This is a genomic window from Saccharothrix sp. 6-C (genome assembly GCF_016695385.1).
In the GTDB taxonomy this organism is placed as follows: Bacteria; Actinomycetota; Actinomycetes; order Mycobacteriales; family Pseudonocardiaceae; genus Actinosynnema; species Actinosynnema texasense.
Map to the genome: position 1 here is coordinate 4,240,281 of NZ_CP064192.1, position 922,746 is coordinate 5,163,026.

At 72.7% G+C, this 922,746-nt stretch carries 713 protein-coding genes, 2 tRNA genes, 17 pseudogenes and 1 riboswitch (2 of these 733 running past the window's edge); of the genes and pseudogenes, 332 read left to right on the plus strand and 400 right to left on the minus strand.

Annotated features, from left to right (window positions below):
- The 3 genes from IOD16_RS17950 to IOD16_RS17960 form a co-directional block, all read right to left on the minus strand.
- Positions 1-733 carry the beginning of a helix-turn-helix transcriptional regulator gene (locus IOD16_RS17950; protein WP_201440952.1) on the minus strand. 2,063 nt of this gene lie to the left of the window's left edge, so only the first 733 of its 2,796 coding nucleotides appear in the window; the start codon lies at positions 731-733; its stop codon lies off the left edge, out of view.
- Positions 734-1,318: 585 nt separating this feature from the next.
- On the minus strand, positions 1,319-22,387 hold the full coding sequence (locus IOD16_RS17955; RefSeq protein WP_201440953.1) for a type I polyketide synthase: 21,069 nt from the start codon (positions 22,385-22,387) through the stop codon (positions 1,319-1,321).
- 273 nt (positions 22,388-22,660) lie between these two features.
- Complete coding sequence (locus tag IOD16_RS17960) at positions 22,661-23,848, minus strand: cytochrome P450 (RefSeq protein ID WP_201440954.1); 1,188 nt, start codon at positions 23,846-23,848, stop codon at positions 22,661-22,663.
- 443 nt (positions 23,849-24,291) lie between these two features.
- Here IOD16_RS17960 and IOD16_RS17965 point away from each other — a divergent pair, with 443 nt between their 5' ends.
- From IOD16_RS17965 to IOD16_RS17980, 4 genes are read left to right on the plus strand one after another with little or no spacing between them, the layout of a single operon-like run.
- A complete protein-coding gene (locus tag IOD16_RS17965; protein WP_123741783.1) occupies positions 24,292-25,632 on the plus strand; it encodes a KamA family radical SAM protein in 1,341 nt (446 codons plus the stop codon).
- Positions 25,633-25,668: 36 nt separating this feature from the next.
- Positions 25,669-26,943 (plus strand): pyridoxal phosphate-dependent aminotransferase, encoded by a 1,275-nt coding sequence (locus tag IOD16_RS17970; RefSeq protein WP_201440955.1) that lies wholly within the window; start codon positions 25,669-25,671, stop codon positions 26,941-26,943.
- Positions 26,940-27,866 carry an ACP S-malonyltransferase gene (locus IOD16_RS17975; RefSeq protein ID WP_201440956.1) on the plus strand — a complete coding sequence of 309 codons (927 nt, stop codon included), beginning with the start codon at positions 26,940-26,942 and terminating at the stop codon, positions 27,864-27,866. Before IOD16_RS17970 ends, IOD16_RS17975 begins: the two co-directional genes overlap by 4 nt.
- 17 nt (positions 27,867-27,883) lie before the next feature.
- On the plus strand, positions 27,884-29,419 hold the full coding sequence (locus tag IOD16_RS17980; protein ID WP_201440957.1) for an AMP-binding protein: 1,536 nt from the start codon (positions 27,884-27,886) through the stop codon (positions 29,417-29,419).
- 84 nt (positions 29,420-29,503) lie between these two features.
- Here the strand turns inward: IOD16_RS17980 and IOD16_RS17985 are convergent, their stop codons facing one another.
- Positions 29,504-31,102, minus strand: a complete 1,599-nt coding sequence (locus IOD16_RS17985) for an AMP-binding protein (RefSeq protein ID WP_201440958.1) — start codon at positions 31,100-31,102, stop codon at positions 29,504-29,506.
- Between the two features lie 227 nt (positions 31,103-31,329).
- Between IOD16_RS17985 and IOD16_RS17990 the strand changes: the two genes are divergently transcribed.
- On the plus strand, positions 31,330-31,578 hold the full coding sequence (locus IOD16_RS17990; protein WP_123741788.1) for an acyl carrier protein: 249 nt from the start codon (positions 31,330-31,332) through the stop codon (positions 31,576-31,578).
- Between the two features lie 45 nt (positions 31,579-31,623).
- On the opposite strand, the gene IOD16_RS17995 is transcribed toward IOD16_RS17990, so the two are convergent.
- The 5 genes and pseudogenes from IOD16_RS17995 to IOD16_RS18020 form a co-directional block, all read right to left on the minus strand.
- Positions 31,624-32,517, minus strand: coding sequence for a proline iminopeptidase-family hydrolase (locus IOD16_RS17995; RefSeq protein WP_201440959.1), 894 nt, complete (start codon positions 32,515-32,517; stop codon positions 31,624-31,626).
- Between the two features lie 57 nt (positions 32,518-32,574).
- A pseudogene (locus IOD16_RS18000) lies at positions 32,575-48,498 on the minus strand (type I polyketide synthase); the annotation flags it as partial.
- A 55-nt stretch (positions 48,499-48,553) separates the two neighbouring features.
- A pseudogene (locus IOD16_RS41510) lies at positions 48,554-62,553 on the minus strand (type I polyketide synthase); the annotation flags it as partial.
- 62 nt (positions 62,554-62,615) lie between these two features.
- On the minus strand, positions 62,616-68,048 hold the full coding sequence (locus IOD16_RS18015; RefSeq protein WP_442978125.1) for an SDR family NAD(P)-dependent oxidoreductase: 5,433 nt from the start codon (positions 68,046-68,048) through the stop codon (positions 62,616-62,618).
- Positions 68,049-68,312: 264 nt separating this feature from the next.
- Entirely contained in the window at positions 68,313-69,947 is a 1,635-nt protein-coding gene (locus IOD16_RS18020) for an MFS transporter (RefSeq protein ID WP_201440964.1), read from the minus strand.
- Between the two features lie 81 nt (positions 69,948-70,028).
- On the opposite strand from IOD16_RS18020, the gene IOD16_RS18025 reads away from it, so the two are divergent.
- Positions 70,029-70,679, plus strand: a complete 651-nt coding sequence (locus tag IOD16_RS18025; protein ID WP_123741794.1) for a TetR/AcrR family transcriptional regulator — start codon at positions 70,029-70,031, stop codon at positions 70,677-70,679.
- A 125-nt stretch (positions 70,680-70,804) separates the two neighbouring features.
- Positions 70,805-71,551, plus strand: coding sequence for a thioesterase II family protein (locus IOD16_RS18030; protein ID WP_123741795.1), 747 nt, complete (start codon positions 70,805-70,807; stop codon positions 71,549-71,551).
- A 12-nt stretch (positions 71,552-71,563) separates the two neighbouring features.
- Here IOD16_RS18030 and IOD16_RS18035 read toward each other — a convergent pair whose 3' ends face one another.
- From IOD16_RS18035 to IOD16_RS18055, 5 genes are all read right to left on the minus strand, one after another.
- On the minus strand, positions 71,564-71,830 hold the full coding sequence (locus IOD16_RS18035; RefSeq protein WP_148088677.1) for a hypothetical protein: 267 nt from the start codon (positions 71,828-71,830) through the stop codon (positions 71,564-71,566).
- A 16-nt stretch (positions 71,831-71,846) separates the two neighbouring features.
- A complete protein-coding gene (locus IOD16_RS18040; RefSeq protein ID WP_201440965.1) occupies positions 71,847-72,566 on the minus strand; it encodes an ATP-binding cassette domain-containing protein in 720 nt (239 codons plus the stop codon).
- A gap of 266 nt (positions 72,567-72,832) precedes the next feature.
- Complete coding sequence (locus IOD16_RS18045; protein WP_201440966.1) at positions 72,833-76,057, minus strand: GH92 family glycosyl hydrolase; 3,225 nt, start codon at positions 76,055-76,057, stop codon at positions 72,833-72,835.
- Positions 76,058-76,358: 301 nt separating this feature from the next.
- Complete coding sequence (locus IOD16_RS18050; RefSeq protein ID WP_236595071.1) at positions 76,359-76,835, minus strand: nitroreductase/quinone reductase family protein; 477 nt, start codon at positions 76,833-76,835, stop codon at positions 76,359-76,361.
- The gene (locus IOD16_RS18055; RefSeq protein ID WP_201440967.1) at positions 76,832-77,611 is read right to left on the minus strand and encodes a glucose 1-dehydrogenase; all 780 of its coding nucleotides are present in this window, start codon (positions 77,609-77,611) and stop codon (positions 76,832-76,834) included. The genes IOD16_RS18050 and IOD16_RS18055 overlap by 4 nt, the downstream gene beginning before the upstream one ends.
- Positions 77,612-77,758: 147 nt before the next feature.
- Here IOD16_RS18055 and IOD16_RS18060 point away from each other — a divergent pair, with 147 nt between their 5' ends.
- The 4 genes from IOD16_RS18060 to IOD16_RS18075 all read left to right on the plus strand — a co-directional run bounded on the left by IOD16_RS18060 (position 77,759) and on the right by IOD16_RS18075 (position 80,366).
- Positions 77,759-78,403 (plus strand): TetR/AcrR family transcriptional regulator, encoded by a 645-nt coding sequence (locus IOD16_RS18060; RefSeq protein ID WP_201440968.1) that lies wholly within the window; start codon positions 77,759-77,761, stop codon positions 78,401-78,403.
- A 203-nt stretch (positions 78,404-78,606) separates the two neighbouring features.
- Positions 78,607-78,900 (plus strand): ArsR/SmtB family transcription factor, encoded by a 294-nt coding sequence (locus tag IOD16_RS18065; RefSeq protein ID WP_201440969.1) that lies wholly within the window; start codon positions 78,607-78,609, stop codon positions 78,898-78,900.
- Positions 78,897-79,283 (plus strand): VOC family protein, encoded by a 387-nt coding sequence (locus IOD16_RS18070; RefSeq protein ID WP_201440970.1) that lies wholly within the window; start codon positions 78,897-78,899, stop codon positions 79,281-79,283. Before IOD16_RS18065 ends, IOD16_RS18070 begins: the two co-directional genes overlap by 4 nt.
- Positions 79,284-79,442: 159 nt before the next feature.
- Positions 79,443-80,366 (plus strand): GDSL-type esterase/lipase family protein, encoded by a 924-nt coding sequence (locus tag IOD16_RS18075; protein ID WP_201440971.1) that lies wholly within the window; start codon positions 79,443-79,445, stop codon positions 80,364-80,366.
- Between the two features lie 16 nt (positions 80,367-80,382).
- Here the strand turns inward: IOD16_RS18075 and IOD16_RS18080 are convergent, their stop codons facing one another.
- Complete coding sequence (locus tag IOD16_RS18080) at positions 80,383-81,174, minus strand: hypothetical protein (RefSeq protein WP_201440972.1); 792 nt, start codon at positions 81,172-81,174, stop codon at positions 80,383-80,385.
- 265 nt (positions 81,175-81,439) lie between these two features.
- Here IOD16_RS18080 and IOD16_RS18085 point away from each other — a divergent pair, with 265 nt between their 5' ends.
- The 6 genes from IOD16_RS18085 (at position 81,440) to IOD16_RS18110 (ending at position 87,083) form a co-directional block, all read left to right on the plus strand.
- The gene (locus IOD16_RS18085; RefSeq protein WP_201440973.1) at positions 81,440-82,090 is read left to right on the plus strand and encodes a response regulator transcription factor; all 651 of its coding nucleotides are present in this window, start codon (positions 81,440-81,442) and stop codon (positions 82,088-82,090) included.
- Between the two features lie 91 nt (positions 82,091-82,181).
- A complete protein-coding gene (locus IOD16_RS18090) occupies positions 82,182-82,562 on the plus strand; it encodes an ATP-binding protein (protein ID WP_201440974.1) in 381 nt (126 codons plus the stop codon).
- Positions 82,563-82,614: 52 nt separating this feature from the next.
- Complete coding sequence (locus tag IOD16_RS18095; RefSeq protein ID WP_201440975.1) at positions 82,615-84,093, plus strand: PAS domain-containing sensor histidine kinase; 1,479 nt, start codon at positions 82,615-82,617, stop codon at positions 84,091-84,093.
- Positions 84,090-84,509: a response regulator gene (locus IOD16_RS18100; RefSeq protein WP_236595072.1), complete on the plus strand. Its 420-nt coding sequence runs from the start codon at positions 84,090-84,092 to the stop codon at positions 84,507-84,509. The genes IOD16_RS18095 and IOD16_RS18100 overlap by 4 nt, the downstream gene beginning before the upstream one ends.
- A gap of 56 nt (positions 84,510-84,565) precedes the next feature.
- A complete protein-coding gene (locus IOD16_RS18105) occupies positions 84,566-84,949 on the plus strand; it encodes an STAS domain-containing protein (RefSeq protein ID WP_201440976.1) in 384 nt (127 codons plus the stop codon).
- A 274-nt stretch (positions 84,950-85,223) separates the two neighbouring features.
- Positions 85,224-87,083 carry a PPC domain-containing protein gene (locus tag IOD16_RS18110; protein WP_201440977.1) on the plus strand — a complete coding sequence of 620 codons (1,860 nt, stop codon included), beginning with the start codon at positions 85,224-85,226 and terminating at the stop codon, positions 87,081-87,083.
- Between the two features lie 50 nt (positions 87,084-87,133).
- Here IOD16_RS18110 and IOD16_RS18115 read toward each other — a convergent pair whose 3' ends face one another.
- Complete coding sequence (locus IOD16_RS18115; protein ID WP_201440978.1) at positions 87,134-91,111, minus strand: serine protease; 3,978 nt, start codon at positions 91,109-91,111, stop codon at positions 87,134-87,136.
- A gap of 515 nt (positions 91,112-91,626) precedes the next feature.
- Here IOD16_RS18115 and IOD16_RS18120 point away from each other — a divergent pair.
- Positions 91,627-92,307, plus strand: coding sequence for a glycoside hydrolase family 11 protein (locus tag IOD16_RS18120; RefSeq protein WP_123741811.1), 681 nt, complete (start codon positions 91,627-91,629; stop codon positions 92,305-92,307).
- An 88-nt stretch (positions 92,308-92,395) separates the two neighbouring features.
- Here IOD16_RS18120 and IOD16_RS18125 read toward each other — a convergent pair whose 3' ends face one another.
- Entirely contained in the window at positions 92,396-93,361 is a 966-nt protein-coding gene (locus tag IOD16_RS18125) for an alpha/beta fold hydrolase (protein WP_268957725.1), read from the minus strand.
- Between the two features lie 167 nt (positions 93,362-93,528).
- Between IOD16_RS18125 and IOD16_RS18130 the strand changes: the two genes are divergently transcribed.
- From IOD16_RS18130 to IOD16_RS18160, 7 genes are all read left to right on the plus strand, one after another.
- On the plus strand, positions 93,529-95,202 hold the full coding sequence (locus tag IOD16_RS18130) for a glycosyltransferase (protein WP_201440980.1): 1,674 nt from the start codon (positions 93,529-93,531) through the stop codon (positions 95,200-95,202).
- A 43-nt stretch (positions 95,203-95,245) separates the two neighbouring features.
- Positions 95,246-96,691, plus strand: coding sequence for a class I adenylate-forming enzyme family protein (locus IOD16_RS18135; protein WP_201440981.1), 1,446 nt, complete (start codon positions 95,246-95,248; stop codon positions 96,689-96,691).
- Between the two features lie 74 nt (positions 96,692-96,765).
- Entirely contained in the window at positions 96,766-97,950 is a 1,185-nt protein-coding gene (locus IOD16_RS18140; RefSeq protein WP_201440982.1) for a hypothetical protein, read from the plus strand.
- A gap of 95 nt (positions 97,951-98,045) precedes the next feature.
- Positions 98,046-98,999, plus strand: coding sequence for a calcium/sodium antiporter (locus tag IOD16_RS18145; RefSeq protein WP_201440983.1), 954 nt, complete (start codon positions 98,046-98,048; stop codon positions 98,997-98,999).
- 185 nt (positions 99,000-99,184) lie between these two features.
- A complete protein-coding gene (gene nhaC / locus IOD16_RS18150) occupies positions 99,185-100,669 on the plus strand; it encodes a Na+/H+ antiporter NhaC (RefSeq protein ID WP_201440984.1) in 1,485 nt (494 codons plus the stop codon).
- Between the two features lie 13 nt (positions 100,670-100,682).
- Positions 100,683-102,116, plus strand: coding sequence for a basic amino acid/polyamine antiporter (locus IOD16_RS18155; protein WP_201440985.1), 1,434 nt, complete (start codon positions 100,683-100,685; stop codon positions 102,114-102,116).
- A gap of 16 nt (positions 102,117-102,132) precedes the next feature.
- Positions 102,133-103,383, plus strand: coding sequence for an arginine deiminase (locus IOD16_RS18160; protein WP_201440986.1), 1,251 nt, complete (start codon positions 102,133-102,135; stop codon positions 103,381-103,383).
- A gap of 306 nt (positions 103,384-103,689) precedes the next feature.
- Here IOD16_RS18160 and IOD16_RS18165 read toward each other — a convergent pair whose 3' ends face one another.
- Entirely contained in the window at positions 103,690-104,031 is a 342-nt protein-coding gene (locus tag IOD16_RS18165) for a hypothetical protein (protein WP_123741819.1), read from the minus strand.
- A gap of 213 nt (positions 104,032-104,244) precedes the next feature.
- Between IOD16_RS18165 and IOD16_RS18170 the strand changes: the two genes are divergently transcribed.
- A tRNA-Leu gene (locus IOD16_RS18170) sits at positions 104,245-104,327 on the plus strand.
- Positions 104,328-104,664: 337 nt separating this feature from the next.
- On the opposite strand, the gene IOD16_RS18175 is transcribed toward IOD16_RS18170, so the two are convergent.
- Positions 104,665-104,916, minus strand: a complete 252-nt coding sequence (locus tag IOD16_RS18175; protein WP_201440987.1) for a helix-turn-helix transcriptional regulator — start codon at positions 104,914-104,916, stop codon at positions 104,665-104,667.
- Positions 104,917-105,050: 134 nt separating this feature from the next.
- On the opposite strand from IOD16_RS18175, the gene IOD16_RS18180 reads away from it, so the two are divergent.
- The gene (locus tag IOD16_RS18180; RefSeq protein ID WP_236595074.1) at positions 105,051-106,115 is read left to right on the plus strand and encodes a tyrosine-type recombinase/integrase; all 1,065 of its coding nucleotides are present in this window, start codon (positions 105,051-105,053) and stop codon (positions 106,113-106,115) included.
- Entirely contained in the window at positions 106,112-106,558 is a 447-nt protein-coding gene (locus IOD16_RS18185; RefSeq protein WP_201440988.1) for a hypothetical protein, read from the plus strand. Before IOD16_RS18180 ends, IOD16_RS18185 begins: the two co-directional genes overlap by 4 nt.
- Before the next feature lie 135 nt (positions 106,559-106,693).
- On the opposite strand, the gene IOD16_RS18190 is transcribed toward IOD16_RS18185, so the two are convergent.
- From IOD16_RS18190 to IOD16_RS18225, 8 genes are all read right to left on the minus strand, one after another.
- Positions 106,694-107,749 carry a Wadjet anti-phage system protein JetD domain-containing protein gene (locus IOD16_RS18190; RefSeq protein ID WP_201440989.1) on the minus strand — a complete coding sequence of 352 codons (1,056 nt, stop codon included), beginning with the start codon at positions 107,747-107,749 and terminating at the stop codon, positions 106,694-106,696.
- On the minus strand, positions 107,739-112,070 hold the full coding sequence (locus IOD16_RS18195; RefSeq protein ID WP_201440990.1) for a hypothetical protein: 4,332 nt from the start codon (positions 112,068-112,070) through the stop codon (positions 107,739-107,741). The genes IOD16_RS18190 and IOD16_RS18195 overlap by 11 nt, the downstream gene beginning before the upstream one ends.
- Entirely contained in the window at positions 112,070-112,804 is a 735-nt protein-coding gene (locus IOD16_RS18200) for a hypothetical protein (RefSeq protein WP_201440991.1), read from the minus strand. Before IOD16_RS18200 ends, IOD16_RS18195 begins: the two co-directional genes overlap by 1 nt.
- Complete coding sequence (locus tag IOD16_RS18205; RefSeq protein WP_201440992.1) at positions 112,801-114,306, minus strand: hypothetical protein; 1,506 nt, start codon at positions 114,304-114,306, stop codon at positions 112,801-112,803. The genes IOD16_RS18200 and IOD16_RS18205 overlap by 4 nt, the downstream gene beginning before the upstream one ends.
- A 527-nt stretch (positions 114,307-114,833) precedes the next feature.
- Positions 114,834-120,728 carry an AAA family ATPase gene (locus tag IOD16_RS18210; protein ID WP_201440993.1) on the minus strand — a complete coding sequence of 1,965 codons (5,895 nt, stop codon included), beginning with the start codon at positions 120,726-120,728 and terminating at the stop codon, positions 114,834-114,836.
- Between the two features lie 239 nt (positions 120,729-120,967).
- Entirely contained in the window at positions 120,968-123,355 is a 2,388-nt protein-coding gene (locus IOD16_RS18215) for a hypothetical protein (protein ID WP_201440994.1), read from the minus strand.
- Positions 123,352-129,615, minus strand: a complete 6,264-nt coding sequence (locus IOD16_RS18220) for a DEAD/DEAH box helicase (protein WP_201440995.1) — start codon at positions 129,613-129,615, stop codon at positions 123,352-123,354. The genes IOD16_RS18215 and IOD16_RS18220 overlap by 4 nt, the downstream gene beginning before the upstream one ends.
- 466 nt (positions 129,616-130,081) lie before the next feature.
- Positions 130,082-131,818, minus strand: coding sequence for a winged helix-turn-helix domain-containing protein (locus tag IOD16_RS18225; protein ID WP_201440996.1), 1,737 nt, complete (start codon positions 131,816-131,818; stop codon positions 130,082-130,084).
- Between the two features lie 256 nt (positions 131,819-132,074).
- Between IOD16_RS18225 and IOD16_RS18230 the strand changes: the two genes are divergently transcribed.
- Positions 132,075-132,509: a hypothetical protein gene (locus tag IOD16_RS18230; RefSeq protein ID WP_201440997.1), complete on the plus strand. Its 435-nt coding sequence runs from the start codon at positions 132,075-132,077 to the stop codon at positions 132,507-132,509.
- Positions 132,510-133,227: 718 nt separating this feature from the next.
- Positions 133,228-134,622: a hypothetical protein gene (locus tag IOD16_RS18235; RefSeq protein WP_201440998.1), complete on the plus strand. Its 1,395-nt coding sequence runs from the start codon at positions 133,228-133,230 to the stop codon at positions 134,620-134,622.
- Between the two features lie 13 nt (positions 134,623-134,635).
- Here the strand turns inward: IOD16_RS18235 and IOD16_RS18240 are convergent, their stop codons facing one another.
- A complete protein-coding gene (locus IOD16_RS18240; RefSeq protein ID WP_201440999.1) occupies positions 134,636-135,556 on the minus strand; it encodes a hypothetical protein in 921 nt (306 codons plus the stop codon).
- Between the two features lie 289 nt (positions 135,557-135,845).
- Between IOD16_RS18240 and IOD16_RS18245 the strand changes: the two genes are divergently transcribed.
- Entirely contained in the window at positions 135,846-136,853 is a 1,008-nt protein-coding gene (locus tag IOD16_RS18245) for an IS630 family transposase (protein WP_236595075.1), read from the plus strand.
- A gap of 109 nt (positions 136,854-136,962) precedes the next feature.
- On the opposite strand, the pseudogene IOD16_RS18250 reads toward IOD16_RS18245, so the two are convergent.
- Positions 136,963-138,256, minus strand: a pseudogene (locus tag IOD16_RS18250) (IS701 family transposase); the annotation flags it as partial.
- A 1,178-nt stretch (positions 138,257-139,434) separates the two neighbouring features.
- On the opposite strand from IOD16_RS18250, the gene IOD16_RS18255 reads away from it, so the two are divergent.
- Entirely contained in the window at positions 139,435-139,971 is a 537-nt protein-coding gene (locus IOD16_RS18255) for a hypothetical protein (RefSeq protein WP_201441001.1), read from the plus strand.
- Positions 139,972-139,997: 26 nt separating this feature from the next.
- Here the strand turns inward: IOD16_RS18255 and IOD16_RS18260 are convergent, their stop codons facing one another.
- The 10 genes from IOD16_RS18260 to IOD16_RS18305 all read right to left on the minus strand — a co-directional run bounded on the left by IOD16_RS18260 (position 139,998) and on the right by IOD16_RS18305 (position 153,798).
- Positions 139,998-140,474 carry a hypothetical protein gene (locus IOD16_RS18260; RefSeq protein WP_201441002.1) on the minus strand — a complete coding sequence of 159 codons (477 nt, stop codon included), beginning with the start codon at positions 140,472-140,474 and terminating at the stop codon, positions 139,998-140,000.
- Positions 140,471-143,290, minus strand: a complete 2,820-nt coding sequence (locus IOD16_RS18265) for an ATP-binding protein (protein WP_201441003.1) — start codon at positions 143,288-143,290, stop codon at positions 140,471-140,473. The genes IOD16_RS18260 and IOD16_RS18265 overlap by 4 nt, the downstream gene beginning before the upstream one ends.
- Positions 143,283-145,184 carry a hypothetical protein gene (locus IOD16_RS18270; RefSeq protein WP_201441004.1) on the minus strand — a complete coding sequence of 634 codons (1,902 nt, stop codon included), beginning with the start codon at positions 145,182-145,184 and terminating at the stop codon, positions 143,283-143,285. The genes IOD16_RS18265 and IOD16_RS18270 overlap by 8 nt, the downstream gene beginning before the upstream one ends.
- A gap of 389 nt (positions 145,185-145,573) precedes the next feature.
- On the minus strand, positions 145,574-147,880 hold the full coding sequence (locus IOD16_RS18275; RefSeq protein ID WP_201441005.1) for a hypothetical protein: 2,307 nt from the start codon (positions 147,878-147,880) through the stop codon (positions 145,574-145,576).
- A gap of 312 nt (positions 147,881-148,192) precedes the next feature.
- Positions 148,193-150,112, minus strand: a complete 1,920-nt coding sequence (locus IOD16_RS18280; protein ID WP_201441006.1) for a recombinase family protein — start codon at positions 150,110-150,112, stop codon at positions 148,193-148,195.
- 138 nt (positions 150,113-150,250) lie between these two features.
- Positions 150,251-152,344 (minus strand): FtsK/SpoIIIE domain-containing protein, encoded by a 2,094-nt coding sequence (locus tag IOD16_RS18285; protein ID WP_201441007.1) that lies wholly within the window; start codon positions 152,342-152,344, stop codon positions 150,251-150,253.
- Positions 152,341-152,952 carry a hypothetical protein gene (locus IOD16_RS18290; RefSeq protein WP_201441008.1) on the minus strand — a complete coding sequence of 204 codons (612 nt, stop codon included), beginning with the start codon at positions 152,950-152,952 and terminating at the stop codon, positions 152,341-152,343. Before IOD16_RS18290 ends, IOD16_RS18285 begins: the two co-directional genes overlap by 4 nt.
- Entirely contained in the window at positions 152,949-153,281 is a 333-nt protein-coding gene (locus IOD16_RS18295; RefSeq protein WP_201441009.1) for a hypothetical protein, read from the minus strand. Before IOD16_RS18295 ends, IOD16_RS18290 begins: the two co-directional genes overlap by 4 nt.
- On the minus strand, positions 153,278-153,607 hold the full coding sequence (locus IOD16_RS18300) for a WhiB family transcriptional regulator (RefSeq protein WP_201441010.1): 330 nt from the start codon (positions 153,605-153,607) through the stop codon (positions 153,278-153,280). The genes IOD16_RS18295 and IOD16_RS18300 overlap by 4 nt, the downstream gene beginning before the upstream one ends.
- Complete coding sequence (locus IOD16_RS18305) at positions 153,604-153,798, minus strand: helix-turn-helix domain-containing protein (protein ID WP_201441011.1); 195 nt, start codon at positions 153,796-153,798, stop codon at positions 153,604-153,606. Before IOD16_RS18305 ends, IOD16_RS18300 begins: the two co-directional genes overlap by 4 nt.
- Before the next feature lie 167 nt (positions 153,799-153,965).
- On the opposite strand from IOD16_RS18305, the gene IOD16_RS18310 reads away from it, so the two are divergent.
- The 3 genes from IOD16_RS18310 (at position 153,966) to IOD16_RS18320 (ending at position 156,404) form a co-directional block, all read left to right on the plus strand.
- The gene (locus IOD16_RS18310; protein ID WP_201441012.1) at positions 153,966-154,349 is read left to right on the plus strand and encodes a helix-turn-helix domain-containing protein; all 384 of its coding nucleotides are present in this window, start codon (positions 153,966-153,968) and stop codon (positions 154,347-154,349) included.
- 136 nt (positions 154,350-154,485) lie between these two features.
- Positions 154,486-156,057, plus strand: coding sequence for a transcriptional regulator (locus IOD16_RS18315; RefSeq protein ID WP_201441013.1), 1,572 nt, complete (start codon positions 154,486-154,488; stop codon positions 156,055-156,057).
- A complete protein-coding gene (locus IOD16_RS18320) occupies positions 156,054-156,404 on the plus strand; it encodes a hypothetical protein (RefSeq protein WP_053714951.1) in 351 nt (116 codons plus the stop codon). The genes IOD16_RS18315 and IOD16_RS18320 overlap by 4 nt, the downstream gene beginning before the upstream one ends.
- Here the strand turns inward: IOD16_RS18320 and IOD16_RS18325 are convergent.
- From IOD16_RS18325 to IOD16_RS18365, 9 genes are all read right to left on the minus strand, one after another.
- Positions 156,393-157,967, minus strand: coding sequence for a transcriptional regulator (locus tag IOD16_RS18325; RefSeq protein WP_236595078.1), 1,575 nt, complete (start codon positions 157,965-157,967; stop codon positions 156,393-156,395). The genes IOD16_RS18320 and IOD16_RS18325 overlap by 12 nt on opposite strands.
- A gap of 311 nt (positions 157,968-158,278) precedes the next feature.
- Complete coding sequence (locus IOD16_RS18330; protein ID WP_201441014.1) at positions 158,279-158,836, minus strand: hypothetical protein; 558 nt, start codon at positions 158,834-158,836, stop codon at positions 158,279-158,281.
- Positions 158,826-159,161 (minus strand): hypothetical protein, encoded by a 336-nt coding sequence (locus IOD16_RS18335; RefSeq protein ID WP_201441015.1) that lies wholly within the window; start codon positions 159,159-159,161, stop codon positions 158,826-158,828. Before IOD16_RS18335 ends, IOD16_RS18330 begins: the two co-directional genes overlap by 11 nt.
- Positions 159,139-159,432, minus strand: coding sequence for a hypothetical protein (locus IOD16_RS18340; RefSeq protein WP_201441016.1), 294 nt, complete (start codon positions 159,430-159,432; stop codon positions 159,139-159,141). The genes IOD16_RS18335 and IOD16_RS18340 overlap by 23 nt, the downstream gene beginning before the upstream one ends.
- Positions 159,433-159,606: 174 nt before the next feature.
- Positions 159,607-160,779: a protein kinase family protein gene (locus IOD16_RS18345; protein WP_201441017.1), complete on the minus strand. Its 1,173-nt coding sequence runs from the start codon at positions 160,777-160,779 to the stop codon at positions 159,607-159,609.
- 127 nt (positions 160,780-160,906) lie between these two features.
- Positions 160,907-161,719, minus strand: coding sequence for a hypothetical protein (locus tag IOD16_RS18350; RefSeq protein WP_201441018.1), 813 nt, complete (start codon positions 161,717-161,719; stop codon positions 160,907-160,909).
- A 471-nt stretch (positions 161,720-162,190) separates the two neighbouring features.
- Positions 162,191-163,705 (minus strand): recombinase family protein, encoded by a 1,515-nt coding sequence (locus tag IOD16_RS18355; protein ID WP_201441019.1) that lies wholly within the window; start codon positions 163,703-163,705, stop codon positions 162,191-162,193.
- Between the two features lie 274 nt (positions 163,706-163,979).
- Positions 163,980-166,136: an ATP-binding protein gene (locus tag IOD16_RS18360; RefSeq protein WP_236595079.1), complete on the minus strand. Its 2,157-nt coding sequence runs from the start codon at positions 166,134-166,136 to the stop codon at positions 163,980-163,982.
- 137 nt (positions 166,137-166,273) lie between these two features.
- A complete protein-coding gene (locus IOD16_RS18365) occupies positions 166,274-167,251 on the minus strand; it encodes an AfsR/SARP family transcriptional regulator (protein WP_201441021.1) in 978 nt (325 codons plus the stop codon).
- 557 nt (positions 167,252-167,808) lie between these two features.
- Here IOD16_RS18365 and IOD16_RS18370 point away from each other — a divergent pair.
- The 3 genes and pseudogenes from IOD16_RS18370 to IOD16_RS18385 all read left to right on the plus strand — a co-directional run bounded on the left by IOD16_RS18370 (position 167,809) and on the right by IOD16_RS18385 (position 170,456).
- On the plus strand, positions 167,809-168,714 hold the full coding sequence (locus IOD16_RS18370) for a HesA/MoeB/ThiF family protein (protein WP_236595080.1): 906 nt from the start codon (positions 167,809-167,811) through the stop codon (positions 168,712-168,714).
- Between the two features lie 43 nt (positions 168,715-168,757).
- A pseudogene (locus tag IOD16_RS18380) lies at positions 168,758-170,196 on the plus strand (IS3 family transposase).
- A gap of 89 nt (positions 170,197-170,285) precedes the next feature.
- Complete coding sequence (locus IOD16_RS18385) at positions 170,286-170,456, plus strand: hypothetical protein (protein ID WP_236595081.1); 171 nt, start codon at positions 170,286-170,288, stop codon at positions 170,454-170,456.
- A 40-nt stretch (positions 170,457-170,496) separates the two neighbouring features.
- Here IOD16_RS18385 and IOD16_RS18390 read toward each other — a convergent pair whose 3' ends face one another.
- The gene (locus IOD16_RS18390; protein ID WP_201441024.1) at positions 170,497-170,913 is read right to left on the minus strand and encodes a hypothetical protein; all 417 of its coding nucleotides are present in this window, start codon (positions 170,911-170,913) and stop codon (positions 170,497-170,499) included.
- Between the two features lie 18 nt (positions 170,914-170,931).
- Here IOD16_RS18390 and IOD16_RS18395 point away from each other — a divergent pair, with 18 nt between their 5' ends.
- Positions 170,932-171,480: an IS630 family transposase gene (locus tag IOD16_RS18395; RefSeq protein WP_236595082.1), complete on the plus strand. Its 549-nt coding sequence runs from the start codon at positions 170,932-170,934 to the stop codon at positions 171,478-171,480.
- Positions 171,481-171,496: 16 nt separating this feature from the next.
- Here IOD16_RS18395 and IOD16_RS18400 read toward each other — a convergent pair.
- The 4 genes and pseudogenes from IOD16_RS18400 to IOD16_RS18415 form a co-directional block, all read right to left on the minus strand.
- Positions 171,497-171,773 (minus strand): annotated as a pseudogene (locus IOD16_RS18400) (transposase family protein); the annotation flags it as partial.
- Between the two features lie 128 nt (positions 171,774-171,901).
- On the minus strand, positions 171,902-172,624 hold the full coding sequence (locus tag IOD16_RS18405) for a hypothetical protein (protein ID WP_201441025.1): 723 nt from the start codon (positions 172,622-172,624) through the stop codon (positions 171,902-171,904).
- Positions 172,625-172,972: 348 nt separating this feature from the next.
- Complete coding sequence (locus IOD16_RS18410; RefSeq protein ID WP_201441026.1) at positions 172,973-173,965, minus strand: IS630 family transposase; 993 nt, start codon at positions 173,963-173,965, stop codon at positions 172,973-172,975.
- Positions 173,966-174,795: 830 nt separating this feature from the next.
- Positions 174,796-175,125 carry a hypothetical protein gene (locus IOD16_RS18415; RefSeq protein ID WP_201441027.1) on the minus strand — a complete coding sequence of 110 codons (330 nt, stop codon included), beginning with the start codon at positions 175,123-175,125 and terminating at the stop codon, positions 174,796-174,798.
- Positions 175,126-175,279: 154 nt separating this feature from the next.
- On the opposite strand from IOD16_RS18415, the gene IOD16_RS18420 reads away from it, so the two are divergent.
- A complete protein-coding gene (locus IOD16_RS18420) occupies positions 175,280-175,447 on the plus strand; it encodes a hypothetical protein (protein WP_201441028.1) in 168 nt (55 codons plus the stop codon).
- A gap of 123 nt (positions 175,448-175,570) precedes the next feature.
- Here IOD16_RS18420 and IOD16_RS18425 read toward each other — a convergent pair whose 3' ends face one another.
- From IOD16_RS18425 to IOD16_RS18445, 5 genes are all read right to left on the minus strand, one after another.
- Complete coding sequence (locus tag IOD16_RS18425; RefSeq protein ID WP_201441029.1) at positions 175,571-175,729, minus strand: hypothetical protein; 159 nt, start codon at positions 175,727-175,729, stop codon at positions 175,571-175,573.
- 24 nt (positions 175,730-175,753) lie between these two features.
- A complete protein-coding gene (locus IOD16_RS18430) occupies positions 175,754-176,158 on the minus strand; it encodes a hypothetical protein (RefSeq protein WP_201441030.1) in 405 nt (134 codons plus the stop codon).
- 159 nt (positions 176,159-176,317) lie between these two features.
- Positions 176,318-177,388, minus strand: a complete 1,071-nt coding sequence (locus IOD16_RS18435) for a right-handed parallel beta-helix repeat-containing protein (RefSeq protein WP_201441031.1) — start codon at positions 177,386-177,388, stop codon at positions 176,318-176,320.
- Between the two features lie 301 nt (positions 177,389-177,689).
- Positions 177,690-178,058, minus strand: a complete 369-nt coding sequence (locus IOD16_RS18440) for a hypothetical protein (RefSeq protein WP_201441032.1) — start codon at positions 178,056-178,058, stop codon at positions 177,690-177,692.
- Between the two features lie 262 nt (positions 178,059-178,320).
- Complete coding sequence (locus IOD16_RS18445) at positions 178,321-179,316, minus strand: helix-turn-helix domain-containing protein (RefSeq protein WP_201441033.1); 996 nt, start codon at positions 179,314-179,316, stop codon at positions 178,321-178,323.
- Positions 179,317-179,789: 473 nt separating this feature from the next.
- Between IOD16_RS18445 and IOD16_RS18450 the strand changes: the two genes are divergently transcribed.
- Both IOD16_RS18450 and IOD16_RS18455 read left to right on the plus strand, forming a co-directional pair.
- Positions 179,790-180,782, plus strand: a complete 993-nt coding sequence (locus IOD16_RS18450) for an IS630 family transposase (RefSeq protein WP_201441026.1) — start codon at positions 179,790-179,792, stop codon at positions 180,780-180,782.
- A 14-nt stretch (positions 180,783-180,796) separates the two neighbouring features.
- A pseudogene (locus tag IOD16_RS18455) lies at positions 180,797-181,777 on the plus strand (IS110 family transposase); the annotation flags it as partial.
- Positions 181,778-181,786: 9 nt separating this feature from the next.
- On the opposite strand, the gene IOD16_RS18460 reads toward IOD16_RS18455, so the two are convergent.
- The 4 genes from IOD16_RS18460 to IOD16_RS18475 all read right to left on the minus strand — a co-directional run bounded on the left by IOD16_RS18460 (position 181,787) and on the right by IOD16_RS18475 (position 184,852).
- Positions 181,787-182,266: a cation:proton antiporter regulatory subunit gene (locus IOD16_RS18460; RefSeq protein ID WP_201441034.1), complete on the minus strand. Its 480-nt coding sequence runs from the start codon at positions 182,264-182,266 to the stop codon at positions 181,787-181,789.
- Between the two features lie 4 nt (positions 182,267-182,270).
- Complete coding sequence (locus IOD16_RS18465; RefSeq protein WP_201441035.1) at positions 182,271-183,305, minus strand: hypothetical protein; 1,035 nt, start codon at positions 183,303-183,305, stop codon at positions 182,271-182,273.
- A gap of 199 nt (positions 183,306-183,504) precedes the next feature.
- Positions 183,505-184,119 carry a CBS domain-containing protein gene (locus tag IOD16_RS18470; RefSeq protein WP_201441036.1) on the minus strand — a complete coding sequence of 205 codons (615 nt, stop codon included), beginning with the start codon at positions 184,117-184,119 and terminating at the stop codon, positions 183,505-183,507.
- Positions 184,120-184,351: 232 nt separating this feature from the next.
- Positions 184,352-184,852: a flavodoxin family protein gene (locus tag IOD16_RS18475; RefSeq protein ID WP_201441037.1), complete on the minus strand. Its 501-nt coding sequence runs from the start codon at positions 184,850-184,852 to the stop codon at positions 184,352-184,354.
- A gap of 172 nt (positions 184,853-185,024) precedes the next feature.
- Here IOD16_RS18475 and IOD16_RS18480 point away from each other — a divergent pair, with 172 nt between their 5' ends.
- Genes IOD16_RS18480 through pflA form a run of 3 tightly spaced genes read left to right on the plus strand, consistent with a single transcriptional unit; the run spans position 185,025 to position 189,030 of the window.
- Complete coding sequence (locus IOD16_RS18480; RefSeq protein ID WP_201441038.1) at positions 185,025-186,062, plus strand: zinc-dependent alcohol dehydrogenase family protein; 1,038 nt, start codon at positions 185,025-185,027, stop codon at positions 186,060-186,062.
- Positions 186,059-188,305 (plus strand): formate C-acetyltransferase, encoded by a 2,247-nt coding sequence (pflB, locus tag IOD16_RS18485; RefSeq protein ID WP_201441039.1) that lies wholly within the window; start codon positions 186,059-186,061, stop codon positions 188,303-188,305. The genes IOD16_RS18480 and pflB overlap by 4 nt, the downstream gene beginning before the upstream one ends.
- Positions 188,305-189,030 (plus strand): pyruvate formate-lyase-activating protein, encoded by a 726-nt coding sequence (pflA, locus tag IOD16_RS18490; protein ID WP_201441040.1) that lies wholly within the window; start codon positions 188,305-188,307, stop codon positions 189,028-189,030. Before pflB ends, pflA begins: the two co-directional genes overlap by 1 nt.
- Positions 189,031-189,041: 11 nt before the next feature.
- Here the strand turns inward: pflA and IOD16_RS18495 are convergent, their stop codons facing one another.
- The 4 genes from IOD16_RS18495 to IOD16_RS18510 are packed head-to-tail and all read right to left on the minus strand — an operon-like array spanning position 189,042 to position 194,460.
- Positions 189,042-190,649: a SulP family inorganic anion transporter gene (locus IOD16_RS18495; protein ID WP_201441041.1), complete on the minus strand. Its 1,608-nt coding sequence runs from the start codon at positions 190,647-190,649 to the stop codon at positions 189,042-189,044.
- Complete coding sequence (locus IOD16_RS18500; RefSeq protein WP_201441042.1) at positions 190,646-190,981, minus strand: ArsR/SmtB family transcription factor; 336 nt, start codon at positions 190,979-190,981, stop codon at positions 190,646-190,648. The genes IOD16_RS18495 and IOD16_RS18500 overlap by 4 nt, the downstream gene beginning before the upstream one ends.
- A 42-nt stretch (positions 190,982-191,023) precedes the next feature.
- Entirely contained in the window at positions 191,024-192,103 is a 1,080-nt protein-coding gene (locus tag IOD16_RS18505) for an acetate/propionate family kinase (protein WP_201441043.1), read from the minus strand.
- Complete coding sequence (locus IOD16_RS18510) at positions 192,103-194,460, minus strand: phosphoketolase family protein (RefSeq protein WP_201441044.1); 2,358 nt, start codon at positions 194,458-194,460, stop codon at positions 192,103-192,105. Before IOD16_RS18510 ends, IOD16_RS18505 begins: the two co-directional genes overlap by 1 nt.
- A gap of 159 nt (positions 194,461-194,619) precedes the next feature.
- Between IOD16_RS18510 and IOD16_RS18515 the strand changes: the two genes are divergently transcribed.
- From IOD16_RS18515 to IOD16_RS18525, 3 genes are all read left to right on the plus strand, one after another.
- Entirely contained in the window at positions 194,620-195,060 is a 441-nt protein-coding gene (locus tag IOD16_RS18515) for a hypothetical protein (protein WP_201441045.1), read from the plus strand.
- A gap of 119 nt (positions 195,061-195,179) precedes the next feature.
- Positions 195,180-195,683, plus strand: a complete 504-nt coding sequence (locus tag IOD16_RS18520; RefSeq protein ID WP_236595188.1) for a DoxX family membrane protein — start codon at positions 195,180-195,182, stop codon at positions 195,681-195,683.
- Between the two features lie 74 nt (positions 195,684-195,757).
- The gene (locus tag IOD16_RS18525; RefSeq protein ID WP_201441047.1) at positions 195,758-196,219 is read left to right on the plus strand and encodes a universal stress protein; all 462 of its coding nucleotides are present in this window, start codon (positions 195,758-195,760) and stop codon (positions 196,217-196,219) included.
- Positions 196,220-196,498: 279 nt separating this feature from the next.
- Here IOD16_RS18525 and IOD16_RS18530 read toward each other — a convergent pair whose 3' ends face one another.
- From IOD16_RS18530 to IOD16_RS18540, 3 genes are read right to left on the minus strand one after another with little or no spacing between them, the layout of a single operon-like run.
- Positions 196,499-197,338 carry a universal stress protein gene (locus tag IOD16_RS18530; protein WP_236595084.1) on the minus strand — a complete coding sequence of 280 codons (840 nt, stop codon included), beginning with the start codon at positions 197,336-197,338 and terminating at the stop codon, positions 196,499-196,501.
- A gap of 11 nt (positions 197,339-197,349) precedes the next feature.
- Entirely contained in the window at positions 197,350-197,601 is a 252-nt protein-coding gene (locus tag IOD16_RS18535) for a cation-transporting P-type ATPase (RefSeq protein WP_201441048.1), read from the minus strand.
- 4 nt (positions 197,602-197,605) lie between these two features.
- Positions 197,606-198,286 (minus strand): CBS domain-containing protein, encoded by a 681-nt coding sequence (locus IOD16_RS18540; protein ID WP_201441049.1) that lies wholly within the window; start codon positions 198,284-198,286, stop codon positions 197,606-197,608.
- Positions 198,287-198,607: 321 nt separating this feature from the next.
- On the opposite strand from IOD16_RS18540, the gene IOD16_RS18545 reads away from it, so the two are divergent.
- Entirely contained in the window at positions 198,608-198,904 is a 297-nt protein-coding gene (locus IOD16_RS18545) for an HPF/RaiA family ribosome-associated protein (protein ID WP_201441050.1), read from the plus strand.
- Between the two features lie 25 nt (positions 198,905-198,929).
- Positions 198,930-199,097, plus strand: a complete 168-nt coding sequence (locus IOD16_RS40405; RefSeq protein WP_236595290.1) for a hypothetical protein — start codon at positions 198,930-198,932, stop codon at positions 199,095-199,097.
- A 442-nt stretch (positions 199,098-199,539) separates the two neighbouring features.
- Here IOD16_RS40405 and IOD16_RS41280 read toward each other — a convergent pair.
- The 9 genes and pseudogenes from IOD16_RS41280 to IOD16_RS18585 form a co-directional block, all read right to left on the minus strand.
- A pseudogene (locus IOD16_RS41280) lies at positions 199,540-199,692 on the minus strand (hypothetical protein); the annotation flags it as partial.
- Positions 199,693-199,769: 77 nt separating this feature from the next.
- On the minus strand, positions 199,770-199,865 hold the full coding sequence (locus IOD16_RS40415) for a CBS domain-containing protein (RefSeq protein ID WP_236595189.1): 96 nt from the start codon (positions 199,863-199,865) through the stop codon (positions 199,770-199,772).
- Positions 199,866-199,879: 14 nt separating this feature from the next.
- Complete coding sequence (locus IOD16_RS18555) at positions 199,880-200,293, minus strand: universal stress protein (RefSeq protein WP_236595085.1); 414 nt, start codon at positions 200,291-200,293, stop codon at positions 199,880-199,882.
- A gap of 52 nt (positions 200,294-200,345) precedes the next feature.
- Entirely contained in the window at positions 200,346-200,771 is a 426-nt protein-coding gene (locus IOD16_RS18560) for an OsmC family protein (RefSeq protein WP_201441051.1), read from the minus strand.
- Positions 200,768-203,377, minus strand: coding sequence for a bifunctional acetate--CoA ligase family protein/GNAT family N-acetyltransferase (locus IOD16_RS18565; protein WP_201441052.1), 2,610 nt, complete (start codon positions 203,375-203,377; stop codon positions 200,768-200,770). The genes IOD16_RS18560 and IOD16_RS18565 overlap by 4 nt, the downstream gene beginning before the upstream one ends.
- Positions 203,374-203,862: a universal stress protein gene (locus IOD16_RS18570; RefSeq protein WP_201441053.1), complete on the minus strand. Its 489-nt coding sequence runs from the start codon at positions 203,860-203,862 to the stop codon at positions 203,374-203,376. Before IOD16_RS18570 ends, IOD16_RS18565 begins: the two co-directional genes overlap by 4 nt.
- A gap of 718 nt (positions 203,863-204,580) precedes the next feature.
- A complete protein-coding gene (locus tag IOD16_RS18575) occupies positions 204,581-205,474 on the minus strand; it encodes a hypothetical protein (RefSeq protein WP_201441054.1) in 894 nt (297 codons plus the stop codon).
- Between the two features lie 227 nt (positions 205,475-205,701).
- Positions 205,702-205,956 carry a DUF1918 domain-containing protein gene (locus tag IOD16_RS18580; protein ID WP_201441055.1) on the minus strand — a complete coding sequence of 85 codons (255 nt, stop codon included), beginning with the start codon at positions 205,954-205,956 and terminating at the stop codon, positions 205,702-205,704.
- On the minus strand, positions 205,953-206,828 hold the full coding sequence (locus IOD16_RS18585) for a universal stress protein (protein WP_201441056.1): 876 nt from the start codon (positions 206,826-206,828) through the stop codon (positions 205,953-205,955). The genes IOD16_RS18580 and IOD16_RS18585 overlap by 4 nt, the downstream gene beginning before the upstream one ends.
- Positions 206,829-207,340: 512 nt before the next feature.
- On the opposite strand from IOD16_RS18585, the gene IOD16_RS18590 reads away from it, so the two are divergent.
- Entirely contained in the window at positions 207,341-207,997 is a 657-nt protein-coding gene (locus IOD16_RS18590) for a response regulator transcription factor (protein WP_328809480.1), read from the plus strand.
- 13 nt (positions 207,998-208,010) lie between these two features.
- Here IOD16_RS18590 and IOD16_RS18595 read toward each other — a convergent pair whose 3' ends face one another.
- Positions 208,011-209,699 (minus strand): sensor histidine kinase, encoded by a 1,689-nt coding sequence (locus tag IOD16_RS18595; protein WP_201441058.1) that lies wholly within the window; start codon positions 209,697-209,699, stop codon positions 208,011-208,013.
- Between the two features lie 257 nt (positions 209,700-209,956).
- On the opposite strand from IOD16_RS18595, the gene IOD16_RS18600 reads away from it, so the two are divergent.
- The 5 genes from IOD16_RS18600 to IOD16_RS18620 all read left to right on the plus strand — a co-directional run bounded on the left by IOD16_RS18600 (position 209,957) and on the right by IOD16_RS18620 (position 215,207).
- Entirely contained in the window at positions 209,957-210,961 is a 1,005-nt protein-coding gene (locus IOD16_RS18600; RefSeq protein WP_201441059.1) for an Acg family FMN-binding oxidoreductase, read from the plus strand.
- A gap of 79 nt (positions 210,962-211,040) precedes the next feature.
- The gene (locus IOD16_RS18605) at positions 211,041-211,751 is read left to right on the plus strand and encodes a universal stress protein (RefSeq protein ID WP_201441060.1); all 711 of its coding nucleotides are present in this window, start codon (positions 211,041-211,043) and stop codon (positions 211,749-211,751) included.
- 54 nt (positions 211,752-211,805) lie between these two features.
- Positions 211,806-212,534: a DUF6544 family protein gene (locus IOD16_RS18610; RefSeq protein ID WP_201441061.1), complete on the plus strand. Its 729-nt coding sequence runs from the start codon at positions 211,806-211,808 to the stop codon at positions 212,532-212,534.
- A gap of 133 nt (positions 212,535-212,667) precedes the next feature.
- Positions 212,668-213,261: a hypothetical protein gene (locus IOD16_RS18615; RefSeq protein ID WP_236595086.1), complete on the plus strand. Its 594-nt coding sequence runs from the start codon at positions 212,668-212,670 to the stop codon at positions 213,259-213,261.
- Positions 213,258-215,207: a tetratricopeptide repeat protein gene (locus IOD16_RS18620; RefSeq protein ID WP_201441063.1), complete on the plus strand. Its 1,950-nt coding sequence runs from the start codon at positions 213,258-213,260 to the stop codon at positions 215,205-215,207. Before IOD16_RS18615 ends, IOD16_RS18620 begins: the two co-directional genes overlap by 4 nt.
- A gap of 77 nt (positions 215,208-215,284) precedes the next feature.
- Here the strand turns inward: IOD16_RS18620 and IOD16_RS18625 are convergent, their stop codons facing one another.
- Genes IOD16_RS18625 through IOD16_RS18645 form a run of 5 tightly spaced genes read right to left on the minus strand, consistent with a single transcriptional unit; the run spans position 215,285 to position 219,848 of the window.
- Positions 215,285-217,795, minus strand: coding sequence for an HAD-IC family P-type ATPase (locus IOD16_RS18625; RefSeq protein WP_201441064.1), 2,511 nt, complete (start codon positions 217,793-217,795; stop codon positions 215,285-215,287).
- Positions 217,776-218,399: a CBS domain-containing protein gene (locus IOD16_RS18630; RefSeq protein WP_201441065.1), complete on the minus strand. Its 624-nt coding sequence runs from the start codon at positions 218,397-218,399 to the stop codon at positions 217,776-217,778. The genes IOD16_RS18625 and IOD16_RS18630 overlap by 20 nt, the downstream gene beginning before the upstream one ends.
- Positions 218,396-218,869 carry a universal stress protein gene (locus IOD16_RS18635; protein WP_201441066.1) on the minus strand — a complete coding sequence of 158 codons (474 nt, stop codon included), beginning with the start codon at positions 218,867-218,869 and terminating at the stop codon, positions 218,396-218,398. Before IOD16_RS18635 ends, IOD16_RS18630 begins: the two co-directional genes overlap by 4 nt.
- Entirely contained in the window at positions 218,866-219,375 is a 510-nt protein-coding gene (locus IOD16_RS18640) for an OsmC family protein (RefSeq protein ID WP_201441067.1), read from the minus strand. Before IOD16_RS18640 ends, IOD16_RS18635 begins: the two co-directional genes overlap by 4 nt.
- On the minus strand, positions 219,372-219,848 hold the full coding sequence (locus IOD16_RS18645; RefSeq protein WP_201441068.1) for a universal stress protein: 477 nt from the start codon (positions 219,846-219,848) through the stop codon (positions 219,372-219,374). The genes IOD16_RS18640 and IOD16_RS18645 overlap by 4 nt, the downstream gene beginning before the upstream one ends.
- 209 nt (positions 219,849-220,057) lie before the next feature.
- Between IOD16_RS18645 and IOD16_RS18650 the strand changes: the two genes are divergently transcribed.
- Positions 220,058-220,492 carry a universal stress protein gene (locus IOD16_RS18650; RefSeq protein WP_201441069.1) on the plus strand — a complete coding sequence of 145 codons (435 nt, stop codon included), beginning with the start codon at positions 220,058-220,060 and terminating at the stop codon, positions 220,490-220,492.
- Between the two features lie 77 nt (positions 220,493-220,569).
- On the opposite strand, the gene IOD16_RS18655 is transcribed toward IOD16_RS18650, so the two are convergent.
- The gene (locus IOD16_RS18655; RefSeq protein ID WP_201441070.1) at positions 220,570-221,442 is read right to left on the minus strand and encodes a universal stress protein; all 873 of its coding nucleotides are present in this window, start codon (positions 221,440-221,442) and stop codon (positions 220,570-220,572) included.
- A 189-nt stretch (positions 221,443-221,631) separates the two neighbouring features.
- Here IOD16_RS18655 and IOD16_RS18660 point away from each other — a divergent pair, with 189 nt between their 5' ends.
- Both IOD16_RS18660 and IOD16_RS40420 read left to right on the plus strand, forming a co-directional pair.
- The gene (locus tag IOD16_RS18660; protein WP_201441071.1) at positions 221,632-222,339 is read left to right on the plus strand and encodes a hypothetical protein; all 708 of its coding nucleotides are present in this window, start codon (positions 221,632-221,634) and stop codon (positions 222,337-222,339) included.
- 107 nt (positions 222,340-222,446) lie between these two features.
- Positions 222,447-222,992: pseudogene (locus IOD16_RS40420) on the plus strand (response regulator transcription factor).
- A 107-nt stretch (positions 222,993-223,099) separates the two neighbouring features.
- Here IOD16_RS40420 and IOD16_RS41020 read toward each other — a convergent pair.
- From IOD16_RS41020 to IOD16_RS18680, 4 genes are all read right to left on the minus strand, one after another.
- Entirely contained in the window at positions 223,100-223,225 is a 126-nt protein-coding gene (locus tag IOD16_RS41020; protein ID WP_268957727.1) for a hypothetical protein, read from the minus strand.
- A gap of 1,066 nt (positions 223,226-224,291) precedes the next feature.
- Positions 224,292-225,077 (minus strand): transposase family protein, encoded by a 786-nt coding sequence (locus IOD16_RS18670; protein WP_201441072.1) that lies wholly within the window; start codon positions 225,075-225,077, stop codon positions 224,292-224,294.
- A gap of 455 nt (positions 225,078-225,532) precedes the next feature.
- Entirely contained in the window at positions 225,533-225,892 is a 360-nt protein-coding gene (locus tag IOD16_RS18675) for a hypothetical protein (RefSeq protein WP_201441073.1), read from the minus strand.
- 35 nt (positions 225,893-225,927) lie between these two features.
- Complete coding sequence (locus IOD16_RS18680) at positions 225,928-228,477, minus strand: PxKF domain-containing protein (RefSeq protein WP_201441074.1); 2,550 nt, start codon at positions 228,475-228,477, stop codon at positions 225,928-225,930.
- A 1,179-nt stretch (positions 228,478-229,656) separates the two neighbouring features.
- On the opposite strand from IOD16_RS18680, the gene IOD16_RS18685 reads away from it, so the two are divergent.
- Genes IOD16_RS18685 through IOD16_RS18710 form a run of 6 tightly spaced genes read left to right on the plus strand, consistent with a single transcriptional unit; the run spans position 229,657 to position 233,904 of the window.
- Entirely contained in the window at positions 229,657-230,022 is a 366-nt protein-coding gene (locus IOD16_RS18685; RefSeq protein WP_201441075.1) for a DoxX family protein, read from the plus strand.
- Positions 230,023-230,067: 45 nt separating this feature from the next.
- Positions 230,068-231,018, plus strand: a complete 951-nt coding sequence (locus IOD16_RS18690; RefSeq protein WP_201441076.1) for an NADP-dependent oxidoreductase — start codon at positions 230,068-230,070, stop codon at positions 231,016-231,018.
- A 60-nt stretch (positions 231,019-231,078) separates the two neighbouring features.
- The gene (locus IOD16_RS18695) at positions 231,079-231,933 is read left to right on the plus strand and encodes an SDR family oxidoreductase (RefSeq protein ID WP_201441077.1); all 855 of its coding nucleotides are present in this window, start codon (positions 231,079-231,081) and stop codon (positions 231,931-231,933) included.
- A 59-nt stretch (positions 231,934-231,992) separates the two neighbouring features.
- Entirely contained in the window at positions 231,993-232,451 is a 459-nt protein-coding gene (locus IOD16_RS18700) for a DUF6069 family protein (RefSeq protein WP_201441078.1), read from the plus strand.
- A 55-nt stretch (positions 232,452-232,506) separates the two neighbouring features.
- Positions 232,507-232,998, plus strand: coding sequence for a MarR family winged helix-turn-helix transcriptional regulator (locus IOD16_RS18705; RefSeq protein WP_201441079.1), 492 nt, complete (start codon positions 232,507-232,509; stop codon positions 232,996-232,998).
- Between the two features lie 39 nt (positions 232,999-233,037).
- The gene (locus tag IOD16_RS18710) at positions 233,038-233,904 is read left to right on the plus strand and encodes a DODA-type extradiol aromatic ring-opening family dioxygenase (protein ID WP_201441080.1); all 867 of its coding nucleotides are present in this window, start codon (positions 233,038-233,040) and stop codon (positions 233,902-233,904) included.
- A gap of 402 nt (positions 233,905-234,306) precedes the next feature.
- Here the strand turns inward: IOD16_RS18710 and IOD16_RS18715 are convergent, their stop codons facing one another.
- Positions 234,307-236,514: a DEAD/DEAH box helicase gene (locus IOD16_RS18715; protein WP_236595088.1), complete on the minus strand. Its 2,208-nt coding sequence runs from the start codon at positions 236,512-236,514 to the stop codon at positions 234,307-234,309.
- Positions 236,515-236,982: 468 nt separating this feature from the next.
- On the opposite strand from IOD16_RS18715, the gene IOD16_RS18720 reads away from it, so the two are divergent.
- The 4 genes from IOD16_RS18720 to IOD16_RS18735 all read left to right on the plus strand — a co-directional run bounded on the left by IOD16_RS18720 (position 236,983) and on the right by IOD16_RS18735 (position 241,496).
- Positions 236,983-237,585 carry a toll/interleukin-1 receptor domain-containing protein gene (locus tag IOD16_RS18720; protein ID WP_201441082.1) on the plus strand — a complete coding sequence of 201 codons (603 nt, stop codon included), beginning with the start codon at positions 236,983-236,985 and terminating at the stop codon, positions 237,583-237,585.
- Positions 237,582-239,702: a hypothetical protein gene (locus IOD16_RS18725; protein ID WP_201441083.1), complete on the plus strand. Its 2,121-nt coding sequence runs from the start codon at positions 237,582-237,584 to the stop codon at positions 239,700-239,702. Before IOD16_RS18720 ends, IOD16_RS18725 begins: the two co-directional genes overlap by 4 nt.
- Positions 239,699-240,628, plus strand: coding sequence for a hypothetical protein (locus tag IOD16_RS18730; protein WP_201441084.1), 930 nt, complete (start codon positions 239,699-239,701; stop codon positions 240,626-240,628). The genes IOD16_RS18725 and IOD16_RS18730 overlap by 4 nt, the downstream gene beginning before the upstream one ends.
- 472 nt (positions 240,629-241,100) lie before the next feature.
- On the plus strand, positions 241,101-241,496 hold the full coding sequence (locus IOD16_RS18735; protein ID WP_201441085.1) for a hypothetical protein: 396 nt from the start codon (positions 241,101-241,103) through the stop codon (positions 241,494-241,496).
- On the opposite strand, the gene IOD16_RS18740 is transcribed toward IOD16_RS18735, so the two are convergent.
- The 6 genes and pseudogenes from IOD16_RS18740 to IOD16_RS41515 form a co-directional block, all read right to left on the minus strand.
- Positions 241,385-242,251 carry a hypothetical protein gene (locus IOD16_RS18740; RefSeq protein WP_201441086.1) on the minus strand — a complete coding sequence of 289 codons (867 nt, stop codon included), beginning with the start codon at positions 242,249-242,251 and terminating at the stop codon, positions 241,385-241,387. The genes IOD16_RS18735 and IOD16_RS18740 overlap by 112 nt on opposite strands.
- A 588-nt stretch (positions 242,252-242,839) precedes the next feature.
- Positions 242,840-243,073 carry a WYL domain-containing protein gene (locus IOD16_RS18745; RefSeq protein WP_201441087.1) on the minus strand — a complete coding sequence of 78 codons (234 nt, stop codon included), beginning with the start codon at positions 243,071-243,073 and terminating at the stop codon, positions 242,840-242,842.
- Positions 243,074-243,243: 170 nt separating this feature from the next.
- Complete coding sequence (locus IOD16_RS18750) at positions 243,244-243,411, minus strand: hypothetical protein (protein ID WP_201441088.1); 168 nt, start codon at positions 243,409-243,411, stop codon at positions 243,244-243,246.
- Positions 243,412-243,486: 75 nt separating this feature from the next.
- The gene (locus tag IOD16_RS18755; protein ID WP_201441089.1) at positions 243,487-243,594 is read right to left on the minus strand and encodes a transposase; all 108 of its coding nucleotides are present in this window, start codon (positions 243,592-243,594) and stop codon (positions 243,487-243,489) included.
- 129 nt (positions 243,595-243,723) lie between these two features.
- Complete coding sequence (locus IOD16_RS41285; protein WP_328809481.1) at positions 243,724-245,718, minus strand: endo-1,4-beta-xylanase; 1,995 nt, start codon at positions 245,716-245,718, stop codon at positions 243,724-243,726.
- A gap of 121 nt (positions 245,719-245,839) precedes the next feature.
- Positions 245,840-245,923: pseudogene (locus IOD16_RS41515) on the minus strand (hypothetical protein); the annotation flags it as partial.
- Between IOD16_RS41515 and IOD16_RS41025 the strand changes: the two are divergent.
- Together IOD16_RS41025 and IOD16_RS18765 are read left to right on the plus strand one after the other, a co-directional pair.
- A complete protein-coding gene (locus IOD16_RS41025; RefSeq protein WP_268957728.1) occupies positions 245,904-246,029 on the plus strand; it encodes a hypothetical protein in 126 nt (41 codons plus the stop codon). The pseudogene IOD16_RS41515 and the gene IOD16_RS41025 overlap by 20 nt on opposite strands.
- A 781-nt stretch (positions 246,030-246,810) precedes the next feature.
- Positions 246,811-247,926 carry a carboxylate-amine ligase gene (locus IOD16_RS18765; protein WP_201441090.1) on the plus strand — a complete coding sequence of 372 codons (1,116 nt, stop codon included), beginning with the start codon at positions 246,811-246,813 and terminating at the stop codon, positions 247,924-247,926.
- A gap of 9 nt (positions 247,927-247,935) precedes the next feature.
- On the opposite strand, the gene IOD16_RS18770 is transcribed toward IOD16_RS18765, so the two are convergent.
- Positions 247,936-248,280 carry a hypothetical protein gene (locus tag IOD16_RS18770; RefSeq protein WP_201441091.1) on the minus strand — a complete coding sequence of 115 codons (345 nt, stop codon included), beginning with the start codon at positions 248,278-248,280 and terminating at the stop codon, positions 247,936-247,938.
- Positions 248,281-248,433: 153 nt separating this feature from the next.
- Here IOD16_RS18770 and IOD16_RS18775 point away from each other — a divergent pair, with 153 nt between their 5' ends.
- Positions 248,434-248,838, plus strand: a complete 405-nt coding sequence (locus IOD16_RS18775; RefSeq protein ID WP_201441092.1) for an ATP-binding protein — start codon at positions 248,434-248,436, stop codon at positions 248,836-248,838.
- 2 nt (positions 248,839-248,840) lie between these two features.
- Here the strand turns inward: IOD16_RS18775 and IOD16_RS18780 are convergent, their stop codons facing one another.
- The 4 genes from IOD16_RS18780 to IOD16_RS18795 all read right to left on the minus strand — a co-directional run bounded on the left by IOD16_RS18780 (position 248,841) and on the right by IOD16_RS18795 (position 251,548).
- Complete coding sequence (locus IOD16_RS18780; RefSeq protein ID WP_201441093.1) at positions 248,841-249,086, minus strand: three-helix bundle dimerization domain-containing protein; 246 nt, start codon at positions 249,084-249,086, stop codon at positions 248,841-248,843.
- Positions 249,087-249,162: 76 nt separating this feature from the next.
- Positions 249,163-249,555, minus strand: coding sequence for a hypothetical protein (locus IOD16_RS18785; RefSeq protein ID WP_201441094.1), 393 nt, complete (start codon positions 249,553-249,555; stop codon positions 249,163-249,165).
- A 174-nt stretch (positions 249,556-249,729) separates the two neighbouring features.
- The gene (locus IOD16_RS18790; protein ID WP_201441095.1) at positions 249,730-251,058 is read right to left on the minus strand and encodes a pectate lyase; all 1,329 of its coding nucleotides are present in this window, start codon (positions 251,056-251,058) and stop codon (positions 249,730-249,732) included.
- A 331-nt stretch (positions 251,059-251,389) separates the two neighbouring features.
- Complete coding sequence (locus IOD16_RS18795; RefSeq protein WP_201441096.1) at positions 251,390-251,548, minus strand: hypothetical protein; 159 nt, start codon at positions 251,546-251,548, stop codon at positions 251,390-251,392.
- A gap of 63 nt (positions 251,549-251,611) precedes the next feature.
- On the opposite strand from IOD16_RS18795, the gene IOD16_RS18800 reads away from it, so the two are divergent.
- From IOD16_RS18800 to IOD16_RS18825, 6 genes are all read left to right on the plus strand, one after another.
- A complete protein-coding gene (locus IOD16_RS18800) occupies positions 251,612-252,055 on the plus strand; it encodes an RrF2 family transcriptional regulator (protein WP_201441097.1) in 444 nt (147 codons plus the stop codon).
- Positions 252,052-252,483, plus strand: a complete 432-nt coding sequence (locus tag IOD16_RS18805; protein WP_123741143.1) for a group III truncated hemoglobin — start codon at positions 252,052-252,054, stop codon at positions 252,481-252,483. The genes IOD16_RS18800 and IOD16_RS18805 overlap by 4 nt, the downstream gene beginning before the upstream one ends.
- Positions 252,484-252,532: 49 nt before the next feature.
- Positions 252,533-254,056, plus strand: a complete 1,524-nt coding sequence (locus IOD16_RS18810) for a PucR family transcriptional regulator (protein WP_201441098.1) — start codon at positions 252,533-252,535, stop codon at positions 254,054-254,056.
- Positions 254,057-254,171: 115 nt separating this feature from the next.
- A complete protein-coding gene (locus tag IOD16_RS18815) occupies positions 254,172-255,431 on the plus strand; it encodes an NAD(P)/FAD-dependent oxidoreductase (protein ID WP_201441099.1) in 1,260 nt (419 codons plus the stop codon).
- Between the two features lie 9 nt (positions 255,432-255,440).
- The gene (locus tag IOD16_RS18820) at positions 255,441-255,605 is read left to right on the plus strand and encodes a hypothetical protein (protein ID WP_170184882.1); all 165 of its coding nucleotides are present in this window, start codon (positions 255,441-255,443) and stop codon (positions 255,603-255,605) included.
- A gap of 133 nt (positions 255,606-255,738) precedes the next feature.
- Entirely contained in the window at positions 255,739-256,209 is a 471-nt protein-coding gene (locus IOD16_RS18825) for a GreA/GreB family elongation factor (RefSeq protein WP_201441100.1), read from the plus strand.
- A 33-nt stretch (positions 256,210-256,242) separates the two neighbouring features.
- Here the strand turns inward: IOD16_RS18825 and IOD16_RS18830 are convergent, their stop codons facing one another.
- The 3 genes from IOD16_RS18830 to IOD16_RS18840 all read right to left on the minus strand — a co-directional run bounded on the left by IOD16_RS18830 (position 256,243) and on the right by IOD16_RS18840 (position 259,745).
- A complete protein-coding gene (locus tag IOD16_RS18830) occupies positions 256,243-258,564 on the minus strand; it encodes an Orn/Lys/Arg decarboxylase N-terminal domain-containing protein (RefSeq protein ID WP_201441101.1) in 2,322 nt (773 codons plus the stop codon).
- Between the two features lie 119 nt (positions 258,565-258,683).
- A complete protein-coding gene (locus IOD16_RS18835; RefSeq protein ID WP_236595089.1) occupies positions 258,684-259,226 on the minus strand; it encodes a GNAT family N-acetyltransferase in 543 nt (180 codons plus the stop codon).
- Between the two features lie 81 nt (positions 259,227-259,307).
- Positions 259,308-259,745, minus strand: a complete 438-nt coding sequence (locus IOD16_RS18840; RefSeq protein ID WP_201441103.1) for a DUF6292 family protein — start codon at positions 259,743-259,745, stop codon at positions 259,308-259,310.
- Positions 259,746-259,896: 151 nt separating this feature from the next.
- On the opposite strand from IOD16_RS18840, the gene IOD16_RS18845 reads away from it, so the two are divergent.
- From IOD16_RS18845 to IOD16_RS18860, 4 genes are all read left to right on the plus strand, one after another.
- A complete protein-coding gene (locus IOD16_RS18845; protein ID WP_236595091.1) occupies positions 259,897-260,994 on the plus strand; it encodes a sensor histidine kinase in 1,098 nt (365 codons plus the stop codon).
- Entirely contained in the window at positions 260,991-261,653 is a 663-nt protein-coding gene (locus IOD16_RS18850) for a response regulator (protein ID WP_201441105.1), read from the plus strand. The genes IOD16_RS18845 and IOD16_RS18850 overlap by 4 nt, the downstream gene beginning before the upstream one ends.
- Positions 261,654-261,753: 100 nt before the next feature.
- Positions 261,754-262,170 (plus strand): hypothetical protein, encoded by a 417-nt coding sequence (locus tag IOD16_RS18855; protein WP_201441106.1) that lies wholly within the window; start codon positions 261,754-261,756, stop codon positions 262,168-262,170.
- 6 nt (positions 262,171-262,176) lie between these two features.
- Positions 262,177-263,586 (plus strand): DJ-1/PfpI family protein, encoded by a 1,410-nt coding sequence (locus IOD16_RS18860; protein WP_201441107.1) that lies wholly within the window; start codon positions 262,177-262,179, stop codon positions 263,584-263,586.
- Here IOD16_RS18860 and IOD16_RS18865 read toward each other — a convergent pair.
- Together IOD16_RS18865 and IOD16_RS18870 are read right to left on the minus strand one after the other, a co-directional pair.
- Complete coding sequence (locus tag IOD16_RS18865) at positions 263,507-263,872, minus strand: STAS domain-containing protein (RefSeq protein WP_123741134.1); 366 nt, start codon at positions 263,870-263,872, stop codon at positions 263,507-263,509. The genes IOD16_RS18860 and IOD16_RS18865 overlap by 80 nt on opposite strands.
- Before the next feature lie 75 nt (positions 263,873-263,947).
- Positions 263,948-264,949, minus strand: coding sequence for a sigma-70 family RNA polymerase sigma factor (locus IOD16_RS18870; protein ID WP_236595092.1), 1,002 nt, complete (start codon positions 264,947-264,949; stop codon positions 263,948-263,950).
- Between the two features lie 250 nt (positions 264,950-265,199).
- Here IOD16_RS18870 and IOD16_RS18875 point away from each other — a divergent pair, with 250 nt between their 5' ends.
- The 3 genes from IOD16_RS18875 to IOD16_RS18885 all read left to right on the plus strand — a co-directional run bounded on the left by IOD16_RS18875 (position 265,200) and on the right by IOD16_RS18885 (position 267,110).
- The gene (locus IOD16_RS18875) at positions 265,200-265,898 is read left to right on the plus strand and encodes a GAF and ANTAR domain-containing protein (protein ID WP_201441108.1); all 699 of its coding nucleotides are present in this window, start codon (positions 265,200-265,202) and stop codon (positions 265,896-265,898) included.
- 75 nt (positions 265,899-265,973) lie between these two features.
- Complete coding sequence (locus tag IOD16_RS18880) at positions 265,974-266,183, plus strand: hypothetical protein (protein WP_201441109.1); 210 nt, start codon at positions 265,974-265,976, stop codon at positions 266,181-266,183.
- Positions 266,184-266,261: 78 nt separating this feature from the next.
- Positions 266,262-267,110 carry a maleylpyruvate isomerase N-terminal domain-containing protein gene (locus tag IOD16_RS18885; RefSeq protein ID WP_201441110.1) on the plus strand — a complete coding sequence of 283 codons (849 nt, stop codon included), beginning with the start codon at positions 266,262-266,264 and terminating at the stop codon, positions 267,108-267,110.
- Here the strand turns inward: IOD16_RS18885 and IOD16_RS18890 are convergent.
- Positions 267,083-268,096 carry a serine/threonine protein phosphatase gene (locus tag IOD16_RS18890; protein WP_201441111.1) on the minus strand — a complete coding sequence of 338 codons (1,014 nt, stop codon included), beginning with the start codon at positions 268,094-268,096 and terminating at the stop codon, positions 267,083-267,085. The two genes, IOD16_RS18885 and IOD16_RS18890, sit on opposite strands and share 28 nt — an antisense overlap.
- 171 nt (positions 268,097-268,267) lie before the next feature.
- Between IOD16_RS18890 and IOD16_RS18895 the strand changes: the two genes are divergently transcribed.
- Positions 268,268-268,834, plus strand: a complete 567-nt coding sequence (locus IOD16_RS18895) for a GNAT family N-acetyltransferase (RefSeq protein WP_236595093.1) — start codon at positions 268,268-268,270, stop codon at positions 268,832-268,834.
- Positions 268,835-268,913: 79 nt separating this feature from the next.
- Positions 268,914-269,867 carry a CPBP family intramembrane glutamic endopeptidase gene (locus IOD16_RS18900; protein ID WP_236595095.1) on the plus strand — a complete coding sequence of 318 codons (954 nt, stop codon included), beginning with the start codon at positions 268,914-268,916 and terminating at the stop codon, positions 269,865-269,867.
- A gap of 9 nt (positions 269,868-269,876) precedes the next feature.
- Here the strand turns inward: IOD16_RS18900 and IOD16_RS18905 are convergent, their stop codons facing one another.
- From IOD16_RS18905 to IOD16_RS19025, 25 genes are all read right to left on the minus strand, one after another.
- Positions 269,877-270,026 carry a hypothetical protein gene (locus IOD16_RS18905; RefSeq protein ID WP_201441112.1) on the minus strand — a complete coding sequence of 50 codons (150 nt, stop codon included), beginning with the start codon at positions 270,024-270,026 and terminating at the stop codon, positions 269,877-269,879.
- A 695-nt stretch (positions 270,027-270,721) separates the two neighbouring features.
- Entirely contained in the window at positions 270,722-271,390 is a 669-nt protein-coding gene (locus tag IOD16_RS18910; protein ID WP_201441113.1) for a GntR family transcriptional regulator, read from the minus strand.
- Between the two features lie 115 nt (positions 271,391-271,505).
- Positions 271,506-272,507, minus strand: coding sequence for a proline racemase family protein (locus IOD16_RS18915; RefSeq protein WP_201441114.1), 1,002 nt, complete (start codon positions 272,505-272,507; stop codon positions 271,506-271,508).
- Between the two features lies 1 nt (position 272,508).
- Positions 272,509-273,441: a dihydrodipicolinate synthase family protein gene (locus IOD16_RS18920; RefSeq protein WP_201441115.1), complete on the minus strand. Its 933-nt coding sequence runs from the start codon at positions 273,439-273,441 to the stop codon at positions 272,509-272,511.
- Complete coding sequence (locus IOD16_RS18925) at positions 273,438-274,844, minus strand: FAD/NAD(P)-dependent oxidoreductase (protein WP_201441116.1); 1,407 nt, start codon at positions 274,842-274,844, stop codon at positions 273,438-273,440. Before IOD16_RS18925 ends, IOD16_RS18920 begins: the two co-directional genes overlap by 4 nt.
- Complete coding sequence (locus IOD16_RS18930; protein WP_201441117.1) at positions 274,837-275,094, minus strand: 2Fe-2S iron-sulfur cluster-binding protein; 258 nt, start codon at positions 275,092-275,094, stop codon at positions 274,837-274,839. Before IOD16_RS18930 ends, IOD16_RS18925 begins: the two co-directional genes overlap by 8 nt.
- On the minus strand, positions 275,094-276,278 hold the full coding sequence (locus IOD16_RS18935) for an NAD(P)/FAD-dependent oxidoreductase (RefSeq protein WP_236595096.1): 1,185 nt from the start codon (positions 276,276-276,278) through the stop codon (positions 275,094-275,096). Before IOD16_RS18935 ends, IOD16_RS18930 begins: the two co-directional genes overlap by 1 nt.
- A gap of 71 nt (positions 276,279-276,349) precedes the next feature.
- Positions 276,350-277,381: a hypothetical protein gene (locus tag IOD16_RS18940; protein ID WP_201441118.1), complete on the minus strand. Its 1,032-nt coding sequence runs from the start codon at positions 277,379-277,381 to the stop codon at positions 276,350-276,352.
- Positions 277,382-277,445: 64 nt separating this feature from the next.
- On the minus strand, positions 277,446-278,066 hold the full coding sequence (locus IOD16_RS18945; protein ID WP_201441119.1) for a hypothetical protein: 621 nt from the start codon (positions 278,064-278,066) through the stop codon (positions 277,446-277,448).
- Between the two features lie 20 nt (positions 278,067-278,086).
- Positions 278,087-282,820, minus strand: coding sequence for an Ig-like domain-containing protein (locus IOD16_RS18950; RefSeq protein ID WP_201441120.1), 4,734 nt, complete (start codon positions 282,818-282,820; stop codon positions 278,087-278,089).
- A gap of 339 nt (positions 282,821-283,159) precedes the next feature.
- On the minus strand, positions 283,160-284,146 hold the full coding sequence (locus IOD16_RS18955) for a LacI family DNA-binding transcriptional regulator (RefSeq protein WP_236594207.1): 987 nt from the start codon (positions 284,144-284,146) through the stop codon (positions 283,160-283,162).
- Between the two features lie 171 nt (positions 284,147-284,317).
- Positions 284,318-286,255: a glycoside hydrolase family 127 protein gene (locus IOD16_RS18960; RefSeq protein WP_201435468.1), complete on the minus strand. Its 1,938-nt coding sequence runs from the start codon at positions 286,253-286,255 to the stop codon at positions 284,318-284,320.
- Positions 286,256-286,293: 38 nt separating this feature from the next.
- Positions 286,294-287,172, minus strand: coding sequence for a carbohydrate ABC transporter permease (locus tag IOD16_RS18965; RefSeq protein WP_123741120.1), 879 nt, complete (start codon positions 287,170-287,172; stop codon positions 286,294-286,296).
- Positions 287,172-288,122 (minus strand): carbohydrate ABC transporter permease, encoded by a 951-nt coding sequence (locus tag IOD16_RS18970; protein ID WP_201435469.1) that lies wholly within the window; start codon positions 288,120-288,122, stop codon positions 287,172-287,174. The genes IOD16_RS18965 and IOD16_RS18970 overlap by 1 nt, the downstream gene beginning before the upstream one ends.
- A gap of 65 nt (positions 288,123-288,187) precedes the next feature.
- Positions 288,188-289,501 carry an ABC transporter substrate-binding protein gene (locus IOD16_RS18975; RefSeq protein ID WP_201435470.1) on the minus strand — a complete coding sequence of 438 codons (1,314 nt, stop codon included), beginning with the start codon at positions 289,499-289,501 and terminating at the stop codon, positions 288,188-288,190.
- A 92-nt stretch (positions 289,502-289,593) separates the two neighbouring features.
- The gene (locus IOD16_RS18980; RefSeq protein WP_201435471.1) at positions 289,594-292,938 is read right to left on the minus strand and encodes a beta-L-arabinofuranosidase domain-containing protein; all 3,345 of its coding nucleotides are present in this window, start codon (positions 292,936-292,938) and stop codon (positions 289,594-289,596) included.
- A gap of 446 nt (positions 292,939-293,384) precedes the next feature.
- A complete protein-coding gene (locus IOD16_RS18985) occupies positions 293,385-294,293 on the minus strand; it encodes an aminoglycoside phosphotransferase family protein (RefSeq protein WP_201435472.1) in 909 nt (302 codons plus the stop codon).
- Between the two features lie 10 nt (positions 294,294-294,303).
- Positions 294,304-295,899: a thiopeptide-type bacteriocin biosynthesis protein gene (locus IOD16_RS18990; protein ID WP_201435473.1), complete on the minus strand. Its 1,596-nt coding sequence runs from the start codon at positions 295,897-295,899 to the stop codon at positions 294,304-294,306.
- The gene (locus IOD16_RS18995) at positions 295,896-297,011 is read right to left on the minus strand and encodes a hypothetical protein (RefSeq protein WP_201435474.1); all 1,116 of its coding nucleotides are present in this window, start codon (positions 297,009-297,011) and stop codon (positions 295,896-295,898) included. The genes IOD16_RS18990 and IOD16_RS18995 overlap by 4 nt, the downstream gene beginning before the upstream one ends.
- Positions 297,008-298,732, minus strand: coding sequence for a TOMM precursor leader peptide-binding protein (locus IOD16_RS19000; RefSeq protein ID WP_201435475.1), 1,725 nt, complete (start codon positions 298,730-298,732; stop codon positions 297,008-297,010). The genes IOD16_RS18995 and IOD16_RS19000 overlap by 4 nt, the downstream gene beginning before the upstream one ends.
- A complete protein-coding gene (locus tag IOD16_RS19005) occupies positions 298,729-300,333 on the minus strand; it encodes a hypothetical protein (protein ID WP_201435476.1) in 1,605 nt (534 codons plus the stop codon). The genes IOD16_RS19000 and IOD16_RS19005 overlap by 4 nt, the downstream gene beginning before the upstream one ends.
- The gene (locus IOD16_RS19010) at positions 300,330-301,400 is read right to left on the minus strand and encodes a lantibiotic dehydratase C-terminal domain-containing protein (protein WP_201435477.1); all 1,071 of its coding nucleotides are present in this window, start codon (positions 301,398-301,400) and stop codon (positions 300,330-300,332) included. Before IOD16_RS19010 ends, IOD16_RS19005 begins: the two co-directional genes overlap by 4 nt.
- Before the next feature lie 136 nt (positions 301,401-301,536).
- Positions 301,537-301,704, minus strand: coding sequence for a thiazolylpeptide-type bacteriocin (locus IOD16_RS19015; protein ID WP_123741113.1), 168 nt, complete (start codon positions 301,702-301,704; stop codon positions 301,537-301,539).
- Positions 301,705-302,121: 417 nt separating this feature from the next.
- Positions 302,122-302,970 carry an ABC transporter permease gene (locus IOD16_RS19020; RefSeq protein WP_201435478.1) on the minus strand — a complete coding sequence of 283 codons (849 nt, stop codon included), beginning with the start codon at positions 302,968-302,970 and terminating at the stop codon, positions 302,122-302,124.
- The gene (locus IOD16_RS19025; RefSeq protein WP_236594208.1) at positions 302,967-303,863 is read right to left on the minus strand and encodes an ABC transporter ATP-binding protein; all 897 of its coding nucleotides are present in this window, start codon (positions 303,861-303,863) and stop codon (positions 302,967-302,969) included. The genes IOD16_RS19020 and IOD16_RS19025 overlap by 4 nt, the downstream gene beginning before the upstream one ends.
- 220 nt (positions 303,864-304,083) lie before the next feature.
- Between IOD16_RS19025 and IOD16_RS19030 the strand changes: the two genes are divergently transcribed.
- Positions 304,084-304,908, plus strand: coding sequence for a GbsR/MarR family transcriptional regulator (locus IOD16_RS19030; protein WP_201435479.1), 825 nt, complete (start codon positions 304,084-304,086; stop codon positions 304,906-304,908).
- A gap of 38 nt (positions 304,909-304,946) precedes the next feature.
- Positions 304,947-305,576 (plus strand): CG0192-related protein, encoded by a 630-nt coding sequence (locus IOD16_RS19035; protein ID WP_201435480.1) that lies wholly within the window; start codon positions 304,947-304,949, stop codon positions 305,574-305,576.
- 6 nt (positions 305,577-305,582) lie between these two features.
- On the opposite strand, the gene IOD16_RS19040 is transcribed toward IOD16_RS19035, so the two are convergent.
- The 3 genes from IOD16_RS19040 to IOD16_RS19050 form a co-directional block, all read right to left on the minus strand.
- On the minus strand, positions 305,583-307,025 hold the full coding sequence (locus IOD16_RS19040) for a flavin monoamine oxidase family protein (protein ID WP_201435481.1): 1,443 nt from the start codon (positions 307,023-307,025) through the stop codon (positions 305,583-305,585).
- Positions 307,026-307,258: 233 nt separating this feature from the next.
- Entirely contained in the window at positions 307,259-308,386 is a 1,128-nt protein-coding gene (locus IOD16_RS19045) for a cytochrome P450 (RefSeq protein WP_201435482.1), read from the minus strand.
- 99 nt (positions 308,387-308,485) lie between these two features.
- Positions 308,486-309,862, minus strand: coding sequence for a M28 family peptidase (locus tag IOD16_RS19050; RefSeq protein ID WP_236594209.1), 1,377 nt, complete (start codon positions 309,860-309,862; stop codon positions 308,486-308,488).
- Between the two features lie 436 nt (positions 309,863-310,298).
- On the opposite strand from IOD16_RS19050, the gene trpB reads away from it, so the two are divergent.
- Genes trpB through IOD16_RS19065 form a run of 3 tightly spaced genes read left to right on the plus strand, consistent with a single transcriptional unit; the run spans position 310,299 to position 313,046 of the window.
- Entirely contained in the window at positions 310,299-311,465 is a 1,167-nt protein-coding gene (gene trpB, locus IOD16_RS19055) for a tryptophan synthase subunit beta (RefSeq protein ID WP_201441443.1), read from the plus strand.
- Complete coding sequence (gene trpA / locus IOD16_RS19060; protein ID WP_201435484.1) at positions 311,462-312,247, plus strand: tryptophan synthase subunit alpha; 786 nt, start codon at positions 311,462-311,464, stop codon at positions 312,245-312,247. Before trpB ends, trpA begins: the two co-directional genes overlap by 4 nt.
- Before the next feature lie 19 nt (positions 312,248-312,266).
- The gene (locus tag IOD16_RS19065; RefSeq protein WP_201435485.1) at positions 312,267-313,046 is read left to right on the plus strand and encodes a GntR family transcriptional regulator; all 780 of its coding nucleotides are present in this window, start codon (positions 312,267-312,269) and stop codon (positions 313,044-313,046) included.
- Here the strand turns inward: IOD16_RS19065 and IOD16_RS19070 are convergent.
- The 6 genes from IOD16_RS19070 to IOD16_RS19095 form a co-directional block, all read right to left on the minus strand.
- On the minus strand, positions 312,994-314,145 hold the full coding sequence (locus IOD16_RS19070) for a Cmx/CmrA family chloramphenicol efflux MFS transporter (RefSeq protein WP_201435486.1): 1,152 nt from the start codon (positions 314,143-314,145) through the stop codon (positions 312,994-312,996). The genes IOD16_RS19065 and IOD16_RS19070 overlap by 53 nt on opposite strands.
- Positions 314,146-314,410: 265 nt before the next feature.
- Positions 314,411-316,153 (minus strand): hypothetical protein, encoded by a 1,743-nt coding sequence (locus tag IOD16_RS19075; protein ID WP_201435487.1) that lies wholly within the window; start codon positions 316,151-316,153, stop codon positions 314,411-314,413.
- Positions 316,150-319,581 carry a DUF5682 family protein gene (locus IOD16_RS19080; protein ID WP_236594210.1) on the minus strand — a complete coding sequence of 1,144 codons (3,432 nt, stop codon included), beginning with the start codon at positions 319,579-319,581 and terminating at the stop codon, positions 316,150-316,152. The genes IOD16_RS19075 and IOD16_RS19080 overlap by 4 nt, the downstream gene beginning before the upstream one ends.
- Positions 319,562-320,722, minus strand: coding sequence for an ATP-binding protein (locus IOD16_RS19085; RefSeq protein ID WP_201435488.1), 1,161 nt, complete (start codon positions 320,720-320,722; stop codon positions 319,562-319,564). Before IOD16_RS19085 ends, IOD16_RS19080 begins: the two co-directional genes overlap by 20 nt.
- Positions 320,719-325,542 (minus strand): hypothetical protein, encoded by a 4,824-nt coding sequence (locus IOD16_RS19090; protein WP_236594211.1) that lies wholly within the window; start codon positions 325,540-325,542, stop codon positions 320,719-320,721. The genes IOD16_RS19085 and IOD16_RS19090 overlap by 4 nt, the downstream gene beginning before the upstream one ends.
- Positions 325,539-326,420, minus strand: coding sequence for a DUF4132 domain-containing protein (locus IOD16_RS19095; protein ID WP_201435489.1), 882 nt, complete (start codon positions 326,418-326,420; stop codon positions 325,539-325,541). Before IOD16_RS19095 ends, IOD16_RS19090 begins: the two co-directional genes overlap by 4 nt.
- A gap of 189 nt (positions 326,421-326,609) precedes the next feature.
- On the opposite strand from IOD16_RS19095, the gene IOD16_RS19100 reads away from it, so the two are divergent.
- The 3 genes from IOD16_RS19100 (at position 326,610) to IOD16_RS19110 (ending at position 329,867) form a co-directional block, all read left to right on the plus strand.
- A complete protein-coding gene (locus IOD16_RS19100) occupies positions 326,610-326,771 on the plus strand; it encodes a hypothetical protein (RefSeq protein WP_201435490.1) in 162 nt (53 codons plus the stop codon).
- A 272-nt stretch (positions 326,772-327,043) separates the two neighbouring features.
- On the plus strand, positions 327,044-329,314 hold the full coding sequence (locus tag IOD16_RS19105; protein WP_201435491.1) for an NACHT domain-containing protein: 2,271 nt from the start codon (positions 327,044-327,046) through the stop codon (positions 329,312-329,314).
- Between the two features lie 154 nt (positions 329,315-329,468).
- Positions 329,469-329,867, plus strand: coding sequence for a hypothetical protein (locus tag IOD16_RS19110; RefSeq protein WP_201435492.1), 399 nt, complete (start codon positions 329,469-329,471; stop codon positions 329,865-329,867).
- A gap of 4 nt (positions 329,868-329,871) precedes the next feature.
- On the opposite strand, the gene IOD16_RS19115 is transcribed toward IOD16_RS19110, so the two are convergent.
- Genes IOD16_RS19115 through IOD16_RS19145 form a run of 7 tightly spaced genes read right to left on the minus strand, consistent with a single transcriptional unit; the run spans position 329,872 to position 339,809 of the window.
- Positions 329,872-331,140: a hypothetical protein gene (locus IOD16_RS19115; RefSeq protein ID WP_201435493.1), complete on the minus strand. Its 1,269-nt coding sequence runs from the start codon at positions 331,138-331,140 to the stop codon at positions 329,872-329,874.
- Positions 331,141-331,153: 13 nt separating this feature from the next.
- A complete protein-coding gene (locus IOD16_RS19120; RefSeq protein ID WP_201435494.1) occupies positions 331,154-334,690 on the minus strand; it encodes a hypothetical protein in 3,537 nt (1,178 codons plus the stop codon).
- A gap of 3 nt (positions 334,691-334,693) precedes the next feature.
- A complete protein-coding gene (locus tag IOD16_RS19125) occupies positions 334,694-336,361 on the minus strand; it encodes a hypothetical protein (RefSeq protein ID WP_201435495.1) in 1,668 nt (555 codons plus the stop codon).
- Positions 336,362-336,384: 23 nt separating this feature from the next.
- Entirely contained in the window at positions 336,385-337,437 is a 1,053-nt protein-coding gene (locus tag IOD16_RS19130; protein WP_201435496.1) for a polyprenyl synthetase family protein, read from the minus strand.
- Positions 337,434-338,681, minus strand: a complete 1,248-nt coding sequence (locus IOD16_RS19135) for a hypothetical protein (protein WP_201435497.1) — start codon at positions 338,679-338,681, stop codon at positions 337,434-337,436. The genes IOD16_RS19130 and IOD16_RS19135 overlap by 4 nt, the downstream gene beginning before the upstream one ends.
- A complete protein-coding gene (locus IOD16_RS19140; protein ID WP_201435498.1) occupies positions 338,678-339,052 on the minus strand; it encodes a hypothetical protein in 375 nt (124 codons plus the stop codon). Before IOD16_RS19140 ends, IOD16_RS19135 begins: the two co-directional genes overlap by 4 nt.
- Positions 339,053-339,080: 28 nt before the next feature.
- A complete protein-coding gene (locus IOD16_RS19145) occupies positions 339,081-339,809 on the minus strand; it encodes a hypothetical protein (RefSeq protein ID WP_201435499.1) in 729 nt (242 codons plus the stop codon).
- A gap of 576 nt (positions 339,810-340,385) precedes the next feature.
- On the opposite strand from IOD16_RS19145, the gene IOD16_RS19150 reads away from it, so the two are divergent.
- Positions 340,386-342,632 carry a glycoside hydrolase family 97 protein gene (locus tag IOD16_RS19150; protein WP_201435500.1) on the plus strand — a complete coding sequence of 749 codons (2,247 nt, stop codon included), beginning with the start codon at positions 340,386-340,388 and terminating at the stop codon, positions 342,630-342,632.
- A 110-nt stretch (positions 342,633-342,742) separates the two neighbouring features.
- Here IOD16_RS19150 and IOD16_RS41520 read toward each other — a convergent pair.
- From IOD16_RS41520 to IOD16_RS19180, 7 genes and pseudogenes are all read right to left on the minus strand, one after another.
- Positions 342,743-343,084 (minus strand): annotated as a pseudogene (locus IOD16_RS41520) (cytochrome P450); the annotation flags it as partial.
- A 107-nt stretch (positions 343,085-343,191) separates the two neighbouring features.
- Positions 343,192-345,303: a M6 family metalloprotease domain-containing protein gene (locus IOD16_RS19155; protein ID WP_201435501.1), complete on the minus strand. Its 2,112-nt coding sequence runs from the start codon at positions 345,301-345,303 to the stop codon at positions 343,192-343,194.
- 205 nt (positions 345,304-345,508) lie between these two features.
- Complete coding sequence (locus IOD16_RS19160) at positions 345,509-346,882, minus strand: NAD(P)/FAD-dependent oxidoreductase (RefSeq protein ID WP_201435502.1); 1,374 nt, start codon at positions 346,880-346,882, stop codon at positions 345,509-345,511.
- A gap of 31 nt (positions 346,883-346,913) precedes the next feature.
- Positions 346,914-351,635, minus strand: a complete 4,722-nt coding sequence (locus tag IOD16_RS19165) for a type I polyketide synthase (protein ID WP_201435503.1) — start codon at positions 351,633-351,635, stop codon at positions 346,914-346,916.
- Positions 351,636-351,769: 134 nt separating this feature from the next.
- Positions 351,770-355,726: pseudogene (locus IOD16_RS19170) on the minus strand (beta-ketoacyl synthase N-terminal-like domain-containing protein); the annotation flags it as partial.
- 98 nt (positions 355,727-355,824) lie between these two features.
- On the minus strand, positions 355,825-359,484 hold the full coding sequence (locus IOD16_RS19175) for a type I polyketide synthase (protein ID WP_442978126.1): 3,660 nt from the start codon (positions 359,482-359,484) through the stop codon (positions 355,825-355,827).
- A gap of 109 nt (positions 359,485-359,593) precedes the next feature.
- Entirely contained in the window at positions 359,594-360,871 is a 1,278-nt protein-coding gene (locus IOD16_RS19180) for a hypothetical protein (RefSeq protein WP_201435506.1), read from the minus strand.
- 820 nt (positions 360,872-361,691) lie between these two features.
- On the opposite strand from IOD16_RS19180, the gene IOD16_RS19185 reads away from it, so the two are divergent.
- Both IOD16_RS19185 and IOD16_RS19190 read left to right on the plus strand, forming a co-directional pair.
- Positions 361,692-362,258, plus strand: coding sequence for a dihydrofolate reductase family protein (locus IOD16_RS19185; protein ID WP_201435507.1), 567 nt, complete (start codon positions 361,692-361,694; stop codon positions 362,256-362,258).
- 147 nt (positions 362,259-362,405) lie between these two features.
- Positions 362,406-363,263: a DUF4253 domain-containing protein gene (locus tag IOD16_RS19190; RefSeq protein ID WP_201435508.1), complete on the plus strand. Its 858-nt coding sequence runs from the start codon at positions 362,406-362,408 to the stop codon at positions 363,261-363,263.
- 144 nt (positions 363,264-363,407) lie between these two features.
- Here IOD16_RS19190 and IOD16_RS19195 read toward each other — a convergent pair whose 3' ends face one another.
- Positions 363,408-364,031, minus strand: a complete 624-nt coding sequence (locus IOD16_RS19195; protein ID WP_201435509.1) for a PadR family transcriptional regulator — start codon at positions 364,029-364,031, stop codon at positions 363,408-363,410.
- Between the two features lie 360 nt (positions 364,032-364,391).
- Here IOD16_RS19195 and IOD16_RS19200 point away from each other — a divergent pair, with 360 nt between their 5' ends.
- Positions 364,392-364,787, plus strand: coding sequence for a hypothetical protein (locus IOD16_RS19200; protein WP_201435510.1), 396 nt, complete (start codon positions 364,392-364,394; stop codon positions 364,785-364,787).
- A 132-nt stretch (positions 364,788-364,919) separates the two neighbouring features.
- On the opposite strand, the gene IOD16_RS19205 is transcribed toward IOD16_RS19200, so the two are convergent.
- Positions 364,920-366,125 (minus strand): FAD-dependent monooxygenase, encoded by a 1,206-nt coding sequence (locus tag IOD16_RS19205; protein ID WP_201441446.1) that lies wholly within the window; start codon positions 366,123-366,125, stop codon positions 364,920-364,922.
- Between the two features lie 144 nt (positions 366,126-366,269).
- Positions 366,270-367,982: a hypothetical protein gene (locus IOD16_RS19210; protein ID WP_201435511.1), complete on the minus strand. Its 1,713-nt coding sequence runs from the start codon at positions 367,980-367,982 to the stop codon at positions 366,270-366,272.
- Between the two features lie 140 nt (positions 367,983-368,122).
- Between IOD16_RS19210 and IOD16_RS19215 the strand changes: the two genes are divergently transcribed.
- The gene (locus tag IOD16_RS19215; protein WP_201435512.1) at positions 368,123-368,644 is read left to right on the plus strand and encodes an AMIN-like domain-containing (lipo)protein; all 522 of its coding nucleotides are present in this window, start codon (positions 368,123-368,125) and stop codon (positions 368,642-368,644) included.
- A 98-nt stretch (positions 368,645-368,742) separates the two neighbouring features.
- Here the strand turns inward: IOD16_RS19215 and IOD16_RS19220 are convergent, their stop codons facing one another.
- Positions 368,743-371,652 carry an AfsR/SARP family transcriptional regulator gene (locus IOD16_RS19220; protein WP_201435513.1) on the minus strand — a complete coding sequence of 970 codons (2,910 nt, stop codon included), beginning with the start codon at positions 371,650-371,652 and terminating at the stop codon, positions 368,743-368,745.
- A gap of 442 nt (positions 371,653-372,094) precedes the next feature.
- Here IOD16_RS19220 and IOD16_RS19225 point away from each other — a divergent pair, with 442 nt between their 5' ends.
- The 3 genes from IOD16_RS19225 (at position 372,095) to IOD16_RS19235 (ending at position 375,333) form a co-directional block, all read left to right on the plus strand.
- Entirely contained in the window at positions 372,095-373,558 is a 1,464-nt protein-coding gene (locus IOD16_RS19225; RefSeq protein WP_201435514.1) for an FG-GAP repeat domain-containing protein, read from the plus strand.
- Between the two features lie 552 nt (positions 373,559-374,110).
- Positions 374,111-374,605, plus strand: a complete 495-nt coding sequence (locus IOD16_RS19230; RefSeq protein ID WP_236594212.1) for an NUDIX hydrolase — start codon at positions 374,111-374,113, stop codon at positions 374,603-374,605.
- 254 nt (positions 374,606-374,859) lie between these two features.
- Complete coding sequence (locus IOD16_RS19235; protein WP_201435516.1) at positions 374,860-375,333, plus strand: hypothetical protein; 474 nt, start codon at positions 374,860-374,862, stop codon at positions 375,331-375,333.
- Between the two features lie 373 nt (positions 375,334-375,706).
- Here IOD16_RS19235 and IOD16_RS19240 read toward each other — a convergent pair whose 3' ends face one another.
- The 6 genes from IOD16_RS19240 to IOD16_RS19265 form a co-directional block, all read right to left on the minus strand.
- Entirely contained in the window at positions 375,707-377,158 is a 1,452-nt protein-coding gene (locus tag IOD16_RS19240) for an amidase (protein ID WP_201435517.1), read from the minus strand.
- A gap of 171 nt (positions 377,159-377,329) precedes the next feature.
- Positions 377,330-379,633, minus strand: a complete 2,304-nt coding sequence (locus IOD16_RS19245) for a hypothetical protein (RefSeq protein ID WP_201435518.1) — start codon at positions 379,631-379,633, stop codon at positions 377,330-377,332.
- 22 nt (positions 379,634-379,655) lie between these two features.
- Positions 379,656-379,727: transfer RNA gene (locus IOD16_RS19250), tRNA-Arg, on the minus strand.
- A gap of 107 nt (positions 379,728-379,834) precedes the next feature.
- Positions 379,835-380,368 (minus strand): AAA family ATPase, encoded by a 534-nt coding sequence (locus IOD16_RS19255; RefSeq protein ID WP_201435519.1) that lies wholly within the window; start codon positions 380,366-380,368, stop codon positions 379,835-379,837.
- Positions 380,369-380,482: 114 nt separating this feature from the next.
- Positions 380,483-383,302, minus strand: coding sequence for an AbfB domain-containing protein (locus tag IOD16_RS19260; RefSeq protein WP_201435520.1), 2,820 nt, complete (start codon positions 383,300-383,302; stop codon positions 380,483-380,485).
- Positions 383,303-383,446: 144 nt separating this feature from the next.
- Positions 383,447-385,375, minus strand: coding sequence for a family 43 glycosylhydrolase (locus tag IOD16_RS19265; RefSeq protein ID WP_201435521.1), 1,929 nt, complete (start codon positions 385,373-385,375; stop codon positions 383,447-383,449).
- Positions 385,376-385,730: 355 nt separating this feature from the next.
- Here IOD16_RS19265 and IOD16_RS40425 point away from each other — a divergent pair.
- Positions 385,731-385,835 (plus strand): annotated as a pseudogene (locus IOD16_RS40425) (LacI family transcriptional regulator); the annotation flags it as partial.
- A 46-nt stretch (positions 385,836-385,881) separates the two neighbouring features.
- On the opposite strand, the gene IOD16_RS40430 reads toward IOD16_RS40425, so the two are convergent.
- The 4 genes from IOD16_RS40430 to IOD16_RS19285 form a co-directional block, all read right to left on the minus strand.
- Positions 385,882-386,103, minus strand: a complete 222-nt coding sequence (locus IOD16_RS40430; protein ID WP_236594213.1) for a hypothetical protein — start codon at positions 386,101-386,103, stop codon at positions 385,882-385,884.
- A 370-nt stretch (positions 386,104-386,473) separates the two neighbouring features.
- Positions 386,474-387,928, minus strand: a complete 1,455-nt coding sequence (locus tag IOD16_RS19275) for a glutamate decarboxylase (RefSeq protein ID WP_201435522.1) — start codon at positions 387,926-387,928, stop codon at positions 386,474-386,476.
- A gap of 18 nt (positions 387,929-387,946) precedes the next feature.
- On the minus strand, positions 387,947-388,816 hold the full coding sequence (locus IOD16_RS19280; protein ID WP_201435523.1) for a class II glutamine amidotransferase: 870 nt from the start codon (positions 388,814-388,816) through the stop codon (positions 387,947-387,949).
- Positions 388,817-388,952: 136 nt separating this feature from the next.
- Positions 388,953-390,167 (minus strand): amidohydrolase family protein, encoded by a 1,215-nt coding sequence (locus IOD16_RS19285; protein WP_201435524.1) that lies wholly within the window; start codon positions 390,165-390,167, stop codon positions 388,953-388,955.
- A 102-nt stretch (positions 390,168-390,269) separates the two neighbouring features.
- Here IOD16_RS19285 and IOD16_RS19290 point away from each other — a divergent pair, with 102 nt between their 5' ends.
- The 3 genes from IOD16_RS19290 to IOD16_RS19300 all read left to right on the plus strand — a co-directional run bounded on the left by IOD16_RS19290 (position 390,270) and on the right by IOD16_RS19300 (position 392,614).
- The gene (locus tag IOD16_RS19290; RefSeq protein WP_201435525.1) at positions 390,270-390,737 is read left to right on the plus strand and encodes a MarR family winged helix-turn-helix transcriptional regulator; all 468 of its coding nucleotides are present in this window, start codon (positions 390,270-390,272) and stop codon (positions 390,735-390,737) included.
- Positions 390,738-391,060: 323 nt separating this feature from the next.
- Positions 391,061-391,657 (plus strand): helix-turn-helix domain-containing protein, encoded by a 597-nt coding sequence (locus IOD16_RS19295; RefSeq protein WP_201435526.1) that lies wholly within the window; start codon positions 391,061-391,063, stop codon positions 391,655-391,657.
- A gap of 96 nt (positions 391,658-391,753) precedes the next feature.
- Positions 391,754-392,614, plus strand: coding sequence for a class I SAM-dependent methyltransferase (locus IOD16_RS19300; protein ID WP_201435527.1), 861 nt, complete (start codon positions 391,754-391,756; stop codon positions 392,612-392,614).
- Here IOD16_RS19300 and IOD16_RS19305 read toward each other — a convergent pair.
- Complete coding sequence (locus tag IOD16_RS19305; RefSeq protein ID WP_201435528.1) at positions 392,603-395,131, minus strand: hypothetical protein; 2,529 nt, start codon at positions 395,129-395,131, stop codon at positions 392,603-392,605. The two genes, IOD16_RS19300 and IOD16_RS19305, sit on opposite strands and share 12 nt — an antisense overlap.
- 144 nt (positions 395,132-395,275) lie before the next feature.
- Between IOD16_RS19305 and IOD16_RS19310 the strand changes: the two genes are divergently transcribed.
- Positions 395,276-395,647, plus strand: a complete 372-nt coding sequence (locus IOD16_RS19310; protein WP_201435529.1) for a hypothetical protein — start codon at positions 395,276-395,278, stop codon at positions 395,645-395,647.
- A gap of 50 nt (positions 395,648-395,697) precedes the next feature.
- On the plus strand, positions 395,698-396,273 hold the full coding sequence (locus tag IOD16_RS19315) for a DUF4240 domain-containing protein (protein WP_201435530.1): 576 nt from the start codon (positions 395,698-395,700) through the stop codon (positions 396,271-396,273).
- 3 nt (positions 396,274-396,276) lie between these two features.
- Here IOD16_RS19315 and IOD16_RS19320 read toward each other — a convergent pair whose 3' ends face one another.
- Together IOD16_RS19320 and IOD16_RS19325 are read right to left on the minus strand one after the other, a co-directional pair.
- Complete coding sequence (locus tag IOD16_RS19320; RefSeq protein WP_201435531.1) at positions 396,277-396,684, minus strand: hypothetical protein; 408 nt, start codon at positions 396,682-396,684, stop codon at positions 396,277-396,279.
- A 989-nt stretch (positions 396,685-397,673) separates the two neighbouring features.
- Positions 397,674-397,856: a hypothetical protein gene (locus tag IOD16_RS19325; protein ID WP_201435532.1), complete on the minus strand. Its 183-nt coding sequence runs from the start codon at positions 397,854-397,856 to the stop codon at positions 397,674-397,676.
- 133 nt (positions 397,857-397,989) lie between these two features.
- On the opposite strand from IOD16_RS19325, the gene IOD16_RS19330 reads away from it, so the two are divergent.
- Positions 397,990-398,589 (plus strand): hypothetical protein, encoded by a 600-nt coding sequence (locus IOD16_RS19330; RefSeq protein WP_201435533.1) that lies wholly within the window; start codon positions 397,990-397,992, stop codon positions 398,587-398,589.
- Positions 398,590-398,677: 88 nt separating this feature from the next.
- On the opposite strand, the gene IOD16_RS19335 is transcribed toward IOD16_RS19330, so the two are convergent.
- The 9 genes from IOD16_RS19335 to IOD16_RS19375 are packed head-to-tail and all read right to left on the minus strand — an operon-like array spanning position 398,678 to position 407,026.
- Entirely contained in the window at positions 398,678-399,400 is a 723-nt protein-coding gene (locus IOD16_RS19335) for an ABC transporter permease (protein ID WP_201435534.1), read from the minus strand.
- On the minus strand, positions 399,397-400,308 hold the full coding sequence (locus tag IOD16_RS19340; RefSeq protein WP_201435535.1) for an ABC transporter ATP-binding protein: 912 nt from the start codon (positions 400,306-400,308) through the stop codon (positions 399,397-399,399). The genes IOD16_RS19335 and IOD16_RS19340 overlap by 4 nt, the downstream gene beginning before the upstream one ends.
- Positions 400,305-401,165: a hypothetical protein gene (locus IOD16_RS19345; protein ID WP_201435536.1), complete on the minus strand. Its 861-nt coding sequence runs from the start codon at positions 401,163-401,165 to the stop codon at positions 400,305-400,307. Before IOD16_RS19345 ends, IOD16_RS19340 begins: the two co-directional genes overlap by 4 nt.
- Entirely contained in the window at positions 401,158-402,087 is a 930-nt protein-coding gene (locus IOD16_RS19350; RefSeq protein WP_236594214.1) for an ABC transporter ATP-binding protein, read from the minus strand. The genes IOD16_RS19345 and IOD16_RS19350 overlap by 8 nt, the downstream gene beginning before the upstream one ends.
- Positions 402,088-402,146: 59 nt before the next feature.
- Entirely contained in the window at positions 402,147-402,794 is a 648-nt protein-coding gene (locus IOD16_RS19355) for an ABC transporter ATP-binding protein (protein ID WP_201435537.1), read from the minus strand.
- Positions 402,791-403,600: an ATP-binding cassette domain-containing protein gene (locus IOD16_RS19360; protein WP_236594215.1), complete on the minus strand. Its 810-nt coding sequence runs from the start codon at positions 403,598-403,600 to the stop codon at positions 402,791-402,793. The genes IOD16_RS19355 and IOD16_RS19360 overlap by 4 nt, the downstream gene beginning before the upstream one ends.
- Positions 403,597-404,433, minus strand: a complete 837-nt coding sequence (locus IOD16_RS19365) for an ABC transporter permease (RefSeq protein ID WP_201435538.1) — start codon at positions 404,431-404,433, stop codon at positions 403,597-403,599. The genes IOD16_RS19360 and IOD16_RS19365 overlap by 4 nt, the downstream gene beginning before the upstream one ends.
- Positions 404,430-405,458 (minus strand): ABC transporter permease, encoded by a 1,029-nt coding sequence (locus IOD16_RS19370; protein WP_236594216.1) that lies wholly within the window; start codon positions 405,456-405,458, stop codon positions 404,430-404,432. Before IOD16_RS19370 ends, IOD16_RS19365 begins: the two co-directional genes overlap by 4 nt.
- Positions 405,440-407,026, minus strand: a complete 1,587-nt coding sequence (locus IOD16_RS19375; protein WP_201435539.1) for an ABC transporter substrate-binding protein — start codon at positions 407,024-407,026, stop codon at positions 405,440-405,442. The genes IOD16_RS19370 and IOD16_RS19375 overlap by 19 nt, the downstream gene beginning before the upstream one ends.
- 316 nt (positions 407,027-407,342) lie before the next feature.
- Between IOD16_RS19375 and IOD16_RS19380 the strand changes: the two genes are divergently transcribed.
- Together IOD16_RS19380 and IOD16_RS19385 are read left to right on the plus strand one after the other, a co-directional pair.
- The gene (locus tag IOD16_RS19380) at positions 407,343-408,077 is read left to right on the plus strand and encodes an alpha/beta hydrolase (protein WP_201435540.1); all 735 of its coding nucleotides are present in this window, start codon (positions 407,343-407,345) and stop codon (positions 408,075-408,077) included.
- A gap of 137 nt (positions 408,078-408,214) precedes the next feature.
- A complete protein-coding gene (locus tag IOD16_RS19385; RefSeq protein WP_236594217.1) occupies positions 408,215-409,177 on the plus strand; it encodes a small ribosomal subunit Rsm22 family protein in 963 nt (320 codons plus the stop codon).
- A 25-nt stretch (positions 409,178-409,202) separates the two neighbouring features.
- Here IOD16_RS19385 and IOD16_RS19390 read toward each other — a convergent pair whose 3' ends face one another.
- From IOD16_RS19390 to IOD16_RS19450, 13 genes are all read right to left on the minus strand, one after another.
- Entirely contained in the window at positions 409,203-410,438 is a 1,236-nt protein-coding gene (locus IOD16_RS19390; RefSeq protein WP_201435542.1) for an RNA polymerase sigma factor, read from the minus strand.
- Positions 410,435-410,758 carry a YciI family protein gene (locus IOD16_RS19395; RefSeq protein ID WP_201435543.1) on the minus strand — a complete coding sequence of 108 codons (324 nt, stop codon included), beginning with the start codon at positions 410,756-410,758 and terminating at the stop codon, positions 410,435-410,437. Before IOD16_RS19395 ends, IOD16_RS19390 begins: the two co-directional genes overlap by 4 nt.
- Positions 410,759-410,810: 52 nt before the next feature.
- On the minus strand, positions 410,811-411,431 hold the full coding sequence (locus tag IOD16_RS19400) for a dihydrofolate reductase family protein (protein WP_201435544.1): 621 nt from the start codon (positions 411,429-411,431) through the stop codon (positions 410,811-410,813).
- Positions 411,432-411,582: 151 nt separating this feature from the next.
- Positions 411,583-412,632, minus strand: coding sequence for a WxL protein peptidoglycan domain-containing protein (locus tag IOD16_RS19405; RefSeq protein WP_201435545.1), 1,050 nt, complete (start codon positions 412,630-412,632; stop codon positions 411,583-411,585).
- A 77-nt stretch (positions 412,633-412,709) separates the two neighbouring features.
- On the minus strand, positions 412,710-413,339 hold the full coding sequence (locus tag IOD16_RS19410; RefSeq protein WP_201435546.1) for a hypothetical protein: 630 nt from the start codon (positions 413,337-413,339) through the stop codon (positions 412,710-412,712).
- A gap of 20 nt (positions 413,340-413,359) precedes the next feature.
- Positions 413,360-414,010 (minus strand): Ig-like domain-containing protein, encoded by a 651-nt coding sequence (locus IOD16_RS19415; protein ID WP_201435547.1) that lies wholly within the window; start codon positions 414,008-414,010, stop codon positions 413,360-413,362.
- 41 nt (positions 414,011-414,051) lie between these two features.
- The gene (locus tag IOD16_RS19420) at positions 414,052-417,864 is read right to left on the minus strand and encodes an alpha-L-arabinofuranosidase C-terminal domain-containing protein (RefSeq protein ID WP_201435548.1); all 3,813 of its coding nucleotides are present in this window, start codon (positions 417,862-417,864) and stop codon (positions 414,052-414,054) included.
- A 508-nt stretch (positions 417,865-418,372) separates the two neighbouring features.
- Positions 418,373-419,989 (minus strand): choice-of-anchor M domain-containing protein, encoded by a 1,617-nt coding sequence (locus tag IOD16_RS19425; protein ID WP_201435549.1) that lies wholly within the window; start codon positions 419,987-419,989, stop codon positions 418,373-418,375.
- Entirely contained in the window at positions 419,986-421,419 is a 1,434-nt protein-coding gene (locus IOD16_RS19430) for a choice-of-anchor M domain-containing protein (RefSeq protein WP_201435550.1), read from the minus strand. Before IOD16_RS19430 ends, IOD16_RS19425 begins: the two co-directional genes overlap by 4 nt.
- A complete protein-coding gene (locus tag IOD16_RS19435; RefSeq protein ID WP_201435551.1) occupies positions 421,416-422,306 on the minus strand; it encodes an anchored repeat-type ABC transporter permease subunit in 891 nt (296 codons plus the stop codon). Before IOD16_RS19435 ends, IOD16_RS19430 begins: the two co-directional genes overlap by 4 nt.
- Positions 422,303-423,055, minus strand: coding sequence for an anchored repeat-type ABC transporter ATP-binding subunit (locus IOD16_RS19440; protein WP_201435552.1), 753 nt, complete (start codon positions 423,053-423,055; stop codon positions 422,303-422,305). The genes IOD16_RS19435 and IOD16_RS19440 overlap by 4 nt, the downstream gene beginning before the upstream one ends.
- On the minus strand, positions 423,048-423,866 hold the full coding sequence (locus IOD16_RS19445; protein WP_201435553.1) for a choice-of-anchor M domain-containing protein: 819 nt from the start codon (positions 423,864-423,866) through the stop codon (positions 423,048-423,050). The genes IOD16_RS19440 and IOD16_RS19445 overlap by 8 nt, the downstream gene beginning before the upstream one ends.
- Positions 423,854-425,383 (minus strand): anchored repeat ABC transporter, substrate-binding protein, encoded by a 1,530-nt coding sequence (locus IOD16_RS19450; RefSeq protein WP_201435554.1) that lies wholly within the window; start codon positions 425,381-425,383, stop codon positions 423,854-423,856. The genes IOD16_RS19445 and IOD16_RS19450 overlap by 13 nt, the downstream gene beginning before the upstream one ends.
- 278 nt (positions 425,384-425,661) lie before the next feature.
- Between IOD16_RS19450 and IOD16_RS19455 the strand changes: the two genes are divergently transcribed.
- Positions 425,662-426,309: a choice-of-anchor M domain-containing protein gene (locus tag IOD16_RS19455; RefSeq protein ID WP_201435555.1), complete on the plus strand. Its 648-nt coding sequence runs from the start codon at positions 425,662-425,664 to the stop codon at positions 426,307-426,309.
- Entirely contained in the window at positions 426,306-426,938 is a 633-nt protein-coding gene (locus tag IOD16_RS19460) for a choice-of-anchor M domain-containing protein (RefSeq protein ID WP_201435556.1), read from the plus strand. The genes IOD16_RS19455 and IOD16_RS19460 overlap by 4 nt, the downstream gene beginning before the upstream one ends.
- A gap of 84 nt (positions 426,939-427,022) precedes the next feature.
- Here IOD16_RS19460 and IOD16_RS19465 read toward each other — a convergent pair whose 3' ends face one another.
- Positions 427,023-427,319: a hypothetical protein gene (locus IOD16_RS19465; protein ID WP_123747607.1), complete on the minus strand. Its 297-nt coding sequence runs from the start codon at positions 427,317-427,319 to the stop codon at positions 427,023-427,025.
- 162 nt (positions 427,320-427,481) lie between these two features.
- Positions 427,482-429,317 carry an RICIN domain-containing protein gene (locus IOD16_RS19470; protein ID WP_201435557.1) on the minus strand — a complete coding sequence of 612 codons (1,836 nt, stop codon included), beginning with the start codon at positions 429,315-429,317 and terminating at the stop codon, positions 427,482-427,484.
- A gap of 539 nt (positions 429,318-429,856) precedes the next feature.
- Here IOD16_RS19470 and IOD16_RS41030 point away from each other — a divergent pair.
- Positions 429,857-432,346, plus strand: coding sequence for a tetratricopeptide repeat protein (locus IOD16_RS41030; protein ID WP_201435558.1), 2,490 nt, complete (start codon positions 429,857-429,859; stop codon positions 432,344-432,346).
- Positions 432,347-432,512: 166 nt separating this feature from the next.
- On the opposite strand, the gene IOD16_RS19480 is transcribed toward IOD16_RS41030, so the two are convergent.
- Entirely contained in the window at positions 432,513-433,754 is a 1,242-nt protein-coding gene (locus tag IOD16_RS19480; protein ID WP_201435559.1) for a PQQ-dependent sugar dehydrogenase, read from the minus strand.
- 601 nt (positions 433,755-434,355) lie between these two features.
- On the opposite strand from IOD16_RS19480, the gene IOD16_RS19485 reads away from it, so the two are divergent.
- Both IOD16_RS19485 and IOD16_RS19490 read left to right on the plus strand, forming a co-directional pair.
- Positions 434,356-434,514, plus strand: a complete 159-nt coding sequence (locus IOD16_RS19485; protein WP_170185392.1) for a hypothetical protein — start codon at positions 434,356-434,358, stop codon at positions 434,512-434,514.
- A gap of 117 nt (positions 434,515-434,631) precedes the next feature.
- On the plus strand, positions 434,632-437,076 hold the full coding sequence (locus IOD16_RS19490; RefSeq protein ID WP_201435560.1) for a lantibiotic dehydratase: 2,445 nt from the start codon (positions 434,632-434,634) through the stop codon (positions 437,074-437,076).
- Positions 437,077-437,140: 64 nt separating this feature from the next.
- Here IOD16_RS19490 and IOD16_RS19495 read toward each other — a convergent pair whose 3' ends face one another.
- Positions 437,141-438,094: a cyclase family protein gene (locus IOD16_RS19495; RefSeq protein WP_236594218.1), complete on the minus strand. Its 954-nt coding sequence runs from the start codon at positions 438,092-438,094 to the stop codon at positions 437,141-437,143.
- Between the two features lie 112 nt (positions 438,095-438,206).
- Positions 438,207-440,183: a carbamoyltransferase family protein gene (locus IOD16_RS19500; RefSeq protein ID WP_201435561.1), complete on the minus strand. Its 1,977-nt coding sequence runs from the start codon at positions 440,181-440,183 to the stop codon at positions 438,207-438,209.
- Positions 440,184-440,440: 257 nt separating this feature from the next.
- Between IOD16_RS19500 and IOD16_RS19505 the strand changes: the two genes are divergently transcribed.
- From IOD16_RS19505 to IOD16_RS19525, 5 genes are all read left to right on the plus strand, one after another.
- Positions 440,441-441,349: an ABC transporter ATP-binding protein gene (locus IOD16_RS19505; protein ID WP_201435562.1), complete on the plus strand. Its 909-nt coding sequence runs from the start codon at positions 440,441-440,443 to the stop codon at positions 441,347-441,349.
- A 10-nt stretch (positions 441,350-441,359) separates the two neighbouring features.
- Positions 441,360-442,100: an ABC transporter permease gene (locus IOD16_RS19510; protein ID WP_201435563.1), complete on the plus strand. Its 741-nt coding sequence runs from the start codon at positions 441,360-441,362 to the stop codon at positions 442,098-442,100.
- Between the two features lie 3 nt (positions 442,101-442,103).
- Entirely contained in the window at positions 442,104-443,384 is a 1,281-nt protein-coding gene (locus tag IOD16_RS19515) for a sensor histidine kinase (RefSeq protein WP_201435564.1), read from the plus strand.
- Positions 443,381-444,010, plus strand: coding sequence for a response regulator (locus IOD16_RS19520; RefSeq protein WP_123747598.1), 630 nt, complete (start codon positions 443,381-443,383; stop codon positions 444,008-444,010). The genes IOD16_RS19515 and IOD16_RS19520 overlap by 4 nt, the downstream gene beginning before the upstream one ends.
- Positions 444,011-444,136: 126 nt before the next feature.
- A complete protein-coding gene (locus IOD16_RS19525; protein ID WP_201435565.1) occupies positions 444,137-444,382 on the plus strand; it encodes a hypothetical protein in 246 nt (81 codons plus the stop codon).
- 81 nt (positions 444,383-444,463) lie between these two features.
- Here IOD16_RS19525 and IOD16_RS19530 read toward each other — a convergent pair whose 3' ends face one another.
- The gene (locus IOD16_RS19530; RefSeq protein ID WP_236594219.1) at positions 444,464-446,002 is read right to left on the minus strand and encodes a cellulase family glycosylhydrolase; all 1,539 of its coding nucleotides are present in this window, start codon (positions 446,000-446,002) and stop codon (positions 444,464-444,466) included.
- 681 nt (positions 446,003-446,683) lie between these two features.
- On the minus strand, positions 446,684-447,943 hold the full coding sequence (locus IOD16_RS19535) for an ROK family transcriptional regulator (RefSeq protein WP_201435566.1): 1,260 nt from the start codon (positions 447,941-447,943) through the stop codon (positions 446,684-446,686).
- A gap of 356 nt (positions 447,944-448,299) precedes the next feature.
- Here IOD16_RS19535 and IOD16_RS19540 point away from each other — a divergent pair, with 356 nt between their 5' ends.
- Positions 448,300-448,671: an STAS domain-containing protein gene (locus IOD16_RS19540; RefSeq protein WP_201435567.1), complete on the plus strand. Its 372-nt coding sequence runs from the start codon at positions 448,300-448,302 to the stop codon at positions 448,669-448,671.
- A gap of 25 nt (positions 448,672-448,696) precedes the next feature.
- Here IOD16_RS19540 and IOD16_RS19545 read toward each other — a convergent pair whose 3' ends face one another.
- The 7 genes from IOD16_RS19545 to IOD16_RS19575 form a co-directional block, all read right to left on the minus strand.
- Positions 448,697-449,260 carry an ATP-binding protein gene (locus tag IOD16_RS19545; protein ID WP_201435568.1) on the minus strand — a complete coding sequence of 188 codons (564 nt, stop codon included), beginning with the start codon at positions 449,258-449,260 and terminating at the stop codon, positions 448,697-448,699.
- Between the two features lie 47 nt (positions 449,261-449,307).
- Positions 449,308-449,961, minus strand: a complete 654-nt coding sequence (locus tag IOD16_RS19550) for a fasciclin domain-containing protein (protein ID WP_201435569.1) — start codon at positions 449,959-449,961, stop codon at positions 449,308-449,310.
- Between the two features lie 139 nt (positions 449,962-450,100).
- Complete coding sequence (locus IOD16_RS19555; RefSeq protein WP_236594220.1) at positions 450,101-451,720, minus strand: molybdopterin-dependent oxidoreductase; 1,620 nt, start codon at positions 451,718-451,720, stop codon at positions 450,101-450,103.
- Positions 451,721-451,772: 52 nt separating this feature from the next.
- Complete coding sequence (locus IOD16_RS19560; RefSeq protein WP_201435570.1) at positions 451,773-452,579, minus strand: anti-sigma factor; 807 nt, start codon at positions 452,577-452,579, stop codon at positions 451,773-451,775.
- Positions 452,576-453,181 carry an ECF RNA polymerase sigma factor SigK gene (gene sigK / locus IOD16_RS19565; RefSeq protein ID WP_123748662.1) on the minus strand — a complete coding sequence of 202 codons (606 nt, stop codon included), beginning with the start codon at positions 453,179-453,181 and terminating at the stop codon, positions 452,576-452,578. The genes IOD16_RS19560 and sigK overlap by 4 nt, the downstream gene beginning before the upstream one ends.
- Positions 453,182-453,256: 75 nt before the next feature.
- Positions 453,257-454,069, minus strand: a complete 813-nt coding sequence (locus tag IOD16_RS19570; RefSeq protein WP_236594221.1) for a DUF1295 domain-containing protein — start codon at positions 454,067-454,069, stop codon at positions 453,257-453,259.
- A gap of 3 nt (positions 454,070-454,072) precedes the next feature.
- Positions 454,073-455,380, minus strand: coding sequence for an SAM-dependent methyltransferase (locus IOD16_RS19575; protein ID WP_236594222.1), 1,308 nt, complete (start codon positions 455,378-455,380; stop codon positions 454,073-454,075).
- 119 nt (positions 455,381-455,499) lie between these two features.
- Between IOD16_RS19575 and IOD16_RS19580 the strand changes: the two genes are divergently transcribed.
- From IOD16_RS19580 to IOD16_RS19595, 4 genes are read left to right on the plus strand one after another with little or no spacing between them, the layout of a single operon-like run.
- Entirely contained in the window at positions 455,500-456,222 is a 723-nt protein-coding gene (locus tag IOD16_RS19580) for an alpha/beta hydrolase (RefSeq protein ID WP_201435571.1), read from the plus strand.
- Positions 456,219-457,487: an NAD(P)/FAD-dependent oxidoreductase gene (locus IOD16_RS19585; protein ID WP_201435572.1), complete on the plus strand. Its 1,269-nt coding sequence runs from the start codon at positions 456,219-456,221 to the stop codon at positions 457,485-457,487. Before IOD16_RS19580 ends, IOD16_RS19585 begins: the two co-directional genes overlap by 4 nt.
- The gene (locus tag IOD16_RS19590) at positions 457,484-458,212 is read left to right on the plus strand and encodes a DUF1365 domain-containing protein (RefSeq protein ID WP_201435573.1); all 729 of its coding nucleotides are present in this window, start codon (positions 457,484-457,486) and stop codon (positions 458,210-458,212) included. Before IOD16_RS19585 ends, IOD16_RS19590 begins: the two co-directional genes overlap by 4 nt.
- Positions 458,209-459,468 (plus strand): SAM-dependent methyltransferase, encoded by a 1,260-nt coding sequence (locus IOD16_RS19595; RefSeq protein WP_201435574.1) that lies wholly within the window; start codon positions 458,209-458,211, stop codon positions 459,466-459,468. Before IOD16_RS19590 ends, IOD16_RS19595 begins: the two co-directional genes overlap by 4 nt.
- A gap of 87 nt (positions 459,469-459,555) precedes the next feature.
- Here IOD16_RS19595 and rph read toward each other — a convergent pair whose 3' ends face one another.
- The 4 genes from rph to IOD16_RS19615 all read right to left on the minus strand — a co-directional run bounded on the left by rph (position 459,556) and on the right by IOD16_RS19615 (position 466,655).
- Positions 459,556-462,165 carry a rifamycin-inactivating phosphotransferase gene (gene rph, locus IOD16_RS19600; protein ID WP_201435575.1) on the minus strand — a complete coding sequence of 870 codons (2,610 nt, stop codon included), beginning with the start codon at positions 462,163-462,165 and terminating at the stop codon, positions 459,556-459,558.
- A 250-nt stretch (positions 462,166-462,415) separates the two neighbouring features.
- A complete protein-coding gene (locus IOD16_RS19605; protein WP_201435576.1) occupies positions 462,416-463,414 on the minus strand; it encodes an IS481 family transposase in 999 nt (332 codons plus the stop codon).
- A gap of 119 nt (positions 463,415-463,533) precedes the next feature.
- Complete coding sequence (locus tag IOD16_RS19610) at positions 463,534-464,976, minus strand: ATP-binding protein (RefSeq protein ID WP_201441456.1); 1,443 nt, start codon at positions 464,974-464,976, stop codon at positions 463,534-463,536.
- Entirely contained in the window at positions 464,976-466,655 is a 1,680-nt protein-coding gene (locus tag IOD16_RS19615) for an FAD-dependent oxidoreductase (RefSeq protein ID WP_201435577.1), read from the minus strand. The genes IOD16_RS19610 and IOD16_RS19615 overlap by 1 nt, the downstream gene beginning before the upstream one ends.
- Here IOD16_RS19615 and IOD16_RS19620 point away from each other — a divergent pair.
- Together IOD16_RS19620 and IOD16_RS19625 are read left to right on the plus strand one after the other, a co-directional pair.
- Positions 466,654-469,725 (plus strand): BTAD domain-containing putative transcriptional regulator, encoded by a 3,072-nt coding sequence (locus IOD16_RS19620; RefSeq protein WP_201435578.1) that lies wholly within the window; start codon positions 466,654-466,656, stop codon positions 469,723-469,725. The two genes, IOD16_RS19615 and IOD16_RS19620, sit on opposite strands and share 2 nt — an antisense overlap.
- A 58-nt stretch (positions 469,726-469,783) precedes the next feature.
- Positions 469,784-471,262 carry a bifunctional 3-(3-hydroxy-phenyl)propionate/3-hydroxycinnamic acid hydroxylase gene (locus IOD16_RS19625; RefSeq protein ID WP_201435579.1) on the plus strand — a complete coding sequence of 493 codons (1,479 nt, stop codon included), beginning with the start codon at positions 469,784-469,786 and terminating at the stop codon, positions 471,260-471,262.
- Here the strand turns inward: IOD16_RS19625 and IOD16_RS19630 are convergent.
- A complete protein-coding gene (locus IOD16_RS19630; protein ID WP_201435580.1) occupies positions 471,241-471,543 on the minus strand; it encodes a hypothetical protein in 303 nt (100 codons plus the stop codon). The two genes, IOD16_RS19625 and IOD16_RS19630, sit on opposite strands and share 22 nt — an antisense overlap.
- 168 nt (positions 471,544-471,711) lie before the next feature.
- Entirely contained in the window at positions 471,712-472,152 is a 441-nt protein-coding gene (locus tag IOD16_RS19635; RefSeq protein WP_201435581.1) for a hypothetical protein, read from the minus strand.
- A 189-nt stretch (positions 472,153-472,341) separates the two neighbouring features.
- On the opposite strand from IOD16_RS19635, the gene IOD16_RS19640 reads away from it, so the two are divergent.
- Positions 472,342-475,407 carry a discoidin domain-containing protein gene (locus tag IOD16_RS19640; protein ID WP_201435582.1) on the plus strand — a complete coding sequence of 1,022 codons (3,066 nt, stop codon included), beginning with the start codon at positions 472,342-472,344 and terminating at the stop codon, positions 475,405-475,407.
- Between the two features lie 160 nt (positions 475,408-475,567).
- Here the strand turns inward: IOD16_RS19640 and IOD16_RS19645 are convergent, their stop codons facing one another.
- From IOD16_RS19645 to IOD16_RS19655, 3 genes are all read right to left on the minus strand, one after another.
- Positions 475,568-475,990, minus strand: coding sequence for a hypothetical protein (locus IOD16_RS19645; RefSeq protein WP_201435583.1), 423 nt, complete (start codon positions 475,988-475,990; stop codon positions 475,568-475,570).
- A 97-nt stretch (positions 475,991-476,087) separates the two neighbouring features.
- Complete coding sequence (locus IOD16_RS19650; protein WP_201435584.1) at positions 476,088-476,789, minus strand: response regulator; 702 nt, start codon at positions 476,787-476,789, stop codon at positions 476,088-476,090.
- Positions 476,786-478,087, minus strand: coding sequence for a sensor histidine kinase (locus IOD16_RS19655; RefSeq protein ID WP_201435585.1), 1,302 nt, complete (start codon positions 478,085-478,087; stop codon positions 476,786-476,788). The genes IOD16_RS19650 and IOD16_RS19655 overlap by 4 nt, the downstream gene beginning before the upstream one ends.
- Before the next feature lie 339 nt (positions 478,088-478,426).
- Here IOD16_RS19655 and IOD16_RS19660 point away from each other — a divergent pair, with 339 nt between their 5' ends.
- From IOD16_RS19660 to IOD16_RS19675, 4 genes are read left to right on the plus strand one after another with little or no spacing between them, the layout of a single operon-like run.
- A complete protein-coding gene (locus IOD16_RS19660) occupies positions 478,427-479,608 on the plus strand; it encodes a 3-deoxy-7-phosphoheptulonate synthase (RefSeq protein ID WP_328809347.1) in 1,182 nt (393 codons plus the stop codon).
- Positions 479,609-479,621: 13 nt separating this feature from the next.
- On the plus strand, positions 479,622-480,620 hold the full coding sequence (locus IOD16_RS19665; RefSeq protein ID WP_201435587.1) for an FkbO/Hyg5 family chorismatase: 999 nt from the start codon (positions 479,622-479,624) through the stop codon (positions 480,618-480,620).
- 17 nt (positions 480,621-480,637) lie between these two features.
- Positions 480,638-482,254, plus strand: a complete 1,617-nt coding sequence (locus IOD16_RS19670; protein WP_201435588.1) for a hypothetical protein — start codon at positions 480,638-480,640, stop codon at positions 482,252-482,254.
- A gap of 29 nt (positions 482,255-482,283) precedes the next feature.
- Positions 482,284-482,769: a DoxX family protein gene (locus IOD16_RS19675; RefSeq protein ID WP_201435589.1), complete on the plus strand. Its 486-nt coding sequence runs from the start codon at positions 482,284-482,286 to the stop codon at positions 482,767-482,769.
- A 71-nt stretch (positions 482,770-482,840) separates the two neighbouring features.
- Here IOD16_RS19675 and IOD16_RS19680 read toward each other — a convergent pair whose 3' ends face one another.
- On the minus strand, positions 482,841-483,167 hold the full coding sequence (locus tag IOD16_RS19680) for a DUF1540 domain-containing protein (protein WP_123747576.1): 327 nt from the start codon (positions 483,165-483,167) through the stop codon (positions 482,841-482,843).
- 147 nt (positions 483,168-483,314) lie between these two features.
- Positions 483,315-484,967, minus strand: a complete 1,653-nt coding sequence (locus tag IOD16_RS19685) for a cellulose binding domain-containing protein (RefSeq protein WP_201435590.1) — start codon at positions 484,965-484,967, stop codon at positions 483,315-483,317.
- Positions 484,968-485,099: 132 nt separating this feature from the next.
- Between IOD16_RS19685 and IOD16_RS19690 the strand changes: the two genes are divergently transcribed.
- From IOD16_RS19690 to IOD16_RS19710, 5 genes are all read left to right on the plus strand, one after another.
- The gene (locus IOD16_RS19690) at positions 485,100-485,990 is read left to right on the plus strand and encodes a sigma-70 family RNA polymerase sigma factor (RefSeq protein WP_201435591.1); all 891 of its coding nucleotides are present in this window, start codon (positions 485,100-485,102) and stop codon (positions 485,988-485,990) included.
- A gap of 114 nt (positions 485,991-486,104) precedes the next feature.
- Positions 486,105-487,490, plus strand: a complete 1,386-nt coding sequence (locus tag IOD16_RS40445; RefSeq protein ID WP_236594224.1) for a glycosyl hydrolase family 18 protein — start codon at positions 486,105-486,107, stop codon at positions 487,488-487,490.
- A gap of 85 nt (positions 487,491-487,575) precedes the next feature.
- On the plus strand, positions 487,576-488,520 hold the full coding sequence (locus tag IOD16_RS19700) for a DNA polymerase domain-containing protein (protein ID WP_123747572.1): 945 nt from the start codon (positions 487,576-487,578) through the stop codon (positions 488,518-488,520).
- Between the two features lie 196 nt (positions 488,521-488,716).
- Positions 488,717-490,015 (plus strand): M28 family metallopeptidase, encoded by a 1,299-nt coding sequence (locus tag IOD16_RS19705; protein WP_201435592.1) that lies wholly within the window; start codon positions 488,717-488,719, stop codon positions 490,013-490,015.
- A gap of 150 nt (positions 490,016-490,165) precedes the next feature.
- Positions 490,166-490,468 (plus strand): hypothetical protein, encoded by a 303-nt coding sequence (locus tag IOD16_RS19710; RefSeq protein ID WP_201435593.1) that lies wholly within the window; start codon positions 490,166-490,168, stop codon positions 490,466-490,468.
- 81 nt (positions 490,469-490,549) lie between these two features.
- Here IOD16_RS19710 and IOD16_RS19715 read toward each other — a convergent pair whose 3' ends face one another.
- Positions 490,550-491,266, minus strand: coding sequence for a hypothetical protein (locus tag IOD16_RS19715; protein WP_201435594.1), 717 nt, complete (start codon positions 491,264-491,266; stop codon positions 490,550-490,552).
- A gap of 129 nt (positions 491,267-491,395) precedes the next feature.
- Between IOD16_RS19715 and IOD16_RS19720 the strand changes: the two genes are divergently transcribed.
- From IOD16_RS19720 to IOD16_RS19735, 4 genes are read left to right on the plus strand one after another with little or no spacing between them, the layout of a single operon-like run.
- Complete coding sequence (locus IOD16_RS19720) at positions 491,396-491,941, plus strand: PadR family transcriptional regulator (RefSeq protein WP_201435595.1); 546 nt, start codon at positions 491,396-491,398, stop codon at positions 491,939-491,941.
- Positions 491,938-493,953, plus strand: a complete 2,016-nt coding sequence (locus IOD16_RS19725) for an NADPH-dependent 2,4-dienoyl-CoA reductase (protein ID WP_123747567.1) — start codon at positions 491,938-491,940, stop codon at positions 493,951-493,953. The genes IOD16_RS19720 and IOD16_RS19725 overlap by 4 nt, the downstream gene beginning before the upstream one ends.
- A 15-nt stretch (positions 493,954-493,968) precedes the next feature.
- Positions 493,969-494,355, plus strand: a complete 387-nt coding sequence (locus IOD16_RS19730) for a nuclear transport factor 2 family protein (RefSeq protein ID WP_201435596.1) — start codon at positions 493,969-493,971, stop codon at positions 494,353-494,355.
- A 38-nt stretch (positions 494,356-494,393) separates the two neighbouring features.
- Positions 494,394-494,996, plus strand: coding sequence for an HD domain-containing protein (locus tag IOD16_RS19735; RefSeq protein WP_236594225.1), 603 nt, complete (start codon positions 494,394-494,396; stop codon positions 494,994-494,996).
- 21 nt (positions 494,997-495,017) lie between these two features.
- On the opposite strand, the gene IOD16_RS19740 is transcribed toward IOD16_RS19735, so the two are convergent.
- Both IOD16_RS19740 and IOD16_RS19745 read right to left on the minus strand, forming a co-directional pair.
- Positions 495,018-498,227, minus strand: a complete 3,210-nt coding sequence (locus IOD16_RS19740) for a S8 family serine peptidase (RefSeq protein ID WP_201435597.1) — start codon at positions 498,225-498,227, stop codon at positions 495,018-495,020.
- Positions 498,228-498,326: 99 nt separating this feature from the next.
- Entirely contained in the window at positions 498,327-499,709 is a 1,383-nt protein-coding gene (locus IOD16_RS19745) for a hypothetical protein (protein WP_201435598.1), read from the minus strand.
- Positions 499,710-500,053: 344 nt separating this feature from the next.
- Here IOD16_RS19745 and IOD16_RS19750 point away from each other — a divergent pair, with 344 nt between their 5' ends.
- Entirely contained in the window at positions 500,054-501,187 is a 1,134-nt protein-coding gene (locus IOD16_RS19750; protein ID WP_201435599.1) for a hypothetical protein, read from the plus strand.
- Here IOD16_RS19750 and IOD16_RS19755 read toward each other — a convergent pair whose 3' ends face one another.
- Together IOD16_RS19755 and IOD16_RS19760 are read right to left on the minus strand one after the other, a co-directional pair.
- A complete protein-coding gene (locus tag IOD16_RS19755) occupies positions 501,188-501,868 on the minus strand; it encodes a response regulator (protein ID WP_201435600.1) in 681 nt (226 codons plus the stop codon).
- Complete coding sequence (locus IOD16_RS19760) at positions 501,865-504,660, minus strand: DUF4118 domain-containing protein (RefSeq protein ID WP_236594226.1); 2,796 nt, start codon at positions 504,658-504,660, stop codon at positions 501,865-501,867. The genes IOD16_RS19755 and IOD16_RS19760 overlap by 4 nt, the downstream gene beginning before the upstream one ends.
- Positions 504,661-504,832: 172 nt before the next feature.
- On the opposite strand from IOD16_RS19760, the gene IOD16_RS19770 reads away from it, so the two are divergent.
- Together IOD16_RS19770 and IOD16_RS19775 are read left to right on the plus strand one after the other, a co-directional pair.
- Complete coding sequence (locus IOD16_RS19770) at positions 504,833-506,515, plus strand: PHP domain-containing protein (RefSeq protein WP_201435601.1); 1,683 nt, start codon at positions 504,833-504,835, stop codon at positions 506,513-506,515.
- Positions 506,515-507,051 carry a hypothetical protein gene (locus IOD16_RS19775; RefSeq protein ID WP_201435602.1) on the plus strand — a complete coding sequence of 179 codons (537 nt, stop codon included), beginning with the start codon at positions 506,515-506,517 and terminating at the stop codon, positions 507,049-507,051. Before IOD16_RS19770 ends, IOD16_RS19775 begins: the two co-directional genes overlap by 1 nt.
- On the opposite strand, the gene IOD16_RS19780 is transcribed toward IOD16_RS19775, so the two are convergent.
- From IOD16_RS19780 to IOD16_RS19790, 3 genes are all read right to left on the minus strand, one after another.
- Positions 506,971-507,417 carry a DUF6010 family protein gene (locus IOD16_RS19780; RefSeq protein ID WP_201435603.1) on the minus strand — a complete coding sequence of 149 codons (447 nt, stop codon included), beginning with the start codon at positions 507,415-507,417 and terminating at the stop codon, positions 506,971-506,973. The two genes, IOD16_RS19775 and IOD16_RS19780, sit on opposite strands and share 81 nt — an antisense overlap.
- A 196-nt stretch (positions 507,418-507,613) precedes the next feature.
- Positions 507,614-509,170 carry an MDR family MFS transporter gene (locus tag IOD16_RS19785; RefSeq protein ID WP_201435604.1) on the minus strand — a complete coding sequence of 519 codons (1,557 nt, stop codon included), beginning with the start codon at positions 509,168-509,170 and terminating at the stop codon, positions 507,614-507,616.
- Entirely contained in the window at positions 509,167-509,625 is a 459-nt protein-coding gene (locus tag IOD16_RS19790; RefSeq protein ID WP_123747557.1) for a MarR family winged helix-turn-helix transcriptional regulator, read from the minus strand. The genes IOD16_RS19785 and IOD16_RS19790 overlap by 4 nt, the downstream gene beginning before the upstream one ends.
- 189 nt (positions 509,626-509,814) lie before the next feature.
- On the opposite strand from IOD16_RS19790, the gene IOD16_RS19795 reads away from it, so the two are divergent.
- Complete coding sequence (locus IOD16_RS19795) at positions 509,815-511,071, plus strand: cytochrome P450 (RefSeq protein WP_201435605.1); 1,257 nt, start codon at positions 509,815-509,817, stop codon at positions 511,069-511,071.
- Between the two features lie 202 nt (positions 511,072-511,273).
- Entirely contained in the window at positions 511,274-512,062 is a 789-nt protein-coding gene (locus IOD16_RS19800) for an MBL fold metallo-hydrolase (RefSeq protein ID WP_201435606.1), read from the plus strand.
- Between the two features lie 63 nt (positions 512,063-512,125).
- On the opposite strand, the gene IOD16_RS19805 is transcribed toward IOD16_RS19800, so the two are convergent.
- From IOD16_RS19805 to IOD16_RS19820, 4 genes are all read right to left on the minus strand, one after another.
- Positions 512,126-514,561, minus strand: a complete 2,436-nt coding sequence (locus IOD16_RS19805; RefSeq protein WP_236594227.1) for a DUF7617 domain-containing protein — start codon at positions 514,559-514,561, stop codon at positions 512,126-512,128.
- Positions 514,562-514,770: 209 nt separating this feature from the next.
- Positions 514,771-515,418: a TetR/AcrR family transcriptional regulator gene (locus tag IOD16_RS19810; protein WP_201435607.1), complete on the minus strand. Its 648-nt coding sequence runs from the start codon at positions 515,416-515,418 to the stop codon at positions 514,771-514,773.
- A 117-nt stretch (positions 515,419-515,535) separates the two neighbouring features.
- A complete protein-coding gene (locus IOD16_RS19815) occupies positions 515,536-517,071 on the minus strand; it encodes an MDR family MFS transporter (protein WP_201435608.1) in 1,536 nt (511 codons plus the stop codon).
- Positions 517,072-517,138: 67 nt separating this feature from the next.
- On the minus strand, positions 517,139-517,756 hold the full coding sequence (locus tag IOD16_RS19820) for a TetR/AcrR family transcriptional regulator (protein WP_201435609.1): 618 nt from the start codon (positions 517,754-517,756) through the stop codon (positions 517,139-517,141).
- A gap of 391 nt (positions 517,757-518,147) precedes the next feature.
- On the opposite strand from IOD16_RS19820, the gene IOD16_RS19825 reads away from it, so the two are divergent.
- Positions 518,148-518,432 carry an isoamylase early set domain-containing protein gene (locus IOD16_RS19825; protein WP_123747550.1) on the plus strand — a complete coding sequence of 95 codons (285 nt, stop codon included), beginning with the start codon at positions 518,148-518,150 and terminating at the stop codon, positions 518,430-518,432.
- On the opposite strand, the gene IOD16_RS19830 is transcribed toward IOD16_RS19825, so the two are convergent.
- Positions 518,413-519,813 (minus strand): carotenoid oxygenase family protein, encoded by a 1,401-nt coding sequence (locus tag IOD16_RS19830; RefSeq protein ID WP_201435610.1) that lies wholly within the window; start codon positions 519,811-519,813, stop codon positions 518,413-518,415. The genes IOD16_RS19825 and IOD16_RS19830 overlap by 20 nt on opposite strands.
- 58 nt (positions 519,814-519,871) lie before the next feature.
- Complete coding sequence (locus tag IOD16_RS19835; RefSeq protein WP_201435611.1) at positions 519,872-520,189, minus strand: winged helix-turn-helix transcriptional regulator; 318 nt, start codon at positions 520,187-520,189, stop codon at positions 519,872-519,874.
- Positions 520,190-520,280: 91 nt separating this feature from the next.
- On the opposite strand from IOD16_RS19835, the gene IOD16_RS19840 reads away from it, so the two are divergent.
- The 3 genes from IOD16_RS19840 (at position 520,281) to IOD16_RS19850 (ending at position 522,727) form a co-directional block, all read left to right on the plus strand.
- Complete coding sequence (locus IOD16_RS19840) at positions 520,281-520,880, plus strand: NADPH-dependent F420 reductase (protein ID WP_201435612.1); 600 nt, start codon at positions 520,281-520,283, stop codon at positions 520,878-520,880.
- A gap of 40 nt (positions 520,881-520,920) precedes the next feature.
- On the plus strand, positions 520,921-521,841 hold the full coding sequence (gene pip / locus IOD16_RS19845; RefSeq protein WP_201435613.1) for a prolyl aminopeptidase: 921 nt from the start codon (positions 520,921-520,923) through the stop codon (positions 521,839-521,841).
- A gap of 70 nt (positions 521,842-521,911) precedes the next feature.
- Positions 521,912-522,727 (plus strand): Clp protease N-terminal domain-containing protein, encoded by an 816-nt coding sequence (locus IOD16_RS19850; protein WP_201435614.1) that lies wholly within the window; start codon positions 521,912-521,914, stop codon positions 522,725-522,727.
- On the opposite strand, the gene glyA is transcribed toward IOD16_RS19850, so the two are convergent.
- Positions 522,703-523,959, minus strand: a complete 1,257-nt coding sequence (gene glyA, locus IOD16_RS19855; protein WP_442978050.1) for a serine hydroxymethyltransferase — start codon at positions 523,957-523,959, stop codon at positions 522,703-522,705. The genes IOD16_RS19850 and glyA overlap by 25 nt on opposite strands.
- A 28-nt stretch (positions 523,960-523,987) precedes the next feature.
- A riboswitch (ZMP/ZTP riboswitch) is annotated at positions 523,988-524,074 on the minus strand.
- 172 nt (positions 524,075-524,246) lie between these two features.
- On the opposite strand from glyA, the gene IOD16_RS19860 reads away from it, so the two are divergent.
- Together IOD16_RS19860 and IOD16_RS19865 are read left to right on the plus strand one after the other, a co-directional pair.
- The gene (locus IOD16_RS19860; protein WP_201435616.1) at positions 524,247-525,098 is read left to right on the plus strand and encodes a hypothetical protein; all 852 of its coding nucleotides are present in this window, start codon (positions 524,247-524,249) and stop codon (positions 525,096-525,098) included.
- Positions 525,095-525,754 (plus strand): extensin family protein, encoded by a 660-nt coding sequence (locus tag IOD16_RS19865; RefSeq protein ID WP_201435617.1) that lies wholly within the window; start codon positions 525,095-525,097, stop codon positions 525,752-525,754. Before IOD16_RS19860 ends, IOD16_RS19865 begins: the two co-directional genes overlap by 4 nt.
- Positions 525,755-525,794: 40 nt before the next feature.
- Here the strand turns inward: IOD16_RS19865 and IOD16_RS19870 are convergent, their stop codons facing one another.
- From IOD16_RS19870 to IOD16_RS19885, 4 genes are all read right to left on the minus strand, one after another.
- Positions 525,795-526,892 (minus strand): VanZ family protein, encoded by a 1,098-nt coding sequence (locus IOD16_RS19870; RefSeq protein ID WP_201435618.1) that lies wholly within the window; start codon positions 526,890-526,892, stop codon positions 525,795-525,797.
- A gap of 368 nt (positions 526,893-527,260) precedes the next feature.
- Complete coding sequence (locus tag IOD16_RS19875) at positions 527,261-527,743, minus strand: DinB family protein (protein ID WP_201435619.1); 483 nt, start codon at positions 527,741-527,743, stop codon at positions 527,261-527,263.
- A 92-nt stretch (positions 527,744-527,835) separates the two neighbouring features.
- Positions 527,836-528,822, minus strand: coding sequence for a non-homologous end-joining DNA ligase (gene ligD, locus IOD16_RS19880; protein WP_236594228.1), 987 nt, complete (start codon positions 528,820-528,822; stop codon positions 527,836-527,838).
- 181 nt (positions 528,823-529,003) lie between these two features.
- Positions 529,004-529,852, minus strand: a complete 849-nt coding sequence (locus IOD16_RS19885) for a helix-turn-helix domain-containing GNAT family N-acetyltransferase (protein ID WP_201435620.1) — start codon at positions 529,850-529,852, stop codon at positions 529,004-529,006.
- Between the two features lie 100 nt (positions 529,853-529,952).
- On the opposite strand from IOD16_RS19885, the gene IOD16_RS19890 reads away from it, so the two are divergent.
- Genes IOD16_RS19890 through IOD16_RS19900 form a run of 3 tightly spaced genes read left to right on the plus strand, consistent with a single transcriptional unit; the run spans position 529,953 to position 532,846 of the window.
- Positions 529,953-531,266: an FAD-dependent oxidoreductase gene (locus IOD16_RS19890; RefSeq protein WP_201435621.1), complete on the plus strand. Its 1,314-nt coding sequence runs from the start codon at positions 529,953-529,955 to the stop codon at positions 531,264-531,266.
- The gene (locus tag IOD16_RS19895; protein ID WP_201435622.1) at positions 531,253-532,503 is read left to right on the plus strand and encodes an MFS transporter; all 1,251 of its coding nucleotides are present in this window, start codon (positions 531,253-531,255) and stop codon (positions 532,501-532,503) included. The genes IOD16_RS19890 and IOD16_RS19895 overlap by 14 nt, the downstream gene beginning before the upstream one ends.
- On the plus strand, positions 532,487-532,846 hold the full coding sequence (locus IOD16_RS19900; protein ID WP_201435623.1) for an MmcQ/YjbR family DNA-binding protein: 360 nt from the start codon (positions 532,487-532,489) through the stop codon (positions 532,844-532,846). Before IOD16_RS19895 ends, IOD16_RS19900 begins: the two co-directional genes overlap by 17 nt.
- An 83-nt stretch (positions 532,847-532,929) precedes the next feature.
- Here IOD16_RS19900 and IOD16_RS19905 read toward each other — a convergent pair whose 3' ends face one another.
- Complete coding sequence (locus IOD16_RS19905) at positions 532,930-534,540, minus strand: peptide chain release factor 3 (RefSeq protein WP_201435624.1); 1,611 nt, start codon at positions 534,538-534,540, stop codon at positions 532,930-532,932.
- Between the two features lie 132 nt (positions 534,541-534,672).
- Between IOD16_RS19905 and IOD16_RS19910 the strand changes: the two genes are divergently transcribed.
- The 8 genes from IOD16_RS19910 to IOD16_RS19945 all read left to right on the plus strand — a co-directional run bounded on the left by IOD16_RS19910 (position 534,673) and on the right by IOD16_RS19945 (position 542,949).
- Positions 534,673-535,044: a MerR family transcriptional regulator gene (locus IOD16_RS19910; protein ID WP_123748650.1), complete on the plus strand. Its 372-nt coding sequence runs from the start codon at positions 534,673-534,675 to the stop codon at positions 535,042-535,044.
- Positions 535,045-535,107: 63 nt separating this feature from the next.
- Positions 535,108-536,784: a ribonuclease J gene (locus IOD16_RS19915; RefSeq protein WP_123748649.1), complete on the plus strand. Its 1,677-nt coding sequence runs from the start codon at positions 535,108-535,110 to the stop codon at positions 536,782-536,784.
- 402 nt (positions 536,785-537,186) lie between these two features.
- Positions 537,187-538,671: a SulP family inorganic anion transporter gene (locus IOD16_RS19920; protein WP_236594229.1), complete on the plus strand. Its 1,485-nt coding sequence runs from the start codon at positions 537,187-537,189 to the stop codon at positions 538,669-538,671.
- Between the two features lie 54 nt (positions 538,672-538,725).
- Positions 538,726-539,403, plus strand: a complete 678-nt coding sequence (locus IOD16_RS19925) for an arsenate reductase/protein-tyrosine-phosphatase family protein (RefSeq protein WP_201435625.1) — start codon at positions 538,726-538,728, stop codon at positions 539,401-539,403.
- 13 nt (positions 539,404-539,416) lie between these two features.
- A complete protein-coding gene (locus IOD16_RS19930) occupies positions 539,417-540,130 on the plus strand; it encodes an aquaporin (protein ID WP_201435626.1) in 714 nt (237 codons plus the stop codon).
- Positions 540,127-540,540 (plus strand): arsenate reductase ArsC, encoded by a 414-nt coding sequence (locus IOD16_RS19935; RefSeq protein ID WP_268957624.1) that lies wholly within the window; start codon positions 540,127-540,129, stop codon positions 540,538-540,540. The genes IOD16_RS19930 and IOD16_RS19935 overlap by 4 nt, the downstream gene beginning before the upstream one ends.
- An 84-nt stretch (positions 540,541-540,624) precedes the next feature.
- On the plus strand, positions 540,625-541,347 hold the full coding sequence (locus IOD16_RS19940; protein ID WP_201435627.1) for a spermidine synthase: 723 nt from the start codon (positions 540,625-540,627) through the stop codon (positions 541,345-541,347).
- 75 nt (positions 541,348-541,422) lie between these two features.
- Positions 541,423-542,949 carry a serine/threonine-protein kinase gene (locus tag IOD16_RS19945; protein WP_201435628.1) on the plus strand — a complete coding sequence of 509 codons (1,527 nt, stop codon included), beginning with the start codon at positions 541,423-541,425 and terminating at the stop codon, positions 542,947-542,949.
- A gap of 13 nt (positions 542,950-542,962) precedes the next feature.
- Here the strand turns inward: IOD16_RS19945 and IOD16_RS19950 are convergent, their stop codons facing one another.
- The 3 genes from IOD16_RS19950 to IOD16_RS19960 form a co-directional block, all read right to left on the minus strand.
- The gene (locus tag IOD16_RS19950; protein WP_201435629.1) at positions 542,963-543,295 is read right to left on the minus strand and encodes an ATP-binding protein; all 333 of its coding nucleotides are present in this window, start codon (positions 543,293-543,295) and stop codon (positions 542,963-542,965) included.
- 157 nt (positions 543,296-543,452) lie between these two features.
- Positions 543,453-543,815, minus strand: a complete 363-nt coding sequence (locus IOD16_RS19955) for an anti-sigma factor antagonist (RefSeq protein WP_201435630.1) — start codon at positions 543,813-543,815, stop codon at positions 543,453-543,455.
- Positions 543,816-544,032: 217 nt separating this feature from the next.
- Positions 544,033-545,739: a sigma-70 family RNA polymerase sigma factor gene (locus tag IOD16_RS19960; RefSeq protein WP_201435631.1), complete on the minus strand. Its 1,707-nt coding sequence runs from the start codon at positions 545,737-545,739 to the stop codon at positions 544,033-544,035.
- Positions 545,740-545,968: 229 nt separating this feature from the next.
- Between IOD16_RS19960 and IOD16_RS19965 the strand changes: the two genes are divergently transcribed.
- Positions 545,969-547,006 (plus strand): LacI family DNA-binding transcriptional regulator, encoded by a 1,038-nt coding sequence (locus tag IOD16_RS19965; protein WP_236594230.1) that lies wholly within the window; start codon positions 545,969-545,971, stop codon positions 547,004-547,006.
- 273 nt (positions 547,007-547,279) lie between these two features.
- Positions 547,280-548,755, plus strand: a complete 1,476-nt coding sequence (locus IOD16_RS19970; RefSeq protein WP_201435632.1) for a non-reducing end alpha-L-arabinofuranosidase family hydrolase — start codon at positions 547,280-547,282, stop codon at positions 548,753-548,755.
- A 351-nt stretch (positions 548,756-549,106) separates the two neighbouring features.
- Here IOD16_RS19970 and IOD16_RS19975 read toward each other — a convergent pair whose 3' ends face one another.
- Positions 549,107-550,264 (minus strand): trans-sulfuration enzyme family protein, encoded by a 1,158-nt coding sequence (locus tag IOD16_RS19975; protein ID WP_201435633.1) that lies wholly within the window; start codon positions 550,262-550,264, stop codon positions 549,107-549,109.
- Positions 550,265-550,327: 63 nt separating this feature from the next.
- On the opposite strand from IOD16_RS19975, the gene yczR reads away from it, so the two are divergent.
- Positions 550,328-551,725, plus strand: coding sequence for an aminotransferase-like domain-containing protein (gene yczR / locus IOD16_RS19980; protein ID WP_201435634.1), 1,398 nt, complete (start codon positions 550,328-550,330; stop codon positions 551,723-551,725).
- 93 nt (positions 551,726-551,818) lie between these two features.
- Here yczR and IOD16_RS19985 read toward each other — a convergent pair whose 3' ends face one another.
- From IOD16_RS19985 to IOD16_RS20000, 4 genes are all read right to left on the minus strand, one after another.
- Positions 551,819-552,061, minus strand: coding sequence for a heavy-metal-associated domain-containing protein (locus IOD16_RS19985; protein ID WP_123747526.1), 243 nt, complete (start codon positions 552,059-552,061; stop codon positions 551,819-551,821).
- Between the two features lie 102 nt (positions 552,062-552,163).
- Positions 552,164-552,286 carry a hypothetical protein gene (locus IOD16_RS41035; protein WP_268957626.1) on the minus strand — a complete coding sequence of 41 codons (123 nt, stop codon included), beginning with the start codon at positions 552,284-552,286 and terminating at the stop codon, positions 552,164-552,166.
- A gap of 257 nt (positions 552,287-552,543) precedes the next feature.
- Complete coding sequence (locus IOD16_RS19995) at positions 552,544-553,797, minus strand: SGNH/GDSL hydrolase family protein (RefSeq protein ID WP_236594231.1); 1,254 nt, start codon at positions 553,795-553,797, stop codon at positions 552,544-552,546.
- A gap of 12 nt (positions 553,798-553,809) precedes the next feature.
- Positions 553,810-554,463 (minus strand): polysaccharide deacetylase family protein, encoded by a 654-nt coding sequence (locus IOD16_RS20000; RefSeq protein WP_236594232.1) that lies wholly within the window; start codon positions 554,461-554,463, stop codon positions 553,810-553,812.
- Positions 554,464-554,733: 270 nt separating this feature from the next.
- Here IOD16_RS20000 and IOD16_RS20005 point away from each other — a divergent pair, with 270 nt between their 5' ends.
- Together IOD16_RS20005 and IOD16_RS20010 are read left to right on the plus strand one after the other, a co-directional pair.
- A complete protein-coding gene (locus IOD16_RS20005) occupies positions 554,734-557,568 on the plus strand; it encodes an RICIN domain-containing protein (RefSeq protein ID WP_201435637.1) in 2,835 nt (944 codons plus the stop codon).
- Positions 557,569-557,591: 23 nt separating this feature from the next.
- Positions 557,592-558,083, plus strand: coding sequence for a helix-hairpin-helix domain-containing protein (locus tag IOD16_RS20010; protein ID WP_201435638.1), 492 nt, complete (start codon positions 557,592-557,594; stop codon positions 558,081-558,083).
- Positions 558,084-558,093: 10 nt separating this feature from the next.
- Here the strand turns inward: IOD16_RS20010 and IOD16_RS20015 are convergent, their stop codons facing one another.
- Positions 558,094-558,873 (minus strand): endonuclease/exonuclease/phosphatase family protein, encoded by a 780-nt coding sequence (locus IOD16_RS20015; protein WP_201435639.1) that lies wholly within the window; start codon positions 558,871-558,873, stop codon positions 558,094-558,096.
- Between the two features lie 54 nt (positions 558,874-558,927).
- Here IOD16_RS20015 and IOD16_RS20020 point away from each other — a divergent pair, with 54 nt between their 5' ends.
- The 4 genes from IOD16_RS20020 to IOD16_RS20035 all read left to right on the plus strand — a co-directional run bounded on the left by IOD16_RS20020 (position 558,928) and on the right by IOD16_RS20035 (position 562,969).
- The gene (locus IOD16_RS20020) at positions 558,928-559,821 is read left to right on the plus strand and encodes a LysR substrate-binding domain-containing protein (RefSeq protein WP_123747521.1); all 894 of its coding nucleotides are present in this window, start codon (positions 558,928-558,930) and stop codon (positions 559,819-559,821) included.
- 20 nt (positions 559,822-559,841) lie between these two features.
- Positions 559,842-560,801 (plus strand): 5-dehydro-4-deoxyglucarate dehydratase, encoded by a 960-nt coding sequence (gene kdgD, locus IOD16_RS20025; RefSeq protein WP_123747520.1) that lies wholly within the window; start codon positions 559,842-559,844, stop codon positions 560,799-560,801.
- Positions 560,802-560,829: 28 nt separating this feature from the next.
- Complete coding sequence (locus tag IOD16_RS20030) at positions 560,830-561,966, plus strand: L-talarate/galactarate dehydratase (RefSeq protein WP_201435641.1); 1,137 nt, start codon at positions 560,830-560,832, stop codon at positions 561,964-561,966.
- Between the two features lie 73 nt (positions 561,967-562,039).
- The gene (locus IOD16_RS20035) at positions 562,040-562,969 is read left to right on the plus strand and encodes an AEC family transporter (RefSeq protein WP_201435642.1); all 930 of its coding nucleotides are present in this window, start codon (positions 562,040-562,042) and stop codon (positions 562,967-562,969) included.
- Between the two features lie 61 nt (positions 562,970-563,030).
- Here IOD16_RS20035 and IOD16_RS20040 read toward each other — a convergent pair whose 3' ends face one another.
- Positions 563,031-564,521 carry an alpha/beta hydrolase gene (locus IOD16_RS20040; RefSeq protein ID WP_201435643.1) on the minus strand — a complete coding sequence of 497 codons (1,491 nt, stop codon included), beginning with the start codon at positions 564,519-564,521 and terminating at the stop codon, positions 563,031-563,033.
- Between the two features lie 151 nt (positions 564,522-564,672).
- Here IOD16_RS20040 and IOD16_RS20045 point away from each other — a divergent pair, with 151 nt between their 5' ends.
- The gene (locus IOD16_RS20045) at positions 564,673-565,392 is read left to right on the plus strand and encodes an alpha/beta fold hydrolase (protein WP_201435644.1); all 720 of its coding nucleotides are present in this window, start codon (positions 564,673-564,675) and stop codon (positions 565,390-565,392) included.
- A 78-nt stretch (positions 565,393-565,470) separates the two neighbouring features.
- Here IOD16_RS20045 and IOD16_RS20050 read toward each other — a convergent pair whose 3' ends face one another.
- The 3 genes from IOD16_RS20050 to IOD16_RS20060 form a co-directional block, all read right to left on the minus strand.
- Entirely contained in the window at positions 565,471-566,691 is a 1,221-nt protein-coding gene (locus tag IOD16_RS20050) for a pectate lyase family protein (RefSeq protein WP_201435645.1), read from the minus strand.
- 33 nt (positions 566,692-566,724) lie between these two features.
- Positions 566,725-567,030 carry a hypothetical protein gene (locus tag IOD16_RS20055; protein WP_201435646.1) on the minus strand — a complete coding sequence of 102 codons (306 nt, stop codon included), beginning with the start codon at positions 567,028-567,030 and terminating at the stop codon, positions 566,725-566,727.
- 315 nt (positions 567,031-567,345) lie between these two features.
- Positions 567,346-568,194, minus strand: coding sequence for a PaaX family transcriptional regulator (locus tag IOD16_RS20060; protein WP_236594233.1), 849 nt, complete (start codon positions 568,192-568,194; stop codon positions 567,346-567,348).
- Positions 568,195-568,296: 102 nt separating this feature from the next.
- Between IOD16_RS20060 and IOD16_RS20065 the strand changes: the two genes are divergently transcribed.
- From IOD16_RS20065 to IOD16_RS20075, 3 genes are all read left to right on the plus strand, one after another.
- The gene (locus IOD16_RS20065; RefSeq protein ID WP_201435647.1) at positions 568,297-570,138 is read left to right on the plus strand and encodes a cellulase family glycosylhydrolase; all 1,842 of its coding nucleotides are present in this window, start codon (positions 568,297-568,299) and stop codon (positions 570,136-570,138) included.
- Positions 570,139-570,371: 233 nt separating this feature from the next.
- Entirely contained in the window at positions 570,372-572,126 is a 1,755-nt protein-coding gene (locus IOD16_RS20070; protein WP_201435648.1) for a DUF6055 domain-containing protein, read from the plus strand.
- A 157-nt stretch (positions 572,127-572,283) separates the two neighbouring features.
- Positions 572,284-573,417, plus strand: coding sequence for a hypothetical protein (locus tag IOD16_RS20075; protein ID WP_201435649.1), 1,134 nt, complete (start codon positions 572,284-572,286; stop codon positions 573,415-573,417).
- Position 573,418: 1 nt separating this feature from the next.
- Here IOD16_RS20075 and IOD16_RS20080 read toward each other — a convergent pair whose 3' ends face one another.
- From IOD16_RS20080 to IOD16_RS20095, 4 genes are all read right to left on the minus strand, one after another.
- On the minus strand, positions 573,419-574,327 hold the full coding sequence (locus tag IOD16_RS20080) for a bifunctional methylenetetrahydrofolate dehydrogenase/methenyltetrahydrofolate cyclohydrolase (protein ID WP_201435650.1): 909 nt from the start codon (positions 574,325-574,327) through the stop codon (positions 573,419-573,421).
- Positions 574,324-574,932, minus strand: a complete 609-nt coding sequence (locus IOD16_RS20085; RefSeq protein ID WP_201435651.1) for a cyclodeaminase/cyclohydrolase family protein — start codon at positions 574,930-574,932, stop codon at positions 574,324-574,326. Before IOD16_RS20085 ends, IOD16_RS20080 begins: the two co-directional genes overlap by 4 nt.
- 90 nt (positions 574,933-575,022) lie before the next feature.
- On the minus strand, positions 575,023-576,501 hold the full coding sequence (locus tag IOD16_RS20090; protein ID WP_201435652.1) for a hypothetical protein: 1,479 nt from the start codon (positions 576,499-576,501) through the stop codon (positions 575,023-575,025).
- 92 nt (positions 576,502-576,593) lie between these two features.
- The gene (locus tag IOD16_RS20095) at positions 576,594-578,090 is read right to left on the minus strand and encodes a hypothetical protein (protein WP_201435653.1); all 1,497 of its coding nucleotides are present in this window, start codon (positions 578,088-578,090) and stop codon (positions 576,594-576,596) included.
- 140 nt (positions 578,091-578,230) lie between these two features.
- Between IOD16_RS20095 and IOD16_RS20100 the strand changes: the two genes are divergently transcribed.
- Positions 578,231-579,187, plus strand: a complete 957-nt coding sequence (locus IOD16_RS20100) for a LuxR C-terminal-related transcriptional regulator (RefSeq protein WP_148089068.1) — start codon at positions 578,231-578,233, stop codon at positions 579,185-579,187.
- A gap of 4 nt (positions 579,188-579,191) precedes the next feature.
- On the opposite strand, the gene IOD16_RS20105 is transcribed toward IOD16_RS20100, so the two are convergent.
- Positions 579,192-579,398 (minus strand): hypothetical protein, encoded by a 207-nt coding sequence (locus tag IOD16_RS20105; protein WP_201435654.1) that lies wholly within the window; start codon positions 579,396-579,398, stop codon positions 579,192-579,194.
- A 217-nt stretch (positions 579,399-579,615) separates the two neighbouring features.
- Here IOD16_RS20105 and IOD16_RS20110 point away from each other — a divergent pair, with 217 nt between their 5' ends.
- A complete protein-coding gene (locus IOD16_RS20110) occupies positions 579,616-579,807 on the plus strand; it encodes a hypothetical protein (RefSeq protein ID WP_236594234.1) in 192 nt (63 codons plus the stop codon).
- A 46-nt stretch (positions 579,808-579,853) separates the two neighbouring features.
- Here IOD16_RS20110 and IOD16_RS20115 read toward each other — a convergent pair whose 3' ends face one another.
- A complete protein-coding gene (locus tag IOD16_RS20115) occupies positions 579,854-581,296 on the minus strand; it encodes a serine hydrolase domain-containing protein (RefSeq protein WP_201435656.1) in 1,443 nt (480 codons plus the stop codon).
- 85 nt (positions 581,297-581,381) lie between these two features.
- On the opposite strand from IOD16_RS20115, the gene IOD16_RS20120 reads away from it, so the two are divergent.
- Entirely contained in the window at positions 581,382-582,509 is a 1,128-nt protein-coding gene (locus IOD16_RS20120; RefSeq protein ID WP_201435657.1) for a sensor histidine kinase, read from the plus strand.
- Positions 582,502-583,158, plus strand: coding sequence for a response regulator (locus IOD16_RS20125; protein WP_201435658.1), 657 nt, complete (start codon positions 582,502-582,504; stop codon positions 583,156-583,158). The genes IOD16_RS20120 and IOD16_RS20125 overlap by 8 nt, the downstream gene beginning before the upstream one ends.
- A 311-nt stretch (positions 583,159-583,469) precedes the next feature.
- On the opposite strand, the gene IOD16_RS20130 is transcribed toward IOD16_RS20125, so the two are convergent.
- A complete protein-coding gene (locus IOD16_RS20130) occupies positions 583,470-584,702 on the minus strand; it encodes a YncE family protein (protein WP_442978127.1) in 1,233 nt (410 codons plus the stop codon).
- Positions 584,703-584,970: 268 nt separating this feature from the next.
- On the opposite strand from IOD16_RS20130, the gene IOD16_RS20135 reads away from it, so the two are divergent.
- The 3 genes from IOD16_RS20135 to IOD16_RS20145 all read left to right on the plus strand — a co-directional run bounded on the left by IOD16_RS20135 (position 584,971) and on the right by IOD16_RS20145 (position 587,785).
- Positions 584,971-586,134, plus strand: a complete 1,164-nt coding sequence (locus tag IOD16_RS20135) for a PucR family transcriptional regulator (RefSeq protein ID WP_236594235.1) — start codon at positions 584,971-584,973, stop codon at positions 586,132-586,134.
- A 74-nt stretch (positions 586,135-586,208) separates the two neighbouring features.
- On the plus strand, positions 586,209-586,910 hold the full coding sequence (locus tag IOD16_RS20140; protein ID WP_123747502.1) for a TetR/AcrR family transcriptional regulator: 702 nt from the start codon (positions 586,209-586,211) through the stop codon (positions 586,908-586,910).
- Positions 586,911-587,011: 101 nt separating this feature from the next.
- The gene (locus IOD16_RS20145; protein WP_201435661.1) at positions 587,012-587,785 is read left to right on the plus strand and encodes an SDR family oxidoreductase; all 774 of its coding nucleotides are present in this window, start codon (positions 587,012-587,014) and stop codon (positions 587,783-587,785) included.
- 57 nt (positions 587,786-587,842) lie between these two features.
- Here IOD16_RS20145 and IOD16_RS20150 read toward each other — a convergent pair whose 3' ends face one another.
- Positions 587,843-588,721, minus strand: coding sequence for an SDR family oxidoreductase (locus IOD16_RS20150; protein ID WP_201435662.1), 879 nt, complete (start codon positions 588,719-588,721; stop codon positions 587,843-587,845).
- 91 nt (positions 588,722-588,812) lie between these two features.
- Between IOD16_RS20150 and IOD16_RS20155 the strand changes: the two genes are divergently transcribed.
- Positions 588,813-589,646: a LysR family transcriptional regulator gene (locus IOD16_RS20155; protein ID WP_236594236.1), complete on the plus strand. Its 834-nt coding sequence runs from the start codon at positions 588,813-588,815 to the stop codon at positions 589,644-589,646.
- Positions 589,647-589,750: 104 nt separating this feature from the next.
- Here the strand turns inward: IOD16_RS20155 and IOD16_RS20160 are convergent, their stop codons facing one another.
- Both IOD16_RS20160 and IOD16_RS20165 read right to left on the minus strand, forming a co-directional pair.
- The gene (locus tag IOD16_RS20160; RefSeq protein ID WP_201435663.1) at positions 589,751-589,924 is read right to left on the minus strand and encodes a hypothetical protein; all 174 of its coding nucleotides are present in this window, start codon (positions 589,922-589,924) and stop codon (positions 589,751-589,753) included.
- Between the two features lie 324 nt (positions 589,925-590,248).
- Positions 590,249-590,983, minus strand: a complete 735-nt coding sequence (locus IOD16_RS20165; protein ID WP_442978051.1) for a zf-HC2 domain-containing protein — start codon at positions 590,981-590,983, stop codon at positions 590,249-590,251.
- Between the two features lie 64 nt (positions 590,984-591,047).
- Here IOD16_RS20165 and IOD16_RS20170 point away from each other — a divergent pair, with 64 nt between their 5' ends.
- From IOD16_RS20170 to bla, 3 genes are all read left to right on the plus strand, one after another.
- Complete coding sequence (locus IOD16_RS20170) at positions 591,048-591,617, plus strand: sigma-70 family RNA polymerase sigma factor (protein ID WP_425471324.1); 570 nt, start codon at positions 591,048-591,050, stop codon at positions 591,615-591,617.
- Between the two features lie 39 nt (positions 591,618-591,656).
- Complete coding sequence (locus tag IOD16_RS20175; RefSeq protein ID WP_201441466.1) at positions 591,657-592,820, plus strand: MFS transporter; 1,164 nt, start codon at positions 591,657-591,659, stop codon at positions 592,818-592,820.
- Between the two features lie 131 nt (positions 592,821-592,951).
- Positions 592,952-593,878: a class A beta-lactamase gene (gene bla, locus IOD16_RS20180; RefSeq protein WP_201441467.1), complete on the plus strand. Its 927-nt coding sequence runs from the start codon at positions 592,952-592,954 to the stop codon at positions 593,876-593,878.
- Positions 593,879-594,088: 210 nt separating this feature from the next.
- Here bla and IOD16_RS20185 read toward each other — a convergent pair whose 3' ends face one another.
- Together IOD16_RS20185 and IOD16_RS20190 are read right to left on the minus strand one after the other, a co-directional pair.
- Positions 594,089-594,454, minus strand: coding sequence for a DUF1330 domain-containing protein (locus IOD16_RS20185; RefSeq protein ID WP_201435665.1), 366 nt, complete (start codon positions 594,452-594,454; stop codon positions 594,089-594,091).
- Between the two features lie 57 nt (positions 594,455-594,511).
- A complete protein-coding gene (locus IOD16_RS20190) occupies positions 594,512-595,558 on the minus strand; it encodes a glucose 1-dehydrogenase (RefSeq protein ID WP_201435666.1) in 1,047 nt (348 codons plus the stop codon).
- Between the two features lie 149 nt (positions 595,559-595,707).
- On the opposite strand from IOD16_RS20190, the gene IOD16_RS20195 reads away from it, so the two are divergent.
- The 3 genes from IOD16_RS20195 to IOD16_RS20205 all read left to right on the plus strand — a co-directional run bounded on the left by IOD16_RS20195 (position 595,708) and on the right by IOD16_RS20205 (position 599,264).
- Positions 595,708-597,861, plus strand: a complete 2,154-nt coding sequence (locus tag IOD16_RS20195; protein ID WP_201435667.1) for an amylo-alpha-1,6-glucosidase — start codon at positions 595,708-595,710, stop codon at positions 597,859-597,861.
- Entirely contained in the window at positions 597,858-598,937 is a 1,080-nt protein-coding gene (locus IOD16_RS20200) for a glycosyltransferase family 4 protein (protein ID WP_201435668.1), read from the plus strand. The genes IOD16_RS20195 and IOD16_RS20200 overlap by 4 nt, the downstream gene beginning before the upstream one ends.
- 75 nt (positions 598,938-599,012) lie before the next feature.
- Positions 599,013-599,264, plus strand: a complete 252-nt coding sequence (locus tag IOD16_RS20205; protein WP_201435669.1) for a hypothetical protein — start codon at positions 599,013-599,015, stop codon at positions 599,262-599,264.
- On the opposite strand, the gene IOD16_RS20210 is transcribed toward IOD16_RS20205, so the two are convergent.
- A complete protein-coding gene (locus IOD16_RS20210; protein WP_236594237.1) occupies positions 599,212-600,327 on the minus strand; it encodes an alpha/beta fold hydrolase in 1,116 nt (371 codons plus the stop codon). The two genes, IOD16_RS20205 and IOD16_RS20210, sit on opposite strands and share 53 nt — an antisense overlap.
- Before the next feature lie 76 nt (positions 600,328-600,403).
- On the opposite strand from IOD16_RS20210, the gene IOD16_RS20215 reads away from it, so the two are divergent.
- Positions 600,404-601,297 carry a LysR family transcriptional regulator gene (locus IOD16_RS20215; protein WP_201435671.1) on the plus strand — a complete coding sequence of 298 codons (894 nt, stop codon included), beginning with the start codon at positions 600,404-600,406 and terminating at the stop codon, positions 601,295-601,297.
- Positions 601,298-601,410: 113 nt separating this feature from the next.
- Here IOD16_RS20215 and IOD16_RS20220 read toward each other — a convergent pair whose 3' ends face one another.
- Positions 601,411-601,827 (minus strand): cold-shock protein, encoded by a 417-nt coding sequence (locus IOD16_RS20220; RefSeq protein ID WP_201435672.1) that lies wholly within the window; start codon positions 601,825-601,827, stop codon positions 601,411-601,413.
- Between the two features lie 365 nt (positions 601,828-602,192).
- On the opposite strand from IOD16_RS20220, the gene dacB reads away from it, so the two are divergent.
- The gene (gene dacB, locus IOD16_RS20225) at positions 602,193-603,743 is read left to right on the plus strand and encodes a D-alanyl-D-alanine carboxypeptidase/D-alanyl-D-alanine endopeptidase (RefSeq protein WP_201435673.1); all 1,551 of its coding nucleotides are present in this window, start codon (positions 602,193-602,195) and stop codon (positions 603,741-603,743) included.
- A 17-nt stretch (positions 603,744-603,760) separates the two neighbouring features.
- Here dacB and IOD16_RS20230 read toward each other — a convergent pair whose 3' ends face one another.
- Positions 603,761-604,705, minus strand: coding sequence for a hypothetical protein (locus IOD16_RS20230; protein ID WP_201435674.1), 945 nt, complete (start codon positions 604,703-604,705; stop codon positions 603,761-603,763).
- 129 nt (positions 604,706-604,834) lie between these two features.
- On the minus strand, positions 604,835-605,572 hold the full coding sequence (locus tag IOD16_RS20235; RefSeq protein ID WP_236594238.1) for a FadR/GntR family transcriptional regulator: 738 nt from the start codon (positions 605,570-605,572) through the stop codon (positions 604,835-604,837).
- Positions 605,573-605,683: 111 nt separating this feature from the next.
- Here IOD16_RS20235 and IOD16_RS20240 point away from each other — a divergent pair, with 111 nt between their 5' ends.
- From IOD16_RS20240 to ilvD, 4 genes are all read left to right on the plus strand, one after another.
- Positions 605,684-606,223, plus strand: coding sequence for a gluconokinase (locus tag IOD16_RS20240; protein WP_201435675.1), 540 nt, complete (start codon positions 605,684-605,686; stop codon positions 606,221-606,223).
- Between the two features lie 34 nt (positions 606,224-606,257).
- Positions 606,258-607,643: a GntP family permease gene (locus IOD16_RS20245; protein ID WP_201435676.1), complete on the plus strand. Its 1,386-nt coding sequence runs from the start codon at positions 606,258-606,260 to the stop codon at positions 607,641-607,643.
- 88 nt (positions 607,644-607,731) lie between these two features.
- Positions 607,732-608,469 carry a hypothetical protein gene (locus tag IOD16_RS20250; RefSeq protein WP_201435677.1) on the plus strand — a complete coding sequence of 246 codons (738 nt, stop codon included), beginning with the start codon at positions 607,732-607,734 and terminating at the stop codon, positions 608,467-608,469.
- A gap of 94 nt (positions 608,470-608,563) precedes the next feature.
- Positions 608,564-610,261 carry a dihydroxy-acid dehydratase gene (gene ilvD, locus IOD16_RS20255; RefSeq protein WP_201435678.1) on the plus strand — a complete coding sequence of 566 codons (1,698 nt, stop codon included), beginning with the start codon at positions 608,564-608,566 and terminating at the stop codon, positions 610,259-610,261.
- A gap of 55 nt (positions 610,262-610,316) precedes the next feature.
- Here the strand turns inward: ilvD and IOD16_RS20260 are convergent, their stop codons facing one another.
- The 4 genes from IOD16_RS20260 to IOD16_RS20275 form a co-directional block, all read right to left on the minus strand.
- On the minus strand, positions 610,317-612,191 hold the full coding sequence (locus tag IOD16_RS20260; RefSeq protein WP_201435679.1) for a hypothetical protein: 1,875 nt from the start codon (positions 612,189-612,191) through the stop codon (positions 610,317-610,319).
- Positions 612,192-612,532: 341 nt separating this feature from the next.
- Positions 612,533-613,489 carry an RNA polymerase sigma factor SigJ gene (gene sigJ / locus IOD16_RS20265; protein ID WP_201435680.1) on the minus strand — a complete coding sequence of 319 codons (957 nt, stop codon included), beginning with the start codon at positions 613,487-613,489 and terminating at the stop codon, positions 612,533-612,535.
- Complete coding sequence (locus IOD16_RS20270) at positions 613,486-614,223, minus strand: SDR family oxidoreductase (protein WP_201435681.1); 738 nt, start codon at positions 614,221-614,223, stop codon at positions 613,486-613,488. The genes sigJ and IOD16_RS20270 overlap by 4 nt, the downstream gene beginning before the upstream one ends.
- A gap of 83 nt (positions 614,224-614,306) precedes the next feature.
- Positions 614,307-616,325: an MMPL family transporter gene (locus tag IOD16_RS20275; RefSeq protein ID WP_201435682.1), complete on the minus strand. Its 2,019-nt coding sequence runs from the start codon at positions 616,323-616,325 to the stop codon at positions 614,307-614,309.
- A gap of 74 nt (positions 616,326-616,399) precedes the next feature.
- On the opposite strand from IOD16_RS20275, the gene IOD16_RS20280 reads away from it, so the two are divergent.
- The 5 genes from IOD16_RS20280 to IOD16_RS20300 all read left to right on the plus strand — a co-directional run bounded on the left by IOD16_RS20280 (position 616,400) and on the right by IOD16_RS20300 (position 621,801).
- Positions 616,400-616,891 carry a MarR family winged helix-turn-helix transcriptional regulator gene (locus IOD16_RS20280; RefSeq protein ID WP_201435683.1) on the plus strand — a complete coding sequence of 164 codons (492 nt, stop codon included), beginning with the start codon at positions 616,400-616,402 and terminating at the stop codon, positions 616,889-616,891.
- Positions 616,892-616,940: 49 nt separating this feature from the next.
- Positions 616,941-618,086, plus strand: a complete 1,146-nt coding sequence (locus IOD16_RS20285; RefSeq protein WP_201435684.1) for a glycosyltransferase — start codon at positions 616,941-616,943, stop codon at positions 618,084-618,086.
- A gap of 118 nt (positions 618,087-618,204) precedes the next feature.
- The gene (locus IOD16_RS20290; RefSeq protein ID WP_123747479.1) at positions 618,205-619,350 is read left to right on the plus strand and encodes a glycosyltransferase; all 1,146 of its coding nucleotides are present in this window, start codon (positions 618,205-618,207) and stop codon (positions 619,348-619,350) included.
- Positions 619,351-619,559: 209 nt separating this feature from the next.
- The gene (locus IOD16_RS20295; RefSeq protein ID WP_201435685.1) at positions 619,560-620,777 is read left to right on the plus strand and encodes an SGNH/GDSL hydrolase family protein; all 1,218 of its coding nucleotides are present in this window, start codon (positions 619,560-619,562) and stop codon (positions 620,775-620,777) included.
- Positions 620,778-620,892: 115 nt separating this feature from the next.
- On the plus strand, positions 620,893-621,801 hold the full coding sequence (locus tag IOD16_RS20300) for a S1C family serine protease (protein ID WP_201435686.1): 909 nt from the start codon (positions 620,893-620,895) through the stop codon (positions 621,799-621,801).
- Here the strand turns inward: IOD16_RS20300 and IOD16_RS20305 are convergent.
- Positions 621,724-622,353, minus strand: a complete 630-nt coding sequence (locus IOD16_RS20305; protein WP_201435687.1) for a GNAT family N-acetyltransferase — start codon at positions 622,351-622,353, stop codon at positions 621,724-621,726. The two genes, IOD16_RS20300 and IOD16_RS20305, sit on opposite strands and share 78 nt — an antisense overlap.
- A 130-nt stretch (positions 622,354-622,483) precedes the next feature.
- Positions 622,484-623,074, minus strand: coding sequence for a superoxide dismutase (locus IOD16_RS20310; protein WP_201435688.1), 591 nt, complete (start codon positions 623,072-623,074; stop codon positions 622,484-622,486).
- A gap of 186 nt (positions 623,075-623,260) precedes the next feature.
- Here IOD16_RS20310 and IOD16_RS20315 point away from each other — a divergent pair, with 186 nt between their 5' ends.
- Positions 623,261-623,779: a hypothetical protein gene (locus IOD16_RS20315; RefSeq protein ID WP_201435689.1), complete on the plus strand. Its 519-nt coding sequence runs from the start codon at positions 623,261-623,263 to the stop codon at positions 623,777-623,779.
- Positions 623,780-623,783: 4 nt separating this feature from the next.
- On the opposite strand, the gene IOD16_RS20320 is transcribed toward IOD16_RS20315, so the two are convergent.
- From IOD16_RS20320 to IOD16_RS20335, 4 genes are all read right to left on the minus strand, one after another.
- Positions 623,784-625,766, minus strand: a complete 1,983-nt coding sequence (locus IOD16_RS20320; RefSeq protein ID WP_201435690.1) for an endo-1,4-beta-xylanase — start codon at positions 625,764-625,766, stop codon at positions 623,784-623,786.
- Positions 625,767-625,902: 136 nt separating this feature from the next.
- Entirely contained in the window at positions 625,903-626,361 is a 459-nt protein-coding gene (locus tag IOD16_RS20325; RefSeq protein WP_201435691.1) for a hypothetical protein, read from the minus strand.
- Between the two features lie 3 nt (positions 626,362-626,364).
- The gene (locus IOD16_RS20330) at positions 626,365-628,872 is read right to left on the minus strand and encodes a molybdopterin oxidoreductase family protein (protein WP_201435692.1); all 2,508 of its coding nucleotides are present in this window, start codon (positions 628,870-628,872) and stop codon (positions 626,365-626,367) included.
- Between the two features lie 106 nt (positions 628,873-628,978).
- Positions 628,979-631,399, minus strand: a complete 2,421-nt coding sequence (locus IOD16_RS20335; protein ID WP_201435693.1) for a SpoIIE family protein phosphatase — start codon at positions 631,397-631,399, stop codon at positions 628,979-628,981.
- A 367-nt stretch (positions 631,400-631,766) separates the two neighbouring features.
- On the opposite strand from IOD16_RS20335, the gene IOD16_RS20340 reads away from it, so the two are divergent.
- Positions 631,767-632,624, plus strand: a complete 858-nt coding sequence (locus tag IOD16_RS20340) for an SDR family NAD(P)-dependent oxidoreductase (protein ID WP_201435694.1) — start codon at positions 631,767-631,769, stop codon at positions 632,622-632,624.
- Between the two features lie 88 nt (positions 632,625-632,712).
- On the opposite strand, the gene IOD16_RS20345 is transcribed toward IOD16_RS20340, so the two are convergent.
- The 6 genes from IOD16_RS20345 to IOD16_RS20370 all read right to left on the minus strand — a co-directional run bounded on the left by IOD16_RS20345 (position 632,713) and on the right by IOD16_RS20370 (position 640,447).
- Positions 632,713-632,997 carry an acyl carrier protein gene (locus IOD16_RS20345; protein ID WP_123747469.1) on the minus strand — a complete coding sequence of 95 codons (285 nt, stop codon included), beginning with the start codon at positions 632,995-632,997 and terminating at the stop codon, positions 632,713-632,715.
- On the minus strand, positions 632,994-634,472 hold the full coding sequence (locus tag IOD16_RS20350; RefSeq protein WP_201435695.1) for a condensation domain-containing protein: 1,479 nt from the start codon (positions 634,470-634,472) through the stop codon (positions 632,994-632,996). The genes IOD16_RS20345 and IOD16_RS20350 overlap by 4 nt, the downstream gene beginning before the upstream one ends.
- A 112-nt stretch (positions 634,473-634,584) precedes the next feature.
- Positions 634,585-636,369 (minus strand): ABC transporter ATP-binding protein, encoded by a 1,785-nt coding sequence (locus IOD16_RS20355; RefSeq protein ID WP_201435696.1) that lies wholly within the window; start codon positions 636,367-636,369, stop codon positions 634,585-634,587.
- The gene (locus IOD16_RS20360) at positions 636,366-638,285 is read right to left on the minus strand and encodes an ABC transporter ATP-binding protein (protein ID WP_201435697.1); all 1,920 of its coding nucleotides are present in this window, start codon (positions 638,283-638,285) and stop codon (positions 636,366-636,368) included. Before IOD16_RS20360 ends, IOD16_RS20355 begins: the two co-directional genes overlap by 4 nt.
- Before the next feature lie 9 nt (positions 638,286-638,294).
- Entirely contained in the window at positions 638,295-639,176 is an 882-nt protein-coding gene (locus IOD16_RS20365; RefSeq protein ID WP_236594239.1) for a glycosyltransferase, read from the minus strand.
- Between the two features lie 257 nt (positions 639,177-639,433).
- Complete coding sequence (locus IOD16_RS20370) at positions 639,434-640,447, minus strand: carbohydrate-binding protein (protein WP_201435699.1); 1,014 nt, start codon at positions 640,445-640,447, stop codon at positions 639,434-639,436.
- A gap of 208 nt (positions 640,448-640,655) precedes the next feature.
- Here IOD16_RS20370 and IOD16_RS20375 point away from each other — a divergent pair, with 208 nt between their 5' ends.
- On the plus strand, positions 640,656-641,456 hold the full coding sequence (locus tag IOD16_RS20375) for a GNAT family N-acetyltransferase (protein WP_236594240.1): 801 nt from the start codon (positions 640,656-640,658) through the stop codon (positions 641,454-641,456).
- A gap of 92 nt (positions 641,457-641,548) precedes the next feature.
- Here the strand turns inward: IOD16_RS20375 and IOD16_RS20380 are convergent, their stop codons facing one another.
- Entirely contained in the window at positions 641,549-642,574 is a 1,026-nt protein-coding gene (locus tag IOD16_RS20380; RefSeq protein ID WP_201435700.1) for a DUF2330 domain-containing protein, read from the minus strand.
- Between the two features lie 302 nt (positions 642,575-642,876).
- Between IOD16_RS20380 and IOD16_RS20385 the strand changes: the two genes are divergently transcribed.
- From IOD16_RS20385 to IOD16_RS20405, 5 genes are all read left to right on the plus strand, one after another.
- Complete coding sequence (locus IOD16_RS20385) at positions 642,877-644,514, plus strand: ABC-F family ATP-binding cassette domain-containing protein (RefSeq protein ID WP_201435701.1); 1,638 nt, start codon at positions 642,877-642,879, stop codon at positions 644,512-644,514.
- Between the two features lie 3 nt (positions 644,515-644,517).
- Positions 644,518-646,182, plus strand: coding sequence for an ABC-F family ATP-binding cassette domain-containing protein (locus IOD16_RS20390; RefSeq protein ID WP_201435702.1), 1,665 nt, complete (start codon positions 644,518-644,520; stop codon positions 646,180-646,182).
- A 213-nt stretch (positions 646,183-646,395) separates the two neighbouring features.
- A complete protein-coding gene (locus IOD16_RS20395; RefSeq protein ID WP_236594241.1) occupies positions 646,396-647,700 on the plus strand; it encodes a GGDEF domain-containing protein in 1,305 nt (434 codons plus the stop codon).
- Positions 647,701-647,705: 5 nt separating this feature from the next.
- Entirely contained in the window at positions 647,706-648,938 is a 1,233-nt protein-coding gene (locus tag IOD16_RS20400) for an MFS transporter (RefSeq protein ID WP_201435703.1), read from the plus strand.
- A 145-nt stretch (positions 648,939-649,083) separates the two neighbouring features.
- Positions 649,084-649,683: a cysteine hydrolase gene (locus IOD16_RS20405; protein ID WP_201435704.1), complete on the plus strand. Its 600-nt coding sequence runs from the start codon at positions 649,084-649,086 to the stop codon at positions 649,681-649,683.
- A 7-nt stretch (positions 649,684-649,690) separates the two neighbouring features.
- Here IOD16_RS20405 and IOD16_RS20410 read toward each other — a convergent pair whose 3' ends face one another.
- Genes IOD16_RS20410 through IOD16_RS20425 form a run of 4 tightly spaced genes read right to left on the minus strand, consistent with a single transcriptional unit; the run spans position 649,691 to position 653,178 of the window.
- Positions 649,691-650,665, minus strand: a complete 975-nt coding sequence (locus IOD16_RS20410) for a glycine betaine ABC transporter substrate-binding protein (protein ID WP_201435705.1) — start codon at positions 650,663-650,665, stop codon at positions 649,691-649,693.
- Positions 650,662-651,435, minus strand: a complete 774-nt coding sequence (locus IOD16_RS20415; RefSeq protein ID WP_201435706.1) for an ABC transporter permease — start codon at positions 651,433-651,435, stop codon at positions 650,662-650,664. Before IOD16_RS20415 ends, IOD16_RS20410 begins: the two co-directional genes overlap by 4 nt.
- On the minus strand, positions 651,432-652,538 hold the full coding sequence (locus IOD16_RS20420) for an ABC transporter ATP-binding protein (protein WP_201435707.1): 1,107 nt from the start codon (positions 652,536-652,538) through the stop codon (positions 651,432-651,434). Before IOD16_RS20420 ends, IOD16_RS20415 begins: the two co-directional genes overlap by 4 nt.
- Positions 652,528-653,178, minus strand: a complete 651-nt coding sequence (locus IOD16_RS20425) for an ABC transporter permease (protein WP_201435708.1) — start codon at positions 653,176-653,178, stop codon at positions 652,528-652,530. Before IOD16_RS20425 ends, IOD16_RS20420 begins: the two co-directional genes overlap by 11 nt.
- Before the next feature lie 525 nt (positions 653,179-653,703).
- On the opposite strand from IOD16_RS20425, the gene IOD16_RS20430 reads away from it, so the two are divergent.
- The 4 genes from IOD16_RS20430 (at position 653,704) to IOD16_RS20445 (ending at position 656,255) form a co-directional block, all read left to right on the plus strand.
- A complete protein-coding gene (locus IOD16_RS20430) occupies positions 653,704-654,075 on the plus strand; it encodes a hypothetical protein (RefSeq protein ID WP_201435709.1) in 372 nt (123 codons plus the stop codon).
- Positions 654,072-654,245 carry a hypothetical protein gene (locus IOD16_RS20435; protein ID WP_201435710.1) on the plus strand — a complete coding sequence of 58 codons (174 nt, stop codon included), beginning with the start codon at positions 654,072-654,074 and terminating at the stop codon, positions 654,243-654,245. Before IOD16_RS20430 ends, IOD16_RS20435 begins: the two co-directional genes overlap by 4 nt.
- A 152-nt stretch (positions 654,246-654,397) precedes the next feature.
- The gene (locus tag IOD16_RS20440; protein ID WP_201435711.1) at positions 654,398-655,495 is read left to right on the plus strand and encodes an NAD-dependent epimerase/dehydratase family protein; all 1,098 of its coding nucleotides are present in this window, start codon (positions 654,398-654,400) and stop codon (positions 655,493-655,495) included.
- A 139-nt stretch (positions 655,496-655,634) separates the two neighbouring features.
- On the plus strand, positions 655,635-656,255 hold the full coding sequence (locus tag IOD16_RS20445) for a helix-turn-helix transcriptional regulator (protein ID WP_236594242.1): 621 nt from the start codon (positions 655,635-655,637) through the stop codon (positions 656,253-656,255).
- Between the two features lie 439 nt (positions 656,256-656,694).
- Here the strand turns inward: IOD16_RS20445 and IOD16_RS20450 are convergent, their stop codons facing one another.
- Positions 656,695-660,108, minus strand: coding sequence for a BTAD domain-containing putative transcriptional regulator (locus IOD16_RS20450; protein WP_201435712.1), 3,414 nt, complete (start codon positions 660,106-660,108; stop codon positions 656,695-656,697).
- A gap of 156 nt (positions 660,109-660,264) precedes the next feature.
- Complete coding sequence (locus IOD16_RS20455) at positions 660,265-663,672, minus strand: BTAD domain-containing putative transcriptional regulator (protein ID WP_201435713.1); 3,408 nt, start codon at positions 663,670-663,672, stop codon at positions 660,265-660,267.
- 509 nt (positions 663,673-664,181) lie between these two features.
- Here IOD16_RS20455 and IOD16_RS20460 point away from each other — a divergent pair.
- Both IOD16_RS20460 and IOD16_RS20465 read left to right on the plus strand, forming a co-directional pair.
- Positions 664,182-665,162, plus strand: coding sequence for an ATP-binding cassette domain-containing protein (locus IOD16_RS20460; RefSeq protein ID WP_201435714.1), 981 nt, complete (start codon positions 664,182-664,184; stop codon positions 665,160-665,162).
- Positions 665,159-665,950 (plus strand): ABC transporter permease, encoded by a 792-nt coding sequence (locus tag IOD16_RS20465; protein WP_201435715.1) that lies wholly within the window; start codon positions 665,159-665,161, stop codon positions 665,948-665,950. Before IOD16_RS20460 ends, IOD16_RS20465 begins: the two co-directional genes overlap by 4 nt.
- Positions 665,951-665,965: 15 nt before the next feature.
- Here IOD16_RS20465 and IOD16_RS20470 read toward each other — a convergent pair whose 3' ends face one another.
- From IOD16_RS20470 to IOD16_RS20480, 3 genes are all read right to left on the minus strand, one after another.
- Positions 665,966-669,109, minus strand: a complete 3,144-nt coding sequence (locus IOD16_RS20470; RefSeq protein ID WP_201435716.1) for an ATP-binding protein — start codon at positions 669,107-669,109, stop codon at positions 665,966-665,968.
- A gap of 31 nt (positions 669,110-669,140) precedes the next feature.
- Complete coding sequence (locus tag IOD16_RS20475) at positions 669,141-670,463, minus strand: cytochrome P450 (RefSeq protein WP_201435717.1); 1,323 nt, start codon at positions 670,461-670,463, stop codon at positions 669,141-669,143.
- A 376-nt stretch (positions 670,464-670,839) separates the two neighbouring features.
- A complete protein-coding gene (locus IOD16_RS20480) occupies positions 670,840-671,481 on the minus strand; it encodes a TNT domain-containing protein (protein WP_201435718.1) in 642 nt (213 codons plus the stop codon).
- An 860-nt stretch (positions 671,482-672,341) separates the two neighbouring features.
- Between IOD16_RS20480 and IOD16_RS20485 the strand changes: the two genes are divergently transcribed.
- Positions 672,342-673,787, plus strand: coding sequence for an RICIN domain-containing protein (locus IOD16_RS20485; RefSeq protein WP_201435719.1), 1,446 nt, complete (start codon positions 672,342-672,344; stop codon positions 673,785-673,787).
- A 79-nt stretch (positions 673,788-673,866) separates the two neighbouring features.
- Here the strand turns inward: IOD16_RS20485 and IOD16_RS20490 are convergent, their stop codons facing one another.
- Positions 673,867-674,778, minus strand: a complete 912-nt coding sequence (locus IOD16_RS20490; protein WP_201435720.1) for a LysR family transcriptional regulator — start codon at positions 674,776-674,778, stop codon at positions 673,867-673,869.
- A 73-nt stretch (positions 674,779-674,851) separates the two neighbouring features.
- Here IOD16_RS20490 and IOD16_RS20495 point away from each other — a divergent pair, with 73 nt between their 5' ends.
- Positions 674,852-675,754 (plus strand): DMT family transporter, encoded by a 903-nt coding sequence (locus tag IOD16_RS20495; protein ID WP_236594243.1) that lies wholly within the window; start codon positions 674,852-674,854, stop codon positions 675,752-675,754.
- A gap of 22 nt (positions 675,755-675,776) precedes the next feature.
- On the opposite strand, the gene IOD16_RS20500 is transcribed toward IOD16_RS20495, so the two are convergent.
- On the minus strand, positions 675,777-676,904 hold the full coding sequence (locus IOD16_RS20500; protein ID WP_328809348.1) for a transcription termination factor Rho, short form: 1,128 nt from the start codon (positions 676,902-676,904) through the stop codon (positions 675,777-675,779).
- Positions 676,905-677,201: 297 nt separating this feature from the next.
- Here IOD16_RS20500 and IOD16_RS20505 point away from each other — a divergent pair, with 297 nt between their 5' ends.
- The 3 genes from IOD16_RS20505 (at position 677,202) to IOD16_RS20515 (ending at position 680,007) form a co-directional block, all read left to right on the plus strand.
- Positions 677,202-677,894 carry a response regulator transcription factor gene (locus IOD16_RS20505; RefSeq protein WP_201435723.1) on the plus strand — a complete coding sequence of 231 codons (693 nt, stop codon included), beginning with the start codon at positions 677,202-677,204 and terminating at the stop codon, positions 677,892-677,894.
- The gene (locus IOD16_RS20510) at positions 677,891-679,312 is read left to right on the plus strand and encodes a sensor histidine kinase (RefSeq protein WP_236594244.1); all 1,422 of its coding nucleotides are present in this window, start codon (positions 677,891-677,893) and stop codon (positions 679,310-679,312) included. The genes IOD16_RS20505 and IOD16_RS20510 overlap by 4 nt, the downstream gene beginning before the upstream one ends.
- A 107-nt stretch (positions 679,313-679,419) precedes the next feature.
- The gene (locus IOD16_RS20515; protein WP_201435724.1) at positions 679,420-680,007 is read left to right on the plus strand and encodes a M15 family metallopeptidase; all 588 of its coding nucleotides are present in this window, start codon (positions 679,420-679,422) and stop codon (positions 680,005-680,007) included.
- Positions 680,008-680,017: 10 nt separating this feature from the next.
- Here IOD16_RS20515 and IOD16_RS20520 read toward each other — a convergent pair whose 3' ends face one another.
- The gene (locus IOD16_RS20520) at positions 680,018-680,791 is read right to left on the minus strand and encodes a hypothetical protein (protein WP_201435725.1); all 774 of its coding nucleotides are present in this window, start codon (positions 680,789-680,791) and stop codon (positions 680,018-680,020) included.
- Between the two features lie 112 nt (positions 680,792-680,903).
- On the opposite strand from IOD16_RS20520, the gene IOD16_RS20525 reads away from it, so the two are divergent.
- On the plus strand, positions 680,904-682,328 hold the full coding sequence (locus IOD16_RS20525) for a WGR domain-containing protein (RefSeq protein WP_201435726.1): 1,425 nt from the start codon (positions 680,904-680,906) through the stop codon (positions 682,326-682,328).
- A 293-nt stretch (positions 682,329-682,621) separates the two neighbouring features.
- Here IOD16_RS20525 and IOD16_RS20530 read toward each other — a convergent pair whose 3' ends face one another.
- A complete protein-coding gene (locus tag IOD16_RS20530) occupies positions 682,622-683,680 on the minus strand; it encodes a LacI family DNA-binding transcriptional regulator (protein WP_123747438.1) in 1,059 nt (352 codons plus the stop codon).
- 47 nt (positions 683,681-683,727) lie between these two features.
- Here IOD16_RS20530 and IOD16_RS40450 point away from each other — a divergent pair.
- The 5 genes and pseudogenes from IOD16_RS40450 to IOD16_RS20550 all read left to right on the plus strand — a co-directional run.
- Positions 683,728-684,331 (plus strand): annotated as a pseudogene (locus tag IOD16_RS40450) (VOC family protein); the annotation flags it as partial.
- 75 nt (positions 684,332-684,406) lie between these two features.
- Entirely contained in the window at positions 684,407-684,745 is a 339-nt protein-coding gene (locus IOD16_RS20535; protein ID WP_201441473.1) for a PadR family transcriptional regulator, read from the plus strand.
- Positions 684,742-685,665, plus strand: coding sequence for a hypothetical protein (locus IOD16_RS20540; RefSeq protein WP_201435727.1), 924 nt, complete (start codon positions 684,742-684,744; stop codon positions 685,663-685,665). Before IOD16_RS20535 ends, IOD16_RS20540 begins: the two co-directional genes overlap by 4 nt.
- A gap of 557 nt (positions 685,666-686,222) precedes the next feature.
- Positions 686,223-687,434, plus strand: coding sequence for an FAD-dependent monooxygenase (locus IOD16_RS20545; RefSeq protein ID WP_201435728.1), 1,212 nt, complete (start codon positions 686,223-686,225; stop codon positions 687,432-687,434).
- Positions 687,435-687,457: 23 nt separating this feature from the next.
- Complete coding sequence (locus tag IOD16_RS20550; RefSeq protein ID WP_201435729.1) at positions 687,458-687,751, plus strand: hypothetical protein; 294 nt, start codon at positions 687,458-687,460, stop codon at positions 687,749-687,751.
- A 788-nt stretch (positions 687,752-688,539) separates the two neighbouring features.
- On the opposite strand, the pseudogene IOD16_RS40455 reads toward IOD16_RS20550, so the two are convergent.
- The 6 genes and pseudogenes from IOD16_RS40455 to IOD16_RS20580 form a co-directional block, all read right to left on the minus strand.
- A pseudogene (locus IOD16_RS40455) lies at positions 688,540-689,187 on the minus strand (serine/threonine-protein kinase); the annotation flags it as partial.
- A 277-nt stretch (positions 689,188-689,464) separates the two neighbouring features.
- Complete coding sequence (locus IOD16_RS20560; RefSeq protein WP_201435730.1) at positions 689,465-690,088, minus strand: GOLPH3/VPS74 family protein; 624 nt, start codon at positions 690,086-690,088, stop codon at positions 689,465-689,467.
- 1 nt (position 690,089) lies between these two features.
- Positions 690,090-690,485 (minus strand): GntR family transcriptional regulator, encoded by a 396-nt coding sequence (locus IOD16_RS20565; RefSeq protein ID WP_201435731.1) that lies wholly within the window; start codon positions 690,483-690,485, stop codon positions 690,090-690,092.
- Between the two features lie 5 nt (positions 690,486-690,490).
- Complete coding sequence (locus IOD16_RS20570) at positions 690,491-691,315, minus strand: hypothetical protein (RefSeq protein WP_201435732.1); 825 nt, start codon at positions 691,313-691,315, stop codon at positions 690,491-690,493.
- A gap of 468 nt (positions 691,316-691,783) precedes the next feature.
- Positions 691,784-693,151: a permease prefix domain 1-containing protein gene (locus IOD16_RS20575; protein ID WP_201435733.1), complete on the minus strand. Its 1,368-nt coding sequence runs from the start codon at positions 693,149-693,151 to the stop codon at positions 691,784-691,786.
- Positions 693,148-693,522, minus strand: coding sequence for a PadR family transcriptional regulator (locus IOD16_RS20580; protein WP_201435734.1), 375 nt, complete (start codon positions 693,520-693,522; stop codon positions 693,148-693,150). Before IOD16_RS20580 ends, IOD16_RS20575 begins: the two co-directional genes overlap by 4 nt.
- A gap of 209 nt (positions 693,523-693,731) precedes the next feature.
- On the opposite strand from IOD16_RS20580, the gene IOD16_RS20585 reads away from it, so the two are divergent.
- Both IOD16_RS20585 and IOD16_RS20590 read left to right on the plus strand, forming a co-directional pair.
- On the plus strand, positions 693,732-694,379 hold the full coding sequence (locus tag IOD16_RS20585) for a response regulator transcription factor (RefSeq protein ID WP_123748631.1): 648 nt from the start codon (positions 693,732-693,734) through the stop codon (positions 694,377-694,379).
- The gene (locus tag IOD16_RS20590; protein ID WP_201435735.1) at positions 694,376-695,659 is read left to right on the plus strand and encodes a sensor histidine kinase; all 1,284 of its coding nucleotides are present in this window, start codon (positions 694,376-694,378) and stop codon (positions 695,657-695,659) included. Before IOD16_RS20585 ends, IOD16_RS20590 begins: the two co-directional genes overlap by 4 nt.
- Here IOD16_RS20590 and IOD16_RS20595 read toward each other — a convergent pair.
- On the minus strand, positions 695,640-697,136 hold the full coding sequence (locus IOD16_RS20595) for an aromatic amino acid ammonia-lyase (protein WP_201435736.1): 1,497 nt from the start codon (positions 697,134-697,136) through the stop codon (positions 695,640-695,642). The two genes, IOD16_RS20590 and IOD16_RS20595, sit on opposite strands and share 20 nt — an antisense overlap.
- Positions 697,137-697,199: 63 nt before the next feature.
- Here IOD16_RS20595 and IOD16_RS20600 point away from each other — a divergent pair, with 63 nt between their 5' ends.
- The 6 genes from IOD16_RS20600 to IOD16_RS20625 are packed head-to-tail and all read left to right on the plus strand — an operon-like array spanning position 697,200 to position 705,559.
- Positions 697,200-698,750, plus strand: a complete 1,551-nt coding sequence (locus IOD16_RS20600; RefSeq protein ID WP_201435737.1) for an FAD-dependent oxidoreductase — start codon at positions 697,200-697,202, stop codon at positions 698,748-698,750.
- Positions 698,737-700,212, plus strand: coding sequence for a class I adenylate-forming enzyme family protein (locus tag IOD16_RS20605; RefSeq protein ID WP_201435738.1), 1,476 nt, complete (start codon positions 698,737-698,739; stop codon positions 700,210-700,212). The genes IOD16_RS20600 and IOD16_RS20605 overlap by 14 nt, the downstream gene beginning before the upstream one ends.
- Before the next feature lie 10 nt (positions 700,213-700,222).
- Positions 700,223-701,806, plus strand: a complete 1,584-nt coding sequence (locus IOD16_RS20610) for an NAD(P)-binding domain-containing protein (RefSeq protein WP_201435739.1) — start codon at positions 700,223-700,225, stop codon at positions 701,804-701,806.
- Positions 701,803-702,894 (plus strand): alpha-hydroxy acid oxidase, encoded by a 1,092-nt coding sequence (locus tag IOD16_RS20615; protein ID WP_201435740.1) that lies wholly within the window; start codon positions 701,803-701,805, stop codon positions 702,892-702,894. Before IOD16_RS20610 ends, IOD16_RS20615 begins: the two co-directional genes overlap by 4 nt.
- Complete coding sequence (locus IOD16_RS20620; RefSeq protein WP_236594245.1) at positions 702,885-704,276, plus strand: cytochrome P450; 1,392 nt, start codon at positions 702,885-702,887, stop codon at positions 704,274-704,276. The genes IOD16_RS20615 and IOD16_RS20620 overlap by 10 nt, the downstream gene beginning before the upstream one ends.
- Positions 704,273-705,559, plus strand: a complete 1,287-nt coding sequence (locus IOD16_RS20625) for a cation:proton antiporter (protein ID WP_201435741.1) — start codon at positions 704,273-704,275, stop codon at positions 705,557-705,559. The genes IOD16_RS20620 and IOD16_RS20625 overlap by 4 nt, the downstream gene beginning before the upstream one ends.
- A 3-nt stretch (positions 705,560-705,562) precedes the next feature.
- On the opposite strand, the gene IOD16_RS20630 is transcribed toward IOD16_RS20625, so the two are convergent.
- Together IOD16_RS20630 and helR are read right to left on the minus strand one after the other, a co-directional pair.
- A complete protein-coding gene (locus IOD16_RS20630) occupies positions 705,563-706,009 on the minus strand; it encodes a hypothetical protein (RefSeq protein ID WP_201435742.1) in 447 nt (148 codons plus the stop codon).
- 261 nt (positions 706,010-706,270) lie between these two features.
- Positions 706,271-708,472, minus strand: coding sequence for an RNA polymerase recycling motor ATPase HelR (gene helR, locus IOD16_RS20635; protein ID WP_201435743.1), 2,202 nt, complete (start codon positions 708,470-708,472; stop codon positions 706,271-706,273).
- Between the two features lie 354 nt (positions 708,473-708,826).
- On the opposite strand from helR, the gene IOD16_RS20640 reads away from it, so the two are divergent.
- A complete protein-coding gene (locus tag IOD16_RS20640) occupies positions 708,827-710,278 on the plus strand; it encodes a glycoside hydrolase family 43 protein (protein WP_201435744.1) in 1,452 nt (483 codons plus the stop codon).
- Positions 710,279-710,327: 49 nt separating this feature from the next.
- Here the strand turns inward: IOD16_RS20640 and IOD16_RS20645 are convergent, their stop codons facing one another.
- The 6 genes from IOD16_RS20645 to IOD16_RS20670 form a co-directional block, all read right to left on the minus strand.
- Positions 710,328-711,512, minus strand: coding sequence for a glycoside hydrolase family 88 protein (locus IOD16_RS20645; RefSeq protein ID WP_201435745.1), 1,185 nt, complete (start codon positions 711,510-711,512; stop codon positions 710,328-710,330).
- Between the two features lie 9 nt (positions 711,513-711,521).
- Positions 711,522-712,229: a DUF624 domain-containing protein gene (locus IOD16_RS20650; RefSeq protein WP_201435746.1), complete on the minus strand. Its 708-nt coding sequence runs from the start codon at positions 712,227-712,229 to the stop codon at positions 711,522-711,524.
- Between the two features lie 5 nt (positions 712,230-712,234).
- Complete coding sequence (locus IOD16_RS20655) at positions 712,235-713,143, minus strand: carbohydrate ABC transporter permease (RefSeq protein ID WP_201435747.1); 909 nt, start codon at positions 713,141-713,143, stop codon at positions 712,235-712,237.
- Positions 713,143-714,069, minus strand: coding sequence for a carbohydrate ABC transporter permease (locus IOD16_RS20660; RefSeq protein ID WP_201435748.1), 927 nt, complete (start codon positions 714,067-714,069; stop codon positions 713,143-713,145). The genes IOD16_RS20655 and IOD16_RS20660 overlap by 1 nt, the downstream gene beginning before the upstream one ends.
- Before the next feature lie 76 nt (positions 714,070-714,145).
- Positions 714,146-715,450, minus strand: coding sequence for an ABC transporter substrate-binding protein (locus IOD16_RS20665; protein ID WP_201435749.1), 1,305 nt, complete (start codon positions 715,448-715,450; stop codon positions 714,146-714,148).
- A 73-nt stretch (positions 715,451-715,523) separates the two neighbouring features.
- Complete coding sequence (locus tag IOD16_RS20670; RefSeq protein WP_201435750.1) at positions 715,524-717,488, minus strand: DUF2264 domain-containing protein; 1,965 nt, start codon at positions 717,486-717,488, stop codon at positions 715,524-715,526.
- Between the two features lie 344 nt (positions 717,489-717,832).
- Between IOD16_RS20670 and IOD16_RS20675 the strand changes: the two genes are divergently transcribed.
- On the plus strand, positions 717,833-718,942 hold the full coding sequence (locus tag IOD16_RS20675) for a substrate-binding domain-containing protein (protein WP_236594246.1): 1,110 nt from the start codon (positions 717,833-717,835) through the stop codon (positions 718,940-718,942).
- 15 nt (positions 718,943-718,957) lie between these two features.
- On the opposite strand, the gene IOD16_RS20680 is transcribed toward IOD16_RS20675, so the two are convergent.
- Positions 718,958-719,728 carry an SDR family oxidoreductase gene (locus tag IOD16_RS20680; protein ID WP_201435751.1) on the minus strand — a complete coding sequence of 257 codons (771 nt, stop codon included), beginning with the start codon at positions 719,726-719,728 and terminating at the stop codon, positions 718,958-718,960.
- Positions 719,725-720,513: a 5-dehydro-4-deoxy-D-glucuronate isomerase gene (kduI, locus tag IOD16_RS20685; protein WP_201435752.1), complete on the minus strand. Its 789-nt coding sequence runs from the start codon at positions 720,511-720,513 to the stop codon at positions 719,725-719,727. Before kduI ends, IOD16_RS20680 begins: the two co-directional genes overlap by 4 nt.
- A 184-nt stretch (positions 720,514-720,697) precedes the next feature.
- Between kduI and IOD16_RS20690 the strand changes: the two genes are divergently transcribed.
- Positions 720,698-721,807, plus strand: a complete 1,110-nt coding sequence (locus IOD16_RS20690) for a LacI family DNA-binding transcriptional regulator (RefSeq protein ID WP_236594247.1) — start codon at positions 720,698-720,700, stop codon at positions 721,805-721,807.
- A 74-nt stretch (positions 721,808-721,881) separates the two neighbouring features.
- On the opposite strand, the gene IOD16_RS20695 is transcribed toward IOD16_RS20690, so the two are convergent.
- Positions 721,882-722,853: a sugar kinase gene (locus IOD16_RS20695; protein WP_201441476.1), complete on the minus strand. Its 972-nt coding sequence runs from the start codon at positions 722,851-722,853 to the stop codon at positions 721,882-721,884.
- A 153-nt stretch (positions 722,854-723,006) separates the two neighbouring features.
- Between IOD16_RS20695 and IOD16_RS20700 the strand changes: the two genes are divergently transcribed.
- The 4 genes from IOD16_RS20700 to IOD16_RS20715 all read left to right on the plus strand — a co-directional run bounded on the left by IOD16_RS20700 (position 723,007) and on the right by IOD16_RS20715 (position 728,127).
- Positions 723,007-724,101 (plus strand): hypothetical protein, encoded by a 1,095-nt coding sequence (locus IOD16_RS20700; RefSeq protein WP_201435753.1) that lies wholly within the window; start codon positions 723,007-723,009, stop codon positions 724,099-724,101.
- Positions 724,085-724,255 carry an RICIN domain-containing protein gene (locus IOD16_RS20705; RefSeq protein ID WP_328809349.1) on the plus strand — a complete coding sequence of 57 codons (171 nt, stop codon included), beginning with the start codon at positions 724,085-724,087 and terminating at the stop codon, positions 724,253-724,255. The genes IOD16_RS20700 and IOD16_RS20705 overlap by 17 nt, the downstream gene beginning before the upstream one ends.
- 26 nt (positions 724,256-724,281) lie before the next feature.
- Entirely contained in the window at positions 724,282-725,625 is a 1,344-nt protein-coding gene (locus IOD16_RS20710) for a BNR repeat-containing protein (protein ID WP_201435755.1), read from the plus strand.
- 348 nt (positions 725,626-725,973) lie between these two features.
- Positions 725,974-728,127, plus strand: coding sequence for a tetratricopeptide repeat protein (locus tag IOD16_RS20715; RefSeq protein WP_201435756.1), 2,154 nt, complete (start codon positions 725,974-725,976; stop codon positions 728,125-728,127).
- A gap of 304 nt (positions 728,128-728,431) precedes the next feature.
- Here IOD16_RS20715 and IOD16_RS20720 read toward each other — a convergent pair whose 3' ends face one another.
- The gene (locus IOD16_RS20720; RefSeq protein WP_236594249.1) at positions 728,432-729,790 is read right to left on the minus strand and encodes a hypothetical protein; all 1,359 of its coding nucleotides are present in this window, start codon (positions 729,788-729,790) and stop codon (positions 728,432-728,434) included.
- Between the two features lie 129 nt (positions 729,791-729,919).
- Between IOD16_RS20720 and IOD16_RS20725 the strand changes: the two genes are divergently transcribed.
- Together IOD16_RS20725 and IOD16_RS41040 are read left to right on the plus strand one after the other, a co-directional pair.
- Positions 729,920-732,886, plus strand: a complete 2,967-nt coding sequence (locus IOD16_RS20725) for an ATP-binding protein (protein ID WP_201435757.1) — start codon at positions 729,920-729,922, stop codon at positions 732,884-732,886.
- 138 nt (positions 732,887-733,024) lie between these two features.
- Entirely contained in the window at positions 733,025-733,147 is a 123-nt protein-coding gene (locus IOD16_RS41040) for a hypothetical protein (RefSeq protein ID WP_268957628.1), read from the plus strand.
- A gap of 162 nt (positions 733,148-733,309) precedes the next feature.
- Here IOD16_RS41040 and IOD16_RS20730 read toward each other — a convergent pair whose 3' ends face one another.
- The gene (locus tag IOD16_RS20730) at positions 733,310-734,731 is read right to left on the minus strand and encodes a ricin-type beta-trefoil lectin domain protein (RefSeq protein WP_201435758.1); all 1,422 of its coding nucleotides are present in this window, start codon (positions 734,729-734,731) and stop codon (positions 733,310-733,312) included.
- Positions 734,732-734,974: 243 nt separating this feature from the next.
- Between IOD16_RS20730 and IOD16_RS20735 the strand changes: the two genes are divergently transcribed.
- The 5 genes from IOD16_RS20735 (at position 734,975) to IOD16_RS20755 (ending at position 741,151) form a co-directional block, all read left to right on the plus strand.
- The gene (locus IOD16_RS20735; protein WP_201435759.1) at positions 734,975-735,913 is read left to right on the plus strand and encodes a carbohydrate ABC transporter permease; all 939 of its coding nucleotides are present in this window, start codon (positions 734,975-734,977) and stop codon (positions 735,911-735,913) included.
- A gap of 56 nt (positions 735,914-735,969) precedes the next feature.
- Positions 735,970-736,779, plus strand: a complete 810-nt coding sequence (locus IOD16_RS20740; protein WP_201441478.1) for a carbohydrate ABC transporter permease — start codon at positions 735,970-735,972, stop codon at positions 736,777-736,779.
- A 32-nt stretch (positions 736,780-736,811) separates the two neighbouring features.
- Positions 736,812-738,158 (plus strand): ABC transporter substrate-binding protein, encoded by a 1,347-nt coding sequence (locus IOD16_RS20745; RefSeq protein ID WP_201435760.1) that lies wholly within the window; start codon positions 736,812-736,814, stop codon positions 738,156-738,158.
- 82 nt (positions 738,159-738,240) lie between these two features.
- The gene (locus IOD16_RS20750) at positions 738,241-740,001 is read left to right on the plus strand and encodes a glycoside hydrolase family 35 protein (RefSeq protein ID WP_201435761.1); all 1,761 of its coding nucleotides are present in this window, start codon (positions 738,241-738,243) and stop codon (positions 739,999-740,001) included.
- 91 nt (positions 740,002-740,092) lie between these two features.
- Positions 740,093-741,151 (plus strand): LacI family DNA-binding transcriptional regulator, encoded by a 1,059-nt coding sequence (locus tag IOD16_RS20755; protein WP_236594250.1) that lies wholly within the window; start codon positions 740,093-740,095, stop codon positions 741,149-741,151.
- A 208-nt stretch (positions 741,152-741,359) separates the two neighbouring features.
- Here IOD16_RS20755 and IOD16_RS20760 read toward each other — a convergent pair.
- Positions 741,360-742,373: pseudogene (locus tag IOD16_RS20760) on the minus strand (alpha/beta hydrolase); the annotation flags it as partial.
- Between IOD16_RS20760 and IOD16_RS20765 the strand changes: the two are divergent.
- Together IOD16_RS20765 and IOD16_RS20770 are read left to right on the plus strand one after the other, a co-directional pair.
- Positions 742,321-742,899 (plus strand): TetR/AcrR family transcriptional regulator, encoded by a 579-nt coding sequence (locus IOD16_RS20765; protein WP_201435762.1) that lies wholly within the window; start codon positions 742,321-742,323, stop codon positions 742,897-742,899. The pseudogene IOD16_RS20760 and the gene IOD16_RS20765 sit on opposite strands and share 53 nt — an antisense overlap.
- Positions 742,900-743,106: 207 nt before the next feature.
- A complete protein-coding gene (locus tag IOD16_RS20770; protein WP_201435763.1) occupies positions 743,107-743,808 on the plus strand; it encodes a hypothetical protein in 702 nt (233 codons plus the stop codon).
- Positions 743,809-743,854: 46 nt separating this feature from the next.
- On the opposite strand, the gene IOD16_RS20775 is transcribed toward IOD16_RS20770, so the two are convergent.
- Positions 743,855-746,551 carry an nSTAND1 domain-containing NTPase gene (locus tag IOD16_RS20775; RefSeq protein ID WP_201435764.1) on the minus strand — a complete coding sequence of 899 codons (2,697 nt, stop codon included), beginning with the start codon at positions 746,549-746,551 and terminating at the stop codon, positions 743,855-743,857.
- Between the two features lie 313 nt (positions 746,552-746,864).
- On the opposite strand from IOD16_RS20775, the gene IOD16_RS41290 reads away from it, so the two are divergent.
- Entirely contained in the window at positions 746,865-747,971 is a 1,107-nt protein-coding gene (locus IOD16_RS41290; protein ID WP_328809350.1) for a lytic polysaccharide monooxygenase, read from the plus strand.
- A 54-nt stretch (positions 747,972-748,025) separates the two neighbouring features.
- Here the strand turns inward: IOD16_RS41290 and IOD16_RS20785 are convergent, their stop codons facing one another.
- Complete coding sequence (locus tag IOD16_RS20785; protein WP_201435765.1) at positions 748,026-748,850, minus strand: SDR family NAD(P)-dependent oxidoreductase; 825 nt, start codon at positions 748,848-748,850, stop codon at positions 748,026-748,028.
- A 109-nt stretch (positions 748,851-748,959) separates the two neighbouring features.
- Here IOD16_RS20785 and IOD16_RS20790 point away from each other — a divergent pair, with 109 nt between their 5' ends.
- The 3 genes from IOD16_RS20790 to IOD16_RS20800 all read left to right on the plus strand — a co-directional run bounded on the left by IOD16_RS20790 (position 748,960) and on the right by IOD16_RS20800 (position 750,833).
- Positions 748,960-749,559: a TetR/AcrR family transcriptional regulator gene (locus tag IOD16_RS20790; RefSeq protein ID WP_201435766.1), complete on the plus strand. Its 600-nt coding sequence runs from the start codon at positions 748,960-748,962 to the stop codon at positions 749,557-749,559.
- A gap of 177 nt (positions 749,560-749,736) precedes the next feature.
- The gene (locus IOD16_RS20795; protein ID WP_201435767.1) at positions 749,737-750,261 is read left to right on the plus strand and encodes a hypothetical protein; all 525 of its coding nucleotides are present in this window, start codon (positions 749,737-749,739) and stop codon (positions 750,259-750,261) included.
- Between the two features lie 56 nt (positions 750,262-750,317).
- Entirely contained in the window at positions 750,318-750,833 is a 516-nt protein-coding gene (locus IOD16_RS20800) for a hypothetical protein (RefSeq protein ID WP_201435768.1), read from the plus strand.
- Here IOD16_RS20800 and IOD16_RS20805 read toward each other — a convergent pair.
- From IOD16_RS20805 to IOD16_RS20815, 3 genes are read right to left on the minus strand one after another with little or no spacing between them, the layout of a single operon-like run.
- Positions 750,818-751,111, minus strand: coding sequence for a hypothetical protein (locus IOD16_RS20805; RefSeq protein WP_201435769.1), 294 nt, complete (start codon positions 751,109-751,111; stop codon positions 750,818-750,820). The two genes, IOD16_RS20800 and IOD16_RS20805, sit on opposite strands and share 16 nt — an antisense overlap.
- Before the next feature lie 11 nt (positions 751,112-751,122).
- Entirely contained in the window at positions 751,123-752,049 is a 927-nt protein-coding gene (locus tag IOD16_RS20810) for a hypothetical protein (protein ID WP_201435770.1), read from the minus strand.
- Positions 752,050-752,106: 57 nt separating this feature from the next.
- Entirely contained in the window at positions 752,107-752,559 is a 453-nt protein-coding gene (locus IOD16_RS20815) for a peptidase inhibitor family I36 protein (RefSeq protein ID WP_201435771.1), read from the minus strand.
- Positions 752,560-752,582: 23 nt separating this feature from the next.
- Here IOD16_RS20815 and IOD16_RS20820 point away from each other — a divergent pair, with 23 nt between their 5' ends.
- The 4 genes from IOD16_RS20820 to IOD16_RS41295 all read left to right on the plus strand — a co-directional run bounded on the left by IOD16_RS20820 (position 752,583) and on the right by IOD16_RS41295 (position 759,774).
- On the plus strand, positions 752,583-752,741 hold the full coding sequence (locus IOD16_RS20820; RefSeq protein WP_201435772.1) for a hypothetical protein: 159 nt from the start codon (positions 752,583-752,585) through the stop codon (positions 752,739-752,741).
- Between the two features lie 41 nt (positions 752,742-752,782).
- Positions 752,783-755,701: an AfsR/SARP family transcriptional regulator gene (locus IOD16_RS20825; RefSeq protein WP_201435773.1), complete on the plus strand. Its 2,919-nt coding sequence runs from the start codon at positions 752,783-752,785 to the stop codon at positions 755,699-755,701.
- 298 nt (positions 755,702-755,999) lie between these two features.
- A complete protein-coding gene (locus tag IOD16_RS20830) occupies positions 756,000-757,760 on the plus strand; it encodes a glycoside hydrolase family 3 protein (RefSeq protein WP_201435774.1) in 1,761 nt (586 codons plus the stop codon).
- Positions 757,761-757,764: 4 nt separating this feature from the next.
- On the plus strand, positions 757,765-759,774 hold the full coding sequence (locus tag IOD16_RS41295) for a serine hydrolase (protein WP_201435775.1): 2,010 nt from the start codon (positions 757,765-757,767) through the stop codon (positions 759,772-759,774).
- Position 759,775: 1 nt separating this feature from the next.
- Here IOD16_RS41295 and IOD16_RS20840 read toward each other — a convergent pair whose 3' ends face one another.
- Together IOD16_RS20840 and IOD16_RS20845 are read right to left on the minus strand one after the other, a co-directional pair.
- Positions 759,776-760,450 (minus strand): TVP38/TMEM64 family protein, encoded by a 675-nt coding sequence (locus IOD16_RS20840; protein ID WP_201435776.1) that lies wholly within the window; start codon positions 760,448-760,450, stop codon positions 759,776-759,778.
- A 37-nt stretch (positions 760,451-760,487) separates the two neighbouring features.
- A complete protein-coding gene (locus IOD16_RS20845) occupies positions 760,488-760,847 on the minus strand; it encodes a hypothetical protein (protein ID WP_236594251.1) in 360 nt (119 codons plus the stop codon).
- A gap of 379 nt (positions 760,848-761,226) precedes the next feature.
- Here IOD16_RS20845 and IOD16_RS20850 point away from each other — a divergent pair, with 379 nt between their 5' ends.
- Complete coding sequence (locus IOD16_RS20850) at positions 761,227-761,571, plus strand: DUF6223 family protein (protein ID WP_201435777.1); 345 nt, start codon at positions 761,227-761,229, stop codon at positions 761,569-761,571.
- Here IOD16_RS20850 and IOD16_RS20855 read toward each other — a convergent pair.
- The 4 genes from IOD16_RS20855 to IOD16_RS20870 all read right to left on the minus strand — a co-directional run bounded on the left by IOD16_RS20855 (position 761,490) and on the right by IOD16_RS20870 (position 764,195).
- Positions 761,490-762,227, minus strand: a complete 738-nt coding sequence (locus tag IOD16_RS20855; protein WP_201435778.1) for a response regulator transcription factor — start codon at positions 762,225-762,227, stop codon at positions 761,490-761,492. The two genes, IOD16_RS20850 and IOD16_RS20855, sit on opposite strands and share 82 nt — an antisense overlap.
- Entirely contained in the window at positions 762,224-763,330 is a 1,107-nt protein-coding gene (locus IOD16_RS20860) for a sensor histidine kinase (RefSeq protein WP_201435779.1), read from the minus strand. The genes IOD16_RS20855 and IOD16_RS20860 overlap by 4 nt, the downstream gene beginning before the upstream one ends.
- A gap of 64 nt (positions 763,331-763,394) precedes the next feature.
- Positions 763,395-763,667: a GlsB/YeaQ/YmgE family stress response membrane protein gene (locus tag IOD16_RS20865; RefSeq protein WP_201435780.1), complete on the minus strand. Its 273-nt coding sequence runs from the start codon at positions 763,665-763,667 to the stop codon at positions 763,395-763,397.
- A 75-nt stretch (positions 763,668-763,742) separates the two neighbouring features.
- A complete protein-coding gene (locus IOD16_RS20870; RefSeq protein WP_123747389.1) occupies positions 763,743-764,195 on the minus strand; it encodes a VOC family protein in 453 nt (150 codons plus the stop codon).
- Between the two features lie 194 nt (positions 764,196-764,389).
- On the opposite strand from IOD16_RS20870, the gene IOD16_RS41050 reads away from it, so the two are divergent.
- Both IOD16_RS41050 and IOD16_RS20875 read left to right on the plus strand, forming a co-directional pair.
- On the plus strand, positions 764,390-764,521 hold the full coding sequence (locus IOD16_RS41050; RefSeq protein WP_268957629.1) for a hypothetical protein: 132 nt from the start codon (positions 764,390-764,392) through the stop codon (positions 764,519-764,521).
- A gap of 37 nt (positions 764,522-764,558) precedes the next feature.
- Positions 764,559-765,104 carry an isochorismatase family protein gene (locus IOD16_RS20875; protein WP_201435781.1) on the plus strand — a complete coding sequence of 182 codons (546 nt, stop codon included), beginning with the start codon at positions 764,559-764,561 and terminating at the stop codon, positions 765,102-765,104.
- A gap of 52 nt (positions 765,105-765,156) precedes the next feature.
- On the opposite strand, the gene IOD16_RS20880 is transcribed toward IOD16_RS20875, so the two are convergent.
- The 3 genes from IOD16_RS20880 to IOD16_RS20890 all read right to left on the minus strand — a co-directional run bounded on the left by IOD16_RS20880 (position 765,157) and on the right by IOD16_RS20890 (position 768,136).
- Positions 765,157-765,906 carry a GH12 family glycosyl hydrolase domain-containing protein gene (locus IOD16_RS20880; protein ID WP_201435782.1) on the minus strand — a complete coding sequence of 250 codons (750 nt, stop codon included), beginning with the start codon at positions 765,904-765,906 and terminating at the stop codon, positions 765,157-765,159.
- Positions 765,907-766,101: 195 nt separating this feature from the next.
- Complete coding sequence (locus IOD16_RS20885; protein ID WP_201435783.1) at positions 766,102-767,484, minus strand: FAD-binding oxidoreductase; 1,383 nt, start codon at positions 767,482-767,484, stop codon at positions 766,102-766,104.
- Positions 767,485-767,554: 70 nt separating this feature from the next.
- Complete coding sequence (locus tag IOD16_RS20890) at positions 767,555-768,136, minus strand: TetR/AcrR family transcriptional regulator (protein ID WP_123747385.1); 582 nt, start codon at positions 768,134-768,136, stop codon at positions 767,555-767,557.
- Positions 768,137-768,214: 78 nt separating this feature from the next.
- On the opposite strand from IOD16_RS20890, the gene IOD16_RS20895 reads away from it, so the two are divergent.
- Positions 768,215-769,390 carry a YbfB/YjiJ family MFS transporter gene (locus IOD16_RS20895; RefSeq protein WP_201435784.1) on the plus strand — a complete coding sequence of 392 codons (1,176 nt, stop codon included), beginning with the start codon at positions 768,215-768,217 and terminating at the stop codon, positions 769,388-769,390.
- On the opposite strand, the gene IOD16_RS20900 is transcribed toward IOD16_RS20895, so the two are convergent.
- Entirely contained in the window at positions 769,308-770,246 is a 939-nt protein-coding gene (locus IOD16_RS20900; RefSeq protein WP_201435785.1) for a helix-turn-helix transcriptional regulator, read from the minus strand. The two genes, IOD16_RS20895 and IOD16_RS20900, sit on opposite strands and share 83 nt — an antisense overlap.
- Before the next feature lie 131 nt (positions 770,247-770,377).
- Between IOD16_RS20900 and IOD16_RS20905 the strand changes: the two genes are divergently transcribed.
- Both IOD16_RS20905 and IOD16_RS20910 read left to right on the plus strand, forming a co-directional pair.
- On the plus strand, positions 770,378-770,941 hold the full coding sequence (locus tag IOD16_RS20905; RefSeq protein WP_201435786.1) for an RDD family protein: 564 nt from the start codon (positions 770,378-770,380) through the stop codon (positions 770,939-770,941).
- 247 nt (positions 770,942-771,188) lie between these two features.
- Positions 771,189-772,334, plus strand: coding sequence for an acyl-CoA dehydrogenase family protein (locus IOD16_RS20910; RefSeq protein WP_201435787.1), 1,146 nt, complete (start codon positions 771,189-771,191; stop codon positions 772,332-772,334).
- Here IOD16_RS20910 and IOD16_RS20915 read toward each other — a convergent pair whose 3' ends face one another.
- Positions 772,335-773,261, minus strand: coding sequence for an NAD(P)-dependent alcohol dehydrogenase (locus IOD16_RS20915; protein WP_201435788.1), 927 nt, complete (start codon positions 773,259-773,261; stop codon positions 772,335-772,337).
- 92 nt (positions 773,262-773,353) lie between these two features.
- On the opposite strand from IOD16_RS20915, the gene IOD16_RS20920 reads away from it, so the two are divergent.
- Both IOD16_RS20920 and IOD16_RS20925 read left to right on the plus strand, forming a co-directional pair.
- Positions 773,354-773,971 carry a TetR/AcrR family transcriptional regulator gene (locus IOD16_RS20920; RefSeq protein WP_236594252.1) on the plus strand — a complete coding sequence of 206 codons (618 nt, stop codon included), beginning with the start codon at positions 773,354-773,356 and terminating at the stop codon, positions 773,969-773,971.
- Between the two features lie 46 nt (positions 773,972-774,017).
- Positions 774,018-774,326, plus strand: coding sequence for a PadR family transcriptional regulator (locus tag IOD16_RS20925; protein WP_201441482.1), 309 nt, complete (start codon positions 774,018-774,020; stop codon positions 774,324-774,326).
- A gap of 61 nt (positions 774,327-774,387) precedes the next feature.
- Here the strand turns inward: IOD16_RS20925 and IOD16_RS20930 are convergent, their stop codons facing one another.
- From IOD16_RS20930 to IOD16_RS20940, 3 genes are all read right to left on the minus strand, one after another.
- Positions 774,388-775,206: a siderophore-interacting protein gene (locus IOD16_RS20930; RefSeq protein ID WP_201435789.1), complete on the minus strand. Its 819-nt coding sequence runs from the start codon at positions 775,204-775,206 to the stop codon at positions 774,388-774,390.
- 132 nt (positions 775,207-775,338) lie between these two features.
- Complete coding sequence (locus IOD16_RS20935; RefSeq protein ID WP_201435790.1) at positions 775,339-776,316, minus strand: hypothetical protein; 978 nt, start codon at positions 776,314-776,316, stop codon at positions 775,339-775,341.
- A gap of 334 nt (positions 776,317-776,650) precedes the next feature.
- Positions 776,651-776,803, minus strand: a complete 153-nt coding sequence (locus tag IOD16_RS20940; RefSeq protein WP_201435791.1) for a hypothetical protein — start codon at positions 776,801-776,803, stop codon at positions 776,651-776,653.
- A 587-nt stretch (positions 776,804-777,390) separates the two neighbouring features.
- Here IOD16_RS20940 and IOD16_RS20945 point away from each other — a divergent pair.
- The 3 genes from IOD16_RS20945 (at position 777,391) to IOD16_RS20955 (ending at position 780,584) form a co-directional block, all read left to right on the plus strand.
- Positions 777,391-778,011 (plus strand): L-threonylcarbamoyladenylate synthase, encoded by a 621-nt coding sequence (locus tag IOD16_RS20945; RefSeq protein ID WP_201435792.1) that lies wholly within the window; start codon positions 777,391-777,393, stop codon positions 778,009-778,011.
- Positions 778,012-778,113: 102 nt separating this feature from the next.
- Complete coding sequence (locus tag IOD16_RS20950) at positions 778,114-778,893, plus strand: hypothetical protein (RefSeq protein WP_123747375.1); 780 nt, start codon at positions 778,114-778,116, stop codon at positions 778,891-778,893.
- Positions 778,894-779,087: 194 nt separating this feature from the next.
- The gene (locus IOD16_RS20955; protein WP_201435793.1) at positions 779,088-780,584 is read left to right on the plus strand and encodes a methionine--tRNA ligase; all 1,497 of its coding nucleotides are present in this window, start codon (positions 779,088-779,090) and stop codon (positions 780,582-780,584) included.
- A gap of 48 nt (positions 780,585-780,632) precedes the next feature.
- On the opposite strand, the gene IOD16_RS20960 is transcribed toward IOD16_RS20955, so the two are convergent.
- Together IOD16_RS20960 and IOD16_RS20965 are read right to left on the minus strand one after the other, a co-directional pair.
- The gene (locus IOD16_RS20960; RefSeq protein WP_201435794.1) at positions 780,633-782,135 is read right to left on the minus strand and encodes a chitinase; all 1,503 of its coding nucleotides are present in this window, start codon (positions 782,133-782,135) and stop codon (positions 780,633-780,635) included.
- A gap of 121 nt (positions 782,136-782,256) precedes the next feature.
- Positions 782,257-782,451 (minus strand): hypothetical protein, encoded by a 195-nt coding sequence (locus IOD16_RS20965; RefSeq protein ID WP_201435795.1) that lies wholly within the window; start codon positions 782,449-782,451, stop codon positions 782,257-782,259.
- A gap of 170 nt (positions 782,452-782,621) precedes the next feature.
- Here IOD16_RS20965 and IOD16_RS20970 point away from each other — a divergent pair, with 170 nt between their 5' ends.
- From IOD16_RS20970 to IOD16_RS20985, 4 genes are read left to right on the plus strand one after another with little or no spacing between them, the layout of a single operon-like run.
- Complete coding sequence (locus IOD16_RS20970) at positions 782,622-785,087, plus strand: ABC transporter permease (RefSeq protein WP_201435796.1); 2,466 nt, start codon at positions 782,622-782,624, stop codon at positions 785,085-785,087.
- Positions 785,080-785,745, plus strand: coding sequence for an ABC transporter ATP-binding protein (locus IOD16_RS20975; protein WP_236594253.1), 666 nt, complete (start codon positions 785,080-785,082; stop codon positions 785,743-785,745). Before IOD16_RS20970 ends, IOD16_RS20975 begins: the two co-directional genes overlap by 8 nt.
- Positions 785,742-786,386 (plus strand): ABC transporter ATP-binding protein, encoded by a 645-nt coding sequence (locus IOD16_RS20980; protein ID WP_201435797.1) that lies wholly within the window; start codon positions 785,742-785,744, stop codon positions 786,384-786,386. Before IOD16_RS20975 ends, IOD16_RS20980 begins: the two co-directional genes overlap by 4 nt.
- A gap of 6 nt (positions 786,387-786,392) precedes the next feature.
- Positions 786,393-787,436, plus strand: coding sequence for a GDSL-type esterase/lipase family protein (locus IOD16_RS20985; protein WP_201435798.1), 1,044 nt, complete (start codon positions 786,393-786,395; stop codon positions 787,434-787,436).
- Positions 787,437-787,445: 9 nt separating this feature from the next.
- On the opposite strand, the gene IOD16_RS20990 is transcribed toward IOD16_RS20985, so the two are convergent.
- The 6 genes from IOD16_RS20990 to pdhA form a co-directional block, all read right to left on the minus strand.
- Positions 787,446-788,066: a histone deacetylase gene (locus IOD16_RS20990; RefSeq protein WP_236594254.1), complete on the minus strand. Its 621-nt coding sequence runs from the start codon at positions 788,064-788,066 to the stop codon at positions 787,446-787,448.
- A gap of 10 nt (positions 788,067-788,076) precedes the next feature.
- Positions 788,077-788,328 carry a hypothetical protein gene (locus tag IOD16_RS20995; RefSeq protein WP_123747369.1) on the minus strand — a complete coding sequence of 84 codons (252 nt, stop codon included), beginning with the start codon at positions 788,326-788,328 and terminating at the stop codon, positions 788,077-788,079.
- Positions 788,329-788,335: 7 nt separating this feature from the next.
- On the minus strand, positions 788,336-788,917 hold the full coding sequence (locus IOD16_RS21000; RefSeq protein WP_201435799.1) for a GNAT family N-acetyltransferase: 582 nt from the start codon (positions 788,915-788,917) through the stop codon (positions 788,336-788,338).
- A 108-nt stretch (positions 788,918-789,025) separates the two neighbouring features.
- Positions 789,026-790,336 (minus strand): dihydrolipoamide acetyltransferase family protein, encoded by a 1,311-nt coding sequence (locus IOD16_RS21005; protein WP_201435800.1) that lies wholly within the window; start codon positions 790,334-790,336, stop codon positions 789,026-789,028.
- Positions 790,329-791,357: an alpha-ketoacid dehydrogenase subunit beta gene (locus IOD16_RS21010; RefSeq protein WP_123747366.1), complete on the minus strand. Its 1,029-nt coding sequence runs from the start codon at positions 791,355-791,357 to the stop codon at positions 790,329-790,331. The genes IOD16_RS21005 and IOD16_RS21010 overlap by 8 nt, the downstream gene beginning before the upstream one ends.
- Positions 791,354-792,427 carry a pyruvate dehydrogenase (acetyl-transferring) E1 component subunit alpha gene (gene pdhA / locus IOD16_RS21015; protein WP_201435801.1) on the minus strand — a complete coding sequence of 358 codons (1,074 nt, stop codon included), beginning with the start codon at positions 792,425-792,427 and terminating at the stop codon, positions 791,354-791,356. Before pdhA ends, IOD16_RS21010 begins: the two co-directional genes overlap by 4 nt.
- Before the next feature lie 123 nt (positions 792,428-792,550).
- Here pdhA and IOD16_RS21020 point away from each other — a divergent pair, with 123 nt between their 5' ends.
- Entirely contained in the window at positions 792,551-793,033 is a 483-nt protein-coding gene (locus tag IOD16_RS21020; protein ID WP_201435802.1) for an Lrp/AsnC family transcriptional regulator, read from the plus strand.
- On the opposite strand, the gene IOD16_RS21025 is transcribed toward IOD16_RS21020, so the two are convergent.
- From IOD16_RS21025 to IOD16_RS21040, 4 genes are all read right to left on the minus strand, one after another.
- Positions 793,015-793,722, minus strand: a complete 708-nt coding sequence (locus IOD16_RS21025; protein ID WP_236594255.1) for a CAP domain-containing protein — start codon at positions 793,720-793,722, stop codon at positions 793,015-793,017. The two genes, IOD16_RS21020 and IOD16_RS21025, sit on opposite strands and share 19 nt — an antisense overlap.
- Before the next feature lie 243 nt (positions 793,723-793,965).
- Positions 793,966-795,246 carry a HAMP domain-containing sensor histidine kinase gene (locus tag IOD16_RS21030; protein ID WP_123747362.1) on the minus strand — a complete coding sequence of 427 codons (1,281 nt, stop codon included), beginning with the start codon at positions 795,244-795,246 and terminating at the stop codon, positions 793,966-793,968.
- Positions 795,243-795,923 carry a response regulator transcription factor gene (locus IOD16_RS21035; RefSeq protein ID WP_123747361.1) on the minus strand — a complete coding sequence of 227 codons (681 nt, stop codon included), beginning with the start codon at positions 795,921-795,923 and terminating at the stop codon, positions 795,243-795,245. The genes IOD16_RS21030 and IOD16_RS21035 overlap by 4 nt, the downstream gene beginning before the upstream one ends.
- A 58-nt stretch (positions 795,924-795,981) precedes the next feature.
- A complete protein-coding gene (locus tag IOD16_RS21040) occupies positions 795,982-796,542 on the minus strand; it encodes a TetR/AcrR family transcriptional regulator (protein WP_201435804.1) in 561 nt (186 codons plus the stop codon).
- A gap of 135 nt (positions 796,543-796,677) precedes the next feature.
- Here IOD16_RS21040 and IOD16_RS21045 point away from each other — a divergent pair, with 135 nt between their 5' ends.
- The 7 genes from IOD16_RS21045 (at position 796,678) to IOD16_RS21075 (ending at position 806,500) form a co-directional block, all read left to right on the plus strand.
- Positions 796,678-797,460: an SGNH/GDSL hydrolase family protein gene (locus IOD16_RS21045; RefSeq protein WP_236594256.1), complete on the plus strand. Its 783-nt coding sequence runs from the start codon at positions 796,678-796,680 to the stop codon at positions 797,458-797,460.
- A 233-nt stretch (positions 797,461-797,693) separates the two neighbouring features.
- On the plus strand, positions 797,694-798,245 hold the full coding sequence (locus tag IOD16_RS21050; protein ID WP_201435805.1) for a hypothetical protein: 552 nt from the start codon (positions 797,694-797,696) through the stop codon (positions 798,243-798,245).
- Positions 798,246-798,311: 66 nt separating this feature from the next.
- On the plus strand, positions 798,312-798,866 hold the full coding sequence (locus tag IOD16_RS21055; protein WP_123747358.1) for a MarR family winged helix-turn-helix transcriptional regulator: 555 nt from the start codon (positions 798,312-798,314) through the stop codon (positions 798,864-798,866).
- 247 nt (positions 798,867-799,113) lie between these two features.
- Positions 799,114-799,815: a VIT1/CCC1 transporter family protein gene (locus tag IOD16_RS21060; protein ID WP_201435806.1), complete on the plus strand. Its 702-nt coding sequence runs from the start codon at positions 799,114-799,116 to the stop codon at positions 799,813-799,815.
- Positions 799,816-799,955: 140 nt separating this feature from the next.
- The gene (locus IOD16_RS21065; protein WP_201435807.1) at positions 799,956-800,168 is read left to right on the plus strand and encodes a hypothetical protein; all 213 of its coding nucleotides are present in this window, start codon (positions 799,956-799,958) and stop codon (positions 800,166-800,168) included.
- Between the two features lie 382 nt (positions 800,169-800,550).
- The gene (gene gltB, locus IOD16_RS21070) at positions 800,551-805,056 is read left to right on the plus strand and encodes a glutamate synthase large subunit (protein ID WP_201435808.1); all 4,506 of its coding nucleotides are present in this window, start codon (positions 800,551-800,553) and stop codon (positions 805,054-805,056) included.
- The gene (locus IOD16_RS21075) at positions 805,049-806,500 is read left to right on the plus strand and encodes a glutamate synthase subunit beta (protein WP_123747354.1); all 1,452 of its coding nucleotides are present in this window, start codon (positions 805,049-805,051) and stop codon (positions 806,498-806,500) included. The genes gltB and IOD16_RS21075 overlap by 8 nt, the downstream gene beginning before the upstream one ends.
- Before the next feature lie 224 nt (positions 806,501-806,724).
- Here the strand turns inward: IOD16_RS21075 and IOD16_RS21080 are convergent, their stop codons facing one another.
- The gene (locus IOD16_RS21080; protein WP_123747353.1) at positions 806,725-807,243 is read right to left on the minus strand and encodes a MarR family winged helix-turn-helix transcriptional regulator; all 519 of its coding nucleotides are present in this window, start codon (positions 807,241-807,243) and stop codon (positions 806,725-806,727) included.
- Positions 807,244-807,302: 59 nt separating this feature from the next.
- Here IOD16_RS21080 and IOD16_RS21085 point away from each other — a divergent pair, with 59 nt between their 5' ends.
- Both IOD16_RS21085 and IOD16_RS21090 read left to right on the plus strand, forming a co-directional pair.
- Entirely contained in the window at positions 807,303-808,814 is a 1,512-nt protein-coding gene (locus tag IOD16_RS21085; protein ID WP_201435809.1) for a GGDEF domain-containing protein, read from the plus strand.
- Between the two features lie 224 nt (positions 808,815-809,038).
- Positions 809,039-810,148 carry a sugar ABC transporter substrate-binding protein gene (locus IOD16_RS21090; RefSeq protein ID WP_201435810.1) on the plus strand — a complete coding sequence of 370 codons (1,110 nt, stop codon included), beginning with the start codon at positions 809,039-809,041 and terminating at the stop codon, positions 810,146-810,148.
- A gap of 16 nt (positions 810,149-810,164) precedes the next feature.
- Here the strand turns inward: IOD16_RS21090 and IOD16_RS21095 are convergent, their stop codons facing one another.
- From IOD16_RS21095 to IOD16_RS21105, 4 genes and pseudogenes are all read right to left on the minus strand, one after another.
- A complete protein-coding gene (locus tag IOD16_RS21095) occupies positions 810,165-811,142 on the minus strand; it encodes a 3-oxoacyl-ACP synthase (RefSeq protein WP_201435811.1) in 978 nt (325 codons plus the stop codon).
- Positions 811,139-815,743, minus strand: coding sequence for a condensation domain-containing protein (locus tag IOD16_RS21100; protein WP_442978128.1), 4,605 nt, complete (start codon positions 815,741-815,743; stop codon positions 811,139-811,141). The genes IOD16_RS21095 and IOD16_RS21100 overlap by 4 nt, the downstream gene beginning before the upstream one ends.
- A gap of 126 nt (positions 815,744-815,869) precedes the next feature.
- Positions 815,870-816,552, minus strand: a pseudogene (locus IOD16_RS41525) (polyketide synthase); the annotation flags it as partial.
- On the minus strand, positions 816,549-824,105 hold the full coding sequence (locus IOD16_RS21105) for a non-ribosomal peptide synthetase (RefSeq protein WP_201435812.1): 7,557 nt from the start codon (positions 824,103-824,105) through the stop codon (positions 816,549-816,551). The gene IOD16_RS21105 and the pseudogene IOD16_RS41525, both read right to left, overlap by 4 nt.
- A gap of 214 nt (positions 824,106-824,319) precedes the next feature.
- On the opposite strand from IOD16_RS21105, the gene IOD16_RS21110 reads away from it, so the two are divergent.
- From IOD16_RS21110 to IOD16_RS21140, 7 genes are all read left to right on the plus strand, one after another.
- Positions 824,320-824,595: an acyl carrier protein gene (locus IOD16_RS21110; protein WP_201435813.1), complete on the plus strand. Its 276-nt coding sequence runs from the start codon at positions 824,320-824,322 to the stop codon at positions 824,593-824,595.
- A 3-nt stretch (positions 824,596-824,598) separates the two neighbouring features.
- Entirely contained in the window at positions 824,599-825,675 is a 1,077-nt protein-coding gene (locus IOD16_RS21115; RefSeq protein WP_201435814.1) for an acyl-CoA dehydrogenase family protein, read from the plus strand.
- Entirely contained in the window at positions 825,672-826,703 is a 1,032-nt protein-coding gene (locus IOD16_RS21120; protein ID WP_201435815.1) for an HAD-IIIC family phosphatase, read from the plus strand. Before IOD16_RS21115 ends, IOD16_RS21120 begins: the two co-directional genes overlap by 4 nt.
- A gap of 82 nt (positions 826,704-826,785) precedes the next feature.
- Positions 826,786-827,628 (plus strand): 3-hydroxyacyl-CoA dehydrogenase family protein, encoded by an 843-nt coding sequence (locus IOD16_RS21125; protein ID WP_201441486.1) that lies wholly within the window; start codon positions 826,786-826,788, stop codon positions 827,626-827,628.
- Between the two features lie 146 nt (positions 827,629-827,774).
- Positions 827,775-828,731 (plus strand): penicillin-insensitive murein endopeptidase, encoded by a 957-nt coding sequence (locus IOD16_RS21130; RefSeq protein WP_201435816.1) that lies wholly within the window; start codon positions 827,775-827,777, stop codon positions 828,729-828,731.
- A 104-nt stretch (positions 828,732-828,835) separates the two neighbouring features.
- Positions 828,836-830,149, plus strand: coding sequence for a serine/threonine-protein kinase (locus IOD16_RS21135; RefSeq protein ID WP_201435817.1), 1,314 nt, complete (start codon positions 828,836-828,838; stop codon positions 830,147-830,149).
- 69 nt (positions 830,150-830,218) lie between these two features.
- Positions 830,219-831,262 (plus strand): methyltransferase, encoded by a 1,044-nt coding sequence (locus tag IOD16_RS21140; RefSeq protein ID WP_201435818.1) that lies wholly within the window; start codon positions 830,219-830,221, stop codon positions 831,260-831,262.
- Positions 831,263-831,275: 13 nt separating this feature from the next.
- On the opposite strand, the gene ppk2 is transcribed toward IOD16_RS21140, so the two are convergent.
- Both ppk2 and IOD16_RS21150 read right to left on the minus strand, forming a co-directional pair.
- Positions 831,276-832,256, minus strand: coding sequence for a polyphosphate kinase 2 (gene ppk2 / locus IOD16_RS21145; protein ID WP_201441487.1), 981 nt, complete (start codon positions 832,254-832,256; stop codon positions 831,276-831,278).
- 89 nt (positions 832,257-832,345) lie between these two features.
- Positions 832,346-833,488 (minus strand): trypsin-like serine peptidase, encoded by a 1,143-nt coding sequence (locus IOD16_RS21150; protein ID WP_201435819.1) that lies wholly within the window; start codon positions 833,486-833,488, stop codon positions 832,346-832,348.
- A gap of 540 nt (positions 833,489-834,028) precedes the next feature.
- Here IOD16_RS21150 and IOD16_RS21155 point away from each other — a divergent pair.
- Positions 834,029-835,054, plus strand: a complete 1,026-nt coding sequence (locus IOD16_RS21155; RefSeq protein WP_201435820.1) for an ankyrin repeat domain-containing protein — start codon at positions 834,029-834,031, stop codon at positions 835,052-835,054.
- A 6-nt stretch (positions 835,055-835,060) separates the two neighbouring features.
- On the opposite strand, the gene IOD16_RS21160 is transcribed toward IOD16_RS21155, so the two are convergent.
- Positions 835,061-836,053, minus strand: coding sequence for a LacI family DNA-binding transcriptional regulator (locus tag IOD16_RS21160; RefSeq protein ID WP_123747341.1), 993 nt, complete (start codon positions 836,051-836,053; stop codon positions 835,061-835,063).
- Positions 836,054-836,154: 101 nt separating this feature from the next.
- Between IOD16_RS21160 and IOD16_RS21165 the strand changes: the two genes are divergently transcribed.
- Together IOD16_RS21165 and IOD16_RS21170 are read left to right on the plus strand one after the other, a co-directional pair.
- A complete protein-coding gene (locus IOD16_RS21165; RefSeq protein WP_201435821.1) occupies positions 836,155-838,071 on the plus strand; it encodes a discoidin domain-containing protein in 1,917 nt (638 codons plus the stop codon).
- A 68-nt stretch (positions 838,072-838,139) separates the two neighbouring features.
- Positions 838,140-839,591 carry a protein adenylyltransferase SelO gene (locus IOD16_RS21170; protein ID WP_201435822.1) on the plus strand — a complete coding sequence of 484 codons (1,452 nt, stop codon included), beginning with the start codon at positions 838,140-838,142 and terminating at the stop codon, positions 839,589-839,591.
- 22 nt (positions 839,592-839,613) lie between these two features.
- Here the strand turns inward: IOD16_RS21170 and IOD16_RS41055 are convergent, their stop codons facing one another.
- From IOD16_RS41055 to IOD16_RS21190, 5 genes are all read right to left on the minus strand, one after another.
- Entirely contained in the window at positions 839,614-839,739 is a 126-nt protein-coding gene (locus tag IOD16_RS41055) for a hypothetical protein (protein WP_268957631.1), read from the minus strand.
- A gap of 88 nt (positions 839,740-839,827) precedes the next feature.
- The gene (locus tag IOD16_RS21175; protein WP_236594258.1) at positions 839,828-840,613 is read right to left on the minus strand and encodes a cyclase family protein; all 786 of its coding nucleotides are present in this window, start codon (positions 840,611-840,613) and stop codon (positions 839,828-839,830) included.
- 86 nt (positions 840,614-840,699) lie between these two features.
- Positions 840,700-841,800, minus strand: coding sequence for a zinc-binding dehydrogenase (locus IOD16_RS21180; RefSeq protein ID WP_201435823.1), 1,101 nt, complete (start codon positions 841,798-841,800; stop codon positions 840,700-840,702).
- Positions 841,797-842,183, minus strand: coding sequence for an acyl-CoA thioesterase (locus tag IOD16_RS21185; RefSeq protein WP_123748613.1), 387 nt, complete (start codon positions 842,181-842,183; stop codon positions 841,797-841,799). Before IOD16_RS21185 ends, IOD16_RS21180 begins: the two co-directional genes overlap by 4 nt.
- A 62-nt stretch (positions 842,184-842,245) precedes the next feature.
- A complete protein-coding gene (locus tag IOD16_RS21190) occupies positions 842,246-844,738 on the minus strand; it encodes a LuxR family transcriptional regulator (RefSeq protein WP_201435824.1) in 2,493 nt (830 codons plus the stop codon).
- 209 nt (positions 844,739-844,947) lie between these two features.
- Here IOD16_RS21190 and IOD16_RS21195 point away from each other — a divergent pair, with 209 nt between their 5' ends.
- From IOD16_RS21195 to ispH, 5 genes are all read left to right on the plus strand, one after another.
- Positions 844,948-845,772 (plus strand): alpha/beta hydrolase family protein, encoded by an 825-nt coding sequence (locus IOD16_RS21195; RefSeq protein ID WP_123748612.1) that lies wholly within the window; start codon positions 844,948-844,950, stop codon positions 845,770-845,772.
- 431 nt (positions 845,773-846,203) lie between these two features.
- Positions 846,204-847,607 (plus strand): family 2B encapsulin nanocompartment shell protein, encoded by a 1,404-nt coding sequence (locus IOD16_RS21200; protein ID WP_201435825.1) that lies wholly within the window; start codon positions 846,204-846,206, stop codon positions 847,605-847,607.
- 31 nt (positions 847,608-847,638) lie between these two features.
- A complete protein-coding gene (locus IOD16_RS21205) occupies positions 847,639-849,048 on the plus strand; it encodes a family 2B encapsulin nanocompartment shell protein (protein WP_201435826.1) in 1,410 nt (469 codons plus the stop codon).
- Positions 849,049-849,156: 108 nt separating this feature from the next.
- Positions 849,157-850,197, plus strand: a complete 1,041-nt coding sequence (locus IOD16_RS21210; RefSeq protein WP_123747335.1) for a family 2 encapsulin nanocompartment cargo protein polyprenyl transferase — start codon at positions 849,157-849,159, stop codon at positions 850,195-850,197.
- A 28-nt stretch (positions 850,198-850,225) separates the two neighbouring features.
- Entirely contained in the window at positions 850,226-851,164 is a 939-nt protein-coding gene (gene ispH, locus IOD16_RS21215; protein WP_201435827.1) for a 4-hydroxy-3-methylbut-2-enyl diphosphate reductase, read from the plus strand.
- Between the two features lie 21 nt (positions 851,165-851,185).
- Here the strand turns inward: ispH and IOD16_RS21220 are convergent, their stop codons facing one another.
- Entirely contained in the window at positions 851,186-851,953 is a 768-nt protein-coding gene (locus tag IOD16_RS21220; RefSeq protein WP_123747333.1) for a class I SAM-dependent methyltransferase, read from the minus strand.
- A 312-nt stretch (positions 851,954-852,265) separates the two neighbouring features.
- Here IOD16_RS21220 and IOD16_RS21225 point away from each other — a divergent pair, with 312 nt between their 5' ends.
- Positions 852,266-853,189 (plus strand): trypsin-like serine peptidase, encoded by a 924-nt coding sequence (locus IOD16_RS21225; RefSeq protein ID WP_201435828.1) that lies wholly within the window; start codon positions 852,266-852,268, stop codon positions 853,187-853,189.
- An 885-nt stretch (positions 853,190-854,074) separates the two neighbouring features.
- Positions 854,075-854,419 carry a DUF742 domain-containing protein gene (locus IOD16_RS21230; protein ID WP_123747331.1) on the plus strand — a complete coding sequence of 115 codons (345 nt, stop codon included), beginning with the start codon at positions 854,075-854,077 and terminating at the stop codon, positions 854,417-854,419.
- Here the strand turns inward: IOD16_RS21230 and IOD16_RS21235 are convergent.
- The 3 genes from IOD16_RS21235 to IOD16_RS21245 all read right to left on the minus strand — a co-directional run bounded on the left by IOD16_RS21235 (position 854,372) and on the right by IOD16_RS21245 (position 856,744).
- A complete protein-coding gene (locus IOD16_RS21235; protein WP_201435829.1) occupies positions 854,372-855,280 on the minus strand; it encodes an NAD(P)-dependent oxidoreductase in 909 nt (302 codons plus the stop codon). The two genes, IOD16_RS21230 and IOD16_RS21235, sit on opposite strands and share 48 nt — an antisense overlap.
- 164 nt (positions 855,281-855,444) lie before the next feature.
- Positions 855,445-856,176 (minus strand): anti-sigma factor family protein, encoded by a 732-nt coding sequence (locus IOD16_RS21240; RefSeq protein ID WP_201435830.1) that lies wholly within the window; start codon positions 856,174-856,176, stop codon positions 855,445-855,447.
- A gap of 4 nt (positions 856,177-856,180) precedes the next feature.
- Positions 856,181-856,744: a sigma-70 family RNA polymerase sigma factor gene (locus IOD16_RS21245; protein WP_123747329.1), complete on the minus strand. Its 564-nt coding sequence runs from the start codon at positions 856,742-856,744 to the stop codon at positions 856,181-856,183.
- 178 nt (positions 856,745-856,922) lie between these two features.
- On the opposite strand from IOD16_RS21245, the gene IOD16_RS21250 reads away from it, so the two are divergent.
- The 8 genes from IOD16_RS21250 (at position 856,923) to IOD16_RS21285 (ending at position 867,998) form a co-directional block, all read left to right on the plus strand.
- Positions 856,923-857,501 carry a hypothetical protein gene (locus IOD16_RS21250; protein WP_236594259.1) on the plus strand — a complete coding sequence of 193 codons (579 nt, stop codon included), beginning with the start codon at positions 856,923-856,925 and terminating at the stop codon, positions 857,499-857,501.
- A 12-nt stretch (positions 857,502-857,513) separates the two neighbouring features.
- Positions 857,514-858,266 (plus strand): DUF4142 domain-containing protein, encoded by a 753-nt coding sequence (locus IOD16_RS21255; protein WP_123747327.1) that lies wholly within the window; start codon positions 857,514-857,516, stop codon positions 858,264-858,266.
- A gap of 188 nt (positions 858,267-858,454) precedes the next feature.
- Positions 858,455-859,294: a ferredoxin gene (locus IOD16_RS21260; RefSeq protein ID WP_201435832.1), complete on the plus strand. Its 840-nt coding sequence runs from the start codon at positions 858,455-858,457 to the stop codon at positions 859,292-859,294.
- Entirely contained in the window at positions 859,291-861,030 is a 1,740-nt protein-coding gene (locus IOD16_RS21265) for an NAD(P)/FAD-dependent oxidoreductase (protein ID WP_201435833.1), read from the plus strand. The genes IOD16_RS21260 and IOD16_RS21265 overlap by 4 nt, the downstream gene beginning before the upstream one ends.
- 237 nt (positions 861,031-861,267) lie before the next feature.
- Positions 861,268-861,990: a D-Ala-D-Ala carboxypeptidase family metallohydrolase gene (locus IOD16_RS21270; protein WP_123747325.1), complete on the plus strand. Its 723-nt coding sequence runs from the start codon at positions 861,268-861,270 to the stop codon at positions 861,988-861,990.
- A 230-nt stretch (positions 861,991-862,220) separates the two neighbouring features.
- The gene (locus tag IOD16_RS21275) at positions 862,221-866,633 is read left to right on the plus strand and encodes an nSTAND1 domain-containing NTPase (protein WP_201435834.1); all 4,413 of its coding nucleotides are present in this window, start codon (positions 862,221-862,223) and stop codon (positions 866,631-866,633) included.
- A gap of 4 nt (positions 866,634-866,637) precedes the next feature.
- Complete coding sequence (locus IOD16_RS21280; protein ID WP_236594260.1) at positions 866,638-867,480, plus strand: hypothetical protein; 843 nt, start codon at positions 866,638-866,640, stop codon at positions 867,478-867,480.
- Between the two features lie 107 nt (positions 867,481-867,587).
- A complete protein-coding gene (locus IOD16_RS21285) occupies positions 867,588-867,998 on the plus strand; it encodes a hypothetical protein (RefSeq protein WP_201435835.1) in 411 nt (136 codons plus the stop codon).
- 235 nt (positions 867,999-868,233) lie between these two features.
- Here the strand turns inward: IOD16_RS21285 and IOD16_RS21290 are convergent, their stop codons facing one another.
- The 8 genes from IOD16_RS21290 to IOD16_RS21325 all read right to left on the minus strand — a co-directional run bounded on the left by IOD16_RS21290 (position 868,234) and on the right by IOD16_RS21325 (position 875,020).
- A complete protein-coding gene (locus tag IOD16_RS21290; protein ID WP_201435836.1) occupies positions 868,234-868,815 on the minus strand; it encodes a DUF5655 domain-containing protein in 582 nt (193 codons plus the stop codon).
- Positions 868,816-868,824: 9 nt separating this feature from the next.
- Positions 868,825-869,790 (minus strand): VWA domain-containing protein, encoded by a 966-nt coding sequence (locus IOD16_RS21295; RefSeq protein ID WP_201435837.1) that lies wholly within the window; start codon positions 869,788-869,790, stop codon positions 868,825-868,827.
- Positions 869,790-870,671, minus strand: a complete 882-nt coding sequence (locus IOD16_RS21300) for a DUF58 domain-containing protein (RefSeq protein WP_236595201.1) — start codon at positions 870,669-870,671, stop codon at positions 869,790-869,792. Before IOD16_RS21300 ends, IOD16_RS21295 begins: the two co-directional genes overlap by 1 nt.
- Before the next feature lie 65 nt (positions 870,672-870,736).
- Entirely contained in the window at positions 870,737-871,768 is a 1,032-nt protein-coding gene (locus IOD16_RS21305) for an AAA family ATPase (RefSeq protein ID WP_123747319.1), read from the minus strand.
- 158 nt (positions 871,769-871,926) lie between these two features.
- Entirely contained in the window at positions 871,927-872,463 is a 537-nt protein-coding gene (gene mobA, locus IOD16_RS21310; RefSeq protein ID WP_201435839.1) for a molybdenum cofactor guanylyltransferase, read from the minus strand.
- A gap of 16 nt (positions 872,464-872,479) precedes the next feature.
- The gene (locus IOD16_RS21315; RefSeq protein ID WP_236594261.1) at positions 872,480-873,229 is read right to left on the minus strand and encodes an MHYT domain-containing protein; all 750 of its coding nucleotides are present in this window, start codon (positions 873,227-873,229) and stop codon (positions 872,480-872,482) included.
- Between the two features lie 151 nt (positions 873,230-873,380).
- The gene (locus IOD16_RS21320; RefSeq protein WP_201435840.1) at positions 873,381-874,808 is read right to left on the minus strand and encodes a sensor domain-containing diguanylate cyclase; all 1,428 of its coding nucleotides are present in this window, start codon (positions 874,806-874,808) and stop codon (positions 873,381-873,383) included.
- Complete coding sequence (locus IOD16_RS21325; protein ID WP_201435841.1) at positions 874,805-875,020, minus strand: hypothetical protein; 216 nt, start codon at positions 875,018-875,020, stop codon at positions 874,805-874,807. The genes IOD16_RS21320 and IOD16_RS21325 overlap by 4 nt, the downstream gene beginning before the upstream one ends.
- A gap of 566 nt (positions 875,021-875,586) precedes the next feature.
- Here IOD16_RS21325 and IOD16_RS21335 point away from each other — a divergent pair.
- Positions 875,587-876,375 carry an ion transporter gene (locus IOD16_RS21335; RefSeq protein ID WP_201435843.1) on the plus strand — a complete coding sequence of 263 codons (789 nt, stop codon included), beginning with the start codon at positions 875,587-875,589 and terminating at the stop codon, positions 876,373-876,375.
- Between the two features lie 25 nt (positions 876,376-876,400).
- Here IOD16_RS21335 and IOD16_RS21340 read toward each other — a convergent pair whose 3' ends face one another.
- From IOD16_RS21340 to IOD16_RS21355, 4 genes are all read right to left on the minus strand, one after another.
- Positions 876,401-877,699, minus strand: a complete 1,299-nt coding sequence (locus tag IOD16_RS21340; protein WP_201435844.1) for an NlpC/P60 family protein — start codon at positions 877,697-877,699, stop codon at positions 876,401-876,403.
- Positions 877,700-877,870: 171 nt separating this feature from the next.
- The gene (locus IOD16_RS21345; RefSeq protein WP_201435845.1) at positions 877,871-879,403 is read right to left on the minus strand and encodes an AMP-binding protein; all 1,533 of its coding nucleotides are present in this window, start codon (positions 879,401-879,403) and stop codon (positions 877,871-877,873) included.
- A gap of 46 nt (positions 879,404-879,449) precedes the next feature.
- Complete coding sequence (locus IOD16_RS21350; protein ID WP_201435846.1) at positions 879,450-880,013, minus strand: carbonic anhydrase family protein; 564 nt, start codon at positions 880,011-880,013, stop codon at positions 879,450-879,452.
- 62 nt (positions 880,014-880,075) lie between these two features.
- A complete protein-coding gene (locus IOD16_RS21355) occupies positions 880,076-880,810 on the minus strand; it encodes an SIR2 family NAD-dependent protein deacylase (protein ID WP_201435847.1) in 735 nt (244 codons plus the stop codon).
- Positions 880,811-880,953: 143 nt separating this feature from the next.
- Between IOD16_RS21355 and IOD16_RS21360 the strand changes: the two genes are divergently transcribed.
- The 4 genes from IOD16_RS21360 (at position 880,954) to IOD16_RS21375 (ending at position 884,840) form a co-directional block, all read left to right on the plus strand.
- Positions 880,954-881,355 carry a hypothetical protein gene (locus IOD16_RS21360; protein ID WP_201435848.1) on the plus strand — a complete coding sequence of 134 codons (402 nt, stop codon included), beginning with the start codon at positions 880,954-880,956 and terminating at the stop codon, positions 881,353-881,355.
- Entirely contained in the window at positions 881,352-882,893 is a 1,542-nt protein-coding gene (locus IOD16_RS21365; RefSeq protein ID WP_201435849.1) for a flagellar basal body protein FliL, read from the plus strand. The genes IOD16_RS21360 and IOD16_RS21365 overlap by 4 nt, the downstream gene beginning before the upstream one ends.
- Positions 882,894-883,324: 431 nt before the next feature.
- Complete coding sequence (locus tag IOD16_RS21370; RefSeq protein WP_201435850.1) at positions 883,325-884,290, plus strand: LysR family transcriptional regulator; 966 nt, start codon at positions 883,325-883,327, stop codon at positions 884,288-884,290.
- A 7-nt stretch (positions 884,291-884,297) separates the two neighbouring features.
- Complete coding sequence (locus IOD16_RS21375; RefSeq protein WP_201435851.1) at positions 884,298-884,840, plus strand: DapH/DapD/GlmU-related protein; 543 nt, start codon at positions 884,298-884,300, stop codon at positions 884,838-884,840.
- Between the two features lie 34 nt (positions 884,841-884,874).
- Here IOD16_RS21375 and IOD16_RS21380 read toward each other — a convergent pair whose 3' ends face one another.
- Together IOD16_RS21380 and IOD16_RS21385 are read right to left on the minus strand one after the other, a co-directional pair.
- The gene (locus tag IOD16_RS21380; RefSeq protein WP_201435852.1) at positions 884,875-885,522 is read right to left on the minus strand and encodes a hypothetical protein; all 648 of its coding nucleotides are present in this window, start codon (positions 885,520-885,522) and stop codon (positions 884,875-884,877) included.
- Positions 885,519-886,262, minus strand: a complete 744-nt coding sequence (locus tag IOD16_RS21385; RefSeq protein WP_328809352.1) for an ABC transporter ATP-binding protein — start codon at positions 886,260-886,262, stop codon at positions 885,519-885,521. Before IOD16_RS21385 ends, IOD16_RS21380 begins: the two co-directional genes overlap by 4 nt.
- A 157-nt stretch (positions 886,263-886,419) precedes the next feature.
- On the opposite strand from IOD16_RS21385, the gene IOD16_RS21390 reads away from it, so the two are divergent.
- The 6 genes and pseudogenes from IOD16_RS21390 (at position 886,420) to IOD16_RS21405 (ending at position 893,978) form a co-directional block, all read left to right on the plus strand.
- Positions 886,420-889,233, plus strand: a complete 2,814-nt coding sequence (locus tag IOD16_RS21390) for an aconitate hydratase (protein WP_328809353.1) — start codon at positions 886,420-886,422, stop codon at positions 889,231-889,233.
- A gap of 421 nt (positions 889,234-889,654) precedes the next feature.
- Entirely contained in the window at positions 889,655-891,322 is a 1,668-nt protein-coding gene (locus IOD16_RS21395; RefSeq protein WP_201435854.1) for a vWA domain-containing protein, read from the plus strand.
- 16 nt (positions 891,323-891,338) lie between these two features.
- Positions 891,339-891,545, plus strand: a pseudogene (locus IOD16_RS41530) (hypothetical protein); the annotation flags it as partial.
- Positions 891,546-891,578: 33 nt separating this feature from the next.
- The gene (locus tag IOD16_RS40485; protein WP_236594263.1) at positions 891,579-891,899 is read left to right on the plus strand and encodes a transposase; all 321 of its coding nucleotides are present in this window, start codon (positions 891,579-891,581) and stop codon (positions 891,897-891,899) included.
- Positions 891,896-892,750, plus strand: a complete 855-nt coding sequence (locus tag IOD16_RS21400; protein WP_236594264.1) for an IS3 family transposase — start codon at positions 891,896-891,898, stop codon at positions 892,748-892,750. The genes IOD16_RS40485 and IOD16_RS21400 overlap by 4 nt, the downstream gene beginning before the upstream one ends.
- Before the next feature lie 130 nt (positions 892,751-892,880).
- Positions 892,881-893,978, plus strand: coding sequence for a hypothetical protein (locus tag IOD16_RS21405; RefSeq protein WP_201435855.1), 1,098 nt, complete (start codon positions 892,881-892,883; stop codon positions 893,976-893,978).
- On the opposite strand, the gene IOD16_RS21410 is transcribed toward IOD16_RS21405, so the two are convergent.
- Complete coding sequence (locus tag IOD16_RS21410) at positions 893,926-895,521, minus strand: alpha/beta hydrolase (protein ID WP_201435856.1); 1,596 nt, start codon at positions 895,519-895,521, stop codon at positions 893,926-893,928. The genes IOD16_RS21405 and IOD16_RS21410 overlap by 53 nt on opposite strands.
- A gap of 280 nt (positions 895,522-895,801) precedes the next feature.
- A complete protein-coding gene (locus IOD16_RS40490) occupies positions 895,802-896,365 on the minus strand; it encodes an MmyB family transcriptional regulator (protein ID WP_236594265.1) in 564 nt (187 codons plus the stop codon).
- 285 nt (positions 896,366-896,650) lie between these two features.
- On the opposite strand from IOD16_RS40490, the gene IOD16_RS21420 reads away from it, so the two are divergent.
- Positions 896,651-897,367 carry an SDR family oxidoreductase gene (locus IOD16_RS21420; RefSeq protein ID WP_201435857.1) on the plus strand — a complete coding sequence of 239 codons (717 nt, stop codon included), beginning with the start codon at positions 896,651-896,653 and terminating at the stop codon, positions 897,365-897,367.
- A gap of 51 nt (positions 897,368-897,418) precedes the next feature.
- Here IOD16_RS21420 and egtD read toward each other — a convergent pair whose 3' ends face one another.
- The 6 genes from egtD to IOD16_RS21450 form a co-directional block, all read right to left on the minus strand.
- Positions 897,419-898,393: an L-histidine N(alpha)-methyltransferase gene (gene egtD / locus IOD16_RS21425; protein ID WP_123747302.1), complete on the minus strand. Its 975-nt coding sequence runs from the start codon at positions 898,391-898,393 to the stop codon at positions 897,419-897,421.
- Positions 898,390-899,139: an ergothioneine biosynthesis protein EgtC gene (egtC, locus tag IOD16_RS21430; RefSeq protein ID WP_201435858.1), complete on the minus strand. Its 750-nt coding sequence runs from the start codon at positions 899,137-899,139 to the stop codon at positions 898,390-898,392. Before egtC ends, egtD begins: the two co-directional genes overlap by 4 nt.
- Before the next feature lie 2 nt (positions 899,140-899,141).
- Positions 899,142-900,455, minus strand: coding sequence for an ergothioneine biosynthesis protein EgtB (gene egtB / locus IOD16_RS21435; protein WP_201435859.1), 1,314 nt, complete (start codon positions 900,453-900,455; stop codon positions 899,142-899,144).
- Positions 900,452-901,561: a glutamate-cysteine ligase family protein gene (locus IOD16_RS21440; protein WP_442978052.1), complete on the minus strand. Its 1,110-nt coding sequence runs from the start codon at positions 901,559-901,561 to the stop codon at positions 900,452-900,454. The genes egtB and IOD16_RS21440 overlap by 4 nt, the downstream gene beginning before the upstream one ends.
- Before the next feature lie 373 nt (positions 901,562-901,934).
- Positions 901,935-903,995: a PQQ-dependent sugar dehydrogenase gene (locus IOD16_RS21445; RefSeq protein ID WP_201435861.1), complete on the minus strand. Its 2,061-nt coding sequence runs from the start codon at positions 903,993-903,995 to the stop codon at positions 901,935-901,937.
- 8 nt (positions 903,996-904,003) lie between these two features.
- Complete coding sequence (locus IOD16_RS21450) at positions 904,004-904,546, minus strand: Scr1 family TA system antitoxin-like transcriptional regulator (protein WP_201435862.1); 543 nt, start codon at positions 904,544-904,546, stop codon at positions 904,004-904,006.
- A 126-nt stretch (positions 904,547-904,672) separates the two neighbouring features.
- Between IOD16_RS21450 and IOD16_RS21455 the strand changes: the two genes are divergently transcribed.
- Both IOD16_RS21455 and IOD16_RS21460 read left to right on the plus strand, forming a co-directional pair.
- A complete protein-coding gene (locus tag IOD16_RS21455) occupies positions 904,673-905,266 on the plus strand; it encodes a TetR/AcrR family transcriptional regulator (protein WP_053718020.1) in 594 nt (197 codons plus the stop codon).
- 242 nt (positions 905,267-905,508) lie between these two features.
- Entirely contained in the window at positions 905,509-905,979 is a 471-nt protein-coding gene (locus tag IOD16_RS21460) for an acyl-CoA thioesterase (protein WP_201435863.1), read from the plus strand.
- Here IOD16_RS21460 and IOD16_RS21465 read toward each other — a convergent pair.
- The gene (locus IOD16_RS21465; protein WP_201435864.1) at positions 905,951-907,009 is read right to left on the minus strand and encodes a TetR/AcrR family transcriptional regulator; all 1,059 of its coding nucleotides are present in this window, start codon (positions 907,007-907,009) and stop codon (positions 905,951-905,953) included. The genes IOD16_RS21460 and IOD16_RS21465 overlap by 29 nt on opposite strands.
- 55 nt (positions 907,010-907,064) lie before the next feature.
- Between IOD16_RS21465 and IOD16_RS21470 the strand changes: the two genes are divergently transcribed.
- Positions 907,065-908,273 carry a cytochrome P450 family protein gene (locus tag IOD16_RS21470; protein WP_201435865.1) on the plus strand — a complete coding sequence of 403 codons (1,209 nt, stop codon included), beginning with the start codon at positions 907,065-907,067 and terminating at the stop codon, positions 908,271-908,273.
- Here the strand turns inward: IOD16_RS21470 and IOD16_RS21475 are convergent.
- Together IOD16_RS21475 and IOD16_RS21480 are read right to left on the minus strand one after the other, a co-directional pair.
- Positions 908,263-908,760 (minus strand): hypothetical protein, encoded by a 498-nt coding sequence (locus tag IOD16_RS21475; RefSeq protein WP_201435866.1) that lies wholly within the window; start codon positions 908,758-908,760, stop codon positions 908,263-908,265. The two genes, IOD16_RS21470 and IOD16_RS21475, sit on opposite strands and share 11 nt — an antisense overlap.
- Positions 908,757-909,242 (minus strand): hypothetical protein, encoded by a 486-nt coding sequence (locus IOD16_RS21480; protein ID WP_201435867.1) that lies wholly within the window; start codon positions 909,240-909,242, stop codon positions 908,757-908,759. The genes IOD16_RS21475 and IOD16_RS21480 overlap by 4 nt, the downstream gene beginning before the upstream one ends.
- A gap of 97 nt (positions 909,243-909,339) precedes the next feature.
- Between IOD16_RS21480 and IOD16_RS21485 the strand changes: the two genes are divergently transcribed.
- Positions 909,340-910,638 (plus strand): cytochrome P450, encoded by a 1,299-nt coding sequence (locus IOD16_RS21485; protein ID WP_201435868.1) that lies wholly within the window; start codon positions 909,340-909,342, stop codon positions 910,636-910,638.
- Between the two features lie 83 nt (positions 910,639-910,721).
- On the opposite strand, the gene IOD16_RS21490 is transcribed toward IOD16_RS21485, so the two are convergent.
- Positions 910,722-911,126 (minus strand): winged helix-turn-helix transcriptional regulator, encoded by a 405-nt coding sequence (locus tag IOD16_RS21490; protein WP_201435869.1) that lies wholly within the window; start codon positions 911,124-911,126, stop codon positions 910,722-910,724.
- A 98-nt stretch (positions 911,127-911,224) separates the two neighbouring features.
- Here IOD16_RS21490 and IOD16_RS21495 point away from each other — a divergent pair, with 98 nt between their 5' ends.
- Positions 911,225-912,061 (plus strand): NAD(P)H-binding protein, encoded by an 837-nt coding sequence (locus IOD16_RS21495; RefSeq protein ID WP_201435870.1) that lies wholly within the window; start codon positions 911,225-911,227, stop codon positions 912,059-912,061.
- Positions 912,062-912,138: 77 nt separating this feature from the next.
- Here the strand turns inward: IOD16_RS21495 and IOD16_RS21500 are convergent, their stop codons facing one another.
- Positions 912,139-913,614 carry a peptide MFS transporter gene (locus IOD16_RS21500; protein WP_201435871.1) on the minus strand — a complete coding sequence of 492 codons (1,476 nt, stop codon included), beginning with the start codon at positions 913,612-913,614 and terminating at the stop codon, positions 912,139-912,141.
- A gap of 178 nt (positions 913,615-913,792) precedes the next feature.
- Between IOD16_RS21500 and IOD16_RS21505 the strand changes: the two genes are divergently transcribed.
- Positions 913,793-914,326, plus strand: a complete 534-nt coding sequence (locus IOD16_RS21505; protein ID WP_123747288.1) for a TIGR03086 family metal-binding protein — start codon at positions 913,793-913,795, stop codon at positions 914,324-914,326.
- Positions 914,327-914,686: 360 nt separating this feature from the next.
- Here IOD16_RS21505 and IOD16_RS21510 read toward each other — a convergent pair whose 3' ends face one another.
- The 4 genes from IOD16_RS21510 to IOD16_RS21525 all read right to left on the minus strand — a co-directional run bounded on the left by IOD16_RS21510 (position 914,687) and on the right by IOD16_RS21525 (position 918,438).
- Positions 914,687-915,202: a DUF4262 domain-containing protein gene (locus IOD16_RS21510; RefSeq protein WP_123747287.1), complete on the minus strand. Its 516-nt coding sequence runs from the start codon at positions 915,200-915,202 to the stop codon at positions 914,687-914,689.
- A gap of 134 nt (positions 915,203-915,336) precedes the next feature.
- Entirely contained in the window at positions 915,337-916,086 is a 750-nt protein-coding gene (locus IOD16_RS21515) for a YebC/PmpR family DNA-binding transcriptional regulator (RefSeq protein ID WP_123747286.1), read from the minus strand.
- 18 nt (positions 916,087-916,104) lie between these two features.
- Positions 916,105-916,710 carry a pyridoxal 5'-phosphate synthase glutaminase subunit PdxT gene (gene pdxT, locus IOD16_RS21520; RefSeq protein ID WP_123747285.1) on the minus strand — a complete coding sequence of 202 codons (606 nt, stop codon included), beginning with the start codon at positions 916,708-916,710 and terminating at the stop codon, positions 916,105-916,107.
- A gap of 471 nt (positions 916,711-917,181) precedes the next feature.
- Positions 917,182-918,438 (minus strand): trans-sulfuration enzyme family protein, encoded by a 1,257-nt coding sequence (locus tag IOD16_RS21525; protein WP_201435872.1) that lies wholly within the window; start codon positions 918,436-918,438, stop codon positions 917,182-917,184.
- 74 nt (positions 918,439-918,512) lie between these two features.
- Here IOD16_RS21525 and IOD16_RS21530 point away from each other — a divergent pair, with 74 nt between their 5' ends.
- From IOD16_RS21530 to IOD16_RS21540, 3 genes are all read left to right on the plus strand, one after another.
- On the plus strand, positions 918,513-918,980 hold the full coding sequence (locus IOD16_RS21530) for an Lrp/AsnC family transcriptional regulator (RefSeq protein WP_123747283.1): 468 nt from the start codon (positions 918,513-918,515) through the stop codon (positions 918,978-918,980).
- An 80-nt stretch (positions 918,981-919,060) separates the two neighbouring features.
- Positions 919,061-920,929 (plus strand): acyl-CoA dehydrogenase family protein, encoded by a 1,869-nt coding sequence (locus tag IOD16_RS21535; RefSeq protein ID WP_201435873.1) that lies wholly within the window; start codon positions 919,061-919,063, stop codon positions 920,927-920,929.
- A gap of 38 nt (positions 920,930-920,967) precedes the next feature.
- Positions 920,968-921,345 (plus strand): DUF6292 family protein, encoded by a 378-nt coding sequence (locus tag IOD16_RS21540; protein ID WP_123747281.1) that lies wholly within the window; start codon positions 920,968-920,970, stop codon positions 921,343-921,345.
- Between the two features lie 14 nt (positions 921,346-921,359).
- On the opposite strand, the gene IOD16_RS21545 is transcribed toward IOD16_RS21540, so the two are convergent.
- The gene (locus IOD16_RS21545) at positions 921,360-921,668 is read right to left on the minus strand and encodes an AzlD domain-containing protein (protein ID WP_201435874.1); all 309 of its coding nucleotides are present in this window, start codon (positions 921,666-921,668) and stop codon (positions 921,360-921,362) included.
- Entirely contained in the window at positions 921,665-922,342 is a 678-nt protein-coding gene (locus IOD16_RS21550; protein WP_201435875.1) for an AzlC family ABC transporter permease, read from the minus strand. The genes IOD16_RS21545 and IOD16_RS21550 overlap by 4 nt, the downstream gene beginning before the upstream one ends.
- A gap of 56 nt (positions 922,343-922,398) precedes the next feature.
- Between IOD16_RS21550 and IOD16_RS21555 the strand changes: the two genes are divergently transcribed.
- Positions 922,399-922,746 carry the 5' portion of a helix-turn-helix domain-containing protein gene (locus IOD16_RS21555; RefSeq protein WP_201435876.1) on the plus strand. It continues 210 nt past the right edge of the window, so 348 of the gene's 558 nt are visible here — the first part of the coding sequence; it begins with the start codon at positions 922,399-922,401; the stop codon falls past the right edge of the window.

Consider the following 922,746-nt stretch of genomic DNA (forward strand, 5'->3'; position numbering starts at 1 on the left):
CGATCGCGACGTCGGTGTCCGGGTCGTCGTGCAGCGCCGCCCGGTGGTCTTGCACGAGTGCCTTGACCAGTAAGGGGTTCCCGCCGGTCACGGCGTGGTAGGACGGCGCGCACCGGTTCGCGGTGGCGGGGTCGAGCAGGTCGGCGACCAGTTGCGCGACCCCCCGCTGCGACAGCGGGGCGAGCCGCACGCCGGTGTACCACGGCATCCGGGTCAGCTCCGCCAGGACCAGCGCGTTGCCCCGGCCCGAGTAGTCGGACTCGGTGAGCACGACCGCGATCCGCGCGCCGCCGACGCGGCGCATGAGGTAGAGCAGGGTTTGCAGGCTGAGGGGGTCGGCGTGCTCCACGTCGTCCACCACCAGCACCACCGGCCGGGTGCGGGCGAGGTCGAGCAGCGCCTCGCCGGCCTCGCGGACCAGGTGCGGCGAGCGCCGGGCCTGGTCGGGGGCGTCGGCGTCCGAGTCCGGCACCGCGCTCAGCCGGGCCGCCGCCTCGTCCGCCGGTCCGGTGGCGAACTGCGAGAGCACCCCGCCGGGCAGACCGCGCTCGTCACGCGAGCAGGTGGCCGCGAACACCAGTGCGCCCGCCGCGCGAGCCGGCTCGTCGAGCGCGCGCACGAGCACGGTCTTCCCACCGGCGCCGGGGCCGCTCACGTGGATGACCTGACCCCGCCCGTCGACCGCCGCGGCGATCAACTGCGTCAGCTGCCCGAGGACTTGCTCGCGTTCCACTAGGCGCACAGTTCCTCCCCAGTCCCGCGTTGCTGTCCGTAATCAATCGCGCGACGTTGCGCAGCCGCTTGACTACCCAGCGCAATGCCTGCGGCTAGACAACTGTACAAGACGGAAGTGTAGATGAGGCGGAAAAAGTCATTCCAACCTTTCCCCGACGACTCAATCGCCCACCCCGTTGCCCGTTCCACGCCCGAATGGAACCCAAATGAAACACCGCCGTGCAACCTACTGCCGAGTAAATCACCCACAAAGTCACAGTTCAGCGACCCGAGTAGCAGTCGATCATGACATCGGTTTCCACTCGACCGCCACTCGGCCCCTCCGGGTAATGCACGGAAGGCGATTGGTCACGCCCGAACGGGGCCACCCATTTTGGTGACCCGGCCCACCCTCGGCCCGAAGGATTTCCGCATTAATCGGGGTTCGGGCCGCCATGACTCGTTGTGTCGGTACGGCCGTACGGATTAGCACCACAGAGTGGTCGTGGCCGGCTCACGTTCACCCCGCGAGGTGTCCGCCGGGGACCGGGCCGTCCCCGGCGGACACGGAGCGTGAGAGCGCAACCACGATCCACCACCGCGGTCAGTCCGTCGTCTCCAACTCCTCGTCGAGGATGTCGAACAGCTCGTCGGCCGTCACGGCGTCGAGCGACGCTTCCCCGTTCCCCGATTCGGGCACGCCGGGCGCCAGCCGGGCCACCAGCGCGCGCAGCCTCGCCTCCACGCGGGCGCGTTCCTCCTCGTCCGGCGCGGTCACGTCGAGCACCGCCTCCAACCGCGCCAGCTCGTCCTCCAGCGACGGCGCCGCCTCGCCCGCGCCGCCCAGCTCGACCACCAGGAAGTCCGCCACCTCCGCCGGCGTGGGGTGGTCGTAGACCAGCGTCGCCGACAGCCGCACGTCCAGCCGCTCGCCCAGCCGGTTGCGCAGCTCGACCGCCGCCAGCGAGTCGAAGCCCAGGTCCAGGAAGCCCTTGGCCGGGTCGACCGCCTGCGGGCCGTCGTGGCCCAGCACGGCCGCGGTCGCGGCACGGACCAGCTCCAGCAGGTGCGCGCGGAGGTCGCCCGGCGACAGCGCGTCGAGCCGCACGGCGTCCGGCTCGACGGCCCGCGCGGCACGGCGCCCGCCACGCGGCACGCCGCGCAGCACGGCCGCGACCGGGCCCGGGGCCGAGCGCGCCGCCGCGAAGTCCACCCGCGCCGGGACCAGTTCCGCCCGGTCTCCCGCCACCGCCGCGTCGAACAGCGCCAACCCTTCCCGAGGGCTCAGCGCCACCACGCCCGACTCCGCCATCCGCCGCAGGTCCCGGTCGTCGAGGCCCGCGGTCATGCCGCTGTCGACCCCGTGCCACAGGCCCCAGGCGAGGGCCGTGGCCGGCAACCCCTGCGCCCGACGTGCCCGCGCCAGGCCGTCCAGGAACGCGTTCGCCGCCGCGTAGGCCGTCTGGCCCGCGCCGCCGAGCACCGACACCAGGGACGAGAACAGCACGAACGCCTTGAGGTCGTGGTCGCGGGTCAGCTCGTGCAGGTGCCACGCCGCCTCGGCCTTCGGCCGCCACACCGCGTCCACCTGGTCGGCCGTGAGGTCGGTCAGCAGCGCGTCGTCCACCACCCCCGCCGCGTGCACCACCGCCGACAGCTCCACCCCGGCCACCAACGCCGCCAGCGCGTCGCGGTCGGCCACGTCGCACGCCGCCACCTCGACCGCCGCACCCACCGCGGTCAGGTCCGCCACCAGCTCCTCGGCGCCCGGCGTGGCCGGCCCGCGCCGGCCGACGAGCAGCAGCCTGCGCACACCGTGGGCGGTCACCAGGTGCCTGGCCACCGCGGCGCCGATCCCGCCGGCGCCACCGGTCACCAGCACCGTGCCGGCACCGAAGTCGGGGCGGGCACCGTCGGCCGCCCGCACCAGCCGGGGCACGTGCACCCGGCCGCCGCGCACCGCCACCTGCGGCTCATCCGAGGCCAGGGCGGCGGCCACGGCGTGGTCGGACTCGGCGCGCCCGTCCACGTCCAGCGCCACGACCAGGCCGGGGTGCTCGGCCTGCACCGAGCGCAGCAGTCCCCACAACGGCGCGTGCGCCAGGTTCACCGCCGACTCGTCCTGCGCGACCGCGACCGCGCCGGTCGTGACGACCACCAACCGGGCCGCCGGTGCGCCGCGGACCCAGTCCCGCAGCACGTCGACCAGTCGCGTCACCGCCTCGCGACCGGCCGCGGCCGGATCGTCGCCCGAGGTCGGTTCCAGCGGCAGCAGCACGAAGTCCGCGCCGGAGGCCGCGGCCGAGGCCACGTCGGGGTGCGCGACCGCGCCGAACCGGGGCTCGGGCGCCACCACGGCCGCCCGCACCGGGGCGGCGGCCGCGCCGGGCGCCGACGTCCAGTCGACCCGGTGCAGCGCGGCCGACCCCTGCTCGGGCACGGGCAGCGGGCGCACCGCCAGCGATCCGACCGAGGCGACCGGCGCGCCGGCGGCGTCCGCCAGCTCGAAGGCGTAGCCGCCGTCCCCGGCCCGGCTCAACCGCACGCGCAGCACCGACGCGCCGGACGCGTGCAGGACGACGTCGCGCCAGGCGAACGGCACGCTGACCCCGTCGCCGTCTTCGTCGTCGAGCAGGCCGGTAGTGTGCAACGCCGCGTCCAGCAGCGCCGGGTGCAGGCCGAACCGGTCCGCCCCGGCGGCCGTCGCGTCGTCCGCCACCACCTCGCCGAACACGTCGTCACCGCGCCGCCACGCCGCCACCAGGCCGCGGAACGCCGGGCCGTAGGCGTAGCCGCGATCGGCCAGCGCGTCGTACCACCCGGTCAGGTCGACCTCCACCGCGCCGGCGGGCGGCCACTCGTCCCAGTCGGCGGCCGGAGCCGCGAGGCCGGTGGCGAGCACACCGGTGGCGTGGCGGGTCCACTCGGAGCCGGGGACGTCCGGTCGCGTGTGGACGGTCAACGACCGGCGCGCGGACGGGTCCGGGCCGCTCACCGCGACCTGGAGCACCACGCCGCCGCGCGCGGGCAGCACGAGCGGCGCTTCGAGGGTCAGCTCCTCGACCCGGTCGCAGCCGACCTGGTCGCCCGCGTGGACCGCCAGCTCCGCCAGCACCGCGCCGGGCACCAGCACCCGCCCGGCCACCACGTGGTCGGCCAGCCAGGGCTGCGCGGCCGGTGAGACGCGACCGGTGAGCAGGACGCCGTCGTCGGCGAGCGCCACGACCTCGCCCGCGAGCGGGTGGCCCGCGCCGCCGTCGACCACGTCGAGCCAGTAGCGGCGGCGCTGGAACGGGTAGGTCGGCAGGTCCACGGCCCGCGTGCCGGACCCGGCGAACACCGCCGACCAGTCCGGTTCCGCGCCGCGCACGAACAGCGCGCCGAGCGCCAGCGCGGCGGTCGCGGCCTCCGACCGGTCGGCCCGCGACGCCGGCGCCAGGAACGCCGGGGTCGGGTCGAGCAAGCACTCCTGGGCGAGACCGGTCAGCACCGCGTCCGGGCCGATCTCCAGGTAGGTCGTGACCCCTTGGTCCTCCAGCGCGCGCACACCGTCGTGGAAGCGCACCGCACCCCGCACGTGACGCACCCAGTACTCCGGATCGGTCAACTCACCCGGACCGGCGACCCGGCCCGTCACGTTCGACACCACCGGCACCCGCGGCTCCGCACAGGACAAGGAGCGCACCACTTCGCGGAACCGGTCCAACACCGGCTCCGCGTGCGGCGAGTGGAACGCGCGCGACACCCGCAGCGCGCGGGTCTTGCGACCCTCCGCCCGCCACCTCACCACCAACTCGTCCAGCACCGCGCGGTCACCCGACACCACCACCGAACGCGGGCCGTTGACCGCCGCCACGTCCACCCGGCCCTCCGAGCCGACCAGCCAGCGCCGCACCTCCTCCTCGGTCGCCACCACCGCGACCATGCCGCCGTCCGACCGCATCTCCCCCATCAACGCACCACGCGACACCACCAACTTCACCGCGTCCGCCAGCGAGAACACCCCCGCCACATGTGCCGCCGCGATCTCACCCACGGAATGACCGGCCAGGAAGTCCGGCCGCACGCCCCACGACTCGAACAACCGGAACAACGCCACCTCGAACGCGAACAACGCCGGCTGACTGATCGCCGTGTCGTCCAAAGCCACCTGATCGTCCCCGAACACCACCTCAGCCAACGAACGACCCAACTCCACATCCGCCACCGCGCACACCTCGTCGAACACCGACGCGAACACCGGCCACCGCGCGTGCAGCTCACGACCCATGCCGATCCGCTGCGAACCCTGCCCGGTGAACAACACCGCCAGCCGGCCCGCGGAACGATCCGCGCGCACCACGCCCGGCCCTTCGCCGTCACGTGCCAGCGTGTCCAGCGCCGCGACGACGGCATCGGGGTCGGTGGCGGACACGGCGGCCCGGTGCTCCAGCGCCGACCGGGTCGTGGCGGCGGCGCGGACCACGTCCGCCAGCGGCAGGCCGCCGACCAGCGCCGCCCGCAGGTTGGCCGCCTGCGCCCGGAGGGCCGCCTCGCCGACCGCCGAGACCAGCAGGGGCGCGACCGGCGCCGCGGTGTCGGTGTCCACCGGGACCGGCTCCGGTGCGGGAGCCTGCTCCAGCACGAGGTGCGCGTTGGTGCCGGAGATGCCGAACGACGACACACCGGCCCGACGCGGACGACCCGTCTCCGGCCACGCGCGGGCCTCCGTCAACAGCTCGACGGCGCCCTCCGACCACTCCACCTGCGGCGTGCGCTCCCCCACGTGCAACGTCTTCGGCAGCACGCCCTCGCGCAGCGCCATCACCATCTTGATCACCCCGGCCACGCCGGCCGCCGCCTGCGTGTGCCCGAAGTTCGACTTCACCGAACCGAGGTACAGGGGTTCCGGGCGGTCCTGGCCGTAGGTCGCGATCACCGCCTGCGCCTCGATCGGATCACCCAACCGAGTACCGGTGCCATGCGCTTCAACCGCGTCGACCTCGGTGTGCGACAACCCCGCACTCGCCAACGCCGCCCGGATCACCCGCTGCTGAGACGGACCATTCGGCGCGGTGAGGCCGTTCGACGCACCGTCCTGGTTCACCGCCGACCCACGCAACAACGCCAACACCTGATGACCGTTGCGCCGCGCGTCCGACAACCGCTCCAACACCACCACGCCGACGCCCTCGGACATCGCGGTGCCGTCGGCGTCGGCGGAGAAGGACTTCGCCCGACCGTCGGGCGCGAGGCCGCGCTGGAGGCTGAAGTCGATCAGCGTGTCCGGGGTGGCCATCACGCTCACGCCGCCCGCGAGGGCGAGCGAGCACTCGCCGTTGCGCAACGCCTGCGCCGCCAGGTGGATCGACACCAGCGACGACGAGCACGCCGTGTCCACCGACAACGACGGCCCCTCGAAGCCGAAGACGTAGGACAACCGGCCGGACGCGACCGACGCCAAGGACCCGTTGCCCAGGTAGCCCGCCAGGTCCTCCGGGATGTGGTTGAGCCGGGTCGCGTAGTCGTTGTACATGATGCCCACGAACACGCCGGTGTGGCTGCCGCGCAGGCCGGTCGGGTCGATGCCCGCCCGCTCCAACGCTTCCCAGGACGTCTCCAGCAGCAGCCGCTGCTGCGGGTCCATCGCCAACGCCTCACGCGGCGAGATGCCGAAGAACGCGGGGTCGAAGTCGGCGGCGTCGTGCAGGAAGCCACCCTCCAGCGCGCAGAACCTGCCCGCCTTGCCCGGTTCCGGGTCGTACAGGGCCTCCACGTCCCAACCCCGGTCGGACGGCAGGGGCGAGATGCCGTCGCGCCCGGCCGCGAGCAGCTGCCACAGCTGTTCGGGTGTGGTGACCCCGCCGGGGAACCGGCAGCCCATGCCGACGACGACGATCGGGTCGTCGGACACCGCGGCCGGGGTGGCAGCGGTCCGCACCGGGGTGTCCTCGCCCAGCAGCTCGGACTTGAGCAGCGCCGCGAGGACCACCGGTGTCGGGTGGTCGAACACCAGGGTCGCGGGCAACCGCAACCCCGTCACCGCGTTGAGCCGGTTGCGCAGCTCCACCGACGCCAACGAGTCGAAGCCCAGGTCGCGGAACGCCTTGCGGGGTTCCACCGCCTCGACGCCGTCGTGACCCAGCACCGCCGCCACGTGCGTGCGCACCAGCTCCAGCAGCAGGTGGTCGCGTTCGGTCCCGGGCAGCGCGGTGAGCCGGTCGGCGAGCGACGGCCCGCCCGCGGCCGAAGGGCCGGACACCCGGCGCGCGGGCTTGCGCACCAGCGCGCGGAACAACGCGGGCACCTCGTCCCGCGCCCGCAGCGCCGCCGTGTCCAGCCGCATCGGCACGAGCAGCGCCCGGTCGGCGGCCAGCGCCGCGTCGAACAGCGCCAAGCCCTCCTCGGTGGTCAGCCCCAGCAGGCCCGAGCGGGCCAGGCGGGCCACGTCGGCGTCGGTGAGGTGCGCGGTCATCCCGCTGCGCTGCTGCCAGAAGCCCCAGGCCAGCGACGTGCCGGGCAGGCCGGCCGCGCGGCGGGCGTGGACCAGGCCGTCCACGTAGGCGTTGGCCGCGGCGTAGTTGCCCTGGCCGCCGCCGTCCACCGCGCCCGCCGCCGACGAGAAGGCGACGAACGCCGTCAGGTCCCCGGTCAGCTCGTGCAGGTGCCGAGCGCCGTCGGCCTTCGGCCGCCACGCGGTGTCGAAGCGCGCGCCGTCCAGGTCGGTGACGAGCGCGTCGTCGAGTGCGGCGGCGGCGTGCACGACGGCGGTCAGGTCGGCGATACCGGCCAACAACCCCGCCACCGCAACGCGGTCCGCCACATCACACGCCACCACCTCCACCCGCACACCCACCGCGACCAACTCGTCGCGCAACTCCACCGCACCAACCGCATCAAGACCACGCCGACTCGCCAACACCAACGACCGCACACCATGACCAGCCACCAGATGCCGAGCCAACACCGCACCCAAACCACCCGTACCACCAGTCACCAAAACCGTCCCACCACCGAACGACCCGGCAGACCGACCGGCCACGACCGGCACCCGCACGAGGCGGCGGGCGAACAGCTCCTCGTCGCGGATCGCGACCTCGGGTTCGCCCGCGCCGAGCGCCGAGGTCAGCTCGTCCCACCCGACCGGCCAGCGGTCGGTGTCCACCAGCACGAAGCGGTCCGGGTGCTCCGAGGCCGCCGCGCGCACCAGACCGTGCACCGCGGCCACCGCGGGGTCGACCGGCGCGTCGCCCGCGTCGGCGCCACCCCGGGTCAGCACGACCAGGCGGGCCGCGGCGAACCGCTCGTCGGCCAGCCAGTCCCGGACCACCGCCAGCACGTCGTCCACGGTGGACCTGTCGCCCGCCGGGACGACCGGGAGCACCGCCCAGTCGGGCACGTCGGTCAGCTCGGCCAGTCCGGCGACCTGCGGCACGTACTTGCCCAGCCCGGCGCCGAGCACCACGATCCGCCCGGTGGTCGGCTCGGCGGTGAGCGGGGTCCAGTCGATGCCGAACAGCGCGTCCGCCACGCCACCGGCCGGCGCGGACACCTCGCGGGAGAGCAGGGCCGCCACGACGGCGACCGGCGCGCCGGTGTGGTCGGCGATCCGGATGGCCAGGCCGTTCGCGTCCGAGGGGGTCAACGTCACGCGCAGCGCCGTCGCGCCGGTCGCGAACAACCCGACACCGGTCCACTCGAACGGCACCTGGGGCGGTCCGCTCGGGTCCTCCACCACCAGGGCGGCGTGCAGCGCGGCGTCGAGCAGCGCCGGGTGCAGGCCGAAGCCGGTCGCGGCCACGCCCTCGGGCAGCGCGACTTCGGCGTACACCTCGGCACCGGCCCGCCACGCGGCGCGCAGCCCGCGCAACGCCGGGCCGTACTGGTACCCGCGATCGGCGAGCACGTCGTAAGCGCCGGTCAGGTCGACCGGTTCGGCGCCTGCCGGCGGCCACGCGGTCAGCTCGAAGTCCGCCTCCGCGCCGGTTTCCGCCAGCGAGCCCGACGCGTGGCGGGTCCACGGGCCGTCCCGGTCGTCCGGTCGCGAGTGGACGGTCACGGCACGGCGGCCGGTCGGGTCGGGCGCGCCGACCCGGACCTGCACCCGCACCCCGCCGCGGCCTGGCAGCGGCAACGGCGCCTCGATCGTGAGCTGCTCCACCAGGTCGCAGCCGACCTCGTCACCGGCCCGGAGCGCGAGCTCGACGAAGGCGGTGCCGGGCAGCAGGGGCGTCCCGGACAGCGCGTGGTCGGCCAGCCAGGCGTGCGAGGACAACGACAGCCGGCCGCTGAGCAGCACCTCGTCGGCGTCCGCGACGGTGACCACCGCGCCGAGCAGCGGGTGCTCGGCGGAGCCGAGGCCGGCCGACGACACGTCGCCCGCGGGCGCGGTCGCGTCGAGCCAGAAGCGGCGGCGCTGGAAGGCGTAGGTGGGCAGGTCGACCGTGCGCGGAGCGGCGTCGGCGAGCAGCCCCGCCCAGTCCACCGGCGCGCCGCGGGTCCACGCCTCCGCGAGGGACAGCAGCAGCCGGCGCGGGCCGCCGTCGTCACGGCGCAGCGAACCGACGGCGGCGACCTCGATCCCGCCGGCGTCGGCCGTGTCCTGCACGGCGGCGGTGAGCACCGGGTGCGGGCTGCACTCGACGAACACCGTGTGGCCGTCGGCGACCAGCGCGCGGGTGGCGCCGATGAAGTCCACGGTCTCGCGCAGGTTCGCGTACCAGTAGTCGGCGTCCAGCGTCGCGGTGTCGACCGGCTCGGCGGTGACCGTCGAGTAGAACGGCACGCTCCCGGTGCGCGGCGCGATGCCCGCCAGCACCTCGGCGAGCCGCTCGCGCAGCGCCTCCACGTGCGACGAGTGCGAGGCGTAGTCCACCGCCACCCGGCGCACCCGCGCGCCGCCGGCCGTCAACGCCTCGCCCGCGGCGTCGAGCGCGGCCGGGTCGCCGGAGAGCACCACCGACGCCGGGCCGTTGACCGCCGCGACGGACGCGCCCGGCGTCAGGTGCTCGCGCACCCGTTCCACGGGCAGCAGCACGGACATCATCCCGCCCTTGCCCGCCAGGTCCTCGGCGATCGCCAGGCTGCGCAGCGCCACGACCGCCGCGCCGTCCCGCACCGACAGCCCGCCCGCGACGACCGCCGCCGCGATCTCGCCCTGGGAGTGCCCGACGACCGCGTCCGGGCGCACGCCGTGCGACCGCCACAGCTCGGCCAGCGACACCATCACCGACCACAGCACGGGCTGCACGACGTCGACGCGGTCCAGCGGCGGGGCGCCGGGCAGGCCGCGCACCACGTCGAGCAGCCGCCAGTCCACGTGCCGCTCCAGTGCGGCGGCGCACTCGGCCATCCGCTCGGCGAACACCGGCGAGGAGTCGAGCAGCTCCACGGCCATGCCCGCCCACTGCGTGCCCTGACCGGGGAACACGAACACCACGCGGGGATCGGCGCCGGCGACGCCCTCGACCGGGGTGGCGGCAGCGTCGCCCTCGGCGAGCGCCACGACGCCCGCCCGCAGCTCGGCCAGGTCTTCGCCCACGACCACCGCGCGGTGCTCCAGCGCGGCCCGCGTGGTGACCAGGGAGTGCGCCACGTCCTCCGCCCGCAGGTCGGGGTGCTCGGCCAGGTGGGCGGCGAGCCGCGCGGCCTGCTGCGCCACCGCCGCGCGGGTCCGGCCGGACAGCGCGAACGGCACCGGACCGGCCCCGACCGGCCCGAATTCGACCGGCCCGGCCCCGACCGGCTCGGGCGCGTCCGCCGGGTCCTCGGCGGGCGCCTGTTCCAGCACGACGTGCGCGTTGGTGCCCGAGATGCCGAACGACGACACACCGGCCCGGCGCGGACGCCCGGTCCTCGGCCACGGCACCGTGCTCGTCGGGAGCTGCACCGCGCCGAGCTCCCAGTCGACCTGCGGGCTGGGCTCGGTGACGTGCAGCGTGCGCGGCACCTCGCCCGCCCGCATCGCCAGCACCATCTTGATCACGCCCGCGACGCCCGCCGCCGCCTGCGTGTGGCCGATGTTCGACTTGATCGAGCCGAGGTAGAGCGGGGTGTCCCGGTCCTGGCCGTAGGTGGCGATGACCGCCTGCGCCTCGATCGGGTCGCCGAGCGGGGTGCCGGTGCCGTGCGCCTCGACCACGTCCACGTCGGCGGGCCGCACGCCGCCGGCCGCGAGCGCCGCCCGGATCACCCGTTGCTGCGAGGGGCCGTTCGGCGCGGTGAGGCCGTTGGACGCGCCGTCCTGGTTGACCGCCGACCCGCGCAGCAGCGCCAGGACCTGGTGGCCGTTGCGCCGGGCGTCGGACAGGCGTTCCAGCACCAGCAGGCCCACGCCCTCGCCCCAGCCCGTGCCGTCGGCGTCGGCGGAGAACGACTTGGACCGGCCGTCGCCGGCCAGCCCGCGCTGGAGGCTGAAGTCGACGAACGTGTCCGGTGTCGCCATCACCGTGACGCCGCCCGCGAGCGCCAGCGAGCACTCGCCGTTGCGCAACGCCTGCGCCGCCAGGTGAATGGACACCAACGACGACGAGCACGCCGTGTCCACCGACACCGCCGGACCTTCGAGCCCCAGCACGTAGGACACGCGGCCGGACAAGACGCTGGCGATGCTGCCGTTGCCGATGTACCCGGCGATGTCCTCGGGCACCTCGCGCAGCCGGGTGCCGTGGTCGTGGTACATCACGCCGGCGAACACGCCGGTCGGGCTGCCCTTGAGCGACAGCGGGTCGATGCCCGCCCGCTCCAACGCCTCCCAGGACGCCTCCAGCAGCAGGCGCTGCTGCGGGTCCATCGCCGTCGCCTCGCGCGGACCGATGCCGAAGAACTCCGCGTCGAAGTCCAGCGCGTCGCGCAGGAAACCGCCTTCGCGCACGTAGGTCTTGCCGGCGCAGCCCGGTTCCGGGTCGAAGATCGCGTCCACGTCCCAGCCCCGGTCGCCGGGGAACTCCGACACCGCGTCCACCCCGTCCGCGACCAGCCGCCACAGCTGCTCGGGCGTGCTCACCCCGCCGGGGTAGCGGCAGCTCATCGCGACGATGGCGATCGGGTCGTCGACCGGTCGAGCCGGCGGCGGCGCCGGTTCGACCCCCGGCCCGTCGCCGAGCACCGTGGCGCCGATGTGGGTCGCGAGCGCCACCGGGGTGGCGTAGTCGAAGACCAGCGTCGCGGGCAGCCGCAACCCCGTCACGGCGTTCAACCGGTTGCGCAGCTCCACCGCGGCCAGCGAGTCGAACCCGATCTCGCTGAACGCGCGTCCGGGTTCCACGGCCTGCGGGCTGTCGTGCCCCAGCACCGCCGCCACGTGCGCCCGCACGAGGTCCAGCAGCACCCGGTCGCGCTCGGCGGCGGGCCGGGCCGCCAGGTCGTCGGCGAAGTCCGCGCCGCCCGCGCGGACCGTGCCCGCCGCGCGCCGCGCCGGTCGCACCAGGCCGTGGAACAGCGGTGGCAGGTGCCCGCCGCGAGCGCGCAGGGCGGTGAAGTCGAGCTTGACCGGCACCAACGCCGGGTCGTCCGCCGCCAGGGCGGCGTCGAAGGCGGCCAAACCGTCGGCGGTGGGCAGGGCGGGCAGCCCGGCCCGGCCCATCCGCGCCACGTCGGCCTCGGACAGGTGCGCGGTCATCCCGCTGCGCTGCTCCCACAGGCCCCAGGCCAGGGAGACGGCGGGCAGGCCCCGCGCGCGGCGGGCGTGCGCGAGCGCGTCGAGGTAGGCGTTCGCGGCGGCGTAGTTGCCCTGGCCCGCGCCGTCCACCACGCCGGCGGCGGAGGAGAACAGCACGAACGCGCGCAGGTCGCCGGCCAGCTCGTGCAGGTGCCGCGCGCCGTCGGCCTTGGGCCGCCACGCGGTGTCCACCTGCTCGGGCGTCATGCCCGACACGAGCCCGTCGGCCAGCACGCCCGCCGCGTGCACCACCGCGGTCAGGCCGTCGACGCCGGCCAGCACGGCGGCCACCGCGTCGCGGTCGGCGACGTCGCACGCCACCACCTCGACCCGGGCGCCCGCCGCGGTCAGCTCGTCGCGCAGCTCCACCGCGCCGGTCGCGTCGAGGCCCCGGCGGCTGGTCAGCACCAACGACCGCACGCCACGCCCGACCAGGTGCCGTGCCACCAGCGCGCCCAGGCCACCGGTGCCGCCGGTGACCAGCACGCGGTCCTCGTCGGTCCACTCGAAGGCGGGCCCGCCGGTCGCCCGGGCCAGCCGGGGCACGAGCAGCGCGCCGGCGCGGACCGCGACCTCCGGCTCCGCCGACCCGAGCGCGGGGCGCGGGTCGGCGGCCGGGTCGTCCAGGTCCAGCAGCACGAACCGGTCCGGGTTCTCCGCCTGGGCGGCCCGCACCAGCCCCCACGCGGGCGCGACGGTCTCGTCCACGGTGGTGCCACCGGCGGGCACCGCGCCCGAGGTCGTCACGACCAGGCGCGCGGCGGCGAAGCGGTCATCGGCCAGCCACGTGCGCACGGCCGTCAGCACGGCGTCCACCGTGGACCGGGCGGTGGCGGGCGCCGGGCGCAGCAGCACCCAGTCCGGCACGTCGTCCAGCTCGGCGAGATCGGTCACCTCGGTCAGCGCGCCCGTGGCGGGCGTCGCCGACGCGGGCACCCAGTCGACCCGGTACAGCACGTCCGGGCCGGTCGCGGCGGTCAGCGCGGCGACCGGCGCCGGCCGGGTGACCAGCGCCTCGACCGTCGCCACCGGATCGCCCGCCGGGTCGGTGAGCAGCAGCGCCACCGCGTGGTCGCCGACCGGGGTGACCCGCACCCGGACGGCGGTCGCGCCGGTGGCGTGCAGCGACACGCCCGTCCAGGCGAACGGCAGCTCGACGACGCCCTCGTCGCCGCCCGCGCCGGTCGCGTGCAGGCAGGCGTCCAGCAGCGCCGGGTGCAGGCCGAAGGCTGCCGCGTCGGCGACGCCGTCGGGCAGGGCCACCTCCGCGTAGACGTCGTCACCGGAGCGCCAGGCGGCGCGCAGCCCCCGGAACACCGGCCCGTAGTCGTAACCGCCGGCGGCCAGCTCGTCGTAGAGCGCTGCCACGTCCACGCGGGTCGCGTCGGCGGGCGGCCACTGGGTGAGCCGGTCGGGCGCGGTGCGGGGCGCGCGGTCCACGAAACCGGTGGCGTGCCGCGTCCACGCGTCCTCGGCCCCGTCGAGGCGCGAATGGATGGTCACCGCTCGTCGCCCGGTCGCGTCCTCGCCACCCACCGCGACCTGGAGCACCACGCCACCGCGTGCGGGCAGCACGAGCGGCGCTTCGAGGGTCAGCTCCTCGACCCGGTCGCAGCCGACCTGGTCGCCGGCGCGCACGGCGAGTTCCACGAACGCCGTGCCGGGCAGCAGGGTCGTGCCCGCGGCGGCGTGGTCGGCCAGCCAGCGGTGGGTGCCCAGCGACAGCCGCCCGGTCAGCAGCACGCCGCCGTTGTCGGCCGTGGCGACCGCCGCGCCGAGCAGCGGGTGCCCGGCCGGGCCGAGTCCCGCCGCGGTGACGTCGCCGGGCCCGCTGGTCGCGTCCAGCCAGTAGCGTCGGTGCTGGAAGGGGTAGGTCGGCAGGTCCACCACGCGGGAGTCGCCGACCAGCTCGGCCCAGTCCGGTTCCGTGCCGCGCACGAACAACGCGCCGAGCGCCAGCGCCGCGGTCGCGGTCTCCGACCGGTCGGCGCGCACCGCCGGCACCATCAACGCCGGGGTCGGGTCGACCAGGCAGTCCTGGCCCAGGCCGGTGAGCACCGCGTCCGGGCCGATCTCCAGGTAGGTCGTGACGCCCCGCTCTTCCAGCGCGCGCACACCGTCGTGGAAGCGCACCGCACTCCGCACGTGACGCACCCAGTACTCCGGATCGGTCAACTCACCCGGACCGGCGACCCGGCCCGTCACGTTCGACACCACCGGCACCCTGGGTTCCGCGAACGACAAGGAGCGCACCACTTCGCGGAACCGGTCCAACACCGCCTCGGCGTGCGGCGAGTGGAACGCGCGCGACACCCGCAGCGCGCGGGACTTGAGGCCTTCCGCCTTCCACCGCATCACCAACTCGTCCAGCACCGCGCGGTCACCCGACACGACCACCGAACGCGGGCCGTTGACCGCCGCCACGTCCACCTTGTCCTCGACACCCGCGAGCCACGTGCGGATCTCGTCCTCGCCGGCGACCACCGCGACCATGCCGCCGTCCGACCGCATCTCTGCCATCAACGCGCCGCGCGACACCACCAACTTCACCGCGTCCGCCAGCGAGAACACCCCCGCCACGTACGCCGCCGCGATCTCGCCCACCGAGTGGCCGGCGACGTGATCGGGCCGCACGCCCCACGACTCGAACAGCCGGAACAACGCCACCTCGAACGCGAACAACGCCGGCTGACTGATCGCCGTGTCGTCCAAAGCCACCTGATCGTCCCCGAACACCACCTCCGCCAACGAACGACCCAACTCCACGTCCGCCGCCGCGCACACCTCGTCGAACACCGACGCGAACACCGGCCACCGAGCGTGCAGCTCACGACCCATGCCGATCCGCTGCGAACCCTGCCCCGTGAACAACACCGCCAAGCCACCGGGCACCCGGCCGCCCTGGACCACGCCTGACCCGCTGTCACCGGCGGCGAGCCCGGTCAGCGCGGCGAGGAGGCCGTCCCGGTCGGCGGCGACGACGGCGGCCCGCCGTTCGTGCGCGGCACGGGCGGTGGCCAGCGAACGCGCCACGTCCGGCAGCGCCAGGTCGGGCTCGGCGGTCAGCCGCCGCGCCAACCGGGCCGCCTGGTCGCGCACGGCTTGGTCCGTGCGGCCGGACAGCACGATCGGCACCCGCAGCGGAACCTCGGACCGCACCACGTCCGGTTCGTCGGCCGCCTGTTCGAGGACGAGGTGCGCGTTCGTGCCGGAGATGCCGAACGACGACACACCCGCCCGGCGCGGACGTCCGGTCTCGGGCCACGCACGGGCTTCGGTCAACAGCTCGACGGAGCCTTCGGACCATTCGACCTGGGGCGTGCGTTCGCCCACGTGCAGCGTCCTGGGCAGCACGCCCTGGCGCATCGCCATCACCATCTTGATCACACCGGCGACGCCCGCCGCCGCCTGCGTGTGGCCGATGTTGGACTTGATCGAGCCCAACCACAGCGGCTCCGAACGGTCCTGGCCGTAGGTCGCGATCACCGCCTGCGCCTCGATCGGGTCACCCAACCGAGTGCCGGTGCCGTGCGCTTCGACCGCGTCGACCTCGGTGTGCGACAACCCCGCACTCGCCAACGCCGCCCGGATCACCCGCTGCTGAGACGGACCATTCGGCGCGGTGAGGCCGTTCGACGCACCGTCCTGGTTCACCGCCGACCCACGCAACAACGCCAACACCTGATGACCGTTGCGCCGCGCGTCCGACAACCGCTCCAACACCACCACGCCGACGCCCTCGGACCAGCCAGTGCCGTCGGCGTCCGCGGAGAACGACTTGGACCGGCCGTCGCCGGCCAGCCCGCGCTGGAGGCTGAAGTCCAGGAACGTGTCCGGTGTCGCCATCACCGTGACGCCGCCCGCGAGCGCCAGCGAGCACTCGCCGTTGCGCAACGCCTGCGCCGCCAGGTGAATGGACACCAGCGACGACGAGCACGCCGTGTCGACGGTGACCGCCGGACCTTCCAGCCCCAGCACGTAGGACACCCGGCCGGACGCGACCGACGCCAACGACCCGTTGCCCAGGTACCCGGCCAGGTCCTCGGGGATGTGGTTCAGCCGCAACGCGTAGTCGTGGTACATCACGCCCGCGAACACGCCGGTCGGGCTGCCCTTGAGCGACGACGGGTCGATGCCCGCCCGCTCCAACGCCTCCCAGGTGGTTTCCAGCAGCAACCGCTGCTGCGGGTCCATCGCCGTCGCCTCGCGCGGACCGATGCCGAAGAACTCCGCGTCGAAGTCCAGCGCGTCGGCCAGGAAGCCGCCTTCCACGGAGTAGGTCTTGCCGGGTTTGCCCGGCTCCGGGTCGTACAGGTCGGCGACGTTCCACCCGCGGTCCTCGGGGAACCGCGTGATGCCGTCCGCGCCGCTCGCGACCAGGTCCCACAGCTGCTCGGGCGTCGTCACGCCGCCCGGGTAGCGGCAGCTCATGCCGACGATCGCGATCGGCTCGTCGACCACCGCCGCGACCCGGTCGACGGGGTGGCCCGGCGCGGCCGTCGGGGTGGCCGCGCCGAGCGCCTTCTCCCGGATGTGCGCGACGAGCGCCACCGGAGTCGGGTGGTCGAACACCAGGGTCGCGGGCAGCCGCAACCCCGTCACGGCGTTCAACCGGTTGCGCAGCTCCACCGCGGCCAACGAGTCGAACCCCAGGTCGCGGAACGCCTTGCGCGGTTCGATGGCCTGCGGGCTCCCGTGGCCCAGCACCGCCGCCACGTGGGTGCGGACCAGGTCCAGCAGCTTGGCGTCGCGGTCCGCCTCGGGCAGGTCGGCGAGCCCGGCCAGCGGCGCCGGGCCACCGGCCACCGCCCCGCCCGCCGTGCGCCGGGCCGCCGGCACCAGGCCGCGCAGCAGCGCGGGCACGCCGTCGACGCGGGCGCTCAGCGCGGCCAGGTCGAGGCGGACCGGCACGACGACCGGTTCCGCCGTGCTCAGCGCGGCGTCGAGGAGAGCCAGGTTCTCCGCCGGCGTCAGGCCCGGCATCCCGGAGCGCTCGACGCGCTGGAGCGCGGCTTCGTCGAGCACCGCGCCCATGCCGTCCTCGCCGAGCCACAGGCCCCAGGTCAACGCGGTCGCGGGCAGGCCCTCGGCGCGGCGGCGGGAGGCGAGGGCGTTGAGGAAGGCGTTGGCCGCCGCGTAGTTGCCCTGGCCGGGGTTGTCCAGCAGCGCGGCGAGGGAGGAGTACAGGACGAACGCGGTCAGCTCGCGGTCGCGGGTCAGCTCGTGCAGGTGCCAGGCGGCGTCGGCCTTGGGCCGCAGCACGGTGTCGACCTGCTCGGCGTCCAGGGTGCCGATCGTGCCGTCGGCGACGACACCGGCCGCGTGCACCACGGCGGTCAGGTCGGCGATACCGGCCAACAACCCCGCCACCGCAACGCGGTCCGCCACATCACACGCCACCACCTCCACCCGCACACCCACCGCGACCAACTCGTCGCGCAACTCCACCGCACCAACCGCATCAAGACCACGCCGACTCGCCAACACCAACGACCGCACACCATGACCAGCCACCAGATGCCGAGCCAACACCGCACCCAAACCACCCGTACCACCAGTCACCAAAACCGTCCCACCACCGAACGACCCGGCAGACCGACCGGCCACGACCGGCACCCTGGCCAGCCTCGGCGCCAGGACCGCGCCCTCGCGCACCGCGAGTTCCGGTTCACCGGTGGCGGCGGCGTCGACCAGCCTGGCGGCGGACGCCTCGGCGCCGTCCAGGTCGACCAGCGCGAACCGGTCGGGGTGCTCCGCCCGCGCGGCGCGCACGAGACCCCACACCGAGGCGTGCGCCAAGTCGTCGGACGCCGCGTCACGGGTCACCACGACCAGCCGCGACGACGCGAACCGCTCGTCGGCCAACCAGGCGCGCAGCAGGTCCAGCACCGCGTTCACCGAGGCGCGCACGGCGGTGAGCGGGTCACCGCCCGCCGCGGGCACCTCGTAGAGCACCACCTCCGGCACCGCCACGCCGGTCGCCAGCGCCGTCGACAGCGCGGTCAGGTCGGGGTACCCGGTGATGCCGGGACGGCTCGCGCCCAAGGCGACGGCGCGACCGGCCGGCGCGGGCGCGGCGTGCCTGCCGGTCCACTCCAGCCGGAACAGCGACTCGTGGTGCTCGCGGCGGGCGGCGGCCAACTGCTCGGCGGTCACCGCGCGGGACACGAACGACCCGATCGTCGCGACCGGCGCCCCGCTCGGGTCGGCGACGGTCAGCGTGACCGCGTCGTCGCCCGCCGGTGAGATCCGGACCCGCACCGCCGACGCGCCCGAGGCGTGCAGCACGACGTCGCTCCAGGCGAACGGGATGCGCACCTCGTCCGCCGGGCCCACGCCCGCCGCGTCCAGCGCGTGCAGCGCGGCGTCGAGCACGGCGGGGTGCAGCCCGAAGTCGGCGGCCGCGGCCCGCTCGCCGTCGGGCAACGCCACCTCGGCGTACACGTCGTCGCCGTGGCGCCACACCGCGCGCAGACCTCGGAACACCGGTCCGTAGCCGTAGCCGCGCTCGGCCAGGTCGGCGTAGACGCGGGAGACGTCCACCCGCTCCCCCACCGGCGGCCACGCGTCGAGGGGTCGCGGCGCGGGCACGGGGCCGGCGGCCAGCACACCGCCCGCGTGCCGCGTCCACACGACCGCGCCGGGCGAGTTCTCCGGTCGCGTGTGGACGGTCACGGTGCGGCGACCGTCGTCGCCGGGCGCGTCCACCACCACCTGGAGCACCACGCCGCCCTCGTCGGGCAGCACCAGCGGCGCCTCCAGGGTCAGCTCCTCCAGCACCGGGCAGGCGACCTCGTCGCCGGCGCGCACCGCCAGCTCCACGAACGCGGTGCCGGGCAGCAGCACCGCGCCGGAGATCGTGTGGTCGGCGAGCCAGGGGTGCGTGCGCCGGGACACCCGGCCGGTGAGCACCACGCCGTCGCCGCCCGCGAGCCCGACCACCGCGCCGACCAGCGGGTGGTCGGCGGCGCGCTGGCCCAGGCCGGCGGCGTCGGCCCCGGCGGGACCGGACTCCAGCCAGAAGCGCGTGCGCTGGAACGCGTAGGTCGGCAGGTCCACGCGCGCGCCGACGCCCTTGGGCAGCAGCGCCGCCCAGTCGACCCCGGCGCCGCGCACGTGGGCCAGGGCCACGGCGGCGCGCACGTCGGCGACCTCGTCGCGGTCCTTGCGCAGCAACGGGGCGAAGGCCGCCTCCGCGTCGTCCACGGTGTCCTGCGCCATCGCGGTGAGCACCGGGTCCGGGCCCAGCTCGAGGAACGTGGTCACCCCGCTGTCCGCGAGGTGCCGCACGGCGTCGTGGAACCGGACCGCGCGGCGCACCTGCCCGACCCAGTACTCCGGCGCGCACAGCTGGTCGGCGGTCGCGGGCCGGCCGGTGACGTCGGAGACGATCGGGATCGTCGGCGGCGAGTAGGTCATCACCTCGGCGACCCGCCGGAAGTCGGCGAGCACCGGTTCCATCAGCGGCGAGTGGAAGGCGCGGTCGACCCGCAGCCGCTTGGTCCTCACGCCCCGCTCGGCGAGCACGCCGGCGATCTCCAGCACGGCGTCCTCCGCGCCGGACAGCACCACGGCGCGCGGCCCGTTGACCGCGGCGAGGTCGACTTCGTGCTCCCGGCCGGCGAGCAGCGGGCGCACTTCGTCCTCGCCGGCGCGCACGGACACCATCGCGCCGCCGGCGGGCAGCGCCTGCATCAGCCGGCCGCGCGCGCCGACCAGCAACGCCGCGTCCTCCAGCGACAGCACGCCCGCGACGTGCGCGGCGGTGATCCCGCCCAGCGAGTGGCCGACGAGCACGTCCGGGCGCACGCCCCACGACTCGACCAGCCGGTACAGCGCGGTCTCCAGGGCGAACAGGGCGCTCTGCGCGTAGGAGGTCCGGTCGAGCAACGCGGCCAGGTCGCTGCCCGGCGCGGCGAACATCACGTCGCCGAGCGGGTGCTCCAACTGCAGGTCGAGCCAGCCGCACGCGGCGTCCACCGCCTTGGCGAACACGGGGAACGCGCGGTAGAGCCGCCTGCCGGCGTCCAGCCGCTGGCTGCCCTGGCCGGTGAACAGGAAGGCGAGCAGCCCGGGTCCCTTCGCGCCGCGCACCAGGCCGGGAGCGTCTTCTCCCCCGGCGAGCGCGGTCAACGCGCGGACGGCGTCGTCGCGGTCCTCGGCGAAGATCACCGCGCGGTGCTCCAGCGCGGCACGGCGGGTGGCCAGCTCGCGCGCGGTGTCGACCAGGTTCGGCGGGGTGCCGGTGCGCGGGTCGGGCTCGGCGAGGAACCCGGCGAGGCGGTCGGCCTGGGCGCGCAGGGCGGCCTTGCCGCGTGCGGACACCACGAGCACCACGGGCTCCGGTTCCGGCGGCGCGACGGGCTCGGCGGCGGGCGGCTCCTCCAGGACCACGTGCGCGTTCGTGCCGCTGACGCCGAACGACGACACCGCGCCGCGCCGCGGCTGGTCGCCCCGGGGCCACGGGCGGGACTCGGTCAGCAGCTCGACGGCGCCGGAGCCCCAGTCGACGTTCGGGGTGGGGGCGTCGACGTGCAGGGTCTTGGGCAGCACGCCCTCGCGCATCGCGTACAGGACCTTCACCAGGCCGGCGATGCCCGCCGAGGCCTGGCTGTGGCCGATGTTGGACTTGATCGAGCCGAGCCACAGCGGCTCGTCGCGCCCCTGGCCGTAGGTGGCCAGCAGCGCCTGCGCCTCGATCGGGTCGCCGAGGCGGGTGCCGGTACCGTGCGCCTCCACCATGTCCACTTCGGACGGTTCGAGGCCGGCGTCGGCCAGCGCGCGCCGGATCACCTTCTGCTGGGCGGGGCCGCTGGGCGCGGTGAGGCCGTTGGACGCGCCGTCCTGGTTGATGGCGGTGCCGCGCACCACGCCGAGCACCCGGTGCCCGGCGGCCAGCGCGTCGGACAGCCGCATGACCACGACGACACCCGCGCCCTCGGCCCAGCCGGTGCCGTCGGCCGCCGCCGCGAACGGTTTGCACACCCCGTCCGGCGCCAGGCCGCGCTGCGTGCTGAACGCGGTGAACGCGCCGGGGTGGGCCATGATCGCGACACCGCCGGCCAGGGCCATCGAGCAGTCGCCGTTGCGCAGTGCCCGCACCGCCAGGTGCAGCGCCACCAGCGAGCCGGAGCACGCGGTGTCCACCGAGACGGTCGGCCCCTCCAGGCCGAAGGCGTAGGCGAGCCGGCCGGACACGACGCTGGGCGCGTTGCCGGTCAGCAGGTAGCCGTCCAGGCCCTCGGGCGCCTGGTGCAGCCGCGGGCCGTAGTCCTGGGGCTCCACCCCGATGTAGACGCCGGTGTCGCTGCCGCGCAGCCCGAGCGGGTCCACGCCGGCGTGCTCCAGCGCCTCCCACGCCGTCTCCAGCACCAGCCGCTGCTGGGGGTCCATGGCCAGCGCCTCGCGCGGGCTGATGCCGAAGAACTCCGCGTCGAACTCCGCCGCGTCCTCGAGGAAACCGCCACGCCGGACGTAGGACTTGCCGGGCTTGCCCGGCTCGTCGTCGAACAGCGCGTCGAGGTCCCAGCCGCGGTCGGTCGGGAACCCGCCGATCACGGTGCGGCCCTGCGCGACCACGTCCCACAGCTTCTCGGGGGTGTCGCTGCCGCCGGGGTAGCGCACGCCGATGCCGACGACCGCGATCGGCTCGTCGTGGCGTCCGGCCACGACCGGGGCGGCGATCTCGACCGCCACGTCCTCGCCGAGCGCGCGTTCCAGCGCGAACCGCGCCACGGCCAGCGGCGTGGGGTGGTCGTAGACCAGCGTCACCGGCAGCGCCAGGCCGGTGGCCGCGCCGAGCCTGCGGTGCAGGTCGACCGCGGCCAACGAGTCGAAGCCCAGGTCGCGGAACGGGCGCGTGGCGTCCGCGGTCGGCGGCGCGTCCGGCAGGGCCGCCGCGAGGACCTCGGCGACCTGCCGGAGCACGACCTCCAGCAGCACGCGTTCCTGCTCCGCCCGGTGCAGGCCGGCCAGCCGGTCCACGACCGGGTTCGGTGCGGTGGACTCGGGCACGACGTTCTCCGACTCGCTCATCGGCGCTCCAACCGGTGTGACCCGTTCGGGTCGGTCCTGGGCACGACGCGTCCCGCCACCGGGCGCTGCCGCGGTCGCGGGGTTGCTGCGCCGCCCCCGGCGGGTGGCCGGGGGCGGCGGTGGGTCACTGGGCGGGCGCCGGCGCCGGGCCGGTCTCCGGGGTGGCGGTCATCGGGCGTCGCGGTGTCGCCGGACGCCGAAGCGCTGCCGGCCGGCCCGACGACGCGGTCACGGCGCCGGGGTGCGGTCGGGGGTCGACGTCCGCCACCCGGTTCACCACTGCACCCGGAGGACCTTCGGACCGCGCACCAGCAGCCCCTTCTTCCACTCCACGCCGTCGTCGCCCCCGGAGAGCCGGAGGTCCGGGAAGCGGGTGGTGACGGCCTCCAGCGCGACCTGCAGCTCCATCCGGGCGAGTTGCGCGCCCAGGCAGTGGTGCGGCCCGTGGCCGAACGCGACGTGCGGGTTCGACGCCCGGCGGAAGTCGACGTCCTCCGGGTCGGTGAAGATCTCCGGGTCGCGGTTGGCGCCGGGCAGCGACACCAGGATCGGCTCGCCCTGCCTGACCACGACGTCGCCGAACCGGACGTCCTCGGTGGCGTAGCGGGGGAACATCGCCGCCGGGTTGAGCGGGATCAGCCGGAGCAGCTCCTCGACGGCGGCCGGGATCAGCTCCGGCTCCGCCTTGAGCATCTCGTAGTGCCCGGGGCTCTTGAGCAGCGCGTACAGGAAGTTCGGGATGTGCGTGGACACCGTCTCCGACCCGGTCAGCAGCAGGCCGACGCCGACGATCGACAGCAGCTCCTGCTCGCTGAGCTGGTCGTGCTCGTCGCGGGCGTGCACCAGCACGCCCAGCAGGTCCTCGGTGGGCTGCTCGCGGCGCTGCGCGACCAGGCCGCCGATGTAGCCGAACAGCTGCTCGACCTGCGCCATGATCGGCTGGGCGGTGCTGGTCAGGCCTTCGGTCCAGACCCGGAACTTGACGTGGTCCTCGACCGGGACGCCCAGCAGCTCGCAGATCACCGTGACCGGGAACGGCATCGCGAAGTGCTCGACCAGGTCGGCGGAGGGCCCCTCGGCCACCAGGTCGTCCAGGCACGCGTTGGCGATGCGGACCGCGTTCTCCCGCATCTCGTTGACCCGGCGGGCGGTCAGGGCCTTGCCGACGAGCTTGCGCAGCCGGGTGTGCTCCGGCGGGTCGAGGCCGATGATGCCCTCGTAGGTGATCTCCTCGCGGGTGCGCGGCTGGTCCTGCCCCTGCGCCGCCGCCCGGCTGAACCGGGGGTCGATCAGCACGGTCCGGACGTCGTCGTAACGGGTGGCCAGCCACGCTTCCTCCCCGTAGGGCAGCTGGACCCGGCTGACGGGCTCGTCCCGCCGCAGGGCGCCGTACAGCGGGTCGATGTCGACGCCGGGAGCCTCGCTGAACGGGTATCTGCGGACCTGCCGGGTTGCTGTCACTGGGGTCTCCTCCGGGTGTGCGTCCGGGCCGCGCCGGTCCCGTCGAAGGCCTGCGGGAGTGGATCGACGAACACCGCCGCGAACGGGCTGGTGGGGGTCACCCCGGCACGCTGGGGGGAAGCGTAATGACGGGCGCGGGCCGGAACACACCCCCGCGGGCCCCTACGCCGCCCCTATCGCCGGCCGTCCCCGGCAGGTGCCCCGACCGGGTCCGGGCGGGGGCCGGCGGAGCGGTCGGCGGAGGCCACCCCTCCCGGTCGGCAGGCGTGGTGAGGGGTGGCGCAGGGGCGGCGGTAGGGGTTGCGCCCAGCGGGTTGCGTCTAGGGTCGGCCCAGGCCCACCGCAGACTCCCGACTGCCGTCCGGAGCGCGTCGCACCGCGGCACGCGAGCACGCTCGCCGGCCGATCCCCGCACGAACCCCGGAACGGAAAGGTGCTCGCGCATGTCCCTGACGGCGGCGTTCGCCGAGGAACCGGTCAGGTTCCGCTCGTTCGGCCCGCACCACCTGTCCGAGGTCGCGGCCAGGCACGGCCTGCGACCCGAGCTGCTCGACGCCGTCCGGACGATCTCGCACGTGCTGCCGTTCCGGGTCAACGAGTACGTGCTCACCCACCTCGTGGACTGGGACCGGGTGCCCGACGACCCGATCTTCCGGCTGGTGTTCCCCCAGCGCGGCATGCTCGCCGAGGCGGAGGAGGCCGAGCTGGCCCGGCTGTCGCGGGCCGACGACCGCCGCGGCCTGCGGGAGGCCGTCTCCCGCATCCGCGCGGGGCTCAACCCGCACCCGGCCGGGCAGCAGCAGCTCAACGTGCCCACCCTGGAGGGCGCCGACCTGCCGGGGATGCAGCACAAGTACCGCGAGACGGTGCTGTACTTCCCCCAGCAGGGCCAGACGTGCCACGCCTACTGCACCTACTGCTTCCGCTGGGCGCAGTTCGTCGGCGACGCGGACCTGCGGTTCGCCGCGCCCGGCCCGGACCTGCTGACGCGCTACCTGCGGCGGCACCCGGCCGTCACCGACGTGCTGATGACCGGCGGCGACCCGATGATCATGAGCACCGAGCGGCTGCGGTCGCACATCGAGCCCATCCTGCGGGTCGACACGGTGCGGACCGTCCGGATCGGCACCAAGTCGGTGGCCTACTGGCCGTACCGGTTCACCACCGACTCCGACGCCGACGACGTGCTGCGGCTGTTCGAGCAGGTGGTGGCGTCCGGCCGGACGATGGCGGTGATGGCGCACTTCAGCCACCCGCGCGAGCTGCGGACCGCCGCCGCTTCCCGGGCCCTGGCCCGCATCCGCGCCACGGGCGCGGTCGTGTACTGCCAGGCGCCGCTGGTCAAGCACGTCAACGACGACCCGCACGTGTGGACGGACATGTGGCGCGACCAGTTGTCGGCGGGCCTGGTCCCCTACTACATGTTCGTCGAGCGCGACACCGGGCCGCGCGAGTACTTCAAGGTGCCGCTGGCCCGGGCGGTCGAGATCTTCCAGGCCGCCTACCGCACCCTGCCGGGCCTGGCGCGGACCGTGCGGGGGCCGAGCATGTCGGCGACGCCGGGCAAGGTCGTGGTCGACGGGGTGGAGGAAGCCGCCGACGGCAGGCACTTCCGGCTGAGGATGGCCCAGGCCCGTGACCCCGCGCTGGTCGGCAGGCCGTTCCGCGCGCGGTTCTCCGAGACGGCGTCGTGGCTGGACGAGCTGGAGATCGACCCCGGCACGCCCGCGGACATCGTGGACGCGCTGGCCGCCACGGCGAACGGGTCCGCCGTCGCGAGCTGAGCAGGGCCGCACCCCTCCCACGACGAAAGGTTCGCTGTGGCTGTCCGCAGGATCTCGGCCAACCTGGCGCTCGACCACGCGGTGGCGTCGCGCCAGGCGGCGGGTGAGTCGATCGTGCACCTCGGGTTCGGCGAGGCCCGCCTGCCCGTGTTCCCCGGCCTGGTCGACCGGCTGGTGTCCGGCGCCGGGCGGAACTCCTACGGTCCGGTGCCGGGGTCGGCGGGCGCGCTGCGGGCCGTCGCCGGCTACTTCGACCGACGCCGCCTGCCGACCCGGCCCGAGCAGGTGGTCCTCGCGCCCGGCAGCAAGGCGCTGCTGGTCGCGCTGCAACTCGCCGTCCCCGGCGACGTGCTGCTGCCCGCGCCCTGCTGGGTCACCTACGCGCCCCAGGCCGTCCTGGCGGGCAAGGAGGTGTTCGCGGTGCCGATCCCGGCCGAGTGCGGCGGTGTGCCGGACCCCGACGCCCTGCGCGAGGCGGCGCGGGCGGCGCGGGCGGCGGGCGCGAACCCCCGGATCGTCGTGCTCACCGCGCCCGACAACCCCACCGGCACCACCGCGACACCCGACCTCATCCGGCGGATCTGCGCGGTCGCCGAGGCCGAAGACCTGCTGCTGGTGTCCGACGAGATCTATCGCGACCTCGTGCACGACCCGGACTTCGAGTACCTGAGCCCGGCCGAGGTGGCCCCCGACCGCACGGTCGTCGTCACCGGCCTGAGCAAGAGCCTGGCGCTGGGAGGGTGGCGGATCGGCGTGATGCGCTTCCCCGGCACCGAGGACGGCGAGCGGATGCGCGCGGACGTCGCGTCGGTGGCCAGCGAGGTCTGGTCCACGTTGGCGGGTCCGATGCAGGAAGTGGTCGAGTACGCGTTCGACGAGCCCGCCGAGCTGGTGGCCCGCCGCGACGCCGACGCCCGGTTGCACGGCGCGCTCGCGCGGGCCGTGCACGACATCGCCGCCAAGGCGGGAGCGCTGGTCCGGCCGCCCACCGGCGGGTTCTACGTGTACCCGGACTTCGAGCCGCTGCGCGACCGGCTGGCCGCGACCGGCGTGGTCGACGGCGACTCCCTCCAGGAGCACCTGCTGGAACGGCACGGCGTGGCCGTCCTCGCGGGCGGCCACTTCGGCGACGACCCGCGCGGTCTGCGGTTCCGGGCGGCCACGAGCGTGCTCTACGGCGACCGCCCGGAGCTCCAGCAGGAGGCGATGGAGGCCACCGACCCGACGGCGGTGCCGCACGTGGCGCGGGCGCTGGACGTGGTCGAGCTGGCGTTCACCGCGCTGGGCACGACCCCGGGAGGACGGCCGTGACGCCGCCCACCGCGATCGCGTTCCCCGGCATGGGACCGACGAAGTTCGCCGACGTCGCCAAGTTCGCGTTGATCAACCCGTTCGCCCGGGAGCTGTACGCGGTCGCGGACGAGGTGCTCGGCTACGACCTGTTCGCCGCGCTGCGCGACAGCGCCGCGGACTACGCCGAGGCCGACCAGGTCGCTTTCCTGGTGCACAGCCTGGCGTTGGCCCGCTGGGCGGAGCACGAGCACGGGTTCACGCCGCTGCTGGTGACCGGTGCGAGCTTCGGCGGCAAGGCCGCGGCCGTGCACTCCGGCGCGCTGTCCGCGGCCGACGGCATCCGGCTCACGGCACAGCTCGTGCGGTTGGAGACCGAGTACTTCGCCACCCGGCACGCCGACGTGGTGACCCTGTCGTTCGCCCGCACGCCACCCGACGAGCTGGCCGCCGCGCTCGCCGAGCTGGACGACTGGCACGAGCTGTCCTGCGAGGTCGACGTCGACCTGGCCATGGTGTCGCTCAAGCGGGACCGGGTGGAGTGGCTGTCCGACCGCCTGCGCGCGGCCGGCGGGCTCCCGCTGTACGTGATGGACCCGCCGCTGCACGTCAGCCTGTTCACCGACCTGCGGGACCGGATCGAGGCCGAGCTGCTGCCCGCGCTGGAGTTCCGCGACCCGGCCGTGCCGGTGGTCGCCGACCAGGACGGCTCGCCGCGCACCACCGCCGACGGCGTGCGGACCATGCTGCTGGACGGCGTGGTGCGGGCGGTGCGGTGGCCGGCGGTGGTGCGGTCGTTGAAGGGCAGCGGGATCGAACGGCTGTGCGTGGCCGGGCCGGACGCCCTGTTCGGACGCGTTCCCGGCACCACCGACAACTTCACCGTGCTGGCCGCCACGCCGAGGCTCGCGACGCGCCCGCGCAGGCGGCCCGCGCTGGTGTGACCCCGAGGGAGGACCCCATGTCCACGCGAGCACCGCTGTCGTCCGACGACCCCGCGCTGCACTCGCGGTTCCTGCGCGGGCTGGCGGCCCGCCCCGACGGTGTGGCGCTGCACCTGGAGGACGGCACCCGCCACACCTACCGGGAGCTGCACGACCTGGCGCTGAGCTGGGCGGGCGCGCTGGTCGACGCGGGCGCGACCGGCGCGGTGGGCGTGCTGGCGGACAAGACCGTCGAGGCCTACGCGGGGCTGCTCGCCGTGCTGTACGCGGGTGCGACCGCCGTGCCGCTGCACCCGGGCTTCCCGGCCGCCCGCACCCGCCGGATGCTGCTCAGCGCCCGCGTGGACGCGGTCGTGGTCGACCGGGCCGGGCTGGCCGCGCTGGCCGAACTGGCGCCGGAAGGGGTGGCCGTGCTCGCGCCCGACGCGGACCCGCTGGGCGACCTGCGGCGCCTGCCGGTCGGCGAGCCGCTCGACGCGCCCCGCCCGGTGTCGCCGGAGGACACCGCCTACGTGCTGTTCACGTCGGGGTCCTCGGGGCGACCCAAGGGCGTGCCGATCACCCACCGGGCGGCGGACCACTACTTCTCGGTGATCGAGCGGCGGTTCGACTTCACCGCCGACGACCGGTTCTCCCAGGCGTTCGACCTGAACTTCGACTGCGCGATGTTCGACCTGTTCTGCGCGTGGGGGCACGGCGCGCAGGTGCACCCCGTGCCCGGCGGCGCGTACCTGGACCTGCCCGCGTTCGTCGCGGAACGCGGGGTGACGGTGTGGTTCTCCACCCCGTCGGCGATCACGCTGGTGCGCCGCCGCGGCGGGCTGGGGCACGGGTCGATGCCGGGTCTGCGCTGGAGCCTGTTCGCCGGGGAGGCGCTGCGCGCCGCCGACGCGCTGGACTGGCTGAGCGCCGCGCCGGCGTCCGGGCTGGAGAACATCTACGGGCCCACCGAGCTGACCGTCACGATCACGGGGCACCGCTGGACGGACGCGACGCCCGCGTCGTGCGTCAACGGGTTGACGCCGATCGGCGAGGTGCACGAGGGCCACGACCACCTGCTGGTGGCCGAGGACGGGTCGTTCGCCGCCACCGAGGGCGAGCTGTGCGTCACGGGTCCGCAGATGACGCGGGGCTACCTCGACCCGGCCGACGACGAGGGCAGGTTCCTGGAGCACGACGGCCGGCGCTGGTACCGCACCGGCGACCGGGTGCGCCGGCACGCGGACGGGACGCTGGTGTACCTGGGTCGGCTGGACTCGCAGGTGCAGCTGGCGGGGTGGCGGGTCGAGCTGGCCGAGGTGGAGCACGCGTTGCGGGCGTGCGCGGGGGTGCGGGACGCGGTCGCGGTGACCCGTGCGACCGAGAACGGCTTGGAGCTGGTCGTGTTCTACACCGGCGACCGGACGCCGGCGCGGCTGCTGTCCAAGGAGCTGCGCGACGTACTGCCGGCGGGGATGCTGCCCCGGGAGTACCGGCACGTCGACGACTTCCCGCTCAACTCCAACCGGAAGGTGGACCGCGGGGTGCTCACGACGTGGGCCGCGGAAGCCTGACCGACCGTCGAAACCCTGCGCCGGACCGCGCGCGGTGTGAGCGCGGGGTTGCCCTCGCGCCCACACCGGCGGCCTTGGAGCGGGTCAGCGGCGGCCGGTGGCGCCCGGCACGCGGGCCGCCAGCGCCGGGCGGTCCACCTTGCCGTTCGGGGTGGTCGGCAGCTCGTCGAGCACCTCGACCCGTTGCGGCACCATGTAGTCCGGCAGTGCCTCCATGCAGAACGCCTTCAGCTCCAGCTCGTCCAGGGCGCCCGCGCCCGCCGCGAGCACCGCGAACACGCCGAGCACCGGTTCCCGGTCGGCGAGCGGCAGCAGCAGCGCCGTCGCCGCCGCCACGCCGGGGAACTCGGCCACCCGGCGCTCCACCTCGCCCAGCTCGACCCGGTTGCCCCGGATCTTCACCAGCGAGTCGACCCGGCCCCGGAAGTACAGCTCGCCGTCCTCGCCGCGGCGGGCCAGGTCGCCGGTGCGGAACACCACCTGGCCGGAGCGGGGGTTGAGCGGGTCGGGCACCAGGGCGCGCGCGGTGGCCTCCGGGTCGTCCCAGTAGCCGGTGAACAGGGCGCCGCTGCGCAGGTGGATCTCGCCGAGGCCGCCCGGCTCGTCCACCGGGTCGCCGTCCTCGTCGATCAGCGTCATCTCCGCGCCGGGGTGGGCGAAGCCGATGGGCAGCTCCTCCACGCCGTCGGGCAGCGGGTCCGGCACGTCGGTGAACGACGCCGCCACCGACTCCGAGCTGCCGAAGCAGTTGACGATCCGCACGCCCGGCACCGCCTCGCGCAGCCGGCGCAGCTCGGGCAGCGGGAACTTCTCGCCGGAGTACAGCACGCCCCGGATGCCGCCGCCGAGCTCGGCCAGCAGCTCCGGCTCGTGCCGCAGCACGGGTCGCCAGATCGAGGGGACGCCGTTGACCTGGGTGGCCCGCGCGTCGTGCAGGAACTTCACCAGCCGGCGCGGCCAGCGCAGCAGCTCGCGCGGCACCGGCACGACCGCCGCGCCGCTGCCCAGCGCCAGGCCGATGTCCAGCAGCGAGAAGTCGAACTGGAGGGGCGAGGTGGTGGCCACGCGGTCCTCGGCCGACACGATGCCGTGTGCCAGCATCCCGCGGAAGAACGCCAGGATCGCGCGGTGGCTCATCACCACGCCCTTGGGCCGGCCGGTGGTGCCGGAGGTGAAGATCATGTACGCCGGGTCGGCGGGGGTGATCTCCCGGCGGCGCCTGCGGCGCGGCGCGGGCGCGCGATCGACCTCGAGACCGTCCGGACCGAACCGGGCCAGACCGATCCCCTCCGCCAACCCGTCCCGCCGGCCGGTGTCGGCCTGCAGGTGCAGCGCGGGCGCGACCGCGTCCACGATCGCGCGCAGCCGCTGCGCCGGGGTCTCCGGGCTGACCGGGATGTAGGTCAGGCCGAGCGTGGAGCAGGCGAGGAGCGCGGCGATGGACCACGACGTGGTGTCCGACTCCAGCACCACCCGGTCGCCGACGTCCAGACCGAGGTCGTCCAGCCGCGCGGCGAGCTCGGCCACGCGGCGCTCCAGCTGCCGGTGGGAAATGGCGCCGAACTCCTCGCCGGTCGTCTCCACCACGGCCGGCGCCTCCGGCGTCAACCGCGCCCCGGCGAGCAGGAATTCGTGCAGCGTCGCCACCGAGTCGTGCGCGCGTGCGAAAACAGGGCGAACCATGTCCGGAGTGCACCTCATCCCAATTCCGGCATCACCGAGAAGTGCCGCCGGTGACGCTATCAGCGCAGCTCAAAGCCTTAACCCCAAGGCCACCCCTAGCACCCCCCTGACCTACCCCGAGCAACCCCCGAGGTATTTCCGACGAGCATTCCGCCGGCGTTGTCCGTGCTACTTTTCACGTTGTTCCGGTCACTCGACCGATCGTGAATACGGAAAGGGCAGCCATCATGTGGGACCAGCGTTTCGAGGAGATCCTGCGCGCGCACCTGCCGTTCGTCGAACCGGGCGAGGAGCTGACGCCGGACGCCGAGCTGCGCGACCTCGGGCTGGATTCGCTGGCGATGGTCGACCTGCTGGCCGCGCTGGAGAAGGGCTACGGCGTCCGGTTCCGCGACGACGCGCTGAAGGCCGAGACGTTCCGCACCGCGGACGCGCTGTGGGGTGTGCTGTCGGGCATGTTGGAGCACACCGCGTGACCGGGCGGGGGTGGTGGAAGGGCCGGTCCGGCCCTTCCACCGTCCCTACAGGCCTTTGAGGAAGTCCAGCAGGATCGCCCGGAACCGCTCCGGCTGCTCCAGGTGCGGCAGGTGGCTCGCGCCCGGGACCTCCTCGTAGCGGGCTCCCGGCACCAGCTCGTGGAACGGGGCGATGGCGGCGGGGGTCACCTCGTCGTGCTCGCCGCGCACCACCAGCATGGGCACCGCGATCCTCGGCAGGTCCGGCTCGACGGTGAAGTCCTTGAGCGTGCCGGTGATGTGGAACTCGGTGGGGCCGTTCATGGTCCCGTACACGGTCGGGTCCGACCCCAGTTCCAGGAACGACGCGGTCAGCTCCGGGGGCAACGGCTGAACCCGGCACACGTGCGTGGTGTAGAAGACCCCGGTGGCCCACTTGTACTCGGGGTGCTCGTAGTCGCCCGTGGCCTCGTGCCGGTCCAGCGCCTCCGCCACCGCGGGCGGCAGCGCGCGGCGCAGCGCGGCCAGTTCCCCGATCCACCTCGGGTAGGAGGCGGGCGAGTCGGCGACGACCAGTCCGGTGAGCCCTTCCGGTCCGCGCGCGGCGTGCGCGGCGGCCAGCACGCCGCCCCACGACTGTCCGAACAGGACGTACCGGCGCACGCGCAGCGCCGCCAGCAGGTTCGCCAGCTCGTCCAGGAACAGCTCGGGCGTCCAGAAGTCCGCGCCCCGGTCGCGCAGGTGCGTCGAGCCGCCGTTGCCCAGCTGGTCGTAGTGCACGACCGGCCACCCCTCGTCCACGAGGTTGGCGAGGCCGAGCAGGTAGTCGTGCGTGCTGCCCGGCCCGCCGTGCACGACGACGACCGCGGGTCGGTCCGCGCCGAGGTCGCCGGTGACCCGGTACCAGGTCTTGTACGGCCCGAACGGCACCGTGCCCTTCGCGCTGGGCGGCGGGATCATCGGCAAAGCGCACTCCACCTTCGTCGGGCGGGACGCGCCGGGCGCCCCGCCGGTTCGTCACAGACCGCGCAGCCAACCCAGGACCGCGTCGGCGGTGCCCTCGACGTCCGACTCCATCATCGTGAAGTGGTCGCCCGGCACCTCCACCAGCTCGTGCTCGCCCTGCCAGACCGCTCGCCACGAGTCACCGCTCTCGGGTCCGGCCAGGGAGCGCGCCGGACGCACGAACAGCACCGGCGCGTCCGGGTCGCCGAGCGGCACCGACGGCAGGAGCCGGGAGTACCGGCCCATCGCCGACAGCCGCGCGCCGCCGAACCCGCCGAACGCCGACTCCCGGGCCAGCAGCGCGCCGAGCATCCGGCTGAAGAAGTCCGCCGTGGTGGAGCCGGTGGTCGGGTAGGTGTCCAGCAGCCCGATACCGGCCGGCCCGTGCCCGCGCGCGGCCAGCAACGCGGCCGTGCCGTGCGCGAACAGCCCGCCGGAGCTGTAGCCGACCAGCGCGTACGGCCCGCGTCGGACGACCGGTTCCAGCGCGGCGGCGAAGTACGCCACGGCCGCCTCGGCGGTCGCGGGCAGCGGCTCGTCGGCGCGGAACCCGGGCGTGGGCAGCACCAGCACGTCGGCCCGGCCGCGCAGCCGGGCGGCGAACCGGGCGTACTGCTGGGGCCCGTCCAGCGCCATCGGCGAGCCGAAGCACACCACCGTCACCGGGCCGCCCGAGTCGCGGGCGAGCACCACGGGGTCCGGGACCGGCCCGGCGTGCGCCACCTCCGCGAACGACTCGCGGACGTCGGACACGGCGGTGATCAGGGCCAGCGCCTCCGCCACCCGGCCCGCGCCCACCGCTTGGCGGAACAACGCGCCGACCGTGTCGTCGGTCCCGGCGCGCGGGCCGTCGGCCGGGCTCCCGGCGAGCTCCGCCCGCAGGTGCGCCGCCAGCCGTGACGGCGTGCCGTGGTCGAAGACCGCCGTGGTGGCCAGTCGCACGCCGGTCCGCGCGTTCACCGCGTTGCGCAGCTCCACGGCGGTCAGCGAGTCCAGGCCCAGTTCCACGAACGCCCGGTCGTCCTCCAGCGCGTCCGGCCCGTCGTACCCGAGCACGGCCGCGGCCGCTTCGCGCACCAGCAGGCGCGACCGGGCGTCCAGGGCGGCGGCGTCCAGACCGGCCAGCTCCCGGCGCAGCGCCGCCTGGTCGGTCGGCGCGGCGGTGGAGGCCCGGCGGACCGACGCGGGCGCCAGGCCCCGGAGCACCGGCGGCACCGGGCCGGCGCCGCGCAGGTCGAGCTTGATCGGCACCGCGGTCGCCTCGGGTCGGGCGCACGCGGCGTCGAACAGCGCCAGCCCCTCCGCCTCGGTCAGCGGCACGACGCCGCCGCGCGCCATCCTCTCCCGGCCGCCGTCGCCGAGTCCTCCGGTCATCGTGCTCGCCGCGTCCCAGAGGCCCCAGGCGAACGACTGGGCGGGCAGGCCGGCGGCCCGGCGGTGCAGGGCGAACGCGTCGAGGAACGCGTTGGCCGCCGCGTAGTTGGCCTGACCCGCGCCGCCCACCACACCGGCCGCCGAGGAGAAGACGGTGAACGCGGTCAGCTCGCCGGTCAGCTCGTGCAGGTTGAGCACGGCGTCGACCTTGGGCCGCAGCACGGCGTCCACCCGCTGCGGGGTCATCGACGCCAGCACGCCGTCGTCGAGGACGCCCGCCGCGTGCACCACCGCGGTCACCGGGTGGTCGGCGAGCAGGGCGGCCAACGCGTCGCGGTCGGCCGCGTCGCAGGCCACCACCGCCACCCGCGCGCCGAGGCCGGTCAGCTCGGCCGCCAGGTCCGCCGCGCCGACCGCCGCGAGTCCGCGACGTCCGGCCAGCACCAGGTCCCGCACGCCGTGCGCGGTCACCAGGTGGCGTGCCACCCGGCCGCCCAACGCGCCGACGCCACCGGTGACCAGCACCGTGCTGCCCGGCCCGAACGCGCTGCCGGGCGGGCCTTCCGCCAACGGCACCCGCGTGAGCGCCGGGACGTGCGCGGTTCCGGCGCGCACGACCACCTGCGGCTCGCCGGAGGCCACCACGTCCGGCAACGACCTCGCGGACTCCTCGTGCACGTCGAGGTCGACGAGCAGCACCCGGTCCGGGTGCTCGGCCTGCGCGGACCGGACCAGGCCCCACACCGCCGAGGCGGTCGGGTCGGTCCCGTCCTGCGCGCCGCGCGTGAGCAGCACCAGCCGAGCGGCGTCGAAGCGCGGACCGGTCCACTCGTGCAGGAGCGCCAGCACCCGGTGCACGACCGCGCGCACGCCGGCGGCGGTCGGCCCGGCGGACGGCGCGACCTGCACGACCGCCAGTTCCGGCACGCCGCCGTCGAGGACCTGCCCCAGGGCGGTGAGGTCGGTGTGCGCCTCGACCACGTGCCCGGCCGCCTTGAGCGCCTCGCCGACCCCGAACTCGTCCGCGCCCAGCAACGCCCAGCGCGCGCTCGGCCCACCGGGCAGCGCGACCGGCGTCCAGTCCAGCCGGTGCAGCCCGTCCACCCGCGGCCTCGGCCGGTCGGCGAACGGGCGCAGCGCCAGCGACCCGACGGTCGCGACAGGCCCGCCGTCCCGGTCCGCCAGGTCGATCACCGCGCCGTCGCGGCCGGTGATCGCGATCCGGGCGCGCAGCCCGGCCGCGCCGGAGGCGTGCTTCGTGACGGCGCCGAACTCGAACGGCAGGGCGGGCGGCTCGTCCTCGCCGCGCAGCAGGCCGATCGCCTGCACCGCCGCGTCCAGCGCGGCCGGGTGCAGGCCGAACCGCTCCGCGCCGTCGACGGGGTCGATCTCGGCGAACAGCTCGTCCCCGCGCCGCCAGGCCCGCCGCAGTCCCTGGAACACCGGCCCGTAGCGCAGGCCCGCGTCGGCCAGCCGCTCGTAGAAGCCGTCGAGGTCGACCTCGGCGGCGTCGGCGGGAGGCCACTCGGTCAACGCCGCGCCGGTGGGGACGCCGGCGGTCGTGGTGAGCGAGCCCGACGCGTGCCGGGTCCAGCGCGCGTCGTCGTCCGGGTCCCGCCCGAACACGGCGACCGGGCGGCGGCCTTGGTCGTCGGGCGCCCCGACCGACACCTGGACGCCGACGCCGCCGTCCTCGGGCAGCACGAGCGGCGCGTGGAGGGTCAGCTCGGCCAGCGCGTCGCAGCCGACCAGCTCGCCGGCGTGCAGCGCCAGTTCCACGAACCCCGCGCCGGGGAACACCACCGCGTCGCCCAGCGCGTGGTCGGCCAGCCACGGGTGGGCGTGCCGGGACAGCAGACCGGTCGCCAGCAGCCCGTCCGTGTCGGGCAGCGTCGTGGTGGCGACCAGCAGCGGGTGCGCGGCGGACGTCAGGCCCGCGGCGGACACGTCGCCGCCTTCGGTCACCCCATCCATCCAGTAGCGGCGGCGCTGGAACGCGTAGTTCGGCAGCACGACCCCCGCCGCCGAACGCCCGGCGTGCACCGCGGACCAGTCCACGGCCGCGCCGACGGTGTGCAGGCGGGCGACCGCGGTCAGGACGGTGCGCAGCTCGTCGCGGCCGGCCCGCTGGGCGGGCACCAGCTCCGCGCCGCTGAACCCGCGCGCGGCGGCGGTCAGCGTGCCGTCCGGGCCGATCTCCAGGACCTTGGTGACGCCTCGGGCCTCCAGCTCCCCCACGGCCGCGTGGAAGCGCACCGCCGCACGCGCGTGCCGCACCCAGTAGTCGGCGGTCACCAGGTCGCCGCCCTCGGCGAGCGCACCGGTCACCGTCGACACCACCGGGATCGCCGGCACCCGGTACTCGACCCGCTCCGCCACCGCGCGGAACTCCTCCAGCATCGGCTCCATCAGCGGCGAGTGGAACGCGTGGCTCACCACCAACCGCTTGGTGCGCTTGCCGACCAGCCCCGCCACCACAGCCTCGACCGCCGCCTCCACCCCCGACAACACCACCGACGACGGACCGTTCACCGCCGCGACATCCACCCCGGCCACCAACAACGGCACCACCTCGGACTCCGCAGCCTCCACCGCCACCATCACCCCGCCCGGCGGCAACTCCCCCATCAACCGACCACGCGCCACCACCAACGAACACGCGTCCTCCAGGGAGAACACCCCAGCCACATACGCCGCCGCGAACTCACCGATCGAATGACCCGCCACCAAATCCGGCCGAACCCCCCACGACTCGAACAACCGGAACAACGCCACCTCGAACGCGAACAACCCAGGCTGCGCGAACTCCGTCCGATGCAACACCTCGTCATCCACCACCTCGGCCAACGGACGCGACAACAACGCGTCCACCACCCCGCACACCTCGGCGAACGCCTCCCGGAATACCGGGTGCGCGGTGAGCCCCGAGCCCATGCCGGGTCGCTGCGAACCCTGACCGGTGAACAGGAACGCCACCTTGCCCGGCGTCACCCGACCGCGCAGGGCGTCCGGTCCGGTCGCGTCGGCGGCCAGCGCCCGCAGCCCGGCGACGACCTCCGCCCGGTCGCCCACCACGGCGGCGCGGTGCTCCAGCGCGGCCCGGCGGGTGGCCGTGGCGGCGGCGACGGCGGCCAGCGCGTCGCCGTGGTCGGTCAGGTGGTCCGCCAGCCGGGCGGCCTGCGCGCGCAGCCCGGCCGCGGACTTGGCCGACACCAGCACCGGGACCGGCAGGTCGTCCGCCGGGGGCGCGGGCGTGGCCGGCGCGGGCGGCTGCTCGACGATGACGTGCGCGTTGGTGCCGGAGATGCCGAACGACGAGACGCCCGCCCGCCGCGGCCGGTCGGTCGCAGGCCACGGCCGCGACCGCGTGAGCAGCGCGATGTCGCCGGACGTCCAGTCCACCCGGGACGACGGCCGGTCGACGTGCAGGGTCTTCGGCAGCACGCCCGCCCGCATGGCCATGATCATCTTGATCACGCCGGCCACCCCGGCGGCGGCCTGGGTGTGGCCGATGTTCGACTTGATCGAGCCCAGGTAGAGCGGCTCGGCCCGGCCCTGGCCGTAGGTCGCGAGCACGGCCTGCGCCTCGATCGGGTCGCCCAACGTCGTGCCGGTGCCGTGCGCCTCGACCGCGTCCACCTCCGCCGGGGACAGACCGGCGCTCGCCAGCGCCTGGCGGATCACCCGCTGCTGCGCCGGCCCGTTCGGCGCGGTGAGGCCGTTGGACGCGCCGTCCTGGTTCACCGCCGTGCCGCGCACGACCGCCAGCACCTCGTGCCCGTTGCGGACGGCGTCGGACATCCGCTCCAGCACCAGCACGCCCACGCCCTCGCCCCACCCGGTGCCGTCGGCGCCGTCGGCGAACGACTTGCACCGGCCGTCCGGCGACAGCCCGCCCTGCCGGGAGAACTCGACGAACGTCTCCGGGGTGGACATCACCGTCACGCCGCCCACGAGCGCCATCGAGCACTCGCCCGAGCGCAGCGCCTGCCCGGCCAGGTGCATCGCGACCAGCGACGACGAGCACGCCGTGTCGACGGTGACCGCCGGTCCCTCCAACCCGAAGGTGTAGGCGAGGCGGCCGGACACCACGCTGCCGGCGTTGTGACCGGTGATGTAGTCGTGGTACATCGCGCCGGCGAACACGCCGGTGGGACTGCCCTTGAGCGTGGCGGGGTCGATGCCCGCCCGTTCCAGCGCCTCCCAGGCGGTTTCCAGCAGCACGCGCTGCTGCGGGTCGAGCAGCACGGCCTCGCGCGGCGAGATGCCGAAGAACTCGGCGTCGAACTCGGCGGCGTCGTGCAGGAACCCGCCCTCGGCGACGTAGCTGGTGTCCGGGCGGGTGCGCGTCGGGTCGTGCAGCCGGCGCACGTCCCACCCCCGGTCGGTCGGGAACCCGGTGACGGCGTCGCGGCCCTCGGCCACGAGCCGCCACAGGTCCTCCGGCGACGACACGTCGCCGGGGTAGCGGCAGGCCATGCCGACGACCACCACCGGGTCGTCGGCCCGCGCGGCGAGCACCGGGGCGGTCGGCGCGGCGCCGCCGTCGCCGACCAGTTCGGTGAGCACGTGATCGGCCAGCGACCGGGGCGAGGTGTGGTCGAACACCAGCGTCGTCGGCAGCCGCAGCCCGGTCGCGCCGGCCAGCGCGTTGCGGAACTCGACGGCGGTCAGCGAGTCGAAACCCAGGTCGGAGAACGCGCGATCGGGGTCGACCACGACCGCGACCGCGTGCCCGAGCACACCGGCGACGTGCGTCAGGACGAGGTCGAGCACGGCTTCGCGGGCTTCGGCCCGGGGCAGGGCGGCCACCCGGTCGGCCAGGTCGCCGGAGCCCGCCGTCCCGGCCCGCGCGGTGCGGCGCACCGGCCCGGCGAGGTCGCGCAGCACCGGGGCGAGGTGGGCGCCGCGCCCGCGCAACCCGACCGGGTCGAACCGGGCGGCCACCACGAGCGCCGCACCGGCCGCCACGCCCGCGTCGAACAGCGCCACGCCGGCCTCGGCGGAGATCGGCCGCACGCCGCCGCGCGCGATGCGCGCCCGGTCCTCGGCTCCCAGCTCGCCGGTGAGCGCGCTGTCCAGCTCCCACAGGCCCCACGCCAACGACGTCGCGGGCAGGCCGGCCGCGACCCGGTGCTGCGCCAGCGCGTCGAGGTAGGCGTTGGCGGCGGCGTAGTTGCCCTGACCGGGCGCGCCCAGCACCCCCGACAACGACGAGAACAGCACGAACGCCCGGACGTCGCCGACCACCTCGTGCAGGTGCCAGGCCGCGTCGACCTTCGGCCGCAGGACGGCGTCGACCCGCTCCGGGGTCAGCGCGGTGATCACGCCGTCGTCGACGACACCCGCGACGTGCACGACCGCCGAGACGTCCACACCGGCCAGCGCCCCGACCAGCGCCTCGCGATCAGCGACGTCGCACGCCTTGGACACGACCCGCGCGCCGGCCGCCTCCAGCTCCGCCACCAGCTCCGCGCCGCCACCGCGCCGGCTCAACAACACCAGGTCGCGAACCCCGTGGCCCACCACGAGGTGACGCGCGATCACCTGGCCGAGCGCGCCCGTCGCACCCGTGACCACCACCGCGCCGGTCCCGAAGTCCACCGGCCCGTCCGCGTCCGCCGCACGGACCAGTCGCGCCTGGTGCGGAACGCCGGCGCGGAACGCCAGCTGGGGTTCGTCGGAGGCCAGCACGACCGGGAGCGCGCGCTCGATCGGCGTGTCGTCGTCCAGGTCCACCAGCACCAGCGCCCGGTCCGGGTGCTCCGCCTGCGCGGACCGGACCAGGCCCCACGCCGCCGCACCGGCCGGGTCCACCGGGTCGCCCTCGGCCACGGGCACCGCGCCCCGGCTCGTCACCACCAGGCTCGCCGTGGCGAACCGGTCCTGCGTCAGGAACTCCTGGAGCACGTCGAGCACCCGGTGCGCCTGCGACCGCGCCGTCGCCGCGTCCGCGCCGCCGCCGACCGGCAGCACCACCACGGCGGGCGGGTCGTCGGTCGACGCGCCCCACTCGACCCACGGCACCGGGTCGCCGCCGGTGACGTCCACCGGCGTCCAGCGCACGCCGTGGAGCGGGTCGCGGCGGGCCACCGGCCCGGTGCCGAGTGGCCGCAAGGCCAAGGTCCGCGCGGTCAGCACGGGCGCTCCGGCCGGGTCGGTCAACCGCACGGCCACACCGCCGGGGACGGGCGCGACGTGCACGTGGGCGGTCGTGGCGCCGGTCGCGTGGACGGTCACGCCGCGCCACGCGAAGGGCAGCTCGGCGGGCCGCTCGCCGTCACCGGTCAGCGCGATCGCGTGCAACGCCGCGTCCAGCAGCGCCGGGTGCACGCCGTACCCGTCGACCGCCACTCCGTCGGGCAGCCCGACCTCGGCGAAGACCTCGTCGCCGCGCCGCCACGCCGCCCGCAGGCCCTGGAACACCGGGCCGTAGCCCAGACCCGCGGCCGCGAGCGCTTCGTACAGGTCGGCCGGCTCGACGGGTTCGGCGGCCGGCGGCCACGGCGCCACGTCGGCCGGGACGGGCGCTCCGGGCGCCAGGACGCCGGTCGCGTGCGGCGTCCACGGTTCGCCGCCCGCGGCGTCCTCCCGGGAGTGCACGGCCACCGCGCGCCGACCGGTCTCATCCGGCGCCGCCACGGTCACCTGCACCTGCACCGCGCCGTCCGCCGGCAGCACCAGCGGCGTCGACAGCGTCAGCTCCTCCACCGTGCCGCACGACACGTCGACTCCCGCGCGGAGCACGAGTTCCACGAACCCCGCGCCGGGGAACACCGCCGCGCCGCCCACCCGGTGGTCGGCCAGCCAGGGGTGCGTGCGCGACGACAGCCGCCCGGTGAACACCGCGCCCCCGGAACCCGCGAGCACCATCGCCCCGCCGAGCAGCGGGTGGTCGGTCGCGTCCATGCCCGCGCCGACCGGATCGCCGACCACGGCCGGGTCGTCCATCCAGAACCGCTCGTGCGCGAACGCGTAGGTCGGCAGGGCGATCCGCCGCGCGCCCCGGCCCGCGAAGAACCGCGGCCAGTCCACGGCGATCCCGTGCACGTGCGCCTGACCGACGGCCGAGTTGAGCGCGGTGACCTCGCCGCGGTCGCGCCGCTGGGTCGCGATCAGCACGACGTCCTGCGCCGAGTCCTGCGCCATCCCGGTCAGCACGGCGTCCGGACCGACCTCCACGAACCGCGACGCGCCCCGGCCCGCCAGGGCGGTCACCGCGTCCGCGAACCGCACCGCCTCGCGCACGTGCCGCACCCAGTGGTCGGCGGTCACCAGGTCGCCGCCCTCGGCGAGCGCGCCGGTCACCGTCGACACCACCGGGATCGCCGGCACCCGGTACTCGACCCGCTCCGCCACCGCGCGGAACTCCTCCAGCATCGGCTCCATCAGCGGCGAGTGGAACGCGTGGCTCACCGCCAACCGCTTGGTGCGCTTGCCGACCAACCGCGCCACCACCGACTCGACACCGGCCTCGACACCGGACAGCACCACCGACGACGGACCGTTCACCGCCGCGATGTCCACCCCGTCCACCAGCAACGGCAGCACCTCGGCCTCGCTCGCGCCGACCGCCACCATCGCCCCGCCCGCGGGCAGCTCCCCCATCAACCGACCGCGTGCCACCACCAACGAACACGCGTCGTCAAGGGAGAACACCCCGGCGACATGTGCCGCCGCGATCTCGCCGATCGAGTGACCCGCCACCAAATCCGGCCGAACCCCCCACGACTCCAACAACCGGAACAACGCCACCTCGAACGCGAACAATGCAGGCTGCGCGAACTCCGTCCGGTGCAGCGCTTCGTCCTCGACCACCTCGGCCAACGGGCGCGACAACAACGGGTCCAACCCGGCGCACACCTCGGCGAACGCCTCCCGGAACACCGGGAACGCCTCGCCCAGAGCACGACCCATGCCCACCCGCTGCGAACCCTGACCCGTGAACAAGAACGCGACCTTGCCGCGGCCCGCCGACCCGCGCGGCACCGAGGGAGAGGCGGTGTCCTCGGCCAGCGCGCGCAGCCCGGCCACCAGGTCGTCGTGACCGTCACCGACGATGGCCGCCCGGTGCTCCATCGCGGGGCGGGAAGCCAGCGACAGCGCCAGGTCGACGTCGGCGGCGCCGTCCACGACGGACAGCAGGCGGGCGGCCTGCGCGGGCAGCGCGGCGGCCGTGCGGGCGGACAGCACCCACGGCGCGGGGGCCGTGACGCTGACCGGCTCGGGCGCGGGCGTCGGGACCGGGGGCGCCTGCTCGATGATGGTGTGCGCGTTGGTGCCGGAGATGCCGAACGACGAGACGCCCGCGCGGCGCGGCCTGCCAGTCTCCGGCCACGGCACCGCCTCGGTCAGCAGCTCGACGTCGCCCTCCGTCCAGTCCACGTACGTGGAGGGCCGGTCGACGTGCAGCGACTTCGGCAGCACGCCGTGGCGCATGGCCAGCACCACCTTGATCACGCCCGCGACGCCGGCGGCGGCCTGGGTGTGGCCCAGGTTCGACTTCACCGAACCCAGCCACAACGGGTGCTCGCGCTCCTGACCGTAGGTGGCCAACAGCGCCTGAGCCTCGATCGGGTCGCCCAGTGTGGTGCCCGTGCCGTGCGCCTCCACCGCGTCCACCTCGGCGGGGCTGAGGCCGGCGTTGGCCAACGCCTGCCGGATCACCCGCTGCTGCGACGGACCGTTCGGCGCGGTCAGCCCGTTGGACGCGCCGTCCTGGTTCACCGCCGAACCGCGCACCACGGCCAGCACCGGGTGCCCGTTGCGCCGCGCGTCCGAGAGCCGTTCGAGCAGCAGCACGCCGACGCCCTCGGACCAGCCGGTGCCGTCCGCGCCGTCGGCGAACGGCTTGCACCGGCCGTCGGCCGCGAGACCTCCCTGTCGGGAGAACTCGACGAACGTCTCGGGGGTCGCCATGACCGTGACGCCGCTCGCCAGCGCCAGCGAGCACTCGCCGTTGCGCAACGCCTGCGCCGCCAGGTGGATCGCCACCAGCGACGACGAGCACGCCGTGTCCACCGACACCGCCGGGCCTTCCAGCCCGAACGTGTAGGAGACCCGGCCCGACACCACACCGCCGGAGCTGTGGCCGGTGACGTAGTCGTGGTACATCACGCCGGCGAACACGCCGGTGGCGCTGCCCTTGAGCGCGACCGGGTCGATCCCGGCCCGTTCGAACGCCTCCCAGGACGTTTCGAGCAGCACGCGCTGCTGGGTGTCCATGATCACCGCTTCGCGCGGCGAGATGCCGAAGAAGCCGGGGTCGAACAGCGCCGCGCCGTCGAGGAACCCGCCCTCGGCGACGTAGCTCGTGTCCGGGCGGGTGCGCGTCGGGTCGTGCAGGCGCGCGACGTTCCAGCCCCGGTCGGTCGGGAACGGGCCGATGGCGTCGCGGCCGTCGGCGAGCAGGTCCCACAGGTCCTCGGGCGAGGACACCCCGCCCGGGTAGCGGCAGGCCATGGACACGATCACGATCGGGTCGTCGCCGTCCGCGCCGGTGGCGGCGACCGCGGTCGCGGGGCCGTCCGCGCCGTGCAGCTCGACGTCCAGGCGGGCCACCAGCGCGAGCGGGGTGGGGTGGTCGAACACCAGGGTCGCGGGCAGCCGCAGACCCGTGTCGGAGACCAGCGCGTTGCGCAGCTCCACGGCCGTCAGCGAGTCGAACCCGAGGTCGCCGAACGCCCGCTCGGGGTCGACCGCGTCCGGCGAGCCGTAGCCGAGGACGCCGGCGACCCGGGTCCGCACCAGGGCGAGCAGGTGCTCGTGGCGCTGGTCGGGGGTCAGCCCGGCGAGCCCGTTCGCGGGCCCGGAGGACGCGGCGGCGGCCCGGCGGACGGGACGGCGCACGAGTCCGGCGAACGCGGGTGGCGCGTCGTCGCCGAGGGCGCGCAGCGCGGGCAGGTCCAGGCGGGCCGCCACGACGGCGGGCTCGGCCGCGGTGAGCGCCGCGTCGAACAACGCCACGCCCTCCTCCGGCGACAGGGGCAGGACGCCGTTGCGGGACAGCCGCGCCCGGTCCTCGGCGGTGAGGTCGCCGGTCATCGCGCTGTCCAGGTCCCACAGGCCCCACGCCACCGAGGTGGCCGGGAGACCTGCCTCGACCCGGTACCGCGCCAACTCGTCCAGGTAGGCGTTCGCCGCCGCGTACCCGGCCTGGCCCGGCGCGCCCAGCACGCCCGACATGGACGAGAACAGCACGAACGCCCGGACGTCGCCGACCACCTCGTGCAGGTGCCACGCGCCGTCCACCTTCGGCCGCAGCACGGCGTCCACCCGCTCCGGGGTCAACGCCGTCACCACACCGTCGTCCACGACGCCCGCGACGTGCACGACCGCCGAGACGTCCACGCCTGCCAACGCCTCGACCAACGCCTCGCGGTCACCCGCGTCGCAAGCCTTCGAAACGACCCGCGCACCGGCCGCCGACAGCTCCGCCACCAGGTCCGCGCCGCCGCCACGCCGGCTCAGCAGCACCAGGTCGCGAACGCCGTGCTCGGCCACCAGGTGACGCGCGATCACCCGGCCGAGCGCGCCCGTCGCACCCGTCACCACCACCGAACCGGCGCCGAAGTCCGGTCGGTCGGTGCTCTCGGCGGTGGTGGCGAGCCGGGCGACCGACACCTCCGAGCCCCGCACCCGTACCTGCGGCTCGCCGGCGGCCAGGGCGAGCGCGACCGGCGGGCCGAACGTCGCGGCGTCGGAGTCCAGCAGCACGAACCGGTCGGGGTTCTCCGCCTGGGCGGACCGCACCAGGCCCCACACCGCCGCGCCGACCGGGTTCGCCACCGCCGCGCCGGTCACCACGACCAGGTGGGACGCGGCGAACCGGTCGTGCGCCAGGAAGTCCTGGAGCACGCCGAGCACCCGGTGCACCTCGGCGCGCACGGCGGCCGGTTCGACGCCGTCGCGCACCGGCAGCACCACCACGGCGGGCACGTCCCCGTCGCCGACCGCGTCCCACTCGACCCAGGCCGGCTCGACCTGGTCGGTGACCTCCAGCGGCGTCCACCCCAGCGCGCGCAGCGGCGAGCGGGCGGTGGTCCGGGTGGCGCCGCTCGGGCGCAGCACCAGCGACTCCGCCGACAGCACGGGCGCGCCCGCGGGGTCGGCGGCCTGCACCAGCGTGCCGCCGCCGGGCGACGGCACGAGCCGCACCCGCAGCCCGGCCGCGCCGGTCGCGTGCACCGACACCCCGGACCAGGCGAACGGCAGGCCCCGGTGCTCCTCGCGGTCGCTCAGGCCCAGCGCGTGCAGCGCCGCGTCCAACGCGGCCGGGTGCACGCCGAACCGGTCGGCGTCCGCGTCCGGCAACGCCACCTCGGCGAACAGCTCGTCCCCCCGCCGCCACGCCGCCCGCAGGGCGCGGAACGCCGGCCCATAGGCCAACCCGCCCTCGGCCAGCCGCTCGTACAGGCCGGCCACGGGCAGTTCCTGCGCCCCGGCGGGCGGCCACTGCGCGAGGTCGAACGCGGCGCGCCGTCGTCCCGGCAGCAGCCGGCCCGCGGCGTGCCGGGTCCACGGCGCGTCGTCGTCCTCGGCGCGCGCGAACACCTCCGCGGTCCGGGCGCCGGCCGCGTCGGGCGCGCCGACGACCACCTGCACCCGCACCGCGCCGTGCTCCGGCAGCACGAGCGGCGCGGCGATCGTCAGCTCCTCGACCACGCCGCAGCGCGCGTCGTCGCCGGCGCGGGTGACCAGTTCCAGGAACCCGGTGCCGGGGAAGAGCACCGCGTCGCCGACCCGGTGGTCGCCCAGCCACGGGTGCGACTTCACCGACAGCCGCCCGGTGAGCACCAGGCCCTCCGAGCCGCCGAGCACGATCGCCGCGCCGAGCAGGGGGTGGTCGGCGGGGTCGAGGCCGGCCGCCGTGACCCCGCCGGTGCCGGGCGTGGCCTCCAGCCAGAACCGCTCCCGCTGGAACGCGTACGTCGGCAGCTCCACGCGTCGCGTGGCGCGGCCGGCGAACACCGCCGCCCAGTCCACGGCCAGGCCGGTGACGTGCGCGGTGGCCAGCGCGGTCAGCAACGCCTCCGGTTCGGGTCTGTCCCGCCGCTGGGAGGCCACCAGCACGGCGGCGTCCTGCGCGGAGTCCTGCGCCATCCCGGTCAGCACGGCGTCCGGGCCGACTTCGAGGAACCGCGACACGCCGTGCCCCGCCAGCACCGCCACCGCGTCCGCGAACCGCACCGCCTCGCGGACGTGCCGCACCCAGTACTCCGGCGTGGCCGGGTCACCCGCGGCGGCGACGGTGGACACGAAGGCGATCTTCGGCGCGGCGAACGGGATGCGGCCGACGACCTCGCGGAACTCGTCGAGGATCGGCTCCATCAGCGGGGAGTGGAACGCGTGGCTGACGACCAACCGCTTGGTGCGCCGATCACCCAGCCGGGCCACCACCGCCTCGACACCGGCCTCGGCGCCGGACAACACCACCGACGAGGGACCGTTCACCGCCGCGATGTCCACCCCGTCCACCAGCAGCGGCCGTACCTCGGCCTCCGAGGCCGCCACCGCCACCATCGCCCCGCCGGCGGGCAACGCCTGCATCAACCGGCCGCGCGCCACCACGAGCCGGGCGGCGTCCGCCAACGAGAACACCCCGGCCACGTGTGCCGCCGCGATCTCGCCGATCGAATGACCCGCGACGAAGTCGGGAACCACACCCCACGACTCCAACAACCGGAACAACGCCACCTCGAACGCGAACAACGCAGGCTGCGCGAACTCCGTCCGATGCAGCACTTCGTCATCCACCACGTCGGCCAACGGCCGCGACAACAACGGGTCCACCACCCCGCACACCTCGGCGAACGCCTCCCGGAACACCGGGAACGCCTCACCAAGAGCACGACCCATGCCCACCCGCTGCGAACCCTGACCCGTGAACAAGAACGCCGTCGAACCCGACCGCACCGCACCGCGCACGACACCGTCACCCGACCGCAGGCGTCGCACCGCGTCGGCGGTGTCGGTGGTCGACACGACCGCCCGGTGCTCCATGACGGACCGCGTGGTGGCCAGCGCGACGGCCGTGTCGAGGACGTCCGAGCCGGGGTCGACGGCCTCGGCGAGCCGGGCGAGCTGCGCGTCCAGCGCGGCGGCGGTGCGGGCGGACAGCAGCCACGGCACCGGCACGCCCTCGGGCCAGCCGGTCCCGGCGGGCGGTTCGGGTTCGGGGTCGGCCTGCTCCAGGATGACGTGGCCGTTGGTGCCGCTCACCCCGAACGACGACACCGCGGCCCGGCGCGGTCGGTCGACCTCCGGCCACGGTCGCGACTCGTCGAGCAGGCGGATGTGCCCCGAGGACCAGTCGACGTGCCGCGACGGTTCGCCCACGTGCAACGACTTGGGCAGCACGCCGTGCCGCAGGGCCATGACCGCCTTGATCACACCGCTGGCGGCCGCGGCGGCCTGCGCGTGGCCGATGTTGGACTTGACCGAACCCAGGTACAGCGGGTGGTCGGCGCTGCGCTCGCGGCCGTAGGTGGCCAGCAGCGCCTGCGCCTCGATCGGGTCGCCGAGCGTGGTGCCGGTGCCGTGCGCCTCCACCAGGTCGACCTCGGTGGACGACAGCCCGGCGTCGGCCAGCGCCTGGAGGATGACCCGCTGCTGCGACGGACCGTTCGGCGCGGTGAGCCCGTTCGACGCGCCGTCCTGGTTGAGCGCGGAGCCGCGCACCACGGCGAGCACCGGGTGCCCGTTGCGGCGGGCGTCCGACAGCCGCTCCAGCAGCAGCATCCCGACGCCCTCGGACCAGCCGGTGCCGTCGGCGGCGTCGGAGAACGGCTTGCACCGGCCGTCCGCCGACAGGCCCCGCTGCCGGGAGAACGCCACGAACGCGCCCGGCGTGGACATGATCGTGACGCCGCCCGCCAGCGCCAGCGAGCACTCCCGCTTGCGCAGCGCCTCCGCGGCCAGGTGCATCGCCACCAGCGCCGAGGAGCACGCCGTGTTCACCGTCAGCGCCGGGCCTTCCAGCCCCATGCTGTAGGAGACGCGGCCGGAGATGACCGCCGCCGTGCTGCCGGTGCTCATGTACGCCTCGACCGCCTCGGGCAGGTCGGTCAGCCGGTCCCAGTAGTCCTGCACGCTGGCGCCGACGTACACGCCGACCGGCTTGCCGCGCAGCGCGTCCGGGTTGATCCCGGCGCGCTCCACGGTCTCCCACGCCGCCTCCAGCACGACCCGCTGCTGCGGGTCCATGGCGAGCGCCTCGCGCGGGCTGATGCCGAAGAAGCCCGCGTCGAAGTCGGCGGCGTCGTGCACGAACCCGCCCTCGCGCACGTAGCTGGCCCCGGCGCGGTCCGGGTCCGCGTCGAACAGCGCGTCGGTGTCCCAGCCCCGGTCGGTCGGGAACGGGCCGATCGCGTCCCCGCCGTCCGCGACCAGCCGCCACAGCTCCTCCGGCGAGTTCACCCCGCCGGGGTAGCGGCACGCCATGGCGACGATCGCGATCGGCTCGCGGGCCTCGGCTTCCACGTCGTGCAGCCGCTGCCTGGTCTGGTGCAGGTCGGCGGTCACCTTTTTGAGGTAGCCGAGGAGCTTGTCTTCGTTCGTCATCGGGGGTGCCTCACCGGTGCTGGGGGCGGTCGGGGAAACGGCGCGCGGGAGAGGGTCAGGCCATGCCGAGCTCGCGGTCGATGAAGGCGAAGACGTCGTCGGCGGACGCCGAGTCGAGGCGCTGCGCCACCGTCGCGGTGTCCCCGCCCTGTTCCAGCTTCGCGAGCAGGGCCCGCAGGCGGGTGGTCACGTGGCCGGCCGCGATCTCCTCGGGCGCGGCGGTCGCGACGGCGACCTCCAGGCGGTCCAACCCGGCCAGCAGCGTGTCGGCGGGCGCCGCGTCGTCGCCGACGAGTTCGGCGAGCAGCACCGCGACGAGCGCCTGCGGTGTCGGGTGGTCGAACACGACGGTCGCGGGCAGCCTCACGCCGGTCGCCGCGGCCAACCCGTTGCGCAGCTCGACGGCCGTCACCGAGTCGAAGCCCAGGTCCTTGAACGCCCGCGCCGCGTCGACCTCGGTCGAGTCGCCGTAGCCGAGCACGGCGGCCACGTGCCCGCGCACCACGTCGAGCAGCACGGCCCGGCGCTCGCCGTCGGCCAGCCCGGCCAGCCGCGCGGCCAGCCCGTCGCCGTCGGACGTCGGCTCGGCGGGGGCGAGCGCGGCGCGCGCGGCCGGGACGGTGTCCAGCAGCGGACGCGGGCGGGCGGACGCGTAGGTGGGCGCGAAGACGGCCCAGTCGAAGTCGGCCACGACGGTGTGCGCCTCGTCGCGGTCGAGCACGCCTTGCAGCGCGGTCAGCGCGAGCTTCGGGTCCATCGTCCGCACACCCCGGCGGGCCAGGTGCTCGCCCGCCTCGCCGGACGCCATGCCGTCGCCGCCCCAAGAGCCCCACGCGACCGAGGTGGCCGCGAGCCCTCTGGTGCGGCGGTCGTGCGCGATGGCGTCGAGCACCGCGTTGGCCGCCGCGTAGCCGACCTGGCCGCCGGAGCCCCACACCGCCGCGCCCGAGGAGAACACCACGAACGCGTCCAGCTCCCGGTCGGCCAGCAGGTCGTCCAGGTGCAGCGCGCCGACCACCTTCGCGTGGCCGACGTCGGCGAAGTCGGCCACGCCGACGTCGTCCACACCGGACTCCAGGTGGGTCACGCCCGCGGCGTGGAACACCGCGGTCAGGTCCGGCAGGTCCGCCAGCAGGGCGGCCAGCGCATCCCGGTCCGCGACGTCGCACGCCACCGCCTCGGCGCGGCCGTCGAGTTCGGCGAGCAGCCCGGCGATGCCCGGCGTGTCGGGACCGCGCCGCCCGGTGAGCACGACGCGCTCCGCGCCACCCGCCACGAGCCAGCGGGCCACGTGCGCGCCGACACCGCCCGTGCCGCCGGTGACCAGCACGGTCCCCCGCGGTGTCCACACGTCGCGGCCGGGTGACGCGGGCGCGGGCGCCAGCCGGCGGGCCAGCGCGCCGCCCGCCCGCAGCGCCACCTGGTCCTCCGGACCCGTGAGCACGCCCAGCAGCTGCGCCACGACGTCGTCGGACACCTCGGCGGGCAGGTCCACCAGGCCGCCCCAGCGGTCGGGGCGGTCCAGGCCGAGCACCGTGCCCAAGCCCCACAGCGCGCCTTGGAACCGGTCGGCGAGCCGTTCGGCGGCGTCGACCGCGACACCCGCCGACGTGCCGAACCACAGCGGCGCGGTCACCCCGGCGTCGTCCAACGCCTGAACCAGCGCGACGGAGGCCGCCACCCCCCGGGACAGCGCGCCGAACAGCGGGTGCGGCCGGGCGTCCAGGCCCAGCAGCGACAGCACCCCGTCGACGGTCTCGCCGGCGAGCGCGGTGCGCAGCCGTGCGGCGATCAGGCCGCGATCCGCCTCGTCCACCTCGACGGGCACGACCCGCGCGCCACGCGCCTCGAACCCCTCGACCACCGCCCGGCACCGCTTGTCCCCGTGCGGCGTTCCGGGCACCACCACCAGCCACCGGCCGGGCAGCCCGACGCCGACCGGCACCGGCAGCCACCGCACCCGGTACCGCCAGGAGTCCACCGTGGACTTCTCGCGCAGCCGTGCCCGCCACGCCGACAGGGCGGGCAGCACCCGGCCCAGCGCGTCCTCGTCCACGGCGAGGTCGGCCGGGAGCGCGGGCAGGCCGCCGTGCTCGACCGCGGCCCAGAACGCCTCGTCGGCCGGGTCGGCGGCCGCGCGCGGCTCCTCGGTGAGCCAGAAGTGCCGGTGCTGGAACGCGTAGGTCGGCAGCCGCACGGGACGCGCGCCCGGCAGCAGCGCCGCGAAGTCCGGCGACACACCGCGCACGTGCAGTTCGGCGACCGACCGCAGGAACCGGTCGAACCCGCCCTCGTCACGGCGCAACGTCCCGGCGGCCACCACGGGCTGCTCGCGACCGTCCAAGGTCTCGCCCACGCTCGGCAGGAGCACCGGGTGCGGGCTGATCTCGACGAACGCCGAGTGCCCCTGCGCGGCCAGCGACCGGACCGCGTCGGCGAAGCGGACCGTGGAACGCAGGTTGGTGTACCAGTAGCGGGCGTCCAGCTCGTCGCCGCCCACCCACTCCCCCGTGACGGTGGACAGCATCGGCACCTCGCCGGCCCTGGGCCCCACCGGGCCGAGGTCGGCCAGCAGCCGCTGCTCGATGTCGCCGACCTGGGCCGAGTGCGAGGCGTAGTCCACGTTGACCCGCCTGGACCGCACGCCCAGCGAGGTCAACAGCCCGGCCAGGCCGGCCAACGCCTCGGGGTCGCCCGACACCACGACCGACGACGCGCCGTTGTCCGCCGCGACCGACACCCGGTTCCCGAAGGACTCCAGGTGCGGCGCCACCCCGGCGGCCGACAACGCCACGGACAGCATCCCGCCGCGCCCGGCCAACCGCTCCCGGATCGCCCGGCTGCGCAGCGCCACGACGCGGGCGCCGTCCTCCAGCGACAGCCGACCGGCCACGACGGCGGCGGCGATCTCGCCCTGCGAGTGGCCCACCACCGCGTCCGGCCGGATGCCGTGGTGCGCCCACAACGCGGTCAGCGACACCATGACCGCCCACAGCGCCGGCTGCACCACGTCGACCTGGTCCAGCGTGGGCGCGCCCTCCTCGCCGCGCGCCACCGCGACCACGTCCCAGTCGACGAACGCCGACAACGCCCGCGCGCACTCGGCCATCCGGGCGGCGAACACCGGCGAGTCCTCCAGCAGCGCGGCGGCCATGCCGACCCACTGCGCGCCCTGCCCGGGGTAGACGAAGACGGTGCGGCCCTCGACGTCGGCCGTGCCGGTGACCACGGCGGCCGAGGGGACGCCGTCGGCGAGCGCGGAGACCCCGGCGGCCAGCTCGGCGGTGTCGCGGCCCAGCACCGCGGCCCGGTGCTCGCGGGCGGCGCGGGTGGTCGCCAACGACCACGCCACGTCCCGCGCGGGGAGGTCCGTGCCGGCCAGGTGGTCGCGCAGCCGGGCGGCCTGCGCGGTCAACGCGCCCGAGGTGTGCCCGGAGAGCACCCAGGGCACCACGCCGCCCGGCGCCGGCTCGCGCTCCTCGGCCTGCACGTCGGGCGCCTGCTCCAGCACCACGTGCGCGTTGGTGCCGCTGATGCCGAACGACGACACGCCCGCGCGCCGCACCCGTTCCCCGGCGGGCCACGGCTGCTCCTCGGTCAGCAGCGCCACGTCGCCCGCGCTCCAGTCCACCTCCGCGGACGGCTCGGTGACGTGCAGGGTCCGCGGCAGCAGCCCGTGGCGCAGCGCCAGCACCATCTTGATCACGCCCGCGACGCCGGCCGCGGCCTGCGAGTGGCCGAGGTTGGACTTCAGCGAGCCCAGCCACAGCGGGCGCTCGCGGTCCTGGCCGTAGGTGGCGAGCACGGCCTGCGCCTCGATCGGGTCGCCGAGCCGGGTGCCGGTGCCGTGCGCCTCCACCGCGTCCACGTCGGCGGGCGCGAGGCGGGCGTCGGCCAGCGCGGCGCGGATGACCCGCTGCTGCGACGGCCCGTTGGGCGCGGTGATGCCGTTGGACGCGCCGTCCTGGTTCACCGCCGAACCGCGCACCACGGCCAGCACCTCGTGCCCCAGCCTCAGGGCGTCCGACAGCCGTTCCAGCACGACCACGCCCGAGCCCTCGGACCAGCCCGCGCCGTCCGCGCCCGCCGCGAACGACTTGCACCGGCCGTCCGGCGCCAGCGCCCGCTGCCGGGAGAACTCCAGGAACGTGGCCGGGGTGGCGATCACCGTCGCGCCGCCGGCCAGCGCCAGCGACACCTGGCCGGACCGCAGCGCCTGCACCGCGAGGTGGATCGCGACCAGCGAGGACGAGCAGCCCGTGTCGACGGTCAGCGCCGGACCTTCCAGGCCGAGGTGGTAGGCCACCCGGCCGGAGACCATGCTGCCCGCGCCGTAGCTGTTGGGGTAGTCGTGGTAGACGACGCCCGCGTAGACGGCGGTGCGCGTGCCCTTGAGGTCGGCCGGGTTGATGCCGGCGTGCTCCAGCGCCTCCCACGACGTCTCCAGCAGCACGCGCTGCTGCGGGTCCATGTCGGCGGCCTCGCGCGGGCTGATGCCGAAGAACGCCGGGTCGAACAGCGGCGCGTCGTGCAGGAACCCGCCGCGCCGCACGTAGGTCGTGCCCTCGTGCTCCGGGTCGGGGTGGTAGAGCGCGTCCACGTCCCAGCCCCGGTCGGCCGGCATGTCGGACGTGACGTCACGGCCTTCGCGCAGCAACGCCCACAAGTCCTCGGGCGTGGCCACGTCACCGGGGTAACGGCACCCGAGTCCGACCACCGCGATCGGCTCCGCCGCGCGGTCCCGCACCTCCGCGAGCCGCCGACCGGTCTCGTGGAGGTCGGCCGTCACCCGGCGCAGGTACTCGCGGAGCTTCGCTTCGTTGGACATCGAACCACCGTTCACGAGTTGCTCAGCTTGTCGTCGATGAACCGGAAGAGGTCGTCGTCGCTGCCGTCCTCCAGCAAGGCCGCGACCGCCTCGCCGGCGCCGTTCGTGCCGTTCGGCCCGCCGCCGAGCAGGGCGCGCAGCCGCCGGTCCACCAGCGCGCGCACGTCGTCGTCCAGGCCCGCCCCGAACGCGGCTTCCAGCCGGTCGAGGTCGTCGAGCACCGACCGCGCGGTGTCCGGCGCGAGTTCGCCGCGCAGCACCTCGGCCAGCGCGAGCGGGGTGGGGTGGTCGAACACCAGGGTCGCGGGCAGCCGCAGACCCGTGTCGGCGACCAGCGCGTTGCGCAGCTCCACGGCCGTCAGCGAGTCGAACCCGAGATCGCTGAACGCCCGCTCGGCGGCGACCAGGGCCGCCCCGCCGTGGCCGAGCACGCCCGCGACGCGCTCGCGCACGAGTTCCAGCAGCAGGTCCCGCTGGTCCGCCTCGGTGAGCCCGGCGAGCCGGGCGGCCAGGTCGTCGGCGTCGCCGGAGCGCTCGGGCGCGGTGTCCTCGGCGAGCGCCGCGCGGGCCTCCGGGACCGCGTCCAGCAGCGGGCGCCGCCGCGACAGCGCGTAGGTCGGCGCGAACACCGACCAGTCCAGGTCGGCGACGACGGTGTGCGCCTCGTCCCGGTCCAGGACGCCCTGCAGGGCGGCGATCGCGGTGCCCGGCGCCATCACGCCCACGCCGAGCCTGGTCAGCCGGTCCTCCTCGCCCGCCGCCATGCCGCCGCCCGCCCACGAGCCCCAGGCCACCGACGTGCCGGCCAGCCCGCGTGCCCGGCGGTGCCGGACCAGCTGGTCCACCAGCGTGTTCGACGCCGCGTAGCCGACCTGTCCGCCGGAGCCCCACACCGCCGCGCCCGAGGAGAACACCACGAACGCGTCCAGCTCCCGGTCGCCGAGCGCGGCGTCCAGGTTGAGGGCGCCGACCACCTTCGCCCGGCCGGACTCGGCCAGGTCGACCTCGGTCAGCTCGTCCACACCGGACTCCCGGATCAGGGTGCCCGCCGCGTGGAACACCGCGGTCAGGTCGGGCAGCGCGGCCAGCAGCCCGGCGACCGCGCGGTCGTCGGCCACGTCGCACGCCACGGCCTCCGCGCGTCCGCCGAGTTCGGCCAGCAGCTCGGTCACTCCCGGGGTCTCGGCGCCGCGCCGCCCGGCGAGCACCACGCGGTCCGCGCCGCCGTCGACCAGCCAGCGGGCCAGGTGCGCGCCGACGCCACCCGTGCCGCCGGTGACGAGCACGGTCCCGCGCGGGCGCCACTCGCGCACCGCCGGTCCCTGCGGCGCGCGGACCAGCCGGCGGCCGAACACACCGGACCTGCGCACGGCGACCTGGTCTTCCCCGCCGGCGGTCAGCACGGCCACCAGCCGGTCGAGCACCCCGGCTGCGGCGGGCGTGTCGGCGGGCAGGTCGACCACGCCGCCCCACGTGCGCGGCCGGTCCAGCCCGAGCACCGTGCCGATGCCCCACAACGCCGTCTGGCGCAGGTCGCCGGGCCGGTCGAACCGGTCGACGGCGACCGCGCCCACCGTGGCGAACCAGACGGGGGCGGTCACGCCCGCGTCGTCCAGGCCCTGCACCGTGGCGACGGCCGCGGCGACACCGAGAGACAGTCCGGGTGACAGCGGGTGCGGCCGGTCGTCCAGGGCCGACAGCACCAGCACCCCCGCCGGTTCCAGGCCGCCGACGCGGTCGGCCACGACGGCGCGGTCGGTGTCGTCGAGAACGCGCACCACGGCCACCCCGCGCCGGGCCAGGCCGTCGGCTACCGCGGTGACCCGTTCGTCGTCCGGGCCGGCGACCACCCACGTCCCCTCGGGGCGGCGGTCGGCCAGGTGCACCGAGCGCCACTCCACCCGGTACCGCCAGGAGTCCACCGCGGACCGCTCGCGCAGCCGGTCCCGCCACGCCGACAGCGCGGGCACCACCTGCGCCAGCGCCGCCTCGTCCACGGCGAGGTCGGCGGCCAGGTCGGCCGGCCCGCCGTCCGCCACGGCCGCCCAGAACGCGTCGTCCTGCCCGGTGCCCGCGGCGGAGCGCTCGGGCACGTCGATCCAGTGCCGGGTGCGCTGGAAGGCGTAGGTCGGCAGGTCCACCCGGACCGCGCCGCGCCCGCCGTGCACGCGGCCCCAGTCCACCGGCCCGCCGGTCGCGAACACCCGGCCCACGGCGGTGGTCAGCGCCACCACCTCGTCCCGGTCGCGCCGCTGGGCGGCGATCAGCGCGCCGTCGACCCGGGCCGTGCCCGTGAGGACGCCGTCCGGGCCCACTTCCAGGAACCGGCGCACGCCGTGCGCGGCCAGCGCGGTCACACCGTCGTGGAACCGGACGGCGTCCCGCGCGTGCCGCACCCAGTAGTCGGCGGTCACCAGGTCGTCGCCCTCGGCCGGCGCGCCGGTCAGCGTCGAGACGACCGGGATGGCCGGCGGGGCGAACGGGATCCCGGCCAGCACCCGCCGGAAGTCGGCGAGCATCGGCTCCACCAGGGGCGAGTGGAACGCGTGGCTGACCGGCAGCCGCTTGGTCCGCCGATCGCCCAGCGCGGCCACCACCGCCTCGACGTCCGCCGCCGCGCCGGAGACCACCACGGAGGTCGGTCCGTTGACCGCCGCGAGCCCGACCGCGCCCGTCAGCAGCGGTCGCACCTCGTCCTCCGTGGCCTCGACCGCGACCATCGCGCCGCCCTCGGGCAGCGCCTGCATCAACCGGCCGCGCGCCACCACCAGCCGGGCGGCGTCCGCGAGCCCGAACACCCCGGCGACGTGCGCGGCGGCGATCTCGCCGATCGAGTGGCCCGCCAGGAAGTCCGGGGTCACGCCCCAGTCGGTCAGCAGCCGGAACAACGCCACCTCGAACGCGAACAGCGCCGGCTGGCTGAACCCCGTGCGGTCGAGGACCGCCTGGTCCTCGCCGAACACCACCTCGGTCAGCGACGTGCCCAGCTCGCCGTCCAGCGCGGCCACCGCGGCGTCGAACGCCTCCCGGAACACCGGGAACGCCGCGTGCAGCCGCCGGCCCATGCCGATGCGCTGCGATCCCTGACCGGTGAACAGGAACGCGGTCGGTCCGCCGACGGCGGTGTCGCGGCCGTCCAGGGCGCGCAGCCCGGCGATCAGCTCCTCGGTGGACGCGCCGACCACGACCGCCCGGTCCTCCAGCGCCGCGCGGGTGGCGCCCAGCGACCACGCCACGTCGACCGGGCGCAGGTCGGCGGCCGCCGCGGCGAGCCGGTCGGCCTGCGCCCGCAACGCCTCGGGGCCGCGCGCGGACAGCGGCCAGGCCACCACGTCGGTCGCCACCACGGCGGGCTCGACCGGGGTGGGCGTGGGCGCCGCCACCTCTTCGATGATCACGTGCGCGTTGGTGCCGCTCACGCCGAACGACGAGACCCCGATGCGGCGCGGGGTGTCCCGGGCGGGCCACGGCACGGCGGCGGTCAGCAGCTCCACCCGACCGGACGTCCAGTCCACGTGCCGGGAGGGCTCGTCGACGTGCAGCGTCTTCGGCAGCAGCTCGTGCCGCAGCGCCAGCACGGACTTGATCACGCCCGCCGCGCCCGCCGCCGCCTGGGCGTGGCCGATGTTCGACTTGATCGAGCCGATGAGCAGCGGCCGGTCCCGGTCGCGGCCGTAGGCGGCGAGCAACGCCTGCGCCTCGATCGGGTCACCCAAGGTGGTGCCCGTGCCGTGGGCTTCCACCGCGTCCACGTCGGCGGGCGTGAGCCCGGCGTTGGCGAGCGCCGCGCGGATCACCCGCTGCTGCGACGGGCCGTTCGGCGCGGTCAGCCCGTTCGACGCGCCGTCCTGGTTCACCGCCGAACCCTTGACCAGGGCCAGCACCTCGTGACCGTGCCGTCGCGCGTCCGAGAGCCGTTCCAGCACCAGCAGCCCCGCGCCCTCGGACCAGCCCGTGCCGTCGGCGCGGTCGGAGAACGGCTTGCAGCGGCCGTCCGGCGCGAGCCCGCGTTGGCGGGAGAAGGCGACGAACGGAGCCGGGGTGGCCATGACGAGCACGCCGCCCGCGAGCGCCAGCGAGCACTCGCCGTTGCGCAACGCCTGCGCCGCCAGGTGGATCGCCACCAACGACGAGGAGCACGCCGTGTCCACCGACAACGACGGCCCCTCGAACCCGAACGTGTAGGAGACGCGGCCCGACAGCACCGCGGAGGACGTGGCGGTCGCCAGGTAGCCCTCGACGCCCTCGGGCGCGTGGTCCAGCAGGTCGGCGTAGTCCTGGCCGCCGGTGCCGGCGAACACGCCGACCTGCCCGCCGCGCAACGACTCCGGGGTCACCCCGGCGCGTTCCAGCGCCTCCCAGGTCAGTTCCAGCAGCACCCGCTGCTGCGGGTCCATCGCGGTCGCCTCGCGCGGCGAGATGCCGAAGAAGCCGGGGTCGAACAGCGCCGCGTCGTGCAGGAACCCGCCCTCGCGGACGTAGCTGGTGCCGGGTGCGGCGGGGTCGGCGTCGTAGAGCGCGCTGGTGTCCCAGCCGCGGTCGGTCGGGAACCCGGTGATCGCGTCCACGCCGCCGACGACCAGCTCCCACAGCTCTTCCGGCGACCGGACGCCACCGGGGTAGCGGCACGCCATCGACACGATCGCGATCGGGTCGTCGCCGACCGCGGCGGGCGCGGGACCGACCGCGGCCGGCTCGTCACCGACCAGCTCGACGTCCAGGAACCGGGCCAGCGCCACCGGCGTCGGGTGGTCGAACACCAGCGTCGCGGGCAGCCGCGTGCCGACCGCCTCACCGAGCCGGTCGCGCAGCTCCACGGCGGTCAGCGAGTCGAACCCGAGGTCGCCGAACGCGCGGCCGGGCTCCACCGCCGAGGCGTCGTCGTAGCCGAGCACGGCCGCGACGTGGTCGCGCACCAGGTCGGTGAGGGCGCGGCGCCGCTCGGCCTCGGGCAGCGCGGCGAGCCGCCCGGCGAGCGCGGACCCGTGCGGCGCGTCGGCCGCCCGGTCCAGGCCCAGCAGCTCCCGCACCTCCGGCAGGTCGTGCAGCAGGGGGCGGGCGCGGGCGGCGCTGTAGGTGGGCGCGAACCGCGCCCAGTCCAGGTGCGCCACCACCAGGTGGTGCTCGTCGTGGTCGAGGGCCTGCTGGAGGGCGGCCACCGCCGACGCGGGGTCCATCGGCGGTATGCCGTGCTTGCGCAGCTCGTCGCCCAGCGCGTCCTCGTCGACCATGCCGCCGCCGCCCCAGGTGCCCCAGGCGACGGAGGTGACCGGCAGGCCGCGCCGGCGGCGCTGGTGGGCGAAGGCGTCCAGGTGGGCGTTGGCGGTGCCGTAGCCCGGTTGACCGGCCGAGCCCCACACCGCCGCGCCGGAGGAGAACAGCACGAACGCGTCCAGCTCACGGTCCGCGAGCAGGTCGTCGAGGTGCCGCGCGCCGGCGACCTTCGCCCGGCCCGCGGCCGCGAAGTCGGCGAGGTCCAGGTCGGCCAGGCGGGCTTCGGCCGGCAGCACGCCCGCCGCGTGCACGACGGTGAGCGGACCGTCCGGCGGCAGGTCGGCGACCAGCGCCGCCACCGCGTCCCGGTCCGCCACGTCGCACGCGGCCAGCGTCACGGTCGTGCCGAGGGCCTCCAGCTCGGCGGCCAGCTCCCGCGCGCCGGGGGTGTCCGCGCCGCGCCGACCCACCAGCACGAGGTGCCGTGCGCCCCGATCCGCGAGCCACCGCGCCACGTGCGCGCCGACCCCGCCGGTGCCGCCGGTGACCAGGGCCGTCCCGCGCGGCGCCCAGGCGCGCTTCGGCGCACCGGCCAGCGGCGCCCGCACGAGCCGGCGGCCGAGGACGCCCGCGGCTCGGACCGCCACCTGGTCCTCCGCCCGGTCGGCCAGCACGTCCACCAGCCGGTCGAGCAGCGCGCCGTCCCACTCGACGGGCAGGTCGGCGAACCCGCCCCAGGTCAGCGGGTGGTCCAGGGCGAGCACGCCGGCCAGGCCGAGCAGCGACCCCTGGGCGGCGGAGGTGATCTCCTCGCCCCGGTCCGCGGCCACCGCGCCCGAGGTGACGAGCCAGGTGGGCGCGGTGACCTGCGCGTCGCCCAACGCCTGCACGGCCAGGACGGTCCGCGCCACGCCCTCGGTGATCGTCCCGTGCACCGGGTGCGGGGTGTCGTCCAGCGCGGTCAGCAGCACCACGCCCGACAGCGCCGTCAACTCCCGCCACCGGTCGGCCAGCTCGGTTCGACCGGCGTCCACCGGCAGGGTCAGCACGTCCGCGCCGCGGGCCGCGAGCCGTTCGGCCACCGCCGCCGCGCGTGGTTCGCCCGCGCCGGACAGCACCAGCCACCGCCCGGTCAACGGCGCGCCGGACCCGCCGGCGGTCGGCTGCCACCGCACCCGGTAACGCCACCCGTCGAGTTCCGCGCGTTCCCGGCCGCGTGCCCGCCACGAGGCCAGCGCGGGCTGCACCCGGGCCACGTCCTCGCCGTCCAGGCCCAGCAGCTCGGCCAGGTTCGCCTCGGCGACGGCCGTCCAGAACTCGGCGTCCTCGGCGACGGTCGCGGAGGTGGCGGCCTCGCGGGCCGGCACGACGGTCGACTCCAGCCAGTACCGCCGGCGGCGGAACACGTGCGTGGGCAGCTCCACCCGCTCACCGCCGGGGTGCACCGCGCTCCAGTCCGGCGACGCGCCGTGGACGTGCAACCGGGCGACGGCCGCTGCGAACGCCGCCACCTCCTCGCGGTCCTCGCGCTGGGCTGCGGCGAGCACGACCGCGTCGGGTTCCGCGAACGACCGGGCCATGCCGGTGAGCACACCGGCGGGTCCGACCTCCAGGAACCTGGTGACGCCGCGCGAGACCAGTGCCTCCACCGCCGCGTGGAAGCGCACCGCGCGGCGCGCGTGCCGCACCCAGTAGTCGGCGGTCGTCAGGTCGCCGTCCTCGGCCGGCGCGCCGGTCAGCGTCGACACGACCGGGAACCCGGGCGCGCGGTACTCGACCTTCTCCGCGATCCGCCGGAACTCCTCCAGCATCGGCTCCATCAGCGGCGAGTGGAACGCGTGGCTCACCACCAACCGCTTGGTGCGCCGATCACCCAGCCGGGAAACCACCGCCTCGACACCGGCCTTGGAGCCGGACAACACCACCGACGACGGACCGTTCACCGCCGCGATGTCCACCCCGACCACCAACAGCGGCACCACCTCGGCCTCCGCGGCCTCCACCGCCACCATCGCCCCGTCCGAGGGCAACTCCCCCATCAACCGACCGCGTGCCACCACCAACGAACACGCGTCCTGCAGGGAGAACACCCCCGCCACATACGCCGCCGCGAACTCACCGATCGAATGACCCGCCACCAAATCCGGCCGAACCCCCCACGACTCCAACAACCGGAACAACGCCACCTCGAACGCGAACAACCCAGGCTGCGCGAACTCCGTCCGATGCAACACCTCGTCATCCACCACCTCGGCCAACGACCGCGACAACAACGGATCCATCACCGCGCACACCTCGGCGAACGCCTCCCGGAACACCGGGAACGCGCCGGACAACCCACGACCCATGCCCACCCGCTGCGAACCCTGACCCGTGAACAAGAAGGCGGTCAGGCCCGACCGCACCACTCCCGCTTCCACTCCGGCGACCCGCTCACCGGCCGCGACCGAGCGCAGCCCCGCCACCAGGTCGTCCCTCGTCGACCCCACCACCACCGCGCGGTGCTCCAAGGCGTCCCGCGTCACGCCGAGCGAGTAGGCGATGTCCACGTCGGACGCCGGGTCGGCGACGGCGAACGCCGCCAGCCGGGCGGCCTGGGCGGCGAGGTCGTCGACCGACCGGCCGGACACCGACCACAGCCGCACGGGCGGCTCCGCGTCGTCGACCGGCTCCGGGGCCGGCTCCTCGACCGGGGCTTCCTCGATCACGGTGTGCACGTTCGTGCCGGAGATGCCGAACGACGAGATGCCCGCGCGGCGCGGCCGGTCGGACGCGGGCCACGGGCGTGCCTCGGTCAGCAGCGCCACGTTCCCGGCCGACCAGTCGACCTGGTCGGTGGGCTCGTCGGCGTGCAGGGTCCGGGGCAGCAGGCCGTGGCGCATCGCCATGACGACCTTGATCACGCCGGCGACGCCCGCCGCCGCCTGCGGGTGGCCGATGTTGGACTTCACCGAGCCCAGCCACAGCGGGTGCTCGCGCTCCTGGCCGTAGGTGGCCAGCAACGCCTGCGCCTCGATCGGGTCACCGAGCGTGGTGCCCGTGCCGTGCGCCTCCACCGCGTCGACCTGTGCGGGCGAGAGCCGCGCGTCGGCCAGGGCGGCCCGGATCACCCGCTGCTGCGCCGGGCCGTTCGGCGCGGTCAGCCCGTTGGACGCGCCGTCCTGGTTCATGGCCGAGCCGCGCACCACGGCCAGCACCGGGTGCCCGTTGCGCCGCGCGTCGGACAGCCGCTCCAGCACCAGCAACCCCGCGCCCTCCGACCAGGCCGCGCCGTTCGCGCCCCGGCCGAACGAGCGGCAGCGGCCGTCGGGGGACAGCGCGCGCTGCCGGGAGAACTCGACGAACAGCTGGGGCGTCGCCATCACCGCGACACCGCCCGCGAGCGCCAGCGAGCACTCGCCGCGGCGCAACGCCTCGGACGCCAGGTGGATCGCCACCGACGACGACGAGCACGCCGTGTCCACGGTGACCGCGGGCCCTTCCAGCCCGAACGTGTAGGCGACGCGGCCGGAGGCGATGCTGCCGGACGTGGTGCTGTCGGCGTAGTCGTGGTGCATCAAGCCGGTGAACACCCCGGTGGAGGTGCCCCGCACGGAGGACGGCGGGATGCCGGCCCGCTCGAACGCCTCCCAGGCCACCTCCAGCAGCAGCCGCTGCTGGGGATCGGTCTCCAGGGCGTCCCGGGGGCTCATCCCGAAGAACACCGGGTCGAACTCCGCCACGTCGTGCAGGAAGCCGCCTTCGCGGGCGTAGGTCTTGCCGGGCGTGCCGGGTTCCGGGTCGTACAGCCCGTCGACGTCCCAGCCGCGGTCGGTCGGGAACCCGGTGATCGCGTCCACGCCGCCGACGACCAGCTCCCACAGGTCCTCCGGCGACCGGACGCCGCCGGGGTAGCGGCACGCCATCGACACGATCGCGATCGGCTCCTGCTGCCGGGCCTCCAAGTCGCGCACGCGCCTGCGGGCCTGCTGGAGGTCCGCGGTGGCCCGCTTCAGGTAGTCGCGGAGCCTGTCGTCGTTCGCCATCGGTGTGGGTCCACCCTCTTCAACGGGTCTGCGGAGGTGCGGGCTGCCGGTCAGGAGATGCCGAGTTCGCTGTCCAGGACCGCGAACAGCTCTTCGTCGGTGGCGCCGCCCAGGTCGGCGGGCGCGTCGTCGTCGCCGGACGCGCCGCGTGCGTCGTGCCAGGTGCGCAGCAGCGCCTCCAGCCTCGCGGTCACCCGGGGCACGTCCGCCCCGGTGACGACCGCGAGCGCGGCCTCCAGCCGGTCGACCTCGGCGAGCACCGCCTTGGCGTCGTCCTGGTCGCCGGTGAGGTCGGCCAGGAGGGCGTGGGCGAGCGCCAGCGGCGTCGGGTGGTCGAACACCAGGGTGGCGGGCAGCCGCAGCCCGGTCGCCGCGGCGAGCAGGTTGCGCAGCTCGACGGCCACGAGCGAGTCGAAGCCGAGTTCCGTGAACGCGCGCGTGGGCGGCACCTCGTCCAGGTCGCGGTGCCCGAGGACGGACGCCGTGTGCGTGCGCACCAGGTCCAGCACCACCTGGTCGCGCTCCACCGGGGACAGGTCGGCGAGCCGGTCGGCCAGCGCGCGGGCGTCCGCGCCGGACGCGGCGGGCGTGGTGCGGCGGACGGTGGCGCGGACCAGGTCGCGCAGCACGGCGGGCAGGTCGTCGGACCGTGCCGCCAGGGCCCGCGGGTCGACCCGCATCGGCACGACCGCCGGGCCGCCCGCGGCCAGCGCGGCGTCGAACAACGCCACGCCCTCCTCCGGCGACAGGGCGGGCAGCCCGAGCCGGTCCAGCCGGCGCAGGTCCGCGGCGTCGAGGCGGGCGCCCATCCCGGTGCCCGACCACAGGCCGTACGCCAGCGAGGTGGCGGGCAGGCCGGCCGCGTGCCGGTGCTCGGCGAGGGCGTCGAGGAAGGCGTTGGCGGCGGCGTAGTTGGCCTGCCCCGCGCCCGCCACGACGGCGGCGGACGAGGAGACGAGCACGAACGCGGCCAGGCCGGTGGTCTGCCGGTGCAGGTGCCAGGCGGCGTCGACCTTGGCCCGCAGCACGGCGTCCACCTGGTCCGGGGTGAGGTCGGTGAGCAGCGCGTTGTCGGCGACACCCGCCGCGTGCACGACGGCGGTCAGCGGGTGCCGCGCCGGTATCCCGGCCAGCAGCGCGCCCACGGCGTCGGCGTCGGCGGTGTCGCAGGCCTCGATCACCACGTCCGCGCCGGCCGCGACCAGGTCGGCGCGCAGTTCCGCCGCGCCGGGCGCGTCCGGGCCGCGCCGGCTCGTGATCAGCAGCCGGGTCACCCCGTGGTCGGCGACGAGGTGGCGGGCCAGCAGCCCGCCCACGCCCCCGGTGCCGCCGGTGATGAGGACGGTGCCGTCCGCGCGCCACGGCGCCGGACCTTCGACGGGTGCCACGCGCGCCAGCCGGGGCGTCAGCACCTGGCCGCCGCGCACCGCGACCTCGGGTTCGCCGGTGCCGATGGCGACCGCGAGCAGGTCCTCGCCGCCGTCGGCCAGGTCGACGACGGTGAACCGGCCGGGGTGCTCGGCCTGCGCCGCGCGCAGCAGACCCCGCAGCGGCGCCTGGGTGAGGTCGTCGTGGCGGGTCAGCACGACCAGGCGGGACGCGGCCAGCCGTTCGTCGTCCAGCCACGCCCGCAACAACGCGAGCGCGTCGTGAGTAGCGGCTCGCGCCTGGGCGGGGACGTCACCGGTCACGTCGCCGGGCCGCACTGGTGCCAGCACGACATCGGGCACCGCGGCGCCGCTGTCCACCGCGGCGCGCAGCGCGGCCAGGTCGGCGTAGCGGAAGGCGGGCGCGGGCACGTCGCCCAGCGCCGCCCAGGCCCCTTCGCCCGGTGTGGCCGCCGACCCGGTGGTCGCGGGCGTCCAGCGGACCCGGAACAGCGAGTCGGCGCGGCGGGGCGCCAACTGCTCGGCGGTCACCGGGCGGGCGACCAGCCGGCCGATCGTGGCCACCGGCGCGCCCGCGCCGTCCGCCACGACCACCGACAGCCGGTCCTCGCCCTCGGGCCGCACGTGGATGCGCAGCTCCGTCGCGCCGGAGGCGTGCAGCACCACGTCGTTCCAGGCGAACGGCAGCGGGGTGCGCTCTTCCGAACCGTCGGCGAGGTTGGCGTGCAGGGCGGCGTCCAGCAGCGCCGGGTGCAGGCCGAACCGGGCGGCGTCGCGGTGCGCGGACTCCGGCAGGGCCGCGTGGGCGAACAGTTCGCCGTCCGGTCTCCGCCACAGCGCGCGCAGACCCCGGAACACCTCGCCGTAGCCGTAACCCGACTCCGCCAGCCGGTCGTAGAACCCGGTCAGGTCGACGGCTTCGGCGCCCGGCGGCGGCCACTCGGTCAGCGACCCGGGTGTGCCCGCCGACGTGTCGAGCACACCGGAGGCATGTCGGGTCCACGGCTCGTCGCGGCCCTCGGGTCGGGAGTGGACGGTCACGGTGCGCCGCCCGTCCTCGTCCGCGCCGCCCGCCGTGACGCGCAGCGCGAGCGCGCCGTCCGCCGGCACCACCAGCGGCGCTTCGAGGGTCAGTTCCTCGACGGTGTCGCAGCCGACCTGGTCGCCCGCGCGCACCGCCAGTTCCAGCAACCCGGTGCCGGGCACCAGGACCGTGCCGTGCACCGCGTGGTCGAGCACCCAGGGGTGGCCCGCGCCGGAGAGCCGTCCGGTGAGCACCACGGAGCCGGTCGCCGGGTCCTCCACGACGGCGGACAGCAGCGGGTGGCCGCCGGCGACCAGGCCGAAGGACGTGGCGTCGCCGCCGGCGTCGGCCGACTCCAGCCAGTACCGGCGGCGCTGGAAGGCGTAGGTGGGCAGAGGCGTGACGCGCGCGTCACGGCCGGCGAAGAACGCCCGCCAGTCGACCTCGACCCCGTGGGTGAACGCCGCCGCGACCGCCGCGGTCAGCGACACCACCTCGTCGCGGCCACGGCGCTGCGTCGGCACGGCCACGCCCGCGTCGGCGGCCAGGCCGGCGAGCACGGCGTCCGGGCCCACCTCCACGAACCGCGAGACCCCTTGTGCGGCCAGCAGGTCCAGGACGTCGTGGAAGCGCACGGTGTCGCGCACGTGCCGCACCCAGTAGTCGGCCGAGGCGATCCGGTCGGTGACGAGCTCACCGGTCAGCGCCGAGGCGAACGGCAGCGCCGGCGCGCGGTACTCGACCTTCTCCGCGACCCGCCGGAACTCCTCCAGCATCGGCTCCATCAACGGCGAGTGGAACGCGTGGCTCACCACCAACCGCTTGGTGCGCTTGCCGACCAGCCGCGCCACCACCGACTCGACCGCCGTCGCCACCCCCGACAACACCACCGACGACGGACCGTTCACCGCCGCGACATCCACCCCGTCCACCAACAACGGCACCACCTCGGACTCCGCAGCCTCCACCGCCACCATCACCCCGCCCGACGGCAACTCCCCCATCAACCGACCACGCGCCACCACCAACGAACACGCGTCCTCCAGGGAGAACACCCCAGCCACATACGCCGCCGCGAACTCACCGATCGAATGACCCGCCACCAAATCCGGCCGAACCCCCCACGACTCCAACAACCGGAACAACGCCACCTCGAACGCGAACAACCCAGGCTGCGCGAACTCCGTCCGATGCAACACCTCGTCATCCACCACCTCGGCCAACGACCGCGACAACAACGGATCCATCACCGCGCACACCTCGGCGAACGCCTCCCGGAACACCGGGAACGCGCCGGACAACCCACGACCCATGCCCACCCGCTGCGAACCCTGACCCGTGAACAAGAACGCCACCTTGCCCGGGGTGACCCGGCCACGCACGGCCGAGTCGGCGAGCGCCGCCACCAGCTCGGCGGTGTCGCTGCCCACGACCGCGAGCCGGTGCTCCAGGTGCGCGCGACCGGTCGCCAGGGAGAACCCGACATCGCCCGCACGCTGGTCCCGCAGGGCCTCGCGCAGCCGCCGCACCTGGGCGGACAGCGCTTCGGGCGTCCGGGCCGACAGCAGCCACGGCACGACGGCGGTGTCGACCGCCGCCGGGGCGACGGGTTCGTCCCCCGTCTCCTCGACCGGTGGCGCCTGCTCCAGCACGACGTGCGCGTTGGTGCCGCTGATCCCGAACGACGACACGCCCGCCCGGCGCGGGCGGCCGGTGTCCGGCCAGTTCAGCGCCTCGACCGGCAGCCGCACGTCGCCGGCCGTCCAGTCCACGTGGGACGACGGCGTGCCCACGTGCAGGGTGGGCGGCACCTGACCGTGCCGCATCGCCATGATCGCCTTGATCACGCCGGCCGCGCCCGCCGCCGCCTGCGTGTGGCCCAGGTTCGACTTGACCGAGCCGAGGAACAGCGGGTGCTCCCGGTTCTGGCCGTAGGTGGCGAGCACCGCCTGCGCCTCGATCGGGTCGCCCAGCGTCGTGCCGGTGCCGTGCGCCTCCAGCACGTCCACGTGCTCGGGCGACAGGCCCGCGTTGGCGAGCGCCGCGCGGATCACCCGCTGCTGCGACGGGCCGTTCGGCGCGGTCAGCCCGTTGGACGCGCCGTCCTGGTTCACCGCGGTCCCCTTGACCACGGCCAGCACCGGGTGGCCGTGCCGTCGCGCGTCGGACAGCCGTTCGACGACCAGCAGCGCCGCGCCCTCGGCCCAGCCGGTGCCGTCGGCGGCGTCGGAGAACGGCTTGCACCGGCCGTCGGGCGACAGGCCGCGCTGCCGGGAGAAGTCCACGAAGGTCTCGGGCGAGGGCATGACGGTGACACCGCCCGCGAGGGCCAGCGAGCACTCGCCGCGGCGCAGCGCGGTGACCGCCAGGTGCAGCGCCACCAGCGAGGACGAGCACGCGGTGTCCACGGTGACCGCGGGGCCTTCCAACCCGAGGGTGTAGGCGACCCGGCCGGAGAACACGCTGCCCGCGTTGCCGTTGCCGATGAAACCCTCGAACTCCTCGGGCACCACGGCGACGCGGGACGAGTACTCGTGGTACATCAGGCCCGCGTAGACACCCGTGCGGCTGCCCTTGAGCGAGGTCGGCGCGATGCCCGCGTGCTCCAGCGCCTCCCACGCGACCTCCAGCAGCAGCCGTTGCTGGGGGTCCATCGCGGTGGCCTCGCGCGGCGAGATGCCGAAGAACTCCGCGTCGAAGTCGGCGGCGTCGTGCAGGAAGCCGCCTGTGCGCGCGTAGGTGTGGCCGCGGCGGTCCGGGTCCGGGTCGTAGAGCGCGTCGACGTCCCAGCCCCGGTCGGCGGGGAAGTCGGACACGGCGTCCACGCCGCCGGCGACCAGGTCCCACAGCTCGTCCGGGCCGGTGACCCCGCCGGGGAACCGGCAGCCGATCCCGACCACGGCGATCGGGTCGTGGTCCCGCCGCTCGGCCTCGCGCAGCCTGCGCCGCGCCTCCCGCAGGTCCGCCGTGGCCCGCTTGAGGTAACCCAGGAGCTTTTCCTCGTTCTCCACGCACGCCTCCAGGACCGTCGCCCGGCCGCACCGACCGGTCGCGGCACACCACCGCGGAATTGGGATGAGCGACGCCTCCACGAGACCGCCCCCGCGGGATCCCGTCGCCGTGCGAAGCCCTTTTCGCCTGCGCTTTTCCGGCTCGCTCAGCCGCCCTGACGCTACGGACGCCCCTTGGGCGCACCCACCCCTAGCCTCCCTTAGCGTCCCCCTAGGGGCGGGTGCGTCCCCCTGCTGCCGGTGGGGCCACCCCGATCGACCGGGCCGCACGACGACGACGACCCCGACCGGGTGGCCGGGGTCGTCGTGGGGAGGAAGCGGGGCTCAGACCGGGACCGTGTCCTCGGGCTCGGCATCCTGCTTGGCGGCCTTCTGCGCGCCGGGTTCCTGCTCGACCGCGGCGGCCGGGTCGTCGTCCTCGGTGTTCCGCCCCGGCGGCGTGGCGGGCGGTGGCGTCGGGCGGGCGACCTTGCGCAGCAGGGCGAACGCGACCACGGCGGTGACCAGCAGCGTGCCGGTCACGGCGTAGGCCGAGGCGTGCACCTCGTCCACGAACGCCGACCGCGCGGCCCCGGCCAGCAGGTCCCCCGCGGCGGTGGGCAGTCGCCCGGCGGCTTCCAGCGCCGAGCCGAGGGTCTCCCGGGCCGCGGCGACGGCGTCGGCCGGCGCGTCCACGTCGGCCAACCCCGAGCGGTAGACGAACGCGCCCAGGCTGCCCAGCAGCGCGACACCGAGCGCGCCGCCCAGCTGGCTGCCGGTCTCGGACAGGCCCGACGCCGCGCCCGCCCGTTCCGGTGGCGCGTTGGTCACCACCAGTTCGGCGGTCAGGGTGAGCACCATCGCCATGCCCAGCGCGCTGAGCGCCTGGCCGATCACGGCCTCGGCCAGCCCGTGGTCGACGCCGACCCGGGTCATCAGCAGGAAACCGCAGCCGCCGACGAGCAACCCGATCACGATCACGACGGCGTGCCGGAACCTCGCGGCCAGCGCGGGTGCGAGCACCGCGGCGCCGATCGCGGCGGTGAACACCTGCGGCAGCGACCACAGCCCGGCCTCGAACGGCCGCAGCCCCAGCACCAGCTGGAGGTACTGGCTGGTGAAGAAGAGGAACCCGACGAGCGCGAAGTTGGTCAGCAGGCTGGTGACCAGCGCCGCGGAGAACGCCGCCTTGCGGAACAGCCGCACGTCGACCATCGGGTCGTCGAGCCCGCGCTGCCGCCAGACGAAGATCGGCACGAACAGCAGTCCCACGACGACCGCGACCAGCGCGGGCGTGGAGGCGCCGCCCTCGGCGCACTCCTTGATGCCCCAGACCACCGGCAGCACGGCGACGAACACCAACAGGGTGCTGAGCAGGTCGAACCGGCCCGCCCGCGGGTTGCGGTACTCGGGCAGCAGCAGCGGTGCGAGCACCACCAGCACCAGCATGATCGGCAGGTTGATCAGGAACACGGAGCCCCAGTGGAACGACTGGAGCAGGCCGCCGCCGACCAGCAGCCCGATGGCCCCGCCGGCGGAGAAGCCCGAGGCCCAGATGCCGATGGCGGCCCGGCGCTGGCCCTCGTCGCGGAACATGGTCCGGATCAACGACATGGTGGAGGGCATGAGCGTGGCTCCCGCCGCGCCCATCAACGCCCGGGTGCCGATCAGCGCCTCGGGGGTGGCGGCGTAGGCCGACGCGGCGGAGGCGACGCCGAACAGCGCGGCCCCGATGATCAGCAGCTTCCGCCGTCCGATCCGGTCGCCGAGCGTGCCCATCGGGATCAGCAGCCCGGACAGCACGAAGGCGTAGATGTCGGTGATCCAGAGCAGCTGGCTGCTCGTCGGCGCCTGCTCGGCGCTGATGAACGGCAGGGCGTAGGACAGCACGGTCATGTCCATGCTGATGATCACGGTGACGAGCACGAGGACGACCAGTCCCCACCACTCGCGCCTTCCTGCACGTGGGCCGGGAGTCATGCGGTGACACTACCCAGGATCTATACGTTTGTATACGACATTTGTATGAACAGGGGTTTGGTGATCGGCTAGGATCACCTGATGGGTCACCGGGAACAATTGCTCACCGGGGCTAAGCAGTGCCTCTACGAGCGCGGCTACGCAAGTACGACGGCTCGCGACATCGTCGCCGCCTCGAACACCAACCTGGCGTCCATCGGTTACCACTTCGGGTCGAAGGACGCCCTGCTCAGCGCGGCCCTGGTCGCCGCGTTCGAGGAGTGGGGCACCGAGATCGACCGGGTCATGGCCGCGGCCGGCTCGGACGGCACCGTGGCGGACCGGCTGGAAGCCATGTGGGCGGGCGTGCTGGAGTCGTTCACCAGCCACCGGCCGCTGTGGGTGGCCGGTCTGGAGGCCTTCGCCCTGGCCGAGCGGATGCCCGAGCTGCGCGAGCGCCTGGCCACGACCTACCGCCGCGCCCGCCCGTCGCTGGGCGGCTTGGCGGTGCCGGACGGGGGCGAGGAGGACCCGACCCGGCTGGCGGCCGGGTCGTTCCTGCTGGCCGTGATGATGGGGCTGACCGTGCAGAGCCTCATCGACCCGACCGCGATGCCGACCGCGTCGGACCTGCTCTCGGCGGTCCGGGCCATCACCGACCGCCTGGACGTCCGGTTCCCGGAGACCGCCTCCGCCGTCGCGCCGGCCGAGGACGACGAGGCCGCGCGGGACGCCCCGGTCACCCACCCCTGACGACGACGGCCCCTATTCCGCCCGGGGTGCGATAGGGGTTGTCGGGCCGGTCGGCGCACCGGCAGGGTCGGACGTGCCCGGCCCACCGATCGAGGAGGCTCCATGGCACGGCGGGAGCCCTCGCGGTGACGGCGGCGACGGGGACCTGGTTGCGCCGGTTCCAGCCGACGGCCGACGCGCCCACCCGCCTGGTCTGCCTGCCGCACGCGGGCGGCTCGGCCACCTGGTTCGCGCCGTTGGCCCGCAGGCACGCGCCGCACCTGGACGTGCTGGCGGCGCAGTACCCGGCGCGGCAGGACCGGCGCGGGGAACCGCCCGTGCCGTCGATCACCGGCTTGGCCGCGGGCGTCGTGGCCGACCTGCTGCCGCTGGCGGACCGGCCGATCGCGCTGTTCGGGCACAGCATGGGCGCGACCGTGGCCTACGAGGCGGCGCGGCTGCTGCGGGGGCACGGCGTGACCCCGGTGGCGTTGTTCGCCTCCTCCCGCAGACCACCGGCGACGCACCGGGGCGAGGTGCTGCACACCAAACCGGACGCGGACCTGCTGCGCGAGCTGGACGCGCTGGGCGGCACCGACCTCCGGTTGCTGGACCGGGAGCTGCTGGACCTGGCGCTGGCCGCGCTGCGGGTGGACTACCAGGCGGTGGAGGACTACGAGCACGTGCCGGGCGAGCCGCTGACGTGCCCGGTGACCGCGCTCGTCGGCGACGCGGACCCCAAGGTGACCCCGGAGGAGGCGGCGGGCTGGGCGGCGTGCACCACCGGGCCGTTCACCCGGGAGGTGTTCCCCGGCGGCCACTTCTTCCTGACCGGGCACGTCGACGCGGTCGACGCGCTGATCACGTCGCGGCTCGTGGCGGCGCCGAGGTGAGCCGCCTCGCGGTCAGGCGCCCGCCGCCAGCCCGATCGCGCACAGGTGGGCGGCCCACCGGCGCAGGTCGGCGCGGACCCGACCGGGGTCGTCGTCCCAGCTGCGGGCCAGCGCGTCGCCCGCCCGGTCCACGTCGCCGCCGTGCTGCCACAACGCGATCCACATCGCGGTCTGCGGTGCGTCGAGCACGTGCCGGGCGCCGGTCCCGGACACCGTCAGCAGCAGCCGGCCGTGCCGGTCGACCGTCGCCGACACCGGGTTCGTCAGGGTGACCCGCACCGCCACCTCACCCGGCTCACCGGCGACGGGGCCGCTCGTCCAGGGGGCGCAGCGCGGGCGGCGCCAGCTCCAGCCGCACGTCGCACCACGCCGCCTGCCAAGCCTGGCCGACCACGCAGAGCACCCCGCCGCCGGTCGCGACGAACTCGCGCGACACCGCCCGGACCACGTCGAGGGCCCAGCGGTCGACGTCGAGCGCGTCGTCGAGGACCAGCAGCCGGGGTTCGCCCAGCAGCGTCGCGGCCAACCGCACCAGCAGCCGCTGCCCGGCGGTGCACTCCGCCACCACCACGCCCGCGCTGTCGGCGAGTTGGCACACCGCCAGCAGCGAGTCCACCCGCCGCGCGGCCACGACGGGCGGGAAACCCCGGAACAGCGCCACGTGCAGCAGCACCTCGCGGCACGTCAGCCGGTCGCTCACCGGCACGCGGTCGGGCACCAGCCCGACGACCGGCCGGCGGCCCCCGTCCCACGGGTCGCGCCCGACCAGTTCCACCACCCCTTCGTCGGGCGGCAGCAACCCGGCCGCCAGGCAGGCGACCGTCGTCTTCCCGCTCCCCGGGCCGCCGACCACGCCGACCACGGCCCCGGCGGGCACCACCAGGTCGACGTCGCGCAGCACGACCCGGTCGCCGAACTGCTTGCCGACCCCGGACAACCTCGACACGGCCGCACGTCCGGGAGCCACCCGCGCCCGACCGCACCCGACCTGCTCGCTTGCCAGCGTCACGCTCATGAGCCCTCCCTGTGGCACGTGCCTCCACGCTATGGCGGCCGGCGCGGCGGGAACATGGCGCTAAAACCACAACGAGGGTAGGGCTACCTCACCCCCCGATCGTGCAGGGCGACGACGGTGCGTGACCGCTTTGCGGCGCAACACGGCCGGTGGGCACGCTGTCAATACCTGGCCGGGCGGCGATCGTCACTGGGTGGAGTGAACCGTGCCGTACGACCGAGTCCACCTCGACGGTCGTACGGCACGGATTCCCCACCGCCGGCGGCCTAGGCCAGCGTGATCGCGTACACCTCCACCCGCGGGTCGTCGGGCAGCGTCACGGAGTGCACCGCCTTGGCCGGGTCGAGCGGCAGGGACAGGCCGAACAGGCGCACCGGCGGCCCGTCCACGCCCTGCCCCGCCTTGATGCGGTGCGGCATCTCCAGCACCACCGAGCCGCCGGAGCCGGCCCAGTCGCCGACCGTCATCGGCACCTCCGCCGTGGTGCCGTCGGCGTACCGCACGGTCACCGCGGCGGTCACCGGGCCGTTGTGCGCCGAGGCCACGAGCCGCAGCGCGGAGTGCTCGCCGGCGGGCAGCAGCACCGCCTGCCCGCGTGCCTCCACGAAGTTCGCCGCCGTGCCGGACGCGTCCGGCGCCTGGTAGGTCACGCCGCCCAGCGCCACCGGACCGGCGGCGGGCAGCAGCGCGGCGTCGTAGCTCCAGCCCGAGCCGTCGAAGTCGCCCTGGTCGGACGCGGCGACCGTGGCCGTGCCGTCGTGGTTGAGCTCGCCGGTCAGGTCGACCGCGCACTGCGCGCCCGCCACCGCGCACGTCGCCGCCCGCCGGACCTCCACCACCGCCTCCCGCACCACGGTGTTCGGCCCGGTCACGGTGACCCGCACCGGGTAGCGGCCGACCGGCGCGCCGGCCGGCACCGTCGCCACCACCGACACCGTCCGCTGGGTCGGCAACCGGCCCGACTTGACCACCAACCGGTCCGCGGTCGTCACCGACCAGCCGTCCGGCGCGGTCGCCGTGATGCCGACGGGCACCGAGCCGGGCGCCTGGGCGAGCACGTCCAGGGTCAGCTCGACGGTCTGCGGCGCGTCCGCCGTCGGCACGACCGCCGACGCCTGCCGCAGCGACGCGTCCACGTGCCGCCGCCCGTCGGCCTGCGCGCGGTTGATCGACGGCGGCTCGGCGCCGGGACCGGTGCCCCAGGACGACGGCGTGGTGCCGAGCCGGTGCGCCAACGTGCCGCCGCCCGCCACCGCGTCCCAGTCCAGCCACGTCTTGCGCACGTCCCGGCCGTTGAGCGTCACCTGCTGGACGTACCGGTTGGCGTCACTGGCGCCCGGCGCGGTGATGGTCAGCGTCCTGCTCCCGGTCCGGACGGTCGCGCCCGGGAACTGCGGGCTGGACAGGGCGAGGAAGTCGCCGCCGCTCATCGTCGGGTACAGGCCGAGCGACGAGAACACGTACCAGGCCGACATCGTGCCCAGGTCGTCGTTGCCGGTCATGCCGTCCGGACCGGTGGTGAACAACGTCATCGCCGCGCGCACCACGGTCGCCGTCTTCGCGGGCGTGCCGGTGGACAGGTAGAAGTACGGCGCGAGCAGGTCGGGTTCGTTGTTCGGGTTGTAGGTCGGCTTGCCGTAGTAGTCGTAGGGCTGCGTGATCCAGTCCTCGCGCACGGTCCCGGCCGGGTCGGCGAGCAGCTCGTCGTAGGCGAAGAACGCGTCGAGCCGCTGCTCGGTCGCCCGCCGGCCGCCCATCAGCTCCACCAGGCCGTTCGGGTCCTGCGGCACCAGCCACTGGTACTGGAACGCGCCGCCCTCGTGGAACTGATGACCGGCGTCGACCGGGTTGTACGGCGTCACCCACGTGCCGTCGACCGTGCGGGGGCGGAAGTGGCCGATCGAGGCGTCCCACAGGTTGCGGTACCACTGCCCGCGCTCGGCGAACACGCGTGCGTCGTCGTGCTTGCCCAGGCCGCGCGCCATGACGGCGAGCGACGCGTCCGCCGCCGCGTACTCCAGCGTCGCCGACGCCGGGTGCACGCAGTCGTTGTCGCCGCCCTTGTGCGCGCAGTCGGCGCCCAGCGTCAACCCGGACGGGATGTAGCCGCGGTCGCGGTAGAACTCCACACCGGAGCGCCCGTTGTACGGCGAGTCGGCCGGAGGGGTGGTGGTGGCGTTGCGCTTGAGCAGCTCGTAGGCCTCTTCCTCGTGCCCGGCGAGCAGGCCCTTCGACCACGCCTCGACCAGGAACGGCGTCACCGGGTCGCCGGTCATGATGTTGGTCTCGCTGTTGGCCAGCGCCCAGCGCGGCAGCCACCCGCCGTCGCGGCCGCTCGCGACCACGGACAGCGCCACGTCCCGGGCGACCTGGGGTTCCAGCAGCTCCAACAGCTGGTTCTGCGGTCGGTAGGTGTCCCACAACGAGAGGTTCTGGTAGGGCGTGAAGCCGTCCGCGACGTGCGGCAGGCCGTCGAAGCCCACGTACCGGCCGTCCACGTCGCCGGCCAGGTTCGGGTGCAGCAGCGAGTGGTAGAGCGCGGTGTAGAACGCGGTCCGCCGCTCCGGCGCGCCGCCGTCGATCCGGATCGCGTTCAGCCGCTCCACCCAGGCCTGGTGCGCCCGCGCCTTCGTCGCCTCGAAGTCGTAGGAGTCGCCGGTCTCCGCGGCGAGGTTCTTCCGCGCGCCGTCCATCCCGGTGTAGGACAGGCCGACCTTCAGCACCACGTCCCGGTCGGCCGTCGCGTCGAACGTCACCCACGCGCCGTTGCCGCCCTGGCCCGCCGCGTCCGGCACGCCCGGCGCGCGGGTCGTGCCGCGCCAGGTGCCGAAGCTCGCGAACGGCCGGTCGAACGTGGCCGTGAAGTACACGGTGTGCTCGTCGTGCCCGGCGCAGAACCGCCCCGCCTTGATCCGGCCCCCCACCGTCCGGTCGCCGACGACGTGCACCTCGGAGTCCAGCACCTGCTGGTTCGCCTTGCCGGTGTTGAACAGGACGTTCGCCTGCGCCCCCGCCGGGAACGTGTGGCGCTGCCAGCCGGTGCGCGGCGTGGCGGTCAGCTCGGCGTTCACCCCGTAGCGGGACAGCCCGACGCGGTAGTAGCCCGGCCGCGCCTCCTCGTCGGCGTGGGAGTACTTCGACCGGTAGCCCGCGGTGTCAACGTTGTCCACCGGGCCGGTGGTCGGCATGACCGGCAGCTCGCCGGCCACGCCGCAGCCGACGCCCGACAGGTGCGTCTGGCTGAAGCCGTGGATCTCCTGCTGCTGGTAGTCGTACCCGCCCTGGCCGCCGGTGTCCGGGCTGACCTGGACCATGCCGAACGGCATGCTCACGCCGGGGAACGTGTTGCCGAAGTTCTGGGTGCCGACGAACGGGTTCACCAGGGTGGTCGGGTCCACGTCGGCGGGAGCGGCGGCCGTCGCGACCGCCGGTGTCCCCCCGAGGGCCAGCGCGGCGGCGAGCAGGAGCGTGGTGCCTCGTCTGAGCGGCATCGGCAGGGTGGCCCTCTCTGGGTGACAACGTTGTCAGGTGACCTGGGTGCCCGATCACCGATCCGACTCTCGCGCACCACCGCCCCGGTCGTCCAGCCCTGACCGCCACCCTGACCGGACAAACCCGACCCGTCGCGGCCGGGGCGTGGTCGGTGGGATCGCGCAACCCGAGCGCTGAGCCGCAGAGCGTTCGGGGCGGCAGGTGGCGGCCATCCGCCCCACGCGACGACCTCGTCGTCGGCGTTCCACGCGCTCCCGAACCTCCGGCGACCCGCGGTCGACGGTGTCGTGGGATCCGCGGTCACGGCCGGTGGCGGAAGCTGACGCGCACCAGCCGGCTGTCGGCCCAGTCTTCGAGCCGGGTCGGCCGGATGGTGCCGGGGTCGTGGGGCTGGTTGAGATCGGCGACGATCTCCGCCAGCACGGCCTGACGTTCGGCGGGGTCGGTGACCGGCGTGGCCCGTGCGGGTAGATCCGCGCGGACCCCGTTCCTGAGGTGGAAGGTGAAGTCGGGGTTGGCGAGGAGGTTCGCGTGCCAGTCGGTCGCGGCGCCGCCGGCGCCGCTGCACAGGTAGGTGGCGCCCGCGGCCCGGTAGAAGAAGATCTCGATGCGGTGTGCCCGGCCGGTGCGGCGCCCCAGCGTCGTGATGTCGATGATCCGTTCCGCGGTGCCCGCGGCGGGGGTGATCTCGACGGCTCGTCGGACGTGGTCGGGCAGGTGGGATGAGGACGCGTCCCGTGCGGGGTCGATCGACCCGGCCGGGTCCGGCGTGCTCATGCGACCTCGGCCTGGAGGGCGGGCCCGAGGAGGAGTCCGCCGTCGATGACGTACTCGGACCCGGTGATGAACGACGCGTCCGATGACGCGAGGAACAGCAGGAGACGGCTGACGTCGACCGGCTCCCCGAGCCGGGGGATGGCGAACGGCTCGGGTGAGTAGAAGTCGGCGATCGCCGTGACCGCCCCGGCCGCCGGTTCGTGGATGAAGGAGGTCGCGATCACGCCGGGGTGGATGGTGTTCACCCGGATGCGGTCGCGGCCGAGCTCGAGCGCTGCCGTTCGGGTGAGGCCTCGCACGGCCCACTTGCCGGCGACGTACGGCGCGTAGTGAGCCGTGCCTCCCAGCCCCATGGTCGAGGCGATGTTGACGATGGCGCCCCCTGCCGCGCGGCGCAGAGCGGGGGCCGCGGTCTTGATGCCGAGGAAGGTCCCGGTGAGGTTGACGTCGAGGATGCGCGACCACGTGGCCTGCTCCGTGTTCTCGATCGTCGCAGGCGGGTTCTGCACGCCCGCGTTGTTGACGAGCACGTTCAGGGCGCCGAAGGCGCTCTCGGCGACCAGCACGGCGGCCGACCACGAGCTCTCGTCGGTGACGTCGAGGTGGGCGAAGCGAGCGCGGGTCCCGAGTTCGTCGGCGAGAGCGGCGCCGCGTTCCGCGTCGATGTCGCCGATCACCACGTTCGCCCCCTCCGCGTGGAAGGCGCGGGCGTGGCTCGAACCCTGACCACCGGTCCCGCCGGTCACGAGCACGGTCTGGTTGTCGAAGCGGGGCATCGGGTGCTCCTCCGGTACGCGGGTGGATGACCGGGATCGCCGGTGACGACCGGCGGCCGGTGGTGAGCCGGTCGACTCACCATCCTGGCCGCGATGCTAGGACGGCGACAATGGCGAGTCAAGCCACTCACCTCGTATGCTCGCCCCATGAGCGGGATCGTGACGACGTATCACCAGCGCGTCGCCCAGGAGAAGCGCGCGCTGATCGTGGAGGCCGCGACCGCGCTGTTCCTCGAGTTGGGCTATGACCGGACGTCGCTGGCGCGGATCGCCGAGCGCTCGGGCGTGTCGCGAGCCACCTTGTTCAAGCAGTTCCCGAGCAAAGCCGCCCTGTTCGACGCCATCGTGACCGAGTCCTGGTCGGCCGCCGACGAGGAGGGCCCTCCGCCGGCGGGCAACGTCGTCGACGGGTTGAGCACCCTCGGTCGCCGTTACGCCGAGCTGCTGGGCCGTGCCCGGATGACCGACCTGTTCAGGATCGTCATCGCCGAGCTGCCGCGGTTCCCCGAGCTGGCCCAGGCGCAGTTCTCACGCGGGAAGATGCCCTACTTCGAGTCCGTGCGCCGCTACCTCCGGGCCGAGCACGAGGCGGGCACGGTGCGGGTCGAGGACGTGGACCTCGCGGCCACCCAGTTCCTGGGCATGATCTCCAACTACGTCTTCTGGCCGACACTCCTGGTGCCGGACTGGGAGGTGAGCGCCGAGCGCGTCGCCCAGGTGGTCGACGAGGCCGTCCGCACCACCGCCGCCCGGTACGCCACGACCGGACCTGAGGCTCCCACCGACGACTGAGCCCCACCGATCGCGACGAAGTCCCGCCGCCACCGGAAGAACCGATGGCGGCGTAATCGAGGCGTGGACGCCCTGAGCTGCCCGTAAGGCAGGGTCGACAGGGACGCCGTGGCCGTCACCCGCGCCTCGGCCTCGGCGTCGACCTCGGGACGTCAGGCAAGTCGCCGCTTGCAGGCAAGTCGTCACTTGCCTATGATGGTGCCGTGGCGGAGGAACTCTTCAAGGCGTTGGCCGACCGAACCCGCCGGCGCATCCTCGACGAACTGGTCGAACGGGACGGCCAGACCCTGTTCGAGCTCTGCGCGCGACTGCTGGCGAAGTACGAGGTGGGCCTGACCCGGCAGGCGGTGAGCCAGCACCTGGCCGTGCTGGAGGCCGCCGGGCTGGTCAGGTCACGGCGCGAGGGCCGCTACAAGTTCCACGAGTTGAACACCGAACCGCTCGAGCTCATCGTGACGCGATGGCTCAGGCCCGAAGCACCGGAGAACACCCCATGAAGATCCACCTGTCCAGCGTCTTCGTCGACGACCAGGCCAAGGCCCTGAGCTTCTACACCGACGTGCTGGGCTTCGTGAAGAAGAACGACGTCCCGCTGGGCGAGGACCGGTGGCTGACCGTGGCCTCATCCGACGATCCCGACGGCACCGAGCTGCTGCTGGAGCCCAGCGGCCACCCCGCGGTGCAGCCGTTCAAGGACGCGCTGGTCGCGGACGGCATCCCGGCCACCGCCTTCCTCGTGGACGACGTCCGCGCCGAGTTCGACCGGCTGCGCGGCCTCGGCGTCCGGTTCACCCAGGAGCCGCTGGAGATGGGCCCGGTCGTCACCGCGGTGCTGGACGACACCTGCGGCAACCTGATCCAGATCGCCCAGTACAAGTAGGCCGACGACGCCGACCCGCGCGATCCCGGCCGGTTTCCCCTTCGACCGGCCGGTTTCCCGCGATCGCGTTCCGCTCGACCGATGTCCGGACGCGGTCCGCGCCCCTCCCCCGGTCCACAGTGGACGGCCGGTGGACCGTTACGCCGGCGGGTAGCCTGGGTGGTCGTTGCCGGGCTGGAAGGGGTGGACGTGCCGGGACTTCGGCGATCGGCGCTGATCGGCGCGCTGCTGGCGGCGCTCGGAGCGTGCACCACGACTCCCCCGACGACCGTGGCGTCCTCGACTGCCACCACCAGCGACCCGCCCGTCGAACGCGTCTACGTGTCGTTGGGCGACTCCTACGCGACGGGCTACCGGCCGGCGGACGCGGGCGAGGGCACCGCTCGGGACGGGTTCGCCTACCTCGTCGCCGAACGGTCCGACCTGCGGTTGATCAACCTCGCGTGCAGCGGCGCGACGTCCGCCCAGCTGCGCGCCGAGCCCGGCTGCGCGCCCGCCGCCCGCGGCCCCGACGCGCCGGACCCCGCCGGCCGCACCCAGCTCGACGCGGCCGTGCAGACCCTGCGCGAGCACCGGGGGCGGGTCGGCCTGGTGACCGTGGTGATCGGCGGCAACGACCTGGCCCCGTGCGCGCGGGCCGACGACCCGTTGACGTGCGCGTCGCAGGCCGTGGCCGCGGTCCGGTCCAACCTGGCCGCCACCCTGCCCGCCCTGCGCGACGCCGCCGGCGACGCCCCGATCGTGGGCCTGACCTACCCGGACGTGTTCCTCGGCGCGTGGGTCTCCCCCGCGTTCCCGAACGGCCGGGACCTCGCCCGCCTGTCGGTGTCGTTGTTCCGCGACTTCTTCAACGCCGCCCTCGAAGCCGAGTACGACAAGGTGGGCGCGCGGTTCGTCGACGTCACCGCCACGACCGGCGGCTACGGCCCGTTGACGGAGACGACGCAGGACCCCACCTACGGCCCGATCCCCACCCCGGTGGCGAAGGTCTGCGAGCTGACCTACTTCTGCGAGCACACCGACGTGCACCCCACCCCCGCCGGGCACGAGGCGATCGCCACCGCCGTCCTCGCCGCCCGATGACCGTCACGTCCGGACCTCACGCCTGATCCCGACGTCCGCCGAGCGCGGCGCGAAGCCGGCGCCCGGCCACCCGCACCGGCTCGACGACCGACCCGCGCACCCACCGCGCCGGAGCCACCACGACGGCACGCCACCCGTGCCCGATCGCCCGCCCGACCGGCGCCAGCACCACCCGGCGCACCCACCGGGCCGGCGGCACCACCACCGCGCGGCCCACCCGTCCCAGCAGCCGCCAAGCCCAGACCAGCGCCCGGGCGAAGAGCCGCACCACCCACCACAGAGCCCGCAGCGGCCACACCACGAGCGCACGCCAACCCCACGCCAACGGCTTGAGCACCACCACCCGCAGCACCCACCCGAGCACCCGCGCGGCCCGGCGCACGAGGTCGTCGACCACGACACCCGCCGACCGCAGCCACCGGCCCACCGGCGCGAACACCCGGCCGGCGGGCCGCAGCACGAACCGCGCCAGCACCCTGAAGAGCCACCGCAACCCCGCGCCGACCGCCGCCAACCCACGCCCGACCACGTCGGCGACGGCCCGCAGCACCGCCCAGAGGGGCCTGAACGCGTACCGCGCCAGCACCTCGCCGAACCAGCGCAGCCCGGCGCCGAGCACCCGCGCCACCCACCGCAGGCCGATGCCGAGGGGCCGGAGAACCCACCGCCGCACCGCCCGGCCGACGACCACGATCCCTTCCCACGCCAACCGCACCGGCACCACGACGACCACGGCGACAGCGCGCGCCACCCACACCGCCCAACGCGGCGGCTGCGGCTCTTCTTCGACCTCGTCCCCCCGGTTCACCCCACTTGAACGCAGCGCCACGACGTTCGGTGCCGTGCCCGGCCCTCACAACACGAGCCGTCGTCACCGGTGCGCCGTGCGTCACGGTCCTGGACGTACCGCGGCCCGGTGTTCGACCCCGCCTGAACCGGGCACCGCCCGCCACCCGGCCTCCTGGGGCGAGGCCGGCATCCCCCGTGGTGGCGATCTTCCAGCGTGCCGGTCGGACAGGGCGGTCCGAAGGTCTAGGGTGGGTGGCCGGACCAGCGACGAGGATCTGCACAGCATGGCGCACTCACCCCACCCGTCCCGACCGGTCCGCGTGGTCCTGGTGGAGGACCACCACATGGTGGCCGAGGCGATCCGGCTGGCGTGGGCGGACGCGGGCGACGTCGAGGTGGTGGCCACGGTCGGCTCGGTGGCCGCGGCGGCCGCGGAGGTCCGCCGGCACCGGCCCGACGTGGTGCTGCTGGACCGCCGGCTGCCCGACGGCGACGGCCTGGACGCGATCGGCCACTTCGAGGAGTGGGGCGCGCGGGTGCTGGTGCTGACCGGTGAGGCGACCGTGTCCGTCGCCGCCCGGGCCGCCGAGTCCGGCGCCGCGGGCCTCGTGCTCAAGTCCGCCCGCCTGGAGGAGCTGACCGAGGCCGTGCTGCGGGTGGCGGCCGGCGAGGTCGTGTTCGACGGCGGGTTGCTCGCGGGCGTGCTGGACAAGCTCACCGGCCGCGCCAGGACCGACGGGGTGCCGCTCACGGTCCGTGAACGCGAGGCGCTGCTGCTCATGGCCGACGGGGCGAGCACGGAGGAGATCGGCGAACGCATGGGCGTCGCCCGCAACACCGTGCGCAACCACGTGCAACGGGTGCTGGAGAAGCTGGGCGCCCGGTCGAAGCTGGAAGCGGTGGCCATCGCCCGCCGCGACGGCCTGCTCGACTAGCCCGACTAGTGCAGCCGCACCAGTCACGGCGGTGTCGGTGCGTCTGGGCAGTGAGCGCCCGATGCCGGAGAGTGCGACCGTGGACCTCACGGTGTCTGGCCCGGTTGCGGAGTTCAGCGCGCCGGTCGACCGCGGGGCGGCCGGGTTGGCCCGCGACTTCGTCCGCAAGACCCTCACCGATCTCGGTTACCTCGGCGACCACAGCGACGTCGTGCTCGTCGTCTCCGAACTGGTGTCCAACGCCCTGCGGCACACGGCCACCATCCCGGTCGTCCGGCTGGCGGGGGACGCGCTCCGGCTGCGGGTCGAGGTCGAGGACGGCAGCCCGGTCCTGCCGCGCACCCGGCTGTCCGCCACCGTCGGCGGGTGGGGCCTGCAACTCGTCCAGCAGCTGACCACGGCCTGGGGCACGACCCCCGATCCCGGCGGCAAGGTCGTCTGGTGCGAAATGGCCGTCGTAGCCACCTCCTGACCCCGGCGCGCCGACCGTGGCACCCCCACCGACCATGGTGCACAGTGACGCCATGGCTGACCACCCCGCCGAGCCCGACGTCGAACCGCCGGCCGAGGACGCGTACCGCCTGCTCGTGGAGAGCGTGGTCGACTACGCGATCTTCATGCTCGACCCGACCGGCCGGGTGATCAGCTGGAACGCGGGCGCCGAGCGCATCAAGGGGTACTCGGCGCAGGACATCATCGGCCGGCACTTCTCGCTGTTCTACCCGCCCGACGACCTCGCCGCGCGCAAGCCCTGGCACGAGCTGGAGGTCGCGGCGGAGGTCGGCCGGTTCGAGGACGAGGGCTGGCGGCTGCGCAAGGACGGCAGCCGCTTCTGGGCGAACGTCGTCATCACCCCCCTGTTCGAGAAGTCGGGGCGGCTGCGCGGGTTCGCCAAGGTCACCCGCGACGTGACCGAGCGGATGCGGGCCGAGGAGGCGTTGCGGGCGAGCGAGGAGCGGTTCCGGCTGCTCGTGCAGGGCGTGCTGGACTACGCGATCTTCATGCTCGACCCGACCGGCCGGGTGATCAGCTGGAACGCGGGCGCCGAGCGGATCAAGGGGTACTCGGCCCGGGAGATCGTCGGCGAGCACTTCTCGCTGTTCTACCCGCCGGAGGACCTGGTGGCGCGCAAGCCGTGGCGCGAGCTCGAAGTCGCGGTCGACGTCGGCCGGTTCGAGGACGAGGGCTGGCGGCTGCGCAAGGACGGCACCCGCTTCTGGGCCAACGTCGTGATCACCGCGCTCACCGACGAGACGGGCCGGCTGCGCGGGTTCGCCAAGGTCACCCGCGACATGACCGAGCGCCGACGCGTCGAGCGGACGTTGACCGAGCAGCGCAAGCTCGTCGGCCACCTGGTGGAGGCGCAGGAGCTGGAACGGCGCCGCATCGCCTGGGACGTGCACGACGACTCGATCCAGTCCATGGTCGCCGTCGGCATGCGGTTGCAGCTGCTGGCCAACCGGCTGCCCGAGCCGGAGGCCGCCGGGGTGCGGAAGCTGGACGAGGCGGTGCGGTCGTCCATCGGGCGGTTGCGCGACCTGGTGTTCCGGTTGCGCCCGCCCGAGCTCGACCGGCACAGCCTGGCGCAGGCCCTGGACCACTACCTCACCGACGTCGCCGGCTCGTGGGGCGTCACCTACCGGCTGCGGCACGCGCTGGACGACGAGCCGTCCGCCGAGTCGGCGATCACGATCTTCCGCATCTGCCAGGAAGCGCTCGTCAACATCCGCAAGCACGCGCGGGCGTCGGCGGTCGAGGTGTCGTTGACCTCGGTCGACGGCGGCACGCTGGTGGAGGTCGCGGACAACGGCGTCGGGGTCGGGGCGGGCGTCGACACCGCGGCGGGCGCGCCGGCCGACCGCCCGGCGTTCGACCACTTCGGCATGATCGAGATGCGGGAGCGGGCGGAGACCGCGGGCGGCTGGTGGTCGATGGGCGAAGGCGAAGGCGGTGGCACGGTGGTGCGGTTCTGGATCCCGGATTCGTCCGGTGGTGAGCCGTGACGGGACGCAAGCTCCGCGTGGTGATCTCGGACGACGACCCGATGATCCGCGACGCGCTGCGCGAGGTGCTGGAGGCCGAGCCGGACCTGGAGGTCGTCGCGGTGGCGCGGGACGCGGACGAGGCGATCGAGCTGGTCGAACGCCACAGCCCCGCTGTCGTCGTGCTCGACGTGCGCATGCCCGGCGGCGGCGGTGGCCGGGCGGCGCGGGAGATCAAGCTCCGGTCGCCGGACACCGGCATCCTGGCGCTGTCGGCCTTCACCGACCGCGAGACGTTCCGCGAGTTCGAGTCGGTCGGCGTCCGGGAACACCTGGTGAAGGGGGTCTCGAACAGCGACATCGTGGCGGCCGTCCGCAGGGTGGGACGACCGGGGCGCGGCGGTCACCCGAGCGCGTCGTCGCACCCCGGGGCGTAGCGTCGAACTGGTACAACTGTGGTTCGACACCGCGCGCATCACACCCGGGAGACGTCGTGGCCGAGCCGATGGGGCGACCGTCACCGATCCTCGACATCCGTGTCACCCGAACCGGTGACGTGCTGGTCGTCGCCGTGTCGGGCGAACTGGACATGGACACCACCTCCGAGGTCCGCGCCACCGTCGTGTCGGGCCTGGTCGAGCGCCCGTCCGCCCTGGTCCTCGACCTGTCCGGGGTGATCTTCTTCAGCTCCGCCGGCTTGTCGCTGCTGCTGGAGGTCCGGCGCCTGGTCGACACCCTGGCCGTCGTCGCGACCAGGCGCGCCGTGCTGCGGCCGATCCAGCTGACCTCCCTCGGGCAGCTGCTGACCGTGTTCCCGTCGGTCGACGAGGCACTGGCCGCCGTCTCCTCCACCCAGCCCGTCCGCCACGCCGACTAACACCGGCCACCTGCCCGGTCCGGCGGACGTGACTGCCCCTCACCCCCACGCCACCACCACTGGTACCGACCTGGCCTCCCCCAGGCGGATCGATCACCGGGGCGAAGCGTCCGGACGCAGTGGGCGACGCACCCGCCTTGGGCCGAACGGAAGGCGCGTGCCGTCCTGACGGGCGTCGTCGCGTTCGCATGAACGGGCCAACCTCAGGCGAACTCCGGCACCCGGGCCGCGGTGACGGTTTCCTGGACGCTCCGAGGACCAGGGGGAAACCGACATGGAGAAACGTTCACTCGGCGTGCTGGCAGCAGGGGTGGCTGCCGCACTGCTGCTGGGCGGCCAGACCGCCGCCACCGCCGAACCGCAGGCCGTGCCGATGATCCAGCCCGACCCGCTGCTGATGTTCCCGGCGCACCAGGCCGGGACCGATTGGACCGCGGTGACCAGCGCGCGCGAGACGAAGGCGCGGGAACGGCGGCAACGGGTCGGCACGCAGGCCGCGCTGCCGTACCGGGAGAAGGAACCGGCGGGCACCACCGGCGCCAACGACACCCTGGCGACCGCCGAGCACATCGCGGGCTTCGGCACCCGCGCGCACTCGAAGGTCGCGCTGACCGGTGACATCAGGCCCGACGACTCGATCCCGACGCTGCCGCCGTTCCCCGAGACCGACGACGCGATCGGGCTCGCCGGCGACACCGGCATCCCGGGCACCCGGCACGGGGTCCGCACCAGCGGCGTCATCGGCGACGGCCCGCACGGCAGCGCGGGCGACGGCACCGGCGACTTCGACTACTACCGGATCCAGAGCGGTGCCACCAGCTTGACGTTCACCGCGCGCACGGCGACGCCGACCGGCGGCCTCGACACGGTGCTCGCGCTGTGGGACGCCGACGGCAACCTCTGGGACCTCAACGGCGACAGCGGCGGCACGACCGACTCCGCCCTCACCGTCACCATCCAGGCCGACCGGACCTTCTACCTCATGGTGGGTTCCGACCCGGCCCTGCTGCCCGACCCCAAGACGCCGGGCACCGGTCCGGGCGTCGGCACCGAAGGCCCGTACGACCTGCTGATCACCAGCGGCCGCAGTGCGGGCGACCTCGACTACTACTCCTTCGACCTGCGTGCGGGCGACGTGCTCGGCGCGTCCGTCGCGGGCGGCGGCACGCGGCTCGCGGTGCACGACCCGGCCGGTCGCGAGGTGTTCGGCTCCGCGCAGGACCTCACCTCCCTCTTCGCGGTGGACTCGCCGATGCCCGGCGGCGGCAACGCGGTCGTGGACTTCGTCGCGCCGGCGGCCGGCCGGTACCGGCTCGGGGTCGAGGCGGGCGAAGGCCCGTACGACGTCAAGCTCGAAGCGTTCCGCCCGGGCACGGAGACCGCGCCGCGCGGTTCGGTGCACACGATCTTCCTGGACTTCGACGGCGCCAGGGTGAACACGTCGATCTTCGGCAACGGCGGCGGCTTGCGCGACCTGTCCCCGTTGGCCGACTTCCTGCCCGGGTGGGGTCTCGCCGCGCGCGACGAACGCGCGTTGATCACCTCCGTCGTCGCGACCGTGCGGGAGAACCTGGAACGGGACATGGTCGCCAAGGGCCTCAACCCGCGGTTCGCGCTGCGCGTCCTCAACAGCCGCGACCACGCCGACCCGTGGGGGCAGCCGAACGTCAGCCGGGTCGTCGTCGGCGGCACCATCGCCGAGTCGGGCATCCCGACCGTCGGCATCGCGCAGTCCATCGACGCGGGCAACTTCGGCCGCGAGGAGACCGCGCTGGTGCTGCTCGACGAGATCAGCGCGCCGGCCGGGTCGCGGTTGTCGTTGAACACCTACGTCGGCCCGCAGAGTGACAAGATCGCGTTCATCGGGCGTGCGGTCGGCAACATCACCAGTCACGAGGCCGGGCACATGTCGGGCAGCTGGCACACCAGCGGACCCAACGACGTGCACGGCATCATGGACCCCGGCGGGAACCCGGCCGTCATGTTCGCGGTGGGCCCGGACGGCGTCGGCGGCACGGCCGACGACCCGGACCTCGACTTCACCGAGGACGAGCTGAGCCCCGCCGAGGGCTTCACCGGCATCGAGGACACGGTCGCCCGCACCGCTTGGGCGTTCGTCCGGGGCACCGGCTGACCCGGTCGGTGGGCGCGGTCCTCACCGTCCGCGCCCACCGCGGGGAGCCGTCACCCGCAGGGGTTGCCCCGATCCGCGCCCGGCGGCAGTTGGTCCACTTCGGACGGTGTGTAGTCGCGGCCGGCGGCGGCGCACAGGGCCTCGAACCACCGGGACGCGTCGAGGTCGAGCGACACGAAGCCCTGCTCGTTCGCGGCGATCAGCCGGGTGCCGCGCACCACCGGTCTGATCGTGTCGGCGGGCAGGCGGAACTCGCCGAGCAGGCGGGACGTCTCCGGGTCCCACGCCTGGATCCGCTCGTCCTGGCCGGACGCGAGCAGCTTGCCGTCCGGGGTGAACCCGAGGGGCGCGACGTGCGCGGTGAGCGGGATCGGCGCCGACGTGGCGCCGGAGCGCAGGTCGTGCACGTAGGCGCGGCCGGTCGAGTACTGGATCGCGATGCGCGAACCGGCCGTCGCCGCGGCGAGCATGGTCGAGTCCGGCTCGGGCGCGATCTCGTCCCCGCCGGTCCGGGCCGCCAGGTCCCACCAGCGCTGGCCGTGCGACGTGTTGACGAGCACCCGGTCGGGGTCGGGGGTGCCGAGCACGACGCCGCGTTCCGCCGCCGTCAGCAGCTCGCGCGCCGTGCCGCCCGCAGGCAAGGGCTCGCCGACCCGGGCGCCGCTGTCGAGGTTCCAGCGGGTGAGCAGGCCCGCGTACAGGGTGACGGCGGTGCGGTTCTCCACGACGGCCACCGTGCGCGGCCAGTAGCGGTCGTCCTCGTCGGCCAGCTCGGCGGGCCGGGGCAGCCGCAGGCGGCGCAGTTCGGCCAGGTCCCGGGTGTCCAGCACGAGCAGGTCCGGGCCGTCGAACAGCAGCAGGCGCGCGTTGTCCGGGGTGAACTGCAGGAACAACCGGCCCGGTGGCCGCAGGTCCGGCGCGGTGGCCACCCGGCGCCGGGTGCGGGTGTCGATCAGCGACACGCCGGGCGCCTGGGCGAACCTGCCCTCCGCCACGGCCATCAGCGAACCGTCCTCGCTGTAGACCGGGTTGACCAGGTCGATCGTGTCCGGTGGCGTCGAGTGCTGCTCGCCGATCTCCTCGACGGGCCGCGGTGGCCGCATCCGCACCATCGCCCTGCCCCGCACGTGGCGGATGTCCGGGGTGCCGTCCGGTGACCGCAGCGCGACCGTGCCTCCGGCGACCTCCTGGTCGGCGGTCAGGTCCGCGCTCGGCGTCGAGGACTGGTAGGCCCGGCCGTCACGCGGGTCGAGGTAGGTCACCACGCTGAAGCCGCCCGACTCGGTCACCGGGTCGACCACGACGTACTCGCCGGTCAGCTCGGTGGCGATGTCGTCGCAGTCCGGCATGGCTTGGTGGAACACCTCCGCGCCGCCGAAGGCGTCCCAGCCGGTGAGCACCTGGTCCGCGCAGGTCAGCACCATGCGGCCCTGGCGCAGGGTGCGGGACATGCCGGGCATCGAGCGGACCTCCGCGCCCGTCTCGAGCGACCGCACGACGTGCACCGCGTCGTCGTCGCGCCGTTCGAGCAACGCCACCGCGCCGGTCTCGTCGTCCAGCGCGGCCACGCCGAGGACCTCGGCAGGCGGCGGCGCGAACCCCGGCACCCGGGACCGCCGCGCCACGTCCCACACCTCGACCAGCCCTTTGTTGACCAGCACGACGTGCCCGCCGGAAGGCGAGATCTCCACGCCGGCGTCGTCCAGCGGGTCCGCCTCCGCGGAGGCGGGGCGCACCAGGACCGGTTCGCCGGGCTCGCGCAGGTCCCACACGCGGATCGCGGCCGTCGTGTCGACCACGGCGACGCGCGTGCCGTCGTCGCTCACGCGGATGCCTTCCACGCCGTCGACCTCGCCCAGTGGCCACGACCGCGGCGCGTCGCCCCAGGGGTCGTGCCACGCGGTCAGCTCGCCGGCCGCCGTGGCGGACACCGCGACGTGGCCGGTCGGTGTCGTGGCGACCTCGTCCATCGGCACGGCGAACCGGTCGACGTCCACCTCGGCCACGTCGTGGAACACGGCCTGCTGCCGCAGCAGCGCGCCGTAGCCGACCGCCGGGTCGTGCCGCCAGGACGCCAGCGCGAACTGCAACGCGCTCATCGCGGAGACGCCGGCCTGCCGCTCGGCGAGGTCGCGGAGCAGTTGCGCGCCCTGCCGCCGCACGGTGGTGTCCAGTTCCTGGTTGGCCGACACGGTGCGGGCGGTGAGCAACGCCGACACCAGCAGCAGCACGGCCATGGCGGACACCGCGGCCCGCCGCGTCCGGGTGGACCGGCGCTGCGCGGCCTGCCCGGCGGCGACGTAGTCGTGCTCGCGCCGGTCGACGTCGGCCGGGCGCCGGTCGAGCCACTGCCGCGCGGTGGCGAGCTGCCCGCCGCGCGGGACCAGGCTCCGGTCGCGGCCTTCGCGCTCCCACTGCTCGGCGCGTTCGCGCACCTGCGCGTGCCAGGCCAGGAACTCGCGGTCGGCCTCCAGCCACCCGCGCAGGGTCTGCCAGGTGCGCAGCAGGGCTTCGTGGGCGAGCGCGAGCACCGGGGGCTGGCCGGGGTCCTCGCGGACCACCAGCAGCCGCGCGCCCAGCAGCACGTCCACCACCCGGCGCAGGTCGTCGGGCACCTCGTCGACCCTGGTGGGGTGCACCGCGAAACCGTCGTCGGCGGGTCGGGCCAGGCGCACCAGCAGCCGTCGCACCGGTTCCCGCTCGGCCGGCTCGAGGGCGCGGTAGAAGCGCTCGGCGTGGCCCGCCAACGCGCCCGCGACACCGCCCAGCTCGTCGTAGGCGCGCAAGGTGAGCCGGCCGGCGTCCCGCGCCTGCCACAGCTCGGTGAGGGTGAACTCGACCAGCGGCAGCAGGCCCGTGCCCGCCCGCGCGTCGGCGAGCACCCGGTCGACCACCCCGTCCTGGTAGGCCACGCCGGGGGTCAGCTCGACGGGCCGTTCGACGGCCTGCCGCAGCCGGTCCCCGCTCAACGGCGCGAGGAACATCGTCGCGTCGTCCAGCGCGGGCACGCCGCCGGCCGCCAGGAGCCCGTCCAGGGAGCCGGCCCGCAGCGTGAGCACGACCCGCGGCCCGGCCGGCTCGGCGGTCAGCTCCGCCAGCAGGCGCAGCACGTCCCGCGCGGTGGCCGGGTCGGCGGTGACGACCTCCTCGAACTGGTCGACCACGAGCACCGCGCCGGGCACGGCGGCCGGTCGCAGCACGGCCAGCAGGTCCTCCGCCGACTGGCCGGGCACGGGCCGGACCAGGGCCACCGGTGTGCCCGCCGCCTCCAGCCGGGGCCTCAGCCCGGCGTCGACCAACGACGACTTGCCGCACCCGGACGGCCCGACGACCAGGACGATCCGCTGCCGCGCCACCCGTCGCGCGAGCCGGTCGACCTCCTCGTCGCGCCCGAAGAAGTACCGCGCGTCCTCGGCGCGGAAGGCCCGCAGGCCGCGGAACGGGCACGGCGGCGCCAGCTCGTCCGCGACCTCGACCAGCGACTCGGACGGGATCAGGTAGGCGGTGCCCGAGCCGCGTTCGGCGGCCACGGTCATGCCGATCACCGCCGCCAGGTCCTCGCTCCACACCGGCGAGCCGCTGAAGCCGCGCGCGATGCGCGGCCCGTCGTCGGCCTGCATCTGCACCCACCCGGTGCCCTGCCGCTCGCGCAGGCTGCCCCCGACCCACACGCCGTCCTCGCGGCCCGCCGGGAACCCGGGCACGCGGAACCGCCGGCCCCACGGGTTCTGCGCCGTGCCGAGGGCAAGCGGGGCGGACCCCTCCGGCGGCGGTCCCTCCAGCCGCAGCAGCGCGATGTCGCCGCGCCCGTCGGCCCGCACCGGCCGCCACGCCTCGACGCGCGCCTTGCGGGCCGGGACGCCGGGCAGCATCGGGAAGTCCACCCGCACCGGCCTCGCGTCGTCGCCCACCACGTGGGCGCAGGTGCACACCAGGTCGGGCGCGATCAGGAAACCGGCGCCCACCACTGAACCGCGGTCGTCGCGCACCCGCACGACGGCCGCCGGCAACTCCCGTGCTGACCCCACTGCCGCGTCCCCCACCGATCGACATCCCCGTAGACCATTCTTCCCAGCGCGGCCGTCCGAATGCCACGCACGATCGGGTGATCTTGAGGTGGTTCACCGGGCCTGCCGGCACCATCGCCGCACGCCCGTGAGAGTTCGACAGGTTTCCGAAACTCTTCGGCGGCCTTCGGAGGACTTCGAAACCGGAAACGCCGGCACCAGGGCCGATGCGTCCCGGACAAGTGAGCGGTCGACTGATTTGCGCAATAGTGCGATAAGGGTTTCGCAACTTTACGAGAATTGTTGACAACGCGCCGGAGCCGGTCGAACACTGTCTGCATCGACAGACCCCGGACCGATGTCGATCGAGTCGCCCACCGCGACCGGCGCCGACCGCGCGAATTCCGCGGATGGCGTTCCGCCGCAGTGTACGACACCGCAGTGCCGCGGCCACCTTTCCCGGCCGTCGACCGGCACGCCGGTTTCGCCGCACGTCGGGTGGCCCTCGCTGGCCTCAACGAGGAGGAAGCACAAAAATGGATGACAACGCCCCTGCGCAGCCTTCGATCAGCCGCAGGACGTTCATCGGCGGCGCCGGAGCCCTGGCGCTCTCCTCCGGGCTGATCCTGCCCGGCACCGCCCAGGCCCAGACCGTCACCACGAACCAGACGGGCACCCACAACGGTTACTACTACTCGTTCTGGACCGACGCCCAGAACACCGTCTCCATGACCATGGGGTCGGGCGGGCAGTACAGCACCTCGTGGCGGAACACCGGCAACTTCGTGTGCGGCAAGGGCTGGAGCACCGGCTCCCGCCGGACCGTGCGCTACTCGGGCAGCTTCAGCCCTTCGGGCAACGGCTACCTGTGCCTCTACGGCTGGACGTCCGGCCCGCTCGTCGAGTACTACATCGTGGACAGCTGGGGCAACTACCGCCCCACGGGCACCCACCGGGGCACGGTCACCAGCGACGGCGGTACGTACGACATCTACCAGACGATGCGCTACAACGCGCCGTCGGTGGAAGGCACCAAGACGTTCCCCCAGTTCTGGAGCGTCCGCCAGCAGAGGCGGGTCGGCGGCACCATCACCACGGGCAACCACTTCGACGCGTGGAGCCGGGCCGGCATGCAGCTGGGCAGCTTCCGCTACTACATGATCATGGCGACCGAGGGCTACCAGAGCAGCGGCAGCTCGAACATCACCGTGAGCTAGGCACGCGGACCCGGTGGCGCGGCGGCGACCAGGCCGCCGCGCCACTTCGCTGTCGGGACACCCCCGACGCGGGCGGCCCCGCCCCGGGTCAGGAACCCGGCGGCGGGCCGATCCCGAAGTCCGCGAACAGCCCGTCGAGCACGTCCGCGAACACGTCGGGCCGGACCAGCGGACCCAGGTGGTCCAGGCCGGGCACGTCGACCGACCGGCCCGAGGGCAGCCCGGCGCACGCCTCCGCGAGCGAGTCGCCGGTCACCACCACCGACTCGCTCCCGCGCAGGAACACCGTCGGGCACCGCACCGCCGGCAGCGCCTCCCGCCACGGGCACGAGACCGCGGTCCGGAACAGCTGCGCCTCCACCTCGGGCGCGCACCGCAGCCGCACCCCGCCGGCCGGGTCCTCGACCAGGCCCGAGTCGACGTAGTCGGCGAGGACGGCCGGCGCGAGCCGGGACAGCGGCGGCCGGGCGGACCAGCGGGCGAGCGCGTCGGCGCGGGACGGGAACACCGCGCGCCGCCGGGCCGCCGCTTCGGCGAACGCCGGGTCGTGCCGGGTCGCGAGGATCGGTTCGAAGCACACCAGCAGGTCGAACGTGCCCGGCGCCCGCGCCTGCGCCAGCAGCAACGCCGTCGCGCCCAGCGAGTGGCCCACGCCGATGAGCGGTCCGGCGCCCAGCGCGCGGGCGGCGCCGAGGACGTCGTCGGCGAACACACCCCAGTCGGCGTCCTCGGCCGGCGGCGGCGCGGCGCCGTGGCCGCTCAGGTCGAGGGCGGCGGCGCGCACCGGTGTCCGCAGGTGTTCCACGGCCGTCCGCCAAACGCGTCCGGTAAAGCCCGCCGCATGGCAGAACAATGCCGTCCAAATGGGCCCGCCTGATTGTCGGGGATCGTTCAGGAAATAGCGGGCCGAGCCGGATCTGCCGAGGTCGGCGGCGTTGTCCACGGGGTCCCTTCGGAAATCCGATCGATGGGCTGGCACACCCGCAGGGCAGCCTCTACGATCAGCGCCGGTAACGATCCAGTTCGGTGATCCACCGTGGTCGTGTTCCACCATAGTGGAATGGGCGACCGAGGCGGCGGCGACGCCGACTGCTGCGCGCGGGCACCACCCCACCCCTGTCGTGCTCGACCGGCGCAGCGACGTGCCGATCCCGCACGACTCCCCTCGGTGAAGGGCGCAGTGTGAACCCGACCCCGGTACCGGGCCTGGTCTCGGTCGTCATGTTGGTCCGCAACCGCCTGGAGCACACGCGCCGGGCGTTGGCGTCCCTCGCCCGCGCGTCCGGCGAGTTCGAGATCGTCGTGGTGGACAACGGGTCCGACGACGGCACCGCCGAGCACCTGGCCGCGCTGGAGCACCCGCGCGCCCTCACCGTCCTGCGCCACGAGGACGACCGCGGCGGCAGCGAGCGGCGCAACGTCGGCGCGGCGGTGGCGCGCGGCGAGTTCCTGCTCTTCCTCGACAACGACGTGCTCGTCGACGACCCCGACGTCGTCGAGGTGCTCGCCGCCGAGCTGACCGCCGACCCGGGCCTCGGCGCGGTGTCGCCGCTGCTGCTCTACCCCGGCGACCGCGAGCTGGTGCAGTGCGCGGGCGGCGCGTCCACCGCCGACGGCCGCATCGGGCCCGTCGGGCGCGGCAAGCCCCTCGGCGCGGAGCACCGCGCGCACCGCGAGCAGTCGTGGGCGCCCACCGCCGCGCTGATGGTGCGGCACAGCTCGTTCCGCCGGGTCGGCGGGTTCGACGAGTCGTTCGACCCGGTGTCGCTGTGCGAGGACGTGGACCTGTGCTGCCGCCTGCGCGCGGACGGCGAGCGGCTGCGCTACGTCGGTTCGGTGGCGATGCGGCACTTCGAGGGCACCACGTTCAACCACGTCGGCCACGACAAGCTGCCCATCTGGAAGCGCCACATGCGGGTGATCCGCAGCCGTTGGGCGGAGCTCTTCGCGACGGGGCCGACGCACGCGGCGGCGGACCTGGAGTGGGTGCCGGTCGAGAAGGACTACGCCGACCTGGACCGGCCGCGGGTGTCGGTGCTCGCCGACCCGGGTGCCGCCGCGGCGGACCTCAGCTTCTTCGCCAGCGACCGCGCGCTGGCCACCGCCGAGCCCGCCGACGTGCGGGTCGTGGTCGTCGGCGCGGACCCGGTGCCGGCGGTGCGGGGCGTGCGCGTGGTCGGCGTGGCCGATCCCGACCTGCGCGCGTTGCTGCCCGCCGCACGGGCGCACGGCGCCCCGTGGGCGTTGCGGGACGGCACGCGGCTGGTGGAGACGGTCCCCGCCGAGGGTGTCGTGGTGACGGCGCCGGACACGGCGGCGGCGCTGACCGCGTTGCGCCGAGGGCTGCACGTGCTGCTGGGCAAGCGGGCCGTGGACGACCTGGCGCGCCTGGTCGAGGCGGCACGGCAGGCGCCCGGCCGCTGCTCGGTCGACCTGCCGTGGGCGCACCACCCGGCGCTGGTGGAGCTGGGCAAGGCGGTCGCCGAGGGCGGCGCGGAGGGCTTCGCGGTGCGCCTGGCCGGGCCCGGGGGCCACGACCTCGTCACCGAGTTCGGCCCGGACGCGCTGGACGCCGTCGAACGGGTGCTCGGCATGCCCGTGACCGACGTGCGGACGGTGGAGGCGACCCGGTCGCGGGTGCGGGCCGTGGCGGTGGCCGGCGGGGTGACCGGGTCGATCGAGCTCGGCCGGGGCGAGACCCGGTTCCACTTCTCCGTCACCGGCGCCTCGGCCGCGGACCTGGTCGCGCCGCCGGTGAGCGGCGCGTACGCGGACTTCGTCGCCGCGCTGCGCGGCGGGCCGCCGCCGTCGACCGGGCTGGACGCGGTCGCCGGCCTGTTCGACGTGGTGCTGGAGTGGCGTTCGGCGGTGGCCGCGCTCCGCACGACCCCGTGACCTCCCCCGCTCCCGGGCGGGCCCGAGCAGGAAGAGCCCTGGGATGAACCTGGTCGACGTGCTGCGTGCCGGAGCCGACGCCGGAGGGTGGCTGGACCGGCCCGCCTACGAGGTGGACGGCGCCATGCTGACGCACGCCGACGTGTACGCCGGTGCGGGACGCGTCGCCGGCGCCCTGGCCGGCGCGGGCGTGCGGCCCGGCGACCGGGTCGCGCTCGTGCTGGACGACGGGCCGGACTTCGTCCTGGCGTTCCTGGGCGCCGCGCACGCGGGGGCCGTGGCCGTGCCGGTCAACCCCCGGCTGCACCCCGACGAGCTGCGCCGGGTGCTGGACGCCGCCGGACCGGCGCTGGTCGTGGGCCGGCCGGGGTTCTCGGCGGCCGGGTTCGCGGTGGCCGCCTTCGCCGAGCTCGACGGCGGTGAGCCGGTCCCGGTCACGCCGCGGGCCCAGGACGACCAGGTGTACGCAACGTTCACCTCGGGCACGACCGGCGTGCCCCGCCTGTGCCCGCAGCTGCACGGCGACCCGATCGTGCACCACCGCTCGTTCGCCGTGCCGGCGCTGGAGCTGGGTCCGGACGACGTCGTGCACTCGGTGTCGAAGATGTACTTCGCCTACGGCCTGAGCAACTCGCTGTTCTTCCCGCTGCTGTGCGGCAGCCGCGTGGTGCTGAACCCGGAGGCGCCGCTGGTGGACGACGTGCTGGCGATCGTGGACAAGTACGACGTGACCGCCCTGTTCGCGGTGCCGACGTTCTACCGCAAGCTCGTCGCCCACCCCGGCAGCGACCGGCTGGCGAAGCTGCGCATCGCCGCCACCGGGGGCGAGGTGCTCTCCGCCGCGCTCGAGGAGCGCCTGATGGAGGTCCTCGGCGACCGCCTGCTCAACGGCATCGGCACCACCGAGGTCGGTCAGGCGTTCACCCACAACACCCGCGCCGCGCGCCGCGTCGGCACCGCGGGACGTCCCCTGCCGCCGTTCGAGGTGCGCGTGGTGGACGAGCGGGGCGAGCCCGTCGAGCCGGACGTGACCGGTCGACTGCAGGTGCGCGGCCCGACGATCACGCTGGGCGTCCACGAGGACGGCACGGCGGTGCGCGTCGACGACTGGTACGCCACCGGTGACCTGGCCTCGATCGACGTCGACGGTTACGTGACCGTCATCGGCCGCCTGGACGACCTCGAGAACGTCGGCGGGATCAAGGTCCACCCGCTGGAGGTCGAGAACCTCCTGGCCGGCCACTCGATGGTGCGGGAGGCAGCCGTCTGCGCGGTCGCCGACGACGGCGGTTCGACCCGGCTGCTGGCGTACGTGGTGCGCGCCGACGGTCCGATCGGGGACGACGACCTGGCCGAAGCCCTGATCGCGATGGCCCGCCGGGACCTGACGGCGTACAAGGTGCCGCGCCGGGTCGTCTTCGTGCCGTCCCTGCCCCGCACGGGCTCGGGCAAGCTGCGCCGCCACGTCGTGCGGACCTGGCGACCCTGAACCCGGGTGTCACGTTCGCCGCCGCCGCAACGACGAACCAGTGCACACCTCGGGCAGGAAAGGTCGGCGAATCCATGACGCGAACCAGTGGCGACGTGCGGGCACTCGACGGCGGCGGCCCGCCCTCGGTCGCCGACGTCGACGAGATCGCCGCCCACCCCGACCCGGTCGTTCGCAACCTCCGGATCACCCACTGCTACCACCGCCTGTCGCGGGCGCCGGCCGACCGGACCGGCGGGTCGGCGAACTGGTGCACGTTCGCCGTGTGGGCGTCCAAGCAGGTCGGCCAGACCATCCGGCAGGAGGACCCGGCCCGGGTGCTCGACCGGGTGCTGACGTCCTCCCCCGAGGCGACCGCCGCCGTCGACCTGCTGCTGCACAGCCTGCGACGGGCCGTTCCCCGCCACGTCCTCGAGCACGCCGACCGGTCGGTGCGCCGCGCCGTGGTGGCCGCCGCCCGGCTCGACGTGGCCGGTGAGGCGTCCGCGCGGGGCAACCTCAAGGTCTTCGAGGAGATCGCCCGCGAGTTCGCCCGCTTCCTGGCCGAGACCGCCGACGACGTCGACGGTTTCAGCGCCGCGCTGCGCCCCGGAGAGCCGCCCGAGGGCCGGCGCTACCTCCGGCAGGCGTTCACCCGCTACCACCGGGCGATGTCCGCGGTCGACCCGAAGGAGCGGGCCGAGCTGCTGCTCCTGGCCAACCTCGAGATCGGCCTGCACGAGCAGACCCGCCTGCAACCGGAGATCACCGCGGCCCTGCAAGCGCCCCTGATCGACCCGCGCGACCTCGAACGCCGCCTCCTGGACCTGCTCCTGCCCGGCAACCGGGTGGTCAAGTGGCTGCGCCGGGTGCTGCTGACCGTGCTCGGCCGCCGCACGCCCGTGCGGCTGGCCGTCGAGCGGCTCGCCGACCAGGCCCGTGCGCCGGCCCGCCGGGTCGTCACCGAGCACCTCATGACGATGGCGCTGCCGGGCGGCGAGCTGCTGGACCTCAGCGTGGACCTGTCCGCCGAGTTCCCGCCGCTGCTCGCCCACCTGACCGACCCCGAGCTGCTCGCCCTGCTCCACACGATCGACCCGACGACCGACAGCCTGCTCGACACCGCCGCCCGCGACTGGTCGGACCTGCCCGACCGGATGCACTACATCGCCGACCTCTTCCGCTGCCACGCCTACCGGGCCGACCTCCTCGAGCCGCCGTTCACCCCGCAGCAGGTCGCGGACCTCACGAGCGGACGTCTCCCGACCGGACGCCTCTGAGTCCCGCGCCGGTTGCGGGCGGCCGGCCGGTCGGTGACCATCGGCAGGACCGGTGTCGCCGTCGAACGGCGCCACCGTCCACCGAGGAGGGTGCGGTGGCGGCTTCCACGGCGGCGCTGCTGGCCGGCCTGGCCATGCTCGTCGCGGGCGCGGAACTCGTGGTGCGCCAAGGCACCGCCCTCGCCGCCCGGTTCGGCGTCAGCCCGCTCGTGGTCGGCATGACGGTGGTCTCCGTCGGCACCAGCCTGCCGGAGCTGGCCATCGGCATCAACGCCGCCGGGCAGGGCAACGCGGGCCTCGCGGTGGGCAACATCGTGGGCACGAACCTGGTCAACGTCCTGCTCATCCTCGGGCTGAGCGCCCTGATCCGGCCCGTCGTGTTCGAACCGCGGACCCTGCGCTTCGACCTGCCGGTCATGGCCGGCGCGGCGGTGCTGCTGCTCGTGCTGGCCCTCGACGGCTCGCTCACGACCGCGGACGGGGCGTGGCTGTGCGTCTACGGCGCCGCCTACCTCGGGCTGCTGGTCGTCCACACCAGACGGCAAGCGGCCGCGTCCAAGGGCACACCGCCCGCCACCGCGACGACCCGGTCGGCCGCCGTCCAGGTCGTCCTGCTGGTCGTCGGCCTGGCCGTCATCGTCGTCGGGGCCGAGTTCCTCGTGGACGGCGCGGTGCGCATCGCCCGCGTCTGGGGCGCGAGCGACACCTTCGTCGGCCTCACCGTCGTCGCGATCGGCACCTCGGCGCCGGAACTCGTGACCACGATCGTGTCCACCGTGCGCGGTGACCGGTCGCTCGCCCTGGGGAACCTGCTCGGCTCCAGCGTGTTCAACATCGCCCTCATCCTCGGGCCCACCGTGCTCGCCGCGCCGGGGACCGTCCCGGTGCCCGACGACGTCCTGGCCCTGGACATGGTCCTCATGGTCGCCACCGCCCTCGTGTGCGTGCCCGCCTTCTTCACCCGCAGGCAGCTGAGCCGCTGGGAGGGCGCGGCCTTCGTCGCCACCTACGTCGCCTACACGACCTGGCTCGTCACGACGCGGCTGTGAGCACACGTCGCGGCGACGTCACTCGATCGGGGAGTTTGCCGACGGTGCAGGTAGGACCCTTTTGCGCGCCCACCGACCCGGACCTACCGTGATTGGACCATGCCGGATTCTGCGCGGGACGATCACCGGACGCGAGCGCCGCGACCGGGACTCCCCGTGCTCGGGACCGGACCGCCGAGGCGCACATGACCGACACCGGCGACCACCGGCCCGTCCGCGCACCGTCGCTCGTGGACGCGACCGTGCCGCTGGTCGCGCTGGTGGCGCTGATCGGCGGCTCCCTGGCCCTGTTCGGACTGACCGCCCTCGACGGACCCATCCAGGTCGCGTTGATCCTCTGCGCGATGGTCGCGGCCCTGATCGCCCTCAAGAACGGCCACCGCTGGGTCGAAGTCCAAGCCGCGGGCCAACGCGCGCTCACCTCCATCACCAGCGCGCTGTTCATCCTGCTGGCGGTCGGCGCGCTGATCGGCACGTGGAACCTGTCCGGCACCATCCCGACGCTGGTCTACTATGGCATCCAGGTCCTCTCGCCCACCTGGTACTACGCGGCGACCGCGTTGATCTGCGGCATCGTCGCGATGTCGATCGGCAGCTCGTGGACCACGGCGGGCACGATCGGCGTCGGCCTGGTCGGCATCGCCCTGATGCTCGGCCTGTCACCCGGCATCACCGCCGGCGCGGTCATCTCGGGCGCCTACCTCGGCGACAAGCTCTCGCCGCTGTCGGAGACGACCGTCCTCACCTCGCAGATCGCCGGGGTCGACGTCTACGAGCACATCAAGCGCCAGGCGTGGACCTCGCTGCCCGCGTTCGGCCTCGCGTTCGTCCTGTTCGCGCTGATCGGCCTGTTCTGGGGGCCGACGCCCACCGACGCCGGCGACACCACCTCCGAGCTGAACGCGCTCGGCGACATCTACTGGATCACCCCGCTCAACCTGCTGCCGCTGGTGCTCCTCGCGGTCCTGTCCGTCCGCAAGGTCCCCGCGTCCCTGGCCCTGATGGCCTCCGCGCTCTTCGCCGGCGCCCTCGCCGTGTTCACCCAGCACGACGTGGTGCGCGCGTTCGTCGCCGAGCCCGGCCTCGACCCGGTGCGCACCGGCATCCGGGCCGTCTGGCAGGCCCTGGCCACCGGTTTCGCGATGGACTCCGGGATCGGCGACATCGACCGGTTGCTGTCGCGCGGCGGCATGGACAGCATGCTGCTCACCCTCTGGCTGATCATCGGCGCGGTCACCTTCGGCACCGTGCTGGAGGAGTTCGGACTGATCAACCGCCTGATCGACCCGCTGATCCACGCGGCGAAGGGCACCGGCCGGCTGTTCGCCGCGGTGTTCGCCACCGCGTTCGGGCTCAACGTCGTGGCGGGCGACCAGTACATCGCGCTCGTGCTGCCGTCCAAGGTCTTCCGGGCCGAGTTCGCCAAACGCGGACTCGCGCCGACCAACCTGTCGCGGCTGGCCGCCGACAGCGGCACCGTCACCTCCCCGTTGGTGCCGTGGAACTCGTGCGGCGCGTTCATGAGCGCGGCGCTGGGCGTGTCGACGCTGCTGTACCTGCCGTTCTGCTTCTTCAACATCGCGAGCCCGCTGCTGAGCGTGGCCTACGGGTTCACCGGTTTCCGGGTCGAAAGGGTGCGATCGACCGGCGCCGAGCCGGCCGACGCGTGAACAGGTGGCGACGATGACCGTGACCGAGACCGAGAAGTCGCAGCAGATGCCGTTGCCGACCCTCACCGCGATGGTGGTCGGCTCGATGGTCGGCGCGGGCGTGTTCTCGCTGCCGCGCAACTTCGCCCAGGCCACCGGCGTGCTCGGCGCGATCGTCGCCTGGGTGATCGCGGGCGTCGGCATGCTCATGCTGGCGTTCGTGTTCCAGACCCTCGCGGTGCGCAAACCCGAGCTCGACGCCGGCGTGTACGCCTACGCGAAGGCCGGGTTCGGCGAGTTCCCCGGCTTCTTCTCCGCGTTCGGGTACTGGGCGAGCGCGTGCGTCGGCAACGTGAGCTACTGGGTGTTGATCAAGTCGACCCTCGGCACGGCGATACCCGGCCTGGGCGAGGGGAACACCGTGCTGGCGGTGGCGATCTCGGCCCTCGGCGTGTGGGCGTTCCACTTCATGATCACGCGTGGCGTCAAGGAAGCCGCGGCGATCAACCGGATCGTCACGATCGCCAAGCTGGTGCCGATCCTGGTGTTCGTGGTGATCCTCGCCGTCACGCTGAAGGCCGACGTGTTCTCGGCCAACTTCTGGGGCGGCACCGAACCGTCGGCCGGCGCGCTGTTCGAGCAGGTCCGCTCCACGATGCTGGTCACGGTGTTCGTCTTCCTCGGCGTCGAGGGAGCCAGCGTCTACTCCCGGTACGCCCGCAAGCGCACCGACGTCGGCCGCGCGACCGTGCTCGGCTTCCTCAGCGTGCTCGCGCTGTTCGCGTCGGTGACCCTGCTGTCCTACGGCGCGTTGGGCAAGGACGACCTCGGCGAGCTGCGGCAACCGTCGATGATGGGCGTGCTGGAGTCGGTCGTCGGCACGTGGGGCTCGGTGTTCATCGGACTGGGCCTGATCATCTCGGTGCTCGGCGCCTACCTGGCGTGGACGCTGATGGCCGCCGAGGTGCTGTTCGTCGCCGCGAAGGACGACGACATGCCGCGCTTCCTCAAGCGCGAGAACCGCCAGGGCGTGCCCATCGCGGCGCTGGTGATGACGAGCGTGCTCATCACCGCGGTGCTCGCCGTGACCGTGTTCTCCGACGACGCCTTCACCTTCACCCTCAAGCTGTGCAGCTCGCTGTCGCTCATCCCGTACCTGCTGGCCGCCGGGTACGCGCTGCGGATCGGCACCGGCGGCGAGGACCGGGAACGCGCCGGGCGGCGCAAGGAGATCGCGGTCGCGGCCCTCGCGGTCGTCTACACCCTGTTCCTGATCTTCGCGGCCGGCATCGAGTTCCTGCTGCTGTCGTTCGTCATCTACGCGCCGGGGACAGTCCTGTTCGTGATGGCGCGGCGCGAACAGGGCAGGCGCGTGTTCTCCGGCCCCGAGCTGGTGCTGTTCATCGTCGCGGTCGTCCTGGCCGTGTCCGGCGTGATCGGCCTCGCCACCGGTCTGATCGTCATCTAACGAGAGGGACAAGGACATGACCGACACGGCTCAGCGCCCGTCCGCGGCGTACGGCGTGCACTCCGAAGTCGGCACGCTGCGCAAGGTGCTCGTCTGCGCACCGGGCCTCGCCCACGCCCGGCTGACCCCGACCAACTGCGACGCCCTGCTGTTCGACGACGTCATGTGGGTCCAGAACGCCCGCCGCGACCACTTCGACTTCATGGCCAAGCTGCGCGAACGCGGCGTCGACGTCGTAGAGCTGCACAACCTGCTCGCCGAGACCCTCGACGTGCCGGGCGCAAAGACCTGGCTGCTGGACCGCAAGATCGTCGCCGACGAGGTCGGGATCGGCCTGGTCGACGACACGCGCGCGTTCCTGGAGAGCCTGGAGCACCGCAGGCTGGCGGAGTTCCTGATCGGCGGGCTCTCCACGACCGACCTGCCACCGGACTTCCGCCCCGGCTACCTCGCCCTGGCCCGCGAGTCGGCGGGCGTGCCCGAATACCTGATGCCGCCGCTGCCCAACACCCTCTACACCCGCGACACCACCTGCTGGCTCTACGGCGGCGTGACCCTCAACCCCCTCTACTGGCCCGCGCGGCACGACGAGACGCTGCTGATGAAAGCGGTCTACGAGTTCCACCCGGACTTCGTCGGCTCGACCGTCTGGTGGGGCGATCCCGAGCGGAGCTGGGGCCTGTCCACGTTGGAAGGCGGCGACGTCATGCCGGTGGGCAACGGCGTCGTGCTGGTCGGGATGAGCGAGCGGTCCTCCCGCCAGGCCATCACCCAACTGGCCGCCACCCTGTTCGAGCAGGGCGCCGCCGAACGCGTGATCGTCGCCGGCATGCCGAAGCTGCGCGCGGCCATGCACCTGGACACCATCTTCACCTTCGCCGACCGCGACTGCGTGACCACGTTCCCCGACATCGTCGACGGCATCCACCCGTTCACCCTGCGCCCCGGAGACCCGATCGAGGTGACGGAGGAGAAGCAGTCCTTCGTCGACGTGGTGGCCGACGCCCTGAACCTGCCGAAGCTGCGCATCGTGGAAACGGGCGGCGACACCTACGCCGCCGAACGCGGCCAGTGGGACAGCGGCAACAACCTGGTCGCCGTCGAACCCGGCGTGGTCGTCGCCTACGACCGCAACACCCACACCAACTCCCTGCTCCGCAAAGCCGGCATCGAAGTCATCACCATCGTCGGCGCCGAACTGGGCCGCGGCCGCGGCGGCGGCCACTGCATGACCTGCCCCATCTCCCGAGACCCGATCGACTACTGACCCTCCCTCTCCTTTCCCTCCGAATCGGAGCCAACAAAACCTGTCCACAACAACCCATCCGCCACCGGCACGAACGCCGACTGCAACAAATCAATTTCACCCCGCCCCTGCTTCACCCGAGCAAGCCGACCCACTCCTCGCCCCCCACCACGATGGAACGCGCACGGCATCACATCAGCCTCTTCAGCGACGCCCAGAAGGGGCATCACCTCCGACACCGTGAGCATCCCTGCCCCCAAACAGGAACCGGTCCCGTGTTCAGGTGCACACGGGACCGGTCGTAGCAGCGCCGTAACGCTGCCGTGATCAGGGGTTCTGCGTATCGGTATTCGCAGCTCGCGCAACAAGGGCACTGGCCGCGACGTGAGCCCGATCAAGGCCCACGGCGAGCAGTGTGGCGCGAATAACCGAGACAGGAACGCGGTTCCTCAGCGCCAGCGCGGTGCGCTCGGTCTCGATGTCAAGCCGAGTCGCGACGTCGGCCGGAAGCATGACCGGGACCAGATCCGTCACGTCGTCGTAGATGAGAGGTGGAACATCATTAGTCACCGCGCCAGCGTCGCCGGTCGGAACAACAAATACCAGTGCCCAATAGGCTGACAATGCCCCCGCCACCGACCCCCTGTCCGGCCCCAACACCACCGCCACCCCTCACCACGTGCCCTCCCCACCTCTCCCGCCACCCCCACCGGCCTCCACCAACCCACCCCACTGCCCGCGCCTCCACAGCCCTCAACCACCCAACCCTCCAACCTCACCCCTCTGACCAGCCAAAACTCCAACGGCCCACCAACCAGCCCCCCCGATTTGGACCACGGAAGACGATCATGTAATCTATGCCCACACCACGGCGAGAGCCGAGTCCGGGTGGCGGAATGGCAGACGCGCTAGCTTGAGGTGCTAGTCCCCGAAAGGGGGTGGGGGTTCAAGTCCCCCCTCGGACACAAAATGAGCTGATATCTCAGCCTCGCCCTCAGTGATCTCCACAGGTCACTGAGGGTTTCGTGTATCAACATGAGATAACTTCAGCGCCTAGATGATCTTCTTTTCGGCGCGTGTTCAAGGTGACACTCGAACACGCGCCGTTGCATATTCCCTGGTCAGAGCGTTGTGTGATGAATGTCTACTGTGGACGTTGGTGACCTGTCGGCGCGCGCCCAGCAAAAATCGCCAGCCGCTCATTACCGTCGGTCACGGACGTATCGTGCGGCTCGGCATGCGGCACAGACCGGACGGCGGAGCATGCTTAAGGCATCGCCCGCAGAACCGCCGTGCCGGAAGTCAGACTTCGTCGTCCGCAGGCCGGAACAGTTCGAACGGCTCCACCTGCAAGGCGTCTGCCAAGACGAACACACGGTCGAGACTCGGCGAATGACGGCCGTTCTCGATGCGATTGATCGTCTTGCGGTCGAACCCGCTTGCCTCCGCCAGTTGCTCCTGCGTCAGGTCGCGTCCCAAACGCAGTGAGGCGAGGCGGTGCCCGAAGCGCGCACGGTAGTCCGCGAGGCGCGGATGAACCGGGGACGCTGGCACGGGGGCAACGTTGGTACGTTTGGCCGTGCGAGTCCGTACCAACGCTGGTACAACATGCGGCACCGGAATCCGGACCGGCGGCGTTCACGCTGGTCAACCCGCCACCGCCGCAGCACCATGACTCGAGGACACCGTTGAGCACCGACCCCAAGACCGTCCAGGCTGCCCGACTGCTGATCGCCCAACTCGGCCTCACTCCCCAGGACCTGATGTGGGTCCCGACGGACATCCCGACCTTCGCGCAATACGTGCCCAAGGTGGTAGCGGCCTCCGGCCCAGGCGCCGCCCGCACCTACGGCACCTACTGGACCCGCATCATCGAGACCTTCGGCGACCGGCGCCTTGACGAGGTCACCGCCACTGACATCGAAATCCTCAAGCGACAGCTGGTCGCCAATCGACGCATCAGGCGCAACGACCGCGGCGGCCAGTCCGTGGCCGAACACCTCGTCTCAGCCATGCGAGCCATCTACACCCAGGCCATCAACGACAACCTCCTGCCTCCTCACCACAATCCCGCCCTCAAGGTCGCCAAACCCCGCCCTCGCCCCACCACCCGCTACGCCTTGGCGTCCAATGAAGTAGCCGCCCTGTGCGACGCGCTAACCACCAGCGGCCACGACGCCGTACTGGACACCCTGCTGTTCCGTCTGCACCTGGAATCTGCCTGCCGACGTGGCGGCGCACTGGCCCTTCGAGAGGAGGACATCGAACCGACCTCCTGCCTCATCCGCCTGCGCGAGAAGAACAACACCGTGCGCCTGCAACCGATCAGCCCCACTTTGATCGCCTCACTACTGGCTCACCGCGAACACCGCGGGAACGGCAAACCAACCACCGAACCACTGCTGCGCCACCACAACGGCACCCCGATCAACCGCCGCCGCTACGACCGCATGTGGCAACGCCTGGCCGACCGCATCCCCTGGGTAGCCGCCCGCAACATCTCCACCCACTGGCTGCGCCACACCACCCTGACCTGGGTCGACCGCCACTACGGCCCTTCAGTCACCCGCGGCTACGCAGGCCACAGCCATCCGCGCGGCGACAACGTCACCGGCACCTACACCAAAGCCACCCTGCCCGAGATCGCCACCGCCCTGGCCGCCTACACCCGCGAACCCCACCCCTTGGCCTCCACACCACCGCCCGATGGTGGACTGCCCTTGTTCCCTACCTTCACGCCGGTGCGTCCGTGACCGAGCGGTCCACGCGACTCTTCGTCCCACCGACAGACCGCCCGCAGGCGCCGCTGCAGACCATCGCCCCACCACCGGCACTTTCCAGGAAGGCCGACCTCCTGCTCGCCACTGCGGCCATCGACCACTCCGGCCGCATCCCCGCCCGCAGACTTCTGCGTGCACTGGCCTGGAACCCAGGCGACCCCACCAGTACCCAACTACGTGGCGACGTGATCACACTGCGCCTCGACCCGAAGAGCCCGCGTCGGATTGACAGTCGGCACCACGTCTTCGTCCCCCTCGGTCTACGTGATCTGACAGGCATCCGCACCGCCGACCACATCGCACTCCTCGCCGTGCCCCAAGAACAGGTGCTCCTCATCTGTCCTGCGCGGGTCCTACGCTCGCTGATGGCAGATCATTTGGCGCTGGAGGACGACGCTGTAGTAAGCCAATCCTGATCAACGCCCTCAGCGTGAGGTCGCAATGGGTGCTTCTCGCAACGCGCTCGATCACGCATCGCTGCAACTAGGAGTGCACCTTGCTACGGATCCGAGACCGATACGCCGACATGGCTGGTGAGCGCACTACACCCCTTACGTCAACGACTCGGGCTCGTCGAACCAGTCAGCCAGCGTGGTCCCGGACAGCACCTCGACCCCGACATACTCTTGGACCAAGCGTTTACCATCAGCGACCGCAGAAGTCGCGGCCTCCCCCAGTGGCTCGTCGAACCACGCTCGCGCCCACGCGACGAGGGCGGCCGTCGGGAGTGCTGTGTTCGACGGTCGTGAGGCTCCGTGGTGAAGCAGGAGTCGATAGAGCCCACGTGCGGGTATGACCGGTGGCAGGGCCAGTTCCGCAGCACGGCTCTCGGCCAGCTTGGCGACTCGCAGACCTCCCGTGTCGATGTCGCCGAAGTACCAGCAGGCCGTGGGCGCAGGTGCCATCGTGCTCAAGGCCGCGAGGCGGGTCCCGACCTGGTTGCCCGAGCCCCAAACGACCCGACCGTCGAACCCCAACTGTTCCGCTCGGTCGCTGATTGAGCGGTAAGTGGTGTAGTTCTCGATCACCAACCACGATCGGTCGCCAAGCGTTGTCTGCTCCACCGGCGGCCAGCATGCGTAGGTTTCGAGCAGTCCGAGGGTGAGCCTCCCTGGACTGAAAAGCGGGCCGAGCATCCAGGCTTCCAACTCCTTCTCGTCGCCCAGAACCTCCAAGGAGCGCTCGCGCACCGGTACCCGTACTGCCCTGCGCTTCGGTAGCCAGTTGTTGACCGCCTCGAGGAACGACAACTCGGCAGGGCTCAGGAGGTCCTCGTCGAAGAGCAGGGCCGCCCACGCCAACTCCGCATGCCAGACCACGGGTGGTCTCGGGGTTCGCTCGGGACGGAGCGGCGCGGGCCTCGTCACGTAGAGGGGGAGTGGAGGATGGGCTGAGCGATCCAGCTTGGTCCGTGGCAGTTCAACTCGCCCCTCAGCAGCCAGAGTGGCGAGAGCCGTGAGCACACGGCTCCTCCATCCCACTGTGGCGGCAGCAGTTCGATCGACCGACGCGGCGGCGACGAGGATGGCTTGGAGGGGTACGCGACGGATACGTGACTTCTCCACCGCCAGAGCGATGGCGTCCGCGATGGCCTTCTCAGGGTTCATGCCGTACCGCCGACACCACGTCGACGACCTGCGAGTTGTTGTCATCGACCTGCACGTACGCGCGACCTTCGCGCGTCGTGGACGACCGTTTGTGCATGGCTGCGATCCGGGGGAAGGTTGTAACCGCCCCGAGGTCGCCGATACCCGTCCAGAACACCAACTGGACGCCGTTGGCCCGGGCGACCTTGCGCTGGAGTTCGAGGAAGGGCAGGTAATTCGCCTTGCCGAGGGGGTTGTCCAAGGGCACCACGCCACCCGCGGAGCCGGCTTTGGCGCCGGTGCGCTGCTCGGCGCGTAGCCGGGCGAGGACGCAGAAGAGGACCAGAGAGGCGGTGAGGTTCTCACCACCGGACCACTTGCGCATCTCCTCCACCGGGGTTCGCCCGATTGGCTGATCAGGCGAGGGCTTGAGCACGGTTGCCTTGAATCCCTCGACGACTGATGCCTCCGTCGCACGCCACAGCAGCTCCACGGCGTCCAACTCGATGCGGCCACTCCGGACCATGCGGTCCACCAGTTCCCCGACCCGGAGGACGACCTGTTCCCGGTTGGGACGGTTGCGCGCTTCGACCACCAGGAACTTCCGGTATTCCCAGCGGCCGATGCCCTCCGGCAGTTCGGACAGGGCGGAGGCGCGGTTGAGCAGGACGAGGGCATCGGCGACCAGGTCGCTCAACCTCACCACGACGTTGTTCTTGTGGGTCTCGACCTGGTCGAGCTGCTGGGCGATGGCCTTCTCCCTCGTTTCCAGGTCGAAGGCCAGCTCACCGGCCAGCGCCGCCACGCGTTCGATGACGTGCTCGCCCCGGAACATCTCGCGCAGGCGGTGCACGGCTTGTCCGTGTTCATCCTCCGCGACCGCGGCGAAGCGGTCCTGCCCGGCCCAAGTCCGCAGGTCGTGCACGACCGCCGTGCGGGCGCGATCAGCTGCCCCATACGTCTCCTGCACCTTCTCCAGCTCCGCGACGAGGTTCCCGACGACCGCCCGGGTCTCCTCGTCGTCGTCGGGAACCACCCCGGACGGCTGGTCGGCCGCGGCGACCTGACGCAGCTTGTCGGCCTGGTCGCGCAGGAGACCGGCACGGGTCTCGGCCTTCCGGACCGCGTCGGCCGCGGCATCACGGTCCTTCTCGGTCTGTCCCAGCTTCAACTGCCCCTCCGACGCCTCCGCCTCTGCGGCTGCGGCCAACCGCTCGGCGTGCTCCTGGTCAACGGGCTGCTCGATCTCGTCCGTACTGCGGAGCTTGGTCACGGGTGCTTCGGCTTGTTTCCGCCTGGCGGTATCGAGATCAGTCCGAGCGGCGCCGACCGCCTGGTTGGCGCGTTCGAGGCGCTCGGCGGCGCGGGCGGCGGCGCGGGCGCGGAGGTCGTGATCCGCGGATGCCTCGCCGGCGACCAGTTCGAGGGCGGATCGCTGCACCTCGTCCGGGTGCGTGTTCCACGCCCTGCCGACCTTGACGACCTCTCGTTCGGCGTCCTCCACCGCCCTGCGCAGCTCTCGTTCCGGGAACTCCTCCCGCAACTGACGCTGGGCTTCGGCGTGGACGGTCTCGGCTGCCTCCAGCGCCAGGTCGGTAGGGGTGGCCGGTCGGGGCAGTCCTTCACGTCGTCCCGTCCACTCGGTTCGCCGCCGGTCCAGCTCACGGATGTCCGTGGCAAGTTGCTCGATGATCTGAGCCGCGTCCTCGCGGTGCCTCTCGGCCTGGCCGGCCTGGGCCGCGGCCCGGGAGCGCTCGTCCGGGATCGCCGCCAGCCTGGCCTTCGCGGGTTCCGCGACGTCCCGTTCACCAGCGGCTAACGCCGCCACCCGTGGAAGGACCGCCCCGATCCGCGCGAGCTGCTCCCTTCGGTCAGCGAGCAGGCCGGCGACCTCGTCCGCGCCCTCCCGGATCGTTCGCCGCTCCTCCGACACGGTGTCCTCGTGCTCACGGGCTCGTGCCAGTGCGGACTCGGCGGCGGAGGTGCGCTCGCGCAGGCCGTCAATGCCGTCAGCGGGCAGGTCGCCGACGAACGCCTCGATTCGCGCGATCCGGGCCGCGTCGCGCCCGCGCTGCTCGGTCAACCCCGCCAGGAGCTCGCCGTCCGCGGTGTGGCGGCCGCGTCGACGCTCCAGTTCCGCTGACGCCGCGTCGGGGTCGTGTTGGGCCCGCGCCGGGCCGAGGACGACACGTGGCGCTCCGCGGTGGGCGAAGGCCGTCGCCGGAGCCAGGACGACCACGTCCTCCACCGCCGTGGTGATCTTGGCCGCGGCACCGGCGGGGTCGCGGTAGACCACCACACCGTCGACCACGTCGGGCAATTCCGTGATGACGGCGGTGTGCTCGTCTGCCGGCACGTGTTTGGCGAGGTAGTGCCACCCGGAGTGCGCCGTGATCCCCTGCCGGTTCAGCTCGTGGAGCACCTTCTCGACCTCGGGACGCGGTGGCAGCAGGTCTGTTCGCTCAAGGCCGAGAATCGCGCGCTCGTCCCGTGCCCGTTCCTCCCGAACGTTGATCACTCGGTGATCGGCAGCGGCGATGGCACCGGCGAGCACATCCAGGACGTCGTCGACACCGTGTGTCAGGTCCACCAGGTCGGTTTGGAGCAGTTCCCGCAGGCGTGCGTCATCAGCCAACTCCGCAGCTCGCCGCGTCAGCCGGCGGAGGTCCTCCGCGAGGGGCTGGTGCACGTCGCGGGCCTTGGTCGTCCCGGTCCGGGCCAGTGCCAATCGCTTCTCGCAGGCACTGATCTTCTCCAGTGCGGTCACCTGAGCAGCCCGCAGCCGCTCGACGTCCTGCCGAGCGGCTCGTTCCTCCTCACGCCACCGGACTTCGGCCGCGTCGATGCTCTCGTCCCGGATGATGATTCCCTCGGTCACCAGCTGCTGCTTCTCGGCCTGGAAACGCGCGATGTGGTCGTGGAGCGAATCTTCTTCACTCTTCAGTGCGGCGAGCCGCTCGTTCGCGGCGTCGAGTTCCGCCTGCGCCTTGACCCTGACGCCGCGGGCATCACCGAGAGCGGATCTCATCGTTTCAAGTGAACGATCGGCCTTGGCAATCTCGTTTTCCAGCGCACCGGCCACGAGGGCCTTCGCGGCCTCCGCCCTGCGGACGAGCGGTTCGACCTGATCGGCCGCGTCGAGCAGTGCGTCCTTCGTCGTGGCCAACCTGGCCTTCGCGACTTCCAGGACGAGATGGTCCTCCACCGCGCCCCAAGCGCGCACTTCCAAACCTGCCGCGTCCACCTCGCCCTGCGCTTCAGCGAGCCGGGTCTTCGCGGAGCGGACGAGGAAGTCCACGGCGATCCTGCGGTATTCGTCGCGCCGCCTGCGGGCGGCGTCGACGCCACCTTTCAGGTCGGTCAACCTCCCGCTGAGATCCTCAACCAACCGGGCCGCCTCGTCACGCCTGCCCTGGGCGACTTCCTCCGCCTGGTGCAGAGCGCGCTTGAAGCCTGCGGCACGTACCCATACCCCATCGCGGATGTTCGAGGCTTTCACTACGGCCTGGTGGGCCTCACCCAGCGCTACGACCTTGGGCGCGGCCGTGGTGCAGAACTCCTTCTCGGCCTGGTAGACCGGACGCTTGGCGATCTCGGCGGCGGTGTCGGCGAGCAATTCGCGCACCGGGGCCACCCGCTGCTTGTCGCCGACGAAGCGCAACAGGTAGCGCACGAACGCGCCGGGGGAGTCGATCTCGGCGAACAGCCCGTCGATACCACCTTCGGCGGCGTTCACCTCGGTGAAGTAGTGGAACAGATCGGGGTCGAAGTTGCGCTCGCGCAGCGCGTTGTGCCACTCGCCGATGGTCTGGTCGGCCACCACGGCGTTCACGCCGAGTGCGGCCAGCTCGTTGACGTGCGACCGGAATCGCTCGCGGTCGTACCTTCCGCCAGTGCGCAGGGTGAACGGCAGGTCGTCGAGGGTCGAGCCTTCCACGGAAGGGTCGGGGTGGACGCACCACCAACTGCGCCGGAGCTTGTCCTTGCCGGGGCCGTTGTAGTCGCGCGGCCGCACCCGGCCATCCCACTCGTAGACGGCGCCGGTCAACAGCAGGTTGCCGGCCGGGTCCGCCCACTCGGCCACCACGTGCGCCGTGTCCTTCGCCTGGACCAGATCCTCCAACGTGCGCTTCTTCGTCCGAGTGGCGAGGAAGTCGCGCCGGTCGGGCAGGATCAGTGCGAGCAGCAGTGAGAGCATCGTGGTCTTGCCCGCGCCGTTGCGCAGCCACACGATGGCGTCGCAGGGTTCGCCGGCCACGTCGGTGAGGTCGACCAACAGGTCGGAGAACCGGTTCTCGGGAACACCGATGGAGTCCAGGTACAGCCTTCGCAGCCGGAACATCAGTCGCTCTCCTGCTCGGAGCCGCGCGCCAGGGCCGCGAACACCAACGATTCGGTCGTCTCGGCCAGCCCCACCCGGAACCGGTCGTTGAGCATGTACGTCTTGCCCCGCTCGTCGTCGAGGGAGGGCTCCCGACGTGCCCGCCCCGTCGTGACCAGGAATTCGAGGGTGCGGAGCACATAGTCACGACGGCAATCGCGCTTGAGACCGCCGTGCTGGGCCGGCAGCACCTCCGGCAGGTCCTGCCACATCCGTGCGGCTTCGCCGAGCTGCCCGTCCAACTCATCCTCGACGCCGACTGCGGCCTCGACGACCGCGCCGATGTTGCGGTCGAGAAAGCGCTCCAGGTCGACCGGGCGGACGGTCGGGCTGCCGGTCTCGATCAATGCCTCACCGTTCGGGTAGGCGAAGGCCGCGACGGCCACCAGTACGAGGCCGAAGCAACGCCGGTCCTGGAGCCGATTCTGGCCGGTGCGGATAGGCAGACCGGAGTTCTCCAGGGTGACCGCGAACGGGCCGTCCCCGCGTCCGGACACGAGCAGGCCCAGCGGTGTGGGCTGTCGCAGGTCCAGTCCGAGGCCGTCGGCGACGCGCGACACGATCTCGGCGAACCCGGTGTCCGTTACGTAGCGGTCCAGCAGCGCGCGGTACGGGCTGCCCATCGTCGGGCGTTCCTTTGGACCGAGCGCGAATCGAATGAGCAGTGCGGCGCTGGTCACGTCGGCGAGGTTCATGCGGCTCCGCTCGCATCGAGGTCCATCCGGTCGAGCGCCACCGATGTGGCGAGCACGAGGTCGGGACCGCGGTAGCGGTCGTCTACCAGAGGGATGCCTTGGTCGAGCGCGACCAAGGGTGCCAGAGCGGCTGCGAGGTCTTCACTGCGCGGCCGGTCGTCGGGCGCGGTGTCGTCTCCTGTGACGAACACCCACAGCGAAGCGCCCCACACCACGTCCAGCAGCCGGGTCGGGTCATCGACCTCCGCCGCTCGGGAACGTGCGACGGCGAGCAGCTCGGACAGCCGCGTCGGGCGGTGCGCCGCCGCAGCGAGGATGTCGGCCGCGCACCTGGCCACGTCGTCGGGAACCGAGTCGCCGACGGCGTCTCCGAGATCACCGGGATCGTCGACCTCCGGCTCGGGTTGTTCCCGGATCGCCGGGGCGCGCAGCAGCACTGAGCACAGCTCGTCGATCCCCCAGCAGGAGGGGACAACAGGTGGTGCGACGCCCGCCGCCACCTCGTCCGCAGAGACCGCGAACGAGTCGTCGTCCGCAGTGAGGAGTGGCCGCAGCACGTCTCGCGCAAGGTCAATTGCCGCTGCGAGGCCACGCGGCTGGAACCGCTGAACCTCTTGGGCGGCGAGGAACACCGGAATCGCCCGTTGGACGTACCGCTCCAACCGCAACCACACGTCTTCTCCGCGCCTGACCTCGCGCACAATCTCTCGGCACGTGTCCCGTGCCGCCGGGTCGGCGCTGGACCGCTCGGCCAGGTCGCGAAGCTGTCGATCCCGTTCGAGCTGCGTCGACAGCTGGGCCAGAACGTCCGTCAGCCACGTCGGCATCTCGCCGCGCCAGTCCACGGCCCGGATGTCGCGGCGGGTGTCCTCCAGCCTCTCCCGCAGGCTCGCCGACAGCCCCTGGGCCGTTCTGGTCGCCTGCCGCGCCGACGCGAGCGCCTTGGCGAATTCGCCCGCCTTCATCTGAATCTCGACCATCAGCTTGAGCGCCAGTGCACGGTCGGCGAGGTCGGTGTTGAGCGCTTGCAGGTAGAGCACGATCGCCTGATCGGTGGCCGTGATGGCGGCACCCTCATCACCGTCGGTCAGGCGTAACAGCCGGAACCGGAACGCCTCGGTCCGCTCACCGGTCTGGTCGTCGGCGGCGGGCTCCACCCACGTCGCCTGATGCGGTCGACCATCGTTCAGCACGGTGCCCAGCACCAACTTCGCCACCTTGGCCCACGGACGACGGGGGTCGGACGGGTTCATCCGCCTCGCCACCTGCGTCAGGTGGTCCACCACGGCGGCCGGACTGACCGAGCCATCGAGGCTCGCCTGGTTGAGGACGACGTAGTCGATCAACCGAAGTGCGAGCTGGGCGAGGTCGTAACCCCGGTGCTCGAAATCCGCCCTGGGCGCGGCACGGTTGAGGAGTTCGAACACGGGTCCGAGCAACTGCAACGTCTGCCATCGCCCGTACAGCTCGGTGGTCGAGCGAGGGCCGGGCGGTTGGCTCATGTTCCACAGGTCCGTTCGTCCGGAGACGTCGCTTCTGACCGGTCAAGTCGCTCAACGCCCTAACAGCGTTACACCGCACCCGTCCGCACTCTTACTCAGCGAGACGTCGTTCGGAGCAGTGATTACCTCAGCAGTTCATGAGCATGATTCCTTTACGAAGTAGGGCGACATTGCCCACGGAGCACTTAACCGCAATTCTGGCACACTCACCATCTCAAAGAGAGCATCTCACATGGCAGTTCTAGGCAATGCGCTGAGGCAAAATGACATTGTGGCGAGGATGCATGGACACAAGCGTTTAATCCCTGGTACGTAACACAAGTTTGTGCAACAGCCGCACAGCTGGCCCAGCCGGCGCTGCACACTGAACGTGGCTAGGACGCACCGCGTTCAGACACTCGGGGTGCTTGCGGCTAAACGCTGGGTCAAAGCCATCGCTGAGCCCGCTTCGGAGTGCAGGGAGGCTTATGTGCAGACGGGGTGGCCTCCGGTCCTCGACCGATGGCCACCCCGTCACACAAGCCATGTCAGCGATGCGGCCAACATGCGGCGAGCCTGGGCTCAGGGAGGAACCGGCCGTCCGCGTCGACGTTGAACACCTGAAGGGCAATCAGGCAGTCAACGGCGATCGACGGGTCCGGCACCACCAGTTCGGCAGCTGCCTCGAGGTCTGCTCGGCTGACACCAACCGAACCGATCATCTCGAGCATCGTCTCGAACGCGGTGCTCAGTTCCTGATCCGCCAAACCCACCTGCGCCACGAAAGCCGCGGCACCGCCCGACGTGTCGAGCTCCCGCTCCAGCTTGCGCAGCGCTTCGGCTTCCTCCATGCCGGAGGAGTTCTGCGACTTGGCACCAACGCCCCTGACCAGCTGCGCTGCCCTTTCCACCAACGTCGGCCAGCCACCGGTGACCCGGAGCAACTCGTTGCGCCGTTCCTCGTTCGTGAACATGGTCGCCTCGATCGACCACACGCGGAGCGTCGCGAGGTCATAGCGGCGGAGGGTCACGGTGCTCAACGACAGGGCTCCGGGCGCGCGGGAGCTCGCTTCGTCGATCTGCGCGAAGGTGTGCCGCCACAGCGCCATCTGCTCCGGACCCGCCACGATCACTGCAGAACGCGTCACGCCCGACGCAACAGGCGTCCGCGTTTGGGCAAGTTCCAGTGCCTCGAGACATGCCTGCTCGTGCGGCGCGAAACTGACCAGGTCGTCCAGGACGACCCGCCACTCCCCCGGCTTGCCCGAGACGAGCTGCTCCTCGAACTGGCGCCGGTTCCCGATCGGGGGCAGCGAGAAGCGGTTGCCCACGGCCGCTGCGGCATGCACAGCCGCAGGAACCAAGTGGATACCTGTCGCCTGCGACCCCAATACGACTCGCACCTGGTTGCGATGGTCGCCCAACAGGTCGTCAACTTGAGCCGCCGTCAGGGGTGAACGCCTGCCGTCCTCCAGCTCCTGCCTTGACTCCAGGGCGAGGAACTCGTCCGGTACGGACCTCTCCTCGGCCGAGAACAGCTCCGTCTCGACATCGTCCCGGGTGCCGATCATGCTCAGAACGTTTGCGCTGCGCAGGTGCCACCCTCGTCCGTCGTTGTTGGGCGCGAGCACCCCCAAACCGATCATTTCCTGGAGGTACGCGCGAAAGCCCTCGACGTCGAGCTTGGCGAAACCGTTCTCCCAGTAGCTGCGGCACTCCTCCCTCAGCTGCTTGTCCGTCAGCCGGGAGTCCAGTCCCTGTTCGTGGGCGTGGTAGGCGAGCACGTGCGCGATGACTCCGTACCGGTGGTCCAGGTTCAGCGTCTCGTGGAACGCGGCCCGGATGTCGGCGCGGAGGTCAGCGTGCGTCTCCACCGCCTCCACGTCACCGCGCGTGATCACGTACGGCGGCTCGGCACCCCGGGCGAGGCCAGCACCCCGTTTGAGGTGCATCGCCTCGATGAGGCGGCTGGCGAAGATCTGCAGCAGGAACGGCTGGTACGAGCAGTACCCCAGTACACGGTTGACCAGGTCGGGGTCCTCGAAGTCGTACCCGAGAGCGGCGAGAGGTCTGGTCAGCAGGTCTGCCGCGTGCTGAGGACTAAGCGGACCAATGACCGTCGGGCGTTGTGCCATGTGCCCGAACGGGGCGTTGCGAGCGGTCTTCGCGTAACGCTGCACCGAGTGCAGACCCGCGAAGACGACCTTCACCCGCCCGTTGTTCATCTGACCCAGCGCCTTGAGCCGGGTCGTCTCCGAGAAGTCAGGCATGTCGGCTTCGAAGAACTGATCGGCCTCGTCCAAAAGCACGAGCAACCGCCGCGACGGATCGGCGTCCAACCATGCCTGGACTCCCTTCTCGACCAAGTCCCGCGATCGCCGGTCGGGCGCGTTCTTGCCTACTGGTGGCACCACCTCCCTTCTCTCCAGTGCCTTGTGCAATGCATCCCAGATCGCATCTTGACTGATCGGCGAGTTCGCACGGATGCCGACCGCCTTGAGGTCGAGATAGAGTGCAACGCGCTCACCCACGGTGTGACGCTGGTTCTCGAACTGCTGGGCTGCACTGTGGAGGAGGGCAGACTTCCCCAGCCCTCGTCCGCCGAACACCAGTTGGGTGCCGTCCGGGTCGATGACGCTGCGTCGTTCCTTGTCGCGCCCATAGAACATCTCCGGAGCGACCACACCGCGCTTCTGCCTGATGTAGGGGTTCACGCTGGAGAACGGCAGCAGCACGTTCATGGTCGCCGTCATCTGCCGGTTGCCGTGAGCGGCGAGGTAGGCCAGCGCCGCGTCGTCCACGACCACGACAGGCGCGCTTCGCCCTGCGGCCTTCACAGCCAAGTCTCGCCGGGTCTGCGCGCTCATCGTGCCGAAGTGCACGATCAAAAGGCTCTCACCCGATGGATCACCGTCGGCCCAACTCATCAAGAGCTCGGCGCTCGGTCGTCCCCACGCCAGCAGCACGCGCAGCCGCCCGTCGAGCTTCGAGCCGAACGCCGGCACCAGCGCGTTGCCGACGATCGCTCGCACCACCACCTCGACGAAACGGCGGTCGTGGCTGCGCGGCAAACTGTCGAGTCGATGCAGGTTCGACACCTCCAGGCCGATCATGCGCAACGCCGGGAAAATGTGGGCCGCCATGGCGTTATTGCTGGTGTTATTGCGCAACGTTGGCTCGACCTGTGACAGCTGTCTCCAACTGTTGAGCGATTCGGAAGCCATCTCGGCGAGGTCCGGGCTCAAGGCACTGAAGTTGAGTACGGGACAGTCGTCGACGACACCCCGCCGGCCCACCAGCGCCACCAGGTCGTGACTGATGCCTTCCGCAAGGGCGTTGGGAACTGCCGGGAAAAACCTGGTGAGGTCCAGTGATTGCGAGACCGAGGGGACGTCTTCATCGATCTCCAGGAAGTAGATCAGCTCCTCGGCCGTGGACAGCTGCCCGTCGTCCAGGAGCCGGACGACCCGCTCGTGGGTTCCCGAATCGATCTGCTCGCTGCTCTGCAACTGCTCCAGGCGAACGGTCAGGCGCGCCGTGGCCTCGGCACGGTAGCGGGGCAAGAGGTCGGAGACGCGGCGCAAGGTCTGATCAACCGACACAAGGTCATGGGCAAGGTTCCGGCGCGCGTCCTCGAGCAGGCTGGTCAGCTCGCCGTCCTGTTCGTCGGAGATCGCGTTGTTGAGCCGTTCACGGCGCAACGTCGTCAGGAGGTTCTCCCGCTCGTCCGCCAGGGCGACGCGCTTCTCCTGTTCCGCCCGGTCCACCGCAGCCGCGCGTTCGACCAATCCCTCTACGCTGCCGCTCTCCTGCGGGATCTTGCCTGCCGCCGCCAGTTCCAGCAGGAAATGGGCGCCAGCGAAGTTGTTCGCGCCCACCAGCCCGCTCAAGGCGTCGTCCCACGAGCGGTCGACGACTTCTACCAGGGCCCGCAGGGTGGTCTCGCGCGGTACGACGACGCGCTCCGTCCCGTGGTCCACCGTCGCGTCGGCCAACTTGAGCAGTTCCGCAGTCAGCACGAGTTCAGGCGACGGCTCGCGTGCCGGCAGCTTGCGTGTGCCTTCGAGGATGTCGAAGGTGGTGATCATCGCGTGGGCTGCGGCCCGTGCGGCGGCGGCCGTCAGCAGATCACTGTGGTGCGTCAGCTTCTCCAGCGCGCCGAGGGCTCCGCCCCGGCGGTCAAGGACCGCGCGGCGCATCTCAGCGACCTCGCCAGCGCTCCAGTGACGGGCCAACATTTCGCGGTTGTCCAGTGAGCGGACGGCAACGACCCAGTCGGCGAGCGGCTTGAGCGCTTCCTGGACCAGGTTGAGCAAGTCTTGCCGTCCGGCGCCCTCGATCGGTTTGCCCGAGGTCCCTTGGAATCGCCGGTCGAGCTTGTCGAGTTCGCTCTTGACGAAGCTGCTGGTCGACAGCTTATCGACGAAATCGGCGACTTCATCGACAGCAGCGCCGTTGTTGCGCTCCACCAGGCTCAGCGGTCGACCGAGGATGCCCCTGGCGTCCAGCCAGATCTTGCTGATGTCGGTGGCGCGCTTGAAGCGCAATGTCCGGTTTCGGCTGCGGATGTGCCCTGCGGCCTGGGTGATCGTCTGAATACCCCGCTCGACCTCTGTCACGTCGGCAAGGACGAGAGGAGTCTGAGCCTCGGCCAGAATCCCGTGCAGTGCGCGACGGCCGATCTCCTCCGCCACACTGTTCAGGTTCGGTTCGAGGTGCGGTGCGAGCTGATTGAGCAAAGCGCCCGTGGCGTGCTGCCCGGTGACCAGGGCGACCCTGATCAACGCCGGGACGGTAAGCAACAGGCTCGGCGTGTCTCCGGCGACCTCGACCGCTTCCAGGTTGTCGAACTCGTCCTGCAGCAACGTCGCGACGGCGCCCGCCTGGTTGCGGACAACGCCCGCCAGCGCGGCGATACGCAGCGCCGTGAACTGGACGTCGGTTTTCCCGGTCGCCTTGAGCACTTCGGCTGCGAGACCGAAGCGCCGCTCCTCGACCAAGTGAGCGAGGGTGTCGTTGATCGAGATGTCGAACAACACCCTGCTGACATCCCCGGCTGGCGATTCGACCTCTGCGTGAACCGGCTCGGGCAGGACGGTGTCCGCCGGTTCCTCGATGACCTCCGGCACAACCTGCCTCGGCAAGTCGACACCCGGCAGCGGAGCGGCGGCCGGCTCGGCGATGGTGTCGGTGTCCGAGGTTGATGGTTCCTCCACGGTCTTCTGAGCGTCCGTGTTCTCCGGCGAGTTTCGGACACCGTCGGGCGCGAGCAACAGCCCTGCCTGGACCGCGAGGAACGACAGCTCGGGCCGCGCCGAGGACCACCTCATCACGAGGGGCATCCGTTCCGCGTTGGCGGAATCGGTGGCTACCAACTCAACGAGCACGCCCAACGATTCCGCTCGCTCGCGCAACTCCTCGTCCCAAGGGTCTGCGGCGAGCAGCTCCTGTGCCTCCTTCTGCGCGCGGGTCAACTGCTCCAACAGCATCGGAGGTTCGTCAGGGCCGCGGAGGGCGCACACCACATGGAGAAGTTCCCGCGCGGCGGCATCGCCTTCGTGCGGTGTCAATTGTTCCACGGCCGTCCGGAGGGCAGCGACACTCTCGTCCGTGACCACCACGCCCGCTGCGGACAGAGCAGTGGCGAGGTCGTCGAAGGACTCCCGCGTCTTGATCAGGACATCGAGGTCCCTACGGAGGGGCACCTGTTTCGCATCCAGCCGCTTCACGACCTCCTGCGCGGCGCCCAACGCGCCAGCGAACACCGCGTCGAGACCTTCGACTGCGACCATCAGGTCTTCCACTGACTCCGACGATGCCTCCGGTGACTCCTCGGTCCGGTCGTCGTCGGTGTAAGGAAGCAACTCGTCATCCATCGCTTCATCCAGCGAAGCGTCACCCTCCGGATCCACCACCTCGGCTGCCACACCGTGCTCGAACGAGGACGTCACGACAACGACCTGCTCCGATGCCGCAATGACTTCCTCGACCTGCGCGTCGGACAGTCCATCCATCCGGAACCACCCTCTTCCCGCCGCCCAGAGCCAGATCCGGGCGTCGTGGACCGAGGTGAGCCCGTTGGCCCAGACCGCCACCCGACAGAGCGCTTCGCCCCACTTCTTCACCGGGTAGTCCGACTGACCTCGGAACGCCTCGTCGCTGAGATCCATCCACGCACCGAGCGACAGCGCGGAGACCGCATGTCGGAGGTCGTGCTCATTGGCCCGCGCGATTCTGGTGGCCACGTGCTGCCCGATCGCGGAGTTGACGTTGCGTGGCCTGATCGTCAGGCCGAGTGGTTCGAGCACCGAGCGGCGGTGCTGCCACGGGATGGAGCGCAACGCTTTGATCACATCAGCGACGTCGAGCTTCGACACTGCGGCCCGCAGGACATCCCGGCACGACATCAGCGCCTGCTCCAACGCGTCGAGGGCTTCGTCCACCTCCGCATCGACGCCCAGGGGCCATCCGGACGTCGGTGACACGGGGTACGGGCGCCCCGAGTCGTACCGACATCCGGAATGAGATCGGCGATGTCCGCCCATGGACCCTCCGCTTAGTCATCGAAGCACACCGCACAGGTGCACGGCATTACTCGGTTTTTCACATCACAGGCACGTGTCGACGGGTATCGGGCAGCGAAGGGGAAACGTTACTTCGCATTCCACTTATGGAGCAACGCTCAGGTTCGCCTCGTGAACGGTGCGATGTAGGTGTAGCCGTCCGGGAGTTCTACAGGTCCCACCAAGCCGAAACGTTCGCGGTCCCGACGGTAGGCGCGGCGCTGGTCGTCACTCGCCGCGTGCCCGCGGTGGCCGATGCGGCGCAGGTGTCCGGCGACTTCCGACTCGCGCACGAACTTGGCGTCCAGTCGTTGCCGACCCGCCGACCGCTGGCGTCCGGTCACTCCGGTCACGATCACGGGTTCGTAGACGAGGACCTCCACCGTCCTCTCTCCCGGCACGGGTGGGAACCGCAGTCGTCTGGCAGCCGGGTCGTAACTCGCGGCATCCGTTCTCAGCGCGGCACCTGCCACGAGGCGGTCTACGACATCGTCGAGGGCGGTTTCATCGACGTCGCGCACCTGTGCGGCGTTGGGGACACCGTAGATAGCTCTCGCCAGGTTCACGCGGGGCAGCACCGCTCGCCCGTCGGGGTCCAACAGGCCGAGACGACGTACCGTGCTGAGTACCCGCTGGGAAAGCGTGTTGGCATCCGTCGGCATGGTCGAACTGCCCGGTCCACCAGTGCTCCGCTGACCACTGCCGGGCGCGGTGTCCCTGGTGAGGATTCCAGGGTCGTAGCGGTGCTCGATCTCCATGTCGTCCACCGTGATCGGGACGTCCAACAACGTCGATTCCACATGAACCACGCCCGCACCGCGTGCCCACGTGCAGGTCAACACGATCCCCGGAAAGAACTCCAAAGGCCATTCGATTCCGCGAAGCAGCGGCCTGGGTCCGTACAGCTCGGTTTGGGTGTCCTGCTGTTGTGCGCCGCGAGGCAATTCGTACCCAGCATGAGTGAGCATCACTCTCAATTTCGGTACGGCCCCGCGCATCTTCGCGGCCACGTGCTCGGGTATCGGCAGGACGCCTTCAACCTGATGGCTCAGTCTCAACGGCTGACTCCAGCTCAGCTGGCTGTCGGTCACCAGTAGCGGACCGAGTCCCCAGTCGTCGCGTTCAGCGTCGAGTTCGAACTCGACGGCGAGGTCGGTTTCGGGTACCTCGGTGGCCTCTGGCACTCGCTCTGTAAGCGTTTCCGACCAGCCTCGCCCCAGTGGTTGCGTGGGATCGAGGCGCGCGTCCACGCTCCCCGGATACTCGGCCCGCCACACTCCACCGCCCTGCCACGCGTCGTCGAGCCGAAGGCTCACCTCGTCCTCGAGCAGGCCGGTCAGCTCATCGGACTCGCCGCGCACGTAGTCGCTCACCACTGAGTTCACATGACAGACCGCCAGCGGATAGTAGGTGTTACGGAGGAGCTCAGCAGCACCTCGCACATCCCGTAGGCGGGGGCCGATCGCGGTATGGAGCACACGCCTGCGCGGCTGCCATCGCGACGGCCTCTCCGGCAACGCTCCACGGCGCAGTTGAGTGGCGATCGTCTCCAGGTCCGGCCCGCCCAACGGGCCGTTGTCGCGGAGCCTTGCGGCGAAGCCGGCTCGAGTGAAGGCGTAACCACGCCAGATCCGCAGGTTGGCGGACCGTCGCAGGGCTTCCTCGACCGTGCCGAACAAGCCCAGCAGAGCGGCCTCGTACTGCTCGGCGCCTGCGTCCCGGGTCAGAACAGCGCCCAGTGGCATCGGCGCCAGGCTGCTGAGCAACAGGTCACGGCCCTGAGAGAGGAGGTAGCGCGCGTAGAACGAGGACTCGTCCAGGTCGGCTTCCTCGCGGGAGTCGTACCGGGCATTGATCACGACGTGCCCGAACTCGTCCAGAACGCGGCCCTGCCGGCTGAGCCTGGCCAGCTGGGTGTCGGTGACCGAAAGCCCGTGGCCGAACGCGTCGACGTCGATCACCAGCCGCTCACGGAGCACCGGGTGCGGGTCAGCATTCGTCTCCCCAGGTCCGACCGCACCGGACGGTGCCCCCGAGAGCCAGGCGGGGAGGCTGCCGTCGTCACCGAGCTCGGGGTGAGCCCCTTCCTTGTAGACCACTTCGGCGAAGATGTCGTGCTGCCCCACCCCGAGCTTGACCAAGGCGCCCACCGGCACTGCGGCACCACCACCGCCGCCGGCTCCGACCGTTGGCAGCGAATCCAGGCTTTCAATGGCACCGCCGACGTAACCTCGCCTGCCCGTGTCGTAGCCGAAGTAGGCGGCGTTGAAAGCGACGTTGACGTGCACCGGACCGGTTCGCGCCTGCACTACCGCATCGAGGTAGCGGATAAGCCTGCCCTGGGACTCCTCGTCGGCCTCGTTGAGGCCAAGAACCATCTCCGGCGTGAGCAACGGCTTGTCTTCATATGGCCGCCACGCCGTTGATTCATCCACGGACTGGCCCTCGGCTGCTGTGGCCACCGGCCCGCGTGCAACGCCAGTGCGCACGCTATCCATGCGGTTCATCGCCCGGTCCTCCTGTCGACGTGGCCGTCGGAGGCTTCGATCGTTACGTCGAACACCGCCAACTGAGCTGCCGCACGCGCCGCCTTCGCCTGCTCACGCCGCAGATGACCGGCGTCCCGCCACAGAGTCCCGGTCCTCACCACGGTGCCAGTGGCTTCCAGGCGCCCCAACGACTCACCGATCTCTTGGACTGTCACCGCAGGGCCAGCACCGAAGAACCTGCTCGTGACAAGCCCGGATCGCAGGCGCACCCGCCGTTGGAACACGGGGTGGTAATAGGAGTCCTCGCCCCGGAGCGCACGGTGGACGTCCCGCTCATGGACGCCGTTGAACACTTCCCAGACAAGCCTCGACACCTGCTGGTCGAGCCTTCGTCTCCGGTAGGACGCATCGACGCGCTGCCCTGCAGGACGCGGACGATTCGTCATCAGCCTCACGGCCGTCGTGGGCTGGCGTTCACCAATCGGCCAGTTGCCGGATTCCCAACACGCGGAGCAGCGGTTGCCCTCGTGCGAGCAACAGCCTGCAGGCAGCTCCGCCACGCCGAAGTAGTCAGCGAACTTGCGGTTGGCACAGGTCGCCACGTCCTCGAAGAAGTCCTTAAGGAGCGCGATCTCCTCCCGGGCACGGGCAGCCTTTCCGGACAGCGCGGAGAGGAAGCCCGGCGGCAGTTCGGTGCCCAGGACCCGCAGCCCCGTTACGAGGCGTCCGGCAGGTGCGGCACTCACGTCGAGCAGACCGCGGTCGTGAAGGTCAGCCAACAGCTGCCACGTGCTCGGCGGATCTTCGGAGAGGTCGCGGTAGTCCGGGACTGACCGCGCGAGGTGGGCGTCCAATTGCACGACGTTCAAGCGGGACCGGTACAACCCGTCCCCGCGCCCCTTCCGGGCCGGCAGCGCGAGCACAACGGCCACCACCGCGCTCTCAGTGTCCGTTCGGTCCATCGCACCGATGGTCTGGTCCGGTCCGGCCGGGCTCACCTGGTGAAACAACTCACCGGGCTTGACTGCGCACAACGGCGGAAAGTCGCCAAGGTCCTCCACCTGCCCGAGCGCGGCAAGCGCGGCGAACACACGGATGACACCGGCCTGATACTGCTCGGCCGTCCGGCTCTTCATCGCTTCGTCACGACTGAGCATGCCTGCCGCCAGGTCCGCCCCGATCAACCTGTCGGCGATGTCGTGGGTGTCGAGGACGGCGTCGCAGGTCAGGACTGCACGCCCCATCTCCTGAAGCAGGGCCGGACGTAGATCCTGGCATGTCATGAATGCGACGGTTCGGATACCCCTGGTTGTCATCAAGGCCAATCCGACGTTGGCTGGAACCGCGCGGCCCTCAGCCGACGCGGCTCTTGCAGGACCGCCCTCTGCGGGCACCAGGTCTGCCGCTCGGCTCCTGCCCGCCACATCCCGGCCTGCACGACCTAGCTGCTGGTAAAGGGCCGAGAGGTCGGTTGGTGCACTAACGCAGAACACCGTTCTCACGTCGGGGCGGTTGATGCCCAGGCCGAACGCACTCGTGGCGATCACCACCAGCGGCACGAAACCTTCCTCTCCCCTGGTAGGTGCCTCCCTGAACTCGGTCATCACCGAAGACTTCTCCACTTCGGTGAGGCGTCCGTGGAAGCGGCGCACCCGGACCCCCGCCTCACCCAGGTACTCGCGCAGGTGGGCATGCAGCGAGACGACCTCCTTGACCGTTAGGCAGTAGAAGATCGCATGATCATTGATAGCGCCGAGCACTTCCTCCGCCAGTCCCGCGACGGTCCCGTTGTCCCTGCGCATCGTCCGCCGGAAGATCGCGAGTTCCGGACGGATCGGGTTCTCGCGGACCGTCACGAGAACGCCGGAACGAGCTTCAATGTCCTCCCCAGCCGGACCGCCGACTGGGTTCCCGGGCAAGCCGAAGACACCCTCGCGCAGGCCGGTGTGAACGGTGCGGTTCGCAGTCGCGGTCAACGCCGTGACCGGCAGACCGAACTCCTCCCGCAGCTCGTCGAGGAAGCGCTCGACGCGGCTCATCGAAGGGCGGAAGTCGTCCCACTGCACGAACGTATGTGCCTCGTCCAACACGATGCGGGACACGGTCCCATCCGCGACTGCCCTCCGCACCACGTCGCGGAACCGGCGCTGGCACAGTCTTTCCGGCGAGACGTACACCATGCGGATCCCATGGTCATGTCGGCCCAGAAGTTGGTCGGCAACCTCGGTCTTGCCAGCACGGGAGCTGGACTCGCGCATCGGTGCCACCAACGCGCGTACAGCGCCGCCGATACTGCGATTCAACTCGAGTGCCTGGTCATGCATGAGGGCGACCAGAGGAGAGACGACCAACGTGACACCGGGAAGCACCAGTGCCGGTAATTGGAAGCAGAAGCTTTTGCCGAACCCTGTAGGCAACAGGCCGAGGACGTTGGTTCCCCGGGCCACCGCAGCGATGATGGCCTCCTGAGAGGACTTCAGACGAGCCGGTTCATCCGACAGGTGCAGCAGGCCGCCCACGACCGCCGCCCTCTGGAGCACTTCAGCCTCGAGCGTGCCCTCCGCCTGGTGCCGCTCGACCTGCTCTCGTGTCAGCGCCAGTTCCCGGATTCGTCGTGTCTGCGGCAACAACGTGTGCTCGTGCAGTGCCTCGGCGGTACACAGCTCGGCCGCCCGTTCTTGCGTCACCAGCCCTTGATCGGCCAGAAAGCGCCAGATCCGCGCCCATCCCTCCGCCATCGGGACGACGTTGCCACCAGCCCGCTCACCCGTGACCGGATCCGCCTTGAGCAACCCCTGGGCACCATCGGGGGCGTCGTCGAGCGATCCGAGGAAGGTCTCACGGTAGGACCGTCGAAGGGCGGTCCTACCCGCCAGTTTCCGGTCACTGATCACGATGACGCCGCGGTGGCGCTCGGATCTGATGAGGCGACCGACCGCCTGCCTCAGCTGAAGGGCGGCCAGCGGCAGGTAGTAGGTCTGCGTCGCGACTGCGTCCGGGTCGTCCGCGTGAGCGGCTTCGGCCCGTGCCTTCACCGCTTCCCTACGCGCTTCGACCACCGGGGCAGCGAACGGAGCGAACGGCAGCTTGTTGATCCACACCAGGCGCAGGCGTCGCTCGTCCGCGACATCCACCCCCTGCCAGAGCCCTTTGGTACCAACGAGAAATCCGCCCCCGTGTTCCACATCCTTGAACTGCTGGTAACCGCGGTGGTTGCCCAAGACGAGGGTGGACAACACCGGTGTCTCGTCACCACGCCGGCGGAGCTCTCCAGCCAAGTAGTCCGCGATGCTGCCCGCGGTGGACCGGGCCGTCGTCAGCACAAGGGCACCGCCGTCGTAACCGCCCCTGGGATCACCGCTTCCCTCGCTGTCGGGTATCAGGGAACGGACTACTTCCGTCGCGTATCCGGCCAGTTGGTGCGCCACCGTCCGCGAAGCGGCCTCAGCTTGCTCCGCCCAGGACGGGAAGTCCGAAAGGCAGACGAGCTCCGCCTGTCGCCCCAGGTCGAACGGCGTGTTCAAAGCCAGGGTCGCGATGCCGGCGGGCAGCCCCAGGCGGGTCCGGATGAAATCCCACCTGCCTGCCACCCGCAGCGTGGCGCTCACGTAATAAGTACGGGCGAAGGTCGCCAGGAACTGCTGCCAGGACGAGTCCGCAGCGAGCTCGACGGGGCTACTTGAGATCCCGAACTGATAGCGCCGCAGACCCTCGCGCAGCGCGCCGAGTTCCTCGGCATAGACGACGCGATTCGAGACGTTCGGCGGAAGCTCACCCAGCGGCGGCTCTGGAACGTCCTCCGCTTCCACCTCATCGACCGGCACCTCGTCTTCGTCGTATCCGACGTCTGCGTCACCTGTCTGATCTTCACCGTCCGGCAGAGAGTCGGAACGCTCCGCAGACGATTCGTCCGCTTCAGGTGGCGCCTTGGCGACGGCTCCCACTACGGCGTCCATGTCCGACACGATCGAGTGGGCAGCGTCCCTGACTTCCGCGCACCTGGCGAGCAGCGCCTTGACACGCTCGAACTCGAAGAAGTCGGCCGCCGACTCGTGGGTCTTGCGGTAGGCGCCGAGCGCGCCAACCAACGCCTCGCATTGCCCGGCCAGGCGCATGAGCAGCCCTGCGAGCCTGCGCACTTCGATCACGCCCGCAGTCCCCGTATAGGAGCTGGTCAACGTGACGGTCCGGGATCCAACGACGACACCGGCCCCAGTGCCTTTGGCGTCGAACGCCGTGCTCGCCACCTTCGGCAGGTGCTCGTGGTCCAGCAGCGCCTCGAGATTGTTCACCGCGTCGCGCACCGACTCGCGGTCTTTGCCCGGCCGCGCGCCACCCACCCAGCTTTGGAGCTCGGCGAGAAGGTCTTCGACGGCCCGGTAGTCCACCGACGTTGTCAATGCCGCGGTCGCCGCGTCTTCAAGCTGGTGCGCCTCATCCACCACGAGGAGGGTGTCCGGCCCGAGCGCGACCAGGTCATCGATGTGAGCCAGCAGCAGCGCGTGGTTGGCCAAGAGAAGCCGATGGGACGAGAGCGCCTCACGCACCGTGTCGGTGTGCGAGGACACCGCTGATTCGGCATTCGCCGCGTACTCGCCGTTAGCGGCCTGGGACAGCGATTCGAGCCAAACTGCCAGAGCCGGTCCTGCATAGCCAGAGAAGAACGCCGGCATGTCAACCGCGTCGACAGAGTGAGCTGTCCATTGACTTCTCACGTCGTGTGCCGACAGCAACCTCAAAACGAGGTAGATGAGGATCTCTCGGAAAAGCGGACGTTCGAGGAACCGATTGTGATTCCGCAGTCGAGGCGAGCGCTGCTCACCCAACGCCGTTGCATCTGCGAGGGCAACGACGAGCGCCCGAAGCGACAGCCGGTTCGACTGGCCTTTGACGAGGTCGCTCGCGTTGAGCAACCCCGGTACCACAGCGTTGAGCCTGACCACGTCATCCGCGAGCTGTTGCTGCAACTGCTTGGTGAACGTGGTGACGATCGCCGTGCGGTCCGTACCACCGGCAAGCCAGTCGAGGGCCGCGGCCAGCACCGCAAAGCTCTTTCCGGTACCCGTGGGAGCCTCGACCAAGGCGGGCTTGCCCTCGTCCGCCCAGGCGTGCAAGGCAGAGGTCATGGCCTCTTGTGCGGGCCGCCGCGTCGCGGCACGTCCATGGGACACCGTTGCGAGGAGCACGGGGTCGACCCGGCCATCTGCTCCCCGGAGTCGTTCGCCTACTTCGATGCTCACACGGGGGCGCTCCCACGCTGCGTGCGCGCGCCGGGAGGGCTGCACCGACAGGTGCGTCGACAACAGGGCCGCAATGTCTGCGTAGACATGCACGCCGGTCTTGCCCAGAACCTGGCCATCGACAGCCACGTCGACTCCCGCCGCGAGTTGGCGGACCAGCGTCCACGTCGTCGAATCGGGACAGACCGAGGCCACCAGGTCGAGAAGTCCCGGCTCCCAACCGGCCACGACCCTGCCCACGTGATCCATCAATCGGCCAAGGAGCACGCAGTCGTCGACGGCGTCGTGCCAGTTCAACCCTTCCCGCTCCACCCCAAGAGCATCCACCAGAGCTGCCAACCGATGGCTTTTCGCCGAGGGCCACAGAGCCAACGCCAAGTAATAAGCATCAATCGTAGACTGTTCCAGTCGCGGTAGCTGCTCTCTGTCGAATGCCTCCGCCAACGCCGGGAAGTCGCTCTCCGTCCCGTTGTAGCTCACGATGACGTCCGCACCTGAACAGTACTGCTGCAATGCGAGCAACGCCTCCGCAGGGGGCACGGCGCTCGCTTCATGACGTGCGCGAACCTCGGGCGATCGGATGCCGTCATGACCGTCCGGCAGAGACACAAAGCGGCCGAACACCGGCTCCTCATCGACCCAGGCGGCGTCTCGGCCCATCCTGATCGCACCGATCTGGAAGATGCGCCTGTCCGTATACGGCGCGATCGCAGTAGTACGCACAACGCACTCCAGGTCCACCACCACAGCGCGTACGGCACCATCGCGGTTCAACTGCCGGAAGTTCTCAACTACCGCTCCGCGGTCTTGAACCGCATGAGCATCGGCCACAGTCAGAACTTCACCGACCTCGATCAAGGCGCCCGCCGCTACCGCTTCATCGATGAGCTTCCCCATGCGACTCGCGGGCTGCCCTCGGAACGTCGATCGTGCGGCCGCGACCAGCTCACTTCTCGTGAAGCCCCGGTCCGCCTGCACAACTATCTTGACCACCTGCTGCGCAGCGACACTGATCCCGGCCCCGTCGACGTCGGTCAAGCTTCACCTCTCAACGCTGAAGCGAGGTTGTTTCCGGGTGTATCCGGCGACGGAGGGCGACCGTTACCTACTTCACCGAACCGTTACAACAGCAAAGATCCGGCCCTCTGCGGACACTGGACCGAGCCTTCAGGACATTCCGAAGTCCATCAACCGCAGTAGCGCACCAGCGTAACGGAAACACGGATTCCTTCAAGCGCTTCACCCAGGTGCACGCAATAGTTGGCGACGGATCTACCCCTTCCCCAACAGGCCGAGCGCTCATTCTCTGAACATGGTTGCAAGCCGATATTCCGACGGCAGCGCGGAGGATTACAAATGAATCGCCGGTGCGCTACACCAGTACGTTCGCCTATCGGCGACAGAATGCTCATCGCGACTCGCTCAACCGACTGCCCATCGGCATAGTGGTATCTAACTCCGCCGCATACGTCCGGCTGTTAAGTGGCCTAGGGTCGTGATGCCGTCACGTGGTTGGCACATCGGCGACTGGCCAGTTCACCGGTTCGATGATCCGGGTAATCGGACGGGTGGCTGCGTGGAACCGGAGTCCTCGAGGTCCGTCCACGCTGGTGGAGGGAAGGTCGATGAGCCAGTCCAGTGCGGTGTCGTCGACGTTATCCGGATCGACGAGGTCGGCGAGGAACTTCTCCGCCCCCAGGTCGTCGTAGGGCGGGGGCAAGCTGATACCGGCAGCGGTGGCGTCGGTGACGACGGCCCGGCAGATCGCCTCCCACCTCCCCTGCCCCCACCAATGGCACGTGTGATCGGTGGAGCCACCGATCGTCAACAGCCGGAGGGTCGCCTCCGGACCGATCACCTGCTCGTCGACCCGCCGCCAGTCGTCGAGGCGCTTGGCGACCGTTTCGCGGACCTCCGGCCACCCTTTGCCGAAGAGCTCGGACACCGCACGTCCATCGGGCAGGCCCCAGGACGGATCGGTCAGCGCCGACTTGAGCGCTGCCCAGTCGACGCCCTCGAACGGGTCGACGTGCTGCTCGACGACACGGGTGACCGCGATGTTGATCCGAGCCATCAGGACGTCGTCGGCCACGTGGTGCGCCTCGACCGCCGTGTCGTTTCGCCAACACCAGGCGGCGATGCCGCGCGCGGCCGCATCGGGCACGAGATCCGGCAGAACATCCCCACCCAGCATGGCGACGACAGTGTCGAAGTAGAGGTTGAGGTAGGGGTCCTTCTCCATCTCTGCGGCGACTTCCAGCACAGGCATCTCGCGGTACCGTGACGCTTCTTCGAAGATCCACTCGGTGTACAGGACGTCCATCACCTGCCGCAGCGACACGTCGGCGTCTTCGTCGACCTCGACGCGTGTCGCGTCGAGCAGCCCGAGTGCCCCTGCTTCGCGGCTGACCTGCTCGACCTGCGCCTCCGGCGTTCCCGTGAGCCGGATGACCACCTCGTCGTCGAGCACGCTGAAGATCTGCGGCCACCCGCCCGCGTACTCGTGCGGGAGGAACTTCAGCAGGTGCTCAGCGGGGTAGTACTCGACGTCGAACGCCATCCAGGTCCGGTGCAGCGTCACGTACACCACCGGGCCGGTGTCCTCGTCGTGTTCACACCACGGACCCGTCTCGTCTTCCGACCACCCGGCCCAACTCAGCCGCTGGAGGAGTTGCTCGAGGTGGTTCAGGTGCTCGTCCCACTGCTCGGAGGTCGGAACATCCTCCTCCGGCGCCCGCCTCCGCAACCGCCCGAGGAGCCACCGTGCTGCGGCCGGGTCGTCGACCGCGATGAAGATGGCGTTCTTCCGGGGCTCCTCCGCATCGAGCGAGAACTGCCCGTGGAGGGAAGCGCTGAGACCTTGGCCGGCGAGGATCTGCCGCATCTCCGCAGCGATTGCTTCCAACTCCTTGTTGTCGTCGAGGATCGACTTGCGCTGGGCCGCCTTTTCGGCGGCGATCCGCCGTTCTTCGCGTTCGCGCGCCACACGGAGGCGGGCCACGTGCTCGGGGGTGCCCCAAACCTGGTGCCGGCCGGCATTGGACGCCAGTACTACGCCCTGGTCGCTGAGTCGCTGGAGCGCGTAGGACACCTCGGGCTGTGACAACTCCAGACGCTGCGCGACCTCGGCCACGGACAACAGCGCGGGTTCATCGGTCCGCCCGGTCAGCAGCCACAGGACCTGTCCCTCGGAGGTCCATAACGGGTCGGCGTCGAACGCGGTCCGCTCGTCCGCGGTCATATGAGTCCGGCACGCCGGTGCGAACGCCTGCAAAGCACCGGAACGGCGCCGGAGGACCTGGCACGGTGTGCCAGCCTTGGTCGGACGCCCGCACCGCGGTCGGTCTTGCCCCATGTTCGCTCAGCCCCCTCGACTCCGTCGAAACGGGCACCAGCATTCCAGAGTCGAAGATCGGGGCGACGGGATCCGCACCGAACAGGCGCCGAGGCATGTCGCGTAAGCCGTTCGAGCGGATTGATTCCGTAGGACGGGTGATGTGTCGACGCCTCCCTGGGTTCGGCGCCCGGTCTTCGTGCCGGGTCGCGTCATCGCGGACGAGTCGCCAGAGGCGGAGGCGCCCGCCGAAGCGTGGTCGGTGCTGCTGCCGGGGCAGGAGTTCGTAGGGGCGTACATGACCTCGCTGTTCGCGGCGCAGTACCGGGTGATCGTCGATGCCCTACTGGCCGAGCAGGACACGAGCCTGACAGGTCTGTCCTACGACGAGGGGGCCGCCGCGATCCGGGCACACCTGGTCGCACGGGTGCCGGAGGACGTCGTCGATCGCCTGCTCGCCAGGCACAGCGCTTCGAGGCCGGTTCGGGTCCACCGTTCCAACCACATCTCCTGGGTGCCATCCTCCTCGGCAGTTCGACGGTCCGTCGACGCGCGGCGACCGGACGCGATAAATGGTCAGCCCCAGGCGTGCCCGTAACAGTGAGTGTCGAGACGATGCTATACAGTTACCGAAGTGTCCAGGGAGGCGTCCATTCACGTCGCAAGGCAGCAGATCGGCTTTGCGCTCGATGGCTTGAGCAGGAACAACGGCCACCACCAATTCGAGCACCTATGTCGAGACCTCGCGCGTGTCAGCGTCGCGCCGAACCTCGGCTGTACCGGGAGGCGGACCCAAGCCGGTGATCCGGCTACTGGCCGAGCAACTGGGCGTGCCCTCGGCGGCGTTGCGGACCTGGTCCGGCAGGACGAGACCGACCGCGGCAAGCGGGACGAACCGGCCCAGCGACCGAGTCCGAGGAACTGCGCCGCCTCCGCAAAGAGAACGCGGAACTTAGGCGCGCCAATGAGATCCTCAAGGTCGCGTCCGCGTTTTTCGCGGCGGAGCTCGACCCGCCCCACCGACAGCCGTGAACTCGTCGATCAGCTTCGCGACGGCTTCGAGGTCGAGTTCGTCCTCCGGCTTCGCCAGCGCCGTCGGTGATCAGGCTGTGCTTGAAGCCGGTCCGGTGTGCGGGTGCCCTTTTTCAGCGCCCGCAGGTGGGGGGAGGCCATCGCGGAGCAGGACAATCGATCCGGTTGGCCGACCGGAGCCTGGACCGTCGGGGTTGTAGCCGCAGAACGCGCGGTCTGGAAAGATCTTCGGCGCTGTGTCGAAGGAGACATCCGGAGGTCTGAGCCCAGGGAGGAAGCAGACGGTGCGGAATACGGCGCTGAACGACAAGCAGCTGGCCGTCCTCAAGTGGGTGCGCGAGGGGTGCGCGGATGGCGTCTACCAGGGAACCGCGCACCGCCTGGTCGCTCGCGCGCTGCACCACCGCAAACTGATCGTGGTGAACGGCAACGGACCTTCGTGGAGCGCGCGGATAACTGATGAGGGCACCTACTACCTCGAACACGGCGAACGCCTGCCCGCTGACAACCGTCCTCAAGCCGTCGACCGGACGCTGGCCGACGACCTCCCGGAAAGCGGTCGTTCCAGGCAGGACCGGCCTTCGAAAACGAGGAAGCACGGACCAGTCGACCAGTTGATGACGTCGCTCACGGAAGCACCTGACCACCGCATCGCTGTACCGGCCAGCGAGGCTGGAAAATACCGGCGACTCGCCGGCATGGCGAGGAATCACGACCGGATCCCAGACGGGTTCCGTATTTCCTTCGGGCACTCGCGAGACTCAAGCGGCCTCATGGTGACGTTGATGCTGGAGCCGGTACCCCCCTGGCAGACCAGAGTGCTGGACCCAACACATGTCTCGCGCATGTTGTCGTCGTGTGACGTCGTCCGCGTGCTGATGGACAGTGAAAGCTTCCCGGTCGCCGGTGAGCCACGCGACCGTGCTTTCCGTCTGATGGAGGCATTGGTGGTCGGCGCGCGAGAAGCAGGAATGACCGTGGAGACCGGATATCAGACTCACGGCCGCTCCAGGCCCGCCGCTCGCACAAGGGACGAGGTGACGTTCCGCATCGGCCAGGACGTGTTCCAGCTTCGTTTCACACAGGCTACCCTGCGACGTCCGCATGAGCCGACGGAGCAGGAACTCGCCAAGGCACGCCGCGGCTACCTGTTACCGGACTTCGATGAGGTCCCGGACGAGCACCTGGGCCTCGTTCTGGACGGGCCCGGTGCCCAGTTCTGGGGAGGCGCGTGGAAGGACACGGGTGAACATCGCCTAGAAGACGACCTTGCGCAGGTGTTGGAAGAGATCCAACTTCGTCACGGATACCTGGCAGACATGCGCTTGAGGGAGCAGGAGCGGCAGCGACAAGCCCAGGAAGCACGAGCGGAGCACCAGAAACGGATCGAGGCGGCACGCGAACGTGCGGTCGCTGCGCATCGCGAACACATGATCGACGAAGACGCCCGTGATCAGGCCCGACGCTGGCAGGAGGCGAACAACATGCGCGCCTACGCGGCAGAGGTACGCCGCCGCGCGGCGGAGCTGGACACGGACGGCCGAGAGCGGGCGTGGTCGTGGGCGGAAAGGATCACACAGGTCGCTGACGCCGTGGACCCGTTCCCAGGTGAAGCCGTTCCACCGCAGGACATCGCGGAGCCTTCGGAGAGCGACCTGCGGCCGTTCATGGGGCTGTGAGTCACCAGCGGCGCTACCTCCACCAGCGGCGGCGTGGAACCTCGATGTACCGAACGGGTGTCTCCGACGGCTTCAGCGGACGGTCGACGACGGGACGGTAGTTTGCCGGCGTGATGCGCTCTTCTTCGTGCACCTCCGCGATTACATCGGCGAACATGCTGTGGCCGTTCTCGCGCAGTTGGTCGATCAGGCGCGTGACGAGCAGGTCCAAGCGTCGCACTTCGGCTTCCGCCGCAGCCAGCCGCTCCTGCATTGAGACAGCGCGATGACCGCACCAGCCGCGTAGCAACTCGTGCAGCGGACGCCCGCGTTCGAGGTACCAGCTGTACTCCCACTCCGGATCCGAGGTCCGCTCCTCACCGCGATGATCGGTGTAGGTCTTGCCACGTTTGGCCTTCTCGCGGTACTTGCGCTCATCCTCGACCACCAGATCGAGTATGGGAATCGGGTTCACCCCGCAGGCGAGTTCGGCGATCAGGAGCGTTCCCTCGGGGGACACCATGGGATGATCGTCATCGGCGGTCATAGACTCGACACGCTCGAGGAGTTCTTCGACAGGGATGCCGATCAGCGGTTCGAGCCTCGCCGGATCGACGATGTCGGTCGTGCATGGTGACCACTGGAGTTCTGCCACTACATCGGGGATCAATGCCTCGAAGACGAACCCCACCGCGCGTTCCTCGATGTCGGTGAGCTCGAACGCGGTGACCCTCTCCCAGTCCGCCATCCTCGCGTCGTAGCGGTGGACATCCGACCAGGGACCGCGCAACCGCCTTTCCGGAACGTTCTCGCGTTTGCCCGCAGTCTCGCCGTCGAGGAACTCGATCTCGTACCGAGGGTTCCGCTTGCTGGTGTCGATCGCGATGACCCGCACACGATGGGAAGGGTCATGGTCACGTTGCCGGTAGATCTGCTCGTCGCCGATCTGAATCATCGCTCGTTAACCTCGTGGGTATCCTGGGGACGAAGGACTGGTGTCTTGTGCCGGTCAGGATATTGGTGGCACGCGGCTTCATCGTGACGTCGCAGCTCACGGCGCAAGCTAGTGGCGTGTCTCGGAGGGTTGACCCGGCAATCGATCGGTTGGGCTGATCGGCGTGGCTGGTCCCGCGTGTCGAGTGCGGGAGGTGGTCGTGGCTCGTCGTCCGAGCGTGTTCGTGAGGCCTTTGTCGATGGAGGAGGGCCGGAGGATCCAACGGATCACCAGGACCGCGAAGGATCCGGTGCGGCTGCGGCGGGCGATCGTGGTGCTGATGTCCGGCCAGGGCCAGGCGGTCCGCGACATCACCTCGTTGATGCAGGTGAGCGCGGACCACGTCCGTGACGTGACCCACGCCTTCAATGAGCGGGGGTTCGCGGCGCTGGACCCAAAATGGAGCGGCGGGCGGAGTCGGACGATCGGTGAGGTGATCCGTGAACGGATCTGCCTGATCGCCCGCACTGCACCCGCCGACTGGGGCATCACCGCGTTCTCCACCTGGTCACTCGCGAAGCTGCGCGAGCACCTGCTCGACCGCGGCACCGTGGCCGAGGTCAGCCGGGAAACGCTGCGCCGCATCCTGCGCGCCGCCAGCGTCTCCTGGCAGGGCACCACCACCTGGAAGGCGTCCACCGACCCGGACTTCCTCGCGAAGATGCACCACCTCCTCGACCTCTACGACCATCCGCCCGGCGACGGGCGGGTGATCTGCGTCGACGAGTACGGGCCGCTGAACCTGACGCCGCGCAAGGGCAGGGCCTGGCGGCCCGCCGGGTCGCCAGGCCGATTACGGGCGACCTACAACCGCCACCACGGCGTGATGCACATGCTCGCCGCACTCGACCTGACCACCGGGAAGATCCACGACCGGATCCGGCGCCGCAAACGTCACCGCGAGTTCCTCGACCTGCTCAAGACCCTGCGCGCCCGGTGGCCCGGCCAGCGGCTCTACCCGGCCATGGACAACTTCTTCCCACACCGGCACCCCGACGTCCGCGACTGGGCCGCCGACAACGACGCCGAACTGGTGTTCCTGCCCACCTACAGCTCCTGGCCGAACTGGACCGAGGCCGAGTTCGCCGCCCTGCGCTACTTCGCCCTCAACGGCACCGACCACCGCACCCACGCCGAACAGGACGCCGCCATCGCCGCGTTCATCCGCTGGCGCAACGCCCGAGCCCAGCCCAAGACCGGCTTCGCCACCGACTCACCCATCCGCACCTGGACCCATTACCCGGCCAAGGCTGCGTGACAAGCCACTAGTAGGACTTCGTTAGGTGCTGTTGAGCTGCGGCTTTGTTGGCGGTGTTCGGGTCTGGACGGGTTGTTGGCAGGTGTGGCAGTGGCCGGTCCAGACCGCGAGTAAGTGTTGGAGGTGGCGCAGGACGGCGTAGAGGGTCAGTCCCGCGCAGGGGCTTTTGGGGTGCGGCGGAGCTTGGTGCAGATGGCCTGGGCGAGGGAGGCGAGGGTGACGTGGCGGTGCCATCCGAGCCAACTGCGGCCTTCGAAGTGGTCCAGGCCGAGGCCGTCCTTGAGTTCGCGGTAGTCGTGCTCGATGCGCCAGCGGATCTTGGCGATCCTGACCAGGTCGCGCAGCCGGATGTCGGGTGGGAGGGTGGACAGCCAGTAGTCGGTGGGCTCGGCGGCGCCGGTGGGCCATTCCGCGAGCAGCCAGCACTCCGGGAGACTGCTGTCGGCGTTCTTCGGGATGTGGCGGTTGGCCGGGCGGACCCGCAGGGCCAGGAACCGCGACCGCATCCGTCCGGTCGGGTTGGCCGGGCTCTTGTGGGAGCCGTGGCGCCAGACCACGAACTTCCCCGCCGACCGACCTGCGGCCATGGCCAGGGTCTTCAGGTCGACGGGCGGGTCGGGGTAGCGGGGTTCGGGTCGTCGGCCGATTCCGCCGTGGGCGGGTGTGACCGGCGCCGCCGTGGCGGGATGGGCGGTGGCGATCGGGTTGACCGCGACCGCGTAGGTCAGTCCGCGGTCGGTGAGTCCCTGGCGGAAGCCGGAGGCGTCGCCGTAGCCTGCGTCGGCGACCACGGGCCGGGCGGGCAGGCCCCATCGGATGAGTTCGTCGATCATGTCCAGGGCCAGGCGCCACTTCTCCCGGTGCCGTTGGTCCTCGGGGATCGCGCACCGTTGCCGCCTGCGCCGGGTTTCGGCGGCCTGGTCCGGGGTGGCGGCCTTGTGGTCGTCCCAGGACTCGGGCAGGAACAACCGCCAGTCCAGCGCCGCCGACGCCCAGTCGGTCACCGCGTGCACGCTGACCCCGACCTGGCAGTTCGCGGTCTTGCCCAACGCGCCGCAGTACATCCGCGCCACTCCCGGCGACGAGGTCCCGTCCTTGGGGAACGCGGTGTCGTCCACCGCGAACGCGTCCGGATCGACGAAGTCCGCCGCCCACACCGCCAACCGCCGCCGCACCTCCACGTGATCCCACGTCGAGGTCGTGACGAACTGCTGCAACTGCTGGTGATCCACCCCGAGACGCTCGCCCATCGGCTGCATCGACTTGCGCTTGCCGTCCAACAACAGCCCACGCAGATACAGCTCGCCCTTCGCCCGCTGATCACGCCGGGCGAACCCACCGAACATGCCAGCAGCGAAGTCCTCGATCACCGGGCGAACCAGCGCCATCTCCTCCGGCCTCACCGCCACAGAAGATCACACAACCGACACACCCCCACACCCGACCTAACGAAGTCCTACTAGTTGGCGGAGGTCGTGGCGGAGTTCGGGGGTACATGGCGGGTCGGCGCCCAAGGCACCAAGATCAACCGGTAGAGTGCTCGGCGTGCCTGAGCTGGAACTCGTCCTCGGGGCGCTCCGGTCGCCCCGATCGATGCCTTCGAAGTCGCGTTCGCGGACGACGACGGTGAGCAGCGCCTGGAGCTGACCGTCGCCCTGTCCGTGCCGTTCGAGGCGTGCCGCCCGGTCCGGGGGTCACCTCTTAAGGACCAACGCCACCTCTCCGGGTGCTAGTGGACTGCGACGGCCGGCACGTGCGAGGTGGTCGCAGAACAGGCCACGCCTGACCCAGCAGACCAGCTACCGCCAGGGGTAAGTTCGTGCTGTCCTCACCCACTCCAGGGGACTGCTCACCCCCCTCCCCAAGGCTTTGAGGAATGGTCGTTTTCCCACAGCACCTGCCGGAGACCGCTGTAGTCGCCCTTGGACTCGACCGCAGTCCACAAGATGCCGAACAGGTTGGACCCGCGCGGTTCCCCAGGTGTTCGGTCGCCTTGAACAGGTCCACCAAGGTCTCGGGCATGCCGTAGGCTGCGTAGAAGTCCTCGTTCCCTTGCCACGCTTGCAGGGCACTGCCGAGCGTGTCCAGGGTCAGGTGCCGCGCGTAGCCGACGAGCAACTGGCCCGTCTGCGCTCCCTGCTGAACTTGTACACCTGCCACCTGAGCTGGATGACCTTGTCCAGGAAGTATGGGTCGGGCTGCTGGCCGGCCTACGTCGCGTAGTGCCCGAGCACCTCCAAGCGCTGTACGGGGCCAACTCGGAGAACTTGTCCTCCAACTCAGGTAGCCGCTCGCGGAGCAGCGCGCTGGGCAGCAACGCGAAGAGCTGCGTCACCCACTCGTTCAGTGCGGCGTCCGGGTTCACCGTGGTGGCCTTGCGCACGAGGGCCTGCAGGTGGGTCAGCTGCCCGGGGGCCACGTTCTCCCCAGAAGAAGTCGCAGGTGCCGAGCCGGATGACCGTTCGCATCTGGGAGGCGTTCTTCTCGAACCGGAACCGGTCCATGTACTTGGCCACCGCCGCCTTGACCAGGGGCGGTCGAGTCCTGCGAAGGCGTGCATCGCCTTGGCCATGCGGTTGGCGTGCTCGATGTCGTCGAGCCGGCCCTTCAGGTCGATCGCCAAGTGCGCGTGCTTGGCGGTGAAGTCGACGATGCTGGCCCTTGCCCTGGTGCGCTGTATCTGGTTACCGCGTTGACCGGCCTGCTCACCAAGCCGCCGGTGCACGGCGCCAAGCTGGTGGAGCATTTCGACAACCACATCTGCGACCCGAACTTCGTCGCCACCTCCGAGTTCATCCAGGCCACCTACTTCACCCCGCGAACCCCCAGGTCGGGCCGTTTCCGGGTCAACCGCCCTAAAGCAATTTTAACTCGATTGGCCGGAGATGTCCATCAGCTCAATGAGCGCGCTTTTTCTATCGCCCAGAGTGTAAAAGCGACTGAAACTTCCTCGACGTTCGGATTGACACTCACCACAGCGTCTTCCCAGGTGCCATCATGCGGCGTTGCGATAGCCAGGATCGAGTCATTTCCGTACCTGTCCTGGTCGCGAAATTCAACCACATGTTCAACCGCATCGTCGATACTGATGATCTGGATAGCCCGACCATTGAACTGATCCATGGGCATTGTTGCCACTCCTCGTCATTCGTCCAAGAAACCGGAGAACGTGCTATCCGGTCGGAATCTAGCATTACGGCCACCTTCGGTCCACACGTCGATCGTAGGGCCTCTGATCCCGTCAGTACGCCCCCAGCCGCGGACGTCTTTCCGTGTGGGATCGATCAAGATGCTTTCCAGGACCTCCCTGCCCAGGGTGTTCCAAGCCGACGGATTCTCAGTACCATCAGGTCGTGGCCACTGGCCGACGTTTTCCTTCCGAAAGAAGTGTTTCTGAAGCGCGTGACCGGCTCGTTCGTATTCCTGTCGTTTGTCTTTGGGGTGTAGTTCTTGAGAACTCGTCCGCGCCACCTCGTCGTCCAGAAGTTTCTGGTGTTCGGTGACCTCGGCATCGATCAACTGCTCAGCCGGGACCGCGACACCGGAGTCGCTCTTCCCCACCGAATTGGGCATGTCCGATTCGGTGATGTCGGCAGCACTACGCTTGGCGTCAGCGCTCATACGGTCACCGGGTCGTCGCCTGCGAACACGGCCAGCGCCCAGTCAGTCTTCATAGTAAGGAAGCGGCTGGCCTCGGCTAGGCGGACCCGACGATTGACAGCGCGGCTCAGGCGGCTTGCCGCGTCGTGCACGGTATCGCCGCCTGTGATGACGCTGTGGTCGGGGTACCAGGAGTCAGGGTGGGCGCGCAGGGCCGTCAGTTGATCGCCGATGGTGTCGCCGAACAGGTGCAAGCCGCGGGCCGCCCAGGCGGCGGAGTCCCGGTGCGGCTGGCCAGCTGCCGGTGCCGTTTTGAGCGCGAGCATCACGTCCACCCAGCGAAACGTACCAGCCTGCCAATCGACCTCGGAGCCATCACACGGCTGGCTTGTACCGTCGAGTTGGCCCAGTGCCGCAGCGGCCAGGTGCTCGGTGAGTGCTTCCGGCTGGTAGTGGAGAAAGAGACCGTGGTAGCGGTGGGCGGTCGCGGTATGGAGGCGGTGCGCAATGGCGCATTCCAGGGTTCGGCGGTCGGCGCTATTAAGCAACTGGTCCAGCCACGTCCGGTCCGGAAGAGGGCTGGGCCGGCCGACCAGGTGGGCGGTCGTGAGCAGTTCCAGCCACAGGGTCAGGCGGGGGTCGTCGGCGAAGTTGATCGCCCGGTTCATCTCACGCAGCACGCAGGCCCTGGTGTGGCATTGCTGACCGCACGCCGTGCTGCGGCGCCGGAGGATGGCGGGCGGTGAGCTGAGGGTCTCCGCTTCGCGCTCCTGGCCCAGTGGCACGGCGATGCGGATCGGGCGGTCCATGCCGTCGGCGAAGGCCACGGCCCGGCCCGGGGGCAGGGACACGACGTGACGAGACTGGGCTTCGTCCAGGTTGACGGTGGCACCGAGGGTTTCCCGGTCATCGGCTGCCGGGAGGCGGTGGATGATCTTGAGGGCGGTATTCTTCACCACATCCGGGACGATCTTCGTCGGGATCTGCTCGGCAATCACGATGCCTTCGCCATAAGCGCGGATCTCGGCTAGGAGGGCGGTGAACAGTTCTACAGCGTGTGCCGCCGGGCTGCCCGGCAGGACATTCTTGAGTAGGCGGTGTGCTTCCTCAATCACGGTGACGTGACGCAGTTCCGCGGACGAGGCGCGGTTGGTCCGCAGGTATTCGTGCAGCCGGATCAGGATGGCTCCGATGAAGAACGCTTTGTCCAGGTCGTTGCCCACGTCCTCGATCTCCAGGACGGTATTGCGGCGCAGCACGTCGGCGATGTCCAGGGGATGGCCGCCCTCAAAGAAGCGGCCCGTGGTTCCCAGGCGCAGGGAACCCAGCCGGACGTCGATGAAGCCGCGAACGTTGTCGGTGATCTCCTTGCCGTAACCGATGCTGGCGACTACGTCCATCGCGGTGCGCTGGAGGTCGCCCAGGTCCGGGTACTTGGGGGTCACGCCGCGTAGCCTCGGCTCTCCGACTACCGGGTCCCAGCCGAGGTCCGTATAGCAGCGGGTCAGGGCATGGCTGATGACTTGGGGAAAGGGCTCTTCCGCCTCGAAGGCGGCCAGGAACAGGGCGCGGACCAGGTCGATGTGGGTCTGAATGGGGAAGCCCTCGGCGGGCTCCAATGGATTAAGGCCTACCGGCAGGGCGTCCGGAGCGCCGGGCCTGATGACCATGACGTCGCCGACGCGGCCGGCCATTCGTCGGTACTCGGCTTTCGCGGGCTCGATGACCAGCCACGGCACGTCGGCGCCGTGGAGCTGGTCCAGCAGGTGTCGCACGGTCTGGGACTTGCCGGCACCCGTCGCGCCCGCCACAAATGTGTGGCGGTTGAGGGTTTGGAGGGTCACAGTGAAAGGGCCGACGGGCTGGTCGGCGTCGTCCAGGATGTCGCCCAACAGCAGCGTCCCCTCGGTTTCGGGGGTCAGGTCGAAGTCGGCGCGCTCAACTAGGCGGACGCCGGCCAGTTCCCGTTTCGGTGGCCTGGCCAGCGCAGCCAGCAGTTCGCTGTTCGCCTGGAACGGGTAGCTGTGCCCGTCCGGTGTGGTGACCGTCGCAGCCAGCGCTTCGGCGAACGTCCCCGGCTGGCTCGGGGCGAGGGTGAACGGCTGGTCGTCCAGGTCGGATGATCCGCACAGCAGAGCTGCTGCGCGCTGGGCCCCCGCGGGCGTGGTGCCCGCCACCAGCACTCGTACCTGCCACATGCCGGTGGTTCGGGCGCGAGAGAGGTCCCGGTAGCGGCCGGAGGCGCGGTGCAGTGCGATCCGGCCAGCCTCGTCACGTTCACGCAGGCGCAATTGCGGTATCCGAAGGGCAAGCTCGGCGATCTCCCGGTCGATGTGGTCGCCGGCCAGTGGTTCGGCGATGGTTAGCCAGACGAACGAGTCGCCGAGGTGCGCCACGTAGTCGTCGAACCCGCCGCGGCTCTGCTGGCGATGGCTGTCGTCCGGTGCCCATAGCGCGTCAGGCTGGCCGGTACAGACGACCCACGCCGGGTAGTCGGCCCAGGACGCGAGCACCTCCTCGGTGGCCACGACTTCCGCCCGGCTGCCCGGCGGGTACAGCACCGGAACGGTCTCGCCGACCGCGCCGCCGGGGAAACCGGGGTGGCCGCCGAACAGCACCCGCAGGTGAGGCTCGCCGGGTAAGCGCTGCCACGCCGTGACCAGCAGGCAGGGTCGCTCCGACGCCGCGGCGGTGAACTGGGCGTACGCGCCGGTCAGCGCAGCGAACAGCTGTGCGGGGACCGGATCGGGACGGTCCGGTTCGACCGGTCGGCGTGGTGTGCTGCGCAGCCGGTAGAACGCAGTCGCGCCGAGCAGGTCGGCGATCGGCTCACCCATCACGCCGGCGCGGGTCGATGGCGACCCGGGGCAGCAGGGTGATGCCGGGATTGCAGTCGCCGAGCACTACGTGTCGGCCGTCCGGACTGATCTCCACCAGTACGAACGCGGTGTCGGGCAGTTCCTGAAACTTGGTCGGCTCGACCGTGAACTCGTAGACGCGCGACGTGGTCGTAGTGATGCCCTCGTTGACCGCGGTCGAATAATTGGCGGTGTAACTCCACGAGTTCGTGCGGGACGTGGCGGTGCCGAACGACTCGCCCTTGCTGCCCGCCTTCCAGTCCCAGACACGGGCGGACCTCGGCTTGTTGAGGTGCGTGCCCTGGTTCTCCGACGTACTGGTTTGGGTGCCTTTCGTCTCGCTGGTGCCCTCGGTCACGCTGCTGCCGACCTGTTCGGCGACCTGGGTTTCCACGAACGAGTGGCCGCGTCCGACGAACTTGGCTGCTGCTTCTGCCTCGTCCGCGTTGCCCATCCGCATCAGGATCGTCGCGCTGCCCGTACCGAGCAGTTGGGTGAGCTCGCCGCGCAGGTGTTCGAGCAGCAGCACCAGTCGCACGCCCGCCCGGCGGGCCTGCTTGGACAGCGCTTCCAGGCTGTCCAAGCCCATGTGGTCGGCATTGGCGACGAATACCACGTCCTGGCCACCGCGCCGCGGGTTGGTGCGCAGCGCATGCAGGATCCGCTGGAACAGCACCCGGTCGAGGAAGTCCTTGCGGTCCGGGTGCGGCCCTTCGCTGGTCAGCACGGTCAGGCCGGGTACCGACCAGGTGAGCGGGTCGACCGGGTCCGCAGGAAGCGTGGCGTCGGGCGGTGCGTCGGCATCGAGCAGTTCGGTCAGGTAAGTCAGCGTAAGCAGCGCGTTGGCGACCCGCTCGGTGGAGCCGATCAGGTCGATCCGGCTAGTGAGCCGGCCCGCTTCGGCGACGTCCAGCAGGTCTGCGGTCCTGCCCTCGTAGCCATGGCCACGCACGATCCGGAGGGCGGCGGCTAAGCGGGCGAACGTGATGGGCGCGTTCAGGCACTCGACGATCGTCTTGAGCACGTCAGTGTCCACGATCCGCAGGTCCGTCGCGTCGGGCGAGGTTCGCATGGTGGCCACCGCGCCCGCGACCACCTGGGCCACCTCCGCCGGAGTGAGGCCTTGCAGCAGCGTGCCCTCGCCGGGGTCGCGGGCAAGTATCAGGTCGGACGTCGGGACGCCCGCCGCCCTGGAAAGCTCCACGAGTCCGTTGGCGACCCGTTCCTCGCTGAAGTCGACAACCATCACACTGCCGCCCGCGCGCAGCACGGAGCCGCCGACCGTAGTGATCAGGCTCGCCCAGCCATCGCCGTTACCACCGAACACGTCCACCCGCGTGGTGCCCGTCGACGGTCGCAGCGGGAACCACTGCTCGGCCTGTTCACGGCGGCGCTGCTCGTCGTCACGCAAGGCACGTCGCCGCTGCCACTCGCGGTCCGCGTACTCGTATCGGTCGTACGCGTAGTCGCGCTGCCGACGTGCCTCGTCCAGCAGCGAGTTCGGCGCGATGAGCTGCCGCACCGCGACCACCGACATGCCCACCACCAGCAGGCCGGACGCGAGTACGCCGTTGACGATCACCGTGCCCAGGCTGGGCAACACCCACACCCCGGCCGCCGCGGCGCCGACACCGGTCGCCATCCACGGCAGCTCACGCAGCTTGCGACGGCGTTCAGCCAACACGACCAACAGTTCCGCCGGTTCTTCCCAGCTCGGATGAGGCTCGTCCGGCTCGTCGGCGGGCACGGGTGGGGGAACGTACTCCCAGCCCCAGCGCTCCACCGGGGCAAACACGGCACGCGCCAGCTCCGCCGAGCCCAGAACCGGGCCGTCCGCATCATCCGGATCATCAGCCAGGTGCGGTGCGGCCATCGTCTAACCCTCCAGCTCGTGGACCTGCCCTTACAGTAGAGGCCTGCACCGACAAATCCAGACAAGATCCGGACTCGGCAGATGCGTCGGGAAGTAACCACCCATTCGTAGTACGCCACAGCGCACTTTTGCGGCCAGTCACTGCCCCGTGAACCCAAAGCGAGGGTTGATCGGCATCCTGGCTCGGCGTGGTGCGGAAGCCGTAGTTTCCGAGGTTCTACGGATTCAACCAAGTAGTCGTCTCAGCACTGTTGGCGGGTTGTTCGACCGACCGTCCTGCCTGCGGACGCCGCCCTGGCGGCACAAGATGAAGTTCGCGCCGGCTGGGGCGGCAACCTTCGGTCAGAGACCTCCCACTGTGCGACGAGGAGTTCGACGACCCGTCGATGCTACGTACCCATGAATGCCTCCGTCGCCAAGACCGCCGACTGCTTGACCAAAGGGCTCTCGCCGTCCGGTTCGAGTACCGGATCACCGGTCTCCGACAAGCGCGGTGGCATCTGCGTGCGATTGGCACGTTGACGTCGGTGCGCATCGCGCGTGAAGGCGACTGCTTCGATCTCCTCCGCAGCCCGGCGCAGCACCGCGGCGGCGTCGAAGCGCGCGAACCACTCTTCCACCTGGTGACGCAGCCAGGGCAGAATCACCTCCAGTTCGAGTGCCCTGGACTCGGCGTGGTCGCGACGCCCCGCCGCTTGTCCGCTGCCGACCAGGTGGACGCCGAGCTGCCTGTTGGCCTGCGACACCGCCCACTCCGGCACCGGCGCGGGCCGCCGCATGTCGAGAGCCTTGTTCAAGGTGGTCTCGGCAGAGACCGCCAGCACCCGGGTCGTGGTGGGCCAGGCGGCCAAGGACTCGACCACCGCTGCTTGATCGTTGCCGCAGTTGCGCAGCAACGCGGTCGTGATCAGCTCACCGAGTCGGCGCTGAACGTATTCCGGGTTCTCGACCTCAGGGTGTTGAAGGGAGGAAGTCCACCGGATGACGATCCCGCCCTCACCGCCCTCACCGTCCTCCAGTGTCAACGGTTCGCCAGAGGCATCCTCGTACACGAACTCGACCACCAGCCGATCGAGGCAGCAAGCACGCAGTACTGCTGTCGTCTCGTCGCGTAGCTGCAGCGTCACCCGGCACGCCGTCCCGACCATGTCGAACGCGAACGCCACCAGATGCGATGGCATCGACCCCCGCAGCACCTCGGCGAACAGCGGCCCGTGCCACGGATCTGCGCGATCGAGCAGACCCAACGCCCACGCGGTCCTGTCCGCGCACACGAAGCTGACCGGGTCGGCCTCCGACATGACGACCGCCAACTGGTTGACCGGCGGCAGGCCGAGCCGGTGCAACGCCCACTCCAGCGGAGCCCGCCGCCCCGCCAGCTCCCACTCCTCCTTACCGACCTGGTGCGGGGCGACCATGATGCCGGTGGGCGGCAGACCGGCTCGATGCAGAGCCTGGCCGTTGGCCCGCCACGTCTGCCAGGTGTTCACCGGCTCCCAACCGAACATCTGCACATCCGTGTTGGTGACCACCTGCTCGTGGAAAAACGCCCACAGCTCGTCCGAACGCTCACACGTCTTGACGATCCACGCCAGGTCCTCCAAAGAAATCATCGCGACCGGCTCGGTCACCCCGATGAACGAGGTGCCGATCAGCGCGGTCACCACCACCCACACGATCTCCACATCCTCCGGCAGGGTCAGCGGCCCGGCATCGGTGGGTATGGAGACACCCGGTGTGATCGCGGTCTTGCGGACAGCACCCCCAGGTCCAATCTGCGCCGCGACCGCAAGAGCCAGGACGTGGCGTCGCCCGTAGAAGATGAGCATCACCGGCCCCGCAGGTCCCTGGAACACGTCAGCGGGCGGAAGATCGTGCAGCGAGTGCAGCAACTTGCCGACCTCACCCCGCGCGATCCGCAGCCACTCCTGCTGCGACCGCAACGACCGCGCCGCAGCCCGGGCAGCCAACTGCGCGATGCCAGACTCCCACCCCTCGGTCACGTACAGGAGCGGAAGCGCATACCGCGCACCACCAGGGCCGGACACTGCAACAGCCGTACCGAAGCACGCGGTCATCATCCGCAGGTCGACCTCCAGCCGACCCAGCGGGATCGTGCCCCACTCCAGCGCCTTGCGGTGTTCCTCCGTCGCCTCCGGTCCCAGCGCAGTCCACAGCAGAACTCCCTCAGCGGCCCGCATTTCCTCGGTGCCAACCACCGGGAGGTCCCCAACCTCCGGTTCGCCGGCCACAGGCCACGCAGGCGCCAGGATCTCAACCACCCGCTCGATGTGCATCAGGCACACCTCGACCCAGTCACCCACACCGAACCCCACCATGCGCCTCAAAGCCGGGTCCACAGCCTGGGCGACCAGCTCCGCCGTCCGCAGCGACGCCAACGGACGCTCCAACATCCCCGGATACAACCGGTACGGCCGGCCACGGAAGACCCCCACGGCGGGCACTCGCGGATCCCAAGGAACCGCGTCCTCCAACGACGCCGCGGGCCCGGCCAACGCCACCAGCGACTCCATCAGCTCACGCATACCACCCACCGCCCGCACCGCAGGACGCCGCTGCACCGCCAGCCTCACCGCATACGACAGAGTCAAATGCCGGTGCATCCCCAACGGCGAGGACGCGATCGCGTGTACGGCAGCCAACGGATCACCGAAACCGGACAAGGCGGCCAGCACCGCACGCTCATGCTTCCGACGCTGACGAAGCCGCTCCTGCTCACCCGACTTCGCCTTGCTCCTCCGGCCGCCCATGACGCCCTCCGGCCCGCGATCCCACCCGCAGACGAAGCCAGTCCACGGTTCCGGGCACCGTACGCCACCCCACCGACAATGTGGACAGTCAGCGGATCACAAAACGTAACGAGATCGCACCGAAGGCGGTTGCAAATCCGTAGAACAAATGTCTTTAGGTCGTCCGAAGTCAATCAATCGCATTTTGCGACCTGGGCTCCCGGCCGACCAAGGAGCACTCTCTCGACCGAACGACAACTACCGAGTGTGACCGTAAAGGTCTCTGCCGATTTCACTGGACGAAAGTTCGAGTGGGAAATTCCCCACTCTTGCGACGACACCCCGAACCCCTGCTAAGCTGGACTTATGAGCCACTCCCCTTCGAGGCGAGTGGGAAATTCCCCACAGATGCGTGTTCGGGCAAACCTCTCGGACACGCGCACTATTCACACGGCCCACGGGTTTGATGATCACATCAGCCTCGTGGGCCGTGTGCGTGTAGCGAACTTGCAGGTCAACGGCCCTGTAGAGGCTCGCCACGCTCTCTATCTCAGCATCGGCCAACGCCTCGCCGACGTTACCCAGTGAGTCGATCATCGCGTGCACCTCGGCGGCGCTGAGCGCGTCCGGTGCCGGTGTTCCCTCCAGTTCCGCCCGCGCGGCAGCCCGTACCGCTTGCGCCTCGTTCATCGGCTCGACCAGTGCCAGCGGGTCAATTCCGGCTTTGATGGCCTCTTGGAACCGGCCCAACTGAGCCTCCGCTTTCGCGAGCCGTGCTTTGGCCACCTCCCTCCCGTTCGTCGCACCGTTCGCTCCCTGCGACTCCACCAGAGCCGCAACGGTCCGGTCCCTGTTCTCCGGTGCGAACAATCGCCCGAGCCACCCGTTCACCGCTTCCTGAAGAACGTCTTCACGGAGGTAGACCGTGGGCGGATGAGTGGCCAGCGCAGGTGATCCGGGCGCGAGCGTCCGTGCCGGACACCGGTAGTACACGCCGCGCGCCCGTGGGCTGGCTTCCATCTTCCGGCCGCACGCCGTGCAACGGACGATGCCCCGGAATAGGTACGGCCGTTTCGTGGGCCGCTCGGCGCGCTCGGTCTTACGAGCCGTCTTCAACCCGCCGGCGGACTTCGACTTGCGTAGCAGGTGCGCCTGCGTGAACTCCTCGACACTCACGATCGCCGGATGAGCAGGCTTGCGGGACCGCACGATCCGATCGGCGCTCGCTCGCCGGAAGCGGATCACGTAGCCGGCCGCCACGTCGTCAGGGTCGAGCAGCATCTCCTGCCGCGCCCACCGCCCGAAGAACGCGAACCCCGTGTACCTCGGGTTGTCCAGGATCGCCCGGACCGTGCTGCCCTGCCAGCCATCGGCCAACCGGTGCCGGTTCTGGTCCGGCCGCCGAGCAGACGGGCACGGAATCCCGTCACGGTTGAGGCCCGTTGCAATCGCCCGGTCACCTCGACCGCTCACGTACTCGGCGAAGATCCGCCGCACCACCTCCGCCGACTGCTCGTCAATGGCCAGCACCCGCAACCGGTAGCCCTCACTCGCCTTCCGCGGGTTCGGGTGCGGACCACCGTCCACCACGACATAGCCGTACGGCGCACGTCCGCCCTGGTGCCGCCCCTCGTTCACGACCTGAGCATCCATCGCCGCTCGGACGCGTGCCTGCACGTGTTGCCGCTCGGACTCGCTCATCCCGCCGAGCACGCTCATCAGCATCTTGTGCGAGGGGTTCCGGGCGTCGAACTTCCCGCCCAGTTCCGGCACCCACAGATCGACGCCGTACGCGGCGAACTTCGGCGCGATCAGCGAGAACTGGTTGCCGAACCAACACCGCGTGCCCTCACCAACCACCACGGCGTTCCACCCGCGATACGGGTCCTTCAACGCCGCCAGCAGCCGAGCCGCTTCCTCTCGACGCTCCCACGGCACGGACCGTGACTGCCCCACGTCGAAGAACTCCTCAGCGACGACACCACCGAGCGGTTCCACGAACTTCCGCGCGTTGCCGAACTGCCAGCCGCGCGACGTCTCGGGATCTTGGTTGTCCTCCGTCGAGCACCGCCCGTAGACCGCTACCGGCCCGATACCGTCCTCGATCGCTTCGACCACCTCGACGCCCAGCAACTCGTCCAGCGTCGCCCACGGGTCTCGGCTGATTTCAACAGTCACTGCCACCCCCTTCCGGAGGTCCGTCCAAGACCTCCACCTCGGTCAGTTCGACCAGTATGGCAAGCAGTATGCGGCTGACAGCAGGCTTCAGCACAGGAAGTTCATCCGGCAGGCGCACCGTGACAAGCTGGTCCGCGGTCATGCCTGATCACCGGCCCGTGAGCCGATTTCATCAGCCGCCACCCGCTCGACAGCCGCCCGGATGTCCGCCGTCAGATAGCCACGAACACGCCGTGAGGTCTCCCCGTCCAGCACGTACTGCCGTAGCGGCTTGCACCCCAGCTCGCTCATCTCACGAGCAAACGTGACCGCCTCGACCTCCAGCGCCTCTACCAGCTCCGACGTGGGCACGAACTCGCGTTCGTCCAGTTCCTCGCCGAGATAGTCCACGACCGCCGCCAACGGCTCCTGCAGGTCCACGACCCACCCGTCAGCCGTCCCGCTCACGATCGCCTTGACGATCGACGTCGAGTCGATCGGAGGTGTCGCATCGTCGCCTACGGCGTGACCGGCGAGCGTGCCCGCCGCCTCCCGAAGCGCACGACCACGCGCACAGATCACCCGCCACTCGGCGTTCGGCATGTAGTACGTCCGCACGGTCATGGCGATCATGTCCGCCCCGGCGTCCGTCTCGCCGTCCGGCCGCAGGATGCCGACACCCTTGTGACTCGGAAGCAACGTCGAAGCGTCATACCCACGTGTGTTCATCTGCTCGCCGAGCACGATGTTCGAGTCACGCCAGTCCATCACCCGCAACGCGAACCGCGAGCCGAGCACCGCCCGCAGCCGAGACGGGATGGTGTTCGAGTCCGGCCGCTGAGTGGCCAGGATGACCACCACACCGGCCGCCGGTCCCTTCCGTACGAGGTAGGTCAACAGGTCAGCGATGTACGCGCCGAGAGTGGTCTTCTTGCCGCCAACCTGTTCACGGGTCGGGTTCTCCAGGAACACCTGCACCTCATCGATCACCACTCCGGTGATGGGCATCCCGAGGTCCGCGTCCCGTGAGATAGCCGGCGTGATCTTTGACTCCGGACACACCTCATCGTCCAAAGTGGCCATTCGCGCATACCGGGCTTGCACCTCCGCCACCAACTCCACGAGGTGATCCCGCACGGCGTATGCGTGCTCAAGCTCATCTCCGCACACGTACCGGTACGCGATCTGCTCGGCAGCCTCCCAGTCCTTGCCGCCCTTGCCGTCGAACACGTACAGCCGCGCGTACGCATCCAGCACCAGCCCTGCCGTAGCCAACCGAGTGGCGAACGTCTTGCCCTGCCTAGGAATCGCACCAACGAGCAACGACGTCCACACCAACGGAAGGTCAACGCGCCGGTTCCGCGCATCCCGCCCGAACGGCACCGGCCGCCACGCGTCCCACCGCTCCACATCGAGCAACGGCGTGCGCAACGGCGGACCCGCGTACGGGTCTTCGTCAGCGACCCACAGAGCCACCCGCCCCGCGTGCCCACCGCGCCCACGGACCCGCTCCACGATGAGCTGTACCTCGTCCACCGCCAGCGCCGACGCCAGCGCGTCCCGGTGCTTGATGACGTCGGCAGCCTTCCGCGTGGCCGGAAGATCGACCGTGACCGCCCAGCCCTCCCCAACACGCGCCGCGCGTTCGACCAACCGCAAGGTCTCGTCCTTGCCGATCAGCTTCGCGTCCCGGAACGCGTCGACCAGGAGCTGCGAGTCCATCGTCCAAGCCAGCGTGCGCGCTCCGCCCAACACCGCCTTACGTCCCGGCGAGCCGTCCTTCCGACGCCCCACGATCGCCAGCGCCACCGACGCCAACCCGGCCGCACTCCACAGGACAATCCCGCCGTAGAGCACGTACAGCACGAGCAGCGCCGCCGAGACAACTCCCAACACGACACCGGTCACCTTCCACCGGAACAGCGTCAAGGCGCGAATCTCCACGAACTTATCCGCCAACTTCTCGGACTGCTCCGCAGCCTCCCGATAGTCCCTCACCCGAACCCAGCGCCGCCACGCGCGAGCCGCTACCACTGCTCCCCTGCCGACTCCGCTGACGAACCGGTTTGGCAGACGCACGAACCATCCGAGTAAATCTTTCAACCAACACTGAAGCAATTGTGGTGACTTTAACTTCGGCGGTACAACACCGGCTCGCCGCCAGCCGCTCCCCAACCGCCGAACCAACGTCTTCGGTTCACCGACCAACTCGCCATCGAGCACCGGTTCCGTGGGCACCAGGTCGCCGTTCATGAACGGCCCCCGTCCTCGACGAGCGCCGCCGCGAGTCTTGACGACAGCCCACGCGAGCATCCGGTGACCTCCCGGACCCACGCCGGCGTCACCTTCACGTCCGGCGTCCGCGCTGCCCGAGCCACGGCGAGATAGTCCGCGAACGACGTCCGCGGAGCCGAGGGCGCCGGTGCCGGCGGAGCGCTCGGCGCGGCGTTCACGGCCCCACCGAGCTTGTCCCGCAGCTCCGTGACCGCCTCGGCAGCCACGAACACGACCAATGGCGGCACCGAGTGCAAGACTACGAGCGCCGCCGATCCGGCCACGAACGCGCTCCAGGTGTTCATGACGTACGTGGCAGCGAGCGTGAACCACTTCGCCGCCCGCACCCATCCGCCCATCCGGACGCCGTACCGGGCGGTGACCTGCTCGGCCCGCAGGATCGCCAGCAGCACCAGCGACACCATCGGGTCGAGCAGCCACGCCGCGCACCACGCCAGCGACCAGACCGGCGCACCGGCCGCCGCGAACTGCTGGACGTTGGTCATCGTGAACGCCAGCCCGAGCAAGATCCCCGTCCAGCAGAGCCGGTCCACCTGCCGCGCCACCCGGTCCACCGGCTCACTCATCGCCGCTCACCTCGACGACGAGTCGGCTCGTACGTCGTCACGGTCAGCGCCCGCGTCAACGTGTAGGACGCGAACAGCGCAGGCACGACGAGCACCGCCAGGAGCAGCCACCCGTCACCGCGTTGGGTGATCACCACCCACTGAACGATCACGACCAGCGCCGCGTTCACCAGCACCCGGCCAGCCAGCGACACCAGCCGAGCACTCGTCCGTGCCGCGTTCGCGGCGGCTTTCGCCCGCCGAGCACCAGTCCGCCAAACGAGCAGCAGCACCAGGACCACGCCGAGACCGGCGAGCAGTTGCGTCGGAGTGAGGCTGAGAGCGTTCATGAACTCGGCCCCCTCTCGACCCGTTCACCGCGTCGCAGCCAGTGCGGGTGCAGTTCGCGCCGGTCGTCGGCAGCCATCCCGCCCCACACGCCGACCGGCTCCGCACCGGCCGTGCGCAACGACAGTTCCAAGCACTCGTCCCGCACCGGGCAGCCCGCGCACATCCGCGCGACCAACTCCCGATCGGTCATCTCCTCGTCAACCCACGGCGGCAGGTCTGGGAACGCCTCCATGCACAGCCCTTCGCGTTCCACGACCAGGGCCAGCACCGCACTCGGCACCCACCGAAGCCGGTCCAGCGCCCAAGCGATCTCGACCAGGTTCACGGCGTGCCCCCCAGACGGGGCGAGCCGAGCAGCCGCACCAGCACGTTCACCGGGATGACGAGCCGGCCGCGTCGCCGCACGACCGGCAACCTGCCGAGCCGGACCGCGCGGTGAACCGTGTCCGCCTCGACGCCGAGCACCCAAGCGGCCTGACGAACGGTGTAACCGGAAGAAGGTAGAGAAGTACGCATCAAGAAAGCCCTTCGGTTAATCGAGCTAACGATTTCAGCTCTAAATTGATGATTTCAGCGCAACGGAAGGCGCGTTTGATCGCACCCGGCGCGAAATGCGCCGTGTCACGTCACGGAACAGCGGGAAACGGCTAATCTCAGCGCTGAGGCGGAGCGCGGAGGAATACGTGTCGGAGGATTGGGCGGCAGTCGCCAAGGCCATCAACCAGCGCGTGAACGAGCTGGGTTGGCGTCAACGCGAGCTTGCGGAACGCTCGCACGTCTCGCAGGCGATCGTCCGCGAGATCCAGCACCACACAGTCGAGCGCCGCCGCAGCCCGAGGACGCTGGAGTCCCTGTCGACCGCCCTCGGCTGGCACCCGCAACACCTCGAATCGGTGCTGCACGGTCGAAAGCCGCCGGAGGCGGACGAGCCGGTCACCGACCCCGCCGACAGTCTCTGGTCCCGTTTGGACGGTTTCGAGCAGCGGCTCAACGACATCACCGACCGCCTCGACGACCTCAAGTCGGACCTCTCGACCGTGATCGAACACGTCCGCGACCGCCGCTAGCGCGCTGCATTTCCGCTGGTGGAGCGAGCTGTTTTCCATGGCTCAATTCCACTGCGGAAGCGCCTTCGACCCCATGCATCACCGATGCACGTCCACTGCACAACCAGTGCACATCGCTCCGGGGGATAGCGAGAAGATGAGCCTGCACGAGGGCTGGACCGGCCGAACCGCCAGCGCACTCCAGGTAGCCATGCGCCTCACCAACGAGGCGTTCGCCGAGCACCTGGGAATCGCCGTCCGCACGGTCGCCGGCTGGCACCAGAAACCGGACCTCAAGCCGAAGTCCGAGATGCAACAGCTCCTCGACACCGCCCACGACCAGGCGGACCCAGGGGCCAAGGTCAGGTTCGCCGCCCTGATCGCCGAGCCGAAGCTCGACCTCCCGGACGGCTCGGCGGCCGACGCCGAGCTACGCCTCAGCTCTGACCCGAACATCGTCGCGGCGCTCGACTGGCTCGACCAGCACGCGGGCTGGGAGCCGGGGACGGCACGACGCGACGTCGCCGCCCGCCTCGTCCGCCTGGACGTCCGCGCGCTACAAGACCGGGGTGTCCGCCGAGGTCGGGTGAACCAACGCGACACAGCACGTGCGCTCGCCGGCTACTACGGCACAACCACCACCGGCCACGGCCGCTACGCCGCCCGCTTCGGCTCCACCACCCGCGCATCCACGACCGTGTTCACACACCCGGACTGGCTCGACGTCGACTGCCCGCTCATCCCGGCCCACGACCGGCTCAAGCTGTCGACCGTCACCCCGAACGATCACCAGACGATGGACGAGGCGAGCGCCGGACACGCGGCACAGCGGCTCGCCGAAGCGCTGGCGCTCGGCAACCGCATGTTCAACATGCCGCTGTACCGACTGCTCGACGTCGGCGTGGGGAAACACGTGCTCGCCGGCTCCATAGGCGTGACGAACTTCGTGGGGTATGTGGTGACGATGGACCTGCTCGAAGGCGAGTTGGTCGACGCGCTCACCACCGACCAACCGATCAGGCCCGGTGCCCTCCCCCTCCGCGACGCCTACCTACCCGACCTGCCCTCGGTCCTCGACGTCTCCGGCCGCATGTGCGCGGGCGGCACTCTCGCCCTGACTGCGATCGCACGACCAGCTGACCCGTTCCGCGGCGAGGCCGACTATCTCCTGCTGGTCCAGGAACGCTCAGGCCACGTCATCAACGCCGCACGCCGCCTGGCGGTGATCCCCAAGGGCTTCCACCAGCCGTTGACCGACTACCGGGCCGACGCCCAGATCGGCGCGACGCTCCGCCGCGAGATGGAAGAGGAGCTGTTCGGCCGCGACGACATCGACAACACGATCGGAGACCAGCGCCACGCCGACCCGATGCACCCGACCCGCCTGTCCGAGCCGATGCGCTGGCTGCTCGCCGAGCCGGGTCGTCTGCGGATGGAGTGCACCGGGTTCGGCCTGAACCTCGTCAGCGGCAACTTCGAGTTCGCCAGCCTGATCGTCATCGAAGACGAACAGTTCTGGACGAAGTTCGGCGGACAGGTCCGTGCGAACTGGGAAGCAGCGAACCTCCGTCAGTTCTCCAGCTTCGACACCGAAGGTCTTGAAGAACTGGTCAACGATGTAGCGTGGAGCAACGAAGGACTGTTTGCGCTCCTCCAAGGGCTCCGCCGCCTACAGCAAATCGGCGGAAACCGCGTGAACCTGCCAACGATCGAATGGGAGACAGAGTGACCGCCAACTGGCAAGCCGGAAACGCCAACGAAGACGGCGCGGTGACCCGCGGCTGGCTGGTAGGCCACTTCATCGACCCTTCCGAGGGCGTCCGGTCGCAGAAGGACGTCGAGGTCAAGTGGTTCAACCACCCCGCAGGTGACAAACGTGTCGAGTGGACCTCTGACGACCAGCGAACGACTCTGGTTCTCTTGGTACAGGGCAACTTCCGCGTCGACACCACCGAGGGCAACACCACGATGACTCGGCCCGGCGACTACGTGATGTGGGGTGCCGGCGTCGACCACTCGTGGGAAGCGCTCGAAGACTCGACCGTCCTCACGGTCCGCTGGCCGTCACAGACCTGACACCTCGATCGCTGGCAGCTTCACCCGCCGACCACCGATCCCCGCCAGCCGCCGAAGTCCTTGGAGCAACGCGAACAGCCCTTCGTTGCTCCAAGACTCGTGCGTCACCAAATCGGTGACCAATTCGTCGTCAAGGCTCGAATACAACCGCAAGCCGGACGCCTCCCAGTTGGCTTCAACCGCTCCGCCGAAGCGCGTCCAGAATTCCTCGTCCTCAATAACCACAAGACTGGCAAACTCGTAATTCCCGCTCACCAGGTTGAACCCGAACCCGGTGCATTCCATCCGCATCCTGCTCGGATCTTCGCGCAGCCACCTCATCGGCGCAGACCACCGCCCAGGGTGCATCGGCGCAGCCGCGCGGCCCTCCCCCGCCGTGGTGTCCACCTCGTCGCGGCCGAACAGCTCCTCCTCCAACTCTCGGAGCAGCGTGGCGCTGACCCGAGCGTCTGCACGCACATCGGTCAACGGCTGGTGGAAGCCCTTCGGTACAACGGCCAACCGCCCGGACGTGTTGAGCACATGCCCAGACCGCTCCTGCACCAGCAGCACGTAGTCCGGCGCCCCACGGTACGGATCACGCGGACGAGCGATGGCACACAGCGCCAGCACACCGCCTGCGCACACGCGTCCCGGTAGGTCGAGCACGGCATCGAGATTCGGCAAGAACTCGTCCCGTAGCGGCAGCGCACCCGTCCCAGCACCAGACACCACCGCCTCGACCAGCTCGCCTTCGAGCAGGTCCGCCGTCAAGGCGTACTCGGCGAAGTCCACCAGCCCCACCGTGCCCTCGATGGCCGAACCGACGTCCACACGCAGCAGCCGGTAGAGCGGCAGGTTCATGACCCGCACGTCCAGCGCGGCCCACTCAGCGAGCCGGTCCACAGCCGCTTCCGCCGCCACTTCACTCAGGGCAGCGCGCGGACCATCACGGCGGCCGGCGAGCACCAGGCGGTCGTTCTCCGCCGTCAACGAAGCGGGCTGATCAAGCCACTCGGGACGAGCAAGGATGCTGGTCCTGACGTCTTCGCCACCACAACGCACGCGGTACATGCCGTGCCCAGCGACCCCACGCCGGTAGTACGCGCGGAGCGCACGAACGATCTCCTCCCGACTCACCCTCGCGCGCCGATACCGCCGGTCGACCAGCGCGCCCGCTTCGAACGTGGAGAGCTTGGCGTGAACCTTCGCTCGGCTCTCCCCTGGTGCCCGCCCGGCCCGCTCGTCCAACCAATCGGCCATATCAGCCAAGTCGGTGTTCGCACGCGCGTCCAACCTGCCGACGTCGTTCCCCGCGGACCCAGCAGCCGAAGGTTCCGCCAACAGCTCGTGGATGCTGGTCCGGAAGATCTTCTCCAACAGCCGAGCAGTCACCGGCCGGACCGGACCGAGCGGTTGACCTGACGACCTCCGCCCCGCAGCGAGCCTGTGGAGGTGACGCAAGCTGATCGTGCCGGGTTCTCCAGCCTCCCGCGCGAAGACCTCGACGTACTCGGCGAACTCCTCCAGCGTCTGCTGTCGGTCCCAAATCTTCTGCTCAAGCACCGTCCGCGCCGTCCGCATGACCACCTCCTATCGGCTGATTCTGCGCTGACAAGCCGTTGATTTCAGTGTGTCACGACGCAGCAGTCACCCGTCCCGAGGCCCGTCCCACCCAACCAACCCGTCCCGACCGACGGGACACCAAGCGCATCAGCACTGACCAGCGAAAACACGCCGTAGTGACGTTTGGGACGGGACACATCAACCCGTCCCAGACACGCGAAACGGCCGTGTGCGACGCCATCCGAATGGATGGTTCGCACACGGCCGTCCCGTCCCACAGGTGCCGGGGGAGGCGTCCGGCACCCCATGCCCAACCGTCGAAGGTGCGGTCAACGACGGTTGGAAGTCTCCAGCGCCAACAGCCGCGCCAGCTCCGGCCCGCTCATCAGGCCGTCACACTCGACCGGCGACACCAGCCACCGCGTCTCGTATCCCTCGACCACAGCCGGCGGTAGCGGCAACAACCCATCCGCGGGGAAGACCAGCTTCTCGTCCAACCCTCCGGACGACGACACGACGAACACTGCCGACTCGATCATCACGCCGAACATCGGGATCGGCAGCATCACCACCGGCGTCGGCGCACTTCTGAACGCCTCGAACTCGATCACCAGCCGAGCTCGCTCCGGCTCCACGACGATCGCGGTCATCAGCGTCCCGAGGACAGCCAACGTCGACCGCGTGACGCCCTCCTCCAACACCGGCCACAGTCGCCGAACCTCCTCCGGGTCCAGCGTCGCCAACACCGGAGACGACAGGGCAAGCGCTTCGGAGTCGGCGTTCGTCACGGGATCGACGTAGGTGTCATCGATCCACAACGCACCCGGAACCACCGACCATCCACGCTCGACGCACTCCAGCGCGGTCTCCAGCCCGTTACTCCCCACCTTCGCCCCCAACCCAGAAGATCTGGGGAATCGCACGCCCACCGGCCCGGTAGAAGATCAACGCGTTCTCCGCCGACTGCAAACCCATACGCGTCCCGCCATGAACGCTGACCACCTCCACACCGGTCTTGGTGGTCATCCCCCACGCCACGATCTGCAAGTCCTCCGGAGGCCCGAACGTCTCCTGGACCACCGCGAACACCCGCGGAGCCTGGTCGTTCACCAACTCCTGCACGTCGCCGACGATCTTCGGATCATCGAACAGCGAAACAGGCGTCTCGCCACCCTCTGCCTGGTCCCCGTCACTCTCCAGCGTCAAGGTCATGACTGCCTTCCCTCTGCTCCTCACGGATCAGACGCACCTCATCCCGCGCCCAAACCGCCGCCTGTGCGTTCTCCTGGCACTGCCGCACGTACCGCCTACCGACAGCGACGAGGTAGAGCAGAGGCATCACGAGCCACACCAGGAACAGCACGACGCCGCCGAGATCACTCGCCAACTCACTCCACACCACGAACATCACCGCCTCAGACGATCCGCTGAACACAGGTTGACCGGCGGTCCAGTCGGAAGGAATGACCTCTGCCTGCCCCACAAAGACATGGGAGGTCAAGCACGACTAAAAGCAGCTTGTAACTTCACGACCATAAAGGACCGTGATGGCAATCAACAACTTGATTTATGCCCTTGGCGACCAAGACACGCTTGCCGATCGCGATTGACAGTTGGCACGATTACCGCAAGATCCACGCAGCCTACAGTCAACCAACTACGCAGAAGTCGTCTCATCGTCCATCGGCAATGTTTCGACATCAGCGATTATATCGACCACCGATGAATATCGAGCATCTCGGCGAATGCTTGTACACCGATCCACAATTTCTCCAATCCGACCAGTGCAAACACCCAGCCGCTCACGCCCCGAGAAGATGAAAGAAAGTACCGAACCTATCGCATATATCTCGGCAAGTGTGTCGAAGTCCTTAAAGTGATCGAGCGTTGGATCGATGATCGTCCCCTTCATTGACGACCCCGTTGCCGTTAGGCCCGACCCGATCTCTTTGTGTAGCCCAAAATCAGACAGCTTGACCATAACGGCAGGAAATTCGTATTGCTTAACCAGAATATTGCGTCGACTAATATCTCGATGAAGAATACCTTTGAAGTGGAGGTAGTTAACGCCATACAGGAATTGCAGCGCAATCCTTTTGCGGACCCCAAAGCTCAAACGGGCATTGTGTCTCGATATAAACGAAGCCAAGGTGGCATCGCAGTACTCCATAGTATACGAGTTGTTGAGGTCGTCGTAGGCATACGCCTGCACTATGTACGGAAAACTAAGATTTCTAAGCAAATCATACTCAGCTCGAAACCGCTTCAAATCCTTCGGCAGAAGTCCCTTCCTAGCACGTTTAACCGCAATATAGACACCCCGCTCCTCGTCGAGGTACTTGTGTACGATTGCATAAGACCCCTCACCTACAAGTTGAAGGGGATACTGCCGTTGCGACGGTTTTGGACGAACCACTTCGTCCACGGAGGCGAAAACCTGGTCGTAGCGCTCGACGGCAATCGGTCCAAAGTCGTCGGGAATAGAACTGCCGCCAGACCGCGTCAGGAACTTCTTACAGCGATCAAGCGCGAGTTGGTAGACGGGCGAAATCCAGAATTCTACGCCAACTCTACGCAGAGTGGCCTGCACCTCCTCCAATTCAACGATGAGGTCGAGGAGTTGCCTGCTTTCATCAGCGTTATAATGTCCGTTCACGCGCTTCTTTTGGTTCATAAAATCTAGCAAGTAGTTAAGGCGTTGATGGAAGGATGCGAACACTGGAGCAAGATTGGAGTCCGTTGTCGAATACAGACGGAGAAACGCCGGGTCGGCCGGTGTGGCGCCGTAACGGTCATGCAAGTCGCTCAACACAAGATCTTCACGTACCACGATCCAGCCACCTTCCCGAATATCCGAAGTGAGAGACAGTCAACTGCGACACGTTAACAACTATAGACGAAGAGCCCCGATGTAACGATCCGACACAGAGCGCACTGATATCCACTAAGTGCGATACTTACGACGACCCTGCAGAACGTTTGATAGCCGTTGACACCAAAAGAGAATACCCCATATAGAAGTGACTCAATTGGATTACGACTTCTATAAATTGAACAGTGCGCCATTTGATGAGGAATTCATCCTTCATCAAGGCCTGCATCTCTTCGGCGTTTCGCGCCCAGTGGATCAAATCTCCGTACTGAAAAAGAGACAAAATTTCCTGCGGCTTCACGTCTTCCCCTGGAACGGGAAGCGACGATGCACCCCCCATACGTTCAATGACCTTTCGATCGGCCATTGCTGTCAAAAGCGATGCACTGAGAAGGCCATGAGCACGATTCCATCGCTGTTGCCACTCAATTCGCTCATCGCGACGGCTGTCAGCTTGAAAATTTACTCGCCTACCGATAATCTTTCGCGTTTTATTGTAACTTGCGGGTTCCTCTGTGCTTGCGAGTTGTCGGAAGAGCACAACTGTCCCCCGCAGAGCTTCTTTACTCGGCAGATCCGCACTTACCTGCTCGACTCCGTCCTTAAAAGAGACACGGATACCTCCTTTACTGCTCAACACAGTGGACTCTGACAACTCGTAACATGTATCAACATAGCGTTCAAGCACCCGAAGCTCATCAGGCGTAAAACCCTCAAGGGGAGGAAATTTATTCGGATCGGGCAAGTCAAATACAAAACGAATTAGTTGCCACCAATACCGGTAGCCGTCGGGATTCGTACTTCTCGATGCGTAGGGAGGAGCAAAACTCAAGGGCTGAGGAAGGGCAAGGCTCCGCCACTCACGAGCTTCTATCTGGACGTGTTCATCTTGAGGCATGGACAGATTGTCGCACATGCCCCCCTCGATGCCAGTGGAGACACGCCGCACCCTACCGAAGGGGGAATATTGGTGAAATATACGGCACGCTCGATACTTCCTATCAATTCAAAGCTAACTAATTCAGCAAGTAATAGAGCTCTCGACCATAAGCTCACTAGAGCAACAAAGAGGCGACTTTCCGAAAGTAGCGAACGCCAATTACCATAGAAATCGAAGAAAGGCCTGCACTGCTCACCTTTACGCGATTCGCCACCATATCCGAATACTCAGCCTAAAGATAGGTTAGTCGAGCTTGCATCCATACGGACGTAAAAGAAGATACAAAAATCCCGCCTCGCTCGCAAATGTAGCTAACGCGAGCGGGGCAGGAATACGCTTAAATCATGCGATATCAACAAGATTGAGGCGTGTGAATAGTGCGCAAGTCCGGCCTCGGACACATAATTTGCCCCGCGAGATATCTCCAGGTCAGCTGGGAGTCTCGTGGGGCATTGTGTTTCCCGACCCTGCTTCGACCCTACCTGATGGTCGCTGCTCGTAGGATGTCTGCCGATGCGAGGGCAAGAGCAGCGGGCGGCGTCCGGCTCGTCCCACGACCTGTCGACCGCGGTCACCGCCGTGCTGGCCCGGCAGCCGGTACTCAGCTCCCCCGGCTCGGGATGCGTTCCGCGAACGGGTGGTGCCGAGGGCGACGTGGAACGCGGTCTGCCGGCGCCGACCCTGGGGCGCTGCCGGGCCGATCCGTCGCCGGAGAGGCTGGCGTGTGGGGCGGGTTCTGTGAGCCGGTGCATCGATCTGACCCCTTGGCGCATCGGGCTGATCCGCTTCCGAGGCCGGCGCGCAGCTCACGGTCAGCAGGAGTTGTTCGCCTGCCTTTCCAGGGTGTTCGGTCCCAGGGCTGCTATGGACTGGCTGCGGTGCCAGGCGCCTGCGTGGTGCGCGCGCTGGCCCGGTGCTGCCGCGGTCGAGCAGGGCGACCCCGGCGGTGTCGCAGCGGAAGACGAGTCCGAGCTCGTCGACCAGCCGTGCGGTGTGCTCCGGGCCGGGGTTGTCGGCGATGCCCACGGCGGTGAGGTGTGCGGCGATGCGGCTGAGCAGGTGATCCTCGCGCAGGTAGAGGTTGCCCGGTGCGCCCTCCGGTCGGGTACGAGACCAACCCGCATCGACCCAACGTCGGTCGCGTTCCGCGTCCGCGCTCGATGGGGTGGGCACGGCCTGCTCGTTGAGGTGGCGGGCAATGCCCGCAGCACTGTGCCCGGCCAGACGTAAGGTGAAGATCAGCTTCACGACGAGCGCGGTGGCCGGGTTCGGCACGAGTCGCTGCTGCCGCACACCGCGACGCGCCAACGCCCGATTCGGGTGCGGGCTGGCGTCGACGAGCCGGTAGCCGTAGGGCGGCCTGCCGCCGAGGTAACGTCCCTGTTCGACGGTCTGCATGCGCATGGCGGTGACGACCCGGTGGCGGGAACGCAGCACCTCTGTGAGCGAGCGCTTCGCCAGCAATGTCAGCAGCGCTTCGTGCGCGGGGTTACCGAAGTCCACCGGCCCCTCCGCCTCGGGCAGCCACAGCTGCACCCCGTACCGCTCCAGCACCGCCCGCAGCTCCCGCACCTGACTGGTGTCGAGAAAGGCGCGCTCGTACTCGCCGACCACCACCGCGTCGACCCGGGCCGCGTTCGTGGCGATGTAGCGCAACATCGCCGCAGCCCGAGGCCGCAGATGCCACGGCACCTGACGGGAACACCCGACCTCGACGTACTCCCCCACGATTCTGCCGTGCCCGCCGGTGAGCCGGCGGGAGACATCCAGCTGCCACGCCCGAGAGGTGCGCGGGTCCTGGTGCTCATGGGTGGAAGCCCGGCCGTAGAACAGAAACCGCAGACTGCCGACAGGAGTCGCATCCATGGTCGGGATGCCCGGCGGGACCGTGGCGGCGATCCACTCGGCAAGCGTGGTCGGACGGGACAGGGCGGACACCGACATGGCGCGGTCCTCGACATCGGAACGGGGGTTGGACGCCGGGGTGACGAGGCGTCTTCGCCATGATGACAAGGAACTCCAGATATACGCCCGATCGGAGCAGCCCGAGCCGCCTGTGCTTGTCTGAACAGCTGCGGCGTACGCGTATCTGACCGTGCCTGGTGGCGTCGATACCCACGGCGAGTCGCTGCTCGAGAGCGCGGAACCGCGCTGCCGCAGGCTTGACGTCGGCTTCAGTCTCTCGCGCACCGACGCCGACCTACCCCAGGTCGACCGCTCAACCGCTGTCCGGGTTGGCGCTGGTGAAGTGGTCGAGCTCGTCGAGCTGCTGTTGGACGCGTTCGGCGTCGGTGTCGCGGCCTTGTTCCCGGTACAGCTCCAGTGCCTCCCGCCACACCGTGCGGGCTAGGTCGAACTGTCCGAGTGCAGCGTGGGGATGGCCCACGCTGTCGAGGTTGTCCGCGACCTGGTAGGCGTAGCCGATGCCGCGGAACAGGGTGAGGGCGTGGTGGTAGTGGTCGAGGGCCTGGTGGTGGTCGCCGGTGTGGTGGGCGATGTACCCGAGGCTGTCCAGGGTGGCCGCCTCGCCGTCGGGGTCGTGGTGGTGTCGGTGCAGGGTGAGGGCGGCCTGGCAGTGCTCGCGGGCGGTATCGAACCGGCCCAGGCGCGCGGCGTACCAGCCCACCGCGTTGAGCGACTCGGCTTCCCATACCGGCTGGTCGAGGGCGCGAATGAGGGCGAGGGCGCGGTGGGCGTGCTCCAGGGCCTGCCGGTCGTCCCTTCGCTGTTCCCAGGCGAGCGCGAGCACCTGGTGGGTGTGGGCCTGTCCGGTGGGGTCGTGGTGGCGCACAGCCAGGTCCAGGGCCTGCTCCAGGTGGGTGGTGGCCTGTTCGTGCAGGCCCAGCACGGAGCAGGCGTTGCCGAGGAGTCGGTGGGTACGGCCGCGGGTGGTGGGGTCGGGCAGGTGGTCGGCGGCGGCCAGTGCGGCCCGCCACGTGGTGACCGCGTCGTGCCGGTGTCCCCGCCGATTGTGGAAGGTGGTCAGGTTCCAGGCCAGGTGCCAGATGGTGTGGTGGTGGCCGAGGGTGGCGGCGGTGCGTTGGGTGGCCAGCAGGGTGGCGTGCTCGGCCTGCAGCCAGGCCAGCGCCGCGGCGGTGTCGGGCAGCGGGTGCGGGTGGACGCCGGGCGCGGGCGGCTCGGGCGACAGGGGCGTGCAGTGGGGGTCCAGGAGGCGGTCGGCGGTGTGGGCGGTGTGCAGGTGGAAGTCCACCACCCGGGTCAGAGCCGCTTCCCGCACGTGCTCGGGCAGGATGGTGTGGGCGGTGTCCGCGGCGTAGGCGCGGACCAGGTCGTGCATGGCGTACCGGCCACCGGGCCGCCGTTCCAGCAGTGAGGCGTTCTCCAGCCCGCTCAGCGTCCTGCGGGCGGTGCGGTTGGGCAGTCCGGTGAGGGCGGCGGTGGCGGGTGGGGTGGTGTCGGGTCCGGGGGTGATGCCCAGCAGCGCGAACACGGTGCGTTGGGTGTCGGTGAGGTGGCGCAGGGACCGGGACAGCACAGTGGGCAGGCTGGCGGCCGGGTCGGTGTCGTGATCGAGCGCCTCCAGGCCGAGGTCGCGCAGTTCGGCGGCGGTCTCGGCCAACGCGACGTCGGGGTGGGGCCCGGCGGTGCGCGCGATGATCGACAACGCCAGCGGGTGGCCCCCGCACAGCCCGATCAGCTCGTCCACGGCCTCGGGTTCGGCGGCGACGCGGTCGGCGCCCAGGCGGGCGGCCAGCAGGCCGCGGGCCTCCTCGTAGGTGAGGACGTCGAGGGGCAGGTGGCGGGCTCCGTGCCGGTCGATCAGCGAGGCCAGCCGGTGACGGCCGGTGACCAGCACCGTGCAGGACGGCGAGCCGGGTAGCAGCGGCACGACCTGCTCGGCGGTGGCGGCGTTGTCCAGCACGATGAGCATCCGCCGCCCGGCCACCAGGCTGCGGTACAGCGCTGCCTGGGCGTCGAGGTCGGCGGGGATGCGGTTCGGGTCGACGCCCAGGGCGTCGAGGAAGCCGCGCACCGCCACCGCCGGCGCCACCGACTCACCGGTGGGACTGAAGCCGTGCAGGTCCACGAACAGCTGCCCGTCGGGAAATCGCTCCAGGTGCCGGTATGCCCATGCCAGAGCGAGCCAGGTCTTGCCGATGCCTCCGGCACCGCCGATCGCCGAGACCAGCACTGTCGTCCCCGCACCTGCCGGGCCGGTAGTGGGGGCTGCGGTGGTCGGTTCCCGCGTGTCGGTGCCTGGTTCCTGTGGTGTGGCGGCGTGGGTCAGGGCGCGGTCCAACCGGGCGAGTTCCGCGGTCCGGCCGGTGAACAGTCCCGGTGCGGCGGGCAGCTGCCGCGGGATGACCGGCGCGGGTCGCGGTGGTGGCGGGTGCAGGTTCAGGTTGCCGTGCACCACACCGACCGCGGCACCGTGATCGGTGGCGACGAGGTCACCGTGGATGCTCGTTGTCGCCGCGGTGCCGGCGGCCGGGGTGGTGTCGGGGTGAGGCGGGTCGGCCGCCGACGCGGTGTGCCCGTGGTCCGCGTCGGCTAGCGAGGGTTGTCCGGTTCTCCCGTCTGGGGCGGTGCGCTGATGGTGAGGTGGTCGCCGGTAGCGGCACCGATGGTGATGCCCCATGCCGCGCCGTTGACGCCACCGTGAATAGTCGTACTACGACCACCGGCCCCGCTGACACCCTCGTGGTGGCTGGAGCCTATGTCCCCGGTGCCGAGGTCGCTGGATTCGCCGTTGGTGCCTGTGGGTGTGCTGTTGTGCGGGGTTGGTGTGGTCGGGCCTGGCGGGTGGGTGACGAGGTGATGCAGGCGGGACTGGGTAAGAGTCGAGAGCCCGGTGCCGCCGCTGAGGTCGCGCATGCGGGTGGCGATGTGGTCGGCCCAGGCGGTGATGTCGACGTGTCGGCCGCTGTGAGCCAGTGCCTCGGCGCCCAGGAGCAGAAGCCGTTCGTCGTGGACGATGTCGGCTTCCAGCGGGCCGAGCTGGGGTGGGATCTCGTGGTGTCGACCTTGTTCGAGCAGCAGTTCCCAGAGCGTGGCCAGGGCGGTGCGGCGGTGTGCGTGGGCGTGGTGGCGGAAGGTGTCCACCCAGCGTCGGCGCACGTCCTCCAGCGGCGTCCCACGCCACAACGCGAGGGCGTCGTGGAGGCGGTCAAGGTCGCGGTGTTCGCCCGCGGCACGGGTTTCCCGCAGGAAGCGGTGGTAGTCGACAGTGCCGGGATCGACGTCGAGAAGGTAGGCGTTGGCACCGGGCTCGTGGCGTAGCCAGATGCCGTCTCCCCCCGCTCGTTCCATGGCGTCGCGAATGTAGCCGACGTAGCGGATCAAGGTTTCCGGTTTGGGTTCGCTGCGCCCTTCCTCGACCCAGATCCGGTCGAGCAGCGTGGTGACCGGGACAGGTCGGCCGACCTCGACGGCCAGCAGGCCCAACAGACACCGCTCCGCCGACCTGGTCAACGTGATGACGTCGTCGTCGCTGTGGATCTCGACGTTGCCCAGTATCCGGATCTCCACCCGTCCCCCCGGCTGTAGCCCTTGCTGACGAGCGCAGTCTGGCGAGATCCGCCCCGTCGTCCAGCCGCAATAACAGTGCTGCACTCGTCCGTAACGCCAGTCCACCCGGATGGGGCAGGTGTCGTCGACCGTATGTGGCGGTTTTGGGCGTCGGGTCATCCGGTTGGTGTCCGACAACTGCGGACACCGCAGCGGACAAGATTCCCACCCGATTGGGGTAGCGATGTCGGCCGCGGTGTCGAGGACGCCGTCCGGGGATCTGTCGCGTGCCGCAACCGACGCTGTTTCCAGCCCCACAAGAGGGAAGCGGGGCGGAACGGAAACCGACGTCATGAGGACGGAATGGACTGGACACGGGTTCACGCACCACCACCGGACGAACAGCAGCCACCGTGGTCGTGTCTGGCGTTCACCGCCCAGCGCCGCCTCGGAGCACGCGGCGAGGGGGTGAGGACATGATCATCACATTCATCCCGATCGAGCGGGAGAAGACCTTCAGCAAGCCCAAGAACGACAACAACTAGAAGACGGGAGGGAGTGTCATGTTTCGTCCGTGTGTGAAGTACGAGCACCGGCCGGTCCGCCTCGGCGAGGACCGGGTGCAAATCGGTGGCTGGGTCCACGGTGTGGGCGCGATCATCCCGGACCCGGACGGCTGGGTGTGGGCGTTGCTGACGCTCCTGGACGGCACCCGCACGGTGGACCAGGTGGTCGCCGACCTGGTCCACCACCACCCCCGACACCCTGCCGCCGATATCGCCGACGCCATCGGTGAGCTGTGGCAGGCCGGTTACCTGGAGAACGCCGCCGCACCGGAGCCGCCCGGCCTAAGCTTGGCCGAGCGGGAGCGGTACGGGCGCAGCCGGGCGTTGTGGCGGTGGACGGACCTCGCCCCGCGCACGACGACGTGGGACGCGCAGCTGGCGTTGCGGCAGGCACGCGTCACCGTGATCGGGGTCGGCGGTGCGGGCAGCACCGCGGCGCTGGCGCTGACCGCCTCCGGGGTCGGCACCATCCACCTGGTCGAGCCCGACACGGTGGAGTTGTCCAACCTCAACCGCCAGATCCTCTACACCGAGCACGACCTCGGGCGCCCCAAGATCGACGCCGCCATCGGGCGCCTGCGGGCACACAACCGCGAGGTCACCGTGACCGGTGAGCAACTGCTCGTCGACGGTCCCGGCGTCCTGCGCCGGCTGTCGACAGGGTGTGATGTGCTGCTGCTGGCCGCCGACATCCCGCAGGAGATCCGGTCGTGGACCAACCGGGCGTGCCTGGACACCGGCACCGCGTGGGTCCACGGCGGCTACCACGGCCCCAGGGTCAACGTCGGCCTGTTCCGACCCGGTTCCGGCCCGTGCTACGACTGCGCACGCACCGCCACCGCGGAACACCTGGCCGCCGAACCACCGATCACCCCGTGGCCCCCTCTTGGTCAGACTGGTGCGAGACACCTCGTGTGATCGAGGTTCGTGATCAAGGGCGGGATCGGAGATTCTTGTGCTCGTGTCCACCCCATCCGACAAGCAGTCCCGGCGTTCCTCCGGCGCGACACCCACCGATCCGGCCGCGCGTCCGTCCCGGCGGACGTTCACCACCGAGTACAAGCTCGCTTTGGTCGCGGAGTACGAGAATGCCCCGAACGGGGAGAAGGGCGCGATCCTGCGCCGCGAGGGCCTGTACTCCTCGCACGTCATCGAGTGGACCCGGGCTCGAGACGCGGGCCGGTTGGGCGGTGCGGCGGCGGAATCGACGGCCTCGGCGACACCGGCGCGCAGGTCGGCCGAGCAGGTCGAGCTGGAGAAGCTGCGCCGGCAGAACGAGAAGTTGGCCTCCGACCTGGTCAGGACCCGGATGGCGCTGGACATCATGGGAAAAGCTCACGCGCTCTTGCGGGAACTCTCCGTGAGCACGGACGAGGGCAGGCCGCCCAGGACGTGACGGCGGCCGCGTTCGCCGAGCTGCGCGCCGCCGACGTCCCGGTAACCACGTCGTGCGCGCTGACCGGCAGGTCCCGGGCCACGCACTACCGCCACGCCGGGATGACGGGCCCGCCGTCCGGCCCCCGGCCGCGACGTCGTCCGCCGCCGCACGCCCTGGACGCAGCCGAACGCACCGAGGTGTTGGAGGTGTTGACCAGCCCTGTCTACCGGGACCTGGCGATCCCGCAGGTGTGGGCACGCGAGTTGGACGAGGGCCGTTACCGGTGCTCGATCTCCACGATGTACCGGATCGCCCGCGCCGCCGGGCAGGTCCGCGAACGCCGCCGCACCGCCACCCACCCGCCCCGGACACGCCCGGAACTGCTCGCCCGTGGTCCGAGCCAGGTGTGGTCGTGGGACATCACCGCGTTGAAAGGGCCGGTGAAAGGCATCTGGTACCGCTGTTACGTCGTGCTGGACATCTTCTCCCGGTACGTCACCGGGTGGCTGGTCGCCGCCGCGGAGGACGCGGTCGTGGCCAGGGACTTCCTCGCCGACGCCGTCGCCCGCAACGGCACCGCGCCACACACGGTCCACGCCGACCGCGGCGGCGCCATGGTCTCCAAACCGGTCTCCGCGCTCCTGGTCGACCTCGGCGTGCTCCGCTCGCATTCCCGTCCCCGCGTCTCGAACGACAACCCCTATTCCGAAGCCCAGTTCAAGACGATGAAGTACGTGCCCGACTTCCCCGAACGGTTCGGCTCCCTGGCCGACGCCCGCGCGTTCTGCGAGGAGTTCTTCCTCGCCTACAACCACGAACACCGTCACTCCGGCATCGGCATGCACACCCCCGCGTCCGTCCACTTCGGAACCGCAGAACAGATCCGCGACCAACGCCAGGCCACTCTCGACCGCGCCCACACCCGACACCCACAACGCTTCGCACACCGACCCCGACCACCCCGACTGCCCGAGACAGCCTGGATCAACCAGCCTGTCGAGCAACCGCAACCGACCCCGTAAACACAACCTGTCTCATCTGAATTGACAACTACCGGCCCGCCCAGGCCGATACGGAAGGAGTGCACGCGACCAACGCGGTGACGGCCGGGATGGCGGGCAACCTGGCGGCGCACGCGGTGATGAGCCTGATCACCGGTGCCCCGGCGTTGCCGGTCAACCGCGAGTACGGCATCAACCTGGTCACCCTCCAGGACACCTTCGCCCTCGGTATCCAGTCGGCCCGGCCAGATTGCCCCGCCTGCGGGCCGTTCGCTGCCTGAGCCGGTGGGTCGCGCCCCGTCACGGGGTGCGACCCGCCGGCTATCCGCGATCGTCGGGATCCACCAGTGCTTCGGCCCGCCGCAGTACCTGTCCGGCGCGCGGATCACCGGCCTCGGCCATGATCGCGGCAGCCTCCCGCAGACGCTCCACCGCCTCTCGTATCCGGCCGAGGTGGATCAGCGAGGTCGCGAGGGTCTCCAAGGCTTTGGCACGTTCGGCTTCCGCGCCGCCGTGCTCGCCATAGGCAGCCACGGACTGCTCGCACAACCCGACCACGGTGTCGTGCTCGCCCAACCCCTGCCGAGCGACAGCCACGTCGTGCAGGGCGTACGCCACCCCGAGCGGCTTACCCACCCGAAGCCGCAACACCACCTCCAGTTCGGCGTACTCCACCGCATCCTCGAACCGCCCCAGCGCGGCGCTGGTCTGACGTAGATCCCGGACCTCTACGACCACCCGCCCGACGACGGCCGGGTGATCTGCGTCGACGAGTTCGGGCCGCTCAACCTCCAGCCCCGCAAGGGCAAGGCCTGGCGGCCGACCGGCTCACCACTGCGATTACGGGCCACCTACAACCGCCACCACGGCGTCATGCACATGCTCGCCGCACTCGACCTGACCACCGGGAAGATCCACTACCGCATCCGGCGCCGCAAACGCCACGCCGAGTTCCTCGACCTCCTCGAGTCCCTGCGCGCCAGGTGGCCGGGACAGAAGCTCTACATCGTGGCCGACAACTTCTCGCCGCACCGCCACCCCGACGTCCGCGCCTGGGCCGCCGACCATGACGTCGAGCTAGTGTTCCTGCCGACCTACGGTTCCTGGCTGAACTGGATCGAGGCCGAGTTCACCGCCCTGCGCTACTTCGCCCTCAACGGCACCGACCACCGCACCCACGCCGAGCAGAACACCGCCATCGCGGCCTACATCCGCTGGCGCAACGCCAGAGCCCGACCCAAGACCGGCTTCGCCACCGACTCACCCATCCGCACCTGGACCCATTACCCGATCAAGGTTGCTTGACGCAGCACTAGGCAGCGCGTCGACCGGCGGCGTGGAGGTCGTCGGCCAGGGCGGCGAGAAGGTCCACCGCTTCCCGGACGTAGCGCCAGGCGGTGCTGCAGGAAACTTCGAATCCGGCGGCCAGACGAGCACAGGTGTCGCCGTTGCGCAGATGGGCGAACCAGCAGCGCCTGACGGCCGGGACCCAGGCGCCGCCACCGGGATCGTCGTCGCACACGCTCGGCACGGATCAGGTCGCCCAGGCGGACGAGGGTGTGGTTGGACAGCGGAATCGCGGCAGGGTAAGACAGCACGGCGAGGCTCCCGGTCGGGGCATCGGATCTTGGTCGACTGCTGTCTTACCGAGAGCCTCGCCCACCCCGCTCCCTACTACTCAGCCTGCGCTGTGACCTGCGACGTCACGATGAAAATGGCTCAATGATCACTTTCGCCGCCGTATCACCTTTCCGTAGCCGACCCCCTTCCCTAAACGCGAATTCCTTCGAGCATTACCGACGTTCCTTGAACTTTCCACACCTCGCCTCCAGGCAGCCGCACCGAAGGTGCCGACAATCGCAGCCGTGCCACCTATTATCACTTCCGTGGTGTTGACAAAATCGCGCAGCCATTGCGCTGCACGTGAGATACGGTAGCCGATATGTCCATCAACCCGAAACCGCAACTTGCTCTGCATATCCTGCAGCCAGAGCCCTCCCTCGGGATCCTGGAAGGTGATTACGATGGGTAGCTCGTAATCTCCAGGCCGATCGGCTTTTAGTACCCACCTCCAAATGGCCTTTCTACGCTTCTCGTCCAAGGGTTGAGTATCCGATCCCAACAATTCGATACGACCGTCGAATCCTGATCCAGGCATCTCAACTTTGATCATGTTGGTGGCCGCCGTTAAACGCCTGTGGGAATCGTCATCTGACGCGACGCACTCGGCCCTGTCCAGATGCATCGCCACTTCGAATAGCGTCGCCTTCCCAACCTCCGTCACCATGGGCGGCGAGGTCGCCTGACAAACCTCGAACGTCGCCGGCTCGGGTCCGCTCGCACTCCCGGTAGAGTGCTTGACGTTAGCCTGAAATAGCCAGACGATCGCTCCGAAAACACCGACGAAAAGGAACGCGATCAGAAAAATAATCTTCGTCGCCTGTTCCATGGCTCTGAACCTACGGAGAATCACTCTAGATGCGCTGAACGATGAAACTGACAACAAGAAGAGACCAACGATGAGCAAAGTTACAACCAGCACGGCAGTGAAGTCCACATCCATCTGCAACCAGCCTTCGGCACGTGACATACCCAATAGTTAAATTCTACTTATGCCCTTGACTGCAAAGCAATGGGGACCCCTCTACCGGACTACTACGCAACGGAAATTCTAGTTCGTGTGGAAATCAGCGTAGGGAACAGCGTCAGGTCCGCTGGCGGTTCACCACCGACGACGCACGCGTCAAATTTCGCCACCTATACCCCGAGAGTTATTGAGCCGAAAGTGTTCGGTTGCCTACATGGCGGCGTAGCGGACGTGCGGTGCCTGGAAGTAGCCGTGGACGATGTGCGGTTGGCGTTGGCGGCGTCGTAGGAAGCGTCGGGTCTCGTGGGCGAGGCGGTCGATGTTGTGGGCGCGGGAGGCGTTGACGTTGCGTTTGAGGTCGGCGTTGAGCAGTTCGTCGGGGTTGAGCTCGGGGCTGTAGCCGGGCATCAGGTGCAGCTCGACCCGGTCGGCGTTGTCCTCCAGCCACGTGCGGACGACCTTGCTGCGGTGCACCGGGTGCCGGTCGACGATGACGTGCACCTTCCGGCCTGCCTGCCGGGCGACGCAGTCGAGGAACGCGGTGAACACGGCCGCGGTGAAGCGTTCGGTGAAGACGGTGAACCACAACGCGCCGCGTGAGGCGACCGCGGACATGACGTTGACCCGTAGCCGTTTCCCGGTCACCCGCACGATCGGCGTGCGGCCCTTCGGCGCCCAGGACCGGCCGGGCGGCGCGGCATCCGAGCGCAAACCGCATTGGTCGACCCACGCGATCGCGGCACCCTCGGCCTTCGCCCGTGCCTCGATCGCCGGATACTCCTCGTCCAGCCACGCGCGCACCGCGGCGGGCTGCTGCTCGTAGGCGCGGCGGGCCGGGCGCTGCGGGGTGAAGCCGTGGCGGCGCAGCCACAACCCCACACCCTGTTCGGTCATGTCGACCCCGACCACCAGCCGGATCAGCACGACCACCGCCTGGCGGGTCCACAGCGGCCCGCCGATCAGCAACTCCTCCGGCGTGTAGTCCGCCATCGCCGCGAACAGCGTGCCCCGATCCTCCGCACCGATCAGCTCGACGGGGCCGGGCCTTCCCGTCCGGGTCGCCAGGCCGCCACGGCCGTCCCGCCGGTAGGCACGCCACCAACTGCCCACCGAGCGCTCCGAGACCCCGAACACCTCCGCCGCCTGCCGATAACCCGCGACCACCCCGGACTCCAACGCGGCCACCACCCGCAACCGCAGCACCTCACGCTCCGCAGGCGATAACCGATGCGCACCCTCGACCTCGATCACAAGCGATCAACCTACCGGAAGACGATCACTTTCGACTCAATATCTCCACGACGAACACGCGACAGTTGAAGACACGACCTCACCAATCTGGAAGGCCCTGGTGGTGATGCGTCGAGCTTCGCCGTCGCCTGAGTTCGGCCGCTTACCACCATGTCCATGTGATGCTGGACTTCATAGATTCCGCCGTGTTCAAGGCCACCTCACCCGGAATTCCGCCCTCTTCGGTGACGTTCGAGATGGACCCCAAGTAGATACACGCTGATCGGACTAATCGATATCGGCCATTGAGAGACCCTGGCGCATCCTTGTGCCTCAAACTTGGCGCAACGCCGTCGAACCTTCACAAGGGGTGGTAATCTCGTGCTCCCAGAAGGGGGGTCGGTTCGACTGCGGCATTTCGCTACAAACTTGATATTGCTCGGCGCGCTCATTCGACATATGTCACGCTTTGTGGCGTGCATATAACATGAGGTGATGCCAGCGATCTATCACGGGGGAGATGTTTGATGATATATCGAATAAAGTCGATAGTGCTCGCATTGCTGAGCGTCGGGCTTCTGATCGGTTCGACGGGATCTGCGCATGCCGAGAACTCGGCTACTGCATCGGCTGCGGAACCGCAACGGGTCGTCGCGCTGACCGGTGCGGAGGTCGGGGTCCAGGGCAACTGCACTGGGCCGATCTGCGGCAAGATCACGAACTCAAGTTCATCCGACGCCAGCATGCAAATCATCAACTACTGGCCACCCGGTCCTGCTGGCGGACTCTCCCTGAGGCCCGGGTCATCGTCCACCCAATTCTTCAAGGACACCGACGCTGCCTACATTCCGGCTGGATGCAAAGGCGTCAGAAGTTGGGCTCCAGATTGGGAGGGTGGATACTGGTACAAGTTCCCGGATACGTTCAGCGAGACGGTACGAGTTGATTGCTGACCGTTCACGGATGGCGGTCAGCGAGTACACCGCGATCTGCGCGATCTGCGAGATCTGCCCGGCTGATCCGTACATCGGTTGAATCTGTCCGCCAATAAAGAGGTGTGGCGAAAAATTACATTGATAACGTTTCGCCCAGGACTGTCGACTTGCCGGGTCAAGTGCTGCTTGGTTGGCCATGCGACAAGGTCGGACGTCCTATCCCTGACGTCTTGATAAGGCATGATGAAGGGCGCAGCCGCCAGCGACTGCGCCCTTCATCATGGTCACCGCAAGTCCGGCAGATCGGACGACGTGGGCACCAGCTTGCGGCGGGCGGCCTTGCTGGAGCTTTGTGCCAGGCCGCACCGAGGACCTGCTGTTCCTGTTGGAGTACCGGCCCGGCCCACACCGCTACGTCAAGCCCGGCCTGATCGCGGTTCACCAGGCCACCGAGGCACTGTCCGCGCCCGCCGCCGCAGCCGACGACGGTCCGGCGCAGCCACCACCCACAAGTCGATGACCAGCACCAACCCGGCTGGACATTGTTTCTGCACGCTTGCTACTGGAAGACACCCCCCAGGCGACCACACACCGTCATCTCACCAGCGAACCCGCGACAGTTGAATACGCGACATCACCAGTCTCAAACGCCGATCCGCGACCGCGACACCGCCCGCGTCTCGTCCACGACCTCCCGCCGCCGCTCGACCGCGTCCGGCACCGCCCTGCGCGAGATCGCCCGCGGCGTCGGCGTCAACCTCGCCGTGGTGCACGGCGAGGTCAACGCCGCGGAAACCGCCATCCGGCAGCCATCCTAACCGCGAAGCTAGAATCCGGCGGACTCGCATGCAGTAGCGGAAACGGGATAGGATCGGCCGTTGACGTAGTAGGTTCCGGAAACCAAAGTGCACCACTTCTGGTCGCCGGTCCAGTTCTGGGCAACCGCGGTGTCGGTGATGTGCGGAGCCGTGTAGCCCGTCGAACTCTCACCTTTGAGGGCGCCGTTCGCGGTAATCTTCACTGTGATCTCGGCGTCGGCCCACGGGTTGCAGTAGATGTGACCCGTGGCGTAGACACTTGGACTTCTGTACCAGGGTTCATCCGCGACCGCGTAGCAAGAGATCGCCACCGTATTGTGATCTGCGGACTGCGCTTGGGTCGTGCTGGGCGTGCCGACCATGGCCGCGGTGACTCCCAGCGCAGCTATTACCGACGTCGACTTCTTGGTCATTCCTTTGACTCCCGCCATGATGTTTGCCGGTTGATGTTGCAATGTTAAATTGCCGGGACCCCGGACCGGGTCGAAAGTATCTCCGGTCTTGGTTATCGGCGGCGTTATCCGAGGCTAGGTGAATACGCGTCTTCGCCAGTCGGCGACTTGGGCTTCGTGTCAGATGCCCGTGGTGACGGTGACGCCCGAGGACACGCGGCGTGGTGTGGTCACGCCGGTCACCAGGTTGCCGGTGGAGGCGATCGTCGCCGTCGTGCCGGTGGCGGCCTGGTAGTCCAACCCGATCCTGGTGCCGCTGTCGCGGAGGGTGTTGGCCACCACGGCCACCGCCGCTGCGCCGTAGTTGATGCGCACCGACACGAAGGCCGACACCTCGCCCGAGGTGCCCACGACCCGGTTGTGCGCGACGGTGGAGGCTGCCTCGCCCTGCGCGGAGGCCCGGATGCCGAAGCCGGCGAAGTCCTCGATGCAGTTGTCGGAGACGCTGCTGCCGAACAGGCGCTCCGCGGCGATGGCCCCGGCGGCGACGTCGTAGACATGGTTGCGCTCGACGTACCAGCCCGCGGTGTTGTCCAGGCTGATCCCGGCGGCGCCCGCGCTGGCGATCCAGTTGTCGGTCAACTGCCAGTCGGTCACCGCGTTGCCCGGGTCCTCGACCCGGATGCCACTGCCCCCGGACTCTGCGACGTGGCACGCCGAGATCCGGCCGTTGACCTGGGTGTTGCCCAACAGGGTCCCGTTCGCGGAGGGATTGGTCACCCGGATCCCGTGCCGGTTCGCCCCGAGCACCGGCACGGGATCCACCACCGACGCCCACGACCGCAGCACCAACCCGTCCCCCGCGCGCGGGTTGGCCTCCCGATTCCCCTCCAACGTCAGCGAACGAAGGGTCACGGGGTCACCAGTGAAGTCCGTGTCATCGAGGTAGGAGTCACTGGCCACCAACGCGGCCAGGTTCGCCCCGTCCGCCTGACGGATCACCGTCCCGGTACGGGACATCCCATGATAGGAACGGTCACCGAGCAGACGGATCGTGCTGTCGATCGAACACCGCCCTGAAATCACGATCTCCACCCCGACAAGACTGGCCCTGATCGCCGCGTTGAGCTGTTCGCCGTCCGACATCGTGTTCGCACACTCCACCAGGGTCGTGCTCGACGGCACCGGTGCAGCGGCCGCGGTCACGGGAATCAAGAAAGCCAACATTGCCAGAAGGGCTGCCATGCGCATGATTTCTCCGATTGGCCAAATCGATCGCACTGGCAGTGCGCTAGCAGGATTGCGCGAACCGACCTGTCGAATATGGAGGGCAGTAAGCAGGTCGAGTGGTGTCGTACCGCGCTTGGCGCGGTACGACACCACGACCGCTAATGAACGAGGGTGTACGGTGACGGTGGACGCAGTCGTCGGCAGCTTCAGGTACGGGAAACCGGATAGTTTCGACGCGACATGCGGGCCGGTTGACGACTGAGAATGTCCACGAACTCGTCAAGATTTCCTTGAGCGCCACCAAATGATCTGGACTTGGTGTTCAGCAGGTGATTGTTCTGGTCAGGCTGATCTTCGACTGGCCGTCTGAGCGGTCGATGATGCCCCTGTAGGTCTCGGTCTCGCCCGGAGTGCACACGTAGGTCAGTGAAACCGAGGTGTTGCCGCTCCAGCTCGCCTCGTCCAGGTTGGTCCAGCCCCCGAGGAAGTTCCGCCACTGCAGCACCGCGTGCCAGCGTGAGCTGCCCGAGCAGCCCGCAGTGGTCGCGGTCGACCTGACGTAGGAGCCGGACTTGCCGGGTGTACTCACCGTCCAACTGCAGGCGGCGGCATCGATTTCTCCCGCTTGCGCCCCAGGCGCTGTCAGGGTGGTCAACGCAAGCGCGGCTCCCGCGAGAAGAGCCGTGGGCATGATGTGACGTCTACGCATATCTCCCCTTAGTTAAGCGAACTGCACGTGCGAAAAACTTCTAACGTTAGTCGAACGCTGGCGCGCAGACTTACGTGCCGGATACGGACGCAGCCGCAATCGCGGCCAACTTGGCGATCTTGGATGATACCCCTCCTCGACATGAGCTATTCCATCGATGTGCCGAGCCCGCATTCCGGCCAAACGTAGATCAGGACGTGCGGTTACTGACAATGCCTGACTCGGACTTGCGCACCTTTGACTCTCAGTGCCGAGTGCTTGCCTGTTCGTGCCCGGGTGCGCGATGGAGGGTCATGCGCCGGTAGTCCGCCGGCGGCATCCCGAAGGCGGCACGAAAGGCGCGGCTGAAATGAGCCGCCTCGCTGAATCCCCAACGGGCCGCAATGGCGTGGATCGGGTGCGTCTGCAGGCGGGGATCGGCGAGGTCGCGGTGGCAGCGTTCGAGCCGTTGCCGGCGAATCCTGGCGGCGACCGTCGTGTCTTGGTTCTGGAACAGTCGGTGTAGTTGCCGGAGGGAGATGTGGTGGGCCGAGGCGATCATGCCCGGCGACAGGGCCGGGTCGCCGAGGTGCTCGTTGATGAAGGCGTGAATCCGGGCCAGGAGCGCCTCGTGGTGGCGTTCGGGTGGTAGCGGGTTCGAGATGGCGAGTTCGTAGGCCAGCAGGACGGCCAGCAGGTCCACGGCGATATTCAGCAGGTGGCTCACCCCGGCTGGCTGATACTCCGTCGCGCCCGCGACCTCCCGTAGGCAGTTGGACAGCAGGGCGCCGATTCCCTCGCGGCCCTGCAACGGCGTGACGAGCAGTTGATCGACTGTGGACGGTGGTAGCGGTAGAAGCCGCCGGGAAAACCGGAGCATCAGGTGCGAACCGCCTGTATAGCGGGCACGGAAGGGGCGCGAGGAGTCGAAGAGCAGCAGATCTCCGGCCCGGAATGTGGCGTCACGGCCTGACTGGGTCAACCCGTAGTTCTCCCCCTGCAGAATGACTCCGAGCAGGTACTGCTCCGGGTCGGACTGGCGGATCAGCTTGGGCGTGCGGTCAGCCTGCAGCGGCGACATCACCGTCTCCGTGGACAGGTGCATGCCACCGGCGTCGAGTACTCGTGCCGAAGCCCGGAAGTCGGCCACAGCCTCGGTACGCACCCAGGTCGGGATGATCGTCCGGGACACGGTCTGGTGCCAACAGTCGAACCGGTCCGCTACCGGCAGATCCTCGGTGTGTAACACGGTCTGTAACACAGTTCATCCCCCTTGAATCAAGCTGCCAGCCACCCTTGTGGTAACACTGAGTTCAGTGTAGTGACATAGAGTGATCTATTCGACCGACTTCGCCCACGCACACAAGCTTGCGGGTGCCGACCCCGCCCCGGTGGGACTCTGACCAGCTTCGCCACTCGCTTGTGTCTTGAGCCTCACCGCCGCCGAGGCCAAGGTCGGCTGACGCCGTCGGCCTTTCGTCCCTAGCTGACTGGCACCACTCCACCAACCTCAGGCTCCCCGGGATGGCCGAGGAATACGGCCATAGTCACGCGATCGGGTGTGGCTGTACTCGCGGAGCGGCGGTCGGGTCGTCGGGTTCGCTCCAGTGTCTCCCCGGTAGACGACGAGGGGCAGTGATGCGTTATTGAGTCGAAAGTGATCGTCTTCCGGTAGGTTGATCGCTTGTGATCGAGGTCGAGGGTGCGCATCGGTTATCGCCTGCGGAGCGTGAGGTGCTGCGGTTGCGGGTGGTGGCCGCGTTGGAGTCCGGGGTGGTCGCGGGTTATCGGCAGGCGGCGGAGGTGTTCGGGGTCTCGGAGCGCTCGGTGGGCAGTTGGTGGCGTGCCTACCGGCGGGACGGCCGTGGCGGCCTGGCGACCCGGACGGGAAGGCCCGGCCCCGTCGAGCTGATCGGTGCGGAGGATCGGGGCACGCTGTTCGCGGCGATGGCGGACTACACGCCGGAGGAGTTGCTGATCGGCGGGCCGCTGTGGACCCGCCAGGCGGTGGTCGTGCTGATCCGGCTGGTGGTCGGGGTCGACATGACCGAACAGGGTGTGGGGTTGTGGCTGCGCCGCCACGGCTTCACCCCGCAGCGCCCGGCCCGCCGCGCCTACGAGCAGCAGCCCGCCGCGGTGCGCGCGTGGCTGGACGAGGAGTATCCGGCGATCGAGGCACGGGCGAAGGCCGAGGGTGCCGCGATCGCGTGGGTCGACCAATGCGGTTTGCGCTCGGATGCCGCGCCGCCCGGCCGGTCCTGGGCGCCGAAGGGCCGCACGCCGATCGTGCGGGTGACCGGGAAACGGCTACGGGTCAACGTCATGTCCGCGGTCGCCTCACGCGGCGCGTTGTGGTTCACCGTCTTCACCGAACGCTTCACCGCGGCCGTGTTCACCGCGTTCCTCGACTGCGTCGCCCGGCAGGCAGGCCGGAAGGTGCACGTCATCGTCGACCGGCACCCGGTGCACCGCAGCAAGGTCGTCCGCACGTGGCTGGAGGACAACGCCGACCGGGTCGAGCTGCACCTGATGCCCGGCTACAGCCCCGAGCTCAACCCCGACGAACTGCTCAACGCCGACCTCAAACGCAACGTCAACGCCTCCCGCGCCCACAACATCGACCGCCTCGCCCACGAGACCCGACGCTTCCTACGACGCCGCCAACGCCAACCGCACATCGTCCACGGCTACTTCCAGGCACCGCACGTCCGCTACGCCGCCATGTAGGCAACCGAACACTTTCGGTTCAATATGTGTCCGGGCAGACGGTCAACCGCATGGCGGGCGCCTTCGGCGGCGAGGGCAAGACCGACGCCAAGGACGCCCAGGCCATCGCTCAGACGTGCAGGATGCGCGGCGACCTGCCCCGACTGTCCGTCCCGGACCGCGTGGTGACCGACCTGGCGGTGCTCACCGCGCGGCGGGCCGATCTGATGAACGACCGGGTGCGTGACGTCAACCGGCTGCGCGAGCTGTTGTCCTCGATCTTCCCCTCCCTGGAGAAGAGGCTGGACTGCACCACCCGCGCCGCACCGACCCTGCTGACCGGGTTCCAGACGCCGACGGCGATCCGCGACGCCGGTGAACCCGGCCTGACCCGCCACCTGCACGATCTCGGCGTGCGCCCTGGGGCCGCGCACAGGGTCACCGTCAAGGCCCTGGCCGCCGCGTCGGAACAGACCGTCGCCCTGCCCGCCGAAGCCGTCACCGCGCCGCTGATCGCACGCCTGGCCCGACAGCTGCTCGACCTGGACCGCGAGGCCAAAGACCTCACCAAACAGATCGGCGACACCTTCCGCACGCATCCCCAGGCCGCGATCATCGAGAGCCTGCCCGGCCTCGGACCGGTACTGGGCGCGGAGTTCCTGGTCGGCACCGGCGGCGACCTGACCGCCTTCCGCGGCCCCGACAAACTCGCGGCCTTCGCGGGCCTGGCCCCGATGCCCCGCGACTCCGGCCGGGTCACCGGCAACCTGCGCAAACCCCGGCGTTATCACCGGGGCCTGCGCCGGGTGTTCTACATGGCCGCCCTGTGCTCCACCATGCGCGAAGGACCTTCACGGGTGTTCTACCAGCGCAAACGAACCGAAGGTAAACACCACATCCAAGCCCTGATCGCCTTGGCCCGCCGCTTGGTCGACGTGCTGTGGGCGCTGCTGCGCGACAACCGGCCGTTCACACCCCCTGTCACCGAAACCGCAGCAACTCCCACAGCCGCTTGACACGGATCATTAAGACTCGACGATCCGGCGCACGCCCTCGATGCCCTCGACCGTGCCGATCACCACCAGCACGTCACCCGCGCGGATGACCTCCGTCGGCATGGGCGAGGCGACGACCTCCTCACCGCGGACAACCGCGACCACCGACGCGCCGGTGCGGGTCCGCGCCCGCATCGCACCCAGCGGTTGGTCGGCGTGCGGTGACCCGACCGGCACGTCCACACGGCCGGAGACCAGCCCGGGGACCTCCCTGGACAGGTCGGCGAACCGCTCGGCGATGCGCGGGGCGCCGAGGATCTCGGCGACCGTGTCCGCCTCCTGCCGGGTGAGCCGGAACAGCGGCCTGCCCTCGTCGGGGTCCTCGGGCGGGTAGGCGACCAGCTCGAAGTCACCGTCACGGCGGGCGATCACGCCGATCCGGTCCCCGTCGGCGTTGGTGAACTCGTAGCGCAACCCCACACCGGGCAACAGCACCTCGTTGACGTCCATCGGATCATGATGACGCGGGCAGCAGGCGTTGCAGGGCGTACCCGGTGACGGCCGCGGTGGTGGCCGCCATCAGCAGTCCGCCCACGAGCCCGACGAGCACGGTGACCGCGAGGGCCTGGCCGGGCTGCCACAGCGGCATGGTGAACCCCAGGAAGACCGCCAGCCCGAGCAGCCAGGCGACCGCCGTGGTGGCGATCCAGCGCCCCGCCCGCGGCACGTGCCCGCGCAGGACGAGCCATTGGGCTGTGCCGATCGAGCAGAGCAGCACGCCCCCGAGCACCAGAGCCACGAGGATCGTCGGCAGGGGACGCCAGGTCGTCATCCCCGCAGCCCAGGTGGAGGGAGCCAGGCCCACCAGGTACGCCACGACGGCCGCCCCGGAGGTGGCCGCCACCCAACGTGGGCGGGACACGCCGGGCAGTGCCCGACGCAGCACGGCGGCCTGGCCCCACCCGAGCACGGCGCCCTCGACCGCACCCGCCACCAAGAGGGCCGGGACGACCAGCGCGGCGGCCCTGTCCGCGGTGAGCGCGCCGACACCGGCGGGCACCGCGAACCCGAGGAACTCAGCCAACGTGACCAGCGGAAACCAGGCGCACAACAGCGCCCGGCCACGCAGCGCAGGACTCTCGGCGGGCAAGCCGGTAATCGCGACAACCTGAACGTCGTCGGTAACCCAGGGGAAGACGCGACGGTAGGCCTCCAACGCGGCCATGCGTTCCACACCGTTCAGCACCACACCGGACCCGACGGCCCACTGACCTTCCAGTCGGACCTCGACGGGCGCGCCCGCGCGGAAGTGACGCCACCACCGCTTACCCGACGCTCTGCCCGCGACCACCACCAGCCGATCGCCGTCGCGGACGTACTGCACCGGCAACTCGACCGCTGCGCCACCACCCGTGCGGTAGCGCAACCCGCACACCTTCCCGTCGAGCACCCGACGCCCCACCGAGCCGAGCAAACGCAGCACCACCCGGTTCACCAGGGGCGCCCGACGGCGCGCGGACGTGTGACGGCTCTTGGACACATGCACCATGACACAAGTCCACCTTCCCGGCAGAGGCGGGAACAGGGACCGCGGACCCGTTGCGACGAGGACATCTGGCCCTCACGCCAGCGCGGTTGCCTGTCCCTTGGTTCGACTGCACGAGCGCGGAAATCACCTACAGCACGGCACCTGAGCAACGGGCTACCGGTCCGTCAGGTCGGTCGGATCGCTTGGGACGTGGTGTGCCTCACGCGGTGCTGGCATGATCTGCCATCTCGACCCCCACCACCCCTGCCACCGCGCCGGCCACCACGGTGGCGACGTGGCGTTCGACGTCGTCCGCGCCTTCACCCGCCAGTGTGACCACGCCTCGGGTGACGGAGATCCGCCACGGGATGCGCCCTGCGGCGACAGCGAGCTGGCGCCGCACGTCAGTCGCGATGACGTCGTCCTCCCTGGCGATCATGCGCAGGAGGTCGCGCCTGCTCACCACGCCGACGAGGACGCCGTCCCGCACGACCGGGACGGTGCGCAGGTGCTTGTCCAGCATGAGCTTGCTCAGCTCCGCGACGTGCATCCTCGGGTCGACCGCGACCACGTCGGTCGTCATGACTTCCGCGACGGTCGTCGACGCCGGCGCGAGCGGCTCGGGTGGTTGGCCGTGCACGAACGTCCGCGGATCGGGGAGGACGCGGTTGCGCAGCAGGTCCGCTTCGGCGACCACGCCGACCAGGCGATCCCCGCCGTCGACCACCGGCAGCGTGGTGAAACCGTGTTCCACCAGCAGTCGCGCGGCGTCCTTCGCGGCCGTGCCGGGTTGTGCGGTCACCACGGCGCGGGTCATCAGGTCCTGGGCTTTCATCGTGATTGTCCCCTGATCCGGTGATACATCGGCAGTCGTGCGCCCGGCACGCCGGGGGTCGTTCTTCGGCGCCGGAGATGTCCTCCGAAGTGCCGTACCCGGAACGCCGGAGCGGAAACCACGTGCGCCGGCCGGTCCGACGACGACTCGGTCGACCTGCTCACCTCGGCCAGCCGGGGCCCATCGTCTGCTCGCGGCCGATCATCCGGCACGCGCCCTGGCGCAACGGCGTTCAGGTCCGTGCGTCGGCAAGGACGGCGCGAGCCCAAGCGGCCGCGCGGGCGGGCTCGCCGACCAGCAGCGGACCCGGGGTACCGCCGACGTGGAAGGACATCGGCTTGTCCGGGACCTCGAAGTGCAGGGCGCGCAGCCGCTTGGCGATGGCCTTGGCTGCGGAGCCGGGCAGCCAGCCGATCTTGACCCTGGTGTCGAAGGCGTGCGCGGTGACGTGGTGCCCGAGCGGGGCGAGGGTCTCCAGCCACTCGCGGACGCCGCGGCCGGTGGACACCAGGCCGTCGGTGGCCTGGTCCGCGGCGGACTGGCGGGTGGCGGGGCGGCTGAGGCTGAAGGCGTGCGTGGGTGCCCCGACGACCAGCAGGCCGACGTTGTCGGGCAGCACGTCGGGTGCGTCGGAGACCTCGACGACCTCGGCCGCCAACGCCTCTCCGATCGCCTCGGCGATGGCTTTGGTGTTGCCGAACATGGATTCGTAGACCACGAGTGCCCGAGCCATGACTGACCACCTTTCCGTCACCCCCACGGTGAGCCTTCGCCCGGTGACCGCACAGCGGCGAACGGTCCCGTCCACGCCGGGACCTTCGCCGCAGCCGCCCGGGACCGACGGCTCTGCCTCCCGCACGCCCGCGGGAGCACGCTCGAGGCGGAAGGAATCCGAGGAGGAAGCCATGAAGGCGCTCGTTTATCACGGTCCCGGCCGCAGGGCCTGGGAAGACGTGCCGGACCCGGAGTTGGTCGACCCGACCGACGCGATCGTGCGAATCACCGCGGCCACGATCTGCGGCACCGACCTGCACATCCTCAAGGGCGACGTGCCCGAGGTGGAGCCCGGCCGGATCCTGGGTCACGAGGGCGTGGGCGTGGTCGAGCGGGTCGGTGCGGCGGTCACCGGGATCAAGCCGGGTGACCGGGTGCTGGTGTCGTGCATCAGCGCGTGCGGGCGGTGCGCGTACTGCCGGACCGGTGTGTACGGGCAGTGCCTGGGCGGTGGTGGCTGGGTCCTCGGGCACACCGTGGACGGCACGCACGCGGAGTACGTGCGGGTGCCGTTCGCGGACACCTCGACCTACCTGCTGCCCGACGGCGTCACCGACACCGCCGCCGTGATGCTGTCGGACATCCTGCCCACCGCGTTCGAGGTCGGCGTGCTCGCCGGGAAGGTCCAGCCCGGCCAGACGGTCGTCGTCGTGGGCGCCGGGCCGATCGGCCTGGCCGCGATCGAGACCGCCCGCTTCTACAGCCCCAACCACGTCGTGGCGGTGGACCTGGACGCGTCGCGGCTGGAGGCGGCCAAGCAGTTCGGCGCGGACGTGGTGGTGAACGCGGCCGACGACGTCGAGCGGGTGGTGTTCGAGCTGACCGGCGGGCTGGGCGCGGACCTCGCGGTCGAGGCGGTGGGCGTCCCGGAGACCTTCGAGCTGTGCACGCGGCTGATCCGCCCCGGTGGCCGGGTCGCGAACGTCGGTGTGCACGGCAAGCCGGCCACGCTGCACCTGGAGCAGCTGTGGATCCGCAACGTCACCATCACCACCGGCCTGGTCGACACGGTCACCACGCCCACGCTGCTGACGATGCTCGCGGGCGGCAGGCTCGACGCCGAGCGGTTCGCCACGCACCGGTTCATGTTGGATGAGATGGAGACCGCCTACGACGTGTTCCAGCGGGCGGCCGAGACCGGCGCGCTGAAGGTGGTGCTGACCCGATGACCGCCGTCGAGGAACGCCTGGAGGCGTGGACCGGGTTCCGCGGCGCGGACTGGCGGCACGACATCGACGTGCGCGGGTTCATCCAGGCCAACTACACCCCCTACGAGGGCGACGACGCGTTCCTGGCCGGGCCGACCGAGCGGACGACGGGGCTGTGGCGGGACCTGTCCGGGCTGTTCGCCGAGGAACGGCGGCGCGGGATCCTGGACGTGGACGTGCACACGCCGTCCACCATCACCTCCCACCGGCCGGGCTACCTCGACCGGGCGCAGGAACTGATCGTCGGGTTGCAGACCGACGCGCCGCTCAAGCGGGCCATCATGCCGGGCGGCGGCCTGCGCATGGTCGAAGCCGGCCTGCAGGCCTACGGCTACGAACTAGACCCGGCCGTACGGGAGATCTTCACCAAGTACCGCAAGACGCACAACGACGGCGTGTTCGACGCCTACACCGACGAGATCAAGCGCGCCCGCCGCGCCGGGGTCATCACCGGCCTGCCCGACGCCTACGGGCGCGGCCGGATCATCGGCGACTACCGACGGGTCGCGCTGTACGGCGTGGACCGGCTGATCGACGCCAAGCGCGCCGAGCGGGCCGCGATCGACGACGTGCCGTCCACCGAAGAGGTGATCCGCGACCGCGAGGAGCTCGCCGAGCAGATCCGCGCCCTGACCGAGCTGAAGGAGATGGCGCGGTCCTACGGCGACGACATCTCCCGGCCGGCGACCACCGCCCGTGAAGCCGTGCAGTGGCTGTACTACGCCTACCTCGCGGCGGTGAAGGAGCAGAACGGCGCGGCGATGTCGCTCGGCCGCACGTCGACGTTCCTCGACGTGTACTTCCAGCGCGACCTCGACGCCGGGCGGCTGACCGAGTCGCAGGCGCAGGAGCTGGTCGACGACCTGGTGATCAAGCTGCGGATCGTGCGCTTCCTGCGCACCCCCGCCTACGACGAGCTGTTCTCCGGCGACCCGACCTGGGTCACCGAGAGCATCGGCGGCATCGGCGAAGACGGTCGGCCGCTGGTCACGAAGACGAGCTTCCGGTTCCTCCAAACCCTCTGCAACCTGGGTCCGGCGCCGGAGCCGAACCTGACCGTGCTGTGGTCGCCCGCCCTGCCGGAGGGCTTCAAACGGTTCTGCGCGAGGGTGTCGGTCGACACCAGCTCCATCCAGTACGAGAACGACGAGCTGATCCGGCCCCGCTTCGGCGACGACACCGCCATCGCCTGCTGCGTGTCCGCCATGAAGATCGGCAAGCAGATGCAGTTCTTCGGCGCACGGGTCAACCTGGCCAAGGCGCTGCTGTACGCGATCAACGGCGGCCGAGACGAGCTGACCGGCGACCAGGTCGCACCACACCGTCCTCCGATCACGGGCGAGTACCTCGACCACGACGAGGTCCGCGCGGCGTTCGACCGGACGCTCGACTGGTTGGCCCGCACGTACGTGGACGCGCTGAACATCATCCACTACATGCACGACAAGTACGCCTACGAGCGCATCGAGATGGCCCTGCACGACCACCCCGCCCAACGGCTGCTCGGCTGCGGCATCGCCGGGCTGTCGGTCGTCGCGGACAGCCTCTCGGCGATCAAGTACGCGAAGGTGCGCGTCATCCGCGACGACACCGGCCTGGCCGTCGACTTCGCGGTGGAGGGCGACTTCCCCCGCTACGGCAACAACGACGACCGCGCCGACACCATCGCGGTGGGGCTGGTCGAGGACTTCATGGCGCTCGTGCGCCGCTACCCCGCCTACCGCGACGCCGTGCACACCCAATCGGTGCTCACCATCACCTCGAACGTCGTCTACGGCCGCCACACCGGCAACACCCCGGACGGCAGGCGCGCGGGCGAGCCGTTCGCCCCCGGCGCCAACCCGATGAACGGCCAGGACCGGCACGGCCTCGTGGCCGCGGCCCTGTCCGTGGCCAAGCTGCCCTACGACGAGGCGCTGGACGGCATCTCGCTCACCGCCAGCATCACGCCGAACGGGCTGGGCCGCGACACCGCGGAACGGGTGACCAACCTCGTCGGCGTGCTCGACGCCTACACCGACGCCGGAGGCTTCCACCTCAACGCCAACGTGCTCAACCGGGAAGTCCTGCTCGACGCCATGGAGAACCCGGACAAGTACCCGCAGCTGACCATCCGGGTGTCCGGCTACGCCGTGAACTTCGTGCGCCTGACACCGGAGCAGCAGCGCGACGTGGTCAACCGCACGTTCCACGGAGGACTGTGATGACCACCGGGGCCGTCCACTCCTGGGACCTCGCCACGGCGGTGGACGGCCCCGGCACCCGGTTCGTCGTGTTCACCGCCGGGTGCCCGCTGCGCTGCCTGTACTGCCACAACCCCGAGACGCGGTTCGCGCGGTACGGGCGACGCGCCAGCGTCGACTCGGTCATCGCCGAGATCGAGAAGTACCGCCGCTTCATCCAGGTCGCCGGCGGCGGCGTGACCATCAGCGGCGGCGAACCGCTGCTGCAACCGGAGTTCACCGCCGAACTGCTGCACGCCGTGAAAGCCATGGGCCTGCACACCGCCCTGGACACCTCCGGCTTCCTCGGCGACCGGGCCACCGACCGACTGCTCGCCGACACCGACCTGGTGCTGCTGGACATCAAGTCCTGGGACCCGGCCACCTACCGGCACGTCACCGGCGGCGAGATCGCCCCGACCTTAAGGTTCGCCCGCCGCCTGTCGGACCTGGGCAAGTCGATGTGGATCAGGTTCGTCCTGGTGCCAGGACAGACCGACGCGCCGGACAACGTGGAGGGCATCGCCTCGTTCGTCGCCACACTGCCGTCGGTCGAACGCGTGGACGTTCTGCCGTTCCACAAGATGGGCGCGCCGAAGTACGAAGCCATCGGCCTGCCGTTCCTCCTGGCCGATACCTCGACACCCGACGCGAAGCTGGTCGAACGGGTTCGCGGTCAGTTCCTGGCGCACGGTCTGCGGGCGTGATCGGGAGCAGGTCAGGGCAGCAGGTCCCTTTCCTGCAGCAGGGAACGGGCGTGGTCGATGGCGTCGGGTGTGTGGTCGAACACGCGCAGGTCCAGTGTGTCCAGGGCGCGCCGGTGTTCGTCGCGCACACCGGAGAGCAGGACGGTGATGCCGCGGTGTTCCAGGCGCCGCACGGCGTCGCGCAGGACCTGCACGCCGGTGGCGTCGACGGCGGACAGCCGCGACATCCGCAGGATCACCACCGCGACGGGCGTGACCTCGGTCAGTTCCAGCAGGAACCGGTGGGCGGCGGCGAACAGCAGCGGGCCGTCCAGCCGGTAGGCGACGATGTGCCGGGCCAGCAGCGCCCGTTCCTCCTCGCGGTGGTCACCCGGTTCCAGCGGCACCTCCTCCAGCCGCGCTGTGCGTGACACAGCCCGCAGGGCGAACACGCCGGCGAGCACGAGGCCGACGATGACGGCGGTGACGAGGTCCAACGCGAGCGTCGCCACGGCGGTCAGCGCGAGCACGGCGGCGTCGGTGCGGCCGGTGCGGGCCAGCGCCCGCACCGAACCGACCTCGATCATCCGGACGGCCGTGGCCAGCAGCACGCCGGCGAGCACCGCGAGCGGGACGCCGGCCACCCACGGCGCGGCGACCAGGACGATCTGCAGGAGCACGACGGCGTGGGTGAGAGCGGCGAGCCGGGAGGTCGCGCCCGAGCGGACGTTGACCGCCGTGCGCGCGATGGCGGCCGTGGCGGGCACCCCGCCGAACAGCGGCGCGACCAGGTTGGCCAAGCCCTGGCCGAACAGCTCACGATCGGGGTCGTGCCGCTGGTTGACGCTCATCCCGTCGGCGACCGCGGCCGACAGCAGGCTCTCCAGCGCGGCGAGCGCGGCCACGGCCACCGCCGACGGCAGCAGCGACCACAGCGCGCCGAGGTCGAGGAACCCCGGCGACGGTGCGGGCAGCGTCGTCGGCAGCGTCCCGATCGTGGCCACGGGCAGCGCCACCCACTGCGCGACGGCGGTCGCCACGACCACCGCGGGCAACGAGAACGGCACGCCGGGACGCCACCGGGCACCCACGAGCATCACCAGGACGACACCGGCCGCGAGGGCGACGGCCTCCCAGCGGGGTGCGGCGGCGAAGTCCGCCAGGGCCGCGACGGCAGCGAGCACCACGTGGTCCTCGTCGGGCACGGACGCGCCCAGTGCCGCGGGCACCTGCTGCAACGCGATCACCGCCGCGATGCCGATCGTGAAACCCTCCACCACCGGCACGGGCACGTACCGCATGTAGCGGCCCGCGCGAGCGACCGCGAGCAGCACCAACAGGAGCCCTGCCAGCAGACCGACGGTGAGCACACCGTCCACACCGTAGCGGGCGACGATCGGCACCAGCACCACCGTCATCGCACCGGTGGGACCGGACACCTGGAGGCTGGAGCCACCGAACACCGCCGCCAGCGCCCCCGCCACCACGGCCGTGACCAGCCCGGACGCCGCCCCCAACCCGGAGGCGACGCCGAACCCGAGGGCCAGCGGCAGGGCCACGATCGCCACCGTCACCCCGGCCACGAGGTCCCGGCGCGTCGCACCCGCCCAATCGGCCCTGGCCGGCAGGAACGCCGTCACGCCCGCTCCTCGTCGCGCAGCATCTCCAGCAACTCGTTCTGGCCCGCCAACAGGCCGGTGAGCACCTTGCGCGCGACGCGGAGCAGTTCGGCCACGTCGTCGCTCGTCAGCGCGTAGACCACGGTCGTGCCGTCCCGGGTCGCCGTGACGATCCCCGAGCGGCGCAGCACCGCCAGCTGGGCCGAGAGGCTGGAGGCCTCGATGCCGATGTCGGCCAGCAGGTCGCGCACCGGCTTCGGGCCGTCCTGGAGCAGTTCGAGCACCCTGATGCGCGCCGGGTGCCCCAGCATGCGGAAGAACTCGGCCTTGGCCTGGTGCAGCGGGAGTGGCACGACGGCCTCCGACAAGTTGTAAAGTTGAAAACTTCTTCAACTCTACAACACGATATCGGCAGCCAACGCGGTCCGCGTGCCGTCCGCGATCTCGATGTCCTCCCGGGCGGTGACCACCCAGACCGGCACTCGGGACCTTTCCGCGCCGATCCCGGCATCGCCCGAAGCCGCGGCGTTGGCTCCGCGGTTCAGGGCAAGCCCCAGGAACGCCAGGCCGTCCACCACCCGGGCACGCACGTCGGGGTCGTGCTCGCCGATGCCGCCGGTGAAGACCAGCAGGTCCAGGCCGCCGAGTGAGGCGGTCATGGCGGCGATGCCCTGGCGCAGCCGGTGGGTGAAGACGTCGAGGGCCAGGCGCGCGTTCACATCACCCTGAGCCGAGGCGGCGTGCACGTCGCGCAGGTCGGCGTGGCCGGCCAGCCCTCTCAGCCCGGAGTGGTGCGCGAGGCCGTCGGCGAGTTTGTCGGGGGTGAGGTGGTCGAGCAGGTGCAGCAGCAGGCCGGGGTCGAGGTCGCCGCTGCGGGTGGCCATGGGCAGGCCGGCCAGCGGGGTGAAGCCCATCGTCGTGTCGACCGAGCGGCCGTCGTGGACGGCGGCCAGGGAGCAGCCCGCGCCGAGGTGGCAGGTCACCACGCGCGAGCCGCCGCCCGCCAGTTCGACCGCGCGGCGCGAGGCGTAGGCGTGGGAGAGGCCATGGAAGCCGTAGCGGCGAAGGTCCCAGCGCTCGCGCCAGGCGGACGGCAGCGGGTAGGTGGCCGCGGCGGCGGGCAGGGTGCGGTGGAAGGCGGTGTCGAAGCACGCGACGTGCGGCACGTCGGGGAACAGCGCCTGGGCGGCGTCGATGCCGGCCAGTGCCCTGGGCTGGTGCAGAGGGGCCAGGTCGGTCAGTTCCTCGATCCCGCGGCGTACGTCGGGGGTGATGACGGTCGGGGTGGTGAAGCGGGTGCCGCCGTGGACGACGCGGTGACCCACGGCGTCCACCGGTGGCAGGGTGAGGTCGAGGTCAAGGTCGGGGGTGCCGTCCCACCGTTCGACGTGGTGCTGGGCGAGGACGGTGTCGTCCTCGCCCAGCACGCTCAGCTTCAGGCTCGACGAGCCCGCGTTGACCACGAGCACGTTCATCAGTACGACCAGGTCCAGTCGCGGATCTCGGGCAGGTCCTCTCCGTGCTCGCGGATGTAGGCGTGGTGGCGGGTGCGCTGGTCCTGCATCCGCTGGCGCAGGCCGGCGGCCTTGACACCCAGGCCGGGGACGCGGTCGATCACGTCGATGACCAGCCGGTAGCGGTCCATGTCGTTGAGCACGAGCATGTCGAACGGCGTGGTGGTAGTGCCCTCCTCCTTGTAGCCGCGCACGTGGATGTTGTGGTGGTTGGCGCGCCGGTAGGTCAGGCGGTGGATCAGCCACGGGTAGCCGTGGTAGGCGAACAACACCGGCTTGTCGGGGGTGAACAGGGCGTCGAACTCGTGGTCGGGCATGCCGTGCGGGTGCTCGGTCTCGGGCTGCAGGCGCATCAGGTCGACCACGTTGACCACGCGGACCTTCAGCTCGGGCAGGTGCTCGCGCAGCAGCGCGGTGGCCGCCATGACCTCCAGGGTCGGTGCGTCACCGGCGCAGGCCAGCACCACGTCCGGCTCGGTCAGACCGTCGTCCGTGCCGGCCCACTCCCAGATGCCCGCGCCACGAGCGCAGTGCAGCGCCGCTTCCTCGGGGCTGAGCCAGTCGGGGGTGTAGTTCTTGCCCGAGACGATGACGTTGACGTAGTCGCGGCTGCGCAGGCAGTGGTCGGCCACGGACAGCAGGGTGTTGGTGTCGGCGGGCAGGTAGACGCGGACGACTTCGGCCTTCTTGTTCATCACGTGGTCGATGAAGCCGGGGTCCTGATGGCTGAAGCCGTTGTGGTCCTGGCGCCACACGTGCGAGGAGAGCAGGTAGTTCAGCGACGCGACCGGGCGCCGCCAGTCGATCTCGCGGTGGGTCTTGAGCCACTTGGCGTGCTGGTTGAACATCGAGTCGATGATGTGGGTGAACGCCTCGTAGCAGTTGAACAGGCCGTGCCGCCCGGTGAGCAGGTAGCCCTCCAGGAAGCCCTGGCACAGGTGCTCCGACAGCACCTCCACCACCCGGCCGTTGGTCTCCAGGTGCTCGTCGGTCGGCAGCTTCTCGGCCAGCCACTGCTTCGCGGTCACCTCGAACACGGCGTCCAGCCGGTTGGACGCGGTCTCGTCCGGGCCGAACAAGCGGAAGTTCTTCTCCACCACGTTCAGTGTCATGACGTCGCGCAGCATCCGGCCCAGCGCACGGGTCGGTTCGGACGTGGTGGTGCCGTGCTTGGTCACCTCCACCGAGTACGGGGTGGTGCCGGGCATGCGCAGCTCGCGCAGCAGCAGGCCGCCGTTGGCGTGCGGGGTGGCGCCCATGCGCAGCTCACCGCGCGGTGCGAGGGCCAGCAGTTCGGGCTTGGGGTGGCCGTCGGCGTCGAACAGCTCCTCGGGGCGGTAGGACCGCAGCCAGCCCTCCAGCAGCGCCAGGTGCTCGGGGTTGTCGCGGACACCGGCGAGCGGGACCTGGTGCGAGCGCCACGTGCCCTCCACCGGCACACCGTCCACCTCGGACGGCCCGGTCCAGCCTTTCGGGGTGCGCAACACGATCATCGGCCAGCGGGGGCGCTCGGTGTCCCCGGCACGGGCCGCCTCCTGGATTCGGTGGATCTCGTCGAACACCTCGTCGAAGACCTCGGCCATGCGCGGGTGCAGCACCGCCGGGTCGTCGCCCTCCACGTAGAACGGGGCGTAGCCGAAGCCGCGCAGCATCGCGTCCAGCTCCTCGTGCGGGATGCGCGCCAGGATCGCCGGATTGGCGATCTTGTAGCCGTTGAGGTGCAGGATCGGCAGCACCGCACCGTCGTTCGCCGGGTCGAGGAACTTGTTGCCGTGCCAGCTCGCAGCCAGCGGACCGGTCTCCGCCTCGCCGTCGCCCACGACGCACGCCACCACCAGGTCGGGGTTGTCGAACGCCGCGCCGAACGCGTGCGCCAGCGAGTAGCCGAGCTCCCCACCCTCGTGGATCGACCCCGGCACCTCCGGGGCCACGTGGCTGGGCACTCCGCCGGGGAAGGAGAACTGGCGGAACAGCTTGCGCATGCCGTCGCCGTCGCGCTGCACGTTCGGGTGCGTGTCGGTGTAGGAGCCCTCCAGCCAGGTGTTGGCCAGCAGCGCCGGGCCACCGTGGCCAGGACCGGTCACGAACAGCACGTCCTGGGAGCGGTCGTTGATCACTCGGTTGAGGTGGGCGTAGAGGAAGTTCAGACCCGGCGTGGTGCCCCAGTGGCCCAGCAGGCGGGGCTTGATGTGCTCCGGGGTCAGCGGCTCGGTCAGCAGGGGGTTGCCGAGCAGGTAGATCTGCCCCGCCGAGAGGTAGTTGGCGGCCCGCCAGTAGGCGTCAACCAGGTCGAGGTTGATGGGTCCGGACTGCGACATCTCGCGTTCTCCTCCTGTGTCGGGGTGCTGACGCCAGCCTGCCTTCGGAACCGATTCCGCCGCAGAGCACGCGGTCCTTGACCTGACAGGGTCCTTTGACCCTCACCAGGTGACTTGTGGCGCTGTCGGCCCGCGCACCGCGAGGCGCACGGTCGGCGCGTGAACAGGACACCTCGCGTCACGACGGTCCTCGTCGCCGGGTTCGTCGCGCTCAACGCGATTGCCGGCGGCTTCGGCTTCCTCGGCGGCGGCATCGACATGGGCTCGACCATTACGGGCCGATTCCCACTCCACAGCCCGGTGCTCGCCGGGATCGCACTGCTGGCGGTGGTCGACGTGCCGATGACCGCCGCGGTGGTACTGGCACTGCGCCGCGACCGGCGCTGGAGCGTCGCGGCGATGGCCGCGGGTCTCGTGCTCGTCGGTTGGATCGTCGTGCAGGTGGCGGTGATCCGCACCTTCAGCTGGATGCAGCCTGCTTCGGTGGTCGCGGGGGTCGTGGTGTTCGTCGCCGGATGGCGGGGGCGAAACGCGTCGGACGTCCCGGTGCAACGAGGACCTTTGCCCGCTTCGGCACGGCGCCCGCGGCGCGACGCTTGAGTCGAGGAAAACGACTGAAGGAGACGAGAGCAATGACGACGTTCGCCCACTCCAAGGGTTTGGCCGGTAAGGCGACCCGTGCGACCGCCACGACGGCCGTTCGTGCCGACACCGGCGCGATGGCGCTGGCGGTCCTGCGGATCACGACCGGGTTCGTGTTCCTCTGGGCCTTCTTCGACAAGCTGTTCGGCCTGGGCTACGCCACCAAGGCCGCCAACGCGTGGGTCAACGGCGGATCGCCCACCAAGGGCTTCCTCAGCCGGGTCGCGGTCGGACCGTTCGAGTCCACCTTCCACGCCATCGCCGGCGCCTGGTGGGCCGACTGGCTGTTCATGCTCGGCCTGCTCGCCATCGGCGTCGCCGTCATCGCCGGCATCGGTCTCCGCCTCGCCGCGATCGCCGGAACCTTGATGATGCTGCTCATGTGGGCCGCCGAGTGGCCGCTCGCGCAGTTCACCTCGGCCGGCGAGCCGAGCATGTCCACCAACCCGATCGTCGACTACCACATCATCTACGCCGTCGCCCTGATCGCCGTCGCCACCGCCGGCGCGGGCGCCACCTGGGGCCTCGGCCGCTGGTGGGCGGCCCTCCCGGTGGTCCGCGACCACACCTGGCTGCGGTGACGTCCCCCCGAGCGGGCGGGCCGAGCGGCCCGCCCGCTCCGAGCTGTCCGGATCGAGTGGGAGGAGACAGGGTCATGAGCGGGTCGAAGAAGATCGTCGTAGGTGTGGACGCTTCGCCGGCGGGCGCAGCGGCACTGGCGTGGGCAGTGCGCCACGCGGGAGCCGGCGGCACCGTGCTGGCCGCATCGGTGTGCCGGATGTTCCCGGAGGTGTGCGGCGGTGAGGACGCCTTCCACAGCGCCCACCGACGGGTGCTGCGCGAGGCCGTCGACGAGCTGGGTCCGTTGGAGGGCGTGCGGATCATCGAGACCGTCGTGGACGGCGAACCGGGTCCCGTACTGACCGGCCTGGCGCAGGACGCCGACACCCTCGTGCTCGGCGGCCACGAGTACCAGCGCGGGGACGTAGCGGTGGTGGGCTCGGTCGTCACATACTGCGTGCGGCACGCCCCCTGCCCGGTCGTCATGGTCCCGACTCCGGGAGGTGAGGACGGCGTCGGTGCCAGCAGGCAACGGGTGGCGCAGGAGTTCCGGTGACCTGGCCGCCTCGGACGACGATCCGGCGGCAGGCTGGACCTGCGGCCTGCTCGGCCGGAACGGCGGGACAAGAAGACGGCGATCTCGCCGGCGGTGGGCACCTCAGAACCCGCTGCCGGCGAGATCGCCGTTTCAGGTGCGGCTGACCGTGACGTGGGTTGGCGGGCAGCCGGGAGGCCCTCGGTCCGCGAACTGGCCTCGCAGCCCGAACCAGCCCTCACCGTTGCGCCCAAGTCGGCGGATCGGTGAGGGCTGGTTGGTCCAGCCGCGGCATCTCCGTCAGGCGCTCACCGGTCCCGGTCGGACCACCAGCACGGGACACGGCGCGTGGTGCAGGACGCCGTGGCTGGTCGAGCCGAGCAGGAGTCCGGTGAGAGCACCCCGACCCCGGCTCCCCACGACCAGGAGCCCGGCGTCGGCGGCGTGGTGGACCAGGGCGTCGGCGGCGTTGCCGTGCGTAACGACGAACTTCAGCGGCACGTCGGGGTACTTGTCACGCCACGGCGCGAGGGTCGCGACGAGCCTGCCGCACCGAGCGGCGTCGTGGTCGGCCACGTCCAGGCCCAGCGTCTCGGCCACCGCATCGGTGAACGCCCCGGACGGGGTGCGCGAAACGCTCACGGCGATCAGCGGCACACGGCGTGCCGCTGCCTGTTCGAACGCCTCGGTCAACACTGCCGGTTCCTCGCCGTGAACACCCACGACGACCGGCCCCTCGCGCACTTCGCCGCGCACGACGACCACCGGGCAGCCGCTGTGGCCGGTGACGGTGATGGCTGTGGAACCCACCAGCAGGGCGCCCATCCCACCCATCCCCCGCGATCCGAGCACCAGCAGGCAAGCGTCGACCGACCGGGCGGTGAGCAACGATGCCGGATCGGCTACCTCCGCATGCGGAACCAGCGCGACACCGGGGTCTACCGAACGCGCCGCCTGAACCGCCTCGTGCAACCAACCCAACGACTGCCGGTGCAGCGCTTCACGGCTGTGCAGGTCCCAGTCCAGGGGCAAGGACAACTCAGCATGTACCAAGCACAGCGGCACACCGAGCCTCATCGCCTCGGCGGCCGCCCAGCGTACCGCGCCGAGCGCGGGGCCTGAGCCGTCGACGCCGACCACCACGGGTCCATTCATCTCGAACGCCTCCTCATCGACTTTTCGCCCGTGTCGGCCATCGAGACGACCGGGATCACCACCGCGGCCAACCGAGCGCGCGCGGCGGGCTGCCACCCAGCAGTTGCGGCAACGGCGGCAAGGACAGGGACAGCACGGCGACCTCGAAGCCGACCGGCGGGCAGCACGTTGGGCCCGTCGGCACGCAGCCGGCGGGCGGCCTCGACCGAGGTGAGGCCATCGGTGGCGATCTTCGCCTCATCCGGCACGTCGTCACCCGGTCCGGTGACTGGTCTCGGTGTCGTCCCAGCTGTGGGTCAACTCGCTCACGACGTCCACGACACCGGGCAGCGCCCTGGTCAGCCGGACGGCGATGTCAACCTCACTGCGGCGCTCGATGTGGCCTCGCAACGTGACCACGCCATCCGCCACCTGCACCTCGACCGCAGTCGGCTCCAGCCACAGTGTGCGCCGCATGACCTCCTGCGTGATCTCCTGCCGCAGCTCGGTGTCGGTGCGCAGGAAGACGCGCAGCAGGTCCCGACGGGACAGCACGCCGACCAACCGGCCTTCGCCGTCGACGACGAACAACCTGCGCACGCCCGCCGCGGCCAACTGGTGCGCGGCGGCGCTCGCGGGTTCGTCGGGACCGGCGGTGATGACGGGGCCCGCCATCACGTCTGCCGCGGTCGTGCCGTGCGCCTGACGCCAGCGCTTTCTGGTCTCGGGCTTGGCGAACAGCGGCGGCGCCACTTCGGTGCCGCCGCGGTACTCCTCCTTGGGCAACAGGTCGGATTCGGAGACCACGCCGACCGGGTGGCCCTCGTCGTCCACAACTGGCACGGCGCTGAATGCGCCCGCGGTCAGGATGGCGGCGAGTTCCTTGAACGACGTGCCGGCGCGGACGCTGACCACCTCGCCGGTCATCAACGAGGCGACAGTGGGTTCACGCATGGCTCTCTCCCGTCTTCAGAGCGGACCGGGTCGGGATCGGACTCCGAGTCGAAGGCAGTGGCACCCGACCGCGTTGCGCGCCAACCGCACAACGGGCCCGGCGTCCACCGTTCGACCTACTCGGCTGATCCGGCACCTCCAGCCTCGTCCGAGAGGGTGCGGAGACACAGAGTCCTTGGTCGTCCCGAACGTCCTGAGCGCGACGGGACCTTGGACCCTGCGACGGAAGCGGTGCCACCGTCGGCGGAGAGGACCGAAGACCCGGTCCGACGGGATCTTCGTTCCCTGTCACCCGCACAGGTCAACGACCAGGCTGAAGGCATGAGCAACGTGCACGAGATCCTCAACATCCGCACCGACCTGGGCACCGGCGTCCCCGCCGATGCCACCGAGTACGCCCGCACGAAGGTCGCGGCGGTCGCCAAGTACGCGCCTGCGGACGTCCAGTTCGCACACGTCCGGTTGCGCACCGACGGACCGCGGTCGATCGTCGCGCACGCGTCGTTGGACGTGAACGGGACACCGGTGAACGCCGAGGCCGCCGCCGGGACCTACCAGGAAGCGGTGGACCTGCTCCACGACCGGTTGCAGCACCAGCTCGCCGACATGGGTCACTGAGACGGAGGACGAGCCGGCGGTTCGAGTGGGTATCAACGGTTTCGGGCGGATCTGGCGCGACGTGCCGCGCGCCGCGTTCGACCGCGGCGACACCGGCCTGGAGATCGTGGCGGTGTTCGGCTGGTACGGCAACGAGTGGGGCTACGCCAACCGCACCCTCGACTTCGCCCGGTCGTTCGGGCAATCGCTGTAGGCGGGTGAGCGGGTGCCGGGCCGACAGCCCGGTATCCCTGCCCGCTCCTGGCTGCTCCCCCACGACGTACGAAGGGTGCTTCCCACGGAACTGCGTGGGAAGCACCCTTCGTACGTCTCATGGTGGGGAGGACGGCCGTCCCCGAGAGCCGGTTCACCGAGCGCGGACGGCACCACTCGCTTCCGCTTTCCGGGAACCGCACCTCCACCACACCCGCCACAGCGCCCGCCAGGACCGCGGCGACGTGTCGGTCGCATTCGTCGTCCAGCTCGTCCACGATCGACACACGGCCGTCGACCACGGCGACCTTCCACCGGTGCTGGCCGCCGTAGAGGCCGAGCCGGTGGCGAACCTCGGCCTCCAACGCGCGGTCGTCGCGATTGACCGCGCGCAGCATGTCCCGCCGGATGACGATGCCTACCAGGCGCCCGTCCTCCACGACGTGAGCGCTGCGCGCCCCGTGCTCCAGCATCCGCCGCGCCAACTCGCGCACGTCCGCACCGTGTGCAACGCCGACGGCCGATTCACCCATCACGTCGATCACCGTCCGGCGCGGCACCGGCCGACCGCGCGGAGGTTCGCCGTGCACCAGCATGCGCGGGTCGACGGACAGCCGGTCCCGCAACGCGTCGGCTTCGGTAACCCCACGCCGACCAGGGCACCGCCGCGGTCTCACCACGGCAGCATTGTGAGACCGCGTCGCGCCAGCCGGTCGCACGCATCTCGGACAGGCGTCTCGGGTGTCACCGTGACCACATCCCGGGTCATCACGTCGCGAACCCTCACCGCGCGGCCTCCTCGTTTGTGGCCGGCTCGCCGGTGTGGTGGCCGTCGCCGGCGGGCAGCACGACCACCGGGACGGTGGCGTGCCGCACGCAGTGCATGCTGGTGCTGCCCAGCACGACCTGGCGCAGCCTGCTGCCGCTGTGCGAGGCGACGACCAGCATCGCCGCGCCGCGTGCCGCCTCCTCCAGCGCCTGGGCGGCGGGGCCGCGCACCGGCAGCCGGACGACCTCGGGCAGGTTCGGTCGCCCGGCCGAGACAGTGCTCAGCGCTTCGTCGATCAGCTCCTCCGAGCGGACACGGGCTTCTTGCTCGGTCGTCATCGTCCAGTCGGCCAGCGGCTCGTAGGCGTAAGCATTGACGACGTGCAGCGGGACGCTTCGTCGCAGCGCCTCGTCCAGCGCCCACTGCAACGCGCGTTCACCCGCCGGGTGCCGTCGACGCCGACCACGATCGGGTTCGTGCTCATGACTCCACCTCGTCGAGTCCGATGATGATCTCCGGCGCGCGCCGGAGGGTGTTGTGCACGGTGCAGTGCTGCAGGACGGCCAGCAGCGCCGTCTTGCGGTGCTGGGACAGCCCGGCGGGTACCGCGACGTCCAGCCGCACGTCGGTGACGCGCTGCTGCGGATCCGCGCCCGTCCGGTATTCGGCGGTCACCGCCAAAACCGTTCGGGGGATGCCGTGGCGGTCCAGGTAGCGGCCCGCGTAGAAGGCGGTGCACGCCGCCATCGATCCGACCAGGAGTTCGACCGGGCTGGGCCCGACGTCGGCGCCGCCGTCGAGCTGTGGCTGATCGGTGGGCACCAAGTGGTCGCGCAGCGCTACCACGTACTCCTCGCCGGCCACGTAGGTGACCGAGACCTGCGCGGTCTTCGTGGCGGTGCTCATGGCGTCCTCCTCGCGTCGCGCAGCTTGCGCAGGAACGGGTCCACCGGTTCGGCGGGCGCCACGCGCACGCGCGCGTCCACCGCGATCACGTGGTCGGAGGCCAGGACCAGGGGGTTCAGGTCCAGCTCGGCGACCTCGGGCAGCGACTCGGCCAGGTGCGACACGCGGCGCAGCACGTCGCGGACGGCCGTCTCGTCGTGGTCCCCGAACACCTTCGGCGCGGCGCGGAAGCCGTGCAGCAGGTCGTCCAGGTCGGCTTCGGACAGCGGCGCGAGAGCAGCGGCGCGGTCGTCGACCAGGTCGGTGTCAACACCCCCGAGCCCGGTGACCACGAGCGGCCCGAACTGCGGGTCGGTGACCACGCCGACGAGCAGTTCGCGCCCGCGCCGGGCCATCGGCTGGACGAACACGCCGGTCAACCGGTCGCCGAACCGGTCGCGCAGGGACTCGAAGCCGTAGGTCACGGCGTGGTCGCCGGCGAGGTCGAGCAGCACGCCGCCGCCCGAGCTCTTGTGCAGCAGGTCGTCGGCCACCGCCTTGAGCGCCACGGGCACGTCGAAGGAGCGCTGGGCGGCCACCGCCGACTCCACGTCCCGCACCACCACACCTCCCAGCACGGGCAGCCCGAACGCCGCGAGCAGCCGAACCACCCGGTCGGGTGACAGCCACCCCTGCTGACCGGCGATGACCGCGCGCGCCTCGGCCAGGTCGACGCCGGGCAGCTCGACGAGCTCCGGTTCGGCGTGGCGCAGCCACCGGCCGCGCTCGACCAATGCGGCCAGCACGGCGGCGGCACTCGCCGGGTCGGCGTAGCGGGCGATGCCGTCCGATGTCAGCGACACCGCCTCGTCTTGGTCGGCGCGCACCGCCAGCACGGGCTTGGCGGTGCGGTGCACCCCGCCTGCCGGGTCGCCGACCGCGGTAGGGACGGTGACCGCGATGACCGCGTCCACGCCCGGGTCGGCCGCGACCAGGTCCAGGCAACGGCCGAACGTGCGCTCGTCCACGGCGGCCGTGGTGTCGACCGGGTTGTGCGCGCTGGCGGTGCCGGGCAGCAGGGCCCGCAAAGCCTCTGCGGTGTCCGGGCCCAGCTCGGCGACGGCCAGTCCGCGGTGGACGCACGCGTCGGCGGCGAGAACGCCCAGACCGCCCGCGTTGGACAGCACGGCCACCCGATCGCCCGCGGGCAGCGGTGTGGCGTGCAACGCGGCCAGCACTTCCACCAGTTCACCGACGCCGTCCACCGCGGTCACCCCCGCCTGCCGGAACAGCGCGTCACGGGTGACGGCCGGGGTGGCGGTGGAGGCGGTGTGCGAGGCCGCGGCGCGCTGACCGGCCTCGCTGCTCGCCGCACGCACGGCCAGCACCGGCTTGCGCCGCGCGACCCGCCGCGCCAGGCGCGAGAACTTGCGCGGGTTGCCGAACGACTCCAGGTACAGCGCCACCGCCTTCGTGGCCTCGTCGCGCTCCCACCACAGCAGCAGGTCGTTGCCGCTCACGTCGTACTTGTCACCGGTCGACACCAGCTCCGTGGTGCCCAGGCCGAGCGCGCGCAGTCGTTCGACCACGGCGATCGCCACCCCACCGGACTGGGTGACCACACCAACCTCACCCGCGGTGAGGCGGCCGTCCATGAAGGTGGCGTTCATCCGCACGCCGGGGTCGGTGGCGGACACGCCGACGCAGTTGGGTCCGACCAGGCGCATGCCGTACCGGCGCACGACGTCCAGCAGTCGATCCGGGTCCACCCCGGAAGTGATCACGACCAGGGCCTTCACCCCGCGTCGACCGCAGTCCTCGGCGACCTGCGGCACCGCCTCGGCCGGGACGCACACCACCGCCAGGTCCGGCGCCTGCGGCACATCGGCGACCGACCGGTAGGAGGCGACACCCAGAACCTGGTCGGTGTGCGGGTTCACCGCGTACACCGCACCCGTGTAGCCACCGGAGACCAGGTTGTGCAGCACGGCGTTGCCCACCGAGGACCGCTTGCGCCCCGCGCCCACCACCACGATGGAGGTCGGCTTGAGCACCACGCGCAGGCTGGCCACGTCGGCGGCCTGCTCGCGGTCGGCGACCGCCTCCAGATAGCGCTCGTCCGAGTCGAGGCCGAGGTCGATGCGCACCTCGCCGTTGTCGGCCGCAGAGGTCCACACCAGGCCGAGGTCCGCGAAGACGCGCAGCATCTTGGAGTTCACGGTGAGCACATCGGCGCGGAACCGCCTCACGCCCCGCCGTCGGGCCAGTGAGACCAGGTGCTCCAGCAGTAGTGTGCCGACGCCGTGGGACTGGCGGTCGTGCGCGACCACCAGCGCCACCTCGGCGGTGTCGTCGTCGAGCAGGACGTAGCTGGCGGCACCCACCAGCACGTCGGAGGCGAACGCGCCGATCACGACGTGCAGCGGTTCTTCCGGCGAGGTCAACCGGGCGACGAACTCGTCCAGGTGCCGCGGCGCGGCACTGAAGAACCGCAGGTAACGGTCATCCGGCGGAAGACCGAGGTGTAGCGCGAGCAGGGCCTCGGCGTCGGCCGGACCCAGCTCGCGCAGCGCCACCACGGACCCGTCCGCCAGTAGCGCGCGGTCGACGTTCGAAGAAGTGGTCACAGCAGCGGTCCCGGGGTGATCACCGGCTTGTGCTCCACCGGTACGGACGGGGCCTCGGGCTTGGGCTCGCGGATGACGACGACCGGACAGTGCGCGTGGTGCACGCAGTAGGAGCTGACCGAACCCAGCAGCACCTCGCGGATGGGTCCCGCTCCCCTGCTGCCGACCACCAGCAGCGCCGCGTCCCGCGAGGCGCGCACCAGCACGTCGCGGGCATCACCCTCGGCCAGGACCGCGCGGACATCGCCCCCGGCCTCGCCGAGGATCCCGTCCAGCAGCGCCTCGTTGTCCTCGCGCAGCCGCTGCGGGTCCATCCCGGCGGCCACGGCGGCGGACATCGCCCCGATGACCATGCTGTGGTCCACGTGCCAGGCCAGGACGGCCTCGACCACGGTGCCACGCAGCTTCGCCTCTTCGACCGCCCATCGCAGCGCGGCCCGGCTGGAGGGCGATCCGTCCACGCCCACCACGATCCTGTCGTCCATCGCTCCTCCTCGGGTGCTCCTGTTCCCAGCCTCTCGGTCGGCGGACACGACGGTCAGGTGCAGCGGTCACCCGTGGGCCGGGACCTTCGGCCCTGAACCGCCGGAGTGCGGCACGAAGCGAACAGTCACGGCACCCGTCGCCCTGATCAGGGCTGATCGGCCATCTTCGTCGGTGACGTCGGCCTGCCCTTCGACCCTCGCGCGGCCGCACGCCAGCAGCAAGTCGGAATCGGAAGATGTCATGGTCATGATGGGTGTGAAGGGTTGCCCGCGAGCCGCGAGGCGCTGCGCTGGGGTTGATGCAGGCGGCGCGCACGGGCGACACCGTGGAGGGGCTGATCGCGTGGCTGCACGAGCCGAAGCCCGTGGCCATGATCGCGATTGATGTACCCCTCATGCCGACGACACCCGGCACGCGAACTGCGCGGACGGATCGTGCAGCAGGTCCGCGCCTCGCTGCCGGACGCCACCGATCACCGAGGTGCCCGGTCGTGGTCGTGCCGCCGCCCGCCACGCGGTGACCGCCGGCAGGTGCCTGACGGGCGCTGAAACGGCTCACATGGCTCCGGCCCCCACGAGCCCGTCTGCGCATATCGGCGTGGAGACGGCGGTGTGCGGTCATGGCGGAAGTAGTGCGGGTGGCGCTGTGGTGGATGTCGGCCTACGAGGTCGACGTCCACGACCGGGGAAGGGCTATCGGCAACGACGCCATGCTCATTCAGTGCCTCGGCTCGTGGTCACGGGCCTGCATCGCCTCGACGACCGCAGGCAGTTGCGCCTCGACGACGGCGACGACGGCTTCGCATTCGTCGATCAAGGTGTCGGCCGAGCGGCCGAAGTAGGCCGCCTGTCGTTCGCCCGCCGCGAGCAGCATCCGGGCGACGGTGGCCGCGAGGGCGAGGTGGTCGTCCTCGCGGAACCTGTAGCCGCCGAACATTCCCTCACCGTCGAGACGGAAGACCGTGTCCGGACCGATGGCGTGCGGGTCGTTGTGCAGCAGCTTGCTCCAACGGCCGTAGGTGCCGGGAGCTTCTTTCCCGTGCACCTCCTTGATCATGGTGGTGAGGGAGAGCGGTTTGGAGAAGTGGTCGACTCGGACGAACGGCACATTCGCCTCGGGTGTGCGTTCGACGGTCAGCCCGGCTTCCGCAGCCCGGCCGGTCCACGACTTGGGTTTCGACCACAGAGCGAGCATCGCACCACGCAGAACGCGTTCCTCGCTCGTGGCCAACGGCGCTAGGAGCCAACCGGTCATGGCCGTGCCTTCCATGACCGCGCGTGCGGGCGCGAACGCCGCAGCGTGCAGCCATCGCCGGTGTTCGGGACCGTCAGGTTCTACGGGGTCCAGCCAGTAGGCGCGGGCCAGCAGGCCGAGGTGTTGTGTCACGGCCTGGGCGGCGAGCACCGCAGCGTCTTCGCAGCAGCTCGCGAACAACGCTTGGGCGAAGGTCAGGTCGTCTCTGCGGAGTCCGTCGGCCTCTCGGTTCCACGGCGCGTCCGGTGAGCACTCGGTCACCAACAACGCGTCACGCCACACTCGCCGAAGCGAGCCGTAGACCTCGACCAGCACATCGGCCACCGTCGGGGGCAGGTCAGGCGCGGCATCGTCCACCTGTCGACACTATCCGCTATCACCCTTTGGGCACATCCGACGACGCCGGCCCGCAGGACAGCGGGCTCCGCGCCGGACCGGCGAGGGGGTTCCCGTCCGACACGGAGCCCATGGAGGTCACCCTGTGGGGTGACCAGGTCGGAACGTGGGGCTTGAGGGTCGAGTGGTAGAAGCTACCGGTGTTTCCGGGACGTCCCCAGGGGTCGCCCGACCGGTGGGTGGTTCGATCATGGCGTTCCGGCTGTCGATCCTGCCCTTTCGCGAGGACCAGTGTGGATCGCGTCGGTGATCCGCTGCGCTTCCTCCTCGGCGGTGACCACGTGGGCGTCCGCGCCGGGGAACAGCAGCACTCGTGCGTCGGTGTCCAGCCAGTGCACCTCGTAGGGCGGCGTGCCGTCGGGGTGGCGCAGCTGCTCCACCAGCGCGCGGCGGGCGCCCTCGCCGTGCCCGACGACGATCCAGTCGCCCACCCTGGCCTTCACGGCTGGTCCTGCGTCGGCCGGACCACGGCCAGCGGGCACGTGGCGTGGTAGACCAGCCCTTGACTGGTGGAGCCCAGGACCATGCCGGCGAAGCCCCCGTGGCCGTGGCTTCCCACGACCAGCAGTTGGGCGCCGACGGCGGCGGTGAGCAGGGCGCGCACGGGACGGTCACGCAGCACGACCCGCGTCACCTCCACGTCGGGGTACTTCTCCTGCCACCCGGCCAGGCGCTCGGCAAGGATGCGGCGCTGCTCATCCTCGACCTGGGACCAGTCCACGGTGAAGCGGGAGCCGTAGACGCTGTCGACCAGGACGTCCGTCCACGCGATCACGGCGGTCAGCGGGGCGCCGCGCAGGGACGCCTCCTCGAAGGCGAACGCGACGGCCTGCTCGCTGACCGGCGAGCCGTCCACGCCGACCACGACCGGGCCGCGCTCGTCGACCGGTTCGCGGACTACGACCACCGGGCTGTGCCCGTGCGCGGAGACCGCGACGGCCACCGAGCCGACCAGCAGCCCGGAGAACCCGCCCAACCCCTGCGAACCGAGCACGATCATCCTGGCGCGGCGGCTCTCCGTAATCAGCGCGGCAGCGGGCCGGTCGACCACGAGGACGGTCTCGACCTCGACGTTCGGCACGGCCATGCGAGCGGCCTCGGCAGCCTCCTGCAGCCACTGCAGTCCCTGTTGTTCGAACGCCTCCCGCACCTCGGGACCGTTCACGACGAGCTCCGGGTAGCCCTGCGCGGGCAGCAGGTAGGCGTGCACGAGCCTGAGCGGCACGCGAAGCCGGGCGGCCTCCCGTGCGGCCCACGCCGCAGCGGTCACCGCCGACGCCGAACCGTCCACTCCGACCACGATCGGGGCACTCATCACAGGTTCCTCTCCGGGTTCGAATCCGATGTCACCAGGGCGGGCGCGGCTTCCGCCGTCGTCGCGACGGTCCGCGAGGACCGCTCGACGCGAACGGCGAACGCGTGAGGACCTGGCCGTCGTGCGCGAACACCGACCAGCGGTGCACCGTCCGCGATCGGGACGCGGTGCACCCGGTGCTCGACGATCACATGCGCGGCCGGTACGCCTGGTGCCATCCCGTGTCCCGAGCCGGTGACGTCGTGAGTCCTCACGCCCACCTCCTCCACCACTGACGCTAGGCAGCCATCCCGCCCGGCGACGCGGTCGTTGGTCCCTGCCGACCAGGGACCTGCAGCTGTGAATCCGGGGACCGTCCCCCTGGGCGCGCTACTTGATCCCGGTATCGGGATCGGCGGAGAGCTCCGGCGGCCACGCAGGGCCTCAGGCGCGTCGTGGCAGGGTCTTTGGGCCCTGTGCCGGATCATTGCTCCAGGCGAGCCTGGAGACAGGTGAAGGGAAGGGGTCCGACAGTGGTGGCGCGCGTGTTCCTGGTGGACGACCACGAGGTGGTCCGGGTCGGTGTCCGGGAGCTGTTGAACAGCGACGACAGCTTGCAGGTCGTGGGCGAGGCGGGCTCGGTGGCCGAGGCACTGGCCAGAGTGCCCGGCAGCGGCGCGGACGTCGCCGTGCTGGACGTGCGGCTCCCGGACGGCAACGGCATCGAGCTGTGCCGCGAGCTGCGATCGCAGCTGCCCGACCTGAAGTGCCTGATGCTCACCTCGTTCACCGACGACGAGGCCCTGTTCGACGCCATCATGGCCGGCGCCTCCGGATTCGTCCTCAAGCGCATCCTCGGCAACGACCTGCAGAACGCCGTCCGCAAGGTCGCCGCCGGAGAATCCCTGCTCGACGCCCGCTCCACCGCCGCGCTGCTGGGCCGCATCCGCCGCGAGCGAGAGGAAGGCGACCCGGTGCGGATGCTCACCGAGCAGGAGCGCACCGTGTTCGACCACATCGGCGAAGGCCTGACCAACAAGCAGATCGCCGAGAAGATGTTCCTCGCCGAGAAGACGGTCAAGAACTACGTCTCGCACCTGCTGGCCAAGCTCGGCCTGGAACGCCGCACTCAGGCCGCCGTCCTCGCCACCAAGCTGCGCAAGCCCAGCGCGCCCTCCGACGAGGAATAGCCGTAGCGTGCCGCTAGAGCGGAACCTGCCACGTCAGGCGGGTGCCGCCGGTGGGTTCGGCGGCGGCTGTGCATGTGCCGCCGAGTTCGACGGCGCGCTGTTCGAGGTTGCGCAGGCCGCTGCGGGCGACCTGCGGCGGCATGCCCACACCGTCGTCGACCACGGTGACGGTCAGGGCGTCACTCGCCTCGACGGTGAGGACGAACCCGCTCGCGCGGGCATGGCGTACGACGTTGCTCACGGCCTCGCGCACCACGGCCTCGGCATGCTCGGCGACGTTCTCGGGCACCGAGTTGTCCACCGTTCCGCTCATCCGCACCGTCGGCGTCACCGGCACGTCCTCGGTCAACTCCGACACCAGGTCCAACAGCCGTCGACGCAGACCCGGTGCGTCGTCGCTCGCCTGGAGGTCGAAGATCGAGGTGCGGATCTCCAGCACCGTCTCGTCCAGCTGCACCACGGCCTTCTGCACGCGCTCCCGCACCCGCGGATCGCGGATCGTGCCCAACGCGCCCTGCAGGCTCATGCCGGTGGCGAACAACCGCTGGATCACGTGGTCGTGCAGGTCACGGGCGATCCGGTCGCGGTCCTCCAGCACGTCCACCAACCTGCGCGCCCGCTGGTTCTCGGCGAATTCCAACGCCACCGCAGCCTGGTCGGCGAACGACGCCAACAACGGCACCTGCTCCGCCCCGAACCGCGCGCCGCCCTTCTCCCGCGCCACCAGCAACACCCCGGTCACGGTCGATCCGGTCCGCAGCGGCACCGCCACACCGGGGCCGACGCCGGCGGGCACTTCCCCCAGCATGCCCTCCAGGTCATCGATGAGCATCGGCGCGGCCGACTCCAGCACCTGCTCCACGAACGCACCGGTGCCCGGGAACGGCCCCCCGACCAGTCCTTCGATCTGGTCACCGACACCGGCCGCCATGCGCAGCCGCTGCCTCGCCCCGTCCTCGACCAGCACGATCAGCGACATCGACGCCACCGACAACTCCCGCGTCCGCTGCACGATCAACCGCAGCGCGTCGTCGGCCAAGGCACCGCCCAACAGCTCGGTGTTGACTTCCGCGGTGGCCTCCAGCCAGCGCTCCCGCATCCGGGACCGCTCGAACAACCGCGCGTTCTCGATCGCCACGCCCGCGGCGGCGGCCAACGCGGTCAGCACGACCTCGTCGTCAGGGGTGAAGTCGGCACTGTCGATCTTCTCGGTCATGTAGAGGTTGCCGAACACCTCGTCGCGCACCCGAACCGGAACGCCCAGGAAGCTGTGCATCGGCGGGTGGTTCGCCGGAAAACCTACCGACGCGGGGTGCTCGGACAGGTCGTGCAGCCGGATCGCCCGCGGATCCTTGATCAACAGCCCGAGCAGCCCCTTGCCCTCCGGCAGGTGACCCATGTGCGAACGGGTTTCTGGATCGATACCGACGTAGACGAATTCCGACAAGTTCTCCTGGGTGCCCAGCACACCCAACGCGCCGTACCGCGCCCCGACCAGCTCCACCGCCGCCTGCACGATCCGCTGCAACGTCGAGTCCAGCTCCAACCCGGCGCCCACCGCGAGCACCGCGTCCAGCAGGCCCTGCATCTTGTCCCGGGTCGACCCGATCTCGGTCAACCGCTCCCGCACCTCGTCCAACAACTCGTCCAAGCGCAGGCCGCCCAGCAGGCGGTGCGGCTGTTCACGGTCCGGATCAACCATGGGTACACGGTTCCACGAACCAGGCGTGATGGCCAAGAGGTGCACACACTGTGTGCTCGGCGCACACCCGGTGCTGTGCCGGACGTCACGCAGCTCGATTGATCCGCGCTCGGCGGACCACGGCCGGTGACCTGCCCGCAGGCAGGTCGGTCAGCGCGCGGCCGTCCTCGTGGGCGTCCCTGTCGATTGGTGACCTTCGACCGTGTGCTCCCGACCGCTCTGACCGGACAGTGGGTGGAGAAGGTCGACGTGATCGGATGACGTGGTTCGAGGTGGACGTGGTGGATGAGGTGTTCGGGTTGACGCCGGACGAGGTGGCCGGCGTGCTGCGCACGGCGGCCTTGGCGCCGTCGCTGCACAACACCCAACCGTGGCGGTTCCGGGTCGCCCACGACCGCGTCGAACTGCACGCGGACCCTGATCGGGCGCTCCCGGCGACCGACCCGGAGGGGCGCGAACTGCGGCTGTCGTGCGGCGCGGCGCTGTTCAACCTCCGGCTCGGGCTGCGCGCACGCGGCATCCGGCCGCTGGTCACCTTGCTACCGGGCAGCGACGCGCCCGGCGCGCTAGCCGTAGTCCGTTGGGGTGGGCACCGCGACGCCGACGAGGAGGCCCGCGGGTTGATCGGAGCCGTGCCGAAGCGGCGGTCCAACCGCAAGCCCTTCCACGACGTGCCCGTGCCCGCCACGCACCGGTACGCGCTGGTGCGGGCCGCCGAACGCGAGCGCTCCTGGCTGCACGCCGTCGCCGACCGCGACGAACGCGCCCGCCTGCGAAACCTGGTCGCCAGGGCACACCACATCCAGTCCCAGGATCCTCGCGTGCGCGCCGAGTTGGCCTCCTGGACCGGTCCGCGCACGACGGACGGCGTGCCTCCCGCCTCCGGGGGCGTGCGCCCCGCGCCGCAGGACGAATGGGCCCTGCGCGACTTCCACGCCGCCGAACGCCCACCGGGCAAGGACTACGAGTCCGACCCACTCGTCGTCGTGCTCTGCTCGTTCCAGGACGGACCACTGGGAGACCTGCAAGCCGGCCAGGCGTTGCAACGGGTGCTGCTGACCGGGACGACGCTGGGCCTGTCGGCGTCGTTCATGTCGCAGGCGATCGAAGTCCCGCAGGTGCGCCACGACCTGCGCCGCTCGCTGGGAGGCATGGTCGTGCCGCAGGCCGTGCTGCGCATCGGGTTCGGCTCGCCCGTGCCGGCCAGTCCGCGCCGCGACGTGGCCGACCTGCTGCTGGCCCCCGCGGCGGCCCGGTCCTGATCGAGCCGGGACTTTCGTCCCGGCATGGAGAGCACCGTCGCCTCTGCTCCCGTCCTCCCCGACGGACGACAGTGGACGTATGGACCTCGACACGCAACCCGCCGCTCACCCGGTAGTCGTGCTCGACGACGGCTCGCCCTGGGGCGAGGCGGCGGTGCGGTGGGCCTCCGCGCACGCCGCCCTGCTGGACGCGCCACTGGAGAAGCAGCCGCCCACCGACGACCAGGTGCACGACCTCCTGCTGTTCAGCGCCCGCGCTGAGGTCCTGGTGATCGGCCACCGGGGAACCGACGGGAACTCCTTCGGCCTTGGCCGCCTGATCCTGCCGCTGGTCCGGCACGCCGCGTGCGACGTCGTCGTGGTCCGCGGCACCCCCGAAGCATTGCGCGGCGGGCACCGCCGCGTCACCGCCCTGATTACCGGTGACGAGCGGGACGACCTGGTGCTGCACCGCGCCGTCGACCTCGCCGAGCGCAAGGGCGCGGCGCTGCGCGTGCTGCACGCCGCCCCGGACCTGCCCTCGCGGGCAGACCAGCCGGAACTCCCAGTGACCAGGGCCGACCACGTGCTGCACGACGTCCGGCACACCTCGGTGCTGGCTCGGATGCACCCGCACGAGGCGGTGGCCCGCTACGCCGACACCGACCTGTTCGTCCTGGCCGACCGGGGCCCCGTGACCCGGGCCGCGCTCTACCACGCCCACAGCCCGGTGCTCGTGGCGCACCAGGTTCCCACCGAGGCCCACCACGTCCCGGAACCCCGGACGGCAGGCATCGGCCGAGCCGGGTAGGCCTCCGCTCCCCCACCGTTCCCATCGCGACTACCCGCCCACCGGAGGCGCACCATGACCCGCACCGCGACCGTCGTCACCGAGCACGACATCGCCCATCTGCCTGAGGCCGCCCAGCGCTACCTGCGCTTCACCGGCGTTCTCGGCCGTCCTCGCGACAGCGGGTTCGAGCTGCGTGCCCACGGCTGGTTCCGCCGCAAGCCCACCGACCACTGGACGGCGTGCCGCGTCGAGCAGCGCAACACCGCACCCGACATCAGCCGCGACTTTCACCTGTACCTCAACCTCGCGCACGTGCTGCCGGTCCACGCCATCGACACCTACGACCACGGGCACGGCCACCTGCACGCCACCGCGCTCGGCACGTTCACCGTCGCCGACGCCACCGGCCCCGAGATGGACCGGGCCGAACTCGTCACCTACCTCGACGACGCGCTCCTGCTCGCCCCGTGCACGCTGCTCGACCTGCCCATCACCTGGACCGCCGTCGACGACCGCACCTTCGACGTCACTCTGACCGACCAAGACCTCCAGGTCACCGCCCGCGTCACCACCGACCACCGCGGCGCACCCCACGAGGTCACCACCGACGACCGCTGGGCCGACCTGCCCACCGGCCTGACCAGAACGCGATGGACGACCCCCGTTGACGGCTGGATCCTCGTAGCCGACCGCATGCGCCCCCGCCGGGCCTGCGCCGTCTGGCACCTACCCGAAGGCCCCTTCACCTACGCCCAGTTCGACTTCACCAACGCCGACATCACCTACCACCCGGCAGGCTGAGCACATCGTCCGCCCACCCAGCCGCCACATCGCGCTGCGTCAGGGTCCCAGGAAGTACGACCTGCCCCAGTAGGCGGGGGACGTCCGGGCGCAGTCCATCCGCAGCCGTGCTCCTCACATGGCATTGTGCGGCTTGTGGAGCACCGTCGTGGGCAGTAAGGCGGATCGAGCTGACCACGACGCGCTGGGCGACAATGGCCCTGGTTCCCGTGGCGTGTTGGAACAGCAAGCGGTCGCCTCGTCCGGCGGCGTCGTGGTGCAGGCGGGCGCCAATGCCTCGGTCGTCATCGAACAGCAGGTCCGCCGCCGGGCTCCGGTGTCGTGGCCGGTACGCGTGGGACTTCCTCCGGCGCTCGCCGATCACTACCAGCCGCGTGAGGTGGAACAGCGCTTGGCCGAGGTGCTCACCTCGGACCGGGAGGCTGCCAGGCACCCGTCCGGTGTGGTGCTGTGTGGCCTCGGCGGGGTGGGCAAATCACAACTGGCGGCTCGTACCGCCTGGTCGGTGTGGCGGGACGACGCGGTCGACCTGATCGGCTGGGTGGACGCCGGGGGCAGGTCGGCGATCATCGCCGGGTACCGCGACATCGCGGCACGCGTGCTGCGCGACGAGGTCCTCGCGGACGGGACGGTCGAGGAGGTCGCCGCGGCGGCGCTGTCCTGGCTGGCGACCACCGACCGGCGGTGGTTGCTCGTCCTGGACGACGTGGCCGACCCGCCGACGTGAAGGGCCTGTGGCCGCCGAGCACACCGACCGGACGGCTCGTGGTGACCACGCGGCGCCGGGAGGCCGCGCTGGTGCGGCGCGACCGTCCACTGGTCGAAGTCGGTGTGTTCACCGAGGACGAGGCGCTGGGCTACCTCACCGCGAAGCGGGCCCTCACCACCACCGAGGAGGTTGCCCAGTGGCGGGCGCTGGCCGCCGACCTCGGTCGGTTGCCGCTGGCGCTGGCGCAGGCCGCGGCGTTCATCACCGACAAGCCCCTGCTCACCGTCGCCGGGTACCGCGATCGGCTCGCCGATCGCCGCAAGACCCTCGCCCAAGTCGTGCCCGGCCCGGGGGAACTTCCCGACGAGCACCGGGCGACGGTCGCCGCCACCTGGTCGGCGTCCATCGAGCACGCCGACGGGATCCCACCGGTCGGTCTGGCCCGACCGCTGCTGGAACTGGCCTCGCTGCTCGATCCCGCCGGTGTCCCGGTCGCCGTCTTCACGGCCGACGCGATCCTGGACCACCTCGCCGCCCGGCTCGAGGACCGGGTGGCTGTCGACGACGTGCACGACGCCCTGGGCAACCTGCACCGCCTCAGCCTGGTCGCCCTCGACCCGAGCCGATCCGCCCGTGTGGTCCGGGTCCACGCGCTGGTCCAGCGCGCCGTCCGGGACTCGCTGACATCCGACCACCTGGCGCGGCTCGCGCGCACGGCCGCCGACACCCTGCTGGCGGTGTGGCCGGACGAGGACACCGACGCCGGACTGGGTCTGGCCCTGCGATCGGCCGCGATCACGCTCCACACCCGCACGACACCGGCGCTGTGGAACCCCGGCGGCCACCCCCTGCTCTTGCGCGCCGGGCAGTCTCTCGACGACACCGGCATGCTCACCGAGGCCCTCGCTCACTACGAGGTGCTTCGCGACGAGGCGCGCGACCACCTCGGACCGGACCACCCCGACACGCTGTCCACCGGCCGTGCCCTGGCCGTCGCGAAGATGCGCTCGGGTTGCACCGCGGAATCCCTGACCGACCTCGAACGCCTCGTCGCCGACTACCGCAGGATCCTCGGCGCCGACCACCCGGAAACGCTGAGCACCCGGAACGACCTGGCCCGGGGACGGATCACGGCCAGGGACTTCGCGGGTGCGGTGGCCGAGTTCCGACTTGTGGTCGGCGACTCGCGCGAAGCGCTCGGCGCCGACCACGCCACGACGCTCGCCTACAGGCCAAACCTCGTCGGCGCGCTGCTGGCGGCAGGCGAGCGCTCGTCGGTGACCGGTGAGCTGGAGTTGCTGGAAGCCGACTGCGAGCGTGCACTGGCACCTGAAGACCCTGAAGGCATGGTGATCCGCGGCCGCATCGCCGACTGGTGGGGCGTGGTCTGCGGCGCGGCCGGAGCTGTCGTGGCGCACGAACGGTTGGTGGACAGCCGCACGCGGTTCCCCGGCCCCGATCACCCCGACACACTCGCCGCGCGTGACACCCTCGCCACCTGGCGAGCGGAGTCGGGGAACGCCGAGCGCGCCGTGATCGAGTACGAGAGGTTGCTGGACGACCGCACCCGACTGCTCGGGCCGGACCACCTGGACACCATTCTGAACTGGAACGACCTGGCCATCCTGCGGACGCGCACAGGCGACGCCGCGGGAGGGGTCACCGAGTTCGAGCGCTTGCTCGACCACTGCCTGCGCACACTCGGACCGGACCACCCGCAGACGCTGACCGCCAGGGACAACCTCGCCCACTGCCGAGCCGAAGCAGGGGATGTCACGGGCGCGGTGACGGAACTCGAGCAACTGGTCCAAGACCGAGTGCGACTGCTGGGGCCGGATCACCCGGAAACCCGATCGGCACAGCGGGCGCTCGCGCACCGGCGGGGCGACCCCTCGGACCGCTTCGAGCACATCCGGCGAGCACGAGCCCAGCGGCTCGCCGACTTCCGCCGCGACCGTGCTTGATCGACTTCCGCTACGCGGCCGTCGAGGCCGCGGGAGGCGCCCTACCGCGAAGGATTATCACGTAATCGATCACCGGCTCACTTGCGTCGCACCCACTTCTCCACTTCCACCACGACGTAGGCGACCACGGCCAGCGCCACCACGACTGCCCAGTCCCGCCAGCCGATCGGTGCGGTGTCGAACAGGGCGTTCATCGCGGGCAGGTAGGTGAACAGCAGCTGCAACACGATGGTCACGGCGACGCCCACCAGCAGCCACGGGTTACGGCGGAAACCGACGTGCGGCCGCAGGTTGCGCAGCGAGCGGCAGTTGAACAGGTAGGCGATCTGGGCGGCCACGAAGACGTTCACCGCGACGGTCCGCGCCTGGTCCAGGGTGCCGTCGTGCAGGTGGAAGGCGGCGAACGAGCCGGCCAGCAGCACGGCCGAGACCAGCAGGATGCGCTGCATTAATGCCCCGGTCAGCAGTGGCAGTGACGGTGGCAGTGGTGGGCGGCGCATGACGTCGGGCTCGCGGGGCTCGACGGCCAGGGTCAAGCCCAGGGCGACGGCGGTGGTCATGTTGATCCAGAGGATCTGCACGGGCAGGATCGGCAGGGCTGTGCCGAGCAGGATCGCGGTGAGGATGACCAGGCCCTCGGCCATGTTGGTGGGCAGGGTCCAGATGATGAACTTGCGCAGGTTGTCGAAGACCGCGCGGCCTTCCTCGACGGCGGCGCGGATGGAGGAGAAGTTGTCGTCGGTGAGGACCATGTCGGCGGCCTGCTTGGCGACCTCGGTGCCGCCGCGGCCCATCGCCACGCCGATGTCGGCGCGCCGCAGCGCCGGGGCGTCGTTCACGCCGTCGCCGGTCATCGCGACGACGTGCCCGTCCGCCTGGATCTGCTTGACCAGCTTCAGCTTTTCCTCGGGCGACACGCGGGCGTGCACGGCGTCGTCGGCGAGCGAGAAGTGGGCCGCGATGGCACGGGCGGTGCCGAGGTGGTCGCCGGTGATCATGCGGACCTCGATGCCAGCGTCCTGGCAGGCACGGACCGCCTCGATGGCCTCGGGCCGGGGTGGGTCGTGCATGGCCTGCAGACCCAGGAGCACGGCCCCGTGCAGTGCGTCCTCGGTCAACGGGGTGTTTTCGGGCACGTTCGCCTGGGCGAAAGCCAGCACGCGCATGCCCTGGTGCGCGAGTTGGTCGGCTTCGGTGTGGTCGTTGGAGCCGGTGAACTCGGCGATCCGCTCGACCGCGCCCTTGAGATAGACCACGCCGCCGGCGTGGCGGGTGGCCATGAACCGGCGCTGCGAGGTGAACGGCAGCTCGTCCACCTGTTCGGGCACGTCATCGGGCGTGAGCCCGGCTTTGCGGGCGGACACGACCAGTGCGGCCTCGGTGGGGTCGCCGACGGCGGTCCACTGATCGTCCTGGAGGACGACATGGGCGTCGTTGCAGGCCAGTCCGGCCAGCAGCACTTCGCGCACAGCCGGTGTCGGCGGCGGGAACTCCCCCAGCGGCGAGTAGCCGATGCCGTCGACCTCCCAGCGCTGCCCGTCGGCGACGACCTGGCGGACGGTCATGGCGTTGGCCGTGAGGGTGCCGGTCTTATCGGTGCAGATGACCGTGGTGCTGCCCAGCGTTTCGACCGCGGGCAGGCGGCGGATGACGGCGTTGCGGCGTGCCATGCGGGCCACGCCGATCGCCAGTGTCACCGTGACGGCGGCGGGCAGGCCTTCGGGGATCGCACCGACGGCCAAGGCGACGGCGGCGGTCACCATCTCGGCGAACGGCTCACCGCGCAGCACCCCGATCACCACGCTGACCACGGCCAGGCCGAGGATGACGACGGTGAGCAGCTTGCTGAACCGGGCGAGTTTGCGGGTCAGCGGCGTCTGCACGGTCGTGGTGGTGCCGACGAGCCGGTGGACGTGGCCGATCTCGGTGTCGGCACCGGTGGCGACCACCACGCCACGTCCGCCGCCGGTGGTGACCAGCGTGCCGGAGTAGGCCATGTTGGTGCGGTCTGCCAGCGCGGTGTCGTGCGGCACGGGCAGCGGGTCCTTGTGCGCGGGCTGGGATTCACCGGTCAGCGCCGACTCATCGACCCGCAGCTCCCGGGTGCGCGCCAGCCGCAGGTCGGCGGGCACCTGATCGCCTTCTTCCAGCACCACGAGGTCGCCGGGTACCAGTTCGTCGGAGGTGATGCGGGCGGCGGTGCCGTCGCGGATGACGGTGGCCTCGGTGCGGACCATGGCTTCCAGGGCGTCGAGCGCGCGTTCGGCACGCACCTCCTGCAGGTAGCCGACGATGGCGTTGACCAGCACCACGCCGAGCACGACGGAGGCGTCCACGGTCTCGCCGAGGGCGGCGGTCAGCGCCGCGGCGCCGAGCAGCACGTAGATCAGCGGGTTGTGGAACTGGGCGAGCATCCGTCGCAGGCGTCCGGGGCCGCGCCGCTCGGGCAGCTTGTTCGGTCCGAGCGAGGCCAGCCGCTCACCGGCGACGGGCAGGCCGGTGTCGGCGTCGGTCTCGGCCAGCAGTACGACCTCGTGCACCGGCATGCCGTGCGGCGTGACCTCGCGCTCAGCCGTGGCCGACGGCATGGCCCGCCTCCGGGAAGCTCACGTCGACCACGCCGGGAACCGCTCCCGCGAGGACCGCGGTCACGTGCCGGTCGCACTCGTCGTCCAACGCGTCCACGATCGCCACCCGGCCGTCCGTGACGGTCACCGTCCAGCGGTGCGGGTCGGCGTAGAGGCCCAGGCGGTGCCGGACCTCGGCGGCCAGCGCGCGGTCGTCGCGGCTGATCGCGCGCAGCATGTCGCGGCGGGTGACGATGCCGACCAGCCGCTTGCCGTCCACCACGCACGCGCTGCGCACACCGTGCTCCAGCATCTGCCGGGCCAGCTCCGCCACGTCCGTGCCGGGTGACGCGCCGGTGGCGGGCTCGCTCATCACGTCGGCGACCGTCCGGCGCGGGACGGGACGCGCTCGTGACGGTTGCCCGTGCACGAGCGAGCGCGGGTCGATCGGCAGTCGGTCGCGTAGCGCGTCGGCCTCGGTGACCACGCCCACTAGGGTGCCGGCTCCGTCGACCACCGGCAGGGCGGTGAACCCCTTGGTGGCGAGCAGCGCCGCGGCGTCACGGGCGGTCGTCTCGGGTGAGACGGTCACCACGTCGCGCGTCATGAGGTCACGGACCCTCATCGCCCGGCCCCCTGACCGGCGCCGACCGCGGCCCCGTCGTGCTGCTCGTCGGTGGGAGGGAGGACGACCACCGGCACGGTCGCGTGCCGCACGCAGTGCGCGCTGGTGCTGCCCAACAGGACGCGTCGCATCCGGCTGCCGCTGTGCGAGGCGACCACGAGCATCGACGCATCCCGCGCCTGTGCCTCCAGCGCCTCGGCCGCCGGTCCGCGCACGCAGTGCCGGATGATCTGCGGAAACTCCAGTCGTCCCACGGCGGCGGCGCGCAACGCGTCCTCGACCAGCGCCTCCGAACGGGCTCGCGCGTCTTGCTCGGAGGTCATCGTCCAGTCGGCCATCGGCTCGTAGTCGTAGGCGTTGACTACGTGCAGCGACAGCTTGCGCTGCGTCGCCTCGTCCATGGCCCAGCGCAACGCGCGCTCGCCCGCGGGGGTGCCGTCGATCCCGACCACGATCGGACCTGTGTTCATGACTCCACCTCGTTCAGCTCGATGACGATCTCCGGCGCTCGCCGGAGCGTGTTGTGCACGGTGCAGTGCTGGACCACGGCCAGCAGGGCGGTCTTGTGCCGCTCGGACAGCCCGGACGGGACCCGCACGGCCAGGCACACCTCGGCGACGCGGGCCAGCGGGTCTGACGCCGTCCGGTACTCGGCGGTCACCGCCAGACCGCGGCGCGAGTGGCCGTGGCGGTCGAGGAACCGGCCTGCGTAGAAGGCGGTGCACGCGGCCATCGACGCGACCAGCAGCTCGACCGGGGTGGGGCCCAGGTCGTGGCCACCGGACTCCTGCGGCTGGTCGGTGCGGATCTCGTGGTCGCGCATGCGCACCACGTACTGCTCGCCGGTCTCGTAGGTCACCTCGACCGAGGTGGTGGCGGTGATGGTCATGACGTCCTCCTCGGGTCCCGGCTCGCGCGGTGCGACCACCGAGCCGTCGGCCGACAGCGCCTGGTCGCGGGTCGGGGAGGTGGTCACAGCAGCGGTCCCGGGGTGATGACGGGCTTGGGCTCGACGTGCTCGGGCTTGGGGGCGCGCAGGACCACCACGGGGCAGGTGGCGTGGTGCACGCAGTAAGAGCTGACCGAACCGAGCAACACCTCGCGGACGGGCCCCGCTCCCCTGCTGCCCACCACGAGCAGCGCCGCGTGCTCGGACGCCTTGGTCAGCACGTCGCGGGCGTCGCCCTCGGCGAGCACCGCGCGGACGTCGCCGCCGGCTTCCGCCACGACCTCGTCGAGCACGCGCCGGTGCTCCTCGCGCAGCTTGTCGCGGTCCATCCCGGCGGCGATGGTGGCCGACATCGGCCCGATCACCACGGGGTAGTCCACGTGCCAGGCCAGGACCGCCTCGACCGCGCAGCCGCGCAGCTTCGCCTCCTCGACCGCCCACCGCAACGCCGTCCGGCTGACCGGTGAACCGTCCACGCCCACCACGATCGTCTCGTCCATAACCCCTCCTCGGGTGCTCGCCTCCCAGCCTCCCGACGCGGGATCTGCCTGGTCAGTGGCCGCGGTCCCGTCGGCTCCGGGACCTTCGGCCCTGAAGGCCGCGCGACGTGGGCGGTGGTGCGCATCGACCCCGCAGGGTGATGGCTTAAGTCCCTGTCGGTCCTGCCGTCGCAGGGCGAACGCTCAAGGTGAACGGAGAGGAGAAGGCCATGATCCTGGTTGGTGTGGACGGGTCGCCGGCGAGTCGCGAGGCGCTGCGCTGGGCGTTGGCGCAAGCGGTGAAGACCGGTGACACCGTCGAGGCGACGATGGCGTGGCTGCGCGAACCGGAGTTCGTTGCGGCGACGTCGATGGGCGTGCACCCGCACGCCGACACCCCAGGCTACCGGCACCCCGCGCGCGAGCTCCACGCGATCGTGGAGCAGGTCCGTGCGGCAGTGCCGGGTGCGCCGCCGGTCACCGAGGTGACCATCACCGGTGACGCGGGGACCGCGCTTGCTCAAGCCTCCCGGCAGGCGGACCTGCTCGTGGTCGGCGCCCACGGGCACAGCGGGTTGGCCGGGTTCCTCCCGGGCAGCGTGACCGCGGACTGCCTGCGCCACGCGACGTGCCCGGTCGTGGTCGTACCGCTCGGCCGGACCTGACTCCCACACGGGACGCGCTCACGCGACAAGGGGACCGGTCGACGGACCGGTCCCCTTGTCGCTGACTCGTGTGCTCCCTACTCCGCCGTGGTCGGGCGGACCACGGCCAGCGGGCACGGGGCGTGGTAGACGAGGGCCTGGCTGGTGGAGCCGAGCAGCATGCCGGTGAAGCCGCCTTGGCCGTGGCTGCCCACGACCAGCAGCCGGGCGTCCGCCGCCGCCTTGAGCAGGGCCCGGACAGGGCGGTCGTGGACGACGACCCGCTCCACGGACACGTCCGGGTACTTCTCCTGCCAGCCCGCGAGGCGCTCGGACAGCAGGCGCAACTGCTCCTCCTCGACCTGCGACCAGTCGACGGTGAAACGCGAGTGGAAGGCGCTGTCGACCAGGAAGTCGGTCCACGCGATGACCGCCGTGAGCGGAGCGCCGAGCACAGACGCCTCGGCGAACGCGAAGGCGATCGCCTCCTCGCTCGCCGGCGAGCCGTCCACGCCCACCACCACCGGACCATCCCGGCGGACCTCGTCACGGACGACCACCACCGGGCTCTTGCCGTGCGCGCTGACCGCGACGGCCACCGAACCGACCAGCAGGCCGGAGAAGCCACCCAACCCCTGCGAGCCGAGCACGACCAGCCGAGCCCCGTGCGAGGCGGCGATCAGCGCGGCGGCGGGCCGGTCGATCACGACCGCCGTCTCGACGTCCACCCCGGGGGCAGCCGCACGGGCGGCGGCCACGGCCTCCTCGACCCACTGCCGGCCCTGCTTCTCGAACGCCTCCCGCACCTCGTGGCCGGTCAGCACGATCTCCGGGTAACCGCGGGTAGGCAGCACGAAGGCGTGCACGAGCTTGAGCGGCACGCGGTGCCGTGCGGCTTCCTCGGCCGCCCACTTCGCGGCGGTCAACGCCGATGCCGAGCCGTCCACGCCGACCACGATCGGGGCACTCATCACAGGTTCCTCTCCGAATCCGGTGTCGGGACCGCAGATCAACCCGCGTGTCTCCCTCGTGTTCGACGCTAGGCAGGCGACGCCCCGAGGGCAGTGGTCCTAGGTCCTCAGCGGGCAGGGCCCTTGGGTCACCGCCCGCCACTACCCACGGCCCTGTGCCGCAGACGTAGGGCAGACCACCGTGAAGCCATGACCCACGGAATTCCCGCGCCTGTCGTCGTGGCGGATGACGACTCACCCTGGGGCGAGGCCGCCCTCCGGTGGGCGGCCGAGCACGCCGCATCGACCAGAGCGCCGCTGGAAGTGCACCCGCCCACCGCCGACCCCGTCCACGACCTGATGCTGGCGGGCTCCCGGGCCGACCTCCTCGTAGTCGGCTACCGCGGGGCCAACGGCACGTCGTTCGGTCTGGGCAGGCTGGTGTTGCCGCTGGTCGAGCACGCCGTGTGCGACGTCGTCGTGGTCCGCGGCGCCGCCGAGGCGTTGCGCCGCGACCACCGACGGGTCACCGTGCTGCTGTCCGGTGACGTGGCCGACGACGACCTGGCCCTGGCCCGTGCCGTCGCCTACGCCGAAGGGCAGCATGTGGCGCTGCGTGTCCTGCACGCCACACCGTCGCTGCCGGTGCGGGCCGACGACCCCGTCTGGCCGGTGACCCACGCTGACGACGTGCTGCGCGGCACCCACCACACGACGGTGCTGGCCAGGATGCACCCCCACGAGGCGATCACCCGGTACGCCGACACCGACCTGCTCGTCCTGGCCGGACGCGGTCCGGCCATCCGTACGGCGCTGCACCACGCCCCCTGCCCCGTCCTGGTGGCGCACCGCTACCCGGCAGACGTGGCGGCCCCCCGTTCCGCCGAACACGATCGAGCGCTCCACGGCGTGCGCTGACACGATGGGAGGACCTTGAGCACGCGGTAGGAGGATCTTGGGACCCTGTGTCGGACGGCTTCCCCTGGCGAGGGCAGGTGCAGGTGGAAGACGGGGAGGTGGAGCCGGTGGCCCGGGTGCTTCTGGTGGACGACCACGAGGTGGTCCGCGTCGGCGTGCGGGAACTGCTCAACAGCGCGGACGACCTGGACGTGGTGGGCGAGGCCGGATCGGCGGCCGAAGCGCTGGCCCGGATGCCCGACAGCGGCGCGGACGTTCCCGTGCTCGACGTGCGGCTCCCCGACGGCAACGGCATCGAGCTGTGCCGCGAGCTGCGCTCCCGCGTGCCCGACCTCAAGTGCCTGATGCTCACCTCGTTCACCGACGACGAGGCCCTGTTCGACGCCCGCTCCACCGCCGCCCTACTGGACCGCATCCGCCGCGAACGCGAGGAAGGCGACCCAGTACGCTCGCTCACCGAGCAGGAACGCACCGTGTTCGACTACATCGGCGAGGGCCTCACCAACAAGCAGATCGCCGAGAAGATGTTCCTCGCCGAGAAACCGTCAAGAACTACGCCTCACACCTGCTGGCCAAACTCGGCCTCGAACGCCGCACAAGCCGCCGTCCTCGCCACCCGCCTGCGCAAACCCAGCGCGTCCTCGGAGGGCTGAACCGGCGGAACCTGCCAGGTCAGCCGCGTGCCGCCGCCGCCAGGTTCGGCGGTCACCGCACAGGTGCCCCCAACGCGGCAGCCCGCTGTTCCAGGTTCCGCAGGCCGCTACGGGCCACGATCGACGCCGTCGGGTCCGGGCGGGATCAGGTTCGCGTGCGTGTCGCCGATCAGCTCCGGCTCGGTGGCTTCGTAGGCCGTCTGGTCCTCGACCTCGGCGCCGAATACCTGCACCGGTGCCGCTCGCCCCCTCGTCGGTGTCATGGCCGAGCTGGACCCACCCCACGGCTTGGCGGCGGGCGGTGGCCAGGGTGGTCAGCTCCGCCATCAGGATCACGTAGCCCTGCAGCCACTCCCCCGCCGTGCGGGGCCGTCCCCGCACGTGCGTCACCGGCAAGCTGGCCACGCTCGCCCCGTAGAAGCCACGGCTGCCGAAGGTCACGGTGAAGTCCAGCTCGAGCTCGTCGCCGTCGGCACCCTGCCAGCGCTGCTGGCTTCCGGCGTTCCAGTGCGCGCTGAAGGGGATCTCGCCAGCGGGCACCACGGACCACTGAATCTCGCTCAGCGGCCGGATCGTGGCCAGCTCCGTCAGCCCGCCGACCTGGAACTCGACCATGCCGAATAGCAGGTTGCTCGCCACCTGCAGGCCTACCAGGGCCAACCCGGCGCTCGCGCGGGTCCGGCCCGGGAAGGTGTGCTGCGCGTGGGCGTCCACCAGCACCGCCTCGTAGCCGTTCTCCAGATGGCCTCGCAGACCCCCCTTCGTGCTCGGCCGGGCGTGGCCCGGACTGATAGCTCACCGACCACCACAGCATCGAAGCCGCAGCCCGCACTGCCCGACGCCGCGAGTAGCGCCGAGGCTTGCGGACCGTCGGCCCACGGCACGCGCGACGTAATCCTCAAGTCGAAGAAATCCGTCACGATCACACCGCAGCCGGTGATCGTGTTCTCGGCCATCTCCCGCTGCCACGCCTGCGACACCTCGGGCACTCCGGATCGGACGCGCCGACGCACCCGCAGAACGCAAAACGCGACTCAGGTACGGCGTCGTTCGATCCGACGTGCCGCATCTCACTCGAAACGGAAACTGTCGCCTCCGAAATCCATGTGTTCAGATCAACGATATCTCGAGTGATCACCATGGCCCTCCTGTTCCTAATTCAGTTGCTGCCGTACTCGCATGTCGCGAACTTGCGTTGAACCTTCTCAGCCAGCGTCGCGAGCGTTACCTGAGCGACTAGCGGTGACCATCCGTGACTGTGCCCGAAGCAAGTCACTTCACTGAGCGAAAACTTGGGCGTTATTCAGAAGTGTCACCAGCGAGGCGGTAGTGCTCGAGGCTGGTGACGATGCGGATGACGGTCGGGAGTTCGCTGAGGCGTGCGCGGTAGCCGGTGGCGAGGATCTTCCAGTCCTTCAGGTGGGCGATGGCGTGTTCGACGGCGGCGCGGATGGCGCTGACGCTGGTGTTCCAGATCTTGTCGGCGGGTGTGTGGGTCTTGTGGCCTGGGCGTTTGCGGCGCGGTCGGATCGCGGGGGTGCCTTGGTAGCCCAGGTCGGCGACGACCTGGTTGTCGGTCAGGAGCAGGTTCAGGCCGGTGAGGGTGTAGGCCCTGCTGTCGTGGGTGCGGCCCTCGACGGGGCCGGTCACGGCGAGCAGGGTGCCGTCCAACGCTGCCAGGACCTGCGCCGTCACGCCGGGTCGGCGGTGTTTGCTGTTGTAGTTGGCCTTGCGGTGGGAGGCGTGCTCGTGGGTGGGGATCAGGGCGCCGTCGACCAGGACCACCCGGCCGCGCAGTGCTTCGGGCAGGGGCGGGGTGTGCGGGCAGGTGACCTGGCCGAGCAACGGGGCGATGCGGCGGAAGACGCGGGAGACGGTGGGTTGGGAGACTCCGAACCAGTCCGCCGCGACGGTCTGGGCCAAATTCTGGCGTAACAGCACGAGGGTGAGCAGGACCGATCGGTACAGGCCCAGTGCCGCGGGACGCCCCGTCGGCCGGTGCGACGGGCCCAGGACCTGGTGGATCGGGGCGACCAACTCCTGGATCTGGTCATGATCGAGCCCGGTCGTAGACTGGTAGCGCAACAGCCCCGCCTCGTGGTGGATCGTTTCTGTGGAAGGAAACCGACCCTACCCAGACGGGGCTGTTGCGCTACCACCCCAAGATTAACCTTCTGAATAACGCCCCTTGAGTGAGGAATTCCCCACTCTTACACAGGAGCCTCGAACGGCCGCTAAGCTGGACTTATGAGCCACTCCCCTTCGGGGGGAGTGAGAAATTGTCCGCACGCGCGTGTTCGGGCAAACCCGGACACATTGTTACCACACGGAGCAGGTTCCCGATGTCGGCGAACCGGCTCTGCGCGCTTTTTGTTGTCTCGCAAAAATGCGGTGAGCGACCCGTCAATCTCGACGTGTCGGCGTGACAGATGATCACGGCCTGATTGGCGCGGATTCGTTGGGCGATGGCGCGTGAGCTGCCTGCCGCCGGTAGGTGCAGGGCACGGCCGATCCGGGTGAGCAGGTATTTCCGAACGCGGTCAGCCGTGATGGAGGGCCACGGCGGCGGCTCCGACGAGGGCGAGCGCGAAGGTGGGCAGCGCGGCGAGCTGCGGGAGCAGCGTGTCAGCGGCCGCCGCCATCAGCGCACCGCATACGAGAGCGGGTGCGGCGATCGCGGCACCCGCCCACCAGGATCCGATCATCGCGGCGGCGACCGCGCATGCGGTCAGGAGCACGCATCCGAGCAGTACCAGATACCCGCCGGTCCGGATGGCGGCGACGGCGTCCGGTGTGCGTTCGAACTGGAAGTTCTTCACCAGTCCCGCACCGAGGATACCGAGGCCGACCAGCACGGCGAGCGCGACCAGGAGGCGCACGACGGGGTGGGAACCGGTCATCGTGCGCCTCCTGGGGGTTCAGCCGGGCTCGACGGTCAGCGCCGGAAGCGGAAGACGGCGTCGTGCGTGCTGCCGTCGTCCAGGGTCAGGACGAGTCTGCGGCAGGTGCCGGCCCACGAGGACTCGGTCTTCCACACGTACTGGTACAACCCGGTCGTCGGGTCGTAGGTCAGCATGCTGCCACCTGCGGCCGTCGTGGTCTCGACCTCGTCCACGGGGTCGCCCGAGTTGCAGTCGATCTGCACCGAACTCGGCGATCCGGGGGCCAGGACGCCGAGCCCGTGGTCGCCGCCGAGACCGAACTTGAGCGGCACCGCGCGACCGGCCTGCATCGTGTTGACCGTCGGCGGGTTGTCCACCGGTGCCTTGAACCCGGCGAACTCGTATTTGGAGATCGTCACGGTCGTGGTCGCCGAGGTGAACGCCTCGCCGCCGCGGTCGTCCTTGACCGCGAGGGTGGTCAGGTACTTGTCGGGTGTGGTGTAGGTGTGGGTGACCCTGCTGCCGGTGGCGGTGGTGCCGTCGCCGAAGTCCCACACGTACTCGACCAGGTTGCCGTCGGGGTCGCGGCTGGCGCCGGCGTCGACGGCGACCGTGCGCCCGGACAGCGTCTGGGTGAACGAGGCGGTCGGCAGCGCGTTGGGTGCAGGCGGGTTGTGCACCGTCAGGCGCGACTCCTCGCCCTCGGGCGCGACGACGCGGCCGAACAGCGTCGCTGTCCAGGTGCCCGGCTCGGGGTTGGCGATGTGGTAGCTCTCGAAGGTCGACCCCACGTCGTGTTGGATGTTCGCCTCCTGCGTCGTGCGCGTGTAGGTACGCCCGGACGGGGAGGTGAGGCTGAGCACGACATCGCTGCCCGGCCACTGGTTGGCCACGCTGAGCTCGGGGCCCGCCGACACGGTGAACTGGTGGTTGATCGTCTGCCCGGGGCGGACGTTGAACAGGTTGCCCGGCGGCAGGGACACCAGGGCACGGGCCACGTGGTCGGTGATGATGGTGTGCCCGGTCTGGTTCGGGTGGTAGGACTCGACCCGGTTCAACGGCCGGATCCCGTTGAGTAAGTGGTCGTTGTTGGCACCGCACAGCTCGCGGCCCTCGGGGGCGTCGTAGATGTCCACGACCTGGAGGCCGAGCCTGCCCGCCGCGTCGCGGATGGCGTCGTCCAGGCGGCGGATACCGGCGTTGATCCACCGCTGGTCGGTGCGGCGCACCCCGGCGCAGTAGTCGTCGGTGTAGCGGTTGCCCGCCCCGCCATTGACGTAGAACCGCGGGTAGGTGACCACGACGATCCGCGCGAACGGCGCGCGTTCCCGCAACTCCTGGTAGATGTCCCGCAGCCGCCCGCCGCCGACCAGAGCGGTGAAGTTGCGCTCCAACTGGTCGGCGTAGCGCTGCTGGCAACTGGTGTCGGAGAACGGGTTGAGCCGGTCCAGGACCGTGTTCAGGATGCAGCCGCTGAGGATGTCGGAGAACTGCATGTCGTTGCCGCCGATGCCGATCGTCACCAATTTGGTGCTCGGGCCAAGGCGGTCCAGTTGGGCGATGCCGTCGTTGTACGGCGGCCGGTCGGGCGAGGAGGTCACCGACAGGTCGTTGATGACCGCTCCGCTGCACGCGCCGAAGTCGAGGGTCAGGTGGACCACACCGCGGTCGAGGAGCTGCCTCGGGTAGGCGTGTGTGGAGCGGTGGCAGTGGTTGGCGCCGGAGTCGGTCGGCGCGATGTAGTCCCCCGCGCCCTCACCGCTCTGGAACGAGTCACCCAACGCCACGTAGTCGGTCAGCGGCGCGCCGCCCGCGCGGACGCGGAACACGTGACGACCGACGACGGGGCTGTCGGTGCTGGTGCGGGCCAGCCCGGTCGGGCTGGAGTCGAGGAACGCGCCGCTGACCATCGAGCCGGGCAGTTCGTAGGAGGTGCCGGGCGTGCCGGTGCCGTTGGAGAAGCCGGCCACCGCGGGCGTGCCACCGATGCCACCGCTGCCGCCACTGGCGTCACCGGTCTCCCACTGGACCTTGTCATAGTTGAAGACGATGTCGAAGTCGCCGACACCGGCGTCCTCGCGTTGCACCAGCAGTAACTGGAAGCTGTTGAGCTTGTCGGTGTGCTGGTTGTAGTAGCCGACGTCGGCCCAGTTCACACACAGCGCGCGGTGCCCCTGGTAGGTCGTGTTGCCCCACCCATAGCGCACGGTGTTCCCTTGCCGGGTGTCCACGTCGGCGAAGAACGGCGCGATGATCTGGCGGCTCGTGCTGGCCAGACCGAACGGGGTGTACGTGCCGAGCGGGCTGTCGAACGTCACGTTGCCGTTGTTGTTGACGAACAGCGACTCGAACGTCTGCCCGTAGAAGTTGACCCCGAAGGGCAACGAAACCCGGTTGGTGTAGTAGTCGTCATTGGCGGTGAGTTCGTTCTGGGTGCAGTCCGCAGAGTCGATCACCGCACCGGTCGCGGCATTCGCCTGCATCACCGCGGAGGTGCCGAGCACCAGGGACATGATTCCGAGCACGGCGAAGCCGCGTAATGATCGTAGCCGCACGAGATCCCTCCAGCCGTCAAAGGCAGATTTGCCCCGATAACCCTTCACACGAGGTCACTTGATGCGACCTTTGCCGAATCCATCGAGAGTTCCGGCGACCGCGTTACCGGCGGGCGCAATACAGCCGCAGCGGAGTCACGCGATTCCACAGCGTCACTACTGTCGCGAGAGTACATTTTGCGTTCGGCTTGTCCCACGACCTGTCGATTGCGGTCATGGCCCTGTCCGCCCGGCGGCGGGTACTCGGCTCCCCCGGCTCGGAACGCCTCCCGCGGACGGGTGGCGTGGAGGGCGACGTGGAACCCGGCCTGTCGGCGCCGACGCGGGGGTGTTGGCGGGCGGATCGATCGTCGGAGAGGCTGGCGCGGGGAGCGAGTCGTGTAAGCCGGTGCATCGACCTGGCCCGCAGGCGCGTCTGGCTGATCCGCCTCCGAAATCGTCGCGCAGCTCAAGGTCAGCAGGAGTTGTTCGCCGGCCTTTCCAACGATCTCCGGTTCCGGGTCTGTCATGGATGGGCTGCGGTGCCAGGAGTCTGCGTGGTGTGCGCGCTCGTCCGGTGGCGCCGCGGTCGAGCAGCGTGATGCCAGCGGTGTCGCAGCGGATGACGAGTCCGAGTTCGTCGACCGGCCGTGCGGTCTGCTCCAGGCCTGGGTTTTCGGCGATGCCCGCGGCGGTGAGGTGGGCGGCGATGCGGGCGGTGGTGTGTCCGTGGCGGCAGCGGTAGGCGGCACGACCGTGCGAGCGATGTGAGTCCATCTTCCGCCCGCACACCCCGCGCTGGAGGCTGCCCGCCAACAGGTAGACGCACTCGCCGCCATGTCGACTAGGGCCTCGACCGGCGCGAGGTCGCGGTTCACGGTCTCGATCGGGTACGACGCGTGTCGTCCACGGCCTGTGTCGGTGATCGATCGGACCGGTTCCTCCGGCCCGATCCGGTGCTGCGGGCGATGGGCGTAGTCGTCACGCCGGCCGACAGTTCCCCCGGTCGAGTGAGGCGATCCGTGGCGATGCCACAGCGGGTCTTCGTGTCGATCGATTTCGTTCCGGTTGCGACAGTCAAGAGCCCACATACCGTCTTGACCTGGAGTAACAGGTTCCCAAGCGAGCACAGCGCCCGCGAAGATGACTTGATCCCTCAAGTAATCTAACCCACCGATGAGTTGACGCTTCAACTAACACGACCTACATTCAGTTGAAGCGTCAACTCATCGTGAAAGGTTCGACACCGTGAACGTCACCCTGTGGATCATCGCGAGCGTCTTGGCCGTCGCGTTCCTCCTGGCCGGCCTGATGAAGCTGGCCCAGCCGAAGGAGAAGTTGGCCGCGTCCGGCATGGCCTGGACCGGCGACTTCTCCGCCGGCGCGGTGAAGGCCATCGGCGCCGTGGAGGTACTCGGCGCGCTCGGCCTGATCCTGCCCGCGGCCCTGGGCATCGCACCGGTCCTGACGCCGCTGGCGGCCACCGGGTTGGCACTCACCATGCTCGGCGCGGCCGTCGTGCACGCACGCCGCAAGGAGAACCAGATGATCGGCGCCAACGTCGTCCTGCTGGCCCTGGCGGCCGTCGTGGCCTGGGGCCGGTTCGGCCCTTAAGCCTTCTGCCCCCTTCGACATCCCACGAAACCTTTGGAGAAAGCCATGCGCGCGTTCAACGTCCCCGAGTCCGGCGCCCAGCCCGTCGTCTCCGACCTGCCCGTCCCGGAAGTCACCGACGGCACCGTTCTCGTCCGGGTGAAAAGCGCCGCCCTCAACGCCATCGACAACAGCCTGGCCACCGGAGCGATGGCCGCGATGATGCCCCACGCCTACCCGCTGGTGGTCGGCCGGGACGCGGCCGGTGTGGTCGAGGCGGTCGGCGTGGGCGTCGACCACGTGGCGGTGGGCGACGAGGTCCTCGGGCACGTCCTGCTCACCCCGCCCGTCCAGGCCGGCACCATCGCCGAGTACGCGCTGTTCCCCGCCGCGGCGGTGACGGCCAAGCCCGCCGGACTGGACTTCGACCGGGCCGCGGCCCTGCCGCTCGCCGGCGCCGCCGCGTTCGCCTCCGTCGAAGCGCTCGACGTGCAGCCGGGGCAGGTCGTCCTGGTGACCGGCGCCACCGGCGGCGTCGGCTCCTACGCCGTGCAGCTGCTGGCCGCCCGCGGGGCGACCGTCGTGGCCACCGGAACCGCGTCCGACGCCGACCGACTCACCGGCCTCGGCGCCACGACAGTGGTCGACCACACGTCCGGCACCCCGGTCGCCGAGCAGGTCACCACCTCCTACCCCGACGGTGTCGACGGCCTCGTCGACCTCGTCTCCTACAGCCCCGACGGGCTGGCGCTGGGCGCCGTCCGCAAGGGCGGCAAGGTCGCCAGCACTCTCGGTGCCGCCGACGAGCAGGTCCTCGCCGAGGCCGGGCTGACCGGCAGCAACATCATCGCCGCCCCCGTCCGGGAAGTGCTCGAACCGCTGGCCGCCCAGGCCGCCGAGGGCACGCTCAAGGTCGACGTCACCACGGTCCTGCCCTTGGAGCAGGCCGGCGACGGTCTCGCGACCATCGCTGCGGGCCACGCCCGCGGCAAGATCATCGTCAACGTCGCCGACTGAGCCAACCACCGCCCCCCTCCTGCCCGGCAACGGGCGACAGCCTTCGCGAAAGGAACACCCATGATCGTCGTCACCGGCGCCACCGGCCAGCTCGGCCGCCTCGTCGTGCAAGACCTGCTCACCCGCGTCCCCGCCGACCAGGTCGTCGCGGCCGTCCGCTCCCCCGAGAAGGCCACCGACCTCGCCGAACGCGGTGTCCACGTCCGCGAGGCCGACTACGACCGCCCTGACACCCTCAAGGCCGCGTTCAAGGGCGCCGACAAGGTCCTGCTCATCTCGGGCAGTGACGTCGGCCGCCGCGTCCCTCAGCACCAGGCCGTCATCGACGCCGCCAAGGAGGCCGGTGTCAGCCTGCTGGCCTACACCAGCGTCCTGCACGCCGACACCTCCACCGTGGCCGTCGCCCCCGAGCACAAGGCCACCGAAGAGGCGATCAAGGCCGGCGGCCTGACCTACAGCCTGCTGCGCAACGGTTGGTACAACGAGAACTACGTCCCGACCGCCCGGCAGGGCGCGGCCACCGGCACCGTCATCGGCAGCGCGCGCGATGGCCGCGTCGCCGCCGCCTCGCGCGCCGACTACGCCGCCGCGGCGGCCGTGGTCCTCACCGAGGACGGCCACGCCGACACCGTCTACGAACTGTCCGGTGACACCGCCTGGACCATGGACGACCTCGCGGCCGACATCTCCGCCGTCGCCGGCACCCCGGTCGTCTACCAGGACCTGCCCGCCGAGGCCCACGCCAAGGCGCTCACCGAGGCCGGCCTGCCCGAGCCCGTCGTGGGGATGCTCGTGTCGATCGACGCGAGCATCGCCGCCGGCTGGCTGGCCGACACGACCGGCGACCTGTCCCGGCTCATCGGCCGCCCCACCACCCCGCTGCGCACGACCCTCGCCGCCGCGCTCGTCAACTGAACGACCGCCCGGTGAACAGCCCCCACCGAACCCCCTCGTCACTTCCAAGGAGATCCCCTGTGTCCACCACCTCCTCCCCTGCCACGCCCTCGGCGCGTCCTGCGCGGTCGAAACCCGGTCGCGTCGCCGGTCTGCTGATCGCGGGCATCGTGGTCGCGAGCATCGCCAACGCGGTGATCACCCTGGTCGCGCGCGCCGCCGGCGCCTCGGCCGACTTCCAGCCCCTCCAGCCCGGGGCGTACGTCACCTTCACCGTCCTGGGCATCCTGCTGGGCGCGGCGGGCTGGGCGGTGATCCGCCGCCGGTCGACCAACCCGCGCGCCCTGCTGTCCTGGCTGGTCCCCCCCGTGCTGGTCGTGTCCTTCGTCCCTGACCTGATGATGTTCGTCAGCGACTACACGCCGAACGCCAACACCGCCGGGATCGTCGGGCTGCTGGTCATGCACGTGGCGGTCGCCGCCGCGGCCGTCGCCACCTACCTGCGTGCCTTGCCCCTGGGCGACACGTCCGGAAGCTGACCTCGTGGACCAAGCAGCCGCCATCGGACTTGAACGGTCAAATTATCCTGAGGGCATGAGCACCGACGAGCCCCACTGGTTGGACGACGAGGAACAGCAGACCTGGCTCGCCATGGTCAGCATGCTGGTCAGCCTCCCCGCCGCCCTCGACGCCCAACTGCAACGCGACGCCGGCATCTCCCACTTCGAGTACCAGGTCCTCGCCGGTCTCTCCATGTCCCCCGAACGCACCCTGCGGATGAGCGACCTGGCCGAGTTCGCCGAAGCCTCGCTCTCCCGCCTCTCCCACACCGCCAAGCGCCTGGAGGGCAAGGGCTGGCTCACCCGCAAGCCCGACCCCGCGGACGGCCGGTTCACCCTCGCCATCCTGACCGACGCCGGCTGGGACAAGGTCGTCGCCACCGCACCGGGTCATGTCGCCGAGGTGCGCCGACTGGTCATCGACCCCCTGACGAAGGCGCAAGCCAAGCAGGTGCGGGAGATCAGCCGCCGCGTCAAAGACGCCATCAACCCCCAGCGCACCTGCCCTCCCACCCTCCCCACCTGACCGGCGGGCGCCTCAGCAGCCCGGAACGAGGAACACCCGATGAACGACATCTTCAACCCGGCCAAGCCGGCAGGGGCCTACGACGACCTCCTCGCCGCAGTCCTGCCGCAGGCGCGCGGCCACCGCTCGTGGACCCCGGTCGACGGTCCGCTGCCCGCCCTGTTCGTCAGCCACGGCGCGCCGCCCACGCTCGACGACCCGATCTGGTTGCGCGACCTGTTCGCCTGGGGCCAGTCCCTGCCCAAGCCGCGCGGCATCGTGATCGTCTCGGCGCACTGGGAGGACGCACCGCTCACCATCTCCAGCCCGAACGCCGCAACGCCGCTGTACTACGACTTCGGCGGCTTCCACCCCCGCTACTACACACTCCAGTACGCGACGCCCGACGCCACCGCGCTCGCCCGGCGGATCGCGGGAACGCTGAGCGACACGACCTCACTGCACCAACACCCGAACCGCGGCCTGGACCACGGCGCTTTCATCCCGCTGATGGCCATGTACCCCGCCGCCGACGTACCCGTCGTCCAGCTCAGCATGCCGAGCCTCGACCCGACGGCCCTGCTGAACCTGGGAGCGCGGCTGAAGTCGTTGCGCGAAGAAGGCTTCCTCGTCATCGGCTCGGGCTTCATGACGCACAGCTTCGCGGTCATGCGCAACCCCGGGTTGGTCGGGCACACCCGCGAGTTCGACACCTGGGCCGCCGACGCGATCGCCCGCCGCGACGTCGACGCGCTCATCGACTACCAGGCGAAGGGCCCCGGCGCCGCCATCGCCCACCCGACGGCAGACCACTTCGTACCGCTGCTGCTCACCCTCGGCGCGGCGGACGACGAGGACCGTCCCCCGACGACGGTGATCGAGCGGGAGGTCTTCCACAACTCGATCCGGTCGTTCCAGGCGGCCTGACACCACGGCCGACGGCGACTCCACCGCCGAATCCCCGACGTACGGCGCCGGTCCGGTCGATGGCGACGAACCGCCCCCCGTCGCCACGGCGAACGCAGGCAGGTCGGCACGATGGCGCGTCGGAGGTCAGCGCGGGATGCCGGAGAGGTCGGCCATCAGGGTCATGTGGATGAACTGACCGGTCTGCTGCTCGCCCTGTTCGTTCTCGACGTTGAGCAGCACCGTCGTGTCCACCGCGCTTCACAGGATGCTCGAGGACCCGCACGGCTCCTCCACCCAATACACGTGAGTCATCATGGCCATCCTGCTTGGGACTCCGGTTGCGGTTGCGTGCCGTCGCGGTTGTCGCGGTGGAGGATCAACTCGTAGTGGCGCTTGCGGCGGATCTCGTAGAAGGGCGAGTTAGGCGAACCCAAGCCGGTAGCGCTCAGCGATGACCATCCGACGATCCAGGGGAACAGCCGGGTCGTCGAGCACGTCGGGCCGATGGAACGCGCTGTCGACTGCTCGCGCGTCGGACGACTTCGCGTCGCTCTTGCGCGCGAACTCGTCGAACAGCAGTCTCTTTTCCTCCACCACCTCGCGGATCCGCTCGTCGATGCTGCCCTTGGCCAGCAGGCGGTGCACCTGCACGGTGTGCGCCTGGCCCATCCGGTGCGCGCGGGCGATCGCCTGGTCCTCGATTCCGGGTGTCCACTGTGGATCGGCGATGACGACAACGGACGCCGCTTGGACGTTGAGACCGAGGCTGCCGGTCGTGATCTGGCTGAGCAGCACGGCGGGACCCCGCCGGTCGGTGAGTTCGTCCACCATGGCCTGACGCCCCTGCGGCGTGACCTTGCCGACCAGCGGGCCGATGGCGAGCTCGCCCAGCCGCCGGTGCAGGATAGCCAGCGCTTCGAGGAAGAAGGAGAAGACGATCACCTTGCGCCCGTCCTCGACGGCTTCCTCGATGATCTCCGACAGGCGCTGGAGCTTGGCGGAGTCCTTGGAGGTCAGCAGGACCCGTCTCATCTCCATCATGTTCCCCGTTCCGACGGCCTCGCGGTAGGCCCTCTCGTCCGCCGACGTGAGGCGCACCCAGTCCTCCACCTCGATCTTGTCCCGGAGTTCCTTGAGCACGTCTTCCTGGTTGCGCCTCAAGTAGACGGGGGCGACCTGGCGGCGGAAGGCCTTGGCGCCGTACAGGACGTCGGCGGGGTCGATCCGCGCGGCGCGGGCGGGGTCCAGGTGGTGCACGAGGTTGCGGAACTCCTCGACGCGGTTCTCCATCGGCGTTCCGGTGAGGAACAGCACGCGGTGCGCGCGGCCGATGACCTTCACCACGTCCTGAGACCGACGGGTCTGCGGGTTCTTCACCTGGTGCGCCTCGTCGACCACGAGCACGGAGAGCTCGACCTGTTCCGTGAACTCCAGCCGCCCGAGCGTGGTGAAGGTGGTGACCGCGATGCCTCCTTCGCGCAGCCATAGCCGCGTGTGCGAATCTCTGTCGTTGCCGTACAGGCTGAACGCCCTCAGCCGACTGTGCTTGTCGATCTCGTTGAGCCAGTTGACCTGCACGCTGGCCGGGCAGATCACCATGAACCGGCTCTGCCCCTGGGCGGCCAAGTGCGCGAACACGGCGAGCGCCTGCACCGTCTTGCCCAGTCCCATCTCGTCACCGAGGATCACCCGCTCCTGGTGGATCGCGTACTGGGCACCGAAGACCTGGTACTGGCGCAACGTCGACGTCGACTTCAGGAGGTCGACGTTCAGCGGCACCGCGTCGATCTTCCGGCGCAGCTCGGGACCGAGGTGGCCTCGGGCGGCGTCCTCCTGCCCCTCCCCGGCGCCCAGCGTGGAGAGCAGCGCGTTCACGGACGCCGCGTCGCGCAGGTAGAGCTGCCACGAGAGCGCCGGGTCGAAGGCCTCCGGGTCGATCGCGCGCTCGGCCTCCCCGATCGCGTCCGCCAGCCGCAGCGTGTGCGACTCGCCGGCCAGCAGTGCCAGTTCGACCAGCGCCGCTCTCGCGTCGTTCCGCGTCGCGGGCCGGAAGAGCAGGGTCCACCGCCGGAGAGCGGACGCGGTCGGGGTGGACCTCGCGAGCAGGGGCGCGGAGCGCTCGCGGAACCGGGCCACCTGGTCGTGCAGTCCGGCCACCGCGGCGTCGGCGCCGCGGATGGCGAGCAGGAAGCGGAGCAGTCGGGTGTGGCCCGGTGTCCGGTGATCGGGGTCGAACCGGACCTCGCTGTCGCGGATGAGCCGCTCCCGGTATTCCGCCGCGGCGCGCAGGACGTCGTCGACCGTCTGCTCGCCGACCTTCGGAATCGCCGTGAGCTGATGCCGGGGAGTGGCTTCGATGCTGCCGATCGTCGGAAAACCGGCGTTGATCAAGGCGCTCAGCCGGATCGACCGGCCGATGAGCGGCTTCAGTTCCTCGGCGGGCAGTTCTTGCACGCGAGCCGCTGCTTCGGCCCGCACCAGGGCGGTGATCTGCTCGCCTGCGGCACGGCGCAATTCCTGTGGAGCGCGCTCGAGTTCCGCGGCCCGGCGCGTGAGCGCGCCCACCACCTTGACGACGGTCCTGGACGGCCGGTGCACCCTGCCCTCGGTTCGTGGCGATGCGGTCACGTGCACTCCTGAGTTCGCTGGTAGCCAGCATGACGGGGAGGCGCGCACCGCGTGCGCGTGGTGCGCATTCGTGCCTCGGAGCCCCGGCGGCGGGGTGGCGACACCACGCTCCGATCGGGCTGGACGAGCCGGGTTCGGTGCCGCCGATCGTGCCGCACGCAGTGCCGCCCGAGGCAGGTGTTTCCCGTTGCCTACTCGGGCGGGAAACGGGAAACCCGGTGTGAGCGATCGACACGTTAAACCGTTCGGCGCGTTCAGTCCAATCCGTCCGGTAATTGTCCAGTGGACAGATGAAGGACATCGTCAAGGACATTCAAGAGGAAACGGGAAACACTTCGCTACTCACCGGTAGGACTTGTCAACGCTGCGATCCGGTGTGGCACTATGCGCACTGTCGCCATTTCGCTGGCCCATCCGAGAGGCCAGCTCCTCATTCAGCGCAATCCCTTCACGTGAGGTGCACCCCCAGTGACGAAGGTCTTCCTCAATTACCGCGTGACCGACCAGCCCTTCGGCGCCGCCCTGCTCGACCGCGCGCTGTCCGAGCGCTTCGGCTCGGACGCCGTGTTCCTGGCCTCGAAGTCGATCCCCCCGGGAGCCGACTGGGAGGTGCGGATGTTTGAGGCCGTCGAGCAGTGCGCCGCGCTCCTGGTCGTGATGGGCACGAACTGGCTGGGCGAGACCCGCCCGGACGGCAGCCGACGCTTGGACGACCACGACGACTTCGTCCGGCGCGAACTCCTCACGGCGGCGGCGCTGGACAAGGTCGTCGTGCCCGTGCGGCTCGACAGCCCGCGGGTGGCCCGCGACGACTTCCCGGTCGACCTGGCCTGGCTGGCCGATCTCCAGGACGTCGAGGTCAGCTTCCGCACCGCGCGAGCGGACATCGACAACCTGGCCAACCGGTTGGCCGCGGAGGTCGGGCTGCCCGCGCCGCAACCGCGTTCCACCGACACGAACGCCTTCACCGTGTCCGGCAACAGGAACCACGTGTGGCAGGCCGGGCGGGTCGACGTCGCTGGCGACTTCCACGCCGGTCCCAGCTACGGGCGCGGTCGGAGGACGTCGTGATCGACGACGGCGAACCGCTGGACCCCACGCCGGACCCGCCCGGGCCGGACGAGCCGTTCCCACGCGCCGACGACCAATACGTGCCTCCGATGTCCCAGGAGGAGATGCTGGCGCGGCTGATGGACGACGCGAGCGGGATCGACGTCACCCGCGCGCTGGCCATCGCGGCGCAGTTGGGCCGGGGGCGCGTCGACAACGTCAACGTGTTCCGGGACGGCATCACCGTCCAGGGCAACTTCCTGGCCGGCTCTGCGCGAAAGTCCAGGCCTCGTAGACCGACCGCCGTGCCGGTGGACGCGACGCAGTTGGCCGACATCGGCAACTACGTGCGGCCGGACGGCTTCGAGGCGGGGACCGCGGCTCTCGCGAACTCGCACCTGGTGGTCCTCGCCGGTCAGGCGCGGACGGGAAGGCGGTCACGCGCCCTCGCGATGCTCGACGAAGTCCTGGGCGGAGCCAGACACCCCGATGTCGTGGAACTGCCCGTGAGCGTCCTGGGGAGCCCTCAGTGGCAGCCGCCCGCCCGCGGGCGCGGGTTCGTCGTGCTCGACCAGCCGACCAGGGGCGCGCACGCCGCCCACCGGCTCGACGACACGTGGCTCACCCGCGTGTCGGGTCTCCTCCGCGACCAGGACAAGTTCCTGGCGGTCATCACCGGACCGTTGGAAGGAAACCTCGCTTCCGCTGTACACCGCTTCGAGCACGTGCTGGACGACCTCGCCCTGCCCGATCCGCTGGAGATCGTGCGGAAGAGGGTGACGACCGCCGAGCCGCAGATGGCCGGTCCGCGGTTCGACGAGCTGGTCGCGCAGGCGCAGCTCGTCGACGTCCTGGCGGAGCGCGACGACCCGCACTTCGCCACCCGCGTGGCGCACGTGCTCGTGGAGTCGTTGCGGCTCGGAACGGACCCGCGGCAGGAAGTGGCGCGGCTGCGCAATCCTCACGAGCAGGTCGCCGAGTGGTTGAGCGCGCCGCCGGTGCTGTCGGAGATCGCGTTCGTGACGGCCACCGCGGTGCTCGAGCAGCTCACCTACCTGTGGGTGGTCGACGCGGCGGTGCAGTTGTCCCGTGCGCTCGGCGGCAGCGCCGGCTCCACCCTCCGCTACTCGCGCATGCTCGGGGCGGAGCGGACGTGGATCAAGCGGACCACGCACGCCAGTGGTCCGGAGACCCTCCGGTTCCGCCACGGCGACCTGCGCGAAGCGGTGCTCGTCGGGCTCTGGCTGCAGATGGACGGCGCGAGGGGCAAGGTCGTGGCGTGGCTGAGCCGGCTCGCCGCCCACCCGAACGTGGAGATCCACGCCCGGGCCGCCGACGCGGCCGGCGTGCTCGCCGCCGTGGACTTCGAGTACGGCATCGACCAGCTCTTCCTGCCCTGGGCGATGGACAGGTCCGCGGTGCTCAGACAGGGCGCGGCGCTCGGCCTCGATGTCGCGGGCGCGTTGAGCGGCGAGGTGGGCGCGTTCTGGGCGCACGTGCAGCGGTGGGCCGACGAGCTCGGGTCGACCGCCCGCTCCCGCAACCTCGCCGACACCGCAGCGCTGGCGGCGGCCGGCAGGCTCGGCGCCGCCGACCCGGAACGCGCGCTCAATGTCCTGCGCAGCCTCGTGCGCAACCCTGAGTGGGCGCCGCTGACCTCCGTCTCGATCACCGCGCGCACGCTGCTGGAATCGGGTGTCACGACACCGTTGCTGGAGGCCCTGCTCGACTGGAGCGGCACACCGTCCGACGAGCAGACCACGGCCAAGGCACTGACCGTGTTCACCTACGCGGTCCGTCACACCGGCGGTCCGGGCGACGTGCTGCCGACCCTGCTCAGCGGACCGGAGCGGCACCTCGACCTGCTGGCCGAGCTGTGGGGCCGGGCGCTGTCCTGCGCGCTGGTGCGCGAGATCGCGGAGAACACCTTGCACGAGTGGGTCACCGCGGCCGACGGCTCCTGCGTCCCACGACGGGCGCTCCTCGACGTGCTGGCCGGTATCGCCGACCGATCCGACGACGACTTCGCCGTCCTCGAAGACCTGATCGTGACCTGGGCCTTCGACACCGACTCGCCGTCACCGACGGCAGCTCACTTCCACGACCACTGGCTCAAGGCAGAGGGGCAGAACGCGTGATCCAGGAAACCTACAACCCGATCCTGCACCAACGCAGCGGTGTCCTGCTTCGCTTCACCACGCTGCGCGCACCGCAGCGTGGGACCGCATTGGTGGTGGAGCACCGGGACGGCCGACTCGACGTCATCGCGGCCGGTGCTCCCGTCCCCGGCCGGCGGGGCGGTGGTCATCGGGCGACCTACCTGGTCGACACGACCACGCACGGGCTCACCTTCGTGGTGCCGTCCCGCAGCGCCGACCCCTGGATGTTCTCGGTCACCTTCCGGTTCTCGTGCAGCGTGATCGACCCGACGGTGGTCGTGCGGGAAGAGCGCCGCGACATGGCCGCGGCGGTGTACGAGTCGATGGCCACCGTGGCGCGGAGCGTGACCCCGAAGTTCGGTGTCCTCGATGGCGACCGGGCTGCGATCGAGATCCTGGACGTCCTGCGTGGCGCCCGTCCGCCGCACGGGCTCGACCTCTCGGTCGTCGGCGTCGACGTTGCCGCCGAGAACGCCGAGGATCTCCGGACCACCCAGCGCAACCTGCTCCTGGAGCGGATCAACCGCGAAGCGCGGCGCGACGTCGCGAAGGGCTCCCGTGACGAGATGCTGGCCCACTACATGGCCATCAACAACGGCGACCCGTCCGCCTTCCTGAAGTTGGAGCGAGAAGCGCAGGAGGCCGACGCCAAGATCAACCTGGACCTGGTCCGGGCGGCGTTGGAGTCCGGGAAGCTCTCCGCCGGCGAGAGCACCCGCATCAGCAAGCGGATCCTCGACCGGATGGTGCAGACGCCGCACCCCGGGCGGAGCGGGCAGCTCCGCGACCGACTCCGGGGCACCGCGCCGGGTGCGCTCGACGTCGGGCGGCCCGTCATCGACGCGACCGGCCTGTCCGAGGCGGGCGATGGCGTGCGCCGGCACGGATCGGAGGCGGACGAGTGATGCCACCTGCCTCGTCAGACCTCGAACACCCTGCACGACCGGAAAGGAACCGACAGCACGTGCGAGCGGAACGGCGGACCACGTGGCGAGGGCCGCATCGAGGACCCGGAGACGACCGCGGCGATCCGTCCACCTGGGGTGTCTCATGACCGGTGCAGTGCCACGGTGCGGAGGCTGTGGCGCCACCGCGCTGGCGTCGAGCGGCAGGTGCGTGTTGTGCGACTACGTCACCGACTCACCGAACGGGGAGCGGCCGGTGCGCCCGCCGTTCCAGATCACCCTCGGTCCTCCACCTCCACCTCCACCGGCTCCGCCGGCGGTCCAGGCAGAGCGCGCAGTACCGGCACCCGATCCGCGGCGGGCGGGCGGAGCGTCGCGCGTCCGTGCGATCGTTCCCGTCGTGCGCGGTGCCTGGCGGTGGGTCCGCGCGGTAAGTCGAGGGCGGAAGCTCCCGGCTTGGGCGAAGAAGGCGATGCCGATCGCCGTCGTCTTGCTGGCGGCGACGCAGTGGGACGTCCTCGGGTTCTCCTCGGCGACTTCGTCCGGGCAGAGCGCCGAATGCCCGGACGAAGTCCGCAGGCACCTCGGACCGGCCTCAGGCGACGCCCTGCTCGTCGCGGCGTACCGGACGCCCTCGTTCGTCGTGACGATCTGCCGGGACGGCAGCGGAGGGCTGCACTACGACGGGCGCAAGAGGGACCGCCCGATCACCCCCGACACGCACATCGCATTGCGCGCGGAGCCGAGCCTCACCGGCTACGTCGCGCGCAACGGGTCGACCGAGTACCGGGTGACGGAGTCGCGGTTGACCGTGACGAGCCCGGGCACGGTGCACGTCGACGAGATCGCGACGCCGTACTCGCCGTGAGCGGGCGCGTCCCACCGGAGGCCCGAGGCCAGGCCGGGCACCGGGTGCACGAACTCGACGTGGATCTCGGAAGCCGCGTTCACCTCGACGGCGGTTCCCGCCACGACCGGGTCGTCGACGTCCTGCTGGTGGACGTCGGCCACCCTGGTCAGGCCGCCGGGGACGGCGTCGTGCGGGAACCGCACCCGCAACTCCGCCTTGGCGCACGGGTGGCGGGGCACGCACACGAAGTGCGGCGCCGGCGTGTGCTCGGCGGGCAACCTGACGAGCACGGCGTACTCGTGCGCGTCACCGGCGTGCAAGGTGCGCGGGAGCTTCATCGTCAACCCTAGGCGTACGGACGACTCAGGACCGACGATGCGCAGCGATCCGCCGTAGAAGACCTCGAAGGAGGCGTGCTCCACCAGTTGGCTCGCCGACAGGCCCGTGACTTGAAAGGAGAAGGGGACTTCGGAGACATCCTCGGCGGCGACGACCCGCCGCACCTCCATCAGTTCCACGCGCGGCCGGTCCAGGACCATCGTCATGGCCAGGTGATCGGTCCACCAGGCGCCGCGGAGGGCGGGCGCGCCGGTGTCGAGCAACGCCTGGGCCAGTACGGCCGTGCTGCGGTCGGCCCACCGCCGGGCCGTCCTCTCACCGACACCACACGTCTCCCCGTAGCCCTCGACGCGGTGCCGGTAGGCGACGTTCCTCGCGTTGTAGTTGAACGCGGCGGCGAGCACGTCGCGCTCGTGCGCGGGAAGCCTGGTCATGGCCCTCTCCAAGCCGCCGATCACCTTCCACCGGACCGTCGTGATCGAGTCCGCTGGCGCCACCGCGAACACGCGTTTGGCCGTGCCTCCCATTCGCGCGGGTAACCGCGTGTCGTAGATACCGAGCCCTCTGCGCATGGCACGCAATTCCATGCCCAACGTCTTGGCGATGTGGGCTGAGTGGTCGATCATCGCCGGATCCGCGTCGAGAATGACATGGCTTCGAGTGTTCTGGCCTGCTCGTCACGGTGTCCAGCGCCCGATCGGGTACTCAAGAGCGGTCGGTGGTGTGAAATCAAGCTTACTTGCCCAGCGGGGTGTCGACTGAATTCGACGTGTTCTTTTTTCCGAATGTCGAGCCGGTTCCGGTTCGGGGCGTGATCATGGGTTCGCAGTCCGCACGCGGTGTTGGTGGGCGGAGGTTACGGGACGGGGTTGGTCGGCTGCGGTGGGGCGTACGACGAGAAAGGGACCCCGACCGACTGGGCACGGCGTTCACCTCAGCTCGGCGGGGCTCGCCCTCACCGAACCCTTCCGACGCGGGACGGAACGCGTCCGCACCAACGAGTCACAGGCGGACGGCAACGGTCAGGGAGACTCCTCGTAGCGGGTAGCGACGGCGGTGGCGCGGTTGTGCAGGGCGGTGCGCAACCACTGCGGTGCGAGTGCTTCGCCGTCCATGGAGAGCTGCCACAGTGCCCACTCGCCGTGCCGGGAGTCCTGGAAAGTCATCTCCAGTCGCAGCCGGCCGTCGGCGGCGACCTCCTCGGTGTGCATGGCCAGAGCGGTGCCGACCAGGTCCTCCCGCCGCGCCGGGTACACCCGCGCAGGCTGGCTGACAGGACTCGTGAAGGCCGTTGACGATCGGGGTAGCGACAGCGAGGGTGCGCTCGTCGTCACCGGTCATCGAGAAGCGATGACCGAACCAGCCTGTGAGCGCTCTCGAACCGCTCGCGTCGCAGTGGTGCGCGTTCGGCAGATCTGTGGCCCAGTCAGGCAAGGTGACGCTGGCGGTGTCTGGCTCTCTCCCCCGCACGCCGTCGGGACTGTTCGTCGAAGATCGCGTGGGTGGGCGAGCGCAGCAGGTCGTTGTCGGGGGCGTCGGGGCTGTGGGCGGTGATGTCGGCGAACCGGTCCGCGTCGGCGAACGTCTGCGACACCGAACCGGGTAGCGCCTCATGCTGCGCCGCGTAGCGGATGGGTTGCCGGGTGAGGGTTTCACAGTGCCCGGAATCTCACCAGACGCCGATGGTCGACCAGCGCCCGTACCGTTCCGGGACGTCACGCCAACCCGGCCCGGTGCGGCACCGCCACAGCATGCCGTTGAACCGCTCCCTCGGCATCGGTCAGATCAAACGCGCCACACCCGTGTTCCGCCAGCACACCACCGGAGCGAACCTAGATTTGAACCCCGAACAGCTCCTGGGGCGGGAGGCCCGGCGACCCGCGTCGGGCCTCCCCCGTCCCGGGCGTCAGCCGGTGCGGCAGGTCAGGTTGGGCCAGTTCCAGTTGCCGCCGTGCTGGATGGTGAAGCCGAAGACGTTGCCGTTGCCGTTGGGACGGGCGGTCATCACGTTGCCGCTGCTGTCCCAGGTGGTGCTCGCGTTCCAGGTGGCGATGATCTTCTGCGGCGAGCTCACCGTCACCGTCACCACCCAGTTGTCCGTCCCCGAGACGGTCACCTGGCCGTTGAAGCGGTCACTCCACTTCGTGCCCTCGGAGTAGGTCGCCGTGCAGCCGCCGGGCTGGTCGGTGGTCGTGGTGGTGCTGGTCGGGGTCGTCGGCGTGGTCGTGGTGGTCGAGGTCGGCACGACGCCGCTGTTGAGGGCGTTCAGCGTGGAGGTGTAGGCGGCCTTCTTGTTGCCCGAGCCGTCGAACAGCAGCGGGGTGCCCGAGGCGCGCCACGAGTCGGTGTCCCGGATGCCCCACACGGTGATGCCGGTGCAGCGCGTCACCGCGAGGCAGGCCTTGACGACCCGCTCGAAGTTGGCCGCCTGCGCGGAGCCGGAGCCCTCGATGTCCAGCTCGGTGATCTGCACGTCCACACCGAGGGCGGCGAAGCTCGACAGCGTGGTCTGGTAGTTGCCCGGCACCGGGCTCTGGCTGTTGAAGTGCGACTGCAGGCCCACGCAGTCGATCGGCACGCCGCGCTGCTTGAAGTCCTGCACCATCCGGTAGACGGCCTGGGTCTTCGCGTGCGTCCAGTCGTCGGTGTTGTAGTCGTTGTAGCAGAGCTTCGCGCCCGGGTCGGCCGCCCGCGCCGCGCGGAACGCCGCCTCGATCCAGTCGTTGCCCGTGCGCTGCAGGTTCGAGTCACGACGCGCGCCCGAGCTGCCGTCCTGGAAGGCCTCGTTCACCACGTCCCAGGCGTAGATCTTGCCCCGGTAGTGGGTGGCGACCTGGGTGACGTGGTTGAGCATCGCGTTGCGCAGCGCGGTGCCGGACATGTTCTGCATCCAGCCCGGCTGCTGCGAGTGCCACGCCAGCGTGTGGCCGCGGACCCGCTTGCCCTGGCCGGTGGCCTGGCTCACGATCCGGTCGCCGTTGGCGTAGCTGAACTGCCCCTGGGACGGCTCGGTCGCGTCGATCTTCATCTCGTTCTCGGCCGTGACCATGTCGAACTCGCGGTTGAGGATCCCGACGTACGTCGCATCGCCCAGCTTGTTCGCGGCGACCGCGGTGCCGAAGTAGCGGCCGGTGCGGTTCGCCGCCGTGGCCAGGGTGGTGCCGGGACCGGGCTGCGGCGTCGTGGTGGTGGTCGTCGTGGTGTCGCCGGTGGTTGTGGTGGTGGTCGTCGTGCTGGTGGTGCTGCTGGTGGTGGGGCCGTCGGTGAGGGTGGGTGTGGTCCAGTCGCGCCATTGGGAGAGGTTGCCGGTGGCTTTGCCGTGCATCTGGATGGAGCCGGCGTAGCTGCCGGTCTTGAGGAGGAACTTCTGGATGTTCTGGGTGAGGGGTGTGCGCCATTCGGTCCGGTTGGCGCAGTGGTTTCCGTCGGTGACGTTGGAGTGGTAGGTGATGTTGGGTGCGGCGCCGAGGGCTTTGTACACCTCGGCGCCGGCGAGGGCGGCGACGGCGGCGGAGCGGGGGCCGAGGTTGGCGATGTGGGGGTTGTCCATGATGAACAGGCCGCGGGGGGCGATCATGGCGACGAGGGAGTGGGTGTCGATGGGTGCGGTGTTGGGATTGGTGGTGTAGGGGCTGAACGCGTCGCCGAACCAGGGTTGTTCGCCGTAGGCGCTGGTGAGGCTTTGTGCGCCTTCGCCGGCGATGCCGCGGTAGATCGGGACGCCGGCGGTGCCGGACTCGATGGGCATGGTCAGGGCGACGCGTTGGTCGAAGACGCCGGCGGCGAAGGCGCCCTTGCCGAAGCGGGAGCAGCCGGTGACGCCGATGTCGGGGCGCAGGACGGTGCCGCCGGAGGTTTCGATGACGTCGATGATGCGGGACACGCCCCAGGCCCAGGCCATGAGCAGGCCGGTGGGGCTGGTGTTGCCGTAGAGGGTGTAGAAGGCGCCTTGTTTGTTGTTGCGGGGGGGTGCCTTCCCTGCCCACGGTGTAGGGGTCGAAGGTGATGGTCGCGGCGCCGGCGGCGCGGATGGCGGCGGTGTCGCCGCCGAACCCGCCGTAGACGATCACGGCGGGGAACGGGCCGGTGCCCGAGGGCAGTTGCACGCCGGCGGAGAACGAGGCGCTGCGGCCGTTGGCGGAGACGGTGACGGCGACGGTGCTGCCCGAGACGGTGCCGGTGACGGTGGGCTTGGCGGGTTTGTCGCCGTAGACGCGTTGTTCGGCCAGTTCGCGGATCTCCGCCCGCCGGCAGCGCCAGTCGGACTTGGAGCCGATGCGCTGCCCGTCGAGCTTGGTGAACGGGTCGGGCAACCGCGGGTTGGACGGGAACGAACCTGGCGGGGAGACCGGGCAGTCCGCGCCGTCGTCCTCCACCCCCGCCGCCATCACATCCGCGGCGGCGGGTGATGTGGTGGTGGACCGGGCCACCGCCGTCAACGTCCCGACCAGCGCCAACACCGCGACCACGAACACGAGCACCACCGACCGCACTCTCACGCGGCCTGAATTGATGATCACCAGGGCTCTCCTTCGAGACAGGGTGGTGGAGACGGCGACACCGCACGGCGAGCGGACGCAGTGACCTAAAGTTTCGATCTGCTCCACGAAACATGTCAATGCTCCGGATGCCCTGATTCCCGCTGCGGTCTCAGATGGCGATTGCCGTAGAAGCACCGACGTGGCACCAGGTTGACCACAGGAGTCGACGGAGCGAGAGATGTGGAGCCGGAATGGTCGATGCTCCACGCTCGGCGGCAGGCCGCAGCCGAGCACGACGAAGCGCCGGGTCCGTGTAGCGGACTCCGGCGCTCACTACCCTCTTCGGCACCAGAGCCCGTTGACTTGAGCGGTCCAGCGGTGGTTCACCTGATCGGACCATTGGCCTCGGGCTCGGGTCGATCCCAGGGCGGGTTGGCAGGCCCGGACGGGGGTATCCCACAGCCCTTGGGCCGAACAGCCATCGGAGGGCCGCGGTGGGCAGTCTGGCGGGTGTGGCGACTCCGACGCTCGGAGTCGAAGAGGAGTTCCTGCTGGTCGACGCCCGCACGGGCGAACCCGCGCCGCACGGCGCGGAGGTGGTCGAGGCGGCCCAGCGGCGGTTCGGCGTCGAGCTCGACGTCGAACTCCTCCAAGCCCAGGTGGAGACCCGCACCCCGGTGTGCCACGACCTCGCCGACGTGCACCGGCAGCTGACCGGTCTCCGGATGGTGGCCGTCGAGATCGCCCGCACGCTCGGCTTCGGGCTGCTGGCCGTCGGCACGCCGCCGGTGGGCGGGACGGCGGGGCCGACCACCGACCGCGACCGCTACCGCGGGCTCACCGAGGACTACCGGCTGCTCGCCGCCGAGCAGTCCATCTGCGGGTGCCACGTGCACGTGGCCGTGCCGGACCTGGAGACGGCGGTGCAGGTGTGCAACCACCTGCGGCCGTGGCTGCCGGTGCTCGGGGCGGTGACCGCGAACTCGCCCTTCGTCAACGGCGCGGACACCGGCTACGCGAGCTGGCGCTCGATGGTCTGGTCGCGCTGGCCGAGCGGCGGGCCGCCGCCGTACTTCGAGTCGGCGGCGCACTACGAGGCCACCTGCGACATGCTGCTCGCCGCCGGGTCGGCCCGGGACCGGCGGATGATCTACTGGGACGTCCGGCCGTCCGCGCACCTGCCGACCGTGGAGGTGCGGGTCGCCGACGTCGCGGCCACCGTGGACGAAGCGGTGCTGCTGGCCGCGCTGGTGCACGGCCTCGTCCGCACGGCGCTGGCCGACCTCCGGCGAGGACTGACGGCTCCGCCGGTGCCGACGGAGGTGCTGCGCGCCGCCACGTGGCGGGCCGCGCGCGACGGCCTCGCGGGCCTGTCCCTGGACGTGCTGTCCGGCCGGCTGGTGCCCGCGCGGCTGCTGCTGGACCGGCTCGTGCACCGCGTCGAGGACCAGCTCGACGAGCCCGCCCTGGTCCGCCGACTGCTGTCCACCCTGGACAGCGACGGCGGCGGCGCGGAGCGGCAGCGGCGCGCCTTCGCCCGTGCGGGACGGATGTCCGACGTGCTGGAGCAACTGGCGCGCGAGACCCTGTCCGGCGCGGAGACGTGGACCGGGGGCCGGTCCGGCTGACCGCGTGGATCAGCCGTCGGTCGGGCCGGCCCGCGCGAGGCGGAACAGGGCGGTGCGGCCGGCGAGCAGGAAGACGCGCGCGGCCTGGACGTCACCGCCGGCGGCCTGGTCGCCGGCGTCGCGGAGGAACCCGAGCGCGGCCGACACCGGGCCGTTCGGCGTCAGCGCCGCCAGTTCCAGCAGGCGGTCCCGCACCGGGGCGGTGGCGGTGGCGAACCCGGCGAGCACGCGGTCGATCTCCTGCCGGGCGTCGGCGTGGCGGGGGTCCAGGCGCAGCACCGCCTGCACGGCGGAGTCCACCGCCACGCGCAGCACCGCCACCGGGTCGTCCACCGGAACCCTCTCCTCTGTCACGGAAAGCAAGGGTAGATCACGATCCGTAGCACGGCATGTGCTCGGCGCGACGGCCGCGCCTCGATGTGTGCGTTCGGGTCGGTCGGGGTATCCCGACGCACCGAGGCCGTTTCGAACAGGCGGGGCGGCCCGGGTGTCCTGGGGGACGGTCACATGACCTCGTCGGAGAACACGCTCGCCGCCAGGGTGAGCGTGGACCTGACCACACCGGTCGCGCCGCTGGCCCAGATCCGGCAGTGGCTCGCGACCGTGCTCGCCGAACTCGCCGAGGACGTGCTGCAGGACTTGATGCTGATCTGCACGGAACTGGTGTCCAACGCCTACGACCACGCGCGGGCGCCTCGCCAGCTGCGCGTGCGGCGGTCGCGGGACAGCGATTCCCTGCTGATCGAAGTGGACGACGGCAGCCCGGAGCTCCTGCCGGTGGCCGGCGCGTCCCGCCTCGGCGCGTTCCGGGGCCGGGGCCTGGTCATGGTCGACCACCTGTCGCAACGCCGCTGGGGCACGCACCTCGGCGCCGAGGGCAAGACGGTGTGGGCGGAGCTGCCGCTGTCGTGACGTCAGGTCCCGCGCAGGCTCCGCTGAGCGGACCGCGCGGCCAGGATCGGCAGGAAGTTGGGGAACTTCGCCTTGGCGGCGAGCCGCTGGTAGGCGTCGGACACGGCCGCGCGCACGACCTGGTGGTCGATCTTGCCGCCGAGCCGCCTGCCGACCTCCTCCGCCGCCTGGTCCAGCTGCGCTTCGACGTCGGTGCGCAGCGTGCGCGGATCCCGGACCAGATGACCTTCGAGCCGTTCAGCCGTCATGACGTTCCTCCGTCGCGGCACGGTGGTGTTCGGCCACCAACGGGATCGGCCGCAGGCCCGACCGCGAAACCCGCGATCAGAAGTCGTCGGTCGAGGTCAGCTCGTGCTCGAACGCGTCGGCGGCGGTGACCAGCAGCATCAGCGGGCGTTCGAACTCCTCCCGCACGCTCAGGTCCTCCAGCGGCACGGTGTGCTTGAGCAGGGCGACGTCGTCGACCACGGCGGCGCCGCCGACGGCCGAGGTGCCCGCGAGCACGAGCAGCCGCTTCAGGTCGATCGCGTCGGCCCGGCCGACGGGCGAGGAGATCTCGACCCACGCCACGCCGTCCGACTCCGGCACGTGGTGCACGGAGACCTGCTGGGTCCGGCTCTCGCCCAGGTCGAGCCGGAAGCGCAGCCAGCTGTCGGTCTCCTCCAGCACCTCGTACCGCGTCCGGACGTAGTTGATCACATCGATCCAGCTGGTCACCGTCGTTGCCCCTTGCCCCTGCTCACGCCACGCCGCCCGGTCGTCCCACACGGTATCCGAACTCGCCCGCGACGCCGGGCAACCGGTCGGGAAGATCCACGCCGAGTCCGGCGGCGGTGACGGATCGAGGTCGCGGCCGGGTGGCCGCGACCTCGATCGGTGTCGTGCCGCCGCCTACCGGTAGGTGATGTCGGACGACGAGTAGAAGCAGTTCACGCCGTCCGCACCGGAGCCGATCTTGGTCGGCTCGCTGCCCTTCGGGACGCCCTTGTACTTGTCGCAGATCGACGTCGTGCCGTAGACCGTGATGCGGGAGAAGCGGGCGGTGTCGCCCCAGTTGGTGTTGATGCCCGCCAGCGCGCTGGTCGACCGCGCCGTGACGCCGTCCATCACCACGTGCCGCTGGTAGGACGTGGCGCAGTTGCCGCACGCCCGGTACAGCTTGCCCGCGCCGTTGACCTGGAAGTTGCGGATCGTCACGGTGCCCGCGCCGTTGTGCTGGAACACCTTGTCCGACGCCGACTTGGCGCCGCCGCCGTCGACCAGGTAGGTCGCCGAGGAGCTGGAGGACTTGAACGTCGCCGCGTCCTCGCCCACGTCGTTCCACCAGACGTTGCGGATGGTGCAGGAGCCCTCGCAGTGGATGCCGTCGCCGGCGGGCGCGTCGAGGATCACGTTCTCGATCGTGCCGCCGTTGGCCACCACGAACATCGGGTCCTGGCTCTCGCCCTGGCCGCCGTCGCCGATGCCGTAGTACCGCTTCATGCCGCCGTTGAAGTAGGTGCCCACGTCACGCGTCGTGGTCTGGTGCACGCTGCCGGTGTCGCTCGGCCACGGGCCGCTGCCGTCACCACCGCTGCCGGGGTTCGTGGTGGTCGTGGTCGTGGTGCGCGTCGTGGTCGAGGTCGACGTGGAGGTCGACGTCGGGCCGCCGCTGGTCGGCGTGAACGTCCACTGCTTGGTGGCCGCGCTGTCGCAGGAGTTCTGCTGCACCAGCGCGCCGGTGGCGGTGGAGTTGTCCTTGATGTTCATGCACTTGGCGCCGTTGGCGTTGATCACGCGGTAGTTGCTGCCGCTCGCGGTCAACGACCAGGTCTGGCTGGCGGCGCCGGTGCACGACTCCTGCTCGATCGCCTTGCCCGCCGAGGTCGACGCGTCCCGGACGCCGACGCACAGGCCGGTGGCCACGGAGGTGATCTTGAAGCCGCCGCTCACCGCCGCCAACGTCCACTGCTGGCTGCGGGTGGTGGCGCACGACGCCTGCTGGAGCTGCACGCCGCTCGCCGCGCTCGCGCCGGGCACGTCGAGGCACTGCCCGCTGCCCGCGTTCTTGAGGGTGTAGGTGCCCGCGCCGACCGCCGCGTCCGCGGGCGTCGCGCCCGGCCAGGCGAGGAGGCCGGCGGCCAGCGCCGTGGCGCCCGCCGCCGCGGCCAGGCTCAGGCGCCATCGTGTGCCACGCGGTGGTGCGGGTCGCGTGGATCGACGGTGATCCGCTGTGCTCATCAACAACTCCACTTCTCACTTTCCGGGACGCCGAGGTCGGCGGTCGACCGATTTCGAAAGCGTGTTTCCCGGCACCGGTTCACCAGTGTGAAGAATTCCGGAAATCGCTTTCCAGCGGGATGTTAGATGCTGTTGAAGCGGCCGGTCAACGATGGCTTTCCCGAGGTCGGACCACCGGCGTGTCGAATACGATCGAACACCGAGGTGATCGCCGGTGCCATTGATCAACTCAACCGGACGCGCAAATGCGGGCGGTCATATTCGTGAACAGAATCGCCCGGCCCGGGTCACACTCGTGAACAAAAGGACAGGCGATGAACCAATAGCGGGCTCACCGCTCGTCGTCCTGGTCGGGCATCTCCGCGCCGCACCGGGGGCACACCGCCGGCACCGGCCCCTCGGCCATCGAGCCGCACTCCGGGCACACCCGCGACAGCCAGCACACCGGGTCCCCGGTCGGCGTCGGCGCGCGGTCCTCGTCCGACTCCACCGACGCCCCCACCTGGTCCGACGAAACAGGAACCGAGAATACCTCTTTTGCTACCGTCCCTCCATGCACCTCATCCGGTCCACGGACATCGCGCTGCGCGTGGTGATGCTCCTGGCCACCGACGGCGGCCGGCTGACCGTCGACCGGCTCGCCGACGCGCTCGACGTGCCGCGCCACCACATGGCCAAGGTCGTGCAGCGCCTCCAGCGGCACGGTTTCGTGGCCACCTCGCGCGGCCGGGCCGGCGGCGTCGGGGTGCCCCCGGCGGTGCTGGAGACCTCGGTCGGCGCCGTCGTGCGGGCGTTGGAGGGCGACAGCGAGGTGGTCGACTGCGATGGACCTCCCTGCCCGCTGCGCGGCGGCTGCCACCTGCGCGGGGCGCTGCGCACGGCCCAACTGGCGTTCCTCGCCGTGCTGGACGACGTGACCGTGCGGGCGCTGGTCGCCGAACCGGCCGGCCCCGTGCTGCTCGACCTGGTGCCGCACCGCGCGGGCGGCGCGCGGTGACGGCGGCTCGGGACCTGGCCGGCCGGGAGGACGCGCTGGCGCTGGTGACCGAGTTCTACCGGCGGGCGTTCGACGACGGGCTGCTCGGCCCGGTCTTCCGCGACGTGGCCAGGCTCGACCTCCCGGCGCACCTGCCCGTGATCGCGGACTTCTGGGCCACGGTGCTGTTCCGCGCCGGCACGTACCGCCGCAACCTGCTGCGCGTGCACCTCGACCTGCACGAGCGCTTCCCCCTGACCTCCGCGCACTTCACCCGGTGGCTGGCGCTGTGGGCCGCCACCGTGGACGACCTGTTCACGGGCGAGAAGGCGGACCTGGCGAAGTCGCAGGCGGAGCGGATCGCCTGGTCCATGATCCGCAGGCTGCGCCGGGAGGACGCGAGCGAGCTGGTCACCATCCGGCGGCGGGACGAGGTCGAGGAGCGCTGACGCCGCCGGCGGTTACGGTGTGCTGTCGGCTCCGAACAGAGGTTTGCCCATGATCAGGTTGGACCGCCTGGTGAACGTGCTGGGTGGCTACGGCGTGCGGTTGGCGTGCTGCCCCGTGCCGCGCTCGACGGAGTTGCGCAGCGTGGTGATGCGCGAGGCCAGCGAGGCGCGGGCGGTCGGCGGCGACGTGTTCCTGGCCGTCGGCGCCGAGTCGGTGGCCCAGGCCGCGGGGTGGGCCGCGGCGGCGAAGGCGGCCGTGGTGCTGCTGCACGGTGACGCCGAGCGCGAGGCGGCCGCGATCGGCGAGGCGGAAGGCGTCGCGGTGATGCTGGTCGACCCGGCCGTGTCGTGGAGCCAGCTGGCCGGGGTGGTCTACGGGTTGGTGCTGGAGGGCCGGGAGACGGAGTCCGGTCGCGGCCCGACGGACCTGTTCGCGCTGGCCGACAGCCTCGCGGGCGCGGTCGGCGGTTCGGTGACCATCGAGGACCGGCTCTCCCGCGTGCTGGCGTACTCCAGCTCGCAGCAGGGCGCCGACCCGGCCCGCCTGGAGACGATCCTGGGCCGGCAGGCGCCGCCGCGGCTGCGGGAGGCGTTCGAGCGCCGCGGCGTGTTCGCCTACCTCGCCGCCTACGACGAGCCGCTGTTCGTCGAGGAGGACCCGGAGCACGGCCTGACCGGGCGGATGGTCGTGGCCGTGCGCGCGGGCAGGGAGCTGCTGGGGTCGGTGTGGGTGACGTGCGGCGTGCCGTTGACGGGCGTCCGCTGCGCGGCGCTGGCCGACGGCGCCCGCACCGTGGCGTTGCACCTGCTGCGCTCGCGGGCCAGCGCGGACCTGGAGCGCCAGGTGGAGTCCGACCTGGTGATCCGGCTGCTGGAGGGCACCGCGGACGCCGCGACGGTGGTCAGCAGGCTCGGGTTGCCGCAGGGGCCGTCGCGGGTCATCGCCGTGCGCGCCCACATCGCCGCCGAGCGGCACGCCGCGCTGTTGCTGGCCTTCGAACGCGCCACCACCGGGTTCGGCTGGTCCCGACCCGGCCGCAGCACCCTGGCCGGCACCACGCTCTACACCGTCCTGCCAGGCGAGCAGGTGACCGCGGCGCGCGAGTGGGTGGCCCTGCTGCGGGCCGCGCTCCCGAGCCGGGTGACGGTGACCGCGGGCATCGGCGCGACCGCGTCGGCGGCCGACCTGCCCGCGAGCAGGCAGGAGGCCGACGAGTGCCTGGCGCTGCACGAGGCGCGCACCCCGGACGCCGTGCCGCCGGCCTACGACGAGTCGTGGGACGACATCCTGCTGCAACGCCTGCGCGCCGCCGCGCGGGCGGGTCGCACCCCCGCCCGGGGCCCGGTCGCCGAGCTGCGCCGCCACGACGGCGACCACGCCACCCACTACGTGCCGACCCTGCGCGCGTGGCTGGAGGCGCAGGGCGACCTCGCGCGGGCGGGCGACCGGCTCGGCGTGCACCCCAACACCATCCGCTACCGGCTGCGGAAGATGGTCGAGGTGACGCCGCTCGACCTGGACGACCCGCGCAAGCGCCTCGCCATGATCATCGACCTGGCCGCCACCGAGTAGCTGTCGGTTCCCGACAAGATCAGGCCGGCAGATTGTCGGTGACGGACAACCGGCTGGTGGGGCGTCCGGGGAATGCTGACGTGGACAGCAGTTCCGCTCGGGTGTGGAGGTGGTCATGGTCGACGTCGGGCGCAGTGCCGGCGGGCCGAGGTCGGCGGTCGTGGTCGGCGCGGGCATCGTCGGCCTGTCGACCGCGTGGTTCCTGCAGGAACGCGGCGTCGAGGTGACCGTGGTGGACCGCACCGGGGTGGCCGCGGGCGCGTCGTGGGGCAACGCCGGGTGGCTCTCGCCGGGCTTGACCATCCCGCTCAACGAGCCGTCCGTGCTGCGCTACGGCCTGCGGTCGTTGCTGAACCCCGCCGCGCCGCTGCACATCCCGCTGTCCGCCGACCCGGGGCTGTGGACGTTCCTGGCGCGGTTCGCGGCCAACTGCCGGTGGTCGTCCTGGACGCGGGCCGTGCGCGCGAACCGGGCGCTCAACGCCGAGTGCGTGGAGGCGTTCGACGTGCTGACCGCGAACGGCGTCGAGGCGCCCACGGTGGCCGCGCCGATCACCGCCGGGTTCGAGACCGCCCGGCAGGCCGACGGGCTGCGCCACGAGCTGAGCCGGATGGCCGAGGCGGGCCAGCCGGTCGAGCACGCCACCCTCGACCGCGACCAGCTGCGCGAACTCGTGCCGCTGGCGTCCGGGGCCCTCACCACCGGTGTGCGGATCGACGGCCAGCGGCACCTCGACCCCGGTGGGTTCGTGCACGCGCTGGCCCGGTCGGTCGAGGCGCGCGGCGCGACGTTCCGCGTGCTGGAGACCGTCGACGTCCACTCCACCGGCCAGGGCGTCGCGGTGCGCACCCGCGGCGGCGAGTCGCTGACCGCCGACGTCGCGGTCGTGGCCACCGGCGCGTGGCTGTCCCGGCTCGCGGCCAGGTGGGGCGTGCGCGTCCCGGTGCGCGCGGGTCGCGGCTACTCGTTCACCGTGCCGGTCGACCGCCCGGTGCCCGGCCCCGTCTACCTGCCCGCCGCCCGGGTGGCGTGCACGCCCTACCAGGGCGCGCTCCGGGTCGCGGGCACCATGGAGTTCCGCGACCCGGACGCGCCGGGCGTGGTGGCCCGGCTGGACGCGATCACCGCCTCGGCCCGCCCGCTGCTCGACGGCGTGCGCTGGGAGGAGCGCCGCGACGTGTGGGTCGGCCCGCGCCCGGTCACCCCGGACGGCCGTCCCCTGATCGGCGAGGTGCTCGCGCGCGGGGTGTACGTCGCCGGTGGGCACGGCATGTGGGGGCTGGCGCACGGCCCGATCACCGGCAGGCTGCTCGCCGAGCAGATCACCACCGGCAAGCAGCCGGAGGCGTTGCGCGCGTTCGACCCGTTGCGCTGAGGCGCCCGCGTGGACGGCACCCGCGACCCGCTCGCCCGCGACGAGCGCGCCGAGCTGCACTGGTTGCGCGCGGAGAACACGTTGCTGCGCGTGCAGCTCGACATCCTCACCGACATCGCCACCGGCTACGCCCACGACGTCGACACGATCCTCCGCCTGCGCGCGGACCGCTGACCGACCCGAGCCAACCACCCCGTCCGGGGAGCCGGCGCCGCTGCACCACCCGGCACCGCGGACACCCGCGCCGTCAGGGCGGCCCCACCCTCCCACCGGCCGCCCTGACGGCACCCCTCCCACGAAGGCCACCATGACCGACACCCAGCCCCGACGCACCTGGCTCACCCGGCACGCCCACGAACGGCTCCGGACCGAGCTGGCCGAACTGAGCCGCACCGCGGGCGACGACGAGTCCGCCGACCCGGACGACCGCGCCGCGATCCGCCGGCAGCGGCAGGACCGCGTCCGCGAGATCCAGCACCTGCTCGGCAACGCGGTCGTCGGCGAGGACCCGCCCGACGACGGCGTCGCCGAACCCGGCATGGTGCTCACCGTCCGGTACGACGACGCGGACGACACCGAGACGTTCCTGCTGGGCGCGCGTGCCGCCGAGCACGGCGACCTCGAGGTCTACTCCCCCGACTCGCCCCTCGGCACGGCGCTCACCGGCGCGCGGCGCGGCGAGCGGCGCACCTACCGCGTCCCCGACGGCAGCACCATCGGCGTCACCCTGCTCGACGCCGTGCCCCACGGACGCCACCCCGCCGCCAGACCCGACTGAAGGACGCGCCGCGCCGGGCGAGCCCGGTGGCCGCTACTCGGTGACGCACGAGATCCAGTACCTGCCGCCCTCGTGGTGCACGCCGTGCGTCTCGCTGGCGAAACCCGGGAACCGCCGGTCGAACGCCTCCAGCACGCGCAGGTACCGGGGCAGCGGGCCGTCGGGCGACCCGACGCGCTCGCCGGGCACCAGCACCGGGATGCCGGGCGGCGTGGTGGTGACCTGGGTGGCCACCACGCGGTCGGCCAGGTCGTCCAGGCCGACGAGCTCGGTCGCGCCGCGGATGAACCGCTGGTAGGCCTCGGCCGGCGTCATCACGGCGGTGGGCGGCGTCGGGCTGGTGAACGCCTCGTTCAGCAGCTGCACGACCTTGCTGTCCGCGAGGCTGTGGTGCATCTCCTCGCACAGCTGCGGCAGCGTCAGCCGCCCGTACCGCTCGGGGTGCGCCTTCACCAGGTCCGGCAGCACCTCGGCCAGCGGCGCGCGCCGGTCGTGCAGCTGCTTGAAGTCGGTGAGCGCGTCGAGCAGCGTGCCCCACTTGCCCTTCGTGATGCCCATGGAGAACAGCACGAGGAACGTGTACACGTCGGTCTTCTCCACCACGATCCGGCGGGTCTCCAGGTACGCGGTGACGACCCGGGCCGGGATGCCGAACGCCGACACGTCGCCCAGCGCGTCCACGCCGGGGCAGGTGATCGTCACCTTGACCGGGTCGAGCAGGCAGAAGCCGGGTTCGAGGTCGCGGAAGCCGTGCCACGGCGCGTCCGGCGCCAGCGTCCAGCAGTCGGGTTCGGTCCGCAGCAGGTCGAGCGGCGCCTGGTGGAACGGCACCCGCTCGCCGGTGGCCGGGTCGGCGACCTCGGTGGGCTGCCAGACGCCGAAGAACCACGGCGGCCGGTCACCCGCGGCGGCCAGCCGCCCGCCGAGCCGGATCATGGCCTGCCGGAACCGGATGGCCTCGGTGATCGCCTCGGTGGTCAGCCAGGTCCCGGCCGGGCCGTCCATCATGCCCGCCGCCACGTCGCAGGACGCGATCATCGGGTACAGCGGCGACGTGGTGCCGTGCATCATGTACGTCTCGTTGAACCGGGACCGGTCGAACGGCGCCTTGCCGCCGGACTTCACGTGCACCATCGCCGACTGGGACAACGCGGCCAGCAGCTTGTGCGAGGAGTGCGTGGCGAACACGGTGGGGCTCTCGGCGGCCGGCGGCCCGCCGTCGCCGACCGCCATCCCGTAGCGGCGCGCGTAGAGCGGGTTGAACCGGCCGTAGGCGAACCACGCCTCGTCGAAGTGCAGGGTCCGGGTCGACGCGCCGAGCAGCTCGTTCACCCGGACGGTGTCGTAGCAGAGCCCGTCGTAGGTGGAGTTCGTGATGACCGCGTAGGCCGGGTCCTGGCTCACCGCGCCCGCGGCGATCGGCGTGCGCCCGATCTGGGCGCGCACCGCTTCGACGGTCAGCCGGGCCGGCGGGATGGGCCCGGTGATCCCGTAGCCGTTGCGGGTGGGCACGAGGTAGACCGGGCGCGCGCCGGTGAGCGTGACGCCGTGGTTGATCGCCTTGTGGCAGTTGCGGTCCAGCAGGGTGATCTCGTCGTTGGCCACCGCGCTGTGCACGATCATCCGGTTGGACGTGGACGTGCCGTGCAGCACGAAGTAGGTCTCGTCGGCGCCGAAGATGCGGGCGGCGTTGCGCTCGGCGTCGCCGACCGGACCGGTGTGCTCGAACAGCGAGCCGAGCTCGGCGACGGACACCGAGATGTCGGTGCGGAACAGCCGTTCGCCGAAGTAGTCGAAGAACGCCCGGCCGACCGGCGACTTGAGGAACGCGATGCCGCCCGCGTGCGCCGGCGTGTGCCACGAGTACGGGTGCGTGTCGTCGAAGCGGCACAGCTCGCGGAAGAACGGCGGCAGGACGTGGTCGAGGTACTGGCGCGCGGCGAAGTCGATCCGGCCCGCGATGAAGTCCGGCGTGTCCTCCAGCAACCAGATCCAGCCGTTGATCACCTCGGAGACCCACAGCGGCGTCTCGTCGCTGTAGTCGCCGGCGGTCAGCAGGAACACCGGCAGCCGCGAGGAGAACCGGTCCAGCAGCATCCGCAGCACGCCGCCCTCGACGACCGGGCCCGCGTCGGGTGGGCGCAGCGCGCCGCCGGCCAGCTCCCAGCTCACCACGGCGGCGGCGAGGTCGGCCTGGGCGGTGATCGCCGCGGCCGCGTCGGTGGCGGAGTGCACGACCATCACGTCGTGCCCGCACTCGCTCAGGTGCGCGCAGACCTGCTCGACCTTCGCCGCCGGCACGGTGTTGTCCGGGGCGGCCCGCTCCGCGGCGATGAGGATGGTGGACCTGGTCATCGGATCGTCAGCTCCTCTCACCGGGGTACCCGCCGAGCGTAGGAGCGGTGCGCGGACGTGGCGGCTCCATCACCTGAACGTGGAGCCAGCCCCACCCGACGGTGGAGGAAGCGCTTCGCTCAGTCGAGCGAGCAGGCCATCTCGACCCCGGCCAACGTCACACCGTCGGGGAGCGGAATCCGGGTGCGGTTCACCTCGCGGAACCCGAACGACCGGTACAGCGGCACGCCCGGCAGCGTCGCCATCAGCACCAGCGACCGGAACCCGGCGGCACGGGCGTCCCGCGCGCACGCGGCGAGGATCGCGCGGCCCAGGCCCCGGCGGGTCCAGTCGTCGCGGACGAACATCGCCCGCACCCTGGCGGGCTCCGCGGCCGGGTCGAGCAGGCGGCCGTCGGCCGGCCGGTCACCCGACCCGGTGTAGAGCTTGTCCCGCTTGCTCCACCCGCCGCAGGCCACGACCTCACCCGCCGCCTCGTGGACGTAGTAGGTGCCGTCGTCGATGAGCACCACGTCCGGCACGGTGAGGTAGCGCGCCGCGCTCGCCGTCTCGCGCTCGTCGTGGAAGTGCGGGAACAGCTCCAGCACCGACCGGCGCATCAACGCGGCGATCCCGGGCACGTCCGACCGCACCGCCGCCCGCCGCACAGGCGAATCCCCCACGCGTCCCCTCCTGCCGTCGGGGACGATCATCCCACCCGTGCGCGGTCGGCGGTCCGGGCCGGGTGGGCGCTCTGCCGGTCGTCAGGCCGACTCCGCCCGCGGGGCCGGGACGAGCGCGGCGGCGGTGTAGGGCGCGAGGCGGTCGGCCAGGTCGTCGGTCGCGCCGGGGATCACCGCGAACCGCGCCGGAGCGCCGCGCTCACCGCGGAACAAGCCGCCCACCCACCGGGCGACGGCCCTCGGCGGCGGCAGCAGCTCCGGGCCGAAGTGCGCCTGGACGAGGACGTCCTCACCGCTGTGGGTCTCGATCGCGGCCGACCAACCGTGCTCCTCGTCCCACAACAGCGCCACGTCGCGGTCCGGCGCGCCGGGCAGCCGCCCGTCCAGGGCCAGGTACGCGCCCGCGGGCCGCTCGGCCTGCACGTACGAGCACTCCCCGGTGAGCCCCAGCTCCTCGGTGACCCGCCGCACGTAACCGCGCAGGCCCCACGTCACCGCGTCGTCGAAATCCAGTTCCATCGCGCATCGCCGCCTTTTGCCCGGACACCGGGAGTTGCCGACGCGCCGACTGTTTGACGCCCGGACGGAGTACCCCGACCGGACGAGCGGTGAAACCACCTGGTCCCGAACCGAGTTGACCATGGCGTCGCGGGTCCCGCACAGTGACGACGTGCAGAAGGCGCTGAGCGTCCTGACCGTGCTCGCGTACGTGACGCTGCCGCTCGGGTCGAAGACCTTCGAGCAGTCGCTCGTGCCGACGCTGCTCGTCGGCCTGGCCTACGGCGCGCTGGCGATCTTCGGCTTCCCGTTCGCGCAACGGCGCGGCCGAGCGTTCGCCGCGGCGTACGTCCTCGTGCAGCTGCCGATGGGGTTCGTGCTGTTCGTGCTGTCCGGCGCGGCGGTCGGGTCGGTGCTGCTGCTGGTGGTGCTGGTCGCGCAGAGCGTGCTGCTGCTGCCGCTGCCGGCCGCCGCCGCGGTGGCCGCGGTCATCCCGCTGGTCCACGTGGAGATGGCGTGGCCCGACGGGCTGCGGGAAGGGCTGGGCACCTTGGCCGTCACCGCGTTCACGGTCGTCATCACGGAGTTGCTGGTGCGCGAGCAACGCGCCCGCGCGGAGCTCGCGGTGGCCAACGAGCGGTTGCGCGGGTACGCCGCCCAGGCCGAGCAGCTCGCGACCACGCAGGAGCGCAACCGGGTCGCCCGCGACATCCACGACGGGCTCGGCCACCACCTGACCGTCGTGCAGATGCTGCTCCAAGCCGCCCGCGCGGTGATCGGCACCGCCGAGCCCGAGCGGCTGGACGCGATGCTCGCCAAGGCGCAGGACCAGTCCAAGCAGGCGCTGGCCGAGGTGCGCCGCTCGGTCGCCGCGCTGCGCGAACCCCGGTCCGGGTCGCTGGTGGACGCCTTGCGCGCGTTGGCGTCCGAGGCCGGCGAGGCGGGCGTGCCGACCGGGTTCGAGGTGCGCGGCGCGGCCCGCGCCACCCGCGCGGAGGTCGAGGAGTCGTTGTTCCGGGCCGCGCAGGAGGGGTTGACCAACGTCCGCAAGCACGCCGACGCGACCGCCGCGACCGTCGTGCTCGACTACGAGCGCGTCGACCTGGTCCGCTTGGAGGTGCGCGACGACGGTCGGGGGATGGCCGACCGGCCGGGTGACGGGTTCGGGCTGGTCGGGATCGAGGAGCGGGTGGCCGGGCTCGGCGGCCGGGTGTCGGTCGGCTCGGCCGGCGGGGGTGGCGTGGCGCTGACCGTCGAGGTGCCGGCGTGACCGCGCCCGAGCCGCCGGTCCGCGTCCTGATCGTGGACGACCAGGCCCTGTTCCGGGAGGCGTTGGCGACGTTGCTGGAGGTGCAGCCGGAGATCGAGGTGGTCGGCGAGGCCGGTGACGGCGAGCGGGCCGTGCGGCTGTGCGCCGAGCTGCGGCCCGACGTGGTGCTGATGGACCTGCGGATGCCGGTGCTGGACGGCATCGCGGCCACGGACCGGCTGCGGGTCGAGCAGCCCGGGGTGCGGGTGCTGGCGCTGACCACGTTCGACGACGACGCCGACGTGTTCGCGGCGTTGCGCGCCGGAGCGCTGGGCTACCTGCTCAAGGACGTCTCGTCGGCCCGGCTGGTCGAGGCGCTGGTCGCGGCGCGGCGCGGCGAGTCGGTGCTGCAACCGTCCGTGGCGGCGAAGCTCGTGGCGAGGGTGGCCCGGCTGCCGCAGGAGGCCGCGCCGCCCAGTCGGCCGCCCGTGCCGCTGTCGGACCGCGAGCTGGACGTCGTGCGGCTGCTCGCCGAGGGACGCAGCAACCGCGAGATCGCCCGCGCCCTGTTCCTCGCCGAGGGCACGGTGAAGAACCTCGTCACCGGCGTGCTGGCCAAGCTCCAGGTGCGCGACCGCACGCAGGCCGCGCTGCGGGCCCGCGAGCTCGGGCTCTGCTGAGGTCATGTGACCTCGCGCATGACCTTCGGCACCTGACCCCGCTCCCCCTCACCGCCCAGGATCTCCGTTGCGCACAGCCGATCGCAACGGAGGAGCCGTCATGAGCCAGGAAGAGCCGATCACCACCACGAGCCGCGGGTCCGGGCGGACGGGCGCCGTCCTGCGCTTCGCCCGGCACGCGCTGGAGATGGCCGTCGCCATGGTGGTGGGCATGGTGGCGCTGGAGCCCGTCTGGTCGTTCGCCTGGCCGGGCCTGGCCGACGACGTGACCGCGCACGTGCTGGTCATGGCGACGAACATGGCGCTGGGCATGGCGCTCTGGATGCGGGTCCGCCGGCACGGCTGGGCGGGCATCGCCGAGATGTCCGCCGCGATGTACGTGCCGTTCGTCGTGCTGCTGCCGTTCCACTGGGCCGACGCCCTGTCCGGGTCGGCGCTGATGACGGCCGGGCACGTGCTGATGGTCCCGGCGATGCTGGTCGCGATGCTGCGCCGCCGCCACGAGTACGGGTGCTGAACGGCCATGCGCGCCGTCTCCCGGATCGCGGGCGCCGCTCTGGTGGTCCTGCTCGCCGCCCTCGCCCTGCCCGCCGCTCTCGGCGCGCCGACCCTCCGCGCCGCGTTCGGCGACCTGAACGCCCCGCGGGCGGACGGCGCCGCGCCGCCACCCGCCCGGGTGGCGCACGACCCCGCCAAGCCGACCGCCGTCGTCGTGGTGGGTGACCGCGGCGCCGTCGTGTCCGACACGCTCGCCCCTTACGAGGTCCTGGCCACGACCGGCGCGTTCAACGTCTACGCGGTCGCGCCGTCCGCCCGCCCGGCGCCGCTCACCGGCGGTCTCGACCTGGTGCCCGACCTGACCTTCGCCGGGCTGGCCGACCTGCTCGGGGGCGCGGCCCCGGACGTGGTGGTCGTGCCCGCCATGCCCGACGTCGGTGAGAGCACGTCGAAGCCGGTCACGGACTGGCTCGCCGGGCAGGCGGCCGGCGGCGCGCTGCTGCTCGGCGTGTGCAACGGGTCGGGGGTGCTCGCCTCGGCGGGTCTGCTCGACGGCCGTGACGCCACCGCGCACCGGCTGCGCCTGGACTCGTTCGAGGACGACTACCCGGCCGTCGGCTGGGTCCGCGGCACGCGGTACGTGGACGACGGCGACGTGATCACCACGGCGGGCATCCTGTCCGGTGTCGACGGCACGCTGCGCGTGGTCGAACGGCTGGTCGGGCCGGAGGCGGCGGCCCAGGCGGCGGAGGTGACCGGCTGGCGGCACTACCGCCGGGGCGAGGCGGCCTCGATGCCGCGGGCGGGGGTGCGGCCGGCGGACGCGGTCGTGGCGTTCAACAGCGCGTTCGGCTGGGACCGCGACCGGGTCGGCGTGCTGCTCACCGACGGCGTCGGCGAGATCGAGCTGGCGTCGGCCTTCGACGCGTACGGCCAGTCGTTGGCGGTCCGCACGGTGGCCGTCGCGCCCGGGGTCGAGCCGGTGCGGTCGCGGCACGGGCTGACGTTCGCGCCGAGGGCGGACCCGGTCGCCGCCGGCGGGCTGGATCGGCTGGTGGTGCCGGGCGCGGGGGCCGCGCGACGCCGGGCGGCCGACCGCTACGCCGAGGCGGACCCGGTCTACCTGCACCGGGAGGGCGGTTTCCCGTTCGACGGCGTGCTGCGCGACCTCGCGCGCACCACCGACGTGGCCACGGCGACGTGGACGGCGAGGGTGCTGGAGTACCCGACCGACCACCTCTCGCTCAGCGGGTCGGCCTGGCCCTGGACCAGGACGCTGCGGCCGTTCGGGCTGGCCTTCCTGGGTGTCCTCGCGGCCCTGGGCCTGATCCGGGCGGCGCGCGGGCGCCGATCGGTCAGGTCGACACCAGCCGCAGCGCCGCCACCGCCTCGTCCACGGACGCGTGCAGCGGCAGCGCCCCGTCCACCTGGCTGATCTGCAACGGCCGCAGCACCGCCCGGGTGTTCGCCACCACGGCGAACGGGATGCGCAGCCGGTTCGCCCGGTGCTGGCTGTTGACCAGCATCGCGATGCCGACCGAGCCCATGAACTCGACCGCGGCCAGGTCGAGCACCACCCCGGGCGGGCGTGCCTCGAACACGGCGTCCAGCTGGCCGACGACCGGCTGGTGCGTGGCGGCGTCGAGCGCGCCGGACACGCTCACCAGCAGGATGCCGCGGTCCAGTTCGGTGGTGGTCAGGTGGTGGGCGGGCTCGGTCATGGCTGGCTCCTCGGGGTCGGGACCCCCGACACTGCTACCACCGGGCGCGGGCCGCAAAAGCTGGCCGGGGGCGGCTCACCCCGCCAGGGTGAGCAGGTTCCGGTTGCGCTCAGGGTCGCGCAGCATCCGGATGGACTCCTTCTCCAGCTGCCGGACGCGCTCGCGGGTGAGGCCCAGCTCCTCGGACAGCTCCTGGAGGCTGCGGGCCCGCCCGTCGGACAGGCCGTAGCGCTGGGTGAGGATGCGGGCCTGCCGCTCGGGCAGCGTGCCCACCAGGGCGCGCAGCCCGTCGGACAGCTCCTGCTGCTCGACCGCCTGGTGGGCGTCCACGGCCTCGACGTCCTCGATCAGGTCGGCCACGGACACGCCGCCGTCGTCACCGATCGGCGTCTCCAGGCTCAGCGCGGCCCGGCTGGCGGCCATCAGCTCGACGACCCTGGCCACCGGCACCTTGGCCGCGTCCGCGATCTCGTCGGCGGTGGGCTCGCGGTCGGTCTCCGACCGCAGCCGCTGCTCGGTCTTGCGCAGCTTGCCCACCTCCTCGTGCACGTGCATCGGCAGCCGGATCGTGCGGGTCTGCTCGGCCAGGCCGCGTTCGATGGCCTGGCGGACCCACCAGACCGCGTACGTGGAGAACTTGAAGCCCTTGGCGTAGTCCCACTTCTCCACCGCGCGGATCAGGCCCAGGTTGCCCTCCTGCACCACGTCGAGCATCGGCAGGCCGCGGAACGAGTGCTTCTTGGCCACCGACACCACCAGCCGCAGGTTCGCCCGGATCATGTGGTCCTTGGCGCGCCCGCCCTGCTCGGCCACGGTGCGCAGCGCTCGGTGGCGCTCCGCGTCCAGGGGCGGGCCGTCGCCCTCCTCGGACCCGCGCAGCAGTTCGGCCGCGTACACGCCGGCCTCGATGCGCTTGGCCAGCACGACCTCCTCGTCGGCCGTGAGCAGCGGCGTGGAGGTGAGTTCGCGCAGGTAGCGGCCGACCAGGTCGGCCTCGCGCCCGGTCGCGGCCGAGCGGTCCAGGCGGGGCTCGCGGGTCGAGCGGGTCTGTCGGGGCATCTCCACCGTCAACGACATGGTCGTCTCCTTGCCGGATCGCACCCGCGCGGGGGTGGCGTACGGGCTCAACTGGGGATTTCGTGGTCGTCCGCCGAGATGACGGGCTTCGGACGACTTCGCCCCGCGCACCTCGGGCAGGGCCGACACCCGCTTCAACGGAACGGTTCTGGCTCGTATTCCAGGGGAGGCGGCGGTGTGGGCGTCGACGTGACTGGGCACACCCGGAGTGCCATAGTGCGTCCACGATCACTCGACGGAGGTGGCTGGTGTGGCCGAGCACTCGACCAGCGAGGACCTGGCCGCCAGGCTGAACGAGGTCGCGCGCACGCTGCACCGGCTGGACAGCGCCCAGGCCACGTTGGACGAGATCGTGCGCGCGGCCGTGGGCACCATCCCCGGCGCCTGGCACGCCGGGATCATGACCATCACGGGCAAGCGCGAGATCCGGACCGTCGCGACGACCGACGACGTGCCGCGCGAGGTGGACCAGGTGCAGTACGACACCGGCCAGGGACCGTGCCTGACCGCGCTCTACCAGCAGAAGATCGTCAGCGCGCCCGACCTGTCCGAGGAGGCGCGGTGGCCGCTGTTCGCCAAGCGGGCGCTGGCACTGGACGTGGCCAGCATGCTGTCGTTCCGGCTGTACGTGGAGGGTGACGACCTCGGGGCGCTCAACCTGTACTCACCGGACACGCGGGCGTTCGACGAGGACTCCGAGCACGTGGGCCTGCTGTTCGCGGGCCACGCCGCCGTGGCGCTGGCCACCGCCCAGGAGCGCGAGCACATGGCCGACGCGGTGCAGACGCGCGACCTGATCGGGCAGGCCAAGGGCATCCTCATGGAACGCCACCGGCTCACCGCCGACCAGGCGTTCTCGGTGCTCGTGCGCACCAGCCAGCAGAACAACGTGAAGTTGCGCGCCCTCGCCGAGCACCTCACCCGGACGGGCGAACTGCCGTCCCGGTGAGCCCTGCGGCCGACCCGCCGGCGCACCCCTCGGCCGAGCGCCTGCCCACGGACCTCGACGGGACCACGCGGGGTGGTGGCGGCCGCGTCGTCGCGGGAGGCCGAACGGCTCGGTGACGTGGTCGTGCGGCCGGAGCACGTGGCGCCCGGCTGGGTGCGCGCGGTCGAAGAGCGTGGCGCGCGGCCGTCGGGAGTGGCCGAACCGCACCTGGTGGCGGATTCCGCGGCCGAGCCGCCCGAGGTCGGGGTGCGCCGGGTGCTGGATCGGTCCGGGTCGCCGGAGTAGAGCACGACGGCGGTAGTTCGACGCCGGGCAGGCTCACTACGTTCGGTGCAGTGACGTCGACGGCACGGGAGGCGACTCGTGGAGCTGGACATCACCGACCGGCGTTGGCAGGACGCGCGTGACGCCCTCGACGCCGCCGCCGAGCGGTTCAGCCGGATGCTCCTGGCCTGCCGGGCGCCCGACCGGCCCGCGATCGGCGACTGGTCGGTGGCCCAGACCGCCGCGCACGTCGCCACCGTCGCCCGGCTCAACGCGGGCCTGATCGGCGGCGACCTGTCGCCGCTCGACGCGCCCGACCTGGACCGGGGCTGGCAGGAAGCGGGACTCGGCGGGTTCGCCCGGCTCAACGCCCTGACCCTGGAGCACTTCCCCGAGCGGGCGCTGGACGTGGTGGCGAACACCCTGCTCGAAGAAGTCGACCTGCTGCTGACCAGGGCGAAGAGCGTGGACCCGCGCGAGCTGCGGCCCTGGCTCGGCAGCGCCCGGCTCCCCGCCGCCGCGCACGTGGCGCACCAGCTCAACGAGATCCTGATCCACGGCCTGGACATCGCCCGAGCCCTGGACGTGCCGTGGCCCATCTCCGCCCACGAGGCCGCGCTGACGTTCGACCTGTTCCTCATGCCCATGCTCGGCGGCCAGTCGGGCCGGCTGCTCCAAGGCGGCGGCGACCCGGGCCGCGTCACCCTCGAGTTCCGCTCGAAGCACACCACGCCGGTCGTGCTGACCAGCGAGAACGGCCGGCTGCGGGTCGAACCGGCGGACGGCCGGAGGATCGACGCCCGGGTCACGTTCGACCCGGCCACGATGATGCTCACGATCTTCCGCCGCACCCGCCTGGCGCGCGCCGTCGTGACCGGGAAGGTGTTCGCCTTCGGCCGCCGCCCCTGGGCCGCCGTCGGCTACCTGCGCGGGATGCGCTCGCCGTGAGCCTCGGGGTACTCGGCGTGGACGTCGCCGTCGAACAAGCGCCAGTAGAAGCCGTTGAGCCTCGCGGCGGCGGGCGCGTGCCGGGCCAGGACCCCGGCCACGGCGGGCGGCACGTCGCCCGGGATGTCGCCAGCGGCGCAGCGCCGGACGTAGTCGTTGCGGGCGGTGGGGACGCCACCGGGCGGCACCCCCACCCCGCACACGTCGGTCACCAGCCAGTTCACCAGCCGCATGGCGGCGTAGTCGGCGTCGTGGCGGGCGTTGCGCCGGACGAACTCCCGTTCGGCGGCCGACAGCTCGAACCGCGGCGACGTGACGAGCCCGAAGTCCGTCAGGTGGATCCGCTCGCCGTCGGTGCGCATGTTGTCCGGGTGCGCGTCCATGTGCAGCAGCTCCCGGTCGCGCAGGAACGCCACGATCCGCGCGAACTGCCGCTCGACCTCCTCCGCCTTGCTCGCGGGGTCCTCGCTCAACCAGCCTTCCACCGGGTGCGGGACGTACTCGGAGAACAGCACGAGGCTGTGCGACGCGGCGGCCAGCGCGTCGAGGCGGGCGCGCACGGCCGGGTGACCGCCCATCTTCGCCACGACCTCGTCCACGTCGGCGTGCTCGGCGGGGACGGGCGCGCGGCCGGGCAGCACCCGCCAGTGGTGCAGCAGCGGGAACGCCGCCGTGCCGCCGGCCCGCACCGCTTCGGTCACGACCCGGTTCGCGGTCAGCTCGCGCCAGGCGCTGAACGACGGCCCGCCGATGCCGTACTGGCAGCTCACCGGCAGGTCGAACAGGTTCGCGGTGGAGTGCGGCCGGGCGAGTTCCCGATCGGTCAGCGGGACGCGTTTGACGAACACCGGCGTGCCGTCGACGTCGACCACCGCGGCGCCGCCGCCGAGGCCGGCGGTCCCGTGCGTGCCGACGAGGGCCGCGAGGTCCCGGTCGCCGAGTGAGGACAGGCCGGTCGACAGTCGCTCGTGGCGGGTGGTGGTCACGTCCCGATCGTCCCGCAACCGGCCGGCCACGTGGCCGCCGACGGGCCGGCCGGCGAAATCCCGGTCAGTACCGGCCGCCGACTGGTTACTGTGCACGTGACGTTCGAGGGGGCGACAGATGGGCGTATCCGTCACCGCGCGCCGGGCCGGCCGGCGGTGCCCGTGGTAGGCGTGGGCCGGTCACCGGTGGTGCCGGCGCCGTGGCCGCGGGAAGCCGTGGTGCGGACGGCGCGGCTGCGGGTGGAGCCCGTGCGAGTCGCGCACGCCGAGGAAATGGCGGCGGTGCTGGGCGATCCCGCGCTCTACGCGATCATCGGGGGCGCGCCGCCCAGTGCCGCCGAGCTGGTGTCGCGGTACTCGCGCTGGGAGCGGCCCACGTCCGACGACGGCGGTGAGGGCTGGCTGAACTGGGTCGTGCTGCGGGACGAGGACGGCGTCGCGGTCGGCACCGTGCAGGCGACCACCACGACCGGCGTGAACGGGCTGGCCGCCGAGGTGGCGTGGGTGATCGGGGTGCCGTTCCAGGGTCACGGCTACGCCACCGAGGCCGCCGCGGCCGTGGTGGGGTGGCTGGTCGACGGCGGTGCGCGGGACGTGCACGCCCACATCGCGCCCGACCACCCGGCGAGCGAGGCGGTCGCGCGGCGCATCGGGATGCGCGCCACCGGCGAGTTCCGCGACGACGGCGAGCAGCGCTGGCGGTGGCGACCCGCCCAGGGCCACCGGAACGCCACCTGACCCCGGTCGTTGGGTCTCGATCACCGCACGACCGCGGCGCTCGAGTTGACCGGACCCGCGTCGCGGGTTATCCACGGTTGTGAGCGATGACCAGACCGGGCCGGACCCCCACCACCCCGTGACCGCGCCCCACCCGGCCGGGTCACCCTCCTCCTCACCCCAGCGGCCCGACTCCGGACCGACCACCCCGCCACTGGCCGCACCCCCGCCGCCCGGGGCCCAGCCGGGCGGGTTCCAGCCGGGCGCGCACCAGCCGGGCGAGTTCCCGCCGGTCGCGCAGCAGCCGGTCGCGCCGCCTCACTCCCCCGTTCCCGCCCGGGAAGTCCGAGCGGGGCTGTCGTTGGTCGGCGTGTTCCTCGCCGGGCAGATGACGATGCTGCTGGTGTCCGTGCTCGTGCTGCTGGCCTACGGCTCGGCGGACGTGGGGCTGCTCGAAGACGGGCGGCTGCTGGCGCTGCTCGTCGTGCCCACCTCGTTGGCCGCGGTCGTGGCGGTGGTCGGCACGGCCTGGTTCGGCGGTGGGCCCAGGCTCGGGCGCGCGGCGCGCGAGTTGGCGGTCCGGTGGAACGTCAAGGAGATCGCCATCGGCTTGGCGCTCGGTCTGGGCGGTTTGGCGCTCACGCTCCCCGCGGCCGCCGTGTGGGCCGCGTGGGTCGGTGAGGACCAGGCCAGCTCGGCGGTCGGTGACGCGTTCGCCGGACGTCAACTGGCGCCGGCGGCGGCCGTGGTCGTGTTCCTGGCGGTGTGGCTGATCGCGCCGCTCGCCGAGGAGGTGCTGTTCCGGGGTGTGCTGTGGCGCGCGTTCGAACACCTGGGCTGGAACCGCTGGGTCGTGTTCGCGGCGACCAGCCTCGTGTTCTCGATCGCCCACCTGGAGCTGCTGCGCACCCCGCTGCTGCTGGTGCTCTCCATCCCGATCGGCCTGGCCCGGCTGTTCACCGGCAACCTGCTGGCGAGCGTCGTCGCCCACCAGGTCAACAACTTCCTGCCCGCCGTCGCCCTGCTCCTGGCCACCACCGGCGCCCTGCCGTGACGGGGCGCGTCACCGGGCGGCCCACGCCTCGACGCCCGCGGCGTCGATCGGCAGCGCGCCCGACAGGACCTCGTTGCCCATGGCGGTGACCAGCAGGTCGTCCTCCAGGCGCACGCCGATGCCGCACACCAGGTAGCGGCGGTGCTCCTGGCCCTCCAAGGCGAGCGCCGACCGGGGTGGTGCGGGTGACGTCGGCCGGGTGGAGGGAGCGGGTCTCCACGCCCATGTCCAGCAGCAGCGCGTCGCCGGGCCGCACCGGCCCGTCGCAGCGGACCCGGTGCAGGATCGGAGAGCACGGCGAGCAGCCGTTCCGGGTCGCCGGCGGCCCGGTCGTCGTAGTCGGCCGCGGGCCGCACGGGCAGGTCCAGCGCGGTCGACCAGGCGGCGATCCCGGCCGACCGGCCGACCCACAGCTCGCCGTGGGCGGCACTGGCGTGGAAGTCGCGCTCGCCGGGACGGGCCGGCGGGGTCAGGTGGACGAAGTCGCTGTCGGCGCGGAACGCGTAGTTCGCGCCGCCGTTGCGGGGCGTGGCCCTCGGCCGGGACGATCGTGTGCTGCGACAGCTCGGCGCTGAGCCGGGCGCGGTGCTCGGTGGCGGCGTCGACCGGGCCGGGACCTCGCGGTCGGCCCAGCCCTGCCCGATGCGGGCCAGGAAGCCCGGGCTGTCGTCGCCAGGCGAGCCGGCCGGTCACGCAGGGCGATCGAGCAGTGACCGCGATAACCTGAGGCGACAGTAGTATGTCACACCTCATTCCTGGTATCGAAGCGATATGCCGCCCGCGGTGGCGACGGAGCTCCGGACAGCACGACGGGCCCGCCGTGAGGCCGGCGGGCCCGGTGGACGTGCCCGGTCTCAGTCCTCGGAGTTGCCGCTCCACCAGCCGAGCACGTGGCCGATGTGGTCGGTCAGCAGCGCTTCCGCGCCCCGCCCGTCCCTCGCCTCCAGCAGGTCGACCAGGCTGTGGTGCTCGGCCGCGGACCTGGCCAGCTCGGTCGTGCCGACCATGCCGGCCAACCCGACCATGCGGGTCTGCTGGCGCAGGTCCTTCACGATGGCGACGAGCCTGCGGTTGCCGTGCAGCTCCAGCAGCCGCAGGTGGAAGTCCAGGTCGGCGGCGAGGTAGGTGGCCAGGTCGGCCGCGGCGGCGGCGTCCACGATGGCCTGGGCCTTGAGCCGCAGCTCGGCCACCGTCGAGGGCTGCGTCGTCCTGGCGATCTCGCGCATCGGCGGCGCCTCCAGCTGCTGGCGCAGCCGCACGATCTCCCAGAGGTCCTGCTCGCTGACGTCGGTGATGCGGAAGCCCTTGTTGCGCACGACGTCGACGAACCCGCGCTTCTGCAGGGTGAGCATGGCCTCGCGGACCGGGGTGGCGGACACCCCGAAGCGGGCGGCCAGGGTCGGCGCGGTGACCAGGGTCCCCGGCGCCAGCTCGCCGGAGACGATGGCCGCGGCGACCGCGTCCTCCACCGTGCCGCGCAGGCTCGCGCCCGCGGCCACCGGGCTGATGGTTGACGGACTCACCGGTACGGCCTCCCGCAGTCGTCGGGCGTGTGAGCCTGGCACTGCAATGTCACACGATGCCGACTTTACCGGTAGGAGGCTGACGAGCATCGCACCCCGCGCCCGCGCGCCCGGATCAGAACTCGAAACCCGCCGGGTACGGGTCGGTCGGGTCGAGCAGGTACTGCCCGACCCCGGTGACCCAGGCGCGCCCGGTGACGGTCGGCACCACGGCGGGCCGCCCGCCGACGGTCGTCTCCCCCACCAGGCAGCCGGTGAACCGGCTGCCGATGAAGGACTCGTTGACGAAGTCCTGCTCCAGCGGCAGCTCGCCGCGCGCGTGCAGCTCGGCCATCCGCGCGGACGTGCCCGTCCCGCACGGCGAGCGGTCGAACCAGCCGGGGTGGATGGCCATCGCGTGCCGCGAGTGCCGCGCGTCCGAGCCGGGCGCGATGAACTCGACGTGGTGGCAGTGGTCGACGCCCTCGATCTCCGGGTGGCTCGGCGGCGCGGAGGCGTTGACGGCCGCCATGATCGCCAGTCCGGCGGCGAGGATCTCGCCCTTGCGGGCCCGGTCGAACGGCAGCCCCACCTCGGGGAGGTCGACCATCGCGTAGAAGTTGCCGCCGAACGCCAGGCTGTAGCGGACCGCGCCCAGCCCCGGCACGTCGACGACCTCGTCCAGCCGGTCGCAGTACGACGGGACGTTGCGCAGGGTCACGCTGTCGGCGTGCCCGTCGCGGACCGCCACCTCGGCCACCACCAGCCCGGCCGGGGTGTCCAGCCGGATCGTGGTCACCGGCTCGGTCACCTCGACCATGCCGGTCTCGACCAGGACCGTGGCGACGCCGATGGTGCCGTGCCCGCACATGGGCAGGCAGCCGGAGACCTCGATGTAGAGCACGCCGAAGTCCGCGTCGGGGCGCGTGGGCGGCTGCAGGATCGCGCCGCTCATCGCCGAGTGGCCGCGCGGTTCGTTGACCAGCAGGCGCCTCAGGTGGTCGAGGTGCTCGACGAAGTGCAGCCGCCGCTCGTTCATGGTGGCGCCGGGGATCACCCCGAAGCCGCCGGTCACCACCCGGGTCGGCATCCCCTCGGTGTGCGAGTCGACCGCGGAGAACACCCTCGACGCGCGCACCTCAGGCCACCTCGACCGCACGCAGCGCCTCGACCCCGGCGACGGCCCGGCGCACGTCCGCGCGCACCAGTCCGACCTGCTCCGCGGTGAGCGGGCCGCGTGGCGGGCGGCACGGTCCGCCGTAGCGGCCGACCTCGTCCATGCCGAGCTTGACGGCCTGCACGAACTCGGTGCGCGAGTCCCAGCGGAACAGCGCGACGAGGTGCTTGTACAACTCCCTGGCCTCGGTGAGGCGGCCCGCGCGCAGGTGCTCGTAGAGGGCCACGCAGTCGGCGGGCAGGGCGTTGGGGAAGCCCGCGAACCAGCCGACGGCGCCGTCGGCCATCAGCTCGAAGAGCACGTCGTCGGCGCCCACGACCACGTCGATGTCGCACAGCTCGGCGATCGCGAAGAGCCGGCGCACGTCGCCGCTGAACTCCTTGACGGCGGCCACGTTGGGCAGCGCCGCGATCTCGGCGACCAGGTCGGGCACCAGGTCGACCTTGGTGTCGACCGGGTTGTTGTAGACCATGATCGGCAGGCCGACCTCGTCGATCTTGGTGTAGTGCTCGACCACCTGCGCGCGGCTCGCCCGGTACATGGTGGGAGGCAGGGCGAGCACGCCGTGGGCGCCGTCCTCGGCGGCCAGCTCCGCCCAGTGCCTGGCCTGGTGCCAGCCGGGGCCGTGCACGCCCGCCACGACGACGCCGCGGTCGCCCACCGCGTCGACGGCGACCCGCACCACCTGGCGGCGCTCGGCGTCGGTCAGGGAGGAGTACTCGCCGAGCGAGCCGTTGGGGCCGACGCCGTGGCAGCCGTTGTCCATCAGCCAGTCGCAGTGCTCGGCGAAGCGGTCGAAGTCGACCTCCAGACCGGCTGGCGCCGACGGGTTCTCCTTGAACGGCAGGGCGGTGGCGACGATGACCCCGCGCAGGGGAGCCGGTGCGGAACTCACGGGACGTCCTCTCGGTTGCCGGTGCGGTCGTGGTCGGCGAGCTCACCGAGGCGCACCGGTACGGCGATGGGGCGGTGGGCGGTGCGGCCGGGGTCGAGCACGCCGGTGAGCAGGTCCTCGACGGCCGGGCCGCAGGTGCGGCCCTGGCACAGGCCGAGCCCCGCGCGGGTGGTCAGCTTGAGCGGGCGCAGGCCCTTCGAACCGGTCAGCTCGGCGGCTCGGCGCAGGGCTCCGGCGGTGACGTCCTCGCAGCGGCAGACCACGGTGGCGTCGTCCGCCCAGGACCGCCCGCCCGACCCGACGGCGTGGGCGGCGGCGAGCCGGGTGGCGAACTCGCGGAAGACCGCGCGACGGCGCAGGGCGGCGGGCGCGGGTTCTCCCCCGGCGGCCGCGGCCCCGGCGACCAGGCCCTCGGCGAGCGCCAGGTCGACGCCGCCGATGCCGGTCAGCTCACCCGCCGTGAAGACGCCGGGCACGGAGGTGCGCTGCCGGTCGTCGACCTCGACGGCGCCGTCCTCGCCGAGCGCGCAGCCGGCCGAGATGGCCAGCTCGGCGCGTGGGACGAAGCCGTGGCCGACGCAGACCGCGTCGACTTCGACGCGCCGCTGCGTGCCGGGGACCGGTGACCAGTCGGGGGTCAGCCGGGCGACGGTGACGGCCTCGACGCGGTCGTCGCCGTGCGCGGCGACGACGGCCGCGCCCACCCGGTAGGGGATGCGGTGGGCGGCGAGGACCCGCAGGTAGCCCGCCAGCTCGGCGGCCTTGCCGCCGGTGGCGGCCAGTCGCCACGGCTTGGCGCCCCAGCCCCTGGCGAGCCGCGCGGCGCCGGCTGCCTCGACCACGCCGACGACGCGCGCGCCGATGCGGACCAGGCTCGACACGACGGGCAGCAGGAACGGGCCGGAGCCCGTGACGAGCACGCGTCGGCCCACGGCCACCCGGTCGCCCTTGGCCAGCGCCTGCGCGGCGCCCGCGGTGACGACGCCGGGCAGGTCCCAGCCGGGGAACGGCAGGGTCCGCTCCTGCGCGCCGGTGGCGAGGACCAACGCGGCGGGGTCGAAGGTGCGCGGCACGCGGGCCTGGCCGTCGACCTCGCCGATGAGGGCGTGCACGAGCGGGGGCGCGCCGTCGCGGCGGTCGACGGACCAGACGTGGGCGTTCGTGACGACCTCGCACCGGGGGTCGCGCCGCAGGGCGCTCCGCAGGTCGAGGAAGCGCTGCCAGCCGTGGTGCCACTTCCCCTCGTCGGGGTCGACGCGCCGGGCGGGCGGGTGCCGCCAGTACTGGCCGCCGACGTCGTCGCCCGCTTCGAGCAGGACGACGTGCTCCGCGCCGTGCCGGCGGGCGGCGAGCGCGGCGGCCATCCCGGCGGGTCCGCCGCCGACCACCAGGACGTCAGGCACGGTCGTCTTCCTGGAGCTCGACGAGGTCGCCGTCGGCGGCACGACGTCGGCAGGCCCGCACGTCGCGCAGGCCGTTGACGGTGACGACGCAGTCGAAGCAGGTGCCGATGCCGCAGAACACCCCGCGCGGGCGGCCCGTGCGGGTGCGCCGCCAGGAGGTGCGGCCGGTGGCGAGCAGGAGCGCGGCGATGCTCTGCCCCGCCAGGCCCTCGACCGGGCTCCCGTCGACCTCGATGCGGACCCGCGTCATCAGGCGGCCCTTCCGAGGTGCGGGAGCAGGGTCGGGCGGTCGAGGCGGAACTCGGCGGCCGACGGGTCTTCGCCGTGCAGGACCTGGTCGCGCAGGATCTCCGCGGTGGCCAGGCTCAGGCCGATGCCCGCGCCCTCGTGACCGGTGGCGTGCCACAGGCCGGGCAGCCGGTGGTCGGGGCCGATGACGGGCAGGTGGTCGGGGACGAACGGGCGGAAGCCGCCGTAGGCGCGCATGACCTGGACGTCGGCGAGGAACGGGAACAGCAGCAGCGCCTTGGCGGCGAGCGCGGCGAGCACCCGGACCTCGATCCGCTCGTCGAACCCGCGCCGCTCGCGGGAGGAGCCGATGAGGACGGTGCCCGCGGCCGTCGACTCGACCACGCTGGAGACCTGCAGGTCGGCCGCGCCGGAGCCGACCGCGCCCACGTAGTCGGCGTCGTAGACCTTGTGCCCGACCCGCCGGGGCATCCGGGAGGTCACCAGCACGGTGCCCCGCCGGGGCGCGACCGGCAGCACGACCCCGAGGCGCTCGGCGACCGCGCCGGACCAGGGGCCGGCCGCGAGCACGACCGCGTCGGCGAGCAGCACGCCGTCGGTGGTGTCGACCCCGACGAGCCCGCCCCGGCCGAGCACCGGCCCGGTGACCTCGACGCCCGGGCGCACCAGGGCGCCGTGACGACGGGCGGCGGCGAGCAGCGCCTCGGTGGCGATGACGGGCTGCACCTGCATGTCCTCTGGGTAGAGCACGGCGGCGGTGCGGTGCGGGGTGAGGTCCGGTTCGAGCTCGCGGACGCGGGCGTCGTCGACCGGCTCGGCTCGGACCCCGGCGGCCCGCTGGGCGTCGGCGAACTCTTCGAGGGCCGCGGCTCCCATCTCGGTGGTGGCGACCACGAGACCGCCCTTGCGCTCCAGCTCCAGACCGGGGAAGCCCTCGGGCAGCTCGTCGCGCAGCTCGTCCTCGATGCGCAGCCAGGAGGCGAGCGAGCGCTGCGCGAGCCGGAGTTCCGCGCCGGGCTCCTTGTCGGAGACGAGCAGGTTCCCCTCACCGCCGGCGGAGGTGCCGCCGGCGGCGGGTCCGCGGTCCACGACGGTGACCGCGCAGCCCTCGCGGGCCAGCGCCCGGGCGATCGCCGCGCCGACGATCCCCGCCCCCACCACGACCACCCGAAGAGAAGCGGACACGTCAGTACCATGTCACATGGCGCTCACCTTGGGAAGCTTCCCGATCTTCCGCCCGTCGTGCCGCATGCCCCTCAGGCGTCGGCCGCTTCGGCGCGCCCCTCCTCGCGGGCGCGGGCGAGGAGCTGCTCGAGACGACGACGCCGGGTGCGGGTCCGGAACCTGGCGGCGACGACCACCAGCGTCGCGAGAGCCAGCAGGGCCGCTTGGGGCACGGGCAGCGCCCAGGTGGTGACGGTGACGGTCACCGGGGTCGCGTCGGGCAGGTCGGGACGGCCGTCGGCGGGGCCGGGGGTCACGGTGACGGTGGTGGTGACGCGGCCGAAGGGCCAGGCCCTGGTGTCGCGGGTCTCGAACCGGCGGGTCCCGCCGGGGAGGACCTCGCGGGAGCGGGCGGTGCCCCGATCGGTCCACGTGGTGTCGGCGAAGAGAGTGGAGCTGGTCACGCCGATCTCGGCGGCGACGCGGACGTTTCCGTGGTTGGTGACGTCGTGCCGCAGGCGCACCGTGCCGGGGGCGAAGGGGTTCCAGGTCTGCTCGTAGGTGGCCTGGACGTCGGAGACGGCGAGGGCGGTGGTGACGTCGCCGGTGACCCTGATGTTGAAGCGCACCCCGACCCGGTTGCGCACCTTCACCTGACCGGAGAGCGTGTCCAGCGACGCGGTGACACCCGCCGGGTGGTCACCCGGCGTGGCGGTGGCCGGAGCGGTGACCACGACGGGGACGACGGTGGTGGCGCCGCCCTCGACGGTCACGGCGTCGGGCAGGGTGATCCAGGAGCCCCCGTCGACCGGGACGACCTCGGCCGAGCGCATGTCGAAGACGCCCGTGCCGGTGAGGTAGCCGTCGTTGGCGTCGAGGGCGAAGACCACGGGCCGGGGCGAGTGGTTGGTGACCGCGATGTGCTCGGTGACCCGCTGACCGGACCCCACTTCGAGGTCGACCACGCGGCGGCCGTCCGGCCCGTCCGCCGCGGCGGGGACGACCGACCAGGTCACCTCCCCCGCGCCGGGCGGCGTCGGGGGTTGTCCCGCCGCGGCCGGGAGGACGGGGACGGCCGGCAGGACCACGGCGACGCACAGCAACACGCAGCGGAGGGTGGGCATCGGGTCCTCCGGGAGGAGTGCCGGGGTCCGGGACGCGGCAGCCGCGTCCCGGACCGGGCCGACTTCAGGACTGGTCGAACAGGGACAGGGTCAGCGTCGAGGTGTACTGGCCCGCGGTCACGTCGACCGGCGTGCGCAGCACCAGGTCCGCGTTGACGTCCCACGAGCCGGTCTCGTCCGCCGCGTTCGCCGTCGACACCAGCAGCTCCTGGCCGAGCAGGCCGACCGCCGGCGCGCCGGAGCCGTCGGCGACGACGCTGGAGACCGGTTCGCCGGCGGCCACCGAGCCGGTGGTCGTGTCGGAGAGCAGGCGCGGGCGCCAACCCAGGTGCTCCGCGCCGAACCCGGTGCCGCCGCCCGCGGGGGTGAACGCGCCGGCCTGGCCTACCACCGCCCAGAACGAGCCCGCCGGGAGGTCCGCCGGGTCACGGGTGTCGGTGACGGTGATCGTGGGTGTGACGCCGGTGAACTGCCGGGCCGAGGCGTTCGAGCCGTTCTCGGTCAGGGTCACGCCGTCGTTCGCCGCCACCGTCAGCGTGAGCGAGCCCGGTGTGCCCAGGTCCTCGATCACCACGTCGATGTCGATGCCCGGGTCGTCGGCCGCCGCCGGCTGGACGGCCGCCGCGCACAGCGCGACGCCCAGCGCCGAGGCCGCGAGCAGCCGGGTCGGGGTTGGTCTTCTCATCGTGGGTGCTCCTCGGGGGTTCAGCGGCAGGTGTGGGCGGGGTGCTGCGCGGTGATCCGCGCGGTGACCGGTCGGCCGTCGACGACACCGGTGGCGGTGACCGTCGCCGTCCCGGCGGGCACGGCGGTCAGGCGGGTGTTGAACGCCTGGTACGCGGACTTGCCGGGCGCCACGTCGGACGCGGTGCGCGTGCCGTGCGGCGTGACCAGCTCCACGGTCAGCGGCACGTCGTCGTCGTTGCGGGCGGTGACCGACACGTACGCGTTGGCGCCGATGCACTGGGCACGCGCCTCGACGTGCACGTCCCAGGTCGCGCCGCCGTCGCCCACGACCAGCGTCAGCGTGGTCCGCGAGGTGCCGGCCCCGCCCACGTGGTCGGGCAGGACGAGGACGCCGTCGAGCACGTGCCGGCCCGGTGTGCCCACGACGGCCGGGTCGAAGTCCCAGCGGACGCCGACGGCCTGGTTGTCCCTGGAGCCGTCGTTGAACGAGACCTCGACCTTCTCCGGCAGGTGGGGCAGCTCCCCCACCGCGACGGTCCGCTCGAAGGACTGGGCGCTCTGGACGGTGATGCCGCCCGGCCCCATGTCGGGCCGCACGTACACCTTCGCCTCGGCGATGAGCCCGTAGGCGTCATTGGTGCCGTAGACGGTGAACGGGTCGGTGTTGGGCTCGGCCACCATCTCCGGGGTGATCGGCTGCCAGGTGAACGCCACCTCGCCGCGGGCGCCGCTCGCGTAGACCCCGTCCAGCCCGTCGGGCAGCGCCGGCGCCTGTCCCACCGTGGTGCGGACGAGCACCGGCGACGCCACCGACTCGACGGTCTCGCCGTTGGCGCGCCACCGCAGCACGCCCGTGCCCGCGCCTTCGCCCTGGACGCCCCAGACGCGCACGCGCAGGTGGCTCGCCGCGACGGGCTGGAAGGCGAACCGGTTGTAGGCGCCGACGGCCAGTCCCCCGGCGTAGGTGGAGCCGTCGGTCAACGTGACCGGGGTCCACGTGGCGCCGTCGTCCGAGGACTCGATGGCGTAGGTGGTGGCCGTCGGCCTGCGGGTGCCGCCGTTGTCGTCGTACCAGTAGAGGTCCGTCGAGGACAGCCGCACCGGCGAGGTCCACCGGTACTGGATCCACGCCTCCCGCTCGGGGCTGGTGCCGTTGCGGGTCTGGCCCCAGTTGCCCCAGCCGTTGCCCGCACCCGGGCTGGAGCTCGCCGGGGTGGTGCCCTCCTTGACCCGCTCGTGGTTCTCCCACGACGCGGTCCCGCTGGTGGTGACGGTCGCGGAGGCGCCGAACTCGGCGGTGACGTCCTTCTCCGCGAGGGTCGCCGCGACGGTGGCCTCCCGCCGCTGGACGCCGTCGTCGGCGAAGAACCGGAACTCGTAGTCGCCGGCGACCGTGCCGGTGACCCTGGTGGCGAGCGCGCCCGCGTCGGCGAAGATGACGCCCGCGCCGTCCGGCTTGGCGACGGTCTCCCAGCCGTAGGTCAGCTCGCTGTCGTACGGCACGCCGTCGTCGAGAGCCGTGCCGACCAACCGGGTGGACAGGTTGCCGTCCGCCGAGGCGTCCCGGGTCGCGGTGACCACCGGCGCCTGGTTGGCGACGTCCGGCACCTCCCGGCCCGAGTCGAACACCTGGATCTCGGAGATGGCGGTGTAGTGCCCCGGCGCGTTGGAGAACGCGACGCGCACCTTGCCCGCCGTGACGGTGTCGAACAGCGCCTCGTTGAACTTCGCCGAGGGCAGCGCCGGGTTCTTGAACTGGTCCGGCACCTCGTGCCAGCCGCCGTCGCCGTCGGGCAGCTGCACCCACCAGCGGGCCGGCTCCCGGTACCCACCGGCCTGGCGGTCGCTGACGAAGGTCACCTTGACGTTGTCGAAGGACTTCGCCGCCCCGAGGTCGAGTTCGACGTGGCCGTTCTTCTCCGTGGCGCCGTGGTTGCCCCAGTAGGGCTCGTTGGCGGTGTTGCCGTCGGTCACCGCGGCCAGTGTGACCGGTCGCTCCAGCTCCTTGGTGGCGCCGGGGGTGTGGTTGATCGTGGACGCGCTCCAGCCCGGCGTGTGGAACTGCCGCCAGGGAGCGGGTCGCGCGCCCTGCTGGGTGTGGGAGCTGCTCAGCGCGGCGCCGGTGGCCAGGTTCGGGGCGTCCTCGGTGAGGTCGATGCCCGCCGTCTTCAGGTAGTCGACGACCCGGCCGTCCTGGATCCCGGTGTCCACCGCGCTGGGGAACTCGGCCCCGGTGGACGCGGTGAAGGTGACGGTCAGCCCGTCCTCGGCGACGACCTCGTTGGCGCCGGGGTCGTAGGTGAGCTTGCCGATCCGGTCGGTGCTGACCTTCTTCTCCCCGTTGAGGAACAGGCTGTAGCCCGCGCCCAGCCCGTACTCGGTGCCGTCCGGGTCCCACACCACGGTGACGTCCTGCCCGTGGTAGCGCAGGTTGTCGACCATGAAGTGGTCGTGGCCGAGGTCGATCGGCGACAGCTCCACCTTGTCGTCGGACCGCGGCTGCAGGCCCGCCATGTCCTCGATGAAGATGTAGTTCATGTTGCCGAGCATCACGTGGTACGGGTTGTTGCGGTTGTAGGTCTTCGTGGTCGCGTTCCAGTTCGAGTAGTACTCGGCCTGGTTCGCCACCCGCGCGTCACCGCCCGGGTAGATGCTCCACGCCATCCAGTCCAGCAGGCGCTTGGCGTAGGCCGGCTCGACGTACTTCCGCTCGGGGTCGTAGTGGCGCAGCGCCGACCGCACACCGCGGTACTGCACGGTGAAGTTGATGTTGGAGAAGTTGTTCGAGCCGCCGATGCCGTAGGCCGCGCGGTCGTACTGGTCGGCGGTGTAGAACGGGAAGATCGGGAAGTTGTCGCCGTAGGTCAGGAACCGGAACCCGTCGACGTACTTCTCCCACTGGTCGAAGGGGATCAGGTTCTGGGCGTACACGTCGTAGAGGTTCGACTCCTTCGCCGGGATCAGGTCCCGCTCCGCCTCCGGCAGCGGGTTGGCCCGTCCGTTGGAGCTCGCCGCCGAGGTGGCGCCGTGCGAGGTGCCCGCGAGGAACATCCGCGTGTCCGGGCTCCACAGGCGGTTCAGGATCGCGTCGCGGACCCGGTCGGCCGACGCGCCGACCCGGTCGACCTTCGCCTGCTCGGCGCCCGCGATCCGGTACAGCTCGCGGGCCGCGTCGAACGCGCCCCACACGTACGCCGACTCGGGCCGCTCGATCGTCCGCGCGCCCGGCGCGCCCGCGCCGACCGTGGGGAAGCCGAAGGTGATGGCGTCGGAGTCGTTGCCGGGCATGTAGTTCGAGTCGTAGGCGATGAGGCCGTCGTCGTTGCCGTCGTAGTGCTCCAGCTGCCCGGTGCCGTCACCCTCGAAGTAGCGGGCGAACCGGTCGGCGATCTCCGCGCCGCCGCCGTGCACGTTGTAGGCCTCGAGGCCCGCGGTGCCGAGGTACTGCGAGTAGTGGTTGTTCCACGACGTGTGGCCCGGGCTGTCCAGGAACGCCGACGAGCCGGACAGCTCGCCGATGTTGAGGATCTGCCCGTACGGCAGGTACGGCGTGCGCAGCCACTTGGTGTCCTGGAGGTGCATGGGCTGCGTCAGCGCGATCGAGTTCTGGTAGAGGTGGGAACCCTCGACCGTGGTCGGGTACTGGTAGACGTGCCCGGCCGCGTTGGCGTCCAGGACGTTGTGCCGCTCGCCCCACCAGCGGTAGACGATCGCCTTCTCCACGGCGGGGTCGGGGACGTCGATGTAGGGGACGTCCTGCGCCCAGCGGCGGTTGAAGTCGGTGATGCCGGTGCGCACCGCGGTGGCCGGGTCCATCGCCGCGTACTCGCGGTACCTCTCGACGGTCTCCGGCAGCGTGGCCGAGGAGACCGCGCCGACCACCGACACCGAGACCGTGCCGCCCGCCGGGACGGTGACCTCGCGGTCGAGGTCGGCCCCGGCGCGGGTGAAGCCCGCGGCGCTCAGGTCGATCCGGACGCTGTCCCAGGGGGTGTCCACCAGGCCGTTGTTGGAGCCGCTGGTGATCGTGCGGGCGCCGGTGACCTCGTTCGCACCCGTGCCGGGCAGGGTGGCCAGGGGCGAGGCCGCGCGGACGGTGAACGTGGCGGGCGCGCCGCCGGGGTTGCTGAAGGAGATCGCGGTGACCGCGACGTTGTCGTAGGTGATGAACTTGGTCAGGTCCGCGGTGACGCCGGTGGCGCCGACGGTGTAGCGGGACCTGGCGTGGCTCGGCGCGTTGAACCGGTTGGCGTTCACCTCGGTGACGGCCTGGCCCGGCACCGTGACGGTGTAGAGGTTCCCGAGGTTGTCGGGCCCGCCGACGAACGCGCTGCCCGCGAAGCCCATGGTGGTGAAGTTGGCGTTGTCGATCCCGCGCAGGTGGAGGGTGCGGCCGCGGGTCATCAGGATCGGGGTGCCGAGGGTGCCGCTGACGCCCAGGACGCGGTCGAGGTAGTAGTCGGTGCCGCCCGCCGCGAGGTCCTTGTCGAAGATGGACTGGTGCAGGTTGCCCGCCGTGAACGGCACGCCGGGCGCCAGCTTCCGCTCGACCTCGTCGAGGTTGGTGTAGACCGGGTCGCCGATCTCCATCGCGTGGTCGCGCCCGTCGGTGTAGACCCCGACGTCGCCCTCGTTGCCCGGGAGGACGTGGTCGTCGGCGTGCGCGGTGGACGGCACGCCGACGACTCCTCCCGCGACCAGTGCGGTCAGGGCCGCCCAGAGGGGCGCCCTCCGCACACGACTGTGTCTCATGACGCTTCTTTCTCCTATCGGTGGGGAACGGAGAAACCGCGAAGGAGCCCTGCCGAGACCGGTCGCGCGTCGCCGGTCGGGGCAGGATTTCGATGATCGGAACACGCACGCCCACGAGGGACCGAAAACGTTTTCGGAAATTCTCGTTGTTCGTTTCCGCGCTGTCAACACTTGATTTCCGTTGTCACCAACCGAATCCGCGTGCTCACCGACTCGGGCGTCGATGGCGACGGGCGCGCGGGCGGACGACGTTTTCGGTGCGGTGCGGCGGCCTGCCGGGTCTCGGGCACGCCGAACACCCCGGGCGCAACCGCCCGGGGTGGCGTCGACGGCGCGCGGTCAGCGCGGCGGGGCGACCCCGGTCGACTCGCGCAGGACCAAGCGGGTGGGCTGGCGCACGACACCGCGCGACGGGTTGCCGTCCAACGCGGCGAAGAGGTGGCGCACGGCGGACGCGCCGAGCCGCTCCAGGTTGACGTCCACCGTGGTCAGCGCCGGGCGGCTCTCGGCGGCGAACGCCTCCCAGTTGTCGTAGCCCACCACGGCGATGTCGTCGGGGATGTCCCGGCCCAGCTCGCGCAGCGCCTCGGTCACGCCGTAGGCGATCTGGTCGCTGCCGCAGAAGACGGCGTCCACGTCGGGGTGCGCGGCCAGCAGGCTCACCACGCCCTGCCTGCCCCACCGCTGCGACCACTGCCCGAAGCGCGGGCCGCCCACCAGCGGCAACCCCGCCTCCTCCAGCGCCTGCCCGAAGGCGGTCGCCCGGTCCTGCGCCGCCCGGTAGGACGCGTCGCCGCTGATGTGCGCGATCCGGCGCCTGCCCAGCGAGATCAGGTGCTCGGCGGCCAGGCGGGCGCCGCCGGCGTCGTCGGCGAGGATCGACACGTCGTCCGGGTCGTCGGACTCGCAGTAGACGTAGACCACCGGCACCGGGATCTCCTTGGACAGCGAGGGCCGGACCTCGTTGCCGTCGCCCAGCACGATGAAACCGTCCACCCGCCGGGCGATCAGCGTCCGGATGTAGTGCCTGCGCCGGATCGCGTCACCGCGCGCGTCGCAGAGCAGCACGCTCATCTGCTCGCTGCCCAGGGCGTTCTCCGCGCCGAGCAGGACCGGGATGGCGAACCGGGCGACCATCAGCTCGTCGGTCAGCAGGCCGACCGTGCGGGTCTGCCCGGAGATCAACCCCTGTGCCAGGACGTTGGGCTGGAACGACAGCTCCTCCGCCGCCTTCAGCACCCGCTCGCGGGTCGACGCGGCCACCTCGGCGCGGGCGTTGAGCGCCTTGGAGGCCGTCGCGAGCGACACCCCCGCGAGCTGCGCCACGTCCGCGAGTGTGACACCAGCATGCTGTCGAGCCACCGCTCTCCCCTTCCTGAAACCCCTTTCGGAAGGATACGCACAAGGCGTCGCACCCTCCCGCCGAACGCGGAGACCGCCCACGCCCGCCGGTGCCGCACCCGTGCGACGCGGTGCGGCCGACGGCGGGACGACCGGTCAGATCGCGGGCAGCCAGACGCGCATCGTCGACGGCCCCCGATTCGCCCACTCGTGGTACGGCACCAGGGGCACGTCCTCGAACTCCGGCGCCCCGACCGGCGCCGGGTCGTGCCGGTAGGGCCACCCCGGCTCGGGCAGCGCCACCCGGGCGCAACGCACGACGACCCGCCCGTCGACCACCTCCGGCGGCACCGCCGGGTCGACGCGCAGGCGGTCGACGGCGTCGAGGCCGGGCACGTCCACCGACTCCACGGCGAGCACCAGCGGACCTCGTTCCACCGCCACGCACCCGCGCACCGCGTCGATCCTCGGGTCCGGGTGGGTGAACCGCGGCGCCATCGGCAGGCTCAGCACGACCTCGTCGCCACGCCGCCAGGTGCGCCGCTCGGCGACCGTGCCGGGCGCCACCGACCTGGTCGTCCCGCCCGCGGTCAGCGTCGCGCCGTCGCGCGCCCAGGCCGGCACCCGCAGGGACAGGGTCCAGGGCCGCTCGTCGTCGCTGTCCACGCGCACCCGGACCTCGCCGTCCGCCGGGTACCGCGTGGTCACGACCAGGCGGACGCCCCGGCCGCCGGGGAGCTGCCCCTCCACGGTGCCCTCGGCGTACTGGTGCAGCTGGACGCCCTCGTCGTCCGACGTGGCCACGTAGGCGGCCAGCGAGGCGAGGGTGCGGGCGAGGTTGGTCGGGCAGCAGGACACCTCGAACCACGGCGCCCGCAGCGACGACGAGGCGCGCGGGCTGGGCTCGTCCGCCGCCGGGACCGCGCCGAGCTCCCGGCGGTGCAGGGTGTTGGTGTAGAAGAACGCGCGACCGTCGGCGGACGGCGAGGTCGAGACCACGTTGAACAGCGTCCGTTCGATGAGGTCGGCGTAGGCCGGGTCGCCCTCGGCCAGCAGCAGCCGCCACGCGAGCATCACCGAGCCGATGCCCGCGCACGTCTCGGAGTAGGCGCGGTCCGGCGGCAGCGCGAAGTCCTCGGCGAACGCCTCGTCCTGGTGCCGCGCCCCCATGCCTCCGGTGAGGTACGTGCGCGCGGCCACCGTGTGCCGCCACTGCCGGGCGACCGCGGCGAGCAGCGCGTCGTCGCCGGTCTCGTCGGCCAGGTCCACCTGTCCCGCGGCGAGGTAGACCGCCCGCACGGCGTGGCCGCGGAACACGTGCGCGTCGCGCGCCGGGACGTCGTCCTGGAAGTACTCGCGGCCGAACTCGATCTCGTCGAGCACGTGGTGTCCACGACGCTCGACGAAGAGCCGCGCCTGCTCCAGGTACCGCCGCTCGCCGGTGACCCGGTACAGCTCCACCAGGGCGGGCTCGATCTCCGGGTGCCCGTCGACGGTGCCCCGCCCGTCCGGCCCGAACTCCGCGCACACCAGGTCGGCGGCCCGGCGCGCGACCCGCACCAGGAGGTCGTCCGGGTGGCCGGTGCGGGCCCGGGCGACCGCGGCCTGGACCAGGTGCCCGACGCAGTACAGCTCGTGGCCCATCTCCAGGTCCGACCACCGCGGCCCCTGGCCGGGTCTGCCGAACTTCGTGTTGAGGTAGCCGTCGGGTTCCTGCGCGGCGGCGACCCTGGCCACGATCTCGTGGAACCGGTCCTCCAGCTCCGGGTCCGGTTCGCGGCCCAGCTCCCAGGCCATCGCCTCCAGCAGCTTGTAGACCTCGCTGTCGGAGAACTCGCGGCCCCGCCGGTCGGCGGGCAGCCGGCCCGCGCGGGCGGCGTCGAAGTTGCCCAGCCACCCGGTCCGCTCCACCCAGTGCTCGACGTGCGGCAGGACCGCCCGCCGGTTGCGCTCCTGGAACTCGCCCCAGTGCCCGCCGGTGAGCCGGACGTCCCGGGTGCCGAGCGGCCGCAGCCGCGCGCGGCTCGGGACCACCGGGCGGCCCCCGGTCGGGGCGCCGTGCGCCGGGGGCTCGTGCGCCCCGGTGTCGTGCATGTGCGCCTCGTCGAGGCCAACGGTCTCAGAAGTCATCATCAGCCTTTGAACGCGCCGGACATGAACCCGCGGACGTACTGCCGCTGGAGGACCAGGAAGAGGAAGACGCAGGGCACGGCCAGCACGACCACGCCCGCCTCGGTGGCGCCGTAGTCGATGACGCCCATCACCTGCTGGCGGAGGTTGGCGACCGCCAGCGGCAGCGGCACCTTGTCCGAGTCGCTGATCAGCACCAGCGGGGTGATGAAGTCGTTCCAGGCCGCCAGGAAGGCGAACAGGGCGACCGTCACCAGCCCCGGTCGCACGGCGGGCAGCAGCACGCGCCGCAGGGCCGCGAAGGTGCCGCAGCCGTCGACGAACGCGGCCTCCTCCAGCTCCTTGGGCAGCGCCTCGAAGGAGACGCGCATCATGAACGTGGCGAACGGCAGCTGGAACATCGTCAGCACCAGCGCCAGGCCGACCAGCGAGTTCTGCAACCCCAACCGGTTGAGCAGCACGTAGAGCGGGATGAGCAGGGTGGCGTAGGGGACCATGAGGATCGCCAGCGTCACCAGGAACAGCAGGTTCTTGCCGGGGAAGTCGAACCGGGCGAACGCGAAGCCGCCCAGCAGGGAGATGGTGACCGTGAAGAGCACCGTGAGCCCGGAGACGATCGCGCTGTTGAGCAGGTACTGCCAGATGCCCGCCTGGTAGTCCACGAGCGTGCCGTAGTTGGCGAAGCCCCAGCCGTCGGTCTGCGCCGTGCCCGCCTGCGGCGCCACCGACGCGACCGCCGCCCACACCATCGGGAACAGGAACAGCAGGGCCAGGGCGCCGGTCAGGACGTAGTACGGCGTGCGCACGACGAAGCCGGGCAGCGAGGTGCCCCGGCCGTCGCGCGCCGGCCGGACCGGGCGGGTGTCGAGCGTGGTGGCCATCAGGCGTCCCTCCCCCGCAGCCAGCGGAACTGCCCGAGGTTGAACACCAGCAGCGCGGCCAGCACGATGATCGACAGGGCGGCGGCGAGCCCGAGGTCGTTGCCGCCCTGGAAGGCCGCGTTGTAGATCAGCTGGACGATGGTCATCGTGCCGTTCTCCGGTCCGCCCTTGGTGAGGATGTAGAACTGGTCGAACGCCAGCAGCGACCCGGTGACGCACAGGATCGTGCACATCGCCAGCGACGACCGCAGCAGCGGCAGCGTGATCCTGGTGAACCGCTGCCACCGGTTGCACCCGTCCAGCTCGGCGGCCTCGTAGATGTCGGTGGAGATGCCCTGCAGCGCCACGAGCAGCAGCAGCATGTAGAAGCCGGCGAAGCGCCAGACGATCAGGCCGACCGTCGACCACAGCGCGGCGTCGGGGGTGCCCAGGAACGAGATCGGCCCGTCGGCCAACCCGACGTCGCGCAGCACCTCGCCGAACGGGCCGCTCTGCGGCGAGTAGAGCGCGTAGAACAGCAGCGACGCGGAGGCCAGGCCCAGCGCGCTGGGCACCAGCACCGCCGTGCGCAGGAAGCCCGTCCACCGGGTCGACTCCTGCACCAGCAGCGCCAGGCCCAGCGACAGCCCGATCAGGATGACGGTCGTGATCAGCGTGTACTTCACGGTGAACCGGACCGCGGGCCAGAACAGCCGCAGGTCGACGGCGTCGGCGAAGTTCTCCGGGAGGTTGACCCCCCGGTTGCCCGCGAACAGGCCCCAGTCCGAGATCGACATCTGCCCGACGAGCAGGACGGGCACGGCGAAGAACAGGGTCACGAACAGCGCGGTCGGCGCGGCGTAGGCCCAGCCGGTCAACCGCCGGCGGGACTTGGCGGACCGGCGGCGCGCCGGCGCGGGCGCGACCTGGTCCGGTGGACGGGTGGGCACTTGCTTGAGGGAGGTGGGCATCGCATCCTCGACTCTGTGGGGACGGCGGGAGGGGCGCCTGCCGGGTCAGGCGCCACGTGCTCGGCCTACTGGCCCAGCGCCTCCGAGACCGCGGCGTTGTCCGCCGCCAGGCTGCCCGCGTCCCCGAACACCTGGTTGCGCAGCAGCGTCACCCAGGGGCTGCCGGCGGCGTTGAACGCCTGCTGGAAGTTCACCGCCGTCGGCGTCCGGCTGTCCGCGGCCGCGGCGACCTCGTTGATGGCCAGCAGACGGGGGTCGTCGCGGGTGTGCTCGTTGTTGGCGAGGTCGGACCGCGCGACCGAGGTGTTGTTGGCCGCCAGGACGCCGACCTGCGCGTCCTCGGACATCAGCCAGGACAGGAAGTTCCACGCCTGCGCGGCCTTCTTGGAGTCCTTCGAGATGCCGATCCCGTCGCCACCGAGGAAGGTGGAGCCGCCGCCGTCGACGCCGGGGATCGGCGCCACGCCCACGTCGACGGTCTTGTCCGCCGTGGCCAGCAGGGTCGCCGGGTACGGCATGACCCCGATCTTGCCCTGCTGGAACGCCGCCACCCAGGTGGCGCCCGTCTCGTCCCGGCTGGCCGGGTCGACCGCGCCGGCGGCCCACAGGTCGCGCCAGGTGCCGTAGAGCTGCTTGGCCGACGGGCTGTCCAGGCCGCTCTTGGCGCCGCCGTCGAGCAGCGGGTCGTCACCGGAGGCCCACATCGTGGGGAACCAGGTGAAGACGTTGCAGCCGCCGCAGTTGCCGCCGAAGGAGGTGCCGTAGACGCCTTCCCTGCCCAACCGCTGCACGGCCTTGGCGTGCTCCGCGAACTCCGCGAGCGTCGCGGGGCCCTTCTCCGGGTCGAGCCCGGCCTCCTGGTAGAGCGCCTTGTTCCAGAACATCACCGACAGGTCGAGCACGAACGGTAGGACGTGCTGCTTGCCGTCGCGGGTGCCCGCGTCGAGGTGCCCCTTGTTGATCTTGTCGGCGTGCGGCAGCTGCTTGATCTGCTCGGTGACGTCGGAGAACAGCCCCGCCTCGGTCCAGTTCGGGACGTAGACGATGTCGGCGGCGAACAGGTCCGGCAGGTCGCCGCTGCCCGCGGCGGCGCCGACGCGGGAGACGTAGTCGTCGTTCGGGGTGATGGTCAGCTCGACCTTGTTCTTGTGCGTCTTGTTGTACGCCTCGACCAGCAGGTTGGCCTGGAACTCCAGCGGAGCCCGGGTCCACAGGGTCAGCGTGGCGCCGTCGTCGACCCCCTCGACACCGCCCGCCGAGACCTCGCTCGCGGATCCGTTGTCCGCACCGCCGCAGGCGGTGAGCGCGGCCGTGGTGACGATGGCCGCTGCGACGGCGACGAGACGCCGTTGTCGGCCGCGCGTTCGCGTCCTGATCATGGGTTGCTCTCCTGGTGTGTCGACTGTCTTCGGTGACTGTCGGGAAAGGTGTCCGGCTCGGGTGCTTCGGTTCCCTCGGGTCCGGCGGCAGCTCAGGCGTAGGTCGCCGTGAACTCCTCCGTCACCGCCTCGCCGTCGACGCTGCCCGTCGCCTTGACGGTGACGGAGCCCGCGGCGACCGACTCGGCCCGGGTGTTGAAGGACTGGTAGGCCGACTTGCCCGGGGCGACGTCCGCGACCGTCCGCGACCCGTACGCCGTCGTGATCTCGACGGTGAGGGGCACCTCGCCGGTGTTGACCGCGGTGACGAAGACGTGCGCGTTGGCGCCGATGCGCCGGGTGCCCGCCTCGACGCGGACGTCGAAGCGGGTGGTCGACAGCTCGCGGGCGGCGGAGGCCGCCTTGGCCACGACCACGTCCCGCTCGGCCCCGGTGAACGTGCCCGCGGTGACGAAGGCGTCGGCGAGCGCGGTGGCCGCGGCGACGAACCGGCCGTGGTCGGCGAACGGCGCCTGGTCCCAGAGCAGGTCCAGGAACGTCGGGCCGTCGGCTCCCGGCGAGGTGATGCCCTCGACCGGGACGTCGTAGTGCGGCAGGCCGTCGTCGCGCTTGCGGTTGGGCACGCCGGTGTCGAGGGAGCCGAACACCACCGTCGGCTCCACCCGGCGGAAGTACGACGACGCGGGCTGCTCGTCGCTGATGTAGTAGGGCCGCAGCGCGAGCCCGCCCGTGGTGAACGTCGGGTCGCCGCCCGCGGTGGCCGCGCCCGCCTTGATCGCCGCGCGGCCGTAGTCGCCGTCCCGCTTGAGGTGCCGGTACAGCGACAGCTCCCGGAATGCGCCGCCACCCGGGTTGCCCATGACCTGCAGCAGCACCGGGCCCCAGAACACCGCCTGGGTGTCGGGGCGGTCGGGGGCCCGCTCGATCCGGACGCTGAACGGCACCCGGATCTCCACCACGTCACCGCGCTGCCACTCGCGGCTCAGCGTCACGTAGGTGCCCGGCCGCGCGTCGAGGTCCTGCCGCCGCCCGTTGACGGTGACGGTGAACCCGCGCCGGGCCCAGGCGGGCACCCTCAGCTTGAGGTCCAGCCTGCCGACGCCGTCGATCGTGAGCGTCGTGCGGTCCTCGCGCGGGAAGGTGGTCCGCTGCGTGACGGTGAAGCCCTTCTCGGCCCAGTCGAGCGTGGCGGGCGCGTACAGGTTGACCCACAGCGCGCTGTCGTCCGAGGAGCGGAAGAACACCGTCTCCTGGTACTTCGTGTGGTTCTCCAGGCCGGTGCCGCCGCAGCACGTCCCGGTGTTGCCGTAGCTGCGCGTGGCGCCCGGCCCGACCGGCTGGAAGTAGGTCACCTGCGGGTCGGTGGTCCGCGTGGTGTCGGCCCGCGACCCGGCGATCATGTTGAGCAGGCCGCGCTCGTAGTAGTCCATGTAGGCCGGGTCGTGTTCGTGCAGGAACAGGTTGCGGGACAGCTTGAGGAGGTTGTACGTCGTGCAGGTCTCCGCGCCGCTCGTGGCGACGGCGTTGGCGACGTTGCCCCGGTTCTGGAACAGCTCCAGGTTGTTGTTGGAACCGGGGTAGTTCCCGCCGACGCCGCCGTGGGCGAACATGCGGTGCGGAACGACCATGCCGTAGAAGTTCTTCGCGGCGGTGAAGTACTCCTGGCCGCCGCCCCGCTCGTAGACGCTGAGGTAGCCGATGAACTGCGGCAGGTGGGTGTTGGCGTGCAGCCGCTCGGGGCGGCGGCGGCCGGGGCGGTCCCGCGGGGTGACGACGAGGATGTCCCGGTCCTGCACGCACGCGTCGAACAGCGACTCGCGGTTGTCGAAGCACTTGGCGGTCACCAGGTGCTTCGGGTCGCCGGTGAGGTGGCCGATCTCCGGGAACACCTCGTTCGCGCCGCCGAACTCGCCGCCGATGTAGAGGTCCCACATGTAGTTGAGGTCGTCGCGGGTCAGCGGGCCCTCGTAGTCCGGGTGGTTCTTGTCGCCGACGGTCAACGCCAGGTGCGCCCAGTCGGCCATCTTCGTGACGACGTCGAGGGCTTGGGCGTTGTCGGCGTGGTAGTACGCGTCGAGCAGGCCGCGCATGATCTTGTGCTGCGTGTACCAGGGCGCCCACGTGTTCGTCTGGGCGTTGCCGCCGTAGACCGCCCAGCGCGGCGGCCCGAGGCGCAGCACCGCGTCCTCCGGGATCGCGCCGAGGTAGCCGGGGAAGGTCGGGACCCAGTCCGCGGTCCCCTCGGAGGTGGCGGCCACGACGCCGGCGTCGCGGTTGTTCGGCGAGGCGTCTTCCAGGGTCGTGCCGCCGGTCTCGTCGAACCGGTACCACGCGATGCTGCCGCCGCCCGTGGTCCCGGCCGGGGAGTCCGCCAGGGACCGCAGCTCCTCCTCGGTCAGCGCCCGGTCGAAGACGTGGAACTCGTCGACCGTCGCGTCCAGGTAGGGGTCGCCGTACTGGGATCGCCCGATCCACCGGTTCCCGGGGTTGCCCAGGTGCGACGGGTTCAGCGTCATGTTCGCGTTGCGGCCGACCGGTCGGCCGTCGACGTGGAGGACGCCGGTCGTGCCCGCCAGCGTCACCGCGAGGTGCACCCACTGGTTGGTGGGCAACGCCGAGGTGCCGTCGATGCGCTGCTCACCGCCCGAGCCGCCGGTGGTGATGGCGAAGCGCGGCACGTTCCCGGCGACGCCCGCGCGCGGGGTCAGGAACATGTTGACGGTGCTGTTCTGGCCGAAGTCGAACAGCCTGCTCCAGTCGGTGGGCGAGGCGAGGTTGACCCAGGTGGCGATGGTGAAGTCGGTGAGCTGGTTGATCGTCTCCTGCGGCAGCGTGCAGTACTGCGCCTTGCTCGGCCCGTTGAGCCTCAGGCCGCTGCCGAACCGGCCGGCCACCCGGCCGATGGGTGGCGCGGGCTCGTCCCCGCCGCCGCCCGGCGCCGAGTCCATGCGCGCGGTGATCGCCGCCTGGCAGGCGGCCAGCTCCGCGACCATCCAGTCCAGCTTGTCCTTGTAGACCGCTTCTTCCCCGTCGGCGTAGGCCTGGGCGAGCGCGGTCAGGTAGTGCCCGGCCCAGTGGCCGCTGAGCAGCCCCCCGTCCTCCCAGCCACCCGGCACTGCCACACCGGGAGGGTTCGGCCTGCCCGCCTGGTTGTTGAACAGCACGAGGAAGCGCTTCTCGTCGTAAGCCCGCAGGAACGCCTTCACCCGGTCCCGCTTCTCGCTCAGCAGACCGGCGCCCAACCGCACGTCGCGCAGCGGGAACGGCCGCACGGGCGCCGTCCCACCGGGACCGGCCTGGGGTGGCAATACCGCCCTGGGCGCGGCGGCGGCCGCCTGCGGGCCCAGCAGTCCTCCACCTGCGACGGCGGCGGCGCCGGCCATGGAGGCGTGCAGGAACAGGCGGCGGTTGAACGGGAACTCGGCGGATTCGGCCACTGGGGAGCGTCCTTTCTCGCGAAGGGGGTCGTGCGTGTCTTGCGGCCGGGCGCGCTGCACGGGTCAGCGGCTGCGGAGTCCGGCGGGCCCGACGCGGTGCCGGGCCGTCGGGCGTTCGGCGGCCACCGCCCTTCGGGATGACACCGTTCGAAATCCTTTTCGGGGATGGTGGCAACTCGCCGCACCGATGTCAACGGTGTGTTTTTGCAGGCCGAGGCGTTATGGCGACACTCAGGGTCACAGCCGGACCGATCGCCGAGCCGAAAACTTTCGACATGGACGCTGATCTGCGCAAAGACCGACCGGCCGCAGGCCGTGGGCCGGCCACCGCGGGAGGCCGTGCGGCATCGCGTGCCGGGCGGGCGAGTCGAGCTGCGCCGGCCGCGGCGGGCCGACGGCGAACGAACCCGGACAGACCTCGCCCGACACCGCTTTCGGGGTGGCGCTCAGCGGGACTGGGCCGCGTCGGCGGCGAGGCGGTCGAGGGTGCGCCGGCCCAGCCGGCTCATGGCCGGGTTGCTGTCGACGTAGTACCAGACCAGGCCCATCGCCTGCTGGAACGCCCAGGCCTTGCCGCGCTCCCACTCCAGGTCGTCGCACCCGAGGTCGGCGCGGAAGGCCCGGCGGGGGCCGGTGTCGAGCAGGTGCCAGGCCCCCACCAGGTCCAGGGACGGGTCGGCCGGGCCCAGGCCGCCGACGTCGAGGAGCCCGGCCAGGCGCCCGTCGGACACCAGCACGTTGCCCGGGATCAGGTCGCCGTGGCACATCACGTCGCCGGTCGCGGCGGGTGGCAGGTCGCGCAGGTGGCGCCACATCCGCCGCAGCGGGGCGACGTCCAGGAGCTTCCCGCTGCGCGAGAAGCAGGTCCGCATCCACTCGTCGTGGTCGCGGAGATCGCCTCCCCGGCCTCCCCCGCCGAACGTCCGGCCGCGGGTGTCGATCGCGCGCACGCCGGCGACGAACTCGGCCAGGTCGTGGCCGAACCCGACGGACCCGCCCGGGTCCTCGTCGGTGGCCACGGCGCCGGGCAGCCAGGTCTGCACCGACCACGGCAGCGGGTAGCCGGGGCCGGGCTCGCCCGACGCGACCGGCTCGGGGGTCGGGAAGCGCGTGCGCCCCAGCAGTTCACGCGCCGCGGCCGCCTCCGACGCCAACCCGCGCCGCACCGACTCGACGTCCCCGGGCACCAGCGGGAAGCGGGCCGCGAACCGGTCGCCGATCCGGAAGACCGCGTTGACGGTGCCCGCCGGGGCGACGGCCCTCACCGGCAGGCCCCGCCACTCGGGGAACTGCTCGTCCACCAGCCCCCGCACCACTTCCGGCGGGATCGTCAGCTGGCCGGTGTGCATGTCCATGCCCACAGCGTCACACTTCCGGCCCGGCGGGCGAACCGACCGGCAGCAAGTAGACCAAGGTGTCGTCCACGCCGTCCAGGACGAACACGTCGTGCGCGAGGTCGTCGTAGAACCCGCCGAGCACGCCCAGCGACAGCCCGGCCGACGCGGCGACCAGGGCCAGGTTCTGCGCCAGGTGCCCGGCTTCGGCGAACGCGAGCCTCGCCGCACGCAGCCCGTAGGTCCGGCGCAGCGGGCCGAACCGGACGTACAGCCCCAACAACGCGGGCAGCGCCGCCACCTCCACCCCGGCGGGCACGGAGTCGGCCGGGCCGAACCACATCGAGGTCGCCGCCAGCTCCGCCGCGGACGGCGCGGGCGCCACGGCGACCAGCCGCCGGCCCACCTCGTCGACGTCGTAGACCCCGGCCGCGAGTCCCGTCACGTCCAACGCCACCAGCCGCAGCCGCGCGCTGTACCGGGCGCCCGCGCTCGGGTAGGGCCGGTGACCGTCGTCGAACGCGCCCTGCGCCGTCCACAGCAGCGTCGCCAGCCGCGCGGCGTCGAGCGGACCGCCCAGGTCCGCGCCGCGCCCGGTGCGCCGTGACCGCAACGCCTCCACCAGCGAGCCGGCGGGCGGGTCGCCGGGCGGCAGGTCGACGGTTCCCAGCCAGAGCGACGGGGCCTCGGGCGCGGCGTCCTCGCGCGGCAGCTGGGCGGCCACGCCCGGGACGAACCTGCTGGCCTCCAGGTAACGGCGGTCGGCAGCGGTCACGCCGTCCTCGTGGAACGGCGCCAGGCCGTCCGGCGCGGCGGCGGTCGCGGCGACCAGCCAGCAGAGGGTGCGCTCCTCGTCGGGGCCGATGCCCAGCCGGTTGAGCAGCATGTGCAGCTGCGAGGCCCACACGTACGGCGGCACGTCCGGCCGGACCTGCGCCATCCAGTACGCCACCACGCCCGTCGCGCCGGTCGACAACCGGTCCCACCGGGCGCTCAGCCCCGTCGCCCACGCCTCGTGCAGGCGGCGTGCGGCGGAGTGGGACGCCACGGTCGGCGGTGTGGACGGCTCGCGGGCCTGCCGCCACCCGGCGGCGAGCGCCCGCAGCCAGGCCGAGGCGGCGAGCCGGTCCAGCTTCATCGCGAGCGTCGTCGCCATCACCAGTTCCACCGCCGCGTTGACCTTCGCGGTCGGGGTGCGCGCCACGCGCAGCACGGCCGCGGCGACCTCGGTGCTCCGGCAGAACACGTCCTCGGCCAGCGGCAGCAGCTCCGGACCGCCGTAGCGGCGCACCTCCGGCTCGTACTCGACCGGGCGGACGTCACCGTGCGGCAACCAGGCGCCCGGTGCGGCCCCGATCGAGGTGTAGAACGCGTCCGGATCCGGCTCCACCACCGGGAAGTCCGCCGCCGCGACCAGGTCCCGCAGCTGCGCCGCCAGGTCGACCCGCGCGTCCTTGACCCGCACCCGCAGGTGCGGCCCGGTCTGCCAGTACCGCAGGTAGAACCAGTCGGCGAGCCCGCCGTCCGCCCGGTGCGCGGCCATCGCGGGCGCGAGCGCGTCGGCGATGAACGCGTCCACGTGCTCGACCGCCCACGACAAGCGCACGTGCAGACCGGTCCAGGTCATCGGGCCTCCAACGGCGTCAGGTCGTAGGAGAAGCCGGTGCCGCGCGGGCGGCCCGCCAGGAGCAGGTAGAGCAGCACGTGCGAGGCGGGCGCCCGGACGGCGGCCTCCAGCGCGCCGTCGACGGTGCTGCGGGCCGGGCGGCAGAACATCCCGGCGCCGGCCGCCGCGGTGCAGGCGTGTTGAGCCGCCGCGCCCGCCGCCCGCAGCAGCGCCCGGTAGCCGTCGGGCCCGTCGACGGCCACGGCCGCCGCCGGGTCGCCGGTGGTGACCAGCGCCAGGTTCATCGCGCCCACGTCGATCGTGTCGGGCGGGTGGCCGAACACCTCGCGCACCTGGTCCAGCGCCCCGCCGGCGTCGACCAGTCGCAGGCCGGCCGGCTCGTACCAGCCGTCGGCCACGCCCTCGACGTTGCGCACCGCCAGCCGGTGCCGCACGTCGTGGCGCACCGGCGAGCCCTCGGGCGGGTGCGTGATCGCCGCGACGAACGCGTGCAGGGCGCTCACCGGCAGGGGGCGCGGGTCGGCGGAGATGCCGCGGGGGCCGAAGCCGGAGCCGCGCACCGGCGACGGACCCGCCGGCCGGCCGCTCTCCCGCCACGACGACACGACCACCGCCGTGCCGTCGACGTGCGCCCGCAACCCCAGCCGGGACGCGTGCTCGACCAGGGCCGCCGCCACGTGGCCCATCTCCAGCTCGGTCAGCGCGTCGCCGAACTCGCCGTAGCCCTCCGCCAGCCGGTCGCGCCTGCGTACCAGTTCCAGCCGCGCCGACCCGTCGGGCACGGGTGAGCCGTCACCGACCACGACCCGCCGGACCGGGTCCACCAGCCAACGGCGGGAGCCCACCGCCAGCACGACGTCGACGGTGAACGCGGCCCGCGCCGAGGGGTGGCCGCGGTGGTCGTTGTACTGGTTCCACGGCTCCCACCGCAGCGGCGTCACCACGTCGGTCAGCAGGTGCGTCAGCGCGGACCCGAACCGGCCCCGCGCGGCCAGTGCCGCGAACGGCGTCCGCGGGCCCGACGCCGGCTCCGGACGCGGCGCGGGCCCGGTCTCCACCACCCGGCCGGGCCCGTGCCGGTAGGCGGCGGCCAACGCGTCGGCGGCCGTCACGGGAACGGGTGGGGCAGCAGGGGGCCGTCGGCGCGCAGCCGGCCGATGCCGTGCGTGCGGCGGTTGAGCTCGCCGAACGTCATCGGCAGCGTGCCGGGGACGATCACCTTGGCCGAGTGCAGGCCCAACCGGTCGCGCACCACCGGGTCGGTCTGGTCCACCGCGATCACCTCCAGCTCCAGCGCGGCCAACTTGCGCACGTAGTGCTCCAGCAGCGCGTCGAGGTCGTCGCGCGGCACGTCGGGCACGGTCGCCGCCACCGGGTCGCCCGGTCGCAGGAAGTCGTACCGGTCGGCGGCCTCGGGCAGGCCGTTGACGGTGACGTGGTCCTCCATGGTGCGGATCAGGCCGGGTTCCCGGAGCATCCGCAGCAGCCGGTCCCGGTCGTACTCCTCGGGGTCGGTCCGGAAGCGCCGCGCCGCCGACTCGACGTCCATCACCACCTCGGCCGCCGCCGCGCGCACCGCGCCGGCGGGGTCCAGGCCCGCGCCGGCGGCGAAGAACGCCCGCGGCGACAGCGGTCCCGGACCGGTGTGGCGGGCCAGGGAGAGCACCGACGGGACGTCCAGCTCGGTGGTGGCGTCGTAGAACTCCAGCGCGTAGCCCAGTTGCGCCACCCGGTCGGCCAGGTGGGCGACGAAGTCGTCCCGGACCTCCAGCTCGGGCAACGGGCGGCGGGCGTACCAGGCCATCAGGAAGGCGTCGCGCTCGGCGACCTCGAACAACCCGTGCAGCACCGCTTCGGTGAGGCTGTTGCCCGTGCCGCAGCCGTTGGACGTCTCGTCCAGGAACCGCGCTCCCGTCCCGCGGCCCAAGCCCCAGTAGACGGCGTGCTCAGGCACCGCGACCGGTCTGCCGTGCGTGTACGACCACCCGTGCACCCACTTCGTGCGCGCCTCGGCGGAGTACGGGGTGATGTGCGGCGACGGGTGGTCCGGCAGGCCCAACCGGACCGGGTCCAGCGCGCGGGACGGGCCCAGCTCGGCGAACGACGCCTCCAGCACGGTCCGCACCCGGCGCGGGCGCATCCCGGCGTGCCGTTCCACCGACTCGAACAACGCCACCCGCTCGGCCTCGGCGAAGTCGCCCGTGCGGCCGAACCCGGCCTGCCGCCCCTGGCCCTCGGGCACGAGCTGGGCCGCGGCCGCCGCCAGTGGCAGGTCGCCGATGCGCAACACCCCGGTCACCAGGCCGTGCCGCGCGTCCACCAGCGCCGCGCGCACGGCCTCGCCGGAGGTGCGCGGGTTCGGACCGCGCACCGTGCCGGGCTCCACCGGCACCGGCTCGCGCACGACCACGGCCAGCTCGGGTGAGTCCTCGGGCAGCGGCCCGCACACCGCGCAGCCGTCCGGCCGGGTGCGCACCCGGTGCTCGGTGACGGTCGCCAGGTCGGTGCGCACCGCCAGGACCGTGTCCCGGTGCGCGTCGGGGTCGGCCCGCACCCGTTCGGTCAGCGCGGCCAGCAACGGGCGCAGCACCGGGGAACCCAGGCCGCCCAGCCGCATCCGCTCGTCACGGCGGGGCGTCGCCGTGCTCTGCGCGGCCAACCGCGCGTCCTCGGCGCAACTCAGGCACACGCCCGCGCCGTCCCCGCCGAACACCGGGCCGACCAGCACCAGGCCGCCGTCGTGGCGGATCGGCAGCACCGGCGAACCGGTGGGCGCGGCGCTGATCCGCGCCAGGTCGCCGAGCGCGTAACCGGTCAGCTCCAGCACCTTCACCGGCCGACCTCCGGCACCGCGCGACCCACCACGCCGGCGGCGTCGAGCACCGGCCCCAGGCCCACCGGCTCCACCTCGGCCACGCCCAGCAGCCGCCGCAGGTCGTCCTGCAAGCCTTCCTCGGCGTCGCGCACGCCCAGCGGCCAGTGCCGGTCGCGGTCGGGCCGCGACGCGTCGACGCCGTCGGGCACGTGCACCGGCATCGCGCCGGACAGCACGACGGTGTCGGACAGACCGGCCTGGGCACGGCCGGCGGCGGCCATCGCGGCGAACGCCACCGCGTCGGCCGCCGACACCTCGACCGCCCACGACAGCTCGTGCCCGCCGGCGTGGACGCGGGCGCGCACCACCCGCTCGGCCAGGCGGGTCACCTCGACGGCGGCGGGCAGCGCGAAGCGCAGCACCACGGCCTTCCACCAGCGTCGCGCGGTGGGGTCGGTCAGCCACTCGTCCTCGGCCACCGGCGTCCCGGCCAGGCGGCGGGCGGCCGTGCGCAGGGCCAGGCCGTCGGCGTGCCGCCGGTCCGCGCCGAGCACGGCGCCGTCGGGGGCGAGCCGGCGCGCCGCGCGGATCACCGCGTCGAGCCGGGCGGCGCGGTCGGTCGTGCCGAACCCGACCACGTCGCCGGACGCCGCGAGCGCCACCGGCGACTGCGGCAGCGATCCCGGACCGGGTGCGGGCACGGGTCCCAGCTCGGGGTCGCCCAGGACCCGCACCAGCGTGCCGTCCGGCTCGCCGGGTCGCACGGCCGACAACCACGGGTGGTACTCGGCGCGCAACGGGTCCAGCCGCGCGACCAGCACCGGCTGGTGCGGCGGGTCGGGCGGCGGCGAGTCGTGCCAGAGGTTCACCGCCTCGGTGGACGGGTCCGGCAGCCCACCCACCGCGCACACCAGCCGGTGCGCGGCGGCCGACCCGACCAGCGCGGCCAGCACCTCCGGCGGCGGGCCGGGCTCGCCACCCAGCCGCGCGGCCACGGCGGCGGCGTCGGCGAGCACGTCGGCGGCCGGTCCGGGCCGCACCACGAAGCCCACGTCCGCGGCGCACCCGGCGGCGACCGCGTGCCCGCCGGCGAGCAGCAGCAGCGGTCCGTCGCCCGGCCGGAGCTCGGGTTCCAACCCGGTGGCCAGCAACGTCCGCCGCGCGGCGGCGGCCGGCGCGCCGCCGCCGACCACGGCGACGGGAGTGGAGCGCATCCGCCGCCACGCCCGCAGCGGCACGGGTGCGACGGACTCCAGCCAACTCGCGACGTGCGGCGGCGGTCCGGGGTCCGGGCCGCCGGTGTCGCCCGGTGCGGCGGCCCAAGCGGCGGGCACCTCGACCAGCAGGTCGTGCTCGCGCAGTTGGCCGATGATCAGCTCCAGCGCCTTGGCCACGACCGGCGGTGCGTCGTCGGGCGCCGCCAACCGCGCCGGCGGCACCCCGTCGGCCAGCGGACCCGCCAACCGCTGCCAGATCGCCCAGAGCCCCCTGCCGCCGCGCACCGTGAACCCGGACCGCCAACCCCGCGCGTGCAGGCCGGTGGCGGTCGGCGTGACCTGCGCGATCGGGCGCAGTCGCACCAGCACCCGGTCCGCGGCGGCGGCCGCGGAGTCGTTCACCGGGTCGCCTCCGCCATCCGCGCGATGTGCTCGGACCAGCCGACGCCGCTGATCCGCTGCGCGGCCCGCGCCACCAGGCTCGCCGCCAGGTAGCGCTCGACCGGTGTCACGTCGCACACCGAGAGCAGCTGGTAGAGCATGTTCGTGCCGAACCGGTAGACGGTGAACGGCCGCCGGTACAGCGGGTGCTCCAGGTCCACCGCCCGCAACTGCCGGTGGTACTCGCTGTGGTGCTCGCGGTGGTCGGGGTGCCAGCGCCGGATGGCGCCCGGCTCCCCCAGCGCCAACGCCCGCTCGCCGTGGCGGGAGCTGTAGCCGCTGGGCAGGTCGCCGCGGTCGTACACGACCTCGATCAGCTCCCGGGCGGTGACCGTCCAGGCCGCCCACGGCGTGGTCAGGCGGCCCTCGGCGACGGCCAGGACGGTCTCGGTGACGCCCGCCGCGTTGTCCGCCCACACCCGGTCGAACCGGGACCGCAGGCGGCCGTCCGGGTCGCTGTGCAGCAGGAAGTCCTCCAGGTGGGACTGGAACGAGTGGTAGCCGTGCTCCAGACCGCCGGAGTAGCGGCTCGCGTGCGCGGCCATCGCGACCAGCGCCGCCCGCACGCGCGTGGTGGACCTGGTGTCGTCGGCGGCCACCACGTCCCGCAGGGCGGGCACGCCCAGGCGCAGCACGCGGGTCCGCAGGTCCACCAGGACGTCCGAGCCGAGCAGCTCGCGGATGCCGCTGTGGTCGGTCGGCTCGACCACCACGGTGTTGTCCGGGTGGATCGGCCCGTACGGCGGCGGGACCAGCTCGGCCACGCCGTAGCGGTGCGACCGGGCCAGCAGCTCGTCGTGCGGCGTCCCCGCCGTGGACGGGTGCGCCGCCAAGTGCTCGCGCAGCCGCTCGGCGACCAGGTCGGCCTCCCGGTCCAAGCGCACCCGCAGGTGCGGGCCGTGCAGCCAGTGCCGCTCCACGTGGCCGCGCGCGCCGGCGGCCTCGGCCTCGGCGAGCGCGGGCAGGACCGCGTCGCGGAGCAGGGGCGCCTTCACCGGGTCGTGGTAGTAGCAGACGACATCGGTCACGAGGCCTCCAGCGGGTGTCCACGATCGGTTCGACCACCCGGCCGCCGGGTGGCACCGGGCCGGGGACGCCCCTGTGGGCGTCCCCGGCGTCGACGAACTGCGGTGGACCTCCTGGGAATCGGCTGGGACGCCGGTCTCAGAAGGTCGGTTGGGGCAGCTGCGGCTGGCAGCAGCACGAGCTGCCGCACGAGGCGCCGATCGACGCGCCGCTCTCGGGCAGCGCGACGGTGTCGCGCATCGTGGTGACGGCGAGGTCGTCGAGCACCAGGTCCTCGGCGTCGAAGGTCAAGTCGAACTCGTTCATGCACACCTCCTTCTCGGGAACGACGAAGCTAAAGTTCGCCGATTCCGACCGACAAGTGTTTCGCATTCGGCGCTGCGGTTCCGCTTCGGCCGTGAAAGGCGCGGTCGCGCACGACCGCGGCACATTCCGGCGCCCGTCGAATAACGGTGGACGTGGCCGCCCGGTCACCCCGTCGACGCAGGTCGGGCAAGCGGGTCCGACCCCGCGCGACCGTCCGTCCGCATCCGGCCGACCCCCGTTCGACCCGGTCGAGGCCCCACTGCGCGAGCCGGGTCGCGGCCGGTCGGCCGCACCCGGGCCGCCGTGCGCCCGCCGCGACGGTGCGGGCTGCCGAACCGCCGGCGCTGGTCACTCCCGCCTTCACCGATTCCCGGATCGGCGGGACCGCGCAGTCGTCGCGCCGGCGGGGTCGTCGGCCTACCCGGCCCGTCGCAGTGACCTCTCCCGGCGTTCGGCCACGCTCGACCCGGACTCCCGGCGGGCCATCCGGCGCAGCACCGCCGGAGCCAGGACCAGGCCGACGACCGCCCACGCGGTCAGCACGCCGACGGTTTCCAGGTGCCGCCAGGACTGGCCGATCTCCACGGCCGCGGCGGCGTCGGGCAGGAGGGCCGAGCGCATGCCGAGCCCCAGCCAGTAGACCGGGAACACCTGCGCCACCCACTGCGCCCAGACCGGCAGCGCCGTGACCGGGTAGAAGACGCCGGAGATCGCGATCACGGCGAGGATCGGCAGGATCAACAGGCCCTGCGCGCGTGCGCTGGAGAACACCGAGCCGAGCACCGCGCCTAGGGGCAGGGCGGCGAGCAGGCCGAGCGCCAGCACCCAGGCCACCGTCAGCCACGCCTCGACGCTGCCGGTGACCAGGCCGGAGACCAGGAACGCGCCCGGCACCAGGAAGATCGACAGGTCCACGACGAGCCCGCCGGACACGGACACGAGCTTGCCCACCAGGTAGCCCGACATCCCGTTCGGCGTGGCCTTGGCCCGCAGCAGCGTGCCGTCCTCGCGGTCGGCGGTGAGCAGTTGGCTCATGGTGACCATGGCCATCGCGGCGTTCATGCCGAGGATGCCCGGCAGCGCGAGGGCGCCGACGGAGAACCCGGTCCGCTCGAAGGACACGTCACGCAGGAAGAACGTGACGACGAGCATCAGCACGGGCCAGAACGCGTGGTTCCACAGGTCCGCGCCGTTGGTCAGCGACTGGCGCAGCTCGATCAGGCCCCGCTGTCCGCCCGCGCGCAACGCGGTGGTGGTCGGGTTCACCCGGCCGCTCCCCCCGCCTCGACCCGGCGCACCAGCGACAGGTAGGTGTCCTCCAGCGAGGCCCGGCGGACCTCCAGCTCGGTGATCCCGTCGCCGTGGCGGCGGAACAGGTCGTGCACGAACTCCGTGGACGCCCGCACGTGCCGCACGTGCCGCTGCCCGGCGTGGGTCCAGCGGACCTCGTCCTCGCCCGCGATGCGCCGCGCCAGCTCGTCGGCCGTGCCGTCGGCGACGATCCGGCCGCCGTCGAGGACGACGATGCGGTCGGCCAGCTTCTCGGCTTCGTCCAGGTCGTGCGTGGTGAGCAGGACCGTCGTGGACTCCCGGGCCGCGAGCCCGCGCACGAGTTCGTGGAACTCGCGGCGCGCGACCGGGTCGAACCCGGTGGTCGGCTCGTCCAGGAACAGCACCTCGGGCCGGCCGACGAGGCCGACGGCGACGTCCAGCCTGCGCCGCTGGCCGCCGGACAGCGTGCGGATCTTCGCGTTCGCCCGCGAGGCCAGGCCGACGGCCGCGACCAGGTCGTCCGGGTCCCACGGTCGGGCGATCCGGTCGGTGGCGTAGCAGGAGAAGTAGACGCCGAGGTGCCGGAGCAGTTCGCGGACCCGCCACTTGCCGTGGTCGCGCCAGGACTGCAGGACCACGCCGACGCGGGCCCGCCACTCCTCGCCGGCGTGGGCCGGGTCGACGCCGAGCACCGACACCCGGCCCGCCGAGCGCATCCGGAAACCCTCCAGGACCTCGATCGTCGTGGTCTTGCCCGCGCCGTTCGGGCCGAGCAGCGCCAGCACCTCGCCGTGGCGGGCCTGGAACGTGACGTCGTGCAGGACGTCGGTCGTGCCGTAGCGCATGCGCAGGCCGTCGACGTCGAGCACGACTCGCTCGCTCGTCATTGCTCCCCCTGACTTCCGGTCGATCTTCGAGAGGGGGCGAAAGCTACGTCGCCTTTCGGGCGCCGACAACGTCCGAGAATGGTCATTGCGGGGTTTCAGCAGCTATTCCGCGTCGAATCATTGCACCGGCGCTGACGGTGAACGCAATGATTCGGCGGACCTCGTTGCACTGCGCTGCCCGTGAACGCACACTGGCCGCACCGACGGGAGAGGACGGGCGATGCCGGGTGGCAGGCTGACCGACGAGGACCGCCGCGACATCGCGTCGGGGCTGACGCGCGGTCTGGGTTACGCGGAGATCGCGCGACGGCTGGGCAGGCCGACGTCCACCGTGACCCGCGAGGTGAGCCGCAACGGCGGCGCCCGTGACTACCGGGCCGACCGCGCGCACCAGGCCGCGCGGCGACGCGCCCGCCGGCGCAGGTCCGCCGCGCCCCACGAGCCGCCCGCCGTCGTCGGCGCGGAAGGCCGCGACCCGGCGGCGGTGTCGGCGTTCGCGGAGGAGTTCGCCGCCTCGATGGTGCGGATGGGGTTGCCGCGCATGGCCGCCCGCGTGCTGGCGAGCCTGCTCACGACCGATGCCGGCGCGCTGACCGCGGCGGAGCTGACCGACCGGCTGCGGGTCAGCCCGGCATCGGTCTCCAAGGCGGTCGGCTACCTCGAAGGACTGGAGGTCCTGCGCCGCGAGCGCGGTGTCCGGCGGCGGGAGAGGTACTTCGTCGACGACGACGTGTGGTTGCGCACGTGGCTGACGAGCGCCCGGACCAACGAGGTGCTCGCCGAGACGGCCGGACGCGGGGCCGAGGTCCTCGACCCCGCCACGCCCGCCGGCGCCCGGATGCGCCGGATGGGCCGGTTCTTCGCGCAGCTCGGCGACGACATGGCCGGCGGGCCCAGCTCGGTCGTCGGCGACGTGGTGACCGTGCTGAGCGCGCTCGTCCGCGCCGTCACCCCGGACCTCGCGGACCGCCTCGCCGCCGAGCTGGGCTGGCCGCCGGACCGGGTCGCCGAGGCCCTGCGCGACGCCGCGCACGTGACGCGCTGACCCGCCGACGCGCGGACCCCCGCGGTTAGGATGACCGCATGGCCCTGATCCACAAAGCGACCATCACCCCCACCAAGGTCGAGCTGCTGGCCGGCTGGCTGCCCGGCCGCGACTGGTACACGGGGCCGACCGGCGAGGTGGTGCGGGTGGCGAGCTACCGCTTCGACGACCCGGCCGGCGCGGTCGGGATCGAGACCATGCTGGTGCGGGTCGGCGACGGGCCGGTGCTCCAGATGCCCCTCACCTACCGCGACGCGCCGTTGGACGGCGGCGACGAGTGGCTGATCGGCACCACCGAGCACTCGGTGCTGGGCCGGCGCTGGGTGTACGACGCGTTCGGCGACCCGGTGTACGTGGCGGCCCTCGCGGAGGCGATCCTCACCGGAGCGGGCCAGGTCGAGGAGTTCGTGCAGCACGAGGACCGGCTCGAACGCCGTGACCTCAGCATGGGCATCGCCGTGACCGGGCACGGGCCGGCGGAGGCGCCCGCCGCGGGCGCGGTCGAGCGCGTGACCGAGGGCGAGCAGACGGTGGTCGTGACGGCGACCGTCGAGCTGGCCGTCCGCCGTCGCCTCGACACCGGCGGCGACCTCACCGGCGCCGTCCTGACCGGCACGTGGGCCGGTCAGGAGACACCGGTGCCGCTGGCCTCCGCGACGCCGCGCTGAGCCCGGTCAGTCCTTCCAGGGCATCTCGTCGCGCAGTCCTTCGTGGATCGCGTAGGCGTTCTTCACCGCTGCCTTCAACGCGCCTTCCACCCACCGCCGGTGCCGCCGGTCGCACGCGTCGTTGGCGAACCACACCCGGTTCACCGGCCTGATCACGTCCTCGTAGAACGACTCGCTCATCTCGAACGCCCGGAACAGCGGTCCGATGCCGCACGCGAACCAGTCGAGCGCCCAGTCCTTGTAGACGCCGAACTCGAACGTGTCACGCGCCTCCGGGTGGATCTTGACCAGGTCCTCCAACGCCTGCATGACGCTCTCCTCGCCGGCCAGCGGCGTGTACGGCATGCTGTCCTGCTCCCAGCAGTACGACGCGATCATCACGCCCTTGCGGAACCGGGTGTCCTGACCGGCCGGCGGGTAGACGATGTTGCGGATCGCCAGGTCGGTCACCGTGAGGCCGTGGGTGATGCCGTAGGAGGTCTCCCACCACCGTTCGCTGAACTGCATGAACAGCTTGTGCGCCCGGCCGTAGTAGGTGTTGCGGATGGCGTACCACTTGTCCGGGTCGAGCCCTTCGATCTCCATGTGCCGCAGGCTCGCGAACGGCACCGTCACGATGCACTCGTCCGCCTCGACCGTCTGCGTGCGCCGGCCGGCGCGGTAGTGCACCCGGACACCGCTGTCGTCCTGGTCGACGCCGTGCACCAGGGCCCCGAGCCGGATGTCGTCCATCAGCAACGACTCGTACGCGCGCGGCAGCGAGTCGGCGCCGTCGACGATGTAGACGAGGTGGCCGAAGACGTCCTCGTAGAAGTGGGAGAACCACTCGACGAGGGAGAAGTGGTAGCGGCCCTCCAGGTTGAACAGCGGCCCGAGCATGGACAGCGCGCCGTCGCTGAGGCCGCGCTCCTTGAGGTAGCCGAGCAGCGTGTACCGGTCGTAGTCGGTCAGCAGGCGGTGCCACGCCTTGGCTTCGTCCTCCTGCTCCATGATGTCGATCAGCGGCTGCACGGTGTGCCGCAGCAGGTCGTGCGGCGCTTGCACCGCCTCGTCGGAGCGCAGGTCGAACGAGAACTGGTCGGCGCTGAAGTCCCGCCGCCGCACGCCCTTGCCCTGGAGGTACACGAACGTGTCCTCGTCGTACATGGGGAACGGTTTGGTGGCGAGCTTGAACTTCTCGTCGATCAACCACGAGACGAGCGGGTGCTGCTCGGGGAACCGCATCGCGCCGAACTCGCCGTACATGTCCCCCGCGAAGCCGCGGTGGGTGAGGATGCGCCCGCCCAGCCGGTTCTGGCCCTCGAGGATCGTCACCTCGTGGCCGGCTTCCTTCAGCAGCATGGCCGCGGTCAGCCCGGCCATTCCCGCGCCCACGACGACGACGTGCCGCCGCGGCGCGGAACTGTCCGGCAATCCTTCTTTGAGCAGGTCGAGAACGTCCAACGCCATCGAGACCACCTCACCCGGTCGTACCCGCGGTCGCGCCGCGAACTGTCTGGCAGAAGAGGTGGCCACCCTCGGTAGTCCGACCGTACTAGTCCCCAAACCTGTGGCCAACGCCCTGATGGGGTGAGGCGCGGCGTCGCTGAATACGCTGAATCCGGTGGTGGGAGCACCGAAGCCGGCGTCGTGAGGTGCCCGCGTGCGGCCGAACGGGGTGGTGCGTCCACTCTGTCGGGTGGCTAGTCCGACGAAATGCGGAGCGGCAGGTGGTCGAGGCCGCGCTGGGTCGCCGTCGGCCTCCGCACGGGTTCGCCCGCCGCCTCGACCCGGCCCACCGCGGCGAGCGCGCGGAACGCCGTGAGCAGCACCTCGCGGCCCAGCGGCGCGCCGAAGCACGCGTGCACACCGCGACCGAGGCCGAGGTGCGGGTTGGCCGGGCGGGCGAAGTCCGCCTCGTCGGGCGAGGGGAACACCAGCGGGTCGCGGTTCGCGGCGGCCAGCACGACGACCACGACGTCACCCCGCCGCACCCGCCGGCCGCGCAGGTCCACATCGGACTTGCAGTGCCTGCTCACCGCCTGCACCGGACCGACCAGGCGGATCAGCTCGTCCACCGCCCGGCCGTCCAACGAGGACAGCTCGGCGCCCGTCCACGACCGCCGCGAGGTCAACCGGTGCAGGGCGTTGGCCATCATGTCGGCGGTGGTGGAGTAGCCCGCGTCGAACACCGCGCGCAGCGAGTTCACCAGCACCCGGTCGTCGCCGGGCCGCACGGCGTCGAGCACGCCACCGGCCTTCGCGCCCTCCCGCCAGCCCTCGATGAGGGTGTTCAGGGTGTCGCGCGCGGCGAGGGCGGGCGGCAGCCGGGTCGGGTCGAGGCCGGAGTCCATGCCGAGCACCATGGTGCGCGAGGTCTCCCGGTAGCGCTCGTGCTCGGCCGGGAACCCGATGCCGTAGAGGTCCGCGACCGCTTGCAGCGCGAGCGGCTCGGCGACGTCGCGCACGAAGTCCACCACCCCGCGCAGGTCCTTGACGAGGTCGTCCGCCAGTCGCCGCACCGACTCGCCGACCAGCGCCTCCCGGGACCGCAGCAGCCCGAGGAACAGGTGCCGCACGGGCGTCGACTCGGGCGGGTCGAGCACGTGGAGGTTGCGCACCGACTCGGGCACCGGCTTGCCGAGCGCGGCGGGGTCCGAGCCGAACGCGTCGGTGTCCTTGAGGACGCGCGTGCAGTCGTCGTGCCGGGTGAGGACCCAGGCGTCGAGCGGGTCGTGCCGGTGCACGGGGTCCTCGGCCCGCAGCCGCGCGTAGATCGCGTGCGGATCGGCGAGCATGGGGGCCGACAACGGGTCGAAGATGCTGGACAAGGCGCTCCCCCGGGCCGTGGTGGGGTGCGCCCGGGCGCACCCCACCGGAATGGGTCATCGACTAGTGGACGTAGTACATGGCGAGCACCTCCCCTCTTGTCAGGGCCGCACGTCGTCGTCCCTGACCGCGAATCGCCCCACGGCCCACGCCATCGCCCTCATCGACTCGCCCAACGCTCCCGTGTGGACGTTCGACAGGTCGTCACAGGGCTGGTGGTAGCACGGGTCGTACGTCATCCCGGCCGTGCCGCCGAACACGGCGGCCTCCTCCGGGGTCTTGGTGCCGCGCACCCCGCCGAACGCGCCGCCGACCGGCACGCCCGCCGCGGCGAACGGCTCCTGGTCGGATCGGATGTCGTCGAGGTCCGCGGTGCGGAACGGCACGTGCCGCACGTCATAGCCCCGGGACAGCACGGCTTCCACCGCGCCGGACCCCGGTGGTCCGGCCGGCGAGCCGGCGCCCGGGTGGTCGCTGTCGTCGCCGTCGACGACGAAGTGGACGTAGTTGGGCGAGGCGATCAGCTCCCAGTTCAGGTACAGGCTGATCGCGGCCAGCTCGCGCGGCGTGCGGGTGCCCACGTAGTGGATCGAGCCGACGTTGAGCAACTCCTCGGCGCCCCAGAACGCGAAGCGCACCTTGTTGACCACCCGCGCCCGGTGCGGCGCGAGCCGGACAGCGGTCTCCAGCAACGCCGCGGCACTCGTGCCGTTGTCGTTGACGCCCGGTCCGTCGACCGCGCTGTCGAGGTGCGCGCCGGCCATGACCACGTGGTCCGCCCAGCCGCCCGGAGTCTCGGCGAACACGTTCACCGTGACGTCGTCGTAGGCGTGCCCGCGCAGGTCGAGCGACGCCTCGCCGGGCGTCAGCGACCGGGCGGAGCGCTCGCTGATGAACGCCACCGGCAGCGGCGCGCCCGGCACGCGGCGGCGCAGCACGGCGTCCACGGCGGGCGACACGTCGTAGAACAGCACCGCGCCCACCCCGGCGGCCCGTGCGGCCACCGCCTTGTCCACCGTCGGGCAGCCGCCGGTGGGCGCGACCGCGATCGCGGTGCCCGGCGGGTAGTGCGCGGCCCGGCAACCGTCACCGGCAGCCGTCGCCAGCACGCCCGTGACCTGTCCCGACGGGGTGAACTGGCCCATCAACGCCCGGACCCGGGCGCCACCGGGCGCGGTGAAGACCTCGACGTCGGCGGCGAACCCCGTGTAGGGCACCGGCTGGGCCGTCACCCGGTACCCGGCGCGGCGCAGGACGCGCTCGACGTGCTCCCTCGATCGTTCGAAGCCGGGGGTGCCCGCGGCCCGGTTGCCGCCGTGGCGCCGGGCCGCGGCGTCGAGCTCGGCGAGCGTCGTCAGCGCGGACGCGGTGCTCACCGACCCGGACAGCGCGCGGGCCAACCGGTCGTCGGAGGACTCGGCCGCGGCGGGCACGGCGCCGAGCACGATCAGCACGACCGCGAACGCGACAATGCGCACGACCCACCCCCGGAAACAATCGCAGAAGTACCGCGAATAGGCCCGAGCGCGACCCGCAAACGTTCCGGGCAACAGCTCGACCCACCCGATTGACATTCTCCCCTGTGTTCGGAGGCTAGCGCCGTCCCGGTGGTCGCGCAACCGTCCGAGCTGCACGATCACCGAACCGGGGAACTCGCCGGACATTCCTGGCGATCGGGAATCCGACCGTCGCCGGCGATCTCGGACCGCGCCGGAAGCGGTGGACATTTCAACGAAGGCGTAATAAGCGGGATCGAATTCCACGTTGTTCGGGACATCGCGAATACCCCTCGGCTGAATCGTGGCTGCCACCGGGAACGACCGCCGGACGACGAGGCGCCGCCCCTTGCCAGGAGGCGGACAGAGTTCTAGAGTTCTAGAAGTGTCAGTCGATGAGGTGGTCAGGACCGGCGGGATGCGCGCACCCGACGCGGCCGGTCGGTTCGGGAGGTTCGGCGGGCGTTACCTGCCCGAGGCGCTCGTGCCCGCCGCGCAGGCGGTGGAGGCGGAGTTCCGCGAGGCGTGGGCCGACGCCGCGTTCACGGCGGAGTACCGGCGGTTGCTCACGACGTACGTGGGCCGGCCTACGCCGTTGACGGAGTGCTCGCGGTTGTCCGAGGCGTTGGGCGTGCGGGTCCTGCTGAAGCGGGAGGACTTGGCGCACACCGGGTCCCACAAGATCAACAACGTGCTCGGCCAGGCGCTGCTGGCCCGGCGGATGGGCAAGCGGAAGCTGATCGCGGAGACCGGGGCCGGGCAGCACGGCGTCGCCACGGCCACCGCGGCGGCGTTGCTGCGACTGGGCTGCACCGTCTACATGGGACACACGGACGTCCGGCGGCAGGCGGTGAACGTGTTCCGGATGGAGCTGCTGGGCGCCGAGGTCGTGCCGGTGACGTCGGCGAACGGCGTCGGCACGCTGAAGGAGGCGACCAACGGGGCGTTGCGCGCGTGGGTGAACGAGACCGAGGACGCGCACTACTGCGTCGGCTCCACGATGGGGCCGCACCCCTACCCCTGGATGGTGCGGGAGTTCCAGCGCGTCATCGGTGACGAAGCACGCGCCCAGTGCGCCGAACGGCTGCCCGCCGCGTTGCCGGACGTGGTGGTGGCGTGCGTGGGCGGCGGGTCGAACGCGGCGGGGACGTTCGCCGGGTTCGTGGACACGCCGGTCCGGCTGGTGGGCGTGGAGGCGGCGGGTGGCAGCGCGGTCGAGAAGGGCAAGCTCGGCGTGCTGCACGGGTTCATGTCGCACTTCCTCCAGGACGACGACAGCCAGGTGCTCGAAGCGGAGTCGATCTCGGCCGGGCTGGACTACCCCGGCGTGGGGCCGGAGCACGTGCACCTCGCGGAGTCCGGCCGGGCGCACTACACGAGCGTGACCGACGAGCAGGCGCTGCGGGCGTTGGAGCTCGTGACCAGGACCGAGGGCATCCTCCCGGCGCTGGAGTCGGCGCACGCCCTCGCCTGGGTGGTCGACGCCGCCGCGACCGGCGAGCTGACAGCCGGGTCGACGGTGCTGGTCACGTTGTCCGGCCGCGGTGACAAGGACATCCAGCAGATCAGGGAGCACCTGCGATGAGCGTGTTGGAACGGCGTTTGCGGGACGCGCGTGAGCCGCTGCTCATCCCCTACGTGATGGCCGGTGTGGTGCCCGACTGGCTCGACCTGGTGCGGGGCGCGGCGGAGGCGGGCGCGGACGCGATCGAGATCGGTCTGCCGTTCTCCGACCCGATGCTGGACGGGCCCACGGTGCAGCGGGCCGCCGCGCTCGCCGCCGGCCGGGGTGGGCGGCCGAGGCCGTTGCTGGACGAGCTGGCCGAGCTCGACCTCGACGTGCCGCTGGTCGTCATGACCTACGCGAACGTGGCGATGACGGTGACGCCCGATCGTGGCGTGAGCGGGTTCCTCGACCACTTGGCGGCGATCGGCGTGCGCGGTGTGATCGTGCCGGACCTGCCGCTGGAGGAGTCGGCGGAGTACCGGGCGCGGGCGGCGGAGGTCGGGGTCGCGGCGGTGCTGCTGGCCGCGCCCTCGTGCGACGACGACCGGTGTCGTGAGATCGCGCGGGCGTCGTCCGGGTTCGTGTACTGCATGAGCTCGATGCGGATCACCGGTGAACGCGCCGATCTCGCCACGACGGCGCGGGAGACCGCACGGCGGGTGAAGGGGCTGACCGGGCTGCCCGTGGTGACCGGGTTCGGCATCTCGACGGTCGAGCACGCGCTGGAGGCCTGCGCGGACGCCGACGGCGTCGTGATCGGCTCGGTGCTGATGCGGATGCTGGTCGACGGCGCGCCGGTCGCCGAGGTCGTGGACGAGGTGGCCGCGTTCCGCCGGGCGCTATCCTCCGTGGGAGGTTGAGAGTCGGGGGTTCCCACCGGTGGACGACGGGCGGCGCACGGGCCGCGAGCACGGGCCGCGCATGCCCAAGTACCTGGCGATCTACCGGGTCCTGGCCGACCGGATCGCGGACGGCCGGTACCCGGCGGACGCGCCGCTGCCCGCGCAGCGGGAGCTGGGCGAGGAGTTCGACGTCTCGCTGATGACGGTGCGGCAGGCCATCCAGGCGTTGGAGGCGGACGGGCTGCTGGAGACGCGGCACGGTGTCGGCACGTTCGCGCGGCGGCCCGCGTTCGCCTACGGCCTCACGGGGTTGCGCAGCCTGTCGCAGGACCTGGTGGAGCAGGGCATCGAGCTGGAGACCGAGGTGCTGGACGCGCGGCTCGTCGTGCCGCCCGGTGACGTGGGCGCGCGGTTGGGCATCCAGGCGCAGGGTCGGGTGCTGGCGGTCGAGAGGCTGCGCAGCACCCGACCCTCCCCCGGCGCGTCCGTCCCGCTGCTGTTGCAGACGTCCTACCTGCCGGCAGGGATCGTCGACGACGTGGAGACCCTGCGGCACCAGTCGCTGTACCGGCTCCTCGAGGAGTCGGGGCGGCCGGTGCGGCAGGCCAGCGAGACGATCCAGGCGGTGGCGTTGACCGCCGAGCAGGCCCGCGTGCTCCGGCGTGAGCCCGGCTCACCGGCCCTGTCGAGCAGCCGGCTCAGCCGGGGCGAGGACGGCACGCCGCTGGTGGACGACCGCGCGTTGCTCGTCGGCGACACGGTGATCACCGCGGAACGCGCGGTGACCGGGACGAACCTCGCCTACGAGCACCGATGACGACGACCGCGCCCCCGGCCAGGGCGGCGCTGACCCACGGCGCGGCCCGGTAGTCGCCCGCGACCCCGGTGGCGACCGCGGCGGCCGGCGGACCCGCGAACGCGCCGACGTTCAGCGCGACGGTGGCGAACGCGCCGCCCAGCGAAGGCGCGTCGGACGCGACCCGCAGGACGCGGCCGACCAGCGCCGATCCGACACCGAACGACAACGCGCCCTGCACCACCGCCAGCGCGACCAGCGGCGCCGGGTGCGCGCCGGTCAGGGCCAGCGCCGCCCACCCGACCGGCAGGACGCACACCGCCGGCCAGAGCTTCGCGTCGCCCAGCCGGCCGGCCGCCGTCACCCCGGCGAACGCGCCCACGCCGAACGACGCCAGCAGCACCGGCACCGCGCCGGCCGGCAGGCCGGCGACGTCCGCGGCGATGACCGCGAGGTAGGCGAACGTCGCGAACGTCGCCCCGTTGACGAGGGTCGCGAGCACCAGTGCCCGCCGCAACGGCCGTGACCTCAACGCCCCGGCCTCCCGTCTGATCGACACCTCGCGACGATCGGCCGCGTCGGCCGGCGCGGATCGGAACACGAACGCCAACGCGGGCACGCACAGCGCGGCGACCGCCCAGAACGCCGAGCGCCAACCGGCCCAGTCGCCCAGCAGCGCGCCCGCCGGCACGCCCGCGACGCACGACAACGTGATGCCCGCCAACAGGACGGAGGTGGCGCGGCCTTGCCCGGTCGGGGGCACGAGCGCGGTCGCGACGGACATCGCGACGGCGAGGAACCCCGCGTTGACGATCGCGGCGACGATCCGGGTTCCGAAGAGGACGGCGAAGTCCGTCGTGACCGCGCCGAGCACGTGCACGGCGACGAACGCGGCCAGGAACCCCGCCAACGCGCGGCGGCGCGGCCACCGCGCGCTCAGCGCGGCCATCACCGGCGCGCCGATGATCATTCCGATGGCGTAGGCGGAGGTGAGGCTCGCCGCCGCACCCACCGGGACGGACAGGTCCCGGGCGATGCCCAGGACGAGGCCGGACAACATGAACTCCGAGGTGCCTTGCGCGAACACGGCAAGGCCGAGGACGTAGACGAAGACAGGCAAGGGGATCGACTCCGAGGTCGGCGTGCGCGGTCAGGTGCGTGCGCGTGCCGACCGCCGACGGGCGATCGCGATCAGGACCGGCGGGTCACCGGTCGGTCAGCTCGCCGCCGGCGATCGGCGGCTCCGCTCTGTCCGACTCGGGACTGGTCACCCGGCGAACAGTAGTCACCCCGCCGGGCGGCCATCAACGTCATTTCGCCCACCGCTCGCGCTCGGCCGGGTGGACCGCGGTGCAGGAGCCGATGCCGGTGATCGTCACGTCACCTCACTTGGCCCCCACCTCGGTCAGCCAGGCGCGCTTGGCGGCGGCACGGGTGAACTCGCGGACGTGGAGGCCGGCGCGCAGCCACGCCAGCGGGAAGTCGTCGCCCTCGTCGCGCACCACCCGGCCGAACGCGTCCCGGTCCCGGTCGCGCGAGGCGTCCGCCAGGTCGGCCAGCAGGCCCGCCGTGGTGGTGAGGCCGTCGCGGGTCAGGGCGGCCACCTCGCGCCGGGCCGAGGCGACGGCCGCCACCGCGCGTCCGCCGAGCGCGATGCGGTGCAGCACGTTCTCCAGCGGGCGCGCCGGACGCGGGACGCGTTCGGCCGGCTCCGGTCGCGGCGGGAGCTCGCGGGCGCCGTCCCCGGCGACGTGGGAGCGTTGCAGCCGGTCCAGCCCGAGGTCCACGTGATGGCGCAGGTCGGCGGGCAGGTCGAGGTCGCCGGTGACGGCCAGCGCGACGGCCGTGCCGGGACGGTCGGGCAGCAGGCGCGCCACGGCGCGGAGCCGCAGGCCGGGCGCGTTCGCGAGGACCCGCAGGTTCTCGCGTACCCGGTCACCGTCGCCGACCAGGTCCACCCCGGCCCCGTCGGTGGACAGCCGCAGCGCGTCGCCCGCCGCGCCGAGCACGGTCCCCGTCACGAACAGCAGGTCCGCGCCGGCCGGGCGCTGGGCCTCGGGTTCGGTGTGGGCGTGGAAGGCGCGCGCCACCTGGTCCGGCAGCGGTCGCGCCCACAAACCGGCCAACGGCGGCTCGTCCCACGACGCGGCGGACGCGGCCACCGCGCGGACGGCCTTGCCCGCGCCGAGGCGGCGGTCGGCCGACGCCGTGCCGCCGGAGAGCAGCAGACCCCCGCGGCCCAGTTCGCGTTGGCTGAGCCCGGACTCCCCGATCGCCACCGGCCCGCTCGCGGCGGCGGCGACCCGTTCCGCGCCGCCCGGCATGATCGCGGGCACGGTCCACAGCACGCCACCGTCGTCCACCAGGTGCGTGACCACCCCGGCGTAGCCGGAGGCGGCGACGACCACCTCGGTGCACAGGCCGTACAGGCGCAGCGAGCCGATCGGGCGGTACTCGCGCCGGGCGGTGCCGCGCAGCACGGCCGTCGGGCCGACGCCCGTGCGCAGGTCGTGGCAGAGCAGCATCAGCTCGACCAGTTCGGCGCTCAGCGCTTCGCGGTCGAACGACGAGTCGCCGGCGCGTGCGGCGGCCAGCGCGGCGGCGATGCGCAGGCCGTTCGCGGCGGCGCGGTGCAGGCCCGCGACACGTGCGACGTGGACGGCGCGCAGCAGCCCGGCCCGGACCACCGCGCCGCTGCCCGCGGCCCCGGCGCGCAGCACCGTCCCGCAGGCCTCCCACAGCGCGCCCGCCGCCGCGCGCTCGTCGTCGGACGTCACCTCGACGGCGTCGGGCACGGGTTCGCCCGGCACGGGCTCGGCGGGGACCTCGACCGGCTCCTGGTCCCCTCCCGCGACGTCGGCCGCGGCCACGGCGACACCGCGGTGCAGGCACTTCGGCGCGATCAGGCAGCTGCACACCAGGTCGTCGGCCGCGGCGAGCACACCTCGGCGCAACGTCCAGGTCAGCGTGGTCTCGGCGTCGAGCGCGGCGGTCGCCGTGTCGGCGTCCGCCGTCACGGTCCACTCGGCCACGCGCCCGAGCGACGCGTCGACCCGCTTGCGCAGGCGGGGCGGCAGGGCGTCGAGCACGTCGGCCACCACCGCCGGGAACACCGGGGGCACGCTCATCCGCGCACCTTCTCCCCCACCCAGCGGGCCAGTTCACCCGGGCTGAGCGCGGCGACCGGCATGCCCGCCGCGACCAGCGCGCCCGCCACCGACGTGGAGTAGCGGGCGACGCCGCGGTCGTCGAGGCTCGCGCAGCCGAGCACCGTCACCCCGGAGGCGACCAGCTCCCGGACCTGCGCGACGAGCGGCCCGACCGGACCGCCCTCCTCGAAATCGCTGACCAGCACCACCATCGTCCTCTCCGGCACGGTCACCAGGGAACGGGCGTGGCGCAACGCGCCCGCGATGTGCGTGCCACCGCCCACCCGCACCTCCAGCAGCAACGACAACGGGTCGGCCACCCGGTCGGTCAGGTCGACGACCTCGGTGGAGAACGCCAGGAAGTGCGTCGACAGCGCGGACACCCCGGCGAACACCGACGCGGTCAGCGCCGACCACACCGTGGAGGCCTCCATCGAGCCGGACACGTCCACCACCAGGACCAGTCGCCAGTCGTTCGACTTGCGCCCGCGGGTGCGGAAGACCGGGCGTTCCGGCACGACGACCACGCGGCCGTCCGCGGCGCGGCGCGCGGTGGCGAGGTTGGCCCGCAGGGTGCGCGGCAGGTCCAGCCGGCCGCCGGGCCGCCGGGTCGGTGTCGGCAGCTGGATCCCGGTCAACGCGGGCCGCACCCGGTTGGCCAGCTGGTCGGTCAGCTCGCGCACGAGCCGCGCCACCAACGGCCGCAGCCGGGCCAGCGCCGACTCCGACAACCCGCCCGCCAACGACAGGACGTTGCGCAACAGGTCGACCGACGGCCGCACGGAGCCGGGGTCGATCTCCAGCGCCGCCTCCAAGCGCCCGCCTTCCGCGGCGGCCGCCAGGACTTCTTCGCGGACGTGCTCGCCGAACAGGTCCCGCAGCTCCTCCGACCACTCGCGCACGTCGGGGAACGGGCTGGAGCGGTCCGCGCCGAGGTCGCCGCGCGCCGCCCCTTCACCCCGATCACGCCCGTACAGCTCGTCCAGCGCCGCCGCGTACCGGGCCGCACCGGCCGGGCGTTCACCGTTCGCCCCGAGCACCAACCGCCACCGGACGCCGACGGGCAGCTCGCCCACGTGGGACCGGGCCGACGCACCGCCGACGGTCGGCTCAGCAGTCGGCTCAGCCGGCTCGGCAGTCGACCCGGCCACGCCGGCGGACCCCCGCTCGGGCAGCAGGCCGTGCGCCCGCAACGCGTCCACCGCCGCGTGCTCGGCGTCCAACCACACCGCCAGCAGCTCCGGATCCGGCGCGCCCGCCGCGTCGACCCGGTCACCGGTGCGTTCCTCCACCACCGCCAGCACCCGGGCCCGGGCCGCCGGCCCCACCGAGGTGAACGCGCCGCGCAGCGCGGGCAGCCGGGAGAGGAAGTCCCGGTCCGCCAGGCCCTCCACCCGGTCCAGCAGCGGCGCCAGCGCCTCCGGCGTCTCCAGCAACGGCCCGGCCGCCGCGAGCACCCCGGTCAGCCCGAGCCGCAGCACGCCCCGGCGCTCCGGCGTGCTCGCACCGTCCACCCACGACGCCACCCGCTCGCCCAGCACCGAAGCGGGCACCAGGCCGAGCAGCACGCGCGCCGCGCCGGCCGCACCGGCGATCAGCGGCGTCCCCGAGTCGGCCAACGACCGCAGGCACGCCTCGAGCCGCAGCCCGTGCACCCCCGGCCGCTGGCCCAGCTCCACCAGCGCCCGCGCGTCGGCGACGTCCTCCGACCCGGCGAGCCCGTCGAGCTGCGCCACCGCCGCCGTCTCCAGCTCCAGCGCCAACAACGGGTGCGCGTCGAGCACGTCGCCGGGGGTGCCGGGCACGTGACCGGCGCGCAACCGGTCCAGCAGGTCCAGCCCCGCCAGCAGCTCCCGCAACGTCCCCGACGACGGCAGCACGGTCGCCGCGTCGGTCAGCAGCGCGTCGACCATCGCGGGCAGGCCGCACAGCGCCGCGTCCAGCAGATCGCCCAACACGGCGGTGGGTGTGTGCCCGCCCCGCTTCTCCCGTTCGGCGCGCCGGGCCCGCAGCCGGCCGAACGCGGCCAGCTCCGGCGTCGCGCCCCACAACCCGGCCACCGGCAGCGTCGCCGCGGTCGCCGGGGTCCACGCCACCGTCCACCGGGTGGTCAGCGCGTCGCCACCGCCGACGCCCGTGGTCGCGGTCTCCTCGCCGTAGGTCACGCCGAGCACGGTCAGCCGCCGCAACGCCACCTCCCGCCGCGCGTCCAGGTCCGACCGCAACGGGTCCAGCCGCAACGACACCGGTTCGCGCGAGTCCGGACCGGGCAGCCGCAGCGACGCGACCAGCGCCTCCACCGCCGGCGCCAGACCGGACCGTGGCGTGCCGGGCGCGAGCACCCCGGTGCGGCGGCCCACCAGCACGTCACCGGCGGCCCGCGCCACGACCCGACCGCGGCCCAGCGGCTCGGCGTGGGTCAGCACGGTCTGCACCGCCTCCACCAGCTCGCCGCGACCGGGCGCGGGCAGGCCGCGCAGCCGGGCCAGGTCGATCGCCAGCCGCAGCGCCTCCCGCGCCTCACCGGGACCGGCCGGGTGGCCGAGCTCCCGCACCCGCGCGCAGATCCGGACGATCAGCGACGCGGCGGCGGCCTCCACCGCCTCCGGGTCGCCCGCCGCCTCCAGCACGGCCTGCTGCCACTCAGGGTCGCGGATGCCCGCCGGGTAGCCGGAACGCTCGTCCAGCAACGCGAACCCGTAGGGCACCAACGACGTGACGACGTCACCGGCGGCCGGGACGGAGGAGTCCACCGGCCCGTCCAGCAGCGCCGCCGCGTGGAACGACCCGATCACCGCCGCGCAACGCCGGCCGTCGACCTCCTGCACGGCCCGGCGCATCCACGCCTCCCGGCGCAGGTCGTGCGGGTCCACGCCGACGCCCTCGGCGTCCTGGCGCAACGCCCAGCCGACCATCAACGCGGCCCGCCGCACCGCTTCCGGCGTCTGGCCGGGCGCGGCGGCCTCCACCAGCCGGTCCCACAGGTCGTCGCCGTCACGGCCGGTCGTCGCGCCGCGCAACGCGTCGGTCAACGGCGACGCGCCCCGCGGCGGCTGCCGGTGCCCGTCGCCGCGCGCCGCGAGCGGCAGGTCGCACGGCCGCACCTCCACGCCGTGGCGGCGCGCCCACCGGATCGCGGCCAGCTCGGGTGAGAAGTCCGCGAACGGGTAGAACGCGAGGTCGCCGTCGGGCGAGGCGCCGGACAGCGCGACCGGCGCGACCAGGTCGGGATCGGCCAGGAACGGCAGCCACTCCCCCAGTTCCTCCGGCAGCTCGACCAGCAGCACCTCCGGCGCGAACCGGTCGAGCAGGGCGGGCACCACCGCCGCCAGCGCGGGCGAGTGGTGCCGCACCCCGATCAGGTGAGGGTGCCGGTGCTCGGCCAGCTCACGCATCGAGGACGTCACGGAGTTCCCACAGCCGCCGCCACGTGCGCGCGCCGGTCTCGGCGCGCCGCCGCACCGCTCCGTCCCAGTAGCCGAGCAGCCGGGCCGCGTCGGCCGGGTCGTCCTTGCGGACCACGCCGAGCAGGTGGCCGGGCAGCAACGACAGCGGGTCGCGGTCGCCGGGGAAGTAGGCGTCGGCCAGCCCCAGCGAGGTGGCGACCGACACCGCCTCCGCCGTGCTCATCACCGTGGACGGCCGCTCGACCGCCCACCCCTCCTCCGACACGCCGTTGCGCAGGTCGCGGAACGCGGTGACGAGCACTTCCAGCACCACGTCGTCCACGGCGAACGGCGCGCTCACGCGGGCCAGCGCGGCGCTCGCCTGCCGCCGCACCAACGCCGTCTCGGCCGCCAGGTCGCCGATGGGCCCGACGGTTTCGAAGTTGAACCGCCGCTTCAACGCCGCCGACATCTCCGACACGCCCCGGTCGCGGAGGTTGGCCGTGGCGATGACGGTGAAGCCGGGTGCGGCGTGCACGGTCGCGCCGTCCGGGCCTGCCAACTCGGGCGCGGACAGCTCGGGCACCGCGATGCGCCGGTCCGACAGGATCGACACCAGCGCGTCCTGCACCTCCGGCAGGCACCGGGTGACCTCTTCGACGCGCACCACGCCGCCGCCGCGCATGGCGGTGAGCACCGGTGACGGCACGAGCGCGCGCGGGCTCGGGCCTTCGGCCAGCAGCAGCGCGTAGTTCCAGCCGTAGCGCAACTGGTCCTCGGTGGTGCCCGCGGTGCCCTGCACGACCAGTTGGCTGCTGCCGGACACGGCGGCGGCCAGCAGCTCGGACAGCATCGACTTGGCGGTGCCGGGTTCGCCGACCAGCAGCAGGCCGCGTTCGCCCGCCAGCGTCACCACGGCCCGCTCGACCAGGGCCCGTTCACCGACGAACTTGGCGCCGATCACCAGCCGGTTCGGCACGCCGGCCACCGACACGCCCTTGGGCAGCGCCAGCGGGTCGCCGCTGCCCATCACGAACGTGACGACGGCACGCGGGGTGAGCAGCCAGCCCGGCGGGCGGGGCCCGCTGTCGTAGGCCGCGAGGAACGCCAACTCCTCGCGGAAGGCGTCCTCGGCGGGTTCGACCTGCCTGGGTGCGGTCACTTGCGTCCTCCGGTCCTGAGCTCTTCGTAGGCGGGCGCGTCGCCGTCGAGCACCCGTTGCCAGGCGCGGGCGAACAGGTCCGCGACGGGTTCCCGCGGCACGATGGCGCCGGGCTGCCCGTTGGCGTAGTCGAACATCGGCGCCTTCCAGCCCTCCAGCGGCAGGTGCGGCGCGGACAGGGCCAGCCACCCGCCGGGCAGGAACAGCGACCGCCCGGCCCTGGCGCGTTTCGCGGTGAGCACCAGGTCGGTCGCGGCGAGCGCGGTCCGGGCCTGGCGCAGCCGCGCGGGTTTCCAGCCGGTCCACCTGGCCACGTTCGCGTCCGTCGGGTCGGGCAGGGCGAGCAGTTGCAGGTACAGCGCCGCCGCGTCCTCGGTCAGCCCGAACCGCGCCGAGACCTCCGCCACCAGCGCGGGCACGGACACCATCGGGTCCTGGTGGTAGGCGGCCGGGTCGACGCCCTCGGGCGCGGGGACCGCGCACAGGGCGGTGAGGCGGTCGTCGGCCAGCCGGTCGAGCATCCGCTGCACGTCCTGCCCGCCGGCCAGCGCCGTCAACGCGACGAACAGCTCCCGGTCGGCCGGTTCGACGAGACCGGGCCTGACCACCAGGCGGCAGTACTCGTCGCCCGCGCGGGCCAGCTCCAGCCAGTCGTGGTATTCGTGGACGCCGTCCTCGGTGAGCAGGTCGACGCCGAGCAGCGCGCACACGCGCTCCAGCTCGACCCACCGGCCGAGGTCGAGGGCGAAGCGCGGGTGCGCGACCCGCTGCCGGGCCAGGGCCAGCGCCTCCGGCAGCCGGGCGCGCAGCGGCGAACCGGCCGGCAGCCGGTGCGCCAGCCACCCCAACGCCTCCGGAACCGCCCACAGCGCCGCCCGGTCGAACCCGTCCGGGTGGCGGGCCTCCAGCCCGGAGCCGGTGAACGTCAGGTCGGCGTCCACGACGAGCCACGGCGTGAGGTCCGGGTTGACCAAGCCGGCCACGTACTCGCCGGCGTTGCGCAGGTTCAGCAGCTTCACCGCGTCCACCAGCACGTCGTCCGGCACCGGCGACCGCCGACCGTGCGCGGCGGTCCACACCTCGGCGACCGCGGCCACGTCCGGGCCGCTCGTCCACAGGTCGGTCGGGTCGGCGGGCACGGCGGCGGCGACCAGTTCGAGCCGGAACGAGTCGGCCAACCCGCGGAACCGCTCCTTGGCGGCCTTGGCGGCGCCCGAGGACAGGCCGAGCAGGTGCCGGTCGGCGGTCGCGAGGAAGTTCGCGTCCCACCGGCTGACGCCGGGCAGGCCGGCCAGCAGCAACGTCGCCTCGGCCGAGCCCAGGCCGGTCAGCTCGACCAGCGCGGGCACCGCCTCCGGGAACCACGGTGCGGGGCCCCGCTCGGCGAGCGCGTCGAGGAACCTGGCCACCCGTTCGGGCCCGAACGGCGTGCGGACCTGCCGGGCCGACTCGACGTGCCAGCCCTTCGGCAGGTCGAACGCACCGGGCGTGCGGCTGAACTGGAGGCCGTCGAACCGGCTGCCCGGGTCGTTGCGCCACTGGGTCTCGAACAGGGCGATGAACCCGTCGCGCACCGGCACGACCCGGTCCTTCGGGCTCGCCTCGCCCTTGTGCACGACCACGCCGACGGTCCGCCAGTGCCCGGCGCCGTCGGCCAGGCCGCCGTCCGCGACCGACCGCAGCACGAGCGCCAGCGCGGCCCGCTGGTCGTCCGGGGTGAGCGGTGACGCGGCGCGGTGCGCGAGCGCGGCCAGGTGCGGCAGCGCGTCGAACCAGCGCGGCGCGTTCGACAGCGGCAGGGCCCGTGCCTCGGGCCGGGCGACCGCCTCGCCCAGCGCGGTGATCAACGCGGGCAACCCGGTCGGCACCAGGCCGCGCGAGTTGTAGGACCGGTAGCCGCCGAACCAGTTGAGCGCGGCGTTGACCTCGTCCTCGGTGACGTCGGGCCCGGTGGGCGCGAGGACCGGGTCGACCGCGCGGGCCGCCTCGGCGACCTCGCCGTAGCCCCGGTAGGAGCGCTCCAGCTCGGCGGCCCGGCGGACCACGTCGACCACCCCGGAGATCAGCGCGGGGTGCGTGAGGCCGGGCAGCGCGGCGGCGACGACACCGGCGAGCCCGCCGCGTTCGCCCTTGACCAACGCCGTCAGCCGCTCGCGGATCGTGCGCTTGTCCGGCCCTTCCGCGCGGGCGGCGGCGAGCATCCGGTTCACGGCTTCGCGCGTCACGCCGCGCAGCGCGGCGGAACCGGGCTCGTCCCGCGGTCGCAGGAGGTGCCACCACTCCAGCGGTGGCACGAACGGCGTGCCCGTCGCGTACGGCGGGTGCTGCGCGGTGGCCGACACCGCGGCCAGCCTGACGCCCTCCGCGTCGAGCACGACCATCGTCCGGTTGCTGGACGCCAGCGTCAGCTCCGCGCCACCGGGCAGCCGCAGCACACCGGTCGGGGTGTGGAAGGCGCCGGGCAGCCGGACCCGGCGGCCGTCCACGCCCTCGCCGACGCACGAGCCGTCCGCCTCGCGGCGCACCCGCCAGCCGTGCAGGCCGTCGGCCGCCCCGAGCGGGCTGGCCTGCGTCGCGGGGACGGCGGGCCGGAGGTCGCACTGGGCCAGTTCGAGCGACGCGCCGTCGGCCGCGAAGTCCTCGATGAAGCGGGGCAGGCTCGCCCGACCGCGCCGACCGGTCGCCGGGTCGACCTCGAACCAGCGCCACGCGTGGTCGTGGAACGCGCCGGTCCACAAGGTGGTGCCGTCGCCGTGCGCGTCCGCCGGCGCCGGCATGACCGTGTCACCGGGGTGCACGGCCCGCTCACCGGTGAACCGGCCGCCGCCGGGCAGGGCGATGGACGCCCTCGCCAGTTCGTGCCGGGAGTAGCTCCGGTTGCCCTCGGTGGGCGCGAACACGTGGTCCGGCGCGTCGCTCCAGTACGCCAGCTCGCCGTCCGGGCCGTGCCAGCGCACGAGCAGCACACCGTCGAACCACGACCCGGTCGGCGCGAAGCCCCAGCGGTGCCGGGCGTCGGCCGGGATGCGGGAGACGTGCTCGGCGAGCACGCCGTCCGGGCCGACCACCACGAACGTCTCGCCGCGGCGCAGCACCAGCGCGGGCCAGCCCTCGCCGCACACCACGACGCCGTCGTCCTTGGGCGTCCCGACCGAGGCCAGGCGTGCGACGGCCTCCTCCAGGGCGGGCCACCCCAGCTCGTCCAGCAGGCCCGCGCGCAACGTCCGGTGCAGGGCGGCGGCGACGTCGGTGCGGGAGAGCGACTCGGCCGCCTCGGGCACGTCCACGTACGCCTCGGGCAGCCGCACGACGGACAGCTCGCCGAGGTGGTCGGAGAGGTCGGGCAGGCCGACGGCGGTGTCGTGCCCGACCCGCGCCGCGATCCACGCGCCCAGCGCGCTGCGCAGACCCGGCACGGCCATCGCGGCGGACAGCACGTCCGGCGCGACGGCCGTCGGACGGGTCTGCGAGCGGGCGTGGACGATGAACCCGGCGCCGAGCGCGGCGCCGAACCGCTCGGACGCGGCCAGCGCGGCGAGGTCCCGACGGCCGGGATCGTCGTCGGTCAGCCACCCGGCGACGTCGAGCTGCTGGTCGTCCCGCTGGCCGCGGGCGATCGGCACGTCGTGCGACACCAGCAGGTCCAGCACGTCCAGGTCGCCCTGGCGGTAGTAGCGCAGCGCGCGGACCGGCACGCCGTCGGCCGCGAGCCGGCCGGCCATCGCCTCGACCAGCTCCAGCAGCCGCACCGACCGCGCGGTGCCGCGCCACCCCGACGAGCGGACCGCGAGGACCGACGACAGCCACTCGGCCGGGTTCGCCTCCACCTCGTCCGGCCCGATCAGCGCGCGGGTCGCGCCGCACGCGGTCAGGATGTCCAGCCACAGGTCGAGCACCGACTCGGAGTCGGGCACGAACGCCAGCAGCCGGCCGCGCACCTCCGCGTCGCCCTTCGCCAACGCCACCAGCGAGGCGCGGTAGGACTTCCAGAACGCGCCGCCCGCGCGGCTGATCGCGGAACTGTCCAGGATCGCGCGCAGCAGCCGCTGGTCCTCGGTCACGAGGTCGCGCTCGGCCGCCTTGGCCAACCGCCGCAGGTCCTCCGGCATCCCCGTGTACGGCGGCAGGCCACCGCGGGTGCGCTCCACGCACAGCGTGAAGAACAGCTCGTAGGCCGCGTCCGGGTCGTGCTTGCGGGCCAGGCCCTTGGCGTGCGCGGACAGCGCCTTGGCGGTCAGCGCGCCGGCGAACGCGAACTCCAGGAACACCTCGCGCGTGCGCTCCGGGTCGACCGCGAGGTCGTGCACCTCCTCCGCCTCGCGGGCCTTGCCGAACATGCTCGCCGCGTAGCTGGTGTTGCCGTGCTGCAGGAAGATCCGCCCGGCCTGCTCGTAGAAGGTGGGCAGGAAGTGCGGCGCGGACCGGCCGAGCATGGCGCCCAGCGCGGTGAACCCGTCCTTCGCCGCGCCGGCGCGCGACTTGGCCGTGCGGGCGAGCCGTTCGACGTCCTTGACCAGGTTGAGCGCGTGGTGGCCGTTGGCCGGGTCGTGCACCAGGGCCCAGGCGGGGAAACCGAGCGCGCTGCGCTTGCCGGTGCCGACGTCGGCGACCCGGACGGGCGCGTCGAACCCGAGGTATTCGCAGGTCAGGTCCTCGGCGCGGCCGAGGACGGCGGGCACCAGCCGCACCACGACGCGGCCGTCCAGGCCCTCATGGGCGTAGTGGCGGGCGGTGACGGTGTCGCGGTCCTCGCCGACGTCGCCGGCGCCGGGCAGCACGGCTCCGGCCGAGATCAGGGTCTTCGGGCTCAGCTCGCTCACGGGGCCACCACAGCTTCCTCGACGACGCGACCGGCGTGGATCGCCGCCGCCATGCGCATCCCCTCGGACCACGCGACCGGTCCGACGTCGGCGAGCGGCAGCGCGGTTCCGTCCTCCAGCGACCAGCGCAGCTCGCCGGTCCACGTCTCGCCCTCGGGGTAGTCCGAGCCGAGCCAGTAGCGGGCCTCCACGACCCGGCCGTCCTCGAACGCGGAGTAGACCGCGTCGCCGCCGCGCACCGGGTAGCCGAGCGTGCGGCACCGGCCCAGCGCGTGGTTGAGCTGCTCGAACCTGCCGCCGGCGTAGTCGTCGACGGACGTCTTGCCCGTCGGCTCGGCCGGGCGGGCGTAGGTCTGCCGGAACAGCTGCTGCACCTGCTGCTCGACGCCGAGCTCCGCGCCGAACTCGCGCAGCTCCTCCAGGTCCTCCAGCAGCACCGGGTGCGGGATGTCCACGACCTCCGGCTTCAGCCGGCGGGTGTCGCCGTCGAGGGTCACCACGCCGAGCCCGCGCTCGGGGTCGGCGTCGCGCAGGAACCCGGTCTCCGGGCCGCCGCCGTCGTCGGCCGTGACGACGAGGTCGCGCAGCGCGTCCGCCCACGCCGCGTCGGCCCAGACCTCGGTGATCAGCGCGGCGGGCACCGGCAGCGAGCGCACCATCCAGCCGTCCACGGTGGACAGGCACTCGGCGCGGTGCCGGGACAGCCACTCGGCGAGCTGGCGGAGCTGGACGACCCTCGGGTCGTCCTTGAGCGACGCGGGCACCGAGGAGAGCACCTTGCCCTTGCCGTTGCGGCACTGGACGCGCCCGTTCTCCCCGAGCCGCACCTGGTACCCGGACGCGTGCCCAGCTTCGGATTGGGCATCGAGCCAGCCCACGGTTCCTCCTGCGAGTCGTTCACGACGGTGTGGCGCGGAGGTTAGCGAGGGGGTCCGACACTGTGATCGGATCGGCCGGTTCGTCGCCTCGTCGTGACCGGCGGCGGGCCTGCACGATCGGGCGGCTTTACCTCAAGCCTTGCCCAAATCAGGTGCGAATGTGACCGGCGTCTCCCTAGCCTCTGTCCCATGAGACTGCTGCTGTGGATCGCGCTCACCTGCGCGCTGGCGGTCGAGGGGGCCATGGTCCTCCCGCTGCTGGCTGGCGTGGCGATCGTCGGTTGCGCCGAAGTGCGCCGCCGCTCGCCGCGCCCGCCCGCCCGGACCCGCCATGACCTGCTCGCCCGTTGACCCGACGGTCGTGACCACTCGAGACGATCGACTTCGTGCGCCGGGGCACGCGTTGTCCTGAGGCAGCGCGGTGAACTCCTGCGCCGCCTGACGCTCACGCCGAGCGAAGGCCACGGCCCCGGCGTGCCCCACCCCGAGTAGAACACCGCCGTTGCCCGGATGTCCTTCTGCACCACCGCTACGGCCGGCTGCGGCGAGAGGGTGAATCCTGCTCGAGCGGCGGGCCGCCGGACGGGGCGCGGTGGATCCTCGAGCCGGACCCTGAACCGCGGGTGGAGGAGGTGCGGCCGGTGGTGGTGCCCGACGCGCGACAACCGGGCGGACCCGGGCACGGCGACGACGGTGACGAGCCGCGCACCCACAACCGCGTGACCGCGGCGGCGGTGGGCACGGCGGTGCAGGTGGGTGTGGTGCACGGTGGCCTGCACGTCCACCCGCGGGACCAGCCGGGTCCGCCCACCGGTCGGGCCGCCCTGCCGGACGAGGCCGCGGAGCGGCTCGCCCGCGCGGCCGGCTCCCAGTGGCGGCGTGAGGAGGGGCGGCGGCGGGTGTGGGAACCGTCCCCGCTGCCGGTCCGCTGGCGCCTGGCCCCCGGCGGTTCGACCGACCGCGCGGCCGGCGGTTCGACGGACCGCGCGCCCGACGCCCACGACGCCGGACCGGGCACGACCGGCGACGCCGTGGTGGCGACAGGCCGCCTGGACGACGTCGTGCGGGTCTACCGCCGACTCCGGTTCGGGAGGCTGGTGGTGCTGGGTCGGCCCGGATCGGGCAAGACGGTGCTGACGCTGCGGCTCGTCCTGGACCTGCTGGACACCCGCGCCGACCGCGATCCGGTGCCCGTCGTGTTCAGCCTCGGCTCGTGGGACCCGACCGGGATCGAATTCGAAGACTGGCTCATCGACCGGTTGGTGCGCGACTACGCCGGGCTGGACGCGACGGGCCCCGACGGGAGGTCGCTCGCCGCCGCGCTGGTCGAGGCGGGCCGCGTGCTGCCCGTGCTGGACGGGTTCGACGAGATCGCCGACGGCCTGCACCACGCCGCGCTCGACGAGCTCAACGCGACCGCCACGCCCCTGGTGCTCACCAGCCGAACCGGGCAGTACGAGGCCGCGGCGACGGCGACCCGGCCGCTGATCGGCGCGGCCGGGATCGAGCTGCTCGACCTGACCCCCGACGACGTGGCCGAGCACCTGTCGCAGACCGCGCGCGACCCGGGCCGGTGGACCCCCGTCCTGGACGAACTGCGGGCTCGTCCCCGGACCGACGCCGGTGACACCCTCGCCGCGGTGCTCTCGACACCGCTGATGGTGTCCCTCGCCCGCGGCGCGTACGACGCCTCGCCCGACCGCGATCCCGCGGAACTGCTGGACACCGGCCGGTTCGGCTCCCCCGCGGGCGTCGAGGCGCACCTGCTGGCCGACTACACCCTCGCCGCCTACCGGCGACCGCCGCACGACGGCCTCCGGCGGCGCTGGGAACCCGAGGACGCCGAGCGGTGGTTGGGCTACCTCGCCTGGCACCTGACCGAGCTCGGCACACCCGACCTCGACTGGTGGAAGCTGGGCGCGGCCCTGGGCCACCGGACCCGGGCGCTGGCGGTGGCGCTCGTGTCCGGCCTGGTGATCGGGCTCGTCGAGGCGATCGTGGTGGCAGCCCTGGTGGGAACCGGCGGGCTCACGTCGGCGCTGGGCGCCGGGCTGGTGGTCGGGTCTCTCGCCGGAGGCGCCTTCGGCGTGGTGAACCGGCTGGCGGGCAGGCACCTGCCCGCGGCGTTCGAGCCCTCGCGCGTGCGGGTCCGGATACCCCCGGTCGCGGGAGCGGCCCACGCCGGGATCGTCCCGCGGCTGCGGTGGGGGCTCGTGATCGGACTGGTGTTCGGGCTCGTGTTCACGGTGGTGCGCAAGTTCCCGCTCGGCGCGGCCGGGTTCGAGGGCGGGTTCGCCAACTGGGTGCTCCTGGTCCTGTTCGACGCGGTGGTCTTCGGGCCGCTGTTCGCGCTCGGGGCCGGGATCACGATGGGGCTCACCGCCTGGCTCGAGACACCCCTCGACACCAGGTCGGCGGTCAGCCCCCTCGACCTGCTGAGGAGGAACCGGGCGAACACCGCCTTCCGGGTGCTCGTGGTGGTGCCCGTGCTCGGGCTCGTCATCGGCGTCGGCAGCGGGCTGGCCTTCGACCTCGCCCGGGTGCTCCTGGCCGGAACCGGGTTCCACGTCCGGTGGGACGCGGCCTCCCGGATCTCGATCGGGCTCGTCGCCGGTCTCGGCTGCGGCATCGGCTACGCGTTCAGCGCGACCGCGTGGGGCCGGTGGGCGACCCTGGCGCGGGTGTGGCTGCCGTTGGCCGGTCGGCTGCCCTGGGCCGTGCCGGCTTTCCTCGACGACGCCCACCACCGCGGCGTGCTGCGCCAATCCGGCGCCGCCTACCAGTTCCGCCACGCACGGCTTCAGGAGCAGCTGGACCGCACCTACCGCGACGCGCGGAGGAACCGCCGCCGGAGCGGGGCGCGGCGCCGACGGCCGGGTCGGCGGTCGCCCTGACCCGGCCCGCGGCGACTCCGCGAGTTCCGCGGGGACCTGCGACCTACCGCGCGGTCGGGGTGGCCGGCACTCTGGAGGACCTCGCCGACGTCGGGCGGGTGCGGAGGGTGGACGACTTCGTCGGCCCGGGCACCGGCCGGAACGAGGAGGCTCGATGACCCCGCCGGACAAGCCGATCCAGAGCGTGGCCAAGGGTGATCGCGGATTGCGGGAGCAGAGGAAGCAGAAGAACCGCGGGTTGACGATCACGCAGCAGGTCACGGTGACCCGGACCGACAGGACCACGGACGGGCAGCAGTTGCGGGGCACCTACGGGTTCATCCCCAACCCGCACCGGAACCCCGCCTACAACAAGGACCAGCAAGGCTTCTACCTCGCCGCCTACGAAGCCGCCTCCCGCGACGTCACCGACGCCGCCCACCGGTACTCGCTCGTGCAGCCGGAACTCCTGGAGTTCGACTTCGCCGGCGTCACCTACCGCGCGGAGAAGTGGCTGATCGGGCAGGGCAGCCGCAGCAAGTGGCGGGTGGACGGCCCGGAGGAGCCCGGGTGACGGGTCAGCGGTCGGTGATGTCCAGGTAGCCACCGACCGTCACGGTGCCGTCGTCCACCGAGAGGCCCAGCGCCACGGGCGTCGCGTCGAAGCTCACCTCGTCGAGGTCGACGTGCAGGGTCGGCACCCGGTAGACGTCGAACGAGATGCCGGTGAGGGCGTCGGCGACGTACGGGCTGATCACCCCCGACAGCGCGTCCACGACCCACGACAGCACGATGCTGACGATGTCGCCGCTGGTCGGGGTGATGTCGAGGTCGAACCCGCCGACGTCGACCGTGTGCGCGGACAGCACCGCGTCGTCCAGGTCCAGCCGCACGGTGGCGACCGGGTCGGGCGACAGGGTCAGGTCGAAGAAGCCGTCGACCGACCCGCCGACGATCCAGTCGATCCCGGCCGACCCGCTGCCGGACACCGAGGCCGCCACCGAGATCGTGCGGTCGTCGGCGACCCAGCCGTCGCTGCGGACGTCGGACAGGGTGACGGTCGCCTTGTAGTACGCGGTGCCGAGGAGGACGTCGGTGGAGTCGTGGGGCCAATCGGTGAGCCCGTCGAGCGCGTCGGTCGCGGTGGAGGTGACCGCGCCGACCGCGTCGGGGCCGAGGACGATGAAGAACGGGGCAGGGTGCCACCCGGAGAACTGCCGGTCGGGCGCCGGGTTCCCGGCGATGTTGGCGGAGACCACCAAGTGGTCGTCGGCCACCTGCACCACGGGTTGGGTGAGCGATATTCCCTCGATCGAGGGAATCGGCACGGGGATCCCGGTGAGCAGCTGCCGCCCGGCCTCCAACGCGATCGGGACGACCTTCTGGTTGTAGACCCAGTCGGGGAACCGCTGCCCGGTCGACACGGTCGCGCTCAGCGGCGTGGCCACCAGGTTCGGGCCCGACTCGTCGACGGTCGCGGCGATCCGCACGGACGCCGTGTCGTGGGCGGGTGTGCCGTCGACGGTCAGGGTCAGCTCCACCTCGGGCAGGTCGACGTGGAAGGTGCGGCCGTCGTAGGTGTCGGCGACGCCCCGGAGCAGGTCGTCCCGGCTGATCCCCTCGACTTCGCCGTCCCGCACCACGGCGCGCGCGAGGCCGCCGTGGTCGACCTCGGACGTCAGGTCGAACGCGGGCGCCCGCACGACGTCCCAGTCCAGCCGGTAGTCGACGTCGCCGTCGGAGAAGGTGGTGGTGCCGCTGAAGTACCGGGGGTACTGCTCCTGGTAGATCCGGCCCGCGATGTCGTCGAACGTGCCGGTCGAGAGTCCGAGGGCGACGTCGCTCATGTGGTTTCTCCCCTCAAAGGGCGTTGGCGGCCCTGGTGATGGCGCACTTCTTCTCCAGCAGCTCCACGGCTCGCTCCCAGGTGATGCCGCAGACCTCGACCAGCGCCTCGGCCATCGTGTCGAGGTCGAACCTGCCGAGCTCCAGCAGGGCGTCCGCGATGTCGACCACCGACTGCGCGAAGTGGACGAACAGCGCCTCGACCACGTCGACGGCGGTCTGCCCGACCCACAGCACGCCCTTGACGAGCAGGGTAAGCCACGCTTCGACGTCGTCGAGGACGGCTTTGAAGAACTCCTCCGCGTGCCCGGAGATCCAGGTCGCGATGGCCCGCGGCAGGTCGGTGAGCACCCGGGCGTCGACCGCGAGGTCCATGTCCGCGGCGAGCCGCACGCCCGCCCAGGTGAGGTGCAGTCCGGCGGCCAGGCTCGCGCCCCGCGGGCCCACGGCGCAGGAGGCCTCCAGGGTCGCGTCGGGCCCTTCGACGTGGACGCCGGCGGGGATGATCGTGATCCCGCCCACCGTGACGTCGCCCTGGAGGGTGAGGTCGAAGCAGTAGGCGCCGGCGAAGCTGCCGGCGAAGCTGCCGGCGAAGCTGCCGGCGAAGCTGCCGGCGAAGCCGGTCGAGGTGGACAGCGTCGCGCTGATCTCGGTGTGGAACAGCCCGGCCAGGTCGGTGGTGAAGGTGAAGGTGAACCCCTTGGAGTCGGCGTGACCGCTGAAGGTCTCGGTCAGGCCGAGGAGTTCGATCCGGCCGGAGGCGTCGAAGTAGGTCTTGCCGGTCTGGCCGATGACGGTGGTGTCGATGTCGACGTGCGGTCCGGTCGTGCCGGTGGCGTCGGTCAGCTGGAACAGGTCGCCGAACGTCACGGCGGGGTCGATCGAACCGGCGGCGATGATGCCCTTGGCGCCGACCACGGCCTTGATTCTGATCGTCCAGTCGAGGAACCGCACCTGCGCATCGAGCCCGAACCCTTTGGGGTACAGGTGGCCGTCGGGCGCGGTCCAGCCGTTGGGGTCCGCCACGACGTAGCAGTCGAGCTTGTCGATCGCGATGTCGTCGAGCAGCGGCACGGAGTTCAGGTCCGTGCCGGTGAACTGGCCGACGATGCGGGCCAGGGTCAGCTCGTGCCCGGGTTTCGGGTCGAGCGCGAAGACGAACGCGCTGGGGTCGGTGAAGTCGGTCAGTTCCCCGCCGATGAGGAGGGTGAAGGCGTCGTCGCCGGTGCCGATGAGGAACTTGCCGAGCAGGCCGATCGTCAGGCCGGTGTCCTCGACGGCGAGGCCGAGGCCGAACTCGTCGATGGTCAGGCCCTGGATGCCCAGCGGGTTGACCCAGTGTTCGAGGGTGACCGACAGTTCCATGGTCAGCGCCTGGATCATGATCATGCCGCGGCCGGCGAGGTGGAGCGCTTCGCCCTGCACGGTGAAGGTCAGGTCGGCTTCGAGGAGGAACTTCGTCGGGGCGAGGTCGACCACGAGCTTGGTGAACTGGACCGAGGCGACGGTGGCGATGTCGGTCAGGGTGCCGCGGATGTCCGACTGCGGGAGGTTCGCGGGGTCGATGTGCGCGGCGAGGGCGAGTTCCGTGCCGGGCGGCAGCACGTTCGACAGCACGCTGAGCGCCTTGTCGGTGAGCGACAGCGACCCGGCGAACGTCACGCCCTCCTCCACCGGGTACGGCAGGCCGTCCGCGCCGGGCAACGGCTGGGTCCACCGGTCGGTGGACAGCAGCAGGGAGGCGTTGCGGACGGTGACGTAGTCGAACACCTCACCGAGCCCGGACCAGATCTCCTTGGGGTTCCAGTGGGGCGTGACGATCACGCCGACGAGGAACCCGGCCTGCCCGTCCCCGGTCGCGGGGGTCTGTGCGGAGCCGGTCTTGCGTGCCGCGAACAGCAGTCGGACCTGTCCGAACTGCTCGGCGTCGATCGTGGCGGTGGCGGCGAACTCGTAGTTGGTCGCGCCGGCGTCCTTGCTCTGCCGCACGACGACGGAGGCCTGGCGCACGGTGATCTCGTCGATGTGGGACCCGGTGATCACGGAGGCGTCGGCGAACGCGTCGGCGAGCGTGGTCAGCGAGAGGTCCGACAGCGTGCCTTCGAGCTCGAACCCGGTCTTGCGCACCGCGATCGACCCGGCGAACGACCCGGCCGGCTGCCCGCCGCGGCCGGTCAGCGCGGCCGTGGCGGCGAGGGTGCCGTCGAAGCCGGTGTCGGGTTGGTAGGCGAGGTCGAGGGAGCCGCCGGTGAGGTGCAGCGCGGCGGCGCCGATCGGGATGGTCCAGTCGCCGGCGACGGCGAGCCCGAACGAGTACCGCTTGGCCCGCAGCTCGGCCGACAGCGCCAGCCGGTCCAGGGTGAGGTCCGGCAGCCAGGTGGCGTCCGGCAGGTACTTGTGCACGATCTCGGTGAGCGGGACCGGTGTGCTCGGGTCGAGAGCCCCGGTGAACTCGACGCTCGACTTCGAGTAGTAGGCCGAGATGTCCACGTCGTAGGCGTCGAGGAACCGGAACGTGCCGGTCAGCCGGGCCGTGATGTCCTTGGCGCCGGTGGGGTCCTCGACGCCGAACCGGAGGCTGACGTCGGGGACGGAGACCTTGCCCGGCACGATGTCGAGGGCTTGGCCGGTGCCCACCTCGATCGCGACGGAGGCCAGCCGGGCCGGGGTGAGGCCGATGACCGCGCTGAGGTGGCGCAGGACGATGACGTCGGGCACCTTCAGCACGTCTTTCACCGTGTCCGCGACCTGGGCGCCGTGCAGGAAGTCGGCGAACGCGGCCAGTGCGTACCGGGAGAAGTCGGTGAGGTCGGCGTCGAGGATCAGGTAGGTGGTCAGCTCGTCGGCGCGCATCGACACGGGGATGTCGGGCACGCCGTGGCCGATGGCGATCGTGCTGTCGAACTCCAGGTAGGAGTCCGGTTCCGCCGACGCGACCGCGGCGAAGGCGAGCGGCAGCGTGAGGCCGCCGATCGACAGCGCCGGTGAGGGGTCGGTGGCGATGCGGGTGGTCGGCGCGGCGCCGCCGCTGATCGCGCCGTGCGGGTCGGGCAGGGTCAGGTCCGCGAACGTGGCGAGCGCGGCCAGCGTGCCCTGCTTGAGCACCTGGTCCGCGACCAGGTTCAGGCCCGTGGAGATCCCGGACCGCTCGACGCTGGACCACTCCAGCCGGGGGTTGGCGAACACCAGGCCCACCAGCGCCGGCGCGGTGTCCTTCCACGACGGGAAGGACACGCCCGGGTTCCAGTCGTCCAAGGTCAACACGACGAGCAGCGCGGGCCCGCCGCCGTCGGCCAGGTCGAACGACAGCGTCAGGCGTGGCGTCCCGACGCCGAGCAGGGTGGTCGACGTGCCGGTCAGCACGACGGCGTCGTCCCGCCGCCGCGGCCCGTCGACGGCGGTCAGCACCCACTGGCCGGCGGTGAGCGGGAACGAGTCCGCGACCAGGGCGCGGATGCCTTCGGAGCCGAGCGCGTCGGGCGCCATCGCGAAGGTGTTCCCGGTGACGAGGGCGGCGACGGCGGCTTCGAGGTCGTCCAGCGTATCGGTCACCGCTCAGCCGTCCAGTCGGGCCGTGAGCATGGCGCGGACGTTGGTGGTGATCGTGGCGCCGAGGTCGGCCAGCGTGCTCGGCGTGGTGAGTTCCTGGTTGATCCGGTTCAGCACCTGCTGCTTGTTGTCGGGCTTGTTGAGCTCCTTGTTGATGATGTCCTGGAAGCTGTCCCCGACCTCCGCGGTGATGGTGATGTCGTCGAGGTCGGCTTCGACGGTGAGGGCGGTGCAGGTGATCGTCAGGGTGTCCAGGGCGTTGTCGGCGCCGCCGCTGGTCGGCAGGGTCACGTCGACCGTGGCGTCGGCGATCGTGACGGTGTAGGGGCCGGAGAACGGGTCGTCGTCCCCGATCGCGACCGACACGGTGCCGGACAGCGTGAGCGGCGCGCTGAGGGTCTTGGTCTCCTTGTGCCCGTCGGGTTCGGTCACCTTCACCGTCGTCCCGTCGGCCAGGGTCGACAGTTCCACGGTGGCCCGCACGCCGGGGTCGAACGCGAGTCGCCCGGCCGGCGCGAGCGCGTTGGCGGCGCCGACCAGCAGGTTGTCCGTCAGGTCGATGGAGGTCTGGGTGTCGAGCAGGGTCACCTGGAACGAGATCGTGTCCGGTTGGTAGGGGTCGAGCGCGGGCGAGGTGACGGCGAAGACGCCGGCGGGCAGGTAGTAGTCGCTGTCGGGGTTGTTCACCGCCTGGCGGAACCGCTGGAACAGGTTGTCGTCCACGGAGGTGGAGTCGTCGGCGGTGCCGATGGACCGGTCGAGCACCGAGCGGAGGTTGTCGGTCAGCCCGCGGGCCAGGTTGTCGCGATTGTCGGGTTCGTTGAGGGTGTCCTGGAGGCACCTGACGAGTTCGCGTTGGCCGTCGTCGCTGCCGAACGCCTTCTCGGCGGCTTTCTTCCACACGTCCTTGTTGATGTAGTCGGTCTGGTCGAAGGCGACGTCGGTCAGCGTCAGGGTCGGCCGTGAGTCCTGCTCCGCGCCGCGGACGGTCAGCTGGTCGACCGTGATGACGGGTTGCCCTTGGTCGATCGTGACGGACCAGTCGACGTCGGCCCACAGGTCGGTGACGGACAGCGTGAACGACCCGGTGCTCACGAGGTCGAAGGTGGGCCAGGCGAAGGGCGCGCGGCGGGCGTCCGCGGTGACCTGGCCCGTGTCCGCGTCGGCGATGCTCAGCCACTGGTCGAGCTGGAAGCCACCGCTGACCGTGACCGCCTGCGGCTGGTCGGCGAACGTGCCGAACGCGATGGTGATCCGCGAGGTGTAGCCGGTGCCGTCGCGGTCCACGTCCAGGTCGGGTTCCAGGCGGGCGTTCTGGAGCCCTTCGACCGTCGTGCCCGAGGCGTTCAGGTTCGGCGCTTCCCGGCCGGGTGTGGGGATCGTGGTGTAGCGGTCGCTGTCGTCGATGGTCGGGTCGAAGTCCTCGGGTTCGGTGTCGACCATCCAGTCGAAGGTCGACTGGAACGCGTCGGTGAACATGTCGTTGAGGGTCGTGCGGGTGGCGTCGCCGTCCAGCGCGCCGAGCCGCCACTGGTCGGCGTGCAGCGGCAGCACCGTGCCGCCGTCGGACCCGGTGAGGCCGGAGAGCACCGTGGGCAGGTAGAACCTGGTCCCCGGCTCGGCCATCCTCGGCTGGAGGGTGTTGAACACGAATCGGAACAGTCCTTCGCTCACGGCGCACCTCCGGTGGTGGGTGGTCAGCGGCCTCGGTCGACCACGTGCAGCGCGATCCGCTCCAGCTCGTCGCGGTAGGGGTTGCGGGGGAACGGGCGCAGGTACTCCAGCGCGTCCAGCGCCTGGCGGCGGGCGTCGGCGTACGCGCGGGCGAAACCGGTGGTGGCGCGGACGTCGTCCACCAACGGGGTCAGGTCGTCGGGCACGGGCTGCTCGCCCCGCATGAACCGGCTGAGCCGGTGGTCGTCGCCCAGCTCCGCCATCGCGTACACGATCGGCAGGGACAGCCGGCGGCGGGCGATGTCCACGCCGCGTGGCTTGCCGGAGGCGGACTCGTCCTGGGTGAGGTCGAACAGGTCGTCCATGACCTGGAACGCGCGGCCGACGCGGCGACCGTAGTGGCCGATGCGCCGCACGTCCCGGGTGCGGCCGTCGACCAGCGCGATCCCGCACTCGCAGGCGAGCGCGAACAGCACGGCGGTCTTGCGGTCGATGGTGCGCCAGTACCGCTCCAGGAGCACTTCGGTGCGCCAGGACGGGTCCACGCGCAGCTCGTCCAGCTCGCCGCAGCAGATCCGGTAGGCGACGTCCAGCACGGACTTCACCAGGCCGAGGTCGCGGTCGCTGTCGATGCACTCCACGAACCCGCGCACCGCCTGCACGAACTGCATGTCGCCGACGATGATCGCCTGGCCGGGTCCGCGCGCGGCGTTCACCGAGGGCACGCCGCGTCGCACCGCGGACTCGTCCACCACGTCGTCGTGGATCAGCGTGGCGACGTGCAGCATCTCCAGCGACACCGCGCCGCGGGCGGCCTTGTCGGGCAGCTCCCCCGGCCCGTGCACCAGGTGCGCGGACAGGGACAGCAGCAGCGGCCGCACCTTCTTGCCGCCGTCGTAGAGCGCGCGTTCGGCGTCGGTGAGGTAGTCGCGCTGCGGCGCCAGCGCTTCGGCGAGCAGCGTGCGGTACCGGTCGAGGTCGGCGGACAGCAGTGTCCGCCACACCTCCGACACCGGGTCTTCCCGCGCGCCGGACCGCAGCGCGGTCACCCGCGGCGCCGCGTCGGCGGCGGTCACCGCCCCGGGTCCGCGAGCAGCGTGGCGTCCGCGGCAGCGACCGCGACGCGCAGCCGTTCGGCGACGGCGTCGCGCACGAGGTCGGCGACGAACCCGGCGGCGGCGATCCGGTCGCGGGCGACGGTGGCGGCCGCGCCGCTCCACGTCGCGTCGTCCAGGACCAGTTCGAACTCCGGCAGCTCGACCCGGACGGCGCCGGAGGCGTCGGTCACGGCGGCGGCGCCGGTGATGCGGCCGGTGCCGGTGCCCTCGAACAGGGTGGTCGGCACGGCGGCGGCGCGCAGCGCCTGGCGGTCCTCCCAGGCCATCCGGTGGAACTCGCGGATCAGGTCGCGCTCGTCGTCGTCCCAGCCCTCCCAGACGTCGTCGGCGAACGGGGTCAGCACGGCCTCGAAGTTGCGGCGGCCGGGTCGGACGGCGTCCTGGCCCGCCGGGTGCTCCGCCACCGCGCGGAAGACGTCGTCGCGGGTCATGGGTGTGGTGGCGCCCTTGTCGTTCCCGGTCCCCTGCACCGGGCCGGCGAAGTCCCACATGGCCTGGCTGGCGTCGAAGTACCTGCCCTGCGTGGGCGGGCTGCTCGGGTGGTAGTCGGGGTCGAGCATGAGGGTGTACTGGGCGGCGGCGAATTGGCGGACGAACGCGTTGGCGTTGTAGTTGGCCCGGTTGCCCTTGTGGTCCAGGTACTGCTTGTCGTGGTCGTTGATCACCTGGTCGCCGGTCTCGGCCGCGAGCGCCTGGTGGGTGTCGGCCGCCATGGCGGCGGTGTCGCCCTTGTTCCAGACCCTCTTGACGAACTTGCTCTTGGTCTCGTCGAACAGGTCCGCGTACACGTCCTCGTACAGGCCGTAGAGGTTGAGCAGGCTGCGGCCGTTCTCGGTCTGCGCCAGCCTCATGCGCTGGTCCCGGGCGTTGTCCAGCCATTCCGGGTGCTTGTCCGGCTCGTCGCCGGAGCGGGGCGCGGTGGCCGAGTCGGGCAGCACCGACAGGTCACCGCCGCCGTCGACGGTCGCGATCTGGTCGGGTGTGGCGTCGATGGCGTACCGCGCCCGCACCACCAGCGGCGGCAGGGCGACGATCGTGCGGTCGCCGTCCGACACGGGCACGGCGTGCGGCTCCGCGTCCGGTTCGACGGTCAACTCCGCGAACCGCAGCGTCAGCGCGCCCGACGGGTAGCCGACGTGCTCGGGCATCTCGACCGTGCGGGCCAGCGGGAGGTCGGGCGGGGTCGGCACGGGCAGGGTCACGACGCCACCTCGATCCCACCGGTGACCAGCAGGTGGCCCTCGTGCGTGCCGGGGGTGAGGTGGGTGGCGTTCAGGGTGACTTTCTGGCCCTCGACGGTGACCGTGTAGCCGAAGGGTTGGTCCAGGGTGTAGTGGAAGCTCTTGCCCACGACGGCCTGCGTGATCGCCGTCTGGATCTTCCCCATCGCGGCGTCGACGAGGGGTTGGGCGAGTTTCTCCAGGGCCTTGTCGATGAAGTTGCCGTCCGGGGTGGCGGTCACCTTGGTCAGGTCCAGCTTGGTCACTTTGGCGGAGAACTGCTTGGCCGAGTCCGCCGACACGGCCACGGTCAGTCCCGGTTCCGCCGGTGTCAGGGTCACCTTGTACTGCATCGTGCTCACCGTCCTGGTGGTTGCCGGGTCAGATGCTGTCGCTGGACTTCTTGAGGGCGCACTTGTTGCCGAGCACCGAGGCCGAGGCGTCGAACGAGACGGCGAGGGAGGCCGACCACGAGGTCGCGTCGGACTGGTCGATCCGGATCTTGTCGATGCTGTTGAGGACCGCCTTGGCAGAGAAGGAGGCCCCGCCGCCCGAGTCGGACTTGTTGTACACGACCGTGTTCTTGTGCGCGTCCGCCGTGGTCTGGGCGACGTGCTCGGCGAAGGCGCGGCTCACGAGGACGAACACCGGCTGGGTCGGCCAGGTCTTCGGCACCGCCTGTGCGGTGCGGGTGTCGGCCTTGGCTACGACGACCAGGTGCGTCGCGGTGATCAGGGCGTCGGTGGCGGTGAACTTGACCTTGGTCCCGATGACGTCGACGGTCTGGGGCGCGATGGCGTGCCCGCTCAGCACGGCGCCGAGTCGGAGGAAGACCTGGGGCAGGATCAGCCGGTCGATGATCGACTTCTCGGGCCCGGTGAGCTTCGACTGGTCCGCCCAGACGGCCAGTGGCGTGAGCGACGCGGTGCCGTCGGCGAGGGCGAGCCGCCCGTAGAACTCGACCGCGGGCGACACCGTCGGCAGCGGGCTCCCGTCGATCGTGATCGCCAGTTCGAGGCTGGGTATCGACAGGGTGAGGACGTTGCCGGTGGGCGGGTCGCCGGTCGGGTGCTTGCCGTCCGGGCCGATCGACCCCTGCCACTTGTCCACCGAAGGTGACTGGAACTCGAATTTCGGCGGCGGGTCGCCGACTTTCCACGTCCCGCTCGCGTGATCATCGTGGTAATCACCCTCGAACAAGGAGCCGTGCTTTTTCTTGAGCTGTCCGACACCGTCGGAAAAACTCGCCGAGTCGATGCCGAACACAACATCGAAATCCATCTACCGCAAACCCCCATAGTTGACCAAGAACATCTCGGCAGCCCTGAGCAGCACGCGTTGTCGCTGCTCAGGCACACTTCGGAGGCACAGCAGGCAACCATCGAAATTCCCCTACCCCCGGAATACCGCGCAGCGACACAATGCCACGTTAGTGCGGGTGCGAGGCGCTCAGCAATGGGCGAAACGGGTTGTCCACCGTGGTTCGGCGATCCGCACTACCCGGTCCGGCGGACCCCGTACAATAAGCTGGTCAATCGACACTACCACCAACAGAGTAAATACCCACCCGCGCGGGTGACGCATTGTTCCCGGTGCGGGTCGCGCTTCGCACCCTGTACGGATCCGACCGGCTCGCTGTACCGTGCGTGACGGGCCGCCACCCTCCGCAGCAAGGACGGTGTCGCCATGTCGGGAAAGCTCCGGGCGCTCGGTGCGGGCGCCCTCGCGTTGTCCGTGGTCGTGAGCCTGGTCGGGGTCGCGCGGGCCGCGCCCGGGAGTTGGACGTCGGTCCAGCCGGGCGCGAGCGCCGGCGGGTGCGACGGGGTGCGGGCCACCGTGGCGCTGGACGCCGCGGGCAGTCTCACGCTGGGCGCCACGTGGGAGTGCCGGGCCGCGCTGCTGCCCGCACCGGTCGGGTTGGTCACCGCGGCGGCCGACCTGACCTCCGGGTTGACGTTCGTCGGACGCACCGACACCCCCGTGTCCTACAGTTACTCCGTGGTCGCCGGGAAGTCGAAGACCCGCGCGCGGACGGCCACCGAGACCCGGTTGGTGTTCGCCAAGGGCGCCGACCGGCTCACGGTCGTGGTGCGCACCGCGCGGGACGGGGTAGCGTTGCGCTACGAGCTGCCCGGCAGCGCGACCGTGCTGCGGGAGGCCACGTCGTTCGAGGTGCCCGGCGACGCGGTGGTGTCGCTGGCGCCGTTCGGCGTGAACCACGAGAGCAACTTCGTCACCACGACCGCGGCCGCCGCCGGGGACGGCGAGTACGACATGAGCGTGTTCGCGCAGAACCCCAACGGTTCCCGGGTGTTGCTCGCGGAGTCCGGTGTGGACGGTGGCTACTCCGGCGGGCGGTTCACGCACGCGCGCGGCACCGGGCGGTTCGCGGTGAAGCTGGCCGACGCGCAGGTGGCGCGCACGGGCGCGTTCGCTACGGCGTGGCGGACGGCCGCGATCGGCACGACGGCGACGGTCGTGGAGTCCACGCTGGTGGACGACGTGGCGCCCCCGTCGAAGGTGGCCGACACGTCGTGGGTCCGGCCGGGCGTGGCGGCGTGGCCGTGGCTGGACGGCTTCCACGACACGCAGCGCAACCTGCCCAAGCTCAAGCAGTGGGCGGACTACGCCTCCGCGCAGGGGTGGCCCTACCTGCTGGTGGACGACGGGTGGAAGGGCGTCACGTGGATGCCCGAGCTGGTCGAGCACGCACGGGCGCGAGGCGTGCGCATCATGCTCTGGTACCACTGGACGGACCTGGACACCGAAGCCGAGCGGGACGCCGAGTTCACCCGCATCACCGGGTGGGGCGTGGCGGGCGTGAAGATGGACTTCATGGACTCCGAGACGCGGGCCCGCCACCAGTGGTACGACGCGGCGTTGGCGAGCACCGCGCGCTACCGGCTGATGGTGGACCTGCACGGCTCGCGGCTGCCGGTCGGCGTGCACCGGACGTGGCCGCACGTGCTGACCACGGAGGACGTGCGCGGCGAGGAGTACCCCGGCGGGCGCACTACCGACCACGTGGCGGCGATCCCGTTCACCCGCGGCGCGCTGGGGCCGGCGGACTACTCGCCGATGAGCTTCCAGCAGGGCAACCCGAACAGCGACGCCGCCGAGCTCGCGCTGGGCGTGCTGTACGAGAGCGGCATCATGCTGCCGGGCGGTCGGGTGTCGGACTACCAGGCGCGGCCCGAGGCGCAGCGGTGGATGCGGCTGCTGCCGACCACGTGGGACGAGACGCGGTTCGTGGCCGGCGATCCGGCCACGGGTGCGGTCGTGGCGCGTCGCGACGGTGACCGGTGGTTCGTCGGCGCGCTGCGCAAGGGCACGGCGGGCACGATCTCGTACTCCACCGCGTTCCTCGGCTCGGGCACGTGGCACGCGGAGATCACCACCGACGGCCCGGCCGGCCTGGTGCGCACCAGCAGGGTCGTCCAGGCGGGCGAGGCGTTGAGCGTGGCGTCGGTCGCCAACGGCGGTCACGTCGTGAAGCTCACCCGTGCCGCCACCGCGCCGACCGGTGCGCGGGTGCTCGCCAACACCGGCACCGGGTTCGTGGTGGACGTGTACGACGCGGGCGTGGCCGACGACGTGCCGGTGATCGGCTGGACGGGCAACGGCGGCACGAACCAGCGCTTCACCCTGTCCCCCTTGGGGGACGGCTACGTCCGCGTCGTGAACCAGAACAGCGGCAAGGACGTCGTCGTGCAGGGCGCGTCGCGCGACGCGGGCGCCAAGGTGATCCAGTACTCCTACGAGCCGGGCGCCAACACCAACGACGAGTGGCTGCTCGAAGAGGCGGGCAACGGCCGCCACCGGCTGGCCAACCGCTTCAGCGGCCTGTACCTGACCATGCCCGCGACGCAGGGCGCCCAGCTGGAGCAGCGGCCGTACGACGGCAGCGACCGCCAGACGTTCACCGTCACGTGACGCTCGCGGCCGTGAGGGTCGCGGGCAGGGCGTCGTCGGGGTGGATGGTCAGGCCGAACACCGGTTCCGGCACGCGGTGCTGCCGAAGGGGAAGGAGGCGCCGGGTCGCGCCGGGTCAGGTAGGGGCTCATCATCACGGCGGTGCCGGCGTCGACGCGGTAACCGCACAGGACGTCGTCGCTCAACGCGTCGCGGCGCAACAACCGCGCCACCGGGTAGAACCGGAGCGCTTCGTCGACCAGCGCGCGCAGGGCGGCGGTGCGGGCGGGCGGCCCCAGCGGCCCGGCCGCCAGGACGCGGTCGCGTTCGCGTTCGCGTTCGCGTTCGCGGGGGTGCCGGTCGAGCAGGGTGAAGATCCACCGCAAGCACGACCGGCGGCGCCGTCGGTGCCGTTGCGCCCCGGTCGGTCGAAACGGACCGGTTCGGCGCGGTGGTGATGCGATCCGCCGCATTCCCGACGTGACCGACGCGTTCCCGCCGCCGCTCCGCGAGGGCGGCCGGAACGAGGACGCCGGCGCGATCACCCGGATCGCGCCGGCGTCCTCACCGGGAGCTGCGGCTACTTCCCGACCACGGTGCAGGAAGCGGTCGAGGACTTGGTCGGGTCGCTCTCCGACCTGGCGGTGAGGGTCACCTTCGACACCAGCGGGCCGCCGTCACGCTTGGCGTGCACCGGCACCTCCACCAGGTCGCCGAAGCCCGCCGTCGCGAGCGCGTTGGGCACCTCGACGGACCAGCCGCGTCCCTCCGCCTTCGCCGACACCCGGTACACGTCGCCGTCGAGGTACCGGTCCACGGGCTCCGGGTGCTGCCCGGCCGGCGCGGCGGCACGGCCGGTGTTGACCAGCGGGAACCGGCACGTCGCCACGCCGTCCGAGCCGGTGCGGCCGGCGGTCGGCAGCACCCGCGCTCCCCGCTGCTGCGGGCCGGCGCCGTCCAGCGAGCGGACGGCGACCCGGTAGGACAGCACGCCCTGGCGGTCCCGCTTCACGTCCAGCACGTAGAAGTGCAGCCGGTTGGCCGGGTCGACGTACTCGTACTCGCTGCCCGAGTTCACGCCGGCGTGGAACAGGGCGTCCGACAGCTGCCGGTAGTCGCCGACCGTGATGGGCACCTCGGTCCCGTCCGGCAGGACGTAGTCGGTCATGCCGATGTCCTGCGGGTTGGCGTCGACCACCCACGCGAACGGCGCGAGGTCCTCGTTCTTGGTCTTGGCCACCAGCACGCCCGCGTCCGGCGTGAACGAGTCCGCGCCCATCCGGTCCACCACCTCGACCGTGTAGTTCTGGTACCCGCCGCCGTCGCAGAACGGGTCGGTCCGGATGTCACAAGCGGGCGACAGGTCACCCGTGCCGAGGGCGATGTTCACCCCCGACAAGCCGTTCGGGCCCGGTTGGACGGTGCGGGCGGTCACCTCCGCGACGACCACCCCGGACCCGGCCAGCGCTTCCCTGGACAGGCGCAGGACGTTGCGCTCGTCGACGATGCCGAGCTTGATCTTGTTGCGGAGCACGTGCTGCGCGCCCATCGAACCGCCCGCGGTGGCCGGGATGACCCAGCGGGAGTGCGGGCCGCCGGGACCGTTGAACGACCCGCGCGACAGCATGTCCCAGATGCCGGTGTAGGCGCGGCGCGGCGGGTTGCCGTACGGGTTGTTGTAGTTGTCGCCGATGCCGAGCAGGTGGCTCAGCTCGTGGGCGTACACGCCCTGCCCGGAGCTCTCCGCCTGCGTGGACGACCCGCCGCCCGCGTTGGGCCAGATGCTGGAGCCCGCGGCCCACGACGTCCAGTCGACGTACCGGGTGCGCGACCAGTTCGGCAGGGCGTCGTCGGGCGGGCCGAACGCGTCGGTCACGTCCTCCTTGGTCGGGAACTTCATCATCCCGAACTCCTGCCACGTCCCGGACTCGTCCTGGCCCGCGGACAGGAAGTAGACGAAGTCGTACCCCTTCGGGACCTCCGGGCCGACGTCGGCCACCCAGGCGGCGTTGCCGTCGGTGCGGATGTTGCGGTCGCACGTGTCGCCCGCGGGACAGCCGCCGCCCGCCTGGAACTCCATGGCGTACTCGTGGTCCTTGCCCGGCATCGTGTACGGGCCGAACGCCTTCAGGTCGACGCCGTAGCGGCCGCCGGAGTCCTCCATCCAGTACTCGTGCACGGTGTGGCCGCGGTTGAGCCCGTTCGGCTTGTTGAGGAAGTCCTGGTAGAACTGGCCGACCTGGTCGCGCGGGACGCCACTGGCCTCCGCGCTGGGGTTGCCGAACACGGTCGACTGCTTCGGTCGGGTCACGACGAACGGCTGGTTCGGGTAGTCCAGCAGGACCAGCGCGCCCTTGAAGGTGCGCACCGACCCCTTGACCGACGGGTCGGCCCAGTTGGTCCCGGGCACCTCGCGGTAGTCCTGCTCCCACGTCATGTGGTCCGGGTTGACCCAGTTCTGCGGGTCGACGGGACCGGGGAACCCCGCTTGCGCCGCCACGCGGGCGGAGTCGCGGGTCTGCTGCCAGGGTTGCCGCTGCGGCCAGTGGTCGTGCTGCCAGTGGTGCGGGGGCTCGTCGAGCGGTGCGGCGACGACGCTGGAGTTGCCGGCGGTGAGCGCGGCGACCGAGAACAGCGCGGCGATCAGCAGGACAGGGCGTCGACGCCCGCGACGGACACGTGTGTGGTCCATGCCACCTCCGTGGTAGATCCGCACACGCTATCCACCGGCGGTCGCGCGGCACGCTCGCGCGGACCCGTTGTCAGTTGACGGATGTCCGGGCCGGCGGCCGACCGCGGAGGCCGGTCGCACCGCACCCGTCCTCGCCGGGCGTGCGGTCGGCCCGACCCCGTCGCGACCGGCCCCGGTCGGGTGGGCCGGTCGCGGTCGAGGGGGGTCAGGCTCGCAGGTCGTGCAGGCCGAGCCGGGGGCTCGTCACCAGGTACAGGCCGTCCACGGCGGTGTCCGGGGTGTCGTTGGCGATCTCGAACGCCCGCTGCTGGCGGATCATCGGGCCGGACTCGCCGCCGCGCATCAGCCGCGTCACCTTGTCGAAGGCGTCCTCCTCGCCGTCGGTCGCGTCCTCCAGGTCCTCGATGCCGGCGACGATGTGGAGGAACGACTCGTTGAGGTTCAGCCCTTCGCGCTCGCGCAGCGTCAGCTTCTGCGCCTTGAAGAAGTGCTCGTCCTTGCCCTTGTACGCGTCGTAGAACACCGACACCAGGACCAGGAGCCGTTCGTAGGCCCCGCGGTAGGCCGTCTGGTAGAAGTTGCGCGCGCGCTCCTCGTCCACTTCGCCGCGCAGGACCGACGCGATGGTGGCCGCGCTCAACAGCCCGCTGAACGTCGCCAGGTGCACGCCCGTGGACAGCAGCGGGTCGAGGAAGCAGGCCGCGTCGCCGGCCAGCAGGTACCCCGGGCCATGGAACGACTCCGCCACGTAGGAGTAGTCGGTCTCGACCTTCGGCTCCGAGACGAGCTCCGCGTCCGCGACCACGTCGCTGAGCATCGCCGACCCGCCGAGCCCTTCCCGGTAGACCTTCTCGATGCCGCCGAGGCGCTCGCGGTCCTCGGCGAAGCGCTCCTTGGACGTCACCAGGCCGATGCTGATCGTCCCGTCGTGCAGCGGGATGCCCCACAGCCAGCCGTCGCGCACCGAGCAGACCGCGATGGCGCCGTCGGGGCCGTGCGGGATGTCCTTGGCCCCGCGCCAGTAGCCCCAGGTGGCGATGTTGCGGAACACGTCGTGGTACTGGCGGGTGCCGAGCCGGCGGGCGAGGACGCCCGCGCGCCCGGAGGCGTCGACGACGTGGTCGAAGGCGATGCGACCGGTCTCGCCCGCCTTGGACCACACGGCCGCCACGGCCCGGTCGCCGTCGAACACGACCTCGCGCACGGTGGTGTTCTCGTGCACCTCGACGCCGTGCGCCCGCGCGTTGCGCAGCAGGATGTCGTCGAACTCCGAGCGCACCACCTGCCAGCTGTAGGGGGTGTGCGGGAGCTGGTCGAACGCCAGCTCCCACTTCTCCTCGCCCCACTCCAGCCACGCGCCGCCCTTGCGGCGGAAGCCGTGCGCCTCGACCTCGCCCCGCACCCCGAGGAGGTCGAGGACCGGCAGGATGGACGGCAGGATCGACTCGCCGATGTGGTAGCGGGGGAACGTGTCCCGCTCCAGCAGGGTCACGGTGAACCCCTCGCGGGCGAGCAGCGCGGCGGCGGTGGATCCGGCGGGCCCACCGCCGATCACGAGCACCTGGGTCGTTTCGCGCATGGCTCCTCCGAATGTCGTGGTCGAGGGACCGTCAGCTCCGGGTCGTGAGGAACGCGACCAGGGCCTCGTTGAAAGGCGTTCCGGTGTTCTGGGTGTTGTGCCCGCCGTCGACGACGAGGCGGCGCGCGGCGAGCCGGTCGGCGAGCACGTCGCCGATGCGCTCGAACACCGGTCGGCGACCACCGGTCACGACCAGGGTCGGCACACCGGCGGCCCGCACGGCGTCCAAGGGCAGGTCGGTGTCGTCCCACGGCCAGCGGACACCGGTCCGGATGCGCCGGGCGAACGCCAGCAGGTGGTCGGGCAGCGGGTCCGGGTGGCTCGCGGTGGGCTCGACGAGGGCGAACAGCTCCCGGAAGTCGCTCTCGGCGTCACCGGCGCCGACGTCCACCAGCTTCGCGAGCCGCTGGTGGTACTCGTCCACCTCGGGCGAGCCGGTCGCGATGCCCGAGGCGGCGCTCTCCACGAGGGTCAGGGACCGCACCGCACCCGGGCGGCGGGCGGCGGCGACGAGCGCCCCGAGCGTGCCGTAGGACTGGGCGACGACGTGCGCGCCGTCGCCCAGGAGTTCGGCGATCAGCTCGCCGTCCACGGCGAAGTCCTCGCGGTCGGTGGTGGGGCTGAGCCCGTAGTTGAGCCGGGACGGCACGACGAGCCGCCACCGGTCGGCCAGCTCCAGCTGCGTCTGCCACGCCTCCACGCCGCCGTAAGCGCCGCCGTGCACGAACACCACGCGCGGTCCTTCGCCCAGCTCCACGACGTGCATGCCGCCGGGTCCGACGCGCTCCTCCGGCTCGTGGCGGGTGCGGGCGACGACCGGGCCGACGCGCCGCGTGCCGCCGGCGAGCGCGGCGAGGACGCGGGTCTGGAGCTCGCCGGCGGTGGGGCTGTCCAGGAACGCCGCCGCGGGCAGCGCCGCGCCCAGCGACCGGGACAGCGCGGCCTGGAGCTCCACCGCCATCAGCGAGTCCACACCCAGGTCCTGCAACGGCTCGTGCGGGTCGATCGCGCCCGCGCGGCCGCCGATGACGTCGGCCAGCCGGTCCAGGACGAGCGCGCGCACCGACTCCGGGTCGCGGGACGCGGTGGTCCGCACCGGGGCGGCCGGGCGGCGGACCTCCCGCCGCGCGGGGGCGGCGGCGATCCGCACCAGGTCCTCCCGGGCGACCTTGCGCAGCCGCACCCCGGTGAACGCCACCACGCGCCGACCGGCCTCGTCGTGCACCGCCACGTCGGCGCGCAGGGTGTCGGACCTGCCGTCGTGCAGCACGACGTGCGCCAGGAGCGGGCCGCCGGCGTAGCCGTGGAAGGTGAACTCGTCGACGCCGACGAGGATCACCGACACGTCGCCGGGGACCGCGGGCATCACGGCCTGCAGGCACGAGTCGACGAGGCCGGGGTGCAGCAGGTAGGGGCGGGCCTCGTCGCCGTCGGGGGCGCGCAGCCAGGCCAGCGCCTCGCCGTCGCGGCGGGCGATGCGCTCGATCCACCGGGCGGACGGGCCGAAGTAGTGCTTGCGCACCCAGAGGGACCGGTAGAAGGCGGTGCCGCTGACGTCCGTGCCGCAGCGGGCGCGGATGGCGGCGAGCTCGCGTTCGCCGAGCGTGGCGGGTGGGGCGTCGTGCGGGGTGAAGGCGCCGGTGGCGTGCAGGGGCCAGTCCTCTCCGGCCTGGCTGTAGACGGTGAACGAGTGGGTGTCGTCGTCGAGCGGTTCGGCGACGAGCTGGGTCGTGACGCGGTCCTCGGGCACCAGCAGGGCGCGGACGATCGCCAGGTCGGTGACGCGCACGGCGTCCGCGCCGGACAGCTCGCGGGCCGCGCGCAGCGCCGCGTCGAGGTAGAAGCCGGCGTTGACGACCAGGAGGCCGTCCATCACGCACTCGGCGAGGCAGGGGTGGGCGTCCACGGTCAGCTCGGCCCGGTACTGCGCGGCCGGCAGCGGTGACGGGATGCGCTGCCCCAGCACGGTGTCCGAGCCGCCCGGCTTCACCGCGGGCGCGGCGGTGGCGGGTGCGGCAGCGGCGGGCGCGGCGGGTGGTTCCCCGACCGCCGCGACCGGTCGGGCCTCGGCCTTGAACCAGTGGCGGACGCGCTGGAACGGGTAGGTCGGCAGGTCGGTCTTGCGGCGCGGGTAGTCGGCGTCGAACGCCGACCAGTCCACGTCCACGCCCCGCACGTGCAGCGCGGCGACACCGCGCAGCAGCGTGGTCCACTCGTCGTGCCCCTTGCGCAGCGAGGGCAGGCGCACCGAGTCCGGCGCGACCGGCTTCGCCATGTTGAGCAACGTCGCCGACGGACCGATCTCCAGCAGCACCGCGCAACCGGCGTCGGTGAGCGCGCGGACGCCGTCGCCGAACAGCACCGTCGACCGGAGGTGGTCGCGCAGGTAGCGGCCGTCGACCTCGCGCACCGGCTCGCCGGTCAGGTTGGAGACGACCGGCACCCGCGGGCGGCCGAAGCGGACGGTCGCGGCGGTGGCCTCGAACTCGTCGAGGACCGGGTCCATCAGGGCGGAGTGGAACGCGTGCGACACGGCCAGCGGGGTCGCGGGGACGGCGTCGGCGGCCAGCCTGGCCAGCACGGCCGCCACCGCGTCGGCCGGTCCGGACACGACGGCGCTCTCCGGGCCGTTGACCGCGGCCACGGCCACCGGGTCCGCGCCGATCGCGGCGAGCACGCGGTCGCGCGACGCGAGGACGCTCGCCATCGCGCCACCGGTCGGCAGCGTCGCCATCAACGCCGCCCGCCGCACGACCAGGCCCATCGCGTCGGCCGGCGTCAGCACGCCCGCCACGGTCAGCGCGACGTACTCGCCGAGGCTGTGCCCGAGCATCGCCGCCGGCCGCACGCCCCACGACAGCCACAGCCGGGCCAGCGCGTACTCCAGCGCGAACAGGGCGGGCTGCGCGTAGGCGGTGTCGGACAGCCGGTCCACGCCGTCGTCGGGGAACAGCACCGACCGCAGCGGCCGGTCCAAGTGGCGGTCCGCGACCTCGGCGACCTCGGCGAAGGCGGCCCGGAACGTCGGCTGCGACCGGTGCAGCTCCCGGCCCATGCCCGCGTACTGCGCGCCCTGGCCGGTGAACAGGAACGCCACCTTCGGCGCCTTGCCCTTGCGCGCCACGCCCGTCGCCACGTCGTCGTCACGGGTGCCGGCGAGGTGCGCGGAGAGTTTGGCGCGCAACGAGTCCAGCGAGTCGGCGCGCACCGCGAGCCGGTGCGGGAAGCGGGCGCGGCCGACGTTGGCGGTGAACGCGATGTCGGGCAGCGAGCCGGTCACGCCCAGGTAGTCGGTCGCGAGCGCGGTCAACGCCTCCTCGCTCTTGGCCGACAGCGTCACGACGTGCTGGGGCCGGTCCGCCACGTCCTCCGCGGGCGTGTCCGGCGCCTCCTCCAGCACGAGGTGGGCGTTGGTGCCGGACGCGCCGAACGAGTTGATCGCGGCCACCCGGGGCAACTCGCCGCGCGGCCACGGCAGGGGCGAGGTGGGGAACGTCAGCGCGCCCGTCGCCGGGATCTCGGGGTTCAGCTCGGTCAGGTGCACCAGCGGCGGGATCTCGCCGTGCCGCAGCACCAGCAGCGTCTTGATCAGCCCGGCGATGCCGGCGGCCGGTTCGAGGTGCCCGATGTTGGTCTTCACCGAGCCCACCGCGAACGGCTCGGCGCGGTCACGCCCCAGGACCTCGCCGAGCGCGGCGATCTCGATCGGGTCGCCCAGGGACGTGCCGGTGCCGTGCGCCTCGACGTAGCCGATCCGCGCGGGGTCGAGGCCGGCCACGTCGAGGGCGTGCCGGATCAGGTCCTGCTGCGCGCGGCCGTTGGGCACGGTGAGGCCGCTGCTGCGACCGTCCTGGTTGACGGCGGTGCCTCTGATCACGCCCAGCACGCGGTCACGGGCGGCGATGGCGTCGGACAGGCGCTTGAGCACCACCACGCCCGCGCCCTCGCCGCGCACGTACCCGTTGGCGGACTTGTCGAAGGTCTTGCAGCGGCCGTCCGGCGAGAGCATCTTCGCCTTCGACAGCACCACGAACCACTCCGGCGACAGCATCACGTTGACGCCGCCCGCCAACGCCATGTCGCAGTCGCCCGCGTTGAGGCTCTGCACCGCGAGGTGCACCGCGACCAGCGACGACGAGCACGCGGTGTCCACCGACATGGCCGGCCCTTCCAGGCCGAGCAGGTAGGCCAGGCGACCGGCGGCGAACGTGGAGGCGTTGCTCGTCAGCCAGTAGGTGTCCATCTCCGCCGGCGGCAGGCGCTGCATCATCGCCATCACGTAGTCGAACGCCGACACGCCGACGAAGACGCCCGTGCGGGAGCCGACCAGCCGGTCGGGTGCCTGGCCCGCGTGTTCCAGCGCCTCCCAGCCGACCTCCAGCAGCAGCCGCTGCTGCGGGTCCATCTCGGCGGCCTCGCGCGGTGAGACGCCGAAGAAGCCCGCGTCGAAGTGCTCGACGTCGTCGAGGAACGCGCCCTGGTCCGTGTCGGACTTGCCGGGGCTCTCCACGCCGGGGCTGTGGTAGTCGGCGACGTTCCAGCGGCCCTCCGGGATCCGGGTCACCGCGTCGCCACCCTCGCGCAGCAGACCCCAGAACTGGTCGAGGTCGTTGCCGCCGGGGAACCGGCACGCCATGCCGACCACGGCGATCGGCTCGGTGGCGCGCTGGTCGGCCAGGGCCGTGCGCAGCTCGCGGATCTCGGTCAGCGCCTGGCGCAGCACGGACTGCTGGTCGTCGATCTGCGCGGTCATCGCGCTCCCCTGTCCCTGCGGACCCGTCCGGCCAGCTCGATCTCCCGCGCGAGCTGGGCGACCAGGTCGTCCTGAGTGGTGGTGGGCGCGACCGGCGCGGCCGGCGCGTCGGCGGCGAGCTTCGCGGCGAGCCCGGTCACGGTCGGGTAGGTGAAGAGGGTGGTGGTGGACAGGGTCCGCCCGGTGACGACTTCGAGGCGGGTGCGGAGCTTGAGCGCCATGACGGAGTCCAGGCCCAGCTCGAAGAAGCCGACGTCGGGGTCCACGTCGTCGGCGTCGAACCCGAGCACCGCCGCGACCTCGTCCCGCACGCGCTCGGCCAGCTCCGCGTCGTCCGGTTCCGGGACCGGCTCGACCACGACCGGCGGCGCGACGGCGAGTGCCGGGACGGCGGGTGCAGGGACGGGGGGTGCCGGGACGGGGCGCGCGGTCTGGTCACCGGCCCAGAACCGCTTGCGCTGGAACGGGTACGTGGGCAGCGCGACCCGCGCCCGACCAGTCGCCGGCGGCGACGCCGACCGGTCGACGGCCTCGCCGCGCACGTACCGGCGCGCCTGCGCCTCCAGCCGGGCGTCACGCCCCGGCCGGGGCGGCTCGCCCTTCGCCACCGCGCGCAGCCCGTCGACCAGCTCCCGCAGGTCCTCCGCGACCACGGCCGCCCGGTGCGCGAACGACGCGCGCCCGTGCGCCAGGGTCGCGGCCACGTCGGCGAGCGCCAGGTCGGGATGCCGGCCCAGGTGGTCGGCCAACCGCACGGCCTGGTCCCGCAACGCCTGCTCGGTCCGGCCGGACAGCACGCACAGCGCGGGTCCGCCGGCGGCCGGCGGCTCCGTCGTGCCGGGCGCCTGTTCCAGGATCACGTGGGCGTTCGTCCCGCTCATCCCGAACGCCGACACGCCCATCCGCCGCGGCCGGTCCACCTCGGGCCACGGCCGCTCGGCGTCGAGCACCCGGACGCCGCCCCACTCGACGTGCGAGGAGGGCGCGTCCACGTGCAGGGTCGCCGGCAGCACCCCGGCGCGCAGCGCCAGCACCGCCTTGATCACGCCGCCGACGCCGGCGGCGGCCTGGGTGTGCCCGATGTTGGACTTGAGCGAACCCAGCCACAGCGGTGCGCGCCGGGCCCCGTAGACGGAGACGAGCGCGCGTGCCTCGATCGGGTCGCCGAGGGTGGTGCCGGTGCCGTGGCCCTCGACGGCGTCCACGTCGTCGGGGGTGAGCCCGGCCCGGTCCAGGGCGTCGAGGAGGAGGCGGCGCTGCGCCTCGGAGCTGGGCGCGGTGAGCCCGTTGCTGGCGCCGTCCTGGTTGACGGCGCTGGAGCGCAGCACCGCGAGCACCGGGTGACCGCGGCGGCGCGCGGCGGAGAGGCGTTCGAGCACGACGACACCCGCGCCCTCACCCCACCCGACGCCGTCGGCACTGTCCGAGTAGGCCTTGGACCGGCCGTCCGGCGACAGCCCGCGCACCGCGCTGAACTCGATCAGCGGGCCGGCGGTGCCGAGCACCGTCGCCCCGCCCGCCAGCGCCAGGGAGCACTCGCCCGCCCGCAGGGACTGCGCCGCCAGGTGCAGGGAGACCAACGACGAGGAGCACGCCGTGTCCACGGTCAGCGCGGGGCCGCGCAACCCGAGCGCGTAGGAGACGCGCCCGGACGCGACGCTCGCCGCCATGCCGGTCATCAGGTGTCCGTGCAGGTCCGCCGGGACCGCGCTCAGCGCCGTCCCGTAGTCCTGCACGGCGATGCCGACGAACACGCCCGTGTCGCTGCCGCGCAACGACGTCGGGTCCACGCCCGCGTGCTCCAGCGCTTCCCACGACGTCTCCAGCAGCAACCGCTGCTGCGGGTCCATGGCCAGCGCCTCGTGCGGGGAGATCCCGAAGAAGGTCGGGTCGAAACCGGCCGCGTCGCGCAGGAACCCGCCGTGCCGGGCGTAGGTGGTGCCGGGGTTGCCGGGTTCGGGGTGGTAGAGCGCCGCCACGTCCCAGCCCCGGTCGTCGGGCAGGTCGCCGACGGCGTCCCGCCGGGACCGCAGCAGGTCCCACAGGTCGTCGGGCGTCGCCACGTCGCCGGGGAAGCGGCACGCCATGCCGACGATCACCACGGGGTCGTCCTCGTGCTCCTTCGCCGCGTCCGGGGTGTCGACCGGCGCCGCCGCCGAGCCGCGGAGGTGGTCCGCGAGCGCGCGGGGCGTGGGGTGGTCGAACGCGAGGGTGGCGGGCAGGGCGAGGCCCGTGGCGGCGGTGAGCCGGGCGCGCAGGTCGAGCGCGCCGACCGAGGTGAGCCCGAGGTGGTCGAACGACGCGTCCTCGTCCAGCGCGGCCGGGGCGTGGCCGAGGATGTCGGCGAGGACTGCCCGCACGAGCGCGTCGACCGTCTCGGCGGCGGGTGCGGCGGGTGCGGCGGGTGCGGCGGGCGCCTCGACCCCGATCACGGGAACCGCCGCGGCGGGTGTCCGCCACCAGTACCGCGCCCGCCGGAACGGGTACGTCGGCAGGTCCACCCGTCGCGCGCCGCCGAACAGGCCGGTCCAGTCCACGTCCTCGCCCCGCAGGAACGCCTCGGCCGCCGCGTCGGGGCCGCCGACCCGGACCTCGCCCGCCGCGCACCGCGCCAGGCCGGCCAGCAGCGCTTCCCGGTCCCCGGCGACAACCACCGCCCGGCGCTCCAACGCCGACCGACCCACCGCGAGCGTGAACGCCACGTCGCCCAGCGCCGCCTCGGGGTGCGCCACCAGGTGCGCCCGCAGCTCCCGCGCCCGGTCGGCGAGCCCTTCGGCGTCCCGCGCGGACAGCACGAACGGCAGCGCCCCGGCGGCCGGTGACGAGGCTGCCGCCGCGGGCGGCTGCTCCAGGACCACGTGCGCGTTGGTGCCGCTGATCCCGAACGCCGACACGCCCATCCGCCGCGGCCGGTCCACCGCGGGCCACGGCGTCAGCTCGCGCGGCAGCCGCACGCCCCGCCAGTCCACGTGCGGCGAGGGCTCTCCCACGTGCAGGGTCGCGGGCAGCACCCCGGCGCGCAGCGCGTGCACCGCCTTGATCACACCGGCGACACCGGCCGCCGCCTGGGCGTGGCCGATGTTGGACTTGACCGACCCGAGCCACAGCGGTTCGCGCCGCCCGCCGAACACCGCCGCGATCGCCTGCGCCTCGACGGGGTCGCCGAGCCGCGTCCCGGTGCCGTGCGCCTCGACGGCGTCGACGTCGTCGGGGGCCAGGCCGGCCGAGGCCAGCGCGGCGCGCAGCACCTGTTCCTGCGCGCGTCCGCTGGGCGCGGTGAGGCCGTTGCTGGGGCCGTCCTGGTTGACCGCGGAGCCGCGCAGGACGGCCAGCACCGGGTAGCCGCGCTCACGCGCCACCGAGAGCCGCGCCAAGGCCACGACGCCCACGCCCTCGCCCAGGGAAGTGCCGTCCGCGCCTTCGGCGAACGCCTTGCACCGGCCGTCCGGGGCCAGTCCGCCCTGTCGGTCGAACTCCGCCATGAGGCCGGGCGTGGCCATCACGGTCGCGGCGCCCGCCAACGCCACGTCGCACTCGCCGGCCCGCAGCGACGCCGCCGCGAGGTGCATCCCCACCAGGGCGGTGGAGCAGGCCGTGCCGACGGTGACGGCGGGGCCGGTGAGGCCGAGGTGGTAGGAGATCCGACCGGAGGCGAGGCCGGTGAACCCGCCGGTCAGCGCGTAGCCGGACAGCTCGTCGGGGATGGCGTCCAGCGGCGGTCCGTAGTCGGGGTCCAGGACGCCGACGAACACACCCGTGCGCGCCGCGCGGGCCGCGTCGAGGCTGATCCCGGCGCGTTCGAGGGCTTCCCACGCGGTCTCCAGCAGCAACCGCTGCTGGGGGTCCATCGCGGTGGCCTCGCGCGGCGAGATGCCGAAGAACGCGGCGTCGAAGTCGGCCGCGTCGGCGAGGAACCCGCCCTCCCGCGCGGACAGCGTGCCCGGCGTCGGCCCGTGCGGGTCGGGCCAGCCGCGGTCGGCCGGGAGAGCACCGACCGCGTCCACGCCGTCGACCGCGAGCCGCCACAGGTCCTCGGGCGTCCGCACGCCGCCGGGGAACCGGCAGGCCAGGCCGATGATCGCGATCGGCTCGTGGCGCCGGTCGCGCAGGGCCTCGTTCTCCCGGCGGAGCACCTGGTTGTCCTTCAACGACTTGCGCAGCGCCTCGACGAGCGCGGGGTCCCGTGCGGTCACCGCGCGCCCCCGCTCATGGCCAGGGCGATCAGCTCGTCCACGTCCAGGTCGTCGATCGAGGGCTCGTCGGGCGCGGCGGGCCCGGGTGGCGGCGCCGGTGGCGCGAGGGCGTCGGCGAGGTGGTCGGCCAGCTCGCGCGCGGTGGGGTGGCTGAACAGGGCCGTGACGGGCAGCGTGACGCCCGTGGCCCGGGACAGCCGGGTCACCAGCTCGACCGTGGTCACCGAGTCGAAGCCCAGGGTGAGGAACGGCCGGGCGCCGTCCACCGCCGCCGGGTCGCCGTGGCCGAGGATCGCCGCCGCCTCACCGCGCACGAGCCCGTCGACCCACGCCCGCCGGGCCACCGGGTCGAGCATGTCCACAGCGGACTCGCGCACCGGGGCGCTCTCTCCCGGCGCCAGGCCGCGCAACAGCGGCGGCGGGATCTCCGCGCGCAGTGACGCCCGGTCGAACACGGCGGGCACGACCACTCCCCCGCCGCGCTCCAGCGCCTCGTCCAGCAGCGCCAGCGCCTGCCGCGTCGTCAGGGGCACCAGGCCGATGCGGGCGAGCCGCCGGTGGTCGGCGTCGTCGAAGTGCCGCAGCATGCCCCGCGCCTCCGCCCACGGCCCCCAGCCCAGCGACACCGCGGGCAGCCCCGCCGCGAGGCGGTCGCGCACCAGGCCGTCCAGCGCCGCGTTCGCCGCCGAGTACGCGCCCAGGCCGACGCCGCCGGTCACGGCGCTGATCGAGGAGAACGCGACGAATACCGCGTCGCGGGCCAGGTCGTGCAGGTGCAGCGCGGCCGTCACCTTCGGCTCGAACACCGCCGCCAGCCGCGCGTCGTCCCACTCGGTCAGTGGCGCGTCGGCGAACACCCCGGCGGCGTGCACGACGGCGTCCACCGGGTGGCGCAGCAGGTCCGCGACGGCCGCCCGGTCCGCCAGGTCGCACGCCACGAGCCGCACCGCCGCGCCCGCCGCGCGCAGGTCCGCCACCAGCTCGGCCGCGCCGGCCGCGGCCGGACCGCGCCTGCTGGTGAGCACCAGGTCGCGCACACCGTGGCGGCGCACCAGGTGCCGGGCGACCTGTGCGCCCAACGCGCCCGTCGCACCCGTGACCAGCACCGCCTCGCCCAGGCTGAGAGGTGGGCGGGTGGTCGGCGCGGCCGGTGCCAGCCGGGCAGCGGACACGCGTCCGCCCACCACGCGCACCTCCGGCTCACCGGAGCGCGCCGCCGCCGCGAAGTCCGGGTCGCCGTGCAGGAGCACGATCCGGCCCGGCTGCTCGGCCTGCGCGGACCGCACCAGGCCCGCCACGGCGGCATGGGCGACACCGTCGCCGGGGAGGTGCACGACCAGCGGCCCGGCGGTGTCCCGCAGCCGCGCCAGCACCACCGCCACGGCCGTGCGCGGGTCGCCGTCCGGGGCGGTCAGCGCGGTGAACGCGCCCTGGCCGCCCGGGTCCGCGACCGGTGTCCAGGCGACCTCCAGCAGCTCCGCCGGGCGGTTGGGCGCGAAGCCCTCGTCGGCGGGCGCGTCGAGCCAGAACCGCTTGCGCTGGAACGGGTAGGTCGGCACCGGCGCCGGGCGGGCGCCGCCGAACGCGCCCGACCAGTCCACCACCGCGCCGTGCGCCTCCGCGCGTGCCGACAACTCCCGCGGCCCGCTCTCCACGACCACCGCGCCCTCGACGCGCAGACCCGCGACATCGCCCACGAACAGCTCGTAGCCGTCCGCGACGAGCGCGTCCGCCCGCGCGGCGGCCTCCGCCGGGTCCAGCACCAGCACCGGCAGGTCGTCGGCGAACCCGGTGACGTCCCCTCCCCCGCGCCGCACGACGACGACGCCGTCCACCGGGCGTGCCGCGGCCCGCACGACGTTCGGCGCGGTGACGTCCCGCGCGACCGCGTCCAGCCCGGCGAGCAGCTCGTCCCGGTCCCCGGCGAGCACGACCGCCCGGTGCTCGAACCGCGCCTTCGCCGCCATCGCCGCGCCGATCTCCTCGACGGCGAGCGCGGGGTGCGCGGTCACGTGCGCGTGCAGCCGCTCGGCCTGTGCCCGCAACGCCTGCGCGGTCTTCGCGCTCAGCACGCACGGCGCCACGCCCACCGCCGTCCGGGCGACGGGCGCGGGCAGCGGCGGTTCCTCCAGCACGATGTGCGTGTTCGTGCCGCTGATCCCGAACGACGACACCCCCGCCCGCCTCGGTCGCCGGCCACGCGGCCACGGCACCGGCTCGCGCAGCAGCCGCACGTCGCCCGCCGACCAGTCCACCCGGGTCGTCGGCCGCTCCGCGTGCAGGGTGCGCGGCAGCACGCCGTGCCGCATCGCCATCACGACCTTCAGCACGCCCCCGACACCCGAGGAGATCTGCGTGTGCCCGATGTTGGACTTCAACGACCCCAGCCACAGCGGCGTGTCGCGGTCCCGGCCGTAGACCGCGATCACCGCGTTGGCCTCGATCGGGTCGCCGAGCCGCGTGCCGGTGCCGTGCGCCTCGACCACGTCCACGTCGGCGGGCGCCAGCCCGGCGTCGGCGAGGGCCTGGCGGATCACGCGTTGCTGCGCCGTGCCGTTGGGTGCGGTGAGCCCGTTGCTGGAGCCGTCGTGGTTGACCGCCGAGCCGCGGATGACGGCGTGCACCGGGTAGCCCAGGCGCAGCGCGTCGTCCAGGCGGGCCAGCGCCAGCACACCGACCGCTTCGCCCCAGCTCGTGCCGTCGGCGTCGGCGGAGAAGGACTTGGCGCGGCCGTCCGGCGCGAGGCCGCCCTGCTTGGTGAACTCGGTGTAGAGGCCCGGCGTGGTCAGCACGCTGACGCCGCCCGCGAGCGCGAGGGTGCTCTCGCCGGAGCGCAGCGACCGGCACGCCTGGTGGATCGACACCGAGGACGCCGAGCAGCCCGTGTCGATGGTCAGCGCCGGCCCCTCGAAGCCGAACACGTAGGAGATGCGGCCGGACGCCACGCTCAACGTCGTGCCGGTGAGGACCGCGCCCTGCACGTCGGCGGGCGCCTGGTGCATCCGGGGCCCGTAGTCCACGTTCATCGCGCCCACGAACACTCCCACCTGCTCGCCGCGCAACGACGCCGGGTCGATCCCGGCGTCCTCGACGGCCTCCCAGGAGGTCTCCAGCAGCAACCGCTGCTGCGGGTGCATCGCGCGGGCCTCGCGCGGCGAGATGCCGAAGAACTCGGCGTCGAAGTCCGCCGCGCCGGTGAGGAACGCGCCCTTCCCGGTGGCGCTGCGACCCGCGAGGCCCGGTGTCGGGTCCAGCAGCTGGTCCAGGTCCCAGCCGCGGTCGGTGGGCACGTCGCCGATGGCGTCCACACCGCCGTCCACCATCTCCCACAGCCCTTCGGGTGTGGTGATGCCGAGCGGGAAGCGGCACGCCATGCCGATCACCGCGATCGGCTCGCCCGCCGGGGGGCGCGCGGCGGGCTCGGCCCGGCCGAGGACCGCGCGGACCAGGTCCTGCGGCGTGGGGTGGTCGAACACGAACGTGGACGGCAGGTCCACGCCCAGCGCCGCGGTGAGCCGGTCCCGCAGCCGGTTCGCGTCGGCGGTGCGCGTGCCCAGGTCCCGCCACGTCGAACGGTCGTGGGCGCGCACGTCCGCGCCCAGCACCGCGCGGATCTCGCGGTGGACGGCCCGCAGCAGCGCGCGTTCCCCCGGCACGGGCATGGCGACTCCTGGTCCCTCGTCGGGCGGCTTCGCCAGCCAGTCAAACCCGGTGGACCCGGAACCGGGAGGTCAACTTGGTCAGGACGGGGTCAGCTCGGTCAACTCACCCGGTGCGCGGGAGGAGGGCGGGCACCGAATCCCACCGGTCGGGCGCGGCGGTGGCCCCGAGGTCGTCGAGGCGGCGCGCCAGGTCGCGCAGCCGGCGGTGCTTCACCTGGCGCCGCCGCAGCTCCGCGGCCGCCTGGCGCAGCGACACCACCACCATGTTGACCATCTGGTGGGGCTCCAGCTCGAACAGCGGCGACACCACGTCCGTCATCGCCTCGACGTCCTTGAGCCGCAGCTGGGCGCGCAGGACGTCGATGCGGATCAGCACCTCGACGGCCTGGAACCGCTGGGTCGCCGGGAGCCGCTCGACCCACTCCAGCGAACGGCCCAGCTCGCGCAACGCCCACGCGGGCTCGTCGAGGCTCAGCAGCGTGTGCCCCGCCAGGTAGGACTGCCGGTCGTGGCGGAAGCTGAACAGGCCGCCGCCGGGCGCACTGCCCTCGTCGCTCCGGTCCGCCCAGTCCTTCAGCGCGCGGCGCGCCTCGTCCGCCATGCCCGACGCCGCCCACGCCCGGGCCGCGCCCAACCGCAGCAGCACGTCCAGGCCGTCCGGCGCGGGCCACGACGCGCCGTCCACGGCGTGCTGCGCCGACTCCGCGAAGTGCCCCAGCCAGTACGCCTGCTTGGCCTGCGCCACCCGCGCCCAGCGCCGCGCCTCGTTGTCGTCGGCGAGGTCGGCCAGGTCCCACGCCGCCGACGCCTGGAGGTAGGCCGCGCCGCTGTCGCCCAGGTCGTCGGACATCCAGGCGAGCATCGTGCACAGCTTCGCGCCCAGCGACAGCAGCTCCCGCCGCTGCACCGGTTTCTGGTTGCCCCGCAGCAGCTGCGCCACGCGGTCGCGCAGCAGCGCGACCCGTTCGACGAGCGACGCGGACGGCACGTGCGAGTAGTACCCGACGATGTTGTCGAGCTCCCGGGCGAGCTGGGCCAGCGTGGCGTCGTCCGCGTTGGTCTCCGAGACCTGCTGCACGAGCTGCGCCGACGTGTGCGAGTCCCGCAGCAGCGCGCTGGCCCGTCGTTCCTCCCCCGCCGCGCGCGGCCAGATCCGCCCGAGGTCCACCGGCTCGTCGAGGTGCTGCGACAGCACCTCCGCGACGGCCTCCGGCACCCCCCGGCGGGGATAGGCGCCCTTGAGCCAGTGGTAGGGCGCCTTCGCGCTCACCGTGCCCGCGCCGCACAACCGGTTTATTTCCCGCGCGAGTCGTTCCGGTGACCAATTCAACCGGTCGAGGAAATAGGCCAACCCGCTGTCCCCCGGCGCAAGCACGAGCAACCCCCTATATCGTGGTCGACCCTCGAGAAAAAACGTTACCACGGTGCCCCGATCAATCCACCTGAATGCGAATACCTCCGGCCACCACGCATGACAGGCCGAGAAACCGCCGAACGCACCACGCCGCGCTCACCCGGATGGTCCGTTCCCGGCCGCCAGGAAGATCCGCGCGCAACGCACACCACTGCGCATTCCCGATGAACCGGGACGTCGGTCTCCGCGACCCGACTCCGACCTGTTCGCGGTCTTCCGAGTCGCGCCGCGGCATTTCGTCCCGGTAATTGCCCACGCCGGCCCGGTCGGCCCACCGCGTCTTCCTCGACCCGCACCCGGTGCTCGGCCTCACCCGGCCCGGCGCACGGTCACCTGCACGGGTGCAAGAGGTCGGCGACCACCCCGTTCCGCTTGCCGGGATTGATCGCCGCGCTCATGCTCGGTCGCGGGTCAGGGGCTCCGAGGTGACCACGGACCCCTGATCGCCCCACCGTGCCTGCGACGAACCGGTCTTCCCGACGAGGAGTGACGAGGTCCATGCCCCGTCCAGGCCCTGCCGCCCACGGTCGTCGCCACCCGGATCCCGCGCACCACCTCGTCGACCGCCGGACGCTGACCGAGCTGGAGCTCGTCCCCGGGTCCGAGGTCGAGCGGGCGGACCTGCCGGCGTCCTACGCCGCAACTCGTCCCGTCCGAACGCACGCGCGCTCATGCGGACGGCACAACGTCGACAGGGCCGTCGATCCGCCGGCGTGCGTTGCCCGGGGTGGACCGAGCCGGCGTGGCGGCGCGAAGATCCTCCGGCGTTCCGGCAGGGTGTGCCGCCATGGGAACGCTGACCTACGGCATGAACGTCTCGCTGGACGGTTACACCGTCGACGCGAACGGCGACCTCGGGTGGGGCACGCCGGACGACGAGCTGCACCAGTACTGGAACGACCGCACCGGGCAGGTCGCGCTGTCGCTGTACGGGCGCAGGCTGTACGAGCTGATGTCGGCCCACTGGCCGACCGCCGGCCAGGCGCCCGACGTGCCCCCGGTGGAGGCCGAGTACGCCCGGCGGTGGCTCGCGATGCCGAAGGTCGTCTTCTCCCGGACCCTGGACTCGGTCGAGTGGAACTCCAGGCTCGAACGAGGTGACGTGGTGGAGGCCGCCAGGAAGCTCAAGGCCGAGACCGACGGCCTCATGGAGGTGGGCGGCGCCACCCTCGCCGCGCCCCTGGTCCGAGCCGGCCTCGTGGACGAGTTCCACGTGCTCGTCACACCGGTCCTGATCGGCGGCGGCACCCCGTTCTTCCCGTCGCTCGACGCGTGGCTGAAGGTGGAACTGGTGGAGAACCGCACCTTCGGGTCGGGTGTGGTCCTCCTGCGCTACAAGACCATCCGCGACTAGCGCCTGTTCCCGCCCGGAAGCTCTCCACCCCACTCCCCCGCCCGGGAACGTCCGCGCCTTCGGCTGCTCGGGCGTCGTGGACGAGCCGTTGCGGCGGGACCGGTCGGCACAGGCGCGGTTGTCGATCTCTGGGCCTACGATCCCGTCATGATCTCCGAACCGCCCCTGCCCGCCGATCTGCGGGCGCTGTTCGTCGACGCGGCCGACGCCGGTCGGTCGCTGTCGGTTCCGCTGCCGCCGGGCCGCCCGGTCGTCCCGGAGGAGGAGGGCGGCGAGCGGCCCGCGTTCTGGCTCGGCGACGGGCCGGCGCCGGCCGGGCTGTGGCCGCGGTTGCGCGCCGAGCACGCTCGGTCCGGGCTGTGGCCGTTGCTGCTGGACTCCCTGGACGACGAGGACGAGGAGTACCGGCCGTGGGGCAACGGCGAGGTGCTGCCCGGTGACATGTCCTCGCCGGGCGAGCACGACCCGGACGCGTTGCTGGCGCACTGGTGGACCTGGAACACCGGCGAGGCCGCCGAGGACGCGCTGACACCGGCCGAACGCGCGGCCGTCACCGCACCGTTCGGGCGCACCTGGCCGGGGTTGGCGTCCGCACCGCCGGTCGGCGCGGACCCGGACCGCATCGTCGACGGCCTCGCGGAGCACCTCCTGGCGGGTCACCCGTCACTCCGCCTCGGCCTGGTCGCGGCGGAGCGCGGCGCGGACGCGGTGACCGTGGCCGGGTGGACCGGCCCGATGAACCACGTCGGCGACACCGCCGAGGTCTCCGCGGTGCTGCGCAGCTGGGAGGAGCGGTTCGGCGCGAGGGTCGTCGGCGTCGGGTTCGCCACGCTCGTGCTGAGCGTCGCCGCACCTCCCCGCACCCGCGAGAGCGCGTTGGCCATCGCCGCCGAGCACTTCGCCTTCTGCCCGGACAACGTCTGGCAGGGCCAGGCCCCCCACACGCTCGCCGCGTACGCCGACCGCCTGGTGGACGACCACTCGTGGACGTTCTGGTGGGACTGACGGCCACCGTGACCGCGGGCCGCCTTCGCTGACAGCGGGATCGCCCGACCCGGATCACCGGTCGCCCGGCAGGCGCGGGCCGGGGTGTCCGGGGACGTCGGCCACGCGGGTCAGGCCCCCGGTCGGGGTTCGCCGGTCACCGCGCTACCAGGGTGGCCGGCCCGCGCCCAGTCGAGTCAGCAGCTCGGTGGGGTCCGGGCCGGTGCGGGTGTCGGGCCAGTCCCGGACCTGCTGTTCGGCCCAGTCCGCCCACTGCCGGGTCATCTGCGCCAGCCCGACCCGGTAGGCCTGGGTCAGGCCGACGATGTGCGCCCGGTCGGGGTAGGGCTCGGCGCCGGTCGTGTAGTCGTGCGTGATCACGGCCGCGCCGGTCTGGGTCCGCTCGGCCCAGGCGCGCATCGCCTCGATCGCGCCGAGCAGGTCGTCCTTGTCCCCGAGATCGGAGAACAGGACCTTCATCATCGCGTCGAACTGGAACTGCGGTTCGGCGGCGGGGTCGGCCAGCCAGCGGCGCAGCTCCCGGCGCCCGGCCGGGGTGATCGAGTAACGGGTGCGGCGCCGCCCGCCGTTCGCCTCGGTTGCCGCCGTGGCCAGGCCGTGGGCCACCAACGCCTTGGGCTCGTTGTAGACGACGCTCTCGGCCGAGGCCCAGAACGTGCCGCTGCGCTTGAACTGCCGCGCCAGCTCGTAGGGCGTGTGCGGGCGCAGTCCGAGCAGACCGAGGATGCCGTAGGACACCGTGGTGAGCTTCTTGGTCCGACCGGCCAAACCTGCCTCCCACACCCTTGCCGAGTACTCCGTTCCGGAGTATAGACATACTCTGAAACGGAGTATCCCGCTGCGAGGTGTCCCATGTCCCAGACACCACCCGTCCCCGCCTCCGAGTCACCTTCCCCGGGCCGATCCGGCCTGATCCCGTCGACGATCACACCGGGCCCGGACGTCCGTCACCGGCCGGGATCGTCGTCGATCTCCCGAACAGCGCACAGCCGGCCTCACAGGTGCGACGTGACCGCTCATCGCCGTGCCCCTGCATGGATTCGGAGGAGCCACGTGAGTCATCCGGCCCGCAGGCGATTACCACGACTGCTCGGTGTCCTGCTCTGCCTCTTCGCAGCTGCGGGGTGCATGTCGGTCGCCGAGATGGAGAAGCTCGAGGTCCGCGTCGTGGATGCGGGCTACACCGACGTCGGGGTCGGCCACACCACCGAGATCGGCGGCTACGACACGGTGACCGTCACGGCCACCGACCCGTCGGCCACCGGCGACGGCATCGACATCGCCCGCCTCGTCTGGCACACCTACCCGGAAGAGGTGGACGAGGTCGTGGTCACCCTCAACGGCACCAGCCGATTCGCGACCAGGGAGGAGATGGCACAGGAGTTCGGCCCTCGCGGGCTCCAGCCCGACCCGGACGAAGACACCGACCTGGGCGACGTCCTGGAGTGGTTGGCCGTGGTCGTCGTGATCCTCGTCGTCCTGGTCAAGGTGCTGAGCTTCCTGGCGCGCCTCGGACGCCGCTGAGGGCTGGGCCCGCGGTGAGCGGACGACCCCGCACCCACCTCCCGCTCCGGTGAGCACCCCGACGTTCCCCCGGTCCAGCGCCTCCTCGCGCGCCGGACCGGGGAACCCGGACCGCCGGCTCGACGCGGTGGCCTACGGCTTGGCCGGGACTCCCGAGTCCGGCACCCCGGCGTAGTCGGGCAGCTCGACGCCGTCGATCGCGCGCCCGACCAGCTCCGTGAACCACTCGCCGGTGAAATCGGGGCCCGGTTCGGCGTCCGGCCCGGGGACGTCGCGGCTGCGGGCGTTCAGCCGGCCGATCTCCTGGTTGGCCTCGACGAACGACCGCATCCGCGCCTCGTAGCGGGCGAACCCGGCGGCGGGGTCCCACCCGGCGGCGGCCAGCTCACCGGCCAGCAGGTAGGCGCCGACCAGGGCCAGCCCGGTGCCCTGCCCGGACATCGGCGACGAGCTGAACGCCGCGTCCCCGAGCAGCCCCACCCGTCCGCTGGACCAGCGGTCCATCACGACCTGGGCGACCTGGTCGAGGTAGAAGTCCGGGGTGTCGTCCAGGTGGGCGAGGATGTCCTCCGTCAACCAGCCCAGGCCCGTCATCCGCTCACGCAGCAAGGCTTTCTGGGCCTCGACGTCGCGGTGGTCGACGTCGAAGTCGGCCGAGGCGAAGTAAAACATCGCCATCGCCCGGGTGGCGTCCTGGATGGGGCGCAGGAGGGCTGAGCGCCCGGACGCCTGGTCCTGGTGCTCGAGCAGCCAGCGGTCCAGCCCGAACTCGTTGGGCACGCTGTAGAACGCCAGCACGTGCCCGAGGTGGCGGAGGAACCGCTCGTGCGGCCCGAAGACCATCGCCCGCAGCGACGAGTGCAGCCCGTCGGCCCCGACCACCAGGTCGAAGCGCCGCCGCCCGCCGCCCGCGAAGACCACGTCGACCCCGTCCGCGTCCTGGGCGAGTCCGGCGATCCGGTCGCCGAAGACGTACTCGACGCCGTCACGGGTGTCGTCGTAGAGCACCCGGGACAGGTCCCCGCGCAGGATCTCGATGTCCGCGATGAACCCGTCGCCACCGTAGTCGTCGACGCTGAAGGTCTCCAGCACCCGCCCGTCCGCGTCCACGGTGTGCGCCCCGGCGGTGTCGGTGCACGCCGCGCGCACCGCCGCGTCCAACCCCATGCGCCCGATGACCTCCTTGGCCACCCCGCGCGCGTCCACCGCCTGCCCACCGGGCCTCAGCTCGGGCGCCCGCTCCACCACGGTCACCTCGGCCCCCCGCCGACGCAACCAGTGCGCCAACGCCGGCCCCGCGATGCTCGCCCCCGCCACCAACACCCTGATCCCGCCCACCGCGCCCCCCGTCGACCTGTCCAGCACTCGGACCGGATCCTACGGCGACCCACGGCCGGCCCGGCGACCTGCCGAGCACTGCGACAAACGTCCGTCCTCTGTCGACGGACGGGCACCGGTTACCCGGTGATCGGCCCGGGGCGGTCACGTCGACAGTCCGAGGTGGAATCGCAGAAGGCGCGTTTGCTCGGATCCGAGGATGGGTTCCGCCTCCGCCAGCAGTGCGGACAGTTCGTCCGCCCGTGGTCCTCGGGGGACGGAGTACGCGGTCGCGGCGTCGTGTCTCAGCCAGTCGGCGAGGTCGGTCCGGGCGTCGGCGGCGATGGCGTGCCCTGGGTCGTTGACGAGGTGCAGGTCGACGCTGATCCTCGTCCACGGGCCGTGCGCGCGGAGAAGGCGGTAGGCCGCCACCTGGACGTGGGGCGGATGCGGTCGACCGAGCAGCGGTCGCAGGGAGCGCTCGTCGAGGCTGTCCGACTGGTGGAGCAGGGAGAGGGTGACCTGCCGCGTCACCGAGCCCGCCGGGTCGGCGAGCAGGGGAAGGAGCAGTTGCGGTGACGTGTGACCGCGTCGCCGCAGTGCGCGGACCGCTTCGGCGCGACCGCGTGACGAGGGGTGGGCCAACCACAGCCGGAGCAGATCGGCGTCGGAGGAGGTGCCGGTTTCGCCGAGACCGGCGATGACCGAGGGGTCGGGTGGCTGTTGCTCGGCGAGCAGCACCCGGTACCGCGTGGCCGGGTCCGTGCCGGCGCCGCGTACGACGGCTTGTGCGGTCGCGCGCACGAGTGCGCTGCGGTCGGCCAGTGCCTCGGCGGCGGGGGCGACCTCGCCCGCAGCGGCCAGGGCGCGCACTGCTTCGGCGCGGACCGCGGCCGTTCCACTGGTGAGCAGCCGACGGGGTACGTCACGGTCGCCGGTCGCCCTCGCCGCGCGGATGGCAGCCTCCGCGCACATGATCCGGATCGGCAGGTCGGTGTCGGTCGTCGCCGCACGCACCAGCTGGTCGATACCGAGCCGACCGGTGTCCAGCCCGATGGCGTGCGCGACTCGTCGGGTGCGCCAGTCCTCGGCCGCCAGCGCGGCGGTCAGGGCAGCGGGCGGGCCGTCGCGGAGCAGGGCCTCCAAGGCGGCGGCCAGCCAGCCGCCCGCCTGCCGGGCACGCAGGGCAAGGGCGACCGGCGCCAGGAAGGTGACCGCCTCGGTCGGTGCGTGGTCGAGATGCCGTCGGCACGCCCGGCGGGCACGGTCGCGGACTTCGGGTACCCAGTCCGCCGCGCGGAGGGCCAGCGCGGGCAGCGCGATGACGTCATCGAGCTCGGAGAGCGCGGCCACGGCCGCTTCCCGGACGAACCCGTCCGGGTGACAGGCCGCGAGCAGCAGTTCCAACGGTCCGGGGTGATCGGCGGCAACGCGGCGGGCCGCGCCATCAGCCCATGCGGAAACGTTCCACCGGCCGCGTCGACCGGAACCGTCCAGCACGAGCCACAGCCGCGGTTTCGCCCCGACCAATGCCTGTTCCGTGCGCGCGACCAGGTCCAGGTCACCGTGACGGCCGACCGCGAGCAGGAACGACGCGAGGTCGTCGACAGCACCGGCTCGTCCGCCCGTCACACCGTCGACAGCGTGGTGGAGCTGCTCGAGGCTGGGAACCGTCGACGGTGCGTCCGCCGGAAGGTGCGCGGCACCCGACAACCGGACGAGGCGTTCGCGCAGTCGCCGGATCAACCAGTCACCGGTGGCCTTCACGGCTCTCCCCTCGTCGACGGCGACACAACCGCCGCACTCGACACGCCCGGACCATCCTCCCGGCAGCCGCGGCCGCGGGCACCCGGTTTTCCGGCTGGTGCGGGTGCGCACACGCCGATCAGCGCATGACTGCGGAAGTGCTGCCGTGCGGGTGAATTGCCCGGCCGCACCGGCGATCGGACAACCCAGGTGCCTCGCCGCGCGTCCCGATTCGCGTCGGGCGACAGGCCCGGGGGGAAGAGGGGAAGATCATGCGCAGAGTCGCGTTGGCGGTCGCCGCCGCGCTGGTGGTGCTGTCGGTGGTCCCGGCGACCGCCACCGCCGCCGCCTGTGAGCCGGTGGACTGGGGATCGAGCCTGAAGACCGCGGTCAACGGTTCCGGGGGCACCGTGACCGACATCCGTTCCGGGCAGCACGAGTGCTTCGACCGGCTGGTGATCGACACGCACCTGGCCGGTGGCGGCTACTACGTGCGCTACACCGACGAGGTCACCCACGTCGGGTCGGGTGAGCCGGTCCCGCTGCGGGGTGGTGCGAAGTTGTTCGTGATGGCGTATTCGCCGTCCTACGACGAGAACTTCGACCCGACCTACACACCCGCGGACCCGGCCGAGGTCGTGGACGTGACCGGCTACCGCACGTTCCGGCAGGTCGCCTGGGCCGGTTCGTGGGAGGGCACCACGGACCTCGGGTTGGGTGTCCGCGCCCAGCTGCCGTTCCGGGTGTTCACCCTGCCGGACCGCATCGTCGTGGACGTCGCCCACCAGTGGTGAGCCGTGGTGGGATCGCCGCCGAGGCGATCCCACCACCCGCGGAAGACCGTCGCGTTGCGCCGCCCGGGGTCGTCGGGTGCCGTAAGCGGGCAGGTCCGCTACGCCAGTCCGGCACCACCTGTCCCGGCCGCCGCGTTGCCGCCGGGTCGCCGTCCGGTCGAGTTCTTCTTCCGGTTGGTGGTGGCACCGCCGAGGTCGTCGAGTTGCCGCTGCACTCGGGCGGCGTCGTCGTCGCGGCCTTGTTGTCGGTAGAGGCCCAGGGCTTCTTGCCAGACGGCGCGGGCTCGGGTGGGTTGACCGAGCGCGGAGTAGGGGTGTCCGAGGTGGTCCAGCGTGTCGGCGGTTCCGGCGGTGTGGCCGAGCGAGCGGCGCAGGGTGAGGGCGTGCCGGTAGTGCTGGACGGCTTGGTCGTGACGTCCCGTGCAGTGGTCGATGTAGCCCAGGCTGGTCAGGGCGGACGCCTCGCCGTGGGCGTTGTGGTGCTGCCGGTGCACGTCGAGGGCGGCTTGGCAGCGGTCACGGGCGGTGGCGTGGTCACCCAGCTGTGCGGCGTACCAGCCCATCAGGTTGAGCGCGGTGGCTGCCCGACCTGGCTGGTCGAGCCTGCGGTAGAGGTCCAGAGCGTGCTGAGCGTGCCCCGATGCCCGCCGGTAGTCCTTCCGCCGGCCCCAAGCCCACGCGAGAGCCTGATGGGTGTAGGCCGACTGGACCGGGTCGTCGTGGTGCCCGGCCAGCTCGAGGGCTCGGTGGAGGTTGGTCAGGCCCTCCTCGTGCTGCCCCAGCGCGGTGTGGGCGCGGCCGAGGTGCCGGTGGGCGCGGATGCGGGTGGCGGGGTCGGGCAGGTGGTCGGTGACCTCGGCCGCGGTCTGCCACACGGCCAGCTCGTCGTGGCGGTGCCCGCGTCGCAGGTGGAAGGTGGTCAGGGTCCAGGCCAGGTGCCACACCGCCCAGTGGAGGCCGCGAGTCGCCGCGGTGCGCTGCACGGCCGGCAGGTGGCGGTGGTGGGTGTCCAGCCAGGACAGCGCGGCCGAGGGGTTCGGCAACGGGTGGGGCCGGCTGCCGGAGGCGGGCGGGTCGAGCCGGACCGGCGCTCGGTGGGGGTTGAGGAGGCGGTCGGCGGTGTGGGCGGTGTGCAGGTAGAAGTCGACGACCCGCTCCAGCGCGGCCTGCCGCACCGGTTCCGGGAGGGTGTGGTGGGCGGTGGCGGCGACGTGGTCGCGGACCAGGTCGTGCATCGAGTAGCGACCGCCGGGTGCGTGGGTGATCAGCGACGCGTCGACCAGCCCGCGCAGCACGGCGTGGGTGTCGCGTCGGGGTAGTCCGATGAGGCTGGTGGCGGCGGGCAGGTCGGTGTCAGGCCCGGGGGCGATGCCGAGCAGGGCGAGCGCGACGCGCTGCTGCTCGGTGAGGCGGCGCAGGGACCAGGACAGGACGGTGGGCAGGCTGGCGTCGGGGTCGTCGGAGTCCAGGGCACCCAAGCCGTGTTCACCGAGGTCGGTGACGACGTCCTCCAGGAGGCCGGGGTCGGAGCGGATGCGGGTGGCGATCAGGCTGAGTGCCAGGGGAAGCCTGCCGCACAGCGCGATCAGCTCGCTGAGCGCCCACTCGGCTTCGGCCTTGACGCGGGAGTCACCGAGTGCGGTCACCAGCAGGGCGCGGGCCTCGCTGTCGGTCAGCACGTCGACGTGGACGGGATGGGCGCCGTGGCGGGTGAGCAGGGCAGGCAGCCGGTGGCGGCTGGTCACCAGGACGGTGCAGGTGGTCCCACCGGGTAACAGAGGGGTGACCTGGTTCGAGTCGACGGCGTTGTCCAGCAGGATCAGCAGGTGCTTGCCGGTGGTGTGGGTGCGGTAGAGAGCGGCGCGGGCGTCGAGGTCTCGTGGATGGTGGTCGCGGTCGACGCCCAGTGCGGCGAGGAAGTCGGCCAGCACGTCGGCCGCTTGCTTGGGGTCACCGGGGCTGAAACCGCGCAGGTCCGCGAACAGTTGGCCGTCGGGGAAGCGGTGCCGGTTGCGGTGGGCCCAGGTCAGCGCGAGCCAGGTCTTCCCGACTCCGCCGGCGCCGCTGAGGGTGGAGATCGCCACCGCCACACTCGGGCGTGGCGAGCTGTCCTGGGCTGACGGGTCATCGGGTGCGGTGGTGAGGACGCGGTCCAGGTCGGCCAGTTGGGTCAACCGGCCGGTGAACCGCGCAGGCGCGGCCGGTAGCTGGAGGGGCACCACCGGCGATCTGACCGCGCCTGTCCCCACTTGGGCCGCGGCCAGGGCGGGGTCGGCGGCCAGGATCCGTCGGTGCAGGTCCCGCAACGCGGCACCGGGATCGGTGCCCAATTCCTCGACCAGTCGTTCCCGCACCTCCCGGTAGTGCTCCAAGGCGTCGGCGGTGCGTCCTGCCTGGTGCAGGGCGGACAGGTACTGGCCGGCGACCCGCTCGTCCAAAGGGTGTTCGGCGGCCCGCGTGGTCAGTTCGACCACCAGCGCGGGGCCTTCGCCTCGGCGCAGCCGGAGGTCGGTCAACTCGTGCTGCGCGGCCAACCGCTCCCGGTCCAGCCGCTCGCGTTCGACCTCGGCCCACTTGCCGTACACGCCTGTCAGCGCCTGCCCGCGCCACAACCCCAGCGCCTCGGTCAACAGTCGTGCCGCCTGCGCGTCGTCGGTCTGCGCGCGGGCGAGGGCGCACAGTTCGCGGAATCGGCGCAGGTCCACCAACGGCCGGGTCGGATCGGCGGTCAGGGTGTAGCCACCCGAGCGGCGCTCGATGGCCACACCCTCCACCTGCGCCAACGCCCGGCGCAGCCGGGATATGTAGCCGTGCAGCGTCGACCGCGTCCGCAGCGGCAGGTCGACGCCCCAAACCTGCTCGATCAGCCGCCCCACCGGCACGACCCGGTCGACCTCGACCGCCAGCACTGCCAACAGGCATCGCTGTTTGGCGTGCCCCAGCTCCACCGGCCGCCCATCGACGTGGACGGCCACCTCACCCAATAGGCACAGCACGCGGACTACCACCTCCTTCCGCCGTTCCCGGCGTAGGAATAGCGCCCTGAACAGGGCAGCGAAGGAACATTGCCAGCGGTTCACACGATCGGCCCCCGATGCTGACGCCCGTCGCGGTCAACCCGCCGCACCGGCGGAGGAGGACCCAGCGCCTTCCTCCCCGCGGGCACCACACAGCGAATCGCACTCATCGAGGAGAGATCGTGAACCGCCTCCAGCCCCTGCTCGTCACCCTCGGGTGGGCGACGCTCACTTCGACCACCCCCGCCGCCGCAGCGGCGCAGCCACCGGACGGGCCCGGCGACTGAACCGCCCGGAGGCCGTCACGCCCAGGTCCAGCTCGGCTCGCCGGACCTGCTCGCCCCGGTTGGCGGCTACGCAGTCCGGGCGCCGGACTTCCGATCTTCGGGCATCGCCCACGTGGGATGCCTACCTCTACCTCACGGAAAGGTCTGTGGTGAAACATTTTTCATCGCCTACGAATTCCATCGGCCGGAAAGCGGGGGCGCGAAGGAGGTGGGCCCTTCTGATCGCATCCCTGGCACTGACGGTCGTGACCGGTGCGGGAGCGGGCGGCGCCGCATCGGCCGTTCCCGCGCATGACGTCCAGTCGAACTCGAGCGGCACGGGAGGGGTGATCACCCGGGACGAGGTGCTGTCGCGAGCGCAGTACTGGATCGACCAGCACGTCCCCTACAGCCAGACGTCGAGCTACCCGGACCCGCAGGGTGTGCGCTACCGGCAGGACTGCTCCGGCTACGTGTCGATGGCGTGGCACTTGCCGAAGTTGCCCGGCGGAGGCGACTACAGCACCGCCACCATCACCCAGGTCACCAGCCCCATCGCCCGATCCGAGCTGAAGCCCGGAGACGCCCTGTGGCGGCGGGACAGCAGCGTCCAGCACATCGCCCTGTTCGTCCGGTGGGCCGACACCGCCCAGACCAAGCCGGTCGTCCGCGAGGAACCCGACTACGGCAAATTCGCCCAGGAGACCACCTGGTCCTCCTCCTACGCGAACACCTTCACACCATTGCGGTACCGCAACATCGACGTTGCGGAACCCCGGCCGGTGGACCGCACCGAAGGCGATGTGACCGGTGACGGATACGCGGACCTGACCGCGGTCGACGCCGACGGTCGACTCGTCGTGTTCGGCAACGGTCTGTTGCTGCCGGAGCACCACGGCATGCCGTTCCAGGGACGGATGTGGCAGACCGACAACACGAACTGGGGCCGGGACGCCAAGTCCATGACCGTCGCCGACGTCACCGGGGACGGATACGGGGACTTCCTCGTGTTGACCGCTTCCGGGAAGCTCCAGGTCTACGGCAACGGATCGCTCGTCAACGCCGACGGGGCGCCTTTCACCACGGTGTACCGGGAGTACCCGAACTGGGCCGGAGCCACCCACATCGCCGCCGGCGACGTCAACCACGACGGCTGGGCCGACCTGGTCGCGACGATGACCGATGAGAGCTTGCGGATCTTCTTGAACACCAAGGAGATCGGAGGCAATGCGTGGCCGTTCCGCGATGTCGGCATCACCTACCCCCGTGGCTGGGGCGACGACGTGCGTGACATCGCCATCGGCGACGTCACGGGTGACGGCTACGGCGACCTGGTCAGCATCCGGGACGACGGCACGCTGACCGTCTTCGGCAACGGCATCCTGCTACCCGGCAACAACGGATTCCCCTTCGTCAACCCGACCTGGTCGGTCAAGTCCGGTTGGGACCAGGTCGACGACACCTCCGTCAGCGACGTGACCGGCGATGGTTACGCCGACCTCATGGGGGTGACCGGTTCCGGCGAGCTCCAGATCTACGACAACGTCATCCGCAGGACAGCCGGCCAGGACTACTACCAGGTGGCCCGCTGGCGCTACACCGACTGGGTCGGCGTCCACCACATCGCCTAGTACCCCGGTCACCCCTGGCGACTGTACACGTTTCCACTGGTAGTAGCTCCTTTCCAGAGGGCTCAGGGAGTGTTGACCCCGGTAGTCGATCCTTCAGGCCGGCCATCCAGGCTGGTCCGTGGGTCGCCGCGTTGGGCCCGCCATGGAGCGGCGGGCGAAGTTCGGGCGATCGTGAGGCGATCCGTGAACGGATCTGCCTGACCGCCCGCACCTCGCCCACCGGCGGACGCGTGATCCGCCTGGACGAGTTCGGCCGCTGCACCTGAATGCCCCGCAGGGGCAGAACCTGATCTCGTTGATGAGCAATGGTTCGAGCCGTTGATGCGCGCCGCGGTCCACGAACCGGATCCGAGCTTCGTCCGGGAGCCCATCGAACCCGCGATCGCCGCGTTCAGCTCAGGCACCTCTTCGCGGCAGAGCGGTGTGTGGATCGACCCCGGCGACTGAGCGGTCCGGGTCTCCCGAGGGGCCACTCCCGACGAGCGTCCGCTTCTGCCGGCGAGGGCTCCAGTCGGGTGGTCTTCGGTACGGCTCGCTCGCCGACGCGGTTGCATGGTGACCGTGCGGCCATTCCCGATCCGCGACGGCGCGGGCAACGCGTTGACGGCGTTCCGCGGTTCCTCCGAGGCGGAGTTGCGGCGTCTGGGAGGTCGGGATGTCGTCCCGGCCGCTCTGGTGGTGGTCGAGTACGCGGGTACCGTGCTCATGGTGTTCGACGCCTGGCGTGCGCAGTGGGAATTGCCGGGTGGTGGGCGTGAGCGCGACGAGACGACGCATCGGACCGCGGTCCGGGAGTTGCGGGAGGAGACCGGCATCCGCGGGGTGAGGTTGGACGCCGTCGCCGTGGCCGAGTTCGACCTCGTCGCCCCGGACCGCCGCGAACTCCTCGCCGTCTACCGTGCCCGACTCCGGGCCGCTCCCCGCCTGCTGGTCAACGACGAGGTCCTCGACTTCCTGTGGTGGCCGCCGTCGGACCCGGTCGGCGAGCACATGAACCCACTGGATGCCGAGATCGCCAGACGCGTCGCACGGATGCCGACCGCCTGACCTCGACCGGACGGCTGCCCGTCAGTCGTGCCGCGCCGACATTCGAGCAGATGATCCTGTCTGGGGGGGTGGTCGGGGGCGATGAGGCAATGGCAGCTGTATGTCGTTACGACATTCCCCGCGGGCACGCAGGTAGCCGATCCTGACGGTGTGGTGGGTTCGGGCGCTCCGGGAAGGTCGCTTTCCGCCGACGAGGCAACGGTCGGTGGGAGCTTGACGATACGGAGGGTGGGCGGTCAAGACGGAGGAGCGCTATGGCGGGGTTGGACGTGTTGTTGGACGAGGCGGGGCGGCGGCCGGGAACGGCGACCTGTGCCGCGTTGCTGAGCGTGCTCGTCGGGGTCGGGACGCTCATCGGCGGCGTGCTCGCCGGTGTGGTGCTGTCCGAGCCGGTCGGCACGGGCTGGTTCGCCGTGCTCGCGTGGTCGGTGGTCGTCACCCAGGTCGTGGCGGCGGTGCTGTCGATCGCGGGCGGGGTGCGGCTCGCGGTCGGTGGCGGGCGGGGCGCGCTGGTCACCGGTGCCGCACTGCAACTCTTGGTCTGCGCGGGCTACCTGCTCCACGCCCTGACGGTCATGGCACCTGATGTCGGGGAACCGCCGAGCGCGGCCGTCGTGTTCGTCGCGGTTCCCGTCGCGGTCGCCACCACGGCGGCGACGGCCCTGGTGCTGGCGCTGCACCCGATCACCGGCGAGTACCTGCTCTTCAGCCGGCGCGTTCCCTCCTGACCGTCGCCGATCTCATCGCCGAGATCCGTTCCCGGCGATGTCAGGGCGCAGGTGGCCTGGCGCCTCCCAAGGGGCCGCCGCGGAAGCGGCACCAGGAGACCGGGGGCGACGCCCCCATGCCGCGGTGAAGGCTAGAGCCGGCCACCGCCAAGCCGCGATCATTGCTTCGGGTGGACGCACCCCGGCACGCCCGCGCCGGTGACGGACAGTGCTGGTCACGGGATCAGCGCGAGTCGACTTCGGCCTCCGCTCGAAGCTGCGAAACCGGTGGAGTCCGGATCACCTGGCCGTGGGAGACCGGTAGACCGCACGACATCGCACACTGCAGGCGCGCCGTTACCGGGCCAGTTCTCAAGCACCTCGCCGATCCGCCCTACTTCGGCGGTTGGAAGCCGCCGGTCTCCTGTTCGAGCAGTTCGGCCAGGCGCAGCGGGGTGCGGTCCTCGAACGCCGGACCGATGAGCTGCACCCCGACCGGCAGGCCCTCGGATGATCGGCCGGCGGGCACGGCGGTGGCGGGCAGGCCGGGCATGGTGGCCAGGCCGGCCCAGACGAGCTGGTCGAAGTACGGGTGCTCGACGCCGTCGATGTCGATGCGCCGTTCCAGCGGATCGGGGTGGTGGTCGTGCGGGAACGCGGGCGTCGGCGTGACCGGGCACACCACCGCGTCGAACTCGGCGAACAGCTGCCGCCAGCCGTGGCGGTGGACCTCGCGGCGTTGGGCCGCCTCCATCCAGTCGCGGTGGCTGGACACCATGGCGCGCAGCCGCACGGCGTCGAGGCTCCGGTCGTCCGCGCTGAGCCCGGCGGCGCGGGTCCGCAGCTGCTCGTCCGACCCGACGGGGAAGCGGGCGACGGAACCGGAGATCAGCAACCGCGTGTAGAGCGTCGCCGCTTCGGCCAGGTCGGGCAGCAGCGGGCTGTGCCGTTCGACGCGCGCGCCGCCGGCCACGAGCACGTCGGCCACCCGGTTCACGCCCGCCCGCACGGCGGCCCCGGTCGGGATGAGCGGATGGTCCTCGATGACCAGGACGCGGAAGTCGCCGAGCCGCTCGTGGCGGGCGGGCGGCAGCGCCAAGCGGTGCGCCTTGCCGAGCGTCAGCGGGTCCGGCCCGGCCATGACGTCGAGCAGGAGCGTGAGGTCGCGGGCGGCACGCGCCATGGGACCGACGACGGCGAGGTCGAAGTCGGTCGGCAACGCCGGTTCGGACGGCGGGACCATGCCGCGGCCGGCCGCCAGTCCGAGCGTCGGCTTGTGCGCGTAGACGCCGCAGAAGTGCGCGGGGGTGCGCAGCGAGCCGGCGAGGTCGGAGCCGATGGACAGCGCGCCGAACCCGGACGCCAGGGCCGCCGCCGACCCGCCGGAGGAGCCGCCTGCCGTGCGACCGCGATCCCACGGGTTGGTGGTGGTGCCGTAGATCTCGTTGAAGCTCTGGATGTCCTGCAGTCCCAACGGCACGTTGGTCTTGCCGAGCACCACCGCCCCCGCGGTTCTGAGGCGCGACACCTGTACCGCGTCCTCGGCCGGCACGTAGTCGCGGTGCGGCGGCATGCCCCAGGTCGTGGGCAGCCCGGCGACGTTGTACGACTCCTTGACCGTCACCGGAACGCCGAGCAGCGGCCGGTCCTCACCACGCGCCCGTGCCTGGTCGGCGCGGCGCGCGGCGGCCCGGGCGCGGTCGAAGTCCCGCACGCAGATCGCGTTGACCACTATGTCGTCGCGCTCGACACGGGCGATCGCCTCGTCGGTCAGTTCCACCGCTGTCACGGCACCGGCGCGCATCGCGGCGACGAGTTCTTCGGCTGTCCGGAAGCTCCATTCCATGAATTCGACGTTATCGACCAGTCGCGAAAGCCACGAAATTCCCGTTCGCGCAACAGGGGAAGCCGCTCGGCCCACCGCCGAGGACCGCCCACCGCAGGTCACGGTGTCGACAATGGGTCACTCAACCCGCACCGGCCATGAAAGCCCGTGTCGCACAACAGGACGGACGTCTCATTCTCGGCGGACCAAGAACGGGTTCGCGCCTTCGGACCAGCCGAGGAACCGCACGCCCGCGCCGCCGCGCACCGTTCCGGTTGCGGTGAAACGGCCGCCGCGGAGCACGTGCAGCAGACCTTCGACCGCCGGCTCCAGCACGGTGCCGCGTGTCTCGTCCGCCAGCCTTTCCGCGTGGGCGGACCGCACGGCGGGCTCGCAGAAGCTGAGCAGGAACAGGGCCTGCCGCCAGGCGTACGCCGCGTTCTTCACCTGGATCAGCGCCGCGTGCCGGTCGTCCGTGCGCTGGGCCTGCCTGCGGACGATCCAGTCGAACGCCTGCCGGGCGAGCCGCGGCGCGCGGTCGCGCAGTTCGTCGGTCAGGGTCAGGCCGTCGACCAGCACGGCGAGGTTGTGCGTGGTCAGGATCTGGCTCTGCTCCAGCAGCATGCCGTTCTTCACCGTGGTGCCGCCGGAGGTGCCCGCGCGTTCCCGGCACAGCGCCGTGAAGTCCGCGGTGGTCCGCTTGCCCCAGCGCAGGACGGTGCGCTGCGGCGTGGACCAGTCCGCCGGCAGGTCGTAGTAGTCGGCGTAGAGCGTGCCGGCCAGCAGACGGCTCGCCACCGCCGCGGCGTCACGCCACTTGGTGGTGAACGTGCCCATGAAGATGTCCGCGGCGACTTCCTCCACGAGCGGCAGCGCCAAGCCCGCCTGCTTCGCCAGCGCCCTCAGCTCGGTCACCAGCGGGTTCGGCAGCAGTGCGTGCGGAAAGGCGGTGAGCGCCAGCATCGTGGTCTGCCGCAAGGCGCGGCGCGCGGCCGCGGCGTCGTCCGGCTCGGGTGACCGGCAGGGGGCGAGCGCGTCCACCCAGGGCAGCTCGGTGAACCGCACCTGGTGTTCGAGGTCGAGCAGCAGCAGGCCGCGGCGACGCCGGAACGCCGTGTAGCACTGCTCGTGCAGCCCCGCCACGACCGGGTCGTCGATCGCCGCGCTCAGCAGCCGCGAGGTGAGCTGCGGCAGCACTGCCGCCAGCGTTTCGCCCGACGTGATCACGCCGAGGCGCACCAGCTCGTCCACCGGCGCCTCGAGCGACCGCGCGGCCTTGTGCACCAGGTGACCCGGCATGGCCGTGCCGAGGGGGATCTCGGCGGTCGTCTCGGCTTCGGGCACCGCGGCCGTGGCGACGTCGAGCGACGGCAGGCCGCCGTCGGCCGGGTAGCGGTCCAGCCTGCCCGCGAGCACGCCGGCGAGGGCGGCGTTGGTCGGCGCCGCGACCGCTGCCGCCTGAGCGGTGCGCCACGCGTCGCGCTGCCCCGTTCCCGGCGCGCCCCGGCGGCTCACCGTGTTCGCGATGGCGCGGCGGATCCAGCCGACCTCCCGCGCGGTGAGCGCGTCGCTGCCGTCCGGACAGGACTCCAGGGCGCGGCGCAGCCTCGCGAAGTTGTTCTTCGGGTGGGACTGCCGGCCCGTCGGGGCGTGGGCGCGGGCAGCTTCGGCGAAGTCCGCGAGCCACGTGGCCCTGGCGGTCGCCCAGTCGGCGGGCCAGGTCCGGCACGGCCACCCGCCGCGCACCGCCCCGCTCTCGTCGAGGTGCGGCGGCTCGCCGTCGACGGTCCGGCACCACAACGCGACCAGCCGGTCGTACAGCGGGTTCCACACCGTCACCGCGTCACGCATCGTGGCGATCTGCGCCGGCACCCGCGCGGAACGCAGTGACGCGGCGGCGGCCCGCACCGAGGTGAGGCGGACGGCGGAGCCCGACGGCCGGGCGACCTGGGTGAGGCGCGGCGCCAGCCGCAGCCGGTGCATCAGCGGGCGCAGTTCGGCGGCCAGGTCGAGGGCCTGCTCGGGGAAGCCCTTGTCCAGCAACAACACCAGGACGGGCAGCGCCGCGTCCTCCGGCACGTCGACCCGGTAGTGCCCGCCGCGGAGCGCGGCCAGCAGCTCGGCCTGGCCGTCGTCGCCGAGGTACCAGAGGTTGAGACGTTCCCGCTCGTTCCGGCCGGGCACGTCGTCCGGCAAGGAGGCGACGCGGGCCGACTCCTCCTCCGACAGCGGCACCTCCGCCAGGTACCGCCCGGTCGCGAAGCCGCCGTGCGCGACTTCGAGCGTCACCCACGCCGGGGTGTCGGCGACCGGGGTGCGGGAGCCGACCGTGAGCGTGCCGTCGGCCATCCCGCGGAGGACGTCCTCCCAGCGCCGCAGCTTGCGCAGCGCCCGTTCGCGGTCGGCTTCGGTGCCCGCGGAGACCGCCGCGGCCAGCGCCCGCGCCAGCTGACCGGTCGCGTATCCGGACGAAGCGGCGGGGAACTGGTCTGGCACGGCGGTCTCCACGGTTGAGCAGACATGGAGGCGGGGATCGAACCCGCGCCCTCCCCGTCCGGAGCGGGGCGATCTACCACTGATCTACTCCATGAGGCGTGCGGATCATATCGACCACGTGAGCCGGGCACATCCGATTTCGCACGACCGAGCTGTCTCGGCGCACGCGTCGGAGACGTCCGCCGCTGCCGTGAGCGGTCGTCAGGTGAGCGACGGCGGCCAGCGGTGGTCGCGCCACTCGTCCCAGGAGGCGAAGCCGGCCGGTGGGTCGTCGATCGGTTCGCTGCCGTCGAGTTCGGCCCGCGTCGGGACCTGGATGACGCCGGCCCACTCGGCCAGTTCCTGATCGGACATGGGCCACGTGGTGCCCGGCTCGTCGGCCTGGCGGCGGTCGAGCCGCCTGCGCTGTTCGACCGGGGACACCTCGAAGTAGTGCATCTCCACGCGCGCGCCGCGGTCCGCCGCCGCCTGCCGCAGGGCGGACCGCTCGTCGCGGCCCCACAGCCCGAAGTCGATCACCACGTTGCCGCCGAGCTCCAGGGCGCGCAGCCCGATCCCGATGAGCCGTCCTTCGATCACGTCGGAGGCCGCCGGCGGGTTGTCGGGCCCGTAGAGGGCCTTCACCCACTCGTCCTTGGTCAGGCGCAGCGCGTCGCGCTCGACCTCGATGCGCCGGGCGGCGGTGGTCTTCCCGGTGGCCGGCAGCCCGACCACGAGGTGGAGCGTCGGTCCCATCCCATCCCCCGTTCGCGCCCGTCGACCCGCGAGCCTACGACGCGTGTCCCCCGTCGGGCGGACCGGCCGTGGTGCGGTCCGGCCGTGGTGACGCCACCACGGCCGGACCCCGGCTCACGGCGACCAGGGGGCGGCCACCGCCCAACTGCTGTCGGCGGTGAGGGTCTGCGGTCGGTTGAAACCCGCGTCGTCCCCTGCCGCGATGTGGACCTGCGACTCGTGGTGCCGCAGGAACCACCCCGGCTTGTTGATCGACTCGAACGTCACGCCGGTGCCGCCCACGCCCGGCCGGGCGCAGAACGTGGCGTCGGCGGTGAAGAGCGCCGAGCCGTCGGCCGGCGAGTTGCGCACCCGGCTGTCGGCGTGCCGCAGGAACTGGCCCGGGAAGTTGACCGACTCGAACGAGTAGCAGGACGAGTCGGCCAGGCCGCGCCGGACGGTGTAGGTGGCGTCGGCCTTGAGCAGCGCGCTGCTGCCGCCGGTCACGACCTCGGTGTAGGCCAGGCTGTCGGCGTGCCGCAGGTACTTCCCGGTGTGGCCCCACGTCGTGACCCGCAGCGACTGGCGCACGTTCGTGGCCAGCAGCACGGAACTGCGCCACAGCGCCGGGTCGGCCGCGTTCCAGGTGGCGTCGGCGGCGAAGCCGGTCGCGGTGTCCCAGGCGTTCGGACCTCCGCTGCGGGCCAGGTACGCGTTCTCGGCGTAGTGGCGCAGGTAGGACCCCGGGAAGCTCAGCGACTCGAACGACGTGCCGCCCGCCGCCAGGCCGGGCCGCGCGCACCACGTGGCGTCCGCGGCGAACGTGCCGCCGGTGTTCGCGTCCAGCCGCACGCGGCTGTCGGCGTGCCGCAGGTAGCGGCCCGGCAGGGTGACCGACTCGAACGAGTGGCAGCGCGCGTCGGCGAGCCCGGCCACGGTCCGGAACGAGCCGTCCTGCCGCGCGCCGTCCGCGCTCGCCGCGCTGATCACGTCCGTGCGCGCGACGGAGTTCGAGTGCCGCAGGTAGCGGTCGGTGTAGCCGGGCGTGGTCACCCGGAACGACCGGACGTGCCCGAGGGTGAGGGCGACCGGGGAGTTGAGGTTGCGCGAGGCGTTGATCAGCCCGGTGTGCGCGGCGCGGACCTGGTCGGTGTCCACCTTCTGCACTCGCCGGTCGTAGGTGAGCAGGCCGTTGTACTCGCCCTCCACGTCGGTGATCTCCGTGTAGACGTACGCCGAGACGCCCTTGGTGGCCATCAGCTGCTGCACGTCGCGCACCATGCCGGTGTAGCGGTCGTCGAGCTGGGCGTTGCTCGTCACCTGCTCGTAGGCGAAGTACTGGCCGTTCGGGCTGTGCTCGTGGCCGGGGTTGCGCAGCCCGATCCCGCCGAACTCGCCGAGCACCGACACGCGGGTCGCCGACGGTCGCGGCGCGTCCGGTCCGGTGTAGACGTGCCAGTCGATCATGTCGCCGGTGCCCGGGTCGCCCTTGGAGGCGCAGCAGTTGTAGCCGCTGTGCGCGTTCACCAGCCGGGTCGGGTCGTAGTTCTTCAGGCTGGTGGTGACGCGTTGGGTCTCGGCGAGGCTCCACTCGCCCCAGCCCTCGTTGAACGGCACGTAGGTGGTCACGGCCGGCGAGAACCGGTGCTCGTCGACGATCTCCCGGGCCTCGGTCTCGAACTGGGCGACCTGCGCCGGGGTGCGGTTGGCGTCGAACGCCTGCGTGGACGGGATGTCCTGCCACACCAGCAGGCCCAGCCGGTCCGCGTGGTAGTACCAGCGGGCCGGTTCGACCTTGATGTGCTTGCGGACCATGTTGAAGCCCAGGTCCTTGTGCTTCTGCAGGTCGGAGGCCAGGGCGGCGTCGGTGGGCGCGGTGTACAGCCCGTCGGGCCAGAAGCCCTGGTCGAGCGTGCCGACCTGGAACACGAACTCGCCGTTGAGGGTCGGCCGCAGGACGCCGTCGACCACCTTCTTGCCGACCTCGCGCATCCCGAAGTAGCCCACGACCTGGTCGACGGTCGTGCCCGCGCCGTTGCGCAGCGAGACGCGCAGGTCGTACAGGTAGGGGTCGTCGGGCGACCACCGCCGGGCGTTGGGCACCGGCACCGAGAACTCGGTGAAACCGCCGGTGGCGCTGCCCACGACGCCCGACCCGGCCATCGCCTCGGCCAGCACGGTGTGCCCGGTGACGTCGCCGCGGGTGAAGACGCGGACCCGGGCGGTGTTGTTCGCCAGGTTCGGGTGGACGTCGACGGAGAACACCGACGAGACCGGTGTCGGCTCCAGCCAGACGGTCTGCCAGATGCCGGAGGACGGCGTGTAGAAGATGCCGCTGGGGTTGTTGGTCTGCTTGCCGACGGGCTGCTTCTCGCCGCGACCGTCGGTCGGGTCGTAGACGCGCACGACGATCTCGTTCGTGCCGCCGTTGAGCTGCGCCGTCACGTCGACCTCGAACCGGTCGTAGCCGCCCTTGTGCGTGGTGACCTGGACGCCGTTGACCCAGACCGTGGCCTCGTAGTCGACCGCGCCGAAGTGCAGCTGCACCCGCCGGCCGCTCCAGTTCTGCGGGACGGTGAACGTGCGGCGGTAGAACATCAGGTCGCGGTTGTCGTTGCGCATGATGCCCGAGAGCGCCGACTCGACCGGGTAGGGCACCAGGACGCGCTCGGGCAGGGTCTGGCCGAGCGGGGGCGCCGCGTACCGGTTGACGTTGCCCGCGCCGTCGGTGGCCGGGTTGAGGAACTGCCACTCGCCGTTGAGCGACTGCCAGTCGGGTCGGGTCATCTGCGGGCGCGGGTACTCGGGCAGGGGGTTGGTGGTGGACACCTGGCCGGTCCACGGCGTGGACAGCGGCGGCGTCTTCGGCACGACGGCGGCCGAGGCGGGCGCGGTGGCGGCGAGGCCGCCGAGCACGGCCAGCACGGCCGCCACGGGGGCGACGAGTCGGTGCATCGGGCTCCTTCGGGAGGGCGGGGAAGTCTGCTGGGCCGGTCCGAAGCCGCGGACGACCTCGGACCGGCTCTCACGAGCGGCCTGGTCGGACCCGTGGGGCGAGCCCGCGTCGCGGTCCGCCGCGCGAGGTCGTGTCGTCCGGGATCAGCCGAACACCCGGAGCTCGTAGACGCGCGCGGCGGCGTCGGCGCCGTTGGTGGGGGTGCTCACGTCCAGGCGGGCGTAGCGGCCGGACACGCCGGAGACCGGGTGCACCGTGGTGGCCGCGGTGTTGTCGGCGACCTGGACGACGCGCCGCCAGGTCACGCCGTCGTCGGACACCGACAGGCTGAACGCCCTGGTGTTGAACGCGGCCTGCTCGCCGCCCGCCTGGGCGTGGGCGACCTCGAACCGGCTCACGGACCTCGTCGCGCCGAGGTCGACGCGCAGCCACGGGCCGGCGGCGGACGAGCAGAACTTGTCCGAGTTGCCGCCGTTCACGGTCCCGTTGACCGCCTTCTCGGGGCCTTCGGTCGACGAGCAGGACGCCGAGCCGGTGGCCGGCCGCCCCTGCGCCAGGTTGACGCCGCCGGCGGTGGCCGGGTCGACGGCCACGTCGTCGAACGTCGCGGCGGCGTTGAACACCCGCACGCCGTTGGCGCCGCTGCTGTGGGCGGTGTCGGTGACGCTGATCTTCGGGGTGGCCAGGTCGTCCACGAACACCTTGATCGACGTGCCCACGGCGGTGACCCGCATCCGGTGCGTGGAGCCGGGGGTGACGGTCAGCGGCGCGGAGCCCAGTTGCGCCCACGAGTTGTCCGCCCGGCCCAGCACCACCCGGCCGGCGGTGCTGATGCCCGCGTAGTAGCCGGCGTAGCTGTCGGCGCCGACGGCCGGCCTGGTGGCGCGGAAGACCAGGCCGGCGTCACCGCCGCCCGCGGTGATCGTGACGTCGGTGTCCTGGGTGAAGTCGCCGAAGTTGGTGTCCAGCAACGCCTTGCCGCCGGCCGAGGAACCCGCGCGGTACTGCCCGCCGGTGGCCGTCCAGGCGCCGCCGTAGGTCCGCCAGCCCAGCGCGTTGTCGTCGGAGAAGTCGTCGCGGACGCGCATGGCGACGCGGCGGATCGTGCCGTCGGCGTTGAAGTGCATGCGGTCGTAGGCGAGCTGGCGGTGGTTGCCGTCGGTCTCGCTCAGCGGACGGCGGTGGTAGACGATGTACCAGATGTCGGTGCCGGGCACGTTGATCACGGAGTTGTGCCCCGAGCCGCGCGCCACCGCCGGGTCCTGCGCCAGCACCTTGTCCAGCTTGGTGAACGGCCCGGTCGGCGAGTCGGAGATCGCGTAGGACACCGAGTAGTCCGGACCGGTCCAGCCGCCCTCGGACCACATCAGGTAGTACTTGCCGGCGCGCTTGAACATCTGCGGGCCCTCGACGTAGCCCGACGGGGTGATCTCCTTGTAGGTGCTGCCGTCCGGGAACGTGCCGATGCTCGTCATGTCGGCGTTCAGCCTGACCACGTTGGCGTGGCTGTGGCCGCCGTAGTACATGTACGCCTGACCGTCGTCGTCGATGAAGACGTCCTGGTCGATCGGCTGCGCGCCGTTGTGGAACCGCGAGATGAGCGGGCGGCCGATGGCGTCGCGGTAGGGGCCCTCGGGCCGGTCGGCGACGGCCACGCCGATGCCGCCGAGCTGCGAGTCGTTCTGGATGTCGTTGGCGGCGAAGTACAGGTAGTGCTTGCCGTTGCGGGTGATCGGGGCCGGCGCCCACATCGCCTGCTTCGCCCACGACACGTTCGCCGCGGTGAGCACGTTGGGGTGCTTGGTCCAGTGCACGAGGTCGGTCGAGGAGAACGCGTCGAGGTAGGTCTGCTCGGCGTAGGACTTCGAGGTGGTCGGGTACACCCAGTACCGGTCGCCGTGGATCGCGACGTCCGGGTCGGCGTACCAGCCGTCGGTGAACGGGTTGCCGGCCACGGCGGTCGGCAGGTCGGGCGCCGCGGCGGCCGCCGCGAGGGGCGGCGGCGCGGCGAGTCCGGCGGTGAGCAGGGTGGCGAGGGCGGTGGCGGCGAGCCTGGGCAGGGAAGCGGTCATCGTTTGCAGCTCCGGTCTGGTGCGCACGGGCAGGGGGGGTCGGCGGCGCTAGAGCGGGAACGGGCCTGGGACGCGGGGTCTCCTCCTCACCTCCGATCCGGTGCTCTGGACAGCCGCGGACGAACTGCGACGTGGGCGTGCTCCAAGCATCCGGGTGTTCGTGACTCACGTCACCGGCCACCTTTACATCGTTGATACAACGTTGTAAAGACTGGGTCGGCCGGCCGGCATCCCGCAGGGTCGACGGGTTCGGCACCGGGGCGGGTCGAGGAAGCCCTGCTCACCCCGGGGCGCTGCTGGAAGGCGACTTCGCCGTGCTCGCGCCCGGCATACCCGTGGTGACGGCACGACGGCCATGGCCCGCTTGCTGTCGCTGCCCGACGCGGTGTTCTGCTCCAACGACCTGCCGGCCGTCTGCGCGCTGCGCATGGCGGCCGAGTGCGGGCGGCGGGTGCTCGAGGACGTGGCCGTGGTCGGAGCTCACCGCTCCGGTCCGGGCGCCGTCGTCAGCCCCGCGGCACGGTCGGCTCGTCGTTCCACGACCGCGCCGGTTGCGCCACGTCGTCGGCTCGGCGGTAGTGCGCGTGCAGCGCGGAAGCGACGAAGGCCCAGCCGACGCCGACGAAGACGAGCGCCCAGCTGGACCACACGACGGCGAGGACCAGGTCCGCCGCGGCGCAGGTGGCGTGCACCGCCAGGACGACGTGGACGAGGGAGGTGCGTCTCATTGGTGGCTCCGGTGACGAGGTTGTCCGACATCGCCGACCAGGCTTCCCGGCACACCGCGCGGCCACCGGATCGATGACCGCGTTGTCAGCCGTATCGACACGCCGGGCAGATCCGTTACGCGGACGGCGGTCGTCCACGTCGAGGGGTCGCCACTCGGGTGAGCTGCGGGTCGGGCAGCCCACGGCGTCGGTGCCGCGGTCGCCGGCGTGGACGACCGGCCGATGGACGGCTACCAGCGTCGCAGCTGAGGACCCGCTACGCCCGGCCACTCGGCCGCAGGTCCGGGGTCGGGGACCGGGTGCCGGAGCACTCGCTGACGAACGCGCCGGGGCCCACCCGGCGAGGGTGCTCTCGACGCGCGAGGCGGGGTCAGCGACGGGGGTGGTCGGGTGATGCGGCACGGCGGCGGGCGTCGCGGTGGTGGGTGCGGGCGGTGTCCGCGCCGTGGGAGAAGGAGGCGGACTCCTCGCCGCGTTGCGGCCGGTCCTGGGCGCGCAGCCGCGGCAGCGCCTGGCGCAGGGCGTCGACCAGGAGGTCGGCGAGGTCGTGGCTGAAGCCGTTGCGCACGACGATCCGCAGCACGGCGAGGTCTTCGCGGTGCGCGGGGAAGGTGTAGGCGGGCACCAGCCAGCCCTGTTCGCGCAGCGCCGCGGAGACGTCGAACACCGAGTACCCCTGCTCGCCGTCGGCGAGGGTGAAGGCGAACACCGGCAGTTGCGTGCCGTCGGTGATCAGCCGGAAGGGCCCGAGCGCGGCGATCCGCTCGGCCAGGTCGCGGGCCACGTCGCGGCAGTAGCCCTGGACGCGGCGGTAGCCCTCCCGGCCGAGCCGCAGGAAGTTGTAGTACTGGGCGACGACCTGCGCGCCGGGACGGGAGAAGTTCAGCGCGAAGGTCGGCATCTCACCGCCCAGGTAGTTGACCTTGAACACCAGGTCGTCGGGCAGCGCGTCGGCGTCACGCCACACCACCCAGCCCACCCCCGGGTAGACCAGGCCGTACTTGTGGCCGGAGGTGTTGATCGAAGCCACCCGGGGCAGTCGGAAGTCCCACGCCAGGTCGGGGTCGCAGAACGGGGCGATCATGGCGCCGGACGCGCCGTCGACGTGCACCGGGACGTCCCAGCCGCGTTCGCGCTGCAGCCCGTCGAGGGCGGCGCAGATGTCGGCGACCGGTTCGTAGCTGCCGTCGAAGGTGGAGCCCAGCACCGCGACGACGCCGATGGTGTTCTCGTCGCAGTGCTCGACGGCTTCCTCGGCGGTGAGGTGGAAGCGGTCGCCGGCCATCGGCACGAGCCGGGCTTCGACGTCCCAGTAGTTGGCGAACTTCTCCCAGCACACCTGCACGTTGACGCCCATCACCAGGTTGGGCCGATCCGCGGGCTCGCCCCGGGCTCGGCGCCGGTGCTGCCAGCGGCGCTTGAGCGCGAGCCCGGCGAGCATGCACGCCTCGCTGGAGCCGGTGGTGGAGCAGCCGGTGGCGTGGTCGGGGTCGGCGGCGTGCCACAGGTCGGCGAGCATCCGCACGCACCGCTGCTCCAGTTCGGCGGTGCGCGGGTACTCGTCCTTGTCGATCATGTTCTTGTCGGCGCACTCCGCCATCAGCACCTGCGCCTTCGGTTCCATCCACGTGGTGACGAACGTGGCCAGGTTCAGCCGCGCGTTGCCGTCGAGCATCAGCTCGTCGTGCACCACCTGGTAGGCCGTCTCACCGTCGAGCTGCCCGTCGGGCATCCGGTCGCGCGGGATCGACACCGGTTCGCGGGTGAACACCGGGTTGACCGCGACGTCGCGGTGCGGCCGGTCCGACGGGTGGGCCAGGGACATGGCGGAACCTCGCTGGGGTCAGGCGCCTGCTTGGGAGGCGGCGGCGTGCGCGCCGAGCTGGTCGAGCGTGAGCAGGTGGCGGGGCGGGTGGTCGAGCACGACGCGCCTGGTCACGTCCAACCGGCCGTCGACGTGCAGCAGCTCGCCGGGGCGCAGCTCCCGCCAGTCGGGGTCCTCGTCCATCCGCTCGCTGGCCACCACCACGGACGGGTGGTCGGACAGCGCGCCGGACCGGGCCCGGATGCGTCCCGCGGTGCTCGCGTGCTCCAGGTGCCGGTCCCCGTGGGGCCCACCCGCGGCGCGCTGGAGCACGAACAGGTCGTGCGTGTCGGGGTAGCGCAACGCCCACAGGTCGGTCGCCGTCGCCAGGACCAGGTTGATCGCGTACACCGGCAGGGTGTCGGCCACCCACCGCGCCGCAGCGGCGATCCCGGCGCCCACGTCCCCGCCGTGCTCGTCGGTGTGCTTGGTGACCAGCGCGAAGAACCGCTCCGAATCGGTGTCACCGGCCACCAGGTCGCGGTAGTCGCCCAGCTCCGCCTCCAACGTCGGGAGGTCGCCGATCACCCCGTTGTGCGCGAACAACCGCCCCCGCTGCTCGAACGGGTGAGTGTTGCGCGGGTCCAGGCCGCCGGTGGAGGCGTAGCGGATGTGCGCGACGAACGTGGCCGACTCCCGCTCCTTCGCCTCCTGCACGAACTGCCGGTCCTGGTAGGCGGCCAACGGCTGCTTGTCGACCTGCGGCGTGCCGTCCTCGGCGAACACGCCCAGCCCCGTCCCGTCCGGTTCGCGCCTGCTCTGCTCCGCCAGGCTGTCCGGCGCCTCCAGCAGCCAGAACGTCGCGCGCACCCGCCGCGGCGAAGCCGACAACCCGAACAGACGACACATCCGGCACCCCTCCCGCCGCGGTCCTCCTCGGGTGCCCCGCCGGCCTCCCGGCAACCACGGTCGGGACCACACCAACCGGTGACAGGACCAGGCCGGCGGTGCGGCTCGATCCGTCCCCGGGCGGGAGTACCGCGGGTCAGGCCGCCAGCCGGGTGCCGCGACGCCAGACGGCCCTGGTGTCGAGGGTGGCGTCGATGTCGACGAGCGGGTCGCCGTCGACCAGCAGGAGGTCGGCCCGGAGCCCTTCGGCGATGCGGCCCCGGTCGCCGAGGCGGAAGCGGCGGGCGGTGGTCGCGGTGGCCGCGCGCAAGGCCCGTGCGGGGGTGAGGCCGGCCGCCACGAGGTGCCGCAGTTCGTGGTGCAGGCTCGCTCCGTGCGCCAGGCCACCGAAGAACGTCTCGGCCATGGAGACGTCGGTGCCGGCCAGCACGTCGACGCCGGCGGCGTCCAGAGCGCGCACGGTGTCGTACACGTCATCGAGCTTGCCCTGCGGGTAGCGGTTGTAGCTGGAGCGCAGGGTCCGGTCCCACTTCTCGTCGAGGCGCGCGGCGACCCGGGGGTCGTCGGCCAGCTCGCTGGCGGTGTGCCCCATCAGCGAGGCGTTGAGGCAGATGCAGGGGATCACGAACATGCCCGCGTCCTTGATGACGCTGATGATCTCGGCGGTGTGCGGCTGGTCCACGAACACGTGGGTGAGGCCGTCGACACCTGCTTCGGCGGCCATCCTGGTGGCCTCCGCGGTCAGCGCGTGGGCCACCGTGAGGGCGCCGTGCTTCTTGGCCTCGGCCACACCGGCGTTCACCGTGGCCTGGTCGAGCGAGGGCAGCCCGGGGTGTCCCTCCACGCTGCCGTCGTCGATCATGAACTTGATGTAGTCCGACCCCCGGGCCAGCAGCTGGGGCACGAAGGCGGCCGCTTCCTCCGGAGTGGTGGAGAACGGCATCAGGGGCATCACCGGCGGCAGGTCCCACTTCGGCCGGAAACCCTCGGGCATCAGCTCGCTCGGGTGACCACCGGGCGGCGTGATGGCGAAGCCGGAGGAGCGCATGTCGGCCCGGGTGTCGTCATCGGTGATGTGCCCCCGGTTCTCCCGCGTGTTCATCCCCTGCATCTCCAGTTCGGTCGTCACGCCGAACCGCAGGGCGAGCGCCAGGGAACCCGGCGCGGAGTGGACGTGGGCGTCGATCAGGCCAGGCAGCAGGGTGCCGCCGGCGCCGTCGACGACCTCGCTGTCGCTCGGGACGTCGCCGCCGACCCGAGCGATCCTCCCGCCTTCGATGAGCACGGTCTGCACGCCCACCGACTTCTCGCCGTCGAAGACCTGCGCGTTCGTGATCGCGGTGAGCCTCATGGCAGTCCGCCCCGTTCCTCGTTCGCCCGGAATTTCCATACCCAAAGTTATATACTTGCCTAAAGGTATGCAACTGCGCGGGCCGGACCTAGACTCCGTCACATGAGCAGCGCCCCCTCCCCCGAGCAGCCTTCCGACGACCTGGTGCTCGACCAGATCGGCCCGGCGCTGTCACGTCTGCGCCGACGGGCGCCGGCCTCGGGCAAGGACCTCTCCCGCAACCTCGTGCTCAACGTGGTCGCCGACGCGCCGGGCGAGATGACCGTCGGTGTACTGGCCACCGAGATGGGCGTCGCCCAACCGGTGGCCAGCCGAACCGTCGCGGCCTGCGTAGCGGACGGCCTGCTGCGCCGTGCGGCGTCTCAAGCCGACGGCCGCCGCACCGTGCTCGAACTCACCGCCCACGGCGAAGCCGAACGCACCCGCTTCGCCGCCGAACAGCGAGCAGCGTTCCAGGAGATCACCGCCACCTGGTCACCGGAAGAACGGATCCAGTTCGCCCGCCTCCTGACCCGCTACGGAGCCGACGCCGCCGAGTGGTCCCGAAACCGCTCCACGAGCCGCGACTGAACGAGCGGCGCCTTGCCGAACTTCCCCGGCGTGCTCGCCATCGCCACCGGAGTCCACACCGGAGCTGTCGGGCCGTCGGTGCAGCGCCACGCCGGCGCTCCTCCACTGGAACCCGGCCGACGGGAGGACATCGCCGAGGGCACTGTCCACGCGCTCGCGGTCCTCGACCCAGTCGAGCACTACCTCGTCCAACTCTGGCCCACCAGCGCGTACGGCGGCTCGCGGCGCTCGTGGTCGGTGACGTGGTTGCCCCCAAGCCCGCCACCACGATCACGACCTTCGACGTTGAGCACAGGTTGCACCAGGTGCATAGCATGTTGCCTATGACGCAAGATGACGGCGGGTTGGACGGCCTCGTGCGCAAGCGCATCCGCGCCCTGCGGGTCGCGCAGGGGCTGTCCCTCGAAGAGCTGGCCGCCCGCGCCCACCTCAGCCAGTCCTCGTTGAGCCGCATCGAGAGCGGTCGACGCCGCTTGGCGCTGGACCAGCTCGTCACCCTGGCCCGAGCGCTGGACACGACCCTCGACCAGCTCGTCGAGAACGCCGCCGACGACGTCGTCATCAGCCCGATGACCCACGGCTCGCACAACCTGAGCTGGCCGATGAAGGGCGACCCGGCCATGAGCGTCATGCGCAGGCGGCTGACCGAGCCGCCGCCCGACAACCCCGCCAGGATGCGCGCCCACCCGGGCCGGGAATGGCTCGTCGTGCTGTCCGGCACCGCGACCCTGGTGCTGGGCCACCGCCGCTTCCGCGTCGAGACCAACCAGGCCGCCGAGTTCCCGACGATGATGCCGCACGCGATCGGCGCCGAGGGCGGCCCCTGCGACATCATGTTCATCTTCGACCGCGACGCCCGTCGCGGCCACCGCGAGACCGACGGTCAAGCCGGGAAGGGTGACGCGCAAGCGGGCTCGTAGCCACCGCCTTGCGCGCCCGGCAGCACGAGCAGCGTTCGTCTTGCGTTTCCCGCAAGACAACGTGCCGTTGGCGCAGTACGGGCTTAGCGTGGCGGTATGCCACCACCGCACACCCACCACGAACACGGCCACCACCACCAGAGCGGCGACGGCGGGCAGGCGGAGATCCTCGACCTGGACGCGGAAGTCCTCGCCGAGCACATCGCCGCCATCACCCGATGGCTGCCGGTGCGGAGCGACCCGCGCCGGATCGTCGACCTGGCCGCCGGCACGGGAGCGGGCACCTTCGCGCTCCTGGACCGCTTCCCCGAGGCGCACGTCATCGCCGTCGACGCCTCACCCGAACACCTGCGACGGCTGCGGGAGAAGGCGTGCGCCCGCGGTGTCGACGGGCAGGTGCGCGTGGTGTCGGCCGACCTCGACGACACCACCTGGCCCGACCTGGGCACACCCGACCTCGTGTGGGCGTCGGCGTCCCTGCACCACCTGGCCGACCCCGACCACGCGCTGCGCGCCGTCCGCGACCTGCTCGCGCCCGACGGCCTGGTCGCGGTCGTCGAGTTGGCCGGACTCCCCCGCTTCCTGCCCGAGCACGCCCCCGCCGAGCGGCCCGGCCTGGAGGACCGCCTCCACGCCGCGGCCGACCGCCTGCACGCCGAGCACGTGCCCCACCGCGGCGCCGACTGGGGAGCCCTGCTGACCGCCGCCGGTTTCACCGTCGCCGACGAGCTCGCCGTCGCCGTCGACATCGAGGGAGCCCGCGACCCGGCGATCGGCCGCTACGCCCTGGGTGTGCTGCGGCGCCTGCGGGGCGCCGTCGCCGAAGAGCTCGCGGCGGACGACCTCGCCGCGCTCGACCGGCTGCTCGACACGGGCAGCCCGCACGGCCTGCTGCGCCGTGACGACCTCGCGCTGCGCACCGAGCGCACGGTCTGGGCCGCGGGCCTACGGCCGTGAGGTGAAGGCGGCGACCACTCCGGGGAGGAGCACCGCGTTCACGTTCCCCGACGGCACCCAGGCCGCGGGTTCCGACGCGCCCGCCCGGTGGATCGAGACCCGGTTGTCGGCGATCCGCACGTCGGTGATCGCGCTCCACGGCAGGGTTCCCCCTTGCACGTCGACGCCTTCCCGGCGCACCCGCAAGCCGCCGAGGTCGACGGTCTCGCCCTGGCGGACCCGGTCGGCCAGCCGGGCGACCAGCCGCGGTTCGAGGTGGCGCCGAGCCAGGTCCACCAGGAACGACCACGCCTCGGGCGGGGCGGCGTCCTTGCCCTCGGTGGTGAACTCCAGGTCGATCTTGTTCGCGAACGTCGCCGGGTACGCGCCGAGCGAGAAGTACCAGAGGGTCTGCCGCGAACCGAGGCCCAGGAAGCGCTTCGTCGTGGCGGGGGCGCTGAGGTAGCGGACCCACTCGACCCGGTCGAGCGCGATCGAGCGGTCGCCGTAGCTGACGGCCCGGGCGTCGGCGCGCAACCGCCTCGACTCGATCTCGGCCTCGAAGCCCTCCCCCGGGTCGTCGTCGGCGGCGAGGCGGTCGGCGAGGTGGTCGGCGAGCCAGGCGGGCACCCGGTCGCGCGGGTAGGCGGCCAGGTCGTCGCGGTAGTGCTCGGGCGCGAACAGGTCTTCGGTCGGGAACGGCTGGTCGCCGTAGTCGTACTCCACGGTCGTCTCGCCGAGGTGCGTGACGGTCAGCAGCAGTCGCCACCACGGCCCCGCCGGCATCCGCGCCGCGACCTCGCGCTGCTCGCGCACCAACGCCATGACCGACTCCGGCACCGGGACCGCGTCGTCGGACCGCTCGGTCCGGAACCGCACCCGGCCCCTCTCGGCGGACGCGGTGACCGCGAACACCGCGCCGAACCGCCGCCACCCGGGCGGGCCGAGCAGGGCCAGCTGCTGGACGATCGGCTCGATCAACCTCGACGCCCGCTCGGCGATCGCCTCCTCGGGCGGGGTGTCGACGATCGTGAAGCTCTGGATGACGCCTTCCTCCTTCAACTGCATGGCCGCCCACTCGATGTCGATCATGCCGTTCGCGGCGCGCTCCTCGGCGATGAACTCGTCCTCCGCCTGCCTCGGCGGGACCGAGCTCGACGTCTCCTTGAGCCGCCCCGAGTCGCCCACCAGGAACACCGACCGGCCCACCGGCATGTCCAGGAACGCCATCGGGTCGCTCTCGTCCACCTCGACCGGCGCGTACACGCTCCACCCGGCCTCGAAGCGATCCGCCACCAGCCCCTCGGTCGGGTAGTCCAGGCGGCGGGACCTGATCGACTCGACCACCAGCGCGATCGCGGCCCGCGCGTCCGCGACCGCCGAGCCGCCGCCGCGGACGTCGCCGGTCACCCCGGGGCGATCCTCCTCGCGGAACGGGGAGTCCTCCGGGTCCTCCCCGGTGAACAGCGCGTCGAACCAGTCGTTCTCGAAGGCCATGCCGAGGCGGCTGAGCACGCGCCGGTACGCCGCCGTGGCCGCGGCGTCGAGGTCGACGACCTCCGAGCCGCGTCGCTCGGCGTCGAGCGCGAGGCGCAGCAAGGCCTGCGCGTCCCCGTCGGTGGAGGACGAGGTGGCCAGCAGGGCGTCCAGGAAGTCCTCGGCGTCGTCCTCGACCGCGAGTCGGCGCAGGGCGGCCAGGTCGGCCTCGCCCAGGTCGGCCCGGCGCACCGCGACGAGCTGCGGGAACACGTCGGCGACGCCGCAGGAGCGCCATGGGGACGCCTGTCGGAGGCGGCCGGCGATGGTGTCGAACAAGCGGGCCGCGGCGTCCGTCTCGGCGTCGAGGTCCTGGAGGATGTCGCACATGGCCTCGCCCGGGACGAGCAGCCACCCCTCGGTGTCGGCGTCGGGCAGGCCCGCCGGGTCGACCGGCGGCCAGGTGCGCCACACCGCGGCCGGGGGCGACGGCGCACGACCGTCGTAGTCCGGGTCCAGGAACTCCACCAGCCGCCGGGCCTGCGAGGAGTCCGGGCGCCGGGCGACCAGGTAGCCCGCCCCGCCCAGCAGGTGTCCCAGCTCGCGCAGGCGGTCGATCAGCCACCCGGGGAAGTCGTGCTCGTGCAGCAGCGCCTGGGCGAAGGCGTCGACGGCCTGGTGGTCGTAGGCGACGGCGGGACGTGGTGGGCGTGGCCGGACGAACCGGCTGAAGTCCGGGCTGCTCTGCCCGGTGTAGCCGCCTTCCCGGGGTGGCTGGCCCGCGCCGAACCAGAGGCACGCCTCCTCGAACCGCGAGCGCGCGTCCTCCGCCGGTCCGCTCGCGGACACCTCTTCGACCTGTCCGTGGGGGCCGACCAGGAACACCGACCGCTCCGCCGGTTCGGGCGAGTCGTCCGCCGGGTCGGGGTCGGCGACCATCACCGGCGCGAAGACGCACCAGCCGCCCCAGAACTGCTCGGCTTCCAGACCTTCGGTGGGGTAGTCCGCCCCTGCGGACCTGATCCGCTCCGACACCAGGGAGATCGCCTGCGCCGCGTCCATCGCCCGTCCTTCCGCGCGTTGCCGGCGGTTCCGTGGCGAACCGCACCGGGGTCGACCGTCGCCAACCTAGCGGATCGATCACGGTGCGTGCGGGGCAACGAATGAGCTTGCGGCGCAGAGGTTGCGCGCCACATGCTGGCACCCATGTCCGAACCGGTGCACGTTCTGGCACGTCCGGTCAGGTGGCGGCGCACGGGCGCCCGCGCGTTCGCGTTCGCCGCCCGGGTGGACGGCGCCTGGTGGGTGCTGAGGCTCAACGACTTCCCCCACCACCCGCTGTACACGCTGTTCGTCGACGGCGCGGTGGTCGGCGATGTGGAGGACGTCCCGTCCAGGGCGCCGGGTTGGGACCTCGGCAGCGCCGACGGGCCGGGGCTGACCGACGAGCAGCGCGCCGAGGCGCTCGCGTCGGTGCGCGGGCTCGAGCCGTACGGCAGCGAGGTCGGCCGGCCCTGTGACGGCGACTGGTGCTCCTGCGCCGGGTCCGCCGAGGAACGCGGCGCCGCGACTGGATGAGCACGCGGCAACCGCGGAGCACCAGTGTCGTTCACCTATACGATGCGCCGGTGGAGATCGACGACTGGTGGGCCGTGGTCGAACGTGCCCGCGTCGCGGTGGGCGACCGCGCCGGGGACCGCGACGACGCCGACGACCCGCTGCCCGACGCGCTGACCGACGAGCTCGCGAAGCTCGGCGCGGACGACATCGTCGACTGGGAGATCACCTTCGTCCAGGTCACGGACTCCGCGTACCGCCACCCCTTGTGGCACGCGGCGTACTTGATCGAGGGCGGCTGCGGTGACGACGGGTTCATGGACTTCCGCGACGGGCTCGTCCTCCAAGGCCGCGACGTGTTCACCCGGGCCGTCGACGACCCGGACACGCTCGCCGACCTGCCCGTGGTCCGCGCGATGGCCGACGAGGAAGGCGGCGGTTGGCTGGGTTTCCAGTCGATCGGCACGTCCGTCGAAGAGGCCTACCGACGGGTGTGCGGCGAGACCGACTCGTTCCACGAGGCGGTCGACCGGGCACTCGCCGGCCTGTCCCGCCCCGGTGAACCGGCGGGACCGGGGTGGCACTGGTCCGACGACGACGCGTTCCGCGAGCACCTGCCCAGGCTGTCCGCGCTGTTCCAGCCCTGAACCTCAGCCGTGCGCGGGCGCGGGGTCGACGGCTTCGCGGGACAGCAGGGCGAAGCGGGTTCCGCCGAGGGCGGTGTCGATCGGGCGGTCCAGCTCCAGCACGAGCGGGTCGTCGGTGATCCGGTAGGTCCGGAACGAGGTCGTGCCGAGCGGTTCCCGGTCCTCCACCTCGTGCCGCGTCCCGCCGTCGATCGCCGACCACGTGCCGGACAGCCGCACGGCCGGTTCGACCTCCAGCACGCCGGGCGCGGTCTCGCGCCACCGGAAGCGCTCGACGGTGAACTCCGTGCTCCAGCTGCACCAGTACGTCCAGCCCGTGCCGTCGGCGCGGAACACGACCTCGGAGTACTCCGGGTCGTGCGGGTACAGGTCGCGGTCCGACCAGTGGCCCACCAGGTTCTCGTCCGGCACAAGCGAATTGTGTCACCACCGTCCGTGCCGATGTCGTGCTGTCGTGGTGCCGCGTCACGAAAGGTTGGGGTGGTGATCGTGTCGGGCTGGCCGCTGCTGGTGGCGGCTGGGACGCTGCTGGTAGAGGTGTTGCTGGTGCTGTGACGGCTTGTTCGACACGGTCACCGGTGGGTGCGTCGAGCCGTCCGGGCACACGCTCTGGACAGTTGTAGGACAAATCCGGTGTTCTTCGTCCAGTTCGTGCCCAGCGAGGGGCAGACTTGCTCTCGGTGCGCGAAGGGGCGGGACGTTGAGCGACAGGAGAGGCTGACATGGGTGCACGGGATTGGTTGAGCGCAGCGGCCGTCACGGTCGTAGTCACGTCAGGATTGGCCGTCATGGCCCCGCCGGCCTCGGCGGCCACCCGCCTCGGCGGCATCGATCTGGGCGCCTACTGTCAGAGAACGGTCAACCCGGGGGACGCCGGCATCGCCTACTTGGTTGAGAACCACGCGAGGGGATGGCGTTGCGTGGATTCGATGTGGGTGGGCCCGCCCTTCGGCTGGGCGACCTACCGAGTGCGAGACATGGATCTCAACCACGCCTGCAGTTTGCAGTACGGCGGAGGGGCGTACGCGGTACTTGAGCAGAACCACGCGCAAGGCTGGGCGTGCTATCGATAGCACGCGCGGAAGCCGAGATGCTCCCGCCACCGTTTCCGATCGCGGAAGCGGTGGGAACAGCTGTCCGGTGGCCAGGTCGAGGGCGGCGAACACCTGGCGGACTCCGGCGGTGCGGGTGCGGGTCGCCCGATGCCGGGTGGGATGCCCGCGACGGAACCAGCCCCGATCGGGTCGCGGTCGCAGGTTCAGCGGGCCGAACTCATCCGAGCAGAGCACCCGCCCGTGTCCCGGTCGAGCAGCAGCCGGCGGTGCTCGGCCAGGTAGGCCACCATTTCGGGCCCAGCGCCGCGAACCCGGTGTCGTCGCACGCGTGGATCAGTCCGGCACTTACCCCGGCGACGCGGCGAACAACTGCGCGATCGCGGTGACGCTGCGGCCCTGCCACGAAGTCGGCACGATCCCCGCGCGACGCGCGCGAACCCGGTCCCTGGTCGACCGCGCGACCTTGACCATCCGCTGAGCCTGCCACGGCTCCGACGGCCGCACGAACACCTCGGGTTGACGAGCCACCGGCAACACCTCCACCAGCAGCGGTCAGCCCGACACGATCACCACCCCAACCTCTCGTAACGCGGCACTAGGGATCGCCACCCTGTGCGTGCTCCGACCGCCACCAGTCGAACCCTGGCCTACGCTCCCGTTCGTGGACGTTTCACCGCGGGATGTGCTCACGCCGGACGAGATCGCCCGGCGGGTGGAGCGCGGGCGGTCGTTGATGCTCCCGGTCGGTGTCGCCTCGGACCTGGACGCCGCCTCGGCGTCCGCGCGGGAACTGCGGGCGTCGCTGCCCGAGGACCTGTGGGTCTTCGCCTCGCCGGGATCGGTGTCCGGCGGGCCGGTGCTCGTGGTGATGCGACTGGTCGGCGCGGCGCAAGCGAAGGAGCTGCGGCCGGCGCTGGAGGTGTTGATCGCCGATTTCCGGCAGTGCGCCGGCGCGCTCGTCGCGGCCCTCCGCGCCGACGTCCTCCCCGCTCACGACCGCGGCGACGAGCACCCGGGCGAGGTCGAGGCCGCCGGTGTCACGTGGGTGATCGAGGTGCACGGCGAGCACTGCCGGTTCGAGGACCCGGTGAGCGGTGTGGTCGTGGAGGCGAACACCTACGACCCCGACCTGCTCGACCCCTACTTCCTGCTGCTGTTCGCCCGGACCTCCGGGCGCCACGACGCCGTCCTCGCCGCGTGCGTGCACGGCTTCCACGACATGTGCCGCCTGCTCGACCTGGCCGAAGTCGGTTTCGCCTGAACGCACCGGCAGAGGCCCGCTCCCCCTCCCGAACCGCGTTCCCGGTGCGGGGTGCGGCGGTGCCGAGCCCTCGCACCGGGAACGCGACCTAGTTCGCCTCGCCCGTCAGCGCGAAGGACCGCAGCCGACGGGTGGCGCCGACCGTGCCCACCACGACGAACACCGACGCCATGACCAACGCGGTCGGCACCGAGAGCGTCGAGGAGATCAGCGGGGTGTCGCCGATCGCGTCCGCGATGGCCGTCGCGTGCTGGCGGATGCTGAACACGCGGGCGCCGTCGACGAACGACACCAGCAGGTTCTCCCACAGCACGATGTAGATGAGGCCCACCGCGACCGGCCGCTTGGTCATCACGCTCAGGGCCAGGAACAAGGCGCTGTAGGCCAACCCGCCCAGGGCCGTGCCGGCGACCAGGCCGACCGCCAGCGGGCCGGAGCCCGCGATCAGGGCCGCGACGGCCAGCGGCACGGCGGTGGCCGCGGTGGTCACCAGCCAGGCCACCAGGAGCTTCGACAGGATGATCTCCGAGCGCGGCAGCGGCTTGGTGATCAGGTGGGTGATGGTGCCGTCGTCGATCTCCAGGCCGAGCGCGCTGCTGCCGACGATCAGCGCGGTGAGCGGCAGGATGACCGCGAGCCCGAGGTTGGAGAAGACCAGCGGGCCCCAGTCGGACGGGGTCTCGCGCTCCTCGCTGAAGACGCTCAGCAGGGTCAGCCCGATCAGGATGATCGGCATGGGGAGCAGCAGCAGCACGCGCCTGCGGCCCAGGAGCGCCCGCGCGGTGAGGCGGATGATCGTCGGGTTCATCATGTGGTCACCAGGTAGGAGAAGACCTTCTCGAGGGACTCGTCCGAAGGCAGGATCGTGGTCAGCCGGACGCCCCGGGCCCTGGCGATCTTGGCCAGGGCCCGGGTGAAGGCGCCGTAGTCGCTGGTGTGCACCTGGAGGCCCGCCTCGGCGATGCTCACCCCGGAGACCGACGGCTCGCCCATCAGCGCCGTCGCCAGCAGGCGGTCGTCGGAGGAGGCGATGGTGAACACGTGCGGGCGGGTGGTCATCAGCCGCCGGATGTGCCGGTAGTCGCCGGAGGCGGCGAGCCTGCCCGCCACGATCACCTGCACGGTGCCGGAGAGCTGTTCGACCTCCTCCAGGATGTGCGAGCTGAACACGATGGTCCGCCCCTGCCCGGCCATGCCGTCGAGCAACTCCATCATGTGCATCCGCTGCCGGGGGTCCATGCCGTTGAACGGCTCGTCCAGCAGCAGCACGTCCGGCTCGTGCACCAGCGCCGCGGCGACCCGGCTCCGCTGCCGCATCCCCTTGGAGTAGCCGGAGATCCGGCGGTCCTGCGCGTCGCGCAGGTCCACGGTCTCCAGCGCGGCGCGGGCGGCGGCCGCCGGGTCGGGGAGCTTGTGCAGCTTCGCGCTGGCCAGGACGAACTCCCACGCGGTGAGGAACCCGGGCACGCTCTCGCGCTCGGTCACCAGGCCCAGCTTGCGGTACATGGCGGGATTGGCCCACGCGGGCTCGCCGCCGATCACGACCTGGCCCTGCGACGGCGCCAGCAGGCCCGCCATGAGGTGCAGCACGGTGGTCTTGCCCGCGCCGTTGGGTCCGAGCAGGCCGGTCAGCCCCGGGCCGATCGACAGGGTCACGTCGTTGACCGCGACCACGTTGCCGTACCAGCGGGAGACGCCTGCGAGTTCGACCGTGTTCATGACTTGATCCCCCTGTACCGCCACACCGCGACCATCGTGCCCAGCGCGGTCAGCGCGACCGCGACGAGGCCGTACACCGGTCCGAACGAGCCGATCGGGACGATGTCGACGTCCACTCCGAACAGCCACTGGTCCACGCCGTTGAGCAGGCTCGTCGGGTCGAGCAGCCCGGCGAGCGAGCCGATGGTCCCGGAGTCCAGCTCGCGCAGGACGGCCGAGATCGGGGCGGTGAGCAGGAAGACGCCGATGATCATGCCGGTGGCGAACACCCGCCTACCCGACAGCGACGCGATCGGCAGGCCCAGCGCCGACAGCAGCACGGCGTGCACGGCCGCGGCGAGGAGGCCGACGAGCAGCCCGCCGAACTCCTCCAGCACCCCCGGCACGCCGTCGTCGGTGCCGAAGGCCATGCCGACGAACATGATCAGCATGGGCACCGCGAACAGCAGGAACGTCGCCGTGGCCAGGGCGGCGACCTTGGTCAGCGCGTAGCCCGACCGGCTCAGCGGGCGCGACAGGTACAGCTGCACCAGCTTCGTGCGCAGGTCCACCGACACCAGCTCGGGCGCGACCACGGCGACGAACACCGTCGCGGCGAAGGTGAAGGTGGACGCGACGCCGACGTAGTCGAGCACCGGCTCGGACAGCTGGCTGTTGATGATCACGATGATCAGGGAGGCGAGGCCGGCCAGGCCGACGAGCCCGATCGGCAGCACCTTCGCCCACGGGCTGCGACCGAGGCCGTAGGCGCTGCGGACGCTGTGCACGTACAGCGAGCGGGCCGAGTAGCCGGGGCCGAGCCGGGGGCCGGTGTAGCGCTGGTAGCCGATGTCGTGGATGACGCCGGGCTCAGACATGGGACACCTCCTCGGCCGGGCGGGCGCGGAACAGGTCGGCGACCTGGTGGCGCTGGCGCTCCAGCCGGTGCAGGCTGAGGTCGAGGTCCGCGACGGCGTCCCGGATCAGGTCGTACACCGCGCCGTCGTCCTCGCCGAGGCGGACGGTCAGCACGCGGTTGTCCCGGCGCACGTCCACGCCGCCGGTGGCGAGCGCGGTGGCGAGCCGCTCGGCGCCCTCGTCGACCTCGACGACGAGCAGGTCGTTGTGCTCGGTCATCGAGGACAGCGTCGCCGAGCGCAGCAGGGTGCCCGCGTCGATGGCGACCAGCGACGTGCAGATCCGCTCGATCTCGCCGAGCAGGTGGGAGCAGACCACCACCGAGATGCCGAACTCGGTGCCGATGCGGTGCACCAGGTCGAGCATCGCCCGCCTGCCCGCCGGGTCGAGCCCGTTGGTGGGTTCGTCGAGCAGCAGCAGCTCGGGGTCGTGGACCAGCGCCTGCGCGAGCTTGACCCGCTGCTTCATGCCGGTGGAGTACCCGCCGATCCGGCGGTAGCGCTCCTCGTAGAGCCCCACGTGCCGCAACGTCTCCGACGCCCGCTCCCGCGCCGCCGCGGCGGGCAGGCCGCTGACCCGCGCCATGTGCGTGACGAACTCGGCGGCGACCATGTCCGGCGGCAGGCAGTCGTGCTCGGGCATGTAGCCGAGCTTCGCCCGGACCTGCTCCCCGTCCGCGATCGGGTCGAGGCCGAGCACGCGGATCCGCCCGCTGGTGGGTGTCAGCAGCCCCAGCGCGAGCTTGATCAGCGTGGTCTTCCCGGCGCCGTTGACCCCGACCAGGCCGACGACACCCGCCTCGATGTCCAACGTCAGGTCCGCCAAGGCGGTCACCTTGTCGTCGTAGCGCATTCCCAGCGCGGTGGTCTCGATGAGTGGCACACGAGGACCCTACGGCCGGCGGCCACCCGCGACATCCGGCCGACACCCTGAGCCGAGGGCTAACGACCCCTAGGGGTCGACGGCGCGTCCACGAGGTCCTGGAAGTCGAGGACCCGGTGCGCCACCGCGTCGAGGAGCGGGCGGTCGTGCGAGATGGCCAGCACGCCGATCCGCCGCGACTCGACGGCGGCGCGCACCAGCTCCCAGATCTCGACCTGGCTGATCGGGTCGAGGCTCGCGGTGATCTCGTCGGCCACGAGGAAGCGCGGGTCCGCCAGGAGTGCCCGCCCGAGGTTGACGCGCTGGGCCTCGCCGCCGCTGATCTCGTGGGGGAAGCGGTCCAGGAGCGCCGGCGGGGCCAACGCCGGGTCCAGCCGGTCGAGGACGTCTTCCCCGACGCCGGTCTCCGCCAGGCTCCGCCGGATCTTCCAGAGCGGGTCGAGCGACAGCAGGGCGTGCTGCGAGACGAGTTGCACGGGGTTGGCCGTGCCCCGCCCGGGACGCGGCGCCCGTCCGTCGGCGCAGACCTGGCCGCGCTGCGCGCGCAGGATGCCGGACAGCAACCGGCCGAGGGTGCTCTTGCCCGCGCCGCTGGGCCCGTGCAGGCCGACGACCTCACCCGGTTCGACCGACAGCGACACCCCCGCGACCACCCAGCGCGACTTGCCGGAGTAGCGGAACCACACGTCGTCGGCGCGCAGGGTCATGCGTCCTCCAGGAGGCGGAACCCGTTGCCGGGCAAGGCGTGCCACAGGGCGCGGGTGTAGGGGTGGGTCAGGTCGTCCGCGCGGAAGTCGGCGGGCCGCGCCTCGTCGACGGTGCGGCCGTGGCGGCAGATGACGACCCGGTCGGCGACCTCCAGGGCGGCGGCGAGGTCGTGGGTGATGAGCACGACCGCGCGGTCCTGGTCGGCGATGCGCCGCAGGTCCGCGAGGGCCGCGCGGACCGCCTCGGGCGGCAGGCCGGGGGTCGGTTCGTCGGCGATGACCAGCGCGGGATCACCCATCAGCGCCATGGCGGTCAGCACGCGCCTGACCTGGCCGCCGGACAGCTGGTGCGGGTACTGCCGGTGGACTTCCGGTCCCAGCCCGCGGTCGTCGAGCGCCGCGTGGGCGACGACGTCCGGCGACGTCCGGCCGGCCAGCTCCGCGGAGCGGCGCACCTGGCGGCCGACGGGGGTGACGGGGTCGAGGAACGTCACCGACTGGGGCAGCAGCGCGATGTCGTGGCCGGCCCGGTCGCGCCGCGCCGGCGGGTCGAGGACGACGCCGTCGAAGCGCACCGTGCCGCTCTCGGCGGCGTTGGGCGGCAACATGCCCAGCACGGCGTGGGCGAGCAGGCTCTTGCCCGCTCCGCTGGCGCCGACCAGGGCGACCAGCTCACCCCGGTCGGTCGTCAGGTCCATGCCGGACAGCGCGGTGACGGTGCGGCGGCGCAGCCCCCGGTCGTACTGGGTGAACGAGACGGCCAGCGAGCGGATGTCCAGCAGCGGGGTCGCCGGTGCGGTGGTCACAGGTGGTGGCTCCTCGGGTCGATCAGTGACCGCAGGTTGTCGCCGATGCCGTCGACGACCTTGACCACCAGCAGCAGGCACAGGCCGGGCAGCACGGCGAGCCACCACGCGCCCGTCGAGAGGAACCGCATGGACTCGGCCAGCAGGATGCCGGTCGAGGGCTCGGCGGGATCGACGCCCAGGCCGAGGAACGACAGCGCGGCCTCGTGCAGGATGGCGTGCGGGAACAGCAGGACCAGGCCGACCAGGAAGTGCCCGGTCAGGTGCCCGGCGACGTGCTCGCGGGCGACCCACCACCGGCTGCGCCCCAACTGGACCGCGGCGGTCGCGTAGTCGGAGTTGACCACCTGCTTGGCCTGGCCCCGCAGCACCCGGGTCAGGTGCGGCCAGTGCGTCACCGCCACCGCGATGATCACCGCGTCCGTGCCGCCGCCGAGCGCGAAGGCGAGCAGGAGCAGCAGCACCAGGTGCGGCAACGCCATGAACAGGTCCACCAGCCAGCTCACGACGGCGTCGACCCGCGGTCCGCCGACGGTGGCGGCGCAGGCCAGGACGAGCGCGATCACCGCGGAGATCGCGGCGGCGGTCGTGCCGACGACCAGGCTCATCCGCAGGCCGGACAGCACGCGGGCGAGCACGTCGCGGCCCAGCCAGTCGGTGCCGAACCAGTGCCCGGCCGAGGGCGCGCTGTTGCGCTCCCCCAACGACGTCGTCCGCGCGGCGTCCTGGGCCCACGAACCGGCCACGAGCACGCCGAGCACCACCACCGCGGACACGCCCAGCAGGACCAGGGTGCGGGTGCGGCGGTCCACCCTCGTCACGACCGCGGTCATCGCTTCCTCCGCACGTCGACGAGCCGTGACCTCGGGTCGAGGGCGGCGTGCACGCGGTCGCCGACGAGGTTGCCGGTGAACACCAGCACCGTGGTGAACAGGGCGATCCCCAGCAGCAGCGGCACGTCCTGCCCCAGCGCCGCCGTCGTGGTCGCGGCGCCCAGCCCGGGGTAGGAGAACACCTGCTCGGCCAGCACGGAGCCGCCGAACAGCTCGCCGATCGAGCCGAACTGGAGCAGCAGCGCGGGCGCGGCGGCGTTGCGCACCACCCGGTGCAGCACGAGACCCAGGCCGCGTTCGCCCTGCGCCCGCGCGAACGCCACGTGGTCCGAGGCCAGCGCCTCCACCACGGCGTGCCGCGTGTGCAGCACCACGGGCGCGATCCCCACGACGCTCAACGTGATCGCGGGCAGGGCCAGGTGCGCCAGCCGGTCGCCCAGCCCCACCTCGTCGGCGGGCACGCCGATCGGCACCGCGCAGCACACCGGCGCCCAGTTCCACGACACCGCGAACACGTAGAGCAGCAGCAGCCCGACCCAGAACGTCGGCGCGGACGCGAGCGTGTACGAGAACCAGGTGATCGCCCGGTCGGCGAACCGCCCCCGGCGCGTCCCGGCGACGAGGCCGAGCGCGAAGCCGACCAGGCCCGACAGCAGCCACGCCAGCGCCATCAGCGCCAGGCTGGTCAGGAACTTGTCGCCGATCACCTCCAGCACCGGCCGGTTGAACGTCAGCGAGAACCCGAAGTCACCGCCCAGCAGGTTGCCGAACCAGGTCAGGAACCGCTCGTGCGCCGGGTCGTCCAAGCCCCACCGCTCGGCGATCAGCGCGCGCTGCGCCGAGCCCAGCGACGCGACGTCCGCGCCCACGTAGGCCGCCACCGGGTCCACCGGCGAGTTCACCATCAGCACGAACGAACCGACCGCGACGGCCGTCAGCAGGAGCAGCAGGCGCGAGACCCGCGCGGCGACCGCGACCACCACCGGGCGTGCCGCGGAACCCGCCGTCAGCACGTCCAGCTCCACCCGGCGATGCCCTGGGTGATCGGCCAGCCGTGCCCGTGCGGCTCGACCTGGAGCTTCCCGAGGTCGAGGCACGCGTCGGCGTAGTAGGTGTGGTCGAGGTTGACCAGCCACGCCCACGCCGCGTCGGCGCCCGGCCCGAACTGCCGCTGCGCCGCCTTCCAGTGCGCGGCGGCCTGCGCGGGGTCGGCGGCCGCCATCGCCGCGTCCAGCTCGGCGTCCACCACCGGGCTCCGGTACAGCGCGGGGTTCCACAGCTCCACGCCCGCCTGCGCCGACGAGTACAGGTTGTGCATCTCGGTCGCGTCGTGGCTGCCCCAGCCGAACAGCACCGGGTCCGCGTGCATGCGGGTGCGGATGACCTCCCAGCTCTCGCCCTCGGCGGTCACCGCGACGCCGATCGGCTTCAGCATGTCCGCCACGGCCAGGGCCAGGCCCTGCCGCACCGAGTCGCCGGCGGGGTACAGCAGCGGGAACTCCGCCCGGCGGCCACCGCGTTCGCGCACGCCGTCACCGTCGGCGTCGACCCAGCCGGCGGCCTCCAACACCCTCTTGGCCCCTTCGGGGTCGTCGTCGGGGACCGCGGTGGCCGGCTCGTACCAGGGCAGCCCGTCGACCGGGCCGGTGGCCGGGCGGCCGAAGCCGTTGAGCACGCCGTCCACCAGGGCCCGCCGGTCCAGCGCCACGTTGACCGCCCGCCGCACCGCCAGGTCCGACGTCACGTCGTTGCCGATCGGCCGCCCCTCGTCGGTCCGCCGGCCCTCGTCGGGCTGGAACGGGAACGCGATGCCCCGGTTGTCGACGGACTCGACCCTGGTCAGCCTCATGCCGGGGATCTCGCCGGTGGCCAGCGACGACGGCAGCGCGGCCAGGTCGACCTGACCCGACCTCGCCGCGGCCAGGCTCGCGTCCTCGCCCGTGAAGACGAACACCACCCGCTCGAACGCGGGCTTCGCGCCGTAGTAGGCGTCGTTGCGCCGCACGATCAGCTGCTGGCCCTCGTCCCACTGCTCGAAGACGAACGGCCCGGAGCCCACCGGCTTGCGCGCGTAGTCGGGCCCGTGCGCGTGCTCGGGCACGATCCCGAGCGACACCAGCCGGTTCACGAACGTGCTCTGCGGCTTCGTCAGGCGCAGCTCCACGGTGTCCTCGTCCACCGCGACCGCCTCCCGCAGCACGGTCACGTCGGTCGCCCCGCCGCTCTTGGAGGCCGCGGTGAACGTGTAGGCCACGTCGCGCGCGGTGACCGGCCGGCCGTCGCTGAACTTCGCGTCGGCCCGCACGTCGACCGTCCACACCAGACGGTCCGGGCTCACCTCGTACCGCGTGGCCAGGTCGTTGACGATGTCCAGGTCCGCGTCCCTGGCCAGCAGTGTCGAGTGGAACAGCGGCGAGCCGTAGCGGCCCCAGCCCAACGTCGGGTCGTAGCCCTCCTCGGACTCGCCGCCGATCGCCAGCCGCAGCTCGGCAGGCCTGCCGCCGGACGCGCGGTGCGCTTCGGTCGAACACGACGCCAAGGCGATCCCGGCGACGGCCACGGCCGCCGCGCGGAACCGAGCAGACCTGCGCACGGCACTCCCCCTCGATCGTTATTGCCGAAGATAGGCAACAAGCACTTGTGGGCATTAAGGCACACCAAGATCGGGGTCACAATCAGATGTGATCTCCACGTCACCGTTCGCCGGGGAGCTGCCGGCCGTGACGCCACCGCCCGCGAAACCCGGTTGGCGGGCCGAGGCGACCGCTGCTACGTTTCCGGCGGCCGTGCGAGAGACCGAGGAGGTGGTACCCGTGGACGTTTCGACATGGGTGCTCCCCTCAGGGGTCACGGTCGGGCGGTAGGTCGCCCGGGAGCGCCGTTCGCGAGCACTCCCGAAAGGCACGACCATGCGATTCACCTCCGAACAGCGCTTCGACGACGGCGTCCTCGAACGCGAGTTCGTCCTCGGCGAGATCCCCGGCATCCTGTGGACGCCCGCACCCGCGTCCGCCGCACCGGCGCCGCTGGTCCTGGTCGGCCACCCCGGCGGACTGCCCACGATGTACCCCCGGCTGGCGGCCCGTGCCCGGCACGCCGCGGCGGAAGGCTTCGCCGCGGCCACCATCGAGCTGCCCGGCTCCGGCGACCGCCCCCGCTCCGCCGCCGCCGACCAGGCCCGCGCCGACCTGCGCCGGGCGGTGCGGGCCGGTGAGCCGGTCGCCGACGAGGTCGTCGACCGGCTCGTCCTCCCGCTGGTCGACCAGGCGGTCCCGGAGTGGCGGGCCGCCCTGGACGCCCTCCTCCCGCTGCCCGGACTCGGCGGCCCGGTCGGGTACTCGGGCGGGGTGATCTCCATCGGCGTCCGGCTGGCCGTCGTCGAGCCCCGCATCTCGGCCGCGCTCCTGTTCGCGGGGAGCTACGTGCCCCGCGCCATCGTCGAGGAGGCCCGGCAGGTCACCATCCCGCTGCAGGTCCTGCTCCAGTGGGACGACGAGGGGAACGACCGGCAGGTGGCCCTGGACCTGTTCGACGCCTTCGGCTCCGCGGAGAAGACGCTGCACGCCAACATGGGCGGGCACACCGGCGTCCCGCAGTTCGAGGGCGACGACGCGAACCGCTTCTTCGCCCGACACCTGAGGTGACGCCGCGCCGACAACGCTAAGAGTGCCACCCGGGCCACCGCCGTCGAGGACGGGCGCCGTCCCCCTCGACGGCGGTGGCCCGAACGACGTGCACGACCGATAACATCCGGCTTTCGTCGAACCGGATGGAGTGGCCCGTGTCGGAGGAACTTCGGCGTGCGCTGGAGGCGGAGCTGGCCGGGCAGAAGTCGGCGGCGCTCGCACCCGTCGTCGAACGGCTGTCCGCCCGCTACCGCGAAGGCGGCGCGGCGAGCGAGCCGATCCTGCGCACCCGCGCCGACGCGAGCGCGTACGCCGCCTACCGCATGCCGGCCACGTACGCCGTGCTGCGCCACGTCCTCGGGGAAGCCGCGGCGCAACGCCCGGACCTCGCGCCGCGCACGCTGCTCGACGTGGGTGGCGGCACGGGCGCGGCGCTGTGGGCGGCGGCCGAGACGTGGCCGGACCTGACCTCGTTGACGGTGTTCGAGCAGGCCGAGGAAGCGTCACGGCTCGGGTCCAGGCTGGTGGCGGGCGCGACGAGCCCCGCGCTGCGGTCCGCGCGGTGGGTCCGGGGCGTGCTGGGACCGACGACCGCCCTGCCCGGAGCGGACGTCGCCACCCTGTCCTATGTGCTCGGTGAGCTGCCGGAAGCCCTGCGCGGCAAGGTGGTGGACGCGATGGCCGAAGCCGCGGACACCGTGGTCGTGGTGGAGCCGGGCACGCCGGCCGGGTACCGGCGGGTCCTCGCCGCGCGGGACCGGCTGATCGCCGCGGGCCGCTCGGTCGCGGCGCCGTGCCCGCACGAGGCCGCCTGCCCGATCGCCGGGTCCGACTGGTGCCACTTCGCCGCCCGGGTGGCCCGGACGTCGTTGCACCGGCAGGTCAAGTCGGCGACCCTCGGCCACGAGGACGAGAAGTTCGCCTACGTCGTCGCGACCCGCGTGCCGGGTCCGCACGCCGGGAACCGGGTACTGCGCCACCCGCTGCGCCGCAAGGGGATGGTCCAGTTGCGACTGTGCGCGCAGGACGGTGCCATCGAGGACCGCGTGGTGAGCAAGCGCGACCCCGACGCCTACCGCGCCGCCCGCGACGTCGAGTGGGGCGACCCCTGGCCGTGACGGCGCTGCCGGTCACCCGCGGGCGTCACCCCAGCTGGTCACGGCGGCGGGTCAGGTAGGCGATCTCGGCGGTGTTGCCGGCCAGCTCGACGGCTTTGTCGTACGCCGCGCGCGACGGCCCGCTGCGGCCCAGCCGGCGCAGCAGGTCGGCGCGGGTGGCGTGGTAGGCGTGATAGCCGGCCAGCCGGTCCTCGAGGCGGTCGACGGCCGCCAGTGCCACGTCCGGGCCGTCGAGTTCGGCGACCGCGATCGCCCGGTTGAGGGCGACCACCGGCGACGGGTCGACGCGGACGAGCTGGTCGTAGAGGGCGAGGACCTGTGACCAGTCGGTGTCGCGGATGTCGCGGGCGGAGGTGTGCACGGCGTTGATCGCGGCGAGGATCTGGTAGCGGCCCGGGGCGACGCCGGCGGCGGCCGCGGCGAGGCGTTCGCGGACCAGCCCGTGGCCTTCGGCGATCAGCGTCGCGTCCCACGCGCCGCGGTCCTGCTCGGCCAGGGGGACCAGCTCGCCGCCGGTCGACACCCGGGCCGGGCGGCGGGCCTCGATGAGCAGCATCAGCGCCAGCAACCCGGCCACCTCGCCGTCGTCCGGCAGCAGGGCGCGGATCAGGCGGGTGAGCCGGATCGCCTCCGCGGTCAGGTCTCGGCGCACCGGGTCGGTGTCGGGCCCGGTGGCCAGGTAGCCCTCGTTGAAGACGAGGAACAGGACGGCCAGCACGCCGGACACGCGGGCGGGGAGGTCCTCGGCGGACGGCACGCGGTAGGGGATGCGCGCCGCCTTGATCTTGGCCTTCGCACGGGTGATCCGCTGCCCCACGGCGCTCTCGGCCACCAGGAAGGCGCGGGCGATCTCCGGCACGCCCAGACCACCGACCATGCGCAGCGTGAGCGCCAGGCGGGACTGCGCCGCCAACGCCGGGTGGCAGCACGTGAAGATCAGCCGGAGCCGGTCGTCCTCGATGACGCCGTGCGGCTCGGGCGGGTCGTCGTCGTGCGCCATCCCGGCCTCCTGCTGCTTCTCGGCACGTTTGCCCTCGCGGCGGATGCGGTCGATCGCCTTGTGGTTGGCGGTGGTGGTCAGCCAGGCGCCGGGGTTGGGCGGCGCCCCGTCGGCAGGCCAGCGCTCGACGGCGATCGCGAACGCCTCGGCGGCCGCTTCCTCGGCGCGGTCGAGGTCGCCGAAGCGCCTGGTCAGGGTGGCGACCACCCGGGCCCACTCGGTGCGGTGGGCCCGGGTGATCACCTCGTCGACGTCGCTCATCGGAACGGCCGCACCTCGATCTTGCGGTCGCAGACCTTCGACGCCTCGGTGGCGAGTCCGAGCGCCACGTCCAGGTCGGGGGCCTCCCACACCCAGAAACCGGCGAGGTACTCCTTCGTCTCCACGAACGGCCCGTCGCTGAACACCGCCTCCTCGCCCCGGTTGTCCACGACCGTGGCCGAGTCGGTGTCCGCGAGGCCGCCCGCGAAGACCCAGTAGCCGTCGGCGATCAGCCGTTCGTTGAACGCGCTGATGGCGGGCTGCCGGTCCGTGCTGCCGGGGTCGACCTTGTCGTCGATGACGGAAACCAGGTACTGCATCTGCACTCATCTCCTGCGGGGTCGGGACGGCTCGGGTTCGTCGGTCGGGACTTCAGGGTGTCGCGTACCGCGGGCGCCCGGCGGGCCGGTAGACCTGGATCGTCACGCCCTTCGAGTCGACCCGCGACTCGACCAGGTCGAGCGCGAGGTCCGGGCCGCGGTCCGGGAACAGCCGCGCGCCCTGGCCGAGGACCACCGGGACCACGATCAGCGTCAGCTCGTCGACCAGGTCGTTCCGCAGCAGCCACCGGGTCAGCGCGCCGCTGCCGTGGACCTGCAGCTCACCTCCCGGTTCGGCCTTCAGCTCGCGGACGGCGGCCTCGACGTCCCCGGACAGGACGGTGGACCCCGGCCACGCCGGCTCGGTGAGCGTGGTCGACACCACGTACTTGGGCCGGTCGTTCAACGCCCGCAGGACGGGCTCCCAGCCGGGGACGTCCCGGGCCGTCGACGAGCCCCACGAGTCGGCGAACAGCTCGTAGGTCCGCCGGCCGAGCAGGAACGCGTCGGCGCGCCGGTAGGTCTGGTTGATGAACGCACGGGTGTCGTCGTCGCCCTTCCCCCGGGCCCACCCGCCGCGTTCGAACCCGTTCCCGCGGTCCTCGTCCGACGCGTGGCCGTTGCCCTGCGCCACGCCGTCGACGGTGACCTGGGTCATGGTGGTCAGCTTCATGATCGTGGTGTCCGTTGCCTCGGTGCCGCCCCTTGCGGGCGGCCTCACCCCTGCTACGAACACGGTGGACCCGATCCGACACCTCCGCCGGATTTTTTCGAGGATCTTTCCCGAGGTCGTCGGGGTCAGGCGGTCGGAGTCATGCTCGGGGTCAGGCGGTCGGGTCCGGTTGCCCTGACCGCGCTGCTTCCGCGCGCCCCTCGGCCTTGGCCTCGGCGAGCATCCGGGCCAGGCGGCGGCGGCGTTGGCGGCGGATGGCGCGGACGGCGAGCCAGAGCAGGGCGACGAAGGCCGGGAGCAGTGCTTGCGGGAGCGGGAAGGCCCAGGTGGTGACGGTCGCGGTCACCGGGGCGGCGGTCGGTGGCGCGGTGGTGTCGTCGATGGCGCCCGGGGTGACGGAGACCGTGGTGCTGATGCGGCCGAGGGGCCAGTGGTCGGTGAGGCGGGTTTCGAACTGCCGCCGGCCGCCCGGGAGCACCTCCCGGGCACGAGGGGCGGCCGGGTCGGTCCAGGTGTCGTCGCCGAACGGGTTGGAGGTGGTGATGGCGGTGTCGGCGGCGGCGCGGACGTTGCCGTCGTTGGCGACCGTGTAGCGGACGATGACCGTCCCGGCGGCGAACGGGTTCCACGAGCGCTCGTAGGTGGCGTGGACGTCGGTGACGGTGAACGCGGCCCGCAGGTCGCCGGTGACGCGGATGTTGAACCGGACGCCCACGCGGTTGCGGACGCGGACCTGGCCCGACAGCGTGTCGAGGGAGGCGGTGACGCCGGCCGGGTGGTCGCCCGGGGTGGCCTGCTCCGGCGCGGTGACGGACACCGGCACGACGGTGGTGGCGCCGCCGGGCACGGTGACGGTGTCGGGGACGTCGATCCAGGAGCCGCCGTCGGTCGGCGTGACGTCGGCGGCGCGCATGTCGAACAGGCCCTTGTCGGTGAGGTAGCCGTCGTTGGCGTCGACGACGAAGGTGACCGGCCGGGCGGAGTGGTTGGTGACCGCGACGTGCTCGGTCACCGTCTCGCCGCCGGCCAGCTCGAGGTTCACCACCCGCCGGCCGTCCGGGCCGGTGGCGTTCGCCGGGACCGCGGACCAGGTGACCTCGCCCTGCGCCGGTTGCGCGGAGGCGATCGGCACGGGTCCGCCCAGCGCGGTGGCGGCAGCGGCGGCGCAGAGCAGCAGGCGCCGGGTCCGGGTCGTGGTCATCTGGCTCTCCCTTGACGTGCGGGGTGTCCGGGGCGCGGCACGCCGCCGCGTCCCGGACATCCCGGGTGCGACCCGGGTCAGGACTGGTCGAACAGCGACAGGGTCAGCGTCGAGCGGTACTGACCGGCCCGCACGTCGGCCGGGGTGCGCAGCACCAGGTCGGCGTTGACGTCCCACGAACCGGTCTCGTCGGCGGCGTTCGCGGTCGACACCAGCAGCTCCTGCCCGCGCAGGCCGACCGCCGGCGCGCCGGTGCCGTCGCTGATGACGCTGGAGACCGGCTCGCCCGGCGCCACCGCGCCGGTGGTCGTGCCGGTCAGCAGCCGGGGTTTCCAGCCCAGGTGCTCCGAGCCGAAGCCGGTCCCGCCGCCCGTGGGCGTGAACTCGCTCGCCTGGCCGACCACGGCCCAGAACGAGCCGGCGGGGATGTCCTGCGGGCGACGGGTGTCGGTGATGGTGACGGTCGGCGTGACACCGGTGAACTGCCGGGCCGCCGCGTCGGAGCCGTTCTCGGTGAGGGTGACGCCGTTGTTCGCGGCGACCGTCATCGACAACCGGCCGGGGGTGCCGGTGTCGTCGATGGTGACGTTCACGTCGATGCCCGCGTCACCGGCGGGGTCGGCGGAGGCCGGTGCGACCGCCGCGGCGGCGAGCGCGAGGCCCAGGGCGGAGGCCGCGATCAGCCGGGTCGTGGTGGGTGGTCTCATGCTGTTGCTCCTCGTGTGGTTCAGCCGCAGGTGATGGCGGCGTACGCGGCCGTGGACGTGCTGTGCGCGGTCGTCGCGCCGGCGGCGCCGGCGGGGATCGACGCCGCGCGGGCGTTGAACGGCTGGTAGGCCTGGCGACCGGGTGCGACGTCGGTGACGGTCCTGCTCCCGTACGGCGTGGTGAGCGTGACCGACCCCGGCGTCGTGCCCTGGTTGGTCGCCCGCACCCGGACGTCGGTGCCGATGACCCGGCCGGAGACCTCGGGCGCACCGGGCCGCGACACGTCCGCGGCGTCCCAGGTGACCTTGCGCCGCTGGGTCCTGCCGTCGCTCAGGCGCGCGGCGACGTCCCCGGGCAGGGTCGGCGCGACCCCGACCACCGTCTCGGCCGCCACCAGGTCGACGCTGACGGCGCGTCGCCCGGCAAGACGTTCCCAGTCGTCGCCGCGCAGCGGCACGACGGCGCCGTGCTTGGTCTGGCCGGGCAGCTCGAAGTCGTCCTTGGGAACCAGCGGTCCCTCGACCGAGCCGTACCGGGAACGGCCGAGGTTGGTCGCGACGGTCCGGAAGTCGGTGGCGAAGATGCCGGAACCCACCTCCTGGAACACGTCGCGGTCGGCGGGGCCGTTGTCCTTGCCGAACCGCGTGATCTTGTCGCCGATGCGGATCATCGCGAGTGCTCCCTGCGGTCTCACCCGGTTCCTCTCAGCCGTCAGGAGCAGCGGGTCGACGGGTAGGCCGCGGTGTGGGTGGCCGTCCGCCCGTCCCGGGTGCCGGTCGCGGTGACGCTGCCGGCCGGGACGGTGCCCGTGCGGGTGTTGAACGACTGGTACGCCTGCTTGCCCGGCGCCACGGCCGGGAAGGACTTCGTGCCGTAGGGGGTGGTGATGGCGACCGCGACGGCCGCCGTGCCGGTGTTGACCGCGGTGACGGCCAGGTGCACGGCGCCGCCGACGCACCTCGGGGTGGCGGTCAGCGTCAGCGGCACCTGGTCGGCGGCCCGGTGCAGGCGCAGGAACGTGACCGAGTATGCGGGGAAGTCGTACGTGAAGTCGTTCGACGCCCCGGTCCACTCCCGCTCGACCGGCGCCACGGCCGTCGGCGCGGCCTTGGTGTTGACCGTGGTCGGCGGGCCGCTCATCTCGGTGACGGTCGCCGTGGGCGCGATCGGCGTGCCGCCGTCGACCCGCACGCGGGTGCGGGCGGTCGCGCCGGTCGGGTTGACGGCCTTCACCACGACGTCGCCGGTCTCCTCGTCGGCGGTGACGACCTGGTACAGGGTCTGCGGCGCGGTCTGGGTGTAGGTCAGCTGCAGGGCGCCGTCCAGGTAGAGGCTGATCTTCGCGCCCTCCACCACGACCTTCACCTTGTACGTGCGGTCGTTGGCGATCACGGTGTTCGGGCCGGACGCGACCTCGCTGCGCGCGCCGCCGGTGGCCCGTTCCAGGGCTTGGCGGGTGTTGTTCCAGCCGCCCAGGTTCCACCAGTAGTAGTCGCCGGACGAGCCCGCGCCGAAGCCGACCAGGAAGCCCTCGGCGCCGGAGACCTTCCGGGCGTCGAGTTCCAGGGTGTAGTCCGACCAGTTCCGCGCGTAGGCGTCCGGGATGATCGACCGGGCGTCGGTGGTCGTGGTGGACGTCTGCGCGTACTGCCCGTCCTGCACGGCCCAGGTGCCTGCTTGCGGCTGCCAGGCGGGGGTGGCGGAGAAGTCGTCCTGGAACAGCACCGAGCCGTCGCCGTTGGCGGTCACCTTGACGTTGTCGTAGGCCGCGCTGGTGTTCCAGGTGGACAGGAACACCCCGCCGCGCACGGCCTGCTCCGGGCCCTGGCCCGCGGTGAGGGCGCTCGGCACGACCTGGTCGCCCTGGTTCGCCGAGAACATCTGCTGCACGTAGTAGCTCGCCGAGTTCCACGACTCGTCGTTGTCGAACCAGATCGCGTCCGGCGACCACTGCACGTAGGACTCGTTGGCCAGCAGCGGCGCGTAGGACGCCAGCTCCACCAGGTCGCCGTTGCGCTCCAGACCGGTCATGTACGACGCCTCGGACAGCGCGTTGCCCATGGTGTTGCCGCGCGAGGCGTACTCGCCGAGGAACACGTGCGGGCCGTTGCGGTCGTAGCTGTCGTAGCGGTTGTTGTTGGCCAGGAACCACGCCGGGTCGTTGTAGTAGTGCTCGTCGACCATCTCGACGTTCTGCGCCCGGTTGTAGGCCCACAGCGCGTCGAACCGCGCGCCCGCGTCGTCCGGTCCGGAGTTGGAGATGACCGTCACGTCGGGGTAGCGGGCCTTGATCGCGTCGCGGAAGACCGGGAAGTTGGCCTCGAACGTGGTGGTGTTCTCCTCGTTGCCCAGGCCGATGTAGCGCAGGTTGAACGGCTCCGGGTGGCCCAGCGCGGCCCGCTTGGCGCCCCACTCGGTGCCGGTGTCGCCGTTGGCGAACTCGATCAGGTCGACGGTGTCGTCCACCCAGCGCTGGATGCGGGCGGCGTCGGTCATCTCCGGGATGCGGCTGCCGCAGCCGTTGGCGCCCACGGACAGCACGGGCAGCGCGGTGGCGCCCATGTCCTCGGCGAACTCGAAGTACTCCAGGTAGCCGATGCCGTAGGACTGGTTGTAGCCCCAGAAGTTGAAGTTCGTCGGGCGCTGTTCGACCGGCCCGATGGTCTCCTTCCACTGGTACGTGCGCTGCCGGTCGACGCCGCCGCTCTCCGCGTAGGTGTCGAACGTGCCCACGTTGGTGACGCAGCCGCCGGGGAAGCGCAGGAACCTCGGCTCCAGGGCGGCGATCTTCTCGGCGAGGTCCTTGCGCAGCACCGACTTGCCGTTCACCGCGCCGACCCACGTGTCCTGCGGCATGAGGGAGACCATGTCCAGGTTCAGTGTGCCCGCCGCACCCGCCAGCACGGCGAACCGGCCCGTCGACGTGGTGCCGGTGGCGGTCAGCGTGACGGTGTGCTCGCGCCAGGTCGTGCCCGCTTCGACGTGGAGCGTGCCGTTCGCGGACACACCGGTCCCGGCGGTGTCCTCCACGCGGACGGTCAGGTCCTGCGCGGTGCTCGACTTCGCCCACAGCGACACGTCGTACTTGTCGCCCTGCTTCACCGCGAACCCGGTGTTGTAGCCGGTGTTGCGGATGCCCGCGCCCGCGCCGGTCGTGGTCAGGGTCAGGAAGTAGCGGTTGTTGTCGTTGAGGCGGCCGTCGCCGGTGCCGACGGTCGTCGTGGCGGTCGCGCCACCGCGGTTGACCGCCTCCCACGCGGTGAGGCCGGTGAACGACGCGTTGTCCGAGGAGTTGAACTCGAACGAGCGGTTGCGGACCAGCTCGGCGTAGAGGCCGCCGTCGGCCGCGTAGTTGATGTCCTCGTAGAAGATGCCGTACAGGTCGTCGCTGATCTCGGTGCGCGCGGCGGCGGTGTCGATGGTCAGCGCCTGCTCGGCGATGCTCACCGGCGTGACGGTCAGCTTGGCCGCCTCGGCGCTGCCGCCGAGCCCGAGCGTCCCGTCCGCGCGCCGCACGGCGTGGGACTCGGGGTCGGCGGCGGTGCGCAGCACGACCTTGCCGCCGCCCGCGTCGGTGAGCCGCAGTGCCGTCGCTGTCGAGCCCGGCTCGGCGAGCACGAACCGTCCGTCGCGGACGACCACCGGCCGCTCCCCCGACTTCAAGGTCACCGGCTTGACCGCGCCGGACGCGCCGCCCGCCGCGGTCGCGGTCAGCGCCAGGCCGTTCGCGGGCCGGGAGTCGGTCAGGGCGAGGCCGTCGCCGCTGGTGGTCAGGTACGGGGTGGTGAAGGTGAACTGACCGGGCGGCACCTGGTCCGCGCCGCCCGCCGAGGACAGCGCGAAGTAGTCGAACGCGGCCTCGTGGGTCGTGCCGTCGGTCGCGGCCAGGGCGTACAGGCCGATCTTCGTGATCGGGAAGGTGATGGTCACCGTGCCCGCGTCGGCCCAGTCCCGGCCGTCCCAGTAGCTGGTGGTGACGGTGTTGCCGGTGCGCCGCATGCGCAGCGTCTCGCCGGTGGAGCCGGGCCGGTCGGTGAACTTGGCGGCGGTGAACGCCGCGCGGGTCTCGACGTCGTTCTCGATCGCCCGCCCGGACGGGGACAGGGTGCCGACGAACGTCAGGCCCGACCGGACGTAGTTGTCCATGTCCTGCAAGGCGATGAGGCCCGCGCCCTGGTAGGTCTTCGCCACCGCGCCCGAGACGCGGGTGACCGCGGTGAAGTCCGCGTCGGGCACGTCCAGCAGCACGACGTTCTTGGCGGTGTTGGTGGTCTGGTAGGTGTCACCGGTCTGCGAGGTCAGCGTCAGCCGGCCGTCGGCGACGCGCAACGCGTCGGACACGGGGTTGACGACCGCCCAGTCACCGCCGAGGGCCGCGCCGTCGAACGAGTCGACCCGCGCGCCGTCGGGCAGCGGTGGTTCGGCGGCGGTGGCGGCGGGCGTCGCCGTCACGGTCGCCGCGACCATCAGCGCGGCGGCCAGGAAGGAGGTGCGCGCGAGGCGCAGGCGTTGCCGGTGTCTCATTGCGGTCCTATCCGGTGGGGAAGGGCGGCTCAGCCGCAGGTGACGGGCTGGTGGGGACGTGCCGGAGGCCCGAGTCGGCGGTGCGGACCCCTTCGGTGGTCAGGGCTCCGGTGGTCAGGGCGGAGCGGACCGTCGCCCGGAGCGGGCGGCGGCCGTGCGGTCGGAGGGTGGGGAAGGCAGGCGGCGGAGCCGGTCGGGGAACCGGTGGTCACGGGCGGCGACGCGAGGCACCGTGAGGGCCCTCGCATTGTGTTAACGCTAACATTCGGTGGGTGGATATTGAAACACCGTGCTAACGCCACTGTCAACGTCAACTTTCGCAACTCGGACCTGAGCGCGACCAAGCTCCAGCGTCAACGTCGGGAGCACCTGGGCTCCGGGCAGCTTCACCGATCTGTTAACGCAAACATAGAGGCTCGACAACATCGGCCAGCTGTGGACCGCGAGGACGCTGAACGCGGTGCGGGGCCTGGACGGACTCGTCCAGGCCCCGCACCGCGTCGTCCGGTCAGCCGCCGTGGGTCCGCCGGCGTCGGGTGAGGACCAGGGCCGCCGCACCGGCGACGGTCAGCAGCGCGGCGAGCAGCAAGGCCGTGCCCACGCCGCCGACACCGGTGGAGGCCAGGCCCGCCGGCCTGGGCGCGGACCCCGCCGGCGACGTCGTCGGCGCCGGGCCGGTCGAGGTGGTGCCGGTGGAGGTCGTCGGAGTGGTGCTCGGCGACGCGCAAGCCCCGCCGGCCGCGGGGTCGACGTCGCCGACGGCGATGGTGAACACGTCGCGGTCGGTCACCGTGCGGCCGTCGGCGAGGGTGGCGGCGACCTCGACGGTGACCCGGTAGGCGCCCTCCGCGCCGAAACCCCAGTTGGCGTGGGCGTGGGTGCCGAGCGGGACGGCGGTCGTGTCGGGCAGGCCGTCGCCCGAGTCGACCAGCACGACGGGGGCGATGCCGCTGAGGAAGACGGCGAGCCGGCCGGGGCCGTCCACGGCGGTCACGCGGAGGTCGACGCCGCCGGTGACGTCCCGCGGGCTGAGCGACTCGGTGTTCCACCCCGCCCACACGATGCCGGGGACCTGGGTTTGCGGGATGAGCCAGACCGGCGCGCCCGGTGCGCCGAGGAACGAGTAGGCCGGGTCGGCGGGCACGGTGTTGCGAGCGGCGGGGACCAGGTGCAGCACGACGTCGGCCGGGTCGCGCCACACGGCCCGGTCGGGACCGGCGGTGCCGTCCTTGACCTGCGTGGTCAGCTCGCCGTCGAGGAGGCGCGGGGCGATGAGGTCCACGTGTCCGTCGTCGAGGACCACGCAGGACGTGGGCGGCGCGGTGGTCGTCGTCGTGCCCGTGGTCGTGCTCGCGGTGGTCGTCGTCGTGGTGGTCGTGATTGTCGTGGTGGTGGTCGTTGTGGAAGGGGTGGTTCCCGTGCCGGGTTCCACGGTGGCGGGGTCGACCGCGCCGACCGCGATGGCGTAGGTCGTGGTGTCGCTCAGGGGCGTCCCGTCGGGAGTCGTCGCGGTGACGGTGAAGGTGAGCCGGTAGACGCCCTCCGCGGTGAACGTCCAGTTGGCGTGCGCGTGGGTGCCCAGCACCAGCGGGTGCTGCTGCGGCAGGGGCAGGGCGGTGTCGAAGACGCGCGGCAGCGGCTCGCCGACCGGGCCGCTCTGGAACACGGTCAGCTCGCCGGGGGCGGCGCTGCCGGGCACGTCGCCGCCGATCGCGTCGAGGGTCCAGCGCACCGACTCCGGGTCGACCTGCTCCGAGGTCAGGGACTCGGTGTTCCACCCGGCCCACACCACGTCGGGGTCCTGGATCTCGGGGATGAGCCACAGGTCGCTGCCCACCGGGCCGAGGAAGGCGTACTCCGGGATGTCGGGCACCTGGATGCGCGACTGCGGCTTGACGTGCGTGACGACCCGTTCGGGGTCGCGGACCGTCGGCGGCGTGGTGTTGCCGTCCTTGTAGCGGATGTCCAGCGCGCCGTCGACGACGACCGGCGCGAGCAGGTCCACGTGACCCACGTCGACGACGGCCGCGGACTCCTGGGCCAGGGCCGGGGTGAGGGACAGCGCGGCCAGTGCCGCGACCGCGAGGGCGGCGACCGCGGCTCTAGCGCGGGTCGGGGTGGTCACGGGTTCTCCTTGGCGGGGCGGCGGCGGACGAGCACGAGCGCGGCGGCGCCGGTCGCGACCAGGGCGATCGCGAGGCCCGCGGCGGCGGGCAGGGCGGCGGGGCCGGTGGAGGCGAGGCGGTGGGGCGTGCCGGTCTGCCGGCCGGTGTCGCCCGGCTGCTGCGGAGCCGGGGTCCCGTCGCCCACCACGAAGGTGAGGGTCTCCGCATCGGTCAGCGGACCGTCGGCGCCGGGCGCCGACACGGTGAAGGTGAGGCGGTAGCGGCCGGGTTCGGCGAACGCCCAGTTGGCGTGCGCGTGGGTGCCCAGCGGGACGGAGAGGGTGTCCGGCAGGCCGTCGGCGCTGTTGAAGAGGACCTGCGGCGCGCCGAACGAGCCGGTGGTGAACAGGCCGAAGGCGCCCGGCCCGTCGACCGCGGTCAGCGTCCACGTCACCGGACCCGACACGTCGGCCGGACGCAGCTCTTCGGTGTTCCACCCCGTCCACAGCAGGTCCGCGCGCTGGGTCTGCGGCAGCAGGAAGACCTGCGCGCCCGCCTCGCCGAGGAAGGACAGCGCCGGTTGCGCCGGCAGCTCGGCGCGCGCGGCGGCGGTCACGCGGAACTCGACGTCCGCGGGTTCGCGCCAGGTCGTGACGCCGGTGGCCGTGCCGTCCTTGACCTGGACGTGCAGGCCGTCCGGCAGCAGGCGGGGCGCGACGGCGTCGACGTGCCCGCGGTCCAGGGTGACGCGGCCGGTGCCCGTGGGCTGCTGCTGCTGTTGCTGCTGCGCGGCGGCGACCTCCGGTCGGGATGCGGCGAGGACCGGGGGCTGCGGGAGCGCCCGTGCCTCGACGGCGACCTCGGGCCGGCTCGCCTCGGTGACGACCAGCCGGTAGTCGCGCTCGACGGCCAGCGGCCGGCCGTCGAGCGCGTGGGCCGCGGCCTCGACGCGGAGCAGGTGCTCGCCCGGGGCCGGCACGTCGACGCTCAGTGTTCCGCTCGCGGCGACCGGGACCACGACCGGATCGCCGTGGGACGCCCCCGCCTCGTCCTCCCCTGCGGCGTCCTTCTCCGCGGCGTCCTTCTCCGCGGCGTCCTCCCCTGCGGCGTCCTTCTCCGCGGCGTCCTCCCCTGCGGCGTCCTTCTCCGCGGCGTCCGCCGCCGGGGCCTCCGCGACAGAGGTGCGCAGTTCGACCCTGTCCCCGAACACGGAGCCCGGCTCGATGGCGGTGGTGTCCCAGCGCAGTTCCACCCGCTCCGCGTCGGCGGCGACGGTCAGGGCGTCGGGCGGCGCGTCCAGCGCCAGCCGGTCGGCTGCCACGTCCAGCACGGCGTCCGCGGTGGGCGCGTCCGGCCGGGTGTGCGCTTCGGGCTCGGCGATCGCGGCGGGCGCCGTCAGCAGCAGCGCGGCGGCCACGCCGAGCAGCGCGCCGGTCCGGGTGGTGGTCACGACTTCTCCTCGACGAGTGCGCGGGCGGGGACCGGGACGGCGGTCCGGCGGTTCCGGGTGAGCAGGCCGTGGCGCGGCGCGAAGAACCAGCACACCAGGAACACCGCGGTCAGGGTCAGCACGATCAGGCCGCCGGCCGCCAGGTCGAGCACGTAGGACAGGTACAGGCCGAGCACGCTGCCGCCCGCGCCGATCAGCGGCGCCAGCAGCATCATCACGCCGAGGCGGTCGGTGAGCAGCCGGGCCGCCGCCGCCGGGGTGACCAGCAGGGCCAGCACCAGGACGTTGCCCACGGCCTGCAACGAGATGACGATGGCCAGGGTCACCATCACGTGCAGCACCACGTCCAGCCGGAACACCGGCAGGCCGACCGCGCGGGCCTGCTCGCGGTCCAGGGTCGTGGCGACGAACCGGCTGTTGAACAGCGCCGTGCACAGCAGCACCGCCGCGCCGATCACCGCGACCGAGACCACGTCGGAGTCGCCGATGCCCAGGATCGACCCGAACAGGAACGACTCCAGCGAGCCGCCGTAGCCGGGCGCGGTGCTGAGGATGACGATGCCCAGCCCGAAGGAGGCGGCGAAGAAGATCCCGATGACCGAGTCCTCCTTGAGCCTGCGGTTCTGCGTGAACACCGCGATCAGCAGCGCGGTGACCACACCCGCGACCGCGCCGCCGAGCACGAGGTTCGTGCCGAGCACGAAGGCGATCGCGATGCCCGGGAAGACCGCGTGCGCGACCGCGTCGCCGATGAACGCCATGCCGCGCAGCACCACGTGGCTGCCGATCACGCCGCACACCACGCCCGACATCAACGCCACCAGCAGCGCACGCCGCCAGAAGTCGTACTCCCACGGCGCGGCCAGCAGCTCGAAGAACGCGGTCACCCGGTCACCCCCAACGCCTTGAGCAGTTGCTCGGCCCGGTCCAGGCCGAACGTGCGCAGCCAGATGTCGGTGTCGGCCAGCGCGGCGGGTTCGTCGTCGGCGACGACCGCGCGGTTGAGCAGGCACAGCCGGCTGCACAGCGTGGTCGCGGCGGCGAGGTCGTGGGTGGTCATCAGCACCGCCACGCCCTCGTCGCGCAGCTCGGTCAGCAAGGTGCTCAGCAACTCCTGCGTGGGGGCGTCGATGCCGGTGAACGGTTCGTCCAGCAGCAGCACCCGCGGTCGCAGGGCCAGCGCGCGGGCGACCAGGACGCGTTGCCGCTGGCCGCCCGACAGCTCGCCGACCGGCCTGGTCCGCAGCTCCGCCATGCCGACGCGGTCCAGCGCCTGCGCCGCGGCCTCGCGGTCGCGGGCCGTGCGGCGGCGCAGCAAGCCGGTCAGGTGCGTGCGGCCGGTGGCGACCACGCCCTCGACGGTGATCGGGAAGTCCCAGGCGAACTCGTGGCGTTGCGGCACGTAACCCACCGAGCCCTGCGCTTGGCGTGGTGCGCGACCGCCGACGACGACCGAGCCCCGGTGGACGGGGACCAGGCCGAGCGCGGTGCGCAGCAAGGTCGTCTTGCCCGCGCCGTTGGGGCCGATCAGCCCGACGAGCTCGCCCGACCGCAAGCGGAAGTCCACGGCGGACAGCACTTCCCGACCGCCGAGGTGCACGGTCACGTCGGCGATCTCCAGCACCGGGTCAGTCATCGGTCCCCCTCGCGGCGCGGCGGGAGCGGGCCACGAGCGCTGCCGCGACCCCGACCACGAGCACGCCTCCCACCGCGAGCCACAACACCCGCGGCAGGCCTTCGTCGGGGGCGTCGGCGGGTTGCGCCCGGGTCGTGCCGGGAGGTGGCGCGCTCGGCCCGGTCGTGGTGAACGCCGTCGCCGGGTCGCCCGGCCCGACGTGGACGTGCAGGGTGGCGCGGTCGCCCCGACCGTCGGCGGTGGCCATCTCCACGTCCAGCGAGTAGGCGCCGGGCGCGGTGAACACCCAGTTGCCGTGCACGTGGGTGCCGGTCTCGACGCCCGTCTCCTGCGGGAAGGGGCGGTCGCTGCTGAAGATCGTCTCCGGGGCGCCGAAGCTGCCGTTGAGGAACAGCTCGAAGCGGCCCGGTCCCTCGACGCCGTGCAGCCGCCAGTCCACCTCGCGACCGGCGACCTCGGCGATGCCGGGGTCCTGGGTGTTCCACCCCGGCCAGACCACCTCCTGGTCCTGCACCTGCGGCAACACCCAGACCTCGCCGCCCGGTGAGCCGAGGAACGCGTACGCGGGGTCGTCGGGGACGGTGGTCCTGGCCGCGTCCGCCACCTGGAGCACCACGTCGTCGGGTTCGCGCCACACCGGACCGTCGGCCGTGTCGTCGCGGATCTGGAGGGTCCACTCGCCGTCGACCAGGCGCGGGCCGAGGTCGACGTGGCCGTCGGCGATGACCAGCGGCGGCGCGGCGTGCGCGGGCGACGGGGCGAGCAGGAGCGCCGCGGCGGCCGCGAGCAGGGCTCGGATCAGGCGAGGCACCGGGCGATCTCCTCCGCGTTGTGGCGCATCATGGCCGCGTAGTCGCGCGTGCGCTCGTCGAAGGAGTCCCCGTACAGCAGGCACACCTGGACGCCCTGGTCGCGGGCGACCTGGGTGAGCACCGAGCCGCGTTGGGCGAGGTTGGGTTCCATGAACACGGCGGGCACTTCCAGGTTGCGGATGGTCTCGGTCAGCTTGCGCACGTCCTCGACGCTGGGTTCCTGCGCGGGGTTGGGCACCACGAAGCCGGCCACGGTCATGTCGTAGGCGCCGGCGAAGTAGCCGAACCCGTCGTGCGTGGTGACGAGGTGGCGGCGGTTGCGGGGCACGGCCGCCACGGTCTCGCGGACCTGCGCGTCCAGCTCGTCGAGCCGGGCGAGGTAGTCGCGGGCGTTGCGGTCGTAGTCGGCCGTGCCATCGGGGTCCGCGGTGCGCAGCGTGTCGCGGATCAGCTCGGCGTAGGCACGGCCGTTGCGCACGTCCTGCCACAGGTGCGGGTCGATCTCGCCGTGCACGTGCTTGCCCAGCACCGCTTGCGGGAGTTGGTGCACCGGCGCGCCCCCGGCGCCCAGGAAGGCGAACCGCGTGTCGTCGGGCACGGTGGTGATCGCCTTGTTCGGCACCTCGATGACGGCTCGCGAGGCGGGCACGACCTCCTGCGTGGTGCCGCCGGCGCGGTCGTTGAACGTGTACAGCTCGCCGGTGTCCAGGTCGACCGTCAGGTCCGTGTGCCCCTCGTCCAGCACGGTGCCGCCGCCACCGGTCGGGTCGATCCCCACCGCGAACGTGAAGGTGCTCTCCCCCAGCGGCGCCTCGGCTCCGCCGTCGTGGAGCAGGGTCGCGCGGAGGGTGAGCCGGTAGGTGCCCGGCGCGGTGAACGCCCAGTTGAGGTGGGTGTGCGCGGCGGGCGGCAGGGTGGTGGAGTCCACATCGGACAGCCCGTCGCCGGAGTCGAAGTACACCACCGGGTCGCCCAGTGACTCGGTGAGGTAGGTGACGAGCTTCCCGGGGCCTTCCACGGCGGTCGCGGTCAGCCGGACCTCGGAGGTGCGGGTGGCGCCGCGCTGCTTCCCGTCACCGCGCACGCGCAGGCCCAACCACAGCACGTCGAGCCCGACGTTCTCCACCAACGGGATCACGTGCGCCCCATAGGTTTCCGACGCTTCGGCCAGGGAGACGTTCGGGGTGCCCTCGCGCGCGTTGGCGTCGATGGCCTTGATCAGCCGCTGCTCCTCCAGCAGGAGGTGGTTGGTGAACGTCACGTCCGCCGCCGCGACCTTCTTCGCGTCGGCGGGCGTGGGCTCGTAGGAGTGCGGGTCGCCGCCGGGCGGCACCAGCGAGTCGACCCGGACGCGCCCTCCCCCGACGTTGCGCACCAGGTCGGCGAGGATCTCGGTGGTGGTGACCACGGACAGGTCGCCGCCGTCGCCCGATCCCCCTGCCGACGTGCACGCGGTCGCGGTGAGCAGGACCGCGCACAAGGACGCGGCGGCCCGTGAGGGCGCACGCACTCGCATGTGTTCTCGAACCTCCAGACGCCCGTCACCCGACCGGTGGGGCACCGCGAACCTAACGTCAACGACAACCGTTTTCAATAGACCATCCAGCCCTGATGGCAACGATTGTCATTGGACACACTGGCTGTCCCGGCGAACCGGGCCCGCCCACCACCCAGGCGACCGCTCCCACATCCCGGGACGTGATCCGTTCGGCCGTATTGAAAACGATAATCATGTGCAATGCTCTGCCCGGCCGACTCGGCCGACCCACCCCGCACGATTGGAGTGCAACGACCTTGCGCACGACTGCACGCTTCGCACTGCTCCTGACGGCGGTGACCGGCCTCTCCGGCCTCGCCGTCGCCCCCGCGACGGCCGCACCGGTCGTCACGATCGACACCGGCCACGTCGACGTCTTCGGCGTCGCCTACGAGGACGACGAGTTCCACCTGCACGTCCACGACGAGGCCGGCGACGTGGAGCACGAGCCCTCCGAGGTCCTGCTGGTGGCCAAGGCCGCCGCGAAGACCACCGTGCCCGCCGACCCCGCCTACGCCTTCCTCGGCGCGCCCGGCGCGCCGGTGTGGGTGCTGCCCGAGGTCGAGGACCCGAACCTGCTGTGGCCGGGCATCGCCGCGGAGGAGGTGGAGCCCGGGGTCTTCGTCGACGGCTCGCTGCGCCTGCACGTCGTGGCCGTCTGCGGACCCGACGACTTCAGCATCTTCACCACCGACGCCGTCGGCGCGCCCACGGTGCTGGTCGACAGCGGCAACGGCCTGCCCGACCGCATCGACCTGACCCCCGGCGGCCACCAGCACGCCAACTGGGCGTTCGAGGCGGCCGGCTCCTACAGCGTCACCGTCCGCGCCGTCGGCACCCTGGCCGCCACCGGTGAGCGCGTCGTGTCCGCGCCCGCCACCTACTCCTTCAAGGTGAACCGATGATCGCCCGCCTCGCCGCCGCCGCACTCGCCGCCGGGCTCGCCCTGCTCACCACGGGCACCGGCCACGCGGCCACCCTCTCCGCCGGCCACGTCGACGTCATCGACGTCGACTGGACCGGCACGGCGCTCACCCTCGACCTCCGCGACGGCACCGCCTCCCCCGCCGTCGACCGCGACCCGTCCGCGGTGACGCTCAACGCGGTCTCCGCGAGCAAGTCCACCGTGCCCTCCGGGAGCGCCTACTCGTTCCTCGGCGCACCGGGCTCGACGTTCTGGGTGCTGCCGCAGAGCTCGGTCAGCGGAATCCTGTGGCCGGGCTTCGACACCAGCGGCGTGCCCGGCGGCGTGCTGCTGAACAACTCGGTGACCGTGCGGCTCGTCTCGGTCACCGGACCCGCCGACCTCAGCGTCTACACCACCGGCTTCGGCGGCGCCGTGACCGTGTGGTTCGACAGCGGCAACGGCCTGCCCGACAACCGCACCCTCGCCGTCAACAGCCACGCCCACGCCAACTGGGCCTTCGAGGCCGCCGGCACCTACACCGCCGTCTTCGAGGTCACCGCCACCAAGGCGGCGGGCGGCGCGGTCACCACCGGCGAGCAGAGCTACACCTTCACCGTGCAGCCCTGACCCCTGACCGGCCCGGCTCCGAACCGGTCCGCGACCTCCGCCGTCCGGCGGAGGTCGCGGACCTTCGGCGACCCGGGTGAGGGCTCAGTGCTCGTCGTAGTGCTCACCGTGCACGGCGTGGCGGTGGCCGTCGTGCACGTAGTCCACGTGGTCGGCGTGCGGGACCGCCACGTGCCCGCAACCCTCGCCGTGCGCGTGACCGTGGTCGTCGTGCGCCCCGTGGTCGCCCGGCTCGCACTCGTCGAAGTGCCCCTCGTGCGCCCGATGCAGGTGGCCGTCGTGCACGTAGTCCACGTGACCTTCGTGCGGAACCGCCACGTGGCCACAACCCTCGCCGTGCGCGTGGCCGTGGCCGGTGTGCTCCAGGTGTGCCGTGGTCATGGCCGACCACCTCTCACTGTGCCGGGCCCGTCACCCGGGAGTCCGAAATGCCCGTCACCGAGCGCAGCAACAAATTAGGACCTGCGCATGTGACCCGCATGTCGACCGACCACCCGAACGAGCCACCCCCGCTCGTGTGTTCGAACCCCCGGGCGTCGCGGCTCAGCGGCCGGGGAGGCGCCAGGTCTGGTTGCGCGGGGTGCTCTGGCCCGCGGGGTTGCAGGTCCACTGGTGGACCACCGCGCCGGGGGTGGTGGAGATGCTGTTCACGTCGACGCACTTGCCGCTGTGCCGGGCCACGAGTTGGTGGTCGTCGGGGTCGCTGTCGGAGTAGGTGACCTTCCGCAGGGCGAACTGCTGGTTGGCGCCGCTGTTGCAGGACCACTGGATCACCGCGGCGCCGTCCGCGGTGGACGCGCCGTTGACGTCGAGGCACTTGCCCGACTGCTGGTTGACGACGGTGTAGGTGTCGGCGAGCCCGGCCACCGGGCTGAAGTTCCACCGCTGCTCGTCACCCGTGCCGCAGGCGAGTTGCTGCTGCTGCGTGCCGTCGGCGGTGCTGCGGTTGGGGTTGGTCAGGCACTGCTGCGAGTGCTGGGCGACCGCGGTGGACTGGAAGGCGCCGCCGCCGGTGTCCGAGGGCGGCAGGAGCGTGATGGTGAACGACTCGTCGACGTTGGAGTGCGGCAGGTTCACCGTGGTGGCGTTGGCGGACAGGGTCACCACCGTGTTCAGCACCGGCACCGGGCCCTGGACCGCCCCGCCGTTGTTGTACGGGATGCGTTCGGCGAGCACCCGGACCCGGTTGTTCACCACGAGGCCCTCGGTGGCGTCGAGGCGTTGCAGCCGGACCGCGATGTTGCCCGTCGTGCGGCCGCCGCCGACCAGCACCTTGGCCTCGCCCGGCGCCTTCGTCGCGAACCCGTCGTAGGACTGGCTGGGCGTGACGGTGGCGATCCGCCCGGTCTGCGAGCCGTAGAAGCGGTAGACCCACCACTCGCCCTTGGGCTGGTGCACGCCCGCCGAGTTGCGGACCAGCAGGTTGCCCAGGTCGTTGTGCAGGTTGCCCGCGCTCGCCCAGTTGGCGCGCAGCCCGTCCGCGCCCGCGCGTTCCAGCCTGGCGATGTACCAGGAGCCGTCACCGGGGTTCTGCTCGTTCGACGCGCCGTACTCGTTGATCTGGTACGGCCGCGGGTGCGGGATGCCCCGCGCGTCGAGGGTGGCGTTGGCCGTGGCCACGTTCGCGACCGGGTCGCCCGGCAGGGAGTGCCAGCTGACGATGTCGGGCACGGCGTTGTTGGCCCGCGCGAAGTCCAGGTACTGGGTCCACCAGCCCGACGAGGACGGGACGCACGCGCAGCTCGGGCCGACGATCGGCTGCGCCGGGAACTCGGCGCGGATGCGCTGGTACGTGCGCCGCCACAGCTCGAAGTACTGCGACTGCGGGCGGTTCCAGAACAGGGTGATGTTCGGTTCGTTCCACAGGTCCCACTGCACCGGCGCGCCCGTCGCCCGCACGTCGTCGACCAGTCGGGTGAGGAAGGCGTCGTAGTCGCTCCAGTTGCCGTTGTCGCCGGGGAACCGGGAGATCGGGTACCCGTCCGCGCCCCACAGGTCGTGGACCAGCAGCACGAACTCCCCACCCAGCGACCGGGTGCGCAGGAGCTGGGCGCGGGTGGCGTTCCACCGGCGGTCGTACTTGCCCGCCACCCAGCCGCCCGGGCTGTCGAGCTGGGCGCCGCCGGCGCGCATGTAGCGGAACTTCACGTCGCGGTAGAAGTTGTCCGCCGGGCCGGACGCGTTCTCCGTCATGCCGTAGATCCAGCCCGACGCCCGGTAGGTCGGCGAGGCGCCCGTCGCGGAGAAGTCGACGGTGATGGACTCGTCCGCCGCCTGCGCCGGTGCGGTGAACGCGACGGCCGAGGCGGCGGCGGACACGGCGACGCTGACGAACGTGATCAATCTCCTGAGGCGGGTGCCCCTGGTTGTGGTGTTCACACCTGACTCCTCGGGCAGGGGAAGGGAACCCGGCACGACACCGGGTCGGCGGAGCAGCGCGGCGGATCGCTCCGAGTGGCCTACGGGACGTGCCACGCCTCGACCGGCGGCACACCGGGGCGCAGGAGCGGTGAGCGCGGCGCGGCCCGGCACGCGGACCGCGCGCCAGGCGCGACGGGGACAGTTCGCCGTTGAACCATGATCACTCCGAACGGGTCGGGCAACACTGGTCGAACCGGTTCGATCGAATGGTCAGCGTAAGTGCTAGATCTCGCTGAAGGCAACAACTGTGCTCATCGAATTGATTCGACCGAACCCTCCCCGAACGCCCCTCCCCACCACCCCGCCGACCGTTCGGTCGGGATCTGCACGCTCGTCGGCGGGACCGGAGCGCCGGATCGGCTCGTTGCCGGGTCTCCGCACTTGTGCGTTGTGGGTGGCCCCGGGGTGGGTTGTGGTGGCGGTCGGTCGAGCGAGTGGCGCCGTTGAGATCGGGGTGGGTGTTGAGCGGTTCCGACGATGGCGGTGCGCCGGGCCCGATGACCCGGACGGGCGTGGACTCGGGTGGAACAGGGCTGCGTCAGGCGGGCCGGGACATCACTGGCAACGTCGTGCAGGCAGGAGCGGTCCACGGCGACATCCACTTCCACACCACGACGGTGTCCCCGCTCTCACCGATCGTGGCCGGCCCCGACCGGGCGCCGAGCGATCACGATGCCCACGCGCTGACGTCCGGTTCGAGCGGCAGGTCGGTGGTGCCGAGAAGCCTGCCGCGCGACCTCGCCGAGTTCACCGGTCGCGAATCCGAACTCCGTCGACTGCTCATCGCCGTTGGACTGGCCTCGGGAGGAGGGGCCACCGCGGTCGCCATCCACGCCATCGACGGCATGCCCGGCATCGGCAAGACCACCCTGGGCGTCCACGCCGCCCACACGCTCGCCCCGAAGTACCCCGACGGCACGCTGTTCCTCAACCTCTGGGGCCACACCCCCGGGCAGGAACCCCGTGATCCCTTCGACGCCTTGCACGCCCTGATGGTGGACATCGGCGTCCGGACCGACGTCCTGGCCCGGCACAACACACTCGACGATCGCGCGCGCCTGTGGCGCAGCCTGGTCGCGACCCGCCGGCTCCTCATCGTGCTCGACGACGCCGTCGACCACCACCAGGTCACTCCGCTGCTCCCCGGCACCAGGGGCAGCCTGGTGCTCATCACCAGCCGCAACCGCCTCCCCGGACTCGACGGTGTCCACCCCCTCACCCTCGACGTCCTCCCGCACGCCGACGCCGACCGCATGCTGTGGCGCCTGGCCCACCGGACACCCGAACCCGCCGAAGCCGATCACGTGACCCGACTCGTCGACCTGTGCGGACGGCTGCCGCTGGCGATCGCCATCACCGCGTCCCAACTCCGCGCCCACCCCACCTGGCCCATCCGCCGCCTCGCGGACACCCTCTCCGCCCGACTCGCCCAGGACACCGACCGACTCGAGGAGTTCGACTACGGCGACCGATCCGTCCGAGCCTCCTTCGACACCTCCTTCCGGGACCTGCCGGCAGACCTGCGCTCGATGTTCACCCTGCTCGGCGTCCACCACGGTCCCGAGATCGACGCGCCTGCCGCCGCGGCACTCGCCGGGATCACACCCGCGCGCGCCCAACGCGCGCTCGACGCCCTGCACGTCCGACACCTGGTCCAGGAGACCAGCCCCGGTCGCTACCGCCTGCACGACCTGCTCCGCGCCTACGCCCACACCCACGCCGGCCGACTCGACCCCGCGTTCCGGTGGCAAGCCACCTCCAGAGCCCTGGACTACTACCTGCACACCGCCCACGCCGCGACCCGAGTCCTGCCCGCACGCCGCACGCGCAGCACCCCGATCACCCCCACTCCCCCGGCGCACCCCACCCCCATCGCGACCACGGACCACGCCGTCGACTGGCTGACCACCGAACTACCCACCCTCGCCACCGCCGTCGAGCACACCCACACCACGCACCCGACCCACACCCTGCACCTGTCCAACACCCTCTACCCGTACTTCCGCGCCGTCGGGCACTGGCGACACAGCAGCGCCATGCTGCGCACCGCCCACACCACCGCCAGGCGAACCGGCGACCTCCACGCCCAAGCCGCCGTGCTGAACGATCTCGGCTACGTGCGCCGGAGACAGGGTGACCTGAACGCCGCACTGGCCGCTCAGACCCAAGCCTTCGAGCTGCACACCCGGAGCGGCAACCCACGCGGACAGGCAGCCACGCTCACCGACCTCGGCTACGTGCACCTGTTGCGAGGCGAGTTGGGCGCGGCGCGTGACACGTCCAAGCGTGCGGTGGATTTGTACGCCCTCGGCGGAGATCTGCTCGATCACGCCAACGCGCTGAACAACCTCGGTCGCGTTCACCTGGTGCGAGGAGAGGTGGACGAGGCGGCCGACACCCTGGCACGAGCGGTCGACGTCTACCGCCGCAGCGAGGATCCGTTGGCGCAAGCCAACGCGCTGAACAACCTCGGCTACGTGCACGTGCTGCGGGGGAGCCCGGACCAGGCCGTCGACACGCAGACGCGGGCGCTGGACCTGCACATCCGCAGAGGCGACCTGCTGGGGCAGGCGAACGCGCACCTCGGCGTCGGCATCGCCCGGCACCGACGGCACGAACCCGGCCCCGCGCGGTCCCACCTCGCCCACGCCCTGCGACTCTTCACCCGCGGCGAGGACAACGACGGCCAAGCCGAGACCCACAACGCCCTGGGAGATCTCGCCCTCGACCAACACGACGGCCAAACCGCTCACGCCCACTACACGACCGCCCTCGGGCTCGCCCGCGCCTGCGGCACCAGACTCCACGAAGCCAACGCCCTCATCGGCGAAGCCCGCTGCCTTCACGGTGACGGCGACCTCGTCCAAGCCGCCTCACGCCTGCGAGAAGCGCTGACCATCCAGCGAGCCATGAACTCGCACTCCCCGCAGGCGGCCTCGACCGCCCGACTGCTCGCCGCCCTGGACGACGAGCAGCCGAACCACTGACGACCGTGCAGGGCCCGACGACGTCGAAGGGAGGCGTCGGCGATGTCCGTAGCTGTCCAGTGCGACCACACTTCGCCATCCATGCGCCGGCCACGAGAAAACCCACCGGGGACGGCCGCTTGGCAGCGGCCGTCCCCGGTGGGCTCGTGGGGGTCGAATCAGCAGATCAGCGGTTGGCCGTTCCGCTGCCGGAGGTCGGCTGGACGCGTTCGAACCGGACCCGGTGCAAGGCTCCCGGGAGGTCGCTGAGCGTGTACAGCTCACCCTGCGCGTCGGTGGCGATCGCGCTCGGCTGGGTGGGCAGGTTGCCGATCACGGCGGACTCGTAGGTGCCGTCGAGCTTGGGGCGCACGGCGAACACGCGGGTCGAGCAGTAGTCGGCCGCGATGTAGGTCCCCCACGCCTCGGGGGTCCGGGAACCCCGGTACACCACTCCGCCGGTCACCGAGCAGTTGTCGTTGTAGTGGTCGTACTCGTAGACCGGGTCGGTGTACCGGCCGCCCGCACGGCACTGCTCCGGGTCGAAGATCGGGGTGCCCTCCTTGCACGACCAGCCGAGGTTCGCGCCGCCCTGCCACGGGCGGATGTGGTTGATCTCCTCGACCAGGCCCTGGCCGACGTCGCCGATCCACAGCGAGCCGTCGACCGGGTCGACGGAGAACCGCCACGGGTTGCGCAGGCCGTAGAGCCAGATCTCCGGCCGGGCGCCCGCCGCGCGCACGAACGGGTTGTTGGTGGGCACGCAGTAGGGCTTCGGCCCGCAGGCGCGGTTGACGTCGATCCGCACGATCTTGCCGAGCAGCGTGCCGAGGTCCTGCCCCGACTTGAACGGGTCGTACGCGTGGCCGCCGTCGCCGAGCGACCAGTACAGGTACCCGTCGCGGCCGAACGCCACCTGGCCGCCGTTGTGGTTGCCGTATTCGGCGTGCTCCTGGGTCAGCAGCACCTGCAACCGCTCGGGGGCGCCGAGGGGCACCCGCGCCAGCGTCAGCGCGCCGGCGGGCAGGCTCGTGTAGGCCACGTACAGCATCCCGGTCCGGGCGAAGTTCGGCGCGGGCGTGATGCCGAGGAGGCCGCGCTCGTTGTCCGACGGGTCGATCCGGGCGGTCAGGTCGAGGATCGGCTCGGCCGCCAGGCCGGTGTCGGGGTGGTAGGCGCGGACGGTGCCCTCCTTCTCCGCGATCAGCATCCGTCCGTCCGGCAGTCCGGTGATGGCGATCGGCCGCCGCAGACCGGTCGCCACCTGTTCGGACGCCACGGTCAGCTGGGCGACCGGCACCGCGCGGGCCTGGGAGGTGCCGGCCGAGGCGACACCGCCCGCCGACAACGAGGGCAGCAGGAACGCGGACAGGGCCAGGATGAGCAAGCCGGCCAGCAGGGTGACCGGGCGACAGCGTCGTCGCAACATGGTTCGGCTCCTCAAGCAGGGTGGAAGACACATTCTGGGAGCGCTCCCAACGTACCGCGACTTCACATCCGGCGGAAGGGCGTCACCGCGGCCGGCCGGCGCCGCCCCGATCGACAGCGCATTCCGAACCCCGCGAGTCGCCGTCGTCACAACCGCCGGAAAACCGCGCTCGAATAACCTGGCCCGCGCCACAGGCGAGTCACCGTCACTTATTTTCGGGACATCCCCGTTCCGGCCCGTTCGGAATCCCGCACTCCGACTGGAAAGAGCCGGTTCCGCGGAGCGGCGACCGAATGGCGCAGGCCGCAAGTCCACCACTCGGACCACGAAGTCGACCCCTCGGACACGGCCCGACCTGTGCGTGGACAATCTACACGCCCTCCGGGGCACTTCGCCGCAAGTACCACGCGATTGACCCGGGAACACCCACGGTCGCCCGAACAGTGGCACCCGTTCGAACCGGACGTGCCCACCCGGATGACCACGACAATTCCTTTCTCGAATCGTTTGGAATAGCTCCGACCACTCTTGTCGGTGTCCGATCGACCCGCTTAGGGTCGCGCTGCCCGGTCCCACTCCGAACCGAATGAGGGAGGAAGCCATGGACTTGACTTTCGACGTCGAGGACCTGGTCCTGGACGAACTGGCCGTGACCACCATCGCCGACGCGGCCTTCGCGGACGGCAGCCCCGCGGTCGCGACCGTGTCCTGCTCGTGCTGCGCGGAGACCAGCCCGTACATCGACACCACGGAGGAGTAGCCGATCCGGTGAGCTGACGCGCTCGCCGCGGCGGACCGTCCGCGGGTGCGCGTCGCGTCCCACGTCGGGGGCGTCGGTTCCGGCGCCCCCGACCCACCCCCCGTGGAGGTAGCGCGCATGGCCGGTGTGATCACCACCGAGTTGGCGCCGTACGCGTTGGTCCGCGTGGCGGCGTTGCCCCACCCCGTGCCACCGGCGGGCGCGAACGGCTTCCGGGCGGCGATGGCGGCCCTGGTCGCGGCGCGGTCCCGCCTCCGGGATCTCGCGCCCGAGGTGGCCGACGCGTTGCACGACAGCGCCGGTGACCACCCGGCCGAGTTCCACCGCCGGGTGGTCCTGCCCCTGCGGCGCGACGTGCACAACGACCGTTCGCCGCGTCCCGCGCTGCTGGCGGAGCTGGGCGCGCTGCCCGAGCGGGTCCCGCCGGTGGCGCGGTGGCTCGACGAACGGGCCGCGCTCGACGAGGCGACCGGGGCGGCGCTCGACGCGTGGCCTGCCGCGCTGGCCGCCGAACGCGCCGTGCTGGCCGAGCTGTGCCGGGCCGAGCCGTTGCGGCTGGCCGGGGTGCTGACCGGCGCGGACCTGCTGCACGGGCTGACCCGCGCGGCGGCCGGCGGCGGCACGCCCGACCGCAGGACCCGCAAGGCCGAGGCGACGGTGCTGCGGTACGCGTTGCGCGCCACCTCCAAGACCAGCCCGCTGTCGTGGTACACCCACGTCGGGTGGGGCACTTGGGGTGACGGTCCTTGGCCGCGGGTGCGACCGGTGGCGCACACCGAGGTGAACCGGGTGCTGCTGACCCGGCTGGTCGCCGCCTTCCGCGACCGGCCGCACCGACTCGCGCCCGGCCTGCGCGAGCACGACGGCCACCTGCTGTTCCGCCGCGACACGCCCGTCGTCCCCGGACCCGGCGCCCCGCCGTCACGGGTCGACCTCACGCGCGAGGAACAGGTGGACGTGGCGGCCACGGCGCCGCTGCGGTTCCTGGTGGCCGCGGTGCGGGACGCCGGTCCGGCCGGCGTGACGCCCGCCGGGCTGGCCGAGGCGCTGGCCGCCCGGTTGTCCGCGCCCGAGGCGGGCGCCGCCGCCCGCGCCTACGTCGAACGGGTGCTCGACCTCGGACTGCTGGTGCCCGTGGAGCCGGTGCACCCGCAGGACCCGGACGCGCCGGCGGCGATCGCCGAGTGGCTGCGCGGACTGGGCGCGCACGACGTGGCCGACCGGTTGACCCGGCTGGTGGCGACCACCACCGCGTTCGCCACCGCGGCGCCCTCCGAGCGGGCCGTCGCCACCGCCGAGCTCACCGCGGGCTGGCGCGACCTCGGCGAACGGGTCGGCGCGGACCTGACCGGCATCGCGCCGGTGCTGGAGGACGTCCTCCTCCCCCGGCCGGTCCCGGTGCCCGCCACCGGCGCCGACGCGCTGACCCGGCTCACCCCGCTGCTGGTCCTGTTCGACCAGCAGGTGCTACTGCGCAGGCTGGTGCGCAACCGGTTCGTCGAGGCGGTCGGCCCCGGTGGCGTGGCGTCGCTCGCGGAGTCCGCGATCTTCCTGTCGGGTGTCACCCAGGACGTCGCCGAGTCCCAACGTGATCCCGCGGTCGTCGCGCTGGTGGAGTCGCGCGCGAAGATCGCGGCGGCGGTGCGCGCGGACGGGGTGCTGACCGACGACTTGGTGCGCGAGGCCGCCGACCACGTGCCGGAGTGGTTGCGCCGTCCCGGTTCGTACGCGTTCTTCGGTCAGCCGACGGGGGACGGGCGACTGGTGGTCAACCACGTCTACCCCGGCTTCGGCAAGTTCACGAGCCGGTTCCTGCGGCGGTTGCCCGGCGCGGCGGACGCGGTGGCCGCGCAGCTGCGGCGGGCGCTCGGCGAGCGGTTCGCCCAGTTCCGGCCGCTGCGCGGGTTCAACGCCAACCTGCACCCGCTGCTGGCCGCCCACGAGGTCGGCGAGGACGCCCGGTGGGCCGACCTGCCCGCCGACGAGCTCCAGCTCCGGCACGACCCGCGGACCGACGAGGTCAGGGTGGTGCACCGGGGCGAGCCGCTGGACGTGGTGTACCTCGGGTTCCTGCTGCCGTTGATGCTGCCCGACCGGCACCTCCCGCTCCACGCGGACCTGGCGTGCGGCTGGGTCGCGCTGAGGTCGCTGCGGTCGAGGGAGGTCGACGGCGACGTGGTGCGGCGCGGGGGGTTGCGCTACCGCGACGTGGTGCTGGCCCGCCGCACGTGGGACTTCGCCGTGCTCCCGGAGTTGGGCGCCGAAGAGTCGGTCGCACCAGCGGTGGCGCGGTGGCGCGCCCGGCACGGGCTGCCCGAGCACGTGTTCGTGGACGCCCGCGCCGCGTCGCTGCCCGCCGACTACCTGGAGCGCAGGCTGATCCGGGCCAAACCGCAGTACGTCGACCTCGGCAACGCCCTGCACCTGCGCTGCCTGCCCCGGCTGCTGTCCCGGTTCCCCGGCGGCGTCGAGCTGACCGAGGCGTTGCCCGTGCCGGGCGCGCAGTCCCCCGGCGGCCGGGTGCTCGAAGTGGTCGCGGAAACGTACTGGGGGATCTCGTGACGGACGAGCCGGCAGCCGAGGGGACGCGTGGCCGGGGCACTGCCCGGCGGCGCGGGTGCCGCGGTCAGAACGTGGCGATCGGGTTGACCGGGCTGCCGGACGTGCCGGCGAAGCGCACCGGCGCGACCGCGAGGTGGAAGTCCCACTGGCCCAGTTCGGCGGCCGTCGACGCGCACGCCTCCAGGTCGCAGTTGTCGAGCAGCCACAGGCCCATCGCGACGAGCCCCACGGCGTGCACCGGCATCAACACGGCGTCGTACCCCGACGGCTGGACGTCCTGGGGTGTGTCGGCGGCGATCAGCGCGACCTCCCGTTCCCGCAGCCACGGCAGGCAGGACGCGTGCCAGCCGGCCTGCGTGAACCCGCCCGTCTCACCGGTTTCGCGCCGGGCGCGGCCCTGACCGGTCCGCAGGAGCACCGCGTCGCCGGGTCGCACCCGCACGCCCTGGCGGCGCTCGGCCTCCTCCAGGTCGTCGGGGAACACGCCCTGCCCCGGCTCCAACCACGGCACGTCGCGGACCCCGGCGACGTCCAGCAGCACACCCCGCGTGATGATCCCGTTCGCCGCCGCCGTGACGGCCGCCCACGCCGATCCCGTGGCGGCGTCGACCAGCGAGTGCGACCGCCCGTTGTACATCGTGCCGTCCCAGAAGATGTGGCACGGCGAGTCGACGTGGGTGATGGTGTTGCCGTGGAACGCGAGGCCGAGCCGTTCGGACGAGAAGCCCCAGCGCCGGTCTTGGTGGAAGGCGGGCGGCATGTGCTCGGCGCCCGGCATGTCGGCGGCGCACGGGCACGTCGTCGTCGTCCGCTCCACGTCTCCCGGCGCGGCGACCTCCCACGCGCACGACACGCTCCGGCCGTGGCGCACGGCCCGCGCCGCCGCCACCCGGACGTCGTCGGTGATGTGGTTCAGCGTGCCGAGTTCGTCGTCCTCGCCCCACCGCCCCCAGTTCGACAGCGTGGTGAAGTACCCGAGCACGTCGTCCTGCGTGGGCATCGGCCGCTCTGTCGTCATCCCAGCACCGACTCCTCCGGTCACGCGGTTGCGGGCAGGCAGGGTAGCGCGCCCTCCCCCCGCCCCGCCGAGGCGCGCGGAGGTGGTCGCCGGGAGCGGTCGACGGCTCGGGTCACCGCTTGGGCGCGAGGGTGAAGAACCTCCGCCGCCACAGCGCCACCAGTTCGGCGCGCGCCTCGTCGGTCAGCTCCCCCGCCAGCGCCGCGATCGTGCTCTTGCCGTCCACCGCGGCCAGCAGGTCGAACACCGCGGGCGACACCTTCGCCGACGGGCCGAACGAGTAGCTCAGGTAGACCTCGCCCCGCACCTCGTCGCCGGGCCGCCAGTCCTGCCGCAGCCGGGTGTCCGGGCGGAACGCGGGCACCAGGTCGTCCAGCGCCCGCGCCGCCGGCCCCCGCCGCCGGACCAGGAAGTCCTCGACCACGAGGACGTCGATCTCGGTGGTCAGGTAGGTGGTGAGGGCGTCGTGGACGGTTTGCACGATGGGTTCGGCGTTGTTGTTGAACGAGGTGTTGAGCAGCACGGGGGTGCCGGTGAGCTCGCCGAACCGGGTGATCAGGTGGTGGAAGCGCGCGTTGGCGCCGGGTGTGACGACCTGGACGCGGGCGGTGCCGTCGACGTGCGTGACGGCGCCCAGTTCGGCCCGCCGGTCTTCCTGGACGTGCACCACGAACGACATGAAGGCGTGGTCGGCCTCGGTGCCGGTGAGGTCGAAGTAGGTGCCCGCCGCTTCGGCCGTGACGGCGGGTGCGAACGGCCGGAAACCTTCCCGCTTCTTCACCATGGCGTTGATGCGGTCCCGGTTCTCCACCGGGCGCGCGTCGGCCAGGATGCTCCGGTTGCCCAACGCGCGCGGCCCGAACTCCGACCGCCCGTGCGCCCAGCCGACCACCGCGCCGTCCGCGAGCAGCCGCGCCGTCGCGTCGACGACGTCCTCGGGCCGCTCGACGTCCACGATGCCGCGCCACTCCGACAACTGCCGCTCGACCTCGTCCGGTGTGCCGAGGTCGGGGCCGAGGCTCGCGCTGGTCAACCGTCCGACCCGGGTGTGCGGTGCGCCGAGGCGGGCGGCGGCGACGATCGCCGCGCCTTCCGCCGCGCCCGCGTCGTGCGAGGAGGGGTGCACGAACACCTCGTCGAACAGACCCGACCGCAGGATGACCCCGTTGAGGCTGCTGTTGTGCGCGACACCGCCGGTGAAGCACAACCTGGTCGCGCCGGTCTGCCGCGCCCAGTGCGCGATCACGTGCATGGCCAGGATTTCCAGCGTTTCCTGGAGCCCGGCCGCGAAGTCCCGGTGCTCCTGCGTCACCGGCTCGCCGGCGGTCCGGGTGGGGAACCCGATCGCGTGGAACGGCGCCACGGTCGGGTTGATGTCCGGCAGGCCGGCGACGAGTTCGTAGTCGCCGTCGGGCAACAGGGTGTAGAGGCTGCGGAACTGCTCGCGGTAGGTCGCCGGGTCGCCGTACGGCGCGAGCCCCATGACCTTGTACTCGTCGCCGAAGCCGTAGCCGACGTGCCCGATCGCGTTCTGGTAGAGCAGGCCCAGGGAGGGCGGCACCGGGTAGGACCGCAGCTCGCGCATCTCGCCCGACCCGGCGAGGTAGATCGTGGTGGAGACGTCCTCGCCGCGGCCGTCCATGACGACCACCAGCGCGTCCGCCATGCCCGAGCGGGCGAACGACGACCACGCGTGCGCGAGGTGGTGCCGCGCGAACACCACCCGGTCCGGGGCGATGTCCCAGTCGAACCGGGTGCGCAGCCGGTCCCGGAGCAGGTCGAGGCCGGAGGTGCCCGGTCGCACGGGCGCCGCCACCTGGAAGGTCAGCAGGCCCAGGTCCAGGAGGTCCTGGTCGAAGTAGTAGCCGACGGCGTCGACGTCCCGCGGTCGGACGCCGGCCAGGTCCAGGCACGCGCGCACGGCGCCGGTCGGGAACCTGTTCGTCTTCTTGATCCGGTTGAACCGCTCCTCCTCGACCGCCGCGACGAGCTCGCCGTCGGCCACCAGGCAGGCCGCGGCGTCGTGCATGTAGCTGCGGTACAACACCGGTGACAGGTCGAAGTGTCCGCTGATGCCCAACGTCAGCATGGTTCTGGCTCCGCTCGTGAGGTCCGGCGCTGCCGGTCGTGAGGTTCGGCGCCACCCGTCGGGCGACTTCGTCGACGAGCCAACGGTTCCAGCTCCGCCACCGGCACGGCCAGCCGAAGGTTCGGGTACCGCCCGCCGGCGTTCGCGATCGGTCCGGGCATCCTCCGATCGGAGGATGGGGTGCTCTACCGCGGCCGCGGTGATTCCGGCCCGCGCGGTCGATCCGGCGGGCCGTCGCGGGCGGCAGGGTTTCCGGCATGGCGATCATCGAGGTAGACGGCCTCGTCAAGCGCTACGGCGACCACACCGCGGTGGACGGGGTCGGCTTCGCCGTGGAGCAGGGCGAGATCTTCGGCATCCTGGGCCCCAACGGGGCCGGCAAGACCACGACCGTCGAGTGCGTCGAGGGGTTGCGCACCCCGGACGGCGGGACCGTTCGCGTCTGCGGCCTCGACCCGCGGCGCGACACCGGCGAGCTGCGGCAGTTGCTCGGCGCGCAGCTCCAGGAGAGCGAGCTGCCCGACAAGCTCCGGGTCCGCGAGGCGCTGGAGCTCTACAGCTCCTTCTACCGCAAGCCGGCCGACTGGCGGGAGCTGGTCGAGGTGCTGCGCCTGACCGACCGGCTCGACACGCAGTTCCGCCGGCTGTCCGGCGGGCAGAAGCAGCGCCTGTCGATCGCGCTCGCGCTGATCGGCCGGCCGCGGGTGGCGGTGCTCGACGAGCTGACCACCGGCCTGGACCCGCAGGCCCGCCGCGACGCGTGGGACCTCATCGCAGGTGTGCGCGACCGCGGTGTGACGATCCTGCTCGTCACGCACTTCATGGAGGAGGCGGAACGGCTGTGCGACCGGCTGGCCGTGATCGACTCCGGCCGGGTCGTCGCGGTCGACTCGCCGACCGGGCTGGTCTCGCGGGCCGGTGACCGGCAGCGGCTGCGCTTCCGCCCGTCCGCGCCGCTGGACCACGCCGTGCTCACCGCGTTGCCGGAGGTCACCTCCGTCCGGCAGACCGGCGACCGGCTCGTCGTGTCCGGCACGGGCGACCTGCTGCTCGCGGTGACCACCGTGCTCGCCCGCCACCGGATCACCGCGGCCGGGCTGAGGGTCGAGCAGACCTCGCTCGACGACGCGTTCGTCGCGCTCACCGGCCACCCCACCGACTCCTGAGGAGACCACCGTGTCCGCCCTGTCCCGGCTCACCGCCACCGAGACGAAGCTGTTCTTCCGCGAGCCGGTGCTCGCGTTCTTCACCCTCGCCTTCCCGCCGCTGCTGCTCGTCATCTTCGGCGTCATCCCCGCGATGCGCGAACCCTCCGAGGACGCCGCCGGTCTGCGGCCCATCGACCTCTACGCGCCGATCATCGTCGCCCTGGGCCTGGCCCTGTTCGCGTTCACCTGCCTGCCCCAGCTGTTCGCCACCTACCGGGAGAAGGGCGTGCTGCGGCGGATGCGGACCACACCGGTCGCACCGGGGGTCATGCTCGGCGCGCAGCTGCTGATGGCCGTGGTGCTGTCCGCGGCGACGGCGCTGGTCGTGCTCCTCCTCGGCCGGGTGGCGTTCGGCGTGAGCCTGCCCCGGCACCTGCCCGCCTACCTGGCGGGCTACCTGCCGGCGGCGCTGGCGGTGTTCACGATCGGCCTGCTCATCGCTTCCCTGGCGTCGACCGGGAAGAGCGCCGGCGCGATCGGGACGCTGGTGTTCTTCCCGGTCGCGTTCTTCGCCGGCCTGTGGGTGCCGCGCGACAGCATGCCCGACGTCCTGCGCGCGATCAGCGACTTCACCCCGCTCGGCGCGGGCGTGCAATCATTGCAGGACGCCACGGCCGGCCACTGGCCGCAACCGCTGCACCTGGCCGTGGTGCTGGGTTGGGCGGTCGCGGCCGGGATCCCGGCCGCGCGGTACTTCCGCTGGGAGTAGGTCGTGGGCGTCGAGGCCGAGCTGCGCGAGGAGTTCGACCGCTGGGAGCGCCGGGAGACCGCGGTCCTGAAGGTCCTCCCGTACCCCCTGCTGGCGATCAGCGTGCTGTTCACGCTGCTGCAACCGCTCTGGCACGCGCCGGTGCACGTCCCGGCGGTGCTCGGGCTCTCGACCGCCCTCACCGCGTGGGTCCTCTGGTTCCACACGCTCCGCCCGCGGTCGCACCGCCACGGCCCGCCGACGGGCCTGTACTACGCGGGGCTCGTGACGCTGACCTGCTGCCTGGTGCTGCTCACGCCCTGGTTCGGCTTCTTCGCGTTCGTCGGCTACGTGCACGCGTTCCAGTACCTGAAGGGCCGGTGGCGGTACGTCGGCGTGGCCGTCACGTCCACGGTCGCCGCCCTCTCGTACGTGGGCGGCTCGGCCAACCTCACCGCCGACGAGTGGTGGAAGTGGCCCGCCGTCAGCGTGATCACCGCCGTGCTGGCCACGGCGGCCTTCTACGCCGACGTGATGGCCGACCGGCGCAACCACCGGCAGAAGCGGGCGCTGGTCGAGTTGCACCGGGCCAACGCCGAGTTGGAGGCCGCGCTGGCGGAGAACGCGGGCCTGCACGCCCAGTTGCTGGTGCAGGCGCGCGAGGCGGGCGTGCTCGACGAGCGGCAGCGGATGGCGCGGGAGATCCACGACACGCTCGCCCAGGGCCTGGCCGGCATCCTCACCCAGCTCCAGGCGGCCGAGCAGGCGTCGGACGAGCCGGTGACGGCGCGGCGGCACCTGGCGAACGCGAGGGACCTGGCCCGGGAGAGCCTCGCCGAGGCCCGCCGGACCGTGCACGCCGTCGGGCCCTCCGCCCTGGCGGAAGCCCGCCTGCCGGACGCGATCGGCGACGTGACCAGGAGGTGGTCGGAGGTGAACCGGGTCGAGGCGGTGCTGACCACGACCGGTGACGCCCGGCCGATGCACACCGACGTCGAGGTGGCGCTGCTGCGGACCGCGCAGGAGGCGCTCGCCAACGTCGCCAAGCACGCCCGAGCCGGTCGGGTCGCCCTGACCCTGTCGTACATGGAGGACCTGGTGACCCTCGACGTGCTGGACGACGGCGTGGGGTTCGCGCCCGACGCCAAGCGCGCCGGCGGTTCCCCGGACGGCGGCTTCGGGCTCGCCGGCATGCGACAGCGGGTGCAGCGCCTCGCGGGGCGGCTGGACGTCGAGTCGGAGCCGGGCGGCGGCACGGCGATCACCGCGACGGTGCCGGCGATCCCCGTGGGGAGTGGGAGTTGATCTCGTTGCTGATCGTCGACGACCACCCGGTGGTGCGGGACGGGCTGCGGGGCATGTTCGGCGCCGACCCGCGCTTCGAGGTGGTCGGCGAAGCCGGTGACGGCGTGGAGGCGGTCACCGCCGGGGAACGGCTGCGGCCCGACGTGATCCTCATGGACCTGCGGATGCCCGGCGCCGACGGGGTCTCCGCCATCCGGGAACTGGCGAAGCGCGGCGTGCCGTCACGGGTGCTGGTGCTCACCACGTACGACACGGACAGCCACGTGCTGACGGCCATCGAGGCGGGTGCCACCGGCTACCTCCTCAAGGACGCGCCGAGGGAGGAGCTGGTCCGCGCGGTGGAGGCCGCGGCGCGCGGGCAGGCGGTGCTCTCCCCCGCCGTCGCGACCCGGCTCGTCGGGCAGGTGCGCCGACCGGCGCCGGCGCCGTTGTCCCAGCGGGAGCTGGAGGTGCTCGAGCTGATCGCCCGCGGCTCGACGAACCGCGAGGCGGCGAAGCGGCTGTTCATCAGCGAGACGACGGTCAAGACGCACCTGCTGCACGTGTACGCGAAGCTGGGCGTCAAGGACCGGGCGGCCGCCGTGGCCGCCGCGTTCTCGCGCGGCTACCTGACCCCGCCGGGCTGACGGCCCGGCGCCGGACCTCCGAAGCGTTCTGCCGATCGGTGGTGCTGTGGTTTCCGGTGCTGCTGCCATCCTTCAGGAGTCCCGCACCCGCGTACCCGGGCCCGGCCCCGGGCAAGGAGGTCCACCGTGATCCGTCGTCTGCTGGTCGGCGTCGTGGCGGCACTCGGGGTCGTCGCCCTGGCGCCTGCCTCCGCCCAGGCCATCCCGGTGTGCAAGAGCGGCTACGCGTGCCTGTACCAGTGGTACGCCGACCCGGAGCACACGGTGTTCAACGGCTTCCGGTCGATCGACTGCGACGGCAGCGTCGACAGCTCCGGTGTGCAGCGCGGCTACCTGGTGTTCGGCCAGGCTCGCTGCAACCCCCTCGACTGACTCCGGAGGGCCCTTGAGCGTTCCGCCGGGGTCGGCCGGCCCGCCGGGTGGTCGGCGGGCCGGCCGGTTCTCGACGGGCGGTTACGGCTCGACGGAGAGCAGGTGCGCCTTGAGGCCCTCGCCGACGCCGGGCTCGGGCGTGCCGCTCCAGTCCTTGATGAGCACCGCGCCCGTGCTGCAACCCCACGGGTTCCACGTCCACGCCAGGTAGCTGATGTGGTGCGCGTCGGCCCAGTCGACCAACCGCTGCATGTAGTCGAAGGCGCAGTTGTCCTGGCCGAACTCGCCGAGCACGATCGGCACCTGCTGCGCCAGCGGCGCGATCTGGGCGTCCCAGCAGGTCTCGGTGGCGCAGGCGTTGAAGCTGTAGGCGTGCCAGGAGGCGGCGATGTTGTCCTGCGGGTCGACCGGCTTGTGGGTGAGCCACTCGCGCATGTCGTTGGCCCACTCCAGGCCGCCCAGCATCAGCACGTTGGTCGCCCCGGTGGCCCGCACCGCGTCGACCAGGTCCTGCATCCCCGCGACCTCGTAGGGGATGCCGGCGCAGGTGCCGCCGTCGCGCCAGCACTGCCAGCCCAGGGTCTTGTCCCACTCGGCGGGCATCTCCGGGTACGGCTCGTTGAACAGGTCGAACACGACCGCGTCGTTGCCCTTGAACGCGTTCGCGACACCGGTCCAGAACTGCGGGGCGTACTTCGCGTCCGGCGCCGGCTTCTGGCACACCGCGTGCTCGTCCTTGCAGTGCCAGTCCGGGCTGTTGGTGTACGCGCCCCACGTCCAGTGCAGGTCCAGGATCACGTTGAGGCCGTTGGCCACCAACAGGTCCACGTAGTCCTTGACGGCCTGCTGGTAGGTGGCGCCGCCGGGCGTGCCGTAGACGCCCAGCCAGCACTCCTCGTTCAACGGGATCCGCACCGCGTGGATGTTCCAGGTCTTCATCGCGTCCACCGACGCCTGGTCGACCGGCCCGCCGTCCCACATGCCCTTGCCCTGCACGCACGCGAACTCGCCGCTCGAACGGCTCACGCCCAGCAGCCGGTACGGCTCGCCGTCCGCGGTCACCAGCTCGTTGCCCGACACCCGCAGCTCCGGAGCCGGACCATCACCCGGCGGAGTGGTCGTGGTGGTGGTGGTCGTCGTCGTAGTGGTGGTGGTCGTGGTCGTGGTCGTCGGGTCGGTACCCGTGCACGGGGCGCCGTTGACCGCGAAGTCCGTCGGCTTGGCGTTGCTGCCGCCGTAGGAGAAGTTCGCCCCGGTGGAGACGCTGCCCTTCGCCGGGATCGTGCCGTTCCAGCTCGCGTTGGTCACGGTGACCTGCTTGCCGGTTTGGGACCACACACCGCTCCAACCCTGCCGGAGGGTCTGGTTGCCGGCGTAGGAGTAGGTCAGCGTCCAGCCGGTGACCGCCGACGAGCCGACGTTGGCGATGGTCACGTTGGCGCCGAACCCGCTGCCCCAGTCGTGGGCCGAGTAGTCGACCCGGCACGCGAACGCCGCCGCCGCGTTCGCGTCACTCGCCCACGACCCGCCCGCCGCGGCCATCAAGGCCGTGCTCGCGAGGGACACCACAGCGCCCAACGCGGCTAACGCGGTGCGGCGTTTCCTGATTGTTCCGAACATCAGCACTCCTTCGTGCGGGTGACACCCGGCCCTCCGCCACGTCTTCCAGGAACGGTTGAACTGGTTCTGGGAGCGCTCCCAGGAAGAAGGTAGCGAAGAAGCCGGGAAATCTGAAGACCTTGCCTCCGAATTCGCCTGCGCCATCCACTTCGGCGACGAAACCGGCGTTCAACTGCGAAAACAGGTCGCCGAATTCCGGAGATGCGACCGATCACCCCCCACGGCGGCCATCAACTCCGGAATGCGGTTTTCCTTTACTCGAAACCCCGCCGGGTTCCGTCGAGCGTGTCGCGGGCGACCGGGTCGGCCCGGTCACGTCGTCCGCCACCGCGTCGGCGGCCACGCCCTCGGCGGTCGTGACCGGCGCTACGCGCCTCGGGTCGGTCGAGGCGGCACGCCCGAGCCGGTGCGGCAGCGCCCCGATGGTTACTCAGGGAGGTGAAGTAAGTCAACAGCAGCAGCTTCGGTGTCCGTCTCCGATGGCGACGACCCGAGCGGACAGCGTCCGTTCTGCCTCTTGACGGCTTAGTCAGGCAACTTAAGCCGGCGCGTCGGGCCGGCCCGCGAGCGGCACGTCGAGCAGTCCCGGGGCTTCCGGGCGCCGGTCGACCGGACCCGGTGCGACGCGCCGGTGTTCCAGAACACCGGCGGCGACCTGTCGCCGAGCGTCCTGCTGACCGGTCAGGGCGCCTCGGCCGCGCCGGCGGGCACCGGTCGCGGCCCGTCCTCGGGACGGCCGCGGCCGAGGGTCAGCTCGCTCTGCAGGACGAGGACCGCCCCGCCGATCGCCGCCGCGTCCGACCCGTTGACCGACGGCACCACCCGCACCGGGTGCGCCCGCCGCGAGAACAGCCGGCGGTCCAGCTCCTGCTGGATCACCGCCTGGTAGGTCGAGCCCGCCACCGCGAAGCTCTGCCCGGCCAGCACGATCAGGTCGAGGTCGAACAGCACCGCCAGGGTGACCGCGGCGTGCCCGAGGTAGCGCGCCGACCGCTCGACGAGCGCGCGGGCCTCAGTGTCGCCGGCGTTCGCGGCCGCGGCGATCCGGGCGAACTCGGTCAGGAAGTTGTCGGCGGCCGGGTCGAGCGCCAGCCGCCGGGCCAGTCCCGGTGTCGCCAACGCCTGCCGGACCAGGGCCGACGGGCCCGCGTAGTTCTCCAGGCAGCCGACGTTGCCGCACGGGCAGTCGTCACCGTGCACGTCGATCGAGATGTGTCCGATCTCCGCGGTGTTGGACGAGCTGCCCCGGTACACCTCGCCGCCGACCACCACGCCGCCGCCGATCCCGGTGGCCATGTAGATGCAGCCGTAGGTGCTGTGCGGTTCCACCGCGCCCAGCCAGTACTCGCCGATGGCCGCCGCCGCGGCGTCGTTGTCGAGCAGCACGGGCAGGCCGAGGTGCTCCGCGAGCCGTGGCGCGACGGGGTGGTCACGCCACTCCTCCGTGGGCTGCGGCGTCAGCAGCACGCCCGCACCGCGGTCCTGCGGGCCGTAGCTGACCAGGCCGACGCCGAGCACCTTGCCGCGCTCGACGGCGGCGGTCGTCAGCAGGGCGTCCACCTGCGCGGCCACCATCGGCAGCGCCCGCTCCGGCGGCAGCGACGCCACGCCCTGGAACGAGGTCCGGGCCACCGGCCGGCCCGCCAGGTCGACGACCACGATGACGCACGTGTTGCGCTCCAGGTGGACGCCCACGCCGTAGCGGGCCGTCGGGTTGAGCTGGACCAGCGTGCGCGGCTTCCCGCCCGTCGGCGCGCCCCGGCCGGCCTCGACGACCAGGCCGTCGCCCAGCAGCTCGCGCACGACCTCGGAGATCGTCGCGCCGGTGAGACCGGTCGCCGCCGCCAGCTCCACCCGGCTGATCGAGCGCGCCGCCCTGATCACGTCGAGGACCAGGCCGCGCGTCTTCGGCCGGCTCGCCCACGCCGGGCTTCGCGCCACGGTTCCTCCTCCGTCACAGCGTTCGCCCGGCTGCTCCACGCACCGCGCCCACCGGACCGGCCGCGCGCGAGTTCTTCCGGCACGGTCGCCCAGCAGCGCGTTCGTCGATCATAACCAAGTTGACAAAGGGTCCTGACCAGCCGTTCGTCCGGCCACGAACGGATCACCGGCGCCGCGACCGGGCTCGGCGGCGACACGGGGGGCGAAGCGGCGGTCGGCGAAATCGACCGTGCGGAAGCGCCGGCGGACACGTAGCGTAGGGGTCAGGTGAACCGTCATCGGTCTTCCACAGTCGACGACACGGGTTGAGCAGCAGCTCGATTTGCCTGCCTCGTACCTCGACGAGAGGCACCCTCATGCTCGACACGAGCAGCAAGAACGACATCGTGACCGTCGAAGCCACCAGCTACCGCGGTGTGCCCGTCCTCGCGGTGCGCGGCGAGTTGGACTCCACGACCATCCAGCCGCTCCGCACCGGCCTGTCCGACCAGCTCGACCAACGACCCCCGGGGCTGGTCCTCGACCTGAGCGGCGTGACCTTCATGGGCTCCACGGGGTTGCAGGCGCTGGCCGACGCGATCGTCCGCTCCCGGCAGTCCGGCACGGTCCTGGCGGTCGCCGCCGGCCATCGCGCCGTGCTGCTCCCCATCGGGCTGACCGGTCTGGACGGGGCGGTCGTCGTCCGCCCCACGGTCCACGACGCCGTGGCGGCGGTCCTGCCACGCTGATCCCGCCCGGTCCTGGGCCCAGTCCTCAGGACCGGGTGCTCTCTGCGGCCCCGCAGTCGATCTCCGCCCACACCGTCTTGCCGTGCTCGTGGCGGTCGACCGCCCAGCGGGTGCTGCAGTGCTCGACGAGCATCATCCCCCGCCCCCGGTCCGAGCCGAACCGCGAGCGCCCCAGGACCACCTCGTCGTCCGCCGCGTCGTCGACCTCGATCCGCACGACGCTCGGTTGCGACGACCTGCGCAGCCGCACCCGACGGGGCGCTTCACCGTGGTCGTAGGCGTTGGACACCAGCTCGGTGACGATCAGCAGGCAGTCCTCCAACTCGTCGTCGGACAGACCGGACAGCACCTCGCCCACCCACCGGCGGATCCCCACCAACGGCGGGGTCTCGTCGGTGAGGTCCAGAGCCGATGGTCCAGCACCGGCTTCTCCCTCGTAGAGCATGACCATCCGCTCCGCCCCTCCTGCCACGTACGCCGGACCACACGAGGTGTACCCGCGCAGGGCCGAACGAATCACCTCCGCGGCGACCGGCTTGATCGCCCGCTCCCCCGGCGGGACCACCGCGCCGAGGGTGATCGCGGCCACGGGTAGTGGCCGCGATCACCCTCGGCGCGGGACCGGGTGTCCTGGGGTCAGGAGGCGGGCATCAGGACCTTGTCGATGACGAACACGGTGGCGTTGGCGGTCGGGATGTTGCCGCACAGGACCTTGGCGCCGTTGACCGTGACGTTGTCGCCGGAGCCTTCGACCTTGAGCGCCCCGCCCTGCACGGTGGGCAGGTTCGCCGAGGACAGGATGCCGTCCTTGTCCATCCGCTGCGGCACCACGTGGTAGGTCAGGATGCCGGTCAGCTTGGCCTTGTCGGCCAGCACGGCGTTGAGCGTGTCCGCGCCGAGGGCGTCGAAGGCGGGGTCGTACGGCGCGAAGACGGTGTACTTGGCGTCGGCCTTGTTGAGCGTGTCGACGAGGTCGGCGGCCTTGACGGCGGCCACGAGCTTGGTGAGCAGCGGGTTGTTGCTCGCGGCGGTGGCCACCGGGTCGTCGACCATGCCGTCGAGGGAGCCCTCGGTGCCCTTCGGCAGGTTGGCGCACGCGGCGCCGAACACGTCGCCGGTCTTCGTGACGCCGTCGCTCATCGCCATGGCGGTGGTCGTGGTGGTCGTGGTCGTCGCGGCGGCCGAGGTGGTGGTGTCGGAGGCCGCTTGGTCGCCGCTGCCGCAGGCGGTCAGGGCGATCAGGGCCGCGGTGACAACGCCGATCGCGGACGCGAGCCGGGTGCTGCGCATGAGAGGTCACTCCTTTGAGGACGGTCGCCGGGGTGGTTCTTCCCGGCCTGTCACCAGTGGTTCGGCGCCGGTGGGGCGTCGGATTGGTCGATCCGGGGAAAAATCGCGGGAGTTCCGGGGCCGGCGGCGTCCGGGCTGGTCACGGCCGGGCGGTGAACACGATCGTGTGCCACCCGGCGGCGCCGTCCGGGATCGGCTCGGCCCGCTCATTCGTCTGCGTGTGGCCGGTCCGGTCGGTGGCCCGCACTTCCAGCGTGTGCGACCCCGCGGGCAGGTCGAGTTCGGCGCGCCACATCCGCCAGGTGTCGACGTTGACCTCCCGGCTCAGGGTCGCGGCCTGCCAGGGGCCGCCGTCGACGCGGACCTCGACCCCGTCGATGCCCCGGTGCTGCGCCCAGGCCACCCCGGCGGCGGTGAACTTCCCGGCGGGCACCTGCTCGAAGGCCTTGGGCCGGTCCACGCGGGACATGGTCTTGATCGGCGCGCGGCGCGCCCAGTCGCGCTTGACCCAGTACGCGTCGAAGTCGGCGAAGGTGGTGAGCTCGGCGTCGACGAGCCACTTGGTGGCCGAGACGAACCCGTACAGCCCGGGCACGACCATGCGCACCGGGAAACCGTGCTCGGCGGGGAGCGGTTCGCCGTTCATGCCGATGGCCAGCAGCGCGCCGCTGTCGGGTTTCATGATGTCCTCGACCGGTGTGCCGCAGGTCCACCCGTCGACGCTGCGGGTCGCGAGCTGGTCGGAGCCGGGCCGGACCCCTGCCTCCACGAGGATGTCCCGCAACGACACGCCGATGAAGTCGGTGGTGGAGATGTAGGGCCCGCCGACTTCGTTGGACACGCAGCAGAGGCTGATCGTCCGCTCCACCAGCGGCCTGTCCAACAGGTCGTCGTAGGTGAGCACGAGTTCGCGGTCGACCATGCCGTGCACGCGCATCCGCCAGTCCTGCGCCCGCATCCTCGGCACCGACAACGCGGTGTCCACCCGGTAGAAGTCGGCGTTGGGCGTGATGAAGGGGGGTGTGCCGGAACCGGCGAAGTCCGCGCCCTCCGGTATCGGCGGCGCGACCTCGTCCGGGGTGAGCCGGATGGCCCGACGGGACGCTTCCACGTCGACCCGGCCGCCGATGAACTGGCCCGCGGCGGCGGTCGCGCCCGCGGCGGCGGCGACGGCCGTGGAGGTGATCAGGAAGCGGCGGCGTCCCAGCCCCGGCACCGACCAGTCCAGCGGACGCGGGACGGGACCGTCCACAGTGTCCTCAGGAGCCGGCGGCGCGTCCGCGGGGGCACGGCGGGCGAGCCGGTGCAGCCACCGGAAGACCACGACGCCGACGACCAGGCTGGTCGCGGGCGCGAGCACGGCGGTCGTCCCCAGCGTGGGGCGGGCGAGCACGGCCGCGACGCCGACCGCGCCGAGCGCGGCGGCCAGGACCGTTCCCGGCAGCGCGCTGCGGCGGGACAGCAGGCCCGCCACGACGGCCGCGGCGGCGATGACGAACGCCATGCCCGCCAGCAGGACGAGCTTGTCGTCCTCGCCGAACACGCGGATCGCGAAGTCCTTCACCGGGTGCGGTGTCAGGTCGATCGCGGTGTTGCCCACGGCCAGGAACGGCGAGGCGAACGGGTCGATGAGCGCGGCCACGAGGTGACCGGCGGCCAACGCCGCCCCCACCGCGACGACGCCCGCCGCGGCCGCCGCCCAGAGCGGCAGCCGCGGCGCACCGGGATCGGTTCTCTGCCTGCGAGTGGTTGCGTTCACACCAGTTGTTCGCAGCGGACGGTCCGGCGGATTGCCTTCGTCGACCGGTATCTCAGACCAGCGGCAGGACCACCACGGTCGGCGTGGTGGGTTGGGGCGACCCGCCACGCGGCTCCACGGTCAAGCCCACTGCTTCCCGGCCGGTGAAACCGCTCGCCAGCAGGGGTTCGGCCGACCCGGCCGAGGACGTGAGCAGGCCGGCGGGACGCGGACCTTCGGCGCCGATCAACCACAGCTGGTACGTGCGGTCCTCGGGCAGTCGCGCCAAGCCCTGACCGAGGAACAGCACCTGGCCCTTGGCGGACGACGCCACGACGGTGCCGGTGCCGCCACCGGTCACGTCACCCCGGACGAGCTTGGCGTCCGGCGCGGACAGCAGCTCGGCCATCCGGCTGCTGTCGGCGTTGACCTGTTCCAGCGCCTGGAGGTCCTGCTCCAGGCGACGGTTGGTGTCCACGGCCTGGACGCCCAGCGTGACCGCGACCGCGATGCCGGCGGCGGCGGCGAGCGTGGCCGCCCTCCGCAACCACACGACCCGTCCCGGGGTTCCGCGCCCCGGTTCCACCCGGGGCGGCTCCGTTCCCGTCCGGACGGGAACGCGGACCTCGGTCTCGGGCGGGAGTTGGCGGGTGTCGGCCACGGCCGCCAACACCCGCTCACGGAGGTGCGCGGGAGGTTCGACCGTGGCCGAGGCGGCCAGCAGCGCGGTGGTCTCCAGCAGTTCGGCGGTGTCCTGCGCGCAGTTCGAGCAGCTCGCGAGGTGTTCCTCGAAGAGGCGGCGCTCGGTGTCGGAGACGGCGTCGAGCACGTAGGCGCCGATCAGCGTGTGGGCTTCGGCGCGCGTGGTGTCTTCGGTCATCGGGTCACCCCCAGGCAGTCTCGGAGTCTGATCAGTCCGTCGCGCATCCTGGTCTTCACCGTGCCCAGCGGGATGCCCAGCACGGACGCCGTCTCCGGGTAGGTGTAGCCCTGGAAGTAGCCCAGCAGGATCGACTCCCGCTGCAGCTCGGTCAGCATCGTCAGGCACCGCTGCACCTGCCGCCGCTCGATCCGCGAGGCGACCTGCTCGCTGACCGCGTCGAAGGGCGTCTCCACGTCGCGCCGGGCGGCGAGGTCCTCCCGCCGGGTCGCGGACTGCGCGGAGCGGACCCGGTCCACGGCGCGGCGGTGCGCCATCGTCATCACCCACGCCATCGCGCTGCCCCGCTCCGGGTCGTAGCGGGCGGCGGTGCGCCACACCTCCACCAGCACCTCCTGCGTGACCTCCTCCGACTGGGCGTGGTCGCGCAGGACCCGCCGGACCAGGCTCAGCACCTTGCCCGCCACCACGTCGTACAGCCGCTCGAACGCCCGGTCGTCACCTCGCGCCACCAGGCACAGCAGCTCCTCGGCCGAGACGCCGTCCGCGTCACCGTCGCCGGTGGTGGACACGGCCTGGAGCTTGCGCTCACGCCCTGTCATCGTGTTCCTCCCGATCGACCCGTCCTCGACGGGCATCCGTCGCCGATCGTCTCCTCGGATCGCCCGGAGCGCAGATCACGGCGTGCCCCTGCGGGGAGGCAGGGGCAGGAAGCCGCTGGTGCGCTCCACGTAGTCGGCGTAGCCGGGACGACGGCCGCGCAGGTGCGCTTCGAGCATCGGTTTGCCGGTGCCCTTGGCGAGCAGGAACGTCATCGCCACCGGTGACACGACGGCCGCCACGCCGTACCAGGACGAGCAGGCGAGCAGGAACAGCCCCCACCACACGCAGGCGTCACCGAAGTAGTTCGGGTGCCGCGTGTAGCGCCACAACCCCCGGTCGAGCACCCGGCCGCGGTTGGCCGGATCGGCCCGGAACCGCCGCAGCTGCCCGTCGCCGACCGCCTCGAACAGCACGCCCACCGCCCACAGCGCGATCCCGGCGGCGATCAGCCCGGGGTGCGCGGGGGGACCGTGCTGGGCGACCTGGACGGGCAGCGAGACGACCCACATCACCACGCCTTGTGCCAGGTAGGCGCGCACCAGCACGTGCAGGTGCGGGTTGCCCTTGGCCCGGCTCCGCATCTCGGCATAGCGGTGGTCCTCCGGCTCGCCTCGGCCCCGCAGCGCGATGTGGACCGCCAGGCGCACGCCCCACACCACCGTCAACGTCGTGACGAGCAGCCGGGTCGCGGTGGCGCCCTCGCCGTCGGACAGCACGAACGTCGTGCCCGCGACCAGCGCGAACCCGAGGCCCCAGGCGATGTCGAGGGTGTCGTGCCGGTCCCTGAGCACCGAGGCGGTGAAGGTGACCACCAGCAGCAGCGCCACCACGCCGGCGCTGACGGCGAGGTTGGCGGGCAGCCCGGCGGGCAGGTCGGACCAGGTCACGGCTCACCCCTCCGACGCGACGCGGTCCGCCGCCGGCACGTCGCCGCGGTCCCACGGCATCCCGCTCGCGCCGTCGGTCGTCGGGCGCACGGAGAGGATCTGGTCCACGCCCATGCGGTTGTCCTCGAAGGCCAGCGCGCCACCGGCCAGGTACAGCCGCCACACCCTCGCCCGGCCCTCGCCGACCAGCGCGACGACCTCGTCCCACCGCCGTTCCAGGGTGGCCGCCCACTCCCGGACCGTGCGCACGTAGTGCTCGCGCAGGGCGTGGACGTCCCTGATCTCCAGCCCGGCGTGCTCCAGGTGCGTCAACGTGCGGCTGAGCGGTCGCATGGTCATGTCGGGCGCCACGTAGGACTCGATGAACGCGCCGCCGCCGGGCGCGGTGGAGCCCCGGGACATCTGCTGCAGGAGCAGCCGGCCTCCGGGGCGCAGCAGCCGGTGCAGGGTCGAGGCGTACACCGGGTAGTTCTCCTCGCCGACGTGCTCGCCCATCTCGACGGACGCCACGGCGTCGAAGGGCTCGTCGGGGATCTCCCGGTAGTCCCGCAACCGGACGTCGACGGTGTCCCGCAGGCCCAGCTCGTCGATCCGGCGGCTGACGTGGGCGTGCTGCCGGCTCGACAGCGTCACCCCGGTGGCCCGGACGCCGTGGTGGCGGGCGGCGTGCAGCAGCAGCGAGCCCCACCCGCACCCGACGTCCAGCAGGCGCGTGCCCGGGCGCAGGGCCAGCTTGCGGCAGATCAGCTCCAGCTTGTCGCGCTGCGCGTCGGCCAGGTCGTAGCCGGGTTCGCCGTCGGGCCAGTACGCGCAGGAGTAGGCCATGGTGGGGTCGAGGAGCAGTTCGTAGAACTCGTTGCCCAGGTCGTAGTGGTGGGCGATGGCGGCGCGGTCACGGCGGCGGGTGTGCAGGCCACCGGCCAGCCTGGCCTCTTCGACCGGTGGTCGCGGCCGGGGGCCCAGGACGCCGAGCCGGGCGGCGGTCCGCAGCAGCGAGACGCGGTCGGGGACGGAGAGCCGCCGCCGCGCCCCGCCGGCTCCGGCCAGGCCCCAGAACCGGCGCAGGCCGGTCGTGAGGTCACCCTCGACGTCGAGGTCGCCGGAGACGTAGGCGCGGGCCAGTCCGAGCTCGTCCGGGTTCCACAGCAGGCGGCGCAGGGCTCGGCGCGAGCGCAGCACCACCCGCGGACCGCCGGACGGGCCGGCCTCGCTGCCGTCCCAGGCCCGCAGCCCCACCGGCAGCTCGGCGCCCAGCACCCGCTCGACGACCTCGGCCAGCGCCGGGGCGTGGCCCGTCTTCCCGTCCCGCACATCGTCCCCTTTTCCTCGGTCGGTCTCCCGTGGTTCGCGGCCGACGGGCCCGCGGGTCGGTCCCGACCCGAAAAAGTGATGCCCGTCACACGAGCCATCTGTCGGGGCGCGCACGCCGAATGGAGGTCGTGTCCCCACTCCGCCCCGCCGCCGACCTGCCCTTGATCCGCAGGTGGGAGCCGACGACCTCGGCCGACGCCGCCGTGCTGGTGCTGCCGGGCGGCCGCGCCCGCAGCCGTGAACCCGCGAGCCGCGCCAACCTGTCGTACCGGCGGATGGTGCCGTTCGCCCGCGACCTCGGCCGGGCGGGCCCGGCCGTGTGGCTCGTGCGCTACCGGTACCGGGGGTGGAACGAACCCGACCGCGACCCGGTCCGCGACGCCCGGTGGGCGCTGGCGCGGTTGCGCGAGCGGCTGCCCGGGACGCGCGTCGTCCTGGTCGGCCACTCGATGGGCGCCCGCACCGCCCTCCGGGTCGCCGACGACCCCGCCGTCACCGCCGTGTGCGCGTTGGCGCCGTGGCTCGAACCCGGTGAACCGGTCGACCACCTCCGGGGACGTGCCGTCGTGCTGGCGCACGGCGACGTCGACCGGTGGACCGACCCGCGGGCGTCCTACCGGTACGCGATGCGCCTGCGCGAGGTCAACCCGACGACCTGCCGGTTCGTCGTGCACGACAGCGGCCACACGATGCTGCGCCGCCACGCCGACTGGAGCGGGCTGGTCCGCCGGTTCGCGCGCGGCGCGGTGGATCCCGCGGCCACCGACCCCCTGATCGCCGACGCGATGGCCGCCCCTGCCCCGCACGGGCTCTCCGTCGCCCTGCCCCGAGGAACCCGATGACGCCCAGACCGCAGCGCGTCGCCGTGATCGGCGCGGGAGTGGCCGGCCTGACCGCCGCCTACCTGCTGCAACGCCGCTACGACGTGCTCCTGTTCGAAGCCGGGCCGCGCCTGGGCGGGCACGCCCACACCCATGACGTGGTGGCCGAGGACGGCGGCACCGTCGCCCTCGACAGCGGCTTCATCGTCCACAACGAACGCACCTACCCCACCCTGCTGCGCTTGTTCGCCGAGCTGGACGTGCGCACCCGGGGCACGGAGATGTCGATGAGCGTGCGCTGCGAGGGCTGCGGCCTGGAGTACGCGGGCGCCAAGGGCTTCGGCGGGCTGTTCGCCCAGCCCTCGAACGCGACGCGCGCGCCGTACCTGCGCATGCTCGCCGAGGTCGGCCGGTTCCACCGGCACGCCCGGCGCGTGCTGGCCGACCCGGCGGCCGACGGCGTCACGCTCGGCGCGTTCCTGGCCATCGGCGGGTACACCCGCTTCTTCGTGGACCACTTCGTGGCGCCCGTGGTGTCGGCGGTGTGGTCGGCCGACCAGGTGACCAGCCTGCGCTACCCGGCCCGGTACCTGTTCGAGTTCCTGCACAACCACGGCATGCTCTCGGTGACCGGCTCGCCGCGGTGGAAGACGGTGGTGGGCGGCTCCCGCGCCTACGTGGACCGCGCGGCCAAGCAGCTGACCGCCGTGCACCTGTCCACCCCGGTGCGGGCGGTCACGCGCACCGGCTCGGGCGTGGACGTCCGGGACGACGGCGACGAGGTCCACCGGGTCGACAAGGCCGTCGTCGCCACGCACCCCGACCAGGCGCTGGCCCTGCTGGCCGACCCGACCGACGACGAGCGCGAGGTGCTGGGCGCGTTCCGCTACTCGCGCAACGACACCTGGCTGCACACCGACCCGTCCGTGCTGCCCCGCACACCCCGCGCCCGCGCCTCCTGGAACTACCTCAAATCCCACTGCGGCTCCGACGACGGCGCGGTGCTGGTCAGCTACGACCTGAACCGGCTCATGCGGCTGGCCGAACCGCAGGACTACGTGGTGACCCTCAACGCCACCGACCGGATCGCGGAGTCGTCGGTGATCGCCCGGATGCGCTACGAGCACCCGGTGTACACGCCGGAGTCGGTGGCCGCGCAGCGCCGCCTGCCCGGGTTGAACGCCGGGCCGACCGCGTTCGCGGGCGCCTACCACGGCTGGGGCTTCCACGAGGACGGCTGCGCCTCCGGCGTGCGGGCCGCCTCGGCACTCGGCGTCGACTGGTGACCGCCCCGGCGCTGTACGACGCCGTGATCGCCCACACGCGCCGCCACCCGGTGCGCCGGTCGTTCCGGCACCGCACCCACCTGTGGCTGGTCGACCTGGACCGGCTGCCCGCCGTGCCGTGGTGGCTGCGCCCGGCGGCGCGGTTCCGCGCGGGCGACCACCTGGGCAGCCCGGACCGCGGCATCCGGGACAACCTCGACGCCTGGCTCGCCGGGCGGGGCGTGGACCTGCGTGGCGGACGCGTGCTGATGCTGACCAACGCCCGCGCGTTCGGCCACGTGTTCAACCCGATCACCGTGTACTGGTGCCACGACCCGGACGACGAGCCGGTCTGCGTCGTGGCGGAGGTGCACAACACCTACGGCGAGCGCCACTGCTACCTGCTGCGCCCCGACGGCCGCGGGCGGGCGGAGGCGGACAAGGCGTTCTACGTCTCCCCGTTCCTCACCGTCGAGGGCCAGTACGTGATGCGGCTGCCGCGACCCGCCGAGCGGCTGTCCGTGGCGATCAGCCTGCGCCAGGGCCCGCGGACGCCGTTCAGCGCCTCCCTGACCGGAGCGCGCCGACCCGCCACGCCGTGGACGCTGCTGCGCCTGCTGCTGCGCGACCCGCTGCCGACCCACCGGATCAGCGCGCTGATCCGCCGGCACGGCATCGCCCTGTGGCTGCGCCGGCTGCCCGTCGTCCCCCGCACCCCCCACGACGCACAGGAAGGTGTCCGATGACCACTTCGCCCACCCGACAGCCGGACACCGCGGCGGCCGGCCACCCGGCCCGGCGCCGACCGGGACCGGTCGAGCCCCGGTGCTCCTCCGCGCGCGCCGCCGCGGCCCGCCTGGTGTTCCGGCACGCCGTGAAGTCCCTGCCCGTGCGGGTGGCCCTGCCCGGCGGCGAGCGCCTCGGCGCGGGCGGCCCGGACTCGCCCGTGATGCGGATCGTGCGACCGGGCGCGTTCCACCGCCGGCTCGGCGCCGACGCCAAGATCGGGTTCGGCGAGGCGTACATGGCCGGCGACTGGACCAGCAACGACCCCGCCGCCCTGCTGACCCCGTTCGCCGCCCGCATGGCCGACCTGGTGCCCCGGCCGCTGCAGGTGTTCCGCCGTTGGGTCGACGCCCGCCACCCCGCGCACGAGCGCAACACCGTCGAGGGGTCGCGGGCCAACGTCCACCGCCACTACGACCTGTCCAACGACCTGTTCGCCGCGTTCCTCGACGAGTCGATGACCTACTCCTCGGCCTGGTTCTCCCCCGGCGACGACGACCTGCACGCCGCCCAGCTGCGCAAGGTCGACGGCGTGCTCGACCTGGCCGACGTCCGCGCCGGCACGCGCCTGCTGGAGATCGGCACCGGCTGGGGCGCGTTGGCCATCCGCGCGGCCGAGCGAGGCGCGCGCGTCACCACGCTCACCCTCTCCGCCGAGCAGAAGCACCTGGCCGAGCAACGCATCGCCCGGGCCGGGGTCGCCGACCGCGTGCAGGTGCTGCTGCGCGACTACCGCGAAGCCCACGGCAGCTACGACGCCGTGGTGTCCGTGGAGATGGTCGAAGCCGTGGGCGCCGACTACTGGCCCGCCTACTTCCGGACGCTCGACCGCGTGCTCGAACCGGGCGGCCGGGTGGGACTCCAAGCCATCACCATGCCCCACGACCGGCTCCTGGCCACGCGGCACTCGCACACCTGGATCCACAAGTACGTCTTCCCCGGCGGCCAACTGCTCTCCGTCCCCGCAATCCAGGACGCCGTCCGACGGCACACCGCGCTCGGCGTCGTCCGAAGCCGCTCACTCGGCCCCGACTACGCCCGCACCCTCCGCCACTGGCGCACCCGCTTCCTCGACAACTGGCCGCAGGTCGCCGCGACGGGCTTCGACGACACCTTCCGCCGCATGTGGGAGTTCTACCTCGCCTACTGCGAAGCCGGCTTCCGGTCGGGTTACCTGGACGTGGTCCAGCTCGGCTTGACCAAACCTCGCCACTGACCCGGAGCCGTGCACCCCCTGCGGACCAGGCCGGGAGATCACGTCCGCGAGTCGGCCGAACGGCGTGTTCGGCCGACTCGCGGACGCTCAGATCGCGGGCAGGATCTCGATGTGCCCGTCGGTTCCGTTCACCCGGATCCGCTGCCCGTCCTCGATCAGCTGCGTGGCGCGTTCCACCCCGACCACGGCGGGCAGGCCGTACTCCCGGGCGATCACCGCGCCGTGCGTCATCAGGCCGCCGACCTCCGTCACCAGGCCCGCGATCGCCACGAACAGGGGCGACCAACTGGGGTCCGTGTGCGCGGTGACCAGGATGTCGCCCGGTTCGACGTCGGCCTGCGCCATGTCCAGGATGACCCGGGCCCGCCCTTCGACGGTCCCGGCGGAGACGGCCAGGCCGACCAGCGCGCCGGCGGGCAGGTCGTCGCGCCGGTACGCGCCGCTGAGGGTCTCGCCGTCCGAGGTGAGCACCCGCGGCGGCGTGAGCGCTTCGTACGACCGGAACGCGTCCTTGCGCCGGCGGAGGAGCTCTTCGTCGACCCGGTTCGCCCGCACCACTTCCCGGAGTTCCTCGAACCGCAGGAAGTAGACGTCTTCCCGCTCCCGCAGCACACCGGCCCGCACCAGGCGGTCGGCCTCGGCCAGCAACGCCCGCTTGTACACGAAGTAGCGGCTGATCATGCCGTACTTCGGGTACTCGCGGTACCCGGCGAACGTGCGGACGAGGTCGATCTTCCGCTTGGTCTCCTCGGCCTTCGACTCACCGTCCGGCAGCGCCCGCAGGCGCTCCAGCACCTCCTGCTCCTTCTGCCGCGCCTCCTGCCGCCCTTGCTCGAAGCGCCGCACCCCCGCGCCCGGTTCGAGGTTCTTCACCGTGGACAGCAGCAGGGGCAGGAGCATGGCGGGCCGTTCGCTCCACCGCGGCCTGGTGATGTCGATCTCGCCGACGCAGCGCATGCCGTACTCGTCCAGGTAGGCCTGGATGGCGTCGCGCGCCTCCCGGCCGCCGTCGAGGTCGACCAGCCGGTGGAGGAAGTGCTCGTCGGCCCGGTCCGCCGCGTCGCGCAGGAACGCGACGACCTCCGGGTGCGGGCGGATCGCGTCCGCGACGTCGAGGAGCGCGAGCCCCATCTCCGAGGTGACGTTGTGGGGCACGGACTGCGAGAGCGTGTCGGCCGCGTTCTTCTCGCCCAACCACTCGTGCAGCCGCTCGTTGAGCCACCACGTGGCCTGCATCGCCGCCATGATCGGCTGGATGCCGCGCGGGTCGAACAGCAGCCGCCTCAGCTCCTGGACGTCCGCGGTGATGAAGTCCAGCAGCTCCACGCCGGACTTGCCCCGGATGTCGCGCGCCGCCGCGGCGACGGACGCCGCGCCGTTCTCGACCAGCTCGGCGACGAGCGCCGGATCGGCCTCGATCGTGACCGGCTCGGCGCCGGGGACCGCCTGGCGGGGAGCGTCGTCCGGGAGCGACGGGAGGAAGCCGTCGCGGTCGAGGACGGTCTGCAGCGCGTCGCCGATCAGCGGGTCGGACTTGCCCACGACCGCCAGGAAGCCGACGCGGTCGGCCGGCGAGGCGAGCAGCGGGGTGACGTCGACGAACAACCTCCCGCCTGCTTCGGCCATGGGCCGCGGGGTCGTCATCTGCCACACGGAGAGCCCGAGCGGCTTCATGGCGTCGGTCATCATCTGCTGGTGGCCGACGGAGACGTAGACGTGGTTCTCCTCGTCGCCGGTCTCGGGGACGGGGAACAGCGTGGTGATCGGCCGGCTCTGGACGACCTGGAAGGCGTCGTCGACCAGGCACCACTCGATGTCCTGGGGACGGCCGAAGTGCGCTTCGATCCGCCGGCCGAGCCGCACGAGCCGCACGACCTGCTCGTCCGTCAGCGCCGGCTGCTCCTGCCCCGCGGGCTCGATCGCCTCCTCCCGCGTCCCGCCGCCCGGGGAGGCGTGCAGGGCGAGCTTCTTGGCGGCGACGGCCTTGGCCACGACCTCGTCGTCGCGGACCTGGTAGGAGTCCGCGTTCACCAGGCCGGAGACCAGGGCCTCGCCGAGGCCGAAGGTGGCCTCCACGGCGGCGACCTTCCGGTCGGACGTGACCGGGTCGGCCGTGAACAGCACCCCGGACGCGTGCGGGAAGACCATCCGCTGCACGACCACGGCCATGTGGACCTCGCGGTGGTCGAAGCCGTTGCGCAGCCGGTAGGTCAGGGCCCGCTCGGTGAACAGCGAGGCCCAGCACCGGCTGACGTGCCGGAGGACCGCTTCCGGTCCCACGACGTTGAGGTACGTGTCCTGCTGGCCCGCGAAGGAGGCGCCCGGCAGGTCCTCCGCGGTCGCGCTCGACCGGACGGCGCAGGCGGCGCCCTCGCCGAGCCGGGCGAGGGCGCCGGTGATCGCCGCCGCCACGTCGTCCGGGACGGCGATCCCTTCCAGGGTTCGCCGGATCTCCGCGCTGCGCCCGCGGATCGCCTCCCGGTCCTCCGGGTTCAGGTGGGACACCCCGTCGAGCAGGTCGCCGAGCGACGGCGCCCCGGCCACGATCCGCCGGAAGGCGTCCGTCGTCACGCAGAACCCGGGCGGCACGCTGACGCCCTCGATCCGCGAGAGCTCGCCCAGGTGCGCCCCCTTGCCGCCCACGACGGCGACCTGCCGCTGGTCGACCTCGTCGAAGTCGAGCACGTAGCCGCCCATCCCCACACCTTCCGTCGTGCCCGTCAAGCCTTGTCCGCTCCTCGTTCGCGCCGGCGGTTCCCGGTCTGGTCCACCTGTTGTCACAGCGTTCTACCGATACCTTGTTTTCGCAGGTTGTGGGCTTCGGCCGGAGATTCTGCGGCATGACGGGGGTCTTGCCACAAGACCCCCGATGGGCTATATGTTGATAATGGCGGGGAGTGTGCGTTCTCCTCGGCCGTCGCCTTCACCGGGACACGACCCGGGCCCGCTAGTTGTTCTGTCCCGTGAGGTTGGGGACGCGGCTGGCGGGTGGCTGGCCTGCGAGTGCGGTGTGGCCGCGGTGGTGATTGTAGGTGTGCGGCCACCGCGGCAGCGTCTCGCGACGCTCGGTCTCGGAGCGGTATGCGTGGGCGTAGGCCCATTCGTCGAGCAGGGTGCGGTTGAAGCGTTCGACCTTGCCGTTGGTCTGGGGCCGGTAGGGGCGGGTGCGTTTGTGCGTGATCCCGGCGCCGGTGAGGGTGTCGTGCCACAGGCGTGAGCGGTAGCAGGACCCGTTGTCGGTCAGCACCCGCTTGACCGTGATGCCGTGGGCGGCGAAGAACGCCTGTGCCCTGGTCCAGAACGCGGTCGCGGTGCCCTTGGTCTCGTCGGGCAGGATCTCGGTGTAGGCGAGCCTGCTGTGGTCGTCCACGGCGTTGTGCAGGTAGGAGTAGCCCAGGTTGGGATGGCGGTGGGTCGTGCGGGGCCGGTCGGGATCGCGATGTGCGGAGCTGTTGCGCCGACCCGCGTGCCGGCCGTGCACCCTGTGGCCGCCGCCGTCGGGGATGTTGCCGAGCTTCTTGATGTCCACGTGGACCAGGTCGCCGGGCGCGGCGTGTTCGTAGCGCCGCACCGCGCGACCGGTGGCCCGGTCCAGGTGTGACAGCCGCGCCAACCGGTAGCGGACCAGCACCCGGTGCACCGTCGAGCACACCAGGCCCAGATGTGAGGCGATCCGGGCCGGGCCCCACCGGCGCAGCACCCGCACCTTGACGATCCGCCGCTCGGTCCGGGTCGGAGTGCGGCGCGGACTCGTACGCGGACGCGAGGACCGGTCGACCATGCCCGCACCACCCTGGTCGCGGTAGCGGTCCGTCCAGCGTTTCGCGGTGGACACCGACACCTGGAACCGCTCCGCGGCCCGCCGCAACGGCCACCGGTCCTCCACGACACACCGGGCCAGGCGCAGCCTGCCCGCCGGAGTCAGCGGTGCGTTAGCGTGGGTCACGAGGGCCTCCGTCGGTCAGGTGTAGACGTCGCAATCCACACCGAACCCGGAGGCCCTCCCTCATTCCAACATCATCCGACTACGTGTCGGACCGTTCACAACCTCCCCGGACAGAACAGCTAGTCCTCGGCGCCGTTCCCGGTGGCCGGCGCCGTCACCGGCAGGTGGACGCGGAAGCGGGTGTCGCCGGGCTCGGACTCCACCCGGATGTCGCCGTGGTGGCGGTCCACCACGATCCGCCACGAGATGTCCAGGCCCAGCCCCGTGCCCTCGCCCACCGCCTTGGTGGTGAAGAACGGCTCGAAGATGCGCCTCTTCACCGCGTCCGGGATGCCCGAGCCGGTGTCGCCGACCTCCACCACGACGTCCTCGCCGGCGCGGTAGGTGCGCACGGTCAGCGTGCCCTCGCCCGCCATGGCGGCCACCGCGTTGTCGACCAGGTTCGTCCACACCTGGTTGAGCTCGGCCGGGTAGGCGGGCAGCGGCGGCAGCGAGCGGTCGTAGTCCTTGACCACGCGCACGCCGTCGCCGAGCTTGCCGCCGAGCATGACGAGCGTGGAGTCGAGCAGCTCGTGCACGTCGACCACCTGGAAGGGCGCCCGGTCGACCTGCGAGTACTGCTTGGCCGCGCCCACCAGCGCGGACACCCTGGTGGTGGCGTCCTCGATCTCGTTCATCAACGTCTCGGTCTCCACCGTGTAGGCCAGCCAGCGCACGGCGGCCTCGGTAGCGGTCTGCGGGCACAGCGCCGCCGCCCGGTCCAGCCACTGCACGTCCAGCCCGCCCGCGACCAGCACCGGCGCCAGGTCCCAGCCACCCGACACGCCGTGCCCGTCCAGCCAGTCGGCGACCTCGTCCTCCAGGTCGGCGGTCTCCATCGGGCCGAGCTTCGGCGCCTTCGCCACCTGCTCGACCGCGCTCTCCTGCAGCTCCACCAGCACCGGCAGGGTGGCCGGGTCGATCGAGCCGCTCGCCAGCAGCGCCAGCTTGTGCCGCATCCCGGCGACCCGTTCGCGCAACGCGCCGGTGGCCCGCACCGCCGCCGCGGCCGGGTTGTTCAGCTCGTGGGTCAGCCCGGCCGACAGCGACCCGAGCGCGAGCAGCCGTTCCCGCTGGCTGACGATCCGCTCGGTGTTGCGCATGCCGAAGAACAGGCCTTCCAGCAGGTGCATGGCCATCGGGAACCACGAGCGGAACATCGCGCCGAAGTCGTGCGCGGGCAGCTGGTAGAGCCGCACGTCGGTCACCGCGTCGGCGGTCATCTGGTAGACGGTCTTCGCCTCCACGTCGGAGCCCAGGTACGCCTGGGTGGCCCCGAAGTACGCGCCGCGGTGGTCGGTGCGGTTGGTCTCCACGCGCTGCCCGCCGATGACGCGGCTGAGCGCCACCGCGCCGTCCAGCAGCACGAAGAAGCACGTCGCCGCCTGGCCCTCGCGCAGCACCTGGGCGCCCGCCGGGTGCGTCTCCACCTGGCCGTGCGCGACGAGCCACGCAAGCTGGTCCTCCGACAGGTGCTCGAACAGGAACAGGCCGCGCAGGTCGTCGACCGTCAGGTTCTCCATCACGACCTCTCCAGGTAGCGGTGCACCAGCGACACGGCCATCGCGCCGTCGCCGACGGCCGACGCGACCCGCTTCACCGAGTCCGCCCGCACGTCGCCGGCGACGAACACGCCCGGCAGGCTGGTCTCCAGGTGGTAGGGCGGCCGGTCGAGGTCCCAGCCCTCGGGCAGCCGCCCGTCGGTCACCAGGTCCGGTCCGGAGAGCACGAACCCGCGCTCGTCACGGGCCAGTGTGCCCGCGAGCCAGTCGGTGTGCGGCGCGGCGCCGATGAACGCGAACAGCCACGACGCGGGCGCGGTCGTCGTCTCGCCGGTCTTGGTGTGCCGCAGCGTCACCGACTCCAGGTGCTCCTCCCCCGTGCCGCCGACGACCTCGGTGCACGTGCGCACCTCGACGTTGTCGACCCGGGCGAGCTGCTCGACCAGGTAGTGCGACATGGACCGGGCCAACGAGTCGCCGCGCACGACCAGCACCACCCGGCGGGCGTGCGCGGCGAAGTAGAGCGCCGCCTGGCCCGCCGAGTTCGCGCCGCCGACGAGGTAGACGTCCTGGCCCGCGCAGCTCGGCCCCTCGGTGGTGGCCGCGCCGTAGAACACGCCACGGCCGGTCAGCGCGCCGAGACCGGGCGCGTCGAGCACCCGGTAGGACACGCCGGTGGCGAGGATGACGGTGTGCGCGGCCAGTTCGGTGCCGTCGTCCAGCCGGACCACGCGGGCCGAGCCGCGCGCCTCCAGGCCCACCACGTCGCACGCGGTCAGCACCTCGACGTCGAACTTCAGCGCCTGCCGGCGGGCGCGGTCGGTGAGCTGCTCGCCGGACACCCCGTCGGGGAAGCCGAGGTAGTTCTCGATCCGGCTGCTGGTGCCCGCCTGACCGCCGGTGGCGCGCCGCTCGACCAGCACCGTGCGCAGCCCTTCCGAACCGCCGTAGACGGCCGCGCCCAGCCCGGCCGGACCGCCGCCGACCACGATCAGGTCGTAGAAGTCGGCGGAGGGCCGCGTGGTCAGGCCGACCCGGTCGGCCAGCTCGGCGTCCGACGGCTCGACCAGCGTCTCACCGGCCGCGGTGATGACCACGGGCAGCCGCACGCCGTCCTCGCCGCACGCGGTGAGCAGCCTCCCGGCTTCGGTGTCGCCGTCGTCCAGCGCGTGCCAGCGGAACGGGACGGAGTTGCGGGCGAGGAAGTCGCGCACCTCGTAGGACCGCGAGGACCACCGGTGCCCGATCACCCGGACCTGCCGGGCCGGGCGGCGGTCGGCCGCCTGCCACGCGCCGAGCAGGTCGTCCAGCACCGGGTACAGCTTCTCCTCCGGCGGGTCCCACGGTTTGAGCAGGTAGTGGTCGAGGTCGACGACGTTGATCGCGCGGATGGCCGCGTCGGTGTCGGCGTAGGCGGTCAGCAGCACCCGCCGGGCCGCGGGGAAGAGGTCCATCGCGGCCTCCAGGAACTCGATGCCGCTCATCCCGGGCATCCGGTAGTCGGCCAGCAGCACGGCCACCTCCTCCCCGCGCAGCTTGATCTCGCGCACCGCGTCGAGCGCCTGGGCCCCGGACTCGGCCCGCACGATCCGGTAGTCCCGGCCGTACTTGCGGCGCAGGTCGCGCGCCACGGACCGGGACACGCCCGGGTCGTCGTCCACGGTGAGGATCGAGGGCCGGGCGACCTGAGGAGTCGTCATGTCCACATTGTCGTGCCCGCCCGAACGGCTGTCCCGTCGCGGTTACCCTCTGCTGGTGTTCGGCGCCGTGCGGTTCGGGGTCCTGGGGCCGTTGCGGGTGGAGCGCGACGGCGAGCCGCTGGCGCTGGGCGGGCCCCGGCAGCGCGACCTGCTGACGCTGCTGGTGCTGCGCGCCAACCGGGTCGTCAGCGCCGAGTGGCTGGTCGACGCGCTGTGGGACGGGCGGCCGCCGGCCGGCGCGCACATCACCCTCCGCTCCTACGTGGCCGTGCTGCGCCGTGCGCTGGAACCGGAACGGGGACGTCGCGCGCCCGCCGAGCTGTTGCGCGGCCACACCGGCGGCTACGAGCTGAGCGCGCCACCGGACACCGTGGACGCCGTCCGCTTCACCGCGCTCGCCGGGCACGGCGCGCGGGCGCTGGCCGACGGCGAGTGGGAAGCGGCCGAACGCCACTTCGCCGACGCGCTCGCCCTCTGGCGCGGCGGGTTGGCCACCGACCTCGCCGCCGTCCGACCGGACGCGGCCCGCCTCTCCGAGGCGCGTGCCGAGGCGGGCGAAGGCCGCTTCACCGCCGCCGTCGCCGCCGGCCGGCACCAGGCCGTGCTGCCCGACCTGCGCCAGTTCGTGGCCGCGCACCCGGAGCGGGAGAACGCCCGTGCGCAGCTGATGCTCGCGCTCTACCGGGCGGGCCGGCAGACCGACGCGCTGGCGGTCTACGACGAGGGCCGCCGCCTCCTGGCCGACGAGCACGGCGTGGAGCCGGGCGAAGCGCTGCGCGACCTGCACCGCCGGGTCCTGGCCCACACCGTGCCACCGGTGGGCGGGAAGGCGGGTGCGGCCACGCGCACACGCGGCCCCGGTCGCACCACTGGTCCCGGCCGCGGCGCGGGCGGCCCGCACGCCACCTTGGTCGGCCGCACCGCCGAGCTGTCCCTGCTCACCGACCTCCTCGCGGCGTCGGGCCGCGACGGGGGCCGGTTCGCGGCGATCGTCGGCGAAGCGGGCATCGGCAAGACCACCCTGGCCGACGCCCTCGCCCGCCGCGCCGCCGACGCCGGCGTCCCGGTCGCGTGGGGCCGCTGCCCCGACCTCGGTCAAGCGCCGCCGTTCTGGCTCTGGACCCAGGTCGTGCGCGCCCTGGCGCCGGCGGGCGACGCGGGGGCGGACCCGGCGCTGGCGGGCTTCGGCACGGGCCCGGCGACCGGTGCCGACATCGACCCCACCGCCCGGTTCCGCACGTACGACGCGGTCTCGGCACTCGTGCACGCGACCGCCCGCGACCGCGGCCTCGTCCTGGTGCTGGACGACCTGCACGCCGCCGACGCCGACTCCCTGCTCCTGCTGCGCTACCTGGCCACCACCGTGCGCACGTCCCGCGCGCTGGTCGTCGCGACCCTGCGCCCCTACGAGCACGACCCCGCCCTGGTCGCCGCGCTCGCCGACCTGGCCCGCAGCCCCGGCTGCCGACAGCTCCGCCCGGCCGGCCTGGACGCCGACGCGGTCGCCGACCTCGTCCGGGGGCACACCGGCGCACCCGCACCGGCCGACCTGGTGCGAGACCTCCTCACCCGCACCGGCGGCAACCCGTTCTTCATCACCGAGCTGCTCACCTCCGCCGAGCCGACCGGCGCGCCGCCGCCGAGCGTGCGCGACACCGTCCGCCGCCGGCTGCACGCCCTGGACGACCGCACCCGCGACTGGCTCGACGTGCTGAGCGTCGCCGGCCGGGACCTGGACGTCGACCTGCTCGAAGCCGCCACGGCCGCCGAGGTCCGCCTCACCCCGCACGTCGCCCACCTGGTCGCCGAGCCCGGCGCCGGGGTGGTGCGCTTCCGGCACCCGCTGTTCGCCGAGGCCGCCTACGCCGACCTCGCCCCGACCCGCCGGGCCGACCTGCACGCCCGGCTCGCGGACGTCGGACGGCACGTCCTCACCCCCGCCGAGCTGGCCCACCACTACGGCCGGGCGCGCGGCCGGGAGGACGAGCACCTGCGCTGGACCCTCGAAGCCGCCGACGACGCCACCCGACGCCTCGCCTACGAGGACGCCCTGGCGCACCTCGACCGGGCCGCCGCCCTGCTCACCGCCCCCGAGCGGGAGCTGGCCGTGCAGCTGCACCGCACGTCGTTGCTCCAGATCACCGTCGGCATCGGCAGCGACGCGGTCGACCTGGCCGCCGCCCGCGCCCGCGAGCTGCTCGCCCGCGTCGACCCGGGCGCCGACGTGCGACACGCCCTGTGGACGCTCGGCGAGCTGGCCTGCAACCGCGCCGAGTTCGCCATCGCCGCCGACCTCGCCGGCCGCCTCGCGTCCGACGACGGCGTGATCGGCGCCGCGGGCCACTACCTGCTCGGCGTGGTCGGCTACTTCACCGGCCGCCTGGTGGAGGCCGACCGCCACCTCACCGCCGCCATCGACCGGTTGCGGGAGCTGGACCCCCGGGAACTGGTCGGGCGGGCCGGCCGCACCCCGACGCTCGCGACCTACGACTTCCGCGCCCTGGTGCGCTCCCTGCTCGGTGACGCGGCGGCGGCCCGGTCGGACCTCGCCGCCGCGCACGCCCTCGCCGAACGCGCCGACGACCCGTACGGGCGGGCCAACGCCACGCTGTTCGCCGCGTGGACCGCCGTGCAGGAGCACGACGTCGCCGCCGCGCTCGCCGCCGCCCGCCGCTGCCGCGAGATCGGCAGGCGCCAGCACATGCCGCACTTCGTCACGACCGGCGACTTCTACGCCGAGTGGGCCGCCGTGCGCGGTGGCGACGACAGCCGCCTCACCGCCATGCGGGCGGCCCGGGAGGGCGTCCACCGGCTCGGCCTGCGCGCGACCCGCACGATCAGCCTCGGCGCGATGGCGGACGCGTACCTGGTGACCGGGCACCACGCCGACGCGGCGGCGTTGGCCGACGAAGGTCTCGCCCTCGCCGAGGAGGTCGGCGAACGGGTCTTCGCCGCCGAGCTGCACCGCGTGCGCGGCCTCGCCACCGGCGACCCGGCCGACCTGGCGGCCGGCGCGCGCCTGGCCGAGGCGCAAGGCGCCGACCTGGTGCGGGCCCGCTTCCCACGCTGATCCAACAGAACTCCAACAGCTCTCCGCTGGCATGTGACCAGACACCGGAGGAGGACGCATGGAGTTCGACGTCGTAGTGGTCGGTTGCGGGCCGGTCGGGGCGCTCACCGCCAACCTGCTCGGCGCCAGGGGCGTGCGGACCCTGGTCGTCGAACGCGACACCGCGCCCCACCGGCAGCCACGCGCGTTCTCCTGCGACGACGAGGCGCTGCGGATCTACCAGCAGGCCGGTCTGCTGACCGAGGTCGCCGGGGACATGCACCAGCCGCGCCGGGCCGAGTACGTCAACGCCAAGGGCCGGGCGTTCGCCACCATCGCCCTGGACGAGGTCGACTTCGGCCTCGGCCACCGTCCCCTGCACTTCTTCGACCAGCCGCGCCTGGAAGCGGCCCTGCGCGCGGGGTTCGACCGGTTCCCGCACGTCACGCTGCGCACCGGGGTCGAGCTGATGCGGCTCACCCAGGACGAGGAGGCCGCCACCGTCACCCTGCGCGACCTGGCCACCGACGAGGAGACCGAGGTGCGGGCGAAGTACGTGCTGGGGTGCGACGGGGCCCGCAGCACCACCCGGGTCGCGGCCGGGATCGCGCTCACCGGCACGTCCTACGCCGAGCCGTGGCTGGCCGTCTCCGGCGACGTCGCCCCCGGCGCGGTGCGCGTGCCCACCACGACGTTCGTGTGCGACTGGCGGCGGCCCGCGTTCGTCTCCCCCGGCGCGTTCGACACCTACCGGCTGGAGTTCATGCTGCGCCCGGACGAGGACCCGGCCGACATGACCGATCCCGGTGCGGTCGCCCGGCTCGTCGCGCCCTACGTGGACCCGGACCGCTTCACCGTCACGCGGGCGATCGTCTACACGTTCCACCACCTGGTCGCCGAGCGCTGGCGCGACCGGCGCGTGTTCCTGCTCGGCGACGCCGCCCACCAGATGCCGCCGTTCCTCGGACAGGGCCTGTGCAGCGGGCTGCGCGACGCGGCCAACCTCACCTGGAAGCTCGCCCTGGCCCTGGAGTCGGACGCTCCCGGGTCGCTGCTGGACAGCTACGAGGCCGAACGCCGCCCGCACACCGAGGCGATGGCGCTCACCAGCGTCCGGCTCGGCCGGGTGTTCCTGGTGCGCGACAGGTTCGCCGCCTTCCTGCGGGACGTGGTGCTGCGCGCCGTGCAGACCGTGCCGCGCGTGCGCCGCCTGGTGCGCCACTTCGAGTTCAAGCCGCTGCCCGCGCTGCCGGACGGGCGCGTCATGTTCCCCCAGCCCGAGGTGGTCGTCGGCGGGGTCAGGCGGCTGCTCGACGACGTGCTCGGCCCCGACTTCGCGGTCCTCGGGCCGGGGGTGGACGGGAGCACGGCACGGGACTGGTCGGGGCCGCGCGCGCGGTTCCTCCGGGTGGTCGCCGAGGGCCGACCCCGCACCGAGGACGACCTGGTGGACGTCACCGGCGAGCTGACCGCCTGGTTCGCCCGTCACCGCACCGACGTCGTCGTGCTGCGCCCCGACCGGTTCGTGCACACCGATCAGGTCAGGAAGACCCAGTAGAAGTCCCAGGCGCCCTTGCTCGGCCAGCAGGCGTAGTAGTCGACGCCCTCCGGGATCTTCGCGCCCTCGGCCTCGCACTCCTCCTCCGTCGCGAAGGTGGCCATGTACTGCCAGTAGTCCATCGCCGCCTGGACGGTCGAGGCCTGGGCCGGTGCCGCTTGGGCGGGTGCGGCTTGGGCCGGTGCCGCTTGGGCCGGTGCGGCTTGGGCGGGTGCGGCTTGGGCGGGTGCGGCCTGGGCGGCGCCGAGGATCAGGAGGCTCGCCAGGAGCAGTGCGCGCATCGGTTCTCCCTTTCGCGGAAAACGCTTTCCACCGGTGGCGCACCGATCACAGCACAGTCGTCGCCACCTGGCAACGCGTCGCACGCGCCGGCGCCCACCCGCGCCGAAGGCCCGCGGCGGCCCGCCGGTCCCGGCCGCGGCACCGAGACCCGGCCCCGTCAGCGGCCGTCAGTGGTCCGTGCCGTGGGCCTCGTCGGTCTCGTCCGCGAGGTCGACGTCGGCGAGGTCGTCCACGCCGACCACGTCATCGCCGTTGAACACCACCACCAGGCCCAGCTCGGTGAAGCCGGGCACGCGGCACTCGGCGAACCGGACCAGCCAGTCCCGGCCGGGGTGGAAGGTGAACTCCGGGTCGGCCACGGCGTCCGGCTCGTAGCCCGGGTGGTCGCGCAGGTGGTCGGCCACGGCTTCCCGGGCGGCGGCGAGCAGCCGTTCGCGGTCGTGCAGGACCGAGCCGATGAACGGCAGGTCGAGGTCGTCGGTGGTGGCCGGTTCCTCCACCAGCACGCTCACCGACGTCCCGGCGGCGGTCGCGTTCCAGCACGCCACACCTTCGGGGGTGTGGTCCACCGGGGTCAGTTCGCCGAAACCGGGAATCGTGATCGTCACCGGGCGATCCTATGCGCCGCTCCCGGACCCGACCGGAACCGGGCCACCGGGCACGTCAGATCCGGTCGCCCGCTCCCTTGACGGCGGCACGGCGGTGAAGTTCGCTGTGGGAGAGCGCTCTCCGAGAGTTTGTCGACGATCCGCGGCCGGCGGCACACCGGCCGCGGGTCACCCCTGCCTGGAGTCGCCATGCCCGAAGCCCCCGCCCGGCGCCGCCGCCGGGTCCTGCCCCTGCTCGCCGTCCTCGCCGCCCTGGTCGCCGGGCAGCTCGTCGCCTCGGTCGAGGCGAGCGCCGCCGGCGTCCTGCTCTCCCAGGGCAAACCGACCACCGCCTCGTCCGCCGAGAACGCGGGCACCGCCGCGTCCGCCGCCACCGACGGCAACGCGGGCACCCGCTGGTCGAGCGCGTTCGCCGACCCGCAGTGGTTGAGCGTCGACCTGGGCGCCACCGCGACGTTGGACCGCGTGGTGCTGACCTGGGAGGCCGCCTACGCCACCGCGTTCCAGCTCCAGACCTCGGCCGACGGCGTCACGTGGAGCACCGTCCACACCGCCGTCAACGCCACCGGCGGCACGCAGAGCATCCCGGTCACCGGCTCCGGCCGGCACGTGCGGCTGTACGGCACGGCCAGGGCCACCGGCTACGGCTACTCGCTGTGGGAGTTCCAGGTCTACGGCACGACCGGCGGCGCCACCACCGGCCGGCCGATCTCCGAGTACAAGCAGGTCGCGGCCTCGACGTGGGAGGGCGGCAACGCGCCCGCCGCCGCGCTCGACGGCCGCGCCAACACCCGGTGGTCCAGCCAGTTCGCCGACAACCAGTGGCTGCGCGTCGACTTCGGCGGCGTCGCCGCGGTCGACGAGGTGGTGCTGAACTGGGAGGGCGCGTACGCGAAGGGCTACCGGCTCGAACTGTCGAACGACGCGGTGAACTGGACGCAGATCTACGCGACCACCACCGGCGCGGGCGGCACGGAACGGCTCGCCGTCGGCGGCACGGGCCGCTACCTGCGGTTGTTCGCCGCCACACGCGCCACCGGCTACGGCGTGTCGCTCTGGGAGTTCCAGGTCTTCGGCACCGTGGACACCTCGGCCGCCACCCCGCCGTTGCTGTCGCCGCCGACCAAGGCGCCGGCGGCGACGGGCCGGTTCGCGCTGTCCGCGCCCGCCGACAACGCGATGATCACCTCCACCCGGCGTCCGGCGTTCTCCTGGGCCGCCGTGCCGGGCGCGGTGCGCTACCAGGTCTGGCTCAACGTCAGCCGCACGGACTACGACTTCACCGCATCGGGCAACCTGATCGACCTCTACACCAAGGTCGCCGAACCCACGGGCACGAGTTACACCCCGTCGTGGGACATCGCCGACCGGTGGACGTACCGGTGGTTCGTGGTGGCGGTGGACGGCGCCGGTGGCACCGGCGCGTCGAACATCCGCACGTTCAGCGTGTACGTGCCGACGCTGACCTCCGTGGACGACGGCGTGCGGGTGGTCAACGGCAGCCGCGACCTGAACAAGAACGGCTCGATCGAACCGTACGAGGACTGGCGGCAGCCCGTGGAGACGCGGGTGAACGACCTGCTCGGTCGGATGACGATCGAGGAGAAGGCGTACCAGCTGTTCTACAACGCCCAGGTGTTCCCGCGTTCGGGGTGGCACTTCGGGCCGGCGGAGGCGCAGGACCTGCACGCCGCGCTGCTGGGGTCGAGCGGCACGCGGCTCGGCATCCCGTTCGTGTCGGCGGGCGACACCATCGCCGGATACAAGACGACGTACCCGCTGCAGAGCGCGTTGGCGGCGGCCCGGAACTACCCGCTGGACTACAAGCTCGGCGACATGCAGCGGCGCGAGCAGCTGGAAGTCGGCACGCGCGGTGTGCTGGGGCCGTTGGCCGAGGTGGGCACGAAGGTGCTGTACCCGCGCATCCAGGAAGGCAACGGCGAGAGCTCCGAGGTCGCGGCGGCGCAGGTGCGGGCGCTGGTGGCCGGGTTGCAGGGCGGGCCGGAGCTGAACCCGGCGTCCGTACTGGCGACCGTGAAGCACTGGCCGGGCGAGGGCGCGGGCGGTGAGGCGCTGATCGTGTACGACGCCGTGACGATCAAGTACCACGTGGCGCCGTTCCGGGCCGCGATGGAGGCGGGCGCGGTCAACATCATGCCGGGTTACGCGGGCAGCTCGCTGCTCGACCCCGGCGGTCCGGGCGCGGGCGACAGCGCGAAGATCCTCGCGTACCTGCGCCAGAACCTCGGGTACACCGGGCTGATCACGACCGACTGGCTGCCGTCGGGCTCGTGGGTGGGCGCGGCGAACGCCGGTTCCGACGTGATGGGCGGCGCGGACCCCGGTGCGCCCGGGTTCACCATCGGCGGGTTCACCTCGGCGGTGCCGGCGGCGCGGATCGACGACGCGGTGCGGCGGGTGCTGCGGCTGAAGTTCAAGCTCGGGATCTTCGAGAACCCGTACGGCGACCCGGTGAACGGGCCGTACCGGTTCCACAAGCCGGAGTACGCGGCGTTGGCGAACCAGGCGTCACGCGAGGCGATGACGTTGTTGAAGAACACCAACGGCGTGCTGCCGGTGCGGCTGAACCGGGGCGACAACATCGTGGTGGCCGGTCCCCGTGCCGACGACACGGCCGCGTGCTGCATCTGGACCAGCTACTTCCACCAGGAGTACGGCTCGCAGACCATGCTGGAGGCGATCCGCGCACGTGCCGGGCAGGCGGGGGTGAACGTCTTCAAGGACACCGGGCCGTCGCCGAAGCTGGCGGTCGTCGCGGTGGGCGAGACGTCGTACACCCACGCGACGAGCTGGCCGAAGGAGCAGCCGTACCTGCCGCCGGACCAGGTGGCGTTGATCCGGGACTTCCAGCGGCAGGGCATCCCGGTCGTGGTCGCGCTGGTCCTGCCCCGCCCCTACGTGATCACCGAGTGGCACGACCTGGCGAGCGCGATCGTCGTGACCTACCGCGGCGGTGAGGAGATGGGTCCGGCCCTGGCGTCGCTGCTGTTCGGCGACTACACGCCGACCGGCAAGCTGCCGTGGCAGCTGCCCCGTGCCCTGACCGACGTCCTGCGCCCCGGCGGCACCGACACGCCGGCCGACGCCACCGAGCACTGGGACCTCCCGTACGACCTGGGCGCCACCGCCGCCGAACGCGCCGACATCCGGGCCCGGATCGACTCGGGCGCCCCCGTCCCCTCCACCTACGGCAACCCCCTCTACCCCTTCGCCGCCGGCCGCCCCACCTTCTGACCCCGAGAGTCCAACGTTCAGGCCGCGTGAGTCCAACGTTCAGGCACCCCGAGTTGAACACTCAGCACAAGATCGACTGTGCTGAGTGTTCAACTCGGGTGTTCCGAACGTAGGACTCACGCGTTGCGAACGTTGGACTCTCGCGGCGTGGAGGTACGACTCACGGGGAGAGGGTGGTGATGCGGTGGCGGAGGGCGGATTCCAGGTCGCGCAGTTCGCGGGCCGGGGAGCCGAGGCCGGTCATGGCGAGGCGGCGGGACTCCAGGCGGTCGGTGCGGAAGCGGGGGAACGCCAGCCGCAGGGCGCAGTCCAGCATGACGAGGTGGTAGCGCAGGAGCTCCACGATCCGCTGCGGCGGCGGGGGACGGTCGGTCTGCCACACGAGGTCAGCCGCCCAGCCGGACAGCCTGCTGTACTGGGCCGCGACGACCCGGCCGCTGCGCGCGACCTCCCACGACGGCTCGCCGGGCTGCGCGCAGTCGGCGATCACGGCCTCCGCCCGGTCCTGCAACGCCACGGCCTGCACCACGACCTCCAGCAACGCATCCAGCCGCACGAGTTCGGCCGTTGCCGGATCGAGCATCACGCTCGTCGGTTCGGCACGGCGAGGTGCCCTGCGCGGACGAATGCGCACCACCGCACGGTACCGCGCGCGGACGCCATCCGAACCACCGTAACGATCAAGACGGTCGGCCGGCCGGTGGTGGCGGGCTGCTGCCCGGCAGGACCAGCCCGCTCTGGTAGGCCGCCGCGATCGCCTGGGCGCGGTCACGCAGCCCGAGCTTCATCAGGATCCGCCCCAGGTGCGTCTTCACCGTCGCCTCGCCGACGACGAGGTGCGCGGCGATCTCCGGGTTCGACAAGCCGTGGGCCACGAGCACCAGCACCTCCCGCTCCCGCGCGGTCAGCTCACCCATCTCCGCCGACGTCGGCAGCTGGTGGCGCGGCCGGGCGGCGAACTCCCGGATCAGTCCTTTCGCGACGGTGGGGTCCAGCCACGCCTCGCCGGACGCCACCGTGCGCACCGCGTCGACCAGTTCGCGCGGCACCGCGTCCTTGAGCAGGAACCCGGTCGCGCCGGCCCGCAACGCCGCGTACACGGCTTCGTCCACGTGGTAGGTCGTCAGAATGATGATCTTGGTGGCGTGGTCGCCACCCGCCGGATCGGCGGCGATGATCCGCCGCGTCGCCTCGACGCCGTCGACGCCGGGCATCCGCACGTCCATCAGCACCACGTCCGGGTGCAGCTCCGCGGCGCGCGCCACCGCGCCCTCGCCCTCGTCGGCCTCGGCCACCACCTCGATGTCCGGCTCGGCGTCGAGCAGCATCGCCAGGCCCGCCCGCACCAACGGCTGGTCGTCCACCAGCACCACCCGGATCACCGGTGTTCCCGCACGGGCTCGCCGGCCACCGGACCGGCGACCGGCAGCACGGCCGTCACCCGGAACCCGCCGGCCCACCCCGGTTCGGCCGTCAGCCGCCCGCCCACGATCGCCAGCCGCTCCACCAGCCCGGCTAGGCCGTGGTTGGTGGACAGGGCCTGCTCCGGCCGCCTGCCCCGGCCGTCGTCGGCGACCTCCACGGTCAGCTCGTCCGCCTCCCACCGCAGCCGCACGTCCACCTCCGCGCCCGGCCCGACGTGCTTGGTCACGTTGGTCAACGCCTCCTGCACCACCCGGTACGCGGCGAGGTCGACGCTGGCGGCCAGCCGGCGCGGCTCGCCCTCCACCCGCGTGTGCACCCGCACCCCGGCGGCGGCGACCGTGCCGACCAGGTGCTCGACGTCGGCCAGCCCGGGCTGCGGCCGGCCGGTCACCCCGTCGCCCGACTCGTCGTCGTCGCTGAGCCGCAACGCCGTCAGCATCCGCCGCAGCTCGCCCATCGCCTGCTCGCCCGCCTCCTCGATGTGGCCCAACGCGTGCCCGACCCGGACCGGGTCGCTGTCGAGCACCCGCCGCGCGCCCGCCGCCTGCAGGACCATCACGGTCACCGAGTGCGCCACGATGTCGTGCAGTTCGCGCGCGATGCGGGTGCGCTCCCCCAGCACCGCTTCGTGCGCCTCCACCCGGCGGCGGAACTCGAGGTCCCCGGCGTGCTGCCGGCTCAGCCGCGCCCACCGCCCGCCGGCCCACACGCACCCGTACACGAGCAGGTAGAACGCCAGCGTGACGTAGGTGGCGGCCATCCGCGCCTCGGGCGGTCGGGACGCGGCCTGCCACAGCCCGGCCAGCACGGCGAGCACCGAGCACGCGAGCAGCGCGCCGGCCGACGCCTTCGCCTCCCGGTGCAGGGCGACGGCGAACAGCGCCAGCGACGGGATCGCGGTGGGCTGGAACTCCAGCTCGCTCAGCGGCGTGACGAGCACCGCCCACACCCAGACGATGCCGAACACCAGCACCGGGTGCCTTCGCCGCGCCGACAGCGCCGCGAAGGCGACCGCGACCAGGGCGACGAACAACCACGGCACCGGGCCCCCGGGCGGGCGGTTGCTCACGTCGGAGAACAGGAAGACGTCCACCACGGTGGCCCCGGCGGCCAGGGCGACGTCGACCGCCGTGTCGCGGGACAACCGCGGTGGCCGTCCCCCGAGGTCCATCAGACCGAGTCCGTCGGGCAGGTCGCACACGCCGGCCGCGCGCCGGTGGGCGGGGCGGGCCACGCGGGCGAAGCGGTCCGGCACGGTGTCGGGAGGGCGCGGCCCGCGGCCGCGGGCGCCACGCCCGGCTCGACCGGGCGCACGGTGGAACCGGACACTGTTTCCTCCCCTGGTCACGCGTTCCCGTGTTCGGCGGGCAGGTATTTCCAGGCACGCCGAGAACAATGGGATCACCCCCTCCCCGAACTATCGTCCCCCCTGCGTCGGAGCTTGACGGTCCCCCACCGGGTTTACCTCGATCGGGCGATGCAGCACGGGAAAGCGCACACCGCGAATCCACCCGGGGACAGACGAAATGGTCCATCCCGTTTCCGCATGATTGCCGTTGAAACCAGCAGCCGATCCAGATCAACGGAGTCGCGAGTGACCACCGAGCCAGTTCCGCGCAGCCACACCGGGGTGTTGTCCGAATGGGAGACGGCGCGCTGGAAATCGCTGCCCGCCGCCCAGCAGCCGTCGTGGCCGGACCGCCGCGCGCGGTCGTTCCGGGCGCGGCTGGCCACCTCGGCCGGGCTGGTGACGCCCGCCGAGGTGGCGGCGCTGCGCGCGGAGCTGGCCGGGGTGGCGGCCGGTCGGCGGCTCGTCGTGCAGGCCGGTGACTGCGCGGAGCCGTTCGCCGAGTGCGGTCCGCGCCACGTGACGCCCAAGGCGTCGCTGATCGACCGGCTGGCCAGGGCCCTCGGCGGCGACGGGCGGCCCGCGCTGCGGGTCGGCCGGATGGCCGGGCAGTTCGCCAAGCCGCGGTCACGGCCGACCGAGGTGGTCGACGGGGTGGAGCTGCCGGTGTACCGGGGCGACCTGGTCAACGCACCGCAGGCGGACGGGTGGGCCCGGCGGGCGGACCCGGCCAGGCTGGTCGCCGGCTACCACGCGGCGCGGACGGCGACGGAGCTGCTGCGGCGCCACCACCCGTCGACGTGGACCAGCCACGAGGCGCTGGTGCTCGACTACGAGCTGCCGCTGGTGCGCCGGGACGAGGAGGGCGTCCCGCTGCTCACCTCGACGCACTGGCCGTGGATCGGCGACCGCACCCGGGACGTCGACGGCGCGCACGTGCGGCTGCTGGCGTCGGTGGCGAACCCGGTGGCCTGCAAGGTCGGTCCCGGGCTGCGGCGCGACGGGCTGCTGGCGCTGTGCGAGCGGCTGGACCCGGAGCGCGAGCCGGGGCGGTTGACGCTGATCGCCCGCATGGGCGCGGACGCGGTGTCCGAGCTGCTGCCGCCGCTGGTGGCCGCGGTCCGCGCGGCCGGCCACCCGGTGATCTGGCTGTGCGACCCGTTGCACGGCAACACGGTCACCGGTCCCGGCGGCCGCAAGACACGACTGGTCGACACGGTCGTCCGCGAGGTCGCCGCGTTCCGGGCGGTCGCGCACGCCGCCGGCGGGGTGGCCGGCGGACTGCACCTGGAGACCACGCCGGAGCAGGTCGCGGAGTGCGGTTGGGACGACTTCCCGACCGGCTCGTACGAGAGCCTCTGCGACCCCCGGCTCAATCCCGGACAGGCGCTCGCCGTGGTCGCGGCGTGGCGTTCGGTCCGACTCTGAGGGGAGAGAACCATTGCGTGGCAATGTCATCGTGACGCCGCCGTGCACGTTCCGGACGGCGGAGGACTTCGCCGTCCTGGCGGGCGACACCGTGTTGGGCGCCGTCCGCCACTCGACCGCGGGCGGTCCGCCGCGGTGGGAGCACGGCCTGCCGGTCCTCCCGCTGCACATGGTGCGGCCGGGTGGGCCCGAGGTCGTGGAGGTCTGGCACACCGAGGGCGGCGTGATCCGGACCGGCGAGCACAAGGGGCTGCTCTACGCGCACGACGGCGAGGTGCTGTTCTGCGCCGGGTGGATCGGGCCGTCGGCGGACTGCGAGGAGGCGACGCGCCAGGCGTACGTCGCCGCCTTCGAAGTCGTCGAGGACCTGGGCTACCCGAACGTGTACCGCATGTGGAACATGCTCGACGGCATCACCGGGCCCAGCGCGCGCGGGACCGAGGTGTACCGGGACTTCTGCGTCGGCCGCGGCAAGGCGTTCGACCGGTCCGGGCACGCCATGCCCGCGTCGACCGGCATCGGCTCGCTGGGCGACGGCGTCGCGTTCTACTTCCTGGCGCACCGGTCGCACGCCGCCGTGCACCTGGAGAACCCGTTGCAGGTGCCCGCGCACGAGTACCCCGAGCAGTACGGGCCGAGGCCGCCGAGCTTCGCGCGGGCGACGTACCTGAAGCCGGAGCGCGGCCGGGGCTCGCTGTACGTGTCCGGCACCGCGAGCATCCTCGACCACGCCACCGTGGCGCCCGGCGACGTGGCGCGCCAGGTCCAGGTGACGCTGGCCAACATCGCCGCGCTCATCGGCGCGGACAACCTCACCGGGCACGGGATCGACGGCGGCTACCGCCTCGAGGACCTGCGCGCGATCAAGGTCTACGTCAAGCGCCCCGAGGACGTGCCGATCGTGACGCGGCTGTGCCGCGACGAGTTCTCCCGGCGCGCCGACATCGCGGTGTTCACCGTCGACGTCTGCCGCCCGGACCTGCTGGTGGAGATCGAAGGGATGACACCGTGAACCGAGAGGGAGCACCCATGCCGAGCACGTCCGTCCTGGCCGAACCGGCCGCCGTCCGCGTCCTGGTGGTGACCGACGGGACGGCGAGCTTCGACCGCGCCGACTTCGGCCTGTCCACGCTCGTGGACGTGCTGTCGACGCCGCCCGGGCCGTGGGTCCGGTTCGAGGTGACGCGGGCGCACCGCGAGGAGAACCTGCCGGCGTTGTCCGCGGACATCGCGGGGTTCCGGTTCGACGGGCACGACCTGGGCCGGTACGACCAGGTCTGGCTGTTCGGCGTGGCCCGCGCGCCCCGGCCGCCGTTGGACCAGACCGAGCTGCGGGCGTTGGCGGAGTTCATGGACGGCGGCGGCGGCGTGTTCGCCACCGGCGACCACGAGGACCTGGGCGTGTCCATGTGCGGCGACCTGCCGCGCGTGCGGAGCATGCGCAAGTGGCACTGGCCGGAGCCCGGCCCCCTCGGCGAGCCGGTCGCGCCGTCGATCGACGGGCCCGACCGCAACGACACGCTGTCGGAGGGCCACGACCCGCTGTTCGAGCTCAACGACCAGTCCGACGACGTCCCGCAGGTCATCACGCCGCGGATGTACGCGACGTCGGACTCGCCGAAGTGGGCGCACCAGGGCTACCCGCACCCGCTGCTGTCCGGGCCGCGCGGCACGATCCGCGTGCTGCCGGACCACCCGCACGAGGGCGAGTGCTACGTGCCGGACGACCTGACCAGGTCGTTCACCTTCGACGGGTACGAGACGACCGAGTACCCGGCGGGCCTCGCGCCGGAGGTCGTGGCGTGGTCGACGCTCAACGCCCGGGCCGCGGACCGCGACCCGCGCAAGGGGCGGCTGGACGCGGGCACGTTCGGCGCGATCGGCGCGTACGACGGGCACCAGGTCGGCGTGGGCCGGGTGACGGTGGACGCCACCTGGCACCACTTCTTCAACGTCAACCTGGTCGGCGACCCGACCGTGCCGAACGACCCGGTCAAGAGCGTCGGGTTCGCCGCCTCCGAGTCGGGCCGCGCCGCGTACGAGGACATCAAGGCGTACTTCCACAACATCGCGGTGTGGCTGTCGCGCCCCGCCACCCAGGAGGCCATGTGGTGGCGCGCGGTGTGGGCGACGCGCTGGCACCACCAGGTGGCGATGGACCTGCGGCCGGCGCTGATGAGCACGCCGGAGGACTTGGACCTGGCGGAGCTGCTGCGGATCGGCGTGGACGCCCGGCAGGTGCTGGCGGCCACCGTCACCAGGGCGGACGCGTTGCAGTGGGCCGGCCGGTACGGGGTGGGCGCGGTCGACGCGGGCCTGTGGGAGACGGTCCGGCCCCAGCTGGACCCTTGGCAGCCGCGATCGGGTGACGAGGAGGCGGGGCACCTGCCGAACCTGGTGATGTCGCTGCTGCCGGAGCTGGTGCTGGACGCGGTGCTCGGCGCGGTCGTGTACGCGGTGGCCGCGGCGTTCCCGGAGCCGACGCGGGAGGCCCGCGACCGGGCGGCGGGCGTGGACTGGTCCGCGACCGTGCGCCCGCACCTGGACCGGGCGCTGGACGTGGTCGCCGAGCAGGTCCGGCGGACCGACACGCGGCTGCGGTCGCTGGGCGACACGCTCACCGCGGCCCGCCGGTCCGGCGCCTGACCGGAACGACGACGAGGGGGGAACGGCGGATGACCGAGGAGCTGACCGATGTTCCGAAGACCGACCGCGCGCGGCCCGCGCGCCCGACGGTGCTCGACGCGGCGTCACGCGCGGTGGACGGGCTGCTCGACCGGAGCGTTCCGCTGCTGCGGATCGCCCTGGGCGTGGTGTTCCTGTGGTTCGGGGCGTTGAAGGTCGCGGGCGCGTCCCCGGTGCGCGACCTGGTCGCCGGCACCGTGCCGTTCCTGCCCGCGTCCTGGTTCGTGCCGGCCGTCGGCGTGGTCGAGGTGCTGGCCGGGACCGCGCTGATCCTGGCGGTCCGGGTGCGGCTGGTCGCGGCGCTGACGGCGCTGCACCTGCTCGGCACGTTCCTGGTGCTGGTGGTGCAGCCCGCGACGGCGTTCCGCGACGGCAACCCGCTGCTGCTCGACGTCACCGGTGAGTTCGTGGTGAAGAACCTGGTGCTGCTGGCCGCCTCGCTCGTGGTCGCACGGCACCACCGCCGACGGCGCTGAGACGCCGTCCCGCCCGCCGGTCGGTCAGCTCTGAGGGGTGCTGACCGGCCGGCGGCGGTCGTGCGCGGCCCTCAGGACACCGTCGGGCTCGCCGCGCCCGTCGCCCTGGTGTAGGTGAGGCAGTTGGCGGCGTGGTCGCCCTGACCGGGGCCGACCCGCACACCGGACGCGGTGCACTCCAGGTCGGAGTTGTGGACGCAGTCGGTGCGCGAGCAGGCGCCCACCTGCGCGACGACCTTCGACAGGCCGCCCTTCCGGGCGAGGGGGATGAACGTTCCGCAGTCGGCCGCGCCGTTGGCACCGTTCACGGTGATCGCGAAAGCGTGACAACCGTCGTGGTTGTAGGAACAACCCGTGACGGTGCACGAGTTGACGGCCGGCATTTCCGTGGTGGTCATGACCGCTCCTCTGGGCTGCACTTCTCCTTACCGGGACGGTGCCACCGACCACCCGCCGCCGCAACACGAAAACATTGAGGGGAGCCTAACCTAAAGGTCCGCGCGACCATTAGAAACGGTGTCGGCAAATGCGTTTCCGGCCGCCCCTCACGGGGTCACCGGGATGTTCGTGAGGCCGTTCACCGCCCCCGTCGCGGTGTTCGACGCGTGCACCACGTTCGGCGCGCCGGCGCACTTCGACGTCGAGGTGATCCGGATCGCGTACTGGCCGACGCCGCCGAGGTCGGAGCGGTTGTCCCGCCACACGGTGCCGCACCCGTTGGGGAACGACGGCGTGGTCGCCGGGTTGTGCGTCTCGTAGCCGTTGGCGAACGTGCCCGGCGCGGCGAACGTGCCGGTGTTGCCCTCGATCGTGTAACCGACGCCCTTCACGTCGACCCACGAGTCGGCCGAGTTCTGGCCCGAGATCCCCGTCCCGTCGAACGTGTTGCCCCGGATCACCCCGTCGAACGTGCCTTCCTTGACGTCCACGTGCTCGGCCGCGACACCCGGCCCGATGCGATTGCCCAGCACCTGCACCCGGTCGCTGCGATCCACGCCGCCGGAATTGCCGTGGCAGGCCCAGTTCGAATTGGCCGACCCGAGGTAAACGGCCTCGCCGTAGCCGGGCTGCGCCAGTCCCGTGTGGCTGATCGCGGAATCGCGCAGCACGCCGTCCGCCGACGACCGCCGGAAGTGCACGGCCTCCTCGTCCACGTGGTGCACCCGCACGTGGTCGATCACGGTGTGGTGCGAGTTGTCGACGACGATGCCCTTCTTCGACTCCCGCACGGTGAACCCGACCAGGTTCCAGTGCGGCGCGTCGTGCAGCCACAGCCCGTACCCGGGATCCCAGCCCGGCGTCGGCGTCGGGCAGCTCGGCGCGGACCCCGACGGGCCGTCGTTGACCAGCACCGCGTCCGCCGGGCCGGTGAGCGTGACGGGAGCGGCGGCCGTGCCCGGCCGGGTGATCACGAACGCACCCCGGTACACGCCGGCGGCCATCCGGATCGCCTGCCCCGGCACGGCGGCGGCCAGCGCCGCCTGGAGCTGCGCCGTCGTGGCGACGTCCACCGCGGACCCGCCCGCGCCGGTGGTGACGGCGACCTCGGCGCTCGCGCCGGAGACGTTGCCCGCCGCGTCACGCGCCCGCACGGTGAACGCGTAGGCGGTGCTCGGCAGCAGGCCGCCGACGGTCACCGCGGTGGACGTCGCCGACGCCACCGCGGTCGAGCCGCGCAGCACCTGGTAGTCGGCGACGCCCACGTCGTCGCTCGACGCGCCCCACGCCAACGACACCGAGGTCGCCGTCACGCCCGTCACCCGCGGACCCGCGGGCGCGGTGGGGGCCGACGTGTCGGGAACCGGACCGCCGCCCTCGCACGGCACGCCGGCCACCGTGCAGCCGGTCGGCAGCCCGAGGCCGGAGACGGTGAACCCGAAGCTCACCGTGCCGCCGGGGCTGACGCGGCCGTTGAACCCCGCGTTCGCGAACCGGTAGTGCTGCCCGTCCCGGGTGAGCGCGGAACTCCACGCGTTGGCCACCGACGACCCCGGCGGCAGGTCGAACTCCACCACCCAGCCGCTGCTCTCCACGTCGCCGGCGTTGGCCACCACGACCTGCCCGCCGTACCCCGTGCTCCACACCGACGACCGGCTGAACGCGGCCGACAGCTCCGCGCCGACCGCCCCAGCCGGACCGGCCGGCACTCCCACCAGGAAGGCGAGCACGACGCCCACCGCCACCAGGCGCTTACCCATGCGACAGCTCTCCTCGATCTCCGGCGGCGGCCGTGAGTCGACCTCTGGTTACCACGTCGGCGGCGGCCGGTCGAGCCCGTCACCTTTCACCGCTCCCGTTCGTCTACCGGGCAGACGACCGGGAGGGGACCGATGCGCGACGACTTGGCGGACCGATTCGAGGCGCACCGCGGCCACCTGCGCGCGGTCGCCCACCGGATGCTGGGCTCCCTGCCCGAGGCCGAGGACGCCGTCCAGGAGACCTGGCTGCGGCTGGGCCGGGTCGACGCCGACGGGATCGACGACCTCGCCGCCTGGCTGCGCACCGTCGTCTCCCGCGTCTGCCTGGACGTGCTCCGCCACCGCCGCTCCCGCCGCGAGGACGTCGTCGACCGGGTGCCCGACCGGCCCGCCGACGACGACCCCGAGACCGAGGCGGTGCTGGCCGACTCGGTCGGACGGGCGCTGCTCGTCGTCCTCGACGCGCTCGCACCCGCCGAACGCGTCGCGTTCGTCCTGCACGACACCTTCGCCGTGCCGTTCGAGCGGATCGCGCCGATCGTCGGCCGCAGCCCGGCCACCACCAAGAAGCTCGCCAGCCGCGCCCGGCACAAGGTCCGCGCCGCCACCGGCCTCCCCGGCGCCGAGCCCACCCGCCACCGCCACGTCGTGGACGCGTTCCTCGCCGCCGCGCGCGCCGGCGACTTCGACGCGCTGCTCGCCGTGCTCGACCCCGACGTCGTCCGCCGCGCCGACCCCGCCGCCCTGCCACCCGGCGCGGCGACCGAGGTCCGCGGCGCGCACGCGGTCGCCGCCGAGACCGTCCTGCTCGCCGCCAACGCGCGCCACGCCGAACCGGCCCTCGTGGACGGACGCGTCGGCATCGTGGTCGCACCGGCCGGCCGGCTCCGGCTCGTCCTCACCGTCACCGTCCGGGTCGACCGGATCGCCGCCTACGACGTCATCGCCGACCCCTCCCGCCTGCGACAACTCGCGATCGTCAGACCACCCGACTTTTATCGTGACTTGAATCAAGTGCGCTAGTAAGGTCGGCCCCGGCTGCCAGACCTTTCCCCGACCGCGTCCACGACCGTGCGGCTCCCTCCGCCGCCCGCACGCGAACGACGCCATGGGCACCCCTGTGAAAGGACCACGTCCATGCAGTCCCCTGCACCATCACGGCGCACCACCCGGTGGGGCGCCGCGGGCCTCGCCCTCGCCACGGTCGCGGCCGGCCTCGCGGTGGCCGTCGCCACCGCGCCCGCGGCCCAGGCCACCGTCCTGCCCAACGGCTTCAAGAGCGTCGGCTACCTGCCGTCGTGGGCCGGCAGCGTCAACGCCGTCCAGTACACCAAGCTCACCCACATCAACTACGCGTTCGCCCTGCCCAACGCCAACGGCACCCTCCAGGCCATCCCCGACCCGGGCAAGCTCTCGTCCCTGGTCACCCTGGCGCACAACAACGGCGTGCGCGTCTCCCTCGCCATCGGCGGCTGGAACGACGGCAACGACTCGGCGTTCGAAGCCCTGGCCGCCAACGCCACCAGCCGCACCACGTTCGTCAACGCCGTCGTCGGCGCGGTCAACCAGTACAACCTCGACGGCGTCGACATCGACTGGGAGTACCCCGACCCCGGCGCGTCGGCCAACAACTTCACCGCCCTCATGGGACAGCTCAGCACCGCCATGCACAGCCGGGGCAAGCTCCTCACCGCCGCGGTCGTGTCCGGCGGCGGCACCGCGGAAGGCGTCCAGACCGCCGTGTTCGGCCAGGTCGACTGGCTCAACATCATGGCCTACGACGGCGGCAGCCCGCACGCCAACTACGACTGGTCCATCGGCACGGTCAACTACTGGAAGTCACGCGGCCTGCCCGCCGCCAAGGCCGTGCTCGGCGTGCCGTTCTACAGCCGGCCGAACTACTACACCTACGCGCAGCTGGTCGCCATGGACCCGGCCAACGCCAACCGCGACTGCGTCACCGTCAGCGGCGTGCAGCAGTGCTACAACGGCGTGCCCACGATCAAGCGCAAGACCCAGTGGGCCATGGCCAACGCGGGCGGCGTGATGAACTGGGAGCTGTCGCAGGACACCACCGGCAGCACCTCCCTGCTCAGCGCCATCTACGACACCGTCATGGGCGGCACCACCCCGCCCGGCCGCACCGGTCCCATCACCGGCATCGCCGGCAAGTGCGTCGACGTGGCCAGTGCGTCCTCCGCCAACGGCACCGCGATCCAGCTCTGGACGTGCAACGGCACGACCGCGCAGAACTGGACCGTCTCCGGTGACGGCTCGCTGCGCGCCCTGGGCAAGTGCCTGGACGTGGCGGGCGCCGCCACCGCCAACGGCACCGTCGTCCAGCTCTGGGACTGCAACGGCACGGGCGCGCAGAAGTGGCAGGCCGCCTCCGACGGCACGCTGCGCAACCCCGCCTCGGGCCGCTGCCTCGACGCCACCGGCCCCAGCTCGGCCGACGGCACCCGACTCCAGATCTGGGACTGCTTCGCGGCCTCCAACCAGGTCTGGCGGCTCCCCGCCTGATCGGACACGGGACACGGCCCGCTCCCCGGTGGGGGCGGGCCGTGTCCCGCTTGCCTGCGGCACGGTCAACCGCAAGGGTGGTGCGATGGGTGAAGAGCGGGACGGCGTGGCGCTGACCAACCTCGACCAGCCGTTGTTCGACGGCGCCGACGCGACCAAGGGCGACCTCGTCGACTACCTCGACGCGGTGCGCGACCGGATCATCCCGGCCCTGGCCGGGCGACCGCTGTCGGTGGTGCGGGTGCGACCGGGCCAGGAGCCGTTCACCCAGAAGAACCTGCCGAAGTACACGCCGTCGTGGATGCGGACCGTGACGCTGTGGGCGGAGACGTCCAAGCGGGAGATCCGGTACGCGCTGTGCGAGGACCGGCGCACGCTGCTGTGGTTCGCCAACCAGCGCGCGGTGGAGTACCACGTCACGCTGGCGCCGGCCGGCGCGTTCGAGCGACCCGACTACCTGGTGCTCGACCTCGACCCGCCGGAGGGGGCGGGCTTCGACGTGGTCGTGGCGGCGGCCGGGCTCGTGCGGCGGGCGCTGGCCGAGGACGGGCTGTCCGGCCTGGTGAAGACCAGCGGGTCCAAGGGCGTGCACGTGTTCGTGCCCGTGACGGGCGTCGACCACGACGTGGCCGCCGCGACCCGGGCCTTGGCGGCGCGGGCCGAGCGGCTGGACCCGGAGCTGGCGACCACCGCGTTCATCAAGGACGACCGGGGCGGGCGCGTGTTCCTCGACTCGACGCGGGCCTACGGCTCGACCGTGGCCGCCGCGTACAGCCCCCGGATCCGGCCGGGAGCCACCGTGTCGTTCCCCGTGGACTGGGACGACCTCGGCTCCGTGACGCCCGCCGACTTCACCGTGAAGACCGCGCCCGCGCTGCTCGGCGACGGCGACCCGTGGCACTCGCGGATGCCCGCGCCGCAGCAGCTCCCGGACGACCTCGTCGCCGAAGGCCACACCATCCCGGTGGCCCGCGTCCAGGCGATGCACGAGGGCAAGCGACGGGCCCGCGCTCAACGCGCCCAGCAGTAGCCCTCGGGCTCCCGTGCCGCGCGCCCCGGACCCCGACCTCGGACCGCGATGACTGAATTTTGTCCGCACTGAAGTAATCGAAGCTACAGAACTACCTGGTCTGCGTCCGAACGTGCCACGACGAAAGGCGCTGGCGCGGGGATGGCACAGCCCGCACGCTCGTGCGTGGCTTTCCCTACACCCTGCGGAGGCAGCCATGTCCCTCAGAAGGACGACCCCGTTGGCGAGCGCGCTGTTGCTCGCCGCCGCCCTGTCGAGCCCACCCGTCGCCACCGCGGCCCCGGTGAGCGGGCGGGCCGTGCCGGACATCCCGGTGGCCAACGTCCAAGCGCACCTGAACGACCTGCAGGCCATCGCCACCGACAACGGCGGCAACCGGGCGCACGGCAGGCCCGGCTACCTGGCGTCGGTCAACCACGTCAAGGCGAAGCTCGACGCCGCCGGGTACCAGACGTCCGTGCAGCAGTTCACCAGCAGCGGCGCGACCGGGTACAACCTGATCGCGGACTGGCCGGGCGGCAACCCGGACGACGTGCTGATGCTCGGCGGCCACCTGGACAGCGTGAGCGCCGGTCCGGGCATCAACGACAACGGCACCGGCTCGGCGGGCCTGCTCGAGGTCGCCCTGACCGTGGCCCGCGAAGGCCTCGCGCCGACCAAGCACCTCCGGTTCGGCTGGTGGGGCGCGGAGGAGCTGGGCCTGGTCGGCTCCACGTACTACGTGAACAACCTGCCGACGGCCGAGCGGTCGAGGATCAAGGCGTACCTGAACTTCGACATGATCGGCTCGCCGAACCCCGGCTACTTCGTCTACAGCGCCTCCGGCCAGCCGACCGGGTCGTTGCTGCTGCAGCAGACGCTCCAGGCGGCGTTCAGCGTGCCGACCGAGCTGACGTCGGTCGGCGGCCGGTCCGACCACGCGGCGTTCGCCAGGGCGGGCATCCCGGTCGGCGGCACGTTCACCGGCGCCGAGGTCACCAAGACCGCCGCGCAGGCGCAGAAGTGGGGCGGCACGGCGGGCGTCGCCTTCGACCGCTGCTACCACCGCTCGTGCGACACGATCGGCAACGTCGACGTGACCGCGCTGGACCGCAACAGCGACGCCATCGCCTACACCCTGTGGACGCTGGCCGGCTCCGGCGGCAACCCGCCCGGACCGCGGTTCGAGAACCCCGCGGACGTGACCATCCCCGACCTGACCACGGTCGAGAGCCCGATCACCGTGTCCGGGGTCGCGGGCAACGCGCCGTCGGCGCTGGCGGTGGGCGTGGACATCACCCACACCTACCGGGGCGACCTGGTGATCGACCTCGTCGCGCCGGACGGCTCGGCGTACCGGGTGAAGACGTCGAGCAACGACAGCGCGAACGACCTCGTGACGACGTACACGGTGAACGCGTCCGCCGAGGTCGCCAACGGCACGTGGAAGCTGCGCGTGCAGGACGTCGCGTCCGCCGACACCGGCCGGCTCAACGGCTGGTCCCTGCAGTTCTAGTCGCCGGCACGCCGGGCGGCGGCGCGGCACCCTGCGCCGCACCGCCGCCGGGTACGGTGGATCCGGCACGTCGACGTCGGAGGTGATCACGGTGCACCCGGTCCCATGACAGCCCCATCCCGGGGCGTCACGGAGCCGAAAGGTGACCGTATGAGCAGGACCGACAAGACCCGGCCCTGGTGGGTGCGGCTGGCCGAGGCGCCGATGGTGACCTGCGTGCCGGTCCACGACCACCGGTCGGGGGTGTGCACGCTGCCGGAGGCGGTCACCGCCGACAACGCGGCGCCGGCCCGTCGCGCGGCCGGGTGCCACTGGGGCGGCACGGCGCGCCACCCGATCTGGCGTGACACCAAGGGCAGCCACCGGGAGTGGCGCCGGATGCGCCGGGAGGACCGGCGTCGCGACCGCCACCGGGCACGCCGCGAGCTGCGGGCCGGGCACGGCGAGGAGTGAGTCGTGGGGGGGGGGGCCCCCCCCCCCCCCCGGCCGCCCCCCCCCCCCGGCCCTGCCCTCGCCGGCCCGGCCCTCATCGGTTCAGGGCAGGCGGGGCAGGTAGGCGGCCACCTCGGCGATCGCGTCGAGGGAGTCGTGGTCGAACTGCCCGCCGAGCGCGTTCTCGGCCTCCGCGATCGTGACGGCCGCGCCGTCGCGGTCGCTGCCGTAGCGCAACCCGGTGAAGGTGATCTCGCCCAGGTCCAGCAGCGGTCCGCCCAGCGGGGTGATGTCGCCGCTGCCCTGCACGTCCACGACGTCGAGGAACCGGCGCGCGTCACCGGCGCTCGACGTGCCGACCCACGCCACCGAGACCGCCGCGGTGTTGCCCGCCTCGTCGGCCACCGCGAACAGCACCCGCTCCACGTAGGTGCAGCGGTGGGTGGTGAAGAACTCGCGGACCCGGCCGAACGAGACCGCGAGGCACTCGGCCTGCTGCTTGACCGTCCGCTTGACCTGCCGCAGGCCCATGCGCCGCCACGCGCCTTCCGGACCCTCGTTCCGCGCGGCCTTGCGCCCCTCGCCCTTGCGCGCCCGCAGCTGCCCCGGGGAACCGCCCAGCCGCACGGAGCCGACACCGACCTGGGAAGCCCCCGCCTCCGCCACCGCGCCCGCTCCGGCGCCCACCGTGCCGACGCCCCCACCGGCGGCGAAGATGCCCAGTGCGACCACCCCGGCCACGACCGGCCCCGCACCGCGTTTGCCGCCCCTGATCGGCCTGACCCGCCCTTGCCGGTCGGTGAAGAACCCGTCCGCCATATTCCACCCCTCGAGTACTGGGCCGAACGGCCCAATCGACGATGGCGCGGAGGATAGCGAGCGGGACCGACAACGACTCACCTATGCAACTAGTTGCACTGCACCTTGTTGCACAGCTACGGTCACCGCATGGCGTTGGAGCACGCGATCCTCGTGTCGCTGGACGAGCGCTCGGGCTCGGGCTACGAGCTGGCCCAGCGGTTCGAGAAGTCCATCGGCTTCTTCTGGGCCGCCACCCACCAGCAGATCTACCGCACGCTCAAGCGCATGGTGGAGCTGGGCTGGGTGTCGTGCGCCGAGGTCGCCCAGGACGGCCGCCCGGACAAGAAGGTGTACGAGGTCGCCGACGCCGGCCGCGCGGAGCTCGCCCGCTGGCTGGCCTCGCCCGGCGAGCCGGAGACGATCCGGCACGAGCTGTCGGTCAAGGTCCGCGGCGCGTCGGCGGGCGACGCGACGGCGTTGGTCGGCGAGGTCGCCCGGCACCGCGACCTGCACGCCGAGCGCCTCGACGTCTACCTCGCCATCGAGAAGAAGGACTTCCCGGACCCGTCGGCCCTGTCCGGTCGGCGGCTGCACCAGTACCTGGTCCTGCGCGGCGGTGTCCGGGCCGAGCGGGCGCTGGTCGAGTGGTGCGACGAGGTGCTGGCCGCGATGCGAGAGGACGACCGGCGATGACCGCCTACCCCACCCTGCTCAAGCCCCTGGACCTGGGCTTCACGACCCTGCGCAACCGGGTCCTCATGGGCTCCATGCACACCGGCAACGAGGACCGCGCCAAGGACTTCGACGCGCTGGCCGCCTACTTCGCCGAACGGGCGCGCGGCGGCGTCGGCCTCATCGTCACCGGCGGCTTCTCACCCAACCGGGCGGGCTCGCTCTACCCGTTCGCCTCCAAGCTCACCACGCACCGCGAGGCGCGCGACCACCGCGTCATCACGCAGGCCGTGCACGAGCACGACGGCAAGATCGCCCTCCAGCTGCTGCACGCCGGCCGGTACGCCTACCACCCGTTCAGCGTGTCCGCGTCGGCCCTCAAGGCCCCGATCGCCAAGTTCCGCCCGCGGGCGCTGTCCGACCGGGGCGTGCGGGCGCAGGTCGACGCGTTCGCCCGGGCCACCGCACTGGCCCGGGAGGCGGGCTACGACGGCATCGAGATCATGGGCTCCGAGGGCTACTTCATCAACCAGTTCCTCGCGCCGCGCACGAACAAGCGCACCGACCGCTGGGGCGGCAGCGCGGAGAACCGGCGGCGCGTCGCGGTCGAGGTCGTGCGCCGCTGCCGGGAGGCGGCGGGTCCGGACTTCGTCATCGTCTACCGGCTGTCGATGATCGACCTGGTCGAGGACGGCCAGACGTGGGACGAGGTGGTCGCCCTCGGCCAGGAGGTCGAGGCGGCCGGCGCGACGATCATCAACACCGGCATCGGCTGGCACGAGGCGCGGGTGCCGACCATCGTCACGTCCGTGCCGCGCGCGGCGTTCACGAACGTCACCGCCAAGCTGCGCCCGCACGTCGGCATCCCCGTGGTCACGTCGAACCGGATCAACATGCCGGAGGTCGCCGAGGAGGTGCTGGCGCGCGGCGACGCGGACATGGTGTCGATGGCCCGACCGTTCCTGGCCGACCCGGACTGGGTGCGCAAGGCCGAGACCGGCCGCGCCGACGAGATCAACACGTGCATCGCGTGCAACCAGGCGTGCCTGGACCACACGTTCTCGTTGAAGAAGGCGACCTGCATGGTCAACCCGCGGGCGGGCAACGAGACCACGCTGCGGCTGCTGCCGACCCGCCGCGTCAAGCGGGTCGCGGTGGTCGGTGCGGGTCCGGCGGGGCTCGCGGCGGCGACCGCGCTGGCCGAGCGGGGGCACGAGGTCGAGCTGTTCGAGGCCGACGACGACATCGGCGGCCAGTTCGCCATCGCCCGCCGCATCCCGGGCAAGGAGGAGTTCGCCGAGACGATCCGCTACTTCCGGCGGCGCGTCGAGCTGACCGGGGTGACGCTGCACCTCGGCGCGAAGGTCACCGCCGACGACGTGGCCGGGTTCGACGAGGTCGTCGTCGCCACCGGCGTCGCGCCGCGCCTGCCCGCCATCCCGGGCGTCGAACGCGCCCTGTCCTACGTGGACGTCGTCCGCCACGGCGCGCCGGTCGGCGATCGGGTCGCGGTGATCGGCGCGGGCGGGATCGGGGTGGACGTGGCCGAGTTCCTGACCCACGCCTCCTCCCCCGCCCTGGACGTGGCCGAGTGGCGTGCCGAGTGGGGTGTCACCGACCCCGAGCTGGTGCGCGGCGGCGTCACCGCGCCCAAGCCCGCCGAGCCCGCGCGCCAGGTGTACCTCCTGCAGCGCAAGGCGTCCCGGATCGGCAAGGGCCTCGGCAAGACCACGGGCTGGGTGCACCGGGCGGCGCTGGCGGCCAAGGGCGTCGAGCAGCTGACCGGGGTGAACTACGAGCGGATCGACGACGCCGGCCTGCACATCACGTTCGGGCCCAAGCGCGAACGGCCGCAGGTGCTGGACGTGGACACGGTCGTCGTGTGCGCGGGCCAGGAACCGGTGCGCGACCTCGTGGACGCGCTCACCGGGCGCGGTGTCGTCACGCACGTCATCGGCGGCGCGGACGTCGCCGCCGAGCTCGACGCCAAACGCGCCATCGACCAGGGCACGCGGCTCGCGGCCACGATCTGACCAGGAGGCACACGGATGAACGCGGCACTGCGGTTCAAGGCGGCGGTCGAGGCGGGCGACATCGTCGGCGCGACCGCGTTCTTCAGCGACGACATCACGCTGCACAGCCCGGTGAAGTTCCGGCCGTTCGAGGGGATCGACACCGTGCGCGCCCTGTTCGGCGTGCTCCAGCGGACGTTCGAGGACTTCCGGTACGTCGGCCGGTACGACGGCCCGACCGGCCACGTCCTGCACTTCCGCACGGTGGTGAACGGCAAGCAGGTCGAGGGCATCGACCTGATCGAACTGGACGAGGACGGCCGGATCGGCACGTTCACCGTGATGATCCGGCCCCAGTCGGCGGTGGCCGCGGTCGGCGAGGCCATCTGGGCGGGCCTGGTCGCCGACGGCGTCGTGTCGTAGCGACCCCGGCGGGCGCACCTGCTCGTAGGCTGCACGACGTGGACTTCATCTTCACCCGGCCCGACTCGAAGGCCGCCGCCGCCGCGCTCGAGGTCTGCCACGAGTACACCGAGCCGTGGCTGCTGAACCACTCGTTGCGGGCCTACTCGCTGGCCGCCGCGCACGCGGCCGTGGTGGACATCGCCCACGACGGCGAGCTGCTGTACGTCGCCGCGCTGCTGCACGACCTCGCGCTCACCCCGCCGTTCGACAGCCACACGCTGCCGTTCGAGGAGGCCGGCGCGCACGTGGCGTGGGTGTTCGCGGCCGGCGCCGGGTGGGGGCGGGTGCGGCGGGACCGGCTGGCGGAGGTCATCGTGCGGCACATGCGCGCCGACGTGCCCGCCGACGAGGACCCGGAGAGCCACCTGCTGCAGGTCGCGGTCGGCGCCGACGTGTCGGGACGCGGGCTGGACCGGTTCGCCGAACGGGTCAAGGACGACGTCGTGACCCGCTACCCGCGGCTCGGGTTCGTCGACGCGTTCCTGGACCGGGCCGAGGCGCAGGCCGAGCGCAAACCGCGCTGCGCCGCCGCCGAGCTGATGCGCGACGGCTGGGCGGAGCGGGTGGCGGGCAACCCGCTGGACGCGCCCGGCCGGTGACCGGGCGCGTCCGGGGGCCGGTCACCTCAGCCCGTAGGCCCGGATGATCGTCTGGTCGACCGCGTTGCCCGCGGCGTCGCGCGCCTGGGCCTTGAGCGAGACGAACTTCGCGCCGGCCGGGTGGACGACCGCCGCGAGCCACCGCTGACCGACCTTGACCAGCGGCGCGGGCCGCCACGTCGTGCCGTCGTCGAACGACACCTGCACGGCGGGCTTGGCCACGCCGCCGGCCCCGGTCTCGCCGTTGCGCTGCACGTACACCGGAAGGGTGAACGGCCGCCCGGCCGCCGCCCGGTTCCGCGCGTCCAACGACGGCGCGAACCGCACCGCGAGCAGCGGCAGCGCCGCCGGTTCCGCGCCGGGGACGTGCTCCGAGGTGAACGACCAGTCGGCCACCACGCGCGTGGACAGCTCGGCCACGCCGGACCGCTCCGCCTCGGTGCGCACCCGGTAGGCGCCCTTGCCCGCGGGCACGACGGCCGTCACGTAGCCGTCGCGGGGCGACTCGGCGAGCAGCACGCCGTCCCGGTGCAGCGTGGTCTTCGCCGCCGTGACGTCGGAGAACCCGAAGTGGTTCGGGTCCTGGTCGGAGAACATCGGGGCCGAGACCGACAGCTCGTCGCCGAGCCGCCCGGCCCACTCGTCCGCGCGGGGCCCGGCCGGGAACGCCGGACCGAACACGGCCGCGTTCCACTTCTCGGACACCGTGCGGCCCGTGGTGAACCGGCGCGGTCGCGCGGTCCCCTGCGAGCTCTGCGGCGGGAACGCCTGCGGTTCCGGCATCTGCAGGAAGTCGCCGTACCAGTCGACGCCCGGCGTGTAGTACTCGGTGATCTCCAGCGGCAGCGGGCCGCCCGCCATCCGGTCGCGGAACCCGGTCGTGCCCGGTCCGGCCGAGGAGCTCAACGACTTGACCTTCACCAGGTCACGGCGGTGGAAGGCGTGGTCGAGCCGTTCGGGCACCGCGCCGTCGTGCCGCCACGAGACCGAGTACTGGTACGGGCTGCCGACGAAGGTCCCGCCGCCGTCCGGCTGGGCCAACCGGCCCGCGACCTCGAAGGTCGCCGCGCCGGGCGCGGTCGTCGCGGAGGGCGCGAACAGCACGTCGTCCGGCCGGAACCCGATGAAGCCGTTGCCCGTCTGGCCCCAGGACGCCGTGCGCCTGAAGAACACCTCGGTGTAGCCGGCCTCCGCGCCCGGCTCGTCCACCGACAGTGCGAGCGGCTTGCCCGCGCGGGCGTCGAACACGAACTCGGCGGGACCGGTGACGGTGACGCTCGGCTCCAGCACCTGGGTCAGCTGCCACGTCTCCTGGGTCTGGATGAACGCGTCGACGTAGAACGTGCCCTTGGGCAGGCGTGCCACGACCGTGCCGGACGGGTCGTGGCCCAGGTACGCCTTGGGTCGGGACATGTCGACGAACCGGAAGAAGTACTCCGGCGTCGGCGTGCCGGTGTGGTCGAGGAACGTCATCTTCACGTCGTAGCTCTCGACCTCCTTGGTGACGCCGATCGGGGTGCGCAGCGGCGTGGCGCCGCCGGTGGCCACCACGGCGCCGCCGTACCGGCCGTCCGGCGAGGCCTGCGAGGTGTCGACGGTGACGACGACGGCGGCCTCGCCACCCGCCGGGAGGGTGAGCGACGCCGGCGAGACCTCGACCATGCCGGCGGGCGCGGGGTCGCCCTCCGGGTCGCGCAGGTCGGCGGTCGGCGTCAGCGTCACCGGGCTCGTGCCGGCGTTGCGGTAGGTGATCTCGCGCCGGATCGGCTGGTCGTCGGTGTGCGGCCACCGGGTCACGCCCAGGCTCAGCGACGCGGGTTCGACGGTCAGCGACTGCGTGACGGCCGCGGCCACGTCGACCCGGCCCGCGCCCTGCTCGTGCACGGTCAGGTCGGGGTTGGGCTTCGCGCTCGCCATGAGGGCGCCCTTGATCCGCGCGGGCGGCCAGTCCGGGTGCTGGGCGGCGAGGATCGCCGCCGCGCCCGCCACGTGCGGCGAGCTCATCGACGTGCCCGACAGCGCCACGTGCGCGTCGCCGGCGGGCGTGCCGATGCGGCCGTTCCGCGCCTTGGCGGCGACGATGTCCACGCCCGGCGCGGTGATGTCCGGCTTGATCGCGTCGTCGACCCAGCGCGGTCCGCGCGAGGAGAACTCCGCGAGCCCGTCCGACCGGTCCACCGCGCCGACGGTGAGCGCCAGGTCGGCCGCGGCCGGGCTGCCGATGCTCTGCTCGGACGGACCGCTGTTGCCCGCCGAGACGACGAACAGCGCGCCGGCGCCGGTGAGCCGGTTGACGGCCTGCGACATCGGGTCGGTGCCGTCGGTGCGCATCGAGCTGCCCAGGCTCATGTTGACCACGTCGGCGCCCGCCGCCACGGCCCACTCCATGCCCGCGATGATGTCGGACTCGTAGCCGCCGCCGTGGTCGTCGAGCACCTTGCCGTTGAGCACCGCGCTGTCCGGCGCCACGCCCTGGTAGCGGCCGGAGCCGGTGATGGTGGCGGCGACGTGCGTGCCGTGGCCGACGTGGTCGTCCGCGTCGGGGCTGCCGATGAAGTCGCGCGACTCCACGACGGCCCCCGCGAGGTCCGGGTGGGTCGGGTCGACGCCGGTGTCCAGGACGGCGACCTTCGCGCCCGCGCCGGTGTGCCCGGACTGCCAGGCCCGCGGCGCGCCGATCTGCGGGACGCTGCGGTCGAGCGTGGCGTGGACCGGACCGTCCAGCCACACCTTCGCCACCCCCGCGGCACGCGCGCCCGCCCAGAACGCGCCGTCCTTCGGCGCCTTGACCGCGTACCCGCCGATGCTGGGCAGCGGCTCACCGGCCACGACCGGGCCGGTCGACGTCACGATCAGCGGCGTGACGCGGGTCGAGCGGTCGTCGTAGCCGGCCCGGATCAGGGCGGTGACGTCGAACAGCCGATCGTCCAGCACCCCGGACCGCACGTCGCCCAGCACGTCGGTCGGCAGCACGTGCAGGTCGCCGTGCTCGTCCAGGCGTTGCGCGAACCGCACGTCGGCACGTCCGGGACCGGGGCGCACGTGGGCGCGGCTCCCGTGGACGGTGACGACGTCACCGGTCAGCAGCGTGACCGTCCCCTCCGGTGACGCCCCGACCGGCGGCCCGGCGGCCCGCTGCGGCGGCCCGGCCGCGGCCGGGATGGCGGCGGCGACCATCACGACCGCCGCGAACAGCCCCGACGCGAGTGGTGCCCTGGTCCTGCGGGACATGTGAACTCCCCTCACCGCGGCGGTGCCTCGCCGACCGCCACCGCCCTCAGTGATCAGGACACCTCGGAGAGCCACCGCGTTGCTTCGGGGAGGCGCGACCTAGGGAGCGATACCCACTTGGCCCAGTCGCCCCCAGAGCCATTCCTGCCGGGCCGTCATCGCCGGCCACCGGGTGCCGCCGGGACGCGGGCGCACCTTCGCCGAGTAGGGCGCGGGCCGGTAGGCGGGGTCGAAGAAGCAGCCCGTGCCGTACCGCGCGTCGGCGGCCGGGCAGTCGGCGGCGATCGACGCGGGCGTGGGCTTGCGGCCGGTGCTCTCCCACGTCACGAGCGCCCGCAACGCGGTGGCGTGCTCGGCGTCGCTGAGCGCGCTGTGCTCGTCCTCCGAGGTGAACGCCTGCACGAGGTTCCCCTCCGTGCCCGCGCCGACCCGGCTCGCCCGGTACGCCGCCTCGTGCTCCACGAACGCCGTGGGGTCGCCGATCGCGTGCACGGTGATCACCGGGATCGACACCGCGCCGGTCGGGTCGCTGTCGTAGGACAGGTCCCGCACGGCCGACGGCGTGGCGCTGAACCGCTCGACGCCCGCGTTCAACGCCTCGTCGTCGTGCGAACCGGTGTACCGCACTCCCCTGTTGCCGAACGGGTTCCGCCCGCCGAGCCGGTGGTGCACGATGTCGCGGAACGTGAACGTGGCGAAGGTGAGGTGCGACGCGAGCGCGCTTTCGGGGACCTTGGTGACGGCGAGGATGTCGTCCAGGTTGCGCTGTTGCAGCGCGCTGCGCTCGGCGGGCGGCGACTGGTGGCCCGTGCACTCCTGGAGCCGGGCGAGCAGCCCCGCGCCGGTCATCGTCGAGTCGGCGCGCAGCCCCATCCACAACGGGTACTGCGGTTCGTCCCGGCGCGGGTGGTTGCCGCAGTAGTACTGGTAGACCACGCGCAGGTCGACGCGGTAGTCGTAGCCGCGCGACCCGCCCGCGAGCACGCCGCTGGTGAGCAGCGCGGCGTCGTAGGAGTCGTAGATCTCGATGGTCTTGGCGGCCACGTTCCCGCCCCACGACTCGCCGTGCAGGAACGTCTTGTGCGGCCGGCCGAACCGCTGCCCGAACACCTTCCGCGCGTTCTCGGTGTCCTCGGCGCCCATCCGGGTGCCGTAGCCGCCGCGCCGGTAGGACGAGCCCGCCAGCGCGAAACCCTCCCGCACCACCACCGCCCAGCGGTCCAGGTCCTCGGCGGGGCGCTGCGCGGTCGGCGCGCCCAGGTCGGGGCCGCCGTGCGCGTGCACGACCAGCGAGCCGTTCCAGTCCGCCGGGATCGCGAACGCGTGGAACGCGCCGTCGGCGTCCTGCCCGCCGTAGCAGGTCGCGTCCGCCGGCAGCCGTGCGGGACACGGGATCCGGCCGGTGTCGGCGGACGCGGGCGCGGTGGCGAGCACCGCGGTCAGCGTCACGGCGAGCGCCGCGCTCAAACCGGAGCGGTTCACGGACGACCTCCTCCGAAGAGCGGCGGCGCCTCGTCGCGCCACGGTGCACGTCGTGTGCGCGTCACCCCGGGTGGGCCACGTCCGGGGAGAACCTGGGGTTGCCCTGACGCCGCCGGGCAAACGCCCCGGCGGAACGGGCGCAGGTGGTCCAGCGCGCCCCGGCGGTCGAGCGGGCGGACCTCGCGGCAGGCGTCGAAGAGCCGGACGGCGTGGTGGCTCGACCGGGACAGGCCTTCCCGCGCGGTCGACGGTCCCCCTCGGTTCCGCTGTCCGGCCGACGCCGACGGTCCCGCCCGAGGCTACCGTTCGAATCGATTCAGCGGACATCTCGCACTGGAGCGACCATGCCCAAGTTACGCACGCCCGCAGCCGTCCTCGCACTGGCCGTGGCCCTGCCGCTGCTGACCGCGCCCGTCGCCCGGGCGGCGGCCCTGGTCACCGAACTCCCGGGCCTGCCCGGCTACCCCACCCACCGGACCGTCGCGGTCAACGACCTCGGCCAGGTCATCGGCTTCACCAGCGGGAACGGCGCGCCGCACACGGTGCACTGGTCACCCGGCGGCGCGCACACCGACCTCGGCCCCGGCATCCCGTCCGGGCTCAACCAGGCCGGCCAAGTGCTGGTCCAGGAGGCCGTCAACGGCGCGGGCCCCTACGTCCAACGGCCGCGGATCTGGCACGCGGGCAAGGTCACCGACATCTCGCCGGGCGGCGGCTGGGTCGTCGCGTCGGCGATCAACGCCAAGGGCTCGGTGCCGATGACGTACTCCACGTCGTCGTCGGGCTACCACCAGGAGCGGGCCGTCGTGTGGCAGGACGGCAAGCACACGGCGTTGCCGTTGACGGGGCCCCACCTGTGGCTGAGCGCGATCAACGACGCCGGGGTGGTCGCGGGCAACAAGCTGCCCATGTTCAGCGGCGACGCGTACGCGTTCCGCTGCGTGGACACCACCAGGTGCGAGCGGCTGGCCACCGTGCCCGGCTCCGGCACGTACTCCGTCGAAGCGATCAACGAGGCCGGGGTGATCGTCGGCAACGAGGGCACGCAGGCGTTGCGCTGGGCGGGGTCGGAGGTGACGGTGCTGAGCAAGTCCGGCGGCGTGGCGAACGGCCCGCAGGCGATCAACGAGCGCGGCGACGTCGTCGGCTGGACCACCGAGTTCGACGGCGACCGCAAGGCCGTGCTGTGGCCCGGCGGCGGCAAGCCGGTGGACCTGGGCGTGCCCGGCCCGTCCGAGGCGGTCGCGGTCAACGAGCGCGGTGACGTGGTCGGCTGGAGCTCGGCGGACAACCCCGACGCGGCCCGCGCGTTCCTGTGGCGCAACGGGAGGGTGACCTACCTCGGGTCGCTCGGCGGCGCGCACAGCCTTCCCACCGCGTTGAACGACCGGGGCACGATCGTCGGCGAGAGCACCACCGCCGACGGCACGCTCAAGGCCGTGAAGTGGACCCTGATCAGCACCACGCCGGTCCGCTGATCACGGCTGGAACCGGTAGCCCCGGCCCGGTTCGGTGACCAGGTGCCGCGGGTGGGCGGGGTCCGGTTCGAGCTTGCGGCGCAGCTGCACCAGGTAGACGCGCAGGTAGTGGGTGGCCGACGTGTGGTTCGGCCCCCACACCTGCGCGAGCAGCCGCTGCGCGCTGAGCACCTCGCCGCCCGCCCGCACCAGGGCTTCCAGCAGGCCCCACTCGGTCGGCGTCAGGTGCACCTCGGCGCCGTCGCGGTGGATCTTCTTCGCGGTCAGGTCGACGGTGAACGACGCCGCCCGCACCGGCGGCTCGTCGGCGTCGGTCCGCCGCCTGCCCGACCGGCGCACGGCCGCCCGCAGCCGCGCCAGGAACTCGTCCATCCCGAACGGCTTGGTCACGTAGTCGTCGGCGCCCGCATCCAGCGCCCTGACCTTGTCCGCCGGGTCGAGCCGGGCGGACAGCACGACGATCGGCGCGGACGTGACCCGGCGCAGACCGGTGATCACGGCGAGGCCGCCCAGGTCCGGCAGGCCGAGGTCGAGCACCACCACGTCGGGCCCGTCCTCGGCCGCGCGCAACGCCGACGCGCCGTCCGACGCGGTCAGCACCCGGTAGCCGTGGGCGTTCAGGCTGATCCGCAGCGCGCGCACGATCCCCGGGTCGTCGTCGACCACCAGGACCGTGGTCATGCCGTCGTCACCCCGGCGATCGGCAGCGAGATCACGATCGTCAGGCCGCCACCGGGGGTGTCCTCGGCGGTGATGGCGCCGCCCATCGCGTCCACGAACCCCTTCGCCACGCTCAACCCGAGGCCGATGCCCGGCGTGGCCTCCCGGTCCCCGAGGCGTTGGAACGGCGCGAACACCGCGGTCGCCGTGTTCTTCGGCAGCCCCTGCCCGTAGTCGACGACCCGCAGCTCCACCCGGTCGCCGTACGCGCTGGCGCGCACCGCGACCTCCGGCTCGTCGGCCTCGATCCGGCCGTCGCCGTCCACGTCGACCACGCGGCGCGGGCGGAGCCTGCCGTGCCGCAGGGCGTTGTCGATCACGTTCGCCACCACGCGTTCGAGCAGGCCCAGGTCGGCGAGCACGGGCGGCAGGTGCTCGGCCACGTCCACGGACACCGCGCGGCGCTCGTCGATGCCGGCCAGAGCCCGCGCTACCACCTCGTCGTAGGTCACCGCGCGCAGTTGCGGCACGACCGCGCCGGTGGCCAGCCGGGACGAGTCGAGCAGGTTGTCGATCAAGCCCGTCAGCCGGTCCGCGGACACCTCGACGGTCTCCAGCAGCTCGGCGGTGTCCTCTTCGGACAGCCGCAGGTCGGCGTCGCGCAAGCTGCCGACCGCGGCCTTGATCGACGTCAGCGGCGTGCGCAGGTCGTGGCCGACCGCGGACAACAACGCGGTGCGCAGCTCCGTGGTCTCCGCGCGACGCTGCGCCTGCGCCGTCTCGGCGGCCATCCGCTGCTGCCGCAACGCCATCAGCGCCTGACCCGCCGCCGCCTCCAACGCCCGCTGGTCGGCCGCCGGCAGCGTCCGACCCCGCAACGCCAAGTGCACGTCCGCCGTCACGGGCACGTCCACGTCCGCCTCGTCCGGCTCGGCGCAGGGCTGCGGCCCGACGCACGCCACCCGTTCCCACTCGCCCTCACGCCGCTCCAGCAGAGCCACCGACTCCAGCGCGAAGTTCTCCCGCACCTTCTCCAACAACCGGGCCAGCGGGAACGGGCTGGTCAGCACCGTGCGCGCGTAGGAGGCGAGCAGCGCCGCCTCGGTGCGGGCCCGCGCGCCCTGCACCGCCAGCCGCGCCGCGTGGTCCACCACGAACGCGACCAGCACCCCCACCACCAGCATCGCGACGAGCGTGACCAGGTTCGCCGGCGTCGCCACGGCCAACGTGTAGTACGGCGGGGTGAAGAAGAAGTTCAGCAGCCCCGCCCCGAAGAACGCCGCCGCCACCGCCGGTCCTTGCCCACCGACCAGCGCGACCACGACGGTGGCCAGGAAGAACCCGACCAGGTCCGTGGAGAACGCCAAACCTTCACCCAGCAGCAACCCCACCCCGGTCACGACCCCGGGCAGCAGCACCGCCAACATCCAGCCGAGCAGCCCTCGGAACCAGGGGTGCGCGGCAGGCGCCCACCGCCGGCGCGGGCCACGACGCGCCTCGTCGTGGGTGACCATGTGCACGTCGATCGGCCCCGACGCCTGCACCGTCGCCGCGCCGATGCCCTCGTCGAACACCCTGGCCAGCCGCGACCGGCGAGACGTGCCGAGCACCAGCTGAGTGGCGTTCACCCCGCGGGCGAAGTCGAGCAGCGCGGTCGGCACGTCATCACCGACCACCGTGTGGAACGTCGCGCCGACATCCTCGGTCACCCGCCGCAACCCCGCCACCAGCTGCGGCGACACACCCGCCAACCCGTCACCGCGCAGGATGTGCACGACCAGCAGCTCCGCGCCCGCACGAGCCGCGATCCGCCGGGCCCGCCGGATCAACGTCTCGCTCTCCGGGCCGCCGCTGATCGCGACCACGACCCGTTCCCTGGTCTCCCAGGTGTCGGTGATGCTCTGCTCCGAGCGGTAGCGCTGCAACGCCACGTCGACCTGGTCGGCCAACCACAACAGCGCCAGCTCCCGCAACGCGGTCAGGTTGCCCACCCGGAAGTAGTTGCCCAACGCCGCATCGATCTTGTGCGCGGCGTAGACGTTGCCGTGGGCGAGACGGCGACGCAGCGCCTCCGGCGTCAGATCGACCAGCTCGACCTGCTCCGCACGCCGCACCACCTCATCCGGCACCGTCTCCCGCTGCCGCACACCCGTGATCCGCTCGACCACGTCGTTGAGGGACTCGAGGTGCTGCACGTTCACCGTGGACAACACGTCGATGCCCGCCTCCAGCAGCTCCTCCACGTCCTGCCACCGCTTCGCGTTGCGAGAACCGGCCGCGTTCGTGTGCGCCAGCTCGTCGACCACCACCACCTCCGGCCGGCGGGCGAGCAACGCGTCCACGTCCAGCTCTGTGTTGGATTGCGCCGCCTCCGGCGTCGCGGGCGAGGTCGCCGGGAAGTCGACCGTTCGCGCCTGATTTTCCGGCGATCGAAGAGCGTGATCGCCGGAAAATGAGTCGCGAACGGTCGACGCGTCCTCGCGGGGTTGGTCAACCTCGTCGGTGGACTGGGGAGGAGCGAGATCGGGGGTGATGGCGGAGGTGCGGGCAGGGGTGGGGGTGGCGGTGGGGGTGAGGGCGGAGGCGGGGTTGGGATGGGGGTGGGAGTGGGGGTGGTGTCGAGGCAGTTGTTCGAGGCCCGTGAGCAGGGTGGCGGTGTTCTCGCGGCCGTGGGTCTCGACCAGGCCGACCACCACGTCCGTGCCCCGGTCCTGACGCCGGTGAGCCTCGCCGAGCATGGCGAACGTCTTGCCGACACCGGGTGCCGCGCCCAGGTAGATCCGCAGCTCGCCGCGCTTGCGCTTGCCGTCCACGGCCCCAGTGTGCGCGTGTCCGTTCCCCCGCGCGGCCGAACCTCGGTCCTTTACGCGGTCTTGACGGTCCGTCGAAGTGTTCACCCGGAGTTCGGCTCCGGTCACCACCCGGCGCACGGCGGCGACACGATACTTCGGGCTGCCGCCGTTCGGGTCATGATCGGAGTACCGCATGTCGCATGACCACCTCCACGACCACCACCACGAGGACGTGGAGGGCAGCTGGCGCGACGACCAGGACGACCGGCCGCTCTCGGTGGCGCGACGGCGGTTCCTCGCCGGTCTGGGCGCGGCCGGTGTGGCGACCACGGTGGGCGCGCTGCCCGCCCACGCCCACGGCGACCGGCCGGCCGTGCCGGTGAACCCGTGGGCCGGGCGCGGGCGCTGGTACGCGGGCGACCACCACATCCACACCAAGTACTCCAACGACGCCCAGTACGAGGTCGCGCAGCAGGTCGCCAAGGCGCGCGAACACGGGCTCGACTGGGTGGTGATCACCGACCACGGCGGCGTCGCGCACGAGAAGTTCTCCGTCGACCAGGTCGCGCCGGACATCGAGCGCGCCCGCCGGTCGCACCGGGACGTGCTGGTCTACCAGGGTCTGGAGTGGAACATCCCGGGCGCCGAGCACGCCACCGTGTTCCTGCCGCCCGGCCGGTCCACCGTGGACATCCTGCGCGCGTTCGAAGCGGCCTACGACGGCGGTGTCCTGTCCACGCCGGTCGCGAACGGCGGCAAGGGCCTGCTCGCCCGCTCCACGTCGGCCGACGGCGAGCCGCACGCGCTGGCGGCCCTGCGGTACCTGGAGGCGCAGGTGCTCGCCGGCCGCACCGAGATCGCGCTGATGTTCGCCAACCACCCGGCCCGGCGCGGCGTGGACAGCCCGCACGAGTTCCGCGGCTGGCGCGACGCGGCGCCCGGCGTGGCGGTCGGCATGGAGGGCGCGCCCGGCCACCAGGCGTCGGGCATCCCGACGGCGAACGGCGGCCGGGGCGCCGCGCGCGGGCTCTACGACGCCTCGCCCAACCAGGACAGCTTCCCCGGCTTCGCGCCGACCGCGACCGAGAACCCCTACCGCACCTACGGCGGGTTCGACTGGATGACCGCCAAGGTCGGCGGCCTGTGGGACTCGCTGCTCGCCGAGGGCCGGCCGTGGTGGGTCACCGCCACGTCCGACTCGCACCGGGTGCACCTGGACACCTACAAGCAGGGCGACGGCGACCACGACACGACCGGCAGCCGCGGCGCGCCCGTCGACACCGGCGTGCCGCGGGTCGAGAGCGACTACTGGCCGGGCTTCTACAGCTCCACGCTGGTCGGCGCGGACTCCAAGTCCTACGTGGACGTGATGCGCGGCATGCAGGGCGGCAAGGTCGTCGCGGTGCACGGGCGGATCGTCGACGGGCTGAACCTGCGGGTGCGCTCCCTCGGCGAGGGCGACGACCGGGGCGTCACGATCGGCGGCCGCACGTTCGTCCGGCGCGGCCAGGACGTCGAGGTGGTGATCGAGGTCGACCTGGCGCGTGGCGCGAACTTCGCGGGCGTCGTGCCGCGCCTGGCGAAGGTGGACCTGATCGCCGGTCCGATCACCGGCCCGGTGGCGGACCGCGACGCGTTCTCCGCGCCCGCCACGACCGTGGTGAAGACGTTCGAGGTCGCCCGCACCGCTCGGGGCACGGTGAAGTTCACGCACGTGTTCCGCCGCGTGGAAGGCGCGTTCTACCTGCGGCTGCGCGGATCGGACGGCCACCGGCTCACCTCGGACGGCCACCCGGTGATGGACGTGGTCGGCGACGCCGACCCGTGGGCGGACCTGTGGTTCTACGCGAACCCGGTGTTCGTGGACGTCCTCTGATGACCTGGCTCGGCGCCGTGCCCGCCCTGCCCGGCGAGCACGGCGCGGCGCACGTGGACGCGCTGCTGCTGGCGGCGCTGGCCGGTGTGGCGGCGGACTTCGTGTGCACGCACACCGACCGGTCCGGGACGGTCGCCGTGACCACGTTGTCCGCCCACGTGACCGGTGACGTCGACGTGGACCGGTTGGCGGGGGCGCTGGGCGGGCCGGTGGCCGTGCTCGACGACTCCGGCACACCGGCCGCGCGTGCCGCTCGCGCCGGTCGCGACCGCCGCGACGGCCGGTGCGTCCGATTCCCCGGCCAGTCGGCGCTCACCGGCACGCACCCCGCCGCCGAGGTGGTGGCCGTGTCGGCGATCGACCGGGTGGTCGGCATCGGAGTCGAGGTCGCGCCGACCGACCCGGTGCGGACGCTGGGTTTCCTGCGCCCGGTGTGCCGGGACGGTGAGCTGCTGCTACTCGTGGAGCCCGCCGTCGGCGGCGTGCTGCGGCCGGCGGAAGCGGAAAGCCCGCACCAGTGCCGCGGGGGTCATTGACCGGATGCCGGGACCGCCCGCGAACGCCCACAGGGCGATCACCGGGTCGCAGATCGCGCAGCCCAGCGACGAGTGCTCGGCGAACGGCACGATCGGGTTGCCGTGCAGGTGGTGCGCCACGTCGGCGGCCGTGTGCACGAGCCACCCGATGCCGATGAACGTCCACGACGTCAGGCCGCGGTAGGCGCAGAAGGTGATGACGGCGGTGATGGCGAACTCCCACGCGCCCAGCCCGCCGCCGCTGAGGTACGCCGCGCCGGCGCCGCCGACCATGATCGCGTTGAACGGTCGGCGGTGCCGGTCGGGGACGAAGGAGTTCAGGAGCACGTACAGCACGCCGATGAGCAGTGCCGAGACCACGACCATGGTTGGCGGTCCTTGTCGTCGCAGGTGATCGTTGCGCCTGGGACGTTAGGAGCGCGGCGGACGGCGCGGCAGTGGCCGCGGTGCCAGACCCCGACGGGTTCTCGCCAAACACCGGCCGCCGCTGCTCGCCGACCCGCGCGACGACGGGGGCCGGTGGCGCTGATCGCACCACCGGCCCCCGTCCCCCGTCCCGGCGCTAGGCCTCCGCCGCGACCTTGGGCTGCTGCTCGACCAGGTCCAGGCTGGTGCGCAGGGTGATCGGCTTGAGCAGCAGGGCCGCGACCACGCCGATGACCGCGATGGCCGCCGAGATCAGGAAGATGTGCCCGGTGGCGTCGCCGTACGCGTTGCGGACGATGTGCTGCACCGCGTCCGGCAGCACGTTCAGGTTGAGGCTGCCGCCGCCACCGCCGCTGACGGGGATGCCCGCCGCGGTCAGGTCGCGGGTGATGGCGTCCTCGACCCGCCGCGCCAACACCGCGCCGAGCACCGACACGCCGATCGTGCCGCCGAGCGACCGGAAGAACGCGATGGTGGAGCTGGCCGCGCCGATGTCCTTCAGCGGCACCGTGTTCTGCACCGCGAGCACCAGGTTCTGCATGCTCATGCCGACTCCGACGCCCACCAGCAGCATCGCGCCGCCGACCAGCACCAGCGAGGTGTCGTGGTCGATCTGGCCCAGCGCGAGGAACCCGAGCACCAGGGTGGCCGCGCCGATCACGATGTAGGGCTTGACCCGACCGGTCTTGGTGATCAGCCGCCCGGACACGATGGACGCGGCGAGCACGCCCACCATCATCGGGATGGTCAGCAGGCCCGCCTCGGTCGGGGTGTAGCCGCGGCCGATCTGGAAGTACTGGCCGAGGAACACCGCGCCGCCGAACATCGCCATGCCCACCGCCACGCTGGCCAGGATCGCCAACGCCGTCGTGCGCTGCTTCACGATCCCCAGCGGCACCACCGGCTCCGCGGCCCGCGCCTCGACCGCGACCGCGCCGCCCAGCAGGACCACCGACGCGCCGACCATGGCGAAGCTCTGCCACGACAGCCACGCGAACGAGCTGTCCACGAACGAGATCCACACCAGCAGCACGCTCACGCCGACCGCGATCAGGCTCGCACCCAGGTAGTCGATCTTCACGTTGTCCCGCCGGACCGTCTTCACCTTCAACGTGGCCTGGAGCACGAACAGCGCGACCACCGCGACCGGCACGCCGATGAAGAAGCACCAGCGCCAGCCCAGCCACGAGGTGTCCACGATGAGGCCGCCGAGCAGCGGGCCGCCGACCGTGGCCAGCGCCATCACGCCGCCGAGGTAGCCGTTGTACCGGCCGCGCTCGCGTGGCGGGATCATCGCCGCGATCACCACCTGCACCAGCGCCTGCAGGCCGCCGACGCCGATGCCCTGGAACGCGCGCGCCGCGATGAGCTGACCCGCGCTCTGCGCGAAACCGCTGACCACCGAGCCCAGCACGAAGATCACGATGGCGACCTGGACGAGGGTCTTCTTGTCGAACAGGTCCGCGAGCTTGCCCCACACGGGCGTGGTGGCGGTCGCGGTCAACAGGGTCGCGGTGACCACCCAGGTGTACTGGGTCTGCGAGCCGTTGAGCGCGCCGATGATCTGCGGCAGCGCCGTCGAGACGACGGTGCCGCTGAGCATCGCGACGAACAGCACCAACAGCAGACCGCTCAGAGCCTCCAGGACCTGGCGGTGGCTCATCGTGCCGTTGGTGGTGGCGGGTGCGCTCATCGCGCGGCCTCCAAGGTGGAGCCGAGGGCTCCTTCGACGTCAATGGTCAGGCGCCCCAGCGATTTGGTCAGCGCCTCGACCTCTTCAGGGCTCCAGTCGGCAAGCGCGCGGCTCAGGAGCCGGTCGTACCAGTCGCGGGCGACGGCCAGCTCGCCGTGCCCGCGTTCGGTCACCACGAGGATGCTGGCGCGGCCGTCGTCGGGATCGGCACGCCGTTCGACCAGCCCGTTGGCGACCAGCGCGGCCACCGCGCGGCTCACCGTGGACGGGTCGAGACCGGCGTGGACGGCCAGCTCCTTGGCGTGGCACCCGGTGGGGTTCGCGCCGGCGCGGGCGATCAGGGCGAGTGTGCCGATCAGACCGGGCGGTAGCGAGTGAGGTCGCTGCTTGACCATCCGCACGACCCTCAGCAGGTCGCGCAACCGGTCTTCCAGCTCCCGCGCGACGGCGTCCATGCCGTCCCCCCATCTCCTCGCATTGCTTGCCACATACAACTATCATCTAAACTTGCACGACGTGCAAGTTTGCCCGGTGTGCAGTGAGTTACAACAAAAAGCTGCACAGCGTGCACGTTTTGGTACCGTGGGTCACCGTCACCACGCCGAGCAGCGGCCCGGTCACGCCGGGTCGGGAACGGACCGCCGATGACCACCGCTCCCCCGGGCAAACGTCCCTCCTCCGGCCGACCGACCGTCCCCCTGCCGCCCGAGCTGACCCGCCGCGACGCCGGCCCGTTCGACCCGCCGACCGCCCTGACCCGCCTCGGCGAGCAGGGGCCGGTGCACCGGATGGCCATGCTCGACGGCGACCCGGTGTGGATCGTCACCAGCCACGAGCTGGCCCGCACCCTGCTCGGCGACCCGCGGCTGAGCTCGGACCGGTTCCGCAGCCGCCGCGTGCTGGAGAAGCTGCCCCAGCCGGTCCGCGCCAGGTTGACCGACGCCCGGGCGCGGGCGGGCAGCTTCATCACCATGGACCCGCCCGAGCACACCCGGTACCGCAAGCTGCTCACCGGCCAGTTCACCGTGCGCCGGATGCGTCAGCTCGAACCGCGCATCCAGCGGATCGTCGCCGACCACCTCGACGCGATGATCGCCGCCGGACCGGGCGCCGACCTGGTGCGGGCGTTCGCGCTGCCGGTGCCTTCCCTGGTCATCTGCGAGCTGCTCGGCGTCGAGTACGCCGACCGCGACGAGTTCCAGGAGCGCACCGGGAAGCTGCTGCGCCTGGACCTGCCCGTGGCCGAGGTGATGCGGCTCGCCGACGAGCTGCGGGCCTTCATGCACGGCCTGGTGCGCGCCAAGCGCGCCGAGCCGACCGACGACATGCTGTCCGGCCTGATCGAGGCCGACCCGACGCTCACCGACGACGAGCTGATCGGCATGGCGAACCTGCTGCTGGTCGCCGGCCACGAGACGACGGCCAACATGCTGGCGCTGGGCACGTTCGCGCTGCTGGAGCACCCCGGGCAGCTCGCCGCCCTGCGCCAGGACCCGGCGCTGGTCGGCGGCGCGGTCGAGGAGCTGTTGCGCTACCTGTCGATCGTCCACCTCGGCGTCGTGCGCACCACGCTGGCGGAGGTGGAGATCGCGGGCGAGGTGGTCCCGGCCGACTCGACGGTGCTGGTCTCCGTCCCCGCGGGCAACCGCGACCCCCACCACTACCCCCGGCCGGACGAGCTGGACGTGACCCGCGCCCGCGGGCCGCACCTGGCGTTCGGGCACGGCGTGCACCAGTGCCTCGGCCAGCAGTTGGCCCGGGTGGAGATGACGGCCGGCTTCACCGGGCTGCTGACCCGGCTGCCCGGCCTGCGGCTGGCCGTGCCGGCGGCGGAGGTCCCGATGCGCGACGACATGCTGGTCTACGGCGTGCACGCGCTCCCGATCACCTGGGACGCCTGAGCGCGCCCCCGATCGGCGGCGTTTGGCCGACTTTCGTCACGGGCACTCCGGGATGGGCAGACCGCCGATCTCGACGTCATCCGCCCTGGGGTCGAAGAATCCGAGCGGTGACCACAAAGGACATTCCGGGCCATGGCTCCGCTCTGCCCGAGAAGAAGGCCGGCGCAGCCATGACCGCCACCCCCCTGAATCGAGGTCATCCGTGACGACCGAAATCCACGTGACAACCCTGGGCCACTGGTCGAACTCGAGCGCCGGCCCCACCACGTCGTTCCACCTGGCCGCGGACGACGCCGAGGTGATGCTCGACGTCGGCGTCGACCCGGTCGGCAGGCTCCAGGCCGCCGGCCTGTCGCCGACCGACGTCACGCACGTGTACGTGTCGCACCTGCACTCCGACCACGTCGGCGGGTTCGCCAACTTCGTGTTCACCCGCAGCCTGCTCAACCGGGCGGGTGACGTCCCACTGCTCAAGCTGACGATCGTGGGGCACCCGTCGGTCCTGGCCGGGCTCAAGGAGCTGCTGCGGGTCCAGTACCCGGAGCGGGAGTTCGACCTCGCGTGGGTCGAGTGCGCCGAGGAGCCCGTGGCGCTGGGCGGGCAGCTGACGATGCGGCTCGTGCCGACCGACCACCCGGTGCCGTGCTACGGCGTCGTGGTCGAAACCGGTCGGGCGAGGATCGGGTTCACCGCCGACACCGGCCCGGTGCCCTCGCACCAGCACGACTTCGCCGGCTGCGACGTGCTGATCGGCGAGGCGTTCGGCTTGCGGGGTGACGTGGGCGAGAGCATCCACCGCCGCGGCCACATGACGGCCGAGGACCTCGGCGAGCTGGTGGCGGCCACCCGGCCGAAGTTCGTGGTGCCCTTCCACTTCGGCCAGGAGTACGCGGACGCGGACAAGCGCGCCGAGCTGCTGAGCGCCTGCGGCGCGGCGGAGGTCACCACCGTCGACCCGGTCGACGCCAAACCCGTGACCATCGGCGGCTGACCACGCGCGTCCGGCCGGTGAGGACGTCGGGCGTCCCCACCGGCCGGGTGACGTGCGCCGTGCTCAGCCCAGCAGGCAGAGCAGGGAGCAGGCGGTCGCCGAGGACCACGCCGAGTACGACGGCGGGGTGCCGGCCGGCGAGTTGCGCGGCGTGTACTTCGCCTTCGCCTGGTTGGTCATCGGGTACAGGGTCAGGAGGGCGTAGGTGGAGCAGTAGAAGGTCTTCGTCTCACCCGGTTGGAGGGTGAACGTGCCGGCTGCCGCCTCGCACGCGGGCTCCTCGTAGTCCACGACCCGGGCGTCGGTGACCGCCACCGGGCCCTGGTTGGTCACCGTGATCCGCCAGTACGCGGTGGCGTTGAGCAGTCCCAGCGTGCCCACGGGCGCCTTCTTCGCCCACGGTCCCGACCCACCGGGTCCGCAGTGGGACACCGTCTTCGAGGCGCAGATCTCCTTGTCCACCGTCACCACCGGCTGGCAGGCCGCGCCGGGCGCGACCGGGACGGTGACGGTGTTGGAGGTGAACGCGCCGGTCGCGTCCGTGCCGGTGGCGGTGTTGGCGACATCGGCCACGGCGCAGGCGGCGCTGATCGTGGTGCGGAAGCACACCTGCGGCGTGTCGCCCGTGAAGTCGACCACCAACCGGGGTTGGTTGCCGCCGCCGAAGTCGGCGCCGCTGGTCAGCACCAGCGTGGTGGTGACGGCGATCGTCGGGTGCGCGGTCGGCGACACGCCGCTGAGGTCGACCGAGCCGTCCGGCGCGAAGCCGGGCGTGGCCACGGTGGCTCCGTCCTGGTCCACGACGGTCACCCGGGACGCGCCGAAGTCGACGTTGCCCGGCGTGACGCCGACGAGCCGCGCGGAGCCGTAGCCCTGCACGTGGTCGGTGTCGCCGTCGCAGTAGAACGCGCCCGGCGTGAGCGAGACCTGGCCGCCGGAGCGCACGCACGGCGAGCTGCCCGTGAGCGGGTCCATCGAGAACAGCACGCCCGCGTCGCCGAGACCGATCATGCAGCCCGTCGGGACGTCGTAGGCGTAGCCGTAGTCGCGGGTGTTGCCGCCGCTGACGCCGGGGTGGGTGATCGGGTTGGGCAGTCCCGCGCACGCCGCCGCGGTGGTCCAGTCGTGGCAGACCGCCGCGCCCGCGTACGGGCCGCCCCAGATCGCCAGGTAGCTGCGGAGGTGGCCGTCCGGGTCGGTGATCACCTCGGGGTTGAACGCGATCACGCCGGCGGGCAGCGCGGCCACCGAGGACGGTGCGGGCAGCGCCGAGCCGTCCAGCGCGTAGCAGGTGGTCACGTCGGGCGACCCGGTCATGGTGGAGCAGGCGCCGACCTGCGCGCCCGTCGTGCTGTACGCGGTGTAGGCGTTGTAGGTGTAGTTGCCGGCCGCGCCGAGGGGCCGGGGCGCGGCCCACCCGGCGCACGCGGCGGCGGTGGTCGGGTCGAAGCAGCCCATGGCCGCCTGCAGGCCGGTGTTGGGCCGCGACGACGAGGCGAACACCTTGCCGGCCACGACCGTCATCGCGCCGTAGAAGTACAGGCTGCTGGGCGTGTCGCCGCTGGGCGGGACGATCGGCGCGTACGGCTGGCCGGGGCAGGCCGCGCGGGTGGCGACGGTCCAGCAGGTGACCGCGCCCGTGCTGGCCACGCCGTAGAGGTTGCCGCCGACCTCGACCAGGCCGGCCAGGCTGTACACGCCGGACGGTGAGCCGCCGGCGGCCATCAGGGGCCAGTAGCCGCAGTTCGCGGCGGCGGCCAGGTCCAGGCAGCCGACACCGACCGACGAGGGGGTCACGGCGGCGTAGAGGACCTGCGAGGTGTTGGCCGGGTCGCGGAAGTACTGCTGCGCCATCCCGCTGCCGATGTCGCCGGTCGCGCCGCTGCCGAGCGGGCCGGGCGTGGTGTTGAGCGGCTTGGGCCACGGTCCGCCCGCGCAGAGCTGCCCGGTGGCCAGGTCGCTGCACACCACCTTCGCCACGTTCGGGGCCGCGTGGTGGTAGATGTTCCACGCCTGGAGGGCGCCGGTGGGCGTGCGGTGCAGCAGCGGGGTGAACCCGTCGCCGCCGGTCGCCGTGGTGGCCGCCTGGACGGGCGGGGTGAGCAGGCCGGACAGCGCCGTGCCGCCGGGCCGGGCGTCGGGGTTCTGCGCGCGCACCGCGACCACGCCCGAGGCGGGTTCGGTCGCCTGGAAGGTGCTCCCGTCCGTGGACCAGGACGGCGACCACCCGGGCGGCACGTCCAGCGAGCCGGGGACGTAGGACTGCCCGGCGCCGATCGCGTCGGTGATCGTCGCCTGCCCGGCGGCGGCCGCGTTGTTGTCGTAGTCGACGACCCAGGTGGCCGTGGCGCCGTGACCGGCGGGTGAGGACACCCCCCGGACGGATTTCGTCAACGTCGACACGGCCGCCGCGGCGGGGTCGGCCGCCGCGCCGGGGACCGTGACGGCGAAGGCCACGAGCGCGCCCGTCGTCAGAACCATGACCAGACGTCTTCGCATGACGGTTCTTCTTTCCCACAGCCGGAACTCGGGGTCGTCCGGGACCCCAGGCACGCTAGGGACCTGCACCGATGCCGAGGTCCGAGGTCACCCGGCTGCGGCGCACGAGCATCCCGACAGCGCAGCGCCGACGGGATCGGCCCATACCGGGACGCGTCATTCCACGTCGGCGCCGCACGGCATTTCACCCGGGTGCGCCCGATTTCGGCCTACTGCGCGCCGGGTGGACGCGATAGACGGCGGCAACCGGGCGAGTCCTGGTCGCCGCTCGGGTGAACCGCGGCGAAACCCGCCTCCAGCCGGTCGATCATCACGTCGATCAGCTCGGACAGCTCGGGGCGTTCGGCGGCGTCCAGCCACCAGCCGACGACCACCCGCAGGGTCGCCATCACGGTGGCCGCGAACATCGCCGGGTAGAGGTCGGTGGTCGGGTCGACGCCGACCCGGGCCGCGACGACGGCGGCGAGCTCCCGTTCCTGCACGGCGAACGCGGCGATCTGGTGCGGCAGCAGGGCGGGCGTGCGGCGCAACGCGCGCAGCTGCGCCACCCGCTCCGGGTCGATGCGGTCGGGCACCACGTCCACCAGGGCCGACCGCAGCGCCGGCAGCACCGGCTCGCCTTCGGGGCGGGCGGCGAAGGCGTGGACGAACGCGGCGGCCGTGGCCACGTCACCCGCGACCACGGCCTCCTCCTTGGAGGAGAAGTAGTTGAAGAACGTGCGCAGCGAGACACCCGCCTCGTTGGCCACCTGTTCGACGGTCACCCCGTCGAGGCCGTGCTCCACGCACAGCCGCAGGGCGGCGTCGGCCAACGCCGTCCGGGTGGCGAGCTTCTTGCGTTCGCGCAGTCCTGACACGCGCGAAAGTGTCGCACTTGTCCGACCGTGAGCCGGACAAGTGCGACACCGTGTCTTCCCGCGGCCGAGCCGCGACCCGCCAGGTCAGCGGCCCGTCGGCGGCCTCTCAGCGGCCCCTCAGTGGCCCGCGGCCATCTCCGCCGCCAGCCGCTCGTCACCGCTGAGCGTCTTGAGCGGCTTCTCCTTGATGAACAGCACCGCCACCAGCGCCAGCACGGCGATCGGCGCGCCGATCAGGAACAGCTCGGCGGTGGCCGTGGCGTAGATCTCGCGCACGATCACCCGCACCGGCTCGGGCAGCAGCGACAGGTCGGGCACCGCGGCCTCGCCGCCGGTGGGCGCCGGGCCGAACTTCTCCTCGCTCAACGCGGTCACCCGGTTCGCCAGCACCGCGCCCAACGCGCTCACGCCGATCGCGCCGCCGAGGCTGCGGAAGAACGTGAGGGTCGAGGTCGTGGCGCCGAGGTCGCGGGCGGGCACGTCGTTCTGCGCGGCCAGCACCAGGTTCTGCATGAGCATGCCGACGCCGACGCCGAGCACGGCCATGTGCACGCTGACCATGAACACGCTCGTGTTCGCGTCGATCGTGGCCAGCAGCAGCATCCCGCCGACCATGATCACGCCGCCGGCGACCAGGAACGCCTTCCACCTGCCCCACTTGGTGATCAGCTGACCGGCGACGGTCGACGACACCAGCAGGCCGAAGATCATCGGCAGGCTCATCAGGCCCGCCTGCGTCGGCGTCTTGCCCAGGCCGATCTGGAAGTACTGCGACAGGAACACCGTGCCGCCGAACATCGCCACGCCGACCAGCGCGCTGGCCAGCGTCGTCAACGCCACCGTGCGGTTGGAGAAGATCGTCAGCGGCACGATCGGGTCGGTCGCCCGCGACTCGACCCACACGGCCAGGCCCAGCAGCACCACGCCGGCCGCCACGAGCACCGCGGTCCACGCCGAGGCCCACTCGAACTGGTGGCCCGCCAGCGTCGACCACACCAGCAGCGTGGAGACGCCGCCGACGATCAGCACCGCGCCCAGGTAGTCGATCTTGACTTCCTTGCGCACGATCGGCAGGTGCAGCGTGCGCTGGAGCAGGAAGATCGAGGCGAGGGTGAACGGGACGCCGATGAAGAAGCACCAGCGCCAGCCCAGCCACGAGGTGTCCACCATGACACCGCCGATGAGCGGGCCGGCGACCGTGCCGACGCCGAACACCGCGCCGAAGATGCCCGCGTAGCGGCCCATCTCGCGCGGCGGGATCATCGCCGCCATCACGATCGTGGCCAACGCCGTCATGCCGCCCGCGCCGAGGCCCTGCACGACGCGGCTCGCGATGAGCACCTCGACGTTCGGGGAGAAGCCCGCGATGAGCGAGCCGACCACGAACAGGCCGAGCGAGAGCTGGATGAGCAGCTTGCGGCTGTAGAGGTCCGCGAGCTTGCCCCACAGCGGCACGGTCGCCGTCATGGCCAGCAGCTCGGTCGTGACGACCCAGGTGTAGACGGACTGCGAGCCGTGCAGGTCCGCGATGATGCGCGGCAACGCGTTCGACACGATGGTCGACGCGAGGATGGCCATGAACATGCCCAGCATGAGGCCGGACATCGCTTGCACGACGTCCCGGCGCGAAGTCGTGCCGGTTTCGGTGGACATCGGATCCCCCCAGTTGTCTTCGACTGTGACGCGGTGTTGCGGATCGGTGGTGCGCGCGGCTCGTGGTTCAGCCGCGGTGGCCGCGGGGCGGGTGGGCGAGCCCCGCGGCGATGAGGTCGAGCGTTTCGGCGAGCAGGTCGTGCAGCGGCGCGTCGGTGCTCGACCAGCGGGCCACCGCCACCCGGAACGCCGCGCCCGCCGCCGCGCCGAGCAGCTGCGGGTAGGTGTCGTCGGCGGGCAGGCCGACCCGTTCGGCGATGCCGGCGACCAGCTCGCGCTCCAGGGCCTCGCCGCCGGAGAACAGCCGGGCCAGCAGCACGGGGTGCTGCTGGACCACCCGCATCCGCCGCAACCAGAACTCCCGGTCGTCCGCCAGCTCCGCCGCGATCTCCGCCAGCAGCGCCTCCCGCACCGCCGCGCCGGCGGACAGGTCCGCCGGTTGGGCGAGCACCCTCGCGCGGACGCGCGGGCCGGCTTCCGGATCGGGACCGAGGACGGCGTCTTCCTTGCTGGCGAAGTAGTTGAAGAACGTGCGCGGCGAGACGTCGGCGGCGGCGCTGATGTCCTCGACGGTCACGTGGTCGAGGCCGTGCTCGGCGACCAGGCGGACGGCGGCGTGACCCAGAGCCGCGCGGGTCTGCCGCTTCTTGCGGTCGCGGAGCCCTTCGGCCGCCGGTGTGCTCACTCGATCAGGGTAGGAAAAAACCTGCACTTACTGCAACTTTGCAGGGACTGCACAGTTTGTGATCCCGCTCTCGCCCGCCGACCCCCGGTCGCGCCCATCCAGCACCCATCCCGCACCCCCGTTCCCGCGGCTTCCCGCCGCGGCCGGGCGATTCTGCGGCAACACCCGGGTCTTGCCGCAAGCCCCCTGTTGCGCTATAAGTTGGAGGTGGACAGGAGTGATCACCCCTCCTCCCCCCTCGCCGCGCAGGTCGACGGCACGTTCCCGCGATCACGTCACACCGACGGGTGACCGTCGACCGCCTTCGGGCGCGCCGGCTTGAAACGCCGCCACCGCACCGCGACGCTGGTGCCCCCGAAGGCATGGCAAGATCGACTCGCGAGGGAGGGCGATGCTCCGCAGCACTCGCCTGTTCGGCCCGAAGCGCCGCGTGACCTTCTCACTGCCCTTGGAGCAGCCGAGCGGGCCGGTGAGCGTGGTCGGCACGTTCAACGACTGGACCCCCGGCGTCCACGAGCTGGTCCCCCGCCGCGACGGCACGCGCACGGTGACCGTGATCCTCTCGCCCGGCACGCACCGGTTCCGCTACCTCGGCGACGGCGGCGTCTGGTTCGACGAGCCCGACGTGCCCACCGTCGACCCCGACGGCTGCGTGCTCACGATCGACGCGACGTGAACTGACCGTGGAAGCCGAACGGGATGGCGTGCGGCACGTCGGCCCGTGCGATCTCGGTGAACGTGGCCGCGTCGAGCACCAGCAGGCCGGACCGCCCGGCCTCGGCGTCGAGCACCACTGACAGCAGCACGCCGTCGTCCTCGGCCCGGCCCCCCGGCGTGGGCACGAACACCGGTTCGCCCGGGTAGCGGCCGGGCTCGTGCCACCGGCTGGTCCGCCCGCTGGAGACGTCGAGCTTGACGAGCTGGTCGAGGAAGTCGCGCGTGCCGTTGTCGCGGGAGCCGACGCCGTAGGCGTACCGGTAGTCGCGCCCGTTGTGCGACCCGTACGCGATGCGCGGCAGCTCGAAGGAGTCCGACGCGAGCCGCCGCGACCGGATTCCGCCGCCCGAGAGGTCGACCTCGTACCGCGTCGGGAACGCCGCCGGCAGCTCACCGTCGCCGCGCACCCGGTCCAGGTACAGCGCGTCGACCACGCCGGAGTCCGGGTAGGCGGCGATGTCCACGACGACCCGCCCGTCCTCGTCGTAGGCGTTGATGTGGTGGAAGGCGAAGAACGCGTCGGTGCGCTCGTCGGCGACCACCGAGCCGTCCCGCTGGTCGAACACCACGAACCGGGTGCCCAGCTCCGGTCGCCACCGGTAGTTCTCGATGAACGGCTTGGCGCGCAGGAGCAGCGACAGCGGGTTGACCACGAGCGGGAACACGGCCAGCACCACGTGCCGCTCGGTGACGGCGAAGCTGTGCATGTAGCCGGGGCGGTCGGCGGGCAGGGAGGCGAGCACCTCGCGGGTGCGGCCGCGTTGCCGGTAGATCCGGTAGACGCTGCGCCGGCCGAACTTCAGCACGTAGTTGACCAGGTCGCCGGTGAGCGGCGCCCGGTGCGGGTGCGCGGTGGTGACGTGGCCGGAGATCGCGTCGTCGTAGTCGGCGAGGCCGACGGTCGCCAGCGTCTCGCGGTCGAACTCCACCGCGAGGGGCGTCTCGGTGAGCGCGAAGTCCCGGTCGCCGTCGGACACGACGTTGACGTTGGCGTTCGACGTGCGGCGCAGCCGGGGGTGGGTGAAGAAGCGGCTGAAGATGGAGCGGCACGGGTCCGTGGCGAACTCGCCGAACGCGATGTGCCCGTCGTCGCGCGCCGCGCGGAAGCTCGGTGTCTCCAGGTAGCGGTTGCGGTAGGTCACGGCGCCGTCGGCGAAGCCGAAGCGGTGCAGCATCGCCAGGCCGTCGAACCAGTGGCGGAACGAGCCCTTGTCGGTCTCGAACTTGGCCGGGCCGTTGCGCACCAACGTGCCGGCCAGCCAGGGCGGCAGCTCGCCGCGCACCTCCAGGTCGACGTCGACTTCCCGGTCGAGGGTCTCGAACCCGGCCCGCACGCCCATCACGACCCACCTCCACAGAACGGTGTTACACAACAATGTTATAAAACACCGTTTTGCTTCAGCCGTCAAGCGTGACCTCGTCACCCCGCTCGTGCGCCCACCGGCCGAGCGCGTCGATCGGACCGAGCAGGCTGCGCCCGAGGTCGGTGAGCCCGTACTCGACCCGGTCCGGCGACACCGCCCGCACCACCAGGCCGGCGCCCTCAAGCCGGCGCACCGTCTCGGTGAGCACCTTCGGCCGGATACCGCCGATCACGCGACGCAGCTCGGCGGGACGGCGCGGGCCGTGGCGCAACGCGTGCAGCACCACCGGGTTCCAGGTGTTGGCCAGCAGGTCGAACGCCTGCCGGGCGCGGCAGTCGGCGAGGAAGTCCACGGGCGGCCCCCCTGGGTCGTGGACACCGTTCGGTGCCCGCCGGGCTTTCTAACGTCGACCCCAGCCAATCACTTCGACGGAGGAGGAGAGCGTGCGAATCGGTGTGCTGGGGTCGGGCGGGATGGCCGACGCGCTGGGTGGCCGGTGGGTCGGGGCGGGGCACGAGGTGGTGATCGGCGGGCGTTCACCGGAGCGCTCGCGGGAGCTGGCGGCCAGGATCGGAGCGGCGCCCGCGACACCGGCCGACGCGGTGGCGTTCGGGGACGCGGTGCTGCTCGCGGTGCCCGCGGCGGTGGCGGCCGAGGTGCTCGGGCACGCGCCGGGACGGGTGGTGGTCGACTGCACCAACTCGGTGGTGCCGGGCCGGTTCGTGCTGGACGAGCCGCGCGCCGCCGTACGACTCGCCGAGTCCTCGGCAGCGCACGTGGTGAAGGCGTTCAACCTGTGCCACGTCGACGTGTGGCGACAGCCGTCGCCCGCCTTCGAGGGCAAGCCGCTCGGGGTGCCGCTGTGCGGCGATTCGCCCGACGCGCTGGGCGTGGTGCGCGAACTGGTGCGGTCGACCGGGTGCGTGCCGGTGGACGGCGGACCGCTGGAGCGGGCCGAGCTGCTCGAGGCGATGACGGCGTTCGCCATCGGGCTGTGGGTCGGCGGCGCGGACGTGAGGGCGATGTTCCCGACAATTCCGTAAGCACTAATATAACAGCACTGTTGCACCTGGAGGAGGAACCGTGCTGTACCCGGAGATCGAGCCGTACGACCACGGCATGCTCGACGTCGGCGACGGGCACCACGTGTACTGGGAGGTGTGCGGCAACCCGGACGGCAAACCGGCCGTGGTGCTGCACGGCGGGCCGGGCTCGGGCTGCACGCCCCGCGCCCGGCGGTACTTCGACCCGGCCGCGTACCGGGTGGTGCTGTTCGACCAGCGCGGCTGCGGCCGGAGCACGCCGCACGCGGGGCACCCGGTCGTGGACCTGTCCACCAACACCACCGATCACCTGGTCGGCGACCTCGAACGGCTGCGCGGGCACCTGGGCATCGACCGGTGGCTGGTGTTCGCCGCCTCGTGGGGCTCGGTGCTCGGCCTCGTGTACGCGGAGCGGTTCCCGCACCGGGTGTCGGCGATGGTGCACGCGGGCGTGGCCACGGGCCGCCGGTCGGAGACGGACCTGTTGACCACGGGGTTGGGGCCGATGTTCCCCCGGGCGCACGCCCGGTTCCGCGAACTCGTGCCCACCGGCGACCCGGCCGCCGGGTACCTGGAGCTGCTCCTCTCCCCCGATCCCGCCGTGCACCGCCGGGCCGCCGAGGAGTGGTGCGCGTGGGAGGACGCGTTGCAGCCGCTGTCCTCCGGGCTGCGCTTCGAGGTCCCGGAGCACGCGCTGGCGTTCGCCCGGCTCGTCACGCACTACTGGGCGCACGGGTCGTGGCTGCCGGAGGGGATCGTGCTGGCGGAGGCGGACAAGCTCGCGGGCATCCCGGGCGTGATCGTTCAAGGAACGCTCGACCTGGGCAATCTGATCGGCACGCCGTTCGACCTCGCGCACGTGTGGCCGGACGCGGAGCTGGTCCTGATCTCCGAGACCGCGCACGGCGGCAGCGACGCCATGACCGCATCACGGCGCGCGGCTACTGACAAATTCCGGTAACACCCGGAAACTCGGTGCGATGCACTGGTGGCGGACCGCCCCCGGGGTGGTCGACGGTGGCGAAGGATTGATGTTGGAACGGTTCACCGAGAGCGCGCGCCGGGTCTCCGTGCTGGCACTCCAGGAGGCGCGGGGATTGGCCCACGCCGCCATCGGCACGGAGCACCTGCTGCTCGGGTTGGTCGGCGAGGGCGGCGCGGCGGCGTCGGTGCTGGCGTCGGTCGGCGTGTCGCCGGCCGGGTGCCGGGCGCGGGTGCTGGAGGTGTCCCGGCGGGGAACGACACCCGTGTCCGGCCGGCTGCCGTTCACGCCCGGCGCGAAGCGGGCGTTGGCGGCGGCCGTGCGGGAGTCGCTGGCGCTGCGGCACCGGCACGTCGGCACCGAGCACCTCCTGCTGGGCGTGCTCGCCGCGGACGAGGGCGTGGCGCTCGACGTGCTGACCGGGTGCGGCGTGGACCTCGCCGAGGTGCGCGACCGGGCGTTCGCGGCGCTGGCCGGGATCGAGCTGTCCCCGGCGCGGCGGGCCGCGCGGCTGTTCCTGAGCTACCGGCGCCCGCACGACGTGCACCTCGCCGGGCGCATCGCGGACCGGCTGGACGACTTCGGCCGGGCGGTGGTGGGCGACGTCGGCGAGTGCGACGTGCTGCTCGCCGTCGTCGGGCCCGGCTGGACGCCGACCGACCTGATGCGCACCGAGGTGCGGCGGGCGGCGGAACGCGCGGTGCCGGTGATCCCGGTGCTGGTCGACGGGGCGGTGCTGCCCGCCGACCAGCTGCCGGGGACCGACCGCGTCGCCGATCACGTCACCGTCCGGCACGAGACGTTCCGGGCGGACGTGGCGCGACTGGCCGACGTGGTCCGCTACGCCCAGCCGGGCATCGGGTAGCCCGCCATCAGGTCGGCGACCTCGGCGGCGATCCGGTCGAGCGCCTGCCCGTCGTCCGCCGCCCGGATGGCCCGGTCGATCCACTCCGCGACCTGCGGCATGTGGTCCTCGGTGAGGCCGCGGGTGGTGATGGCGGCCGTGCCGAGGCGGACACCGGACGGGTCGAACGGCTTGCGCGGGTCGAACGGGACCGTGTTGTAGTTGGCCTCCACGCCCGCCCGGTCCAGGGCCTTGGCGGCGGGCTTGCCGCCGATGCCCTTGCCGGTCAGGTCGACCAGGACCAGGTGGTTGTCGGTGCCGCCGGAGACCAGGTCGAAACCGCGGTCGAGCAGGGCGGTGGCCAGCGCGCGGGCGTTCTGCACGACGGCGTGCGCGTAGAGGCCGAACGACGGCTCCGCCGCCTCGCCGAGCGCGACCGCGATGGCCGCCGTGGTGTGGTTGTGCGGTCCGCCCTGCAGACCCGGGAACACCGCCTTGTCGATCGCCTTCGCGTGCCCGGCGTCGGTGAGGATCATCGCGCCGCGCGGGCCGCGCAACGTCTTGTGGGTGGTCGTGGTGATCACCTGGGCGTGCCCGACCGGTGACGGGTGCGCGCCACCCGCGACCAGGCCCGCGATGTGCGCGATGTCGGCCGCGAGCACCGCGCCGACCTCGTCGGCGATCTGGGCGAACGCGGCGAAGTCGATGGTGCGCGGGATGGCCGTGCCGCCGCAGAAGATCACCTTGGGGCGTTCGGCGCGGGCCAGGTCGCGGACCTGGTCCAGGTCGACCACGCCGGTCTCCTGGCGCACGCCGTACTGGACGCTGCGGAACCACTTGCCGGTGGCCGAGACGCTCCAGCCGTGGGTGAGGTGCCCGCCGGCGGGCAGGGCCATGCCCATGACCGTGTCGCCGGGTTCCAGGAACGCCAGGTACACGGCGAGGTTGGCCGGTGAGCCGGAGTAGGGCTGGACGTTGGCGTGGTCGACGCCGAACAACGCCTTGGCGCGAGCGACGGCCAGCTCCTCGACCGGGTCGACGACCTGCTGGCCCTCGTAGTAGCGGCGGCCGGCGTAGCCCTCGGAGTACTTGTTGGTCAGCACCGAGCCGGTGGCTTCCAGGACGGCGGTCGAGACGTAGTTCTCCGAGGCGATCAGGCGGACCTTCTCGAACTGGCGGCGTGCCTCGGCCTGGACCAGGCGGGCGACCTCGGGGTCGGCTCCGGTCAACGACGGGATCGCGGGTTCGTGCACGACGACCTCCACGCGCGCGGGGGCGCTGCCGCAGCACCCAGGCGCGCGGTGCATCTCGGCTCAACGCTCCCCGGTGGTCGGTCCCACCCTCGGCACGCCAGTCGCGAACACCGGGAGCGTACCCCAGCGGTTCGCGCCGACCGGCGGCTTTCCCAGGCCGGACGGCGACGATTTGGGCGGAACGGGCCATTGCCGCGCCGGCCGGTCACCCATACTTTGTGGGTTGGAAAACTTCCAACCGGCCATGCGCAACGTCAGCACTTCCCCCTGCCCCCGAAAGGACTGACGTGCTCGATCGGCGAACGTTCGTGCTGGGTGCCGCCGCCACCGCGGCCCTCACCAGCGCACTACCGGCCCACGCGGCTGCCGCGGCACCCGCGTCGGACGCCGCGGAGAACCCGCGCAAAGCCGCGGGCGTGTTCCTCGCGCCCGACGGCACCCCCCTCATGTTGACCGAACAAGACGGCCAGTGGATCGTCGCGGACGAAGGCGGCTCGGTCCGCATCACCTCCGGCCTCGCCGGAGCCGACCTGGTCGACGTCACCCGTGACGGCTCCACCTGCCACGCGGTCGGCGCCTTGAGCGGCGACCCGATCGCCACGATCTGGGAATCCACCGACGGCGTCACGTGGCGCGAGGCACGCCGCCTGCACGGCGTGCGCTCCGAGTTCACCGCGGTCGGCGGCGGCCTGGCGTTCGGCTCCGTGCTCAAGCACGAGCGCGCCTCGGTGGTCCGCATCGCCGCCCGCCGCACCGCGTCGGGCTGGACCACCGTGCCCGTGCGAGGACTGGAGTGGACCGACGGCCTGTCGGCCACCGCCGTCACCGCGACGTCCGACGGCTGGGTGGTGGCGGCCGTCGACGTCTCCGGCACGGTCCTGCACACCTCGCGCGACGGCGTCACCTGGACGGCCCGCCCCCGCCTGGACGGTGTCGCCGTGCGCGGCCTCGCCTCGGTGGCCGGCCGCGTGCACTGGGTCGGCAACGAGGTGGTCGACGCCACCCCGCTGACCGGCGTGCTCGACGCGGACCGGACCAGTCCGGCCGTGCCGCGCGACGCCAAGGCACTCGGCGTCGCCGGCGCCCGTTCCGGCTGGCTCACCGGCGGCCGGCTGATCACCGCGGAGGCGACCCGATGATCACGTTCCAGCGGATCGACGGCACCCCCGTCTACTACTGGCGGTCCAGTCGCGGTGACACGACGCTGCGCAACTGGCAGGCCACGCAGGCGTTCTACGACTCCCTGGTGCTCTGGATCCGGGACCTGCGGTCGCTGTCGTCGGCGTACGGCAGCATCACCTACCTGGTGTCGGCGGGCTTCTACGTGAACAAGCCCGGCGAGCACGGCGCGGGCACCGCGATGGACCTCGACCACGTCCGGTGGAGCGGCGGGCAGGTGTCGTCGCCGCTGGACCGCGACCACGCCTCGGGCACGCTGGCCACGCGCCGTCGTTACCTGGCGGTGGACGCGGTGTGCCGTCGCCGGTTCCGGTACGCGTTGGACGGTTGGTACAACGCCGACCACGCCGACCACATCCACTCCGACTTCGGCGGCCTGCCGGTGCGGTGCGTGACGGGGTCGGAGAGCGACACGAAGTTCGTGCAGTCGCTGTGCAACAACTTCCAGAGCTCCGGTCTGGCGGTGGACGGCATCTGGGGCCCGAAGACGCAGAGCGCGTTCGACACCGCGAAGTCGCGGCTGGGCACCACCGGTGACCCGCACACCAGCAGCTCGGCCTGGCAGTCGTTCCTGTCGGCGGCGGCGCGGAAGGGCTTCGCGAACCAGGCGTTCTGACCGGCGCCGGCGAGTGACGGGCCCGTGGGTCGATCACGGCTCACGGGCCCGTCGCCGCGCTGACGTGGCTCAGGGCACGCGCGGTGGTGGTGTCGGTGGTCGAGACCAGGCCCGGCAGGCTGCGGCGGTCGGCGCGCGAGCGGGCGGCGAGGCCGACCACGACGACCGCGAAGAACACGATGCCGCTGTGCCCGGCGGAGATGAGCAGCAGGACCGGCAACCACCACACCAGGAACCGCAGCACGACCGCTCGGGCCGGCGCCTCGCCGCCCGTGCGCGCGTCGGCCAGGGCCAGGTGGAACGCGATCTGGCCCGGTGTGGCGCGGTCGGCGCGCAGCAGCGGCACGACGACCGTGGCGAGCACCGGCACCAGGACGCCCAGCGCGGCGCCGAACCAGTCCGACACCGCGACGTCGGTCAGCCCCGGCGTGCCCGTCCCTTCGCCGAGGAGCACGAGCACCGCCCGGCACGCGAACTCGACGAGCGCCATGGTGAGCAGGTCGCCCGCGAACGCCAACCCGCGGCGGAGCAGGCCGGGCGGCGCGGTGTCGGCCACCGGCGCCGGCACGGCCGCGGGCAGCAGCGGCCCGACCCGGCGCCCGAGCAGCCACCCGACGAGCGTGCCCGCCGCGTTGGTCATCAGGTCGTCCACGTCCGCGATCCGGTACGGGCACGGGTAGAGGCCGAACACCGCCGTGCCCTGCGTCGTCTCCACCGCGAGCGACACCAGCAGCCCGACCGCAGTCGCCACCACGACACCGCGCCGGAACCGGTAGCGCAGCAGGAAACCCAGCGGCACGAACAGCGCCACGTTCAACGCCACCTGGAGGAACGCGGGGCTCGTGGGCGAGTAGCCGGCGGCGGCGATGTCGTCCAGGGACGCGAACGGGTGAGGCTGCCAGTAGTCGCGCAGCGGCCGGCCGGTGCAGAACTCCCCCGTCACGTCGGGCAGCGGGAACAGGGTGAAGGCCACCAGGGCGCACCCGTACAGCGCGCCGGCCGTCGCCACGACCGCGGACCACCCGCGCAGCCGACCGTGACGCCGGTACTGCCAGTGCACCCACGGCAGCACCGCCACCGGCACCAGCAGCGCGAACAGCACCAGCGTGATGATCGACTCGCTCATCCGCACCGACACGGCGGCCACGCTAAGCCGTGCCCGCGCGCCTCGCTCGACGGTCACCTGATCGGGGGGCACACGACCGCGGACCACGTGACGACCGGGAACGGCTCGTCGGCGGCGGGAACGGCTCGTCGGCGGCGGGGGCGGTTCGGCGGCGGCGGCGGGGGCGGTTCGGCGGCAGCGGTGCGGCGGCGGCAGCGGTGCGGCGGCAGCGGTGCGGCGGAGGCGGTGCGGCGGCAGCGCGTGCGTGCGGCAGCGGAGAGGCGGTGCGGCGGCAGCGGTGCGGCGGAGGCGGTGCGGCGGCAGCGGTGCGGCGGGGGCGGTGCGGCGGCAGCGGTGCGGCGGAGGCGGTGCGGCGGAGGCGGGCGGTTCCCGTGCCATGATCAGCGCGGGCCCAACCCCGTCTTGCCGTCGAACAGCTCCCGCCACGCGTCGAGGTGGCCGGCGTGGCGCGCGGTCTCCTCGATCACGTGCAGCACGATCCGGCGCAGGTCGGTGGTCTCGTCACCCAGCGCGCCGGGGTGCCGCCCCACCGGGCGGGTGTCCAGCGGCGTGTCGGCGAGGACGGCGTCCGACCGCTCGCACTGGTCCCGGTAGAAGGCGAAGACCTCCGCCGACGACCGGGGCGTGGTGAGCGGCGCGGGGTCGTCCGGCCACGGCAACGGGTCGGCCCGGCCGTGGAGGATCTCCTGGAACCAGTGCCGCTCGGCGTAACCGAGGTGTTCGACCAAACCGAGCGGCGTCCACCCGGACGGCAGGACCGAGGTCGTCAGCGCGTCCTCGTCGAGGCCCTCCAGGATCGCCGAGACCACTCCCCGCTGCGCGTCCAGGAACATCGACAGCGCCGCCTTCTCGCCCTCGCCCACCGGCCCTCCCCCTGTCCGTCGGATCCGCCCGGACGTTAACAGGGGGCACCGACACCGTCGGGAGGCTGCGCGGGCTCGCCCGGCCGAGCAGCTCAGGTGACCCCGGGCCGGACGACGTCGTCGGGCCCCTTGTCCGGCCGCAGCCCGCGCCACGACGAGTGCCGCAGCCGTCCGTCGGCGGTCCGGGTCCGGTACTCGACCTCGCCGACCAGCTCCGGCCGCACCCACCGCGCGCGGCGGGCGTGGTCGGCGGGCACCGCGTCCACGAACGGCGACCCCGGGCACGCCAACGGCCGCAACCTCTCCTCCAACGCGAGCAACGCCGAGTGGGTGAACCCCGTGCCGACGTCGCCCACGTAGTGCACCCCGTCGTGGCACGGCACGCCGAGCAGCAGCGACCCGATCGTGCCCGCCCGGCGACCGTCACCGGGCCGCCAGCCGCCGATCAGCACGTCCTGCGTGCGCACCGACGGCACCTTCACCCACGCCGCCGAACGCCGCCCCGGCTCGTAGCGCGAGGCGATCCGCTTGGCGACCACGCCTCCGAGCCCGTAGTCCCCGGCCACCGCGAGCACGTCCTCGCCGCGCGCCCCGGTGAACGTCGGCGGCACGCGCACCTCCGGCCGGCCGCTCAGCCCGAGCGCCGCCAGCTCCAGCCGCCGTTGCGCGTAGCACGCGCCGAGCAGCGACCGGCCGTCCACGTGCAGCAGGTCGAACACGTAGTACACGACGGGCACGCGGGCCAGCAGGTCCTCACCCGGTCGGGCCACGTGCATGCGGGACCGCAACCGGCCGAAGTCCGGCTGCTTGCGCTCGTCCAGGGCGACGATCTCGCCGTCCAGCACGGCCTCGCGGTCACCCAGCAGTTCGGACAGCGCGCGCACCTCCGGGTAGGTCGCGGACACCTCCAGGTCGGTGCGGGTCACCGCGCGCACCTGCCCGCAGCGCGCGTAGGTGATCGCGCGGACACCGTCCCACTTGAACTCGAAGGCCCACCCGGGCCCCGGCGGGACCCTGCCCGGCGTGGCCGACATGGGCCGGATCAACCCGGGGGGACCCGACTCTGCGCGCAACGGCATGCGACCGTCCCTTGTAGACGGATCATGTCCCGCCCAGTGTCACCCGCCCCGCCCGGAGCCGCACATCGGCGGACACGATCGTGGCACCGGGCCGTCCGAACGTTCAACTCGGGTGTCCTGGACGTAGGACACGGGTGTTCCGGACGTAGGACACGCGCGGGTCGGGGAGGGCCCTCGCGGGTCAGCAGGTGGGGGCGGTGGTGGGGGCGCGGCGTTCGAGCATGACGGTGTCGCGCCAGACGCCGTGGTGCTCGGCGATGCGCTCGCGGACGCCGACGGTGCGGTAGCCGGCCGAGTGGTGCAGGGCGATGCTGGCGCGGTTCTCGGGGAAGATCGCGGTCTGGAGCGTCCACAGGCCGCCTTCGTCGGCGGCGGTGACCTGCTTGTGCAGCAGCGACTTGCCCACTCCCCGACCCCGGAAGCCGTCGCCGACGTAGACCGACGTCTCGGCGACGCCGGAGTAGCACGCGCGGGCCGAGACGGGGGTGGCCGCGGCCCAGCCGGCGACCCGGCCGTCGACGACCGCCACCCAGCGGTGCCCGGGCAGCCACTTCGCCTCCAGGGCGCGGCGACTCGGGACCTCGGTCTCGAAGGTGGCGTTGCCGGTGGCGATGCCCTCGCCGTAGACGCGGCGGACGTCCGCCCAGTCGTCGTCGGCCAGCGGGCGGACGGTGACGTCGGCGGGCAGGTCGGTCGGGCAGCACGGCCGCGTGACGATGGTGCCCATGACGGCGTCGGCGGCGTGCGGCAGGCCCGTGCAGCACGCCGGGTTGACCGACACCAGGGTGGCGGTGCCCTCCTTGCGCAGCCGCACGAACCCCACGTCGGCGAGCTTGCGCAGGTGGTGCGAGCAGGTCGACTGGCTGACGCCGACCGCCTCGGTCAGCGCGCCCACGGTGATCTCGCCGGGGTGGGTGGCGACGGTGTGCAGCAGGCGCACCCGGGTCGGGTCGGCCAGGCAGGCGAACCACTCGGCGTAGGTCGAGGCGTCCTCGGGCGCGAGGCCCACCGCGGGCAGCGTCGTCGTCATGCGCCCAGAGTATCGACAAACACCGATGGTTGCATCAATCTATGTTCCTCGATACATTGCTCCGCGTTCGATCGAGAAACACCGATGAAAGAGGTGCCTGGTGGACGAGCTCTCCGTGGTCGTGGTCGGAGCGGGGCCGGTCGGGTTGGCGGCGGCGGCGCACCTGCTGGAGCGCGGGCTGCGACCGCTGGTGCTGGAAGCGGGCCCGCGGGCGGGCGCGGCGGTCGCGCAGTGGCGGCACGTGCGGCTGTTCTCGCAGTGGTCCGAACTCGTCGACCCGGCCGCGCGCCGGCTGCTGGAGCCGACCGGGTGGCGCTCCCCCGACCCCGACGGCTACCCGACCGGCGAGCAGTGGGCGGCCGAGTACCTGGAGCCGCTGGCGCAGGCGCTGGGCGAGCACGTCCGGCTGAACGCGCGCGTGGTCGGCGTGGCCCGCCGGGGACGGGACCGCGTCGTGGACGCGGGCCGTGGCAGCGAGCCGCTGACCGTGCACGTCGAGGGCGGCGAGCGGATCACCGCGCGCGCCGTGGTCGACGCCTCCGGCACGTGGGGCGGGCCGAACCCGCTGGGCGGCGACGGGCTGCCGGCCGCCGGCGAGCGGGAGGCGGCGGACCGGATCGGCTACCGCGTGCCGGACGTCGTCGGCGAGCAGGCCCGGTACGCGGGCAGGCGGGTCGCCGTGGCGGGCAGCGGGCACTCCGCGCTCACCGCGCTGGTCGCGCTGGCGGACCTGGCCGAACGGCACCCCGGCACGCGCGTGACGTGGCTGCTGCGCCGCGGCGCGGTCGGCGCGGTGTTCGGCGGCGGCGAGGCGGACCAGCTGCCGGCGCGTGGCGCGCTGGGGCTGAGGGCGCGGGCCGCGGTGCGGGCCGGGCACGTCGAGGTGGTCACCGGCTTCCGCACCGCCGCCGTCGAGCGCGCCGGCGAACGACTGGTGCTGGTGTCGCAGGACGGACACCGCCTCGACCCGGTGGACGAGGTCGTGTCCCTGACCGGGTTCCGGCCCGACCACTCGTGGCTGTCGGAGGTGCGGCTCGGCCTGGACCCGGTGCTGCAGGCGCCGGCCGGGCTCGCGCCGCTGGTCGACCCGAACGTCCACTCCTGCGGCTCCGTCCCCCCGCACGGCGCAGCTGAATTGCGGCACCCGGAACCCGGCGTGTACCTCGTGGGTATGAAGAGCTACGGGCGCGCGCCCACGTTCCTCGCGCTGACCGGGTACGAGCAGGTCCGCAGCGTGGCCGCCGAGATCGCGGGCGACCACGAGTCGGCGGCCCGGGTCGAGCTGACGCTGCCCGAGACCGGCGTCTGCGGCGGGTCCGGCGTGTTCGACGTCGAGCCGGCGGCCTCCGGCGGGTGCTGCGCGACGCCGCGGGTGGCGGAGCTGACGCTCACCGCGCCGGGTGGCCGGGTCTGACCTGGCGCGGTCCGGCGTGCCGAGGGGACACGCCGGGCCGCGTCGCGTGCTGGTCGTGCTGTGCCTGACCCAGATCACCAGCTGGGGCGTGCTGTTCTACGGCTTCCCGGTGCTCGCGCCCGCCATCGGCGCGGACGCGGGCTGGTCCGGAGCGGTGGTCACCGGCGCGTTCTCGGTGGCGCAGCTGGTCAGCGCGGTGGTCGGGGTGCCGGTCGGCGGGCTGCTCGACCGGCACGGGCCGCGCGTGGTGATGACGACCGGGTCGCTGCTGGGCGTCGGCGCCCTGGCGGTGGTCGCGTCGGCCCGGACGCTGCCGTGGTTCTACGCGGGCTGGGCGCTGGTCGGCGTGGCCATGGCCGGTGTGCTCTACCAGCCGGCGTTCGCCGCCCTGACCCGTTGGCACGGCCCGGAGCGCCGGGTGGCCGCGCTGACGGTCGTCACGTTGGCGGGCGGGTTCGCGAGCACCGTGTTCGCGCCGCTCACCGCCGTGCTGGCCGCGCACCTGGACTGGCGGCAGACCTACCTGGTGCTCGCCGCGGTGCTGGCCGTGCTCACGGTTCCCGCGCACCTGTTCGGGCTCCGCCTGCCGTGGCCCGCCCACCCGGCCACCCCGGACACCCGTCGCCCGACCACGATCGCCCGCAGCGGCCCGTTCGTGCTGCTCGTGGTGTCGATGAGCCTCGGCGCGCTGGCCGTGTACGCGATCGTGGTCGCGATGGTGCCGTTGTTCGCCGAACGCGGTCTCTCCACCACCACCGCCGCCTGGGCGCTGGGCCTCGGCGGCGTCGGGCAGGTCCTCGGGCGCCTCGGCTACGGATGCCTGGTCGCGACGACGGGGGTGAAGGCCAGGACCGCCGGGGCGCTGCTCGCGGCGGCCGGCACGACCCTCCTGCTGGGACTGGTCCCGGGTCCGGCGGTCGCCCTGATCGGCGCCGCCGTGCTGGCGGGCGTCGTCCGGGGCACCTACACCCTCATCCAGGCCACCGCCATCACCGACCGCTGGGGCACCGCCCACTACGGGCAGCTCAGCGGCATCCTGCAGGCGCCGCTGAACGTCACCGCCGCGGTCGCGCCGTGGGCCGCGACCGCGCTCGCCGGGACGCTGGGCGGTTATCCGGCGGTGTTCACCGTGCTGGCCGCGCTGGGGGTGGTCGCGGCGGCGGTCTCCCTCAAGTCCGTGCCGCCCTACACTGTGGGCCGGGACTTCCGTGGGGGCCGCAGTGGCAGTGAGCAGTGACGCTTTCATCCGGATCGTGACCGCGCTCGTCGACGTCGAGCGCGCGGAGGGCGGGCACTACAGCTCGTTCAGCGTGCGCGGCAAGAGGTTCGGCTACTACTGGCCGGCCACGCAGACCGTCGGCCTGAAGCAGCTGCTGTCGGAGCAGCGGGCGCTGGTCGCCGAACGGCCGGACGTCTTCGAGGAGCAGTACACGTCCGGCGGGTTCGGCTGGGTGGTGGTCTACCTGGCCGGCGTCGAGGCCGACGAGCTGGCCGAGCTGGTCTTCGAAGCCTGGCGCCTGTCCGCGCCGGAGGAGCTGCTCTCCCGGGTGCCCGACCCCGCCCGGCAGGGACACCGCTGACGGTCGGCACGCCCACCGCGAGGCCCCACCCGGCACGCCACGAGACGCGGCGCCCGGTCGGGCGCGCCGGGCCGGGGCCCCGGTCAGTCGGTGCCCGCGACGAGCGGCTCCAGCACCACTTCGGGGTGCAGCCGCTTGAGCACGCCCAGGGCGGTGGAGTCGGGGAACAGCGCCAGGTGGGTGCCGTCGGCGCGGGTGAGGACCTCGCCGCGGTTGTTGTCGACCAGGGGCTGGTGCGCGGGGTCGGGCAGCCGCCGCACCACGGTGTAGGGCAGCCGGTCCAAGCGCACGGGCGACTTGAACTCGGCGTCCAGGCGGTGGGCGGCGACCTCGAACTGCATCGGTCCGACCGCGGCGAACACCGGCGCGCCGTCACCGCGTCGCGCCGAGCGCAGGATCTGCACGACCCCCTCCGCCCCCAGCTGCTCGATGCCCTTGCGGAACTGCTTGGACCGGCTCAGGTCCGCCGGGCGGACCGCCGCGAAGTGCGCGGGCGCGAAGCTGGGCAGGCCGGGGAACCGCACGGCCGGCTTGTCGGCGTAGAGCGTGTCGCCCACCCGCAGCGAGTGCGCGTTGACGAGCCCGATCACGTCGCCCGGGTACGCGACGTCCAATGTGGAGCGCTGCTGCCCGAACACCTGCTGGACGTACTTGGTGGCGAACGGCTTGCCGGTGGTGGCGTTGGTGACCACCATGCCCCGCTCGAACACGCCGGAGCAGACGCGGGCGAACGCGACCTGGTCCCGGTGCGACGGGTCCATGCCGGTCTGGACCTTGAACACGAACGCGGAGAACGGCGCGTCCAGCCCGCGGGGCCGCGCGTCGACGTCCGGGCGCGGGGTGGGCCGGGGCGCGAGGTCGACCAGGAGGTCCAGCAGGTGCCGCACGCCGAAGTTGAGCACCGCCGAGCCGAACAGCACCGGCGTGGCCGACGCGGCCAGGAAGCGGTCGAGGTCGAAGTCGCCGCCCGAGGCGGCCAGCAGGTCCAGCTCCTCCACCGCGCGCGTCCACTCGGCGCCTTCCTCGGCCTCCGCCCGCGCGGGGTCGAGGCGTTCCTGGGCGGCGGCCGTGGCGCCGCCGGCGGTGCGCGAGTAGCGGATGAACTGCCCGTCGCGGCGGTCCACCACGCCCCGGAAGTGACCGGCCTCGCCGACCGGCCAGGTCAGCGGCATCGGCTGCAACCCGATGCGCTCCACCAGCTCGTCGCACAGCTCCAGCGCGTCACGGCCGGGCCGGTCCCACTTGTTGACGAACGTGATCACCGGGATGCCCCGGTGCCGGCACACGTCGAACAGCTTGAGCGTCTGCGGCTCCAGGCCCTTGGCGGCGTCCAGCAGCATCACCGCCGAGTCGACGGCCGCGAGCACCCGGTAGGTGTCCTCGGAGAAGTCGGAGTGACCGGGCGTGTCGAGCAGGTTGACGACGGCGTCGCCGTAGGCGAACTGCAGCGCCGCCGAGGTGATGGAGATGCCCCGCGCCTTCTCCATCTCCATCCAGTCCGACACCACGCCGCGCCGGCCGGCCTTGCCGTGCACCGCGCCCGCCTCGGAGATCACCCGCGCGTGCAGCGCGAGCGCCTCGGTCAACGTGGACTTGCCCGCGTCGGGGTGGCTGATCACCGCGAACGTGCGTCGCCGATCCGCCTCCCGCAGCACGTCGGCGGGTGGGGCCGTCACCGAACCTGCGGTGGTCATTCGCTGTTTCTCCCGGACTCGGCTGATACCACAAAATCTACCCTCACGTTACGGTAGCCTCCGGTCGTGCCGCACCGGGTGCCACAATGGTCGAACGTATTGGGCGTCGGAAGGGATCTTGTGGGCGGGCACATGCAGATCGGCGAGGTGGCCGACCGTACTGGCCTGTCGCTGCGCACGATCCGCTACTACGAGGAAGTCGGCCTGGTCGTGCCCAGCGCCCGCAGCCAGGGCGGGTTCCGCCTCTACACCGAGCCCGACGTCGACCGCCTCCAGGTGGTCAAGCGCATGAAGCCGCTCGGCTTCCAGCTGGAGGAGATGCGCGAGCTGCTGACCATCCTCGACGCCCTCTCCGCCCTCGACGACGCCGACCGCGACAAGCACCTCGACCGCCTCGCGCAGTTCCACACCACGGCCGAGGAGCGCTGCGAGGAGCTGCGGGCCCAGTTGCGGATCGCCGAGGACTTCGCCGGCAGCCTCCGGGCCCGGCTGCCGCGCGGCTGAGCGCGCGGAACCCGGGGCGGCTGTGCGCGCGCGAACACCCTCACGTAACGTGAGGGTGTGACCATGGCTCGAACCTCCACCCCTCCCCCGGCCCTCACCCCCGGCGCGCTGCGCGTCATCGCCCTCGGCGGGCTCGGTGAGATCGGCCGGAACATGACCGTGTTCGAGCACGAGGGCAAGCTGCTCGTCGTCGACTGCGGTGTGCTGTTCCCCGAGGAGCACCAGCCCGGGGTGGACGTGATCCTGCCGGACTGGACCTGGATGCGCGACCGGCTGGACGACGTGGTCGCCGTCGTGCTGACCCACGGCCACGAGGACCACATCGGCGGCGTGCCGTACCTGCTGCGCGAGCGGGCCGACATCCCCGTCGTCGGCTCCCGGCTGACCCTGAGCCTGCTCGCCGCCAAGCTCGTCGAGCACCGCATCACGCCGGTCACGGTGGAGGTCAAGGAGGGGCAGCGGTTCGCGCGCGGCCCGTTCGACCTGGAGTTCCTGGCGGTCAACCACTCCATCCCCGACAGCCTCGCGGTCGCCATCCGCACCGCCGCCGGCCTCGTGCTGCACACCGGCGACTTCAAGATGGACCAGTTCCCCCTCGACGGCCGCATCACCGACCTGCGCGGCTTCGCCCGCCTCGGCGAGGAGGGCGTCGACCTGTTCCTGGTCGACTCCACCAACGCCGACGTGCCCGGCTTCACCACCTCCGAGCGCGACCTGGCCCCGGCCATCGACGAGGTGTTCCGCACCACGCCGCGCCGGGTCATCGTGTCCAGCTTCGCCAGCCACGTGCACCGCATCCAGCAGGTCCTCGACGCCGCCCACGCCCACGGCCGCAAGGTCGCCTTCGTGGGGCGCTCCATGGTCCGCAACATGGGCGTGGCCACCGAGCTGGGCTACCTCAAGGTGCCCGACGGCCTGGTGGTCGACATCAAGCGCATGGACCGGATGCCGCCGCAGCAGGTGACCCTGGTCTGCACGGGCTCGCAGGGCGAGCCGATGGCCGCGCTGTCCCGCATGGCGGGCGGCGACCACTCGATCCAGGTCGAGGAGGGCGACACGGTGCTGCTGGCCAGCTCGCTCATCCCCGGCAACGAGAACGCCATCTACCGGGTCATCAACGGCCTGACCGACCGCGGCGCGAACGTCGTGCACAAGGGCAACGCGAAGGTCCACGTCTCCGGCCACGCCAGCGCGGGCGAACTCGTCTACTGCTACAACATCGTGCAGCCGTCGAACGTGCTGCCGGTGCACGGCGAGGCACGCCACCTGCGCGCCAACGCCGAGCTGGCCGTGCGCACCGGCGTGGACCGCGACCGCGTGCCGATCGCCGCCAACGGCCACGTGGTGGACCTCCAGGACGGCCGGGCCCGCATCACCGGCAAGGTCGAGATCCACAACGTCTACGTCGACGGGCAGACCGTCGGCGGCGTCACCGAGGCCTCGCTGGCCCAGCGCCGGACCCTGGGCGAGGAAGGCGTCATCACCGTCGTGGCGATCGTCGACATCGACTCGCGCCGGCTCGCCGAGCCGCCGGACTTCATCGCGCACGGCTTCGAGCACGACGCCTCCACCTTCCGGCCCGCGATCCCCGCCATCGAGAAGGCCCTGGTCGGTGCGAGCGAACGCGGCGTCACCGACTTCGAGGAGCTCGAACGGCTGATCGCGCGCGAGGTGCAGAACTGGGCGTACCGGACCCACCGCCGCCGCCCGGTGGTCATCCCCGTGGTCATCGAGGCCTGAGAGCAGGCGGCACGGCCCACCGGCCGGCGGCACCCGGCACACCACCGCGGCCGCCGGCCGCCGCCGGTTCAGCTCGGGCGCGGACCGGGGCGGGTCGGCAACCGTGGCGGTGGCCCGGCCGGGGACGTGGTCCGGTCCTCCGGCGGGCCGCAGGCCGTCCCCACCCGTCACCGGCGGTGGCCGGAGAGCTTGCCCACCATCGGCTCACCCATCCGGGACCAACTGTCACGTCAGGGTAGGGTTCCCCCGGTCACGCCGGAGAAGCCGCGCTCGCGGCGCACCCGCACTTCCCGCCTACCACGAGGCAGGCACACCCGCGCCCGTCGTCGTGCGCCGGGCTCACCCCCTGTTCACCACGCGAGCAGCTCCTGCCCGCTCGCGCCCGAGTCACCGAGGTGACGCTTGCCCTCGTCCGAGGCCGCCGCACGCCCCACCCCGCTCTCGCGCATCCGCGTGAACTGGTTCGCCAACACCCGCGCCGACCTGCTCTCCGGCCTGGTCGTCGCGCTCGCGCTGATCCCCGAGGCGCTGTCGTTCTCGATCATCGCGGGGGTCGACCCCAAGGTCGGCCTGTACGCCTCGTTCACCATCGCGATCATCATCGCCTTCGCCGGCGGGCGTCCCGGCATGATCTCCGCCGCGACGGGCGCGATGGCGTTGGTGATGGTGCCCCTGGTGCGCGACCACGGCGTGGAGTACATGTTCGCCGCCACCGTCCTCACCGGCGCGTTCCAGATCGTGTTCGGGCTGGTCGGGGTGCACGGGCTGATGCGGTTCGTGCCCCGCACGGTCATGGTCGGCTTCGTCAACGCCCTGGCGATCCTGCTGTTCACCGCCCAGATCCCGCACATCACGGGCGGCGGTTGGCCGGTCGTCGCGCTGGCCGCGCTCGGCCTGGGCGTCATCTACCTGCTGCCGAAGCTCACCAGAGCCGTCCCCTCGCCGCTGGTCGCGATCGTGGTGATCACCTCGCTGACGGTGTTCCTGCATGTCGACGTGCCCACGGTGGGCGACATGGGCGACCTGCCCGACGCGTTGCCGTTCTTCGGCCTGCCGATGGTGCCGTTCACGGTGGAGACACTGGTGATCATCGCGCCCTACGCCCTCACGCTCGCCGTCGTGGGCCTGGTCGAGTCGCTGCTGACCGCGCAACTGCTCGACGACCTCACCGACACCGCGTCGAACAAGGGCACGGAGGTCCGGGGGCAGGGCATCGCCAACATCGCCACCGGCTTCCTCGGCGGCATGGCCGGCTGCGCGATGATCGGCCAGTCCATCATCAACACCAAGTCCGGCGGCCGGACCCGGCTGTCCACCCTGGCCGCCGGCGTGTTCCTGCTGGTCCTGGTCTACGCCCTCGGCCCGGTCGTCTCCCTCATCCCGATGGCCGCGCTCGTCGCGGTGATGGTCTTCGTGTCGATCAGCACGTTCGACTGGTCCAGCGTCACGCCCGCCGGCCTGCGCCGCGCGCCGCGCAGCGAGACCGCCGTCGTGGTGGTGACCGTCGGCGTCGTCGTGGCCACCCACAACCTCGCCCTCGGCGTGGTCGCCGGCGCCCTGCTGGCCGCGATCTTCTTCGCCCGCCGCGTCGCCCACCTGGTCGGCGTCTCGAGCGTCCTGGACCCCGACGGCCGCCTCCGGGTCTACGCGCTGACCGGTGAGCTGTTCTTCGCCTCCACCAACGAGCTGGCGCGCTCGTTCGACTACACCGAGGATCTCGACAAGGTCGTCATCGACCTCTCCGGCGCGCACGTGTGGGACAGCTCCGCCGTCGCCACCCTCGACACCGTCACCGCCAAGTTCGCGGCGCGAGGCGTCGAAGCCGAGATCACCGGCCTGAACCCGCACAGCGAACAGCTGCACCGCAAGCTCACCGGCTCGCACTGACCGGACCGCCCACCCGGTTGACTCCCGGCCAGTAGCTCAAGCATCATTGAGTCAATGAGCACTGACTGGCCTTCGGGAACGGTGGCGCGCGCACGCGTGCACGCGGCCCTGGGCGAGCCCGCCCGGCTCGCCCTGGTCGACCTGCTCGTGCTCGGCGACGCCTCGCCCGGCGAGGTCGGTCGCAGGCTCGGGCTGCCCAGCAACCTCCTCGCCCACCACGTGAAGCTGCTCGAGCAGGCGGGCGTCGTGGAGCGGTCCCGGTCGGAGGGCGACCACCGGCGCACCTACCTGCGCCTGCGCACCGCCGCGCTCGCCGACCTCGTGCCCAGCGTCCTGCGGCGGGCGCCGCGGGTGGTGTTCGTGTGCAGCCACAACTCCGCGCGCTCGCAACTGGCCGCCGCGCTGTGGAAGCGGCGCAGCCCGGTGCCGGCGGCGAGCGCGGGCACCCGCCCCGCCGAGCGCGTGCACCCGCTGGCCGTCGCCGCGGCCCGCGCGCACGGGCTGCCGCTGGCCCGTGCCCGCACCCACCACCTGGACGACGTGCTGCGCGACGACGACCTCGTGGTCGCGGTGTGCGACAACGCCCACGAAGAGCTCACCGACCACGACGACCGGCTGCACTGGTCCGTGCCCGACCCGGCCGCCGTCGGCACGCCGGCCGCGTTCGACGCCGCCTACCGCGACCTCGCCGACCGCGTCGACCGCCTCGCGCCCGCCGTCCGCCCCGCCTGAAGAGGGACCACCCATGCCCCGCCCGCTCCCTCACCGGCTGCTGGCCGAGTACCTCGGCAGCCTGCTGCTCGCCGCCCTGGTGATCGGCTCCGGCATCGCCGCGCGACGCCTCTCCCCCGGCGACGTCGGCCTGCAACTGCTGGAGAACGCCGCCGCCACCGCCGTCGGCCTCTACGCGATCATCCTGGTCTTCGGCCCGGTCAGCGGCGGCCACTTCAACCCCGTCGTGTCCGTGGTCGACGCCGTGTTCCGCGGCCTGCCGTGGCGCGACGTGCCGTCGTACGCGCTGGCGCAGGTGCTCGGCTGCGTCAGCGGCGCGGTGCTGGCCAACGTCATGTTCGACGCCGCGCCGGTCGGCATCAGCACGACCGAGCGCGCCACCGCCGCGCACGGGCTGTCGGAGGTCGTGGCCACCACCGGCCTGCTGCTGGTGATCTTCTCGCTCGTCCGGTCGGGCCGGGCCGCCCTCGCGCCGGCCGCCGTCGGCGCCTACGTCGGCGCGGCGTACTTCTTCACCAGCTCCACCAGCTTCGCCAACCCCGCCCTCACCGCGGGCCGCGTGTTCAGCGACACCTTCGCCGGGATCGCGCCCTCCTCCGTGCCGGTCTTCGTGCTGGCGCAGGTCGTCGCCATCGCGGTGGCCGTGCCGCTGCTGCGCGCGCTCCACCCCGTCCAGCCCACCACCGAGGCGCCCGCCGCGCCCGTCACCGAAGGACAGGTCCGTTGAGCCGCGAGCAACCCGAAGTCCTGTTCGTCTGCGTCCACAACGCCGGTCGCTCCCAGATGGCCGCCGCGCTCCTGCGGCACTACGCGCTGGGCCGCGTCACCGTCCGCTCCGCAGGCTCCGCCCCCGCCGACCGGGTCAACCCGGCCGCCGCCGCCGCGCTGGCCGAGCTGGGCCTGGACATCACCGCCGAGGCGCCGGCCAAGCTCACCACCGGGGACGTCGAGGCCTCGGACGTCGTCATCACCATGGGCTGCGGCGACTCCTGCCCCGTCTTCCCCGGCAAGCGCTACCTCGACTGGGAGCTCGACGACCCGGCGGGCCGGGACCTGGACGCCGTGCGCCCCATCCGCGACGACATCGACCGCCGGGTCAGAGGACTGCTCGCCGAGCTCCTCGACGCGCCGGCCTAGCCGTCGAGGAGCGGCCCGGCCCCGCCGTCACCCCGGTCGGGGGCCTGCTGCGACGATGGGCGGCCGACCCGGAGGTGGAACCCGATGAGCGCGCGTTTCCAGGAGCTCGACTGGCGTCAGACCCCGCTGGGCGAACTCGTCCTGCGCCGCCGCTGGGACCCGGTGTTCGACCGCGAGGTGCACGAGATCAAGCTCAACGACGAGTTCCTGATGTCGAGCCTGTTCACCGTGTCGGAGGTGGAGCTGGCGCGCCTGGCGCTCGCCGGCCTGCCCGCGCCGCTGGACGTCGTCGTGGGCGGGCTGGGCCTCGGCTACACCGCCCGGACCGTGCTGGAGAACCCGGCCGTGCGGTCGCTGGTCGTCGTCGACGCGCTCGGCGAGGTCATCGACTGGCACCGGCGCGGGCTGCTGCCCGGCGGGCAGGAGCTGGCCTCCGACCCGCGCTGCCGGCTCGTCCACGACGACTTCTTCGCGCTGGCGCGCTCCGACGGCGGCCTCGACCCGACCGACCCCGACCGCCTGTTCCACGCGATCGTCGTCGACATCGACCACTCGCCCCGGCACCTGCTGCACCCCGGCAACGCCGACTTCTACGAGCCCGACGGCCTGCGCCGGCTGGCCGCGCGCCTGCACCCCGGCGGCGTGTTCGCCCTGTGGTCCAACGACCCGCCGGACGAGGACTACACCGCGGCGCTGGCCGACCGGTTCGCCGAAGTGGGCGCGGAGGTCGTCCGGTTCCCCAACCCGCTGCAACAACGCGAGGCGACCGCCACCGTGTACCTGGCGAAGACGGCGGGCGGTCGCTGACGCGACCTCGGGCCGGACCGGCCGGGGGACGTAAGGTTGTCCGGTTGGCGTGGGGAAGAGCGGGGTTCGCCGGTGATGGACGTGGGGCGCTTGGTGGCCGGGCGGTACCGGCTGCGCGGGCGGGTGGGCGCGGGCGCGATGGGCGTGGTGTGGCAGGCGTTGGACGAGCGCCTGGACCGCGTGGTGGCGCTCAAGCAGCTCGTGGTGCCCGAGGGCGCCGACCCGGTGGCGGCGGCGGGCCGGGCGGCGCGGGAAGCGCGGATCGCCGCCCGGTTGCAGCACCCGAACGCGGTGACGGTGCACGACGTCGTGCAGGACGAGGGCAAGCCGGTGCTCGTCATGGAGTACCTGCCCGCGCGGACCCTCGCCGAGCTGATCGCGCGCGGACCGCTGCCCGCCGAGCGGGTGACGGCCATCGGGGCGCAGGTCGCCGGCGCGCTGGCGGCGGCGCACGCGGCCGGCATCGTGCACCGGGACGTCAAGCCGGGCAACGTCCTGCTGACCGACGACGGCACCGCGAAGATCACGGACTTCGGCATCGCCCGCGCGGTCGGGGACGTCACCGTCACCAGGACCGGGCTGCTCGCCGGCACGCCCGCGTTCCTCTCGCCGGAGGTCGCGCGCGGCGGCGAGCCGGTGCAAGCGTCCGACGTGTTCGCGCTCGGCGGCACCTTGTACGCGGCGGTGGAGGGCCGTCCGCCGTTCGGCGACGGTGACAACGCGATCGCCCTGCTGCACGCCGTCGCCGCGGGCCGCTTCCCGCCGCCGACGCGAGCCGGACCGCTGACCGACCTGTTGGCGGAGTTGCTGCGCACCGATCCGGCCGCCCGGCCGACGATGGCGCAGGCCGCCGACCGGCTGCGCGCGCTGACCGCGACGCGGCCCGCCGCGACCCGGCTGGACCTGAACCCGGCCGACCTGGCGCCGCGGCCTCCCGACCGGGGTCCGGCGGCACCGCCGGCCGCCCCGGTGTGGTCGGCAGACCCGCACCGGGCACACCCGACACCGCACCCGACCGCCCTGGCGCCCCGGCCGGCCCGCACCGGGCGGGTGGGGCTCGTCGCGGTGGCAGCGGCGGCCGTGGTCGGACTCGTCGTGCTGGCCCTGGTGCTGACGAACGGGAACCGGCCCGCCGACGACACCGCGGGCGCGAGCACGCCTGCGCCGTCCGCCACCACGGCCGCGTCGGCGCCCGGCGACGACCCCGGCCCCGCCCGCCTGGAACAGGCCGTCGCGGAGTACTACGCGTTGCTGCCGAAGAACACCGCCCAGGCCTGGGACCGGCTGGGGCCCGGCCTGCGCGCGCAAGGCCGCCCGCAGTACGAGAAGTCCTGGCGGGAGGTCAAAGCCCTCACCGTCAGCTCACCGCCCGCGGCCGCCGGGGCCGACACCGTCACCGTCGGCATCGACCTCACCGGTCCCGGGGGCGGGAAGACGCGCGAATCGCACCGACTGCGGCTCGTGGTCCAAGGCGGAACGCCGCTGATCGACGCGGACGAAGTCCTGTCGTCGCAACGCATCGACGACGCGGACGACGACCGCGAGGACAAGAAGAAGGACGACGACCGGAAACGCGGTGGCGGCAAGAGCGGCGAAGGCTGACCACAGCCCCCGGTCACGTGACGACTTCGCCCCACACCGTCTTGAAGCTCCTGTGCGGGTCCACACCCCACCGCGAGGCCAACCGGTTCACCAGCAGCAGACCGCGGTCGCGCAGTCCCCGACCGCCCGGCTTGCCCAGCACGGGCAGCAGTTCGGGGCTGGCGTCGTAGACCTCGACCCGCAGGACGTGCCCGCCGGACCGGTGGCTCAACCGCAACCGCCGCGGGGCTGTGGCGTGCTCGAACGCGTTGGTGAGCAACGCGTCGGCGATCAGCAGCAGGTCGAGCAGCGTCGGCTTGTCCAGTTCCGGGACGTTCTCGGTGATCCACCTCCGCGCGCGGCGCACCGGTGGAACGGTGTCCTCCAGATCGAAGTCGACGTGGTCACAGGACCCTTCGACGACGTTCACAACACGAGCCTTCCAACACTAGGAACTCCCCTTGGTGCTCAGGGCGTAGCCGCCGGGTTCCCCTGGGCCGCACCCGCAAACAGTGAGCGCGACCTCATCGCGAGTCCGCGCCGACCGGGATCAGGTGGTCGACCAGCCCGGAGGTCGCGTCGATCAGCTTGACGACCCGCGTGACCTCGGGTGACGCCACCAGCGTCAGATCCATGCCGTGGTCGCGGCACAGGTCCGCCGCGTGCAGCAGCACCGCCAGGCCCGCGACGCCCATGAACGTCACCCCGCCCAGGTCGAGCCGGATGCCGTCCGGCCCCAACCCGTCGCGCACGAGGTAGTCCTGGATCCGGTCCGCCGCCACGATGTCCACCTCGCCGGACACCGTGATCACCGTGGTGCCTTCGCCGGTGCGGCACTCGCAGGTGAAACCCGCGCGCGGACCGCGACTGCCGGATGTGGGGGTCACCGAATCGCCTCCCCTGTCGCTCGTGTGCAACCCAGCGTGGTGGGAACGATTCAGACCAGTGCGGGTCGCGGTGCGGGAGGGAGGTGCGGGAGGCCTGTTCGGACGCGGTCCCGGGATGGTTCGACGGTGTTCATAGGTCCACCCTCCAGCTGCCCTGTTTCCTCAAGGCACGAGTCAGGCGGTAGTACCCGGTGGGTCGACGGGCCAAACCCGGCGACTACTTCGGCGTGACCACGACGGACGCCTCGACGGGAACCGGCTCACCGGAGCCCGCGGTGACCGTGCCGCTGATGGTGCCGCCGACGGACTTCGGGCCCGCGAGCAGCCGCAGCACGAACACCACCGAGTCACCGGCCGGCAGCTCGCCCTCGGCTCTGCAGGTGACGGTGCCCTTTCCCGCCGGGCAGCCGACCGCCATCCGGGCCGCGCCCTCCAGCCGCAGGAGCGGTTCGCCCAGCAGGTTCCGGCCCGAACCCACCACCTGGAGGCCCTCCGGCAGCGAGAGCACCAGCGTGGTGGGTGCCAGGGGCGTCGGACCGGTGTTGTGGATGACGACGGGGAAGTCCACCGGCGGTCCGCCGATGGTCATGGTGAAACCGGCCGGCACCTCGGGAACCAGCGGCTGCGCAGGCGGGGCGACGGTCGTGGTGACGACGGCCGTGTCGGGTGCGGACGCCTCGCCGGAAGGCTGGTCGGACGGTTCGGCCGTGCTCTGCGGCGCGTCGGACTTCGTCGCGGGCACGGACGTCCCCGCGATGACCTCGGACGTCCCCTGGTCGGCCGTCGCCGCCGGTGGCGGCGCCTGCACCGCGGGCACCGCCACCGGGTGCCCGGCGTTGAGGCCCAGCGCCACGGCCGCGGCCATCGCGGTCGCCGAGGCCGCCATGCCGAGCCACTGCGCCGTCGTGACCGAGTTGGCCGCCGCCCCGGCGCCCGCCCCCGCGCCCGCCCCCACACCTGCGCCTGCGCCTGCGCCTGCCACCACCGTGCCCGCCTTCGCCGTGGCGGCGGTCGTGGCCAGGTAGCCCGAGACACCGGAGCCGAGCACCAGCGGCGCGACGACGGCGCGCAGCGTGCCGTTGACGTCGGCCAGTTCGGCGGCCATCGCGGGGCACGTCGGGCACTCGTCCAGGTGAGCCTCCACCTGCGCGGTCTCCCGCTTGGTGAGGCCTCCCCTGGTCCACGCGGCCAGCTTCGCGACGGTGGCGCGGCAGCGGTCCGTGGGGCTGTGCGCGAGGTGCGCCTGGAGGTAGGCGGTCTTGAGCCCTTCCCGCGCCCGGTAGGCCAACGCCGAGGCGCCGTTCGCGGTGAGCCCCAGCAGCTTCGCCAGCTCGGCGGCCGACTGGCCCTCGATCTCGGTCTGCCACAGCACCGTCTGCCACCGCTCGGGCAGGCTGGCGAACGCCCTGGTGGCCAGCGCCCGCTCCAGCGTCGCCACGGCCGGGTCGTGGAACGGCACCGTGGTGACCTTCTCCACGCCGGTCACGGCTTCCACGTCGTCAGCCAGCTTGAGCTTCTTGTCCCGCCGCGCCTTGTCGTAGGCGGTGTGGCGCAACGCGGTCAGCAGGTAGGCGCGGAACGCGGAGTCCGGTCCCCCGCCCGCGCGCAGCGTGTCGAGCACCTTGGCGAACGCGTCCGACACCAGGTCGTCGGCCTCGGCGCTCGACCGGGCCAGGTGGCGGGCCAGGTTGCGGGCGGCGCGCACGTGCCGTTCGAACAGCTGCCCGTACGCCTGGATCTCCCCGCCGCGCACGGCGTCGATCAGCTCCGCGTCCGACGGCGGCCGGGACGATCGCGGCACGCCCGACGAGCCGTGCGTCGAGCTCGCGTCGGCGTTGAGCGCGTGGTCCAGGTCGTCGCGCAGGGCGGCCAGGTCCGCTCGCGCCCACCGTTCCAGATCGCGCTCGTCGGGATGCCCGATCACCGGACGTCTACCTCCCAGCACGGTAGGTGAGCGATTCGGATCGGACCATATCCAACGCGCGGGCGTGGGATTCACCCCACCGGCTCCGCCACCACCCGGCTCGCGCCCGCCACGCATAGGGACCGCCGTATCGACCGTGACGACACTTCGGCACTCCGAACCGCCGGCGCCCGTGGGCGTCCCACGATTCATCGACGGCCCGCGCCGGCCGGCTACGTACACTTCGGCCGTGACGGGGAGCATCGCGGACGGTCAGCGGCGGGGCCGGCGGCGCGGCGAGCTGACGGTCGGGACGATCGCCCGGCTCGCCGGGGTGTCCAAGCCGACCGTGTCGAAGGTGCTCAACGGCCGGGCGGGCGTGGCGTCGGAGACTCGGCAACGGGTCGAGGCCCTGCTGCGCGAGCACGGCTACCGGCGCCCGGACGCCATCGCCCCCGCCGCAGTCCTCGAAGTGGTGTTCTACGGGCTCGAACGCCACATGGCGGTCGAGATCATGCGCGGCGTCGAACCGGTGGCGCGGGAGCGCGAGCTGGCCGTCGCGTTCACCGAGGTGGTCGAGCCGACGTCGCCCGGCCGGTCCTGGGCCGAGAAGCTGCTGTCCAGGCACCCGATCGGGGTGATCGCGGTGTACTCGGCGTTCACCCCGGAGCAGCACGCGCTGCTGGCCGCGAGCGCGATCCCGCTGGTGGCGCTCGACCCGTCCGGCGAACCGCTGCACGCCGTCCCGTCGGTCGGCGCGACGAACTGGAGCGGCGGCATCACGGCCGCGCGGCACCTGCTCGACCTGGGCCACCGGCGGATCGGCGTGATCGGCGGACCGATCCGTTCGCTGGGCGCCCGTGCCCGCCTGGAGGGCTGCCGCGCCGCGCTGGACGCGGCGGGCACGGCGCTGGACGACCGGCTCGTGCGCACCGGGGAGTTCACCTTCGAGCAGGGCCTCGCCCTGGGGCGGGAGCTGCTGACCCGGCCGGACCGGCCGACCGCCGTGCTGTGCGGCAACGACCTGCAGGCGCTCGGCGTCTACACCGCGGCGTGGCGGCTCGGCCTGCGCGTCCCCGAGGACCTGAGCGTGATCGGCTTCGACGACATCGAGGCCACGCGCTGGTGCTGCCCGCCGATGACGACCGTGCGGCAGCCGTTGGCCGAGATGGGCGCGACGGCCGCCCGGATGCTGCTCACCCTCGCCGCGGGCGGACCACTCGCCCAGCCGCGGGTCGAGCTGGCCACCACGCTCGTCGTCCGCGAGAGCACCGCGCCGCCGGCCTGAGCCCGAAGCGCGTCACGCACGGTCGTCGCAGAGCCGTGCGTCCCTCCGGCCCTTGTCTTCCGAACTGTTTCGCTCGATACTCCTAAATGTTTCAGCGCCGGCACGCGAGCAGGCCCAGGGGAACCCTCGGCGCCCACCCGGCACACCTGGTCCCGGAGGACTGACCCCTTCGCCCGAACCCGCGCCCCCGCGACCCGAAGTCGTGGTCCGGCGTGCCGCGGTCTCGATTGTTAGCGCTAACAAGACACTGACCCCACTGGAGAGGAGTCCGGGATGCGGCATCCCGCACGACTTCGCACCCACCTGTCCGCCCTCGCCATCGCCGGGTTGACCCTGGCCGGCACGACCGTCGCGCTGTCCGCGCAAGCCGCCGAGGCGGCGGGCTGCTCGGTCGAGTACTCGGTGACCTCGCAGTGGTCCGGCGGGTTCGGCGCGAACGTCTCCGTCACCAACCTCGGCGACCCCGTCGCCGGGTGGACGCTCACCTGGTCCTACCCCGCCGGTCAGAGCGTCACCCAAGCCTGGAACGCCACCGTGACGCAGAGCGGCGCCCAGGTCAGCGCCCGGAACGTCAGCTACAACGGCGGCATCGCCACCGGCGCGAGCGTCGCGTTCGGGTTCAACGGCTCGTGGAACGGCAGCAACCCCGCGCCGGCCTCGTTCTCCTTGAACGGCACGGCGTGCACCGGGAACGTCGGCCCCACCACGACCACCACCAGCAGTAGCAGCACGACCACCAGCACCACCACGACGACCACGACCACCACCACGACGACGGGGCCCGCGGGCAGCCTGCCGTCGAGCTTCCGCTGGTCGTCCACCGGCGCGATCATCGGCCCGAAGCCGGACTCGACGCACGCCAACGTGGCCGTCAAGGACCCGAGCGTGGTCTACCACAACGGCAAGTGGCACGTGTTCGCCTCGACCTACACCACCGGCTACAACCTGATGTACACCAGCTTCACCGACTGGTCGCAGGCGTCCTCGGCGCCGCACACCTACCTCGACCGCACCGCGATCGGCACCGGGTACAAGGCCGCGCCGCACGTGTTCTTCTTCGCGCCGCAGAACCTCTGGTACCTCGTCTACCAGACCGGCGACAACGCTTCCTACTCCACCACGACCGACATCGCCGACCCGCAGTCGTGGAGCGCGCCCAAGAAGTTCTACGCCAACGGGATGCCGCAGATCATCCGCGACAACATCGGCAACGGCTACTGGGTCGACTTCTGGGTCATCTGCGACACCACCAAGTGCTACCTGTTCTCCTCCGACGACAACGGCCACCTGTACCGGTCGGAGACCACGGTCGCGAACTACCCCAACGGGTTCACCAACACCGTGATCGCCCTCCAGGACTCCGACCGGAACCGGCTGTTCGAGGCGTCCAACGTCTACAAGGTCGCGGGCAAGGACCAGTACCTGCTGGTGCACGAGGCCATCGGCTCGGACGGCAGGCGCTACTTCCGCACCTGGACCGCGCCGTCGATCACCGGGCCGTGGACCGGGCTGGCCGACACGGAGTCCAACCCGTTCGCGCGCGCCAACAACGTCACCTTCCCGAACGGCGCCTGGACCCGCGACATCAGCCACGGGGAGATGCTCCGCTCCGGCGCCGACCAGCTCATGGAGATCAGCCCGTGCCGCCTGCGCTTCCTCTACCAGGGCATGGATCCCAACTCCGGCGGTGACTACAACCGGCTGCCCTGGCGGCTCGGGCTGCTGACCCAGACCAACTCCGCCTGCTGAGCCCGGGCCGGGCGCGGCATGACGAGGAGGGGATGACAGAAGCGTTGCAGGCCAAGAAGACTCGCTGAATTCCTTTAGCGACGGTCAAGCCTCGATGAGCGGCGCCGGACGCTCGCGGTGGCCTCGGCCGACCGGGCGTCGCCGGAGGGCGACTGTCCACTGTCGACTCCGTCGAAGGGGCCACGCTGTCGGTGCTCACCGGCGGGCCGGGACGCTCCGCACGAGGCGCACCGGTGGACATCGACCCGAGGCTCCACCGGTCCACGAGCCGGGAGCGCCCGGCTCGTGGACCGTGTGGCGGACGCGGACGCCTGCCGAGCACCCGCCGACGGGGTGGCCGGCGCCGCCCCGTCAGCGGTCCAGGGCCTGGGCGATGTCCCGCCACAGGTCGTCGGCGTCCTCGATGCCCACCGACAGCCGGATCGTGCCGCCGGTGATGCCGCTCGCGGCGAGCTGCTCCTCGGCCAGCTGCCGGTGGGAAGTGCTGGCGGGGTGCAGCACCAGCGTCTCCGTGCCGCCCAGGGACGGCGCGAGCCGGACCAGCTCGACGCCGGTGACGAACTTCCGGCCCGCCTCGACGTCCGCCACGTCGAACGAGAACGTGCTCCCGAAGCCGTCGAGGAACCTGGTCGCCACCACGTGGCTGGGGTGCGCGTCGAGGCCGGGCCAGTGCACCACGCGCACCGCCGGGTGCCGGGCCAGGCGGTGGGCCAGCACGCCGGCGTTCTCCTCGTGCTTGCGCACCCGCAGCGCCAGGGTCCGCAGGCCGCGGATGGTGAGCCAGGCCGCGAACGGGTCCGGGGTGACGCCCAGCTCGACCGAGTGCTGCCAGGTCGAGCGGTACCGGGCGTCGTCGGCGAACACCGCAATGCCGCCGGTCACGTCGCTGTGCCCGCCGAGGTACTTGGTGGTCGAGTGGACGACCACGTCCGCGCCGTGCTCGATCGGCCGGCACAGCAGCGGCGACGCGAACGTGTTGTCCACGACCACCAGGACGTGGTCCGGCACGGCGGCCCCGAGCGCGGGCAGGTCGCTGACGTGGCCGGTGGGGTTGGCGATGGTCTCCAGGTAGAGCACCTTCGTCTCGGGCCTCAGCGCCGCCCGCACCTCGTCCGGGTCGTGGCCGCCCACGTAGGTGACCGCGACGCCCCAGCGTTCCGCGAGGTCGCGCAGCAGGGCGAGCGTGCCGCCGTAGAGCGCGCCCTGGGCGATCAGGTGGTCGCCCGACTCGAGGTTCGCGAGCAGCACCGCGTTGATCGCGCCCATGCCCGACGAGGTGGCCAACGCGGCCGTGCCGCCTTCGAGCGACGCCACCGCGTCCTCCAACGCCCGGACGGTCGGGTTGCCGAACCTGGTGTAGACGAACGCGCCGTCCGGCCGGGTCATCCCGTCGGCGAGGGCGTCCAGGTCGTCGAACGCGAAGCTGGAGGTCTGGTAGAGCGGCACGGACAGGGGCGTGCTGGTCAAGGCGGGTACGGCGGTGCGGGCCACGCGGGTGTCGGCTTGCATGAACCGAGCATCGGTCATGAAGCGGTAGGGGTTGAGAGCCAATTCGCCTAGATTGGTCTCATCATGAAGCCAATTCCGGTCGACGACCTGGCGGGCAGGCTCGGGCGCTGGTCCGCCGGCCGGGGCTCGCTGTACCTCCTGCTGGCGGCGCGCCTGCGCGAGCTGATCGACGAGGGCCTGCTGCCGCCGGGGACGGTCCTGCCGCCGGACCGGTCGCTGGCCTCGGGGCTCGCGGTCGGCCGGACGACCGTGATCGCCGCCTACGACCTGCTCCGGCAGGAGGGCCGGTTGGCCCGGCGGCGCGGCAGCGGCACGTGGGTGTCGTCGGGCGGGCGGGCGGCGGCCCGCGAGGAGACCGCGAACCCGATGTTCGTGAACCTGCTGGAACCGCCTGACGGCGTGCTCCAGTTCGCCTGCGCCGGGCCGATGGCGCCGCCCGGCCGGCTGGTCGAGGCCCACCGGCGGGCGGCGGACCGGTTGGCGGGCGAGGACCTGGGCTACCACCCGTCCGGGCACCCGGCGTTGCGCGCGGCGCTCGCCGCCCGGTACCGGGACCTCGGCGTGCCGACGACCGCGGGCCAGGTCCTGGTGACGACGGGGGCGCAGCAGGCGTTGGCGCTGCTGACGCGCGCGCTCGTGCGGCCGGGTGACGAGGTGCTGGTGCAGGCGCCGACCTACCCGGGCGCGCTGGACCTGTTCCGGGAGGTCGGCGCGGTGGTCCGCGCGGACGACGACCTCGCGGGCGCGCTGGGCCGCCGCACGCCGGCGCTGGTGTACGCGATGCCCGCGTTCCGCAACCCCACCGGCTCGTCCCTGAGCCCGTTGGAGCGGGCGCGCCTGACCCGGTCGGCCGGCGACGTGCCGCTGGTGTTCGACGAGGTGCTGGCCGACCTGGACCTGAGCGGGGCGCCGGCGGCGCCGCCCGATCCCGGCGCGATCACGGTGGGGTCGTTGAGCAAGGTGGTGTGGGGCGGGTTGCGGGTCGGCTGGGTGCGGGCCGACGCGGCGCTCGTCGCCCGACTGGCCCGTTTCAAGGCGGTGCACGACCTGGGCAGCGCGGTGCTGGACCAGTTGGCGGCGGTGGAGCTGCTGGCGGACTTCGCCGCCGTGCGGTCCGAGCGCGTCACGGCGTTGCGGCGGCAGCACGGGCACCTGTGCGCGCGGGTGCGGGAGGAGCTGCCGGAGTGGGAGTTCACCCCCGCCGAGGGCGGTCAGACGCTGTGGGTGCGGCTGCCCGGCGCGGACGCCGCCTCCTACGCCCAGGTGGCGTTGCGGCACGGGGTGGCCGTGCTGCCCGGCAGCTCGCTCGACCCGACGGGCCGCAGCGCCGACCGGCTGCGGCTGCCGTTCACCGCTGAACCGCCGGTGATCAGCGCCGCCGTCACCGCGTTGGCCGCCGCCTGGCGCGCCTTCGGCGTCGACCACCCCCACCGGCCGCTCGTGCCGTCGATGTCGGTGTAGCGCCGCGCCCCCGCGAGTCTGGGCCCCCGCCTCGGCGACCCGCCACCGGGGAATGGTCGGCGCCGCCGTGGCCGCGGCGGCGCCGACCTGGCATCACGCGCGCTCGAGCACGTAGCCCGCGTTCTTGACGGCCGTGGTCACGGCCTCGACGTCGGTCGTGCCCACGACGCGCAGCGTGGCGGCGTCGAGGTCGAGCTTGACCCGCGTGACACCGGGCACCCGGCGGGCCGCGTTGGTCACGCTGGCGGCGCACCCCTCGCAGCTCATGCCCTTGACCACGAACTCGAGCCCCGCCTGCCGCGCCTCGTCGGAGAGCGCCCCGTTTCCCTCGGACATGCGGTTCATCCTCCGAATCCATACCCACCAGGGGTATGACGTGAGCCTACCTCCGCCCGCCCCGGCCGGACCTCTCGCAAATTGCCCATTCCCGACGACCCGTCATAACCACCCGGCGTCGCGGGCGCGCAGCAGGGTGCCCGGCTTGCCGTGCCCGGTCAGCACCAGCACCCGGCACTCCGGCAACCGCTCGTGCAGCCGCCCGGCCGCGGTGAGCCCGTCCACCCCGGCAGGTCGGTCAGCGCCACCGGCGCGCGGCGGATGAGGTGCATGTCCTCGGCGATCAACGCCTTGATCACAACGTCTGCCCCGGGCACTCGCCACGACGCGCCCGGTGGTCACTGCGCCGCCCACCTGGAGCCCGGGTTGAGGGCCGACGACGTCCGGGGCTTCTTCCGCGCCCTTCGCTGACGGTCCGGCTGCCGTGCGGCCGGCGTCGCGGGTGCGGGGCCGCCCGGTGTCGTGGGCGGCCCCGCACCGCGTCACCGGAACAGGCGCAGTGGCACGGCCTCCGCCATCGCGGCCATGCCGGCGTCGTTCGGGTGCAGGTGGTCGCCGCTGTCGTAGGCGGGCAGCAGGCGATCGGGAAGGTGCGGGTCGCGGACGGCGCGGTCGAAGTCGATCACGCCGTCGTACTCCCCGCCGGTGCGGATCCAGTGGTTGACGGTCTGGCGCGCGGCCTCGTTCTCGGGGCTGAAGAAGCCGAAGGTGTCGCCCCGGAACGGCGTGATGGTGCCGCCGTGGATGCGCAGGCCCTGGTCGTGGGCGCGGGCGATCAGCTGCCGGTGCGCGCCGATGATGTCCTGCGCCGTCACCTTCTCCGTCAGCGGCGCGCTCGTGCCGGGGTGGCCGAGGTCGTTGACGCCGAGCAGCACGACGACGTGCCCGACACCGGGCTGGGCCAGCACGTCCCGGTCGAAGCGGCGCAGGGCGGCCTGCCCGAAGTACGCCGCGTAACCCTCCGCCGGGTGGCCGGCGGGCGGGTTGGGGTCGTGCAGCAGCCGGTTGCCGCTGATGCCCTCGTTGACCACGCCCAGGTGCCGCAGGCTCCGCTCGTCCTGGAAGCGGCGGGCGAGGACGTCGGGCCAGCGCCGGTTCGCGCCGCGCGTGGTCTCCGCGCCGTCGGTGATGGAGTCGCCGAACGCCACCACCGTCGAACCGCGCTTGCCGCCCGTGACGCTGACTCCGGTGAGGAAGTGCCACTTGCCGAGCACGGCGGTCGGGGTGATCTCCGCGCGACCGGTGACGTTGCCCGCCGCGACGTACCCGTCCTGGAACGGGAACGCGTGCACGGTGTTCCCGAGCGTGCGCTGCGGCAGGTGGATGCTGATCACGAGGTCGGAGTCGGCGTCGACGGGCAGCGCCACCGGGTCGCTGAGCAGCGGCGTGCCGGGCGGCAGGGTCGCGGACGGGCGTCCGCCGAAGCTCAGCCGCCGGTCGCTGCCAGGCTGGACCGCCGAGCCCGTGCCCGCCCGCCGGGCGACGTGCGCCTCCCCGATCACCAGCGGCTGCGAGCCGAACTCGTTGGACAGCCGCACGCGGACCGTGCCGCCGCCGACGCTGAGGCGCACGACCTGGCGCAGCGTCTGGTCCTCGAACGCCGTGGTGTCCGAGGCGGGGACGGTGGTGGGCGAGGTGGCCCACGCGCCGACCCAGGTCGGTCGCGGCGACGCGGAGGCCGCGGTCGGCAGCAGGAGCAGCAGGGCGGTCACCGCCGCCGTCGTGGCACGCTTCACGGTTCGCACTCCTCAGCGACGGGCGGGACGGTCGAAGCGCCAGCCGTCGGCGCGCAGTTCGGGGATGAGCCGGGCCACCGCGTCCACGGTCTGGCCGCGCTCGTTCGGGCCGTCGTGCATCAGGACGACCGCGCCGTCGGTGAGGCCGTCCTTCACCCGGCGCACCAGCTCGTCGACGCCCGGCGGCTCCCAGTCGCCGATGGCGAGCTTCCAGCCGAGCGGGGTCATGCCGAGCTTGGCCGCGACCTGCGGGCTCTGCCCCCAGCTGCCGTAGGGGGCGCGGAAGTAGCGGATCGGCACGCCGGGCGCGGCGCGGTGGATCGCCGCGCTGGTCTGCCTCAGGTCGGCCTCGATCTGCTCGGGCGTCCACTGGCCCATGTCGTCGTGGTGCATGCTGTGGTTGCAGAGGGTGTGCCCGCCCGCGACGATCTTGCGCACCAGCTGCGGGTTGGCCTCGACGTAGTCGCCCCAGAGGCAGAACACGGCCTTGACGTGGTGGCGGCGCAGCACTTCGAGCAGGCGTGGCGTGTCGGCCGGGTTGGGCCCGTCGTCGAAGGTGAACGCGACCGTGCGGCCACCGTGCCGGGTGGAGTCGACGATCACCGGTTCGTCCGCGCTCGCCGGCGCCGAGCTCAGGCCGAGCACCAGGCCAGTGGTCAACAGCACCGTTCTCCACCGCATCGCGAAACCCCTTCCATCGGGCGAGCGCTGCCACTATCCGGTCGCGATCAACCCACCTACCAGACGTTGCGCGGAAGTTTCGAGTCTCAACTGGCCGTCACCGCGACGGCGGGTCCCCACGCCGCCGCGAGTTCGGCGGGGCGGGGTCCGTGCCCGAGGCGCTCGACCTCCCGTGACGCGCATGGCGTATTTACATCGTTGATACAACGTTGCAAAACTATCCGGAGCCGAAGTCGACGACGACCGGGAGCCGACATGTCGATCCGACGTCGCACGTTCCTCACCGCGGGCACCGCCGCGGCGCTCACCTCGGGCGCCGGCACCGCCCTCGGCGCGGCACCGCCCCCGGCCACCGCGCAGGCCGGCCCGTTCTACCCGGCGCATCGCGCGCCGTTGCGGCCGGCCGCCTTCCTCCGGTTGCCGCCCGGCGCGGTGCGGGCGCGCGGCTGGTTGGCGACCCAGCTGGACAAGCAGCTCGACGGCCTGAACGGGCGCCTCCAGGAGGTCTCGCACTTCCTGCGCTTCGACGCCACCGGGTGGGTCCGCCCCGAGCTGGGCGGCTGGGAGGAGGTGCCGTACTGGCTGCGCGGCTACGGAGACCTCGGTTACGTCACCGGGGACGCCCGCGTGCTGGGCGACACGCAGCGGTGGGTCGAGGCGGTGCTCGCGACCCAGGCGGCGGACGGGTTCTTCGGCCCCTCGGCGTTGCGCGGCTCGCTCAACGGCCACGCCGACCTGTGGCCGCACATGCCGATGCTGCACGCCCTGCGGTCGTGGGCGGAGTTCCACGACGACACCAGGGTCGACCGGGCGCTGACCCGGTTCTTCGCCTTCACCGCGCGCCAACCCGACGCGGTGTTCGCCGACGGCTGGGGCGCCACCCGCTGGGGCGACACCATCGACGTGGTCCTGTGGCTCTACAACCGCACCGGCGACACCGCTCTGCTCGACCTGACCCGCCGCATCCACCGGTTCTCCGCGAGCTGGACCGGCGACCTGCCGACCCTGCACAACGTGAACATCGCGCAGGGGTTCCGCGAACCCGCGCAGTTCTCCGTGCTCTCCGGTGACGACGCCGACCGCGCGGCGGCCTACCGCAACTACGACACCGTGATGCGCCGGTACGGGCAGTTCCCGGGCGGCGGGTTCGCGGGCGACGAGAACGCCCGGCCCGGCTACGGCGATCCCCGGCAGGGCTTCGAGACGTGCGGCGTGGTCGAGTACATGGGCAGCCACGAGCTGCTCACCCGGTTGACCGGCGACGCCGTCTGGGCCGACCGCACCGAGGACCTGGCGTTCAACCTCCTGCCCGCCTCGCTCGACCCGGCCGGACGGGTGGCGCACTACGTCACGCCCGCCAACGCCGTGCGGCTGGACGACGTGCCCAAGCGCCGCCGCCAGTTCCAGAACGGCTTCGCGATGCTGGCCTACCAGCCGGGTGTCGACCAGTACCGCTGCTGCCCGCACAACTACGGCCAGGGCTGGCCCTACTTCGTCGAGGAGATGTGGCTGGCGACCGCCGACGGCGGTGTGGTGGCCGCCCTGTACGGCCCTTCCGCGGTCACGGTGAAGGTCGGCGACGGCACCGCGGTCACCATCACCGAGGACACCGCGTACCCGTTCGGCGACACCATCCGGTTCCGGGTCGCGACACCCCGGCCGCTGTCGTTCCCGTTCGCGGTCCGGGTGCCCGGGTGGTGCGCGGACCCCGTGCTGACCGTCAACGGCGCGGCGGTGGCCGTCCAGGGCGGTCCCCGGTACGCCACCGTCACCCGGACCTGGTCCGACGGCGACACCCTCGTGCTGCGGCTGCCGATGGCGCCGCGCACGCGGACGTGGCCCGACAACCACGGCGCCGTCTCGGTCGAGTACGGCGCGCTGGCGTTCTCACTGCGCGTGGAGGAGCGTTGGACCCGCTACGGCGGCACGGAGGCGTGGCCCGCGTACGAGGTCGCGGCGGGTTCGCCGTGGAACGTGGGCCTGGTGCCCGGCCGGCCGATGTCCGTGACGACCGGCGGCGACGTCGACGACCCGTTCACCCTCGGCACCGCGCCGATCAGGATCACCGCGAAGGCGCAGGACATCCCGGACTGGACCGCGGACGGCGAGGACGTCGTCGCCACGATGAGCGACAGCCCGGTCGCGACCGGGGCGCCGGTCCGCGACGTCACGCTGATCCCGGCCGGCGCCGCGCGGCTGCGGATCACGTCGTTCCCGCTGACCGGTGGGTCGCGCGGCTGGGGCACGCCCGGTGTGGTGCTGCGCGTGCAGAACAAGAACAGCGGCAAGGTGCTCGCCGTGGACGGCGCGTCGACCGCGAACTCGGCCAGGGTCGTCCAGTTCGCCGACGTCGGGACCGCCGACCACGCGTGGCGGCTGGTGGACCAGGGCAACGGCCGGGTGAAGGTGCGCAACGAGAACTCGGGCAGGGTGCTCGGCGTCGACGGCATGTCCACCGCGAACTCCGCGCAGGTGGTGCAGTTCGACGACAACGGCACCCGCGACCACCTGTGGGACCTGGTGGACGACGGCGACGGCTGGTTCCGGCTGCGCAACGCCCACTCCGGCAGGGTGCTCGGCGTCGACCTGATGTCCACGGCCGACTCGGCGCGCGTGGTGCAGTACGACGACAACGGCACCGCCGACCACCTCTGGCGGGTCGTGCCCGACGGGCCGGTGAAGATCCAGAACCTGAACTCGACGAAGGTCCTCGCCGTGGCCGGCACGTCGACGGCGGACTCCGCGCGCGTCGTCCAGTTCGGCGACACGGGCACCGCCGACCACCGCTGGCAGTTCGTGCCCGACACCGACGGGTGCTTCCGCATCCGCAACGCCCACTCCGGCAAGGTGCTCGGGGTGGACCGGATGTCGACCGCCGACTCGGCGATCGTCGTGCAGTTCGCGGACAACGGCACCGCGGACCACCGGTGGCGGTTGCGGGCGGGCACGGACGGCCTGTGGCGGGTGCAGAACGCGAACTCGGGCAAGGTGCTCGGGGTCGACGGCATGTCGCACGCCGATTCGGCCCAGGTGGTCCAGTTCGGCGACACCGGCACCCCCGACCACCTGTGGCGGTTGCTGCCGGGGTGACCGCGTCGTGGTGCAATCACCGCGTGACGACGACCGCCCAGCTACGCGAGACCGCGATGTCCCTGCCCGAGGTGGCCGCGCACGACCGGGCGTTCACCGTGCGGGGCGAGCGGTTCGCCTCGGTGGACGAGCGCGACCGCGTCGACCTCCACCTGCCCGCCGAGGAGGTGGACGCGGTGCTCGCGGCCCACCCGACCGCCGAGCGGCTGCCCCTCGGTGTGCGCGTCCCGCTCGGCGACGTCGACGGGCAGCGGCTCGACCACTGGGTGCGGCGGGCGTGGCTGTGGCGGGCGCGGGAGGACCTCGCCGCGCGGGCGGTCGGAGCCGGGACCGCCGAGCCGGGTGAGGTCGGCGACCTGCCCAAGGGCATCGGGCGGCCCGCCGCGCGGGCGCTCGCCGCCCTCGGCGTCACCACGCTCGCCCAGGTCGCCCGGCTGAGCGACGCCGAGCTGCTCGCCGTGCACGGCGTCGGCCCGAAGGCCGTCCGGGTGCTCCGCGAAGAGCTCGGACGCTGAACGGCCGACCTCAGAACGTGTAGTTCACGACGAACGCCGGGTGGTCCGTGCGGTACATGGCGTACTCCTGGGTCGAGACGAACGTGAGGGTGCGGGCGATGACGTGCTGCACGTCGCCGTCACCCTTGCGGAACCAGCCCGACGGGACGCAGTTCTGCGCGTTCGTCGCCGAACCGGGGCTGTACCTCAGGTTCAGGTCGCCCACGACCACGTGCCTGGTCGTGGCGGAGCCGGTCGGGTCGTGGGACAGCACGGTCGCGGGCACCAGCTCCTTGCACTGCGCCAACGCCGTCGCGCCGGTCGTGCTCAGGTGGGTGGTGCAGGCGGTGAAACCGCGCACCTCGCTCAGCGCGCACGCCCAGGCGCGGACCTCGTCGCCGCCGTCCTGCGCGGTGTAGGTGTTCTGCCCGCTGGTCCTGATGCCCTCCTTGACGATGATCCCGCTGCCGTACGCGCCCCGGCCGGCCGAGCACTCGATGTCGGTGTTCGTGGACTTCCGGCGGGCGAACGCGAACTGGTACTCGGCGGTGGCGCCCGCGGCGGCGGTCAACCGGGGCAGGTCGGACAGGCACACCTCGTTCACCGACACGACGTCCGGCACGCGGCGCTGGATCATCGCCACGGCTTCGTCCACCGCCGACCCGCCCTGGTAGCACCCGGCGGCGCCGCTGTTGCAGAGGTTCATCTGCAACACCTTGAACGCGGTCGCGGCGGAGGCGGGCGCCGTCACCAGCCCGCACAGCAGCAGCACGGCCAGGACGGGACCGGCGGTGGCGCGTGGGAGGCCCATCGACCCATTCTGTCCCGCCGCACGCGGTGTGACCAGGGTTGATACCTTCCCCGCATGGCGTTCACGCTGGAACAGCTACGGGGTTTCGTAGCCGTCGCCGAGGAGCTGCACTTCAGCCGGGCCGCCTCTCGGCTGGCGATGACCCAGCCGCCGCTGAGCAGGCAGATCCAGAAGCTGGAACGGGCGGTCGGCGCGCAGCTGCTGATCCGGGACAACCGGCGGGTCACCCTCACCGCGGCGGGCGAGGTGTTCCTGGTCGAGGCGCGGCGGCTGCTGTCGCTGGCCGACACCGCGCCGGAGCTGGCCCGGCGGGTGTCGTCCGGGTCCAGCGGCGTGGTGCGGGTCGGGTTCACCGCGGCGGCGACCTACGGCATCCTCGGCCGGCTGCTCGACGAGCTCGCCGCGCAGCTGCCGGACGTGGACGTGGAGCTGGTCGAGCTGGTCACCCGCGAGCAGGTCTCGGGACTGGTGAACGAGGAGATCGACCTCGGGCTCGGCCGGCCGCCGTTCGACGACTCGACGTTCGGCTCCCGGCTGCTGCACCGGGAGCGGCTGCTGCTCGCCGTGCCCGGCGGTCATCCCCTGGCGGCGCTGGGACGCGCCGCGACGGCCGCCGACGTGGTCCGCGAGCCGGTCGTCATGCACTCGCCCACCGACGCGCGGTACTTCTACGACCTGGTCGTGCGCACGGTGCCGATCGCGCCGGAGAACACCGTGCACACGGTCAGCCAGGTGCTCACCATGCTCTGGCTGGTCGCGGCCGGCCGCGGGGTCGCGTTCGTGCCGGAGTCGGCGGCGCGGCTGCGCATCGACGGCGTCGAGTTCGCCCGGCTGGAGACCGCGGTGGCCGAGCCGGTGGAACTGCACCTGCTGTGGTTGAAGGCGTCGGCCAACCCGGCGCTGTGGCGGACGTTGAGCGTCCTGGAAGGCCGCACGCCGTTCGAGTGATGCCGTCCGGGTATCGCGCAATGCCGAACAACTCTTGGACAAGCATCACTCCTGCTCCATACGTTGGGGTCGTGACGAACCCAGCCGCACTCGCCGACCGCCTCGCCTCCGGGCTGCTCTCCTTCCCGGTCACCCACTTCGACGCCGACCTGCGGTTCGACGAGCACCGCTACCGCGAGCACCTGGCCTGGCAGGCGAGCTTCGACGTGGCCGGCCTGTTCGCCGCGGGCGGCACGGGCGAGGGGTTCTCGCTGACGCCGGACGAGGTGGACCGGGTGGTCCGCGTCGCCGTGGACGAGGTGGGCGGCAAGGTGCCCGTGCTCGCGCCGGCGACCGGGGCGACTGCCCTGTCGGTCGCCCAGGCGCGTGCCGCCGAGGCCGCCGGCGCGGCCGGTGTGCTGCTGTTCCCGCCCTACCTCACCGAGGCCGGCCAGCGGGGCCTGGTCGAGCACGTCTCCGCGGTGTGCCGGGCCACCGGGCTCGGCGTGATCGCCTACAGCCGGGCCAACGCCGTGCTGACCGACGCGACGGTCGCCGAGCTGGCCGACCGCAACCCCAACCTGATCGGGCTCAAGGACGGCGTCGGCGACGTCGAGCAGCTCACCCGCACCTACGCCCGCGTCGGCGACCGGCTGATCTACATCGGCGGCCTGCCGACCGCGGAGACGTTCGCCCTGCCGCTGCTCCAGCTCGGCGTCACCACGTACTCCTCGGCGCTGTTCAACTTCGCGCCCGAGTTCGCGCTGCGGTTCTACGCCGCCGTGCGCGCCCAGGACCGCACCGCCGTGTACGGGATGCTGCGCGAGTTCGTCATCCCCTACCTGGACATCCGCGACCGGGAGCGCGGGTACGCGGTGTCGATCGTGAAGGCCGGGCTGACCGCCGTCGGCCGGGACGGCGGCCCGGTGCGCCCACCGCTGACCGACCTAACCGACGACGAGCTCGCCCGGCTCACCGCCCTGGTCCGACGCATCGCCTGACCGCCCGCACCCGAGGAGGAAGAGCCCGATGCCCACCAGTGCCGACCGGATCCGCGCCGTCACGCTGTCGTCGGTGACCCTGTCCCTGCCGACCCCGATCAGCGACGCCAAGGTGTTCACCGGCAGGCAGCGGCCGATGACCGAGGTCGCGATGCTGTTCGCCGAGATCCGCACCGAAGCGGGGCTGGAGGGCATCGGGTTCGGCTACGCCAAGCGGGCGGGCGGCCCCGCCCAGTTCGCCCACGCCCGCGAGGTCGCGCCGGACCTGATCGGCGAGGACCCCAACGACATCGGCAGGCTGTGGACCAAGCTGGTGTGGGCCGGGGCGTCGGTCGGGCGCAGCGGCGCGGCCACGCAGGCGCTGGCCGCGTTCGACATCGCGCTGTGGGACCTCAAGGCCAAGCGCGCGAACCTGCCGTTGGCGAAGCTGCTCGGCGCGCACCGCGACTCCGTGCGCTGCTACAACACCTCCGGCGGGTTCCTGCACGAGTCGGTCGGGCAGCTCAAGGACAACGCCACCCGCACGCTCGACTCCGGCGTCGGCGGCATCAAGATCAAGGTGGGCCTGCCGGACCGGTCGGAGGACCTGCGCCGGGTCGCGGCCGTCCGCGAGCACCTCGGCGACGGCGTGCCGCTGATGGTCGACGCCAACCAGCAGTGGGACCGCCCCACCGCCCTGCGCGTCGGCCGGGCACTGGAGGAGTTCGACCTGGTCTGGATCGAGGAGCCGCTGGACGCCCACGACGTCGAGGGGCACGCCGAGCTGGCCCGGTCGCTGACCACCGCCGTCGCCTCCGGCGAGATGCTGACCAGCGTCGCGGAGCACTACGAGCTGATCCGGGCCGGCGCCGTGGACGTCCTGCAACCGGACGCGCCCCGCGTCGGCGGGATCACCCAGTTCCTCAAGCTCGCCACCCTCGCCGACCACCACCACCTCCAGCTCGCGCCGCACTTCGCCATGGAGGTCCACGTCCACCTCGCCGCCGCCTACCCGCGCGAGCCGTGGGTCGAGCACTTCGACTGGCTGCACCCGCTGTTCACCGAGCGGCTGGAGATCAGGGACGGGCGGATGCACCTGTCCGACCGGCCGGGGCTGGGCATCACCCTCTCCGAGCAGACCCGCGCCTGGACCGTCGGGACGGCCACCGTCGACGCGCCGCGGTGACCTGCCCGAATGTGACAGGCCCGAATGTGGCGGGCCCGGACGTGGCGCGTCCGGACCTGGTCCGGACCGCCGGGTGAACGCGGTCCTGGCCGGTTTCGCCACCCTCGTCGCGGTGATCGCGGTCGGCTGGATCGCCGCCCGGACCCGGGTCCTCGGCGAGGGTGCGACCGGCGTGCTGTCCCGGCTGTCGTACTTCGTCGCGACCCCGGCGTTGCTGCTGCTCACCCTCGCCGAGGCGGACCCGGCCGTGCTGTTGTCCACCACGCTGGTCGCCACGGCGGGCAGCGCGGTGGCGTGCGGTCTGCTCTACCTCGCCGTCGCGCGGTGGCGGTGGCGGCCGCGCGACGGTCACCTCACGACCGGCGCGCTCGCCTCGTCCTACGTCAACGCGGGCAACCTCGGTGTCGCCATCGCCGGGTACGTGCTCGGCGACGCCTCGCTCGTCGCCCCGGTCCTGCTGTTCCAGGTGCTGGTCCTGGCGCCGATCGGGCTGACCGTGCTGGCCGCGTCACGCGATCCCGGCCAGAGCGCGCCGACGCGTGCGCAGCTGCTGACCCAACCGCTGCGCACGCCGCTGGTGATCGGCTGCGCGCTGGGGTTGGCGCTGGCTTCCGCCGGGTGGATGCCGCCCGCGCCCGTGCTGCGGCCGGTCGAGCTGCTCGCCGACCTCGCGGTCCCGGCCGCCCTGCTCGCCTACGGCGCGGGCCTGCACGGCGCGCCACGCCCGGCGTCGGGCGGCACGGCCGGCCAGGTGTGGCTGGTCGTCGTGCTGAAGACGGTGGCGCAGCCCGCGTTGGCCTACGCCCTGGGCCGCTGGGTGGTCCGCCTGGACGACCCGGCGCTGCTGGCCGTCACCCTCACCTCGGCGCTGCCCACCGCCCAGAACGTGTTCGTCTACGCCACCGCCTACGACCGGGGCGCGGAGCTCGCCCGGGACGTCGTGCTGCTCACCACCGTCCTGTCGGCGCCGGTCCTCACCGGGGTCGCCGTCGTGCTCGGCTGACCTCGACGCCGCGTCGGGTGGCGCCCCACCGCGGCGCAGGTCGTCCGGGTCGGCGTCGGCCCTAGCCGCGGACGGGCAGGCGCACCGTCACGTCGCGCAGCACCATCGCGCCCGGCGTGCGGCTGCCGTGCAGGACGAACATGTCCGAGATCGGCGTGACGGTGAGGAACAGCGACTGACCGGCCGGGACCGTCGCGGCGACCGCGGGCAGTTCGATCGTCCGGCGGGCGCCCGGGTTCAGGCCGCGTTCGCGGTGCGGCAGCACGTTGTTCTGGATCACCTTGGCGGTCGCCGGGGACGTGCCGACGCTGAGGCCGAAGAACGCGCGGTTGTCCAGGCCGAGGGTGCTGACGACGGCGTCGAGCACCGGCGACCCGGCGACGGCGAGCGGGCCGTCCGCGATCTTGACCGCCTGCGGCAGGCCGACGCCGGCCGTGGTCAGGATGTCCGGCAGGGCGGCGGTGGTGGTCGGCGCGACGGAGTCGACGGTGACGCAGCCGCCCTCGGCGGTCATGAGCTGGTAGCGGCCGTGGCCGGTGACGGCGCGTGGCGCGCCTTGCAGGTTCTCGGCCAGGAACCGCAGTTCGAGGTCGTCGTAGCCGCCCTGCCGCGCGGAGCACTCGTCACCGGCGACGGCGTAGCCGGTGGGGATGACGTTGGGCAGCGCGTGACCGCCGTTGTAGCCGATGAGCAGGCTGTTCGCGCGGGCGCGAGGGGTCAGGGCGCGGTCGAAGTTGTCGATCGCCTGGTCCAGCGGGAACAGGTTGTCGCTGATGCCCTGGCGCAGCAGCACCGGGATGTCCAGCCGGCGGCCGGCCGCGACGTGGTGCGCCGGGCCGTTGTCGCGGAAGAACTCGTCCATGGTGGCGGGCCAGTCGCCGGTGAGCAGGCCCTCGGCGTAGCCGGCGTGCATCGTCGAGGTGTGCGCGTCGAGCGCGGCGGCGTACAGACCGGTGACCCACGTGGTGCGGACGACCTCCCGCGGGGCGAGGCTGTCGTTCAGCGAGTGCCAGGTGATCTGGGGCGCGAGGGCGTCGAACCGGGTGCGGCCGGTCTTCGCGACCTCGGTGAACGCGCCGGCGAACTGGAAGCCGCCGCCGTAGGAGCCGCCGACGGCGCCCAGGACGGGGTCGCCCGGCCCGTTCTCGCGGACCCAGTCCAGCGAGGCGACGTGGTCGATCACCCGGATGACGTCTTCGCCCTCGAACGCCGGGTCCTCCACGTGCGCCTTGCCCCCGCTCTCGCCGAAGCCGCGCTGGTCGATGCTGACCACGCCGAACCCCGCGTCGAGGTACCGCCGGAACGAGCCGGGCGCGGACGTGCGGCTGCCTCCCCAGCCGTGGCTGTGCAGGAGCACCGGCACCGGGTTGTCCGGGGAGGCGGTGGCGGGCCTGAAGACGCTGACGCAGATGTTCACCGGTCCCGGTTCCAGCGGATCGGTCTCCGGCACGCTCGCGACGCAGACGTGGTCCGGCGCGGGGTGCTCGGCGCTCGCGGCGGCGGGCGGGGTCACGGCGAAGGCCGCGACCACGAGTGCGGTCACCAGGCGCATCGGGTTCCTCCGGTCGGTCGGGGCGCGTCGGTCGCGCGGTTGTTCCAACGAGCGGGCGTGAAGATCGTCACGGTGCCCATTACCTTGTGCACAACTCAATCGTGCACTAGCTTTATGGCATCACGCCGCAAGACGAACCGAGGAGCACGCGATGACCGGTCAGACCCCCACCGTCGTCCTGGTACACGGCGCTTTCGCCGACGGCTCGAGCTGGGCGAAGGTCGTCGACCTGCTGCGGGAACGGGGCGTCGAAGCGCTCGCGGTGAGCAACCCGTTGCGCGGGTTGGCGCACGACGGCGACTACGTCGCGAGCGTCGCCGGCCAGGTGGACGGGCCGGTCGTGCTGGTCGGCCACTCCTACGGCGGCCCGGTGATCACGCACGCCGCCACCAAGACGCCGAACGCCAAGGCCCTCGTGTACGTGGCGTCGTTCGGCGTCGACCTCGGCGAGAGCGCGCTGAGCTCGGTCGAGGGCTTCCCCCCGGTGGAGCTGAACACGTCCCTGGTGCCGCAGCGGTTCCCCGACGGGGAGGGCGACGACACCGAGTTCACGATCCGCCGTGACGCGTTCCCGAGTGTGTTCGCCGCCGACCTGCCGGACTCGGTCACCGCCACCGCCGCGGTCAGCCAGCGCCCGATCGCGGCCCGCGCCCTCGGCGAGCCGCTGGCCGTCGAACCCGCCTGGAAGACCCTGCCGTCGTGGTTCGTGGTGGCGACGGCGGACCACGCCATCAACCCGGACTCGCAGCGGGCCGCCGCCCGCCGGCTGGGCTCGACCACCGTCGAGGTGGACGCCTCCCACGCCATCGCCCTCTCCCGCCCGACCGAGGTGGCCGACCAGGTCCTCGCCGCCGTCGCCGCCGTCTCCTGACCCCGCCGCCCCGGGTCGGTGCGATCACGTGCCACCGCGACGGCGTGGCCGGCCCGCGAGCCGGCCACGCCGCGGCGGTCAGCCGACCTTGCCGACGCCCGCGCCGGCCATGACCGCCGCCTTCACCGTGTTCGGGTCGTCCAGCGCGTAGGCGTAGTAGTCGCGCGGCTCCTGGACGCTGCCGCCGCAGTCCGGCCCGCCCGACTCACCGACGAACACGTTGTCGCGCGCCACGCACCGCCCGCCGGGACCGGCGTAGCTGTTGCTCACCGGCTCCTCCACGTCCTCGAAGTAGTTGCCCTCGACGACGCAGCCCGAGTCCGCCTGGCACGCCACGCCGACGTCGGTGTTGTAGAGGTAGTAGTTGTTGAACACGTGCACCGGCTCGCCGAACCGGACCCTCGGGTTGCGCTGCGGCGTCCTGTCGAACCAGTTGTGGTGGTAGGTCACCTTCAGCCGGCCGACGTCCTGCGCGCCGTTGCCGTCGTCGTGGCCGAGCAGCATGTTCTTGGTGTGGTGGTGGGTGTGGTTCCAGGAGACGGTGACGTAGCTGGAGCCGCGCTTGATGTCGATCGCGCCGTCGTAGCCGTTCGACAGGTCGTTGTGGTCGAGCCACACGTGGTGGGAGAACATCTGCACGTTGATCGCGTCGTCGGCCCAGTCGCGGAACACCAGGTTGCGGACGACGACGTTGCGCACCGCGTCGGCGGGCGGCGAGGTCACGTCGGAGACCGGCAGGCCGATGTTCAGCCCGCCGCCGGTGAAGCCGGAGGCCGACCCGATGCCGACGATCGTCTTGTCCGAGGTGACGTTGTGCATGGGACCGGGCAGCGCGATCATGCCGCACACGCAGATGTTCAGCGGTCCGGCCTGGGCGATCGCGGCCAGGAACTCCGCCGCCGTGTCGACCTCGATCGTGGGACCGCCCGCGCCGCCGGTCGTGCCGCTCCGGCCCCACGCGGTGACGGAGGCGAACCCGACCGGGCGACCGGAGGTGGCGCAAGTGCCGGGCTGCTGCGTGGTGGTGGTGGTGGTGGTGGTGCTCGTCGGCCCGCCGGGGCCCGCCACGTCGGTCACCAGCACGTCGTCGAACGTCGCCGCCGCGTAGTAGGTCGCCACGCCGATCCGGCCGCTGCCGAACGTGCTGTCGGTCGCCGTCACGACCTGCGCGCCGTTCACGAAGCCGCGCAGCGTGCTGCCGAACGCCTCCAGCCGCACGGTGTGCCAACTGCCGACGGTCACGGTGGCCGGCGCGGTGGCCAGGGTGGTGTGCCCGCCGCCGACGCGCTTGCCGAGCACCGCGGCGCCCGTGTCGGACAGGGCCAGGTAGTACTAGTTGCCGGTGTTCTGCACCCGGGCGGTCACGGCGACGTGCCGGTTCGTGCCGTTGAACGCGGTCGGCTTCACCCGGGCCTGCACCGACTGGCCGGCCCAGACCGCGCCCGCCGACGCCCTGGCGTCCGCGCTGGTGCCGGACTGGCGCCAGGCCCGCGACCCGTCCGCGACGACCGCCCAGCTGCCGCCGCCGGTGCTCCAGCCGGTCGAGTCGCCGTCCTCGAAGTCGTCGCCGAACAACGTCGCGGCCGCTGCCGAGGGCACCAGCAGAACCGCCACCGCGACCACGAATGCGCTCGCCACCGCGGCGAGCGACGCTAATCTGCCGTGCTTGCCCACAAAAAGCCTCCTGTGCTGGACCGGACGTTGCCCGTCCGATTCCGCCGACCCTTCCGCGTTCACGGTGGTGAATGCGTTCACGCTGGTGAACGCCGGTGGGAACGCGTTCGGGTGACGGCTGCCGACAAACGGAGGCGGCGGTTGGCGGCACGCTCTCGAGAATGTTCCGAATCCTTGCCGCGAAGGTAGAGCTCGGTTTCCGGGACGTCAACGCCGGGTCGGGCGACATGGTCGGACACCGCTCGCGGAACCGTTCCGCAACCGATCGGGGACCGGAATTCAGGGGCCGTCGACCGGGATCGTGTCGAGGACCGAACCGGCGATCGACGCGGCGGTCCCCGCGTAGGCGCCGGCGAGGGTGTGGAACACCTGCTCGGCGCGGATCGCCGGCCAGTCGTCGGGCAGGTGCTCGGCGGGCAGCCGCGGGTCCTGGCGGACGAGCTGCAACCACTCGGTGTGCAGCAGCAGCTGCCTGGCCAGGTCGTCCGGCGCGTCGGCCAGCGGGCGGTCGTGGTCCCAGCGGCGCAGGAACACCTGGTAGCGCTCGGCGATGGCGGGCACGTCGAACGCGGTGCGCGCGATCTGCTCGGCCTCGGTGGGCTTCGCCGTGTGCGCGGTGAACACCTTGAGGTGGTCGTCCAGCCCGAGGTCCTCGACCAGGGCGGGCACGTCGACCACGCCGGGCGCGATCCACAGGCCGTTCTGCAGCGGGCCGAACCCGCCCCAGATCAGCCGCGAGCGCAGGTCGTGCCGCTGGCTGCGCCAGGACTCGGGCACCGAGAAGCCCACCATCGTCCAGACGCCGTCCCAGTCGCTGTTGACCGCGCCGCTGCGCCAGACCCGGTGCTCGCCGTCCTCCAGCACCGCCGCCGAACGCGCGGTCAGCCCGAAGTACATGCGCCTGCCGTCGCGGTGCCGCGCCAGCAGGTCCCGCTTGACCATCCGGGTCAACGTCGAGCGCACCGCGTCCTCCGACACCCCGACGCGGGCGAAGACGTCGATGACGCTGCCGGAGAAGACCGCCACGCCCCGGTTGAGCACGTGGATGCCCAGGAAGCTCAGCATCAGCGACTGCGGCCGGACCGATGCTTCCTGATCATGGGCCTGCGGGTCGTCGTGCGGGATCACCGGGCGAGCGTAACGCCGGCTCCGCGCCCTTGTGCGACCCGGCCGATCCGCTACCCTCAACGTGAAACGCCTTCATCTTCGGTCGAGTGAAGGGCGGTCGCGGTGAAGCGGATCGCGCTCCTGCTGGTGCTGCTGCTGACCACGTCCGCGACACCGGGCGCCGCCGCGCCGGACGACCTGTGGTTCGACGGCTCCGCCGTGACCGTCGCCGACGGCGCCTTCCGCGACGAGCACGGCCGCGAGGTGGTGTTGCGCGGGTTCAACGTGTCCGGCACGGCCAAGCTCGCCGAGCACCGGGGCCTGCCGTTCGCGAGCACGGCGGACGCGCGCTCCTCCGCGGCGGCGATGCGGCGGATGACCGGGGCGAACGCGGTGCGCTTCCTGCTCACGTGGGCCTGGGTCGAGCCGGAGCCGCGCCGGATCGACCACGCCTACCTCGACCGGGTGAGCGAGCAGGTGGGCGCGTTCACCGACCAGGGCATCCGGGTCTACCTCGACTTCCACCAGGACCTGTACTCACGGCACCTGTTCGACCGCGACAGCTGGTACACCGGCGACGGCGCGCCGGCGTGGGTCGTGCGCGCGGGCGGCTACCCCAAGGAGTCGTGCGGGATCTGCGTGCACTGGGGCCAGAACATGAAGAGCAACAACGCGGTCACCGCCGCGGTGCACGACTTCTGGCACAACCGCGAGGTCGCCACGTCCGCCGGGCCCATCCGGATCCGCGACGAGTTCCTGCACCAGGCGGGCGAGGCGATGCGGCACCTCAAGTCGTCGCTGTCGGCCGAGGCGTTCCGGCTCGTGCTGGGCGTCAACCCGCTCAACGAGCCCTACGCCGGGCGGTACGACCGGGGCCAGGACGGCCCGGCGTGGGAACGCGACCTGCTCATGCCGTTCTACCGGCAGTTCCGGCAGCGGATGGACGACGCCGGGTGGGCCGGCAAACCGGCGTTCGTGGAGCCGCTGGTGTTCTGGAACCAGAACGTGGAGTTCTTCGCCGAACCGGGCGGCTTCCCGGCCGTGCCGTCACTGGGTGACCGCTACGCGTTCAACTCGCACTTCTACGACGGCAAGGCGCAGTCCGGTCTGCTCAAGCCGGGCAAGGCCGCCGACGGCGAGTACGCGGCGGACTTCGCCCGGATCCGGGACCGGGCGGCCGCGCTCGGCACGGCCGGGATCGTGTCGGAGTTCGGGCACCCGGTCGCCGGCTTCACCTCCGACAAGAACCCGAGCGTGCTCAAGGCCGTGTACCAGGCGCTGGACTCCCGACTGCCCGGCGCGCGGTGGTGGGCGGGCGCGGCGGGGTCCGGGCCGGTGCTGTCGGGCAGCCAGTGGCACTGGGACGTCAACTACGGGCGGCACCACGAGGTGATGAACGACAACCCGGACAAGGTCCGCACCGAGGGCGACGCGATGAACGACGAGCACTTCTCCGCGGTGCGCGTCGACGACGCCGGGAACCACGTGCTGACGGTGGAGGGCCGCGTGGTCGACCGCCTGTTCCCGCGTGCCGTGGCGGGCCGGGCGGTGGCGTTCGCCTACGAGGACCGCGCCCGCGACGGTGGCGCGGTGCTGACGTGGAACCGGATCCCCGACGCGATGCCCGCGGTGCGCGCCCTCGTCGGCGCCGGGCAGTTCGGCGTGCTCGTGTGGCGGGGCAACGGCGTCGCCGCGCCGACGGAGCTGCACCTGCCCTCGTCGTTCCCGCCCGCGTCGACCACGGTGGTGAGCGACCTCGCGGCCGTCACCGGGCCGCCCGCGCACACCGGCGCCGAACCGGTGGCCGTCGCGCCGGAACCGGGCACGCCCGGCGTGAACCGGCTGCTGCTGTCCACAAGGGACACCGGGTGGCACTTCGCACTCGTGACGAACGCCGCGCCCACCGGGCCGACGGCCGCCGCGCGGGCCGAGCTGGCCGCGTGGGCGGGCGCCACCTTCCGCTAGGCGCAGCACCTTCCGCCCCGGCGCGTCACCCCTCGCTGGCCGGCGCGACCGGTCCTTGCCGAAATCGTTTTCGTAGGTCATGGTGGCGAAGCGGGCGCTCCCGCCGCCACCGCGTCGAACTCGTTCGACGCCGTCCGGCGGGGCCGTTCGACGAGAGCTGACCAAGGTTTCCGGTCGAATCCGCCGCCGTCGCCGGGAAATCCCCTGGAGTACCGAGTGGAAGGTGTTCGACGGTGCGCTTGCCCAGAACAGCGGTCGGCTTGAGGACCGCGCTCGCGGCGGTGCTCGCGGCGGTCCTCGCCGCGGCCCTGCTGACCACGCCCACCGCGACCGCGGCGGCGAAGACGGTGTACCTCCCGGCCCGGTGGACGCAGACCGGCGAGGTGCCGTGGGCGGCCAACCGGATGCGGGAGTCGACGAACTTCGTGCTGCTGTGGGGCGACCGCTCGGGCACGAACCCGGTGTCCGCGCCCTCGCCGTACAACTTCGACCCCAACAGCGTGATCACCCAGCTGGAGAACCTCTACAGCTTCTACGTGAACACCATGCGGTTCACGCCGGAGACGGGGCTGCTCGCCCAGCACAAGATCATCGTGATCGTCACCAGAACGTGGGGCCTGTCCAACCTGGAGGCGTGGGCGACGGGAGGCTCGGTCGACGGCCGGGTGGGCATCATCAACGTCGCGCCCGGCGCCGCCCTGCCCGGCTCGTGGGGCCTGGCGCACGAGCTGGGCCACGTGTTCCAGGCCTACACGACCATGGGCCGCTCGGGGTACGGCTTCACCGCGCCGTACTCGGGCACGTTCTGGGAGACCAGCGCGGAGTTCATGGCGATGCAGGCTCTGCCGAGCACGGCGGCGGGCGACCTGACCCGGTGGCTGCGGTCGGAGAACCTGTACTGGAGCTCCAGCAGGCACCACTACGGCAACTGGATGCTGATGCAGTACATCAAGGACCGCGACGGCCTGGCGATGTTCAACCGGCTGTGGAACGAGGCGCGCAGCACCGAGCACCCGCTCGAGGCCTACCGGCGGATCACCGGCATCAGCCAGGCCGAGCTGAACCGCCGCGTCGGCGAGTACGCCACGCGCAACGTCACCTGGGACTTCGGCAACCGGTCCACGCTGATGCCGTTCATCGACAACGTCTACGGCGCGGGGTTCCTGCACGCCTACAACGGCGGGCTGGTCGAGCCGGTCGACGCGGGCGCCGGCCACTTCCGGATGAACACCAGGGCCGCGCCGTCCGACTACGGCTTCAACAAGGTCAAGCTGGTGGCCGACAGCGACGGCGCGCTCGTCAGGGTGCGGGTGAGGGGCCACTCCGAGACCGGGGCGACCGGGTGGGCGTTCGGCCTGGTCGCGGTGCGCGACGGCGTGCCGCGCTACTCGCCGGTGACGGTGGGCGTGGACGGGCGGATCACCTTCCAGCTCCAGTCCGGCGAGCGGGAGGTCTGGCTGGTCGTGACCGGCGCCCCGGCCACCGCGGTGCCGCACTACGCCTTCCTGGACGGCTACAACTCCGCCCGCCGGTACCCGTACGAGTTCCGGGTCTCCGGCGCCACGCCGTCGGGTTTCGAACCCGGCCACGTGAAGCCCGCGCCCACCGGCGGCGGGCGCTGGCACGCCAACGGCGGCGGCTGGGTCGCCAACACCGCGTCCGTGTCGGCCTCCGCGTACGTCGGGCCGAAGGCCGCCGTGTACGGCCGGGCCACGGTGCGGGACAACGCCCGCGTCGAAGGCCTCGGGTGGGTCAACGGCGGTGTGGTCGGCGGCAACGCCGTGGTGAAGGACAACGCGTTGATCCAGGACGGTGCGAACCTGTCCGGCGGCGTGGTGGTCGGCGGCGACGCCGAGATCGCCTTCGCCTGCTCGTCGGGCACGTACCTGAGGTTCAACCCGGACCGCCGGTGCGACGGCCAGGGCGGCGAGGCGGACGTCAACCCGTCGCACGGCACGTTCCCGACCTCGGACCTGTCGCTGAGCTGACCGGGCGGGGGCGGGCGCCACGACGGCGCCCGCCCCTCCCGGCGCGCAAGGGTTTCGCGGGCGGTTGCGCTGTCCGGGCGACGCCGGGCCGGGTGGCCCGGGGTTACCGTTCGACCGATCCAGGGCCACTGGAGGACGTCCTCGCAACGGAGCGAACATGCCCGAGTTACGCGCCGCGCTGGCCGTGGTGGCGCTCGCCACCGCCCTGCCGCTCGTGTCCGCGCCGTCGGCGGTCGCCGACCCCGAGATGGTCGCCGTCGTGCTGGCCGGCCTGCCCGGCTACCCGGACCACCACGTCACCGGCCTCAACGACCTCGGCCAGGTGGTCGGCAGCGCGCAGGGCCCCGACGCGCCACCGCGCGCGGTGCTGTGGTCACCGCGCGGCGGCGCCACCGACCTCGGCCCCGGGCTGGCGGTGGAGGTCGACCAGCACGGCCGGGTGCTCGGGATCGAGACCCGGACCGCCACCGCGCCGTACCGGAACAAGCCGTGGATCTGGTCCGCGGGCACGCGGACGGTCGTCGCGCCGAACACGGCGTGGGCGTCCGCGCCCGCGATGAACGGGCACGGCGCCGTGCCGGTGCGCTACTCGACGTCCCTGTTCCGGCAGGAGCACAACCGCGTCGGCGTGTGGGAGGACGGCCGGCTCACCGAGCTGTCGCTGTCCGGGCCGGACCTGTGGGTGTACGGCATCAACGACGCCGGTGTCGTGGTCGGCGGCTACGCGGCGTTCGCCACCCAGGACTTCGCCGCCGTCCGCTGCGTCGACGGCGCCTGCACGCGGCTGGGCGATTCACCGGGCTACGGCACGTACACCCCGGAGGGGATCACCGAGGCCGGGGTGGTCTTCGGCAACCGGGGCACGGTCGCGGTGCGCTGGGAGGGCGTCGAAGCCACCGTGCTGTCCGAGAACGGCCGCGTCGCGCACGGCGAGCAGGCGTTCAACGAACGCGGCGACGCGGTCGGCTGGGCGGCCGACGGGAGCGGGACGCCCCACGCGGTGCTGTGGCCGGCGGAGGGCAAGCAGGTCGACCTCGGCGTGCCCGCGCCGGCCGAGGCCGTCGCGATCAACGAGCGCGGCGACGTCGTGGGCTGGACGGCGGCCGACGAGTCCTCGACGCCGCGCGCGTTCCTGTGGCGCGCGGGCCGGGTCACCTACCTCGACCCGCCCACCGGCCACTACAGCCTCCCGGTCGCGATCAACGACCGCGGCGTCGTCGTGGGCCACACCACGGGCGCGGACAGCACGAACAAGGCCACCCTCTGGACGCCGGTCCCGACCACCCACTGACTCACTCCGGGTTGGCGTTGCGGTACAGCCGGACCGCGTTGCGCATCGCCATGGTCACGGTCATCGAACCCACCCGGGGCACGAAGACCGAGGCGCGCTCCACCACGTCGTCGGCGAAGTTCTTCATCGTGGAGAAGTTCAGGCACACCGCGCCCGGCTTGATCTCCTCCGCTCGGACCAGCGGGAAGTCACGTGACGGCACACCGGTGACCACGACGTCGGCCTCGGCCAGGGCGGTGGCCCGGTCGGTGGCCACGGCGTCCACGTGGTGTCCCTGGATGCCCGCCGCGTGCCGGAACGCCAGCGAGCCCGAGAGGTCGAACGACGTCACCTCGGCGCCGTCGTTGGCGAGCATGGCGGCCAGCGGCCGGCCGACGATCTCGCTGCGGTTGAAGACGCACGCCTTCACCGACGCCAGCGGGGTGTCGCCGTCGCCCCGGAACGCGCCCGCCTCACCCAGCAGCTTCATCACGGCCAGCGGGGTGCACGGCAGGACGGCCCGGCGGGTGCCGGCGTCGTCGATGAACCGCCGGTTCTCGTAGAGGCACCGGCTCCAGAACGAGTGCAGGCCCTCGACGTCCTTGCGGGGGTCGACCAGCTCGCGCAGCCAGCGGTCGCGTTCGGGGTCGCGGACCGGGTAGTAGACGAACACGCCGTGCACGCCGTCGTCCGCGCCGGCGTCGCGCACGGCGGCTTCGACGTCGTCGGCGCGGGGCGTGCGGAGGTCGAAGTCGATGCCGACCTCGGCGCACGCGCGCCGGGTGTACTCGGCGTAGGTCCGCGCCGGCCGGTCGCCGTCGACCAGGAAGCCGACGACGGTGAGGCGTTCGGGGATCGCCGCCAGGTCGGCGCGGATCCCGTCGCGGATGGACTCGGCGAGGACGGCCGGGTCGATGGTGCGGGCGGTCATTCGGCTTCCTCCGGGGTGCTCTCGAAACGGGTGTGCGCGGCCACGGCGGCGCGGCGGACGGCATCCAGTCGCGTGGTGAAGGACCCGGCGTCGGCGCCGAGCTGCGCCACGTTGGCCTCGGCCCCGCGCAGGGTGGCCAGCACGGACCCGAGCAGCAGGTCGGCGCCCGCGCGGACGTCGCTCACGACCGTGCCGGTGACGACCGGCAGCACCGAGAACGCCCACTCCAGGGTGTCCACCGCGTCCGCGGCGGCCGTCAGCGGGCCTTCCGTGGCGGCGACGGACGCCGCCGCCACCGCCGCGTCCCGGGCGGCCCGCTCCTCGTCGGTGGAGCGCGGGAGCCGCCGGGCCCGCAGGTAGTCCTCGAACAGCTCCACGTCGCGGTCGGCGGCCGCTCCGAGGCGGTCGAGCAGGACCTGGCCGGCCTCGACGGCGTCACCGACCGAGGGGTCGCGCCGGGCGGTGATCTCCAGGGCCATGAGCACCAGCGCGCAGCCGAACGCGGCCGTCACCGCGGCCACCGACCCGCCGCCGGGCGTCGGGCTCGCACTGGCCGTCCGCGCGCGCAGGTCGGCCAGGCTCACGTTCCACAGGCTGTCCGTCACGCCGAGATCTTCGCCTACCCCGCCGTCGGCTGCCACCACGCGTGGTCCCGCCCGCCGTGGTGGCGGGCGGGACCTCCGGGAACGCGCCGGTCAGCAGGCGGGCGCGCCGACCGCGCCGTGGCCCGCCCAGTCGTACCAGCCGTTCGTGCCGGTCCAGGTCTTGCGGATCAGATCGGCGCCGCTGTTGCGGGTGAACACGTCGATCCGCTGGCCGGTCATCGACACCGCCGTGGGGCTGGTGAAGATGTGGCCGCCGAAGTCGCTGGCCGGGTAGGTCGTCCAGTCCGCGCCGTTGGGGCTGTAGCGGTGGATGAAGCTGTCGTCGTGGTCGCGGAGGAAGATGTCCACGGCGTCGCCGCCGCGGGTCGAGGCGGTCGGCCGGCCGGTGAAGTTGCCGCCGCGGTCGGCCCAGCTGTACCAGCCGGCGTCACGCGTCCACATCAGCGACAGCAGGCTGCCGTCGTTCGCGCGGGCGAAGACGTTCATCCGCGAGCCGTCCGCGTTCGCGACCGCCGCCGGCGCGCTGGTGGCGGTGACCGCGGCCGCGTTCAACCCGATGTTGGACCAGTTCGTGGTCCAGCCCTGCACGGTGTCGTAGTGCCGGTAGACGATCTTGTTCTCGCCGTTCTTGGCGAACACGTCGATCCCGGTCGCGTGGCGGCTGGTCACCGCCGGGGAGGAGGTGACGGTGTACTCCCCCATGTCGGCCCACTGGTACCAGCCGTAGGCGGAGGTCCAGGTGATCTTCTTCAACCGGTTGTCGACACCCTGCGCGAACACGTCGATCCGGCCGGCCGAGAAGATCGCGGCGGGATCACCCTTGATCTTCGCGTTGTACGGCAGAGTCGCCCAGCAACCCCACACGCCGTCGTTCATGTTCCGGTGCTTCAGATGACCGTCCGACGTCGCCGCGAACACGTCGAGGTCACCCGCCGACCGGGAGATCGTCGACAGACCGGGCAGCGTGGTCGAGGTGCCCGGCGCCGCGTTCCACAGCGCGGCGACGATCAGCTGCGCGTCGGCGGCCTGCACGCCGTACCGGTACCGGTACTCGGCCGCCGGTCGCTGCACGTCCGCCGCGACCTCGCCGATCGGCTCCGCCGCCCACGAGCCGTTCGGGTAGAACTGCTGCATCACGTCGAGGAAGCTGTTGGTCGCGGTCGGCGGGTGCAGGCGCTGCGCGGCCGTGCCCCAGGAGTCCCGCTGCTGGTAGAGGCCGAGGCTGTCGCGGTCGCCGTAGTTGACGTTGCGCAGGTGCGACTCGACGATCACCGTCGCGATGGCGATCGCCGCCGCCCTCGACGACAGGCCGCGGGCCTTCACCGCCTGCACGACCATCCGGGCGCAGGACGTCTCGTAGGCGTCCATGTTGCCTCTCATGTCCGAGTCGAGCTGCGCGTTGAGCTGCTGGCCGATCGTGACGTCCTGCGAGGTCGTGCCGCCGGGGTCGCAGGCCCGGATGTCGTCGGCGGCCGCTTCGGGCGGGTTCGCGCCCAGCACGGTCAGACCGGCGCTCAGGGCCACGGCGGCGAGGGTCGCGGACAGCGTCCGGCTCACGGCGAGTTTCACGGGATGCTCCTGGTTCAGGCACAGGGAGGTGCTGCGGGAGAGGGGAAGAGGGGGAGGGCGACCGGCCGGGGTCCGGCCGCCCTGCGCACCGGTCAGCAGGCGGGCGCGCCCACCGCGCCGTGACCTGCCCACTCGTACCAGCCGTTCGTGCCGGTCCAGGTCTTGCGGATCAGGTCGGCGCCGCTGTTGCGGGTGAACACGTCGATCCGCTGGCCGGTCATCGAGACGGCGGTCGGGCTGGTGAGGATGTACCCGCCGAAGTCGCTGGCCGGGTACGTGGTCCAGTCCGCGCCGTTGGGGCTGTAGCGGTGGACGAAGCTGTTGTCGTGGTCGCGCACGAAGATGTCCACGCTGTCGCCGCCGCGGGTCGAGGCGGCGGGACGGCCGATGAAGTCGCCGCCCCGGTCGGCCCAGCTGTACCAGCCGGCGTCACGCGTCCACATCAGCGACAGCAGGCTGCCGTCCGTGGCGCGGGCGAAGACGTTCATCCGCGAGCCGTCGGCGTTGGCCACGGCCGCCGGCGCGCCGGACGCGGTGACGGTCGAGGCGTTCAACCCGATGTTCGACCAGCTCGTGGTCCAGCCCTGCACGGTGTCGTAGTGCCGGTAGACGATCTTGTTGGCCGCGTTCTTCGCGAACACGTCGATGCCCGTGGCCGAGCGGCTGGTCACCGCCGGGGAGGACGTGACGACGTAGTCACCCATGTCCGCCCACTGGTACCAGCCGTAGGCGGAGGTCCAGGTGATCTTCTTCAACCGGTTGTCGACACCCTGCGCGAACACGTCGATCCGCCCCGCCGAGAAGATCGCCGCCGGATCGCCCTTGATCTTCGCGTTGTACGGCAGAGTCGCCCAGCAACCCCACACGCCGTCGTTCATGTTCCGGTGCTTGAGGTGACCGTCCGACGTCGCCGCGAACACGTCGAGGTCACCCGCCGACCGGGAGATCGTCGACAGACCGGGCAGCGCGGTCACCTCGCCGTCGTCCTCGATGACGTTGTCGTAGCGGTAGGGCAGGTAGGTGCCGCTGTAGTACGGGTACGGGATCTTCCGGTACACGGCCCTCGGCGGGGTCTGCTCGAACTCGTAGTACTCGGTGCGCGCCGTGTCCGCCCACTTCTCGAAGATCACCACGTGGTTGTCGTAGCTGAGCAGGATGTCGCCCGCCTTGAGGTCGTCCTTGTCGATGCGGTGCGCCACCTGGTCCAGGTTGCGGGTGGTCAGCGACTCGCTGAGCTTCCACGCCATCGACACGAAGCCGGAGCAGTCGGTGCGGTACCCGCCGTAGTAGTCGCTCTGGCTGTAGGGGACGCCGGCCGTCGTCCACGTCCGGGCCCGGGTGATGATCTCCGACCTGGTCACCGGCGGCGTGGCGACCTCGGCGGTCACGGTCGCGCCGGACACCTCGGTCGACGTCACGGTGGTCGTGGGCGAGCCGGGCGCGGCCTGGTAGCCGGCGACGGCGGCGCGCAGCCCCTCGCCGCCGGTCGGGTCCGCCGCCGGGGCGGCGGTGGCGACGCCGCCGCCGAGCACACCGGCCGCGATCACCACCGAGAGCAGCAGCCTGGCCGCTCGCTGGTCGAGTCTCATCGTCGTGCCTTTCCGTCGTGGCTGGTCGACACGAGCCTGGAGCCCGGAGAAGGCGGGGTGTAGGTGGCAGATCGGCCATTGGCCGCCACTGGACACGTCCGTACGCTGGGGCTCCGGTTTGGGGAACCCGGGGGTGGGACATGCTCGAAGGGCTGCTTTCCATGGGCGCGGGAGCGCTGTACGACTCGTTGGTGCGCGGCGGGCCGATCGCCGTGGACGACCCGCGCGCGGACAGCTCGGACATGGCCGAGCTGTTCGAGAAGGGGTTCGTGCGCCGCGACTACCGGGGCGACCCGACCATCGCGCCGGTCGAGCCGGTGCGCGCGGTCGACCACGCCATCCTCGCCGCGCAGCAGCAGGTGCTCGACCAGCAGCGGGCGATCGTGGCGGCCCGGCACCAGCTCGACGTGCTGCAGGCCGCCTACCGGATGGCGAACTCCTCGGGCGACACCGCCGACATCGAGATCGTCACCGACCCGCAGCGCATCGGCCAGATCTCGTTCGAGCTGTGCCTGTCCGCGCGGGAGGAGTTCGTGACGTTCTCCACCCGGCACTTCCGCAAGGCGCCCAGCGCGCAGACGGTGATGACGCTGCCCGCCGTCGTGGCCGAGCGGGGCGTGGTGCTGCGCAACGTGTGCGAACGGGCGGTGCTGGAGTTCGAGAGCTCCCGCGACATGGTCGAGGGCAACATCAAGGCGGGCTGGCAGATGCGCGCGGTGCCGGAGCTGCCGATGAAGATGGTGATCGCCGACCGGCACTCGGCGCTGGTGCCGCTGGACCCGACCGGCATGGAGGGCGCGCTGCTGATCCGGACGCCGACGATCATCGCCGCGCTGCGGATGCTGTTCGAGCTGGTGTGGAGCCAGGCGGTGCCGGTCGGCGCGCAGGAGACCGGCTCGCGCAACGGGCTCACCCCGACCCAGGCCAAGGTGCTGGACCTGCTGGCCACGGGCATGACCGACGGCGCCATCGCCCGGCACATGAAGATCAGCGAACGGACGGTCCGCCGGTACGTCTCGGGGCTGCTGGAGGCCCTGCAAGCGGACAACCGGGTGGCCGCGGTGTACGCGGCCACCCGGTTGGGTTGGCTGAACTGACCGGTCAGTCGCTCGGCAGCGTCCAGCCGTAGTCCTCGTCGCACGACAGCGTCGGGTCGGGGCACGGGGCCGGCGGGTCGGTCGGGTCGCCGCCGGCCGCCACGGCGGTGCTCGCGGCGGCGGCGCTCACGGCGGCGGTGGCCGCCGTGGCGGCGCCGAGGGTGGCGGCGAAGACCGCGGCGAGCACCGCGCCGATGATGCGCTTGGACATTGTTTCCTCCTGGTCACTGCTGGTCCCCCGACCGGCTCTGGCCAAATCCTGACCGCCCTCGGCGGTCGGCGGCAGTGGCGGGTCCGGCCACCGTCCGCAATAGGTCAACCCGGCCGGCGGTGGCCTGGAGCGGCCGTTGGCCGGAGCCGACCGCTGTGCGGATCGCGGCACGTCCCTAGCGTCGGAGGCGCAAGTGCTCGACGTCGGGAGGTGATGAGTGGAATGCGAACCGGTCGCTGAGCCCCCCGGGCCGACCCTGCCGGTGCCGACCGGGTGGTGGCCCGAGCCGGACACGATCGGCTGGGTGGTGCGACCCGCCGAACCGGACGGTCCGAGCGGTCCGGACGGCGTGGACGGTCCGGACGGCGTGGATGAGGAGGGCGTGGACGAGGACGGCGTGGACGACTGACGTGGACCCCCGGGCGTTCCGCGGCGGGGAACGCCCGGGGCCCGCGTCAACCGGCCGAGCCCCGACGCCCGGCCGCCGCGGCGAGCCGGGCGACGAGCACGGCGACGCCGCCGAGAGCCGCCACCGACAGCAGGACCATGAACGTCGGGTACAGGTACGGCACCTGCGACCAGGCCACGTCACGCCCCCGGTACAGGAGACCGACGACCCGGTGGATCGTGGTCAGGAGCAGGAGCGGTAGCGCGAGCGGTAGCAGGCGCGCCACCGTCCACGCGGTCGACCGTCTGCGCGCGGCCCACCGCCGCGACCGGAGCGCACCGCGAACGGCCGGCGCCCCGACCACGGGGATGAGGCCGAGCAGCACCGCGTCCACGAGGGTGTGCGGGTCGTCCACGGGCGGCAGTTGCCTGCCTTCGACCAGGGCGATGAGCCGCGCGCCGATCGCCTGGGCGTCGCCGTGCCGCATCCCGGTGTTGGCCAGGACGGCGATGCCGTGGCCGGAGGCGGGCAGCAGGGCCTGGTACGCGGTCGAGGTGAACAGGTCGCCGCCGTGGTCGACCAGCGGGGCGCCGGACGGTGTCACGCCCACGAACCAGCCGAGGCCGTAGGACGGCGACGCGGTGGACGGCGTGTGGGTCTCGGCGATGCTCCGCGGGGTGGCGACCGACGTGCCGTCGGGCCCGCGCCCGCCGTTGTTCTGCGCGATCAGCCACGCCGCCAGGTCGTGGGCGGAGGTGAGCACGCCACCGGAGCCGTTGCCGAACGCCGGCGGTTCGGGCAGCGCCACGGGCAGGCCGAGGACCTTGACGTGACCCGCGGCGCTCGGCGGCAGGTCGCTCGCGGTGTCGACGGTGCGGCTGTCGGCCATGCCGAGCGGTGCGAAGACCTCGCGGCGCAGGTGGTCGGCGAACGGCCGGCCGGCGACGACCTCGACCAGCCGTGCCGCCACCTGGAAGTTCGGGTTGTGGTACTCCCAGCGCGTGCCGGGCGCGGCGGCCGGCTTCGAGTCGCGCATCGCCGCCACGGCCTCCGCGAGCGTGTGCACCGGTGGGCCGCTGAACGACCGGTGGGTCGTGTCCGACAGGCCCGAGGTCTGGTCGAGCAGGTGGCGCACGGTGATGTCGGCGGCCCGCGGGTCGGCCATGGTGAACTCGGGCAGGTGCGCGCGCACCGGGTCGTCGAGCCGGATCCGACCGCTCTCCACGAGCCGCATCACCGCCAACGCCGTGAACGACTTGCTCACCGACGCCGCGGCCATGGTGGTGTGCTCGGACACCGGGTCGCCGTCCGGGGTGTGGCCGTACCCGGCGGCGCGCACGACCTCGGTGCCGTGCGTGACGGCCACCGCGACCCCCGGCAGGGCCGTGTCCTCCCGGTACTGCCGCACGACCGCGTCGACGGCGGCGCCGTCGACGGTGGGCGCAGCCGCGGTGGCAGGGCCGAGGGACACGGCGGAGACGATCAATGTGGACAGGATCGAGGTGATCACCCCGGCAGTGTCGGAGCGTTCCGGTCCCGTGCCATCGGACCGTGGTCCGAGTTCCGCCGGACGCCACCCGGTTACCGTGCCACCTGTGGTGGGACTCGGCCCGAAGGGCCTGCTGGTGGCGGACGCCGTGATCGCGGGCGTGGTGGTGGCGTGGGCGGTCCTCCGCGCGCCCGCCCTCGACGTGGTCGCCGTGGTCTCGGCCGTGGCGCTCGGCGTTCCGCTCGCCGCGCGCCGGCTGCGGCCCACCGCCGTGCTGGCCACCGTGCTGCCGGTCGGCGCGGCGGCGATCGCGGTCGGCACCGGGACCGAGTCGACGGTGGCGGCCGTCGCGCTGGCTCTCCACCCGGTGGCGCTGTCGTCGTCCCGGTCGGGCGCGCTGGGCCTGGCCGCGGCGCTGGGGTGCGTGGTGACGGCCGGCGTGGCGGTGGCGACCGTGCCGGGTCTGCCGCTCGTCGCGGCCCCGGCGGGCACCGAGTCGTTCGCCACGAACCCGGTGTCCACCTCGCTGTTCAGCGCGGTGGTCGTCACCGGGTCGTGGGCGGTCGCCGCCGCCGTGCGCACCCGCGGGCGGCACCGCGCCGAGCTGGCCGAGTCGCGCACCGCGCGGGCGGTGGCCGAGGAGCGGCTGCGCATCGCCCGCGACATCCACGACGTGGTCGGGCACAACCTCAGCCTGATCGCCATGAAGGCCGCGGTCGCCAACCACGTGGCGGGCACGCGGCCCGACGAGCGGGAGGCGGCGCTGCGGGGCATCGAGCAGGTGAGCCGGTCGGCGCTGGCGGACGTGCGGACCGTGCTCGGCGGGCTGCGCGAGCCGTCGGCCCCGGCGGGCGCCGCCGGGCTGGACCGGCTGGTGGACGACGCGCGGTCGGCGGGCGTCGACGTGACGGTCGAGCAGGCCGACCTGTCCGGGACGCCGGCGTCGGTGCGGATCTCGGCCTACCGCATCGTGCAGGAGGCGTTGACCAACGTGCGGCGTCACGGCCGCCCGCCGCGGTGTCACCTGGTCACGGCCGTCGAGCCGGGCAGGCTCGTCATCTCGGTGGTCTCCGCCCTCGATGAGGGCACGGACCCGGGCCGCGACGGGCACGGCCTGCTGGGGATGCGGGAACGGGTCGCGCTCCACGGCGGCACGCTGCGCGCGGGCCGCGCGCCCGGTGGCTACGAGGTCCGCGCCACGCTCCCGTTCGAGCCCGACGCCCGTCATGGCTGAGCCGATCCGCGTGCTGCTGGCCGACGACGAGCCGATGTACCTCGGCGCCATCCGGTTGCTGGTCGACGCGGACCCCGGCGTGGAGGTGGTCGCGGAGGCGGGCACCGGTCGGGAGGCGTGCGAGCTGGCCGCCCGGCACCGGCCGCACGTCGCGGTGCTCGACGTCCGGATGCCCGACCTCGACGGCATCGACGCCACCCGGCGCATCACCGCGCTGCCCGACGCGCCCAAGGTCCTCGTCCTCACCACGTTCGACCTCGACGGCGTCGTCTACGAGACGTTGCGCGCGGGTGCGAGCGGGTTCCTGCTCAAGGACGTCCCGCCGCACCGGCTGCTCGACGCCATCAGGACGGTCGCGGCGGGCGAAGCGCTGCTCGCGCCCACCGTCACGCGCAGGCTCATCGCGGACTTCCTCCGCTCCCCCGCGCCGCCCCGCGCCCGACGGCCGCTCGACCGCGTGACCCCTCGGGAGCGGGAAGTGCTCCGACTGATCACGAGGGGACTGTCCAACACCGAGATCGAGCAGGCCCTGCACCTGAGCCGGCACACGGTCAAGACCCACATCGGGCACCTCATGGCGAAGCTGGCCGCCCGCGACCGGGCCCAACTGGTGATCGCGGGCTACGAAGCAGGCCTCGCCGACGCCTGACACCCGCGCCGGGCACGACGGCTTGACCGAGGCGGTTCCCGGTGAGGCGCAACGACATCGCCCGCCCGCGCGACCCCGGCGGTGTCGCCTCCGCCGGCCACGACATCGTCGACGGCCGGCCGACGCCGAGGCCGCACGGCGGACGTCCGGCGAGCGCAACGCCACCGTGACGACGATCAGCACGAAAGCCACCAGGAACGCGGTGTCCGTGCGCGGGATCGTCCGGTCGCCGCCGAACAGCAGGATCAGGGGTCCGGAGGCGCGGGGAGCGGTGGCCGGCCGCTTCGCCGACCACCCCTCCCCTGGTCGTCTCAGCCGGCCGAGGGGCCGGTCCAGCCGGTCGGGACGTGGCCGACGCGGACCCGCTGCGGGTGGTCGCCGACCGGCACCGACACCAGCTTGCGCCCGGTCGCGAAGTCGATCGCGGTCACCTGGTCGGCACCGCTCTCCGAGATCACGCAACTGCGCCCGTCACCGCTGACGGTCGCCCAGTAGGGCTTGGCGGCCGGCACGAGCGGGCCTTCGCGCAGGGTCGCCCGGTCGACGACCACGGCGTAGTCGTCCATGGTCCCGGCGATGCACAGCTTGTCGCCGCCGGGGCTCATCGACATGCCGTGGTGGCGCGAGTCGTTGACCCAGGTCGTGCGGTCCGCGCTGGTGTTCGGGTTCTTCGGCAGTTCCTTGAGCCGGGTGATCCGGTCGGTGGCGACGTCGTACTCCAGGAAGCCGTTGAAGAACGACACCTGGAAGTACAGCTTCGACTCGTCGGGCGCGAACGCCACCGGCCGCACCGAGTCGGACAGGTCGGAGCGGCCGAACGCGTCCAGCCGCGCCCTCATGTCGATCACCTCGACCTGCTGGAACGTCGACGCGTCCACCACCGTGATCCGCCGGTCGCCCTTGGTGAAGTCGAACGCCGGGTCGTCCAGCGCGGTGTTGACCTCGCCGATGGACATGTTCCAGAGGTACCGGCCGTTGTCGGTGAACACGTTCTCGTGGGGCTTGTCGCCGGTCGCGAACGACCCGACCTGGCGACCGGTCTCGATGTCGAGCACGTGCACGGTGTTCGAGGTCGAGGCGGACACCGCGACCCGGCGGCCGTCGGGCGAGACGGCCATGTGGTCGGAGCGGAAGCCCGACACCGGGAAGCGCCAGTTGACGCGGCCGGTGGCCAGGTCGATGGACACCACGTCGGCGAAGCTCGGCCGGGACGCGACCACCGCCCGGCCGTCGGGCGTGGTGTACATGTCGTCCACGAACTGGTCGTGCCCCTCCCCCGGCCCGGACCGGATGCCGAGGAAGAACGCGAGCTTGATCGGGTTGAGGTAGATCTCCCACAACCGCTCCTGGCGGTCGGGGATGATGTCCACCCGGCCGATCCGCGCGAAGTCGCCGCGGGCGGCGATCACGTCGGCGGTGCCGTCCCAGTTGTTCCCGACGAACATCACCTCGCGCAGCGCCGCGCCCGCGGGAGGTTCGGCGGGGGTGGCTGCGGCGGGCGCGGCGGTCGCGGCCAGCACGCAGGTCGCCAGGAGGCCGAGCAGGCGCGTGCGGGGTGCGCGCCTCCGTCCTCCCGACCCGGATTTCTTGTCCACGAGAGCTCCAAACCGGATGCGGAGTTGTCACATCCGTGCAGGGTTTCGAGGTCGTCCACGCCGGTTCCCGAACCCGTGACCCCGGGCCCGGCCGGACTGTTACCGTTCAGTAGGCAATAGATACCGGCTCGCGGCGCGACCGCGGTAGGGGCCGATGCCCAACGAGCCGCTTGACCGTTATGCCACTGCCACAACGTCGCGGCGGGAGGATGGGCCGGTGTCGGCAGCGCACGACCGCGGTCGCCTGCTCGGGCAGGTGCTCAGGGGCATGGCGACCGATCGCGGCGTCGTCGAGGAGCTGGTCCGGGCCGCGCGCGGCCAGTCGCCGGAGGTGGCGCGGCTGCCGGAGGCGGAGAACCGCCGGCACGTCGAGGTGCTGCTGGCCACCGGGCTCGACTTCTTCGAGCGGTCCGAGGAGCCGGAGGCGCAGGACTTCGGGGCGGCGCAGGCGTTGGGGGCCGACCGCGCGGCCCAGGGGATCTCGATCGACGGGCTGCTGCGCGGCGTCCAGGCGGCGCGCACCGCGGCGATGAACGTCGCCATCGCCCGCAGCCGGGCCGCCGGGGTGCCCGACGAAGTGCTGCTGGAAGGGCTGGTCGACCTCGACCGCTACACCGGGGTGCTGGAGCGGCACGTCATCAACGGCTACCACACGGCCGAGCTCGAGCTGTCCCGGACGAACCGGGACGCGAACACCCACCTGCTGCGGCGGCTGCTCGTGCACGGCGACGGCACGCCACCGGAACCGGCGGAGCTGCGGCGCGCGGGCCTCGCGCCGGACGGGCGGTACCACTGCCTCGTCTCCGACGTGACCCTGCCGGGCGAGGCGCGGGCGCTGGAACAGCGGCTGCTGGGGTCCGGCGGCGTCTACGGGCTGGTGGAGGGCCGGTTGGCCGGCCTGTCCGCTCGACCGCCGGCCGACCTCGCGCCGGACGTGCTGCTGGTGGTGGCGCCCGCGAGGGGGCTCGCGGTGATGCGCGACGTCCACCCGTTGTGCGTGGCGGCGCTGCGGATCGCCGGGAGGGCCGGGCTGCGCGGGGTGCGCGACCTGACCGACCTGGCGGGCGAGGTGGCGCTCGCCGCGCAACCCGTGCTCGCCGACCTGCTGCGCGGCACGCTCGCCGGCCTCGACCACGACGACGACTTCCACCGCGAGCTGGTCTGCACCGCCCTGGTCTACCTCGACCGCGGTCAACGCCTCGGCCACGCCGCCGCCGCGCTGCACGTGCACCCCAACACCGTCCGGTACCGGCTCGACCGGCTCGCCGAGCTCACCGGCGCGCCGTGGGACGACAGCGGCGCGGACGACCCGTCCACCGTCCTGGGCACCCTGCGCCACTGGTGGGCGCTGCGCGCCTGGCTCGACCACAGGCGGTCGTAACCCTCCGACCTGCTCTTATCACCGCTAACAAGAAAGTGTTGGCACCGATTCGACCGCGTGTTATCGTTGCTAACATGGACCACAGATCAGCGATCCTGGCGGCGGCCACCGAGCTGCTGGAGTCCTCGCCGAACGGCGACATCTCCACGCGCGGCGTCGGGGAGAAGGCCGGGGTGCAGCAGCCCGTGATCTACCGGCTCTTCGGCGACAAGGACAGCCTGCTCGCCGCGGTCGTCGACCACGGTTTCGCGCAGTACCTCGCGGCCAAGCGCGCCGCCGTGCCGACCGACGACCCCGTCGCCGACCTCCGGCGCGGCTGGGACGGGCACACCAGGTTCGCCCTGGACCACCCCAACGTGTACCGCCTGATGTACACGCCCCGGCTGACCTCCCCGCCGCGCGCGGTCCGCGAGGCGGACGAGTTGCTGCGCGGCGTGCTCGAACGGGTCGCCCGGGCCGGCCGCCTGGCGGTCGAACCGGACCGCGCCGCCGACGTGGTGATGGCCGCCAACACCGGTGTCGCCCTGTCCCTGCTGAACCGCCCCGAACCCGACCGCGACCCGGAGCTGTCGGCACGGGTGAGGGAGATCGTGCTGCCCGGCATCCTGACCCCGGAACCGGACGCGGATCCCGCCGACACACCGCCGTCGGTGGCCCAGGCCGCCACGACCCTCGGCGCGCTGCTGCGCTCCCACCGGCCGGACTCCTTCAGCCCGGCGGAGTTCGCCCTCCTCACCGAATGGCTCACCCACCTCGCCACTGCCCCCAAACCCTGACCCACCCGCACCTCCGACCCACACCGCCGCCAGAGCACCCGTAGCCGCGCGCCATACCCCAACCGCCAGAGCACACATCCCTTGCACCAGAGAGGAACCTCATGTCCGAGAACACCACCAACACCTCCCCCGCCGGCACGAGCAGCACCGCCACCCGGGTCGCCCTCGTCACCGGCGGCAGCGGGGGGATCGGGCGGGCGGTGGCCGAGCGGCTCGTCGCCGACGGGTTCGCCGTGGGCGTGCACTACGCCGGCAACAAGGACAAGGCCGACGCGACCGTCGCCGACATCACCGCCCGCGGCGGCCAGGCCGTGGCCGTAGGCGGCGACGTGGCCGACGAGGGCGACATGAGCGCCGCGTTCGACGCGGTCGAGGCCGCGTTCGGCGGTGTCGACGTGGTCGTGAACACCGCCGGCACCATGGTCCTGGCGCCGATCGCCGAGCTGGACCTCGACGACCTCGACCGCATGTGCCGCACCAACATCCGCGGCACGTTCGTCGTCGCGCAGCAGGCCGCCCGCCGCGTCCGCCGGGGCGGCGCGATCGTCACCTTCTCCACCTCGGTCACCCGCACCCGGCTGCCCACATACGGCGGCTACGTCGCCGGCAAGGCCGCCGTCGAGAGCATCACCCTCGTCCTCGCCCGCGAGCTGCGCGGCAAGGACATCACCGTCAACGCGGTCGCACCCGGCCCCACCGCGACCCCGTTGTTCCTCGACGGCAAGGACGACGCCCTCATCGCCGACTTCGCCAAGGCCACCCCGCTCGAACGGCTCGGGCAGCCCGAGGACATCGCCGACGCCGTCGCGTTCCTCGCCGGTCCCGCCCGCTGGGTCAACGGCCAGGTCCTCTTCGCCAACGGCGGCCTCGCCTGATCCACCACCTCCGTCCACACCGGAGGAACGCCCAGCGAGTTTTGATCTACACTGAAGCTACAGAGGTTGAGAAACTCCAAGGTCGGTCCGCCGCGCTTCGAGAACCTCGCGCAGCGGCACGGTCGGCCGCCCGATCAGGTCGGCGAGGGTGGGGCCCACCTCCGCGAACCGCCCCTCACGACTCGCCGCGAACATCCCCACGAGCAGGTCCGCCACGTGACCGGGCAAGCCGTGGGCGAGGAGCCCGGCCCGGTAGTCGTCGTCCGGCACGACGACCCGCCGGATCGGCCGGCCCGTCACCTCCGAGGCGATCGCCGCGACCCCCGCCAGGTCGATCGACGCGGGACCGGTGAGAGGAGGCGTCACACCGTCCAGGACATCCCCGGTCAACGCGATCGCCGCCGCCTCGGCCAGGTCGTCGTGCGACGTCCACGACACCGGACCGTCCTGCGGCGCGGCCAGTTCGCCCGTCTTCATCGCCCCGCCGAGCAGCATGAGCGCCGACGACGCGTAGAAACCGTTGCGCAGCGCCGTGAACGCGACGCCCGAGTCCCGCAACAGCACCTCCGTGGCGGCGTGGTCGACCATGGGCGCGAAGAACGACGACGGGCTCGCGCCCATGTGGCTGGTGTAGACGACGCGCTCCGCGCCCGCCCGCACGGCCGCTTCGATCGCCGCCCCGTGCAGGCGCACCGCCGCCTCACCGCTGGTGTCCACCGACACGACCAACACCCGCGACGCGTCCTCGAACGCGTGCGCCGAACTCACCGCGTCGGCGAAGTCACCCTGCCTGACCCGGACGCCGCGCCCGGCCAGGCCCCGCGCCCCGTCCGGGTCGCGGACGCACACCCCGACCCGGTCCGCCTCGACCCGGAGCAGCAGCCGTTCCACCACCGCTCGACCGAGTTTTCCGTTGGCACCACTGACGATGATCACGCGTTCACCCTGCCCGCGACCCCGACGGGTCGGAAGGATCGCCAAGGACCGGGTTGTTACCCTCAGGGACCTACCGAGCGGAGGTGTGCGGGTGGAGTCACGCCCCCTGCGTTGTTTCGTCGCCGTCGCCGAAGAGCTGAACTTCACCCGCGCGGCCGAACGCCTGGGCATCTCGCCCCCTCCCCTGTCCCGCACGATCCGCAAGCTCGAAGCGGAGTTGGGGGTCGCGCTGTTCGAGCGGACCACGCACGACGTCGCGCTGACCCCCGCCGGGTCGGTGCTCCTCGACCAGGCCCGCATCGCCTTGGAGGCGTTGGGCGCGGCCGGGCGGCGGGCACAACGCGCCGCCGAGCCGAAGCTCGTCCTGGCGGTGAAGGCCGACAGCGACGCGGGGTTGCTGGAGACCATCCTCGCCCGGTACGCGGCCGACCCGGCGTCGTCCCTGCCGGTCGCGGTCCGCCTGTGCCGGTGGGGCGAGCAACCAGGGCTCCTGCGCCGGGGCGAGGCCGACGCCGCCCTGGTCTACGAGCCGTTCGACCACGCCGGGCTCGACGCCGAGACCGTGACCGTCGAACGGCACGTCGCCGCCGTCCCGACCGGCCACCCGCTCGCGGGGCGCGGGCACGCCACCCTCGCCGACCTCGGGCTGCCCATCGACGACGCGGCGCGGCTCGACCAGCTCCACCACCACCTCGACGGGATCGTCGCCCGGCACGACGTCCGCGACCTGCCCCAGCTGCTGAAGCTGGTCGAGCTCGGCGAGTTCGTCACCCTGCTGCCCGAGTCCGTCGTCGACCGCTACCCGCGACCGGGCATCGCCTACCTCGACGTGCCGGACGCGCCGCCCGCGACCCTCTCGATCGCCTGGCCCCAGCAGTCCCGGTCGACGGCCACCGCCGCCCTCGTCCGCGCGGCAGTCCCGTGACGCCCCACCGAGGTCCGGGAACCGGACGGGGGTTCCGACCGACCGCTGGATGACACCGGGAACCGGGGAGGTCACCGGGGAGCGTCGTGCGTTCCTGCGCGTCGTCACCGCTGCGGGTGCGGGTGTTGGTGTTCGACGGGGTGGAGGAGCAGGACGACCTCGGCGACCACCGGTCGTCCCGGCGCGGTCACCTGCCGGTACGGCACCAGGGTCCAGGTGGCCGAGGGGTGGTCGCCGGACCGGGCGGACGTGCTCGTGGTGCCCGGTGGCGGGTACACCGACAAGACCCGACCGGGCGTCAACCGGCTCGCCGCCGACCAGGGTTCCCTGCACCGCCTGGTCACGGGTGGCGGCATCGCCTCCGGGCTGGACGTGGCGCTGTGGCTGGTCGAGCGGTTCCGCTGGGCGCGCAGCTCGCCCAGCGGTGGAGACGGTGCTGGAGTACGAACGGCGGGGCACGGTCCGGCGCGCCTGACCGTCTCGGCCGGCGGCCACCGGGACCGGTTGACCGACCCAGTTCGCCGACCACGAGCCCGGCGGTGCCCTGACCGCGAGCCCGGCAGCGCGGACCGCGAGTCGCGGCAGCCGAGCGTCGCCACGGGTCAGGCGGCACGCCGGTGGGCGGTGGGCCGCAGACCGCCCCGGCCCCGCCTCTCCGCCCGCGCGGGCCAGAGGTCGCCGCCCGTCTCGCCCGGACCGTCGTGCACGTCGTGGCCGTGCTCGTCGTGGCCGTGCTCGGCCGGTGTGCCGGGGGCCGGCTGGTTCCGGTGCGCGCGGTGGACCAGGTGCAGCAGCACCAGTCCGGTCAGGACCGGCAGGTGCGTCAGCACGCGCGCCGCCGTCGTGGCGCCGGTGAGCAGGTCGTGCGCGGAGAAGGCGGCGAGCACCGCGACGAAACCGCCGAGCGTGGGCAACAGCCCGGCGGCGCGGTGCGCGTGCACGGCGGCGACCAGCAGGCCGATGCCCAACGCCAGGTTCCACGCCGCGCCCTCGTTGAACAGGTGCCCGGAGATGCCGTGCGCGGGCGGGGACGTGGCGCCAGCGAGCAGTTGCGCCAACGCCAGCCACAACTGGACGATCGCGACCGCGGCCAGCGCCAGGCGCGGCGCCAGGGCGAGGTGGCGAGGTGGCGCGTCCGCCGGCAGGACGGCGACCAGGTCCGGTCCGGGGTGGGCCGGGCGCACCCGGATCGCCCTGGTCAGCGCCTGCGCCCGGACCAGCCACGTCGAGCAGTCCGCGCACCGCCGGGCGTGCGCGTCCACCTCGGCGGCGGGCGCGGGCTCGGCTTCGCCGTCGAGGCGCGCGGACAACGCTTCACGGCAGGTTCGGCAGTCCACGTCCCAGTAGTCGCTCCATTCGGCGCACGAGTTCCCGCCGGCCGTGTGGTTACGATTCGGAGTCGTGACCTTCCCCGACGTGACCAACCCCGACGACGAGGTGACGCGCTGGGCGTTGCGGGCCCGCTCCGGTGACCGGGACGCGCTGGAGCGGTTCGTGCGGGCCACGCAACGGGACGTGTGGCGGTTCATCGCCCACCTCGCCGACGTCGGCGTGGCGGACGACCTCGCCCAGGAGACCTACGCGCGCGCCCTGGTGAGCCTGCCCCGCTTCGCCGGGCGTTCGTCGGCCCGCACCTGGCTGCTGTCGATCGCCCGCCGGGTGGTGGTCGACCAGGTCCGGATGGCGCGGTCCCGGCCGCGGCTGTCGCCCGGCGCGGACTGGGAGCGGGAGGCGGACCGGCGTCCGGTCGAGTCCCGTTTCGAGGACGCCGTCGAGCTGAACGTGCTGCTGGACGCGCTGGACCCGGACCGCCGCGAAGCGCTGGTGCTCACCCAGGTGCTGGGGCTGCCCTACGCGGAGGCGGCCGAGGTCGCGGGCTGCCCGGTCGGCACGATCCGGTCCCGGGTCGCGCGGGCGCGCGACGACCTGCTGCGCGCGACCGGCCGGTCCGGCGCCACCGAGGCCGGCTGAGCGACCGTGCGCCCGGACGTCCGCCCCGGCGGGACGCTGATGCGCGACGCGGCGTTCCTGCGGCTGTGGATCGGCGCCACCGCCTCCGGGCTGGCCACGTGGGCGTTGCCGTTCGTGCTCGGGTTCGCGGTGCTGGAGCGGTCGATGACCGCGGTCGAGCTGGGGGTCGTGCTGGCCGCCCGGACGGTCGGGTTCCTGGTCGCGGTGCCGGTCGCCGGTGTGCTGGCCGATCGGCACTCCCGGCGGCGGGTGGTGTTCTGGGCGGGTTCGGTCGCCGGGCTCACCTCGCCGTTGATCGCGGTCGGGTTGGGGCGTTCGGTCGTGGTGATGGCCGTCGCGGCGGCCGCGGTCGGCGCGGGGCAGGGCGCGTGCCGCCCGGCTTTCCAGGCGCTCACGGCGGAGGTCGTGGCCGAGGAACAGCGCCGGCGGGCGAACGCGGCGATGACGTTGGCCGTGCGGGTCACCACGTTGGTCGCGCCGGGCCTGACCGCGTTGCTGGCGCTGGTGGTCGACACGCCGGCGTTGATCGTCGCGACGGCGGTGCTGTGGTTGGCCGCGGCGTCGATCCCACCGCCGGGCTCGGCCGTCGTCCCGGCGACCCGGCGGCGTTTCGCGGCGGAGTTCGTCGACGGCGTCCGGGAGGCGCGGCGGCACCCGTGGTTCGTGGCGGGGCTGGGCGCGTTGACCGCGGTGATCGCCACCGGGTACTCCGCGACGGGTGTGGTGCTGCCGTTGGTGAGCCGCGACCGCTACGGCACGGGGGCGGTGCTTGCCGCCGCCATGACCGCGTACACGGTGGGCGCGCTGGGTGGCGCGATCATCGCCGGACGGCGGGGTTCCCGGGCGCAGGGCTGGACCGCGCTGGCCGGCCTGGCGTGCTACGGGTTCGTGCCGCTGACCCTGCTGCTGCCGGTGCACGCGGTGTTCGTCATCGGCGCGTACGTGGCGGCGGGGGTGGGGATCGAGCTGTTCAACGTGCCGTGGTTCACGGCGACTCAGCGCGAGGTCGAACCCTCGATGCTGGCCAGGGTGTCGTCCTTGGACTTCCTGCTGTCCTACGGCCTCGCGCCGGTCGGCCTGGCCCTGATCGCGCCGGCGATCGACGGGTTCGGCGCGGACGTCGTCCTCGCGGTCTGCGCGGTGGTCTGCTTCGCCGCGCCGGCCGCCGCCGCGCTCGTGCCCTCCGCCCGGGACTTCCGCTGACCCCGGTGCCGGCGAGCACCTCCAAGCGCCCTCGCCGGACGGCACGGCGACCAGCCGTCGCGCCGAAGTGCTCCTCCGGCGGCGCCGAGCCGTTTGGACAACCTCCACGACCACCTGTGAAGCTGCTGGGCGTGACACCGCCGCACCGCCCCGTCAGCCGCCGCTCGTTCCTGGGCGCGGCCGCGCTGCTCCCGCTGGCGGGCTGCGCCCAGGACCCGACGCCGGTGTCCGCGCCCGTCGGCACGGCCGCTCCCACGTCCACGCCGGCCGCGGTGCCGCACGATCACCTGATCGAGTTGGAGCGGAAGTTCGACGCGCGACTGGGCGTGTACGCCGTCGCCACGGGCACCGGGACGACCCTCGCCTACCGGGCCGACGAGCCCTTCGCGTTCTGCTCCACGTTCAAGGGGTTGGCGGCGGCCGCGGTGCTGCACCGCAACCCGCTGTCCCACCTGGACACCGTCGTCACGTACACCGAGGACGACCTGATGGCGAGCTCCGCCGTCACCAGGCGGCACGTGGCCACCGGCATGACCATCCGCCAGGTCTGCGACGCGGCGGTCCGCCACAGCGACGGCACGGCGGGCAACCTGCTGCTGCGCGACCTCGGCGGCCCGGCCGCGTTGACCGCGTACGCGCGCGGGCTCGGCGACACCGTCACGCGGTCGGACCGGTTCGAGCCGGACCTCACCACCGCCGTGCCCGGCGACCCCCGCGACACGACCTCGCCCCGCGCCATCGGCGTCGACTACCAGCGGATCGTGCTCGGCGACGCCCTCGGACCCGATCAGCGCGCCTTCCTGCGCGACCTGCTCGAGCGCAACGCCACCGAGGCGGGCGCCCACCGCGTCCGCGCCGGCGTGCCGCGGGGGTGGGCCGTCGCCGACAAGACCGGCACCGGCGGCTACGGCACGGTCAACGACATCGCCGTGGTGTGGCCCCCGGACGCCGCGCCGCTCGTGGTCTCGATCATGTCGAGCAAGGCCGCCGCGGACGCCGCGCGCGACCAGGCGCTGCTCGCCGAAGCCGCCGCGTACGCCGTGGGCGCGTTGACCTGATGCGCCTCATCGTGTCGGTCGGCTGGTCCTGCCGTCGCGGGACGGCCGCTCGCGATCGTGGAGGAGGTCCCGGGCCCGGGGACCGGGCAGGTCTGCGCGCCGGCCGGGCGCCACGTCGACGAGGACTGGCACTTCGAGCGCGCCCCGGCCGACGCGACCGCGAGCGGCCCCACGCGAGCGACCCCGAGGCCCCGGGGACCGTCGGAGCGGTCAGCCCCAGGGGATCGTCGCCTGGAGCACCGCCTCGGTCAGCGCCCGCGTGCGCAGGTGCGTCACCCGCTGGTACTCGGGATCGGCGACCATGCGGCCGAACGCAGCCCGGTCGGGGTAGCGGACGATCACCACGGCGTCCCAGCTCTGGCCGTCCTCGGCGGCCAGCACGGTGGAGCCGGCGCCCGCGTACAGGATTTCCGCGCCGTAGCGGGGCAGGAAGACCTCGCGCAGGTGCCGCGCGTACTCCTCGTAGGACGCCACGCCGTCCTCGGCGAAGCGCAGCAGGTTGAGCATCACGACCGGGCCGCCGGGGTCCTCGGCGAGCAGTCGCTTCAGGTCGGAGCCACGCGGGTCGACAGCCATTCCCCCAGCATGGGCGCGCGTGATCACGTCCGCATCGGTGAGTCCACCAGCCGCGGCTCAGAGGGTGATGACGACCTTGACGTCGTCGGGCCGGGCGGTGAAGGCCTCGGCGAACCGCTCCAGCGGCACGCGGCGGCTGATCAGGCCCTCCAGCCAGGCCGGGTCGGCTTTCGCCAGCGCGTCGGCGGCCTGGCGGTAGTGGCGCGGGTTGGCGTTGACCGAGCCGACCACGACGTCGTTCTCCAGCACCATCGCCCGGTTCGTGGTCGCGACGTCCACGTCCACGGTGTGGCCGCCCGACGAGATGCCGGTCAGGCACACCACGCCGAACGCCGCGGTGTTGCGCACGGCGGACAGGACCACGCTGCCCACGCCGGTCGCCTCGATCACCACGTCGGGCCGCAGCCCGGAGGCGACCTCGTCCACGTCGCCGTGGTGGTAGGTCGCGCCGAGCTGCCGCGCCAGCAGGGGCTTCGGCCCGTCCTCGACCCGGTCGAGCACGTGCACGTCCAACCCCTGCTGCACGCCGATCATCGCGGCCAGCAGCCCGATCGGCCCGGCGCCGGTCACCAGCGCGCGTCGCGGCTCGTACCAGGCCCGCTCCCCCACGCGGCGGACCTGCTCCCACGCCTTGGCGACCACGGACGTCGGCTCCACGAGCACGCCGACCCGGGACAGTCCCGGGTCGAGCACCACCGCGTAGTCGGCTTCGACGCACCACCGCTCGGACGCGTACCCGTCCAGCTCCTTGATGCCGCGCTCGGTGTAGTCGCCGTTGCGGCAGTTGTCGAACTCGCCGTGCGCGCACGCTCCGCACGGGACCGGATCGGGTCGCCGGACGATTCCCACGACCAGGTCACCGGCCGCGAAACCACTCCCCGGGGGCGCTGTCGTCACCCGGCCGAGCGATTCGTGGCCGAGCACCAGCCGGTCGCGTCCCGGCGGCGCCCAGCCGTACTCGGCGCGGGCGATCTCCTTGTCCGTGCCGCAGACGCCGACGGCCAAGCCCTCGACCAGCAGCTCACCGGGCCGCGGCGCGGGCTCCGGCACCTCGGTGACCTGCAACGAGTCCGCCGTCCTGGGGTCGAGCGTGAGCGCGCGCATGGCCGTGGGCTACCCGTCCGCGCGACCGGCACACCGGGGCCGGCCGCCGGCGTCCCCCGGTGGGATGGGTGTTGTTTGCCGGTCCCGGGCAGTGGCACCCGTGGTGGACCCGGTCGGCGGGAGGGAACACCCGGCGGAGGAGGCCGACGATGACCGAGGGTGGTTGGGCCTACGACGGCGAGCCCGTCGCGCTGTCACCCGACACCGTGACGCTCGTCCACGGCACTTCGTTCTGCGTCTGCGGCAGCGACGGCGACGTGGACGGCGCGGCCGCGCAGGGCGTGTTCTTCCAGGACACCCGGATCGTGTCCGGGTGGGCGCTGCGGGTGGACGGCGCGGCCGTCGAGCACATCACCACGCTCACCCGCGACCCGTTCCGGATGACGTTCGTCGGCCGCGGCCGGTCCCGCTCCCACGACGCCGAGAGCACCCTGCTCGTGCGCCGCGAGCGGTACGTCGGCGCGGGCATGCGCGAGGACATCACGCTGCGCAACTTCGGCCGCGAACCCGCCGCGCACGTCATCTCGGTGCACGTGGAGGCCGACTTCGCCGACCTGTTCGAGGTCAAGGAGAGCCGGGTCCGCGCGCGCGGCCGGCACCAGTGCGACGTCGAGCCGGACGAGCTGCGCCTGACCCGGCGCCTGGACGGCCAGAGCCGCGGCGTGCGGGTGCGGGCGGGCGGCGCGGACTACTCGCCGTCCACCCTGACCTTCCGCGCCGTCATCCCGCCCAAGGGCGAGTGGACGACGTGCGTGACCGTGCAGCCCGTCGTGGACGGCCGCACGACCGAGACGATGTTCCCGCCCGAACGCCCGATCGACGAGTCCGTCCCGGTGCTGCGCGCCCGCCGGTGGCGCGAGGACGTGCCCGTGCTGAGGAGCACGGGCAAGCCGTCGCTCGCCGCGACGCTGCAACGCAGCAGGCAGGACCTGGGCGCGTTGCGGATCTTCGACCCGGACCGGCCGTCGGACATCGCGGTCGCCGCCGGCGCGCCCTGGTTCATGACCCTGTTCGGCCGCGACTCGATCCTCGCCTCGCTGATGTCGCTGCCCATCGACCCCAACCTCGCCCTGGGCACGGTGCGGACCCTCGCCCACCACCAGGGCACGCGCGCCGAGCCGAACAGCGAGGAGGAACCGGGGCGCATCCTGCACGAGATGCGGTTCGGCGCGGACGCGTCGCTGGTGCTGGGCGGCAGCAACGTCTACTACGGCACCGCGGACGCCACGCCGCTGTTCGTGGTGCTGCTGGGCGAGCTGTCACGCTGGGGCATCGACCGCGGCCAGGTCGAGGCGATGATCCCGCACGCCGACCGCGCGCTGGAGTGGGTCGAGCGCCACGGCGACCGGGACGGCGACGGTTTCGTGGAGTACCAGCGCGCGACCGAGCGGGGGCTGGCCAACCAGGGGTGGAAGGACTCCTGGGACGGGGTGAACTTCGCCGACGGCCGGATCGCCGCGGGGCCGATCGCGCTGTGCGAGGTCCAGGGCTACGTCTACGCCGCCTACCTGTCCCGGTCGTGCATGTGCGAGGACTTCGGCGACCCGGACGGCGCGCGGCACTGGCGGGAGCGCGCCGCCGAGCTGAAGGCGCGGTTCAACGAGCGCTTCTGGCTGCCCGAGCGCGGCTACTTCGCCGTCGCCCTGGACGGCGACAAGCAGCCGGTCGACGCCCTGACCTCCAACATCGGCCACTGCCTGTGGAGCGGCATCGTGGACGAGGACAAGGCCGGGCAGGTCGCCGAGGCCCTGCTCTCGCCCGCCATGTTCACCGGGTGGGGCGTGCGGACCCTCGCCGCCGACATGGGCGCGTACAACCCGATGAGCTACCACAACGGATCGGTGTGGCCGCACGACAACGCGCTCGTCGCGCACGGGCTCATGCGGTACGGCTTCGTGGACGCCGCGCGACGGGTCGCGAAGGCGGTGCTGGACGCGGCCGACTCGTTCGGCGGCAGGCTGCCGGAGCTGCTGTGCGGGTTCGACCGCGCCGAGTACCCGGACCCGATCCCGTACCCGACGTCGTGCTCGCCGCAGGCGTGGGCGTCGGCCACGCCCGTGCACCTGCTGCGCGTGCTGCTGCGGGTGGAGCCGTACGCGCCGCACCGGAAGGTGTGGATCGCGCCCGTGCTGCCCAAGTCGTTCGAGCCCCTGGCCCTCGACGGCATCCCGATGATCGGCGCTCGGGTCACGATGGAGGTCGACGGCGACGACGTCCGGGTGACCGGCCTGCCCGACGACGTGGAGGTGGTGCACGGGCCCGTCGGCCTGCACCCCGACCTGGACGGGGGTAGGGCGCGATGACACCGCTGCGCGTCGCGATGATCGCACCGCCGTGGTTCGAGCTGCCGCCGTCGGCCTACGGCGGCATCGAGGCGATGTGCGCGGACCTGGCGGACCGGTTGGTCGCGCGCGGCAACCACGTGGTCCTCGTCGGCGTCGGGCGCAACGGCACGACCGCCGACTTCCGCGCCACGGCGGACCGGGCGCAGCCGGACCGGATGGGGCAGGGCATCCCGGAGGTGGTGCACGCGGCCGCGCTGCCCGCCATCCTGGCCGACCTGGACGTGGACGTCGTGCACGACCACAGCCTGGCCGGGCCGCTGCTGGCCCGCGGCCGCTCGGTGCCCACCGTCGTCACCACGCACTCGCCGGTGACCGGGGAGATGGGCCGCTACTACCGGGGCCTGAACGGCAGCGTGCACCTGGTGGCCGTCTCGAACACCCAGCGCCGGCTCGCGCCGGACCTCGCCTGGGCGGGCACCGTGCACAACGCGGTCGACGTCGGCGCCTTCCCGTTCAGCCGGGACAAGGAGGACTACGCGCTGTTCCTCGGGCGCGCCGCGCCGTTCAAGGGGATCCCCGAGGCGATCGCGGCCGCCGCCGAGGCCGGTGTCCGGCTGCGCGTCGCGGCCAAGTGCCGGGAGCCGGAGGAGCGGGAGTACTTCCGGCGCGAGATCGCGCCGCTGCTCGGGCCGGGTGTCGAGTGGATCGGCGAGGTGGGCCGCGAGGAGAAGCTGGCCCTGCTGACCGCCGCGCGGTGCCTGCTGTTCCCGATCAGCTGGGACGAGCCGTTCGGGTTGGTGATGGTGGAGGCGATGGCGTGCGGCACGCCCGTGGTCGCCAGCCGCCGCGGCTCCGTCCCGGAGGTGGTCGCGCACGGGCAGACCGGCTTCGTGTGCGACGACCACGCGGCGCTGGTGGCCGCGCTGCGCCGGATCGACCGGTTGTCGTCCGACCGGTGCCGGGCCGAGGCGCTCCGCCGGTTCGACGTCGACCTGATGGCCGCCCGCTACGAGGACGTCTACCGCGCCGCCGTCGCCGAGTCGCCGCACGTGGTCGAGGCGGTGACCACGACCCGGCGGGCCGCCGCCCGCTGACCGGCCCACCCCGGCTCGTCCCGGAAACGGCAACAGGAGTTGTCGATCCCGGCGAGCGGGGTCGAGGCTGGCCCCATGACCGAAAACGACGCGGCGACGGTGACCCGGGTAGGGCCACCGCCCCGCCACCACCTCGCCCTGATGATCTGGGTGGCCGTCTTCCCGACGCTCACCGCGCTGCAACTGCTGCTCGGCGACCTGCTCGCCGGCGCGCCGACCGTCCTGCGAACCCTGGTCCTGGCGACGATCGCGGTGCCGATCGTCATCTACGGGCTCATGCCCCCGTTGCAGCGGCTGCGGGTCCGGCTGCTCGCGCGGCGGTCGTGACGGGCCCGTGCAGCCGGCGCGACACCTCGTCGAGCCACCGGTCCCGGCCGTGCCCGGCCCGGTCCAGGTGGGCGAAGTGCGTCGCGCCGGCCAGGGTCACCGACCGCACGTCCCTCGCCCGGCCGAGGTCGGCGACCAGCGTGGTCACGTCGCCCTCGCGTGACCAGAAGTCGCGCTCGCCGCGCAGGACCAGCGTCCGCGCGGTGATCGTGCCCGCGTGCCAGAGCCGTCGGCCGGTCGCCAGGTGGAAGCTGTCCTTCATGGCGCCGGTCGGCGCGCGGAAGCTCGGCGGCTCGCGGTCGGCCGACGTCGGTTCGCTCGCCATCGCGTGCTCGACGTAGGCCGCCGCCACGCGGGGGTCGCGCCACTCGGACTCGTCCTCCACCGGGATGCTCGAGTCCCAGCCGCCGAGCAGGCCCGGCCCGGTCGACAGGCGGTACGCGCCGTGGCGCGCGTCGTCGAAGCGACCGGGCCGCGCCGGGTCCTCGTAGTCCGAGCCGCGGCCGAGCACCGGGTGGCCGTCGATCGCGCCGTACAGGCTGTTGTAGACCACCAGGTGCTCGACCCGGTCGGGGTGTTCGCTCGCGTACCAGGCGGCCCAGTGCCCGCCGGTCGCCCAACCGACGACGTCGACGCGGTCGTGGCGGGTCGTCGCGCGCAGCCGGTCCACGACCGACCCGAGGTCGCTCACCACCTGCTCGCCGGTGACCGCCGGAGGGTTGGCCGACGGTGGCTCGTCGAGCGCCGCGGGACGGTCGGACGCGCCGTAGCCGCGCGCGTCCACGATGAACACGCGGTGTCCTCTCCTGGCGAGGTCGGCGGCCAACGACCCGCCGGGCACGGGCAGGTCGAACGACGCGATGCCGGGCACGCGCGCGCCGTGCAGCAGCAACACCGGCCGGCCGCGCGCCGGCCCGGCCGGCCGGACCTCGCGGACGCCGAGGCGCCCGGCCCCGCCACGCACCTTCCAGTCCTTGCGCACCACCCGGTCCGCCACCCGGTCCGCCGCCGGGGTCGGCGCGATCGCGGCGGCCATCGCGAGCGTGAGGATCGTCTTCAGCATGAGGCCCAGGATGCCGCCGGACCGGCCCTCTGATCTGATTGTGCACATGATCGGCGTCTACTGATTCGGGGCTGGTATGGATCTCAGACACCTGCGGGCCGCCGTGGCGGTCGCCGACCACCTGCACTTCGGCCGGGCCGCCGCCGCGCTCGGGATGGCGCAGCCGCCGTTGAGCCAGGCGGTGAAGGCGCTGGAGACCGAGCTGGGCGTGTCGCTGTTCCACCGCGACACCAGGAACGTCCACCTCACCCGGGCCGGTGAGGCGTTCGTCGCCGACGCGCGCGCCGCACTGTCCATGGTGGACACCGCGGCGCGCCGGGCCCGGGCCGCGGGCCGAGGCGAGGAGGGCTCGCTGTCGATCGGGATGGTCGGCTCGTCCGTCCTGCCCCCGCTGCCGAGGATCATCCGCGAGTTCCGGGCGCGCTACCCCGCCGTCACCCTCTCGTTCTCCGTGCTGCCGACCGTGCCGCAGGTCGAGCTGCTGCGCACGGCCGCGCTGGACGTCGGCCTGCTCCGCCCGCCGCTGCCCGGTCCGGCCGACGACCTGGAGCTGGTGCCGGTGTCGCGCGAGCCGCTGGTCGCCGTGGTGCCGAACGACCACCGCCTGGCCCGCCGGCGACGGGTGCACGTCCGCGCGCTGGCCGGCGAGCCGTTCGTGCTGTTCCCGCGCCACCTCGGGCCCGGGTTGCACGACGAGATCACCGCGCTGTGCCGGCGCGGCGGGTTCACGCCCGAGGTCGCGCAGGAGGCCGTGCAGGTGCCGACCATCGTCGGTCTGGTCGCGGCGGGCTGCGGGGTGTCCGTCGTGCCCGGCTCGGCCGCCGCCCAGCCCCGGCCGGAGGTCGTGTTCCTGCCGCTGAGCCCCACGGTCCGGCTGGTCGACCTGGCGCTCGCGCTGCCCGTCCCCGGCCGGTCCGCGGTGGCCGCCAACTTCGCCGCCCTGGCCCGCGACCTCACGCGAGTGCGCTGAGTGCCGCTCCGGGCGTTCGCGGGGACCGCCGGGCAGGCAGAGGTCGCGGGCGGCCCGGTCCGGGGTGGACGGCAGCCCGGCGACGTCGCGCGACCGTCAGGCCGGCCCGGTGCTCAGTCCTCGAGCCAGTTGTACTTGCGCGCCATCCCGACCAGGTTCTTGCGCACGTTCAGGATCTGCTCGGCGGTCATGCCGGGCGCCGAGGACAGCAGCGTCTCGGTGACCTCCTGCAGGTAGCGCTTGGTCGACACGACCTCGCAGAACATGTCGTTGCCGTTGACGTCGTCACCCGAGTGGTACGACGGCGCCCCCGCCCGCACCGAGGCTTCCCGCACCAGGCTGACCCGCGAGGCCTTCGGCCCCCGGTCGCCCATCTCCACCAGGAACTCGACCAGGGCGCCGGGCGCCATCAGCCGCTTGTCGAAGTCGATGTCGTTGACGTGGATGAACACGTCCTCGCCACCCTCCTCGGGCGACACGAACCCGTACCCGCGCACCTCGTCGAACCGGACGACCTTGCCCTTCACCACCACCGCAACCCCTTACCAGCAGCACGCGCCACACCCGTGGCGACATCACCACGATCCTATCCCGAACCCCATCGCGCGACTCGTGCGCACGATGGCGCCCGGCCCACCGCCGCCTCGCGGCGCTCGGCCGATCTTGCGACCGACGGTCGCGAACGTCGACATCGGCTCCGGGTCCTCGTCGCCGGTTCCCGGCCGGGTCGCCGGTTCCCGGCCGGGTTCCCGGCCGCCGCTCGGCCAGGTCCAAGCAGGTCTCTCGCGGTCCGCGCGTCGGAGCGGCGACCATTGCGTGTCAGAACTTCACAAGCCATCCGGATACGTGGAGAATCCTTGGCCAGAAGTCGCACCGGCGTCCTGGAGGAGCTCCCATGCCCAGATCACGGTCGTTCGCGCTCGTCCTGGCCGCCGTCGCGTTCGTCGCGACACCGGCCGCCGACCTGGTGACACCCGCGTCCGCGCGGGCCGACGACGCCCTCACCCGGGACCTCGACGCGATCATCGGCAGCACCGCCCTCGCCGGCGCGGACGTCGGCCTCGTGGTCCGCCACGCCGACACCGGGGCCGTGGTCTACTCCCGGGACGGCGACGAGCGCGGCCAGCCCGCCTCCAACGGCAAGCTGATCAGCTCCGCCGCCGCGCTCGACGTCCTCGGCCCCGACCACCGGTTCCGCACCACCGTGGCCGCGACCGGCGGCGAGCGCGGCGGGGTGCTGGCCGGCGACCTGCACCTGCGCGGGACCGGCGACCCGACCATGCTCGCCGCCGACTACGACGCGCTGGCCGCCGAGGTCGCCCGGAGCGGCGTCCGACTGGTCCGCGGCAGGCTCGTCGCCGACGACACCTGGTTCGACGCCGTGCGCCTGGGCACCGGTTGGGCCTGGGACGACGAGCCGTACTACTACAACGCCCAGATCTCGGCGCTGACCGTCTCACCGGACACCGACTACGACGCCGGGTCCGTCATCGTCCGGGTCGCGCCCGGTGAGGCGGGCCGACCGGCCGCGGTCACCACCGAGCCGCCGACGGACTACGTCACGATCGCCGGCACCGCCGTCACCGGCGCGCCCGGCTCGGCGTCGAGCGTGTCCGTCGAGCGGCAGCACGGCACCAACGTGATCACCGTGCGCGGCAGCGTCCCCGCCGGCGGCGCCGTCGTGACCGAGTGGAGCACCGTCTGGGAGCCCACCGGGCTGGTCACGTCCCTCTTCCACGACGCCCTGGCCCGGCACGGCGTCCGCGTGCTCGGCGGCACCGGCGTCGGCGCGACCCCGGCCGACGCGCGGGTGCTCGGCGAGCACCGGTCGATGCCGCTGTCGCAGCTGTTGGTCCCGTTCATGAAGCTCAGCAACAACATGCACGCCGAGATCCTGGTCAAGACCGTGGGCCGGGCCGTGTCCGGCGAGGGCAGCTGGGACGCGGGGCTGCGCGCGATGACGGCGAAGCTCGGCGAGCTGGGCGTGGACCCGGCCGCGCTGTCGCTGCGGGACGGCTCCGGTCTGTCCAGGATGGACCAGGTCTCCCCGGCCCAGCTGGCCGCGCTGCTGGTGGCCGCCAAGCGCGAGCCGTGGTTCCGGCCCTGGTACGACTCGCTGCCCGTGGCCGGGAACAGCGACCGGATGGTCGGCGGCACGCTGCGCAACCGGATGCGCGGCACCCCGGCCGAGGGCAACGTGCGCGCCAAGACCGGTTCCCTGACCGGTGTCAGCGCCCTCTCCGGCTACGTGAGCACGGCCGACGGCACCCCGCTGGTGTTCGCCATGATCAGCAACGACACCCTCACGTCGGCGAAGCCGTTCGAGGACGCCGTCGCGGTCCGGCTGGCCAACCACCGGGAGGGCTCGGCCCCGCCCGCGGTCAGGGTCGCCACCGAGCCCCTCCCCGATCGGCAGCTGGAGTGCAGTTGGACCAAGTCCTGCTGAACCCGGGCCGACCGGGGTCAGATGACGACCGCGCGGAACGCGTGCACGCACCACGGGCCGTCGTAGCCGGTCACCCAGAGGTTCGTGGAGTAGCCCTCCAGCCGCTGCCCCTTGGCGGTGCCCTCGAGGTAGAGCTGGACGGAGTCCTCGCCCGTGGTCCTGCCGTCCATCCCCGCGTCGAGGGCCAGGTCCGGCTCGTACCCGACGAGCTCCTCCACGTCCGCCGCGTCGTTGATGGCGTCCGGGCACAGCAGGCCGGCCGCGGCCGCCGCGTCACCGGCGTTCACACCGTCCAGGAAGGACCGCATGACGGCGAGCGCCTCCGGCGCGACCGGCTTGCCGCCGGCTGTCGGCTCGCCGTCGGCGGTCGGCGCGGCGGTCGCGGTCGGTCGCCCGCCGGCGGACGGCTGCCCCTCGGCCCGCGCGATGTCCAGCCAGCACCAGTCTCCGTCCTCGCGGACGACCGTCACCTCCACCTCGGAGGTCCGCGAGTCGGTGGTGACCTCGACGGTCGCCCGCACCTTGTCGTCGTTGACCTCGTCGCGGTCGACCAGCTCGGCCTTCTTGAGCGCGGACACGTCCTTGATCGCGCTGCCCACGGCGGCTTTCGCCTTGGGGCACTCGATCTTCCTGAGCGCGGCGCCGTCCTGCGAGTCCAGTCCGGCCACCAGCGCCTTCAGCAGTTCCTCCGCGCCACCGGTGTCCACCGACGTGGACGACGCGGTGGTAGGCGGTGCGGTCGTGGTCGTGGTGGCGTCCCCACCGCCCACGAAGAACCCCGGCCGCACGAACCCGGTGAACGCGACACCGCCCAGCACCAGCACGACCACCGCCACGACCGCCACGACCGCGCCGGTCCGCTTCTTCGGCGCGGGCGGCGGCGGCGCGAACCCGCCGTGCTGGTAGCCGCCGTACTGGCCGTAGGGGTCCGGCCCGCTCGGTGGTCGCGGTGGGTGGTTCACGGTGCCTCCCCGTTCGTCGTTCGCGCCTTCGACGACGAACGGGAACCGCGCGTTCCCTGGGATCGACGGCGGAGCGCGCCGCCGGCCGGAGGTTCCACTGTGGACCGGGTGTCGCCGCGGTCGGGGAGGTCAGCGAACCGGGCGCGGGCCGTTCACCGGCACCACGGCGTCGCGCACCTCGGCCACCAACGCGCGCATGGCCAGCTCGGCGGCCTCCGGGTGCCGCGACGCGACCGCCCGCGCCACCTCCTCGTGCAGGTCCAGCGCGCTGGGCACGGGCTTCTCGGGCATCAGCCCCAGGCTGGTCCGCCCGCGCAGCACCACCGCCACGACACCCCGGAGCGCGGCGAACATCTCGTTGCCGCCCGACTCCAGCAGCAGCGCGTGGAAGGCGACGTCCAGTTCGAGGAACGCCGCCAGCTCGCCCGCCTCGCCGAGCCGCCGCATCCGGGTGGCCAGGTCGAGCAGGCGGTCGCGCTCCCGGGCCGACGCGTTCCACGCCGCCCGCGCCGCCGCCACCGGCTCGACCGCGATCCGCAGCTCCGTGAGCGCGCGCAACTGGGCGTCGCGGTGCGGACCGGCCAGCCGCCACCAGATCAACCGCGGGTCGTAGACCTGCCAGGACGACTGGGGCTGCACGGTGATCCCGACCCGGCGCCGCGACGTCACCAGGCCCATCGACTCCAGCACCCGCATGGTCTCGCGGGCGACGGTCCGCGACACCCCGAACTGCTCCTGGATGCCGTCGAGCGTCAGGACCCGCCCCTCGGCGAGGTCACCGCTGGTGATCTGGAGCCCGAGGGTGTCGAGCACGGAGGTGTGCAGGGCGTTGCCGCCCGGCACGCCCCCCTGGCGTTGTACCGGCACGGCAGCAGCGTATCCCGACCGACCTTCCTCAGCGCGGTCAAAGGTGCTACCTTTCGCCGCCAAAGGTACTACTTTTGATCGTCTCGTCGTCGCAGCCGAGAGGTGCACCCCATGACCACGAGCGCCGAGCCGACCTGCGTGGTCGTGATGGGCGTGTCCGGATCGGGCAAGAGCACGGTCGCCCGGTTGCTGGCCGACCGGCTCGGCCTGCCGATGGCCGAGGCGGACGAGTTCCACCCGCCCGCCAACATCGGGAAGATGTCGGCGGGCACCCCGCTCACCGACGCCGACCGGGCGCCCTGGCTGACCGCGATCCGCGACTGGGTCACCGGCCACGCCGCGGCCGGCGAGAGCACGGTCGTCACGTGCTCGGCGCTCAAGCGCGCCTACCGGGACGTGCTGCGCGCCGCCGACGCGCGGGTCCGCTTCCTGCACCTGCTCGGCACGCACGACGTGATCGGCGACCGGATGCGGCGCCGGTCCGGCCACTTCATGCCGCCGTCCCTGCTGCGGTCCCAGTTCGACACCCTCGAACCGCTGGGGCCCGACGAGGACGGCGTCGCGGTCGACGTGGCGCGGGCGCCCGAGCTGATCGTCGAGGAAGCCCTGACCCGGCTCGACCTCGCCGCCGGGAACCCGGCCACCACCTGACTCCCCCAACCCTTCGAGAGCGACGGAGCTGCCGATGACCACCGACGACTGGGTGCAGACCCTCGGCGCGGGCGCCCTGCTCGGCATCGCCGGGGGCGCGATCGCCCTGCTGCTGTTCCTCATCATGTACCTGCGGGTGCACGCGTTCCTGGCGCTGGTGCTGGTCAGCCTGCTCACCGCGTTCGCCGCGGGCATCCCGGCCGGCACGGTGGTCCCCACCCTCACCACCGGCTTCGGCACGACCCTCGGCAGCGTCGCGCTGCTCGTCGGCCTCGGCGCGATCCTCGGCAGGCTCGTCGAGGTGACCGGCGGCGCCCAGTCGCTGACCGACGCGCTGATCCGCCGGTTCGGCGAGCAGCGGGCGCCGCTCGCGCTCGGCGTCAGCTCCCTGGTCTTCGGCTTCCCCATCTTCTTCGACGCGGGCCTGGTCGTGATGCTGCCGATCGTGTTCGCGGTGGCCCGGCGGCTCGGCGGCGGTGTGCTGCGCTACGGCCTGCCCGCCGCCGGCGCGTTCTCCGTGATGCACGTGTTCGTCCCGCCCCACCCGGGCCCGGTCGCGGCGACCGAGCTGCTCGGCGCGGACGTCGGCCTGGTGATCGCGTTCGGCCTGCTGATCGCCATCCCCACCTGGTACCTGACCAGCTACCTGTACGGCCTGTGGATCGGCAAGCGGCTCGTCCTGCCGGTGCCGACGATCCTCAGCGGCGGCCCGCAGGCCGAGGACCACGAGAACCCGCCGAGCCCGGCGACCGTCGTCGCACTCCTGCTGCTGCCGCTGGTCATGATCTTCACCAACACCGGTCTGGACGCCGCGCGCGCCGCCGGGTGGGTCGACGGCGAAGCGTCCTGGTACGGGGTCGCCCGCGCTCTCGGCTCGACACCGGTCGCGCTGCTGGCGACCGTGCTCGTGGCCTCCTACGTCCTCGGCGTGCGGCGCGGGCAGGGCAAGGCGTCGGTGGAGAAGCTGGTCGACTCGGCCCTCGCCCCGGTGTGCGCGGTCATCCTGATCACCGGCGCGGGCGGCATGTTCGGCGCGGTGCTGCGGGCGGGCGGCATCGGGCAGGCCCTCTCCGACGGCCTGTCCGACCTCGGTCTGCCGGTGCTCGTGGCGGGCTTCGTGGTCGCCGCCGCGCTGCGCGTCGCGCAGGGCTCGGCCACGGTCGCGTTGACGACGGCGGCGGGCCTGGTGCAGCCCGTCGTGCAGGCCGGCGGGTTCAGCGCGGTCGAGCTGGCCGCGATCGTGCTCGCGCTGGCGGCCGGCTCGGTGATCGCGAGCCACGTCAACGACTCCGGCTTCTGGCTGGTCGGCAACCTGATGGGGATGGACGTGCGGACCACGTTGAAGACGTGGACGGTCATGGAGACCACGATCAGCCTGGTCGGCTTCGGCCTGTCCGCGGTGCTGTTCGCGCTCGGGTGACCCCTGGCCGCGCCTCCGGGTCGCACCAGGGGTGACACCGGGGATCTGCCGGATCATGGACGCGGCGCGGGGCGGGAGGCTCGGCGGCATGACGAGAACCTTCCGCCGCGCGGCCGTCGCGGCACTGGCGGCCACCGCGCTGGCCGGCACGGCGCTGATCGGACCGGCCTCGGCGGCGCCCCGGCACACGGCCGCCCAGCCGGTGCCGGCGTTCGACTTCGCCGACTGCCCCGCGCTCCCCGCCGGCGCGGACCCCGCGCAGTGGCGCTGCGAGGTGCTGATGTCCAGCGGGACCATCCGGATCGGCGGCCTCCGCGAGCAGGGCACCGGCGCGATGCGGCTGACGTTCGCCGAGGGGCGGGTGGACGGGCGGTACGCCCAGGTCTTCGGCGCGCTGCGAGCCGAGCCGACGCCCGTGCCGGGCGGGCTGCTCGGCGTCGCGGCGCACCACCCGTCGCTGCGCGCGGACCTGCGCGTCGAGTACGCCGGGTTCGCCGACTTCCTCTCCGACGGCGACCGGATGGGCGTGCAGCACCTGAAGCTCCGCGTGCTCAACGGCCTGCTGCCCGACACGTGCGCCATCGGCGACGACTCGGACCCGCTCGTGTTCCGCCCCGTCCGGACCAGCGGGCCCGACCGGGTCTCCGCCGACCCGCCGGTGCTCCGGTTCACCATCGAGGACGCCGCGTTCGCCGTGCCCGCCGCCCACGGCTGCGGCCCCCTGGACCGCTTGGTGGACAAGCGCTTCGGCCTGCCCTCCCCCGTCGGTGCGAACTCGATGGAGCTCACCGCGCTCGTGGGCCTGAAGAGCTACACCGGGAGCTGACGGCCGCCCGGGAGCGCCGCGACCGTCGAACCACGCGGTCGGGCGACGGCCGGTCGCCGGTGCGACGCCCGTGCCGGGACGTTAGGTTTCGTGCATGAACGAAACCCCGGACATCAAGCCGCGCAGTCGCGACGTCACCGACGGCCTGGAGAGGACCGCCGCGCGCGGGATGCTGCGGGCGGTCGGGATGGGTGACGACGACTGGGTCAAGCCCCAGATCGGCGTCGCCTCGTCGTGGAACGAGATCACGCCGTGCAACCTGCCGCTCGACCGGCTCGCGAAGGCGAGCAAGGACGGCGTGCACGCGGCGGGCGGCTACCCGCTCGAGTTCGGCACCATCTCGGTGTCCGACGGCATCTCGATGGGCCACGAGGGCATGCACTTCTCCCTGGTCTCGCGCGAGGTCATCGCGGACAGCGTGGAGACGGTCATGCAGGCCGAGCGGCTGGACGGTTCGGTGCTGCTCGCGGGTTGCGACAAGTCGCTCCCGGGCATGCTCATGGCCGCCGCGCGGCTCGACCTGGCCAGCGTCTTCCTCTACGCGGGCTCCATCCTGCCCGGCCGGGTCACCCTGACCGACGGCAGCGAGCGCGAGGTCACGATCATCGACGCGTTCGAGGCCGTCGGCGCGTGCGCCCGGGGCCTGATGAGCCGCGAGGACGTCGACCGCATCGAACGCGCCATCTGCCCCGGCGAGGGGGCGTGCGGCGGCATGTACACCGCGAACACGATGGCGAGCGCGGCCGAGGCCCTGGGCATGTCCCTGCCGGGCAGCGCCGCGCCGCCCGCCACGGACCGGCGGCGCGACGGGTTCGCCCGCAAGTCCGGCGAGGCCGTGGTCGGGATGCTGCGCAAGGGCATCACCGCGCGGCAGATCATGACCCGGGAGGCGTTCGAGAACGCGATCGCCGTGGTGATGGCGTTCGGCGGGTCGACCAACGCCGTGCTGCACCTGCTGGCCATCGCGCACGAGGCCGAGGTGGAGCTGAGCCTGGACGACTTCACCCGCATCGGCGCGCGGGTGCCGCACCTGGCCGACGTCAAGCCGTTCGGCCGGCACGTGATGACCGACGTCGACCGCATCGGCGGCGTGCCCGTGGTGATGAAGGCGCTGCTGGACGCGGGCCTGCTGCACGGCGACTGCCTGACCGTCACCGGCCGCACGGTCGCCGAGAACCTGGCCGACATCGCGCCGCCGGACCCCGACGGCACGGTGCTGCGCGCGATGAACGAGCCGATCCACCGCACCGGCGGCATCACGATCCTGCGCGGGTCCCTCGCGCCCGACGGCGCGGTGGTCAAGTCCGCCGGGTTCGACTCGGACGTGTTCACCGGCACCGCCCGCGTCTTCGACCGCGAGCGGTCGGCCATGGACGCGCTGGAGGACGGCACGATCGCCGCCGGCGACGTGGTCGTCATCCGCTACGAAGGCCCCAAGGGCGGGCCGGGCATGCGGGAGATGCTCGCCATCACCGCCGCGATCAAGGGCGCCGGGCTGGGCAAGGACGTCCTGCTGCTCACCGACGGCCGGTTCTCCGGCGGCACGACGGGCCTGTGCGTCGGCCACGTCGCCCCGGAAGCCGTGGACGGCGGTCCCATCGCGTTCGTCCGCGACGGCGACCGGATCACGCTCGACGTCGCCAACGGCACGCTCGACGTCGACGTGGACGCCGCCGAGCTGGCCTCCCGCCGCGAGGGCTGGGCGCCGCTGCCCGCGCGCTACCAGCGGGGTGTGCTGGCGAAGTACGCCAAGCTCGTCGGCTCCGCCTCCGCCGGCGCGGTCTGCGGGTAGCCGGCACGGCGGACGGCGCCCGACCTCGCGATCGAGGTCGGGCGCCGTCCCGGTGTCACGGCGCCGGGTACTGCGCGACGTAGACCGGGGCGCCGACGTTGGTCAGGTCGGCCGGGCCGCCCACCCCGTTGACGACGTGGTCGATCACGCCCGCGCTCAGGTTGACGGTCATGATGTGGTGCAGCTTCACGCCCGGCGTCTCGGGCACCTCGAAGCCGTTCTCGGTGTGGATCTGCGGGTTGTTCTGGTTGAACACGTACACGCCCGCGCCGTGCAGGGTGTGCTTGCGCACGTGGTCGCCGACCTTGTAGCCGGCCCAGCCCTCGACGTCGCCCTTCATCCAGTCGGCCTGCGTCGGCGGGTCGTAGGGCAGCTCGTTCTGGTAGAGCACGACGGTGCCGCGCTCGCCGTTCCAGACGGTGTTGTGCCGCTGGAAGTGCTCGACGAACAGGCCGGTCGCGGTCACGTCGTCGCCGTTGACGACCACGCCGGTGAGGCCGGTGTTGGTGTTCCAGCGCTGCGTGTCGGTGAAGCCCTCGACGCCGTGGTCCGCGCGCCACACCCAGGTGTGGTCGATGAGCACGTGGTCGCTGTTGACCTCCAGCGCGGTGTCGACCTTGCCGACGTGCGGACCGCCGACGCGGAAGTACACGTCCGACAGCGTGGTCGGGTCGGCCGGGTCGGCCGGTCGGTGGCCGTGCTTCTTGCCCACGCGCAGCAGCACCGGCGACAGCTCGGTGCCCGCGTCGATCGTGACACCGGCGATGACGACGCCCGGCACGTCCGCGACGTCCAGCGGGACCGAGCCGTTCACGGCGGTCAGCGTGGCGTGCCCGAGACCGAGCACCACGGTGTCGGGCCGCTTGACCTCGATGCTGCGGGCGATGTCGTAGACACCCGGCGTGAACAGCAGGTGCTTGCCGCGCGCGAGCTGGTTGTTGATGTCGCGCACCGAGTCGCCGGGCTTGGCGACGAAGAACTCCGACAGCGGGATCGTGCGGCCCGGCGTCAGGCCGTTGGCCCAGGACACGCCGCTGGTGTTCCGCTTGGCGGCCGGGACGCGGACGTTGTACCGGCCCTTGTCGTCGACGAACAGGTACGGCTTCTCACGGCTCAGCGGCGTGGTGTCGAGCGTGGTGTAGGGCGGGTTCGGGAACGCCGCGTCGTCGGGAGCGCCCGCGACGCCGGAGAACACCTGGTTCCACACGCCGTTCGACCAGCTGCCCAGCTCGCTGTTGCGGGTCAGCCACTGCTGCTGCGAGCCGTTGACGACGGACGGCAGCCGGGAGTCGGCGATGAAGCCGCCGCTGGCGTACTGCGGGCCGGCGGTGCAGTAGTCCATCAGCGTGAACGTGCCGCTGGTGACGTTGAGCCGGCGCAGCGACACCGCCTGGGACACGGCCCAGAAGTTGGCGCCGGACCGGCAGCCGTCCTGGCCGGCGCCGTCGATGTTGATCGTCAGGTTGCCGAGTGTGCGCCAGAAGTTGACCAGGGCCAGGCAGTTGCCGGTGCCGCCGTCGGCGAGGCAGCGGTTGTAGACCTCGACCTTGCCGTTGATCACGACGTCGGTCGGCGAGGCGCCGAGGCCCGCGATCTCGGTGTAGTAGCCGACCTTGATCTGCAACGGCTGCTCGGCCGTGCCGTACCGGCCGGGCTTGAACAGGTAGGCGTAGCGCTGCGCGCCCATCTCGTTGTCGACCTGGGCGGCGTGCGTGGCGTCGAGCGCGGCCTGGATCTCGGCGACCGGCATGGACGGGTCGAACACCTTCACGTTCACGCCGAGGTCCTGCGTGCGCCGGGGCGGGTCGGCGCTCACGGCCGGTGCCGCGGCCGTGGTGGCGGCGGCCAGGGCGAGGCCGAGCACGAACACCCGGCGCAACCTCGCGGGAGCGCTCTCACGTCTGGCGTGGCGCATGATCGTCATTGACATGCCTCTGGGGGTAGTGACGCCGGCCGCCCGCGTGAGAGCGCTCTCTCAGGCTGGGCGGGAATTGGGCGTCGGCGGTGTGGAGTTGGCTATTTCTACTTCACGATCCGCTCCCGCGCCATGCCCGGTCACCACGAATTCGTCCCGGTACGACCGGGAAACGCGGGTGCGATCTCCCTGCGCGGTGTGCCGGTCACGGATCGTGGAACGACCGGCGGCCGGCACCCCGACGCACGCGGAACGCCCCATCGCGACCGCGCCACCCCCGCCTTCCCGCGCCGGTCGAGCCGTCCACCGGACGTGGCGGTCGGCCCGCGCCGGCGACGGGTGGTCGACGTGCCCGACTACCGGGGCAGCTTGTCCGGCGCCACCACCAGGTCCACCCGCCTGACCCGTCCGCCGCGGAGGGTGAAGGAGCAGACGAACCTGGTGGTCGCGCCGGCCAGCACGGCGAACCCCGGGCCGCCGTTCACGGTCAGCGGCACGACGCGCTCGTCGGCGGCCATCTTGCGGCGCACCCCGACCAGGAACCGGGCCACCCGGTCCGCGCCGGCCACCGGCCGGCGGGCCACGCCCTGCAGGCCGCCTCCGTCGCTGGTCAGCAGGACGTCCGGGTCGAGCACGGACAGCAGGCCGGCCAGGTCGCCGTGGCCGACGGCGCGCAGGAACGCCTCGACCGCGCGGCGGTGCTCGGCGGCGCCGACGTCGACCCGGGGCGCGCCCGCCGCGACGTGCGCCCGGGCCCGCACGGCCAGCTGCCGCACGGCGGCCGGGCTGCGGCCGACGACGGCCGCGACCTCCGGGAACGGCATGCCGAACACCTCGTGCAGCACCCACGTGGTGCGCTCGGCCGGGGTCAGGGTCTCCAGCACGACCATGAGCGCGAAGCTCACCGTGTCGTCCAGCGTCACCCGGTCCGCCGGGTCCTCGGCGACGGCGTCCACGAGCGGTTCGGGCAGCCAGGGGCCGACGTACTCCTCCCGCCGCACCCGCGCCGACCGCAGCACGTCCACCGCGCGCCGCGCCACCGCCACCACCGACCACGCCTCGACGTCGCGCACGGGCTCTTGCGCGTCGGCGGCGGTGAGCCGCAGCCAGCAGTCGGACACCACGTCCTGCGCCTCGGCCACCGTGCCGACCAACGAGTAGGCGACGCCGACCAGGCGCGGCCGGAGACGGGTGTACTCGGCGGCCAGTTCGGCGAGCCGGTCCCCGGCGGCCGGGTCCTCGGCGGGCGGGTCCTCGGCGGGCGGGTCCTCGGCGGGGTGCGTGGCGGCGGGGTCGGTGGCGCGGTCGGTCACGGGCGCACCGTGTCCAGGTACCCGGCGAACGTCCCCTTGCCCTCGACGTACTCGCCCCGCGGGCACAGCGCGCCGGTGGACAGCCCCGCCAGGCCCTCCGCCGCCTCCTCGACCCGCAACGCGTCACCCCGCCGCGCCACGACCTGCCGCGCCATGTCGACCACCCGGATGCGCTCCGGTCCCGCGATCGGCGCGGTCAGCCCCTGCGGCTCGCCCACCGCCAGCTCCACCAGCCGCGCCGCCACGTCGGAGGTCGACACCGGCTGCGACAGCATCGGCGGCACCTGCGCCACCGGTCCCGTCGCGCCCGCCAGCACCTGCGAGGCGAACTCGAAGAACTGGGTGGCCCGCAGCACCGTCCACGGCACCGGTCCGGCCGCGACCAGCGCCTCCTGCCGCCGCTTGGCGAGGTAGTAGTCCAGGTCGACCACGTCCGAGCCCACGATCGACAGCACCACCAGGTGCCGCGCGCCCGCCCGGCTCGCCGCCTCGACCAGGTGGCCGGTGCCCTCGGTGAAGAACCGCTCCACCTCGTCCAGCCGCTGCCAGTTCGCCGGGTTCGACACGTCGACCACCGCCTCGGCCCCCGCGAGCGCCTCGTCGAGCCCGGCGCCGGTCAGCAGGTCGACCCCGCCGGAGCGGCTCAGCACGACCGGCTCGTGCCCGGCCCCCGCCACCGCTTCGACCACCCGACGCCCCACCGCGCCCGTACCGCCGACCACCGCGATCTTCATCGTCAACCGTCCTCGTGCCCTCGCCGGAAAACCCTGTCACACCCAGGACGATCCGGCCGGTGCGGACTGTGACACCACCCGGGTCAGTCACGCCCCCGGGCCAGCCGGGACGGCCACCAGATGCGCTTGCCGACGTCCACGGCCAGCGCCGGCACCAGCAGGGACCGCACCACGAACGTGTCCAGCAGCACGCCGAACGCCACGATGAACGCGATCTGCGCGAGGAACAGGATCGGCAGCACCGCCAACGCCGAGAACGTCGCCGCGAGCACCACCCCCGCCGACGTGATCACGCCGCCGGTGATGGTCAGCCCGCGCAGCACGCCGGCCCGCGTGCCCAGCTCGGCGGACTCCTCGCGCACCCGGGTCATCAGGAAGATGTTGTAGTCGATCCCGAGCGCGACCAGGAACACGAACCCGAACAGCGGCACCACCGGGTCGGCGCCCGGGAAGTCGAAGAGGCCGTTGAACACCAGCGCCGCCACGCCCATGGTCGCGGCGAACGACAGCACCACCGTGGCGATCAGCAGCAACGGCGCGAGCAGCGACCGCAGCAGCAGCGCCAGCACCAGGAAGATCACCAGCAGCACGATCGGGATGATCACCAGCCGGTCGCGCTCGGACGTGGTCTGCGTGTCGAGCTGGGTGGCGGTGGGCCCGCCGACCTTGGCGTCGGCGTCCGGCACCGCGCGCACCGCGTCACGCAGCCGCTGCACGGTCGTGATCGCCGCCTCGGAGTCGGCCGGGTCGTCCAGCACGACGTCGAGCCGGACCAGGCCCGAGGCCTCGCCCGCCGGCCGCACGTCCGACACGCCGTCGACGTCCGCCGCCGCCCGGGTCACCGCCTCCGCCTGCCCGGCCCGGGCCAGCACGACGGTCGGCGCGCCGCTGCCGCCCGGGAAGTGGCGTGACAGCACCTCCTGCCCGGCGACCGAGTCGACCTCGGTGAGGAACACGTCCGACTGGGCCGTGCCGGACGCCTTGAGCTGCGGCACGAACGCCACACCCGCCAGCAGCACCACCGCGGTCAGGACCCACGTCGCGCGCGGCCGGGCGGAGATCATCCGGGCCACCCGCGCCCACAGCCCGCTCGCCTCCGGGTGCGGCGAGCCGAGCTTCGGGCGCAGCGGCCAGAACGCCGAGCGGCCCAGCAGCACCAGCACCGCGGGCAGGAACGTCACCGAGGCCAGCAGCGCCGCGCCGATCCCGATCGCGGCCACCGGGCCGAGGCCCTTGTTCGAGTTGAGGTCGCTGAACAGCAGGCACAGCACACCCAGCACGACCGTGCCCGCCGACGCGGCGATCGGCTCGACGGTGGCCCGCCACGCCACCCGCATCGCCTGGTAGCGGTCCTCGGTGTCGCGCAGCTCCTCGCGGAACCGGGACACCAGCAGCAACGCGTAGTCCGTGGCCGCGCCGAACACCAGGATGAACAGGATGCCCTGGCTCTGGCCGTTGAGGTCGATCACGTCGCCGTCCGCGAGCAGGTACACGGCGAGGCTGGCCAGGCCGAGCGCGAACACCCCGGACAGCAGCACCACGAGCGGCAGCAGCGGGCTGCGGTAGACCAGCACGAGGATCAACGCCACCACCGCGCCGGCGACCAGGAGCAGCAGGCCGTCGATGCCGCCGAACGCCTCCTTCAGGTCGGCGACCTGCGCGGCGGGCCCGGTCACCAGCACGGTGAGCCCGTCGGGCGGGTCCGCCACCTTCGCCCTGATGTCCTCCACCGCGCCGGCCGGGTCGCCCGGGTCCACCGCGACGACCACCTGCGCGGCCTGGTCGTCACGCGGTGACGGGATCACCGGCGAGGCCTCGCCGGGGAAGTCCCGACCACCCAGGTAGTCGCGGTCGGCCTGGGTGAGGCCGGAGGCGCGTTCGGCCACCACGACCGCGGGCAGCCCGCGTGCGTCGCCGAACGCCTTGACCTGCTCGGCCACCTTCGTCGCCTCGGCGGAGGAGGGCAGGAACGCGGTGCTGTCGTTGACCGCGACCTCGCTCAGCTTGCCCGCGAACGGGCCGGAGAACCCGCCGAGCGCCAACCAGGCGACCGCCACGAGGGCGGGCAACAACCAGCGCGTGCGGGAGCGGGTCGCGTGCACGGGACAATGACCTCCGAGACGGCGTAGTTCGACGATCCAATAGTTCGATCGTCGAAATAATAACTGGAGGGCGCATGGCCGACCACTCGGCCCTGGTCAGGTTGCTCCGGCAGCTCACGGTCGAAACCGATCTGTTCGTGGACATCTTCGGCGAGAAGCAGCGGATGCACCGCACGGACCTCAACGCGCTCGCGGTGATCATGGACGCGCGGTGGGGCGGCGAGCCGATGTCGCCCACCCGGCTGGCCGAGGCCCTGCACCTGAGCGCGTCCGCGACCACGTCCGTGCTCGACCGGCTGGAGGCGTCCGGGCACGTCGAACGCGCGCGCAGCCCGCACGACCGGCGCAAGGTCGAGCTGCGCGCCTCGGCCAAGGCGCTGAACCTGGGCCGCGACTTCTTCGTGCCCCTCGACGAGGAGTTCACCCGTGCGTGGCAGCAGTTCGACGACGCCGACAGGGCGGTCATCGCCCGGTTCCTGACCGCGAGCATCGACGCGACCGTGGCCGTGCGGACGGGGCTGACGCCGTCGCGACACCCGAAGTCATCCTCGCCCGATCCGCAGTGACCCGCAGGTAACCCGGGCGCACCGGCCACAAAGCGACAAGCTCTCACCTGTGGAGATCCTCTTCTCTAGCCTCGGCGCGCACGGGCACACGTTCCCGCTGATGCCGCTGGCCATCGCCGCCCGCGAGCAGGGCCACGACGTCACCTTCGCGACCACGGGAACGTTCGCGCGGGCCCTGACCGCACGCGGCATCGAGCACGTCGCGGGCGGGATGGACATGCTCGACGCGTTCGAGCTCGGCAACGCGAGCCCGGCGGCGCGCAAGGCGAAGGACTTCGACCCCAGGCGCGTGTCGCGGGTGTTCGGCTCGATCCTGGCGCGCCGGCACGTCGCGGACCTGGTGCCGATCATCGTCGACCACAAGCCCGACCTGGTCGTGCACGAGGTGGCCAACGTCGGCGTGGCGCTCGCGGCCAAGGTCACCGGGGTGCCCGCGGTGTGCCACTCGTTCGGCCGGTACTGGCGGCCCAGCGGCCCCATGGAGGACATCCGCCTGCACCTGGCCGAGGTCGCCGCGGAGTACGGCGCGGACGTGCCGGACGGTGACGTCATGCGGTTCGACAACCCGTACATCGACATCTGCCCGCCGTCGGTGCAGGACCCGGACTTCCTCGCCACCGCGACGGACCGCATCCTGCTGCGGCCGGTGCCGTTCGCCGAGCCCGGCGAGCTGCCGCCGTGGGTGCTCGAACACCGCGAGCCGCTGGTCTACCTGACGTTGGGCACGGCGTTCGCCACGGTGGACGTGCTGCGCACCGCCATCGAGGGTCTCCGCGCGCTGAAGGCGAAGGTGCTCGTCTCCACCGCCATGGTGGTGCGGGCGGGCGAACTGGGCGACGTGCCGGACAACGTGGTCGTGCGGGAGTGGCTGCCGCAGGGCGACCTGCTGCCGTACGCGGACCTCGTGGTCCACCACGGCGGCGCCGGCACCACGATGGGCACGTTCGGCGCCGGCGTGCCGCAGCTGATCCTGCCGCAGGGCGCCGACCAGTTCGGCAACGCCGCGATGGTGACCGGGGCGGGCGCGGGCGACCAGGTGCTCGGCGCGGAGCTGACGGCCGAGGTGATCGCCGACAAGGCCCGCCGCCTGCTCGCCGACGACGCCGTGCGCGACGCGGCGCGGGCGATGGCCGCCGAGGTGGCCGCCATGCCGTCACCGGCCGACGTGGCGAGCGTGCTGCCGGACTACGCCTGAGCCCCGGCAGCGCCACCGCGCCGGCAGCCCTCGTGAGTGATCTTCACCTCACGGCGCGAAGAGCCCCAATCGGACGAAATTCACCCGACGTAGAAAAAATCTCGCTACGCTCGAACCAGTGCGAATCCTCTTCTCCAGCCTAGGTTTACACGGACACACCTACCCTTTGCTGCCGCTGGCGATCGCCGCCCGTGAACTGGGCCACGACGTCACGTACTTCACCGGCGCCGCGTTCGCGAACGCCCTGACCTCGCACGGCATCGAGCACGTCGAGGGCGGCATCGACCTGCGCGCGGCGTTCGAGATCGCGAACGAGGGCGCCCCGGTGACCAAGCCGCAGGACGCCGACCCCGACCGGATCGCGGCCGCGTTCGCCTCGGTGCTGCCGCGCGCCTTCGCCGCCGAGCTCGCGCCGGTCCTCGCCGACCTCAAGCCCGACCTGGTGGTGCACGAGCTGGGCAACCCCGGCGCGGGACTGGCCGCGAAGGTGGCGGGCGTGCCCGGCCTGTGCCACTCGTTCGGCCGGGCGTGGGTGGCGGACGAGTTCGCGAGCAGCGCGCGCAGGCGCCTCCTCGACGTCGCCGCGGACCTGGGGGTCGAGGTCCCCGAGAACGACCCCATGGGACTCGGCAACCCGTACATCGACATCTGCCCGCCGTCGGTGCAGGAGCCGGGTTTCCTGGCCGGCCCGACGCAGCGGATCCCGCTGCGCCCGGTGCCGTTCGCCGAGCCCGGCGAGCTGCCGCCGTGGGTGCTCGAACACCGCGAGCCGCTGGTCTACCTGACGTTGGGCACGGCGTTCGGCGAGGCGGGCGTGCTGCGCACCGCGATCGACGGCCTGGCCGGGGTGGGCGCGAAGGTGCTGGTCGCCGCCGGCCCCGCGGTCGACGTGGGCGGGTTCGGCGAGCTGCCGGACAACGTCGTCGTGCTGCCGTGGGTGCCGCAGGCCGACCTGCTGCCGCACGTGGACCTCGTGGTGCACCACGGTGGCAGCGGCACGACGATGGGCACGTTCGGGGTGGGCGTGCCGCAGCTGGTGCTGCCGCAGGGCGCCGACCAGTTCAGCAACGCCGCGGTGGTGGCCGCGGCCGGGCTGGGCGACCAGCTGCTCGGCGCGGACGTGACCGCCGAGGCGATCGCGGCCAAGGCGCGGCACCTGCTCGCCGACGAGGCCGTGCTCGGCGCGGCCCGGGCGATCGCCGACGAGGTGGCCGCCATGCCCTCGCCGCACGACGTGGCGCGCACGCTGCCCGAGTACGCCTGACACCGGGCGCCCGCCTGACCGCGTCACCCCGGGGGGGGGTCGTGGTCAGGCGGGATCGCCGGGGGCCGGCCCGGCCAAGGCTCCTCGAGACGTGAGTCCGGCCACTCACCGCAACTATCGCGCCGCTCGTCGTGACGAGCTTGACCGGTTAATCGACCCGCTGCCACGGTCGGCCACGCCACCGAAGACGACGGCGTTGGGAGACCTTCATGGCACGACACGTGGGGACACTGGCCGTGATCGCCGCGCTCGTGGCGACGGCGGTGCTGCCGTCGACCGCGACCGCGCACGGCAAGCCCTGGGTGGCCGGCTGGGCGGCGAGTCCCGTGGTGGGCAGCGAGATCCCGTGGAGCGACTGCCCGGCGGGCGAGGGGCTGCGCGACCAGACCGTGCGCAACGTGGTGTTCCTCAGCGCCGGCGGCGAGTCGGTGCGGGTGCGGCTGACCAACGCGTTCGGCGCGACGCCGCTGCGGGTGGGCCGTGCGACGGTCGCCGTGCAGCAGGCGGGTGACGCGGCGGTGCCGGGCACGGTGCGCACGATGACGTTCAAGGGCAGGCGGGACGTCACCGTGCCGGCCGGCCGGGAGGTCTTCAGCGACCCCGTCCGGCTGGACGTCCAGGCGCTGTCCACGCTGCTGGTGAGCGCCTACCTGCCGGACGCCACCGGCCCGCTGACCAACCACCCGTTCACCGCGCAGGGCAACTACCTGGCCTCCGGCGACCGGACCACCGCCCTGTCGGGCGGGTTCCAGGACACGCCCTGCTGGATGGTCGTCGACGGCGTCGACGTCGCGCCCGCGCGGCGGGTCGCGGGCACGGTGGTGGCCTTCGGCGACTCGATCACCGACACCGCCAACACCACCGGCAACGCCAACCGCCGCTGGCCGGACTTCCTGGCCAGGCGGCTGGACGCGGTGCCGGGCCGCACGCTGTCCGTGGTGAACGCGGGCCTGGGCGGCAACCGGCTCATCGCCGACCGGGACGAGCCCTTCTGGGGCGTGGCGGGCGTGACGCGGGTGCGGCGCGACGTGCTGTCGCAGACCGGGGTGAAGGCGATGATCCTGCTGGAGGCGGTCAACGACATCGGCTACAGCGCGTCGGCCGAGGACCTGATCGCCGGGCACCGGGACGTGATCGCGCAGGCGCGGGCCGCGGGCGTCAAGGTCTACGGCGGCACGATCCTGCCGTTCAAGGGCTCGTTCATCTGGACGCAGGAGCGCGAGGCGACCTGGCGGACGCTCAACGACTGGATCCGCACCTCCGGCGAGTTCGACGGCGTGGTGGACTTCGCCGCCGCGACCGGCGTGCCCGGCGACCCGGCCACGCTCAACCCGGCCTACGACAGCGGCGACCACCTGCACCCGAACGACGCGGGCACGCGGGCCATGGCGGACGCGGTCGACCTGGCGATGCTGCTGCGGCGCTGACCCGCGGGGCGGACCCGTCGCGGTCCGGGGTGGATCCGCTGTCGGCGAACGCCCCGGACAGCACGGCCCGCCCGAGAGCACGATGGTCGTGACCGGGTGAGCGACGGAGGCGCCGATGGATCCGCTGGACGCCTACTCGCAGGCCGTGATCGCGGTCGCGAAGTCGGTCACGCCGCACGTGGCCGCCGTGCGCCTGCCGCGCGGCGCCGGGTCCGCGGTGGTGTTCACCGACGACGGCTACCTGCTGACCAACGCGCACGTCGTCGGCGGCAGCCGGGAGGGCACGGCGGTGTTCGCCGACGGCGCCGAGTCGCCGTTCACGGTCGTCGGCGCCGACCCCCTCGCGGATCTCGCCGTGCTCAAGGCGTCGGCGGACGCGCCCGGCGCGGCGAAGTTCGGCGACGCCGACCACCTCCAGGTCGGTCAACTCGTCATCGCCGTCGGCAACCCGCTGGGCCTGGCCGGTTCGGTGACCGCCGGGGTGGTCAGCGCGCTGGGCCGGGCGGTGCCGGTGGGCAACGGCCGGGCGGGACGCGTGATCGAGGACGTGATCCAGACCGACGCCGCGCTCAACCCCGGCAACTCCGGCGGCGCCCTGGCCAACTCCGCCGGCGAGGTGGTCGGCATCAACACCGCGTTGGCGGGCATCGGCCTGGGCCTGGCCATCCCGGTGAACAGCACCACCCGGCGCATCCTGTCGACCCTCATGGTCGAGGGCCGGGTGCGACGGGCCTACCTCGGCGTGGTCGGCGCGCCCGCGCCGCTGCCGGACGCCGTCGCCGAGCGCACCGGGCAGCGCGCGGGCGTGCGGCTGGTGCAGGTGGTGCCCGGCGGTCCGGCCGAACGGGCGGGCCTGCGCGACGGCGACCTGGTGCTCAGCGTGGCGCGCACGCCGGTCAGCGACGCCCAGGGCATCCAGCGGCAGCTGTTCGCCGAGGCCATCGGCCTACCGCTGCCGGTGACCGTCCTGCGCAACGGCGCGATGGTCGACGTCATCGCCACGCCCGGCGAGCTCACCGCGTAACGCCATCGCGAACCGCCGGCACACGGGCGCCCGCGCCGACTCCCGTCGCAGCCGCGCCTCGTCCGCCCGGTCCGCGCGCCGGAACGCCTTCGCCGACCGCGGCCCGGGTCGCGCCACCGCGGCGCGCGGCGACTCGTCGGGCGACGCGCGGCGCTCGGCGATCACGTGCGGCTGGTGGTCGCTCTCGGCGAAGCCCATGGCGCGGTACCAGCGCAGCGTCAAGGGGTTGTCCCGGGTCCAGGCGTCCAGCGTGGTCGCGCCGAGCGCGGTGGCGCGGGCCCGTGCCCGCGACAGCAGCGCGCCGCCGATCCCCCGGTGCTGGTGGTCCGGGTGGACGGCGATGGTCTCGATGGTGGCCAGTCCGCCGTCGACCGCCAGGTCGAGGATGCCGACGACCACGTCGCCGTCCACCGCCACCAGCTCCGCGCCGGACACCGCCGGCTTGGCCGCGACCACGTCGTCGTGGAACGCGGTGCCCAGGGACGACACCACCCGGCACCGCAGCCAAGACGGTTCGTCACCGGCGACGTAGTCGCGCACCGCGTACCCCATCGCGACAGCCTGCCCGATCGGCGTCGCGCGGGTGCACTGATTTACCCGATCGCCGAAGTCCTCGTCGCCGACGTGGGCACGGCACGGCCGGCGCCGGGTGCCGGCGAGGGCGTCGGAGTCCGAGCCGGCGTCAGCGGAACGACGCGGTGAAGCAGGCGAGTCGGGCGCCGGCGCTGCCCGCGCGGCCGTGCCCGGTCTCGGTGGTCGGCTGCTCGTGCAGCACGATCGAGGACGGCACGCGGTCGTCGAAGACGAACGGCACGGTGGTCACGGCCACGCCGTTGCCCTGGCCGTCGGTGGTCAGCTCCAGCCAGATCTCGTTGTGCGGGTTGGCGTACGCGGGGTCGACCGACGGCCGCTCGGGTGTCGCCGCCGGGTCGACCTCGTGCTGGTAGTGGGGACCGGCGTCGGTGCCGTCGCGGCCGCACGGGTCGGTGTGGGCGTGGGCGGCGTAGCCGCGGTTCGGCTGGAGCAGGTCGGCGGACAGCCGCACGGTCGTCGAGCCGTCGCCGCGGCTCACCTCCAGCTCCAGCTCCGCGCCCGGCGGCGCGGCCTCGGGATCGTAGGTGAACGCCACGTCCGCGGCCTCCGCCGGGGCGAGCACACCGATCTCCCGGCTGCCGACCTCCTCCGCGGACGGCTTGGCGCCGTCCGAACCCGGATCGCCGCCGCCGCACCCCACCGCGACGCACACCGCGGCCAAGGCGATGACGATGCGCATACCGGTTCCCTCCACGCGTCGGCTGTGATCACCGGTCGACTACCCTCGCCGCTCCGGGTGAAACCGCGCGCGTGGCGGACCACTCGGCCGGGTGGTCGAGCGCTAGTCCGCCGGACGCGGGGAAACCTCGTGGTGCCACGTCGCCGCCACGTCGAGCGGCGGCGCACCACGACCCGAGGGGGTTCGATGAGCACCCGCACCCTGATCGCCGCACTCGCGTGCACGGCGGCGTTCCAGGCGCCGATCGCGCACGCCGCCGACGATCCCGGCGCGTTGATCGCCTGCGGCACCACCGAAGCGGACCGCGTCACCTCGCGCGAGGAGGCGCTGGCCCGGTCGCAGTCCTGGTTGGACGCGCGGGTGCCCTACAGCCAGCAGGCCTGCCACCGCAACGAGCACGGCAGCTACCGCACCGACTGCTCCGGCTACGTCTCGATGGCGTGGGGCCTGACGCACTCCCGCACCACGACCACGCTCCGGGACGTGGCCGCGGAGATCCCGCGCGCCGACCTCCGCCCCGGTGACGCGCTCACCACCTCCTACCACGCCGCGCTGTTCGTGCGCTGGGCCGACGACGCGAAGTCGGAGCCGGTCGTGCGCGAGCAGACCGGCCCCGACGGCGCGGCTCCCGTGGAGCGGAAGTGGACGGCGCAGACCGCGAACGCCTACACCCCGCTCCGCTACTACCGGGTCACCGGGGACTGACGCCTCAGCTCTGGCACCCCACCCCGTTCAGGGTGAACGCGGTCGGCTTGCCGTTGGCGCCCGTCCAGCTGCCGAGGAACCCGAACGACACCGAGCCGCCCGGTGCGATCGTGCTGTTCCACGAGGCGTTGCGCACGCTCACCGCCGAGCCGGTCTGGGTGTGGACGCCTCCCCACAGCTGCGTGACCCGCTGACCGTCGGCGAACGACCACGCCAGCGTCCACGCGGTGATCGGCGCGGTCCCCCGGTTGGTGACCCGGACCTCGCCCTGGAAACCGCCCTGCCACTGGCTGCCGATCGCGTACGCGACCGCGCACGTCGCCGGCGGCACCGTGGTGGTGGTGGTGGTGGTCGTCGTGGTCGTCGTGGTGGTCGTGGTGGTCGTCGTCGTAGTGGTCGTGGTCGTGCTGGTGGGCCCGCCGATCCGGCCCGGGTCCACGACACCCCAGTAGGCGTCCTTCGCCTGCAAGCGCGTGTCGAACAGCAGCGGGTGGTCCTTGCGGGTCACCGGGAAGCTGTCGAGCCACGTGTTGTCGTCCGCCAGGCCCCACAGCGTCACCGAGCTGATGTTCGCCGAGTACTTCTTGTACAGCTCGAAGAAGTCCCGGTACCGGTAGGCCTGCGCGAGCAGCACCTCGGCGGGCGGGGTCGGGTAGGACTGGCTGTCGTCGGTGTAGATGGAGACGTCCATCTCGGTGATCTGCTGGTCGACGCCCAGCGGCACGAACTTGGCCAGCATCGCCTCGGTCTCCGCCACCGACGGCCACTGCACGTTGACGTGCATCTGGTGGCCCACCGCGTCGATCGGCACGCCCTCGGCCCGCAGCCGCACGACCAGATCGTGCAGCTTGTCGCGCTTGGCCGGCACGTTGGTGTTGTAGTCGTTGATCACCAGCTCGGCGTCCGGCGCGACCTCGCGGGCCACCCGGAACGCGGTGCGCAGGTAGTCCAGACCGGTGATCTCGAACCACTTGCTGCGGCGCAGGCCGTCGGCCTGGTTCTCGTCGATGACCTCGTTCACCACGTCCCACACCGGGATGTCGTCGCCGAAGTGGCCGACGACGCCGCGGATGTGCGCCTCCAACCGGGCCAGCAGCAGCGCCTTGTTCTCCGGCGTCGCGGTCATGTCGTTGCCCGCCGCGTCCTTGAACACCCAGGCCGGCGTCTGCTGGTGCCACACCAGCGTGTGCCCGCGCACGGCCGCGCCGTTGGCCTTCGCCCAGGAGACCAGGGCCTCCGCGTCGGTGAAGCGGAACGCGCCCTCGGTGGGCTCGGTCGCGTCCCACTTCAGCGTGTTGCCGGGGGTGATCGAGTCGAAGTGCTTGGCGAGCAGCTGCCCGTGGTTGTTGAGCAGCTCGGCGTTGCCGACGGCGGCGCCCACGGCGAAGTGGTCGGCCAGCACGTCCTTCAGCGACGGGAGGTCGGTCTGGATCGGCGGCAACGGGGTGTGGGAGAGGGAGAAGTCGTCGATGTGCAGGGACGCCGTGGCGCTGCTCAGCTCGACGTACGTCGCCAGGAACTCGACGTCGGCGGCCAACGTGTAGCTGCCGCGCAGGTTGGCCCAGCCGTCGGCGGTGACCGCGGTGTCGCCCACCACCTGGTCGTAGCTCGCGGTGCCGCCGGTGCGCCGTTCCACGGACAGCCGGGCCTGCGTCGGCGCCTCGCCCGCCGCCAGGCGGACCCACACCGACAGGTCGTACCGGATGCCCTTCTGCGCCTTCTCCAGCAGGTTCAGCGTGGGCCCCTGCCAGGACTGCTCACGTCCGGTGACCGCGAGGCTGTGCGTGCCGCCGTGCGCGACGGCGGTGCTCGGCGCGACCGCCTCACCGGCCCGGGACGTCCAGCCTTGCGCCGTGCCGTCGTCGAACGTGCTGGAGACGACGACCACGGGTTCGTCGGCGGCTGCTCGGGGGCTCGCGTGCGCCGCCAACGTGACCAGGCCGGCCAGGACCGTGGTCGCGAGCACACCGGCGAGAACTCTCCTCATCGAGAATCCCTCTTCCGTCGGACGCGTTCTGGGAGCGCTCCCAGAACATCTCGCCCGGACTATAGGCAGGCGCCCCGACCCCCGCCCAGCCGCCGTTCAGCCCAAACCGCCGGCGGTCACGCCGGGACGAACCCGCTCACTCGGCCGCGATGAGCGCCTGGGGCGCGGCCTGCTTGATGCGCGTGCGCAGCCACGTGAGCCGGCGGTCGGTCTCCTGCTCGCCGGACGTGACGACGTCCAGCAGCTCCCCGTCGCGCAGCCCTCGGGCGGCCTGGCCGACGACGGTCCAGGTGATGTCGGTCAGGCTCGCCAGCGTGTAGAGGTCCTGGAGGTCGCGCAGCAGGCCGACCGCACCGCCGCGGGTGGACCCCAGCCCGGCGGCGTGCAGCCGCTCGGGCTCCACCTCGCGGTGCTCGCCGTAGCGCCGCACCACCGGCGCCAGCGCCTCGACCTCGCGCTCGACGCGACCGGCCAGCACCCGGCAGGTGTACCACACGTCAGGTTCGTCGCCGTGCCCCTGGGCGACCTGCCGGAACGCGTCGGCCAGGGTGGTCAGCGAGTGGTGCAGCAGGCCCAGGTAGGTCGCCAGGTGCATGGCTCAGCCCTTCGGGGCGACGTGCGGCAGCACGCCGGGTGTCCGGTCGGGGGTCGGCGGCGGCGCGGGCGGGTCGGCCGACGTCACGTCCTCGCGCACGTCGTCCTCCCCCCTGGTCGCCGGGACGCTCGCGGGGTCGTGCGGCGCGGACGCCGTCGTGGTGGGCGCGGGCGCCGGGCCCGTGCCGCCGGCCAGCTTGGTCACGCGCACCGCGGCCAGCTTGAACAGCGGCTGCTTGGACACCGGGTCCCACTCGGTCATCGTCAGTTCGTTGGCCGCGCGCGCGTGCCGGTCGCCGTCGGTGTCCCAGTAGCCGTAGTGGAACGGCACGAACACCACGCCGTCGCGGCCGCGCCCGACCCGGGCGGGCGCCTCGACCCGGCCGCGCGGCGACTCGACGCGCACCAGGTCGCCCTCGCGCACGCCCAGCGCGTCGGCGTCGCGGGCCGACAGCTCCACCCACGGCTCGGGCGCGGCCCCGCGCAACCGCCGGGACCGGCCGGTCTTGGTGCGCGTGTGGAAGTGGTAGGCCGTGCGGCCGGTCGTGCACACGAACGGGTAGTCCTCGTTCGGCTGCTCGGGCGGTGGCGCGTACTCGGCGGCCTTGAGGAACGCCCGGCCGTCCGGACGTCGCGCCCGGTACCGCTCCGGCGCCGTGGCGCCCCCGGTGAGCAGGTCGTGGCCGTAGTCCTCGCACACGTCGGGGTGGGTCGGGAACACGCCGTCCGCGTAGAGCCGGTCGCACCCGTCGGGGTGGTCCTCGTCGCACGGCCACGGGATGCCACTGCCTCCGCGCAGCTTGTCGTAGGACAGGCCGGTGTAGTCGCACAGCCTGCCCCGGCTGCACTCCTTCCACGCCTCGAACGCGCCCTCCGGGTCGTGCCAGCCGATCAGCGGCGCGCCGTCGCGGTCGCGCAGGTCCATGCGGCGGGCGTAGTCCAGGAAGATGTCCAGGTCCGACCGCGCCTCGCCAGGGGGCTCGACCGCCCGCTCCGACAGGTGCACGGTCCGGTCGACGTTGGTGAACGTGCCCTGCTTCTCACCCCACAGCGCGGCGGGCAGCACCACGTCGGCGTACTCGGCGGTCTCGGTGCGGAAACCGTCCTGCACCACCACGAACAGGTCTTCACGGGCCAGGATCTCCCGGACGCGCGGCAGTTCCGGCAGCGACACGGCCGGGTTGGTCGCCGAGATCCACAGGAACCGGATGGAGCCCTGCTCGGCGTAGCGCCAGAGCTGCATGGCGTGCGTCGGCGGCGCCCAGTGCGGGATCGTCGCCGGGTCGACGTTCCACAGCCGCGCCAGCTGCTCGACGTGCTCGGGGTTGTCCCAGTTGCGGAAGCCCGGCAGGTCGCCGTCCGCGCCGCACTCGCGCGTGTTCTGCGCGGTGGGCTGCCCGTTCATCTGCAGGACGCCGCTGCCCGGCGAGCCGATCAGCCCGCGCAGCAGGTGCAGGTTGTTGACCTGGCAGGACGCCGCGGTGGCCTGGTGCGACTGGTAGAAGCCCTGCAGCACGGTGGACAGCACCCGGTCGGACGTGCCGAAGATCCGCGCCGCGCGCCGCAGGTCGTCCGGGTCGATCCCGCAGGTCTCGGCCACGTGCTCGGGCGTGCACGGCTCGACCGTCGCGGCCAGCTCGTCGTAGCCGAGGGTGTGGGCGTCGACGTAGTCGCGGTCCACCCAGCCGTTCGCGATCACCTCGCGGACCAGGCCGTTCATCAACGCCTGGTTGGTGCCCGGCAACGGGGCCAGGTGCACGCCGCCGGACGCCACCGCCGCGTCGGCCACCTTCGTGCGCCGGGGGTCGACCACGACCACCGCGGGCCGGTCGGGGCCGTGCAGCCGGTCCAGCACCCGCGACCACAGCACCGTCTGCGTCTCGGCCATGTTGTGCCCGAACAGGAACAGCGCGTCGCACGAGTCGACGTCGTGGTAGCTGCCGGGCTGCCCGTCGGAGCCGAAGCTCTCCTTCATCGCCGCCGCGGCCGTGGCCGTGCACAGCCGGGTGTTGCCGTCCATGTGCGGCGTGCCGAGGCCCGCCTTGCCGATCACGGCGAGCGTGTAGTACTCCTCCAGGAACAGCTGCCCGCTGGTGTAGAACCCGTGCGACAGCGGCCCGACCTCGGTCAGCAGCTCCCGCGACCGGCGCACGACCAGGTCCATCGCGGTGTCCCAGTCGGACTCGACCAGCACACCGCCCCGCCGCACCAGCGGGCGCGTCAACCGCTCGTCCCCGTTCCACTGCCACGAGCCGTACAGGCCCTTCGGCCCCAACCGCCCGTGGTTGACCACGTCGCCCGCGCGGCCGCGGACCCCGACCATCCGCCCGTCCTTGACCGCGATGTCGCACGCGCACCCGTTGCTGCACAGCACGCACGCCGACTGCACCCACCGGTCGACGTCCGCCTCGGCCACGCCCTCGTCCAGGTGCAGGTCCACCCGCACCGGCCACGGCGCGTCCTTCGCGTGCGGCGTGCGTGCGCCCCAGATGTCCGCGATCCGATCGGCCATGCGGTTGCCTCCGTCCACGCCGCACTCGACCAGCGCGTCGACCGTCGCCGCCCGTGCTCACCGGGTCGTGTACCCGCTCAGGTCCCCGGCAACCGGCGCGACGGGGTCAGGCGGTGATCGTGGCCGCCACGACGCAGGTGTCGTCCAGCGGCGTGGCGGGCACCAGGCGCGACGTCAGCGTCTCGGGCATCCGCGCCGGGTCCAGCTCCGCCACGAACCCCCGGATCTCCTCCATCAGGCGTTCCAGGTCGTCACCGCGGGCGCCGGCGGACGGCCGCTGCTCGATCAGGCCGTCGGTGAACATCAGCACCGTGTCGCCGGGCGCGAGCAGCGTCCGCGCCGTCGCGTACACCGCGCCCCGCACCGCGCCCAGGATCGGACCCGCGGGCCGGTCGAGCCGCTGCACTTCGCGCGACCGCAGCAGCAGCGGCGCGGGGTGGCCCGCTTGCGCCCACGACAGCCGGCGCGTGGTCGGCTCGAACCGGCCGACGACGGCCGACGCCAGCGTCACGCCGCCACCGCCGGTCAGCATCCGGTTCAGCACGTCGAGGACGCCCGCCGGGTCCGGGTTGGTCAGCGCGGCCCCCGTCAACGCGTACCGCAGCTTCGCCATCGCCGCCGCCGTCGCCAGGCCGTGCCCCGCCACGTCGCCGATGGCCAGCAGCGTGCTGCCGTCGTCGATCGGGAACGCGTGGTACCAGTCGCCGCCGACCTCCGCCCACTGCTCGGCCGCGAGGTAGCGCACCGCCACCCGCATCCCCGGCAGCTCCAGCGGCCGGCTCGGCAGCGGCAGCACGGCGGAGCGCAGGTGGTTGGCCACCTGGTGCTCCTGCGCGAACTGCTCGCTGAGGTCGAACACCCGCTTCTCCGCGCGCCGCATCGCGGTCACGTCCTGCAGCACCACGTCCAACCGGACCGGCCTGCCCTGCACGTCCAGGACCGGCTCGCCGATGAACCGGCCGGACCGGACCTGGTCGCCGGCGCGCAGGCGCAGCTCCGAGTCGGCGCCCTCGCCGTGCTCCAACATCCGCCGCACGGCGTTCTGCAGGATCGGCAGGTCCTCCCCGACCACGGACGCCCGGATCTCGTCCAGCGACATCGGGCCGAGCGCCGGGTCGCGGTCGAAGATGACGTAGAGCTGGTCGGACCAGTCGATCTCGTTGGTCACCAGGTTCCACTCGCCCCAGCCGATGTTGCCGAGCCGCTGGACGTTGCGCAGCCGCTCCAGCTGCAACGGGTCCTCGTGCTCGTGCCACGCCAGGATCAGGCCGTCGCCGAACTTGCCGATGGTCAGCGTGTACCGGCCCTGCTGCGGCAGGCCGGGCGTGTTCTCCTCGTAGTCGAAGAGGCTGACCACCTCCCTGACCCCGGTGCGCAGCACCCGGAAGTACGCCGCCCACAGCTCCGTGCCCGCGACGGTCGGGTAGCTGGTCAGGATGGTGCGCCCGACCAGCTGCCGGTAGCGGCGGCCGGTGAAGTCGACCGCGTCCGGGCTGGCGGCCTCGAAGCGGAAGTCGACCACCTCGCCGTCGTCCCCGTGCACCGCGCCGAGCAGGGCCACCGAGCCGGGCAGCACGTCGAGCAGGTGCTGGACCCAGAGCGTCCAGTTGCGGCCCCGCGCGACGCCGTCCGCGCCCACCAGCGCCAGCAGCGTGGAGCCGGCCGCGCGGACCATCACCTCCAGCTCCCACCGCTCCTCGGACGGGAAGTCGTGCGCGCCGGCCCACAGCAGCCCGACCACGCCGGCGATGCGGGTCCGGTCCTGGAACGGCAGCCACGCCCGCGACCTCCACACCGTCTCCGGGTCGCCGATCACGGTGTGCAGCCGGCGGGCCTCCTCCAGGTCGGGCAGCCACTGCGGCAGGCCGCTGCGCACCGACGCGAGGACGCCCGTGCTGAGCCGCAACGGCACCCGCTCCCACTCCAGCCGCACCGTGGCGGGCACGTTCGCGGCGGCCTCCAACCGCAGCCCGCCGTCGGGTTCGAGCAGGTAGACCAGCACGCTGTCGCAGCCGACGTGCTCGCGGACCAGCTCGGCCAGCTCCTCCGAGTCGGTCGCCGTGCCGATCGCCGCGAGCGCGAGCGGCTGCGGCGTGCGCTCACCCGGCGGGGCCGGCGGCGGCTTCGAGAGGCCCACCTGCCGCACCCGGCGCTCCGGGTCGTACAGGCTTTCGGTGGACACGGGCGGCAGGCCGGGCGCGGGCGGTGGCGGCGGCACGCCGAGCACACCGGCCGCGATGACGGCCAGTTCGCTGCCCGTCGCCTGGGCCAGCCGCACCATGTCCTCGAACGCCTCGTCCGGCCGGCACGACAGCCGCTCGGCCAGCACCCCCTTCGCCTGCTCGACGACGGCCTGCGTGCGCGCAGCGGACCTCAGCCGGTCGATCTCGTCACGCTGCCGGGCGACGAGGTCGGCCAGCGCAGAACCGGTCGGATCCCGCTGCACCGCCATCGCGTCCAGCATCACCCGCCCACCCGCGCACGGCCAGCCGAGCCCCCGGTCGATCCGGGCCCACCGCCTGCGCACCCTCCGTCGACCGCGGCCCGGCCACCCGAAGGGATGAGGCGGAGGACACTCCGGATCGCGGAACACCCGGCGCCTCCCGGCGCGTTGTACGGGACGGTCGGTGCGGTCCGTGTCCCCCGGGCCTCACCTCCAAGCCTTCGCGGAACACCGTTCGGCTGGAACCGCGTCGGGCAACCCGCCGAGAGGCGACCGCCGCGCCGACCCCGGACCAGCCTCCGGCCGCGCTCTCCCCCCGCGCGGTCGGAGGCTGCCCCACCTCCCCCGTGCCACGCCCTGTGCCGCACGTCACGCCGCCGCGCTGTCACGAGGACCGGGGTCGCCGGTGCCTTGTGCCCGTCAGCGCAGGGCAACAGAACGGAACCCCATCGTGAGCAAGATCTGGTTCGTCACCGGTTCGTCGCGCGGCCTGGGCCGCCACTTCGTCGAGGCCGCCCTGTCCCGCGGCGACCGGGTGGCCGCGACCGCCCGGAACTCCGCGAGCCTGCACGACCTCGTCACCGCCCACGGCGACGCGGTGCTCCCGCTGGAGGTGGACGTGACCGACAAGACCGCCGTCTTCGAGGGCGTGAACCGGGCCGTCGAGCACTTCGGCCGCCTCGACGTCGTCGTGAACAACGCGGGCTACGCCCAGGTCGGCGCGATCGAGGAGCTGACCGGGCAGGAGCTGCGCGACCAGCTGGAGACCAACCTGTTCGGCGCGGTGTGGGTCGTCCAGGCCGCGGTGCCCCACCTGCGCGCGCAGGGCTCGGGGCACATCGTCCAGCTGTCCTCGGCGGCCGGTCTCGTCGCGATGCCGCTCGGCGGGGCGTACCACATGTCCAAGTGGGCGGTCGAGGGCTTCGCCGAGGCCCTCGCCCAGGAAGTCGCCGGGTTCGGCGTCAAGGTGACCGTGGTCGAACCCGGCGGCTTCGCCACCAGGGGCGGCAAGAACCCCGACCCCCTCGCCAACGGGCACCTGGCCCGGACCAACCCGGTCTACGACGACCTGCGCCGGCGGCTCGCGGGCCTCGTGGCGGAGCAGCCCGCCGGTGATCCCGCCGCCGCCGCCCGGGCGTTGCTCGAGATCGTCGACGCCGACCGGCCGCCCCTGCGGGTCCTCTTCGGCCAGGGCTTCTACCCGATGATCCGGCAGGCCTACGCCGCCCGGCTCCGGATGTGGGACGAGTGGCAGGACCTCTCGGCGCGGGCGCACGGCGCCCTCGACCGGACCACCGACGCGCGGTAGCGGAGTTCGCCGGCACCGACGTGCACGTGGCCGGAACCGTCGATCGCGTGCGGCGGCTCCGGCCGTGCGCCCGGACGTTCGACGGCGGTCAGGCGGTCGACGCCGGACCCGCGGTCACCGACCCGCTCTCCCCCGCTCGTCGGGCGAGCTTCGCCTCCACGATGGCCACCAGGTCGGTGACCGTGTTCCGCTGGCTCACCTCGTGCTCGCTGATCCTGATCCCCAGTTCCTGACCGAGGGCCTCGATCAGCTCGACCGCGGTCAGCGAGTCGATGTCCAGGTCGGCGAGCGTCGCCTCGGGTGTCACGTCCTCGGGGCGGACCCTGAACTCGTCGGTCAGGATGGAACCCACGACCGCCTGGGCGGAACTCATACCGTCTCTCCCTCTGTCCTCAACAAGTGGTCACCGGTCTTCGCCACGCTGTGGAGCACCTCGCGCACCCGGTCGACGTAGCCGGCGACGCTCACGTCGGCCGTCTCGGTGGCCGGGTAGCGCGCGGTCAGCCAGAACCCCTCGTCGGTGCGGTGGGTCCAGATGTTCACCTTGCTGCCGCTGGTCCTGATCCGGACCAGGGGCCTGGCGTCCCACTCGGGCCACCGCGAGACCCCCGGCACCACCCGCATGTCGGCGAAGGAGACGAACGGGAACACCTCGGGCATCCGCCGCTCGAGTTCCCGTTCGATGCCGAGGATCTCCGCGATCCTCGGCATCGGCACGCGGCTCAGGCGCAGCGCGGTCTTCGCGGACCGCTGCGCGACCGGCACCACGTCGAGGAAGCTGCCCGCCGCGCGCACGTCGATCTCGATCGGACCCACGCCGATGTACCACCCCATCGACGACAGCCACTCACGCCGGGTGCGGGTGCTCGACGGCATCACCGTCCGGTAGACCGGCTCGCCCGTCACCTGGTGGGCGACGATCGCCAGGGCGGCGAGCAGCCCGGCGAGGAAGCCGCCGCCCGCGTCGTGGCACGCCTCCTCGACCGCGTCGGCCTCGGAGGCGTCCAGCAGCAGCACGTCCTGCTTGGCGTGCGGCAGCTCTTCCCCGTCCGCGACACCGAGGTCGAGCGGGAACCGCAGCACCCGGTCGCCACCGGCCTCGATGAACCGGGCCCAGTGCCCGACGGCCGGGTGGTCGGCGTCGACCTCCCGGGCGGCGGCGCGCTCCACCCCGCCGAAGTCCACGTAGCTGCCGACGTCGTGGTGCTCGACCGGGCGCCCGGCGACCGCGGCGGCGTACAGCTCCTGCCACTCGGCGACGGCGGTCATGACGGACGACCCGTCGGTGTGCGCGTGGTCCAGCGCCACGATCACCGTCGTGGAGTCCGCGCGCTCCACGGTCTCCACCACGTGGCTGGGCAGGCTGAACGCGCCCGTCGCGGCGTCGACGCGCTGCTCCAGGCAGGCCCGGAGGTCGTCGCCGCTCGCGAAGTCGCCCACGACCACGTCCCGCACGGACACCGCGTCGGGCTCGACCGTGAAGCGCTCCGTCCCGGCGCCCGTCGCCCGGAACGCCGTGCGCAGCGTCTCGTGCCGCTCGACCCAGGTCCGCAACGCCTCGCGGAACGCCTCGACGTCCAGCGGCCCGGCGAGGTCGAACCGGAACCCCATCCACAGTGGAACCCAGGCGTCGCGCGCGGTGAGCGACGTGACGAACCTCAGGTGCCACTCCTGGTTGTACGACGGGGGCGCACCGCGCTCGGCCGAACTCGCCGCTTCCCGGAAGGGCGCCTCGTCCAGTGACCACTCCCTGAGCCGGCCAGGACGCACGCGGTACTCGGAGAGCGTCGTCATCAGCATGCCCTTGATCAGCTCCCCTTGGTGGCTGGTGAAGGGCACAGCTTTCACCGTGGGTCCACGTGCGTCGATCCCTCGGGAGCGTGAAGAGCGTCCACTTCCGAGTGATCACAACCGGTTACGTCAGTCGGTGAGCCGGGCGGGCCGGAGGTGCGGCGGCACGTCAGCTGTACGCCTCGGCCTGCAGCGCGAACAGCTCCGCGTAGAGGCCGCCGCGGGCGGTGAGCGCGGCGTGGTCGCCGGTCTCCACCACCCGGCCGCCGCCGACCACGATGATCAGGTCGGCCATGCGCACCGTGGAGAACCGGTGGGACACGAACACGGTGATGCCCCCGGTTCGGCCGGCGACCCGCTTCGCGTGGTCGGCGTAGCGCTGGAACAGGACGTGCTCGGCTTCCGGGTCCAGCGCGGACGTCGGCTCGTCGAGCACGAGGAGCAGCGGGGCCTCCCGCATCATGGCCCGGCCCAGCGCCAGCTTCTGCCACTGGCCGCCGGACAGCTCCGCGCCGTCGGCGTAGCTCTTGCCCAGCGGGGTGCTCAGGCCGTCGGGCAGGTCGTCCGGCACGCCGGCGGCGCCGGCCCGCTCCAGGGCGGCGCGGACGGCCGGCTCCGACGACAGCCGCGGCAGGTCGCCGAGGCCGACCACGTGCCGGGCGGTGAACTCGTACCGGACGAAGTCCTGGAACCCGGCCGCGATCCGCGCGCGCCACTCGTCGACCGCCGTGCCGCGCAGGTCGGCGCCGTCCACCAGGATGCGACCGGCGGAGGGCCGGTAGAACCCGCAGAGCAACTTGACCAGGGTCGACTTGCCCGCGCCGTTCTCGCCGACGATCGCGACGGTGGCGCCGGCGGGCAGGTGCAGGTCGACGTCGCGCAGCACGGGCACGTCGGTGCCGGGATAGGTGAAGGCCACCCCGGCGAGGTCGATCCCGTCGCGCAGCCGGGCGGGCGGCGCGTGGAGGGGCGCGGTGGTCGCGGGGCCGGTCACCGACGCGGTGACCTCGGTGAGCCGCCGGTACGCGCCCGCCATCCGCTGCAGGTCCTGCAGGAGGGCGACGGCCGTGGCGACCTGCTGGTTGACCTGGGCGGCGAGCACGATCACCAGCACAACGTCGCCGACACCACGCCGGCCGGCTATCGCGTCGCGCACCACGAGCAGCACGCCGCCGATGTACGCGAGCGCGAAGACGACCTGTCCCGCCGCGCGCACCCACGTCGCGGTCAGGTGCGCGCGCCACAGCCCCCGCGTCGCCCGCGACCACAGCCGGTCGTGCCGGGCCCGCAGCTCGTCCCGCACCCCGGAGACCCGCAGCTCGCCGGCCAGGCGGGCGGACGTGGCCAGGTGGAACAGGTTGAGCGCGGCCCTGGTCGGCTCGGCGGTCGCCGTCCGGGCCCGGTCGAGCACCCGTTCGGCCACCCGGCCGGCGAGCAGGGGCGGCACCGCCGCGACGGGCAGCAGCAACAACAACGGGTTCTGCACGGCCAGCAGGACCGCGGTGAGCACCACCGCGAGCACCAGGCCGACACCGTTGAGCAGCGCTTCGAGGCCGGTCCGGAACTGCCTGCCCTCCTGCCGCAGCACGGTCCACGTGTCGGCGTCCTCGGCCCGTTCGTGGTGCTCGATGCCGGCCGAGCCGTTCGACACCTCGATCACGCGCTCGTCGAAGTCCAGCTCGGCCAGCTCCGAGAGCTCGTAGTAGGCCAGGTGGGCGAAGTGCGCGAGGGCCAGCACCAGCACCGCCGACACGGCCACCGCCACGCCGGCGAGCACCGCGCGCCCCGGCGTGCCCGCGACGACCTCGCGGGTCATCCACCCGAGCGCGGCCGCCAGCAGCGGGGCGGCGACGGCGCCGGCCGTCATCAGGACCACCGCCAGCGCCGTCTTGCGCGGGTTCAACCGCCACGCCGTGGCGATCATGGTCCACGCGCCGGTCAGGAGCACCTTCACCCGGGCGCTCCCTCGACCGCGTCGACGGTGTCGAGCAGGTCCGCGGTGTCGGGCACGTCGGTCGGGTCCGCGAACCGGTCGGCCTGCAACCGGAACAGCTCCGCGTAGCGCCCGCCGAGGGCCAGCAGGTCCGCGTGGCCGCCCTGCTCGGCGACCCGGCCGCGTTCGAGCACGACGATGTGGTCGGCGTGCCGCACGGTCGAGAACCGGTGCGAGATGAGCAGGGTGGTCGCGCCGGCGGCCAGGCGGGCGAACTCCTCGAAGAAACCGGTCTCCGCGCGCACGTCCAGGCTCGCCGTCGGCTCGTCCAGCACCACCACCCGCGCGCCGTGGCGCAACGCGAACAACGCCCGCGCCAGCGCGACGCGCTGCCACTGGCCGCCGGACAGCTCCGCACCGTCGGCGAGGTGCCGTGCCAGCGGCGTGTCCAACCCGCGGGGCAGGCGCGCCACGGCGTCCGCGAGGCCGACCGACTCGACCACCTCGCGGACCGCCTCCCGGTCGTGCAGGAAGCGGACGGCGCCGAGCGCGACGTTGTCCGCGACGGACGACTCGTACCGCACGAAGTCCTGGAAGATCACGCTGAGCCGGGTGCGCCACTCGTCGACCGGGAACGCGCGGAGGTCGACGCCGTCGAGCGTGATCGCGCCTTCGGTGGGCTCGTGGAGCCTGGCGAGCAGCTTGACCAGGGTGGTCTTGCCGGCGCCGTTCACGCCGACGACGGCCGTGCAGCGGCCGACCGGGATCGTCAGGTCGAGACCGTCGAAGATCACGCGCCGCTGACCGGGGTACCGGAAGCCGACGCCCTCGAACCGGATCGCGCCGACCGGCTCGGGCACCGCCGGCCGCCGCACGGGCGCGGCGTCTTCCCCGTGCACGTCGACGTGGGCGTCGACGTGCGCGGCGAACCGTCGCACGGCGTCGTAGGCCCGCATGCCGATCGCGGTCGGCAGGTCCGCCTCCGGGTAGTGCTCGGCCAGCCGCAGCAGGCCGAGGCTCGCCGTCGCGACGAGGACGAAGCCGGTGAGCGTCATCTCGTGCGCCGTCGCGCCGACCACCCCGAAGACCACGCCGGTGACCGCGAGGGCCGCGACCGAGAACCGGACGAACGGCCACAGGTAGATGGCGCGACGTTCGGCCCAGAGGGGTTCGAGGTAGCGCAGGTGGGTGTCGCGCAGGCGTTGCCGCAACCAGCCGGCCAGGCCGAACACCCGGATCTCCTTGCCCGCGGCGGCCCCGCCGGCCAGGTCGCGCAGGTAGTCGACCTCCCGCTGGTCGGCGGCGAGCAGGGACCGGGTCTTGGCGTAGCGGCGCAGCCCGCCGCGCTGGCCGTGGCGGAACAGCAGCACGGTGACGACCAGCGCCGCCGAGGCCGGCCAGGAGAACACCACCCCGACCGCGACCGCGCAGCCGGTCAGCTCGGTGTACCGCGCGATCAGCGCGAGCAGCCCGGTGGCCGCCCGGCCGGGGCTCTGCACGCCGAACTCCACCTCGCGCGCGGCGGTGCGCAGCGCGTCGAGCGCCTGCTGGTCCTCCAGCGGTCCGAGGCCGGGGCTGCGCAGCGACGCGGCCATCAGCTCGTCGAACACCCGGCCGTCGATCCGGCGCGTCGTCAACTCGCCCATCGCGCGCTCCACCGGGGAGAGCAGCTGCCTGGCCACGAACGCGCCCGCCGCGACGCCGAACGCCGCGACCAGCGAGTCCCACGCGCCGGAGTCGAGCCCCGCCGCCACCGCCGCCGGCACCCGTCCGAGCACCACCGCCGTCGCCACGGTGAACACGACCGGGAGGCACCCGAGCAGCAGGTTCACCCCGACCGACGCGGCGACGAGCCAGGCGCCCGCGCGGGGGAGCAGCCGGACGATGTCCCGCCGTGCGGCGAACTGCTCCCGCGCGACGGCCAACCCCTCACCCATGTCGCCGGTCTACCGTGCGGTCAGGTAGTCGGCGCAGCGGGGCAGGCCGCGTTCCTCGATGACCTGGTTGAAGTTCGAGAAGCGGATCGCGGGTTGTTCGACCAGGAGCTGGAGGATCGGCGTCCCGTACTTGTCCGCGATGTAGCGGTAGTTCTCCAGGGCGAACCTGGTGTTGTCGTCGTGGTTCTTCTCGTGCGGGTAGTGGATGGAGCTCGCCTCGCGGCTCACCGCGAACCGGGCCCCGGCGCGGTGCAGCCGGTAGGCGAGGTCGAGGTCCTCGCCGCCCCACTGCCGGAGCCGCTCGTCGTACATGCCGACCTCGCGCACCTGCTCGGTCAGCGCCGACGCGTGGCAGGTCCAGTACATCAGCCACGGCGCGGGCAGGTGGCCGAAGTCGTCGGAGTACCGCTCGTAGAACGGTTCGCGCACGTCCGGCCACGCCCGCGTGCGCGCCAGGTGCCCGATGGAGGCGTCGACGTCCTCGACGTCGACCACCTCGCGGATCCGCTGGGCGTCCTCGTTGTCGAGGTTGAAGCAGTACACGTACCCGTTCAGCGCCAACGGTTCCGCGGACGCCTCGTGGCCGGCGACGTGCGCGCTCAGGCTCCCGGAGTGCAGCAGCACCCCGGAGTCGACGAACACGCAGATCTCGCCGGTGGCGTGCCGGATGCCGGTGTTGCGGGCCTCGGCGACCCGGTAGCCCTCGTCGGGCTGGTAGAAGTACCGCAGGTCGAGCCGGTCCTCGAACTCCCGCACCAAGGCCGCCGTGTCGTCGGTCGAGCCGTCGTCGACGACCATCACCTCGAACCGGTCGCGGGGCAGGTCCTGCGCGGCGAGCGAGTCGAGCGTGAGTTCCAGCAGCCGTCTCCGGTTGTAGGTCGGGACGATCACCGTGCAACGCGACGAGCTACCCACGAGAGGTTCTCCTTGTCGACGTCCCGCCTCGCACGACGAGGCCGGGCGATCCGGCGGGACCGTCACGGAGATCCGCTCTCCCGGGTGGCGCCCCGCCGATCACCGCGCAAGTCTGCCGAGCTGCGCGAGCGCCGGTCAACACCGCGCACGAAGTCCGCTCGCGGCGGGCGCGGTGCGGGCGGTGCAGGACCGCCCACACCGCGGTGGTCATCGCCGTTGCGAGCCGTGGTGGGTCAGTGCGAGACCTGCCAGTGGCTGTTCGCGGTCTGCAGCGTGAACGAGAGCCCGTAGCAGCCGAAGTCGGTGCTGGACACGCTGCCCGGCGGCGTCACCGAGGAGTTGGCCGTCGTCAGCGCCGTCCACGTGCCGTTGAGCTTGACCTGGAGGTTGGCCGCGTGGAACTGGGTGCCGTAGGTCTCCGTGCAGTAGTAGCCCTCGCCGGTGGCCGAGTTGTACTCGGTGTACACCTCGAACATGCTCCACCCGCCGTGCGGGTCGATGAGCTTGACCGGGTCGGCGCTGGTGAACAGCGCGTCCCAGGACGAGGTGGTGTAGTTGTACAGGTAGGCCGTCCACGAGTTGGTCACCGCGTTGGTCTGCACGTCCAGGACTTCGTACGCGGGCAGGCCCTGGAACGTCGTGGTGTAGGTGCTCAGGAACGTCGAGTCGATCCACGCCACGGCGGCGAAGCCGGGCGAGGCCGCGCACCAGTCCCAGGCGCCGACGCCGTTGCCGCCCTGCCAGTAGAACGTGGTGACCTCGATGCAGGTCTTGCCGCTCGGCACGAGCGTCGGCGCGTACACCACGTCCGGGTTGCCGGACGGGATGCTGATGCCGGGGTTGACGGTGTGGGTCGCCTGCGCGCCGTCGGAGACGACGGTCGGGAACGTGCCCCAGACGGAGTGCAGCGAGCCGCTCCACGGCGGGAGCGGCACCGCGTCGGCACTGGCCCGCCGCTGCTCGTGCCCGGCCTGGAACTCCTCGCCCCGCTTGAGGACCCGCGCGCTGAGCTCGGCGCCGGCGGCGGCTCTGGCCGCGTCACCCCGCAGCGCGGGCACGGCTTTCCCGCTGACCGGCGACTCCGGCGTCGGCCGGGCCGCCGCGACCGGTTCGACCGGCGCGGACGCCGCCGAGGCCGATCCGGGCAGCGCGGGCACCAGGAGCGCGCCGGCGGCCACCACCGCGACGGCGACCCGGCGCAGCGGTGAGCGGCGTGACGGACGTGCTGAGAGCGATGAAGACGGCACTGCCGTTTCCTCTCGACAGAAGGATTGGCGTACCGCGGACGTGGAAGGGCGCGAACGACTCGTGCTTGTCCCCCCAGGACGTCGCGGTACCCGAAGCCTGCTCTTCGCCGGCGGGCGCGGCCATAGCGCGACGACGTTGCGTGCGGACGTCCGAACCGTCCTGGCTCCGTATGCTGTGCCCTTTCGGCACTGCACACGAGGGGGCTCGGTGAAAGATCTCGCGGACTCGGTCGAATCGGTGGAGCAGCTCGCCGCCGCTTGGCGGGGCATGGTCCTCGACCGCGACCCGGACGCCGACGTGCGCGACCTGCCCGGCATCGCGGTCCGCTGGGCCGACAGCCGGTTCGCGTTCTGGAACTGCGTCACGCTGACCGAGGTCGGCGCGGACGCGGAACTGCTGGAGCAGCGCCTGGGCCAGGTCGCCGACATCATGCGCGCGAAGCGGCAGCCCGGTTTCCTGTGGCTCTTCGAGGACCTCCTCGCCGACGACGCCCGCACCGCGCTCGACGCGGCCGCCGGCCGGGCCGGTCTCCGGCACGCGTTCCCCGGCACCGGCATGGCGGGCGACCTGCTGCCGCTCGACGAGCCGGGCCACCCCGACCTGACGTTCGCGCGCGTGAGCACCGACGACCAGCTGCTGGCCTACGCGGACCTGAACTCGCGCGCCTACGGGTTCCCGCTGGAGGCCGGCCGCGACGGGCTCGCCGGTTCCACCCTGTGGAAGAACGACGTGTACGCGTACCTGGCTTTGCGCGACGGTGTGCCGGTGGCGTGCGCCGCGTCCGTCGAGGCCGCGGGGCGGCTGTTCGTCGCGCTCGTCGCCACCGACCCGGACTGGCAGCGCCGGGGCTACGGCGAGGCGGTCACCCGGAAGGCCCTGCACGAGGGCGGCCGGGCCACCGGGCTGACCCGCGCCACCCTGCACGCGACCGCCGCCGGCGCGCCCGTGTACCTGCGGATCGGTTTCCGGCCGAACTCGACGGTCCACTTCTACGGCCTCGAGGGCTGACTCCCGCCGCCGCCGGCCGCCCCTCGTCCCCGGTGGCGTCCACATCGGACGGAACCTGACGCCGCGACCGCCGGCGCCGGAGGTGGTGCACGTCAACCCCGCCGGCGACGTCGCACGACCACCACCGCGCCCACGACCAGTGCGGACGCCGGCAGCGCCAGGAGCACCGCGGGCGACGGCCACGACGAGCGGACGTACTCGGTGACGACCACGACGGCGCGGTGCGGCTCGTCGGTCGCCGCACGCGTGAAGCGGATGTCGTCGGTGATGTGCGCCGGCTGGAACTCCGCGTCGTAGCGGGTCAGGTAGCGCGGGCCGGTCAACGCGGCGGACAACGTCGGGTACTGCGGGTCCGGCTTCACCTCGCCGGCGAACGTGAGGTCGGGCGCGGCGCCCCGCGGCGCCGGGTTGCCGACGTCCATCCGGTGGTCGGCCAGCACGTACAGGCGCAGCGGCTGCCGGCCCGCGGCCGTGGCGGACAGCCGCATCGGGTAGACCGGCGCGTCGGTCTCGAACGCCAGGCGCATCGGCGGCAGGCCGTCGGCGAGGCTGCCGGAGGTCGGCGCCAGGCGCACCGCGACGACGAGCCACCCCTCCGCGAGGTACGGCCCGAGCGCGCCGCCGAGGGCGTCGGGCAGGGTGAAGTCGTGCTCGCCCAGCCACTGCGTCACGGCGGTGGCGTCGGTGCCCGCGAGCTGGGCGACCTCGTAGGGCCCGACCTCGACGTGGTCCACGACGGTGGCGCGGTGATCGGACTGCGGCGGGGCGCCCGCGCCGTCGCCGTCCACCACCACGCGCCGCACCTCGACGTCCGGGCGGCTGATCCGGTCGAGCTCGGTGAACAGCTCGCCGTCGGCCACCTCGAAGCGGGCGCGCGCGGGCACCGGCATGAGGAACGCCGCTCGGGTCGCCTCGGACCGCGCCCGCACCGAGAGCGTGATCGACTCGGTGCGACCGGTCAGCTCCACCAGCGCGGTCTCCTGCTGGGGGCGCAGCTCGTCGTTCGCGACGAACGCGCCGCAGGCGCACGCGCCGGACGTCGCGGGGTCCACCGCCACCAGGGTGGCGGCGAGCGCGAGCACCACCGCGATCCGGGTCGCCGTTCGGCCGGTTGCCATGCCCCGTCCGACGCGGCCGGCCGCCGCCGGGTTCCGCCACCCGGACCACCCGTCTCGACCGGCGGCGGAGCGGGTCGCGCGCCCCGCGCCGAGGTCGGTTTCCGGCGGCGGTCGTCGGGGTTTGCTATCGTTCTGGGCAGGAGAGCCGGGTGAAGGGGACTCGACGTGGCGGGTGAAGACGACATCTCCGGGTGAGATCCGGATGTGATCGGCCATCGGCGTTGCCGCCGTGGCCGTCTTAGTCGTCCACCTTTTCCTCTTGGGCGCCGTGGTGCCCGCATCACCTCAGAGGTCTCACCACCATGTCCGAAACCTGCGTCGTCGTGTCCGGCCTGTCTTTTTCCTGGCCCGACGACACTCCCGTGTTCGACGGGCTGTCCTGCACCGTCCCGACCGGCCGCACCGGTCTCGTCGCGCCCAACGGCGCCGGCAAGACGACGCTGCTCAAGCTGATCGCGGGCGAGCTGCTGCCCTCGGCGGGCACCGTCGCGGTCGACGGCGTGCTCGGCTACCTGCCGCAGGACCTGCCGCTGACCGGTGAGCCGAGCGTCGCCGAGGTGCTCGGCGTCGCGCCGGTCCTGCGCGCCTTGGCGGCCGTCGAGTCCGGCGACGTCGACGAAGAGCACTTCACCACCATCGGCAACGACTGGGACGTCGAGGAGCGCACCCGAGCCCAGCTGGACCGGCTGGGTCTGGGGGACATCGCCCTCGACCGCCGCCTGCACACGCTCAGCGGCGGCCAGGTCGTGTCCCTCGGCCTGGCCGCGCAGCTGCTCAAGCGGCCGGACGTGCTGCTGCTGGACGAGCCGACCAACAACCTGGACCTCGACGCGCGCCACAAGCTCTACGACGTGCTCGACGACTGGCCGGGCTGCCTCCTCGTGGTCAGCCACGACCGGGCCCTGCTCGACCGCGTGGACCGCGTCGCCGAGATCGACGACGGCGAGGTCCGCTACTACGGCGGCAACTTCACCGAGTACGAGCGGGCGGTCGAGGCCGCGCGGGACGTCGCCGAGAAGAACATCCGCAACGTGGAGCAGGAGCTCAAGCGCGAGAAGCGGGAGATGCAGCAGGCACGCGAACGCGCCGCGCGCCGGGCGAGCAACGCGGCGCGCAACCTCGGCAACGCGGGGCTGCCCCGAATCTTCGCCGGGACCATGAAGCGCAACGCGCAGGAGTCGGCGGGCAAGGCGAGCGGGACGCACGCGGCGCGGGTCGGCGCGGCCAAGGCCAGGTTGGACGAGGCCGAGCGGGCGCTGCGGGACGAGCAGAAGATCTCCCTGGAGCTGCCGCAGACCGCGGTGCCCGCCGGGCGCACGCTCTTCCTGGGCGAGGGCCTGCGGGCGGGTTACGGGGATCGGGAGCTGTTCGCGGGCGAGGGCGCGGACCTGGCCATCCGGGGACCGGAGCGGATCGCGCTCACCGGGCCCAACGGCGTCGGCAAGTCCACCCTGCTGCGGATCATCCACGGCGACCTGGAGCCCGCCGGCGGCGAGGTCAAGAGGGCCGACGGTCGGATCGCCTACCTGTCGCAGCGCCTCGACCTGCTGGACGGCGCGCTCACCGTCGCCGAGAACCTGGCCAGGTCCGCGCCGGCGATGCCGCCGGCGCAGCGGATGAACCTGCTCGCGCGCTTCCTGTTCCGGGGTTCCCGGGCGCACCTCCCGGTGGGCGTGCTGTCCGGCGGCGAACGGCTGCGCGCCACGCTGGCCTGCGTCCTGTTCGCCGAGCCGGCGCCGCAGCTGCTGCTGCTCGACGAGCCGACGAACAACCTCGACCTGGTCAGCGCCGGGCAGCTGGAACGCGCGCTCGACGCCTACCAGGGCGCGTTCGTCGTCGTCAGCCACGACGAGCGGTTCCTCGCCGAGATCGGGATCGACCGCCGGCTGCGGCTGGAGGACGGCCGGCTGCTGGAGACCGCCGCACCCGAGGCGGGCTGAACCGTGGTCGAAGCAGCTCTGCTCGCGCACGACCTGGTGCGCGTCCTCGGTGGCCGGCGCGTCCTCGACGGTGTCTCGCTCACCGCGGCCCCGGGCCGTCGGATCGGCCTGATCGGCGAGAACGGCGCCGGCAAGTCCACGCTGCTGCGGTTGCTCGCGGGCGTGGACCACCCGGACCGGGGCCGCGTCGAGCGGCCGGCGGACCTCGGCTACCTGCACCAGGAGCTGTCGTTCGCCCCGGAGGCGACCGTCGCCGACGTGCTCGACGAGGCGTTGGCCGGCGCCCGCGCGGACCTCGCCGAGCTGGACCGGCTCGCCGGCCTGCTCGCCGACTCCCCGGACGACGCGGACCTCCTCGCCGGCTACGCCGACCGCCTCGACCGGGCGCAGCGGCACGAGGCGTGGGACGCGGACCGGCGGGCGGAGGTCGTCCTCACCGGGCTCGGCCTGGACGACGTGGCGCGCCACCGCGCGCTCGCCTCGCTCTCCGGCGGTCAACGCGCACGGCTCGCGCTGGCCGCGCTGGTGGTGCGCAGGCCGTCCGCCCTGCTGCTGGACGAGCCGACCAACCACCTGGACGACGACGCGGCCGGCTTCCTGGAGGAGCAGTTGCGCGGCTTGCCCGGCGCCGTCGTGGTGGCCAGCCACGACCGGGCGTTCCTCGACGCGGTGTGCACCGACGTCGTCGACCTCGATCCCGCGCCCGACGGCCCGGTGCGCCACGGCGGCAACTACACCGCCTACCTGACCGAGAAACGCGCTCGACGGACGCGCTGGCAGGAGCGCCACGCCGCGGAGCAGGAAGAGCTCGCGGCCCTGCGCGACTCGCTCGGCGTGACGACGCACCAGGTCGCGCCGAACCGCGCCAAGCGCGACAACGAGAAGATGGGCTACGGGCACCGGGCGGGCCGGGTGCAGAACCAGATCGCGCGCCGCGTGCGCAACGCCACCCGCCGGCTGGCCGAGCTGGAGCGGCGGCAGGTCCCCGCGCCGCCGAGGCCCCTGCGGTTCCACCCGGACGCCCTCGTGCGCGGCGACGCCGCGGACCGGGCGCCTGACGACGCCCTGGTGACGCTGCGCGACGTGCACGTGCCCGGACGCCTGTCGGTCGACCGGCTCGACGTGCCCCCCACCGGGCGGCTGCTGGTCACCGGGCCGAACGGCGCCGGCAAGTCGACCCTGCTGCTCGTGCTGGCCGGTCTGGTCGAAGCCGGCGGCGTGCGCCGGCGCCCCGGGCTGCGGGTCGGCCTGCTCGGCCAGGACACCCGGTTCGACCACCCCGGGCGCACCGCGCGGGAGACGTACGAAGCGGCCCTGGGTCCGGCGCGGGCCGAGGCCGTGCCGCTGCTGTCGCTGGGTCTGCTGCACGAGTGGGACGCGGACAAGCCCGTCGGCGACCTGTCGGTGGGTCAGCGGCGGCGGCTGGCGCTGGCGCTCGTCGTGGCGGACCCGCCCGAGCTGCTGCTGCTCGACGAGCCCACGAACCACCTGTCCCCCACGCTGTGTGACGACATCGAGGACGCCCTCGGCCCCGGGCCGGGCGCGATCGTGCTCGCCTGCCACGACCGCAGGCTGCGTTCGCGGTGGCGGGGCGCCGAGGTCCGGGTCGACCCGGCGCGGCCCGGAACGCCGCAGGTCGGGCGGGTGGTCGTGGACGAAGGCGGGTGATGCGGGAAGGGGCGGCCCGGCCGCACTCGCGGGGTGGCGGCCGGGCCGGGGGTGCTCAGCGCCGCCAGTCGTTGGGACGGCTGGTGCGCCAGTCGTTGGGGCGGCCGTTGCCGGTGGTGATGGTGACGGTGCTCATGTGCTCTCCCGGGGTGCTCGACTCTGTGTGAGGGCTTGGTTACGGTGTCATCACCTGGCTTGAGGCGGTGACACCCAATGGTCGCGGGGAGCCGACGACAACGCGCATCCCCTCTGGGGTGGTGGCGTGGATGGTCGCTGTGGCGGCTGCCGCGCGCCGTGCTGGTGTACGTGCTGGGCGTGGAAGTCGTGGCCCTGGTGGCGGTGGCGTCCGTGGCGACGTTGACGCCCGTGACGAGCCGCCACTGGGTGTGGTTCGCGGTGCTCGCCGGCGCGGCCGTGGTGCACTTCGAGGCGGCACGCGGGCTGGAACGGGTGCGCGAGGTGGCGGCCGAGGGCAGCCCGTACGCGCACCCGCAGTCGATCTGGCTGTTCGCGGGCGTGCTGGTGCTGCCGCCGCCGCTGCTGGCCGCGCTGGTCGCGGTGAGCTACGGCTACGGGTGGGTGCGGATCTACCGGCGCAGCCCGCTGCACCGCAAGGTCTTCTCCGCCGCCACGGTGCTGCTCGCCTGCTGGTCGGCGGGCGCGGTCCTGCTGGCCGCGCACCCCGATCCCGCGCTGCCGCACGCCGCGCAGCTGACCGGCCCGGTCGACCTGGGCGCCCTGGTGGCGGCCGGTGTCGCGTACTGGCTGGTCAACCTCGCGCTGGTGGTGGGCGCGATCCTGCTGTCCACCCCGGTCCGGCCGGGTCGCGACGTGCTGGGGCCGTTGAGCCAGCAGCTGGTCATCGCCGCGTCGATCGGCCTGGGCACGGGCCTGGCCGTGGTGCTGGTCACGGCACCGTGGGTGGTGCCGGTGCTGGTGGTCACCATGCTCGGGATGCACCTGGGGCTGCTGCTGCCGGTGTACCGCACCGCCGCCCGCGTCGACGGCAAGACCGGCACGCTGACCTCCGTGGCCTGGACCGAGCGGGCCGCGGCCGAGCTGGCCCGCTCCGCCGCGACGGGTGCGCCGATGGCCGTGCTGCTGCTCGACCTGGACCACTTCAGCGACATCAACAACACCCGCGGGCACCTGGCCGGCGACCACGCGCTGCGCGCGGTGGCCGCCGAGCTGCGCCGCCAGGTCCGCGACGGCGACCTGGTCGGCCGGTGGGGCGGCGAGGAGTTCGTGGTGCTGCTGCCCGGGACCGACCCGGTCGACGCGCGCCACGTCGCCGAACGGATCCGCGCCGCGGTCCGCGAGCCGCTGACCGACGTGCCCGGCGGTGTCCCCGGCGCCGACGGCGCGCTGCGGATCACCGCGTCGCTGGGCGTGGCGGTGTTCCCGGCGCACGGCGGCACGGTGGACGAGCTGCTGCTCGCCGCCGACACCGCCCTGTACCGCGCGAAGAACAACGGGCGGGACCGGGTGGAGACCGCGCCCTCCGGCACCGCGGGCTGACCGGGATGGTCGACGGGGACGCCGGGCGGGCGCGGTACCGCGAGGTGTTCGCCTCCGCCGAGTTCCGGGCCCTGTTCGCCGCGCACACCGTCTCCACCATCGGCGACCAGTTCGCCCGGGTCGCGCTCACGGTGCTGGTGTTCCGCGACACCGGCTCGCCCGCCTGGGCGGCGATCACCTACGCGTTGACGTTCCTGCCCGACCTGGTCGGCGGTCCCCTGCTGGCGGGTCTGGCCGACCGGTACCCGAGGCGCGCCGTGATGGTGTGCTCCGACCTGCTGCGCGCCGCGCTGGTCGCGCTGATGGCCGTGCCGGTGCTGCCGTGGCCGGTGGTGTGCGGGCTGCTGGTGCTGCTGCAACTGGCCGGCGCGCCGGCGGTGCCCGCCCGGACCGCGCTGCTGCCGCACGTCCTGCCCGGTCCCGCGTTCCGCGCGGGCGCCGCCGCGCTGTCCACCGTGAGCCAGGCCGCGCAGGTCGCCGGGTTCGCCGCCGGCGGCGTCCTGGTGCTCGCCGTGGGCACGAGCGGCGTCCTGCTGCTGGACGCCGTGTCGTTCGCGGTGTCCGCCGCCGCCGTGGCCTGGTGGGTGAAGAGCCGTCCCGCGCCCGGTGGCGGGGTGGCGCGGCCGGGGTGGTGGCGGGCGATGACGGCCGGCGCGCTCCTCGTGTGGCGCGACCGCAGGCTCCTCGCGCTGGTGTGCTTCGCGGCGCTGTCGGCGTTCTACATCAGCGGCGAGGCGCTGGCCGTGCCGCTGGCCGACCAGTTCGGCGGCGGGCCGGTCGCGGCCGGGCTCCTGTTCGCCGCCTACCCGGCGGGCTGCGCCCTGGCGAGCCTGGTCGTGGCCACCCGCCCGGAGGCCGCGCAGCTGCGCGCCCTGCCCGTGCTGGCGGTGGCCACCAGCGCGCCGCTGATCGCCTGCGCCCTGCACCCCGGCCTGCCGGTCCTGGTGCTGCTGTTCGTGGCGTCCGGCGCCGCGTCCAGCTACCACGCCATCGCCTCGCCGACGTTCGCGCTGTGGACCCCGGACGAGGCGCGGGGTCAGGTCTACGGCCTGGCCGTGACCGCGCTCAAGATCGCCCAGGGGCTCGGGGTCGCCGCCGCCGGTCTCGCCGCCGAGCACGTGCCGCCCCACCAGGTGGTCGCGGCGGGCGGTGTGCTGGGCGTGCTCGCGGCCTTGGGCGTCGGCGTGCTGTGGCGGCGCAGCGGCGCCACCCGCGTGGACCGGCCCGTCACCCGGTGAGCGGGCGTGGCGGGCGAGCCGCGGTCGTCGGCCCGGTCGCCGTTCGGCGGCGGTGATCGCGTCCAGGTCGCCGCGGGTCGCCTCGACCTCGCCGATGCCCGGGACCGGTGGCGTGCCGCTGCGGCGGGCGAGGCAGGATCGTGGCATGAACCTCGATCCGCGGCGGGCAGCGGTGCTCGCGCTGCACTGGCAGGTCAACGTCATCGAGCCGGAGGGGTTCTTCGGGCCGATGCTGAGCGGGCCCGTGGCCCGCAGCGGCGTCGTCGACCGGGCCGTGCGCTTCCACGAAGCGGCCGGTGTCCCGGTGTTCTTCACCAGGTTCACCATCCCCGAAGGCGAAGGCGGGCTGGTGCGCAACACCGGCTTCATGCGGGCCGTCGGCGACGCGCAGGAGGCGTTCCGGCCCGACGCGCCGGGCGCGCGGCTCATCCCGCGGATGGCGGGCGGCACGCCGACCGTGGTCGACAACCAGAAGCTCTCCGGTCTCGCCGGCGGCGACCTGGCCTCCCGGCTGTCCGGGCAGGGCGTCGACACGCTGTTCCTGACCGGTGTGGCCACCAACCTGACCGTCGAGCAGACCGCGCGCCACGGCACCGACCTCGGGTTCACCGTGCACGTGGTCAGCGACTGCGTGACCGCCGCCGACGACGCCGCGCACACCGCCTCCCTGGCGAACCTGGAGCTCACCACGGCGGGCTGCCTGACCGCGGAAGAGGCCCTGGCGCGCCTGCGCGCGCGGTCCTGAGACGAGGTCAGGTCGCGGGCAGCGAGACGAACCCCTCGCGCACCAGCCAGTCACGGGCGACCGCGGCCGGGTCCCGGCCGTCGACGTCGACCTCGGCGTTGAGCCCGCGCACGGTGTCGTTGTCCAACTCCGCCACGACGGGCGCCAGCACCTCGCCGACCTGCGGGTGCGCGGTGTGGAAGTCCTGGCGCAGCACGATCGCGGCGTTGTAGCGGGGGAAGAACCGCCGGTCGTCCTCCAGCACGACCAGGTTCAGGGCCACGATGCGGCCGTCGGTGGTGAACACCTCGCCGAAGTTGCACAGCCCGGTGGACGTCGCGGTGTAGATCGTGCCGGTGCCGAACGTCTTGACCTCCGCCGCGGCCGCGTCGAAGCCGTAGGCCTTCGCGACGCCCGGGAACCCGTCGTTGCGGCTGACGAACTCGGTCTCCAGGCAGAACACGGCCTGGTCCGGCGAGCGGGTGACGAGGGCGGCCATGTCGGAGGTGGTCCGCAGGCCGTGGGCGCGGGCGAACTCCTCGGTGACGGCGAACGCGTAGGTGTTGTCGATCGCCGAGTAGTCCAGCCACACCAGGCCGTTGCGGGCCAGGTCGGCGTCCCGGACGGCCTCGTACTGCGCCCGTTCGTCCGGGATCGGGTCGGTGTTGCCCAGGTAGCTGATCCACCCGGTGCCGGTGTAGTCCCACGACAGGTCGATGTCGCCGGTGAGCAACGCCTGGCGGGAGCTGTTGGAGCCCTGGATGTTGGTCATGTCCCGCACCTCGGCGCCCGCCGCGACCAGGGCGACCTCGGCGATGTAGCCGAGGACCTGGTTCTCGGTGAAGTCCTTGGAGCCGACCGCGACGTCCACCCCGGCCAGCTCGGGCACGGGTCGGATGGACCCCGGCCCGACCTCGAACGGCAGCGCGAACGACGACTCCAGCCCGCAGCCGGACGTCAGCAGCGCCGCCGCCGCGACCGCCAGTCGCGTGATCCGCCTCATCGCAGCCCCTTCGGTCCCAGGTAGGTCTCCACGAGGGCGCCGAGCCAGTCCACGAGCAGCGCGAGGCCGACCGCCAGCACCGCGCCGGTCACCAGCACGGGCACCCTGGCCAGCTTGTAGCCGGTGTCGATCAGCAACCCGAGGCCGCCGCCGTTGACGAACACCGCGAGGGTGGCCACTCCGACCGCGTGCACCAGCGCCGTGCGCAGCCCGGCCAGGACCAGCGGCACGGCCAGCGGCAGCTCGATCCGCCGCAGCACGGTCGCGGCGGACATGCCGATGCCGCGACCCGCGTCGACCAGCGCCGGGTCGACGCCCTGGAGCCCGACCATGGTGTTCCGCAGCACGGGCAGCAGCGTGTAGAAGGCGATCGGCAGCACCGCCGCCCACATGCCTTCCAGACCCGAGACCAGGAAGAACAGCACCAGGATGCCGATCGCCGGTGACGCCTGGCCGATCGTGGCGATGCCGAGGAACAGCGGCGCGGCCCGGCGCGCCCACCGGCGGGTGAGCACGATGCCGAGCGGCACCGCCACGACGAGCACGAGCCCGGTCACGACCAGGCTGATCACCAGGTGGTCCCAGGTCGCGGACACCAGCGCGGACGCGGTGAGGCTCTGCCGCTCGATCGAGTCGAGGTCGCGGCTGAACGCCCACAGCAGCACACCGCCGACCAGCGCCACCACGACGACCGGCTGGACCAGCAGCCGCAACCGTTCGGCCCGCCGCGGCGGGGCGGTGGCGGCTTCGATCCCGGTCGCGGCCGTCACGCGTCGGGCTCCGAGTGCTCGTCGCGCAGCTTCTGCACCGTGCCGATCACCGCGTCCATCTCCACCAGCCCGACGTACTCGCCGCGCGAGCCGGTGACCACCGCCGCGCCGCCTTCGGTGAGGATCGCCTCCAAGGCGTCCTGGAGCGTCGACTGGAGCGTCACCGGGTCGCCGACCGGCCGCGGCTGCCCCGGGCCGTGCACCCAGCTCACGGGCCGGTCGCGGGCGTCGAGCAGCAGCGCGTGGCGGTGCCCGGACGAGGCGAGCCTGCGGTGGACGTCGGCGGGCCGGTCCGTCACCGGAGCCGTCAACGCCCGGCTCAGCTCGACCTCGCGCACGCGGCGCAGCCTGAGCTGCTTGAGCGACGCGCCGGCGCCGACGAAACCGGCGACCGTGTCGTCGGCCGGGTTGGCCAGGATCGCCTCGGGGGTGTCGTACTGGAGCAGGCGCGAGCGGGGGCCGAGCACGGCGATCCGGTCGCCGATCTTGACCGCCTCGTCGAAGTCGTGCGTGACGAACACGATCGTCTTGCGCAGCTCGGACTGCAGCCGCATCAGCTCGTCCTGGAGGTTGCCGCGGGTGATCGGGTCGACCGCGCCGAACGGCTCGTCCATCAGCAGCACGGGCGGGTCCGCGGCGAGCGCGCGGGCGACGCCGACGCGCTGCTGCTGGCCGCCGGAGAGCTGCCGGGGGTAGCGGCCGCGGAACTCGGCCGGGTCGAGCCCGACCAGGTCCAGCATCTCGTCCACCCGGTCGGCCACCCTGGCGCGGCTCCAGCCGAGCAGACCGGGCACCGTGCCCACGTTCTGGCCGACGGTCAGGTGCGGGAACAGCCCTGCCTGCTGGATCGCGTACCCGATGCCCCGGCGCAGCTCGTCGGGGTTCAGCGACAGGGTGTCCGCGCCGTCGATGGTGATCCGGCCCGACGTCGGCTCGATCAACCGGTTGATCATCCGCATGGTGGTGGTCTTGCCGCAGCCGGACGGGCCGACCAGCACCACGGTCTCCCCCGCCGGGATCGTCATCGAGACCGACTCCACGGCGGGCGCCTCGACGCCCGCGTAGCGCTTGGTCACGTCGAAGAGCCGGATCTCACTGGCCACGGATCCCCCTGGAGACGGTGTAGCGGCCGATCAGCGCGAAGATCCCGTCCAGGACCAGCGCGAGGACGACGATGCCGAGCGTGCCCGCCACCGCCTGGTTGGTCGCGTTCGCGCTGCCCGCCCTGGTCAGGCCGGCGAAGATCTCCACGCCGAGGCCGGGGCCGCGCACGTAGGCGGCGATGGCGGCGATGCCCATGAGCATCTGGGTGGCGATCCGCGTCCCGGTCAGGATCGCGGGCCAGGCCAGTCTCAGCTCGACCCCGGTCAGCACGCCGAGCCGGCTCATCCCGACGCCGCGGGCCGCGTCGCGCACCGCGGGGTCGACACCACCGAGCCCCACGATCGTGTTGCGCACGACCGGCAGCAGCCCGTACAGCACGAGCGCGACCACGGTCGGCGGCACGCCGAGCCCCAGCACCGGGATCAGCAGGCCGAGCAGGGCGAACGACGGGATGGTGAGGATGGCGCTGGTCAACGCCGTCGCGGCGGCCGAGCCGAACGGGCTGCGGTACACCGCGACCCCGATGCCGACCCCGATCAGGGCGGCCGCCAGCGCGCACTGCACCACCGCGCTGACGTGCAGCAGGGCCTCGACCAGCAGCCTGCTCCACCGGTCGGCCAGGAACTCCCCGAAGCTCACCTCGCGGCCCCCGGTACCCAGACCGCGGCGACGACGGTCCACACAGGACGGATGACGCGACCCCCTTGTCCGAGACGCGCTGCCCGGAGCGCGCAGCGGCTCGTCATCGCGGCCCGGTCGAGCCGCGCCGCCCGGCGACGGCGGCTGAAGGCCGGCGCGCCGAACGGTCCCGGCACCGTACCGCCCACCCGCCCCGCGGCGCCGCCGGACGACCTGCCGATCACCTGACGTTCCCGGAAGCCGGTCCATGAGGCCGTCGTCCGTCCTGGGGAACGGTGTCGTGGTCGATGGGTGCCGACGATCGTCTTGCCCGGCCCAGGCCCGGCCGCCCGTTCGGCCGAGCGGCAGGGCCACCGGGCCGACCACCGCGAGGGAGGTGACGGGTACGGACGGGCAGACCTGTCCCGCCGGGCTTCCGGCGCACCCGTGCGACGTGGTGGGCTCAAGCCGGCTCCCTGCCGCCGGGCGGACGGGGGTTCCGGAGGACCGGTACCGGCCCCGGTGCCGGTGCGGAGGTGCGAGGCGATGAGGTCCCAGGAGCACGGAGGTCGGGTGGCGGACGGTTCCACGCCGGAGAGGTTCGCGGGCGACCTGTTCCTCGACCTGGCGGCCAAGGGGTGGCTGGTGGTCGAGCCGTCGGAGGCCGCGCGGGTCATCACCGGCCTCGAGCGGACCCTGGAGGTCGTCCGGTCGCGGGCGCACCGGTTCGAGGTGTCGCGGCGGCTGCGGAGCGCCGGTGGCGACGACATCGACCCGGACGTCGACCGGCTCGTGGTCGACGCGGTGTTCGCCGAGCAGGTCACGGCGGGTTCCTGGGAGCACGCGCTGGCCGAGCTGCCGAAGTACATCGAGGCCTTCCGGATGGCGGCCCGCAACGCGCCCCGGCACGAGCCGTGACGCCCACGCCGAACGACATCTCGTCGTGCGACCTGCGGTTCGAGCTGGCCGCGGCCGTCAAGGACCTCCGCCACTACCGGGACACCCGCGACCACGCCACGGTCGACCTGATGCTCGCCTGGATCGACGCGCTGCTCGACGAGTGGAACCGCCGCGCCCGGTGCCGGTGACCCGACGCGACGGGTGCGCCGCGAGCGGGCGTTCGCCGGGCAAGTGGCGGTGTCCGCGATGGATATGGTGGTGGTGACGGCTGACGGGGGCAGCCGCGCCATCGCGCTGCCGCCGGCCCTGAACGTCCGGTGAGGACAGACGAGGGGGGCACATGGACGTGGTAGTGGTCACGGGGTCGGCCGGCCTGGTCGGGGGCGAGGCCGTGCGGGCGCTCGCGTCGAGGTTCGACCTGGTCGTCGGCGTGGACAACGGGATGCGGCGGTACCTGTTCGGCCCGGCCGGTTCCGTCGCGGACAACCTGGCCGACGTCGAGCGCATCCCGAACTACCGGCACCACCGGATGGACGTGCGCGACGAAAGCGCGCTCACCGCGTTGTTCGGCGAGTACGGCTCGGACGTGCGGCTGGTCGTGCACACGGCCGGGCAGCCGAGCGACGAGTGGGCGGCCGACCGGCCCGTGGTGGACCTGAAGGTCAACGCGGTCGGCACGATGAACGTGCTGGAGGCCGTCCGGCGGCACTGCCCCTCGGCGGTGGTCGTGCTGACGTCCACCACGAAGGTGTACGGCGACGTGTCCGACTCCCTGCCGCTGGTGGAGACCGACACGAGGTGGGAGATCGACCCGGCGCACCCCTACCACGAGCACGGCATCGACGAGTCGATCCGGCTGGGCGGCAACCGGACGTTCGCCGGGGTGTCGAAGCTGGCCGCCGACCTCGCCGCGCAGTCGTACGCGGGCCTGCTCGGGCTGCGGGTCGGGGTGTTCCGGTGCGGCAGCGTGACCGGCGCGCGGCACGCGGGCGTCGAGCAGAACGGGTTCCTGTCGCACCTGGTCCGCAGCGCCGTGCGAGGGGCGACGTTCCCGGTGATCGGGCACGGCGGCAAGCAGGTGCGCGACGTGCTGGACGCGCGTGACCTGGTGGAGATGTTCTGGCAGTTCTACCTGGAGCCCCGGCCGGGCGAGGTCTACCACGCGGGCGGCGGGAGGGAGCGCAGCACGTCGATCCTGGAGCTGATCGCCCGGTACGAGCACCTGACCGGCCAGGAGGTGCCGTTCGAGCACGTGCCCGAGCACCGGTTCGCGGACGTGCGGTGCTGGATCACCGACACCCGCAAGTTCCGGCGCGACTACCCGGCCTGGCAGCCGGCGCACGACCTCTCGGACATCCTCCGCTCGGTGCACGAGCACTGGGTCGACGCCGACATGACCGGGGTCGACGACCTGAGCGACTCCACGGCGACCCCTTGACCCGGAACGCGCCGGCTCGTCCTTCACGCGTCCGGAGGTCGTCCAGCGGGCGTGAAGAATCCTTTTAGACGCTCTTGAGACCGCGTGAAGTCGCGACTCGCAGACTCGGTGGTGCAAGCCGAGTCTGCGGGAGGTAGCGGTGGAACGAATCCGGGTCGTCGTCCAAGCGGCGGATCACCTGAGCATGACGGGCCTGACCACCTACCTCGGATCGAGGCCCGACCTGGAACTGCTGGACGGCCCCCTGCCCGTGAAACCGGACGTGGTCGTCATGGCGGTCGACCGGCTGGGCGTCGAGGTCGTGGCACGGCTGCGGCGGGCCGCGACGCACGTCGGCGCGCCGGTGGTGCTGATCGTCGACGAGGTCGGCGAGTCCGACGTGTTAACGGCCGTGGAGTGCCGGATCGTGGCGATCCTGCCGCGTGCCGCGGTGACCGACCAGCTGGTGCTGCGCAGCGTCCTGACCGCCGCGGAGGGCGGCGGCGCCATGCCGGCGGGCATGGTGGCCGAGCTGCTGCGGCACGTGCAGCGGTTGCAGCGGCAGGTGCTCACGCCGGAAGGGGGACGCGACCGGCTGTCGGCGCGGGAGACGGACGTGCTGCGGCTGATGGCCGACGGGTTGGACACGGCCGAGATCGCGGGCCGGTTGTCGTACTCGGAGCGGACCATCAAGAACGTGTTCTACGGGATCACCACCCGGCTGAATCTGCGCAACCGGCCGCACGCGGTCGCCTACGCTCTGAGGAAGGGAATGATCTGACCTGTTCAACGCCCAGGCCAGGCCACCCAGCCGGGGATCGAGGACGCGCTTCCGAGATCACCCGAAAGTGGCACAGGCGTGGGGGATGAATGGAAACGGTAGATTTGTTGCCGGGAAAAGAAGGGGTGGCGCCACGGCCCGGACCGCTGTGCCAACGCCACACCTCCGCACCCACCGACCACCCCTCCACGACCACGAGCCCTCCCCCACCGACCCAGCCCACCTCAGACCACCCCACCGACTCAGCCCGCTCTGATCCAGCCCGCCTCACCGCCCAGACCACGCTGCCTCAGCCGACCGCCTCACCGCTGCCCGTCCCACCGCTGCCTGCCAGATCCAGCCCACCTGCGCGCAGCCCGCTTGCCTCGACCCGTCCCCGCTCAGCGCGCCCCCACAGAACGCGCCTCCGCTCAGCACGCCTCCACACAGCGCATCCCGCTCAGCGCGCCTCCGCGACCCGTGCGATGGCCCGCCTCATGTCCCACCGCGCACCGAAACCGCGGTAGAGGTCGGTCGCCTCGCCGACGACGTCCTCGGCCGCCGCCGCCTCTCCGCGCCGGGCGAGCAGGACGGCTTGGTCCTCCAGGGTCTGAGCCAGCTCGAACGTCCGCCCCACGGCGCGGTAGTGGCTGATGACCGGGACCAGGCCCTCCGGGTCCGACGCCAGCACGCTGCGACACCGCCGTGCGGCCGCGGCGGCGCGGGCGGCTTTGGTTTCGCGGGCGGCCTCGGCTTCGCAGGCTTCGACGGCGGCCCGGGCGGTCGCGTGGTCGTTGCCCGCCAGGGCTTGCCGGACCAGCTCGGGCAGCCACTGGTGGCGCAGCATCATGTCGGCGTAGCGGGTGTCGAGGATGGTGCCGAGCACCTCGACCGCGCCCGCGTGATCGCCTTCGCGCGCCGCCGCCATCGCCTGCGCGGCGACGAGGAAGTCGCAGTTCTCGCGGTACGCCTCGGTCACCAGGGGCAAGGTGAGCCCGGTGGTGAGGTGCGTGTCGAGGCGCGCGCCGTCGTCCCGGTGCGCGGCGATCAGCGCGACCACGCCGTGCAGCAGCACGGGACCGCCTTCGCGCAGGCCGAAGCCGGTGAACTCGGGGTCGCCGACGACCGCCTCCAGCCGCCCCACCGCCTCGTCCCAGCCGCCGAGCCAGAACTGGTGCACGGCGGCGGCCAGGTGCAGGCCCGCCACGGGGGTGCCGCGACCGGCCAGGTCGAACGCGGCACGCAGGCTCGACGTGGCCTCCTCCAGCCGGTCCAGGCACTGGAGGGTGAAGATCCGGTTGTCCAGCAGCAGCAACCGCAGGTCGGTGAGGCTGACGTCGGTGCCGACCACGTCGAGCGCCTGGTCCAGGTACGCCACGGCGCGCGGGTAGTCGCGGCGGACCGCCTCGACCTGCCACAGCACTTCCAGCGCCTGGCCGATGGCGAACGGGTCGGCGGCCCGCTCCCCCGCCTCGATGGCCGCCCGCGCGCTGCTCTCGGCGCCGTCCAGCTCGCCGACCCCCGCCCGCTGCACCAGCGCCAGCAACGACAACAGCCGTGCGCGCCACATGTCCGACAGCACGGGGTCGGCCAGTGCCTCACGCGACGCCGTCACCGCTTCCTCCGCCCGCGCGCCCCGGTAGGGCATGTACGCCAACGTCCAGCGCACTTCCGCGATCAGGTCCGGCGACCGCAGTCGCGGCAACGCCCGGCGAGCGTGCTCCTCGGCTTCGGCGTCCCTCCCGATCCGGAACAGCGCGCTGCTGAGGTGCGCCATCAACGTCGCGTCACGTTCGTCCCGCGCGACCGACGACCCGAGGCACCGCTGGAGCAGTTCGACCGCCACCAGCGGCGCGCGGTAGACGAGTGCGGGTGCTTGGGCGACCAGCCAGTCGACCACCCACGGGCCCACCTCGCCGGACGCGGCCAGCAGCTGCTCCGCCACGTGGTCCACGGGTGCGCCGGACGCGGCGAGCGCCTGCGCGGCCTGCTGGTGCAGGGCGGTGCGCAGCGCGGCGGGGGTGCCTTCGTAGAGGGCCTGCCGGATGAGCGGGTGCCGGAACGCCATCCGGGGTCCGGCGTCGCGCAGCACGCCCGCCGCGACGGCTTCCTCCAACCGGCCGGCGAGGTCGAACACGGGCGTGCCGAGCACCACCGACAGGTCGCCGACCGCGAACTCGCCGCCGAGCAGGGCGGACCACCGCAGCACCTCGCGGGTGGGGTCGGCCAGGAAGTCCAACCGGCCGGTCACGGCGGACACGAGCGACACGGGCACCCGGTCCAGGGCGTGCGGGGCGACGTCCGCGATCCCGGTGTCGATCTCGACGACCCGTTCCCGGACGAGCGCGTCGGCGACCTCCCGCAGGTACAGGGGGTTGCCGCCGGCGCGGGCGGCGATGCGGCGCAGCCCCGGGCCGGGTGAGGCGCCCACCAGGCGTCCGACGAGGCCGGCGACCTCGGTGTCGGCCAACGGCGCCAGGTCGAGCACCGCGCCGCCGCCCGACTCGACGTCGCGGCGCAGTCGCGCGACCTCCGCCCGGTACGGCACCGGCCTGGCCGCGCCGACCAGCAGCAGCGGCAGGCGCCGGGCGACGGTCGTGAGCCGGTGCCACACCTGCGTGCTGGTCTCGTCCGACCACTGGAGGTCGTCCAGCGCGAACACGAGCGGGCCGTCCGCGCACAGCTGTTCCACCAGGGCCACCAGCCGGTCGACCGCGCCGAACACGGGGTCGGCGTCGGCGAAGATCGACCCGGCCGGTCGTTCCTGGCGCAACGCCCGCGCGGTCGCCGCCCGCCTGGGGTCGGGTGAGCGGGTTTCGACGCGCAGGCCGTCCAGGGCGAGCCGCAGCGGGAAGCGGCTGCCCAGCTCGTCGGCGACGGCGTGGGCGACCTGGTGGCCGGACCGGGTGGCTTGTGCGAGCAGCGCGGCCGTCAGCGCCGACTTGCCGATGCCCATCTCGCCTTCGATCCACAGCAGCCGGCCCGCGCCGGCGGTGACGTCGTCGACCACCCGCCGCACCGCCGCCAGTTCCACGTCGCGGCCGACGAGTTCCGCGGCGGGCGGCGGGTCGACGGGTGCCACCGTGGACGGTCGCCGCGCGGCCGGCACGGGTTCCGGGTCGGTGCCGCCGAGGATGTGCTCGTGCGCGGCACGCAGCCGCCGTCCGGGCTCGACTTCCAGTTCCTCCACGAGGACGCGGCGCGCGTCCCGGAACACTTCGAGGGCTTCCGCGCTGCGCCCGGACCGGTGCAGGGCGAGCATCAGCAGTTCGCGTGCCCGTTCCCGCAGCGGTTCCTCGGCCACGAGGTCGGCCAGTTCGGCGACGACCTCGCCGTGCGCGCCGGAGGCGAGCGCGGCTTCGGCGCGCAGTTCCCGCGCGGTGGTGCGCGCTTCGCCGAGCCTGCGCCGCTGGGCTTCGGCGAACGGGCCGGTCAGCCCTGCCAACGCCTCGCCGCGCCACAACGCCAGCGCTTCGTCGAGCGCACGTCGGGCGGCGCCGGGGTCGCCGTCGGCGAGGTGTCGCCGGGCGAGGTCGCGCGAGGACTCGAACGCGGCGACGTCCAGGCCGCCGTCCACGAGCAGCCGGTAGCCGGAGCCGACGGACACCAGTGACCGGGCGGGGACGCCGCGCGGCCGGTCCGGTTCCAGGGCCTTGCGCAGCGTGGACACGTAGGTGTGGACGCTGCCTTCGGCCGTCGGGGGCGCGTCGGCGCCCCAGACGCCCGCGACGAGCTCGTCACGGCCCACGCCGCCGGACCGCAGCGCCAGCATCGCGAACAGCGCGCGTGGCCGTGAGGAGCCCAGGTCCACTTCCCGCTCACCCGACCAGGCGCGCACCGTGCCCAGCAGTTCGACCCGCAACGCGCCCGTCATCCCGCAGACCGCCTCTCGTCCGACACCCCGCCCGCCGACCGCCCGCCCGCCGACACCGCGTCCACCCGCACCACGTTCGCCCGCACCATGTCCACCCGCGGCCACCGCCGCGCGCTAACCCTCACCTCACCGACCGCCCCGCCCGACCGCTGCCGCTCAGCTGACACCGACCCATCCGAACTCCTGTCCCTCACCACGCGGACCACGCATCCGGGCCCGCGCCCGTCGCACGTCGTGCACCGCGCCCAGCGCCTCGTACCCGGCCAACGCCTCGCGGAACGCCGCGTCGGCCGCCGCCCGGTCGCCCCGTGCGGCGAGCAGCACCGCCGCGTCCTCCGACGCTTCCGCCAGCTCCACCGGCCGGCCCACTTCCCGGTACCGCGCCACCGCGGCCAGCACCGGCCGAGGGTCACCCGCGACCAGTCCCCGGCAGCGGGCTTCGGCGGTGGACGCCCGACCGGGGACCCGTTCCAGCGCGGCCTCCTCGACGCAGCCGGCCAGCGCGCGTTCGGCGATGTCCGGCCGTCCGGCGCGCAGGGCCAGCCGCGCCACGTCGGGCAGCCACTGGTGCCGCGGCACGAGGTGGCCGGGTTTCGGGGTCAGCAGGGGCTCGACGGCGGCGAAGGCCTCGTCGGGTCGTCCCGCGCGCTCGGCCAGCACCGCCCGTGCGACGAGCAGGAAGTCGCCGTGCTCCCGGTCGGCCGGGGTGACGGGCGGTCGGTCGGCGGCGGCCCGGAGGTGGTCCTCGGCCGACCGGACCCGGTCGCGCCGGGCGGCGATCAGCGCGGCCACGCCGTGCGCGAGGAGCACCGGGCCGCGTTCGCCGAGCGCGCGGCCCGGGTCGTCGCGCAGGGCGTCCGCCTCCGCGAGGGCCCGGTCCCACCGGCCGCGCCAGTAGTCCTGCGCGGCGGTGGTGACGTGCGGGCAGGTCGCGCCGGCGCGGGCCAGGTCGCGGGCCGCGCGCAGCACCTCGTCGGCTTCGTCGAGCCGGTCCAGGTTCTGCAGGGTGAACGCCTTGTCGTCGAGCAGTCCGAGCCGCAGGGGGCCGAGGTCGGGTCGCCCGTCGGTCAGGGCCAGCGCGCGGTCGACCCGTGCCAGCGCCTCCGGGTGGTCGCGGCGGACCGTGCTGACCTGCCACAGCCCTCGCAGCGCGTGTGCCGCGGCGAGGTCGTCCCGCACGTCCTCGCCGCGCCGCAGCGCGCGGCTCGCCGTCTCCTCCGCGGCGGCGACGTCGTCGAGGCCTTCCCGCTGCACCACGGCCAGCAGCGACTCCAGTCGCGCGCGCCACGGCGGCGGCACCGCGTCGTCGGCGACCGCCGCGCGCAACGCGTCCACGGCGTCGGTCGCCTGGCCGTCCCGGTGCTGGGCGCAGGCGAGGATCCAGCGCATCCCGGCGGCCCGGTCGGCGTCCCGGGTGCGGGCCAGCACGTACCTCGCGGCGGCCTGCGGGGGTCGGCCGAGCCAGAACATCAGGGTGGCCAGCAGGGCGGCCAGCCGTTCGCGGCGCTCATCATCCACAGTGGACTCGGCGATGACCGCGCGGAGCAGCCCGACGGTCGCGTCCGGCGCTCTGTCCGCGAGCACCACCGCGTTCGCGACCAACCAGTCCGCGGCCCGCTCGTCCACCGTGCCGGGTGCGGCGGCCAACTGCCCGACGACCAGTTCGACCGACGCGCCGGCCCCGGCGAGCGCGTCGGCGGCCTGGCGGTGCAGCGCGGCCCGGACACCGGCGGGCACCGAGAGGTGGAGCGCCTGCCGGACCAGCGGGTGGCGGAACGCGAGCTTCGGCCCGCCGTCGTCCAGGACGCCGGCGGCCGTCGCCTCCTCCACGGCGGCGAGGAGACCGCCGAGCGGGCGGCCGAGCGCGATGGCGAGGTCCCCGAGGGCGAACTCGTCGCCCAGCAACGCCGCCGAGCGCAGCACGTCGGTGGTGGTCGGGGTCAGGAAGCCGAGCCTGCGGGCCATCACCGACACCAGGGCGCGGGGCAGGTCATGGTCGACGTCCGACGTGGTCTCGGCCTGGCCGCCGGCCACCCGGACCGTGCCTTCGCGCAGCACGACGTCGACGAGGTCCTTGGTGTAGAGCGGGTTCCCGGCGGCCAGGGCGGTGAGGGCGCGCAGGCTCCGGCCGGGAGGCGCGCCGAGGCGCGTGGTCAGCAGCGCGGTGACGGAGTCGGCCGGGAGGGGGCCGAGTTCGACGACCCGGCCGCCGGAGCCCGCGACGGCGCGGCGCACCTGGTCCACGTCGGACCGTCGTGGCACCGGCCGGCCGGCGGCGACCAGCAGCAGCGGCCACTGGCGCACCACCCGCAGCAGGCGGTGCCACAGCAGGACGCTGGCCTCGTCCACCCACTGGAGGTCGTCCACCACGATCACCAGCGGCGCTTCGGCGCACAGCTCGTCGACCAGGCCCAGCATCCGCTCGATGACCAGCGGCACCGGGTCGTCGCACGCGTCGGCCGGGCCGCGCAGCGCGTGCGCCAGGGCGGCCCGGCGCGGGTCGGCGGAGGACTCGGTGACGTCGAGGCAGTCGAGCAGCACCCGCAGTGGGGTGCGCGGCCCGAACTCGTCGCCCGCCGCCCACGCGACCCGGCACCCGGCCTCGGCGGCGCGGGCGAGGCCGGTGGCCAGCAGGGCGGACTTGCCGATGCCCGGTTCGCCGCCGACCCAGACCGCGCCGCCCCGGCCGGCGAGCAGGTCGGCGACGGCCAGGCGCAGCGCGTCCGCTTCCTCGTCCCGTCCGACGAACACGGCCGGTTCGATCATGGGTGACGCGCCGACCCGCGGCGCGGGGACGTCGTCCGCCTTGTCCTCCAAGACGATTCGGTGCGCTTGTCGCAGTGCGACGCCCGGTTCGATGCCCAGTTCCTCCACGAGCACGCGCCGTGCGTCGTGGTAGACCTCCAACGCCTCCGCCTGCCGCCCGGCCCGGTGCAGGGCGGTCATGAGCAGTGCGCGCAGGCCTTCGCGCACCGGGTGCTCGCGGGTCAGCGCGGCGAGGTCGGCGATCACGTCCTCGTGCCGGCCGACGACCAGCGCCAGCTCGGCCCGCCGCTCGGCGGTGGCCAGCCGCAGCTCGCGCAGCCGGGACCGCTGCGACTCGGCGAACGGGCCGGGCACCCCGGACAGCGCCTCGCCCCGCCACAGCGCGTGCGCCTGCTCCAGCTCGGCCAACGCCAGCGCCGGTTCACGGTCGGCCAGCTCCCTGGCCCGTTCGCGGTGGCGTTCGAAGCGGTGCACGTCCACGCCGTCCACCGGCACGCGCAGGCAGTACCCGGACCCGGCCGAGGTGAGCACGACGCCGGCGGACCGCTTGGTCCGCTCCGGCTCGAACGCGCGGCGCAGCCCGGAGACGTAGGTGTGCAGGCCGGCGCCGGCCGTCGCGGGTGGCGCGTCGCCCCACACCCCGTCGATCAGCTCGTCCTTGGAGACCGCCTGCCCGGCGCGCAGCGCGAGCAGGGCGAACACCGCGCGCCGCCGGGCGGTGCCCAGGTCGACCTCGATCCCGTTGCGCCAGGCCCGGACCACGCCCAGCAGTTCCACCCTGACGGGGACAGCCGTCACCGCTTCCGCCCGCTGCGGCCGGCCGGCGGCGTCACGACACCCGCGCGGACCCGCCGCCGGCGCGGAAAGCGGGAAAACGGGGCGCATTCCACTGGGCGGGGAATGGCGTCCGCCGCGCATTCGATCGCCGACATCGGATCACCACACCCCTCGTCACACCGACCTTGCGGCAATCGGCCCATCCACCGAACGGGCACGATCCCACTTCCCAACATAGCCACGGGGAGCCACTCCTGGTCGCCAACAGTAGCGGTAAACGCGAACACCGCCGGAGGCGCGAAAGCCGGGTGGCAGAACACCGCGGTCACCGCATTGGCCGATGTCGCAGGCAGATCAGCCGGATCAGCCGCGCGGGTGATCCGACATCGCGAGCGTCCCATTTCGCTGCCCGCACTCTCGCGACTCCGCTCGACGGCGAGACCGGTGAATGCGCGTCCGCATCGGGCCGGTGCCCGCGCTGAAACCGCCGTGAAACCGCGGTGATCCGGCGCGGCGGCACTGTCGCCCGCATGACGAACCTCCCCACCGAGCCCGCGATCGCGGTGACCGGTCTGCGCCGGTCCTACGGCGACCAGGTGGTGCTCGACGGCATCGACCTGCACGTGCCCGAGGGCACCGTCTTCTCGTTGCTCGGCCCCAACGGCGCGGGCAAGACCACCGTGGTCCGGATCCTGTCGACCCTGATCCGCGCCGACTCGGGCGAAGCCAGGGTGGGCGGGCACGACGTGGCCCGCGAACCCGACCTGGTGCGGGCCGCGATCGGGGTCACCGGCCAGTTCGCCGCCGTGGACGACTTCCTCACCGGCGAGGAGAACCTGCTGCTGATGGCCGACCTGCACCACCTGGGCCGGGCCGAGGGCCGGCGGCGCGTGGCGGACCTGGTCGAGCGGTTCGACCTCGGCGAGGCGGCGCGGAAGGCGGCTGTGACGTACTCGGGCGGCATGCGGCGGCGGCTCGACCTCGCCATGGGCCTCGTCGGCGACCCGCGGGTGATCTTCCTCGACGAGCCGACCACCGGGCTCGACCCGCGCGGCCGGCGCGACGTGTGGCAGATCGTCCGCGACCTGGTGGCCGGGGGCGTGACGGTCTTCCTCACCACGCAGTACCTGGAGGAGGCCGACCAGCTCGCCGACCGGATCGCCCTGCTCGACCGCGGCGTGGTCGTCGCCGAGGGCTCCCCGGACGAGCTCAAGCGGCTGGTGCCGGGCGGGCACGTCGAGCTGCGGTTCGCCGACGACCGCGCCCTGGCCGAGGCGGCCGCCGCCCTGGGGGTCGCGCCGGAGCCGGCCGACGGGTCGTCGGTCCTGCGGGTGCCCGGCGACGGCGACGTCCGCTCGCTCAAGGTCCTCCTCGACCGCCTCGACACCGCGTCGGTCGACGTGGACGGGCTGGCCGTGCGCACCCCCGACCTCGACGACGTGTTCTTCGCGGTGACCGGCCGACCGGCCTCGACCACCGCCCCCACCTCCCCGGAAGCGACCGCCCGATGACCACGATCACCCTCGCCGTGCGCGACTCGACCACGATGCTGCGCCGCCAGTTGCGGCACATGGCCCGCGCCTGGTCCATGACGTTGATGCTGCTCGCCGTGCCGATCGTCTTCCTGCTGCTGTTCGTCTACGTGCTCGGCGGCACCCTCGGCGACGGCCTGGGCGGGTCCGGCGGGTCGGGCGGCCGCGGCGCCTACGTCGACTACGTGACGCCCGGCATCCTGCTGATCACCATCGTCGGGGCCGTGCAGGGCACCGCGATCTCGGTGGCGATCGACATGACGACGGGCATCATCGCCCGGTTCCGGACCATGGCCATCGCGCGGGTGTCCGTCCTGACCGGGCACGTGCTGGGCAGCGTGCTGCACACCCTGTTCAGCCTCGCCGTCGTCCTCGGGGTGGCCGTGCTCGTCGGGTTCCGGCCGAACGCGACCGGGGTCGAGTGGTTCGCGGTCGCCGGGGTGCTCACCGCGACCGCGTTCGCGTTCGCGTGGCTGGCTGTCGCCATGGGTCTGGTGACGAAGACCGTCGCGGCGGCGAGCAACCTGCCCATGCCGTTGACGCTGCTGCCGTTCCTCGGCAGCGGGTTCGTGCCGACCGGGTCGCTGCCCGCCGGGCTGCGGTGGTTCGCCGAGCACCAGCCGCTCACCCCGGTCATGGAGACGCTGCGCGGCCTGCTCCTGGGCACGCCGATCGGTGACGCCGCCGCGGTCGCGCTCGGCTGGTGCGCCGTGATCGCCCTGGTCGGGTACGCGTGGGCGAAGCGGCTCTACGACCGGGACCGCTGACCGGGGTCCGAGGCCTCAGCGGTCGGGCTGGGCCGGGCGTCCGCGCAGCAGGTCCAGCGCCGCCGCCCGGAGACCGGCCGGGTCCAGGGCGGCGTACGACGACACCGCCTCGTCGTACGCCGCCCGGTCGGCGCGTTCGGCGTCCGTCCGGACCGCGTCGGCGGACATCGTCGGGTGGAAGTCGCGCGGGAACCGGAAGCGCTCGGCCAGCGCGAGCATCCGGGCCGCCGACCGCGCGCGGCACGGGTCGCCGGCCCGGCGGGCGCGGGCGAGGTCCGCGGCGGCGACGGCCACCAGCAGGGTGCCGCAGGTCGCCTGCCCCGCCAGGACCGGCGGGGCGGTCAGCAGGTCGGTCAGCGGTCCGGGCAGCGCGTCGGCGACGTCGGCGACGAGGTCGAGCCGGTCGTGCCGGGCGTGCGCGACGACGGCCGTCGACCGCGCTTGCGCCGCCCACGGGTCCGAGTCGGGCAGGCCCGCGTCGCGGATCCGGTCCAGGGCCCGCCGCCACAGCCCCAGGCCCGGCTCCACCTCGCCGCGGGCGAACCGCACCTCGGCCCGGATGCCGAGGTCGTAGCCGACCGACGTGGTCTCCTCCTCGTCGAGGGCGACCCGCGTGAGCCCGGCCAACCACCGCTCGGCCTCGGCCGGGTCGCCGAGCTGGAGGTTGGCCAGCACGAGCCACGCCCGCACGCCGACCACGTCGACCCGGGCCCCGAGTCGCCGCAGCAGCGGCAGCGCCGCGACCAGGTGGTCGCGGGCCTGCGCGCCCCGGCCCGCGCGCAGGCAGATCTCGGCGATCCGGCCGTGCGCGAACGAACGCGGCCACGGCAGGTCGTGCCCGGTGAACACGTCGAGCGCCAGCCCCGCCGCCTCCAGCGCCGCGTCGACGTCGCCGACGGCTTCCCGGTGGTAGCTCGCGAAGGCGTTCGCGACGCCGGCCACCAACGGCTCGGCGCTGTCGCACAGCCGGCTCAGCCGCGCCGGGTCGCCCAGCGCGGCGACCACCCAGCCGACCGCCCGGACCACCGTGTCCGGCTCCGCCACACCGAGCCGGCGCAGCGCGACGACCGACCGCGACGGCCGCGGCCCCTCCGAGCCGAACGCGTACGCCGCAGCCACGGTCAGCGCGGTCCGGGTCACCTCGACGAACGCGGGCTCCGGCCGGTAGCTCGACAGGGGCGGGGAGGTCTGCCGCACCAGCGCCGTGAGCCGCGGGTAGTTCGACTCGAGGCTCCACCGGCCGCCGAGGACCGCGGTGACCGCCGCGACGGTGGGCCGGTCGTCGCGGTCGAGGGCCGACCGGAGCGCGTGCAGCAGGTTCTCCTGCTCCGCCTGGACCGCGGCGGCCGCGGCGTGGGGGTCGGCGACGAAGAGGTCCGCGTGCCCGGCCAGGCCGAACGCCCGCGCCCACCCCAGGAACGCGGTCGTCACGGCGTCGGTCTCCCCCGCCGCCGCCAGCCGCTCGGCGCTGAACTCCCGGACGGTCTCCAGCATCCGCAGCCGGGTGCCCGACGGGGTGTCGGACACCTTGATCAACGAGTGGTCGACCAGGTGCTCCAGCACCACGTCCGCCTCGCGGGTGGTCGTGGGCAGCGCGTCGAGCAGCACGCGGGCGGCGTCGGCGGTGAACCCGTCGGGGAACGTCGACAGCGCGCGCATCGCCGCCTGACCGGCCGGGTCCAGCAGGTTCCAGCTCCAGTCCACGACGGCGTGCAGCGCGTGGTGGCGGCGCGGCGCGTCCCGGGCCCCGCCGCGCAGCAGCGCGAACCGGTCGTCGAGCCGCCGGACGATCTCCGCCACGGACAGGACCCGCACCCGCGCGGCGGCCAGCTCGAGGGCGAGCGGCAGCCCGTCGAGGCGCCGGCACAGCTCCGCCACGTCCGCCTCGGGCAGGTCGACGCCCGGCCGCGCGGCCCGCGCCCGCTGCCCGAACAGCTCCGCGCTCGTCGCCAGGTCCAGCTCCGGCAGCGGGTACACCGACTCCGACGTCAGGCCCAGCGGTGTCCGACCGGTGGTGAGGACGCGTGGCTCGGCGGTCAGCGACACCAGGGTCCGCACCAGGTCGGCGACGCCGTCGACGACGTGCTCGCAGTTGTCCAGCACCAGCAGGGACGGGCCGGCGGCGAGCTTGGCCGCGATCGCGGCGACGTCGCCCGTGCCCGTGACGTGCCCGCCGGGTGTCCGGCGCCCGCCCACGCCGAGGGCCGTCGCCACCTCGTGGGCCACGTCGGCGGCGGCTGCGATGGCCGCCAGCGGCACGAAGGTCACCAACGGCGCCTCCGCGCGGCGGGCGACGGCGTGGGCGAGCCGGGTCTTGCCGAGGCCGCCAGGCCCGACGATCGAGGTCACGCGGGAGGTGCGCAGCAGCGCCTCCACGGCGGTGACGTCGTCGTCCCGGCCCAGCAGCGGGTTCGGCTCGTGCGCGACGCCGTGCCGGACCGCGGGCACGGCGCCCTGGAGCAGCCGCCGGTGCTCGGCCAGCAGCGCCGGGCCGGGGTCCGTGCCGAGCTCGTCGCGCAGCGCCCGCCGGTAGGTGTCGTAGCGGGCCAGCGCCGTGGCCGGGCCGACCGTCGCCGCCTCGCACCGCAGCAGCTCGACCAGCACCTCCTCGTCGCGCGGGCGTGCCGCCGCCACCTCCGCCAGCGGGCCCACCGCCTCGGCGGCTCGACCGAGGCGCGCCAGGGCGAGCGCACGTGCCCGGACCAGCGCGCGGTAGGTCGCGGTCCGCTCGGCGCGCAGAGCGTCGACCGGGCCCGTGTCGGCGCCGGGATCACCGGCCCACAACGCCAGGCCGGCGTCGGCGTGCGCGAGCGCCGCGGCCTGGTCGCCTGCCCGCGAGCACCGCGCGGCGTCCTCGGCCCGGAGCAGCACCGCCGAGCTGTCGACCTGCTGCTCGGTCAGCGCCAGCCGGTAGCCGGTCGGGGTCCGGGCGATCACGTCGGCGCCGAGCAGGGACCGGGCCCGCGACACGAGGACCTGCACGGCCTTGGACGGGTTCGCCGGCCGCTCGTCCGGCCACAGCCCGTCGGCCAGCCGCCCGGCGCCGCAGCCGGCGCGCAGCTCGGCGGCGAGCAGCGCGAGGAGACCGCGCAGTCGCGGACCGGCGATCTCCCGGCCGCGGAAGGACGCCCCGGACAGCAGGACGAGGTCGGGGGGCACGCCGCCAGCGTATCGACCCGGGCCGGGGCGGCTAGGACACCCGGCTCGACGCCCGCATCCGCAGTCGACGCGGCCGGATCACCGCCGCCGTCGCGGGCCGGACGTCCTCGTCGCCGGGCACGTGCGTCAACCGCCACCGGGCGACGATGGACGCCAGCGCCATCGTCGCCTCCATCAGGCTGAACCGGTCGCCGATGCACTTGCGGGCGCCGTTGGCGAACGGCACGAACGCGTGGCGCGCGGGTGTGCGGGCCGGGTCCCAGCGGTCGGGGTCGAAGCGGTGCGGGTCCGGGTGCAGGTCGGGGTCGTGGTGGATGGGGTACGGGCTGTAGGCCAGCACCGTGCCCGCCGGCAGCGGGTGCCCGCCCAGCTCGGTGTCGGCGGTGACCTTGCGGGTCAGGATGTACACCGGCGAACGCAGGCGCAGCGTCTCGGTGATCACGCGCCCGGTCAGCTCCAGCGCGGCCACGTCCTCGGGTCCGGCGGTCCGCCCGGCCAGCACGGCGTCCACCTCGGCGTGCAGGCGGCGTTCCACGTCGGGGTGCCGGGCGATCAGGTGCAGCGCCCAGGCGAGGGTCACGGCGGTCGTCTCGCTGCCGGCGAGGTGGAAGGTCAGCATCTGGTTGACGACCTCGTGGTCGGACAGCGTCCGGTCCGCGCCGGTGGACTCCTCGTCGTACCCGGCCAGCAGCGCGGACAGCAGGTCGCCCCGGTCGCCGCCCTCCTCCCGCCGGGTGCGGACGATCGCCTCGATCATCGCCCTGATCCGGGTGTGCGCCCGCTCGAACCGCACGTTGACCGGCAGCGGCAGCTTGGTGAGCGCCTTGGGCATCATCATGCGCGGCAGGACGTCGGCGGCGAGCACGTCCGCGTCCTGCTGCGAGCGCTTGAGCTCGGCGGGCGTCAGCGTGTCGGAGAACATGGTGGCGGTGAGCACGTTCGTGGCGAGCATGCCCATCTCGGCGGGCACGTCGAGGACCTGCCCGTCGCGCCACGCGCCGACCCGGTCGGCGATCTGCGCGGACATCGTGCGCCCGTACGCGTCGAACCGGCCGACGTGGAACGCGGGTTGCAGCAGCCGCCGCTGCCTCCGGTGCTCGTGGTGCGGGCAGGTGGACAGGTTGTTGCCGACCACGTCCCGCACCCGGTCGGCGAACGGGCCGCCCTTGTCGAACGTGCGGTCGTCGCGGAACATCCGCTGCGCCAGCTCGGCGTCGCAGACCACGACCGCCTTGACCGGCCCGAGCGCGATCCGGACCAGCGGGCCCTGGCGGGCGAGCGAGCCGAGGAACGCCAACGGGTCGCGCATCATCGGCCAGGCGTGCCCGATCAGCGGCAGCCGACCTCGTGCCATGGGAATCCGCGTTGCCGAGTCCACTGGACGCACCTCCCGCGCTCCACCTCATGGTGGCGGTCCCGTCGCGGTCAGTCGACTACGGTTTGCCGATCGAGCCGTTCACACAGCGCGGTTCGCCATTCGGTCGGCGACCGGATCGGGCGGAGAAGTCGCGTGGACCGAATGGCGCGGACTCGCGTGACGGCTTTCCCGGTGCGGCTCGCGCCGGTGCGCCCCATGCGTTGTGCGGTCGACACCACCCGTGCGCGCACCGGATTGTTCCCGCTATTCGCGGCATGGCGGAAAGCCCTGCAATTCGGTTTTCCGCCCGGGTGTGCCGTCGACGACCGGGACACCCGGGCGACCTGGAGGCCCGATCGGCGGCGGGGTGACGTCAGCGCAGGCTTCGGAGGTAGCCGTGCTCCAGCAGCCACTTCACGTTCAGCCGCTCCGGTGCGTCCGGCACGAGCTCGCCGCGCAACTGGTACTGGAGGCCGCCCCCGGACTGCGCGAACCACGGCGCGATGGGTCCCGCGTCCACGGTGAAGTCCCTGAGGACGACGTAGATGTGGTAGTTGCAGGCCGCCGCGGGCACGCCGACGAGGCTCTGCGGCGGGATCGAACGGGCGGTGTACGGCAGGCCGTCGGGCGCGAGGAACCCGCCGTACTCGCTGCCGTAGCGATCGATCCACTCGCCTTCGTCCAGGGTCTCCTGCCACTTGATCGGAAGGCCGTCCGGGCCCACCTCGTAGCCGTCCTCCGGCGGGTAGCGCCACGAACCGGTCGCGTCGTCGTAATAGGTGTCCAGGAACTCCTCCTCGGAGAGGTCCCCGGTGCGGCTGTACCCGGCCAGCTGCCGGGCGACCTCGCCCACCACGGGCAGTCGCTCGGGCCCGAGCCGGCGGTCGCCGTGGTACAGCTCCTCGGAGCACTCGCTGGGATCTTGCGGCTGCGCGTGCGCGGACGGTGCGGCGACCAGGGCGGCTGCCAGCAGGATGGACGACACGGCGGTGGCGAACTTGGCGAACCCTCGCATCCGACGACCTCCTCGTGCTCGACGGTCGGACGCGGCGAACGCTAGCGCCGTCCACGGCCCGGTGGAGCGGCCGACGGCGGGTTCACCCGATCCAACACCCCGCGCGTAATCCGGTCGAGCACACGGTTTCGCTGTGTAGTGGCCCTTGGCGCGTGCCCGGGGTGCCGGCCGTCCCAGGCCACGCCCGCGATGATGGACCGGTGGGCGTGCGGTGGTTGGCCACGCTGGAGGAGACGCCGGGGCCCGAGCACCGCGGTGACCTCACGACGGCCATCGCCTTGTACGGAGCCACCTTCGACACCTGCACGAGGTTGCTCGGACCGGACCGGGTCGAGCACCTTCGTACTGCGCAACAACCTCGCCAACGCCCGCCTGACCTCCGGCGACCTCCGCCGGCGGTGCCCCGAGGCCGGCGCGGCGGCCCGGACCCGCGTGCTAGGCCCCGACCACCAGCCTGTTCACCGCCGCCCTGGCCGACTGCCGGGAGGCGTTGGGCTCGGACCACCCGGTCACCCGGGGGCTCGTGACCGGGTGACGGGCCATCACCGGGACGTGACAGTCCACTGTCGGCGACGGGAGGCGGCCGATCACTCGACCGGGCCGTCCTGCCCGATGTCGAGGCCGTGGCCGCTGTCCCCGGAGTCGATCATCCGGGTGCTGCGGTCCAGGTGACGGGAGCCTTTCGCCCACCCGCTTGACGCAGGCACGGCCGCGCTGCCAGCATTGAGACCGATGTTTGCGTAAACATTTCGTGCGGGACGGTGACGGTGCCCCGTCCCGGGAGCTCGCCGGCGCACGGATCAGCCCACACCGGGCGCCGGCCGTTCGATCCCTGTGGTGGGCCGGACAAAGGAGTCCAGATGTCCCGCTTGTCCCCGAGGCGGTGGCGCGCGGTGTTGACCGCCGCGGCCGTCGGTTTGGCAACCCTGCTGCTACCCGGTGGCACGGCGCACGCCGCGCCCGTCACCGTCGACGTGGGGGTGCAGTTCACCGACACGAGCGGCAACCTCGTCCAGGCGCACGGCGGTGGCGTGATCAAGGTCGGCAGCTACTACTACTGGTTCGGCGAGAACCGGCACCCGGACAACCTGTTCCGCGCCGTCTCGGTCTACCGCTCGACCGACCTGAAGACGTGGGAGTTCCGCAACAACGTCCTCACCCAGAACAGCCACGCGGAGCTGCGCACCTCCTGGGTGGAACGACCGAAGGTCATCTACAACGCCTCCACGGGCCAGTACGTCATGTGGATGCACTGGGAGAACGGGCAGAACTACGGCGAGGCGCGAGCGGCCGTGGCGTACTCGTCCACTGTGGACGGGAACTACACCTACCAGGGCAGCTTCCGGCCGCTCGGGCAGCACATGTCCCGTGACATCACGCTGTACAAGGACGACGACGGCACGGCGTACATGATCTCGGCCGCGCGGGAGAACTACGACCTGCACATCTACCGGCTCAACGCCGACTACCGGGGTGTCGCCCAGCTGGTCGGCAACCCGTGGCCGGGCGGGCACCGCGAAGCGCCTGCGTTGTTCAAGCGCAACGGCGTGTACTTCATGCTCACGTCCGGCGCCACGGGCTGGTCGCCGAACCAGGCGAAGTACGCCACCGCCACCAGCGTGTCCGGTCCCTGGAGCGCGATGCGCAACGTGGGCGACTCCACCACGTACCGCTCCCAACCCGCCTACGTGCTGCCGATCCAGGGCACCCAGACGACCTCCTACCTCTACCTGGGCGACCGCTGGGCGGGGGCCTGGAACGCGCCGGTCGGCGACTCCAGCTACGCCTGGCTCCCGATCACCTTCTCCGACAACACCACCATGAACCTGTCGAACGCCGGTCAGATCGTCATCGACACGGCCGCGGGCACGATCACCACCGTGGCCCTGACCTACAACCGGATCAGCGTGCGGCACTCCGGCAAGTGCCTCGACATCGCCAACGCCGGCGGCGCCGACGGCGCGGCCCTGATGCAGTACCCGTGCGGCAGCGGGCAGAACCAGCAGTTCCGCCTCCAGTCCGCGGGCGGGAGCTACTACCAGGTGATCGCCCGGCACTCCGGCAAGTGCCTGGACGTGAGCGACGCCGCCACGGCCGACGGCGCGGCCGTCGTGCAGTGGAGCTGCAACACCGGCCAGAACCAGCAGTGGTCCCTCGTGGACGCCGGGTCCGGCTACTCCCGGCTGGTCGCGCGGCACTCCGGCAAGTGCCTCGACCTGCCGGGCAGCTCGCAGGACAACCTGCAGTTCAAGCAGTACCCGTGCGGCAGCGGGCAGAACCAGCAGTTCCAGCTGACGCGCGTCTGAGCCGGCCACCGCCGGGTGCGCCCGCCCCTGTCCCGACCGGCGAGCGGTCGGGGCGGGGGCGGGCGCTCGCGTCCCGTGGTCAGACGAGGTGGTGGAACCCGGTCGCCGCCGCCGTCAGGGCGTCCACGCACGCCCTGATCGCGCCCCGGTCGTCGTCCTCGGCGCGGTTGATCGCGTAGATGGTGCGGTTCAGCGCCGGTCTGGTGGTGAGCAGCCGCACGCCGTCGGGCACGGAGTCGCGACCGAGGCGCGGGATCACGGCCGCGCCCACGTTGCCCGCGACCAGGGCCAGCTGGGTCGGGTAGCTGCCGACGGTGCAGGTGATCCGGGCGCTCATGCCCTGCTGCCGCAGCACGTGCACGAGCCAGTCGTGGCAGCCCGAGCCCGCGCTCCAGGCGATCCACGGCAGGTCGTCCACCTCGGCCAGGTCGACGGCCTTGCGGTGCGCCAGGCGGTGGCCCGCCGGCAGTGCCAGGTCCGCCACGTCGGACAGCAGCGTGGTCCGCGACGTCGACGGCGGCACGGTGACGGGGCGGTGCGCCCAGCTCTCCAGAACCGCTACGTCGAGCCTGCCGTCGACCACCAGCGGCATGGTCTCCTCGGCCTCGCCCTCGTGCAGCGTCACCTCCAGGCCGGGGTGCTGCGCGCGCAACGCCGCCAGCACGGGCGGCAGCAGGGCGTGCACGGTGGTGGGGATGGCGCCGATGCGCAGGGGGCCGGTGAGGTCCTCGCGCAGCAGCTCCAGGTCCGACCGCGCCTTGTCGACCTGGGCCAGGATGGTGGCGGCGTGGCCCGCCAGCACGTGCCCGGCGGTGGTGAGGCGGACGGTGCGGCCGTGCGGCTCCAGCAGCCGCTGCCCGGCTTCCCGCTCCAGCTTCGCCAGCTGCTGGGACACCCCGGACGGGGTGACGTGCAGCGCCGTCGCCGCCGCCGCGACCGTCCCGTGGGTCGCCACGGCGTGCAGGGCACGCATCCGCTCCAGACCGAACACGGTAGAGATGCTACCGAATTCCGCTGACGACAATTCGCTTGTCCTTGATGGTCGGTGGTCGCAGGGTGGACGGGTGACCACGACCGAAGCCCGTCCGGCGACCGTGCCGCCCGGGACGCGGGTGAACCCGGCGCTGCTCGCGATGGCGGGCAGCCTCTGCATCGCGCTGTCCTCGGTGTTCATCAAGGTGTCCGGCGCCAGTGGCAGCACCAGCGCGTTCTGGCGGTGCCTGTTCTCGCTTCCGGTGCTGGGCGCGCTGGTGTGGTGGGAACGGCGGCGTGGCACGGCGCGGCGGCGGTTGGTGCTGCCGCTGCTGGCGGGTGTCGGGCTCGGCGTGGACTTCGTGCTGTGGGGTGACGCGATCGCGCTGGTCGGCGCGGGCATCGCGACGGTGCTGCTGTCCGTGCAGGTGGTGATCGTGCCCGCGGTGGCGTACCTGGTGTTCCGGGAACGGCCGTCGAACCGCTTCGTGTGGGCCGCTCCGGTGCTGCTGGGCGGGATCGTGCTCGCGGGCGGCCTGGCGGGCACGCCGGCGTTCGGCCCCGACCCGGCCCTGGGCGCGGTGCTGGCCTTGGGCGCGGGCGTGGGGTTCGCCGCCTACCTGGTGCTGATGCGCCGCAGCACCGGACCCGGCGCCCGCGACCACACGTTGTTCCTCGCCACGGTGTCGGCGGGGGTGGTGGCGGTGGCGATCGGCGTGCCGACGGACCGGCTCGACCTGTCGCCGGGGTGGCCCGTGCTGGGCTGGCTGCTCGCGTTGGCGCTGATCGGCCAGATCGCGGGCTGGTTGCTGATCTCCACGGCGCTGCCCCGCCTGTCGAGTGCGACGGGCGCGACGATGATGCTGCTGCAACCGGTGGGCGCGATCCTGATGGGTGTCGTGCTGCTGCACGAGCGGCCCAGCGCGCCGCAGTTGGCCGGGTGCCTGGTGGTGCTCGGCGCGGTCGCCTTCGTCAGCGTCGGGTCGCGCCGCTGACCGGGGCACGGGGCACGGGGCGTCAGCGTGGCGTGGTGTTCGTGAGGCGGACGAGGAACTCGGCGTTGTCGCGGGTCTTGCGCAGGCCGTCGAGGAGCACGTCGATCGCATCCTCCTTGCCGGCGAGGGCCCGGCGCAGCAGGCGGGTCGCCGTCGCTTCGCGGGGGGTGAGCAGCAGGTCGTCGCGGCGCGTGCCGGACTGGGTGACGTCCACGGCGGGGAACACGCGTCGGGCGGCGGCCTTGCGGTCCAGCCGGAGTTCGGCGTTGCCGGTGCCCTTGTACTCCTCGAAGAGCAGCGCGTCGCCCGCGGAACCGGTGTCGACCAGCGCGGAGGCGATGATCGTCAGCGAGCCGCCGTCCTCGACGGCGCGCGCGGCCCCCAGGAACCGCTTGGGCCCGGCGAGGGCGCCGGCGTCCACACCTCCGGACAGGGTCCGGCCGGACACCGGCGCGGCGAGGTTGTGGGCACGGCCGAGCCTGGTCGCGGAGTCCAGCAGGACCACCACGTCCCGGCCCAGCTCGACCAGGCGTTTCGCGCGTTCGACGGCCAGCTCGGCGAGCGCCGTGTGATCACGCGGCGGGTGGTCGAACGTGGCGGCGACGACCTCGGCCGGCACGGCTCTCGCGAGGTCGGTGACCTCCTCCGGCCGTTCGCCGACCAGGACGAGCATCAGGTGGCACTCCGGGTGGTTCTTGGCGATGCCGTGCGCGATGGCCCGCAGGACGGTGGTCTTGCCGGCCTTGGGCGGCGCGACGACCAACGCGCGCTGCCCCTTGCCGATGGGCATCACCAGGTCGACCACCCGCGTGGTCAGCTCGTGCGCCTCGGTCTCCAGCCGCAGCCGCTCCCGCGGGTGGGCGGGCACCAGGTCGGTGAACACCGGCCGGGACCGGGAGTGGCGCGGGTGCGCGCCGTTGACGGCCTCCACCGTGACCAGCGACGGCGACCTGCCGTCCCGGGCCGGTGGTGCGACGCGGCCGTGCACCTCGTCACCGCGCCGCAGCCCGTGCTCGGCGACGAGGTGCGCCGCGACGGTGGCGTCGTCCGGTCCCGGCAGGTAGCCGTCGGTGCGCAGCACGGCCCGGCGGTCCACGACGTCGAGGACGCCGGAGGTGAGGCGGGTGCGGGAAGGATCGTTGTGGTTCAAGGGTTTTCTCCCTGATCGCGGGAACGGTGGACGACGCGGCGGCGCCGCGTCGGGAACCCGCTGCCAGGTCGGGGAAGGCCGCACGGCCACGTCCGACCGCAGTCCGGGTCTGGAGAGAATCCGCGGGAGGGGCTGAGGCCACCTGCGTCCGCGAGAACTAGATGTCACGCAGCATAGCCGTCGGTCCGGACCACGCGCAAGCGTCGCCCCCTCCGGCCCGGCGACGGTGGGCTGTTCGGCGTAGTCGCTGGTATACGTTGTGCGGCGAGGTCTGGTCGAGGGCGAGGAGTGCCGGCGGTGTCGCGGTTGTTGCTCGTGGAGGACGACGCGGCGTTGGCGGAGGCGCTCGCGCGGGCGTTGCGGGGCCTCGGGCACGAGGTGGCGGTGGCCGGCAGCGGCGAACGGGCGTTGGAGCTGCTGGCCGAGCGGCGCGCGTCCACCGACCTGGTGCTGCTGGACGTGATGCTGCCCGGGGTGGACGGGTTCGAGGTGTGCCGCCGCCTGCGCGCCCGGGACACCGTGCCGGTGATCCTGTTGACCGCGCGTGGCGACGCGGTGGACGTCGTGGTCGGGTTGGAGGGCGGCGCGGACGACTACGTCGTGAAGCCGGTCGAGCCGAGGGTGCTCGACGCCAGGGTGAAGGCGGTCCTGCGCCGCTCCGCGCCCGCGCATCGACCGCCGACGCCGCACGTGCACACCATCGGCGACCTCGAGCTGGACACCGCCGCCATGGTGGTGACCCGCGACGGCGTCGAGCTGGGCCTCACGTCGACCGAGTTGCGCCTGCTGGTCGAGTTCGCCGAGCACCCGGGCCAGGTGCTGAGCAGGCAGGCGCTGCTCAAGCGGGTGTGGGACTACGGTTTCGCCGGCGACTCGCGGCTGGTCGACGCCGCCGTGGCCCGCCTGCGCGCGAAGATCGAGCCCGAACCGGCCAACCCCGTGCTGCTGCGCACCGTCCGGGGGTTCGGCTACCGCCTGGTCAAGCCGTGAGGTGGCGGCCGGGTCTGCGGGCCGCCGTCGTGCTGACCGTCGCGGCCGTCAGCCTCGTCACGACCGCCGCCATGGCGTTGACGACCTACCAGCTCCAGGCCGGCTCCGCCCGGGAGCGGTTCACCGCCTCGGCGCAGGCCGCGTTCGACTCCGACGCCCAGCAGGCGCACCAGTTCCTGGTCCGCAGCACCGCGTTCGAGTCCGCGGTGGGCGGTGTGGCCGAGTACATGGGCGCCCGGCTGGGCCTGACGTGGGCGCTGGTCAACTTCACGCCGACGTCCGGCCCCGTGTCCACCGCCGCGGACGGCAGGTACGTCCCGGTCGCCGGCACGGGCGGGTCGTTCGCCGGGCAGCTGCCCGTGTCCCGGGTGGACGAGGCACGGCGGGGCGGGCGCCCGGTGCGCTACACCGCGGACACCCCGGACGGCCCGCAGCTCGTCATCGTCGGCGAGGTCGAACCGGGCTTGCTGCTCGCCGAGTTCTACCACGCGCGCGGCATCGACCGGGAGCTGTCCGCCCTGCGCGACCGGCTCGCGGTCGTGGCGGCGGTGATCGCGCTGCTCGGCGGCGCGCTGGGCGTCCTGGCGGCACGGGGTGTGCGGCGCCGGGTGCGCACCGCGGCGCTCGCCGCCCGCCGGTTCGGCGACGGCGCGCTGGACACCAGGCTGCCGGTGCGGGGTCGTGACGAGCTGGCCGACCTCGCCGGGTCGTTCAACGCGATGGCGCAGCGGCTCGGCGAGTCCATCGAGCAACTGCGGCTCAAGGACCAGCAGCAGCGGCGGTTCGTCGCCGACGTCGCGCACGACCTGCGCACACCGGTCGCGTCGATGGTCGCGGCCGCCGACGGTCTGCGCAGCCCGGACGCGCAGGACCGCGCCCGGTCCGCCGAACTGCTCGCGAGCCAGGCGCGGCGGCTCGGCGCGCTGGTCGAGGACCTGCTGGAGGTGTCCCGGTTCGACGCGGGCGCCGCCGAGCTGCGACCCGAGGCCGTCGACCTCGAGGCGCTGGTCGAGGACGCCGTCCAGGTGAGCGCGCCGGATGCGGACGTCACCGTCCGGAGCACCGGGGACGTCACCCTGTTCGCCGATCCCCGCCGCCTGCACACGATCGTGCGCAACCTCGTGACCAACGCCGTCCGGCACGGCGAACCACCGGTCGCGGTGACCGTCGACGGCACGGCGCCCGACCTGGTGCGGGTGGCCGTCGCCGACTCCGGACCCGGCCTGCCAGCCGAGCTGGCCCCGGTCGTGTTCGACCGCTTCGTGCGCGGCGACCGCGCCCGCAGCCGCACGGAGGGCAGCGGGCTCGGGCTGGCCATCGCGCGGGAGAACGCCCGCCTGCACGGTGGCCGCCTGGACGTCGACGGCGCGGTGTTCACCCTCACCGTGCCGCGAGGCGGACCGCCGCGCGTCGACTGATCAGCGGGCCGCTTGTCACACAACGCGCACACAACGCGCACCGGCCGGGGACATCGCGCGGGCAGTGTCGGACACGTCCGATCCGGCACTACCAGCGAGGAAGAAACATGGTCTGCCCATGGGCGCGCGCACGTGTGGACGGTGACCGGCGATCGGGTCGGCGGATCTCGGCGGCGGTGGTCTGCGGGTTCGTGCTGGCGCTGTCGGCGTGCTCGCCGGGCGCCCCGGTCGGCCCGGCGGGGCACGCCAAGAGCCGTGCGGTCGAGGACGGCAGCATCCCCGACCACACCAGCATCTCCCCCGACGACTCCGGCCACCCCGCCATCTCCGGGCTGGACCCGGACCTGCTGGCGGCGGTGCGGAGAGCGGCGGCGGACGCGCGGGCGGCCGGTGTCGAGCTGCGGGTGACCTCGGGGTGGCGGAGCAAGGCGTACCAGCAACGCCTCCTCGACGAGGCCGTGGCCGCGCACGGGAGCCTGGAGGAGGCTCGGCGGTTGGTCAGCACGCCGGAGAAGTCCGCGCACGTGACCGGCAAGGCCATCGACATCGGCCCGACCGACGCCGCCGACTGGCTCATCCGCCACGGCTCGGACCACGGCCTGTGCCAGACCTACGCCAACGAGATGTGGCACTTCGAGCTCTCGACCACCCCGGGGGGCGAGTGCCCGGCGCCGCGCGACGACGCGGCCGGCTGAGCGGTCGCCGTCACGAGGTGGCCAGCGCGGCTTCGGCGGTGCACGGCTTCTCCAACGGCCCCAGGTCGCGCCAGTCGAGCGACCACACCCGGACCTCGCCGCCCACACGCCGCCCCATCACGCAGTCGCCGTCTCCGCCGGTGTTCGCGGACAGCGCCACACCGACATCGCCGCCTCGGACGTGCACGAGCACTCGGGGCGGGATGCTCGCGAGGCCGGTCACCGGGTCCACCCGCGGCGCGGGCAGAGCGGCGGCCACGGCGTCGCGCGCCTCGGCTTCGCCGGGTGTCCCGGGCAGCGCACCGAGAGCCGTTTCCAGGGCCGGCGCGAAGTCCGACGGGATGCCCCGCTTCGGCAGCGGCGGTGGCGTGACCGGGGTGGCGTCCTCCGGGCAGGCGACCCGTGACGGCTCGGCCACCGCGCCGTAATAGTCGAAGTCCACCTCGTAGCAGGCGTCGAACGCCGGGGTCTTCTGCCACCCGGAGTCGTACGCGTCGCGGTGGATCCGCCAGACCAGGCGCGCCATCGGGTCCTCGGGCCCCTCGTGGGCCAGGTCCTCGGCCAGCAGCACGCTGAAGCCGGGCGACCCGCCGAGCGGTGTGGCCAACGCGGCCCTGGCGAGACCGGCCGCGTCCGGTTGGCGCGGGTAGCCGATGGCGTCGGCCAGGGTCGTGGACTGCCGATCCGTCTCCGCGTCGCCGGCGGCCGACTCGCCCAGGACGCCGCACGAGGCGAGCAGCAGGCCCGCGCACGCGACCGCCACGACCCGCACCGGGTTGACCATGACCGCCACGTTAGCCGTCCCGGCGTCCGACCGGCGTCGCGACGGCCTCCGCGCGAATTGTCGGTGCCCCTCGATAGCGTGGCCGAAGATCACGTGATGAAGGAGCGAACGCATGTCTGCCACGACGTACCTGGAGCTGTCCGAAGCCGATGGTGGCGCGCACAAGTTCTACGAAGTGCGGGTCGACGACACCGAGGTCACCATCACCTACGGGCGGATCGGGGAACAGGGGCAGGTCAGGAGCGCGACCTTCGCCGACCACACCAAGGCGCTCAAGGCCGCCGAGAAGAAGATCGGCGAGAAGGTGCGCAAGGGCTATGCGCCCGCCGTCAGGGGGATGCGTCAGCGCCGGTCGGTGAGCAGGCGGCAGATCGTCAGCACCCGTTCCACCGCCACCCAGGCGCCGGTGCTGTGGCGCTTCGCCTCCGGGGCGCCGGCGTTCGGCATCTTCATCGGCGAGGACCACGCCTGGGTCGGCAACGAGAAGGGCGACGTCTACACCCTCACCCACGACGGCCGGGTCACCGGGCGCTTCGGCCTGCCCGACGCGGTGAAGTGCATCGTGGCCGACGACTTCTGGATCTACGCGGGGTGCGACGACGGCCAGGTGTACGACCTCGGCGCCAAGGTGCCGCGAGTGGCCTACGAGATCGCCGACGACGTCGACATCTACTGGCTCGACATCCACGACGGCGTGCTCGGCGTGTCCGACCGGCAGGGCGGGGTGACCGTGGTGGACCACGAGGACGAGTTCCAGTGGTCGGTGCCGGCCACCGGCGACAGCGCCTGGATGGTCCGCTGCTCGCCGGAAGGCGTGTTCCACGGCCATTCCCGCGGCGTCACCCACTACACCGGGCGCGGGAACCGGGCGTGGCACGCGGACACCGTCGGCGGGGTGCTGTTCGGCTGGCAGGAGCGCGACGAGGTCTTCGCCGGCACCAGCCGCGGCCGCGTGCACCGGTTCGCCAAGGCCGACGGGCGCCAGACCGGCGAGTACCGCTGCGACGCGGCGGTGTTCTCCTGCGCGACGTCACCCGACGGCGAGTTCGTCTTCGCGGGCGACAACCAGTCCTCGGTGTACTGCTTCGCCGCCGACGGCACCCGGTTGTGGAAGCTCGCCACGGGGTGCGGTTCCGCGTTCTCCATGCAGTACCGCGACGAGCGGCTCTACCTGGTGACCACGGACGGCTCGCTCGCGTGCCTCGACGCCGGGGAGTCCGCCGTGCGCGCGGCCGAGCAGGGCCGGTTGCCGCAGCGCCAGGACATCAAGGCGGGCGCCCTCGACCGCGTCGAGGCGACCGCGGAGGTCGAGGTCGTGTCGGACGTCGAACCGGGCGACGGCGTCGTGGTCGAGTGCGTGCAGGTCGGCGGTCGGGTCCGGGTGCACGTCGTCTCGGAGGGCTACGACCGGACGTGGGGCGTGCAGTTCCCCAAGAACATCCGCGTGCCCGGCGCCCGGTACCTGGTCACCGAAGTGGTCACGTCGGCCGGCGGGTCGTTCTACCGCACGCGCGGCGAGATCAAGCGCCTGCGGTGAGCACCGGCGCCGCGGCTGCGGCCGGACCAGGTCGAACGGCTGGTCGAGTGGGCGCTCACCTCGCGCGAGGACCGCACCACCCGGGCCGACCCGCCGACGGTCCGCACGCCACCCGGGTACCGGTCACCCGATCGGGCCCGCCGCCCCGCGGCGCCACCGGCTTCCGACGCGACGGCGGCCGTTCGTGATCGGCGCGGTGTTCCTGTTGTGCTCCACGGTCTTCCGGCCGCACTGCGCCCCCGGCCTGTTCCCGCTCCGTCGGCCGGGTCGACGGAGCGAGGCCCACCGAGCGGTCATGACCGGAGGCTGAGGGGTCCTCGACGCGGGGCGGCCGTGCTGGCGCGCACGACCAGCTCGGTGGACAGGACCAGCCGGTGCTGCGACAGGGGTCTGCCGTTCGCCAGGTCGATCACCATGCCGGTGGCGGTGGCCGCCATGTCGCTCAACGGCTGCCGGACGGTGGTCAACGTGGGGATCATCCACTGCGCGGGCGGCAGGTCGTCGAAACCGACCACGCTCAGGTCGTCGGGGATGCGCAACCCCGCCTCGTAGACGGCCTGGTACACGCCCAGCGCCTCGCCGTCGTTGCCGGTGACCACAGCGGTCGGCGGGTCCGGCAGGCGCAGCAGCTCCCGGGTGTGCTCCAGGCCGTCGGCGATCTGGAAGTAGCCCTCGCGGACCAGCTCCGGGTCCACCGGCACACCGGCCGCGTCCATGGCCGCCCGGTAGCCGTCGAGCCTGGCCCGGCCGGACAGCATCTGCGGCGCGCCCGTGATCACCGCGATGCGCCGGTGGCCGAGGTCCAGCAGGTGACGGGTCCCCGCCAGGCCGCCGCTCCAGTTGTCCGCGCCCACCGACGGCACGTCGTGCCCGGGCTCACCGGTCGGGTCGACCAGCACCACGGGGATGTCACGGCTGCGCAGCTGCTCGTGCTGCTCGGGCGTGGGACCGGAGAAGACGGCGACGACCCCGGTCGGCCGCCGCGCCAGCACCCCGTCGATCCAGCTCCGGCCGGGGGTGTGCGTGCCGTGCAGCTCGGTCAGCCCGATCGTCAGCCCGTGGTCGGTGACGACCCGTTCGACCCCCTTGATCACCTCGACGGGGTAGGTGCCGGCCAGCTCGTGGAACAGGACCTCGACCAGCGGCGCCTTGCTCACCTTCTTCTGCCGCCGGTACCCCTGCTCGCGGAGCAGGCCCTCCACCAGGGCACGCGTCTCCGCGGCGACCTCGACGTGCCCGTTGACCACCTTGGACACCGTCGCCGCCGACACGCCCGCCAGCTCGGCGATCCGCGCGATGGTGATCCCGGCGCCGCCGGCTGCACCGGGGGCCTGGTCACGCGTCGAAGCCATGCCGCGAGTCTAACGGCCGGTCCGGGACGGCCCGGCCGCGCAGACCGATCAGGAATCGGGCACAGGGGCCGACCTGGCGTCGTCGGCATGGCGAACATCGATCCGTCACCCTGGACGTGGCCGACACCGCAGCCGCCCGCCGCTTCTACGCCGACGCGTTCGGCTTGACCGACCGGCTCCGCCTGCGGGCCTCCGAGGCGCCGACGACCGGTTCCCGCGGCTACGCGCCGGCGCTCGCGGTGTCCCCGGCCGTCCACCGTCGACAGCCTCGTCGCGACCGCTCTCGAAGCCGGCGCCACCACGCTCAAGCCCGCCGCCAGGTCGCTGTGGGGCTACGGAGCCGTCGTGCAGGCGCCGGACGGCGCGATCTGGAAGGTCGCCACCTCGGCCAAGAAGGACACCGGGCCGGCGGACCGGCGGATCGACGAGGTCGTGCTGCTGCCGGGAGTCTCGGACGTCGCCGCGAGCAAGCGGTTCTACACCGGTCGGGGGCTCGCCGTCGGCAAGAGCTTCGGCCGCGTGTACGTCGAGTTCGCCACCACCGCGTCGAGTCCCGTCAAGCCGGCGCTGTACCGGCGTCGCGCGCCGGCCAAGGACGTCGGCGTCACGCCCGACGGCGCCGGCTCACGACGAACGCGTGACCGCGGCGCACGCCCGCCGCGGCGACGACCGGCTCACCCGACCGTCACCCTTGCCATAGTCCGACGATCGGTATATACCGATCACATGAAAGACGGTCCCTTGAGGGAGCCGACGTTCCTGATCCTCACGGCGTTGGCCGCGCGGGCGCAGCACGGCTACGGCATCCTGCTCGACGTCGAGGAGATCTCCGGTGGTCGGGTCAAGCTGCGCGCGGGCACGCTGTACACCGCGCTGGACCGGATGGCCGCGGACGGCTGGGTGGCGGTCGACCGGGAGCAGGTCGTCGACGGCAGGCTCCGCCGCTACTACCGGCTGACCGACGAGGGGGCAGCCAGGCTGGAGGCCGAGGTGCTGAGGTTGCGGTCGCAGACCCGAGCCGCGCAGCGACGCCTGCGGCTCCGACCGGCGGGAGGCACGGCGTGAGCGGGCTGGAACGGCGTTACCGGCGGTTGTTGGGGTGGTACCCGCGCGATCACCGCGCCCGCCACGGCGAGGAGATGCTGGCGGTGCTGATGGCGGGGGCCGGCGATCGGACCCGGCCGAGCCGGCGCGAGCACGCCGACCTGCTGTGGGCCGCCGTGCGGCTGCACCTGCGTCGGGTGGTGGCGGCCGACGGCGGCGTCGACGCCCGGGACGTGCTCGCGGTCGTCAGCCTGCTCGCCCCCGTGTCGCTGCTGGCCGGCGCGACGACCGGCGTGCACGAGGTCGCGTGGTTCGTGAAGGCGGGCAGCCTGGGGGACATGCCCTGGGCCACGCAGTTCCCGGACGCGCCGGTGTGGGGCCTCTGGGCCGTGGTGGCCGCCCTCGTCCTGCTCGGGCGGTCACGGGCCGGTGCGGTGGTCGCGTGGGCGGCCGTGGTCAGCTCCGTGCTGGTCGCGGTGTTCTTCCCGCACCAGCACTGGTGGAGCGGGATGGACGCGGGGTGGATCCTGGTGGGTCTGCTGACCGCGGTCGCGCTGACGTGGTCGCCGGGGCCGGCGCGCGGTCGGGAACTGGCCGGCGGCCGGGCGGTCCCCGTGATGGCCGCGACGGTCGGCGTGACCGTGGTGCTGGGCGTCTTCGGCCACGGCGTGGCGCCGGCCGAGTTGCTCGGGCTCGCGGTGGTCGTCGTCGGCACCCTGGTCGCGTGCGGGCGGCGGTCGCGCGTCGGCCGCCGGGCCGCGTTGATCCTGCTGCTGCCGACGGTGACCGCGGCGCTGGGCTTCGCGCAGTTGCTCCTGTCGTTGCGCATGCCGACCTCCTTGGAGGTGGCCGTGTTCTACGGCCTGCCGGTCGTGGCGCTGCTGGCGCTGGGCGGTCTGCCGCGCCGCGTGCGCAGGCGCCCCGACCGACCGATCACCTGACCGCCCGGGGTGCGGGCGCCCGGCTGCGGCGGGGCGCCCGTCCCCCAGAATTCACTCCGTAGGGTGGTCTTCCGAACCACCCCGACGTGTGACGGCACGTACCCCCGGTGCCGAACGTCCCGTGCACGACGCGTGGCCTCCGACGCCCCGTTCACCCCACCGTCAGGACGATGTCACCGGAACCGGTGACGCGGTGTCCGGTTCGGCGCCCCGGACGGGCCGGTCCAGGGCCGACTGATCGACCTCGGGGCGCTCCCGGAGCGCCCCGACCGCGATTGCCGCCCCCGCGACCGGCGCTTACGCTCGGTGCACAGGACGGCCCCAAGATGCCGCCGGCGACGAGTCGGCCGCCCGAACGGGGCGACACCGGATGGCAGGTCGTGGACCCCCGATGACGGATCGAGGTCCACCGCGGCCCACCGTGACTTCCGCGCAGGAGCGACCATGCCAGAAGCGCCACTCCAGTCCACCGCCTCCCCCCGACCCGGCGACGGCATCCGCGACGACGCCCTGGTGGCCGCCGTGTCGCACGACGCCCTGGCCGTCCCCGGTGCGCCGTGAACGCCGAGCACGTGGCGGTCGCCGTGGTCGGCGCGGGGATCGGGGGCCTCGTCACCGCCTTGGCGTTGCGCCGCACGGGTGTCCGGGTCGTGGTGTTCGAGCAGACCGAAGCCCTCACCGAGGAGGGGGCGGGGCTGGCGCTCGGCGCGAACGGCATCCGGCCGCTGCTGCGGCTGGGCCTGGGCGCGGAGATGCGGCGGGTGGCCTTCCAGCCCTCGCGCGTGGTGTTCCGCCACTGGCGCACCGGCGGGGTGCGGCAGGCGCTGCCCCTCGGCCGTGACTACGAGGACCGGTTCGGCGCGCCGTACTACACCTTCCACCGCGCGGACCTGCGCCGGCTGCTGGCCGAGCGGTACCGCGACGAGGGCGGCGAGCTGCGCACCGGGCACCGCTGCCTCCGCGTCACCCCGTCGGCCGACCGGGTGGTGGTCGAGTTCGACGGCGACCGGCGGGTCGAGGCCGGTGTGGTGGTCGGCGCGGACGGCGTGCACTCCGCGGTGCGGGCCGGCGTCGTCGGCGCCGACCGCGCGGTCTACTCGGGCCGGTCGGGCTACCGCGGCCTGGTCGCGGCCGACTTGGTCGGCGACGCGGTGGACGACGAGCTGGCGTTCCACCTCGGCCCGAACAGGCACCTGGTCGCCTACCCGGTGCACGGTGGCGACACGGTGAACTTCCTCGCCGTGGTGCGGGACCCCCGGTGGACCCGGGAGTCGTGGGTGCGGCGCGGCCGGGTCGCCGACGTGCTGGCCGCGTTCGCCGGGTGGTCGCCCGCCGTCACCCGGATCCTGGGGGCCGCCGACGAGGTGTCGCACTGGGGCCTGTTCGACCGGGAACCCGTCGACCGCTGGAGCCTGGAGCGGGTGACGCTGGTCGGCGACGCCGCTCACCCGATGCTCCCCCACCAGGGCCAGGGCGGTAACCAGGCCGTCGAGGACGCCGTGGTGCTGGCGGCCTGCCTGCGCACGTGGCCGGACCGCCCCGCGCTGGCACTGGACCGCTACGAACGGGCCCGCCGCACCCGGACCCGCATGCTGCAACGCAGCTCACGGCACAACGGCGAGTGCTACCAACTCCCGGACGGACCCGCCGCCGACGCGCGGGACGCCAAGCTGCGCCGGCTGCCGGAGGACATGGCCTGGATCCACGGCTACGACGCGGAAACCGCGCTGGCGACCTCGGAGGGAACCCACCACGGCGAACTGGTCTGAACCCGGCGCCGACCGTCCACCCCGTGCCGGGGCGGCGCGCCCACGCCTTGGTGCTGCCGCAGCAGTGCGACCGGCTCACCGCAGAGCTGGACCAAGTCGCCACCGTGCAGACCGCGGACCTGCGCGCAGACGATCCCGAGGCGACGCGATCGCTGCTTTCGGCGGCGCCGGCGCGACAAGCGACCGAGGCGGTCACCGACACCGGCACGTCACCGACACAACCGGGTTCCCGCGCCGTCCCGGACGGTGCGCGCCGGGAGATCCTCGACGCGGTCCAGGCCGTCCTGCCCGGGTCCGGTGCGTCGACTTCATGCTGACGAGAGCCGCCGCGCTCAGCAGGTGAGCAGCTGAGACGGTGGGTCGTGTGGTCGAGCCGTTTCACGTAGGCGTCCCCGCCGACGGCGGCGCGCTGTGCGCACGCCTCGTCCTGGGTGCCGAAGGTGCCGTAGTACACCGCGTAGATGTCGGCCCCGTCGAGTTGGTGGCGCAGCGAGCCGCACCCGGTCGTCGGCGAGTGCAGGTACCGCGCGCTGGGATGGGCGGACAGGAGCCGCTGGACGTCGGCGCGGTACCGCCCCGGTTGGACGGCCGCCCCGACGAACGTGACGTAGGCGCCGTCACAGGTGGGCACGCTCATCGGCTCGGCCAGACCGAGGTCCGCGCCGGGTGGCGCCACGACGGCCGGCGGCACGCTGACCTGTGGTGGTGAGGTCGTCGTCGGTGCGGCTGTTGTCGTCGACGAGGGCGTCGGGGTCGACGACGTGGTGGTCACGGCGGCGCTCGTCGGGGTTGATCGCTCCGCTGGCGCCCCGTCGGCGCTGGTCGCGGTCCCCGGCGTCGACCGCCCGGCGAGGCTGACCGCCACGCTCACCGCAGCCGTCGCCAGCACGACTGTCACGGCCGCGACCAGCCACAGCGTCCGCCGAGGCCGTGCGACCGCGTGCACCAGCGTCGGCCGGGGCGCGACCGGCGGCAGCGGGGCGGGCAGCGCGTGCCCGGCGAGCGCCGCCCGCGCGGCAGCGGCCAGTTCGCCCGCGCTCGCGAAGCGGTCGGCCGGGTTCTTCGCCATCCCCCGCGCGACGACCGCGTTCAGGGCGGGCGGCAGCCCGGGTCGCAGCGCGTCGGGCGAGGGTGGCGGCTGGTTCAGGTGCGCGCCGATCAGCGACGCGGCGGTGGTGCCGGCGAACGGCTTGCTGCCGGTCAGGCACTCGTGCAGCAGGCACGCCAGCGAGTAGACGTCCACCCGGTAGTCGGTGGGGCCGTCGCCGAACCGCTCCGGCGCCATGTAGTCCAGCGTGCCGATCGCGGCACCGGTCCCGGTCAGCCCCGTCGTCGCGTCCAGCGCCCGTGCGATCCCGAAGTCCACGAGATACGCGAACCCGGCGTCGGCGATGAGGACGTTGGACGGCTTCACGTCCCGGTGCACCAGGTTCTGCGCGTGGGCAGCGCCGAGCGCCTGCGCGACCTGCTCGACGATCCCCACCGCCTCCCCGGGGTCGAGCGGGCCGCCGCCGCGCAACCGCGCGGCCAGGTCCTGCCCGTCGACGAGCCGCATGTCGAGGTACAACCGCCCGTCCAGCTCACCGTAGGCGTGGATCGGGATGATGTGCGGCTCCTGCAACCGCGCCACCGCGTGCGCCTCCCGCCGAAACCGCTCCCGGTACTCCGGGTCCTCCGCGAACCGCGCGGCGAGCAGCTTCAGCGCGACCATCCGGTCGTGCCGGGTGTCGTAGGCACGCACCACCTCGCCCATCCCGCCCCGCGCGATGAGCGACTCCACCCGATAAGGCCCATACTCCCAGACCACCGAACAACCCCTCCGGCCCTCGTACCGCGCCCGACCACCCACACGTCGGGCCACCCCACCCGTTCGTTACAAGGACCAGTGCCGGGAACCCACGAACACCTGGGCTTCGCCGGTGGCTTTCCGGGCGTGGTCCGATAGGGACTGAAGGCAGTCGTCCGTGGCACCACCGAAGAAGTGCCCCGACGAGTTGAGAGCGCGTGCGGTCCGTTGCACCGGGAGTCGACTACACCTCGCCGACCGCGGCGGCTTGGATCGATTTGCGCAGGGCCGGGCCGATCGGTCCGCTGAGTTCCGTGACTTCCTGGATGCGCTGCTTGTTGGCGCGTTTGGCCTTGCGGTCGAGGACGAGATCGAGGTCGGCGGCGGTGACGATGGCCACGAGTGCGGCGTCGGCGGGGTCGATGCTGTCGAAGGGCTCGTGCAGGACGGCGTTGACCCGGCCGACGAGTTCGTCGCGGACGCGGGGATCGCGGATGGTCACCCTCGTGGCGGGGAACAGCCCGAGGATCTTGTGGGGTCGGAGGTGAACCCAGCCGCCGACGTCGAGGTGCCGGCGTACCGCTCGGAAGGTGGCGCCCTGCCTGTGGTTGATCCAGGACTGCCACGCGTGGGGCTTGGCCGCGGCGATCTCCTCGAGGAGCGCGTCGAGGACGGGATCGTCGCAGGGGCGCCGGACGTGGATGGTGGCACGGCCGCGTTCGTCGGTGAGGTGGCCGCCCAGGTAGAGGTCCGCGAGGGTGGCGGCGCGGAGCATGGCGCCCAGGTGGGTCCCTGAGCCGACCTTGCCCTTGTCCGGGTTGTACGCCAGCAGGTAGACGCGCTCGGGGAGGCTGCGGGGCACGCCCATGTCATGCTTCTTTCGGGTTGTGCGTGGCCGGGGGTACCGAGATGCCCGCGGTCAGCGCTGTTCGGACGATGCGGATGGCCTCGTTGGTGTCGATGCCGAGGCCGGCGATGACGGCGGCGTAGTCGGCGGCGGCGCGGCTCGCCCGTTCGCGTCCCTGCTCGCCGGCCGCGGACACGAACGAGCCGGCCGACCCGCGGGTTTCGATCAGACCCGCCTCCTCCAGCTCCCGGTAGGCCCGGCCGACGGTGTTGACGGCCAGGCCGAGGTCCGCGGCCAGCCGGCGGAGGGTCGGCAGCCGGGTGCCCACGGCGAGCGTGCGGTCCTGGATCTGCCGGGCGAGTTGGGCACGGAGCTGCTCGAACGGCGGGACGGGCGAGGCCGCGTCGATGGAGATCATTCGGGTCACGGTGCGCCCATGGCGTTCCGCGCCACCACGGCGCTCCGGGCGGTCCGCGCCTCGATCAGGGCCAGCGCGATGACGCTCACGACGACGAAGGCGATCCAGGCGGCGTTCCACCAACCGAAGGCGGTGCTGAACACCGACACGACCGGCAGCGACCACACCGACCACACCGCGGTGGGCGCGGCGCCGACTCGGGCGTCCTCGACCCGCATGATGACGTCGGCGGTCAGCGAGACCTCGTCGTCCGCCACGACCGGGTGCGTCAGGACGTGGCGCAGCTGGACGACAACGCCGACGGCGAGCCCGCACAGCCCGATGAGCAGGATGACCGCCGCATACCTCGCGGCGGGGTCGTCCAGCGTCAGGGTGCCGATCGCCGGCGCCGTCCCGCCCGCGAACGTGGCGACCGTGAACGCGGCACGTGGCCTGCCGAGCACGGTGCGCCAACCGAGCCGGACCGGGTGGGCCGCCCGCCGCGGCAGCGTCGCACCGGCGCGCCGGTCGACCCGCCGCACCCACCGGTCCAGCGACGACTGGGCCAGCACCAACCCGACCACCAGCGCCGTCAACACCAGCAACGACCAGCGCCGATCCCCGGACCCGTCCACCATGCCGCCGGTGTAGGTGAGCGCGACCGCGATCAGGAACGCGGCCAGCAGGACGGAAGCAGCCAGCCGGGCACGTCGCCGGACCTCCAGGCGCGTCGCCAGCAACGCTGTCGGCCGGACGTCGGCCAAGCCGTGCCCGGTCAACCACGCACCGGCCCGTTCGAGGTCCGCCGGACGCACCGAAAGGTCGGCACCCGGCAACGTCCCCTTCGGCATGACGCCTCCTATGTCGCAAGTTATGTCTCAACATGGTGCGTCAAGATTTGCGACAAGTCAACCGGCCGCGGAGCAGGCGCGGCCGGCGCTCGGGCGCGGCGACCTCGGCGTTGACCGGTTCGGCGGTCGGCGGCTCCGACGTGCACCGGGCGGGCGAACGGGCAGCGGTGCGGTTCGAGAACGCGTTGCGCGACCGGGCGAACCGGGGTGGGACCCTCGACGGCAGGCCGTACCCGTGCCTCGCGTGGATGGACGGTTCCACTGTGGACGATCGTCCGCGAGGACTGGCCCAGCGGGCGCTACGACGGCGCGTTCGAGCCGACCCGGCGGAAGTCCCGCGACCGCGACGGGATGCGCAGGGCAGGAGGCTGTCACGGTGTCGGGAGCATGTCCGGGTGATCGTGCCCTTGCCGCACGAGGTGACCCGGAAGCTGGTGTCCGTCTGGACCGGGATCGGGCGCGGCCGGGTCAGAGGTGGGCGAACAGGGGCGGGAAGAGCAGGACGACGACCCAGGCCCACACCGCGTAGACCGGGAGGTAGGCGGTCTGCCAGCGTTCCAGCGCGGTGAACGGCGCGCGGCGGCGGATCAGGGACAGCATCAGCCACGCCGTCCACGCCAGGTTGGCCAGCAGGATGACGTTCTCGCCCAGTGCCGCCGCCTTGTTCGGCGTGGTGCCGAACTCGGTGATCCGGCCGGTGATCTCCAGCAGCACCAGCACGTCGATCACCAGCGCGCTGACCACGAGGGCGAGCTGGAGCTTGTCGAACCCGCCGGGAGGCGCCAGCGGATCGCGGGCCGAGAACGAGTAGAGCAGCAGGCCGAGCACCACGACCAGCAGCAGGTCGAACAGGATCAGCGCCTCGCGTTCGACGTCGATGCCGGAGCTGGTGACGCCGAGCGTGACCAGGAACGCCAGCAGCACCGCGGTGAACAGCGGGGTGAACAGGCGCGTCAGCACGGGGGCGATGTTCTCCACCACGCTCTGCTTCGCCTCGACGAGCCACCCGGCCACGACCGCGGCCGCCGCCGCGCCGCACGGCAGCACCCACTGCGAGACGACGGTCTCCGGCGAGATGCCGATCGCCTGGAACGTGCCGAAGGTGAACCCGATCAGCACGCCGCCGCCGAGCGCGATGAGGACGTAGTAGATGAACCACTCGCCGGTGAAGCGGACGAAGTCCATCCGTCGCCGTGACGACCGCACGTCGTCGGACACGTAGGCCAGGCCGACCACGAACCACAGCGCGATCGGCAGGTGGATGCCGGTCAGGACCAGCGACTGGGAGTCCTCCGCGAGCGGGTAGGCGTTGGCGGCGACGGCGCCGAGCGCGAACAGCGCCACCAGCACACCGACCAGCCCGGTCGCGGCGCGGCGTCGCCAGGCGAGGAAGCCCGCCAGCCAGGGCAGCACGAGCAGGCCGACGTTGGGCGCGTAGAACGCGGCGTCGTCCTCCAGGGTCAGGCCGAACAGCTCCGGCGCCTTGACCGACGCCGCCGCGCCCACCGCGCAGGCCACCATCACCCACAGGTCGCGCCGCGACCGGCCGCCCGGCGCGGGTCCGTCGGGCCCGCCGGTCAGCACCAGCTGCTTCCACAGGCGTTCCGAGTGCTCCCGGGCGAACTCGCGGGACAGCTCGTCCAGGCTGCCCATGCGCTTGACCGCGACCAGGAACGCCTCGTCGGCGTGCAGCCCGGCGGCCAGGAGGTCGTCGACCGAACCCCGCAGGTGGTCCTCGAGCTCGTCCACGTCGGCCTGCCGCAGCTCCCGGCGCCGCTGCACGTAGTGGCGCCACTGGGCGAACTGCGCGTCCAGGTCGCCTCGGTCGTCGGTCATGCGAAGCCTCTCAGGGGGAACGTGGTCGACGGCCGAGGCCCGTCCGGACGGGGCCAGATCTCCTGGAGCGCGCCGACCACCGTGTCCCACTGCCGGCGCTGCTCGGCCAGCTCGGCCAGGCCGCCGCGGGTGATCCGGTAGTACTTGCGCCGCCGCTCGCCGGCGACCGACTGCCAGCTCGACTCGACGTGCCCGAGTCGCTCGAGCCGGTGCAGCAACGGGTAGAGCAGGCCCTCGGTCCAGTCCAGCTCACCGCCGGACAGCTCGTTGATCCGCCTGAGGATGGCGTAGCCGTAGCTGTCCTCCTCGGCCAGGATGCCCAGCACCATAGGGGTCGCCGAGGCGGCCACGAGGTCCTTGGTGACCTTCACGCGAACTCCCCCCGGCGACGTGACCTAGATGTGCAAGGCATAGTACTTCTAGGTATCAAGGCGTAGCAAACGGCGCGGACGGACCATCTGGGACGCAGGCGGCGGAACTCCGATGGTCGGCGCTCTCATCACGTTGACCGAACACCCGGAAGTGGGATTCTGGTGGCGTGCAGGGCAACTCCAGATCCTGGCCGGCCAACTGCTTCCGGTTGCTGCTGGTGGAGGACGACCGCGAGCTCGTGGAGTTGCTCGCCGCCGCGCTGCGCGACGAGGGCTACGCGGTGGACGTCGCCCTGGACGGGCAGCGCGGGCTGCACCTCGCCCTGACCCGCCCGTACGACGTGGTGGTCATCGACCGCGGCCTGCCCGGCCTCGACGGGCTCGACCTCCTGGTGCGGCTGAGGTCGAGGTCGGTGCGGGCGCGGGCGTTGATCCTGACCGCGCTGGGCACCGTCCACGACCGGATCGACGGTCTCGACGCGGGCGCGGACGACTACCTGGTGAAGCCGTTCGACCTGGACGAGCTCAGCGCGCGGCTGCGGGCCCTGTGCCGGCGGGCGCTGGAACTGGCCGACGTGCTGCGCATCGGCGCCGGGCACCTCGACGTCGGGCAGCGGGAAGCGGTGCTGCCCGACGGCGGGCGGGTGCCGCTCACCGCCCGGGAGTTCACCCTGCTGCGCGTGCTCGCCACCCATCCGGACACGGTGCACACGCGGGCGTCGTTGCGGCGCGTGGTGTTCCCGGACGCTTCGGCAACATCCATTGTGGACACTTACGTGTACTACCTGCGGAGCAAGATCGACCGTTCGGTGGTGCACACGGTGCAAGGACTCGGATATCGCTTGGGGGCGTTGTGAGCCGTTCGTGGGCCGAGGCGGAACGGGCGGTGATCCGGCGGGCCCGCCTGCGGATCAGCGTGCTGGTCGGGCTGGCGATCACCGTGCTGGTGGCGTTCGTCGGCGGCATCGCCTACGGCGTGATGGTGCAGGCGCAGGTGGCGCAGGTGACGCGCGAGCTGCGGTACAACGCCCAGTTCGGCGCGCCGTCGACGCCTCCGGGGTGCACGTGGCTGTTCATCCTCGACGACGGCGTGCTCGACGACGGCGTGCTGAAGGTCCCGCCCGGCTTCCCGCTGCGCGGCGACCTCGACGCGGTCGAGGCGTCGGGCGGGGTCGTCGAGCGCGACCTGCGGCTCAACGGCACCGAGTACCTGGTGCTGACCCAGCGCGGCGCGGACGGCACCACCGTGCAGGCGGTGTTCGACACCCGTTACCAGCTCGCCGACCGGCGCCACCTGCTGCTGGCGCTGGTGATCGCGGAGCTGGGCGGCCTGCTCGCGGCGGCGTTGCTGGGGCTGGGCGTCGGCCGCGGCACGGTCGCGCCGCTGGCCGAGGCGCTGGCCAGGCAACGGCGGTTCGTCACGGACGCCAGCCACGAGCTGCGGACCCCGATCGCGCGGGCCTACACGCGGGCGCAGCTGCTCGCCCGCTGGGCGAAGGCGGCGGACCTGCCCGACGACCACCGCGACAGCCTCGACGCGCTCGCCAGCTCGATCCGCGGCCTCGGCGACGTGGTGGACGACCTGCTGCTGTCGGCGCGGCTGACCCGCCAGTCCGAGGGTCCCGGCGGCCGGGCGGTCGACCTGGCCGCGCTGGCGGAGTCCGCGGTGCGCACCGAGGGCGACCGGGCGGACGAGCGGCGGATCACGCTGACCGTCGAACGCCCCACCGGTCCCCTGATCGTGACCGGGGTCGAGACCGCGTTGCGGCGCGCGGTGGACGAGCTGCTGGCGAACGCCGTGCGCCACACGCCGGAGGGCGGTCGGATCGACGTGCGCCTCGGGCTGCGGGGCGGGCAGGTCGAGCTGACGGTCGCGGACACCGGCGAGGGGTTCGACCCGGTCGAGGCGGACCGGCTCTTCGACCGGTTCCACCGGGGGCCGGTCGGTCCGGGCGCGCCGGAGCGGCGGTTCGGGCTGGGGCTGGCGCTGCTGCGCGAAGTGGTGACCGGCCACGGCGGGACGGTGGAAGCCGTCGGCCACCCGGGCCAGGGCGCGCGCTTCACCCTGCGCTTACCGGCCGCCCCCGACACCGCCGGCGCCGCGACGGACGAGGCGATCACCACCGGCCCGAGGTGACCAGGTCGGCGGCCACCCGCACGTCCGCGTCGAGGGGCCGGTCGGGGTCGACCGGGGCGATGGCGTCGGAGAGGGCGTCGAGCAGCGCGGCGCAGCGGGGGGAGGTCGGGCGGCGTCCGCCCACGTGGACCGCCTGGCGCAGGCCGAGGGCCAGTGAGCCGCACAGCAGCCGGAGCAGTTCGGCGAGGTCGTAGGAGCGCAGCGCCGCCTGGGTGCCGAACGGCACGACGTCCTGGTTGTGCAGGTTGGTCGGCAGGCTCTGGGTGCTCGCCGGCACGGCCGCGCGGCGGATCTCGGCGACGAACGCGGTCGTGGCCAGCTGCACGCCCTGCAGCCCGTGCTGGCGTCCGGGCCCGGCGGCGAGCATCGGCGGCAGGCCGGTGTTGCGGGCCGGGTCGACCAGCAGGTCGAGCTGCCGCTCGGCGAGGTTGCCCAACGACGCCGTGACCATGGCGAGCACGTCGGCGGCGAACGCGGCCGGCTGGCCGAAGAAGTTGCCGCCGTGCGCGACGAGGTCGTCGCCGGGGAAGAACAGCGGGTTGTCGCTGACCCCGCCCAGGTCGGCCGCCACGACACCGTCGACGTAGCGCAACGCGTCCTCCGCCGCGCCGAGCAGCTGCGGCGAGCACCGGATGCTGTAAGGCTCCTGGAGGGCGCGCTCCCCGGTCGGGATCGTGCCGACGAGGGTGGCGCGCATGCGGTCGGCGACGGTGGCCGCGCCGGGGTGCCCGTAGGCCGAGATCAGGCGTGGGTCGAGGAAACCAGGGTCGGCGCCGAGCACGTCCACGAGCAGGCACGTCAGGTCCTGGATCGCCCGGTGCGAGGCGCGCACCCCGTCCAGCGCCAGGGCGGTGGCGGCGGTCGTGACGGACGTGCCGTTGACGAGCGCCAGCGCGTCGCGCCCGTCGAGGGTGAGCGGGGTCAGCCCGGCGCGGTCCAGGGCGTCCCGGGCGGGCATCCGCTCGCCGTCCAGGTAAGCGTGGCCGCGCCCGCGCAACGCCTGGGTCGCGTAGGCGAGCGGGATGAGGTCGCCGCTGGCGCCGACCGACCCGTAGCGCGGGATCGCCGGGACGAACGTGGTCGCGAACATCGCCGCGAGCCCGTCCACGACGTGCGCGGACACCCCCGAGAGGCCTTGGGCGAGCGACCACGCCCGCACGAGCAGCGCGGCGCGGGCGATGTCGGCGGGCAGGTCCGGCCCCTGTCCCGCGCCGAGGTGGGCGAGGGTGTTGTCGCACTGGTCCGCCTCGTCCTCCCGGCCCGCGAAGCCGATCAGCGCGCCGAACCCGGTCTTCGCGCCGTAGACGGGCCGTTCGTCGTCGGCGAGCACGGTGCGCAGGTACTCGCGCCCCCGGTCGACCCGCTCCCGGACGGCGGGGCTGACGAGCACCGGCAACGGCGTTGCCGCACGGTGGAGGTGGTCGCTCCGCAGGGGCGCGCCGAGGTCCACGGGTGCGTCGGTCACGGTCGTGGTCACGGCACCGACGGTAGGCAGTCGATCTCAGAGAGTTCTGAGATCCGGTGCGTAGCTTCCTGGCTCATGGCGCACGACTACCTGATCATCGGGGCGGGACCGGCCGGTTTGCAGCTCGCCGCCCTGCTGGAGCGTGACGGTCGCGATTACGCCGTCCTCGAACGCGGCACCGGACCGGGCACCTTCTTCACCCGCTACCCGCGGCACCGGACCCTGATCTCCATCAACAAGGTGCACACCGGTTTCTCCGACCCGGAACAGCGGCTGCGGATGGACTGGAACTCGCTGCTGACCGACGACCCCGACCTGCTGTTCACCCGCTACAGCGACCGGTACTTCCCGGCCGCCGACGACCTGCTCCGCTACCTGGCCGACTTCGCCGCGGCCACCGGCGCCCGGGTCCACTACGACACCGAGGTCACGCGGATCTCCCGTGACGACGACGGTTTCGCCGTGCTCGACGGCGGTGGCCGGACGTGGCGCGCCGCGCGGGTCGTGGTGGCGACCGGGGTTTCGCAACTGCACGTGCCGCCCATCCCGGGCATCGAGCACGCCGAGCGGTACGACACGTTCGACACCGACCCGGAGTCGTTCACCGACCAGCGGGTGCTCGTGATCGGCAAGGGCAACTCCGGGTTCGAGACCGCCGACTCCCTGGTGGAGCACGCGGCGGTCATCCACGTGGCGGGTCCGCACTCGGTGCGGCTCGCGTGGCAGACGCACTACGTCGGCCACCTGCGCGCGGTGAACAACAACTTCCTCGACACCTACCAGCTCAAGTCGGAGAACGCCGTCCTCGACGGCACGGTGGAGCTCGTCGAGCCCCGACCGGGCGGTGGTTTCCGCGTCCTGTTCCGCTACGCGCGCACCGTGGAGTCGTTGCGGGAGCTGGAGTACGACCGGATCGTGGTGTGCACCGGGTTCCGGTTCGACGCCTCGGTGTTCGACGACAGCTGCCGCCCGGCGCTGGTGATCGACGACCGGTTCCCCGAGCAGACGCCCGCCTACGAGTCGACCACGGTGCCGGGCCTGTACTTCGCGGGCACGCTCACCCAGCAGCGCGACTTCAAGAAGTCCACCAGCGGGTTCATCCACGGCTTCCGGTACGGGGTCCGCGCCCTGCACCGCGTGCTCGCCGCCCGCCACCACGACACCCCGTGGCCGGCGACCGCGCTGGCGCCGTCGCCGGAGGCGATCAGCGACGCGCTGGTGGCCAGGGTGAACCGGTCGTCCGCGCTGTGGCAGCAGTTCGCGGTGATCGGCGACGTGGTCACGGTCTCCGGCGGGACCGCCCGGTACGAGGAGGAGGTGCCGGTGGCCTACCTCGCCGACGGCGGCCTCGGCCCGGCCGAGCACCGGTTCGTGGCGACGCTGGAGTACGGGCCGGACCACGACACCGTGGACCCGTTCGACATCACCGTCCCGCGCGTGGCGGAGAACGACGCGGCCAACGCGCAGGACGCGAGCTACCTGCACCCGGTGGTGCGCCACTACCGCGACGGCGTGCTCGCCGCGACCCACCACCTGGCGGAGAACCTGGAGAACCACTGGGACCTGCCGGCGGTGCACCAGCAGCCGTTGACCGCGTTCGTGAAGGAGTGCCTTGCCGGCGCGTGACGCCGAGCCGTTCCCCCGCGCGGTGCTCGACGTGCTCGAGACCGCCGGTGGACGGCCGGTGTTCGAACACGGCTCGCGCGTGGTGAGCGGCGCGGAGCTGCTCGACCTGGTCTCGCGGATCGCGGCCGGGTTGCGCAAGAACGGGCTGGGCCCGGGTGACGGCGTCGCGCTCGTGCTCGGCGTCGACCCGGAGGCGTTCGCCACGATCCTCGCCGCGCACGCGGTGGGCGCGCGGGTGCTGGGCGTGCGGCCGGGGCTGCCCGACGACCAGGTGCGCCACCTGCTCGGCCTCGACATCGCCGCCGTGATCACCGACTCGGACGCCGCCGCGCGGGCCACCGCCGCGACGGGCGCCCGCGTGCTGACCGTCGACTCGTTGCGCAAGTCCCGGGCCGAGGGCCGGCCGCGGTGCGCCGGCAGGCTCGCGGACGTCGCCCGGCTGATCCACACCAGCGGCAGCACGGGCGCGCCCAAGGCGTGCGCGCAGACCTACGCCGCGATGACGGACGCGTGGGCCGCGCGACCGGACGCGTGGCCGCCCGCGATCCGCGAGCTGGCCTCCCGGCTGGACCGCTTCCTGGTGTTCGGGTCGCTGTCGAGCCAGGTGATGTTCGAGTACGCGGTGGTGACGATCACGGCCGGTGGCGCCGCGGTCGTCGCCGACCGGCCCGGCTTCCCCGAGGCGATCGCCCGCCACCGCGCCTCGGCGAGCGTGTTCACCGTGCCCCGGCTGGCGAAGCTCGTCGCCGCGCAACGCCGCGCGCCGGCCGACCTGTCGACGTTGCGGGCGCTGATGGTGTCCGGGTCGCCGCTGAGCGCCGCGCGGCACCGGGAGGCGCTGGACGTGCTCGGACCGGTCGTGTTCCACGGCTACGGCCAGACCGAGACGGGCATGATCGCGATGGCGACCCCGGCCGACCCGCCCGGCACGGTGGGCGTGCCACCCGCGGCCGTGCGCGTCGAGGTGCGCGCCCCGGACGGCGCGCCGGTCCCGCCGGGCGTCGACGGGGAGTTGTTCGTCCGCACGCCGGCGCAGGCCGGCGCCTACTGGGCTGACCCGGAGCGCTCGGCCGAGGTGTTCACCGGCGGCTGGGTGCGCACCCGCGACCTGGGCCACGTCGACGCGGGCGGCCACCTGCACCTGACCGGCCGGACCAGGGACGTGGTCATCGTCAACGCGAACCTGCACTACGCGGGGCCCATCGAGCGCGTCCTCGCCGAGCACCCGGACGTCGCCGAGGCGTACGTGGTCGCCGTGCCGGACGAGGACACCGGCGAGGCGGTGCACGCGTTCGTCGTGCCGAGCGGTGGTCGGACGCCCGACCTCGCGGCACTGCGCGCCCTGGTGACGGACCGGCTGGGCGCGGCGTGCGCGCCGGTGGCCGTGACCGCGATCGAAGAACCGCCGCTCGCACCGAGCGGCAAGCCGGACAAGCGCCTGCTGTCCCGCTCCCGGACGTGAGGAGAAAGTCGTGTCCAGCGAGGTTTCGACGGAGTGTCTCGTGATCGGCGCCGGCCCGGCGGGGCTCCAGGCGTCGTACCTGCTCTCCCGCGCCGGGCGGGACCACCTGGTGCTGGAGGCCGGTGACGCGCCCGGCGCCTTCTTCACCCGCTTCCCCCGGCACCGCACCCTGATCTCGATCAACAAGCCGATCACCGGTTGGGACGACCCCGAGCTCGACCTGCGCACCGACTGGAACTCGTTGCTGTCCGACGACCCGGCGCTGCTGTTCACCCGCTACACGCCGCGCTACTTCCCGCACGCCGACGACATGGTCCGCTACCTGGGCGACTTCGCCGCCGCGCACGACCTGCCGATCCGCTACGGCACGTCGGTGGTGGAGGTGACCAGGCCGGACGACTTCGTGGTGCGCGACCAGAACGGCGACACCTACCGGGCCCGGCGGATCATCGTGGCCACCGGTGTGTCCAAGTCCTACGTGCCGCCGATCGACGGGGTGGAGCTCGCCGAGCGGTACGACGAGGTGTCGGTGGACCCGGCGGACTTCACCGGGCAGCGGGTGCTGATCATCGGGCGCGGCAACTCGGCGTTCGAGACCGCGGACAACCTCGTCGAGACGACGTCGGTCATCCACGTCGCCGGGCCCGGCTCGCTCAAGCTGGCGTGGCAGACCCACTTCGTCGGCCACCTGCGCGCGGTGAACAACAACTTCCTCGACACCTACCAGCTCAAGTCGCAGAACGCGCTGCTGGACGGTCGGGTCGTGGACATCCGCCGGGACGGCGACGGCTTCCTGGTGCGGGTCAGCTTCGTGCGGGTCGACGAGCGGGTGAAGGAGATCCGCTACGACCGGGTGATCCTGGCGACCGGGTTCCGGTTCGACGCGTCGATCTTCGCGCCCGAGTGCCGTCCCCGGCTGACGATCAACGACCGCTTCCCGGACCAGACCGCCGCCTGGGAGTCGGTGAACGTGCCCGACCTGTTCTTCGCCGGCACCATCACGCAGGCCAGGGACTTCAAGAAGTCGACGAGCGGGTTCATCCACGGCTTCCGGTACGGGGTGCGGGCGCTGCACCACGTCCTGGAGCACCGCTACCACGGCGTGGCGTGGCCGAGCCGGGACCTCGCCCCCACCTCCGGGGCGGCGGCCGACGCGGTCATCGAGCGGGTGAACCGCACCTCCGCGTTGTGGCAGCTGTTCGCGTTCATGGCGGACGCGGTGCTGGTCGGGCCGGACGGCGCGCTGCGCTACGCCGAGGAGGTGCCGTTGGCCCACCTGCACGAGGCGGTGGGCCGGGGCGACTTCGGCGACGTCGAGTCCTACCTGGCGGTGACGCTGGAGTACGGCGAGGGCCACGACCGGATCAACCCGTTCGACGTCACCGAGAGCCGGGTGTCCCAGCAGGACACCAGCGGGCTCGACGGCCGCTACCTGCACCCGGTCGTCCGGCACTTCCGGGACGGGGTCCTGCTCGGCGAGCACCACCTCACCGAGAACCTGGAGAACGAGTGGGACAGCGAGGACGTGCACCGGGCGCCGCTGCTGGCGTTCCTCGACACCCGACTCGCCCGGACCGCCGCGGTCTCGCCGTGAGCACCGGGCTCGCCGGGTTGCCCGAACAGGCCCGCGCGGTGCTCGACCCGGTGCACTACGACTACTACGCGGGCGGTGTCGGCGACGAGGTCGTGCTCAGGGAGAACGAGGCGGCGTTCCGACGCCTGGCCCTGCTGCCGAGGGTGCTGCGCGGCCGGTCGGAGCGGGACCTCTCGGTCGAGCTGCCCGGCGGTCGCCTCGACCTGCCGGTGCTGATCGCGCCGACCGCGTTCCACCGGCTGGCCCACCCGGACGGCGAGCTGGCCACGGCGCGGGCCGCGGCGGCGGCGGGAACGGTGCTGGTGTCCGGCGTGGCGTCGACCGTGGCGATCGGCGAGGTGGTGGCGGCGGCGCGGTCCGCGGCCGCGGACGCGTCCGTCTGGTTCCAGCTCTACCCGCAGCCCGACGAGGACGTGACCGCGTGCCTGGTGGACCGGGCGGAACGGGCGGGGTGCGCGGCGCTGGTGGTGACCGCCGACTCGCCGGTGTTCGGCCGCCACCGCCGCGACGCCGAGCACGGCTTCCACGACCTGCCGGCCGGGCTCGCGGCGGAGAACATGCGCGACCTGCCCGGTGCGCCGCCGGGAGGCGTGCGGGACATCGAGATGTCGCCGTCGGTGTCGTGGGCGCACCTGGACCGGCTGCGGGAGCTGACGTCGTTGCCGGTGTGGCTCAAGGGCGTGCTCCACCCGGCTGACGCGGTGCTCGCGGTCGAGCACGGGATGGCCGGGATCGTGGTGTCCAACCACGGCGGGCGCCAGTCCGACCTCGCGCCCGCCGCCGTCGAGGCGCTGCCCGCGGTGGTCGACGCGGTGGCGGGCCGGGTGCCGGTGGTGCTGGACGGCGGCGTCCGCTCCGGCGGTGACGTGGCCGTGGCGCTCGCGCTCGGCGCGGCGGCCGTGGGCGTCGGCCGGCCGGTGCTGTGGGGCCTGGCCGCGGCCGGCGAGCCGGGGGTGGCGCGGGTCCTGGACGTGCTGCGCGACGAGTTCGACCACGTCCTCGCGCTGTGCGGCGGGCGTGACCCGGCCGACCTCACCCGCGACCTGGTGGTCGCGCGCGGGACGGGGGTGTTCGCGCGGTGTGGGTGACCGGGCTGCTCGCCGCCGCCGCGGTGCTGACCGCGCCGCGCTGGCTGCCGGCGCGGGTGGTCGCCCTGCGCGGCAAGGTGTTCGAGAAGGTCAACGGGGACGACGCGATCACGTTCCCGAACTCCGACGTCGGGCCGGACCGGTTCCAGGAGGTCTACGGCCACCCGGCGGCGAACGGCCGCAGCCGGGGCGCCGGGCTGTCGGACCTGTTCTGGTACTGGCTCTCCCCCGGCCCCGAGGTGCACCAGGAGCACCTGGAGGCCGGGCCGCGCTACGAAGACGTGGCCCGCACGACGCGCGCGCTGCTGGCCGGGCCGGGTGACGCGCTGTCGGCGACGGCGGCCCGCTGCGCCGGGCGGGTGCTCGACGAAGTCGTCACCGGGCAGGTCGCGCTGGTGCGGCTGCGGGACCTGATGACGCCGGTGTGGGCGGAGTACTTCTACGAGCTGGTGTTCGGCGAGCCGTGCCCCCGCGAGGCGCGCGACCTGATCGTGGGGCACGCCGACGACGTGGTGACGTCGTTGAAGTGCACCGGCCTGCGCCACCCCGCCCGGCGGGCGCGGCTGACCCGCTACCTGGCCCGGCGGGTCGCGGCGGGCGACGTGCGGCGGCCGTTGCCGGCGAGCCTGTCGCCCGCCGAGCAGGTGCACTACCTGCAAGGCACGTTCTTCAACACCGCCGTGGTCCAGATGTCCGAGGCGATGGCGCACCTGCTGCTCGCGCTGGCGCAGCACCCGGACGTGGCGGCCCGGCTCGGCGCGGACGAGCGCTACTTCGCCCACGTCCTGGACGAGACCATGCGGCTCTACCCGCTGTTCGGCATCGCGCACCGCATCACCACCGGGGACATCGCGCTGGACGAGCGCACCACGCTGCCCGCCGGCTCGGTGCTGTGCTTCAGCTACCCCGACTACCACGCCACCGGCTACGCGCGCCCGGACGTGTTCGACCCGGACCGCTGGCGGGACGTGCAGGCGCGCACCGCGCACCACATCCCGTTCGGCGTCGCCGCCAACCGGCCCTGCCCGGCCTGGCGGCTGTCCCCGCTGGCGCTGCGCGGCGCGACCGCCGAGGTGCTGCGCCGCGTGACGCTGCACTCCACGGTCACGCACACCCGGTCGTTGCCGAGCCGCGGCCCGTGCCTGCTGGTGCGGGCGGGCGAGCCGCTGCCACCGCGTCGTCTCGCGGTGCTCGGCGCGTTCCTGCGCGTGCGGGACCGGTGGGAGGACGTGTGGCGCAGCGTCGTCCAGCTCGTGCTCGGCACGGTCATGGTCCTGCACGCCCACCGGCTGCGGCTGGCCGGGCGCTACTTCGACACGCACGACACCCAGGGTCGCCCGTTGCGGCAGGAGCCGCCTTCCACCCAGGAGATCACCGAGTGAACCAGATCCAGTTCGCGTTGAAGGTGTTCGCCGCGCTCGCGGTCGTGCTCGCCGCGACGACGTTGTGCGGGCGAATCGCCATGGCGGTCAAGCAACCCAGGGTGGTCGGCGAGATGGTCGCCGGCGTCCTGCTCGGCCCGGCCCTGCTCGGCGCCGTGGCGCCCGGCGTGCAGGCCCAGGTCTTCCCGGCGGACGTCAAGGACACCTTGTACGTGCTGAGCACGATCGGGCTGACGTTCTACATGTTCCTGGTCGGGTCCTCGCTCGACCACAGCCTGGCGAGCGGGCAGCGCATGCGGCGGGCGGCGGCGCTCGCGGCGTCGGGCATCCTGCCGACCTTCGCGCTGGGCGCGGGCGCGGCGGCGCTGTTCTTCGGCTCGCTGAGCCCGGACGGCACGACCCGGTGGGAGTTCATGCTGTTCGTCGGCGGCGCGCTGTCGATCACCGCGTTCCCGATGCTGGCGCGGATCCTCCAGGAGCGCGGGATCGCGAACACCCCCATCGGCGGCCTCACCCTGGTCGCGGCGGCGATCGACGACGCGGCGGCGTGGGTCATCCTGGCGGTGATCATCGCGGTCGCGGCGGCGGGCAGCCCGTTCGACGCGGTGGGCACGGTGGCGGGCGCGGCGGTGTTCGCGCTGCTGATGCTCACGGTGGGGCGGAACCTGTTCTCCCGGCTGGGCGCGCGGGTGGAGCGCGAGGGCCGGATGAGCCGCGACGTGATGGCGCTCGTGCTGTTCGTCGTGCTGCTGGCGGGGTGGTTCACCGACTACATCGGCGTGTTCTCGGTGTTCGGCGGGTTCATCACGGGTCTGGCGATGCCGCAGTCGGCGATCGTGCGCCGGGAGCTGGAGACGCGGCTCACGGACCTGAACTCGATCCTGCTGCTGCCGGTGTTCTTCGCGTTCAGCGGGCTGAACACGCAGGTGTCCGGCTTCGGCGCGGGCGGCGGGCTGTGGTGGCCGCTCGCGGTGATCATGGCGGTCGCGTTCGCGGGCAAGTACCTCGGCTGCGCGGTGGTCGTGCGCGCCCAGGGCTTCTCGTGGCGCTACGCGTCCGCGGTCGGGGGGCTGATGAACGCGCGGGGCCTGATGATCCTGATCTTCATCAACATCGGCCTCGCGCACGACATGGTGACGCCGGAGTTGTTCGCGATCCTGGTCGCGGTCGCGATCGTGACCACCGCCGCCGCGATGCCGATCTACCGGGCGTCCCTGCCCGAGAGCCTGGAGCGCGGCACGACCGACTTCATCCCGTCCACGGTCCCCGCGCCGAACAAGTGAGCCTCACCGCGGGCTGAGAGGAGCCGTCGTCGGCGGACGGCGGCTCCTGGCCGACTTCCAGGTCGGCCACAGCAGGGCGGCGGCGAGCACGACGGGCGACCAGAGTGCCAGCCGCTGCCACGCGACGTCGTCGGTGCGGACGACGTGCAGCTCGTGGAAGACCGCGTGCGGCAGGTGGAACAGCAGCACGCCGGCCAGCAGCGCGGCGACGAACACCGGTTCCGGCCGCTTCAGGCAGACCAGCGCCAGGGGCGCCAACTGCAGCAACGCCATCCCGTAGTCCCGCACGAGGTGCTCGTTGTACGGCGGGTACAACGCCACCCAGCCGACCTCCGGCGTCGGGTACCCGGAGAAGAACCCCTCCGGGGCCAGGGCCGCCCACAACCCGACCGCCACCTGCACCAGGACCAGCAGCGCGCACCCGACCCGCAACACGACCCGCGTGTCCACCGCCCCACACCCTCCCGGTGCTCGCCGACACCGGTTTCTAGTCGCGGGCCGCGCGTCCCGCACGCCGAACCGGGGCGGATCACCCGGTCGGGGACTCGCCGTGCCTCGATGGTGGAGCCGGCGGCGGGAGGGTGGTCGCGTGGACGCCGTCGGTCCCGGTGGCCGGTTTCGACCGCCGGGCGACGAGCCTGGCCGCGTTGCGCACGGCGGCCGACCCGGCGCGTGCGGCCGGCGCGGAGCCGGGCCGGCCGCACGCGCGCGCTACACCGGCCGCCGACCTCCGGCCCCGGCCAGCGCCCCGACCTCCGCCAGGCCGGTCAGGGCCGTCGGCAACGGGTCCCGGTGCAGCACGCCGAGGCGCTGGGTGGCCCGGGTGAGCGCGACGTAGAGCTCGGCCGCGCCGCGCGGGCCGTCGGCGAGGATCCGCGCCGGCTCCACGACCAGGACGGCGTCGTACTCCAGGCCCTTCGTCTCCGACGCGGGCACCGTGCCCGCCATGCCCGCCGGTCCGATCACCACGCTGGTGCCCTCACGACCGGCCTCGTCCCGGACGAAGTCCTCGATGGCGGCCGCCGTCGCGTCCTCCTCGACCCGCCTCGACCACGGCTGGACGCCGCACGCGCGCACCGACTCCGGCGGCTGGACCCCCGGCGCGAACTCGGCGAGCAGCGCGCCGGCGACGGCCATGATCTCCGCCGGGGTGCGGTAGTTCACCGTCAGCGCCCGGTAGACCCAGCGCCCCGGCACGTACGGCTCCAGCATCGCGTCCCACGACCTCGCACCGGCCTCGGACCGGCGCTGCGCGAGATCGCCGACCACGGTGAACGAGCGGCCCGGACAACGCCGCATGAGCACCCGCCAGTCCATCTCGGACAGCTCCTGCGCCTCGTCGACCACCACGTGCCGGTAGGTCCAGTCCCGGTCGGCGGCGGCGCGCTCGACCAGCTCCCGCGTGTCGCGTTCGAGCACGCGGTCCGCCAGGTCCTCGGCGTAGAGCAGGTCCGTGGCGTAGAGGTGGTCCTCGTCGTCCATCGAGTCCTGGCGGCCGTGCAGGCTGTCCAGCACGCCCTCGGCGTACTCGGCCTCCGCCTTCCGCTGCCGCTCGGCGGTCCGGTCCGCGGCCTGGTCCCGGCCGAGCAGGTCCACCAGCTCGTCGAGCAGCGGCACGTCCGACACCGTCCAGGCGTCGCCGTCGGCACGCCACAGCGCCTCGTCCGCGCCCGCCGCCCGCAGCCGCTCCCGGGACGTGTACAGCGAGGACAGCAACCCGGCCGGCGTCAGGACCGGCCACAGCTCGTCGAGCACGGCGACGAACTTGTCGTCGTCGGCGAGCTCCTTGACCAGGTCCGCCCGCAGGCGGTCCCACGCCTCCTTGTTGTCCCTGGTGAGCCAGCCGCGGCCGATCCGACCGATCGCCCGTTCGGTGAGCACGTAGGTGATGATCTCGCTGAACACCGCGCGGGCCTCGTTGTGCGGCAGCCCGCTCGCCCGCGCCTCGTCCCTGGCCCACTCCGCGGTGGCGGCGTCGATCCGCGCCGTGCCGCCGCCCAGCTCGACGGTCAACGGCTCCACCGGCAGCCGCTGCCGATCGGCGACCGCCGCCGCGAGCACGTCCAGGATCTCCGACGAGCCCTTGAGCCGCGCGGCGGCCGGCGTGTCGTCGGCCGTCACGCGCAGACCGGGCACCAGGTCGCCCGGCGTCATGAACACCACGTCGGACTCGCCGAGCGACGGCAGCACCCGGCCGATGTGGTTCAGGAACGCCGGGTTGGGCCCGACCACCAGCACCCCGTGCCGCTCCATCCGCTCGCGCTGGGTGTAGAGCAGGTAGGCGACGCGGTGCAGCGCGACGACGGTCTTGCCGGTGCCCGGTCCGCCCTCGATCACCAGCACGCCCGGGTGGTCGAGCCGGATGATCTCGTCCTGCTCGGACTGGATCGTCGCCACGATGTCGCGCATGCCCTCGCCGCGCGGCGCGTTGACCGCCGCGAGCAGGGCCGCGTCACCGCGCTCGCCGCCGTCGGGGCGGCCGAGCACCTCGTCGGTGAAGTCCGCCACCAGGCGACCGCGGGTGTGGAACTGCCGGCGGCGGCGCATGTTCTCCGGGTTCGCCGCGGTGGCGACGTAGAAGGGGCGCGACGCGGGCGCACGCCAGTCGAGCAGCACCGGCTCGTACTCGTCGCCCTCGTCGAACAGCCCGATCCGCCCGATGTACGAGCGCTCGCCCGTGAGGGTGTCCAACCGGCCGAAGCACAGCCCGTTGTCGGCCACGTCCAGCCGCTTCGCCGCCTTGGCCAGCGTGCGGACCTCGACGTCGCGCTCCATGGGCGTGCCGCCGGTGCCGCGCAGCGCCGCGTCGTACTCCCCCTTCACCCGCGCGCGCTCCGCGTCCAGCCGGCGGTAGAGCCCGGCCACGTAGCCGCGCTCGGACCGCAGTTCGTCTTCGTACCCCTGAGTTGACACATGCCCCTCACAGCGCTAACTTGGTTTTAGATTCGGCGGGTTCTCCACTGCATTTCGGAGCGCACGCCGACTTTTTATTGTCCGGCCCCTGTCAAGCCCCTCCCGCGCCGCGCGCCGGCGGGGCGTCGCGCCCGGACCGCGCCAAGCCCTCGACCGGTCAGGCGACCACTCCTGCGGGCACTCCGGCCAGACCTTGATGTTAACGCGAACATCGAACATACTCGCCGCTGACACGTGAGGGCGGTCACAGCCGCGTTCGAGGCACCCGTCCTGCTTTGTTAGCGCTCACCCGCCTTGCCCGGACAACCGCACCGCCCCGATCGTGACCCACCCCGTGATCAAGGGAGATCACCCGTGCCACGAACACCGACGAGGATCGGCGCGCTGGTCGCCGCCGTCGCCCTGCTGTTCACGTCCTGGTCGGTCACCACCGACCGGCGCGCCGAGGCGCTGGAACCGTTCACCGGCTACCTGATGGCGCACTTCACCGGCGAGCACGCGACCGGCGAGCAGATCTACCTCGCGCACAGCCGCGACGGACTGCGCTGGACCGACCTCAACAACGGCGCGCCCGTGCTGCTGTCCACCGTGGGCACGCGCGGTGTGCGCGATCCCGCGCTCGTCCGCTCCCCCGCCGGCGACCGGTACTGGATCATCGCCACCGACCTGCGCATCGCGAGCGGCACGTCGTGGTCCGACGCCGCGAACCGGGGCAGCAGGTCGCTGGTCGTGTGGGAGTCGACCGACCTGGTCACCTGGTCCGCGCCGCGGCTGCTCGACGTCGCGTCCGGCATCCCCGGCGCGGGCAACGCCTGGGCGCCGGAGGCCATCTACGACCCCACGTCCGGCGAGTACGTCGTCTACTGGGCGACCAACGCGGCGCTCAACGGCGTGACCAAGCACCGCATCTACTACGTCCGCACCAAGGACTTCCGCAGCGTCAGCTCGCCGGTGCTCTACATCGACCGGGGCGCGGGCCAGGGCATCATCGACACCCAGATCGTCGAGTCGCCCGGGAGCGTCGGCGGCTACCGCTACTACCGGGCCTCCGCCGACGGCCACATCACCGTCGAGGGCAGCAACTCGATCCTCGGCTCGTGGACGACCATCGGCAACCTCTCGCACATGGGCATCTCCAACGGCACCGGCGGCGGCAACGTGGTCGAGGGCCCGATGTGGATGCAGTTCAACGGCCGCGCCGAGTGGGCGCTGTGGCTGGACCAGTACGCCACCGGTCGCGGGTACATGCCGATCGCCTCGACCAACCTCGGCAGCACCCGCAACTTCCGCGCGGTGTCGGACTACAACCTCGGCGCGACCCGCAAGCGGCACGGCTCGATCCTCAACCTCACCGCCGCCGAGGAGGGCCGCGTCCTGGCCAAGTGGGGCGCGACCAGCCCCGTCAACCGCATCCAGTCCTACAACTTCCAGGACCGCTACGTCCGCCACGCCGACTTCGACGTGCGCATCGACCCGAACGTCAGCCCGGCCCAGGACGCCCAGTTCCGGGTGATGCCCGGTCTGGCGGGCTCGGGGACCGTGTCGTTCCAGTCGGTCAACTACCCCGGCTACTACCTGCGGCACAACAACTTCGACTTCGTGCTCGCGGCGGACGACGGCAGCTCGGCGTTCAAGGCCGACGCCACGTTCCGCCAGGTCGCCGGGCTCGCCTCGGCGTCGTGGTCGTCGTTCCAGGCCTACAGCCACCCCGACCGGTACCTCCGGCACTACGCCTACCAGCTCCGGCTCGACCAGATCACCGACGCGACGGGCCGCGCCGACGCCACGTTCCGGCTGACGAGCTGACCAGGTGGCGGAGCGGGGGTGGGCGCTCGCGGCGCCCACCCCCGTCACGTCACCAGTAGCTGCGCCAGTCGGGCCGCAGCCGGCGGCTCAGGGCCTCCAGGTAGAAGTAGTCGCCCCAGAGGCTCCCCTCGTCCACGCCGACGTCCTTGGGCTTGTCGTAGACGCCGTGCAGGAGCAGCGCGGTGGACCCCGGCTCGCGCGCGGTCGAGTAGGAGGTGGCCAGGCTGTCCAGCATGGCGTCGGCCTCGGCGCGGTAGCGCTGGGCGGCGCCCTGGTCCTCCAGGTGCTCCGCGAGCTCGTACAGGCCGCACGCGGCGATGGCGGCGGCCGAGGAGTCGCGTTCCTGTCCGCTGCCGTCGGTGAACACGAGGTCCCAGTAGGCGATGCGGTCCTCCGGCAGGCGGGTGAGGAAGTAGTCGGCGCAGCGCCTGGCCGCGTCGAGGAACGACTCCCGCCGCGCGTGCCGGTAGCCGAGCGCGAAGCCGTAGACGCCCCACGCCTGCCCGCGGGCCCAGCAGGAGCCGTCCTGGTGGCCCTGCTCGGTGCCGCCGCGCAGGGGTTCGCCGGTCTCCGGGTCCCAGTAGTAGGTGTGGAACGTGGTGCCGTCCGGGCGGATGATGTGCTGCCGCAGCTGCTCGGTGTGGCGGATCGCGGCGTCGGAGTACGACGGCGAGCCGGTCGTCTCGGCCGCCCAGTACAGCAGCGGCACGTTCATCAGGCTGTCGACGATCGTGCGGCCGCGTTGCAGCGGGTTCTCCAGGTCGCCCCAGGCCTGCAGGATGCCCGCCGGTTCCAGGAAGCGGTCCATCAGGTGGTCCGCGGCCTTCAGCGCGGCGTCGCGCGCCCCCTCGTCGCCGAGCAGCCGGTACGGCGTCACGCTGGACAGGGTGTAGAGGAAACCGAGGTCGTGGGTGTCGAGGTCGATCCCGCGCCGGACGCGGTCGGCGAAGCTGTCGACCTGGTGCCGCGCGGCCCGCAGCACGGCGTCGTCGCCGGTGGCCTCCCAGACCAGCCACAGCATCCCCGGCCAGAAGCCGGTGGTCCACCCGACGTTGGCGCCTTCGGGTTGGCCGTCGCGGGCCGTGCGCGGCCGGTACGCGCCCGCGGTGGTCGTGTCGTCCGGGTACCAGGCGGTGAAGTCGGCGATGTTGGCCCGGACGGTCGCCACGGCGGCGTTCCAGGCCACGGCCAGGTGGTCGGTGGTCGGTGCGGCGCGGTCTGCTTCCGCGGACATGGTTCTCCCTCAGAACGGGTGACGGAACGACGGGCGCGGGTCAGCGCGCCGCGGGTCGGGCTCGGAGCCCGGGACGGCGCGGAGGGGCTTCAGGGTCGCGCGGCTGCCCACCCAGACGACGTACAGCGCCGGTCCGGTCAGCAGGGCGAGCGCCGGCACGGGCACGGCGCCGACGGCCGCCGCCAGCACCCACAGCGCCGCCGACGAGACGACGGTGAACTGCGGGCGGCGAAGCGCGAGGAACAGGCAGGCCCGCAGGAGACGCCCCAGCGGCACGTCGGGGTGTTCGACCACGCCGGTGAGCGCCACCAGCGCGGTGACCGCGGCGAGGGCGGCGAGCACGACCAGGACGGGGATGGCGACCGCGCCGACGGGTGAGCCCCAGGCCGCGCGGACGTCGACGGCCAGCACGACCAGGAGGGCGGCCGCGGCGCCGGCCACGATGGCCGACCGGCGGCCGTGCCGGCGCCAGGCGCGCAGGAAACCCCGCACGACCGGCGCGCCGTCGTCCTGCGCGAGGGAGCCGAACACGGCGTGCGCGGCGGCGAAGGCCGGTCCGAGGAACGGGGCCGTCAGCACCAGCAGCGGCCAACTGGCCGTGACGGGCGTGAACAGCAGCACGGCCAGGAACGGCGCGGTGGCGCCCACCACGAGCGCACTGGTGGCCAGCAGCGCGTAGGCGGTGGTGAACACCCGCGCGTAGATCTCGTGCGACACGGTCCTCAGCCCTTCAACCCGCTGGTCGCGACACCCTGGACGAAGTACTTCTGCCCCAGGAGGAACACCACCGCGATCGGCACCACGGACAGCACCGAGCCGGTCATGATCAACGCGTGTTCGGCGTTGTACTCGCTGACGAACGACTTCAGCCCCAGCTGGATGGTCCACAGGTCCGGGTCGCGCAGGTAGATCAGCGGGCCGAGGTAGTCGTTCCAGGTGGTGACGAAGGTGAGCAGGGCCAGGCTGGCCAGCGCGGGCACGGACAGCGGCAGCATGATCCGGAAGTAGATGCCGTACTCGCTCAGGCCGTCCACCCTGGCGGCCTCGCACAGCTCGTCGGGGATGGTCAGGTAGTACTGCCGCATCAGGAACACGCCGAAGGCGCTGAACGCCTGCAGGGCGATGACGGCCCACGGCGTGTTGGTCAGGCCGACCTCGGACATCATGATGAACTGCGGGATCATGTACGCCTGCCACGGCACCGCGATCGTGCCGATGTAGACCAGGAACAGCAGGTTGCGCCCCGGGAAGCGGGCCTTGGCGAACCCGTAGGCGGCGAAGCTGCCGGTGAGCAGCTGGAGCACGGTCACGACCACCGAGAGGAAGACCGTGTTCTTCAGCCACACCAGCATGTCCGAGATCCGCCAGATCTCGACGTAGTTCGCCCACTGCGGCGACTCGGGGAACCAGGTCACCGGGATGGAGAAGACGCCGTTGGCGGTCTTCAGCGAGGAGGACACCATCCAGAAGAACGGCAGCAGCAGGCCGGCCGCCGCCACCACCAGGACGGCGTAGCCCAGGACCTTGCCCGGCGCGGGGAGCCGCGTGCCGCCGCGTCCGGACGGCGCGGCGGGACCGGCTCCGGCCGGCCCTGGCGCGGCGAGGTCGAGCGCGGTGTGCGACGCGGTCATCAGGCGTTCCTCCTGCGGTTGATGACGAACTGCACGACCGTGACCAGCATGCAGAGCGCGAACAGCACGACGGAGATCGCGGAGGCGTAGCCGAACCGGTTCTCCACCAGGCCTTTCTGGTAGATGTACTGGGAGAGCACGAGGGTGGACTGGCCGGGGCCGCCGTTGGTCATCACCAGGATGAGGTCGAAGACCTTGAAGCTGCCGATGGTGAGCATCACGGTGACGAAGAACGTGGTGGGGCGCAGGCACGGCAGCGTGACGTTGCGCAAGCGCGCCCAGGCGTTCGCCCCGTCGATGCGGGCGGCCTCGTGCAGCTCGGGCGGGACGGTCTGCAGGCCGGCGAGGAAGAGGAGCATGTAGTAGCCCATCTCGCGCCAGACGCCGACGATGATCACGGCGGGCATGGCCCAGGTCGAGGACGCGGTCCAGCCGGGCGGGTCGTCGACCCCGAACAGGCCGAGGATCTGGTTGATCGGCCCGGCGTCGCGGCTGAACAGCAGGTTCCACGCGATGGCGATGGCCACGATCGAGGTGACGTAGGGGAAGAACGCGGCGGTGCGGAAGAACGCCACGCCCCGCAGCCTGCGGTTGAGCAGCAGGGCCAGGCCCAGGCTCGTCACCAGCGTGAGCGGGATGTGGAACGCGGAGTAGTACAGGGTGTTGAGCAGCGCGCGGTGGAAGCTCGCGTCGCCGAGCAGGCGGGTGAAGTTGTCCAGCCCGATCCACTTGGCCTTGCCGAAGACGTTCCAGTTGGTGAACGAGATGTAGAACAGCGCGACGACCGGGCCCAGGGTGAGCAGGCCGAAGCCGAGGAAGTTCGGCAGGACGAACGACGCGCCCTGCAATGACCGGCGCGCCCGGTACCACCGCTTCGTCCGGTCCGCGCCGGTGCTGCGCGGACCGCCGACCGTCGTGGTGCTCATCGGCTCTCTGTGCTCCTGCGTAGGGGGTGTGCTGGGGGCGGCGCGGGCCCGGCGGCGCCGGGCCCGCGCCGGGTCGTCACTTGGACTCGAGGACCTCGCTGCGGGCCCGTGCGCCCGCCTTGGCGAGCGCCTCGTCCACCGGGGTGCTCCCGGACATGATCGCCGAGTGCGTCTCCTGCAGGATGTTCTGCAACGCGGCCGTCTGCGGCGAGACGGGGTTCTCCGGGCGGGTGTCGTGGTTGTTGAAGGTGAACAGCGAGAGCTCGTCGGTCGGCACGCCCTGGACCTCGAAGTAGGCCTTGGCCACCTGCTCGGTCAGCGCCGCGGGCGTGATGCCGATGGAGGCCAGCGCGGTGGCGCCGCCCTCCCCCGCCACGTAGGACAGGAACTCCTTGGCCGCCTTGACCTTGTTCTCGTCGATGGCGGCGTTGATGCCCAGGCCGGTGGGGTCGCCGAAGGTGACCGGCTTGTCCTTGGTGCTCGCGTCGCGCTGCGGCGCCGGGGCGAAGCCCCACTTGAACGACTGCGCGGCGCCGGACTTCTGCTGCGCGACGAGGGTGGCGACGTACCAGCTGCCCATCAGCATCGTCGCCGCCTGCTGCGTGCCGAACTGCGCCTGGTACTGCAACGTGTTGGTGGTGGCCGTGCCGTAGTCCACCTGCGCGCCCGACTCCTGCTGCTTCAGTGCCCGCTGGTAGTAGGGCGCGTAATAGCCGTAGTCGCCGCTGTCGAGGTCCGCGCCGGGGGTCTGCGCCAGCGCCAGGCCCTGCACGGTGGACTGCCACACGTGCTGGTAGGCGGCCTTGGCCGGGGAGCCCGCGGTCTTGAGCCCCGCCGAGAGGTCCGCCACGGTCCGCTCGTACTCCGCCCACGTCCACGTCTCGGTGGGCGGCATCACGCCGGCCGCCGCGAAGAGGTCCTTGTTGTAGAAGACGTACCAGGAGTCCTGGCGGTACGGCACGGAGTAGGTGACACCGTCCACTTTGTAGTTGCCCAGGCCGTTCACCTTGTCGCCCAGGCCGTCGGCGACGTCGGAGACGTCCAGCAGCTGCTCGCCGGCCTGGTAGGTGATGAAGTTCTTGAGGGTCTTGTGGGCGAAGACGTCGGGCCCGCTGCCGGCGGCCAGGTCGGCGGTCAGCTGGGTGTCGTAGTTGGTGGCGTCGTACTCCTTGAACTCCACCTTCACGTCGGGGTTGCGCTGGTGGAACCCGTCGGCGAGCTTCTGGAACTCCGGGGTGGAGTTGAGGCTCCACGCGCTCATCGTCAGGGTGACCGGCCCGCCGCTGTCGGCGGCTTCGTCGGCGCCGCAGGCGGTGGCGGTGAGGGTGAGGGCGGTGACGGCGACCGCGAGGGCGGTCCGCCTGGCATGGCGGTGTCGCATGGTCCTTCACTTCCTGGTCGAGCGGTGGGGAGGACGGGGAGTGCTCAGGCGGCGCCGGGTGGCGGACCGCCGGTCAGGACAGCGCGGTGCGGGTCTGCGCGCCGTCGGGCCACCGGGTGGTGACCCAGGTCGTCGTGCCACCGCGCGAGAGCCGCACCTCGGGTTCGGCCGACCAGGGCCGGGCGTCGCGGGTCAGTTCGAGCAGCGCGGCGAACCACTCGCCGGGCAGGACGGGGTGGCGCGTCCACGGCACCGCGGCGACGGGTCCCAGGGGGCTCGCGTCCGCGTGCCGGGACACGCCCGAGTCGGTCGTCTCCCCCAGGAGGACCACGAGCGTCGACTGCGCTCCGCCGTCGCCGCGGGCGCACGGCGGGTCGGTGGCGAGGGTCTCCGGTTCCGCGCCCGCGACGGCCCACCCGGACAGCTCCAGGCTCACCGGCGGGCGGTCGCGGGAAACCTCGTCGACCCGGACCAGGCGCACCTCCCACGGACCGCGGACGAGCGAGTGCACCGCGACCGTCCCGGCGTCGTGGTGGCGGCCCTCCCAGCCCGAACCGTGGTGCTTCTGCGCGTCGTCGGGCTCCAGCCAGCGGACCGGGCCGGACGAGGACGCGGTTCCCACGGTGACCCCGTCGACGTCGAGCACCTCCGTCGGGCCGGGCGCCATGCCGGACCGGTGGGACGCCCGGCCCTCGGCGTCCACCAGGACGACGGCCTGGTCGTGCGGGTCGACCCAGCTGTCGCGGTCCAGCAGCGGACTGGTGGCGGTGGAGTAGCCGAAACGCGCGTACAGCGGCGAGTCGCCCCTGGTGTCGCCGGGGAGGGCGTGGTCCGTGCCGTGGTTGACGATCCGCACGACGCCGTCGGCGGCGGTGCCGCTCACCAGCCAGCCCGGCGCCTCGACCGCCCGCAGGTAGTCGCCCCGCTCGACCGGCAGCGGCAGTTCACCGGTCGCCCACACCGGGTGGTCGGCGGGCAGGACCAACCCGAGCATGCCCTTCACGGCCCAGTACGGCGAGCCGGGGCCCGAGTACGACTGCGCGAGCCGCGGCCACCGGCCGTGCCAGCCGAGCGACAGCAGTCCGCGTTCGTCGAAGCCGTCCCGGTCGACGAAGTGGCGCACGACGCTCGACGCCGCCCGGCGCAGCACCCCCGCCGGGGTGGACGGCACCCCGGCGAGCACCCCGGCCCAGAACGGCGCGCCGGCGGCGAACCGGTAGGTCAGGCTGCGGCCCTGCAGCAGCGGCGACCCGTCGGCGCCGACCAGGTGCACGGCGTCGAGCAGGTAGCGGTCGAGCAGCGCGTCGTCCCGCACCCGGCGGTCCTCGGCGAACCCCGCCGCACCCGGCATCCGCGACCACAGCAGCGGGTAGACGTGCAGCGCCCAGCCCACGTAGTGGTCGAACGAGCGCTCGTGGCCGTCGGCCATCCAGCCGCCCCGGCGGAGGAAGCCGTCGTGGGTGGCGAGGTCCTCGGCGACGTCCTCGGCGGACCAGGGACCGCCGACCGACCGCAGGAACGCCTGCACGACCAGCCGGAACCACACCCAGTTGGTCTGCGGGTAGGTCCGGTCGCCCACCGCGGGGGCGAGGTAGTCGACGAACCGCTCCTGGACGGCCGGGTCGAGCCGGTCCCACAGCCAGGGGCGGGTCAGGTCGAGGGCGAGCGCCAGCGACGCGGCCTCGACCTTGGCCTGACCGTGCTCGTCCAGGCGCACCCAGCGCTCGGGGGACGAGGGGTCGGTGCCCGCCGCGATGCCCTCGGCGTAGAACTCGAGGAGGTTGTCCGGGTCGGCTCCGCGTTCACCCGTGATCCGGAACCCGGCGAGCAGGAAGGTGCGGGCGAAGCCCTCCAGGCCGTCCACCTCGGTCCCGTACCCGCCGGCCGGACCGGGCAGGGTGATGCGCGCGTGCCCCGGCGAGGCGTACGGGCGCACGGCGCGCAGCATGGCGTCGGCCGTGCCGGCCCACTTCTCGCGGGTCCACCCGCCGGGCGGGGTCGGTGGTGCGTCTGCCCTCAGGAGAGGTTCGGGCGGCATGTACTCGTCGTCCTTCTTCGTCGAAGGCGTTCGATCAAAAACAGCACAGTTGCTTTCGTTTTTGATCGCTTTGGCTGTCAAGTAGTAAATACGTGCATGAGCGATCGTGTCAAGACTCACATGAACACGCCGATCCCCCGACCGCCCCGGCCTGCCGCCGTGAGGTGCCTCCGCGAGCCGCCCACATAATTGGGGCCTCGATCAACGACGAGAGGACGTGCGGTGACGAAAGCGCGCAGGGGGCACGGTGGCGCCGGCAGGAAGCGGGTGGCGGTCCGGCCGACCGCGGGACCCCGGCCCGACGCCACGGCGCCGTCGCCCAGCGCCACCGCGGCGGAGGCGTCGTGAGCGCCGAGTCCCGCACGCTCGCCGCGAAGAGGCGCGCGTCGATCCTCGAAGCGCTGCACCGGGACGGCATGGTCCGGATCTCCGACCTCAGCGACAGGATGGGCGTCACCGCCGTGACGCTGCGCCGCGACATCGCCCACCTCGACGGCGAGGGCCTGCTGCGCCGGGTGCACGGAGGCGCCACGCTGCCCACCGCCGAGCTCCTGCCGCCCGCCGCCCAGCCGCTGGACCTCCCGGCGGAGCCCGCGTACTTCGGCGCCGCGGGCATGCTGGTCCCCTCCCTCGACTACTACTGGCCGGAAGTGGTGCGCGGCGCGGAGGAGGAGGCGTCCGCGAACGGCTTGCGGATCCTGCTGCGGGGTTCGTCCTACGAGAGCGCCGACGACCGGCCCCAGCTGGAGCGGCTGCTGGACAACGAGGACGTGTGCGGGCTGATCGCCGCGCCGAGCCTGACCGCTCCGTCGGCGGCGGCCACGATCGAGTGGCTGAGCACCATCGACACCCCGGTCGTGCTCGTCGAGCGCGTCGCGACGGTCGGCCCGCGCCAGGCGGTCGTGGAGTCGGTGGTGTCCGACCACGCCCTGGGCGCGGCCATGGCCGTGCACCACCTCGTGTCCCTGGGCCACCGCAAGGTCGGCATGGTGACCAGCGAGCACAGCCCGACCTCGCCGCACGTGCACCGGGGCTGGCTCGACGCGTGCGCCGAGACCGGCCTCGACCCGCGGTCCACCGTGGACACCGCCGTCCCGGCGCCGGGCACGCCCGGGTGGGACACCGCGCTGGACGGGGTGCTCGACGGGTTGGCCGCCACCGGCACCACGGCGGTGCTCGTGCACGCCGACACCGAGGCGATGGCCCTGGTCCAGCGCGCCGAGCAGCGCGGCATCCAGGTGCCCGCCGGGTTGTCGGTCGTGGCCTACGACGACGAGGTGGCGGCGTTGTTCACCCCGGCGCTCACCGCCGTGCGCCCGGCGCGGCGCTCCATCGGTCGGGCGGCGGTGTCGTTGCTGGCGGCCCGGCTGCACGACCCCGACCGGCCGTCGCACCGGGTGGTGATCACCCCGTCCCTGCGGGTGCGCGGCTCGTCGGTCCCGCCGCCCGACTGACCGCGTCCGCCCGGCTCAGCGGGCCAGCCAGCCGCCGTCGACCGGGAGGACGACGCCGTGCACGTAGTCGGCCGCGCGGGAGCACAGGAACAGCACCGCGCCCGCGATGTCCTCCGGTTCGGCCCAGCGCCCCGCCGGGATGCGCTCGAGGATGGACCGGTTGCGGTCCGGGTCCGAGCGCAGGGCGCCGGTGTTGTCGGTGGCGACGTAGCCGGGCGCGACGGCGTTGACGTTGACGCCGCGCTGCGCCCACTCGTTGGCCAGGGCCTTGGTCAGGCCGGCCACCGCGGACTTCGACGCCGTGTACCCGGGCACGGTGATGCCGCCCTGGAAGCTCAGCATCGACGCGACGTTGACGATCCGGCCCGAGCCGCGGGCCAGCATCACCCGGCCGACGTCGCGCGACAGCGTCCAGGTGGCGCGCAGGTTGACGTCGAGCACGTGGTCGAAGTCGGCGTCGGAGTGCTCGGCGGCGGGCGCGCGGCGGATCGTGCCGCCGTTGTTGACCAGGACGTCCACCTCCCGCCCGGCCAGCAGCGCCCCCAGCTCGGCCACCTGCGCGTGGTCGGCCAGGTCGGTGCGCACGGGGGTGAACACCCGGCCCTCGCCCTCGACCGCGGCCCGCGCCGGGCTGTCGCCCTCGGGCATGGACGAGCCGATGCCGATGACGTCCGCGCCCGCGGCGGCCAGCAGCCGCGCCACGGCCAGCCCGATGCCGCGCCCGGCCCCGGTGACGGCGGCGGTCCTGCCGGTCAGGTCGAGCAGGCCGGCCACCTCCGACGTCATCGCAGCGCCGCCGCGGGGTGCGGGTCCATGTCGTCGAACGCCTGGTTCTCCCCCGCCATGGCCCAGACGAAGCTGTAGGCGGCGGTGCCGACGCCGCTGTGCACCGACCACGGCGGCGAGATCACCGCCTGGCGGTCGGCCACGACCAGGTGCCGGGTCTCGCTCGGCTCACCCATCAGGTGCACCACCCGGGCGTCCTCGGGCAGGCCGAAGTAGAGGTACACCTCCGTGCGGCGCTCGTGGGTGTGCGCGGGCATCGTGTTCCACATGCTGCCCGCGTGCAGCGTCGTCACGCCCATCACGACCTGGCAGCTGCGGACGCCGTTCTCGTGGATGTACTGGGTCAGCGTCCGGCGGTTCGACGTCAGCGGGTCGCCCAGCTCCCGCACGGTGCCGGCGCCCGGCTCCACCAGCACGGTCGGGTGGGCGGTGTGCGCGGGCGCGGAGAACAGGTAGAAGGCGGCGGGCGCGTCGGCGTCGTCGGACGCGAACGACACCTCCTCGACGCCTCGGCCGACGTACAGGCACGCGGTCGGTTCGAGCCGGTGCTCCTCGCCGTCGACGGTCACCGTGCCCGGTCCGCCCACGTTGACGATCCCGGCTTCGCGGCGGTCGAAGAACCGCTCCGACCTCAGCTCCGGGAACGCCGGCAGGCTCAGCGGGCCGCCGCGCGGCAGCGCGCCCACCAGCACGACCCGGTCGTGGTGGCTGTGCACCGCGCGCACCTCGCCGTCGGCGAACAGGTCTTCGACCAGGTAGTGCTGCCGCAGGTCGTCCGTGGTCATGGACGGGACCTGCCGCGGCGCGGTCGCGTAGCGCTGCTCCACGTTGCGTCGCCTTCCTAGAGTCGATCGTTTCACACACTTGATGGCAGGAAACAGTCAATCTCAGACACAAAGGAAGGGCAAGACTGTACAGTTTGCTTGTTACGATCAGTTTCGATCAGGACCACGAGGCGAGCAGGCGGTCATGGCGGACAAACCGGGTGCGGAGGCGAGGGGCGCGATGCTGCCCGCCGCCCGACGGCAGTGGCTGCTGGAGCACTTGGCGGGCCGGGGCGTCGTGCGCATCACGCACATCGCGCAGGCCATGGGCGTCACCCCGGTCACCGTGCGGCGGGACGTGAACGACCTGGCCGCCGAGGGCTTGGTGGAACGGGTGCACGGCGGTGTCAGGCTGGTCGACGACCTGCCCGCCGAAGCCGGGGGCGCGGACGCCACGCCGGCGATCGGGATGGTCGTGCCGTCGCTGGACTACTACTGGCCGGAGGTCATCCGCGGCGCGCAGGACACCGCGCACGAGAAGTGCGCCCGGCTCGTGCTGCGCGGCGCGTCCTACCAGGTCGACGACGTGCGGCACCAGGTCGAGTGGATGATCGGCAGCGGCGCGGTGGACGCGTTGCTCGTCGCACCGCCGACCCGGGGGGCCGGGGCCGAGGAGCTGCTCGCGTGGCTGACGGCCCTGCCCGTGCCGGTGGTGCTGGTGGAGCGCTCGGCGGTGTCCGGCCCCTACCGGCAGCACGTCGAGTCCGTGCGCACCGACCACGCGGCGGGCGCGGAGCTCGCCGTCCGCCACCTGCACGGCCAGGGCCACCGCGGCATCGGGTTGGCGATCAGCGCCACCAGCCCCACCTCCGGGCAGGTCCGCGACGGCTGGCACCACGCGATGACCGACCTCGGCCTGACCCCGGCCCCCGAGGTGAGCGTCGCCGCCTACTACGAGCCGGGCTGGGCGGTCGACGTCGACCGGGTCCTGGACCTGTGCGCCGAGCACCACGCCACCGCGCTGGTCGTGCACTCCGACCGGGAGGCGGTGTCGCTGGTGCAGCGGGCCGAGGAGCGCGGCATCCGGGTGCCCGCCGACCTCTCGGTCGTCGCGTACGACGACGAGGTCGCCCGGTTCGCCCACCCCCCGCTCACCGCCATGCGCCCGCCCAAGTACGCCGTCGGCAGCACCGCCGTGCACCTGGCGCTCGAACGCCTGGCCCAGGGCCCGGACCGGCCGGTGCGCCGGGTGGTCCTCAGCTCCGAACTGCGTGAACGCGCCTCGACCGACGCGCGCACGCGGGCCGTGCGCTGATCGCCGCACGCCGGCAACGCCGACCCGCACACCAGCCGCACGGCTCCGCATCCCCTCCCACGCGCCCCGGCTCATCACCGCACCCCGGCCACACCGTCCCGCACCCCGGCCGCGCTGATCCGGGCGGCGGCCCACGCGGCCGGATCGGCGACGAGCAGCCGTGCCACGTCGGCCGGCGGCAGCGGCACGGCCACGTCGGACATCGTGCACAGCGCGCCGGCCGCGGCCAGGTGGCCCGAGCGCAGGCAGCGGGCCGGCGGGTGGTCGGCCAGCAGGCCCGCCAGGAAACCGGCGGCGAAGGCGTCGCCCGCGCCGACCGGCTCGACGACGTCCACTGCCAACGCGGGTTCGAACACCGGCGCCGAGCCGGCCGCCAGCACGGTCGCGCCGGCCGCCCCCTGCTTGACGACCACCGTGCCGGGCTCCGGCAGCACCTCGCGGACCGCGGCCGGCCCGGACACGCCCCACAGCGCCTCGGCCTCGTCGTCGCCGACCAGGGCGATGTCCGCGCGGGCGGCCAGGGACCGGAGCACCTCCGGCCCGGACGGCCCCCACAGCGCCGGCCGCCAGTTCACGTCGAACGACGTCGTGATCCCGGGGTGGTCCAGCAACGCGCGCACGAGGGCCAGGCAGGACGGCGACAGCGCCGCCGTGATGCCGGTCAGGTGCACGTGCGACACCGCGCCCAGGTCGAGTCGATCGACCAGGTCCGGCCCGAGCGCGGACGCCGCCGAGCCGGCGCGGTAGTAGCGCACCGCGCTGCCGGTCCTGCCCGCTTCCTTGACGTAGAGCCCGGTGGGGCGGGTCGGGTCGACGAGCACGCGCGAGACGTCCACCCCGGCCTGCGCCACGGACGCGACGACCGCCCGCCCGAACGGGTCGTCGCCCACCGCGCTCACCCAGCCGACGGGCACGCCGAGCGCGGCCAGGGCGCAGGCCACGTTGGACTCCGCGCCGCCGACGCCGCGCGTCCAGGCGCGCACCTGCTCGGGAGGCCCGGTTTCGGCGGGGGTGAACACGGCCATGGTCTCGCCAACGCACAGCACCGCGACCACTTCGACTCCTTCGGGCTCAGGCTCGAACAAAACGATCGTAAACGATCAAATAGTGCTTGACCCGACTTAAACGATCGCACATGCTCATCCCGTGCTCTCCCGCTCCGCCCACCGGGCAGGACACCGAAGAGGAGATCGACGACGATGAGCCCTCGCCGGGCACGCCGCCACGTCAGGTCCGAGCCGGACGAGGGCTGGGGCACCAGCCTCGTCTGGTTCGCCAACGCCACCGGCGGCTACCCCGACGCGATCCGCGACCGCCTGGCCGACCTGCTCCACGGTGACGACGGTCTGCGGCTCGACATCGCCCGCTACAACATCGGCGGCGGCAACGCGCCCGACGTGCACGGCGACTACAGGAAACCCGGCGCGACGACGGAGGGCTTCCGGCGGGCGCCGGAGGGCACCACCCGCGAGGACCTCGGCTGGTGGGACCCGGACGACCCTGCCCACCGGGACCTCTCGGCCGACGCGAACCAGCGCTGGTGGGTCGACCGGATCAAGGGCGAGGTCACCCGCTGGGACGCGTTCAGCAACTCGCCGCCGTGGTTCCAGACGGTCAGCGGGTACGTCTCCGGCGGGTTCGACGCCTCCGCCGACCAGATCCGCGCCGACCGCGTGGACGACTTCGCCACCTACCTGGTCACGCAGCTCGGTCCCGACGGCCACCCCACCGGCGGCCGGCAGAGCGTGGTCCTCGCCCTCCGCGAAGCGATGGACGCCTCGGCGCTCGACGCCCGGCCGTCCGCGATGGACGAGACCAGTCCCACTCTCGTCCGCACCGACTGGAACGCCTACGACCCCGAGGGCAGGGCCGCCGTCGACCAGCTCACCGCGCACACCTGCGGCACCGGCCACCGGACGTCGGCGCGCGACATCGCCAAGGGCGCGGACAAGCCGCTCCGGATGAGCGAGGTCGGCGGCACCCCGGGCGCAGGCCAGAGCTTCACCGGCATGGAACCGGGACTGGGGCATCGCCGAGCGGATCGTCGACGACCTGCGCGAGCCGGAACCGTCGGCGTGGTCGCTGTGGCAGGCGATCGAGGACTACAACCCGCAGGCCGACGCGGACGCGCGGTGGCTCATCGAGCCGGTGACCACCGGCGTCGGCAACCGCGAGCGCCACGCGGTGCGGCGCGACGACGGCAAGCGGCTCGCCGACCGGGACGGCGGCCTGGTGCTCGAAGCGGGCGCGCAGAACGACCCCGCCGCCCGGTGGATCATGTCGACCACCGGTGACGGCACCCACACCTTCGTCAACGCCTCCACCGGTCGCCTCTTCGACGTGGTCGGCCAGGGCACGGGCGTGGGCACCCGGGTGGGCGTGCACGCGCCCGACTCGGGGTCGAACCAGCGGTGGGCGGTCGTCGACCGGACTCCGCACGCGGGCTGACGGAACGACCGACGAGAGGACAGGCGATGGTGTCGGACACCGGGCGGGCGACCGCGCCGAAGGCGACCCTGGTGTCCGACACCGTGCTGGACCGGGCCGCGCTGTTCTTCGTGTCCTACGACGGCGTGGTCAACAACAACTCCTTCCAACAAGACGCGATCGTCACCCACGCCGGCCACCAGTACGCGACCTGGTACACCGGCAGCCGCCACGCCGTCGTGGCGCGCAGGCGGCTCGACGGCGAGTGGGAGAAGGTGGTGCTGCCACACCGGTTGAGCGTCGACGACTCGCACAACGTGATCTCGCTCGGCATCTCCCCGCGGGACGGGACGCTGCACGTCGCGATGGACACGCACGACAACCGCGTCTTCTACGTGCGGTCGACCCCCGGCCTCACCACCCGACCGCTCCCCTGGGACGCGTCGGCGTTCGGCGCGGTGCGACGGACCCTCGACGGCGTCGACCCGGGTGACATCACGTACCCGCAGTTCGTGGTGACCCCCGAGGGCGTCCTCCAGCTGAGCTACCGCACGGGGTGCTCGGGCAACGGTGTCAACGAGCTGGCCGAGTACCGCGACGGCGGCTGGACCCGCCTGGGCGCGTGGAGTTCCGCCACCGGCGACTACACCGGGCCGAACGGCGTCGTGTCCACGACGCGCAACATGTACCTGCACGGCCTGGACTACGACCGCGGCGGGCGGCTGCACGCCGCGTTCACGTGGCGCGAAGGCGACAGCGGCGTCCTGCACGCCCCCGGCGGCCTGGCCAACCACGACACGGGTTACGTCTACAGCGACGACCGCGGCCGCACGTGGCGCAACGACGCGGGAACCGTCGTGGGCACGACCGGCGGGACGCCCGTGGCCGTCTCCTCCCCCGGCGTCCTCGTCGACCGCCTCGACCCCGACCACGCGCTCATGAACCAGGAGAGCCAGGCCGTCGACTCGACCGGCACGCCCCACGTGGTGATCAGCTCCGTGCCGGAGCGGCTCGTCCCCCGCGTCTCGGACTACGCGGCGCAACGGGCGCGGCACGCCCGCACCTTCCACCTGACCCGCGCGGACGGCGCCTGGACCAAGCGGGAGGTGCCCGTGCCGCCGCACAGCACCCAACGCACGAAACTCGTCCTCGACCGCGCCGACAACGCCTACCTGGTGATGCCCCGCGGCCGCATCGTGGCGGCGGGCAGGGCGAGCGGCTGGACCGACTGGGCCGTGCTCTTCGACGACCCGTCGCTGGCCGCGTTCGGCGAGGTCAACGTCGACCGGACCCGCGTCGCGACCGACGGCGTCCTGTCCGTGCAGTACCAACAGGCCTCGTCGGGCACCACGCCGTCCCCGATCCGGGTCGCGGACTTCCGGTTGGGCTGAGGGGACCGGGCTGTCAACGCGAAAATCGGGGTGCGCCGACCGACCGATCGGTCTCCCGTACCCCTATTACTCCAGACGAAATGCCCGTGCCGTGCGAATGCACGAAAGGATGGAAGCGAATCCGCAGGACATGCGGGGCGACCCGTCCCCTTCGGATGATCTTCCGGCGATGCGCGGCTACCGTTTCCGTCCCACGTACTAGGTTCCGGGTCGTCGAACGCTGTTGGTGGTGCCGCCTACCCGGATCGACTCCTACCCTGGTGAAGGGGCGTTGCACGTGCGGTTCGTCGGGCGCTCGCCCCAGGTGACCTGATCACGCAGTCGATGTCGGGGAGTGGTGAACCGATCGTGCCGGTGGAGCAGAACTCGACCAACGAAATGGACGGCACGGTTACCGGGGTGATCGTGCAATCAGGCACGGTCCACGGCGGCGTGCACATCACGACCCCGATCTCGACCCCGGAAATCCCGCACCAACTGCCGCCCGCACCGGCGTTCTTCACCGGTCGGGCCCATGAAAGCGCAGAGGTCGACGCAGCGGCTTCGGACGTGTCCGGACGACCCGCCCTGGTCGTCATCTCGGGACCGGGCGGCGTCGGGAAGTCCGCGCTCGCGCTGCGTTGGCTCCACACGAATGCGCAACGCTTCCCGGACGGGCAGCTCTACGCTGACCTGGGTGCCTTCGGCACCGGGACCCCGGTGTCGCCGAGCCACGTACTGCCGCGGTTCCTGCGGGCGATGGGCGTCCGCGTCGACGACATTCCGGTCGACCTGGCCGACCAGTCCGCGTTGTTCCGCTCCGTGACCTCGAAAAAGCGTGTTGCGGTGTTGGCCGACGACGCGGAGTCCGTCGCGCAGGTTCGGCCGCTGCTGCCTGCCGCCGGCGGGGTTGTGGTGGTCACGAGCCGCTGGAGGTTGGCCGGACTGGCGCTGGACGGCGCACGCCTGATCCTGGTGGACGCGCTGGACATCGACGCGGGAGTCGCCCTGCTCTCCCACGCGTTGGGTCATGACCGGATCGCCGGTGAGCCCGACCAGGCCCGTGACGTCGTCGCGATGTGCGCCGGGTTGCCGCTCGCCCTGCGGCTCGTGGCGGCTCGCATGGCAACCAAACCCCGGTGGCCGCTGGCGCGGGTGGCCGATTCGCTGTCCGACGAGCGCAAGCGGTTGTCGGTGCTGGCCGTGGCGGGTGAGCTTCCGGTGGGAACGAGCTTCGACCTCTCCTACCGCGAGCTGACGCCGCCCGCAGCCCGTCTGTACCGACTCCTCGGCCTGTACCCGGGCAACGAGTTCGGCGTCGGTGTGGCCGGCGCGACGGCCGACGTGCCGGAGGAAGAAGCCGAACGACTGCTCGACGAACTGTTGGACGCAAGCCTACTGATCGACCGTGGCCCCGACACCTACCGGTTCCACGACCTGCTGCGCCTGCACGCGGCACGCCACGCGGACGACCAAGAAAGCCCGGACGAACGCGAGCGCGCGGCGCACCGCATGGTGCTCTGGCACCTCGACCACGCGATCGCGGCCGATCTCGTGGTGATGCCGCTCAGACAGCGGTGGGGGCCCAGATCCGAGGTGATCCGGCAACGCCCGCCCGCGTTCGCGAACCCCCGGGACGCGCTGGACTGGCTGGATCGCCATCACGCCGGCACGATCGCCGTGCTCCGCACCGCAGTGGGTCGTTTCGACAACGAGGGTTGGCAGATCTGCGAGGCGTTGTGGTCGCTGTATCACAACCGGCGTCCGCCGCTCGTTGATTGGTTGGCCTCGCACGAACCGGGCTTGGAATCCGCGCGCCGTACCGGCAACGGGATCGCCGAAGCACGCATGCACGTGCAGCTGGGTTACGGGCGGCTCACGGCGGAAGCGTTCGATATGGCCACCGAGCACTTCACCGCGGCGCTTGATCTGGGCAGGTCCGCCCGTCATCGCGACACCGAGGCCACGGCCTTGGAACACCTCGGTGTCGCGGCCAAGGGCGCGGGTGACCTCGATCAGGCGCTGGACCACTTCGCTGCGGCCCTCACGATCGCCGAGGAGCTCGGGCACACCCGCAGCGCCGTCCTGCTGTTGCGCAGACTCGGGGAGACGCTGTGCGACGCGAACCGTGTCGCCGACGCATTCACCCCGCTGCGTCGGGCCGAGAACCTCGCGGAAGGGTTGGGCGACCGCGTGCTGCGGGCACGTGTCTCACTGAGCCTGGCCACCGCGCACATCCGGTCCGGAAGCGCCACCGACGCGATCACGGTGTTGGAGGAGGTGGTGGACACCCTCCACTCGACCGGCGCCGACCACTACCGCGCGGAAGCGCTGGAAGCGCTCGCCGACGCGCACCTGGGTGTCGATGACCCCGCCGGTGCACGTCGGCATCTCGAAGCGGCGCTCGTGCTCTACGACCGATCGCCGGGGCCACGGTCCGCGAAGGCGCGAGCACGACTGGAGGCGCTCGGCCGAGACCCGGGAGGCACAGCGCCCGAGCCACCGGACGTGGCGTCGAAGTAGCCGAACAATCCCACCCGTTCGACCGCTGCCGTGCCCGGTCCCCGCCGCCTGCAGCGGATCCCACGTCCTCGCACCCCGATGACGCAGTGCCGGTCGCCGCACTGGGCGACCACCACCGTGACGCCGGGGAACGCGGACATCAGCCGGCCGACCTTGTCCCGTGCCCGGTCGCACCCGTCTTGCGGCACGCCTACCAGGACGTCCGCGATCGACAGCCATCCGCCATCATCGGTTTCCTCGTGCGCGAGGACGAGCCGGTCGATGCCCCAGTCGATCAGGACGACCCCGACGCCGGCGACCCTGCTCAACACGCCTTCCCCAGACCGTCGAACGGGTGGCTGATCGGGACCGGTAGAGGCACCGGGTGCACCGGGGCAGGTCTGGTCGGCTCGGGCAGGCCGAGCACTTCGTAGGCGGTCCGCCGCACGAGGGCTGCGGCCTGCCCGGGACGCGACGTGACGAGGTCGCCCAACTCCGAACGACCGGTCCGGTGCGCCGAGCACGCCTCGCGGAGCTGACAGGCCAGATCGCGGTCGTCCAACGCGTGTGCGAGGCGCCTCACCACGGAGGCCACGCTGCCCGGTGCCTCGTCCCGCTCCGAGGACCGGTTCACGAGCACGGGCACACCGAGCGCAGCCGCGTAGACGGTGACCGAGCCGTGGTCCCCGATGACCGCGTCGGCGGCGACGACGGCGGCGCGCCAGCCATCCTCGGGCGGGAGCAGGGCGTGACCGGCGTCGAGGTAGTCGGCGAACCAGGACCTCACCTGCCAGGCCCCGTGCATCGCCCACACAATCGGATGCACGGCCGTGACTACCCGGTACCGATCCGCGGGCAGGTCTGCGGTCAGCCGCGCGACCAGGTCCGATTCGCTGCCCAGCAACGAGAGCGATGACCACGTTGAGCTGACCACCACGAGTTGCTGTCCACGCCGGACGCCGAGCGCCTCACGGTACCGCGCCCGGCGCGGCAGGCTGGCGCGCAGACGGTCGAAGCACAGGTCTCCGGCTACCACCGCGCGCGGCACGGCCTCCGGACAGCCGTCCCTCAGCCTGGCCAACTCCGTCTCGTGCGTCAGCAGCAAGGCCGAGGGCACGACCCGCCCGTCCCGCACGAGGAGTTCACGCGTCAACCCGCGGCCAGGCGGGATCTCGCCCTCTCTGTCGTCCCACGGGCTCAACCTCGACTTGACCAAGCCCACCCCGTGCGGCGACAGCACCACCGGCGCCGGGATCCGGTGGATCTCCTGGAAGCTCGCCGCCAGCGCGAGGTCGAACCGCATGCGCACGACCTGCTCCCACGGCAGCACCACCCCGCCCAAGCTTCGTACGTACTCGTCCGCGCCGTGCCACGCGTCGGGCATCGACGGAACCGTGAAGACCACCTGCAGCCGTTGGTCACCGGCCAAGAGCTGCAGAAGGTCGACAAGCCGGGTGCCGGCCGTCACGTGCGGCACCACCACGAGCACCACACGGCACCCCTTCCGCGTCACCCACCGATCGGCACCCGGACTTCCGGGCGCCATCACCCACCCCTGGAACACGCACATTTGCGGCCTCCCCGACCAAATAGCGGATGACCAGAGCGTGCCGCGCCGTCTTTTCATCCAGCCGTCAGGTGTCCCGGCGCAGCTCAGGCCGGCGCGGGCGACGGCGGATGTCATCTTTCCGACACATTCACCAGTCGGTGTCATCGGCCTATCAGCCGACTATCACGTTCGACCGAACGAACGCATTGCACCCGGATCGATGTGGGGGCAGACTGTTATTCAACGACGCCGGGGGTGTCGCACGTGGAGATTCGATTCGCGATACTGGGGCCGACCGCCGTGCGCGTGGACGGTCGGCTCAACGGGGAGTGGGGAGCTTTGAAGCTCCGCGCGCTGCTGGGCGCGTTGCTGGCACGACCTGGGTCTGCCCTGCCGTCAACCGAGCTGGTCGACTGGGTTTGGAGTGCCGGCGACGAGTTGCCGAACGATCCCACACAGGCTCTGTACCTGTATGCGTCGAGAATCCGTAGATTCCTCAAGGAATCCGGGACGAGTGTCGACATATTCGTGGACAACCGGAATTTTCGACTCGACGTGGATCCATTGACGATCGACTACTTCCAGTTTCGGGAGCAGGTTCACCGTGCTCGCGCGCACGCCCGCGGAGGCGAACACCACCGGGCGCTCGACATCATCACCGAGGCATTCCGGATGTGGCGGCAACAGCCCCTGGTCGACGCGGTTGGCGACGCCGCGGACGCATGGCGACGCCGCATCACGAAGGATGTGCTGTTACCTGCTTACGACACGCTGTTCGCCCAGCAGCTCGCGGTGGGCGAGCCCGACGCGGTGATCGCCCGGCTCGACGAGCTCGCCGTGGACCACCGGTCGCACCTGGCGTTGTTCAAACGACGGCTCCAAGCCCTGTATGCGTTGTCGCGCCACGACGAGGCGACCGAAGAGTTCCTGGCCGTGCACAAGACCATCAGCGCCGACTTCGATGACATCGGTGCCCGCGACCTGCGCGAGTTCCACGACCGGCTGAAGGAGAACGGGCTCACCACCGCACCGCACACCGTCACAGCCCGCAGGCCCAACCAACTTCCCCCTCCGCTGCCCAAGCTGGTCGGCCACGAAAACCTGCTGGCGTGGTTGGACTCGGTGACGACCAACCCGTGCCTGGTCGTCGTCGACGGCCCCGGCGGCGTCGGCAAGACGGCACGCGTCGTGCACTGGGCGCACTCCCGGCTCGACCGCTTTCCCGACGGGTTGCTCTTCGCCGACCTCCACGGCTTTTCGGACAGCCCTACCGTCGACACGTCGGCGGTCGTGGACCAGTTCCTGGAGGCACTGGGTGGTGTCCCGGACCGGGTCACGGAACCCGGTCGGCGAGCAGCGCGGTTGCAGTCCATGCTCAACGGGCGACGGGTGCTGGTGGTGCTCGACAACGCGGGCCGCACCGATCACGTGCGACCACTGCTGCCCCTGCTGTCCTCCAGCGTCGTGATCGTCACGAGCCGGTCACACCTGTCCGGGCTGGCCGTGCGGCACGCACCCCACCGCTTCACGGTCGAACCGCTCGACGCCGAGCAGTCCGTCCGCCTGCTCAGCGAACACCTCGGGCCGCGGGCGATGACGCAGCCACGACAACTCCAGGACCTCGCCGACCGGTGCGGCGGGTTGCCACTGGGCCTCGCCACGTTGGCCAACTACATCGCCATCCGCCCCCTCACCTCGCTCGCGGACTTCGTCGACCAACTCGACGAGCTGACGTTGCTGGACATCGGGGCGATCGGCGACGGCGCGAACCACGGTCTGCGGGCCGTCTTCGGGCAGTCGGTCCGCGCGCTCGCGCCGGAAGCGCAGCGGTTGTTCCGGCTGCTCGGCGCCCACCCCGGACCGGACTTCGGCGTGGGCGTGGCGGCAGCCCTGCTGGACGCGGAGCCGCGACACGCCCGCCTGGTTCTGGACGGGCTGGTGGAGGCGCATCTGCTGGAGCAGCAAGGCCCCTCGGACCGATTCCGGTTCCACGACCTGGTGAAGGACTTCGCCATCGGCCTCATCACGAGCGCCGATGAGCGGCGTGACACGGAGTCTCGCGTGCTGTCGTACTACTTCCGCAGCTCGGAGAACGCCGACAAGGCGGTGTTCCCGACCCAGGCGCGCGTGCGCACCGACCCGATCTTCGCCACCCACCACGTCGCGGAGTTCCCCGATGAGGTGTCGGCCCGGTTGTGGTGCCTCGCCGAGATGCCGAACCTCATGGCGATCATCCGCTCGTTCTCGACCCCTGGTCACGGCGAGATGGGCGTGCAGCTGGCCCAGATCGTCAACCTGGCCGGACAGCCGCTTCTGAGACACGGCGCGTTCCCCGAAGTGCTCGCCCTCCTCCAGGCCGGGTACGCCGCCGTCGCCCATGACGAGTCGACCATCGAGCCGCAGGCGGATGCGCTCCAAGCCATCGCACTGCTCCACCTCCTGCGCCGCAACTTCGCCGAAGCGGAGCACTACGCGCACTTGGCGCACATCAAGTACCGCCTGATAGACGACGAAGTGGGTATCGCCGCGTGCCTGCACACCACCGCCCGCATCATGGTCGAAACCGGCAACACGCTGATCGGGATCGACTCGCACGAGCGGGCCTTGCGCATGATCCGCCGCACTGGGGAGACGGGTCTCGAGACCACGTTCCTCTACCGAGCGGCCGAGGCCTACCAGCAGGCCACCGAGTACGGGAAAGCAGCCGCCTACTACCGCGAAGCACTTTCCCTGGCACGCGACCTGCATGACACCACGGCGGAAGGACGCGTGCTGACGTTGCTCGGCTCCCTCAGCTTCGCCAAGGAGCAGACGTCCGAGGCTCGTGATTTTCTCCACGAAGGTCTGCGGCTGCTGGAGCGGGCACACGACCTCGGCACCGCCGCCATGGCGTGTCACCTGCTGTCGCAGGTCGAATTGGAATGCGATCGGGTCCGCGAGGCGATCGAGTTCGGCCGCCAGGCACTCCGGTTGAGTCGGCGCGCTTTCGACCCGAAAATCGAGGGTGACTCACTGGAGACGCTCGCCGTCGCCCTGCGGCGTCTCGGACGCAGAGACGCCGCCGTCGAGGCTTACGAACAGGCACGAGACATCTTCGACGACCTCGACGCCGAACGGGCGAGGCGAATTCGACGAACGCTCGACATCTTTATCACCCAAACGGTCGAACCACCTGTCGCCCGGGCCGACTCGGACGCGCAAAGTCGCCCTAGTGAACCCTACCGAGGGTAGCGATCACGATCGGGTGTCACCTTGAGGAGTTAGCTGCAGCAGGCCCTTGACCAGCGGGGTTTGTGAGAGAGCTCGCGATAGCCTTACTATTCCGCCTAGCCGGGAATCGGTTGAAATCGGCGGAGGAGCTGCAAGCACATGAGCAAGGCTCTTGTGACGGCGTTCGCGATCGTTGCACTGACTGCGTTTTCCTGGACGTTCAGCAAGGTTTGGGTTCAATCGACACCGCCGGCCGACACCGAGATCGTGTCGGAAGTCTGACCCTGGCCGTGCAGCCAGGAACCACTCGAACGGCAACTGGGCGTAACCTTCGGGGACCACTGGTCCGATCACTTTACCGCGACGACCGCAGCCGCATGTGACGGGACTTCCGGTTGGGCTGAGGGGACCGGGGCCCCGCGGTGGCGGGGACCCGGTCGTCGGTCAGCCGCGCCGCCACACCTGGTTCGGTTTGCCGTTGCAGTGCCAGAAGCCGACCGCGCTGCCGTTCGCGGTGGCCTCGCCGGTCACGTCGAGGCACAGGCCGGACCGGCCGTTGGTGACCGTGCCGTCCGACTGGAAGGTCCACTTCTGGTTGGCGCCGCCGTGGCAGTCCCAGATGACCAGCCGGGCCTCGGTGCCGCCACCGGCCTCGGCGTCCAGGCACTTGGTGTCGTAGACGCGCAGCTCCTGGGCGGCGGTGTGGGCCCACCGCTGGTTCACGCCGCCGTTGCAGTCCCAGAGGGTCGGCGAGGTGCCGTTGGTCCGGCTCGCGCCCGGCACGTCGAGGCACCGGTTCGACCCGGCGCCGCGCAGCACCCCGTCGGTGGGCGTCGGGGTGGATCCGCCGCCCCACCCCCACCGCAGCCGGTCCGCGCCGCTGGCGTTGGTGACGTTCAGGGTGAGGTCGGTCCCGCTACCGCTCAGGGTGGTCAGGGAGTAGCTGTCACCGGTGCGCAGACCCGGCCAGTAGACCGAGCCCATGCCGAGGGAGCGCAGGGTGTCGGTCGCGGCCTGGAGGTAGGCGACCTCGTAGGAGCCGTTGACCGGCCCGTTGTAGTCCAGGCCCGAGGTCATCTCGGCGCCGAACTCGTCCAGGACGGTGCGCGAGGCGCACGTGCCGATGCGCGCCCGGAGGTCGTCGGCCCACTGCCGCGGGCTGGTCCAGTCCTTGTGCCAGAACCCGTACTGGTGCAGCGCGAGGTAGGTGCCGTCGAGCCTGCTGTCGGCGCACACCGGCTTGACGTCCTCGCTGTAGCCGGTGCCGCCGACGAACACCCGGTTGCGCGGCACGGCCGGCCGGGCGGTCAGCCAGTTCGCGGCCACGTCGCGCCACTCCTGGCTGCTGTAGCCGAACGGCTCGTTCATCGGCTCGAAGTACACCGCGCCGACGGCCGCGTACTTCGCGGTGATGCGGTTCCACATCGCGTCGAAGGCGGCGGTGTCGTCGATGCGGCCGTCCTTGGCCGCGGCCGACTCCCAGTAGCCCAGGACGACCTTGAACCCCTTGGCCGCGGCGGCGTCGATCGCCCCGGTGTAGGAGTTCCAGAACGCGCCGTTGACGGTGGCCGGGTTGACGGGCAGGCGCACGGTGTTCGCGCCGAGCCTGGCCTGGAACTGGCCGATGACCGCCGTGGCCTTGGCGTGGGTGGTGGCGTAGCTGTCCGACTTGGACAACCCCGAGGGCACGACCTCGTCGGCGGCGTAGTTGTCGCGCGGGTCGGCCCAGTTCACCCCCTTGAACTGGCTGGTGTCGGCGCCGGCGGGCGACGCGGTCGCGGTCAGCAGCCCGGCCACGCCCAAGGCGCAGCCGACCGCCGCCGCGACGCGGGCGAGGCGTCGGCGTCGGGTGGGCGAAGAGTTCATCGTTGATCTCCTCACGAGTGGTGCCGGGTGTCGTGGCGCCTTGCGGACCACGTCATGTTTGCGCAAACATGGCTGGCGGCCGGGCCAGTCTGTGACCCGGGCGGCGGGCTGTCAAGAGAGCCGACCGGGAAAGACCCGCTCCACGAGGTGGCGTCACGAGCCACTGGACAGGTCCGAGTCGACGGGCTAGCGTGCCGCCAAATGTTTGCGTAAACATCCTCGCCGTGGTCAACAGGAGAGACGATGACGTCCATCTCGGCGCCGGTCGAGGCGCCACCGGCACGTCCGGCCCGGCCGACGCGCGACGTCGGCCGCCTGCGCGTGGACCGCAAGGGCTGGCTGTTCGTCGCGCCGTTCCTGGTGGTGTTCGCCCTGGTGTTCCTGGCACCGATCGCCTACGCGGTGTGGCTGAGCCTGTTCCGGGAGCAGGTGTTCTTCGGCGGCACGGAGTTCGTCGGGTTGGCCAACTACGCGGCGGTGCTCGGTGACGGGAAGTTCTGGGAGTCGTTCCTGCGGGTGCTGCTGTTCCTGGTGGTGCAGGTGCCGGTGATGCTGGGGCTGGCGCTGGTGGCGGCGCTGGCGATCGACAGCGCCCGGCTGCACGCGGCGGGGTTCTTCCGGATCGTGGTGTTCCTGCCGTACGCGGTGCCCGCGGTGGTGGCGACGCTGATGTGGGGCTTCATCTACGGCGACAGCTTCGGCCTCGCCGCCGACCTCAACCGGCTGCTGGATGACGACGTCGTCTCGCCGCTGTCCGGCGACTGGATCCTGCTGTCGATCGGCAACATCGTGACGTGGGAGTTCGTCGGCTACAACATGCTGATCCTGTACTCGGCGCTCAAGGTCGTCCCGAACGACCTGTACGAGGCCGCGGCCATCGACGGCGCGGGCGCGTTCCGGACCATCCTGAGCGTGAAGCTGCCCGCGATCCGGGGCGCGGTGATGATCGCGACGATCTTCTCGATCATCGGCAGCTTCCAGCTGTTCAACGAGCCCAACATCCTGAGGTCGTTGGCGCCCAACGCGATCAGCACGTCCTACACGCCGAACATGTATGCCTACAACCTGTCCTTCGGCGGTCAGCAGTACAACTACTCGGCCACGGTGGCGATCGTGATGGGTGTCATCACCGCGATCATCGCCTACGTGGTGCAGCTGCGCGGCTCCCGGAAGGGTGCGTGACGACCGTGGCCCTGTCCCCGCTCCGGCCCCGCAAGTCCCGGGTGCTGACCACCGTCATGGCGGTGTACCTGGTCTACACGCTGGTGCCGCTGGCGTGGCTGCTGATCAGCGCCACCAAGACCCAGCAGGACCTGCTCTCGACGTCCGGACTGGCGTTCGGCGGCACGTTCGCGCTGTTCGACAACATCGGGCAGACGTTCACCCACGACAACGGCATCTTCCTGCGCTGGCTGGGCAACACGCTGTTCTACGTCGTGGTGGGCGCGGGCGGCGCGACCGCGCTGGCCACCGCCGCCGGCTACGGCCTGGCCAAGTACCGCTTCCGCGGCCGGCGCGCGGTGTTCGCCGTGCTGCTCGGGGCGATCGCCATCCCGGGCACGGCGCTGGCGGTTCCGACGTTCCTGATGTTCAGCAACCTCGGGCTGACCAACACGCCGTGGGCGATCATCATCCCGTCGCTGGTCAGCCCGTTCGGCCTGTACCTGGTGTGGACCTACACCACCGAGGCCGTGCCGGACGAGCTGCTGGAAGCCGCCCGCATCGACGGCGCGGGCGAGCTGCGGATCTTCTTCACCGTCACCCTGCGCCTGCTCGCGCCCGGCGTGGTCACGGTCGCGCTGTTCGCGGTGGTGTCGACGTGGAACAACTACTTCCTGCCGCTGATCATGCTCAGCGAACCCGACTGGTATCCCCTCACCGTCGGCCTCAACCAGTGGAGCGCCCAGGCCTCGGGCGTCGGCGCGCAGCCGATCTACCACCTGGTGATCACCGGGTCCGTCGTCACCATCGTCCCGCTCGTCATCGCGTTCCTGCTGCTCCAGCGCTTCTGGCAGTCAGGCCTGACCGCGGGCAGCGTCAAGCAGTGAGCCTCTCCCACCGCCGCGAAAGGACCTCCCCCATGTCACCCACCAGGCGCAGTCGCCAGGTGGCCGTAGTCCTGGCCACCGCTCTCGCCACCGCGCTCTCCGCGTGCTCCTCCGGCGGCGACGGCGGCACGACGCCGGGCGGCGCCACCGGCACGCAGGACGCGGTCGACGCCGCCCTGCGCGACGGCGGCGAGATCACCTACTGGAGCTGGACCCCGTCGGCCAAGGCGCAGGTCGAGGCGTTCCAGGAGGAGTTCCCCAACGTCAAGGTCAACCACGTCAACGCGGGCACCGGCAACGACCACTACACCAAGCTCCAGAACGCCATCAAGGCCGGCTCCGGCGCGCCCGACGTCGCCCAGGTCGAGTACCAGGCGCTGCCCCAGTTCGCGCTGACCGGCTCGCTGGTCGACCTGGGCCAGTACGGGTTCAACGCCTTCGAGGACGACTACACCCCCTCGACGTGGAACTCGGTGAAGGTCGGCGGCGGGCTGTTCGGCCTGCCGCAGGACTCCGGCCCCATGGCCCTGTTCTACAACAAGGCGCTCTTCGACCAGCACGGCATCACCGTGCCGAAGACCTGGACCGAGTACGTCGAGGCGGCCAGGAAGCTGCACGCCGCCGACCCGACCAAGTTCATCACCTCGGACACCGGTGACGCGGGCTTCGCGACCAGCATGATCTGGCAGGCGGGCGGCAAGCCGTTCACCACCGACGGCAAGTCGGTGAAGATCGACCTGCAGGACGAGGGCGCCAAGAAGTGGACCGCCACCTGGGACCGGCTCGTCGAGGAGAAGCTGGTCTCGTCGATCCCCGGCTGGTCCGACGCCTGGTACAAGGCGCTGGGTGACGGCACGATCGCCACGCTGGCGACCGGCGCGTGGATGCCGGGCGTGCTGGAGTCGTCGGTGCCAGGCGGCGCGGGCAAGTGGGCCGTGGCCCCGATGCCCACCTACGACGGCGGCGCACCGGTCACCGCGGAGAACGGCGGCGGCGGCCAGTCGGTGCTCAAGCAGAGCGCGAAGCCCGCGCTCGCGGCGGCGTTCGTGCGCTGGCTCAACAACGGCAACGGCGTCAAGCCGTTCCTGGAGAGCGGCGGCTTCCCCGCCACCAAGGCCGACCTGGGCTCCTCCGCGTTCAAGGACGAGGCCTCGCCCTACTTCGGCGGGCAGCAGATCAACCAGGTCCTGACCGCCGCGGCCGGCCAGGTCGTGCCAGGCTGGAGCTACCTGCCCTACCAGCTCTACGCCAACAGCATCTTCAACGACACCGTCGGCAAGTCCTACGCCGACGCCACCGGCCTCGACCCGGGCCTGACCGACTGGCAGAAGGCGCTGGTCGACTACGGCAACCAGCAGGGCTTCACCGTCAACGGCTGACCCGGCGGCGGGACGGCCCTCACCCGGCCGTCCCCGCCCACCGCGCACACGCACGCCACACCCGGAAGGAACACCTGATCCCGTGCCCGAGTTCAGCATCGGCGAGCGCGACTTCCTGCTCGACGGCAGGCCGTTCCGCATCCTGTCCGGGGCCCTGCACTACTTCCGCGTGCACCCCGACCAGTGGGCCGACCGCATCGACAAGGCCCGGCGCATGGGTCTGAACACCATCGAGACCTACGTCGCCTGGAACGCCCACGCGCCCACACCGGACGCCTTCGACCTCACCGGCGGGCTCGACCTCGGCCGGTTCCTGCGCCTGGTCGCCGACGCGGGGATGCGCGCGATCGTGCGGCCCGGACCGTACATCTGCGCCGAGTGGGACAACGGCGGTCTGCCCGCGTGGCTGTTCCGCGACCCGGAGGTGGGCGTGCGGCGCGCCGAACCCCGTTACCTGGCCGCGGTCAAGTCCTACCTCGACCGCGTCTACGAGGTCGTGGCCCCGCTCCAGGTCCAGCACGGCGGCCCGGTCATCCTCGTGCAGATCGAGAACGAGTACGGCGCCTTCGGCGACGACAAGACCTACCTCAAGACCTTGGCCGAGCACACCCGCGACGCGGGCATCACCGTGCCGCTGACCACGATCGACCAGCCGACGGACGAGATGCTCGCGGCGGGCAGCCTGGAAGGGCTGCACCTGACGGCGTCCTTCGGCTCCCGCGCCGTCGAGCGCCTGGCCGCGCTGCGCCGCCACCAGCCGACCGGTCCGCTGATGTGCGCCGAGTTCTGGAACGGCTGGTTCGACCACTGGGGCAGCCACCACCACACCACCTCGGCCGCGGACAGCGCCGCCGAGCTGGACGCGCTGCTGTCCGCGGGCGCCTCGGTCAACGTCTACATGTTCCACGGCGGCACCAACTTCGGCTTCACCAGCGGCGCCAACGACAAGGGCACCTACCAGCCGACCATCACCTCCTACGACTACGACGCGCCGCTGGACGAAGCGGGCGACCCCACCGCCAAGTACCACGCGTTCCGCGAGGTCATCGCCCGCCACCACGACGTGCCCGACGAACCGCCGCCCGCCGCGCGACCCACGCCGCGGCTCACCGCCCCGTTGACCGACCCGGTGCCCCTGCTCGACTGGTCGAAGCGGTCGACCTCCTGGCAGCGCCACGACACCGTGCCCCCGCTCGACGACCTGCCCGGCGCGCCGCGGCTGGCGCTGGCGGCCACGCGGGTCGAGGCCACCGACCCCGCCGTGCTGTGCTTCGGCGAGGTGCGCGACCACGCCTCGGTGTTCCTGGACGGGCGGCCGGTCGGCGTGCTGCTGCGCGAGCACCACCAACGCGCCCTCGGCCTGCCGGGCTCGGCCGGTGAGCTGGCGGTCCTGGTCGAGGACCACGGCCGGGTCAACTACGGTCCGCGCATCGGCGAGCCCAAGGGGCTCATCGGCGGCGCGAGCCTCGGCGGGCATCCCCTGACGGGGTGGGACGTCCTCCCGCTCGCCCTCGACGCGCCGCCGCCGGTGTGGACCGACCGGGACGGCACGACGCCCGTGCCCGGGGCGGTGGCCGGACCGGTCTTCCTGCGCGCCCGGTTCGACCTCGACCGGCCCGGCGACCTCCACCTCGACACGGGCGGCTGGGGTCGGGGCGTGGTGTGGGTCAACGGCTTCTGCCTCGGCCGCTACTGGTCGCGCGGCCCGCAGCGCACCCTGTACGCGCCCGGCCCGGTGCTGCGCGCGGACGGCAACGAGCTGGTCGTGCTCGAACTCGCCGCCCTGACCGACCCGACGGCCCGGTTCGTGCCGCGACCGCTGCTCGGCCACACCGAGGCCTGATCGATGTTTGCGCAAACAAGCCTGGTCGGGCGCGGGCTATAGTGGCCACGCGCCACACGGCGCCGAAGCGCCCGGTGGGAGGAGCCCTGACGTGACAGCGGAATCCACGTCCGGGGCGTCCCGGCAGCCCGCCGTGCGGCGCGCGCCGGCCCGTCGGGTGTCGATGGCCGACGTCGCCCGGCTGGCGGGGGTGTCGGCGCAGACCGTGTCCCGGGTGTCGAACGGGCACCCCAGCGTCGTCGGCTCGACGCGCGAGCAGGTGCTGGACGCCATGCGACGCCTCGGTTACCGGCCCAACAGCGCGGCCCGCGCGCTCAAGTACGGCGAGTTCCGCACCATCGGCGTCATCCTGTTCACCCTCTCCACGGTCGGCAACAGCCGCACCCTGGAGGCCATAGTGGACCACGCCGCGCACGAGGGTTACGCCATCACGCTGATCCCCGTGGCCGTGCCCACCCAGGACGGCGTGCTCGGCGCGTTCACGCGTCTCGGCGAGCTGGCCGTCGACGCGGTCATCGTGATCATGGAGGTCCACCTGCTCGACGCGGCCACCATGACCCTCCCGCTCGGCATCCCGGCCGTGATCGTCGACTCCAACGGGGGCGACCGCTACACCGTCGTGGACACCGACCAGGCCGACGGCACCCGCCAGGCCGTCCGCCACCTGCTCGACCTCGGCCACCGCACCGTCTGGCACGTCGCCGGCCCCGAGGACTCCTACGCCGCCGAGCGCCGCGCCGAGGCGTGGCGCGACGCGCTGGTCGAAGCCGGACTGCCGGTGCCCGCGATGGCGCGCGGCGACTGGTCGGCCGACTCCGGCTACCGGGTGGGGCTCGCGCTCGCCGACGAGCCCGGCTGCACGGCGGTGTTCGCGGCCAACGACCAGATGGCCCTCGGCCTGCTGCGCGCGTTCCACGAGAAGGGGAAGGTGGTGCCGCGCGACATCAGCGTGGTCGGGTTCGACGACATCCCCGACACCACCTCGTTCATCCCGCCCCTGACCACCGTGCACCAGGACTTCACCGAGGTCGGCCGGCGCTGCGTCGAACGCGTCCTGCGCCAGGTGCACCACCGCCGCACCAAGCCGGGCACCACCCTGGTCCCGACCCGGCTGGTCGTCCGCGCCAGCACCGCGCCGCCGCCGGCCTGACCGGTCGCCTCACGTGACCGCCGGCGGCCGGGCCTCGTGCCAGAAGCCGGTGTGACGGCCGGGAAGGCGACGCGGTCCGCCCGTCCACGGCGGCCATCGCTCCCCGCCCTGGCCAGGCCGACGCGAGGTGCTCCCCGAGGAACCCGGCGACCTCCGCCCGCGCGGCCTTGGCCTGCGGCACCACGTTCGGCATGCTGAGGAACGCGTGCGTCGCGCCCGGGTGCTCGGCGAGCCGCGCGGGCGTCCCGGCGTCGAGCAGCGCTTCGGCGTAACGACGGCCGTGGTCGGCCAGCGGGTCGAGGGTCGGCACCACCACGAGCGCCGGGGCCAGCCCGCCCAGGTCGTCGGCGTGCAGCGGCGACAGCGGCCGGGGATCCGTTCCCGGCGGCACGGCCAGGCGGTGGAACAGCCGCATCTGCTCGACGGTCAACGTCGGGCTGTCCGCGTGCCGGGTCATCGAGGCGTGGTCGTACATCGCCCCGGTGAGGTCGACGGCGGGGTTGGCCAGCACCTGCGCGCACAGCGGCAGACCGGAGTCCCTGGCGCGGATCGCGGCCAGCGCGGCGATCAGCCCACCCGTGCTCTCGCCGAACACCGCGGTCCGCGCCGGGTCGACACCCCATCGCGCGGCGTCCCGCACCACGTGCCGCAGCACGTCCCAACCGTCGTCGACGGCGGCCGGCAGCGGTGTCCCCGGCGCGAGGAGGCGGTGCTCGACCGAGACGACGACGGCGGGCAGCCGTGCGGCGAGGTGGCTGTTGACCCAGTCGCTCTGCGCCGCCGTGCCGACGAACCCGCCGCCGTGCACGTGCACCACGAGCGGCAGGTCGGCGTGCCCGGTGGCCGGTCGGGACACCCGGACCCGCAGGGCCCGGTCGGGCAGGGCCACGTCCTGCCACCGGATCACGGCGCCCCGGTCCGGTCGCCCCGTGATCACCCGGATGAGGCGGGACGCCCGCTTGCGGTTCTCCGCGTCGCGGAAGGCGGCCAGCTCCCCGTCCGTCATGGCCGACCAGTCGGGTTCTTTCCGCAGGGCGTGCAGCAGCCGGATCCCCAGCGGCGGCCGTGCGACGCCGGTCACGTGGTCCATGTGTCCCCCTCCTCGACCACCGAGTTTCGCTACCGGTGGTATCGATACCGATGGTAGCGCAACTCGGTATCGTTCGACCATGACCCGAGCGACACCGCCCGCCAAGCCGCCCGGCCGCCCGCGCGCCGGCATCGACGCCGCGGTCTTCGCCGCGACCCTGGGCACCGTGCACGAACTGGGCTACGCGGGCGCGACGATGGACCGCATCGCGGCGGCGGCGGGCGTCGCGAAGACGACGATCTACCGGCGCTGGCCGTCGAAGGGCGCGCTGATCACGGACTGCCTCGTGGACGCGTTGGGCCCCGTGCCGCTGGGGGGCGGCAGTCGGCGCGAGGACATCTCCTCGGCCATCCGCTGGATCGCGGCGAAGATCGGCGAGCCCGGGATCGGCGCGGCGTTCGCGGGCGTGTTCGTCGACGCGGTCAGCGATCCGAGCCTGCGCGAGGTCCTGTCCACGCGGTTGCAGGACCCGTACCGGATCGTGCTCCAGGACGCGCTCGACGAGCCGGAGCACCGGGTCCTGCTGCTCATCGACATCATCGTCGGCACCCTGCTGCACCGGATGGGCATGACCGGCGTGCCGATGGTCGACGCCGACGTCGACGCGCTGACCGGGATGGTCCTGCGGCACTTCGCCGACCCCGGCGGACCGGCCTGACCACGCCGGTGTTCACAACTCGTTGTTCAACCTGCTCCCGGCGAACCTGAACACGCCCGCCGCCGCTTGACTCGGGACCGGTAACCGAGCCCGTGCCGCGTTCACCGTCCGCGGCACGGGCTCCTCCACACGGACAGGGAGGTCCCGTGGCGCGACGAGCAGTGCCATTGGCGCCGGACGTCGCTGTTCCTCGACGAAGGAGCTGTGATGAGCGCGGACCAGGAGCGGTACGGCGCGGGCCGGACCTACGACCGGTCGTTCGGCGCGCCCGTCATCGGCCCGGTGATGTACTCCGGCGACTACCCGAACCTGGCGCGCACCGGGGACGAGGTGTCGTTCTCGCTGTCGTTGTTCGGCGACCGGGAGGGCAACGAGGGCTACTCCAAGGTCACCTCCGCGCGGACCGCGCTGTACCGCGACGGTGAGCTGGTCGGCGAGAACGGCAGCAGCGGGCACGGCACGTTCCCGGTGCCGCCGGGGCCCGCGGTGTTCCGGGCGCGGGCCGGGGTGACGCGGGCGCCGGAGGTCTCGGACTTCAGCACGCGCATCACGGTGGACTGGACGTTCCGCTCGGACACGACCACCCGCGAGCGCCGGCTGCCGATGTCGGTGGTGCGGTTCACCCCGGAGCTGGACGCCGCGGGCAGCACGCCCGCGTACCGACCGCTGACCGTGCCGCTGGTGGTGGACCGGCAGCGCGGCGTGGACAGCCCGCCGTTGCGCCACTTCCGCGTGGAGGTGTCCTACGACGACGGTGCGACCTGGGTGAGCCTGCCGGTGCTGGGCAGTGCGGCGCTGGTGGGCAACCGGGCCATGCCGGGGACGTTCGCCTCGCTGCGCGTGCACGCCACCGACGGCCGGGGCGGCGAGCTGAGCCAGACCGTGATCCGGGCTTACCGGCTCGCCTGACGGCTCGCGGCAGGCGCCGGGCGGGTCTCCCTCCCGCCCGGCCCTGTCACGGGCACAGCGGTCGTGGCGGGACGCCCGGGAAGTGCGCCGCCCAGTCGACGTCGACCAGGTCCGCGCACACGTCGCGCACCACGCGGTCGACGTCCACCGCGAGCCGCCACAGCGCACCCCGCCGCAGCTCCACCATCAGCAGCTCGTCCCCCTCGTAGCGCACCGAGCCGAACTCCACCCCGGACGCGCGCAGCGACACCGGTTCCCCGCCGGCCAGGTCCCACAGCCACACCGACTCGCGGTGCAGCGCGGTGACGGCGCGGCCGTCGCGCGAGAACTCGACCACGGCCATCTCCGGGAGCCCGTCCGCCTCCAGCACGGTCGTCGTCCCGTCCAGCACGGTGAGCCGCCCGCCGTCGAGGTCGGAGACGGCGAGCAGCCCCGCCGGACCGGTCACCAGCCCCAGCCGGGCGGAGCGGCTGAGGACCGGGGTGGACCGCCCGTCCAGGGACCACACCTCCACGTGGCGCCGGTCGCCTTCGCGGCGCACCAGGACCACGCCGGCGCCGTCCTGCAACGGCACGGCGTGCTCGACACCGGTGGCGGGCAGGCGGGTGCGGGCGGTGTCGCCGGGACGCCAGTGCACGGCCGCGCCGTCCTCGACGGCGGTCAGGAGGGTGCCCGCCGCGTCGATGCCCTCGGGGAACGGCCACGCCCTCATCGTGGTGGTCAGCCTCGGCACGTCGGGGTCGCCGATGTCCCAGAGCTGGAACTCGTCGGGTCGGACGACCACGAGCGCGGTGCGCTCGTCGCCGCTGATGAGGTTCAGGAAGCCGGTGGAGGGGATCGGGATCGCCCCGGCTCGCCGCCTGCTCGGCCCGTCACCGGTCCAGAACCGGTAGTTGATGCCGGGCGAGCCGGGTTCGGGGCCGAACTCGTGGGTCACGGCGATGCCGCCGGGCACGCGCAGGTAGCCGCCGTCCAGGGTGGTGGCGGTGCCCGCGGCGCGGGCGAGCAGGAGCGCGTCGCGGGCCTGGGCGGTGGGTGCGACGCGGTACGCGGCCAGGGCGAGCGCCGCCGCGTCGCGCGGGCGGGCCAGCAGGTCCAGGGCGCTGTCGGCGGCACGCATCGACAGCGCCTGGTTGCGTTCGCGGGTGGCGTCGCGCTGGGCCCCGACCGCGTACACGACGGTGGAGGCGAGCAGCAGCACGAGCACGCCGAGGCAGGCGACGAGCACGCGCAGCCGGCGCACCGCGCGCTTGCGCACCGCTTCCCGGTCGCGTTCGGCGGTCAGGCCCGCGTCGACGAACTCGCGCTCGGCCGCGTTGAGGCGGGACGACAGGCGGCGCGCCTGGTCGAGGTGGACGCCGCGGTAGAGCGCGTCCGGGTCGCGGTCGTGCGCGCGCCAGGCGTCGGCGGCGCCGGTGAGCCTGCGGTGGGCGCGCAGCGCCTCGCGGTCCTCGTCCAGCCAGCCCACCAGCCTCGGCCAGGCGCGCAGCAGCGCCTCGTGGGTCAGCTCCACCGTGTCGCGGTCGAGGGTGATCAGCCTGGCCGCCGCGAGCCGGTCGAGGAGCGCGTCGCCCGCCTCCAGCTCGGCGCGGGCGACGCGGCGGCGGGTGTCCTCGGTGCCGTCGCCGGGCGCGACCAGCCGCTGGAACACCTGCCGCGCCACCTGCCGGTCCGGCTCGGACAGGGTTTCGCAGACCTGTTCGGCGCTGCGGGCCAGGGCGTGCTCGACGCCGCCCGCGTCCTCGTAGCCCGTCAGCGTGAGCACCGCGCCGCGACGTCGTCGCCACGTCTCGACGAGCACGTGCGAGGCGAGCGGCAGCGCGCCCGGCTGGGCGGCGACGTCCGCGATCAGGCGTGCCACCAAGGCGTTCTCCAGCGAGGCGCCTTGGCGGGCGGCGGGTTCGACGACCGCGCGGCGGAGCTGCTCGGCGCTCATCGGGCCGACGAGCGACTGCGAGCGGTGCAGCGCTTCGAGCAGCTCGGGGTGCCGGGCGCAGTGGCCGTAGAAGTCGGCGCGCACCCCGATGACGACGTGGGCGGCGCCGGCGGCGTGCGTGAGGGCCCGCACCAGCCAGCGCCGGTCGGCCTCCCGGCAGAGGGTGAAGACCTCCTCGAACTGGTCGACCACGAGCAGCAGGTCGTCGGCGGCCTGGCGCAGCAGCACGCGCAGGTGCTCGGGGTCGGCGGCGAGCTCGGCGCGCACCTCGACCGCGGACCGGTCGTCGGCGAGCGCCGCGGCCAGCTCGGTGATCGGGTCCGCGCCGGGCGTGACGACCAGGTGCGCGTCCCACCGGGCGGCCAGTCCCGCGCGCAGCAACGACGACTTGCCCGCGCCGGACGCGCCGAACACCCCGACGAAGGGCCGTTCCCGCACCAGGGCCAGGAGCCTGCCCACCTCGGCCTCGCGACCGAAGAACCGGTCGGTGTCGGCGACCTGGTAGGCGGCGAGTCCCACGTACGGCGCGTCGCCGTCGTCCGGGCCCTCGGCGGCCAGCTCGCGCCAGCGGGCCGTCCACTGCTCGACGTCTCCCCCGCACGCGCGGACGAACGCCCGGGTCACCGCCAGACTGGGCAGCCGCCGCCCCGCCACCGCCTCGGACAGCGCGGCGGGCGAGTAGTTCGCCAGGCGGCCGAGTTCGCGGTAGGACGGCAGCCCGGCGCCGCGCCGCAGCCGCCTCAGGTCGCCGGCGAACTTCAGCACCGGGGTGTCCTCTTCGACCAGCGGCCGTTCCGTGCGCGGCACCCTGCTCCCCCTTCGACGCCCCCAACACTGCCCGTCGGAGGTCACCGGTGGGCATCGCCACGGCAAGGTCGCCGTCCGACGTCGTGTCACGTTGCGCAACGTTGCGCAAGGCCCCGAACGGCTTCAAGCGCGGCACCCGATTCGTCCCACGCGCTCGGTCCGCATGGCCGCTTTGTGCGGCCGTAACCCGAATGGCGGATGCCGACCAGGTGGCACCACCTGACACTAACACCGCTCTGGGAGCGCTCCCAGAGTCAAGCGGAGGCACCCGCGCGATTCCACGTCGTCGATCAACGAAGATTTGGCGGTCCACATGCTTCGCTTCTCCCCAGACGTCCCCGACCGGCGTCGCCGGGCACCGGGCACCACGACGGAGGCCGCGCCGGGCCGCGGCAGGTCCGCCGCCTGGCGGGCGTCCGCGGTCCTCGGCGCCTGCCTGACCCTGCTGACGACCGTGCTGGTCACGTTCGGCGCGGGCAACGCCTCCGCGCACGGCGCGGTCAGCGACCCGCCCTCACGCCACTACGGCTGCTACAACCGCTGGCCCAACGGCCCGTCGCAGCAGATGGCCACCGAGGACCCCATGTGCTACCAGGCGTGGCAGGCCGACCCCTCGGCCATGTACAACTGGAACGGCCTGTTCCGCGAAGGCGTCGCCGGCAACCACCAGGGAGCCATCCCGGACGGGCAGCTGTGCAGCGGCGGCCTGACCTTCAACGGTCGCTACGCCGCGATGGACAAGCCCGGCGCGTGGGTCGCCCCGAGCAAGCCCAGCCGGTTCACCCTCAACCTCAACGACACGTCCTCGCACGGCGCCGACTACATCCGCGTCTACGCGACCAAGCAGGGCTTCGACCCCAAGACCCAGGCCCTGAAGTGGAGCGACCTGGAGCTGGTCGGCCAGACCGGCAAGATCCCCACCGGCTCCCGGACGCCCGTCGAGGTCGACGCGCCCGGCCGCACCGGCCACCACGTGCTGTTCACGGTGTGGCAGGCCAGCCACCTCGACCAGAGCTACTACGCGTGCAGCGACGTGAACTTCACCGGCGGTGGCACCACGACGACCACCACTCCGACCAGCACCACGACCACCACCACCACCACCACGACCGGGGGCAACCCCTCAGCGGGCTGCTCGGCCACCTTCCGGGTGACCTCGCAGTGGTCCGGCGGCTTCCAGGTCGAGGCGCGCGTGACCGCCGGCGCCACGGCGATCTCCGGCTGGGCGGTGAGCTGGACGTTCGCCAACGGCGAGCGGATCAACTCTTCGTGGAGCGCGACCCTGACCACGAGCGGGTCCACGACTACCGCCCGCAACGTCGCTTACAACGGCGCGGTGGGCGCGGGTGCCAGCACCACGTTCGGTTTCGTCGCCTCCGGCACGGCGGGGACCCCGACCCTGGCCTGCACCGCGTCCTGATCCCGTCGGTCCGCCCGTCGCCGCCCCCGACGGCGGCGGGCGGACCGGCCCGGGTCAGCCCGCCTGCCGGCTGAGGTGCTCCCACTTGGCGAGCTCGGCCGTGCGCGCCCGAGCCATCTCCTCGACCATGCCGTAGGCCGCGCCGCCCAGGACCAGCCGCTTCGGCGGCTCGGGCAGGTCGACCACCCGCAGCAGGACCGAGGCGGCCAGCCGCGGGTCGAAGTCCTCGGACTCGCCCCAGAGCTCGTTCAGCCAGGCGCGCAGCGGCGCGTAGGCGGGGTCCTCCCCGGTCGTGGTCAGGCCGAGGGTGAACAGGTCGGTGCGGTACCCGCCCGGCTGCAGGATGGTCACCTTGATCCCGAAGCGCTCGACCTCCATCGCCAGCGCTTCGCTCATCGCGTCGAGCGCGGCCTTGCCCGCGCTGTACAGGCCGGTCGCCGCGAAGCCACCGGCGGACCCCATCGACGAGACCTGCACGACGTGGCCCGAGCCCTGTGACCGCAGGAGCGGGACCACCGCCTGGCTCACCCACAGCGCGCCGAAGAAGTTGGTGTCCAGGTGGGCTCGGGCCTGCTCCTCGGTGACCTCCTCGACCATGCCGAGCAACGCGCCACCGGCGTTGTTGACCACGACGTCCAGCCCGCCGAACGCGGCGAACGCCCGCTGCACGCCGGCGAGCACCGCGTGCCGGTCGGACACGTCCAGCGGGAACGCGACCAGCCTGCCGCCGGACTCGGCGACCAGGCCGTCCAACGGCGTGGTGTCGCGGGCGACGCCGACGACCCGGTCGCCCGCCGCGAGCGCGGCTTCGGCGAACGCGCGTCCCAAGCCGCGCGAGGCGCCCGTGATGAACCAGGTACGACTGCGGTCGCGCGTCATGGTGTCTCCCCAAGTTGTAAGACGATACGTTCCGTCTCGATGCGAGAACCCTGACAGACTCTTTGTCGCAAGTCAAGACGAACCGTCTCGTTCCAAGTAGAGTGCCGCCATGCCCACCAGCCCCACGCCGAACAGCACGCGCCGCAGCGAACGCTCCCGGGTGGCGATCCTGACCGCGACGCGCGAGCTCATCGGCGACCTCGGCTACGCCAAGCTGACGATCGAGGCCATCGCCGCCCGCGCGGGCGTCGGCAAGCAGACGATCTACCGCTGGTGGCCGTCCAAGGGCGCGGTCGTCTTCGACTCCCTGCTGGTGCTGAGCGAACGGCCGGACGGCGGCGGCATCGAGCTGCCGGACACGGGAGACCTCGAGCACGACCTGAGAGCCGTCCTCCGCGCGACCGCGGCCGAGTTCTCCGACCCGGCGTTCGAGGCCCCGATCCGCGCGCTGAACACGGAGATCATCAACGATCCCGACCTGGCCGCCGTCTACCGGGAGAAGATGGAAAGCCCGATGCGGGAGGCGAAGCGCCGACGACTGCGCAGCGCCCAGGCCGCCGGCCAACTACCCCCCGACACCGACCTCGACCTCTTCATCGACCTGCTGTACGCGCCGCTGACCCAACGCTGGCTCCTGCGCTCCGGCCCCCTGGACGCCCCTTTCGCCGACGCCCTGGTCACCGCCACCCTCCGCGCCTTCCGCCCCTGACACGGAGCGCCAGGGCGCAGCCACCGCGGGACCTCGACGTCGTCGGTGATCTCGCGGTGGCCTTGGGAACAACGCCCACGCACGGTGTCGCACCGCAAGCCGTTCAGCCGATTGATGACGGACGAGCCGCTCGCGAAACTCGACCCGTCCACCACTTGTTGCGAGAACGGGATCCGCATGCGCCTGCGTTCACTGATCGTCGCCGTCGTCGGCGGGCTGCTCGGCGCCGCGGGGATCTTCCACCTGCCCGCCTCGGCGTCCGTGGTGGACGTCAACTGCGCCCTGGGCACCCAGGTCGGCACCTACTCCCCCGGCATGACCCTGCTGCCCAGGCAGATCGACTTCAGCGCCACCGGCACGCTGGGCGGCTGCGCGTCCCCCGGCCACCCCGAGATCACCGGCGCGACCTTCACCTCCCTGGTCAGCGGCACGTTCAGCTGCCTGGCCGGTTCCACCACCAACACCTCCACCTACCACTGGAACACCGGGCACAGCAGCACCGTCCAAGGCGGCTTCGAGGTCAACCTCAAGCCCGGCGGCACCACCGTGCTCGTCCTGACCGGCACCGTGGTCGCCGGGTTGTTCCAGGGCGCGACCGTCGTGCAGACGAAGGTCCTGCCCGCCACCGACCTCACCGCCTGCCTCACCCCGCAGGGCCTGACCAGCGTCAGCGGCACCGTCACCTTCACCGCCGTCCTGTGAACCGGCCGAGGAGGGACACGGACAACCGCCCCGCCGGTCCGAGGAACACCGCCCGGGTGACGGCCGCCCTCGCCGCCACGACCGCGCTGATCGCGTCGTCCCTGCTGTTCTCGTCATCCTCCGCACACGCGGCGCCGGTCGACTTCCTCTGCACCGAGAACGAGTCGGTGTCCTACTCCCCCGGTCTGCTGACCACGCCACGGCCGGTGGACGTCGACGTGCACAACATCCTGTCGTGCACGTCTCCCACCGACCCGGCCGTGACGGGAGGGCACGTGTGGGCGACCGTGCGCGGTCTCGACCGGTCGTGCACGAACCTCGCGGCGTCCGGCATCGGCTCGTACACCATCACCTGGAACACCGGGGAGACCAGCACGATCGACTACAACCGGTCCGCCACCTACGTCCTGGGCACGCTGGTCATCACCGAAACCGGGACGGTCACCGCGGGCAAGTTCACCGGCGACTCCACCACCCACGTCGTCGAACTGCTCACCCTCGACCTCCTCGCCTGCCTCGCCGAACCCGGCCTCACCACCACCTCGGGCGTCGGCACCTACGTCTTCACCTGACAGGCCAAGTAGAAGCCCGCGTTCTCGTCGGCCATCCCGACCACGACCACAGTGGCCCCACCGACGACGTCCGCGTCGAGGTCGATGGACTGCGTCCTCGTGCGGTTGCACCAGAGGGCGGAGTTGTTCCAGTCCAGCAGGGTGTTCGCCCGTGCTTCCCCGTATCCCCGCCGGAACCCGGGCGGTTCATCGAGCTGCCCGAGGACCTTCACCGACGTTCCGTCCTGCCGCGCGGCACTGCCGATGCCGTGTGCGGCGGTGACATTCGGCACGACCACCACCCGGACCGTCAGCCGTTGACCTCGCGTGCCACGGCCAGCTGTCGATCCTTGTGCTGCCGCTCGCCTGCCAAGTCGTCGTCGTGCTGCCGGACGAGCACGTCCTGCACGGCGCGTTCCACCCCGACCCACGTCCTGACCCACTCGACGCGCTCCTTGCACGCCACGTCCCGGGTGGCGACGGCCAGCTCGTGCCCGGACGGCCACCCGGCGCTGAACGCGGGGTCGTTGATCGCGGCATCCGGACCGGCGTAGGCGAAGCCCGCCTCCGCCATGCACCGCGACCACCCCGCGGCGGCGGCGACCACCGGCCCGGTGGTCGCGGTGATCTCGTGGCTGCGCCGGCTCAGCGCCAGGCTCAGCGGCTCCTGGCCGGGTTTCGCATCGGCCGCGAGCCCCCGGTCCGCCTCCCCCGCACAACCCCCGGGCGGCACCTCCCGGCCGCCGACCTCGCCCCGGCGCGTGCCGGTGATCAACGAGACGACGTCCGGCGACGGCTGAGCGGCGGCCTGGCTGCCGGCGTCTCGCGTGGCGAGCACCGCCGGGTCGCGGTAGCCGTACGCCGCGGCCTCGTCCGCGTCGACGAGACCGTGCCGCCTCGGCTTGTCGGCGTCCCGCGCGGGATCGACGACGGGGAAGGTGAACGCGATCCCGTGGTCCGCGAGGCACCGCTCCATCAAGGTGTTGCGCGCTTTGATGACCTCCAGCTCCTGGACCGGTGTCAGCAGCGACCGGTCGAGCGGCAGGTCGAGGCCGCGCACCGCCGACAGGTCGGCGGGAACCCTCCCGAGTGCCGCATCGAGGTCGGCCGCGCCGAAATCGGGTGTGGTGGTGGGTGTCGTCGAGCATCCGACGAGCGCGGACGCCGCTATCGCCGCGGCGAGCGCACCCGCGATGAAGTCGGCTGCGCGGCGTGGCGTGCGGTCGGGTGCGACCACGGTGGGACCTCCGATCCCCGACGGGTCGCGCCTGGTCGGCGCGACCCGATCGTCCGACTAGAACTGGTCCCGGTTGGCGCAGTCCCTGAAGGTGCCCGAACTCGTGGACCACTTGAAGCTCGCGTTGTCGTTCTTCATGGGCTCGGTGAAGTTGCCCTTGCCGTACGCGCCGAACGACTGCGACGCGACGCTGCCGTTGCAGCCGCTGTTGTAGTAGACGGTCGCGTAGTAGGACCAGTTGTTGACGACCGAGGCCGCGTGGTTCTTCACCACGTAGTTGAAGCCGTTCCCGTCGGTGCCGGCGTTGTTGAACTTCTCGTTGTCGAGGTCCCCGTCCGAGAGCAGGTAGTCGGCGCGGGCGCCCTCGAAGTTGCTGTTGAAGTAGAAGCAGAGGTAGGCCTCGCGGCACCCCTCGATCGTCGCAGCCGAGGCCGTCGGAGCGATGGCGAAGCTTCCGATGACCGTGGTGATGACCGCCGCGAGGCCGACCAACCTTCGTGTGACGCGCATGGATCCTCCTGGTTCGTGACGCCTTGCCGCACCTGGACCGGGCGCTCGGCGTCGCCGTGCCCGGAACGGACCTCACCCTGTCGGAGGTGGTCCTCCGCCCGTCCTCACGGCGTCATCACGGCGTCCTCGTCGGCTGCCTCGTCGGCGTCTACTCCTGGTTCGACCACCGCGCTATGCTGTGAGAACGTCACTACCGGTGACCGATGAGGGGGGAGCCGGGGGGATGGACTTCGGTGTGCTCGGACGGCTGGAGGTCCGGACGGCGCGGGGGCGGTTGGAGCTGACTCGTCCGCGTCAGCAACGAGTGCTGGCCGCGTTGCTGCTGGCGCCGAATTCCGTGGTGCCGCTGGCGAAGCTCGTCGAGGTCGGTTGGGGCGACGAGCCGCCGTCGACCGCTGTCAAGCAGGTCCGCAACTGCGTCTCGGCGCTGCGGGAACGACTGGGGGATGTCGACCGGCAGGTCATCACCACGGAAGACCCCGGTTACCGGATCAGGGTTCGCCCGGACCAACTCGATTCCCTGCGGTTCGCCAAAGGGGTCGCCGATGCCCGGCACTGCGTCGGAGAAGGCGCCCTCGACCGGGGAGTGGAGCACGTCCGGGCGGCACTGGGCCTGTGGCGGGGTCCCGCGATCGACGGCCTCGACAGCCCGACGTTGGCCAGGTCCGCGATGCGCCTGGCCGAGCAACGGCTCACCGCGCTCGAGCTGTACGCCGACTGGTTGGCGGAACTCGGCAAGCATCGCGAGGTGGTGGACGAGCTGGCGGAAGCGGTCCACGAGCACCCGCTGCGCGAACGCCTGCACGCGCAGCTGATGGACGCGCTGGACCGCTGCGGCCGGCGAGCGGACGCGATGATCGTGTTCGGCCGGCTGAGGAACCGACTCGCCGAAGAACTCGGCGTCGATCCCGGGGCCGACGTGAGCCGGCTGCACCAGCGGATCCTGCGCGGTGAAGCCCGGCCCCACCGGGACGGCGGGCTCCGCCGGCACCGGAGAAGCCCTGCGGGGGCGGTCGAAGACCTCGCCAGCGGCGGGATGGCCCGGCGCTCCACCCGGCACGGGCAGGTCCCGGTCACGACCCTGCCGGGGACCGCCGCGCCACCCGTGCCGCGGCAGCTGCCGCAGTCGATCCGCGACTTCACCGGTCGTGCCGACCACCTGGCCGCGCTGGACGCCCTGCTGCCGCCGGAGAGCGGTCAGCACGGTGGGCACGCCGTGGTGATCTCCGCGCTGGACGGCTCTGGAGGCGTCGGCAAGACGACGCTCGCGATGCACTGGGCGCACCACGTCCAGCACCGGTTCCCGGACGGCACGCTGCACACCAACCTGCGCGGCTACGGTCCCGGTCGGCCCGCGAGCCCCGACGAGGCCCTCGACGACTTCCTGGTGGCGCTCGGGGTGCCGGCCGCGGCGGTGCCCGCGGGGCTCGGCGCCCGCTCCGGGCTGTTCCGAACGCTGCTGGCGGGACGCCGGGTGTTGATCGTGCTCGACAACGCCAACAGTGCCGAACAGGTTCGACCGCTGCTGCCCGGGACGCCGGGCTGCATGGTGCTGGTCACCAGTCGGGACAACCTCACCGGCCTCGTGGTGACGGACGCCGCCCACCGGCTCACCCTCGACGTGCTGTCGCCGCCCGAAGCCCGGAGCCTGGTCGTCGGCATCATCGGCCCGGCGCGGGCGAACGCGGAGACCGTCGCCGTGGACGAGCTGATCCGGCTGTGCGCCGGACTCCCGCTGGCGCTGCGGATCGCCGCCGGGCGCGTGGCCGCCCACCAGCACCTCTCCGTCGCCGACCTCGTCGCCGAACTCGGCGACGAGGACTCCAGGCTGGATGCGCTGACCTGGGGGCAGGACCCCCGGGCCGCGGTCCGCAAAGTGCTGGCCTGGTCCTACGAGCAGCTCCCCCGACCGGAAGGGTTCCTGTTCCGACGCCTCGGCCTGCACCCCGGTCCGGACCTGTCACCGCCCGCGGCGGCGGCACTCGCCCACCTCCCACCGCACCGGGCGCGCTTGCTGCTCGACGCCCTGGCGGACGCGCACCTCATCGAACCGGTCGCCAAGGGCCGCTACCGCTTCCACGACCTGCTGCGCGCCTACGCCGCCGAGCTGGCCCGGCACCACGACAGCGCCGCCGATCGCCGCCGTGCCACCCACGCGTTGTTGACCTGGTACAACCACACCGCCCACGTCGCCGACAAGCAGCTCTACCCCACCAGCACCCGCCTGGTGACCGACCTGGTCGAACCGGACCACCCGCATCCCGTCGTCGACCGCGACCACGCCTGGACCTGGTTCACCGACGAGCGGGCCAACCTGGTCGCCGCCCTGCGCCACGCGGTCGACCGGAGCATGGACCGGCAGGCCGTCGAGCTGGTCGACGCCTTCGGGTTCCTCATCCTGATGGGCGGTTGGGAGGAGCGGATCCAGACCTCGGACGTGGGGCTGATCGCGGCGCGCCGAGTCGGCGACCGCGCGCACGAGGCCAATGTCCTGCTGGCCCGCGGGGAGGCCCTGGGCCACCTGCACCGGCCCGACGCCGAGGCCGACCTGGCCCGTGCGGTCACCGTGGCGCAGGAGGTCGGCAACACCCACATCCGGATCGCCGCCCTGAACGAGCTCGGCCAACTGCTGCGCCGGCAGGGCCGCTACACCGAAGCGCTCGACCACCTCGTGGACGCCCTCGCGCTCAGCCGCGGCTTCGACACCGGTCGTTGGGAGGCGGTGGTCGAGGGGATGATCGCCGCGGTCCACGTCGACCTCGGCGCCCACCGACAGGCGATCGACCACGCCGAACGCAGCGCGCGGTTGCGGCGCCGGATCGGTGACCCCGACGGCGAGGCGTGCGCGCTCGCGGTCCTGGCCGGAGCCTGGCAGGGCGTGAACGACCACGACACCGCCATCGGCCACTGCCGGCGGGCGATCGCCCTCGGTCGCCGTTCCCTCGGCAGCCAGGACGAGACCCTCGCCCCTCCGCTCGCCATCCTGGCGACCTCCCTGCACCGACTCGGCCACGTGGAGGAAGCCGTCGCCTGTTGGCGGGAGGCCGCCACGATCTACGCCGACCGCGGCCTGCACGCCGACGCCGCGAGCATCCACGACCGCATCCGCGCGGCGCGGTCCGCGACAGCGGTGACCCGATGAGGCGTTTCGTCCTGGCCCAGCATCGAGGGAGCCGCGCCGCGCTGCTCGGGTGGCGCGAGCCTCCGGGAGGGAGCGGGCGCCGATGACGGCCTGACCGAACCCGAGGTGGTGTCGGCCCGTGCCGGCGGCGGCAACTGCCCGGCGCCCCCGGTCAGGTAGGCGTGACAGCGATGCCCGACCCTGGCTCGCACTCGGGCTCATACCGGTCCGGCCGATCCCCCCTAACGGACGATGTCGGTGCCGGCCGGGAATGCGTACATTCGACCGGAATGGTGATTTCCTCACTGTAGGAGAGCGCATGAGGAAAATCTTCAACCGTCGACAGGTGCTCGTCGGCGTGTCGGCCCTGCTGGTCGCCTCGGCCCCGGCGGTCACCGCGTCCGCCACCGGCGACGTGGTGGCGGACGCGGTGCGGCGGATGAGCCTGGAGGAGAAGGTCGGCCAGCTGTTCGTCACCTACGCCTACGGCGCGACGGTCGACACGGCCGACCCGGCCTCGGTGGCCGCCAACCGGCGCCAGCACGGCGTGGACAACGCCGAGCAGCTGATCGGGAAGTACCACCTCGGCGGCATCATCTACTTCGCGTGGTCCGGCAACACGGCCGACCCCGCGCAGGTCGCGGCGCTCTCGAACGGCATCCAGCGCGTGTCCTCGATCCCCGCCCTGGTGAGCACCGACCAGGAGTACGGCGTGGTGTCGCGGATCGGGGAACCGGTCACGCCGTTCCCCGGCAACATGGCGCTGGGCGCGGCCCGCGACCCGGAGGCGGCGGGCGAGGCGGCCCTGATCGCCGGCCGGGAGCTGCGCGCGATGGGCGTCAACCAGGACTTCGCGCCGGTCGCCGACGTCAACGTCAACGCGCTCAACCCGGTGATCGGCGTCCGCTCGTTCGCCGAGGACCCGGAGTTGACGGCCCGACTGGTCGAGGCGCAGGTCCGGGGGTACGAGCGGGGCGGGGTGTCGGCCACCGCCAAGCACTTCCCCGGGCACGGCGACACCGCCGTGGACAGCCACACCGGCCTCCCGGTGATCGGGCACAGCCGCGAGGACTGGGAGCGGTTGGACGCGCCGCCGTTCCGCCGCGCCATCGCGGCCGGCATCGACTCGATCATGACCGCGCACATCGTGGTGCTTGCGCTCGACCCGGCCGGCGACCCGGCCACGCTCTCCCGGCCGATCATCACGGGCATCCTGCGCGACCGGCTCGGCTACGACGGCGTGGTCGTCACCGACTCGCTCGGGATGGCCGGCGTCCGGCAGAAGTACGGCGACGACCGCGTGCCCGTGCTGGCCCTGAAAGCGGGCGTCGACCAGCTGCTGATGCCGCCGAACATCGACCTCGCGTTCAACGCGGTGCTGGCGGCGGTGCGCGGCGGCGAGCTCACCGAGCGCCGCATCGACCAGTCGGTCCGCCGGATCCTGCGGATGAAGGCCAAGCGCGGCCTGTTCGACGACCGGTTCGTCGACCCGGCGAAGCTGCCGGAGATCGTCGGCACCACGCCGAACAAGCAAGCCGCGCAGCGGATCACGGACCGCACCACGACGCTCGTGCGCAACGAAGTCCTGCCCCTGCGCACCCCGCCGGCCTCCGTCTTCACCACCGGCTGGGGGACCACCGCCGACCCGGTGCCGCAACGGCTCGCCACCGCCGTGAGCCGCCGTGCCGCGACGGCGGACGCCCTGGCCACCGGCGCGAACCCGAACCAGGCGACGATCGACCGCGCGGTCGCCGGGGCGAACGCCGCCGACCTGACGATCGTCGCGACCAACAGGGCGTGGACCGACGTCGGCCAGCAGAACCTGGTGAAGGCGCTGCTGGCCACCGGGAAACCGGTCGTCGTCATCGCGGTCCGGGACCCTTACGACATCGCGTACTTCCCGGAGGCGCGCACCTACCTCGCGACCTACTCCTACACGGAGGTCTCGATGGAGTCGGCGGTGCGGGTGCTGTACGGGGAGCACGCCCCGGTCGGGAAGCTGCCCGTCACGATCCCGGTCGCGGGCGACCCCTCCACCGCGCTGCACCCGTTCGGCCACGGCCTGACCTGGGAGGGCTGAGCCGATGCGCCGACTGACGACCGCCGTGCTGTGCGCGCTGCTGGTCGCGACCCCGTCCGCGACGGCCGAGCCGGCGGGCGCCGCGAACCCGGAGTTGACCGTGATGACCTACAACATCCACACCGGCGTCGGCGTGGACGGCAGGCTGGATCTGGGCCGGGTGGCCGCGGACATCACGGCCTCCGGCGCCGACGTGGTGGGGTTGCAGGAGGTCGACGTCCACTGGATGGCGCGCAGCGAGTGGCGCGACCAGGCGGCGGACCTCGCGGAGGCGGTCGGCATGGAGGTCTACTTCGCGCCCATCTACGACCTGGACCCGGCGGAACCGGGCCTGCCGCGGCGGCAGTACGGCGTGGCGGTCCTCAGCCGGCACCCCGTCGTCGCGGCGGAGAACCACTCGATCACCAGGCTGTCGACCCAGGTGCCGAACCCGACGCCCGAGCTCGCGCCGGGCTTCCCGGAGGTCGAGCTGGATGTGCGCGGCGAACGTGTACACGTCTACGACACCCACCTGGACTACCGCGCCGATCCGGCGGTGCGCCGCGCCCAGGTCGCCGACATGCTGCGCGTGCTGGCGGAGGACCGGGGTGAGGCGCGGGTGCTGCTCGGCGACTTCAACGCGCCGCCGGACGCGCCCGAACTCGCTCCGCTGTGGACGGAGCTGGTCGACGCGTGGGCCGTGGCGAACCCGCTGTCCCCCGGCCTGACCTACCCGGCGGCGGCGCCGGCCAAGCGCATCGACTACGTCGCCGCCGGCTACCCGGCCCGGGTGCGCGAGGCGCGGGTGATCACCACCGGCGCGTCGGACCACCTGCCGGTGGTGGCCGAGGTGACCATCACCCGGCGGTCGGGCTCCCCCTGGCACGCGGCGCTGCCGGACCAGCGGCTGCGGCCCGGCTCACCGCGGCAGGCCGGACTGGCCGCCGAGCACGTCGACCGGCTGGTGCCCGACGTCGAGGCAGGTGTGCTCGCGTCACCCCAGGCCTTCCCCGGCGGCGTGGTGCTGGTCGCCCGCAACGGCGTGATCGCCCGCCACGCGGCGGTCGGGGACGCGCTGCGCTACGGGTCCGACGGCGTCGAACTGCCGCCCGACCAGCGGATCCCGATGCGCGAGGACACCATCTTCGACGTGGCGTCGATCTCCAAGCTGTTCACCACCGCGGTCGCGATGCGGCTCGTCGAGCGCGACCTGATCGACCTGGACGCGCCCGCCGCGCGCTACCTGCCCGAGTTCGCCCAGAACGGCAAGCAGGACGTCACGCTCCGGCAGTTGCTGACCCACACGTCCGGGCTGCCCGCCGGTCTGGCGCTCGGCTCGTACCCGACGGTCGAGCAGCGGCTGGCCGCGGTCCACGCGGTGGCGCTCCGGTCGGAGCCGGGTACCCGGTACGTGTACTCGGACCTGAGCCTCATCGTGGTCGGCAAGGTGCTGGAACGGGTCACCGGCCGGTCGCTGCCGGACCTCGTGGCCGCGGAGGTCACCGAGCCGCTGGGGCTGCGCGACACCATGTTCACGCCGCCGGAGAGCCTGCGGCCGCGCATCGCGCCGACGCAGTACGCGGGCGGTTCACGCGGGCTGATCTGGGGGCAGGTGCACGACTCCACGTCCTGGTACCTCGGTGGCACGGCAGGGCACGCCGGGGTCTTCTCCACCGCGCACGACCTCGCCGTCTTCGCCCAGATGCTGCTCAACGGCGGCCAGTACGGCGGCCGGCGCGTCCTGCGGGTGGAGAGCGTCCGGGCGATGACGACGAACTGGAACGCCGCCATCCCGGGCGCCGCCCGAGGGCTCGGCCTGGACGTCGACAAGCCCGCGTTCATGGGCATGCTGGCCACCCCCTACACGGTGGGTCACACCGGGTACACCGGGACCTCGCTGGTCATCGAGCCGGGCAGCCGGTCCTTCGTGCTGCTGCTGACCAACCGCGTGCACCCGACGGCGGCCGGGCCGGCGACCAACCCCTACCGGCACGTGGTGGCCGACGACCTCGCGCGTGCCGTGCTGGACCGGTGAGTCAGGCCTTCGACCGCAGGAGCAGCCGCCTGCCCCACCAGACCCCGACCAGGGCCAGCACCAGCCACGCCGCACCGGCCGCGATCGAACGGGGTGAGCCGAGGTCGAGCGCGGCGTCGCCGAGGGTCGCGGCCAGGGCGGTGGTCGGCAGCAGCCCGAGCGCGGTCCCGGCGGCGAAGGACGTCGGCGCGACCGCGGTGACACCCGCGCCGTAGTTGGAGACGGCGAACGGGACCACCGGGAGCAGGCGCAGCACCACGGTCGCGGCCAGGCCGTCGCGGGCGAAGACCGCGTCGAGCGCCTTCAGCCTGCCGGAACCCAGCCACCGCGCCACCCACGGCCGCCCGAGCAGCCGGGCGACGAAGAACGCGATCACCGCGCCCGCGGTGAAGCCCGCCACCGCGATCGCCAGGCCGGGCAGGACGCCGAACAACAGCCCGGACGCCGCGGCCAGCACCGGTTTCGGGAAGAACGCCGCCGTGCCCACCGCGCACACCGCGAAGAACACCAGCGGCGCCGGCACGCCGTTGCCGTCGATCCGGCCCCGGAGCTGCTCGGGGTCGGGCAGGTCGAGCACCGCGGCGGCGACCGCGAGCACCACGACCACGACGGCCAGTCCGACCACCCGCACGTGCCGCACAGCTCTCCCGGACTCCTTCAGGCTCGAGGCCGTCATCGTAGGTCCTCGCCGCGCGGCGCCGTCCCCTGGCGGGTCAGCCGCCCGCGGCGGCGTGGTCGTCGGCCGGCCGGGCGATCAGGTGGTCGACCAGGCCGGCGGGCATCTCGGCCCGCCCCGGGCCGCCCGCGGCGACCCAGCCGAGGACGTGCTCCACCGCCTCGTCGGTGAGCACGCCGCCCAGCCACACCGGACGGGCGCCCGTGCCCCGGGCGGGCCTGACCACGACGACGTTGGAGAACTCGCAGGAGCTCAGGCAGTCGGCCACGGTCACCGCGCGCTCCCCCGCGGCTTCGCGGAACTTCCGCAGGTGCGTCGCGTGGTCGACGTCCGGGTGCTTCGCGACGGTGCCGCAGCAGCAGCCTCGGCAGACGGTCAACTTGCTCGTTTCGGGCACCTGATCTCCATGCTGCGGTGAGCCAGTGGAACGGTTGATACCCCGGCTGGGTATGACGGAGAACGTAGCATACCCAGCGGGGGTACCGGGTCGTGGTGGTCCCGGGCGTCGACGGCCGCCGGACCCCCGGGCCGGGTGTGCGCCGGACCTCCAGCGGCGTCAACGGTTTCTCCAGTTCGTCGGGCCGACCGGCGGGCAGGACCACGAGCACGACCGAGGTGTCCGTGACGGGGCCCACCACCACTGCGGTGGTACGGCGTGCGGCAGGCGTACGACCCCGGTGGTAGGCCGATCGACAACTCCGGCCCGACGACTCGCGCCCGTCCCGGTTCCTACGCTGCTCGCACTTGTCGCCCGAGCGAAGGAATCCCTGATGCACATGGCCACTGCGCTTGCCGCCGTCAGCGCCTACACGATGAGCCCCGGCCGGATCGGCGCCGGTCTCGGCGGGGTGCTGGGCCTGGTCGGCCTGGTGGTCGGGGTCTTGGCCCTGACCCGACCCGCCGGCCGCTTCGGCACCGGCACCGGACGCCTCGGAGCCGCGGTGTCCCTGGCCGGCGGGGTCGTCGGCCTGGCCCTGGGCGGGCTCGTCGCGGTCACGGCCGACAGCGGCATCGGCACGGGCAACGGCCGCGGTGGCGCCTACGTGGCCTTGGTGGTCGGGGTGGCCGCCGTGGCGCTGGGCGGGGTGGCGCTGGCCCGGTCCCGTCGCGCCACCGCCTGATCGGTCAGCCAGCCCGGAACGGTGAGACCGGACTCGTAGGCCAGGATCACCAACTGGGCCCGGTCGCGGACCCGCGTCTTGGTCATGATGCGACTGACGTGGGTCTTCGCCGTGGCCGGGCTCAGCACCAGCCGCGCCGCGATCTCGTCGTTGGACAGGCCGGCGGCCACCAGCGCCATCACCTCGCGCTCGCGGTCGGTGAGCGCGGTCAGCCGCGGGCCGGGGTCAGGGTGCGTGGCGCGGTTGGCGAACTCGGCGATCAGCCGGCGGGTGATCGACGGCGCGATGAGCGCGTCGCCGCGCGCCACGACCCGCACGCCGTGGATCAGCTCCGCCGGCTCGGTGTCCTTGACCAGGAAGCCGCTCGCACCGGCCCGCAGCGCGCCGTAGACGTAGTCGTCCAGGTCGAACGTGGTCAGGATGATCACGCGGACGGCCGAGCCGGCGGTGATCTCCCGCGTGGCGGCCAACCCGTCCAAGCCGGGCATCTGGACGTCCATGAGCACGACGTCGGGTCGCAGGTGCCGGGTGAGCCGCACCGCCTCCGCGCCGTCGGCGGCCTCGCCGACCACCTCGATGCCGTCCTCACCGTCCAGGATGGACCGGAAACCGGCGCGGACGAGGGTCTGGTCGTCGGCGAGCAGCAGGCGGATCACGCCGGCACCGGGTCCGCGCGCAGCGGCAGGCGGGCGTGGACCCGGAAACCGCCGTCCGGGCGGGGGCCGGTGCTCAGCGAACCGCCCAGCGCCTGCGCCCGTTCCCGCATCCCGAGGATCCCGTTGCCGGGGACGCCCGGCGCGCCGGCGCCGTCGTCCTCCACTTCCACGAGCACGTCGTCGTGGTCGGGTCGGACGCGGACCACGGCGGCGGTCGCCCCCGCGTGCCGGGTCACGTTGGTGAGCGCCTCCTGGACGATCCGGTACGCGGCCCGGCCGACCTCGGGCGGCAGCGGCCGGGTCTCGGCGAGCTCGACGCGGATCTCCAGCCCCGACCGGCCCGCCGTCGCGACGAGGTCGCCGAGGCGGTCCAGGTCGGGTGGCGCTTCGCCGTCCTGGCGCAGGGCGTTGAGCGTGGCGCGCAGCTCGCGCAGGGTGTCCTTGCTGGTCTGCTTGATCGCGGTCAGCGCCTGCTCGGTCCGGGCCGGGTCCGGGCGGTGCAGCGCGGCACTGGCCTGCACGTTGATCAGCGACAGGTGGTGGCCGAGCGCGTCGTGCAGCTCGCGGGCGATGCGCAGCCGTTCCTCGGTGGCCCGGCGCCGGGTCTCCTCCTCCAGCCGCTGCTCCGCGGCGAGGCTCCGGGCTTCCGCTTCCGCGAGGTAGGCCCGGCGGTTGCGGGTCACGCCGACGATGACCGCGACGAGCCAACCGGCGTGCAGGAACGTCGCGCCGTTGCCGGTCCGGTTGAAGCCGTCCGCGAAGGCGAAGGCGAGGACCGAGGCGACGCCCAGTCCGACGGCGACGGCGACGTGGCCTTCGTCGACGACGGTGTAGAGCGCCACGACGAACACGACCATGATCGGGCCGGGCTGGTGCAGCAACGCGCCGTAGGCGCTCACCGCGGCCAACGCCACCACGCCGACCGGGACGGGGTGGCGGCGCCGGAACACCAGCGCGCCGGCGGAGAGCAGCACGACGGCCAGGGCCGCCCACTCGGCCGGGGCGCCGATGCCGCGCGCCTGCACCACCAGCCCGAGCAGCGAGACCAGGCCGGCGGCGACCGCCACGGCGGTGTCCGCGGTCCGGCCGCGCCACCTCGACATGGCCGAAGCCTAACCCCCGGCCGGTGAGCGGGAGGTCAGGCTTCGGCGAAGTCGGGCGTGCGGGTCAGGAGACTCGTTTGCGGGTGTAGAAGCCCGCGACCAGGCTGACGCCCACGGCGGCGAGCGCGACCTGGATGATCACTTCGATCCAGTCGATGCCGCGGGTGTCGCCGACGCCGAGCGCGTTGGCGAGGAAGGTGCCGATGAAGGCCGCGACGACACCGACCACGATGGTCAGCCAGATCGGGATGCTCTGCTTGCCGGGCAGCACGAGCCGACCGAGGGCGCCGATGATCAGACCCACGATGAGGGCGCTGACGATTCCGGAGACGGTCACGATCACTCCTTCGAGTCAAGTGATCCTCAGTTACCCGATCGACGCACCCGTCACTCCTCCGTGTCCGTTTCGTCCCTACGACGCGCAGAATTCGTTACCTTCCGGGTCCCGCATGACCCACCAGTGCCCGGCCGGTCCTTTGTCGAACTCGCCGACGCGGGTCGCGCCGAGCCCTTCCAACCGGGCCACCAGGTCGGCCAGGCCGCCGGGTTCGCCGTGGACGTCGACGTGCAGGCGGTTCTTGCCGGACTTGGCCTCGGGCACGTCCTGGAACAGCAGTCGCCGGCCGCGGCCCACGCCGCTGGTCGCGTCGAACGGGTCGTCGGGGTGGCGGACGGCGGCGTAACCGCGGAAGTTCTTGCGGCCGTTGTGCTCCACGACCGCTTCCGCGCCGAGGTGACCGGCCGCCAGCAGCTGCTCGATGAGCGCGCTCGGATCCTCCACCTCGTAACCCAGGGCCGCGGCCCAGAAGTCCGCGAGGGCGGGTGCGTTCCTGGTGTCGATGACCAGCTTCCAGCTCAGTGCCATGTAACCGATTATGGGGGTTACAACGGGGTCGTCGCAAACCGCGGGCCGCCGATCGGGGTGTCCGCGGCGTTGCGGCAACGGGGTGACGGGTCGGGCGACCGTCGTCGTTCGAGCCTCGCGCCGCCCCTTCTCTGCGACACTGGCCGCGCCTGCGCTCGTCAGGCGAAGTCCGTCGAACCGGGAAGGAACGCGACATGGCAAGGGTTCTGCGACTGCTGCCGGTCCTCGCGATCGCGATCGGCACGATCGTCCTCGGCTCGTCCGCGACCGCGTCCGCCGACAGCGGCGCCCAGGTCGGGACGAACGGCTACACGTGGAGCAACTGACCGGCGACGGCTCGCGCCGCGGACAGGCCGCCCCGGTATGAGGGCGGCGCTGCTGATCGTCGACGTGCAGGAGGTGCTGGTGCCGCTCGTCTGGCGCGGCGAGGAGCTGGCCGACCGCGTCGCCTCGTTGGCGCGGGAGGCCCGCCGCGCCGGTGTGCCGGTGGTCGCGCTGCGCCAGGTCGGGCCCGGCGGCACGGAGTTCGACCCCGACTCGCCCGGCGCGCGGATCAGCGCGCGTCTCCGGCTGGAGCCGACCGACGTGGTGGTCGACAAGACGGCGACCGACGCGTTCTACCGCACCGACCTCGCGGCGCTGCTCGCCGAGCGGGACGTGGACACGGTGGTGCTCACCGGCCTGGCCACCGACTACTGCGTGGACGCGACGGCGCGGTCGGCGTTGAACCACGGCCTGGACGTCGTGCTGGTGAGCGACGGCCACTCGCCGGCCGCCGACGGCGACCCCGAGGCGGGCCTGACCGCCGAGCAGGTCGTCGACCGGCACAACCGGCTCCTCAGCACGGCCGTCCACCCCGGCGGGACGGTGCGCCTGGTCCCGGCGGCGCAGGTCGCGTTCGGGCCTTGAGCGCGCCGAGAGGCCGGTCCGGGCGGACACCCGGACCGGCCGGTTCGGTGGATCAGCCGCTGACCGAGGCGGAGAAGTTGTTGACCGCCAGGCCGGTGCCGCCGTTCCACGGCTCGAAGCCCGCCTGGATGCTGGTCAGGTACCAGGACGTGGTGATCGCGCCGCGGTTGCGGACGTCGTTGACGAAGTCGAGCACGTTGAACGACCACGACGTGATCGGCGACGGCGCGACGTAGGAGATCACGTTGTTGGCGCCGTTGCTGCCGCGCCAGACCTGCCAGGTGCGACCGCCGACGGTGGCGTTGCCGACCGCGCTGCCGATCGGCTGGATCGAGCCCTGGCGGTTGAACCAGATCATGATCTCCATCTGGTTGACCCCGTTGGTCTTCGGCGTCGGGTCGAGCCAGATGTCGTAGGAGGCGTTGTAGGTGCCGCCCACGTAGCTGTAGTTGATCGAGGACGACGCGCTGCGGATCCGGCTGACCTGCATGGGCAGGTTGCTGCCCGGCGAGCAGTTGGAGTAGTGGCAGCCGAGGAACACCGACGGGTACGACAGCGGCGCGCCGTTGGTCGGCGCCGAGCCCTGCTGCTGGGTGATCCGGAAACCGGTCGAGGTGACGTTGATGCACTGGGTAGCCGACGTGCCCCAGCGGTTGTTCTGGACCACGTAGCGGCCCTGGATGGTGGTCGATCCGTACTGCTCGCAGATCGTGGTGTCGGCTTGGGCCGGCCCGGCTGCGGCGACGACCGCGGACGCGGCCATCAGCCCGGCCAGCACGAACGCGCGGACAGTGCTTCGCATGGAACTCCTTCCGAAGGGTCCACGACGGCGGGGAATCTCTCCTGGGAGCGCTCCCAGGGTAGCCCCGAACACCCTCTGCCGCCTATCTCGAATCGCGCACCCGGCCGAATCGGACGAGCGGCCCGCACCCGCCGGCCCGCCCGGCGGCGGACCGCCCGACGGCACGGTGATCGGGCCGCGACGCGACGAGCGAGGTCAGACGAGCCCTTGCGGGAACGCGAGGACGCGGTCCGGGTCGTAGCGGCGCGCGACCCGGCGCAGGCGTGGGAGATTCCGCCCGTAGTAGGCGGTCGGCCAGTCCGGCATGTCGGGGTCGATGTAGTTGACGTAGCCGGTGCCGTGGCCGATGCCGTCGCGCAGCTCCGCCGTGATCCGGCGGGCTTCGGCCTCGTCGACGCCGACCACGTCGACGTACGCCTGCGCGCTGGCGATGGCGTCGCGGTGCGGGAACGCGGTGGCGTCCGGCCGCACGCGCGCGATCGCGCCGCCGAACGTGTCGAACTGGGCCCGTCCCGTCCGGCGGCCGTCCAGCAGGGCGACGACCCGCGCCGGGTCGACCGGCCGGTGCAGCATCCTGGAGGAGGCCACGAACGGCGAGCCGTCGTCCGGCCGGCACTCGGGCAGGCAGCCGGCGAAGAACCGCATGGCGGCGCCGTAGTCCATCGGGCGGACCGTGCGGCCGGTCGGCGCGACCTTCGCGGCGAACCGGTCGAGGTGCCGGCCCAGTTCCCGCGCGGACCCGATCCAGGTGCCGGCCACGCCCGCGACCGGTGGGGCGCCCGCGGCGACGTTGCACGCGGACCACAGGCCGTCCGGGGTGCCGAGCGCCCACTCCTGCCACGCGCCCAGCACGTCGGTCGCCGCGTCCGCCGGGAAGTCCAGCAGGAACACCGTCACGTCCGGCGCGGGCTCGGTGTCGAAGGTGAACGACGTGACGACGCCGAAGTTGCCGCCACCGCCGCCGCGCAGCGCCCAGAACAGGTCGGGTTCGGCGTGCTCGTCGGTCCGGCGCGGCCGGTCGCCCGGCGTGACGATCCGCGCGGCGCGCAGGTGGTCGATCGTCAGGCCGTACTCGCGCCCGACGACGCTGATCCCACCGCCCAACGTGAGGCCGCCGATGCCGACCGTGGGGCACGACCCGGCGGGCAGCAGCCGACCGGTCCGCGCCAGCTCGTCGTACAGGTCGATCATCCGCGTGCCCGCGCCGACCTCGGCCCGCCCGCGGTGGTCGACGCGGACGGCGCGCAACGCGGACAGGTCGATGACGAGACCGTTCTCGGGCACCGAGTAGCCGGCGTAGCTGTGCCCGCCGCTGCGCGCGGCGACCGGGATCCGTTCCCTGGCGGCGAAGTCGAGGCACCGCGCGACGTCGGACTCGTCGGCGCACAGCGCGACGGCCGCGGGCCTGCGGTGCGCGTACACGGTGTTGTACGGCCTGCGCACGGTGTCGTAGACGTCGTCACCGGGCAGGACCAGCCTGCCGGTGAGCACGCGGCGCAGCCGGGCCCAGTCGCTGTCCCACCCGCCGAGCGCGACGAGTCCGGTTGCCTGGATGAAGGTTCTCCGACCGAATCGCATGAGCACTCCCCCGGTGCCCATGGTGCCGCTGCCGGCCGCCGCGCCACTCCGCCGAACGGGTTCGGTGCGGTCAGGACGCGGCGGCGAGCAGGACGAGCGCGGCGCGCAGGGCGTGGTCGCCCGCCCCGGTCGGGCCGTGGTGCGTGGCGACCACGGTGGCGCCTTCGACCAGCATGAGGAGCTGCCGCCCGAGGAGCCCCGGATCGGCGGCCCCGGCGCGTTCGGCGATGCCGACGAGCGTGTCGAGGTACCGGTCCAGGTGGCGTGCGGTGATGGCACGCACCGGCTCGACGTGGTGCTGCGCGGCGGCGTTGAGCATGGCGCAGCCGCGGAACCGGGGTTCGTCGTAGGTCTGCTGGAAGGTGTCGAACACGGCGGTGAGCTGGTCGGCGGGATCGGGTCCGGCGGCGGCGACGGCGGCGGCCAGCGACCGCGTCACCCGCTCGCTGCGGGCTTCGAGCACGGCCCGCACCAGGCCGTCCTTGGTGCCGAAGTGCCGGTAGAGCGTCTCCTTGGACACCCCGAGGCGCGTGCACAGCTCGGCGACGCCGATGCCGTCGAGGCCGCGCTCGTAGAGCACGGGGGTGGCCGCGTCGAGGATCGCGGCCCGGGTGCGTCCCGGATCGATCGTGGAGCCCTTGGCCACCGGCATGACCCAGATGGTACCGATCAGTTCGATCGCCTGCTAGCGTGCCGATGGTACCGATCGGTTCGATCTCCGGGGGCACGGATGTGGCAAGCCGTTCGGCTCGCGCTCGGCACGGCGTCCGCGCTCGGGCTCGCCCGGTTCGCCTACGGGCTGCTCCTGCCCGCGATGCGCGACGACCTGCGCTGGACGTTGGCCGAAGCCGGCGCGATGAGCGCCGCCAACGGCCTCGGCTACCTGCTCGGCGCGCTGGTGACCGCGGCCGTCGTCCGCCGTTCGGGCGTCACGGCCGCGTTCCGCCGCGGCATGGCGGGCACGGCCGTCGCGTTGGCGGCCACCGCGATCAGCGACGACTTCGCCGTGCTGCTGGTGGTGCGCGCGGCGGCCGGCGCGGCGGGGGCGGTGGTGTTCATCGCCGGCGGTGTGATCGCCTCGCGCATCGCCACCCGGGTCGGGTCCGGCACGCCGATCACCGTGTACTTCGCGGGCGCGGGGCTGGGTATCGCGTTCGGCGGCGTGGCGATCCCGTTGCTGGGCGACGGTTGGCGGGCCGCCTGGGTGGTCCTGGGCGTCGCCGCCGGCCTGGCCGCGCTGGTCTCCTGGACCGCGGCCCGCGCGGACGGCGAGGCGCCCGCCGCGACGGCCGGTCGGGCGCGGGTGCGCCCGCTGTGGCGGGTCGCGTCGGCGTACGCGCTGTTCGCGCTCGGCTACATCACCTACATCACGTTCCTGTCGGCCTACCTGGTCGAGCGCCGGGCCCCGACCTGGCAGGTGGTGCTGACGTGGGCGGCGCTCGGGCTGGCCGTGGTGGCGGCGCCGGTGCTGTGGAGCCGGCCGATCGCCGCCTGGCCGGGCGCCCGCGCGCTGGCCACGTTGCTGGGCGTGCTGGGAGGTGGGGCGGCGCTGGCCCTGGTGGCGCCCGCGCCGCTGGTGATCCTCGGCTCCGCGATCGTCTACGGCGCGACGTTCATGGGCGTGCCGGCCGCCGTCACCGCGCTCATCCGGGACGCCGTGCCGGCCGCCGACCTGACCGCGACGCTGGCCGCGTTCACCACGCTGTTCGCGGCCGGCCAGACCGCCGGGCCGTGGCTGGCCGGGCTCGTGGCCGACCGCACCTCGACCGACGCGACCCTGGCTTGGACCGCGGTGCTGTGCGCCCTGGCGGCGGTGATCGCGGTCAGTCCACGGCGGCGGCGAAGCGCGCGGCGAGCGCCGCGACCGCGGCCCGCAGCTCCGGCCCGCCCTCGACGCGGAAGTTGAACGGCACGGTCGCCAGCCACTCCTGCGCGTACATGGCCGGGTTGCCCGTGCTGCCGACGAGCACGCACCCGTCGCCCAGCGGTTCGAGGCGGCCCATCGGGGGCCGGACCCACGGCGCCACCTTCTCCGCCGGCGCGTGGAACACGACGCGGGTCGGGAACTCCCAACCGGCGCCCAGGTTCTCCTCCACCACCGCGACCGGGTCGAGGTCCGCGGGCGGTTCGAACCCGTGCTCGGTCTGCCGGACCGCGCGGACCCGGTCGATCCGGTAGGTGCGGACCGCGTCCGCGCGGTGGGAGTGGCACAGCAGGTACCAGCGCCCGTGCCGCACGACGACCGCCCACGGGTCCGCCTCGGTCTCCCACTCGCCGCCGGAGTCGGGGCGGTAGGTCACCACCACGCGCCGCCGGGCGGCGATCGCGGCGACGAGCGCGCTGGTCGTACCCGGGTCCGGGCGGACCGCGCTGCGGTCGGGCGCGGCGGACGCGTGCTCGCGCAGCGCCGCCGCCTGCCTGCCGACGTGCTCGGGCAGCGCCCGGACCACCTTGCCCAGGGCCGTGTCCACGAGGTCGTCGGCCGGGTGGTCGAGCACCGCCATGACCAGGACGAGCGCCTCGGGCTCGGTGAACACGACCGGCGGCAGCCGCGTGCCGCGCCCGAGCCGGTACCCGCCGTAGGGGCCCCGGGTCGACTCGACGGGGATGCCCGCCTCGCGCAGGATGCCGACGTACCGCCGCACGGCCCGTTCCGTCACGCCCAGCCCGGCGGCGAGCTCGCCGGCCGTCACGCCGGGTCGCGCCTGGAGGATCTCCACGGCGCGCAAGGCCCGCGCGGTGGGGCTGAGTTCGATCGGCACACCTGGACCTTAGACGTGGCCCGGACTCGGGCCGTCCGCAACGCGAGCCGGCGCGGGCGCACGCGTTCGCACCGGGGGCCGAGTCGAGGTCAGGCAGAATGTCGCCGGCCACGCACCGACTGGGGGACCCCATGACCGCTCCGGGCGCCGACCGGCCGCCGACCAGGCTGGAACTCGTCAGGGCCGAGGCGGCCCACGTCCTCGGCCCGAAGGCAGCCGCGCGCGTCGACTCGTTCCCCGACGGCGTCCTGCACGTCGGAGCGGGCGAGCTGCGCCGGCTGCTGTCGTGGCTCGTCGACTTCGCGGTGTGCCTGCTCGCGGTCGGCGTCGGCTTCGTCGTGCTCAGCGGGCTGAGCACCGCCGGGAAGATCGACGACGGCCGACTGGTCCTGGCCGCCATCGCGCTGCTCGTCCTGGTGCCCCCGCTGTACGGCCTCGGCTACGGCAACGGCCGGGCGCTCGGCGCCCTGCTCACCGGCACGCGACTCGTGCGGGTGGCCGACGGCGGCCGGATCGGGCTGAAGGCGCCGTGGGCGATGACGGTCCGGACCGCGCTGCTGCCGCTGGTGATCGTCGCGACCGTCGCCGGCGGCGGGCCACCCGGATCGCTCGTCCGGACCAGCATCGACAGCCGCGGCACCCGCCGGTTGCACGCGGCGGGTCTCCGGAACCTCGCCGACCAGCGGGTCCCCTGACGGCCGATTCCACTGTGGACCGACCGGTCACGGCGAAGAGCACGCGCGCCGACTCCGCCACCTCTTCCGGCGAGTGCCGCGGCCCGGTGCCGCCCTCCAGCACCGGTGCGAGCATCCGCCGCACCTCGTCCATCACGCCACTCCTCCCCTGTTCGGCGGACGAGGCCACGCGAATGGGCGTGCCGGTCCACCGACCCGCGATGCGACGATGGGCCACTCGCCGCCGCCGTCGCAGGGGGTTTCCGTGATGAGTGCCGACGTCCTGACCGCCATCGCGGACCTCGCGCCGCGGTTGACCGCCGCCGCCGCGCGAGCCGACGCGGAACGCCGGGTCGCCGACGAGACCGTGGCGGCGATGCGCGACGCGGGCACGTTCCGCGTCACGCGGCCCTCGCGGCACGGCGGCGGGGAGGCGTCGATCCGCACGCACCTGGACGTGTCGTCGGCGGTGGCCGCGATCGACGGTGGCGCGGGCTGGTGCACGGCGTTGTGGAACGGCGGCAACTGGATCACCGCGCAGTTCCCCGAGCAGGCGCAGCAGGACGTGTGGGGCGCCGAGCCCGAGGCCCTGGTCAGCGGCACGCTGATGCCGAGCGGCCCGGTCGGGCGCGTGGAGGGCGGTTACCGGCTCAGCGGCGAGTGGACCTACGCCTCCGGCATCGGGCACGCGTCGTGGGGCCTCGCGGCGGCCGTGCTGGACGGCGGCCTGGCGTGGCTGCTGGTGCCCCGCGCGGACTTCGAGGTCGTGGACGAGTGGCACGTGGCCGGGATGAGGTCGACCGGCAGCAACCGGTTCGTGGTGCGGGACGCGTTCGTGCCCGACCACCGCGTGCTGTGGCTGGAGCGGATGGTGGCGGGCGCCAACGTCACGCCCGACGCCGCCACCACCTACCGCGCCGCGTTCGTGCCCTCACTGGTGACGATGATCAGCGGCCCGCTGCTCGGGCTGGGCCGTGCGGCCTTGGCGCACGTCATCGACGCGGCGCCGGACAAGGGCATCGCCTACACCGGTTTCGACCGGCAGCGCGACTCCACCGCGTTCCAGCTCCTGGTGGCCGAGGCCGCCTCGGCGGTGGACAGCGCCGAGCTGCACGCCTACCGCGCCGCCGACCTGCTGGACCGGCACGCCGCGGACGCCGAGTACCCGTCCGAGCTGCTCCGCGCCCGGTGCCGCGCCGACGCCTCCGTGGCCGTGCGCCACGTGACCCGCGCGCTGGAAACGCTGCTGTACGCGCACGGTTCGCGCGGCTTCGCCGACTCCAGCCCGTTGCAGCGGATGTGGCGTGACGCGAACGTGGCCGCGCGCCACGGCATGCTCCTCCCCCAGGTGAACCTCGAGCTCTACGGCGCGGCCCTGGTGGGGGCGGAGAACGCGGTCAGCCCGTTCGTCTGATCACACGACCCGGATCACGTGCTTCCCGCGCACGCCACCGGCTTCGAGCGCGCGGTGGGCCGCGGCGGTCTCGGCGAGCGGGTGGACGGTGTCGACCACCGGCCGGACCGCGCCGCTCTCGACCAGCGCGGTGAGGTCGGCGAACAGCTCGGACTTGGGGTTACCGCTGAAGAACCGGACGCGCCGCGCGCCGAACACCGCGGAGGCGAGGAGGTAGCCGACGTCGCCCGCGGAGCGGAACGCGATGGCGACCATGCGGCCACCGGGTCCGAGCAGGCGGCGGTACGTGCGCGGTGAGCTGCCGTACGTGTCGAGGACGACGTCGAAGCGGCCCAGGTCGGCGGGATCGGTGCGGTAGTCGACCGCCTCGTCGGCGCCCAGCTCGCGGACGAAGTCGAGTGCCCGCTCGCCCGCCAGGGCGGTGACGTGCGCACCGCGGGCCTTGCCCACCTGCACGGCGACGCTGCCCACGCCCCCGCTCGCGCCGCGCACCAGGAGCCGTTCGCCGCGGGCGAGCCCGGCCTTGTCGCGCAGGGCGGTGATGGCGGTCGTGCCGACACCCGGCAACGCGGCGGCCCGCACCAGGTCGAGGCCGGCGGGACTGGGCGCGAGTTGGCGCGGGTGCACGGCGACGTACTCGGCGGCGCTGCCGAACCGGCCGCGCGGCAAGCCGCCCCACACGTGCGCGCCGGGCGCGAACCCCGGCCCGGACACGACCTCGCCCGCGAAGTCGATGCCCACCCGCTTGGGGAACTTCGAGCCGAACAGGACCCTCATCCGGCCCGTCCGGTCGATCCGCTCGCCCCCGTTGACGCTGGCCGCGTGCACCCGCACCAGCACGTGCCCCGGCGGGACCTCCGGGTCGGGCACCGTGCCCTCGTACAAGACCTCCGGCGGCCCGTACCGGTCGAACAGCGCTGCGCGCATCCCTCACCCCTCGCGTAAGCGGAAGACACCTTCCACTTCGACGCTAACACGCTAACCGGAGGGTGCCTTCCGCTTGAGCTAAAGTGAGAGGCGTGCCCCGTGAGACGACTCGGTTGCGCGTGGACGCGCGGCAGAACCGCGACCGCATCATCGCCTCGGCGCGGGAGGCGTTCGCCGCCGAAGGCCTGGACGTGTCGATGACCGGGATCGCCCGCCGAGCCGGGGTGGGCGTGGCCACCCTCTACCGCCGCTTCCCCACCAAGGAGGCGCTGGTCAGGGAGGTGTTCGCGGAGCAGCTCGAAGCGTGCACGGGCGAGGTGCACCGGGCGGCGCAGGACGCCGACCCGTGGCGCGGCTTCTGCCGGGTGGTGGAGAAGCTGTGCGAGATGCAGGCCCGGGACCGGGGGTTCAGCGCCGCGTTCCTGACCGCCTTCCCGGACGCCGTGCCGGTGGACGAGATGCGCGCGCGGGCCGAGGAGGCGTTCGCCGGCGTGGTGGAACGCGCCAAGGGCGTCGGCGTGCTCCGGCCGGACTTCGCCCTCGACGACCTGACGCTCGTGCTGATGGCCAACAACGGCCTCGTCACCGACTCGGTGGACGAGGCGGTGGCCGCCTCGCGCCGCCTGGTCGCCTACTTCCTCCAGGCGTTCCGGGCCCGCGACCCGCTGCCGCCGCCGGTGCGCCTCGGCCTGGACCGCGCGCTCGGCTGACCGGGCCCCTTCGCGGCGTGCCCACCCGGATGCCCGGTACTCCGTCATACTTCGCAGTGGTGCGGAGGGCTGCGTGCTGGAGATCATCGGCAGCGAGGAGACCTACGGGTACGCCATCACGCGCCGGCTGAACGAACTCGGCTTCGCCGACGTCGTCGAGGGGACGGTCTACACCATCCTGCTGCGGCTGGAGAAGAACGGGCTCGTCCGGGTGGCGAAACGACCGTCCGGGCTCGGTCCGCCCCGCAAGTTCTACGCGCTCGACGACGCGGGACGCGCGCGGCTCGCGACGTTCTGGGCGAAGTGGGAGTACGTCACGTCGCGCATCGAGAAGCTCCGAGAGGGCGGGGAATGAGCTTGCGGACCTCCTGCCAGGAGCCCAGCGGGAAGCCGGGCGGGGCCCGCGGCGCGGACCGCTAACCCTGCTCCTGCTCGACCCGCCGGTTCCACTCGCCCTTGGACGACTGCCAGCCGTCCTCGTCCGCGCCGAGCCGCCAGTAGCCGGAGATCGACATCTGCTCGCGCGGCACGCCCCGCTCCGCCTTCAGGTGCCCGCGCAGGTCCTTGACCATGGTCGCCTCGCCGTGCACGAAGACCTGGACCACGCCCTCGGGGAACGCCAGCGCCCGCACCGCGTCCACGACCAGCCGTCCACGCGGGCCGCCGCCGCGGTGCAGCCACCGCAGGTCCACCCGACCCGCCGACCGCACGACCTGCTCGTCGTCGGGGCCGTCGACCTCGACGAACACCTCCGCGCGGGCGCCGGCCGGCAACGCCTCCAGCGCCGCCGCGATGGCGGGCCACGCGCTCTCGTCCCCGGCCATCAGGTGCCAGGCGACGTCCGGGTCGGGCGCGTACCCGCCGCCGGGACCGGCGAAGTGCAGCACGTCACCCGGCTGGGCCTTCGCCGCCCACGGACCGGCCACACCCGAGTCACCGTGCGTGACGAAGTCGATCCACAGCTCGCCGGCCCGCGCGTCCCACTCGCGCACGGTGTACGTGCGGGTGCGCGGCCACTGGTCGCGGGGCATGGTGGCGCGGATCGCGCCGAGGTCGAACGGCTCGGGGTAGAGCACGTCGTCCAGCGGGAACGCGAGCTTGACGTAGCTGTCGGTGTACGGGCCGACGGCGAAGTCCGCGAGCCCCTCCCCGCCGAGCACCACGCGGATCATCTGCGGCGCGACCCACTCGGTGCGCACCACGCGACCGCTCCTGCCACGGGACCGTTCGGCCATGTCGGGTACTCCTCGGTGATTCCAACGGCGCAACCAGCCTTCACCGTACGTGCCGGCCGGCCGCGGCCGACGGGGACCACCGGCGCGCGGGCCGGGCGGTGGGGATGCCGGACGTCCCCACCGCCCGCGCCGTCAGCGCACGTTCCACTCCCGGGCGAGCCGGGCGGCCAGACCGAGGTTCGCCGCGGCGGCGTCCTCGGTCCGTCGCCCGTAGCCGCACGCGGCCGCGATGCCGGCCACCGGCATGCCGAGCGCTTCCACCGTGAGCCGCAGCGCCTCGCGGGTCTCCTCCGGGTGGTCCTCGGCCACGACTCCCGCGATGACCTCCACGCCACGTCGCAGGCGCTTCAGCTCGTCGTAGAAGGCGGAGTCGGTCGGCGGCGGGTTGCCGCCACTGGCCACGGGCAGGTGCACCGTCGGCATGGGTGCGCCCCGCTCCGCCAGCGCGTCGGCCAGCGCGTTGAGGAACAGCACGGCCGGCCGCAGGTCGCTCGGCGTGAACACCGGCACGTGCTCCAGGTCGCCGTAGCACAGGTGCAGCACCCACCGGGTGCGCGGCGCGGCCGCCAGGACGCCGGCCACCTGCCCGGAGAGCTCGGCGGTCAGCGCCGGCCACGTGGCGGGCGGCGTGAGGTGGTAGGCGACCAGCACGGCGGGCGTCTCCAGCTGGAGCTGCAGCCGGTCACCCCACCGGGCGACCAGTTCGGTCACCTCGTGCACGACCGCGACCTGCATGGTCGGCAGCCACTCCCGGGCGGCGTCGACCGAGCCGAACGCGAACACCGCCAGGTCGAGGGCGTTGGGGATGCCCACCTGGACCCGGAGCTGTTCGCAGGTCCCGGCGAGGTGCAGGCGGTCCAGCGCCGCGAACGCCGCGTCGGCCTGCTCGACGCGGGACAGGCCGATCTCCTCCGCGCACAGCCGCTGGCCGGGGCGCACGCGGTAGTACGGCATGTCGTCGTAGCCGCGGCTCTCACCGCCGCGCACCTGTTCGAGGGCCGGCACGGCGGACATGTGGTGGGTGAGCCAGTCGATGATCCAGCGCGGGTCGCGGTCGGACGGCAGGGCGGTCAGCGCGGCGCCGCCCCGGTGCCGGAGGAACCAGCCCATGGCGGTGGCGGGGTCGTCGCACAGCGGTCGCGGCAGAGAGCCGACGAGGTGGACGGGCAGTGGGCGGTGGTCGTGCTCTCGATCATGGGTTTTCGTGGGTGCCTGTGCGGTCATGAGTGGTGTTCTGCTTTCGAACGAAGAACGTGAACTGCCCCGGGAGTGCCGCAGGATCTCCGCGTCCGACTTCCCGGGTGTGAACCCATCGTGACCGCGCCGACGAGGCCTGTCCACTTAGGATGATCAACTAAATCCGACCGTGCGCATCATCCACGCGATAGTGTGACCGCCGCGGTCGGCGATGAATTCTGAGTAGTCGCAGAAACAAGAGCGACAATCATGATTTCCGGTGGACGTCCGCGACGACGGCGACGCCCGCGGCGAGATCGATGTCGGAAACGCTGTCATCAAAGGTGATCAGCAGGTGCGGCCCGGCGGCGCGCCGTGCACGACCCTCACCGGGCAGGTGCCGGGCGATGGACGCGACCATGGCGAACCGCGAATGCCGTTCCGGTTCCCGGACGCCACCATGACGGCCGGCACGTGTTGCGGCGGCACGGCATTGCCGAGGTCGGCGCACCACTTTGCTTCGATCACACCGTTTCGATACGCGTCGGGCACGGGCAACCAGCCGACGCGCAATGCCGGGGCGAGCACTTTGGACACACTTCCGGTGCGACAAACACGATCGGGGAGCATGGCGCGGAATGCGGAAACGGGCGGCCTGCCATAACGGTGTTCCGCGTCGTAATCGTCCTCGATGGCGAGACCGCCGGCCCCGGTCCACTCGACAACTCGCGCCACCGAGGACCACACCGGTGCTGACGCGCACCGAGCGAACCGGGGTCTTCCACGGCGACCTCCGTGACGCCGCCGGCGCGCAGCAGCGGGCAGCCTCCTCCCGACCGGCAGCCGCCCGTCCGCGATCGCCTCCCGCAGCCGCCGGGCCGGCCAGTCGGCCCGAACACCCATCAACTCGGGTGTTCCGAACGCAGGACACGGGTGTTCTGGAGGTAGGACACGCGCGTTCGGAAGGTAGGACACGCGGGCGGGTGAACGGGACACTAGGCTCCCCGCATGGCCAGGTACTTCGACGTGCACCCGGTGAACCCGCAGCGCAGGTCCATCGACCAGGCGGTGGAGCTGATCAAGTCCGACGGCCTGATCGCCTATCCCACCGACTCCTGCTACGCGCTCGGCTGCCGGCTCGGCAACAAGGCCGGGCTGGACCGGATCCGGCAGATCCGGCACCTGGACGACCGGCACCACTTCACGCTCATGTGCCGCGACTTCGCCCAGCTCGGGCAGTTCGTGCACGTGGACAACGCGGTCTTCCGGGCGATCAAGGCGGCGACGCCGGGCAGCTACACGTTCATCCTCCCGGCGACCACCGAGGTGCCGCGCCGGCTGATGCACGCGAAGAAGAAGACGGTGGGCGCCCGCATCCCCGACCACCCGGTCGCGCAGGCCCTGCTGGCGCAGCTCGGCGAGCCGCTGCTGTCCAGCACCCTCCTGCTGCCCGACCAGGAGGAACCGCTGGTCCACGGCTGGGACATCAAGGAACGGCTGGACCACGTGGTCGACGCCGTGCTGGACGCGGGTGACTGCGGCACCATGCCGACCACCGTCGTCGACTTCTCCCAGGGTGAGCCGGAGGTCGTCCGGCACGGCGCGGGCGATCCGTCCCGCTTCGAGTAGGGACCCGCGAACGGACCAGGGGTGTTGCGCCGGTCAGAGGTGTGGGAGCGTTCCCAGAGCCGATAGCTTCCTGCTGCCCACTCAGCGCAGAAGGAGCTACCCGTGCGGAAACGGTTGTCCTCGGCGGTCCTCGCCGTCCTGCTGTCGGTCGTCGCCCTGCCGGTCGCGGACGCCGCCGGTCCCGATCAGGCCGATCACCGGCTGAAGACCTGCGCCCGCGCGGGTCTGCTGTTCTGCGAGGACTTCCAGCAGGTGCCCACCGGCGCCGGCACCAGCCTCAAGTGGGGCGTCGACACCCGCAACGGCTCGCTGGAGGTCGAACGCGACCGGCGCGGCCAGAAGGTGCTGCACGTGCGGACCGAGGGCAACGGCCGGGCCTTCCTCAAGGTGGACGACTTCGCCGCGCCGGGCAACAGCTTCTACGGCCGGGTCCGGGTGCGCGTCGAGGCGTTCCCGGACGCGCCGGACTGGGCCCACTACACGTTGGTCGAGGCCACGGGTGACGGCCCGGAGGTCGTGCGCCCGCTCGGCGGCCAGTACGTGCCCACGCTGGACAAGGCGTTGTGGGGTGTCGGCGCGGACGGCGGCCCGACCGGCGACTGGACGAACTGGCGCGAGTCGGCGCCCTCGAAGGCCGGCGCGTGGCAGTGCGTCGAGTGGCGGATGGACGCCTCGGACAACCGGATCACGCTGTGGTTCGACGGCAAGCCCAACCCGGACCTGACCGTCTCCACCCGGGAGCACGGCGGCAACCAGGTCGACTTCCTGTTCCCGCGGTTCGACACGGTCAAGCTGGGCTGGCAGCTCTACCAGCCCAACGAGGGCAGCCACGACCTCTGGCTGGACGACATCGCGCTGGGCGCCGACCGCATCGGTTGCTGACCGGGTCGGTCGCCGACGGGGCGTAAACCAGGCGCGGGACGGGCGGTGGCGCTGCTAGCGTCGCCGCCATGTCCTCGTCGTGCCCCGTCCTGATGCCCCGCCACGCGGGGCGGCCGACGCTGCACGGATGACGAGTCCGAGGCCCCCGTCCCAGGGGTCTCAGCCGGCTGGGAACCCCGCACCAGGAGGTTCCGATGCCCCGCTTCTACGTGACGACCGCCATCCCGTACGTCAACTCGCGCCCGCACCTGGGTTTCGCGCTGGAGCTCGTGCAGGCCGACGTGCTGGCCCGGCACCACCGCCTGCGCGGCGACCGGGTGCGGTTCCTGACCGGCACCGACGACAACTCGCTGAAGAACGTGCTGGCGGCGCGGGCGGAAGGCGTGTCGACCGGCGACCTGGTCGACCGCAACTCGGCCGCGTTCGCGGCGTTGCGCGACCCGTTGGCGCTGTCGTTCACCGACTTCATCCGCACCAGCCGCGACGCGCGGCACCGGACCGGCGTGGAACGGCTGTGGCGGGCGTGCGCGCACGACCTCTACCGACATCACTACGAAGGCCTGTACTGCGTCGGCTGCGAGCAGTTCTACGCGCCGGCCGACCTGGTGGACGGCAGGTGCCCGGAGCACGAGGTCGAGCCGCAGCGGGTGGCCGAGGAGAACTGGTTCTTCCGGCTCTCCCGCCACGCCGACCGGCTCCGCGACCTGATCCTCGACGGCACGGTCCGGATCGAGCCCGCCGCGCGCCGCAACGAGGTGCTGGCGTTCATCGCCGCCGGCCTGCGCGACTTCTCGGTGTCCCGCTCGCGCGAGCGCGCGCACGGCTGGGGCATCCCCGTGCCGGGCGACCCGGACCAGGTCGTCTACGTGTGGTGGGACGCGCTGGGCAACTACATCACCAGTCTGGGCTACGGCGGGGAGGGCTCGAACTACCGCCGGTGGTGGGTGCGGGGCGACCGGCGCGTGCACGTGATCGGCAAGGGCGTGGTCCGGTTCCACGCCGTGTACTGGCTGGCCATGCTGCTGTCGGCGGGTGAGCCGCTGCCGACCGACATCCTGGTGCACGACTACCTGACCACCGACGGCCGCAAGATCAGCAAATCGGCGGGCGCGGCGGTCGACCCGGTGGCGCTGGCGGACCGGTACGGCCCGGACGCGGTGCGGTGGTGGCTGCTGCGCGACGTGCCGCGCGTCGGCGACGCCGACTTCACCGAGGCGCGCCTGGTCGCCCGCGCGAACGAGGACCTGGCCAACGGCCTGGGCAACCTGGTCAACCGCGTCACCGTCATGGTCCACCGCTACCGCGACGGCCGGCCGCCCGTCGGCGCCGTGCCGGACGCGGACGCCGAGCCGGTGGCGAAGGCGTGCCGCGAGGCGCCGGACCTCGTGCGCGCCGCCGTCGACGACTTCGACTTCCGGCGGGCGACGGCGGCGGTGTGGCGGATCGTGGAGGAGGCCAACCGGTACGTCGAACAGGTGCGGCCGTGGGACCTGGCCCGCGCCGAGCGCGGCGGCGACACCGGGGCGGGCCGGCGGTTGGACTCGGCCGTCAGCGCGCTGCTGGCCGCGTGCCGCGTCCTGGCCCGGGAGCTGACGCCGTTCGTGCCGACCCTGGCCGCGCGCGTCTCCGAGCAGTGCGTGACGCTGTCGGGCGAACTGCCCCAGCCGCAGCCCCTGTTCCCGCGGTGGTGAGCCGGCCGGTCCCGCCGGGGTGACGCCCCGGCGGGATCGGCCGGGGCGTCACCGGGGCAGGTAGGCGCGGTGCGAGCGGGAGAACTCGAAGCCGCCGAAGCGGTCCCAGTTGATCGACCACGTCATCAGGCCCCGCAGGTTCGGGTAGACGGCCTTGGGCTGGTAGGCGCCGCAGTTCGCGCCCTTCATCAGGCAGTCCAGCGCCTTGTGCACCTCGGTGACGGACGTGAAGCCGTTGCCCGCGTTGATGCCGGCGGGCAGGCCGATGGCGACCTGGTCCGGCCGCAGGCCCGGGAACACCTTCGTCGCGTCGCCGCGCACCGGGAACCCGGCCAGCACCATGTCCGCCATGGCGACGTGGAAGTCATGGCCGCCCATGAAGTGGTACTGGTTGTCCAGGCCCATGATCGGGCCGGAGTTGTAGTGCTGGACGTGCAGCAGGGTGAGGTCGTCGCGCAGGGCGTGGATCACCGGCAGGTACGCGCCCGCGCGCGGGTCGGCGCCGCCGCTGCCGCCGTAGTGCTGGTAGCCGACCTGGACGAAGAACGTCTCCGGGGCCATGGTGAGCACGAACTTCGCGCCGTAGCGGCCCTTCAGGGTCTTCAGCGCCTGGATCAGGTTCACGATCACCGGGGTGGTGGGCGCGCGGAAGTCGGTGTCGTTGGCGTCGAGGGACAGCGAGTGGCCCTCGAAGTCGACGTCGAGGCCGTCCAGGCCGTACTTGTCGATGATCGCCGAGGCGGACCGGACGAACGCGTCGCGCGCGGCCGTGGTGGACAGCTGCACCTGGCCGTTCGCGCCGCCGATGGAGATCAGCACCTTCTTGCCCTTGGCCTGCTTGTCCCGGATGCCCGCGATGAACTCGGCCTCGGACTCCACGTTCGGGCACTCGGCCACGGGGCACTGGGCGAAGCGGAGGTCGCCGGAGGTGGCGGAGGTGGGTTCGGCGAAGGACAGGTTGATGATGTCCCAGTCGTCGGAGACGTCCTTCATCCGGACGTAGCCGGAGCCGTTGGCGAAGCTCGCGTGCAGGTAGCCGACGAGGACCCGCTTGGGCAGACCGGTCACCGGCGGTGTGGTGGTGGTTGTCGTGGGCCCGGTGGTCGTGGTCGTCGTCGTGGTGGTTGTGGTGGTGGTCGTCGTGGTGGTCGGCGAACCCGCGCACGACGCGCCGTTGATCTTGCAGTTGGCGGGGCTCGCGGTGCCCGAGGCGTTGAAGCCGAACGTCACCGCCGCGCCGGGCGCGATGGAGCCGTTGTACTCGCGGTGGGTGAACGCGTAGTGCCCGGCCGAGTTGGTCTGCAACGCGTCCCAGTAGGCGCCGACGGTCGTGCCGGCGGGCAAATCGAACTCGACCTTCCACCCGGAGACGGCCGCGCTGGTCCCGTTCCTGATCGAGAACTGCGCGGTGTAGCCGGTCTCCCAGCTCGACGTCTTGGTGAACGTCGCGGTGACCGACGCGGCGTACGCGGGCGCGAGGCCGACCGCCGCCGCTCCCACCACCAACGCCGCCACCACCGCCACCCTGGCGAACAGGACCCTGCGCGACATGCGTCTCCTCCCAGCGGTGGCGGCCTCCAGGTGGGAGAATTGGACTAGACCACCATCGGGATGTCAAGACCACGCCGGGCGCGACCGGTGCGGCACGTCGTCGCCGACGCGCCGCCCGAGGTCAGTTGTCGCCGTCCTGCTCGCCGTCCTGCTCGTCGCCCTGGTCGCCGTCCTGCTGGTCCTGCTGCTCGACGCCCGGCCGGTCCTCGTCGCCGTCCCCGTCGCCCCCGCCCTCGCACCCGGCGCCGAGGGAGAGGAACAACGCCGCGCCGCTGACCAGCACCGCGAGTGACTTCTTCAGCACTTTCGGTTCCATGCCGTCCCGGTACCCCGAACGGGCCCGCGCCAACCGGGGCACCAGGCCCGTGTCCGACATCGGGCGGCCTGATCCGGACAACAGGACGCGTTGTCCGGAGGTTGTCCGGATGATCACCGCCGTGGCCGAAAGGCCTCCTCTGCGCAGTGATCGCCGGTTACCGTGCGCTGGTGCAGATCCCGTGGCGAGCCGCCCCGCGCGCGGCCCTGTCGAGTCCGCTGACGTTGCTGGTCAGCGTGGTCACCGCGCTGTTGCTGAGCTTCGTGGTGGCCGCCGCCGTGATGCACTCGGCCGCCTCCGGCAGCGCGGCGATCGACTACCAGCGGAGCCGGCTGTGCGAGGACGCGCTGCACCCGTCGCTGGAGTCGACCACGGGCGTGCCCCACGAGTACGTCGCCCAAGGCGTGAAGGGGCTCACCGACGCCATGGCGGGCCACCCGACGTTGATCGGCATGTACACGCGGGAGAAGCGCGCGGACTTCGGCGGCCGGCAGACCTACGCGAAGTTCGGCTACCGCGCCGGGGCGATGGACCACCTGGAGGTGCTGGAAGGCGGCGCGAAAGACGGCTTGTGGGTGCCGCGGAGCATCGCCGTCACGGCCGACGTCCGGCTGGGCGAACGCGGCCTGGGCGGGCGGCTGCCACCGGTCACCGCGATCTACGCCGACGTGATCGACCCGCTGCCCCGCTGGTGGTGCTCGGAACGCCACTTCGTCGTGCCGAACGTGCTCGACCGCGACGAGCTGGCCACCGCCGTGGTGTGGATGCCGAGCGCCGAGTCGTTCCACGCGCTGCCGCCGGAGGTCACCGGCCCCACCGACGTCACCGTGCGGTTCCCGTCCGACGTGCCGCGGACCGTCGACGAGGCCGCGGCCCTGCTCGAGGAGGGCACCGCCCGCATCGCCCCGATCAAGGACGGTTTCAACCGCACGATGTCGCCGCTGGTCCTGCCGGTGGAGAACGCCAGGCAGACGGTGGCCAACGTGCGGTCCGCGGTGCTGCCGCTCACCCTGATCAGCCTGCTCATCGGCCTGGCCGGCGTCGCCACGGTGACCGTCCAGTGGGCGCAGCGCCGCCAGTCCGAGCTGCGGCTGCTGTGGGTGCGCGGCTCCGGGCCGTTCGCCCTCGGCGGGCGCGGCGTGCTCGAACTGGGCCTGCCGCTGGTGGTCGGCGGCGCGCTCGGGCTGGGCGTGGCGCGGCTGCTGCTGCCCGTGTACGCGCCGTCGGACCTGCTGCCGCCCGGCACCGTGACGACCGCGGCGCTGGCGGTGGTCGTGGTGGTGGCGTCGAGCATCGTGGTCGCGTTCGCCACGGCCGCGCTGCGCGCGCACCGGATGTTCCAGGTGTCGGGGAGCGGCAACCGGCTGCGCAAGGTGCTGACCGCGGTGCCGTGGGAGCTGGCGACCGCGGCCTTGGCGGTGTGGGCGTGGAACCGGGTGGAGCACAGCGGCCTGGCCACCACGACGAAGATCGGCGGGCTGCCGCGCATCGACGCCGCCGCGTTGGCGTTCCCGCTGCTGGTCGTGCTCACCGCGGCGGTGCTGGCGGCCCGGCTGGCGAAGTGGGCGTTGGCCGCGTCGCACCGGGTGCGGCTGTGGTCAAGGCCCGCCGCCCAGTTGGCGATCCGGCGGCTCGCGGCCGGCGCCGGCCCGGTGACCGGTGTGCTGCTGGTCGGCGTGCTGGCGGTCGGCACCATCGCGGTCGGCACCGCCATCGCCGGGTCGCAGAAGACCGCGCTGGAGGTGAAGGCCGGCATGTACGCGGGCGCGAACAGCTACGCCCAGATCCCGTCGGAGGTCACCGAGCTGCCGGAGGCGTTGCGCGGCAACTCCACCATCGTGGGCTTCGTCAAGCAGCACGACCGCACGGCGCTGGTGGTGGACCCGAGGACGTTCCGCGACGGCGCGTTCCCGTTCGAGATCGACCCGGCGCTGCTCGACGAGCCGCTGCGGGTGGGCGACGTGCCCCGCCGGGAGGTCCGGCTGCCGGGGCTGCCGGCGGTCGAGCCCGCCGCGTGGGTGCCGTCGTTCCCGAAGCTCGGCACGTCCGGCTGGGTGGTGCCGGTGGACCGGATCGCCGACCGCGGCGACGTCGGCTCCTGGTACGTGTGGTCGACCAGGCCGTTGCGCGAGGTGACCGAGGCGTTGTCGGCGGCCGGCGTGCGGCTGTCGCGCAACGCCGACGAGAAGGAGAAGGCGGTGCAGGGCCTGCCGTTCCTGACGATCCAGTGGACGTTCGGGTTCGTCACGGCGCTGGGCGCGGTCCTGGCGGTGGTGGCGTCGATCGCGCTGCTGCTGGCGGTCGAGGTGCGGCGGCGGCAGAACGCGCTGTCCGGCGCGTTCAGCGCCCGGATGGGCCTCGGGCCGGCCGCGATGCTGCGCAGCCACCTGCTCGAACTGGGCGCGGTGGCCGCCGCCGCGGTGGTCGTCGGCTTGGCCGCGGGCGCGGCGAGCAGCGGCTTCACCGTCCCGAAGCTGGACCCGGCGCCGCGGCTCACCCCGGCGCCGGAGGTGCCGGACCCCGTGCCGCTGCTGGGCGCGACCGCGGCGGGCAGCGTGCTGGTGGTGCTGGTGGCGGCGTGGATCGCGGTGCGCTCGGTGCGCTCGGCGAAGATCGGGGAGCTGATCCGTGGTTGAGCACGTGTTGCGGTTGCGCGAGGTGGGTGTGGACTACCGCACGCCCGCCGGGGCGGTGACCGCGGTGTCGGACGTGACGTTGGACGTGCCCGCGACGGGGCTGACGGTGCTGGCCGGTCCGTCCGGGTCGGGCAAGTCGACGTTGCTGCGGGTGTTGAGCCTGGTGGAGCGGCCGACGCGCGGCGGGGTGGAGCTGCGCGGGATGGGCACGGCGCAGTTGTCGTCCGGCGCGCGGCGCGAGCTGCGGCGGCGTGACGTCGCGCTGGTGTTCCAGAACCCGGCGGACAACCTGCTCGGCCACCTGGACGTGGGCGACAACCTGCGTGCGGCGGCGCAGGCGGCGGGCCGGGCCGTGGACGTGGACGAGGTGCTGGGGCAGCTGGGGCTGCCGGGCACGGCCGCGTGGAAGGTGGCGGCGATGTCGGGCGGGCAGCAGCAGCGGCTGTCGTTCGGGTGCGCGTTGGCGCGACAGGCGACGGTCGTGCTGGCCGACGAACCCACCTCGCAGCTGGACGCGTCGTCGGCGGACCTGGTGCTGGAGACCTTGGCGGACCTGGCCCGGCGGGGCGTGCCGGTCGTGGTGGCCTCGCACGACCCGAGGCTGATCGCGTTGGCGGACACCAGGTTCGACCTGCGGAACGGGGCGTTGGCGGCATGACGGCGTTGCTGGTGAAGGGGATCGAGCGGACGTTCCGGCACGCGAGCGGGCCGGTGCGCGTGCTGCGCGGGGTGGACCTGGAGGTGGCGCCGGGCGAGCTGGTGACGCTGTCGGGGCCGTCCGGGTCGGGCAAGAGCGCGTTGCTGGCCGTGCTGGCGGGGTTCGACCGGGCGGACGCGGGCACCGTGGAGATGGCCGGCGAGGTGCGGACGTCCGCGCCGCCGTGGCAGGTGTGCGCGTTGCTGCCGCAGGCGCTCGGCCTGGCCGGTGAGCTGACGTTGGCGGAGAACGTGGCGCTGCCGCTCCGGCTCGGCCGCGCCGGGGGTTCGCTCGACCGGGTGACCGAGCTGCTGGTGGAGCTGGGTGTCGGCGAGCTGGCCGACCGGTACCCGGCCGAGGTGTCCTACGGGCAGCAGCAGCGGGCCGCGCTGGCCCGCGCCGTGGTCGGCGAGCCGAAGGTGCTGCTGGCCGACGAGCCGACCGCGCACCTGGACCAGCGCAGCGCGCCGACGGCCGTGCGGGTGCTGCGGCGGGCGGCCGACGCGGGCTCGGCGGTGCTGGTCGCCACGCACCACGACGAGGTGCACCGGGCGGCGGACCGCACGCTGGTGCTCAGCGGCGGGCGGATCTCCGTAGGATAGGCACCGATGTCCCGCCGAATCGTGTCCGTCGCCCTGGTCCTCCCCCTGCTCGCCCTGTTGCTGCTGGTCAGCGACTCGCCGTACCCGGCGCTGCCGGGACCGAAGCGCGACGCGCCCCGCGCGATCGTGGCGATGGGCGACAGCACCATGGCCGGCGAGGGCGCCGGTTCCTACGAGCCGGGCACGAACGGCGAGAACGACAACTGGTGCCACCGGTCGACCAAGGCGCAGGTGCACCGGACGCGGGTCACCGGCGTGGACAAGGTGTTCAACCTGGCTTGTTCGGGCGCGAACTCCGAGCAGGTCGGCGTCACCGACCAGGTCCGCAACACCGAGGGCTCGCAGGCCAGGCAGCTGGCCGCGATCGCGCGCGAGTACCGGGTGTCGGTGGTCGTGGTGGCGGTGGGCGCGAACGACGACCCCCGGTTCGCCGACGTGCTCGGCGCGTGCCTGCGGGCGTGGATCGAGCGGCGGGCCGACTGCGCGAAGGCCATGGCCGACGAGTGGCGGGCGCGGGTCGAGCGGATGACGCCCAAGGTGGAGCGCGCGCTGCGCGACATCCGCCGGGTGTTGCAGGACGAGGGCTACACGCCCCGTTCGTACACGTTGGTGCTCCAGTCCTACGCCGCGCCGGTCGCGCCCGGGTTGCCGTTCGACCTGCAGAACCTGGCCGGGTGCCCGTTGCGCACGGGTGACCTGGAGTGGGTCCGGGACAAGGCGGTCGAGCAGCTGTCGGAGGGCCTGCGGACGGCGGCGGAGGCGGCGGAGGCGCGGTTCCTGGACCTGTCGAAGGCGGGTGACCGGCGTGAGGCGTGCATGGGCGGCAAGAAGGCCGACGCCGAGTGGTTCACCCGGCTCACGGTGGACTTCGACGGCCTGCGGGACGAGGCGCGGGCCCGGCACGCGCTGCAGGAGTCGTTCCACCCCAACGACCGGGGCTACGAGCAGTTCGGCCGGTGCCTGACGGAGTTCCTGGCCACGACGGCGCGGGAGGCGTCGTGCGTCGCCGGGGACGACGGGAACCTCGACGCGGTGGTGGCGAAGGACTGACCCCCGTCGTCAGCGCCGCGCGGGGTCGACGAGCGCCGCGACGTCGGCCGCCGACCAGAACGGGGTGCGGCCGGCGAGGTAGTCGGCGATCCGCCCGGTTCGCCAGCCGTGGGTCTCGGCGAGGCCGGTCGCGAGCACGGTCAGGTAGTCGGCGGAGGGCTTGGTGTGCTCGACGTCGGCCGCGCCCCACGGCGCGGTGAACGTCAGCGCCGGGTGGCCGTCGTGCTCGCCGAGGTGGAGCAGGGTCTCGTAGCGGCCGGGGCCGAGGACGTGCCTGCCGTCGGCCGTCACCACGGTCAGGTCGAGGTCCGGGCCGGGTTCGCGGTACATCTCCTGCGCGGCGACGTCGGCGAACTGCGCGGCCGTGACGAGGTAGCCGCGGGCGGCGGCGACGCCGGGCAGCGCCGGGTCGTAGAACGCCCGGCCGCCGAGCCAGACGGGCGACTCGGTGGCGAAGTAGATGCCGCCGGGCACCTCCAACGCCCTGGTGGCGAGCGGCGGGCGGGTGTCCCGGCACCCCGGGTACCCGCGCGTCGCGCCGGCCGGCGTGCCACCGGCGAGGTAGCACGCGAACCGCTCGGCGTGCATGTTCGACCCGTAGCCGACGTACCAGACCACCCCGCTCGCCACGTCGACGGCCTCACAGGCAGAGGCGGCACGGGCGGGCGGTCGGGTGTTCGGTCTCCAGCTCCACGCGGGTGCCCACGAGCTTCACGTAGCTGCCCACCCAGGTCGTGCCGCGGGCCGGGGTGCCGTTGATCGTGCCGCAGGAAGCGCGGTGCAGCATGAGGTTGTCCGGGTTCAGGCTGCGTTCGGCGTTGACGACGTACTGGTCCTGGTTGTCCGCCAGCCAGTGCTCGTAGGCGCCGCTGTCCTCCGTGAACCTCTGCATCCGGACATCATGCGCCGCTCGGCCGCCACCGGCTGTCCGCCATCCGGTGCCACTCGTCCTCCAGGATCGCGTAGATCATCTCCTCGCCCCAGGCGCCCTTGAAGATCTCGTTGTGCCGGAAGTGGGCTTCGCGGCGCATGCCGAGCCGTTCCATCACGCGCCACGACGGCTCGTTGGACGCGTCGCACGACGCGACGACGCGGTGCAGGCCGAGGTGCGTGAAGCCGAGGTCGAGCATGGCGGCGGCGGCCTCGGTGGCGTAGCCCCGGCCGTGGTGGTCGGGGTGGAAGATGTAGCCGACCTCGCCCTGCCGGTGCGCCTCGCTGAGCCACTTGAGCACGGCCTCGCCGATCACCTCGCCGTCGTGCTCCACGGCGAGCGCGAGGTGGTCGCCCTCCTTCTCCGGCCACGTCACCGCCATCTTCGACGCCAGGCTGTCGGCGGTCTCCTCCGGGGTGCGCGCTTCGCCGTACAGGTAGCGGACGACGTCCGGGCGGGACTGCCACGAGTGCAGCGCGGCGTGGTCGTCGAGGGTGAACGGGCGCAGGGTCAGGCGCCGGGTCCGGATGGGGTAGGCGGGCTTGGTCACGTCGGCCAATCTACGAAAGTTCCGCCCCGCCGTCGTCCCGGTTTCACCGGGCGGGCCGGTGGGGCGGGTGTCCCCGCTCCACCGGCCCCGGCAATCGGCCGGCCGGTCTCAGAGGTCGGCCAGGGCCGTGACCGGCGACTCGACGCAGTCCGCGACGAACCTCAGGAACCCGCCCGCCGTGCCGCCGTCGCACACCCGGTGGTCGAAGGCGAGCGTCAGCTGGGCGACCTTGCGCACGGCGAGCTGCCCGGCCACCGCCCACGGCCGGTCGATGATGCGGCCGATGCCGAGGATCGCGGCTTCCGGGTGGTTGATGATGGCGGCCGAACCGTCCACGCCGAACACGCCGTAGTTGTTGACGGTGAACGTGCCGCCGGTCATCGCGGCGGGCGTGAGCCTGCCTTCCCGCGCCGACGCGGTGTGGGCGGCGATGGCGGCCGCGAGCTCGGCGGTGGTCAGGGACTGGGCGTCCCGCACCACCGGCACGACCAGGCCGCGGTCGGTCTGGGCGGCGAAGCCGAGGTTCACCCGGTCGAGGACGACGACCTCGTCACCCTCGACCCGGGAGTTCAGCTCGGGGAACTTCTTCAGGCCCAGCACGGTGAACCGGGCGAACAGCGCCAGCAGCGACACCGTCGGCATCGCGGCCCGTGCGGCGAGGAAGTCGGTGGCGTCGACGTCCACCCAGACGGTCGCCTCCGGGATCTCCCGGCGCGAGGTGGCCAACTTCGCCGCGACCGCGCCGCGCAGGCCGCGCAGGGGGATGCGCCGGTCGCCGGAGGGCGCGGCGTCATGGGCCGCGGCCGGATCGTGGGCCGGGGCCGGGTCGTGGGCCGGGGCCGGGTCGTGGGCCGGGTCGTGGGCCGGGGCCGGGGTGGCGCGGGCGGCGAGTTCGCGTTCCACGTCCGCGCGCCGGATGACACCGCCCGGCCCGGTGCCGGCGATCCGGTCGAGCGCCACGCCGTTGTCGCGCGCGAGCTGCCGCACGAGCGGGGAGATGACGGCGGGCGCGACCGCGCGACCGGTGTCCGACGGCGCGGGTTCGGGTGTGCCGAGTGGTGAACCCGGGTGTTCCGAACGGGGAAGACCCGTGTTCCGGACGTAGGACGCGCGGGGGCGGCGTCGGCGGCGCGGCGTCTCGGAGGTGCCGTAGCCGATCAGCACGTTGCCGCTGCCCGACTGCTCCGGCGCGCCCACGGTGAGCAGCACCGAGCCGACCGCCAGCTTCTCCCCCGGCTCGCCGAACCGCGCGCTCACCACGCCCTCGTACGGGCACGGCACCTCGACCACGGCCTTCGCCGTCTCCACCTCGACCACGGGCTGGTCGATCGACACCTCGTCGCCCACCGACACCAGCCAGGTGACGATCTCGCCCTCGGTCAGCCCCTCGCCCAGGTCGGGCAGCCGGAAGTCAGGCACCGTAGCTCCCCACGACCTCGTCGTCCCACTGCAACCGGGCGATCGCGTCCAGGATCCGGTCCACGCCCGGCAGGTGGTGCTCCTCCAGCTTCGGCGGCGGGTAGGGGATGTCGAACCCGGTCACCCGCAGCACCGGCGCGTGCAGGTGGTGGAAGCACCGCTCGGTCACCCGCGCCACGACCTCCGCGCCGTACCCGCCGAACCCGGACGCCTCGTGCACGACCACCGCGCGGCCGGTCTTCACCACCGAGGCGCACACCGTCTCGTCGTCGAACGGCGACAACGACCGCAGGTCCACGACCTCGACGTCCCAGCCCTCCTCCACCGCCGCCTCGGCCGTCTCCAACGCCGTCGCCACCATCGGCCCGTACGCGATCAAGGTGACGTCACGCCCGGGTCGCCGCACCAGCGCCCGGTCGAACCCGACCGAGGTCGCCGGGTCGAGCGCGCCCTTGGCCCAGTACCGCCGCTTCGGTTCCAGGAAGATCACCGGATCGGGCGAGTCGATCGAGTCGCGCAGCAGCCGGTAGGCGTCGTCGGGCGTGCCGGGCGTGACGACCCGCAACCCCGGCGTGTGCGTGTAGTAGGCCTCCGACGAGTCGCAGTGGTGCTCGACCCCGCCGATGCCGCCGCCGTAGGGCACCCGGATCACGACCGGCAACGACACCCGGCCGCGGGTGCGGTTGCGCAGCTTGGCCAGGTGGCTGGTGATCTGCTCGAACGCCGGGTAGGCGAACGCGTCGAACTGCATCTCCACCACGGGCCGCAGCCCGTTCATCGCCATGCCGATGGCGGTGCCGACGATGCCGGACTCGGCCAGCGGCGTGTCGAACACCCGCTGCTCGCCGAACCGGGCGGCCAACCCGTCGGTCACCCGGAACACGCCGCCGAGCGCGCCCACGTCCTCACCGAACACGAGCACGGTCGGGTCGGCGGCCAGCGCGTCGCCCAACGCCCGGTTCAGCGCGCCGGCCATGGAGACCTGCGTGGCCTGGGACGCCTGCGCGGACACCGCGGTCATGCCAGTTCCTCCCTCAGCGCCGCCGCCTGCTCCCGCAGGTGGCGGGGTGTGGTCGCGTAGACGTGCTCGAACAGCTCGTCGGGCGAGGGCACGACGTCGACGTTCAGCTTGGCCCGCACGGACGCCGCGAGCTCCTCCGCCTCGGCCGCCACCGCCGCGCGCCGCGCGTGGTCCAACAGCCCCCGCGAGACCAGGTACGCCTCCAGCCGGTCGACCGGGTCCCGGTCCAGCCACGCCGCGACCTCGTCGGACGTGCGGTAGCGGGTGGCGTCGTCGGCGTTGGTGTGCGCTTCGATCCGGTAGGTCAGCGCCTCGATCAACGTCGGCCCGCCGGACTCCACCGCCTCGCGCACGGCCGCGTACACGGCCGCCACGTCGTTGCCGTCCACCAGCACGGACGGCACGCCGTACCCGATGCCCTTGTGCGCCAACGACGGCGCGGCGTTCTGCTTGGACAGCGGCACGCTGATCGCGTAACCGTTGTTCTGCACCAGGAACACCACCGGCGCCCGCCACACGCCGGCGAAGTTCAGCGCCTCGTGCGTGTCGCCCTCGGAGGTCGCGCCGTCGCCGAGCATGACCAGCGCGGCGGTGTCCTCGCCCTTGAGCCGGGCGGCGTGCGCGAAGCCGACGGCGTGCAGCGTGTTGGTCGCCAGCGGGGTGCACTGGGGGCCGACGCGGTGCTCGTACGGGTCGTAGCCGAGGTGCCAGCCGCCCTGCAGCAGGGTCAGCGTCTCGGCCGGGTCGACGCCGCGGGTGACCAGGGCGACGGAGTCGCGGTAGGTCGGGAACAGCCAGTCGTCGGGGCGCAGCGCGAGCACCGCGCCGACCTCGCACGCCTCCTGGCCGCGTGAGGACGGGTAGACCGCGAGCCTGCCCTGCTTGGTCAGCGCGGTGGCCTGGGTGTCGAAGCGCCGGCCGACGACCATCCGGCGGTGCAGCTCGACCAGCACGTCGTCATCGGGCATGGCCAGCGGCGAGTCGTCCACCGGCGTGCCGTCCTTGCGCAGCAGCGACAGCGGTTCGTCGCTGGGCAGCAACGTCCGCTCGGGCGCGCGGGTGCGGGCCATGGGCACCTCCGGGTGTCTCACTGGGCGAGATGGAGGGCATGGTCCAGCTCACAGCGGCCAATGTTCCAGATCCGGGCCCGGAATCCGGACGAACGGTCGCGCAGACGGGCTATTGTCGGCCGCATGACGGTCCGGGTTGGACATTCGGCGCCGCTCGACGAGCTCGACCGGCGCATCGTGGAGGAGCTGCGCGCGGACGGCAGGCTGTCGATGCGGGCGTTGGCGGAGAAGCTGCACATCTCGCGCGCGAGCGCGTACTCGCGGGTGGAGCGGCTGCACCGGGACGGCGTCCTCACCGGGTACGCCGCGGTGGTCGACCCGGAGCGCTACGGCTTCGGCATCTCCGCCTACGTGTACCTCAAGATCAGCCAGCACTCGTGGAAGGCGGTGCGGCAGCGGGTGATGGAGATCCCCGAGGTGTGGCACGGCGCGCTGGTGTCCGGCGACTACGACCTGGTGCTGCTGGTGCGCGCGCCGGACGCGCACAGCCTGCGCGACCTGGTGCTGTCGCGGTTGCAGACGATGCCGGACGTGACGTCCAGCCACACCGTGCTGATCCTGGACGAGCTACCGGCCGGCCGTGACGGTCACCAGCCGAAGTTCTGAGTCCAGTAGATGCCGTAGGAACCGCCGCGGGCCATGCCGACGCCCAACGTCTTGAGCTTGCAGTTCAGGATGTTGGCGCGGTGGCCCGGCGAGTCCATCCAGCCCTTGAGCACGGCCTCCGCGGTGCGCTGACCGGCGGCGATGTTCTCCGCGCCGGGTGACGGGTAGCCGGCGGCCTTGACCCGGTCGACGAAGCTGCGGCCGTCCTTGGAGACGTGGTCGAAGTAGTTCTGCGCGGCCATGTCGGCGCTGTGGGCGCGGGCGGCGGCGGCCAGCCTGCCGTCGGCGGCCAGCGCGGGGCAGCCGTTCGCGGCGCGTTCGCCATTGGTCAGCTCGACCACCTTCGCCTCGGCCAGCTCGACCTCGGTCCTGGTCGGCGCGGCGGGCGCGGGCGGCGGCGCCGGGACCTGCGCCTGCCTCGGCGGCTCGACGGTGGTCGTGGTCGTCGTCGTGGTGGTCGTGGCCGGTGGCGTCTCGGACGTCGTGGTCACGGACGAGGACGGTGCGGCGTCCGACGAAGTGGCCGCCGTGCCGGCCGTGGTCGGCTCGACCTCCGATCGGGGCGTGGTGCGCGCGGTGGCGGTGGCGCCGGCCGTGACGAGGGCCATCCCGTCCGGGTGCTCGCACCCGGCCAGGGCCAGCCCGGCGAGGACGACGACGACGGGCAGCACACTGCTCTTGCGCGACACGCGGAAAACCTCAATCTGCATTCGGCGGCATTTCGGGCGCGGCGACCGCGGTGCGCTTCTTCGCAGGGTAAGCGCACGCGGTCGCCGCACCGGAGTGGGAACCGGGAGGACCGGGCAAGGGTGGGAGCGCCGCGGCCGACCTCAATTCCGTGAATAACCTTATCCCGGAATGCAGAACTGTCAACGGCCGATTATTTAAGGAACATTTAAAGGTCGCATCAGGCGCGGAAAAGGGACCGCGGGTCAGACTGGCTCTTCCGCGCGGCCGAGCCGGAGCTGGACCCGCGTGCCGCCCAGCGGTCCCCGGTCGACCACCAGGGAGCCGCCGGTGGACTCCGCCGCCCGCCGCGCGATGTCGAGGCCGAGCCCGGTCGAGCCCGCGCCGCTGCTGCCCCGCCGCAGCGCCGCCGCCAGGTCCTGGATGCCCGGCCCGGCGTCCTCGATCACGATGACCACGCGTTCCGGCTGGTGGAAGAGGGCCACGACGAACCCGACCCCCTCGGGCGTGTGCCGGAAGACGTTGCCGAGCACGGCGTCCATCGCGGCGGCCAGGTCGCTGCGGGTGAGCGGGACGAAAGCGGGCCGCTCGGTGCCGCGCAGGTTCCACAGCCGCTGCTGGTCGTCGGCGAGGGCGGACCAGAAGACCAGGCGGTCGTGCACGACCTGCGCCGCGTCGCACCGGCCGCCGTCGGGGTCGTCCAACTCGCGGCGGGCCGCCCGGATGAGTTCGTTCACCTCGCGTTCCAGCGCGTGCACCGCCTGCCGGACGCGGTTGGCGCCCGGGTCCTGGCCGAGGGTTTCCGAATCGAGCCGCAACGCGGTGAGCGGGGTGCGCAAACGGTGCGAGAGGTCGGCCAGGATTTCGCGTTCGTTCGCCACCAGTTGGCCGATCCGATCGGCCATCCGGTTGAACGCGGCACCCGCGTCGAGCAATTCCGGCGGACCGGTCGGCGTGACCCTGGTGGCGAGATCGCCCTGGCCCATTTTGCGCGCGCCTTCGGCGAGGGCGGTCGACGCCCTGACGACCCGCGCGCCGAGGCGGTCGGCGACCAGCACCGAGCCGAGCACCAGCACGACGGCGACGCCGCTGAGCGCCAGCCACGCCTGCTCGACGCCCCGGGACAGCTCGGCGCGCGGCACGAACGCCTCCACCACCGCCACCCGGCCCTCGCCGAGCAGCACGGGCTGAAGGTGCACCAGACCGGCCGGTATCGGCTCGGTGGACGCCAGGCCCTGCTCCCGGGCGGTGCGGATCTGCCGGTCGGTCGCCACCGGCACGCCGACGACCTGGCCGTCGGCCAGGTGCACGGCGACCCGGCCGGCGGTGGCGGTGAGGGCCTGCCCGACGGACGCCGGGTCCGAGGTGATCACCAGGACCGGCGTGAGCGCGCCGGCGAGGCGTTCGGCGTCGGCGAGCGCGCGGTCCTCGGCGAGCTGGCGCACCACGAGGGCGAGCGGGATCAGGAACGCGAGCGCGACCATCGACGTGACGGCCAGCGAGACGAGGGCGAGCGACTTCCTCACTCGGCCGCCGTGAGCTTGAACCCGACACCGCGCACCGTGTGCAGGTAGCGGGGTTGGGCGGCGCGTTCGCCGAGCTTGCGGCGCAGCCATGACAGGTGCACGTCCAACGTCTGGTCGTCGTGCCGGCCGGGCAGGTTCCACAGGTTCGCCAGGAGCTCGCCGCGCGGCACCACCTTGCCCTCGCGCGCGGCGAGGTAGGCGAGGAGGTCGAACTCCTTGCGGGTGAGGTTCAGCTCGCGGCCGTCCAGGCGCGCTTCGCGGCGGTCGGGGTCCACGGTGAGGCGGCCGACGCGGAAGGTGGCGGGCGCGGCGTCCTTGCGCGCGCGCCGGAGCACGGCGGAGAGCCGGGCGGCGAGGTGCTCGCTGGAGAACGGCTTCACGAGGTAGTCGTCGGCGCCGGCGTTGAGCAGGCGGACGATCTCGCTCTCGTCGTCGCGGGCGGTGGCGACGATGACCGGCACGTCGCACACGCCGCGCATCATGCGCAGGGCGTCCGCGCCGTCCATGTCGGGCAGGCCGAGGTCGAGCACGACCAGGTCGAACGCGCCGCCGGTGATCTCGCGCAACGCCTCCAACGCCGTGCCGACGGGCAGCACCGCGTGCCCGAGCCCGGTCAGCGCCCGGGTCACCGCCGACCGCACCACCGGGTCGTCCTCGACGAGCAGCACCGAGACCATGGCGCGCACCGTAACGCGATCGGGTGACTTCCTCGCCGCTCCCCCGGCGCTACCGGCGCTACCGGCGCACCGAGCCCGCCGCCCGGTCGGGTTCGGGGAGGAACAGCCCGTCGAGCAGCACGGGGATCGCGCGGCGCGGGTCGGGGGTCAGGTCCACGGCCGCCTGGAGCATCGTCAGCACCACCACGACGTCGTCGAGCACGATGTCGTGGCGCAGGTGGCCCGCCGCCCGGGAACGGTCGAACGGCCCGCGCAGCACGTCCAGCAGCCGCCGCACGTGCCCGCGCCGGTCGGGTTCGGGGAAGCGGCGCAGCGCGTCCACCAGCGGGCGCATCGACACCTGGTAGGCCATCACGGCCTGGAGCAGCGCGCGGAACGCGGCGGGGTCGTCGGCGTCGCGCTCGGCCGCCTCCACCAGCAGCCCCAGGTGCTCGCGCGCCACCGTGAGCAGCAACGTGCGGCGGTCGGGGAAGTGCCGGTACACCGTCGCCTGGCCGAGGCCGGTGAGGCGGGCGATGCGCGCCGGTGACGGCGTCGTGCCGCGCAGGACCAGCTCCTCGGCCGCGCGGATGATCGACGCCCGGTTCCTCAGGGCGTCGCTGCGGCGCGGAACGGTCATGGCGGCACCCCGACGAAGCAGTCCAGGTTACTCGCAGGTAATGAGAATAGCACCGACTGTGATCTCTCGGAACGGCTTCGTAACGTCGTCGGCCTGCCGCCTTCACGCAGGTGACGTTTCGAGGAAGGACTGGACGTGCGCGGACGTCTTCTCAGGGTCGTGTGCGCGGTGCTGCCCGCCGCCCTGGCCGTCATGCTCACCTCGACCGCGGCCCAGGCCGCCGCCCCGGTCGACTACGTCGCCCTCGGCGACTCGTACTCCTCCGGCACGGGCGCGCCGCCGTACCTCAGCGGGTCGTGCTACCGCAGTTCCCGCGGGTACGCCCAGCTGTGGGCGAACACGCACGAGGTGTCGTCGTTCAAGTACGCCGCCTGCGGCGGGGCCACCACGCAGAGCATGACCGACCAGTTCGCCTCGCTCGACGCGGGCACGGACCTGGTCTCGATCACCATCGGGGGCAACGACGTCGGGTTCGCCAACACCATGATCACCTGCGTCACGGGCAGCGACACGAGCTGCGTCAACGCCGTGAACGCGGGCATCGAGACCGCGCGCACCACGTTGCCCGGTCGGCTCGACGCCACGTACGCCACGATCCGCGACCGCGCGCCGAACGCCACCGTGGTCGTCCTGGGCTACCCGCACCTCGTGGAGCCGAACGGCTCGTGCATGAGCGCGACCAAGCGCACGGCGCTCAACCGGGGCTCCGACGACCTGCACGCGGTGATCTCGGCCCGGGCCGCGGCCGCCGGCGCCCGCTACGTCGACGCCCGCGCCCACTTCGCGGGCCACGGCGCGTGCGGCAGCTCGCCGTGGATCAACTCGTTCTCCCTGTTCCGCCTGGCGGAGTCGTTCCACCCCAACGCCACCGGCTACAGCCAGGGCTACCTCCCCCTGCTGAACTCCGCCACCTCCTAACCCCGAGAGTCCAACCTCCACGGCGCGAGAGTCCAACCTCCACGGCGCGAGAGTCCAACGTTCGCGGCACCTGAATTCAACGCTCAGACACCGACCGCTCGGCGTGAGCGTTGAACTCGGGGTGCCTGAACGTTGGACTCTCGCGCCGTGAACGTTGGACTCTCGTGGCCTGGAGGTTGGACTCTCGTGGGCTGGAGGTACGACTCTCGTGGTCCCGCCGGCAGGATGTGCCCGTGACCAGGGGCCTGCAGTACTTCGCCGCGTGGTCGGCGTCGACCGCGGTCGCGGTGGTGTTGTCCTGGCTGGGCATCCGATTCGTGCTGGACGCGGGCGCACCCGAACGGCCGCGCGTCGTCGCCGGACCCACGCAGTCGTCGGCCGTCGCGAGCGCCACCACCACGACCACCACCGCCGTGCCCATCACCACGACGACCACGGTCGCGGTGATCGCGACGGTGGCGCCGACCACGACGACCACCACGCCCGCGCCGACGACCACCACCACCACCCAGCCCCTGCCCTCCGAGAACGGCACGTGGACCGAGCGCAACGGCGAACCGGTCTACCTGCGCAGCTTCACGCTGCACGGCGGCGTCGCCGCGGTCAGCTTCTCCGCCAAGGACATCGAGCCCATCTCGGCCACGCCGCGCCAGGGCTTCGCCGCCACCGTCGGGCAGCCGGCGGACGCCGTCGTGGTCGAGTTCACCAGCGCCGCCGGCCACCGGTCCCGGCTGGAGGCCACCTGGGTGGGCGGCCCGCAGTGGCGGATCGTGGAAACCGGCTGACCTCACGACGCCACCCTGCCGCACGCTTGCCGGATGCTGAAGTAGGTAATAAAGTACGGCTTCACTATGAAGCCGGTAACGAACGACTTCCGACCCGACCAGGACGGCACCCTCTACGACTCGCGGGTCAGGACCGCGATGACCCTGTTCACCCGAGGCGGCGACACCGCGGCGTTCGAGGCCGCCGCCGCCGTGCGCACCGCCCACCACGCCGTGGAACGCCTGCGGTCGCGCGGCACCGACAGCCGCGGGCTGAGCGCCGGCGCGCTGGACGTGCTCGTGCGCCTGAGCACCACCCCCGACGACGGCATGACGCTCGGCGCCCTCGCGCGCTCGGCCGGCGTCAGCGCGCGCAACGTCACCGGACTGGTCGACACCCTCGAACGGGACGGCCTGGTGGCCCGCGAGCCCGACCCCACCGACCGGCGCTCCGTCCTCGCCCGGATCACGCCGACCGGCCAGGAGTGGCTCGACGCCTTCCGCCGACCGTCCCAGGTCGCGATGGAGGCGATCTTCCGCGGCTTCACGCCCGCCGACCTGACCGCGCTGCGCCACCTCTGCCTCCGCCTGGCGGACAACCAGCGCCTGATCGAAGAGCACCTGGACCGGACGACCGGCTAGGAAGCCCGCACCCGGCGCACCGTCGATGCGCCGTCAGGCGGCACGGACGGCGCCGCGGCTGCGGCCGAACCGACCACCGCGCCCACTCCGGGCAGCACCGCGCACCGCCGACCGCCGCCACCCCTGATTCGTCAGCCGGGAGTCGATCACCCGCTCCCCGACGGGCGGCGCGCCCCCGCTGTCCAGCCCTTCACCCGTTCGCGGCCGGGACACCACCCGTTAGCCGAGTGGTGGTTCGATCACGGTCATGACGCACCCGGGCGAACCGCACCACGACCTCTCCGGCCGCCTCAACTGGCTGCGCGCCGGGGTCCTCGGCGCCAACGACGGCATCGTGTCGACGGCGGGGCTCGTGGTCGGTGTCGCGGGCGCCACGGCCGACCGCGCCACGATCCTCGCGGCGGGCGTCGCCGGGCTCGTCGCGGGCTCGCTGTCGATGGCGGGCGGCGAGTACGTGTCGGTGAGCACCCAGCGGGACACCGAGCGGGCCGCGCTCAAGCTGGAGGAACGCGAGCTGCGCGAGATGCCCGAGGAGGAGGAGCGGGAGCTCGCCGGCATCTACCAGGACAAGGGGCTGTCCGAGGACCTGGCCGCGCAGGTCGCCCGCGAGCTGACCGAGCAGGACGCCCTGCGCGCGCACGCCGAGGCCGAGCTGCAGATCGACCCGGACAACCTGACCAGCCCGTGGCAGGCCGCGTGGGCGTCGCTGGTGGCGTTCGCGGCCGGCGCGCTGATCCCGCTGGTCGCGATCGTGCTGCCGCCGACGGGGTGGCGGGTGTGGGCGTGCGCGCTGGCCGTGCTGGTCGGTCTGGTGCTGACCGGGGTGGTCAGCGCCCGCCTCGGGTCCAGCCGCCCGGGCCGCGCGGTGCGCCGCAACGTGGTCGTCGGGTCACTCACGATGATCGTCACGTACTACGTCGGTCTCCTGTTCGGCGTAGCGGTCGGCTGACCGCGATCACGCTCCGCGCACACCCTCGGGAGTTGTCGGAAAAAAGTCACCACCCGGAGGTGTGAGGTACGCAAAGTGCGGGTACTCGCAGCCGACTTGTCGACGTCGAGCGCGACAGGCCCGGACCGGAGGTGCGCGCCGTGACCCACCCACCGACTTCCCTGCTCGTCCTGCGTGGCGAGAAGGCCGAGCGGCGGCTCTGGGCGCTGCTGGCCGCACTGTTCGCGCTGGTCGCGGGCGTCAACGTGATCTTGGCCGTGAGCGAGGCCGCGTGGTGGCAGGGCGCGCTCGCGACCCTGTGCCTCGTCGTCGCGGTGGGCTGCGGGCGGGCGTCCAGAAGAGCCCGTCGCTGACTTCACCCTGCACTGAAGCTACGAAATTCGGCGAAACTCTAGTCCGACCGGGTGTACCGCGTTGGTCACAACGGCGTCAAGTAGTGGTGTGATTCACCACGACGCCCTGTCGGACTAGAGCCATAACCGCGAATTCACACTATCGTCACAAGACCCCGGCAATCCCGGTGCACCGCCAAGCGCTCCCGAGCGGCCCCATCCGGTCGCGAGGCGCGCACGAGGAAGTGCAGTTCTCCCGCACAACGGAGTGCGGAACCCACGCCGAAGATCTCTCGGGCGTGGATCCACAGCCAGTACCTGCAGGCCGAGTTGTCCGCGTAAAGCCGCGCGCGGGCGTTCGGCCGTCTCCGTATGCCCGGACGACGCCACGGGAGGGCCCGTTGTGACCCACCACCACAAGCCTGCCGAAAGCAGGCTTCCCGGCCTTTACGACCCGCAGTACGAGCACGACGCCTGCGGTGTCGCGTTCGTCGCCGACCTGGCCGGTCGCAGAAACCACGCGATCGTCAGCCAGGCCCTGGTCGCGCTGCGCAACCTCGAACACCGGGGTGCCCGCGGCGCGGAACCCGAAACCGGTGACGGCGCGGGCATCCTGATCCAGGTGCCCGACGCGTTCTACCGCGAGGTCGTCGGCTTCCCCCTGCCCGAGCCCGGCGGCTACGCGGTCGGCACCGCGTTCCTCCCCCAGGGGGGTCAGGACGAGGTCAAGGCCGAAGTCGAGCGCATCGCCGCCGAAGAGGGCGCGACCGTCCTCGGGTGGCGCGAGCTGCCGGTCGACACCGACCACGTCGGCCCGACCGCGAAGACCACCATGCCCGCGTTCAGCCAGCTCTTCCTCAGCGGAGCTGAAGGGCTGGAGCTGGAGCGGCTGGCGTTCGTGGTGCGCAAGCGCGCGGAGCACGCGACCGACGTGTACTTCCCGAGCCTGTCCGGCCGGACCATCGTCTACAAGGGCATGCTCACCGAGCCCCAGGTGGAGAAGTTCTTCCCCGACCTGACCGACGAGCGGGTCACCAGCTCGATCGGCCTGGTGCACTCGCGGTTCTCCACCAACACGTTCCCGTCGTGGCCGCTGGCCCACCCGTACCGGTACGTGGCGCACAACGGCGAGATCAACACGTTGCGCGGCAACCGGAACTGGATGGACGCGCGCGAGTCGGTGCTCGCCACCGACCTGATCCCCGGCGACCTGTCGCGGGTCTTCCCGGTCATCACGCGGGGCGCCAGCGACTCGGCGACGTTCGACGAGGTGCTGGAGCTGCTTCACCTGAGCGGGCGCAGCCTGCCGCACGCGGTGCTGATGATGATCCCCGAGGCGTGGGAGAACCACGCCGAGATGGACGCGCAACGGCGCGCGTTCTACGAGTTCCACTCCACGCTCATGGAGCCGTGGGACGGTCCGGCGCTGGTGTCGTTCACCGACGGCACGCTGATCGGCGCGGTGCTCGACCGCAACGGCCTGCGCCCGGCCCGGTACTGGGTCACCGAGGACGGCCTGGTCGTGCTCGGCAGCGAGGCGGGCGTGCTGGAGTTCGACCCGGCCACGATCGTGCGCAAGGGCCGGTTGGAGCCGGGCCGGATGTTCCTGGTCGACACCGCCCAGGGGCGGATCATCGACGACGAGGAGATCAAGGGCCGGCTCGCGGCCGAGCACCCGTACCAGGAGTGGGTGGCCGACGGCGTCCTGCACCTGGCCGACCTCCCGGCGCGCGAGCGCGAGGTGCCGACGCACTCGTCCCTGGTGCGCCGTCAGCAGGCGTTCGGCTACACGGAAGAGGAAATGGCGCTGCTGCTGCGCCCGATGGCGCGCTCCGGCGCGGAACCGATCGGCTCGATGGGCAACGACGCGCCCTTCGCGCCGCTGTCGGACCGGCCGCGGCAGCTGTTCGACTACTTCACGCAGCTCTTCGCCCAGGTGACCAACCCGCCGCTGGACGCGATCCGCGAGGAGCTGGTGACCTCGCTGCACGCCACCCTCGGCGCGGAGCCGAACCTGCTGTCGGTGGACGCCACGTCGTGCCGCCGGATCTCGCTGCCGTTCCCGGTGCTGGACAACGACGAGCTGGCCAAGCTCGTGCACGTGGACGACGACGGCACACTGCCGGAGTTCCGCACGTTCACCGTCCGCGGCCTCTACGAGGTGGCGGGCGGCGGCGAGGCGCTGGTGCGGCGGCTGGACGAGATCCGGGCCGAGGTGTCGCGGGCGATCGGAGACGGCGCGCGGCTCGTCGTGCTGTCCGACCGGGGTGTCGACCGGGAGCACGCGCCGATCCCGTCGCTGCTGCTGACCGGCGCGGTGCACCACCACCTGGTGCGCGAGAAGACCCGCACCCAGGTGGACCTGATCGTGGAGGCGGGCGACGCCCGCGAGGTGCACCACATCGCGCTGCTCGTCGGCTACGGCGCGAAGGCGGTGAACCCTTACCTGGCCATGGCGTCGGTCGAGGAGCTGCCGGACGTCGAGCCGGAGGTCGCGACCCGCAACCTGATCAAGGCGCTGGGCAAGGGCGTGCGCAAGGCGATGTCCAAGATGGGCGTCTCCACCGTGGCGTCCTACACCGGCGCGCAGATCTTCGAGGCGATCGGCCTCGGTGACGAGGTCGTGGACACGTGCTTCACCGGCACCACCTCCCGGTTGGGCGGCGTCGGCTTCGACGTCATCGCCGAGGAAGTGGCGCGGCGGCACCGGGTGGCGTTCCCGGTCGACGGCGTCCGGGCGCACCACCGCGAGCTGGCGGTCGGCGGCGAGTACCAGTGGCGCCGCGAGGGCGAGGCGCACCTGTTCAACCCGCAGACGGTGTTCAAGCTCCAGCACTCCACCCGCACCGGTCGTTACGACATCTTCAAGGAGTACACGCGGGGCGTGGACGAGCAGGCCAAGCGGCTGATGACGCTGCGGGGGCTGTTCGCGTTCAAGGAGGGCGTGCGCGAGCCGGTGCCGATCGACGAGGTCGAGCCGGTCTCGTCCATCGTGAAGCGGTTCGCCACCGGCGCCATCTCCTACGGCTCCATCTCGCAGGAGATGCACGAGGTGCTGGCCATCGCGATGAACCGGCTGGGCGCGAAGTCCAACACCGGCGAGGGCGGTGAGGACGCCGACCGGTTCACCCCCGACGCGAACGGCGACTCGCGGCGCTCGGCGATCAAGCAGGTGGCGTCGGGCCGGTTCGGCGTGACGAGCGAGTACCTGGTCAACGCCGACGACATCCAGATCAAGATGGCGCAGGGCGCGAAGCCCGGCGAGGGCGGGCAGCTGCCCGGCGCGAAGGTGTACCCGTGGATCGCCAAGACCCGGCACTCCACGCCGGGCGTCGGCCTGATCTCGCCGCCGCCGCACCACGACATCTACTCGATCGAGGACCTAGCGCAGCTCATCCACGACCTGAAGAACGCCAACCCGGCGGCGCGCATCCACGTGAAGCTCGTCTCCGAGGTCGGCGTCGGCACGGTCGCGGCGGGCGTGTCCAAGGCGCACGCGGACGTCGTGCTGATCTCCGGGCACGACGGCGGCACCGGCGCCTCTCCCCTGTCGTCCATCAAGCACGCGGGCGGGCCGTGGGAGCTGGGCCTGGCCGAGACGCAGCAGACGCTGCTGGCCAACCGGCTGCGCGACCGGATCGTGGTGCAGACCGACGGCCAGCTCAAGACCGGGCGCGACGTGGTGATCGCGGCGCTGCTCGGCGCGGAGGAGTTCGGCTTCGCCACCGCTCCCCTGGTCGTGTCGGGCTGCATCATGATGCGGGTCTGCCACCTGGACACCTGCCCGGTCGGCGTGGCCACGCAGAACCCGGTGCTGCGGGCGAAGTTCGCGGGCAAGGCCGAGCACGTGGTGAACTTCTTCGAGTTCGTCGCGCAGGAGGTCCGGGAGCTGTTGGCGCAGCTGGGCTTCCGCACCCTGGCCGAGGCGGTCGGGCACGCGGACCTGCTCGACACGCGGGCCGCGGTCGACCACTGGAAGGCGGCCGGGCTCGACCTGTCGCCGATCTTCCACGTCCCGTCGCTGCCCGAGGGCGCGGCGCGGCACCGCACCACCTCCCAGGACCACGGTCTGGACAAGGCGCTGGACAACACGCTGATCCAGCTCGCCGAGGGCGCGATCGCCTCCGGTGACCGGGTGCGGCTGGAACTGCCGGTGCGCAACGTCAACCGCACCGTCGGCACCATGCTCGGCTCCGCGGTGACCAAGCGGTGGGGCGGCGAGGGCCTGCCCGACGACACGATCGACATCACGTTCACCGGCACCGCCGGGCAGTCGTTCGGGGCGTTCGTGCCGCGCGGCATCACGTTGCGGCTCATCGGCGACGCGAACGACTACGTGGCCAAGGGCCTGTCGGGCGGGCGGGTCGTCATCCGGCCGGTGCCCGACGCGCAGTTCGCCGCCGAGCAGCACATCATCGCCGGCAACGTGATCGGCTACGGCGCGACCGGTGGCGAGATCTTCCTGCGCGGCAAGGTCGGCGAGCGGTTCTGCGTGCGCAACTCGGGCGCGCTGGCCGTCGTCGAGGGCGTCGGCGACCACGGTTGCGAGTACATGACCGGTGGCCGGGTGGTGGTGCTCGGCGCGACCGGGCGCAACTTCGCCGCGGGCATGTCCGGCGGCATCGCCTACGTGCTGGACGCGGCGGTGCCGCGGGTCAACCCGGAGATGGTGGACCTGGACCCGCTGGACGAGGCGGACCGCGAGTTCCTGCGGCAGGCCGTGGAGAAGCACTACCTGGAAACGGACTCGGCGGTGGCGCACGCGCTGCTGGCCGACTGGGACCTCGCGGCGGACCGGTTCACCAAGGTCATGCCGAAGGACTACAAGCGGGTGCTGGCGGCACAGGCCCGGGCCGTGCTGGAGGGCCGGGACGTCAACGAAGCGATCATGGAGGCGTCTCATGGCTGACCCTCGTGGGTTCCTCACCACCGAGCGTGAGACACCGCGCAGCCGCCCGGTGTTCCTGCGCCTGCGCGACTGGCGCGAGGTGTACGAGGAGTTCGAGCGGCCCAAGCTGGAGAAGCAGGCCGGCCGGTGCATGGACTGCGGCATCCCGTTCTGCCACCAGGGCTGTCCGCTGGGGAACCTGATCCCCGAGTGGAACAACCTGGTGTGGAGCGACGACTGGCGCAAGGCGGCGGACCGGCTGCACGCCACGAACAACTTCCCGGAGTTCACCGGGACGTTGTGCCCGGCGCCGTGCGAGGCCGCGTGCGTGGTGGGGATCAACGGCGATCCCGTCACCATCAAGCGGGTCGAGATCTCCATCGTCGACCGGGCGTGGGACGAGGGCTGGGTCACGCCCCAGCTGCCCGCCGCGCGCACCGGCCGCTCGGTGGCCGTGGTGGGTTCCGGGCCGGCGGGCCTGGCCGCCGCGCAGCAGCTGACCCGGGCCGGGCACGACGTGACGGTGCTGGAGCGGGCCGACGCGATCGGCGGCCTGCTGCGCTACGGCATCCCCGAGTTCAAGATGGAGAAGTGGCGGCTGGACCGCCGGCTGGACCAGATGCGGGCCGAGGGCACCGAGTTCCGGACGAACGTGAACGTCGGCGTCGACGTCACGGTCGAGGAGCTGCGGGAGACCTACGACGCGGTGGTGCTGGCCGGCGGCGCGACGGCGTGGCGCGACCTGCCGGTGGCCGGCCGCGCCCTCACCGGCGTCCACCAGGCGATGGAGTACCTGCCGGGCGCGAACCGGGTGGCGCGCGGCGAGCTGGACGCGCCGCCGATCACCGCGGAGGGCAAGCACGTCGTCGTCATCGGCGGCGGCGACACCGGCGCGGACTGCGTCGGCACGGCCCACCGCCAGGGCGCGTTGTCGGTGACGCAGCTGGAGATCATGCCCCGGCCGCCGGAGAAGCGGGCCGAGGCGCACCCGTGGCCGACCTACCCGATGCTGTACCGGGTCACGTCGGCGCACGAGGAGGGCGGCGAGCGCCTGTACTCCGTGTCGACCGTGGAGTTCCTCGGTGACGACGAGGGCGCGGTGCGGGCGTTGAAGCTGGTCGAGGTCGAGGCGTCCGGCGGTCGGTTCGAGCCGGTGCCCGGCAGCGAGCGGGAGATCCCGGCGCAGCTGGTGACGCTGGCGATGGGCTTCGTCGGCCCGGAGAGGGACGGCCTGCTCACCGAGCTGGGCGTCGACCTCGACGCGCGGGGCAATGTGGCGCGGGACGAGGAGTTCGCGACCTCGGTCGACGGCGTGTTCGTGGCCGGCGACATGGGCCGCGGCCAGTCGCTGATCGTGTGGGCCATCGCCGAGGGCCGCTCGGCCGCCGCCGGCGTGGACGCCTACCTGACGGGCCGCGCCGTGCTGCCCAGGCCGATCGAGCCGACCGACCGGCCGCTCGTGTGACTCGTCCCCGGCCGCACAGCGCCGTGCGGCCGGGGGACGCCCTTCCCGCGTGGCCGGACAGCGCGGTCCGGCCACGCGGGTCGGTCGACCCGGCACGCGCCGGCCGGTCCGGCGCTTCGCGCACGCGCTCAGGCGGGCCGGCGCGTGAATTCGGCACCGGCCGAAGGCCTCCACGACGTTCGCCGGAAATGCGACGACATCGCGCGCCATCGCGTCTCGACGGGTCACTTCGGGCGGGCGGCGGTCACCCGTCGGATCAATTGCACCATCTGTGCGCGCTCGTCCTCGTCCAGCACCGCGAACCACCGCGCCTCACGCCCGTTCTGGTGCGGGAAGACGCGCGACACCGCCGAGCGGCCCTCCTCGGTGAGCGCCACGAACACCACCCGCCGGTCCTGGCCGTCCCTGGTCCGCTCGACCAGCCCGCCCCGCTCCAGCGTGTTGATCAGGTTGGACATCGCCGACCTGGTCGTGCCGGACAGGTCGGCCAGCCGCGCGGGCTGGGTCGGGCCGAGGATCCACAGCTTGAACATCAGCCGGAACCCGGGCATGGTCCACCCCTGCTCGCGGTGCACCAGCGCCTCGTAGTCGGTGATCATCATGTACGCCAGGTGCAGCACGTTGTAGGAGAGGCCGAACGCGTCCGCGTCGCCTCCCAGCTCACCGATCCGGTGTCGGGCGAACCGCTCGTACTCCTGCTCCGTCGCCACGTCGGCGGCGACGGGAACCTCCTGCTCTGCCACCCGGCGATCCTGCCAGTGCGACCCGGCCGAAGGCACCGGAATGCGGCACACTGGCCGACGTGATCGGGACGAGGCGGTTCGCCATCACGGCCGCGGTCGTGCTGGCCCTGGCCACCGCCGCGTCCGTGGCCGCCAGTTTCGACATCGTCAAGGGCGAGGGCGCGGTGGTCCTCGACGACCTCGCCCAGCTCGCCACGGGCCTGTTCGCCACCGGTTGCTGCTGGTGGACGGCCCGCCGGGCGACCGGCCCGGACCGCCGCTGGCGGCTGGCGACGGGGTTCGGCATGGCGGGCTGGTCGACCGGTCAGGCGCTGTGGACGTGGTACCAGCTGGTCGAGCGGCGCGCGGTGCCGTCACCGTCCCTGGCGGACGCCGGGTACCTCAGCATCGTGCCGTTCGCGTTCGTGGCGCTGCTCGTCATCGGCAACTTCCGCCGGTCCGACTCGCCCGACGCGCTGCTCGACCGCCGCTCCCGCGGCGCCCGGCTGGTGCTGCTGCTGGACGGCCTGATCGTGGTCGGGTCGCTGTTCGTGCTGGCCTGGACCACGTCGCTGGGCGGGCTGGTCGCGGCCGGGAACCCGGGCTCGGCGGCGTTCCTGGTGGCCATCGCCTACCCGGTCACGGACCTGGTGCTGCTGGTGATCGTGGTGGCGCTGTGCGCGGACCGCAAGGTCGTGCTGCGACCGCAGCTGCGGTTGCTCGGGCTCGGCCTGGCCGCGCTGGCCGCGTCCGACTTCGCGTTCGCCTACCTGGTCAGCGTCCAGGCGCCGGAGGTGCCGCCGCTGGCCAACGCGGGGTTCGTGGTGGGGCCCGCGCTGATCGCGCTGGCCGCGCTGGCGCCCGTGCCGTCGCCGTCGACCGGCCCGAGCCGCGACCGGCGGTCCTGGCAGTGGACGTACCTGCTGATGCCGTACGTGCCCTTACTGGTCAGCAGCGTGCTGGTGCTGCGGCGCACGATCATCGGCGGCCTCGGGCCGCTGGACGCGGTCGAGATCGGTTGCGGCTTCACCGTGTTCGTCGCGGTGATCCTGCGGCAGCTGGTGACCCTCGTGGACAACACGAAGCTCGTGCTGCAACTGCGCGAGTCCGAGCGCACCCTGACGCACCAGGCGCACCACGACCCGTTGACCGGGTTGGCCAACCGGGCGCTGTTCGAGCGCCGGCTGGACGAGGCGATGGCCGACCACCACCGCGACGGCACGCCGTTCGGGCTGCTGTTCGTGGACCTCGACGACTTCAAGGCGGTCAACGACGTCTCCGGCCACGCGCACGGCGACGCGCTGCTCGAACGGGTGGCGCAGCGGCTGCGGCAGTGCGTCCGCGACACCGACGTGGTGGCCCGGCTCGGCGGCGACGAGTTCGGCGTCCTGGTCGAAGGGCTGGAGGAGCCGGAGAAGGTGGCGTTCCGCATCCTCGACGAGCTGGGCGAGGAGATCAGCGCGTCGGTCGGCGTGGTGATCTGCGCCGACCCCGACCCCGAGGCGACCGCCGCGACCGTGCTCAGCCGGGCCGACCACGCCATGTACGAGGCCAAGCGCGACGGCGGCCGAGGCCTGGTCATCCACTCCTGACGCTCTCCCACAAAGCGCACCTCGGCATTCGCGAGCAGTCGGAGGAGATTCACGCCGACCACGACCGGGATTCCCGGTAGATCATCGGGGAATCCGATTTCTCGGTTGTCCCGGGCACCATCGCGTCACCTGGCGGACGCGCATCGTATTCGTTCTTGACGCGACCGGCGAACGATGGGTGAATTCCTTTTCCCACCGTCCGCCAGTGATCACCGGAGTCGGCAATGCACGCTCGGAGAGCGCTCTCCTGCACGTTGGTCGCGATGCTCGCCGCGGGCTGCGGCACCGGTCCCGACGCGGGCGTGGCCGGTGGCGGGTCCGCCGGCAAACCGGTCGTGGGCGTGATCCTGCCCGACGACGAGGCGTCGTCGCGGTGGGTGGAGCAGGACAGCCCGAAGCTCGCCCAGGCGCTGCGGTTCGCCGGGGTGGAGCCGCTCATCGAGCAGGCCGACAACGACGAGGCCAGGTTCGCGGCCATCGCGGACGACATGATCGCCCGCCGGGTCGACGTCCTGATGACCGCGCCGCTGAGCCAGGCCGGCGGGGTCGCGGTCGAGGCCAAGGCGAAGGCCGCCGGGATACCGGTCGTCAACTACGACCGGATCAGCCTCGGCGGGCACGCCGACTACTACGTGTCGTTCGACAACCTCGACGTGGGCGAGTTGCAGGCCGAGGGATTGCTGGAATGCCTCGGCGACCGACCGCACGCGCGAATCGTGGAACTCCAGGGATCGCCGACGGACCACAACGCGACCCTGTTCGCGGACGGCCAGCGGCGCACGCTCGGCCCGCTCTACGACAAGGGCGCCTTGACGCTGGTGCAGAGCCACGCCGTCGACGGGTGGGACGTCGAGGAGGCCAGGGCGGTGTTCGCCCGGATCTTCGACGCCGACGGCGGCCGGGTGGACGGGGTGGTCGCGGCCAACGACGGCCTGGCGGGCGCGGTGATCGACGTGCTCAAGACCGCCGGCGTCCCCGCCGGCCAGGTGCCCGTCACCGGGCAGGACGCCACGCTCGACGGCCTGCGCGCCATCCTGCGGGGCGAGCAGTGCATGACGGTCTACAAGCCGATCCGGGACGAGGCCGAGGCCGCCGCCCGGCTGGCCGCGGCGATCGCCAAGGGCGACGCGAGCGGCGCCGACGACCTGGCCACCGGCAACACCCGCGACGTCGTGTCGGGGCGCGACGTCAAGTCGGTGCTGCTGTCCGCCGACCTCGTCACCCGCGAGGACGTCCGCCAGGTGGCCGTCTCGGAGAACGCGATCAAGGCGGCCGACCTGTGCGCGGGCGACGTCGCCGCCGCCTGCGCCGAAGTCGGCATCCTGGTCGGCTGAGGCGCGCGGCGCGCGGCTACAGGAGGTGGGTCTCGTCCGCCCCGGCCCCGGTCTCCACCAGGACCGCGCTCCACGCCGCGGTGGGGCTGGCGTCCAGCAGGACCACTCGGCTGCCCGCCGGGACGGTCGCGGTGTGCAGGTTGTGGAAGGTGTCGTTCGGGCCCAGGTGCGCGTACCGGGTGAGGTTCTCGGCGCAGGACGGCGTCAGCGGCGCGCCCAGGATCTCGGCGTAGTTGCGCTGCGCGGGCCGGGACAGGTTCTGCGCCACGAAGCACGTCACGTCCGCCGCGGTCAGGCCGTTGCGGGCGAGCAGGCGGGAGGTGAGGTCGCGCAGGCGGTTGCGGGTCTCCACGGCCAGGCGGAACGAGTAGGTGACCGGGTCGGCGCACTCCTCGCGCCACTCGTCGAACGGGCGGTCGCGGTAGGGCACCCGGAACAGGTCCGCGTAGTCGCCGTTGGTCTCCAGCAGCACGTCGCGGATGCGCGTGCCGCCGGCCCTGGTGAGCACGAGCGCGCCGCCGCTGTCGCCGTTGACCGTCACCGGGTGGCGGTAGCGGCGGGACGTGGCCGGTTTGCTGCCGTGCGCCACCAGCACGGTCCGCACGTCGGGGTCGCGCAGCAGGCCGGCGGCGGTCATCAGGGCCGGGGTCAGGGACGCGCAGCCCAGGCCGCCGACGGAGAACGCCATCGCGCGCCGCGCGCCCAGGGCCGCTTGCAGCCGGGTCGCGTCCGAGCTGATCAGCGTCTCCGGCGCCCGTGCCTCCACCGTGATCACGACGTCGACGTCCGCCTCCGTCCGGGAGGCGGCGGCCAGCGCCCGGCGGGCCGCCACCGCGGCCAGGTCGGTCGCGCTCGCGTCGGCCACCGCGACGCTCTCGATGCCCAGGGCCTCGCAGACGGCCCGCTCCGCGTCGTCCAGCCCCGCCCACTCCGGCAGCTGCCGCAGGGGCACCGGGTCGCCGAGGCACCAGCCCGAGCCCGCGAGCGCGATCACGCCAGTTCCCGGTGGACGGCGGTGACCTCGTCGGCCAGGGCCTCCAGCTCGGACTGGCCGAAGTCGACCAGGCTGTTGATCTCCAGGCGTGCCTCGCCCGCCCGTTCCGACACGGCGATGATCAGCGGGAACCAGGACGTCATGGCGCGCTTCAGGTTCACCGACAGGTCCCAGCGCGTCCGCAGCAGCCCGACACCGGAGTCGAACGCCGCCACGTCACCCGGCACGTGCACGAGCAGCGCGCGCGGCTCGGGCAGCGCCCGCAGCCCGGACACGGCTGGCCCGTGCGGCGAGAGGTGGCGCAGCACGCCGTACCCCACGCCGTCGTGCGGCACGGACCGGGCGCGGTCCACCACCAGCGGCAAGGTGTCGTGCGCGGTGCCGGCCACCGGCAGCGCCACCGGGTGCAGGGTGGTGAACCAGCCGATGGACGGTCCGCGCCCGGCGTGCCGGTACGCGTTCGGCGTCGCCTCGCCCTCCACCGTCAGGTAGGCGCCCGCCGCACCGCGCCACCGGGCCAGCCCCAGCGCCACCGCGCACAGCGCGACTTCGCGCTTGGACGCCGCCGCCGTGTCCGCCGCGGGCGCGACCGACCGGCTCACCAGGCCCTCGCCGCCGGCGCCCTCCAGCGCGCCGAAGGACGCGCCCTCGCGCATGACCGCCGTCCAGTACCCCAGCTCCCCCGCCACCTCGTCGGACGCCGCCATGTCGTGCAGCCGCCACGCCCACTCGCGCCACCCGGCCGGCGCGGGCCGGTGCGCCGCGGCGCGGCCCGCCGCCACCTCGCCCAGCAGCACGTCGAGGTCGTCCATCAGCACGACGGTCGACATGTTGTCGAACACGAAGTGGTGCACCAAGAACACCAGCAGCCCACCCCGCCGGTGCCCCCGCTCGTAGTACCGGGCGCGGGCGAGCGGCCCGCGTTCCAGGTCCAGGTCGTCCTTCAACGCCCGGCAGTCCGCCTCGACCGCGGCCCGCTCGTCACCCGGCGGCAGGAACACCACGTCGAACGGCACCTCGGCGTCCGCGGCGCACTCCGCCCGCGTGCCGACGGCGTTGCGCCGGAACCGGTAGCGCAGCGGTTCGTGCCGCGCCACCAGGTGTCGCACGGCGGTGCGGACGACGTCGGCGGTGATGTCGGCGGAGGTCAGCTCCAGCACGTGCACCTCGACGAAGTCGCCGCGCCGGTCGGGCAGGTGGTCCAGGAAGCTGCGCATGATCGGCGTCAACGGGATCGGCCGCTCGTCCCGCGCCCCGACCGCCGCGTTCGGCGTCACCCCGTTCGGCACGGCGACGGCAGGCGCCGCCCCGTTCGGCACCGCCCCGGCGACCTCGGGCACGGCCGGCTCGCCGTCCACCACGGCCGCCGCCGCCAGCTCGCCCAGCGTCGGGTGTTGCAGCAACTGCTGCGGCGTGATGTGCACCCCCGCCTTCGCCGCCCGCGCCGCCACGCGCACGCCGAGCACCGAATCACCGCCCAGCGCGAAGAAGTTGTCCCCCGCCGACACCGAGGCCGCGCCGAGCAGGTCCGCGCAGATCGCGCTCAGCACCTGCACCGCCCGGGCCGGACCGCTGCTCGTCACTCGCGCCTCCAAGCGCTCGGGCGGCGGCGCGGCCGCGGGTGTCACCACCGCGAGGTCGTCCAGCCGGATGTCGGGGTCGGCCACGACCCGCGCCACGAGGGCGGGCAGCCAGGTGGCCAGCCGTGCGGCCGTCTCCCGGTCGTACAACGCGGCGACGTACTCCAGGTAACCGCTCATCGGGCCCTCGCCCTGGTCCACCACGCCGACGGTCAGGTCGAACTTCGCGGTGCCGGGCGCGATGCCCGCGATCGCGCCGTCGAGGTAGCGCGAGCACGGCAGGCCGGCCAGCTCGGCGGTCGCCTGGGGCACGTTCTGGTAGGTGTAGACGACGTCGAACAGGGGGTGCCGGCCCGGGTCGCGGCGGCCGAGCACGTCGGCGACGATCTTCTCCAGCGGCACCTCCTCGTGGTCGAGCACGTCGGCGACGGTGCGGGCGCAGCGCTTGACCAGGTCGCGGAACCGCAGCTCGCCGCCCACCTGGGTGCGGAACGGCAGCACGTTGTTGAAGTAGCCGATCAGGTCGTGCGAGGCCGGGTCGACCCGCCCGGACGTGGCAACGCCCACCACCACGTCGGTGAGCCGTCCCCAGCGGTGCAGCAGGACGTCGACCACGGCCAGCATGGTGACGAACGTGGTCACGCCCAGTCGCCTGCTCAACGCCCGCACCGCCTCGGCGTCGCGCGCGCCCACCTCGAACTCCACCATCCCGCCCTCGAAGGAGCGGGCGGCGGGCCGCGGCCGGTCCAGCGGCAGCTCCGGCGACGCCAAGCCCGCCAGCGCCGACCGCCAGAACCGCAACCCGTCGTCCAGCGCGCCGTCGGCGAACCGGCGGCGCTGCCAGTCGGCGAAGTCGGCGTACTGGGCGGTCAGCTCGGGCAGCTCCGGCGCACGCCCGGTCAGCGCGGCCCGGTACAGCTCGGTGAAGTCGCGGAAGAACACCGTGGGCGACCAGCCGTCGAAGACGATGTGGTGGTAGCTCCACAGCAGCACGTGGTCCTGCTCGGCCAGGCGCAGCACCGTGGTCCGCACCAGCGGCCCCGAGGCGAGGTCGAACGGGCGCAGCGCCTCGGCGTCGACCACCCGCCGCGCCTCGCGGTGCCGTTCGGCCTCCGGCAGCGCGCTCAGGTCGAGCACGACGACCTCGGGTTCCTCCTCCCGCACGTACGCCCGCGGCACGCCGTCGTCGTCGGCCGCGACGCGGGTGCGCAGCACCTCGTGCCGGGCCAGGACCCCGCGCACGGCCGCGACGAGCGCCGTCTCGTCCAGCGGGCCGGTCAGCCGCAGGTCGTGCGGGATGTTGTAGAGCGGGGTGCCCGGGTCGAGCCGGTCGAGGTACCACAGCTGCTCCTGCCCGAACGACACCGGCAGCGCGCCGCCGCGCGGCACCGGCTCCAGCGCCGCGGACGCGACCGCGCCGCCCGCCGCGGTCAGCTCGGCCACCCGTGCGGCCAGCCCCCGCACGGTGGGGTGGGCGTAGAGGTCGGCGAACGTCAGGTGCACCCCGAAGTCCCGTTCGAGCGCGCGCAGCACGCTGATCCCGGCGATGGACGTGCCGCCGAGCGCGAAGTAGTCCGAGTCCGGGGTCAGGTCCTCCGCGCCCAGGACCTCCTGCCACACCTCGGCCACCCGGGCTTCGGGCGTCGCGCCGGCGGCCGGACCGGGCCGGGTCGGCACCGGCCGCGGCCGGGTGTCCTCGATCGGCCCGAGGGGCCGGCACCAGCAGCGCACCTGCTCGAACGGGTAGGTCGGCGCCTCGATGCGCGGGACGGCCGCGCCGGCGTAGTGGGCGTCCCAGTCGATCCGCACGCCGAGCCGGTACAGCGCGCCGAGCCGGCGCAGCACGCCGCGCCGGCCGGGCGCGGCGAACAGCTCCACGCACGGCAGGTCCGGCCGCAGCCGGCGGATCTCCCGGGTCAGCACGCCGTTGCCGCCCAGGTCGACCAGCACGGCCCGGTCGGCGGCGAACCGCTCGACGACCCGGGCCAGCCGGGCGCGGTCCAGGTCGGCGCTCACCCCCAGTTCGGCGGCGGTGGCGGTGGCGTCCTCGAGCGACAGCTCGCCCCGGGCCACCCGGACGGCCAGGTTGCCGGCGCCGGAGCCGACGAGGTGCGCGTCCCGCACGCCGAGCCGGCGGGCCAGGCCGAGCACCGCGGTCTGCGCCACGACCAGCCGGGCGGCGGGCGCCGCGGGCAGCACCACGTCGGCCAGCTCGGGGAACTCGCCGACCAGCTCCGCCCACGTCCCGTCGTCCGGCACGGCGTCACCGGACAGCAGCACCACGACCGGCCGGTCGTCGGGGGCGGCCTCGTCCGGCGGCACGGCCTCGCGGAGCGCCTTCACCAGCTCTTCCGGGCTCTCGGCCGGGAACGCGCCGCGGAACGGGTGGTCGTCCCGGCCGCGGTTCATCGCGTGGGCCACGGTGCGCAGGCCGTGTCCGGTCTGCTGCACGAAGTCGGCGAGGCGCTCGCAGTAGGCCCGGAACGCGGCGGCGGACTTCGCCGACACGGTCACCAGCTCGACGCCGGAGGCCGGCTCGGGCGACGCCTGCGCGGGCGGCTGCTCCAGCACCGCGTGGACGTTGGTCCCGGTCATGCCCAGAGCGCTCACGCCCGCCCGGCGCGGCACGCCGTCGCGTTCGGGCCACGGCCGGCGGCCCGGGTTGACGTGCACCGGTCCGGACAGGTCGAGCATCGGGTTGGGCGACTCGAAGTGTGCCGTGGGGTACAGCTCGCCGCGCCGCACGGACAGCAGCGCCTTGAGCAGGCCGGCCATGCCGGCGGCGCCGTCGAGGTGGCCGATGTTGCCCTTGATCGAGCCGATCGCACAGCCCGGGGCGGGCACGCCCGCGTCGGCGAAGGCCTGGCGCAGCGCGTCCACCTCGATCACGTCGCCGAGCGGTGTCGCCGAGCCGTGGCACTCGACGTAGGCCACGGTCGCCGGGTCGACGTCGGCGTCCTGCCACGCCTGGCGCAGCACCTCGGTCTGCGCGACGCGGCTGGGCGCGCTGAGCCCGACCATCCGGTGGCCGTTGTGGTTGACCGCAATGCCCTTGACCACCGCCCGGATCGGGTCGCCCGCCGCCACCGCGTCGCGCAACCGGCGCAGCAGCACGACCGCGCCGCCCTCACCCGCCGTGGCTCCGGTGGCGCGCTCGTCGAACGGCCGGCAGTGCCCGTCGGTGGACTCCACGCCCCGCACGGGCGTGTGGGTCTGGTCGGTGAACAACACCGGACGCACGCTGACCCCGCCCGCCAGCGCCAGGTCCGCGGTGCCCTTGCGCAACGCGTCCACCGCGCCCGCCAGCGCGGTGAGGCTGCTGCTGCACGCCGTGTCGACGACGTACGCCGGTCCGGTGAGGTCGAGGTGGTAGGAGATCCGGGCGGCCGAGGACGCCGACAGCGCGCCGAGCGTCTGGTGCGGGTCGTCGCCCTGGTACAGGGTCTCGTAGTCGGACTGCGAGTGGCCGAGCACGACGGCGGTGCGCGAGCCGCGCAGCGAGCCGGGCGCCAGGCACGCGTTCTCGATCGCCTCGTGCGCCAGTTGGAGCAGGAGCCGCTGGTGGGGTCCATCATCTCGGCCTCGCGGCGGGAGATGCCGAAGAACCGGTGGTCGAACAGGTCGATCCGGTCGAGGTGGGCCATGGGCAGGTACCGCGTGCCGGGGTGGCCGCCGGTGTGGCGCACGCGGGTCGGCGACGGCTGTCCGACGAGGTCGGCGCCCTCGGCCAGCAGCCGGTGCAGACCGTCGAGCCCCGTCGAGCCGGGGAGCAGCGTGGCGACCCCGATGATGGCGATGTCCTCGTCCCGCACTGCGGCCTCCGTCGTCACAGCTGGTAGTCCCGCGTCTCGGCGTCCTCGGCGGCGGTCGCGCCGAGGGTCGCGGCGAGCGCGCCGACCGTCGGGTGGTCGAACAGGGTCCGGGGCGGCACGGTCCGCCCGAAGATCGGCCGCAGGCGGGCGGCGACCCGGATGGCGAGGACGGAGTCGCCGCCCAGCGCGAAGAAGTCGTCCGCCCGCCCGACCCGCCGCACCCCGAGCACCTCGCCGAGCACCTCCGCGACGGCCCGCTCGCCCGGCGTGGCGGGCGGCACGAAGCGCGGCGGAGCGGCGACCGGCGGTCGTGCGGGCGGTTCGTCGTCGGCCGCCGGCGGCAGCGTGGTGTCCGCCAGGCCGGTCAGCAGCGCGACGAACTCCTCGACCAGGCCGGCGGCGGTCGTCGCGTCGAACAGGGCCGGGTCGTAGCCGAGCTGCACCACCAACGGCTCGGCGTCGTGCACCACGAGGTGCAGCGGGTAGTTCGTGCTCTCCACTGCCTGCACGTCCACGGCGGCGAGGCCCTCGTCCACCGGGTAGTTCTCCACCACCACGACGCTGTCGAACAGGCGCGTCCCGGCCGGCAGCCCCGCCCACCGCCGGATGTCGGTCAACGCGGCGTGCTCGGCCGGGCGCCCCTGCGCCTGCACGCCCGCCAACCAGCCCGGCACGTCCTCGGTCCGCACCCGCAACCGCACCGGCACGGTGTTGACCAGCATCCCCACCACGGTGTCCGCGCCGGGCAGGTCCGGCGTCCGCCCCGACACCACCAAGCCGAAGCACACGTCCCGCGTGCCGCCGTGCCGGGCGAGCAGCAACGCCCACGCGCCCTGCACCACCGTGCTCAACGTCAACCGGTTGCGCCGGGCGAACGCGCGCACGCCGTCAGGCGCCTCGACCTGGCACACCGCCGAGGAGCACGAGAGGTGCGCGCGGTCCGGTGGCCGGTCGTAGGGCAGCGCGGTCGGCCCGCGGAACCCCGACAGCGCCGCCCGCCACCGCTCCTCCCCCGGGTCCTGGCTCAACACCCGCGCCACGTGGTCGCGGAACGGCCGCCGCGCCCGGGGCTCGCCCAAGACCTCCGACAGCACCTGGAATGCGCTCCAGCCGTCCAGCACCAGGTGGTGGAAGGTCCACAGCAGACGGACGGCCCGATCACCGGTGCGCACGAACGTCAACCGCGTCAACGGCTTCGACAGGTCGAACCCCGCCGCGCGGTCGTCCGCCACCAACCGCCGCCACCGCTGCCCGTCGGCCTCGTCGGCGTCGGCCCAGTCGTGCCGGGCGATCGGCGTCTCGACCGACCGCCACACCACCTGGACCGGCGAGCGCACCCCCTCCCACACCACGGTGGTGCGCAGCGCCGGGATCGCGTCGACCACCCGCCGCCACGCCCGGGCCAGCCCGTCCGGTGACGCGTCGGGCAGGGTCAGGTGCAGCTGCTCCACGTACGCGCCCGGCTGGGACAAGCTGTGGAACAGCATCCCGGCCTGCACCGGGGTGAGCGGGTACACGTCCTCGACCGACCGCCCGTCGCCCGCGATCCGGTCCAGCTCCTCCTGCGTCAGCCCGGCCAGCGGGAAGTCCGACGGCGTGACGCCGCCCGCGCCCGGTCCGGCGCAGTGCGCGGAGATCTCCCGCAACGCGGTCAGCACGTCCTCGGCGAGCCGGGCCACCACCGGCGTGGGGTGTGCGTCCGGCGCGTGCGCCCACTCGACCTCCAGCTCGCCGGACGGGGTGACGGCGGCCGTGACGTCGAGCCGAGGGGCGGTCGTCGGCGGCTTGGCCAGCCGGACACCGCCGGGCACGCGGGCGAACGCGGCGTCGAACCGCCCCAGGTAGTTCACCCGCGCCAACGGCCGGTGCCCGGCGGGATGGGTCGCGGTCAGCCACCGCAGGGCGCCGTGGCTCACCCCGTGCCGGTGCGCGGCGCGCAACCGCTCCTTCACCGCCCGCACCGCCGCGCCCCAGTCAGGGCCGGGCGCCGGTGCGGTGAACGGGAACAGCGCGGTGAACCAGCCGACCGTGCGGGACAGGTCGACCCCGGCGAACAGGTCCTCCCGCCCGTGCCCCTCCAGCTCCAGCGGCACGCGGTCCAGTCCGCTCCACCGCGACAGCACCTTCCCGATCGCGGCGACCAGCACGTCCTCGGCCCCGGCGCGGTAGGCGGCCGAAGCGCCGCGCAGCAGCGCGGCCGTCTCCTCGGCGGGCAGCCGCACCGCCACCGTCCGCTCGGGCAGCTCCGCCGCCTCCGCCGCCGGGTGCTCGGGCAGGTGGTCCGCGACCGTCCCGGACACGGCGGTCTCCCAGTACGGGAGGTGTTCGGCGAACCCGCCGGCCTCGGCGTGCGCCCGCAGCCGCCGCGCCCACTCGCGGAACGAGGTCGTCCTCGGCCCGAGGTCGACATCCTCGCCGGCGACGGCCTGCCGGTAGCCGGTGGCCAGGTCCTCCAGCAGGATCCGCCAGGACACGCCGTCCACGACCAGGTGGTGCGCGGACAGCACCAGCCGCCCGGTCGACAGCACCGCCCGGAACAGGGGCCCGCCGGCCGGCGGCAGCTCCGGCTCCACCTCGGCGAAGAAGACCTCGCCGACCTCGTCCGGCACGTGCTGCGCCCACTGCCCGTCGACCCGGGAGAACCGCGCGCGCAGCAGGTCGTGCCGGACCGGCAGCGCCTCGACCGCCGCCCGCAGCGCCGCGACGTCCACGTCCGGGTCCAGCTCGACCTCCACCCACTGGGTGAAGTGCGCCGGGTTCGGCGACGTGGCCAGGAACCACCGCTGGACCGGTGTCAGCGGCACGGCGCCGGTCGCGGGCTCCGCGGGCGCGGTCCCCCCGGTGGTGGCGTGCGCGGCGACCGCGGCGAGGGTCTGGTGCAGGAACACGTCCCGCGGCGTCACCGACACGCCCAGCTCCCGGGCCCGCGACACCACCTGGATGCTGAGGATCGAGTCGCCGCCGAGGGCGAAGAAGTTGTCGTCCGCGCCGACCCGCTCGACGCCCAGCACCTCCGCCCACGCGCGGGCCAGCGCTTCCTCGTGCGGTCCCGACGGCGGGACGTGGGTGCGGGTCGAGCGCGCGCGCGGGGGTGGCAGGGCCCGGCGGTCCACCTTGCCGTTGACCATGAGCGGCAACGCGGGCAGCGGCACGAACACGGCGGGCACGAGGTGCGGCGGCAGCCGGTCGGCCAGGAACCCGCGCAGCTCGTCGGCGCCCGCGCCCGCGACGACGTAGGCGACGAGCTGCCGGTGCCCCGGCACGTGCTCGTGCGGCACGACGACGACCTCGGTGACGTCCGGGTGGCGGCGCAGGGCCGCTTCGACCTCGCCCGGCTCGACCCGGAACCCGCGGATCTTGACCTGGTCGTCGGCGCGGCCCAGGAACTCGAGGAGCCCGTCGGCGCGCCAGCGCACCACGTCACCCGTGCGGTAGAGCCTGCCGCCGTCCCCGAACGGGTCCGCGACGAAGCGCTGCGCGGTCAGCCCGGGGTGGCCGAGGTAGCCGCGCGCCAGGCCGGCGCCGCCGAGGTGCAGCTGGCCGGGCGTGCCGACCGGCGCCGGGTCGAGGTTCTCGTCCAGCACGTAGCAGCGGGCTCCGGTGACCGGCCGCCCGATCGGCAGCCGACCCGCCAGGTCCGCCGGGCGCACCACGTGCGCGGAGGCGAACGTGGTGCCCTCGGTGGGGCCGTAGCCGTCCACGATCCGCAGGTCGGGCACGTGCCGCAGCACGGCGGCGCAGTGCTCGGGCGAGATCACGTCGCCGCCGCTGCCGAGCTGGCGCAACCCGGTGAACGCGCCGGGGTCGGCGGCGGCAATCTCGTGGAACAGGCCGGCGGTCAGCCACAGCACGGTGACGCCGTGCGCGGCGACGAACCCGCGCACGTCGTCCCCGGACAGCAGGGTGCCCGAGGACACCGCCAGCCGGGCGCCGGACAGCAGCGCGGCCCAGATCTCGAACGTGGAGGCGTCGAACGACAGCGTGGAGCACTGCGCCACCACGTCGTGCGGGCCGATCGGGAACGGGTCGCCCTCGGCGAGCCGGGCGACCGACCGGTGCTCGACCAGCACGCCCTTGGGCCGGCCGGTGGAGCCGGAGGTGAACATGACGTACGCGGCGTTGCGGGGCCGCACCACGACCGGTGGCGCGTGCGCCGGCCGTGCGGCGTGCGAGCCCGGGTCGACGACCTCGACGTCGGCGGGCAGCCGGTCGCGCAGGTCGGCGGGCGCGAGCACCAGGCGGGCGCCGGAGTCGGCGATCATGTCGGCCAGCCGGGTCGGCGGGTAGCCGGGGTCCAGCGGCACGAACGCGGCGCCCGCCTTGAGGATGCCGAGCAGCGCGATGACCGCGGGCAGGCCGCGTGGCGCGCACAGGCCGACGCGGTCCTCGGGCCGCACGCCACCGGCCAGCAGGCCGTTGGCCAGCCGGTTGGTCGCCGCGTCGAGCTCGCGGTAGGTGAGGGACGTGCCGTCGCAGGTCACGGCGACCGCGTCGGGCCGTTCGGCGACGCGTTCGGCGAAGCGGCCGGTGACCGTGCGGTCCGGGCTCGGCGCGCCGGAGGTCCAGTCGTGCAGCACCCGCTGTCGTTCGTCCGGCGCGAGCAGCCGCAACCGGGACAGCGGCCGGCCCGGGTCGGCGGTGACGTCCGCGAGCAGCACCGCGAACCGGTCGACCAGCCGGGTGACGGTGGCGGCGTCGAACAGGTCGGTGCTGTGCTCCACGGCCAGGTGCAGCCCGCGGGCGTCGCGGGTGAACTCCAGGGTCAGGTCGAACGCGGCGGCGTGGCGCGGCGGGTCGAACTCCTCCACGTCGAGGCCGGCCAGGACGGGCGGCGCGGCCGGCGCGTTCTGCAGCGCCACCACCACGTCGACCAGTGGTGAGCGGGCGGCGTCGCGGTCGGGCCGCAGCAGCTCCACCAGCCGGTGGAACGGCACCTCGTCGTGGTCGAGCGCGTCGCGGACGGTCGCCTTGACCCGGGCCAGGTGGTCCGCGAAGGACAGTCGGGGGTCGACCTGCGAGCGGATCACCACGGTGTTGACGAAGAAGCCGACGAGACCGGCCAGGTCGGGGTGGTCGCGGCCGGAGGTGACCGTGCCGACGGCGATGTCGCGCTGACCGCTCAGGCGTGCCAGGAACGCCTGCGTGGCCGCGACGAGCGTGGTGAACAGCGTCGCGCCGTGCGCTCGGCCCAGCTCCGCCAGCCCCGAGGCGACGCCGGCCGGCAGGGTGCGGCGGTGGGTCGCGCCGGCCGTCGTCCGCACGGGTGGGCGCGGCCGGTCGGTCGGCAGGTCGAGCGCCGCCATCCCGGCCAGCCGCCGTTCCCAGTGGGCGAGCTGCGCGTCCAGCACGGCCCCGGTCAGCCCGGCGCGCTGCCGGCGGGCGAAGTCGGTGTAGCGCAGGGGCAACGGCCCGAGGTCGGCTTCCGCGCCGCGCGCCGCGGCGGAGTAGCACCGGCCCAGCTCGTCGGCCAGCACGCCCATCGACCAGCCGTCGGTGACGATGTGGTGCAGGCACAGCACGAGCAGGTGCCCGTCCCCGGCGGCCAGCACGGCCGCGCGCAGCAGCGGTCCGGCGCCCAGGTCGAACGGTCGGGCGACGAAGTCGACGAGGTCGGTTTCCGCGCCCAGCTCCGGGCGGACCTCGTAGGGCGGTCCGACGACCTGGGCGCCGCGGCCGTCGACGGTGTGGAACGTGGTGCGCAGCTGCTCGTGCCGGGCGACCAGCCGGGTCAGCGCGACGCCCAGGGCGTCCAGGTCGAGGTGGCCGCGCAGCCGGAACCCGGCCGCGGTGGTGTACTCGGCCCCGCCGGGCGAGAACTGGTCCAGGAACCACAGGCGTTCCTGGGCGAACGACAGCGGCGCGGACGTCCCGCCCGTCGTGGCGGGCGCCTCCGGCCGGTCGCGGTCGGCGGACAGCTCCGCCGCGAGCGCCTCGACCGTGCGCAGCGCGAACACCCGCCGTGCGGGCAGGTCGCGGTCCAGCGCCGCCACGACCCGCATGGCCAGGATGGAGTCACCGCCCAGCGCCACGAAGTCGTCGTGCGCGCCGACCCGCTCGACGCCCAGCACGTCCTGCCACACGGCGGCCACCCGCTCCTCCGCCGGGGTGCGGGGCGGCGTCACGGGCCCGGGTCGCGGGGGCTCCGGCAGGTGGTCGCGGTCGAGCTTGCCGTTGGCGGTCAACGGGAGCGCGGCCAGCGGCACGATCAGCGACGGCACCGCCGGGGCGGGCAGGAGCTCCGCGAGGTGCGACCGCAGCGCCTCCGGCGGCCGGTCGGTCACGACGTACGCGACCAGCCTGGCGTCCCGGAGCACCACGGCGGCGGCGGACACGTCCGGGTGCCGCAGCAACGCCGCCTCGACCTCGCCCGGGTCGACCCGCGCGCCGCGCACCTTGACGTGCCCGCCGGTCCGGCCGAGGTGGTCGAGCAGGCCGTCCGGGCGGCGGCGCACCAGGTCGCCGGTGCGGTACATCCGACTGCCCGGCGGGCCGTGCGGGTCGGCCACGAACGACGCGGCGGTCAGCCCGGCCCGGCCGAGGTAGCCGCGCGCCAGGCCGGGGCCGGCCAGGTACAGCTCACCCTCGTCGGCCGGGCGCAGGTGCTCGTCCAGCACGTGGGCGCGGGCGCCGGCGATCGGGCGGCCCAGCACCGCGTGGTCGACCTCGGTCACCGGGCACAGCAGGCTCTCCACCGCGACTTCGGTGGTGCCGTAGGCGTTGTGGGCGGTGACGCCCGCGGCGACCAGGCTCGCGCACAGGTCCGGGTCGACCGGTTCGCCGCCGGTGACCACGATCCCGGGTCGGCGGTCGCCGGCGAGCAGGCCGGCGCGCAGGAGCTCGCGCAGCCGTGACGGCGTCTCGTCCAGCACGTCGATCCCGGTGCGCACGACGTGGTCGACCAGGGTCCGGGGGTCGGCGAGCGTGTCGTCGTCGATCACGTGGACCTCGTGCCCGGCCAGCATCCACAGCAGCGGCAGCCACATCGCGTCGAAGCCCAGGCCGGCGGTGTGGGCGACCTTCAGCCGCGCGGGGTGCGCGAACAGCCCGGACTCGTGGTGGGCGAACAGCGCGAGCAGGCCGCGGTGGGTGGCCAGGACGCCGTTCGGGCGGCCGGTCGACCCGGACGTGTGCAGGACGTAGGCGAGGTGGTCGGGCGTGACGCGGGCCGCCGCCGCCGGCGGGTGGTCGTCCTCGATGAACGCGGTGCGGACGCCGGGCAGCCGGTGCGCGAGCGACTCGCGGGTCAGCACGACCCGTGCACGGGCGTCGGCCAGCAGGTCGCCCAGGCGCGCGTCGGGCAGGTCGACGGCCAGCGGCACGACCGCGCCGCCCGCTCTCAGGATGGCCAGCAGCGCCACGACCGCGTCCACGCCCCGTTCGAGGAGCAGGCCGACCGGCTCCTCCGGGCGCACGCCGCGCAGGCCGCCGGCCGCGCGGTCGACCCGCGCGGCGAGGTCGCGGAAGGTCAGCCGCTCCCGGCCGCACACCACCGCGGTGTGGTCGGGATCGGCGCGCACGCGCGCCGTGAAGAGGTCGTGGACGTTCGCGGGCGACAAATGCTCGACATCCATGCGCAATTCCGCCAGTCGACTCCGGATATTGGCGCCCAATGCGCCGGCCGGGCTGCCGACGTTTCCAGCGCCACCCGTGCGAGGACAACCGCCGATCGGCGGCATACCATTCGGGGAGCCGAAGCCGCCGGTCGCGCTGCGAATTACCGAACGTCGCTCCCCCACGCTTGCCGGAACGTGTTACGTTGCCTGGGACTTCACCGGAGGAGGTCACGTGGCCAGCGACTTCGGCACGGACGACGACCTCGGCACGCTCGTCGAGCAGGTCCGGTCGTTCTTCACCTCGACCCTGCCGGAAAGTGCCCTGGAACCCGATCAGGACTATTTCGCGCTCGGCTTGGTGAACTCGCTGCTCGCGTTGGAACTGGTGACCTACGTGGAAAAGCGCTTCGCCATCCGGGTGGACGTCGAAGACCTCGACCTGGACAACTTCCGGACCATGAACCGAATAGCCGCGTTCGTGCGCGGCAAGCTCGCCGGGGCGCGGTGAGCGGTGGACCACGGGGCGTTCGCCGAGTCCGTGCGCGCGGACGCGGGCGGCTGGGACCGGTCCGGCGGCGTGCCCGCCGAGGTCGTGCGGGCGGTGGCGGAGGCCGGGTTCCTGGCCGCCGACGTGCCCGTCCGGTACGGCGGTCGGGGCTGGTCGCCGACCGAGGTGGGCCGGCTGTGCGAGGACTTCGGCGGTGTGTGCAGCGCGCTGCGGGCGCTGGTCACCGTGCAGGGCATGGTGGCCGCGGCGGTGCTGCGCTGGGGTGACGCCGAGCAGCGCGACCGGTGGCTGCCCGCGTTGACCTCGGGCGGGGTGGTGGCCGGGTTCGCGGCGACGGAGGCCGGCGCGGGCAGCGACCTGGCGGCGGTGAGCACGTCCCTGGACGGCGGTCTGCTGCGCGGCCGCAAGCTGTGGGTGACGTTCGGCGCGGTGGCCGACGTGTTCCTGGTGCTGGCGTCGTCGGCCGGGCGGCCGGTGGCCGTGCTGGTGGAGGCCGGGCAGCCGGGCGTGTCGGTGGAGCCGGTGTCCGGGCAGCTGGGGCTGCGCGCGGCCCGCATCGCGCACGTGGGCTTCGACGGCGTGCCGGTGGCCGAGGTGCTGGCGCCGCCCGGGTTCGGCCTGTCGCACGTGGTCGGCACGGCGTTGGACCACGGGCGGTTCACCGTGGCCTGGGGCTGCGCGGGGATGGCGGCGGCCTGCCTGGAGCGCGCGGTCGAGCACGTCAAGACCAGGGTGCAGGGCGGCGTGCCGCTGTCCTCGCACCCGGCCGTGCGGGCGGTGCTCGGGCGGTGCCTGGTGGAGGTGCGGGCCGCGCGGCGGTTGTGCGCCCACGCCACGGCGTCGCGCGAGCGCGGCGACCCGGAGGCGTTGGCCGAGACGGTGCTGGCGAAGTACGGCGCGGCACGGGCGGCGTCGGTGGTGGCGGAGCACGCCGTGCGGCTGCACGGCGCGGCGGGGATCGCGCCGGACAGCGCGGTCGGCCGGTTCCACCGCGACGCGGCGGTCATGCGGGTCATCGAGGGCGCCGACGAGGTGGCCGAGCAGCACCTCGGCGGCTACGCGTTGCGAGGTGGGTCGTGACGGTGGTCAAGTGCCTGGTCTGGGACCTGGACGACACCTTGTGGGACGGCGTCGTGCTCGAAGGCGACCGTCCCGTGCCGCGCCCGGAGGCGGTGGCGGCGCTGAAGGCGTTGGACGAGCGGGGCATCCTGCACGCGGTGGCCAGCCGGGGTGACCACGCGGTGGCGCTGGCGCACCTCGCCGAGCACGGCCTCGACGGGATGTTCTGCGCGGTGGAGGTCGGCTGGGGCGCGAAGTCCGAGGCCGTGCGCCGGATCGCGGAGGACCTGAACATCGGGCTGGACACCGTCGCGTTCGCCGACAACGACGCCGTGGAACGGGCGGAGGTCGCTTCGGCGCTGCCGCAGGTGCGGTGCTACCCGGCCGAGCAGGTGGGGCGGTTGGCGTCGTTGCCGGAGTTCCAGCCGGGGACGGTGACGGCGGAGTCGCGGCGGCGGCGCGAGTCGTACCTGACCGAACGGCGGCGGGTGGAGGCGGAGTCGCGGTTCGGCGGTTCGGCGGTGGAGTTCCTGGCGTCGCTGGAGCTGGAGCTGACCGTGGCGCCCGCGACCGAGGCCGACCTGGACCGGGCGGGCGAGCTGACGGTGCGGACCCACCAGCTCAACACGACCGGGATCACGTTCGACGCGGCGGAGCTGCGGGCGCTGTGCGCGTCGGCGTCGCACGAGGTCCTGGTGGCGCGGTTGAGGGACCGGTTCGGCGACTACGGGACGATCGGGCTCGCGGTCGTGGCGCACGGGGGCGGGGACGCGGTGGTGGAGCTGCTGCTGATGTCGTGCCGGGTGATGTCGCGCGGGGTCGGGGCGGTGCTGCTGGGCGACATCGTGCGGGACGCCTTGGCGCGCGGGCGGCGTCCGGTGGCGCGGTTCCTGCGCACCCCGGTCAACCAGGTGATGCTGGTGACGCTCCGGTTCGCCGGTTTCGAGGTGGTGGAGCGGGACGGCGACCGGCTGCTCCTGGCCCGCACCTCCCCCACCCCGCCCCCGCCGCCCGCGCACGTGCGGTTGGTCGACGGCAGGCAGCGGTGACACCCGCCGCGCCGGCCCGGACCGCTTGCCGGAGGCCGACCGTGACCGCCGGCCCGACCCGATCACCCCGCAGGAGGCGTTCGTGAAGGTCGGCGTGGTCGGCGCGGGGGTCATGGGCACCGGCGTGGCGCAGTGCTTCGCCGCGGCCGGGCACGAGGTGGTCGTGGTCGACCCCGACCCGGCGGCGCTGGCCGGCGGACCCGACCGGGTCCGGCGGGGGCTCCGGTTGCAGGCGTTGCTGGGATCCGCGCCCGCCGACCCGGACCTCGTGCCCGACCGGCTGAGCTGGACGGCCGACCTCGGCGACGTGGCCGGGTGCGGGTTCGTCGTGGAGTGCGGCCCGGAGCGGATCCCGGTGAAGGAAGGGCTGTTCGCGGCCCTGGACGGCCTCTGCGCGCCGGACACCGTGCTGGCGTCGTGCACCTCGGCGATCCCGGTCGGCGTGCTGGCCGCCGCGACCACCCGGCCGGACCGCGTGCTGGCCACCCACTTCATGAACCCCGCGCCGTTGAAGGACACCGTGGAGGTGGTGCGCGGCCCGGGGACGTCCGACGCGACGATGGCCCGCACGGCGGACGTGCTGTCGTCGCTGGGCAAGAAGGCGATCGTGGTGTCGGACGCGCCCGGCTTCGTGACCAACCGGGTGCTGATGCTGACCATCAACGAGGCGGTGAAGGTCGTGGCGGAGGGCACCGCGCCCGCGGCGACCGTCGACCAGGTCTTCGAGTCCTGCTTCGGCCACCCGATGGGCCCGCTGCGGACCGCCGACCTGATCGGCCTGGACACCATCCGGGACACCCTGCTGGTGCTGCGCGACCTGCTGGCCGACCCGGCCTACACCCCGAGCCCGCTGCTCGTGGAACTGGTCGCGGCCGGCCGGTTGGGCAGGAAGTCGGGCCGGGGCTTCCACGACTGGCGGCTCTGAACCCTGCCCGCAGGCGGCCGGCGCTCGTCCGGCACCACGGCCGTTCGCGTGCGATTTTCGCGATCCGCCGCCGGTTGGTTGACTCTTCACCACCGGGCGCGGTTGTCTGGCAGCGATCGACCACCCACCCCCGCGAGGAGTCCCGGATGAGCCGTGCACCGGCGGTCTTGGTCGCCGTCGTCCTCTGCGCCCTGGCCACGACGCCCGCACACGCCTACGCCCAAGCCTTCTTCCCCACCCAGGACACCGGCAACCGCGGCGTGGACGTGCTGGCCGCGCAGCACCTGCTGCACCACCACGGCCGCCAGGTGACCGCCGACGGGATCTTCGGCCCCGCGACCGACGCGGCCGTGCGCGACTTCCAGCGCGCCAAGGGGTTGACCGCGGACGGCGTCGTCGGCCCCGACACCTGGGCGCAGCTCGCGGTCACCCTCCGGGAGGGCGCCACCGGTCCGGCCGTCCGCGCCCTCCAGGTCCAGCTCAACGCGAAGCGACGCACGTCCGCCGCCGTGACCGGGACGTTCGACGCCGTCACCCGAGGGGCCGTGGTCGCGTTCCAGCAGCACGCGGGCATCGGCGCCGACGGCGTCGTGGGCCCGACCACGTGGCGCAACCTGCTGTGGCACCACGTCCACCCCGACCTCGCGGCCGGCCTGTGCGACCAGGACCCGGACGGCAACGGCGGCGCCAACTGGGGCACCGGCGCCGCGATCGGCCAGCTGGAAGCCGCCGCCCGGACGTTCGCCGCCACCGGCCAGGGCCGGATCCCCCTGGGCGACGTCGGGTTCGAGCACGGCGGCGACATCCCGGGCCACGCCAGTCACGAGCTGGGCCTCGACGCGGACCTCTGGCCGATCCGCACCGACGACGCGCAGTGCACGGCCGGGCGCATCACGTGGCAGTCCGCCACCTACGACCGCGACGCGACCCGCCGGCTGGTGCAGGCCGTCCGCGCCGCCGCGCCCGGCCACGTGGCGCTCGTGTTCTTCAACGACCCCGTGCTGATCGGCGAAGGCCTCACCACCGAGTACCCGAACCACGACAACCACCTGCACGTGCGCTATTGCGAGAACGCGCACCCGAACAGCGCCTACGACTGCTGACCCGAGGCGGGCTCACCTGTTTGCCGCCGGCGTGATCAGGGCATTCGGAAGTGTCCTGCTCCCACGACCGGAGGTACGAGGTGTCACCCTCGGCAGGAGAGAACGTGCTGGCCGACCGCTACCGGCTGATCGAGCCCATCGGGATCGGCGGCATGGCAGAAGTGCACCGGGCGTGGGACACAGTGCTGCGCCGGCACGTCGCGGTCAAGCTGGTGCAGCCCGGTTTCGATCCCGAGGCCGCCCGGCGGTTCGACAACGAGGTCCACGTCCTGGCCGGGCTCACCCACCCCGCGCTGGTGTCGGTCTACGACGCCGACACCACCGCGACGCCGCCGTTCGTGGTGCTCCGGCTGGTCGAAGGCCGGACCTTGCACGACCGGCTGCTCCTCGGCCCGCTGCCGCCGGACGAGGTGCGCCGACTCGGCGCCCGGCTGGCCGACGCGTTGGCGCACGTGCACGCCCACAACCTGGTGCACCGCGACGTGAAGCCGGCGAACATCCTGCTCGACCACCAGGACGACGCCTACCTCGCGGACTTCGGCCTGGCCCACCTGACCGGCGCCACCCGGCTGACCCGCACCGACCAGCTGGTCGGCACCGCCGGCTACCTCGCGCCCGAACAGGTGCTCGGCCAGGACGTCGACCACCCGGCCGACGTCTACGCCCTGGGCCTGGTGCTGCTGGAGTGCCTGACCGGGCGGCGCGAGTACGAGGGCGGTGACGTGGAGGCGGCGGTCGCCCGGCTGCACCGCCCGCCCGTGATCCCCGACGACCTGCCCGCCGACGTCCGGGACCTGGTGGCGAGGATGACGTCCGCCGCACCGGAGGACCGGCCCACCGCGCACGACTGCGCGCGGATCCTGACGGCCGCCGTCGCACCGCTGCCCGGCGCCGTCGCACCGCTGCCCGCCGCCGTGGCCGAGGCGGACACCCAGGAGCTCCCGCGCACGCCGGGCCGCCCGTCGTGGCAGGTGCTCGTGGCCTCGGCGAGCGCGCTGGTCGGCGCGTTCGCGATCACCATGGCCGTGATCCCGGACGACTCGCCGGCGACCTCCCCCTCGCCCGCGTCCACGACGCAGCAGGCGTCACCCGGCACGACGGGGTCGACGGACGCGCCGCGGGACCAGGCGGAGCCCCGGTTCATCGTGACGCCGCAGACCACCGGCACGGGTGCGGCGGCGACCGCCCAGCAGCAGGCCACGACGCGGGCCGAGGCCCCGGCGGCCGCGGAGGTGGAGGCGGCGGACCCCGCGGCCGGACCGGACGGCGACACCACCGCGCCCATCGTGCCCACCACCACGGTCCAGCCGACCACGGCGCCCGCGACGACCACGTCCGCGGCCCCCGAGCCCAGCCCGGAGCCCGCGCCGTCGGTCCAGCCGACCGAGAACACCGAGAACCCCGAGGACGAGGGCTGACGCGCGGTCGGCGACCTCCTGGCGAACGACCACTGGTCATGACTCTCGGTCATCGCTAGTGTGCGGACCGTGTCGACTGTGGAGAACTCGCCCGGACCGGCCGGACGGCCGGCGGAGACCGATCCCCGCTTCGCCCTGATGGACCACGCGATGGGCTACCTGTTCTCGGCCGCCCTGCGCGCGGTCGCGGCGTTGAGCGTGGCCGACCACCTGGGCGCGGGACCGCGCCCGGTCGCCGAGCTGGCCGAGGCGGTCGGCGCCGACCCGCTCAACCTGCACCGGGCGTTGCGGCTGCTGGCCACGCGCGGGATCTTCACCGAGGACGCCCCGGGCCGGTTCGCGCTCACCCCCGCCGCCGAGCTGCTGCGCGGCGACGTGCCCGGGTCGTACCGCGCGGCGGTCCTGATGCTCACCGACCGGACGTTCTGGCGGCCGGCGGGCGAGCTGGAGGAGACCATGCGCACCGGGACCTCGCCGTTCGACCGGCTGTTCGGGATGCCGTTCTTCGACCACTTCGCCCGCGACGCCGAGACCGCGGCGGTCTTCCACGTCGGCATGGCGGCGATGTCGGACCCGGAGAACCCCCTGGTCGCGCGGGCCTGCGAGTTCCCGCCGGCGAGCACGGTGGTCGACCTGGGCGGCGGACACGGCGGCCTGCTGCTGGCCGTGCTGCGCGAGCACCCGGGCGTGCGCGGCGTGCTCTTCGAGCAGCCGCACGTGCTGCGGGAGCACCGGCTCGGCGAGCTCGGCGCGGACGACCGCTGGGACCTGGTCGCCGGCGACTTCTTCGCCGAGGCGCCGCCCGGCGACTTCTACCTGATCAAGCGGATCCTGCACGACTGGGACGACGAGCAGTCCGCGCGCATCCTGCGCCACTGCCGCGAGGCCGTCTCCGAGCACGGTCGCGTGCTGGTTGTCGACGCCGTGATCCCGCCCGGCAACGACCCCGACCCGGGCAAGGTCATCGACCTGCTCATGATGAGCTCGCTGCCCGGGCGGGAACGCACCCGCGCCGATTTCGACGCGCTGTTCGCCGAGGCGGGCCTGCGCGTGACCAGGGTGCTCCCGACCGGCACCCGGCTGTCGATCGTCGAGGGCGCGCCCGCCACGTGACCGCGGTCCGCGGTCAGGGGTGCACGCCCGGCCCGGGGTCGGTGTCACTCGCGTCCACGTCGTGGGCGTTCGCGAGCGGCGTCGGGCTGAGCGCGGTCTCGTCCTCCCCCTCCTCCAGCAGCGTGGCCGCCGGGCCGACCACCCGCGGGTCCGGCTCGCCGACCACCTCGGGGTCCTTCTCGGCGTAGTCGACGCGGGCCAGCACGCTGCGCATGGCCTCGACCCGGGCCCGCTTCTTGTCGTTGCTCTTCACCACGGTCCACGGCGCGGCGTGGGTGTCGGTGGCCCGGAACATCGCCACCTTCGCCTCGGTGTAGGCGTCCCACCGGTCGAGCGACTTGATGTCGTTCGGGCTCAGCTTCCACTGCCGCACCGGGTCGACCTGCCGGATCAGGAACCGCGTCCGCTGCTCCGCGCGCGACACCGAGAACCAGAGCTTGACCAGCATGATGCCGTCGTCCACCAACATCCGCTCGAACGTGGGCGCCTGCCGCATGAAGCGCTCGTACTGCTCGTCGGTGCAGTAGCCCATGACCCGCTCGACACCGGCGCGGTTGTACCAGGACCGGTCGAACAGCACGATCTCGCCGGCGGTCGGCAGGTGGTCGACGTACCGCTGGAAGTACCACTCGCCCTGCTCGCGCTCGGTCGGCTTGCCCAGCGCCACCACCCGCGCCCCGCGCGGGTTGAGGTGCTCGGTGAACCGCTTGATGGTGCCGCCCTTGCCCGCCGCGTCACGCCCCTCGAACACGACGACCATGCGCCCACCGGTGTCCTTGATCCAGTACTGCAGCTTCAGCAGCTCGATCTGGAGCAACCGCTTGGACAGCTCGTACTCCTCGCGGGTCAACCGCGTCGGGTACGGGTAGTTCTCCCGCCAGGTGTCGATCTCCGTGCCGTCGGGGTGCCGCAGCACCGGGTCGTCCCCGTCGTCGTAGTCCACCACGAGGTCTTCCACGCGCAGGCCGGGGAACAAGTCACCGAAGTCGAGCAGGCTGTCCACGGGATCGACGTACCCGGCCGGGGTTCGGCCAAACCTGCCGGTCACGCGAGTCGCGCCCGGGAGCGCGACCCGCGTGGGGGTCAGAGCAGCGCGCCGATCTGGGCGGCCACCAGGTCGATGCGGACGCCCTGGTTCGGGCAGCCGCCGTAGTGGTGCAGGCCGATCACCTTGTGCGTGCTCCGGGACAGCACCGGCGAACCGGACGAGCCGCCCTCGGTGTCGCACCGGTAGGCGATGTCGGACTGCGACGAGCTGCCGTTCACCCGGACAGCGGACACGGCGCAGTAGCCGCCGCCGTTCTGGTCGTCGCGCAGGGAGAGCTTCTTGAGCTTGCCCGCCGGGTGGCCGACGATGTACATCTCCTCGCCGACCGCGGGCACCCGCGCGTCCAGCTCCAGGTAGCCGAACGAGGCCAGCGACGCGAAGTTCGTGACGCTGAACAGGGTGTAGTCCAGCGCCGCGCTGGTCTTGAGCACCGAGGACACCAGCACCTTGGTGACCGTCGCGGTGGCGGTGCCGCCGCAGGTGGGGCACTGGTAGTTGAACCACACCTCGATGCCGGCGCCGCTGGTGAAGCAGTGGTTGTTGGTCAGCATCCGGTTGTCCGCGCCGACCCGCCAGGCCGTGCACAGCGAGCCGCCGTTGCGCAGCAGCTTCGCCACCGCCTTGGTCTTGCCGAACTCGGTGGGGTTGCTCGACTGGTAGCAGACGGCGTCGCGGTAGTCGTTCGTGCCGCACACGCTCTTCGGCGCCAGTTCCGCCGCCGCGGCCATCTCCGCGTCGGTGTACCCGCGGGTGATCTTGTCGAGCTTCACCCGGCTGGCCGGGTGCGCCGGGCCGCCGTCCCGGCCGCGCAGGCCGACCACGGCCTGGTCGCCGGTGACCGACATGGCCCAGAAGCCCGTGCCGTCCACGGTCGCGGTGCCCGACGCGGTGACGTCGGCGGTGTAGCGGTAGGTCTCGCCGCCCGCCGGGTCGGACACCGTGAGCACGTCGCCCGCGACCAGGCGCAGGCCGGTGAAGTGCGTCTTCAAGTACCAGGAGCCCGGTCGTCGGAGGGTCGTGGTCTGGTGCCGGCCGTCCAGGACGGTCGAGACGACCTCGTCCTGGCCGACCTGCTGGACCTGTTCGACGAGGTCCGGCGCCGGCGCCGCGGTCGCGGTGCCGCTTGACAGCGGTACCGCGAGGAGGGCGGCAGCGAGGAGTTGCAGGGTTCTCCGCACTGGTTCACCTCACATCTGGAGCAGGGATGGGTGACCACCCCGATGCTGCTCCTCCGGACGTGGGGTGTCAGCCCGCCGAACGTCGGGTAGCGGTTGTCAGTCCACAAAGGACGAAGAGGCCGGCCGGCCGCGAACCCGCCCGGTCGACCGTCCTCTGTGGACTGTCCAGTGGCCTGGAAGAACTGCGCGTGCCCGAGCCGCCGGCTCAGCCCGGCGACCCGGTCCGGGAAACCCCGGGCTGGGCGCGTCGGGCAGGCGGCGGCCCCGCACCAGCACCCGGGGACCGATCGGGGGCGCGACGAACACCGCGCCGTCGTAGGCCGGCTCGACGCCGTGCGCCCACGTCACCCGCTTGCGCCGGATCAACCCGAGCACGTCGGCCGCGGTCGCCGCGTCCGGCGCGGTGACGGCGGCCGCACCTGTGGCCGAACGGGACTGCCGGCCCTTGATCGTCGGCGCCACCGTGCCCGACGCACGTGCGTGACCGGCCGGCGCCGTCCCGCCCACCAGTACGCTCGACCCGGCGCCGAAGGAGATGTCATGCCCGAGCTTCCCGCGCGACCGGATCTCGACCACCTGCGGCACCAGGCCCGGGACCTGCTGCGGGCCGCCCGCCGGGACGACGCCGCCGCGCTCGCCCGCGTCCGGGCGGTGTCCGACCGGGTCGTCCTCGCCTCCGCGCAGCTCGCGGTCGCGCGGGAGCACGGGTTCCCGAGCTGGGCCAGGCTCAAGCTGGAGGTCGAGCGCCGCGACGTCCTCAACCGGCGGGACCCGACCCGGTTGGCCGAGCTGCTGGTCCGCCACCCCGAGGCGGCCACGACCCGGATGGAGAACTGGGCGGACCACCGCAAGGGCGCCGACGTGCTCGGCTACCTGGCCATGCTGCGGCTCGACCGCCGACGCCTCGGCCTGCCCCGCGACCTGCCCGGTTCGGACGCGGCGGCCAGGGCGCTGATCGACGCGGGCGCACCGGTGGACGGGCACCCCGGCGACCAGGAGACCCCGCTGATCACCGCCGCCAGTTGTGGCGACGTCGGCGTCGCCGAGGTGCTGATCGCGGCCGGCGCCGACCTGGACGCGACCGCCGCGCCGGACTCGGGCGGCGTGCCCGGCGGCACGGCGGTGGAGCACGCGGCGGTGTTCGGGATGACCGAGGTCCTCGACCTGCTGGTGGCCGCCGGCGCCCGGGTCGACAGCCCGGAGATGGCCGCCGCCGGCGACCTGTCCGCCTGGCCGCCGGAACGGCTCGGCCCGCAGTGCCGGCTGCGGTCGCTGGTGTTCGCCGCCGACCACCAGCGGCTGGAGGTCGTCGACCGGCTCGTCGCCGCGGGCACGCCCGTCAACGAGGCCGACGCCGACTGGCAGCGGCTGCCGCTGCACGTCGCCGCGGCCAACGGCAAGCCCGCCGGCGTCCGCCGGCTGCTGGCGCACGGGGCCGACCCGACCCTGCGCGACCCCCGGCACCTCCGCACGCCGCTGGAGTGGTGCGAGCGTTCGGGCGACGGCGGCCCTGGGCACGCCGAAGTGGCCGCCGTCTTGCTGGAACAAATGGAACAAAGGCTGTAACGAGAGCTACCGAGCGGGCGCCGGTCCGGTCGAGTCGCGCACGACCAGCGTCGTCGACAGCTCCAGGTGCAGCGCTTCGGGCCGGTGGCCGTCGAGGACGCGCACGAGCTGGCTGACCGCGATGCGGCCCATCTCCTGCAGGGGCTGCCGGACCGTGGTCAACGCCGGCCGGGTCGCGCGGCTGAGGTCGATGTCGTCGAACCCCGCGACGGACAGGTCCTCGGGCACCCGCAGCCCCCGGTCGTGCGCGGCGCGCAACGCGCCGACCGCGAGCTTGTCGTTGAAGCAGACGATCGCGGTCGGCCGGCGCGGCTCGTCCAGCAGGTCGGCGGCGGCGCGCAACCCCTCGGCCGCGGTCGGCTCCACGTGGTGCACCCGGTGGCGGGCGGGCAGCACGCCGGCCTGCGCCAACGCGGCGTGGTGGCCCGCCGTGCGCGCGTCGCCCGCCAGCCACTCCCGGGGTCCGGCGATGACGCCGATGTCGCGGTGGCCCAGGTCGACCAGGTGCGCGGTGAGCGCGCGTGCGCCCGCGAGGTGGGCGGCCGACACCGAGGCGATGTCCGGCGGCGGCGCGGTGCGCGGGTCGACCACGACGAACGGGAGGCCGCGGCGGGCCAGCGCGACGAGCTGGTCGCCGTCCTCCGGCGGCAGGATCAGGATCGCGGCGTCGACGTCGGGCTCGTCGGCGAGCGCGCCCAGCACGTCGGAGCTCCGGGCCGACACGCCCGCGTCGAGGACCATCCGGGCGCCGTGCAGCCGCAACGTCTCGGCGATCGAGGAGACGATCAGGCCGAAGTAGTCCGTCAGCACGTAGGGGCACCGGACGTGCACGGTGCGGCGACCCCCTGGCGCGTCGGCCCGGCTGCGCGCCATCGCCCGGAGCACCAGCTCACGCGTGCGCGGCGCCACGCTCACGTGGTCGTTGAGCACCCGGGAGACGGTGGCGATCGAGACACCCGCCTCCGCGGCGATGTCGCGCACCCTCGCACGCCTGTTCACCTCGGCAGCTTAACCGCGGCTTGCACCTTGACTTGCCTGACGCGTCACGTGTTCCATCACGAAACACATTTCAGCGGTTGTTACATTGCCCGAGGAGCGCGATGAAGAGATCCCGGACGATCGCCCTGACCGCCGTCGCGGCGCTCGCGGTCGGCCTGACCGGCGCCGCGCAGGCGGCGGACCGCGACATTCCCTCGGCCCGGGTGTGGGTCACGACGGTGGACCGGAGCGAGCTGCTCGCCGAACGGCCGTCCGTGGCGTTCCGGAGCGGCGCGTCACCGCACCAGACCATCGTGGTCGACCCCGACGTGACCTACCAGGAGGTCGACGGCTTCGGCGCGTCGATCACCGACTCGTCGGCCGACGTGCTGCACCGCCTCGACCCGGCGACGCGCGAGGAGACGATGCGCAAGCTGTTCGACCCGGTGCGCGGCATCGGCGTGAGCTTCCTGCGCCAGCCGATCGGCTCCTCGGACTTCACCGCCGAGGCCGAGCACTACACCTACGACGACGTCCCGGCCGGTCGGACCGACTTCGAGCTGCGCCACTTCGGCATCGCCCACGACCAGGCCGAGATCCTGCCCCTGCTGCGCCGGGCCAAGCAGCTCAACCCGGCGCTGAAGGTCATGGGCACGCCGTGGAGCCCGCCGGCGTGGATGAAGACCACGGAATCACTGGTCGGCGGCCGGTTGAAGGACGACCCCGCGATCTACCAGGCCTACGCGCGCTACCTGGTGAAGTTCGTCCAGGCGTACACCGCCTCCGGGGTGCCGGTCGACTTCCTGTCGTTGCAGAACGAGCCGCAGAACCGGACGCCCGACGCCTACCCCGGCACGGACATGCCGGTGGCGCAGCAGATCAAGGTGATCGAGGCGCTGGGTCCGCTGCTGCGCAAGGCGAGCCCGCGCACGAAGATCCTCGCCTACGACCACAACTGGAGCACCCACCCTGACGACGTCGCCGCCACCCCGCCCGGCGAGGACCCGGAGACCGACTACCCGTCCCGGATCCTGCGGAGCCCGGCCGCGCGCTGGGTCGCGGGCACCGCGTACCACTGCTACTCGGGCGACCCGGCGGCGCAGACCGCGTTGCGCGACGCGTTCCCGGACAAGGGCGTCTGGTTCACCGAGTGCTCCGGCTCGCACGGCCCGGCCGACCCTCCCGGGCAGGTCTTCCGCGACACGCTCACGTGGCACGCCCGCAACGTCGTCATCGGCACGACCCGCAACTGGGCGAAGTCGGCGGTGAACTGGAACATCGCGCTGGACAGCGCGGGAGGTCCGCACAACGGCGGCTGCGCCACGTGCACCGGCCTCGTCACGGCCCACCCGGACGGGACCGTGTCCACTGACGCCGAGTACTACACGATCGGCCACCTGGCGAAGTTCGTGAAGCCGGGCGCGACGCGCGTCGCCAGCACGTCGTTCGGCACGACCGGCTGGAACGGCCAGGTCATGGACGTCGCGTTCCGCAACCCGGACGGTTCCGCGGCGCTGGTGGTGCACAACCAGAACGACGACCCGCGCACGTTCGCGGTCGCCGTCGGCGAGCGGACCTTCGAGTACACCCTGCCCGGCGGCGCCCTGGCCACGTTCACCTGGCCGCGCCACAGGGCGTTGCGGGACGGGCTCGATCCGGTCTCCCTGGCCGGCACCGTCGCCACCACCTCGCCGATCGGCGAGAACGCGGCCGCCGCCGTGGACGGCGACGCGTCCACCCGGTGGAGCAGCGGCCGGGCGCAGGAACCCGGTCAGCGGCTCCAGGTCGACCTCGGCCGGGAGACGACGTTCCGGCGGGTGGTCGTCGACAGCGGCGGCAACCTCGGCGACTACGCCCGCGGCTGGCGGTTGTCGGCCAGCCACGACGGCGTCGACTGGCGGACCCTGGCCGCCGGAGCGGGCGCGGGCCAGGCGACCACCGTCGACCTGCCGCGCACGCGGGCCCGCTACCTGCGCGTCAGCACCACGGCGTCGGCGGGCGCCTGGTGGAGCGTCGCCGACCTCCGCCTGTACCGCTGAGCCGCCGCCCGGTCGGGGTCGCGCGACCCCGACCGGGCCGGGGCCCCGGACGACGTACCGTGGATCAGGTGAGCACCGCACCGGCAACCGTCACCCTGGGCGACCACTTCGCCCGCACGCTCCCGGAGCTGGCCCTGGCGTGGCGGGCCGAGCCCGCTCCCGCGCCGAACCTGCTCGTGCTCAACGAACGGCTGGCCGCCGAGCTCGGCCTGGACGCCGCCTGGCTGCGCGGCCCGGAGGGCCTGCGACTGCTCGTCGGCGAGCAGGTCCCCGAGGGCGTCACGCCGGTCGCGCAGGCCTACGCCGGGCACCAGTTCGGGCACTACGCGCCGCGGCTCGGCGACGGCCGCGCCCTGCTGCTCGGCGAACTACCCCACGCCGACGGCCGTCCCCGCGACCTGCACCTCAAGGGCTCCGGGCGCACCCCGTTCGCCCGTGGCGGCGACGGCTTGGCGGCGGTCGGCCCGATGCTGCGCGAGTACGTCGTCAGCGAGGCGATGCACGCCCTCGGCATCCCGACGACCCGTTCGCTGGCCGTGGTGGCGACCGGGCGGCCGGTGCGCCGCGAGGCCGTGCTCCCGGGAGCCGTGCTCGCCCGCGTGGCGAGCAGCCACCTGCGCGTCGGCAGCTTCCAGTACGCCCGCGCCACCGGGGACGTCGACCTGCTGCGCCAGCTGGCCGACCACGCCATCGGCCGCCACCACCCGGAGGCGGCCGAGGCCGCGAACCGCCACCTCGCGCTGTTCGAGGCGGTGGTCGCGGCGCAGGCGTCGCTGGTGGCGCGGTGGATGCTCGTCGGCTTCGTGCACGGGGTCATGAACACCGACAACATGACGATCTCCGGCGAGACCATCGACTACGGGCCCTGCGCGTTCATGGACGCGTTCGACCCGGCCACCGCCTACAGCTCCATCGACCACGCCGGGCGCTACGCCTACGGCAACCAGCCGCGCGTGGCCGAGTGGAACCTGGCCCGGCTCGCCGAGGCCCTGCTGCCGCTGTTCGCCGACGACGAGGAGCGGGCCGTCGCGGCGGCGGTCGAGGCGCTGGGCACGTTCCGCGCGCGGTACGACGACGCGTGGTCGACCGGCATGGCCGCGAAGCTCGGCCTCGACCACCCCGCGCCCGCGCCGCTGGTGGACGACCTGCTCGCGCTGCTCCGGGACAACCGCGTCGACCACACCTCGTTCCACCGCCGTCTGGGCGCGGCGGCCGACGGCGACACCGAGCCCGCGCGCGAGCTGTTCCTCGACCTGGCCGGGATCGACGCCTGGCTGGTCCGCTGGCGCGCCCTCGGACCGGACGCCGCCGCCATGCGCCGGGTCAACCCCGCCTACGTCCCCCGCAACCACTTGGTGGAGGAGGCGCTCACCGCCGCGACCGAAGGCGACCCCGCCCCGCTGGAACGGCTCCTCGACGCGGTGACGGCGCCCTACGACGAGCGGCCCGGGCTGGACCGCTACGCCGAACCGGCGCCGGAGCGGTTCGCCGCCGCCTACCAGACGTTCTGCGGGACCTGAGCCCCCGCCGCGCCGGTTCCCGTCACCGGCGGGCGGCAGGTCGGACGAGGTCGTCGTGCGGCCCGACGAGCCGGCCGAAGTCGGTGACCAGCAGCCCGGCGTGCTCGGCCGGCGCGAGGGACTCCGAGTGCCGCGGCCGGTCGACCACGCGCAGGTCCGTCCAGGACGCCGGGCACGCCGGCCGGCTCCGCCTGACGCCCGAGGACCACCCCGGCGGGTGACGACGAGCCGTCCGGTCAGCGCTTGGGCACGAAGGCGTAGACGCTGGCGGGCGAACCGGAGCCGCGGCGGTTGACCGTGCCGCCGACCAGGACGTGCGCGCCCTGCTCGGGCAGCGAGGCCAGGTTCGCCAGGATCTCCAGGCTGATCCGGTGCTCGCGGTAGAGCAGCTTCGACACCCGGTACTCGGCGTCGAGCGCGGACTCCGGGCTGAACGTGTCCGTGCCCAGCGCGCCGCGCCGGCCGAGGCGACCGGTGTCGACGAGCCACTGCACGGCCGCCAGCGAGAACCCCGGCTGGTGCATGACGCCGTCGGCGTCGAAGTTGAAGAACGCCGGGGTGCCCCAGCGCTCCTCCCACCCGGTCCACAGCACGACCGCGGCCTCGTTCGGGATGCGGCCGTGCCGCTTCTCCCACCGCTGCAGGTCGGCGACGCTCACCTCGTAGTCGGCGTCCCGCGCGGCCCGTTCCCGCACGTCGATCTTGACGGCGGGCAGGAACAGGTCCTCGGCGTCGAGCTCGTCGGCGTGCGGCTGGTCGTCGTTGAAGTGCGCGGGCGCGCCCCAGTGGGTGCCGGTGTGCTCGCCCTGCCGCGCGTACTGGAGGTAGTACCCGTGCTCCGGCACCGTGGTCACGGTGGTGAGGGTGAACTCCGGGTCGCCCGGGTAGACGTTGGTCCGGTCCGGGTCGTTGACGTGGGCCAGGTTCACCAGCCGGTAGTCGGCCAGGCCGAGCCGGCCGGAACGACCCGAAGCGCCCGCCGAACCACCGCCCGCGAACATGCCGCCCACCGCTGTCGCCACACCCGCGAGCATCGAGCGTCTCCGCACCGCTTACCACTCCTCTGCCTGGCCGTCACCCGATCCGGGTAACCGTACCGGCAGGGTGATCACAAAACGACGACCTGCCGGACGGCTTCTCCTGACGCCAAACGGGTGAACCCGGTGTTGATGTCGTCCAGCTCGAGGCGCCCCGACAGCAGTTCGTGCACGGGCAGCTGCCCGGCCCGGTAGAGGTCGACGAACCGGGGCACGTCCCGCCGCGGCACGCACGAGCCGAGGTAGCTGCCCTTCACCGTCCGCTCCTCGGCGACCAGGCTCAGCGCGGGCAGGGTGATCGTCCGGTCGGGGTGCGGCAGGCCGACGGTCACCGTGGTGCCGCCCGCACCGGTGGCCAGGTACGCCTGCTCCAGCACGGCCGCCACGCCGGTGGTGTCGATGACCTTGTCCGCGCCGCCGCCGGTCAGCGAGCGCACCTCCGCCACCGCGTCGGGACCGCCGGCCACGTCGTGGGTGGCGCCGAGATTGCGGGCCAGCTCCCGCTTGTGCGCCACCACGTCCACCGCGATGATCTGCGACGCGCCGGCGGCCCGCGCGGCGAGCAGCGCGGCCAGCCCGACGCCGCCGAGCCCGAACACCGCGACCCGGTCACCGGGTGTGACGGCCGCGCTGTAGAACGCCGCGCCCGCGCCGGTGAGCACCGCGCAGCCGAACAGGGCGGCGATCTCGAACGGCAGGTCGGCGGGCACGAGGGTGGCCGACTTCTCCGACACCACGGCGTACTCGGCGAACCCGGACACGCCGAGGTGGTGGTGCGGTCGCGTGCCGTCGGGCAGCCGAAGCCGCCGGTCGCCGCCGAGCAGCGTGCCCGCGCGGTTGGCCGCCGCGCCCGGTTCGCACAGCGCCTGCCGCCCGGACACGCAGCGGCGGCACGACCCGCAGGCGGGCACGAACGACAGCACCACCCGGTCGCCGACCGCGAAGTCCGACGCGCCCGGCCCGGTCTCCACCACCTCGCCCGCGGCCTCGTGGCCGAGCAGCATCGGCAGCGGCCGGACCCGGGAGCCGTCGATCACCGACAGGTCGGAGTGGCACAGCCCGGTGGCGCGCACCTGCACCAGCAGCTCGCCCGCACCGGGCGGGTCGAGCTCCAGGTCGAGCACCTGAAGCGGTCCGCCGACCTCGGTCAGCACCGCGCCCCTGGTCTTCACGCGACCACCAGCCCTTCCATCGCGGCGCGCAGACCGGCCGGGATCGCCACCGGCTTGCGGGTCTCGCGGTCGGTGAACACGTGCACGAAGTGCCCTTCGGCGACCACGTCGTCCCGTCCCTCCGGGTAGAAGCCGACCTCGTAGCGGACGCTGGAGCGGCCGAGGTGCCCGATCCGCAGGCCCGCGTCCACGGCCTCGGGGAACGCGATGGACGCCCGGTAGTTGCAGTGGGACTCCACGCACAGCCCGATCGCCTGCCCGTGGTGGATGTCCAACCCGCCCTCGGTGATCAACCAGGTGTTGATCACCGTGTCCATGAAGGCGTAGTGCACGACGTTGTTCACGTGCCCGTACACGTCGTTGTCGTGCCACCTGGTCGGCATCCGCTGCCAGTGCCGGTAGTCCTCACGCACGCGTCCTCCTGAACCGCACCGAACCTCCTGGGTCAGTCGAGCATCCGAGTCAGCTCGACGCGGGACCGCACCTCGAGCCTGGCGAAGATGTTGCGCAGGTGGTGCTCGACGGTGCGGTGGCTCAGGAACAGCCGCGCGGCCACCTCGCGGTTGGTCGCGCCCTCGGCGACCAGGCGGGCGATCTGCGCCTGCTGCGGGGTCAGGCCCGCGGTCGGGTCGACGTCGGAGCGGCCCGCGGCCCGGTTGGCGGCGCGGTCGGCGGTCCGGTCGGCCTGGGTCGGCCCGACCGCCTCGCCCGCCGCGCGCAGCTCGGCGCGGGCCCGGGCGACCCAGCGGTCGGCGTCGTAGCGCTGGAAGATCTTCACCGCGTCGCGCAGCAGGTCGCGCGCGGCGCGCGGCTTGCGGTCGCGGCGCAGCCGGTGGCCGTAGAACAGCTCGGTCTTGGCCAGTTCCATGGCGGTGCCGCTGGCCCGGTGCAGCCGGATCGCCTCGCGGAAGTGCTCCTCGGCGCGCGGCCCGTCGGCGAGCAGGCCGCGGCAGCGGTGCGACAGCGCGAGCCGGGCCGCGCTGCCCGTGGTGCCCGCCCACTTCTCGTACCGGCGCAGCGCCCGGTCCGCGGTGGCCGGCCGGCCACAACCGACGGCGGCCTCCACCACGTGCGGCGCGGCCATCACCTTGATGCCGGTGTGCACGCCGCCCGACCCGGCGGCCATCAGCCGCAGCCGGTCCAGCGCGTCGGCCGGCCGGTCGAGCACGAGGTCCACGCAGGCGAACGCCCACGCGCCGAACGTGCCGGAGCGGCCGAGCCCGCGTTCGGCGATCTGCTCGGCGGCGGCGTCGATGCGGTGCATCGCGGTGTCGGTGTCGCCGCGCAGGGCGGCGACCAGGGCGAGGATCGTGAGGTGGTCGACCACGGCGTTGTGCTGGCCGATGGCGGTGGCCGCGTGCACGCCCTCGAACGCGGCCGACAACGCCACCGAGTGCTGGTCGAGCAGCAACGCCGAGAGCGCGCGGTAGACCAGCGCCCACGGCACCAGCGCGGTCAGGCCGTGCTCGTGCGCCGCGGTGACCGCGCTGGTGGCCAGCTCGTGCGCCCGGGACGCGTCGCCGAGGGTGTAGGCCGCCTGGCCGCCCCAGATCTTGGCCTGCGGGTGCGGCACCCGCTCGGCCAGCTCGATCACCGAGCGCAGCACGGGCAGGGCCTCCTCGTGCCGCCCGGCGAACGTGGCGGCCATGCCCGCGAGGTGGTCCAGGGTGATCCGGGTCCCGTCCGGCTCGTCGGGCCGGCGCAGGCTCGCGGCGAACGCGGCGGTCTCGGCGTACCGGGCGTGGTCGCCCGCGATGCTCGCCGCCTCGCCGGCAAAGCCCAGCGCGGTGATGGCCAGCGAGCGGTGGGTGCCGACCAGCTCGCCCGCCGCGTGCAGCAGCCGGCGCACCGCGACGTCCGGCAGGCCGTTGCCCAGGTCGATGCCGCCGCGCAGCAGCTCGGCGCGCGCCCTCAGCTCGCCGCTGTCGGTCAGCCGCGCCGCGGTGCGCAGCGCGACGCGGGCCCGGCGGGGCGCGCCGGAGGCCCAGTGGTCGGTGGCGGCGGCGATCAGGTGGCGCGCCTTGGCGTCCGGGTCCGCGGCGAGCGCGGCGGCGCGGTCGTGGTCGCGGGCGGCGGCCGGGTAGTCGCCGCAGCGGCGGGCGCGGCCGGCGGAGGCTTCGAGCCGTTCGGCGAACGCGTCGCGCGCGCCCGGCGCGCGGGCGGCCTCGTGCCAGGTGCGGCGCGGTCCGGGCGGCAGGTTCGCGGCCAGCGCGGCGTGCGCCGCGTAGCGCAGGGCCAGCGGTATCGCGGTGCGCAGCGTAGACCGGACCAGCGGGCCGCCGTCCAGCAGGGCGGCAGCCTCCTCGACCGCGGCCAGGTCCAGGTCGGGCATCCGGGCCAGCGCGTCGGCGTCGACCTCGTCGTCCACCACGCTCAACGCCGCCGCGAACCGGGCCTGCGGCGAGAGGGCGCGGAAGCGGGCGCTGAACCGGGCCCGCAGTGAGCTGTCCTCGGGCAGCTCGTCGGGCGCGGGCGCGGTGCCGCCGAGCTGCTCGGAGGTCAGCGCGCGGGCCAGTTCGGTGAGCGCGAGCGGGTTGCCCCTGGCCAGGTCGGCGACGTCGTCGGCCAGGCCGGGCGCGAGGCCGGGCCTCAGGTCGCGCAGCACGCGCAGGCTGTCGGCGTGGTCGAGCGGGTCGAGCCGCACCCACGGCAGCCCCAGCGGCTCGCCCTCGGTGGCGATGAGCACGGCCACCGGCTCGTCGGCGGCGTCGGCGGCCAGCTCCACGAGCCAGTCGACGTCCTCCAGCAGGTGGGCGTCGTCCACGCACAGCAGGACCTCGCGGTCGGTGGTGACGGCGGTCTCCCGGACGGCGGCCAGCATCGCCGTCTTGCCGGCGCCCGGGCCGCCGCGCAGCACCAGCGCCCCGCCGTGACCGGCGCGGGCACGGGCGAGCAACGCGTCGACGGCGACGCGCTGCCGGTCACGTCCGCGCAGCATGCAGCCAGTCTGGCGGGAGGGCGACGTCCGGCGGAAGAGCTGCGGCAGAAATTATCTACCAGCGTTAGTTTTCGGCTCGGGACCGGTGGTTGCACCGATGCGGAGCGCTCACCCAGTGGCGCAAGGTCATCGCTGACCGTAGTTCCCTGCCAAGCGAGGTGTACACCGACGTGCAACTCCGCAAACTGATCCCCGCGCTGATCCCGGCGATGGTCCTGTCCCTGGTCGGCGTGAGCCCGGCCAACGCCGCCGAGGAGGAGTTCCGGCGCGGCCCCGCGCCGAGCAACTCCAGCATCGAGGCGTCCCGCGGCCCGTTCTCCACCTCTTCCACCACGGTGTCTTCGCTGGTCTCCGGCTTCGGCGGCGGCACGATCTACTACCCGACCAGCACCTCCGAGGGCACCTTCGGCGCGGTCGCCATCTCACCCGGCTTCACCGGCACGGAGTCCACCATCGCGTGGCTGGGCCCCCGCCTGGCGTCGCAGGGCTTCGTGGTGATCACCATCGCCACCAACTCCCTCTACGACCAGCCCGACAGCCGGGCGGACCAACTGCTCGCCGCGCTCGACTACCTGACCCAGCGCAGCGACGTCCGCAGCCGGATCGACGCGTCGCGGCTGGGCGTCATGGGCCACTCGATGGGTGGTGGCGGCACCATGCGCGCCGCCGAGCAGCGCCCGTCCCTGCAGGCGGCGATCCCGCTGACCGGGTGGCACACCGACAAGACCTGGGGCAGCAACCGGGTGCCCACCCTGGTCGTCGGGGCGGAGGACGACACGGTGGCGCCGGTGGCGTCGCACTCGATCCCGTTCTACACCTCGCTGCCGTCCACCCTGGACAAGGCGTACCTGGAGCTGAACGGCGCCAGCCACTTCGCGCCCAACAGCTCGAACACGACGATCGCGAAGTACAGCATCGCGTGGCTCAAGCGGTTCATCGACAACGACACCCGCTACGAGCAGTTCCTGTGCCCGTCCCCGGCCGACAGCTCGCTGATCTCGGACTACCGGGACACCTGTCCGCACTCGGTCTGATCGACCGGGTCGCCGACCCGGGCGTGGCGTCGCGCCCGATCTCGACGCCACGCCCGTTCCACGGCTCGACTACGCGGTGCCGACTTCACGTCGGCACCGCGTTTTTTCGTGCCCGCCGGAGGATGAACTTCGGTCCGCACATCGGCGAAACCGCAGACCAGAGGTGGCCCAAGAGGCTGTCAACTACACTTTTCAGTGAATATTGATACGCCAAATGATACCGCCATTCCTTCTCGTCACGAATAATGCTCCAATGCACGTCAAGATCACCCGTTGATTACTTGCGAAGTGGACAACATCCACGGTGAGTACGCACAACAGGCCCGAATGACCCTCAGGGGGGTCGTCACATCGGCCGCTTCCGGTAGCGCATTCAGGCTCACTACGGTCGATGCGGACCACTGAGCTGAACCGATTGGCGGTGTGATGCGGTGACTGTGACCGATTCGGACTTGGACATCGAGCGACCACGCTTGAGCCTGGGCACGGCGGCGGCGCGGAACCTCGCGACCACGACCAAGTCCGTTCCCCAGATGCAGGGCATCACCTCGCGGTGGCTGCTGAAGGTCCTGCCCTGGGTGGAGGCGAAGGGCGGCGCCTTCCGGGTCAACCGCAGGCTCAGCTACGAGATCGGCGACGGACGGCTGACGTTCACCAACATCGGCGCCGACGTGCGGGTCATCCCGCAGGAGTTGACCGAACTGGCGCTGCTGCGCGGCTACGAGGATGTCGAGGCCCTGAGCGCGCTGGCCGACCGGTTCACCCAGCACGAGTACGAGCCCGGCTCGGTGATCGTGGAGGAGGGCCGGCCGCAGGACGCGGTCCACCTGATCGCGCACGGCAAGGTGAACAAGATCGGCCGGGGCGAGTACGGCGACCAGACCGTGCTCGGCACGCTGGCCGACGGCGAGTACTTCGGCGGCGACGTCCTCGCCGGGCCGCAGGGCGAGTGGGACTTCACCATCAAGGCCGTCACGCCGGTGATCGTCCTGGTGCTGTCGTGGGAGGTGTTCGAGCAGCTCAACGGCGAGGCCGGCGGGCTGCGGGCGCACATCCAGCGGATGTTCGCGGCGGGCGGCAAGTCCAACGCCTACGGCGAGGCCGAGATCGACATCGCCTCGGGCCACGAGGGCGAGCCCGACCTGCCCGGCACGTTCGTCGACTACGAGGTCTCGCCGCGCGAGCTCGAGCTGAGCGTCGCGCAGACCGTGCTGCGGGTGCACAGCCGCGTCGCCGACCTCTACAACCAGCCGATGGACCAGGTCGAGCAGCAGCTGCGGCTGACCATCGAGGCGCTGCGCGAGCGCCAGGAGCACGAGATGGTCAACAACCGCGACTTCGGCCTGCTCAACAGCGCCGACCTCAAGCAGCGCATCCACACCCGCAGCGGACCGCCCACCCCGGACGACATGGACGACCTGCTGGCCACGGTGTGGAAGGAGCCGACGGCGTTCATGGCGCACCCCCGGGTGATCGCCGCGTTCGGCCGCGAGTGCAGCAAGCGCGGCATCTACCCGGCGACCATCGACCTCAACGGCCACCACGTGCCCGCGTGGCGCGGCGTGCCGGTGCTGCCGTGCAACAAGATCCCGATCACCAAGACCCGCACCAGCTCGGTGATGCTGCTGCGCGCCGGCGAGCACAACCAGGGCGTCATCGGCCTGCACCAGACGGGCCTGCCCGACGAGTACCAGCCCGGCCTGTCGGTGCGGTTCATGGGCATCAACGAGAAGGCGATCATCTCCTACCTCGTCAGCGCCTACTACTCCACCGCGATCCTCGTGCCGGACGCGATCGGTGTGCTGGAGCACGTTGAACTCGGCCGCGAAGACTGACTAGTCCCCCCGACCAGATTGGGCAGCCCAAGTGACCGTGACAGACCCCGGCCTCGCACCCGAGGAGGCCGAGCAGCAGCGGCAGAGCCTGAGCACCGCCAGTGCCCGGAACCTCGCCAGCACCACCAAGTCCACCCCGCAGATGCAGGGCATCTCGCCGCGGTGGTTGCTGCGCAAGCTGCCCTGGGTGACCACCCAGGCAGGCACCTACCGGGTCAACCGCCGCCTCACCTACGCGCTCGGCGACGGACGGGTGAGCTTCACCAGCACCGGCGCCGACATCCGGGTCATCCCGCAGGAGCTGCGGGAGCTGCCCGTGCTGCGCGACTTCCCGGACGACGACGTGCTGATCGCGCTGGCCGACCGGTTCCGGCAGCGGGAGTTCCGGCCGGGCGACGTCCTGGTCTCCTCCGGTGACCGGGCCGACGAGGTCTACCTCATCGCGCACGGCAAGGTGAACAAGCTCGGGCAGGGCAAGTACGGCGACGAGACCGTGCTCGACACGCTGGCCGACGGCGACCACTTCGGCGACGAGGTCATGTACGGCGACGAGGTGGAGTGGGACTTCACCATCAAGGCGGTCACCCCGGTGATCGTGCTGGCGCTGCCGTGGCGGGCGCTGCTGGAGCTGAACGGGCAGGCCGACGCGCTGCGGGCGCACATCGACGGGTTCGCCCGCGCCGCGGGCAAGCCGCAGAACAAGCACGGCGAGGCGGCGATCGAGATCGCCTCCGGCCACGAGGGCGAGCCGGACCTGCCGGCGACCTACGTGGACTACGAGCTGGCGCCGCGCGAGTACGAGCTGGAAGTGGCGCAGACCGTGCTGCGGGTGCACAGCCGCGTCGCCGACCTCTACAACCACCCGATGAACCAGACCGAGCAGCAGCTGCGGCTGACCATCGAGGCCCTGCGCGAGCGCCAGGAGCACGAGATGCTCAACAACCGCCGCATCGGGCTGCTGCACAACGCCGACCTCAAGCAGCGCATCCACACCCGGTCCGGCCCGCCCACCCCGGACGACCTGGACGAGCTGGTGTCCCGGCGGCGCAAGACGGCGTTCATGCTGGCCCACCCGCGCGCGATCGCCGCGTTCGGCCGCGAGGCCAGCAAGCGCGGCCTGTACCCCGGCACCGCCAACGTGGACGGCACGCAGGTCGTCACCTGGCGCGGTGTCCCGCTGCTGCCGTCGAACAAGATCCCCATCACGCCGCAGGGCACCACCTCGATCCTCGCCATGCGGATCGGCGAGAAGGACAACGGCGTGATCGGGCTGCACCAGCCGGGCATCCCGGACGAGGTGCAGCCGAGCCTGAACGCGCGGTTCATGGGCATCAACGAGAAAGCGATCGTGTCCTACCTGGTCAGCGCCTACTACTCGGTGGCCGTGCTGGTGCCCGACGCGCTCGGGGTGCTGGAGCACGTGGAGATCGGCCGGTCCTGACCGCGGCGTCGTGCACGACAGCCGGGCCGCCACGCCCGGCTGTCGCTCTCCCCTGCCCGTGCCTGCTCCGGTAGCCGGGCTCCTCCCCCCGAACAGGAGTTGTGGCGGATGACCGACCTGGACGTGAGCCTCGATCACCGGACCGCGCGCGAGGTGCTGGACTGGAGCCGGGCGGGCCTGGACCCCGCGTTGCGGGCGGCGGTCGACCGGCTGCCCGACTCGATGCGGGCCATCGCGGGCTACCACTTCGGGTGGTGGGACCAGCACGGCAGGCCGATCGGCGCGGACGCGGGCAAGGCGATCCGGCCCGCGCTCGTGCTGCTGGGCACGCAGGCGGTGGGCGGCGCGGCGCACGCGGCGCTGCCGGCCGCGGTGGCGGTGGAGCTGACGCACAACTTCTCGTTGCTGCACGACGACGTGATGGACGGCGACCAGACCCGGCGGCACCGCCCGACGGCGTGGCGGGTGTTCGGCGTGAACCCGGCGATCCTGGCCGGCGACGCGTTGCTCACGCTGGCGCTGGACGTGCTGGCGGGCAGCGGTCACCCGAGGGCCCAGCAGTCGATCCGGGTGCTGTCGTCGGCGGTGCAGCGCCTGCTGGACGGGCAGAGCGCCGACCTCGCCTTCGAGGAGCGCGCCGACGTGCGGCTGGCGGAGTGCGTGCGGATGGCCGAGGGCAAGACCGGCGCGTTGCTGGGCGCGGCCTGCGCGTTGGGCGCGTTGTTCGGCGGCGGGCGGGTCGACCAGGTGGAGCACCTGCGGTCCTTCGGCGAACGGGTCGGGTTGGCGTTCCAGTTCGTCGACGACCTGCTCGGCATCTGGGGCGACCCGGAGGTGACCGGCAAGCCGGTGTACTCGGACCTGGCCAACCGCAAGAAGTCGCTGCCGGTGGTGGCGGCGCTGACCTCGGACACGCCCGCCGGCCGCGAGCTGCACGCGCTGTACCACGCCGAGCAGCCGCTCACCCCGGCCGACCTGGCACGTGCGGCGGAGCTGATCGAGGACTCGGGCGCGCGGGCGTGGAGCCAGGGCCGGGCGGACGAGCTGCTGGCGCAGGCGCGGGAGCACCTGCGGGCGGCCGGGCCGTCCGAGCGCGCCGAGCGCGAACTGGACGCGCTGGCCAGCCTCGCCACCCGCCGCGACCACTGACCCTTCCGCCGCCTACCCAGGAGTGCTCATGGCCTTCCCCGTTGTGCTGCTGGCGTCGCCCCGGTCGTTCTGCGCCGGGGTGGAACGGGCGATCGACATCGTCGACCGGCTCCTGGACCAACGCGGTGGACCCGTCCACGTGCGGAAGCAGATCGTGCACAACACCCACGTGGTGGCCGAGCTGGAGGCGCGCGGCGCGGTGTTCGTCGACGAGCTGGACGCGGTGCCCGACGGCGCGACCGTGGTGTTCTCCGCGCACGGGGTGTCGCCCGCCGTGCGCGACGAGGCCGCGCGGCGCGGGTTGGACGTGGTCGACGCGACGTGCCCGCTGGTGACCAAGGTGCACGCGGAGGCGAAGCGGTACGCCGAGCGCGGCGACACGGTGGTGCTGATCGGGCACGCCGGGCACGAGGAGGTCGAGGGCACGCTCGGCGAGGCGCCCGCGCGGACCGTGCTGGTGGAGACGGTCGCGGACGTGGAGGCGCTGGAGGTGCCCGACCCGACCAGGGTGTCCTACCTGACCCAGACGACGCTCGCGATGGACGAGACCGCCGAGGTGCTGGCCGCGTTGCGGGCGAAGTTCCCGGCGCTGCGCGGTCCTTCCTCGGCGGACATCTGCTACGCCACCACCAACCGGCAGGACGCGGTGCGCGAGATCGCGCGGGAGGCCGACCTGGTGCTCGTGGTGGGCTCGCGGAACTCGTCGAACTCGGTGCGGCTGGTGGAGACCGCTCGGCGGATGGGCACGCCCGCGCACCTGATCGACGACGTCTCCGACATCCGTGAGGACTGGCTGGACGGCGCGCGGGTGGTCGGGGTGAGCGCGGGCGCGTCCGCGCCGCCGAAGCTGGTGGACGAGGTGGTGGAGGCGTTGGGCGCGTGGGACGTCCAGGTGCGGGAGACGGCGCGGGAGACGATCCGGTTCACCCTGCCCCCGGCGGTGCGCGGGACGTCCGGCCGGTCCTGAGCCGCGGGCCGGCCGGGGCGACTACCGCGGGCTCGGGTCCAGCTCCCAGGTCGACACGTGCTTGGTGCTCTCGGCGGTGAGCTCCGAGCGGTCCCAGTCCGCCCAGCGGTGCTTGAGGCGCATCCCGGCGATGCGCGCCATGAGGTCCAGCTCGGCCGGCCAGGCGTAGCGGAAGGGGATGCGGCGGAACGTCCCCGTCCCGTCCGGTGACACGGTGACGTGGTTCGACGTGAACTCCTGCGTGACGACGTCGTACCGGTCGAACCCGACGTAGCCGCCGCCGTCGGCGCCGGGCGCCACCGCGAACGGCACCACGTCCTGGCCGGGCGGCAGGCGGCGCAGGTCGGGCAGGCCCACCTCGACGAGGAACAGCCCGCCCGGCCGCAGGTGGGCGGCGGCGTTGCGGAAGACGTCGACCTGCCCGTCCTGCGCGGTCACGTTGCCGATGGTGTTGAACACCAGGTAGACCAACGAGAACCGACCGGCCACCCGCGTCGACGTCATGTCGCCGATCGTCACGTCGACCGCCGCGCCGCCCGGCTTGCCCGCGATCCGTGCCGCCATCGCCCGGCTCAGCTCGATGCCGCTCACCGGCACGCCGCGAGCGGCGAGCGGCGCGGCGATCCGCCCGGTGCCGACGGCGAACTCCAGCACCGGACCGTCGGCCAGGTCTTCGAGGACGTCCACCACCGGCGTCACGACCTCGGGCGCGCTCGCCCCGCCCGGGGCGTCGTAGCCCGCGGCGACGCTCTCGGGGAACCAGCCATCCGCCGGGTCGTCTTCCATCATGATCGCCGACGCTACGCCCGCGACCGCCCTGTCCCCCAATCATTTTCGTCAATGACCTGATCGTGGATTTCCCGGAGCCGGCCTGAACGGGCAGACCGTGCGGCACGGCCTTGTGGCCACCGCGACGGGTGCGACATGCTCGCTGCCGCGAGAAGGGGCCGCCAGGTAGTGGTCATCGTGCACCGCCACCGGATTCGGGTGTGGCGACCGGCGGAACGCCGCCTTTTCGAGGTTTCACCATGGGGAGGAATCGTGCGGTTATTTCACAGGTTCACCGTTGTCCTCGCCGGATGCGTGGCGGGAATCGGCGTGATGGCCGGTCCCGCGGTCGCGCAGCCGGGAGGTCAGTCGGTGGACGCCGCCGGGCTGACCGCGGGCAACACCGGATCAGCGGTCACGTCGGCGAAAGGGCTGAGCGCGGAGGAATACTGGACGCCGGCGCGCATGGCCGAGGCCATCGTCGCCGGACCACCTCGGGTCACCGCCGGCAGCACGGTGGAACAGCGCGCGCCGAGACCCGGGCCGAGGGGGAAGGTCGAGGGCGCGTTGCCGACGGTGGTGAGCCCCAAGGCGGACATCCACACCATGTCCGGCCGGGTGTTCTTCGTCGACGACCACGGCGGGGACCACTCCTGCTCGGGCAGCACGGTCAACAGCGGCGGCAAGCGGCTGGTGTTCACCGCGGGGCACTGCGTGCACGGCGGCGGCTCCGGTCGTGGCTGGTTCGACGTCAACCGCTGGGTGTTCGTGCCCGAGTACCACGGCGGCTCGCCGTTCGGCGCGTGGAACGCCTACCAGCTGTGGACCAAGACCGCGTGGATCGACAACGCGAACCGCGCGTTCGACGTGGCGGCCGTGGTGATGCAGCCCAAGGACGGCGTGCGCATCGTGGACGCGGTGGGCGGCCAGGGAATCCGATGGGGATACGGCTACGGCCACGGGGTCCACATGTTCGGCTACCCGGCCGATCCGCCGTTCGACGGAAGCGGCCTCTACTACTGCTCGGGCACCACGTGGAACGAGGGCGGATTCCCGACCTTGGGCTGCACCATGACCGGTGGCGCGAGCGGCGGCCCGTGGCTGGCCGACTACGGGGTGACGTTCTGGGCCTATCTCGACGGGGTGAACAGCTGGATGTTCTGGGACCCGGACCCCACCCACGTGTACAAGTGGCAAAGCCCTTATTTCAGCTACGACACCGCCGGGAGCTTGTTCGACACGGTGAAGGACATGTAGCGGCGCTGATCGCGCGGGACGACCTGTCCACCGGGCGGTCGGGCGGACAGGTCGTCGCCTTCACGCGGCGGACCGGGAGGTCGTGTTGTGCGACGACGAGCGGTCATCCCCCTCGCGGCGGCGGTGACGGCGGCGGCCGTGGCCGGCCTCTGGCTCGGCGTCCTGCGGCCCGGTCCCCAGAGGACCCCGGTCCGGGCTCGTGCGACGCGCCCCGCGGTCAGGCCTCCGGCCCCGTCGCCGGCACATCGGGACGTGGCGACGAGTACTGGAGCCCCGAGCGGATGAGCAGCGCCGGGGGCGCGCCGATCCCCGGGAGGGCCGATCCCGGGAACTGCCGCTGAGCACTTCCCGGCCGTCCGGCGCCGGCCGACGCGCGGCGGAAATCGCCGCGGAATCGCCGTCGGGGCAATTCGCCCCGACCGCGCGCGGGAGCTCCAACATCAAACCTTGGTCAACAACCGTTGTGAGAGCGCTCCACCTCTCACTACCTTCGGTTTCGGCCACAAGCCACTCGGTGGTGAGCTCATCGCCAGGACACCAGAAACCCCCCACGTGTTCTGCGAGGTAAGCGTGATCGCGAATCCCACACCCATCGGGTAGACCCCCGGCGGACGCCTGGGACGACCAGTCCCAGGCGATCCGGAGCCGGACCACCGGCGAACGAACGGCGCAGAAGACCGATCATCCGATGCCTGCGCACCGGCCGCGCACCGCGTCGAACACCCCGTGGAAGCGGCCGGGCACAGACCGTCGCGACGACGCGCAGAACCTCCCACATGCCGGGAAAACCGAGACAGGAGCCGTGATCACTCGTAGGGTCTAGCGGCGTCAGCGACCCTGACGCACGCGCGACCATGATCACTTCGACGGCTTTGAGGAGCTGGTGTGTCGACCCTCCGGGTGCGCCCCTACACCAGAACCGGCGGGCGCACGCGCTCCGCGACGACGTTGGCCATCGAGACCATCGTGACGACGAACGAAAGAGCGGCGAGAGACGCTCTCACGTCGACCGCGGAACACCGCGTCATCAGCGACCTGTGCCGCAACCCGCATTCCGTCGCGGAAGTCGCGGCGACATTGCGGTTGCCGCTCGGCGTGGTCCGCGTGTTGTTGGCGGACATGTCCGACATGAGCCTGATCAACGTGCACGAAGATCAGGCGATCGACGCCAAGGGTCGGCCGTCACTGGAGTTGATGGAACGCGTCCTGCTCGGTTTGCGCCGAATCTGACCGCTCCCGCAAGGCGTGCACGACGGCGGTCATGTCCTGCTTGCCGTGCCCCAGTTCCACCGCGCGGCCCATGAGGGCCAGGCACTGGTCCACCAGCGGCGAGGCGACCCCGGCGGCACGGGCGGCGGCGGTGATCAGCCGGGTGTTGGTGAAGACGTCGGCGGCGGCGGCCTGCGCGTCGAAGTCGTCGGCGAGGAGCTTCGCGGTCTTCGCGCGGGACACCTTGCTCGCCATCGGGCCCTTGTCCAGCACCTCGACCAGCGTGCCGAGGTCGAGCCCGTGCCGTTCGCCGAAGTGGAACGCCTCGACCAGGCCGGTGGTCATGGTGATCAGGAACAGGTTCACCGACAGCTTCATCAGCAGCGCGTTGGGCGTCGGGCCGCAGGACACGGAGTCCGCGCACATCGGCGCGATCACCTCGCGGACCCGGGCCACGGCGTCCTGGTCGCCGGCGAGCATGGCGACGAGTTCGCCCGCCTCGGCCGGGCCGCGCGAGCCGGAGACGGGCGCCTCGACGTAGTCGCCGCCGGCGGCGCGGACGTCGGCGCCGAGCGCGTGCGAGTAGCCCGGCGAGGTCGTGCCCATGTGCACGACCGTGCGGCCGGCGACGAGGTCGGCGAACCGGTCCGTGCCGCGTTCGAGGACGGCGTCGATCGCGTCCTCGTCGGCCAGCATGAGGATCACGACCTCGGCGGCGGCGAAGACCTCGGCCGGTGTCGCCACGACCCGCGCGCCCACGTCCCGCAGCGGTTCCACCCGGTGCGGCGAGCGGTTCCACACCACGAGCGGCCGGCCGGACCGGGCCAGGTTGAGCGCCATCGGCTGCCCCATGATGCCGAGACCGATGAATCCGACCTCCACCACGACCTCCTCGCACGACGGCACGGCGCCGTCTCCCCGGGGGATTGAACGCCGTGCCGGTGGTGCGGGTCTTGAACGGTGGTGCGCTCGGCGTGTCCCGGGCGTTCGACCCGGGTGTCCTCAACGCAGGACACCCGCGTTCCGGGCGCAGGACACGCGGGTGGTCAGGACGTGGGGAGGCGGACCAGGGGTGCGCCGTCCTCGGTGTCCCGCACCACGAACTCCGTGATGTCGTGCCAGCGCAGGCCGACGGAGGCCTGCACCGTCACCGGGTCCTTGCCCGGGCCCGACGTCGTCACCAGCCAGGAGCCGAGGACCATCGCCTCACCCGTGCGCGACTTCGCCACCAGCTCGCACCGGGTGGGGCCCTTCGCGCCCTTCACCTCGACCTGCACCGACGTGCCCCACGGCTCGGGGGTGGCCGAGAGCCGGGCGAACACGCCGGTCGTGGGATCGGTGCGGGTGATGGTGCCGGACGGGTCCGGGGCGCCCTTCGCCACGTTGGACCGCTCCGGCACCGACGGCGTGGAGGAGGTGGCGACCGGGTCGGACGGTGCGGCGGCGTAGACCGACACGACCGCGGTCAGCACGACGAGCAACACCGCGGCGGCGGCGGCCAGCAGCGCGACGTTGCGGCGCTTGCGCGCCCTGACTTCCGAGACCGAGTCGAGCATCGCGCGCACCGAACGGCCGTCGGGCCGCTCCCCCGCGTTGGCGCGCAGCATGCCGTTGGCGTCGGCCTCGTCGAGCAGATCGGGAAGTTCGGCGAAATCACGCAGGTCGAGCGCACATCGACGGCACTGGGCGAGGTGGTTCTCGAACGCGTCGACCTCGTCCTCGTCGAGGACACCGAGGACGTACGCCGCCACGTCGACGTGGAACGGCTGCGAAGTCACCTGTTCAGCCCCGATCCTGCAACGCTCGCCGCAGGGCGCGGAGCGCGTAGTACACCCTGGACTTCACCGTGCCGGGCGGTACCCCGAGCACCGCTGCGGCTTCCCCGACGGTCCGATCCCTCAAGTACGTCTCGAGAATAGCCTCCCGGTGTTCCTCCGTCAGTCCGTTCATCGCTTCGGCTACGACTATGGCCGCCAGCGTGCGGTCCGCTTCATCACGCTGCGGGGCCTCGTCGGACGGCGTCAACTCCGACTCCTGCGGTCGGACGCTCCGCTTGCGACGGTCGTCGATGACCAGCCGCCGGGCGACGGTGAACAGCCAGGAGCGCAGCAGGACGGGGTCCCGCTCCAGCTTCTCGGCGTTGCGCCACGCCCGCACGAGCGTCTCCTGGACGATGTCCTCTGCCCACTGCCGGTCGCTGCCGGTCAGCCTCATGGCATGCCCGAGCAGCGCGCTGCCGAACTCCTGGTAGAGCCTGCGGATCAGCTCGTCTTCCAGACTCAAGTCCGGCCAACCGTGATCTCTTTGGGGGGAAGTGCTGCGTCTGTGCCGCGCCACGCCGAGCATCCAAGCGCGCCGGGGGCTGCCGCGTCGAGGGTTTGGCCGCAAAAAAAGTCGTCGATTTGTTCGTGAACCGTCATCGCATCGTGTCCGTACTCCACGGTATCCGCTTCAAAGCCTCGGACCCGGCCTACCGGTCCGCTAGGCCTTCCGGCGGACCCGCCGGCCGGAGAAAGGACCAATGATGCGAAGTCGACGTACCCGGGGGCCGTTGCTGCCGGTACCGGCAGCCGCGGTGTTGTTGCTGGTCAGCGCCTGCGGCGCGACCGGTGTGGACACCACCGCGGGCCAGGGCGCCGCGAACGGCGCCGGTTCCGGTTCGACGACTCTCCAACAGCAGCCGGAATTCGGCAAGGAGCCGCACCAGATGCTCTCGGCGACCGAGTCGAAGCAGGTCGGGTGGTTCGTCTCGGACGCGGGCGGCTTCGCGCTGTACCGCTACGACAAGGACACCGCGAAACCGTCGAAGTCCAATTGCGATGCCGAGTGCCTGAAGGCGTGGCCGCCCGTGCTGGTCAGCGACCACACCATGACCTCCGGCGTCGACCCCACCCTGGTCGGCTCGGTGGCCCGCGCGGACGGCGGGAAGCAGGTCACGCTGGCCGGCTGGCCGCTGTACCGGTACGCGGGCGACAAGAAGGCGGGCGACCTGACCGGGCAGGGCAAGGGCGGCGCGTGGTTCGCGGTGACGCCCGACGGCAAGAAGGCGCAGACCGACGACGGCGCGGCGCCCGACCAACCGTCCACCGGCGACGGCTACTAGGACGAGAAGACCATGTCAGCCAAGCGTTTCGCGGCGGCCGCGCTGGCCCTGCACCTGCTGTTGCTGCCCGCGCTGCCCGGGGTCGCGCACGCCGACGACCCGCCCGGGGCGGGACCGGTGGAGCAGACGCCGCTGGGCCCGATCACCGCGCTGGACAAGGAACTGCTGGTGAAGGTGCGGCTGGCGGGCCTGTGGGAGATGCCCATGGGCGAGGAGGCGCAGACCCGCGCGGCCAGCGTCCGGGTCAAGGAAGTCGGCGCGCAGCTGGCGAGCGACCACACGTTCCTCGACGAGCGGGTGGTGCGGCTGGCGTCCCAGATGGGCGTCGCGCTGCCGGACGAGGCCAACGCCGATCAGCAGTCGTGGATGGCGGAGATGCGGGCGCGCACCGGCGCGGCCTTCGACGACTCGTTCGCCAACCGGCTGCGCGCCGCGCACGGCTCGATCTTCCCGGCCATCGCCACCGTGCGGGCGAACACCCGCAACGAGGCGATCCGGCAGTTCGCCCAGGTGTGCAACCAGATCGTGCTCAAGCACATGACCTTGTTGGAGAGCACCAACATGGTCACCGACATGGGTCTGTCCAAGCCCGTGGCCGCCGGCGCCGCACCCGCGAACGCGGTGAGCGCCGACCCGGTGCGGGCCGCGGCGCAGCTGCCGACGGGCGGCCCGAGTCCCCTTTCCGTGCTCCTCATGTGCCTGGTGGGCGCGGTCGTGACGATCGCGATCCTGCGCCTGTTGCGGCCACGCGCCAACGTCAAGTGAAAGGAGGTGGTGAACGGGAACCACAGCGCCTCTCCCATCGCGGAGGACTTCCACCCTCGAACCCGCCCGGCAGGTCGTGACCACTCCTGCGCGGCCGGCCGGGCGGGTCGGCCCGAACGGGGCCGGCCACGGGTCGGCCCGCTCCCACCGCCTGCGAGTTCTCCCCCGCCATCTCGGAGGTAAGACCAGTGCTCACCCAGGTTCCGCTGCTGATCGCCCAGGCGACCGGCGGCGACCACGACGCCGGAGTGCGCCACGTGGCGCAGATCTCGGCCCGCCTGGCCTACGCGTCCATGTGCGCCACCCTGTGCTGGGGCGTGCTGATCGCCACGGGCTGGGCCAACAAGATCTCCGGCAGACAGGGGTTGCGCAACAGCCACATGGTGCTGGCGACCATGGCCCTGACGTTCGGGTCGCTGCACGCGCTGGCGTTCACCCTGTTGCAGCTCGGCGCTTTCTCGTACTTGAAGGTCCTGGTGCCGTTCTACGACGGCGGCCTGCTCCGGCACGCCCTCGGCATCCTCGGCCTGGAGATCATGCTGACCATCGCGATCACCGCGGGCCTGCGCAAGAAGGTCTACTACCGCAAGTGGCTGCGGCTGCACCAGTTGGCCTACCCCGCGGTCGCGGTCACCGTGGTCCACTCCTGGTTCGGCGCGGTCGCGAACGGCAACCTGGCCGTGCTGTGGTTGGCCGGCCTGACGATCCTGGTGCCCACGGCGACGATGGCCGTCGCCCGCTTCCTGCCGCCGGACTGGCTGGTGAAGCTCGGCATGCTGGAACCCGAGCCCGGTTTCGAGCCCGAGCCGGACGGCGCGGGCGGCAGCGCGTTGGACATCAGCGTCGACAACGAGCGCTGCCACCGCTACGGCATCTGCCAGGCCGAGGCGCCGGGGTTGTTCCAGCTGGTCGACGACGAACGCCTGCGGTACGAGCGCAGGCCGCCACCCGAGCAGTTCGCGAAGGCGCGGGCCGCCGCGCGCGCGTGCCCGATGCGCGCGATCGAGCTGCGGGAGCGTGTGCGGTGAAGAACGAGGAACGCGTGGTCATCGCGGGCGGCGGGCTGGCCGGTCTGCGCGCGGGCGAGCGGCTGCGGGAGCTCGGCTTCCGCGGCGAGATCGTCATCGTGAGCGCGGAGCGGCACCTGCCCTACCACCGGCCAGCGCTGTCCAAGGAGGCGATCAACGGCGAGCTGATCGCGTCCGACCTGCGGCTGACCATCAGCCGCGAGCTGAACGCGGTGTGGCGGCTCGGCACCGCGGCCACGCACCTGGAGCCGGACCGGCGCGTGGTCGGCCTGCCCGGCGGCGAGGAGCTGAAGTACGACGGGCTGATCATCGCGACCGGCGTCGAGCCGCGCCACCTGGCGGGCGCGCCGCGCCAGGACCCGCGCATCCACGTGCTGCGGACCGTGGACGACGCGATCGCGATCAAGCGGGCGATCAACTCGACGCAGGGGCTGGTCGTGGTCATCGGCGGCGGCCTCATCGGCTGCGAGATGGCCGCGTCGGTGAAGACGATGGGCCGGGACGTGGCCATCGTGAGCCGGTCGTCCACGCTGCTCGGCAGCGCGGTCGGCAAGAACATCGCCGACACGGTCACCGAGGCGCACCGGGTACGCGGTGTCCGGATGGCGATGGGCGTGAAGATCCGGCACTGGGTGCGCCAGGCGGGCGGGGTGGCGATCCACCTCTCCGACGGGCAGGTGTTCTTCGCCGCGGTCGTGGTGATCGCGGTGGGCGCCTCGCCGTCGACGGCCTGGCTGCGCGGATCGGGTCTGGTGCTGGAGGACGGCGTGCTGTGCGACCCCACGTGCCACGTGGTCGGCGGGTCCGACATCGTGGCCGCGGGCGACGTCGCGCGGTGGCCGAACCTCCGGTTCGGAGGGCAACCGCGTCGGGTGGAGCACTGGCTCAACGCGGTGGAGATGGGGCGGGCGGCCGCGGAGAACCTGTTGGCGGGCAGGGACGACTCGCGGCCGTTCACCCCCGTCCCCCGGTTCTGGACCGAGCAGTACGGCATGCGCATCCAGGGGTCGGGCCTGCCTTCCCTGGGCCAGGACACGACGACGTTGGCCGGGTCGCAGAAGGACCACCGGACCATCACCGGGTTCGTCAGCGACGGGCGCCTGGTCGGGATGGTCGGGTTGGACGCGCCGACGGCGATGATCAAGCTGTCGACCGAGCTGTGGCGGCAGAACCGGGTGACCGCGAGCGGACCTCAGCGCCGCCCGCCTCAGCCCGTGCCCCGACCGGACGCCGTGCCGCAGCCCGTGCCGCCGCAGCCCGCGCCGCCGAGGGAGTCGCCGGTCCCCGGACCGATGGCGGCGCCGGTCCGGCGCGAGGAGTCGGTCCGGTTCGAAGCGCCGCGCACGGAATCGGTGCGCTTCGAGGCGCCGCGGGCCAGACCGACGCGGTCCGAGCAGTCGATGCGGTTCGAGGCCGTGCGCACCGAGGCGCTGCGGCTGGAGAACGCCTTGCTCCAGGAGGCGGTCCGGTCCGAGGCCGCGCGCACGAACGCGGCACGCGCCGCGTCGGCACGCGCGGAGCCGGCGCGACCGGAACCGGCGCGATCGGAATCGGTGAGGTCCGAGCCCGGACCGGCCCGCACGCAGTTCTCGGACCCCGTCGAACTGGCCAGGGTGCCGCGTCAGCAGCAGGAGTCCCAGCCGTTGCCCTTGCCGCCGTCGCACGCCCCGGTCGTGCGGTCGCGCGGGCAGGGCCGGTCGCTGGTCCGCACCGGACCGAAGGCCAGACCCCGGTGACCCACCGCCTCGTGCCGCGGACCGGTGGCGTGCGGTCGGCGGCTTCGCGGCCCCGAAGGCACGTGCGGCACCGAGCCGGGCCCGACGACGTCCCACCCTCGTGGCACGGCCCGCACGACCAGTTGTTCACAAACTATTCGTGTGGTGTGAAATATTCAGACATCCGGGACAGATTGACGCAAGTTTACCTCTCCGCCAGGCTCCAGAGCCGTCCCCCAACCAGGTCTGGAGGTCCCTGTGCTCCGACTAGTGTCCTACCTGGCGTCGTTAGCGCTCGTCGCCGTGGTTCTCGTGGCCGGTGGCGGCACGGCGCAAGCCGACGGCTGCTACACGTGGAACCGAACCCTGTCCGAGGGCGCGTCCGGTGAGGACGTGCGACAGCTGCAGATCCGGCTGTCCGGCTACCCCGGCTACGGCGCCGTGCTCGGCCTCGACGGCCAGTTCGGCCCGGCGACGCGGTCCGCCCTCGTGCGCTTCCAGCAGGCTTACGGCCTGGCGGCGGACGGGGTGGCGGGCAACGCGACCTACTCGCGGATCTACTCGCTGCAGGACGACGACTGCACGCCGGTCAACTTCTCCTACGCGGAGTTGAACAACTGCAACTCCACCTGGGCCGGCGGCAACGTCTCGGCGGCCACGGCGAAGGCCAACGCGCTGGTGTCGATGTGGAAGCTGCAGGCGCTGCGGCACGCGCTCGGCGACCAGTCGATCCGGGTCACCAGTGGTTTCCGCAGCGTGGCGTGCAACAACGCGGCCGGCGGCGCGTCCAACTCCCGGCACCTGTACGGCGACGCGGTCGACCTGGGCTCGGGCCCGCACTCCCTGTGCCGCCTGGCGCAGCAGGCCCGCAACCACGGGTTCAACGGCATCCTCGGCCCGGGCTACCCGGACCACAGCGACCACACCCACGTCGACCACCGGGGCAGCCGCTTCTGGTCGGCCTCGTCCTGCGGCATCTGACCGGTCCGCCAGGGCACCACTCCGGCCACGCGCGGGTCCACCCCTCGACCCGCGGTCGCCGATCCCCGGATCCCGTGGGAACACCCCTTCACCGGCGGGATCCGTCGAAGGACCGCGGGCCGCGGACGGGCCTCCACACCCCGTCCGCGCCCGCGGCGCCTCACCCGCTCACCCGGTGGGACGACCGGCGCCGCCCAGTAAGGTTCGGGCGGGCGAGACGAGGGGGCGCTATGGGGGCGCGATCAGGCTTAGCCGGGTTCGGGCGGTACGAGATCCGCGAGCTGCTCGGACAGGGCGGCATGGGTGTCGTGCACCGCGCCTACGACACCGTGCACGACCGGGTCGTCGCGCTGAAGCGCCTGTCGGCCGCCGCCACCGACCACGAGTACCGGGCCCGGTTCCAGCGCGAGTCGCGCCTCGCCGCCGCGCTGCGCCACCCGAACGTCGTCCCGGTCAACGACTTCGGCGAGGTCGACGGCCACCTGTTCCTGGACATGATGCTGGTCGACGGCACGGACTTGCGGCGCGCCCTGGGCGCCGGCGAGGTCGACCCGGTCCGGGCGCTGAAGATCCTCCGCCAGGTCGCCGCCGCCGTGGACGCCGCCAACGCGCGCGGCCTGGTCCACCGGGACGTGAAGCCGTCCAACATCCTGATCTCCGCCGACGACCACGCCTACCTGGCCGACTTCGGCATCGCCCGGGAGACCTCGCCCGAGGCCACCGCCCTGACCCGGTCGGGCGACCTGATCGGCTCGTGGGACTACATGGCGCCGGAACGCCTGTCCGGCGGCGAGGTCGACGGCCGGTCGGACCAGTACTCCTTGGCGTGCGTGCTGTTCGAGTGCCTGACCGGCCGCCTGCCGCACCCGGCCGCCGACCCGGCCGCGAAGGTCGCCGCGCACCTGTTGCAGCCACCGCCCGCGCCCTCGGTGTTCAGCCCGACCGTCAGCCCCGGCTTGGACGCCGTGGTGCTGCGCGGGCTGGCGAAGGACCCGGCACGGCGGTTCGAGTCGGCGACGGCGCTGATCGCGGCGGCGGAGTCGGCCGCGTTCGACGGCGCCACCGAGCACGCCGCCCGGCCGACGTCGCCCGGCCCCGGCGAGGACCAGGGCCGGCTGGTGCGCGCGATCCTGCGCTCCGCCAACCGGCCGCGCGCGTCGCGGCCGCGACCGCCGGCCACCCCGTACCCCGGTCTGAGCGGGTTCGAGCGGGCCGACGCGGACCTGTTCCACGGCCGCTCGCACGTCGTCACCGAACTCCTGGTCCGGCTGGCCGAGCAGGTCCGCGGCGGTGAGCCGGTGGTGCTGGTCGGCGCGTCCGGAGCCGGCAAGTCGTCCGTCCTCAAAGCCGGTCTGCTGCCCGCGCTGGCCGGTGACGGCGACGAGACGTGGCCCCAGGTGGTGGTGACGCCGGGCGTGGACCCGGTCGGCAACCTCGCCGCCGCGATGGCCGCCCGCACGGCGACCGACGCGGCGCGGTGGGCGCGGCTGATCCGGGAGTCGCCCGGCCGGTTCGGCGAGTGGTGCGCGGGCGCGACGCGGCCGGTGATCGTCGTCGACCAGTTCGAGGAGGTGTTCAACGCGCCCGAGGCGGACCGGTTGGCGTTCGCCGGCGCATTGACCGCCGCCCGGCCGGCGCTGGTCGTGCTGGCCGTCCGGGCGGACCTGGTCGACCGGTGCATCGAGCTGGCGCCGCTGCGGCCCGCGCTGGCCGCGCCCGTGCTGCTCGGCCCGTTGGACGCGACCGGGCTGCGGCAGGCGATCGTCAGCCCCGCCAAGGACTTCGGCGTCGACGTCGAGCCCGGTCTGCCCGAGCGGATGATCGCCGACCTGGGCGTGCGCGGCGAGATCGGCTACGACCCCGGCGCGCTGCCCCGGTTGGCGCACGCGCTGCGCGAGTCGTGGCTGCACCGCGACGGCCCGGTGCTGACGCTGGCCGCCTACCGCCGCGCGAGCGGCATCGACGGCGCGGTCGCGCGCACCGCCGAGGAGATCCACTCGGCGCTGGACCCGGTGGGGCGGCAGGCGTTGCGGGCGATCCTGCTGCGGCTGGTCGCGGTGCTCGACGACGGCGCGGTGGTCCGGTGGCGGGTCGAACCGCGCGAGTTCGCGGCGCAGCAGCACGTGCTGGACCGGCTGATCGCGGCCCGGTTGGTGACCGTCGACGGCTCCGGCGCGCGGCTGAGCCACGAGGCGCTGTTCACCGCGTGGCCGCGGCTGCGGGACTGGATCGAGGAGGACCGCGCGGGCCTGGTGCAGCACCGCCGGTTCACCGACTCGGTCCGGGTGTGGGTCGAGTCCGGGCAGCACGACGACGACCTGTACCGGGGCGTGCGGTTGGCGTCGCTGACCGCGTGGCTGGAGTCGGCGCGGGACCGGGTGCGGTTGCAGCCGGTCGAGCAGGACTTCCTGGCCCGGTCCACGGCGGCCGAGCACGCCGGTCAGGTCGCGGCGCGGCGGCGCACGACCCGGTTGCGCGGCTTGGTCGCCGCGTTGAGCCTGCTGCTGGTGGTCGCGGCGGTGGCGGTCGTCGTGGCGACCCTGTCGCGGCAGTCGGCGCAGGCCGAACGGGACCGGGCGGACAACGGGCGGCAGCAGAACCTGTCCCGGCAGCTGGCGGCGGAGTCGGCGCTGGCCAGGGCGGTGGACCCCCGGCGGGCGGCGCTGGCGGCGTTCGGCGCGTGGCGGGCCAGTCCGACCGTCGAGGGCCGCAGCGCGCTGCTGGGCGCGACCACCGACGCCTACCGCGGCCGGATGACCGGGCACGTCGGCGCGATCAACGGGCTCGCGCTCAGCGGTGACGGGAAGGTCGCGGCGTCCGGCGGCCGGGACGGCACGCTGCGGCTGTGGGACGTGCCCGCGCGCCGTGAGCTGGCCGTGCTGGACGACAAGGGCAAGTGGTACCGGACCTTGTCGATGAGCGCCGACGGCCGGCTGCTCGCCGCCGCCGACCCGCTGACGAACAAGGTCGAGCTGTGGGACGTGCCCGCGCGCAAGCGGGTCTTCACCGTGCCGGAACGGGCGGTGGACACGGCGCTCTCGCCGGACGGCGGCGCGCTCGTCGCCTACACCGACCGCGGTGTGGTGGTCTGGGAGACGACCGGGTTCACCGAGCGGGCCGTGTTCGTCGCGGCGCCCTCGATCCGGATGGCGTTCCTGCCCGACCCGGGGCTGGTCGCGTTGACCAGCGGCAACGACGTGGTGGTGCACCGGGTGGGCGACGGCGCGGTGGTCGCGACGCTCACCGGGCACACCGGCGAGGTGAACTCGCTGGCGTTCGCGCCCGACGGCGGGCTGCTGGCGAGCACGGGCATGGACGCGACGGTCCGGTTGTGGGACGTCGGGACGTGGACCGCGCGCAAGGTGATCACCACGGCCGAGGTGGGGCTGAGCTCGATCGCGTTCACGCCGTCCGGCCGGGCCGTGGTGGCGGGCGCGGTCGGCGCGAGCGTCCACTCGTGGGACATCGCGACCGGCGAGGCGCTGACCCAGTTCGCCGCGGGCTCGGTGACCACGTTCGGCGTGGCGATGTCCGCCGACGGCCACACGCTGCTCAGCGCCGACTCCACCGGGGTGATCACGGTGTGGTCCTACGAGCGGTCCACCCTCGGCCCGCGGGACGCGGTCGTGCTCGGCGCGGCGTTCCAGCCACCCGGCGGCGACCTGCTCGCCACCACCAGCGGCAACGGCGTGGTGCGGCTGTGGGACCACCGGAACTCGCGGTTGGTCCGGGAGATGCCGGGCCACCGCGACGCCGCCTACGACGTCGCGTTCAGCCCGGACGGCAGCGAGCTGGTCACCGTGGGCAAGGACGGCCTGCTCGTGGTGTGGCAGGCGGAGACCGGCGCGGAGGTGCGCCGGTTCTCCCGGCCGGGCACCGAGTTCACCGCAGTGCGGATCAGCCCCGACGGCAAGGTGATCGCCGTCGCGGGCCGCAAGCCGACCGGGTCGACGGAGGAGCGCGACGAGCTGCTCCTGCTCGACGCCGCCGACCTCCGCCTGGTGAACCGGCGGCCGACCGCCGAGGAACCCCGCAACACCCCGGTGAACGGGGTGGAGCCCAACTACCCGACCGGTGTCTCGTTCAGCCCGGACAGCCGCACGCTCGCCGTGACGCTGTCGGGCGGTCGGATCGGGCTGTGGGACCTGGTGGACCCCGGTGCGCAGTGGACGATCCTGCCCGGCCACGAGGGCATCGCGATCGACGTGGAGTTCAGCCCGGACGGCGCGGTGCTCGCCACCGGCGGCGGTGACCGGCTGGTGCGGCTGTGGCGGGTCAAGGACGGTGTCCAGGTCGGCGCGCTCACCGGCAACGACGCGCCGGTGCGGCGGGTGACGTGGAGCCCGGACGGCCGGACGCTGGCCACCGCGAGCCAGGACACCGTGCTGCGGCTGTGGGAGGTCGACGGGACGCGGCAGCTGGCGCGGCTGGACCGGCACGGCGGCGAGCTGAACGACGTGGCGTTCGACCCCGGCGGTGAACGGGTCGCGTCGGTGGGCGCCGACGGCGCCGTCCGGCTCTGGGACCTCGCACCGGACCGCGCGGTCGAGGTGCTGTGCGGGTCGCTGGACCGCGAGTCGCTCGCCGAGGAGTGGCGCGCCCTCGGACCGGACCGGGGCGATCCGCCCGGTTGCCCGGAGTAGCGACGTGCCCAGGGTGGTGGTGCGCGGCGCGGGCCTGGCTTCGGTGGTGCTGGGGCCGGGTGAGTCGCTGCTGTTCGGACGGGCGCCGCACGGTGTCGTGGGTCCGCCCCGGCCGGGGCGCGTGGTGGTGACGCTGCCGGACTGCGCGCCGCACGTGTCGCGGCTCGTCGGCGAGCTGGCGGTGGGCGCGGACGTGGTGTCGTTGACGTGGCTCGGCGCGGGCGAGGCTCAGCTGTCCAGCCTGTTCGACGCGCCGGGCGGGGCGCGTCGGGTGATCCTGACCCGGTCGGCGTCGGCGTTGCTGGACGTCGGCGAGAACCAGCTGGTGCTGCTGCTGGGCCGCAACGGTCCGGGCGACGGGTTCGCCGACCTGCTCATCACCGTCGGCGTGGAGCACGTGGCGTCGACGTCGGAGGTGGGGTTCGGCGCGGGCGGCGACGACACGCGGACCGGTCCGGGGCTCGTGCGGGGCGGGCGGGACTGGTTCGTCGCGCTGGCGCTGTGCGAACCGTGGCTGGTCGGCGCGGACGACTACCCGCGGCCGCCGTCGAACCGGGAGATCTTCGAACGCGTCCGCGAGTGGCACGGCTACACCTGGAACCTGCACCGGCCGCAGCGGGTGGACGACGCGATCCGGGCGATCGCGGCCATCGCGTTCGGCGCGGCGGACGACCCGTTCGGGGCACCCCACGCGGGTCGGCTCCAGAACACCCGGTTCGCCGTGGCCCGCCGGGCCGCCGAGGTCCGCCTGGTGACCGCCGCCGACCTCGCCGAGGTGGAGCGGACCGCCAGGAACCGGAAACTTCCACCCCCGCCGTCCTCGCCGGGCCACCCGCCCGCTCCGTAGCGTCACCGGTCAGGGGCGCCGGACGGGTCGCCCCGCTCCTCACGGCACCGGACCGGTTCCGCCACGCGGCGACCGGGTCCGCGCCGTACCCGGAAAGGACCGCCGCCATGGCGCAGCACGACTCCTCCGACTCGCCGAACACCACCCTCCGGGCCGAGCCGCGCGTCAAGAAGGGCGGCGGCATCGTCGTGCTGCTGGTGCTGATGACCCTCGCCAACGCGCTCGTGCTGGTGCTCGGCGTGGTGAGCTGGGTGGACGAGGTCGACCACGGCGCCGACTGGGGCGACGACCCGTTGCGGCTCGTCGTGCTGCTGACCTCGGTGAGCGTGGTCGCCGTCGTCGGGCTGCTGGGCGCGTGGTTCACCCGCAAGTGGGGTCCTCGGCTCTACGTGCTGACGGCCGGGTTCAGCCTGCTGTTCGGCCTGCTCGTCTCGGGCGGCGCCGGCTTCTCGCCGCTGAACCTCGTCGGCCTGGGCCTGGCCGTCGGCCTGTGGCTGCACGCCGAAGCCAAGTGGTAACCCGAGAGTCCAACCTCCACGCCCCGAGAGTCCAACCTCCAGCCCGCGCGTGTCCTACGTCCAGAACGCGTGTGTCCTACGTTCGGAACGCGTGTGTCCTACGTTCGGAACACCCGAATTCAACGCTCAGCGCAGCCCGACCGTGTGCTGAGTGTTCAACTCAGGTGTTCTGAACGTAGGACACGCATGTTCTGAACGTAGGACTCACGCGGGCTCGGGGTTGGACTCTCGGGGGTCAGGAGTTGGCGGTGTAGGCGTGGCGCAGGTGGGTCAGGGTGTCGTCGTCGATGTCGTCGGCGCTGCCGATGCCGATCCGCACGGTGATGGTGCCGTCACCCGGGGAACGCAGCGGCTCGAGGCGGCCGGTCGGCGGGTGGTCGGCGAGGCGCAGCCCCAGGTCGACGCGGGCACGGCCGGTCGCCTTCACGATCGCGAACGTCCGGCGCGGCGACACCAGCGCCACGTGCGTCTTGCGCGCCCGCACGCGCATCGGACCCAGCAACGCCGCCTCGGCCAGCAGCCGGTCGAGGATCGGGCGCAGCTCGGACCGGTCGGCGTACTGGGCGTCCACCAGCCCGTCCGACGACGCGCTCAGCAGGTCCGGGTAGCCGAACCGCTCCATCACCAGCAGCATCTGCGGGTACCCGGTCACGCCCTGCTCCCGCAGCCAGAGCCGCAGGTCGCACTCGTTGTCGAGACCGGACGACAGGACCCGCCGGTTCCACTCCGGCACGCCCTCGCCGGTGCCGCGGCGCAGCAGCGCCACGGACCAGTCGACCATCTCCCGCCAGTTCTCCGCCACCACCACGGGCGACATACTGCCGCCTCACGGCAGACGTTGCCCGAAGAGCAGCGCGCCCGCGACGGCGATCATCCCCAGCACGGTGCCCAGCGCCACCCACGGCCGTGACGCGTCGGCCTGCTTCTTCTCGTACCCGATCTGCTCGCCCAGCGTGTCGTACACCCGCCGCAGCTCCTCGGCGCTCGCGGCCTTGAAGAACTCGCCGCCGGACAGCTTCGCGATCTCCTTCATCGAGTCGTCGTCCACCGGCACCTCCTGCCGCCGTCCCTCGATCTCGACCACGCCTTCCTCGGTGCCGAACGAGATCGTGGAGATCGGGACGCCGGCCTTCTTCGCGTCCTCGGCCGCGTCGAACGCGTCCCGCGTGCCGACCGTCTCCTTGCCGTCCGTCATCAGCACGACCCGGGCGGGCGGCGGCCCGTCCGCGCCGCCGACGACCTTGCCGAACGAGTCGATCGCCGCCAGCGCGGCCACGATCGCGTCACCCGTCGCGGTCGACTGGGCCAGCTTCAGCCCGTCGATGCTCTGCGTGACGGCCACGCGGTCGGTGGTGGGCGCGACCAGCACGGTCGCCGAACCGGCGAACGAGATCAGCCCCAGGTTGATGCCGGGCGTGAGCCCGTCGGCGAACGACTTGGCGGCCACCTGCGCGGCGTCCAACCGGGACGGTTGCACGTCGGTGGCCTTCATCGACAGCGACGTGTCGATCACCAGCATCACGGTCGCGCGGTTGCGCGGCACCTTCTGCTCGGCGGTCGGCCCGGCCAGCGCCACGGTCAGCGCGATGAACGCGACCATCAGCAACGCGGCCGGCACGTGCCGGTACCAGCCCTGCCGCTTGGGCGCGACCTTCTCCAGCATCGACAGGTTGGCGAACCGCAGCGTCCGCTTGCGCAGCACGCGTTGCAGCACCACGTAGAACGCGGCGAGCGCCACCACGGCCACCAGCAGCAGGAACCACCACGGCGCGGTGAAACCCGACAGGCTCATCAGGCCACCCCTCCCGACCAGCGGCGCTTGCGCGCGACGACGAACCGCACGGTGTCGGCGATCCAGTCCGAGTCGGTGCGCAGCACCAGGTGGCCGGCTCCGGCGCGACGCAGCCCGGCGGCCACCTCGGCGCGGTGCTCGGCCGCGGCGGCGGCGAACTCTCGGCGCAGCAACGGCGACGCGACGACCTCGCGCTGCCTGCCCGACTCCGGGTCGGCCAGCACGACCGTGCCGACCTCGGGCAGGTCGATGTCACGCGGGTCGATCACCTCGATGGCCACCAGGTCGTGCCGGGCGGACAACGCGCGCAGCGGGCGCTGCCACTCCGTGCCGCCGAGGAAGTCGGAGATCACCACGACCAGGCCGCGCCGCCGCGGCGGGCGGCGCAGTTGTTCGACCACGTCGGCCAGCGAGCCGCGGGTGCCCTCGGGGGCGCGCGGCGTCTCGGCGACCTTGCGGATCAGCCCACGCGAGTGCGCCAGACCGCCGCGGGCGGGCACCCGGACGAGGTTCTCGCCGGTGGAGACCAGCGCGCCGATCCGGTTGCCGCCGCCACGGGTCAGGTGCGCCACCGCGGCCGTCGCGGCGACCACCAGGTCGCGCTTCTCGCACGCCGCCGTGCCGAAGTCGAGGCTCGGCGACAGGTCGATCGCGAGCCACGTCTCCAGCTCGCGGTCGGCGACGGTCTCGCGGATGTGCGGCACGGTGGTGCGCGCGGTGACCGCCCAGTCCATCCGCCGCACGTCGTCGCCGGGCTGGTAGGGCCGCGCCTCACCGGGTTCGGAGCCCGGTCCGGGCACGAGCCCGAGGTGGTTGCCCTGGAGCAGGCCGTCGAGCCGGCGGCGGACCTCCAGTTCGAGCGTGCGCAGCGCCGCTTCCATCCGACCGCCGTGCAGCACCGGTGGCGCCCAGTTCGGCCGGTCGGCGTCCTGCGGGTTCGGCCCGGTCACGGCCTGCCCGCGGGCTGCGGCGTCTGCGGACGTGCGGAGACCTGCGGCAGCGGCACGGTCTGCAGCACGCGGGTGATGATGTGGTCCAGCGGCACGCCGTCGGCCAGCGCGTCGTAGGACAGCACCAGGCGGTGGCGCAGCACGTCCGGCACCACGTCCACGACGTCCTGGGGCAGCACGTAGTCGCGTCCGCGCACCAGCGCGAGGGCGCGGGCGGCGGCGATGATGCCGAGGCTGGCGCGCGGCGAGGCGCCGTAGGCGACCCACCCGGCCACGTCGGTGAGCTGGTGCTCCTTGGGCGCGCGGGTGGCGATGACCAGCCGGACCACGTAGTCGACCAGCGCGTGGTGCACGAAGACCCGGGAGGCCACGCCCTGGAGGCGGACCAGCTCGTCCGGGCCGAGCACCTGGCTGGGCACCGGCGGCTCGACGCCCATCCGGTAGACGATCTCCCGCTCCTCCTCGGCCGTCGGGTACTCGACCTGGATCTTGAACAGGAACCGGTCGCGCTGCGCCTCGGGCAGGGGGTAGACGCCTTCGTTCTCGATCGGGTTCTGGGTGGCCAGGACCAGGAACGGGGTGGGCATCGGGAAGGTCTTGCCGCCGATCGACACGTGCCGCTCGGCCATCACCTCGAGCATCGCCGACTGCACCTTGGCGGGCGCGCGGTTGATCTCGTCGGCGAGGACGAAGTTGGCGACCACCGGGCCGAGCTCGACGTCGAAGCTCTCGCTGCCCTGGCGGTAGATGCGGGTGCCGAGGATGTCGGCGGGCACCAGGTCGGGGGTGAACTGGACGCGGGAGAACGAGCCGCCGACGACGTTGGCGAACGTCTCGACGGCCAGCGTCTTGGCCACGCCGGGCACGCCCTCCAGCAGCAGGTGGCCCTTGGCGAGCAAGCCGACGAGCATCCGCTCGACCAGCCGGTCCTGACCGACGATCACCCGCTTGACCTCGAACACGGTGCGTTCGAGCAACTGGGCGTCACGAGCCGGCGTGTTGGGAGCCTCGGCGGCGGGCTCGGACAAAGGTCCTCCTCGACAGGGTTGTACGACGGTGCCCCAGTCTTCCCTGCCGACGGTATGGCTCTTGTGAAGGGGTCCACCCCCGGAAACGCGGCAGCGATGCAGCTCACGCCCATCTCACCCGATCTTGGTCACCGGTCGCGGTACGAGACCGGTCGCCGTCACGGCGCGAGGTCGGCCGGGGTGTCCACGTCCCGGGCCTCGCCCGGTCGGGCGGTGACGGGCGTCGGGTCCAGCGGTCCGAGGACGGAGCGCGCGGAGGCGTCGCGCGGGTCGGCGGGCACGGCTCGGCGCAGGGCGCCCGTGCGCCACGCCCCGGTGAGCCACTGCGACCGCCCCTCGCCGTCCACGAGGACCGAGCCGGTGGCGCCGACGGCCGCGAGCAGCCGGTCCACCGTGGACCGGGTGATGCCCGGCTGGTCCACCGCGAGCACCACCACCAGGTCGGTCTCCACGTGTGCGAGCCCGGCGGCCAGTCCCGCGACCGGTCCGCCGCCGGGCGGGTCCTCGCGCGCCCACGTCACGCCGGGCACGTCGTCCTTGCGCGGACCGACCACGACGATCCGCGCGGCCGGCGCGACGGCGTGCAGCACGTGGTCGAGCAGCGTGCGGCCGTCGACCACGACCGACGCCTTGTCCACGCCGCCGAGCCTGCTGCCCCGACCACCCGCGAGCACCACCGCCGTCCAGGACGTCACGCGTCGACGGTAGCCGCTAGACGGGCTCGCCGAGCGCGTCGTCGTCGGAGGTGAAGAGCATCCACAGCAACGCCGCCACCACGAGGGCGCTGGTCACGAACACCGGGAACACCAGGTCGAACGCGGACGTGCCCTGCGGCGCGGGGATCGTCGGATCGGAGGTGACCCGCACCGCGGCCATGCCGGTGTAGTGCATGCCGGTGACCGCCACGCCCATGATCAGCCCGGCCGCGAGCCGCGCCGCCGTCGTCTTCACCACCAGGGTGAACCAGAACGCGGCGGTCGCCGCGACGACCGCGATCAGGAACGACAGGGCGACCAGGGTCCGGTCGTAGGAGATCTCGCCGCGGAACCGGATGGCGGACATGCCCAGGTAGTGCATGCCCGCCACGCCGAGCCCGGCGAGGGTGCCCGCGACGAGCAACCGCATCTTGGTGAACCGCACCAGCGTGACCAGCGACAACCCGGCCCCGACGACGACGATCGCCACCACCGCGGACAGCGCGGTCAGCGGCACGGAGTACTTGATGGAGGCGTCGGGCACGTCGAAGCCGAGCATGGCGATGAAGTGCATGAGCCAGATGGCGACGCCGCCGATGGCGAACGCGCCGAACACCGTCCAGCGCGTCTTGACGGCACGGCCCGGCTCCGCTTGGGCGCGCGCCATGCAGGCGAGGCCGATGAGCGAGCCGATCACCGAGACGACGTAGGCGAGCACGAGGGTGGAGAGGCCGTCGGAGAAGTGCTGCATCGAGTCGTGGTCCACGCCTCTTACTAACTGACCGTGATCGCCTTCACCAGAACGGCCCAGGTGAATTCATTGATTCGCAATGCAACTAGCCAGTTCTTCTACTCAGCGTAGTTGCACGGTGCGCCAAACGGACCACTCCACTGCCGTGCGGGTGAGCCTGTGGGGGTCACCCGCCGGTCCGACGGCCGACCACCCGGTTGCGGCCCGCGTCCTTGGCCTCCAGCACGGCGACGCTGGCCTCCTCCACCGCGTCGGTGACGGAGGCCCCCGGTAAGACCTCGACCGCGCCGATCGACACCGTCACCACGCCGCCGGTGTTGCCCCGGTGCTCCAGCCCCAGCCGTTGCACGGCCTGCCTGATCCGCTCCCCCGACGCCAGCGCGCCGTCCAGCCGCGTGCCCGGCAGCAGCACGGTGAACTCCTCACCCCCGTACCGGTACGCGCGATCACCCGCTCGGGTGGTGCGGTCGATGGCCTCGGCGACCCTGCGCAGCGTCTCGTGGCCGGCCAGGTAGCGGTAGAGCGTGTTGTAGCTGTGGAAGCGGTCGATGTCGACCAGCAGCAGGCTGTACGGCTCGCCGGCGCGGTTGCGGCGGGCGTGGTCGGCGTCGAACGTCGCCGGGTTCGGCAGGCCGGTGCGCTGGTCGATGGTCGCCGCCTCGGCCAGCGCCCGGTTCTCCGCGTGCAGCTCCTCCAGGCGTTCGGCGAGCCGGTCGACCTGGTGCTTGCGCGCCAGCGCCCAGTCCTCCAGGTCCTGGTCGTAGACGGCGACGGCGGCCGGGCCGATCGTCTTGGCCCGGTACATCGCCAGGTCGGCCTGGTGCAGCAGGGCTTCCGCGCCGTGCCCGGGCCGGACGAACGTGATGCCCGCCGACACCGACACCCGGATCGCGCCCTCGTCCAGCGCCACCGGCGTGGCGATGGCGGCCAGGATCTCCCGCGCCGCCGCGATCGCCTGCCGCTCGTCCAGCTCGTCGAGCAGCACGACGAACTCGTCGCCGCCGAGCCTGGCCGCCGTGCCGCGCCCGGCCACCACCGCGGCCAGCCGGGACGCGACCAGGCGCAGCACGTGGTCGCCCGCCGCGTGCCCGTGGCAGTCGTTGACGTCCTTGAACTGGTCGAGGTCGAGGAACACCAGCACGGGGCCCGGCGCGCCGCGCACGGCCTGCTCCAGGCGCGGCAGGAACCCGGTGCGGTTCGCCAGGCCCGTCAGCGCGTCGGTGTTGAGCCTGCTGCCCAGCTCGTCGGCCGTCTCCGCCCAGCCCGTGACGTCGAGCGCGACGACCACCAGGCCGCGCACCTCCGGGTCCTCGCTCAGGTCGCGGGCGATCAGGTCGACCCGCCGGTGCACCGAACCCTCCACCGGCACCGCGCACGTCAACCGCGACGCGCCCGCGCGGCCCGCCGCCTGGAGGAACGTGCCGACCGCCGCCGCGTCGCCGTTCGCCACCAGGTCGGGCAGCAGGCCGGACGCGGCGCCGAACAACCGCCGGGCCGCCGGGGACGCCCACCGCACGGCCAGGTCGCCCGGATCCACCACCAGCACGGCGGCGTCGGCCCGGTCGAGCACCGCCTGGTGGAAGCCGCCGTTCATCGCGACGCGCTGGGGAACCGCAGCAGGGCGCGGTCGAACTCGTCGGGCCGGTCCGCCGCGGTCGACGCCCGCGGCCGCGCGAGCCGGCCCAGGGCGAACGGGTCCTCGAACACCATCCCGCTCACGCCCGGCCCGACCGGCACCAGGCCCGCCGGCAGGTCGAACCGGCGGTCCCACGGCGCCGCCCCGAGCCCACCGCCGTGCAGCAGCACGACCGGCGGCCCGTCACCGCGTCTGTGACAGGTCGATTCGCCGTCGTCGAGAATCAAGCGGCCGGCCGTCATGGTCCCCCCTGGACTTGACTTCCTCCCTCAGACCACCGACGCTACCGAATCCGGCTCTCGCATTCAGGTGATCACCCGCATTTTTCCGCAATTCCACGGTCGCCTTCCGGGATCGCGCCGAATTGGGGTTCATATCCACCCTTAATCCACTGTGGACGGACCGCGCGGTGCGACTCGGGCGACCGGTGGGCACCCGTTCGCGATCCGCCCGGCCTCACCGCCGTCCGTCCCCGTCTGTGCGAACGAGGCGCATTGCCGGCCCGCTCCGGAGCGGAGCTCGCGCGCGGGCCCCGGCGTGGACCTACGCTCACATCGGCTCGACCGCTGTGCAGGGGTCGCGCGCCAAGCGGTTCGTCGACCTCCAGCTCGGCACCCGCGCCAAATCGGCATTCTTCCGCTCGACCGGGTGAATTCACTCAAGCCGTACAGCCAACCCGCCGATGGGGCGGTGCTCGATCGAGCGAGATCCCCGACGCGTGCAGGAGGAGTTCGGCATGGGTTTGCGCGACCGCGTCCGCGACGTCGTGGACGGCAGGCGCTTGCAGCGGGTGGTCATCGCGGTGATCGTGGTCAACGCGGTCACCCTCGGCTGCGAGACGTCGACGGCACTGGTCGCGTCCTACGGCGGCGTCTTCGACGTGCTGGACCGCACCGCCCTGGCGATCTTCGTCCTGGAACTGGCCGCGCGGCTGTACGCGCACGGCCCCCGCTTCTTCCGCGACCCGTGGAACGTCTTCGACTTCGTGGTGGTCGGTGTCGCCCTGCTGCCGGCGGCCGGTCCGCTGTCGGTGGTCCGGGCGCTGCGCATCCTGCGCGCTCTGCGCCTGGTCGCGATGGTGCCGAGCATGCGCCGGGTGGTGACCGCGCTGGTGAAGTCCGTGCCGGGCCTGCTGTCGCTGTCCGGGCTGCTCGTGCTGATGCTGTACGTCGGCAGCGTGGTCGCCATCAACCTGTTCCGCGGCAGCGGCGACCCCCGGTTCGGCGACCTCGGCGCGACCCTCCTGACGCTGTTCCAGCTCACCACCGGCGACGGCTGGTCGGACGTGATGCGCGACCTGATGGCCACCCAGCCGCTGGCCTGGATCTTCTTCGTGGTCTACCTGCTGGTCGGCACGTTCACCATGCTGAACCTGTTCATCGCGGTCGTGTGCAGCGCGATGGAGTCCGAGGACGCCGCGCCCGCGCCGAGGGGCGCCACGGACGACCGGCTGCTGGACGAGATCAAGGCGCTGCGCGAGGAGGTCCGGGCGCTGCGCCTGGAACCCGTCGGGGACCGGCGCTGACCGGGCTGCCCACCGCGGACGACGGTCACAGCAGGCGCGTGGCGTACGGCATGATCCCGCCGTACCGGACCGGTGCGACGCGGACGTGCGAGCCGGAGTACGGCGCCTCGACCATCATGCCGTCGCCGAGGTAGAGCGCGACGTGGGTGCCGCCGCCCGGTCCCCAGAACAGCATGTCGCCGCGCCGCGCCTGGGAGAGCGGCACCTTGCGGCCGGCGTTGTACTGGTAGCCGCTGTAGTGCGACAGGTAGACGCCGACGCCCGCGAACGCGTACATCATCAGCCCGGAGCAGTCGAAGCCGACGCTGTAGTAGTCGCCGTGCGCGTCGCCGACGCCGCCGTCCCGGATGCCGACGGTCGGGCCGTCGTAGTTGCCGCCGCCCCACGAGTACCGCACGCCGAGCTGCGCCAGGGCGCGGGCGACGACGGTCTCCACGCCGGTGCCGCTCGGCGCCGACACCACCGGCGGACGGGGGGCCTGGGGCGCGGCCGCGGCGGCGAGGGCGGCCAGGCGCGCGGCTTCCTCGTCCTCGCGGCGCTTGTCGTCCAGCCACCGGTCGTACTGGGCGCGTTGGCCCTCCAGCCCCTCGACCGCGTGCAACGCCTGGTCCAGCTCGCCTTCCACGCGGGTCTTGTCGTCCTGGAGGCCTCGCGCGGCGGCGGCCTGGCCCTCCTGCGCCAGCACGGCGGTGGTCCGGGCGGCGTCGGCGTCCCGCGCGGCCTGGTCCGCGGCGGCCTGCTTCCGGTCGGCCAGGTCGAGCGCGGCGCGCGCGGCGGAGTCCTTGTTCGCCTGCTCGGCGCGGGTGCGCTCGACGTCGTCCAGCGCGTCGAGGCTCGACTCGCTGACGGCCTGGAGCAGCTGCGCGCGGGCCAGCAGGTCCTGCGGGCTGGTCGCGCCGAAGTAGGCCGAGACGGAGCCGACCAGGCTGCCCTGCTCGTAGCTGGCGGCGGCGAACTCGTCCAGCCGCACGCGGGCGTCCTCGACGGCGCGGGCGGCGGCGTCGGCCTCGACCCGGGCCCCGTCGGCGTCCCGGCGCGCCCGGTCGGCCTCGCCCTGGGCGGTCTCCAGGTCGACCCGCGCCTTGTTGGCCAGCTCCAGCTTGAACGCGACTTCGTCGGTGAGCTCGCGCAGGCGGGCCTCGGCGTCGGTGAGCCGACCGGTCAGCTCACCGACGTGGGCCGCTTTGGCGTCGGCCTGCTGCCGGCCGGCGCTGATCTCGGCGTCGCTGGGGTTGGGCGGCGGTGGCGGCGCCGCGTGCGCCACGCCGCCCAACCCCACCGCGGTGGTCAACGCGATCACGACCGGGATCACCCATCGAGTCACGACTGCCGCCCTCCCCGCGCACTCGGCCGATCGGCGTTACGCCGAACGGCGCTGTGCGGATCGACTCTGCCACTCGTGCCTCACTGTTTCCAACCGACCCGGCGTCAACATCAGCCACACGGGTCACAGCGGACGCGGGGAGCCACCCTCACCCAGGTGACGGGATCACGGTCAGTTGACCTTGCGATCGAGGTCGGCCCAGTACGGCTCGCGCAGCTTGAACTTCTGCACCTTGCCGGTGGCGGTGCGCGGGATGGCGTCGCGGAACTCGACCGAGGTCGGCGCCTTGTACCCGGCGAGGCGGGTCTTGCAGTGGGCGATCAGCTCGGCCTCGGTGACCTCCGCGCCCTCGGCCCGCACGACCAGCGCCTTGATCGTCTCGCCCCACTTGTCGTGCGGCACGCCGATGACCGCCGCCTCGGCCACCGCGGGGTGGCCGAACAGGGCGTCCTCGACCTCGATGGACGACACGTTCTCGCCGCCGGTGATGATCACGTCCTTCTTGCGGTCGGAGATCGTCAGGTGGCCCTCGTCGTCCAGCTCGCCGCCGTCGCCGGTGTGGAACCAGCCGCCCTCCAACGCCTCGGCGGTGGCGCCGGGGTTCTCCCAGTAGCCGGCCATGACGACGTTGCCCCTGGCCAGCACCTCGCCGGTCTCGGACACCCGCAGCCGCACGCCGAGCCCCGGCGCGCCCGCGCGGGACAGCTTGCGCGCCCGTTCCGCCGGCGGCAGCGCGTCGTCGGCCGGTCGGGTGCGGTTGAACGTCAGCAGCGGCGAGGTCTCGGTCAGGCCGTAGAGCTGGAGGAACTCCCAGCCGAGCTCCTCGCCCACGCGGGCGATGGTGCGGCTGGGCGGGGGCGCGCCGGCGCAGATGATCCGGACCCGGTCGCGGCCGGGGATCTCGCCGTCCCAGTCCTGGGCGGCGTCGAGCACGGCGTTCCAGACGGCGGGCGCGCCGCACATCAGCGTGACGCCGTGGTCGCGGACCCGGTTGAGGATCTCCGCGCCGTCGACCTTGCGCAGCACGACCTGCGGCACGCCGAGCCCGGCCAGGCCGTAGGGCATGCCCCAGCCGTTGCAGTGGAACATCGGCAGGACGTGCAGGTAGACGTCGCGTTCCCAGACGCGGGCGTGCATGGCGAAGGTGACCGCGTTGATCCAGATGTTGCGGTGGGTCATCTGGACGCCCTTGGGGCGGGCGGTCGTGCCGGAGGTGTAGTTGATCGTGGCGGTGGCGTCCTCGTCCGGTTCGCGCCAGGGGCGGGGCTCGGTGTCGAAGCGCATCAGCTCGGTCTCGGTCTGCTCGCCGAGCACGAAGCGGTGCCGCGCGGTGACGCCGTCCAGCTCCAGCTCGGGGTCGACGAGCAGCGCGGACGCGCCGCTGTGCTCGACGATGTAGGAGATCTCCTCGGGCCGCAGCCGGAAGTTGACGGGGACGGCGATGCGGCCGGTGGCGGGCACCGCGTGCAGCAGTTCGAGCAGCCGGGCCGAGTTGTGGCTGACCACGGCGATCCGCTCGCCCTCGCCGAGGCCGAGCGCGTCGAACCCGGCCTGCCAGGCCCGGACGCGGGTGGCGAACTCGCCGTAGGTGGTGGTCGGCACGGGCGCGGCGGGCTGGACGGGCTCGTCGACGGAGGCCGGGGTGTCGGCGAAGACCTGCTCCGCCCGGTGGAGGAAATCGGCGACGGTCAGGGGTACGCGCATACGAGGTGACCTTATTTACCGGTGACCGCCCCGGCTACCTCCCGCGTCACCCGGTCGCCAGCACGAACCGCCGGTTCACCGGCTGGACGGGGCGGGGGTGGTCGGCGTGCGTGCGGATGAACGCGCGCAGGGCCGGGTCGTCCACCTGGACCGGCCGGTCCATCACGACCCAGCTGACGATCTCGTCGAACTCGCCCGTGGTCAGCGAGCCCTCGTAGCGGTGGAAGCCGCCGTCCGGGAGGAGCGCCGGCAGGTCGATGCCGCTGGGCGGCTTCCCCTCCGACGGTCCCGGTTCGCCGAGGTCGACGAACACCGCCACCACGCACGCCCGCAGCTCGTCGTCCGCCCGCAGGTGGACGGCGTGCATCTCCGCGCCGCGCGACCGGCCGCGCACCCAGTGCTCGCTCGGCCGGTGGAAGTGGAGGTTGTCGAGCCGGAACTGCTGCCCGCCGAGGCACACCACGTGCTCGCCCCTGGGCCGGAACCGCCAACCGTGGCCCTCCTCCCGGGCGCTGAACTGGTCGGCCCGCCAGCGGACGTCCAACTGCTCCGCCAGCCGGGGCACGACCACCGCGTCACGGAGGTTGATCGGTGACTGTTGACTCCCCATGCGGCCACCTTGGCACCGCGATGCGCTCACGAACGTGTGGTCTCGCGTCACGAGCGGGTGGTTCACCAGGTGCTGGGGTCGCCCCACGTGCGGATCGGGCCGGTCGCCACCACGGGCACGGCGGCCAGTTCCGGCAGCGCCGACGCGGCCGGCTCGCGCACCACCGCCGCCGCCAGCGAGTCGTACGGCGTCGGGTCCAGGGAGCAGATGACGACCGCCGCGCCCGCCTTCGCCGCCAGCGGCACGAGCTGCGCGGCGGGTTCGACCGTGAGCGACGTCCCGGCCACCAGCATCACGTCGCAGTCGAGCACCGCCATCCGCGCCGAGCGCAGCACGTCGTCGGGCAGGGGCTCGCCGAACGCGACCGCCGCCGGCCGCAGGACACCTCCGCACACCGCGCAGTCGGGCGGGACCTCGCCGCCGCGCACGCGCGCCAGCGCCTCGCCCATCGCGCCGACCGCGCCGCACGAGACGCACACCACGCGCGACATGGTCCCGTGCAGCTCGACCACCGGAGACCCGGCCCGCTGGTGCAGCCCGTCGACGTTCTGCGTCAGCAGCGACCGCACCCGTCCGGCCCGCTGCAACCCGGCCAGCGCGCGGTGCGCGGCGTTCGGCTCGGCCGTCCACAAGGGATCGTCCAGCCAGGACTCCCACACCTCGCGCCGCACGCGTGCCGACGTCAGGAACGCCGAGGCGTCGAACCGGAACCGCACCACCCCCGACTCCAGGGAGACGCCGGCGCCGGTGAGGGCGGTGATGCGCCGCGCGAGGGCCATCACGTCCCGTGCACTCATGCCACCACCGTCCCACACGCCTGCGAGCATGTCGGGGTGCGCGGGACAGATGGGCGGAGCCGACCATGACAGGACCGTCGGCGGAGCCGACCACCAGACGTTGGACGGGCGCGGTGCTCGGAGTTGTCGGTTTGGTCACAGCGGTGACCGGTTTCTTCTTGCCGTGGCTGCGCTCCGGCACGGTCACGAGGACGAGTTACGAGGTGCTCGCTCTGCGTGGTTTCGCCGGGTTGGACGGTGTGCCGGGCGAGGTCGTCCGGGGCGCGTGGGTGGCGCTCACCCCGTTGGCGGTGTGCTGCGTGGTGCTTTGGGCGGTGCGTTTTCACCGAATCGCGGCATGGCTCGCACTGGTGTTTGGCACGATTGCGGGAACGGTGGCGGCACTTGCCGCCGTCCAAGGGGGCAACGAGGCGGCACTGGTCGGGATCAGCCTGACCGGACCGGTGACCACCCTCGGTGGTGCTGTGCTGGGGATCGCCGGGGCGATCACCGTGCTCACCGCGACATCCCGCACAGCGATCAGCACTCCAGGAGGAGCACCGTGACGCACCCAGGTGGCGGCGGAGGCGAATGGCCACCGCAGAACAACCCGTACGGCCAGCCGCAGCAGGGCGGCTACCCGCAGCAGGGGCCCCAGCAGGGCGGTTACCCGCAGCAGGGTGGCTACCCGCAGACCGGTCCCCAGCCGCAGCAGGGTGGCTACCAGCCGCAGCAGGGCGGTTACCCCCAGCAGGGCGGCTACCCGCAGACGGGTCCGCAGGGCTTCCCGCAGCAGCCGGGTCACCAGCAGGACTTCGGCCAGCCCTACGGCCAGCAGCCCTACGGCCAGGGCCCGGTCGGCTTCGGGGGCGGCGAGCCGCCGAAGAAGAAGCGCACCGGCCTGGTCGTCACCGCCGTCGTCGCCGTCCTCGCGCTGGCCGCGGGCACGGTCGCCACGGTGTGGGCGCTGCGCAGCTCCGACGAGGTGGCCGCCGGCTCCGAGAGCCCGTCCACCGCGGCGAACAACCTGCTCAGCGCGCTGGGCAGCGGTGACGTCCTGGGCATCATGAACGGCTTGGCGCCCGCCGAGGCGAAGCTCAGCAAGGACTACACCGAGGCCACGATCAGCGAGGCCAAGCGGCTGGAGATCCTGAAGAAGGACGCGGACCCGAACAAGCTCAGCGGCGTCCAGATCAAGAGCGAGGGCATCAAGTTCGACGACGCCGCCGCGGAGAAGGTCAACGACCACCTGACGATCAACAAGGTGGTCGAGGGCAAGATCACGGTCACCTCGGACGTCAAGCAGATCCCGTTGACCGACAAGCTGGTCGACGCGCTCGGCGCGGAGCTGGACAAGGCCGGCACCGAGACCGACACGCTGGACTTCGCCAAGGAGAAGGCCGACCGCGACGGCAAGCCGATCGGCATCGCCACCATCAAGGTCGGCGACGAGTGGTACCCGAGCCTCTTCTACACCATCGCGAACGCCGCGCTGGAGGAAGAGGGCCTGAAGTGGCCCGCCCAGGGCATCGCGCCGGCCGGCGCGGGCTCCGCGAACGACGCCGCGAAGCAGATGGTCGAGAAGGCGCTCGACGGTGACATCGAGGGCGTCCTCGCGCTGCTGCCGCCGGACGAGATGGGCGTGCTGCAGGACGTCGGCCCGATCCTCCTGGACCAGGTCGGCAAGACGCCCGCCACGGGCGCGAAGCTGGTCGAGCTGGAGACCGACGCCAAGGACGTCTCCGGCGGCAAGCTGCTCACGATCCGCAAGCTGGTGGTCGAGGCCGAGGGCGAGACCGTCGAGGTCAGCCGGGACGGCGACTGCTACGCGGCCACGGTCAAGGGCCAGACGCAGCGGCTGTGCGCGGACGAGATCACGCAGCTGGTCGAGCAGCAGGGCGGCAGCGACATCCCGCCCGCCGCGGTCGACGTGATCGCCCGGATCGGCGCGCAGGTGCTGAAGGACGGCCTCGGCGTGGTCGCCACCGAGGTCGACGGCAAGTGGTACGTCAGCCCGTTCCGCACCTACAGCGAGCTGTTCCTGACGCTGATGCGCGGGCTGGAGCCGAAGGACATCGACGAGCTGATCAAGGCGATCAAGTAGGTCGCACCGCACCACCGGAACGCTCCGCAGGGGTCCCCGCCCAAGGGGACCCCTGCTTTTATTCTGCCGGCGGGGTCCGACAGTTCCGGCCGCCGAGCCGCCGCCCGAGACGCCACCTGCCGTGATCTCGCCGGACCGCCGCCGAGCCGGGCCAGGCGTCGCCGGAACGCGCCGAGCCACCGAGCCAACGCCCAGGCATCACCAGAACGCCGGAACGTGCCGAGCCACCGCCCGGGCACCACCGAGCCGTCGCCGGGCCGCTGCCGAGACCCGGCGAGGTCACCGCGAGCACTGGCCGCGGCGCCGGCGCGGACAACCGGACGTCGAGCACCCGAGTCGAACCGACCGCGCCGAAACCGGGGCGAAGTGCGCCGCCACAACCCGCCCCCGACGAGCGACAACGGTCGGTTGTGCGCCCTTACGCTCCCCCGGTGGACACGGAGGCACTGCGGTCGTTCGTCCGGGCAGCCGACCTCGGCCAGGTGGGGCACGCCGCCGCCGAGCTGGGCGTCACGCAGCAGGCGGTCTCCAAGCGGGTGGCCGGGTTGGAGCGCGAGCTGGGCGTCCACCTGTTCACCCGCACCGCGCGCGGTGTCGAGTTGACGCTCGACGGTCAGGCCTTCCTCCCCCACGCCCGCGCCGTCGTCACGGGTGTCGACCGCGCCGTCGCGGCGGTCCGCCCCGGCTCCCGGGCCCTGCGGGTCGACGTCCTCGGTCTGCGCAGCGCGCAGGCGGTCGTCCTGCACGACTACTGGCGGTCGCACCCCGGGACCAGGCTCGACGTGGTGACCCTCAAGGTCGAGGACCCGCTCCTGGCGGCCGCCGCGGTCGAGTCGGGCGAGGTCGACGCGTCGTTCCGCACGGTCGTCGACCGGTCCGCGCTGCCACGCGGCGTGCGGATGGTCCACGCGTTCGAATCGCCGCTGGAGCTGCTCGTCGGCCCGCGGCACCCCCTCGCGGCGGCCCGCCGGCTCACGCCGAGCCGGCTGCGCGAGCACCGGATCTGGGTGCCGGGCATCGCGCCCCGCAGCGAGTGGGCGGAGTTCTACCACCAGCTCGCCACCGACTTCGACCTGCGGATCGACGCGGCGGGTCCGAACTTCGGCAACGAGGTCCTCCAGGACACGCTCGCGGACTCCCCGGACGTGGCGACCCTCGTCGGCGCGCGCGACCGGTACACCTGGCCGGCGCACTACGACCTGCGCCGCATCCCGATCGCGGGGCCGACGATCGCCTACCCGCTCTCCCTGCTGCACCCCGACGCGAACCCCCACCCGGGGCTCCGGCCGGTCGTCGACCACCTGCGCGGCCTGCCCTGCCTGCCCGGGGACACCTGGCGCCCGTCCTGGGCGCCGGACCCGGACCCGGACCCGGACGACACCACCACGAGGAAGTGACCGAGCCGTGCGCGACGACCGACTCCTGCGCATCCGCAGCGCCGAGTTCCGGGCCATGTCCGGGAGAGTCCTGCGGGCCACCGAGCTGACCTCCCGCCTCAACGCGCTGCCGTTCGAGGACGAAGCGGGCAAGGCCGACCTGCTGGCGGAGATCCTCGGCCGGCCGCTGCCGGGCGGGGTCACGATCCACCCGCCGTTCTTCACCGACCACGGCCTGCGCCTGGACCTCGCCGACCGCGTGTTCATCAACCAGAACTGCACGTTCCTCGACTACGCCGGCATCCGCCTCGGCGAGCGCGTGATGATCGGGCCGAAGGCCACGTTCATCACCGTGGGCCACCCGGTGGACCCCGAGGAGCGGCGGGAGTGGCTGAGCGGCGGGCCGATCGACGTGGCGGAGAACGTGTGGATCGGCGCGGGGGCGACGATCCTGCCCGGTGTCACGATCGGGCGCGACGCCGTGGTCGCCGCCGGAGCGGTCGTGGCCGACGACGTGCCGCCGGCCAGCCTGGTGACCGGCGCCAAGGCCGCTGTCCGCAGGCAGTGGTGACGACCTCGCCGAGCGGTGCGACCGGTGGGGCGAGCTAGCCGCGCCGGGGGCCCACCGCGGCGCCGAGCCAGGTCGCGCCCGCCACGAACAGCACCGCGACCACGCCCGAGAGCGCCAACGCGGAGGTGACGCCGTCGTCGTGGGACAGCGCCCACAGCACGTTGCCGACCGGTGGGGTGCGGCCGAACAGGAACACCAGCACGACCAGCGCCGTCGAGGCGAGCACCGACCAGCCGGCCTGCGCGATGACCGGGCGGCTGCACAGCACGCCGACGCCGACGCCGACCAGCGCGCACACCGCCAGCGCCGCGAAACCCTGCGCCACCGTGCCCGGCGGGTAGGGGCGGGGTTGCGTCACGACCGGCGCCAGCGTCGCGACCAGGGCCACGCCCAGGGCCGCGAGCACGGCCGACGCGGTCACGGCGGACTGCGCGCGGGCCCAGCCCCCGGCGGTCACCACGGTCACCGTCCGGCGCACCGGGTCCTCCGCGGTCGCGATGACCACGGTCAACCACGCCGACACCGGGTAGACCAGCACGCACGTGCCGGCGTACGCGGGGAGCGGAGGCCCGGCGTCGGAGGCGTAGAGCATCCCGAGGACGGCGGTGAGCAGCAGCAACGGCGGCAGCCAGCGCTGCGTGCGCAGCACGTCCACGAGCAGGTACCGCACCAGGGCCGTCACGACCGCACGCTCCGCACCGAGCAGCCGAGCCGCAGCGCCTCGGCCAGCACGCCGTCGCTGAACCCGGACCGCACCTCGACCCGCGCGCCACCGCCGACCTCGTGCGCCGCGAGCACCCCTTCCAGCGCGCTGATCAGCGCGAACGCCTCGCCCACCCGGTCCAGCTCGATCACCACGCCGCCGGGTCGGGTCGCGCCGAGCGCCACTTCGCGCGCACCCGGCAGGTCGTGCCCGTGGTGGTCGGTGAGCACGACGGCGGCCCGCGACGACGTCACCAGCTCGCCGAGCACGGCGCCGGCGGCGGCGTCCAGCCCGGACCACGGCTCGTCCAGCACCAGCAGGTCGGTCGCGTGCAGCGCCTGCGCCAGCGCCACCTTCTGCGTGTTGCCCTTCGACAGGGTGGCCATCGGCGCGTCCGGGTCGCCGACGAACCCCAGCGCCTGCACCAGCTCCCACCGCGCCGGCACCCCGCGCACGGCGGCGAGGTGGCGCAGGTAGGCGCGGGCCGACAGCTTCACCCCGGTCGGGAACCGCTCCGGGGCGTACCCGACCGACGCGCCGCGGCTCACCCGGCCGCTGGTGGGGGCGGTCACGCCCGCCGCGACGCGCAGGAGGGTCGACTTGCCCGCGCCGTTGCCGCCGCGCAGCACGACCACTTCACCCGGTTGCACGGCGAGCGACACGTCGCGCAGCACCCAGGGGCCGCGGCCGTAGCGCTTGCCGATTCGATCAAGACGCACCACGGGTGTGATGATGCCCCGATCAAGGTAGGGCCGGGTTGAAGCGGAATACAGGACACGCGTACTGTTTAGGGTGAGAGGGCATCGCACCCGCGGGTGCGGGAGACTCAGCAGTAGTTCCCCTACCGACTTTGCGCGTCACCAGATGGAGTTTCACGTGACTGCACCAGCGAGCAAGGACAGCTTCGGCGCCCGCGGCACGCTCACCGTCGGCGACGCCTCGTACGAGGTGTTCCGGCTGAGCGCGGTCGAGGGCGCCGAGCGCCTGCCGTACAGCTTGAAGATCCTGTTGGAGAACCTGCTGCGGACCGAGGACGGCGCGAACATCACCGCCGACCACGTGCGCGCGCTGGGCAGCTGGGATCCGTCGTCCGAGCCGGACACCGAGATCCAGTTCACGCCCGCCCGCGTGGTGATGCAGGACTTCACCGGCGTGCCGTGCGTGGTCGACCTGGCCACCATGCGCGAGGCGGTGACCCAGCTGGGCGGCGACCCGACGAAGGTCAACCCGCTGGCGCCGGCCGAGCTGGTCATCGACCACTCGGTGATCGCCGACATCTTCGGCCGGCCGGACGCGTTCGAGCTGAACGTGGACCTGGAGTACCAGCGCAACAAGGAGCGCTACCAGTTCCTGCGCTGGGGCCAGACCGCGTTCGACGAGTTCAAGGTCGTCCCGCCGGGCACCGGCATCGTGCACCAGGTGAACATCGAGCACCTGGCCCGCGTGGTGATGGTCCGCAACGGCGTCGCCTACCCGGACACGCTGGTCGGCACCGACAGCCACACCACCATGGTCAACGGCATCGGCGTGCTCGGCTGGGGCGTCGGCGGCATCGAGGCCGAGGCCGCCATGCTCGGCCAGCCGGTCTCCATGCTGATCCCGCGCGTGGTCGGCTTCAAGCTGCACGGCGAGCTGCCCGCCGGCGCGACCGCCACCGACCTGGTGCTCACCATCACCGAGATGCTGCGCAAGCACGGCGTGGTCGGCAAGTTCGTCGAGTTCTACGGCTCGGGCGTCGGCGCGGTGCCGCTGGCCAACCGCGCCACCATCGGCAACATGAGCCCCGAGTTCGGCTCGACCTGCGCGATCTTCCCGATCGACGGCGAGACCATCGACTACCTGAAGCTGACCGGCCGGTCCGCCGAGCAGCTGGCGCTGGTCGAGGCCTACGCCAAGGAACAGGGCATGTGGCACGACCCGGCCGCCGAGCCGGTGTACTCCGAGACGCTGGAGCTGGACCTGTCGACGATCGTGCCGTCGATCGCCGGCCCGAAGCGCCCGCAGGACCGCATCGAGCTGACCAACGCCAAGGAGGCGTTCCGCCAGGCGCTCGGCGCGTACGTGTCGAACACCGACGCGGCCGCGGACTCGCCGGTCGACGAGGCGTCCCAGGAGTCGTTCCCGGCCAGCGACGCGCCCGCCCTGAGCAACGGCGACGCGGGCGGCAAGCCGCACGTGTTCCACACCGCCGCCGAGGGCGCCCAGGGCCGGGCGTCGAACCCGGTGAAGGTGTCCCTGGACGGCGCGGAGTTCGAGCTGGACCACGGCGCCGTGGCGATCGCCGCGATCACGTCGTGCACCAACACGTCGAACCCGTCGGTGATGCTCGGCGCGGCGCTGCTGGCGAAGAAGGCCGTGGAGAAGGGCCTGGAGCGCAAGCCGTGGGTCAAGACGACCCTCGCGCCGGGCTCCAAGGTCGTCATGGACTACTACGAGCGCGCCGGGCTGCTGCCCTACCTGGAGAAGCTGGGCTTCCACCTGGTCGGCTACGGCTGCACCACGTGCATCGGCAACTCGGGCCCGTTGCAGGACGAGATCTCGGCGGGCATCAACCAGGGCGACCTGGCCGCCGTGTCGGTGCTCTCGGGCAACCGGAACTTCGAGGGCCGGATCAACCCGGACATCAAGATGAACTACCTCGCGTCCCCGCCGCTGGTGGTGGCGTACGCGCTGGCCGGTTCGATGGACAAGGACATCACCACCGAGCCGCTGGGCACCGACCAGAACGGCGAGCCGGTGTACCTGGCCGACATCTGGCCGTCGCCGCAGGAGGTCTCCGAGGTCGTCGCGTCGGCGATCTCCCCGGAGGGCTTCACCCGGGGCTACGCCGACGTGTTCGCCGGCGACCAGCGCTGGCAGTCGCTGCCCACGCCGACCGGCAAGACGTTCGAGTGGGACCCGCAGTCGACGTACGTGCGCAAGCCCCCGTACTTCGAGGGCATGGAGATGGAGCCGGCCCCGGTCACGGAGATCGGCGGCGCGCGCGTGCTGGCGCTGCTGGGCGACTCGGTCACCACCGACCACATCTCGCCGGCCGGCGCGATCAAGGCCGACTCGCCCGCGGGCAAGTACCTGACCGAGCACGGCGTGGAGCGCAAGGACTTCAACTCCTACGGTTCCCGGCGCGGCAACCACGAGGTGATGATCCGGGGCACGTTCGCCAACATCCGGCTGCGCAACCTGCTGCTGGACGACGTGCAGGGCGGGTTCACCCGGAACTTCCTCGCCGAGGGCGCGCCGCAGACCACGATCTACGACGCGGCGGAGGCCTACGCCGAGGCGGGCGTCCCGCTGGTCGTGCTGGCGGGCAAGGAGTACGGCTCGGGCTCGTCGCGCGACTGGGCGGCGAAGGGCACCTCGCTGCTCGGCGTGCGCGCCGTGATCGCCGAGTCGTTCGAGCGGATCCACCGGTCGAACCTGATCGGCATGGGCGTCCTGCCGCTGCAGTACCCCGCCGGTTCCACGGCGGCGTCGCTCGGCCTGGACGGCACGGAGACCTTCGACTTCACCGGCATCACCGCGCTGAACGACGGCGACACGCCGCGCACGGTGCACGTGGTGGCGACGAAGACGGACGGCTCGAAGGTGGAGTTCGACGCGGTGGTCCGCATCGACACGCCGGGTGAGGCCGACTACTACCGCAACGGCGGCATCATGCAGTACGTGCTGCGCAAGATGGTCCGCAGCTAGTCGATCGACCCGAGAGGGCCGTCCACCTCCGGGTGGGCGGCCCTCTCGCATCCCCGCCGGCCACGCCGCACGCCTGCGCGGGCCCGGCGGGACGCGTGACCGGCGCATTGTCGTCACAATTCACGTTTCTTCCGTAACGATCCTCAGATCGAAAACGACCGGAAATTGCACTGCGCCGAACGGGTGAAGCTATTTGGCGTTTGCCAGAATGGCTGCCTAACCTCGTGATGCCGACGCATCCGACTCGCACGGAACTGTCATTCGGTCGGATCTTCGCTGGTCCGCACCTGTTCGGGGACTGACCCGTCCGATTTCACCGGAATGCGCGAACGTGATTCCAGAGGGGATTTCACGTCTGTTCGGCGCGCACGAGGAGGTGCGATACCGAATGAACCAGAACACTCGAAGACGGGCTTGCGGCGTGACCGCGGTCCTGCTGGCCGCCCTGGCGGCGCCACTCGCCACGACCACCGGCGCGGCAGCCGCGGACGGCTCCGTCACCGGGACCAAGACCCTGGGGGCCACCGACATCGCGTGCGGCGGGTCCGTCCCGGTCACCGTGACGCTCGACGCCCGGACCGGCATCGCGGGCGCACCGGTGGACGTCGAACTGGTCCTCGACCGCTCCGGCAGCATGCAGGACGCCATCGACGAGCTGAAGACCGCCGCCAAGTCGTTCGTGGACATCCTCGACGAGGCCACCGACGGCTCGCTGGACGGCGTCATCGCCAACGGCAGCCGCGTCGGCGTGGTCAGCTTCTCCGACAACGCCTCCGTCGACGCCGGGCTGACGTCCGACGCGAACGCCGTCAAGGCGGCGATCGACGCGCTGGCCGCCAACGGCCTCACCAACCACTCCGCGGCCATCTCCACCGGTCAGTCGCAGCTGGCGGGCTCGCTGCCCGGCAACGCCAAGAAGATGATCGTGATGACCGACGGCCAGACGACCGTCGGCGGCGACGCGAGCGACGACGCGCTGGCCGCCCGCGCCGCGGGCACCGAGATCTTCGGCATCGGCCTCGGCACCGTCGACGCGGACGAGATCCGGGACTGGACCTCCGACCCCGACGCCACGCACTACTACCAGGCCCCGACCCCGGCGCAGTTGCAAGAGGTCTTCGAGGCCATCGGCGCGGCCATCGTCGTGCCCGCGGCGACCGGTGTGACCGTGGTCGACACGGTGTCGCCGCAGTTCTCGGTCAGCGGCGCGGCGGCGTCCAAGGGCGCGGTCGCCCAGAACGGCAACCAGCTCACCTGGACCATCGACCAGCTCGGCACCGAGACGGTGACGCTGACGTTCACCGCGACGCACCTCGCGGCCACCGGCGGCGGACCGTTGCCGGTCAACCCGACCGTCGCCTACACCGACGCCGAGGGCCACGTCGTCACGTTCGGCAACCCGGCGGTGAACGTGCGCGGTTGCGCCGCGGCCATCGACGTGGAGCCCGAGCACGCGGTCAACGAGCTGGGCACACCCGGCCAGACGCACACGGTGACCGCGACCGTCACCGACGACTTCGGCGACCCGGTGCCGAACACCCCCGTCGACTTCTCCGTGCTCAGCGGCCCGAACGCGGGCGCGGCGGGCAACGGGAGCACCTCCGGCGCCGGCGCGGTCGACTTCACCTACCCCGGCGCCCAGGGCCTCGCGGGCCTCGGCACGGACTCGATCCGCGGCTGCTTCACCCACGCCGCGGGCCACCAGGTGTGCGACGACGTGCTGAAGGACTGGGTGGACACCACTCCGCCGGTCGTGACGTGCGCGCCGACCACCAACCCGAGCGGCGGCACCACGCCTCCCGCCACCAACGAGGACGGGTTCTTCGTCATCTCCGCGACCGACGCGGTCGACCCGAACCCGCAGGTCTTCGTGTCCGACTCGGCCAGTCCGGCGGTCTTCGGCGGGTTCCCGAGCGGCACCCGGATCAAGCTGGTGCAGGCGCCCGGCGCGACGCCCAACCAGAAGCCCGGCGTCGGTGCCGTCGACTGGCGCATCACGCTCAAGGGCGACGCCCTCGTCCACGGCGTCGACTCGTCGGGCAACCAGTCGGCTCCCGTGAGCTGCCTGGTCCCGCCGCCGCCGAAGTAGCGGTCCCACCGAGACCGTGAGGGGCGTCCACACCCTGAACCGCTCCCCGGGAGTTGGACTGAGAATTCAGTTCCGACTTTCGGGGAGCGGTTCGTTGCATCCAGGTAGTTCGTTGTCCGGGCGGCAGCGGGGGTCCGCTGTCGCGTTGTTCGAGGCCGGGTACGGCCCGAAGGCTGTCGCGACCCGGTTGGGTGTGTCGCGGACCGCGATGCGACGCTTGCATGAGCGTTGGAGGCTGCGGAGCGCGGGAGCGCTGATGATGAAGCCGGGCAGGCGGTCGTTCACGTTCGAGTTCAAACTCGGGGTCGTGCGCCGGTTCGTCGACGGTGAGGCGACCGCGATCGAACTGGCACGCGAGCACGACCTGTCCTCGCCCAAACTCGTCGAGAACTGGGTTCGGGCGTATCGGCGTGACGGCGGGGAAGCGCTGCGGCCCAAGCCGAAAGGCCGGCCCGCGGCACCGCCGGCACCGGAACAGGATGAGCTGGAACGCCTGCGGCAGGAGAACCTGCGGCTGTCGGCGAAGGTGGCCTATCTGGAAAAACTGCGGGCCTTGAGGGCGCAGGGGCGAGAATGAGAACCCAGGTCATCGCCACCCTCAAGGCCGACTACCCGCTGGCGGTGCTGCTGGAGGCCGCCGGTCTGGCCCGGTCGACGTTCTTCCACCACCAGGCCCGGCAGGCCCGACCCGACCCGCACGCCGACCTCAAGACCGCGATCACACAGGTGTTCGACCGGGCTCGCGGCCGCTACGGACATCGGCGGATCCACGCCGTGCTGACCGGACAGGGCCGGCGGGTGGCCAAGAAGACCGTGCTGAAATTGATGAACACCCTCGGCCTGGTCTGCAAGGTGCGCCGCCGGCGCCGGTACCGGTCCTGGCGGGGACAGGTCGGCACGATCGCCCCGAACACGCTGGACCGCCGGTTCACCGCGTCCGCGCCGGACACGAAGTGGGTCACCGACGTGACCGAGTTCCGCATCGGGGACCGCAAGGTCTACCTGTCACCGGTCATCGACCTGTTCGACCGGTCCGTCATCGCCTACACCCACGGCCCGGCCTCGACGCTGGAGCTGACGAACTCCTCGCTGCGCGAGGCGATCGCCACCCTGCCCGCCGGAGCCACACCCCTGGTGCACTCCGACCAGGGCTTCCAGTACCAGCACGCCTCCTGGCGCACCCTGCTCCTCGACGCCGGACTCACCCAGTCGATGTCACGGCGGGCCAACTGCCTCGACAACTCGATCGCCGAGAACTTCTTCGGCCACGTCAAGGAAGAACTGTTCAACCACGACCGCTTCGACACCGTCGAGGAGTTCACCACAGCACTGGACGACTACCTCGACTGGTACAACACCACCCGCGTCTCCACCACGCTCAAGGGCCTGAGCCCGGTCGAATACCGAGCCCAGGCCCTCACGCCCTAACCTTCAGTTAGCCAGTCCAACTTCTGGGGAGCGGTTCACCCGGGGCGCCCCTCACGCCGGTCCTCACCGGTCCTCGGCGGTCCTCGGCGGGCCTCGGCGGGCCTCGGCGGGCCGCTAGGGTTACGCCCCCGTGGGGGCCGTCGTGTGGGCGTTACCGGTCGTGGTCGGGCTCGTCCTGCCGCTGTGGGAGGACGGTCCGCCGCCCGGCGCGTCGTCGACCCTGGTGATCGCCGGGCTGCTGCTCAGGGCACGGCAGGCGCACGCCGAGCGGCCGGGTGCCTGGTTCCCGCTGCTGGTGGCGGGGTCGACGATGTTCGCGCCGGCGACGGCCGGTGAGTCGGCGGGCGGGTGGTCGCTCCCCGCCTGGTCCGTCCACTTCGACCTGTGGCGGTTCCTGCTCGGGCTGGTGGTCGCGGTCGGACTGGGAGCCTGGGCGTGGCGGGCGCGCAGCCGCACCGTCGCGCTCACGGCTGCCGGCTACCTCGCCGCGGTCTGGTGCTTCGAGCCGTCGTCGGCGCCGGTCGCGGAGTTCGGCTGGATGTCGTACGGACCGGTCGGGGCCCCGACGCCGTCGCCCGACGCGCTCGTCACGGTCGACCCGTCGGCCACCGGGCCGTACCCGGAGCTGGTGGTCGTGGCCGGCGCGGTCCTCGCGCACGCCCGACTGGGGCGGGTGCGGCCGTGGCACGTGACGGCGATCGCCGGGTTGCTCGGCTCGCTGTGGCACTGGGGCGCGTTCGCGCTGCTCGTCGTCGCCGCGGTGGCCGCCGCCCACGACCTGCACGCCCGCCGGCCTGGCGCGTGGTATCCGCTGCTGCTGGTCGGAGTGGGCCTGGTGGTGTGGCCGGTGCTCCTGGCGCTCACCGCGCCGGCGTGGCCCGGGCCGACGGTCGAGGACCTGGGCGCGACCGCCGAGGTCACGGCGCTCGTCGCCGTCGACAGGGGTTCGTCCGCGGTCGCCGTCTCGTTCGTCGACCACGACGACCTGTTCATGGCGTTCGTGGTGGCAGCAGGGCTGGCCGTGTGGTCGTGGCGGCGCAAGAGCCCGGTCGTGGCGCTCACGGCGGTCGTCTACCTGGGTCTCACCTGGCTGCGCACCGCGCCCGTGCGGACGGAGCTGGTGGTCCTGGCGGGTGCGGCCGTCGCCCTCGCGACGACGGCCGCACCCGGCGCCGCTAGAACGGCTGGGCGTTCGGCTGGAACACCTGACCTTCCGCCGGGGCCTTGAGGTCGACCAGGTAGTCGGTCACCGCGGTGTCCACGCCGGCGCTGTCACCGAGGATGCAGTGCCCGAACGCGTCCACGCTGAGCAGCCGCGCGTTGCCGAGCTGCCGGTCCATGCGCTTGCTGAACTCGTACCGCGTGGCCGGGTCGTAGTAGTTGCCCACCACGACGATCGGGTTCGGCGTGCGCTTGCCCCAAGGACCCGCCCAGCGGTCCGGCCGCGGCACCGGCCAGGTCGCGCACGTGAGCAGGTCGGACGCGGCCTGCGAGCGGCCGAACGTGGGCGACTCCCGCTCCCACACCGCCGCCGTCACCGGGAACAGCTGCGGCGCCCGGAGGAACGGCTTGTCCGTGCAGTTCACGCCGTAGTACGAGTCGTCGTACAGGTACTCGGTGTCGCCCGTGAGGCCGGCCCTGATGTCCGCCAGACCGCGCTTGTTCGCCAACGGCGGCAGCAGCGCGGCCTGCTCCTGCGCGGAGGACGTGGCGACGCCCGGGTGCAGCACCGCGTAGATGCTCTGCAACCACGCGGCCAGCGCCTTGAAGCGGGTCGGCGCGTACAGGTCGCTGCCGACCCGGCCGATGTAGCCGTCGTAGGTCACGACCTGGCCGTCCGGCAGGGTGATCGGTTTCGTGCGCAGGTGGTCGCGCGCCTCGTCGAACTTGGCCCGCGGGTCGCCGTCGCTGTAGGCGCACTTGTCGCCTTCGACGTCGCAGCGCTTCAGGAACGCGTCCAGCGCGAGCTCGAAGCCCTGCGCGCGCTGCCGGTCGTACTCCGCGCCGTTGGAGGTGCGCAGCGCCGGGTCGACGTTGCCGTCCAGCACGAGGGCCCGGGACTTCGACGGGAAGATGTTGGCGTAGGTCGCGCCCAGCAGCGTGCCGTAGGAGAAGCCGACGAAGGTCAGCTGCCGGTCGCCGACGCCCTGCCGCAGCAGGTCGAGGTCACGTGCCACGGCCTCGGTGGACATGTGGTCGAGCAACGGGCCCGCGTTGCGCGCGCACGCGTCGGTGTAGTCCTCGGTCGCGTCCATGGTGTTGCGGATCTCGGTGCGCGTGACCGGGACCGCGGACATCCGGCCGAAGACCTCCTCGGCCTCTTCGAGGGTCTTGAAGCAGCGCAACGGCGAGCTGCGGCCGACGCCTCGCGGGTCGAACCCGATCAGGTCGAACCGGTTCATGACCTCCGGCTGGAAGAACGAGCTGCCGTAGGCGGAGTAGATGAGGCCGGCGCCGCCGGGGCCGCCGGGGTTGATGAACAGCGAACCGACCTTGGCGGCCTGGTCGTCGGCCGGGCGCTTCATCAGCGCGACGGTGATCTTGGGGCCGTTCGGCTTGCGGTGGTCCAGCGGCACGGGGTGGTTGGCGCAGCTGACCTTGTCGCGCTGCGCGGCCGGGATCTCGTCGAGGACGTCCTGGGCGCAGGTCGTCCACTGGATCGGGGCGGCGCCCCGTGCTTCCTGCGCGGTGGCGGCGCCGGTGCCCACGAGACCGGACACCGCCGTGCCGACGGCCAGCGCGAGAACCAGCGCTCTGTTTCGAAGTGGCATGCGATAGCGCTCCCTCGGTTCGCTCGGCGTCGCCCCTCGATGACACCGCGACGCCATCGCGCGAGGCTTTCACTCGAACGTGGTCGGCAACACCCGCAGAACGGAGGATTCGTGGCCGACGAACGGTTCTTGCCGTGCCCTGCCGGTGGCCGAGCGGTCCACCGGAAGCCCGCCGAACCGCTGCCCGGAGCGTACGTCCAGCCGGCCGTGACGCGCTGAGCGTTGAACTCGGGGGTCGTGGAGGTTGGACTCTCGACGCGTGGGGGTAGGACTCTCGGGGTCAGGGGGTGGGGCGGAAGACCGCCAGGCGTTGGCCGTCGGCGGCGGTGAGGATCTCCGAAGTCAGGTCGACGTGGTTGCCCGCGGCGTCGCGGAAGGTCCGCCGCGAGCCGCTCTTGACCTTCACGTCGTAGTGCCGCCACAGCGCCGCGAACTCGGCGCTCGCCGCCGACAGCTCCGCCACCAGGGCCGCCAACGCCGCCGAGCCGGGGTCCGCGGCGGCGACCGTGCGCAGGTGCGCCACGCAGTCCCGCGCCATGCCCTCCCACCCCACGAACACGTCGCGGGCGCGGGGATCGGTGAACACGTAGCGCACCAGGTTGCCCCGCCCGCACACGCCCGGCATCAGCCGCTCGCCCTCCGGGTTCACCGCCAGCAGGTCGCTGACCTGGTCCAGCACGTACGCCGGCGTGGGCCGCACCGCCTCCAGCAGGTGCAGCAACCCGGGGCGCGGCGCGCCCGCGCCCGACCACGGCGTCGGGCCGGCGGAGCCGCGCGCCAACGCGTGCAGGTGTGCGCGCTCGTCCTCGCCCAGCCGCAACGCCGACGCGAGCGCGTGCAGCACCTCGGCTCCGGGGTTCGTGTCCCGCCCCTGTTCCAGCCGGGTGTAGTAGTCACGCTCACGCCGGCGAGCGCCGCCAGCTCCTCGCGGCGCAGCCCCGGCGTCTGCCGCCGCCCGACCCCCGCGGGCAGCCCGACCTCCGCCAGCCGGACGCGGCCACGCCGGCTGCGCAGGAACTCACCCAGCACACCCATGCCCCGAGTGTCGCACCACCGCGGGGGTGGCCCCGCCGGGACCAGGCCCGGCGCGGTCTCCCCGCGCCGCCCGACGTCCACGACGCTGCTGGGCATGACACACGTACTCGTCATCGGCGGCAGCTCCGGCATGGGCCTGGCGACGGCCCGCCTCCTGCTCGACCAGGACGCCGTCGTCACCATCGCCGGCCGGTCCGCCGACCGACTCGCCGCCGCCGCGCGCGACCTCGGCGACCACGAGCGCCTGCGCACCGCCGTGGTGGACGTCGCCCGGGAGGACGACGTCCGACGGCTGGTGCGGGACGCCGGTCCCCTCGACCACGTCGTCGTCACCGCGGTCGACGCCACCGACGCCTACTTCCCGATCGCCGACTTCGCGCTGGAGCACGCGCGGGCCGTGATCGACACCAAGCTGCTGGGGCCGTGGCTGGTGGCCAAGCACGCCGCGCCGCGCGTCCGGCCCGGCGGCTCGATCACCTTCACCTCCGGCATCGCCGCGTACCGGCCGGGGACGGGTGCCTCGGTGCTCGGCGCCGCCAACGGCGCGCTGGAAGCCCTCGCCCGCGCGTTGGCGCTGGAGCTCGCGCCGGTCCGGGTCAACGTCGTCTCGCCGGGATGGGTCGACACCCCCGTGTGGGACGAGCTGGCCGGCCCGGCCAAGGCCGAACGGCTCGCCGCGATGGCGGCCCGCCTCCCGGTCGGCCGGATCGGGGTGCCCGAGGACCTCGCCGAGGCGTTCGTGGCCGTGCAGCGCAACCGCTTCATGACCGGCTCGGTGCTGCACGTCGACGGCGGGCACCGGCTCGTCTGACGACGCGGTGGTCCCGTGCCCGGCGCCGGGCACGGGACTGCCGCGCGTCCGCTAACCGACCGCGCGGGCCAGGGTCAGCGCGAAACGGCCCTCCGGGTCGGTCCACCAGCGTTCGAGGGCGAAGCCCGCGGCGGTCAGCTCGCGGGTCACGCCCTCACGGCGGAACTTCGCGGACACCTCGGTGCGCAGTTCCTCGCCCTCGGCGAACTCCACGTCCAGGGACAGCGCGGCGACGTGGGCCTTGACCGGGCGCAGTGCCCGCAGGCGCATCTCGATCCACTCCTCCTCGGCGTTCCACAGGGCCACGTGCTCGAAGTCGGCGGGGTCGAAGTCGGCGTCCAACGTCCGGTTGATCACCCGCAGCACGTTCCGGTTGAACTCCGCCGTCACGCCCTGCGAGTCGTCGTACGCCCGCACCAGCACGTCCGGGTCCTTCACCAGGTCCGTGCCGAGCAGCAACCACTCCCCCGCCTCCAGCACGTCGCGCACCGAGGCGAAGAACTTGTCCCGCTCCTCCGGGATCAGGTTGCCGATCGTCCCGCCCAGGAACGCCACCACCCGCGGTGGCGCGCCGGGCAGCAGGCCCAGGTGCTCGGTGAAGTCGCCGACCACCCCGTGCACCCGCAGGCCGGGGTACGCGGCCAGGATCGCCCGCGCCGCCTCCGTCAACGCCGAGGGCGACACGTCCAGCGGCACGAACTCCTGCAGCGTGCCGTGCGAGCGCAGCGCGCTGAGCAGCAGCCGGGTCTTCTCCGACGAGCCGGAACCCAGCTCCACCAACGAGTGCGCGCCGGTCAGCGACGCGATCTCCGCCGCCCGCGCCACCAGGATCTCCCGCTCCGCCCGGGTCGGGTAGTACTCGGGCAGCCGGGTGATCTCCTCGAACAGGTCGCTGCCGACCGCGTCGTAGAACCACTTCGGCGACACCCACTTCGGCCGCGCGGTGAGCCCTGCCCGCGCCTCGGCGCGCAGCGCGATCGCCGCGTCCTCGGGGGTCAGGTGCACGTCCAGCACAGGCTCGGTCATCCTCGTCCAATCGGTTGAACGTCCACAGTAGACACATCAGCCGTGACGACGTGCCCGTCGGGCACCTCCCGCCAGCGCGGGTCGTCGTCCAACGGCTCCGAGGCCAACGTCACCGCGCCGTCGCCGGAGCGCACCCACAGCGAGTGGGTCCACGTCGTGCCGGCGAGCACGGTGCCGTCGGTGAGCAGCAGGTTCAGCCGCGAACCGGGCGCGGCGGCGGCGACTTCGGACACGACCGAAGCCAGCGCGACGCCCGGCGCGACACCCGAAGCGAGACGCGACCGCACCAACGCCCACAGCAGGGCGGCGTCGGTCGGCGCGTCCAACGTCAGCAACGAGGCCACCGGCACGGTCTTCGCCACGTCCACGACGGACTCCGGCCAGTCGGCGACCCGACCGTTGTGGCTGAACAGCCACCGCCCGTCGGTGAACGGCGCGCACGCGGTGTCCGCCACCGGCATGCCGACCGTCGCCGAGCGCACCGCGGCCAGCACCGCGCCGGACAGCGTCACCCGGCTCAGCGCCAACAGGTTCTCGTCGGACCAGATCGTGCCGGCCCGGCGGTAGCGCACCGCCGGGCCGCCCGGCGCGGGGTACCACCCCACGCCGTAGCCGTCCACGTTGACCGTGCCGCCGCCGCGCATGTCCCGAGGGGCGTACGACTGCCGCACCAGCGAGTGCGGCGGGTCGTGCACCAGCGCGGCGACGGGCACGGCGGGGCCCAGGTAACCCAGGTGGCGGCACACGGTCAGGCCAGGTCGTCCCGTGAAGCGTCCCGCGCGCAGCGGAAACCCGCGAAGATCTGCCGCCGGATCGGGTAGTCCCAGTTCCGGAACGTCGAGCGCACCGCGGCCTGGTCGCTGCCGAACGACCCGCCCCGCAGCACCTTGTAGTCCGGCCCGAAGAACACCTGGGAGTACTCGGCGTACGGGAACACCTCGAACCCGGTGTAGCCGTGGAAGTCGGAGCTGGTCCACTCCCACACGTCACCGATGAGCTGGTGCACCCCCAACGCCGACGCGCCCGCCGGGTACGCCCCGACCGGAGCGGGCGTCAGGTGCCGCTGGTTCAGGTTCGCGTGCGCCTCCGTCGGGTCCTCGTCCCCCCACGGGTAGCGGCGGGACCGGCCGGTCGCCGGGTCGAAGCGGGCCGCCTTCTCCCACTCCACCTCGGTGGGCAGCCGCTTGCCCGCCCACTTCGCGTACGCCTCGGCCTCGTGGTAGCAGACGTGCACGACCGGCTGGTCGGGCTCGATCGGCTCGGTGCGGCCGAACGCGGTGCGGTACCACTGGTCACCCACCCGTTCCCAGAACCGGGGCGCGACCAGGGACGCCTTGCGCACGTGCGCCCACCCGGCCTCGCTCCACCACCGCGGGTCGCGGTAGCCGCCGTCGGCGATGAACGCCGCGTACGCGCCGTTCGTCACCGGCGTGGTGTCGATGAAGAACGGCTCGGTGACCACCTGGTGCGCGGGTCGCTCGTTGTCCAGCGCCCACGCCTCGGTGGACGTGCCCATGGTGAACGGGCCGCCGGGCACCAGCACCTCGGCCGGGCCGACCGGGCCGCCGCGCGGCGGGCGGGGCGCGTCCAGCACCGGGTCGCCGACGCGCAGCTGGTGGGTGGCCAGCATGGTCTCGTCGTGCTGCTGCTCGTGCTGCACGATCATGCCGAACGCGAACCCGCCGTCGACCAGCCGGTGGCCTTCCAGCGGGGTGCGCTCGAGCACGTCGAACACCTTGTCGCGGACCTCGCCGACGTACTTGCGCGCCTCGGCGGGCCCGAGCAGCGGCAGTTCCGGCCGGGCCGACCGGGCGTGCTTGAACGCGTCGTACAGCTCGTCGATGTCCGCCCGGACCGGCTCGCGGCCGCCCACGTCCCGGACCAGCCACAGCTCTTCCTGGTTGCCGATGTGCGCGAGGTCCCAGACCAGCGGCGACATCAGCTTGGAGTGCTGGCGGACGAGGTCGTGGTCGTCCACCGCGTCGGTGAGCAGCCTGCTGCGGTCACGGGCCCTGGTGAGCTGGGCGGCGACCTGGTCGCGAAGGTTCTCGGTGCTGGTCATGAACGGCCCCCTCCGGTCTTCTCAGCGAGCGTGCGGTGCAGTTCTTCGGCGATGGCGTCGGTCTGGCCGACCGACAGGTCGGTGTCGGGCAGCGCGGCGCAGCCCAGGTCGACCACGTCGCGCGCCGCGCGGGCGAGCACCGGGTCGGCCAGGCCGTAACGCGCGGCGGCGAGCCAGCGGTTCGCGGCGCCCTCGGTCACCGCGAGCACCTCGTCCACGTACTTGGACGTGCTGAACAGCGCCGCCATGAGCACCACCGGCGGCAGCCACCGGCCGTGCGGCGGCGAGTCCAGGTAGCGGACCTCCAGGTACCCGCGCGGGCGGACCGGCGGGAACTGGAGGGTGAGGTGGTAGTCGAGGTCGTCGGCCGTCGGCGGGCGGTCGAGCGCGCCCGCGATCCAGTCGGCGAACGTCAACGGGTGCGGCGGCAGCCAGTTCGGGCCCGGTCTGCGCACCGCGATGACCGGTGTGTCGAGCACCCGCTTGGCCCACGCCTCGGCCGGGTTGGCGCACACCGCCGCCGCCCGGGTCCGCACCGGGTCGGTGGCGTACAAGGTGCGCATCCTCGCGCTGGCCCAGTCCGTCCGCCGGCCGTTCACCCCCGGCGAGTTGGCGAACAGGGCGGTGACGACCGGTCCGAGGGCGTGCACCGCGGCCCAGCGCTTCGGCAGGTCGGAGGCCAGCCCGAAGTCCAGGCAGACCTGGAGGCCCGCGGTGCTGCACATCATCGTGATGCCCTCGGGCCCGATCGGGGCGAAGGCGTGTTCCATGGCCGCGTAGCGCGGGACCTGGAGCATCCGGCGCGGCGGGCGGAAGGGGTCGGCGCCGTGCTGACCGAGCCGGAGACCGGCCGGTCCGAGCAGGCTGTGGAGGTGGTCGATGTCCGCCGCGACGGTCTTCAGCAGATCCGTCAGCGATTCCCGCGGCGGTGTCGAGATCTCGACCTGGCCACCCGGTTCCACGGTCAGCGGGGTGCCGGAGGGCAGTGGCCGCTGAGGGCTGTCGGGGACGAGGGTCGGTGGCGCGTGCCCGCCGAGCGCGGCCGCGAGGGTCTTCGCGTCGAGCGGTCGGCTGGGATCTTCGACGTGGTGGACGGTCCATTCCAATTCGACTCCGAGCAGCCTCGGAGGCCCGTGCTTGAAGCAGACCGAGGCGACGTAGGCCTCGGCCTCCGCTCGGTCCCGGAACACCGCCGGAGCGGGTCCCGGAGCCGGCGCATTACGGACAGCAGTCACTGGTGGCACTCCCCGTGATCAAATCTCGTCCGTTCGACGCTACACGCAGGCACCGACACTCGCAGCTATGGAAAACCGTTGCGGATCAACGACATGCCCGGCGCCGTGCGCGGGGCTGACGGCCGGTCGGGTGGAGGGCGGCTGCGTTCCGGTGGCGTCCCCCTTGCGCCGAGTGGACGAATCGCGGTGGCCGAACGGACAATCCGGGCGCGGTGTGAACAACTCGTGGCAACCGGGTGACCGGTCAGGAACCCGGGTACTCGAGGTCCACGTGCAACACGCGGTCGTTGCCGACCTCCTCGTCCAGGTCCCACGTCGTCGTCACCCAGAGGTCGCCCTCCGGGTCCACCTCGACCGTCCTCAACCGCCCGTACTCGCCCTGGAGGTAGACCGCCTCCTCGACCAGCTCCGAGCCCTCGATGCGCAGCCGGTACAGCCGCTTGCCGACCGTGGTGCCGACGAAGAGGTGGTCGTTGACGATCGCCAACCCGCTCGGCCCGCCGGCCGTCGTCGGCCACATCCGCTTCGGCGGGATGCTGCCCTCGCAGTACCCCTGCGTGCCCTCGCAGCCGGGCCAGCCGTAGTTGCCGCCGCGCGTGATCAGGTTCAGCTCGTCGAGCGAGTTGTTGCCGAACTCCGTCGCCCACAGCCTGCCCTGCGAGTCGAAGTCGAGGCCCTGCACGTTGCGGTGCCCGTAGCTCCAGATCGCCTTGCCCGGGAACGGGTTGTCCGCCGGGATCGAGCCGTCCGGGTGGATGCGCAGGATCTTGCCCGCGTTGGTGTCCAGGTTCTGCCCGTAGCTGCCGTTCTGCGCGTCTCCGGTGGAGACGAACAGGTACCTGCCGTCCGGGCTGAACCGCAGCCGCCCGCCGTTGTGGTAGCGGTTCTTCGGCAGGCCGCTCAGGATCGTGGTCCAGCCGGTGAGCGTCTCGCCGATCAGCCTGGCGCGCACGACCTGGTTGCCGGACGACGTGGTGTGGTAGATGAACACGTGCCGGTCGGTGGCGAACGCGGGCGACAGCTCGACGCCCAGCACGCCGCCCTCGCCGTTGGTGCCCTGCGCGCCCGGCACCCGGCCGACGTCGGTCCGCGTGCCGTCCGGCGCGAGGCGGTAGAGGGTGAACCGCTCCCGTTCGGACACCAGCGCCGTGCCGTCGGGCAGGAACGCCAGGCCCCACGGCACGTCCGTGCCCTCGCGCAAGGTCGTCACCGCGCCGGGCCTCGGCTCGCCCGGCGGCGCCGTCCCGCCCGGCGCGAGGATCACCTCGTCGCTGAACGGCGAGAGGTTGCCCGCCGCGTCGCGCGCCCGCACGGCGAACCGGTAGCCGGTGCCGGCGCTCAGGCCGGTGACCGTGGTGGACGGGCCGTCGGTCGTGCCCACCTGCACGCCGTCGCGGTGCACCACGTACCCGGTGACGCCGACGTTGTCGGTGGCCGCCTCCCACGCCAGCGACACGCTGGTCGGCGACTTGCCGGCGGGGCGCAGGCCGCCCGGCGCGGTGGGCGGCTCGTCGTCCGGCGGCGGGGCGTCGGTGCGCACGACGACGTTGTTGCTGGCCTGCGAGACGTTGGGCGCGGCGTCGCGGGCGAAGACCGTCCAGTCGTACGCCGTGTCGGGGCGCAGGCCCGCGACGGTGGCGGACAGGGTCGTGCCGGGCACGCTCGTCATGAGCTGACCGTGCTGGTAGACGTCGTAGCCGACCACGCCGACGTCGTCCGCCGCCGCGTCCCACGCGAGCGACACGCTGGTCTCGGACCGGTCCGTGGCGCGCAGGTCGCGCGGCGGGGTGGGCGGCTCGGTGTCGGTGTCGTCGACCACGAGGCGGTCGGCGTTCGGCCCGCCGGCCGCGGTGGTGGCGGTGGCGCGGACCCGGTTCACGCCCGCCCGCAACCGGACCGGCGCGGTGACGTCGCGCCACGTGGCCCACCCGCCGGTGCCGGGGAAGGGGACGACGCCGGCCCGCGCGCCGTCCACGGTCAGCGCGAGCGGCCGGTCGGTGCCGCTCCCGTTGGCGTAGCGGAAGACCAGCGCGTGCGTGCCCGCCCGGGCCGCGGTCACCGAGTACTCGACGTAGCCGCCGAACGCGTTGTCGTAGTCCACGTACCCGGTGCCGGTGAACCCGGCGTGCTCGGCCTCCACCGCGCCGCGCGAGATGGTCGCGGCCTCGGACTGGTGGTCGGTGAGCCCGTGCGCGGCGCCGGAGGCGGTGAGGAGCGACAACGCCGTCGCGGCGGTCACGGCGGCGACCGCGAGCCGCCGCCGCGGCGACCGCTGCGGTCGTGCGCCCAGTGCGTTCGATCCCATGTGTCTCCTCACCGGCTCCGGTAGCGCGCGGCCTGGCGGCCGAACTCCGCCCGCGAGGACGGCACGTCCAGGGCGATCCGGTCGAGCACCTCCGCCGGGCGCCGACCTTCGGGCAGGGCGAACGACGACCGCAGCACGCCCACGTGGCCTGCCGCGAACGGCACCAGGCGCACCGGCGCGTCGGCCCGGTTCGCCAGCGCGTCCAGCTGGTCGGCCATCACCGCCTCGTCGCCGACGCGGACGTGCAACGCGGCCTCGTGCACGAAGAAGCTCGCGGCGGCGTGCGGCAGCCGGTCGACGCCGCTGTCGTCGCCGAGCGCCAGGGCGTAGGCGGGTGTGCGCAGCGGCTCCGGGACGCACAACGCCTCGTAGACCACGACGGAGCAGCCCGGCGAGCGGTCGGCGGTGTCGCCGGGCCGTCGGCCGACGAGCCTGATCAGATCGATCAAGTCCGGGCCGTGCCGACTGCGGTCCACCGTGGACGGTCGGTTCGACCAGCCCAAACCCGGCACCAGCTTCAGCGGCGGACGAATGTCCTCACCTGCGGTCACGGTGCGCCACCGTAGTGACGGTGACCTGGGGTTTCGAGCCGAGACGGCGAAGTACACCCCAAAGTGGACGGGCCAAGCCGTACGTACTGATTGGATTTCGTCAGGCGGCCCTGGCAACATCGACAGGTGCCCAGGGTGAGCCAGGACCACCTCGATGCCCGTCGCCGTCAGATCCTCGACGGCGCTCGTGCGTGTTTCGCGCGTTTCGGCTATGAAGGCGCGACCGTGCGCCGCCTGGAAGAGGCTACCGGCCTGTCCAGGGGCGCGATCTTCCACCACTTCCGGGACAAGGAGTCGTTGTTCCTCGCGCTCGCCGAGGACGACGCGCTGCGCATGGCGGAGGTCGTCGCCCAGCAGGGCCTCGTGCAGGTGATGCGCGACCTGCTGTACCCGCCGGACCCCAACGACGTCGAGCACCCGGCGGACTGGCTCGGCACGCGGCTGGAGGTGTCGCGGCGGCTGCGCACCGACCAGGAGTTCCGGGCCAGGTGGGCGGAGCGCTCGCGGCAGCTGACCGACGCGACCCGGCAGCGGCTGGAGCGCCAGCGCGAGGCGGGCAACCTGCGCGACGACGTGGACGTGGACGTGCTGACGTCGTTCCTGGAGCTGGTGCTGGAGGGCCTGGTGTCGCACCTGGCCATGGGCCTGCCGGCGGACGACCTCGAACCCGTGCTGGACCTGGTGGAGGAGAGCGTCCGGCGGCACCGCCGCAAGGGCTGACGGTCCGCCGCGGACCTCGGCCGGCCGGCGAGGCGGTGGCCGCGGTCTCGGTGCCGGCCGCCCTCTCGCGCGGCGGGCCGACCGCGCCGCGCGGGCGGTGCTCTCGCTGCGACCGCTCGCCACGTGGTCGCCGACGGCGGTGATCCCGCTGGTCGCGGTGGGCCGACTGGCCGAGGCGTCACTCGGAGCAGCCACCGCTAGGCCGACGCGCACCGCCCGGGTGACCCCATAGGATCGCCGACATGGCTGACGCCCGACCTGCCCACGTGCACCGGGTGCGGGTGCGCCCGGTCGACTGCGACCGCCAGGGGATCGTGCACGCGTCGCGCTACGCGGTCTTCTTCGAGGCTGCCATGGTGGAGACGCTGCGGTCCCTGTTGGGCTCCTACAAGGAGTTGGAGAAGCACGGCGTCGACTTCGTGATGGCCGAGACCTCCATCCGCTACCTCAACCCGGCCGGGTTCGACGACCTGCTGCGCATCGCGGTGCGGGTGCGGACGTTGGGCACCACCACGTTGACCATGGGGTTCGACGCGGACGTCGACGGCACACCGGTGGCCACCGGCTGGAACCGGTACGTCTCCTTCGGCACGCCGGAGCTGCGCAGCACCCCGATCCCGGCCGAGTTCCGCAAGGTCCTGGAACGCAGGCCTGCCGCCACCGGCCCCAGGACCGGTTCCGCGACTAGGTCCGCACCCTCGCCCCGGAGCTGACCGCGTGACCCGCGCCTGACCCCTCGGCCCGCGCCACCACCCGGCCGCCCTCGACGCGGATCGCGGTCTCGGTCTCGTCGCTCACCGACGGCACGCCCGCGGCGGCCGCCACCGCGCCGGCGTCGTCGCACACCACCCGCAACCGCGGCCACGCCGTGACCGGGAACGACTGCCGCAGGCCGACGCACAGCCGCGCCAGCACCAGCCGCGCCAACGGGGCCAGCTCCCCCGGCGTGCCCGTCACCATCGCGAGGGTCACCCGCCCGCCGGTGGCCCGCACGGCCTCCTCCACGGCGGCGAGCCGGTTCAGCCCCAGCACGACCACCACGCCGTCCTCGTCCGGCGTCACCTCCGCGCCGCGCACGAGGTCGACCGCGGCGGGCGGCGTCCACGGCCGGTCCTCCCGCAGCACCGCCGCGCCGGGAGGCGCCGACCACCAGTCGTTCAGCTCCAGGCCCGCGAGCTGTTCGCACGCGCTGACCACGTCGAACGGCTCCAGGAAGCCGGGCGCGGCGGTGGCGAGGCCGCTCGCGCCGTGCAGGGTGGCGAGCACGATCTCGGCGAGGCGGACCACCCGGGCCGGTGGCGAGCCGGGCGGCGGCACGGCCGGGTCGAGCGCTTCCAGGGCGAGGCTCAGCAGCACCGCGTCCAGCTTCATCAGCTGCGTGAACGGCCGGCGCGTCACCTCCTCGGCGGCCACCTCGGGCAGGAAGTCCCGCGCCAACGCGTCGTGGCTGAGCGAGGTGACCCACGCGCGGGCCAGCGCGCCGAGCGCCGCCCGCCGGTCGGCGCCGCGTTGCGGGTTGGCCGGCGCCGCCGCGCGTTCCGCGAGGTCGGCCAGCACCGCGAAGTAGAGGGCGCGCTTGCCGGGGAAGTTCGAGTACACCGCGCCCCTGGTCAGCTCGGCGCGCTGCGCGATCGTGTCGATCTTGGCGTCGCGGAAGCCGCGCTCGACGAACTCCGCGCGGGCGGCGTCCAGCACCCGCGCCCGGTTGCGCTCCTGCGCCTCCGCCCTGCTCAGCCGCACCATCACGCTCCCCGTTTGCCAGGCGTCGCACGGCCAAGATACCGTGACCATTCAGATGATGAGAACATCTGATGTGAACATCCGGAGGCCAGAGTTGACCGTGCCCGAGATCGACCCCGCCAAGCCCGAGGTGCTGCTCGACCCGTTCACCGCCTACGGCGAGGCCCGCGAGCGCTGCCCGGTGGCGCGGATGCCGCTGCCCGGCATGGGCGACATGTGGGTCCTCACCCGGCACGAGGACGCCAAGGCGATGCTGGCGGACCCGCGCTTCGAGCTGAGCCCCAACAGCTTCATGGGCCTGCCGGGCATCCCCGAGCACTGCAAGCCCTACTTGCGCACGATGTCCGAGATGAACGGCCCCGAGCACCTCCGGCTGCGCAAGCTGGCCGCGCCCGCGTTCACCGCGCGCCGGGCGGAGGGCTTCCGGCCGCGGATCGAGGCGATCGTGGCCGCGCTGCTCGACGCCCTGCCGGACGGCGAGACCGTGGACCTCATGGAGCACTTCGCCCGGCCGCTGCCCATGGACGTGATCTGCGAGCTGGTCGGCATCCCCGAGGAGAGCAGGCCCCGGTGGCGCGAGTACGGCGCCGCCGTGGTGAGCGGCTACGGACCCGGTTTCACCGCCGCGATCCCGGGGATCGTCGAGGGCGCGCTGGAGGCCGTCGAGCTGCGCCGGACGTCACCGGGCGACGACCTGATCTCCCAGCTGCTCCGGGTCCGGGACGAGGACGGCGACCGCTTCACCGACGCGGAGCTGGTCACCCTGGTCTGGCAGCTGGTGATCGCCGGGCAGACGCCGAGCAACCTCATCGTCAACGCCCTGGAAGCGCTGCTCGCCCACCCCGACCAGCTCGCCGCGCTGCGGGCGGACCCGGCTCTCATGCCGCGCGCGGTGGAGGAGCTGACCCGGTGGGTCGGCCCCCAGCTCCTCACCGTGCCCAGGTTCACCCGGGAGGAGGTGAGCTTCGGTGACGTGGTGATCGGCGAGGGCCAACCGGTGATGACGGCGATCGTGTCGGCCAACCGCGACCCCAGGGTCTACTCCTCGCCGGACGAGCTGGACGTCACCCGCGTGCCGTCGGCCGGCCACCTCGGCTACTCGCACGGGGCGCACTTCTGCCTCGGGGCCGCGTTCGCCCGCGTGCAGACGCAGGCGGCGCTCTCGGCCGTGCTGCACCGGTTCCCGGACCTGGAGTTGGCGCAGACCCCGCAGCGGACGCCGGACGGCGGCACGTGGCGGCTGGCGTCGCTGGTCGTCAGGCGCTGAGGTCGGGGAAGAACCGGTCCAGGACCTCGGTGACGACCGCCTCGACCTCCCGGCCGTCGGTGTCGACCACGACGGCCGCGGCGGGCGGCGCCGGGATGGGGGCGGCCAGGCGGCGCAGGTCGTCCTCCGGGAGGCCGCGCAGTTCGTCGCCGGGGATCGGCGGTCCCCCGCCCCGGCCGCGCAGGAGCAGGCGGGCCACGAGTTCGTCGTGGCCCGCGTGCAGCCAGCACAGCTCCGCCTCCGGCAGGAGGTCCGCGTGGTGCTCTCCGGTGACGACCAGGTGCCGCGCGCCCTCGGCCCGGTGGACCCGCCGGACCGCGTCGAGCCGCCGCGCCTTGCCCGCCAGGTCCGGCGGCGGCGTGGCGAAGGTGAGCTGGGCCAGGTCGAGGTACCCGGTCTTCGTCGTCGCGAAGAGCCTGCTGAACACCTCCCAGCCCACCGTCGACTTGCCGACCGCGCGCGGCCCGGCGATCCACAGGACGGTCACGCGGTCCACCTCTTCCGGACCTCCGCCGCGACGGAGGAGGGCGCGCGGCCGTCGGTGTCCACGGTGAAGTCGGCGAGCCCGGGCGCCGCCTCCAGCACCTCGGCGCGGTCGAGGACCCCTTCGACCGCTCCGGTGAGCCACCCCCGGCCGAGGAACCGGGCGCGCAGCTCGGCGCGGCTCACCCGCAACCGGCACAGCGTGAGGTCCGCGCCGGGCAGGCGGTCGGTGTACCGGCGGGCCTCCGCGGGATCGTCGAGGAAACCGGAGACGACCAGCGGGGAACCCCTGAACTCCGGCCACAGCGCGCCGAGCGCGGCCGACTTGACCCGGTGGTTCGCGGGGTCGTCGGCGGTCGACGGGTAGCAGAGCCCGAGCTGGTCGGCGTCCACGTAGGAGGCGCGGTCGAGGGACCGGTAGACCAGCCAGCCGACGGTCGACTTGCCGACGCCGGAAGGGCCGAGGAGCCAGAGGACGGTGCTCATCGCGCGGGAGCGTAGTTCGGCCGGCTTCGCCGCGGCGACCGCTTTTCCGCCCGGTCCCGGGCTTGAACCTCTCTCGCGTTCAGGCCACCGTGGGGGCATGCCGTCCACGGTGAAGAACGCGACGCTGCTGTTCCTGGGACGCACCGTCGTCCGGGCGCAAGCCCTCCTCGGCGATCCCGCCGCCCGGCTGCTCGGGGAGAACCCGACCAGCGACCCCTACCCGGTGTACGAGTCGGTGCGCCGGCAGGGCGTGCTGGTGAAGACGAGGATGGGGCTCTACCTCACCGCTTCGCACGAGCTGTGCTCGCAGTTGCTGCGCGACCCCGGTTTCGGGCCGCTGTCCGCCGGCGCGCTGTCGCCGGTGGACTCGTCGGTCGAGCTCGACGGGCGGCGGCTGGTGAACCCGGTCGAGGAGTCCTTCCTGGTGCGCAACCCGCCCGACCACACGCGGCTGCGCCGGCTGGTCGCGCCCTGGTTCACGCCGCGCGGGCTGCGCGCGCAGGCGGCCACCGTGGAACGGGTGGTCGACGAGTACCTGGACGAGGTGGCGGACCGGCGCACGTTCGACCTCGTCGGCGACTTCGCGGCCAGGGTGCCGATCCAGGTGATCGCCGACCTGCTTGGCGTGCCCGGCGCGGACCACGCGACGTTCGCCCGGTGGGGCAGCGCGCTGGTCAACGCGCTCGACGGCGTGCGCGGCCTGCGCGAGATGCGGGCGTTGCAAGAGGCGTTGCGGGAGTTCGAGGCGTTCCTGGACGACCTGATCGCGCACCGGCGGCGGCGCCCCGGCGGCGACGACGTCGTGTCCGCGCTGGTCGCGCACGACGACCTCACCCGCGAAGACCTCATCGCCACGACGGAACTGCTGCTGGTGGCCGGTTTCGAGACCACGGTCAACCTGATCGGCAACTCGGTGCTGGAGGTGCTGGGGCACCCGGAGGTCCGCGCGCGGCTGCTCGCCGACCCCGGTCACGCCGACGCCGTCGTGGAGGAGACGCTGCGCCACGACCCACCGGTGCAGTACACGGTGCGGGTGCCGTTCCGGGCCACCGAGGTCGCGGGCACGCGGCTGCCGAAGGGGACGCCGATCATGCTGATGCTGGCGGCGGCCAACCGGGACCCGGCGGTGTTCGCCGATCCGCACCGGTTCGACCCCGGCCGCGCGGACGTGCGGGAGCACCTGGCGTTCTCGTCCGGCATCCACTACTGCCTCGGCGCGGGACTGGCCCGGATGGAGGGTGCGGCGGCCCTGCGCGGCCTGTTCCGCCGGTTCCCGGACCTGCGGGCAGCGGGCCCGGTGCGCCGCCGGCCGTCGCGCGTCATCAGGGGTGCGGCAAGGCTTCCGGTCACCACGGGCGCGAAAAAACACCACTCGATCGGGCAAACCATCAGCTAAGGCTCAGGAATGTGGTGCATGCTGGTACTCGCGCGTCGACCCGCCGCACCGCCGCCGCGGCGGGTCGTTGCGTCCTTTCCGCACTAGTGCGGATTTCTCCGGCCGCCGTCGCGGTCCTTCGCGTCGTGCTCCTGCCGGGCCAGCTCGACCTTCTCCAGGTTCACCGCCGACCACTCGGCCAGATGTGCGAACAGCGGCGCGAGGCTGCGCCCGAGTTCGCTGATCTCGTACTCCACGCGCGGCGGCACCTCGGCGTGGTACGTGCGGACCACGAGCCCGTCGCGCTCCAGTTGCCGCAGCCGCTGCGTGAGCACCTTGGGCGTGATCGTGGCGATGCGGCGCGACAGCTCCACGAACCGCTGCCGCCCGAACTCGTTGAGCGCCCACAGGATCGGCGTCGTCCAGCGGCTGAACACGAGGTCCACCACCGGCGCGATCGGACAGGCCTGCTCCGGTGCGACCGCCGCCGCGCGTGTGCCACTGGTCACAACAAGCCCTCTCCGCCATTACTATCCTCTAGGTACCTACTATACCCAGGACACTAGCTTCCCCCGAGTACGCAGTTCGCGAGCGACGGGGAGTGGACATGATCGTGGTGACCGGTGCGACCGGGAACGTCGGCGGGACGCTGGTGCGGGCGCTGGCCGGGGCGGGCGAGCGGGTGACCGCCGTGTCCCGCGGGATCTCGGCGCGGGACCTGCCCGAGGGCGTGCGGCCCGTGCGGGCGGACCTGGTGGAGCCGGCGAGCCTGGCGCCCGCGTTCGACGGCGCCGACTCGCTGTTCCTGCTGACGTCGGGCGACTGGATGGCGGCCGGTGGCGACGGGACCGTGGTGGCGGACGTGCTCGACCGCGCGCGGGCCGGTGGCGTGCGGCGGGTCGTGCTGCTGTCCTCGCAGGGCGTGCAGACGCTGCGCCACTCCCCCGACCTGGAGGACGCCGTGACCCGGTCGGGGCTGGAGTGGACCGTGCTGCGGCCCGGCGCGTTCGCCTCGAACGCCTTCGCCTGGGCCGCGACGATCCGCGAGCGGCGGGAGGCCGCCGCTCCGTTCGCCGACGTGGCGCTGCCCGTCGTCGACCCGGAGGACATCGCCGCCGTCGCCGCCGTGGTGTTGCGGGAGGCGGGCCACGGCGGCGGCACGTACGTGCTGACCGGACCGGCGGCCGTCACGCCCCGGCAGCAGGTCGCCGCGATCGGGGACGCGCTGGGCGAGCCGGTCCGGTTCGTCGAGCAGACCCGCGAGCAGGCACGGGCGCAGATGCTGCGGTTCATGCCCGAGCGGGTCGCGGACGCCACCCTCGACGTCCTCGGCACGCCGACCGCCGACGAGCAGCGGGCGCGCCCGGACGTCGAACGGGTCCTCGGCCGCCCGGCCGGTTCCTTCGCCGGCTGGGCCGCGCGCCACGCCGCGGCGTTCCAGTAGCCGCCACCGGCCGGACGGAGGCGGGGTGACCGTCCGGCGAGGGGTGTGCGCCGCACCCCTCGCCGGACGGGGTCGGGTCAGTCGACGCCGCGCATCAACCGGTGGATGGACTTCGTCGCGACGACCAGCGCGACGCCGAGGCCGATCGCCACCGCGCCCAGCACGCCGAAGTACGCCACGGCGTTCTCGTCGCTGTAGGACCGGACCACGATCGCGCCCACGCCCGAACCGGCCGCCGTGGCCAGGAACCACAGGCCCATGGTCTGCGAGGCGAACGCGCGCGGCGCGAGCTTCGTCGTCACCGACAGGCCCACGGGCGAGAGCATCAGCTCACCGCACGTCATGACCAGGTACATCAGCACCAGCCACAGGAAGCTCACCCGCACCGCCGGATCACCCTGGCTGGCGACCATCATCAGCAGGAACGACAAGCCGACCAGCAGCAGCGCGTAGCCGAACTTGCGCGGCGTCGCGGGCTGGCGCTTGCCCAGCTTCACCCACAGCAGCGCGAACAGCGGCGCCACCGCGATGATCATCACCGGGTTGATCGACTGGATGAACGACGGCGGGAACCGCAGGCCGAGGAACGAGTTGTCGACCCGGGTGTCGGCGAACGCGGCGATCACCGTCGCGCTCTGCTCGAACAGCAGCCAGAACATCGCCGCCGCGATGAACAGCGGGATGTAGGCGATCACCCGCGACCGCTCCACCGGCGTGGTGCGCCGGCTGCGGATCATCACGGTGAAGTAGCCGATCGGCAGCAGCACCGACAGCAGGCTGATCAGGTTGATCACGCCCTCGGCGCCCAGCACCCCGAGCACCACCAGCAGCGCCACCACGGCCACCGCGCCGAGCGCCACGGCCACGATCCGACCGATCACCCGGACGCGCTCCTCGGCGGGCAGCGGGAACGGCGGCGCGGCGGCCGAGTCGCCGAGGCCGCGCCGGCCGAGCCGGTAGACGACCAGGCCCAGCGCCATGCCGACCGCCGCCGCGCCGAAGCCGAGGTGCCAGTCGTAGGTCTCGCCGAGGTACCCGCACACCAGCGGCGCGAGGAAGCCGCCGAGGTTGATGCCCATGTAGAAGATCGTGAAACCGGAGTCGCGGCGCGGGTCCTGCTGCTCGTACAGGCCGCCGACCACCGTGGAGATGTTCGGCTTGAGCAGGCCGGTGCCGAGCACGATCAGGATCAGGCCGGTGTAGACGCCCGCCACGCCGATCGGCAGCGCGAGCGCGACGTGCCCGAGCATGATCAGCACGCCGCCGTAGAACACGGCCCGCTGCCCGCCGAGCACCCGGTCGGCCAGCCAGCCGCCCGCGACGCCCGACATGTAGACCGACGCGCCGTAGATGGCGACCAGCGACAGCGCGAAGCTCTTGTCGAGCCCGAGCGCGCCCTCGGCGGTGGACCGGTACAGGTAGTAGGCGAGGATCGCCTTCATCCCGTAGTAGGAGAAGCGCTCCCACAGCTCGGTGAAGAACAGCGTCGACAGTCCTCGGGGGTGACCGAAGAAGCCCCGCTGCGGGGTGGAGACGGCGCTCGTGGCGCTCACTGGTTCCTCCTGTGTCAACGATGTCACCGTCGGCGTACCGGGTCACGTTACGCCGTACGGGGGTACGCGATGAAACCGTGATACGACCGAGTGGCCCACTGCACAGCCTCAGGGTGCGCTCCGGTTCAACGTTTGGTGCACTCGTGGGGTGGATCTGATCGAGGCTCACGGACGCGCGATGACGGAGTTCGACTCGCGGGTGCGCCGGGTGCGCCCCGAGCAGTGGGACTGGGGTACCCCGTGCAAGGAGTGGTCTGTGCACGATCTGGTCAACCACTTGGTGCACGAGCAGCTGTGGGCGCCGGAGCTGCTGGCCGGCTGCACGGTCGAGCAGGTGGGCGACCGCTTCGAGGGCGACCAGCTCGGCAGCGACCCGCTGCACTCGTGGGTGTTGGCGGCGGCTGCCGCGCGTGAGGCGTGGATCGCGCCGAAAGCGCTGCTCAAGCCGGTGCACCTGAGCTACGGCAGGGCGACGGCGGTCGAGTACGGCTGGCAGATGACGTCCGACCTGGCCGTGCACTCCTGGGACCTGGCCCGCGCGATCGGCGTGGACGAGCGGATCGACCCGGACCTCGCCGAGACGGTGCTGGAGCACATCGAGCCGGACGCGGAGGCGTGGGCGGCGAGCGGGCTGTTCGACCCGCCGGTGCCGGCGCCGGACGACGCGGACCCGCAGACCAGGCTCGTCGCCCTGCTCGGCCGGACCCCCTGACCGCGGTTCCCGCCACTCGGGCGGCGGTTCGCGCAGCGGTGGTCCACCGCGGGGAAGAGCCCATCGGAAGCTCTTCCCCACGGCCCATTCCTTGGCACGGGCGGGGCCCCCGTCACCAAGCCCGGTAGCGCACGCCCCGCCCCGCGCGGCTCCCCGACCGCGCCGGACGGGGCGCACCTCCCCCTCGCGGCGTGCGCAGCCCCCGACGTTCCGACGCACAGGACAGTGATAGCCCTCGCGCGTTGTCAGCGGTCGGGGGTCGCCGCCTTGACAACACTTCCCGGACAACGGCGTCGGGCCCCGCCGCGTGGTGCGGCGGGGCCCGGGCGGTGTCGAACGGTCGTGGTGGGACCGGCGGGGTCAGGGGCCGCTGACGCCCGGCTCCCAGCTCTCCGGCCGGCCGCTCTCGGTCAGCAGCAGCTGCCAGTCGCCGAAACCCATCGGCGCGTCGTGGTGCCACGGGAACTTGCCGTCCGCGGTCGGCAGGATGATCTGGAGCGCGGCGAAGTCGCCCTTGCCGTAGAGCAGGAACGCGCTGCCGAAGAACTCCGGGTAGAAGCCCTTGAAGACGCGCTCGAACGTGACCGGCACGCCGTCGAGGAAGTCGTGGTAGAGCCGACCGGGCACGAACCGCTCGCCACGCCTGGCGCGGTCGACGTAGGCCCGGATGAGCACCTGCGCGTGCTCCGGCGGCAGGCCCAGCACCACGGCCTCGGCGACGCCGAACCGCCGCCACGCGCCGACGGAGAACGAGTAGCCGGCGCCTTCGGCGTCCTCCGGCACGGTGACGACGGCGTGGCCGTGCTGCTCGGCCTGCGTCAACAGCCAGTTGCGCAGGTTGATGTCCTGGACGGAGGGGGCGGAGGGGTTCGACACCCGGCCATTGTGCCCGTTGCCCGCGTCAACCCCGCATAAGCGCGGCCCCGACGTGCCCCGGACGGCGGCCCCGGACGGACCTCAGCCCCGCGTCGGCACTGCCGGCGCGGGGCTGACGGGACGGGCCGCCGGGGTCAGTCGACCTCGGCCATCACCTCGTCGGAGACGTCGAAGTTCGCGAACACGTTCTGCACGTCGTCGCAGTCCTCGAGCGCGTCGATCAGCTTGAAGATCTTCCGCGCGCCCTCGGCCTCCAGCTGCACGGTCACCGAGGGCAGGAAGTTCGCCTCCGCCGACTCGTAGTCGTACCCGGCTTCCTGCAGGGACTTGCGCACCGCGACCATGTCACCGGCCTCGGACACGACCTCGTAGCTCTCGCCGAGGTCGTTGACCTCCTCCGCGCCCGCGTCGAGCACCGCCATCAGCACGTCGTCCTCGGACAGGTCGCCCTTCGGCACGATGACCACGCCCTTGCGGGTGAACATGTAGGCCACCGAGCCCGGGTCGGCCATCGAGCCGCCGTTGCGGGTCATCGCGGTGCGGACCTCGGACGCGGCCCGGTTGCGGTTGTCGGTCAGGCACTCGACCAGCACCGCCACGCCGTTGGGGCCGTAGCCCTCGTACATGATGGTCTGCCAGTCCGCGCCGCCCGCTTCCTCGCCACCGCCGCGCTTGCGGGCGCGCTCGATGTTGTCCAGGGGCACGGAGTTCTTCCGCGCCTTCTGGATGGCGTCGTACAGGGTCGGGTTGCCGTCGGGGTCGCTACCGCCGGTGCGGGCCGCCACCTCGATGTTCTTGATCAGCCGCGCGAAGAGCTTGCCGCGCTTGGCGTCGATTGCGGCCTTCTTGTGCTTGGTGGTCGCCCACTTTGAGTGGCCGCTCATCTTTCCTCCGTCGAATACTCAGCCCGCGGCACGGACCATGTCCACGAAAAGGCGGTGCACCCGCCCGTCGCCGGTCAGTTCCGGGTGGAACGAGGTGGCGAGCACGTGCCCCTGCCGAACCGCGACGATCCTACCGGCGGCCTCTCCGGCGTCTTCCGTTTCGGGCACCCGGGCGAGCACTTCCACTTCGGACCCCGCCGATTCCACCCACGGGGCGCGGATGAACACGGCGTGCACCTCGCCCACGTCGGTGAAGTCGAGTTCGGCCTCGAAGGAATCGACCTGCCTGCCGAACGCGTTGCGCCGCACCACGATGTCGAGCCCGCCGAGCTGGTGCTGGTCGGGCCGCCCGTCCAGGACGCGGTCGGCCAGCAGGATCATCCCGGCGCACGAGCCGTAGGCGGGCATGCCCTCCTTGATCCGGGCGCGCAGCGGTTCGAGCAGGTCGAACGTGGCGAGCAGCCGGCTGATGGTCGTCGACTCGCCGCCGGGCAGCACCACGCCGTCGACCTCGGCCAGCTCCTCGGGCCGGCGGATCGGGCGGGCGAGCACGTCGGCCTCGGCCAACGCGACGAGGTGCTCACGGACGTCGCCCTGGAGGGCGAGGACACCGACGACGGACACGGCTGGATTTCCTCCTAGGTGGAACTGCCACCAGCCTAGGTGACCGGGCCGGACGGGTGCTCGTGGCACCCGCCCGGCCGTTCGGTCATCCCGCGACGCGCCAGTCGCGCACCGCGACCCGTTCGACGGCTTGGTGGGCCGTCGAACGACGGGCTCTGGCGGCTCGCCCGCACCGGGAGGGAATGGTCCGGCGAGCACCGGGGGAAGCCGGGACGCGAACCGGCCGACGGTTCCGGCCGGCCGCGGGTGCGCGGCGGGCGGGAATGGCGTCCGACCGATCGGAAAACCACATCGCGGCCCGTCGACGCAACGGGCGAACCGGCATCCGGCGTGTTCTCCGACTTCCCGGCATGGCTTCGGACCGAAGCGCGCGGTGGCCTGTTGTAGCAGGTCCGGCCGCCGAACAGCCCGATTGGGGCACTCGACGGCGGCCGACTACGCGCGCTGGTGTCGAACCATGACGGTAAAACGTTAGTGGTTCACGACCGGCTCCCGGAAATCGCTTGAGGAAGACTTGATGTAATCCTGTTCACAATGTCCGGAAAGGGCCTGGTCCCGTCCACGCCCGCGCCCGGACAGGGCGCGGTCGAGATCGGCCCAGAGGTCCTCGACGTCTTCCAGGCCGACGCTCAGGCGCAGGAGGCCGGCGGGCACCCCGGACGCCTCTCGGGCGGTGTCGGGCACCAACCGGTGGGTGAGCGCGGCGGGGTGCTCGATGAGCGTGTCGACCGAACCGAGGCTCACCGCGGGCGTGATCAGCTCGAGCCTGCGCACGACCGCGGTCGGGTCCTCGCGGGTGGTGAACGCGAGCATCGCGCCCGGACCGCGCAGCTGCCTGCCGATCAGCCCGGCCGGGTCGGCGCCGGGCAGGCTCGGGTGGCGGACCAGCCCGGTGCCCGGGTGGGCCGCGAGGCGCGCGGCCAGCTCGGTCGCGCCGCGCTGGGCGGCCTCGACGCGGAGCGGCAGCGTGGCCAGGCCGCGGTGCATGAGGTAGCCGCCCAGCGGGTGCAGCACCGCGCCGGTGATGATCCGGACCTGGCGCAACGGCCCGGCGTGCTCCTCGGCGCACGCCACCACGCCGCCGAGCACGTCGCCGTGCCCGCCGAGGTACTTGGTGCCCGAGTGCAGCACGTAGGTGGCGCCGTGGGCGGCCGGGTTCTGCAGCACGGGCGTGGCGAACGTGTTGTCCACCATCACCGGGACGTCACCCGCGCGGGCGACAACGGCGGCGATGTCCAGCAGGTCCAGGTTGGGGTTGGCCGGTGTCTCGACGACCACCAGTCCGGTCTGCGGGGTGATCGCGTCGCCGACCTGGTCGACCGACGCGTACGTGGTGCGCACGCCGAGCAGGCCGGAGGACAGCAGGTGGTCGGTGCCGCCGTAGATGGGGCGCACGGCGACCACGTGCGGCTTGCCGGTCAGCACGCACGCGGCCTGCACCACGGCGGTCACCGCGGCCATGCCGCTGCCGAACGCCACGGTGGCCGACGTGCCCTCCAGCGCGGCCAGTGCCTGCTCGAACCGGGCCACGGTCGGGTTGTGCAGCCGGGAGTAGACCGGCGAGGCGGCGTGCGCCGCGCCCTCGGCGAGGTGCTGCAGCGCGTGGCCGCCCTCGGCCTGGTCGGGGATCGGGTAGGTGGTGGACAGGTCGATCGGCAGGGCGTGCACGCCCAGGTCGGCGAGATCGTCGCGCCCACCGTGCACCGCCATCGTTCGCAACCGGGTCATGTCCGAATCTTGGACTTCTCGTCGGTGAACAGGGCAGACTTCCGCAGATCGTTCGGCGACGGGAGGGATTTGCGGTGCTGGATTCGGTGGACGCGGCGATCGTGCAGGAGCTCCAGAAGGACGCTCGGCTGCCCAACAAGGACCTGGCGGACCGGGTCAACGTGGCCGCGTCGACGTGCGTGGTCCGGCACCGCTCGCTGCGCGAGCGCGGCGTGATCACCGGCTACCACGCGGAGGTCGACCTGGCCGCCGTGGGACGACCGGTGCAGGCGATCATCGCGGTGCGGGTCCGGCCGCACACGAGGGCGATCGTGGAGCCGTTCATGGACTACGTGCTGACGTTGCCGGAGGTGCTGGCGCTGTCGCACGTGGCGGGGCCGGAGGACTTCCTGGTGCACGTCGCGGTGTCGGACACGGCACACCTGCAACGACTGGTGCTCGACCGCTTCACCACCCGCCGGGAGGTCAGCGAGGTGCAGACGAACCTGCTGTTCCAGCACGTCCGCAAGCACACCGTGCCGCCCGCGGGCGGTGATCGGTGAGGCCGGGGCGGGCGGCCGGTCGAAGGCGGAGGCGACGCCGCCGGCGGGCCGATCGGGTGAACTTGTGTTAGCAAAGGGGCATGGGGATCACGGCGGGTGGAGTCGAGGCGCTGCGCGAGTCGCTGGACGGGCGGTGGGGCGCGGTGCGGCGCGGCTCGGTGGAGTTGCTCGGCGGGCTCAAGCCGGCCGGCGAGCTGGAGCGCGAGGAGTACCGGGCCTGGGTGGCGGAGCAGCTGCACGCCTTGGCCGAGGGCGGTCACCCGCTGATCGGGTTCCCGGCCGAGCACGGCGGGCAGGACGACGTCGGCGGCTCGGTGGTGGCGTTCGAGGTCCTGGGGTTCGGCGACCTGTCGTTGATGGTCAAGGCGGGCGTGCAGTGGGGGCTGTTCGGCGGCGCGGTGCAGGCGTTGGGGACGGCCGGGCACCACGAGCGGTACCTGCGGGCGATCATGAGCCTGGAGTTGCCCGGCTGCTTCGCGATGACCGAGACCGGGCACGGGTCGGACGTGCAGCACCTGCGCACCACGGCCACCTACGACCCGGACACCGAGGAGTTCGTCGTCGACACGCCGGACCCGTCGGCGCGCAAGGACTACATCGGCAACGCGGCGCGTGACGGGCGGATGGCCGTGGTGTTCGCGCAGTTGGTGACCGGTGGGGTGACGCACGGCGTGCACGCGGTGCTCGTGCCGATCCGGGACGGGAGCGGCGCGCCGATGCCGGGCGTGCGGATCGAGGACTGCGGGCCGAAGGCCGGGCTGAACGGCGTCGACAACGGGCGGTTGTGGTTCGAGCGGGTGCGCGTGCCCCGGGCGAACCTGCTCAACCGGTACGGGGACGTCGCGCCGGACGGCACGTACTCCAGCCCGATCGAGGGCGAGGGCCGGCGGTTCTTCACCATGCTGGGCACGTTGGTCCGCGGGCGGATCAGCGTGGCCGGCGGCGCGGGCAGTGCCACCAAGAAGGCGCTGGCGCTGGCCGTCCGGTACGGCGAGGCGCGTCGGCAGTTCACCCGGCCCGACACGGGCGAGGAAGTCGTGGTGCTCGACTACCTGGCGCACCAGCGGCGGCTGCTGCCGGCGTTGGCGACGACCTACGCGCTGCACTTCGCGCAGGAGGAGATGGTGTCGGCGCTGCACGACGTGGGCGACGACCGGCAGCAGCGTGAGCTGGAGTCGCGGGCGGCGGGGTTGAAGGCGGTGGCCACCTGGCACGCCACGCGGACGATCCAGACGTGCCGGGAGGCGTGCGGCGGCGCCGGGTACCTGTCGGAGAACCTGATCGCCGGGCTGAAGGCGGACACCGACGTGTTCACCACGTTCGAGGGCGACAACACGGTGCTGCTGCAACTGGTCGCGAAAGGGCTGCTGACCAGCTACCGCGACCACGTGGGCGACCTGGACCCGTGGGGCATGGCGCGGTTCGTGGCCGACCAGGCGGTGAACGTGGTCATCGAGCGGACCGCGGCGCGGGCGATCATCGACCGGCTGGTGTCGGGCAGCTCGGACGCGCTGCTGGACCGGGGTTGGCAGGTGCGGCAGTTCGAGGACCGCGAGAAGCACGTGCTGGAGGGGCTGGCCAGGCGGTTGCGGCGGGCGTCGAAGGAGGACGCGTTCGACGTGTTCAACGCCGCGCAGGACCACGTGCTGCACGCCGCGCGGGCCCACGTGGACCGGGTGGTGCTGGAGGCGTTCGTGGCGGCGGTGGACCGGTGCGAGGACCCGGAGGCCGCGGCGCTGCTGGACCAGGTGTGCGACCTGTACGCGTTGAGCACGATCGAGGCGGACCGGGCGTGGTTCCTGGAGCACGGCCGGCTCACGCCGCAGCGGGCCAAGGCGGTGTCGCAGGCGGTGAACGAACTGTGCGCCCGGCTGCGCCCGCGCGCCCGCGACCTGGTCGACGCGTTCGGCATCCCGGAGACGTGGCTCACTGCCCCGATCGCCGCGTGAGCGGCCGCGGGCGCGCGGAAAGGTCCAGAATGAGAGGTATGGACGACAGTGCGCTGATCAGCCTCGGACTGGCCCGGTACGTGCGAGCGGTGGCCGAGGAGATCGGCGTGCCACCCGAGGGCACCGAGTTCGAGGTCAGCGACACCGCCACCGCCTACCTGGGCCTGGAGGGTCCGGGACCCGACCTGATGCTGCTGTGGAACGAGCGGCGCGGCTGGTCGATCGCGGTGGAGACCGACCCCACCGAGAAGCCGGTCATCGTCGCGCACCTCGGCCTGCCGCTCGTGCCGCCGCCGGACGAGGTGGCGCAGTTCGTGGACGACGTGCTGGCGGGCCGCACGGGTGGCGCCGAGCCGGACTTCGGCACGACCCAGGACCGCCACCGGCTCGCCGGCCGGTTGAGCGCCTACCTCTAGGGCACGCCGACCCTCTAGGACACGCCGACGAACCGCAGGCCGGCCGTCGTCACCGCGGCCAGCACGACCACCACGACGAACGGCGCCTTGCGCCACGCCGCGACACCGGCGACGAGGACGCCGATCGGCAGGGCGAAGCCCGCGAACCCCTGCCCCTTGGTCAACGAGGCCGTCGCGACCAGGGCGAACAGCAGCACGGTCGCCGAGGTGGACATCAGCAGCTCGACCCGCGCCGACAGCGCGACCCGGTCGCGCAGCAGCGGACCGGCCAGGCGGAACGCGTAGGTGCCCGCGGCGAGCACCAGGACCGCGGTCAGCGTCACGGCTCCACCTCCTGTCGTGCGGTGACCAGCAGGCCGCCCAGCGCGAACAGCACCGGGACGCCGGCGGGCAGGAACGGCGTGGTGACCAGGGCGACGGCCGCGCCGAGCAGGGCGGCGTGCCGGGTGGCCCGGTCCTTGAGGGCGGGCAGCAGCAGCGCGAGCAGGGCCGCCGGGAACGCCGCGTCCAGCCCGAACGCGGCCGGGTCGCCGATGTTGCGGCCGATCAGCGCGCCCGCGACCACGGCGACGTTCCAGGAGATGAACAGCGCGACGCCGCACGACCAGTAGGCGGCCTTGGCCTTGCGCGGGTCGCTCTGGGCCAGCGCGAACGCCGTCGTCTCGTCGATCAGCAGGTGGCTGCCGACGAGCCGCGGCAGCAGACCCTTGCCCAGCACGTCGCCGACCGCCAGGCCGAACGGCAGGTGGCGGACGTTGAGCAGGAGCCCGGCCAGCACCGCCGCGGCCGGGCTGCCGCCCGCGGCGACCACCCCGACCGCCATGAACTGCGAGCCGCCCGCGAAGACCAGCACCGACATCACCACCGGCAGCCACCAGGGCAGGCCGGCGCCGGTGGAGATCGCGCCGAACGAGGCGCCGCTGACCGCGGCGCCGGCGGCCACCGCGGCGACGTCACGCAGCAGCCCGGCATCAAGGGTTCGCCATGTCGAACGCATCGTCTTCTACGATGAACAGTGACAAGGCGTTCGTCAAGCCGAACGATTGGACTGTCATGCCGAACACAGGGGCGCCGCTCGACGTCATCGCCGCCTCGCTGCGCCGTGAGCGTGAACGCGTCGGGCTGTCGTTGAGCGAGCTGGCCAAGCGGGCCGGGATCGCGAAGTCCACGCTGTCCCAGCTGGAGTCGGCGAGCGGGAATCCCAGCGTGGAAACCCTGTGGGCGCTCGGCGTCGCGCTCGGCGTGCCGTTCTCGCGCCTGGTCGACCCGCCGACACCGCGCGTCCGGGTGATCCGCGCCGGCGAAGGCCCGGCGATCTACTCGGAACGCGCCCACTACACCGCGACCCTGCTGGCGTCCTGCCCGCCGGGAGCCCGGCGCGACATCTACCTGCTCCACCTG

Excerpts from the sequence above, each read along its gene's own strand:
- IOD16_RS20600 (WP_201435737.1), top strand. The coding sequence starts at position 697,200 with ATGGCGCACGACTACCTGATCATCGGGGCGGGACCGGCCGGTTTGCAG.
- IOD16_RS20330 (WP_201435692.1), bottom strand. The coding sequence starts at position 628,872 with ATGGCCGATCGGATCGCGGACATCTGGGGCGCACGCACGCCGCACGCG.
- IOD16_RS20895 (WP_201435784.1), top strand. The coding sequence starts at position 768,215 with ATGTGGCAAGCCGTTCGGCTCGCGCTCGGCACGGCGTCCGCGCTCGGG.
- IOD16_RS20730 (WP_201435758.1), bottom strand. The coding sequence starts at position 734,731 with ATGAACTCTTCGCCCACCCGACGCCGACGCCTCGCCCGCGTCGCGGCG.
- IOD16_RS20480 (WP_201435718.1), bottom strand. The coding sequence starts at position 671,481 with ATGCGAGGGTTCGCCAAGTTCGCCACCGCCGTGTCGTCCATCCTGCTG.
- IOD16_RS19155 (WP_201435501.1), bottom strand. The coding sequence starts at position 345,303 with ATGGACCACACACGTGTCCGTCGCGGGCGTCGACGCCCTGTCCTGCTG.
- IOD16_RS19405 (WP_201435545.1), bottom strand. The coding sequence starts at position 412,632 with ATGACCACGACCCGGACCCGGCGCCTGCTGCTCTGCGCCGCCGCTGCC.
- IOD16_RS18470 (WP_201441036.1), bottom strand. The coding sequence starts at position 184,119 with ATGAAAGCCCAGGACCTGATGACCCGCGCCGTGGTGACCGCACAACCC.
- IOD16_RS19415 (WP_201435547.1), bottom strand. The coding sequence starts at position 414,010 with ATGATCCGCATCGGCGACAAGATCACGCGGTTCGGCAAGGACAACGGC.
- IOD16_RS19305 (WP_201435528.1), bottom strand. The coding sequence starts at position 395,131 with ATGGACGCGGCGCAGGCGATCTCCCTGGTGTCGGAGCGGATCAGGTCC.
- IOD16_RS20040 (WP_201435643.1), bottom strand. The coding sequence starts at position 564,521 with ATGCGCCTGGTGACCGCACTCGTGGTCGCGGCCTTCGCCGTGACCCCG.
- IOD16_RS20250 (WP_201435677.1), top strand. The coding sequence starts at position 607,732 with ATGACGAGAACCTTCCGCCGCGCGGCCGTCGCGGCACTGGCGGCCACC.
- IOD16_RS19150 (WP_201435500.1), top strand. The coding sequence starts at position 340,386 with ATGTCGGGAAAGCTCCGGGCGCTCGGTGCGGGCGCCCTCGCGTTGTCC.
- IOD16_RS18600 (WP_201441059.1), top strand. The coding sequence starts at position 209,957 with ATGACGTGGTTCGAGGTGGACGTGGTGGATGAGGTGTTCGGGTTGACG.
- IOD16_RS18960 (WP_201435468.1), bottom strand. The coding sequence starts at position 286,255 with ATGCACGACACCGGGGCGCACGAGCCCCCGGCGCACGGCGCCCCGACC.
- IOD16_RS19705 (WP_201435592.1), top strand. The coding sequence starts at position 488,717 with ATGTCCCTCAGAAGGACGACCCCGTTGGCGAGCGCGCTGTTGCTCGCC.
- IOD16_RS20770 (WP_201435763.1), top strand. The coding sequence starts at position 743,107 with ATGAGCGCGGACCAGGAGCGGTACGGCGCGGGCCGGACCTACGACCGG.
- IOD16_RS19140 (WP_201435498.1), bottom strand. The coding sequence starts at position 339,052 with ATGCAGTACAAGGTGACCCTGACACCGGCGGAACCGGGACTGACCGTG.
- IOD16_RS41290 (WP_328809350.1), top strand. The coding sequence starts at position 746,865 with ATGCTTCGCTTCTCCCCAGACGTCCCCGACCGGCGTCGCCGGGCACCG.
- IOD16_RS20515 (WP_201435724.1), top strand. The coding sequence starts at position 679,420 with ATGGTCTGCCCATGGGCGCGCGCACGTGTGGACGGTGACCGGCGATCG.
- IOD16_RS20995 (WP_123747369.1), bottom strand. The coding sequence starts at position 788,328 with ATGCAGAGGTTCACGGAGGACAGCGGCGCCTACGAGCACTGGCTGGCG.
- IOD16_RS21465 (WP_201435864.1), bottom strand. The coding sequence starts at position 907,009 with ATGGTGCGGCTGAGCAGGGCGGAGGCGCAGGAGCGCAACCGGGCGCGG.
- IOD16_RS19805 (WP_236594227.1), bottom strand. The coding sequence starts at position 514,561 with ATGCGAAGACGTCTGGTCATGGTTCTGACGACGGGCGCGCTCGTGGCC.
- IOD16_RS19715 (WP_201435594.1), bottom strand. The coding sequence starts at position 491,266 with ATGGCGGACGGGTTCTTCACCGACCGGCAAGGGCGGGTCAGGCCGATC.
- IOD16_RS19460 (WP_201435556.1), top strand. The coding sequence starts at position 426,306 with ATGATCGCCCGCCTCGCCGCCGCCGCACTCGCCGCCGGGCTCGCCCTG.
- ispH (WP_201435827.1), top strand. The coding sequence starts at position 850,226 with ATGGCCTTCCCCGTTGTGCTGCTGGCGTCGCCCCGGTCGTTCTGCGCC.
- IOD16_RS18480 (WP_201441038.1), top strand. The coding sequence starts at position 185,025 with ATGAAGGCGCTCGTTTATCACGGTCCCGGCCGCAGGGCCTGGGAAGAC.
- IOD16_RS19440 (WP_201435552.1), bottom strand. The coding sequence starts at position 423,055 with ATGACTGACCCGGTGCTGGAGATCGCCGACGTGACCGTGCACCTCGGC.
- IOD16_RS21505 (WP_123747288.1), top strand. The coding sequence starts at position 913,793 with ATGACGGAGTTCGACTCGCGGGTGCGCCGGGTGCGCCCCGAGCAGTGG.
- IOD16_RS20380 (WP_201435700.1), bottom strand. The coding sequence starts at position 642,574 with ATGGCAACCGGCCGAACGGCGACCCGGATCGCGGTGGTGCTCGCGCTC.
- IOD16_RS21400 (WP_236594264.1), top strand. The coding sequence starts at position 891,896 with ATGAGAACCCAGGTCATCGCCACCCTCAAGGCCGACTACCCGCTGGCG.
- IOD16_RS20450 (WP_201435712.1), bottom strand. The coding sequence starts at position 660,108 with ATGACGGGCGCGTTGCGGGTCGAACTGCTGGGCACGGTGCGCGCCTGG.
- IOD16_RS20560 (WP_201435730.1), bottom strand. The coding sequence starts at position 690,088 with ATGGGCGTGCCCCGCAGCCTCCCCGAGCGCGTCTACCTGCTGGCGTAC.
- IOD16_RS19300 (WP_201435527.1), top strand. The coding sequence starts at position 391,754 with ATGCCACCACCGCACACCCACCACGAACACGGCCACCACCACCAGAGC.
- IOD16_RS20530 (WP_123747438.1), bottom strand. The coding sequence starts at position 683,680 with ATGGCTTCGACGCGTGACCAGGCCCCCGGTGCAGCCGGCGGCGCCGGG.
- IOD16_RS19730 (WP_201435596.1), top strand. The coding sequence starts at position 493,969 with ATGAACGCGGCACTGCGGTTCAAGGCGGCGGTCGAGGCGGGCGACATC.
- IOD16_RS20860 (WP_201435779.1), bottom strand. The coding sequence starts at position 763,330 with ATGTCGAGGTGGCGCGGCCGGACCGCGGACACCGCCGTGGCGGTCGCC.
- IOD16_RS18840 (WP_201441103.1), bottom strand. The coding sequence starts at position 259,745 with ATGGAACTGGATTTCGACGACGCGGTGACGTGGGGCCTGCGCGGTTAC.
- IOD16_RS20910 (WP_201435787.1), top strand. The coding sequence starts at position 771,189 with ATGAGTGCCGACGTCCTGACCGCCATCGCGGACCTCGCGCCGCGGTTG.
- IOD16_RS21035 (WP_123747361.1), bottom strand. The coding sequence starts at position 795,923 with ATGGTCTCGGTGCTGCTCGTCGAGGACGACCCGGTGGTGCGGTCGGCG.
- IOD16_RS20720 (WP_236594249.1), bottom strand. The coding sequence starts at position 729,790 with ATGACATCCGCCGTCGCCCGCGCCGGCCTGAGCTGCGCCGGGACACCT.
- IOD16_RS18735 (WP_201441085.1), top strand. The coding sequence starts at position 241,101 with ATGCCGATCGCCGTCGTCTTGCTGGCGGCGACGCAGTGGGACGTCCTC.
- IOD16_RS21220 (WP_123747333.1), bottom strand. The coding sequence starts at position 851,953 with ATGATGGAAGACGACCCGGCGGATGGCTGGTTCCCCGAGAGCGTCGCC.
- IOD16_RS19850 (WP_201435614.1), top strand. The coding sequence starts at position 521,912 with ATGTTGGAACGGTTCACCGAGAGCGCGCGCCGGGTCTCCGTGCTGGCA.
- IOD16_RS41285 (WP_328809481.1), bottom strand. The coding sequence starts at position 245,718 with ATGGCCTGGGCCTGGGGCGTGTCCCGCATCATCGACGTCATCGAAACC.
- IOD16_RS19235 (WP_201435516.1), top strand. The coding sequence starts at position 374,860 with ATGGCGGGGTTGGACGTGTTGTTGGACGAGGCGGGGCGGCGGCCGGGA.
- IOD16_RS20105 (WP_201435654.1), bottom strand. The coding sequence starts at position 579,398 with ATGTCCAAGCGCATCATCGGCGCGGTGCTCGCCGCGGTCTTCGCCGCC.
- IOD16_RS18870 (WP_236595092.1), bottom strand. The coding sequence starts at position 264,949 with ATGTCGTTGACGGTGGAGATGCCCCGACAGACCCGCTCGACCCGCGAG.
- IOD16_RS19500 (WP_201435561.1), bottom strand. The coding sequence starts at position 440,183 with ATGCTGACGTTGGGCATCAGCGGACACTTCGACCTGTCACCGGTGTTG.
- IOD16_RS19110 (WP_201435492.1), top strand. The coding sequence starts at position 329,469 with ATGACCCCGCCGGACAAGCCGATCCAGAGCGTGGCCAAGGGTGATCGC.
- IOD16_RS20395 (WP_236594241.1), top strand. The coding sequence starts at position 646,396 with ATGGTCGCGGGGAGCCGACGACAACGCGCATCCCCTCTGGGGTGGTGG.
- IOD16_RS21255 (WP_123747327.1), top strand. The coding sequence starts at position 857,514 with ATGTCAGCCAAGCGTTTCGCGGCGGCCGCGCTGGCCCTGCACCTGCTG.
- IOD16_RS18945 (WP_201441119.1), bottom strand. The coding sequence starts at position 278,066 with ATGAGAAGACCAACCCCGACCCGGCTGCTCGCGGCCTCGGCGCTGGGC.
- IOD16_RS18950 (WP_201441120.1), bottom strand. The coding sequence starts at position 282,820 with ATGAGACACAGTCGTGTGCGGAGGGCGCCCCTCTGGGCGGCCCTGACC.
- IOD16_RS21185 (WP_123748613.1), bottom strand. The coding sequence starts at position 842,183 with ATGCCGACCAGGTGGCACGACAACGACGTGTACGGGCACGTGAACAAC.
- IOD16_RS19390 (WP_201435542.1), bottom strand. The coding sequence starts at position 410,438 with ATGAGCGACGTCGACGAGGTGATCACCCGGGCCCACCGCACCGAGTGG.
- IOD16_RS18540 (WP_201441049.1), bottom strand. The coding sequence starts at position 198,286 with ATGCGTGAACCCACTGTCGCCTCGTTGATGACCGGCGAGGTGGTCAGC.
- IOD16_RS20200 (WP_201435668.1), top strand. The coding sequence starts at position 597,858 with ATGACACCGCTGCGCGTCGCGATGATCGCACCGCCGTGGTTCGAGCTG.
- IOD16_RS18800 (WP_201441097.1), top strand. The coding sequence starts at position 251,612 with ATGCACCTCATCCGGTCCACGGACATCGCGCTGCGCGTGGTGATGCTC.
- IOD16_RS20825 (WP_201435773.1), top strand. The coding sequence starts at position 752,783 with ATGGACTTCGGTGTGCTCGGACGGCTGGAGGTCCGGACGGCGCGGGGG.
- IOD16_RS20190 (WP_201435666.1), bottom strand. The coding sequence starts at position 595,558 with ATGCGCGCGCTCACGCTCGACCCCAGGACGGCGGACTCGTTGCAGGTC.
- IOD16_RS19910 (WP_123748650.1), top strand. The coding sequence starts at position 534,673 with ATGCAGATCGGCGAGGTGGCCGACCGTACTGGCCTGTCGCTGCGCACG.
- IOD16_RS18970 (WP_201435469.1), bottom strand. The coding sequence starts at position 288,122 with ATGCCCACCTCCCTCAAGCAAGTGCCCACCCGTCCACCGGACCAGGTC.
- IOD16_RS18585 (WP_201441056.1), bottom strand. The coding sequence starts at position 206,828 with ATGAGTGCCCCGATCGTGGTCGGAGTGGACGGTTCGGCGTCGGCGGTG.
- IOD16_RS20705 (WP_328809349.1), top strand. The coding sequence starts at position 724,085 with ATGTCGACCACCGGTGACGGCACCCACACCTTCGTCAACGCCTCCACC.
- IOD16_RS20245 (WP_201435676.1), top strand. The coding sequence starts at position 606,258 with ATGACCACCGACGACTGGGTGCAGACCCTCGGCGCGGGCGCCCTGCTC.
- IOD16_RS19275 (WP_201435522.1), bottom strand. The coding sequence starts at position 387,928 with ATGTCCCTGGCCCACCCGTCGGACCGGCCGCACCGCGACGTCGCGGTC.
- IOD16_RS18270 (WP_201441004.1), bottom strand. The coding sequence starts at position 145,184 with ATGGCCGCACCGCACCTGGCTGATGATCCGGATGATGCGGACGGCCCG.
- IOD16_RS17965 (WP_123741783.1), top strand. The coding sequence starts at position 24,292 with ATGTCCCTGACGGCGGCGTTCGCCGAGGAACCGGTCAGGTTCCGCTCG.
- IOD16_RS18930 (WP_201441117.1), bottom strand. The coding sequence starts at position 275,094 with ATGACGCGGGTCCGCATCGAGGTCGACGGGAGCCCGGTCGAGGGCCTG.
- IOD16_RS18610 (WP_201441061.1), top strand. The coding sequence starts at position 211,806 with ATGACCCGCACCGCGACCGTCGTCACCGAGCACGACATCGCCCATCTG.
- IOD16_RS20240 (WP_201435675.1), top strand. The coding sequence starts at position 605,684 with ATGACCACGAGCGCCGAGCCGACCTGCGTGGTCGTGATGGGCGTGTCC.
- IOD16_RS18050 (WP_236595071.1), bottom strand. The coding sequence starts at position 76,835 with ATGAGCACGCCGGACCCGGCCGGGTCGATCGACCCCGCACGGGACGCG.
- IOD16_RS18570 (WP_201441053.1), bottom strand. The coding sequence starts at position 203,862 with ATGGACGACAGGATCGTGGTGGGCGTGGACGGATCGCCCTCCAGCCGG.
- IOD16_RS19185 (WP_201435507.1), top strand. The coding sequence starts at position 361,692 with ATGGGAACGCTGACCTACGGCATGAACGTCTCGCTGGACGGTTACACC.
- IOD16_RS19465 (WP_123747607.1), bottom strand. The coding sequence starts at position 427,319 with ATGACCACGGCACACCTGGAGCACACCGGCCACGGCCACGCGCACGGC.
- IOD16_RS21190 (WP_201435824.1), bottom strand. The coding sequence starts at position 844,738 with ATGCTGCGCGGACGTGACCGGCAGCGCGTCGCCGTCGACGCGTTGCTC.
- IOD16_RS18085 (WP_201440973.1), top strand. The coding sequence starts at position 81,440 with ATGGCGCACTCACCCCACCCGTCCCGACCGGTCCGCGTGGTCCTGGTG.
- IOD16_RS20145 (WP_201435661.1), top strand. The coding sequence starts at position 587,012 with ATGTCCGAGAACACCACCAACACCTCCCCCGCCGGCACGAGCAGCACC.
- IOD16_RS18020 (WP_201440964.1), bottom strand. The coding sequence starts at position 69,947 with ATGACTCCCGGCCCACGTGCAGGAAGGCGCGAGTGGTGGGGACTGGTC.
- IOD16_RS19030 (WP_201435479.1), top strand. The coding sequence starts at position 304,084 with ATGCCGGGTGGCAGGCTGACCGACGAGGACCGCCGCGACATCGCGTCG.
- IOD16_RS19905 (WP_201435624.1), bottom strand. The coding sequence starts at position 534,540 with ATGACCACCGCAGGTTCGGTGACGGCCCCACCCGCCGACGTGCTGCGG.
- IOD16_RS20300 (WP_201435686.1), top strand. The coding sequence starts at position 620,893 with ATGGATCCGCTGGACGCCTACTCGCAGGCCGTGATCGCGGTCGCGAAG.
- IOD16_RS20880 (WP_201435782.1), bottom strand. The coding sequence starts at position 765,906 with ATGCGAAGCACTGTCCGCGCGTTCGTGCTGGCCGGGCTGATGGCCGCG.
- IOD16_RS19975 (WP_201435633.1), bottom strand. The coding sequence starts at position 550,264 with ATGCAAGCCGACACCCGCGTGGCCCGCACCGCCGTACCCGCCTTGACC.
- IOD16_RS18660 (WP_201441071.1), top strand. The coding sequence starts at position 221,632 with ATGACCCACGGAATTCCCGCGCCTGTCGTCGTGGCGGATGACGACTCA.
- IOD16_RS18285 (WP_201441007.1), bottom strand. The coding sequence starts at position 152,344 with ATGAACGGCGACCTGGTGCCCACGGAACCGGTGCTCGATGGCGAGTTG.
- IOD16_RS21275 (WP_201435834.1), top strand. The coding sequence starts at position 862,221 with ATGGGGGCGCGATCAGGCTTAGCCGGGTTCGGGCGGTACGAGATCCGC.
- IOD16_RS20175 (WP_201441466.1), top strand. The coding sequence starts at position 591,657 with ATGCGCGACGCGGCGTTCCTGCGGCTGTGGATCGGCGCCACCGCCTCC.
- IOD16_RS19680 (WP_123747576.1), bottom strand. The coding sequence starts at position 483,167 with ATGACCACCACGGAAATGCCGGCCGTCAACTCGTGCACCGTCACGGGT.
- IOD16_RS19710 (WP_201435593.1), top strand. The coding sequence starts at position 490,166 with ATGAGCAGGACCGACAAGACCCGGCCCTGGTGGGTGCGGCTGGCCGAG.
- IOD16_RS20745 (WP_201435760.1), top strand. The coding sequence starts at position 736,812 with ATGTCACCCACCAGGCGCAGTCGCCAGGTGGCCGTAGTCCTGGCCACC.
- egtB (WP_201435859.1), bottom strand. The coding sequence starts at position 900,455 with ATGACCAGCACCGAGAACCTTCGCGACCAGGTCGCCGCCCAGCTCACC.
- IOD16_RS19700 (WP_123747572.1), top strand. The coding sequence starts at position 487,576 with ATGGGTGAAGAGCGGGACGGCGTGGCGCTGACCAACCTCGACCAGCCG.
- IOD16_RS20980 (WP_201435797.1), top strand. The coding sequence starts at position 785,742 with ATGACGGCGTTGCTGGTGAAGGGGATCGAGCGGACGTTCCGGCACGCG.
- IOD16_RS18860 (WP_201441107.1), top strand. The coding sequence starts at position 262,177 with ATGCGCGCCGTCTCCCGGATCGCGGGCGCCGCTCTGGTGGTCCTGCTC.
- IOD16_RS20700 (WP_201435753.1), top strand. The coding sequence starts at position 723,007 with ATGAGCCCTCGCCGGGCACGCCGCCACGTCAGGTCCGAGCCGGACGAG.
- kduI (WP_201435752.1), bottom strand. The coding sequence starts at position 720,513 with ATGACCACGGACGACCTGCGGCAGCACTACCTGGTCGAAGACCTGTTC.
- IOD16_RS20405 (WP_201435704.1), top strand. The coding sequence starts at position 649,084 with ATGAACCTCGATCCGCGGCGGGCAGCGGTGCTCGCGCTGCACTGGCAG.
- IOD16_RS18630 (WP_201441065.1), bottom strand. The coding sequence starts at position 218,399 with ATGAGGGTCCGTGACCTCATGACGCGCGACGTGGTGACCGTCTCACCC.
- IOD16_RS20525 (WP_201435726.1), top strand. The coding sequence starts at position 680,904 with ATGTCTGCCACGACGTACCTGGAGCTGTCCGAAGCCGATGGTGGCGCG.
- IOD16_RS20125 (WP_201435658.1), top strand. The coding sequence starts at position 582,502 with ATGGCTGAGCCGATCCGCGTGCTGCTGGCCGACGACGAGCCGATGTAC.
- IOD16_RS18130 (WP_201440980.1), top strand. The coding sequence starts at position 93,529 with ATGTTGGTCCGCAACCGCCTGGAGCACACGCGCCGGGCGTTGGCGTCC.
- IOD16_RS18855 (WP_201441106.1), top strand. The coding sequence starts at position 261,754 with ATGAGCCAGGAAGAGCCGATCACCACCACGAGCCGCGGGTCCGGGCGG.
- IOD16_RS20310 (WP_201435688.1), bottom strand. The coding sequence starts at position 623,074 with ATGCGCATCGTCATCGCCTTGGCCGCGGTGTGCGTCGCGGTGGGGTGC.
- IOD16_RS21285 (WP_201435835.1), top strand. The coding sequence starts at position 867,588 with ATGGCGCAGCACGACTCCTCCGACTCGCCGAACACCACCCTCCGGGCC.
- IOD16_RS20575 (WP_201435733.1), bottom strand. The coding sequence starts at position 693,151 with ATGACCGACGACCGAGGCGACCTGGACGCGCAGTTCGCCCAGTGGCGC.
- IOD16_RS21250 (WP_236594259.1), top strand. The coding sequence starts at position 856,923 with ATGCGAAGTCGACGTACCCGGGGGCCGTTGCTGCCGGTACCGGCAGCC.
- IOD16_RS20075 (WP_201435649.1), top strand. The coding sequence starts at position 572,284 with ATGCCCGAGTTACGCGCCGCGCTGGCCGTGGTGGCGCTCGCCACCGCC.
- IOD16_RS19075 (WP_201435487.1), bottom strand. The coding sequence starts at position 316,153 with ATGAGCGTGCCCCCGGTGTTCCCGGCGGTGGTGGCCGACGTGCTCGAC.
- IOD16_RS18125 (WP_268957725.1), bottom strand. The coding sequence starts at position 93,361 with ATGGTGGAACACGACCACGGTGGATCACCGAACTGGATCGTTACCGGC.
- IOD16_RS18155 (WP_201440985.1), top strand. The coding sequence starts at position 100,683 with ATGACCGTGACCGAGACCGAGAAGTCGCAGCAGATGCCGTTGCCGACC.
- IOD16_RS19675 (WP_201435589.1), top strand. The coding sequence starts at position 482,284 with ATGACCGAGGAGCTGACCGATGTTCCGAAGACCGACCGCGCGCGGCCC.
- IOD16_RS20665 (WP_201435749.1), bottom strand. The coding sequence starts at position 715,450 with ATGCGACACCGCCATGCCAGGCGGACCGCCCTCGCGGTCGCCGTCACC.
- IOD16_RS19595 (WP_201435574.1), top strand. The coding sequence starts at position 458,209 with ATGACCACTTCGCCCACCCGACAGCCGGACACCGCGGCGGCCGGCCAC.
- IOD16_RS20905 (WP_201435786.1), top strand. The coding sequence starts at position 770,378 with ATGACCGCTCCGGGCGCCGACCGGCCGCCGACCAGGCTGGAACTCGTC.
- IOD16_RS20885 (WP_201435783.1), bottom strand. The coding sequence starts at position 767,484 with ATGCGATTCGGTCGGAGAACCTTCATCCAGGCAACCGGACTCGTCGCG.
- IOD16_RS18425 (WP_201441029.1), bottom strand. The coding sequence starts at position 175,729 with ATGGCGGTTTCCGCGGCGTTGACCTCGCCGTGCACCACGGCGAGGTTG.
- IOD16_RS20850 (WP_201435777.1), top strand. The coding sequence starts at position 761,227 with ATGGCCACTGCGCTTGCCGCCGTCAGCGCCTACACGATGAGCCCCGGC.
- IOD16_RS20710 (WP_201435755.1), top strand. The coding sequence starts at position 724,282 with ATGGTGTCGGACACCGGGCGGGCGACCGCGCCGAAGGCGACCCTGGTG.
- IOD16_RS21245 (WP_123747329.1), bottom strand. The coding sequence starts at position 856,744 with ATGCTCGGCGTGGCGCGGCACAGACGCAGCACTTCCCCCCAAAGAGAT.
- IOD16_RS18160 (WP_201440986.1), top strand. The coding sequence starts at position 102,133 with ATGACCGACACGGCTCAGCGCCCGTCCGCGGCGTACGGCGTGCACTCC.
- IOD16_RS18215 (WP_201440994.1), bottom strand. The coding sequence starts at position 123,355 with ATGAACCGCATGGATAGCGTGCGCACTGGCGTTGCACGCGGGCCGGTG.
- IOD16_RS19495 (WP_236594218.1), bottom strand. The coding sequence starts at position 438,094 with ATGACGACAGAGCGGCCGATGCCCACGCAGGACGACGTGCTCGGGTAC.
- IOD16_RS40415 (WP_236595189.1), bottom strand. The coding sequence starts at position 199,865 with ATGACCCGGGATGTGGTCACGGTGACACCCGAGACGCCTGTCCGAGAT.
- IOD16_RS19450 (WP_201435554.1), bottom strand. The coding sequence starts at position 425,383 with ATGCGAGTGCGTGCGCCCTCACGGGCCGCCGCGTCCTTGTGCGCGGTC.
- IOD16_RS21480 (WP_201435867.1), bottom strand. The coding sequence starts at position 909,242 with ATGAGCACCGTCCTCTGGCTCCTCGGCCCTTCCGGCGTCGGCAAGTCG.
- IOD16_RS18810 (WP_201441098.1), top strand. The coding sequence starts at position 252,533 with ATGATCAGGTTGGACCGCCTGGTGAACGTGCTGGGTGGCTACGGCGTG.
- IOD16_RS40445 (WP_236594224.1), top strand. The coding sequence starts at position 486,105 with ATGCAGTCCCCTGCACCATCACGGCGCACCACCCGGTGGGGCGCCGCG.
- IOD16_RS20670 (WP_201435750.1), bottom strand. The coding sequence starts at position 717,488 with ATGCCGCCCGAACCTCTCCTGAGGGCAGACGCACCACCGACCCCGCCC.
- IOD16_RS20215 (WP_201435671.1), top strand. The coding sequence starts at position 600,404 with ATGGATCTCAGACACCTGCGGGCCGCCGTGGCGGTCGCCGACCACCTG.
- IOD16_RS21535 (WP_201435873.1), top strand. The coding sequence starts at position 919,061 with ATGGGGATCACGGCGGGTGGAGTCGAGGCGCTGCGCGAGTCGCTGGAC.
- IOD16_RS20015 (WP_201435639.1), bottom strand. The coding sequence starts at position 558,873 with ATGGGCCTCCCACGCGCCACCGCCGGTCCCGTCCTGGCCGTGCTGCTG.
- IOD16_RS20680 (WP_201435751.1), bottom strand. The coding sequence starts at position 719,728 with ATGACGTCGGAGGTGGCCGGCCTGCTCGACCTGACCGGCAGGACCGCC.
- IOD16_RS19230 (WP_236594212.1), top strand. The coding sequence starts at position 374,111 with ATGGTGACCGTGCGGCCATTCCCGATCCGCGACGGCGCGGGCAACGCG.
- IOD16_RS18695 (WP_201441077.1), top strand. The coding sequence starts at position 231,079 with ATGATCGTCGTCACCGGCGCCACCGGCCAGCTCGGCCGCCTCGTCGTG.
- IOD16_RS19670 (WP_201435588.1), top strand. The coding sequence starts at position 480,638 with ATGCCGAGCACGTCCGTCCTGGCCGAACCGGCCGCCGTCCGCGTCCTG.
- IOD16_RS20095 (WP_201435653.1), bottom strand. The coding sequence starts at position 578,090 with ATGAGACTCGACCAGCGAGCGGCCAGGCTGCTGCTCTCGGTGGTGATC.
- IOD16_RS20765 (WP_201435762.1), top strand. The coding sequence starts at position 742,321 with ATGACCCGAGCGACACCGCCCGCCAAGCCGCCCGGCCGCCCGCGCGCC.
- IOD16_RS18025 (WP_123741794.1), top strand. The coding sequence starts at position 70,029 with ATGGGTCACCGGGAACAATTGCTCACCGGGGCTAAGCAGTGCCTCTAC.
- IOD16_RS19395 (WP_201435543.1), bottom strand. The coding sequence starts at position 410,758 with ATGCAGTACCTGGTTTCCGTCATCGACGACAAGGTCGACCCCGGCAGC.
- IOD16_RS18595 (WP_201441058.1), bottom strand. The coding sequence starts at position 209,699 with ATGGTTGATCCGGACCGTGAACAGCCGCACCGCCTGCTGGGCGGCCTG.
- IOD16_RS19630 (WP_201435580.1), bottom strand. The coding sequence starts at position 471,543 with ATGCGCGCACTGCTCCTGGCGAGCCTCCTGATCCTCGGCGCCGCCCAG.
- IOD16_RS19290 (WP_201435525.1), top strand. The coding sequence starts at position 390,270 with ATGAGCAGCGCCCCCTCCCCCGAGCAGCCTTCCGACGACCTGGTGCTC.
- IOD16_RS18335 (WP_201441015.1), bottom strand. The coding sequence starts at position 159,161 with ATGACCTTGACGCTGGAGAGTGACGGGGACCAGGCAGAGGGTGGCGAG.
- IOD16_RS21040 (WP_201435804.1), bottom strand. The coding sequence starts at position 796,542 with ATGACCGTTCCGCGCCGCAGCGACGCCCTGAGGAACCGGGCGTCGATC.
- IOD16_RS21090 (WP_201435810.1), top strand. The coding sequence starts at position 809,039 with ATGCACGCTCGGAGAGCGCTCTCCTGCACGTTGGTCGCGATGCTCGCC.
- IOD16_RS19720 (WP_201435595.1), top strand. The coding sequence starts at position 491,396 with ATGGCGTTGGAGCACGCGATCCTCGTGTCGCTGGACGAGCGCTCGGGC.
- IOD16_RS21495 (WP_201435870.1), top strand. The coding sequence starts at position 911,225 with ATGATCGTGGTGACCGGTGCGACCGGGAACGTCGGCGGGACGCTGGTG.
- IOD16_RS21295 (WP_201435837.1), bottom strand. The coding sequence starts at position 869,790 with ATGAGCCTGTCGGGTTTCACCGCGCCGTGGTGGTTCCTGCTGCTGGTG.
- IOD16_RS20270 (WP_201435681.1), bottom strand. The coding sequence starts at position 614,223 with ATGAAGATCGCGGTGGTCGGCGGTACGGGCGCGGTGGGGCGTCGGGTG.
- IOD16_RS19035 (WP_201435480.1), top strand. The coding sequence starts at position 304,947 with ATGGCCCTGATCCACAAAGCGACCATCACCCCCACCAAGGTCGAGCTG.
- IOD16_RS18205 (WP_201440992.1), bottom strand. The coding sequence starts at position 114,306 with ATGAGCCAACCGCCCGGCCCTCGCTCGACCACCGAGCTGTACGGGCGA.
- IOD16_RS18260 (WP_201441002.1), bottom strand. The coding sequence starts at position 140,474 with ATGAGCGCTGACGCCAAGCGTAGTGCTGCCGACATCACCGAATCGGAC.
- IOD16_RS20830 (WP_201435774.1), top strand. The coding sequence starts at position 756,000 with ATGAGGAAAATCTTCAACCGTCGACAGGTGCTCGTCGGCGTGTCGGCC.
- IOD16_RS20260 (WP_201435679.1), bottom strand. The coding sequence starts at position 612,191 with ATGTCAATGACGATCATGCGCCACGCCAGACGTGAGAGCGCTCCCGCG.
- IOD16_RS20100 (WP_148089068.1), top strand. The coding sequence starts at position 578,231 with ATGCTCGAAGGGCTGCTTTCCATGGGCGCGGGAGCGCTGTACGACTCG.
- IOD16_RS20045 (WP_201435644.1), top strand. The coding sequence starts at position 564,673 with ATGACCGGTCAGACCCCCACCGTCGTCCTGGTACACGGCGCTTTCGCC.
- IOD16_RS19780 (WP_201435603.1), bottom strand. The coding sequence starts at position 507,417 with ATGGTCGTGGTCTCGGCACTGCTCATCGGCGTGCTGTACGTGCTCCTG.
- IOD16_RS18605 (WP_201441060.1), top strand. The coding sequence starts at position 211,041 with ATGGACCTCGACACGCAACCCGCCGCTCACCCGGTAGTCGTGCTCGAC.
- IOD16_RS18790 (WP_201441095.1), bottom strand. The coding sequence starts at position 251,058 with ATGAGCACAGCGGATCACCGTCGATCCACGCGACCCGCACCACCGCGT.
- IOD16_RS21550 (WP_201435875.1), bottom strand. The coding sequence starts at position 922,342 with ATGCGTTCGACATGGCGAACCCTTGATGCCGGGCTGCTGCGTGACGTC.
- IOD16_RS17955 (WP_201440953.1), bottom strand. The coding sequence starts at position 22,387 with ATGAGCGAGTCGGAGAACGTCGTGCCCGAGTCCACCGCACCGAACCCG.
- IOD16_RS19725 (WP_123747567.1), top strand. The coding sequence starts at position 491,938 with ATGACCGCCTACCCCACCCTGCTCAAGCCCCTGGACCTGGGCTTCACG.
- IOD16_RS18315 (WP_201441013.1), top strand. The coding sequence starts at position 154,486 with ATGAGCCTGCACGAGGGCTGGACCGGCCGAACCGCCAGCGCACTCCAG.
- IOD16_RS18475 (WP_201441037.1), bottom strand. The coding sequence starts at position 184,852 with ATGGCTCGGGCACTCGTGGTCTACGAATCCATGTTCGGCAACACCAAA.
- IOD16_RS19365 (WP_201435538.1), bottom strand. The coding sequence starts at position 404,433 with ATGACCGCGGTCGTGACGAGGGTGGACCGCCGCACCCGCACCCTGGTC.
- IOD16_RS18290 (WP_201441008.1), bottom strand. The coding sequence starts at position 152,952 with ATGAGTGAGCCGGTGGACCGGGTGGCGCGGCAGGTGGACCGGCTCTGC.
- IOD16_RS20740 (WP_201441478.1), top strand. The coding sequence starts at position 735,970 with ATGGCGGTGTACCTGGTCTACACGCTGGTGCCGCTGGCGTGGCTGCTG.
- IOD16_RS21320 (WP_201435840.1), bottom strand. The coding sequence starts at position 874,808 with ATGAACGGCGGCTTCCACCAGGCGGTGCTCGACCGGGCCGACGCCGCC.
- IOD16_RS18560 (WP_201441051.1), bottom strand. The coding sequence starts at position 200,771 with ATGAGCACCGCCACGAAGACCGCGCAGGTCTCGGTCACCTACGTGGCC.
- IOD16_RS18655 (WP_201441070.1), bottom strand. The coding sequence starts at position 221,442 with ATGAGTGCCCCGATCGTGGTCGGCGTGGACGGCTCGGCATCGGCGTTG.
- IOD16_RS17995 (WP_201440959.1), bottom strand. The coding sequence starts at position 32,517 with ATGATCCCGCCGCCCAGCGCGAAGGGCACGGTGCCGTTCGGGCCGTAC.
- IOD16_RS21100 (WP_442978128.1), bottom strand. The coding sequence starts at position 815,743 with ATGGTCGGGCTCAGCGCGCCCAGCCGCGTCGCGCAGACCGAGGTGCTG.
- rph (WP_201435575.1), bottom strand. The coding sequence starts at position 462,165 with ATGGGCGGCTACGTGCTCGACTTCGACGAGGTCGACCAGCGGCAGGTC.
- IOD16_RS19610 (WP_201441456.1), bottom strand. The coding sequence starts at position 464,976 with ATGGAGAACCTGACGGTCGACGACCTGCGCGGCCTGTTCCTGTTCGAG.
- IOD16_RS19645 (WP_201435583.1), bottom strand. The coding sequence starts at position 475,990 with ATGCTCGATCCGGCAACGGCCGAACTCGTGCGGCTGGATGCGTTGCTG.
- IOD16_RS21355 (WP_201435847.1), bottom strand. The coding sequence starts at position 880,810 with ATGAGTGCACGGGACGTGATGGCCCTCGCGCGGCGCATCACCGCCCTC.
- IOD16_RS18975 (WP_201435470.1), bottom strand. The coding sequence starts at position 289,501 with ATGATCAGGACGCGAACGCGCGGCCGACAACGGCGTCTCGTCGCCGTC.
- IOD16_RS17985 (WP_201440958.1), bottom strand. The coding sequence starts at position 31,102 with ATGGTTCGCCCTGTTTTCGCACGCGCGCACGACTCGGTGGCGACGCTG.
- IOD16_RS20385 (WP_201435701.1), top strand. The coding sequence starts at position 642,877 with ATGTCCGAAACCTGCGTCGTCGTGTCCGGCCTGTCTTTTTCCTGGCCC.
- IOD16_RS19255 (WP_201435519.1), bottom strand. The coding sequence starts at position 380,368 with ATGGGACCGACGCTCCACCTCGTGGTCGGGCTGCCGGCCACCGGGAAG.
- IOD16_RS21290 (WP_201435836.1), bottom strand. The coding sequence starts at position 868,815 with ATGTCGCCCGTGGTGGTGGCGGAGAACTGGCGGGAGATGGTCGACTGG.
- IOD16_RS20960 (WP_201435794.1), bottom strand. The coding sequence starts at position 782,135 with ATGTCGCGCAGGGTCCTGTTCGCCAGGGTGGCGGTGGTGGCGGCGTTG.
- IOD16_RS18740 (WP_201441086.1), bottom strand. The coding sequence starts at position 242,251 with ATGACCAGGCTTCCCGCGCACGAGCGCGACGTGCTCGCCGCCGCGTTC.
- IOD16_RS20315 (WP_201435689.1), top strand. The coding sequence starts at position 623,261 with ATGAGCACCCGCACCCTGATCGCCGCACTCGCGTGCACGGCGGCGTTC.
- IOD16_RS20080 (WP_201435650.1), bottom strand. The coding sequence starts at position 574,327 with ATGACCGCCCGCACCATCGACCCGGCCGTCCTCGCCGAGTCCATCCGC.
- IOD16_RS19615 (WP_201435577.1), bottom strand. The coding sequence starts at position 466,655 with ATGACGACTCCTCAGGTCGCCCGGCCCTCGATCCTCACCGTGGACGAC.
- IOD16_RS18440 (WP_201441032.1), bottom strand. The coding sequence starts at position 178,058 with ATGCCCACGGCTCTTCTCGCGGGAGCCGCGCTTGCGTTGACCACCCTG.
- IOD16_RS18265 (WP_201441003.1), bottom strand. The coding sequence starts at position 143,290 with ATGGGTGAGCCGATCGCCGACCTGCTCGGCGCGACTGCGTTCTACCGG.
- IOD16_RS19490 (WP_201435560.1), top strand. The coding sequence starts at position 434,632 with ATGGCCGGTGTGATCACCACCGAGTTGGCGCCGTACGCGTTGGTCCGC.
- IOD16_RS18940 (WP_201441118.1), bottom strand. The coding sequence starts at position 277,381 with ATGCCCACCCTCCGCTGCGTGTTGCTGTGCGTCGCCGTGGTCCTGCCG.
- IOD16_RS18780 (WP_201441093.1), bottom strand. The coding sequence starts at position 249,086 with ATGACGGCTGAACGGCTCGAAGGTCATCTGGTCCGGGATCCGCGCACG.
- IOD16_RS20020 (WP_123747521.1), top strand. The coding sequence starts at position 558,928 with ATGGCGTTCACGCTGGAACAGCTACGGGGTTTCGTAGCCGTCGCCGAG.
- IOD16_RS18520 (WP_236595188.1), top strand. The coding sequence starts at position 195,180 with ATGGCGCTGGCGGTCCTGCGGATCACGACCGGGTTCGTGTTCCTCTGG.
- IOD16_RS18195 (WP_201440990.1), bottom strand. The coding sequence starts at position 112,070 with ATGTTCCGGCTGCGAAGGCTGTACCTGGACTCCATCGGTGTTCCCGAG.
- IOD16_RS21445 (WP_201435861.1), bottom strand. The coding sequence starts at position 903,995 with ATGGGATCGAACGCACTGGGCGCACGACCGCAGCGGTCGCCGCGGCGG.
- IOD16_RS19310 (WP_201435529.1), top strand. The coding sequence starts at position 395,276 with ATGTCCGAACCGGTGCACGTTCTGGCACGTCCGGTCAGGTGGCGGCGC.
- IOD16_RS19100 (WP_201435490.1), top strand. The coding sequence starts at position 326,610 with ATGAGACTGCTGCTGTGGATCGCGCTCACCTGCGCGCTGGCGGTCGAG.
- IOD16_RS19540 (WP_201435567.1), top strand. The coding sequence starts at position 448,300 with ATGCTCGACACGAGCAGCAAGAACGACATCGTGACCGTCGAAGCCACC.
- IOD16_RS19215 (WP_201435512.1), top strand. The coding sequence starts at position 368,123 with ATGCGCAGAGTCGCGTTGGCGGTCGCCGCCGCGCTGGTGGTGCTGTCG.
- IOD16_RS18510 (WP_201441044.1), bottom strand. The coding sequence starts at position 194,460 with ATGTCGCAGTCCGGACCCATCAACCTCGACCTGGTTGACGCCTACTGG.
- IOD16_RS18710 (WP_201441080.1), top strand. The coding sequence starts at position 233,038 with ATGAACGACATCTTCAACCCGGCCAAGCCGGCAGGGGCCTACGACGAC.
- IOD16_RS18040 (WP_201440965.1), bottom strand. The coding sequence starts at position 72,566 with ATGAGCGTGACGCTGGCAAGCGAGCAGGTCGGGTGCGGTCGGGCGCGG.
- IOD16_RS20955 (WP_201435793.1), top strand. The coding sequence starts at position 779,088 with ATGCCCCGCTTCTACGTGACGACCGCCATCCCGTACGTCAACTCGCGC.
- IOD16_RS19790 (WP_123747557.1), bottom strand. The coding sequence starts at position 509,625 with ATGGACGCCGTCGCGCGGGAGCTGGAAGACCGGTTGCGCGACCTGCTG.
- IOD16_RS18325 (WP_236595078.1), bottom strand. The coding sequence starts at position 157,967 with ATGCGGACGGCGCGGACGGTGCTTGAGCAGAAGATTTGGGACCGACAG.
- IOD16_RS19815 (WP_201435608.1), bottom strand. The coding sequence starts at position 517,071 with ATGTCCACCGAAACCGGCACGACTTCGCGCCGGGACGTCGTGCAAGCG.
- IOD16_RS18430 (WP_201441030.1), bottom strand. The coding sequence starts at position 176,158 with ATGACCAAGAAGTCGACGTCGGTAATAGCTGCGCTGGGAGTCACCGCG.
- IOD16_RS20325 (WP_201435691.1), bottom strand. The coding sequence starts at position 626,361 with ATGCACCTGGCGACCTACCTGGGCCTGCTGCACCACTCGCTGACCACC.
- IOD16_RS21515 (WP_123747286.1), bottom strand. The coding sequence starts at position 916,086 with ATGAGCGGCCACTCAAAGTGGGCGACCACCAAGCACAAGAAGGCCGCA.
- IOD16_RS21485 (WP_201435868.1), top strand. The coding sequence starts at position 909,340 with ATGCCGTCCACGGTGAAGAACGCGACGCTGCTGTTCCTGGGACGCACC.
- IOD16_RS20570 (WP_201435732.1), bottom strand. The coding sequence starts at position 691,315 with ATGCCGAAGGGGACGTTGCCGGGTGCCGACCTTTCGGTGCGTCCGGCG.
- IOD16_RS19380 (WP_201435540.1), top strand. The coding sequence starts at position 407,343 with ATGCGATTCACCTCCGAACAGCGCTTCGACGACGGCGTCCTCGAACGC.
- IOD16_RS20205 (WP_201435669.1), top strand. The coding sequence starts at position 599,013 with ATGACCGAAAACGACGCGGCGACGGTGACCCGGGTAGGGCCACCGCCC.
- IOD16_RS21210 (WP_123747335.1), top strand. The coding sequence starts at position 849,157 with ATGACCGACCTGGACGTGAGCCTCGATCACCGGACCGCGCGCGAGGTG.
- IOD16_RS19340 (WP_201435535.1), bottom strand. The coding sequence starts at position 400,308 with ATGAACACGGTCGAACTCGCAGGCGTCTCCCGCTGGTACGGCAACGTG.
- IOD16_RS18190 (WP_201440989.1), bottom strand. The coding sequence starts at position 107,749 with ATGAACCCTGAGAAGGCCATCGCGGACGCCATCGCTCTGGCGGTGGAG.
- IOD16_RS19945 (WP_201435628.1), top strand. The coding sequence starts at position 541,423 with ATGGACGTGGGGCGCTTGGTGGCCGGGCGGTACCGGCTGCGCGGGCGG.
- IOD16_RS19690 (WP_201435591.1), top strand. The coding sequence starts at position 485,100 with ATGCGCGACGACTTGGCGGACCGATTCGAGGCGCACCGCGGCCACCTG.
- IOD16_RS20785 (WP_201435765.1), bottom strand. The coding sequence starts at position 748,850 with ATGACGCGCGACCGCAGTCGTACCTGGTTCATCACGGGCGCCTCGCGC.
- IOD16_RS19260 (WP_201435520.1), bottom strand. The coding sequence starts at position 383,302 with ATGCACCGACTCGTCGCCCCCGTGGCGGCCGTGCTGGCCGTGCTCGGC.
- IOD16_RS18140 (WP_201440982.1), top strand. The coding sequence starts at position 96,766 with ATGACGCGAACCAGTGGCGACGTGCGGGCACTCGACGGCGGCGGCCCG.
- IOD16_RS19015 (WP_123741113.1), bottom strand. The coding sequence starts at position 301,704 with ATGAACGAGTTCGACTTGACCTTCGACGCCGAGGACCTGGTGCTCGAC.
- IOD16_RS19200 (WP_201435510.1), top strand. The coding sequence starts at position 364,392 with ATGTCGGTCGCCGAGATGGAGAAGCTCGAGGTCCGCGTCGTGGATGCG.
- IOD16_RS18385 (WP_236595081.1), top strand. The coding sequence starts at position 170,286 with ATGGCGGGCAACCTGGCGGCGCACGCGGTGATGAGCCTGATCACCGGT.
- IOD16_RS19970 (WP_201435632.1), top strand. The coding sequence starts at position 547,280 with ATGCGGCATCCCGCACGACTTCGCACCCACCTGTCCGCCCTCGCCATC.
- IOD16_RS21075 (WP_123747354.1), top strand. The coding sequence starts at position 805,049 with ATGGCTGACCCTCGTGGGTTCCTCACCACCGAGCGTGAGACACCGCGC.
- IOD16_RS20475 (WP_201435717.1), bottom strand. The coding sequence starts at position 670,463 with ATGGCACGAGGTCGGCTGCCGCTGATCGGGCACGCCTGGCCGATGATG.
- IOD16_RS20935 (WP_201435790.1), bottom strand. The coding sequence starts at position 776,316 with ATGGGCTGGTTCCTCCGGCACCGGGGCGGCGCCGCGCTGACCGCCCTG.
- IOD16_RS19335 (WP_201435534.1), bottom strand. The coding sequence starts at position 399,400 with ATGATGAACCCGACGATCATCCGCCTCACCGCGCGGGCGCTCCTGGGC.
- IOD16_RS21300 (WP_236595201.1), bottom strand. The coding sequence starts at position 870,671 with ATGGAAGCGGCGCTGCGCACGCTCGAACTGGAGGTCCGCCGCCGGCTC.
- IOD16_RS20005 (WP_201435637.1), top strand. The coding sequence starts at position 554,734 with ATGTCGATCCGACGTCGCACGTTCCTCACCGCGGGCACCGCCGCGGCG.
- IOD16_RS19400 (WP_201435544.1), bottom strand. The coding sequence starts at position 411,431 with ATGAAGCTGACCACCATGACCCAGGTCACCGTCGACGGCGTGGCGCAG.
- IOD16_RS40485 (WP_236594263.1), top strand. The coding sequence starts at position 891,579 with ATGATGAAGCCGGGCAGGCGGTCGTTCACGTTCGAGTTCAAACTCGGG.
- IOD16_RS19885 (WP_201435620.1), bottom strand. The coding sequence starts at position 529,852 with ATGACGACGACGCTGCCCGCGGTGGGCCTCGCGCCCGAGGACGCCTCG.
- IOD16_RS19410 (WP_201435546.1), bottom strand. The coding sequence starts at position 413,339 with ATGAGACCACCCACCACGACCCGGCTGATCGCGGCCTCCGCCCTGGGC.
- IOD16_RS19640 (WP_201435582.1), top strand. The coding sequence starts at position 472,342 with ATGCCCGAAGCCCCCGCCCGGCGCCGCCGCCGGGTCCTGCCCCTGCTC.
- IOD16_RS19355 (WP_201435537.1), bottom strand. The coding sequence starts at position 402,794 with ATGACCCTGCGCGCCGACGACGTGTGGTTCCGCTACTCCGGCAAGTCG.
- dacB (WP_201435673.1), top strand. The coding sequence starts at position 602,193 with ATGCCCAGATCACGGTCGTTCGCGCTCGTCCTGGCCGCCGTCGCGTTC.
- IOD16_RS18545 (WP_201441050.1), top strand. The coding sequence starts at position 198,608 with ATGAGCAACGTGCACGAGATCCTCAACATCCGCACCGACCTGGGCACC.
- kdgD (WP_123747520.1), top strand. The coding sequence starts at position 559,842 with ATGCCGAACAACTCTTGGACAAGCATCACTCCTGCTCCATACGTTGGG.
- IOD16_RS20565 (WP_201435731.1), bottom strand. The coding sequence starts at position 690,485 with ATGATCTCCATCGACGCGGCCTCGCCCGTCCCGCCGTTCGAGCAGCTC.
- IOD16_RS21460 (WP_201435863.1), top strand. The coding sequence starts at position 905,509 with ATGGCTGACGCCCGACCTGCCCACGTGCACCGGGTGCGGGTGCGCCCG.
- IOD16_RS18775 (WP_201441092.1), top strand. The coding sequence starts at position 248,434 with ATGACCTCGTCGGAGAACACGCTCGCCGCCAGGGTGAGCGTGGACCTG.
- IOD16_RS19750 (WP_201435599.1), top strand. The coding sequence starts at position 500,054 with ATGCCCAAGTTACGCACGCCCGCAGCCGTCCTCGCACTGGCCGTGGCC.
- IOD16_RS18110 (WP_201440977.1), top strand. The coding sequence starts at position 85,224 with ATGGAGAAACGTTCACTCGGCGTGCTGGCAGCAGGGGTGGCTGCCGCA.
- IOD16_RS20320 (WP_201435690.1), bottom strand. The coding sequence starts at position 625,766 with ATGAGGAGAGTTCTCGCCGGTGTGCTCGCGACCACGGTCCTGGCCGGC.
- IOD16_RS18465 (WP_201441035.1), bottom strand. The coding sequence starts at position 183,305 with ATGGTGCATGTGTCCAAGAGCCGTCACACGTCCGCGCGCCGTCGGGCG.
- IOD16_RS20985 (WP_201435798.1), top strand. The coding sequence starts at position 786,393 with ATGTCCCGCCGAATCGTGTCCGTCGCCCTGGTCCTCCCCCTGCTCGCC.
- IOD16_RS18650 (WP_201441069.1), top strand. The coding sequence starts at position 220,058 with ATGATCCTGGTTGGTGTGGACGGGTCGCCGGCGAGTCGCGAGGCGCTG.
- IOD16_RS18815 (WP_201441099.1), top strand. The coding sequence starts at position 254,172 with ATGGTCGACGTCGGGCGCAGTGCCGGCGGGCCGAGGTCGGCGGTCGTG.
- IOD16_RS18135 (WP_201440981.1), top strand. The coding sequence starts at position 95,246 with ATGAACCTGGTCGACGTGCTGCGTGCCGGAGCCGACGCCGGAGGGTGG.
- IOD16_RS21345 (WP_201435845.1), bottom strand. The coding sequence starts at position 879,403 with ATGCGCGTACCCCTGACCGTCGCCGATTTCCTCCACCGGGCGGAGCAG.
- IOD16_RS20485 (WP_201435719.1), top strand. The coding sequence starts at position 672,342 with ATGTCCCGCTTGTCCCCGAGGCGGTGGCGCGCGGTGTTGACCGCCGCG.
- IOD16_RS19940 (WP_201435627.1), top strand. The coding sequence starts at position 540,625 with ATGAGCGCGCGTTTCCAGGAGCTCGACTGGCGTCAGACCCCGCTGGGC.
- IOD16_RS21540 (WP_123747281.1), top strand. The coding sequence starts at position 920,968 with ATGGACGACAGTGCGCTGATCAGCCTCGGACTGGCCCGGTACGTGCGA.
- IOD16_RS18070 (WP_201440970.1), top strand. The coding sequence starts at position 78,897 with ATGAAGATCCACCTGTCCAGCGTCTTCGTCGACGACCAGGCCAAGGCC.
- IOD16_RS20400 (WP_201435703.1), top strand. The coding sequence starts at position 647,706 with ATGGTCGACGGGGACGCCGGGCGGGCGCGGTACCGCGAGGTGTTCGCC.
- IOD16_RS18305 (WP_201441011.1), bottom strand. The coding sequence starts at position 153,798 with ATGCGTACTTCTCTACCTTCTTCCGGTTACACCGTTCGTCAGGCCGCT.
- IOD16_RS21155 (WP_201435820.1), top strand. The coding sequence starts at position 834,029 with ATGCCCGAGCTTCCCGCGCGACCGGATCTCGACCACCTGCGGCACCAG.
- IOD16_RS20440 (WP_201435711.1), top strand. The coding sequence starts at position 654,398 with ATGGACGTGGTAGTGGTCACGGGGTCGGCCGGCCTGGTCGGGGGCGAG.
- IOD16_RS19420 (WP_201435548.1), bottom strand. The coding sequence starts at position 417,864 with ATGAGACACCGGCAACGCCTGCGCCTCGCGCGCACCTCCTTCCTGGCC.
- IOD16_RS19115 (WP_201435493.1), bottom strand. The coding sequence starts at position 331,140 with ATGAGCGACGTCGCCCTCGGACTCTCGACCGGCACGTTCGACGACATC.
- IOD16_RS17990 (WP_123741788.1), top strand. The coding sequence starts at position 31,330 with ATGTGGGACCAGCGTTTCGAGGAGATCCTGCGCGCGCACCTGCCGTTC.
- IOD16_RS19345 (WP_201435536.1), bottom strand. The coding sequence starts at position 401,165 with ATGTCTGAGCCCGGCGTCATCCACGACATCGGCTACCAGCGCTACACC.
- IOD16_RS18675 (WP_201441073.1), bottom strand. The coding sequence starts at position 225,892 with ATGACCGGTTCCCACCCCGTCGTGCGCCTCCTGGTCGCGCTCGCCGTG.
- IOD16_RS18755 (WP_201441089.1), bottom strand. The coding sequence starts at position 243,594 with ATGCCGAGGGAGCGGTTCAACGGCATGCTGTGGCGGTGCCGCACCGGG.
- pdhA (WP_201435801.1), bottom strand. The coding sequence starts at position 792,427 with ATGGCCCGCACCCGCGCGCCCGAGCGGACGTTGCTGCCCAGCGACGAA.
- IOD16_RS21525 (WP_201435872.1), bottom strand. The coding sequence starts at position 918,438 with ATGACCCGGTTGCGAACGATGGCGGTGCACGGTGGGCGCGACGATCTC.
- IOD16_RS41050 (WP_268957629.1), top strand. The coding sequence starts at position 764,390 with ATGGCAAGGGTTCTGCGACTGCTGCCGGTCCTCGCGATCGCGATCGGC.
- IOD16_RS20305 (WP_201435687.1), bottom strand. The coding sequence starts at position 622,353 with ATGGGGTACGCGGTGCGCGACTACGTCGCCGGTGACGAACCGTCTTGG.
- IOD16_RS19625 (WP_201435579.1), top strand. The coding sequence starts at position 469,784 with ATGGAGTTCGACGTCGTAGTGGTCGGTTGCGGGCCGGTCGGGGCGCTC.
- IOD16_RS18225 (WP_201440996.1), bottom strand. The coding sequence starts at position 131,818 with ATGACCGCGGACGAGCGGACCGCGTTCGACGCCGACCCGTTATGGACC.
- IOD16_RS19785 (WP_201435604.1), bottom strand. The coding sequence starts at position 509,170 with ATGAGCGCACCCGCCACCACCAACGGCACGATGAGCCACCGCCAGGTC.
- nhaC (WP_201440984.1), top strand. The coding sequence starts at position 99,185 with ATGACCGACACCGGCGACCACCGGCCCGTCCGCGCACCGTCGCTCGTG.
- IOD16_RS41295 (WP_201435775.1), top strand. The coding sequence starts at position 757,765 with ATGCGCCGACTGACGACCGCCGTGCTGTGCGCGCTGCTGGTCGCGACC.
- IOD16_RS20945 (WP_201435792.1), top strand. The coding sequence starts at position 777,391 with ATGGCCAGGTACTTCGACGTGCACCCGGTGAACCCGCAGCGCAGGTCC.
- IOD16_RS20410 (WP_201435705.1), bottom strand. The coding sequence starts at position 650,665 with ATGAGGCGGATCACGCGACTGGCGGTCGCGGCGGCGGCGCTGCTGACG.
- IOD16_RS19825 (WP_123747550.1), top strand. The coding sequence starts at position 518,148 with ATGCTCCGCAGCACTCGCCTGTTCGGCCCGAAGCGCCGCGTGACCTTC.
- IOD16_RS19585 (WP_201435572.1), top strand. The coding sequence starts at position 456,219 with ATGACGCCCAGACCGCAGCGCGTCGCCGTGATCGGCGCGGGAGTGGCC.
- IOD16_RS20660 (WP_201435748.1), bottom strand. The coding sequence starts at position 714,069 with ATGAGCACCACGACGGTCGGCGGTCCGCGCAGCACCGGCGCGGACCGG.
- IOD16_RS21470 (WP_201435865.1), top strand. The coding sequence starts at position 907,065 with ATGAGAACATCTGATGTGAACATCCGGAGGCCAGAGTTGACCGTGCCC.
- IOD16_RS20360 (WP_201435697.1), bottom strand. The coding sequence starts at position 638,285 with ATGGGTGAGGGGTTGGCCGTCGCGCGGGAGCAGTTCGCCGCACGGCGG.
- IOD16_RS20875 (WP_201435781.1), top strand. The coding sequence starts at position 764,559 with ATGAGGGCGGCGCTGCTGATCGTCGACGTGCAGGAGGTGCTGGTGCCG.
- IOD16_RS18990 (WP_201435473.1), bottom strand. The coding sequence starts at position 295,899 with ATGACCTGGACCGGTCTGCACGTGCGCTTGTCGTGGGCGGTCGAGCAC.
- IOD16_RS18705 (WP_201441079.1), top strand. The coding sequence starts at position 232,507 with ATGAGCACCGACGAGCCCCACTGGTTGGACGACGAGGAACAGCAGACC.
- IOD16_RS19755 (WP_201435600.1), bottom strand. The coding sequence starts at position 501,868 with ATGACCACGGTCCTGGTGGTCGACGACGACCCGGGGATCGTGCGCGCG.
- IOD16_RS19915 (WP_123748649.1), top strand. The coding sequence starts at position 535,108 with ATGGCTCGAACCTCCACCCCTCCCCCGGCCCTCACCCCCGGCGCGCTG.
- IOD16_RS21130 (WP_201435816.1), top strand. The coding sequence starts at position 827,775 with ATGAGCCGTGCACCGGCGGTCTTGGTCGCCGTCGTCCTCTGCGCCCTG.
- IOD16_RS20890 (WP_123747385.1), bottom strand. The coding sequence starts at position 768,136 with ATGCCGGTGGCCAAGGGCTCCACGATCGATCCGGGACGCACCCGGGCC.
- IOD16_RS18635 (WP_201441066.1), bottom strand. The coding sequence starts at position 218,869 with ATGAACACAGGTCCGATCGTGGTCGGGATCGACGGCACCCCCGCGGGC.
- IOD16_RS18045 (WP_201440966.1), bottom strand. The coding sequence starts at position 76,057 with ATGCCGCTCAGACGAGGCACCACGCTCCTGCTCGCCGCCGCGCTGGCC.
- trpA (WP_201435484.1), top strand. The coding sequence starts at position 311,462 with ATGAGCGTGTTGGAACGGCGTTTGCGGGACGCGCGTGAGCCGCTGCTC.
- IOD16_RS19795 (WP_201435605.1), top strand. The coding sequence starts at position 509,815 with ATGACCACCGCTCCCCCGGGCAAACGTCCCTCCTCCGGCCGACCGACC.
- IOD16_RS20790 (WP_201435766.1), top strand. The coding sequence starts at position 748,960 with ATGCCCACCAGCCCCACGCCGAACAGCACGCGCCGCAGCGAACGCTCC.
- IOD16_RS41040 (WP_268957628.1), top strand. The coding sequence starts at position 733,025 with ATGAGCAAGGCTCTTGTGACGGCGTTCGCGATCGTTGCACTGACTGCG.
- IOD16_RS18690 (WP_201441076.1), top strand. The coding sequence starts at position 230,068 with ATGCGCGCGTTCAACGTCCCCGAGTCCGGCGCCCAGCCCGTCGTCTCC.
- IOD16_RS21060 (WP_201435806.1), top strand. The coding sequence starts at position 799,114 with ATGACGCACCCGGGCGAACCGCACCACGACCTCTCCGGCCGCCTCAAC.
- IOD16_RS18505 (WP_201441043.1), bottom strand. The coding sequence starts at position 192,103 with ATGAACGTGCTCGTGGTCAACGCGGGCTCGTCGAGCCTGAAGCTGAGC.
- IOD16_RS19930 (WP_201435626.1), top strand. The coding sequence starts at position 539,417 with ATGCCCCGCCCGCTCCCTCACCGGCTGCTGGCCGAGTACCTCGGCAGC.
- egtD (WP_123747302.1), bottom strand. The coding sequence starts at position 898,393 with ATGACCGAGCCTGTGCTGGACGTGCACCTGACCCCCGAGGACGCGGCG.
- pflA (WP_201441040.1), top strand. The coding sequence starts at position 188,305 with ATGACCACCGGGGCCGTCCACTCCTGGGACCTCGCCACGGCGGTGGAC.
- IOD16_RS20535 (WP_201441473.1), top strand. The coding sequence starts at position 684,407 with ATGAAAGACGGTCCCTTGAGGGAGCCGACGTTCCTGATCCTCACGGCG.
- IOD16_RS18435 (WP_201441031.1), bottom strand. The coding sequence starts at position 177,388 with ATGCGCATGGCAGCCCTTCTGGCAATGTTGGCTTTCTTGATTCCCGTG.
- IOD16_RS19985 (WP_123747526.1), bottom strand. The coding sequence starts at position 552,061 with ATGTCCGAGGGAAACGGGGCGCTCTCCGACGAGGCGCGGCAGGCGGGG.
- IOD16_RS18825 (WP_201441100.1), top strand. The coding sequence starts at position 255,739 with ATGACCGACACCCAGCCCCGACGCACCTGGCTCACCCGGCACGCCCAC.
- IOD16_RS21335 (WP_201435843.1), top strand. The coding sequence starts at position 875,587 with ATGGGTTTGCGCGACCGCGTCCGCGACGTCGTGGACGGCAGGCGCTTG.
- IOD16_RS18645 (WP_201441068.1), bottom strand. The coding sequence starts at position 219,848 with ATGGACGAGACGATCGTGGTGGGCGTGGACGGTTCACCGGTCAGCCGG.
- IOD16_RS19685 (WP_201435590.1), bottom strand. The coding sequence starts at position 484,967 with ATGGGTAAGCGCCTGGTGGCGGTGGGCGTCGTGCTCGCCTTCCTGGTG.
- IOD16_RS20930 (WP_201435789.1), bottom strand. The coding sequence starts at position 775,206 with ATGGCCGAACGGTCCCGTGGCAGGAGCGGTCGCGTGGTGCGCACCGAG.
- IOD16_RS19480 (WP_201435559.1), bottom strand. The coding sequence starts at position 433,754 with ATGTTGCGACGACGCTGTCGCCCGGTCACCCTGCTGGCCGGCTTGCTC.
- IOD16_RS19560 (WP_201435570.1), bottom strand. The coding sequence starts at position 452,579 with ATGACCGAAGACACCACGCGCGCCGAAGCCCACACGCTGATCGGCGCC.
- IOD16_RS21020 (WP_201435802.1), top strand. The coding sequence starts at position 792,551 with ATGACGGTCCGGGTTGGACATTCGGCGCCGCTCGACGAGCTCGACCGG.
- IOD16_RS19240 (WP_201435517.1), bottom strand. The coding sequence starts at position 377,158 with ATGGAATGGAGCTTCCGGACAGCCGAAGAACTCGTCGCCGCGATGCGC.
- IOD16_RS20030 (WP_201435641.1), top strand. The coding sequence starts at position 560,830 with ATGCCCACCAGTGCCGACCGGATCCGCGCCGTCACGCTGTCGTCGGTG.
- IOD16_RS20430 (WP_201435709.1), top strand. The coding sequence starts at position 653,704 with ATGAGGTCCCAGGAGCACGGAGGTCGGGTGGCGGACGGTTCCACGCCG.
- IOD16_RS21105 (WP_201435812.1), bottom strand. The coding sequence starts at position 824,105 with ATGGATGTCGAGCATTTGTCGCCCGCGAACGTCCACGACCTCTTCACG.
- IOD16_RS19925 (WP_201435625.1), top strand. The coding sequence starts at position 538,726 with ATGAGCACTGACTGGCCTTCGGGAACGGTGGCGCGCGCACGCGTGCAC.
- IOD16_RS19280 (WP_201435523.1), bottom strand. The coding sequence starts at position 388,816 with ATGTGTCGTCTGTTCGGGTTGTCGGCTTCGCCGCGGCGGGTGCGCGCG.
- IOD16_RS19160 (WP_201435502.1), bottom strand. The coding sequence starts at position 346,882 with ATGCGCGAAACGACCCAGGTGCTCGTGATCGGCGGTGGGCCCGCCGGA.
- IOD16_RS18120 (WP_123741811.1), top strand. The coding sequence starts at position 91,627 with ATGGATGACAACGCCCCTGCGCAGCCTTCGATCAGCCGCAGGACGTTC.
- IOD16_RS18060 (WP_201440968.1), top strand. The coding sequence starts at position 77,759 with ATGAGCGGGATCGTGACGACGTATCACCAGCGCGTCGCCCAGGAGAAG.
- IOD16_RS18240 (WP_201440999.1), bottom strand. The coding sequence starts at position 135,556 with ATGATTCAGATCGGCGACGAGCAGATCTACCGGCAACGTGACCATGAC.
- IOD16_RS18095 (WP_201440975.1), top strand. The coding sequence starts at position 82,615 with ATGGCTGACCACCCCGCCGAGCCCGACGTCGAACCGCCGGCCGAGGAC.
- IOD16_RS21195 (WP_123748612.1), top strand. The coding sequence starts at position 844,948 with ATGGTCCTGTCCCTGGTCGGCGTGAGCCCGGCCAACGCCGCCGAGGAG.
- IOD16_RS18415 (WP_201441027.1), bottom strand. The coding sequence starts at position 175,125 with ATGGCCAACCAAGCAGCACTTGACCCGGCAAGTCGACAGTCCTGGGCG.
- IOD16_RS21010 (WP_123747366.1), bottom strand. The coding sequence starts at position 791,357 with ATGACCGCGGTGTCCGCGCAGGCGTCCCAGGCCACGCAGGTCTCCATG.
- ligD (WP_236594228.1), bottom strand. The coding sequence starts at position 528,822 with ATGCCGTTGCGCGCAGAGTCGGGTCCCCCCGGGTTGATCCGGCCCATG.
- IOD16_RS20915 (WP_201435788.1), bottom strand. The coding sequence starts at position 773,261 with ATGCGCGCAGCGCTGTTCGACCGGTACGGGCCGCCGGAGGTCTTGTAC.
- IOD16_RS18965 (WP_123741120.1), bottom strand. The coding sequence starts at position 287,172 with ATGGCCACCACGCTCGACACCCGCCCGGTCCGGCCGGCGCGCGACGGC.
- IOD16_RS18295 (WP_201441009.1), bottom strand. The coding sequence starts at position 153,281 with ATGAACGCTCTCAGCCTCACTCCGACGCAACTGCTCGCCGGTCTCGGC.
- IOD16_RS41030 (WP_201435558.1), top strand. The coding sequence starts at position 429,857 with ATGACCCGGACGGGCGTGGACTCGGGTGGAACAGGGCTGCGTCAGGCG.
- IOD16_RS19770 (WP_201435601.1), top strand. The coding sequence starts at position 504,833 with ATGTCGCATGACCACCTCCACGACCACCACCACGAGGACGTGGAGGGC.
- IOD16_RS21420 (WP_201435857.1), top strand. The coding sequence starts at position 896,651 with ATGACACACGTACTCGTCATCGGCGGCAGCTCCGGCATGGGCCTGGCG.
- IOD16_RS19580 (WP_201435571.1), top strand. The coding sequence starts at position 455,500 with ATGGAGGTCGTGTCCCCACTCCGCCCCGCCGCCGACCTGCCCTTGATC.
- trpB (WP_201441443.1), top strand. The coding sequence starts at position 310,299 with ATGCGCGCACCCGACGCGGCCGGTCGGTTCGGGAGGTTCGGCGGGCGT.
- IOD16_RS20520 (WP_201435725.1), bottom strand. The coding sequence starts at position 680,791 with ATGGTCAACCCGGTGCGGGTCGTGGCGGTCGCGTGCGCGGGCCTGCTG.
- IOD16_RS20465 (WP_201435715.1), top strand. The coding sequence starts at position 665,159 with ATGACCACGATCACCCTCGCCGTGCGCGACTCGACCACGATGCTGCGC.
- IOD16_RS19775 (WP_201435602.1), top strand. The coding sequence starts at position 506,515 with ATGACCTGGCTCGGCGCCGTGCCCGCCCTGCCCGGCGAGCACGGCGCG.
- IOD16_RS19530 (WP_236594219.1), bottom strand. The coding sequence starts at position 446,002 with ATGTTCGGAACAATCAGGAAACGCCGCACCGCGTTAGCCGCGTTGGGC.
- IOD16_RS19830 (WP_201435610.1), bottom strand. The coding sequence starts at position 519,813 with ATGGGCGTGCGGGCCGGGTTCGAGACCCTCGACCGGGAAGTCGACGTC.
- ilvD (WP_201435678.1), top strand. The coding sequence starts at position 608,564 with ATGAACGAAACCCCGGACATCAAGCCGCGCAGTCGCGACGTCACCGAC.
- yczR (WP_201435634.1), top strand. The coding sequence starts at position 550,328 with ATGAAGCCAATTCCGGTCGACGACCTGGCGGGCAGGCTCGGGCGCTGG.
- IOD16_RS19265 (WP_201435521.1), bottom strand. The coding sequence starts at position 385,375 with ATGACCGCTTCCCTGCCCAGGCTCGCCGCCACCGCCCTCGCCACCCTG.
- IOD16_RS18350 (WP_201441018.1), bottom strand. The coding sequence starts at position 161,719 with ATGCCTCAAGATGAACACGTCCAGATAGAAGCTCGTGAGTGGCGGAGC.
- IOD16_RS20655 (WP_201435747.1), bottom strand. The coding sequence starts at position 713,143 with ATGACCGCGTCGCACACCGCGCTCGACCTCGCCGCGCCAGGGCCGGCC.
- IOD16_RS20295 (WP_201435685.1), top strand. The coding sequence starts at position 619,560 with ATGGCACGACACGTGGGGACACTGGCCGTGATCGCCGCGCTCGTGGCG.
- IOD16_RS20140 (WP_123747502.1), top strand. The coding sequence starts at position 586,209 with ATGGACCACAGATCAGCGATCCTGGCGGCGGCCACCGAGCTGCTGGAG.
- IOD16_RS17980 (WP_201440957.1), top strand. The coding sequence starts at position 27,884 with ATGTCCACGCGAGCACCGCTGTCGTCCGACGACCCCGCGCTGCACTCG.
- IOD16_RS21055 (WP_123747358.1), top strand. The coding sequence starts at position 798,312 with ATGAAGCCGGTAACGAACGACTTCCGACCCGACCAGGACGGCACCCTC.
- IOD16_RS19190 (WP_201435508.1), top strand. The coding sequence starts at position 362,406 with ATGATCTCCGAACCGCCCCTGCCCGCCGATCTGCGGGCGCTGTTCGTC.
- IOD16_RS21350 (WP_201435846.1), bottom strand. The coding sequence starts at position 880,013 with ATGGGGAGTCAACAGTCACCGATCAACCTCCGTGACGCGGTGGTCGTG.
- IOD16_RS19740 (WP_201435597.1), bottom strand. The coding sequence starts at position 498,227 with ATGTCCCGCAGGACCAGGGCACCACTCGCGTCGGGGCTGTTCGCGGCG.
- IOD16_RS20795 (WP_201435767.1), top strand. The coding sequence starts at position 749,737 with ATGCGCCTGCGTTCACTGATCGTCGCCGTCGTCGGCGGGCTGCTCGGC.
- IOD16_RS18460 (WP_201441034.1), bottom strand. The coding sequence starts at position 182,266 with ATGGACGTCAACGAGGTGCTGTTGCCCGGTGTGGGGTTGCGCTACGAG.
- IOD16_RS19865 (WP_201435617.1), top strand. The coding sequence starts at position 525,095 with ATGATCACGTTCCAGCGGATCGACGGCACCCCCGTCTACTACTGGCGG.
- IOD16_RS19040 (WP_201435481.1), bottom strand. The coding sequence starts at position 307,025 with ATGGCGTTGGACGTTCTCGACCTGCTCAAAGAAGGATTGCCGGACAGT.
- IOD16_RS40430 (WP_236594213.1), bottom strand. The coding sequence starts at position 386,103 with ATGAGACGCACCTCCCTCGTCCACGTCGTCCTGGCGGTGCACGCCACC.
- IOD16_RS19620 (WP_201435578.1), top strand. The coding sequence starts at position 466,654 with ATGTCCACATTGTCGTGCCCGCCCGAACGGCTGTCCCGTCGCGGTTAC.
- IOD16_RS21165 (WP_201435821.1), top strand. The coding sequence starts at position 836,155 with ATGAAGAGATCCCGGACGATCGCCCTGACCGCCGTCGCGGCGCTCGCG.
- IOD16_RS20185 (WP_201435665.1), bottom strand. The coding sequence starts at position 594,454 with ATGGCTGTCGACCCGCGTGGCTCCGACCTGAAGCGACTGCTCGCCGAG.
- IOD16_RS18625 (WP_201441064.1), bottom strand. The coding sequence starts at position 217,795 with ATGCCGTCGGCCACGGCTGAGCGCGAGGTCACGCCGCACGGCATGCCG.
- IOD16_RS18055 (WP_201440967.1), bottom strand. The coding sequence starts at position 77,611 with ATGCCCCGCTTCGACAACCAGACCGTGCTCGTGACCGGCGGGACCGGT.
- IOD16_RS18985 (WP_201435472.1), bottom strand. The coding sequence starts at position 294,293 with ATGGACATGCACACCGGCCAGCTGACGATCCCGCCGGAAGTGGTGCGG.
- IOD16_RS18830 (WP_201441101.1), bottom strand. The coding sequence starts at position 258,564 with ATGACCAGGTCCACCATCCTCATCGCCGCGGAGCGGGCCGCCCCGGAC.
- IOD16_RS19550 (WP_201435569.1), bottom strand. The coding sequence starts at position 449,961 with ATGCGCAGCACCCGGCTCGCGTCCGCGATCGGCGTTGTCACCGCGGCC.
- IOD16_RS19485 (WP_170185392.1), top strand. The coding sequence starts at position 434,356 with ATGGACTTGACTTTCGACGTCGAGGACCTGGTCCTGGACGAACTGGCC.
- IOD16_RS20690 (WP_236594247.1), top strand. The coding sequence starts at position 720,698 with ATGGCGGACAAACCGGGTGCGGAGGCGAGGGGCGCGATGCTGCCCGCC.
- IOD16_RS20210 (WP_236594237.1), bottom strand. The coding sequence starts at position 600,327 with ATGCTGAAGACGATCCTCACGCTCGCGATGGCCGCCGCGATCGCGCCG.
- IOD16_RS20965 (WP_201435795.1), bottom strand. The coding sequence starts at position 782,451 with ATGGAACCGAAAGTGCTGAAGAAGTCACTCGCGGTGCTGGTCAGCGGC.
- IOD16_RS18865 (WP_123741134.1), bottom strand. The coding sequence starts at position 263,872 with ATGACCGAGCCCGCCCACCACCTGACCACCACCGAACTGGACCGCGGC.
- IOD16_RS18405 (WP_201441025.1), bottom strand. The coding sequence starts at position 172,624 with ATGGAACAGGCGACGAAGATTATTTTTCTGATCGCGTTCCTTTTCGTC.
- IOD16_RS20345 (WP_123747469.1), bottom strand. The coding sequence starts at position 632,997 with ATGAGTTCCGCCCAGGCGGTCGTGGGTTCCATCCTGACCGACGAGTTC.
- sigK (WP_123748662.1), bottom strand. The coding sequence starts at position 453,181 with ATGACAGGGCGTGAGCGCAAGCTCCAGGCCGTGTCCACCACCGGCGAC.
- IOD16_RS20460 (WP_201435714.1), top strand. The coding sequence starts at position 664,182 with ATGACGAACCTCCCCACCGAGCCCGCGATCGCGGTGACCGGTCTGCGC.
- IOD16_RS18525 (WP_201441047.1), top strand. The coding sequence starts at position 195,758 with ATGAGCGGGTCGAAGAAGATCGTCGTAGGTGTGGACGCTTCGCCGGCG.
- IOD16_RS20940 (WP_201435791.1), bottom strand. The coding sequence starts at position 776,803 with ATGGTCGCGTCCATCGCCCGGCACCTGCCCGGTGAGGGTCGTGCACGG.
- IOD16_RS19025 (WP_236594208.1), bottom strand. The coding sequence starts at position 303,863 with ATGACGAGCGAGCGAGTCGTGCTCGACGTCGACGGCCTGCGCATGCGC.
- IOD16_RS20840 (WP_201435776.1), bottom strand. The coding sequence starts at position 760,450 with ATGACGGCCTCGAGCCTGAAGGAGTCCGGGAGAGCTGTGCGGCACGTG.
- IOD16_RS20815 (WP_201435771.1), bottom strand. The coding sequence starts at position 752,559 with ATGCGCGTCACACGAAGGTTGGTCGGCCTCGCGGCGGTCATCACCACG.
- IOD16_RS20195 (WP_201435667.1), top strand. The coding sequence starts at position 595,708 with ATGACCGAGGGTGGTTGGGCCTACGACGGCGAGCCCGTCGCGCTGTCA.
- IOD16_RS19285 (WP_201435524.1), bottom strand. The coding sequence starts at position 390,167 with ATGAGGCTCACCGCGATCACGAACGCGCAGGTCTTCGACGGCGAGAAG.
- IOD16_RS20280 (WP_201435683.1), top strand. The coding sequence starts at position 616,400 with ATGGCCGACCACTCGGCCCTGGTCAGGTTGCTCCGGCAGCTCACGGTC.
- pflB (WP_201441039.1), top strand. The coding sequence starts at position 186,059 with ATGACCGCCGTCGAGGAACGCCTGGAGGCGTGGACCGGGTTCCGCGGC.
- IOD16_RS18355 (WP_201441019.1), bottom strand. The coding sequence starts at position 163,705 with ATGTCGGTGTCCGCCCTGTCCCGTCCGACCACGCTTGCCGAGTGGATC.
- IOD16_RS20735 (WP_201435759.1), top strand. The coding sequence starts at position 734,975 with ATGACGTCCATCTCGGCGCCGGTCGAGGCGCCACCGGCACGTCCGGCC.
- IOD16_RS21410 (WP_201435856.1), bottom strand. The coding sequence starts at position 895,521 with ATGCCACTTCGAAACAGAGCGCTGGTTCTCGCGCTGGCCGTCGGCACG.
- IOD16_RS21225 (WP_201435828.1), top strand. The coding sequence starts at position 852,266 with ATGGCCGGTCCCGCGGTCGCGCAGCCGGGAGGTCAGTCGGTGGACGCC.
- IOD16_RS20645 (WP_201435745.1), bottom strand. The coding sequence starts at position 711,512 with ATGTCCGCGGAAGCAGACCGCGCCGCACCGACCACCGACCACCTGGCC.
- IOD16_RS19295 (WP_201435526.1), top strand. The coding sequence starts at position 391,061 with ATGACGCAAGATGACGGCGGGTTGGACGGCCTCGTGCGCAAGCGCATC.
- IOD16_RS19505 (WP_201435562.1), top strand. The coding sequence starts at position 440,441 with ATGGCGATCATCGAGGTAGACGGCCTCGTCAAGCGCTACGGCGACCAC.
- IOD16_RS18200 (WP_201440991.1), bottom strand. The coding sequence starts at position 112,804 with ATGAACCTCGCCGACGTGACCAGCGCCGCACTGCTCATTCGATTCGCG.
- IOD16_RS19165 (WP_201435503.1), bottom strand. The coding sequence starts at position 351,635 with ATGACCGCGCAGATCGACGACCAGCAGTCCGTGCTGCGCCAGGCGCTG.
- IOD16_RS20870 (WP_123747389.1), bottom strand. The coding sequence starts at position 764,195 with ATGGCACTGAGCTGGAAGCTGGTCATCGACACCAGGAACGCACCCGCC.